Annotated in this window: 868 protein-coding genes, 14 tRNA genes, 3 rRNA genes, 1 other RNA gene, 21 pseudogenes and 3 riboswitches (2 of these 910 cut by a window edge); of the genes and pseudogenes, 572 read left to right on the top strand and 335 right to left on the bottom strand. The window is 71.2% G+C overall.

Features of this window, described 5'->3' with window-relative positions:
- The 20 genes from C0R66_RS02440 to C0R66_RS02535 all read right to left on the bottom strand — a co-directional run.
- A protein-coding gene (locus C0R66_RS02440) for an alcohol dehydrogenase catalytic domain-containing protein (protein ID WP_199286775.1) crosses the window boundary here: on the bottom strand, positions 1-272 show its start. 877 nt of this gene lie to the left of the window's left edge; the window shows 272 of its 1,149 coding nt (coding positions 1-272); its start codon is at positions 270-272; its stop codon lies off the left edge, out of view.
- Entirely contained in the window at positions 269-1,396 is a 1,128-nt protein-coding gene (locus C0R66_RS02445; protein WP_199286776.1) for a class II histone deacetylase, read from the bottom strand. Before C0R66_RS02445 ends, C0R66_RS02440 begins: the two co-directional genes overlap by 4 nt.
- On the bottom strand, positions 1,393-2,463 hold the full coding sequence (locus tag C0R66_RS02450; protein ID WP_101523360.1) for a nucleoside hydrolase: 1,071 nt from the start codon (positions 2,461-2,463) through the stop codon (positions 1,393-1,395). The genes C0R66_RS02445 and C0R66_RS02450 overlap by 4 nt, the downstream gene beginning before the upstream one ends.
- A gap of 1 nt (position 2,464) precedes the next feature.
- Positions 2,465-3,514 (bottom strand): queuosine salvage family protein, encoded by a 1,050-nt coding sequence (locus C0R66_RS02455; RefSeq protein ID WP_101523361.1) that lies wholly within the window; start codon positions 3,512-3,514, stop codon positions 2,465-2,467.
- A gap of 3 nt (positions 3,515-3,517) precedes the next feature.
- A complete protein-coding gene (locus tag C0R66_RS02460) occupies positions 3,518-4,771 on the bottom strand; it encodes an ABC transporter permease (RefSeq protein ID WP_101523362.1) in 1,254 nt (417 codons plus the stop codon).
- On the bottom strand, positions 4,768-5,973 hold the full coding sequence (locus C0R66_RS02465; RefSeq protein WP_101523363.1) for an ABC transporter permease: 1,206 nt from the start codon (positions 5,971-5,973) through the stop codon (positions 4,768-4,770). Before C0R66_RS02465 ends, C0R66_RS02460 begins: the two co-directional genes overlap by 4 nt.
- The gene (locus tag C0R66_RS02470) at positions 5,970-7,490 is read right to left on the bottom strand and encodes an ABC transporter ATP-binding protein (protein WP_101523364.1); all 1,521 of its coding nucleotides are present in this window, start codon (positions 7,488-7,490) and stop codon (positions 5,970-5,972) included. Before C0R66_RS02470 ends, C0R66_RS02465 begins: the two co-directional genes overlap by 4 nt.
- A gap of 1 nt (position 7,491) precedes the next feature.
- Entirely contained in the window at positions 7,492-8,544 is a 1,053-nt protein-coding gene (locus C0R66_RS02475) for a BMP family lipoprotein (protein ID WP_240311788.1), read from the bottom strand.
- 245 nt (positions 8,545-8,789) lie between these two features.
- Positions 8,790-9,305 (bottom strand): flavin reductase family protein, encoded by a 516-nt coding sequence (locus C0R66_RS02480; RefSeq protein ID WP_101523366.1) that lies wholly within the window; start codon positions 9,303-9,305, stop codon positions 8,790-8,792.
- Positions 9,302-10,840, bottom strand: coding sequence for an amidohydrolase family protein (locus C0R66_RS02485; RefSeq protein WP_101523367.1), 1,539 nt, complete (start codon positions 10,838-10,840; stop codon positions 9,302-9,304). Before C0R66_RS02485 ends, C0R66_RS02480 begins: the two co-directional genes overlap by 4 nt.
- On the bottom strand, positions 10,837-11,754 hold the full coding sequence (locus tag C0R66_RS02490; RefSeq protein WP_101523368.1) for a polysaccharide deacetylase family protein: 918 nt from the start codon (positions 11,752-11,754) through the stop codon (positions 10,837-10,839). Before C0R66_RS02490 ends, C0R66_RS02485 begins: the two co-directional genes overlap by 4 nt.
- Positions 11,751-13,160 carry an NAD(P)-binding domain-containing protein gene (locus C0R66_RS02495; protein ID WP_101523369.1) on the bottom strand — a complete coding sequence of 470 codons (1,410 nt, stop codon included), beginning with the start codon at positions 13,158-13,160 and terminating at the stop codon, positions 11,751-11,753. Before C0R66_RS02495 ends, C0R66_RS02490 begins: the two co-directional genes overlap by 4 nt.
- Entirely contained in the window at positions 13,157-14,458 is a 1,302-nt protein-coding gene (locus C0R66_RS02500; RefSeq protein ID WP_101523370.1) for an amidase family protein, read from the bottom strand. Before C0R66_RS02500 ends, C0R66_RS02495 begins: the two co-directional genes overlap by 4 nt.
- The gene (locus C0R66_RS02505) at positions 14,455-15,363 is read right to left on the bottom strand and encodes a polysaccharide deacetylase family protein (RefSeq protein ID WP_101523371.1); all 909 of its coding nucleotides are present in this window, start codon (positions 15,361-15,363) and stop codon (positions 14,455-14,457) included. The genes C0R66_RS02500 and C0R66_RS02505 overlap by 4 nt, the downstream gene beginning before the upstream one ends.
- Positions 15,360-16,562 carry an amidase family protein gene (locus C0R66_RS02510; protein ID WP_101523372.1) on the bottom strand — a complete coding sequence of 401 codons (1,203 nt, stop codon included), beginning with the start codon at positions 16,560-16,562 and terminating at the stop codon, positions 15,360-15,362. Before C0R66_RS02510 ends, C0R66_RS02505 begins: the two co-directional genes overlap by 4 nt.
- A complete protein-coding gene (locus C0R66_RS02515; RefSeq protein ID WP_101523373.1) occupies positions 16,559-18,025 on the bottom strand; it encodes a 4-hydroxyphenylacetate 3-hydroxylase family protein in 1,467 nt (488 codons plus the stop codon). Before C0R66_RS02515 ends, C0R66_RS02510 begins: the two co-directional genes overlap by 4 nt.
- 18 nt (positions 18,026-18,043) lie before the next feature.
- Complete coding sequence (locus C0R66_RS02520; RefSeq protein WP_101523374.1) at positions 18,044-19,012, bottom strand: substrate-binding domain-containing protein; 969 nt, start codon at positions 19,010-19,012, stop codon at positions 18,044-18,046.
- On the bottom strand, positions 19,009-19,944 hold the full coding sequence (locus C0R66_RS02525) for a GntR family transcriptional regulator (protein WP_101523375.1): 936 nt from the start codon (positions 19,942-19,944) through the stop codon (positions 19,009-19,011). Before C0R66_RS02525 ends, C0R66_RS02520 begins: the two co-directional genes overlap by 4 nt.
- A complete protein-coding gene (locus tag C0R66_RS02530) occupies positions 19,941-21,359 on the bottom strand; it encodes an amidohydrolase family protein (RefSeq protein WP_241901544.1) in 1,419 nt (472 codons plus the stop codon). Before C0R66_RS02530 ends, C0R66_RS02525 begins: the two co-directional genes overlap by 4 nt.
- Complete coding sequence (locus tag C0R66_RS02535; protein ID WP_101523376.1) at positions 21,356-22,258, bottom strand: carbon-nitrogen hydrolase family protein; 903 nt, start codon at positions 22,256-22,258, stop codon at positions 21,356-21,358. The genes C0R66_RS02530 and C0R66_RS02535 overlap by 4 nt, the downstream gene beginning before the upstream one ends.
- A gap of 303 nt (positions 22,259-22,561) precedes the next feature.
- On the opposite strand from C0R66_RS02535, the pseudogene C0R66_RS02540 reads away from it, so the two are divergent.
- The 4 genes and pseudogenes from C0R66_RS02540 to C0R66_RS02555 all read left to right on the top strand — a co-directional run bounded on the left by C0R66_RS02540 (position 22,562) and on the right by C0R66_RS02555 (position 26,189).
- Positions 22,562-23,645 (top strand): annotated as a pseudogene (locus C0R66_RS02540) (AbrB family transcriptional regulator).
- Between the two features lie 30 nt (positions 23,646-23,675).
- Positions 23,676-24,032 (top strand): sterol carrier family protein, encoded by a 357-nt coding sequence (locus tag C0R66_RS02545; protein WP_101523377.1) that lies wholly within the window; start codon positions 23,676-23,678, stop codon positions 24,030-24,032.
- Positions 24,033-24,036: 4 nt separating this feature from the next.
- Positions 24,037-24,816 (top strand): GNAT family N-acetyltransferase, encoded by a 780-nt coding sequence (locus tag C0R66_RS02550; protein WP_101523378.1) that lies wholly within the window; start codon positions 24,037-24,039, stop codon positions 24,814-24,816.
- Between the two features lie 20 nt (positions 24,817-24,836).
- Positions 24,837-26,189 (top strand): dipeptidase, encoded by a 1,353-nt coding sequence (locus C0R66_RS02555; RefSeq protein ID WP_101523379.1) that lies wholly within the window; start codon positions 24,837-24,839, stop codon positions 26,187-26,189.
- Positions 26,190-26,468: 279 nt separating this feature from the next.
- On the opposite strand, the gene C0R66_RS02560 is transcribed toward C0R66_RS02555, so the two are convergent.
- On the bottom strand, positions 26,469-28,220 hold the full coding sequence (locus C0R66_RS02560; protein ID WP_101523380.1) for a sensor histidine kinase: 1,752 nt from the start codon (positions 28,218-28,220) through the stop codon (positions 26,469-26,471).
- A gap of 186 nt (positions 28,221-28,406) precedes the next feature.
- Between C0R66_RS02560 and purF the strand changes: the two genes are divergently transcribed.
- The 3 genes from purF to C0R66_RS02575 all read left to right on the top strand — a co-directional run bounded on the left by purF (position 28,407) and on the right by C0R66_RS02575 (position 31,515).
- A complete protein-coding gene (purF, locus tag C0R66_RS02565) occupies positions 28,407-30,002 on the top strand; it encodes an amidophosphoribosyltransferase (protein ID WP_240311790.1) in 1,596 nt (531 codons plus the stop codon).
- A gap of 65 nt (positions 30,003-30,067) precedes the next feature.
- Positions 30,068-31,144 carry a phosphoribosylformylglycinamidine cyclo-ligase gene (gene purM, locus C0R66_RS02570; RefSeq protein WP_101523381.1) on the top strand — a complete coding sequence of 359 codons (1,077 nt, stop codon included), beginning with the start codon at positions 30,068-30,070 and terminating at the stop codon, positions 31,142-31,144.
- 179 nt (positions 31,145-31,323) lie between these two features.
- A complete protein-coding gene (locus tag C0R66_RS02575; RefSeq protein ID WP_101523382.1) occupies positions 31,324-31,515 on the top strand; it encodes a DUF3073 domain-containing protein in 192 nt (63 codons plus the stop codon).
- Between the two features lie 34 nt (positions 31,516-31,549).
- Here C0R66_RS02575 and C0R66_RS02580 read toward each other — a convergent pair whose 3' ends face one another.
- The 6 genes from C0R66_RS02580 to C0R66_RS02605 all read right to left on the bottom strand — a co-directional run bounded on the left by C0R66_RS02580 (position 31,550) and on the right by C0R66_RS02605 (position 36,622).
- The gene (locus C0R66_RS02580; RefSeq protein ID WP_101523383.1) at positions 31,550-32,665 is read right to left on the bottom strand and encodes a Glu/Leu/Phe/Val family dehydrogenase; all 1,116 of its coding nucleotides are present in this window, start codon (positions 32,663-32,665) and stop codon (positions 31,550-31,552) included.
- A gap of 89 nt (positions 32,666-32,754) precedes the next feature.
- Positions 32,755-34,143 carry a hypothetical protein gene (locus tag C0R66_RS02585; protein WP_101523384.1) on the bottom strand — a complete coding sequence of 463 codons (1,389 nt, stop codon included), beginning with the start codon at positions 34,141-34,143 and terminating at the stop codon, positions 32,755-32,757.
- Positions 34,144-34,200: 57 nt separating this feature from the next.
- Positions 34,201-35,064, bottom strand: a complete 864-nt coding sequence (locus C0R66_RS02590; RefSeq protein ID WP_158647850.1) for an endo alpha-1,4 polygalactosaminidase — start codon at positions 35,062-35,064, stop codon at positions 34,201-34,203.
- Positions 35,065-35,137: 73 nt separating this feature from the next.
- Positions 35,138-35,211 (bottom strand) — tRNA-Phe (locus C0R66_RS02595).
- Between the two features lie 59 nt (positions 35,212-35,270).
- Complete coding sequence (locus C0R66_RS02600) at positions 35,271-36,251, bottom strand: HAAS signaling domain-containing protein (RefSeq protein WP_101523386.1); 981 nt, start codon at positions 36,249-36,251, stop codon at positions 35,271-35,273.
- Positions 36,248-36,622, bottom strand: a complete 375-nt coding sequence (locus C0R66_RS02605) for a PadR family transcriptional regulator (RefSeq protein WP_101523387.1) — start codon at positions 36,620-36,622, stop codon at positions 36,248-36,250. The genes C0R66_RS02600 and C0R66_RS02605 overlap by 4 nt, the downstream gene beginning before the upstream one ends.
- 151 nt (positions 36,623-36,773) lie before the next feature.
- Here C0R66_RS02605 and C0R66_RS02610 point away from each other — a divergent pair.
- The 3 genes from C0R66_RS02610 (at position 36,774) to C0R66_RS02620 (ending at position 37,507) form a co-directional block, all read left to right on the top strand.
- Positions 36,774-36,846, top strand: a tRNA-Glu gene (locus tag C0R66_RS02610).
- Positions 36,847-36,930: 84 nt separating this feature from the next.
- Positions 36,931-37,007, top strand: a tRNA-Asp gene (locus C0R66_RS02615).
- A gap of 158 nt (positions 37,008-37,165) precedes the next feature.
- Positions 37,166-37,507, top strand: coding sequence for a metallopeptidase family protein (locus C0R66_RS02620; protein WP_101525997.1), 342 nt, complete (start codon positions 37,166-37,168; stop codon positions 37,505-37,507).
- Positions 37,508-37,542: 35 nt separating this feature from the next.
- On the opposite strand, the gene C0R66_RS02625 is transcribed toward C0R66_RS02620, so the two are convergent.
- The 3 genes from C0R66_RS02625 to C0R66_RS02635 are packed head-to-tail and all read right to left on the bottom strand — an operon-like array spanning position 37,543 to position 38,488.
- Positions 37,543-37,869, bottom strand: coding sequence for a CrcB family protein (locus C0R66_RS02625; RefSeq protein WP_101523388.1), 327 nt, complete (start codon positions 37,867-37,869; stop codon positions 37,543-37,545).
- Complete coding sequence (locus C0R66_RS02630) at positions 37,866-38,300, bottom strand: CrcB family protein (protein ID WP_158647851.1); 435 nt, start codon at positions 38,298-38,300, stop codon at positions 37,866-37,868. Before C0R66_RS02630 ends, C0R66_RS02625 begins: the two co-directional genes overlap by 4 nt.
- Positions 38,297-38,488, bottom strand: a complete 192-nt coding sequence (locus C0R66_RS02635; RefSeq protein WP_101523390.1) for a hypothetical protein — start codon at positions 38,486-38,488, stop codon at positions 38,297-38,299. The genes C0R66_RS02630 and C0R66_RS02635 overlap by 4 nt, the downstream gene beginning before the upstream one ends.
- 167 nt (positions 38,489-38,655) lie before the next feature.
- Between C0R66_RS02635 and C0R66_RS19260 the strand changes: the two genes are divergently transcribed.
- Positions 38,656-39,003 carry a hypothetical protein gene (locus C0R66_RS19260; protein ID WP_101523391.1) on the top strand — a complete coding sequence of 116 codons (348 nt, stop codon included), beginning with the start codon at positions 38,656-38,658 and terminating at the stop codon, positions 39,001-39,003.
- Here the strand turns inward: C0R66_RS19260 and C0R66_RS20210 are convergent.
- Positions 38,911-39,237, bottom strand: a pseudogene (locus tag C0R66_RS20210) (ATP-binding protein); the annotation flags it as partial. The gene C0R66_RS19260 and the pseudogene C0R66_RS20210 overlap by 93 nt on opposite strands.
- 209 nt (positions 39,238-39,446) lie before the next feature.
- On the opposite strand from C0R66_RS20210, the gene C0R66_RS02650 reads away from it, so the two are divergent.
- Positions 39,447-40,916, top strand: coding sequence for an NAD(P)/FAD-dependent oxidoreductase (locus tag C0R66_RS02650; protein ID WP_101523392.1), 1,470 nt, complete (start codon positions 39,447-39,449; stop codon positions 40,914-40,916).
- Between the two features lie 35 nt (positions 40,917-40,951).
- Here the strand turns inward: C0R66_RS02650 and C0R66_RS02655 are convergent, their stop codons facing one another.
- The 9 genes from C0R66_RS02655 to C0R66_RS02695 all read right to left on the bottom strand — a co-directional run bounded on the left by C0R66_RS02655 (position 40,952) and on the right by C0R66_RS02695 (position 48,396).
- Complete coding sequence (locus C0R66_RS02655) at positions 40,952-42,178, bottom strand: glycoside hydrolase family 16 protein (RefSeq protein WP_158647852.1); 1,227 nt, start codon at positions 42,176-42,178, stop codon at positions 40,952-40,954.
- 279 nt (positions 42,179-42,457) lie between these two features.
- Positions 42,458-43,117 carry a PaaI family thioesterase gene (locus C0R66_RS02660; protein ID WP_101523394.1) on the bottom strand — a complete coding sequence of 220 codons (660 nt, stop codon included), beginning with the start codon at positions 43,115-43,117 and terminating at the stop codon, positions 42,458-42,460.
- Between the two features lie 16 nt (positions 43,118-43,133).
- Complete coding sequence (locus tag C0R66_RS02665) at positions 43,134-44,372, bottom strand: sensor histidine kinase (RefSeq protein ID WP_101523395.1); 1,239 nt, start codon at positions 44,370-44,372, stop codon at positions 43,134-43,136.
- Entirely contained in the window at positions 44,365-45,078 is a 714-nt protein-coding gene (locus C0R66_RS02670) for a response regulator transcription factor (protein WP_101525998.1), read from the bottom strand. The genes C0R66_RS02665 and C0R66_RS02670 overlap by 8 nt, the downstream gene beginning before the upstream one ends.
- Before the next feature lie 2 nt (positions 45,079-45,080).
- Complete coding sequence (locus tag C0R66_RS02675; protein WP_101523396.1) at positions 45,081-45,476, bottom strand: hypothetical protein; 396 nt, start codon at positions 45,474-45,476, stop codon at positions 45,081-45,083.
- Complete coding sequence (locus C0R66_RS02680; protein WP_101523397.1) at positions 45,476-46,393, bottom strand: Ig-like domain-containing protein; 918 nt, start codon at positions 46,391-46,393, stop codon at positions 45,476-45,478. Before C0R66_RS02680 ends, C0R66_RS02675 begins: the two co-directional genes overlap by 1 nt.
- 440 nt (positions 46,394-46,833) lie before the next feature.
- Positions 46,834-47,445, bottom strand: coding sequence for a signal peptidase I (locus C0R66_RS02685; RefSeq protein ID WP_101523398.1), 612 nt, complete (start codon positions 47,443-47,445; stop codon positions 46,834-46,836).
- Positions 47,446-47,579: 134 nt separating this feature from the next.
- Positions 47,580-47,993 (bottom strand): COG1361 family protein, encoded by a 414-nt coding sequence (locus C0R66_RS02690; RefSeq protein ID WP_158647853.1) that lies wholly within the window; start codon positions 47,991-47,993, stop codon positions 47,580-47,582.
- A 330-nt stretch (positions 47,994-48,323) separates the two neighbouring features.
- Positions 48,324-48,396, bottom strand: a tRNA-Lys gene (locus C0R66_RS02695).
- A 322-nt stretch (positions 48,397-48,718) separates the two neighbouring features.
- Here C0R66_RS02695 and C0R66_RS02700 point away from each other — a divergent pair.
- A complete protein-coding gene (locus C0R66_RS02700; RefSeq protein ID WP_158647854.1) occupies positions 48,719-50,371 on the top strand; it encodes a carboxypeptidase-like regulatory domain-containing protein in 1,653 nt (550 codons plus the stop codon).
- Between the two features lie 84 nt (positions 50,372-50,455).
- Here the strand turns inward: C0R66_RS02700 and C0R66_RS02705 are convergent, their stop codons facing one another.
- The 4 genes from C0R66_RS02705 to C0R66_RS02720 form a co-directional block, all read right to left on the bottom strand.
- Positions 50,456-50,689, bottom strand: coding sequence for a hypothetical protein (locus tag C0R66_RS02705; RefSeq protein ID WP_101523401.1), 234 nt, complete (start codon positions 50,687-50,689; stop codon positions 50,456-50,458).
- Positions 50,665-51,498, bottom strand: coding sequence for an AI-2E family transporter (locus C0R66_RS02710; RefSeq protein ID WP_158647855.1), 834 nt, complete (start codon positions 51,496-51,498; stop codon positions 50,665-50,667). The genes C0R66_RS02705 and C0R66_RS02710 overlap by 25 nt, the downstream gene beginning before the upstream one ends.
- 192 nt (positions 51,499-51,690) lie before the next feature.
- The gene (locus tag C0R66_RS02715) at positions 51,691-52,128 is read right to left on the bottom strand and encodes a hypothetical protein (protein ID WP_101523403.1); all 438 of its coding nucleotides are present in this window, start codon (positions 52,126-52,128) and stop codon (positions 51,691-51,693) included.
- 104 nt (positions 52,129-52,232) lie between these two features.
- Positions 52,233-53,960 (bottom strand): hypothetical protein, encoded by a 1,728-nt coding sequence (locus tag C0R66_RS02720; protein WP_101523404.1) that lies wholly within the window; start codon positions 53,958-53,960, stop codon positions 52,233-52,235.
- 393 nt (positions 53,961-54,353) lie between these two features.
- Between C0R66_RS02720 and C0R66_RS02725 the strand changes: the two genes are divergently transcribed.
- The 11 genes from C0R66_RS02725 (at position 54,354) to pstB (ending at position 63,757) form a co-directional block, all read left to right on the top strand.
- Complete coding sequence (locus C0R66_RS02725) at positions 54,354-54,557, top strand: cold-shock protein (protein ID WP_068108172.1); 204 nt, start codon at positions 54,354-54,356, stop codon at positions 54,555-54,557.
- Positions 54,558-54,860: 303 nt separating this feature from the next.
- Complete coding sequence (locus tag C0R66_RS18540; RefSeq protein ID WP_158647856.1) at positions 54,861-55,049, top strand: hypothetical protein; 189 nt, start codon at positions 54,861-54,863, stop codon at positions 55,047-55,049.
- A gap of 121 nt (positions 55,050-55,170) precedes the next feature.
- Positions 55,171-55,470 (top strand): metal-sensitive transcriptional regulator, encoded by a 300-nt coding sequence (locus C0R66_RS02730; protein WP_101523405.1) that lies wholly within the window; start codon positions 55,171-55,173, stop codon positions 55,468-55,470.
- Between the two features lie 31 nt (positions 55,471-55,501).
- Positions 55,502-55,714, top strand: coding sequence for a heavy-metal-associated domain-containing protein (locus C0R66_RS02735; protein WP_101523406.1), 213 nt, complete (start codon positions 55,502-55,504; stop codon positions 55,712-55,714).
- A 7-nt stretch (positions 55,715-55,721) separates the two neighbouring features.
- Complete coding sequence (locus C0R66_RS02740) at positions 55,722-56,672, top strand: hypothetical protein (RefSeq protein WP_101523407.1); 951 nt, start codon at positions 55,722-55,724, stop codon at positions 56,670-56,672.
- Positions 56,662-58,911, top strand: a complete 2,250-nt coding sequence (locus tag C0R66_RS02745; protein ID WP_101523408.1) for a heavy metal translocating P-type ATPase — start codon at positions 56,662-56,664, stop codon at positions 58,909-58,911. Before C0R66_RS02740 ends, C0R66_RS02745 begins: the two co-directional genes overlap by 11 nt.
- A gap of 70 nt (positions 58,912-58,981) precedes the next feature.
- Entirely contained in the window at positions 58,982-59,899 is a 918-nt protein-coding gene (locus tag C0R66_RS02750) for an NUDIX hydrolase (RefSeq protein WP_241901545.1), read from the top strand.
- Between the two features lie 123 nt (positions 59,900-60,022).
- Entirely contained in the window at positions 60,023-60,967 is a 945-nt protein-coding gene (locus C0R66_RS02755) for a PstS family phosphate ABC transporter substrate-binding protein (RefSeq protein ID WP_101523409.1), read from the top strand.
- The gene (pstC, locus tag C0R66_RS02760) at positions 60,967-61,899 is read left to right on the top strand and encodes a phosphate ABC transporter permease subunit PstC (RefSeq protein ID WP_101523410.1); all 933 of its coding nucleotides are present in this window, start codon (positions 60,967-60,969) and stop codon (positions 61,897-61,899) included. The genes C0R66_RS02755 and pstC overlap by 1 nt, the downstream gene beginning before the upstream one ends.
- Positions 61,899-62,843, top strand: a complete 945-nt coding sequence (pstA, locus tag C0R66_RS02765) for a phosphate ABC transporter permease PstA (RefSeq protein WP_101523411.1) — start codon at positions 61,899-61,901, stop codon at positions 62,841-62,843. The genes pstC and pstA overlap by 1 nt, the downstream gene beginning before the upstream one ends.
- 143 nt (positions 62,844-62,986) lie before the next feature.
- On the top strand, positions 62,987-63,757 hold the full coding sequence (gene pstB / locus C0R66_RS02770; protein WP_241901696.1) for a phosphate ABC transporter ATP-binding protein PstB: 771 nt from the start codon (positions 62,987-62,989) through the stop codon (positions 63,755-63,757).
- 9 nt (positions 63,758-63,766) lie between these two features.
- Here pstB and C0R66_RS02775 read toward each other — a convergent pair whose 3' ends face one another.
- The 10 genes from C0R66_RS02775 to C0R66_RS02820 all read right to left on the bottom strand — a co-directional run bounded on the left by C0R66_RS02775 (position 63,767) and on the right by C0R66_RS02820 (position 73,303).
- Positions 63,767-64,534 carry a CDP-alcohol phosphatidyltransferase family protein gene (locus tag C0R66_RS02775; RefSeq protein ID WP_101523413.1) on the bottom strand — a complete coding sequence of 256 codons (768 nt, stop codon included), beginning with the start codon at positions 64,532-64,534 and terminating at the stop codon, positions 63,767-63,769.
- 25 nt (positions 64,535-64,559) lie between these two features.
- Positions 64,560-65,555 (bottom strand): inorganic phosphate transporter, encoded by a 996-nt coding sequence (locus tag C0R66_RS02780; protein ID WP_101523414.1) that lies wholly within the window; start codon positions 65,553-65,555, stop codon positions 64,560-64,562.
- A gap of 4 nt (positions 65,556-65,559) precedes the next feature.
- Positions 65,560-66,177, bottom strand: a complete 618-nt coding sequence (locus C0R66_RS02785) for a DUF47 domain-containing protein (RefSeq protein WP_101523415.1) — start codon at positions 66,175-66,177, stop codon at positions 65,560-65,562.
- Positions 66,178-66,245: 68 nt separating this feature from the next.
- The gene (locus C0R66_RS02790) at positions 66,246-68,426 is read right to left on the bottom strand and encodes an RNA degradosome polyphosphate kinase (RefSeq protein WP_101523416.1); all 2,181 of its coding nucleotides are present in this window, start codon (positions 68,424-68,426) and stop codon (positions 66,246-66,248) included.
- A gap of 39 nt (positions 68,427-68,465) precedes the next feature.
- Entirely contained in the window at positions 68,466-68,858 is a 393-nt protein-coding gene (locus tag C0R66_RS02795; RefSeq protein WP_101523417.1) for a hypothetical protein, read from the bottom strand.
- Complete coding sequence (locus tag C0R66_RS02800) at positions 68,855-70,255, bottom strand: hypothetical protein (RefSeq protein WP_101523418.1); 1,401 nt, start codon at positions 70,253-70,255, stop codon at positions 68,855-68,857. The genes C0R66_RS02795 and C0R66_RS02800 overlap by 4 nt, the downstream gene beginning before the upstream one ends.
- Positions 70,256-70,346: 91 nt before the next feature.
- Complete coding sequence (locus C0R66_RS02805; RefSeq protein WP_101523419.1) at positions 70,347-70,907, bottom strand: hypothetical protein; 561 nt, start codon at positions 70,905-70,907, stop codon at positions 70,347-70,349.
- Between the two features lie 34 nt (positions 70,908-70,941).
- Positions 70,942-71,367 (bottom strand): D-aminoacyl-tRNA deacylase, encoded by a 426-nt coding sequence (gene dtd, locus C0R66_RS02810; RefSeq protein ID WP_101523420.1) that lies wholly within the window; start codon positions 71,365-71,367, stop codon positions 70,942-70,944.
- 24 nt (positions 71,368-71,391) lie between these two features.
- Positions 71,392-72,603 carry an MFS transporter gene (locus C0R66_RS02815; protein WP_199286780.1) on the bottom strand — a complete coding sequence of 404 codons (1,212 nt, stop codon included), beginning with the start codon at positions 72,601-72,603 and terminating at the stop codon, positions 71,392-71,394.
- A gap of 1 nt (position 72,604) precedes the next feature.
- Positions 72,605-73,303, bottom strand: coding sequence for a GntR family transcriptional regulator (locus tag C0R66_RS02820; protein WP_101523421.1), 699 nt, complete (start codon positions 73,301-73,303; stop codon positions 72,605-72,607).
- A gap of 237 nt (positions 73,304-73,540) precedes the next feature.
- Here C0R66_RS02820 and C0R66_RS19265 point away from each other — a divergent pair, with 237 nt between their 5' ends.
- The 9 genes from C0R66_RS19265 to C0R66_RS02860 all read left to right on the top strand — a co-directional run bounded on the left by C0R66_RS19265 (position 73,541) and on the right by C0R66_RS02860 (position 83,717).
- Positions 73,541-74,158 carry an MmgE/PrpD family protein gene (locus C0R66_RS19265; protein ID WP_101523422.1) on the top strand — a complete coding sequence of 206 codons (618 nt, stop codon included), beginning with the start codon at positions 73,541-73,543 and terminating at the stop codon, positions 74,156-74,158.
- 128 nt (positions 74,159-74,286) lie between these two features.
- Positions 74,287-74,880, top strand: coding sequence for an MmgE/PrpD family protein (locus C0R66_RS19270; RefSeq protein ID WP_241901698.1), 594 nt, complete (start codon positions 74,287-74,289; stop codon positions 74,878-74,880).
- A gap of 59 nt (positions 74,881-74,939) precedes the next feature.
- Complete coding sequence (locus C0R66_RS02835) at positions 74,940-76,088, top strand: acyl-CoA dehydrogenase family protein (protein ID WP_101523423.1); 1,149 nt, start codon at positions 74,940-74,942, stop codon at positions 76,086-76,088.
- On the top strand, positions 76,075-77,487 hold the full coding sequence (locus C0R66_RS02840) for an MmgE/PrpD family protein (RefSeq protein ID WP_277869154.1): 1,413 nt from the start codon (positions 76,075-76,077) through the stop codon (positions 77,485-77,487). Before C0R66_RS02835 ends, C0R66_RS02840 begins: the two co-directional genes overlap by 14 nt.
- On the top strand, positions 77,484-79,625 hold the full coding sequence (locus C0R66_RS02845) for an acetate--CoA ligase family protein (protein ID WP_101523424.1): 2,142 nt from the start codon (positions 77,484-77,486) through the stop codon (positions 79,623-79,625). Before C0R66_RS02840 ends, C0R66_RS02845 begins: the two co-directional genes overlap by 4 nt.
- A gap of 5 nt (positions 79,626-79,630) precedes the next feature.
- Entirely contained in the window at positions 79,631-80,755 is a 1,125-nt protein-coding gene (locus C0R66_RS02850) for an ABC transporter ATP-binding protein (protein ID WP_101526000.1), read from the top strand.
- A gap of 1 nt (position 80,756) precedes the next feature.
- Positions 80,757-82,232, top strand: a complete 1,476-nt coding sequence (locus C0R66_RS02855; RefSeq protein WP_199286782.1) for an ABC transporter permease — start codon at positions 80,757-80,759, stop codon at positions 82,230-82,232.
- Positions 82,232-82,510 carry a hypothetical protein gene (locus C0R66_RS18890; protein ID WP_199286783.1) on the top strand — a complete coding sequence of 93 codons (279 nt, stop codon included), beginning with the start codon at positions 82,232-82,234 and terminating at the stop codon, positions 82,508-82,510. Before C0R66_RS02855 ends, C0R66_RS18890 begins: the two co-directional genes overlap by 1 nt.
- Before the next feature lie 64 nt (positions 82,511-82,574).
- Positions 82,575-83,717: an extracellular solute-binding protein gene (locus C0R66_RS02860; RefSeq protein WP_101523425.1), complete on the top strand. Its 1,143-nt coding sequence runs from the start codon at positions 82,575-82,577 to the stop codon at positions 83,715-83,717.
- Between the two features lie 95 nt (positions 83,718-83,812).
- Here C0R66_RS02860 and C0R66_RS02865 read toward each other — a convergent pair whose 3' ends face one another.
- The 8 genes from C0R66_RS02865 to C0R66_RS02895 form a co-directional block, all read right to left on the bottom strand.
- On the bottom strand, positions 83,813-84,277 hold the full coding sequence (locus tag C0R66_RS02865) for a MaoC family dehydratase (protein ID WP_101523426.1): 465 nt from the start codon (positions 84,275-84,277) through the stop codon (positions 83,813-83,815).
- A complete protein-coding gene (locus C0R66_RS02870; RefSeq protein ID WP_241901546.1) occupies positions 84,274-85,338 on the bottom strand; it encodes an acetyl-CoA C-acetyltransferase in 1,065 nt (354 codons plus the stop codon). Before C0R66_RS02870 ends, C0R66_RS02865 begins: the two co-directional genes overlap by 4 nt.
- On the bottom strand, positions 85,335-85,484 hold the full coding sequence (locus C0R66_RS19275) for a hypothetical protein (RefSeq protein ID WP_241901547.1): 150 nt from the start codon (positions 85,482-85,484) through the stop codon (positions 85,335-85,337). Before C0R66_RS19275 ends, C0R66_RS02870 begins: the two co-directional genes overlap by 4 nt.
- A 67-nt stretch (positions 85,485-85,551) precedes the next feature.
- On the bottom strand, positions 85,552-86,430 hold the full coding sequence (locus tag C0R66_RS02875; RefSeq protein ID WP_101523427.1) for an HTD2 family dehydratase: 879 nt from the start codon (positions 86,428-86,430) through the stop codon (positions 85,552-85,554).
- On the bottom strand, positions 86,427-87,167 hold the full coding sequence (gene fabG / locus C0R66_RS02880; protein ID WP_101523428.1) for a 3-oxoacyl-ACP reductase FabG: 741 nt from the start codon (positions 87,165-87,167) through the stop codon (positions 86,427-86,429). The genes C0R66_RS02875 and fabG overlap by 4 nt, the downstream gene beginning before the upstream one ends.
- The gene (locus C0R66_RS02885; RefSeq protein ID WP_101523429.1) at positions 87,164-88,045 is read right to left on the bottom strand and encodes an HpcH/HpaI aldolase/citrate lyase family protein; all 882 of its coding nucleotides are present in this window, start codon (positions 88,043-88,045) and stop codon (positions 87,164-87,166) included. The genes fabG and C0R66_RS02885 overlap by 4 nt, the downstream gene beginning before the upstream one ends.
- Entirely contained in the window at positions 88,045-89,259 is a 1,215-nt protein-coding gene (locus tag C0R66_RS02890) for a CoA transferase (protein WP_101523430.1), read from the bottom strand. The genes C0R66_RS02885 and C0R66_RS02890 overlap by 1 nt, the downstream gene beginning before the upstream one ends.
- The gene (locus tag C0R66_RS02895) at positions 89,256-90,041 is read right to left on the bottom strand and encodes an enoyl-CoA hydratase/isomerase family protein (RefSeq protein WP_101523431.1); all 786 of its coding nucleotides are present in this window, start codon (positions 90,039-90,041) and stop codon (positions 89,256-89,258) included. The genes C0R66_RS02890 and C0R66_RS02895 overlap by 4 nt, the downstream gene beginning before the upstream one ends.
- Positions 90,042-90,177: 136 nt before the next feature.
- Here C0R66_RS02895 and C0R66_RS02900 point away from each other — a divergent pair, with 136 nt between their 5' ends.
- The 3 genes from C0R66_RS02900 (at position 90,178) to C0R66_RS02910 (ending at position 92,494) form a co-directional block, all read left to right on the top strand.
- On the top strand, positions 90,178-90,612 hold the full coding sequence (locus tag C0R66_RS02900; protein ID WP_101523432.1) for a universal stress protein: 435 nt from the start codon (positions 90,178-90,180) through the stop codon (positions 90,610-90,612).
- Positions 90,613-90,713: 101 nt separating this feature from the next.
- Positions 90,714-91,559 (top strand): beta-keto acid cleavage family enzyme, encoded by an 846-nt coding sequence (locus C0R66_RS02905; protein ID WP_101526001.1) that lies wholly within the window; start codon positions 90,714-90,716, stop codon positions 91,557-91,559.
- 62 nt (positions 91,560-91,621) lie between these two features.
- Positions 91,622-92,494 (top strand): glycosyltransferase 87 family protein, encoded by an 873-nt coding sequence (locus C0R66_RS02910; RefSeq protein WP_101523433.1) that lies wholly within the window; start codon positions 91,622-91,624, stop codon positions 92,492-92,494.
- Here the strand turns inward: C0R66_RS02910 and C0R66_RS02915 are convergent.
- Entirely contained in the window at positions 92,488-92,850 is a 363-nt protein-coding gene (locus C0R66_RS02915) for a DsrE family protein (protein WP_101523434.1), read from the bottom strand. The genes C0R66_RS02910 and C0R66_RS02915 overlap by 7 nt on opposite strands.
- A 22-nt stretch (positions 92,851-92,872) precedes the next feature.
- Here C0R66_RS02915 and C0R66_RS02920 point away from each other — a divergent pair, with 22 nt between their 5' ends.
- The 3 genes from C0R66_RS02920 to ygfZ are packed head-to-tail and all read left to right on the top strand — an operon-like array spanning position 92,873 to position 94,767.
- The gene (locus C0R66_RS02920; RefSeq protein ID WP_101523435.1) at positions 92,873-93,367 is read left to right on the top strand and encodes a heme-binding beta-barrel domain-containing protein; all 495 of its coding nucleotides are present in this window, start codon (positions 92,873-92,875) and stop codon (positions 93,365-93,367) included.
- Between the two features lie 3 nt (positions 93,368-93,370).
- Positions 93,371-93,835, top strand: a complete 465-nt coding sequence (locus tag C0R66_RS02925; RefSeq protein WP_101523436.1) for a Fur family transcriptional regulator — start codon at positions 93,371-93,373, stop codon at positions 93,833-93,835.
- The gene (ygfZ, locus tag C0R66_RS02930) at positions 93,832-94,767 is read left to right on the top strand and encodes a CAF17-like 4Fe-4S cluster assembly/insertion protein YgfZ (protein WP_101523437.1); all 936 of its coding nucleotides are present in this window, start codon (positions 93,832-93,834) and stop codon (positions 94,765-94,767) included. Before C0R66_RS02925 ends, ygfZ begins: the two co-directional genes overlap by 4 nt.
- A gap of 3 nt (positions 94,768-94,770) precedes the next feature.
- On the opposite strand, the gene mshD is transcribed toward ygfZ, so the two are convergent.
- Together mshD and C0R66_RS02940 are read right to left on the bottom strand one after the other, a co-directional pair.
- Positions 94,771-95,577 (bottom strand): mycothiol synthase, encoded by an 807-nt coding sequence (gene mshD, locus C0R66_RS02935; RefSeq protein WP_101523438.1) that lies wholly within the window; start codon positions 95,575-95,577, stop codon positions 94,771-94,773.
- A gap of 60 nt (positions 95,578-95,637) precedes the next feature.
- Positions 95,638-96,405, bottom strand: a complete 768-nt coding sequence (locus tag C0R66_RS02940; RefSeq protein WP_101523439.1) for a response regulator transcription factor — start codon at positions 96,403-96,405, stop codon at positions 95,638-95,640.
- Between the two features lie 42 nt (positions 96,406-96,447).
- Between C0R66_RS02940 and C0R66_RS02945 the strand changes: the two genes are divergently transcribed.
- The 9 genes from C0R66_RS02945 to C0R66_RS02985 all read left to right on the top strand — a co-directional run bounded on the left by C0R66_RS02945 (position 96,448) and on the right by C0R66_RS02985 (position 106,603).
- Positions 96,448-96,750: a MoaD/ThiS family protein gene (locus tag C0R66_RS02945; RefSeq protein WP_241901548.1), complete on the top strand. Its 303-nt coding sequence runs from the start codon at positions 96,448-96,450 to the stop codon at positions 96,748-96,750.
- 201 nt (positions 96,751-96,951) lie between these two features.
- Complete coding sequence (locus C0R66_RS02950; RefSeq protein WP_101523440.1) at positions 96,952-99,129, top strand: carboxypeptidase-like regulatory domain-containing protein; 2,178 nt, start codon at positions 96,952-96,954, stop codon at positions 99,127-99,129.
- A 110-nt stretch (positions 99,130-99,239) separates the two neighbouring features.
- Positions 99,240-99,698: a thioredoxin family protein gene (locus C0R66_RS02955; protein ID WP_101523441.1), complete on the top strand. Its 459-nt coding sequence runs from the start codon at positions 99,240-99,242 to the stop codon at positions 99,696-99,698.
- Positions 99,699-99,962: 264 nt separating this feature from the next.
- Positions 99,963-100,409: a DUF4395 domain-containing protein gene (locus C0R66_RS02960; RefSeq protein ID WP_101523442.1), complete on the top strand. Its 447-nt coding sequence runs from the start codon at positions 99,963-99,965 to the stop codon at positions 100,407-100,409.
- A gap of 32 nt (positions 100,410-100,441) precedes the next feature.
- The gene (locus C0R66_RS02965) at positions 100,442-101,290 is read left to right on the top strand and encodes a sulfurtransferase (protein WP_101523443.1); all 849 of its coding nucleotides are present in this window, start codon (positions 100,442-100,444) and stop codon (positions 101,288-101,290) included.
- Positions 101,290-101,586, top strand: coding sequence for a DUF1416 domain-containing protein (locus C0R66_RS02970; protein ID WP_101523444.1), 297 nt, complete (start codon positions 101,290-101,292; stop codon positions 101,584-101,586). The genes C0R66_RS02965 and C0R66_RS02970 overlap by 1 nt, the downstream gene beginning before the upstream one ends.
- 87 nt (positions 101,587-101,673) lie before the next feature.
- A complete protein-coding gene (locus C0R66_RS02975) occupies positions 101,674-102,960 on the top strand; it encodes an O-acetylhomoserine aminocarboxypropyltransferase/cysteine synthase family protein (RefSeq protein WP_101523445.1) in 1,287 nt (428 codons plus the stop codon).
- Between the two features lie 165 nt (positions 102,961-103,125).
- Positions 103,126-104,742, top strand: coding sequence for a carboxypeptidase-like regulatory domain-containing protein (locus C0R66_RS02980; protein ID WP_158647858.1), 1,617 nt, complete (start codon positions 103,126-103,128; stop codon positions 104,740-104,742).
- Positions 104,743-104,950: 208 nt separating this feature from the next.
- Positions 104,951-106,603 (top strand): carboxypeptidase-like regulatory domain-containing protein, encoded by a 1,653-nt coding sequence (locus tag C0R66_RS02985; protein WP_158647859.1) that lies wholly within the window; start codon positions 104,951-104,953, stop codon positions 106,601-106,603.
- A 12-nt stretch (positions 106,604-106,615) separates the two neighbouring features.
- Here C0R66_RS02985 and C0R66_RS02990 read toward each other — a convergent pair whose 3' ends face one another.
- A complete protein-coding gene (locus C0R66_RS02990; RefSeq protein WP_101523448.1) occupies positions 106,616-107,479 on the bottom strand; it encodes a class I SAM-dependent methyltransferase in 864 nt (287 codons plus the stop codon).
- A 45-nt stretch (positions 107,480-107,524) separates the two neighbouring features.
- On the opposite strand from C0R66_RS02990, the gene metX reads away from it, so the two are divergent.
- The 5 genes from metX (at position 107,525) to C0R66_RS03015 (ending at position 112,657) form a co-directional block, all read left to right on the top strand.
- Positions 107,525-108,634: a homoserine O-acetyltransferase MetX gene (gene metX, locus C0R66_RS02995; RefSeq protein WP_101523449.1), complete on the top strand. Its 1,110-nt coding sequence runs from the start codon at positions 107,525-107,527 to the stop codon at positions 108,632-108,634.
- 187 nt (positions 108,635-108,821) lie between these two features.
- Positions 108,822-110,186, top strand: a complete 1,365-nt coding sequence (locus C0R66_RS03000; protein ID WP_101523450.1) for a carboxypeptidase-like regulatory domain-containing protein — start codon at positions 108,822-108,824, stop codon at positions 110,184-110,186.
- Positions 110,187-110,324: 138 nt separating this feature from the next.
- Positions 110,325-111,269, top strand: a complete 945-nt coding sequence (locus tag C0R66_RS03005; protein WP_101523451.1) for a hypothetical protein — start codon at positions 110,325-110,327, stop codon at positions 111,267-111,269.
- Between the two features lie 147 nt (positions 111,270-111,416).
- Entirely contained in the window at positions 111,417-111,785 is a 369-nt protein-coding gene (locus C0R66_RS03010) for a hypothetical protein (protein WP_158647860.1), read from the top strand.
- Positions 111,782-112,657, top strand: coding sequence for a hypothetical protein (locus C0R66_RS03015; protein WP_101523453.1), 876 nt, complete (start codon positions 111,782-111,784; stop codon positions 112,655-112,657). The genes C0R66_RS03010 and C0R66_RS03015 overlap by 4 nt, the downstream gene beginning before the upstream one ends.
- 31 nt (positions 112,658-112,688) lie before the next feature.
- Here C0R66_RS03015 and C0R66_RS03020 read toward each other — a convergent pair whose 3' ends face one another.
- Positions 112,689-113,933, bottom strand: a complete 1,245-nt coding sequence (locus tag C0R66_RS03020; RefSeq protein ID WP_101523454.1) for a dipeptidase — start codon at positions 113,931-113,933, stop codon at positions 112,689-112,691.
- 47 nt (positions 113,934-113,980) lie between these two features.
- On the bottom strand, positions 113,981-115,522 hold the full coding sequence (locus C0R66_RS03025) for a sulfatase-like hydrolase/transferase (RefSeq protein WP_101523455.1): 1,542 nt from the start codon (positions 115,520-115,522) through the stop codon (positions 113,981-113,983).
- A 382-nt stretch (positions 115,523-115,904) separates the two neighbouring features.
- Here C0R66_RS03025 and C0R66_RS03030 point away from each other — a divergent pair, with 382 nt between their 5' ends.
- From C0R66_RS03030 to C0R66_RS03045, 4 genes are read left to right on the top strand one after another with little or no spacing between them, the layout of a single operon-like run.
- On the top strand, positions 115,905-116,525 hold the full coding sequence (locus tag C0R66_RS03030) for a hypothetical protein (RefSeq protein WP_101523456.1): 621 nt from the start codon (positions 115,905-115,907) through the stop codon (positions 116,523-116,525).
- Positions 116,522-116,827 carry a hypothetical protein gene (locus tag C0R66_RS03035; RefSeq protein ID WP_101523457.1) on the top strand — a complete coding sequence of 102 codons (306 nt, stop codon included), beginning with the start codon at positions 116,522-116,524 and terminating at the stop codon, positions 116,825-116,827. Before C0R66_RS03030 ends, C0R66_RS03035 begins: the two co-directional genes overlap by 4 nt.
- Positions 116,824-118,590 (top strand): alpha/beta hydrolase, encoded by a 1,767-nt coding sequence (locus tag C0R66_RS03040; protein WP_101523458.1) that lies wholly within the window; start codon positions 116,824-116,826, stop codon positions 118,588-118,590. The genes C0R66_RS03035 and C0R66_RS03040 overlap by 4 nt, the downstream gene beginning before the upstream one ends.
- 8 nt (positions 118,591-118,598) lie before the next feature.
- On the top strand, positions 118,599-119,108 hold the full coding sequence (locus C0R66_RS03045) for a hypothetical protein (RefSeq protein WP_101523459.1): 510 nt from the start codon (positions 118,599-118,601) through the stop codon (positions 119,106-119,108).
- 32 nt (positions 119,109-119,140) lie between these two features.
- Here C0R66_RS03045 and C0R66_RS03050 read toward each other — a convergent pair whose 3' ends face one another.
- The 3 genes from C0R66_RS03050 to C0R66_RS03060 are packed head-to-tail and all read right to left on the bottom strand — an operon-like array spanning position 119,141 to position 122,929.
- Positions 119,141-119,692: a Dps family protein gene (locus tag C0R66_RS03050; RefSeq protein ID WP_101523460.1), complete on the bottom strand. Its 552-nt coding sequence runs from the start codon at positions 119,690-119,692 to the stop codon at positions 119,141-119,143.
- Positions 119,693-119,747: 55 nt separating this feature from the next.
- On the bottom strand, positions 119,748-121,343 hold the full coding sequence (locus tag C0R66_RS03055; RefSeq protein WP_158647861.1) for a hypothetical protein: 1,596 nt from the start codon (positions 121,341-121,343) through the stop codon (positions 119,748-119,750).
- The gene (locus C0R66_RS03060) at positions 121,340-122,929 is read right to left on the bottom strand and encodes a hypothetical protein (RefSeq protein ID WP_101523462.1); all 1,590 of its coding nucleotides are present in this window, start codon (positions 122,927-122,929) and stop codon (positions 121,340-121,342) included. Before C0R66_RS03060 ends, C0R66_RS03055 begins: the two co-directional genes overlap by 4 nt.
- 146 nt (positions 122,930-123,075) lie before the next feature.
- Between C0R66_RS03060 and C0R66_RS03065 the strand changes: the two genes are divergently transcribed.
- Together C0R66_RS03065 and C0R66_RS03070 are read left to right on the top strand one after the other, a co-directional pair.
- On the top strand, positions 123,076-123,663 hold the full coding sequence (locus tag C0R66_RS03065; RefSeq protein WP_101523463.1) for a winged helix-turn-helix domain-containing protein: 588 nt from the start codon (positions 123,076-123,078) through the stop codon (positions 123,661-123,663).
- The gene (locus tag C0R66_RS03070) at positions 123,660-124,913 is read left to right on the top strand and encodes an MFS transporter (protein ID WP_101523464.1); all 1,254 of its coding nucleotides are present in this window, start codon (positions 123,660-123,662) and stop codon (positions 124,911-124,913) included. Before C0R66_RS03065 ends, C0R66_RS03070 begins: the two co-directional genes overlap by 4 nt.
- Here the strand turns inward: C0R66_RS03070 and C0R66_RS03075 are convergent.
- On the bottom strand, positions 124,865-125,809 hold the full coding sequence (locus C0R66_RS03075; RefSeq protein WP_158647862.1) for a S1 family peptidase: 945 nt from the start codon (positions 125,807-125,809) through the stop codon (positions 124,865-124,867). The two genes, C0R66_RS03070 and C0R66_RS03075, sit on opposite strands and share 49 nt — an antisense overlap.
- Before the next feature lie 172 nt (positions 125,810-125,981).
- On the opposite strand from C0R66_RS03075, the gene C0R66_RS18545 reads away from it, so the two are divergent.
- Both C0R66_RS18545 and C0R66_RS18550 read left to right on the top strand, forming a co-directional pair.
- Complete coding sequence (locus C0R66_RS18545) at positions 125,982-126,176, top strand: hypothetical protein (protein ID WP_158647863.1); 195 nt, start codon at positions 125,982-125,984, stop codon at positions 126,174-126,176.
- Entirely contained in the window at positions 126,161-126,403 is a 243-nt protein-coding gene (locus tag C0R66_RS18550) for a VanZ family protein (RefSeq protein WP_158647864.1), read from the top strand. Before C0R66_RS18545 ends, C0R66_RS18550 begins: the two co-directional genes overlap by 16 nt.
- A gap of 345 nt (positions 126,404-126,748) precedes the next feature.
- On the opposite strand, the gene C0R66_RS03085 is transcribed toward C0R66_RS18550, so the two are convergent.
- Positions 126,749-127,531: a DUF1972 domain-containing protein gene (locus C0R66_RS03085; RefSeq protein WP_199286784.1), complete on the bottom strand. Its 783-nt coding sequence runs from the start codon at positions 127,529-127,531 to the stop codon at positions 126,749-126,751.
- Positions 127,532-128,180: 649 nt separating this feature from the next.
- Between C0R66_RS03085 and C0R66_RS03090 the strand changes: the two are divergent.
- The 7 genes and pseudogenes from C0R66_RS03090 (at position 128,181) to istB (C0R66_RS03110) (ending at position 136,946) form a co-directional block, all read left to right on the top strand.
- Positions 128,181-129,322: pseudogene (locus C0R66_RS03090) on the top strand (transposase family protein).
- 183 nt (positions 129,323-129,505) lie between these two features.
- On the top strand, positions 129,506-130,651 hold the full coding sequence (locus C0R66_RS03095; protein ID WP_101523466.1) for a glycosyltransferase family 4 protein: 1,146 nt from the start codon (positions 129,506-129,508) through the stop codon (positions 130,649-130,651).
- 841 nt (positions 130,652-131,492) lie between these two features.
- A complete protein-coding gene (locus C0R66_RS18555) occupies positions 131,493-131,732 on the top strand; it encodes a glycosyltransferase family protein (protein WP_158647865.1) in 240 nt (79 codons plus the stop codon).
- Between the two features lie 218 nt (positions 131,733-131,950).
- Positions 131,951-132,430, top strand: coding sequence for an acyltransferase (locus C0R66_RS20215; RefSeq protein WP_422385605.1), 480 nt, complete (start codon positions 131,951-131,953; stop codon positions 132,428-132,430).
- Positions 132,431-132,449: 19 nt separating this feature from the next.
- Positions 132,450-133,190: a hypothetical protein gene (locus C0R66_RS18565; protein WP_158647867.1), complete on the top strand. Its 741-nt coding sequence runs from the start codon at positions 132,450-132,452 to the stop codon at positions 133,188-133,190.
- Between the two features lie 1,729 nt (positions 133,191-134,919).
- A complete protein-coding gene (istA, locus tag C0R66_RS03105; protein ID WP_158647868.1) occupies positions 134,920-136,146 on the top strand; it encodes an IS21 family transposase in 1,227 nt (408 codons plus the stop codon).
- Positions 136,146-136,946 carry an IS21-like element helper ATPase IstB gene (gene istB, locus C0R66_RS03110; protein ID WP_101523468.1) on the top strand — a complete coding sequence of 267 codons (801 nt, stop codon included), beginning with the start codon at positions 136,146-136,148 and terminating at the stop codon, positions 136,944-136,946. The genes istA (C0R66_RS03105) and istB (C0R66_RS03110) overlap by 1 nt, the downstream gene beginning before the upstream one ends.
- 680 nt (positions 136,947-137,626) lie before the next feature.
- Here the strand turns inward: istB (C0R66_RS03110) and C0R66_RS03115 are convergent.
- Genes C0R66_RS03115 through cysD form a run of 5 tightly spaced genes read right to left on the bottom strand, consistent with a single transcriptional unit; the run spans position 137,627 to position 143,566 of the window.
- Positions 137,627-138,853, bottom strand: coding sequence for a polysaccharide pyruvyl transferase family protein (locus C0R66_RS03115; protein WP_101523469.1), 1,227 nt, complete (start codon positions 138,851-138,853; stop codon positions 137,627-137,629).
- A gap of 9 nt (positions 138,854-138,862) precedes the next feature.
- Entirely contained in the window at positions 138,863-140,314 is a 1,452-nt protein-coding gene (locus C0R66_RS03120; protein WP_101523470.1) for an oligosaccharide flippase family protein, read from the bottom strand.
- The gene (locus C0R66_RS03125; protein WP_101523471.1) at positions 140,311-141,309 is read right to left on the bottom strand and encodes a nitroreductase family protein; all 999 of its coding nucleotides are present in this window, start codon (positions 141,307-141,309) and stop codon (positions 140,311-140,313) included. The genes C0R66_RS03120 and C0R66_RS03125 overlap by 4 nt, the downstream gene beginning before the upstream one ends.
- Before the next feature lie 41 nt (positions 141,310-141,350).
- Positions 141,351-142,652: a sulfate adenylyltransferase subunit CysN gene (cysN, locus tag C0R66_RS03130; RefSeq protein WP_241901549.1), complete on the bottom strand. Its 1,302-nt coding sequence runs from the start codon at positions 142,650-142,652 to the stop codon at positions 141,351-141,353.
- Positions 142,652-143,566: a sulfate adenylyltransferase subunit CysD gene (gene cysD / locus C0R66_RS03135; RefSeq protein ID WP_101523472.1), complete on the bottom strand. Its 915-nt coding sequence runs from the start codon at positions 143,564-143,566 to the stop codon at positions 142,652-142,654. The genes cysN and cysD overlap by 1 nt, the downstream gene beginning before the upstream one ends.
- A 228-nt stretch (positions 143,567-143,794) precedes the next feature.
- Between cysD and C0R66_RS03140 the strand changes: the two genes are divergently transcribed.
- Positions 143,795-144,187 carry a hypothetical protein gene (locus C0R66_RS03140; RefSeq protein WP_101523473.1) on the top strand — a complete coding sequence of 131 codons (393 nt, stop codon included), beginning with the start codon at positions 143,795-143,797 and terminating at the stop codon, positions 144,185-144,187.
- Positions 144,188-144,287: 100 nt separating this feature from the next.
- Complete coding sequence (locus C0R66_RS03145; protein ID WP_101523474.1) at positions 144,288-146,021, top strand: DUF4012 domain-containing protein; 1,734 nt, start codon at positions 144,288-144,290, stop codon at positions 146,019-146,021.
- 12 nt (positions 146,022-146,033) lie between these two features.
- Here the strand turns inward: C0R66_RS03145 and C0R66_RS03150 are convergent, their stop codons facing one another.
- The 4 genes and pseudogenes from C0R66_RS03150 to cysC form a co-directional block, all read right to left on the bottom strand.
- A complete protein-coding gene (locus C0R66_RS03150; protein ID WP_158647869.1) occupies positions 146,034-146,711 on the bottom strand; it encodes a CpsD/CapB family tyrosine-protein kinase in 678 nt (225 codons plus the stop codon).
- A 578-nt stretch (positions 146,712-147,289) separates the two neighbouring features.
- A pseudogene (locus tag C0R66_RS20220) lies at positions 147,290-147,406 on the bottom strand (hypothetical protein); the annotation flags it as partial.
- Between the two features lie 78 nt (positions 147,407-147,484).
- Positions 147,485-148,498, bottom strand: a complete 1,014-nt coding sequence (locus tag C0R66_RS03160) for a sulfite exporter TauE/SafE family protein (RefSeq protein WP_241901550.1) — start codon at positions 148,496-148,498, stop codon at positions 147,485-147,487.
- Entirely contained in the window at positions 148,498-150,234 is a 1,737-nt protein-coding gene (cysC, locus tag C0R66_RS03165) for an adenylyl-sulfate kinase (RefSeq protein WP_241901551.1), read from the bottom strand. The genes C0R66_RS03160 and cysC overlap by 1 nt, the downstream gene beginning before the upstream one ends.
- Positions 150,235-150,275: 41 nt before the next feature.
- Here cysC and C0R66_RS03170 point away from each other — a divergent pair, with 41 nt between their 5' ends.
- The 5 genes from C0R66_RS03170 to C0R66_RS03190 all read left to right on the top strand — a co-directional run bounded on the left by C0R66_RS03170 (position 150,276) and on the right by C0R66_RS03190 (position 153,135).
- On the top strand, positions 150,276-151,232 hold the full coding sequence (locus tag C0R66_RS03170) for an asparaginase (protein WP_101523477.1): 957 nt from the start codon (positions 150,276-150,278) through the stop codon (positions 151,230-151,232).
- Between the two features lie 76 nt (positions 151,233-151,308).
- On the top strand, positions 151,309-151,701 hold the full coding sequence (locus C0R66_RS03175) for a helix-turn-helix domain-containing protein (protein WP_101523478.1): 393 nt from the start codon (positions 151,309-151,311) through the stop codon (positions 151,699-151,701).
- Positions 151,702-151,706: 5 nt separating this feature from the next.
- A complete protein-coding gene (locus C0R66_RS03180) occupies positions 151,707-152,291 on the top strand; it encodes a hypothetical protein (RefSeq protein WP_101523479.1) in 585 nt (194 codons plus the stop codon).
- Between the two features lie 118 nt (positions 152,292-152,409).
- A complete protein-coding gene (locus C0R66_RS03185; RefSeq protein ID WP_199286785.1) occupies positions 152,410-152,694 on the top strand; it encodes a DUF2516 family protein in 285 nt (94 codons plus the stop codon).
- Positions 152,695-152,769: 75 nt separating this feature from the next.
- Complete coding sequence (locus tag C0R66_RS03190; RefSeq protein ID WP_101523481.1) at positions 152,770-153,135, top strand: phosphomannose isomerase type II C-terminal cupin domain; 366 nt, start codon at positions 152,770-152,772, stop codon at positions 153,133-153,135.
- Positions 153,136-153,430: 295 nt separating this feature from the next.
- On the opposite strand, the gene C0R66_RS03195 is transcribed toward C0R66_RS03190, so the two are convergent.
- From C0R66_RS03195 to rfbB, 3 genes are all read right to left on the bottom strand, one after another.
- The gene (locus C0R66_RS03195) at positions 153,431-154,576 is read right to left on the bottom strand and encodes an acyltransferase family protein (RefSeq protein WP_101523482.1); all 1,146 of its coding nucleotides are present in this window, start codon (positions 154,574-154,576) and stop codon (positions 153,431-153,433) included.
- Between the two features lie 171 nt (positions 154,577-154,747).
- Positions 154,748-156,136: a sugar nucleotide-binding protein gene (locus C0R66_RS03200; RefSeq protein WP_101526007.1), complete on the bottom strand. Its 1,389-nt coding sequence runs from the start codon at positions 156,134-156,136 to the stop codon at positions 154,748-154,750.
- 2 nt (positions 156,137-156,138) lie between these two features.
- Positions 156,139-157,137 (bottom strand): dTDP-glucose 4,6-dehydratase, encoded by a 999-nt coding sequence (gene rfbB, locus C0R66_RS03205; protein WP_101523483.1) that lies wholly within the window; start codon positions 157,135-157,137, stop codon positions 156,139-156,141.
- A 46-nt stretch (positions 157,138-157,183) separates the two neighbouring features.
- On the opposite strand from rfbB, the gene rfbA reads away from it, so the two are divergent.
- Positions 157,184-158,050 carry a glucose-1-phosphate thymidylyltransferase RfbA gene (gene rfbA, locus C0R66_RS03210; protein WP_101526008.1) on the top strand — a complete coding sequence of 289 codons (867 nt, stop codon included), beginning with the start codon at positions 157,184-157,186 and terminating at the stop codon, positions 158,048-158,050.
- Between the two features lie 21 nt (positions 158,051-158,071).
- Here rfbA and C0R66_RS03215 read toward each other — a convergent pair whose 3' ends face one another.
- From C0R66_RS03215 to gmd, 3 genes are all read right to left on the bottom strand, one after another.
- Positions 158,072-159,475: a sugar transferase gene (locus C0R66_RS03215; RefSeq protein ID WP_158647871.1), complete on the bottom strand. Its 1,404-nt coding sequence runs from the start codon at positions 159,473-159,475 to the stop codon at positions 158,072-158,074.
- Positions 159,476-159,711: 236 nt separating this feature from the next.
- Complete coding sequence (locus C0R66_RS03220) at positions 159,712-160,656, bottom strand: GDP-mannose 4,6-dehydratase (protein ID WP_199286786.1); 945 nt, start codon at positions 160,654-160,656, stop codon at positions 159,712-159,714.
- Between the two features lies 1 nt (position 160,657).
- The gene (gene gmd / locus C0R66_RS03225; protein WP_101523486.1) at positions 160,658-161,638 is read right to left on the bottom strand and encodes a GDP-mannose 4,6-dehydratase; all 981 of its coding nucleotides are present in this window, start codon (positions 161,636-161,638) and stop codon (positions 160,658-160,660) included.
- A 50-nt stretch (positions 161,639-161,688) separates the two neighbouring features.
- On the opposite strand from gmd, the gene galE reads away from it, so the two are divergent.
- Positions 161,689-162,708 carry a UDP-glucose 4-epimerase GalE gene (gene galE / locus C0R66_RS03230; protein ID WP_101523487.1) on the top strand — a complete coding sequence of 340 codons (1,020 nt, stop codon included), beginning with the start codon at positions 161,689-161,691 and terminating at the stop codon, positions 162,706-162,708.
- A gap of 396 nt (positions 162,709-163,104) precedes the next feature.
- Here the strand turns inward: galE and C0R66_RS03235 are convergent, their stop codons facing one another.
- Positions 163,105-164,178 (bottom strand): acyltransferase family protein, encoded by a 1,074-nt coding sequence (locus C0R66_RS03235; protein ID WP_101523488.1) that lies wholly within the window; start codon positions 164,176-164,178, stop codon positions 163,105-163,107.
- 890 nt (positions 164,179-165,068) lie between these two features.
- On the opposite strand from C0R66_RS03235, the gene C0R66_RS03245 reads away from it, so the two are divergent.
- On the top strand, positions 165,069-165,524 hold the full coding sequence (locus C0R66_RS03245; protein WP_158647872.1) for a carboxymuconolactone decarboxylase family protein: 456 nt from the start codon (positions 165,069-165,071) through the stop codon (positions 165,522-165,524).
- A 1-nt stretch (position 165,525) separates the two neighbouring features.
- On the top strand, positions 165,526-166,038 hold the full coding sequence (locus C0R66_RS03250) for a carboxymuconolactone decarboxylase family protein (protein ID WP_101523490.1): 513 nt from the start codon (positions 165,526-165,528) through the stop codon (positions 166,036-166,038).
- 33 nt (positions 166,039-166,071) lie between these two features.
- Here C0R66_RS03250 and C0R66_RS03255 read toward each other — a convergent pair whose 3' ends face one another.
- The 6 genes from C0R66_RS03255 to C0R66_RS03280 all read right to left on the bottom strand — a co-directional run bounded on the left by C0R66_RS03255 (position 166,072) and on the right by C0R66_RS03280 (position 172,779).
- Positions 166,072-167,961 (bottom strand): amidase, encoded by a 1,890-nt coding sequence (locus C0R66_RS03255; RefSeq protein ID WP_101523491.1) that lies wholly within the window; start codon positions 167,959-167,961, stop codon positions 166,072-166,074.
- Between the two features lie 124 nt (positions 167,962-168,085).
- Entirely contained in the window at positions 168,086-169,639 is a 1,554-nt protein-coding gene (locus C0R66_RS03260; RefSeq protein ID WP_158647873.1) for a carboxylesterase/lipase family protein, read from the bottom strand.
- Between the two features lie 167 nt (positions 169,640-169,806).
- Positions 169,807-170,448 (bottom strand): hypothetical protein, encoded by a 642-nt coding sequence (locus C0R66_RS03265; protein ID WP_101523493.1) that lies wholly within the window; start codon positions 170,446-170,448, stop codon positions 169,807-169,809.
- Between the two features lie 203 nt (positions 170,449-170,651).
- Entirely contained in the window at positions 170,652-171,140 is a 489-nt protein-coding gene (locus tag C0R66_RS03270; protein WP_101523494.1) for a hypothetical protein, read from the bottom strand.
- Positions 171,141-171,397: 257 nt separating this feature from the next.
- Positions 171,398-172,234 carry a hypothetical protein gene (locus C0R66_RS03275; RefSeq protein ID WP_158647874.1) on the bottom strand — a complete coding sequence of 279 codons (837 nt, stop codon included), beginning with the start codon at positions 172,232-172,234 and terminating at the stop codon, positions 171,398-171,400.
- Positions 172,231-172,779: a hypothetical protein gene (locus tag C0R66_RS03280; RefSeq protein WP_101523496.1), complete on the bottom strand. Its 549-nt coding sequence runs from the start codon at positions 172,777-172,779 to the stop codon at positions 172,231-172,233. Before C0R66_RS03280 ends, C0R66_RS03275 begins: the two co-directional genes overlap by 4 nt.
- Positions 172,780-172,918: 139 nt before the next feature.
- On the opposite strand from C0R66_RS03280, the gene C0R66_RS03285 reads away from it, so the two are divergent.
- Complete coding sequence (locus C0R66_RS03285) at positions 172,919-173,695, top strand: enoyl-CoA hydratase-related protein (RefSeq protein WP_101523497.1); 777 nt, start codon at positions 172,919-172,921, stop codon at positions 173,693-173,695.
- A complete protein-coding gene (locus C0R66_RS03290) occupies positions 173,696-174,379 on the top strand; it encodes a tyrosine-protein phosphatase (RefSeq protein ID WP_101523498.1) in 684 nt (227 codons plus the stop codon).
- On the opposite strand, the gene C0R66_RS03295 is transcribed toward C0R66_RS03290, so the two are convergent.
- Together C0R66_RS03295 and C0R66_RS03300 are read right to left on the bottom strand one after the other, a co-directional pair.
- A complete protein-coding gene (locus C0R66_RS03295) occupies positions 174,369-174,716 on the bottom strand; it encodes a DUF202 domain-containing protein (RefSeq protein WP_101523499.1) in 348 nt (115 codons plus the stop codon). The two genes, C0R66_RS03290 and C0R66_RS03295, sit on opposite strands and share 11 nt — an antisense overlap.
- Positions 174,713-175,075: a YidH family protein gene (locus C0R66_RS03300; RefSeq protein WP_101523500.1), complete on the bottom strand. Its 363-nt coding sequence runs from the start codon at positions 175,073-175,075 to the stop codon at positions 174,713-174,715. The genes C0R66_RS03295 and C0R66_RS03300 overlap by 4 nt, the downstream gene beginning before the upstream one ends.
- Before the next feature lie 148 nt (positions 175,076-175,223).
- On the opposite strand from C0R66_RS03300, the gene C0R66_RS03305 reads away from it, so the two are divergent.
- The 8 genes and pseudogenes from C0R66_RS03305 to C0R66_RS03335 all read left to right on the top strand — a co-directional run bounded on the left by C0R66_RS03305 (position 175,224) and on the right by C0R66_RS03335 (position 180,527).
- The gene (locus tag C0R66_RS03305; protein ID WP_101523501.1) at positions 175,224-176,342 is read left to right on the top strand and encodes a hypothetical protein; all 1,119 of its coding nucleotides are present in this window, start codon (positions 175,224-175,226) and stop codon (positions 176,340-176,342) included.
- A gap of 22 nt (positions 176,343-176,364) precedes the next feature.
- Positions 176,365-176,913 (top strand): UGSC family (seleno)protein, encoded by a 549-nt coding sequence (locus tag C0R66_RS18575; protein ID WP_158647875.1) that lies wholly within the window; start codon positions 176,365-176,367, stop codon positions 176,911-176,913.
- Entirely contained in the window at positions 176,910-177,509 is a 600-nt protein-coding gene (locus C0R66_RS03315; RefSeq protein WP_158647876.1) for a TetR/AcrR family transcriptional regulator, read from the top strand. The genes C0R66_RS18575 and C0R66_RS03315 overlap by 4 nt, the downstream gene beginning before the upstream one ends.
- Before the next feature lie 55 nt (positions 177,510-177,564).
- A pseudogene (locus C0R66_RS19280) lies at positions 177,565-178,116 on the top strand (glycosyltransferase); the annotation flags it as partial.
- Positions 178,117-178,190: 74 nt separating this feature from the next.
- Positions 178,191-178,484, top strand: coding sequence for a glycosyltransferase family protein (locus tag C0R66_RS19285; RefSeq protein WP_241901552.1), 294 nt, complete (start codon positions 178,191-178,193; stop codon positions 178,482-178,484).
- On the top strand, positions 178,481-179,344 hold the full coding sequence (gene folP / locus C0R66_RS03325; RefSeq protein ID WP_101523504.1) for a dihydropteroate synthase: 864 nt from the start codon (positions 178,481-178,483) through the stop codon (positions 179,342-179,344). Before C0R66_RS19285 ends, folP begins: the two co-directional genes overlap by 4 nt.
- The gene (locus C0R66_RS03330) at positions 179,341-179,841 is read left to right on the top strand and encodes a class III extradiol ring-cleavage dioxygenase family protein (protein ID WP_101526009.1); all 501 of its coding nucleotides are present in this window, start codon (positions 179,341-179,343) and stop codon (positions 179,839-179,841) included. Before folP ends, C0R66_RS03330 begins: the two co-directional genes overlap by 4 nt.
- On the top strand, positions 179,829-180,527 hold the full coding sequence (locus C0R66_RS03335) for a dihydrofolate reductase family protein (RefSeq protein ID WP_101523505.1): 699 nt from the start codon (positions 179,829-179,831) through the stop codon (positions 180,525-180,527). Before C0R66_RS03330 ends, C0R66_RS03335 begins: the two co-directional genes overlap by 13 nt.
- A 15-nt stretch (positions 180,528-180,542) precedes the next feature.
- Here C0R66_RS03335 and C0R66_RS03340 read toward each other — a convergent pair whose 3' ends face one another.
- Entirely contained in the window at positions 180,543-182,558 is a 2,016-nt protein-coding gene (locus C0R66_RS03340) for a DUF8094 domain-containing protein (RefSeq protein WP_101523506.1), read from the bottom strand.
- 267 nt (positions 182,559-182,825) lie between these two features.
- Here C0R66_RS03340 and C0R66_RS03345 point away from each other — a divergent pair, with 267 nt between their 5' ends.
- From C0R66_RS03345 to C0R66_RS03365, 5 genes are all read left to right on the top strand, one after another.
- Entirely contained in the window at positions 182,826-183,845 is a 1,020-nt protein-coding gene (locus C0R66_RS03345) for a TRAP transporter substrate-binding protein (RefSeq protein ID WP_101523507.1), read from the top strand.
- Positions 183,846-183,909: 64 nt separating this feature from the next.
- Positions 183,910-184,425, top strand: coding sequence for a TRAP transporter small permease subunit (locus C0R66_RS03350; protein WP_158647877.1), 516 nt, complete (start codon positions 183,910-183,912; stop codon positions 184,423-184,425).
- A complete protein-coding gene (locus C0R66_RS03355) occupies positions 184,422-185,726 on the top strand; it encodes a TRAP transporter large permease (protein WP_101523509.1) in 1,305 nt (434 codons plus the stop codon). Before C0R66_RS03350 ends, C0R66_RS03355 begins: the two co-directional genes overlap by 4 nt.
- A 75-nt stretch (positions 185,727-185,801) precedes the next feature.
- Positions 185,802-187,139, top strand: a complete 1,338-nt coding sequence (locus C0R66_RS03360) for an MFS transporter (protein ID WP_158647878.1) — start codon at positions 185,802-185,804, stop codon at positions 187,137-187,139.
- A 23-nt stretch (positions 187,140-187,162) separates the two neighbouring features.
- Complete coding sequence (locus tag C0R66_RS03365; RefSeq protein ID WP_101523511.1) at positions 187,163-187,939, top strand: SDR family oxidoreductase; 777 nt, start codon at positions 187,163-187,165, stop codon at positions 187,937-187,939.
- A gap of 32 nt (positions 187,940-187,971) precedes the next feature.
- On the opposite strand, the gene C0R66_RS03370 is transcribed toward C0R66_RS03365, so the two are convergent.
- Positions 187,972-188,637, bottom strand: a complete 666-nt coding sequence (locus C0R66_RS03370) for a hypothetical protein (RefSeq protein WP_101523512.1) — start codon at positions 188,635-188,637, stop codon at positions 187,972-187,974.
- Positions 188,638-188,739: 102 nt separating this feature from the next.
- Between C0R66_RS03370 and C0R66_RS03375 the strand changes: the two genes are divergently transcribed.
- Positions 188,740-189,414 (top strand): nitroreductase, encoded by a 675-nt coding sequence (locus tag C0R66_RS03375; protein WP_241901553.1) that lies wholly within the window; start codon positions 188,740-188,742, stop codon positions 189,412-189,414.
- Positions 189,415-189,546: 132 nt separating this feature from the next.
- Positions 189,547-190,320 (top strand): SDR family NAD(P)-dependent oxidoreductase, encoded by a 774-nt coding sequence (locus C0R66_RS03380; protein WP_158647879.1) that lies wholly within the window; start codon positions 189,547-189,549, stop codon positions 190,318-190,320.
- 115 nt (positions 190,321-190,435) lie between these two features.
- On the opposite strand, the gene fdxA (C0R66_RS03385) is transcribed toward C0R66_RS03380, so the two are convergent.
- Genes fdxA (C0R66_RS03385) through C0R66_RS03395 form a run of 3 tightly spaced genes read right to left on the bottom strand, consistent with a single transcriptional unit; the run spans position 190,436 to position 193,841 of the window.
- Entirely contained in the window at positions 190,436-190,765 is a 330-nt protein-coding gene (gene fdxA, locus C0R66_RS03385; RefSeq protein ID WP_101523514.1) for a ferredoxin, read from the bottom strand.
- 53 nt (positions 190,766-190,818) lie between these two features.
- On the bottom strand, positions 190,819-191,907 hold the full coding sequence (locus tag C0R66_RS03390; RefSeq protein WP_101523515.1) for a 2-oxoacid:ferredoxin oxidoreductase subunit beta: 1,089 nt from the start codon (positions 191,905-191,907) through the stop codon (positions 190,819-190,821).
- Positions 191,904-193,841, bottom strand: a complete 1,938-nt coding sequence (locus C0R66_RS03395) for a 2-oxoacid:acceptor oxidoreductase subunit alpha (RefSeq protein WP_101526011.1) — start codon at positions 193,839-193,841, stop codon at positions 191,904-191,906. The genes C0R66_RS03390 and C0R66_RS03395 overlap by 4 nt, the downstream gene beginning before the upstream one ends.
- 209 nt (positions 193,842-194,050) lie before the next feature.
- Here C0R66_RS03395 and C0R66_RS03400 point away from each other — a divergent pair, with 209 nt between their 5' ends.
- The 3 genes from C0R66_RS03400 to C0R66_RS03410 all read left to right on the top strand — a co-directional run bounded on the left by C0R66_RS03400 (position 194,051) and on the right by C0R66_RS03410 (position 197,564).
- Entirely contained in the window at positions 194,051-195,547 is a 1,497-nt protein-coding gene (locus tag C0R66_RS03400) for an aldehyde dehydrogenase family protein (RefSeq protein WP_158647880.1), read from the top strand.
- 35 nt (positions 195,548-195,582) lie between these two features.
- A complete protein-coding gene (locus tag C0R66_RS03405) occupies positions 195,583-196,410 on the top strand; it encodes a mycofactocin-coupled SDR family oxidoreductase (protein WP_101523517.1) in 828 nt (275 codons plus the stop codon).
- 110 nt (positions 196,411-196,520) lie between these two features.
- Entirely contained in the window at positions 196,521-197,564 is a 1,044-nt protein-coding gene (locus tag C0R66_RS03410; protein WP_101523518.1) for an LLM class flavin-dependent oxidoreductase, read from the top strand.
- A 100-nt stretch (positions 197,565-197,664) separates the two neighbouring features.
- On the opposite strand, the gene C0R66_RS03415 is transcribed toward C0R66_RS03410, so the two are convergent.
- From C0R66_RS03415 to C0R66_RS03430, 4 genes are read right to left on the bottom strand one after another with little or no spacing between them, the layout of a single operon-like run.
- Positions 197,665-198,123, bottom strand: a complete 459-nt coding sequence (locus tag C0R66_RS03415) for a MaoC family dehydratase (protein WP_101523519.1) — start codon at positions 198,121-198,123, stop codon at positions 197,665-197,667.
- A 12-nt stretch (positions 198,124-198,135) separates the two neighbouring features.
- Positions 198,136-199,416, bottom strand: a complete 1,281-nt coding sequence (locus tag C0R66_RS03420) for an MFS transporter (RefSeq protein WP_158647881.1) — start codon at positions 199,414-199,416, stop codon at positions 198,136-198,138.
- Between the two features lie 2 nt (positions 199,417-199,418).
- The gene (locus C0R66_RS03425) at positions 199,419-200,597 is read right to left on the bottom strand and encodes an NAD(P)/FAD-dependent oxidoreductase (RefSeq protein WP_199286787.1); all 1,179 of its coding nucleotides are present in this window, start codon (positions 200,595-200,597) and stop codon (positions 199,419-199,421) included.
- Positions 200,594-201,868, bottom strand: a complete 1,275-nt coding sequence (locus C0R66_RS03430; RefSeq protein ID WP_101523521.1) for a cytochrome P450 — start codon at positions 201,866-201,868, stop codon at positions 200,594-200,596. The genes C0R66_RS03425 and C0R66_RS03430 overlap by 4 nt, the downstream gene beginning before the upstream one ends.
- A gap of 156 nt (positions 201,869-202,024) precedes the next feature.
- On the opposite strand from C0R66_RS03430, the gene C0R66_RS18895 reads away from it, so the two are divergent.
- The 8 genes and pseudogenes from C0R66_RS18895 to C0R66_RS20225 all read left to right on the top strand — a co-directional run.
- Positions 202,025-202,222, top strand: a complete 198-nt coding sequence (locus tag C0R66_RS18895) for a ferredoxin (protein ID WP_199286788.1) — start codon at positions 202,025-202,027, stop codon at positions 202,220-202,222.
- Positions 202,223-202,235: 13 nt separating this feature from the next.
- Positions 202,236-203,582 (top strand): MFS transporter, encoded by a 1,347-nt coding sequence (locus C0R66_RS03440; RefSeq protein ID WP_101523523.1) that lies wholly within the window; start codon positions 202,236-202,238, stop codon positions 203,580-203,582.
- Positions 203,583-203,649: 67 nt separating this feature from the next.
- On the top strand, positions 203,650-204,810 hold the full coding sequence (locus tag C0R66_RS03445) for an acyl-CoA dehydrogenase family protein (protein ID WP_101523524.1): 1,161 nt from the start codon (positions 203,650-203,652) through the stop codon (positions 204,808-204,810).
- 9 nt (positions 204,811-204,819) lie between these two features.
- Positions 204,820-205,302 carry a nuclear transport factor 2 family protein gene (locus C0R66_RS03450; protein ID WP_101523525.1) on the top strand — a complete coding sequence of 161 codons (483 nt, stop codon included), beginning with the start codon at positions 204,820-204,822 and terminating at the stop codon, positions 205,300-205,302.
- 23 nt (positions 205,303-205,325) lie between these two features.
- Positions 205,326-205,892: a nuclear transport factor 2 family protein gene (locus C0R66_RS03455; RefSeq protein ID WP_101523526.1), complete on the top strand. Its 567-nt coding sequence runs from the start codon at positions 205,326-205,328 to the stop codon at positions 205,890-205,892.
- Between the two features lie 38 nt (positions 205,893-205,930).
- Entirely contained in the window at positions 205,931-207,157 is a 1,227-nt protein-coding gene (locus tag C0R66_RS03460; protein ID WP_199286789.1) for an FAD-dependent oxidoreductase, read from the top strand.
- The gene (locus C0R66_RS19840; RefSeq protein WP_199286790.1) at positions 207,118-207,558 is read left to right on the top strand and encodes an FAD-binding protein; all 441 of its coding nucleotides are present in this window, start codon (positions 207,118-207,120) and stop codon (positions 207,556-207,558) included. Before C0R66_RS03460 ends, C0R66_RS19840 begins: the two co-directional genes overlap by 40 nt.
- 547 nt (positions 207,559-208,105) lie before the next feature.
- Positions 208,106-208,738: pseudogene (locus C0R66_RS20225) on the top strand (NAD(P)-binding domain-containing protein); the annotation flags it as partial.
- A gap of 26 nt (positions 208,739-208,764) precedes the next feature.
- On the opposite strand, the gene C0R66_RS03470 reads toward C0R66_RS20225, so the two are convergent.
- Positions 208,765-208,986 carry a hypothetical protein gene (locus C0R66_RS03470; RefSeq protein ID WP_158647882.1) on the bottom strand — a complete coding sequence of 74 codons (222 nt, stop codon included), beginning with the start codon at positions 208,984-208,986 and terminating at the stop codon, positions 208,765-208,767.
- A 195-nt stretch (positions 208,987-209,181) separates the two neighbouring features.
- Between C0R66_RS03470 and C0R66_RS03475 the strand changes: the two genes are divergently transcribed.
- The 25 genes and pseudogenes from C0R66_RS03475 to C0R66_RS03590 all read left to right on the top strand — a co-directional run bounded on the left by C0R66_RS03475 (position 209,182) and on the right by C0R66_RS03590 (position 232,150).
- Positions 209,182-209,427, top strand: coding sequence for a hypothetical protein (locus C0R66_RS03475; RefSeq protein WP_101523528.1), 246 nt, complete (start codon positions 209,182-209,184; stop codon positions 209,425-209,427).
- Positions 209,424-210,308, top strand: a complete 885-nt coding sequence (locus tag C0R66_RS03480; RefSeq protein ID WP_101523529.1) for a mycofactocin-coupled SDR family oxidoreductase — start codon at positions 209,424-209,426, stop codon at positions 210,306-210,308. Before C0R66_RS03475 ends, C0R66_RS03480 begins: the two co-directional genes overlap by 4 nt.
- Positions 210,309-210,374: 66 nt before the next feature.
- Positions 210,375-210,779, top strand: coding sequence for a nuclear transport factor 2 family protein (locus tag C0R66_RS03485; protein ID WP_101523530.1), 405 nt, complete (start codon positions 210,375-210,377; stop codon positions 210,777-210,779).
- Positions 210,780-210,890: 111 nt separating this feature from the next.
- Positions 210,891-212,444, top strand: a complete 1,554-nt coding sequence (locus C0R66_RS03490; protein ID WP_101523531.1) for a class I adenylate-forming enzyme family protein — start codon at positions 210,891-210,893, stop codon at positions 212,442-212,444.
- Positions 212,437-212,874 carry a hypothetical protein gene (locus tag C0R66_RS03495; RefSeq protein WP_101523532.1) on the top strand — a complete coding sequence of 146 codons (438 nt, stop codon included), beginning with the start codon at positions 212,437-212,439 and terminating at the stop codon, positions 212,872-212,874. Before C0R66_RS03490 ends, C0R66_RS03495 begins: the two co-directional genes overlap by 8 nt.
- Complete coding sequence (locus C0R66_RS03500; protein WP_101523533.1) at positions 212,871-213,296, top strand: MaoC family dehydratase; 426 nt, start codon at positions 212,871-212,873, stop codon at positions 213,294-213,296. Before C0R66_RS03495 ends, C0R66_RS03500 begins: the two co-directional genes overlap by 4 nt.
- The gene (locus tag C0R66_RS03505; protein ID WP_199286791.1) at positions 213,293-213,739 is read left to right on the top strand and encodes an acyl-CoA thioesterase; all 447 of its coding nucleotides are present in this window, start codon (positions 213,293-213,295) and stop codon (positions 213,737-213,739) included. Before C0R66_RS03500 ends, C0R66_RS03505 begins: the two co-directional genes overlap by 4 nt.
- Complete coding sequence (locus tag C0R66_RS03510) at positions 213,736-214,263, top strand: nuclear transport factor 2 family protein (RefSeq protein ID WP_101523534.1); 528 nt, start codon at positions 213,736-213,738, stop codon at positions 214,261-214,263. Before C0R66_RS03505 ends, C0R66_RS03510 begins: the two co-directional genes overlap by 4 nt.
- A 116-nt stretch (positions 214,264-214,379) precedes the next feature.
- A complete protein-coding gene (locus tag C0R66_RS03515; RefSeq protein WP_199286792.1) occupies positions 214,380-216,068 on the top strand; it encodes an FAD-dependent oxidoreductase in 1,689 nt (562 codons plus the stop codon).
- Positions 216,069-216,144: 76 nt separating this feature from the next.
- Positions 216,145-217,299 carry an ABC transporter substrate-binding protein gene (locus C0R66_RS03520; protein ID WP_199286793.1) on the top strand — a complete coding sequence of 385 codons (1,155 nt, stop codon included), beginning with the start codon at positions 216,145-216,147 and terminating at the stop codon, positions 217,297-217,299.
- 73 nt (positions 217,300-217,372) lie between these two features.
- The gene (locus C0R66_RS03525; protein ID WP_101523537.1) at positions 217,373-218,257 is read left to right on the top strand and encodes a branched-chain amino acid ABC transporter permease; all 885 of its coding nucleotides are present in this window, start codon (positions 217,373-217,375) and stop codon (positions 218,255-218,257) included.
- A complete protein-coding gene (locus C0R66_RS03530; RefSeq protein WP_101523538.1) occupies positions 218,254-219,138 on the top strand; it encodes a branched-chain amino acid ABC transporter permease in 885 nt (294 codons plus the stop codon). The genes C0R66_RS03525 and C0R66_RS03530 overlap by 4 nt, the downstream gene beginning before the upstream one ends.
- 5 nt (positions 219,139-219,143) lie before the next feature.
- On the top strand, positions 219,144-219,902 hold the full coding sequence (locus tag C0R66_RS03535; protein WP_101523539.1) for an ABC transporter ATP-binding protein: 759 nt from the start codon (positions 219,144-219,146) through the stop codon (positions 219,900-219,902).
- Positions 219,895-220,316, top strand: a pseudogene (locus C0R66_RS18905) (ABC transporter ATP-binding protein); the annotation flags it as partial. The gene C0R66_RS03535 and the pseudogene C0R66_RS18905, both read left to right, overlap by 8 nt.
- Positions 220,317-220,337: 21 nt before the next feature.
- Entirely contained in the window at positions 220,338-220,613 is a 276-nt protein-coding gene (locus C0R66_RS18910; RefSeq protein WP_199286795.1) for an ATP-binding cassette domain-containing protein, read from the top strand.
- A complete protein-coding gene (locus C0R66_RS03545) occupies positions 220,606-221,166 on the top strand; it encodes a pyridoxamine 5'-phosphate oxidase family protein (protein WP_101523540.1) in 561 nt (186 codons plus the stop codon). Before C0R66_RS18910 ends, C0R66_RS03545 begins: the two co-directional genes overlap by 8 nt.
- Positions 221,150-222,766, top strand: coding sequence for an AMP-binding protein (locus tag C0R66_RS03550; RefSeq protein WP_158647883.1), 1,617 nt, complete (start codon positions 221,150-221,152; stop codon positions 222,764-222,766). Before C0R66_RS03545 ends, C0R66_RS03550 begins: the two co-directional genes overlap by 17 nt.
- Complete coding sequence (locus tag C0R66_RS03555) at positions 222,763-223,548, top strand: enoyl-CoA hydratase/isomerase family protein (protein ID WP_101523542.1); 786 nt, start codon at positions 222,763-222,765, stop codon at positions 223,546-223,548. The genes C0R66_RS03550 and C0R66_RS03555 overlap by 4 nt, the downstream gene beginning before the upstream one ends.
- Positions 223,549-223,725: 177 nt before the next feature.
- The gene (locus C0R66_RS03560) at positions 223,726-224,505 is read left to right on the top strand and encodes an enoyl-CoA hydratase/isomerase family protein (protein ID WP_199286796.1); all 780 of its coding nucleotides are present in this window, start codon (positions 223,726-223,728) and stop codon (positions 224,503-224,505) included.
- 15 nt (positions 224,506-224,520) lie between these two features.
- Positions 224,521-226,176 (top strand): AMP-binding protein, encoded by a 1,656-nt coding sequence (locus C0R66_RS03565; protein WP_101523543.1) that lies wholly within the window; start codon positions 224,521-224,523, stop codon positions 226,174-226,176.
- 9 nt (positions 226,177-226,185) lie between these two features.
- Positions 226,186-227,070, top strand: a complete 885-nt coding sequence (locus tag C0R66_RS03570) for an HpcH/HpaI aldolase/citrate lyase family protein (RefSeq protein ID WP_101523544.1) — start codon at positions 226,186-226,188, stop codon at positions 227,068-227,070.
- A gap of 62 nt (positions 227,071-227,132) precedes the next feature.
- Positions 227,133-227,786, top strand: coding sequence for a coiled-coil domain-containing protein (locus tag C0R66_RS03575; protein ID WP_101523545.1), 654 nt, complete (start codon positions 227,133-227,135; stop codon positions 227,784-227,786).
- Positions 227,779-228,396: a M23 family metallopeptidase gene (locus C0R66_RS03580; protein ID WP_101523546.1), complete on the top strand. Its 618-nt coding sequence runs from the start codon at positions 227,779-227,781 to the stop codon at positions 228,394-228,396. Before C0R66_RS03575 ends, C0R66_RS03580 begins: the two co-directional genes overlap by 8 nt.
- Before the next feature lie 141 nt (positions 228,397-228,537).
- Positions 228,538-230,313: a M28 family metallopeptidase gene (locus tag C0R66_RS03585; protein WP_101523547.1), complete on the top strand. Its 1,776-nt coding sequence runs from the start codon at positions 228,538-228,540 to the stop codon at positions 230,311-230,313.
- A gap of 100 nt (positions 230,314-230,413) precedes the next feature.
- Positions 230,414-232,150 carry a DEAD/DEAH box helicase gene (locus C0R66_RS03590; protein WP_101523548.1) on the top strand — a complete coding sequence of 579 codons (1,737 nt, stop codon included), beginning with the start codon at positions 230,414-230,416 and terminating at the stop codon, positions 232,148-232,150.
- 80 nt (positions 232,151-232,230) lie between these two features.
- On the opposite strand, the gene C0R66_RS03595 is transcribed toward C0R66_RS03590, so the two are convergent.
- From C0R66_RS03595 to C0R66_RS03605, 3 genes are read right to left on the bottom strand one after another with little or no spacing between them, the layout of a single operon-like run.
- Positions 232,231-233,031 (bottom strand): crotonase/enoyl-CoA hydratase family protein, encoded by an 801-nt coding sequence (locus C0R66_RS03595; RefSeq protein ID WP_101523549.1) that lies wholly within the window; start codon positions 233,029-233,031, stop codon positions 232,231-232,233.
- The gene (locus C0R66_RS03600) at positions 233,028-233,786 is read right to left on the bottom strand and encodes an SDR family NAD(P)-dependent oxidoreductase (RefSeq protein ID WP_101523550.1); all 759 of its coding nucleotides are present in this window, start codon (positions 233,784-233,786) and stop codon (positions 233,028-233,030) included. Before C0R66_RS03600 ends, C0R66_RS03595 begins: the two co-directional genes overlap by 4 nt.
- Before the next feature lie 44 nt (positions 233,787-233,830).
- Entirely contained in the window at positions 233,831-235,036 is a 1,206-nt protein-coding gene (locus tag C0R66_RS03605; RefSeq protein WP_101523551.1) for a thiolase family protein, read from the bottom strand.
- A gap of 140 nt (positions 235,037-235,176) precedes the next feature.
- Between C0R66_RS03605 and C0R66_RS03610 the strand changes: the two genes are divergently transcribed.
- Genes C0R66_RS03610 through C0R66_RS03625 form a run of 5 tightly spaced genes read left to right on the top strand, consistent with a single transcriptional unit; the run spans position 235,177 to position 239,082 of the window.
- A complete protein-coding gene (locus tag C0R66_RS03610; protein WP_199286797.1) occupies positions 235,177-236,328 on the top strand; it encodes an acyl-CoA dehydrogenase family protein in 1,152 nt (383 codons plus the stop codon).
- A gap of 58 nt (positions 236,329-236,386) precedes the next feature.
- A complete protein-coding gene (locus tag C0R66_RS18915; protein ID WP_199286798.1) occupies positions 236,387-236,716 on the top strand; it encodes an acyl-CoA dehydrogenase family protein in 330 nt (109 codons plus the stop codon).
- Positions 236,717-236,754: 38 nt separating this feature from the next.
- Positions 236,755-237,528, top strand: coding sequence for an acyl-CoA dehydrogenase family protein (locus C0R66_RS03615; RefSeq protein ID WP_277869189.1), 774 nt, complete (start codon positions 236,755-236,757; stop codon positions 237,526-237,528).
- A gap of 1 nt (position 237,529) precedes the next feature.
- Positions 237,530-238,279 carry an SDR family NAD(P)-dependent oxidoreductase gene (locus tag C0R66_RS03620; protein WP_101523552.1) on the top strand — a complete coding sequence of 250 codons (750 nt, stop codon included), beginning with the start codon at positions 237,530-237,532 and terminating at the stop codon, positions 238,277-238,279.
- Complete coding sequence (locus C0R66_RS03625; RefSeq protein ID WP_199286800.1) at positions 238,276-239,082, top strand: amidohydrolase family protein; 807 nt, start codon at positions 238,276-238,278, stop codon at positions 239,080-239,082. The genes C0R66_RS03620 and C0R66_RS03625 overlap by 4 nt, the downstream gene beginning before the upstream one ends.
- A 65-nt stretch (positions 239,083-239,147) precedes the next feature.
- Here C0R66_RS03625 and C0R66_RS03630 read toward each other — a convergent pair whose 3' ends face one another.
- From C0R66_RS03630 to C0R66_RS03640, 3 genes are all read right to left on the bottom strand, one after another.
- The gene (locus C0R66_RS03630) at positions 239,148-239,861 is read right to left on the bottom strand and encodes a FadR/GntR family transcriptional regulator (RefSeq protein WP_199286801.1); all 714 of its coding nucleotides are present in this window, start codon (positions 239,859-239,861) and stop codon (positions 239,148-239,150) included.
- A gap of 151 nt (positions 239,862-240,012) precedes the next feature.
- Entirely contained in the window at positions 240,013-241,224 is a 1,212-nt protein-coding gene (locus tag C0R66_RS03635; RefSeq protein ID WP_101523554.1) for a CaiB/BaiF CoA transferase family protein, read from the bottom strand.
- Positions 241,225-241,280: 56 nt separating this feature from the next.
- Positions 241,281-243,263, bottom strand: coding sequence for an oxidoreductase (locus tag C0R66_RS03640; RefSeq protein ID WP_101523555.1), 1,983 nt, complete (start codon positions 243,261-243,263; stop codon positions 241,281-241,283).
- Positions 243,264-243,398: 135 nt separating this feature from the next.
- On the opposite strand from C0R66_RS03640, the gene C0R66_RS03645 reads away from it, so the two are divergent.
- From C0R66_RS03645 to C0R66_RS03680, 8 genes are all read left to right on the top strand, one after another.
- Positions 243,399-244,034 (top strand): PaaI family thioesterase, encoded by a 636-nt coding sequence (locus C0R66_RS03645; RefSeq protein ID WP_101523556.1) that lies wholly within the window; start codon positions 243,399-243,401, stop codon positions 244,032-244,034.
- 4 nt (positions 244,035-244,038) lie between these two features.
- Complete coding sequence (locus tag C0R66_RS03650; RefSeq protein WP_101523557.1) at positions 244,039-245,358, top strand: MFS transporter; 1,320 nt, start codon at positions 244,039-244,041, stop codon at positions 245,356-245,358.
- Positions 245,359-245,514: 156 nt separating this feature from the next.
- Positions 245,515-246,594: a putative F420-0 ABC transporter substrate-binding protein gene (locus C0R66_RS03655; protein WP_101523558.1), complete on the top strand. Its 1,080-nt coding sequence runs from the start codon at positions 245,515-245,517 to the stop codon at positions 246,592-246,594.
- An 8-nt stretch (positions 246,595-246,602) separates the two neighbouring features.
- The gene (locus tag C0R66_RS03660; protein WP_101523559.1) at positions 246,603-247,715 is read left to right on the top strand and encodes a putative F420-0 ABC transporter permease subunit; all 1,113 of its coding nucleotides are present in this window, start codon (positions 246,603-246,605) and stop codon (positions 247,713-247,715) included.
- On the top strand, positions 247,712-248,545 hold the full coding sequence (locus C0R66_RS03665) for an ABC transporter ATP-binding protein (protein WP_101523560.1): 834 nt from the start codon (positions 247,712-247,714) through the stop codon (positions 248,543-248,545). The genes C0R66_RS03660 and C0R66_RS03665 overlap by 4 nt, the downstream gene beginning before the upstream one ends.
- Before the next feature lie 31 nt (positions 248,546-248,576).
- Positions 248,577-249,575, top strand: coding sequence for a TIGR03557 family F420-dependent LLM class oxidoreductase (locus tag C0R66_RS03670; RefSeq protein WP_101523561.1), 999 nt, complete (start codon positions 248,577-248,579; stop codon positions 249,573-249,575).
- A 37-nt stretch (positions 249,576-249,612) separates the two neighbouring features.
- Entirely contained in the window at positions 249,613-250,602 is a 990-nt protein-coding gene (locus C0R66_RS03675) for a hypothetical protein (protein WP_101523562.1), read from the top strand.
- Positions 250,599-252,278, top strand: coding sequence for a hypothetical protein (locus C0R66_RS03680; protein WP_101523563.1), 1,680 nt, complete (start codon positions 250,599-250,601; stop codon positions 252,276-252,278). Before C0R66_RS03675 ends, C0R66_RS03680 begins: the two co-directional genes overlap by 4 nt.
- A 32-nt stretch (positions 252,279-252,310) precedes the next feature.
- Here C0R66_RS03680 and icmF read toward each other — a convergent pair whose 3' ends face one another.
- Complete coding sequence (gene icmF, locus C0R66_RS03685; protein ID WP_101523564.1) at positions 252,311-255,565, bottom strand: fused isobutyryl-CoA mutase/GTPase IcmF; 3,255 nt, start codon at positions 255,563-255,565, stop codon at positions 252,311-252,313.
- 125 nt (positions 255,566-255,690) lie between these two features.
- On the opposite strand from icmF, the gene C0R66_RS03690 reads away from it, so the two are divergent.
- Complete coding sequence (locus tag C0R66_RS03690) at positions 255,691-256,308, top strand: rhomboid family intramembrane serine protease (protein ID WP_101523565.1); 618 nt, start codon at positions 255,691-255,693, stop codon at positions 256,306-256,308.
- Here the strand turns inward: C0R66_RS03690 and C0R66_RS03695 are convergent.
- Positions 256,261-256,935, bottom strand: a complete 675-nt coding sequence (locus tag C0R66_RS03695) for a TetR family transcriptional regulator (RefSeq protein ID WP_101523566.1) — start codon at positions 256,933-256,935, stop codon at positions 256,261-256,263. The genes C0R66_RS03690 and C0R66_RS03695 overlap by 48 nt on opposite strands.
- A 79-nt stretch (positions 256,936-257,014) precedes the next feature.
- Between C0R66_RS03695 and C0R66_RS03700 the strand changes: the two genes are divergently transcribed.
- The 7 genes from C0R66_RS03700 to C0R66_RS03725 all read left to right on the top strand — a co-directional run bounded on the left by C0R66_RS03700 (position 257,015) and on the right by C0R66_RS03725 (position 262,149).
- The gene (locus C0R66_RS03700; protein ID WP_101523567.1) at positions 257,015-257,860 is read left to right on the top strand and encodes a 3-hydroxybutyryl-CoA dehydrogenase; all 846 of its coding nucleotides are present in this window, start codon (positions 257,015-257,017) and stop codon (positions 257,858-257,860) included.
- A 77-nt stretch (positions 257,861-257,937) separates the two neighbouring features.
- A complete protein-coding gene (locus C0R66_RS03705) occupies positions 257,938-259,116 on the top strand; it encodes a thiolase family protein (protein ID WP_101523568.1) in 1,179 nt (392 codons plus the stop codon).
- Positions 259,116-259,874 (top strand): enoyl-CoA hydratase/isomerase family protein, encoded by a 759-nt coding sequence (locus C0R66_RS03710; protein WP_101523569.1) that lies wholly within the window; start codon positions 259,116-259,118, stop codon positions 259,872-259,874. Before C0R66_RS03705 ends, C0R66_RS03710 begins: the two co-directional genes overlap by 1 nt.
- Positions 259,875-259,925: 51 nt before the next feature.
- Positions 259,926-260,507 (top strand): enoyl-CoA hydratase-related protein, encoded by a 582-nt coding sequence (locus tag C0R66_RS03715; RefSeq protein ID WP_199286802.1) that lies wholly within the window; start codon positions 259,926-259,928, stop codon positions 260,505-260,507.
- On the top strand, positions 260,507-260,707 hold the full coding sequence (locus C0R66_RS18920) for a Clp protease/crotonase-like domain-containing protein (RefSeq protein ID WP_199286803.1): 201 nt from the start codon (positions 260,507-260,509) through the stop codon (positions 260,705-260,707). Before C0R66_RS03715 ends, C0R66_RS18920 begins: the two co-directional genes overlap by 1 nt.
- 121 nt (positions 260,708-260,828) lie before the next feature.
- On the top strand, positions 260,829-261,494 hold the full coding sequence (gene npdG, locus C0R66_RS03720) for an NADPH-dependent F420 reductase (protein ID WP_101523570.1): 666 nt from the start codon (positions 260,829-260,831) through the stop codon (positions 261,492-261,494).
- Complete coding sequence (locus C0R66_RS03725; RefSeq protein WP_101523571.1) at positions 261,487-262,149, top strand: NTP transferase domain-containing protein; 663 nt, start codon at positions 261,487-261,489, stop codon at positions 262,147-262,149. The genes npdG and C0R66_RS03725 overlap by 8 nt, the downstream gene beginning before the upstream one ends.
- Positions 262,150-262,155: 6 nt before the next feature.
- Here the strand turns inward: C0R66_RS03725 and C0R66_RS03730 are convergent, their stop codons facing one another.
- The 5 genes and pseudogenes from C0R66_RS03730 to C0R66_RS03750 all read right to left on the bottom strand — a co-directional run bounded on the left by C0R66_RS03730 (position 262,156) and on the right by C0R66_RS03750 (position 267,818).
- Positions 262,156-263,175, bottom strand: a complete 1,020-nt coding sequence (locus C0R66_RS03730; RefSeq protein WP_101523572.1) for a LacI family DNA-binding transcriptional regulator — start codon at positions 263,173-263,175, stop codon at positions 262,156-262,158.
- Between the two features lie 5 nt (positions 263,176-263,180).
- Positions 263,181-264,664 (bottom strand): annotated as a pseudogene (locus C0R66_RS03735) (GH1 family beta-glucosidase).
- Positions 264,661-265,479, bottom strand: coding sequence for a carbohydrate ABC transporter permease (locus C0R66_RS03740; protein ID WP_101523573.1), 819 nt, complete (start codon positions 265,477-265,479; stop codon positions 264,661-264,663). Before C0R66_RS03740 ends, C0R66_RS03735 begins: the two are co-directional and overlap by 4 nt.
- On the bottom strand, positions 265,476-266,531 hold the full coding sequence (locus C0R66_RS03745) for a carbohydrate ABC transporter permease (RefSeq protein ID WP_241901555.1): 1,056 nt from the start codon (positions 266,529-266,531) through the stop codon (positions 265,476-265,478). Before C0R66_RS03745 ends, C0R66_RS03740 begins: the two co-directional genes overlap by 4 nt.
- Before the next feature lie 9 nt (positions 266,532-266,540).
- On the bottom strand, positions 266,541-267,818 hold the full coding sequence (locus C0R66_RS03750) for an ABC transporter substrate-binding protein (protein ID WP_199286805.1): 1,278 nt from the start codon (positions 267,816-267,818) through the stop codon (positions 266,541-266,543).
- Positions 267,819-268,053: 235 nt separating this feature from the next.
- Here C0R66_RS03750 and C0R66_RS03755 point away from each other — a divergent pair, with 235 nt between their 5' ends.
- From C0R66_RS03755 to C0R66_RS03780, 6 genes are all read left to right on the top strand, one after another.
- On the top strand, positions 268,054-269,145 hold the full coding sequence (locus C0R66_RS03755) for an ABC transporter ATP-binding protein (protein WP_101523575.1): 1,092 nt from the start codon (positions 268,054-268,056) through the stop codon (positions 269,143-269,145).
- A gap of 98 nt (positions 269,146-269,243) precedes the next feature.
- Positions 269,244-269,864, top strand: a complete 621-nt coding sequence (locus C0R66_RS03760; RefSeq protein WP_101523576.1) for a hypothetical protein — start codon at positions 269,244-269,246, stop codon at positions 269,862-269,864.
- Positions 269,865-269,956: 92 nt separating this feature from the next.
- Positions 269,957-272,152 (top strand): carbon starvation CstA family protein, encoded by a 2,196-nt coding sequence (locus C0R66_RS03765; protein ID WP_199286806.1) that lies wholly within the window; start codon positions 269,957-269,959, stop codon positions 272,150-272,152.
- Entirely contained in the window at positions 272,149-272,322 is a 174-nt protein-coding gene (locus C0R66_RS03770; RefSeq protein WP_101523578.1) for a YbdD/YjiX family protein, read from the top strand. Before C0R66_RS03765 ends, C0R66_RS03770 begins: the two co-directional genes overlap by 4 nt.
- A gap of 116 nt (positions 272,323-272,438) precedes the next feature.
- Positions 272,439-273,923, top strand: coding sequence for a hypothetical protein (locus C0R66_RS03775; protein ID WP_101523579.1), 1,485 nt, complete (start codon positions 272,439-272,441; stop codon positions 273,921-273,923).
- Positions 273,917-274,222: a hypothetical protein gene (locus C0R66_RS03780; RefSeq protein WP_158647884.1), complete on the top strand. Its 306-nt coding sequence runs from the start codon at positions 273,917-273,919 to the stop codon at positions 274,220-274,222. Before C0R66_RS03775 ends, C0R66_RS03780 begins: the two co-directional genes overlap by 7 nt.
- A gap of 31 nt (positions 274,223-274,253) precedes the next feature.
- Here the strand turns inward: C0R66_RS03780 and C0R66_RS03785 are convergent, their stop codons facing one another.
- Entirely contained in the window at positions 274,254-275,012 is a 759-nt protein-coding gene (locus C0R66_RS03785) for an SDR family NAD(P)-dependent oxidoreductase (protein WP_101523581.1), read from the bottom strand.
- A gap of 42 nt (positions 275,013-275,054) precedes the next feature.
- Positions 275,055-276,230: an acyl-CoA dehydrogenase family protein gene (locus tag C0R66_RS03790; RefSeq protein ID WP_101523582.1), complete on the bottom strand. Its 1,176-nt coding sequence runs from the start codon at positions 276,228-276,230 to the stop codon at positions 275,055-275,057.
- Positions 276,231-276,324: 94 nt separating this feature from the next.
- Here C0R66_RS03790 and C0R66_RS03795 point away from each other — a divergent pair, with 94 nt between their 5' ends.
- Both C0R66_RS03795 and C0R66_RS03800 read left to right on the top strand, forming a co-directional pair.
- Positions 276,325-276,639, top strand: coding sequence for an AMP-binding enzyme (locus C0R66_RS03795; RefSeq protein ID WP_101523583.1), 315 nt, complete (start codon positions 276,325-276,327; stop codon positions 276,637-276,639).
- Positions 276,636-277,229, top strand: a complete 594-nt coding sequence (locus C0R66_RS03800; RefSeq protein WP_241901556.1) for a TetR/AcrR family transcriptional regulator — start codon at positions 276,636-276,638, stop codon at positions 277,227-277,229. The genes C0R66_RS03795 and C0R66_RS03800 overlap by 4 nt, the downstream gene beginning before the upstream one ends.
- A gap of 82 nt (positions 277,230-277,311) precedes the next feature.
- On the opposite strand, the gene typA is transcribed toward C0R66_RS03800, so the two are convergent.
- Positions 277,312-279,204, bottom strand: a complete 1,893-nt coding sequence (gene typA / locus C0R66_RS03805; protein WP_101523584.1) for a translational GTPase TypA — start codon at positions 279,202-279,204, stop codon at positions 277,312-277,314.
- 177 nt (positions 279,205-279,381) lie between these two features.
- On the opposite strand from typA, the gene C0R66_RS03810 reads away from it, so the two are divergent.
- From C0R66_RS03810 to C0R66_RS03820, 3 genes are read left to right on the top strand one after another with little or no spacing between them, the layout of a single operon-like run.
- Positions 279,382-280,314 (top strand): MBL fold metallo-hydrolase, encoded by a 933-nt coding sequence (locus C0R66_RS03810; protein WP_101523585.1) that lies wholly within the window; start codon positions 279,382-279,384, stop codon positions 280,312-280,314.
- Entirely contained in the window at positions 280,314-281,054 is a 741-nt protein-coding gene (locus C0R66_RS03815; RefSeq protein WP_101523586.1) for a type 1 glutamine amidotransferase, read from the top strand. The genes C0R66_RS03810 and C0R66_RS03815 overlap by 1 nt, the downstream gene beginning before the upstream one ends.
- Entirely contained in the window at positions 281,051-282,481 is a 1,431-nt protein-coding gene (locus C0R66_RS03820) for a protealysin inhibitor emfourin (protein ID WP_101523587.1), read from the top strand. Before C0R66_RS03815 ends, C0R66_RS03820 begins: the two co-directional genes overlap by 4 nt.
- Here C0R66_RS03820 and C0R66_RS03825 read toward each other — a convergent pair.
- Entirely contained in the window at positions 282,478-283,194 is a 717-nt protein-coding gene (locus C0R66_RS03825; RefSeq protein WP_101523588.1) for an aspartate/glutamate racemase family protein, read from the bottom strand. The two genes, C0R66_RS03820 and C0R66_RS03825, sit on opposite strands and share 4 nt — an antisense overlap.
- A gap of 106 nt (positions 283,195-283,300) precedes the next feature.
- Positions 283,301-284,038 carry an SDR family NAD(P)-dependent oxidoreductase gene (locus C0R66_RS03830; RefSeq protein ID WP_101526019.1) on the bottom strand — a complete coding sequence of 246 codons (738 nt, stop codon included), beginning with the start codon at positions 284,036-284,038 and terminating at the stop codon, positions 283,301-283,303.
- Positions 284,039-284,071: 33 nt separating this feature from the next.
- Here C0R66_RS03830 and C0R66_RS03835 point away from each other — a divergent pair, with 33 nt between their 5' ends.
- The 4 genes from C0R66_RS03835 (at position 284,072) to C0R66_RS03850 (ending at position 287,346) form a co-directional block, all read left to right on the top strand.
- Complete coding sequence (locus C0R66_RS03835; RefSeq protein WP_101523589.1) at positions 284,072-284,956, top strand: ribonuclease HI family protein; 885 nt, start codon at positions 284,072-284,074, stop codon at positions 284,954-284,956.
- A 73-nt stretch (positions 284,957-285,029) separates the two neighbouring features.
- Positions 285,030-285,395, top strand: a complete 366-nt coding sequence (locus C0R66_RS03840) for a hypothetical protein (RefSeq protein ID WP_114424310.1) — start codon at positions 285,030-285,032, stop codon at positions 285,393-285,395.
- Between the two features lie 119 nt (positions 285,396-285,514).
- A complete protein-coding gene (gene mshA, locus C0R66_RS03845; RefSeq protein WP_241901557.1) occupies positions 285,515-286,753 on the top strand; it encodes a D-inositol-3-phosphate glycosyltransferase in 1,239 nt (412 codons plus the stop codon).
- Between the two features lie 44 nt (positions 286,754-286,797).
- Entirely contained in the window at positions 286,798-287,346 is a 549-nt protein-coding gene (locus C0R66_RS03850) for a type III secretion system chaperone family protein (RefSeq protein ID WP_241901558.1), read from the top strand.
- Here C0R66_RS03850 and C0R66_RS03855 read toward each other — a convergent pair.
- The 3 genes from C0R66_RS03855 to C0R66_RS03865 all read right to left on the bottom strand — a co-directional run bounded on the left by C0R66_RS03855 (position 287,276) and on the right by C0R66_RS03865 (position 290,191).
- Complete coding sequence (locus C0R66_RS03855) at positions 287,276-288,082, bottom strand: DMT family transporter (RefSeq protein WP_241901559.1); 807 nt, start codon at positions 288,080-288,082, stop codon at positions 287,276-287,278. The genes C0R66_RS03850 and C0R66_RS03855 overlap by 71 nt on opposite strands.
- Before the next feature lie 262 nt (positions 288,083-288,344).
- The gene (locus C0R66_RS03860; RefSeq protein WP_101523592.1) at positions 288,345-289,022 is read right to left on the bottom strand and encodes a response regulator transcription factor; all 678 of its coding nucleotides are present in this window, start codon (positions 289,020-289,022) and stop codon (positions 288,345-288,347) included.
- Positions 289,019-290,191, bottom strand: coding sequence for a sensor histidine kinase (locus C0R66_RS03865; protein WP_101523593.1), 1,173 nt, complete (start codon positions 290,189-290,191; stop codon positions 289,019-289,021). The genes C0R66_RS03860 and C0R66_RS03865 overlap by 4 nt, the downstream gene beginning before the upstream one ends.
- Positions 290,192-290,312: 121 nt before the next feature.
- Between C0R66_RS03865 and phoU the strand changes: the two genes are divergently transcribed.
- Positions 290,313-290,960 carry a phosphate signaling complex protein PhoU gene (gene phoU / locus C0R66_RS03870; RefSeq protein ID WP_101523594.1) on the top strand — a complete coding sequence of 216 codons (648 nt, stop codon included), beginning with the start codon at positions 290,313-290,315 and terminating at the stop codon, positions 290,958-290,960.
- Positions 290,961-290,979: 19 nt separating this feature from the next.
- Here the strand turns inward: phoU and C0R66_RS03875 are convergent, their stop codons facing one another.
- Together C0R66_RS03875 and C0R66_RS03880 are read right to left on the bottom strand one after the other, a co-directional pair.
- Entirely contained in the window at positions 290,980-291,723 is a 744-nt protein-coding gene (locus C0R66_RS03875) for a phosphoglyceromutase (protein ID WP_101523595.1), read from the bottom strand.
- A gap of 47 nt (positions 291,724-291,770) precedes the next feature.
- The gene (locus tag C0R66_RS03880; RefSeq protein ID WP_101523596.1) at positions 291,771-292,292 is read right to left on the bottom strand and encodes a hypothetical protein; all 522 of its coding nucleotides are present in this window, start codon (positions 292,290-292,292) and stop codon (positions 291,771-291,773) included.
- Between the two features lie 184 nt (positions 292,293-292,476).
- Between C0R66_RS03880 and C0R66_RS03885 the strand changes: the two genes are divergently transcribed.
- A complete protein-coding gene (locus C0R66_RS03885) occupies positions 292,477-292,962 on the top strand; it encodes a CarD family transcriptional regulator (protein ID WP_101523597.1) in 486 nt (161 codons plus the stop codon).
- Between the two features lie 110 nt (positions 292,963-293,072).
- A complete protein-coding gene (locus C0R66_RS03890; RefSeq protein WP_101523598.1) occupies positions 293,073-293,666 on the top strand; it encodes a 2-C-methyl-D-erythritol 4-phosphate cytidylyltransferase in 594 nt (197 codons plus the stop codon).
- Positions 293,667-293,715: 49 nt separating this feature from the next.
- Here C0R66_RS03890 and C0R66_RS03895 read toward each other — a convergent pair whose 3' ends face one another.
- The gene (locus tag C0R66_RS03895) at positions 293,716-294,426 is read right to left on the bottom strand and encodes an IspD/TarI family cytidylyltransferase (RefSeq protein ID WP_240311812.1); all 711 of its coding nucleotides are present in this window, start codon (positions 294,424-294,426) and stop codon (positions 293,716-293,718) included.
- A gap of 138 nt (positions 294,427-294,564) precedes the next feature.
- Here C0R66_RS03895 and C0R66_RS03900 point away from each other — a divergent pair, with 138 nt between their 5' ends.
- From C0R66_RS03900 to C0R66_RS03920, 5 genes are all read left to right on the top strand, one after another.
- Positions 294,565-295,440, top strand: coding sequence for a hypothetical protein (locus C0R66_RS03900; protein ID WP_101523600.1), 876 nt, complete (start codon positions 294,565-294,567; stop codon positions 295,438-295,440).
- Positions 295,437-295,817, top strand: a complete 381-nt coding sequence (locus C0R66_RS03905; protein ID WP_101523601.1) for a hypothetical protein — start codon at positions 295,437-295,439, stop codon at positions 295,815-295,817. The genes C0R66_RS03900 and C0R66_RS03905 overlap by 4 nt, the downstream gene beginning before the upstream one ends.
- Positions 295,818-296,043: 226 nt before the next feature.
- On the top strand, positions 296,044-297,498 hold the full coding sequence (locus tag C0R66_RS03910) for an MFS transporter (protein WP_101523602.1): 1,455 nt from the start codon (positions 296,044-296,046) through the stop codon (positions 297,496-297,498).
- A gap of 3 nt (positions 297,499-297,501) precedes the next feature.
- Positions 297,502-299,640 carry a molybdopterin oxidoreductase family protein gene (locus C0R66_RS03915; protein WP_101526021.1) on the top strand — a complete coding sequence of 713 codons (2,139 nt, stop codon included), beginning with the start codon at positions 297,502-297,504 and terminating at the stop codon, positions 299,638-299,640.
- A complete protein-coding gene (locus C0R66_RS03920) occupies positions 299,637-301,019 on the top strand; it encodes an FAD-dependent oxidoreductase (protein ID WP_101523603.1) in 1,383 nt (460 codons plus the stop codon). The genes C0R66_RS03915 and C0R66_RS03920 overlap by 4 nt, the downstream gene beginning before the upstream one ends.
- A gap of 6 nt (positions 301,020-301,025) precedes the next feature.
- Here C0R66_RS03920 and soxR read toward each other — a convergent pair whose 3' ends face one another.
- Positions 301,026-301,505, bottom strand: a complete 480-nt coding sequence (gene soxR, locus C0R66_RS03925) for a redox-sensitive transcriptional activator SoxR (RefSeq protein ID WP_101523604.1) — start codon at positions 301,503-301,505, stop codon at positions 301,026-301,028.
- Positions 301,506-301,564: 59 nt separating this feature from the next.
- On the opposite strand from soxR, the gene C0R66_RS03930 reads away from it, so the two are divergent.
- From C0R66_RS03930 to C0R66_RS03950, 5 genes are read left to right on the top strand one after another with little or no spacing between them, the layout of a single operon-like run.
- Complete coding sequence (locus C0R66_RS03930; protein WP_101523605.1) at positions 301,565-302,263, top strand: SDR family NAD(P)-dependent oxidoreductase; 699 nt, start codon at positions 301,565-301,567, stop codon at positions 302,261-302,263.
- Positions 302,251-303,477, top strand: a complete 1,227-nt coding sequence (locus C0R66_RS03935; protein WP_241901560.1) for an S-adenosylmethionine:tRNA ribosyltransferase-isomerase — start codon at positions 302,251-302,253, stop codon at positions 303,475-303,477. The genes C0R66_RS03930 and C0R66_RS03935 overlap by 13 nt, the downstream gene beginning before the upstream one ends.
- Positions 303,478-303,504: 27 nt before the next feature.
- Complete coding sequence (gene nirB / locus C0R66_RS03940; RefSeq protein WP_101523606.1) at positions 303,505-306,072, top strand: nitrite reductase large subunit NirB; 2,568 nt, start codon at positions 303,505-303,507, stop codon at positions 306,070-306,072.
- A complete protein-coding gene (gene nirD, locus C0R66_RS03945; RefSeq protein ID WP_101523607.1) occupies positions 306,069-306,422 on the top strand; it encodes a nitrite reductase small subunit NirD in 354 nt (117 codons plus the stop codon). Before nirB ends, nirD begins: the two co-directional genes overlap by 4 nt.
- Positions 306,409-307,548: a uroporphyrinogen-III synthase gene (locus C0R66_RS03950; RefSeq protein WP_199286807.1), complete on the top strand. Its 1,140-nt coding sequence runs from the start codon at positions 306,409-306,411 to the stop codon at positions 307,546-307,548. The genes nirD and C0R66_RS03950 overlap by 14 nt, the downstream gene beginning before the upstream one ends.
- On the opposite strand, the gene C0R66_RS03955 is transcribed toward C0R66_RS03950, so the two are convergent.
- Together C0R66_RS03955 and ispF are read right to left on the bottom strand one after the other, a co-directional pair.
- Positions 307,518-308,369, bottom strand: coding sequence for an alpha/beta fold hydrolase (locus C0R66_RS03955; protein WP_101523608.1), 852 nt, complete (start codon positions 308,367-308,369; stop codon positions 307,518-307,520). The two genes, C0R66_RS03950 and C0R66_RS03955, sit on opposite strands and share 31 nt — an antisense overlap.
- Before the next feature lie 113 nt (positions 308,370-308,482).
- The gene (gene ispF, locus C0R66_RS03960; protein WP_101523609.1) at positions 308,483-308,971 is read right to left on the bottom strand and encodes a 2-C-methyl-D-erythritol 2,4-cyclodiphosphate synthase; all 489 of its coding nucleotides are present in this window, start codon (positions 308,969-308,971) and stop codon (positions 308,483-308,485) included.
- A 21-nt stretch (positions 308,972-308,992) separates the two neighbouring features.
- Between ispF and C0R66_RS03965 the strand changes: the two genes are divergently transcribed.
- A complete protein-coding gene (locus tag C0R66_RS03965) occupies positions 308,993-310,516 on the top strand; it encodes a molybdopterin-dependent oxidoreductase (RefSeq protein ID WP_101523610.1) in 1,524 nt (507 codons plus the stop codon).
- On the opposite strand, the gene C0R66_RS03970 is transcribed toward C0R66_RS03965, so the two are convergent.
- Together C0R66_RS03970 and C0R66_RS03975 are read right to left on the bottom strand one after the other, a co-directional pair.
- Complete coding sequence (locus C0R66_RS03970) at positions 310,497-311,306, bottom strand: ceramidase domain-containing protein (protein WP_101523611.1); 810 nt, start codon at positions 311,304-311,306, stop codon at positions 310,497-310,499. The two genes, C0R66_RS03965 and C0R66_RS03970, sit on opposite strands and share 20 nt — an antisense overlap.
- A gap of 20 nt (positions 311,307-311,326) precedes the next feature.
- Entirely contained in the window at positions 311,327-312,562 is a 1,236-nt protein-coding gene (locus tag C0R66_RS03975) for a peptidase C39 family protein (protein WP_101523612.1), read from the bottom strand.
- A gap of 88 nt (positions 312,563-312,650) precedes the next feature.
- On the opposite strand from C0R66_RS03975, the gene cysS reads away from it, so the two are divergent.
- From cysS to C0R66_RS18925, 4 genes are read left to right on the top strand one after another with little or no spacing between them, the layout of a single operon-like run.
- Positions 312,651-314,120, top strand: a complete 1,470-nt coding sequence (gene cysS, locus C0R66_RS03980) for a cysteine--tRNA ligase (protein ID WP_101523613.1) — start codon at positions 312,651-312,653, stop codon at positions 314,118-314,120.
- 1 nt (position 314,121) lies between these two features.
- Positions 314,122-315,096 carry a 23S rRNA (guanosine(2251)-2'-O)-methyltransferase RlmB gene (gene rlmB, locus C0R66_RS03985; RefSeq protein ID WP_101523614.1) on the top strand — a complete coding sequence of 325 codons (975 nt, stop codon included), beginning with the start codon at positions 314,122-314,124 and terminating at the stop codon, positions 315,094-315,096.
- A 16-nt stretch (positions 315,097-315,112) separates the two neighbouring features.
- Positions 315,113-316,633: a metallophosphoesterase gene (locus tag C0R66_RS03990; RefSeq protein ID WP_241901561.1), complete on the top strand. Its 1,521-nt coding sequence runs from the start codon at positions 315,113-315,115 to the stop codon at positions 316,631-316,633.
- A gap of 60 nt (positions 316,634-316,693) precedes the next feature.
- The gene (locus C0R66_RS18925) at positions 316,694-317,656 is read left to right on the top strand and encodes a hypothetical protein (protein WP_199286809.1); all 963 of its coding nucleotides are present in this window, start codon (positions 316,694-316,696) and stop codon (positions 317,654-317,656) included.
- Between the two features lie 52 nt (positions 317,657-317,708).
- Here C0R66_RS18925 and C0R66_RS04000 read toward each other — a convergent pair whose 3' ends face one another.
- Positions 317,709-318,758, bottom strand: a complete 1,050-nt coding sequence (locus C0R66_RS04000) for a GTP pyrophosphokinase (protein WP_114424293.1) — start codon at positions 318,756-318,758, stop codon at positions 317,709-317,711.
- A gap of 116 nt (positions 318,759-318,874) precedes the next feature.
- Here C0R66_RS04000 and C0R66_RS04005 point away from each other — a divergent pair, with 116 nt between their 5' ends.
- Complete coding sequence (locus C0R66_RS04005; protein WP_101526024.1) at positions 318,875-319,498, top strand: hypothetical protein; 624 nt, start codon at positions 318,875-318,877, stop codon at positions 319,496-319,498.
- Here C0R66_RS04005 and C0R66_RS04010 read toward each other — a convergent pair.
- The 3 genes from C0R66_RS04010 to C0R66_RS04020 form a co-directional block, all read right to left on the bottom strand.
- Complete coding sequence (locus tag C0R66_RS04010) at positions 319,482-319,907, bottom strand: hypothetical protein (RefSeq protein ID WP_158647885.1); 426 nt, start codon at positions 319,905-319,907, stop codon at positions 319,482-319,484. The genes C0R66_RS04005 and C0R66_RS04010 overlap by 17 nt on opposite strands.
- A gap of 116 nt (positions 319,908-320,023) precedes the next feature.
- Positions 320,024-320,590: a mismatch-specific DNA-glycosylase gene (locus C0R66_RS04015; RefSeq protein WP_101523617.1), complete on the bottom strand. Its 567-nt coding sequence runs from the start codon at positions 320,588-320,590 to the stop codon at positions 320,024-320,026.
- Between the two features lie 7 nt (positions 320,591-320,597).
- A complete protein-coding gene (locus C0R66_RS04020; protein ID WP_101523618.1) occupies positions 320,598-321,914 on the bottom strand; it encodes a phosphodiester glycosidase family protein in 1,317 nt (438 codons plus the stop codon).
- 40 nt (positions 321,915-321,954) lie between these two features.
- Here C0R66_RS04020 and C0R66_RS04025 point away from each other — a divergent pair, with 40 nt between their 5' ends.
- The gene (locus C0R66_RS04025) at positions 321,955-323,121 is read left to right on the top strand and encodes a site-specific DNA-methyltransferase (protein ID WP_240311810.1); all 1,167 of its coding nucleotides are present in this window, start codon (positions 321,955-321,957) and stop codon (positions 323,119-323,121) included.
- A 9-nt stretch (positions 323,122-323,130) separates the two neighbouring features.
- Here the strand turns inward: C0R66_RS04025 and C0R66_RS04030 are convergent, their stop codons facing one another.
- Entirely contained in the window at positions 323,131-324,267 is a 1,137-nt protein-coding gene (locus tag C0R66_RS04030) for a glutamate--cysteine ligase (protein ID WP_101523620.1), read from the bottom strand.
- A 46-nt stretch (positions 324,268-324,313) separates the two neighbouring features.
- Here C0R66_RS04030 and C0R66_RS04035 point away from each other — a divergent pair, with 46 nt between their 5' ends.
- Complete coding sequence (locus C0R66_RS04035; RefSeq protein ID WP_241901562.1) at positions 324,314-325,648, top strand: threonine/serine exporter family protein; 1,335 nt, start codon at positions 324,314-324,316, stop codon at positions 325,646-325,648.
- Positions 325,649-325,665: 17 nt separating this feature from the next.
- On the opposite strand, the gene C0R66_RS04040 is transcribed toward C0R66_RS04035, so the two are convergent.
- Positions 325,666-326,277, bottom strand: coding sequence for a ribonuclease FAU-1 family protein (locus C0R66_RS04040; protein ID WP_101523621.1), 612 nt, complete (start codon positions 326,275-326,277; stop codon positions 325,666-325,668).
- 1 nt (position 326,278) lies between these two features.
- Positions 326,279-327,121 carry an SDR family NAD(P)-dependent oxidoreductase gene (locus C0R66_RS04045; RefSeq protein ID WP_101523622.1) on the bottom strand — a complete coding sequence of 281 codons (843 nt, stop codon included), beginning with the start codon at positions 327,119-327,121 and terminating at the stop codon, positions 326,279-326,281.
- 218 nt (positions 327,122-327,339) lie between these two features.
- Between C0R66_RS04045 and C0R66_RS04050 the strand changes: the two genes are divergently transcribed.
- The 5 genes from C0R66_RS04050 to C0R66_RS04070 all read left to right on the top strand — a co-directional run bounded on the left by C0R66_RS04050 (position 327,340) and on the right by C0R66_RS04070 (position 335,307).
- Entirely contained in the window at positions 327,340-329,634 is a 2,295-nt protein-coding gene (locus tag C0R66_RS04050; RefSeq protein WP_158647886.1) for an amidase family protein, read from the top strand.
- Between the two features lie 114 nt (positions 329,635-329,748).
- Positions 329,749-330,180 (top strand): pyridoxamine 5'-phosphate oxidase family protein, encoded by a 432-nt coding sequence (locus tag C0R66_RS04055; protein WP_158647887.1) that lies wholly within the window; start codon positions 329,749-329,751, stop codon positions 330,178-330,180.
- 43 nt (positions 330,181-330,223) lie between these two features.
- Positions 330,224-330,832, top strand: a complete 609-nt coding sequence (locus C0R66_RS04060) for a DJ-1/PfpI family protein (RefSeq protein WP_101523625.1) — start codon at positions 330,224-330,226, stop codon at positions 330,830-330,832.
- A gap of 39 nt (positions 330,833-330,871) precedes the next feature.
- Positions 330,872-334,660: an ATP-dependent RNA helicase HrpA gene (gene hrpA, locus C0R66_RS04065; RefSeq protein WP_241901563.1), complete on the top strand. Its 3,789-nt coding sequence runs from the start codon at positions 330,872-330,874 to the stop codon at positions 334,658-334,660.
- 29 nt (positions 334,661-334,689) lie between these two features.
- Complete coding sequence (locus C0R66_RS04070) at positions 334,690-335,307, top strand: hypothetical protein (RefSeq protein WP_101523627.1); 618 nt, start codon at positions 334,690-334,692, stop codon at positions 335,305-335,307.
- 16 nt (positions 335,308-335,323) lie between these two features.
- On the opposite strand, the gene C0R66_RS04075 is transcribed toward C0R66_RS04070, so the two are convergent.
- Entirely contained in the window at positions 335,324-335,782 is a 459-nt protein-coding gene (locus C0R66_RS04075) for a type II toxin-antitoxin system PemK/MazF family toxin (protein ID WP_241901564.1), read from the bottom strand.
- Between the two features lie 295 nt (positions 335,783-336,077).
- Here C0R66_RS04075 and C0R66_RS04080 point away from each other — a divergent pair, with 295 nt between their 5' ends.
- Positions 336,078-337,451 (top strand): ABC transporter substrate-binding protein, encoded by a 1,374-nt coding sequence (locus tag C0R66_RS04080; protein ID WP_101523628.1) that lies wholly within the window; start codon positions 336,078-336,080, stop codon positions 337,449-337,451.
- A 10-nt stretch (positions 337,452-337,461) separates the two neighbouring features.
- Here the strand turns inward: C0R66_RS04080 and C0R66_RS04085 are convergent, their stop codons facing one another.
- A complete protein-coding gene (locus C0R66_RS04085) occupies positions 337,462-338,805 on the bottom strand; it encodes an HRDC domain-containing protein (protein ID WP_101523629.1) in 1,344 nt (447 codons plus the stop codon).
- A complete protein-coding gene (locus C0R66_RS04090; protein WP_101523630.1) occupies positions 338,805-339,434 on the bottom strand; it encodes a DUF3000 domain-containing protein in 630 nt (209 codons plus the stop codon). Before C0R66_RS04090 ends, C0R66_RS04085 begins: the two co-directional genes overlap by 1 nt.
- 71 nt (positions 339,435-339,505) lie before the next feature.
- On the opposite strand from C0R66_RS04090, the gene hemE reads away from it, so the two are divergent.
- Positions 339,506-340,546, top strand: coding sequence for a uroporphyrinogen decarboxylase (gene hemE / locus C0R66_RS04095; RefSeq protein WP_101523631.1), 1,041 nt, complete (start codon positions 339,506-339,508; stop codon positions 340,544-340,546).
- On the opposite strand, the gene C0R66_RS04100 is transcribed toward hemE, so the two are convergent.
- Both C0R66_RS04100 and C0R66_RS04105 read right to left on the bottom strand, forming a co-directional pair.
- A complete protein-coding gene (locus tag C0R66_RS04100; protein ID WP_101523632.1) occupies positions 340,539-341,453 on the bottom strand; it encodes a DUF4349 domain-containing protein in 915 nt (304 codons plus the stop codon). The genes hemE and C0R66_RS04100 overlap by 8 nt on opposite strands.
- 41 nt (positions 341,454-341,494) lie before the next feature.
- The gene (locus tag C0R66_RS04105; protein ID WP_101523633.1) at positions 341,495-342,406 is read right to left on the bottom strand and encodes a LysR family transcriptional regulator; all 912 of its coding nucleotides are present in this window, start codon (positions 342,404-342,406) and stop codon (positions 341,495-341,497) included.
- A gap of 215 nt (positions 342,407-342,621) precedes the next feature.
- On the opposite strand from C0R66_RS04105, the gene C0R66_RS04110 reads away from it, so the two are divergent.
- The 10 genes from C0R66_RS04110 (at position 342,622) to C0R66_RS04155 (ending at position 352,260) form a co-directional block, all read left to right on the top strand.
- A complete protein-coding gene (locus C0R66_RS04110; protein WP_101523634.1) occupies positions 342,622-343,764 on the top strand; it encodes an LLM class flavin-dependent oxidoreductase in 1,143 nt (380 codons plus the stop codon).
- On the top strand, positions 343,761-344,393 hold the full coding sequence (locus tag C0R66_RS04115; RefSeq protein WP_199286811.1) for a flavin reductase family protein: 633 nt from the start codon (positions 343,761-343,763) through the stop codon (positions 344,391-344,393). The genes C0R66_RS04110 and C0R66_RS04115 overlap by 4 nt, the downstream gene beginning before the upstream one ends.
- A gap of 12 nt (positions 344,394-344,405) precedes the next feature.
- The gene (gene hemG, locus C0R66_RS04120) at positions 344,406-345,782 is read left to right on the top strand and encodes a protoporphyrinogen oxidase (RefSeq protein ID WP_101523635.1); all 1,377 of its coding nucleotides are present in this window, start codon (positions 344,406-344,408) and stop codon (positions 345,780-345,782) included.
- 42 nt (positions 345,783-345,824) lie between these two features.
- Complete coding sequence (hemQ, locus tag C0R66_RS04125; protein WP_101523636.1) at positions 345,825-346,544, top strand: hydrogen peroxide-dependent heme synthase; 720 nt, start codon at positions 345,825-345,827, stop codon at positions 346,542-346,544.
- Positions 346,545-346,594: 50 nt separating this feature from the next.
- Positions 346,595-347,251: a hypothetical protein gene (locus C0R66_RS04130; RefSeq protein ID WP_101523637.1), complete on the top strand. Its 657-nt coding sequence runs from the start codon at positions 346,595-346,597 to the stop codon at positions 347,249-347,251.
- An 8-nt stretch (positions 347,252-347,259) separates the two neighbouring features.
- Complete coding sequence (locus C0R66_RS04135; protein WP_101523638.1) at positions 347,260-348,144, top strand: hypothetical protein; 885 nt, start codon at positions 347,260-347,262, stop codon at positions 348,142-348,144.
- A 141-nt stretch (positions 348,145-348,285) separates the two neighbouring features.
- Positions 348,286-349,665 (top strand): glutamate decarboxylase, encoded by a 1,380-nt coding sequence (gene gad / locus C0R66_RS04140; RefSeq protein ID WP_101523639.1) that lies wholly within the window; start codon positions 348,286-348,288, stop codon positions 349,663-349,665.
- A gap of 11 nt (positions 349,666-349,676) precedes the next feature.
- The gene (gene gadC / locus C0R66_RS04145) at positions 349,677-351,197 is read left to right on the top strand and encodes a glutamate/gamma-aminobutyrate antiporter GadC (RefSeq protein ID WP_101523640.1); all 1,521 of its coding nucleotides are present in this window, start codon (positions 349,677-349,679) and stop codon (positions 351,195-351,197) included.
- On the top strand, positions 351,197-351,604 hold the full coding sequence (locus tag C0R66_RS04150) for a hypothetical protein (RefSeq protein WP_101523641.1): 408 nt from the start codon (positions 351,197-351,199) through the stop codon (positions 351,602-351,604). Before gadC ends, C0R66_RS04150 begins: the two co-directional genes overlap by 1 nt.
- 119 nt (positions 351,605-351,723) lie before the next feature.
- The gene (locus tag C0R66_RS04155; protein WP_101523642.1) at positions 351,724-352,260 is read left to right on the top strand and encodes a glycosyl-4,4'-diaponeurosporenoate acyltransferase CrtO family protein; all 537 of its coding nucleotides are present in this window, start codon (positions 351,724-351,726) and stop codon (positions 352,258-352,260) included.
- Positions 352,261-352,289: 29 nt separating this feature from the next.
- Here the strand turns inward: C0R66_RS04155 and msrB are convergent, their stop codons facing one another.
- Positions 352,290-352,706, bottom strand: a complete 417-nt coding sequence (gene msrB / locus C0R66_RS04160; RefSeq protein ID WP_101523643.1) for a peptide-methionine (R)-S-oxide reductase MsrB — start codon at positions 352,704-352,706, stop codon at positions 352,290-352,292.
- A 146-nt stretch (positions 352,707-352,852) separates the two neighbouring features.
- Here msrB and C0R66_RS04165 point away from each other — a divergent pair, with 146 nt between their 5' ends.
- The 3 genes from C0R66_RS04165 to C0R66_RS04175 all read left to right on the top strand — a co-directional run bounded on the left by C0R66_RS04165 (position 352,853) and on the right by C0R66_RS04175 (position 355,987).
- Entirely contained in the window at positions 352,853-354,253 is a 1,401-nt protein-coding gene (locus tag C0R66_RS04165; protein ID WP_101523644.1) for an HNH endonuclease signature motif containing protein, read from the top strand.
- Positions 354,254-354,262: 9 nt separating this feature from the next.
- A complete protein-coding gene (locus C0R66_RS04170; RefSeq protein WP_101523645.1) occupies positions 354,263-355,342 on the top strand; it encodes a DNA polymerase domain-containing protein in 1,080 nt (359 codons plus the stop codon).
- Positions 355,343-355,429: 87 nt separating this feature from the next.
- Positions 355,430-355,987 (top strand): mycothiol transferase, encoded by a 558-nt coding sequence (locus C0R66_RS04175; protein WP_101523646.1) that lies wholly within the window; start codon positions 355,430-355,432, stop codon positions 355,985-355,987.
- An 11-nt stretch (positions 355,988-355,998) separates the two neighbouring features.
- Here C0R66_RS04175 and C0R66_RS04180 read toward each other — a convergent pair whose 3' ends face one another.
- From C0R66_RS04180 to C0R66_RS04190, 3 genes are read right to left on the bottom strand one after another with little or no spacing between them, the layout of a single operon-like run.
- Positions 355,999-358,764 (bottom strand): stealth conserved region 3 domain-containing protein, encoded by a 2,766-nt coding sequence (locus C0R66_RS04180; RefSeq protein WP_101523647.1) that lies wholly within the window; start codon positions 358,762-358,764, stop codon positions 355,999-356,001.
- A 31-nt stretch (positions 358,765-358,795) separates the two neighbouring features.
- Entirely contained in the window at positions 358,796-359,389 is a 594-nt protein-coding gene (locus C0R66_RS04185; protein WP_241901566.1) for a hypothetical protein, read from the bottom strand.
- Positions 359,386-360,513, bottom strand: a complete 1,128-nt coding sequence (locus C0R66_RS04190; RefSeq protein WP_101523648.1) for an ATP-dependent DNA ligase — start codon at positions 360,511-360,513, stop codon at positions 359,386-359,388. The genes C0R66_RS04185 and C0R66_RS04190 overlap by 4 nt, the downstream gene beginning before the upstream one ends.
- A gap of 99 nt (positions 360,514-360,612) precedes the next feature.
- Here C0R66_RS04190 and C0R66_RS04195 point away from each other — a divergent pair, with 99 nt between their 5' ends.
- From C0R66_RS04195 to C0R66_RS04290, 21 genes are all read left to right on the top strand, one after another.
- The gene (locus C0R66_RS04195) at positions 360,613-361,707 is read left to right on the top strand and encodes a sulfotransferase family protein (RefSeq protein WP_101523649.1); all 1,095 of its coding nucleotides are present in this window, start codon (positions 360,613-360,615) and stop codon (positions 361,705-361,707) included.
- 39 nt (positions 361,708-361,746) lie between these two features.
- Positions 361,747-361,825: transfer RNA gene (locus tag C0R66_RS04200), tRNA-Gln, on the top strand.
- Between the two features lie 148 nt (positions 361,826-361,973).
- Positions 361,974-363,350 carry a bifunctional UDP-N-acetylglucosamine diphosphorylase/glucosamine-1-phosphate N-acetyltransferase GlmU gene (gene glmU, locus C0R66_RS04205; protein WP_241901567.1) on the top strand — a complete coding sequence of 459 codons (1,377 nt, stop codon included), beginning with the start codon at positions 361,974-361,976 and terminating at the stop codon, positions 363,348-363,350.
- A 66-nt stretch (positions 363,351-363,416) separates the two neighbouring features.
- Positions 363,417-364,388 (top strand): ribose-phosphate diphosphokinase, encoded by a 972-nt coding sequence (locus C0R66_RS04210; RefSeq protein ID WP_101523650.1) that lies wholly within the window; start codon positions 363,417-363,419, stop codon positions 364,386-364,388.
- Positions 364,389-364,636: 248 nt separating this feature from the next.
- A complete protein-coding gene (locus C0R66_RS04215) occupies positions 364,637-365,305 on the top strand; it encodes a 50S ribosomal protein L25/general stress protein Ctc (RefSeq protein ID WP_101523651.1) in 669 nt (222 codons plus the stop codon).
- A 97-nt stretch (positions 365,306-365,402) separates the two neighbouring features.
- Positions 365,403-365,993, top strand: a complete 591-nt coding sequence (gene pth, locus C0R66_RS04220) for an aminoacyl-tRNA hydrolase (RefSeq protein ID WP_101523652.1) — start codon at positions 365,403-365,405, stop codon at positions 365,991-365,993.
- 396 nt (positions 365,994-366,389) lie between these two features.
- Complete coding sequence (locus C0R66_RS04225) at positions 366,390-367,832, top strand: sugar transferase (protein WP_101523653.1); 1,443 nt, start codon at positions 366,390-366,392, stop codon at positions 367,830-367,832.
- Positions 367,833-367,977: 145 nt separating this feature from the next.
- Entirely contained in the window at positions 367,978-372,570 is a 4,593-nt protein-coding gene (locus tag C0R66_RS04230) for a DUF4082 domain-containing protein (protein ID WP_158647888.1), read from the top strand.
- Positions 372,571-372,616: 46 nt separating this feature from the next.
- Positions 372,617-373,345 carry a Gfo/Idh/MocA family protein gene (locus C0R66_RS18930; protein ID WP_199286812.1) on the top strand — a complete coding sequence of 243 codons (729 nt, stop codon included), beginning with the start codon at positions 372,617-372,619 and terminating at the stop codon, positions 373,343-373,345.
- Complete coding sequence (locus C0R66_RS18935) at positions 373,291-373,704, top strand: Gfo/Idh/MocA family oxidoreductase (protein WP_199286813.1); 414 nt, start codon at positions 373,291-373,293, stop codon at positions 373,702-373,704. The genes C0R66_RS18930 and C0R66_RS18935 overlap by 55 nt, the downstream gene beginning before the upstream one ends.
- 61 nt (positions 373,705-373,765) lie before the next feature.
- A complete protein-coding gene (locus C0R66_RS04240) occupies positions 373,766-374,695 on the top strand; it encodes an NAD-dependent epimerase/dehydratase family protein (RefSeq protein ID WP_199286814.1) in 930 nt (309 codons plus the stop codon).
- Positions 374,692-375,834: a DegT/DnrJ/EryC1/StrS family aminotransferase gene (locus C0R66_RS04245; RefSeq protein ID WP_101523655.1), complete on the top strand. Its 1,143-nt coding sequence runs from the start codon at positions 374,692-374,694 to the stop codon at positions 375,832-375,834. The genes C0R66_RS04240 and C0R66_RS04245 overlap by 4 nt, the downstream gene beginning before the upstream one ends.
- Positions 375,831-376,481, top strand: a complete 651-nt coding sequence (locus tag C0R66_RS04250) for a PglD-related sugar-binding protein (protein ID WP_101523656.1) — start codon at positions 375,831-375,833, stop codon at positions 376,479-376,481. The genes C0R66_RS04245 and C0R66_RS04250 overlap by 4 nt, the downstream gene beginning before the upstream one ends.
- The gene (locus C0R66_RS04255; RefSeq protein ID WP_101523657.1) at positions 376,478-377,614 is read left to right on the top strand and encodes a DegT/DnrJ/EryC1/StrS family aminotransferase; all 1,137 of its coding nucleotides are present in this window, start codon (positions 376,478-376,480) and stop codon (positions 377,612-377,614) included. The genes C0R66_RS04250 and C0R66_RS04255 overlap by 4 nt, the downstream gene beginning before the upstream one ends.
- A complete protein-coding gene (locus tag C0R66_RS04260) occupies positions 377,614-379,137 on the top strand; it encodes a glycosyltransferase family 4 protein (protein ID WP_101523658.1) in 1,524 nt (507 codons plus the stop codon). Before C0R66_RS04255 ends, C0R66_RS04260 begins: the two co-directional genes overlap by 1 nt.
- Positions 379,134-380,318, top strand: a complete 1,185-nt coding sequence (locus tag C0R66_RS04265; RefSeq protein WP_101523659.1) for a glycosyltransferase — start codon at positions 379,134-379,136, stop codon at positions 380,316-380,318. Before C0R66_RS04260 ends, C0R66_RS04265 begins: the two co-directional genes overlap by 4 nt.
- Positions 380,319-380,330: 12 nt before the next feature.
- Positions 380,331-382,181 carry an asparagine synthase (glutamine-hydrolyzing) gene (gene asnB, locus C0R66_RS04270; protein WP_199286815.1) on the top strand — a complete coding sequence of 617 codons (1,851 nt, stop codon included), beginning with the start codon at positions 380,331-380,333 and terminating at the stop codon, positions 382,179-382,181.
- Positions 382,182-382,381: 200 nt separating this feature from the next.
- Entirely contained in the window at positions 382,382-384,058 is a 1,677-nt protein-coding gene (locus tag C0R66_RS04275; protein WP_158647889.1) for a DUF4082 domain-containing protein, read from the top strand.
- Positions 384,059-384,181: 123 nt separating this feature from the next.
- Complete coding sequence (locus C0R66_RS04280; RefSeq protein ID WP_158647890.1) at positions 384,182-385,591, top strand: right-handed parallel beta-helix repeat-containing protein; 1,410 nt, start codon at positions 384,182-384,184, stop codon at positions 385,589-385,591.
- A gap of 90 nt (positions 385,592-385,681) precedes the next feature.
- Positions 385,682-387,253: a DUF4082 domain-containing protein gene (locus C0R66_RS04285; protein WP_101523662.1), complete on the top strand. Its 1,572-nt coding sequence runs from the start codon at positions 385,682-385,684 to the stop codon at positions 387,251-387,253.
- Positions 387,254-387,507: 254 nt separating this feature from the next.
- Positions 387,508-388,884 (top strand): DUF4082 domain-containing protein, encoded by a 1,377-nt coding sequence (locus C0R66_RS04290; protein WP_158647891.1) that lies wholly within the window; start codon positions 387,508-387,510, stop codon positions 388,882-388,884.
- Here C0R66_RS04290 and C0R66_RS04295 read toward each other — a convergent pair.
- The 3 genes from C0R66_RS04295 to C0R66_RS04305 are packed head-to-tail and all read right to left on the bottom strand — an operon-like array spanning position 388,881 to position 392,007.
- Positions 388,881-389,810 (bottom strand): glycosyltransferase family 2 protein, encoded by a 930-nt coding sequence (locus tag C0R66_RS04295; protein ID WP_101523664.1) that lies wholly within the window; start codon positions 389,808-389,810, stop codon positions 388,881-388,883. The genes C0R66_RS04290 and C0R66_RS04295 overlap by 4 nt on opposite strands.
- Complete coding sequence (locus tag C0R66_RS04300) at positions 389,807-391,231, bottom strand: O-antigen ligase family protein (RefSeq protein WP_101523665.1); 1,425 nt, start codon at positions 391,229-391,231, stop codon at positions 389,807-389,809. Before C0R66_RS04300 ends, C0R66_RS04295 begins: the two co-directional genes overlap by 4 nt.
- Positions 391,228-392,007: a YveK family protein gene (locus C0R66_RS04305; RefSeq protein ID WP_158647892.1), complete on the bottom strand. Its 780-nt coding sequence runs from the start codon at positions 392,005-392,007 to the stop codon at positions 391,228-391,230. Before C0R66_RS04305 ends, C0R66_RS04300 begins: the two co-directional genes overlap by 4 nt.
- Before the next feature lie 100 nt (positions 392,008-392,107).
- On the opposite strand from C0R66_RS04305, the gene C0R66_RS04310 reads away from it, so the two are divergent.
- Positions 392,108-393,283 (top strand): glycosyltransferase family A protein, encoded by a 1,176-nt coding sequence (locus C0R66_RS04310; protein ID WP_101523667.1) that lies wholly within the window; start codon positions 392,108-392,110, stop codon positions 393,281-393,283.
- Positions 393,284-393,295: 12 nt separating this feature from the next.
- Positions 393,296-394,405, top strand: a complete 1,110-nt coding sequence (locus C0R66_RS04315; RefSeq protein WP_101523668.1) for a glycosyltransferase — start codon at positions 393,296-393,298, stop codon at positions 394,403-394,405.
- On the opposite strand, the gene C0R66_RS04320 is transcribed toward C0R66_RS04315, so the two are convergent.
- The 6 genes from C0R66_RS04320 to C0R66_RS04350 form a co-directional block, all read right to left on the bottom strand.
- The gene (locus tag C0R66_RS04320) at positions 394,369-395,559 is read right to left on the bottom strand and encodes a glycosyltransferase family 4 protein (RefSeq protein ID WP_101523669.1); all 1,191 of its coding nucleotides are present in this window, start codon (positions 395,557-395,559) and stop codon (positions 394,369-394,371) included. The genes C0R66_RS04315 and C0R66_RS04320 overlap by 37 nt on opposite strands.
- Positions 395,556-397,007: an oligosaccharide flippase family protein gene (locus tag C0R66_RS19845; RefSeq protein WP_158647893.1), complete on the bottom strand. Its 1,452-nt coding sequence runs from the start codon at positions 397,005-397,007 to the stop codon at positions 395,556-395,558. The genes C0R66_RS04320 and C0R66_RS19845 overlap by 4 nt, the downstream gene beginning before the upstream one ends.
- Positions 397,004-398,092: a glycosyltransferase family 2 protein gene (locus C0R66_RS04330; protein ID WP_101523671.1), complete on the bottom strand. Its 1,089-nt coding sequence runs from the start codon at positions 398,090-398,092 to the stop codon at positions 397,004-397,006. The genes C0R66_RS19845 and C0R66_RS04330 overlap by 4 nt, the downstream gene beginning before the upstream one ends.
- 199 nt (positions 398,093-398,291) lie before the next feature.
- On the bottom strand, positions 398,292-399,323 hold the full coding sequence (locus tag C0R66_RS04340; RefSeq protein WP_101523673.1) for a hypothetical protein: 1,032 nt from the start codon (positions 399,321-399,323) through the stop codon (positions 398,292-398,294).
- On the bottom strand, positions 399,320-400,594 hold the full coding sequence (locus C0R66_RS04345) for an MFS transporter (RefSeq protein WP_101523674.1): 1,275 nt from the start codon (positions 400,592-400,594) through the stop codon (positions 399,320-399,322). Before C0R66_RS04345 ends, C0R66_RS04340 begins: the two co-directional genes overlap by 4 nt.
- A gap of 6 nt (positions 400,595-400,600) precedes the next feature.
- A complete protein-coding gene (locus tag C0R66_RS04350) occupies positions 400,601-401,272 on the bottom strand; it encodes a hypothetical protein (protein WP_101523675.1) in 672 nt (223 codons plus the stop codon).
- 161 nt (positions 401,273-401,433) lie between these two features.
- Between C0R66_RS04350 and C0R66_RS19850 the strand changes: the two genes are divergently transcribed.
- On the top strand, positions 401,434-401,982 hold the full coding sequence (locus C0R66_RS19850) for an inositol monophosphatase family protein (protein WP_277869156.1): 549 nt from the start codon (positions 401,434-401,436) through the stop codon (positions 401,980-401,982).
- Positions 401,871-402,215 (top strand): inositol monophosphatase family protein, encoded by a 345-nt coding sequence (locus C0R66_RS19855; RefSeq protein WP_277869157.1) that lies wholly within the window; start codon positions 401,871-401,873, stop codon positions 402,213-402,215. Before C0R66_RS19850 ends, C0R66_RS19855 begins: the two co-directional genes overlap by 112 nt.
- Before the next feature lie 88 nt (positions 402,216-402,303).
- Here the strand turns inward: C0R66_RS19855 and C0R66_RS19860 are convergent, their stop codons facing one another.
- Both C0R66_RS19860 and C0R66_RS04360 read right to left on the bottom strand, forming a co-directional pair.
- The gene (locus C0R66_RS19860) at positions 402,304-402,429 is read right to left on the bottom strand and encodes a hypothetical protein (RefSeq protein ID WP_277869158.1); all 126 of its coding nucleotides are present in this window, start codon (positions 402,427-402,429) and stop codon (positions 402,304-402,306) included.
- On the bottom strand, positions 402,426-402,971 hold the full coding sequence (locus tag C0R66_RS04360) for a hypothetical protein (RefSeq protein ID WP_101523676.1): 546 nt from the start codon (positions 402,969-402,971) through the stop codon (positions 402,426-402,428). The genes C0R66_RS19860 and C0R66_RS04360 overlap by 4 nt, the downstream gene beginning before the upstream one ends.
- A 161-nt stretch (positions 402,972-403,132) precedes the next feature.
- Between C0R66_RS04360 and C0R66_RS04365 the strand changes: the two genes are divergently transcribed.
- The 4 genes from C0R66_RS04365 to C0R66_RS04380 all read left to right on the top strand — a co-directional run bounded on the left by C0R66_RS04365 (position 403,133) and on the right by C0R66_RS04380 (position 408,535).
- Positions 403,133-403,537, top strand: coding sequence for a VOC family protein (locus tag C0R66_RS04365; RefSeq protein ID WP_101523677.1), 405 nt, complete (start codon positions 403,133-403,135; stop codon positions 403,535-403,537).
- Positions 403,538-403,705: 168 nt separating this feature from the next.
- Positions 403,706-407,221, top strand: coding sequence for a transcription-repair coupling factor (gene mfd, locus C0R66_RS04370; protein WP_101526030.1), 3,516 nt, complete (start codon positions 403,706-403,708; stop codon positions 407,219-407,221).
- Complete coding sequence (locus C0R66_RS04375; protein ID WP_101523678.1) at positions 407,218-407,901, top strand: hypothetical protein; 684 nt, start codon at positions 407,218-407,220, stop codon at positions 407,899-407,901. Before mfd ends, C0R66_RS04375 begins: the two co-directional genes overlap by 4 nt.
- Before the next feature lie 13 nt (positions 407,902-407,914).
- Positions 407,915-408,535, top strand: a complete 621-nt coding sequence (locus tag C0R66_RS04380; protein ID WP_241901568.1) for a nucleoside triphosphate pyrophosphohydrolase — start codon at positions 407,915-407,917, stop codon at positions 408,533-408,535.
- Positions 408,536-408,547: 12 nt separating this feature from the next.
- Here C0R66_RS04380 and map read toward each other — a convergent pair whose 3' ends face one another.
- Positions 408,548-409,330 (bottom strand): type I methionyl aminopeptidase, encoded by a 783-nt coding sequence (gene map, locus C0R66_RS04385; RefSeq protein WP_101523679.1) that lies wholly within the window; start codon positions 409,328-409,330, stop codon positions 408,548-408,550.
- A gap of 172 nt (positions 409,331-409,502) precedes the next feature.
- On the opposite strand from map, the gene eno reads away from it, so the two are divergent.
- From eno to C0R66_RS04405, 4 genes are read left to right on the top strand one after another with little or no spacing between them, the layout of a single operon-like run.
- The gene (eno, locus tag C0R66_RS04390) at positions 409,503-410,780 is read left to right on the top strand and encodes a phosphopyruvate hydratase (RefSeq protein ID WP_101523680.1); all 1,278 of its coding nucleotides are present in this window, start codon (positions 409,503-409,505) and stop codon (positions 410,778-410,780) included.
- Positions 410,781-410,801: 21 nt separating this feature from the next.
- Entirely contained in the window at positions 410,802-411,446 is a 645-nt protein-coding gene (locus C0R66_RS04395; protein ID WP_101523681.1) for an FtsB family cell division protein, read from the top strand.
- Positions 411,443-411,964, top strand: coding sequence for a DUF501 domain-containing protein (locus tag C0R66_RS04400; RefSeq protein WP_101523682.1), 522 nt, complete (start codon positions 411,443-411,445; stop codon positions 411,962-411,964). Before C0R66_RS04395 ends, C0R66_RS04400 begins: the two co-directional genes overlap by 4 nt.
- Positions 411,957-412,898: a Ppx/GppA phosphatase family protein gene (locus C0R66_RS04405; protein ID WP_101523683.1), complete on the top strand. Its 942-nt coding sequence runs from the start codon at positions 411,957-411,959 to the stop codon at positions 412,896-412,898. The genes C0R66_RS04400 and C0R66_RS04405 overlap by 8 nt, the downstream gene beginning before the upstream one ends.
- Here the strand turns inward: C0R66_RS04405 and C0R66_RS04410 are convergent.
- Positions 412,826-413,809, bottom strand: a complete 984-nt coding sequence (locus tag C0R66_RS04410) for a LysR family transcriptional regulator (RefSeq protein WP_101523684.1) — start codon at positions 413,807-413,809, stop codon at positions 412,826-412,828. The two genes, C0R66_RS04405 and C0R66_RS04410, sit on opposite strands and share 73 nt — an antisense overlap.
- 73 nt (positions 413,810-413,882) lie before the next feature.
- Here C0R66_RS04410 and C0R66_RS04415 point away from each other — a divergent pair, with 73 nt between their 5' ends.
- The 6 genes from C0R66_RS04415 to C0R66_RS04440 all read left to right on the top strand — a co-directional run bounded on the left by C0R66_RS04415 (position 413,883) and on the right by C0R66_RS04440 (position 417,834).
- The gene (locus C0R66_RS04415) at positions 413,883-414,815 is read left to right on the top strand and encodes an EamA family transporter (RefSeq protein ID WP_101523685.1); all 933 of its coding nucleotides are present in this window, start codon (positions 413,883-413,885) and stop codon (positions 414,813-414,815) included.
- A complete protein-coding gene (locus C0R66_RS04420; RefSeq protein WP_199286816.1) occupies positions 414,812-415,633 on the top strand; it encodes a uracil-DNA glycosylase in 822 nt (273 codons plus the stop codon). The genes C0R66_RS04415 and C0R66_RS04420 overlap by 4 nt, the downstream gene beginning before the upstream one ends.
- A 4-nt stretch (positions 415,634-415,637) precedes the next feature.
- Complete coding sequence (locus C0R66_RS04425) at positions 415,638-416,186, top strand: glycine cleavage system transcriptional repressor (protein ID WP_101523686.1); 549 nt, start codon at positions 415,638-415,640, stop codon at positions 416,184-416,186.
- Positions 416,183-416,743, top strand: a complete 561-nt coding sequence (gene def, locus C0R66_RS04430) for a peptide deformylase (protein ID WP_101523687.1) — start codon at positions 416,183-416,185, stop codon at positions 416,741-416,743. Before C0R66_RS04425 ends, def begins: the two co-directional genes overlap by 4 nt.
- A gap of 19 nt (positions 416,744-416,762) precedes the next feature.
- Positions 416,763-416,836 (top strand) — tRNA-Leu (locus tag C0R66_RS04435).
- 137 nt (positions 416,837-416,973) lie between these two features.
- The gene (locus C0R66_RS04440) at positions 416,974-417,834 is read left to right on the top strand and encodes a Bax inhibitor-1/YccA family protein (protein WP_101523688.1); all 861 of its coding nucleotides are present in this window, start codon (positions 416,974-416,976) and stop codon (positions 417,832-417,834) included.
- A gap of 72 nt (positions 417,835-417,906) precedes the next feature.
- Here the strand turns inward: C0R66_RS04440 and C0R66_RS04445 are convergent, their stop codons facing one another.
- The gene (locus tag C0R66_RS04445; protein WP_101523689.1) at positions 417,907-418,881 is read right to left on the bottom strand and encodes an SGNH/GDSL hydrolase family protein; all 975 of its coding nucleotides are present in this window, start codon (positions 418,879-418,881) and stop codon (positions 417,907-417,909) included.
- 107 nt (positions 418,882-418,988) lie between these two features.
- On the opposite strand from C0R66_RS04445, the gene C0R66_RS04450 reads away from it, so the two are divergent.
- From C0R66_RS04450 to C0R66_RS04460, 3 genes are read left to right on the top strand one after another with little or no spacing between them, the layout of a single operon-like run.
- Positions 418,989-420,401 (top strand): cystathionine beta-synthase, encoded by a 1,413-nt coding sequence (locus C0R66_RS04450; protein WP_101523690.1) that lies wholly within the window; start codon positions 418,989-418,991, stop codon positions 420,399-420,401.
- Positions 420,402-420,450: 49 nt separating this feature from the next.
- A complete protein-coding gene (locus tag C0R66_RS04455; RefSeq protein ID WP_338039614.1) occupies positions 420,451-421,269 on the top strand; it encodes a TSUP family transporter in 819 nt (272 codons plus the stop codon).
- Between the two features lie 4 nt (positions 421,270-421,273).
- The gene (locus C0R66_RS04460) at positions 421,274-421,900 is read left to right on the top strand and encodes a YigZ family protein (RefSeq protein WP_101523691.1); all 627 of its coding nucleotides are present in this window, start codon (positions 421,274-421,276) and stop codon (positions 421,898-421,900) included.
- 7 nt (positions 421,901-421,907) lie between these two features.
- On the opposite strand, the gene C0R66_RS04465 is transcribed toward C0R66_RS04460, so the two are convergent.
- Both C0R66_RS04465 and C0R66_RS04470 read right to left on the bottom strand, forming a co-directional pair.
- Complete coding sequence (locus C0R66_RS04465) at positions 421,908-423,521, bottom strand: FG-GAP-like repeat-containing protein (RefSeq protein WP_101523692.1); 1,614 nt, start codon at positions 423,519-423,521, stop codon at positions 421,908-421,910.
- A gap of 55 nt (positions 423,522-423,576) precedes the next feature.
- Complete coding sequence (locus tag C0R66_RS04470) at positions 423,577-423,984, bottom strand: YchJ family protein (protein WP_101523693.1); 408 nt, start codon at positions 423,982-423,984, stop codon at positions 423,577-423,579.
- Positions 423,985-424,007: 23 nt separating this feature from the next.
- Here C0R66_RS04470 and C0R66_RS04475 point away from each other — a divergent pair, with 23 nt between their 5' ends.
- From C0R66_RS04475 to C0R66_RS04495, 6 genes are all read left to right on the top strand, one after another.
- A complete protein-coding gene (locus C0R66_RS04475) occupies positions 424,008-424,775 on the top strand; it encodes a VOC family protein (protein ID WP_101523694.1) in 768 nt (255 codons plus the stop codon).
- Between the two features lie 99 nt (positions 424,776-424,874).
- Positions 424,875-425,339 (top strand): hypothetical protein, encoded by a 465-nt coding sequence (locus tag C0R66_RS19865; RefSeq protein WP_277869159.1) that lies wholly within the window; start codon positions 424,875-424,877, stop codon positions 425,337-425,339.
- On the top strand, positions 425,288-425,530 hold the full coding sequence (locus tag C0R66_RS19870; protein WP_277869160.1) for a hypothetical protein: 243 nt from the start codon (positions 425,288-425,290) through the stop codon (positions 425,528-425,530). Before C0R66_RS19865 ends, C0R66_RS19870 begins: the two co-directional genes overlap by 52 nt.
- A gap of 21 nt (positions 425,531-425,551) precedes the next feature.
- Entirely contained in the window at positions 425,552-426,964 is a 1,413-nt protein-coding gene (locus C0R66_RS04485) for a sigma 54-interacting transcriptional regulator (protein WP_101523695.1), read from the top strand.
- Positions 426,957-428,981 (top strand): vWA domain-containing protein, encoded by a 2,025-nt coding sequence (locus C0R66_RS04490; protein ID WP_101523696.1) that lies wholly within the window; start codon positions 426,957-426,959, stop codon positions 428,979-428,981. Before C0R66_RS04485 ends, C0R66_RS04490 begins: the two co-directional genes overlap by 8 nt.
- A gap of 62 nt (positions 428,982-429,043) precedes the next feature.
- On the top strand, positions 429,044-430,153 hold the full coding sequence (locus C0R66_RS04495) for a MalY/PatB family protein (protein ID WP_101523697.1): 1,110 nt from the start codon (positions 429,044-429,046) through the stop codon (positions 430,151-430,153).
- A 27-nt stretch (positions 430,154-430,180) separates the two neighbouring features.
- Here C0R66_RS04495 and C0R66_RS04500 read toward each other — a convergent pair whose 3' ends face one another.
- Both C0R66_RS04500 and msrA read right to left on the bottom strand, forming a co-directional pair.
- Positions 430,181-431,521, bottom strand: coding sequence for an ABC1 kinase family protein (locus C0R66_RS04500; RefSeq protein WP_101523698.1), 1,341 nt, complete (start codon positions 431,519-431,521; stop codon positions 430,181-430,183).
- Between the two features lie 35 nt (positions 431,522-431,556).
- Entirely contained in the window at positions 431,557-432,201 is a 645-nt protein-coding gene (gene msrA / locus C0R66_RS04505) for a peptide-methionine (S)-S-oxide reductase MsrA (RefSeq protein WP_101523699.1), read from the bottom strand.
- 84 nt (positions 432,202-432,285) lie between these two features.
- On the opposite strand from msrA, the gene C0R66_RS04510 reads away from it, so the two are divergent.
- The 4 genes and pseudogenes from C0R66_RS04510 (at position 432,286) to ilvA (ending at position 437,518) form a co-directional block, all read left to right on the top strand.
- A complete protein-coding gene (locus tag C0R66_RS04510) occupies positions 432,286-433,458 on the top strand; it encodes a cystathionine gamma-synthase (RefSeq protein ID WP_101523700.1) in 1,173 nt (390 codons plus the stop codon).
- A gap of 4 nt (positions 433,459-433,462) precedes the next feature.
- The gene (locus C0R66_RS04515) at positions 433,463-434,848 is read left to right on the top strand and encodes a glutamate mutase L (RefSeq protein ID WP_101523701.1); all 1,386 of its coding nucleotides are present in this window, start codon (positions 433,463-433,465) and stop codon (positions 434,846-434,848) included.
- Positions 434,849-434,857: 9 nt separating this feature from the next.
- The gene (locus C0R66_RS04520; protein WP_241901569.1) at positions 434,858-436,294 is read left to right on the top strand and encodes an AI-2E family transporter; all 1,437 of its coding nucleotides are present in this window, start codon (positions 434,858-434,860) and stop codon (positions 436,292-436,294) included.
- A 91-nt stretch (positions 436,295-436,385) separates the two neighbouring features.
- A pseudogene (ilvA, locus tag C0R66_RS04525) lies at positions 436,386-437,518 on the top strand (threonine ammonia-lyase).
- Positions 437,519-437,655: 137 nt separating this feature from the next.
- On the opposite strand, the gene greA reads toward ilvA, so the two are convergent.
- The gene (gene greA / locus C0R66_RS04530; protein WP_101523702.1) at positions 437,656-438,153 is read right to left on the bottom strand and encodes a transcription elongation factor GreA; all 498 of its coding nucleotides are present in this window, start codon (positions 438,151-438,153) and stop codon (positions 437,656-437,658) included.
- A 148-nt stretch (positions 438,154-438,301) separates the two neighbouring features.
- A complete protein-coding gene (locus C0R66_RS04535) occupies positions 438,302-438,697 on the bottom strand; it encodes a DUF4307 domain-containing protein (protein ID WP_158647894.1) in 396 nt (131 codons plus the stop codon).
- Between the two features lie 30 nt (positions 438,698-438,727).
- Between C0R66_RS04535 and mca the strand changes: the two genes are divergently transcribed.
- A complete protein-coding gene (mca, locus tag C0R66_RS04540) occupies positions 438,728-439,612 on the top strand; it encodes a mycothiol conjugate amidase Mca (protein WP_101523704.1) in 885 nt (294 codons plus the stop codon).
- A gap of 12 nt (positions 439,613-439,624) precedes the next feature.
- Complete coding sequence (locus C0R66_RS04545) at positions 439,625-439,903, top strand: hypothetical protein (protein ID WP_101523705.1); 279 nt, start codon at positions 439,625-439,627, stop codon at positions 439,901-439,903.
- Between the two features lie 9 nt (positions 439,904-439,912).
- Here C0R66_RS04545 and C0R66_RS04550 read toward each other — a convergent pair whose 3' ends face one another.
- Positions 439,913-440,530 carry a class I SAM-dependent methyltransferase gene (locus tag C0R66_RS04550; protein WP_101523706.1) on the bottom strand — a complete coding sequence of 206 codons (618 nt, stop codon included), beginning with the start codon at positions 440,528-440,530 and terminating at the stop codon, positions 439,913-439,915.
- 67 nt (positions 440,531-440,597) lie between these two features.
- Between C0R66_RS04550 and C0R66_RS04555 the strand changes: the two genes are divergently transcribed.
- A complete protein-coding gene (locus tag C0R66_RS04555; protein ID WP_240311802.1) occupies positions 440,598-440,873 on the top strand; it encodes a GlsB/YeaQ/YmgE family stress response membrane protein in 276 nt (91 codons plus the stop codon).
- A 132-nt stretch (positions 440,874-441,005) separates the two neighbouring features.
- On the opposite strand, the gene C0R66_RS04560 is transcribed toward C0R66_RS04555, so the two are convergent.
- From C0R66_RS04560 to trhA, 10 genes are all read right to left on the bottom strand, one after another.
- Positions 441,006-441,581, bottom strand: a complete 576-nt coding sequence (locus C0R66_RS04560; RefSeq protein ID WP_101523707.1) for a 1-acyl-sn-glycerol-3-phosphate acyltransferase — start codon at positions 441,579-441,581, stop codon at positions 441,006-441,008.
- Positions 441,582-441,654: 73 nt separating this feature from the next.
- Positions 441,655-442,089, bottom strand: a complete 435-nt coding sequence (locus C0R66_RS04565) for a hypothetical protein (RefSeq protein WP_101523708.1) — start codon at positions 442,087-442,089, stop codon at positions 441,655-441,657.
- A complete protein-coding gene (locus C0R66_RS04570) occupies positions 442,032-443,171 on the bottom strand; it encodes a copper resistance CopC/CopD family protein (protein WP_158647895.1) in 1,140 nt (379 codons plus the stop codon). The genes C0R66_RS04565 and C0R66_RS04570 overlap by 58 nt, the downstream gene beginning before the upstream one ends.
- Positions 443,168-443,332, bottom strand: a complete 165-nt coding sequence (locus C0R66_RS18580) for a hypothetical protein (RefSeq protein ID WP_158647896.1) — start codon at positions 443,330-443,332, stop codon at positions 443,168-443,170. Before C0R66_RS18580 ends, C0R66_RS04570 begins: the two co-directional genes overlap by 4 nt.
- A complete protein-coding gene (locus C0R66_RS04575; protein WP_101523710.1) occupies positions 443,329-444,024 on the bottom strand; it encodes a YcnI family copper-binding membrane protein in 696 nt (231 codons plus the stop codon). The genes C0R66_RS18580 and C0R66_RS04575 overlap by 4 nt, the downstream gene beginning before the upstream one ends.
- A 27-nt stretch (positions 444,025-444,051) precedes the next feature.
- Positions 444,052-444,411, bottom strand: coding sequence for a YdiU family protein (locus C0R66_RS18940; RefSeq protein WP_199286817.1), 360 nt, complete (start codon positions 444,409-444,411; stop codon positions 444,052-444,054).
- On the bottom strand, positions 444,411-445,511 hold the full coding sequence (locus C0R66_RS04580) for a protein adenylyltransferase SelO (RefSeq protein WP_199286818.1): 1,101 nt from the start codon (positions 445,509-445,511) through the stop codon (positions 444,411-444,413). Before C0R66_RS04580 ends, C0R66_RS18940 begins: the two co-directional genes overlap by 1 nt.
- 62 nt (positions 445,512-445,573) lie before the next feature.
- A complete protein-coding gene (locus C0R66_RS04585; RefSeq protein WP_101523711.1) occupies positions 445,574-446,065 on the bottom strand; it encodes a DUF421 domain-containing protein in 492 nt (163 codons plus the stop codon).
- Positions 446,065-446,586: a hypothetical protein gene (locus C0R66_RS04590; RefSeq protein WP_101523712.1), complete on the bottom strand. Its 522-nt coding sequence runs from the start codon at positions 446,584-446,586 to the stop codon at positions 446,065-446,067. Before C0R66_RS04590 ends, C0R66_RS04585 begins: the two co-directional genes overlap by 1 nt.
- Positions 446,587-446,619: 33 nt before the next feature.
- Positions 446,620-447,339: a PAQR family membrane homeostasis protein TrhA gene (gene trhA / locus C0R66_RS04595; protein ID WP_101523713.1), complete on the bottom strand. Its 720-nt coding sequence runs from the start codon at positions 447,337-447,339 to the stop codon at positions 446,620-446,622.
- 173 nt (positions 447,340-447,512) lie between these two features.
- Here trhA and C0R66_RS04600 point away from each other — a divergent pair, with 173 nt between their 5' ends.
- From C0R66_RS04600 to C0R66_RS04625, 6 genes are all read left to right on the top strand, one after another.
- Positions 447,513-448,289 (top strand): isoprenyl transferase, encoded by a 777-nt coding sequence (locus tag C0R66_RS04600; protein ID WP_199286819.1) that lies wholly within the window; start codon positions 447,513-447,515, stop codon positions 448,287-448,289.
- 77 nt (positions 448,290-448,366) lie between these two features.
- The gene (locus C0R66_RS04605; protein ID WP_101523714.1) at positions 448,367-449,494 is read left to right on the top strand and encodes an ABC transporter permease; all 1,128 of its coding nucleotides are present in this window, start codon (positions 448,367-448,369) and stop codon (positions 449,492-449,494) included.
- Positions 449,491-450,201 carry an ABC transporter ATP-binding protein gene (locus C0R66_RS04610; protein WP_101523715.1) on the top strand — a complete coding sequence of 237 codons (711 nt, stop codon included), beginning with the start codon at positions 449,491-449,493 and terminating at the stop codon, positions 450,199-450,201. Before C0R66_RS04605 ends, C0R66_RS04610 begins: the two co-directional genes overlap by 4 nt.
- Before the next feature lie 55 nt (positions 450,202-450,256).
- Positions 450,257-450,940: a TetR/AcrR family transcriptional regulator gene (locus C0R66_RS04615; protein WP_101523716.1), complete on the top strand. Its 684-nt coding sequence runs from the start codon at positions 450,257-450,259 to the stop codon at positions 450,938-450,940.
- Positions 450,941-451,245: 305 nt separating this feature from the next.
- Positions 451,246-452,598, top strand: a complete 1,353-nt coding sequence (locus tag C0R66_RS04620; protein ID WP_101526037.1) for a PhoH family protein — start codon at positions 451,246-451,248, stop codon at positions 452,596-452,598.
- Between the two features lie 358 nt (positions 452,599-452,956).
- Entirely contained in the window at positions 452,957-453,499 is a 543-nt protein-coding gene (locus tag C0R66_RS04625; protein ID WP_158647897.1) for an aggregation-promoting factor C-terminal-like domain-containing protein, read from the top strand.
- Here the strand turns inward: C0R66_RS04625 and C0R66_RS04630 are convergent.
- Genes C0R66_RS04630 through C0R66_RS04640 form a run of 3 tightly spaced genes read right to left on the bottom strand, consistent with a single transcriptional unit; the run spans position 453,474 to position 457,107 of the window.
- Positions 453,474-454,928, bottom strand: a complete 1,455-nt coding sequence (locus C0R66_RS04630; protein ID WP_101523718.1) for an acyl-CoA synthetase — start codon at positions 454,926-454,928, stop codon at positions 453,474-453,476. The two genes, C0R66_RS04625 and C0R66_RS04630, sit on opposite strands and share 26 nt — an antisense overlap.
- A 46-nt stretch (positions 454,929-454,974) precedes the next feature.
- Positions 454,975-456,348: a class II fumarate hydratase gene (locus C0R66_RS04635; protein ID WP_101523719.1), complete on the bottom strand. Its 1,374-nt coding sequence runs from the start codon at positions 456,346-456,348 to the stop codon at positions 454,975-454,977.
- A 54-nt stretch (positions 456,349-456,402) separates the two neighbouring features.
- Positions 456,403-457,107, bottom strand: a complete 705-nt coding sequence (locus C0R66_RS04640) for a spermidine synthase (RefSeq protein ID WP_101523720.1) — start codon at positions 457,105-457,107, stop codon at positions 456,403-456,405.
- 96 nt (positions 457,108-457,203) lie between these two features.
- Here C0R66_RS04640 and C0R66_RS04645 point away from each other — a divergent pair, with 96 nt between their 5' ends.
- Positions 457,204-457,986, top strand: a complete 783-nt coding sequence (locus C0R66_RS04645) for a cobalamin B12-binding domain-containing protein (protein WP_158647898.1) — start codon at positions 457,204-457,206, stop codon at positions 457,984-457,986.
- Between the two features lie 13 nt (positions 457,987-457,999).
- Here the strand turns inward: C0R66_RS04645 and C0R66_RS04650 are convergent, their stop codons facing one another.
- Together C0R66_RS04650 and C0R66_RS19875 are read right to left on the bottom strand one after the other, a co-directional pair.
- A complete protein-coding gene (locus tag C0R66_RS04650) occupies positions 458,000-459,712 on the bottom strand; it encodes a fumarate hydratase (RefSeq protein ID WP_101523722.1) in 1,713 nt (570 codons plus the stop codon).
- 16 nt (positions 459,713-459,728) lie between these two features.
- Positions 459,729-460,145 (bottom strand): PLD nuclease N-terminal domain-containing protein, encoded by a 417-nt coding sequence (locus tag C0R66_RS19875; RefSeq protein WP_101523723.1) that lies wholly within the window; start codon positions 460,143-460,145, stop codon positions 459,729-459,731.
- Between the two features lie 94 nt (positions 460,146-460,239).
- On the opposite strand from C0R66_RS19875, the gene C0R66_RS04660 reads away from it, so the two are divergent.
- The 12 genes from C0R66_RS04660 to C0R66_RS04715 all read left to right on the top strand — a co-directional run bounded on the left by C0R66_RS04660 (position 460,240) and on the right by C0R66_RS04715 (position 470,158).
- Positions 460,240-461,304, top strand: a complete 1,065-nt coding sequence (locus tag C0R66_RS04660; protein ID WP_101523724.1) for an NAD(P)-binding domain-containing protein — start codon at positions 460,240-460,242, stop codon at positions 461,302-461,304.
- 70 nt (positions 461,305-461,374) lie between these two features.
- Complete coding sequence (locus C0R66_RS04665) at positions 461,375-462,496, top strand: ABC transporter substrate-binding protein (protein ID WP_241901570.1); 1,122 nt, start codon at positions 461,375-461,377, stop codon at positions 462,494-462,496.
- Between the two features lie 2 nt (positions 462,497-462,498).
- Positions 462,499-463,377 carry an ABC transporter permease gene (locus tag C0R66_RS04670; RefSeq protein WP_101523725.1) on the top strand — a complete coding sequence of 293 codons (879 nt, stop codon included), beginning with the start codon at positions 462,499-462,501 and terminating at the stop codon, positions 463,375-463,377.
- Positions 463,374-464,162: an ABC transporter permease gene (locus C0R66_RS04675; protein ID WP_240311799.1), complete on the top strand. Its 789-nt coding sequence runs from the start codon at positions 463,374-463,376 to the stop codon at positions 464,160-464,162. Before C0R66_RS04670 ends, C0R66_RS04675 begins: the two co-directional genes overlap by 4 nt.
- Positions 464,159-465,214, top strand: a complete 1,056-nt coding sequence (locus C0R66_RS04680; RefSeq protein WP_199286820.1) for an ABC transporter ATP-binding protein — start codon at positions 464,159-464,161, stop codon at positions 465,212-465,214. The genes C0R66_RS04675 and C0R66_RS04680 overlap by 4 nt, the downstream gene beginning before the upstream one ends.
- 39 nt (positions 465,215-465,253) lie before the next feature.
- Positions 465,254-465,363: riboswitch (TPP riboswitch) on the top strand.
- On the top strand, positions 465,362-465,964 hold the full coding sequence (gene thiE / locus C0R66_RS04685) for a thiamine phosphate synthase (protein ID WP_101523726.1): 603 nt from the start codon (positions 465,362-465,364) through the stop codon (positions 465,962-465,964). It overlaps the preceding riboswitch by 2 nt.
- Before the next feature lie 10 nt (positions 465,965-465,974).
- Positions 465,975-467,042, top strand: a complete 1,068-nt coding sequence (locus C0R66_RS04690) for an FAD-dependent oxidoreductase (RefSeq protein WP_101523727.1) — start codon at positions 465,975-465,977, stop codon at positions 467,040-467,042.
- On the top strand, positions 467,039-467,227 hold the full coding sequence (thiS, locus tag C0R66_RS04695; protein ID WP_101523728.1) for a sulfur carrier protein ThiS: 189 nt from the start codon (positions 467,039-467,041) through the stop codon (positions 467,225-467,227). Before C0R66_RS04690 ends, thiS begins: the two co-directional genes overlap by 4 nt.
- Positions 467,224-467,988, top strand: a complete 765-nt coding sequence (locus C0R66_RS04700) for a thiazole synthase (RefSeq protein WP_101523729.1) — start codon at positions 467,224-467,226, stop codon at positions 467,986-467,988. Before thiS ends, C0R66_RS04700 begins: the two co-directional genes overlap by 4 nt.
- Positions 467,985-468,608 carry a thiamine phosphate synthase gene (locus tag C0R66_RS04705; RefSeq protein WP_101523730.1) on the top strand — a complete coding sequence of 208 codons (624 nt, stop codon included), beginning with the start codon at positions 467,985-467,987 and terminating at the stop codon, positions 468,606-468,608. The genes C0R66_RS04700 and C0R66_RS04705 overlap by 4 nt, the downstream gene beginning before the upstream one ends.
- The gene (gene thiD / locus C0R66_RS04710; RefSeq protein WP_101523731.1) at positions 468,605-469,462 is read left to right on the top strand and encodes a bifunctional hydroxymethylpyrimidine kinase/phosphomethylpyrimidine kinase; all 858 of its coding nucleotides are present in this window, start codon (positions 468,605-468,607) and stop codon (positions 469,460-469,462) included. The genes C0R66_RS04705 and thiD overlap by 4 nt, the downstream gene beginning before the upstream one ends.
- Before the next feature lie 42 nt (positions 469,463-469,504).
- Positions 469,505-470,158: a DUF1707 SHOCT-like domain-containing protein gene (locus C0R66_RS04715; protein ID WP_101523732.1), complete on the top strand. Its 654-nt coding sequence runs from the start codon at positions 469,505-469,507 to the stop codon at positions 470,156-470,158.
- A 96-nt stretch (positions 470,159-470,254) separates the two neighbouring features.
- On the opposite strand, the gene C0R66_RS04720 is transcribed toward C0R66_RS04715, so the two are convergent.
- The 6 genes from C0R66_RS04720 to C0R66_RS04745 all read right to left on the bottom strand — a co-directional run bounded on the left by C0R66_RS04720 (position 470,255) and on the right by C0R66_RS04745 (position 475,708).
- The gene (locus C0R66_RS04720) at positions 470,255-471,514 is read right to left on the bottom strand and encodes an ABC transporter ATP-binding protein (RefSeq protein ID WP_101523733.1); all 1,260 of its coding nucleotides are present in this window, start codon (positions 471,512-471,514) and stop codon (positions 470,255-470,257) included.
- 4 nt (positions 471,515-471,518) lie between these two features.
- A complete protein-coding gene (locus tag C0R66_RS04725) occupies positions 471,519-472,358 on the bottom strand; it encodes a carbohydrate ABC transporter permease (RefSeq protein ID WP_101523734.1) in 840 nt (279 codons plus the stop codon).
- Between the two features lies 1 nt (position 472,359).
- Positions 472,360-473,304, bottom strand: coding sequence for a carbohydrate ABC transporter permease (locus tag C0R66_RS04730; protein ID WP_240311798.1), 945 nt, complete (start codon positions 473,302-473,304; stop codon positions 472,360-472,362).
- Positions 473,301-473,597 carry a type 2 periplasmic-binding domain-containing protein gene (locus C0R66_RS04735; RefSeq protein ID WP_158647899.1) on the bottom strand — a complete coding sequence of 99 codons (297 nt, stop codon included), beginning with the start codon at positions 473,595-473,597 and terminating at the stop codon, positions 473,301-473,303. The genes C0R66_RS04730 and C0R66_RS04735 overlap by 4 nt, the downstream gene beginning before the upstream one ends.
- Positions 473,543-474,616 carry an extracellular solute-binding protein gene (locus C0R66_RS04740; protein ID WP_101523736.1) on the bottom strand — a complete coding sequence of 358 codons (1,074 nt, stop codon included), beginning with the start codon at positions 474,614-474,616 and terminating at the stop codon, positions 473,543-473,545. The genes C0R66_RS04735 and C0R66_RS04740 overlap by 55 nt, the downstream gene beginning before the upstream one ends.
- A gap of 174 nt (positions 474,617-474,790) precedes the next feature.
- Positions 474,791-475,708 carry an alpha/beta fold hydrolase gene (locus tag C0R66_RS04745; protein WP_101523737.1) on the bottom strand — a complete coding sequence of 306 codons (918 nt, stop codon included), beginning with the start codon at positions 475,706-475,708 and terminating at the stop codon, positions 474,791-474,793.
- Positions 475,709-475,796: 88 nt separating this feature from the next.
- On the opposite strand from C0R66_RS04745, the gene C0R66_RS04750 reads away from it, so the two are divergent.
- Positions 475,797-476,630: an alpha/beta hydrolase gene (locus C0R66_RS04750; RefSeq protein WP_101523738.1), complete on the top strand. Its 834-nt coding sequence runs from the start codon at positions 475,797-475,799 to the stop codon at positions 476,628-476,630.
- Here C0R66_RS04750 and glpX read toward each other — a convergent pair.
- Genes glpX through C0R66_RS18950 form a run of 5 tightly spaced genes read right to left on the bottom strand, consistent with a single transcriptional unit; the run spans position 476,595 to position 480,654 of the window.
- A complete protein-coding gene (glpX, locus tag C0R66_RS04755; protein ID WP_101523739.1) occupies positions 476,595-477,617 on the bottom strand; it encodes a class II fructose-bisphosphatase in 1,023 nt (340 codons plus the stop codon). The two genes, C0R66_RS04750 and glpX, sit on opposite strands and share 36 nt — an antisense overlap.
- A 10-nt stretch (positions 477,618-477,627) precedes the next feature.
- On the bottom strand, positions 477,628-478,692 hold the full coding sequence (locus C0R66_RS04760; protein WP_241901571.1) for an ABC transporter ATP-binding protein: 1,065 nt from the start codon (positions 478,690-478,692) through the stop codon (positions 477,628-477,630).
- A complete protein-coding gene (locus C0R66_RS04765; protein WP_101523740.1) occupies positions 478,689-479,489 on the bottom strand; it encodes an ABC transporter permease in 801 nt (266 codons plus the stop codon). Before C0R66_RS04765 ends, C0R66_RS04760 begins: the two co-directional genes overlap by 4 nt.
- Positions 479,486-480,262, bottom strand: coding sequence for a molybdate ABC transporter substrate-binding protein (gene modA, locus C0R66_RS18945; protein WP_199286821.1), 777 nt, complete (start codon positions 480,260-480,262; stop codon positions 479,486-479,488). Before modA ends, C0R66_RS04765 begins: the two co-directional genes overlap by 4 nt.
- Entirely contained in the window at positions 480,259-480,654 is a 396-nt protein-coding gene (locus C0R66_RS18950; protein ID WP_114424196.1) for a TOBE domain-containing protein, read from the bottom strand. Before C0R66_RS18950 ends, modA begins: the two co-directional genes overlap by 4 nt.
- 111 nt (positions 480,655-480,765) lie before the next feature.
- Between C0R66_RS18950 and C0R66_RS04775 the strand changes: the two genes are divergently transcribed.
- Entirely contained in the window at positions 480,766-481,314 is a 549-nt protein-coding gene (locus C0R66_RS04775) for a DUF4245 family protein (RefSeq protein ID WP_101523742.1), read from the top strand.
- A gap of 7 nt (positions 481,315-481,321) precedes the next feature.
- On the opposite strand, the gene C0R66_RS04780 is transcribed toward C0R66_RS04775, so the two are convergent.
- A complete protein-coding gene (locus C0R66_RS04780; RefSeq protein WP_101523743.1) occupies positions 481,322-481,540 on the bottom strand; it encodes an exodeoxyribonuclease VII small subunit in 219 nt (72 codons plus the stop codon).
- Positions 481,533-482,831, bottom strand: a complete 1,299-nt coding sequence (gene xseA, locus C0R66_RS04785) for an exodeoxyribonuclease VII large subunit (protein WP_101523744.1) — start codon at positions 482,829-482,831, stop codon at positions 481,533-481,535. Before xseA ends, C0R66_RS04780 begins: the two co-directional genes overlap by 8 nt.
- Positions 482,832-482,979: 148 nt before the next feature.
- Between xseA and C0R66_RS04790 the strand changes: the two genes are divergently transcribed.
- Both C0R66_RS04790 and C0R66_RS04795 read left to right on the top strand, forming a co-directional pair.
- The gene (locus C0R66_RS04790; RefSeq protein WP_101523745.1) at positions 482,980-483,984 is read left to right on the top strand and encodes a 4-hydroxy-3-methylbut-2-enyl diphosphate reductase; all 1,005 of its coding nucleotides are present in this window, start codon (positions 482,980-482,982) and stop codon (positions 483,982-483,984) included.
- Positions 483,984-484,607 carry an L-threonylcarbamoyladenylate synthase gene (locus C0R66_RS04795; protein ID WP_101523746.1) on the top strand — a complete coding sequence of 208 codons (624 nt, stop codon included), beginning with the start codon at positions 483,984-483,986 and terminating at the stop codon, positions 484,605-484,607. The genes C0R66_RS04790 and C0R66_RS04795 overlap by 1 nt, the downstream gene beginning before the upstream one ends.
- Here C0R66_RS04795 and C0R66_RS04800 read toward each other — a convergent pair.
- From C0R66_RS04800 to C0R66_RS04825, 6 genes are read right to left on the bottom strand one after another with little or no spacing between them, the layout of a single operon-like run.
- Positions 484,553-485,056 (bottom strand): DUF6542 domain-containing protein, encoded by a 504-nt coding sequence (locus C0R66_RS04800; RefSeq protein WP_199286822.1) that lies wholly within the window; start codon positions 485,054-485,056, stop codon positions 484,553-484,555. The genes C0R66_RS04795 and C0R66_RS04800 overlap by 55 nt on opposite strands.
- A 23-nt stretch (positions 485,057-485,079) precedes the next feature.
- The gene (locus C0R66_RS04805) at positions 485,080-486,237 is read right to left on the bottom strand and encodes a DNA recombination protein RmuC (RefSeq protein WP_101523747.1); all 1,158 of its coding nucleotides are present in this window, start codon (positions 486,235-486,237) and stop codon (positions 485,080-485,082) included.
- 57 nt (positions 486,238-486,294) lie between these two features.
- Entirely contained in the window at positions 486,295-487,071 is a 777-nt protein-coding gene (locus C0R66_RS04810; protein ID WP_101523748.1) for an exodeoxyribonuclease III, read from the bottom strand.
- Positions 487,072-487,080: 9 nt separating this feature from the next.
- A complete protein-coding gene (locus C0R66_RS04815) occupies positions 487,081-487,521 on the bottom strand; it encodes a PH domain-containing protein (protein ID WP_101523749.1) in 441 nt (146 codons plus the stop codon).
- The gene (locus C0R66_RS04820) at positions 487,470-488,705 is read right to left on the bottom strand and encodes a PH domain-containing protein (RefSeq protein WP_101523750.1); all 1,236 of its coding nucleotides are present in this window, start codon (positions 488,703-488,705) and stop codon (positions 487,470-487,472) included. Before C0R66_RS04820 ends, C0R66_RS04815 begins: the two co-directional genes overlap by 52 nt.
- Positions 488,702-489,250 carry a PH domain-containing protein gene (locus C0R66_RS04825; RefSeq protein ID WP_199286823.1) on the bottom strand — a complete coding sequence of 183 codons (549 nt, stop codon included), beginning with the start codon at positions 489,248-489,250 and terminating at the stop codon, positions 488,702-488,704. Before C0R66_RS04825 ends, C0R66_RS04820 begins: the two co-directional genes overlap by 4 nt.
- 115 nt (positions 489,251-489,365) lie before the next feature.
- Here C0R66_RS04825 and ychF point away from each other — a divergent pair, with 115 nt between their 5' ends.
- Positions 489,366-490,439 (top strand): redox-regulated ATPase YchF, encoded by a 1,074-nt coding sequence (ychF, locus tag C0R66_RS04830; protein WP_101523751.1) that lies wholly within the window; start codon positions 489,366-489,368, stop codon positions 490,437-490,439.
- 54 nt (positions 490,440-490,493) lie between these two features.
- On the opposite strand, the gene C0R66_RS04835 is transcribed toward ychF, so the two are convergent.
- On the bottom strand, positions 490,494-492,545 hold the full coding sequence (locus tag C0R66_RS04835; protein ID WP_101523752.1) for an MDR family MFS transporter: 2,052 nt from the start codon (positions 492,543-492,545) through the stop codon (positions 490,494-490,496).
- Positions 492,546-493,177: 632 nt separating this feature from the next.
- Here C0R66_RS04835 and C0R66_RS04840 point away from each other — a divergent pair.
- From C0R66_RS04840 to C0R66_RS04855, 4 genes are all read left to right on the top strand, one after another.
- Positions 493,178-494,693 (top strand): 16S ribosomal RNA (locus tag C0R66_RS04840).
- Positions 494,694-495,152: 459 nt separating this feature from the next.
- A 23S ribosomal RNA gene (locus tag C0R66_RS04845) occupies positions 495,153-498,265 on the top strand.
- Between the two features lie 201 nt (positions 498,266-498,466).
- A 5S ribosomal RNA gene (rrf, locus tag C0R66_RS04850) occupies positions 498,467-498,583 on the top strand.
- The 16S, 23S and 5S rRNA genes sit together here, the layout of an rRNA operon.
- 202 nt (positions 498,584-498,785) lie before the next feature.
- Entirely contained in the window at positions 498,786-499,400 is a 615-nt protein-coding gene (locus tag C0R66_RS04855) for a hypothetical protein (protein ID WP_101523753.1), read from the top strand.
- Positions 499,401-499,429: 29 nt separating this feature from the next.
- Here the strand turns inward: C0R66_RS04855 and C0R66_RS04860 are convergent, their stop codons facing one another.
- Entirely contained in the window at positions 499,430-500,284 is an 855-nt protein-coding gene (locus C0R66_RS04860) for an ATP-grasp domain-containing protein (RefSeq protein WP_101523754.1), read from the bottom strand.
- A gap of 78 nt (positions 500,285-500,362) precedes the next feature.
- On the opposite strand from C0R66_RS04860, the gene C0R66_RS04865 reads away from it, so the two are divergent.
- Together C0R66_RS04865 and C0R66_RS04870 are read left to right on the top strand one after the other, a co-directional pair.
- On the top strand, positions 500,363-500,821 hold the full coding sequence (locus C0R66_RS04865) for a methyltransferase family protein (RefSeq protein ID WP_101523755.1): 459 nt from the start codon (positions 500,363-500,365) through the stop codon (positions 500,819-500,821).
- 93 nt (positions 500,822-500,914) lie between these two features.
- Positions 500,915-502,576, top strand: a complete 1,662-nt coding sequence (locus C0R66_RS04870) for a peptide chain release factor 3 (RefSeq protein WP_240311660.1) — start codon at positions 500,915-500,917, stop codon at positions 502,574-502,576.
- A gap of 1 nt (position 502,577) precedes the next feature.
- Here the strand turns inward: C0R66_RS04870 and C0R66_RS04875 are convergent, their stop codons facing one another.
- Positions 502,578-503,012, bottom strand: a complete 435-nt coding sequence (locus C0R66_RS04875) for a nitroreductase family deazaflavin-dependent oxidoreductase (protein ID WP_101523757.1) — start codon at positions 503,010-503,012, stop codon at positions 502,578-502,580.
- 160 nt (positions 503,013-503,172) lie between these two features.
- Here C0R66_RS04875 and C0R66_RS04880 point away from each other — a divergent pair, with 160 nt between their 5' ends.
- The gene (locus C0R66_RS04880) at positions 503,173-504,036 is read left to right on the top strand and encodes an alpha/beta fold hydrolase (protein WP_101526044.1); all 864 of its coding nucleotides are present in this window, start codon (positions 503,173-503,175) and stop codon (positions 504,034-504,036) included.
- Positions 504,037-504,073: 37 nt separating this feature from the next.
- Here C0R66_RS04880 and C0R66_RS04885 read toward each other — a convergent pair whose 3' ends face one another.
- Together C0R66_RS04885 and C0R66_RS04890 are read right to left on the bottom strand one after the other, a co-directional pair.
- Positions 504,074-506,221 (bottom strand): DEAD/DEAH box helicase, encoded by a 2,148-nt coding sequence (locus C0R66_RS04885; protein ID WP_241901572.1) that lies wholly within the window; start codon positions 506,219-506,221, stop codon positions 504,074-504,076.
- A gap of 198 nt (positions 506,222-506,419) precedes the next feature.
- Positions 506,420-507,457 carry an FUSC family protein gene (locus C0R66_RS04890; RefSeq protein WP_241901573.1) on the bottom strand — a complete coding sequence of 346 codons (1,038 nt, stop codon included), beginning with the start codon at positions 507,455-507,457 and terminating at the stop codon, positions 506,420-506,422.
- 53 nt (positions 507,458-507,510) lie between these two features.
- Between C0R66_RS04890 and C0R66_RS04895 the strand changes: the two are divergent.
- A pseudogene (locus C0R66_RS04895) lies at positions 507,511-508,313 on the top strand (thioesterase family protein).
- 48 nt (positions 508,314-508,361) lie between these two features.
- Here the strand turns inward: C0R66_RS04895 and C0R66_RS04900 are convergent.
- Entirely contained in the window at positions 508,362-509,453 is a 1,092-nt protein-coding gene (locus C0R66_RS04900) for a hypothetical protein (RefSeq protein WP_101523759.1), read from the bottom strand.
- A gap of 23 nt (positions 509,454-509,476) precedes the next feature.
- Between C0R66_RS04900 and C0R66_RS19315 the strand changes: the two genes are divergently transcribed.
- The 7 genes from C0R66_RS19315 to C0R66_RS04930 are packed head-to-tail and all read left to right on the top strand — an operon-like array spanning position 509,477 to position 514,319.
- Positions 509,477-510,043, top strand: coding sequence for an MDR family NADP-dependent oxidoreductase (locus C0R66_RS19315; protein ID WP_241901575.1), 567 nt, complete (start codon positions 509,477-509,479; stop codon positions 510,041-510,043).
- Entirely contained in the window at positions 509,935-510,519 is a 585-nt protein-coding gene (locus C0R66_RS19320) for an MDR family NADP-dependent oxidoreductase (protein WP_241901576.1), read from the top strand. The genes C0R66_RS19315 and C0R66_RS19320 overlap by 109 nt, the downstream gene beginning before the upstream one ends.
- Positions 510,520-510,538: 19 nt before the next feature.
- Positions 510,539-510,922, top strand: a complete 384-nt coding sequence (locus C0R66_RS04910) for a (deoxy)nucleoside triphosphate pyrophosphohydrolase (protein ID WP_241901577.1) — start codon at positions 510,539-510,541, stop codon at positions 510,920-510,922.
- The gene (locus C0R66_RS04915; protein WP_101523761.1) at positions 510,919-511,260 is read left to right on the top strand and encodes a hypothetical protein; all 342 of its coding nucleotides are present in this window, start codon (positions 510,919-510,921) and stop codon (positions 511,258-511,260) included. Before C0R66_RS04910 ends, C0R66_RS04915 begins: the two co-directional genes overlap by 4 nt.
- 9 nt (positions 511,261-511,269) lie before the next feature.
- Entirely contained in the window at positions 511,270-512,175 is a 906-nt protein-coding gene (gene mshB / locus C0R66_RS04920) for an N-acetyl-1-D-myo-inositol-2-amino-2-deoxy-alpha-D-glucopyranoside deacetylase (protein WP_101523762.1), read from the top strand.
- Positions 512,172-512,546, top strand: coding sequence for a hypothetical protein (locus tag C0R66_RS04925; RefSeq protein ID WP_101523763.1), 375 nt, complete (start codon positions 512,172-512,174; stop codon positions 512,544-512,546). The genes mshB and C0R66_RS04925 overlap by 4 nt, the downstream gene beginning before the upstream one ends.
- A gap of 9 nt (positions 512,547-512,555) precedes the next feature.
- Complete coding sequence (locus tag C0R66_RS04930) at positions 512,556-514,319, top strand: VanW family protein (protein WP_101523764.1); 1,764 nt, start codon at positions 512,556-512,558, stop codon at positions 514,317-514,319.
- Between the two features lie 35 nt (positions 514,320-514,354).
- Here C0R66_RS04930 and C0R66_RS04935 read toward each other — a convergent pair whose 3' ends face one another.
- On the bottom strand, positions 514,355-515,320 hold the full coding sequence (locus C0R66_RS04935; protein ID WP_158647900.1) for a GNAT family N-acetyltransferase: 966 nt from the start codon (positions 515,318-515,320) through the stop codon (positions 514,355-514,357).
- 52 nt (positions 515,321-515,372) lie between these two features.
- On the opposite strand from C0R66_RS04935, the gene fdxA (C0R66_RS04940) reads away from it, so the two are divergent.
- Together fdxA (C0R66_RS04940) and dapC are read left to right on the top strand one after the other, a co-directional pair.
- On the top strand, positions 515,373-515,699 hold the full coding sequence (fdxA, locus tag C0R66_RS04940) for a ferredoxin (RefSeq protein ID WP_101523766.1): 327 nt from the start codon (positions 515,373-515,375) through the stop codon (positions 515,697-515,699).
- Positions 515,700-515,707: 8 nt separating this feature from the next.
- Positions 515,708-516,859, top strand: a complete 1,152-nt coding sequence (gene dapC / locus C0R66_RS04945; RefSeq protein ID WP_422385606.1) for a succinyldiaminopimelate transaminase — start codon at positions 515,708-515,710, stop codon at positions 516,857-516,859.
- Positions 516,860-516,867: 8 nt separating this feature from the next.
- On the opposite strand, the gene C0R66_RS04950 is transcribed toward dapC, so the two are convergent.
- Positions 516,868-517,842 (bottom strand): VldE C-terminal domain-containing protein, encoded by a 975-nt coding sequence (locus tag C0R66_RS04950; RefSeq protein ID WP_241901578.1) that lies wholly within the window; start codon positions 517,840-517,842, stop codon positions 516,868-516,870.
- A 2-nt stretch (positions 517,843-517,844) separates the two neighbouring features.
- Entirely contained in the window at positions 517,845-518,792 is a 948-nt protein-coding gene (dapD, locus tag C0R66_RS04955) for a 2,3,4,5-tetrahydropyridine-2,6-dicarboxylate N-succinyltransferase (protein WP_101526048.1), read from the bottom strand.
- A 42-nt stretch (positions 518,793-518,834) separates the two neighbouring features.
- Here dapD and C0R66_RS04960 point away from each other — a divergent pair, with 42 nt between their 5' ends.
- The 7 genes from C0R66_RS04960 to C0R66_RS04990 all read left to right on the top strand — a co-directional run bounded on the left by C0R66_RS04960 (position 518,835) and on the right by C0R66_RS04990 (position 525,912).
- Positions 518,835-519,248 carry a hypothetical protein gene (locus C0R66_RS04960; RefSeq protein WP_101523767.1) on the top strand — a complete coding sequence of 138 codons (414 nt, stop codon included), beginning with the start codon at positions 518,835-518,837 and terminating at the stop codon, positions 519,246-519,248.
- Positions 519,242-519,667, top strand: a complete 426-nt coding sequence (locus tag C0R66_RS04965) for a hypothetical protein (RefSeq protein ID WP_101523768.1) — start codon at positions 519,242-519,244, stop codon at positions 519,665-519,667. The genes C0R66_RS04960 and C0R66_RS04965 overlap by 7 nt, the downstream gene beginning before the upstream one ends.
- 320 nt (positions 519,668-519,987) lie before the next feature.
- Positions 519,988-523,221, top strand: a complete 3,234-nt coding sequence (gene ileS, locus C0R66_RS04970; RefSeq protein WP_101526049.1) for an isoleucine--tRNA ligase — start codon at positions 519,988-519,990, stop codon at positions 523,219-523,221.
- A 30-nt stretch (positions 523,222-523,251) separates the two neighbouring features.
- Positions 523,252-524,331, top strand: a complete 1,080-nt coding sequence (gene dapE / locus C0R66_RS04975) for a succinyl-diaminopimelate desuccinylase (RefSeq protein ID WP_101523769.1) — start codon at positions 523,252-523,254, stop codon at positions 524,329-524,331.
- On the top strand, positions 524,328-525,083 hold the full coding sequence (locus C0R66_RS04980; protein ID WP_101523770.1) for an LOG family protein: 756 nt from the start codon (positions 524,328-524,330) through the stop codon (positions 525,081-525,083). Before dapE ends, C0R66_RS04980 begins: the two co-directional genes overlap by 4 nt.
- 49 nt (positions 525,084-525,132) lie before the next feature.
- Positions 525,133-525,438, top strand: a complete 306-nt coding sequence (locus C0R66_RS04985) for a DivIVA domain-containing protein (RefSeq protein ID WP_241901580.1) — start codon at positions 525,133-525,135, stop codon at positions 525,436-525,438.
- 51 nt (positions 525,439-525,489) lie between these two features.
- Complete coding sequence (locus C0R66_RS04990; protein WP_101523771.1) at positions 525,490-525,912, top strand: hypothetical protein; 423 nt, start codon at positions 525,490-525,492, stop codon at positions 525,910-525,912.
- A gap of 20 nt (positions 525,913-525,932) precedes the next feature.
- On the opposite strand, the gene C0R66_RS04995 is transcribed toward C0R66_RS04990, so the two are convergent.
- Both C0R66_RS04995 and C0R66_RS05000 read right to left on the bottom strand, forming a co-directional pair.
- Positions 525,933-526,724, bottom strand: a complete 792-nt coding sequence (locus C0R66_RS04995; RefSeq protein ID WP_101526051.1) for an enoyl-CoA hydratase/isomerase family protein — start codon at positions 526,722-526,724, stop codon at positions 525,933-525,935.
- A 69-nt stretch (positions 526,725-526,793) separates the two neighbouring features.
- Complete coding sequence (locus tag C0R66_RS05000) at positions 526,794-527,579, bottom strand: PaaX family transcriptional regulator (RefSeq protein ID WP_101523772.1); 786 nt, start codon at positions 527,577-527,579, stop codon at positions 526,794-526,796.
- Positions 527,580-527,731: 152 nt separating this feature from the next.
- Here C0R66_RS05000 and C0R66_RS05005 point away from each other — a divergent pair, with 152 nt between their 5' ends.
- The 3 genes from C0R66_RS05005 to C0R66_RS05015 are packed head-to-tail and all read left to right on the top strand — an operon-like array spanning position 527,732 to position 529,835.
- A complete protein-coding gene (locus C0R66_RS05005) occupies positions 527,732-527,899 on the top strand; it encodes a DUF3117 domain-containing protein (RefSeq protein WP_082587569.1) in 168 nt (55 codons plus the stop codon).
- Between the two features lie 2 nt (positions 527,900-527,901).
- Positions 527,902-529,488, top strand: coding sequence for a leucyl aminopeptidase (locus C0R66_RS05010; protein WP_241901581.1), 1,587 nt, complete (start codon positions 527,902-527,904; stop codon positions 529,486-529,488).
- On the top strand, positions 529,485-529,835 hold the full coding sequence (locus C0R66_RS05015; RefSeq protein ID WP_101523774.1) for a hypothetical protein: 351 nt from the start codon (positions 529,485-529,487) through the stop codon (positions 529,833-529,835). Before C0R66_RS05010 ends, C0R66_RS05015 begins: the two co-directional genes overlap by 4 nt.
- Positions 529,836-529,842: 7 nt before the next feature.
- Here C0R66_RS05015 and C0R66_RS20380 read toward each other — a convergent pair whose 3' ends face one another.
- Both C0R66_RS20380 and C0R66_RS20385 read right to left on the bottom strand, forming a co-directional pair.
- Entirely contained in the window at positions 529,843-530,139 is a 297-nt protein-coding gene (locus tag C0R66_RS20380) for an O-methyltransferase (protein ID WP_479684919.1), read from the bottom strand.
- 101 nt (positions 530,140-530,240) lie between these two features.
- Positions 530,241-530,390, bottom strand: a pseudogene (locus C0R66_RS20385) (O-methyltransferase); the annotation flags it as partial.
- Positions 530,391-530,754: 364 nt separating this feature from the next.
- On the opposite strand from C0R66_RS20385, the gene sigE reads away from it, so the two are divergent.
- The 3 genes from sigE (at position 530,755) to C0R66_RS05035 (ending at position 533,302) form a co-directional block, all read left to right on the top strand.
- Positions 530,755-531,351 (top strand): RNA polymerase sigma factor SigE, encoded by a 597-nt coding sequence (sigE, locus tag C0R66_RS05025; RefSeq protein WP_241901582.1) that lies wholly within the window; start codon positions 530,755-530,757, stop codon positions 531,349-531,351.
- Between the two features lie 20 nt (positions 531,352-531,371).
- The gene (locus C0R66_RS05030) at positions 531,372-531,836 is read left to right on the top strand and encodes an anti-sigma factor (RefSeq protein WP_158647901.1); all 465 of its coding nucleotides are present in this window, start codon (positions 531,372-531,374) and stop codon (positions 531,834-531,836) included.
- A gap of 143 nt (positions 531,837-531,979) precedes the next feature.
- Positions 531,980-533,302, top strand: a complete 1,323-nt coding sequence (locus C0R66_RS05035) for a S1C family serine protease (RefSeq protein WP_101523777.1) — start codon at positions 531,980-531,982, stop codon at positions 533,300-533,302.
- A 6-nt stretch (positions 533,303-533,308) separates the two neighbouring features.
- On the opposite strand, the gene C0R66_RS05040 is transcribed toward C0R66_RS05035, so the two are convergent.
- Positions 533,309-533,554 carry a helix-turn-helix domain-containing protein gene (locus C0R66_RS05040; RefSeq protein WP_101523778.1) on the bottom strand — a complete coding sequence of 82 codons (246 nt, stop codon included), beginning with the start codon at positions 533,552-533,554 and terminating at the stop codon, positions 533,309-533,311.
- A 101-nt stretch (positions 533,555-533,655) separates the two neighbouring features.
- Here C0R66_RS05040 and C0R66_RS05045 point away from each other — a divergent pair, with 101 nt between their 5' ends.
- Both C0R66_RS05045 and C0R66_RS05050 read left to right on the top strand, forming a co-directional pair.
- The gene (locus C0R66_RS05045; RefSeq protein ID WP_101523779.1) at positions 533,656-534,303 is read left to right on the top strand and encodes a hypothetical protein; all 648 of its coding nucleotides are present in this window, start codon (positions 533,656-533,658) and stop codon (positions 534,301-534,303) included.
- A gap of 1 nt (position 534,304) precedes the next feature.
- Positions 534,305-535,579, top strand: a complete 1,275-nt coding sequence (locus tag C0R66_RS05050; RefSeq protein WP_101523780.1) for a CpaE/TadZ family protein — start codon at positions 534,305-534,307, stop codon at positions 535,577-535,579.
- Here C0R66_RS05050 and C0R66_RS05055 read toward each other — a convergent pair.
- Both C0R66_RS05055 and C0R66_RS05060 read right to left on the bottom strand, forming a co-directional pair.
- Complete coding sequence (locus C0R66_RS05055; RefSeq protein ID WP_101523781.1) at positions 535,542-536,864, bottom strand: hypothetical protein; 1,323 nt, start codon at positions 536,862-536,864, stop codon at positions 535,542-535,544. The genes C0R66_RS05050 and C0R66_RS05055 overlap by 38 nt on opposite strands.
- Before the next feature lies 1 nt (position 536,865).
- Positions 536,866-537,291 (bottom strand): cupredoxin domain-containing protein, encoded by a 426-nt coding sequence (locus tag C0R66_RS05060; RefSeq protein WP_101523782.1) that lies wholly within the window; start codon positions 537,289-537,291, stop codon positions 536,866-536,868.
- A gap of 78 nt (positions 537,292-537,369) precedes the next feature.
- Between C0R66_RS05060 and C0R66_RS05065 the strand changes: the two genes are divergently transcribed.
- From C0R66_RS05065 to pruA, 3 genes are all read left to right on the top strand, one after another.
- On the top strand, positions 537,370-538,824 hold the full coding sequence (locus C0R66_RS05065; protein WP_101523783.1) for a WS/DGAT/MGAT family O-acyltransferase: 1,455 nt from the start codon (positions 537,370-537,372) through the stop codon (positions 538,822-538,824).
- On the top strand, positions 538,821-539,324 hold the full coding sequence (locus tag C0R66_RS05070; RefSeq protein WP_101523784.1) for a DUF6912 family protein: 504 nt from the start codon (positions 538,821-538,823) through the stop codon (positions 539,322-539,324). The genes C0R66_RS05065 and C0R66_RS05070 overlap by 4 nt, the downstream gene beginning before the upstream one ends.
- Before the next feature lie 65 nt (positions 539,325-539,389).
- Positions 539,390-541,018, top strand: a complete 1,629-nt coding sequence (pruA, locus tag C0R66_RS05075; RefSeq protein WP_101523785.1) for an L-glutamate gamma-semialdehyde dehydrogenase — start codon at positions 539,390-539,392, stop codon at positions 541,016-541,018.
- Positions 541,019-541,279: 261 nt separating this feature from the next.
- On the opposite strand, the gene C0R66_RS05080 is transcribed toward pruA, so the two are convergent.
- A complete protein-coding gene (locus tag C0R66_RS05080; RefSeq protein ID WP_101523786.1) occupies positions 541,280-541,768 on the bottom strand; it encodes a DUF2505 domain-containing protein in 489 nt (162 codons plus the stop codon).
- Between the two features lie 50 nt (positions 541,769-541,818).
- Here C0R66_RS05080 and C0R66_RS19880 point away from each other — a divergent pair.
- From C0R66_RS19880 to C0R66_RS05095, 4 genes and pseudogenes are all read left to right on the top strand, one after another.
- Positions 541,819-543,240, top strand: a pseudogene (locus tag C0R66_RS19880) (NAD-glutamate dehydrogenase); the annotation flags it as partial.
- A 143-nt stretch (positions 543,241-543,383) separates the two neighbouring features.
- Positions 543,384-546,734, top strand: coding sequence for an NAD-glutamate dehydrogenase (locus C0R66_RS05085; RefSeq protein WP_338418210.1), 3,351 nt, complete (start codon positions 543,384-543,386; stop codon positions 546,732-546,734).
- A 69-nt stretch (positions 546,735-546,803) separates the two neighbouring features.
- Entirely contained in the window at positions 546,804-547,358 is a 555-nt protein-coding gene (locus tag C0R66_RS05090) for a DUF2238 domain-containing protein (RefSeq protein WP_101526052.1), read from the top strand.
- The gene (locus C0R66_RS05095) at positions 547,355-548,140 is read left to right on the top strand and encodes a glycosyltransferase family 2 protein (protein WP_101523787.1); all 786 of its coding nucleotides are present in this window, start codon (positions 547,355-547,357) and stop codon (positions 548,138-548,140) included. The genes C0R66_RS05090 and C0R66_RS05095 overlap by 4 nt, the downstream gene beginning before the upstream one ends.
- Here C0R66_RS05095 and C0R66_RS05100 read toward each other — a convergent pair.
- The 8 genes from C0R66_RS05100 to ku all read right to left on the bottom strand — a co-directional run bounded on the left by C0R66_RS05100 (position 548,115) and on the right by ku (position 554,847).
- On the bottom strand, positions 548,115-549,011 hold the full coding sequence (locus C0R66_RS05100) for a prenyltransferase (RefSeq protein ID WP_199286826.1): 897 nt from the start codon (positions 549,009-549,011) through the stop codon (positions 548,115-548,117). The genes C0R66_RS05095 and C0R66_RS05100 overlap by 26 nt on opposite strands.
- On the bottom strand, positions 549,008-549,334 hold the full coding sequence (locus C0R66_RS05105) for a lycopene cyclase domain-containing protein (RefSeq protein ID WP_101526054.1): 327 nt from the start codon (positions 549,332-549,334) through the stop codon (positions 549,008-549,010). The genes C0R66_RS05100 and C0R66_RS05105 overlap by 4 nt, the downstream gene beginning before the upstream one ends.
- Positions 549,331-549,657 carry a lycopene cyclase domain-containing protein gene (locus tag C0R66_RS05110; RefSeq protein WP_101523788.1) on the bottom strand — a complete coding sequence of 109 codons (327 nt, stop codon included), beginning with the start codon at positions 549,655-549,657 and terminating at the stop codon, positions 549,331-549,333. The genes C0R66_RS05105 and C0R66_RS05110 overlap by 4 nt, the downstream gene beginning before the upstream one ends.
- Positions 549,654-551,243, bottom strand: a complete 1,590-nt coding sequence (gene crtI / locus C0R66_RS05115) for a phytoene desaturase family protein (RefSeq protein WP_101523789.1) — start codon at positions 551,241-551,243, stop codon at positions 549,654-549,656. The genes C0R66_RS05110 and crtI overlap by 4 nt, the downstream gene beginning before the upstream one ends.
- The gene (locus tag C0R66_RS05120; RefSeq protein ID WP_101523790.1) at positions 551,240-552,139 is read right to left on the bottom strand and encodes a phytoene/squalene synthase family protein; all 900 of its coding nucleotides are present in this window, start codon (positions 552,137-552,139) and stop codon (positions 551,240-551,242) included. Before C0R66_RS05120 ends, crtI begins: the two co-directional genes overlap by 4 nt.
- On the bottom strand, positions 552,136-553,116 hold the full coding sequence (locus C0R66_RS05125; RefSeq protein ID WP_101523791.1) for a polyprenyl synthetase family protein: 981 nt from the start codon (positions 553,114-553,116) through the stop codon (positions 552,136-552,138). The genes C0R66_RS05120 and C0R66_RS05125 overlap by 4 nt, the downstream gene beginning before the upstream one ends.
- Positions 553,113-553,679: an isopentenyl-diphosphate Delta-isomerase gene (gene idi / locus C0R66_RS05130; protein ID WP_241901583.1), complete on the bottom strand. Its 567-nt coding sequence runs from the start codon at positions 553,677-553,679 to the stop codon at positions 553,113-553,115. Before idi ends, C0R66_RS05125 begins: the two co-directional genes overlap by 4 nt.
- Before the next feature lie 193 nt (positions 553,680-553,872).
- Positions 553,873-554,847, bottom strand: a complete 975-nt coding sequence (ku, locus tag C0R66_RS05135) for a non-homologous end joining protein Ku (RefSeq protein ID WP_101523792.1) — start codon at positions 554,845-554,847, stop codon at positions 553,873-553,875.
- Positions 554,848-554,930: 83 nt separating this feature from the next.
- Here ku and C0R66_RS05140 point away from each other — a divergent pair, with 83 nt between their 5' ends.
- Positions 554,931-555,893: an ATP-dependent DNA ligase gene (locus tag C0R66_RS05140; RefSeq protein WP_101526056.1), complete on the top strand. Its 963-nt coding sequence runs from the start codon at positions 554,931-554,933 to the stop codon at positions 555,891-555,893.
- The gene (gene ligD / locus C0R66_RS05145) at positions 555,890-556,792 is read left to right on the top strand and encodes a non-homologous end-joining DNA ligase (RefSeq protein WP_101523793.1); all 903 of its coding nucleotides are present in this window, start codon (positions 555,890-555,892) and stop codon (positions 556,790-556,792) included. The genes C0R66_RS05140 and ligD overlap by 4 nt, the downstream gene beginning before the upstream one ends.
- Before the next feature lie 22 nt (positions 556,793-556,814).
- Here ligD and C0R66_RS05150 read toward each other — a convergent pair whose 3' ends face one another.
- From C0R66_RS05150 to C0R66_RS05160, 3 genes are all read right to left on the bottom strand, one after another.
- Complete coding sequence (locus tag C0R66_RS05150; protein WP_101523794.1) at positions 556,815-557,414, bottom strand: glycosyltransferase; 600 nt, start codon at positions 557,412-557,414, stop codon at positions 556,815-556,817.
- Positions 557,415-557,416: 2 nt separating this feature from the next.
- Positions 557,417-557,818, bottom strand: a complete 402-nt coding sequence (locus C0R66_RS05155; protein ID WP_240311649.1) for a glycosyltransferase family protein — start codon at positions 557,816-557,818, stop codon at positions 557,417-557,419.
- Between the two features lie 194 nt (positions 557,819-558,012).
- A complete protein-coding gene (locus C0R66_RS05160) occupies positions 558,013-558,687 on the bottom strand; it encodes a response regulator (RefSeq protein ID WP_101523795.1) in 675 nt (224 codons plus the stop codon).
- Between the two features lie 457 nt (positions 558,688-559,144).
- On the opposite strand from C0R66_RS05160, the gene C0R66_RS05165 reads away from it, so the two are divergent.
- Together C0R66_RS05165 and C0R66_RS05170 are read left to right on the top strand one after the other, a co-directional pair.
- A complete protein-coding gene (locus tag C0R66_RS05165) occupies positions 559,145-560,587 on the top strand; it encodes a hypothetical protein (RefSeq protein WP_101523796.1) in 1,443 nt (480 codons plus the stop codon).
- On the top strand, positions 560,580-563,042 hold the full coding sequence (locus C0R66_RS05170) for an oligosaccharide flippase family protein (protein WP_101523797.1): 2,463 nt from the start codon (positions 560,580-560,582) through the stop codon (positions 563,040-563,042). Before C0R66_RS05165 ends, C0R66_RS05170 begins: the two co-directional genes overlap by 8 nt.
- A gap of 7 nt (positions 563,043-563,049) precedes the next feature.
- Here C0R66_RS05170 and C0R66_RS05175 read toward each other — a convergent pair whose 3' ends face one another.
- The 4 genes from C0R66_RS05175 to C0R66_RS05190 all read right to left on the bottom strand — a co-directional run bounded on the left by C0R66_RS05175 (position 563,050) and on the right by C0R66_RS05190 (position 569,341).
- Entirely contained in the window at positions 563,050-564,309 is a 1,260-nt protein-coding gene (locus C0R66_RS05175; protein WP_101523798.1) for a hypothetical protein, read from the bottom strand.
- 39 nt (positions 564,310-564,348) lie between these two features.
- Positions 564,349-565,890, bottom strand: coding sequence for a hypothetical protein (locus tag C0R66_RS05180; RefSeq protein WP_158647902.1), 1,542 nt, complete (start codon positions 565,888-565,890; stop codon positions 564,349-564,351).
- Positions 565,891-566,195: 305 nt separating this feature from the next.
- Positions 566,196-567,128, bottom strand: coding sequence for a glycosyltransferase family 2 protein (locus C0R66_RS05185; RefSeq protein WP_101523800.1), 933 nt, complete (start codon positions 567,126-567,128; stop codon positions 566,196-566,198).
- Positions 567,125-569,341, bottom strand: coding sequence for a hypothetical protein (locus C0R66_RS05190; protein WP_158647903.1), 2,217 nt, complete (start codon positions 569,339-569,341; stop codon positions 567,125-567,127). The genes C0R66_RS05185 and C0R66_RS05190 overlap by 4 nt, the downstream gene beginning before the upstream one ends.
- Positions 569,342-569,534: 193 nt before the next feature.
- On the opposite strand from C0R66_RS05190, the gene C0R66_RS05195 reads away from it, so the two are divergent.
- From C0R66_RS05195 to C0R66_RS05205, 3 genes are read left to right on the top strand one after another with little or no spacing between them, the layout of a single operon-like run.
- Positions 569,535-572,606, top strand: coding sequence for a PKD domain-containing protein (locus tag C0R66_RS05195; RefSeq protein WP_158647904.1), 3,072 nt, complete (start codon positions 569,535-569,537; stop codon positions 572,604-572,606).
- Between the two features lie 17 nt (positions 572,607-572,623).
- Positions 572,624-573,454 carry a hypothetical protein gene (locus C0R66_RS05200; protein ID WP_101523803.1) on the top strand — a complete coding sequence of 277 codons (831 nt, stop codon included), beginning with the start codon at positions 572,624-572,626 and terminating at the stop codon, positions 573,452-573,454.
- Positions 573,455-573,479: 25 nt separating this feature from the next.
- Positions 573,480-574,169 carry a response regulator transcription factor gene (locus C0R66_RS05205; protein ID WP_101523804.1) on the top strand — a complete coding sequence of 230 codons (690 nt, stop codon included), beginning with the start codon at positions 573,480-573,482 and terminating at the stop codon, positions 574,167-574,169.
- On the opposite strand, the gene C0R66_RS05210 is transcribed toward C0R66_RS05205, so the two are convergent.
- Complete coding sequence (locus tag C0R66_RS05210; protein ID WP_101523805.1) at positions 574,166-575,290, bottom strand: matrixin family metalloprotease; 1,125 nt, start codon at positions 575,288-575,290, stop codon at positions 574,166-574,168. The genes C0R66_RS05205 and C0R66_RS05210 overlap by 4 nt on opposite strands.
- 357 nt (positions 575,291-575,647) lie before the next feature.
- Here C0R66_RS05210 and C0R66_RS05215 point away from each other — a divergent pair, with 357 nt between their 5' ends.
- The 14 genes from C0R66_RS05215 (at position 575,648) to C0R66_RS05280 (ending at position 587,058) form a co-directional block, all read left to right on the top strand.
- Positions 575,648-576,979: a TadA family conjugal transfer-associated ATPase gene (locus tag C0R66_RS05215; RefSeq protein ID WP_101523806.1), complete on the top strand. Its 1,332-nt coding sequence runs from the start codon at positions 575,648-575,650 to the stop codon at positions 576,977-576,979.
- Positions 576,979-577,833 carry a type II secretion system F family protein gene (locus C0R66_RS05220; RefSeq protein ID WP_101523807.1) on the top strand — a complete coding sequence of 285 codons (855 nt, stop codon included), beginning with the start codon at positions 576,979-576,981 and terminating at the stop codon, positions 577,831-577,833. Before C0R66_RS05215 ends, C0R66_RS05220 begins: the two co-directional genes overlap by 1 nt.
- Positions 577,830-578,771, top strand: a complete 942-nt coding sequence (locus C0R66_RS05225) for a type II secretion system F family protein (protein WP_101523808.1) — start codon at positions 577,830-577,832, stop codon at positions 578,769-578,771. Before C0R66_RS05220 ends, C0R66_RS05225 begins: the two co-directional genes overlap by 4 nt.
- A 93-nt stretch (positions 578,772-578,864) precedes the next feature.
- Complete coding sequence (locus C0R66_RS05230; protein ID WP_338418211.1) at positions 578,865-579,059, top strand: hypothetical protein; 195 nt, start codon at positions 578,865-578,867, stop codon at positions 579,057-579,059.
- A 1-nt stretch (position 579,060) separates the two neighbouring features.
- Entirely contained in the window at positions 579,061-579,507 is a 447-nt protein-coding gene (locus tag C0R66_RS05235) for a TadE/TadG family type IV pilus assembly protein (protein ID WP_101523809.1), read from the top strand.
- The gene (locus tag C0R66_RS05240) at positions 579,504-579,950 is read left to right on the top strand and encodes a hypothetical protein (RefSeq protein ID WP_101523810.1); all 447 of its coding nucleotides are present in this window, start codon (positions 579,504-579,506) and stop codon (positions 579,948-579,950) included. The genes C0R66_RS05235 and C0R66_RS05240 overlap by 4 nt, the downstream gene beginning before the upstream one ends.
- A gap of 26 nt (positions 579,951-579,976) precedes the next feature.
- Entirely contained in the window at positions 579,977-580,417 is a 441-nt protein-coding gene (locus C0R66_RS05245) for a Tad domain-containing protein (protein WP_101523811.1), read from the top strand.
- A gap of 121 nt (positions 580,418-580,538) precedes the next feature.
- Positions 580,539-581,120, top strand: coding sequence for a CAP domain-containing protein (locus tag C0R66_RS05250; RefSeq protein ID WP_101523812.1), 582 nt, complete (start codon positions 580,539-580,541; stop codon positions 581,118-581,120).
- Positions 581,121-581,188: 68 nt separating this feature from the next.
- Entirely contained in the window at positions 581,189-582,307 is a 1,119-nt protein-coding gene (gene prfB, locus C0R66_RS05255) for a peptide chain release factor 2 (protein WP_101523813.1), read from the top strand.
- Between the two features lie 305 nt (positions 582,308-582,612).
- Complete coding sequence (gene ftsE, locus C0R66_RS05260) at positions 582,613-583,302, top strand: cell division ATP-binding protein FtsE (RefSeq protein ID WP_101523814.1); 690 nt, start codon at positions 582,613-582,615, stop codon at positions 583,300-583,302.
- Positions 583,303-583,321: 19 nt separating this feature from the next.
- The gene (gene ftsX / locus C0R66_RS05265) at positions 583,322-584,233 is read left to right on the top strand and encodes a permease-like cell division protein FtsX (RefSeq protein WP_101523815.1); all 912 of its coding nucleotides are present in this window, start codon (positions 583,322-583,324) and stop codon (positions 584,231-584,233) included.
- A gap of 54 nt (positions 584,234-584,287) precedes the next feature.
- Positions 584,288-585,571 carry a M23 family metallopeptidase gene (locus C0R66_RS05270; protein WP_158647905.1) on the top strand — a complete coding sequence of 428 codons (1,284 nt, stop codon included), beginning with the start codon at positions 584,288-584,290 and terminating at the stop codon, positions 585,569-585,571.
- 76 nt (positions 585,572-585,647) lie between these two features.
- Complete coding sequence (gene smpB / locus C0R66_RS05275; protein WP_101523817.1) at positions 585,648-586,127, top strand: SsrA-binding protein SmpB; 480 nt, start codon at positions 585,648-585,650, stop codon at positions 586,125-586,127.
- 1 nt (position 586,128) lies between these two features.
- Positions 586,129-587,058, top strand: a complete 930-nt coding sequence (locus C0R66_RS05280) for an amidohydrolase family protein (protein ID WP_241901584.1) — start codon at positions 586,129-586,131, stop codon at positions 587,056-587,058.
- Between the two features lie 18 nt (positions 587,059-587,076).
- On the opposite strand, the gene C0R66_RS05285 is transcribed toward C0R66_RS05280, so the two are convergent.
- Positions 587,077-588,363 (bottom strand): HNH endonuclease signature motif containing protein, encoded by a 1,287-nt coding sequence (locus C0R66_RS05285; protein ID WP_101523819.1) that lies wholly within the window; start codon positions 588,361-588,363, stop codon positions 587,077-587,079.
- Between the two features lie 247 nt (positions 588,364-588,610).
- Between C0R66_RS05285 and ssrA the strand changes: the two genes are divergently transcribed.
- Positions 588,611-588,980, top strand: a transfer-messenger RNA (tmRNA) gene (gene ssrA, locus C0R66_RS05290).
- 140 nt (positions 588,981-589,120) lie between these two features.
- Here the strand turns inward: ssrA and C0R66_RS05295 are convergent.
- On the bottom strand, positions 589,121-591,067 hold the full coding sequence (locus tag C0R66_RS05295; protein ID WP_101523820.1) for a transposase: 1,947 nt from the start codon (positions 591,065-591,067) through the stop codon (positions 589,121-589,123).
- Between the two features lie 131 nt (positions 591,068-591,198).
- Positions 591,199-593,013, bottom strand: a complete 1,815-nt coding sequence (locus C0R66_RS05300) for a hypothetical protein (RefSeq protein ID WP_101523821.1) — start codon at positions 593,011-593,013, stop codon at positions 591,199-591,201.
- Between the two features lie 445 nt (positions 593,014-593,458).
- Here C0R66_RS05300 and C0R66_RS05305 point away from each other — a divergent pair, with 445 nt between their 5' ends.
- From C0R66_RS05305 to C0R66_RS05355, 13 genes are all read left to right on the top strand, one after another.
- Complete coding sequence (locus tag C0R66_RS05305) at positions 593,459-593,866, top strand: hypothetical protein (protein WP_101523822.1); 408 nt, start codon at positions 593,459-593,461, stop codon at positions 593,864-593,866.
- 293 nt (positions 593,867-594,159) lie between these two features.
- The gene (locus C0R66_RS05310; protein WP_199286828.1) at positions 594,160-596,172 is read left to right on the top strand and encodes a class I SAM-dependent DNA methyltransferase; all 2,013 of its coding nucleotides are present in this window, start codon (positions 594,160-594,162) and stop codon (positions 596,170-596,172) included.
- Positions 596,169-597,386: a restriction endonuclease subunit S gene (locus C0R66_RS05315; RefSeq protein ID WP_101523823.1), complete on the top strand. Its 1,218-nt coding sequence runs from the start codon at positions 596,169-596,171 to the stop codon at positions 597,384-597,386. The genes C0R66_RS05310 and C0R66_RS05315 overlap by 4 nt, the downstream gene beginning before the upstream one ends.
- Before the next feature lie 12 nt (positions 597,387-597,398).
- Positions 597,399-599,090: a GmrSD restriction endonuclease domain-containing protein gene (locus C0R66_RS05320; protein WP_101523824.1), complete on the top strand. Its 1,692-nt coding sequence runs from the start codon at positions 597,399-597,401 to the stop codon at positions 599,088-599,090.
- A 17-nt stretch (positions 599,091-599,107) separates the two neighbouring features.
- Complete coding sequence (locus C0R66_RS05325; RefSeq protein ID WP_241901585.1) at positions 599,108-602,179, top strand: type I restriction endonuclease subunit R; 3,072 nt, start codon at positions 599,108-599,110, stop codon at positions 602,177-602,179.
- A gap of 188 nt (positions 602,180-602,367) precedes the next feature.
- Positions 602,368-603,282, top strand: a complete 915-nt coding sequence (locus C0R66_RS05330) for a hypothetical protein (protein ID WP_158647906.1) — start codon at positions 602,368-602,370, stop codon at positions 603,280-603,282.
- A gap of 54 nt (positions 603,283-603,336) precedes the next feature.
- A complete protein-coding gene (locus C0R66_RS18585) occupies positions 603,337-603,930 on the top strand; it encodes a hypothetical protein (RefSeq protein ID WP_158647907.1) in 594 nt (197 codons plus the stop codon).
- A gap of 66 nt (positions 603,931-603,996) precedes the next feature.
- A complete protein-coding gene (locus C0R66_RS18590) occupies positions 603,997-604,665 on the top strand; it encodes a hypothetical protein (protein WP_158647908.1) in 669 nt (222 codons plus the stop codon).
- A gap of 402 nt (positions 604,666-605,067) precedes the next feature.
- The gene (locus tag C0R66_RS05335) at positions 605,068-606,126 is read left to right on the top strand and encodes an ABC transporter permease (protein WP_101523827.1); all 1,059 of its coding nucleotides are present in this window, start codon (positions 605,068-605,070) and stop codon (positions 606,124-606,126) included.
- Positions 606,127-606,246: 120 nt separating this feature from the next.
- Positions 606,247-607,455 (top strand): SPFH domain-containing protein, encoded by a 1,209-nt coding sequence (locus C0R66_RS05340; protein WP_101523828.1) that lies wholly within the window; start codon positions 606,247-606,249, stop codon positions 607,453-607,455.
- Positions 607,452-608,666, top strand: a complete 1,215-nt coding sequence (locus C0R66_RS05345; RefSeq protein ID WP_101523829.1) for a hypothetical protein — start codon at positions 607,452-607,454, stop codon at positions 608,664-608,666. The genes C0R66_RS05340 and C0R66_RS05345 overlap by 4 nt, the downstream gene beginning before the upstream one ends.
- On the top strand, positions 608,663-608,968 hold the full coding sequence (locus C0R66_RS05350) for a hypothetical protein (RefSeq protein WP_199286829.1): 306 nt from the start codon (positions 608,663-608,665) through the stop codon (positions 608,966-608,968). Before C0R66_RS05345 ends, C0R66_RS05350 begins: the two co-directional genes overlap by 4 nt.
- A gap of 57 nt (positions 608,969-609,025) precedes the next feature.
- Positions 609,026-609,535 (top strand): hypothetical protein, encoded by a 510-nt coding sequence (locus tag C0R66_RS05355; RefSeq protein WP_101523830.1) that lies wholly within the window; start codon positions 609,026-609,028, stop codon positions 609,533-609,535.
- Between the two features lie 16 nt (positions 609,536-609,551).
- On the opposite strand, the gene C0R66_RS05360 is transcribed toward C0R66_RS05355, so the two are convergent.
- A complete protein-coding gene (locus C0R66_RS05360) occupies positions 609,552-610,529 on the bottom strand; it encodes a hypothetical protein (protein WP_158647909.1) in 978 nt (325 codons plus the stop codon).
- A gap of 87 nt (positions 610,530-610,616) precedes the next feature.
- Here C0R66_RS05360 and C0R66_RS05365 point away from each other — a divergent pair, with 87 nt between their 5' ends.
- Entirely contained in the window at positions 610,617-611,645 is a 1,029-nt protein-coding gene (locus tag C0R66_RS05365) for a YihY/virulence factor BrkB family protein (protein WP_158647910.1), read from the top strand.
- Between the two features lie 4 nt (positions 611,646-611,649).
- Here C0R66_RS05365 and C0R66_RS05370 read toward each other — a convergent pair whose 3' ends face one another.
- Entirely contained in the window at positions 611,650-612,105 is a 456-nt protein-coding gene (locus C0R66_RS05370; RefSeq protein WP_101523833.1) for a MarR family winged helix-turn-helix transcriptional regulator, read from the bottom strand.
- 52 nt (positions 612,106-612,157) lie between these two features.
- Between C0R66_RS05370 and C0R66_RS05375 the strand changes: the two genes are divergently transcribed.
- From C0R66_RS05375 to C0R66_RS05390, 4 genes are all read left to right on the top strand, one after another.
- On the top strand, positions 612,158-612,574 hold the full coding sequence (locus C0R66_RS05375; protein WP_101523834.1) for an organic hydroperoxide resistance protein: 417 nt from the start codon (positions 612,158-612,160) through the stop codon (positions 612,572-612,574).
- Between the two features lie 150 nt (positions 612,575-612,724).
- Complete coding sequence (locus C0R66_RS05380) at positions 612,725-614,311, top strand: flavin monoamine oxidase family protein (protein ID WP_199286830.1); 1,587 nt, start codon at positions 612,725-612,727, stop codon at positions 614,309-614,311.
- Positions 614,311-615,018: a Rid family hydrolase gene (locus C0R66_RS05385; protein WP_199286831.1), complete on the top strand. Its 708-nt coding sequence runs from the start codon at positions 614,311-614,313 to the stop codon at positions 615,016-615,018. Before C0R66_RS05380 ends, C0R66_RS05385 begins: the two co-directional genes overlap by 1 nt.
- Positions 615,018-615,221, top strand: coding sequence for a twin-arginine translocase TatA/TatE family subunit (locus C0R66_RS05390; RefSeq protein WP_199286896.1), 204 nt, complete (start codon positions 615,018-615,020; stop codon positions 615,219-615,221). Before C0R66_RS05385 ends, C0R66_RS05390 begins: the two co-directional genes overlap by 1 nt.
- Positions 615,222-615,301: 80 nt before the next feature.
- On the opposite strand, the gene C0R66_RS05395 is transcribed toward C0R66_RS05390, so the two are convergent.
- On the bottom strand, positions 615,302-618,829 hold the full coding sequence (locus C0R66_RS05395) for a reprolysin-like metallopeptidase (protein ID WP_101523837.1): 3,528 nt from the start codon (positions 618,827-618,829) through the stop codon (positions 615,302-615,304).
- Between the two features lie 150 nt (positions 618,830-618,979).
- Here C0R66_RS05395 and C0R66_RS05400 point away from each other — a divergent pair, with 150 nt between their 5' ends.
- The 11 genes and pseudogenes from C0R66_RS05400 to C0R66_RS05450 all read left to right on the top strand — a co-directional run bounded on the left by C0R66_RS05400 (position 618,980) and on the right by C0R66_RS05450 (position 629,268).
- Entirely contained in the window at positions 618,980-619,420 is a 441-nt protein-coding gene (locus C0R66_RS05400; RefSeq protein WP_277869162.1) for a Fur family transcriptional regulator, read from the top strand.
- Between the two features lie 49 nt (positions 619,421-619,469).
- Positions 619,470-621,752 (top strand): catalase/peroxidase HPI, encoded by a 2,283-nt coding sequence (gene katG, locus C0R66_RS05405; RefSeq protein ID WP_101523838.1) that lies wholly within the window; start codon positions 619,470-619,472, stop codon positions 621,750-621,752.
- A gap of 175 nt (positions 621,753-621,927) precedes the next feature.
- Positions 621,928-623,294, top strand: a pseudogene (locus C0R66_RS19325) (alpha/beta hydrolase domain-containing protein).
- A gap of 61 nt (positions 623,295-623,355) precedes the next feature.
- Positions 623,356-624,114, top strand: a complete 759-nt coding sequence (locus C0R66_RS05420; RefSeq protein WP_199286832.1) for an alpha/beta fold hydrolase — start codon at positions 623,356-623,358, stop codon at positions 624,112-624,114.
- Between the two features lie 228 nt (positions 624,115-624,342).
- Positions 624,343-624,633: a DUF1905 domain-containing protein gene (locus tag C0R66_RS05425; protein WP_240311647.1), complete on the top strand. Its 291-nt coding sequence runs from the start codon at positions 624,343-624,345 to the stop codon at positions 624,631-624,633.
- On the top strand, positions 624,626-625,735 hold the full coding sequence (locus C0R66_RS05430) for a DNA glycosylase AlkZ-like family protein (protein ID WP_101523841.1): 1,110 nt from the start codon (positions 624,626-624,628) through the stop codon (positions 625,733-625,735). The genes C0R66_RS05425 and C0R66_RS05430 overlap by 8 nt, the downstream gene beginning before the upstream one ends.
- Before the next feature lie 69 nt (positions 625,736-625,804).
- Positions 625,805-626,056, top strand: coding sequence for an HIT family protein (locus tag C0R66_RS20065; protein ID WP_338418212.1), 252 nt, complete (start codon positions 625,805-625,807; stop codon positions 626,054-626,056).
- Positions 626,014-626,214: an HIT family protein gene (locus C0R66_RS20070; RefSeq protein WP_338418213.1), complete on the top strand. Its 201-nt coding sequence runs from the start codon at positions 626,014-626,016 to the stop codon at positions 626,212-626,214. Before C0R66_RS20065 ends, C0R66_RS20070 begins: the two co-directional genes overlap by 43 nt.
- A gap of 104 nt (positions 626,215-626,318) precedes the next feature.
- Positions 626,319-627,092 carry an SDR family NAD(P)-dependent oxidoreductase gene (locus tag C0R66_RS05440; protein ID WP_101523842.1) on the top strand — a complete coding sequence of 258 codons (774 nt, stop codon included), beginning with the start codon at positions 626,319-626,321 and terminating at the stop codon, positions 627,090-627,092.
- A 169-nt stretch (positions 627,093-627,261) separates the two neighbouring features.
- Positions 627,262-627,420: riboswitch (cyclic di-AMP (ydaO/yuaA leader) on the top strand.
- A gap of 5 nt (positions 627,421-627,425) precedes the next feature.
- Complete coding sequence (locus tag C0R66_RS05445) at positions 627,426-628,130, top strand: C40 family peptidase (RefSeq protein WP_199286833.1); 705 nt, start codon at positions 627,426-627,428, stop codon at positions 628,128-628,130.
- Between the two features lie 127 nt (positions 628,131-628,257).
- Complete coding sequence (locus tag C0R66_RS05450; protein ID WP_158647912.1) at positions 628,258-629,268, top strand: DUF3048 domain-containing protein; 1,011 nt, start codon at positions 628,258-628,260, stop codon at positions 629,266-629,268.
- A gap of 25 nt (positions 629,269-629,293) precedes the next feature.
- Here C0R66_RS05450 and C0R66_RS05455 read toward each other — a convergent pair whose 3' ends face one another.
- Positions 629,294-629,974, bottom strand: coding sequence for a TetR/AcrR family transcriptional regulator (locus C0R66_RS05455; protein ID WP_101523844.1), 681 nt, complete (start codon positions 629,972-629,974; stop codon positions 629,294-629,296).
- Positions 629,975-630,269: 295 nt separating this feature from the next.
- Here C0R66_RS05455 and C0R66_RS20075 point away from each other — a divergent pair, with 295 nt between their 5' ends.
- The 5 genes from C0R66_RS20075 to C0R66_RS05475 are packed head-to-tail and all read left to right on the top strand — an operon-like array spanning position 630,270 to position 633,666.
- Entirely contained in the window at positions 630,270-630,443 is a 174-nt protein-coding gene (locus C0R66_RS20075; protein WP_338418214.1) for a hypothetical protein, read from the top strand.
- Positions 630,419-630,859, top strand: coding sequence for a YqgE/AlgH family protein (locus tag C0R66_RS05460; RefSeq protein ID WP_338418215.1), 441 nt, complete (start codon positions 630,419-630,421; stop codon positions 630,857-630,859). The genes C0R66_RS20075 and C0R66_RS05460 overlap by 25 nt, the downstream gene beginning before the upstream one ends.
- Before the next feature lie 17 nt (positions 630,860-630,876).
- Entirely contained in the window at positions 630,877-631,203 is a 327-nt protein-coding gene (locus C0R66_RS05465) for a DUF3039 domain-containing protein (RefSeq protein WP_101523845.1), read from the top strand.
- Complete coding sequence (locus tag C0R66_RS05470) at positions 631,200-632,987, top strand: DEAD/DEAH box helicase (RefSeq protein WP_101523846.1); 1,788 nt, start codon at positions 631,200-631,202, stop codon at positions 632,985-632,987. Before C0R66_RS05465 ends, C0R66_RS05470 begins: the two co-directional genes overlap by 4 nt.
- Positions 632,988-633,024: 37 nt before the next feature.
- Positions 633,025-633,666, top strand: coding sequence for an IclR family transcriptional regulator (locus C0R66_RS05475; RefSeq protein WP_101523847.1), 642 nt, complete (start codon positions 633,025-633,027; stop codon positions 633,664-633,666).
- Positions 633,667-633,730: 64 nt separating this feature from the next.
- Here C0R66_RS05475 and C0R66_RS05480 read toward each other — a convergent pair whose 3' ends face one another.
- The 5 genes from C0R66_RS05480 to C0R66_RS05500 form a co-directional block, all read right to left on the bottom strand.
- On the bottom strand, positions 633,731-634,552 hold the full coding sequence (locus C0R66_RS05480; protein WP_101523848.1) for an ABC transporter ATP-binding protein: 822 nt from the start codon (positions 634,550-634,552) through the stop codon (positions 633,731-633,733).
- A complete protein-coding gene (locus C0R66_RS05485; protein WP_101523849.1) occupies positions 634,549-635,583 on the bottom strand; it encodes a FecCD family ABC transporter permease in 1,035 nt (344 codons plus the stop codon). The genes C0R66_RS05480 and C0R66_RS05485 overlap by 4 nt, the downstream gene beginning before the upstream one ends.
- Positions 635,580-636,497, bottom strand: coding sequence for a FecCD family ABC transporter permease (locus C0R66_RS05490; protein ID WP_241901586.1), 918 nt, complete (start codon positions 636,495-636,497; stop codon positions 635,580-635,582). The genes C0R66_RS05485 and C0R66_RS05490 overlap by 4 nt, the downstream gene beginning before the upstream one ends.
- A gap of 166 nt (positions 636,498-636,663) precedes the next feature.
- Positions 636,664-637,692 (bottom strand): iron-siderophore ABC transporter substrate-binding protein, encoded by a 1,029-nt coding sequence (locus tag C0R66_RS05495; RefSeq protein WP_101523851.1) that lies wholly within the window; start codon positions 637,690-637,692, stop codon positions 636,664-636,666.
- Positions 637,693-637,795: 103 nt separating this feature from the next.
- Positions 637,796-638,281: an Lrp/AsnC family transcriptional regulator gene (locus tag C0R66_RS05500; RefSeq protein WP_101523852.1), complete on the bottom strand. Its 486-nt coding sequence runs from the start codon at positions 638,279-638,281 to the stop codon at positions 637,796-637,798.
- A gap of 81 nt (positions 638,282-638,362) precedes the next feature.
- Here C0R66_RS05500 and hppD point away from each other — a divergent pair, with 81 nt between their 5' ends.
- Entirely contained in the window at positions 638,363-639,613 is a 1,251-nt protein-coding gene (gene hppD, locus C0R66_RS05505) for a 4-hydroxyphenylpyruvate dioxygenase (RefSeq protein WP_101523853.1), read from the top strand.
- A gap of 28 nt (positions 639,614-639,641) precedes the next feature.
- On the opposite strand, the gene C0R66_RS05510 is transcribed toward hppD, so the two are convergent.
- A complete protein-coding gene (locus C0R66_RS05510) occupies positions 639,642-640,241 on the bottom strand; it encodes a LysE/ArgO family amino acid transporter (protein WP_101523854.1) in 600 nt (199 codons plus the stop codon).
- Between the two features lie 72 nt (positions 640,242-640,313).
- On the opposite strand from C0R66_RS05510, the gene C0R66_RS05515 reads away from it, so the two are divergent.
- Entirely contained in the window at positions 640,314-641,225 is a 912-nt protein-coding gene (locus C0R66_RS05515) for a LysR family transcriptional regulator ArgP (protein ID WP_241901587.1), read from the top strand.
- A 9-nt stretch (positions 641,226-641,234) separates the two neighbouring features.
- On the opposite strand, the gene C0R66_RS05520 is transcribed toward C0R66_RS05515, so the two are convergent.
- The 3 genes from C0R66_RS05520 to C0R66_RS05530 form a co-directional block, all read right to left on the bottom strand.
- Entirely contained in the window at positions 641,235-641,999 is a 765-nt protein-coding gene (locus C0R66_RS05520) for an amino acid ABC transporter ATP-binding protein (protein WP_101523855.1), read from the bottom strand.
- A complete protein-coding gene (locus C0R66_RS05525; protein ID WP_101523856.1) occupies positions 641,999-642,790 on the bottom strand; it encodes an amino acid ABC transporter permease in 792 nt (263 codons plus the stop codon). The genes C0R66_RS05520 and C0R66_RS05525 overlap by 1 nt, the downstream gene beginning before the upstream one ends.
- Positions 642,791-642,867: 77 nt before the next feature.
- Positions 642,868-643,674, bottom strand: coding sequence for a transporter substrate-binding domain-containing protein (locus C0R66_RS05530; RefSeq protein WP_101523857.1), 807 nt, complete (start codon positions 643,672-643,674; stop codon positions 642,868-642,870).
- Between the two features lie 90 nt (positions 643,675-643,764).
- Between C0R66_RS05530 and C0R66_RS05535 the strand changes: the two genes are divergently transcribed.
- Positions 643,765-644,304, top strand: coding sequence for a DUF1697 domain-containing protein (locus tag C0R66_RS05535; protein ID WP_101523858.1), 540 nt, complete (start codon positions 643,765-643,767; stop codon positions 644,302-644,304).
- A 15-nt stretch (positions 644,305-644,319) separates the two neighbouring features.
- Here the strand turns inward: C0R66_RS05535 and C0R66_RS05540 are convergent, their stop codons facing one another.
- The 4 genes from C0R66_RS05540 to C0R66_RS05555 all read right to left on the bottom strand — a co-directional run bounded on the left by C0R66_RS05540 (position 644,320) and on the right by C0R66_RS05555 (position 648,117).
- Positions 644,320-645,090 (bottom strand): enoyl-CoA hydratase-related protein, encoded by a 771-nt coding sequence (locus C0R66_RS05540; protein WP_101523859.1) that lies wholly within the window; start codon positions 645,088-645,090, stop codon positions 644,320-644,322.
- On the bottom strand, positions 645,083-645,658 hold the full coding sequence (locus tag C0R66_RS05545) for a nicotinamidase (protein ID WP_101523860.1): 576 nt from the start codon (positions 645,656-645,658) through the stop codon (positions 645,083-645,085). The genes C0R66_RS05540 and C0R66_RS05545 overlap by 8 nt, the downstream gene beginning before the upstream one ends.
- A gap of 79 nt (positions 645,659-645,737) precedes the next feature.
- Positions 645,738-646,667 (bottom strand): hypothetical protein, encoded by a 930-nt coding sequence (locus C0R66_RS05550; protein WP_101523861.1) that lies wholly within the window; start codon positions 646,665-646,667, stop codon positions 645,738-645,740.
- Positions 646,668-646,806: 139 nt separating this feature from the next.
- Positions 646,807-648,117: a nicotinate phosphoribosyltransferase gene (locus C0R66_RS05555; protein ID WP_275888074.1), complete on the bottom strand. Its 1,311-nt coding sequence runs from the start codon at positions 648,115-648,117 to the stop codon at positions 646,807-646,809.
- 42 nt (positions 648,118-648,159) lie between these two features.
- Between C0R66_RS05555 and clpS the strand changes: the two genes are divergently transcribed.
- From clpS to C0R66_RS05570, 3 genes are read left to right on the top strand one after another with little or no spacing between them, the layout of a single operon-like run.
- On the top strand, positions 648,160-648,456 hold the full coding sequence (gene clpS / locus C0R66_RS05560) for an ATP-dependent Clp protease adapter ClpS (protein ID WP_101523862.1): 297 nt from the start codon (positions 648,160-648,162) through the stop codon (positions 648,454-648,456).
- A complete protein-coding gene (locus tag C0R66_RS05565) occupies positions 648,453-649,037 on the top strand; it encodes a DUF2017 domain-containing protein (RefSeq protein ID WP_101523863.1) in 585 nt (194 codons plus the stop codon). The genes clpS and C0R66_RS05565 overlap by 4 nt, the downstream gene beginning before the upstream one ends.
- 19 nt (positions 649,038-649,056) lie before the next feature.
- Complete coding sequence (locus tag C0R66_RS05570; protein WP_241901588.1) at positions 649,057-649,539, top strand: NUDIX hydrolase; 483 nt, start codon at positions 649,057-649,059, stop codon at positions 649,537-649,539.
- An 11-nt stretch (positions 649,540-649,550) separates the two neighbouring features.
- On the opposite strand, the gene C0R66_RS05575 is transcribed toward C0R66_RS05570, so the two are convergent.
- Both C0R66_RS05575 and C0R66_RS05580 read right to left on the bottom strand, forming a co-directional pair.
- A complete protein-coding gene (locus tag C0R66_RS05575) occupies positions 649,551-650,189 on the bottom strand; it encodes an MFS transporter (RefSeq protein ID WP_101523864.1) in 639 nt (212 codons plus the stop codon).
- Positions 650,186-650,806, bottom strand: coding sequence for an MFS transporter (locus C0R66_RS05580; RefSeq protein ID WP_158647913.1), 621 nt, complete (start codon positions 650,804-650,806; stop codon positions 650,186-650,188). Before C0R66_RS05580 ends, C0R66_RS05575 begins: the two co-directional genes overlap by 4 nt.
- A gap of 102 nt (positions 650,807-650,908) precedes the next feature.
- Between C0R66_RS05580 and C0R66_RS20230 the strand changes: the two genes are divergently transcribed.
- Positions 650,909-652,033: an MBL fold metallo-hydrolase gene (locus C0R66_RS20230; RefSeq protein ID WP_422385611.1), complete on the top strand. Its 1,125-nt coding sequence runs from the start codon at positions 650,909-650,911 to the stop codon at positions 652,031-652,033.
- Positions 652,034-652,428: 395 nt separating this feature from the next.
- Here C0R66_RS20230 and C0R66_RS20235 read toward each other — a convergent pair.
- Positions 652,429-653,865: pseudogene (locus C0R66_RS20235) on the bottom strand (phage holin family protein); the annotation flags it as partial.
- On the opposite strand from C0R66_RS20235, the gene C0R66_RS05590 reads away from it, so the two are divergent.
- From C0R66_RS05590 to C0R66_RS05610, 5 genes are read left to right on the top strand one after another with little or no spacing between them, the layout of a single operon-like run.
- The gene (locus C0R66_RS05590; protein ID WP_101526069.1) at positions 653,786-654,250 is read left to right on the top strand and encodes a M67 family metallopeptidase; all 465 of its coding nucleotides are present in this window, start codon (positions 653,786-653,788) and stop codon (positions 654,248-654,250) included. The pseudogene C0R66_RS20235 and the gene C0R66_RS05590 overlap by 80 nt on opposite strands.
- Positions 654,250-654,522: a MoaD/ThiS family protein gene (locus C0R66_RS05595; protein ID WP_101523867.1), complete on the top strand. Its 273-nt coding sequence runs from the start codon at positions 654,250-654,252 to the stop codon at positions 654,520-654,522. Before C0R66_RS05590 ends, C0R66_RS05595 begins: the two co-directional genes overlap by 1 nt.
- Before the next feature lie 5 nt (positions 654,523-654,527).
- The gene (locus C0R66_RS05600; protein ID WP_101523868.1) at positions 654,528-655,082 is read left to right on the top strand and encodes an NYN domain-containing protein; all 555 of its coding nucleotides are present in this window, start codon (positions 654,528-654,530) and stop codon (positions 655,080-655,082) included.
- Between the two features lie 33 nt (positions 655,083-655,115).
- Positions 655,116-656,063, top strand: a complete 948-nt coding sequence (locus C0R66_RS05605; RefSeq protein ID WP_101523869.1) for a PLP-dependent cysteine synthase family protein — start codon at positions 655,116-655,118, stop codon at positions 656,061-656,063.
- 42 nt (positions 656,064-656,105) lie between these two features.
- A complete protein-coding gene (locus C0R66_RS05610) occupies positions 656,106-657,056 on the top strand; it encodes a DUF3152 domain-containing protein (RefSeq protein WP_101523870.1) in 951 nt (316 codons plus the stop codon).
- 24 nt (positions 657,057-657,080) lie between these two features.
- Here C0R66_RS05610 and C0R66_RS05615 read toward each other — a convergent pair whose 3' ends face one another.
- Positions 657,081-658,178 carry an alkaline phosphatase family protein gene (locus tag C0R66_RS05615; RefSeq protein ID WP_158647915.1) on the bottom strand — a complete coding sequence of 366 codons (1,098 nt, stop codon included), beginning with the start codon at positions 658,176-658,178 and terminating at the stop codon, positions 657,081-657,083.
- A 103-nt stretch (positions 658,179-658,281) separates the two neighbouring features.
- Between C0R66_RS05615 and murI the strand changes: the two genes are divergently transcribed.
- The 7 genes and pseudogenes from murI (at position 658,282) to rdgB (ending at position 663,060) form a co-directional block, all read left to right on the top strand.
- The gene (gene murI, locus C0R66_RS05620) at positions 658,282-659,097 is read left to right on the top strand and encodes a glutamate racemase (protein WP_240311641.1); all 816 of its coding nucleotides are present in this window, start codon (positions 658,282-658,284) and stop codon (positions 659,095-659,097) included.
- Positions 659,094-659,351, top strand: a pseudogene (locus C0R66_RS19885) (MBL fold metallo-hydrolase); the annotation flags it as partial. The gene murI and the pseudogene C0R66_RS19885, both read left to right, overlap by 4 nt.
- A gap of 119 nt (positions 659,352-659,470) precedes the next feature.
- A complete protein-coding gene (locus tag C0R66_RS19890; protein ID WP_277869163.1) occupies positions 659,471-659,857 on the top strand; it encodes an MBL fold metallo-hydrolase in 387 nt (128 codons plus the stop codon).
- A gap of 91 nt (positions 659,858-659,948) precedes the next feature.
- Positions 659,949-660,863 (top strand): ABC transporter ATP-binding protein, encoded by a 915-nt coding sequence (locus tag C0R66_RS05630; protein ID WP_101523873.1) that lies wholly within the window; start codon positions 659,949-659,951, stop codon positions 660,861-660,863.
- A complete protein-coding gene (locus tag C0R66_RS05635) occupies positions 660,860-661,636 on the top strand; it encodes an ABC transporter permease (RefSeq protein WP_101523874.1) in 777 nt (258 codons plus the stop codon). The genes C0R66_RS05630 and C0R66_RS05635 overlap by 4 nt, the downstream gene beginning before the upstream one ends.
- Positions 661,637-661,679: 43 nt before the next feature.
- Positions 661,680-662,456, top strand: a complete 777-nt coding sequence (rph, locus tag C0R66_RS05640; RefSeq protein WP_101523875.1) for a ribonuclease PH — start codon at positions 661,680-661,682, stop codon at positions 662,454-662,456.
- Positions 662,449-663,060: an RdgB/HAM1 family non-canonical purine NTP pyrophosphatase gene (rdgB, locus tag C0R66_RS05645; RefSeq protein ID WP_101523876.1), complete on the top strand. Its 612-nt coding sequence runs from the start codon at positions 662,449-662,451 to the stop codon at positions 663,058-663,060. Before rph ends, rdgB begins: the two co-directional genes overlap by 8 nt.
- A gap of 18 nt (positions 663,061-663,078) precedes the next feature.
- On the opposite strand, the gene C0R66_RS05650 is transcribed toward rdgB, so the two are convergent.
- From C0R66_RS05650 to bcp, 3 genes are all read right to left on the bottom strand, one after another.
- Positions 663,079-663,957: a bile acid:sodium symporter family protein gene (locus C0R66_RS05650; RefSeq protein ID WP_101523877.1), complete on the bottom strand. Its 879-nt coding sequence runs from the start codon at positions 663,955-663,957 to the stop codon at positions 663,079-663,081.
- Positions 663,958-664,047: 90 nt separating this feature from the next.
- A tRNA-Leu gene (locus C0R66_RS05655) sits at positions 664,048-664,129 on the bottom strand.
- 67 nt (positions 664,130-664,196) lie between these two features.
- Positions 664,197-664,667, bottom strand: a complete 471-nt coding sequence (gene bcp / locus C0R66_RS05660) for a thioredoxin-dependent thiol peroxidase (RefSeq protein WP_101523878.1) — start codon at positions 664,665-664,667, stop codon at positions 664,197-664,199.
- 47 nt (positions 664,668-664,714) lie between these two features.
- On the opposite strand from bcp, the gene C0R66_RS05665 reads away from it, so the two are divergent.
- Genes C0R66_RS05665 through C0R66_RS05685 form a run of 6 tightly spaced genes read left to right on the top strand, consistent with a single transcriptional unit; the run spans position 664,715 to position 667,672 of the window.
- Positions 664,715-665,407 (top strand): energy-coupling factor ABC transporter permease, encoded by a 693-nt coding sequence (locus tag C0R66_RS05665; protein ID WP_199286835.1) that lies wholly within the window; start codon positions 664,715-664,717, stop codon positions 665,405-665,407.
- Complete coding sequence (locus C0R66_RS18955; protein WP_199286836.1) at positions 665,404-665,742, top strand: PDGLE domain-containing protein; 339 nt, start codon at positions 665,404-665,406, stop codon at positions 665,740-665,742. Before C0R66_RS05665 ends, C0R66_RS18955 begins: the two co-directional genes overlap by 4 nt.
- A gap of 5 nt (positions 665,743-665,747) precedes the next feature.
- Positions 665,748-666,416: a cobalt ECF transporter T component CbiQ gene (cbiQ, locus tag C0R66_RS05670; RefSeq protein WP_101523879.1), complete on the top strand. Its 669-nt coding sequence runs from the start codon at positions 665,748-665,750 to the stop codon at positions 666,414-666,416.
- The gene (locus tag C0R66_RS05675; protein ID WP_101523880.1) at positions 666,413-667,168 is read left to right on the top strand and encodes an energy-coupling factor ABC transporter ATP-binding protein; all 756 of its coding nucleotides are present in this window, start codon (positions 666,413-666,415) and stop codon (positions 667,166-667,168) included. The genes cbiQ and C0R66_RS05675 overlap by 4 nt, the downstream gene beginning before the upstream one ends.
- Positions 667,165-667,416, top strand: coding sequence for a DUF3618 domain-containing protein (locus C0R66_RS05680; protein ID WP_240311640.1), 252 nt, complete (start codon positions 667,165-667,167; stop codon positions 667,414-667,416). Before C0R66_RS05675 ends, C0R66_RS05680 begins: the two co-directional genes overlap by 4 nt.
- The gene (locus C0R66_RS05685) at positions 667,409-667,672 is read left to right on the top strand and encodes a GroES family chaperonin (RefSeq protein WP_479684920.1); all 264 of its coding nucleotides are present in this window, start codon (positions 667,409-667,411) and stop codon (positions 667,670-667,672) included. Before C0R66_RS05680 ends, C0R66_RS05685 begins: the two co-directional genes overlap by 8 nt.
- Positions 667,673-667,733: 61 nt before the next feature.
- On the opposite strand, the gene C0R66_RS05690 is transcribed toward C0R66_RS05685, so the two are convergent.
- Positions 667,734-668,708, bottom strand: coding sequence for a hypothetical protein (locus tag C0R66_RS05690; RefSeq protein WP_158647916.1), 975 nt, complete (start codon positions 668,706-668,708; stop codon positions 667,734-667,736).
- A gap of 16 nt (positions 668,709-668,724) precedes the next feature.
- Positions 668,725-670,248: a sensor histidine kinase gene (locus C0R66_RS05695; RefSeq protein WP_101523882.1), complete on the bottom strand. Its 1,524-nt coding sequence runs from the start codon at positions 670,246-670,248 to the stop codon at positions 668,725-668,727.
- 519 nt (positions 670,249-670,767) lie between these two features.
- Between C0R66_RS05695 and C0R66_RS19330 the strand changes: the two genes are divergently transcribed.
- Together C0R66_RS19330 and C0R66_RS05705 are read left to right on the top strand one after the other, a co-directional pair.
- The gene (locus tag C0R66_RS19330) at positions 670,768-671,592 is read left to right on the top strand and encodes a calcium-binding protein (protein ID WP_158647917.1); all 825 of its coding nucleotides are present in this window, start codon (positions 670,768-670,770) and stop codon (positions 671,590-671,592) included.
- Positions 671,532-671,978 (top strand): calcium-binding protein, encoded by a 447-nt coding sequence (locus C0R66_RS05705; protein ID WP_422385612.1) that lies wholly within the window; start codon positions 671,532-671,534, stop codon positions 671,976-671,978. The genes C0R66_RS19330 and C0R66_RS05705 overlap by 61 nt, the downstream gene beginning before the upstream one ends.
- A gap of 1,735 nt (positions 671,979-673,713) precedes the next feature.
- On the opposite strand, the gene C0R66_RS18600 is transcribed toward C0R66_RS05705, so the two are convergent.
- Positions 673,714-674,484 (bottom strand): hypothetical protein, encoded by a 771-nt coding sequence (locus C0R66_RS18600; RefSeq protein WP_158647918.1) that lies wholly within the window; start codon positions 674,482-674,484, stop codon positions 673,714-673,716.
- A 503-nt stretch (positions 674,485-674,987) separates the two neighbouring features.
- Between C0R66_RS18600 and C0R66_RS05715 the strand changes: the two genes are divergently transcribed.
- The 3 genes from C0R66_RS05715 to istB (C0R66_RS05725) all read left to right on the top strand — a co-directional run bounded on the left by C0R66_RS05715 (position 674,988) and on the right by istB (C0R66_RS05725) (position 678,634).
- A complete protein-coding gene (locus tag C0R66_RS05715) occupies positions 674,988-676,022 on the top strand; it encodes a DUF4238 domain-containing protein (RefSeq protein ID WP_101523885.1) in 1,035 nt (344 codons plus the stop codon).
- A gap of 585 nt (positions 676,023-676,607) precedes the next feature.
- Positions 676,608-677,834 carry an IS21 family transposase gene (gene istA, locus C0R66_RS05720; RefSeq protein ID WP_158647919.1) on the top strand — a complete coding sequence of 409 codons (1,227 nt, stop codon included), beginning with the start codon at positions 676,608-676,610 and terminating at the stop codon, positions 677,832-677,834.
- Positions 677,834-678,634 carry an IS21-like element helper ATPase IstB gene (gene istB / locus C0R66_RS05725; protein WP_101523886.1) on the top strand — a complete coding sequence of 267 codons (801 nt, stop codon included), beginning with the start codon at positions 677,834-677,836 and terminating at the stop codon, positions 678,632-678,634. The genes istA (C0R66_RS05720) and istB (C0R66_RS05725) overlap by 1 nt, the downstream gene beginning before the upstream one ends.
- A gap of 1,210 nt (positions 678,635-679,844) precedes the next feature.
- Here the strand turns inward: istB (C0R66_RS05725) and C0R66_RS05730 are convergent.
- From C0R66_RS05730 to C0R66_RS05750, 5 genes are all read right to left on the bottom strand, one after another.
- Positions 679,845-680,984, bottom strand: coding sequence for an SNIPE associated domain-containing protein (locus tag C0R66_RS05730; RefSeq protein WP_199286837.1), 1,140 nt, complete (start codon positions 680,982-680,984; stop codon positions 679,845-679,847).
- A gap of 239 nt (positions 680,985-681,223) precedes the next feature.
- On the bottom strand, positions 681,224-682,498 hold the full coding sequence (locus C0R66_RS05735) for a hypothetical protein (RefSeq protein WP_199286838.1): 1,275 nt from the start codon (positions 682,496-682,498) through the stop codon (positions 681,224-681,226).
- A gap of 293 nt (positions 682,499-682,791) precedes the next feature.
- Positions 682,792-682,864: transfer RNA gene (locus C0R66_RS05740), tRNA-Lys, on the bottom strand.
- Positions 682,865-682,924: 60 nt separating this feature from the next.
- Positions 682,925-684,151 (bottom strand): glucose-1-phosphate adenylyltransferase family protein, encoded by a 1,227-nt coding sequence (locus tag C0R66_RS05745; protein ID WP_101523888.1) that lies wholly within the window; start codon positions 684,149-684,151, stop codon positions 682,925-682,927.
- Positions 684,152-684,179: 28 nt separating this feature from the next.
- Positions 684,180-685,748, bottom strand: a complete 1,569-nt coding sequence (locus tag C0R66_RS05750) for a phytoene desaturase family protein (protein WP_101523889.1) — start codon at positions 685,746-685,748, stop codon at positions 684,180-684,182.
- A gap of 131 nt (positions 685,749-685,879) precedes the next feature.
- On the opposite strand from C0R66_RS05750, the gene C0R66_RS05755 reads away from it, so the two are divergent.
- A complete protein-coding gene (locus C0R66_RS05755; protein WP_158647920.1) occupies positions 685,880-687,988 on the top strand; it encodes an ATP-binding protein in 2,109 nt (702 codons plus the stop codon).
- A 57-nt stretch (positions 687,989-688,045) separates the two neighbouring features.
- Here the strand turns inward: C0R66_RS05755 and C0R66_RS05760 are convergent.
- Positions 688,046-688,121, bottom strand: a tRNA-His gene (locus tag C0R66_RS05760).
- A 44-nt stretch (positions 688,122-688,165) separates the two neighbouring features.
- A complete protein-coding gene (gene orn / locus C0R66_RS05765) occupies positions 688,166-688,819 on the bottom strand; it encodes an oligoribonuclease (RefSeq protein WP_101523891.1) in 654 nt (217 codons plus the stop codon).
- Between the two features lie 103 nt (positions 688,820-688,922).
- Here orn and C0R66_RS05770 point away from each other — a divergent pair, with 103 nt between their 5' ends.
- The 6 genes from C0R66_RS05770 (at position 688,923) to C0R66_RS05795 (ending at position 692,939) form a co-directional block, all read left to right on the top strand.
- A complete protein-coding gene (locus tag C0R66_RS05770) occupies positions 688,923-689,495 on the top strand; it encodes a MauE/DoxX family redox-associated membrane protein (protein WP_241901590.1) in 573 nt (190 codons plus the stop codon).
- The gene (locus C0R66_RS05775; protein WP_101523892.1) at positions 689,449-690,249 is read left to right on the top strand and encodes a DsbA family protein; all 801 of its coding nucleotides are present in this window, start codon (positions 689,449-689,451) and stop codon (positions 690,247-690,249) included. Before C0R66_RS05770 ends, C0R66_RS05775 begins: the two co-directional genes overlap by 47 nt.
- A complete protein-coding gene (locus tag C0R66_RS05780; RefSeq protein WP_101523893.1) occupies positions 690,249-690,503 on the top strand; it encodes a hypothetical protein in 255 nt (84 codons plus the stop codon). The genes C0R66_RS05775 and C0R66_RS05780 overlap by 1 nt, the downstream gene beginning before the upstream one ends.
- Before the next feature lie 18 nt (positions 690,504-690,521).
- The gene (locus tag C0R66_RS05785; protein WP_101523894.1) at positions 690,522-691,562 is read left to right on the top strand and encodes an adenosine deaminase; all 1,041 of its coding nucleotides are present in this window, start codon (positions 690,522-690,524) and stop codon (positions 691,560-691,562) included.
- Between the two features lie 47 nt (positions 691,563-691,609).
- Positions 691,610-692,182, top strand: coding sequence for a sugar O-acetyltransferase (locus C0R66_RS05790; RefSeq protein ID WP_101523895.1), 573 nt, complete (start codon positions 691,610-691,612; stop codon positions 692,180-692,182).
- Positions 692,183-692,291: 109 nt separating this feature from the next.
- Complete coding sequence (locus C0R66_RS05795) at positions 692,292-692,939, top strand: fasciclin domain-containing protein (RefSeq protein WP_101523896.1); 648 nt, start codon at positions 692,292-692,294, stop codon at positions 692,937-692,939.
- Positions 692,940-693,013: 74 nt separating this feature from the next.
- Here the strand turns inward: C0R66_RS05795 and C0R66_RS05800 are convergent.
- Positions 693,014-693,087 (bottom strand) — tRNA-Arg (locus C0R66_RS05800).
- A gap of 234 nt (positions 693,088-693,321) precedes the next feature.
- Here C0R66_RS05800 and C0R66_RS20240 point away from each other — a divergent pair.
- Positions 693,322-693,366 (top strand): annotated as a pseudogene (locus C0R66_RS20240) (hypothetical protein); the annotation flags it as partial.
- Positions 693,366-693,908 carry a maleylpyruvate isomerase family mycothiol-dependent enzyme gene (locus C0R66_RS19335; protein ID WP_241901591.1) on the top strand — a complete coding sequence of 181 codons (543 nt, stop codon included), beginning with the start codon at positions 693,366-693,368 and terminating at the stop codon, positions 693,906-693,908. The pseudogene C0R66_RS20240 and the gene C0R66_RS19335, both read left to right, overlap by 1 nt.
- Positions 693,909-693,976: 68 nt before the next feature.
- Here the strand turns inward: C0R66_RS19335 and C0R66_RS05815 are convergent, their stop codons facing one another.
- Positions 693,977-694,765, bottom strand: a complete 789-nt coding sequence (locus C0R66_RS05815) for a hypothetical protein (protein WP_101523899.1) — start codon at positions 694,763-694,765, stop codon at positions 693,977-693,979.
- A 32-nt stretch (positions 694,766-694,797) separates the two neighbouring features.
- The gene (locus C0R66_RS05820; RefSeq protein ID WP_158647921.1) at positions 694,798-696,351 is read right to left on the bottom strand and encodes an amidase family protein; all 1,554 of its coding nucleotides are present in this window, start codon (positions 696,349-696,351) and stop codon (positions 694,798-694,800) included.
- A gap of 240 nt (positions 696,352-696,591) precedes the next feature.
- Here C0R66_RS05820 and C0R66_RS05825 point away from each other — a divergent pair, with 240 nt between their 5' ends.
- The 3 genes from C0R66_RS05825 (at position 696,592) to C0R66_RS05835 (ending at position 699,484) form a co-directional block, all read left to right on the top strand.
- Positions 696,592-697,056 carry a TolB-like translocation protein gene (locus C0R66_RS05825; protein WP_158647922.1) on the top strand — a complete coding sequence of 155 codons (465 nt, stop codon included), beginning with the start codon at positions 696,592-696,594 and terminating at the stop codon, positions 697,054-697,056.
- A gap of 119 nt (positions 697,057-697,175) precedes the next feature.
- Complete coding sequence (locus C0R66_RS05830) at positions 697,176-698,111, top strand: hypothetical protein (RefSeq protein WP_101523902.1); 936 nt, start codon at positions 697,176-697,178, stop codon at positions 698,109-698,111.
- Positions 698,108-699,484, top strand: a complete 1,377-nt coding sequence (locus C0R66_RS05835) for a hypothetical protein (RefSeq protein ID WP_101523903.1) — start codon at positions 698,108-698,110, stop codon at positions 699,482-699,484. The genes C0R66_RS05830 and C0R66_RS05835 overlap by 4 nt, the downstream gene beginning before the upstream one ends.
- Here C0R66_RS05835 and C0R66_RS05840 read toward each other — a convergent pair.
- Together C0R66_RS05840 and C0R66_RS05845 are read right to left on the bottom strand one after the other, a co-directional pair.
- On the bottom strand, positions 699,461-700,021 hold the full coding sequence (locus tag C0R66_RS05840; protein WP_101523904.1) for a carboxymuconolactone decarboxylase family protein: 561 nt from the start codon (positions 700,019-700,021) through the stop codon (positions 699,461-699,463). The genes C0R66_RS05835 and C0R66_RS05840 overlap by 24 nt on opposite strands.
- A gap of 3 nt (positions 700,022-700,024) precedes the next feature.
- Complete coding sequence (locus tag C0R66_RS05845) at positions 700,025-700,915, bottom strand: SDR family oxidoreductase (RefSeq protein WP_101523905.1); 891 nt, start codon at positions 700,913-700,915, stop codon at positions 700,025-700,027.
- 173 nt (positions 700,916-701,088) lie between these two features.
- Here C0R66_RS05845 and C0R66_RS05850 point away from each other — a divergent pair, with 173 nt between their 5' ends.
- Positions 701,089-701,607, top strand: coding sequence for a hypothetical protein (locus tag C0R66_RS05850; RefSeq protein ID WP_101523906.1), 519 nt, complete (start codon positions 701,089-701,091; stop codon positions 701,605-701,607).
- A gap of 302 nt (positions 701,608-701,909) precedes the next feature.
- Positions 701,910-702,608, top strand: a pseudogene (locus C0R66_RS20080) (fatty acid desaturase family protein); the annotation flags it as partial.
- Positions 702,609-702,795: 187 nt separating this feature from the next.
- Here the strand turns inward: C0R66_RS20080 and C0R66_RS18605 are convergent.
- Positions 702,796-704,196 (bottom strand): dicarboxylate/amino acid:cation symporter, encoded by a 1,401-nt coding sequence (locus C0R66_RS18605; protein WP_114422837.1) that lies wholly within the window; start codon positions 704,194-704,196, stop codon positions 702,796-702,798.
- 325 nt (positions 704,197-704,521) lie between these two features.
- Between C0R66_RS18605 and C0R66_RS05860 the strand changes: the two genes are divergently transcribed.
- The 3 genes from C0R66_RS05860 (at position 704,522) to C0R66_RS05870 (ending at position 707,181) form a co-directional block, all read left to right on the top strand.
- Positions 704,522-705,271: a histidine phosphatase family protein gene (locus tag C0R66_RS05860; RefSeq protein ID WP_101523907.1), complete on the top strand. Its 750-nt coding sequence runs from the start codon at positions 704,522-704,524 to the stop codon at positions 705,269-705,271.
- Positions 705,258-706,139, top strand: coding sequence for an NAD(P)H-hydrate dehydratase (locus C0R66_RS05865; RefSeq protein ID WP_101526076.1), 882 nt, complete (start codon positions 705,258-705,260; stop codon positions 706,137-706,139). The genes C0R66_RS05860 and C0R66_RS05865 overlap by 14 nt, the downstream gene beginning before the upstream one ends.
- A 91-nt stretch (positions 706,140-706,230) precedes the next feature.
- Entirely contained in the window at positions 706,231-707,181 is a 951-nt protein-coding gene (locus tag C0R66_RS05870) for a hypothetical protein (protein WP_101523908.1), read from the top strand.
- Here the strand turns inward: C0R66_RS05870 and C0R66_RS05875 are convergent.
- From C0R66_RS05875 to rlmC, 4 genes are all read right to left on the bottom strand, one after another.
- On the bottom strand, positions 707,157-708,437 hold the full coding sequence (locus C0R66_RS05875) for a uracil-xanthine permease family protein (RefSeq protein WP_101523909.1): 1,281 nt from the start codon (positions 708,435-708,437) through the stop codon (positions 707,157-707,159). The genes C0R66_RS05870 and C0R66_RS05875 overlap by 25 nt on opposite strands.
- Positions 708,438-708,672: 235 nt before the next feature.
- Positions 708,673-708,924: an enoyl-CoA hydratase-related protein gene (locus tag C0R66_RS19895; protein ID WP_277869165.1), complete on the bottom strand. Its 252-nt coding sequence runs from the start codon at positions 708,922-708,924 to the stop codon at positions 708,673-708,675.
- Complete coding sequence (locus tag C0R66_RS19900; protein ID WP_277869166.1) at positions 708,912-709,334, bottom strand: enoyl-CoA hydratase-related protein; 423 nt, start codon at positions 709,332-709,334, stop codon at positions 708,912-708,914. Before C0R66_RS19900 ends, C0R66_RS19895 begins: the two co-directional genes overlap by 13 nt.
- 67 nt (positions 709,335-709,401) lie before the next feature.
- Positions 709,402-710,538: a 23S rRNA (uracil(747)-C(5))-methyltransferase RlmC gene (rlmC, locus tag C0R66_RS05885; protein WP_101523910.1), complete on the bottom strand. Its 1,137-nt coding sequence runs from the start codon at positions 710,536-710,538 to the stop codon at positions 709,402-709,404.
- Positions 710,539-710,660: 122 nt separating this feature from the next.
- Between rlmC and C0R66_RS05890 the strand changes: the two genes are divergently transcribed.
- Positions 710,661-711,917 (top strand): MFS transporter, encoded by a 1,257-nt coding sequence (locus tag C0R66_RS05890; protein WP_101523911.1) that lies wholly within the window; start codon positions 710,661-710,663, stop codon positions 711,915-711,917.
- Here C0R66_RS05890 and C0R66_RS05895 read toward each other — a convergent pair.
- A complete protein-coding gene (locus tag C0R66_RS05895; protein ID WP_241901592.1) occupies positions 711,876-713,312 on the bottom strand; it encodes an aminopeptidase P family protein in 1,437 nt (478 codons plus the stop codon). The genes C0R66_RS05890 and C0R66_RS05895 overlap by 42 nt on opposite strands.
- Before the next feature lie 122 nt (positions 713,313-713,434).
- On the opposite strand from C0R66_RS05895, the pseudogene C0R66_RS19340 reads away from it, so the two are divergent.
- From C0R66_RS19340 to ettA, 5 genes and pseudogenes are all read left to right on the top strand, one after another.
- A pseudogene (locus C0R66_RS19340) lies at positions 713,435-714,070 on the top strand (PrsW family intramembrane metalloprotease); the annotation flags it as partial.
- Between the two features lie 406 nt (positions 714,071-714,476).
- On the top strand, positions 714,477-716,240 hold the full coding sequence (locus C0R66_RS05905) for a dynamin family protein (protein ID WP_240311636.1): 1,764 nt from the start codon (positions 714,477-714,479) through the stop codon (positions 716,238-716,240).
- A 91-nt stretch (positions 716,241-716,331) separates the two neighbouring features.
- The gene (locus C0R66_RS05910; protein ID WP_422385613.1) at positions 716,332-717,954 is read left to right on the top strand and encodes a YfjP family GTPase; all 1,623 of its coding nucleotides are present in this window, start codon (positions 716,332-716,334) and stop codon (positions 717,952-717,954) included.
- A gap of 139 nt (positions 717,955-718,093) precedes the next feature.
- Complete coding sequence (locus C0R66_RS05915; RefSeq protein ID WP_101523913.1) at positions 718,094-718,576, top strand: single-stranded DNA-binding protein; 483 nt, start codon at positions 718,094-718,096, stop codon at positions 718,574-718,576.
- An 85-nt stretch (positions 718,577-718,661) separates the two neighbouring features.
- On the top strand, positions 718,662-720,344 hold the full coding sequence (gene ettA / locus C0R66_RS05920) for an energy-dependent translational throttle protein EttA (protein WP_101523914.1): 1,683 nt from the start codon (positions 718,662-718,664) through the stop codon (positions 720,342-720,344).
- 70 nt (positions 720,345-720,414) lie between these two features.
- Here the strand turns inward: ettA and C0R66_RS05925 are convergent, their stop codons facing one another.
- Positions 720,415-720,912 carry a MarR family winged helix-turn-helix transcriptional regulator gene (locus C0R66_RS05925; RefSeq protein ID WP_101523915.1) on the bottom strand — a complete coding sequence of 166 codons (498 nt, stop codon included), beginning with the start codon at positions 720,910-720,912 and terminating at the stop codon, positions 720,415-720,417.
- 128 nt (positions 720,913-721,040) lie between these two features.
- Positions 721,041-722,255 carry an acetyl-CoA C-acetyltransferase gene (locus C0R66_RS05930; protein ID WP_101523916.1) on the bottom strand — a complete coding sequence of 405 codons (1,215 nt, stop codon included), beginning with the start codon at positions 722,253-722,255 and terminating at the stop codon, positions 721,041-721,043.
- 238 nt (positions 722,256-722,493) lie between these two features.
- Here C0R66_RS05930 and C0R66_RS05935 point away from each other — a divergent pair, with 238 nt between their 5' ends.
- Positions 722,494-723,366, top strand: a complete 873-nt coding sequence (locus C0R66_RS05935) for an acyl-CoA thioesterase (protein ID WP_240311635.1) — start codon at positions 722,494-722,496, stop codon at positions 723,364-723,366.
- A 12-nt stretch (positions 723,367-723,378) separates the two neighbouring features.
- Here the strand turns inward: C0R66_RS05935 and C0R66_RS05940 are convergent, their stop codons facing one another.
- Complete coding sequence (locus C0R66_RS05940) at positions 723,379-723,765, bottom strand: globin (protein WP_101523917.1); 387 nt, start codon at positions 723,763-723,765, stop codon at positions 723,379-723,381.
- Positions 723,766-723,809: 44 nt separating this feature from the next.
- Complete coding sequence (locus C0R66_RS05945; protein ID WP_479684923.1) at positions 723,810-724,844, bottom strand: mechanosensitive ion channel family protein; 1,035 nt, start codon at positions 724,842-724,844, stop codon at positions 723,810-723,812.
- A 93-nt stretch (positions 724,845-724,937) separates the two neighbouring features.
- On the opposite strand from C0R66_RS05945, the gene C0R66_RS05950 reads away from it, so the two are divergent.
- Both C0R66_RS05950 and C0R66_RS05955 read left to right on the top strand, forming a co-directional pair.
- Positions 724,938-725,312, top strand: a complete 375-nt coding sequence (locus C0R66_RS05950; protein WP_158647923.1) for a hypothetical protein — start codon at positions 724,938-724,940, stop codon at positions 725,310-725,312.
- The gene (locus C0R66_RS05955; protein ID WP_241901593.1) at positions 725,290-725,697 is read left to right on the top strand and encodes a DUF5130 family protein; all 408 of its coding nucleotides are present in this window, start codon (positions 725,290-725,292) and stop codon (positions 725,695-725,697) included. Before C0R66_RS05950 ends, C0R66_RS05955 begins: the two co-directional genes overlap by 23 nt.
- Before the next feature lie 110 nt (positions 725,698-725,807).
- On the opposite strand, the gene pepN is transcribed toward C0R66_RS05955, so the two are convergent.
- Complete coding sequence (gene pepN, locus C0R66_RS05960; RefSeq protein ID WP_101526080.1) at positions 725,808-728,381, bottom strand: aminopeptidase N; 2,574 nt, start codon at positions 728,379-728,381, stop codon at positions 725,808-725,810.
- Between the two features lie 106 nt (positions 728,382-728,487).
- On the opposite strand from pepN, the gene C0R66_RS05965 reads away from it, so the two are divergent.
- Entirely contained in the window at positions 728,488-729,099 is a 612-nt protein-coding gene (locus tag C0R66_RS05965; protein WP_240311633.1) for a mycothiol-dependent nitroreductase Rv2466c family protein, read from the top strand.
- A 9-nt stretch (positions 729,100-729,108) separates the two neighbouring features.
- On the opposite strand, the gene C0R66_RS05970 is transcribed toward C0R66_RS05965, so the two are convergent.
- Complete coding sequence (locus C0R66_RS05970; protein ID WP_101523922.1) at positions 729,109-729,804, bottom strand: GOLPH3/VPS74 family protein; 696 nt, start codon at positions 729,802-729,804, stop codon at positions 729,109-729,111.
- 56 nt (positions 729,805-729,860) lie between these two features.
- Between C0R66_RS05970 and metG the strand changes: the two are divergent.
- The 14 genes and pseudogenes from metG (at position 729,861) to C0R66_RS06035 (ending at position 741,215) form a co-directional block, all read left to right on the top strand.
- Positions 729,861-731,653: pseudogene (metG, locus tag C0R66_RS05975) on the top strand (methionine--tRNA ligase).
- Positions 731,654-731,674: 21 nt separating this feature from the next.
- Entirely contained in the window at positions 731,675-732,244 is a 570-nt protein-coding gene (locus C0R66_RS05980) for an LURP-one-related family protein (RefSeq protein WP_101523923.1), read from the top strand.
- Between the two features lie 18 nt (positions 732,245-732,262).
- Positions 732,263-733,036, top strand: coding sequence for an alpha/beta hydrolase (locus C0R66_RS05985; protein WP_241901594.1), 774 nt, complete (start codon positions 732,263-732,265; stop codon positions 733,034-733,036).
- A complete protein-coding gene (locus C0R66_RS19905) occupies positions 733,033-733,155 on the top strand; it encodes a hypothetical protein (RefSeq protein WP_277869167.1) in 123 nt (40 codons plus the stop codon). Before C0R66_RS05985 ends, C0R66_RS19905 begins: the two co-directional genes overlap by 4 nt.
- Before the next feature lie 12 nt (positions 733,156-733,167).
- Positions 733,168-733,674, top strand: coding sequence for a ribose-5-phosphate isomerase (locus C0R66_RS05990; RefSeq protein ID WP_101523924.1), 507 nt, complete (start codon positions 733,168-733,170; stop codon positions 733,672-733,674).
- Positions 733,667-734,548: an Fpg/Nei family DNA glycosylase gene (locus C0R66_RS05995; RefSeq protein WP_101523925.1), complete on the top strand. Its 882-nt coding sequence runs from the start codon at positions 733,667-733,669 to the stop codon at positions 734,546-734,548. Before C0R66_RS05990 ends, C0R66_RS05995 begins: the two co-directional genes overlap by 8 nt.
- Positions 734,541-735,635: a PP2C family protein-serine/threonine phosphatase gene (locus tag C0R66_RS06000; protein ID WP_101523926.1), complete on the top strand. Its 1,095-nt coding sequence runs from the start codon at positions 734,541-734,543 to the stop codon at positions 735,633-735,635. The genes C0R66_RS05995 and C0R66_RS06000 overlap by 8 nt, the downstream gene beginning before the upstream one ends.
- 132 nt (positions 735,636-735,767) lie before the next feature.
- Positions 735,768-735,838, top strand: a tRNA-Gly gene (locus C0R66_RS06005).
- Between the two features lie 38 nt (positions 735,839-735,876).
- A tRNA-Pro gene (locus tag C0R66_RS06010) sits at positions 735,877-735,949 on the top strand.
- 33 nt (positions 735,950-735,982) lie between these two features.
- On the top strand, positions 735,983-737,416 hold the full coding sequence (gene tig, locus C0R66_RS06015; protein ID WP_101523927.1) for a trigger factor: 1,434 nt from the start codon (positions 735,983-735,985) through the stop codon (positions 737,414-737,416).
- Positions 737,417-737,589: 173 nt separating this feature from the next.
- A complete protein-coding gene (locus C0R66_RS06020) occupies positions 737,590-738,216 on the top strand; it encodes an ATP-dependent Clp protease proteolytic subunit (RefSeq protein ID WP_101523928.1) in 627 nt (208 codons plus the stop codon).
- Positions 738,217-738,219: 3 nt separating this feature from the next.
- A complete protein-coding gene (locus C0R66_RS06025; RefSeq protein WP_101523929.1) occupies positions 738,220-738,837 on the top strand; it encodes an ATP-dependent Clp protease proteolytic subunit in 618 nt (205 codons plus the stop codon).
- Between the two features lie 121 nt (positions 738,838-738,958).
- Positions 738,959-740,242, top strand: coding sequence for an ATP-dependent Clp protease ATP-binding subunit ClpX (gene clpX / locus C0R66_RS06030; RefSeq protein ID WP_101523930.1), 1,284 nt, complete (start codon positions 738,959-738,961; stop codon positions 740,240-740,242).
- A 112-nt stretch (positions 740,243-740,354) separates the two neighbouring features.
- A complete protein-coding gene (locus C0R66_RS06035; RefSeq protein WP_101523931.1) occupies positions 740,355-741,215 on the top strand; it encodes a hypothetical protein in 861 nt (286 codons plus the stop codon).
- Positions 741,216-741,236: 21 nt separating this feature from the next.
- Here C0R66_RS06035 and valS read toward each other — a convergent pair whose 3' ends face one another.
- Positions 741,237-743,852 carry a valine--tRNA ligase gene (valS, locus tag C0R66_RS06040; protein ID WP_101523932.1) on the bottom strand — a complete coding sequence of 872 codons (2,616 nt, stop codon included), beginning with the start codon at positions 743,850-743,852 and terminating at the stop codon, positions 741,237-741,239.
- A gap of 313 nt (positions 743,853-744,165) precedes the next feature.
- Between valS and folC the strand changes: the two genes are divergently transcribed.
- The 8 genes from folC (at position 744,166) to rodA (ending at position 752,290) form a co-directional block, all read left to right on the top strand.
- A complete protein-coding gene (gene folC, locus C0R66_RS06045; RefSeq protein ID WP_101523933.1) occupies positions 744,166-745,554 on the top strand; it encodes a bifunctional tetrahydrofolate synthase/dihydrofolate synthase in 1,389 nt (462 codons plus the stop codon).
- Positions 745,551-745,961, top strand: a complete 411-nt coding sequence (locus C0R66_RS06050; protein ID WP_241901595.1) for a DUF4233 domain-containing protein — start codon at positions 745,551-745,553, stop codon at positions 745,959-745,961. The genes folC and C0R66_RS06050 overlap by 4 nt, the downstream gene beginning before the upstream one ends.
- 25 nt (positions 745,962-745,986) lie before the next feature.
- Positions 745,987-746,400, top strand: a complete 414-nt coding sequence (ndk, locus tag C0R66_RS06055; RefSeq protein WP_199286898.1) for a nucleoside-diphosphate kinase — start codon at positions 745,987-745,989, stop codon at positions 746,398-746,400.
- Between the two features lie 128 nt (positions 746,401-746,528).
- The gene (locus tag C0R66_RS06060; RefSeq protein ID WP_101523935.1) at positions 746,529-747,557 is read left to right on the top strand and encodes a rod shape-determining protein; all 1,029 of its coding nucleotides are present in this window, start codon (positions 746,529-746,531) and stop codon (positions 747,555-747,557) included.
- Positions 747,557-748,480, top strand: a complete 924-nt coding sequence (gene mreC / locus C0R66_RS06065) for a rod shape-determining protein MreC (protein WP_101523936.1) — start codon at positions 747,557-747,559, stop codon at positions 748,478-748,480. Before C0R66_RS06060 ends, mreC begins: the two co-directional genes overlap by 1 nt.
- Positions 748,477-748,989, top strand: coding sequence for a rod shape-determining protein MreD (gene mreD, locus C0R66_RS06070; protein WP_101523937.1), 513 nt, complete (start codon positions 748,477-748,479; stop codon positions 748,987-748,989). Before mreC ends, mreD begins: the two co-directional genes overlap by 4 nt.
- Complete coding sequence (gene mrdA / locus C0R66_RS06075) at positions 748,989-751,109, top strand: penicillin-binding protein 2 (RefSeq protein ID WP_101523938.1); 2,121 nt, start codon at positions 748,989-748,991, stop codon at positions 751,107-751,109. The genes mreD and mrdA overlap by 1 nt, the downstream gene beginning before the upstream one ends.
- Entirely contained in the window at positions 751,106-752,290 is a 1,185-nt protein-coding gene (gene rodA / locus C0R66_RS06080; RefSeq protein ID WP_240311631.1) for a rod shape-determining protein RodA, read from the top strand. Before mrdA ends, rodA begins: the two co-directional genes overlap by 4 nt.
- A 17-nt stretch (positions 752,291-752,307) precedes the next feature.
- On the opposite strand, the gene C0R66_RS06085 is transcribed toward rodA, so the two are convergent.
- Entirely contained in the window at positions 752,308-754,347 is a 2,040-nt protein-coding gene (locus C0R66_RS06085; protein WP_101523939.1) for a sensor histidine kinase, read from the bottom strand.
- Between the two features lie 133 nt (positions 754,348-754,480).
- Here C0R66_RS06085 and C0R66_RS06090 point away from each other — a divergent pair, with 133 nt between their 5' ends.
- Positions 754,481-756,454, top strand: a complete 1,974-nt coding sequence (locus C0R66_RS06090; protein WP_101523940.1) for a TIGR03960 family B12-binding radical SAM protein — start codon at positions 754,481-754,483, stop codon at positions 756,452-756,454.
- A 36-nt stretch (positions 756,455-756,490) separates the two neighbouring features.
- On the opposite strand, the gene C0R66_RS06095 is transcribed toward C0R66_RS06090, so the two are convergent.
- Positions 756,491-758,632 carry an acyltransferase family protein gene (locus C0R66_RS06095; RefSeq protein WP_101523941.1) on the bottom strand — a complete coding sequence of 714 codons (2,142 nt, stop codon included), beginning with the start codon at positions 758,630-758,632 and terminating at the stop codon, positions 756,491-756,493.
- A gap of 75 nt (positions 758,633-758,707) precedes the next feature.
- Complete coding sequence (locus C0R66_RS06100) at positions 758,708-759,814, bottom strand: acyltransferase family protein (RefSeq protein WP_101523942.1); 1,107 nt, start codon at positions 759,812-759,814, stop codon at positions 758,708-758,710.
- Between the two features lie 62 nt (positions 759,815-759,876).
- On the opposite strand from C0R66_RS06100, the gene C0R66_RS06105 reads away from it, so the two are divergent.
- Positions 759,877-761,193, top strand: coding sequence for a hypothetical protein (locus C0R66_RS06105; RefSeq protein WP_101523943.1), 1,317 nt, complete (start codon positions 759,877-759,879; stop codon positions 761,191-761,193).
- A complete protein-coding gene (locus C0R66_RS06110; RefSeq protein WP_101523944.1) occupies positions 761,190-762,296 on the top strand; it encodes a glycosyltransferase family 4 protein in 1,107 nt (368 codons plus the stop codon). Before C0R66_RS06105 ends, C0R66_RS06110 begins: the two co-directional genes overlap by 4 nt.
- On the opposite strand, the gene C0R66_RS06115 is transcribed toward C0R66_RS06110, so the two are convergent.
- The 5 genes from C0R66_RS06115 to C0R66_RS06135 are packed head-to-tail and all read right to left on the bottom strand — an operon-like array spanning position 762,282 to position 767,435.
- Positions 762,282-763,220, bottom strand: a complete 939-nt coding sequence (locus C0R66_RS06115) for a glycosyltransferase family 2 protein (protein ID WP_101523945.1) — start codon at positions 763,218-763,220, stop codon at positions 762,282-762,284. The two genes, C0R66_RS06110 and C0R66_RS06115, sit on opposite strands and share 15 nt — an antisense overlap.
- Positions 763,217-763,609, bottom strand: a complete 393-nt coding sequence (locus tag C0R66_RS06120) for a DUF2304 domain-containing protein (RefSeq protein WP_101523946.1) — start codon at positions 763,607-763,609, stop codon at positions 763,217-763,219. The genes C0R66_RS06115 and C0R66_RS06120 overlap by 4 nt, the downstream gene beginning before the upstream one ends.
- Positions 763,606-764,352 carry a glycosyltransferase family 2 protein gene (locus tag C0R66_RS06125; RefSeq protein ID WP_101523947.1) on the bottom strand — a complete coding sequence of 249 codons (747 nt, stop codon included), beginning with the start codon at positions 764,350-764,352 and terminating at the stop codon, positions 763,606-763,608. The genes C0R66_RS06120 and C0R66_RS06125 overlap by 4 nt, the downstream gene beginning before the upstream one ends.
- Positions 764,353-764,405: 53 nt before the next feature.
- Positions 764,406-766,223 carry a hypothetical protein gene (locus tag C0R66_RS06130; protein ID WP_101523948.1) on the bottom strand — a complete coding sequence of 606 codons (1,818 nt, stop codon included), beginning with the start codon at positions 766,221-766,223 and terminating at the stop codon, positions 764,406-764,408.
- A 57-nt stretch (positions 766,224-766,280) separates the two neighbouring features.
- A complete protein-coding gene (locus C0R66_RS06135; RefSeq protein ID WP_158647924.1) occupies positions 766,281-767,435 on the bottom strand; it encodes an endonuclease/exonuclease/phosphatase family protein in 1,155 nt (384 codons plus the stop codon).
- A 105-nt stretch (positions 767,436-767,540) separates the two neighbouring features.
- Here C0R66_RS06135 and C0R66_RS06145 point away from each other — a divergent pair, with 105 nt between their 5' ends.
- The 10 genes from C0R66_RS06145 (at position 767,541) to C0R66_RS06190 (ending at position 780,061) form a co-directional block, all read left to right on the top strand.
- Positions 767,541-768,257, top strand: coding sequence for a TIGR03936 family radical SAM-associated protein (locus tag C0R66_RS06145; RefSeq protein WP_101526083.1), 717 nt, complete (start codon positions 767,541-767,543; stop codon positions 768,255-768,257).
- Positions 768,258-768,609: 352 nt separating this feature from the next.
- Positions 768,610-772,014, top strand: a complete 3,405-nt coding sequence (locus tag C0R66_RS06150; protein ID WP_101523951.1) for an Rne/Rng family ribonuclease — start codon at positions 768,610-768,612, stop codon at positions 772,012-772,014.
- A gap of 256 nt (positions 772,015-772,270) precedes the next feature.
- On the top strand, positions 772,271-772,573 hold the full coding sequence (gene rplU / locus C0R66_RS06155) for a 50S ribosomal protein L21 (protein ID WP_101523952.1): 303 nt from the start codon (positions 772,271-772,273) through the stop codon (positions 772,571-772,573).
- 40 nt (positions 772,574-772,613) lie between these two features.
- A complete protein-coding gene (rpmA, locus tag C0R66_RS06160; protein WP_101523953.1) occupies positions 772,614-772,868 on the top strand; it encodes a 50S ribosomal protein L27 in 255 nt (84 codons plus the stop codon).
- Between the two features lie 96 nt (positions 772,869-772,964).
- Positions 772,965-774,497 carry a GTPase ObgE gene (gene obgE / locus C0R66_RS06165; RefSeq protein ID WP_101523954.1) on the top strand — a complete coding sequence of 511 codons (1,533 nt, stop codon included), beginning with the start codon at positions 772,965-772,967 and terminating at the stop codon, positions 774,495-774,497.
- Positions 774,494-775,630 (top strand): glutamate 5-kinase, encoded by a 1,137-nt coding sequence (gene proB, locus C0R66_RS06170; RefSeq protein ID WP_101523955.1) that lies wholly within the window; start codon positions 774,494-774,496, stop codon positions 775,628-775,630. Before obgE ends, proB begins: the two co-directional genes overlap by 4 nt.
- Before the next feature lie 44 nt (positions 775,631-775,674).
- Positions 775,675-776,652, top strand: coding sequence for an endonuclease/exonuclease/phosphatase family protein (locus tag C0R66_RS06175; protein ID WP_101523956.1), 978 nt, complete (start codon positions 775,675-775,677; stop codon positions 776,650-776,652).
- Between the two features lie 90 nt (positions 776,653-776,742).
- Positions 776,743-777,951, top strand: coding sequence for a cysteine desulfurase family protein (locus C0R66_RS06180; RefSeq protein WP_101523957.1), 1,209 nt, complete (start codon positions 776,743-776,745; stop codon positions 777,949-777,951).
- Complete coding sequence (gene mnmA, locus C0R66_RS06185; RefSeq protein ID WP_199286839.1) at positions 777,948-779,057, top strand: tRNA 2-thiouridine(34) synthase MnmA; 1,110 nt, start codon at positions 777,948-777,950, stop codon at positions 779,055-779,057. The genes C0R66_RS06180 and mnmA overlap by 4 nt, the downstream gene beginning before the upstream one ends.
- On the top strand, positions 779,054-780,061 hold the full coding sequence (locus C0R66_RS06190) for a uroporphyrinogen decarboxylase/cobalamine-independent methonine synthase family protein (RefSeq protein ID WP_240311630.1): 1,008 nt from the start codon (positions 779,054-779,056) through the stop codon (positions 780,059-780,061). The genes mnmA and C0R66_RS06190 overlap by 4 nt, the downstream gene beginning before the upstream one ends.
- Positions 780,062-780,100: 39 nt before the next feature.
- Here the strand turns inward: C0R66_RS06190 and C0R66_RS06195 are convergent, their stop codons facing one another.
- Together C0R66_RS06195 and C0R66_RS06200 are read right to left on the bottom strand one after the other, a co-directional pair.
- Positions 780,101-781,726 (bottom strand): MFS transporter, encoded by a 1,626-nt coding sequence (locus C0R66_RS06195; protein ID WP_101523958.1) that lies wholly within the window; start codon positions 781,724-781,726, stop codon positions 780,101-780,103.
- The gene (locus C0R66_RS06200) at positions 781,719-782,336 is read right to left on the bottom strand and encodes a TetR/AcrR family transcriptional regulator (RefSeq protein WP_101523959.1); all 618 of its coding nucleotides are present in this window, start codon (positions 782,334-782,336) and stop codon (positions 781,719-781,721) included. Before C0R66_RS06200 ends, C0R66_RS06195 begins: the two co-directional genes overlap by 8 nt.
- Before the next feature lie 150 nt (positions 782,337-782,486).
- Between C0R66_RS06200 and ligA the strand changes: the two genes are divergently transcribed.
- Entirely contained in the window at positions 782,487-784,601 is a 2,115-nt protein-coding gene (gene ligA, locus C0R66_RS06205) for an NAD-dependent DNA ligase LigA (RefSeq protein ID WP_101523960.1), read from the top strand.
- Between the two features lie 71 nt (positions 784,602-784,672).
- Here the strand turns inward: ligA and C0R66_RS19345 are convergent.
- A pseudogene (locus tag C0R66_RS19345) lies at positions 784,673-785,533 on the bottom strand (SGNH/GDSL hydrolase family protein); the annotation flags it as partial.
- 125 nt (positions 785,534-785,658) lie between these two features.
- On the opposite strand from C0R66_RS19345, the gene gatC reads away from it, so the two are divergent.
- From gatC to C0R66_RS06250, 8 genes are all read left to right on the top strand, one after another.
- The gene (gatC, locus tag C0R66_RS06215) at positions 785,659-785,958 is read left to right on the top strand and encodes an Asp-tRNA(Asn)/Glu-tRNA(Gln) amidotransferase subunit GatC (protein WP_101523962.1); all 300 of its coding nucleotides are present in this window, start codon (positions 785,659-785,661) and stop codon (positions 785,956-785,958) included.
- 35 nt (positions 785,959-785,993) lie between these two features.
- On the top strand, positions 785,994-787,514 hold the full coding sequence (gatA, locus tag C0R66_RS06220; RefSeq protein WP_101523963.1) for an Asp-tRNA(Asn)/Glu-tRNA(Gln) amidotransferase subunit GatA: 1,521 nt from the start codon (positions 785,994-785,996) through the stop codon (positions 787,512-787,514).
- The gene (gene gatB, locus C0R66_RS06225; RefSeq protein ID WP_101523964.1) at positions 787,511-789,037 is read left to right on the top strand and encodes an Asp-tRNA(Asn)/Glu-tRNA(Gln) amidotransferase subunit GatB; all 1,527 of its coding nucleotides are present in this window, start codon (positions 787,511-787,513) and stop codon (positions 789,035-789,037) included. The genes gatA and gatB overlap by 4 nt, the downstream gene beginning before the upstream one ends.
- A gap of 42 nt (positions 789,038-789,079) precedes the next feature.
- A riboswitch (cobalamin riboswitch) is annotated at positions 789,080-789,225 on the top strand.
- Between the two features lie 71 nt (positions 789,226-789,296).
- Positions 789,297-790,481, top strand: coding sequence for a prenyltransferase/squalene oxidase repeat-containing protein (locus C0R66_RS06230; protein ID WP_101523965.1), 1,185 nt, complete (start codon positions 789,297-789,299; stop codon positions 790,479-790,481).
- Positions 790,482-790,680: 199 nt separating this feature from the next.
- Positions 790,681-791,139, top strand: a complete 459-nt coding sequence (locus tag C0R66_RS06235; RefSeq protein ID WP_101523966.1) for a hypothetical protein — start codon at positions 790,681-790,683, stop codon at positions 791,137-791,139.
- A gap of 3 nt (positions 791,140-791,142) precedes the next feature.
- Entirely contained in the window at positions 791,143-792,321 is a 1,179-nt protein-coding gene (locus tag C0R66_RS06240; protein ID WP_101523967.1) for a CbiQ family ECF transporter T component, read from the top strand.
- On the top strand, positions 792,318-793,940 hold the full coding sequence (locus C0R66_RS06245) for an ABC transporter ATP-binding protein (protein ID WP_101523968.1): 1,623 nt from the start codon (positions 792,318-792,320) through the stop codon (positions 793,938-793,940). Before C0R66_RS06240 ends, C0R66_RS06245 begins: the two co-directional genes overlap by 4 nt.
- Entirely contained in the window at positions 793,937-794,737 is an 801-nt protein-coding gene (locus C0R66_RS06250) for an ECF transporter S component (RefSeq protein ID WP_101523969.1), read from the top strand. Before C0R66_RS06245 ends, C0R66_RS06250 begins: the two co-directional genes overlap by 4 nt.
- Here C0R66_RS06250 and C0R66_RS06255 read toward each other — a convergent pair.
- From C0R66_RS06255 to C0R66_RS06265, 3 genes are read right to left on the bottom strand one after another with little or no spacing between them, the layout of a single operon-like run.
- Positions 794,721-795,929, bottom strand: a complete 1,209-nt coding sequence (locus C0R66_RS06255) for a PQQ-dependent sugar dehydrogenase (protein WP_101523970.1) — start codon at positions 795,927-795,929, stop codon at positions 794,721-794,723. The genes C0R66_RS06250 and C0R66_RS06255 overlap by 17 nt on opposite strands.
- Positions 795,930-795,982: 53 nt before the next feature.
- Positions 795,983-796,843, bottom strand: a complete 861-nt coding sequence (locus C0R66_RS06260; protein WP_101523971.1) for an EamA family transporter — start codon at positions 796,841-796,843, stop codon at positions 795,983-795,985.
- Positions 796,840-797,427 (bottom strand): PadR family transcriptional regulator, encoded by a 588-nt coding sequence (locus C0R66_RS06265; protein WP_101523972.1) that lies wholly within the window; start codon positions 797,425-797,427, stop codon positions 796,840-796,842. The genes C0R66_RS06260 and C0R66_RS06265 overlap by 4 nt, the downstream gene beginning before the upstream one ends.
- A gap of 45 nt (positions 797,428-797,472) precedes the next feature.
- Here C0R66_RS06265 and C0R66_RS06270 point away from each other — a divergent pair, with 45 nt between their 5' ends.
- The 3 genes from C0R66_RS06270 (at position 797,473) to C0R66_RS06280 (ending at position 800,494) form a co-directional block, all read left to right on the top strand.
- Positions 797,473-798,480 (top strand): ATP-binding cassette domain-containing protein, encoded by a 1,008-nt coding sequence (locus tag C0R66_RS06270; RefSeq protein ID WP_101523973.1) that lies wholly within the window; start codon positions 797,473-797,475, stop codon positions 798,478-798,480.
- Positions 798,477-799,337 (top strand): ABC transporter permease, encoded by an 861-nt coding sequence (locus C0R66_RS06275; RefSeq protein WP_101523974.1) that lies wholly within the window; start codon positions 798,477-798,479, stop codon positions 799,335-799,337. Before C0R66_RS06270 ends, C0R66_RS06275 begins: the two co-directional genes overlap by 4 nt.
- Positions 799,338-799,402: 65 nt before the next feature.
- Positions 799,403-800,494 (top strand): WD40/YVTN/BNR-like repeat-containing protein, encoded by a 1,092-nt coding sequence (locus tag C0R66_RS06280; protein WP_101523975.1) that lies wholly within the window; start codon positions 799,403-799,405, stop codon positions 800,492-800,494.
- Between the two features lie 47 nt (positions 800,495-800,541).
- Here the strand turns inward: C0R66_RS06280 and C0R66_RS06285 are convergent, their stop codons facing one another.
- A complete protein-coding gene (locus tag C0R66_RS06285) occupies positions 800,542-801,840 on the bottom strand; it encodes a DUF222 domain-containing protein (protein ID WP_101523976.1) in 1,299 nt (432 codons plus the stop codon).
- Positions 801,841-801,996: 156 nt separating this feature from the next.
- Here C0R66_RS06285 and C0R66_RS06290 point away from each other — a divergent pair, with 156 nt between their 5' ends.
- From C0R66_RS06290 to C0R66_RS06325, 8 genes are all read left to right on the top strand, one after another.
- Positions 801,997-802,479 carry a GNAT family N-acetyltransferase gene (locus tag C0R66_RS06290; protein WP_101523977.1) on the top strand — a complete coding sequence of 161 codons (483 nt, stop codon included), beginning with the start codon at positions 801,997-801,999 and terminating at the stop codon, positions 802,477-802,479.
- Positions 802,480-802,561: 82 nt separating this feature from the next.
- Positions 802,562-804,268 (top strand): dihydroxy-acid dehydratase, encoded by a 1,707-nt coding sequence (gene ilvD / locus C0R66_RS06295; protein ID WP_101523978.1) that lies wholly within the window; start codon positions 802,562-802,564, stop codon positions 804,266-804,268.
- 10 nt (positions 804,269-804,278) lie between these two features.
- On the top strand, positions 804,279-804,851 hold the full coding sequence (locus C0R66_RS06300; RefSeq protein ID WP_101523979.1) for a pyridoxamine 5'-phosphate oxidase family protein: 573 nt from the start codon (positions 804,279-804,281) through the stop codon (positions 804,849-804,851).
- Between the two features lie 38 nt (positions 804,852-804,889).
- Positions 804,890-805,861 (top strand): hypothetical protein, encoded by a 972-nt coding sequence (locus C0R66_RS06305; protein WP_158647926.1) that lies wholly within the window; start codon positions 804,890-804,892, stop codon positions 805,859-805,861.
- Positions 805,858-806,766 carry an amidohydrolase family protein gene (locus C0R66_RS06310; RefSeq protein WP_101523981.1) on the top strand — a complete coding sequence of 303 codons (909 nt, stop codon included), beginning with the start codon at positions 805,858-805,860 and terminating at the stop codon, positions 806,764-806,766. The genes C0R66_RS06305 and C0R66_RS06310 overlap by 4 nt, the downstream gene beginning before the upstream one ends.
- Positions 806,763-808,004 (top strand): kynureninase, encoded by a 1,242-nt coding sequence (locus C0R66_RS06315; protein ID WP_241901596.1) that lies wholly within the window; start codon positions 806,763-806,765, stop codon positions 808,002-808,004. Before C0R66_RS06310 ends, C0R66_RS06315 begins: the two co-directional genes overlap by 4 nt.
- Positions 808,005-808,036: 32 nt before the next feature.
- Entirely contained in the window at positions 808,037-809,056 is a 1,020-nt protein-coding gene (locus tag C0R66_RS06320; RefSeq protein ID WP_101523983.1) for a S66 family peptidase, read from the top strand.
- 128 nt (positions 809,057-809,184) lie between these two features.
- Positions 809,185-809,883, top strand: a complete 699-nt coding sequence (locus tag C0R66_RS06325; RefSeq protein WP_158647927.1) for a hypothetical protein — start codon at positions 809,185-809,187, stop codon at positions 809,881-809,883.
- Positions 809,884-809,908: 25 nt separating this feature from the next.
- Here C0R66_RS06325 and C0R66_RS06330 read toward each other — a convergent pair whose 3' ends face one another.
- A complete protein-coding gene (locus C0R66_RS06330; protein ID WP_101523985.1) occupies positions 809,909-810,373 on the bottom strand; it encodes a DUF6973 domain-containing protein in 465 nt (154 codons plus the stop codon).
- A gap of 59 nt (positions 810,374-810,432) precedes the next feature.
- On the opposite strand from C0R66_RS06330, the gene C0R66_RS06335 reads away from it, so the two are divergent.
- The 4 genes from C0R66_RS06335 (at position 810,433) to ilvC (ending at position 814,483) form a co-directional block, all read left to right on the top strand.
- Positions 810,433-810,849, top strand: coding sequence for a VOC family protein (locus C0R66_RS06335; RefSeq protein ID WP_101523986.1), 417 nt, complete (start codon positions 810,433-810,435; stop codon positions 810,847-810,849).
- A 248-nt stretch (positions 810,850-811,097) separates the two neighbouring features.
- Positions 811,098-812,861, top strand: a complete 1,764-nt coding sequence (locus C0R66_RS06340) for an acetolactate synthase large subunit (protein ID WP_101523987.1) — start codon at positions 811,098-811,100, stop codon at positions 812,859-812,861.
- Positions 812,861-813,400 carry an acetolactate synthase small subunit gene (gene ilvN / locus C0R66_RS06345; RefSeq protein WP_101523988.1) on the top strand — a complete coding sequence of 180 codons (540 nt, stop codon included), beginning with the start codon at positions 812,861-812,863 and terminating at the stop codon, positions 813,398-813,400. The genes C0R66_RS06340 and ilvN overlap by 1 nt, the downstream gene beginning before the upstream one ends.
- 54 nt (positions 813,401-813,454) lie before the next feature.
- The gene (gene ilvC, locus C0R66_RS06350; RefSeq protein ID WP_101523989.1) at positions 813,455-814,483 is read left to right on the top strand and encodes a ketol-acid reductoisomerase; all 1,029 of its coding nucleotides are present in this window, start codon (positions 813,455-813,457) and stop codon (positions 814,481-814,483) included.
- Positions 814,484-814,569: 86 nt separating this feature from the next.
- On the opposite strand, the gene C0R66_RS06355 is transcribed toward ilvC, so the two are convergent.
- Positions 814,570-815,376, bottom strand: a complete 807-nt coding sequence (locus C0R66_RS06355) for an ABC transporter permease subunit (protein WP_241901597.1) — start codon at positions 815,374-815,376, stop codon at positions 814,570-814,572.
- A complete protein-coding gene (locus C0R66_RS06360; protein ID WP_199286840.1) occupies positions 815,373-816,284 on the bottom strand; it encodes an ABC transporter ATP-binding protein in 912 nt (303 codons plus the stop codon). The genes C0R66_RS06355 and C0R66_RS06360 overlap by 4 nt, the downstream gene beginning before the upstream one ends.
- A gap of 96 nt (positions 816,285-816,380) precedes the next feature.
- Between C0R66_RS06360 and C0R66_RS06365 the strand changes: the two genes are divergently transcribed.
- Positions 816,381-817,091, top strand: a complete 711-nt coding sequence (locus tag C0R66_RS06365; RefSeq protein WP_101523991.1) for a DsbA family oxidoreductase — start codon at positions 816,381-816,383, stop codon at positions 817,089-817,091.
- Positions 817,092-817,176: 85 nt separating this feature from the next.
- A complete protein-coding gene (locus C0R66_RS06370; RefSeq protein ID WP_101523992.1) occupies positions 817,177-818,634 on the top strand; it encodes a purine-cytosine permease family protein in 1,458 nt (485 codons plus the stop codon).
- A gap of 22 nt (positions 818,635-818,656) precedes the next feature.
- On the opposite strand, the gene C0R66_RS06375 is transcribed toward C0R66_RS06370, so the two are convergent.
- Positions 818,657-819,040 carry a hypothetical protein gene (locus C0R66_RS06375; RefSeq protein ID WP_101523993.1) on the bottom strand — a complete coding sequence of 128 codons (384 nt, stop codon included), beginning with the start codon at positions 819,038-819,040 and terminating at the stop codon, positions 818,657-818,659.
- Positions 819,037-819,228, bottom strand: coding sequence for a hypothetical protein (locus tag C0R66_RS06380; protein ID WP_101523994.1), 192 nt, complete (start codon positions 819,226-819,228; stop codon positions 819,037-819,039). Before C0R66_RS06380 ends, C0R66_RS06375 begins: the two co-directional genes overlap by 4 nt.
- 218 nt (positions 819,229-819,446) lie before the next feature.
- Between C0R66_RS06380 and serA the strand changes: the two genes are divergently transcribed.
- Positions 819,447-821,039: a phosphoglycerate dehydrogenase gene (gene serA, locus C0R66_RS06385; protein WP_101523995.1), complete on the top strand. Its 1,593-nt coding sequence runs from the start codon at positions 819,447-819,449 to the stop codon at positions 821,037-821,039.
- Between the two features lie 41 nt (positions 821,040-821,080).
- Here the strand turns inward: serA and yczR are convergent, their stop codons facing one another.
- Positions 821,081-822,535, bottom strand: coding sequence for a MocR-like transcription factor YczR (yczR, locus tag C0R66_RS06390; RefSeq protein ID WP_101523996.1), 1,455 nt, complete (start codon positions 822,533-822,535; stop codon positions 821,081-821,083).
- 60 nt (positions 822,536-822,595) lie between these two features.
- Between yczR and yczE the strand changes: the two genes are divergently transcribed.
- Entirely contained in the window at positions 822,596-823,327 is a 732-nt protein-coding gene (yczE, locus tag C0R66_RS06395) for a membrane protein YczE (RefSeq protein WP_241901598.1), read from the top strand.
- Here yczE and C0R66_RS06400 read toward each other — a convergent pair.
- Positions 823,266-823,832 (bottom strand): O-methyltransferase, encoded by a 567-nt coding sequence (locus C0R66_RS06400; RefSeq protein WP_101523997.1) that lies wholly within the window; start codon positions 823,830-823,832, stop codon positions 823,266-823,268. The genes yczE and C0R66_RS06400 overlap by 62 nt on opposite strands.
- Positions 823,833-824,385: 553 nt before the next feature.
- Between C0R66_RS06400 and C0R66_RS06410 the strand changes: the two genes are divergently transcribed.
- The 6 genes from C0R66_RS06410 (at position 824,386) to C0R66_RS06435 (ending at position 833,451) form a co-directional block, all read left to right on the top strand.
- Complete coding sequence (locus tag C0R66_RS06410) at positions 824,386-825,441, top strand: 3-isopropylmalate dehydrogenase (protein WP_101523999.1); 1,056 nt, start codon at positions 824,386-824,388, stop codon at positions 825,439-825,441.
- Positions 825,442-825,451: 10 nt separating this feature from the next.
- On the top strand, positions 825,452-826,528 hold the full coding sequence (locus C0R66_RS06415) for a branched-chain amino acid aminotransferase (protein ID WP_101524000.1): 1,077 nt from the start codon (positions 825,452-825,454) through the stop codon (positions 826,526-826,528).
- 44 nt (positions 826,529-826,572) lie between these two features.
- Positions 826,573-828,279 carry a serine/threonine-protein kinase gene (locus tag C0R66_RS06420; RefSeq protein WP_101524001.1) on the top strand — a complete coding sequence of 569 codons (1,707 nt, stop codon included), beginning with the start codon at positions 826,573-826,575 and terminating at the stop codon, positions 828,277-828,279.
- 181 nt (positions 828,280-828,460) lie between these two features.
- Positions 828,461-830,044, top strand: coding sequence for a citramalate synthase (gene cimA, locus C0R66_RS06425; protein ID WP_101526086.1), 1,584 nt, complete (start codon positions 828,461-828,463; stop codon positions 830,042-830,044).
- Positions 830,045-830,126: 82 nt separating this feature from the next.
- Positions 830,127-832,055 carry a vWA domain-containing protein gene (locus tag C0R66_RS06430; RefSeq protein WP_101524002.1) on the top strand — a complete coding sequence of 643 codons (1,929 nt, stop codon included), beginning with the start codon at positions 830,127-830,129 and terminating at the stop codon, positions 832,053-832,055.
- Positions 832,056-832,065: 10 nt separating this feature from the next.
- Positions 832,066-833,451: an amidase gene (locus C0R66_RS06435; RefSeq protein ID WP_101524003.1), complete on the top strand. Its 1,386-nt coding sequence runs from the start codon at positions 832,066-832,068 to the stop codon at positions 833,449-833,451.
- 10 nt (positions 833,452-833,461) lie between these two features.
- On the opposite strand, the gene C0R66_RS06440 is transcribed toward C0R66_RS06435, so the two are convergent.
- Genes C0R66_RS06440 through C0R66_RS06450 form a run of 3 tightly spaced genes read right to left on the bottom strand, consistent with a single transcriptional unit; the run spans position 833,462 to position 835,379 of the window.
- Positions 833,462-834,085: an energy-coupling factor transporter transmembrane component T family protein gene (locus C0R66_RS06440; RefSeq protein ID WP_101524004.1), complete on the bottom strand. Its 624-nt coding sequence runs from the start codon at positions 834,083-834,085 to the stop codon at positions 833,462-833,464.
- Positions 834,082-834,771 carry an energy-coupling factor ABC transporter ATP-binding protein gene (locus C0R66_RS06445; protein ID WP_101524005.1) on the bottom strand — a complete coding sequence of 230 codons (690 nt, stop codon included), beginning with the start codon at positions 834,769-834,771 and terminating at the stop codon, positions 834,082-834,084. The genes C0R66_RS06440 and C0R66_RS06445 overlap by 4 nt, the downstream gene beginning before the upstream one ends.
- On the bottom strand, positions 834,768-835,379 hold the full coding sequence (locus C0R66_RS06450; RefSeq protein WP_101524006.1) for a biotin transporter BioY: 612 nt from the start codon (positions 835,377-835,379) through the stop codon (positions 834,768-834,770). Before C0R66_RS06450 ends, C0R66_RS06445 begins: the two co-directional genes overlap by 4 nt.
- A 149-nt stretch (positions 835,380-835,528) precedes the next feature.
- Here C0R66_RS06450 and C0R66_RS06455 point away from each other — a divergent pair, with 149 nt between their 5' ends.
- Positions 835,529-836,128, top strand: coding sequence for a TetR family transcriptional regulator (locus C0R66_RS06455; RefSeq protein ID WP_101524007.1), 600 nt, complete (start codon positions 835,529-835,531; stop codon positions 836,126-836,128).
- Here C0R66_RS06455 and C0R66_RS06460 read toward each other — a convergent pair.
- Positions 836,073-836,675 (bottom strand): pentapeptide repeat-containing protein, encoded by a 603-nt coding sequence (locus C0R66_RS06460; RefSeq protein WP_101524008.1) that lies wholly within the window; start codon positions 836,673-836,675, stop codon positions 836,073-836,075. The genes C0R66_RS06455 and C0R66_RS06460 overlap by 56 nt on opposite strands.
- Positions 836,676-836,788: 113 nt before the next feature.
- Between C0R66_RS06460 and C0R66_RS06465 the strand changes: the two genes are divergently transcribed.
- The gene (locus C0R66_RS06465) at positions 836,789-837,439 is read left to right on the top strand and encodes a sulfotransferase family 2 domain-containing protein (protein ID WP_158647928.1); all 651 of its coding nucleotides are present in this window, start codon (positions 836,789-836,791) and stop codon (positions 837,437-837,439) included.
- Here C0R66_RS06465 and C0R66_RS06470 read toward each other — a convergent pair.
- Together C0R66_RS06470 and C0R66_RS06475 are read right to left on the bottom strand one after the other, a co-directional pair.
- Complete coding sequence (locus C0R66_RS06470) at positions 837,427-838,104, bottom strand: 2'-5' RNA ligase family protein (protein ID WP_101524010.1); 678 nt, start codon at positions 838,102-838,104, stop codon at positions 837,427-837,429. The genes C0R66_RS06465 and C0R66_RS06470 overlap by 13 nt on opposite strands.
- A complete protein-coding gene (locus C0R66_RS06475; RefSeq protein ID WP_101524011.1) occupies positions 838,101-839,006 on the bottom strand; it encodes a 3-methyladenine DNA glycosylase in 906 nt (301 codons plus the stop codon). Before C0R66_RS06475 ends, C0R66_RS06470 begins: the two co-directional genes overlap by 4 nt.
- A gap of 30 nt (positions 839,007-839,036) precedes the next feature.
- On the opposite strand from C0R66_RS06475, the gene C0R66_RS06480 reads away from it, so the two are divergent.
- The 8 genes from C0R66_RS06480 to C0R66_RS06515 all read left to right on the top strand — a co-directional run bounded on the left by C0R66_RS06480 (position 839,037) and on the right by C0R66_RS06515 (position 845,220).
- Positions 839,037-839,846, top strand: a complete 810-nt coding sequence (locus C0R66_RS06480; protein ID WP_101526087.1) for a fumarylacetoacetate hydrolase family protein — start codon at positions 839,037-839,039, stop codon at positions 839,844-839,846.
- Positions 839,847-839,902: 56 nt separating this feature from the next.
- Positions 839,903-841,324, top strand: coding sequence for a glutamate--tRNA ligase (gene gltX / locus C0R66_RS06485; protein ID WP_240311627.1), 1,422 nt, complete (start codon positions 839,903-839,905; stop codon positions 841,322-841,324).
- A gap of 9 nt (positions 841,325-841,333) precedes the next feature.
- Positions 841,334-842,341: a CPBP family intramembrane glutamic endopeptidase gene (locus C0R66_RS06490; protein ID WP_101524013.1), complete on the top strand. Its 1,008-nt coding sequence runs from the start codon at positions 841,334-841,336 to the stop codon at positions 842,339-842,341.
- A gap of 4 nt (positions 842,342-842,345) precedes the next feature.
- A tRNA-Gln gene (locus C0R66_RS06495) sits at positions 842,346-842,417 on the top strand.
- A 97-nt stretch (positions 842,418-842,514) separates the two neighbouring features.
- Positions 842,515-842,587: transfer RNA gene (locus C0R66_RS06500), tRNA-Glu, on the top strand.
- 124 nt (positions 842,588-842,711) lie between these two features.
- On the top strand, positions 842,712-843,158 hold the full coding sequence (locus C0R66_RS06505) for a GNAT family N-acetyltransferase (RefSeq protein WP_158647929.1): 447 nt from the start codon (positions 842,712-842,714) through the stop codon (positions 843,156-843,158).
- A gap of 69 nt (positions 843,159-843,227) precedes the next feature.
- Positions 843,228-844,739: an AlkA N-terminal domain-containing protein gene (locus C0R66_RS06510; RefSeq protein ID WP_101524015.1), complete on the top strand. Its 1,512-nt coding sequence runs from the start codon at positions 843,228-843,230 to the stop codon at positions 844,737-844,739.
- A 13-nt stretch (positions 844,740-844,752) separates the two neighbouring features.
- The gene (locus tag C0R66_RS06515; RefSeq protein ID WP_241901599.1) at positions 844,753-845,220 is read left to right on the top strand and encodes a methylated-DNA--[protein]-cysteine S-methyltransferase; all 468 of its coding nucleotides are present in this window, start codon (positions 844,753-844,755) and stop codon (positions 845,218-845,220) included.
- Positions 845,221-845,230: 10 nt separating this feature from the next.
- On the opposite strand, the gene C0R66_RS06520 is transcribed toward C0R66_RS06515, so the two are convergent.
- Complete coding sequence (locus C0R66_RS06520; protein ID WP_101524017.1) at positions 845,231-845,620, bottom strand: hypothetical protein; 390 nt, start codon at positions 845,618-845,620, stop codon at positions 845,231-845,233.
- Entirely contained in the window at positions 845,617-846,339 is a 723-nt protein-coding gene (locus tag C0R66_RS06525) for an IclR family transcriptional regulator (protein WP_101524018.1), read from the bottom strand. Before C0R66_RS06525 ends, C0R66_RS06520 begins: the two co-directional genes overlap by 4 nt.
- A gap of 93 nt (positions 846,340-846,432) precedes the next feature.
- Here C0R66_RS06525 and leuC point away from each other — a divergent pair.
- From leuC to C0R66_RS06540, 3 genes and pseudogenes are all read left to right on the top strand, one after another.
- A pseudogene (gene leuC / locus C0R66_RS06530) lies at positions 846,433-847,862 on the top strand (3-isopropylmalate dehydratase large subunit).
- A 1-nt stretch (position 847,863) separates the two neighbouring features.
- Entirely contained in the window at positions 847,864-848,463 is a 600-nt protein-coding gene (leuD, locus tag C0R66_RS06535) for a 3-isopropylmalate dehydratase small subunit (RefSeq protein ID WP_101524019.1), read from the top strand.
- A gap of 115 nt (positions 848,464-848,578) precedes the next feature.
- The gene (locus tag C0R66_RS06540) at positions 848,579-849,355 is read left to right on the top strand and encodes an HU family DNA-binding protein (protein ID WP_101524020.1); all 777 of its coding nucleotides are present in this window, start codon (positions 848,579-848,581) and stop codon (positions 849,353-849,355) included.
- A 37-nt stretch (positions 849,356-849,392) separates the two neighbouring features.
- On the opposite strand, the gene cofC is transcribed toward C0R66_RS06540, so the two are convergent.
- Positions 849,393-850,043 carry a 2-phospho-L-lactate guanylyltransferase gene (gene cofC, locus C0R66_RS06545; RefSeq protein ID WP_101524021.1) on the bottom strand — a complete coding sequence of 217 codons (651 nt, stop codon included), beginning with the start codon at positions 850,041-850,043 and terminating at the stop codon, positions 849,393-849,395.
- Between the two features lie 154 nt (positions 850,044-850,197).
- On the opposite strand from cofC, the gene C0R66_RS06550 reads away from it, so the two are divergent.
- The 3 genes from C0R66_RS06550 (at position 850,198) to C0R66_RS06560 (ending at position 852,720) form a co-directional block, all read left to right on the top strand.
- Positions 850,198-850,944, top strand: coding sequence for a lysophospholipid acyltransferase family protein (locus C0R66_RS06550; RefSeq protein ID WP_240311625.1), 747 nt, complete (start codon positions 850,198-850,200; stop codon positions 850,942-850,944).
- Positions 850,944-851,945: an NAD(P)H-dependent glycerol-3-phosphate dehydrogenase gene (locus C0R66_RS06555; RefSeq protein WP_101524023.1), complete on the top strand. Its 1,002-nt coding sequence runs from the start codon at positions 850,944-850,946 to the stop codon at positions 851,943-851,945. The genes C0R66_RS06550 and C0R66_RS06555 overlap by 1 nt, the downstream gene beginning before the upstream one ends.
- A gap of 112 nt (positions 851,946-852,057) precedes the next feature.
- Positions 852,058-852,720: a DUF6629 family protein gene (locus C0R66_RS06560; protein ID WP_199286841.1), complete on the top strand. Its 663-nt coding sequence runs from the start codon at positions 852,058-852,060 to the stop codon at positions 852,718-852,720.
- Between the two features lie 66 nt (positions 852,721-852,786).
- Here the strand turns inward: C0R66_RS06560 and C0R66_RS06565 are convergent, their stop codons facing one another.
- Positions 852,787-853,923 (bottom strand): trans-sulfuration enzyme family protein, encoded by a 1,137-nt coding sequence (locus C0R66_RS06565; RefSeq protein WP_101524025.1) that lies wholly within the window; start codon positions 853,921-853,923, stop codon positions 852,787-852,789.
- Positions 853,924-853,956: 33 nt separating this feature from the next.
- On the opposite strand from C0R66_RS06565, the gene C0R66_RS06570 reads away from it, so the two are divergent.
- Positions 853,957-855,105 (top strand): D-alanine--D-alanine ligase family protein, encoded by a 1,149-nt coding sequence (locus C0R66_RS06570; protein ID WP_101524026.1) that lies wholly within the window; start codon positions 853,957-853,959, stop codon positions 855,103-855,105.
- A gap of 47 nt (positions 855,106-855,152) precedes the next feature.
- Here the strand turns inward: C0R66_RS06570 and C0R66_RS06575 are convergent, their stop codons facing one another.
- Both C0R66_RS06575 and C0R66_RS06580 read right to left on the bottom strand, forming a co-directional pair.
- Positions 855,153-855,701: a DUF3515 domain-containing protein gene (locus tag C0R66_RS06575; RefSeq protein WP_158647930.1), complete on the bottom strand. Its 549-nt coding sequence runs from the start codon at positions 855,699-855,701 to the stop codon at positions 855,153-855,155.
- A gap of 1 nt (position 855,702) precedes the next feature.
- On the bottom strand, positions 855,703-855,939 hold the full coding sequence (locus tag C0R66_RS06580; RefSeq protein ID WP_011756725.1) for an Lrp/AsnC ligand binding domain-containing protein: 237 nt from the start codon (positions 855,937-855,939) through the stop codon (positions 855,703-855,705).
- Positions 855,940-856,175: 236 nt separating this feature from the next.
- Here C0R66_RS06580 and C0R66_RS06585 point away from each other — a divergent pair, with 236 nt between their 5' ends.
- The 16 genes from C0R66_RS06585 (at position 856,176) to C0R66_RS06660 (ending at position 874,236) form a co-directional block, all read left to right on the top strand.
- The gene (locus C0R66_RS06585) at positions 856,176-857,036 is read left to right on the top strand and encodes a thiamine-phosphate kinase (RefSeq protein ID WP_338418216.1); all 861 of its coding nucleotides are present in this window, start codon (positions 856,176-856,178) and stop codon (positions 857,034-857,036) included.
- Between the two features lie 135 nt (positions 857,037-857,171).
- The gene (gene rpmB, locus C0R66_RS06590) at positions 857,172-857,357 is read left to right on the top strand and encodes a 50S ribosomal protein L28 (protein ID WP_101524028.1); all 186 of its coding nucleotides are present in this window, start codon (positions 857,172-857,174) and stop codon (positions 857,355-857,357) included.
- Between the two features lie 165 nt (positions 857,358-857,522).
- Positions 857,523-859,163, top strand: a complete 1,641-nt coding sequence (locus C0R66_RS06595; RefSeq protein ID WP_101524029.1) for a DAK2 domain-containing protein — start codon at positions 857,523-857,525, stop codon at positions 859,161-859,163.
- Positions 859,164-859,168: 5 nt separating this feature from the next.
- Positions 859,169-861,421: an ATP-dependent DNA helicase RecG gene (locus C0R66_RS06600; protein ID WP_101524030.1), complete on the top strand. Its 2,253-nt coding sequence runs from the start codon at positions 859,169-859,171 to the stop codon at positions 861,419-861,421.
- Positions 861,418-862,020 carry a 16S rRNA (guanine(966)-N(2))-methyltransferase RsmD gene (gene rsmD, locus C0R66_RS06605; protein ID WP_101524031.1) on the top strand — a complete coding sequence of 201 codons (603 nt, stop codon included), beginning with the start codon at positions 861,418-861,420 and terminating at the stop codon, positions 862,018-862,020. Before C0R66_RS06600 ends, rsmD begins: the two co-directional genes overlap by 4 nt.
- Before the next feature lie 2 nt (positions 862,021-862,022).
- Positions 862,023-862,517, top strand: coding sequence for a pantetheine-phosphate adenylyltransferase (gene coaD, locus C0R66_RS06610; RefSeq protein ID WP_101526088.1), 495 nt, complete (start codon positions 862,023-862,025; stop codon positions 862,515-862,517).
- Positions 862,518-862,623: 106 nt separating this feature from the next.
- Complete coding sequence (locus C0R66_RS06615) at positions 862,624-863,148, top strand: YceD family protein (protein ID WP_240181823.1); 525 nt, start codon at positions 862,624-862,626, stop codon at positions 863,146-863,148.
- A 66-nt stretch (positions 863,149-863,214) separates the two neighbouring features.
- Positions 863,215-863,400 (top strand): 50S ribosomal protein L32, encoded by a 186-nt coding sequence (rpmF, locus tag C0R66_RS06620; protein ID WP_101524033.1) that lies wholly within the window; start codon positions 863,215-863,217, stop codon positions 863,398-863,400.
- 29 nt (positions 863,401-863,429) lie between these two features.
- Positions 863,430-864,146, top strand: a complete 717-nt coding sequence (rnc, locus tag C0R66_RS06625) for a ribonuclease III (RefSeq protein WP_241901600.1) — start codon at positions 863,430-863,432, stop codon at positions 864,144-864,146.
- A 4-nt stretch (positions 864,147-864,150) separates the two neighbouring features.
- Positions 864,151-865,011 carry a bifunctional DNA-formamidopyrimidine glycosylase/DNA-(apurinic or apyrimidinic site) lyase gene (gene mutM, locus C0R66_RS06630; protein ID WP_101524035.1) on the top strand — a complete coding sequence of 287 codons (861 nt, stop codon included), beginning with the start codon at positions 864,151-864,153 and terminating at the stop codon, positions 865,009-865,011.
- Positions 865,012-865,100: 89 nt separating this feature from the next.
- A complete protein-coding gene (locus C0R66_RS06635; protein ID WP_101524036.1) occupies positions 865,101-865,307 on the top strand; it encodes a hypothetical protein in 207 nt (68 codons plus the stop codon).
- Positions 865,308-865,432: 125 nt separating this feature from the next.
- On the top strand, positions 865,433-869,011 hold the full coding sequence (gene smc, locus C0R66_RS06640; protein ID WP_101524037.1) for a chromosome segregation protein SMC: 3,579 nt from the start codon (positions 865,433-865,435) through the stop codon (positions 869,009-869,011).
- Entirely contained in the window at positions 869,008-869,466 is a 459-nt protein-coding gene (locus C0R66_RS06645; RefSeq protein ID WP_101524038.1) for an acyl-CoA thioesterase, read from the top strand. Before smc ends, C0R66_RS06645 begins: the two co-directional genes overlap by 4 nt.
- A gap of 85 nt (positions 869,467-869,551) precedes the next feature.
- Positions 869,552-869,767, top strand: a complete 216-nt coding sequence (locus C0R66_RS06650) for a hypothetical protein (protein ID WP_101524039.1) — start codon at positions 869,552-869,554, stop codon at positions 869,765-869,767.
- Positions 869,768-869,872: 105 nt separating this feature from the next.
- Positions 869,873-871,018: a signal recognition particle-docking protein FtsY gene (ftsY, locus tag C0R66_RS06655; RefSeq protein WP_101524040.1), complete on the top strand. Its 1,146-nt coding sequence runs from the start codon at positions 869,873-869,875 to the stop codon at positions 871,016-871,018.
- Between the two features lie 38 nt (positions 871,019-871,056).
- Complete coding sequence (locus C0R66_RS06660) at positions 871,057-874,236, top strand: glycosyltransferase (protein ID WP_158647931.1); 3,180 nt, start codon at positions 871,057-871,059, stop codon at positions 874,234-874,236.
- Between the two features lie 35 nt (positions 874,237-874,271).
- Here the strand turns inward: C0R66_RS06660 and C0R66_RS06665 are convergent, their stop codons facing one another.
- A complete protein-coding gene (locus C0R66_RS06665; RefSeq protein ID WP_241901601.1) occupies positions 874,272-875,267 on the bottom strand; it encodes a glycosyltransferase family 2 protein in 996 nt (331 codons plus the stop codon).
- 180 nt (positions 875,268-875,447) lie between these two features.
- Here C0R66_RS06665 and C0R66_RS06670 point away from each other — a divergent pair, with 180 nt between their 5' ends.
- From C0R66_RS06670 to C0R66_RS06690, 5 genes are all read left to right on the top strand, one after another.
- On the top strand, positions 875,448-876,788 hold the full coding sequence (locus tag C0R66_RS06670) for an ammonium transporter (protein ID WP_101524042.1): 1,341 nt from the start codon (positions 875,448-875,450) through the stop codon (positions 876,786-876,788).
- Positions 876,785-877,123, top strand: a complete 339-nt coding sequence (locus C0R66_RS06675; protein WP_101524043.1) for a P-II family nitrogen regulator — start codon at positions 876,785-876,787, stop codon at positions 877,121-877,123. Before C0R66_RS06670 ends, C0R66_RS06675 begins: the two co-directional genes overlap by 4 nt.
- Positions 877,124-877,241: 118 nt before the next feature.
- On the top strand, positions 877,242-879,479 hold the full coding sequence (locus tag C0R66_RS06680) for a [protein-PII] uridylyltransferase (protein ID WP_101524044.1): 2,238 nt from the start codon (positions 877,242-877,244) through the stop codon (positions 879,477-879,479).
- Positions 879,480-879,668: 189 nt separating this feature from the next.
- Positions 879,669-881,216 (top strand): signal recognition particle protein, encoded by a 1,548-nt coding sequence (gene ffh, locus C0R66_RS06685; RefSeq protein WP_101524045.1) that lies wholly within the window; start codon positions 879,669-879,671, stop codon positions 881,214-881,216.
- 22 nt (positions 881,217-881,238) lie between these two features.
- Complete coding sequence (locus C0R66_RS06690) at positions 881,239-881,643, top strand: hypothetical protein (RefSeq protein WP_338418217.1); 405 nt, start codon at positions 881,239-881,241, stop codon at positions 881,641-881,643.
- A 3-nt stretch (positions 881,644-881,646) separates the two neighbouring features.
- Here C0R66_RS06690 and C0R66_RS06695 read toward each other — a convergent pair whose 3' ends face one another.
- A complete protein-coding gene (locus tag C0R66_RS06695) occupies positions 881,647-882,267 on the bottom strand; it encodes a GtrA family protein (RefSeq protein ID WP_101524047.1) in 621 nt (206 codons plus the stop codon).
- A gap of 338 nt (positions 882,268-882,605) precedes the next feature.
- Between C0R66_RS06695 and rpsP the strand changes: the two genes are divergently transcribed.
- The 13 genes from rpsP to C0R66_RS06755 all read left to right on the top strand — a co-directional run bounded on the left by rpsP (position 882,606) and on the right by C0R66_RS06755 (position 891,775).
- Positions 882,606-883,103, top strand: coding sequence for a 30S ribosomal protein S16 (gene rpsP / locus C0R66_RS06700; protein ID WP_101524048.1), 498 nt, complete (start codon positions 882,606-882,608; stop codon positions 883,101-883,103).
- A 5-nt stretch (positions 883,104-883,108) separates the two neighbouring features.
- Positions 883,109-883,351 carry an RNA-binding protein gene (locus C0R66_RS06705; protein WP_101524049.1) on the top strand — a complete coding sequence of 81 codons (243 nt, stop codon included), beginning with the start codon at positions 883,109-883,111 and terminating at the stop codon, positions 883,349-883,351.
- Between the two features lie 79 nt (positions 883,352-883,430).
- Positions 883,431-883,586 carry a ribosome maturation factor RimM gene (locus C0R66_RS20085; protein ID WP_338418218.1) on the top strand — a complete coding sequence of 52 codons (156 nt, stop codon included), beginning with the start codon at positions 883,431-883,433 and terminating at the stop codon, positions 883,584-883,586.
- A gap of 47 nt (positions 883,587-883,633) precedes the next feature.
- Positions 883,634-883,978, top strand: coding sequence for a ribosome maturation factor RimM (rimM, locus tag C0R66_RS20090; RefSeq protein ID WP_241901652.1), 345 nt, complete (start codon positions 883,634-883,636; stop codon positions 883,976-883,978).
- Positions 883,979-883,981: 3 nt separating this feature from the next.
- Entirely contained in the window at positions 883,982-885,139 is a 1,158-nt protein-coding gene (trmD, locus tag C0R66_RS06715; protein ID WP_101524050.1) for a tRNA (guanosine(37)-N1)-methyltransferase TrmD, read from the top strand.
- A 205-nt stretch (positions 885,140-885,344) separates the two neighbouring features.
- Positions 885,345-885,695 (top strand): 50S ribosomal protein L19, encoded by a 351-nt coding sequence (rplS, locus tag C0R66_RS06720; protein WP_101524051.1) that lies wholly within the window; start codon positions 885,345-885,347, stop codon positions 885,693-885,695.
- Between the two features lie 37 nt (positions 885,696-885,732).
- Positions 885,733-886,515, top strand: a complete 783-nt coding sequence (lepB, locus tag C0R66_RS06725; protein ID WP_101524052.1) for a signal peptidase I — start codon at positions 885,733-885,735, stop codon at positions 886,513-886,515.
- 10 nt (positions 886,516-886,525) lie between these two features.
- Complete coding sequence (locus C0R66_RS06730; protein WP_101524053.1) at positions 886,526-887,245, top strand: ribonuclease HII; 720 nt, start codon at positions 886,526-886,528, stop codon at positions 887,243-887,245.
- Positions 887,246-887,265: 20 nt separating this feature from the next.
- Positions 887,266-887,574 carry a DUF2469 domain-containing protein gene (locus tag C0R66_RS06735; protein WP_101526090.1) on the top strand — a complete coding sequence of 103 codons (309 nt, stop codon included), beginning with the start codon at positions 887,266-887,268 and terminating at the stop codon, positions 887,572-887,574.
- 133 nt (positions 887,575-887,707) lie between these two features.
- A complete protein-coding gene (locus C0R66_RS06740) occupies positions 887,708-888,073 on the top strand; it encodes a YraN family protein (RefSeq protein ID WP_101524054.1) in 366 nt (121 codons plus the stop codon).
- Positions 888,073-889,653 (top strand): YifB family Mg chelatase-like AAA ATPase, encoded by a 1,581-nt coding sequence (locus tag C0R66_RS06745; RefSeq protein WP_241901602.1) that lies wholly within the window; start codon positions 888,073-888,075, stop codon positions 889,651-889,653. Before C0R66_RS06740 ends, C0R66_RS06745 begins: the two co-directional genes overlap by 1 nt.
- Positions 889,650-890,783, top strand: coding sequence for a DNA-processing protein DprA (gene dprA, locus C0R66_RS06750; protein WP_101524055.1), 1,134 nt, complete (start codon positions 889,650-889,652; stop codon positions 890,781-890,783). Before C0R66_RS06745 ends, dprA begins: the two co-directional genes overlap by 4 nt.
- A gap of 38 nt (positions 890,784-890,821) precedes the next feature.
- A complete protein-coding gene (locus tag C0R66_RS06755) occupies positions 890,822-891,775 on the top strand; it encodes a tyrosine recombinase XerC (protein WP_101524056.1) in 954 nt (317 codons plus the stop codon).
- Between the two features lie 15 nt (positions 891,776-891,790).
- Here C0R66_RS06755 and C0R66_RS06760 read toward each other — a convergent pair whose 3' ends face one another.
- Positions 891,791-892,312 (bottom strand): M23 family metallopeptidase, encoded by a 522-nt coding sequence (locus C0R66_RS06760; RefSeq protein WP_101524057.1) that lies wholly within the window; start codon positions 892,310-892,312, stop codon positions 891,791-891,793.
- Between the two features lie 404 nt (positions 892,313-892,716).
- Here C0R66_RS06760 and rpsB point away from each other — a divergent pair, with 404 nt between their 5' ends.
- From rpsB to rlmN, 7 genes are all read left to right on the top strand, one after another.
- On the top strand, positions 892,717-893,718 hold the full coding sequence (gene rpsB, locus C0R66_RS06765) for a 30S ribosomal protein S2 (protein ID WP_101524058.1): 1,002 nt from the start codon (positions 892,717-892,719) through the stop codon (positions 893,716-893,718).
- Between the two features lie 48 nt (positions 893,719-893,766).
- Positions 893,767-894,582, top strand: coding sequence for a translation elongation factor Ts (gene tsf / locus C0R66_RS06770; protein ID WP_101524059.1), 816 nt, complete (start codon positions 893,767-893,769; stop codon positions 894,580-894,582).
- Positions 894,583-894,701: 119 nt separating this feature from the next.
- A complete protein-coding gene (gene pyrH, locus C0R66_RS06775; RefSeq protein WP_101524060.1) occupies positions 894,702-895,418 on the top strand; it encodes a UMP kinase in 717 nt (238 codons plus the stop codon).
- Between the two features lie 59 nt (positions 895,419-895,477).
- Positions 895,478-896,032, top strand: a complete 555-nt coding sequence (frr, locus tag C0R66_RS06780; protein ID WP_199286902.1) for a ribosome recycling factor — start codon at positions 895,478-895,480, stop codon at positions 896,030-896,032.
- A gap of 13 nt (positions 896,033-896,045) precedes the next feature.
- The gene (locus C0R66_RS06785; protein WP_101524062.1) at positions 896,046-896,921 is read left to right on the top strand and encodes a phosphatidate cytidylyltransferase; all 876 of its coding nucleotides are present in this window, start codon (positions 896,046-896,048) and stop codon (positions 896,919-896,921) included.
- 79 nt (positions 896,922-897,000) lie between these two features.
- A complete protein-coding gene (locus tag C0R66_RS06790; protein WP_101524063.1) occupies positions 897,001-897,360 on the top strand; it encodes a hypothetical protein in 360 nt (119 codons plus the stop codon).
- 85 nt (positions 897,361-897,445) lie between these two features.
- Positions 897,446-898,549, top strand: coding sequence for a dual-specificity RNA methyltransferase RlmN (gene rlmN, locus C0R66_RS06795; protein WP_101524064.1), 1,104 nt, complete (start codon positions 897,446-897,448; stop codon positions 898,547-898,549).
- A gap of 15 nt (positions 898,550-898,564) precedes the next feature.
- Here rlmN and C0R66_RS06800 read toward each other — a convergent pair whose 3' ends face one another.
- From C0R66_RS06800 to C0R66_RS06810, 3 genes are all read right to left on the bottom strand, one after another.
- Entirely contained in the window at positions 898,565-899,644 is a 1,080-nt protein-coding gene (locus C0R66_RS06800) for an LOG family protein (protein ID WP_101524065.1), read from the bottom strand.
- A gap of 43 nt (positions 899,645-899,687) precedes the next feature.
- Positions 899,688-900,251 carry an RIO1 family regulatory kinase/ATPase domain-containing protein gene (locus C0R66_RS19360; RefSeq protein ID WP_241901603.1) on the bottom strand — a complete coding sequence of 188 codons (564 nt, stop codon included), beginning with the start codon at positions 900,249-900,251 and terminating at the stop codon, positions 899,688-899,690.
- A 448-nt stretch (positions 900,252-900,699) separates the two neighbouring features.
- Positions 900,700-902,052 (bottom strand): MBL fold metallo-hydrolase, encoded by a 1,353-nt coding sequence (locus tag C0R66_RS06810; protein WP_101524066.1) that lies wholly within the window; start codon positions 902,050-902,052, stop codon positions 900,700-900,702.
- Positions 902,053-902,148: 96 nt separating this feature from the next.
- On the opposite strand from C0R66_RS06810, the gene C0R66_RS06815 reads away from it, so the two are divergent.
- From C0R66_RS06815 to ispG, 5 genes are all read left to right on the top strand, one after another.
- Positions 902,149-903,588, top strand: coding sequence for a M1 family metallopeptidase (locus tag C0R66_RS06815; protein ID WP_101524067.1), 1,440 nt, complete (start codon positions 902,149-902,151; stop codon positions 903,586-903,588).
- A gap of 70 nt (positions 903,589-903,658) precedes the next feature.
- On the top strand, positions 903,659-905,545 hold the full coding sequence (locus C0R66_RS06820) for a propionyl-CoA synthetase (RefSeq protein WP_199286843.1): 1,887 nt from the start codon (positions 903,659-903,661) through the stop codon (positions 905,543-905,545).
- Positions 905,546-905,583: 38 nt separating this feature from the next.
- A complete protein-coding gene (gene dxr / locus C0R66_RS06825; protein WP_101524068.1) occupies positions 905,584-906,705 on the top strand; it encodes a 1-deoxy-D-xylulose-5-phosphate reductoisomerase in 1,122 nt (373 codons plus the stop codon).
- Positions 906,702-908,051, top strand: a complete 1,350-nt coding sequence (locus C0R66_RS06830) for a M50 family metallopeptidase (RefSeq protein ID WP_101524069.1) — start codon at positions 906,702-906,704, stop codon at positions 908,049-908,051. Before dxr ends, C0R66_RS06830 begins: the two co-directional genes overlap by 4 nt.
- Before the next feature lie 34 nt (positions 908,052-908,085).
- Positions 908,086-908,890, top strand: the 5' portion of a protein-coding gene (gene ispG / locus C0R66_RS06835) for a flavodoxin-dependent (E)-4-hydroxy-3-methylbut-2-enyl-diphosphate synthase (RefSeq protein ID WP_101524070.1). The gene runs 347 nt beyond the window's last position; the window shows 805 of its 1,152 coding nt (coding positions 1-805); the start codon lies at positions 908,086-908,088; its stop codon lies off the right edge, out of view.

The raw sequence follows: 908,890 nt of genomic DNA on the forward strand, positions 1-908,890 counted from the left end.
ATCACCACGTGGTCCCCCACGCGGACATCGTGGACGTCGGGACCGACGGATTCGACCACGCCGGCGCCTTCGTGACCCGTGACCAGAGGCAGCGACGAGGGCGTCCAGGCTCGTGGCAGCAGGTCGGTGTGGCACAGCCCCGTCCCCGCGATCCGCACCAGCACCTCGCCCGCGCGCGGAGCGTCGATCTCCAGCTCCTCGAGCCGCAGCGGCTCGCCGGTGACGCGGAGCACGGCGGCGCGCGTCGGCCGGGAGCGAACCGGGGTCATCATGGGCGCGGCACCCTCGGCACGTTCGCGGCGGCCCGGTCCACGGCGGCCTCCTGGTGCGGCAGCAACTCTTGGCCGTAGCCCTGGATCGCGGCGAGGAACGGGTCGAGCACCCCCGTCCGGGCGCCGCTGAGCTCCTCCAGGATGGCCAGCCCGCAGAACGGGACCACGAACGGGGAGTAGCCGCCCTCGTGGGCCAGCACGAGTCGGCTGTCGCAGAGTTCCTCGGCCGCCTCGCGGGCGTGCCGGGCGAGCATCCGGAAGCCGTCGGAGTGCAGCATCTGGCGGGCCAGCGGGTCCATCCCGTTCCCGTCGAGGCCACTGGCGATCAGGATCAGGTCAGGCCGGAAGCGGGCCAGTGCCGGACGCACCACCCGTTCCATCGCGGCGGCGTAGGCACCCGTCCCGGACCCTGGCGGCAACGGCACGTTGAGATTGGCGCCCACCCCGGCGCCGGTGCCGACGACCTCGACCGGCCCGGACCCCGGCGGGTAGGCGCCGTCCTGGTGCAAGGAGATGGTCAGCACGGTGTCGTCGGCGGCGAAGATCGACTCGGTCCCGTTCCCGTGGTGCACGTCCCAGTCGAGGATCGCCACACGAGCGGCGCCACGCCGCTGCGCGTGCCTGGCAGCCACGGCTACGTTGTTGAAGAGGCAGAAGCCCCAGCCGGTCTCCGCCGACGCGTGGTGCCCCGGAGGTCGGACGAGCGCGTAGGCGTTCTCGACCTCCCCGTCGAGCACCGCGTCGACCGCGCGAACCACCCCGCCGGCGGCGAGCATCGCGATCGCGTAGGACTCCCGGCCGAAGGGACTCGAGCCGTCACCGGCGTCGCCCCGGCCGGTGGCCGCCTGGGCCTGCACGGAGGCCCGGTAGTCGGCCGTGTGGACTGCTTCGACCTGCTCGGGTGTGGCGGGCACCGGGGTGATCGGCACGAGCTCGCGGTCCAGGCCGCAAGCCGCCACCAGGTTGGCGAAACGGCGCTTGGCGGACGGACCCTCGATGTGCTCCATCGGCTCGATCCACCCGCCGGCCGGAAACGGCCCCGCCCCCGTGCCGGTGTCGTGCCACAGATAGGTCTCGTGGAAGACCCATCCCGTACGGCGACTGGCCGGCGCCCTCGGGCTCACGCCGTCACCCGGCAGGCCAGCTCGGCGAGGACGGTCCGCAGCCGCGCGATGAACTTCGGGCCGTCGCCGCTCAGCGCGACGAACGCGTTGACCGGCTTGTCGACGTGTCCACGCCAGTCCGCGACCGTCTCCCCGTCGGTATGGCCACCCCCGAGGTCGACGTCGACGACAGTGGATCGGACCTCCACCAGGGTCGGGTCCAGTGCCGCGCCCACGACGAACGGGTCGTGCACGTGGGCGCCGTAGAACCCGTCGTACTCCTCGTGGAACTCGAAGTAGAAGCGGAGGGCGTCGCGCACCAGGTCCAGCACCGGGTTGCCCAGCGGGGCGGCCATCACCTCCTTGTCGGTCCCCCCGATCGTGCCGATTCCCGCCGCCTCAGCGACCGCGACCAGGTCCCTGGCGTGGAACTGCGAGGTCTCGGTGACATCCAGCCCCATCACCGTGATGGGTGTCGCGCCGCGCTCGGTCGCTGTGGACCACTGGTGGAAGACGGTGCGCGCCGCCTCAGGATCGACGTGGATGTTCCATTCCACCCGGGGCGCGACGTTGCCGGCGCCCGTGAAGGTGCCCCCCATCACCCAGACGTCCTTGAGCAGCAGCGGCAGGTTCGGTTCGGCCAGGACGGCGGCGGCGAGGTTGGTCAGCGGCCCCATCGTGACCAGAGTGATCTCGCCGGGCCGGGCCCGTGCCTCCTCGAGGAGGAGATTGACCGCCGAACGGCCCGACACCGTGCCGACCGGATCCACCACCGCGTGGCCCAGGCCGTGCGGGCCGTGGGTCTCCGGGGTGGTGCACAGGGTGCGCGCGATGGGGCCCGCCGCTCCCGCCGCCACTTCGACGTGCCCGGCGCCCGCCAGTTCAAGCACCCCCAGCGTGTTGCACACCACGTCGTCCACGCCGACGTTGCCGGCCACCGTGGTCACCGCCACCAGATCGACGTCCGGGTGCCCTGCTGCGTAGAGAAGAGCCAGCATGTCGTCGATGCCGGTGTCCACGTCGAGGATCAGGGACTGCCTACCCGCCTCGCGCCGGGGTGGCGCGACCGAGACCCTGGGTGACCGCATCTCAGTACCTCGTCGTGACGGTCAGGTGGTGCGGTCGGATGAGGTCGTGGAACCCCGACCAGAGACGGTAGTCGAGCTGCGGGTTCACCAGGGCATCGGTGCGTCTGACGTTCAACTCGTCGGTGAGGAGCCCGCAGGCGTAGATGCTCTGTACCCGGATCTCGTGCTCCCAGTCGGAACCGGCGGCCACGACCACTCCGTTGTCCACGGCCTCCGCGAGCGCTGGGGAGTAGCGCAGCACTCGCATCGCCCGCAGGGCCGCGGGAACGATGTAGTCGGCGAAGATAGCCAGGGAGTCCAGGTCCTCCAGCTGCACCAGACCGAGCCGCTGCAAGGTCCACACCGCAAGCTGGGCCAGCTTGTCGAAGCGCACCGTGAGCCCGTGGACGGTGCCGCTGTCGTCGAAATGGGGGAACTCCCGGACCAGGCGCTCAAGCAGCCCGTGACCGTCGGCGTACACCCGTGGGGGGCAATCGCGGACGAAGGCGCTGAAGCTGCCACCGTAGGACTCCACCAGCGTGCGGCCCAGGCCCCTGAGCACCTCGACACGCTCGGTCAGCAGCGGAATCGGCCGCGGGCCGTGGAGCACTGCGGCCAGCCTCTCCTCGGTGAGTTCGGCGAGCCACTCGCCCGAGAGCACGGGAACGCCCGCGGCATGGGCCTGCAGGAACCGGCGGAACATCGCGTCGGCATCCACGAGCTCGCGCCCCTCGTGCTCGATCGACCACGGGATCTTCGTCTCGAAGTCGGTGTAGGCGAAGTTGATCGCCACGGTGACCATCGTGAAGTCGATCTGCTCCTCGAGGGTCGCGAGCTCGGGACGCTCCGGGTCCGGCCCTTCCGCGTTCCCGTCCAGGGGCGCGAACAACTCGAAGCACATCCAGTCGGCGACCGCGCTGAGCTGGTCGCGGTCCACCTCGACGTCCTGGCACCGGGGACTCGCGAGGGCGGCGCTGCGGAGGACCGCCGCGTCCCATGCGGCGCTGCGTCGTAGGGGGCCGGTCGCCCCGGTCGGGCCTGGCGAGGGGTTCAGAGAGGTGGTGCTGGGCATCGACTACTCCTCGGATCTTCGATAGGTGGCACCTACGGCGGCGGGCGGCCGCAGGGTCTGGCGGGCCGCGACGAGCACGACCAGGGTGGTGAGGTATGGGGCGACCCCGAGCAGCTCACGGGGCACCTCCGGGCCGACCAGGAACCAGACGAGGACCGGGACGCCGAAGGCGACGTTCCAGGTGGCGGTGGTGAGACGGCCCTGGCGGTAGAGGAACAGTGCACGGCCGATCAGGGCCCCGGCGCCGAGCAGCAGCAGGGCGGTCACCGACCCCGCCTGGCGGGTGCTGAGAGCATCGGTGAAGCCGAACAGAAGGCTGCCGGTGAGCACTCCACCGGGGGTCCAGTTGCCGAAGACAACCGTGGCGAGACCGATGAAGCCGCGGCCTCCCACCTGGCCCTCGCGGTAGAGCGAGGACGCGGCGACCACCAGGTAGGCGCCCCCCAGGCCGGCGAGTCCACCGGAGATGGCCTGGGCGGCACAGCGGATGCGGTAGGGCGAGACTCCGAGGGAGTCCGCGGCGGACGGGTTCTCACCGCAGGCGGTGACCCGGAGCCCGAACCGGGTCCGCGACAGGATCCACCAGCTCGCGGGTACCAGTAGCAGGGCCAGGACGGTTCCGGCCGAGACCCCGGTCAGTAGGCCGGTGAGCAGGCGTGCGGCGTCCGCGACCACAGGGACGTCGCTCCGGGCGACCGGACCGAGGAGCAGCTCTGCACCCGGCAAGGAGACCAGTGGCAGCTGCTCGAGCGTGGGGCTCTGGCTGATGCTCCCTCCGGGCTGCCGGGCGAACGTGACCGAGGAGAGGAAACGGACCACGCCGATGGCGCCCATGTTGATGACGATCCCGGAGATCGCCTGGTCGACGCCCCAGCCCAGGGTGACGACCGCTTGTAGGAGGCCGCAGAGGGTGCCCCCAACCACCCCTGCGACGAGGGCAGCCCACGGTCCGTGCGAGAGACCCACCCAGGCGCCGGTCCAGCAGCCCATGATCATCATGCCGTCGAGGCCGATGTTGAGAGTCCCCGATCGTTCTGCCCAGAGGCCCCCCAGTCCCGCGAGCAGGATGGGGACGGCGAAGCGCAGCGTGGCTGCGGCGATCCCCGCGGAGGTGAGGTCAGGGGCGTCGGCAAAGGTGGCGACCGCGCTGAGTGCTGCGACGGCGAGGACCACCAGGACCCACCGCGGCCGACGAGGGCGGGGTTCCCCACCGTCGGGTGCGCGGCGGTCCGCCCGGAGGAGCGTCAGGAGGCTCATCTACTCGTCACCTGCTCCGGGTCGGACACCGCGACTGGCAGTTCGTCGGCGTCCGGTCGGGCGCTGCCTAGCGCGACGCTCGCGGCTCGGCGGCGCTCGCGGCGAGCCGAGACACGGTGCACGAGCTCGTAGGCCGTCACCACGGACAGGACGACGACGGCCTGCACGATAGAGACCACCTCCTTGGGGACACCGATGAGGTCCAGCGGCAGGGCGCAGCGCTCGAGGAAGGCCCACAGCAGCGCGCCGCCGGCAACCCCCACGGGGTGGTTACGCCCGATGATGGCGACCGAGAGCCCGACCCAGGCCAGGCCGGCGGGGAATGAGATCCCGTAGCGGTGAGTGGCACCCAGCAGCTCCGGGAGCCCCGCCAGGCCGGCGAGCATGCCCGAGGCAAGCATCGTCAGGATCACCATCCGGCGTGGGTCGCTGCCGCCCAGCAGCGCGGCCCGGGGACTGCTGCCGACCGCCCTCACCTCGAAGCCGAAGCGGGAGCGCTCGGTCACCAGCCAGAAGAGCACCCCGACGAGGACCGCGACGACCGTGAAGCCGTAGACGTCGCCCGCGCCGGGGACGGTGATCGAGGGGACCCAGCCGGAGTCGGAGATGAGTGCCGTCTGGACGTTGTTGCTGCCCTCCTGGTGCACGCCGAAGCGCGAGGGCGCCAAGAGATAGGCGATGATCCCCGTCGCGATCGCGTTGAGCATGATCGTGCTGATCACCTCGGAGACACCGCGCTCCGCCTTGAGGTAGGCGGCCACCATCGCGTAGGCCGCCGCCACTGCGGAGGCCACCACGATCATCAGCCCTACGTGAAGGAGGAACGGCAGCTCGACCGCTCCGCCGACGACTGCGGCGGCGAAGACGCCGAGTCGGTACTGGCCGTCGATGCCGATGTTGAACAGGAACATCCTGAACCCGATGGCGGCCGCCAACCCCGCGAGGTAGTAGGTGGTCGCCTTGTTGACGATCGCCACCCACCCCTGGGGTGTGACTGCGTAGGTGCCGACCACGTCGATGACCGCGATCGGCGAGGTCCCGTAGGCAGCCAGGATGAGGCCTAGCACGCCCACTGCGAGAGCCAAGGAGATCCCGACGGCCAGAGCATGCAGGGCGAGCGAGGCCAGGCGGGGTGGGGAGACGATGCGCAGCGCCGCCGCCTCCAGCGTCCCGCGAGGCGTGACGTGCGGGTCGGCGCTCATGCGGTCCCGGCCGTCATCGACTCGCCGATGGCGGCACGGCTCACGGTGTCGGCGTCATAGACGGCGGTGACCCGACCTCGGGCGAGCACGGCGATGCGGTCGGAGAGGCTGGTCAGCTCCTCAAGATCGGTGCTGATGAGAAGGATGCCGGTGCCTTTCGTCGCCGCCTCGATGAGCCGCGACCAGATCTGGCGCTGGGCCCCGATGTCGACTCCCCGGGTGGGCTGAGCGGCGATCAGCAGCCTCGGCCTGCCTGCGAGCTCGCGTCCGACGATGAACTTCTGCTGGTTGCCACCGGAGAGGGCCGAAGCCAGGATCTCGACCGAGGGGACACGTACGTCGGAGTCGACGACCACCTGTGCGGCGGCGGCGCGGACCCGGCTCACTCGGAGCCAGCGACCGCGAACGAGTCGGCGGTCGTGCAGGTGACCGAGAAGCTGAGACATCCACAGGGGGTGCCCCATCAGGATGCCCTCCCGCTGCCGGTCCTGGGGGATGCAGCCGATCCCGCTGCCCCGTCGCTGGGCGGTGGAGACACCGGCCAGGTCGCGTCCGTCCAGCAGGACCTGGCCGGTCTGCGGCGTGAGCACGCCGAGGACCGCCTCGACGAGCTCGTCCTGGCCGTTCCCCTCGACGCCGGCGACGCCGACGATCTCTCCTGCGCCGACCACGAGGTCCAGCCCGTTGAGTCTGCCGCCGGTCTCGCTCGCGCCACTGACACCACGTAGTTCGAGTACCGGCTCGCACGAGCCCGCGATGGGACGCCGTGGCAGCTCGATCGGCTCTGAGCCGACCATCAGCATGGCGAGCTCCTTGGTGTTGGTCTCACCCGACGCCACGTCGGCGACGACCCGACCGTGGCGCATGACGGTGATGTGGTCGCTGATCCCCACCACCTCGTCGAGGTGGTGGGAGATGAACAGCACAGTGAGACCGTCCCGGCACATGTCACGCAGCTTCGCCAGCAGTTCCGAGGACTCCTGCACGGTGAGCAGCGCGGTCGGCTCGTCGAGGATGAGGATGCGAGCCCCGCGATAGAGCACCTTGACCAGCTCGACCCGCTGACGGACGCCGACGCCCAGATCTCGCACCCGGGCGTGTGGGTCGAGCTCGAGGCCGTACCGCTCCGAGATCTCTGCGATCCGCGAGGCCGCGGACTCGCGGTCTATCGAACCGAACCGACTCCGTCGCATCGGCTCAGCACCCAGGATCACGTTGTCCAGGACGGTGAGGTTCTCCGCAAGCTTGAAGTGCTGGAAGACCATCCCGATACCGGCCGTGATGGCGTCGAGGGGCGAGGTGAAGGAGACCGCTTTGCCGTCGACGCGCATGGTGCCGTGGTCGGGGAGGGTGGCGCCGTAGAGGATCTTCATCAGGGTGGACTTACCGGCCCCGTTCTCACCGACGATCGCGTGGACGGAGCCAGGGGCGACGCGCAGGCTCACGTCAGCATTGGCGACCACCCCCGGGTAGGTCTTGGTGATGCGGTCCAGCTCCACCGAGGCCAGCAGGCTCACGTCACTGATCCACGGACCGTGGTACGGCGAGCTCGCCGGACTTGATCTTCTCCGCGAAGGCGTCGACGGCCTTGATCGTCTCCGGGCTCAGGAAGTCGCCCGAGGTCGCGTAGCCGACGCCCTCGCTGGACAGGTTGAGCTTGGTGGTTCCACTGGTGACGGTGCCGTCCTCCACGGAGGAGATGAACTGCTCGACGCCCACGTCGACCCGCTTGAGCATCGAGGTGATGATGACCTCGTTGAGCGGAGGTTCCGCGGTCTCGTACTGGTCGTTGTCGACACCGATGGCCTTGGCCCCGACCTTGGCGGCGGTCTCGAAGACACCTTGGCCCGAGCCGCCGGCTGCGGCGAAGATGATGTCGACCCCGCTGTCGTACATGCCAGCGGCGGCCTCTGCGCCACGCTGCGGGTCGTTGAATCCGTTGAAGTCCGGCGGCTGGGTCAGGTAGGCCGTGTCGAGCTCGACTCCGTTGTCGGCCGCCTCGACGCCAGCCGCGAAGCCGGCTTCGAACTCGTTGATCAAAGGTGTGTTGACACCCCCGATGAAGCCCACCTGTCCTGTCTCGCTCTGGAGAGCAGCTGCGACCCCGACGAGGAACGAACCCTCGTTCGCGGCGAAGGTGAGTGAGACGACGTTGTCCGCGGTGATCGTGTCGTCGTCCACGATCGCGAACCACGTCTCGGGGAACTGCTCCGCGACCTCCGCCACCGACGGGGCGTAGAGATACCCCACGGCCACGACCGGATTGGCCCCGCCTTCCGCCATCAGCTTCAGCCGCGCGGTGCGATCGGCGTCAGTGTCCTCGGCACGCGCTGACGACTCCATCACCTTCGCGTCCATCGACTCCGCCGCCTGTGTGGCACCGGCGTACGCCAGGTCGTTGAAGCCGCCGTCTCCCCGGCCGCCGAGGTCGTAGGCCACGCCGACGGTGCGGTCGCTGTCGCCGGTGGCCCCGGTGGCCCCGGTCCCTTCGCCGCAGGCGGCGAGAGTCGCGGGCAGGACGAGGGCCAGCAGCATCAGGCCCAGCCGGGGGTGGAGGTGCGGTCGTCTCATGGGGTGCCCTCTTCACGGGATCGGGGGACCGTCGATCGGCCCCGGTGAGCAGTAGAGCGACACCCCGGCGTGCCGCTCTGTCTGCTGTCTTTGACAAGAGTTAGACAGTTCCCCGCTTGCCGCAAGAGAGTCGAACGATTGACACGAGGGGTTTACCGGGGCGTCACAGCGGGCGGCTCACGGAGACAGGACCGGGAGGGCCGACGCCGCGGCCTCTGCCCCCTTCGACCGTGCAGCCCGCTGCCTCACCCCGGGAGATCCGTCAGGGTGCGGAACTTGCGGTCCTGATAGACCAACGGCGCGTGCAGGCGGCGTACCAGCCGGTCGACCTGGAGCACCAGCATCAGGTGGTCGCCCAGGACCGGGCGCTGCACCACCCGGCCGAGCATGGTGGTCATCGCCTCGGTCACCACCGGTACGTCGGGGTGCTCGGGGTCGAGCGTGACGTGGGTGAACTTGTCGTCGGACTTGCCGGCGAAGATCCCGGCGACCTTGGCCTGGTCGTCGGCGAGCACGTTGATCGCCACCCGCTCGACCTGCGCGAAGACGCCGTAGGAGCGGGTGGTCTCGCCGACGAAGACCCCGACCAGCGGCGGCTCGGTGGAGATGTTGACGAAGCTGCTGGCCGTGAAGCCCACGGGCCGGCCCTCCCAGAAAGCGGTCACCAGCGTCACGGGGGCGGGGATGCGGGCGATGGCGCGACGCAGCTCGCCCGGGTCGAGCGTGAGGTCGTCCTCGACGGCGACGTCGGTGGTGGTCATGGGCTGGGCCTCCGGTTCTCTCCAGGGGTCGGGCCAGGGGTCGGGTCGGCGAGCGGGGACGTGGCGGGCAGCAGCCGGGCGTCGCCACGGGGCCGCGCTCGCAGTGCCGCCAGCGCCGCCGCCGAGGCGGCCGCCTCGTCCACCCCTCGACGCCGGGCGGGCGCGTGGCGCTCGTGGAGCTCGGCGACCAGCTCGGAGAACCGGCTCTCGGCTGCCGCCACGTCGACCCGCACAGCCGCCCGGTCCGCGATCACCCGCCGGCCGGCCACGAAGACGTCGGTGACGTCGGCGGCGCGGGCGGCCGTCAGCAGCTGGTTGGGTACGTCGTTCGCGGGACGGAACGCCGAGGACCCCAGGTCGAGCAGCGCCAGGTCGGCGGCGTGGTCGGGCGCCAGGCGACCGGTCTCGGTCCAGCCGCACGCGGCGGCGCCGCCCTCGGTCGCGGCGCTCAGCGTCTCCTCGACGCTCAGCCACCCGCCGGGCGAGCGCGAGCCGACCCGGGAGAGCAGCGCCGCCAGCCGGGCCGCGTCGAGCTGGTCGTAGGCGTCGGAGGAGTTGGCACCGTCGGTGCCGACGGCCAGCCGGATCCCGGCGTCCAGCATCGCCCGGGTGTCGGCGACCCCGGAGCCCAGGCGCAGGTTCGAGCCCGGCACGGTGACCGCCACCGCCCCGGCCTCGGCCAGCAGCGCCAGGTCCGCGGCGTCCACCCAGATCGCGTGGGCCACGGTGAGGTGGTGGTCGAGCACGCCGAGGTCGCCGAGCTCGGCGGTGATCGAGCGGCCGAACCGGTCCTCGCCGCTGGCCGCCTGCGGCAGCGACTCCGCGAGGTGGGTGTGCAGCCGCAGCCCCTGCTCCCGGGCCAGCGCGTGCAGCCCGGTGATCAGCTCGGGGGTGCAGTGCGCCGCGATGGTGGGCGCCAGCGCCGGGCTGATCCCCGGCAGCGCCGGTGCGTACGTCGCCCAGTCCCGGCAGGCGGCCAGCACCAGGTCCGTCGACGGGCCGGCCGGCGGTGGCGGGCAGCATCCGCCGATCGCCGGGACCGCCGCGTGCACGGAGCGGTCGGCGACCATCGGCGCGATCACCGCCCGCATCCCGGCGCCGTGGTAGCCGCCGGCCACCGCGGAGAGGCGCTCGAAGTCGGGCAGCCCGGCCTGGGCGACCAGGTCGAACGCCCCGGTGCAGCCCGAGCGGAGCAGCTCGACGGCGGTCAGCGTGGCCGAGAGCTCGGCCAGCTCCAGGCCGCGTTCCCCGTCCAGCCCGGCGGCGAGCCAGGGGCCGTGCAGCAGCGAGGTCTCCAGCGTCCAGTCGCGGTTCACCCCGCGGGCGTGCCGGGCGTGGGAGTGGGTGTGGCCGTTGACCAGCCCGGGGATCACCAACGCGCCGGTGGCGTCGTGCCGCTCGGCGTCGACCTCGGCGAACGAGCCCGGCGCCGAGACCGACGCGATGCGTCCGTCGACGACCAGCAGGTCCAGGGGTTCGGGTCGCCACCGGGGACCGGTCAGCACCAGCCCGCCGGAGATCACCAGCCGCCTCATGAGGCTGTCCCGGTGCGGGTCGGCGCGGGGTGGGTCGCGGCCCAGTGCTCGGCGATCGCGGAGCGGGTCGTCACCCAGACGTCGGGGTGCGTAGCGACGTGGTCCAGGAACCGGGCCAGCCCCGCGGCCCGGGCCGGGTGGCCGGTGAGTCGGGGATGGACCGAGACGACCATCATCGCCCCGCCCTCGGCGTACAGCACGTCGAAGGCGTCGCGCAGGTAGGTGAAGGCGTCGTCGCTGGTGGCCCACCACCCCTTGGCGTACTTGTTGTCGTTGTTGGAGAAGGTGTGCGGGACCACCAGGTGGTCGCGACCCGACACCTGGGTCCAGTAGGGCAGCTCGTCGTCGTAGGCGTCGGAGTCGTAGCTGAACCCGCCGTGCTCCAGCAGCAGGCGCCGGGTCTGCAGCGAGGGCCCGTAGCGGCAGTACCAGCCGGTCGGCGCTGCCCCCCAGGTCGTGCGGAACGACGCGGTGGCCGCCGCCAGCTCGGCGCGCTCGGCGTCCTCGGTGAGCAGGTAGTGCTTGGTGAAGCGGTGCCCGTGGCCGAGCAGGTCCCAGCCGGCCTCCCGGGCCGCGGCGGCGATCTGCGGGTTGCGCTCCAGCGCCACCGCGCACGCCGAGGCCGTCGCCGGGAGGCCGCGCTCGGTGAGCAGCCGCAGCACGCGCCAGAACCCGACGCGGCTGCCGTAGGCCATCATCGACTCCGCGGCCAGGTCCCGCCCCGGTACGTCGGCCCCCGCGGCGCCGGCGTCGGTCAGCGGCGACTCGCTGCGGCTCGCCCCGTCGGGCACCGAGTCCTCCGCGCCCTCCTCGATGTTGACCGCGATGTTGAGCGCCAGCCGGGCGCCGCCGGGCCACCGCGGGTCGGGCCGGTCCCGGCCGTAGCCGACCAGGTCCCGGCCGAGGACCGTCACGGCCGCCCCAGGTCGACGAGCTCGGGGACGTCGAAGGCCTGGTAGGCGTCGAAGAACTGCGCCCGGTCCTCGAGGAACAGCGACCGCGACAGCGCCTCGGCGAGTCGGCGGCCCCCGGCGCCGAGCCCGGAGTTCATGTTGCCGTTGAGCCCCATCGAGAGCCGGGCCCCGTAGGTGAAGTCGTGCACCCGGGACAGCCACGGTGCGGTGCCCGGCCGGGCCTCGGTGAAGCCGAAGTCGCCGTCCAGGTAGGGGTAGCCGAGCAGGGCGGGGTCCTCCCAGTCCGCGGGCGGGGTGAACCGGTCCGACCACCGGGCCGCGTGCGGCGCCAGCGCGGACAGCTCGGGCCGGGAGGCGAGGTCGACGGTGGGGCCGATGCCGCTGATCAGCGCGTCGAAGCGGAACTGGCCGGCGCCTGAGTCCACGACGATGTCCGCGTCTGGTCCGGGGCCGTCCAGCCGCACGCCCTTCCAGTCGGCGCCGGTGTGCCAGGCGAAGGTGTCGTGGCTGGTGCAGCGGTACCAGGTCTGCTGCGGCGGCGGCTGGTTGATCCGCTGGAACTGCACGGTGAACTTCCACTTGTCCTCGTCGGGGAGGTCGGGGAAGTGGGCGCCGAAGGCGTAGAACTCCATCCACCGGAACGGGTTGACCCGCGGCACCTCGTGCCGGCGGTAGAACAGGTCCACCGAGGCGGCCCCGTGCTCCAGCGCGGAGGCGGCGTAGTCGAACGCCGACGCGCCGCCGCCGAGCACCCCGACCCGCTGGCCGGCGAACCGGGAGAAGTCGGTCCGGGCACCGGTGTGGATGTAGCGCTCGGACGGGAGGTGGTCGCTGATCAGCCGGGGCACGCCCCACTGGCCGTTGCCGGCCAGGCCGGTGGCCAGCACCACCCGCCGGGCGTACGTCGTACCGCCGGTGTGCCGGACCTCCAGGACGCCGTCGCCGGCCGGCTCGATCGCGTGCACTTCGACGCCGTTGCGCACGTCCGGCGCGGTCACCGCGCGGAACCAGCCCAGGTAGTCCTGCCAGTGCTCCTTGGGGATGTGGGTCAGCGCCTCCCAGGCCGCGTCGCCGTGCGCCGCGCGGTACCAGGCCTCCGGGGTCAGCGCCGGCAGCCCCTGGTCCGGACCGGTCAGCGTCTTGGGAGTGCGCAGCGTGTGCATCGCCGCGTACGTCGTCCAGGGACCTTCGCTGCCCGCGGGCGCGGCCTCGAGGATGCGGGTGTTGGTGATCGCGCGGCGCTTGAGGGCGAACGCCAGCGTGAGCCCGGCCTGCCCGCCGCCCACGATCAGCACGTCCACCACCGGCTCCCCCTGGTGGCGGCGCGCGCGGACCCACTCCGGGCGCGGGTAGGCCGTCAGCTCCAGCTGGCGGGCGACCTGGGTCTCGAGCTCGGGCAGGTTCATCGTGACTCCTGGAGGTGCTGACGGGCGGATCGGGTGGGGGACTGGGCGGTGAGCGTGTCGTGCAGGAGCCGGGCTGCGGCGAGCAGCTCCTCGTCGCGGCCGGCGAAGCCGAGCAGCTGGACGCCCTGCGGCAGGTCCTCCACGCTCAGCCACGGCGCGGAGAGGGCGGGCACCCCGAGCAGGGACGAGGTGGCCGGCATCCGGCGGCAGCCGGTGCTGGCCAGCCCCGGCGGCGCCGGGGCGGTCGTCGCCGGGGCGATCATCAGGTCGACGTGCTCGGCCAGGTCGGCGTACTGGCGCTGCAGCCGGGAGCGGACCGCGAGGGCCTGGGCCAGACCGGAGGCGCCGATCCCGGCCGCGTGCGAGACCATCTCGCCGAGCCGCGGGTCGCGCTCCCCGGCAGCGACGTAGCCAGCCAGGGTGGGGGCGCTCTCGGCGGCGAAGATGTCGAAGCAGCTCCGCCCCGACCCCCGGACCGCCTGGTCGAAGGCGCGCAGCGGGTCCTGGTCCACCAGGTCGATCCCGGCCACCCCGTCCAGGCTGCGCACCAGCCGGTCCACCCCGGCGACGGTCGCCGGGTGGGTGAGGCCGCCGTCGTCGAGGTGCAGCCGCCCGATCCGCAGCCCCTGGGGCGCCCCGGTCGGTCGCCAGTCGGCCAGCACCGGCAGCACCCGCTCGAGGTCCCCGAGCGACGCGGCGATCACCCCGAGGTCGTCGAGGGTGTCGGCGAGCAGGTGCATCCCGCCGCGGGGCAGGCGCAGGTGGGTGGGCTTGAAGCCCCACACCCCGCAGTACGACGCCGGGCGCAGGGTGGAGGCCTGGCTCTGGCTGGCCAGCGCCACCGGCACGATCCCGGCGCCCACGGCGGCGGCGGAGCCCGCCGAGCTGCCGCCGGGGGTGTGCGAGCGGCGCTGCGGGTTGGCGGTCACCGTGGTGGTGCCGCAGGCGAACGGGGTGCTGGTGGTGATGCCCAGCACCCGGGCCCCGGCAGCCCTCAGCCGGGCCACCGCCTCGGCGTCGCCGGTCGGCACCCGGTCGGCGAACAGCGAGGACCCGAGACCGACCGGCATCCCGGCGACGTCGATGATCTCCTTGACCGCGATCGGCATCCCGGCCAGCGGCCCGGCTCCGGGGTGGATGGCGGCCTCCAGCACCGGCGGCTCGACGTGGGTGAAGGCGCGCAGCCAGGGCTCGCGCTCGGCGAGCAGCCGCGACGCCTCGGTGAGGTGGTCGCGGGCGTTGCCGGTCCACGGCCGCGGGACCGGAGGCGCGGGTGGCCGGGAGCCGCGGAAGATCACGACGCGGCTCCGTGGGCCGGCGCCGGGACCTGGGCGGCGTACCAGTCGTGGATCTCCCCGGAGGTGACCGCCCGCACGTCGCCCTCGGCCGCGGCGGCGCAGATCGCGGCGACGATCTGCTCCACCTCGCCGATCCGGTGCGCGGTGCCCATGATGTGGGGGTGCAGCCCGACCGGCATCACCAGCGGGTTGTCGCTCGCCTCGCGGCGGTGCCGGACCAGGGTGCGCAGGGTGCGGTCGGCCAGAGCGCCGTCGGCCTGGAGACCCACCTGGTAGGTGGTGACGTCGTTGAGGGTCAGCGTGTAGGGCAGTCCCAGGACCGGTCCGGCGGCGCTGGCCAGCCAGAGGGGCCGGTCGTCGATCATCCAGTCGTGGTTGAAGACCAGCCCGGCCCGCGCCAGGTGCGCGAGCGAGTCGTCGCTCTGGTTCATCCCCGGGCTCAGCCACCCCCGGGGCGCGCCGAACCGGTCGGCGATCCGGGACACGGCCTCGGCGACCACGGCCGCCTCGTCGTCGTAGGACTGGATGCTCTGCTGCCGCACCCCGTGCGCGACCACCTCCCACCCCAGGTCGGCGACCAGGTCGGCGACCTGCGGGTAGTGGTCGATCACGTCGGCGTTGAGCGCCACGGTGACCGCCCGGCCCAGCGGCGCCAGGGCCTCGGCGAGCCGGGGGAGCCCGGCCCGCAGCCCGTAGAGCACCCACGAGTGGTTGGCCACGTCCGGGACCACCGTCAGGCCGTGCGGTGCCGGCAGCGCGGCCCGGGGCATCGGCCGGTCCAGCGTCCAGTGCTCGAGGTTGAGCACCACGTTGACCAGCACCGACGCGCCGGCGAGCGGGATGAGCCGCGGACCATCGCCGGAGAGCGCGAACGGCGCCGGCGCCCGGCGCTCGGCCGGGCTCATGACGGCACCGCCGCCGCCAGGTCGAGCAGCAGCTCGTCGTCCCCGGGCAGCCCCAGCAACGAGACGCCCACGGGGGCCGAGGTGCCGGTCCCGTAGTCGGTCACCCGGCCCGCGGGCAGCGTCAGCTGCGGGGCGCCGGCCAACGAGGCGGGCACCACCAGCGGCAGGTTGCGGTCCCGGTAGTCCATCAGCGACGCGTGGCTGCTGGTGCGCAGCGGCGCCGCCGCGATCGTGGTGGGCAGCACCGCCACCTCCTCCAGGAGCAGGGACTCCAGGCGCTGGACCAGCCGGGCGCGGCCGGACTCCGCGGCCCGCACCTCGGCGTCGGTGACCGTCCCGGCCACCCGGATCCGGTCTGCGATGCCCTCGCCGAGCGTGGGGTCGGCCTCGCGCAGCCAGGCGCCGTTGGTGTGCCACAGCTGCCGGCTCATCAGGGGCCAGAAGACCGAGAGCAGCTCCGGGGCGCGCATCCCCTCGGGCAGCGGGTCGTCCAGCAGCGGCAGCCCCACCAGCTGCAGCCCGGTCGCCTCGGCCAGCCGGACCGCGGTGCGCATGGTGGCGGTCGCCACCTCCGGGGCAGCCAGGTCGAGCAGGTCGGTGAGCAGCACCAGCCGCCGTACGCCGCGGGGCGCACGGGGGGCGGCGGCGAGCGCGCCGAAGGCCGCACCCACGGTGGCCACCTCGCGTGCCAGCAGCCCGACGGTGTCGAAGCGCGGGGCCATCGGACGCAGTCCGGCGGTGTCGATGCGGCCGTGGGTGGGACGCAGGCCGACGAGTCCGCAGAAGGCGCCCGGCACCCGGATCGAGCCGCCGGTGTCGGTGCCGAGACCGAGGTCGGCCAGCCCGGCCGCCACCGCGCTCGCCGACCCGCTCGAGGAGCCGCCCGGCACCCGGTCCGGTGCGGCCGGGTTGGGCGGGGTGCCGTAGTGGGTGTTGGCGCCGAACATGCCCATGGCCAGCTCGTCGGTGGCGGTCTTGCCCACCACCGTGGCGCCGGCCCGGAGCAGCCGGGCGACGGCCCCGGCGTGGCTGCTCGCCGGGACGCCGGCGGCCAGCGTGGGGTTGCCGGCGGCGGTCACCCGCCCGGCAACGTCGAAGAGGTCCTTGACCGCGACGGTGACCCCGTCCAGCGGGCCGGCACCCGTGGGGCCCACCACCAGCTCGCCGTCGGGGGCCAGCATCCTCGGGGGCAGGCTCATCGCTGGGTCGCGTCGTAGGAGCCGAGGAACTCCTCCACCAGCGCCTCCGCCTCCGCGAACGGGTAGTGCCGGTGGGCGTACATCTTCACCACCGGGGCGGCGCCGGAGTAGAACCGCTCGTACTGCACGTGCCGGCCCGCGAACTCCGAGCCGACCAGGTCCCAGGCCAGCTTGAACAGCTTGACGCGCTCCACCATCGGCAGGTGGTCCGAGCCCATCAGCAGGTCCATCGAGGCGATCGACTCGGGGTCGTCGAGGTCCAGCACCGAGCTGGGCACCTGGATCACCCCGCCGCCCACCAGCTCACCGAGCATCCGCACCGCCCGGGGGTAGACCTCGGTCTGCATGCCGAGCGCGGCGTAGAGGTACTTCCCGGCCGGCCGGATGACGCCCTGGTCGTCGGCGGTGGCGAACGCGTGCGCGGACTCGGTCAGCGACTCCGAGACCGTCTGGATGGTCGCCAGGTCGGCGAGCTGCATCTTGATGGCCAGGTCAGAGTCGCGGCCGTTGGCCCGGGCGACCTTGGCGGCCACCCCGGTCAGGAAGCGGAGCTTGGCGGTGAGCCGGATGATCGACTGCAGGTTGCCGATCTGGTGGGCGGCGGTGCCGAAGAACTGGCGGTTGACCACCTCGACGCTGCCGGCGGCGAACACCCGGTCCCAGGGCACCAGCACCCGGTCGAAGGCGACCATGGCGTCGGACTCGTCGAGCCGGTTGCTCAGCGGGTAGTCGAACCGCGACCCGCTGGTGGCGTAGGGCCGGCGACAGATCAGGCGCAGGCCCGGGGCATTGACCGGCACCACGAAGGAGAGCGCCTTCTCCGGCTCGGTCGGCGCCAGCGGGCGGACGCTGGTCACGAAGATCTCGTCGGCCACCGCGGCGCCGGTGCCGAGCATCTGCGCGCCCGAGACCACGATCCCCTCGGACGTCTTCTCCACCAGGTGCACCGGGGTGACCCGGCTGGTCGGGTCGTTGGGGTTGGCCTGCGGCGGGACGATCGAGTTGGTGATCCACAGCCCGCCCGCGGCGGCGTAGTCGTGGAAGGCGACCACCGTCGCGCCGAGCTGGTGCTCGTCGGTGTCGAAGACGCCCGGGTTGCCGGCGAAGCCGGCCAGCAGGCCGGAGACGTGGTCGGGGCCGCGGCCGATGAAGCCGTGCGACATCCGGTTCCACTCCTCCAGCGCGACCTTGCGCAGGTCGTGCTGGGCGCGGGTGCGCGGGACGGTGAACAGCGCCAGCCGCCCGGTCTCCGGGTCGACCAGGGGTGACCCGGGCGCGCCTGCGGCGTCGTACATCGCGGCCATGGTCTCCGCGACGCCGCGGAAGGCGGGGTGGCCGGCGACGTCGGTGACCTGCTCGCCGTCGACTCGCACGTCGCGGCCATCCGAGAGGGCGGCGAGGTAGTCGGCGCCGGTGCGCAACCGGGTGCCGGTGAGGTCCGGGGTAGGGGAGGTGATGGTCATCTGCGGCTCCTCAGCTCGTCAGCACGCGGTGGTCGCCGGGACCCCGGAAGAGGTCCTCGGGGTGAAGGGGGTGGTGATCAGCCCGTCGGCCAGGCAGTAGTCGATGGCGCGGGCGAGCATCGGGGAGTTGGCGCGGAGCCCGCTGGCCCAGAAGTCCGCACCCAGCAGCCGCTCGGCGTCCATCAGGTCGTCGAGCTGCCAGGGCAGCAGGGTGTCGAGCGCGGCCGCGTCGGCCAGGTCGGACCGGGCCAGATCGATGGACTGCGTGAACGCCTGGTGCAACGCCCACGGCAGCTCGGGGTGCTGCTCGGCCAGGGCTCGCTTGACGACCAGCACGTGCATGGCCGGGAAGATCCCGGTGCTGCGGTAGTAGTCGCGCTCCGCCTGGCGTGCGTCGGGGAGCAGCCGGCGTACGCCGCCGTCGGGCCAGGTGGAGGGCGCGCGGGCGGTCATCAGCGCGTCGATCTCGCCGGCTGCCAGGAGCTCGGCCAGCCCGGCGTCGGTGCGGTGCTCGAAGCGGAAGCCGGGCGGGTAGAACTGCGGGTGCTCGTCGCCGCTGCGCGGACCCTCCAGCCCGCCGATGACGTACGTCGGCGCGTGCCGGTCCAGCCCGAAGTGGTCGTGCAGGATGCCGCGCAGCCACACGCCCGCGGCCATGTCGAAGACCGAGATGCCGATCCGTCGGCCGGCCAGGTCCGCAGGCGTCTGCACGTCGCTCTTCTCGCTGGCGAAGAGCGAGGAGAGCCGGAAGTGCCGGGAGGGGAAGACCGGGATGGCGAGGTAGGGCCGGTCGGGCCGTTCCAGGCTGCGCAGGTAGGTGGCCAGCGGGAACTCGGCGACGTCGAAGGTGTGCTGGGCGAGCTGGTGGTTGAACAGCTTCTGGACGCCCATCAGGGTGATGTCGGCCTCGACGCCGGGGATGGCGACGCGTCCGGCGGCCAGGGGCCGGGTGCGGGCGGTGTCGGAGAGTCCGAGGGTGAGCCTCATGGGCGTGCCTTCTTCCGGTCGATGGTGCCGTCGATGCGGCCCTGCAGCTCGGCGGCGAAGCGGGCGTCGAGCTCCCACTCGATGGAGATCAGCTGGGCGATGCCCTGCTCGACCTCGGCGGGGATCCCGGCGGCGTTGTTGACCACCACCACCGGCTCGCCGACCAGCAGGGCCGGATCCTCGACGTCGGTGGCGAGACCGTCGATCTGGCCGGGGAAGTACTGCCCGACCAGCGACTTCATCCAGTCCACGCCGCGGGGGTGCGGGGCCACCACGACCAGCCGGTCCAGGTCCCGCAGGGCGATCAGCCGGCGGAGCGCCGAGGGCGCGGCCACCAGGTTGAGGTCGAGCACCCGGTCGAGGTCGCGGATCGCCCCGGCGACGTCGTTGAGGTGGAAGATCGGGACCGCGACGGCGTCGAACTCCTCGTCGAGCACCCGGTCGCCGATCTCGCAGAGCAGCACCGGCTGCACCTCGACGTCGCTGGCCTGCTGCACCGCCGCGGTGACCTTGCGCAGGTCCCGCTCGTTGCACTCCACCACCGCGATCCGCGGCATCGCGTCGACGCGGTCCAGGCTGCGCTCCACCAGCTGGCGCAGCTCGGCGGCGGACACCCCGAGGCGGCGGGCACGCTGCAGCAGCTCCTCCAGGTGCCCGGTGACCACCTGCGCGGCGTCGACCGGGGCCTCGGTCTGCTCCAGCACGAAGGTGCCGCGGCGCGGCACCGTGCGCACCCGGCCGCCGGCGGCGAGCCGGCCGATCGCGCGGTCCACGGTGGAGGAGTTGGAGCCGAGCTCCTCGGCCAGCGCCCGGCACGACGGCAGCTTGGAGCCGGCCGGGTAGGCGCCGGCCAGCACCCGGTCGAGCAGCACCCGGTGCAGGTCGTCCACGGTCGGGGCCAGCTCGAAGCCGGTGACCAGCGGGGCGCTCACGAGACTCCTGCCTCGGCGCGCGCGGAGACGTGGGGGTCCGTCCCCGGGCGCGGCTGCTCGGCCAGTGCGGAGAGGTGGCCCAACCCGGCGCGGGCCACTAGCTCGGCCGTCACCGGTCGGGACTCCCGCGCCACCTCCAGCGGGTCCACGTTCACCACCTCGAAGTCGGCGACGCTGAGCCGGCCGTCGACCCAGACCTCCTTGACCTCCCGGGACCCGGCGACGAACACCACCGCCTGGTAGGGGTCGTGCACCGAGGCCAGGGTGGGGCCGGTGCCGTCGAGGACCACCACGTCGGCGAGCTTGCCCACCTCCAGGGAGCCGATCCGGTCCTCCATCCGCAGCGCGCGGGCGCCGCCGATGGTGGCGATCTCGAACGCCTCCCGGGCGGTCATGGCGGTGGCCTGCTGGTCGCGGACCCGGGCCAGCATCGCCCCGGTCTTGATGGCCTGGAGGAAGTCCTGGGCGTCGTTGGAGGCGGCTCCGTCGACGCCGAAGCCGACGTCGATGCCGAGCTGGCGCATCTCGGCCACCGGGGCGATCCCGCTCGCCAGGATCCCGTTGGCCAGCGGGTTGTGGGCCACGCCGACCCGGTGCTCGGCCATCAGGGCGCGGTCGTCGCGGTCCACCCAGACGCAGTGCGCGGCCAGGGTCGGTGCGGCGAAGAGTCCTTCGTGGGCACAGTGCTCGACGGTGGTGCGGCCGTGGGCGGTCCGCATCGCGGTGACCTCCTCGCGCACCTCCTGCAGGTGGACGTGGACGCCGTGACCACCGTCGATGGCGTAGCCGATGCTGCGGGCGAACATCTCCTCGCTCTGCCCCGGCACGGCGCCGATGCCCACTCGGAAGGTGGCGAGCCGGCTGGCGGCCGCGGCCTCCCGCAGGGCCTCGTGCTCGGCGAACTGGGCCGCGATGTCGCGCCCGCCGCGGTCGCCGGCCCCGAAGGAGACGACGCCGCGCAGCCCGAGCTGGTCCAGGGCGTGCACCACCGCGGGGGTGACCGGGCCCTCGGGACGCGGGTCGGTGACGAACATGTCGTTGGCGGTGGTGATGCCGCTGCGCAGCATCTGGATCCCCGCGACCAGGGTGCCGAGCCGGGCGACCCGGGCGTCGGTGTGCGGCTTGACCTGCTCGATCAGCGCGTGCAGCCACTCGAAGAGGGTGAAGTGGCTGGCGATCCCGGTGAGCAGCCCCTCGGAGAAGTGGCCGTGGGTGTTGACGAAGCCCGGCAGCACCAGGTCGTGGGCGGAGCCCCGCACGTCGGCGTCGGGGTGGGCGGCTCGCAGGTCGGTCCAGCGGCCGACCGCCACGATCTCGTTGCCGCGGATCGCGACCGCGCCGTCGCGCACCGGCTCGGGCGCCATCACCCAGGCGCCGCGCAGCAGGGTGACGCGCTCCCCGGGGGCGGCGCTCACGCGGGCCCGCCGTTGGCGTAGTCGTAGGCGTCGGCCTGGGGGGCGGCCAGCTCGGCGTACAGCTCGGGGCGACGGGCCCGCAGCAGCCCGGGGATGGAGTCGAAGGTCTTGGGCTCGACCATCGAGTCGTCGTTGTCGCGGAGCCAGCGCAGCCGCGCCAGGTCCAGGTCGGCGCAGACCAGCTCGCGGCGGCCGGCGTGCACCAGGGGGTGCTCGGGACCGGTGATCATCGCCGCGCCCTGCTCCTCGCCCCAGAGGTTGTTGGTGAGCGCGACGTAGCAGACGTTCTCGATCGCCCGAGCCTGGTTGATCACCTGCCAGTTGCGGGTCAGGCTGGTGAAGCCGCCGCCGGCGGGGGAGAGGATCACCTCGGCGCCGCGCAGCGCCACGATCCGGGCGACCTCGGGGGTCCACATCTCCGAGCAGACCACGATGCCCAGGCGCAGCCCGTCGACCTCGAAGAGGCCGAACACCTCGCCCGGCGAGGTGATGAAGCCGTCCTCGGTCGCCGGGATGGTGGCGGGGTGGGTGCGCTCGTAGCGCAGCACCGTCTCCCCGGTCCGGCCCACGACGTAGACCACGAGCCGGAAGAGCCCGTCCGGGCACTCCTCGGTGCGGCTCCACACCACGTTCAGCCCGCCGTCCTTCGCGGCCTGGGCCATCGCGGGACCGGCGTCGTAGAAGGCGTCACCGGCGCGGACCGGGCCGGGGCTGAACTCCGGGAAGAGCACTAGGTCGGCGTCCTCGGCGGCGGCCTGCGCGACCAGCCCGACCGCGTGGTCGACGTTCGGGCTGCCGTCCTCGCCGGCGATCCGCCGGGGCTGGGCGATCGCCAGGCGGTACGTCGTACGGGCCGGTGCGTCGTCCGGCCGGACGGCGGCGGTGGGAGTCGTGGTCATGCGTCGGACACGTCCTCGAGGGTCTCGGTGCCAGCCCTGGGGGGCCGGTCGGGAGGCCGAGACTAGGCAGCGAATCGGCTCGGACAGCCGGGGTTCACAGGCTGTTTACAAGGCCCCGACGAGACTTCTCGCGCCTGTTACAAACGTCGGGACAGGGGGACAGAAATCAGCAAAACCGCAGGTCAGAGGGCATTTTGCGGTCCGGGACACAGGGTCTACGTTGTGCGCCATGACCCGTGTCGCCCTCCTCGTGGCCCTGCCTGCCGTGACTGCTGCCGTGACCCCTGCTGTGATGCTCCCGTGATGGCCGTCGTACGGCGCTGGAGCCTGCTGGCGGTGGCGGTCGCCGCGGCCTGCGCGGCGTTCTGGCTGGTGCGCCTGCCGACCCCGTTCCTCTTCGGCGGGCTGGTCGGAGCGCTGGTCTACGCCCTGGCCCGGCCGGCGCGGCCGCTGGCGCTGCCGGGGCGCTGGTTCACCGGCGGGCAGGCCGTGGTGGGCGCGGTGGTGGGCGCGGCGGTGGACTGGCGGAGCCTGGTGGCCCTGGGGCCGAGCTGGGTGCTGGTGGTCGCGGTCTCCTGCTTCTCCCTGGCCGTGAGCGTCCTCGCCGGCCAGCTGCTCGTGCGGCACCGGGTGAGCCGGGCCACCGCGACCTTCTCCTCCATCGCCGGCGGCGCCGCGGGCCTCACCGCGCTGGCCGAGGAGCTCGGTGCCGACGCCCGGGTGGTCGCCGTCCTGCAGTACCTGCGCCTGCTGGTGGTGCTGGTGACGATGCCCGTGGTGGTGTTCCTCGTCTTCGGTGGCGAGGACTCCGGCGCCACCACGGCCCTGGAGGCGGTCACCGGCCACACCCTGCTGCGCGACTTCTCCTACGCCGCCGCGGCGATCGGCCTGGGGCTGCTCGCCGGCACCTGGCTGCGGCTGCCCTCGGGGCGATCCTGGGTCCGCTGCTGGTCGCGGCGCTGCTCGCGCTCGTGCCTTGGTGGTCCGGTGCCGAGGTGCCGCCGGTCGTGGTGGCGGTGGGCTACCTGTGCATCGGGATCCAGGTCGGCCTCAAGTTCACCGTGGCCAGCCTGCGCGCCATCGGGGCGATGGTGCCCACCGCCCTGCTGACCATCGCGCTGACCCTCCTCGCCTGCGCGGGCCTCGCCGCGGTGCTGACCCTGGCCACCGACCAGACCCCGCTGGAGGCCTACCTGGCCACCACGCCCGGGGGATCTACGCGGTGATGGGGACCGCCGCCGCGACCGGCAGCGACGTCACCTTCGTGGCCGCCGCGCAGGTGCTGCGACTGCTGATCGTGCTGGCCAGCGCGCCCTTCGTCGCGGCCTACCTGAAGCGCTTCTCCGACGCCTCCGACGACGACGACGACCAGCGACTGGCCGGCTGAGCGCCGCGACCGGCGACTACTGTGACGGCCATGAGTGCCCGCCTGCGTCGCGCCGACCCCGCCGCCGTCGCCGAGGCGCTGTCGCACCCCGACCGGTCGGCTCCCGAGCTCAAGCTCCTCACCAAGCACTTCCTCGCCGTGCTCTCGGAGCAGGCGCCTGGGGCCTCGGTGGAGGTCCGCGTCCCGCCGTACGCCGCCGCGCAGGTGATCCCCGGGGTGCGCCACACCCGGGGCACCCCGCCCGCGGTGGTGGAGATGGACGGCGCGACCTGGGTGGCGCTGGCCACCGGCGAGCTCAGCTGGAGCGAGGCCGAGTCCCGCGGCGTGGTCCGTGCCAGCGGGCAGCGGGCCGACCTCAGCCCCTACCTGCCGCTGCGTCAGGATTGAGGGCATGACCCCCGTGACCTCGCTCGCCCTGCGCACCGACCTGAGCCTGCTGACCCGGTCCGGGAGCACCGTCGAGGACTACGGCACCCACCTCGTGGTGCGGACCCCGGACAACCCGACGTACTACTGGGGCAACTTCCTGGCGCTCCGGGCGCTCCCCTTCCCCGGTGGTGCGCGCGAGGTGATGGCCGCCTGCGACGCGGAGTTCCCCACCTCGCGGCACCGGGCCATCACCTTCGACCTCACCGGCTCGGTCGACGCGGGCGAGTTCGTGGCGGCCGGGATGACCGCCTCGGACACCGTGGCCATGACCGCGACCGCGCTGGTGCCGCCGCCCCGGCCCAACGCCGACGCCGAGCTGCGCCCGTTCGCCTCCGACGACGACTGGGAGCAGCGGGTCGCCCTGGCCCTGGCGGTCCACGAGGGCAGCGCCTCGCACGAGGCCTTCACCCGCGGCCGGGTCACCGCCGAGCGGGCCCTGGAGGCCCAGGGGCTCGGCCAGCGCTGGGGCGCGTTCCTCGACGGCCGGCTGGTGTCCACGGCGGCGCTGTTCACCCTCGAGGACGGCCTCGCCCGCTACCAGTCGGTGGAGACCCGTCCCGACGTACGCCGCCAGGGGCTCGCGGGCACGCTGGTGCACCGGCTCGGCGAGCACGGGCTGGCCCAGCCCGGGGTCAGCGGGCTGGTGATCGTGGCCGACGCGGACCAGGACTCCGCCCGCCTCTACGCCGGGCTGGGGTTCGCCGAGAGCGAGCGGGTCACCGAGCTGCTCCAGGTGCTGTGAGCGTCGTCTAAAGTCGGAGCATGAGTGCTGAGCTGCGTGCCAAGGTGGCCGAGGTCCTGCCCGGGATCCGCCGCGACCTCGAGGACCTCGTCCGCATCCAGTCCGTGAGCGCCGACCCCGCCCGGGCCTCCGAGGTGGAGCGCAGCGCCGAAGCCGTCAAGGCCCTGTTCGCCGACGCCGGCTGCTTCGCGCGCATCACCCGCGTCGCCGGCGGCCCCCCTGCCGTGCTGGCCCACAAGGCCGGCCCCACGGGTGCCCCGACGGTGCTCCTGTACGCCCACCACGACGTGCAGCCCGAGAACGACCACGCCGACTGGGACTCCCCGCCGTGGGAGCCGACCGAGCGCGACGGCCGGCTCTACGGCCGCGGCGCCGCCGACGACAAGGCCGGCATCGTGGCCCACCTGGCCGCGTTGCGGATCTTCGGCGACGACCTGCCCGTCAACGTCGTCATCTTCATCGAGGGCGAGGAGGAGGTCGGCTCGGAGACCCTGGTGCCGCTGCTGCACCAGCACGCCGACGAGCTCGCCGCCGACGTCATCGTGATCGCCGACTCCGGCAACTGGGACATCGGCGTCCCCGCCCTGACCACCAGCCTGCGGGGCCTGGTCCGGGCCGACATCGAGGTGCGCACCCTGACCCACGCCGTGCACTCCGGCATGTGGGGTGGGCTGGCGCCCGACTCGCTCATCGCCCTGTCCCGGGTGATCGCGAGCCTGCACGATGACGCCGGCGACGTCGCGGTCGCCGGACTGCACTCCGGTCCCGCTGCCGACGTGGACTACCCCGAGGAGCGGCTCCGTGCCGAGTCCGGCGCGGTGCCCGGCATCGAGTGGCTCGGCACCGGCTCCGCCGTCGAGCGGCTGTGGACCAAGCCCGCTCTGAGCATCACCGGCCTGGACGCCCCCGCCGTGGAGGGCGCCAGCAACACCCTGGTCCCCGCCGCCCGCGCCCGGATCAGCATGCGGATCGCCCCGGGCGACACCACCGCCAACGCCGTCGAGTGCCTGCGCCGCCACGTCGAGCAGCACGTCCCGTGGGGCGCCGAGCTGACCTTCACGGTCGTCGACACCGGGGAGGCCACCCAGATCGACGCCACCGGACCGGCGTACGACGCGGCCCGCGAGGCGTTCACCGAGGCCTGGGACGGCACCGCCCCGGTCGACATGGGCGTCGGCGGCTCGATCCCCTTCATCGCCGAGTTCCTCAACACCTTCCCCGAGGCCAGCGTGCTGGTCACCGGGGTCGAGGACCCCGACACCCGCGCCCACGGCGCCAACGAGGGCCTGCACCTGGCGGAGTTCGAGCGGGTGGTGCTGGCGGAGGCGCTGATGCTCGCCCGCCTCGCGGGGGCTGCTGGTTCACCCGCCTGAGCGGGGATCCCTGCGCTTAGGGGGCATGCATGCCCCTCGAACCCGAGGGAAGCCCCTCGAACCTTGGTCGGTGGTGCTGGTTCACCCGCCTGAGCGGGGATCCCTGCGCTTAGGGGGGCATGCATGCCCCTCGAACCCGAGGGAAGCCCCTCGAACCTTGGTCGGTGGTGCTGGTTCACCCGCCTGAGCGGGGATCCCTGCGCTTAGGGGGGCGTGCATGCCCCTCGAACCCGAGGGAAGCCCCGCTAACCCCCGCCGTACGACGATCGCGAGCCCGCGTCAGTCGGCGCGCGGCAGGCTGACGGTGAAGGTGGTGCCCACTCCGAGCGTCGAGCCGAAGGAGATGCGGCCCCGGTGCCGTTCCACGATCCGCTGCACGATGGTCAGTCCCAGCCCGGTGCCGGGGAGGGCCACGGCGGCGGGGTTGGTGGAGCGGAAGAACTCCTGGAAGAGCTGGGCCTGGTCGCCCTCGGAGATGCCGAGCCCGGTGTCGGAGACCCGCAGCTCGACGTCCTTGGCGCGGGTCTCCAGCGAGATGGTCACGGTGCCGCCGTCGGGGGTGTACTTGGCGGCGTTGCTGATCAGGTTGGCGCAGACCCGGTCCAGACCGGACTCCTCGCCCAGCACGAACAGCGGCCCCTGGGGCGCCTCCACGATGACCTTGAGCTCCTTGCGCTCCAGGGTGACGCGCAGCAGGTCCAGCACCTCGGCGATCACCGCGGAGAGGTCGACGGGGACGGGCTTGAACTCGATGTGCGGGTCGCCGACCCGGGCCAGGACCAGGAGGTCGTCGATGAGCCGCTGCATCCGGACCGCGCCCCGCTCCATCGAGGAGATGGAGTTGCGCACCGAGCCGGTCAGGTCGGGCACCGACTCGAGCATCTCGACGTGTCCCAGGATCGAGGTCAGCGGGTTCTTGAGCTCGTGGGAGATGGTGGCGATGAGCCGGCTCTTGTAGCCGTCGAGCTCGCGCAGCTCGTCGACCAGACGTCGCTCGCGCTCGAAGGTGCGCGCGTTGATCAGCGCCCGGCCGAGGTCGTGGCCGATGTCCATCGCGGCCTGCTTCTCGATGGGGCTCCAGTCGAGGTTGCCGCCCCGGCGGGTGAGCACCAGGTTGCCCAGGCACTCCGGTCCGGCGCCCAGCGGCACGAACAGCATCGAGGTGACGTCGATGGTCTTCATGAAGCTGGTGATCTCCTGCTCCTGGTCGACCGTCATCACCCCGAGCTCGGGGATCGTGTCGTTGAGCACGGTGACGTCCTGGGCGCGCCACAGCATCCGGGCGGAGTTGCGGGCGATGATCCGCAGGTCCTCGGGCAGGGCGATCTCGGCCCCGGCGGAGTTGTAGATCGCGCCGCTGCCCTCGCCGTCCTCGTCGAAGGTCTGGATCCACATGCCGATGGCGTTGAAGCCGACGGTCAGCGCCTCCTGGCAGACCTCGATGATGCGGTCCATGGACAGCTCGGAGCTGACCTCGCGCACGATCATCCGGGCCGCGTCGGCCAACCGCACCTGCTCGGCCAGCTCGGATCGCTCGAGGGCGGCGAGGATGGCCCGCCGGGTCTGCTGGACGAAGCGCTGCAGGTCCTGACGCTTCTGGGGGTTGGGGCGTCGGCGGTCCAGCGGGACGTCGACGCTGAGCAGGCCGCGCAGCCGGCCCTCGTCGTCGTAGATCGGGGCGAGCAGCAGGTCCAGCGGGTGCCACATCTCGGGGTCGTCGGTCGGCTCGAGGTCGGGCACCCAGCCCAGCCGGTCGATGTCCAGGTCCATCCGCTCGTGCGGCACGAAACGCAGGTCGCCCCAGTGCTCGGCGGTGGAGATCTCGCGCTCGATCTCGGCCACGGGGGTGCGGTGGCCCAGGAGCTGCTCGCGGCACTCGTCGCTGCCGGCGACGGCGATCATCTCCAGGGAGCGGTCGTCGTCGCGCGCCACGCTGATCGCCGCCACCTCGAATCCCACCAGGTCGGTGACGCCCGATGCGATGTTGTTCAAAGTGTCGACGAACACAGCCTCGGTGTGCGGCTCTGTCATCCTGGGTCGTTCCCCCCGTGGTTGCGCCCGAGTCTCGCTTGCGCTGTTGACGGCTCATCGTAGGCGGGGCCACCCACCCAGACCGGGGAATCGCTCTCATTGCCCCCGCCGAGTGCCGCACGCCACTGCCGTCCGAGTCCGGCACTGCAGCCGGTACCCCGCTCCCCGGCGCCGTACACTTGCCGGGTGGCCCAGTCCAGCATCTCGCGCAAGGGCGGCGACGGCCGTCTCACTGCTGCCCTCGACCCTCATGACCAAGGACCCCAGGACGCCTGCGGCGTCTTCGGCGTGTGGGCCCCCGGCGAGGACGTCGCCAAGCTCACCTACTACGGGATCTACGCCCTGCAGCACCGTGGTCAGGAGTCGGCCGGGATCGCGGTCAGCAACGGCCGCCAGATCCTGGTCTACAAGGACATGGGACTGGTCTCACAGGTCTTCGACGAGTCGACGCTCGGTTCCCTCAAGGGGCACCTCGCCATCGGCCACGCCAGGTATTCCACCACCGGGGCGAGCACCTGGCACAACGCCCAGCCGACGTTCCACCCCACCGAGAGCGGCTCCATCGCGCTGGCCCACAACGGCAACCTGACCAACACCGCCGAGCTCGCCAAGATGGTCGAGGCCAGCGAGCTCGAGGGGCTCCTCGACGTGCGGGTCCCGGTCTCCACCAACGACACCAGCGTGGTCACCGCGCTGCTCGCGCACCACCCCGAGACCACGGTCGAGGAGCGCGCCGTCGAGCTGCTCCCGCAGGTCAAGGGCGCCTTCTCCTTCGTGTGGATGGACGAGCACACCCTGTACGCCGCCCGCGACCCCCAGGGCGTCCGGCCGCTGGTGCTGGGTCGCCTCGAGCGCGGCTGGGTCGTCGCCTCGGAGACCGCCGCGCTGGACATCGTGGGGGCTTCCTTCATCCGGGAGGTGGAGCCGGGCGAGCTGATCGCGGTCGACGAGAGCGGGCTGCGCACCCGCCGCTTCGCCGACGCCGCGCCCAAGCACTGCCTGTTCGAGTTCGTCTACCTGGCCCGTCCCGACACGTTGATGAACGACCAGCGGGTGCACAGCGTGCGGGTCGAGATCGGCCGCCGGCTGGCGCGCGAGTTTCCTGCCGACGCCGACCTGGTGATGCCCGTGCCGGAGTCCGGCACCCCCGCCGCCATCGGGTACGCCGAGGAGTCGGGCATCCCGTACGGCGTGGGCCTGGTCAAGAACTCCTACGTCGGGCGGACGTTCATCCAGCCCTCCCAGACCATCCGCCAGCTCGGCATCCGGCTCAAGCTCAACCCGCTGCGCGACGTGATCGAGGGCAAGCGGCTGGTGGTGGTCGACGACTCCATCGTGCGCGGCAACACCCAGCGGGCGCTCATCCGGATGCTGCGCGAGGCGGGCGCCCGGGAGATCCACGTGCGCATCTCCTCACCGCCGGTGAAGTGGCCGTGCTTCTACGGCATCGACTTCGCCACCCGGGCCGAGCTGGTCGCCAACGGCCTCTCGATCGAGGAGATCCGCCGCTCCATCGACGCCGACTCGCTCGGCTACATCGACATCGACGAGCTCGTCGAGGCGACCACGGTGCCGCGGCAGAACCTGTGCCGCGCCTGCTTCGACGGGGAGTACCCGATCCCGCTGCCCGATCCGGTGCTGGCCAGCCAGGGCCTGGTGGACGGCGGAGCCGACGGGGGAGCGGCCTGCGGGTCGTTCGAGACCGCGGGCCCGGGCGACGTGGACGGGCTCAGCGTCTCCCTCACCAGCGCCGGGGCGGTCGACGCCCTCGGTCGTCCCTGACCAGCGCCACCTCGGCGACACCGACACCACCCTGCCGACGTACCGATGACGCACCGGGAGCACTCGTGACCGAACACACTGGCAACGCCTACGCCGAGGCGGGTGTCTCCATCGAGGCCGCCGACCGGGCCATCGACCTGATGAAGGCCTGGGTCGAGAAGGCCCGGCGCCCGGAGATGATCGGCGGCCTCGGCGGCTTCGCCGGCCTCTTCGACGCCAGCGCCCTGCTGTCCTACAAGCGGCCGTTGCTGGCCACCTCCACCGACGGCGTCGGCACCAAGGTGGCGATCGCCCAGGCGATGGACGTGCACGACACGATCGGCTACGACCTGGTCGGCATGGTCGTGGACGACCTGGTGGTCTGCGGTGCCGAGCCGCTGTTCATGACCGACTACATCGCCTGCGGCCGGGTCGTCCCCGAGCGGATCGCGGCGATCGTGAAGGGCATCGCCGAGGCGTGCGTGGAGGCCGGCTGCGCCCTGGTGGGCGGGGAGACCGCCGAGCACCCCGGCCTGCTGCACCCTGACGAGTACGACGTCGCGGGGGCGACCACCGGGGTGGTCGAGGCCGACCAGCTGCTCGGTCCCGGCCGGGTCCGCCCCGGCGACGTGGTGATCGCGATGGAGGCCTCGGGACTGCACTCCAACGGCTACTCGCTGGTGCGGCACGTGCTGCTCAACACCGCCGGCTGGGCGCTGGACCGCGACGTGCCCGAGCTGGGCCGCGCGCTGGGGGAGGAGCTGCTGGTGCCGACCCGCATCTACACCAAGGCCTGCCTGGACCTGGCTCGCAGCACCCAGACGCACGCGATGTCCCACGTCACCGGCGGTGGGCTGGCGGCCAACCTGGAGCGGGTGCTGCCCGAGGAGCTGACCGTCGGAATCGACCGGGCGAGCTGGACGCCGCAGCCGATCTTCGACCTGGTGCGCCAGGTCGGGGACGTCCCGCAGCCGGACCTGGAGGCGACGCTGAACTGCGGTGTCGGCATGGTCTCGCTCACCGCGCCCGAGGACGTGGACGCCGCCATCGCCCTGCTCGCGGGGTACGGCGTACGCGCCTGGGTGGCCGGTGAGGTCAGGGCCGCCGACGCGTCCGAGGACGCCGGACGCGTGCGGTTGCGCGGCCAGCATCCCGGTTGGTGAGCCGCCGCTTTTGCGCTGGCAGCGAATTTCGCACACAACTGTGGGGAAACTGCGACTCCGGTGTGGGGGAACAGCCGGGGACCGGGTAGCGTTGCCCCCACGAGAAGTCAGATCAGAGACCGGGAGCCACGGCGCACGCGCCAAGAGCCCCGGCCAAGCGTGCGAGGGGGTCGGACCTTATGGGGCGCGGCCGAGCTAAGGCGAAGCAGACCAAGGTCGCTCGCGACCTGAAGTACCGGACTCACGAGACGGACTTCGGGGCGCTGGCACAAGAGCTGCATGGCCAACCGGAACGAAGCAGTACCCAGCCAGACGAGTCGTCGAGTGATCTCGACGAGTGGTCTGACTACTCAGAGCCCCGCCGCGACTGAACCGGGGTAGGGCCACCCGGACACTCGGTGGCCCTCACCCCAGCCAGATCCCGTGCAACCGACCGACGTCACTCATGCGACGCTCGGCCAGTCGGTCTGCGGCAAGGGCGGCGGGGACACCCTCGGTGCGGGCGAGCTCGAGGACCGACCGGGTGGTGTCGAAGATGCCGGCGGCGCGCTGGTGCGCACGCTCGAAGGAGAAGCCCTCGAGCTCGTCGGCCACCTGGATGACCCCGCCGGAGTTCACGCAGTAGTCGGGGGCGTAGAGGATGCCTCGCTCCTCGAGCGCCTTCTCGACCCCGGGGTGGGCCAGCTGGTTGTTCGCCGCCCCGCACACGATCCGGGCCTTCAGGACCTCGACCACGTCGTCGTCCAGCGCCCCTCCCATCGCGCAGGGGGCGTAGACGTCGAGGTCGGAGGCGACCAGCTCCTCGGTGGTGGCCACCACGGTGACCCCGGGGTGCTCGGTGCGGACCCGGTCCACCGCGGGGGCGTGCACGTCGGTGGCCACCACGCGCGCGCCGTCGTCGATCAGGTGCCCGACCAGGTGGCGGCCCACCTTGCCGACCCCGGCGATGCCGACGGTGCGGCCCTCCAGCGACGTGCTGCCCCACAGGTGCTCGGCGCTGGCCCGCATGCCCTGGAAGACGCCGTACGCGGTGAGCACCGAGGAGTCGCCGGCGCCGCCGTGGGCGACGGTGCGGCCGGTGACGAAGTCGCACTCCCGCGCGATCAGGTCCATGTCCACCGAGGTGGTCCCCACGTCGCAGGCGGTGAGGTAGCGCCCGTGCAGGGACTGCACGAAGCGCCCGTAGGCACGCAGCAGCGCCTCGGACTTGTCCCGGCGCGGGTCGCCGATGATGACGGCCTTGCCGCCCCCGTGGTCCAGCCCGGCCAGCGCGTTCTTGTACGACATCCCGCGGGACAGGGCGAGCACGTCGCGCACCGCGTCGGCCGTCGAGGCGTAGGGGTAGAACCGGGTCCCACCCAGTCCCGGGCCGAGCGCGGTGGAGTGGAGGGCGATGACGGCCTTGAGGCCGCTCGCGGGGTCCGAGGCGAAGACCACCTGCTCGTGCTCGCGGCCGAGGTCGAAGACGTCGACGGCGGAGTCGAGGGGGGTGAGGTCCGCGCTGGTGCCGGGGGTGGGCATGTGGGTCCCTCTTTCTGCTGTGATCGGCCACGGGGGTGGTGTGGCGCTCCTCGCCGAACCACTCCGGTGTTGTGGCCCTGGTCACCACCCTAGTGCGAGGTCGCCCGGCGTGACTCCCGCATCACCACCACGTCCCCGTGGGTGCCGTAGCCGACCAGGGGGCCGCCGGTGCTGGCACCGTTGAACGTCACCATCGTCCAGCCATGCTCGGTCTCCAGCAGGGTGGGCCAGGGCAGGTTGGTGGGGTACGGCGCCGTCAGCTCGCCGACCTCGTCGAGGTCCAGGTCCAGCACCGGGAAGCGGGCCCGGGTGCCGCGCGGGCTGTCGCGGCCGTCGCTGGCCAGCACCCGCAGGGTGCCGTCGATGCGGAGCAGCGTCACTCCCTCGGTGGCGCGTCGATCGGTGTCCGCGGCGCGCAGGGTCAGCGCGTCCAGCGAGGGCCCCGACGCCACGCAGGGGTGGAACTTGAAGAACTTGCTGGCGCTGGCGTAGCCGACGTGCCAGGTCTCGCCCTCGCGCACCAGGTGCGGGTCCCAGACGCCGACGGAGCGGAAGCCGTCGGTGGGCAGCGGCAGCTCACGGGTGTCGAGCACGTGCTCGCCGTGGAGCAGGTCGTCGGTGCTCTCGGCCAGGGTGACCCGCACCGAGGCGTTGGTCTCCCGGTCGAAGTCGCCCCAGGTGCTGGTGGCGACCAGCCAGCGCCCGGCCTCGCGGACCAGGTGCAGCGCGTGGTCGCCGTACACCCCGGGCCGGTCGGGGCGGCGGAAGTAGAGGTCGCCGGTGTGCTGCAGGGAGTCCAGCCCGGGTGTACGGCGGTCCGGGTCGAAGCGCCACACGCTGGCGTGGGCGGTGTCGAAGAAGCCCGGCCCGGCCGAGGTCGCGGTCAGCCAGTACGCCGACCCGTCGCGGCACGGTGTCCCGTCCGCCTCGGTCACCAGGCGGATGTCGCGCAGGCCCAGCTGCCCGAACGCGCCGGCGTGCACCCGGCGCACCAGCCCGCTCTCGGAGCGGTGACCCGCCTTCAGGCTGGAGAGCCAGTGCTCGTCGTGGGTGTCGATCAGGTGCTCCACGTCGACCCGCGCCCGCAGCACCCAGCGGTCGTCCTCGTGGCAGAAGGCGCTGACGTGGGTGCCGGTGAGGGTCAGCGCCAGCTTGTCGGGCCGCCAGGCCACGCGCCCGTGCCGGCGGCTGCGGTGCGTGGTGGTGCGGATCGCGGCGTCGGTGACGTCGAGCCCGACGTCGCCGGTGTCGGGGGTGTACCAGGCGACGAGCTTGGTGGCGCCACTGCCGAAGCCGACCACCACCCGACCCGCGCGGTGGTCGACGTGCCGCAGCTCGGCGACCACCGCGGCGTACGGCGCGGGTCGGGGCGCGGCGAAGAGGGTCGAGGTCCCGGAGGTGACGTGGTCCGTGCCGGTGCCGGGGGACACCAGGTCCAGCGGGCGCAGTCGAGCCACGACCTCGAGCGGGGGAAGCATGGCGCCATTGTGGCCCCCCACGCGCACCCGGCGGCAGCGCCCACCCGGGTACGCCGCTCAGCAGGTGCGGAACGGACCCTCCGGCGTCACGTCCCGGTCGCGCAGCAGCACCGAGACCCGGTCGCCGACCTGGTGGCAGGCCCGCTCCCAGTCGCTCGTGCGGTACTCCACGACGAAGACCCGGCCGCCGAAGACGTCCGCGAACCTCCGGCACTCGTCCCACCGCGCGCACTCCTCCACCACGGCGAAGTCGAACCCGAGTCGTTGCTGAAGCAGGGTGGAGGCGTTCTTCTGGGCCACGGCCAGCCCGTGCCGGTGCGCGGCGGCAGTCAGGAGGCGGGCGTACGCCGTGGCGTGGTGCCGCTTCACCAGCCCGTGGGACCGGGTCCAGGAGTCGAGGTTGTCGAGCTCCGCGCCCACGAAGCCGTCCTGGGCGCACCTGCCCAGCCACCGGTCGACCACGCGGGCGAGCCGCTGACGCTTGGCGGGGGTGCGTAGGTCGAGGAGCTGCTCGCCCCACGCGGAGTCCAGGACCGGGCGACCCCGGCCGTCGCGCAGCACCAGGGCGGGGCGACGTGCCCAGAAGGCGCGCTCGTCGGGCTGGGTCTGGAACCCGTTGACGTAGCAGACCGGGTAGGCCCCGGCGGCCGGTTCCCGGCGGTCCCGGACCACGACCTGGGCCGGGTCGGGGACCGGCCGGGCCCCGCCGATCTGGTAGTCCCAGGCCGCGTCGGTGGGCGGCAGCAGCACCCCGGCGGCCGGCCGGGCGGCCCGGCTCACGGTGGCGCCGTGGGCCGGTGCGGCGCCGACCGGCGGCCCCAGGGGCAGCCCGAGGAGCAGGCCGAGGAGCAGCCCGAGGAGCAGAGCCAGCATCAGCGGGAGCACCGCGAGGGGACGGGGGAGAGGCAGGCGAGCGATCACGCCTCGCACTGTGGCACGTCCGGACGCCACGAACCCCGCCTGACGGGACGTGTCAGGCGGGGTTCTGCGCTTGTGGGCAGGGGCGGGGTCGAACCGCCGACCTTCCACTTTTCAGGCGGACGCTCGTACCAACTGAGCTACCTGCCCAAGCGGGGGAAACCCTACATCAGCAGGTCTGGTCGGCCGAAAACGACCAGCCCGTGTCGTCAGCACCAGGCGCGTCGGCCGGTCGCGGTGCGCCACCCGGCCTCGCCGATCTCCCAGGCGGCCACCACGACGGCACCCACGATGATCGCCTGGTTCAAGGCGCCCAACTGGTCGCCGGTCAGCGAGACGGCGCGGACGAACTCGGGGTTGAGCAGCCGGTCCTGTGCGCAGAGCCACACCACCGGGGCCGCGAAGGCCAGCGAGGTCACCGCAACCCCCGCCGTCACCGGCCACGTCCAGCCGGCGCGCACCTTCCACAGCTCGACACCGATGCCGGCGGCCAGGGCGACCAGCAGGAACACGATCCAAGGGGTCCAGAGCTCGGGGTCCAGGACGGGCAGGTCTCGTCCGTCGGGCCCGTGGGCCCAGTCAGGCAACAGGGAGCGGAAGTGCTGGAGCACCAGGACGGCCCCCACCACGACGTGGAACCCGATCGAGGCCACGCTGTCGCTGATCGAGCCTGCCCGCCCGGTGGGGAGCTCGGCCAGGTCCTCCGGTGTCCACTCCGGGACCTCGTCGCCGGCGCCCGTCCGATCGAGCACGGCGAAGACCGCAGTGACCCAGAAGGCGATCTGGATGGCGGTCGCGGCAGCCGACCCGAGGCCCTCGACGACCACCGTGCCGACGGTGGCGTCATCCTCGAGCGCCGCCCTGACTCCGGCCAGCACGCCGAGCGCCAGGGGCACCCAGGTCAGCAGCTGGGTCAGGACGCGCTTCCACAGCAGGTAGTACGTCGGGCCGATGAGCATGAGCCGCTCGTCGGTGTAGCGCGCGGCCAGACGCCGTGGGTCGCCGAGCTCGACCAGCGCCTCGCGCTCCGGGTCGGGCGATCCCTCGCGGACCCGAGCCTGGACCATGTCGTCGACGGTGCTGTGCAGCTCCTCGCCGATGTCGTCGCGCCGGTCCTCGGGCAGCGCGCGGGTGGCGGCGTGGACGTACCGGTCCGTGAGCGTGGTGGTGGGCGTGCTGCGCGTGGTCATCGTGCTTCTCCCTCTCCGGGGCCCGCCGACGCGGCGGACAGACTGGTGATCGAGATCTGGACGGCGTCGAGCTCCGCGAGGAGCAGGGCGAGGATCCGTTCGCCCTCGGCGCTGGTGCGGTAGACCTTGCGCGGTCGCGCGTCCTCGGTGTTCCACTCGCTGGTGAGCAGCCCCTGGTCCTCGAGGCGGCGCAGCAACGGGTAGAGCGTGTTGGCGTCCACGTGGAGGCCGTGGGTGGCCAGCGACTCCAGCAGCCCGTAGCCGTAGCCCGGGGTGCGCAGCGCCATCAGGCTCGCCACCACCACCGTCCCGCGACGGAGCTCCTGGACGTGCGTGCGCAGTACGTCGTCAGGATCGGGCTTCTTCGGCATGTTTCACACCATAGTGTGTGACACACAGTATAGGCAATGGCACAGCATCGTGCATCCTCTGCTGCGATCGGGTCGTGGTGCCCGCAGTCGCCGCGACCCCTTATGCTGGGCTCGCTCTTCGTGCGCGGCTCCGGCTGCTCCCGGCGAGCGGGCCCCCATCGTCTAGCGGCCTAGGACGTCGCCCTTTCACGGCGGTAGCACGGGTTCGAATCCCGTTGGGGGTACGGCACCACCGCTCGGAACCGGTCGATTGTGAGTCCGGGACGAGCATGGGTTAGAGTTCCACCCGCTTCACCAAGTAAAAACTTGGCCCTGTAGCGCAGTTGGTTAGCGCGCCGCCCTGTCACGGCGGAGGTCGCGAGTTCGAGTCTCGTCAGGGTCGCCAGCACAGAGACGCTCCGGATCTATCCGGAGCGTCTCTTGTCATTTCGCCCGAGTCCATTTCGACCGAGTCGCTTTCGCCCAGAGCCCTCAGCACGTGCGAGCGCGGGGCGTCCCGCCCGGGTTGGGATCCTTGCCTAGGCTGACCCCGTGGCTCTGGAGATGACTGCGGTGGAGTTCGACTCGCTGGTCGAGCGGGCTCTCGACGAGATCCCCGAGGAGCTGGCCCGGCTGGTCGACAACGTGGTGGTGCTCGTCGAGGACGAGCCGCCGGCCGACGACCCCGACCTGCTGGGCTACTACGAGGGCCTGGCGCTCACCGAGAGGCCCGCCAACCACAGCGCCGAGCTGCCCGACCGCATCCTGCTGTTCCGGGGCCCGCTGCTCGACATGTGCGCGGACCGCGAGGAGCTGGTCGAGGAGGTGCGCATCACCGTGGTCCACGAGATCGCCCACCACTTCGGCATCGACGACACCCGGCTCCACGAGCTCGGCTACGCCTGAGCGCCCGCGAGCAGCGGGCGGCCGCGCGCCGGGCCTCAGGTCGCGACGGCGTACCCCAGGGCACAACCGGCCAGGGCCAGGGCCACGGTGGCCGCGGCGTACGCCGTACCGCGGCGCCAGCCCAGGTTGTGGGCCAGCACCGCGAACCCGGAGTACGTCGTGAGCCCGCCGCACACGCCGACCCCCAGCAGGGCCCAGGGCCGATCGCCGACCGCGAGCCCGGCGAAGAGCCCCACCAGCGTGGAGCCGGCCACGTTGACCAGCAGCGTCCCGAGCGGCCACCCCCGGTCCAGCCGCCGGGCCACGCTGTAGCGCACGCTGGCGCCAAGCCCGGCGCCCAACGCCACCAGCAGTGCCGTCATGCCCGGCCCGCCGGCGCCGGGACGTGGGCTCGGGACTCCCAGCGGCGCGCGATCGCCACCCCGGCCAGGGCCGCGACCAGGGTGCCCAGCGAGTACGCCGCCGCCAGCAGCGGGCGCCCCTGGGCGAGCAGGTCACGCGTGGTCAGCGAGTACGCCGACAGCGTGGTGAAGCCGCCCAGCAGTCCGGGTCCCAGCAGGGCCGCGAGCTGGGGCCGCAGCCGCCGCCCGCGGCGGGCGGTGGCGGTCAGCAAGGTCAGGGGCAGCAGGGCCAGGGCGAAGGAGCCCAGGACGTTGAGGCACCAGGTGGTGAGGGCGAACCCCGGCCCGTCGGGGACCAGCTCGCCGAGCAGCCACCGCAGCAGACCGCCGGCGGCGCCACCGAGCGCGACCCATCCCAGCAGGCTCGGTCCGGCGGAGCCGGCCGAGCTCACGACACGTGGCTGTTGGCGGCGACGGTCGTCTGTGCGGTCGTCCACGGGGTCGGCGGCTGTCCCGCCGTCTGGTTGATGAACTCGTTGAGCAGCCACTGCTGGAGCCGACGCTGCTCGGCGTTGCGGGCCAGCGACAGCAGCCGCTGGGCCCGGCAGAAGGCGTCGGCGAGGTCGAACATCTCCAGCATGGTGGTGAAGATGGACGCCGACTGGGGGAGGCCTGGAAGACCAGGTTCGCCCGCTTCCCACCCCGGCGCAGGCTGGCGCCCACCTTGTCGAGCATGGCGGGCGGGAACTGCCGCTCGAAGGTGGCGAACATCCGGGACAGGTCCCGCGCCAGCGGATAGTCGGACTCGTGGGCGAGGGCGAGCAGCCGCAGCTCGCGCCGGAGGTTGTTGTACTGGTTGAGCACGCCGAGCAGGAGCTTGAGGTCGACGTTGAGCAGCTCGACGGAGACGGCGTCGTCCATCGGGTACCACTCGACGTCGTCGTGCAGCCCGTCGATGACGCCCTCGCGCTCGCCGCCCTCCTGGAGGGTGCTCGCCGGCTCGAACCAGACGACCTTGCCGTTCCGCTCGATCGAGGCGCCCCACGCGTTGGCGGCCATGGACACCATGGAGAGCCCGCGCCCGAAGGTGGTGAGGAAGTTCTCGATGTCCTCCTCGTCGCCGCTCGCGGGGTCGGGCATCACCGGAGGACGTGAGGAGCCGTCGGAGACCTCGATGCGCGGGTGGTCGCGGGTGCCACGGACCCGGACGCTGATCGGGGCCTCACCGTGCAGGATCGCGTTGGTGACCAGCTCGGAGACCCCCAGCTCGGCACAGTCCAAGAGGTCCTCGCGCCCCAGTTCGCGGCATAGACCCGAGACCCAGCGTCGCGCGTCGGCGACGGCACTGGGTGCGGAGTCCAGCGGCAACGCTGGTTTGTTGAGGGGCAAGGGGGGTCCTCGATGGGTGCAGTGTGTGTCCAGCCAAGCACGCCATCACTACCCGCGTCCTCCAAGACACAAACACCAATGCAGGAATTGTTTGAGATTTGAACGGATTTAGGATGTGAGGCAGGGAACGCGTCCCATATTTGGGCTTCCCCTGGACAGCGGCGGACAATGGACTTCCGGGATCATGTCACTTGCCGAAGGGGACCACCATGACCGCCCAGACCGCAGGACAACCCGAGCGGCACCGAGTCGTCGTCGTGGGCTCCGGCTTCGGCGGGCTCTTCGGCACCAAGGCGCTACGACGCTCCGACGTCGACGTCACCGTGGTCGCCAAGACCACCCATCACCTCTTCCAGCCGCTGCTCTACCAGGTGGCCACGGGGATCCTGTCCGAGGGAGAGATCGCTCCCCCCACGCGTGAGGTGCTCGCCGGCCAGGACAACGCCCGGGTGCTGCTGGGCGAGGTCACCGACATCGACCTGGAGGCCCGCACGGTCACCTCCCAGGTGCTCGGTCGCCCCACCCAGACGCCGTACGACTCGCTGATCGTGGCCGCCGGGGCGGCGCAGTCCTACTTCGGCAACGACCAGTTCGCCGAGCACGCCCCCGGCATGAAGAGCATCGACGACGCCCTGGAGCTGCGCGGCCGGATCTTCGGCGCCTTCGAGCTCGCCGAGCTCGGCGCCAGCCGCGGCGAGGACGTCGAGCACCTGCTCAACTTCGTGGTGGTCGGCGCCGGTCCCACCGGGGTCGAGATGGCCGGCCAGATCGCCGAGCTCGCCCACCGCACCCTGCGTCGGGACTTCCGCGCGATCAACACCCGCCACGCCCGGGTGATCCTGGTCGACGCCGCCCCGCAGGTGCTCCCGCCCTTCGGCGCCAAGCTGGGCGACAACACCAAGCGCGAGCTGGAGAGGCTCGGCGTCGAGGTGATGCTCGGCGCGATGGTGACCGACGTCGACGAGCGCGGCCTGGAGCTGAAGTACAAGGACGGCCGCACCGAGCGTATCGAGGCCGTCACCAAGATCTGGGCCGCCGGTGTCCAGGCCTCCCCGCTGGGGCGCACGCTGGCCGAGCAGACGGGCGCCGCGCTGGACCGCGCGGGCCGGATCTCGGTCAACCCCGACCTCACCCTGCCCGGCCACCCCGAGGTTTTCGTGGTGGGCGACATGATCTCGCTGGACAACCTCCCGGGTGTTGCGCAGGTGGCGATCCAGGGCGCCAAGTACGCCGCCAAGGAGATCGACGGGCGGATCAAGGGCAAGGCCCCGCAGGGCCCCTTCAAGTACTTCGACAAGGGCTCGATGGCGATCATCAGCCGGTTCAACGCGGTGGCGATGGTCGGCAGGCTCCGGCTGACCGGCGTGATCGCCTGGCTGATGTGGCTCTTCGTCCACCTCTTCTACATGACCGGCTTCAAGAACCGGCTCACCGCGCTGATGCACTGGGCGGTGTCGTTCCTGGGCCGCGGACGGTCCGAGCGCACCACCACCGAGCAGCAGATCTTCGCCCGCGCCGCCCTCTCCCGGCTGGAGCGCGGCGCCGCGGACCTGGTCTCGGACCCCGGCGTGTACGACGCTCGCCGCGAGGATGAGGACCGGCGCGCCGAGCTGGAGGCCCGGGCCGCCGAGGAGGCCCGCCTCACCGACGCCGGCGAGCGCGGCGTCCACACCCGCTGAGGCGGGCAGTCCGCGCGGGACTGCCCGCCGCAGGGTCAGTCCTGCTCCTGCCAGACCCGGACCCAGTCGACCAGCGTGTGCTGGGTGCCGAGCCCCCGGTCGCCGGCCATCGCGATCTCGTAGTCCGAGGACAGCAACGACAGGATCAGGAACTGGGGCCGGTGGCTGATGCCGCGGCGGCTGCGCCAGGTCTCCTGCCCGTCGATCCGGAAGACGTACTCCTTCGGGGTCCACTCCACGCTGAACACGTGGTAGCGCTTGAACCAGGAGTCGTTCCGGCCGGCCAGGAACCGGTTGACGTTCCGGATGTGCCCGCCGGTCTTGATCCGCTTGCCGCCGGGGGTGTTGTGGTAGGTGAAGGAGGTGATCCCGCCACTGGCCTTGCCGCTGCCGAACCACTCCACGACGTCGATCTCCGCGCCGGTGTAGCGCGGTCCCCGGCCGCCCTTGACGCTGGAGACGGGCTGCATCCAGAAGCTCGCGTGCTGACCGGCCCGGCGCTGGAACTTGATGCGCGCGGCGGCGACGCCGTACGTGAACGCGAAGGAGTTCTCGGTGGAGACGTGCCCGTTGAGCCGGTAGGCGAACGGCCCCTCGCGCTTGCCCTTGCGCAGCGCCAGGCACTTGCCTGAGCGCGAGCGGTCGCGGAGCACCGAGAGCCGCAGCGCGCCCTTGACGACCCGGGCTGCCTTGGGGGCGCCCTTCGAGCACGCCCGCAGCGACTCCGGGCTGTAGGCGCGCCCCCGGTGGTGCCAGTCACCCGGCAGCCGGGAGCCCTTGAACTCGTCGGAGAAGACCGGATCCCCCCAGGTGGCGAGGTCTCCGACGTTGCTGGTCTTCGGGCCCACCTTGGCGCGGTAGGCGGCGGGCAGGCCGTTGCGCCGGGCCTTGAGCTGCACCTCGGCGACGCCCCCGGCCTTGGTGCGGACCGTGCGGACCGCCTTCCACCCGCTCGGGGTCCGTGCCTGGATGCGCACCTTGGTGCGGGCCCGGCCCGGCTTCACCCGGACCTGCAGCACCGCCGCCGCCCGGTCGGCGGGCGCCTTCGCCCGACCGTTCTGGGCGATGGGCGGCAGCACCTGGACCCGGACCTGACGTACGGCGGCGCGGGCGCTCGCCTCAGCCAGGGTCACCCGGGGTTCCGCGGCGACCGTGGAGCTGGTCGGCGCCGGAGCGGCGTTGCCGGCGGGTACGGCGGCCAGCAGGCCGGCGGGGAGGAGCAGCGCGACGAGTGCGCCGACATGACGGTAGGAGTGGCTCACGTGAGATTCCTTGGCAGTCGGGGAGCGGACCGGACTGGACCAGTCTGCGCAATCCCGGGCGACATTGCACCCCCACCGCATTCCCACCGCATCCCCACCGCCCGGCCTTCGGGTACGGCGTACTCTCCCGGGAACGCCGGTCGACCCAGCTGCGGTTTCCCCGGGTCCCCGGGGAAACCCTCAGTTCTTGAGCGTTGCAAACATCAATAACCGTCAGCTTCACCAGGTACCCGGTGAAACCGCCACCTTCGCGGCCGGCCCGGCCGTGGAGCCACCGGCTCACTCAAAGCGGTCGGGCCGCTCCTGGCTGTCGAACAGCTCGCGCGCCCACTTGGGCACGATGAAGATGCCCTCGGCCTCGACGCAGGGGCCGCCGGAGTCGCTGATGGTGCCCTTGGCGTAGGTCTTGTAGCCCTCGGTGCGGTCGATCCAGCCCTCGCAGGTCAGGTCGCCCAGCGGCGCGGGGCGCAGGTAGCGGATGGTGAGTCCGCCGGTCATCCCGGGCCTGCCGCCCGCACCGCAGGCCTCGCCGAGGGCCTGGTCGAGGATCAGGGCGCTGACGCCGCCGTGGGTCAGCCCCGGGGGCCCCTCGTAGGCGGCGCCGAGCCGGAAGTGGGCGGTGGCCCGACCGGCGGGGTCGCGGACGAAGTCGAGCGGGGGAGCGATGGGGTTGCGCACGCCCACCACGGCGTTGCCCCACGGGCGGGTGCTGCCGTCGGAGGAGTAGCGGACGCCGAACGAGCCCTCGATCTGGCTGTTCCTCAGCCGGGCGGTGATCGCCTCGATCTCGGCCTGCGCGCGCCGGATCTCCTCGTCGCCGACCGTGGTGCGCAGGGTGGCGTCGACCAGCTCCCGCACGCTCTGGGTGAAGGGCGAGTAGAGGGCCAGCTGTCCGGCCTGCTCGTCGGCGGCGAGGTCCTCGTGGTGGTAGCCATGCATGCGCCGGAGTCTAAGGTCAGTCCCCGGGACCGGGGAGCATCAGCACGAACGTCGTGTGCTCGCCCTCGGCGAGCTTGAGGTACCCGCCCATGGAGGTCGCCAGGTCCGAGGCGATGGTCAGCCCCAGCCCGCCCTGGCCGCCGTCCTTGCTGCTGATGCCCCGCTGGAACACCTCGTCGCCGATCGTCCTGATCCCGTCGTCGCTGACCCGGATCTCGACGAACCTCTCCTCGTCACGAGCCTCGACCTGGATCGGGCTGGTGCCGTAGGCGGAGGCGTTCTCGATCAGCACGTCGAGGATCTGCAGCACCGGGCCCGGCACCACCCGGGCCCGAACGGGGCCGCTGTCCACGTGCACGATCTGCAGACCGGCCGCCTCGACCTGGGGCCGCCAACGCGACACCACGTCGGCGACCAGGGCCGACAGGTCGACGTCGACCGCGTCGCCGAGGCGTCGACCCCGGGCCAGTCCGAGCAGCTCGTTGATCGCGCTGCTCAACCGGTCCAGCTCGGGGAGGTAGCTCTCCAGCTCCTTGGCCACCTGCGGCGGGGTCTCGGGCCACAGCGCCAGGTCCTCCAGCTCCAGACGCAGCGCGGTGATGGGGGTACGCAGCTGGTGGGAGGCGTTGGCGGCGAACTCGCGCTCGCGCCGGATCAGGTCGTCGAGCTGGGTGGAGCTGCTGCGCAGTGCGGTGCCGATGGCCTCGGCCTCGGGGATCGAGTAGTGCGGGAAGTGGATGTCGAAGCGCCCGCGCCCCAGGTGGTCGGCCGCGTCCGCCAGCTCGCGGAACGGCCGGGAGAGCCAGCGGGCCAGCAGGAACCCGGTCAGCGCGGCGACCGCGGTGAGGCTCAGCCCGATCAGGATGAGCGGCACCAGCGCTTCGGAGATGCGCTGGTCGACGACGTTCCCCGAGCGGGACAGGGTCACGGACCCCCCGCCGGGCACGGCGCGGGTCTCCACGACGTCCCGCTCGGGGTCCACGGGTGGTCCGGAGGCCACGGTGCTGCCGTCGGCGTCGACGTACGAGACGGTGTCACCGCCGGTGACCAGGCTGCCCAGGTACGCCGGGTCCACCGGCGTCGCGTTCTCGGTGCGCTCCTGGAGCAGCAGCGCCAGCAGGGCGACGGAGCTGGAGACGTCACGACGTTCGTCGCTGCTCACCAGGTCGGCCAGGAGGTAGGCCCGGGGGATCCCGTAGAGGGCGATCATCGCGATGGTCATCCCCACCAGGCTGGCCACCAGGCGGTCACGCACCGGCGCTGTCCTCCAGCCGGAAGCCGACGCCGCGGACCGTGGTCACCTGCGCCGGTGCTCCGGCGTCCTCGAGCTTCTGCCGCAGCCGGCCCACGGTGGCGTCGAGCATCTTCGTCGACCCGTACCAGTTCTCGTCCCACACGTCGCTGATCAGCTGCTCGCGGGTGACCACGGCGCCGCGTGTGGTGTCCAGCAGCGCCAGCACGTCGAACTCCTTCGAGGTGGCCGCCAGCTCGACGTCGCCGATCCAGATGCGCCGCGCCTGTACGTCGATCCGCAGGCCGTCGCGCGTGAGTGCCGGGGCCGCGGGGCCGGCGGCCGGGGCGGTCTCGGCCAGCGCGGTGCTGCGGCGCAGCAGCGCCCGGGCCCGCGCCAGCAGCTCGGCCAGCGCGAACGGCTTGGCGAGGTAGTCGTCGGCGCCGACGTCGAGGCCCACGACCCGGTCGAGCTCTCCGTCCCGGGCGGTCAGGATGATGATGCCGCCGCGATAGCCGGCCTCGCGGGCCCGGCGGCAGACGTCGAGCCCGTCCAGGTCGGGAAGTCCGAGGTCCAGCAGCAGCAGGTCCACCCCGCCGTGGCCGAGTCGCTCCAGCGCCAGGAGCCCTTGGGCCACCCGCTCCACCACATAGCCCTCACGTTCGAGGGTGCGGACCAGGGGAGCGGCGATCTTGTCGTCGTCCTCGACGACCAGGACGTGAGTGGGCACGGTCACAGAGCATACGGCGGCCTTGCCGTGGTCTTGATCACGCGGCGGGCTCGTGCGTCTTGAGCCAGCAGGGCGGGGATCGCGCAGCCCAGGAGCAGCAGCGCCAGGGAGCCGGCCGTCAGCGAGCCGCTCCCGGTGCCGCCGGGCAGACCCAGGGTGAGGTGGAGCAGGGTGCCCAGCACCGCGCCCGCAGCCACCAGGACCGCGCCCAGGTGGGACTCGAAGCAGTTGTGCAGCCCCATCTTGGCCGCGGTGAGGACCGAGATCCCGCCGAGCACCGCCTCCAGCATCTCGTAGGTGGTGCTCGGTGCGTCGAGCGCGCGTGTCAGGAGCAGGAGGGCGATGAGCAGGCACGCCAGCGAGGCGGCGCCGGAGGCCCGGGTGCGGGGGCGCCGCATCAGAACTCCTTGTCCGCAGGCCCGGACTCCTCGACCGAGGTGGTCGCCGACGGTCGGCCCAGCAGGTCGGTCACCGTGCGGGTGGGGGACCACACCATGGTGCCCTCGTTGCTCGCCACCCGCGTCTGGAGGAACGAGGGGCTCTCGTCGAGCACGATGGTCACCACGGTGCGCGGCCTCCCGTCGGGGCCCGTCTCCGTGGAGGCCCGCATGGTCGAGGCCAGGGAGAACCCGGAGTTGACGTAGTTCCACCTGAGGTTGACGCTGCCGAGGTTGGTGCCGGTGACCTCGAGGGAGTCGTTGGTGATGAATCCGGAGCTGAACTTCACCTGCACGCTGCGGGGGCTTCCGTCCCAGCCGGCGACGATGCTGGAGAGGTTGACCTGGCGGTTGAACGTGTAGATAAGCGCGTCCCCGGCCTCGATCCGGCCGACGGTCGCGCCGCCGTTCTGTGCCTGCACGTCGCTGCCGGCCAGCGCCGGGCCGTTGTCGACGAGCCGGTTGGCGACCACGGGGGAGACGGTCTCGTTGCCGGCCCTGTCGGTGGCCACGGCCCGGAAGTCGTAGCGGCCGTCGGTCAGGGCGGCGGTGGGCGTGCTGCAGCTCCACGGTGCGGCGGTCATGGTGCAGAGGTCTCGGTAGGCCGTGGTGCCCGTGGGTGCGTGCTGGAGCACGACCCGGGCAACTCCGGAGGTGGCGTCGGCGACGTTGCCGGCCGAGAAGGTCCGCACCCCGGTGAGGGTGGCGCCCGGGTCGACCATGGTGACGGTGGGAGCGAGGTTGTCCACCGTCGTACGCACGGGGGCGGAGGTGGCCTGGTAGCCGGCCTTGTCGGCCGCGACGGCGCGCAGCGAGTACTGCCCGTCGGCCCGCTCACGGGTGTTCCAGGAGCAGGAGTACGGCGCGCCGGTGGGCACGCACAGCGTCGTCCAGGTGCCGCCCGGGGGAGCTGCTGGACGGTGACTCCTGCGATGCCGGTCTCCCGGTCGGTGGCGGCGGCGACCACCGGCAGCGTGCCCTTGACGAAGACGCCGGGCTCGACCATCGAGACCGTCGGCGGGGTCCAGTCCGCGGCGGCGGTGACGGTCGCGGTCGCCGTGGTGCGCGCGGAGAAGGCCGCGGAGGAGAAGCCCGGGAAGGAGAGGGTCAGGACGGCGCCGAGGGCGACGACGGAGAGGGCGTTGAGGGAGCGGAAGCTCGTCACCTGGTCCTCCTCGGTCGGTGCTGTACGGCGGGTGTCGGCGCGGGTGGCGTGCGACGTGGTCAACGCTAGTGAGCGGCGCGCCACCGGACTTCCACAGCGATGCCTCAGGAGCTCCCCGTTTTGCTACCGGACGGTGCGTGCCTGGGGCGTCGGTCAGGCGGAGAGAAGCTCGGACGCGGGCGGCTCGGCGGCGGGGGCGATCGTCAGGTGCGGGGTCGCCACCTCCTGGCGCTTCCGGGTCGGCAGCAGCGCCTTGATCAGGTCACGCAGCGCCATCAGGGCGATGCCTGCGGCCGGGACGCCGATCAGGTACCTCCGGACCTGGGGGTCCGCCAGTCCGATGAAGGCCCATCCGAGGTGGGGGACCGTGTGGGCCACGACCGGCTGGTTGCCGGCGGGAAGGCTGAACTTCCACGGATCCGGGTCCGGGTTGGCGTCGCCCTGGGTGCGGAAGACGCGGGTGTCGTCCTTGCCGGGGCGGATCTTGGTGATCCGGTGGGTGACCAGGGTGCCGACGCCGCTGTCCGACGGGGGCAGGTAGGTGATGACGTCGCCCACGGCCAGGTCCTCGACCGGGACCTGCCTCTCGAAGGCGACCGACCCCTTCTCGAAGGTCCCCGACATCGAGCCGCCGGTGATGACGTAGCGCTCGTAGCCGAAGAACCCGGGGACGATGTAGGCGGTGCAGCCGACCATGACGGCGATCAGGAGCACGTTGTTGAGCAGCCGCACAGGCCGGCGCAGCGCCTTGGTGACTCGCAACATGTCGTGCTCCTGGGTGTCCTGGGGTCAGCGGGGGGCTCAGCAGTGGTCCGGGGGGTGCGGCGGTGGTCCGGGGTGGCAGGGCGCCCTGGGGCGCCCTGCCTCAACCCTGCTGTGCCACGTCCCCGGAGAGGGGCTTACTGCTGGACGGTGCCGTCGAGCTGAACGGAGTCCCAGGTGTAGACGGCGCCGGCGGTCAGGCCCTGCTGGGTGTCGTCGGCCTTCGCGTCGAGGGAGACGGTGAACTTGTAGGTGGCGGCCGCGCCGGGTGCGAACTCACCGAGGTCGTTCTTGGTGCCGTCGACGAGCCCGCCGAAGGTGCCGGAGTAGACCTGGGTGTTGGAGGTCGTGTTGGTGATGACCAGCTTGAGGTTCTCCGCGGCGAAGGCGTTGGTGGAGGACTGCTCCGTCAGCGTGAACTTGGCGGGCAGCGAGCCGGTGTTGGTGATCGTCAGGGTGCCGTTGCGGGAGTCGCCGGGCTTGACGTCGCCGAGGGTGAAGATCGCCTGGCCGTCCTTGGAGTTGCTGTGCTCCAGGGTGCCGGCGGTCACGGCGCTGATGGTGTTGCCCGTGGTGGAGGTGAAGGTGGCACCCGAGCCCACGGCGATGGCGCCGGCGGCGAGCAGCGTGGCGAGGGGACGAGGACCTTCTTGGTGCGGGCGACGCTCATGACCGGTATCTCCTGGGGTGCTGGGTGGCTGCTCCGCCTGTTGCGGATCCGCCGGGTTGATGACAGAAACGCTACGGAGCCGCGGTCCACAGGATTGCCCCCGGAAGGCCCCCGGTTCTCCCCGATTCGGAACTCTTCGCCTCACCGGGACACAGATCGCCAGGACGTGGCTGAGAAGGAGCGCGGGCAAGGGGTGGGCTGGCGCGTGGGGTGGGCCCCGTGGGACTCGAACCCACAACTAACGGATTAAAAGTCCGCTGCTCTGCCAATTGAGCTAGAGGCCCGGGACATGGGGGCTTGATCCGATGAACCCTCCGGACAATCCCACGACCGCTGCGCCATTCTGTCAGAGGCGGGGCGAGGCAGCGTGCGAGGGGAGATGCCCAGGCGCACCGCCCGGCCGGGCCGGAGCCGGCCGCGCCGGAGGCGCACGGATTCCGCCGTTCCCCAGTCGCGCGCGGCGCTCCGGTGACACCCTTCTCAGGACCGCTGGACGCGCTGGCGGCAACAGACCTGGAGGTCCTGTGCGCTCGTCGCCCCGCAAGCTGCTCGTTGCTTCAACATCGCTCTTCCTCGCCTCGACCGCGACCCTGCTGATCGCCCCCGGTGCATCCGCCGCGCCGCTGGGTTCGATCAGCGGCGCCGTCACCAACCCGCTGGGAGACCCCTTGCAGCCGTCTCGGTGTCGGCCAGCACGGACCAGGGCGAGTACTACTGGGGGAGAGCAACCCCGACGGCACCTACACCATCGACGACCTGCCGGCCGACGACTACGTGGTCGAGTTCGGCGACTGGGCCGACGGCACCCAGGACCTGGCCGGCGAGTACTACGCCAACGTGGCTCGTAGGGCCGACGCGACGCCGGTCCCTGTCCAGGACGGCGTATCCGTCGGGCACATCGACGCCCAGCTCGAGGAGTCGGCCCACATCCAGGGCACCGTCACCGTGCCGGCTGGCTTCTCCCCCGAGGACGTCATCGTCGAGGCGCTCGCCAACGTCGGGCGCGACGACTACACGGAGTGGCAGAACGAGTCGGCCGTCCGCGTCCAGCCTGACGGCACGTACGACGTGACCGGCCTCAACGCCGGCACCTACCGGTTGAAGTTCAGCCACCAGAACCTGGTCGAGGAGTACTACGACGACGTGAACGACGTCGAGCTCGCCCAGGACATCACCGTCGTCGCGGGTGGCGTCGCGGAGGTCGACAACAACGTCGAGCTCGTCGAGGGAGGCAGCATCTCCGGGCACCTGACGGCGACGGAGGGCCTCCCCGGCGTGGACAGCCTGTACATCTACCGGTGGGACGCGCGCACCGAGAGCTGGGACGACTTCGACTGGGCGATGGTGGACGAGGCTGGTGACTACACCTTCGAGAACCTCGCCGACGCCGCCTACCGCATCGGCGTCGAGGACTGGAACGGCGTCTACGCCACCGAGTACTACTCGAACGCGCCGACCGTGGAGCAGGCCGACGACATCGACGTCGTCGATCGTGCCGACGTCGTCCTGGAGGACTTCGAGCTCGATCTCGCCGCGCACGTCACCGGACAGGTGACCGACCCGTGGGGCGACCCGCAGCGCGGCGTCAGCGTGACCGTCTACGACTTGGTCGACGGCGCGTGGCAGCCGCGTCCCCCGGGTGGGGCGTACAGCGCCTACACCGACGAGGACGGTCGCTACGACATCCCGCAGCTGCTGCCCGGGACGTTCCGCCTCGAGTTCGACAGCCGCCTCTCGTACCCGACCGAGTACTACCTCGACGCCGCCACCGTGGAGACCGCCACGGACGTGACCGTCACCGCCGGCAACACCACCGCCGACATCGACGTCAGGCTCGACGAGGAAGAGGACGACTACACACCGCCCCCGACTGAAGAGCCGGCCCCGGCCCCGGCCCCGGTCCCGGCCCCGGCCCCCGCGCCGGCTGCTCCACTGCCCCCGACGCCCACGGCTACCCCGGCGCCCGCTCCGGCCATCGGGATCGGTACGCCGGGTGGCGTCCCGGCCGCGAAGGGCTCTGCCAAGGTCGGCGGCACCCTGAAGGTCGTCGTCGGCACGGTGACGCCGTCGAGCGCCAAGGTGAAGATCCAGTGGTTCGTCAACGGCAAGAAGATCAAGAAGGCCACCAAGGCGAAGTTCAAGATCGTCAAGAAGTACGCCGGCAAGAAGGTCCAGGCGAAGGTCACCGCCACCGCGCCGGGCTACCCGACCCTGGTCACCAAGACCAAGGCCGTGAAGGTCAAGAAGAAGAAGAAGTAGTCAGCTCCCACAGGGCCCCGCCGGACTCGTCCGGCCGGGCCCTGTCGGCATTTCGGCCCGTCGCCCGGGGTTGAGCAGCCAGGGTCACGCTGGTGGCCGTGACTCTGGGATCCCTGCTGCGGACCCGTGGGACGGATCCCGGTTCGCCACCAGGGGCGAGAGCCACCGGCTGGCCGGGTCGGCGTCGACCAGCAGGCACCGGAGGAGGATCGAGAGCGGGACGGCCAGGATGGCGCCGAGCGGGCCGATCACCCCCGCCCAGAAGATCAGGGAGAGGAATGTCAGCGTCGTGGTCAGTCCGACGGAGTTCCCGACCACCCGGGGTGGATCACCGACCCGATGGTGAAGTTCACCGCCAGGTAGACCAGCACCACCGCCAGCATCAGACCCGGGCCGCCCGCGAGCAGCGCGAGGATGGCCGGCGGGACCAGCGAGATTAGGAACCCGATGTGCGGGATGTAGCTGGTGAGGAAGGCCAGCAGTCCCCACAGCAGTGGAGCCGGGACGTCCAACAGCTCCAGGGCGACCGTGTCCAGGACCGCGGCGATGAATCCGAACACCGTGGAGACCAGCAGGTAGCGGCGGGTGTCCCGGGCGAAGGTGCCCAGCGCTGCGACCAGGTCGGGTCGATCCCGGCCCGCAGCGGCCAGCTGGGCGGGGAACGACTTCCCGTCGACGGTCATGAACATCACCAGCGTCAGCAGCAGGACCAGGCCGGAGACCAGCGAGTAGACGTCGGACAGGGCGTCGCTGGCCAGTCCCAGCACCTTGCCCAGGTCGAGGCCGTCGAGCAGGTGCTGGATCTGCTCGGAGGAGACCCCGGCCTGGTCCAGGAGGCCCGCCGCGTCGGAGATCAGCCCGTTGAAGTCGTCCTTGTACTGGGGCAGCAAGGTCGCGAACCGGGCGGTGGCCACCACGAGGGAGAGAGCGAGTGCCATCACCAGGGCGGCCACCAGGACCACGCAGAGCAGGGTCGAGAGCCACCCCCACAGATGGCGGTCGAGCCGGACCCGCAGTGGATGCACGGCGATCGTCAGCACCAGGGCGAGGAAGGCCGGGCCGATGAGGTTCGCGGAGGCGCGCATTCCGGAGATGACCAGGAACGCCGCGGCCAGGCCCAGCAGCACGACCAAGCCTCTGGGCAGCCCGCCTGCCCGACCTGCCGCTGGCTCCTGCGGTGTCGACACGGGACTCCTCCCCGCTCGCCAGCGCTGGGACGTGTGCCCGAGCTGGTCCGGCTCCAGGCCTCTGGTCCGTCGGCGCCGGTGTGGCGGACCCGCTTGGTTTCGACCATACCTCCGGCACTGGGTGCGGGAGTGTCACACCTTGGGTCGCGGCGGGAGGACCAGCGACTTGCCGCTCTTCCTGGTCGCCTTGACCGCCTGCTGCCAGGCGCTCAGGGCGGCGTCGTAGGAAGAGGTGATGCCGGTCGAGGCGGCACTGAGCTCCTGCCAGCTCTCGGTGTTGGCGTAGTTGCAGGCCTGCTTGCACTGCTGGTCGTTGCGCAGCGCGTCCAACGCCTCCGCGACGGCGGCGGCGGCGCTGCCGACGACGTCGACCAGGGTGGTGTGCGTCTGGGTCATGGCCGCCGGCACGGTGAGCGCGGACATCGCGTCGCGGACCGCCTCACGTCGGCTGGCCGCCAGAGACAGGGCCGCGAGGGCCTCGTCGCTGGTGACCTTCTGACTGCCCACCACGGTGGTCCACGAGGAGAGGTCGCGGCGCAGGGTCGCGTAGTTGGCCTGCTGGACCTTCATCGCGTCCCGGTAGGCGTCCAGGCCGCCTCCGGACTGCTGGCGCTCCGCGACGACGGCGTCGTACTGGGCCTGCCAGGCGGCGATGGTGCCGGTGGCCTTGGCGATCAGCGCGTCGACCGCGGCCAGCGCGGACTGGCCGCTGGTGGCCGTCGGGCTGCCGGCCGGCAGGCGCTGCAGGCCGGCCTGGAGGTCGGGCCGAACCTCGGCCCACTCCCGAGCGACTTGCCGTCGATGGTGGCCAGAGGGGTGAGGCGCTCCAGGACGGGGAGGTAGGTGGCGAGCTGGGTGTCCGAGGCGCTCCGGGAGGTGGCGCCCTTGATGACGGTGAGGGTCGTCTTGGCGCTGCTCCCGACCTTGCGCAGCTGGCTGGTGCGCTCCGCCCGGCTGAGCATGCCGAAGAGCCGCTGGAGGGTCTTGTCCAGCGAGGCCGACGCGGCCTGTCCCACCACGTCCTGGACGCCGGTGACCACGGCGCTGGCCGGCAGGGTGGAGGGGTCCTCGCCGAGGCGCTCGACGTCGGCGCGACGATGGGTCAGTGCCGCGACTGCCGCTCGGAGCGGCTCGCGGGTCTGGGTCCATGGGGCGATGTTGTTCTCGCTGAGCTCGGCCAGCGGCGCCCCGGCCTCGGCGACGGCGATCTGCTGGGCGACGGTCCGCTGGGCGGCCTCGGCGACCTCCGAGCTGCGTCGGTCGGCCTCCTGGGAGGCGGACTCCAGCAACGGCAGCGCCCTGGCGTACGCGGCTCCGGCGAGCGCGATCTCCTCCAGCGAGGCGGCGTCGTCGAGCTGCTGGGTCGCGCTGGTGAACTGGCCGTGCGAACGCCCGAAGGCCTCGCGCACCGGGTCGTCCTGGGAGCGCTGGAAGTACCACCCCGCACCGCCCGCGACGAGCAGCACGGCGACGGCCGCGGCGATGACCTTGGTCCAGCCGCGGGACCCGCCCGAGCGATCACGAGAACCCGAGGCCGAGCGCGCACGGGAGGTCGTGGCGATCGGCCCCGGGCCGGTGCTCCGCGCCCAGCTCGGCGTCGGCGGAGCGACGTACGGCGGGCGGGCGGGCCTGGGCTCGCGCTCCGGACCGAGGACCGGCTTGATCACCGGGTCCTCGAGCCCGCTGCGCTGGGGCGGGGTGGGCACGTACGCCGGCCGGGGCTCGCGCTCGGGGCCCTGGATGGGCTTGATCACCGCTGCGTTGCCAGCCGAACGGCGTCCCGACGGGGCGTCGCCGGGCGTCCACGGGACCAGCGGGGCCGGAGGAGCCGAAGGCATGGCGGGCGCTCGCGGCACGGAAGGCACCTCGGGCTCGGGCTCACGGTCCGTCGGCGCCACGAGCGGCTCCCTGCTCGGTTCGCCCGCCGGCTCGGTGGGGGACTCCTCGGCGGGGACCTCCTCGACGGGGGTCTCCTCGACCGGCGGGATGGCGAAGCCGGTGGGCGGCGCGATCCGCAGCTCGGGCTGGGGGTCGGCGACGGGCTCCGGCGCCTCGGAAGCGACGGTGCGCGGGGAGGAGTCGGAGGAGATCAGGCGGAGCCTGGGCACGGGCGTGTGCACGGGCGGGGCTTCGGGGGCGGAGTTGTCAGGTGAGTTGTCAGGGGAGTCCTCGGCGGACTCCTCGGCTGAGTCGTCGGCTGAGTCGTCGGCTGAGTCGTCGGCTGAGTCGTCGGCTGAGTCGTCGGCTGACTCGTGGGAGGCCGTCTCCTGCGAGCCGGGTCCGACCTCGCCCGGCGCGTCGGCCTGCATGGCGCTCCCGCACTCGGGGCAGAACCGGAACTGCGTCGGCACGGGGGTGCTGCAGCGCGTACAGGGCGCGGTGCCCTGCTCGTCGTCGCTCATGTGACTGCCTCGTTCCGGCGAATGGGTGGCACTACCAGTCGCCGCATCATGGCAACGATGTCGTCCCAGTGGGCTGGAATCTTGGAGTTCAGGCAGTTTCGGCACGCGCGAGCCGAGCCGGATCCCTCCACCTGCGCCTCGCAGGCTCCGGTAACGCAATGTTCACGCAGGTATTTGAATTGATCCGTCTCAGGATCTGTTGCTTCCGCGCTTTGTTGGTACTGTTGCTGCTGCAACAGGTGCAAGTTCCAGCAGGTAGACGCCCGCGGAGTTTGTGATCCAACGGCGTTTCTTCTCAGGTGCGATACCCCGGGTCGGAGCGACGTGTCACCGCATCTGATGCGGGGCGGTCGAAGTGACCGCCTCTCGCCCGATAACAGGAGTATCACAGCAATGGCTCAAGGCACCGTGAAGTGGTTCAACGCCGAGAAGGGTTTCGGCTTCATCGCGCAGGAGGACGGCGGCGACGACGTCTTCGTGCACTACTCGGCGATCCAGACGCAGGGCTACAAGTCCCTCGACGAGAACCAGAAGGTCGAGTTCGACGTCACCCAGGGCCCCAAGGGTCCCCAGGCGGAGAACGTTCGCGCCGTCTGATTGACGCCTAGTTGGACGCGCCTGTCCGACGACTCAGTGGCCGAGGCCCCATCCCTGGTGGATGGGGCCTCGGTCCATTTCCGGGCCGCCCCACGCCGCCCCATCCCACCCCCGGGTCGCTCGGCACGGGCCCAATGGCCCTAGGGCCGCTCTAAGCGGCGAGGTATCTTGGTGTCAAGGACCCACTCGGGTGGTGCGGTCCTCCTCATATGGGGGAGATTTGACCATTCGGGTGTTTAGTTGACTCCCGGACGGGCACTGTTGATGACAGATCGGCTGTGTGGGTCCAACGAGGTGGCACACATGACGAAGCAACAAGGAGGCCTTCGCGTGCACGACCAGTTCGATGTCACGCTGGAAGACGGCGACCTCCTGGGCGAGGTAGAGCTCACCACCACGCTGATCATCGCTGCCAGCGAGTCCGAGGGGCCGCTGAGCGCCGAGGAGATCGACCGGCTGCTGGGTGTGTCGCCGGTGCCCCACCAACGCTGATCCCGCTCCATCTCCCCAGACTCCATCTCCCCGAGACCCTGCACCTCACCGGTGCGGGGTCTTCTGTGTGTCTAGGAGCTTCCCACTTGAACGTGATACCCCCACGGGGTATACAAGAGGGGTGACCGAGACCGCGGAGCACCACCACGGCTACATCAAGAGCAAGGACGCCTACCTGGCCCGCCTGCGTCGGATCGAGGGGCAGGCCCGGGGGCTCCAGCGGATGGTCGAGGAGGAGAAGTACTGCATCGACATCCTGACCCAGGTCAGTGCCATGACCAAGGCGCTCCAGGCCGTCAGCCTCGGCCTGCTCGAGGAGCACCTGGGGCACTGCGTCGTGGAGGCCGCCCGAGCCGGCGATGCGGAGGGCCAGGAGAAGGTCGACGAGGTGATGGCAGCCATCACCCGTCTGTTGAAGTGAACGACCCCCACACTTGTCGAGGAGATCGACCATGAGCCAGAGCCACACCCAGAGCTTCACCGTCACCGGCATGACCTGTGCCCACTGCGTCGCATCTGTCACCGAGGAGGTGCGTGAGGTCCCGGGCGTCGAGTCGGTCGAGGTCGTCCTCGACACCGGTGCCCTGACCGTGACCAGCGCCGAGCCCCTCGACCAGGGCGCGATCGCCGCCGCGGTCGAGGAGGCCGGCTACGCCCTGGCATGAGCGCGGCATGAGCACCCCGGTCCGCCTCGCCGCCTTCCTGATCGGGCTGGTCGTCGCCTTCGCGGTGGCCACCGGCATCGGGCGCGCCGTGGGCCCCCTCGACGTCGCGGTGGAGGAGCACTCGACGGACGATGCCGCCCACGGGGACACGTCGACCACGGACGAGGACGGGCACGAGGACGAGGACGGGCACGAGGAGGGGGCCCACCAGTCGGGCCCCGCGGCCGGCAGCACGGTCCCGGGACTGGTGTCGCGCCAGGACGGGTTCGCCCTGCGGCTGGCCTCGCCCGAGGCGCGCGCCGGGAGGCAGGTCCCGCTCTCGTTCACGGTCGAGACCTCGAGCGGTCGACCGCTGCTGGACTACCAGACCGTCCACGAGCGGGACCTGCACCTGATCGTGGTCCGCCGCGACCTCACCGGCTTCCAGCACGTGCACCCCACGCTGGACCGCCGCACGGGGACCTGGTCCACGGCGCTCGACCTGACCCCGGGCACCTGGCGCGTGATCGCCGACTTCACCCCCCAGGGCTGGGACGGCCTCACGCTGGCTGACGACCTCTTCGTGCCGGGCGACTTCCGGCCCGCGCCCGAGCTGGCGGACCGCCGTACCGACAGCGTGGCCGGGTACGACGTCTCCCTGAGGGCCGACGCCGCCCCCGGGGTGGACACGGTGGTCTCGCTCACCGTCCAGCGCGAGGAGCGACCGGTCACCGACCTGAGCCCCTACCTCGGGGCGTCCGGGCACCTGGTCGCGATCCGCAGCGGAGACCTGGGCTACCTGCACGTGCATCCCGAGGAGGGGTCGAGCGGTCCGCGCATCGACTTCGCCACGACCTTCCCCACCGCCGGCGTCTACCGGCTGTTCCTGGACTTCAAGCACCGAGGCGCGGTCCACACCGCCGATTTCACCGTCGTCGCCGGTGGCGCGCCTCAGGAGGCACCCGCACATGACCACTGAGACCCCCACCACCACCGGGGCGACCGCAGCCACCGGGGACGTCGAGCTCGAGATCTCGGGCATGACCTGCGCCTCCTGCGCCAACCGCATCGAGCGCAAGCTCAACAAGCTCGACGGCGTCACCGCCTCGGTGAACTACGCCACCGAGAAGGCCCGCGTGCGGTTCCCCGAGTCCCTGGACCCCGAGGTGCTGCTGGACACCGTGGCCGCCGCCGGCTACTCAGCCACCCTGCCGGCGCCGCCGGCGACCACCACCGACACCGCTCCGGCCGACCGGCGCGACCAGGAGCTGGAGGCGTTGCAGCAGCGGCTGGTCTGGTCGGCGGTGCTCAGCGTGCCGGTGATCGCGCTGGCGATGGTGCCGGCGTGGCAGTTCACCTACTGGCAGTGGGCCTCGCTGGTGCTCGCCGCCCCCGTCGTGGTGTGGGGGGCCTGGCCCTTCCACCGCGCCGCGGCCACCAACCTGCGCCACGGCGCCGCGACGATGGACACCCTGGTCTCCCTGGGGGTGCTGGCCGCCTTCGGCTGGTCGCTCTACGCCCTGTTCCTCGGCACCGCCGGCGAGCCCGGCCTCACCCACCCCTTCGAGCTGACCATCGCGCGGGGCGACGGCTCGATGAACATCTATCTCGAGGCCGCGGCCGGGGTGACCACCTTCCTGCTCGCGGGGCGGTGGTTCGAGAAGCGGGCCAAGCGGCGCAGCGGGGACGCCCTGCGCGCGCTGCTGGAGCTCGGTGCCCGCGACGTGGCACTGCTCCGCGACGGCGTCGAGACCCGGGTACCGGTGGAGCAGCTCGCCGTCGGTCACCAGTTCGTCGTACGGCCGGGGGAGAAGATCGCCACCGACGGGGAGGTCGTCTCCGGCACCTCCGCGGTGGACGCGTCCATGGTGAGCGGGGAGTCGGTGCCGGTCGAGGTCGGCCCCGGGTCCAGCGTGGTCGGCGCCTGCGTCAACGTCGGTGGCCGGCTGGTCGTCCGGGCTACCCGGGTCGGCGCGGACACCCAGCTCGCGCAGATGGCCCGGCTGGTCGAGGACGCCCAGTCCGGCAAGGCCGAGGTCCAGCGTCTCGCGGACCGGATCTCCGGGGTCTTCGTGCCCCTGGTCCTGCTGCTCTCCGCCGCCACGCTGGGGTTCTGGCTCGGCGCCGGGGGCGGCACCACGGCTGCGTTCACCGCTGCCGTGGCGGTGCTGATCGTGGCGTGCCCGTGCGCCCTCGGCCTGGCCACCCCCACCGCGCTGCTCGTCGGCACCGGCCGGGGCGCCCAGCTGGGCATCCTGATCAAGGGCCCCGAGACCCTGGAGTCCACCCGGCGCGTCGACACCGTGGTGCTCGACAAGACCGGCACCGTCACCACCGGCGAGATGTCCCTGGTCTCGGTGGTCGCCGCCCACGGCGAGTCGGCCGCCCAGGTGCAGGCGCTGGCGGCGGCCGTGGAGGCCGGCTCGGAGCACCCGATCGCCCGCGCCGTCGTGGCCGCGACGCCCGGACACCCCGAGGCCGTCGACCACGCGAGCCTGCCCGGGCTGGGTGCCGAGGCGGTGGCTGAGGGGCACTCGGTGGTGGTGGGCCGGCCCGCCCTGCTCGCCGAGCGGGACCAGCCTCTGGGTGCCGACCTGCAGCGGGCCGTCGAGGAGGCCGAGGCCACCGGCGGCACCGCCGTGGCCGTCGGCTGGGACGGCGCCGCCCGGGGCGTGCTCGTGGTCTCCGACACCGTCAAGCCCTCCTCGGCGCAGGCCGTGCAGGCGTTCCGCCGACTGGGCCTGAGGCCGCTGCTGGTCACCGGCGACAACGAGGGCGCCGCCCGGGCGATCGCCGCCCAGGTGGGCATCGACGAGGTGGTCGCCGGGGTGCTGCCGGCCGAGAAGGTCGAGGTGGTCAAGCGCCTGCAGCGCGAGGGCCGGGTGGTCGCCATGGTCGGCGACGGGGTGAACGACGCCCCCGCGCTGGCGCAGGCGGACCTGGGCCTGGCGATGGGCGCCGGCACCGACGTGGCGATCGAGGCCAGCGACCTGACGCTGGTCCGCGACGACCTGATGGCCGCGGTGGACGCCGTACGGCTGTCGCGGCGGACCCTGGCCACGATCAAGGGCAACCTGTTCTGGGCCTTCGCCTACAACGTGGCGGCACTGCCCCTGGCCGCGGCCGGGCTGCTCAACCCCATGCTGGCCGGCGCCGCGATGGCGCTCTCCTCGGTCTTCGTGGTCACCAACAGCCTGCGGCTGCGCTCCTTCCACTGACCTCGCGCCTGGCCTGCACCGCCTGGGACTGGTGGGCCTGCGCCGCCGCGACCTGACCTGAGGCCCTGGCGTGAGGCCCTGTCGCGGTCGAGCCGGGGGGTGTGAGGATGGTCGACATGCCGAGCTCACAGGTGGTGGCCGCGGGAGGCGTCGTGCTCCGCAAGGCCCGTCGCGGCGGTGGCCACGAGGTCCTGCTGGTGCACCGCCCCGCTACGACGACTGGTCCCTGCCCAAGGGCAAGCTCGACCCGGGGGAGCACGTCACCGCCTGCGCGATCCGTGAGGTGGCCGAGGAGACCGGGCTGCGGATCCGGCTGGGGCCTCCGCTGCCCGACCAGCACTACCGGGTCGCGGCGGGCGCCAAGACGGTGCACTGGTGGGTGGCCCGGGTGGTGGGCGACGACGACGTCAGCTCCTACGTCCCCAACGCCGAGATCGATGCGGTCCGGTGGCTGGCCTGGGGCAAGGCGGCCAAGCGCCTGACCCACGAGCACGACCGGGCCACCCTGGCCGCTGCCCGGCCGCTGCGCCGGCGTACCCGGGCGCTGGTGGTGCTGCGCCACGCCGCGGCCCGTCCCCGACGCGGCTGGGAGGGCGACGACCGGCGGCGGCCGCTGAGCCCCGAGGGCGAGGCCCAGGCCCGGCGACTGGTTCCGGTGCTCGCGGCGTACGACGTCTCGCTGCTGGTCTCCTCCAGCTCCACGCGCTGCGTCCAGACGGTGGCGCCGTACGCCCGCGCCACCTGGTCGCAGGTGACCGAGCGCGACGGACTGAGCGAGGAGGACGCCAGCGCCGAGGGGATGGCCGCGATCGCCGCCGGGCTGCTGCACGCCCAGGAGTCCGCGGTGCTGTGCACCCACCGGCCGGTGCTGCCCCGGGTGCAGGCCGCCCTCGGGCTGCCCGAGCACAAGCTGGAGCCCGCCGGGATGGTCGTGCTGCACCACCGTCGGGGCCGGGTGCTCGCCGTCGAGGAGCACCGCGCCCCCTGAGCCGCGACAACTCCTCCGGCCGAGTTCATCTTGCGTTCACCCGGGCTCGGGCAGCCGGTCACCTCGACTCCGCACAGTGGGGGAGTCAGAGAAGATCCAACCTGAGAATCCAGGAGACCAGAAGTGATCAGCACTTCTTTCCGCCGGGCCGTGGTGCCCGGTATCGCCGTCCTCGCGCTTGCGCTGGCCGCATGTGGTGGGGACGCCGGCGCTGACGGTGCATCCGGCACTGTCGCGGTCGACGGCTCGTCGACCGTCTACCCGATGAGCAACGCGGCCTACGAGCTGCTCACCGAGGAGAACCCCGACGTGAAGGTCACCGTCGGTGCCTCGGGGACCGGCGGCGGCTTCGAGAAGTTCTGCGCCGGGCAGACCGACATCTCCGACGCCTCCCGCCCGATCAAGGACGAGGAGGAGGTGCCGGTGTGCGAGGAGAACGGGGTCGAGTTCACCGAGCTGCAGGTCGCCACCGACGCCCTGACCATCGTGGTGCACCCCGACCTCGCGGTCGACTGCCTCACCACTGAGCAGCTCGTCGAGCTGTGGGCCCCGGGCTCCAAGATCACCAACTGGAAGCAGCTCGACCCGAGCTTCCCGGACCAGAAGATCTCGCTCTTCGGTCCCGGCACCGACTCCGGCACCTACGACTACCTGGCCGCCGACGTCATCGGGGACGAGTCCGAGGCCACCCGCGAGGACTACGAGGCGTCCGAGGACGACAACGTGCTGGTCCAGGGCGTCGCCGGCACCGAGGGTGCCACCGGCTACTTCGGCTACACCTACTACGAGGAGAACGCCGACACCCTCAAGGCGCTGGCCATCGACGACGGCAACGGCTGCGTCGCCCCGTCGGCCGAGACCGCCCAGGCCGGTGAGTACACCCCGCTGTCGCGTCCGCTGTTCGTCTACGTGAACAACAAGAACTACGCCGACAACGAGGCGGTCGCGGCCTACCTCGACTTCTACGTCGAGAACCTGGAGTCGATCGCCTCCGCGGCCAAGTTCATCCCGCTGAGCGAGGACCTCTACACCCAGACCCAGTCGGCCCTCGAGGGCATCTCCGGCTGATGAGCACCAGCAGCACGACGACGGGCCCGTCCGCACCGGCGGGCCCGTCGGCCGCGCCGCCGAGCCTCGCGGCTCGGCCACGACCGGGTGAGGCCGTCATCAAGGTGTTCCTGGCCGGCTCGGCTCTGGCCTCGGTGGCGATCACCTTCGGCATCATCGGAGCACTGCTGGAGCCGGTCACCCACTTCTTCGGCCAGGTCAGCGTGGGCGAGTTCTTCGGCACCCACGGCAAGTACGCCGTCCTGCCGCTGGTCGGGGGCACGCTGATGACCACGCTGATCGCCCTGCTGGTCGCCGTACCGGTGGGGCTCGGCGCGGCGATGTACCTCTCCGAGTACGCCTCGCGGCGCAGCCGCAAGGTCCTCAAGCCGGTGCTGGAGCTGCTGGCCGGGGTGCCCTCGGTGGTCTACGGCTTCTTCGCCCTGTTCTTCGTCACCCCCACGCTGCTCCAGGGTTTCCTGGGGATCAACGTGGGCTTCACCAACGCCCTGGCGGCCGGCCTGGTGCTCGGCATCATGATCGTGCCGACCGTGGCCTCACTGTCCGAGGACGCCCTCTCCGCGGTGCCGCAGGCGATGCGGCAGGGCTCGCTGGCGCTCGGCGCCAACCGGATGCAGACCACGCTGCGGGTGGTGCTGCCCGCCGCTCTCTCGGGGGTGGCGGCGGCGGTCGTGCTCGGCCTGTCCCGGGCGGTGGGGGAGACGATGATCGTCGCCCTGGCCGCCGGCGCCCGCAAGAACCTCTCCTTCGACCCGCGTGACCCCATGCAGACCATGACCGGCTTCATGGCCCAGACCGCCCAGGGCGAGAACCCGGTCGGCTCGGTGGACTACAACATGCTCTTCGCCGTCGGCCTGCTGCTCTTCGTGATCACCCTGGTCATCAACATCATCAGCATCACGCTGGTGCGACGCTTCAGGCAGGCCTACTGATGAGCTCCCTGATCGACCAGCCCGCGGACCGGTCCGCCGACCGTCCCGCAGCCCGGGCCGCCCGCGAGACGGTGCAGCTGACCGCCGGGCGCTCCCGCGACCGCACCCCCACCGCGCTGCTGTTCCTGACCGGCCTGTGGGCCTCGCTGGCCATCGCGGTGGTGGTGCTGGTGGCGTTGATCCTGGACACCGCGATCACCGGCGCCCCGCGCTTCGACGCCGACCTGCTCACCCGCTACGACTCGACGCTGACGCCCGAGCGCACCGGCTTCCGGGCCGGCATCCTGGGCACGGTCTGGCTGATGATCAGCACCGCGCTGCTCGCAGTGCCGCTGGGCATCGCCGCGGCCGTCTACCTCGAGGAGTTCGCCGACTCCGAGCGCTGGTACAACCGGCTCGTCGAGGTCAACCTGCAGAACCTCGCGGCGGTCCCCTCGATCGTCTACGGGCTGCTCGCCGTCGGGGTCATGTCGATCCTGGGCTTCGAGCGCAAGGGGATCGTGCTCGGGGGTGCGATCGCGCTGGCGCTGCTCATCCTGCCGGTCATCATCATCACCACCCGCGAGGCGGTCCGGGCAGTGCCGGAGGAGATCCGGTTCGGCTCGCTGGCGCTCGGCGCGACGGTGTGGCAGACCACCTGGCGCCAGGTCCTGCCCTCGGCCATTCCCGGCATCGCCACCGGGACCATCCTGGGCCTGTCCCGGGCCATCGGCGAGGCAGCGCCGCTGCTGATGCTCGGCATCCCGCTGGCGGTGCGGTTCGACCCCGACGGCGTCCTCAGCGAGATGACGGCGCTGCCGATGCAGATCTTCTTCATGACCTCGCAGTCCCAGGTCACCTACCAGCACGCCGCGGCCGCCGCGATCGTGGTGCTGCTGGTGCTGGTGCTGGCACTCAACGGCCTGGCCATCTTCATCCGCAACAAGTTCCAGAAATCCTGGTGATCCACATGCGCAAGCCCGGCACCATCACGATCAACCCAGACCACGACCCGTACGAGCCACACGTCCAGGAGGACCCCGTGAGCGTGTTCGCCCAAGCACATGACTCCGCCGTCCGCGAGCTCCCGGTGCTGCCCGAGGCGGTGATGGAGCTCGAGGCGCTCAACGTCTTCTACGGCGACTTCCACGCGGTGCACGACGTCTCCCTGGGCTTCGGGCGCAACGAGATCACCGCGCTGATCGGTCCCTCCGGCTGCGGCAAGTCGACCGTGCTGCGGTCGCTGAACCGGATGAACGACCTGGTGGCCAGCGCGCGGGTGGCCGGACGGGTCACGTACCACGGGCAGGACATCTATGCCCGGGGCGTGGACCCCATCGCGGTGCGGACCCACATCGGGATGGTCTTCCAGAAGCCCAACCCGTTCCCCAAGTCGATCTACGACAACGTCGCCTACGGCCCCCGGGTGACCGGGATGAAGGTCTCCGACATGGACCAGCTGGTGGAGGAGTCGCTGCGCGGCGCGGCGCTGTGGGACGAGGTGAAGGACAAGCTCAAGCAGTCGGCCTACAGCCTCTCCGGCGGCCAGCAGCAGCGGCTGTGCATCGCCCGGACCATCGCCACCCGGCCGGACATCATCCTGATGGACGAGCCGTGCTCGGCGCTGGACCCGATCGCCACCGCCCGGGTGGAGGACCTGATGCTCCAGCTGCGTCAGGAGTTCACCATCATCATCGTCACCCACAACATGCAGCAGGCCGCGCGGGTCTCCGACCGCACCGCCTTCTTCACCGCCCAGGCCGACGAGACCACCGGGGACCGGACCGGCCTGCTGGTGGAGTTCGACACCACCAGCGCGATCTTCTCCAACCCTGCGGACCGGCGTACCGAGGACTACATCTCCGGCCGCTTCGGCTGAGCGGGCCGCTCAGGCGGGCTGGTGCTCGCGGGCGGCGGCGCGGTGCGCCGCGGCACTGCGTCGGGCGCTGCGGGCGGTGAGCCACAGGCTCACCGCCACGTAGTAGACGACGTAGACCAGCGAGAGCCCCACGAGCAGCGGAGCCGGCTCGGGCAGCTCGGCGGTGATCAGCCCGAACAGCACCAGCCACAGCGTCGCCAGGGTCATGTTGACCGCCCAGAGCGCCGGCGTACGGGACGGGTAGACGTACTTGACGGGGACGAAGACGAGCACGGTCAGCACCAGCAGCAGCACCGCCGTCGTGGTCTCGGCCAGCTCCAGCACCACGACGTAGAAGGCCACGATGTTCCAGTAGCTGGGGAAGCCCAGGAAGAAGTGGTCGTCGGTCTTGGCGTCGGTGCGACAGAACTGGTAGCACGAGGCCAGCAGCGGCACCGTGACGCAGAGCCCGCCGAACCAGCCCTCCGGCAGGTAGCCGTTGGCCCACAGCAGCACCATGGGCGCGAAGACGTAGGTGATGTAGTCGACGATGTTGTCCAGCAGGGCGCCGTCGAACCCAGGCAGCACCTCCTTGACCCGCAGCCGCCGGGCGAGCATCCCGTCGGTGCCGTCGATGACCATCGCGGCCAGGAACAGCCAGAGCACCGCCTCGACCCGGCCCTGGTAGGAGAAGTGCACCATCAGCAGGGCCAGCACGGAGCCGACCGCGGTGTAGGCGTGCACCGCGGTGGCAGCGAGGCGCTGGACCGGCGTGGACGTGCCGGCCGTCGAGGTCATGGGAGAACAGTAAGGGGCGCGGGGGTCAGGGGAGGAACAGGTGGGCGACCCAGTAGCAGAGCGCCGCCACCAGACCAGCGGCCGGGAAGGTGAGCACCCAGGCGGCGAGGATCGACTTGGCCACGCCCCAGCGCACCGCCGAGAGCCGCTTGGTGGCGCCCACGCCCATCACGGCCGAGGTGATGGTGTGGGTGGTGGAGATCGGGGCCTGCCACACGTAGGCGGTGGTGTAGAGCACCGTGGCGGCGACCGACTCCGCCGCGAACCCGCGGGGCGGGTCGAGGTGGATGATCCGGCGTCCCAGGGTGCGCATGATGCGCCACCCGCCGGACCAGGTGCCGAGCGAGATCGCGGAGGCGGCGGCGAAGATCACCCACAGCGGGAGGCTGTCGCCGTCGGAGACGTAGCCGCCGGCGAGCAGGGCCAGGAAGATGACGCCCATCGTCTTCTGGGCGTCCTGCAGCCCGTGGCCCAGGGCCATGGCGGCGGCCGAGACGGTCTGGGCGATCTTGAAGCCGCGGTTGGCCTTGGAGGGGTTGGCCCTCCGTGCCGCCCACATGATGCCGAGCATCACGATGAAGCCGAGGGTGAAGGCGACCAGCGGCGAGAGGATCATCGGGATGACCACCTTCTCGATCACGGTGGACCACCGCACGAAGGTGCCCGCGGCCAGGGCGGCGCCGACCAGCCCGCCGATCAGGGCGTGCGAGGACGAGGAGGGCAGCCCGAAGTACCAGGTGACCAGGTTCCACGCGATGGCGCCGAGCAGGCCCGCCATCACGATGGTCAGGGCATGGCTGCCCTCACCCGGGTCGATGACGTCGGAGACGGTGTGGGCGACCTTCTGGCCCAGGAAGGCACCGACGAAGTTCATCACCGCCGCCATCATCAGCGCGACCCTCGGGGTCAGCGCGCGCGTCGAGACCGAGGTCGCGATCGCGTTGGCGGCGTCGTGGAAGCCGTTGGTGTAGTCGAAGACGAGGGCGACAACGACGACCGCGATGATGATCGCGAGTTCCATCCGGTCAGGACTCCTTGACGGCGATCTGCTCCACGGTGTTGGCCACCTTCTCGAAGGCGTCGATGGCGCCCTCGAGGGACTCGACGATGTCCTTCAGCTTGAGCACCTCGATGGCCTCGTACTTGCCGCTGAACAGGCTGGCCAGGATCCGGCGGTAGCTCTTGTCGCCGGTGTTCTCCAGCCGATTGATCTCGATCCAGTAGTCCTCGAGGTCAGCCATCGACTTGAGCCGGGGCATCGCCTCGGCGGTCAGCTCGGAGCAGCGCTGGAGCACCTCGACCTGGTTGGACAGCTCGGAGGGCAGCGACTCGACCTGGTAGAGCAGGATCAGGTCGACGGCCTCCTCCATCATGTCCATGATGTCGTCCAGGCCCGAGGCGAGGGAGTAGATGTCCTCGCGGTCGAACGGCGTCACGAAGGTGGAGTTGACCCGCTTGATGATCGCGTGGGTCGTCTCGTCGGCGGCATGCTCGGCCTCACGCATGCGGCGGGCGACGTCCTCGCGGTCGGCGTCGTCGGAGAGCATCTCGGCCAGCAGGTCGGCACCGGAGACGAGGTGCGCACCGAACTCGCTGAAAAGATCGTAGAAGGAAGACTCGACGGGGCGGAAACGGAAACCCACGGACAACTCCTGGAGAGCAGGGTCGGAACGCCGGACATGCTACGGGCTACGAAGCCGACAAACGCAAGTCAGGTTGCCTGTCGGCGGCGACGGTGGCGCTCGATCAGCACCGACTGGAGATGTTCGTCACCGTCCTGGTGGGTCCAGGAACCGTCCGCGCCCAGGATCCAGGCGCTGGTGTCCGAGGCGAAGGCGAGATCCAGCAGGGCACCCACGTGCTCGACGATGCCGGGGCCCGGCAGCCGCACCAGCACCTCCACCCGGCGGTCCAGGTTGCGGTGCATGATGTCGGCCGACCCGATCCAGGCGGTCGGCTCCCCGCCGGCCTCGAACCAGAAGATCCGGCTGTGCTCGAGGAAGCGGCCCAGCACCGAGCGCACCTCCACGGTCTCCGAGAGCCCGGGCACGCCGGGTCGCAGCGCGCAGATGCCGCGCACCAGCAGCTGGATCGGGACCCCGGCCTGCGAGGCCAGGTAGAGGGCGTCGATGACGGCCTCGTCGACGACCGAGTTGGCCTTGATCCGGATGCGCGCCGGGCGACCCTGCTGGTGGTGGGCGATCTCGGCGTGGATCTGGCCCACCAGTCCGCTGCGTACCGTCTCCGGGGCCACCAGCAGCTTCTCGTAGGCGGCGTTGCGGGAGATCCCGGAGAGGTTGTTGAACAGGTGGGCGACGTCCTCGCCGATCACGTCGTCGCTGGTCAGCAGACCGATGTCCTCATAGGTCCGGGCGGTCTTGGGGTTGTAGTTGCCGGTGCCGATGTGGGTGTAGCGACGGATCCCGTCGGGGTCCTCGCGGACCACCATGGAGAGCTTGCAGTGCGTCTTGAGACCGACCAGCCCGTAGACGACGTGGCAGCCGGCCTGCTCCAGCTTGCGGGCCCAGCGGATGTTGGCCCGTTCGTCGAAGCGCGCCTTGATCTCCACGATCACCAGGACCTGCTTGCCGGCCTCGGCGGCGTCGATGAGGGCCTCGATGATCGGGGAGTCGCCGGAGGTCCGGTAGAGCGTCTGCTTGATGGCCAGCACGTGCGGGTCCGCGGCGGCCTGCTCGAGGAAGCGCTGCACCGAGGTGGCGAACGAGTCGTAGGGGTGGTGCAGCAGCACGTCGTGCCGGCGTACGGCGTCGAAGATGTCGACCGGGGAGGCGGACTCCACCTCGGCGAGCAGCGGGTGGGTGGTCGGCAGGAAGGCGGGGTACTGCAGGTCCTCGCGCGGCAGGTCGGCGATGCCGTGCAGCCCGCGCAGGTCCAGCGGCCCGGGCAGCCGGTAGACCTCGGCCGTGGAGATGCCCAGCTCGGAGACCAGCAGCGTCAGCATCCGCTCGTCCATGGAGTCCTCGACCTCCAGGCGCACCGGCGGGCCGAACTTGCGGCGCAGCAGCTCCCGCTCCAGCGCCTTGAGCAGGTTCTCGGCGTCATCCTCCTCGACCTCGAGGTCCTCGTTGCGGGTGACCCGGAAGGTGTGGGACTGGACGATCTCCATGCCCGGGAAGAGCCGCTTGAGGTGCTCGCCGATGAGGTCCTCCAGCGGCACGAACCGCTGGTTGCCCAGCGGCACGAACCGGGTGAAGATCGGCGGCACCTTGACCCGGGCGAAGTGCTCGGTGCCGGTCTTGGGGTGCCGGACGATGACGGCCAGGTTGAGGGAGAGCCCGGAGATGTAGGGGAAGGGGTGGGCCGGGTCCACCGCCAGCGGGGTGAGCACGGGGAAGACGCGCTCCTTGAAGATCCGCTTGCAGTACTTCTGCTCCTCCCGGTCCAGCTCGTCCCAGCGCAGCAGCTCGACGCCCTCCTCCCGCAGCGCGGGGATGAGGTCGTCGCGGAAGACGCGGGCCTGGCGGTCCATCAGCTCGCCGGCGCCCGACCAGATCCGCTCCAGCTCCTCGCGGGGCAGCAACCCGGACGCGGCGCGTACGGCGACCCCGGCGGCGATGCGGCGCTTGAGCCCGGCCACCCGGACCATGAAGAACTCGTCGAGGTTGCTGGTGAAGATCGCCAGGAACCGGGCCCGCTCCAGCAGCGGCAGGCTGGTGTCCTCGGCGAGCTCGAGCACCCGCTGGTTGAAGTGCAGCCAGGACAGCTCGCGGTCCAGGAACCGGTTGCCGTACTGCTTCACCGCGGCGATCTGCGCCAGGTCCGGGACGTACGGCGGCTCCACGTCGAAGGTGTCGCTGGGGTGCGCGAACGGGTCGGTGCCGGGTTCCTCGCCCGAGTCACTGCTGGCGTGCAGGGGCAGCGTGGAGGCCATGCGTTCAGTGTGTCACTGGTGGGTGAACCCGCGGTGTACTCAAGGTTGCGGGTCCGGTGCGGGTGCGGCCGCCACGGCGGCGTTGAGCGCCGACTGGGCACCGATGACGGCGGCGAAGAGCCGGGGGCCGTCGGCGTGGTCCTGCGGCGCCGCCCAGAACTCGGCCCAGGTGGCGTGCCCAGCGGCCACCCGGTCGTGCAGGGACCGGAAGGCCAGCGGCGCGTCGTCCGCGCCGGTGATCTCCTCCAGCAGTCGCACCACGTCGGCGTCGGGACCGTCCTCCTCCTCGGCCTGGCGGGCGGAGAGCTCCTCGACCCGCTCCAGGGCGGCCAGCAGGTCCACGTGGGACTGGTCGCGCTGCAGGGCGGCCAGGTCGTCGCGGACGTCCGGCCGCTCGGGCGGGGGAGCGGAGGCGTCGTAGTAGCCGGTCATGCGCTCACCACCCCCTGGCTGAACTCCGACGGCTCCCCGACCGGCCCGGGGGCCATCAGCCGGTCGCCCGAGTCGTCGTCACCGGAGTCACCGGAGTCGCCGTCGTCAGGGACCTCGGGGTAGTCCTCGCCGAGGTCCTCGAGTTCGTCGTCGAGTCCGCCGGTGGCGACGGGGTCGCCCTCGAAGTTGTAGGTGATCTCGCCCAGCTTGGTCTCGAAGGTGGGCAGGTCGACGGGGCCGAGGTCGCCCAGACCGCCACCCACGGTGGCCATCGGCAGCTGGGTGACGGCGTCGACGATGCCCTTGAAGGCGTCCAGCGCCGCGGCCTGCGCCGCGGCCCAGGCCTTGATCGAGTCGACCAGGTCGAAGCAGGCGTCGATGATCTCGATACAGGCCCGGACGTCGTCGACGATGTCGGTGATGGCGGCGATGCCGCGGGTCACGAGGTCCTTGGCCAGCATCATCCAGCCGAAGAACCCGAGCACCCGGCTGGCCAGCTTCTTAGCCACCCGCAGCAGCGTCTTGCCCATCACGACCAGGGCCTTCTCGACGGCCACGGCGATCTTCTCCGACATCGAGGCGATGCCGTCGAAGACCACGGAGCCGGCCTGCACGCAGGTGCCCACGGACTTCATCACCACGTTGTAGAGGTTGAGGTGGGCGAAGAGAGCGAGCTGGACGTCGCCGCGCATGGCTGCGACGAGCTTGCCGGACAGCGCGCTGAAGTTGCCGCCCCAGGTCCACATCGCGTCCTCGACGAAGCCGCACGCCTCGGCGTTGCCCTGGATCTTGCGGTAGTTGCCGGAGAGCGGGAAGACGATGTGCTCCTGCAGGCTCTTCTCGCTCAGCCGCGGCAGGTCGACGCCGGGAACTCCGAGGGAGTTGATCCGGTCGATCGCGGAGTTGATGGTGTCGCGGCACCCGTCGTAGCCCGAGGAGACGGCGTTCCAGTCCTTGTCGTGCTTCTGCCGGTCCTCACCCGCGGAGGGCTCCTTGAGGTCGTCGGCGGGATCCTGGAGGGGAAAGGACTCGTAGTCCACCGAGAGCGGCGGGAAGACCTGGGCAGGGGCGGGCATGTCGCCGAGGTAGTGCTGGAAGTCGAAGTTGATGGCGCCGTCGGTGGAGTCGACGTCCTTCGCGGTCACCGCGATGGCGGCGACCATGCCGTCCCAGCGCTCCTGGAACAGCTTGCGCATGTCGACGAAGTAGCCGTCCAGGGTGTCCAGCTGGTCCGCGATGGGACTCAGGGCACAGGCGGAGTAGTCGAACCCGGCCTTGCTGCAGACCTGACGGCTGAAGTAGTTGCTGATCGTCACGGACTGGGCGTCGACCTTCTGCATCGACTGGAACAGCCGATCCAGGTTGCCCCACTCGATGACGAGCTCTGCGTTCCCCATGTGATCCCCCCGGTTCGTGGCGCCAGACCGTGGCAGCCACCGCTCACCTTCCCCTCAATTTGGGGACGTCAAACACCGGAGGGCGGAGAGGTCACCGCAGCTGGGCCGCAGCCACCCCCTTGGCCACCCGGAGCAGGGTGTCGAGGTCCGCGGGCTCGGCGATGCCGACGTCGTAGGTACGGGCGACCACCTCGAAGGGGCGGCCGTCGATCAGCGCGACCACGCTGGCCTGGGGATACTGGACCGCGGTGCCGCTCAGCAGCCAGCCGGGGGTGCCGCCGCCGAGCTCGATCCGGGAGCGCTCCAGCCCCGGCAGGTCGGCGCGCTCGCCGAGCTCGGTGAAGGTGCTGTCGTAGGTGGGGTACTCCCACTCCACCTGCATGCCGGCTTCGTCCTGGAGGTTGACGCACCGGGTGGCGTCGGTGTCCGAGCTCTCGGTGAGCTCCTGGGGCAGGCCCGACCACTCGGCGAGCTGGTCGGTGCTGACGCCGAGGCACGTCGGGCTGGCAGTCGGGGTGGCAGTCGGGCTGGCAGTCGGGCTGGGTGTGCTCGAGGGGTTCGCCTCGGTCGTGACGTCGGGGTCGTCGTCGTTGCTGCACCCGACGCAGGCCAGCAGGAGGACGAGGCTGAGGGCGGCTCCGAGTCGGGTCATGGCGGCAAGGGTAGTGCTGCCCGACGTCGGGCTCTCAGCGCTCCAGGATCAAGGTGAACGGTCCGTCGTTGACAGAGGTGACCTGCATGTCGGCGCCGAAGACGCCCTTCTCCACCCGTGCCCCCAGGGTGCGCAGCTCCTCGCAGACCGCGTCGTAGACGGGCTCGCTGACCGGTCCGGGGGCGGCGGCGGCCCAGGTGGGTCGGCGCCCCTTGACCGCGTCGCCGTACAGGGTGAACTGGCTGACCACCAGGATCGGGGCGCCGACCTCGCTGGCCGAGCGCTCCTCCGGCAGCATCCGCAGGTCCCAGATCTTGCGCGCCATCCAGGAGGTCTCCCCTTGCCCGTCGTGGTGGGTGACGCCGAGGTAGACCAGCAGTCCGGGACCGGGGAGCGTGGCCACGTTCCTCCCCTCCACGTCGACCGAGGCGGACAGGACGCGCATGACGACGGCTCGCATCAGGCGAGTACAGCACCCGTCCGGTCAGGCGTCGGCGTCGGCCCGGCCGTCGGGGAGGCCGCGGGTGGCGCTGAACGTGACAGCTCCCGAGGAGAGGAGAAGCAGCCCGCTGGCGTGGAAGATGGCGCCTACCCCGACGAGGCCGGACAGCGCGCCGGCCAGGACCGGGACAGTGACCTGACCGAGCCGGTTGCCGGCCAGCCGTACCGATAGTGCGGCCGCGCGGTTGCGGGAGTCGGCCACCAGGGTGACCCACGACATCGTCAGAGGCTGGCCGATGCCCCAGAAGAACCCCATCAGCAGCATCGCGATCGTCAGCGGCACCACGGCGGAGGTGAGCGGGACCAGCGCCATCGGGATCCCCGAGGCGAGGGTGGCCGAGACCAGCAGCCATCGACGCGGGACGCGGCGCAGCAGCACGGGCATGCAGGCCCGGGAGAGGACGGAGGTGATCGTGCGGGCGGTGAGCAGCGCGGTCACGGTGCCGACGCTGAGTCCCAGCTCCTGTCCCAGCACCGGCATGTAGGCCATCAGCAGGTCCATGCCGGTCAGCACGGTGAGGCTGGAGTAGATGGCTGGCTTCATGCCCTTGGTGGAGAGGATGCCCAGCGTGGACTGCTGTCCGTGAGCCGCGTCGACGCGGCTGACCACTTTGGTGTCACCGGGAGCGAAGACGAAGGCCAGGGGCACCGCGGCGAGCGCGATCACCGCCATCACCAGCAGCGCCGGACCGGTGCTCACGGCATCGGACCCGGTGTGGGTCAAGGTGGCGACGCCACCGGCGATCGGGAACCCGAGCATCTGGCCGACCGAGACGCCGAGGGTGAGCTGGCCGAACCGGCCGTCGACCTGGTCGGGTGCCGACCACAGGGCGATCACGCTCTGGCAGGCCACGGTGTGCAGCATCTGGGCGAGACCGAGCAGGGCGCTCGCGACGCCGAGCATCACCAGGTTCGAGCTGGTGGCCGCGATCAGCACCGCCACCACGGTCAGGACCAGGCCCAGCCGGAGCGTCAGCATCCCGAGTCCGCGGTCGACCGCGCGGCCGATGCGCAGCGCCACCAGCAGCGGCAGGATGGCGAAGGCTGCGGTGATGATGCCCACCGAGAGGCCGTCGCCGCCCAGGGCCAGGGCGCGGTAGGAGATCAGGGTCCGGACGCCGCTGAGCACGGAGTGGGACAGGACAGAGGCGAGTACGACGGCCAGGAACCAGGAGGGCCGTCTCAGGAGGGGCAAGTCAGGAGGTGGCCTCGGGGGCGAGTGGCTCGCTGCCCTTGGCACGGAGGTCGGCGTTGGTCTGGCGCAGCTGCCAGGCGTGTAGCACGTGGGTCCGCATCGCGACGCGGGCCGCAGCGCCGTCACGACGCTCCAGAGCGTCGATGATCCCGACGTGGTCGTGGTCGAGCGCCTGGCTGAAGGCGCTCACGCCCCAGAGGGTGACCGAGGGCGTGAACCGCTCCCACAGGTGGCGGACCGAGTCCTCGACGACGGAGGAGGTGCCGGCGTAGATGGAGAAGTGGAACTCGCGGTTGAGCAGCGAGAGCCGGGCCGGGTCCTCGCCGGCCTCGGTGGCGCGGACCAGGATCTCGTTGGCCTCCTGCACGCGAGCCAAGGCCTCGTCGGTCATCCGCTCGGTGGCGATCTCGCAGGCCAGCCCCTCGAGCTCGGCGCGCATCCGGTAGAGGTCGTGCGCCATCGCCGGGGTGAAGTCGCGGACCGTCGCCCCGCGGTGGCTGGTGTAGTCGACCTTGCCGTCCGCGGCCAGGATGCGCAGTGCCTCGCGGACCGGGGTCGGGCTCACGCCGTAGCGCTTGGCGATGGCGGTCTGCCGGAGCTGGTCGCCCGGGTTGATCACGCCGTCCTCCAGGTCGGCCTTGAGCCGCTCGAGCACATAGGCGGTGCGGCTCTGCGGCAGTGCCGCATCGTTCTCGTTCATTCCGCACGTCCTCCCTCGTGTGGGACCCACCGACGACGTGGCCCTCACCACCCCATCGGCGACGGGTGGGGGGACCTTAGCATCGACGCGGTTTTCAATGTACAACAGAAAAGATTCTATAGAATCTATTGACTCGAGGGCCCTCTGAGTGATTCCGTGTGCTCCCGCTCACGTGGTGCAGGTCACCCGAGCCCGCACGCCACAGCCACAGGGAGGCCCCGCACAGTGATTGCCCGCATGGAGACCCAGCCCGCGCCGAACCGGCGCTGGGCGTCGGTGCACGACCGCGACCGCGAGCAGCTGCGGCAGCTCCTGGTCGACGCGCTCGCCCTGGCCGCGGCCGGGACCGCGTCGCAGGACGCGGACCGGGTGCTCTCCGGCCTGGCGTCCCTGGGCGGGGGAGAGGTCCGCGTGCCGTGGACCGACCTGGCGCTGGGCGCCCCGCAGGCGGTCGCGGCCACGTCGACGCTGATCCACGCCTGGGACTTCGACGACACCCACGACGAGGCCGTGGTGCACACCGCGAGCGTCGTGGTGCCGGTCGCGCTGGCCGCCGCCGCCACCGGTCGGGCGACCGGCATGGCGGTCGCCGACGGCATCACCACCGGAGTCCACGTGCTCTCCCGCCTGGCCCGCCTGACCGGCCCCCGGCACGGCGTGATCCGCACCGCCGGACTCGGCTCGCTGGCCGCCGCCGCGACCGCCGCGACCGTCTGGGGCCTCCCGGACCACCAGGTCGAGCACGCGATGGCGCTGGCCCTGGGTGCAGCGCTGGCCCCGGAACCCGCCAGGCCGTCGTCGACGGCTCGGTCGCCAAGCGGATCCAGCCCGGGCTCGCCGCGCAGTTCGGCCTGAGCGCCGCGGCGCTGGCCGCCCAGGGCGTCGAGGGCCCCTCGGGCTGGCTCTCGGGGGAGTTCGGCATCGCGCCCGGGTCCGGCGCCGGCTGGGACGACCTCTTCTCCGGCGACTACGAGGGTCGCTACATCGCCCTCAAGCCCTACCCCGCGTGCCGCTACACCCACGCCGCGGTCGCCGCGGGCGAGCAGCTCCAGGCCGACCACCCGGACTGGGGCCAGGTCGAGCGCGTCGTCGCGCACCTGCCCTCCGGCCCGGCGTACGCCCTGGTCTCCCGCCCCTACGCGGACCGCGGAGCACCGTTGGTCGACGCCCAGTTCTCCCTGCCGTGGCAGCTCGCCGCACTGTGGGTCACCGGCCGCTACGACCTGACCACCCTGCACGGCGGGGACCTCGGTCGTGAGGACATCGCCCTGGCGGCCGCGCGGATCGAGGTCGTCCAAGACCTCCCCGAGAGCGCGGTGATGTCAGGCGCCCGCGTCGAGGTGCTTCTGGCCGACGGCACGACTGCCTCCGCGGAGGCGGCGATGCCCGGCGGCGCCGGCCAGGGCACCACCCGTGCGGATCTCGCCCGCAAGGTCACCTCCTGCCTCCAGGTCGGAGCGGTGGCGGACCCCGCCGCCGCGAGTGCCCGGCTGTGGGAGCTGGCCGACGCGCTGCCCGACCTGGACGCGGCCGCTCTCCAGGCGGCGCTCCAGCGCTGCACCCCCGGCTCCGCCTGAGCCGCCACCCCGAACCCACCAGCATCACCCGCAACGAGACGAACAGGAATCAAACCCAGATGGACTTCAGCCTCACCCCCGAACAGACCGCCCTCGTGGAGTCGGTGACCAAGCTCGCGGAGCGCGAGTTCGGCCCGCGTGCGTTCACGCGCACCGAGTTCGCCTGGGACAGCCTCAAGGTGCTGGCCGACAACGACCTGACCGGTCTCACCCTGCCCGTCGAGCTCGGCGGCCAGGGCGCCTCCCTGCTCGACGCCGTCCTGGTGATGATGGCGATCACCAAGGTGTGCCCGCACAGCGCCGACGCGCTGCAGGCCTCCAACTTCGGCGCCATCCGCCAGGTCGCCAACTTCGGCTCCGACTTCGTCAAGGCTGAGGTGCTGCCGAAGTTCCTCTCCGGCGAGGCCCTGGTCACCGCCGGCATGAGCGAGCCCGAGGCCGGCAGCGCGCTGACCGACCTGCGCACCTCCGCACGCATCGAGGGCGACCACGTCATCCTCAACGGCCAGAAGATCTGGAACTCCCACGGTCCCGACGCCACCCACTCGGTGGTCTGGTGCCGCTTCGGCCCCAAGGCCAGCGACATCGGCGCCGTGCTGGTGCCCTTCGACTCCCCGGGCTTCACCCGCGGCAAGCGCGAGCTGCACATGTCGGGCGAGTCCCACTGCCAGCTCTTCTTCGACGAGTGCAAGGTGCCGGTCGAGTACGTGCTGGCCGACAGCGGCGCCCTGAAGAAGATGCTCTCGGTCTTCGGCGTCGAGCGGATGGGCAACGCCTCGCGTGCCCTGGCGCTGGCCGAGAAGGCGTTCGACATGGCCGTCGAGCACGCCTCGACCCGCACCCAGTTCGGCAAGAACCTCTGCGAGTTCCAGGGCCTGCAGTGGAAGTTCGCCGACATGAAGGTCGAGCTGGACGCGGCCAAGATGCTGCTGCTGCGCGCGGTGGCCAACGCCGACGCCGGCACCCCGGACTCCACCGAGGCCGCCATCGCCAAGCTGCACGCCAACCGCACCGCCTTCTCGGTGGCCAACGACGCCATGCAGGTCTTCGGTGCCAGCGGCTACTCCCAGGAGTTCCCGCTGGAGTACATCGTGCGCCGTACCCGCGGCTGGATGATCGCCGGAGGCTCGGTGGAGATCCTGAAGAACACCATCGCCCAGGACATCTTCGGTCGTCGCTTCGACCAGCGGGCCGGTGCTGCCCGATGAGCGCCGCCACCCCGCAGGTCAGCCCCACCGGTGCCGCCCTCGACGGGGCCACCGACGCCGTGGTCGCCTTCGTCCTGGACAGCTACACCGCGCCCCTGCCCCCGAGGTCGAGCACCACGTGCGCCGGCTGCTGGTCGACTACATGGCAGCCGTCGTCCCGGGGTCGACCACCGACGTGGCCCGTGCCGTGGCCAGCCACGTCGCGGTCACCTACGGCGGCGACCAGGCCACCGCGATCGGGCTCGGCCGGGTCTCCGCGCCGGGCGCTGCGTTCCTCAACGGGACCAGCTGCCACAGCCTCGAGGTCGACGACGGCTACACGCCGGGATCGGTGCACCCCAGCAGCGTCTGCTTCCCGGCCGTGCTGGCCGCAGCGGAGGCCCTGGGCAGCGACACCGCCACCACCATGCGCGGCCTCGCGGTCGCCCTGGAGCTGACCTCCCGGCTCGCCGCGGCGGGTCACCCCACCACCTGGCGCAACCACTTCCACAACACGCCGCTGGCCGGTGTGGTCGCGGCCGCCTGCGGCGTCGCGGTGCTCCGCGGCCTCAGCGGGGACCAGCTGCACGACGCGCTGGGCATCGCGGCCTCGCACGCCGGTGGGCTCTTCGCGTTCCTCGGCAAGTCCGCCGAGGTCAAGCGGGTGCACCCGGGCAAGGCCGCCCGCGACGCGATCGTCAGCGTCGAGCTGGCCGCGGCCGGGGTCACCGGGCCGCGCTCGATCATCGAGGCGCCGCACGGCTACGTCGAGGCCTTCGCCGCCGACGGGTTCAAGGTCGACGTGCTGCTCGGCGGGCTCGGCAAGAAGTGGGTGGTGCTGGACTCCTACGTCAAGCCCTACCCGTCGTGCCGCCACCTGCACGGCCCGATCGACGCCGTGCTGGCGCTGCGTGCCGAGCACGGTGTCGCCCTGGCCGACGTCGCGGAGGTCACGGTGCGGACCTACACCGTGGCCTCGCACCACGCCGCCACCGACGTGGACTCGCTGCTCGACGCCCAGATGAGCATCCCGTTCGCGGTCGCCACCACCCTGGCCCACGACGAGGTCGGACTCACCGAGTTCGGCCAGGAGGCCCGGCGCGACCGCGCCCTGCTCGACCTCGTCGGCCGGGTGCGCGTGCTGGCCGACGAGCAGTCCGACTCCGAGTACCCGCGCCTGCGGCCGGCCACCGTGGAGCTCACGCTCCACGACGGCCGGACCCTGAGCAACCGGGTCGAGCTGCCCTACGGCGAGCCCGGCAACCCGGTCTCGGACGAGGAGATGACCGCCAAGTTCATCCGCCTCGCCGGTCCCGTGATCGGGGAGGCTGCGGCCACCGAGCTGGTGGCCGAGCTGTGGGCCTTCGAGTCCCTCGGCGTGATCGCCCGTACCGACGCAGCCCGGAGGAACCCCCGATGACCCAGCTGACAGAGCAGCCCGTCCGCACGCCCGAGTCCCGGGCCCGGCTCGGCCAAGCCCTGCTCAACCCCAGTTCCGTGGCGATCATCGGTGCCTCCGACGATGTCCGCAAGACCACCGCACGACCCCTGCGGTTCCTGCGCCAGCAGGGCTTCACCGGCACCGTCTACCCGGTCAACCCGCGCCGGGAGACGGTGCTGGGGGAGCGCGCCTGGCCTGACATCGCCTCGCTGCCCGAGGTGCCCGACCACGTCTTCATCGTGGCCAACACGCCGCTGGTCACCGACGCCGTCCGCGAGTGCGGTCGTGCCGGGGTGCCCCTGGTGACCGTGCTCTCCGGTGGCTTCGGCGAGACCGGCGACGGTGCCGAGCGGCTCGCGGAACTGCTCGCGGTGGCCGCCGAGTACGGCGTCCGCATCGTCGGCCCCAACAGCATCGGCGTGGTCAACCCGCGCAACGGCCTGATGCTCACCGCCAACGCCGCCTTCGCCGAGGAGGGCATCCCGGTCGGGTCGTCCTTCGTGGCCTCCCAGTCCGGCAGCGTCATCGGTGCACTGATGACGCGTGCCAAGGCCCGTGGTCTCGGCTTCTCGGGCTTCGTCTCCACCGGCTCCGAGGTCGACCTGACCCTCGGTGAGATCTGCCAGTCCACCCTGGACGATCCCGAGGTCGGCTCCTACACCCTCTTCATGGAGTCGCTGGAGAACGCCGCGGAGCTCGGCGAGTTCGCCGTGCAGGCGGCCGCCCGGCAGAAGCCGGTCACCGTCTACAAGCTCGGTCGCAGCGATGCCGCCGCCGCCCTCACCGTCTCCCACACCGGCGCCCTGTCGGGTGAGGACGACGAGGCGGACGCGTTCTTCGCAGCCTGCGGCTTCGCCCGCGTCGACAACTTCGAGGCCCTGATCGAGGCCGAGGCGCTGCAGCGCCGCGTCGGCCCGCCGGTGGCCACCGGCGGCGACCGGGTCGCGGTCATCACCTCCACCGGTGGCGGCGCGGCGATCCTGGTCGACCAGCTGGAGACCCTCGGCGTCTCGGTCGCCCGGCCCAGCCGTGCGGTGTTCGCGCGGCTGGAGGCGCTCGGCCTGGACATCGAGGAGAACCTGATCATCGACCTCACCCTGGCCGGCACCAAGCACGAGCTGGTCAAGGGCGCCCTCGAGGTGCTGCGCAGCAGCGGTGAGTTCGACCTGGTGCTCTTCGTGATCGGCTCCTCGGCCCGGCTCAACCCCGAGCTTGCGGTCAGCGCCATCGCCGAGGCCGCCCACGGCCCGGTGCCGGTCGCGGCCTGGGCCCTGCCCGACGCGCTCGCCTCGGTCGAGCTGCTCCACCGGGCCGGGGTGCCCGCCTTCCGCACCGCGGAGGCCTGCGCTCAGGCGGTGGCAGCGACCGTGGGTCGTCGGCCGCTGGAGCCTGCGGTCTTCGCCGGTCGCTCGGCCATCACGGTGTCCGAGGAGACCAACACCCTGGACGAGCGCGGCTCGGCCGAGGTGCTGGCCGCCCTCGGCGTCCGGTTCCCGGTGACCACCACCTGCGGCACCGACGCGGTGCCCGCGGCCGCACCCCGGTTCCCCGCCGTGGTCAAGGCGCTCTCGGAGCAGCTGCCGCACAAGTCGGACGCCGGCGCGGTGGTCCTCGGCGTGGCCGACAACGCCGGGATCGGCGACGCGGTCTCCACCATCGTGGAGAACGTCGCGGCCTACGACAGCTCGGTGGAGCTGGACCGGTTCCTGGTCCAGGAGATGGTGCAGGACACCGTCCTGGAGGCCCTGGTCGGCTACCGGGTCAGTCCCACCGTCGGTCCGCTGGTGCTGCTGGCCGCCGGTGGCGTGCACACCGAGCTCTACCAGGACTCCGCTCTGCGGCTGGCGCCAGTCACCGCCGAGCAGGCCCATGAGATGGTCGCCGAGGTCAAGGCGATGCAGATCGCCCGCGGCTTCCGCGGTGGCCCCGAGGGAGACCTCGAGGCCCTGGTCGAGACCGTCGTCGCCGTCTCGCAGCTCGCTCTCGCGCGACCCGACGTGGTCGAGGCCGAGATCAACCCGGTAGCGGTCCAGCGTGTCGGCGAGGGCGTCATCGCCCTCGACGCCCTGGTACGCCTCGCCGCACCTTCCCCGACCCAACAATCCAGGAGCCAGTGATCACCATGGACGTGCGTATCGACGACCTGTCGCTCACCTTCGGCGACTTCACCGCCGTCAAGCACCTGAGCCTCGACATCGAGAATGGCGAGTCGCTCGTGCTCCTCGGTCAGTCGGGGTGCGGCAAGACCAGCACCATGCGCTGCGTGGCCGGGCTCGAGGACCCCAGCGGTGGCTCGATCACCATCGGCGGCACCACGGTCTTCGACGCGGACAAGCGGGTCAACGTGAACCCCAACAAGCGCAACGTCGGACTGGTCTTCCAGTCCTACGCGGTGTGGCCGCACATGACGGTCCTGGAGAACGTCTCCTTCCCGCTGAAGATGAAGAAGCGCTCCAAGAAGGACACCAAGGTCAAGGCCATGGAGACCCTCGAGCGAGTGGGGCTGGCCCACCTCGCGGACCGTGGAGCGAGCATGCTCTCCGGTGGTCAGATGCAGCGGGTCGCACTGGCTCGCAGCCTGGCCATGGAGCCCAACGTGATGCTGCTCGACGAGCCGCTGTCCAACCTGGACGCCCGGCTGCGCGAGGACCTCCGGGTCGAGCTGCGCCGGCTCCAGCTGGAGCTGGGCCTGACCTGCATCTACGTCACCCACGACCAGGGCGAGGCACTGGCGCTGGCCGACCGGATCGCCATCATGCAGGGCGGACGGATCTCCCAGCTGGCCAACCCCTGGGACACCTACCGGGCGCCGGCGTCGGCCTCGATCGCGGAGTTCCTCGGGGTGTCGAACATCTTCGGGGTCCGTCCTCCGGCGGAGCGCTCCTCGCGGCTGCGACTGCGGGAGCACGAGCTCGAGGTCGCCTTCGGCACCGATCTGCCCCAGGACACCAGCGACCTGTCGGTCTGCATCCGTCCCGAGCACGTGCGGATCGACTCGCTGAGCGACGCCGGTGCCGTGCCGACCGGCCCCAACTCGTGGCCCGGCAAGGTCGAGGTCAGTGTCTTCCAGGGCTCCTTCGCCCGTTGCTCGGTCCGGCTCGACGCCGGTCCGCTCATCGAGGTGCAGAGCCACGAGGAGTTCGCGGGCCTGCTGCACATGGGCGATCGGGTCCTGGTCGAGGTTGACCCCAAGCACGTCCGGGTCCTCCCCGGCGAGGTGCACCCGGAGTCGGGGGAGGAGTCCTGAGATGGCGACCCTGACCTCTCCGCCGCAGCCCCAGGTGCCGCTGGCCGACGCGCCGAAGCCGCCGCGTCGCTCCAACGTCAGCTGGCGCAAGCGGTGGCTCACCTCGGGTGTCCTGCTGGTCATCCTGGCGGTCCTGATCCTGGTGCCCGCCGCCCTGGTCCTGCTGGCCGCGTTCAGCGGCTCGGTGCCCCGGCCGGGCAACATCAGCTTCGACCTGACCCTGGACAACTTCAGCATCTTCAAGGCCGCCCAGGTCCAGGACGCGTTCCTGAACTCGATGGTGCTCGCGATCTGCGCCACCGTGCTGGCCTGCGGGATCGGCGCCTCGCTGGCGTTCCTGGCGGCCCGCTCGGACATCCCGGTGCCGAAGTTCATCTACATGATCGGCCTGATGCCGCTGTTCCTGCCCTCCTACGTCGGTGCGCTGGCCTGGTCGATCCTGGGCAGCCCCAACGCAGGACTGCTCAACATCGCCCAGCAGGACCTGGGCACCTCGGTGCCGCTGGACATCTACTCGATGCCGGGGATGATCTTCGTCTTCGCGATGTACTACTCGCCGTACACGTTCCTCCTGGTCCACGGCGCGATGTCGCTGATGAGCCCGGACCTGGAGGAGGCGGCCCGGGTGCACGGTGCGACCTCGCGCGGGATGCTGCGCCTGGTCTCGTTCCCGCTGGCGCTGCCGGCGCTGATCGGGTCGGCGATCCTGACCTTCACCCTGATCTTCGAGAACTTCCCCGTGGCCCAGGTGCTGGGCACGCCGGGGGGCATCGACACCCTGCCGACGGCCATCTTCCGGCTGCTCAACGCGACTCCCTCGCGCGGCAACGAGAGCGCCGCGATCGCGGTGGTCCTGGTGGTCATCGTGGTCTTCGTGACGTGGCTGCAGAACCGGGCGCTGCGCAAGCGGTCCTTCACCACGGTCACCGGCAAGGGCGTGCGACAGAAGAAGGTCACCCTGGGCCGGGCCCGGATCCCGGTCCTCCTGCTGGCGTTGGTCTTCTTCCTCCTCTCGATCGTGCTGCCGATCGCGGCGCTGGTCGTGACGGCGGGGCAGACCTCGCCGTACATGACCTCGCTGAGCCAGCTCACCTCCGCGGGCGGTCTGGACTTCAGCTCCTTCAGCGATGTGCTGGACTCCAGCAGCTTCCGCGAGGCCGCCTTCAACAGTGCGGTGGTCAGCGTCTTCGCCGCCGTGACGGGCACCGTCCTGGCCTTCGTGTGCGGGTACGTCGTGTACCGGTCCAAGGCCTCGGGCCGCGGCCTGGTGGAGACCGTGTCGATGGTCCCGCTGGCGATCCCGGCCGTGGTGCTGGGCATGGGTCTGCTGTGGACCTGGCTGGTGATGCCGATCCCGCTCTACGGCACCCTCGCCGTGCTGGTGGTGGCCTTCATCGCCGTCCAGTCGCCCCAGGGGTTCCGGGAGTCGCCTCCTCCATCCTGGCCACCGACCGGGACCTGGAGGACAGTGCGGTGATGCTCGGCGCCAGCCGGGCCACCGCGATCAGCCGGGTCACCGTTCCGCTGATGAAGGCGGGTCTGCTCTCCACGTTCCTGCTGCTGCTGATGCTCAGCATGCGCGAGCTGACGGTTCCGCTGTTCCTCTACACCAGCGACACCGAGATCCTCTCGATCGCGATCTACGACGCCTTCGAGAACGGCGGCGCGCTGCGCGAGGCCGCGGCCATGAGCGTCATCTACACCGCGTTCATGTTCGTCCTGTCCTACATCCCCCGCCGGCTCGCCCGGCAGTGACACGTGGTCCGTTCCGGACCCCGTCTCGCCTCCCCTCACCACCAGCACAACTAGGAGCCAACAGATGAAGCTCAACCGATGGGGCGCAGCGGCCGCGGCCGTCCTGCTCAGCACCTCGCTGGCCGCTTGCGGCGGCGACGGTGGCTCGGACGCCGAGAAGGGCGTCGCGCTGACCGAGAAGATGATGAAGATGCCCGAGATCGACGACTCCGACGGCCTGGTCATCCGCGGTGAGCAGATCGCCGACAAGTCGCTGCTGGAGCGGGCCCGCAAGGAGTCGCTGGACTGGTACACCGCGTCCGGCGCCGAGAGCGCGGAGCTGACCGCGGCGCGGTTCGAGGCGGAGACCGGGGTCAAGGTCAAGATGACCCGACTGCCCTCGGGCAAGCTCAACGAGCGGGTGCTCAGCGAGTCCGGCGCCGGGCGCCTGTCCGCCGGCGTGGTCACCATCACCGACCCGGTCCTGGCCGAGGGCTTCGCGGACGAGGGCGTCTTCGTGCCGTACCAGACTCCCACCTACGACGACCTGGTGGAGGAGGGCAACGTCGTCTGGAACGACGGCGAGTACTACACCGCCTACTACTCCGCCTACGCCTTCGCCTACAACGACCAGGCAGTCGAGGAGGCCGACGCCCCGACGAGCTGGAACGACCTGCTCGACCCGAAGTGGAAGGGCAAGGTCGGCATCGTCAACGCCGGTGCCGGCGGCACCGTCCAGGGCCTGGCCGACTTCCAGGAGCGCGTGATGGGCAAGGACTACTGGGCCGCCCTGGCCGCCCAGGAGCCCCGGATCTTCGACACCACCTCGGTGCAGCTCGAGGCCCTGGCCCGCGGCGAGATCAAGGTCATCACGGCCGGCTTCAACAGCACCTACGGTGCCGAGGAGGCCGGTGCGCCGATCGAGCTGGTGATCCCCGAGGAGGGAATCTCCGGCACGTTCAACATGCAGGGCCTGACCAACGCGGGCGAGGACAGCCCGGCCGCCCAGCTCTTCATGAACTGGACCATGTCGAAGTCCGCCCAGGAGTTCGCGGCGGCCCAAGGCTTCGTCGGGTCGCGTACCGACTTCGACCAGGTCCCCAGCGGGCACTACCAGCTGCCCAAGGCCGACGACGAGTCGTTCGTCCTCTACACCCCCGAGGACGCGCGTGAGCGCGGCGAGGACATCGTCGCCCGGTGGAACAAGGCGTTCAACTTCAGCGGCTGAGACCGCCGGCCACGTCCCGCCATACAGGCACAGAAGGGGCCGGCCCCCACCCGAGAGGGTGGGGGCCGGCCCCTTGTGGCATGCCGGCGAGCGGCTCAGTCGAGCAGCACCAGCGACATCTTTCGCGCGACACAGGCCGGCCGCTCGCTGCCCTCGAGGTCGACGGTGAAGTCGATCGGGACCAGCAGGGAGCCGTTCCGGGAGACCACCTCGGCGACCGTGCAGCGCAGCCGCACCCGGGAGCCGACCGGCACCGGGGCCGGGAAGCGGACCTTGTCCAGGCCGTAGTTGAGCCGGGCGGTGCCGAGGTCGAAGCGGTAGAGGTCCTCGGCCAGGGACGAGATCAGCGACAGCGTGAGGTAGCCGTGCGCGATGGTGCGGCCGTAGGGGCCGGTGGCTGCGCGCTCGGCGTCCACGTGGATCCACTGGTGGTCGCCGGTGGCTCGCGCGAAGGTGTCGATCCGCTCCTGGTCCACGCTCAGCCACGGCCCGGGGCCGAGCTCGACGCCGACCAGGGCCTCGAGCTCGGCGGGGGTGGAGACGACGGCGGGAAGGATCATGCCTCGACCCGCTCGACGATGGCGGCCAGGCCCTGACCGCCGCCGATGCACAGGGTGGCCAGGCCGTAGCGGCCGCCGGTGCGGCTCAGCTGGCGGGCCAGGGTGCCGACCAGGCGGGCCCCGGTGGCGCCGACCGGGTGACCCAGGGAGATGCCGGACCCGTGCACGTTGACCCGCTCCATGTCCGAGGTGGTCAGACCCCAGTGGCGGGTCACGGCGAGGGCCTGGGCGGCGAAGGCCTCGTTCAGCTCGATCAGGTCCATGTCGGCCAGCGTGAGGCCGGCCTTCTCCAGCGCCAGCGCGGTGGCCGGCACCGGGCCCATGCCCATCGTCCGCGGCGGCAGGCCCGCCACCGCCCAGGAGACGACGCGCACCAACGGCCGCAGCCCCAGCTCGGCGGCCTTCTCCGGGGAGGTGACCACGCACAGCGCGGCGGCGTCGTTCTGGCCGCTGGCGTTGCCGGCGGTCACGGTGGCGTCGTCGAGCTGGCGGCCCATGATCGGGCGCAGCGCCGAGAGCTTCTCCAGGGTGGCGTCGGCGCGGGGGTGCTCGTCGGTGTCCACCACGGTGTCCCCGCGGCGCGAGGGCACCGTGACCGGCACGATCTCCTCGGCGAAGGCGCCGGAGGCCTGGGCGGCGACCGCGCGGCGGTGCGACTCCAGCGCCAGCAGGTCCTGGTCCTCCCGGGAGATGCCGTGCTCGCGGCGCACGTTCTCCGCGGTCTCGATCATCCCTCCGGGGACCGGGTGATTGACCCCACCGGCGGTGGTGCGCGCCCGCGCGAGGGCGTCGTGCATCGTCATGCCCTGGCGAGCGGCGCCCCAGCGCGCGTCGGTGGTGTAGAACGGCACGTTGGTCATCGACTCCGCGCCTCCGGCGACCACCAGGGAGGCGGCTCCGGTCTGCACCATCATCGCGGCGTTGAGCACGGCCTGCAGACCCGAGCCGCAGCGTCGGTCGATCTGCTGGCCGGGCACCTCCACGGGGAGGCCGGCGTCGAGGGCGACCACGCGGCCGATGGCGGGCGCCTCGCTGTTGGGGTTGCAGTGCCCCAGGATCACGTCGTCGATGGACTCTGGGGCAGGCCGCGGGCGACCAGCTCACGCAGCACCGCGGCACCGAGATCGACGGCGGTCAGCGGCTTGAACACGCCGCCGTACCCCCCGATCGGGGTGCGCAGGGGTTCGCAGATGACGGCGTCGGTCATGACTCTCCTTGTGAAGGTGTGTGCAGATGTGCAGATGTGCAGGTGTCCTGACCCGTCTGGCGACGGGTCAGGCGCGGGCAGGTGGGGGATCCAGCTCCACGCGGGCGTGCACCCGCGGCTGGCCGTCTCCGGGGGAGACCACCTCGAGCACCGGGTGCCCCTCGTCGCGGCGCACCAGCTCGGCGGGGTCGCCGCAGAAGAGCGGCGCCGAGCCTCGGTGCCGCAGCACCGAGGGGAACGGGGCGCCGGCCCGACGGCCGACCTCGGCCAGGGCGGTGGCCATCAGCGGCCCGTGCACCACCAGCCCCGGGTAGCCCTCGGTCCTGGTCGCATAGGGCCAGTCGAGGTGGATGCGGTGCGGGTTCGAGGTCAGCGCGCTGAAGCGGGCCAGCAGGATGGGGTCGGTACGCAGCTGCCAGCTGGCGGCCGCACCGGCCTGCTCGGGGGCCGGCGCGAGCAGCGCCCCCACGCCGGGTGCCGGTGCCGGCTCGACGGCGACGTCCCCGGTCTCCCGGGCCTCGGTGTAGACGATGTTCTGCACCTCCTCGACCAGGAGCCTGCCGTCGTCGGCGTGCACCCGGATGGTGAGGTCCACCAGGGCGAGCCGACCGGAGCGGCCCTCGCGATGTCGCGGCTGGGAGGCGCTGGAGACCATGGTGACCCGGCTCCCGATCGGCACCGGGGCGCGGAACCGGACGGTACCGCCGCCGAACATCCGCCGGGGCAGGTCGACCTCCGGCATGATCCCGGTGCCGCGGCGCGGGTGCCCGTCGGGCCCCAGCGACTCCGGGTCGGGCCACCGGGAGAGGGCGACCCAGTGCCACAGGGCGGGCAGCGGGGCGCCGGCACGTACGTCGACGTCGTGTGACCCCAGCAGCCCGGCCAGGGCCTCGACCGCCACCGGGTCGACGACCCGGGTGACGGTCTCGGTCCGCGGCTGAATCACATGAACCGCCCGCCGGTGACCTCTGCCACCGTGCCGGTCATGTAGGAGGACAGGTGCGAGGCGTAGAAGAGCGCCACGCCGGCGACCTCGTCGGGCTCGCCCGGGCGCTGCATCGGGATCTCGGACATCTTCTGGTCCCAGGCCTTCTGCGGCATCGCCTCGGTCATCGCCGAGCGGACCAGGCCGGGCTGGATCGCGTTGACCCGGACGCCGTGGTGGGCCATCTCCTTGGCAGCTGCCTTGGTCATGCCGACGATGCCCGCCTTGGCGGCGGAGTAGTTGGTCTGGCCGACCATGCCGACCTTGCCGGAGAGCGAGGAGATGTTCACGATCGCGCCGGACTTCTGCTCGCGCATCCGCGCCGCGGCGAGCCGGGTGCCGTTCCAGGTGCCCTTGAGGTGGACCGAGATGACGAGGTCGAAGTCCTCCTCGGTCATGGTGCGCATGGTGGCGTCCCGGGTGATCCCGGCGTTGTTGACGAACACGTCGAGCGAGCCGAAGTCGGCGACAGCGGTGTCCACCAGGCTCTGCACCTGCTCGGCGTCGACCACGTCGCAGCGCACGCCGCGGACCCGGTCCGCGCCGAGCTCGGTGGCCGCTGCTGCGGCTGCAGCCTCGTCGAGGTCGCCGATCACCACGTTGGCGCCGTGTGCGAGGTAGAGCCGGGCGATGGCCAGGCCGATGCCCTGGGCGCCTCCGGTGACGATGGCGGTCTTGCCGTTGAGGAGCGAGGTCATGATTCCCTTCCTGTCGGTTCATCTGTGGATTCAGCGGTGAGATCAGGGCGGGGTGCGGCGGCGTCGACCACTCGTAGCACGCGCAGCGCGCGCTCCACGACGGGTCGGTCCACCATCCGTCCGTCCAGGGTGGCCACGCCCTCGCCGGCAGCCTCGGCGGCCGCGGCCGCCTCCAGCACGGCGCGGGCCCAGGTCACGGTCGCCTCGTCGGGGGCGAACCCGCGCGTCGCCGCGACCACCTGGCGCGGGTGGATGCAGAGCTTGCCGCCCATGCCGAGCTGCTGGGCCCGGTGGACGTCGCCGTCCAACCGCTCCTCGTCGGTGACGTCGGCGGTGACCCCGTCGACCGGAGCGGCGAGCCCGGCGGCGGCCGAGGCGAGCACCAGGGTGCTGCGCGCCCAGAGCAGTGCCTCGTGGGCGTCCGGGTCGATGCCCAGCTCGGCGGCGAGGTCGAGGTGGCCGAACGCGAGCCGTACGACGGCCGGGTGGGCCGCCAGGCTCGGCGCGGCGAGCACTCCGGCGGCTGTCTCGACCAGGGCCACCACCGGACCGCAGCCGAGTGCGAGGCGGTCCAGCGCCTCCACGTCCTGGGCCTTGGGCAGCATGATCGGGCAGCCGTGGCGGCGTACCAGCTCCAGGTCGGCGAGGTGGTCGGCGGTGCCGGCCGCGTTGATCCGGACCATCAGGGGCAGACCCTCGCCAAGCAGCCGGTCCACGGCCTGGCGGGCCGTGGCCTTGGCCGCCGCGGGCACGGCGTCCTCGAGGTCGACGACCACCAGGTCCGCTCCGCTGGCCAGCGCCTTGGCCACCCGCTCGGGCTTGGTGCCCGGGACGAACAGCAGCGTGCGCGCCGTACCCGGGTCGGGCAGGGCGGTCATCAGGCGGCGGGGTCGCAGGCGACCACCCGGTGGTCGTGGAGGCGGCCGATCTCCGCGCTGGAGAGTCCGAGCTCGGCGCTCAGCACGTCCTCGGTGTCGGCGCCCAGGCGGGGTGCCGGCACCGGGTCGACGAGCTGGGTGTCCCAGCGCAGCGGGTTGCTGGTGGCCAGCATCTGCCCGATGCCCGGCTGGTCCACGACCCGGGCCACGGAGTCCTGGTCGGCGCGCGCGGCGCTGGCCGCCTCGCCCATGGACCGGTACGGGCCCCACAGCACGCGGGCCCGGTCCAGCAGGGGCGTGAGCTCGTCCAGGGTGCGTGCTGCGAACCACGGGCGCAGGATCGAGGCGATGGTCTCGCGCAGCTCGTACCGCCTGGACTCCAGGCGCAGGTCGGTGTCCAGCGCGGTCTCCAGGGCGGTGAAGACGGGGGCGGTCGAGGTGACCTCGCACAGTGCCCGCCAGTGTCCCTCGGTGAGGGCCACGATCATCACGCGCTGGCCGTCGGCGGTGGCGAAGTCGGTGCCGAAGCTGCCGAAGACGTGGTTGCCGTGCGGCTGCCTGCTGCCGTTCTGCTCGGCCTCGGCCAGCCAGCCCACCGCGCCGACGGCGGAGAGGGCGACGTCGGCCAGGGCGATGTCGATCTGCGATCCCTCGCCGGTCGTCTCGCGCCGGCTGACCGCGGCCAGCAGACCCAAGGCGGCGTTGGACCCGGTGAGCAGGTCCCAGGCGGGCAGCACGTGGTTGACGGGCTCGGGGGAGCTGACCGGCCCGGTCATGCTGGGCACCCCGACCGCGGCGTTGACGGTGTAGTCGACCGCGGGGCGGCCGTCGGGGAAGCCCAGCACGTGCACGGAGATGGCGTCGGGGCGCCGCGAGGTGAGGTCGTCGTGGGTGATCCGGTGACGACCGACGAGGTTGTCCACCAGGATGCCGGCGCCCGGTCCGGGGCGGGTGCTCAGGGCGAGCACCAGCTCGCGGCCCTCGGGGGTGCGGTAGTCGAGCACGACCGAGCGCTTGCCCTTGTTCAGGCTGGCCCAGTAGAGGCTCGCCCCGGTCTCGGCCAGCGGCCAGCGCAGGTGGTCGCTGCCGCCGCCCGGGAGGTCGATGCGGGTCACCTCGGCTCCCATCTGGGCCAGGGCCATCCCGCAGGAGGGGCCGGCGATGAAGGTCGCGCACTCGACCACCTTGAGGTGGGCCAGGGGGGTGGTGCTCATGAGAAGTGGGGCTCCCGTCGTTCGAGGAAGGCCGTCTGGCCTTCGCGTGCATCTGGACCGTGGCCAGCCAGCGCCATCGCGGCGCGCTCGCCGCGCAGGAACTGGGCGAGCCCGGCGCGGTCGTGGTTGAGCAGCGACTTGGTGATCGCGTTGGACTGCTTGGGGCCGTTCGCCAGACGGGCCGCGAGCTCGAGCGCGCGGGCCGTCGCCTGACCCGAGGGCGACGTCTCGGTGATCAGACCAGCCTCCAGGGCGCCGGCGGCGCCGAGCCGCTCGCCCAGGTAGAGGTGGGCGGCGGCGCGCTGGTGCCCGAGGCGGCGCGGCAGGTGGAACCCGGTGCCGGCGTCGGCGGTCATCCCACGCGCCGCGAAGGGGGCCAGGAAATAGGCGTCCTCGGCGGCCACGACCAGGTCGCAGGCCAGGACGATGCCCCAGGAGGCGCCGATCGCGTAGCGCTCGACGGCGGCGATCACCAGCTGGTCCGCACCGACCATGGAGTTGATCAGGTCGTGGATCTTGGCCAGTCGCGCGGCCGGCGCGAAGACGCCGGCGTCGGCGCCGGCCATGGAGGCGACGTCGCCGCCGGAGGAGAAGAACTCCTCCCCGCCGGTGAGCACGACGGCCGCGTCGCCCCGCTGCGCCGCCTCGGCGAAGCCGGCGCGCAGCAGGTCCACGGTGGCGGCGTCCAGCGCGTTGCGGCGGTGTGGCCGGTTCAGGCGCAGCGTGGTGACGCCGTCCTGCGACGTGCGCAGAACGAGCTCCTCATTTCGTTGGGACGTCATAGTCTATAGAAAATAGAGTATGTAAGTCCGTCTGTCGAGAGGCATGCTCTTCTCGGCGCCGGACCGCACGGCTCCAGGACGCCGCCCGCCGGGCGGCTCGAGCGAGTGATCGAGTGAGTGAACGAGGAGACGCGCAGTGACGAAGAAGATCGTGATCGGGGTCGACGGCAGCCAGACGGCCCACCTGGCGGCGCTGCGGGCCGGCGAGCTGGCGCTGTCGTTGGGCGCGGAGCTGCTGGTTGTCTGCGCCTTCGAGGGTCTCGAGGTCGAGCGGATCCGCCAGGGCAGCGAGGACCTGGTCATCTCCCACGAGGACGACGCGCTCAACGCGGCGACCGAGGAGGCGCGCAAGATCCAGGCGGTGCACCAGGAGCTGGTGCTCCGGCCTCTCGCCGCCCACGGCAAGCCCGCCGCGGCGTTGGTCCGGGTCGCGCACGAGCAGGACGCCGAGGTGATCGTGGTCGGCAACAAGCGGGTCCAGGGTCTGGCCCGGGTGCTGGGGAGCGTGGCTCGCGACGTGGCGGCGCACGCCGGCTGTGACGTCTACGTCGCCCACACCCACGAGCGCTGAGCCCATGCCGGGGTGGCCGGTGGGCACGGTGCCGATGGGGTGGCCGGGGCGGCCGGGCGTGGCCGGCGGGTCGGCCGGATCCGCCTGATTAGATGGCGGGCATGCCCGGACCACTGCTGATCACGGTCGCGCCCACCGGCGCCGAGACCGCCAAGGCCGACTGCCCCCAGCTGCCCACCACGCTCGAGGAGCTGGTGACCACCGCGACCGAGTGCCAGGACGCGGGTGCCGCGATGATCCACGTGCACGTGCGCGACGGCGAGCACCAGCCCACCCTGGACGGCGGACGGCTCCGGGAGACCGTGGCGGCGCTGCGGGAGAGCACGGACCTGGTGGTCCAGCTCTCCACCGGCGGCTCGGTCCACGACCCGTTGTCCGACCGGCTCAAGGTGCTCGACGCCGAGCCCGACTCCTGCAGCCTGACGATGGGCACCACCAACTTCGGCGACGACGTCTTCCTCAACCCGTGGCCGTTCGTGTGCGAGCTCTACCAACTGGCGCAGGAGCGTGCGGTGGCCCCGGAGTTCGAGCTCTTCGACCTCGGCCAGGTGCACGCGCTGAGCCGGCTGCTGGACCGCTACGGCCTGCCCGCGGGCGGCAAGGTGCACGTGGACCTGGTGATGGGCGTGCCCGGCGGGATGAACGGCACCGCCGACGCGCTGGTGGCCGCGGTCCGCGACCTGCCCGAGGCGGTCACCTCCTGGTCCGCGACCGGCATCGGCCGCTCCACCTTGCCGGTGATGCTCGCCTCGCTCAGCAAGGGCGGTCACCTGCGCGTGGGCATGGAGGACGTGATCACGATCAGTCGCGGGGTCCCCGTGGAGTCCAACGCCCAGCTGGTACGGCGGGCCGTCGAGGCCGGCGCGCTCGCGCAGCGCACGCCGATGTCACCCGCGGCGGCGCGCGAGCTGCTCGGCGTACCGGCGCGGGCGGCCCGCACCGCGTAGCCGGCACGTGCGGTTCGCCGGATCCGGCGACGACGAGCGCCGTGGGCCCCTAGCCTGCGGGGGTGACGGCACCGGAGGCGAGGATCTCTCTGCGGCGGCGGCTGCCGGGTGACGTGCTGCTGGTCCTCGGCTCCTGCCTGGCGCTGGTGGGGGTGCAGTGGGCCTGGCGCTACGGGCTCGGGTGGGACGCGCATGCCTACTACCTGGCCTGGGACGGGGGTCTGTACGACGCCACCCCGGGAGTGCAGGACGCCTACAACTACAGCCCCGCCTTCGCCCAGGCGGTCTGGCCGCTGGTCCAGCTGCCATGGCCCGTCTTCTGCGGCGTGGTGGTGGGTGCGGCGGCGGTGGGGGTCGGCTGGCTGCTCAGGGGGGCGCGACCTCTCGTCGCGCTCGGCCTGTGGCTGGTCTGCGTGCCGGAGATCCTGTCCGGCAACGTCTACTGGCTGCTGGCGGTGTGCGCCGTGCTGGGCGCCTCACGTGGCACGCCCTGGGTCTTCGTGGCGTTCACCAAGATCCTGCCCTGCCTGGGGCCGGTGTGGTTCCTCGCCCGGGGCGAGTGGCGGCGGGCGGCGTCGTTCCTCGCGGCCTCGGCGCTGGTGCTGGGAGCCTCCCTGCTCGCGGATCCGTCGCTGTGGCGAGACTGGCTCGGCTTCCTCACCGACAACGCCGGTGGTGCCGACGCCGCCAGCGGCTCGGTCGTTCCTCCGCTGTGGCTGCGTCTGCCGTGCGCTGTGCTGCTGACCGGGTACGCCGCCCGCCGCGACCGCCCCTGGCTCCTCCCGGTGGCGATGCTGCTCGCCACCCCGGTGCTGGCCCAGGGCTCCTTCGCGCTGCTGGCCGCCATCCCGCGGCTGCGGGCCGCGGTCGTCGACGTCGGCGTCCCGGGAGCCGCCGGCCCGGCCGATCGGGAGTCGCTGGGCCGGCCTCAGTAGACCAGCGCCTGCACCCCGTCGCCGAGGACCTCCTCGGCGAACAGCGCGGCTCCCGCGATGCGCGCCCCGGGCAGCAGGTCCTCCTCGGTGATCCCGCGCCGCGCGGCGCACTGGGTGCACACGGTCAGGGTGCCGCCTGCCAGCACGGCGTCGCGCAGCGCGGCCAGGGGAGTGGCGAGCTCGAGGGAGAACTCCTCCGCCTTCCCAGGTACGCCGTACCAAGCGGCCTCACCGGTGAGCCACAGCGAGACCGTCGCCCCGGCGGCGACGGCGGACGCGGCGACGGTGAAGGCCTGGTTGCAGCGCTCGGGGTCTTCCGCGCCGCAGGTGACCTTGACGACGAGTGGGCGAGTCATGGACCAACACTAGAGTGGCCCCATGCCGTTCGAACTCCCTGACAACCTGCACCCCAACTGCGGTCCCGTTGCGTGGTTGCTGGGCACCTGGCGCGGCAACGGCCACGGTGACTACCCCACGATCGAGAAGTTCCAGTTCGGCCAGGAGCTGATCTTCACCCACGACGGCCGACCCTTCTTCCACTACATGTCGCGGGCCTGGATCCTCGACGAGAACGGCGAGAAGGTCCGTGACGGTGCCATCGAGACCGGCTTCCTGCGCTGCCCCGAGCCCGGCAAGGTCGAGTTCCTGCTCGCGCACAACACCGGCTTCGTCGAGGTCTGGTACGGCGACGCGGCCGGCGGCAAGCTCGACCTGACCACCGACGCCGTGGTCCGCACCGAGTCCGCCAAGGAGGTCGCCGCCGGCAAGCGGCTCTACGGCAACGTCGAGGGCGACCTGCTCTACGCCTACGACATGGCGGCGATGGGCCAGCCGCTGCAGCCGCACCTGTGGGCGCGCCTGCAGCGGGCGTGAGTCATGGCTGAGCACGAGCTCGCCCAGGCCCTGCGGGGCAGCGGCTACCGCCTCACGCCGCAGCGTCAGCTGGTGCTGGCCGCGGTGGAGGAGCTGGGGCACGCCACCCCCGACGAGCTGCGCGACCACGTGGGCGGCGCCTGCAACATCTCCACCGTGTACCGGGCGCTGGAGGTGCTGGAGGAGCTGGGGCTGGTGCGCCACACGCACCTGAGCGACCGGGCGCCGACGTACCACTCCGCACGTGAGGCCGAGCACTTCCACCTGGTCTGCCGGAATTGCGGCAAGGTCACCTCGGTTGACCCTGACAGGGCCGCTCCGTTCCTGGCCCGGCTGCGCAGCGAGCACGGCTTCGTGACCGACGTCGGCCACCTGGCCATCTTCGGTCGCTGCGAGGAGTGCCCCGAGGTCGCCGACGAGGGCGACCACCCCCACGACCATCTCGTCCACCAGCAGGAGAACCGATGACCAGCCCATGCCTCAGCCTTCCCGGGGCGGTGAGCGGCGACGGCGTCGACGCTCCCGTGGCCGCGCACTACGGCTCCTTCAACCTCGAGCAGCGCACCCTGGAGTCGGGCGACGGCTTCGTCGACCTCTCGCACCGTGACGTGGTCCGGATCAGCGGGCCGGACCGGCTGACCTGGCTGCACTCCCTGACCACCCAGTTCCTGGAGGGGATCGCGCCCAGGGTGTGGACCCAGGCGCTGGTGCTCAGTCCGCAGGGGCACGTGGAGCACCACTTCCACGGCATCGACGACGGCGAGTCGTTCACCGCCCACACCGAGCCCGGCGCGGGCGCCGCGCTGGCCCAGTGGCTGGACCGGATGCGGTTCATGATGCGCGTCGAGGTCTCCCTGGTCGACGACCTGGCCGTGATGTGGCGACCCACCGACGGCGGCACCTTCGACCTGGTGCCCCGCGACCGGGTCACCGCCTACGCCGAGGCGGCCGGCCCGGCCTGCGGGCTGTGGGCCTACGAGGCGCTGCGGATCGCTCGCGGGGAGCCGCGGATGGGCGTGGACACCGACCACCGGACCATCCCCAACGAGGTGGGCTGGATCCCCTCGGCGGTGCACCTGGACAAGGGCTGCTACCGCGGCCAGGAGACGGTCGCCCGGGTGCACACCCTGGGCCGCCCGCCGCGGCGCCTGACCATGCTGCACCTCGACGGCACCGAGAATCGGCTGCCCGCGGTCGGCTCCGAGGTGCTGCACGGCGACCGCGTCGTCGGCTTCGTCGGCTCCTCCGCGCGCCACCACGAGCTCGGGCCCGTCGCCCTGGCGCTGGTCAAGCGCAACGTGCCCGTCGACGCCCCGCTGATGCTGGAGGGGATGCCGGCCGGCCAGGAGGTCGTCGTGGACCCCGAGGTCGGGATGCACGTGCGGCCCAAGCTGCGCTGAGGCTCAGACCTTGGCGTACATCACGTGCGTGTCCGCGGCGGCGTGGGTGAACCCGAGCCCGGCGTACGTCGCGATGGCGGCCTGGTTGTCGGCCTCCACGTAGAGCAGGACCTCCTCGGCTGCGCGCTCCTGGAGGTGGGCGAGCCCGGCCAGGGTGAGGAGCCGACCGAGGCCCCGGCCCTGCGCGTCCGGGTCGACGCCGACCACGTAGACCTCGCCGAGCTCGGGGGAGTGCCGCTTGGTCCAGTGGAAGCCGAGCAGCTTGCCGTCGGTGTCGAAGGCCATGATGAGTCCGGCGGGGTCGAACCAGGGCTCGGCCATCCGGGCCGCCAGGTTGGCGGCGTCCATCTGGCCCTGCTCGGGGTGCTTGGCGAAGGCGGCGGCGTTGACCCGCAGCAGCTCGTCGGCGTCACCGGGCTGCCAGCTGCGCAGCTCCACGCCGTACGGCGGCTTGACCACGGGAAGCGGTGAGGTCAGCTCGCGACGCATCACCCACAGGTCACGCACCCGGTGCATGCCGTGCCGGGCGGCCAGCCGGGCGGCGGCCGGGTGGTTGCCGTGGCTCCAGGCGCGGGTGATGCCGGGATGGGTGGCCATCACCTCGTCCAGCAGGGCGGTGCCCAGGCCGTGGCGTCGTACCGGGGGGTCCACGACCAGGGTGAGCTCCTCGCCGTGCACGAGGGCGAAGGCGCCGTCGTGCTCGATGACCTCGCAGTCACCGGCGTGCAGCGCCATCAGGGTGGCTTCGTCGATCGGCGCGGCCCCGTCGGCGGCCTCGGCCCGCTCGGCGACGATCTCGATGGTGGGCATGTCAAGACCCTATGTCGACATGCGGAGCGGACTAGACAGCGGCTCCCGTCTGACCGTGACTCAGATCTCGGCGGCCTCGGGCTCGGCGTCCTCGGACCGGGTGGCTCCCGCCTCGGCGACGGCCTGGTCCTCGACCCGCGTCTTGTCCGCCACGGGGAGCACGAACCGGTAGCCGACGTTGCGCACGGTGCCGATCAGCGTCTCGTGCTCGGGGCCCAGCTTGGCGCGCAGCCGGCGCACGTGCACGTCGACGGTGCGGGTGCCGCCGAAGTAGTCGTAGCCCCACACCTCCTGCAACAGCTGCTGGCGGCTGAACACCCGGCCCGGGTGCTGGGCGAGGAACTTCAGGAGCTCGAACTCCTTGAACGTCAGGTCCAGGGGGCGGCCGCCGATCCGGGCGGTGTACGTCGCGTCGTCGACGACGATCTCTCCGCTGCGGATCACGTGCGCGTCGGGGTCCGCGGCCTCCATGGCGGCGGTGAGCCGGCCGATCGCCAGCCTGATCCGGGCCTCCAGCTCGGCCGGGCCGCAGTTGTGGAGCACGACGTCGTCCATGCCCCAGTCGTGGGAGACCACCGCGAGCCCGCCCTCGGTGACGATCATCAGCACCGGGACCTGGGTGCCGGTGGTGCGGATCAGCCGGCACAGGTCGCGGGCGTGCGCCAGCTCCTGACGGCCGTCGACCAGGACCAGGTCGGAGTCCGGGGCCTCCAGCAGGGCGCTGCCCTCGGACGGCAGGATCCGCACGTGGTGGCCGAGCAGCCCGAGCCCCGGAAGCACCTCGGCGGAGGACTGGAGCGCGCTGGTGAGCAGCAGCAGAGTGCTCATGCATCCTCCTCACGTGGACCAAGTGGGGTGACAATACCGGTCATGAGCCCCGATGAGTCCCAGATGTGTCCAAGCATCGGCAGGATCACACTGCGCTACTGGGCGGCCGCCCGCCACGAGGCCGGGGTGGAGGCCGACGTCGTCGAGACCGACGTACCCCTGACGCTGGCCGATCTGCGTGAGCGGGCGGTGGCGCTGCACCCGGACTCCGACCGGCTGCCCGCGGTGCTGGGCGTGTGCGCCGCGCTGGTCGACGACCGCCCCGTCGGCAGGCAGGACCCGGGGACGCTGCTGGTCCAGCCCGGGGCGACGGTGGAGTTCCTGCCGCCCTTCGCGGGGGGCTGAGCGCCCGTTCTCCGCCGGGCTGTCCGCGGTGGGCGCTTTGTCGTTTGCGGCACTCGAGAATGGGTAGCCTCCCGCTCGCCAGTGCAATCGGGGGATGCAAGGTGGCTCCCGGCTGCTCGAACAGATGTGAGCCGAGAGGTGGAGCGAGTGAAGGTGCAAGATGCGCGACGGGGGACACGTCGCCTGGTTTCAGCAGGGGCGGTGACGGCACTTGCGGCCGGGCTTCTCTCCACGGGGCTGGCCTCGCCGGCCGCCGCCGCACCGGTCGGGGTGACCACGACGGTGACCGACGCCGCCGGCAACGCGGTGGACGGTGTGGCGCGCGCCTACCGGCTCAGCGACTCCGGGAGCTATCTGCTCGCCGGCGCGCAGCAGGTCGCCGGCGGCACGGTCAACCTCCCGGTGGAGCCGGGGACCTACAAGTTCGAGTTCCGGGCCGAGGGCTACCTCTCGGAGTTCTACACCGACAAGCCCTCGCTCGAGGCCGCGGACGGCGTCCTCGTCTCCGGCCCCGCGGCGCTGGCGCCGGTGGTGCTGGCGGCCGCGCCGGTGATGTCGGGCGTGGTGACCACGGCGGGCGGCCAGCCGCTGCGCAACGTGCGGGTGGTGGCGACGCACCAGACGACGTACGCCGAGAGCAGCGACTACACCGACGCCTCGGGCGGGTTCAGCATCGGCGCCGAGCCGGGCAGCTACAAGGTCGAGGTCGTCGGCGGCACCTTCGGCGGGAAGTACTACCGCGGTGGCTACTTCAACGACAAGGGCTCCGAGCCCGAGGCCGACGTGGTGGTGCAGGGCGCCGGCGGCACCAGCCTGGGGGCCCTGGCCCTGTCGACCGGTGGCGCCATCACCGGCCGGGTCACGGGCACGGGTGACGCTCCCCTGGAGCGGGTGCGGGTGAGCGCGACCCGCGTCGAGACGGACGGCAGCACCAGCTCGAGCTACGACGAGAGCGACTACACCGACGTCAACGGCGGCTACGCGATCGAGGGTCTGGCCCCGGGCAACTACCGCCTGACCTTCAGCGACCCGGCGGAGGAGTACCTGACCGAGTACGCCGGCGACTCCACGGTGTTCTCCTCCTCCCCGCAGCTGACGCTCGCGCGCAACCAGACCATCGCTGCCGACGCGTCCCTGGCTCCGGTGGCGCCGCTCGACCCGAGCGCCGTCGACCTCACCGGCCGGGTCACCGACTCCTCCGGCGCCCCGGTCATCGGCGCCAGCGTCGCGGCTTACACCACCCCCGCCTCGGCCAAGAACGCTGGACGGATCTCCTGGACGGCCACCAACCGGCAGGGCGTCTACGCCTTCCGTGACCTCGACCCGGCCGCGTCGGGCTCGTCCGAGGACACCTTCAAGCTCTCGGTCAGCGACCTGGGTGGCCGCGAGGAGGGTCAGTTCGCCCGCATCGACACCTTCTACGGTGGGGCCCGCAGCTACGAGAAGGCCAAGACGGTCACGGTGCCCGCGGGTGCCACGGCCAGCGGTGCCGACGTCGTGCTGCCCCTGATGGGCGGGGTGGCCGGCGCCGTGTCCAGCGAGGACGGCCTCTCGGTCGCCCGCGCCGGGGTCGAGTTCGTCAACGCCGACGGCGACACCGTCGCCAGCACGGGCGTCAAGCTCGACGGCACCTACGCCGTGCGCAGCCTGCCCGCCGGGGTCTACAAGGCGCGCTTCTACGACCAGGGCTTCTTCCTCGGCGGCGAGGTCACCGAGATCCACGTGCCCGAGTGGTACCGCAACGGCACCAACATCGGTGACGCCAAGACGATCACCGTGGCCGGCGGCCAGACCACCCCCGGGATCGACGCGGCCCTGGCCGGCAGCCTCAAGGCGGTCGAGAAGCCGGAGATCGGCGGCAAGCCCTACGTCGGCGGCACCGTGCGCGCCAAGCCGGGGGTCTGGACCCTCTCGGCCAACACCACCTTCGGCTACGAGTGGCTCATCGACGGCGCCGTGGTCGGCACCGGGCAGCGCCTGCGCATCGCCAAGGGCTGGTTCGGCGAGAAGGTCGTGCTGCGGGTCTCCGCCGAGAACGGGCCCCACCAGGGCGTCGCCCTGGTGACCAGCCAGAAGCTCAAGCGCCAGCCCAAGATCAAGATCAAGGCCGGCAGTGCCGCCACCTTCACGGTCAAGGCCGAGAAGGTCAAGGCCAAGAAGATCAAGGGCAAGGTCGTCGTCCGCGAGATCGTGCGGACGAAGGCCGACGGCACGATCAAGTACAAGAAGATCGGCAAGGCCAAGATCAAGGCCGGCAAGGGCAAGGTCTCGCTCGCCAAGGTGAAGGGCAAGGGCAAGCACCAGGTCGAGTTCACCTTCACCTTCAAGGGCAAGGTCGGCAACGCCGTCGTCGTGAAGAAGGTCAAGCGCAAGCGCTGATCGCTCCTGCCCAGCAGGCCCCGATCCGGTTCGCCGGGTCGGGGCCTGCTGGCGTGTGTGGGTGGCGTCGGCCGGGGAATGACCCGGCCCACCCCCGTGTTCGGGCTCACGTGACGACAGGACAGTGGGTGCTCCTCGGCGCCGTGGTGCTCGCGGTGGCCTTCGGGCTCTGGCGGGCCGGGACCGACGGGCGCTTCCGCGGCACCCGCGCACCCCAGGCCGGCGAGACGGGGGAGCGCGAGAGCGAGTCCCCGACGGCGTACTCGCTCCTCACCGGCACCGAGTACGCCGACCGGCTGGGGGCGAAGGGCACGTTGCTGCAGTTCTCCAGCGCGTTCTGCGCCCCGTGCCGCGCGACCCGACGCACCCTGGAGGAGGTCTCGGCCCTGGTCCCGGACGTGGCCCACGTGGAGGTCGACGCCGAGTCGCAGCTGGAGCTGGTGCGCCGGCTCGGGGTGCTGCGCACGCCGACGACCCTGGTGCTCGACGGGCAGGGTCGCGAGGTGACCCGCGCGGCGGGGGCCCCGACGAAGCAGCAGGTGCTGCAGGCGCTGGCCCAGCTCCCGTGACTGTCCAACATATGGACCATGCGTCCGGAATGTGGGACGCGATTGGGGTGCGACGCCACCCCGCCCCTACTCTCGTACTCATGAGCTCGACCTGGCTGACGAAGCGACGCGCAGTGGACCACTGCCGCGTCCACTCAGCCCTGTGTCGAATGTCCTGAGGCTGACGCCACCCCTCTGTCCGCGATCGGCGGACCAGTGCGTCGGCCGCCTCGGCGTAGCACCAGCACCCCTCTCGGGATTGCCAACGCACTGAAAAAGGACCTCATGAACGACCAGATCGATCCGCGCGGCCCGCAGTTCGCTGCGGCCCTCACCACGGTGGTGCTCGCCGTGGTGCTGCTGCTCGCGCCCGGCCCCTGGGCGACCGGGCTGCTCGCGGCGCAGGCGCTGGTCTTCGCGACCGGGGCCCTGCGCGGCATCAGCCACACGCCGTACTCGTGGCTGTTCCGCACGCTGGTCAAGCCCCGCCTCGCTGCGCCCGACCACCTCGAGGACCCGGCGCCGCCGCGGTTCGCCCAGGGTGTCGGGCTCGCCTTCGCGGTCCTCGGCCTAGTCGGGTTCGGCACCGGTCTGGACCTGCTCGGCCTGGTCGCGACCGGCTTCGCGCTGGCTGCGGCCCTGCTCAACGCGGCCTTCGGCTTCTGCCTGGGCTGCGAGCTCTACCTGCTGATCCGGCGCGCGGGCGTCGGACGCCCCGCCGCCTCCCACTGACTCCGCACCACCCGAATAGAGAGAAGAACACCATGAGCCGCGAGAACTCGCTCGTCACTGCCCAGTGGGTCGAGGACAACCTCGACACCCCCGGCGTCGTCCTGATCGAGGTCGACGAGGACACCACCGCCTACGACAAGGGCCACATCCGCAACGCGATCAAGCTGGACTGGACCACCGACCTCCAGGACCAGGTCCGTCGCGACTTCGTCGACAAGGCCGGCTTCGAGGCGCTGCTGTCCGAGCGCGGCGTGAGCAACGACGACACCGTGGTGCTCTACGGCGGCAACAACAACTGGTTCGCCGCCTACGCCTTCTGGTACTTCAAGCTCTACGGCCACCGCGACGTCAAGCTGATGGACGGCGGCCGCAAGAAGTGGGAGCTGGACTCTCGCGAGCTGACCGACGCCGTGCCGACGCGCGAGAAGACCACCTACACCGCGACCGAGCAGGACCGCTCGATCCGCGCGTTCCGCGACGACGCGGTGGCCGCCATCGGCGTGCAGAACCTGATCGACGTGCGCAGCCCCGACGAGTACGCCGGTCGGCTGATGGCCCCGGCCCACCTCCCGCAGGAGCAGGCCCAGCGCGCCGGTCACATCCCGACCAGCCTCAACGTGCCGTGGAGCAAGAACGCCAACGACGACGGCACCTTCAAGTCCGACGAGGACCTGCGCAAGCTCTACGACGAGGTCGGCATCGACGACTCCAAGGACACCATCGCGCTGTGCCGCATCGGTGAGCGCTCCTCGCTGACCTGGTTCGTGCTGCACGAGCTGCTGGGCTTCCAGAACGTCAAGAACTACGACGGCTCCTGGACCGAGTACGGCTCCCTGGTCGGCGTGCCGGTCGCCCTGGGTGACGAGCCGGGCGTCGCCTGATGTGTGGCGCGGTTGAGGGCGGCCTGTCGCTCGACGGCGTCAACGTCGCCAAGGAGGCCGTGATCCAGGGTCAGGTGACCCGCGACGGCGAGCCCGTCGGGTCGGCGTACGTCCGGCTCCTGGACCGGACCGGCGAGTTCACCGCGGAGGTCCCCACCTCGGTCACGGGCCACTTCCGGTTCTTCGCCGGCGAGGGCGAGTGGACGCTGCGCACGCTGGCGCCCAAGGCCGAGCCCGTCGATCGCAAGGTGACCGCCCGGATCGGGTCGGTGGCCGAGGTCGACATCGCCGTCTGAGACGACAGTCTCGAGCTGGGCCCCGCCCTCCAGGGGGCGGGGCCCTTCCCGCATCCACACCGACACGCCACCCGAGCAGGAGTCCCCATGACCTACCGCCCCGAGACCCTCGCCGTCCACGCCGGACAGGAGGAGGCGGACCCGGCCACCAACGCCCGCGCCGTGCCGATCTACCAGACCACGTCCTACGTCTTCAACGACACCGAGCACGCGGCCAACCTGTTCTCCCTGGCCGAGCCGGGCAACATCTACACCCGGATCATGAACCCGACCCAGTCGGTCTTCGAGGACCGGGTCAACCAGCTCGAGGGTGGCGTGGGGGCGCTCGCGACGGCCTCCGGCTCGGCGGCCACGACGTACGCGGTGCTCAATCTGACGTATGCGGGCGACAACATCGTCGCCCTCTCCACCCTGTACGGCGGCACCTACGCGCTGTTCGCCCACACCCTGCCGCAGTTCGGCATCGAGGTGCGGTTCGTGGACCCGGAGAAGCCCGAGGACCTGGCCAAGCACGTGGACGAGAAGACCAAGCTGGTCTTCGGCGAGACCGTGGGCAACCCCAAGATCAACGTCATCGACCTCCCGGCCTGGTCCGAGGCGGCGCACGCCGAGGGACTGCCGCTGATCATCGACAACACTGCCCCGACGCCGTACCTGGTGCGTGCCCTGGAGCAGGGCGCGGACGTCGTGGTGCACTCGGCCACCAAGTACATCGGTGGCCACGGCACCTCCATCGGCGGCATCATCGTGGACTCCGGCAAGTTCGACTGGGCCGCGCACTCCGACCGCTTCCCGGGGCTGACCAAGCCGGACCCGGCGTACCACGGCGCGGTGTGGACCGAGGCTGCCGGACCGGCGGCCTACATCATCCGGGCCCGCACGGTGCTGCTGCGCAACACCGGCGCCGCGATCACCCCGATGAACTCCTGGCTCTTCCTCCAGGGCCTGGAGACGCTGCACCTGCGGATGGAGCGCCACAGCGAGAACGCGCTGGCTGTCGCGCAGTACCTCGAGGGCCACGACGCGGTGTCCTGGGTGAGCTACCCGGGCCTGGAGTCCAACGCCTACAAGGAGGTCGCCGACCGCACCTTCACCGGCAAGGGGTACGGCGGCATCCTGAGCTTCGGTCTGAAGTCCGGGCGCGAGGGCGGCAAGGCGTTCATCGAGTCGCTGGGGCTGTTCAGCCACCTGGCCAACATCGGTGACGCCAAGTCGCTGGCGATCCACAACGCCACCACCACCCACAGCCAGCTCACGCCGGACGAGCTGGAGGCGGCCGGCGTGCCGGAGGACATGGTGCGGCTCTCGATCGGCATCGAGAACGTCGAGGACATCATCGCCGACCTGGAGCAGGCGCTGGCCGCGTCGAAGTGAGCGGCGTCGGGAACGTGTGGCTCGGGTCACACTTCCCCGATTCTGGATCTACCGGACCGTAGGTCGCAGGGCTAGCGTGAAGAAGGCGTCAACCCGAGAGGGGCTGGCGCGTCGAGTCCCGGGAGTCCCGCGATGTCGCCACGAATGCCCGCACGCTATCGGCGGATGATCGCCGGAGTCCTCACTCTCACCCTGGTGCTGCTGGGGCTCGTCGTCTCCAGCCTGGACCGGGCCGCGGTCGCGCAGGTGGAGGAGCCGACGTACCCGGTGACGGGCACGGTCGCCGGCACGGACGGCCAGCCGCTGGCGGGGATCACGTTCTACTTCACCGGTATGGAGCCAGAGCAGCCCGACTACGAGGTGACCACGGACGCGCAGGGCCGCTACGCCCTGGAGGTGGCCGGTGGGCGCTACAACGGCTATTTCCTGAGCAACACCCACCTCACGTACTTCCTGGACCTCGGACCCGACAGTGCGGGCGTGCTCGTCGACGGACCGACCGTCATCGACGCCACCCTGGTGCGCTACGCCGCGCTGACCGGGACGGTGCGGGGCCCCGACGGTCCGGTCGCTGGCGCGCGGGTCACGACGTACCGGCTGAGCAACGGGTATTGGTCCCTCGGGGAAAGCGGCGTCTCCGGTGCCGACGGCAGCTACCGGGTCAACAGGATCGACCCCGGCACCTACCGGGTGCGCATCGAGGCGACCGGTTTCGTCACCGAGTTCCACTCCGACGCCACGGAGGTCTCGGAGGCCGACGACGTCGTGCTTGCGGAGGGCGACAACCTCCTGGACCCGGTACTCAGCCCCGGCATCACCTTCCGGATCGGGGGACGCATCACCTTCCGAGGCGACCCGCTGCGCGGCCTCACGATCCTGGTGAGCCGCGTGACCTCCACGGGGGTCGAGGAGGTGGCAGGGGCGTTGACCGCCCCCGACGGCACCTGGTCCGTCCCGGTCTCGCCGGGTCAGTACCAAGCCAAGACCGTCGGAGGCACCGCGTTGACTCCCGGGGACTACTCGGGGGGCGGCGTGACCGTCTCGACCAGTGACGTCCTGGGGCTGGACGCGGACCTGCAGGGCGGCGTCCTGCAGGGTCGGGTCACCGGCGCCGGGGAGCCCATCCCGTCCGACGTCGGGGCCTTCGTGAAGGTGCCCAACAGGACCGGGTTCATCTGCGGCTTCCCCACCGGCGGGCGGACCGATGCGTCCGGTTTCTACGCGGTGGACGGCCTCCTCTCCCCGCCCTACTACATCTTCGCGTTTCCGCGGCGGGAGGCAGCCGACCTCTTCGTGGGTGAGGCCTACCTCGACGCCCCTCTCGGGTGCGACCCGCCCACGCTCCCGGTGGATGCCCGCGACGGCCTGGTGATCGACTTCGACCTGGCCCCGGTGGGAACGTCGCCGTCGCCCAGCCCGACGGTGACCCCCAGCGAGTCGCCCAGTGAGTCACCCAGCCCGACGGTGTCTCCGAGCCCGACGGTGTCTCCGAGCCCGACGGTCACCCCGACTGAGTCGCCGTCGCCGGACCCGGGGCCGCAGCCGGTGCTGCTGGGGGTCCCCAGGGTCGGCGGGGTGCTGGCCGTCCTGTCTTGGCCAAGGGCGGGCGCGACGGTGACCCGGCAGTGGCTGCGCGACGGTACGCCGATCTCCGGCGCCACCGGGGTGCTCTACCAGGTCAAGGGTGCGGATCGCGGCACGCTGCTGTCGGCTCGGCTGACCTACACCCGCGCCGACGGCTCGGTCTCCGTGGTCACGACCAAGGAGCTGCGGATCCGGTGATCGAGGGGGTTCTGGTCGTGCCCGAGCACAGGTGCGGCCCCGCTCCGTCCGGCTTCCTGTGGCGCGGCTCACACGTCCCCGATTCTGGCTCTATCAGGCCGTAGGCCCCAGGGCTAGCGTGGAGAAGGCGTCGACCCGGAAGGGGCTGGCGCGCCGACAGTCTGGGAGACCTGCGATGTCGTCACCAATGCCCGCCCGGTATCGGCGAGTGATCGCCGCAGTCCTCACGCTCACCGTGGCCCTGCTGGGGCTCATGGTCTCCACCCTGGACCGGACCGCGGCGGCGCAGGCCGACGAGCCGACGTACCCGGTGACGGGGACCGTGACGGGCACGGACGGCCAGCCGGTGGCGGGGATGACCTTCTACTTCACCGGTATGGAGCCCGAGCTGCCCGACTACGAGGTGACCACGGACGCGCAGGGCCGCTACGCCCTGGAGGTGGTCGGTGGGCGCTACAACGGCTATTTCTTCGGCAACACCCACGTCACGTACTTCCTGGACCTCGGACCCGACAGTGCGGGCGTGCTCGTCGACGGGCCGACCGTCATCGACGCGACGCTGGTGCGCTACGCCGCGCTGACCGGGACGGTGCGGGGCCCCGACGGACCGGTCGCCGGCGCGCGGGTCGTGGCGTTCCGGTTGATCGACGGACGTTGGTCCGCGACGGGAGGAGGTGGCGTGTCCGGTGCCGACGGGAGCTACCGGGTGCCCAGGCTGGAGCCTGGGATCCACCGGGTGCGCATCGAGGCGACCGGTTTCCTCACCGAGTTCCACCCCGACGCCAGGGAGGTCTTCCAGGCCGCCGACTTGGCGCTGGGCGAGGGCGACAACGTCCTCGACCCGGTCATCGGCCGCGGCACCCTGCGGATCGGGGGACGGATCACGTACCGCGGCGATCCGCTCCGCGGCCTCAGGATCCGGGTGAGCCAAGTGACCTCCACGGAGGTCGTGGAGGTGGCGGAGGCGTTGACCGCGCCTGACGGCACGTGGTCCGTCCCGGTCTGGCCGGGTCAGTACCAAGCCAAGACCGCCGGCTACACCGCACTAACCCCAGGCGACTACTCGGGGGGCGGCGTGACCGTCACGACGAGTGACGTCCTGGGGCTGGACGCGGATCTGCAGGGCGGCGTCCTGCAGGGTCGGGTCACCGGCGCCGGGGAGCCCATCCCGGCATACGTCGGACTCTTCCTCGTGAGAAGCGACAGGTCCGGGATCCGCTGCATGTTCACAGGGGACGGCGGATCGGTCGACGCGTCCGGGTTCTACGCGGTGGACGGTCTCGCCGCAGCCACGCCCTACTACGTCCAGGCGGTGCCGCGAGGGGAGGCCGCCGACCTCTTCGTGGGTGAGGCCTACCCCGACGCGCCTCCCGGGTGCGACCCGCCCGCGCTCCCGATCGAGGCGCGGGACGGCTTGGTCATCGACTTCGACCTGGCCAGGGTGGGGACGTCCCCGTCGCCCAGCCCGACGGTGACCCCGAGCGAGTCGCCCAGTCCGACGGTCACCCCGAGCGAGTCCCCGTCACCGAGCGAGTCGCCCAGCCCGACGGTCACCCCGAGCGAGTCGCCCAGCCCGACGGTCTCCCCGACTGAGTCGCCGTCGCCGAACCCGGGCCCGCAGCCGGTGCTGCTGGGGGTCCCCAAGGTCGGCGGGGTGCTGGCTGTCCTGTCTTGGCCAAGGGCGGGCGCGACGGTGACCCGGCAGTGGCTGCGCGACGGTACGCCGATCTCCGGCGCCACCGGGGTGCTCTACCAGGTCAAGGTTGCGGACCGCGGCACGCTGCTGTCGGCTCGACTGACCTACACCCGCGCCGACGGCTCGGTCTCCGTGGTCACGACCAAGGAGCTGCGGATCCGTTGAGGCCTGAGGGGCTCAGGAACGCCTGGCCCGGACGCTGGCCCGCACCCGGTCCGCGATCCTGACCTGGAGCGGTCGCGGCGGCCGCTGGCCCTCGACCCGGCGCCGGGCCCGGTCGCGCTCGCGGGTCCGGTTGGCGAGCTGGGTCAGCATCGCGTCGTGCAGGCTGATCAGCCCCGGGAAGGCGAGCGGCTCGACCGGCGCGGGGCGGCGGCGTACCACCCAGACCGGTTCCGCGTGCTCGACCTTGAGGTAGTCGCACAGCGCCGGCCCGAGCAGGTCCGCGGGCAGGATGCGGTGGAAGGAGAGCCCGTGCCGGGTGAGCCGGTCCTCGAAGTCGTCCCCGTAGTAGCGGACGTGGTCGGCCTGCCCGAAGCGGACGACCCGCTCCGCCTCGGGAGCCGAGGGGTCCTCGTCGGTGGTGGTGCCGAAGCGGATCGGCACCTGCACCAGGGCGAGGCCGCCGGGGGAGAGCACCCGGGCCAGCTCGGCGATGGCCGCGTGGTCGTCGGGCACGTGCTCGAGCACGTGGTAGCAGACGAGCAGGTCCACGCAGGCGTCCCTGACGGGTAGCCGCGTGATGTCGCCCAGGGCGTCGACCAGTCGGTTGTCCAGGCCGAGGTCCAGCCGCAGGTAGCGCGAGGGCTCGAGCGCCGACAGGCAGGAGATGGACTGGGGCGTCGGGGCGATGTCGAGCACCGTCTCGACGTGGGTCAGCTGTGGGCCGATCAGGTCGAGCAGGAGCGCGAAGAAGCGGTGGCGCTCCAGCCCGCGGCAGCGCGGGCAGCGGGCGCCGGGCCGACCGTTGGGTCCGGGCCGGAACGGCCTCTTGACCAGTTGTCGACACACGGTGCAGTAGTGGATCTCCCCAGCCCCCATGGGCGGGAGCCTAGCGGTGTCGAACCGTGTGGCACGGTTGGTCCGGTGAGCGGCTTGGTGGGCTATGTGGAGACCCGACGCGCCGTGCTCGCCAGCACGGCTGATCCGCTGGTGCTGCGGGGAGGGGGCCGGCTCGACCACGTCGAGGTCGCCTACGAGACCTACGGCGAACTGTCGCCGGCGCGCGACAACGTGGTCTTCGTCTGCCATGCCTTGACCGGCGAAGCCCACGCCGCGGGCCTCCACCTGGGCGCCAAGAAGCGTGGGTGGTGGGACAACATGATCGGCCCCGGCAAGCCGGTCGATACCGACCGCTTCTTCGTGGTCTCGCCCAACCTGCTCGGCGGCTGCTCGGGCACCACCGGCCCGCAGTCGATCGACCCCGCGACGGGGTCGCCGTACTGCCTGGACTTCCCGCTGCTGCACATGTCGGACCTGGTCGCGGTGCACCGGCGCCTGATGGCGCACCTGGGCGTGAGCCGGCTGTACGCCGGGGTCGGCGGCTCGCTGGGCGGCATGCAGATCCTGCAGTGGGTCATCGACGCACCCGAGGAGGTGGAGCGCGCGGTGCTGGTGGCCGCTTCGTCGCGGCTCTCGCCGGAGAACATCGCCTTCTCCGCGGTTGCCCGCGAGGCCATCATGAATGATCCCGACTTCCACGGCGGGCGGTACGTCGAGCACGGGGTGACCCCGCGCCGGGGCCAGAAGGTGGCCCGGATGATGGCCCACATCACATACGTCTCGGGCCAGTCCCTGGAGACCAAGTTCGGGCACCGCCGCGACCGCATCGGCGATGACTGGACCCTGGCGCCGGACTACGCCGTCGAGCACTACCTCCAGCACCAGGGCGAGACCTTCCTGGACCGGTTCGACGCGCTGAGCTATCTCTACCTGACTCGGCTGCTCGACTACTTCGACCCGTTCGCCGACCCGTGGACGCACCAGCGGCTGGCGGCTGCCCGGACCCGCTTCCAGGTCACCTCCTTCGACTCCGACTGGCGTTTCGACACTGCCCAGTCCCGGCGGCTGGCCGAGTGCCTGACCGAGTGCGGGATCGACGTCGACCTCGCCGAGCTCACCTCTCCGCACGGCCACGACTCCTTCCTGCTGGAGCCGCCCGGCTACCACGAGCGGGTGGCAGCCTTCCTCGATTGACCCGGCTTGCTGGCGGGATGTGAGGGCACCAAAACGCCAACGCGAATGGTGCTTTCACATCCCGCCACGCGGGTTTGCAGGCCCGTGAACCTCCCCTGTTCTGGACTATCGGGGGAGGGTGGCCGGTCCTAGTGTGAAAAGCGCGGCGACCCGAAAGGGTGTCGCCGCGTGAGCTCGGGAGGTCCCGATGAACACACGCACACCGGTACGCCGGACGGCCTCGATCCTCGGCGCGGTGGCGGTGGTCCTCGGGCTGCTGCTCTCGACCTGGGCGGTGGGCGCGGTCGCCCAGGAAGAGCCCGCCACCGCGACCCTGGTGGGCACCGTCAGCGGGCCCGACGGCCCGATCGCGGGCGCGGAGGTGAGCATCAACGGGTTCGGCGCCAGGGGCTACTTCACCGTGCGCACCGTGCATGCCGACGCGGCCGGCAACTACCGGGCCGAAGGGCTGGCCGCCGGAAACACACCCGGCGGCGGCTACCGGCTCGGCTTCGTCGCCCCCGGCTACATTCCCGAGTTCAACGACGGCGAGGTCGACCTCGCCGCCTCGACCAGCGTGATCCCGGTGCCTGTCGGGGAGACCCGGTTCGACTCCTACCTCGAGGACGGACCCGCATATCTCGCCGGCCGGCTGACGGTGCGGGGCCAGCCGGTGCGGGGGGCCCAGGTCAAGTCGGCCCGCTACAGCACCCGCCTGGGCGTGGCTGGCTTCTACTCGACGAGCCTCACCAACGCCAACGGCGAGTGGAGGATGCCCGTGGCACCCGGCACCTACTGGCTCTACGTCGGCGGGGACTACCCGGTCTCCGCCCCAGTGCGGCTGCCCAGCGGCGATATCGAGGTGCCGGTCGACGGGAGCGTGAGTGGCCTCGATGCGGACCTGGACGTCCCGGTCATCGCGGGTCAGGTCACCGGTGAGGGACAGCCGATCCCGGCCTTAGTGTCGCTCTCCCAGTTCACCGACGCGGGTGACTGCTTCGGGACGCCGACGCTGGCCACGGACGACTCCGGCTACTTCGCCTTCCTGGGAGTTGCCTCGTTGGGCGGCGCAATCCCTCGGGCCGACTACTACCTGCGGGCCGAGCCGCTGGAGCCCGGCGTCTTCCAGCCCGAGGTCTACCAGGACTCCCAGACCAACTGCGGTGCCCCGTCCACCCCGTTGTATGCGCCAGCGGGCGTTACCACCGTGGCCAACATGGACCTCAGCCGCAGCTCCTCCACACCGACCCCAACGGTCACTCCGACCGTCACCCCAACGGTCACCCCGACCCCGACGGTGACCCCGACCCCGAGCCCCGCACCGCCACAGGTTCCCGTGGTGATCGGCAGCCCCCGGGTCGGCAACTACCTCCTCGGCGTCCCGTTCCCGGTGAAGGGGGCCACGATCTCGGTGCAGTGGCTCCGGAACGGTACGCCGATCAGCGGCGCCACCAGCCTGCTCTACCGGGTGGGGAGGCAGGACCGGGGTGCCAAGGTCGCCCTCCGGGTGACCTACACCCGCGCCGGGCAACCGCCGGCGGTCGTGGTGAGCCGTCCGCTGACGGTGTCCTGATCCCGCTGACCCCGTGAAGGGAGGCCAGAACACCAGCTGGCCTCCACAAACCGGGCTTTCAACTCCCGCCACGGCGGCTGTGCACAGGGTTCGGCTGCCTGCCGCCGGCCGGGTGGTCAGTCACGGGACATTCGGGTCATGGATCCGGACGAGTGGGGTGCGACCTGTCGACCGGTCCGGGTGGTGCATCCGGTGCGGCTGGACCCGGACGGCATCACCGGTCCGACCCGGGGGCAGGCGAGGTCGGTCACGTGGCGCCGCTCCAGTCGCGGGCTCTACGTCCCCAGCGGGGTGCCACTGACGCCCGAGCAGCGGGCGGCCGAGGTCGCCGGGGCGCTGCCGTCCGGGGGGCTGCTGACCGGCTGGGCGGCGCTGCGGCTGGCCGGTGCCGGCTACTTCGACGGCCTGGCCGGGGACGGACTGACCTGGCTGCCGGTGCCGGTGCGGATCCCGCACGAGACCCGTCGGGAGATCCCCGGCGCCCGGGTGATCCGCACGACCGCGCCTGGCCCGGCAGTCTTCCGCCAGAGCCTGCCGTGTGCGGATCCCGAGACCGCGGTCCTCGACCAGATGCAGCTGGCCGGGTCCGGGCGAGCGGCCGTGGTGGTGATGGACATGGCCGCGCTGGCCCGGCTCACCTCGATCCGCCGGGTGCGGGACCGTCTGGCTGACGACGTACGACGGCGGGGGACCAGACGGCTGCGCTGGGCGCTGGACCACGCGTGCGAGCGGAGCCGGTCGCCGAGGGAGACCCTGATGAGGCTGGTCTGGGAGCTGGACGCCGGGTTCGACCGGCCCCTGGTCAACGCTGAGGTCATCGACCTGGCCGGCCGGTTCGTCGGCGTCGCCGACCTGTTGGACCCGGTCTCAGGCGTCGCCGGCGAGTACGACGGTGCCAACCACCGCACCCGGGCCAGGCACCGCAGCGACGAGGAGCGGCGGGAGCGCTTCCAGGCCGTCGGGCTAGAGCGGTTCACCGTCGTCGCGGGGGACAGTGTCTCCACCCAGGTCGCCCGGATGACGGCCGCCAGGTCCCGGGCCAGGTGGCTGCCACCGGGTCAGCGGCGCTGGCGGGTGGCTTGAGCCGTGACGGGAAGCCAGAGCACCACAATGCAGGCCCGGATGGTGCTTTCAGCTCCCGCCACGAGCAGGTGGGGCAACCGGGGTTTGAACCGCCCGGCTCCGGGCATGACTCATCGACCACCAGGGGCACAACGACGGGAGCAGCCAATGAGGGACATGTTCGTCGGGGTGACCTACATCGGCAAGGCGACCAGGGAGTGGCGCCACCTCCGCGGCTTGATGACCGAGACCGCCGAAGACTTCGCGGCGGCGCCCATCGGCGTGCTGCCCTCCCGGGTGCAGCCCACCGGGGAGGCGTTCTTCCAGGCCTGGACGACGTACGCCGGGGAGGCGGCCAGGGAGGCCGGCGAGTTCGTCACCTCCCTCCAGGCCACCGTGGAGGACTTCCAGGGCGTGGAGTCCCAGGCGGTGGAGCAGTTCACCGGGTTGTCGGTCGCTCGCCTCGACGACACCACGACCAACGGCACCCCGGCCAACAACACCGCCCTCTCCTCGCGGCTGGGTGCGGTGGGGTGACGACCACACCCGTCACCGTCACCCTGCCGCTCGCCGAGCCGGCCGTCATCGCCCGGCCCGAGGGTGACCCCGACGGCATGGACCTGCTTGCTGCCACCCTGCTCGAGGCCTCCGGGAGGTACGACGAGTTCTCCGACGAGGCGGGCCAGCTGCGGCTCGACGGGGCGTGGCGCGGGGGCAGCCAGCAGACCTACGCCCAGCGCACGCGCATGGTCAGCGAGCAGGCCGAGCGGATGGGCGACACCGCCAAGCGGGTCGGCCGGGTGATCCTGGCCTGCGCCGACCGGCTGCGCCACCACCTGCGCACCCACGAGGAGCTGGTGGCCCGCAAGGCCCGCCTCGACGAGCGACTGGAGCGGCTCACCTCGGCGATCAGCTCCGCCACCGCCGTGACGCCGGAGCAGGCCACCGCGTGGCAGGGCAGCGCCGACGACCTCGCCGTCGACTACAAGGTGCTGGTGCACGACGAGCGCGAGCTGCGCCGCGGCGTCGCGGACAACGAGGACCTGCTGCAGCAGGCGCTGGACAACGCCATCACCCGTGACGACGTGCTCTCGGAGGTCGGCGGGCGTCCCGACCTCGCGGTCCGGGCGATGGAGAAGGCAGGCTCCCCGCGCAGCGGCGCGGCCCCGGCGGCGGTCCGGGAGTGGTGGCAGGGACTCTCCGCGGAGGAGAAGCGGGCGGTGTCGGCCTCGTACGCCCACCTGATCGCCAACAGCGACGGCATCCCTCCGGAGGTGCGCGAGCGCGCGGACCGGACCCGCGACGAGGAGATCACCATGCGGCTGTCCGCCAAGACGGCCGACGGCACGGTGACCCCCAAGGAGGCCAAGCGGCTGGCGCGGATCCGGCGCGAGGCCGAGGAGGACTGAGCCCGGGCCGAGGGACGGTGCGGCGTCCGTTTCAGTCCGGCAGCACCTCACGCAGCACCCGCAGCGTGTTGAGCCCCATGATCGCGGCGACGTCCTCGGCGCTGTGCCCGCGCTCGGTCAGCTCCTGGGTGATGACCGCGATCTCGCTGGTGTCCCAGGCCACCGTGGTCGCGCCGTCGTAGTCGCTGCCCAGGGCGGCGGTCTCGATCCCGGCCACCTCGATCACGTGTTCCAGGGCGTCCACCACCGCGGCCGGCGAGCGGTCGCAGATGGCGGCGTCCCAGTAGCCGATCCCGACCACGCCACCGGTGGCGGCGACGGCGCGGATCTGGTCGTCGGAGAGGTTGCGGTTCTCGTCGCAGGTGGCCTGCACGCCACCGTGGCTGGAGACCACAGGTCGGGTGGCGATCCGGAGGATCTCGGCCACCGCGGCCTCACTGGCGTGGGCGATGTCGACCACCATCCCGAGCTCCTCCATCTTGACCACCGCGGCCCGGCCCAGGTCGGTCAGGCCGCCCTTGTCGGTGCCGTGCATGGAGCCGGCGGCCTTGTTGTCGAAGAAGTGGGTGAAGCCGGCCATCCGCGCCCCGGCGTCGTAGAGCTCGGTGAGGTTGTCCAGGTCGCCCTCCAGGCTCTGCAGCCCTTCGAGGGAGAACAGGGCGCCGGTGACCTGCTCGCCGGCGGCCCGGGCGGCCAGCAGCTGGTCCAGGTCGCCCTTGGTGCGGACCAGCTGGAGCCGGCCGTCGGAGTCCTCGGCCGCCTGCTCCAGCTTGTCGGCGTGGTAGAGCCCGCGCTGGAGCAGCGAGGTCCAGGTGCGGGGCGGCTGGAGCTGGGCGACGGTGAGCAGGGTGATGTTGTCGGACTCGTCGCTGTTGGCCTCGTAGTTCTGGCCCTTGGGGGACTTGGTGACCGAGGAGAACACCTGGAGCGCCACGTTGCCCTCCTCCAGCCGGGGCAGGTCCATGTGCCCGCGGTCGCTGCGCTCCAGCAGGTCGCGGTTCCACATCAGGGTGTCGGAGTGCATGTCCGCGATGGTCAGCTCGTCGTGCAGCGCCTGGGTCTGGGGACTGACCTCGGGCAGGTCGGTGGCCACCACCCGGTTGAGCCTCCGCTCCACCACACCGGGGACCAGGGCGAAGAACCCGACGAGGCCGACGACCAGCAGCAGCGCCAGCCCCAGCACGGTACGTCGTACCCAGCGGCGTCGCGGCCGGACCGAGGCGTCAGAGGCGGAGTCAGCGGCGGAGTCGGGCGCGGGGTCCGGAGTGGTGGTCACCGCCGGAGTCTAGGAGCAACCGGCCCCGCACAGGGGCGAGCCGAGCCTCAGCGCTTGCGCGGCTTCGGCACCCGGCCGAAGGTCCGGTTGCAGTTGTCGCCGTTGCAGTTGCGCAGCTTGCCGGCTCGTCGTTCCAGCTCGGCCACGACCCGGGCGTAGCGCCGGGTGTCGACCACGTTCTTCAGCTCCCACGGGTCGCGCTGGCGGTCGAAGAGCATCTTCTCGCCGGTGTTCATGTCGCGGGCGTAGGTGTAGCGCTCGGTGCGGACCCCGCGCAGCGCCCAGCCCTTGTGCTTGAGCTTGCGGTCGGTGGCGGGGTTGTACTTGTAGCCGGTCTGGATGAGCGTGGTGTCGCGCCACCACTGGTCCGCGCCGCGCAGCGTGGGCGCGAAGGAGGCGCCGTCGGTGGTCAGGTTGGGCTGCACGTCGGTGAGGTCGGTGATGGTGGCGACGAGGTCGACCAGGGTGACCGGCAGCGGCGACCTGGAGCCGGGGGCGATGCCGGGACCGGCGATCACCAGCGGGACCCGCAGCGTCTCGTTGACCAGGTTGTTCTTCTTCTGCAGCCGCCGCTCGCCGAGGCTGTAGCCGTTGTCGGAGGTGAAGACCAGGTAGGTGTTGTCCAGCTCGCCGGAGGCGGTGAGGGCGTCGACCATCGAGGCGACGGCGGCGTCCACCGACTGCAGGGAGCGGACGCGGGCCTGCCACTTCTTCTGCACCACCGACTTGGGGTGCGGGTCGGGCTGCATCTTCGACGGCAGGCCGCCCTTGACCCTCTTGTTGTAGGAGCGGGCGGACAGCGAGGGAGCCTTGAGGTGCTTGGCCACCGCGGCGTACTGCTTCTCGTACGGCGGGTTGACCAGGCCGCCGCGGCCGGTCTGCTGGCGCTCGTGCGGGGCCACGTGGTTGGAGAAGAGCAGGAACGGCCGGTCCGCGGCGGAGAGGGCGCGGATCGCCGAGTTCGTCTTCTCCTCGATCCGCCTGGTCACGTAGTCGCGCTTGTAGCGCTCGTTGCCGAAGAAGCGGAACTTGAAGTAGTCGGTGGGGTTGCCGGTGATGGGCTCCCAGATGTTCCAGCCGGGGTCGCGGGGGCTGTCGTTCTCGTAGCCGTTGACGTGCTTGCCCACGAAGGCGGCGTTGTAGCCCTGCCCGGCGAACCAGGTCCCGATGGTGTTGCCGGTCTTGAGCCGGTGGTAGCCGCCGTACCGGGACTCGTTGTGCCGCACGCCGTTGTTCTGGGCGTACTGACCGGTGAGCAGCTCGACCCGCGCGGGGCAGCACAGCGGGTGCGGCGAGGTGGCGTCGGTGAGCTCCATGCCGCGGTCCCTGATCAGTGCCCGGGTGCGCGGCATCTGCTTGAGCTCGTCGGCCCGCATGTCGTCGGTGAGCACCACGATCACGTTGGGCCGGTCGTCCCGATCGGCCCCGGCACCCCGGTCGGCGGTCTTCAGGTCGCTGGCGTCGACGGTGGCCGGCACGTAGGCAGCGGGACCGGTGCGCGTGGGCTGGGCGGGGGAGGCAGTGGTGAGGGCGGAGACGAGCAGACCCGCGCACAGCAGTGCTCCGAGCGAGCGGGCGACGTGGAACATGACGTCATCCTCTCACCGGCCGCCGACTGGGGCGGCAGGACGGCTTTGTGCCACGCCACCCGGACCTTGGCGTGAGCGGAGACACACTACCTACGTTTAGGTAACTCCGGGTCCGCGCTCTCGCCACCGCGCACCCGGCGCCCCTACGTTCGAGCGGGAAACGATCCGCCGTCTCGGGCTTGTCGCAGAAGGAAGTTGCCATGCCCAGAATGTTTCGTCGGATGAGGCGGACGCTGCGGTGCCGCAAGCGCTACGGCCCGCACTGCCCCCACGTGGAGCGCCATTCCTGATCCCGCGCAAGGCGTGTCCCGGACGCGGTCAGCCTCGTTTGAAGGGTGTGCGCTCGGGGCAAGGTGCCCCTCAAGAAGCGGGGGGTCACCACATGGATGCAGGAACTGACGGCTCGGACCACGAGTCGGGTCACGAGTCGGGTCACGAGGCCGTGAGCCAGGACCCGTTCTGGTCCGTGGTGCGGCGCCGCCATCCCGACATCGACATCGTGCTGCTGCCGCCTGCGGCCGGTGGGTCCGACGAGACGCCGCCCGGCGTCGCGGTGCAGGAGCCCGAGACGGTCGCCACCCACGCCGACGAGTCGGTACGCCGTACCTGGGCGCGGCTGGTGGGCGACCACGCCAGCGCAGTGCGGGTGGAGACCCGCTGGCTGCCCGGCGGCGCGCCGGACCGGATCCGCCGCGAGACCACCTTGACCGCCGAGGGCGTGGAGACCTCCGCCGGCGTACGGCGGCTGCGTGCGGCGATCGGCGTGCTGGAGGGCGACGGGTGGCACGTGTTCGTGCCGCCCCGGGGGGTGCCGCGGCTCAACGCCGGCCAGGGCGCCGACCAGGCCGCCGCCGAGGACGCGGAGCTGGCGGCCGGGCTGGGCCGCCGCGAGCTGTTGATGGTGCTGGTGCCGGAGTCGCACCGCCTGGTGCTGCGGGTCCGGTCCGCCGACCACGTGGTCGGGGCCGGGGCCCGGGAGCTGATCGGGCAGGGGGAGTCATGACCATCGGCTGGGAGTACGACCCGCTGGTCGCGGGGGCGGTGAAGTGGGACGACCTCGGGACCCTGCTCCAGGACTCCGCCAAGGACCTGGGGTCGGCCTCGACCGGCGGGCTGGCACCGGGCGTGCAGGGGGCGGCCAACTCCTTCCTGACCGCCTGGCAGGGCTACGCGGGGGAGTCGGCGGCGATCGCTGCGGGCATGGCGGGCGCGCTGCGCGCCTCCGTCTCCGACGTCCAGGGCACCGACGGCGAGCAGTCCGGCGGCTACAGCGCGCTGGACTCCCGGCTGGGGCCGTCGCGATGACGGTCACAATCAACGTCCCGGCCGCCGAGCCGGAGATGACCGCGCCCAAGGGCGAGGCGGGCAGCGCGGACACCCTCGCCGACACGCTGTACGCCGTGGCGGGGCGCTACGAGGAGGTCGGCGACACCGCAGAGACGCTTCGCCCGATGAACGGCGTGTGGACCGGCGACGCCTACCAGGCCTACCAGGACGCCGCGGGCCGGGTCTCCACCGAGCACTCCGCGATGGGCACCACGGTCAAGCGGGTGGCGCACGCGGTCACGGCGTACGCCGACAACCTGCGCGACCTCAAGCGCGCCTACTGGGACCTCAAGGACCGGCGTACCGCCCTGGACGCCACCCGCTCCACCCTGATCAGCGACATCGAGTCCGCGGTCGACCTGACCCCGGCGCAGGTCACGGCGCTGGAGACCCGGGCCTCGGACCTGGCCAAGAGCTACCGCGACCTGGTCACCGACCACGACGCGTGGGCGCGCCGGGTGCAGGACAACGAGGACCTGCTCCGCCTCACCTTCGAGGCCGCCACCAGCCTCAGCGACGCCCTGTCCAAGGACGGCGGGGTCAACGACACCGCGCGGGACGCGATGACCAAGCCGGGCGCGCCCGGCACCGGAGCGACCCCGGAGCAGACCAAGAGCTGGTGGGACAGCCTCAGTCCCGCCGAGCAGGAGGCGGTGATCTCCGCCTACCCGGGCCTGGTGGGCAGCGCCGACGGACTGCCGGCCGACGTCCGCGACCAGGCCAACCGGGTCTCCCTGGACGGCGACCTGTCGCGGCTCGGCGCCAAGGAGGACGACGGCACCCTGGACCCCGACGAGCGGCAGATGCTGGAGAACGCCAAGGCCACCCGGGACGCGCTCAAGACCGCCGACGGCTACGTGCTGCCCGGCACCGACCCGCCCGAGCGTCCCGGCGGCCAGCTGTGGCTCTACGACCCCGGGGCCTACGAGGGCGACGGCCGGGTCGCGGTCGGGGTCGGCGACCTGGACACCGCCGACGACGTCTCGGTGCACATCCCCGGCATCAAGACCACGATGGCGGACGTCGGGGACTACACCGAGAACGCCGCCAACCTGTACGAGTCCGCCCGCTACAACGGCGACGGCTCCACGGTGGCGACGATGTTCTGGCTGGGCTACAACACCCCCGAGGACGCCATCGACGTCGACACCGTCACCCGCGGCCGCGCCGAGGACGGCGGCCGCCGGCTGGCCGAGGCGATCGACGGGATGCGGGCCAGCCGGTCGGGCGACCCCGCCCACATGACCGCCATCGGCCACAGCTACGGCTCCACCACCACGTCGTACGCCGCAGTGGACCACGGCCTGAAGGTCGACGACGTGGTGCTCATCGGGAGCCCCGGCGCCGGCCCCTCGGACGACGCGTCGGACTTCAGCGTCGGCCGCGACCACGTCTACGTGGGCCGCAACAGCCGGGACGCGGTGGCGTTCTTCGGCGACGAGGGGTGGCTGCACAACCCCGGCGGGCTGGGGGTGGACCCGTCCTCGCGCGACTTCGACGCCACCCGCTTCGAGGCCGAGTCGGTCGAGCGCGGGGACCACCGCAACTTCGACGACCACAGCCGCTACTTCGACCCGGACAGCGAGTCGCTCTACAACCTCGGCCGGATCGTCGACGGTCACGGCGACGACGTCAACGAGGCCGAGCAGAGCTACGACCCCTGGTGGCGGTGGGCCGAGGACAACGAGGGCGAGCGGGAGCCGACCAGCGACATCCCGGGCCGCTCGGACACGGGCCAGTGAGGGGTCACGTGCGCCACGCCACCGTGCTGGTCGCCGTGCTGATCACCGTGCTGGTCGCGGGTCTGGCAGGGTGCGGATCGGATCCGGAGGAAGGGAGCGCGCCGGTGGACACCGACGAGCAGCGCGAACAGGTGGTCTCCCGGCTGCGGGAGATCTCCGAGACGGTCGCACCGCAGGGCGAGGTGAGCGACCTCTACGGCAAGTGGACGGTCTGCGGCGGCCCGCCGGACGCGGGCGTGGAGTACCGGGCCTCGGGGCGGCTGGTGCCGTCGGTCGACCCGGGCGCCAGCGTGCAGGCTGCGGCCGAGGCGCTGGTGGCGCAGGGATGGACGGTGACCGAGGAGGGGAGCGACCCCCAGCCCTGGGCCAACCTGGAGCGGGACGGGGTGACGGCGTCGTTGCGGATCAACGCCTACCGCAGCGACGAGGTGACGTTCTCGGTCGCCGGCGACTGCGTGGAGCTGGGCGAGGGTGGGACAAAAGGCTGGGACTACTCCCGCGAGCGCCTGGACGGCTGAACGCGGGAGCAGTCCCGGGTGGAGCGTCTGCGCTACTTGGCCTTCTTGGCCGCGGCGGCGGCCTGCACCTCGGTCTTGGAGCCGGTGGTGCTGAGCTGGCCCGAGGAGCTCTCCAGGTGGGCCCGGATGAACCAGTGGAACTGCTCGAGCTGCGAGGTCTGCGAGACCAGCAGGTCCTCGGAGATCGGGTCGAGCTCGCCCACGGTCTCGATCGCCTCGCGGCAGGACTTGATGAGGCCCGTGTAGACCAGGTCCAGCGCGCCGAGGTGAGCCTGGGCGGTGTCCTTGCCGATGGAGTACTCGTCCCAGCCGCGGTCCTTGACCATCGCGCCGGGGGTGCCGACCGGCGTGCCGCCCATGGTGGCGATGCGCTCGGCGGTCTCGTCGGCGAAGCCGCGGACGGCCTCGACCTGGGGGTCGATCATCTCGTGGACGGCGATGAACGTCGGGCCGACCACGTTCCAGTGCACGTGCTTGAGGGTCAGGTGCAGGTCGGTGTAGGCGTTGAGTCGGTCCTGCAGCGCCTTGATGACGGTCTTGCTGTCCTTCGCGGTCATGCCGGGCACGTTGAAGCCGGTTGCCATCTGTCCTCCTGTTGTCGGGTTCGCTTTCTGTATACCCGTTCCGGGGACTTGGTAGTCACCGCCGCCTGGCCGGGCCCCGCTCGCAGCGTCGGGTGACCTCCGCATCGCAGTAGTCCCGCGTGCCGGCGTCGCCGTCGGCGCGGTCCCGACCCGGCCCGCCGATCAGCCGGTCGCCGACCTGGCGCTTCTGGCGGGTGCCCTTGAGGACGTCGCGTCCCGGCCCGCCCAGCGCCACCCAGCGGCGTACCCGCGGTATCTCGCCGGGGACGGCGTCGTAGGGGTACGCGAGGCTGATGCGGTCCGGGCCGGCCTGGCCCCGCACGACGAGGTCCTGGGCTTGAGCATCGACGTGGTCGGCTCCTGGACCGGCGTTGACCCGCACCTTCCGGCCTCGGGGCCACACGCCGTCGTCGCCGGCCCCCGCGTCGACCGTCACCTGGTTCGCCCTCACCTCGATGTCGTCATCGGCTGCGGTCCCAACGACCTTCACGCGACCGTCGGCCACGCGGGTCGTGGCGTACACGCTCTCGAACCCGGTGAACGGAACGCTGGTGCCCTCGCAGGTCAGCGTGTCAGCGAGGCGGATGGTCAGCGTCGCGCACCTGTTGATGAGGGCGACGGTGTCGCGACCCGGCCCCCCGTCCGCCGAGCGGAACGTCAGGCCGCGGCTGGGTTCGTACTCGGAGGTTTCCAGGTAGTCGTCGCCGCCCCCGAGTCGGACGTCGCCGTAGGTGCCGTAGTCGAACCTCAGGGACTCCCTCGCGTCGGAGCCGAGGAACGACACCGGGACCTTCCAGTCATCTTCCCCCTTGTCGCCGAAGTTGAAGGTGTCGATGTGCCCCTGCCACGCCAGCACCTGGACGCCCCCTACTTCCGCGCGGCGGGCGACGTTGTCCACCAGGAAATCACCGCGAGCCGCGGGCTCCGCGGCGCCGGGCTTCGGGAGCTGCAGCGTGGCCTGGGTGGCAGCGCTGACGTCGATGCTGCCTCCGGGGGCCATCGTTCCGGTGTAGTAGAGGAAGGACCCGCCCGGCCCGAAGGTGATGCGGTCGGCGTTCGCCGCGCCGGGAGGAGCGATCGACCAGACCGCGTCGGCGTACCACTCCGGCTCGTAGGTCGGCTGGTAGGGACCGCCGCCCATGTCGATGACGTCCCGCTGGTCACCGGGGGGAGGAGGGTCGGTGTGGCCGTCGTAGTCGTCGGTGGCGGTCTCGGCGTAGACGCGCTCGCGAGTCTCGCTGTTGCCGGTGAACGTGTCGCTGCCCGCCCCGAGGCCGACGTCCAGGCTGTACGCCCCCGTCCCCGGGGGGTTGACCACGACGTCGTCGCCCGACCCGGCGTCCACGCGACCCCTCGCCTCCCCATCCCCGGGCACTCGCTGGATCTGGGCGAGGCAGATGGTGTCGTTGCCGCCGAGGGCGTCGAAGGAGCCCCAGCCCCCGGGTGTCATCGCGACCACGTCGTCGCCCTCGGTGCCGCGAAAGACCGTCGCGCCGGCCACGATCGTCACCGGCTTGCCGAGACAGGTCGTCGCGGCCGCGGGTCCGGCGGGTGCCGCCCCCAGGGCCGGTACGGCGGCGACGAGCGCCGACAGCGCCGCGAACGGGATGAGGACAAGCCAGACACGCTTCAAGAGATCCCCCGTGGTCATCGTCGGTCGCTTCCTCGCGCCGGGCCCCGCTCGCAGCGTCGGGTGACCTCCGCGTCGCAGTAGTCCCGCGCGCCGCCGTCCCCGTCGGCGCGGTCCCGCCCGGGCCCGCCGATGAGCCGGTCGGCGTGCTTGACCTGACTGGTGCCCGTCAGCACATCGCGTCCGGGCCCGCCGAGTGCCACCCACCGGCGTAGCACGGGTCGCTTACCCGGGACCTTGTCGCGGGGTTGCGAGAGCGAGATCCGGTCCGCGCCGGCCTGGCCGCGTACGATGACGTCCTGGCCGTCCGCCTCGACGGTGTCCGCCCCCGATCCTGCGTTGACCCGGACCCGCTGAGCCCAGACGGCGATGTCGTCGGCGCCGCCGCCCGCGTGGATCGTCACCCGGTCGGCGACAGCAGTGAGGTACTCGTCAGCCCGGGTCCCGACGAGGGTCACGTGGCCACCCGCCTTGTAGTTCGTCACCGGCGCGCTTTCGAAGCCGGAGTAGGCGGCGCTGCTGTCGTCGCACGTCACCCTGGCCGCGAGGCGGATGTCCAGGCGGGAGCAGTTGTGGACGAGGAGGGCGGTGTCGTTCCCGGGGCCGCCGTCGGCCGAGCGGAACATCACCCCGTCGCTGGAGGAGTACTCGGCCGCCTCCAGCCAGTCGTCGCCGCCGCCGAGCCGGACGTCGCCGTAGGTCCCTTGGTCGAACCGCAGGGTCTCGTCGGCGTCGGAGCCGAGGAACGACACCGGCAGGTCCCACGTCTCCTCGTCGGCGAACTGGTAGGTGTCGACCCGTCCTTGCCAGGCGAGCACCTGACGGCCCGCCACGGAGGCGCGGCGGGCGACGGCGTCGACCAGGAGCTCGCCACGAGCCACGGGCTCGGCGGCGCCGGGCTCCGGGAGGTGCAGCGTGGTCTGCGTGGCAGCGGTGACGTCGAGGCTCCCCTCGGGGGCCATCGCGCCCCGGTAGTAGAGGTAGGCCCGACCCTTCCCGAAGGTGATGCGATCGGCGTTCGCCGCGTCGCGGGGAGCGACCGACCAGACCGAGTCGCGGTACGACTCCGAGGCGCCCTTGTTCTGGGGGGCAGCACCGCCCATGTCGATCACGTCCCGATGGTCACCGGGGGGCGGAGTCTCGGCGTAGCTGTACATCTCGGTGCTGGAGTCGGCGTAGACGCGCTCGAGCATCGTGGGAGCGCCGGTGCCGACGAACGTGTCGTTCCCGGCGCCGAGCCCCACCTCCATGATCCCCGTCGCCCGCTGCCCCGGGGAGTAGACGACGACGTCGTCGCCGGGCCCGGCGTCCGCGGCTCCGTAGGGTGCGCGCGGGTCCCGGCCTCCGGTGGCCGCGCCCGAGGCGAGGCAGATGGTGTCGTTGCCGCCGAGGGCGTCGAAGGAGGTCCAGGCCCCGGGCGTCATCGCGACCACGTCGTCGCCCTCGGTGCCGGTCGTCACGGCCTGCGACGCCACGATCGTGACGGGCTTGCCGAGACAGGTCGTCGCAGCCGCGGGTCCGGCGGGTGCCGCCCCCAGGGCCGGTACGGCGGCGACGAGCGCCGACAGCGTCGCGACCGGGATGAGGACAGGCCAAGCACGCTTCACAACAGACCCCCGTAGTTGTCCTCCGCCGGCACGGCGAAGAGGCACAGCCGACCACACGTGCTCGTCATTGGCAATGAGGCCGGTCACAGAGGCGTGGGGCTGTCCCGAGTATTGCAAGAACCCTTTCGAAAGGGTACTTTCGATCCGTGCCTGACGAACCCCGCCGCCTCAAGGACCCCCGCGAGCTGCGCGCCATCGCCCACCCGCTGCGGATGGCGATCCTGGAGCAGCTGACCATGCACGGCCCGCTGACCGCGACCGAGCTCTCCGAGCGGCTGGGGGAGTCCCCGGCCAACTGCTCCTGGCACCTGCGCAAGCTCGCCGAGCACAACTTCGTCGAGGAGGCCGAGAGCACCGGCGGGCGGCGCCGGCCGTGGCAGGTGAGCTCCATCGGCATGGGCTGGAATCAGGAGGACGACGCCGACGCCGAGACCCTGATGGCCGGCCATGCGCTGACCCGGATGTGGCTGGAGCGCTGGGTGGACCGGTTCCTGACCGCCGAGCAGGCGGTGGCCGACAAGCCCGAGTGGCGGCGCGCGGCGACGCTGAGCCAGAGCGCCACCTGGCTCACCGCCGACGAGCTGGCCGAGATGAACGCCGAGATGTCGGCGGTGATGATGCGGCACCTGGACCGGCTCGAGGACCCGAGCAAGCGTCCCGAGGGGGCGCAGCTGTGCGAGCTGGTGGGCTGGGGTGCTCCGGTCGACCCGAGCATTGCGGGGGAGTCGCGATGAGGGCGGCGTTCGCCCAGGCTGGCTTCAAGCGGCTGTTCACCGGGCTGTCGGCCTCGATGCTGGGTGACTCGATCATGCTGCTGGTGCTCAGCATGTGGGTCAAGACGCTCACCGACTCCAACGCGATGGCGGGTCTGACGTTCCTGTTCATGTGCATCCCCGCGGTCTTCGGGCCGCTGCTGGGGGTGCTGATGGACCGGGTGAAGCGCAAGCCGCTGCTGGTGTGGGGCAATGTGGCGTCCGCGGTCGCCGTACTGCCGTTGCTGGCGGTGCGCGACGAGGGCGACGTGTGGCTGATCTGGCTGGTGGCGTTCTTCTACGGCATCAGCTTCGTGGTGCTCCCTGCCGGGCTGAACGGTCTGCTCAAGGAGATGATGCCGGGCCACCTGCTGGTGGAGGCGAACTCCTCGATCCAGACGGTCAAGGAGTCCTACCGGCTGTTCGGGCCGCTGCTGGGAGCGGCGCTGTTCGCCGGCCTCGGCGGCTGGGCGGTGGCGCTGATCGACGCCGTGACGTTCCTGGTGGCCGCCGCGGTGATCGCCACGATCCCGCTGCTGGAGGAGGAACCGGTGCGCGACGAGTCGCCCATGTGGGTGCAGCTCTCCTCCGGGGTGCGCCACATCGTGGCCGACCACGTGCTCAAGCACCTGCTGTTCGGCTTCGGGCTGACGCTGCTGGTGCTGGGCTTCATGGAGGCCTCGATCTACGCGCTGCTCGACGGCTTCGAGCGGGAGCCGACGTACGCCGGGGTGCTGGTCTCGGCCCAAGGCGTGGGGGCCATCGCGGGCGGGCTCTGCTCGAGCTGGCTGATCAAGCGGCACGGCGAGGTGGCCGTCGCCATCCTGGGCCTGACTGTGTTGGCGGTGTCGATCGGCGGGATGGCGCTCTCGCCGCACATGTGGGTGGTGCTGGTCTTCGCCGCGGTCTGCGGGGTGTCACTGCCGCTGATGATGGTCAGCTACATGACGCTGCTGCAGCGACGTACCCCGCACGCGCTGATGGGCCGGGTCTCCACCGCGGCCGAGGTGGTGCTGACCACCCCGCAGGCGATCTCCCTGGGGATGGGCTCGCTCCTGGTGGTGCTGGTGGACTGGCGGATCATCTTCGCGCTGATGGCGGTGGTGATCGCCGTCGCCGCGGCGTACGTCGCGGTGCTGCTGCGCGCCGAGCTGGGCCCGGCGCGCAGCGCTGAGGAGCAGACTCAGTACGAGCCGGCGGGGTCGGCGATGAAGGCCAGGTCGTCGGGCTGATCGATGCGATAGCTGCCGCTGGCGTTGCAGTTGTAGTTCTGCCCGAACGAGGTGACCGCGACGATGATGTTCTGCTCGGCGATGGCCGGGGTGGTGATGTCGAACGTCGGGCCGCCGGAGTCGCCGAAGCAGGTGCCTCCGGTGGTGCCGCGTCCGGCGTGGGAGAACATCACCGCGGTGTCCCGCAGACCGTAGGCGCCGCGGAGGCTCACCAGCCGCCGGTCTGCCTTGCGCCGGGTGTCGCCACCGAAGGAGCTCTTCGGGCTGCTGCCCTCCAGGCCGTAGCCGACGGACTCGAACAGGGCGCGGTTCTTGGCGCCCCCGGCGTAGCGGTCCAGGTAGCGGGGCGTGGGCAGCGTGCCGTACTCGGGCAGGACGATGGGCTCGCTCAGCTCGACCACGCCGAGGTCGTGCTGCAGGAACTCCTCGTCGACGTAGTCGGGGTGGGTGAAGGTGGACTCGGCCTCGGACCACTGCGGGCTGGCGTCCAACAGCGCGGCCCAGGTCTCGTAGCGCTCCTCGTTTCGGTCCGGGACGAACGTCGAGCTCGGCGGGAACACCGAGTAGTCCGGCGCCTCGGCCACGGAGAACCACACGTCGGTGCCACCGGACAGCGGGTCGGCCGGGACCTCCCCCTCGACGCCGACCGCATAGGTGCAGTGTCCGGCGGTGACGACCGTGTCGGGGTCGATCAGGGTGCCGGTGCAGTTGAACCAGCCGCCCGGGTCGTCGAAGCGGGAGTCGGCCGCGTCGGGGACGTAGAAGAAGAGCTGTCCGACGAAGGGGTGCTCGCCGGCGTCCGGCTCACCGCCCACGATGGCGGAGGCGGGCAGCATGGGGGAGAGCAGCAGGCCGCCGACGGCGACGGCCGCGGCGCGGAGCAGGTGACGGTTCATCCTGAGGAGTCCTCACTGGCTGGGGTGGGGGCAGAGAGGCACCAGTACATGCGGGTCGGGAGGTGTCCGGAATCCCTCCGATTGGGTACGTCGCCGCGGATGCCGACCTGGCCCGCTGTCCATCGCCAGCCCCAGTGCAGCCACGGGCCAGGTACGCCGGGACGATGGTGGGGTGATCGAACGCCACCAGAAGACCCTGCGGCTGCTGCTCGCGGCGTACGTCGTGGTGCTGTTGTTCGTGGTGTTCCAGCCGGTGGCCGACGTCGGCAACGGCGCCATCGACCGCGTCTGGCGGCTCCTGGTCGAGCTCGGGGCGTCTTCCAGCTTCGCCCCCCGCAACGGGTGGAGTTCGTGCTCAACGTGGTGATGTTCGCGCCGGTGACCCTGCTGGGCTATCTCTCGTTCCGCTGGCGGTGGGCCGACTGGGTTGTCGGCACTTTCGTGGCGTCACTGGCGATCGAGTTCATCCAAGGGGTCCTGTTGCCCGATCGGTCGGCGACGTCCAGCGACGTCGTCTCCAACACGCTGGGTGGTCTGGTGGGCGTGGCCTGCGGGTTGGTCGCGGGCAGCTATGCAGGGAAGCGCGCGAGGTGATAGACGCTCCCGATGAGGGCCGCGATCAATTGCGAGCGAGCTGAAGTAGAAGGTGCTCATACGAGTCCGTGACGGCCTCCCAGCGATAGGCCTGAGCCGCGTGCTCCTTGCCCAGTTTCCCCCGGCCGAGAGCCGCATCGGGAGCCAACTCGTCCGCGAGGATGGCATTCGCCACGGTCGCCGGGTCGCTGAAGAACCGGGCATGACCAGCGGTCACTTCGTGGTTGAAGTTGACGTCGAACGCGGTGACGGGGGCGCCGCAACCGAGGGCGCGCAGTAGCGACGGGTTCGTGCCGCCGACCGAGTGACCGTGCAGGTAGCTGAGGCTGTTGGCGTACAGCTGGTTCAGGAGCTCCTGATCCCAAATCCCCCGAGCAGGCGTACGTCGCCCTGCTGAGCCAGCCGGCGCACCCGGTCCATGTATTCGTTGCCATACGGGGCGGAGCCCACCACAACGAGAGGAAGCTCGGCCTTGGCGGCCACATGCCCTTCCACGATTTGAGTGACGTGGTTCTCCGGCTCCATCCGGGCAACAACAAGGTGATAGCGGTTGCGCTCAAGACCGACCTTATTGAGTAGGTCGTCACCGGCGTCCAGGATCGGTGCGCCGTATGGAATGAAGTGACTGTCGCGTCCGTAAGCGGTCCGAAGATGCTCGGCGATGCCCCGGGCGTCTGCGATGAGGGGCACGCCGGACGCGGCGGCCTTCTCCTCCGCCCGCTTGTAGTACCGGGCACCAGCACCCTTCCACTTCTCACGCTTCCACTCCAGCCCGTCCATGTGGACGGCGACCGGGATGCGGGCCATCTTGAGGAGGCGAAGGTAGGGCGCGTTCGCCGCGTTGAAGACAATGGCGGCGTCCGGGCGACTGCCGATGGCATGCGCGACAGAGAGACCCGTGTGGCTGAGTGTCTCCAACGAGCGCTTGCGCACGGCAGGGAGATTGATTAAACGCATCCCGAGGTGGGTTCGTTCGTCCTGCCCAGCGTTCCTGCAGTACACGTCGACCCGATGGCCGCGCTTAACAAGCCGCTGGCCAATCTCCTCGATCGCGGTCTCGAACCCTCCGTATTGCGCTGGCACACCGCGTGTGCCGATCATCGCGAACCGCAGTTGCGAGATCCCCATGCCTGTGCCCCCCCTGGTGGCGCGACGCGGCGTCTGCCTTGGTGTTGGGGCTAGATGCTACGCGCCGGGGACATGCTTCTGCTGATCGGCGCGGATACGTGGTACAGCCCAGAGAGAGGGCAACGGGTCAGATCAGATGAACAGGGTCCCCACAACCGCAATGCTCGTCCCCCGCGATGGACGTCGCGTCTACTACTTCCGAGCAGTGATGGCGCGTAATGAGCCGCAGTGCATGGCGAGCGGCACGGTGTGGTTCCTCGACATGCCCGCAATGCGCACACTTGACCACCGGCCGGGTGGGGAGTCCAACAGAGAACATGCCCTAATGAAGCATGCGACGTAGATCACAACCACTGCGTTGACCGGATTTAACCCGATTGTGGTATGTCGATGCGTCAACACCGGGTATAGGCCGCTTCGCGCAAGACGAGGGTGTTGGGGCCGCGAGTGCGACCAAAGCGGGGCGAGACGAGGTCAAAGTCCGCAGCACGCCGAGGAAGGGCGGGAAGTCGAATGCAGGGGCGGATGCACGCTCTCAGGTGACGGTTGACCTGCCCCGTCACAAAGGTTCCAGTTCCTGTAGCAAAGTGACTGCCTTCACCGGAAATCTGAACACTGTGCCTACCCGCCCGAGTTCCGCGCCCGAGACATCGTGCTTGTCCGTGCGGGCAAACCGCAGAACCAGACAGCTCACGAGCTCAATACCCCCTTCACGCTGTCCAAGTGGCCCAGCAAGACCGCATCGACTGTGGCGAAACCCCGGGCCCGCCACCACCGAGCCAGCAGGGCTCCGGGTCGCTCGCCGGCGCATCCGCGAACTCGAGACCGAACTGGTGATCGTCCAGCCGCGAAGTTCCTGGGCGAGGACAAATCCCCGCCCGACAGGGCTCTACCCGTGATCGATCGACTCGTCGAACACCGGGGTCCCGTCCGATCGTTACCGACGGCTCCTGGCGTGACACGGCAGGACTATTACAAGCAGAAGTGGATCTGACCCCCCAATGCAACTGCGCCGCCAATGGTTCACCGGGCTGATCCGCGAGGTCCACGTCGCCTCCCGGCGCACCTACGGGTACAGGCGCATGCATGCCGAACGCACCATGGGGATGAGCATCACCATCTGTGAACGCACCGTCTGGCTGCACATGAACCGGGCCGGCATCTACGGACTACCCGGGACCGGCCACGGGCAACCGGCTACGCGGCGTGGTAACCCCCGATGATCGGAAGTTCCACCGGTTCCGTTCCAGCGAGCTTGGGTCACCGACACCACCCAACTCAGGACACCTTGGGTACCAGCAGTCGTCGCAACACCTACCGGATTCCAAGCGCGTGAAGGCTTGATCGAATGTGCCCCTGTGCTCGGCGCCTACAGCCGCCGCATCGTGGGCCGGCCCATCGGCTCCAAGCAAGACGACACCCTCGGGGTCAACGCCCTCCACATGGCCATCCGCAACCGTCACCTGAAGCCGGTTGGATCGTGCACGCCACCCACGGAAACCCGTTCACTTCCTGGGTCTTCGGCTAGAAGAACCGCTCCGCCGGGCCTCCGTTCTTCGGTACCGTCGGCGACGGCCTGGACAACGCCATGATGGCGAGCTTCTGGTCCTCGATGTGGGTCGAGCTTTTCAACCGCCGAGGATGGAAGACCCGGGTCGAGCTCGCAAACGCATCTTCGGGCACATCGAGAGCTTCCACAACTGCCGTCGACGCCACCCCGCGCTCGGCTCTCACACTCCAATCGGGTACGAACTACCTCCGTTCCCCGACAACATCGCCGAAGCCAGTTAGTCACCGCAATTGGGACCCAAACGGTGAGGCAGGTCACGATGTCGCCTACGCGTGTATCGGGTCCCCTACAAGATTGTTCCGCCGGGGGGATCCAGCGAGAGGGGCGCGCAGACCTAAACTAGTCTTTTCATCACTCCGTCCGAGGGCTCCCCGCCCGTGGACGCGGCCTAGGGGGACGTCAAAGTGAAGATACTGATGTGTAACCCGGGCGCGGAGCGATACGGCAGCGATCGCATGGCGCTCGAGGGAGCTAACGCGCTGATCGAGGCAGGTCATGAGGTTGTCCTCATAACTCCGAACAGCGGCCCATTGGTTGACGACGCGCTCTCTGCTGGCATGCAAGTTGGGTATGTGCGGGTGCCGGTTCTCCGCAAGGAGCACCTTTTACCACACAGGCTGCTCGTCCTGGCATGGGCGTCGATCCTGGGGACATTTAACGCTGTCCGCGTGCTACGCCACCATCGACCAGACAGAGTCGTAGCCAATACATCGACCCAACCAGTTTGGTCACTTGCCGCTCGTCTGACGGGCTCAACAGTGGTAGTGGTGGTGCACGAGGCCGAGGCGGGAACCAATCCAATCGTGCGTGCTGGCGTCCTGATGCCGCTAGTGCTTGCAAACGAACTCGTCGTCGTTAGCGAGACGGCAAGGGAGTTCGTGACAACGTCAGTGCTTCTCCGGCGGAAGAGGATACATACCGTACGCAACGGGCGTGACTGGACGACGTACTTCCGAACTGCAACCCGGGACCGCGCAGACGTGCCGAAAATACTCGTTAGTGGGCGGCTGAGCCCACGTAAGGGACAGGACCTCGTGCTCCAGGCTGCCCATCGTTTACGAGTGAAGGGTATAGAGGTAGAGGTACTTTTCGCGGGAGACGTTTACGCTGGGTATGAATGGTTCCAAGAAAAACTCGAAAACGATGTTCGACTATACGGACTGCAGGGCAACGTTACATTTTTGGGTTTCGTCGATGACATGGCAGAACTGTTGGAACGCGCCGATGTGTGTGTGGTGCCTTCCCGCGTTTCGGAATCATTCGGTTTAGTCGCCGCAGAAGCGATGGCAGCGATGAGGCCGGTGATCGTATCCTCAGGTGGAGGCTTGACCGAAATTGTTGAACACGGCAAATCTGGCCTTGTCTTTCAGTCAGGGGATGCGATTGCTTTGGCTGCCACACTCGAAGAGATGCTCGCCAAACCAAAGATGGCGGAGTCACTCGCCTTGGCTGGATACGAACGCGTCAATCACCATTTTGGACAGAGGGTATACCGGCGAGCGTTCGTCGACGCCGTTATTGGGCCTTCGCGTGAAGGGATAGGCGAATGAATGACTCGGTCCTTATGATGTCATTGGTTGACCCATGGAAGGCGCGCGATGGAGGCACACTGAGGAATCGTGCGACCGAAACGTACTTAAGGCGGGCAGGCTGGGACGTTGAGACACTGTTTCCTCAGGCTAAAGACCATGAGGGGCCAGGATTCTCCACAGTGCCCAGCCGACTGCGCAACTTCAAGCGGAAGATGCTTCCTATGCCCACGTCACTAGGGGCACGGAATGCAACTATGCGACGCGTTGTTCAGTCCTCGGATGCCACGTTGATGCACGTGAGTGCGCTGTCCCAAGCGCCCTATCGACGGTACTCTCAGGCTCGACTCTGGCTAGACTTCATGGACTTATGGAGCCAATTCGCCCTGCGAGAGGCAGACGCAAGGAGTGGCATCTACTCAGCTTCCGCGCGTCTCCAATCTATGTGGCTACGACGAGCCGAGAGGCTGGCCTGTAAGGACGCGTGGCTCACCACAGCGGCCGGTTGGACGGACACCCAGACTCTTCTTGGGCGCGGAGTAGAAGCGGTGTGGTTGCCCACCACGCTTCCAGACGACGAATTCTATCCGGTCCCGAAAGACGGTTCGAACGGTCTAACTGCGGGGTTCTTAGGCAACTTCAACTACTGGCCAAACCGGGATGCCTATTTTCATCTCCTAAAGCACTGGGTGCCCGGCCTCACCGCCGCTGGCTGGAACGTCGTAGTGGCAGGTCTCGGGTCAGACCTCTTGCCTGAACCACCAGAGGGAGTTCATCTTCTTGGTCCTATCGGTTGCCTAGACAAATTCTACTCGAAAATCGATGCGGCGCTCGCTCCCATTGCGTTAGGGGAGGGATCAAGGTGAAAGTGATTGAAGCAATGGCCCACGGAATCCCGGTTATTGGTACGGATTTCGCATTCGATGGATTTCCGGACGAATATCAAGGGAAGTTTGTACATGTGGATCTCTTCACGCCTGATTTTCACCGGTTAGGGCCTCTGGTGCGATTTGATCCCTGCGGTGACCGGTCCCTGGACATATTCAAAGAAAGTTTCGCCATCGAACGGGTTGCTTCGCTCCTCAAAGAGCGTCAGCCATGAGGGTTCAACAGGTCCCGAGTTACCGCGTTACGGCAGTCATTCAGCGACTTATGATCGCCTCTGGCCGGAGCACAAGAGTCGATCCGAATATTCCACCATTGGATCTGATGGGCGAGGCCGGAGTGCGCCTAGTAGAACTGGCGAGAGGCTACCTTCGACTACGTCGGCCGGTATTCCTGGGATCCCGGGTTAAATTGCGAGGACGCTCGCGGCTTCAGATGGCAAATTGGTCGGGTGTGGGAGATCGAACTGTGATTGATGCCCGCGGCACCATAGGCGTCCGGATCGGTGAGGGAACAAGGCTCGGTCGTTATGGGGTTATTACGACGACCAGTCATCTCTCACGGTATGGCGTCGGAGTAGTCATAGGCAAACGCTCGGGCGTGGGAGACGGATTCCACCTGGGAGCCTCTGGGGGCGTTGAGATCGGCGACGATGTCATTATTGGGCCAGGATTCAGCGCTCATTCCCAGGAGCATAATTATGGCGACCACTCCTTGCCAATTAGGGAACAGGGAACGAATGAAGCGCCCATCATCGTAGGAAACGATTGCTGGATCGGCTCCAAGGTCACCCTTCTTGCGGGTTGTTCACTTGGTGAAAGAACAATCGTGGCTTCGGGGGCAGTGGTGAAAGGAACGTTTCCGGGAGGAGTTATACTCGGCGGCGTCCCAGCACGGATAATTCGTAAGCTTTGAATCAATCACCTTTAGGTCCATGATGCTGATGTTCGCCCTCGCCGCCATGTGTCTGATCGGCGTGCTCATTGCGGCGCCATATAACGGGCGGTTGAATATCTATCTCGGACTCGTCGCTACTTCGACGATGCTTCTTCCAAGGGTTGTTGTCGGCTCGAGCCACCTCGACTCCTTTCGCGTTGGCATAACGGGAAGTCAACCCCGAGTTATGACCTACACGGTAGGCATCATAGCCATTCTATTGATATCCTGGACTGCTGGAAACCGAAGGTTGCAGGTTTGGCCGTTTCTTGTGCTGTCCTTCTTCTTGCTAACCTGGGCTCTGTTCGTTTGGGCCAACACGCCTCCCTTGTGGGCGGGCGTCGTACATCTTTTGACGGCTGCTGGGGCTTGGATCGCAGGCGGTGCGATTGCGCATGAAGTTGCTCGCCGTGGCACCTACGGTGACCGTGCGGTCGCATGTTGGATCGCAGGCATAATCTTGATACAAACGGTTATCAGTCTCCTGCAGTTCGTCGGGTTTCCCATCTTTGATGCTAATCAGCTCGTGGTGGCGGATGACGGTATCGATGGTCGCGTTGGCGGCACTTTAGGTCACCCCAGTTACATTGGGAAGGTCTGCTTCTTGGCTGCCTTCTTCGTGCTGCCGCTAGTGGCATCGCCGGATCGTGTCACTCGTCGGGTTAGTATGTTCGCCATAGGCGTGTCATTTATTCCGCTCATCCTCTCGGGGGGCGTGCTAATGCTATCGCCGTGGTGAGTGCAATTCTCATTTGGAGCATTTTGAAGCCGGGCGATGGGAGACATGCCTCCCGGCTGCGGACTACGCTCTTCTTGGGCGTAGCGCTAACACTGTCCTTCGATTTCTGGGTCCAGCGATTCACTACTGGCGAGGATGGGACATACAGATCGCAGTTCAATGACACGGCCGTGCGTTTCCTTAATACCCACTCTTGGTGGGAGGGTGCGGGCCCGAATTCCTACCAAAATGCAGTGGGGGCGACCGACTCGATGGCCGCCTCTGGATGGGTTGTTCACAACGTGGTGCTCTATGCAACCGTTGAACTGGGCGTAGTTGGGCTAGCGGCACTGCTGCTACCAGTGTTCGGTGCGCTTTGGGTAGCATTTCCGAAACGGAAAGAGGATGGCCTCGCTGGTGGGCATGCTCGGGTAGTTCTCGCGTCCTTCCCTGGGCTCGTGATTATTACGATGACCGGGTGGGGCATGCTGTCTGAGCCACTGATCCTGTGGATGCTCGCGACAGGGTATGTGGTGGCGAGGTTGCAGTATCGGATCAAGCGTGGTGGCGAGCACCAAACACCTCCCGTGGCTGCGGTGGCGGCTCAACGCACGGACGGCGTCGGCGAATAGTTCCGGAAACCTGGCGATTGTTTGGCAAGGCCATCTGCCGTTCCGAATATTCGAGTGAATAATGTTGGACTTTCGGCCCTCATTATGCATTCCATCACTGCGGAGTCCAGCCCTCGTCCTCCGATGGCTGGGTTGATCGGCAGTTCTGGACTTGTCGTCCCAGCCGTCTATAGGTGGCCAACTTCACCTGGGTGGCGGGCTGTTCCGGGATGGGCTACGAGGCTTTCGTGTTCAACGTCCTCAGCCGCCCGAAACGCGGCTTGCGGGCGCCACCAGATTGATCACCGACCCGGTGTCGATGCCCCCGAAATGTGGGTCGGTTCTGCTCCGGTGGTTTTTCGCGGTGGGGCAACACCTTCCGAGATTCTTGTGGGTGTGAGGACATCGACGCTTCGGGTGAAGAAGGGTCCGGGGAGGCGTCCGCTGGCGATGAAGCGGCTACGGTTCATGGAGCTGCGGGCTCGTGGCTGGGGCATTCGGGGCGCGGCCCGGGAGGTCGGGGTGTGGCGGACCACCGGCAACAACTGGGCGCGTGGGTACATGACCTACCGCCAGGGCGTCCCGCCGGGTGCGTGTCGCCGCTGGACTGGATGTCGGACGTGAAGTCAGACCCCGATTCCTGTCGCAGGACTCGCGGATCGAGATCGCCGACCTCGTGCTCGCCGGAGTGAGCATCCGCGGCATCGCCGAGCGACTGAGACGCTCGCCCTGGAAGATGTCGCGGGAGCCGCGCCGCCACACCCCGGGAGCCCCGCAAGGGATACCGGCCGTTCGAGCGCACCGACAGGCGGCGGCCCACCGCGCACGGCACCACCCCGGCGTGTCGACACGTCACCGGAGCTGCGGCGGTTGGTGGTGGAGTGGAGCTCCTGCGCAGAGGCATAGGTCGCAGCAGATCAGCAGCAGTTGCGACGTCGCTTTTCCGAGGACCCGTCGATGCGGCTGTGTCATGAAGACATCCATCAGGCGCTGCACCAACCCACATCAGCATTGCTGCGCCCTCCGAGCCTGGCGCCCGAGGCCGCATCCCCTTGCGAACGGGACGCGACTGTCGACGACGCTCGAAAATGAGGCCATAGCGACGGGCGAAAACGAGGCCACCCCGACAGATTGGGTGGGTGATCTCAGTGGAGGATTGGGCTCTGATTCGGCGGCTGGTCGCGGACGGGGTTCCGCAGCGGCAGGTCGCGCGGGATTTGGGGGTCGGACGGTCGACGGTGGCGCGGGCGGTGGCCTCGGATGGGCCACCGAAGTACGAGCGGCCGGCGGTCCCGACGTCGTTCGATCCCTACGAGGCTCGGGTGCGTCAGCTGTTGAAGGACACCCCGGACATGCCGGCCACCGTGCTGGCCGAACGGGTGGGATGGACCGGGTCGATCACCTGGTTCCGTGACCACGTTCGGCGGCTTCGTCCCGAGCATCGGCCGGTCGACCCTGCGGACCGGTTGGTCTGGGCGGCCGGGGATGCGGCGCAGTGCGACTTGTGGTTCCCGCCGAGGAAGATCCCGCTCGAGGACGGCACGAAGGTGTTGTTGCCGGTGCTGGTGATCACCGCCGCGCACTCCCGGTTCGTCCTGGGTCGGATGATCCCTACCCGTCGGACCGAGGACCTGCTGACCGCGACCTGGGAACTGGTGCAGGAGTTGGGGCGGGTGCCGCGACGGTTGATCTGGGACAACGAGCCCGGCATCGGCCGCGGCAAGCGTCACGCCGAAGGGGTCGCGGCGTTCACCGGCACGCTGGCCACCAGCCTGCACCGGCTGCGGCCCCGGGATCCGGAGTCCAAGGGGATCGTGGAGCGACGCAACCAGTTCTTCGAGACCTCCTTCATGCCCGGTCGGACGTTCGCGTCGCCAGCGGACTTCAACACCCAGTTGGCTGAGTGGCTGACGATCGCGAACGCCCGGACGGTCCGCACGATCAAGGCCCGCCCGGTCGATCTGGTCGAGGTCGACAAGGCCGCGATGCTGCCCCTGCCGCCGGTGGCACCGGTGGTGGGCTGGACCAACCGGGTCCGGTTGGGACGCGACTACTACGTGCGCCTGGACTCATCGGACTACTCCGTCGACCCGGCACTGATCGGCCGGTTCGTCGACGTCACCGCTGACCTGCGCCAGGTCCAGGTCAGCCACGATGGGCGGGTCGTGGCACGGCACGACCGGGTCTGGGCACGCGGGCAGACGATCACCGACCCGGCCCATGTCGCGGCCGCAAAGGTCCTGCGCGAGCAGTACCTGGCACCCGTCCCTGCCACCGCCGAACCAGACGACCCGCTGGTGCGGGACCTGGCCGACTACGACCGCGCCTTCGGACTCACCCACGGCAGCGATGAGGATGTGGCCTGATGGGCGCGGCGAAGAAGCCGGCCACTGGTGAGGCGCTCAAGCAGCTCACCTACCTGGCCAGTGCGTTGAAGGCGCCCCGGATCACCGAGTCCGCTGCCCGGTTGGCCGACCACGCCCGCGACTCCGGGTGGACCCATGAGGAGTACCTGGCCGCAGTCCTGGACCGCGAGGTCGCCGCCCGCAACGCATCCGGGGCCCAGCTGCGGATCCGTGCTGCCGGGTTCGGTGCCCGGAAGACGCTCGAGGAGTTCGACTGGGACGCCCAACCAGGAGTCCGGCAGCAGATCGCCGCCCTGGCGTCCGGCGGGTTCCTGACCGAGGCCCGCAACATCGTGCTGCTCGGACCGCCCGGCACCGGAAAGACCCACCTAGCCACCGGCCTGGGCATCGCCGCCGCGCACCACGGCCACCGGGTCCTGTTCGCCACCGCCACCGAGTGGATCACCCGACTCACCGACGCCCACCGCGCCGGCCGGCTACCCCAAGAGCTCACCCGGCTACGCCGCTACGGGCTGATCATCGTCGACGAGGTCGGCTACCTGCCCTTCGAACAAGACGCCGCGAACCTGTTCTTCCAGCTCGTGTCCAGTCGCTACGAGCACGCCTCGCTGATCCTCACATCCAACCTGCCCTTCAGCGGCTGGGGCGGCGTCTTCGGCGACCAAGCCGTCGTCGCCGCGATGATCGACCGCGTCGTGCACCACGCCGACGTCCTGACCCTGAAGGGCGCCAGCTACCGACTACGCAACCGCGGCATCGACACCCTGCCCAGCATCAGAACCCAAGACACGGCAGACTAGAACCCACAACCGGTGGCCTCGTTTTCCACCGTCGGATCGGCCCCAGATCCGAGCGTTGCCGACACGCGACCATCGACATGCCCACCAGAGGTCGACTGGCCCCTGCCACGGTTCGAGGAACCCATGGTGACCATTCATCAGCGTCCCTCAGTGCCTGCCGGGCGATCCTGGAGTGGGCATTGGGCGAGGAGATGTGACCGTCGGGAGTGCCAGGGCTCAGCGAGCGGGACCCGCGTGGGGCGACTGACCCGGATGGTGCGCTCCTGCACCTGCCGCAGTCTGATGGCAGAGCCTGCACGCGGCTATGACGGCGCGGATGAGCGACCTCCCGGAAGCCGTGCTTCGCTCGGTACCAAGGTTCCTCGTCGAACTCTTGGCGCGCCAGTAGAGCCCGTAGTAGATCAGGCGTCAATCGTGATGCAGGTTCCCGCGATGGCCCGTAGTTGTGGCTGAAAAACGAGAGCTTCATTAAGGAGCTCTACCATCTCGAATCGGCGCTCACCCGTCCCACCCGCTTGGCTCCCAGGCCTCGCTACCGTTGGCACCGGACGCGACCATCGACGGCCCACTGAAGAAGGACCGGCGCCGACCGAGGTCCGAGCAACCGTCGCTGAGGAACCACCAGCGCCTCCTCCTGCCCGCGGATTGGTCCCAGATCGAATAGCCCAGGCGGAGACGTATCAGTCGAGGTGCTTGAAGTTCTCTTGGGAGGCTTGCACTACAAGTGGTAGACCATTAAGAACCGCATTGTGATACGCATCCGCTTCGATGCGCAGTTTGTCGATCGCGTCCAGGACAAGGGTCCCGAAGCCGGGATCGGGCTCAATGGACAGTTCCGATATGCCGAACATTTCCAGCAGTCCACGAACCTTTCCCTGCGTCGCCAACACTATAGGAGCCTTGCCTCCCAAGAGGCCCAGAATTGAGAGATGCATCCTGCCGGTCATGATTACGTCGGCTCGCTCCGTAAGATAACGGATTTGCGCAGGCGGCAAGAGGTCCCCTATCGACCAGCAGCCACCAGACTGGTCGTCTTGCAGAGCATCGAGGAGAGCGGCTTGGGCGGCGACGTCGTCCGCGCCCTCATGGGTGACGTGGGGCAGCAGCAGCACATTGAACCCACGCTCCTGCAGACCGCGAATTATAGAACAATATTCTTCCAACTGGTCTCGTCGCGCCTGCAGCAAGCCGCTGATGTTGACGATGGCACGCGGTCCTGCGGAGCCGAGCCACCGTAGAGCGGTTGGGTCCAGTGGACGCGCGGGGGTTACGTCCAGACTAAACACCAAATCAGCGCCTAGGGCTATTCCTTGAATACCGAGACGCCTAAGGCGTTCATAGGATTCTGGGTCACGTGCCACGATTTCGACGCCCGCCGTACCAGCTTTCGCGGCTGACTTAGCCGCGAGAGCATGTGGCGAGGAGTTCCATGAGAAGCCCAGGACCCTAGTTGCTGCTCCACCTTTCACGCTGAACTCCGCGACAGTCCAGAGCCGCCCGGATGACAATGGAGCGTAGGCTCCGTCCATGACGTCCGCACCTACGATAAGGACAGTGTCCGCTTGGCGAAGGCTCCGGGCCAGCCGCCACCATTCTAGAAAATGACGTGGACTTCGCGAATACAGCAATCGCGGTGAAACGGTCGAGGTTCCAAAGTTTTGTAAATGCTCCTCGCTATACGAGCAGGCAGAGGTGACGATGATATTCCACTCCTCAATATTGGGGAGCTTCGGAATTAAACTCTCTAGCATGGCGACGTCGCCGATATTACCTCCACCTGCGGAGGGAATCAGGATGCCAGTTCCGCACGGGCGCCTTCGGGAGCCGACTCTGGTCCCTAGCAGCATCAATAACCTATCGGCACCAAGAATCACTCGATCGATATTGTTCTTGAGAAAGATCTTCATGAGAACTGGCTATCTCTGCTTTCTTGAGAATGATTCAAACATTTCCCGTGCGTCTCGGCGGTTGCCAGCGGAAAGTGCGGCGGTGATGACCCAAGCGGTAAGGCAAACAGGCAAAGCGCACGCGAGTTGCACCGAAGGGGGAGCGCTACCCACAAAAGGCAAGACTAGGTATCCACTGGCGCCGACGATGAGGGTCGAGACAATCGGCCCAAGGCCCTCTTTGAACATGTTCGCAAAATTGAGAGTGTCTCTCAAGAAGAAGAGTGCGAGAGGCCAAGACAGGATCAGACACAGAGACACCGTGGCGGCCACCTGTATCGCCCCATAGTTGCTAGCGAACGCAATAGCTATAAGTGTCAGGCCTTTGGAGATGAGGTTATAAAGCAGAAGATCGCCAGACCGGCCAGTTGCTAGGAACGTCCAGTAGTTGACAAAGTTGAGTGATTGAAAGAGTCCGCCAATTGCCAAAATCTGCAAGTAAGTGCCGGTGGTAGTCCAAGGCTCTCCAAAGGCGACAATGGCGCCTGAAGGCCCGCATGCGTACAGGGAACCGAAGACCACGGATCCAATCGCCCCGGCCCGCCGCAAGTTTCTACCTACTACAACTGGGAAATGTTCTGTTCCCGCGGTTTTCGCCATGTATGATATTGACATGTTCGTCAGGGGTCCGAAGATCTGCTGTGCAGGCAGGGTCATCAATTGAAATGCACGGTTATAAAGGCCGAGGACGTGTGCGCCGATGCGCCCTCCGATGAGAATCGAATCTATATTGGAACTCGCATAATTGATCATCTGAGCACCGCCCAGTTTAATGCCAAATGTTCCAATATCGTAAATTGACGTGGATCGGTCGAAATTGCCCGGGATTAAGCGTTTTACCGCGAGTAGGCGCAATGCGGTGAGGGCGAAGGCTGAGGTGACCTGCTGTACTACTAGAGACCAGTAGTTCTCCCAAAGATATGCCGTGGCTAGCGCGCAGATGAGCCCTATGGTCGCTGCTAGTGCGTCCGTAATCGCCAGCGTGGGTGCCCGGAAACTACGGGTCAGCGAGACCACGGCTCCCGCCTGCATTCCGTTGAGAAAGAATACTGGAGAAAGTCCAAGAATTACGGGGCCAAGGAGGGCCTGTCCGAGCAACTGTGCCAGTGGGAATGCGGAGAGCGCCACGATTGTGGTGCAGGTGAGTCCAAGGAGTGCATTTGCCCACGCAACCTTATTCTGGCGGTGCTGGCTCAGACTCTGACTTTGAATGGCTGCGGGAGTAAGTCCAGCGTCTCGAATCAATTCGGCAATACCTACCGTCGCGAGAGCTAGGGCAAACACTCCGAAGTCGGTCGGTGTGAGGAGTCGACTGAGGGCCACGAATCCCACGAAAAGACAACCGACTTTGACTACTTGCCCGAGCAGTATCCAAGTTGCGCTGGACAGGCCGGTTGAGGAGGGAAGCGCGGAGCCGATCACTCTTGGCTATCCGAGGAGGGATCCGCGGCGGGAGGCGGCGCGTGCTGCCGCAACAGGAATTCGGTTGCCCGTCTGGGTGACCGCGCTGCGCGGAACTGATCGGGCGGGGTGCCGATGGCAAGAAGCGTGATCACATCTTCGTGATCAGGAATCTCGGCCAAAGTTCGAAGGTCCGTGGATGCTCGGTTCGACATTGACCAATTCAGGAAACATGTCGCTAGACCGTTGAGATGGAGGGCGTTCGCAAAGTTTGCGGCAAACATGCCACCATCAACCCAACGTTGGTTGCGTTCGCCTGGTCCGGCAAAGAGTCTGGTGTCAACAGTAATTATTGCAACCGAAGGGACATGCTCGCCGAAACCGGCGTTTCCATTCTGTCGGCGCAGGATTCCTTGCACCTGTACTGGGTCCGTATACCAGTGCACAAGCCAAGCCTGCCTATTGCATACGGAAGGCGTAAAGCGCGCAAGCCTGACAGCGTCGTAAACAAGACTAGGGTTCACCGTGCCTGCTCCGAAATCTCGGACGCTACGCCGGCTGGTGAGCAGTTGCTCACCTACTTCACGACCGGCTGGCGTTAGCAGCCCGCCCCATACGCGCTGTGCTTCCTGCATGGGTGCGATGACGTCGTGGACGACTCCGCTGGCGTTCCAAGTTGCAAGGGCCGCACGAGCTGTGGCGACATGGTCGGCCAGCGGCGCGTCGTGAGGTATCCCTGTAATTCCAGCCTGGAGTCGAGCGTCGACCGCCTTCGCAAATGGCCGTTTTGGCTGTCGCAGCGACAGCCCTTTCTCAATGCGGTGGTAGTCCTTGGTGAGCTGGGTCTCCGCCGAGCGCCCGCTGCTCGGGTCGAATACGTGATCGTCTGGGGACGCAAAGTGCAGGTGCCGTAGTGTGTCGCGAGCCCCCTCGACCAGAATGAGTAGCCTCTGTCGCTGGACCTTCAAGCGGCGCTGCAGTTGCTCGGGGAGTAGCCCCTTCATCGAATCCTTCATGAATCCCCCTGCACTCTTCACGGGACCCAGCAGATGCCGGATCAGCTGCCGCTGTTGATCATGCCTGCCCCTACAGTCACGCCTGTGGCCTCATCGATCAGGATGAATGAACCCGTCGTCCGATTCTTGGAATACGGGTCGCACAGCAGTGGCACCGTGGTGCGCAGCTGCACTCGCCCGATCTCGTTGAGACCAAGCTCCTTGGTGTCCTGGTCACGGTGCAGGCTGTTGACGTCCAAGCGGTACTGGATGTCCTTGACCAGAGCGCGTGCGGAACGGGTGGTGTGCTTGATTGCCAGCTTCTGACGCGGGCGCAGCGGCTCGTTGGTCATCCAGCAGACCATCGCGTCGATGTCCTGGCTCGGCTTCGGCGCGTTGTTGATCCGGGCGATCATGTCGCCGCGGCTAACGTCTACGTCGTCAGCCAGACGCACGGTCACCGACATGGGCGGGAATGCCTCGGTGATCTCACGGTCGAACAGGTCGATGGCCTCGATGGTCGAGGTCATGCCGCTGGGCAGCACGACGACCTCGTCTCCTGGCTTCAGCACGCCGCCGGCCACCATGCCGGCGTAGCCGCGGTAGTCGTGGTACTCATCCGACTTGGGCCGCACGACGTACTGCACCGGGAAACGGACGTCCTGGAGATCGCGGTCCGAGGCGACGTGGACGTGCTCGAGGTGATGCATCAGCGTCGGGCCGTGGTACCAGGGGGTGTTCTCGCTGCGCGTCACCACGTTGTCGCCCTGGAGCGCCGAGATCGGGATGACCTCGAGGTCGGGGATGTTTAGCTTGGTGGCGAACGCGGTGAACTCGTTGTGGATGCGCTCGTAGACCTTCTCGTCCCAGTCGACGAGGTCCATCTTGTTAACCGCCAGCACCAGGTGCGGCACCCGCAGCAGAGACAGCAGCACCGCGTGGCGGCGAGACTGCTCGGTCAGGCCGTGACGGGCGTCGACCAGCACCAGGCCCAGGTCGGCGGTGGAGGCACCGGTGACCATGTTGCGGGTGTACTGAATGTGGCCGGGGGTGTCGGCGATGATGAACTTGCGCGACGGGGTCGCGAAGTAGCGGTAGGCGACATCGATGGTGATGCCCTGCTCCCGCTCCGAGCGCAGACCATCGGTGAGCAGCGCCAAGTCGGTGTAGTCGTAGCCCTTGGACTTCGACGTCGACTCGACCGACTCCAGCTGGTCCTCGAAGATCGACTTGGAGTCCAGCAGCAGCCGACCGATCAGGGTCGACTTGCCATCGTCCACCGAGCCAGCGGTGGCGAAGCGCAGCAGGTCCATCTGCGCGCGCCCCTCATGCTTCTCGGCGACGGGAGAGATCTCGGGGCTCATCAGAAGTAGCCTTCCTTCTTGCGGTCTTCCATGGCCGCCTCGGAGAACCGGTCATCACCACGGGTCGCGCCGCGCTCGGTGACCCGGGCGATCGCGATCTCGTCGATGATCTCGGCGGTGGTGGCTGCAGAACTCTCGACGCAGCCGGTCAGCGTCATGTCGCCGACGGTGCGGAAGCGGACCGTCTTGGTCTCGATCTTCTCCTCGCCCTTGGGCTGCACGGCGTCGGAGGCTGAGAGCAGCATGCCGTCGCGCTCGATGACCTTGCGCTGGTGGGAGAAGTAGATCGAGGGGATCTCGATCTGCTCCTGGTGGATGTAGTGCCAGATGTCCAGCTCGGTCCAGTTGGACAGCGGGAAGATGCGCATGTGCTCACCAGAGTGGATGCGCCCGTTGTAGAGGCTCCACAGCTCGGGACGCTGCATCTTGGGGTCCCACTGGCCGAACTCGTCGCGGTGGGAGTAGACGCGCTCCTTGGCGCGGGCCTTCTCCTCGTCCCGGCGACCGCCACCGAAGGCGGCAGTGAAGCCCTCCTTCTCGATGGCGTTGAGCAGAGTGCCGATCTGGAGGCGGTTCCGCGAGGTCTTGCCGTCGTCCACGACGACGCCCTCCGCGATCGCGTCGTCGACGCTCGCCACGACCATCCGCACGCCGAGGCGGTCCACCCAGGAGTCGCGACACGCGAGCACCTCGGGGAAGTCGAAGCCGGTGTCGACCTGCAGCATCGGGAAGGGGATCTTGGCCGGGTGGAAGGCCTTCTCCGCGAGGCGGAGCATCACGATGGAGTCCTTGCCGCCGGAGAACATCAGCACCGGCTTCTCGAACTCTGCAGCGACCTCACGGAAGATGTGGATCGACTCCGCCTCAAGCTGGTCAAGCTGACTCAGCTGGTAGTCGGCGTGGGTTTGGGTCATGACTGACTGGGGCCTCTCGTCGGGACAGCAGCCCACATGCTAGCCGGGTGTGCGGGGGAGACCGACATCCCGGGCCGGGCGTGGCCGCCAGCGTGTTTTTGCCCACACCTGTCCCACTTAGTGACAGATCATATGCACGATCCAAAGAGATCGGGTTAGGGTGCTGGCTCAGCCAGTGCCGCAAGGCGCATACAGACTTCGACGCCTTTCATTGGGGGAGACGTTCACATGAAGAAGATCATTGCCAGCCTCGCGTTCGCAGGCATCCTGTCCACCGGGTTCGCGGGCGCTGCCCACGCCGGGCCCTACACCGGGACGGTCCCGACCGACACCGAGGTGACCGCTCCCGTGGTCATCCGTGTCAACAAGCCCGTCAAGATCAAGGTTGAAATCGACGTCGCCGGCAACGGCAAGCCGAAGGGCACGGTGACCTTCGTGGTTCGCAAGCCCAACGGCAAGGTCGTCAAGCGCGTGACCAAGGAATACACCAAGGGCCAGCGCTTCAGCGTGGGCAAGCTGGCCAAGGGCAAGTACAAGGTCCGGGTGAAGTTCGCCCCGAAGAACAAGAACTCCGCCTACAAGAAGTCGAACTCGCTCGTGAAGTTCAAGGTCGGCAAGTGACCTACTGACTCGCAGAGTCATCTCAGAAGGCCTCGTCCCCTCCGGGAGACGGGGCCTTCTGGCTACTCTGGCCACCCTTCGAACTAGCCGAGGACCCTCTGTGACCCTGCGTCGTGCTCTGTCTGCTGTTGCCGTTCTCCTCATCGCCGTCGCCGCGTATGCCGGCTGGACCGCGTGGCAGATCAAGGGCGACCTGGAGGGAGCGGAGTCCAGCGCGCGGGAACTCCAGGACGCGCTCAGTGCCAATAGCCGGGATGCCGCCGAGGCCGCCGCAAGCGACCTGCGCAGGGACAGCAGGAGTGCGGAGGAGCGGTCCGACGGGGTGGTGTGGTCCGCCCTCACCTACTTCCCGACGGTCGGCGACGATGCCGAAGGAGTGCGAGCCGTCTCCCGGTCGCTCTCCACTCTTTCCGAGGAAGCGGTGCCGTCCCTGCTCGACACCGCCGACCTGTTGGACCAGGTGAGTGCCGGCGAGGGGGTCGACATCAAGGCGTTGAATCAACTCGTGTCGCCGGTCAGTGGTGCCTCGATCGCGTTGTCCGCGGCCGCCGAGCACGTCACCGGGGTATCGAGCGACGGCTTCTTCGGCACGCTGAAGGACCCCTACCAGGAGTACGTCGGCCTGCTCACCAGCGCAGAAAGCGCATTTGCCGCTGCGGCACCTGCCACGGAGCTGCTTCCGGGGATGTTCGGCGACTCGGGTGAGCGGGACTACCTGTTGATCTTTCAGAACAACGCCGAGATTCGGGCCACGGGCGGACTGCCCGGGGCATGGGCTCACGTGCGAACCAACGAGGGCCGGGTCGCCTTGGTGGAGCAGGGGTCAGGAGGAACCGACTTCCCGGAACTCGCGCGGCCCGTGCTCCCGCTCTCGGCCGAGGAGCGGGAGGTGTACGACGTGCAGCTGGGGACGTACTTCCTGGACGCCAACTTCACGCCTCACTTCCCCCGGGCGGCGGATCTGTGGCGTGCCCGCTTTGAGAAGGAGCGCGACGCCGAGCTGGACGGGGTGATCGCCCTCGACACCGTGGCGCTGTCCTACCTGCTCAAGGGCACGGGACCCGTCACGGCGGACGGCGTGACGGTGAACAGCGAGAACGTCGTGGACGAGTTGCTGCACGAGACCTATCGCGAGCTGCCGGACCCCGCAGAGCAGGACGCACGCTTCCAGGCGATGGCGCTGGCGATTTTCGACGCGGTCACGGGCAAGCCGAGGTCGGCGATGGACCTGGCGCAGGGGTTCGGTCGGGCAGGGCGCGAGGGGCGCTTCCTGGTGCACTCGTTCGATCCCCAAGAACAATCGGTGCTCGACGGCACCGCGGTGGCCGGTGAGCTTGAGGACGAGTCAACCGAGCGCCCTGTGGTCGACGTCGCACTCAACGACGTCACGGGCGCCAAGATGTCCTACTACCTGCGCCACGACGTCGAGGTGCGGGCGGAGTCCTGCCAGGAGGGCGTCCAGTCCCTGTCGGCCCAAATGCGCATTGGTTCCACGATCTCCCAGGATGAGGTGGCAGATCTGCCGCCCTACATCTCGGGCGCCGGCATCTTCGGCACGGAGCCCGGGTCCCAGTTGGTGTGGCTCCGGATCTACGGCCCCGTAGGTGGAGAGATCACCGACGTCCGGTTCGACGGGGAGCCGGAGGATCTGGAGACGGTGCTTCTCAACGGGCGCCCGGTGGCCAGCATGGTGACGGAGCTCAGCCCCACCAAGAATGTTGACATCTCTTGGCGCATGACCACGGATGAGGGGCAGACCGGAGCTGGCACGGTGGGAGTTACTCCGAGCATCGTCTCGGGCAACGCGGACACCGAGTTCGCGTCCGCCTGCTAAGGCGTCCCTCGGTCAGCGCCGCCGGTTGCGGCTCTTGGGCTTGACGACTACTTCCGCGTCGGGCGCGTAGCCGTAGCCGTAGCCGTAGCCGTAGCCGTAGCCCGACGAGCCCTTGCGTCGCGGGACCATGTTGATCACCAGACCGACGACCCGACCGCCGACAGCATCGAGTCGCTCCACCGCGTGCGCGAGCTGCTCCTTGGTGGTGCTTCCGTGTCGCACCACCAGCAGGGCACCGTCGGCCTGCGCGCCGATCAGGGCGGCGTCGGTGACCGGCAGCAGCGGCGGCGCGTCCAGGATCACCAGGTCGAAGCGGCTGCGCAGCTCGGTCAGCAGGTCGGCCATCGCCTGGGACTGGAGCAGCTCCGACGGGTTCGGCGGGATGGCGCCGCTGGCCAGCACGGAGAGGCTGTACTTCTCCTCGTACTGGAGGGCGTCGTCGAGCGACACCTTGCCCACCAGGACCGTGGTGAGACCGATCTCCTTGTCCATGTGCAGCGCTTCGGTGAGCTTGGGGCGGCGCAGGTCCGCCTCCACCAGCACCACCTTGAGACCCGTCTGGGCGCTGGTGAGCGCCAAGTTGACCGAGGTAGAGGTCTTGCCCTCGCCGGGGAGTGAGCTGGAGACCACGTAGACCCGGCCCTGGCCCTCCTTGTCCACGTCGACGAACTGCATGTTCGTGCGGAGCACCCGGAACGCCTCCACCCGGGGGCATGCGGCTCGAGTGAGGTGACGAGGGGCTTCTTGGGGGTAGCACTGTCGAAGGCGATCGATCCCAGCACCGGCGCGGACCCGAACTCGACCGCCTGCTCGCTGGTCTTGATGGTGTTGTCCAGCACCTCGCGGAGCACCGCGATGCCGAGACCCAGGAGGAGCCCCAGGACGCCGGCGAGGCCGTAGTTGCGTAGCGGTTGAGGGGAGACGGGGCTGTCCTCGAAGGAAGCGTCGTCCACGACCGTCGCCTTCACAGGAGCGCGTTCATCACCGGAGGGCGTCTCGAGAGTCCGGATCAGGTCCTGGAGCTCCTCCACGTAGGCCTGGGCCAGGGTCTGAGCGGCCCGCGGATCGGGGTCGGTGACGGTCACCGAAAGGATTACGGTCTCCGGCACCACGGTCGCCTCGACCCGTTCCGGCAGGTCCCGGATCTCGTCCTCGCTCAGATCGAGCCGCTGACCCACCATTTCGGCGAGCTCGCGACCGCCCACTAGGTCGGCGTAGGAGGTGACTCGCTGAGTGGCGAAGAGGTTGCCCTGATAGGCCTGAGAGTTGTCAGACTGACTCGTGGAGACGAAGAGTCGCGCCGACGACGCGTACTGCGGCGTCGCGTTCAGCGTGAGCACGGCGGCCAGCGCGAGGGCTACGGCCACCGTGCCGAGGATGAACATCCAGCGGCGCTGGACGATGCGCCAGTAGTCGCGGAGTTCCACGAGTCCCCATTCGTTAGAGTGCGATCGGCGCTCAGCCTAACCGGGTGTGTTCTTTTTCATCCCAACCAGGCCCGGTCGATACGTCGGGTCCTCCAGTTGGGCGACCGTCGGTGAGCCGAACATCGGCAGGCCGGTGGTGCGCCGGACCAGGCCCCACACGAGCGGCACCAGCACCACCATGGCCAGGCCGACGCCCGCCACCAGCATGGGCGAGGTCTGGTCCTCGCCGGCACCGAGTGGCGCCCAGCCGGCCTTGTCGAGCAGCGCGACCCCCGACATGGTGAGCACCACGACGATGCCGCGGCGGATGAACGACTGCGGCACCCGGGGCGCGATCTTGCTGCCGATGAGGGTGCCCGGCACCGAGCCCAGGATCAGCGGGATGGTGACGCCCCAGTCGAGACCGTGCAGTGCGATGTTGGAGATGGCGGCCGCCAGCACCAGTGGTACTGCCTGCACCAGGTCGGTGCCGACCAGCTTCACCGCGGAGAGCCCGGGATAGAGCATCAGCAGGGCGATCATGATGACGGAGCCGGAGCCGACGCTCGTGACGCCGACGAGCAGGCCGCCCAGTGCGCCGACCACCAGCGTGGGGAGGGGACGGATCGTCGGGTTGTTGTCGTCCACGTGGGTGCCGCTGCGTACCCGGCGGAGCTGGATGTAGAGGCGCAGTGCATAGGTCGCGGCCGCGAAGAGCAGCGCGAAGCCGATGCAGAGCTTCAGGGTTTCGTCCAGGTCTTCAGGGGTGTCGGTGACCCAGGAGACCAGGTGTGGGCCGAGCAGCGCCATGGGTACCGAGCCGATGATCAGCCACTTGGCCAGCTGGAGGTTGGGTGAGCCCTCACGCTTGTGGACGATCGCACCGCCGGTCTTGTAGACCGCGGCGGCCGTGAGGTCTGCGGTGACCACCGTGGCGGTCTCGCCGACCCCGAGGAAGATGAGGGCTGGCGTCATCAGGGCGCCCCCGCCCATGCCGGTGAGACCGACGATGATCCCGACGAAGAAGCCGGCGGCCAGGATTGCGAAGAAGGTGGCGGTGAGCCAGTCCATCAGCGGGTCTCTCCAGTCAGAGCGGGGATCACGGTCTCGAGCAGGGCGGTGATGCGCTGTCCGGCTTCGGCTGAAGCCTGGGGGCCACGGCGGTAAGGATCGGCGATGTCGTGCTCCGGGCGGGCAGCGCCACGCTGGCGGCCGAGACTTTCGATGAGGTCGCGACCGTGCAGGTCGCTGCCCCCAGCGACCTCGGCGAACTGGCCGAGGGTGAAGACCTTGCGGAAGGCCTGGGGGTGCTCCTCCAGCAGGTAGGTGCGGTGGGTGGACTCGGCGGTCAGCACCAGGTCGGCGTCGTCGATCAGGTCCCGCGTCACCGGACGGCTGGCGAAGTCGTCGTGCTCCACTGCCGGGGCTAGGACTGCGGCCATCTCGCCGTCGAGCGCGTGGTCCTTGAAACCGTGGGTGCCGGCGCTGGAGAACTCGATGTCGGTGCGGTCTCCGGCCAGGTGACGCGCCGTGACCTCCATGAAGGCGGAGCGGCAGATGTTGGCGGTGCACACGAACAGCACCTTCAACGGCTCGCGATCGGTCTCCCGGAGGTCCAGGTGGCCGGTCTTCGCAAGGGCGACCAGCACGTCGTCGAGGGCGTCCTCGATGCTGCGGCCGGTGGTGTCCACCCGGACGGCGGCGTCCGTCGGCTCCTCGTAGGGCGAGGAGATGCCGGTGAACTCTGGGATCTCACCGCGACGCGCTTTGGCGTAGAGGCCCTTGCGGTCCCGGCGCTCGCACTCCTCCAGCGGGGTGGCGACGTGCACCAGGAAGAACTCGCCTCCGGCCTGCTCGACCATCTCGCGGACCTGCTGGCGCGTCTCGTCGAACGGGGCGATCGGACTCACGATGGCCACGCCGCCGTGACGGGCGATCTCGGCGGCAACCCAGCCGATGCGGCGGATGTTGGTCTCCCGGTCGGCCTTGGAGAACGTGAGCCCGGCCGAGAGGTTGCGGCGGACCACATCGCCGTCGAGGCTGGTGACGGTCCGTTCGCCCTGCTCCAGCACCTTGTCCATCAGCGCCCGAGCCAGCGTGGACTTGCCGCTGCCGGACAGTCCGGTGAAGAAGAGCACCAGCCCCTGCTGGCCCGGACCCGGCCGGTCGAAGTCGACGATGTCGGCGATCTCTTCAGGGTAGTCAGCTAGGGGGTCGTCGTCGGAGACGGAGGTCAGTCCGGTGACCGGATCGCCCTGGGCATAGTTGCCGACCACCTGGACGCCGAGGTCGTGATCGGCTACCGCGTCTCCGTGGGCGGCCAGCGGGACCACGACGACGGCGGCGTCCGGAAGAAGTCCGGCCGCGGCGATCGTGGCGCGGATCAGCCCCACCGGGGAGAGCGTCGGCGTGCCGGTGCCGGCCAGGGCCAGCAGGACGAGGGGTCCCAGGTCGGCGAGCTCCTCCAGCTGTCCGACCGTGAGGGCGTCGGTCACCGGGACGAAGGTGCGTCCGGCGTACTGCTGGCGGACCTGTGCCGGGGTCAGGTAGAGGTTGCGGAACGGACCGAACTGGGGGTGCGAGAGCGGAGTGACGGCGCCCTGGGACGCGATCGCGAGGGGCAGACCCTCGGGGTCGACGAGCTCCACCGCGTCCAGATCCTTCAGTGCCTCGGGCAGGGCGAGCGTCACCGCGCTTCCCGGCTCGTTGAAGCCGGTCAGCGGCGCCAGAGCGCCGGAGAGCAGCAGCTCGAGGTCGTCGAGCTCGACCGGGGTCGGGCAGTGCTGGGGCAGCGAAGAGGCGGACACGGCCGACATCCTCTCAAAGTCGAGTGACTAACCTGACCAGCATGTCTGCACCAGTCGTCGTTGCCGAAATCGTTCGCTCCGGATTCGTCGAGGGGCACCACTACGGTTCAGTGGTCGCGCTGGCCGCCGACGGGACCCCGGAGTGGTCCGTGGGCGCGGTCGACGTCCCGATCCTGCCGCGGTCGTGCAACAAGCCGATCCAGGCCCTCGCCATGGTGCGACTCGGGCTGGACCTGCCGCCCGAGCTCCTGGCGCTCTCCAGCGCCTCGCACTCGGGGGAGCCGTTCCACATCGACGGTGTACGCCGCATCCTGGCGACGGCGGGACTCACCGAGGATGCGCTGCAGACGCCGCCGGACTACCCGCTGGACGACGCCGCCAAGGAAGAGCTCATCAGGAGCGGAGGCAGCAAGGCGCCGCTGTGGATGAACTGCTCCGGCAAGCACGCCGCCATGCTGGCTACCTGCGTGCTGAACGGTTGGGACACTGACACCTACCTCGCCCCCGACCACCCGCTCCAGCAGGCGATCCGGGAGACCTTCGAGGAGCTGACCGGTGAGCCCGCCGTGGTGGCCATCGACGGCTGCGGTGCGCCGCTGCTCTCCGCGTCGCTGGTCGGCCTGGCCCGGGCCTTCCGTGCGCTCGCGGTGGCCACCTCCGGCCCCGAGCAGCGGATCGCGGAGGCGATCCGGCAGCATCCGGAGTACGTCTCGGGAACGACGCGGGACGAGCTGGCGTTGCTCACTGCGATCCCCGGCTCGATCGGCAAGGCGGGGGCGGAGTCCTGCTATGCGGTGGCGCTGCCGGACGGGCGTGCCTTCGCGCTGAAGACCGATGACGGCGCAGCCCGGGTGCGGCCGGTGCTGATGGCCGAGGCGCTGCGTCGTAGCGGCTTGCTGGAGCTCGACGGGGTGGACGCCGACGCCGTGCGCCGTACCGGCCGGGTGGAGCTGCTCGGTGGCGGACGGCCCGTGGGGGAGATCCGCGCCTGCTTCTGACGTACCCAATTGGTGCGTGTGCAGGGTCACCACGCCACTGCTTGCAAGTGCTAACTCCTGCTAGCACTATGGAGGTATGGCCAAGGGCAAGGTGGGCAAGACCGTCGAGTCACTGGGCAACTTCTCCCTCGGGGACTACCTCCGGGAGCAGCGGCTCGCCTCGAAGCTCTCCCTGCGTCAGCTGGCCGACCTGGCCGGGGTGTCCAACCCCTACCTCAGCCAGATCGAACGAGGGCTGCGCAAGCCCTCGGCCGAAGTGCTCCAGCAGATCGCCCGAGCGCTGCGGATCTCCTCCGAACAGCTCTACGTCCGGGCGGGGATCCTCAGCCTGGAGGAGGGAGCCGGCAGCTCGGTGGAGCTGGCGATCCTCAACGACCCGCTCCTCACCGAACGCCAGAAGCAGTCCCTGCTCGACGTCTACCAATCGTTCCTCGCGGTCAACGCGCGGACGGACAACCCGAAGGAGTGACGAACATGGCCAAGACCAAGTTCGACGTCAAGACCGAGGCCGCCAAGGTCTTCTACGCCGGTGTCGGTGTCAACGACCTCGCAGTCGAGCTCGTGCGTGACTACGTCGCCGACGTGCAGACCAAGGTCGCCGACGTCCAGAAGAACGTCACCAGCATCGACCTCGACCCCAAGGCCCTGCGGACCTACATTGAGGGCCGTGTCGCTGCCCTGCAGGCCGAGGCCAAGGGCTACCCGGCCAAGGTCCAGTCGGTGCTCAACGAGAACGTCGACACCGCAGCCGACGCCTTCGACGACCTGGTCAAGCGGGGCGAGACCCTGGTGGGCCGGATCCGTCGTCAGGAGTCCACCAAGGCGACCGTGTCCTCGGCCAAGACCACCGCCGCCAAGGCCAAGACCACCACCACCCAGGCCTCCAAGACCGCGGACGCGTCGAAGACTGCGGCCAAGAAGGCCGTGAAGTCCACGCCGGTCAAGAAGAAGGCGACCGCCGCCAAGTCCTCGGCCAAGGCCACCGCCACCACGGCCAAGAAGACCGCCGAGTCGGCCGTCAAGGCCACCGGCGACGCCGCCGCCAAGATCGGCGACTGAAGGACCGGTGAGGGAAGAGCAGCTGCTGCTCTTCTGAACCGGACCAGCGCTGGATGTCGTAGCGATGCAAGAGCCCCGGGAACCCCGGGGCTCTTGTCATGCCCGTAGGCTGGTGCGCGTGAACGTCTTCGAGCTTCAGGGCACCGTGATGCTGATCGTGCTGCTCGGCCTGCTCGCGGTGAAGGGCTTCGCGCTCGTCACCGCGTTGATGTTCTCCGCCGAGGCCTACGAGGCCGCCGGCAAGATGACCAAGGTCGGCTGGTGCGCCATCCTGGGACTCGGGTTTGTGGTGCAGCTGATCTTCCTGCAGCCCGTCGGCATCCTCAACATCGTTTTCACCATCGCGGCGTTCGTCTATCTCGCGGACGTGCGGCCGGCGCTCCTGGGACTCACCAAGCGCTGAGAGAGGGTCCTCGAAGGGCCCAGGTCGCGATAGCCTTGCCGCCAGACATTCGCCACACCACCGGGGAGAATCCGCATGCTCGCTTCCGAGGAACGTCCCTGGGGCTCCTGGCACGTGATCGACGACGGTCAGGGCTACAAGGTCAAGCGTATCCACGTGAACCCGGGTCAGCGCCTGTCCTACCAGACCCACGAGCACCGCTCGGAGCACTGGGTCGTCATCTTTGGGATGGCGACCTGCGTGATCGACGGCGAGACCATCGTCGCCGGTCCGGGGCACTCGGTCGACGTGGCGCAGGGCGCGGCACACCGGATCACCAACATGCACTCCGAGGAGCTCGTCATCATCGAGGTGCAGCACGGGAACTACACCGGCGAGGACGACATCTGCCGACTCGAGGACGACTACGGGCGTCACGAGGCGGAAAGCCTCAGTTCCTGAAGTCCGGGCCTATGCCTTTGCTTGAAAGATTGCCCGAAGGCGGCTGACGGCCACAATTCCCACGCAGGTTCCTGGCCGGAACGTCGATGCTTCGCTCCGACCATGACTCACTGGCGAAACTCTTCTCCACGAGGAAGCGCCGAGGTGGCGGTAGCGGGGTCGTCCGCGCCCGGCCGTGAATGGTCCTTAGGGGCACGTGCGGACGGTGCCGTCTCCGGGGGCACGTCCGTCCGCGCCTTGAGGCGCAGTCCTGGGAGCTCTGCCAGGTAGTAGCTGACCGTCGACAGGGCGATCGTCAGAGCAGCAACAAGGGCGAGGTTAGCGAGAAACCCCAGGAGCGAGTCCGAGAAGCCCCATCCACGCTGCTGCAACCACCAGATGACGCCAATGTGCCACAGATAAATGCCATAGGACACGAGCCCGAGGAACCTGAGGGGGCCCATTCCATTAGACGGGCGGAACCAGCGGCCGCCCCTCTTCTGGTCGGGAGAACCAGGAACAGCAGGGCGGCGGTACATGCGATGGCAGCCGCCGCGTCCTGGAAGATCAGGAGACTGCCCACGCTCGCCGCTCCGGCGCCAGCAATGGCCGTCACTATCAGCGGAAGGCGCATCGCCGCGGCTCGATCCCGGCCAATAGCCCCCTGCTCGACGGCCACATACAACACCGCGGCGGCCATTCCGTACGCGAAGAGGTCACCATGCACCAGGATTGATCGCGCGACCACCGCGCTCCAGGTCTGGCCCCACTCAAAGTTGAACTTTGCGGCCTCAGACATATTGCGAGTCTCCCAGAGCAGCCAGATCTTTCCAGCAACTCCCACAGCGAGAAACGCCGCAGCCGGCGCCAGTACGGCAGCCCACCTTCCAAGTGGCCTGGCAAGACGTGCAGCGGCCAACGCGCATAAGGGAACAAGCGCATAGAAGCAAGTTTCAACGGTCAGCGACCATGCGACGCCAATTCCTGTACGCATCTGCTCCGGATTGAACGTCTGTACGAGCGGAAGTGACCAGAGCAGGTCGACGAGCGGTAGTCGTCCAGCCCCCTCCGCCGAGACGGCCGCAGACTGATCGGATAAGCGAGCCACGCCTAGCACGTAGCTCGTTACGAGCAGGATAAAGACGTAAGCCGGCAAGATACGCACGGCTCGGTTGCGCAAGAACCTGGCCCAACCCGGGGCTCGCGTGCCTGAGACTACGGACGTCACGAACGGTCGAAAGAGCAAGAAGCCTGACAGCACGAAGAACAGGGTGAGGCCCTGGGTAGCTGGGGACAGGAGGCGCCAGACGATCCCGCCCTCGCTTGAGGCCTGAGGCGCCATTGCCGCCACCGTGTGCCCGACCACAACCGACAGTGCGGCGATCGCGCGCATCCCCTCGATTCCTAGGATTCGAGCGCCCCACGACGGCGCGATGTCTAGGCTGTCCGCAGTCTGAGGCATAGCCGAATGCTAGGCGCAACGAGCTCACTGGGCGCCCGATTGGGGCCAACGTGAGATCCCCGACGGACTCAGACCAGTCCGCCCGATTGCCTCCGCTCAAACGGGTCAGGCCGTTACCAGAACGCATCGAGCTGAGGTGGATGAAGAGGCTACGTTTTTTCGCCTGCCGGATCAGGGCAGGTAGCGCCGAAGCGCCTTCAAGGCGGGCTCAGGCTCGAAGCCGGTGGCCCGGATCTTCGACAGGTCAAGCGCGCTGTTGAGCGGGCGCGGGGAGAGGCCCTCCTTGCCCGCGTAGTACTCCTCGGTGGTGGTGGCCGAGACGTCGTCGGCGCGGCGGCCAGCGAGCTCGAAGACCTGCTTGGCGACCTCGCACCACGACTGCGCGGGGCCGCCGTTGGAGACGTTGTAGGTGCCGAACTCGGCACCCGACTCCAGCAGGTGCTTGGTGGCGCGGGAGAGCTCGGTGGTGAAGGTCAGACGCCCGACCTGGTCACCGACCACGCTGGGGGAGACGCCCTTGTCGGCGAGGCTCTTCATGGTGCGCACGAAGTTGTTGCCCTCACCGATCACCCACGAGGTGCGCAGGATGTAGTGCCTCGTCGCCTGCCCGACGGCGATGTCGCCGGCGGCCTTGGTCTGGGCGTAGACGCCCAGCGGGGACAGCGGCTCGTCCTCGCGGTGGCCGGGGTCGAGGGGCGCGGTGCCGTCGAAGACGTACTCCGAGGAGTAGTGCACCAGCGTGAAGCCGTGCTCGCGGGAGAGCCGGGCGAGCGTCGCGGGCGCGGACGCGTTGGCCGCCCAGGCGGTCACCCGACCCTCGGGGGTCTCGGCCTTGTCGACTGCGGTGTAGGCAGCGGCGTTGAGCACCAGGTCGTAGTCGACCCACGGCCAGGCGGCGACCGCGGCAGCGTCGGTCATGTCCAGCTCGTCCAGGTCGACCAGGTCGGCACCCGGGAAGTCGGCCTGCAGGGCGCGGCCCAACTGACCCTTCGCGCCGATGATCAGCGTCTTGGGTCGGGCGATCGCGGTGGCCGGGTCCAGGTCGGGGTTGTCCTGGTCCTTGTCCGAGATGATCGCCTCGGTCAGCGGGATCGGCCACTCGATGGCGACCGTCGGGTCGGCCAGGGAGAGCGCCGGGTAGGTGATGCCCGGACGCCAGTGCTGGTTGACCAGGTAGGTGTAGGCGGTGTTGTCCTCGAGCGTCTGGTAGCTGTTGCCCACCCCGCGCGGCACGAAGATCGCCACCGAGGGGTCCATCTCCAGGGTGAAGGTGGCGCCGAAGGTCTCGCCCTCGCGCATGTCCACCCAGGCGCCGAAGATCCGGCCGGTGGCCAGGGAGATGAACTTGTCCCACGGCTCGGTGTGGATGCCGCGAGTCACCCCGCGGTCGGAGTTGAAGGAGACGTTGTTCTGCACCGGTCCGAAGTCGGGCAGGCCGATGGCCAGCATCTTCTCCCGCTGCCAGTTCTCCTTGAAGAACCCGCGGGCGTCCTCGCGCAGGTCGAGGCGGACGACGACCAGGCCGGGGATCGGAGTGGTCTCGAGAGATGGGAGCGGCACGGTCACTGGCCCTTCGCGGCGTAGGCGGCCTCGGTCGCGTCCTTTGCGGGACGCCACCAGTCCTGGTGCTCCTGGTACCACTCGATGGTGCGGCCCAGGCCGTCCTCGAAGTCCTGGAACCTCGGCTCCCAGCCCAGCTCGGTGCGCAGCTTGCCCGACTCGATGGCGTAGCGCAGGTCGTGGCCGGCCCGGTCGTTGACGTGGTCGAAGTCGTCCTCGGGACGACCGAAGTGCCGCAGGATCTGCTGGACCACCTGCAGGTTGGACCGCTCGCCGTCCGCACCGATCAGGTAGGTCTCGCCGATGGCGCCCTTGTTGAGGATGGTCCACACCGCGGAGGAGTGGTCGTCGGCGTGGATCCAGTCGCGCACGTTCTCACCGGAGCCGTAGAGCTTGGGGCGGCGGCCGTCGATCACCTCGGTGATCTGGCGCGGGATGAACTTCTCGATGTGCTGCCACGGCCCGTAGTTGTTGGAGCAGTTCGACACCGTCGCCTGCACGCCGAAGCTGCGCACCCAGGCCCGGACCAGGTGGTCGGATCCCGCCTTGGAGGCGGAGTACGGGCTGCTCGGGTTGTAAGGGGTGTCCTCGGTGAACCGCTTGGGATCGTCGAGCTCCAGGTCGCCGTACACCTCGTCGGTGGAGATGTGGTGCAGCCGGACACCGTGCTTGCGCACCGCCTCCAGGATGACGAAGGTCCCCATGATGTTGGTCTGGATGAACGGCGAGGGGTCGTGCAGCGAGTTGTCGTTGTGCGACTCCGCGGCGTAGTGCACCACGGCGTCGTGCTCGGCGACCAGCGGGTCGACCACGGCGGCGTCCGCGATGTCGCCCACGAACAGCTTCACCCGGTCCTCCGGGAGCCCATCCAGCGACTCTTTGGTGGAGGCGTAGGTGAGCTTGTCCAGCACCGTCACTCGAGCGTCGGTGTGCTCCATCAGGTAGTGCACGAAGTTGGAGCCGATGAAGCCGGCACCACCGGTCACGAGAAGTCGATCCATGAGAGGGGAGTCTAGGGGGAAGGAAACCTCCCCTAGGGTGATGCCCATGCGTGGAATCATTCTGGCCGGCGGCACGGGATCGCGACTGCACCCGATCACCCAGGGAATCAGCAAGCAGCTCGTGCCGGTCTACGACAAGCCGATGATCTACTACCCCCTCTCCACGCTGATGCTGGCCGGCATTCGCGACGTGCTGGTGATCACCACCCCGCACGAGGCTGAGGCGTTCGAGCGGCTGCTCGGCGACGGCTCGCAGTTCGGCATCAACCTCACCTTCGCCCGCCAGCCCAGCCCCGACGGCCTGGCCCAGGCGTTCCTGATCGGCAAGGAGCACATCGGCTCCGACACCGCGGGCCTGGTTCTCGGCGACAACATCTTCTACGGCACCGGCGTGGGCAGCCACCTCTCCGAGTTCGCCAACATCGAGGGTGCCGCGGTCTTCGGCTACCACGTCGCCGACCCGTCGGCGTACGGCGTGGTCGAGTTCGACGGCCACGGCCGCGCCATCTCCCTGGAGGAGAAGCCGGAGGAGCCCAAGAGCAACTACGCGGTGCCCGGCCTCTACTTCTATGACAGCGACGTCGTCGCCTATGCCGAGGAGCTCAAGCCCTCGCCGCGCGGCGAGCTCGAGATCACCGACCTCAACCGCCGCTACCTCGAAGAGGGGCGGCTCCAGGTCAAGGTGCTGCCCCGCGGCACCGCGTGGCTCGACACCGGGACGTTCGACTCCCTGAACGACGCCTCCAACTTCGTGCGCACCATCGAGAGTCGCCAGGGCACCAAGATCGGTGCCCCCGAGGAGGTCGCCTGGCGCCAGGGCTGGCTCAGCGACGAGGAGCTGCTCCAGCGCGCCCAGCCGCTGCGCAAGAGCGGCTACGGCAGTTACCTCGCAGGGCTTCTCGACGACCGCTGAGTCGAGCCCAATCGGACCCGGTCAGTAGGCGCCGCTGGAGCGGAAGACCGCACCAACCGTGCGGGCCAGGATCGAGATGTCCTGCAGCATGGACCAGTTGTCCACGTAGTAGAGGTCCAACCGCACCGTCTCGTCCCAGGTCAGGTCAGAGCGACCGGAGACCTGCCAGAGACCGGTCATACCCGGCCGAACCCGGAGCCGCCGCAGGGTGCTCTTCTCGTAGCTGAGCACCTCGGACGGCAGCGGCGGGCGAGGGCCGACCAGGCTCATGTCGCCGCGGAGCACGTTGAACAGCTGGGGGAGTTCGTCGAGGGAGAACCGTCGCATCCACTTGCCGGGCTTGGTGATTCTCGGGTCGTCCTTCATCTTGAAAAGCCCGTTGGAGTGGCCCTGCTCCTCGTGCAACCGGGCCAACAGCGCCTCGGCATCCAGAACCATGGTCCGGAACTTGAGGCAGCGGAAAGCCTTCTCATCGCGCCCGGTACGCACCTGGCGGAACAGGGCCGGGCCACCGTCGTGCAGCCGCACTCGCACGGCAAGAACTGCTAGCAGGGGGCTGAACAGCAGGATCAGCGTGAGAGAACCGACGACGTCGAATAGACGCTTGCTGCCCCGGGTCGCCAGGTGACCTCGGGGGCCATCGACGTGAATGAGCGGCAGGCCGTCGACCGGTCGGAACCGCACTCGCTCACCGGACACATCGGTCAGGCTGGGGGCGACGATGAGCTGGATGTTGTGCGTCTCCAGCGCCCACACCAGTTCCTTGAGGAGTGCGGACGAGCCGAAGGCACCACCAGCGATGAAGACCACGTCGCACCCACTCTTGATCGCGATGTCCGCCACGTTCTCGATGTCACCGAGCACGGCGATGCCACTCCGAGTTTTCGGGGACATGTCATAGGCGGGAGTGACCACACCGGTGACTCTGTAGCCCAGACGCCGCTCGCGCTTGAGATTGAGCGCCAGTTCGTCGGCGTGCGACCGGGACCCCGCGATCAGCACCTTGTGCAGGAGGTGGCCACGACGCCGCGCAGCGAACGTGAGTCGCCGAAAGATGAACCGCCCGATGATCAGTTCCACAATGCCGACCAAGAATGCGATGACGAAGAAGCCTCGGGAGAGTTCGTACTGCAGCAGATAGCAGGCGATGCCGATGGCCCCGGCGGCGAGCAGGCTCCCGCGGAGGACGCGCTTGTACTCGTCCAACCCGCTGTCGAAGACCTGCGGTTCGTAGCCACCGATGAGGGCGATGCTGCCCACCCAAGCGACCGTCATGAAGACCATCACGCCACCCACGACGGTGGAGGCGATCTCGGCCGCATCTCCAAAGATGGTGATGCGACCGCGCACCACGGCGGCGAAGGCGATTGTCGACACGATCAGGACGAGGTCCGCGAACAACACTAAGACCGGGATGGTCCGCACGAGGTGGCTCTGACTTCGTCCGTGCCACCCCTGCTGAACCGCCTCTTGTCTGTCGTCCGGCTCAGCAGCGACGCTCAGCGCCCTGTTCTCTCGTGGTCCCACTCGTACCCCCAGGTCTGGCGTCCCGAACACCCCCATGTTCAGCGACGATTGTCCCTGATTCGTGACCACCCTGTGACCACAATCGAAAGACTGGGCAGTAACCCGGTGCTATCGGTAACGCGCCTGAAACAGAACTAGCGCAGATCCGCGGCGACCATCGCGGCCACCACCGCGGAGAACGTCTTGCTCGGCGCCCACCCCAGCGTCACCCGCGCGCGCCCCGAGTCGCCGACGAGCACGGCGGCGTCGGTGGGACGCAACAGGTCGGGGTCGACTCGCACGTAGTGCTCCCAGTCCGAGATCCCTGCCGAGGTGAACGCCTCGCGCACCAGATCCCGCACCGTGTGGCTCTCGCCGGTGGCCACCACGTAGTCCTGGGCGATGGGGTGCCGCACGGCCCGCACCATCGCGTCCACGTAGTCCGGAGCCCAGCCCCAGTCCCGACGCGCCTCCACGTTGCCCAGCACCAACTCGTCGGCGTCCCCCCGAGCGATCGCCGCCACGGTCGAAGTGATCTTCCGGGTCACGAAGGTGGCCGGGCGCCGCGGCGACTCGTGGTTGTAGAGGATGGCGCTGACCGCGTGCAGGCCGCGGATCCGCGCCTGGGACACCGCGAGGTGCGCCAGGGCCTTCGCCTCGCCGTACGGGTTGGTGGGTGAGACCGGGGTGGACTCGTCCTGCGGCGCGGTGCTGGGGGAGCCGAAGATCTCCGCGCTGGAGGCCTGCACGAAGCGCACCGGGCTCCCGGTCGACTCTTGCAGGGCCAGGGTCGCGTCCATCAGCGCCACCGCGGCGTCGCCGTTGACTGCGCGCACCAGGTCGGGCTCCTGCCACGAGCGGGCCACCGAGCTCACCGCCGCCAGGTTGTAGACCTCGTCCGGCGCCACGTCGAACAGCAACCGGCGCAGCGCATCGTGCTCGGTGACATCACCGGTGTGCAGCCGCACCTCGGGCGGACAGAACGGGGGAGGCCCGTCCGCGGAGCGCACCAGGGCGTGCACCTCGGCGCCGTCGGCGATCAGCTGCTCTGCGAGATAGCTGCCGTCCTGCCCGCCGACACCGGTGATGAAGGCGCGCACGTCACCAGCCGGACTGGAGCGCGGCGAGATCGCTGTCGACCATCATCTTGACCAGGTCGGGGAACGCGACGGTCGGCTTCCAGTCCAGCACCTCACGCGCCTTGGTGGAGTCACCGATCAGCAGGTCAACCTCCGCGGGCCGCATGAAGCGCGGGTCCTGCCGGACGTAGGGCCGCCAGTCGTCGATGCCGACGTGGGTGAACGCCACGTCCAGCAGCTCCTCGATGGAGTGCGTCTCGCCGGTGGAGATGACGTAGTCGTCGGCCTCGTCCTGCTGCAGCATGCGCCACATCGCCTCGACGTAGTCGCCGGCGAAGCCCCAGTCGCGGCGAGCGTCGAGGTTGCCCATGACGATCTCCTTCTGGCGGCCGAGCTTGATCGCTGCCACGGCCTTGCTGACCTTGCGGGTCACGAACTCCTCGCCGCGGCGCGGGGACTCGTGGTTGAACAGGATCCCGGACGAGGCGTGCATCCCGTAGGACTCGCGGTAGTTGATCGTCATGTAGTGGCCGTAGACCTTGCTGACGCCGTAGGGCGAGCGCGGCCACAGCAGCGTCGACTCCTTCTGCGGGACCTCGTGCACCTTGCCGAACATCTCCGAGCTGGACGCCTGGTAGAACCGGATCGAGCCCGGGTCGTCGCCGGCGTGCAGGCGGACGGCCTCCAGGATGTTGAGCACCCCCAGCGCGGTCACGTCGCTGGTCACGAACGCGTTCTCCCAGGAGAACGCCACGAAGCTGACCGCGCCCAGGTTGTAGACCTCCTGGGGGTCGCTCTCGCGCAGCGCGCGCATCAGGCTGGAGAGGTCGGTGAGGTCGCCGTTGTGCAGGTGGACCTCGGGGACCAGCTTCTCCACCAGCTCCCGGCGAGGGTTGTTCTGGCCGCGGATCAGTCCGTGGACCTCGTAGCCCTTCTTCAGCAGGAGCTCGGCCAGATAGAGACCGTCCTGGCCGGTGATTCCAGTGATGAGAGCGCGGGTCATGGCGCGTAGTCTGCCAGTTCGGCCAGGACCCCGCCGCTAGGGTGACGGTCATGAAGATCCTCGTCACCGGCGGCGCCGGCTACATCGGCTCGCACACCGTCCTAGCCCTCGCGGAGGCCGGCCACGACGTCGAGGTCGTCGACAACTTCGTGAACTCCTCGGCCGAGTCGATCCGCCGGGTGGAGAAGCTCTCCGGGGCGCAGATCCCGCTGCACGAGCTCGACCTGCGTGACGAGCCGGGGATCACCGCGCTGCTGGACGGCGCCGGCTTCGACTCCGTCATCCACTTCGCCGGGCTCAAGGCGGTGGGCGAGAGCGTGCGCCAGCCGCTGGACTACTACGGCAACAACCTCGAGGGCACCCTGGCGCTGGTGCGTGCCATGCAGGCCGCCGGCACCCGTCAGCTCGTCTTCTCCTCCTCCGCCACCGTGTACGGCGACCGCGCCCCGGTGCCCTACACCGAGGAGTTCGAGCCGCTGGACTCCACCAACCCCTACGGCCGCACCAAGGCGATGACCGAGCAGATCCTGGTCGACCTCGCCGCCGCCGACCCGTCCTGGCGGATCGCACTGCTGCGCTACTTCAACCCCGTGGGCGCCCACCCCTCCGGCGAGATCGGCGAGGACCCCAACGGCATCCCCAACAACCTCACCCCCTTCATCGCCCAGGTCGCCGTCGGGCGCCTGGAGAGCCTGACCGTCTTCGGGGACGACTACGACACCGCCGACGGCACCTGCGAGCGCGACTACATCCACGTGCTCGACCTCGTCGACGGCCATGTCGCCGCACTCGAATACCTCGCCGAGCACCCCGTGGGCGCCCGCGCCTGGAACCTCGGCACCGGCACCGGTACGTCGGTGCTCCAGGTGATCGCCGCCTTCGAGAAGGCCGCCGGGGTGCCCGTGCCCTACACCGTGGGCCCGCGCCGCGACGGCGACCTCCCCACGACGTACGCCGACGCCACCCGAGCCCGGGAGGAGCTCGGCTGGGTCGCGACGCGCGGGATCGAGGAGATGTGCGCCGACCTGTGGCGCTGGCAGTCGCGGAACCCGCAGGGGTTCAAGGGCTGAGTTTCGTCTGAGGGCAGCAGGACGGGGCGGGGGCCTCAGGACGCTGCTGGCCTCGAGACTGAGACGACCGCGCAGTCCCCGCTCGTCACGTCCGAATTCTCGGTGGGCGACCGGATCCTGGTCTCCCTCCGGGCCGAGGTCAACACCGCAGCGGGTGGGGGGTCGCCTACTTCTCCCTGCGCAACCAAGCGGACTCCCGGCGGCGGAGTGGGTGTTCGTGGAGACCGACCGGGCACCGAGAACGCTCTCCATGGTCGTCACCGTCCCGGCTAACAGCACCGGCCTGCGGTGGCGGTTCGCACTCAACAGGCTCGGCTCCCTCGCAGCCGGTCAGCTCGCGGTCTACAACCTCACCACAGAGGCATACCTGCCGGTCTGACCCGACCTGATCGGTCGCTACTGAGTGGTGACGGAGGGACGGGGCCTGGGCCGCAATCTCCGTTCCGCCGGGCGCTCCACGAGCGCGTGGAGTAGGTAGGACGCCAGGATCGACGCGCCTAGGGCGCCGACCCACCAGATCAGACGCGCAGGCGTGTCGAGGTCTGCGGGTGGGTGCCCTAGGCGCGTCGCGGCCTCAGCGCAGACGGCGAGCACTTGGGTGTGTATCAGATAGAAGGCGTAGGACCAGACGCCCAACTCGACCAGCGTCCTTGATCGCAGAACTGTCGCCCGGCCAGCGATATCAGTCACCGCCCCCGCGTACACGAGCAGCGCGAACGGGACGACCGTCACGGCGACACGGGAGTATGCGTCCGGCACCACGCCGGCCAGCCCCACCGCTCCGACCGAGAGGAGGGCAGGCCACCACAGCGACACCGGAACCCTGAAACCTTGGCGGACCAATAGCGCCAGGGCCATGCCAAGGACGAACTCGGGGAGCCGAGTCGGCGGGAAGATCGCCATCGCCCACAGTCGCGTGTCGTCCCCCTTGAACTGATCCGCAATCACGGCGACCGCCCACGTGGCACCGACGCACGCGGCACAGATTCCGGTCAGCGAGGCGCGACCGCGTCTCGCCAGCACCGGAAAGATGAAGGGGAACATGGCGTAGAAGAACGCCTCGACCGAGAGCGACCAGAACACCGCGTTGGTCGCGAAGTAGGCGTCCTCGTCTGGCACCCAAGCCTGGAGAAGCGTCGGGGGCAGCAGGTCCACCCCTGAAAGACCGGCCCCAGTCACGACGAGCAGCACCAGCGCCACCACCCAAGCTCCGATGTACGCCGGGTAGATCCGTGCGAAGCGGCGCCCGTAGAACACGAGTGCCGTGGTCCCTGACCGAGCGGACCAAGCCAGCACGAAGCCGCTCACGATGTAGAAGAACGACACTCCCGTCATGCCGGCGCCGAAGAACCCCAGTCCTGGCGCGTCGCCGTAGTGCAGGGCGTGGAAGCCGAACACGAGGAAGGCGGCGAAGAACCGCATCCCGGTCAGCGAATCGAGCCGGCTTGCGGTCTCCGTGGCCTGGGGCATGGCCGCGAGTTTAGGTGTCGGCCCGCCGACCACTTACCAGTTCAGCCGTTCCTGACACTCGGGCGGCAGGCCGACATCGACGGAGCATCATCTCGTTGTATCCGCCCACAGACGACACAGCGGCCAGCGCTCAACTTCCACTGAGTCCACCAGTGGCGGATGAGTTTCTTCATCGGACTCCCCCGCCGCCAGCTCCGATAGCCGAAGCAGCCCCGACAAGCAGGCCCTCTCGTGGACCACGGGCAAAGCACCGACGAGCCGCTGGGGCGCATCCGCCAAATCGGGGACTTCGGCCCTCCAACTGCTTGGTGGTCTACCGCCCGATCGACGCGGGGCATATTGCCCGATAAGCCACGCCCCTCCCTCCTGCCCATCAGGAGGGAGGGGCCCGATCGTCGATCCCGCACCGCTGACACTCGGACCTGCCATCATCACCGCATGACAAGGCCGACACCGGAGCCGCTCAACAGAACCCCAACTCGACCGACGGCACCGTGCGCAGACCGCCCAGTGGGTCCTCAATACGCTCGGTAGCGCCCTCTTTGTAGGCATCGGCCTCACGGCGATCGTGGGATCGCCGGCGCCCTCCTCGGCGAGTGGCTCCTCGTGGCCGCCGGCTACGCGCTCGGTCCCCTCGCTTTCGGGTTCCGCCTGATGCTGGCAGACCCTCCCTGCTTATCTCCTGAGGCCGAGGAAGCGACCCGCTGATGAGGTCGCTCAGGCCTGACCTACTAGCTCCAAACGCGCCCGGGAGGAGCTCGGCTGGGTTGCGACGCGCGGGATCGAGGAGATGTGCGCGGACCTGTGGCGCTGGCAGTCGCGGAACCCGCAGGGGTTCAAGGGCTGAGCCAGCCGTTGACCCACCAATCGGTTGGTGGCAGGGTGGCGCGATGAGCATCATGTCGTCTGGCGGTCCCGTGCACGCCCATGCGCCCGAGCTGGTGCAGGAGCTGCTCAGCCTCAACGAGGTGGCCGAGGCCACCTGCTCCGGTCCGGAGATGGACCTGTGCAAGCTGCGGATGCGACAGATGCACGGCGCCGATCTCGGTGAGGCCGCGCCCGACGGAGTGTCGCCCGAGAAGGCCGCGGCGCTCTCGGAGTGGTGGGAGTCCGACCTGTTCTCCGACCACGAGCGCGCCTGCCTGCACCTCACCGAGCAGTTCGTGCTGGCGGTGAGCGCGGTGCGGCAGGAGGACATCGACGCCCTGATGCCCACCTGGTCCGACGACGAGATCTATGACTTCGTGATGGCGCTCTATGTGGCGGACATGTCCTCGCGCGCCGATCTCGTGCTGGCCTCGGTGTTCGACGACGCCGCCCTCTCGACCCGACCGCAGGGAGACTGACATGGAGACCGCCGTACTGCCGCGCCTGGACAGTCTGCGCGCCGGCTCCGGACGTCGCGGCACCGATCTGGACCGTGCCATCCGCAGCTATGCCCGCGTCGCGGTCCGGCAGGGACACCTCGACAGCGTGGTGACCGAGGCGGTCCGACTGCGGTGCGCGCGGGTGCACGACTGCCGCCTGTGCCAGTCGCTGCGGCTGGGTGACTCCCTCGAGGCCGGCTTCGACGAGGAGGCCAGCGCCGCCATCGACCGCTACGAGACCAGCGACCTGCCGCACCGGGTCAAGGTCGCGCTGCGGCTCACCGACGCCATGATCTTCACCCCGGTCGGGGTCTCGCCCGAGCTGCGGGCCGAGCTGCTGGAGTGCTTCTCCCCGGAGGAGGTCATCGAGATCGTCTTCGACATCGTCAAGTGGAGCAGCCAGAAGTCCCTGGTGGCGCTCCGGATGGAGCCGCCGCTCGAGGGCCGCAACGTCCTGGCCTTCGACGAGATCGGCGACCACGTCCTGAGCTGACGCGGTCGCCGATCCCGGCGGTCGGTGCCGTGCCTAGTTGAGCGCGAACTCCAGCGTCGCCTCGTTGCCGAACACGTCGTAGACCTTCAGCGTGTTCGGTCCCTGCTTCGCCCCGAGCACCCCGGGCGTGATGCCGTCCAGCGCCGGCGAGATGCTGTCCGGCAGGTCGGTCTCCACGTCGTTCAGCACGACCCGGGCGACGTTGCCGGCGTCGTAGAGCTGGAACGACACCGTCGAGTACGACCCGTCCGTCGGCACCGAGCCTTCCTTGACCGTCACCGTCGGTGCCGTGGTGTCCGCGGGGGTGGTCTCCAGGTCCCGGTTGACCACGCGGCCGCCGTACGCGGCGGCGTAGTCGTAGGCGTAGCCGAGCAGCTCCGCCTCGGTCCACTTGCGGTCCATGAAGAGCAGGTTGAACGGCTTGCCGCTGGCGTAGGCGCCGTCGGGCACGACCACTCCCGGCAGCTGTGCGATGTTGATCTCCGAGACCGTGCTGGCCGACACGCTGCCCCCGAAGACCGGACCGAGCTCACGGACCTGCTGGGGGTACATCAGCGCATCCAGCCGGTGCTTCTTCATCACCGACTCGAAGATCCGCAGATAGTTGTCCCGGTTGGCGAGGAACCCCGTCAGGTCCGGCACCTCGTTCGCCCCCTCAAGCATGTTGTTGACCCGGGTGTCGCTCTCGAAGCCGTTGGCGTCCGCCCAGGCGTTGAGCTCCTCGACGGAGTTGACCGCGGCGCTCGGGCCCAGGCGCCGGAGGTAGGCCTGGATCGCGGCGTTGTTCCCCGCGTTGGTCACCCCTCCCGCCGCACGCAGCTCCCGGAATCCCGAGTCGGCGAACGGGTCCTCGACCACGATCGCGCCCTGCGCCTTGAGGTTGCGCACCGCCCGGGCATAGAGCTGGGCCGTCTCCGGTGAGAGCTCGCTGTTGTTCCCGGTGCGCCATCCCGGCCCGTACAGGCCGATGCGCTTGCCCCACAGGGCGTGCTTGGAGAGCTGGGAGGTGTAGCCGCGCCGCGGCACCACGGCGCCCTGGGTCTTCGGGTCCTCCGGGGTGTAGCCGGCGAGGACGTCGAGCATGATCGCGGCGTCCTCCACGCTCTTGGTCAGCGGTCCCAGGACGTCCCGGGTGAGTCCCGCGAGCGGGAAGTTGCCGGTGTTGGGGATCAGGCCGAAGGTCGGCTTGACGGCGTAGAGGCTCTGCGCCGATGCCGGGTTCTGGATCGACCCGCCCGTCTCCTCCGCGATCCCCGCGACCGCGAAGTCACCAGCCACCGAGGTCGCCGACCCGGTGGAGGAGCCGCCGGGGGCCCAGGCCCGGTTGAGCACGTTGTACGTCGGGCCGAAGGCGCTGTTGTTGGCGTTGGACCCGCTCCCGGCCAGGATCGGCAGGTTGGTCTTGCCGAGGAAGATCGCGCCGGCCTCGCGCAGCCGGCGGACCAGGGGTGCGTCGGTCTCGGGAACCAGAGCGATCCCGCCGGCGACGGGGGAGGTCAGCGGCCACCCGGAGGTGGTCGGCATCCCCTTCACGTCCAGGGAGTCCTTGATGACGATGGGGACGCCCTCCAGCGGACGCGCCAGCCAGGGGGACTTGCGGCGACGAGCATCTGAGGCAGCCGCATCGGCCAGCGCGTTGGGGTTCATCTGGGTGAAGGCGTTGTAGAACGGCTCATAGGTGTTGATGCGGGCGGTGAACGCCTGCACCAGCCCCACCGAGGTGACCCGCCCGCGCTTGAGCGCCTTGAGGGTCTCGGAGATGGTGAGCGTCGTGGGGTCCTGGCCGTGGAGCCCTGGTCGAATCGTGGCAACGGCAGGCGCGCCGGCGGCTTCGTGGGTGCCTGGTGCCGCGAGCAGGGCGGCGGCCAACGCGGCGGTCGCGAGAGCGGCTCCGGCGCGGCGTCTGGTCAGCGTGAGGGTCATGTCGTGCTCCCGAGTAGGTCGACGATGTCCCCGGCGAACGTATGAGTCGCGCGTTTCGCCCGTGTTGCTCCCTCGTCACCGGAAGGTCAGAACGTGCGCACGCCGGCCCGTCGAGCTGACCTGCTCAACCGATCTGCCGCCAGAAGTCGCAGTTCGCGGACGCTGCCACGTCCTCGGGCGCGATGCCTCCGGCGTCCCGGAGGTCGAGTGCGAGCACGTCGCCCGCGCCGTCGTACTCGGGCCAGCGGGGGAGACCCCTGCCCCAGGGGCGGCCGTGCCTGGCGAAGCTCGTCCAGTACGTCACCATCGCGTCCGAGAGCTCCTCCTGCTCCGAGGTGAGGCCGTCGCCGAAGAGGCCGGGGAAGAGGTAGGGGAGCTCGGTCGCGTGCGCCGCGCCGTTCGCCGAGCCCAGCAGCGCTACGAGCGGATCGGCGGTGCGGTCCTGGAACTGGTAGGCGTACACCCGCCTGCCATCCTGGGCGGCGTCGTAGGCGTCCACGTGGCTGCAGGTCGAGAGCGGGCTGCCGTAGTCGCTGAACACCGTGGAGAGCGCGATGATCGGCGAGGCGTAGGCGTCCACCGGGTAGCGCGCCAGCACCGCGTCGGCGGCGGCGCCGAAGGTTGCCCGGATGGCTCCGACGTAGCCGGCCGCGGTCAAGGTGGTGCCGTACCGCAGGGGGATGAAGAGGCGGTTCTCGTCGAGCGTGTTGCCGTGCATGAGATCGACGCGGTTGGCCGTGCCGTTGGCCAGAGCGTCGCCCGGCTGTTGCGGGAGCGCGGCGCCGCCGACGGCGAAGGCGCCGCCCGTCCATGCCCTCAGGAGAGTCTCGGCGTCGGTTCGTCGCAAGCATGCGGCGGTGTCCTGGGCGCAGCCGACCTCCGCTGCGTACGACGACGCCGCCGCCCGGGCGTCCGCCAGCGTGGAGAAGTCGGCCGTGCACGAGTAGCTCTGGGCGATCGCTCGCCGGAACAGGCCGCGCGCCCCGGGCGAGGCGAGCTGGGCACACACGGACGCGCTGCCGGCCGACTCCCCGAAGACGGTCACGTTGCGCGGGTTGCCGCCGAAGGTGCGGGCGTTGCGCTGCACCCACCGCAGCGCTGCCTGCTGGTCCAGCAGGGCGGCGTTGCTCGTCCCGACGCCGTCGTCCTGGAGGAAGCCGAACGGGCCGAGGCGGTAGTTGATCGTCACGACCACGACGTCGCCCCGGGTGGCGAGCTTGCTGGCGTCGTAGCTGGCACCGTCGCCGGTCAGGAACGAGCCGCCGTGGATCCACACCATCACGGGGAGCCCGGCGCGCCGCGCCGAGCGGGCGGCGGGCGTGGTGACGTTGAGGTACAGGCAGTCCTCGACGAAGGTGGTGGGATTGCCAGTCCCGTTGCCGATCTGGGCGCACTGCGAACGTGGCACCGTCGCGTCAAGCGTGCCGCGCCACCGTGCCACCGACTGGGGCGGCTCGAACCGCAGGTCGCCCACGGGTGGTGCGGCGTAGGGGATGCCCTCGAAAACGCGGAGGCCACCCTCGGCGGTGCCGCGGACGGTGCCGCCCGACACTCGCACGGTGGTGCCGTCGTCCCGTGGCGGCTTGGGTCCCCCAGGAGCAGCCGGGGCGGCGAGGGGCAGCCAGGCCACGCCGAGGGTCAGGGCGAGGACGGCGAGGCGCACGGACAAGTGACGCACGAGCGGAAACGACATGGCGGACTCCCGAGTTCCTGGTCACGGCCCGATGAACGGCCCCGATTCTGAAACTAGCCCCGGCGCGGGCGATCCACCATGGCTGCGCGATGGCGGTCGGCTTGTTCCTTGCGCACAACGTCCACACACCTTCTGGCATGACGTCGCATGTCTCAGCGCACGAGGGTGGGGCGGGCTTCCAGGACGCTCAGCGCCTGGGGCGTGCCCTGGATGGTGCGGGTGGTGGGGATCGGGGTCCACCCGGAGTTCCCGACGCGGTAGCGGCCGGTGTAGGTGACGTCGAGCCTGGGATGGGCGGTGGTGTCGGCGTCTTGGTAGCGGTGGGTGATCGTCTGGTTGGGGTACGCCCCTCCGCCGTGGGTGGTGACCAAGGGCTCCTGGGCGTCGTCGTCGCCGGTGGTCCAGTGCCAGGTGTAGCTGGTGGGGGTGGCCTCGATGGTGACGGCCTGGCCGAGCAGGGTGAGGTTCTTCGTCACCGGGGTGGTGGAGTCGGTGTAGAAGATGGTGTCGAGGTTGACCAGGGTCTCGCCGTCGACGGGTTGGATGTTGAGTTGTGCGGCCGGCCAGGTGAGGTTGCGGACCGCGGTGGTGACCATGGCGGTGCTGATGGCTTGGCCCTGGACGTCGATCTCGGCTTCGTTGCCCAGGCAGACGGTTCCGTCCTCGGTCCACTCGCCTCCTGCCAGTGGCTGGCGGAGCACCTTGTATTGGACGGTGCCCGGTGGCTGGAGGCAGGAGAGCGCGGCGAGCGGGTTCCAGCAACGACCTTGCTCGTCCTGTTCCTTGCACATCATGTGGAGCTCGTAGCGGTACTGGGCGACGGTCTTGTTGATGTGTTGCTGAGTGCCTCTCGAACTTCGCTCACACGTGCTGCGGGTCCCATGTAGGCCCGTCTGCACTTGGCAGATCTCATCTGCCGGCGGCGCGCCCACGATCGGAGAACCTTGCGACCGAACCACCACGAGGGGGAGTGCTGTGATGGCGGATAGGACGCCGTTCACTGCGCTAGCTCCACCAGGTCAGCCAGCACATGCTGGCCCTCCCGCTGCACCACGCGGACGCGATAGACGCTCTTGCCGCCCGTGAGGTGCTGCACTTTGGCGCTTGACGAGGTCCTGTAATCGGTAGGTGCACCCACCACCGAAACCTCGTAGTAGCCGTCCTTGATGGGCTTGATGCGACGAACCGTGTAGCCGTCCCAGCGGACGTACCCACCCGCCGCGTAATAGTCGGTGATGTCCTTGGCCAGCATTCCGCAGGACTTGCAGGGCCCGGTGATCGCGGCGTACTCCTCGGTCTCCCCGGTGTTGAGCATGACGCGCTCGGCTTCCGCCCAGCGACGGATGAACTCTTCCGGCGTCTCTTGAGCGGACCCGATAGTGGATTCGCTGGGGGAGGCGGAGGGTGTGGCCGGTCCCGCGATCTTGGGCTCGGGATCGTCTTCCGCGCACGCACCCAGGAGCAGCGCCAGCAGGCAGACCAGCACCGACAGTGAGCCTCGCGCGGATGTGAGCGGACGTCGTACGGACATGTGCTGCCTCCCCCGGAAGAACCGTGCGGATCGAGACTAGGGGTCCCGGTAGACCAGTCCCCGGAGTTGTCCACAGGCGGCCCGATCTCACGCGTCCGTTCTCCGCCACGACCCGGGCCGAACGTATGGCTGGCGCGTTTCGCCCGTGTCGCCCGGTCGTCACGGGCGGGTCAGGTGGTGCGCACGTCGCTGTCTCAGCTCAAGCAGCGCACTCAGCGCACGAGGGTGGGGCGGGCTTCCAGGATGCCGAGTGCCTGGGGTGTGCCTTGGATGGTGCGGGTTGCGGGGATCGCGGTCCAGTCGGAGCCTCCGACTCGGTAGCGGCCGGTGTAGGTGACGTCGAGGCGGGGGTGGGCGGTGGTCCCGGCGTCGCGGTAGCGGTGGGTGATGGTCTGGTTGGGGTACGCCGCGCCGCCGTGGTCGGTGACCAAGGGTGCGTTGCTGCGGGGGCCGGCGTCGTGGCCGGTGGTCCAGTGCCAGGTGTAGCTGGTGGGGGTGGCTTCGATGGTGACGCTTTGCCCGAGGAGGGTGACGTTGCGGGTCACCGGCTGGGTGGACTCGGTGTAGAAGATGGTGTCGAGGTTGACCAGGGTCTCGCCGTCGATGGGTTGGATGTTGAGCTGGGCGGCCGGCCAGGTGAGGTTGCGGAACGCGGTGGTGACCATGGCGGTGCTGATGGCTTGGCCTTGGACGTTGATCTCGGCTTCGTTGCCCAGGCAGACGGTTCCGTCCTCGGTCCACGCGCCGCCGGCGATGGGCTGACGCAGGATCTTGTACTGCACCGTGCCGGGAGGGCTGACGCACGCGAGGGCGGCGAGGGGATTCCAGCACCGACCTTCTGCGTCTGTCTCTTTGCAGATCATGTGGAGCTCGTAGCGGTACTGGGCTGCGGTCTTGTTAATGCGCTGCTGAGTCTCGGCGGCCGTATGGGTGCACTCCATGCCCCCGACGCTCAGATTCAGAGTCTCGTCACAGGACACGTCCATCGAGGTCTGCCCGGAAGCGGTAGGTAGGACGAGTGTGAGCAGGAACGCCGCGACAGTGCTCACAACGGCCTCTGCGCCACATCGGCCAGTACGAGGCCTTGAGCGCCGCGCTTCAAGAAGACTCGGTACTTCGTGGGTCCACCAGGCAGACGCTCCACCTGTGCTTCGGCGGAACGCTTATAGCGCGTCGGGAGGGAGGTGCCCCAGACTTCGTAAACCAATCGAGTGACCTTCTCGATCCGGTCGATCTTCATGCCACCCCACTCGACGAAACCACCCGCGGCGTAGAAGCTGGCAACCTGCGTGGATGTCTTGCCGCACGGAACGCATCCCGACGTGATCTGTTCGAGCTTTTCGGTGTCGCCGGTGTTCTGCATCTCGCGATCCGTGTCGACCCAGCGCTGGATGAACTCCTCCGGAGTCTCGTCAGCCGGCGGCGCCGCCTCGCTTACGGACTCGCTCGGCGATGCCGAGGCGCTGGTCGACTCCGATGGCGCGGCGATCTTGGGTTCAGGGTCCTCAGCGCACGCACCCAGGAGCAGTGCCAGCAGGCAGACCAGCGCCGGCAGTGGGCCTCGCGCGGATGTGAGCGGACGTCGTACGGACATGTGCTGCCTCCCCGGAAGAGCAGTGCGGATCGAGACTAGGGGTCCCGATAGGGGGCTCCCGGAGTTGTCCACAGGCGGAGCGATCTCACGAGTTTGGACCCGCTGCGGGCCCGCCGATCGGCTTCCCTAGGCTGACCGGGTGAGTGATCCGGAGCTCCTCGTGACCAGTGCCGACGGTGTCGTGACCGTCGTCTTCAACCGCCCGCGCCGCCACAACGCCTTCACCAAGGCGATGTACACCGAGCTCCGCGAGCTCTGCGTGGACCTGCAGCAGCGCCCCGAGATCAGGGTGCTCGTGCTCCGCGGCGCCGGAGGCCGGGCGTTCGCGGCCGGCAACGAGATCTCCGACTTCCTCGAGGCCGACGCGGTCGCCTACGAGGAGTGGATCCGCGAGCTGCTCGCACTGCTCTTCCAGGTGCCGCAGGTGACGGTCGCGGCGATCGACGGCGTGTGCGTCGGCGGCGGCCTCGCGGTGGCCACCCACTGCGACATCCGGATCGCCACCCCGGAGTCCCGGTTCGGCTACCCGATCGCCAAGACGCTGGGCAACGCGCTCGCCGCCCCCGTCGTACACCGCTGCGCCGCGGTCTTCGGGGAGTCCCTGACGCGCACCATGCTGCTCACCGGCCGCCTCGTCGGCGCGGAGCGCGCCTTCTCCGTGGGTGCCCTGACCGAGCTCACCGAGGACCTCAACGGCTCCATCGACGAGCTGGTCGACGAGATCGTCGGTGCCTCCGCGATCACCCAACGCGCCACCAAGCGCCAGCTCAACGCCCGCGCGGTGGAGCAGGAGGCGGCCCCCGACTTCGACGAGGAGCTGCTGCGCTCGGTCTACACCGGGGACGACTTCGCCGAGGGCGTGCGCGCGTTCCTGGCCAAGGAGAAGCCGAGCTTCACCGATTCCCGGGTGGGCTGAGTGGACTCGCTGGTCAACCTGCGCGACCTCGGCGGGCTCCCGGTCACCGGGGGCGGCGAGACCGCCCACGGCATGCTCTATCGCAGCGACGCCCCGCACGCGGGCGACCTGGACCCCGAGCACGTCCCCGCCTGGCCGCCGGCGACCGTGGTCGACCTGCGGATGGCCAAGGAGGCCGGCCGGGTGCCGTACGACCTCCCCGGCGCCGAGCGGATCCTGCACCCCCTGCATGAGGCCGCCGCCCCGGAGAACATCCGCGACGCCGACCTCGGCGAGCTCTACCGGCACATCCTGGACACCGCCGCCGACCGGGTGGCCGCTGCGGCCGCGCACGTGGTGACCCGCCCCGCGCCCGCGCTGGTGCACTGCACCGCCGGCAAGGACCGCACCGGCATCGTGGTGGCCTCCTTGCTGCTCGCCTCCGGCGTGGCGCCTGCGGACGTCATCGCCGACTACGTGAAAACCGAGGCCAACATGGACGCCGTCACGGGTCGGATCCTGCGCCACCTCGACCCGGCCAAGACCCCGGTCAACGCCCGCTGGCTGCTCACCCCCGCCGAGGCGATGCGTGAGGTCGTCGACGCGCTCACCACCTCCGCCCACGGCGACACCGCCGGCTGGCTAGTCGCGCACGGCACGCCCGCCGACGCCCTGGCGGACTGGGTGGGCCGCTTCACCTCCTGAGCAGATAGACCACCTCGATGCCCGCGATCAAGGCGACGGTGCCCGCGACGAGGAAGGTCGGCACCCCGCTCGCCTGCTCGACGCCCTCCCGGTCCTCGTCGTAGCGGCGCCAGCCGTCGCCCAGCGTCCAGAACGAGGCCAGCACCAGCAGGCCCATCGGGAGGAGCGCATAGGCTCCCAGGAGCGACCAGGTGTGCCGGGCGCAGGCCACTGCGACGGCCACCATCGACAGCGTCGTCCGCTGCCAGCCGAGCACGTCGCGCGCCTCGGACCCGCCCGGGTCGAGCGGGTCGGGCTCGCCCGGCGGCAGACTCCCCCCGGGCGGCTGACTGCTCACAGCCAGGACACGATCAGCACGGCCGCGATCACCGCGACGACCACGACGAGCAACACCCCGTAACCAGGTGAGGGGATCGTCTGGTTCAACCGCATGGCGCGCTCGGTGGTCGCCCACCGCACCCAGCTGAACACGGCGGTGGCCAGTGCCAGGAGCACCAGCGCGACCGAGATCGCGGTCTTGGCCGCGTCCGGGATCGACAGGTCGACCACGTCGAGCCCCACCCCGGTCGCCAGCAGGGCCAGGGAGGTGTGGATCCAGGCCAGGAAGGTTCGCTCGTTGGAGAGGCTGGACTGGTACGGCGCGTCCTGGCCTGAGCGATAGACCCAGCCCGGCCACGGCGAGCGCTTCGACCCCATGACTCAGTGTCGCCCACACCCCGGCCGATGTCGCCGGTGTGTGGAGCGCCAGAAAAAAACGGATTGACCTAGTCCGTTTCTGTTCGTAGTGTGGCTGGCATCACATCAGCGGACCGGATTGTCGGTCCTCGCCAGGACGGAGCAGTCGATGCCAGAGCTGATCGAGCTCGACCAGGACCAGGTTGCCGAGGAGTTCTTCCGTCGCGGCTGGACCGACGGGCTCCCCGTCGTACCTCCGACGGAACGCGCGGTGGACGCCATGATCGCCACGGTCGACCTCGAGCGAGACGACATCGTCGGCGGCATCGCGCGGCGCAACCGGTGGGTGAGCGTGGAGCAGGCGGCCGTGAACGCCGTGATGGCCGGCTGCAAGCCGGAGTACTTCCCCGTGGTGGTCGCCGCCCTCGCCGCCTCGCTGGACCCGGCCTTCAACGCGCACGCCGCGTGGACCAGCACCGGTGGGGCCGCCACCTGTGTGGTCGTCAGCGGTCCGCTGGCCGAGGAGATCGGGATGAACTCCGGGCACAACGCGCTGGGCGCCGGCAACCGCGCCAACGCGACCATCGGGCGCGCCGTCCGGCTCGTCGCCCGCAACGTCTTCGGTGCCGCGGTCGGCAACATGGACGCCTCCTCGCTGGGCAACCCGGGCAAGTACACGCTCTGCTTCGCCGAGTCCGAGCCGGCAGCACCGTGGTCGCCGCTGCGCGTCCAGCAGGGGTACGACGTCTCCGACACCACCGTGACCGTGATGGCGACCGAGTCCCCCCGCCAGGTCGCCAACCACCTCTCCGAGGTGCCCGAGCAGGTGCTGCGCACGATTGTCTCGGCGATGAAGGTGGCGGCGAACTTCCCGGTCGGCAAGGGCGGCCAGGCCATGGTCGTCCTCGGTCCGGAGCACGCACTCGCGCTGACCCAGGCCGGCTGGACGCAGCAGCAGGTGCGGGAGTTCCTGGCGCGCGAGAGCCGCTTGACGCCCGAGGAGCTGGTCGCCAACGGCGTGCCGATCGAGGTCAACAGCCAGCACGACATGACCCCGGGCCCCGACGGCAAGCTGCCGGCGATGAACAGCGCCGACGACGTCTACCTCGTCACCGCCGGCGGCGCCGGGCCGGGCTGGTCCGCCTACATCCCGAGCTTCGCCCCGATCCACCACGTCCGCGCGGTGACCCGCAAGGTCCGCACGCTCGGTGAGGCGATGCCCGACTGCGGGCCCGATGCCTGCGAGATCGACCTCTCCAAGTTCGCCTCCACCACCACCTCCGTCTGACCCACCGATCCCAGGAGGACCGATGAGCACCATCACCGTCCACGTGCCCGCCGTCACCGAGGCGCCGGCCGCCGCGATCGACCTCGCCGAGCGGCGCGGCCTCGAGGGGGCTCGGCTCGGGCTGGTCGACAACGGCAAGCCCCGCGCCGGGGCCCTGCTGCAGATGCTCGGCAAGGAGCTGCAGGAGACCTACGGTGTGGCCGAGGTCGTGATGATCAGCAAGGGCTCCGCCGGCATACCGCTGGACGACGTCCAGGTGGCCGACCTGGCTTCCCGGGTTGACCTCGCGGTCACCGGGCTCGGCGACTGCGGCGCCTGCAGCGCCTGCTCGCTGCAGGACGCCCTGATGCTCGAGCGGGCCGGAGTGGCCTCCACCGTGCTGATCACCGAAGTGTTCGTGCCCATCGTCGCCCGGTTCGCCGCCAGCCTGGGTGCGCCCGGCTACCACAGCCTCGTCGTACCGCACCCGGTGGCGACCAAGGACGACGGTTGGCTGCACGGGCTGGCCCGCTCGGTCCTGTCGGCCGCGACCGTCCAGCTCGGCGAGCCCGCGCTGGTGAGCGCCGGTTGAGCGACCGCCACGGTTCCGACGCAACCGGGGCGGACGGCGTCCAGCAGCGGCGTCCGCGTGCGGACGCCGCCCGCAACCGGCAGCGCGTCTCCGACGCCGCGGTCGCGGTCTTCGCAGAGCGGGGTCTGAGCGCCACGGTGGCCCAGGTCGCCGAGCGCGCGGACGTCGGGAACGCCACCGTCTTCCGCAACTTCGCGACCAAGGAGGACCTGCTCAGCGAGGTGGCCACCCGCTGGCTCGCGGAGTGGGGGCAGGTGCTGGACCAGCGAGTCTCCGCCGACGCCGGCGACGACACCCTGGCGGACCTGATCGCGGAGGTGGTCGAGCGGTTCCGGCAGAACAAGCTGGCCCTCGACCTGCTGCGGGCCGGCGACCTCGACGACCGGATGAGCAGTGCTCGCGCGCACGTCGAGGCGCGCTTCACCGAGGCGCTCCAGCGGGCGCAGCGCGCCGGGCTGGTGCGCGCGGACGTCACCTATGCCGACCTCACCCTGCTCATCCTCGGGATGGCCGGCCGGCTCTCCGACGAGGCCGCGCTGGATCCGGCGCCCTGGCGTCGGCTGGCGGACCTGACGTGGGCGGCGATCCGGGCCTGATGACGGTTCGAGGTCAGGCGGACCGGGCTTGGCAGGGCTTGCGTAGGCTGACGACGTGAGTGAGGACTGGTTCGAGCGGCGTACCCACCGCTGGCAGGACTGGTCGCTCCCCGAGCTGCAGGCCGCCAAGCAGGGCACCACCGTCAGCCTGGTGGTGCCCGCCCGCAACGAGGCCGGCACCGTCGGCGACGTGGTCACCCGGATCCGCGCCTCCCTGATGGAGACCGCCGCGCTGGTCGACGAGATCGTGGTCATCGACTCCGACTCCACCGACGACACCTACGCCGTGGCCACCGACGCCGGCGCCGTGGTGCACCGCAGCGCTGAGATCCGCCGCGACCTCGGCACCCGCCCCGGCAAGGGGGAGGCGATGTGGAAGTCGCTGTTCGTCACCACCGGCGACCTGGTGGTCTTCATCGACGCCGACCTCACCGACTGGGACACCCACTTCGTGCCCGGCCTGCTCGGCCCGCTGCTCACCGACGACTCCGTGCAGCTGGTCAAGGGCTTCTACGAGCGCCCCGGGGCCGACGACCTGGTCGGCGGCCCGCTGGAGGGCGGCCGGGTCACCGAGCTGGTCGCCCGTCCCCTGATCGCACTGCTCTTCCCGCCGCTGGCCGGCCTGGTCCAGCCGCTCGCGGGGAGTGGGCGGTACGCCGGGAGCACTTCGCCACCCTCTCGGTGCCCACCGGGTACGGCGTCGAGCTCGCCGCCCTGGTCGACACCTGGCGGACCCGCGGGCTGGACGCCATCGCCCAGGTCGACCTCGGCACCCGCGCCCACCGGCACCAGCCGCTGCTCGACCTGGGCGCCATGGCCACCCAGGTGCTCACCGCCGGCTGGGCCCGCTCCAGCCACAGCCACCACGCCGACACGATCCCGCTCACCCAGTTCGCCGCCGGGCCCGTCACCCGGGTGCGCGAGGTCGACGTCACCGAGCGGCCCCCCGCCGGCCCGCTGCTGGAGCGCCGATGACGCTGCGGCTCCGCTCCCGCTCGTTCGCCGACGACCAGACGCTGATGATGGCGATCGTCAACCGAACCCCCGACTCCTTCTACGACCGCGGCGCCACCTGGGCCGAGGACGCCGCCTTCGCCCGCGTCGAGCTCGTGGTCGCCCAGGGCGCGGAGATGGTCGACATCGGCGGCATCAAGGCCGCCCCCGGGGTGGAGATCACGGTCGCGGAGGAGAAGGCCCGCGTCGTCGACTTCGTCGCCCGGGTCCGTGAGGCCTTCCCCGACCTGGTCATCTCCGTCGACACCTGGCGCGCCGAGGTGGGCGAGGCCGTCTGCGCGGTCGGCGCGGACGTGCTCAACGACGCCTGGGGCGGGGCCGACCCCGAGCTGGTCGACGTCGCCGCCGCGCACGACGCCGCCATCATCTGCACCCACACCGGCGGGGTGACGGTCCGCACCCGCCCCCACCGCATCGGGTACGACGACGTGGTCGCCGCCGCCATCGCCGACACCACGGCGTACGCCGAACGGGCGCTGGCCGCCGGAGTGCACCGGCAGTCCATCGTGATCGACCCCGCCCACGACTTCGGCAAGAACACCTTCCACTCCCTGGAGCTGACCCGGCGCCTGGACGAGATGGTCGCCACCGGCTGGCCGGTGCTGGTCTCGCTGTCCAACAAGGACTTCGTCGGGGAGACCCTGGACCTGCCCGTCGGCTCGCGCCTGGTCGGCACGCTCGCCGCCACCAGCGTCTGCGCGCTCGCCGGGGCCCGGATCTATCGGGTGCACGAGGTCGTGGAGACCCGGCAGACCGTCGACATGGTGTGGTCGATCGCCGGTCGCCGCCCGCCCGCCCGCGCCATCCGGGGGCTGGCATGAGAGTGGTCGTGGTGCCGCCGGTGCCCGCGCTGCTGCCCGAGCACGCCTCGCTGGCCGACCCCGTCGCCGACCTGCGCGCCGCCTGCTTGGCCGCCGTCGCGCAGCTGGGCAGCACCGTCGAGGTGCTCGCCGAGGACGACCTGGGCCGCCGGGTCGGGGAGTGGCTGCTGGCCGCCCGCGACGCCGCGGACGGTGAGGGACCCGACCTGCTGGTGCTGGCCAACGGGTCGGCCCGGCGCAGCGAGAAGGCCCCGGGGCACCTGGACGAGCGGGCCGCCGACTTCGACGCCGAGCTCGGTGACCTGCTGGCCCGCGGCGATGTCGCCGGGCTGGCCCGGCTCGACCTCGACCTGGCCCGGGAGCTGCTCTCCACCGGCGTCGAGGGGCTGGCGGCACTGGCCGCGCGCGGACTGACGGTGGAGACTGCCACCGTGGAGCACGACGGAGATCCCTTCGGCGTGAAGTACTGGGTGGTGAGGTGGACATGCGCGTCCTGATGCAGCTGGCGCCGGTCCCTGAGGTGGACCTCAGCGACGACGAGCTCGACGAGATCTATCGCATCACCCCTGCCGGGGCCCCGGACGGGGCGTGGCTGCGGGTCAACATGGTGGCCTCCCTCGACGGGGCCGCGCACGGCGAGGAGGGCCGCAGCGGCGACATCAACAACGCCGTCGACAAGCGCGTCTTCTTCGCCCTGCGCCGCATCGCCGACTGCGTGGTCGTGGGTGCGGGCACCGCCCGGGCGGAGTCCTACCGACCCGCTCGGGTCCCGATCGTGGTGGTCAGCCGCTCCGGGGTGGTGCCGGAGTCGCTGCGCGGAGCCGAGCCCGGCAAGGTGCTGCTGGCCACCTGCGAGCACGCCGAGGGGCTCGCGGAGTCCCGCGCCCTGCTCGGCGAGGACAACGTGCTGGTCCTGGGCACCTACTCGGTCAACCTGGTCCAGCTCCGCAGCCGGCTGGTGGCGCGCGGGTGGACCCAGATCCTCAGCGAGGGCGGCCCGCACCTGCTGCACGACCTGCTCGCCGAGGGCGTCGCCGACGAGCTGTGCCTGACCACGGTGCCCCGGGTGATCTCCGGGGAGCACCCGCGGATCGTGCACGGCCCGCCGATCGACGTACAGCTGGAGCCGCTGCTGCTGCTCGAGGAGGACGGGACCCTGCTCGGGCGCTGGCTGGTCACCTGAGGCCGAGGCCGCAGGTCAGTCCAGCACCCGTCCCAGGCTGCTGCCCAGCACCTGCGCGTCGCCGTTGGCGGGGACGAAGAGCGCGGTGGTGAGCACCGAGTGCGTGGTGCCGAGACGGATGTCGTGCAGCGCCACCATCAGGTGGCCGCCGGCCGTCTGCACCATCCGGATCTGGTCGATCGGGTCGAGCCACTCCGTGACCTGCGGCACCGAGCCGGGGGCGGTGTCGAGCAGGGCCTGCCGGGCCCGCCGGACCCCGCGGCCAACCTCCAGGCCCGGAGCCTCCCCGGTGGCCCAGAACGCCTGAACCGCCCGAGATCCCCGGATCGCCCGGGTGATCGCGGTCCTGCTGGGGCTCTTCTGCACCGCCACCGGGTCCGGCAGTCGGCCGCCCCGGATCCGGGCCGACGCGCTGGCCAGCCAGGGCTCGGCGAAGTGCTGGCGGGTGAAGACGGTCAGGTCGGTGCCCTGGCGGCCCTCGAGCACCACCGCGGCCCACATCGGGTACTTGGCGAAGGTGGGGGAGTAGACCGTCCCGGCCGTCACCTCGCGGCGCCGGGCCTCGGTCGCGGGCTTGGCGATGCTGTCGACCACGGCCTGGTACTGCGCGATGCGCAGCAGCGGCCCGGTCTCGGAGATCGGCCAGCGGGAGCCGTCGTACGTCGGGGCGGCGGCACGCTTCGCGGCCCGGGTGTGGCGGTTGAGGTAGTCCTGCACCAGCTCGTCGACCTCTGAGCCCTGGACCGCGGCCTTCACCTGGCTCGGCTCCTCCGCGGTGCCGGTCAGCGTCCCGCACCCCGAGAGCAGGAACAGTGCCAGGAAGAGGCCCAGGAACCGCTTGCGGACCCGGCCCACCCCCCAGGCGAGCGCCATCACCGCGACCGCGGTGGCGCCCATCCGCCCCGGGGTCGGCCGGGTCGGCGGCGGGACGGCACGCAGCGAGACCAGCTCGGTGGAGCTGGAGGTCACGGTGACCGGGACTGGGACCGTGACCGGTGCGGTCACGGGGACGGCGGTGATCACCGGCACCCGGGGCGCGGGGACCTGCGGCGCGATCCTGGTCGAGGTGGCGGCGCTGGAGGTAGCGGCGCTGGAGGTAGCGGCGCTGGAGGTGCTGCGGGCGGTGGTGAAACGGGCCGGGGTGATCGGCCGCGGAGGCGGCTCCGCCGCCTCGCCCTGGCTCGAGGGTCGCGCCGCGGGGCCGGCTGGGGCTGCTGGGCCGGCTGGGGCTGCCGGAGGGTTGCGGTAGCGCTCCGGGACGTCGTACTGGGCAGGCGCCGGCACCCGGGGTGCGACTCCGCGGGCCACCCGCCCGGTGTCTGAGTCGGTGTCTGAGTCGCTGTCTGAGTCGGCGTCCGAGTCGGTCTCGGCGGCCGTGCGGTCGTCGCTGCCGGGCAGGTCGGACCCGTCACCCCGCGCCGCGATCCTGCGGCGCCGCCACCGGGCCGCCGCCCACGCCGCGATCAGCAGCAGGCCGGCGCCGGCGATGATGATCGCCTTGAGGAAGAGTCCGCCGACGTGCACGCCGAAGCTGACCAGCACCCGGTCCGACGGCTTCCGAGCCATGGCCACCACGCCGACCGGCTCCTCGTCCAGCGGCACGATGACCTGCTGCTCGCCCCGACCGGAGCTGCTCTGCCGCCAGCCCACGATCTTGCCCGGCCGCAGCCGCACCGCCTGGCCCTCGACGATCCGTCCGTCGTCGTCGCGCGAGAGCGGCTTGATCTCGTAGTGGCGCACCCCGTCGAGCAGGTCGGTGACGTCCACGCGGTGCGCGCTGGCGACGTACACCCCGCCGGCGGCCTTGGCGGTCACGGCCATCTCGGCACCGCCCAGGGTGCTGAACACCGGGTAGGTCACCACCGGCAGCCCGGTCGCGGCGCCCGAGACGTGGGTGTCGCCGACGCCGATCGTGTCGTCGCTGCCGATGAACAGGGCGCCGACCGAGCCCAGCGACAGGCACAGCAGTCCCAGGACGAGCACCACTCGCCGTCCCAGGACAAGCACCACGCGCCGGTGCAGTCGATGCATGCGCCGGTCCCTCTCCGTTGCAGGCTCTTCGCCGGAGGCTAGCGCAGTGTGGGCGGATGGCGCGCGGTGTCCGTGCCGGTGCTGGACACACCGGCCAGTGGCCGGTCGGGCTTTTCTTCCCGGCCTCGGCGGGGCCGCGCGTGAGGGCTGGCGTGGAACGGCCGAGTCTTCCAGGAGCACTTGCCATATCTCTCGTTCTTAGACGATGCGCATGATATGACTGGTTGACGTCGTGTTGCCTTCGTCACTTTTAGGGAGTGTTCTCGCATGGTTTCCAAGCGTCCCGCCCTCGGTCTTCTCACCGCCATGGTTCTGGCAGGCGCCGCCGCCTGCGGGGGCTCCGGCGAGGGCGATAGCCAGAGCTTCGACATGTACACGCACGTCGGCCTCGACCACCCCGTCAACATTGAGCTCCAGGCCTTCGCTGACGAGGTGGAAGAGAAGACGGAGGGCCGCATCAAGTTCGTCCTGCGGCCGGCTGGCGAGGTGCCGTACACCCAGGACGAGGCCTTGGACACGATGCGCTCGAACCTGATGGACGCAACGCTGGCTACCACGGGCTCCGTCGGGGGCGATGAGCCGCTCTTCGACGTCCCGAGCTTCCCGTTCCTCATTGGGAACGAGGAGGCCTTGGAAGCGGTCCGACCAGTGATCAACGAGCACTTCGACCCGGTCCTGGAGCAGAAGCACAACATGGTGCGGCTCGGTGAGTACGTCTGGCCACCTCAGGAGTTGTGGCTCGCCGATGACTCGGTCTCGGAACTCGCTGACGCCGAAGGGGCCAAGGTGCGCGTCTTCAACACCTCCTTCGCAACGGCCAGCGACGAGATGGGGATGGAGCCCGTGACGATGCCGGCGGCGGAGGTGAACTCCTCGATCCAGCGTGGGGTGATCGAGGGAGCCTGGACGTCGGTCTCCCACGCGATCGGCTCGAACCTCCCCGAGCTGGCCAAGTCGGTCGTCAGGACCGACGCCGGGTACATCTATGACTTCTTCGGCATTCGGGCCGACATCTGGAAGGACCTCAGCGCCGAGGACCAGGAGATCCTGCGCACCGCGGGCGACAACGCCACCGAGCGCCTGATGGAGGTGCAGATCGGGTCCGGCGAAGACGAGTTCTGGCAGGAGGTCGAGGACGCCGGAACAAACATCGTGGTGCCCGACGCGGCTGTCATGGACGCGATCGTCAACAGCCTGAGCCCGAAGTACGACGAATGGGCCTCCGAGCGGGGTCCGGAGGCCGAGGCGTTGCTCGCCGACATCCGAACCGCTCTCGATGAAGACTGAGATGTCCGATCCTGCCTCCGGACAGCCCGCACTGGCGAGGCTGTCCGGGCCAGCAGGCCGATTCGTGGACCTGATCAGTCGGGTGGCTGAGGGGTTGGCTGCACTGGCGCTCCTCGGCGTACTCGGAATCATGGTGGTGGAGATCGCCTACCGAACGTTCTGGGGTCGCTCGACGCTGATCGCCGACGAGTACAGCTCCTACGGACTAGTCATCCTCTCGTTCCTGGGGTTGGCGGGGGCGCTGCGGTCGGGCCAGCACGTCCGGCTGACGATCCTGCTCCAGTGGCTGGGCCGGAGGTTCGGGCCACGCCCCGAGGCCTTGCTGCAGCTGGTGTCGTGCCTCGCTCTGCTGGTCTTCACTGCGGTGCTGGGCTACCACCTCGCGGAGCTGGCTCAGAACTCCTACGAGAACGGCACGGTGTCGGTCACCATCGCCCGGACGCCGCTGTGGATCGTGCAGGGTTTCACCGTCTTGGGCTTCGCGGTGCTGGCGCTGGAGACGGTGCGGCAGACGGTCTTGGCCGCGGGCGACTTCCTCCGCAATGAGCACCCGAACACCAACGTGGAGGAAGTGCTGTGAGCCTTGCAACCATCGTCCTGCTGGCGGCGACCCTCATCCTGCTCCTCGCGGGTGTGTGGGTGGGTGCGGCCCTCGGCCTCGCCGCCTTTCTCGCCGTGCTCAGCCACGAGGGTGGTGCGCCGTTCGGCGGATTCGCCTATGCGGCGTGGAACGGCATAAACAATCCCGTCCTCACCGCCGTACCCCTCTTCCTGCTCATGGGGCAGGCCGTTCTGCGCACGGGAATCAGTGCCGATTTCTACCGAGCGCTCGCCCTCTGGCTGGAGCGTGCGCCCGGCGGGCTCCTGCAAACAAACATCGTGGCTTCCGGCGTGTTCAGCGCCATCGCGGGGAACAGCGTCGCCACAGCTGCCACCATCTCCGAGGTCGCCTATCCCGAGCTGAAGCGCCGCAACTACTCCACGAAGCTGAGCGTGGGGTCCCTGGCAGGGGGCGGCACCCTCGGCATCCTCATTCCGCCCAGCATCCCGCTGATCCTGTATGCAGCCCTCGTTTCCGTCTCGGTAGTCGATCTGTTCGCCGCGGCCATCGTCCCTGGCTTACTGCTGCTCCTGGCCTTCATGGTCTACGTGGCTGTGGCCCACCGACGTAACCCGGTCGTGCCTGACCCTGCGACCGCATCGCCAGACGCGGAGGCGATCACGTGGAGCCACCGCGTCACGGCCCTGCGCGACCTGGTGCCGCTCGGCATCCTCATCGTCGTGGTCCTTGGCGGTATCTACGCCGGCGTCGTCACCGTGACCGAGGCCTCCGCGTTGGGCGCCGTCGGTGCCCTGCTCATCGCCGCGGTCATGCGCAAGCTCACGCTGTCGAAGCTGTGGCAGATCCTGCGGCGCACAGCCGAGGTCACCGCGATGATCATGCTGATCATCGTGGGGGCGCACATGCTCTCCTACGCCTTGGCCATTACCGGGGGCGCGCGGGAGTTGGCGGCGGTGATCACCGACATGGCACCGAACAAGACGGTCTTCCTCATCCTGGTCTATGTGCTGTTCCTCTTCCTAGGGCTGTTCATGGAAGGCATCTCGATGATGCTGCTGACCATGCCGATCCTCTTCCCGCTGCTGCAGCTATACGAGGTTGACCTGGTCTGGTTCGCCATCGTCATGGTGATCCTGATCGAGATCGGACTGATTACGCCGCCAGTGGGGGTCAACCTCTTCATTCTCCAAGGGGTGTCGAAGGAGCCGCTTGGAGTGATCTTTCGCGGAGCCTTCCCATACGTGTTGATCATGCTGGGAGCTGTTGGCGTACTCACACTCTTTCCAGAGATCGTCCTGTGGTTGCCGGGTCGAAGCTAACCGGCAGGAGATCCGGACTGGCATCCGCGTGTGCGCCCGGGAATGGACCGGGGGACTGAGGAGTTGCCGCCAGACGTGACCCACGACCAGGACGCCCGCCGAGTCTCCCTCCTACTCGGCCTGCTCTTCGGGCTGGCCGGCATGGGGTCCGCCTCCGCCGCCATCGCGCTGCCCATGGTCGCCGACGAGTTCGACACCAGCGTCGGCGTCGCCGCCTGGACGATCAGCGGCTACGTGCTGCTGCTGGCGGTCGCCACGCCGGTCTACGGCCGGGTCTCCGACCTCGTCGGCGTGCGGATCCCGCTGCTGGTCGGGGTGGGCCTGATGTCGCTGGGCGCGCTGGCGGCCGCCGCGGCCACCTCGTTCGAGCTGCTGCTGCTGGCCCGGATCTTCCAGGGCGCGGGGGCGGCCGCCGTACCGACGCTGGGGGTGACCCTGCTCAGCGCCCGCTACGAGGGTGAGATCCGCAGCCTGGCGCTCGGCCGGCTGGCCTCGATCGCGGCCGCGGTGAGCTGCATCGGCCCGCTGCTCGGCGGCGTCACCGAGCACCTGTTCGGCTGGCGGGCGGTGATGGCGCTGCCGATCCTGGGGGTGCTGGTGCTGCCGCTGATCTGGAGCGCCGTGGCCGGCGGCGGCAGCGGGGCCAGGCTCGACCTGCTGGGCGCGGTGCTGGTGGCCGGCACCTCCGCCGGCCTGGTGATGCTCGTGCAGTCGCCCTCGACCGGGATCGCGATCGCCGCCCTGGGCGCCGCGCTGCTGCTGCTGGGCGCGCCGCTGGTCCTCCTGCGAGTACGACGACACCCGCACGGCTTCCTGCCTGCCTCGGTGATCGGCAACGGCACCGTGGTGCGCTCCGCGCTGGTGGGCGCGGCCATGCCGGCGTCCTGGTTCGCGATGCTGATCGCGGTGCCCGCGGCCCTGGTCGCCGACGGCTGGGACGCCTGGAAGGTCGGCCTGCTGCTGCTGCCCAGCGCGGTGTTCGCCCTGCTGGTGCCCCGGGTGTCCGGTCCGCTGCTGGAACGCCGCGGCGGCGCCCGGACGCTGGCCGTGGCGGCCGTCCTGGCCTCGGCCTCCCTGATGGTCGCCGCGCTCGGCATCGGTCTGTCCTGGCCGCCCGCCGTTGCGGTCTCCGTGGTGTTCACCACCGTCGCCTTCGGACTGGGCCAGCCCGCCATGACCACTGCGGTCGGCGACGCCGTGCACCCCGACGTACGGGGCGCCGCGCTGGGCATCGCCACCCTGGTCTTCCTCGTCGGCGGCAGCATCGGGTCCGCCGTGGTCGCCGGGCTGGGCGAGGTGGTGGGCATCCCCGCCAGCCTGCTCCTGCTGGCCGCGCTGCCGCTCGCCGCGCTGCTGATCATCCGCCCCGAGATCCGCCGGGCTGACGCCGCGGCGGTTCCACGGCAGTATTGAGCACGACCTCACCAGGAGACGGCATGGACCTGCAGCTCAGCGACCGGGCGTTCATCATCACCGGCGGCTCGGACGGGCTCGGCCTGGCCACCGCCCATCGGCTGGCCGCCGAGGGAGCCCGGGTGGCGATCTGCGGCCGTGACGAGGACCGCCTGGCGCGGGCCGTGACCGGTCTCGCCGACCTCCCCGGGGACGTGATCGGGGTGCGGGCCGACGTGCGCGAGACCGGGGACCTGGCCGCGCTGGTGGAGCGCACCCTGGAGCGCTTCGGGCGCCTGGACGGGGTGATGAACAACGCCGGGAAGTCCGCCGCCGGGGCGTTCGCCGACCTCGGTGACGACGACATCCTCGCCGACCACGAGCTCAAGGTGCTGGCCATGGTGCGCCTCACCCGGCTCGCGCTGCCCCACCTGAAGGAGCACGGCGGCGCGGTCCTCAACAGCCTGGCCGTCTCCGCGAAGGCGCCGGCCGCCGGCAGCCTGCCCACCTCGGCCTCCCGGGCGGCGGGACTGGCGTGGACCAAGGCGATGGCCCAGGAGCTCGCCGGGGACGGGGTGCGGGTCAACGCGGTGCTGATCGGCTACATCGACAGCGACCAGTGGGTGCGCGCGGCTCGCGATGCCGGCCAGGAGTACGACGTCTTCACCGGCGCGCTCGCCGAGCGGCTGCGCATCCCGATGGGGCGCCTGGGTCGCTCCGAGGAGTTCGCCGACGTGGCGGCCTTCCTGCTCTCGCCGCGGGCGTCGTACGTCACCGGGGCGGCGGTCAACGTGGACGGCGGCTTCTCACCGGTGCCCTGAGCCGGGTGCCCTGAGCCCGGTGTCAGGAGACGTCAGCTCTTGGGCACCTTGAGGTCCGGACCGGAGACGGTGTCGCTGCCGTACTGGAACCAGCGGTCGTCGGTGCCGAACAGCTGGGTGCTGGCATGCGCGGAGGTCTTGGCGACCGAGCCGCGCAGCTCGTCGGTGGGGGCACAGGCTGCGGGCAGGGTGATCCGGACCTGACGCTTCTTGGGACGGAACTTCACCGTGCCGGTGGTGCACACCCGGTAGCCGAAGTCGCCCTCGGTGTAGACCCGCGGCTTGTCGTCGGGCTTGAGTCGCCCGTTCTTGCTCTCCTCGTAGCCGAAGCGGAAGGGCAGCACGGCGTCGTCGTCGACCAGGACCAGGGTGATCTCCCAGCTGCGGGTGTAGGTGCCGCGGTAGAGCTCGGCGCCCTTCTGCACCCGTGTGGCCCGGAGTGCGCCCAGGGTGAACGTGGCGCGCATGGAGGAGTCGGCCAGCGCCTCGACCTTGACCCGACGGATGTCGGACTCCTGGGAGCGCGCGGACGCCTTCACCCACGCCGGCGCCTTGCCCGCGATCGCCTGGTCGCCCGCCTTGTCCCGCATCAGGACCTTGGCCTCGACGCTCTGCCCGGCAGCCCCTGCGACGGGTGCCGCCAGGATCAGCAGGGAGGCGGCGAGGGCGGCGATGGCGGACGTGCGGCGGGAGAGCATGGCAGAACTCTGGCACGAGGGCCGCGCCACCCCAGCACGCAACGCCCGCGACGTCTGGACCAACCCGGCTCGCCCGGACCGCTCGTGGGTGAGGATGTGCGGGTGAACACTGAGCCGATGACCCTCGACGACGTGCTGCGCGACCGCTGGAGCTGCCGGGCGTTCCTGCCCGAGTCCGTGCCGATCGAGACCCTGCGCGAGGTCTTCGCCCTGGCCCAGCGCGCCCCGTCCTGGTGCAACACCCAGCCCTGGCGTGCCCACCTGGTCACGGGGGAGGCCACCGCACGGTTCGCCGGGAGCCTGACCGAGCACCTGGCCGGCAGCCCGATGAGCTCGGACCTGCCGATGCCCACCGAGTACGTCGGCGTCGCCAAGGAGCGGCGCCGCGAGTCCGGCTACGCCCTCTACTCCAGCCTCGGCATCGCCCGCGACGACCTGGACGCCCGCGGCGCGCAGATGCTGCGCAACTTCGAGTTCTTCGGCGCCCCGCACGTCGCGATCATCACCACCGACGCCCACCTGGGGGTGTACGGCGCGGTGGACTGCGGCGGCTACGTCGCCACCCTGCTCAACGCCGCCCACTCCCGCGGCGTCGCCTCGGTCGCGCAGGCCGCGATCGCGATGTACTCCGACCACGTGCGCGACTTCCTGGACCTGCCCGCCGACCGTCAGGTGCTCTGCGCGGTCTCCCTGGGGTACGCCGACCTCGAGCACCCGGCCAACGCGTTCCGCACCAGCCGGGCTGGGCTGGAGGAGACGCTCGTCGTCGTGGACTGAGCAGCCCGCCCCCGCCGGTCCTAGGTCGATGGCGTCGACCTTGCGACTGCCCTAAATATCATGATAATAATTCGTTTCAATTCGGCTGGCTCACCCCGGGGTCGCCTGATAGCGGATGCGGAGAGCGAGCGCATGAGCGTAGTCCTGGTCACCGGCGGGGCGCGCGGCATCGGCGCCGCCATCGCCTCCCGACACGTCGCCGCGGGCGACTGCGTGCTGGTCGCCGACGTCGACGACGCCGCGGGGGAGCGTCTGGTCCTGGAGCTGGGTCCGCGTGCCCACTACGCGCGGTGCGACGTCACCTCCGAGGACGAGGTCCGCGCCTGCGTGGCCCACGCCGAGCAGCACCTCGGTCCGCTGGACGTCGTCTACGCCAACGCCGGCGCAGCCGGCGTCACCGGTCGCCTGGAGAGCACGTCTCTGCAGGACTGGAGGCAGACGGTGGACCTGCTGCTGACCAGCGTCTTCCTCACCGTCCGCGAGGCGATCGCGGTGATGCGCCCTCGCGGACGTGGGGCGATTGTCTGCACCGCCAGCGTCGCGGGCGTACGAGGTGGCCTCGGTCCGCACGTCTACACCGCCGCCAAGCACGGTGTGGTCGGACTGGTGGAGTCGGTGGCGGTCGAGGTTGCGCGCTACGGGCTGCGGATCAACGCGGTGGCACCGGGTGGCGCGGTCAGCTCGCTCACGGCAGGCCTGATGTCCGGCGACGGCGACGACCTTCAGGCCGCCTACGACCGACTGGCGGCGACGTCCGCGAGCGGGGTGCCAACGACTGCCGACGACGTCGCGGATGCGGCGATGTTCCTAGGCGACCCCCGCTCGTCGCGGATCAATGGCACTTGCCTGGTCGTCGACGGAGCCGACTACGTCCCGTCCCAGAGGGGACTGCCCTACTACTCCTGAACAACGGCAGCACGCACAGCGCCCCGGACCCGCAGCGCGGATCCGGGGCGTAGCGATCTTGCAGCGACGCACACCTGGGCGCACGTCGCAGTGGATGCCTAGTGCTCGTGGATGCCTAGTGCTCGTCGTGCTCCTGCGGCGGCATCGCGGCGACCAGCGGGTGGTCCTTGTCGATCGGACCCATCTTGGAGGCACCACCGGGGGAGCCGAGGTCGTCGAAGAAGTGGACGTTGGCGTCGTAGAAGCCCTTGTACTCCTCCGGGGTGTCGTCCTCGTAGGTGATGGCCTCGACCGGGCACACCGGCTCGCAGGCACCGCAGTCGACGCACTCGTCGGGGTGGATGTAGAGCATCCGCTTGCCCTCGTAGATGCAGTCGACCGGGCACTCGTCGACACAGGCGCGGTCCTTGAGGTCCACGCAGGGAGCTGCGATCACGTAGGTCATGGGTCTCTTTCAGTCAGGAGTGAACTCGGGGTGCAAGCGGGGTGGTGCTGTGCTCAGTCCTCGACCGTCCACACGTCGGCGCCGTCGATCAGCGCCTGGAACTGGCCGGTGGTGCCGCGGCCCTGGTCGACCTGCTCGCGTGCCTGGTCGTCGTACGTCGGGCGCTCGACGGAGCGGAAGATGCCGATGGGCGACTGGTTGAGGTAGCCGGAGTCGGTGAGCCGGGAGATGGCGAACGCCATCGTGGGGTCCGGGTGGTGGGCGTCGTGGACCAGGAGCTCGCTCTCGGGCACGTCGGCGACCAGGACCGGCTCCACGCCGCCCCCGGCCGAGCGGACCAGACCCTTGGTGCCGAGGCCGTTCTCGTCGTGGGTGCCGAAGCGGATCTGCTCGCCGTGGACCAGGGGGATGATGGCGTCCTGCTTGGTGTCGGGGTTCTTGATGGCGTCGAAGGCGCCGTCGTTGAAGATGGGGCAGTTCTGGTAGATCTCGACCAGGGAGGTGCCGCGGTGGGCGGCGGCGGCGGCGAGCACGGAGGTGAGGTGCTTGCGGTCGGAGTCGATGGTGCGGGCTACGAAGGTGGCTTCGGCGCCCAGGGCCAGGGAGACGGGGTTGAAGGGGTGGTCGACGGAGCCCATGGGGGTGGACTTGGTGACCTTGCCGGCTTCGGAGGTGGGGGAGTACTGGCCCTTGGTGAGGCCGTAGATGCGGTTGTTGAACAGCAGGATGGTCATGTTGACGTTGCGGCGCAGGGCGTGGATGAGGTGGTTGCCGCCGATGGAGAGGGCGTCGCCGTCGCCGGTGACGACCCAGACGGAGAGGTCTTCGCGGGCGGTGGCGATGCCGGTGGCGATGGAGGGGGCACGTCCGTGGATGGAGTGCATGCCGTAGGTGTCGAGGTAGTAGGGGAAGCGGGAGGAGCAGCCGATGCCGGAGACGAAGACGATGTTCTCGCGGCGCAGGCCGAGGTCGGGCAGGAAGGACTGGACGGCCTTGAGGACGGCGTAGTCGCCGCAGCCGGGGCACCAGCGGACCTCCTGGTCGGAGGTGAAGTCCTTGCCGGTCTGCTTCTCGCCGTCGGCCAGCGTCGGGACGCCGTCGGTGCCGCCGCGGGTGATCATGGGCAGGTCCACGGTGGTCATCGCAGTGCCTCCTGGAGGTCAAGGTCGTCGGACGGGGCGGGGGGCGTCTGCCCGAGGTCGGCGAGGGCGGCGAGCAGGATGCCCTCCATCTCCTCGGCGCCGAAAGGCATGCCGCGGACGTTGGTGGCCGACTGGGCGTCGACGAGGAACTTGGCGCGCAGCAGCAGCGAGAGCTGGCCCATGTTCATCTCCGGCACCAGGACCCGGTCGTAGCGGGCCAGGATCTCGCCCAGGTTGGCCGGGAAGGGGTTGAGGTGGCGCAGGTGCACCTGGGCCACGTCGAGGCCACGGTCGCGCACCCGGCGGGCGCCGGCGCCGATCGGGCCGTAGGTCGAGCCCCAGCCGATCACCAGCAGGCGGGCGCGGCCCGACGGGTCGTCGACGACCAGGTCCGGGATGCTCGCGGCGACGCCGTCGACCTTGGCCTGGCGCAGCTTGACCATCCGCTCGTGGTTGCCGGGGTCGTAGGAGATCTCCCCGGTGTTCTCCTTCTTCTCGATGCCGCCGATGCGGTGCTCGAGACCGGCGACGCCCGGCGGCGCCCACGGGCGGGCCAGGGTGTCGGCGTCGCGCAGGTAGGGCCAGAACTCCGGCTGCTCCGCGCCGTCCTTGTCCACGCCGACGTGGTTGGGCTCGGTGGCGAAGGCGGGGTCGATCTTGGGCAGGCTCGCCACGTCGGGGAGCTGCCACGGCTCGGAGCCGTTGGCCAGGTAGCCGTCGGAGAGCAGCATCACCGGGGTGCGGTAGGTGATCGCGATCCGGGCGGCCTCGATGGCGGCGTCGAAGCAGTCGGAGGGGGACTGCGCGGCGATGACGGGCAGCGGCGCCTCGCCGTTGCGGCCGAACATCGCCTGCATCAGGTCGGCCTGCTCGGTCTTGGTCGGCAGCCCGGTGGAGGGGCCACCGCGCTGCACGTCGATGACCAGGAGCGGCAGCTCGAGCATCACCGCGAGACCCATCGCCTCGGACTTCAGCGCGACGCCCGGGCCCGACGTGCTCGTGACGCCCAGGTGACCGGCGTACGAGGCACCGAGGGCGGCGCCGATGCCGGCGATCTCGTCCTCGGCCTGGAAGGTGGTCGCGCCGAGCCGCTTGTGCTTGCTCAGCTCGTGCAGGATGTCCGAGGCCGGGGTGATCGGGTAGGCGCCGAGGAAGACCGGCAGGTCGGCCAGGTGGCCGGCGGTCAGGATGCCGTAGGAGAGCGCGGTGTTGCCGGTGATGTTGCGGTAGCGGCCGACCGAGGTCTCGGCGGGCTTGACCTCGTAGGACACGGCGAAGGACTCGGTGGTCTCGCCGAAGTGGAAGCCGGCCTTGAAGGCGGCGACGTTGCCGTCGCGGACCTCGGGCTTCGAGGCGAACTTGGAGGTGATGTAGTCCAAGGTGCCCTGGATGGGCCGGCCGTACATCCACGAGAGCAGCCCCAGCGCGAACATGTTCTTCGAGCGGGCCCCGTCCTTGCGGGAGAGGCCGAACTCCTTGGTCGCCGCGACGGCCATGCCGGTGAGGTCGAGCGCGTGCACCTGGAAGTCGTCCAGGGAGCCGTCCTCGAGCGGGTTGCTCGTGTAGGTGGCCTTGGTCAGGTTGCGGTTGGTGAAGTCGTGGGTGTCGACGATGATCACCGCGCCGGGACGCAGGTCGGCGATGTTCGCCTTCAGCGCGGCGGGGTTCATCGCGACCAGGACGTGCGGGAAGTCGCCCGGGGTGAGGATGTCGCGGCTGGCGAAGTGCAGCTGGAACGACGAGACGCCGTGGACGGTGCCCTGGGGGGCGCGGATCTCGGCGGGGAAGCTGGGGAACGTGGACAGGTCGTTGCCGAAGGCCGCCGTCTCCTGGGTGAACCGGTCACCGGTCAGCTGCATGCCGTCGCCCGAGTCCCCGGCGAACCGGATGATCACGCGCTCGACCTGTTCGACCGGCTTTGCTACCGACTCCATGAAGACTCCGATGCTCGAGATGGTTCGAGTGATGGCTGACACCACTTAACTCTGATAATGAATCTTACGGAAACTCAGTGGTTCGTCAAGGTGTGGCGTTCAGATCGCGCCCCGCTGCGCCATTCCATTCCATGCATATGATTGCTATGGTCGTGCGTGGGATGACGATCACCCCAGAGATTTTCGCACCAGTGCCGAGGAGACCTTTGATGCCAGCGGAGAAGCGGAGCGCGAGCACCTACATCGACGGCGTGTGGTCAGACGGTGCGTCCGGTGACAGCTACGTGTCGATGAACCCGGCCACCGGCCAGCCCATCGGCGAGACCGTCACCAGCTCGATCGCCCAGGTCGACGAGGCTGTGGCGAGCTCGCGTCGGGCCTTCAGGTCGGGCGAGTGGCCCACGTGGACCCCCGAGATGCGCGCGGACGCGATCAACCGGTTCGCCGACCTCCTCGAGCGCGAGCGGGAGTCGATGTCCCGGGTGATCGCGACCGAGGTGGGCACCCCGATCGCGGCGTGCCGCAGCATGCAGGTCGGCGGCCCCATCGAGGTGCTGCGCTGGTACGCCAAGATGGCGATCAAGGGCCCGCGCGGCGGCTACGAGCAGGCGCTGCCCCTCTACAACACCCCGGTCCCCTCCGCGAGCCTGCTGCACTACGAGCCGGTCGGCGTCGTCGCCTGCCTCCCGGCCTACAACTACCCGCTCAACCTGCTGGTGTGGAAGCTCGGCGGCGCACTCGCCGCCGGCTGCACCTCGGTGGTGCTGCCCTCCCCGCAGGGCCTGCAGAGCACGCTGCGGATCTTCGAGATCCTCGACGAGGTCGGCCTGCCCGCAGGCGTGGTCAACCTGGTCACCGGCGGACCCGAGATCGGCATCCACCTGACCAGCCACCGCGACGTCGACATGGTCTCGTTCACCGGCTCCGACGGCGTCGGTGCCCAGGTCATGGCCCAGGGCGCGCTCGGCTCGCTCAGCAAGGCCGTCCTCGAGCTCGGTGGCAAGAGCCCCAACATCGTCCTCCCCGGCGCCGACCTGGCCGCCACCGTGGGTGCCTCCATCCTGCGCTTCGCCCGCAACGCGGGCCAGGGCTGCGCGGCCTGGAGCCGGGTGCTGGTCCCTGAGGACAAGGTGGACGAGTTCTGCCGCCTGGCCGACGAGTTCATCAAGACCGTCAAGGTCGGCGACCCGCTCGCCGAGGACAGCGTCGTGGGACCCGTCATCTCCGCCGCCCAGCGCGACAAGGTCGAGGCCTGGGTCGCCGAGCTGCTCGAGAGCGGCGCCAGCTGGGGTGCCGGCGGTGGCCGTCCCGAGGGTCTGGACGAGGGCCACTTCGTGCAGCCCGGCCTGCTCCGCGACGTCGACCCGGACCACCCGCTGGCCGACACCGAGTTCTTCGCCCCGATCGGCATGATCTTCGGCTACCGCGACGTCGACCACGCCGTGGAGCTGGCCAACAACACCCGCTACGGGCTGGCCAGCAACGTCTTCGGTCCCCTCGACGAGGCGATCGAGGTCGCCCGCCGGATCCGCGCCGGCACGGTGACCATCAACGGCGGCGCCGGCATGCGCCCCGACGCCCCGTGGGGCGGCCCCGGTCGCAGTGGTGTCGGCCGCGAGCTCGGCGAGGACGGCTACGCCGAGTTCTTCGAGGTCAAGCACATCCAGTACGCCCTGGCCGGCATCACCAAGCCCCCGGGCACCTGAGCGAATTCGAGATCTGAGACAGAGTGGAGAGCACAGTGGGACGTTTCGACGGCAAGACAGCCATCATCACCGGCGGCGCGCGGGGCCAGGGGCGCTCGCACGCGCTGCGTCTGGCCAGCGAGGGTGCCAACATCGCGATCCTCGACATCGCCGGACAGATCGACTCGGTCGCCTACCCGATGTCGACCACCGACGACCTCGCGTCGACCGAGCGGGAGCTCAAGGAGCTCGGCGCCGAGGTCCTCGCGGTCCAGTGCGACGTGCGTGACCAGGAGGCCGTCAAGGCCGCGGTCGCAGCGACCGAGGAGCGCTTCGGCGCCATCGACATCGTCCTCGCCAACGCCGGCATCATGGCCAGCTACGGCAAGAACAAGCACGACATCGCGGCCTGGCACGACTCGGTGGGCACCATGCTCAGCGGGGTCTACTACCTGCTGCACGCCGTGACCCCGGGCATGATCGAGCGCGGCCGCGGCGGCGCCATCTGCATCACCGGCTCGACCTCCAGCTACATCGGGGTCGCCTACAAGGAAGAGATGCTGAACCCGGGCCAGATGGGGTACGGCGCGGCCAAGACCGGCGTGCTGTCGCTGATGCGGAACTTCGCCATGGTGCTCGGCAAGCACGGGGTGCGCGTCAACACCGTCATCCCCGCCGGCGTCTCGACCAAGATGATCGACAACGAGTTCTTCACCGCCGACCTCTCCGGCGACGCCCCCGGCGGCTGGATGGCGAACGTGATGGAGCGCGGCCCCGTCGAGCCCGCGGAGATCACCAACGCGGTCACCTGGCTCTGCTCCGACGAGGCGCGCTTCGTCACCGGTCAGACGCTCGCCGTGGACATGGGGACCCTGCTGCTCTGAGGCGGCCGCCGTACGGCGCCGGCGCAAGCTTTTCTTCTCAATGGGGTCCTCGCGGCCCAGTGACCCAGGTCGAACCGCCCACGGGATCGGGCCGACCGGAAAGAGAGATCGTGGAGTTCGGAATCCTGATGGGCGACCAGCCCGTCTCAACATCGCCCAAAGAGCACCTCGACCTGATGCTGCGCAAGGTGGAGGCCGCCCAGAAGGCCGGCTTCACCTACCTCACCATCGGTCAGCACTACCTCTACGAGGAGTTCCGCTGGTTCCAGCCGGTCCCGATGCTGGCGCGTCTCGCGGCCGAGCTCGACGACGACGTGAAGATCGGCACCACGGTGCTGGTCGGCCCGCTGCACCACCCGGTGCAGCTCGCCGAGGACCTGGCCACCCTCGACGTCATCACCGGCGGCAAGCTGGTGGTGGGCATCGGGACGGGCTACCTGCCCCACGAGTACGAGGTCTTCGGCAAGCCCTACAAGCAGCGCTACTCGCTGCTCGAGGAGCTCATCGAGGTGATGACGAAGCTCTGGACCCAGGACCGCGTCACCCACCACGGCAAGTTCTTCGACATCGAGGACCGGCCGACCCACCTGCACCCGGTGCAGAAGCCCCGCCCGCCGATCTGGCTCGGGGCGATGAAGGAGATGGGCGTGCGTCGCGCCGCGCGGCACGGCGACGTCTGGACGATCACGCCGCAGCAGACCATCGAGCAGGTCGAGCAGCTCGTCGGGGCCTACCTCGACGAGCGGGCGAAGTACGACCTGCCGCTGACCAAGTTCCCGCTGCGTCGCGAGCTGCAGCTCGGCTCCGACCCCGAGGACGCGCTGCACAAGTTCGCCGACGTGGCCCGGGTCAAGTACGTCTCCTACGCCGGCCAGGGCATGCAGCTGCTGGAGCAGGAGCGCGTGGAGCAGGACTTCCTGGAGAACGTCAAGGACCACGTGCTGCTGGGCACCGGCGATCAGGTCCAGGACCAGATCCGCGACATCGCCTCCCGCCTGCCCATCGGTCCGCTGCTGGTCCGGCCGCACTGGCCAGGCATGGACGCCGAGCAGACCGAGGCCTACCTCGAGCAGGTCGGCCGCGAGGTCGTCGCGCCGCTCAAGGACCTGGAGAGCATCGGCTTCGACGAGCTCGAGGCCAAGCAGACGGTCTGATCCACCTGGACTCGCATCGGCGGGCCCCTCCCCCCGCCGGATGCGCCAAGGGCCGCTCACCTCACGGTGAGCGGCCCTTCTGCGTCCCAGGGGAGCTGGGTCAGGCGTCGGTGGGGCGCTTGAGCATCAGGCCCGCCCGGTGCGCCACGTGCACGACCTCATCGCGCTGGTTGTAGCCGCGGTGCTCGAACCGGACGATCCCCGAGTCCGTGCGACTCTTGGACTCCCGCTTGTCCAAGATGGTCGTCTCGGCACGCAGCGTGTCGCCGTGGAAGACCGGCTTGGGGAAGTCGAACTTGGTGTAGCCCAGGTTGCCCAGGGTGGTGCCCATGGTGAGGTCGTACACGATCATCCCGCCGATCAAGCCAGCGGTGTAGAGGCTGTTCATCAGCCGCTGACCCGCGGGCTGGGTGGCCATGTACTCGGCGTCCAGGTGCAGCGGCGCCGGGTTCATCGTGATGGAGGTGAACAGCACGTTGTCCATCTCGGTGACGGTGCGCCTCCAGGGGTGCTGGAACTCCTGGCCTTCCTCGAACTCCTCGAACCACATTCCGGGCATGGGGGTCTCCTCTCAAGTCCTGGCCGGCGAGCCCGGTCCAGGACGGTTGTCAGCTGGAAATTCGTGGGGGTCCACCGGTGCCGGGCGAGGACGTGCCGGCGCCATCCGGACCAGGAGCAGCAGGCTCAGCGTGCTGACCCCGAGGCAGACGGCGAACCCGGGGACGTAGCTCCCGGTGGTGTCCTTCAGCGTCCCCACCAGGAAGGGCCCGATCGCCCCGCCGGTGAAGGAGAAGAGCATGGCCATGCCGCTCAGGCGGGTGGCGTCCTGGGGGGAGTGCGCCTCGTCCTGCACCTTCACCAGGGCCAGGCTGCTGGCGCCGCCGATGCCGAAGCCCGCGAGCAGCAGACCGGGGACCGCCCAGTCGTGCGGCTCCAGGACGAGCAGCAGCAGCCCCAGGGTCGAGGTGACCATCACCGTGGCGAAGACGCCGCGACGTCCGGGGAAACGGTCGGTCAACGGGGTCAGGGTGAGCATGGAGAACAGCTGCACGCACTGGAACGCCACCAGGTAGGCGGCCGCGGTCCCGGCGCTGAGGCCGGCCTCGACGAACAGGCTGGGGAGCCAGGCGATGACCGAGAAGCCCAGGAACATCGGCACCGCGAAGACGGCGGTGACGAACCAGGCCCGGCGCTCGCGCAGCGGCAGGGAGAGCCTGGTGGGCACCCCCGCCTCGTCCGGGACCCCCGCGCCGCCCAGGTGCGTGAGCACCAGCGCGGCGGCCAGCAGCAGTGCCACCACGCCCCAGACCGCGAGCGCGGTCCGCCAGCCGCCGAAGGAGGCCGCCACCGGCTGCGCCGTACCGGCGGCGAGCGCGACCCCGAGGGCCATCGCGGTGGAGTAGATGCCGGTGGCCAGGCCCCGCAGGTGGGGGAGGTGGTGGGAGATGAACCCCGGCGTCAGGGTGGACAGGGCGCCCAGGGCGCCGCCGATCACGGCCGCGGTCGCCACCAGCGGCGCCGGGGTGTCGATGAGGAACCGGGAGAGCTCTGCGAGCGCCAGCACCGCCAGGAGCGAGATCATCGCCCAGTCGGCGCCGATCCTGGTGACCAGCACGTGGCCGAGGGGGGCGCACAGCCCCATCGTCAGCAACGTGAGCGCGGTGAGCAGGCTGGCCGTGGTGGCGCTGACGTCGAGGTCCGCCCGGATGTCGGGGACCAGGGGCGGCACCGCCCCGAAGATGCCGCGGATGTTGACGCCGATGGCGATGACGAGTGCGATGGCGAGCCAGGGCGGCAGGCGGCGGCCGCCGACGCGCCCGGGGGCCTCGACGGTCGCGAGGAGCGGGTCCACGCTCAGTCCACGGCGGAGACGGGTCCACCGATGGCGGTGCGAGCCTTCACCACGTCCTTGGTCGCGTCCACCCCGAGCCAGGCGGTGAGCACCGCGTCGCGGCTCCACAGCGCACGGGCCAGGGACCCGTCCGGGTGGCGCTGCACGGTGAGCTCGTCGCCTGGCGCGTGCGCGCCGACGTACTGCAGCTTGCGGCCGAACTGGTCGGACCAGAAGTAGGGGACGGGGTCGTGCTCGGGACCCTCGTCCCAGTCGAGCAGGCTGGCCACGGCGGTGGCCGCGACCATGCTGGCCTCGTCCCAGTGCTCGATCAGCCGGTGGGTGTCGGTGTGGCGCGACCAGCGCTGGGCGACGTCGCCCAGGGCGAGCACGCCGCGTACGTCGGTGCGGCAGCGCGTGTCGGTCAGCACGCCGCGGTCGCACGCCAGGCCGGAGCCCTCCAGCCACGACAGGTCGGGGCGGACCCCGATGCCGGTGACGACCACGTCGGCGGGCAGCACCCGGCCCCCGGCCAGGTGGACCCCGTCGGCCTCGACCGAGGCGACCGCGGTGTCGGTGAGCAGCTCGACCCCGGCCCACCAGGGGCGGGTCAGGGCACCGACCTCCGGGCCCAGGGCGCCGCTGAGCGGCTGGGAGCCGAACTCCACGCAGGTCACCTCGCAGCCGGCCGCCAGGGCGGCGGTGGCCACCTCGGCGCCGATCCAGCTGGCGCCCACCAGCACCACACGGGCGCCGGGCACGAGCCGCTCCCGCAGCTCCAGCGCGTCCCCGAGGGTGCGCAGCGTGAGCTGGGGGCCGGCACCGGGAAGGCGCAGCGGCTCGGCGCCGGTGGCGATCACCAGGGCGTCGTACTCCACGTCACCGGCCGTGGTGGCCACGGTGCGGCTCTCGGTGGACAGGCCGGTCGCCCGGGTGCCCAGGCGCAGGTCGACCTGCAGCTTGTCGGTGTCGAAGGGCAGCGGGGTGGCGTCCTTCGTGCCGGCCAGCACCTCCTTGGACAGCGGGGGCCGGTCGTACGGCGGCTGCTCCTCGGCGCTGAGCACCGTGAGCGTGCCGGCGAACTTCTTGCGCCGCAGCGTGGCGCACAGCCGCGCGGTGGCCAGGCCACCGCCGACCACCACGACTCGGCCCGACGCCAGGTCCAGGACGGGGCCCGCCCCGGAGTCCACGGCCGGGCTCACCGCCCGGTCTTGGTGTAGTGCTCGGCGAAGAGGGGGGTGTCCCCGAGTCGGCGCTCACCGGGGGTGAAGGTGACCGGGATGGTGTGGAACCCGGCGTTGGTGCCCTGGTCGGGGTAGGCGACCACGTTGTCCATGTCCACCTTGTAGTCGCCCATCCGGGCGAGCACCTGGCGGATCATCTCGCGTGCCATCGCCTTGCCCATGTGGGAGCCGGCGCAGCGGTGGATGCCCAGGCCGAAGGCGACGTGCCGGTTGGGCCAGCGGGTGATGTCGACCTCGTCGGGGTTCTCGAACTGCTGCTCGTCGCGGTTGGCCGAGCCCCACGAGAGGAGCGCGCGGTCGCCCTTGCGCACCGGGCAGCCCTGGAACTCGGTGTCCTCCATGATGGTGCGAGCCAGCGCCTGGGTGGGGGAGAAGACCCGGAGGAACTCCTCCACCGCGATGTCGACCATCGAGGGGTCGTCGATCAGCCGCTGCCGCTCCTCGGGGTTCTGGTAGAGCCACACCAGCGACTGGGTGACCAGCGAGGCGGTGGTGCCGACGCCGCCGGAGATCACCAGCTCCAGGATCGAGTAGACCTCGTCGTCGTCCATCCGGCGGCCGTCGACCTCGGAGTTGATGAAGTGCGTGGTGGCGTCGTCGCTGGGGTTCTCACGGCGATGGGCGATGTGCTCGCGGACAGTCTTGCTCACCCACGGCACCGCGACCTCGGCGGCGTGCACGTACTCCGGGGAGCCGGGGGCAGCCGCGACCAGGGTGTGCATGGCGTCGACGTAGTTGGAGTACTCCGAGGGGTCCAGGCCCAGCCAGTCGATGGTGACCGCGGCCGGGACGCCGGCGACGATGGCGAGGTCGGCCTCGCCCTTCTCGATGATGGTGTCGATGAAGCCGGTGACGTAGTGCTTGATCACGTCGTCGAGGTTCTCCACCGCGGCGGGCGCGGTGACCTTGTTGACCGCCTTGCGGTAGGGGCGGAACTGCGGCGGGTCGAGCTCGATCGGGATGTGGAACGCGGTCGGGGCCTTGGGGATCGTCACCGAGAGACCCGGGCCGCCGAACTCGTCGTGGCGACCGGAGGAGAACAGGTCGTCGTCGCGGGAGGCCTCGAAGACGCCCTGGTAGTTGGAGACCACCCAGTAGCCGCCGTGGGCCTCCGTCCAGGCCACCGGGGACTCCTGGCGCAGCTTGCGGTAGGCGCCCACGTGGTCCGCGGCGTGGTCCGCCGAGTGGTGGTCGAAGTTCGTGACGGGGCAACGCGGCTGGTCGGACATAGATCCATCCTCCTTGGTGGCCAAGGGGTTCCTTGGGTGAGCAGGATCATGATAATAGTTATACCCAGCAGGGAGTCAAGGTGTCCGCTCGTGGGACGTGTGCTCAACTGCTCACGATCCGGCATCGCCGGCGCCACCAGTCTGGAGGAACCACCCATGAAAGTTGTTGCTGACCTCGACAAGTGCCAGGGCCACGGTCTGTGCCGCATGTCGGCGCCCGACGTCTACGACGTCACCGTGGACGAGGGACAGGTGATCGTGAAGTTCGACGGGGAGATCCCCGAGGAGCTCGAGGACGGGGCTGCGCTCGGCGTCGACTCCTGCCCCGAGCTCGCCCTCGAGATCCAGGACTGAGCCCCGAGTCCTGATGAGCCGGTCTGCCCCTCGCCGCCCGCGAGGGCGGCCCGGGGGGCTGCTGGCGTTCCTGCTGCTCGGCACCGCCATGGCGGTGCCGACGCTGCTGGGGCTGCTGTCGGTGGAGCTCACCGCGGACCTGGGCCTCGACGACGCCCGCCTCGGCCTCGTGGTCTCCGCCTTCTGGGCGGTGACCGCGGTCGCCGCCCCGCTCGCGGGGCGCTGGGTGGACGGACGGGGGTGGCCCGTCGGGGCCTGGTGGGGTGCCCTGATCACCGCAGCCAGCCTGCTGCTGTGCGTGCTGCTGGTGAATTCCCTCCCCGCGCTGCTCGTGGTGGTCGCCCTGAGCGGTCTCGGCTACGCCTTCGCCTCGCCGACCAGCAACATCCTGGTGATGGCAGAGGTGCCGCCCGGCCGGCAGGCGTCGGTGCTGGGCCTCAAGCAGACCGCCCCGCCGCTGCTGATGACGGTGGCCGGGGCGGTGCTCCCCGCCCTCGCCCACCTGCACGGCTGGCGCCCGGCGATGGCGGTGGGTCTGGTGCTGCCGCTCGCGGTGGCCGTCGGCGTGCTGCTGGCCCGGCCGGTTGGCGCGCGGCGGCTCCCCGACGGAGCCCGAGCGGGCTCCCCGCCTGGCGCGGCACGTGGCTGCGACGCCACACCTGACGTGGATGCCGCTCCCGTGGCCGAAGCGGCGACGGTCGGAACGGCGCCGACCCTGCGAGTGCTGCCGGTGGTGGTCGCCGCGGGTCTGGGGACCTTCGCGGTCGCCACCCTGACCGGCTTCGCGGTGCTCAGCCTGGTCTCGGCCGGCCTGCGACCCGTGCAGGCGGCCGGCATCGTCTCCGGCGGGAGCCTGGTGGCCGTGCTGGTCCGGGTCGCCTCGGGCTGGTGGCTCGACCGCCGTCCGCTGGAGGACCTGACACCGGTGCTCGGCGTGATGGGCGCAGCGGTCGTGGCTCTCGGGCTGGTCGCGGTCGGGACGCTCGGTCTGGACTCCGCCGGCGGCGCGGTCCCGGACGGCACGCTCTGGCAGGCGCTGGTGGTCGTGGGCGTGCTGCTCAGCCTGGTCGCCGCCTGGACCTGGCCCGCCCTGCTGCTGGTCACCCTGGTGCGTCGCTCGGCGGGGCCGGGCGCGGCCAGCGGCCTGCTCCAGATCGGCAGTGGCGTGGGATCGGCGATCGGCCCGGTGGGCTTCGGGCTGCTCTCCGCAGCGGGGGGCCGGGGATGGGCCTGGGTGCTCATGGCCGTCGCGACGGGAGCCGCGATGCTCCTGGTCCGCGCGGCGGGCCGACCCCCGCGCAAGGACTCTCAGCAGATGGACCCTCACGCGCGCAGGGTGACAGACCTGATTACAAAGTGATAATAGTGATAAGGAAATTCTGTGAGCCAGGACACCGCCCTCGGCCACCCGAGTACCAGGAGGACCCATGGACTACGCCGTGGACGAGACGCACGAGCACATCCGGGAAGCCGTTCGAGCCATGTGCTCGAAGTTCGACGACAACTACTGGATGGAGCACGACGAGAGCCACGAGTTCCCCTGGGACTTCTACAAGGCCGTCGCTGACGCCGGCTGGCTGGGCCTGAGCATCCCCGAGGAGTACGGCGGCGGCGGGCTGGGCGTCACCGAGGCCGCCATCGTGGAGCGCGAGATCTCCGCGTCGGGCGCCGGGATGAGCGGCTGCTCCGCGGTGCACATCGGCATCTTCGGCTTCGAGCCGCTGATCCGGCACGGCAGCGAGAGCCTGAAGCAGCGGTTCCTGCCGCGCGCCGTCTCCGGGGACCTGCACGTCTCCTTCGCGGTGACCGAGCCCGACGCGGGCACCGACACGCTCAACCTGCAGACCTCGGCCCGCAAGGTCGACGGCGGCTGGCTGGTCAACGGCAAGAAGGTCTGGATCACCAAGGCCCAGGAGGCCGAGCGGATGTTCCTGCTCGTGCGCACCTCGCCCCGTGAGGGCAAGGCGCACCGCGGGCTGACGCTGATGTTCGCCACGCTCGACCCCGAGCACGTGCGGATCCGCGAGATCCCCAAGCTGGGCCGCAACTCCGTGGACACCAACGAGCTCTTCATCGACGACCTCTTCGTCGCCGACGAGGACGTCATCGGCGAGGTCGGCGAGGGCTTCAAGGTGATCCTGGGCGGGCTGAACGCCGAGCGCGTGATCTCCGCCAACGCCGCCCTGGGACTGGGTGAGGCCGCGCTGCGCCGCGCGGTCAACTACGCCAACGAGCGCGTCGTCTTCGGCCGGCCGATCGGGCAGAACCAGCTCATCTCCGGCCAGCTCGCCGACGCCCGGATCCGGCTGGACGCCGCCGCGGCCATCTGCGACAAGGCCGCCTGGATGGTGGACAACGACATCCCGTGCGGCCGCGAGGCCAACGAGGCGAAGTTCCTGGCCAGCGAGGCGGGGTTCAACGCCGCCGACGTGGCGATCAACGTGCACGGCGGCTACGGCTACGCGAAGGAGTACCACGTGGAGCGGTACTTCCGGGAGTCGCGTCTGAACAAGATCGCGCCGATCAGCCAGGAGATGGTCCTCAACTACGTGGCCGAGCACGTCCTCGGCCTGCCGCGCAGCTACTAGGCGTCGGGCATGACTGACGACCTCCTCCGGCCCCTGGTGCTGCAGCGCGAGGGCGAGCGGCTGCTGCACACCTACCAGCGCCTCGTCGACGCCCGTGACGTCCAGGGCCTGGCGGACCTGGTCACCGACGACGTGCTGCTCTCCCGACAGGGGGAGGAGCAGCGCGGCCGGGCGGCCTTCGTCGACCTGTACCGGAGGTTCGCCGCCTCCGACGTGGACGTCGCGCAGCACATGGCGACCAACGTCGAGGTCACCGAGCTCGGGACCGGAGGCGAGGGGCCGGTGCGCATCGACTCCTGCTTCTGGGTGATCACCACCCACCGCTCCGGAGAGGCCCGCCAGGTCTGGGGCCGCTACAGCGACGACATGGTGCGGGTGGACGGGCGCTGGCTGCTCTCGGCCAAGCGCATCGCCCTGGTCCGCACCGCCTTCGTCGAGCCGTCCGCGCTGGCGCCGGCCGACATGACCTCCTTCGGGCCCCGGCCCGACTGACCACGACACCACAGGAGACACCGATGCCCCCGAGCACCGAGGACCGGCTGCGCCGGATCGAGGACAAGCTGGAGATCGCCGACCTGGTGAACCTCTACGGGTTCGTGATGGACGAGCGCGACCTGGACGGCCTGCCGAGCCTGTTCACCGCCGATGCCCACCTCACGTCGGCGGACGGGGTCTTCGACGCCGTCGGCCTGGAGACGATCGCCAAGACCTACCAGGGCCGGTACGACGCCCTGGGTGCCACGAACCACTTCGTGCACTCGGTGATCTCCCGCTTCGACGACGGCGACCCGGACGTGGCCCACGGCCTGGTCAGCGGGCACGCCGAGGTGGTGCGCGAAGGGGTGACGATGTGGGTGGCGCTGCGCTACCACGACGTCTACCGGCGTACCGAGCAGGGCTGGCGGATCGCGGCGCGGGAGATGGGCTACATGTACTACCTCCCGGTCACCGACTACGCCGAGACCATGAAGAGCGAGGACCGCACGCTGGTCTACGGCGACGCCCGTCCGGCGGACTGGCCCTCGGTGCTGCACGGCGGCGACCTCGGCTGGCTCCGCGCGCACTACACCGAACCGGCCTGAGCCGGGCTCGCGTCGAGCCCACGACCCTGGAGGACGCCATGAACCCCACCGAGCAGCAGCAGGGCGCCGCCCCTGATGTCATCGTCCTGGGCAGTGGGTGTGCCGGGATGATGACGGCCCTCGCCGCCGCCGACGCCGGTGCCAGCGTGGCGCTCTACGAGAAGGCCGACGTGCTGGGCGGCACCACCGCCCTGTCCAGCGGCGTGGCGTGGCTGCCCGGCAACAAGTACCAGGCCGAGCACGGTGTCGAGGACTCCGTCGACGACGGGCGCGCCTACCTCACGGCGCTCTCCCACGGGATGATCCTTCCCGAGTTCACCGATGCCTTCGTCGGCACCGTGAACGAGATGCTGGAGTGGGTCGAGGAGCGCACCCCGTTGCGGATGCGGCTGGTGCCCGGCTACCCCGACTACCACCCGGAGTTCCCGGGCGGGAGGCCCGGCGGCGGCCGCTCCACCGAGCCCGAGCTCTTCTCCTTCGACCTGCTCGGGGAGTGGGCCGAGAAGTTCCTGGGCTTCCGCCGCTCGATGTACGTCGGCGAGACGCCGGTCGGTGGCGGCACCGGCTTCCTCACGCCCGAGGAGGAGAAGCGGCGCGCCGACGAGCAGCTCGAGGGTCTCGGCCGCGGCATGCTCGGCGCCCTGCTCAAGGGTCTGCTCGACCGCGGCGTGGAGGTGCGCACCGGCACCGCCGCGGTGCGGCTGCTGACCGAGGACGGCGCGGTGACCGGCGTGGAGCTCGCCGACGGCCGGCGGGTGGGCGCCCGGCGCGGGGTGGTGCTGGCCACCGGTGGCTTCGAGCGCGACCCCGAGCTGGTCAGGTCCTTCCTGCGCGGACCCGTCAGCAACTCCCCAGGGGCCCCCACCAACACGGGCGACGGTCTGCGGATGGCCATGCGGGTGGGCGCCGCGCTCGGCGTGATGCGGGAGGCCTGGTGGGTCCCGGTGGTGACCATCCCCGGGTTCTCCGGCGAGCAGTACTCCGGCCACGGGGTGCAGCTGGTCCAGCGCGAGCGCACCCTGCCGCGCACCATCCTGGTCAACGGCGACGGGCGGCGCTTCACCAACGAGGCCGCCAACTACAACGCGCTCGGTGCGGTCTTCCACGCCTTCCACCCGACCCGCTTCGCCTACGAGAACCAGCCGGCCTGGGCGGTCTTCGACCAGGGCTTCGTCGAGCAGTACGGCGGGTACGGCGTGCCCCCGGCGGCGAGATGCCGGAGTGGATGGCTCGGGCGGACTCGGTCGCGGAGCTGGCCGCGCTGATCGGCGTCCCGGCCGAGCAGCTCAGCGCGACCGTCGAGCGCTGGAACGAGCTCTGCGCCGCCGGTCACGACGACGACCACGGCCGCGGCGACTCGGCGTACGACGGCTGGTGCGGGGACCGCAACCACTACCCGGGGACCGCCGCCACCCTGGGGCCCATCGACCGGGGGCCCTTCTACGCCTCACCCGTGCACGCCAGCTCGCTGGGCACCAAGGGTGGTCCGCAGACCACCGTGGACTGCGAGGTGCTCGACGTGGACGGGGCGGTGATCCCGGGCCTCTACGCGGTCGGCAACGCGATGGCCGCCCCCACCGGGATGGTCTACGGCGGCGCCGGCGGCACCCTCGGTCCGGCGATGGTCTTCGGCTACCGCTGCGGACGAGCGGTGGCGGGGGTCTGAGCCCCGCTCCCTTGCCCTGCCGGATGTGATCTGCAACACTCCTTCCTGAAATCATGATCACCGATATCAGGATTGGAGTCTCGGGATGACGACCACTGATCAGCAGGTGACGCCGGACCTGGACGGGCTCGCTGGAGCCTGGCTGGACCAGTTCCAGGGGGCCCTGCGCAACGCGGCCGTGACGGCGACCACCGACCTCTTCCACCCCGACGCCTGGTGGCGCGACCTGCTCGCGTTCACGCTGGACCTGCGCACCGCGCACGGTCACGAGGCCCTGGCGGCGCGGATCTCCGAGTCCCCCACGGGACCTGTCTCGCTCGCGCTGACGGGACCGGCGACCCTGGTCGAGGCGGGGGCGGAGCCGTGGATCCAGGCGATGTTCGAGCTCGAGACCCCGCTCGCCCGCGGACGAGGCGTGCTGCGACTGGTCGAGCGGGACGGTGCCTGGCGTGCCTGGACCGTGCTCACCGCCATGGACGAGCTGGTGGGCCACGAGGAGCTGACCGGGACGCGTCGGCCGCTCGGGGGCGCCCAGGGCGAGGACCGGATGGCCCGCAGCTGGACCGAGGCGCGCCGTCGGCAGCAGGAGTTCCTCGACTCCGAACCGGCTGTGCTGGTGGTCGGCGCCGGACACGGCGGTCTCGGACTCGCGGCACGGCTGGGGTGCCTCGGGGTGCCGACCCTGGTGGTCGACCGCGCCGAGCGGATCGGTGACGGGTGGCGCAACCGCTACGACTCGCTCGTGCTGCACGACCCGGTCTGGTACGACCACCTGCCCTACCTCCCCTTCCCGGCGAGCTGGCCGGTCTACACCCCGAAGGACAAGCTGGCCGACTGGCTCGAGTCCTACGCCAGCACCATGGAGCTCAATGTCTGGACGGGCACCGAGCTGGTCGACAGCGCCCGCCAGGACGAGTCCGGCGAGTGGACCGTCACCGTGAAGCGGGCCGACGGCTCCCAGCGCACGGTCCGGCCCCGGCACGTGGTGCTGGCCACCGGGGTCAGCGGCACCGAGCCCAACCTGCCCGAGCTGCCGGGCGCCGAGGAGTTCTCCGGGCTGGCCTGCCACTCCAAGGACTTCCCCCGCGGCGTCGACTTCGCCGGTCGACGGGCCGTGGTGGTGGGCAGCTGCAACAGCGGCCACGACATCGCCCAGGAGCTGTTCGAGAAGGGTGCGGAGGTGACGATGGTCCAGCGCTCGCCCACCTACGTGGTCAGCGTCGCCGGGTCGGCCATCGCCATGACCGGCATGTACGACGAGACCGGTCCGCCCACGGACGTGGCCGACCTGCTCGGTGCGTCCTTCCCGTTCAACTGCGCGCCGGAGATGCACCAGGCGACCACCGCGGCGATGGCCGAGCACGACGAGGAGATGCTGGCGGGCCTGGCCGAGGCCGGCTTCCTCACCTCCTCCGGCATCAACGGCACCGGCGCTCTCCAGCTCTTCCTGCAGCGCGGCGGGGGCTACTACATCAACGTGGGCGCCTCGGAGCTGATCGCGGCGGGCAAGATCGCCGTCCGCTCGGGCGTGGGGGTGGAGCGGTTCACCCCGAGGGCCTCCAGCTCACCGACGGCACCTCGCTGGAGGCCGACGTCATCGTCTTCGCCACCGGCTACCAGGGGATGCTCGAGACCGCGCGCCGGCTGCTCGGCGACGAGGTCGCGGACCGCTGCGGCCCCGTCTGGGGGCTGGACGAGGAGGGCGAGCTCCAGGGCGTGTGGCGCCGGTCCGGCTACGACGGCCTGTGGTTCATGGGCGGCAACCTCGCGATGGCCCGCTACTACGGCAAGTTCCTCGCGCTCCAGATCAAGGCAGACGAAGCGGGACTCGCCGAGTCCCAGAACCTCTCGGAAGGCAGGACCGCATGAGCGACACCACGACGACCTCCACCCCCCAGGCAGCCCGGGCGGGGCAGCCCCTGGCCGGCAAGGTCGCCCTGATCACCGGGGCAGCGCGCGGGCAGGGCCGCAGTCACGCGCTGCGGCTGGCCCGGGACGGAGCGGCGATCGTCGCCGTCGACCTGTGCGAGCACATCAGCAGCCTGGACGGGTTCTACGACCTGGCCACGCCCGAGGACCTCGCCGAGACGGTGCGCCAGGTGGAGGCGCTCGGGGGCCGGATCCACGCCGCCCAGGTCGACGTGCGCGACATCGACGCGCTGACCGCCGCCGTGGACGCCGGCGTCTCGCAGCTCGGCAGCCTCGACATCGTGGTCGCCAACGCGGGCATCTTCACCTTCGGCGAGGCCACCCACGAGGTGGCCGAGGACTCCTGGCACCAGCTGATGGACGTCAACGTCACCGGCGTCTGGCACACCTACAAGGCGGCCGCGCCGCACCTGATCGCCGCGGGAGCGGGCGGCTCGGTGATCATCATCGCCTCGCTGGCCGGCTTCAAGGGGCTGGCCAACGTGGCGGCGTACACCACGACCAAGCACGCCATCGTCGGGCTGATGAAGGTGCTGGCCAACGAGCTCGGTCCGCACGGCATCCGGGTCAACACCATCCACCCCAACTCGATCGACACCGAGATGGTCAAGAACTCCCGCACCTACCGGCTCTTCCGTCCCGACCTGGACGAGCCGCGCGCGGAGGACGCGGAAGCCGCGTTCGCCGGGCTCAACCCCATGGGCAAGGCGTGGATCGAGCCCGAGCACGTCTCGAACGCGGTGGCCTGGCTGGCGGGTCCGGAGTCCTACTACGTCTCCGGCGGGCAGATTCCGGTGGACGGCGGCGCGTCAATCCAGTGAATGTTTGTCACGTGACCCAAACCATATGTATCGTTCTCAACAATATCCCTTTTCCAAGGAGACCCCATGACTGACCGCTCTGCTGTCGAAGAACTGGCCAACCGCTACTCGCTGGCCTACGACACCGCTGATCTCGACACGCTGGAGTCGGTCTTCACCGAGGATGCGACGTTCTCGATGGTGATCGCCGGGGGCGACAAGCTGTCCTTCGGTCCGCGGGACGCGATCATGAAGCTCATGGGGGACTCGCTCTCCTCGCAGACCGACCAGCGTCGTCACGTCAACACCAACCTCATCGTCGAGGGCACCGAGGGCGGGGTCACCCGGACCAAGCACTACCTCACCCTGATGGGCACCGAGAATGGCGCGATCACGCTGCTCTCCGCCGGTCTCTACTCCTCCGAGATCGTCGAGGACGGCGGCCGCCTCCGGTTCAAGACGCTGCACCTGGACCTGGACAAGGCGTACTGACAAGCCGTACTGACAAGCCGTACTGACCGGGCGTACCGACCGGGCGCCTGACCGGGCGTACTGACACGCTCGCGCACCGACCACCCTCACGAGACTCCGGAGAACAACCGCATGAACCAAGGACTCATCCCCGCCAAGTGGGCTGCCCTGACCCCGGACCGTCAGGCCGTCTACGACGCCGCTGCGGACCTCCGGGTCTCGTGGGCGGAGCTCGACGAGATGGTGCGTCGGCTGGCCAACGGCCTGCTCGGCCTCGGCCTGAAGAAGGGCGACCGGGTCGCCATGCTCTCGCGCAACTGCGTGGAGTTCCAGGCGCTCTACTTCGCCGCCGGCCGCGCCGGTCTGGTGACCCAGCCGCTCAACTGGCGGCTCGCCGGACCGGCCCTGGCCGGCGTCGTGCGCGACGCCGCGCCCAAGGTGGTGATCGGCCAGGCCGAGTTCCACGAGGCCCTGGAGGACATCAAGGCGCAGGTCGACGTCCCGCACTGGCTCGAGTTCGGCGAGTCCTCGGACGGGTCGTTCGACGACCTGGTCAAGCGCTCCTCCAGCCTGGAGCCTGCCCCCAGCAGCCTGGTGGTCGACAGCGACCCGTTCTTCCTGCTCTACACCGGTGGCACCACCGGCGACTCCAAGGGCGCCCTGCACACCCACGGCAGCGCCGCGGCGGGCATGCTCAACCAGACCGTGGCCGAGCGGATCGTGCCCAGCGACGTCTACATGCTGACCGGGCAGATGTACCACATCCCGATCGTGCTGGCGATGAACTACATGAAGCACGGCTGCCCGCTGGTGCTGATGAACTTCGAGCCCAAGCTCGCCCTCGACCTGATCGAGAACGAGAAGGTCTCGGCGTTCCTCGGGGTCACCACCATGCTCAACTGGATGATGGCGCAGGAGAACTTCTCCAGCTACGACCTCTCCAGCCTCCGCAACATCCAGTACGGCGGCGGCCCGATGCCCTCCAGCGTCGTGCGCCAGGCCCTCGACCTCTTCCCGTGCACCCTGATCCAGGGCTACGGGCAGACCGAGGGCACCACGATGACCTTCCTGTCGCAGGAGGACCACCAGGACGCGATCAACGGGATCCACCCCGAGCGCCTCAAGTCCTGCGGCCGCGAGGGCTTCGTCACCAGCGTGCGGGTCGTCGACCCCGACGGCAACGACGTGCCCCGCGACGGGCACACGCCGGGCCAGATCATCGTCAAGAGCCCGGCCAACATGTCCGGCTACCTCGGTCGCCCCGACCTCACCGCGGACACCCTGCGCGACGGGTGGATGTGGACCGGCGACATCGCCTGCTGGGACTCCGAGCGCTACATCTTCATCGTGGACCGCGCCAAGGACATGATCATCTCCGGCGGCGAGAACATCTACTCGGTGCAGGTCGAGGAGGCCATCAACTCCCACCCGGCCGTGCTGGAGTGCGCCGTCATCGGCGTCCCCGACGAGGAGTGGGGCGAGACCGTCAAGGGCTACGTCGTGCTCAAGCCGGGTCAGGAGGCCACCGAGAACGACATCATCGAGCAGGCCAAGAAGCACCTGGCCAGCTACCAGAAGCCGCGCTCGGTCGAGTTCGTCAGCGAGCTGCCCAAGGCGCCCACCGGCAAGATCCTCAAGCGCGAGCTGCGCCGTCCGTACTGGGAGGACCAGGACCGCAATGTCTGACCCCGGCCCCTACGACGACCGCGTCGGCCGGGAGTTCCCCGGCGGCTCCTACACCTTGGAGCCGTGGCGGGCCTGGCTGGTGGCCGACACCCTGCTGGACGACCCGACCGACGACACGCCCCACCCGGTGCTGGCCTGGATGGGCGGCGTCGCCGGGATGGGGATGACCTGGGACGACCTGTTCGCCTGGTTCGACGCCTCGGCCGACGACGGCCCGATGTTCGGCGAGCACAGCACCACCCTGCACCAGCCGCTCGAGGCCGGGGCGACGTACGTCGTGTCCGGTCGCATCGTCTCGGTGCAGCGCAAGGTCGGCAAGCGGGCCGGTGCTTTCGACATCGTCGGCTACGAGCTCGACCTGCACCACGGGGGCGACCTGGTCGCTCGCTGCTACAACTCCCTGGTCTTCCCGAGGAGGGATGCGGCATGAGCGGCACGCGCGTGGAGGTCGGGACCGAGATCCCGCCGCTGGAGCTCGACGTCGACCCGGAGAAGATGAAGGTGATGGCGGCCCTGCTCGCCGATCCCAACCCGATCCACTTCGACACCCGGGCGCTCGCCGCGCTGGGCATGGACCAGCGTCCGGTCAACCAGGGGCCGCTCAACATGGGCTACCTGCAGACCATGCTGGCCCGCTGGGCGGGCGGCCGCGACCGCCTGCTCACCTTCCGGGTGCGCTTCCAGGGCAACGTGCTCGCCGGTGACCGGGTCCGCGCCAGCGGCACGGTGACCGGGGTGGCCCAGACCGATCGGGGCCGGGTCGCCACCTGCGACATCAGCCTGGAGGTGCTCGGCGGCAGCACCGCACTGACCGGCACCGCCGAGGTGCTCATCGACGAGGAGACATCGTGACCCTGACCCACGACCCTGAGAAGGGCCGGACCGGCTTCCAGCTCGCCTACGGCGACACCGACACCGTCGGCATCGCCTACTTCGGCATCTACTACCGCTGGATGGAGCGCTGCTACTCGACCTGGCTGTTCGCCAACGGGATCCGCAGCGGGCAGATGGCCGAGGACCTGGGTGTGGTCACCGTGGGCATCAGCTCCGGCTGCCGGTACGTCGACACCGTCGAGGTCTTCGACGAGATCACCTGCCAGGCCGTGGCCGACCGGATCGGCACCACCTCCTACGTCGTGGGCTTCGAGTTCACCCGGGGGGACCAGCTGGTCACCAAGGGGCAGATGACCTTCGCGGCGCGCGACCCGGAGACCTTCGGCAAGGCCGCCATCCCGGACCGGCTGCTCGAGGTGGTTCGCAGCCTTCCCGAACCGCGGTTCGAGGTCAGCGCGTGACCTCGGCGGGCGACCCGGGCGCGCTGGCCGGCCTCCTGGACCGGGAGGCGGTGCGCGACCTGGTCGCCCGCTACGCCTTCGCCGTCGACGACCACGATCTCGACGCCCTGGCGCAGATGTTCCACCCCGACGCGGTCTTCGACCGGGACGGGCACCTGGCCACCGGCTGGCCGGAGATCGCCGAGACCCTAGGGGCCTCGATGCGCGGCTTCCAGCGGATGATCCACACCCCGCACGCGGTCGTGGTGGAGCTGACCGGCGCGGACACCGCGACCGGCGCCTCCAGCGGGCACGGCGAGCTGATCACCCGGCGCGGGGTGGTGCTGGCCGCCTACCGCTACCGCGACGAGTTCGCCCGGCACCAGGGGCGGTGGGTCTTCACCCGCCGCGAGGTGCGGTTCCTGTACGCCACCTCCGCCGACGCGTACGACGCCACCCTGGCCGAGGTCGACCGGGTCCGGTTCCCGGGCGACGAGCCGCGTTCCAGCACGGTCATCCCCCGGCAGCAGCCCTCGATCGCCTAAAGAGACGATTCATACTCATAAATTGGGTAGAACGTGTTGACACAACCCTGATCATGATATTCACTCTTCCCGGGATGATTGTGATGTAGACCACCCTGAAGAAGGAGTGTCAAACCGTGACCGACCAGACCCCCGTGATCGTCGTTGGAGCCGGCCTGTCCGGGCTCGCCACCGCGCTCACCTGTGCCCTCAACGGGCGCCCCGCGATCGTGCTGGAGGCCGCCGACCTGGTCGGCGGCGCGGCGGCGTACTCGGGTGGTCAGGTGTGGGTCGGGGGCAACCACGTCGCCGTGCGCGAGGGCATCGAGGGCGACTCCAAGGAGCTCACCGAGACCTACATCCGCGACGTCGCCTCCCACCTGGCGCCCGAGGTGCTCGACGAGCAGGCGCTGCTGCGCTGGCTCGACACCTCGCCCGACGCGATGCGCTACTTCGAGGACCACGGCGCGATCCGCTGGACGGTCATCCCCGGCCTCGCCGACTACCACAACGAGGCGCAGGGCGCGCTGCCCCAGGGCCGCTACCTGACCAACGAGGTCATCGACGGCTCGGTGCTGGGGGAGTGGCGCGAGAAGCTCCGCTACAGCCCGTACTTCCCGGTCGGCACCACCTACCGCGAGCTGCTCACCAAGGGCCGTCGCGCCACCTACGTCGACGACGCCGGCGAGGAGCAGGGCGCGACCAAGCGGTCCCACGCCGGGCTCCCGGCCTTCGGCCTCTCCGACGGAACTGCCTTCGAGAAGGCCACCGACGCCGACCCGCTCACCTACGGCACCGGTGTGGTCGCCAGCTTCCTGGCCAGGGTCACCCAGGACGAGTCGATCCAGATCCGCACCGAGCACCGGGTGGTCGAGCTGCTCACCGAGGACGGCAAGGTCGTCGGCGTGCGCGCCGAGACCCCGGACGGCGACGTCGAGCTGCGCGGCCCGGTGGTGCTGGCCACCAGCACCTACGACTGGGACCCCGAGCTGGTCACCGAGATCCTCGGCCTCAGCGAGGAGGACTGGGGGTCCGTGGCGCCGGAGACCCTGCGTGGCGACGGCATCAAGCTGGCGCGCCAGGTCGGCGGCCAGATCGCCCGCATCCCCGCCAACGCCACCCCGATCCTCCCGGGCTGGCGCTCCGAGGTCGGCACCGGCTTCGGCTACGGCCCGGAGTACGCGATGCCGCACTCGATGATCGTGGACCGCACCGGCAACCGCTACTGCAACGACTCCTACTGGGTCGACATCGTCCGGCGCACCCTGGACCCGGCCGACAAGCACCTGCCCTTCTTCCTGGTCTGGGACGACCAGCACCGCCAGAAGTACGGCCTGGCGGCCACCGCGCCCGGCGGCGACTACCCCGAGGGCCTGGTGGAGTCGGCCGACACCCTGGAGGAGCTGGGCGAGAAGCTCGGCATCGACGCGGCCCAGCTGGCCCGGACCGCCGAGCGGTTCAGCGACTTCGCCGAGAAGGGCGAGGACCCGGACTGGGGCCGCGGCAGCATCGACTACGTCAACACGTTCGCCGGTGACCCGGAGAACACCCCCAGCCCGGTGCTCGGCCCCATCACCAAGGCGCCGTTCCACGGTCTCCGACTGCGTTTCGTCGGCACCGGCATCGGCACCTCCGGCGTACGCATCGACTCCGACGGGCGGGTCCTCGACGAGGCCGGCACGCGGATCGAGGGTCTGTACGCCGCCGGCTCGGTCGCCGCGCTGACGACGACCGGGACCGCCTACAACTCGGGAATCGCGCTCGGGCGCGGACTCACGCTGGCCTACCTGGTCGGCCATGAGCTGTCGGGCGACCCAGTCGCCTGACAACGAAGTCCACCGCCTCCGCGGCTGGACCTGCACCTAACTAATAGCTGGAGGAACAATGGGTAGAGGAGCGCAAATGCGCAAGGCGCTGCTGGCAGGCCTGGCCATGGCGACGGTGCTGGGCACCGCCGCGTGCGGCAGCGACGACGGCGGCGACAGCGGCGCCGCGGGCGACGGCGGTATCGCCTCGACCATCAAGATCGCTCAGGTGCAGGACCAGACCGGCACGGTCGCCTACGCCGGGCTGGGTGCCTCCGAGGGGGCCGAGCTGGCGATCGACGAGATCCAGGAGCAGGGCTTCCTGGGCGACGACGTCAAGATCGACCTGGAGAAGTACGACACCGCCGGCGAGATCGAGCGGGCCTCCAGCGAGATGAGCAAGGCCATGGGCGACCGCGACGTCTCGGCGATCCTCGGCCCGGTCTCCACCCAGCAGGCCGCCACGGTCTCGCCGCTGGTGGGCCGGCAGAAGGTCCCCACCGTCTTCACCCAGGCCGGTGGCGAGGGCGTCGTGACCAACGACTACACCTTCCGCGTCACCCCGCCGATGGAGTCCTACTACGCCTCGGTGATGGACTTCCTGGAGGAGGAGGGCGTCAAGACCGTCTCGGTCCTCTACAACGCCACCTTCCCGACCTTCGCCGTGCTGGGCGAGGACGACGTCCCGGCCCTGGCCGAGGAGCGGGGCATGGAGATCGTGCAGTCCCTGCCGGTCCAGATGACCACCCAGGACTTCTCCGGCCAGGCCCAGCAGATCGCCAAGGAGGACGCTGACGCGCTCGTCATGCTGCTCATCGCCCCGCAGTCGGTGACCGCGCTCGGCCAGCTCAAGGACGCCGGCTACGAGAACCAGATCGTGGCCACCTCGGTCCAGGCCGCGGGCAACATCGAGGCCGCCGGCGACAACGCCAACGGCCTGGTCTACCCGGTGCCGTTCTCGGTCGCGATGGAGGACGAGACCTCGGACGCGTTCAGCAAGGCGTTCCAGGCCAAGTTCGACGAGGAGCCCACGCCGTACGCCGCTGACGGCTACGACGCCATGTGGTGGATCGCGCGGGCCATCAAGTCCTCGGGCGACTCCTCCCGCGAGGGGATCCGCGAGGGTCTGGCCAAGATCGCGGCCGAGGGCTACTCCGGCGCGATGGGCGAGGTGACCTTCGACGGGAACGACGCCCGGATCGCCGGCTCGCTCGTGCGCTGGGAAGACGGCAAGGAGACGCTCGTCAAGTGATCGCTGACCGGGGTGCGGTCCGTGCGGACCGCACCCCGGTTGCACAGTCCCGCCCACACCGAGAGGAACCCCCGTGCAAGATCTGCTGAACGCAGCGACGCTGGGCTCGATCTATCTGTTGTTCGCGTTGGGTATGGCCCTGGTCTGGGGGACCATCGGCATCCTCAACTTTGCTCACGGCGCCACCTTCATGTTCTCGGCCTTCGTGGGCCACATGGTCAGCCGTGAGACCGAGCTGCCCTTCCTGGGCGTCATCGTCATCGCCGTACTGACGGGCGCGGTCATCTCCTCGCTCACCATGCTGCTCGCCTTCCAACCGATCCTCAAGCGCTCCAAGAACCAGCACGCCGCAGAGATGCGGATCCTGATCGGCGGCATCGGGGTGGCCGCCATCCCGCTCGCCCTGGCCCAGCGGGAGACCCGCTCCAGCCCGTTCGGGTTCAAGAGCAGCTACAAGCCCGAGGTCTTCGAGGTCCTCGGCCTCCGGATCACCACCACCTCGGCCATCATCATCGTGACCGGACTCGTGATGGGGATCGGCCTCACGCTGTGGCTGCGCAGGTCCCGCCAGGGGCTGGCGCTGCGCGCGATCGGCGTGGACGCCGAGACCGCCGCCGGCATGGGGGTCAACCGCACCGCGCTGGCCTTCGGCACCATGGCGGTCGCCGGCGCACTCGCCGGCCTGGCCGGCGCGCTGCTCACCTTCCAGCTCGGCGCGATCGCACCGGAGACCGGCGACCAGCTCGTCATCAAGGCGTTCGCGGTCATCGTGCTCGGTGGCCTCGGCTCCATGGCGGGCACCGTGATCGGTGCCTACGTGCTGGCCGGAGCCGAGACGTTCGTCGTCTCGATGAACTGGGGCACCTGGGTGGACGCGGTGTCGTTCGGCCTCATCTTCCTCATCCTGCTCGCTCGCCCCCAGGGGCTCCTCGGCCGCAAGGAGGTGCGACGCACATGAGTGACTGGTACTACATGAACGTCGTCCTGATCCAGACGACACTGACCACGCTGCTGCTGGCCCTGAGCATCCAGGTGCCGCTGCGGTTCGGGGTCTTCTCCTTCGCCGGTGTCGGCGCCTTCGGGATCGGCGGCTACGGCGGCGCGATGGCGATGGTCCACCTGGAGTGGTCGACCTGGCCCGCGGTGGCCGTCGGAGCGCTGGCCGCCGCCGTGGTGGTCTCCCTCCTCGGCCTGGTGGTGCAGCGGCTCACCGGCCTCTACATGGGGATGGCGACCATCGCCTTCACCCTGATCATCTCGGTGCTCGCGGTCAACGGAGGCGACGCGACCGGCGGCGCCGGCGGTCTGTACGGCGCACTGGGCGAGATCAACATGCAGCAGATCGTGCTCGTGGTCGTCGCGGTCGTGGCCGTCCTGGTCTGGACAGAGGCGCGCGGGCTGGGCCGGCGGATCGACACGGTCCGCGAGGACCCCGAGCTGGCCAACGCGCTCGGCATCGACGTCAACCGCTACCGCCTGATGTCGTTCGCGCTCTCCGGCCTGATCGGCGGCCTCGCCGGCGCCATCACCACCCTGCTGCGCTCGACGATCACCCCGGCCGAGGTCAACTTCCACCTGGTGATCGTGGCACTCACCGCGATCGTGGTGGGCGGCGCCCGGTCGTGGCTGGGCGCGCTGATCGGTGCCGTCATCTTCGTCTGGCTGCCCACCTGGCTCTCCTTCGTCCAGGAGTGGGAGAAGGTCGCGTACGGCTTCATCGTCGCCGCCGCCGCGATCTACCTGCCCAACGGCGTGCTCGGTGTCGCCAAGGACGCCCTGCACCGCTACCGCACCCGAGAGGAACGCGCCCGCGTGGCCGTTCTGCAAGAGAAGAGCTGAGGCAGATGACTGACACCGCAGTGCGCGCCAGGACGGCGCTGCTGGAGGTCCAGGACGTCGCGGTGCACTTCGGCGGCGTCAAGGCCGTGGACGGCATCACGCTCGAGATGCGACCCGGTCAGATCTACGGCGTGCTGGGCCCCAACGGGTCGGGCAAGTCGACCCTGCTGGGGGCGATGACCCGGCTCACGCCGCTGACCCGCGGCCGCTTCGTGCTCGACGGCGAGGACTACACCAAGCGCCCTGCGCGCAAGGTGCACCACATGGGGATCGCCCGCACCTTCCAGACCGTGCGGCTGCTCGACGACCGATCGGTGCGCGACAACATCCTGCTGGGCCAGGACACCCTGCGCAAGGCGACCCGCAAGGAGTCCTCGACGCGGGTGGACGAAGTCATGGAGCGGATCGGCCTGCGCGAGGTCGCGCAGCTGCGACCCGACGAGCTCTCCTACGGGATGCAGCGTCGGGTGGAGTTCGCCCGGGCCATCATCGGCCGTCCGCGGCTGCTGCTGCTCGACGAGCCGACCGCCGGGATGAACACCTCCGAGCGCGAGGAGATCGGCGCGCTGATGAAGCAGCTGCTCGAGGAGGGGATCACCCAGTTCATCGTCGAGCACGACGTGCAGATGATGGTCGACACCTGCGACTACCTCTTCGCGATGAACTTCGGGAAGCTGATCGCCCAGGGTACTCCCGCGGAGGTGGTGCGCCACCCCGACGTCCAGGAGGCCTACTTGGGAAAGGGGGCGGCCCACGATGCTTGAGGTCACCGACCTGCACGTCAACTACGGCCCGGTCCGGGCGGTGCACGGCGTCTCCTTCACCGCCGAGGCCGGCAGCATCACGCTGGTCCTCGGCGCCAACGGCGCCGGCAAGACGACCAGCCTCCGCGCGGTCGCCGGCTTCCACAAGCCGGCCTCTGGCTCCGTCACCTTCGACGGCAAGACCATGACCGGCATGGCCGCCCACAAGGTGGTGCGCCGCGGGATGGTCCTGGTGCCGGAGGGTCGCAAGATCTTCTTCCCGCTCACCATCGAGGAGAACCTGCGCATCGGCGGGTACTCCGCCCCCGCGGCGGCCTGGACGCCGGCATGGAGGAGGTCTACGAGAAGTTCCCGATCCTCGGGGAGCGCCGGAACTCCCAGGCGGGCCTGCTCAGCGGTGGGGAGCAGCAGATGCTGGCCTTCGGACGCGCGCTGATGTCGAAGCCCAAGCTGATGCTGATGGACGAGCCTTCGATGGGGCTCGCCCCGACCATGGTCGAGAAGGTGCTCAGCAGCGTCCGGACGATGGCCGACGCCGGCATCGGGATCCTGATGGTGGAGCAGAACGCCGACGCGGGCCTGCGGATCGCCGACTCGGTGGTCGTGGTCAACCGCGGCGAGACGGTGTGGACCGGCACCGCGAGCGAGGCCCGGGGCAACAAGGCCATCGTGCACGCGATGCTGGGCGAGGCGGCGCTCGACGATGCCTGAGCAGGGGCTGGCCGGAGGCCGACCGGGCGAGAAGGACATCGAGGACCTGGCACAGGCCAAGCTCGGCCTGGCCGAGCAGCAGCAGCTGTGGGACGCGCAGACCGAGTGCGTGCTGTCGTTCCTCCAGGACGGCCTCCCCACCGCGGTGGTGATGAGCTTCCAGGTGGACCAGGACGGTCACTTCTGGTTCGCCACCGTCGAGGGACGCCGCCAGGTGCGCGGGGTCGACTCCGACCCGCGGGTCGCGGTCGTGGTCTCCAACACCGGGACCGACCTGCCGGGGCGCCGGATGGTGGCGCTGCGCGGGGAGGCCCGGGTGCACCGCGACCGCGAGGTGGTCAGGGACCGGGTACGCCGGCTGGCTCCGCGCCTGGCGCCGGAGGACCCCGACGCCTTCGTGCGGCTGCTCGACAGCCCGAAGCGGGTCGTCATCGAGGTGGTGCCCACCCGGATCACCGCCTCGCACGACTCCACGAGGCTCGCCGGTGACGGCCGCGGAGGGAAGACCCCGTCCGCACCTGCTGAAGAGGGATCCGTTGACACCGACTCCTGACCCGTCGTCTGCGGACCTCAGCATCGGGGAATGGCTCGCCGCCCTGGCGGCGGACCCGGCGCGCCGTGGGGCCGAGGTCGCGATCGAGGACGAGCGCGCCGGGATCCTCGAGCTGGACGGTGCGGCCAGCTCGGTCGCGGCGGGCCTGCTGGCGCTCGGGCTGCGCCCGGGCGACCGGGTGGCGGTCCTGACCGGCGCCCGGATCGCCGCCCTGCAGGCCTGGTTCGGCATCGCCCGCGCCGGACTGGTGGAGGTGCCGCTCAACCCGGCCTCCGGTCAGGTGCTCCTGCAGCACTGCCTCTCCCGGTCCCGGGCCCGGGTGATCGTCTGCGCCCCCGAGCTGCTCGGTCTGCTCGCAGGGGCGGTGGCCGGCTCCTCGGTGGAGCACGTGGTGCTCCTCGACCCCGACGAGACGGCGCCGCCGGCCGCGGCTCCGGCAGCCGGGCTGCCCGGGCTCGCGACCAGCAGCTTCGCCGACCTCCTCGCCCACCCCGCGGGCCACGCCCCGGCCGACCTGCCCGCGGTCGACCCCGGCTCGACCGCGGTCATCCTCTACACCTCGGGGACCACCGGGCCGCCCAAGGGTGCACGCCTCTCGCACCGGGCCAATGTCAACCTGGCCCGGCACACCGTGGGCCTGATGGGCTACACCCCCGCGGACCGCCTCTACAGCGTCTTCCCGCTCTACCACTCCAACGCCCGCTACTGCTCGGTGATGGCCGGCCTCGAGGCCGGGGCCCGGGTGCTGATGCACCGCCGGTTCACCGCGTCGGGCTTCTGGGAGATCTGCCGCCAAGAGGGCGTCACCGCCTTCAACTACCAGGGCGCCATGATGAGCATCCTGCACAAGCAGCCGGCGCAACCCGACGACCGCGACAACCCGGTCCGGGTGGCGTTCGGCGCCCCGTGCCCGGCCGAGATCTTCGAGTCCTTCGAGGAGCGGTTCGGGCTGCGGCTCACCGAGATCTACGGCAGCACCGAGCTCTCCCTGATCTGCCAGATGCCGCCCGAGCGGCGCCGGGTCGGCACCGCCGGCCAGGAGTCGCCGCTCTACCGGGTCGCCGTGGTCGACGAGCACGACGAGGCGCTGCCCGCGGGCGTGCCCGGTGAGATCGTGGCCCGGCCCAAGCACCCGGGCTGGATGTTCGACGGCTACGAGGAGGACGCGGCCGCCACGGTGGCCGCCTGGCGCAACCTGTGGTTCCACACCGGTGACCGCGGCGTCCTCGACGAGGACGGCTACCTGACGTTCCTGGACCGGATGAAGGACACCGTCCGGCGCCGCGGCGAGAACGTCTCCACCTGGGAGGTGGAGCGGGTCATCGCCGAGCACCCCGACGTGGCCCAGGTCGCCGCCTTCGGGGTGGACTCCGAGCTCTCCGAGGAGGAGGTGATGGTCGCGGTGGTCCCCGTCGACGGGGTCGAGCTCGACCCTCGGGCCCTGCTGGCGCACTGCGCGGGCCGGCTGACCGCCTTCGCCGTCCCGCGCTTCGTCCGGCTGGTCGACGTACTGCCGTTGACGCCCAGCCAGCGGGTGGAGAAGTACAAGCTGCGCCAGGACGGGGTCACCCCCGACACCTACGACCGGGAGGCCTCGTGACCGCCGTACTGCCCGACCACCTGCAGGGCTACCAGCGGGTCCGCCTGGAGTCGCTGGAGGCCGGCGTGCTGCTGGTGACCATGTGCCGTCCGGAGAAGCTCAACGCGATGGACCAGCAGTGGTTCGCCGAGCTGACCCGCCTGATGCGCAGCGTGGGCAAGGACGGCGACCCGCACCGCGCGGTGGTGCTGACGGGGGAGGGGCGCGCGTTCTCCGCCGGCGGCGACATCGACATGTTCCACGGCCTGGCCGGGGACGTGCAGCTGGTCCGGCCGCACCTGCTGCGGGTCTACGAGGCGTTCCACGCGGTCGAGAAGTGCGCGGTCCCGGTGATCGGCGCGGTCAACGGGATCGCCTTCGGCGGCGGCAGCGAGCTCACCCTGGCCTGCGACGTGGCGTACGCCGCCGAGTCGGCGCGGTTCTCCTTCAAGGAGGCGTCCGTGGGGCTGATGCCCGGCTACGGCATCGTCCGCGGACCGGACGTCATCGGCCGCACCTGGACGCGCTACCTGGCGCTGAGCGGGCGGGTCGTGGACGCGGCCAAGGCGCTGGAGATGGGCCTGGTGGCCGAGGTGCACGACGACGACCGGCTGGTCGACGCGGCGGTCGAGCTGGCCACGGAGATGGCCGGCAACTCCCCGCTCGCCGTGCAGGTGGGCAAGGCGTTCCTCAACCGCGGGACCGAGGTCGGCTACCCCGAGTCCGTCGAGGCGATCGCGCTGCTCTTCGGCACGCCGGAGCACCGCGACGCGGTCGCGGCGTTCCGGGCCCGCCGTACCTGACGCCGCCCTTCGGTGCAGATGCGCAGCTGGGGCGGTGCCGACCGGCGTACGACGGCCCCAGGGGCGCAGGTGCGTCGTCAGGGTCGCGGCTGGCGGACCGACCGTTGCGGGGACTGAGCCCCATGGGTATATTGCTGATCATGAACACCATCAATAGGTGGTAGGAGAGGAGTGCCCGTGGGCAGCATCGAGGTGGCCGAGCGCCGCAACGTCGTGTGGATCACCATCAACGCACCGGAGCGTCGCAACGCCTACGACCTGGACATGGCGCGCGCCATGATCACCGCGGTCGAGGACGCCGCCGAGGCCAACGCGGTGGTGATCACCGGCACGGCCGGCAGCTTCTGCGCCGGCGGCGCGCTGACCCAGCTCGGCGATCCCGACCCGGCCCAGCTGCGCCGCCTCTTCACCACCTCCCTCAAGCTCCTCGACGCGATCCGCGCCTGCCCGCGCCCGGTGATCGCAGCCGTCGACGGGGCAGCCGCCGGCGGCGGCAACGAGCTGGTCGTGGCCTGCGACTTCGCGATCGCCACCGAGCGCTCGACGTTCGGCCAGACCGGGCCCAAGGTCGGGTCCGCGCCGGTGCTCGGGGCGACCAACCTGATGGCCGTGCAGATCGGTGAGCGCCGGGCCAAGGAGATGGCGATGCTGTGCCGTCGCTACTCCGCCGCCAAGGCGCACGAGTGGGGCCTGGTCAACGAGGTGGTCCCCGACGACGGCCTCGAGGCCGCGGTGGAGCGGATGCTCGACGAGATCGACGCCCTCAGCCCGCGCTACCTGGAGATCGCCAAGACCAGCAGCAACCAGTGGTGGAACCTGTCGAAGGACAACATGGCGGCCAACCTCGGCGCCCTGATCCAGGCGATCGGCAGCGACGACATGCTCGAGGGCGCCAGGGCCTTCCTGGAGAAGCGCAAACCCGACTTCCGTGGCGCCCTGCGCGCCAAGAAGTCCTGACGAGGGATTCGACACGTGACTTTCCGCTACTACCGCGACCTCAAGCCCACCTTCGCCGACCGCTCGCAGTGGGCGCTGCCCACCGTGCTGCGGCACCACGTCGCCGAGCGGCCGGACTCGGTCTGGCTCGACGTGCCCGAGGAGAGCGCCACCTGGACGTTCGCCGAGATGCTGGCCTCCGCCGAGCGCGTGGGCCGCAACTTCCTCACCAACGGCGCCGGTCAGGGTGACCGCGTGGTGCTGGTCGCCCAGAACTCCTCGCGCTTCGTGCGCACCTGGATCGGCACCGCGGTCGCGGGCCTGGTCGAGGTGCCCATCAACACCGCCTACGAGCACGACTTCCTGGCCCACCAGGTGCGCACCGTGGAGGCGAAGCTGGCCGTCATCGACGACGTGTTCGCCGAGCGGTTCGTCGCGGTCAAGGAGGCCGCCTCCACGATCACCAAGTTCTGGGTGATCGACAACGGCCAGCAGGACAAGGCCATCGAGCTGCTCCGCGAGGCCGGCTGGGACGCCGCGCCGTGGGACGAGCTCGAGGTCGAGCAGCCGGCCGGCAGCTCCGTCGAGCTGCCCGAGGTGCACCCCCAGGACCTCGCGTCGGTGCTCTTCACCTCCGGCACCACCGGGCCCTCGAAGGGCGTGGCGATGCCGCACGCCCAGATGTACTTCTTCGCCGACGAGTGTGTCTCCCTGGTCCGGCTCACCCCCGACGACGCCTGGATGACGCTGACCCCGCTGTTCCACGGCAACGCCCAGTTCATGGCCGCCTACCCGACGCTGGTCGCCGGTGCGCGCTGCGTGATCCGCAGCAAGTTCTCCGCCAGCCGTTGGATCGACCACGTCCGGGAGAGCCGGGTCACGGTCACCAACTTCATCGGCGTGATGATGGACTTCATCTGGAAGCAGGACCGCCGCGAGGACGACGCCGACAACCCGCTGCGGGTCGTCTTCGCCGCCCCGACCGCTGCCACCCTGGTGCAGCCGATGAAGGAGCGCTACGGCATTGAGGCCTTCGTCGAGGTCTTCGGCCTGACCGAGACCTCCGCACCGATCATCTCGCCGTACGGCGAGGACCGCCCCGCGGGTGCGGCCGGCCTGGCCGCCGACGAGTGGTTCGACGTGGCGCTGGTCGACCCGGCCACCGACGAGCCGGTCGCGGTCGGCGAGATCGGCGAGCTGGTGATCCGCCCGAAGGTGCCATTCATCTGCTCCATGGGCTACTACAACGCCCCCGACAAGACCGTCGAGGCCTGGCGCAACCTCTGGTACCACACCGGCGACGCCCTGCGTCAGGACGAGGACGGCTGGTACTACTTCGTCGACCGGTTCAAGGACGCGCTGCGTCGCCGCGGCGAGAACATCTCCTCCTACGAGATCGAGACCTCCGTGCTGAGCCACCCGGCCGTGGTGGAGTGCGCGGTGATCGCGGTCCCCGCCTCCACCGAGGCCGGGGAGGACGAGGTGATGGCCTACGTCATCACCCAGGACGAGGTCACGCCTGCGCAGCTGTGGGAGCACTGCGACGGTCGGATCCCGTCGTTCGCCGTGCCGCGCTTCCTGCGCTTCGTCGACGAGCTGCCCAAGACCCCGTCGCAGCGGGTGCAGAAGGCCAAGCTGCGTGAGCTCGGAGTCACCGAGGACACGTTCGACCGCACGCCCGAGACCCGCTGAGGAGCTGACGTGCACCCCTACCGCTCCATCCTCTTCGTCCCCGCCCACAAGCCCGAGTGGGCGCGCAAGGCCCTGGCCTCCGGCGCTGACTGCCTGGTCATCGACCTGGAGGACTCGGTCCCGGCCGGCCTCAAGGAGGCGGCCCGCGACACCGCACGGCAGACGCTGGCCGAGCTGCGCGCCGAGTCACCCGACGTGGGTCTCTTCGTGCGGCCCAACGCCCTGGACACCCGGATGTCCGGGGCCGACCTCGAGGCGGTGGTGGGGCCCGACCTCACCGGCCTCTTCGTGCCCAAGGTCCGCGACGCGGTCGACGTGGTCCGGTGGGAGACGCTGATCGACTGGTTCGAGGCCCGCAACGGGGCCGAGGGCCTGGAGATGATCGTGCCGGTCGAGATGGTCGAGGCGATCACCAACGCCTTCGAGATCGCCGGTGCCTCGCCGCGGGTGGGCGCCATGATCGGCCCCACCTCCGAGCACGCCGACATCGCGCGCGCCGTCGGCTACCGCCAGTCCCGCGAGGGCAGCGAGACGCTGTACCTGCGCAGCCGCATCCTGCTGGCCTGCCGTCAGTACGGCCTGCACGCCATCACCGGGCTGTGGGAGGACCTCGGTGACCTCGAGGGCCTGCGCGCGTTCGCCGACTACGGCCTGCAGCTGGGCTTCCGGGGACAGATCCTGATCCACCCCTCCCACGTGCCGGTCGTGCACGAGGTCTTCACGCCCTCCGACGAGGAGGTCGCCTACCACGAGGAGCTCGTCGCGACCGTGGAGAAGGCCGCTGCCGACGGTCACGGGGCGGTCCGCTTCCGCGGCACCCACGTGGACCTGGCGCACGCCGACAAGGCGCGGGACTGGCTGGTGCACGCACGCAAGGTGCGCGGCGAGAGCTGACCTGATCCCCGCCGGGGCTGCGCGGCACGCGGGACTCCGACCTGTCGCGGGAGCAGGCCGAGGTGCAGGCGGCGCAGTACGCAGCCGCCGAGACCGACGCCCGGCTGACCGAGATGGCCTCCCGGCAGGGGGCCCTCGACGCCGAGCTCGTCCAGCTGGACGAGGCGCTAACAGCCGCGGACACCGCCCAGCGGGCCCTGGGCGAGGCGGCCCGAGAGCTCGGGAGCGCCGGCGACTGGACGACGTACGACACGTTCCTCGGGGGTGGCGTCTTCGCCGACCTGGCCAAGCACCACCGCCTCGACCGGGCAGGCGCGCTGATGCGCCACGCGGACGCCGCGCTGCGCCACCTCGCCGCCGAGCTGGCCGACGTCCAGGTCGCGGCCGTGGGAGAGGTCGGGGTCCCCGAGCTCACCCGGACCCTGGACATCTGGTTCGACAACATCTTCAGCGACTGGGCGGTCCGCGACCGGATCAGGAGGCGTCCGCCCGGGTGCACCACCTCCGCGCCGCCGTGGACGCCCTGGGTCACGAGCTGGCGCGCCGCCGGGCGGGGGTGCAGACCGCCCAAGCCGAGCTGGCCGTTGGCAGGCGATCCCTGCTCTCCGCCCGCGCTGTGCCCTAGCCTCCACCCACAAGCGGAGCGTGGGAGCCGCCCCTCGTTGTCATGGCGATACCGGCGACCCGCTAGCAGCAGGGAGAGGTGCGATGCGTGAGCCGATCGATCTCAGCTACCCCTTCCGGGGCCGGTGGCTGACCCAGAACAGTCCCGCCGACCGGGTCCCGAGCCACGGCACCACCCTGTTCGCGACGTCCTACGCCATCGACTTCGTCCCGGTCGACGAGACCGGGCGGACCGCACCCGTCACCCTCACGACGCTGCTGCGCCCCGAGCCCGCGGACCGGTTTCCGGGGTTCGGTCGCCCCGTCCTCGCGCCCGCGTCGGGGACCGTGGTCGCGGTGCACGACCAGGCGCCCGACCACGACGCCTTCCGCGGACTGCCCTCGGTGGGCTACGCGCTCACCCAACGTCGCCGGGCGGCCGCGGGCTGGGAGGCGCTGGCGGGCAACCACGTGCTGATCGCGCTCCCCGAGGGCCCGGTGGTCGCGCTCTGCCACCTGCAACGCGGCAGCGTCCAGGTGGTGCCGGGGCAGCAGCTGCGGGTGGGCGAGCCGCTCGGGCGGTGCGGCAACTCGGGCAACAGCACCGAGCCGCACGTCCACCTCCAGGCGATCGACCAGCCCGACGTACGTCGTGCCGGCGCCGTGCCGCTCGCCTTCGCCGGCCGGCTGCCGCGCAACGGCGAGGTCGTCGACGCCGGGTGACGGCCGCCGCGACCGACGCACCCGCCAAGATGCCCAATTTAAGGGGCACGTCGAGCGGTCCTCCGACTCGTACAGTCGGAACGCGGCCGAGGCGATCGGCACGGAGCCGAAACCGCTCATCGGTTGCCCGAAGGGGAAGCCATGAAAACTGCGTCCAAGCTGGTGGCAGCAGGTGCGGCGTCGGTCGTGCTTGCCGCGGTGGCGGTGCCGTCCGGTACTGCTACCGCGGGGCCCGACCGGGCCGCCCAGGTCAGTGCCTCGAAGGCCTCGAAGGCCTCGAAGGGTGCCGTCACCCCGCGTGACCCCCTGGCGCGGAGGTTCGTGCGCGGTGTCTCGCTCGAGGAGATCACCGAGCACCAGGTCGCGCTGCAGCGGATCGCCTCGCTCAACGACGACACCCGCGAGGTGTTCTCGCCCGGCTACCAGGAGTCGCTGGAGTACGTCGTCTCGACGCTGCGCGACGCGGGCCTGAGAGTGCGGGTCGACCGGTTCAACTACCCGGTCTGGGAGGAGTCGCAGCCGCCGGTGCTCAACCAGGTCTCCCCGACGCCGAAGACCTACGTCCCCGGTGACGCCGAGGATGACAACCAGCCGACGGTCGACTTCATCGCCATGGGCAACTCGCCCACCGTGGAGCTCACCAACGCGCCCGTCTTCCCCGTCGGCGGCATCGTCGACCCGCCCACGGGTGGCTCGACCAGCGGCTGCGTGGCCGCCGACTACGCCGGCGTGGCGGGCAAGGTGGCGCTGGTCCAGCGCGGCACCTGCGCCTTCGTCGACAAGTGGGAGCTCGCCGAGGCGGCCGGCGCCACCGGGGTGATCATCTACAACGAGGGCAACACCCCGGAGCGGCAGAACCCGATCTTCGTGGACGACCAGCCCGACACCCCGGCGACGATCGCCGCGGTGATCTCCAGCTACACCGTGGGCAACGAGCTGCTGCAGGCCTACAAGGCCGGCCAGAACCCGACGGTCGACGTCAAGGTCTACGGCACGTTCACCGACCGCTTCCTCCCGCAGGTGATCGCGGAGACCCGCGGCGGCGACCCCGACCACGTCGTCGTGGTCGGCGCGCACCTGGACTCCGTGCCAGCCGGGCCGGGGATCAACGACGACGGGTCCGGCGTGGCGACGCTGCTCGCCCAGGCCGAGGAGCTCGCCGAGGGCCGGCACCACCTGCGCAACAAGATCCGCTTCGCGTTCTGGGGAGCCGAGGAGAACGGCCTGGTCGGGTCGGTCTACTACGCGCTGAACCTGAGCCAGCGCGAGGTGGACCGGATCGACGTGATGCTCGACTACGACATGCTCGCCTCGGCGAACTACGTCCGCTTCGTCTACGACGGCGACGGCAACGCCGCGCCCGACAACCCGGCGGGCCCCGCCGGCTCCGGCAAGGTCGAGCAGGTCCACGACGACTGGTTCCGCTCACAGGGCCTGACCAGCGAGCGCACCCCCTTCGACGGTCGTTCCGACTACGTCGGGTTCACCCTGCGCGACATCCCCGCGGGTGGCGTGTTCGCCGGCGCCGAGGGCGTGAAGACGCCTGAGCAGGCGGCGGAGTACGGCGGGTCGGCAGGCTCCTGGTACGACCCGTGCTACCACCAGCCCTGCGACAACCTGAGCACCGTCCTGACCGGGGTGCCGCCCCTGGAGGCCGAAGGGCTCGCCCCCGAGGGCGACGAGGCCGCCAAGCGTGCGGCCCAGCGCGAGATGGCCGGGGGAGCGTTGACCGGCCTGGACGAGATGTCGGACGCCGCCAGCTACGCCGTGTACTACTTCGGGGCCTCGAAGGACCCGTTCGGCACGCGTGGTCACCGGCCCGACAAGGCAGAGGGCAAGGCGCAGGGCAGGGCGCAGGGCAGGGCGGAGGCGGGCCACGGCTATCCGTGGCGGGGGCACCACCGCAACCGTCGCTGAGCAGGACCCCTGGACCCCTGCGCGCGACGTCAGCCGGGTGCAGGGGTCCATCCCGTCCCCGGACTGCTGCGCGAGGTGGGAGCCAGATAGCCTCCGGCAGATGCCCAGTCCGCCCCCGTCCAGCGCTCGTCGGCGCAGCGCGTCACGGCGCCGGAGCCGGACGCGACAGCCGCCGCGGCCTCTGCCGAGCGCCGGGCCCGGCGAGCGGCTGTGGGTGCTCGACGTCCCCTACGGCACCCAGGTCGACGGCGCCACCTGGCACCCGGGCGTCAAGACCCACCTGTACGTCGGCCCCGCCCTGCCCGCGCACCTCGCGCCGTACGCCCCGGGTCCGTACACGCTGGGCCGGTTCGTCGAGAACACCCTGAACCCCGACGACCCGACGCCCAGCCCCGAGCCGACCAACGCGCTCGAGCCCCGCAGGATCCAGTTCGAGGCGGCCGACGCGATCGCGGCGCGGGCCGCGGCGGGGGGACGGCAGTTCCTGCTGGCCGACGAGCCGGGGGTGGGCAAGACGATCTCGGCCGTCCTCGGGGCGACGGCGGTGGGTGACCTCCGCGGCGCGCGCCGGGTGCTCGTCGTCGCCGACCGGCCCGCCGCGATCACCATCGGCCACTGGTGCCGCACGATCACGGCGCTGGGCGACGGGGGTCTGGAGTGGGTCGTGATCACCTGGGACCGGCTGGAGAAGGTCACCGACCACACGTGGGACGTGATCATCGCGGACGAGGCGCACGCACTGCGGCGGACGACGACGAAGCGGTGGAAGCTCTGGACGAAGGTGTCGGGGCACGGGCGGCCGCACGACCAGGCGCCGTTCGTCATCGCGACGACCGCGACGCCGGGACACACGCCGCTGGAGCTGCCCTACCTCGCTCCCGCCTATGCGCAGGTGCTCGGCGAGCCGATGAAGGAGTGGACCTCGGCGACACAACCCGGGGCCGCGTTCGCAGGCGCCCTCGAGCGCCACGGCGTCGAGGTGGAGCACGGCCGCTACGGCGCGACCTGGACCACCGATCCCGCGCGACGCGCGGCGGACCTCAAGCTGGTCCGCGGCTGGCTCACCGAGGAGCGGCCTCCGGCGATGCTGCACCGCGCCGCACCGTGGGGGCCGGTGCCGATCTCCGGCATGCCGGTGGCCCTCACCCCGGCGGAGCGGTCCTCCTACGAGGCGGAGTGGGGAGCGTTCTGTCGCGAGATGGACCTCGCGCGACGCGGCCGCAACAAGGCGTTGGGTCGCGCCGCGCTGCTGCGCTTCCGGCAGAAGGCCGGGTTGATCCGGGTCGACTCGACGGTCGCCTGGATCGCCCAGCAGGTCCAGGCCGAGCGTCAGGTGGCGTGCTCGGTGGAGTTCGTCAGCACCGCCGCCGACCCCATCGCCGACCGGCTGCGCGACTCCGGCATCGAGGTGGCCACTATCTACGGCGGCGACCGGTTCGACGCCGAGGCCGAGCGGCTGAGGTTCCAGACCGGAGAGGCGAAGGTCTGCGTCTTCACCACGGTCGCCTCGATCAGCCTGCACGCCGGCGAGACTCTCGCCGACGGCCGCCGGGCGAGCACCGAGCCCCGGGTCGGCATCTTCCACCAGGCCCGCTTCTCGGGCATCGCCGCCCGGCAGGTGACCGGTCGCACCCATCGCGACCACCAGGTCTCGCCCTGGCACATCGCCTATGCCGAGGGCACCGTGGAGGAGCAGGTCGGCAAGGTCATGGTGGAGCGGATCGCCGCGGCCTCCGACTCGGTGGGAAGCGACACCACCGGCCTCGCGGACCTGGCGCAGCTCCTCGGGGCGGACTGGCTGCCGCCCACGACGCTGACAGCCGACGGGACGGCGTGAGCGAGCACCTGCGCCACACCGCCACGACGCGCAGGAGGCCGCGCACCTGTCGGTGCGCGGCCTCCGGTGACGAGCTGGTCTCAGCGACCGGTCCAGACGGGGTCCCGCTTCTCCACGAAGGCGAGCGCGCCCTCCTTGGCGTCGGCCGAGGTCCGGATCGGGTTCACGAACTCGTGCTGCCGCTCGAACATCTCCTCCAGCTCCCAGTCCTGGGAGCGGACGAGGACCTGCTTGGAGGCGGCGAGCGCCAGGGGAGCGTTGGCCGCGATCTCGTCGGCCAGCTGGAGCGCCACCTCGAGTGCGGAGCCCGGCTCGGCCAGCCGGTTGACCAGGTGCACCTCGGCGGCTGCGGTCGCGGGCCACATCGCGCCGGTCAGGACCAGCTCCATCGCCAGGTGGTAGGGGATGCGACGCTGCAGGCGCAGCAGGCCGCCGGCAGCGGCGGTGAGTCCGCGCTTGACCTCGGGCAGCCCGAACTTCGCCGCCGTGGAGGCGACCACCAGGTCGCAGGACAGCACGATCTCGAACCCGCCGGCCAGCGCGTAGCCCTCGACCGCCGCGATCAGCGGCTTGGTGGGCGGCTTCTGGACCAGGCCGGCGAACCCGCGGCCCTCGATGACCGGGCGCTCGCCCCGGGCGAAGCCCTTGAGGTCCATGCCGGCGCAGAAGGTCTGGTTGGCACCGGTGATGACCCCGACGCTGAGGTCGTCGCGGCTGTCCAGCAGGTCGAGCGCGTCGGCGATCTCCTGGGCCATCTGCAGCGACATCGCGTTGCGCGACGCGGGCCGGTCCATCGTCATGACCAGCACCCGGCCGCGCTCGGTGACCTTGAGCTCCGGGCCGGCGGGCTGGTCGGTCTGCTGGTCCGTGGTGGCGCTCATCGGGGAGCCATCCGGATCGCGCCGTCGAGGCGGATGGTCTCGCCGTTGAGGTAGGGGTTCTCCACGACCTGCTGGGCCATCATCGCGAACTCGTCGGGCTGGCCGAGCCGGGCCGGGTTCGGCACCTGCCCGCCCAGGCCGTCGCGGATCTCCTGGGAGAACCGCGCCAGGATCGGGGTGTCGAAGACGCCGGGCGCGATGGTGTTGACCCGGATGTTCTTGGTGGCCAGGTCACGGGCGGCGACCAGGGTCATGCCGACGACGCCGGCCTTGGCCGAGGCGTAGGGGATCTGGCCGATCTGGCCCTCCCAGGCGGCGACCGAGGCGGTGAGCACGCAGACGCCGCGCTCGCCCTCGAGCACCTCGTTCTTGGCCATCCGGGCCGCGGCGAGCCGCAGCACGTTGAAGGTGCCCACCAGGTTGATGTTGATCAGCTGCTGGTAGAGCTCCAGGTCGCCCGGCGTGCCGTCGCGGTTGACCAGGCGGACAGTGCCGCCCTTGCCCGCGCAGTGCACCAGGGCCCGCAGCGGGCCGTGCTGCTCGGCGGCGTCGAGGGCCGCATCGACCGTCGCCGCGTCGGTCACGTCGCCCTGGGCGAACGTGCCGCCGATCTCGGCGGCGAACTCGGTGCCCAGCTCCTCGTTGAGGTCGAAGACCACGACGTGGGCTCCGGCCTTCGCGAGGCGGCGGGCGGTTGCCGCGCCGAGGCCGGAGGCCCCGCCGGTGACCAGGGCTGATGCTCCGTTGACGTCCACTCGGACTCCTTCGATGTGTGGGGGGACTGCGAGGGGGGAGCGGGTCAGAGCCGCTCGAGGATCGTGGCGTTGGCCATCCCGCCGGCCTCGCACATGAGCTCGAGGCCGTAGCGCTGGCCCTCGTCCTCCAGTGCGTGCAGCATCGTGGTCATCAGACGCGCCCCGGAGGCGCCCAGCGGGTGGCCCAGGGCGATGGCGCCGCCGCGCGGGTTGAGCTTGGCAGGGTCGCCCTTGAACTCCTTGAGCCACGCCAGCGGCACGGGGGCGAACGCCTCGTTCACCTCGACGTGGTCGATCTCGTCCAGGGTCAGGCCGGAGCGGGCCAGCGCCTTGTGGGTGGCGGGGATCGGGCCGGTCAGCATCAGCAGCGGGTCGCTGCCGACCACGGACATGGTGTGCACCCGGGCGCGGGGGCGCAGCCCGAGCTCCTCGGCCTTGGCGCGCGACATCAGCAGCAGCGCCGCCGCGCCGTCGGTGATCTGGGAGGAGTTGCCGGCGGTGGTCGACCAGGTGACCTGGGGGAAGCGCTCGGACAGCTGGTCGTTCTCGAAGACCGCCTTGAGTCCGCCCAGCTTCTCCACCGTGGTGCCGCGACGGATCGTCTCGTCCGCGCTCACCACGCCGTTCGGGGTGGTGATCGGCACGATCTCGCGGTCGAAGGCGCCCGCGTCCTGCGCGGCCGCGGCCCGCTCGTGGGAGAGGGCGGCGTACTCGTCGAGCTCCTGGCGGGTGAAGCCCCACTCGGCGGTGACCAGCTCCGAGGCGACGCCCTGGGAGACCAGGCCGGGGGCGTAGCGCTCGGCGATCCCGGCGCCGTACGGGTCGGCGTCCATCCGGGCCGAGCCCATGACCACCCGGCTCATCGACTCCACGCCGCCGGCGATCACGATGTCGGCCTCGCCGGAGAGGATGCCCTGGGCGGCGAAGTGCACCGACTGCTGGCTCGAGCCGCACTTGCGGTCGATGGTGGTGGCCGGGACGTGGGCCGGGAAGCCCGCGGCGAGCCAGGCCATCCGACCCGGGGTCGCGGACTGCTCGCCGACCTGTGAGACGCAGCCGATGATGACGTCGTCCACGGTCCCGGGGTCGACCTGGGGGGAGCGGGCGAGAAGCGCCTGCAGCGTCTGCGCGAGCAGGTCCACCGGGTGTACGTCGGACAGGGCGCCTCCCGCCTTGCCGCGCCCCACGGGCGAGCGGACGGCGTCGACGATCACGACGTCGCGAGGGCTGTTTCCTTGCGTCTGAGCCATGCCTATTGCTTATCATGATTGTCATGCGTATGTCCACGGTCGCCCCGTGGGGCGTGCGAGGTGGAACGGGTTACCGGCGCTCCTTGACACGCTTTCCGAGATGAATCTAGGATAATGATTACAACTAAGGAGGTGATTCCGTGACGGATCCGTACGCGGAGATCAGACAGCTTGCGGCACAGGTGGCTCGCGAGGTCTACGAACCCATGGCCGAGTCGCTCGACGTCAACCGCACACCCATCCCCAAGGAAGAGCGCCGCCGACTCGGCGACCTCGGCTTCCTGGGCATCGCCCACCCGGAGAAGTACGGTGGCTCCGGCGCCCCGCTCGAGGAGGCGCTCGTGGTCATCGAGGAGCTGGGCAAGGTGTGCCGCCCGGCCGCCTTCCAGGTCTTCGAGGCCAACACCGGCCCGGCCCAGGTGATCACCCACCTCGGCTCCGAGGAGCAGCGCGAGCGCTGGCTCCCCGACATCATCAGCGGCGAGCGCACCATGGCCGTCGGCATCTCCGAGCCGGACGCCGGCTCGGCCGCCACGGACATGCGCACCAACGCCAAGGAGGTCGACGGCCGCCTGGTGATCAACGGCTCCAAGCGCTGGATCTCCAACGGTGGCGAGGCCGACCAGTACCTGCTCTACTGCCGCCTCTCCGACGCGCCGGGCGCCAAGGGGATCGGCGCGGTCGTGGTCGACAAGGGCACCCCCGGGTTCAGCTTCGGCGCCGGCGAGCGCCTGATGGGCTTCCGCGGCATCCCCTCGGCCGACCTCTACTTCGACAACGTCGAGGTCCCCCTGGAGAACGTCGTGGTGCCGGCCGGCTCCTTCGGCAAGCTCTTCGGCATCTTCTCCATCGAGCGGATGGGCAACACCACCATGAGCCTGGCGATCGGCCAGGCCGCCCTCGACAAGACGCTGAAGTACGTCGAGGAGCGCGAGCAGTTCGGCAAGCCCCTGGTGGAGTTCCAGAGCATCCAGGTGATGCTGGCCGACATGATCCTGCAGGTCGAGGCTGCCCGGCTGCTGCGCGACAAGGCCGCGGCCACCGCCACCGAGACCGGCATCCCGGACACCTTGGCGGTCTCGCTCGCCAAGTGCACCGCCAACGAGATGGCCAAGCGGGTCACCGACCTGGCCATGCAGATCCACGGCGGCAACGGCTACACCGAGGAGTACGGTCTCGAGCGGTTGCACCGTGACTCCCACGGCTGGGCGATCGCGGGCGGCACCCCGATGATGCAGCGCACGCGCATCGTCTCCGAGGTGCTCGGCCGCAAGTTCGACCAGCGTCGCTGAGCGGGCCCCGGCCCGTCGGCCCGTCGGCCCGTCGAAAACTCTCCAGAAGGAACTCACCGTGGAAGACAGCCAGTTGTTCGACCTCAGCCCCCGGCACCGTGAGGTCCGGGAGATCGCCCGGGAGGTGGCCGCCAAGGTCGCGCCCTTCGCCGACGAGGCCGACGAGGCCGTCGAGGTGCACCAGGGATGCCTGGACGCGCTGCGGGAGAGTGGCCTGGCCCGCTATGTGGTCCAGGCGGCGTACGGCGGGCACGACGAGGTGCTGGACCCGCTGACCATCGCGGTGGTCCGGGAGCAGCTGATGTACTCCTCGGCGCACCTGGACTCCATGTTCGGCATGCAGGGGGTCGGCAGCTACTCGCTCTCGGTGGGGGCTCGGAGGCGCTGAAGCAGCAGTGGCTGCCCAAGGTCGCCACCCTGGACGCCATCGCGGGGCTCGCGCTCACCGAGCCCGACGTGGGCTCGGACCTGCGAGCCATCACCACCACGATGGTCGTCGACGGGGACGAGCTGGTCGTCAACGGGCGCAAGTCCTTCATCACCAACGGCGGCGCGGCGGACTTCTACTGCACGCTGGTGCGTGAGGAGGACGGCTGGTCGATGGTGCTGGTCCCGGCGAGCACGCCGGGGCTGAGCATCGAGAAGGGTGCCGACCTGATGGCGCCCCACATCCTCGGCGAGCTCACCTTCGACGACGTCCGGGTGCCCGCCGACCACCGGCTCGGGGTTCCCGGCAAGGCGTTCTCGCTGATGCTGCAGACCCTGGCGGTCTTCCGGGTGACCGTGGCCGGCTCCGCCGTGGGCCTGGCCCAGGCGGCGCTGGACGAGGCCAAGAACCACGCCATGACGCGCGAGCAGTTCGGCAAGCCGCTCATCGAGCTGGGTGCGGTCTCGCAGAAGCTGGCCCAGTCCTGGACCGACGTCGAGGCAGCCCGGGCGTTCGTGTACCGCGCGGCGGCCCTGGCCAAGAGCGACCCGCTGGCGCACCTGGACTACTCCTCGATGGCCAAGGTGCACGCCACCGAGTCGGCCGCCGCGGTGGTGGACCGGTCGGTCCAGACGATGGGGCGCTTCGGCCTCGTCCGCGGCTCCAAGATCGAGCGCCTCTACCGCAACGCCCGGCCGCTGCGGGTCTACGAGGGTGCCACCGAGGTGCTGCTCGACTCGCTCGCCCGCCGCCTCGCGAAGGGCGCCCGCTGACATGGACCTGCAGCTGGAGAACACAGTCGTCCTGGTGACCGGCGCCAGCCGCGGCCTCGGTGCCGAGATGGCGATCAAGCTCGCCGAGGAGGGCGCCTACGTGGTGGCCGCCGCCCGGAGCGTGGCCAGCCTGGCCGAGGTCGCCGAGCGCGGTCACGGGCGGATCAGCATCGTGGAGGCGGACATGACCGACGAGGAGTCCGTCGCCGGGCTCGTCGACGAGGTCATCGAGCGGCACGGGCGGATCGACGGCCTGATCAACAACGCCGGCATCGCGCCGGCAGGCAAGTTCGTGGACCAGGACCCGCAGATCTGGAAGGACGCCCTGACCGTCAACGTGCTGGCGCCGATGATGCTGGCCCAGGCGGCCGGCCGCCAGATGATCGCCCAGGGTGGCGGTCGGATCGTCAACGTCGCCTCCACCACGGGCGTGCGCGGCAAGCCCTACCTGGTCGGCTACTCCACCTCCAAGGGCGCCGTGGTGCGGTTCACCGAGGCGCTGGCCGCCGAGTGGGGCTCCAAGAACGTGCAGGTCAACTGCATCGCCCCGGGTGCGTTCCGGACCGAGGCGCAGAAGGCGGTCACCGAGTCCGAGGACCTGCTGGCCCGTCGCGTGGCCAAGATCCCCGCGGGCCGGATGGCCGACCCGTCCGAGCTGGTGCCGCTGGCGTGCCTGCTCGTGTCCCCCGTGTCCCCCTTCACCACCGGTGCGATCTTCGTGGTCGACGGTGGCGAGTCCGGAAAGCTGTGAACGACGTGATCATCGACGCCCACACCCACATCTGGCCCGACAAGATCGCCGCGATCGCCCTGGGCGGCAACCGCGTCGAGGGCCTCGAGGCCCGGGGTGACGGCACCGTCAGCGGCCTCACCAACGACATGGCCGCCAGCGGGGTGCAGATCAGCTGCTGCCTGGCGATCGCCAACGAGGCGCGCCACGTCGACTCGGTCAACCGCTTCGTGGCGGGGCTGGCGGACGAGACGCACGTGCCCTTCGGCACCGTGCACGTGGACCTGTCGGTGGAGGAGAACCTCGCCAGCCTGCAGCGGCACGGGGTGCGGGCGGTCAAGATCCACCCGCTCTTCCAGAAGTTCGGCCTCGACGACCCCCGGCTGTGGGAGATCTTCGAGGCCTTCGGCAGCGACTACGCCGTGATCACCCACGTCGGCGAGGGCGGTGACGAGTTCACCAACAGCCTGTCCAACCCGCGGATGATCCGTGACCTCACCCGGCAGTTCCCCGACCTGAGGCTGATGGCCTGCCACTTCGGCGGCTACAAGATCCTCGACGACGCCGAGGAGATGCTGGCCGGCACCGACGTGGTGCTGGAGACCTCCTGGCCGCCCAGCCTGGCCACCCTGCGCCCCGAGCGGGTCCGCGACCTGATCCGCAAGCACGGCGCCGAGCGCATCGTGTTCGGCTCCGACTGGCCGATGACCAGCCCGGCGGAGGAGATCCGCGCGATCGAGGCGCTGGGACTCACCGACGACGAGACCAAGCTGGTGCTCGGCGGGACCCTGGCCAGCGTGCTGGGCGACCGGCTGCCCTCCTAGAGCCCGGTCCGAGGAGCCCGACCCCTCGGGGTCGGGCTCCTCGGCGGTGCCTCGGTGGGCACAGCTCAGATGACGCCCCACACGATGGGCTCGTCAAGCACGGCGGGGAACTTCTTCTCCGCGTAGCGCAGGTACTCCTGGATGTGGTCCTGCATGGACGCCGCAGCGGCGTTGGGGTCGCGGGACTCGATCATCTCGCAGATCTGCAGGTGCGCCTTGTGCACCGCGGTACGACGCACCTCGGGGTAGTCGATGCCGATCGCCGACCCGTCGAGGATGCCGAGCAGGGCGTCGACCAGATAGCCGAACATCGCGTTGCCGGAGCCGCGCGCGATCAGGTCGTGGAAGCGCTTGTTCTCCTCCAGGAAGATCGACTGGTTCTTCAGGTTCTCCTGCATGTTGTCCACGCTGGCCCGCAGGGCGGCCAGGTTCGCCTCGTCCATCCGCTCCGCGGCGAGCCGGGACATCATCGGCTCCAGCCCGAGGCGGGCCTCGGCGATGGTGCGGAACGGCGCGTTGGCGAACTGCAGCAGCAGGGTGAGCGAGGTGGCCAGGCAGCCGGCATCCGGCTGCTGGACCACGGGACCGCCACCGGGGCCGGGCTTGAGGGTGATGACGCCCTGGAGCTCGAGGAAGCGCAGCGACTCGCGCAGCGTGCCGCGCCCCACGTCGTACTTCTCGAGCATCACGCGCTCGGGCGGCAGCCGGTCGCCGACCACGTTGCCGCGCTCGTTGATGTCGGCCACGATCCGTTGCGCCACCAGCATGGCGGTCTTCATGGGCCTCAGTGAGCCGGAGGTCATGTCAGGTCCCTTCACTTGCCGGCGGGGTGCCGGCTCGAGCTACGGCGACGACGAAGCCTAGGGGAATCATAGTCAATAATTAGCCGCGTCGAATGAATTGCCTTCGTGTTGCGCGTGCCGAGCGGGCTCAGGAGGCGTTCACGACGCCGTTCGAGGCCAGGGCGTCCACGTCCTCGGAGGTCAGGCCGAGCTCGTCGACCAGGATCTCGCGCGTGTGCTGGCCCACGCTGGGCACGCCGTCGTACGTCGGACCGGCGTAGTCCTTCATGTGCAGGATCGGCCCGGGCATCAGCGCCGGCCCGAGGACGGTGTTGGCCAGCTCCACCAGGGTGCGCTCGCTGAAGTGCGGGTCCTCGGTCACGTCCTTGGAGTCGTTGACGGCGGCCGCCACGACCTCGTACTTGTCGAGGATCTCCAGGGCCTGGGACCGCGGGTGCGAGCCGACCCAGTCGATGACGATCTGCTGCATCGCGTCGTTGTTGGCCATCCGGGCGGTGTTGGTGGCGAACCGCTCGTCGTCCTTGAGCTCGGGACGTCCCATCGCCTCGAACAGGCGCAGGGCGATCGACTGGTTGGAGGCTGCGATGGAGAGCCAGGTCCCGTCGGCGGCCTGGTAGATCCCGCGCGGGGAGGCCGCGCCGGAGGCGTTGCCGTGCCGCTGCATGATCGTGCCGGTCGAGGTGTAGTTCAGCACCGCGTCGCCGAGGATGAACATCAGCGGCTCGTACAGCGCCACGTCGACCTCGGAGCCCTGGCCGGTCATCTCGCGGCGGAACAGCGCCATCGAGGTCCCGAAGGCCGCGGAGATGCCGGCGATGGAGTCGGCGAACCCGAACGGCGGGGCGGTGGGCGGGGTGTCCGGCCAGCCGTTGAGGAAGGCGTACCCGCTCGCGGTCTCGGCCACGGTGCCGAAGCCCGGTCGCTCGCTGTAGGGGCCGGTCTGGCCGAAGCCGCTGACCCGGGTCATCACGATCTTGGGGTTGTCGGTCGCGAGCTCGGCGTAGCCGAGGCCCCAGGCCTCCATCCGTCCGGGACGGAAGTTCTCGATGACCACGTCGGCCTTGCTGATGAGCTGGCGGGCGACGGTGCGGCCCTCCTGCTGGCGCATGTCGAGGCCGACCGAGCGCTTGCCCGAGTTCAGGCGGGAGAAGCCGATGGCCAGCCCCTCGTGCGCCGGCTGCCACTGACGGGCGAAGTCACCGTGGACCGGGTCCTCGATCTTGATCACGTCGGCACCGAAGTCCCGGAGCATCCGGCCCGCGGTCGGGGCGGCGTACATGGAGCCCAGCTCGACGACGCGGACGCCGGTCAGTGGTGCCTGGGACTGGGGGTTGGGCATGGGGTGTCCTCTCGACGCAATCAATGCGCATCAATACTAACATTGAGTGGCGCTGGTCACAAGGTGGCGACCAGCTGCTCGGCCAGCGCGTGCGCCTGGCGGGTGGCGAACACCAGTCGACGCGGCGCGTAGGCGTCACCCAGGACGTGCACCTCGGGCAGGTCGAGACGCAGCTCGTCGTACAGCGAGGAGTCCGAGACGCTCCCGCAGGCCAGCACCACGGAGTCGAACTCGCCGTGGGTGCGCGGCTTGAGGGAGTAGACGTTGCGGGTCTGCAACGAGGTGGCGTCGATGGCGGTGACCTGCTGGTTGCACACGAACCCGACGTCGTTGGCGTCCAGCCGCCCCAGGATGCCGCCCACGATGTAGCGCCCGAGCAGCGGCGCCGGCTGCGCGGTGGCGTAGAAGACCGTGACCTGGTGTCCCGCGGAGGCGAGGTGGTCGGCGACCGACAGGGGAGCGACGTGGTCGTCCTGGGCCACCACCGCCACCCGACGCCCGGGCTTCGCGCGGCCGGCGAGCACGTCGCGGATGTCGAGCACGTGCGCGGCGTCGACGCCGGCGATGTCCGGGGTCCGCGGACCGGCCCCGGTGGCGATGGCCACGACGTCCGCCCCGGCGCTGCGCACGTCGTCGGCCGTGGCCCGGCGGCCCAGGCTGACCTCCACGCCCAGCTGGGCCAGACGGCGCGCCTGCCAGGTGAGGTACTCGCCGTACATCTCGTGGCGCGGCGCCATCGGGGCGTAGCGGAGCTGGCCGCCCAGCTCGGTGTCGGCCTCCCACAGCTCGACCGACAGGCGGCCCTCCCGGGCCAGGGCCGCCAGCTCCATGCCGGCGGGACCCCCGCCCACCACGAGCAGCCGCCGTGACTGGCTGGCCGTCGGCCACGGGCCCTCGACCTCGTGGCTGGTCTGCGGGTTGACCGCACAGCCGAACGGCAGGTTCTCCACGTAGCGGCGGCTGATGCACTCGTTGCCGCCGACGCAGGGACGGATGTCGGCGAGCCGGCCCTGTCGTGCCTTGGCCAGCAGCTCGCCGTCGGCGATGTGGGCGCGGGCCATGCCGACCACGTCGGCGCTGCCGGCGGCCAGCACCTGCTCGGCGACCGCGGGGGAGTTGATGCGGCCGGTGTGCACCACCGGCAGCGAGATGCCTCGCTTGAGCTCTCCGGACAGGGCCGCGAACTGGGCCGGGTCGAAGTACGTCGGCTGGATGTAGCTGGGGTTGCCCCAGGGGCTGCCCACGACGCCGTGCACGTAGTCGATCAGGCCGGTCGACTCGAAGTACTGCGCGAGCTCGACGCCACCGCTGACGCCGTAGCCGCCGGGCACCTCCTCGCGGATGTTGAGCCGGATGCCCAGCGTCATGGTGTCGCCGACGACCTCGCGGATCGCCCGCATGGTCTCCACGGCGAACCGGCAGCGGTTCTCCAGCGACCCGCCGTAGGCGTCGGTGCGCAGGTTGGTGAGCGGGGAGAGGAACCACTCGTGCAGGTCGTCGTGGTTGAGGTGGAGCTCGATCCCGTCGGCGCGGCCCGCCATGGACAGGCGCGCGGACTCGGCGTACTCCGCGACGAAGGCGTCGATGTCGTCGGAGTCCATCACGTGCGGCATCAGGTTGATCGTGGGAGCGCTCATCGTCGGCGAGGCCCCGTGCGGCATCCCGCCCTGGTGCACCATCTGCACCGACACGAACGCACCGTGGGCGTGCAGGGCGTCGCTGAACTGCTGGATGCGCTCGACGAAGAACGGCAGCCGGAAGACCCCGTCCGTGGTGGCTCCCAGCCCGGTCGGCTCGAAGCCGGGGATCAGGTGGTTCGCCACGTGCGAGGAGAGGCTGGCCACCCAGGCCACCCCCTCGTCGCGCACCCGCTGCTCGAAGTAGGCGATGTTGCGCGCCGCGTCCTCGTCGCTGCCGAAGATGTTGCCGATGGCCGACGCGTGCGGCGGCAGCACGACCCGGTTGCGCAGCCGCATCGTGCCGACCTGGATCGGGGAGAAGAGGTGGGGGAAGCCGGTGGTCGTGGCCGCAGTGGTCATGGACGCTCCTTGAGTGAGGTGGCCTGTTCCTAGCACGTCCATGAGGATGATTACCAGGGTTGCCTGGCGGAACCAGGGGAATCCCGGGCGCCGCGAGGTGAGTCAACCGACTGTTTGGTGGGATACCGTGCCGGAATGAGCCTGCGGCAGTCAGAGGTGATCGCTCCGTGCCCCAGCGACCCCGCGTCCCAGCGGGCGGTCGCCGCAGCCCGCCGGGTCGTGGAGACGCTGGTCCGGCACACCTTCTCCTCGGGGTCCGAGCTGGCGTCCGCGGCCGCGACGCTGGAGCAGCTGGCCGACCGGCTGGAGCTGTCCTCACCCAGCGCCCAGGCGGTCGTGGACGGGCTGGAGCGCCGCGAGAGGTACAGCCGACACGACCCGGTGTCCGGCGCCCACAACCCCTTTGCCCCACCGGTGGAGGTCGTGGGACGCAGTGACGGCTCGGTGGCGGGCAGCGTGCGGTTCGGCCTGCCCCACCAGGGTCCGCCGGGGCTGGTGCACGGCGGGGTGCTCGCCATGGTGCTGGACCACGTGCTGGCACTGGCCAACTCGTGGGCCGGAACCATCGGGATGACCGGAGGGCTCGAGCTGCGCTACCTGCGACCCACCCCGCTCTTCGCCGACCTGCAGGTGACCGCACGGCAGGAGCGCCTGGAGGGACGCAAGATCCTCACCTCGGGCGAGATCACCCTCGACGGCGAGCCCTGCGTGACGGCGAGCGGCCTGTTCGTCGCCTTCCCCGCCCCGACCCCCGCCCCGACGGGGCGCTGACCGGGTGGACGACTCCAGGCGCGTCGCCACCCTGGTCGGTGTCCTCTTCGGCATCGCCAGCATGGGCTCGTCCTCCGCGGCCATCGCGCTCGCCCCGATGGCCCAGGACCTCGGCATCGAGGTCTCGACGGCGGTGTGGACCATCAGCCTCTACGTCCTGATGCTGGGGGTGACCACGGCGCTGTACGGCCGGATCTCCGACCTGGTCGGCGTGCGGGTCCCGCTGGCGGCCGGGGTGGGCATGATGACCGCGGGGGCGATGCTGGCCGCGCTGGCGCCGGGCTACGAGCTCCACCTGGTGGGCCGACTGGTGCAGGGTGCGGGAGCAGCCGCGGTGCCCACGCTCGGTGTCGTGGTGCTGACGGCCCGGTACGACGGCCCGGTCCGCAGCCTCGCCCTCGGACGACTGGCGGGCATGGCGGCGGTCGTCGGCGGGCTCGGGCCGCTGGGGGGCGGACTCGTGGAGGCGACGCTGGGCTGGCGCGGGGTGATGGCCGTCCCCATGCTGGGCCTGCTGGTGCTGCCATGGATCTGGCACGCGCTGGACTCCGAGGGAGTCAGGGGCCGGCTCGACGTGGTGGGCGCCTGCCTCGTGGCCCTCGCGGCCGCCGGGCTGGTGCTGCTGGTCCAGTCGCCGTCCACCGACGTCGTCTTCGCCGTCGCGGGCTGCGCGCTGCTGGCGACGGGGGTGCCGGCGGTGGTGCTGTGGGTCAGGCGCGAGCCGGGTGGCTTCCTGCCCCTGGTCGTGGTGCGCAACGCGACGCTGGTACGCAGCGCGGTGGCGGCCGCGGCCCTGCCGGCGGGCTGGTTCGCGCTGCTGGTCGCTGCTCCGGCCGTGCTCGTGCTGGAGGGCTGGGAGCCGTGGCAGGTGGGCCTGCTGCTCGTGCCCGGCGCGCTCACCGGCTTCTTCACGCCCCGACTCTCCGGCCGGCTGATCGAGCGCCTGGGTGCGTCTGCGTCGCTCGCCGTCGCCAGCGTCGGGGGCTCGTTGAGCCTGGTCCTCGCAGCGGTCGGGGTGTGGCAGCTCTGGCCCCCGCTGCTCACCCTGTCGATCATGTTGAACACCGCGTGCTTCTCGCTGGGCCAGCCGGCCCTGCTGCGTGCGGTCGGGGACTCCGCGGACGCGGACGTGCGGGGGGTGGCCCTGGGGGTGGCGATGCTGCTCTTCCTCACCGGAGGCAGCGTGGGCTCCGCCGTCGTCGGCGGGCTCAACGGCGTGGTCGGCTACGCCGTCAGCCTGCTCGTGCTGGCGGCGCTGCCCCTGCTCGCCGCGGCGGGGCTCCAGCCCGACGTACGGGCGCACCGGCGCGGTCCCGGGCGCTGACGCCGACCCGGCCCGCCGGATCCATGCGCAGGGTCTATCGTGTGCGGTGATCCCCGACCGCGACCTGGCCGGGAGAGTCGGACCCGGATTGGGACGACGGATCGTCCGCGGCGATTGCCGGCGGCTGTCCCGCACGCCCAAATCCGGAGGTCCCCAATGTCGCAAGCACCGTCGCAATTCTCGTCGTCAGCCCCGTCCCATGTCCTGTGCCCGCGCCGTCGTACCTCGACCGCCCTGGCCGCCCTCGCCGCCCTCGGGCTGGCGCTCGTCCTGGCCGGCTGTGGCGGTGGCTCCGACGACGCGGCGGGCAAGCCCGAGGAGGGCTCGGCGAGCGCCGTGGCGGGCTACCCGGTCACGGTGCGCAACTGCGGCACCGAGGTCACCTTCGACGAGCCCCCGCAGCGCGTGGTCACCATCAAGTCCACCTCCACCGAGCTGCTGCTGGCCCTCGGCCTGGGGGAGCGGATCGTGGGCCAGGCCTTCGGGGACGGACCGGTGCCCGAGCAGTGGGCCGAGGAGGCCGCGGGCATCCCCACGATCTCCGACGAGGCGCCCAGCCAGGAGGTGGTCCTCGAGCACGAGCCCGACCTGGTGCTGGCTGGCTGGGAGAGCAACCTGGCCGCCGACACGGCGGGCGAGCGGGACCAGCTGGCCCGCCTAGGCGTCCACACCTACGTCTCCCCGGCCGCGTGCCAGGCGCCCCAGGACCAGCCGGACCGGATGACCTTCGACCTGCTGTTCGACCAGTTCCAGGAGGTGGGCCGGATCCTCGGCGCACCCGAGCCGGCCGCCGAGCTGGTGCGCGAGCAGCGGTCCCTGCTGGCCGAGGTCTCCCGCGCGAGGCCCGGCACCACGGCGCTGTGGTGGTCCTCGGGCGAGGACACGCCGTACGTCGGCGGCGGGATCGGCGCTCCCCAGATGGTCCTGGACGTCCTCGGCCTGGACAACGTCGTGGGCGACGTGGACCAGACCTGGACCTCCCTGGGCTGGGAGGCGATCGTCGACGCCGACCCCGACGTGATCGTGCTCGTGGACGCCACCTGGAACTCGGCCAGGGACAAGATCGACCAGCTGGAGTCCAGCCCCGCCACCGCCGAGCTGTCCGCGGTGCGCCGGCAGCGCTACCTGGTGGTGCCGTTCCCCGCCGCGGAGGCCGGGGTCCGCTCCGTGCCGGCCGCCATCGACCTGTCCGGCCAGCTGGGCGAGCTGGGCCTGCTCGAGCCGACCCAGCGGTGAGCCCGGCGATGACTCCGGTGCCGGCCCCGACCACCCGGACCGGACCCGTGCCCGAGGCGCCGGCCCGGACGGAGCCACGGACCCCGCGGCCACCACGGCGGCGTCCCCACCCGGGGCAGCTCGGCCTCCCGGTCCTGCTGCTGGCCCTGGTGCTCGTGCTGGTGCTCTCCATCGGCCTGGCCGTCACCATCGGCCCCGCGGACCTGACGCTGCGCGAGGTCTGGGGCGCCGTCGGGGAACGGCTGGGCCTGGGCGAGAGCGGAGTGACCGCTCTGCGCGCCGGGATCGTGTGGGAGCTGCGGCTGCCGCGCGTGCTGACCGCGGCCGCGGTGGGCGCCGGCCTGGCGCTGAGCGGGGCGGTGATGCAGGCGCTGACCCGGAACCCGCTGGCCGACCCCTACCTGCTCGGGCTCTCCTCCGGGGCCTCCACCGGCGCCGTCCTGGTGCTGCTGCTCGGCATGTCGGTGATGCTGCCGGTGGCCGCGTTCTGCGGTGCGCTGATCGCCCTGGCCGCGACGCTGGGCCTGGCCCGCTCGCTCGGCGAGATCACCCCGAGCCGGACGGTCCTCGCCGGGCTGGCGGTCTCCTCCTTCGCGGCAGCCGTCACCTCGATGCTGATCTTCTGGAACGCCCGTGGGGACTCCTTCCGCCAGGTGCTCAGCTGGATGCTGGGGTCGCTGGCCGGTGCCGACTGGCCGGCCGTGGCGATCACCTGGGGGGTGCTGCTGGCGGTCGGGATCCCGGTGCTGGTGCACGGCCGGGTGCTGGACGCCTTCGCGTTCGGCGACTCCGCCGCCGCCTCGCTCGGGGTGGACGTCGGCCGGACCCGGTGGCTGCTGCTCGGCGGCTCCGCGCTGGTCACCGGGGCGATGGTCTCGGTGAGCGGGGCCATCGGCTTCGTCGGCCTGGTGCTGCCGAACGCCGTACGGCTGGTGGTCGGCTCCCGGCACCGGCGGCTGCTGCCGCTGACCGTGCTGCTGGGCGCCATCTTCATGATCTGGGTCGACACGGTCGCGCGCACCCTGTTCGACCCGCGCGAGGTCCCCGTCGGCATCATCACGGTGCTGATCGGGGCGCCGGTCTTCGTGCTGGTCCTGATCGGCCACCGGGGGCGGGCATGACTCCTGAGGACTCCGGCACGCTGCGGGTGCGCGGCCTGTCCCGCGTGGCGGGAGGCGCGGTCCTGGTCGAGGACGCCTCGTTCCAGGTTCCCAGCGGCGGCGTCGTCGCCCTGGTCGGTCCCAACGGGGCCGGGAAGTCGAGCCTGCTCCGGCTGATCGCCGGCACCGCGTCTGCGGACCGGCTCCCCGACGCCGCGCCCGCCCGGCGACGGGCCGGGCGCGGCCAGGCGAGCGTCGTGCTGGACGGCGTCGACCTGCTCGCCCTGCGCCGTCGGGACCGGGCCCGACAGGTCGCGGTCGTCGAGCAGGACGCCCGGGCGGAGTTCGCCCTCACCGTGCGCCAGGTGGTGGCCCTGGGCCGGATCCCGCACGAGTCGTCCTGGGCCGTGGCCCCGACGGAGTCCGGGGAGGTCGACGCGGCCCTGGCGCGCGCCGGGCTGCAGGGGATGGCGGACCGTTCCCTGGCCACGCTCTCGGGTGGCGAGCAGCAGCGGGTGCAGCTGGCCCGGGCGCTGGCCCAGCAGCCGCGGCTGCTGCTGCTCGACGAGCCCACCAACCACCTCGACATCCGGGCCCAGCTGGACACCCTGGCGCTGCTGCGGGAGATCGCGGGGACCGGGATCACCGTGCTCGCCGCCCTGCACGACCTCAACCTCGCCGCGGCCCACTGCGACCACGTGGTGGTGCTCGCCGGTGGCCGGGTGCGCGCTGTGGGGGAGGTGGGCGAGGTCCTGGTCCCCGCCCTGATCGAGGAGACCTACGGCGTGGCCGCCGACGTGGTGGCCCACCCGAGGACGGGCCGGCCGCTGATCGCGTTCTCCCGAACCTAGACTGGCCGCCGACGACGAGCCAGGAGGCGACGTGCAGGGACGGGTCGGGTACGTCGTACCGCTGGACGCGGTCACACCGCGCGAGGCCGTCGACCTCAGCGTCATGGCCCAGCACGCCGGCTTCGTCGGCACCATGGCCGCCGACACCTTCCAGCCCTGGCTCCCCAGCCTGGGCCAGGCGCCCCACGTCTGGACCCTGCTCGGCGCCCTGGCCGAGCACACCACGGGCGACTTCGGGGTCGGGATGGCGGTGGCCGGGGGACGGATGCACCCCGCTGCGCTGGCGCAGGCCGCGGCGACCCTGGGGGCGCTGCACCCGGGGCGGCACTGGATCTCGATGGGCGTCGGCGAGGCGCTGCACGAGCACGTGGTCGGCGACTACTGGCCGGAGCCGCCGCAGCGCATCGAGCGGCTGTTCGAGGCCGTGGAGCTGGTGAAGCGGCTCTTCGCCGGGTCAGGCGCGGGCCGCGAGGTGCGGTACGACGGCTCGCACTTCCGGATGGAGAGCTCCCGGCTGTGGACGATGCCGCAGCAGCCACCCGCGGTGCTGGTCGCCACCAGCGGCCCGCACACCGCGCGCCGCGCGGGCCGCAGCGCCGACGGGCTGCTGGCCTTCGCCGTGCAGCCGCAGCAGGCGGCGCTGCTCCTGGAGCGGTTCCGGGAGGGGGCGCGGGAGTCCGGCAAGGACCCCGCCGCGATGCCCGCCTGGCTGCACCTCAACGTGAGCTGGGCGAGCAGCACCGAGGCGGCGGTCCGGCACGTCGTGGAGCGCTACCCGATGGCCGCGATGCGGTTCGCGCGCGGCGACCTGCGCTCCCCGCACGCGGTGGAGCAGATCGCCCGGCTGGTGCGGGCCGAGGACTTCGAGGGCCGGATCCCGGCGAGCGCCGACCCGGCCGTGCACCTGGCCGAGATCCGGACCTACCTGGACCTCGGCTACGACCGGGTGTTCCTGCACAACGTGGGGCCCGACCAGGCGGCCTTCCTGCAGACGTTCGGGCGCGACGTGATCCCCGCGCTGGACTCCTAGAGGTTTGCCCGCCCCCCGCCGGTGGCATAGTCCGGCCATGGGGGTCAGGGGAGTGGTCGCGGCGAGCGCGCTCGTCGCGACGCTGCTGTCCGGGTGCGGCGACGACGCCGGCGCCGGCGCGGTGGCCGAGGACGCGGTGTGGCGCACCAGCACGGACCCGGTCGAGGTGCGCGGGCTGGCCTGGGCGACCGGTTCCACGGTGCACCTGGCGGACGGGACCGAGATCCACACCGCGGACCCGGTCCGGGCCTTCCTGGTCGCCGGCGACGGGGTCTTCTACGAGCCCCTGGCCCAGGGCGAGGAGGACGGTTCCTCCTTCGCCGGCGGGCCGCTGTACTTCGCGGCCCCCGGGCGGGAGCCGGTCGACACCGGCCTGAGCGCCTACGACCGGGAGATCGCGGCCTCCCCGGACGGCACGACGCTGGTGCTGCTGGACGCCGACCACGACGAGGGCAGTGCGGTGCTGCGCTTCTTCGACCTGGCCACCGGTGAGGCGTTCACCTCCGAGGACGGGATGGGCAACGACCACGACGACCCCGAGTGGAACCTCTCGGAGGCCGAGGTGCACGTGCGGGGCGTCAGCGACGACGCCGTCTACGTCTCGGCGCTCGAGGGCAGCTACGTCTACGACCTGGCGACCGGGGAGGGCAGGCCCGCGGGGGAGGACGACGAGCCTCCCGGCTGGGACGCCGACCCGCTGCACAGCCCCGGCGGGCGCTGGCGGATCGAGCAGCGGGACACGGGTCCCGACCGGGTCGTGGGCCGCGACGGGGAGGAGGTCGACCTGGTGCTCGAGGAGCCGCGCTCGGCCCTCTCCTGGTGGGCCGACGAGGAGACCGTGGTCGGCACCGTCGCCCGGGGGCCGGGACGCACCAACAGGACCCGTCCCGGTGACGCGGTGAGCCTGCTGTCGTGCGTCGTGCCCTCGGGCGAGTGCACCACCTACCCGGAGTCCACCGGCCAGCTCGTGCTGTTCCCGGCGGGGTCGGAGATCCAGGGCATCTACCTGCAGGGGGGCGACGGGTGACGAATCCGGAGATCGAGTACCGCCGGCTGGTGTCGGCCGACGCGGCGGCCATCCGGACCAGGGTGCAGACGCTCGAGGGCGTCATTCACGACCTCGCCGGGGTGCGTGAGGACCTGGCGCACGCCCAGCAGGTGCCGGTGTGGTCGGGCGCCGCGGCGACCGCCTTCGCCGGACGCATGGGAGCCCTGCGCCAGGGGCTGGCGACCAGCCGCTCGGGCGTGGTGCTGGCCCGGTACGCCCTGGAGGCGGCCGCCGGCGCCTACGAGACGGTCGAGTCGCACGCGGACCACTACATCGCCTTCTGGCGCAACCGCCCCGACGGAATGCCCGCGGTGATCGAGGAGCTCTTCGCACGGGTGGTCAACGGCTGCCTGCTCACGGTCGGGTCGACGTACAACCAGCAGCTCAGCGCCATCCGCGCCGTGCTGACCGGCGACGATCCCAGCCTGGACCAGCTCGACGAGGAGACCCGGAAGTGGGTGGAGGAGGGGCTGGCCAAGAACGAGAAGTGGCTGGCGGGCAACGACAGCGAGCTCGGGCCGCGCATCCCCAACACCGCCGCCAACGGCGGAGACCGCGGCTGGATCCCCCAGGGGCTCGGCTACGACCCCACCAGCGGCACCCTGCTGCAGGGCTACTACACCAAGGACGACGAGGGCCACGGCAAGGACTCGTACCTGGCGCTCGTCGACGAGGTGACCGGCCGCGAGGTCGGCGAGGTCAAGCTGGGCGACTCCTACGTCGACGCCAACGGCAACCGCGTCAGCACCGACCACCCCAAGCATGCGGGCGGGGTGACGGTCGACGGGGACAAGGTCTACGTCACCGACAACGGCAAGGTGTTCACCTACTCCCTCGACGCCATCCGCAAGACGGGACCGGGGCAGACCGTGCCCCAGGAGAGGGCCCCGCAGTCCGGGATGGACGGCGGTTCCTACTCCGCGATCAAGGACGGCAAGCTCTACCTCGGTGACCACGAGGACAACAAGCTCTACGTCTACGAGCGGTCCGGGGGCGAGTGGGTCAAGGTCGAGACCATCGACACCCCGCCCAAGACCCAGGGTGTCCTGGTGCGCGAGGACGAGCTCGTCTTCAGCTCCTCCGCGGGCCGGCACCAGGACCACAGCCAGCTCGTCGTCCAGGACCACGACGGCAACCGCAGCGAGCCCTACGAGCTGCCGAGCATGTCCCAGGGCGTGGTGGAGGTCGACGGCGAGCTGGTGGTGACCTACGAGTCCGGCGCCGGGGAGTTCGACAGCCCGTTGTCCAGGACGGCCGGGTGGTGGTGGGGCCGCGACGACTACCAGGACCTGTGGGGCAACCCGTTCATGACCCGCACCCCGCTCTCCGAGCTCGGCCTCGGCGAGGACTACGACGTGGAGCCCGGGACGCTGCAGCAGGCGGCCGGCGAGCTCTCCGGCCCGACCAGCGACCTCAAGGCCGCCGGCGCCGACCTGGACGCCGTCACCGTCCCCGGCCACCTGCTGGGCGAGGTGCCGCAGGCAGCGGTGCTCGCCGCCAGCGTCCGCACGCTGGTCGGGGCCGCGGCGGACAGCCTGCGGACCGGGGCCGCCGCGGTGGGTGCGGCCGCCGACCTGCTGGGCTCCGCCGCGCAGGACTACGCCCGGACCGACGAGGGCATCGGGGCGGCCTTCGTGCGGGGCACCCCGGACTGAGGCGCGCTCCGTCCCCGACGCCGGGGGACTGCTCAGACGTTGCGCCGGTACTGCCCGCCCACCTCGAAGAACGCTTCGGTGACCTGCTGCAGCGAGCAGACCCGCGCGGCGTCCATCAGCACCGCGAAGACGTTGTCGCCCGAGATGGCCGCCTCCTTCAGCCGGGCCAGCGCGTGCTGGGCCTCCGCGCCGTGGGCGGCGTGGAACTCCCGGACCCGGCTCAGCTGTGACTCCTTCTCGGACTCGGTCGCGCGCGCCAGCTCGACGTCGGCGGGGGAGGCGTCGGAGTCGGGCTTGACGAAGGTGTTGACCCCGATGATGGGCAGCGAGCCGTCGTGCTTGCGGTGCTCGTAGCGCATCGACTCGTCCTGGATCCGCCCCCGCTGGTAGCCGGTCTCCATCGCGCCCAGCACGCCGCCGCGCTCGTTGAGGGAGTCGAACTCCGCCAGCACCGCGGCCTCGACCAGGTCGGTGAGCTCGTCGATGACGAAGGAGCCCTGCAGCGGGTTCTCGTTCATCGCCAGGCCCCACTCGCGGTTGATGATCAGCTGGATCGCCAGCGCCCGGCGTACCGACTCCTCGGTGGGGGTGGTGACGGCCTCGTCGTAGGCGTTGGTGTGCAGGCTGTTGGCGTTGTCGTAGATCGCGATCAGCGCCTGCAGGGTGGTGCGGATGTCGTTGAAGTCCATCTCCTGGGCGTGCAGGGAGCGACCGGAGGTCTGCACGTGGTACTTCAGCTTCTGCGAGCGCTCCGCCGCGCCGTACTTCTCCTTCATCGTGATCGCCCAGATGCGGCGCGCCACCCGGCCCAGCACGGAGTACTCCGGGTCCATGCCGTTGGAGAAGAAGAACGACAGGTTGGGGGCGAAGTCGTCGATGTCCATGCCGCGCGCCAGGTAGGCCTCGACGTAGGTGAAGCCGTTGGCCAGAGTGAACGCGAGCTGGCTGATGGGGTTCGCCCCGGCCTCGGCGATGTGGTAGCCGGAGATGGAGACGGAGTAGAAGTTGCGCACCTTCCGCGCGATGAACCACTCCTGGATGTCGGCCATCATCCGCAGGCTGAACTCGGTGGAGAACAGGCAGGTGTTCTGGCCCTGGTCCTCCTTGAGGATGTCGGCCTGCACGGTGCCGCGCACTCCTCCCAAGGCGTACGCCGACAGCTCGGCGCGCTCGGCCTCGTCGGGGTCGCGACCCTCGGTCTCGCGGAACCGCGCCACCTGCTGGTCGATGACGGTGTTGAGGAAGAAGGCCAGCACGGTCGGTGCCGGGCCGTTGATCGTCATCGAGACGCTGGTCGAGGGCGCGACCAGGTCGAAGCCGTCGAAGAGCGCCGCCATGTCCTCGACCGTGGCCACCGAGACGCCCGAGGTGCCCACCTTGCCGTAGACGTCGGGACGGGGGTCGGGGTCGCGGCCGTAGAGGGTGACCGAGTCGAACGCGGTGGAGAGCCGGGTGGCCTCGCCGTCGGCGGAGAGGATCTTGAACCGGCGGTTGGTGCGCGCCGGGTCGCCCTCGCCGGCGAACATCCGGGCCGGGTCCTCACCGTCCCGCTTGAACGGGAAGACGCCGGCGGTGAACGGGAAGAAGCCGGGCAGGTTCTCCCGGCGCCAGAAGCGCACCAGCTCGCCGTGGTCGGTGAAGCGCGGCAGGGAGACACGGGGGATCGGGTTGCCCGAGAGTGACTCGCGGGTCAGCGCGGTGCGCTGCTCCTTGCCGCGCACCGTCACCACCTGCTCAGTGCCGGAGTACGACGCCACGACAGCCGGCCACGCCGCGACCTGGTCGGCCACCTCGTGGGGGAGGTCCTTGCGCGCCTGTGCCAGGAGCTGGTCGACGCCTGACGCGCTGGTTGAGGAAGGACGAAGTCCTGTCTCGAAACCAGCCTCCACCAGCTCGCCCTTCACCAGCTCGAGCCGCTGCACCCGGCTGGCCGCCGCGGCGTACTCCTCGGTGCGGCGGTGGTAGTCGCGGACGGTCTCGGCGATCTCGGCCAGGTAGCGGACCCGCTCGCCGGGCACCACCTGGCGGATCGTCGAGGAGTGACGCACCTCGACGCGGGGGAGCAGGCCCTCGGTGACGGCCAGCCCGGCCTCGGCCAGCTGGTCGCGCAGGTGCTGGTAGAGCGCGGTCACGCCGTCGTCGTTGAAGGTGGCGGCGCTGGTGCCGAAGACCGGCATCTCGTCGGCAGTCTGGGAGAAGGCCTCGCGGTTGCGCACCAGCTGGCGGCCGACGTCGCGCAGCGCGTCCTTGGCGCCGCGGCGCTCGAACTTGTTGATCGCCACGGTGTCGGCGAAGTCGAGCATGTCGATCTTCTCCAGCTGGGACGCGGCGCCGAACTCGGGCGTCATCACGTACAGCGAGCGGTCCACGAAGGGCACGATCGCGGCGTCGCCCTGGCCGATGCCGGGGGTCTCCACCACGACCAGGTCGAAGCCGGCCGCCTTCATCACGTCGATCACGTCGGCCAGGTGCTCGGGCACCTCGTGGGCGCCCCGGGTGGCGAGGCTGCGGAAGAAGGTGCGCTCGCCGTCCAGGGCGTTGGCCCGGATCCGGTCGCCCAGCAGCGCGCCCCCGCCCTTGCGGCGGGTGGGGTCGACCGCGACCACCGCGATCCGCAGCTTGTCCTGCTGGTCGATCCGGAAGCGCCGGACCAGCTCGTCGGTGAGGCTGGACTTGCCGGAGCCGCCGGTGCCGGTGATGCCCAGCACCGGGGTGCCGGTGGCCGCGGCGGCCGTCCGGATCCGGGTCAGCGTCTGCTCGTCCAGCTGGCCGGTCTCCGCACCGGTCAGGGCGCGGGCGATCGCCGGGCGGTCGCCGGCCAGCACCGCCTCGACGTCTGCCTGGCGCTGGGTCCAGGGGTCGAAGTCGCAGTCGGCGACCACCGAGTTGACCATCCCCACCAGACCCATGCGCTGGCCGTCCTCGGGGGAGAAGATCCGCACGCCGGCCGCGCGCAGCCGCTCGATCTCCTGCGGCACGATCACCCCGCCACCGCCCCCGACGACCTTGACGTGGTCCGCCCCCGCGGCGCGCAGCGACTCGGTGAGGTACTCGAAGTACTCCACGTGCCCGCCCTGGTAGGAGGAGACGGCCACGCCCTGCACGTCCTCCTCGAGCGCGGCGGCCACGACCTCGGCCACCGAGCGGTTGTGACCGAGGTGGATGACCTCGCAGCCCTGGCTCTGGAAGATCCGCCGCATGATGTTGATGGAGGCGTCGTGGCCGTCGAACAGCGCTGAGGCGGTCACCAGGCGAACCGGGTTGCGGGGCACGTGGAGCTCGCTCATGAGGCAGCCTTCGATAAGTAGTAGGACGTCCTAGGAGTTTTATAGTAGGACGTCCTACTAAATCCCGGAAGGGGGCACCCGGAGCGCCGGTCCAGTCGGCTTCGCCGCTGTCGTAGTTTGGGGGGATGGTGACGCGTCCCTACGACCCGCGCCCGCGTCGCCCGTGGCGCGAGGCGGCGCTGGTCAGCGCCGGCTTCGTGGCGCTGCTGTGGCTGATCGAGCTGCTCGACACCGGCCTGAACAACCGGCTGGACCGCGAGGGGATCCGCCCGGGCAGCCCCGACGGGCTCAGCGGCGTGCTGTTCGCGCCCCTGCTGCACGTCGGCTTCGACCACCTGGCCGCCAACACCGTGCCGCTGCTGGTCCTCGGCTTCCTGATCCTGCTCTCCGGCGTGGGCCAGTGGCTCGCGGTCACCGCGACGGTGTGGATCATCGGTGGGCTGGGGACCTGGCTCCTCGGTGGAGCCGGGACGGTCCACCTCGGGGCCTCCCTGCTCGTCTTCGGGTGGCTGGCCTTCCTGCTGGTGCGCGGGATCTTCACCCGCCGTCCCGGTCAGATCGCGCTCGGCGTGCTCCTCTTCCTCGTCTACGGCAGCCTGCTGTGGGGCGTGCTGCCCGGCCAGCCGGGCGTCTCCTGGCAGGGGCACCTCTTCGGCGCCCTCGGCGGTCTGCTCGCGGCGTGGTGGCTCAGGCCGTCACGACTGGGACGGATCGGCGTCGGCCAGTCGCCGTACCGCGGGTAGCAGCCGCTCCAGCGCAGGCAGGGCGGACCGCGCCGCGTCGACGGCGAGGGCGTCCGGAGCCCCGTCGGTGCCGGTGCGCCGCAGCGGCTCGGTGGCCCGGCGCAGCGCGCGGTCGAAGTCCCGCACCGGGTCGGTGCCCTCGCCCCGCAGCCAGCAGCGCAGCACGTGGTTGTGCGCGGTCACCACGGCCGCCCCCACCAGCTCGGCCTCCAGGTCGCGGTCCGGCACGTCGGGCAGCCCGGCGTGGATCGCGGCCCGGAAGGCGCGCTGGTAGGCCCGCTGGCCGGCGTACTCCCGGGCGCGCACCGCCGGCACCGCCGAGACGAGGCGGTAGCGGGCGCGGGCCAGCTCGCCCTCGGTGAGGTAGTGGTCCAGCACGATCCGGGCGGCCTCGGTGACCCGGACGTCGAGCGGCTCGGGCTCCGGCCGGGTGAGGCGCTCGGTGACCTGGTCCAGCAGCGTGGCCTGGTCGGGGAGGACCGCCTCCTCCTTGGACCGGAAGTGCCGGAAGAAGGTGGTGCGGCCCACGCCCGCGCGCTCGACCACGTCCTCGATGGTGGTCTGGTCGAAGCCGCGCTCCTCGAACAGGGAGAGGGCGGCCTCCGAGATGCGTTCGCGTGCCGTCATGCGACCCCCAGGAGTTCTGCTACTCGACGGTACTAAGTACCGTTTGCAACGGTACTGAGTCCCAGAGAAGAGAGCAAACATGCAGAACGTCGGAGTTGTCGGGTGTGGACTGATGGGTGCGGGCATCGCGGAGGTCTCCGCGCGCGCCGGACTGGACGTGGTGGTCGCCGAGTCGAGCCAGGGCGCTGCCGACGCCGGACGCAGCCGCCTGGAGAAGTCGCTGACCCGGGCCGAGGCCAAGGGCAAGATCGACTCCGCGGCCGCCGTGCTGGAGCGGATCCGGGTCGTCACCGACCTCGGTGAGCTCGCCGACCGCGACATCGTGATCGAGGCGATCGTGGAGGACGAGGACGCCAAGACCGGCCTGTTCCGGTCCCTGGACCAGATCGTCACCCGCCCCGAGGCGATCCTGGCCTCCAACACCTCCTCGATCCCGATCATGAAGCTGGGCGTGGTCACCTCCCGTCCCGAGAACGTCATCGGCGTCCACTTCTTCAACCCCGTCCCGGTCCTCCAGCTGGTCGAGCTGGTGCCGAGCCTGCTCACCGCCGACGACACCACCGCCCGGGCCCGGGCGTTCGTGGAGGGCCAGCTCGGCAAGCAGGCCATCGACTGCCAGGACCGTGCCGGCTTCGTGGTCAACGCGCTGCTGATCCCGTTCGTGCTCTCCGCCATCCGGATGCTGGAGTCCGGCTTCGCCACTGCCGAGGACATCGACCGCGGCCTGGTGCTGGGGGCGGCCCACCCGCAGGGCCCACTGGCCCTGGCCGACCTGATCGGACTCGACACCACCAAGGCGGTCGCGGAGTCGCTTTACGAGGAGTTCAAGGAGCCGCTGTACGCCGCTCCGCCGCTGTTGGCCAGAATGGTCGACGCCGGCCTGCTCGGGCGCAAGACCGGTCGCGGTTTCTACACCTACGCCTGACCCGTTTACGCCTGACCCGTTCGTCGCCTGGCCCTCACGTCCGGCGCGACGCCGACCTACGCCTGAAAGGGCCGAAGATGAACAACGACAAGATCCTGGTGCTCGACGGCGCCCGCACCCCCATCGGCAGCTTCGGCGGGATGCTCAAGGACGTGCCGGGCTTCGAGCTCGGTGCCACCGCCGCCCGCGAGGCCCTCTCGCGCGCCGGCGTGGACGGCGCCGACATCGAGGAGGTGGTGATGGGCTGCATCGGCCAGGTCGGGCCGGACGCCTACAACGCCCGCCGGGTCGCGATGGCAGCGGGGCTGCCGAAGAACGTGCCCGCCTACACGGTCAACCGGCTCTGCGGCTCCGGCCTGCAGGCGGTCTGGTCGGCGGCGATGGAGATGCGCTGGAACGACCTCGACTTCACCCTCGCCGGCGGCGACGAGTCGATGACCCGGATGCCGTTCTACGACTTCGGGGCCCGCAACGGCTACAAGCTCGGCAACCGCGAGCTGGTCGACGGCACCGTGACGATGCTGACCGACCCCTTCGGCGGGATCCACATGGGCGTGACCGCGGAGAACGTGGCCACCAAGTACGGCGTCTCGCGCGAGCAGCAGGACGAGTTCGCCGTGGAGTCCCAGCGCCGCGCCGCCACCCCCGAGGCGAAGGCCGCCTTCGCCGAGGAGATCGTCGCGGTCGAGGTCGGCGGTCGCAAGCCGTTCACCGCCGAGGTCGACGAGCACCCCAAGCCCGGGACCACCCTGGAGACGCTGGCCGCGCTGCGTCCGGCGTTCGCCAAGGGCGGCACGGTCACCGCCGGCAACGCCTCGGGGATCAACGACGGCGCCGCCGCGCTGGTGCTGGCCCGCGAGGGTGCCGCGGCCGAGCGCGGGCTCACCGGACTGGTCTCGATCGAGGCGGTCACCACCGCGGCGATGGAGCCGGAGCTCATGGGCTACGCCCCGACGCTGGCGCTGGCCGCCCTGTTCGAGAAGACCGGGACGATGCCGTCCGACATCGGCATCATCGAGCTCAACGAGGCGTTCGCCTCCCAGGCGGTCGCGGTGATGCGGGACAGCAAGCTGGACCCCGACCAGGTCAACCCCTACGGCGGCGCCATCGCCCTGGGCCACCCGGTGGGCGCCACGGGCGCCAACCTGACGCTGCGGGTCGCCAAGGACATGGTCCGCCGCGACCTCGAGCTCGGCATCGTCACCATGTGCATCGGTGGCGGCCAGGCGCTGGCCGCGCTGTTCCGGAGGATCTGATGGCCGACGTCGAGCTGGTGACCTACGCGGTCGACGGGGGAGTCGCGCACCTGGGGCTGAACCGCCCCGGGGTCGCGAACACGTTCGACCTGCCGACCGCGCAGGCCTTCGCCGAGGCCGTCCGGCGCGCCGGGGCGGACCAGGACGTGCGCGCGGTGCTGGTCACCGGCGCCGGTCCCCGGTTCTGCGCCGGCGGCGACGTGGCCTCGTTCGTCGCGGCCGACGACCGGGCGGCGTACCTGCACGAGCTCGCGCTGGAGCTCGATGTCGCCCTGCAGGCGCTGGCGGCGCTGCCCAAGCCCGTGGTCGCAGCCGTGCAGGGCGCGGTCGCCGGCGCCGGGCTGGCCCTGATGCTCAGCTGCGACGTGATCGTCGCGGCCGAGGGCACCAAGTTCGTCTTCGCCTACCCCGGCATCGGGCTCACCCCCGACTGCGGCGTCTCCTACCTGCTGCCGCGGGCCGTCGGCCAGCAGCGGGCGCTGGGCTTCGCGCTCAGCGGGCGGCCGATCACCGCCGAGGTGGCCCTCGACTGGGGCCTGGTCACCGAGGTTGCGGCCGACGCCGCGGCCCGTGCCACCGAGGTCGTCGCCGGCCTCGCCGCGGGTCCGGCGGTCGCGCTGGGCCAGGCCCGCCGGCTGCTCCGGGCCGGCTGGGAGCTGGACCGGGCCGCGGTCGGGGCCGAGGAGGCCCGCACCATCAGCGCCAGCGTCACCGGCCCCGAGGCCACCGAGCTGATCGCGCGCTTCGTGGCACGCTGAGCCCCAGCCGCCGATCCCAACCCCGCACCGATCTCACCCCGAGGAGCACCCGTGTCCGAAGTCCTGACCGTCGAGCGTGAGGGCCACGTCGAGACCTGGACCCTCAACATGCCCGAGAAGCGCAACCCCATCTCGGGCGCCGACGTGGTCGAGGCGTTCGTGGCCAACACGGGCCGGGTCGAGCTCGACCTGGACGTCCGCTGCGTCATCCTCACCGGCTCCGGCTCGGCGTTCTCCGCCGGTGGCGACGTGCAGGCGATGGCGGATGGTGAGGGGATGTTCGGCGGATCGCCGTTCGAGCAGCGCAACGGCTACCGCCAGGGTATCCAGCGGATCCCGCTGGCGATGCAGGCGTGCGAGGTGCCGATGATCGCGGCCGTCAACGGGGCGGCAGTGGGTGCGGGGTGCGACCTGGCCCTGATGTGCGACCTGCGGATCGCCTCGGAGAAGGCGTTCTTCGCCGAGTCCTTCGCCCAGCTCGGGCTGATCCCGGGCGACGGCGGCGCGTGGCTGCTCAGCCGCGCGATCGGGCCGGCCCGGGCGGCCGAGATGGCGCTGACCGGGGACCGGGTCGACGCCGCGACCGCGCTGGAGTGGGGTCTGGTCTCCCGGGTCACCGCCCCGAGGACCTGATGGACGAGGCCCGGTCGCTCGCCGCGCGGGTGGCCAAGAACCCCGCGCACGCCCTGCGGATGGCCAAGAAGCTGCTGCGCGAGTCCCAGCAGCGCGACCTGGCCGGGGTGCTGGAGCTGAGCGCGGCCTACCAGGCGCTGGCCCACCACACCGACGAGCACCGCGCCGCGGTGGACGCCTTCGTCAACCGCCGGCGCTGAGCGCTCCCGGCGGACCTCGTCCGAGAGGCGGATGCCCCGAGCTGGATGTGGCGCCGGTCACCTATTGAGTGATATGATGCGCATAGATACGCGCGCCTTTCTACGATCAGGAGACAGCGGCATGACGGAACTGAGCACGCAGACGATCGCCATCCTCGGCGGCACCGGACCCCAGGGGCGGGGCCTGGCGCGTCGCTTCGCCACCGCCGGCCTGACCGTGGTCCTCGGCAGCCGGGCCGCGGAGAAGGCCGAGCACGCCGCCGCCGAGCTGGCTGAGGCCACCGGTGGGGCCGTCACCGGGGCGGCCAACGCCGACGCCGCCGCGGCTGGCGACCTGGTGCTGGTCGTGGTGCCGTGGGACGGTCACGCCGAGCTGCTGCGCGAGCTGAAGCCCCACCTGGACGGCAAGATCGTGGTGGACTGCGTCAACCCGCTGGGGTTCGACAAGCAGGGCGCCTATGCGCTGCCCGTCGAGGAGGGGTCCGCCACCCAGCAGGCGGCCGCGATCCTGACCGAGTCCACCGTGGTGGGCGCCTTCCACAACGTCAGTGCCGTGCTGCTGGAGGACCCCGAGGTCTCCTCGGTGGACACCGACGTGCTGGTGCTCGGTGACGAGCGCGAGGCCACAGACCTGGTCCAGGCGCTGGCCGACGCGGTGCCCGGCATGCGCGGGGTGTACGCCGGTCGCCGGCGCAACGCCCACCAGGTCGAGGCGCTGACCGCCAACCTGATCGCGATCAACCGCCGTTACAAGGCGCACGCAGGGGTCCGCATCACCGATGTCTGACCGGAGGACGTCGGGCGAGCCCCTCTCCCTGGTCATCCCGGTCAAGGAGACCTGGCGGGCCAAGTCCCGCCTGGCGCTGGACCCGGCGGTCAGGCCCCTGGTGGCTCGGCGGGTGGCCCTGGCCACCACCCAGGCCGCCCTGGACGCGACCGCCGTGGGCACGGTGTGGGTGGTGACCCGGGACCAGCAGGTGGCCGCCCTGGTGCGCGAGCTCGGCGCCCGGGTGGTGCCGGAGGTGGGCGTCTCGGGGCTCAACGCCGCCGCGGACCTCGGCCGTCGCGCCGCCCTCGACTCCCGTCCGCACGCGCCGGTGGGGATCCTGGTCGCCGACCTGCCGCTGCTCCGGTCGGCCGACCTCGACCTCGCGGTCGCGGAGTTCCGCAGCCACGGGGAGCCGATGCGGGTCTCGGACCACCACGACGTCGGCACCACGCTGCTGGTGCAGGGACCGCGGGACTGGCCCGGCATCGGCTTCGGGGGCCGCTCCGCCGAGCTCCATCTCCGGCTGGGCTACCGGCCCTGGGCGGCCGCGCCCGACGGGCTGCGCCGCGACCTGGACACCCTCGACGACCTGGCCCTGGTCCGCGCGCGCTCCGACGACACCGCCCGTACCCTGCGCGACCTGGTGCCCCGGCTCGGCCCCGCCTCGGTCTGAGCGGGCTCAGGCGCTCTCGCGCCGCACCAGCGTGGGCGGGATGATCACCTTCATCGGCCGGGCGCTCCCGGAGGCGTCGATCTGCTCCAGCAGCAGGCGGGTGGCCCGTTCGGCCATCTCCTCCACGGGCTGCCGCATCGTGGTCAGCGGCGGGGTGGTGCGCTCGGCGACGCCCAGGTCGTCGTAGCCGACCACCGCGACGTCGTCGGGGACGCGCCGTCCCGAGGCCCTCAGCACCCGAAGCGCGCCCGTGGCCATCAGGTCCGAGGCCACCACCAGCCCGTCCAGGTCCGGGTGCGCGGCGAGCAGCGCCTCGGTGGCCCGCTCGCCGCTCTCGGCGGTGAAGTCGCCGTGCTCGACGGCGTCGTCGGCGAGTCCGGCCCCGGCCATCGCCTGCCGCCACCCGGTGAGCCGGTCCTGGCCGGCGGCCATGTCGCGCGGGCCGGCGACGGTGCCGATCCGGCGGCACCCCCGGTCCACCAGCACCTGGGTGGCCTCCCGGGCCCCGCTGGTGTTGTCCACGTCGACGTAGGCCACCCGGTCGCCGCCCGCCCACGGCCGGCCGCCGAAGACGCACGGCAGGTCCAGCTCGGCCAGCTGCTCGGCGAGGCCGTCGTCGCGGTGGTGGGAGACCACCAGGGCGCCGTCGACGTGCCGGTTGCGCAGGTAGCGCAGGGTCCGGGCGGTCGAGGCGCCCGGCCGGGACAGCAGCAGCACCAGCTGCAGGTCCCGCTCGCCCAGCACCCGGGTCACCCCACGCAGGGTGCCGGCGAAGAACGGGTCGGAGAAGACCCGCTCGTCCGGCTCCGGGACCACCACGGCCACCGAGTCGGTACGCCGGGTGACCAGGCTGCGGGCCGCCGGGTTGGGCAGGTAGCCGAGGCTGCGCACCGCCGCGTCCACCGACGCCTGGGCCTTCGCGCTGACCCGCTGGCCGCCGTTGATCGCGCGCGACGCCGTGGCCCGGGACACCCCCGCCACCTGCGCCACCTCGTCCAGGGTGGGCGACCCGTTCGACCCGTTCACGGGCCTCACGGTAGCCACTGCGGGTCGTCCGCCGCGGGCAGGCTCCCGGTACGGGCCACCTGGGCGTACCAGTGGGCGCTCGACTTCGGCGTACGACGCTGGTCGGCGTAGTCGACGTGCACCAGGCCGAACCGCTTGGCGTAGCCGAAGGCCCACTCGAAGTTGTCCATCAACGACCAGTGGAAGAAGCCGCGCACGTCGACGCCGTCGGCGAGCGCCCGCTGCACCCCGCTCAGGTAGGCGTGCAGGAACGCGATCCGGTCGGGGTCGTGCACCCGTCCGTCGGGACCGGCGACGTCGGGGTAGGCCGCGCCGGTCTCGGTGAGGTAGAGCGGCAGCCCCGGGTGCTCGGTGTGCAGCCGCACCAGCAGCCGGTGCAGCCCGTCGGGGTGCACCTCCCAGCCCATGTCGGTCACCGGCAGGTCGCGACTGGGGAAGGTGACGAACTCCGAGCCCACGAACGGCGACAGCGAGACCCGCTCAGGCTTGTCGGCGTCCCGCGCCATCACGTCGCTGTGCGGGTGCCCCGAGACTGCGTTGCCGTGGTAGAAGTTCACGCCCAGCAGGTCCAGCGGGGTGCTGACCAGGGCCAGGTCGCCGTCGGCGACGACGTCGCTCCACGGCCGGCCCCGCCAGCTCAGGTGCGCGGTGTCGGCGAGCAGGTCCGCGGGATAGCGCCCGTGGGTGAGGGGGTCGAGGAAGAGCCGGTTGTGCAGGGCGTCGACGCGGCGGGCGGCGTCCACGTCGACCGCGTCGTCGGGGTCGTGCGGATCCGCCACGGTGAAGTTGAGGCTCACCCCGAGCCGCTCGCCCCCGCCGCGGCGGCGCAGCTCCTCGACCACCAGCCCGTGGCCCAGCAGCAGGTGGTGGGCCGCGACCAGCCCGGCGACCCCGTCCTGGCGGCCGGGGGCGTGGTGCCCCGCGGCGTACCCCAGCAGGGCGGAGCAGAACGGCTCGTTGAGGGTGGTCCAGGTCGGCACCCGGTCGCCCAGCACGTCGTGCACCGACAGTGCGTAGTCGGCGAACCGGTGAGCGGTGTCGCGGTCGGTCCAGCCGCCGGCGTCCTCCAGCGCCTGGGCAGGTCCCAGTGGTAGAGCGTCAGCCAGGGCGCGATCCCGCGGCCCAGCAGCTCGTCGACCAGCCGGTCGTAGAAGGCCACGCCGGCGGCGTTGACCGGGCCGCCGTCCGGGCGCACCCGCGGCCAGGCGACGGAGAAGCGGTACGAGCCCAGCCCCAGCTCGGACATCATCGCCACGTCGGCCGGCATCCGGTGGTAGTGGTCGCAGGCGACGTCGCCGTTGTCGTCGTTCAGCACCGCTCCCGGGGTGTGGGAGAAGGTGTCCCAGATCGAGGCCGTGCGGCCGTCCTCGGCGACGGCGCCCTCGATCTGGTACGACGCGGTGGCGGCCCCCCAGACGAAGTCGGCGGGGAAGCGCGCCGTCGGGTGCGCGCTGGTGCGGGGTCCGGGGCGTTCGGCGTGCAGGGTCATCCCTTGACGGCTCCTTGCATGATGCCGGCGACCAGCTGGCGACCGGTGAGGACGAACAGGGCGAGCAGCGGGAGGGAGGCGAGCGTGGTGCCGGCCAGCACCAGGCTGTAGTCGACGTAGTAACCGCTCTGCAGCTGCTGGAGGGCGATCTGCACCGTCGGGTTGCTCGCCGGGAGCACGATCAGCGGCCAGAAGAAGTCGGTCCAGGTGGCCATGAAGGTGAACAGCCACAGGATGGCCGCGGCGGGCCGGGCCGCGGGGACCGCGACGTTCCAGAACGTCCGGGCCATCGAGCACCCGTCCATCCGGGCCGCCTCGATCAGCTCGTCCGGCACCGCGTCGAGCAGGTACTGGCGCATGAAGAAGACCCCGAACGCGGTCACCATGCCGGGCACGATCAGCGCCCACATCGATCCCACCCACCCCAGCTTGGCCATCACGATGAACAGCGGGATCACCCCGAGCTGGGTGGGCACGGCCAGGGTGGCGACCACGAAGACCATCAGGGGGTTGCGGCCCCGGAAGGCCAGCTTGGCGAAGGCGAAGCCGGCCAGCGTGGAGAAGAAGACCACCGAGGTGGCGACCGTGCCGGAGACCAGCAGGCTGTTGCCCAGGGCCTTCCAGAACGGCACCGCGTCGATGGCGCGTTGGGCGTTGGCGAGGAAGTGACCGCCCGGGATCAGCGGCGGGACACGGCTGGAGAGGTCCTCGCGGCGGTGCGAGCCGACCAGGAACGACCAGTAGAGGGGCGCGCAGGAGCCCAGCACGAACGCGGTCAGCAGACCGTAGACAGCGAACCCGGGGCGGCGCGTCATGGCTTCGCCCCCTGCCGCCGGGCCCGGCCGTGCGGCCTGCCGGCGAGCGACCCGGCCCGTTGGCTGAGCAGCAGGTTCAGCAGCGCGAAGACGACGATGATCAGGAACAGCAGCCACGCCACGGCCGAGGCCATGCCCAGGTCCCGGACCCGCCAGCCCAGCTCCCACAGGTACATCGTCAGCGTCTGGTACTGCCGGTCCGAGCCGCCCAGGCCCTGGGTGTCGAAGAGCCGGGGCTCGGCGAAGATCTGGAGGCCGCCGATGGTGGAGGTGATGATGACGAAGAGCAGCGTGGGTCGGATCATCGGCAACGTGATGGAGGCGAACTGCCGCACCTTGCCGGCACCGTCGAGGGAGGCGGACTCGTAGAGGTCGCGCGGCACCGCCTGCATCGCGGCCAGGAAGATCAGGGCGTTGTAGCCGGTCCAGCGCCAGTTGACCATCGAGGCGATGGCGACGTGGCTGGCCAGCGTGTTGACGTGCCAGGCGACGGGGGAGAGCCCGATCGCCTCCAGGCCGGAGTTGACCAGGCCGAAGCGGTCACCGAAGACGTTGCCGAAGATCAGCGCGACGGCCGCGGGGGCCACCACGAAGGGGATCAGCACGCTCATCCGCCACAGGGTGCGTCCGCGCAGCCGGGTGTCGAGCAGCCCGGCGAGCACCAGGGCGATGAGCACCTGCGGCACCGAGGAGAGCAGGAAGATGCTGATCGTGTTGCGCAGCGCGTTCCAGAAGTAGCGGTCCTCGAGCACCCGGCGGTAGTTGTCGAACCCGGTGAACTCGCCCTGCCCGCTGAGCAGGCTCCACTGGTGCAGCGAGACCCAGGCGGTGTAGAGCAGGGGGAACAGCCCCACCAGCGCGAAGAGCACGAAGAACGGCGAGATGTAGAGGTAGGGGGAGAGCCGGGCGTCCCACCGCGAGACGCGCGAGCGCCACGGCGTACGACGGGTGGGCCCGCCGGTCCCGGCCGCGTCGGGTCGGGTGCCCCCGGTCGGGGACGCCGGTCCTGCGGCGTCCCCGACCGGCGGCACGGGGTGGGTGTCGGTCCTCACGGGCTCGGGTCAGCCCAGACGCTCGACGTCGGCCAGGAAGGAGTCCCAGGCCTGCTGCGGGTTCTCCTTGCCCTCGTCGACGCGCTGGATGGCCTGCTGGAAGGCGGTGTTGATGTCGGCGAACTTCGGGCCCTTGTGCGGGATGAACTCGATCGCCTTGGCGCGCTCGACGAGGATCTCGCCGACCGGGGCGTCGTTGAAGAACTCGCGCGTGTCACCGGTCACCGCCGGGTCCTCCAGCGCCGCGACCTGGCTGGGGAACGTCGCCTTCGCGGCGTACGCCTTGGCCTGCTGCTCCGGTGCGGTGAGCCACTGGGCCAGCGCGATGGCCTCCTCCTGGTGCTTGCCCTGGACCGGGACGGTCAGGTAGGAGCCGCCCCACAGCCCGGGGCCGTCGGGGAAGACGTTGGCGATGTCCCAGCCCTCGACGCCCTCGGCGTTGCCCTCGATGACGCCGAGCATCCAGCCCGGGCAGGCCATGGTGGCGAAGCCGTCCTGCTGGAAGGAGGCGACCCAGTCCTCGCCCCACTGCACGAGCTTGGTGGACAGTCCTTCCTGGGACAGCGAGGTGACGGTGTCGAAGATCTGCTTGACCTCGGGGTTGTCCGCGGCGATGACGTTGTCGTCCTCGTCCTCGAAGGTGTACTCGGTCTGGTTGATCATCGCCTGCGCGGTGGCGCCCGAGGCGTCGTACCAGGCGACGTCCGGCATCTTCTTGACGAACTCCCGGCCCGCGTCGAAGTAGTCGTCCCAGGTGGTGAACATCTTGGCGACCTGCTCGCGGTCGTCTGGCATGCCGGCCTTCTTCAGCAGGTCGGCGCGGTAGCAGATGCCCTCCGGCCCGATGTCGGTGCCGTAGCCCATCAGCCTGCCGTCGTCGGTGGTGGCGGCCTCGGTCTTCCAGTCCAGCCAGCGCCCCTCGACCTCAGGGTCGGAGAGGTCCGCGAAGGCGTCGGACTCCTGCTTCAGGGCAGCCAGCCAGTCGACCTCGATGGCCTCGATGTCGGAGAGCCCGGAGCCCGCGGCGAGCTTGGTGTAGAGGTTGTCCTGGTGCTCGTTGGCCGTGCCGGCCTTCTTCTGCTCCACCACCACGTCGTCCTGCATGGCGTTGTACTCGTCGATGAGTCCCTCGTAGCCGAACTCGTTGAAGGTAGCCACGGTGAGCTTGATCTTGCCGTCGCTCGTCTCGTCACCGTCGTCCCCGCCGCACGCGGCCGTGGCCGCGAGCATGAGCGCCACCAGGGCGCCCGTGGCGACGCGGGTCCGTCGCCTCTTCGTTGTCTGCACCGTGGTCTCCTGACGTCGTGGTGGTGGCGCTTGCCGGGTGAGATCCATGGAAGCGCTTCCACTCTCTTCTCCCAGGCACCATGACAGGCGTCACATCTAGATGTCAATGCTGGCGTAGATGTGCTCATCAAAATGTGAGAGCGCTTCCACTAGACGGCTGGTCCTCCGCGTCGTACCGTGGCTGGGGGAGTCTCCGGCAGCGCGTTGGAGACCTCGGCGAAGGGAACCAGGCGACATGGCACAGGTGCGGTTCGAGCAGGCGGAGCATCGCTATCCCGGTGCCGAACGACCGGCCGTGGAGGCCCTGGACCTCGAGGTCGAGGACGGTGAGCTCATGGTGCTGGTGGGGCCGTCCGGCTGCGGCAAGTCCACCTCGCTGCGGATGCTCGCGGGGCTGGAGGAGTGCACCTCGGGGCGGATCCTGATCGGCGGGCGCGACGTGACCACCGTGGTGCCCAAGGACCGCGACATCGCGATGGTCTTCCAGAACTACGCCCTCTACCCGCACATGAGCGTGGCCGACAACATGGCCTTCGCCCTCAAGGTGGCCCGGGTGCCCCGCGACGAACGGGTACGCCGGGTCCGCGAGGCCGCGCAGCTGCTCGACCTCGTCGACCAGCTCGACCGCAAGCCCAAGGCGCTCTCCGGCGGACAGCGGCAGCGGGTCGCGATGGGGCGGGCCATCGTCCGCCAGCCCCAGGTGTTCTGCATGGACGAGCCGCTGAGCAACCTCGACGCCAAGCTGCGCGTCTCCACCCGCACCCAGATCGCGGCGCTGCAGCAGCGCCTGGGCACCACCACCGTCTACGTCACCCACGACCAGACCGAGGCGATGACGATGGGGGACCGGGTCGCGGTGCTCAAGGACGGGCGGCTGCAGCAGGTCGACACCCCCCTCGCCCTCTACGACCGTCCCGTCAACCTGTTCGTCGCCGGCTTCATCGGGTCGCCGGCGATGAACCTGCTCCCCGCCAAGGTCGCCGACTCGCTCGCCTGGATCGGCGGGTACGCCGTGCCACTGGAGCGCGACGTCGCCGCCCGCGCGGGAGACCAGGTCACCCTGGGGGTGCGGCCGCACGCCTGGCGGGTGGTGGGCCCCGAGGAGCCTGGCGTCGGTGCGACGGTCACCGTGATCGAGGAGCTCGGCTCGGACGCCTTCCTCTACGCGCTGCGCGACGACGCGGCCGCCGAGGAGCTGCCCGCACCGGTCGTCGTACGGCTGGAGGGGCGTCAGTCGCTGGCCAAGGGCGACCACGTCCAGCTCGCGGTGGACCCCGACGCGCTGCACGTCTTCGATCCCGCCTCCGGCGCCCGGCTCTCGGGCTGAGCGAGGTGCTGCGCGACGCCTCCGGCCGGAGGCGTGCCACGGTGCGCCACTGTGCGCAATGCCGCGCCACCGGGCCGCGACAGCGTTAGCGTTCACCTGTGCGGACGGACTGGGTTCCTGTCTCCGCGGCCGCCCTGGTCACCGGGGCCACCGCGTTGTTCGTCGGCGCGCAGCTGACCCCTCGACCCAGCGGGGACGGTGAGCTGCTGCGCCTGGCCGGCGAGCACACCGACCGGTCGGGGGTCCTGGCGGTGCTGCTCACGGTCTCCGCGATCGGCCTGGTCATCGGCGTGCCCTCCCTGTTCACCCTCTTCCAGCGGCAGGGGTTCCACACCGGCCTGTGCGCGGCGGTGCTGCTCTCCGTCGGCGCGGTGCTGCTCGCGGCCTTCGCCCAGGTGCTCGTCGTCTTCCGCAGTCTCACCGTGCACGACGCCGTCACCCCGGAGGCGATCGCGGCGGTGGCCGGCAACGGCCTCCAGCAGTCGATGCTGCTCGGCGGGTTCGCGGTCTTCTACCTCGGCGAGCTGCTGCTCGCCCTCGCCCTGCTGCGCGCGCGCACCACGCCGGTGTGGGTCCCGTGGGCGTTCGTGCTGCACGTGGTGTGCGGGCCGCTCGGGCAGGCGGTGCTGCCCCAGGGATGGCGCGGACTGGGCTCGGTCCTCATGGTCGCCGGCTTCGCCGGGGTCGCGGTGGCGGCCAACCAGCAGGGCCGCGGCTGAGCGAAGTCCCGACCCAGACCCCTTGCCGGGGCGGGCCCGTGGCGTGAAGATCGGGGTGGGTCCTCGCGGCCCCCTCATCCTCGGGAGGACGCATGACGACGAACACCCAGGTCCCGGTGCAGCCTTCGGGGCCCTCGTCCCGGATGTCACCCAGGTCGATGCTCGTCTGGGGCGCCGTCGCGGTGGTCGGCGCGGTCTGCTGGGTGGTGCTGGCGGTCTCGCGCGGGGAAGAGGTCTCCGCCCTGTGGGTGCTCTTCGCGGCGCTGTGCTCCTACGCCATCGCCTACCGGTTCTACGCCCGCTTCATCGCCTACAAGGTGCTCGGCGTGGACGACACCCGGGCCACGCCGGCGGAGCGCCACCAGAACGGGCGCGACTTCGACGTCACCGACCGGCACGTGCTCTTCGGCCACCACTTCGCTGCCATCGCCGGCGCCGGGCCCCTGGTCGGACCGGTGCTGGCGGCGCAGATGGGCTACCTGCCCGGCACCACCTGGATCATCGTCGGGGTGATCCTGGCCGGAGCCGTGCAGGACATGGTGGTGCTGTTCTTCTCGATGCGCCGCGACGGCAAGAGCCTGGGTCAGATGGTGCGCGAGGAGATCGGCCTGGTCGGCGGGATCGCGGCCCTGATCGCCGTCTTCGCCATCATGATCATCATCCTGGCGGTGCTGGCGCTGGTGGTGGTCAACGCGCTGGCCGAGTCTCCCTGGGGGGTCTTCTCGATCGGCCTGACCATCCCCATCGCCCTGTTCATGGGGTTCTACCTGCGCCACCTCCGGCCGGGCCGGGTCTTCGAGGTCACCCTGATCGGGGTGGCGCTGCTGCTCGCGGCCATCGTCGGCGGCGGGTACGTCGACCAGCTGGGGCTCGAGGGGGCGCTCACCCTGACCAAGGAGCAGCTCACGCTCGCGCTGGTGGTCTACGGGTTCGTCGCCTCCATCCTGCCGGTGTGGATGCTGCTGACCCCGCGCGACTACCTGTCGACGTTCATGAAGGTCGGGGTGATCGTGCTGCTCGCGGTCGGGCTGGTGCTGGCGGCCCCGTCGCTGCAGCAGGAGGCGGTGACCGACTTCGCGCGCGAGGGCAACGGACCGGTCTTCGCGGGCAAGCTGTTCCCGTTCGTCTTCATCACCATCGCCTGTGGTGCGCTGTCGGGCTTCCACGCGCTCATCTCGTCGGGGACCACGCCCAAGATGGTCGCCAAGGAGAGCCAGGTCCGGATGATCGGCTACGGCGGGATGCTGATGGAGTCCTTCGTCGCGATCAGCGCCCTGATCGCGGCCTGCGTGATCGACCCCGGCATCTACTTCGCCATCAACTCACCCGCCGGAGCGACCGGGGCGGACCCCGCCACGGCGGCGGAGTTCGTGGGCAGCCTGGGGTTCACCATCACCGCCGACGACCTCCGGGCGGCCGCCGCGGCGGTGGAGGAGCAGACGCTCATCTCCCGCACCGGGGGCGCCCCGACGCTGGCCTTCGGCATGTCGCAGGTGTTCACCGACGCGTTCGGCGGCGGGCTGGCGGCCTTCTGGTACCACTTCGCGATCATGTTCGAGGCGCTGTTCATCCTCACCGCCGTCGACGCCGGCACCCGGGTCGGGCGGTTCATGCTGCAGGACACCGTCGGCAACCTGTGGCCCCGGTACGCCGACCTCTCCTGGAAGCCGGCGTCGTGGTCGGCCAGCGCGGTGGTGGTCGGGCTGTGGGGCTACATGCTCTACGTCGGGGTGACCGACCCGCTCGGCGGCATCAACCAGCTCTTCCCGCTCTTCGGCATCGCCAACCAGCTCCTCGCCGCCATCGCACTCACCCTGTGCTTCACCCTGCTGATCAAGCACGGCAAGGCCAAGTGGACCTGGGTACCGGGGATCGGCCTGGCCTGGGACCTGGTCGTCACCATGACCGCCAGCTGGCAGAAGGTCTTCTCCGACAACCCGGCGCTGGGCTACTTCAGCCAGCGCTCCCGCTACGCCGACGCCCGGGACGCCGGAGAGCTGCTGGCTCCCGCCACCAACGCCGACGAGATGGACCAGATCATCTTCAACTCCACCCTCAACGGGACCCTGCAGGCGATCTTCGCGGTCCTGGTGCTGGTGGTGGTGGCCAACGCGGTGGTGGTCTGGGTCAAGGGGGTGCGGGCCGGCGGGCTGCCGACCACCGAGGTGCCGAAGCAGGAGTCGCAGATCGTGGCCCCCTCCGACTTCCTGGCGACGGCGGAGGAGAAGCAGGCCGTGCGGGAGTGGGAGGAGCGGCGCCAGCTCGCGGGGACGGGGGAGCGGCCATGACGGCGCTGTCCCGGCTGCGCTGGTACGTCCGCCAGCTCACCGGCGAGGCCAAGTGGGACGAGTACGTCGCCCAGTGCGGTCGCGCGGACGTGGTACCGGTCTCGCGTCGGGAGTTCGAGCGGGCCCGGGACCACGAGCGGGAGCACAACCAGGGCGCCCGCTGCTGCTGAGGGGTGTTCCAGCCTCACCGGTCGAGGAGTGCGGATACGGTGGCGCGCGTGCCGACCCTCCCCACGTCTCAGCAACGCCCCGAGCGCTCCCTGAGCGCGACTCGGGGAACGCTCAGGTGACCGCGCTGGTCCTGCTCCCGATCCTGGTGCTCGTCGGCTGGGCCGCGGTCGCTGCGGCCCGGGTCGGGTGGCGCGACGGGATCCTCGTCGGCTTCCTGCTGTGGCTGACCGGCTGGCAGGTCGGTGCTGCGGTGCTCTCGGTGATCGGGCAGCTCACCTTCGGCGGAGTCCTCGCGAGCCAGCTCGTCCAGCTCCTCGTCCAGGCGTTGCTGCTGCGCCGGAGTCGGCCGGCGCTCCCGGCGGTGCGCGGGTGGTGGCGCGACCTCTGGGTGGTCGTGCTCGCGGTCGAGGCCCTGGTCCTGCTGTTGCTCGCGGTCAGCACGGCGCCCACCAACTGGGACTCGATGAGGTACCACCTGCCGAAGATCGCGCAGTGGCTGCAGGCCGAGCGGGTGACCTCGTTCCCCACGGAGTTCGCCCCGCAGGTCTACCTCTCCTTCCTCGCGGAGCTCGGCATGGCGCAGTTCGCCGTGCTGACCGGGGCCCTGTGGACGCTCAACCTGGTGCAGTACGCCGGGCACCTGGTCGCGCTGGTCGCGGTCTCGGTGCTCGCCCGCAACGTAGGCGTCGACAAGCGGGGGCAGGTGATCGCCGCCGGCGTCTTCGGCCTGAGCCCCCTGGTGGTGGGGCAGGCGGTCACCACCCAGAACGACTACCTGATGTGCACCCTCGTCGTGATCGCCTACGCCATGGCGCTGCGTCGCCCCGTCCACCCGCGTTGGCTGCTGGTCGTGGCGCTGGCCAGCGGGCTGGCCGTGGCGGTGAAGCCCACGGCGGTGCTCATGGTGCTGCCCGCGGTGGTGCTGTCGCTGGCGCACCTGCGGGGGCTCGGCCCGCGCCGGGCGGCCCTGCCCCTGGTCGCCTGCCTGGTCATCGGGCTCGGCGCCAACGGCTGGTGGATGGTCAACAACCACCAGACCTGGGGGAGCGTCACGGGAGTCGACTCGGAGCTGACCAACGCCCACGTCTCCTTCGACACGGTCGCCTCGAACCTGGTCAAGAACCTCTCCCAGCACCTGGCGCTCCCCGACCCCGGGGCGAACACCCGGCTGGAGGCCGGGGTGCGGGGCCTGCTCGACCGGGTGGGGCTGGACGCCGACGACCCCGACAGCAACTTCGGCGAGTACGTCGTGGTGTCCAGCAAGACCGAGGACCGGGCCGGCAACCCGATGCAGGTGCTGCTCATCGTGGTCGCGCTGGGCGCGATGCTGCTCGCGGGGCGTCGTGCCCGAGGGCTGTGGCCCATCGCCGGGTCGATGCTGGTGGTGTGCGTGGCCGCGGCCGCGGTGCTCCGGTGGCAGCCCTGGGGAGGGCGGTTCCTGCTCACGGTGCTCGCCCTGGGGCGGTGCTGGTCGGCGCCGCCTGGAGCCGGTGGCCGCGGTGGGTCTCCCTGGTCACGCTGGTCAGCCTCGCCGTGGGGTCGGTGCCCTACCTGCTGGACCAGCAGCTCCGCCCGCTGCGGGGGGAGGGGTCGGTGCTGAAGACCAGCGCCGAGGAGGAGCTCTTCTTCGGGCTGCCCCAGCTCCGGGCGCCGTACCGGGCGTTCGCCGACTCCCTGCCGGACGGCGACGCCCCGCGGATCGGGCTGGCGGACGGCATGTGGCAGTGGGAGTTCCCGCTGTGGTGGCTGGTGAAGCGGGCGCACCCGGACGCGGTCCTGGGCAACGCCACCCCCTGCCCCGAGACCGTGGCCGACGAGCAGCCAACGTGGGACGCGGTGGTCACCTGGCGCGACCTCAGCGGCGAGGACTACACCCACCCGGGAGGGTGCGCGCACTGAGCGCGCGCACCCTCGCCCGTGCCGGGGTCGGTCAGCGCGGCGCCATCCGCAGCGCGCCGTCCATCCGGACGACCTCGCCGTTGAGGTAGTCGTGCTCGACCATGGCCAGCGCGAGCTGGGCGTACTCCTCCGGACGGCCCAGGCGCTGCGGGAACGGCACCCCGGCGGCGAGACCGGCGCGGAACTCCTCCGAGACGGTCGCCAGCATCGGGGTCTCGATGATGCCCGGGGCGATGGTGAGCACCCGGATCCCGAACTGGGCGAGGTCGCGCGCGGCCGGCAGGGTCAGCCCCACCACGCCGCCCTTGGAGGAGGCGTACGCCGCCTGGCCGACCTGACCGTCGTACGCGGCGATCGAGGCGGTGTTGATGACCACGCCTCGCGCCCCGTCCGCCAGCGGCTCGGTCTGCGCGATCTGCTCCGCGGCCAGCGTCATCACGTTGAACGTGCCGATCAGGTTGACCTGCACGACCTTCGCGTAGAAGGCCAGGTCGTGGGGGCCCTTGCGGCCCAGGATCCGCATCGAGGGCCCGATGCCGGCACAGTTGACCACCGTGCGCAGCGGTACGTCGGAGGCGGAGGCGGTCGCGACCGCGGCGGCGACCTGCTCGGGGTCGGTCACGTCGACGCCGACGTAGGTCACGCCGGCGACCTCGGGGGCGTCCTCGATGGCTTGGGGCAGGTCGAAGGCGAAGACCTGCGCGCCCTTGGCGGCGAGCGCGGCGGCGGTGGCGGCGCCGAGTCCGGAGGCGCCGCCGGTGACGATCGCGGCGGTGTCGTTGAGCTGCACGGTGGGTGTTCTCCTGTGGTGGTGGGGGGAGGGGTGGTGGGGTCAGGCGTGGGTGATGGTGCCGCGGTCGTCCTTGGCCAGCGAGCGGGAGATGACCATCCGCTGGATCTGGTTGGTGCCCTCGAAGATCTGCATCACCTTCGCCTCGCGCATGTAGCGCTCCACCGGGAAGTCACGGGTGTAGCCGTAGCCTCCGAGCACCTGCACGGCATCGGTGGTCACCTTCATGGCGTTGTCCGTGGCCACCATCTTGGCGATGGACGCCTCGCGGGAGAACGGCAGCCCGGCGTCCTTGAGGCGGGCCGCGTGCAGCACCGTGGCGCGCGCGGACTGCACCGCGGCCTCCATGTCGGCCAGCACGAAGGCCAGCCCCTGGTGCTCGATGATCGGCTTGCCGAAGGTCTCCCGCTCGCGGGCGTAGGCGACCGCCTGGTCCAGCGCGCCCTGCGCGAGCCCGGTCGCCACCGCGGCGATGCCCAGACGACCCGAGTCGAGCCCGCCCAGCGCGATCCGCAGGCCCTCGCCCTCGGCCCCGAGCCGGCGCTCGACCGGGATCCGCACGTCCTCGAAGCGCATGGTGGCGGTGTGGGAGCCGGTCAGGCCCATCTTCCGCTCCGGGGCGTCGGCGCTCAGTCCCGGGGTGTCGGCGGGGACCAGGAAGCAGGAGATGCCGCTGCGGTCCCCCGGCTCCCCAGCGGTGCGCGCCATCACCTTGTAGAAGTCGGCCTGCCCGCCGTGGGTGGTCCAGGCCTTGGCGCCGTTGAGCACGTAGTCGTCGCCGTCGCGCCGGGCCGTGGTGCGCATCGCGGCCGGGTCGGAGCCGGCGTGCGCCTCGGAGAGGCAGTACGCGCCGAGCAGGCTGCCGCCGAGCATGTCGGGCAGCCACTGCTGCTTCTGCTCCTCGGTGCCGAAGCTCACCAGGCCGAAGCAGGACAGGGCGTGCACCGAGACGCCGACCCCGACCGAGGACCAGACCGCGGCGATCTCCTCCAGCACCTGGAGGTAGACCTCGTAGGGCTGACCGCCGCCACCGTGCTCCTCGGCGTACGGCAGGCCGAGCACGCCGACCTCGCCCAGCAGCCGGAAGACCTCGCGGGGGAAGGTCTCGCTCGCCTCGGCCTCGGCGCTGCGGGGCGCGAGCTCCTCGGCGGCCAGTCGGCGCACGAGCTTGAGCAGCTCGGCGGCCTCCTCGGTGGGCAGTCGGCGCGTGGCGGTCATGGCTTCTCCTGGACAGCGTGGCGATGATGGAGCGGGAGCGATACTTTAGCGCAGCCGTCCGTATCATTTTTAGTACCAGTCTCTAGGAGCTGCCATGACGCCCGACGAGCGCGTGACCGAACTGCTGGCCACCTTCGTCGCCCCCGGCTACGTCGACGCCCCCGACAAGACCGCGGAGCGGTTCAGCCCCGACGGCCGCTGGTACCACACCGGGGACGCCGGCCGGGTGGACGAGGACGGGGACTTCTTCTTCGCCTCGCGCGACGACGACGTGATCATCATGGCGGGCTACCGGATCGGCCCGTTCGAGATCGAGAGCGTGCTGGTCGCCGACGACCGGGTCGCGGAGGCCGCGGTCATCGGCGTGCCCGAGGAGCTGCGCGCCGAGCAGGTCCGGGCCGGCTCGTGACCCCGGTCGCGTCGCGCCGACGGCGTACGGCGCGTCAGCAGGACCTGCTGGCCCGGCTGGTGGAGCTGATGACCGCGGAGGGGTTCGCCGAGTTCACCCTCGACGACCTGGCCGCGCGGCTGCGCTGCTCCAAGACGACCCTCTACGCCCTGGCCGCCTCCAAGGCCGAGCTCGAGGTCGAGGTGGTGCGGGAGTACTTCCGCGAGGCGGTGCCCGCGGTGGAGGCCCGGGTGGCGGCCACCGAGGACCCGGCGGAGCGGGTCACCGCCTACCTGCTCGCGGTCGCGGACTACCTAAGGCCGGTCTCGCGGGAGTTCCTGGAGGACCTGCTCGCGACCCGGGCCACCGCCGAGCTCTACCAGCGCAACACCGCCGCCGCGGCGGCCCGGATCCGGGAGCTGGTCGGCGAGGGCATCGAGGCCGGGGCCTTCCGCTCGGTCAACCCCGCCTTCGTCGCCGAGATGGTCGCGGCCACCATGGCGGCGATCCAGGGCGGTGAGATGTCGGCGCGCGCCGGGCTGACCGACGCCGAGGCGTACGCCGAGCTGGCCTCGCTCGTGGTCCACGCGCTCGCCGCCCGGGGCCGCTGAGGCCGACGTACGCCGAAGGGCCGACGTACGCCGAAGGGCCGCCGGCGATTGCTCGCCAGCGGCCCTTCGTCGTCGGTGCGGATCAGCTCTTGGCGGCCTTGCGGGCGCGCGAGGCCGTCTTGGCGCGCTCGCCGGCGTTGAGCACCAGCTTGCGGATGCGCGCGGTCTCCGGGGTGACCTCGACGCACTCGTCCTCGCGGCAGAACTCCAGGCACTGCTCGAGGGAGAGCAGGCGCGGCGGGATCAGCTTCTCGAAGTTGTCGGAGGTGGCGGACCGGATGTTGGTCTGCTGCTTCTCCTTGGTGATGTTGACGTCCATGTCGTCGGCGCGGGAGTTCTCGCCGACGATCATGCCCTCGTAGACCTCGGTGGCGGGCTCCACGAACATGGTGCCGCGCTCCTGCAGCGACGTCATGGCGTATGCGGTGGCGGCGCCGGCCCGGTCGGCCACGAGCGAGCCCGAGGCGCGCGAGCGGATCTCGCCGGCCCACGGCTCGTACCGCTCGAAGACGTGGGCGGCCATGCCGGTGCCGCGGGTCTCGGTGAGGAACTCGGTGCGGAAGCCGATAAGGCCTCGTGCCGGCACCAGGAACTCCATCCGCACCCAGCCGGTGCCGTGGTTGGTCATCTGCTCCATGCGGCCCTTGCGGGTGGCGAGCAGCTCGGTGATGGCGCCGAGGTACTCCTCGGGGGCGTCGATGGTCAGGCGCTCGACCGGCTCGTGCAGCTTGCCGTTGATCTCCTTGGTGACCACCTGCGGCTTGCCGACGGTGAGCTCGAAGCCCTCGCGGCGCATCTGCTCCACCAGGATGGCCAGCGCCAGCTCGCCACGGCCCTGGACCTCCCAGGCGTCGGGACGCTCGGTGGGCAGCACGCGGAGCGAGACGTTGCCGACGAGCTCGGCGTCGAGGCGGTCCTTGACCAGGCGCGCGGTGACCTTGGAGCCCTTGAGACGGCCGACCAGCGGGGAGGTGTTGGTGCCGATGGTCATCGAGATGGCGGGCTCGTCGACCGTGATCAGCGGCAGCGCCACCGGGTTCTCGGCGTCGGCCAGGGTCTCGCCGATCATGATGTCGGGGATGCCCGCGATGGCCACGATGTCGCCGGGGCCGGCGTGGGTGCCGGGCACCCGGTCCAGGCCCTCGGTGATCAGCAGCTCGGAGATCTTGACGTTCTTGACGGTGCCGTCGCCCTTCATCCAGGCGACGGTCTGGCCCTTGTTGATCTCGCCCTCGTGGATGCGCAGCAGCGCCAGCCGGCCGAGGAACGGCGAGGAGTCGAGGTTGGTGACGTGCGCCTGCAGCGGCTTGCCCGGGGTGTAGGTCGGGGCCGGGATGGTGTCCAGGATCGTCTTGAACAGCGGCTCGAGGTTCTCGCCGTCCGGCAGGGTGCCGTTCTCGGGCTTGGTCAGCGAGGCGATGCCGGCCTTGCCGGAGGCGTAGACGACGGGGAAGTCCAGCGCGTCCTGGCTGTGGCTCTCGTCGAGCAGGTCCATGAAGAGCTCGTAGGTCTCGTCCACGACCTCGTCGATCCGGGCGTCGCCACGGTCCACCTTGTTGACGACCAGCACGACGGGCATGTCGGCGTTGAGCGCCTTGCGCAGCACGAAGCGGGTCTGGGGGAGCGGGCCCTCGGACGCGTCGACCAGCAGCACGATGCCGTCGACCATGGACAGGCCGCGCTCGACCTCGCCACCGAAGTCAGCGTGGCCGGGGGTGTCGATGATGTTGATGGTCATGCCCTCGGGGAACGACGGGCCGGTGTAGTGCACGGCCGTGTTCTTCGCGAGGATGGTGATGCCCTTCTCGCGCTCGAGGTCACCCGAGTCCATGACGCGCTCTGCGACGCTCTCGGCCTGGTGCACCGAGAAGGCACCGGCCTGGCGCAGCATGGCGTCGACGAGGGTGGTCTTGCCGTGGTCGACGTGGGCGACGATGGCAACATTGCGCAGGTCGTTCCTGCGGGTGGAAGACATAAAGGGTACGGCGTCACTTTCGGGTGGAGTCGTGGGCCCGATCGGACCACCCGCCATTCTAGGGGCCGGTCAAGTCTCACGCCGAACCGTCGACGGCACCGCCGCCGGGACGGTCCGTCCGAGTCCGCCCCGGTGCGGGCGAGCGTGCGCGCCCGGTGCGGGTCCTAGGCTGGCTCCATGCGGCTGCGACCGGGACGACCCGACCTCACCAGGTACGCCGACCTGGTCGACGTACCGGCGGCGGCCCCCCAGGCGCCGCTCAGCGTGTCCTGGCTCGGCGTCAGCACCGTGCTCGTCACCGACGGGGAGACCTCCCTGCTGACCGACGGCTTCTTCTCCCGTCCCGGCCTGGTCAAGGTGGGGCTGGGGCGGCTGCGGCCCGACGTGGCCCGCATCGACGAGGCGCTGGCGCGCGCCGGCATCGACCGGCTCGACGCGGTGCTGCCCGTCCACACCCACTACGACCACGCCATGGACTCGGCCACGGTGGCGCTGCGCACCGGAGCGGTCCTGGTCGGCGGCACCTCCGCCGCGCACATCGCCCGCGGGCACGGCCTGCCGTCCTCGCGGATCGTCACCGCGGAGGCCGGGACGCCGCACGTCCTCGGCTCCTTCGAGGTCACCCTGGTCGCCGGCGAGCACTGTCCTCCGGACCGCTACCCGGGCACCATCACCGCGCCGGTGCTCCGCGACGCCAAGGCGTCGGCGTACAAGTGCGGCGAGGCGTGGTCCACCCTGGTCCACCACCTCCCGAGCGGACGACGGCTGCTGGTCCAGGGCAGCGCTGGCTGCGTGCCCGGGGCCCTGGCGGGGCACGCCGCCGAGGTCGCCTACCTCGGCATCGGACAGCTCGGGCTGATGGACGCCGACTACACCGAGCGCTACTGGGACGAGACCGTGGGCCGCGTCGGTGCCCGGTCGGTGGTGCTCGTGCACTGGGACGACTTCTTCTCCCCGCTGACCGCGCCGCTGCGCGGCCTGCCGTACGCCGGGGACGACCTCGACGTCTCCATCGCCCGGCTGCAACGCCTCGCGGCGCGCGACGCCGTCTCGCTGCACCTGCCCACGCTGTGGGAGCGTGCCGACCCCTGGAAAGGACTGGTCGACTGATGAGGAGCCCCCGCGTGCTCGTGGTCGAGCACCACGCCGAGTGTCCGCCCGCGCTGCTCGGCGAGTGGCTGGTCGAGGCCGGGTGCGAGCTCGAGCTCTGCCGCCCCTGGTCCGGCGACGCCCTGCCTGAGGCAGGGGCGTACGACGGGGTGCTGGTGCTGGGTGGGGAGATGGGCGCCAACGACGACGAGCGGCACTGGTGGCTCACCGGGGTCAAGGAGCTGGTGCGCGCGGCCGGGGAGGCGGGCGTGCCGACCCTGGGGATCTGCCTGGGCCACCAGCTGATGGCGGTTGCTCTCGGTGGCCGGGTGGAGCGCAACCCCGACGGCCAGACCATCGGGCTGCAGATCGTGGGCTGGCAGGAGGCGGCCTCCCGGGACGTGCTGGCCGGGTCCCTGGGCGCGACCGCCCGCGGGGTGCACTGGAACAGCGACGTCGTCACCGAGCTGCCCCCGGGCGCGAAGGTGCTGGCCCGGACCGAGGACGGCGCGCCCCAGGTGGTGCGCTACGCGGAGCGGGCCTGGGGCCTCCAGCTGCATCCCGAGGCCGACGAGCACGTGGTGGCTCCCTGGGCCGAGGGCGACCGTGCCGACCACCTGGCCCGGGGCATCGACTCGGAGCAGGTGCTGGCGGAGATCGCTGCCGCCCGCGACGAGCTGGCTGCCACCTGGCGGCCGCTGGCCCGCTCCTTCGCCGCGATCCTCCTCGCCCGGGCGAGCGAGGTCGGGGTAGGCGGATGAGGCCGACCTGCACCTTCGTGCCGCCGTACCTGCTGGAGCGGCTGGCCCGGACCGGGGACCCGCTGGCCACGTGCTGCTCGGAGACGCTGCAGGCCGACGCCGGGTTCCGCGCCAGCCGCCGGACCGCCGAGGAGGCCCTGCCGGCCGGCGAGCGGTTCGGGGTGCGCGGCACCGTGCTCGGCGCGGGCCCCGGCGACGCGGTGCCCCCGGCCTGGACGGTGCACGACGCCGAGTCGGGCACCCGGCTGCCGGGGACCCCGGTGCGGGCGGCCGGCGAGCCCGCCACCGGCGACGCGGCCGTCGACGAGGCGGCGAGCGGGATCGAGGCCACCCTGCGACTCTTCGCCGAGGCCTTCGGGCGCAGGTCCTACGACGACCAGGGCTCAGCGGTCTCCCTCACCGTGCACTACCGCGAGAACTACGACAACGCCTTCTGGGACGGGCGCCAGCTGGTCTTCGGCGACGGCGACGGCCGCGTCTTCGAGCGGTTCACCAAGGCGGTGGACGTGCTGGGCCACGAGTTCGGGCACGCCGTCACCGAACGCAGCGCCCGGCTGGAATACGAGGGTCCCAGCGGTGCGCTCAACGAGTCGGTCTCCGACGTGTTCGGCACCTGCCTGCTGCAGTGGCTCGCCGGCGAGGACGTGCAGCAGGGGTCCTGGCTGATCGGGCAGGGGCTGTTCCGGCCCGGCATCGCGGCTCGGGCGCTGCGCGACCTGGCCGCGCCCGGCACGGCGTACGACGACCCGCTGCTGGGTCGCGACCCGCAGGTGGCTCACCTGGCCGACTACGTGGAGACCCAGGACGACAACGGGGGAGTGCACATCAACTCCGGCATCCCCAACCGCGCCTTCCACCTGGCGGCCACCGGCCTGGGCGGACGGGTGTGGGAGCGCGCGGGCCTGGTCTGGTACGCCGCCCTCACCGGTGGCGGGCTCGAGCCGGACAGCGACTTCGCCTCCTTCGCCCGGGTCTGCGTCGACGCCGCCGAGCGCGTGCTCTCGGCCGCGGACGCCCAAGTGGTGGCCGAGGCCTGGACCCAGGTGGGGGTCACCCCGGGCCGGACCGGCACCCCGGCTCCGGTCGCGGCCCCCGAACCGGCGCCGGCACCCTCCGGCCTGCTGCGGGTACGCCGTACCGGCGGCTTCGCCGGGCTGACCACCGTCGCGGAGCTCGACCTGGACGCGGACCAGGAGGGGAGCGATTCCAGGATCGCGGAGGCTCGCAGCCTGCTGCCCGCACTGGAGCCCGCGCAGGTCACCGACCAGCCGCCCGCACCGGACATGTTCGTCTACGTCTTCGAGCTGCCCGGACGCGCCGCGATCACCGTGCCCGAGCCCCAGCTCACCCCCGAGCAGGGACGGCTGGCCGCGCTGGTGCTCTCCGAGGGCGGCGGCGCGCCGGACCGGTCGGGCGGGACGAGCTAGTTCGGCGCGACCTCGAGGGGTGCGTTGGTGAGGGCCCGGTCCAGGGCGGCCTCGACGTGCAGGGTGGTGCAGCCCAGCACCGGGATCTCCACGTCGGCCTGCCGCACCAGCAGCTCGAGCTCGGTGCAACCGAGGATGACGCCCCCGGCGCCGGCGTCCCACAGCTGCTCGATGATCTCCACGACCTCGCGGCGCGAGGTGTCGCTGACCTTCCCGTGCACCAGCTCGTCGTAGATGATCCGGTTGATCGTCTCGTGGTGCTCCTCCGCCGGCACGTGCACCTGCAGGCCGTGGGTCGCGATCCGGTCGGTGAAGAACGAGCGCGACATGGTGAACGAGGTGCCGAGCAGGCCCACCGACTCCAGCCGGTGCTGCTGGCACGCGTCGGCCACCACGTCGGCCAGGTGCAGCAGCGGGATGTCGATCGCCTGCTCCACCTGCTCCGCGACCCGGTGGAAGGCGGTGGTGCAGAGCAGCAGGAAGTCCGCCCCGGCACGCTCCACTCCCTGCGCGGCCGTCGCCAGGATCTGCGCGACCTCGTCCCAGCGCTCCTGCTGCTGCAGGGCGGTGACCTCGGCGAAGTCCACCGAGGTCAGCACCGTGCGCGCCGAGGAGAGCCCGCCGAGGCGCGACTCCACCCCCTCGTTGAGCTGCTGGTAGTACACCGCGCTGGATTCCCAGCTCATGCCGCCGATGAGTCCGATGGTCTTCACGGGGCTCAGTCTTGCAGGTTCACCGGCTCCCCGGTGAACCCAGCACCTCGGTGCAGTTGCAACCCCGCAGAAGTGCGAGTTTCGCCGGGGAACCGGTGAAACCGAGTCACACCCGGTGCACCTTGTGCTGGGCCGCCTGCGCCCGCGGCTTGATCACCAGCTCGTCGATGTTGACGTGCGAGGGGCGGGTCGCGATCCAGGCGATGGCGTCGGCGACGTCGTCGGCGACCAGGGGGTCGGGTACGCCGTCGTACACCGCCGCGGCGCGGGAGGCGTCACCGTCGAAGCGGACCAGCGAGAACTCCTCGGTGGCGACCATGCCGGGTGCCACCTCGCTGATCCGGATGGGCTCGCCGTTGAGCTCCAGGCGCAGCGTCTCGGTGAGCACCTTCAGCCCGTGCTTGGCGGCGGTGTAGCCGGCGCCGCCCTCGTAGGCGACGCGGCCCGCGGTCGAGCCGACGTTGACGATGACCGCGTCGCCGGAGGCGCGCAGCGCGGGCAGCAGGGCCTGGGTCACACGCAGCACGCCGAGCACGTTGACGTCGTACATCCGCTGCCACTGGTCGGGGTCGGCCGCGTCGACCGGGTCCAGCCCGAAAGCGCCGCCGGCGTTGTTGACCAGGACCTCCAGCTGCGGTCCGACCGCCTTGGCCAGCCCGGCCACCGACTCCGCGGAGGTGACGTCGCAGGCCACCGCGGTGCCGCCGATCTCCTCGGCCAGGACGGTGAGCTGCTCGAACCTGCGCGCCGCGCAGATGACGTGGAAGCCCTGGGCGGCCAGCGCCCGCGCGGTGGCGGCGCCGATCCCGCTGCTGGCCCCGGTGACGACTGCCGTGCGCTGAATTGTCATGACGGTCATTCTGGCAGGATCCGGTGCGTGACGATCATCGCTGCCGCAGACGGCTCGGCCCTCGGGAACCCTGGACCCGCGGGCTGGGGCTGGTACGTCGACGAGGCGCACTGGGCGTGTGGGGGCTGGCCTGTGGGCACCAACAACATGGGCGAGCTGATGGCGGTGCTCGACCTGCTCCAGCAGACCGCGCACCTGGACGAGGAGCTGCACGTCATCTGCGACAGCACCTACGTCATCAACTCCATCACCAAGTGGATGCCGGGCTGGAAGCGCCGGGGGTGGAAGAAGGGCGACGGCAAGCCGGTGATGAACATCGAGCTGATGAAGGCGCTCGACGAGGCCATGGCCGGACGCAAGGTGACCTTCGAGTGGGTCAAGGGACACGCCGGGCACGTGCTCAACGAGCACGCGGACCGGTTGGCCAACGCGGCCTCCCTGGCGTGGAAGGGCGGTACGCCGCCGGCTCCGGGTCCCGGTTACGCCGACGCCTCCACCGCCCACCCGGCGGCGGTGCCCGGGCAGGTCGACGTCGAGCCGGACCTGTTCTCGGTCTTCGAGCCTGACCACGTGCTCGCCCCTGAGGAGGAGGTCGTCGCCCTGGAGCGCTCCCTGCTCACCGACGAGGTGCGCAGCGACCCGGCCGCCGTCGCCGCGCTCCTGCACCCCCAGTGGCAGGAGGTGGGACAGTCGGGTCGGATCTGGTCCCGCGAGGAGGTGCTCGCCGAGATCGGTCCCCTGCCCGAGACCTCCCTGGACGTGGTGTCGGTGGAGGAGGTGGCCCCGGACCTGCTGCTGCTGGTGTGGCGCAGCAGCAGCGCCAGAGGCTCCGCGATCAGGAGCTCTTGGTGGTTGCGCACCAGTTCCGGCTGGGTTCAGCGGTTTCACCACGGAACGCCCGAACCCGGCTAATGTGGTGGCCCAGACCGCAGGACCTGTGCCTGTGGCACACCTGTTCGGTTTGCTACTACGGAATGGAAATTCGATGACCGTACGTCAACTGGGTGGCGCCCTGGGCGTGCTCGGCGGGATCGTGTGGATCGCACGATGGCTCCTGGACCCTGAGTCCGGATCGGCAGACATCATGCGGTACGCCGGGTTGGGCCTGGTGCTCCTGGGCCTGGTCTGCGTGGGGCTGACCCTGGTCAAGGGCCAGGCGCTGTGGCTCGACGTGGTCGTCGGGTTCGCCTGCCCCGCCCTGTTCTGGGCCATCTACGAAGTCGTCCGCGCCGAGCTCGACGATGACTTGCTCTTCCACGGGATCCTCGGCATCGCCTGGGTGCTGGTCGGCGCCGTCCTGGTGGTCAAGGGCAAGCCGCGGGTCGACGACCGCTCGCAGGTCAACGCCTGACGGTGCGCGACCCTGGATTCCCTGCCCGATCCTCGGGTGGGGAATCTTCCATGTCTGCGCCCGGTTGTGCCCCCGGTAGTTTTTCCGTGACGAGAGGGCTGGCTGTGGACCGTGTGGCGATGATCAGCCTGCACACATCCCCGTTGGACCAGCCCGGGACCGGTGACGCGGGCGGCATGAACGTCTACGTGCTCGAGGTCGCCAAGCGCCTGGCGCGCCAGGGCGCGGCGGTGGACATCTTCACCCGGGCCACCTCCTCCACCCTCCCCGCGGTGGTCGAGGCCGCCGACGGCGTGCTGGTGCGGCACGTCGCCTCCGGCCCCTTCGAGGGACTGACCAAGGGCGAGCTGCCCGCCCAGCTGTGCACCTTCGCCCGCGAGGTGCTGCGCACCGAGACGCTGCACCCGATCGGGCACTACGACGTCGTGCACTCCCACTACTGGCTCTCCGGCCAGGTGGGTGCCCTGGCCCGGGACCGCTGGGGGGTGCCGCTGGTGCACTCCATGCACACCATGGCGAAGGTGAAGAACGCCGCGCTGGCCGCGGGCGACGCCCCCGAGCCGTCGGGACGGCTAATCGGCGAGGAGCAGGTCGTCGCTGCCGCGGACATGCTGATCGCCAACACCGAGCTCGAGGCCAGGCAGCTGGTCGACCTGTACGGCGCCGAGCCCGGCCGCGTGGAGGTCATCCACCCCGGCGTGGACCTGTCGGTGTTCGGCCGGAACCAGCCGGCGGCCGCGCGCCGCGAGCTGGGTCTGCCCCTGGACGCGCACGTGCTGCTCTTCGCCGGACGCATCCAGCCGCTCAAGGCGCCCGACGTGCTGCTGCGCGCGGTGGCGGTGCTCCTGGAGGAGGACCCCGAGCTGCGCAGCCGCCTGGTGGTCCCGATCGTCGGCGGGCCGTCCGGCTCCGGACTGGAGCACCCCGAGTCCCTGGCCCAGCTCTCCAGCGACCTCGGCCTCGACGACGTGGTGCGCTTCGTGCCGCCGGTGGACCAGAGCCGGCTCGCCACCTGGTACGCCGCCTCCACGCTGGTCGCCGTACCGTCGCACAACGAGTCGTTCGGCCTGGTCGCCGTCGAGGCGCAGGCCGCCGGTACGCCGGTGGTGGCGGCCGCCGTCGGCGGCCTGACCACGGTGGTGGACGACGGCGTCAGCGGGCTGCTGGTCGACGGGCACGACCCCCGGGACTGGGCAGCCGCGCTGCGCCGGGTGATCTGCGACCCCGCTCTGCGGGCTCGGCTCTCGGCCGGTGCGTCCGCGCAGGCCCGGATGTTCGCCTGGGAGCGCACCGCCCAGCTCACCCTGGAGACCTACGACCGGGCCCGGTCGCTGATGAGGATGGACGTGGCAGTGTGAGCGGGGACGTGAGCGGGGACGTGAGCGGGAACGTGAGCGGGAACGTGAGCGGGAACGTGGACGGCAGCACCGCGGCGCAGGTGATCCGCGACCACCTGGCCGCCATCGAGATCGACGTCGACGAGGTGGCCCCCGGCGTCTTCTCGTTCAACCTGCCGGGGGAGAAGAAGCTCCAGACCCCGGTCCGCCTCGACGTGGGTGCGCACGCCCTCGGCGTGCACGCCTTCGTGTGCCGCAACCCGGACGAGAACCACGCGCGGGTCTACCGCTGGCTGCTGGAGCGCAACCTGCGGATGTACGCCGTCTCGTTCGCCGTGGACACCTCCGGCGACATCTACCTCGACGCCCGGCTGCCGCTGGCCTCGGTGACCGCCGACGAGCTCGACCGGCTGCTGGGTTCGGTGCTGGCCAACGCCGACGAGTCGTTCAACGCGATCCTCGAGCTCGGCTTCGCCTCCTCCATCCGCAAGGAGTGGGAGTGGCGCCGCTCGCGGGGCGAGTCCACCGCCAACCTCGAGGCCTTCAGGGGCTGGCTGGAGGCGGGGGAGAAGGAGTCCGCCGCGCCGGCCGCAGCGGCCCCGCCCGCCGACTGAGCAGCACTCCGCCGATGCACAGCACGCCGCCCACGAAGGCCAGCGGCGGCGGCACCTCCGAGAGCAGCAGCCACGCCATCAGGGCGGTGAGGAACGGCACCAGGAACGTGGTCATGGCGAACTTACCCGCGTCGGCCCGGGAGAGCGCGTAGGCCCAGGTGGTGAACGCGATGGCGCTGGGCACGACCCCCAGGTAGGTGATCCACCACAGGTCCGCGGCGCTGGCCCGACGCACGACGTCCACCAGCTGTCCGGACCAGGGCAGGCAGCCGACCATCCCCACCACGTAGTACCAGAACGTCATGTCCAGGGCCGTCATCCCGCCGCCGAGCAGCTTCTTCTGGGTCACCACCCCGACCGCGAAGCCCACGGCCGCCACCACCCCGAGCAGGACGCCGACCAGGTCGCCGTCCCCGCCCTCGGAGGTGGCCCGCCCGATGAGCACCACCCCGCCGAAGCCCACTGCCAGACCGACCACCAGCCACGGGGTGAGACGGTCCCGGAACACCACGACGGCGAGCAGCGCGACCAGGATCGGGCCGAGCTGCACCAGCAACGCCGCTGTGCCCGCGTCGATGCGTCGCTCGGCCTCGTTCAGCGCGAGGTTGTAGACCGTGATCCAGGAGACCCCGCCCAGCACCACCAGCGGCCACTCCCGCCGGCCCGGCACCCGGAACCGGCCGCGGAACCGGTCCTGGGCGCGGACCAGCACCGCCAGCACCGCCACCGCGACCACCAGCCGGCCGAGACTGAGCGCGCCCGGGGGACGGTGCCTCCCAGGTGCCGGATGGCGACGAAGGCCGAGGCCCAGGAGACCAGGGTGAACGCGACCGCGGCCAGCGGGAGCCAGCGGTGCAGGCCCGCCCCTGCGGCCGCGGGGGCCGTCGTACCTGCCGGTGCCTGGGTGGTCATGGTCGAACCCTAGGCGTCACCACCGACAGTGCGCGCGCGGATTTCCGCCACGGCGTCCGACGCCGTCCACCACTGGTGAGAGCGGGTCACAGGTCGAGCTTGTAGCCCAGCCCCCGCACGGTCACCAGGTACTTGGGCTCCGAGGGATCGGGCTCCAGCTTCGCCCGCAGGCGCTTGACGTGAACGTCGAGGGTCTTGGTGTCGCCCACGTAGTCCGAGCCCCAGACCCGGTCGATCAGCTGGCCCCGGGTGAGCACCCGGCCGGAGTTGCGCAGGAACATCTCCAGCAGCTCGAACTCCTTGAGGGGGAGCCGCTGCTCGGTCCCGTCGACGGTGACCACGTGACGCTCCACGTCCATCCGCACCGGGCCGGCCTCCAGGGTGTCCGGCGAGGCGTCCACGTCGTGGCCGCGCCGGAGCACGGCGCGGATCCGCGCCACCAGCTCGCGCGGGGAGTAGGGCTTGGTGACGTAGTCGTCGGCACCCAGCTCCAGGCCCACCACCTTGTCGATCTCGTCGTCCTTGGCCGAGACCATGATCACCGGCACCGTGGAGGTGGCGCGGATCTGGCGGCACACCTCGGTGCCCGGGACACCGGGCAGCATCAGGTCGAGCAGCACGATGTCGGCACCGCGCCGCGCGAAGGCGGTGAGCGCCTCGGTCCCGGTGGCGGCGATCTCGACCTCGTAGCCCTCCTTGCGGAGCATGTAGGCCAGGGCGTCGGAGTAGCTCTCTTCGTCCTCGACGACGAGCACACGGGTCATCGGATGCCTTCCTGGTCGAACCCGTCGTCGGACGGGAGGGGTCGCGGCTCCGCGGGCAGGGCCCGGGGCAGGGTGAGGGTGAACGTGGAGCCCTGGCCCTCGACGGACCAGACCTTGACGTCGCCACCGTGCGTGGCGGCGACGTGCTTGACGATGGAGAGCCCCAGGCCGGTGCCGCCGGTGGAGCGGTGCCGGGCGGGGTCGACCCGGTAGAAGCGCTCGAAGATCCGGTCCAGCTCGGCGGGCGGGATGCCGATGCCGTGGTCGATCACCGAGATCTCGACGGTGCGCTCGTCGCCGGCCACGGTGAGCACCACCGAGGAGCCCGCGCCGGAGTAGGCCACCGCGTTGGCGACCAGGTTGGTGACGGCCGCGGTGATCTGGCCGTGGTCGCCGTGCACCGCCAGGCCGGTCTCGCCGCGGGTCACCAGGCTGATCTCGCGGGCGGTGGCGTCGGTGATGCTGGTGTCCACCGCGACGGCGACCACCTCGTCCACGTCGACCTGCACGTCCTCGTTCACCGGGTCGGCCGACTGCAGCCGGGACAGCTCGATGACCTGCTGGACCAGCTGGGTGAGCCGGTCGCTCTCCACGCTCATCCGGCGGGCGAAGCGGCGTACCGCCTCGGGGTCGTCGGAGGCCTCGTCCACGGCCTCGGCCAGCAACCGGATGGCGCCCACGGGGGTCTTGAGCTCGTGGCTGACGTTGGCCACGAAGTCCCGGCGCACCGCCTCGACCCGGCGCTCCCGGGTGCGGTCCTCGACCAGGGCCAGCACCAGCCGGGAGCCCAGCGGGGCGACCCGGGCGGTTAGCGTCCGCGGGGCGGTCAGCTCCCGGGTCAGGGTCAGCTCGGTCTCGCGGATCTGCCCGTCCCGGCGTACCTGCCGGACCATGGTGGCCAGCTCGTCGACGAGCAGCTCCTGGCCCCGGACCAGCCCCACGGCGTACGCCGGGGCGGAGGCCTTGAGGACCTTGTCGTGCTCGTCCAGCACGACCGCGCTGCTGCGCAGCACCGACAGGACCGCCGCGACGCCGGCGGGCAGCAGCGGCTCGACCGGGGTCGACTCCTGGCGCCGCTGGTGCTCGCTCAGGTGCCAGGCCAGGACGCCCACGATGCCGACGGCGCAGCCCAGCACTGCGGCCAGCACGGCCTGGGTCGTCGGGTCCACACCGTGATCGTACGACCACTCCCGGACCGCGGACCCGGGGCGGCGGCGCCGATCCCCACTGTTCACCCGGCGTTCACGCCGCGTCGTCTCCGCCCTCACCTGCGCTGCCTAGCGTGTGGGCATGCGCGAAGCCTTCCATGACGAGCTCGACTCCGTTTTCGACGATCTCGTCGACCTCAGCAGCAAGGTGCAGGTGGCCGTCCAGGACGCCACGGCCGCCCTGCTCGGAGGCGACGCGGTGCTTGCGGAGCGCGTGATCGCCGCGGACCGGGAGATCGACCTGGGTCGGGAGCGGGTGGAGGACAAGGCCTTCGCGCTGCTCTCCCTGCAGGCGCCGGTGGCCGGCGACCTGCGCCTGGTGGTGGCGGCGCTGCGGATGGTCACCGAGCTGGAGCGGATGGGCGACCTGTCGGTGCACGTGGCCAAGATCGCGCGCTTGCGGGCTCCCCAGATCGCCGTCCCGGAGCAGGTGCGGCCCACGGTCAACCGGATGGCCGAGGTGGCCGCGGACATGGTCGGGCAGGTCGTGCAGATCATCGCCGAGCGGGACGTCGAGGCGGCCCACGCGCTGGCCCGCGACGACGAGGAGATGGACCTGCTGCGTCGTACCAGCTTCGCCATGCTGCTCTCCGACGACTGGGCCTACGGTGTCGGGGCCGCGGTGGACCTGGCACTGCTGGGGCGCTACTACGAGCGCATCGCCGACCACGCGGTGTCGGTGGGGACCCGCGTGGTGTTCGTGGTGACCGGCCAGCCGGTGCTCGGCTGACCCGTCCGAAGGAGCGGGGTCAGCGACCCTGGTTGGCGACCGCGGCCGCGGCGGCCGCGGCTGCCTGCGGGTCGAGGTAGCGGCCGCCGGGGGTGATCGGGCGCAGGTCCTCGTCCAGCTCGTATACCAGCGGCATGCCGGTGGGCACGTTGAGCCCGGCGATGTCCTCGTCGCTGATCTGGTCCAGGTGCTTGATCAGGGCGCGCAGGCTGTTGCCGTGCGCGGCGACCAGGACGGTGCGTCCGGCCTTCAGGTCCGGCACGATCTCGCCGTCCCAGTAGGGCAGGAACCGGGCGATGACGTCCTTGAGGCACTCGGTGCGGGGGAGCTCCTCACCGAGGTCGGCGTACCGCGGGTCGCCGGACTGGGAGTAGGGGTCGGCGTCGTCCAGCGGCGGCGGCGGGGTGTCGAAGCTCCGGCGCCAGAGCATGAACTGCTCCTCGCCGTACTCCGCGAGCGTCTGCTTCTTGTCCTTGCCCTGCAGTGCTCCGTAGTGCCGCTCGTTGAGGCGCCAGGACCGCTTGACCGGGATCCAGTGACGGTCCGCGGCGTCGAGAGCCAGGCAGGCGGTGTTGATGGCGCGGCGCTGCAGCGAGGTGTGCACCACGTCGGGCAGTACGCCGGACTCGACGAGCAGCTCACCGCCCCGGACAGCCTCGGCGCGGCCCTTGTCCGTCAGGGCCACGTCGACCCAGCCGGTGAACAGGTTCTTGGCGTTCCAGTCGCTCTCGCCGTGACGCAGCAGGACCAGGGTGTAGGTCATTCGTCAGCCTCGCTCAGTGCAGGGGGCGTCGCCGCCCCGGGCGCGGATCAGTGGGACTCGGGGGACTCGACCGTGCAGGTCGGGTCGCCGGCGGGCACGCCCGGCACGTCGGCGTAGTCGCCGCAGTTGAGACGGGAGGGGATGTTGACCGTGGCCTGCTCGCCGTTGGAGAAGGAGAAGGTCACCTCCACGAAGTCGCCGGGTGCGAAGTCGCCCGAGATGATGATCGGGGTCTCGGACTTGGCGAGGTTGGCGAACCCCTTGGGCGGCAGCACGACCGGCTCGAGACCCTCGACCGTGAAGCCGGGCTCGTCACCGAGGACCTCGTCGAGGGTGACCTCGTCCTGGGTGGAGTTGTTGGACAGCCCGGCGATCAGCACGCCCTCGCCGCCTTCGGCGGTCACGATCACTCCGCCGAGGACGTCGACCTCGCCGCTGCGGTGGTTGGCGCCCACCCCGGGGGTGTAGTCGCGGTCGGTGGCGTGATCGAAGCCACAGGAGCTCAGCACGGGGGCGAGAATGAGGGCCAGCGAAACGAGCGCGGTCCCGCGACGGTGGGGCATCTGCATGGCTGACAGCCTAGCGCCGGGCGAGCCCAGGCTCGCGCGGGGCCTGGTTTGACGGATCCCGCCAAGCCGTGCGACCACACGAACACACGTTCTGTCAAGCCTGGATATGGCCTCTGACCTGCGCAAACGCTGGCGGGACCGTCTAAGAAACGTGTTAGACTGGTGGCCCGGAAAGGGGAACTGAATGACTTTCACCGTTGGCGAAACGGTCGTCTACCCGAACCATGGGGCCGCAATCATCGAGGACATCGAGATGCGGACGATCAAGGGCGAGGCCCGCGAGTACCTGGTCCTGCGGATTGTGGCACAGCAGGACCTCGTCGTGCGCGTTCCTGCCTGCAACCTAGACCTGGTCGGTGTCCGCGACGTGGTGGACAAGGCTGGGCTGGACCGCGTGTTCGACGTGCTTCGTGCCGCGCACGTCGAGGAGCCGACCAACTGGTCGCGCCGCTACAAGGCTAACCTGGAGAAGCTGCACAGCGGCGACGTGATGAAGGTGTCGGAGGTCGTCCGCGACCTGTGGCGCCGTGAGCGTGACCGTGGCCTGTCGGCCGGCGAGAAGCGGATGCTGGCGAAGGCTCGCCAGATCCTGGTCTCCGAGCTGGCCCTGGCCGAGCACACCAACGAGGACAAGGCTGAGGCCATCCTCGACGAGGTGCTGGCTTCCTAGAGGCAGCACCCTCCTGCTGCGGCGAGCCCCGACGACTACGCGTCGTCGGGGCTCGTTGCGTCTGGACCCCCACCGGGCGGTCGCCACGTGCCGCATACGGTGGGAGCACCATGACCCAAGATCCCTACGACGTGCGTGACCCCTACGACGACCCCCAGGCCCTGGGACTGGTCCTCGAGCAGGGCCGCGGGTCGCTGCCCTTCGCCCTCATCCACGGCGAGGCGCTGGTGGCGTGCGCCGCCTGGGCCCTGGGCGACGCCGACGTCCGGCTCGTCGACGCCGACCTGGACTGGGAGTCGATCCAGCTCAACGAGGCGCCGCTGGTGCTGCACGACCCGCTCTGCCCGATGACGCCGGCCTCGTTCATCGCCACCTGCGTCTCCGAGGCGCTCGCCACCGGCGCCGTGGTGGTGGGGGCGCGGCCCGTCACCGACACCGTCAAGCACGTCGAGGACTCGGTGGTGGGGACCACCGTGGATCGCGAGGCGCTGCGCGTCGTCTGCTCGCCGATCGTGCTGCCCGCGCAGGTCGTCGCCAGTCTGCCCGGCCCGCCGGACCCCGACTTCGCCCGCGCGGTCTCCAGCCTGGCCGCGGAGCACGAGGTGACCTTCCTCGAGGCCCCGCCCGAGGCGCGCCGGGTCGCCTCCGCCGACGACGTGGCGGTGCTGGAGGCGCTCACCGCCGATCGGCCGCGGGTGCGCTGACGCTGCGGCGCATGTGCGCGGTTTGGGCGGTGGCCGGTGCCTGGCGCCCTCAGGCCCTCGGCAGCAGGGCCTCGGCCAGGGCGACGTCCTCGGGATGGGTCACCTTGAGGTTCAGCGAGGTGGACAGGACCGCGACCACCCGGAGCCCGGGCTGGTAGCGCTCCAGCGAGCTCGCCGTGTCCGTGCCCTCGAACCCGTCCGCGTCGGCCTGGGCGTACGCCGCCAGCAGCGGCGCGGCGCGGAAGGCCTGGGGCGTCTGCACCCCGGCGAGCCCGGCCGCGACCGCGGAGCCGTCCGCGCCGACCAGGCCGACGGCGGGCACCACCGGCAGGGCGCCCCCGTGCTCCGCGGCGGCGGCGATGGTGCGGGTGAACAGCTCGCCGGGAGCCAGCGGCCGGGCGCCGTCGTGGATGGCGACCACCTCGACCTCGCCCGCCTCGACCAGGGGGGCCACCGCGCGCAGCGCCGCCGACTCCGAGGCATGCCGGGTCGCGCCGCCGGTGACCAGCACGACCTCCACCTCGCCGGCGACCGGCAGGTGCGGAGCGAGGGCCTCGGCCACCAGCTGCTCCTCGCCGGGACGGGCGACGACGACCACCCGGCGTACGTCGGGGACGGTGAGCGCCGTGCGCACCGAGCGGGCCAGGACCGGCATGCCGGCCAGGTGCAGCAGCACCTTGTTGACCGGGACGCCGTCCACGGTCGCGCCGACCCGGGACCCCGAGCCGGCGCCGAGGATCACGACTGCGGAGGTGGGCACGCCGAGAGGATACGCAGCCGGTCCGCAACCCTGTCGGCTGCGGGTCGCGTGCACCGCGCGACCCATTGTGCGAATCCGGCCACGGGGGAGAGCGGGCCGCCCTACGCTCGATTTCGTGCCGAGCCTGGGAGGACCCACGTGCGCCTGACCCGCGTCTGCCTCGTCGCGCCCGTCGCCGCCCTGGTGCTGGGCGCGCTCGCCGTGACCTCCGCCCCGGCCGGTCCGGCGCTCGCCGCCGTCACCGACTGGGACCCCGGGGACGACACCCGCAACAACGCCACCGGCGACGTCGCCCTGCTGAGCCCGGTGCTGCCGCCCATGGTGCGCGGACAGGCCGGCTGGGTCTCCCTGCTGTGGAGCACCGAGACCGACGTCTGCGAGGTGCGGGCGACCGCGCGGACCAGCTCCGGCGAGGTCGGCTACCCCGCCAACACCGCGTCGTACTCCTCCTTCTACGTCAACGACGCGCTGGCCGAGGGCAACCTGGACTTCACCGCCTTCCGGGTCAAGGCCCCCAGCTCGGGCCCGATGAAGGTCGCCGTCGAGGTCCGCTACACCCGGCTGGCCAGCTCGTTGACCCTGCGCAAGTTCGACGACCTGGTGCGCAAGGACGTCCGAGGTGCCGACTGCTCGGGCGTCACCGGCAGCCGGACCTTCACCATCGACGTGCCGCTGCTGGACACCCTGGGACCACCGGTGGTCGCCCTGACGCCGCAGGTCACCGTGCGGGCCGGGAGCCCCACCTGGGTCGACCTCTCCTGGCGGGGCAACACCCCGGGGATGAGCAACGTGCGGGTCACCCTGGCGCCGCCCGCGGGGCTGTCGGTGGTCTACCCCGGCGACGGGGCCTCCAGCGGCCTGGCCAAGGACGCCGACCTCGCCGTGGCGTCCACCGACTCCTCCGGCGTCCGGCTGGCGGCAGCCAAGCCCGGCCTGTTCACCGTGCCCGTCACCCTCACCTGGGGCAGCACGGGCCGGTGGACCGGCTCGTTGCGGGTCAAGGTCCTGCCGTGACCCGCGTGGTACGTCGCCTGGCTGCGGTCGCCGCGCTGGCGCTGCTGGCGACCGGGTGCAGCACCGCTCCCGAGCCGCGCACCGAGCCGAGCGCCGACCGTGCGGTCGAGGAGTCGTCGCCCGGGGCCACCTCGACGTCGTCGCCCCCGGTGCCCACCGGCCAGGTGCGGGCCGAGTTCGTCGCGACCATGAGCCGTCACCTCTGCCGCGCCCAGGACACCGTCTACGACGACCCGGGGGCGCTGGCCGACGCGCACCGGTCGCTGCCCGAGTTCGCCACCATCACCGAGTCCCAGGCCGCCGCCCTGGTGGAGGCGCTCAGCACCGACGCCCCGCTGACCGCCGAGCTGACCGCAGCGGTGCGGTCCTGCACCTGAGCCCGGCAGCCTCCAGGCGAGGCCCGGGTGCGGCCCGGGTGCGGCCCGTGTGAGGTCGTGAGCACCTGTTGACCCACGCGTGAAACATCCAGGGGGCAGCGCGAAACATCGACGTTGCACGCTGGCTCAGCAATCACGGCTGAGTCACCCGGAGGACACGATGGCGACGACCCAAGCGACGACCCAAGCGACGACCCAAGCGACGACCCAAGCTACGACCCATGCAATGACCCACCGCAGCGCCCGCTGGATCGACGACTGGCACCCCGAGGACCCCGACTTCTGGGAGAACGGCGGCCGTCAGGTCGCCCGACGCAACCTGATCTGGTCGATCTTCGCCGAGCACCTGGGGTTCTCGGTGTGGCTGATCTGGAGCGTCTCCTCGGCGTTCCTGCTCGCCCAGGGTTTCGAGTTCACCGCCCAGCAGCTGTTCCTGCTGGTGGCGCTGCCCAACCTGGTCGGCTCCCTGCTGCGGCTGCCCTACACCTTCGCCGTGCCCCGCTTCGGCGGGCGCAACTGGACCATCGTCAGCGCGCTGCTGCTGCTGGTGCCGACGCTGCTCTTCGCCCACTTCGTGCAGCGGCCGGAGACGCCGTACTGGGTGTTCTGCGCGATCGCGGCGACCGCCGGCTTCGGCGGCGGCAACTTCGCCTCCTCGATGGCGAACATCAACTTCTTCTACCCCTCGGCCAAGAAGGGCGCGGCGCTGGGCCTCAACGCGGCCGGCGGCAACCTCGGGGTGGCCCTGATCCAGCTGCTGCTGCCGGTGATCGTGGGCGGCGCCGGGATCTTCGGACTGGTCAAGGCCAGCCAGGACGGCGTCAACCTGGAGCGCGCCGCCTACGTGTACGCCGCGCTGGCCGTGGTCGCCGCGCTCGCCGCGTTCCTGTGGATGGACAACCTGAGCTCCGCGGTCTCCAAGCCGCGCGAGCAGCTGCAGGTGGTGAAGAACCGCCAGACCTGGGTGATGTCGTTCCTCTACGTCGGCACCTTCGGCTCCTTCATCGGCTACTCCGCGGCGATGCCGCTGCTCATCAAGATCAACTTCTGGGTGCCGGAGCCGGCGCCGCTGGGCACCGGCATCTTCTTCGCCTACTACGCCTTCCTGGGCGCGGGCGTCGGCTCGATCACCCGCCCCTTCGGCGGCTGGCTCGCCGACCGGCTCGGCGGGGCGCGGGTGACGTTGGCGGCGTTCGCGGGACTCGTGGTGTTCACCCTGGCGGTGCTGTGGACCCTGACCCAGCTCACCCCCAACCCGACCGCGGACCCCGCCATCGCCCTGGACAACAAGTCCTGGTTCGGCTGGTTCCTGGGCTTCTTCCTGTGCATCTTCGCCTGCACCGGCATCGGCAACGGGTCGACGTACAAGATGATCCCCTCGATCTTCCGGATCGCCGCGGAGCAGGCGACCACCCCGCACACCGCGGAGCGGACCGCCGCCCTGCACGAGGCCACCAAGCAGTCCTCGGCCGCCATCGGCGTGATCGGTGCGGTGGGGGCCATCGGCGGCTTCCTGATCCCGCTGGCCTTCTCGGCCCCGTGGGTCGAGGACCCGATGTCGGCGACCAAGGGCGCCTTCGTGGTCTTCACCGGGTTCTACCTCGCCTGCGCCGCCGTCACCTACGGCGTGTTCCTGCGCCGCCGCTCGGGCGTGACCAGCCTGGCCAGCGCGAGCGTCTGAGTGATGACGTCGGTGACCACGCACTGCCCCTACTGCTCGCTGCAGTGCGGCATGCGGCTGACGGGGCGTCGCAGCCTGGAGGTCTCGGCCTGGGAGGAGTTCGAGGTCAACGAGGGCAAGCTGTGCCGCAAGGGCTGGAGCGCCGCCGGCCTGCACGGCAGCCGGGAGCGGCTCACCACCCCGCTGCTGCGGGACCGGGCGACCGGGGAGTTCCGGGCCGTCGGGTGGGACGAGGCGCTCGACCTGGTGGCGGCGCGGATCGGTGCGCTGCAGGCCGTCCACGGCTCAGACGCGGTGGCCGTGTTCGGCGGCGGTGGGCTGACCAACGAGAAGGCCTACCAGCTGGGCAAGTTCGCCCGCGCGGTGCTCCGCACCAGCCAGATCGACTACAACGGGCGGTGGTGCATGTCGTCGGCCGCCTCGGCCGGTACCCGGGCGCTGGGCCTGGACCGCGGGCTGCCGTTCCCGCTGGCCGACGTGGAGCGCACCGACGTGCTGGTGCTGGTGGGGTCCAACCTGGCCGAGACCATGCCGCCCGCGGCCCGGCACCTGGACCGGCTGCGCGAGCGCGGCGGCCGGGTCGTGGTCATCGACCCCCGTCGTACGCCGACCGCGGAGCGCGCTGACCTCTTCGTGCAGCCCGTGCCGGGCACCGACCTGGCCCTGGCGCTCGGCGTGCTGCACGTGCTGGTCGCCTCGGGCGCGGTCGACGCCGACTACCTCGCCTCCCGGACCACCGGGTTCGCAGGCGTCCGGGACTCGGTGGCCGCGTGGTGGCCGGAGCGGGTCGAGCGGGTCACCGGGGTGGGGGCCGACCAGGTGCGCGAGCTGGCCGCGCTGCTCGCCTCCCGGGTGCGCGCCGGTGGTCCCGGCGACCCGGGCGAGCGGGCTCGGGTGATGGTGCTGACGGCACGCGGGGCCGAGCAGCACAGCACCGGCTCGGACACGGTGCTGGCCTGGATCAACGTGGCGCTGGCCCTGGGCCAGTGCGGCCGGGAGTACGCCGGCTACGGCTGCCTCACCGGCCAGGGCAACGGGCAGGGTGGCCGCGAGCACGGGCAGAAGGCCGACCAGCTGCCCGGCTACCGCTCGATCACCGACCCCGCCGCCCGGGCGCACGTGGCCGGCGTCTGGGGGGTGGACCCGGAGTCCCTGCCCGGCAAGGGCCGCTCCGCCTACGAGCTGCTGATGGCGCTCGGCACCGAGGACGGTCCGAAGGCGATGCTGGTGCACGGCTCCAACATCGTGCTCTCCGCGCCCAACGCGGCGGTGGTGGCCGAGCGGCTGGCCGCCCTGGACCTGTTGGTGGTGGCCGACATCGTGCTCTCGGAGACCGCGGCCCTGGCCGACGTGGTGCTCCCGGTGACCCAGTGGGCCGAGGAGAGCGGCACCATGACCAACCTGGAGGGCCGGGTGATCCTGCGCCAGCGGGCGGTCACCCCGCCGGCCGGGGTCCGCACCGACCTGGAGGTGCTGGCCGGCCTCGCGGCCCGCCTCGGCAGCCCGGTCGAGCTCGCGACCGACCCCGAGGAGGTCTTCACCGAGCTCCGGGCAGCGTCGGCGGGAGGGCCCGCTGACTACTCCGGCATCACCTGGCAGCGGATCCGCGACGAGCAGGGGGTGTTCTGGCCCTGCCCGGACGGCCCGACGCCGCATCCCGGGACGCCGCGGATGTTCCTCGAGCGGTTCGGCCATCCCGACGGTCTGGCTCGTTTCCACGTGGTCGAGCACCGCGGACCGGCCGAGGTCCCCGACGAGGACTATCCGGTGCACCTGACCACCGGCCGGGTGCTCGCGCAGTACCAGTCGGGCGCCCAGACCCGGCGGATCCGGGACCTCCCCGACACCGGACCCTTCGTCGAGCTGCACCCGCTGCTCGCCATGCGGCTCGGGACCTGCGACGGAGAGCCCGTCGAGGTCACCACCAGGCGCGGGACGATGGTCGCGCCCGCACGGGTCAGCGAGGCGATCCGCCCCGACACCGTCTTCGTGCCCTTCCACTGGGCCGGGGTCAACCGGCTCACCAACGACGCCCTGGACCCCGCGTCTCGGATGCCGGAGTTCAAGGCCTGCGCGGCGCGGGTCGCGGTGGCTCCTGCCGTCCTCCCCAGCGGGGTGGAACCGGTGGAGGTGCCGGCATGAGCGAACGGCTGGTGGTGGTGGGCGCCGGGATGGCCGCGACCCGGCTGGTGGAGGGCCTCGTCGCCGGCGGGTACGACGGCCACGTCACCGTGCTCGGCGACGAGGAGCACCCGCCGTACAACCGGATCCTGCTCTCCGCGGTGCTGGAGGGCAGCCACCGCCCGGACACCCTGACGCTGCGCGGCCCCGACTGGTTCATCGAGCACGGGGTGGACCTGCGGCTCGGCACCCGGGTCGCCGAGCTCGACCGCGCCGGTGAGGTGGTGCTGGTCGACGGCAGCCGGCTGCCCTGGGACCGGCTGGTGCTGGCCACCGGGTCCATCCCGACGCTGCCGCCGATCCGCGGCCTGGTCCGGGTGGACGGCCAGCTGCACGAGTCGGTGCACGCCTTCCGCTCGATGGCCGACTGCGACCGGCTGCTGGCGGCCCTGTCCGGCTCCCTGCCCGGTCGGGCGGTGGTGGTGGGCGGGGGACTGCTCGGCCTGCAGGTGGCCCGGGCGCTCGCGGTGCGCGGCGTGGCGGGCGAGGTCGTGGAGGGCACCACGCACCTGCTGTCCGGGCAGCTGGGCGAGGCCGCCGGGAAGGTGCTGGCCCGCGACCTGCGCCGCCTCGGCACCGACGTCTACACCGGGGTCCGCGCGGTGCGGCTGACCGAGGAGGGCCTGCGCCTGGACAACGGCGTCGACCTCCCCGCCGACCTGGTGGTGCTCACCGCCGGCGGCCGCCCCTCCACCGCGCTGGCCCGGCGCGCCGGGCTGATGGTGCGCCGCGGCGTCGTGGTGGGCCGGCACCTGGAGTCGGTGACCGACGACCGGGTGCACGCGCTGGGCGACTGCGCCGAGCACCGCGGCCGGCTGACCGGCTTCGTGGCGCCCGCGTGGGAGCAGGCCCGGGTGCTGGCCGAGCACCTGTGCGGCGCGGCCGCTGCGTACGACGGGTCGCGGACCGTGGCGCGACTGCGCGCCACCGGGCTGGAGGTCGCGGTGCTGGGGGACCCGGAGCACACCGAGGGCGACGTGGTGGAGATGACCAACCCGGTCCAGGGGACCTACCGCAAGCTCGTGGTGCGCGGCGGCGTGATCGAGGCGGCCACCCTGGTGGGGGACCTGTCGTGCGTCGGGCTGGTCACCCAGCTCTTCGACCGACGTACCGTGCTGGGACCGGCGGAGCCTGGCGCGCTGCTGCTGCCGCAGGCGCCCGCAGTGCCGGTGACGCTGCCCGACGACGTGGAGGTCTGCGCCTGCGCGGGGGTCAGCGCCGGGACGATCCGGGCCTGCGCCGGCCTGGGCGAGGTCCGGGCAGCCACCCGGGCCACCACCGGCTGCGGCGGGTGCGAGGGCGTGGTGCGGGGGCTGCTGGCGGAGGCGGTGCCGGCCTGACCCGCGTTACAAGCGGGCGCGGGGGCCGGGGCGGCGCAGCACCCGAGGCAGGTACGCCGCCCCCGGGCTCTCCTCGGACTGCGCGGCGACGTCCTCGGGGTTGGAGAAGGCGCACCGGCGCAGGCTCAGGCAGCCACAGCCGATGCAGGAGTCCAGCCCGTCGCGCAGCCGCTCCAGGGCTGCGATCTGCTCCTCCAGCCTTCCTCGCCAGTGCCGGGAGATCCGCTGCCAGTCGGCCTTGGTGGGGTTGCGGTTGCTGGGCAGCCGGGCGAGCTCGTCGCGGACCTCCTCCAGGGAGAGGCCCACGTTCGAGGCGGCGCGAATGAATGCCAGCCGCCGCAGCACGCTGCGCTCGTAGCGGCGCTGCCCGCCGGGGGAGCGGGTGGAGAAGACCAGCCCCTGGTCCTCGTAGTAGCGCAGCGCCGAGGCGGCGAAGCCGCTGCGCGCCACCACGTCACCGATCAGCATCTGGTCCCGCGGGTCCATCCGGGTCTCCTTGGACAGCTCTTGAAGTCAAGTTAACTTGAACTTCAATACTGCATCCCATGACATCTCAGAGGCAAGCAGACAGGGTGGCCGTTGTCACCGGAGGATCGGCCGGACTGGGCCTGGCGCTGGTCCGGGCGCTGGCCGGGCGCGGCTGGCACGTGGTGACCGACGGGCGGGACGAGAGGAGGTTCAAGGAGGCAGGGCTTCCGGACGAGGTGCACGTCGTGGTCGGTGACGTCACCGACGCCGAGCACCGCCAGGAGCTGGTCGCCGCGGTGGCCGGGCTCGGGCGGCTGGACCTGTTGGTGCACAACGCCAGCACGCTCGGGCCGCTGCCGATGGGGCCGCTGGCCCGGACCGCCGGCGATGACCTGCAACACGTGCTCCGCACCAACCTCGGGGCGCCGCTGGTGCTCACCGGCCAGCTGCTCGCGCCGCTGCGCGCCAGCGCCGGGGTGCTGCTCTCGATCAGCTCCGACGCCGCGGTCCAGCACTACGAGAACTGGGGCCTGTACGGCGCGAGCAAAGCGGCCCTGGACCACGCGACGCTGACCTGGGCGGCGGAGACCGGCCTGACGGCGTACGCCGTGGACCCCGGCGACATGCGCACCCAGATGCACCAGGACGCCTTCCCCGACGAGGACATCTCGGACCGACCGCTGCCCGAGACCGTGGTGCCGCACCTGTTGGCCCTGCTCGAAGCGCGGCCCGAGAGCGGCCGCTACCGGGCGGGGGTGGGACCGTGGGTGCGCTGACCGAAAGGCCCCAGGTCTCGTTCGAGGCAGCGGAGTTCGCGCCGAGGCCCGCCGAGTGGCGGGGACTGCGTCGCGACGACGTACGGCTGCTCGTGGGGACCGGCGCCGGGCTGCGGCACGCGCGCTTCCGAGACCTGGACCAGCACCTGCACCCTGGTGACGTGCTCGTGGTCAACGACTCCGCGACCGTCCCGGGCGAGCTGGACGGCACGCTCGACGGCCGCCCCGTGGTCGTGCACCTCGGTGCGCGGCTCGAGGACGGCTCCCGGGTGCTGGAGCTGCGGACCGCGCCGTACGCCGAGCGGCCGATCCTCGACGGGCGCGTCGGCGACCGGGTGCAGTGCGGGGACGCCGCCCTGAGACTGCTCGCGCCCTGGCCGCGGGATCCGTCCTCGCCGACAGGCGCGGGCAACCGGCTCTGGCAGGCCGAGGCCGCCGGCGGGCTGGACGACGAGCTCGCGACCCGGGGACGACCGATCGCCTACGGCTACCTGGACGCCCGCTACCCGCTCTCGGCCTACCAGACGGTCTTCGCCCGGCACCCGGGCAGCGCGGAGATGGCGTCGGCCGCCCGCCCGTTCACCCCAGGTCTGGTCGCCCGGCTGCAGGCGGCGGGCGTGGTCCTGGCCCGGGTGACCCTGCACACCGGGCTCTCCTCGCAGGAGGCCGGGGAGGCGCCGGGACCCGAGTGGTTCCGGGTGCCGCCGGAGACGGCGCGGGCGGTGGCCACGGCCCGAGCCGCCGGTCGCCGGGTGGTCGCGGTCGGCACCACCGCGACCCGGGCGCTGGAGTCCGCGGTCGAGGCCGTCCCGGGGGGTGAGCGCGTGGTGGCCACCAGCGGCTGGACCGAGCGCGTGGTCAGCCCGGCGGACCCGCCCCGGGTCGTGGACGGGCTGGTGACCGGGTGGCACGACCCGCAGGCCTCCCACCTGCTCCTGGTGGAGGCGGTGGCGGGGCGGGCGCTGGCCCAGGCGGCGTACGACGGGGCGGTCTCGGGGGCTACCTGTGGCACGAGTTCGGGGACTCCGCGCTGCTGCTTCCCGGGTGATCCGGCGCGCGCCCCGGCCCACATGACGCGCCCCAGCCCCATGAAACAGCGCGTTACAAGCGGTGGGGGGCGGTTACGCCGGGGTGAAGCGTGCCCGGGAGATCGTGAGCCAGGGTTTTCCTCCCCGAAACATGAGGTAACCCCGGGGACAACATCGGCTACCTAGGTTTTGGACACAACGGAAGGAGTGTCCATGACGCACCAGCGGAAGACTCTCGTGGTCGCCGGTCACGGCATGGTTGGCCATCGGTTCGTGCAGGCCGCGATCGAGCGCGGGCTCACCGAGACCCACGACATCTGGGTGGTCGGCGCGGAGCCCCGCCCGGCGTACGACCGGGTGGCGCTCACCTCCTACTTCGCCGCGGAGAGCGCGGACGCGCTGTCCCTCCTCCCCACCGGGTCGTACGACGACCCGCGGGTGCACCTGTGCCTCGGCACCGAGGTCACCGGGCTCGACGCCGCGACCCGGACCGTGACGCTCTCGGGCGGCCGGGCCCTGGTCTACGACGCGCTGGTGCTGGCCACCGGGGCGGCGCCGTTCGTGCCGCCGGTGCCGGGCCGCGACCTGGACGGCTGCTTCGTCTACCGCACCATCGAGGACCTCGACGCGATCCGGGACGCCTCGCGCACCGCCACGGCCGGCGTGGTGATCGGCGGCGGGCTGCTGGGCCTGGAGGCGGCGAACGCGCTGGTGCAGCTCGGCCTGGAGACCCATGTGGTGGAGATGGCTCCGCGGCTGATGCCGGTGCAGCTCGACCAGGCCGCCGGGCAGACCCTGGTGCGCCACATCGAGAAGCTGGGCGTCACCGTGCACGCGGGGGTCGCCACCGAGGCGATCACCGGCGAGACCTCGGTGTCGGGCCTGTCCCTGGCCGGCGGCGAGGCGATCGAGGCGCAGGTGGTGGTCTTCTCCGCCGGCATCCGCCCGCGCGACCAGCTGGCTCGCGACGCCGGTCTGGAGACCGCCCCGCGCGGCGGCGTGCTGGTCGACGAGCAGTGCCGCAGCAGCGACCCGCACGTCTTCGCGATCGGGGAGTGCGCCGCCCCGGGCGGCACCATGTACGGCCTGGTCGCCCCCGGCTACTCGATGGCCGAGGTGGTCGTGGACGCCCTGCTGGACGGCACCGGCACGTTCCTGGGCGCCGACATGTCCACCAAGCTCAAGCTGCTCGGCGTCGACGTGGCCAGCTTCGGCGACGCCTTCGCGACAGCCGAGGGAGCCCTGGAGCTGGTCTTCGCCGACGCGGTCGCCGGGGTCTACAAGAAGCTGGTGGTCTCCGAGGCCGAGGACGGCTCCTACCGCCTGCTCGGCGGCATCCTGGTCGGCGACGCCTCGGCGTACGGCGTGCTGCGGCCGATGGTCTCCTCCCGGATGGCGCTGCCGGCCAACCCCGAGGAGCTCATCCTGCCGGCCCGCTCCGGCGATGCGGTCCGGCTCGGGCTGCCCGCCGACGCGGTGGTCTGCTCGTGCAACAACGTCACCAAGGCCCAGATCGGCGCCGCGGTGACGTCGGAGGAGGGCGGGCACGCCTGCGCCGACCTGTCCTGCGTGAAGTCCTGCACCAAGGCGGGGAGCACCTGCGGGTCCTGCGTGCCGGTGGTCAAGAACATCATCGAGGAGCACTTCTCCGCGATGGGTCGCGTCGTCGACAAGGGGCTGTGCGAGCACTTCTCGCTGACCCGCCAGGAGCTCTTCGACCTGGTCGCGGTGCACGGCTACCGACGCTTCGACGAGATCGTGGAGGGCCACGGCCGCGGCCGCGGCTGCGAGGTCTGCAAGCCGGTGGTCGCCAGCATCCTGGCCAGCCAGACCAGCACCCACATCCTGGAGCGCGAGACCGCCGGGCTGCAGGACACCAACGACGCCTACCTGGCCAACATCCAGCGCAACGGCACCTACTCGGTGGTCCCGCGGATCCCCGGCGGCGAGATCACCCCGGACAAGCTCATCGTGATCGGGGAGGTGGCACGCGACTTCGAGCTCTACACCAAGATCACCGGCGGCCAGCGGATCGACCTGTTCGGCGCCCGGATCGAGCAGCTGCCGGCCATCTGGAAGCGCCTGGTCGACGCCGGCTTCGAGAGCGGGCACGCCTACGGCAAGTCGCTGCGCACCGTGAAGTCGTGCGTGGGATCGACCTGGTGCCGGTTCGGCGTGCAGGACTCCGTCGGCCTGGCCATCGCCCTGGAGCTGCGCTACCGCGGGCTGCGCTCGCCGCACAAGCTCAAGGGCGGGGTGAGCGGGTGTGCCCGCGAGTGCGCGGAGGCCCGGGGCAAGGACTTCGGGGTGATCGCCACCGACAAGGGGTGGAACCTCTACGTCGGCGGCAACGGCGGCGCCACCCCGGCGCACGCCCAGCTGCTGGCCGGCGACCTCGACACCGAGACGCTGGTGCGCTTCCTGGACCGCTACCTCATGTACTACATCCGCACCGCGGACCGGCTGCAGCGCACCTCGGTCTGGGTGGAGTCCCTGGACGGCGGCCTGGACCGGGTCAGGGCCGTGGTCGTCGACGACGCCCTCGGCCTGGGCGCCGAGCTCGAGGCCGCCATGGCCCGGCACGTCTCGGGCTACGAGGACGAGTGGCGCGCCACCCTGGAGGACCCGGCGAAGCTGTCCCGGTTCGTCTCCTTCGTCAACGCCCCCGGCACCCCCGATCCCACCATCAGCTTCACCCAGGAACGCGGGCAGATCCAGCCGGTGATGGGCGACCCGCCCGAGCCGGTGCTGCTGGGCAGCACGATCCGGGTGGGCCAGTGAGCGGGCAGGAGTGGGAGCCGGTCTGCAAGTTCGGCGACCTGGAGGTCGAGCGCGGCGTCGCGGCCCTGGTGCACGGCCAGGCGGTGGCGATCTTCCGCACCCACCGCGACGACGTGTTCGCCCTCGGCAACCACGACCCGTTCTCCCGGGCCTCGGTCCTGGCGCGCGGCATCGTGGGCAGCCGCGGCGAGGTCGACTTCGTGGCCTCCCCGATGCACAAGCACGCCTTCGACCTGCGCACCGGCCGGTGCCTGGACGACGAGCACGTGTCGGTGTCCTCCTTCGACGTCCGCGTCGAGGACGGGGTGGTGCTGATCGGCCCTCGCCAGGAACGCCGTGCCGCCGGCTGACCGGCCCGCCGGCGGCCCGCTGGAGGGGCTGCGGGTGGGGGTGACCGCCTCCCGCAAGGCCGAGGAGCAGATCACCCTGCTGCGCCGGCGCGGGGCGCTGGTGGACTGGGCGCCGGTGCTGCGCTCGGGGCTGGCCGGGGTGGAGGACGAGGCGCTGCGGGCGGCCACCGTCCGGGTGATGGACGAGCCGGTCGACATGCTGGTGGCCACCACCGGCGTCGGGATGAAGGCCTGGCTGGGAGCGACCGAGCGGTGGGGCACCCGGGCGGCGCTGCTGGCGCACCTCGCGGACGCCGAGATCATCGCCCGCGGGCCCAAGACGGTCGGGGCGCTGCGCTCGGAAGGCCTGCGCGAGCTCTGGTCGCCGAGCTCGGAGTGCTTCGACGACGTCCTGGCGCACCTGCGCGGGCGGGACCTGACCGGCAAGCGGATCGTGGTCCAGGAGCACGGGCAGTCGCTGTCGATGGTGGCGCACGCGCTGCGCCGGCAGGGCGCGGTGGTGCAGGTGGTGACGGTCTACCGGGTGGAGGCCGCCGCGGACCCGGCGCCGACGTTCCGGATGGTCGACCTGATCGCCGACGGCGAGCTGGACGCGGTCACCTTCACCGCGGCGCCGGCGGTCAAGGCGCTGCTCGAGGCGGCGGAGGTCACGGGGCGCCGGGCTGCGATGCTCGAGTCGTTCCGCACCCGGGTGCTGGCCGCGAGCGTGGGACCGGTCACCGCCGCGGCGCTGGCGCAGTGGGCGGTGCCCACGATCTGGCCCGAGCGCTCCCGGCTGGCCGCCCTGGTCACCCTGCTGGAGCACGAGCTGCCGGCCCGCCGCCGGGGCACCAGCCTGGACGTGGCCGGCGGCCACCAGCTGCGGCTGCTCGGCGACAAGGTGCTGCTGGACTCCCGCGAGGTGCGGCTGACCCCGGCTCCGCTGGCGGTGCTCCGGGCCCTGGCCGAGCAGCCCGGCCGGGTCGTCGGGCGGGCCGACCTGCTGGCCGCGCTGCCCTCGGGCACCGCTGGCTCCGAGCACGCGGTGGAGATGGCGGTCGCCCGGCTCCGTCAGGTCGTCGGGGCGCGGGTGGTGCAGACGGTGGTGAAGCGGGGCTACCGGCTCTCGGTGGTCTCCGGGGACTGAGCGCCCCGACCCTGCTCGGCCAGGGCCACCTCGACCAGGTCGACCAGGTGCTCGGTGACCAGCTCGTGGCGCTCCAGGGTGAGCATGTGCCCGGCTCCGGGGGCGACCACCAGGCGGGAGCGGCGCAGGTTCGCAGCCAGCGTCCGGGCGTGGGGGAGCGGGGTGAGCAGGTCCCGGTCGCCCACCAGCACCCGGGTGGGCACCCGGTCGTACGCCGCCAGGGCCGGGATCCGGGCGTGCAGCTGCATGTCGTTGTAGAAGCCCCGCATGGTGGCCGGCGGGCAGTTGATCAGCTGGTCCACCACCAGCCCGGCGTCGCGCGGTCGCAGCGGCTCGCCGAAGAGGAACCGGTTGACCACCGACCGCTCGATGCTCGGCGTACGTCGGCGGGTACGGCGGCTCAGCGCCTTGGCGCGCAGCGCGAGCACCTCGGGCAGCTTGGCCTTGACCCGGGGGCCGAGCTCGGGCAGGCCCAGCGTGACGGTGCCGAGGTCGCCGGAGGAGGTGGAGACGAACACCGCGCCGGCGGTCCGGGCGAGGACGTCGGGGCGCTGCTCGGCCAGGGCCATCAGCGTCATCCCGCCGATGGAGTGGCCGGCCAGCACCAGCGGCCCGCGCGGGGCGTGCAGGTCGATCAGGTCGCCCATGTCCCGAGCCAGGTTGGCCACCGTGCAGGAGGGCTCGGGAGCCGGCCCGGAGCGGCCGTGGCCGCGGTGGTCCCAGGTGAGGATCCGGATGTCGTGGCCGTAGCGGGAGAGCAGGTCGGTGACCTGGTAGTGCCAGTCCTCGGAGTCCGCGGTCCAGCAGTGGGCCAGCACCACGGTGACCGGGGAGCCTGGCCCGGGGCCGGGTCGGGCCCGTGCACCCGGACGTGGAGCTGCAGTCCGTCGAAGGTCTTCATGGCTTCCTCACCTGGTGCTCTCGGAGGTGGCGATCATGTCGTGATCAGCGCGGTGGCGACTGCTGCGACACCCTCGCCCCGGCCGGTCAGTCCCAGACCGTCGGTGGTGGTCGCGGAGATGCTCACCGGCGCCCCCAGGGCCCGGCTCATCGCCTCCTCGGCCTCGGCCCGCCGGGTCCCGACCCGGGGACGGTTGCCGACCACCTGGACCACGACGTTGCCGATCTCGAACCCGGCCGCCCGCAGCCGGGACGCGGTCTCGGCCAGCAGCGCTGCACCGGAGGCGCCGGCCCACTGCGGCTCGGAGGTGCCGAAGTTGCTCCCCAGGTCGCCCAACCCGGCCGCGGAGAGCAGGGCGTCGCAGGCCGCGTGGGCGGCGACGTCGGCGTCGGAGTGTCCCTCCAGACCGTGGGTCTCCTCGGGCCAGTGCAGACCGGCGAGGTGCATGGGCACCCCCTCGACGAGCCGGTGGACGTCGGTGCCGAGGCCAACTCTTGGAAGGGGGGTCACGCACCCGATCATGCCTGAGAGACAATCTGCGCCATGACGTCGTCTCGCCCGTGGGCCCTGGCCGGTGTGGTCGCCGGTATCGGCGGGCTGGCGGCGAGCTATCTGTGCGCCAGCCTGCTCACCATCCGCGAGTCCCCGGTGGTGGCCGTGGCCGAGCTGGTGGTGCGGCTGACGCCCGGACCGGTGGCCGAGCGCGCCATCGACATCCTGGGCAGCAGGGACAAGCCGTTCCTGCTCAGCGCGGTGGTCGTGGTGCTGCTGGGCCTCTTCGCCCTGGCCGGATGGCTGTGGTCGCGAGCCTGGTGGCAGTCGGTGCTGCTGTGGGTCGCGCTGGCCCTGGTCGGCCTGCTCGCCGTGCTCGGCCAGCGCGGTGCCGACGCCACCGACACCATCCCGATCGGCGTGGGGCTGGCGCTGTGGCTGGTCCTGATGCTGGGGCTCGCGGCGCTGCTGAGGCGGGACCAGGCGCAGCTGGCCTCGGAGGGGGCTCCGGGTCGCCGAGCGTTCCTGCTGGCCGCCGGGACGGTGACGCTGGTCGGCGTCGTGCTGGGCAGCCTGGGCCGCATCGTGGGCAACCGCAAGCGCGCCGTGCAGGAGAGCCGGCGACTGCTGCGGATCCCGGGCGTCACCGACCCCGACCCGGGGGGCCGCAACCGCATCGGGGTGCGGGGGGTGCGGCCCTGGCGCACCAGCAACCAGGACTTCTACCTGATCGACACCACCATGGCGGTGCCCGCCATCAACCCCTCCGAGTGGCGGCTGCGGATCCACGGGATGGTGGACCGCGAGCTGGTGCTCACCTACCAGGACCTGCTGGACCGCGGCCTGTCCGAGGCCTGGGTCACGCTCAACTGCGTCTCCAACCCGGTGGGCGGACCGCTCATCGGCAACGCCTGGTGGAGCGGTATCCTGACCGCCGACCTGCTCGCGGAGGTTGGCGTCAGCCCCCGGGCCGACGCGGTGCTGCAGACCTCGGACGACGGCTGGACGTGCAGCACCCCGCTGGAGGCGATGACCGACGGCCGGGGGGCGATGCTGGCGGTGGCGATGAACGGCGAGCCGCTGCCCATCGAGCACGGCTTCCCGGTGCGGACCCTGGTGCCCGGCCTGTACGGCTACGTGTCGGCCTGCAAGTGGGTCGTCGACCTGGAGGTCACCCGCTTCGCCGACGTCACGGCGTTCTGGACCGAGCGGGGCTGGGCGGAGCGGGGACCGGTCAAGCTCTCCTCGCGGGTCGACGTACCGCGCTCGGGGGAGTCGGTCCCGGCGGGGCAGCTCCGGGTGGGCGGCACCGCCTGGCACCAGCAGGTGGGCATCGCCGCCGTCGAGGTCGCGCTCGACGGCGGTCCGTGGATCGGCGCAGACCTGGCTCGGCAGGGCAGCAAGGACACCTGGGTGCAGTGGGCGGCCACGCTCGACGTCGCGCCGGGGGACCACCTGATCCGGGTGCGTGCCACCGGGGAGGACGGTCAGGTGCAGACCGGCGTGCGCACCGACGTGGTGCCCGACGGCGCCACCGGCTGGCACGAGGTGGACTTCACCGCCGAGGAGGCGTGACCCGCTCGCTGGCGTAGAGCCGGAACAGCAGGTACGCCGCGACGGCGCCCAGCAGGTGCCACACCGCGTGGCCCTGGACCCAGGAGCCGGGGTCGCACCAGCCGTGCTGGCCGAGGTTCCAGATGCCGAACGCGACCAGCATCGTGGCCAGCGCGAGCGCGCCCAGGCGCAGCCGGGTGCGGGCGGGCCCGCGGGACCACAGCCGGACCTCGAGCACGACGGCGAGCACCAGGAGCAGCGCGAACGCCACGTTGCCCGGGTGCCGGACGACCGGGACGCCGTCGCCGAGCAGGCCGATCAGCTCGCAGGCCGCCACCAGGGACGCGAACGTCGCCCAGAAGGCGGTGGTGGGCCACTGCCGCCAGCGCAGCAGCGCGTAGGAGGCGGCGAACGAGGCCACCAGGTACATCGAGGTCAGGTCCAGCCAGCCGCCGGCCGCCGACTGGGTGGCGTGCATGGCCGCGCTCGCGGGACCCAGCAGCACCACCAGGCAGGCCATCGCGGTGGCCAGGCCGCGGTGCCGGGGCAGCACGTCGCCGAGCCGGTCGGGGTGCCCCGCTCGGGCGGCGATCAGCAGGCCGGCCAGCACGAAGCCGGCGTTCGAGGCGGCGTTGGCGGGCTGTCGCACCCGGCCGTCGCGGGCGGCCTCGCAGAACTCGTCGCCGCGGCCCACATCCGGGCCCAGCCAGCCGTGCCGCACCGCGAGGGCCAGCAGCACGGCCGAGACCAGCGCCGTCGCGGCAGCGGCGAGCAGGGGGCGGGCGCTACGGCGCGAACCAGCGGTGCTCACGCCCGCGCCGCTCCCACGGCTCAGTCCTCCAGGACGTAGGCGATGCCGCCGGAGCCGCCCAGCCAGGCGTTCTCGAACTGGGCGCGGTCATAGGTGCGGCGCACCGAGGCGTTCGTGGGCGCAGCCGGGTCGTTGACCACCACGTCGCCCTGGGGCGTGAAGCCCACCAGCACCATCAGGTGGCCCGCGGTGGCGCTGATCGGAGCGCCGGTGAGCTGCCCGCGGCCGAACGCGACCGAGACGATCAGCGGCGTGCCGGCCAGGATGTGCGGCTCGGCGGCGGCGAGGTCGGGCAGCCGGGTGACGTGGCTGCTGCGCAGCAGGGTGCCGGCGTAGGCGGTGTTGAAGGCCCAGTTGCCGGTGCCGCGGTAGCCGTGGTCGTAGACCTGCTGCGCGGTCCAGTCCACGATGCCGTCGGCGTGGCCGGCCGGCGTGAAGGCCTGGCCCGCGGCCGGATTGACCCCGTAGTACTGCAGGACCATGGCGGTCGAGGTGGGCGAGCACCAGGCCTCGCCCCCGTTGCCCCACTGCGGGTAGTGCCCGCGGTGGGTCATCTGGGAGTACGTCGGCACGTCGAGCACGGTGCCGGCCGCGACGCCGGCCTTGGAGGCGGGGGTGCCCGCGGTCCGGGGCTGCACGCGGCTGGCCATGGCGCCGACGCGGTCCAGCGAGGGCTGGGCCTTGGACCCGGTGCGGCGCATCAGCTTCACCCGGAGCTGCCAACCGGTCGCGCCGGCGGGGACCTGCAGGGTGTCGGCGTTGACCCGGGCCAGGTCGTCGTCCTGGCCCGACAGGCTGCTGCGCTTGATCCAGCGGCCGGTCGAGCTCCAGCGGGCCATGGTGTCCCACGAGCCGATGGTCTGGGAGGCGGTGCGGACCCGGGCCCGGACCTCGATCCAGCTGTCGCCCGGCGTGGTGGCCTGCCAGGACGGGATCAGCTCGGAGAGGTCGGAGGACTCGGTGACCCAGGGGGAGGTCCAGGTGCCGACGTCGTACCGGCGACCGCTGAAGGTGCGGGTGTTCTTGGGCGACTTCAGCCGCACCGAGCCCTTGGCCACCTTGGTCGCAGCCCGGGTGCCGGAGCGCAGCTGGACCGCGGTGTCGAAGGAGGTGTGGGCCACGAAGGTGGCGCTGCGGCGGGCGCTCGGAGCCGGCTCGTCCGCACCGGCGGGCACCGGCAGCGCCGCGCAGAGCGTCACCGCGACCGCGGCGGCCAGGGGCGGGACGAGGCGGGACAGGCGAGGAAGGGGAGGCACAGTCACGAAGATAGGTCACACCAGCCCCAGGAGTCACCCGAAACCACGGATGCGAACCCGGGCATCGCCCGCCCATAGACTGGGAACCGTGACTCTCCACCTCTACGACACCGCGGCGCGCGACGTGCGCGAGTTCGTCCCCCTCGAGGAGGGCCGGGCGAGCGTCTACGTGTGTGGCCTGACCGTGCAGAGCGAGCCGCACGTCGGCCACGTGCGCTCCGGGGTCAACTTCGACGTGCTGCAGCGCTGGCTGAAGGTGCTCGGCTACGAGGTCACCTTCATCCGCAACACCACCGACATCGACGACAAGATCCTCACCAAGGCCGCCGAGCAGGGCCGGCCCTGGTACAACCTCGCCTACGACATGCACCGCGAGCTGGACCGTGCCTACACGGCCCTCAACGTGGCGCCGCCGACCTACGAGCCGAACGCGACCGGGCACGTGCCCGAGATGATCGAGATGATCACCGCGCTGATCGAGCGCGGCCACGCCTACGCGGCGCAGGACGGGTCCGGCGACGTCTACTTCGACGTCCGCTCCTGGCCGACGTACGGCGAGCTGACCCGGCAGCGCATCGACGACATGGAGGCCGCCGCGGACGCCGACCCCCGCGGCAAGCGGGACCCCCGCGACTTCGCCCTGTGGAAGGGCTGGAAGTCCGAGGTCGAGCCGGTGACCGCGTCGTGGCCCTCGCCCTGGGGCCGGGGTCGACCCGGCTGGCACATCGAGTGCTCGGCGATGGCGGGCAAGTACCTCGGCACCGCCTTCGACATCCACGGCGGCGGCGTCGACCTGCGCTTCCCCCACCACGAGAACGAGCAGGCGCAGTCCCGCGCCGCCGGGCACCCGTTCGCCGGCTACTGGATGCACAACGCGTGGATCACCACCGCCGGCGAGAAGATGAGCAAGTCGCTGGGCAACAGCCTCACCATCCCGGCGGTACTTGGTCGCTACCGCGGCATCGAGCTGCGCTACTACCTGGTGGCGGCGCACTACCGCAGCCACGTCGAGTTCTCCTTCGAGGCCCTGGACGAGGCCGCGGTCGGCTTCCGCCGCATCGAGAACTTCCTGGACCGCGCAGCGGCCGCCGCGCCGGCGGGCGCACAGCCTGGCGCCCAGGACGACGTACGACCTGCGCCCGGGCAGCTCCCCGAGGCGTTCGTCGCGGCGATGAACGACGACCTCGGCACCCCCGCGGCCGTCGCGGTCATCCACGACACTGCCCGCGAGGGCAACAAGCTGCTCGACTCCGGCGAGCTCGAGGGCGCCGGCCAGCGCCGCACCGCGGTGCTGGCGATGCTCGACGTGCTGGGCCTGCATCCGGCCGAGCCCGCCTGGGGCACCGGCGCGGGCGCGGTCACCGAGCAGCTCACGACCGCCGTCGACGTGCTGGTGGCCGGGCTGCTGGAGCAACGCGCCGAGGCGCGCGCGGCCAAGGACTTCGTCACCGCCGACGCCATCCGGGACCGGATCAAGGCCGCCGGCATCGAGATCGAGGACACTCCCTCCGGCCCGTCGTGGTCGCTGGGTCAGACACCAGTAGAGGGAAGCAACTGACATGCCAGGCAACTCACAGCGCAAGGGCGCCATCCGCACCTCCAAGAAGGGCGCCACCGTCGGCTCCGGCGGCAAGCCCAAGCGCGCCCTCGAGGGCCGCGGGCCGACGCCCCGCGCCGAGGAGCGCCCCAACCACAAGGTCTACAAGGAGCGGGCGAAGGAGGAGCGCAAGCAGGCCGCGCGTCCCAAGCGCCAGAGCTCCAGGAGCCAGGGCCCCAAGAGCACCGAGGCGGAGTGGGTCGCGGGGCGCAACAGCGTCCTGGAGGTGCTGCGCGCCGGCATCCCGGTGACCGGCGTCTACATCGCCGAGGGCACCGAGCGCGACGGCCGCCTGCGCGAGGCATTCAAGCTCGCCGCCGAGCTCGGTCTCTCCATGCTCGAGGTCACCCGCAACGAGATGGACCGGATGACCGCCGGCGCCGTCCACCAGGGACTTGCCGCCCGCATGCCGGCCTACGAGTACGCCCACCCGGACGACCTGCTGGAGCGCGCCACGGAGGCCAGCGAGCAGCCGCTGATCGTGGCGCTCGACTCGGTCACCGACCCCCGCAACCTGGGCGCCGTGGTGCGCTCGGCGTCGGGGTTCGGCGCGCACGGCGTGCTGATCCCCGAGCGCCGCGCGGCCGGCATGACCGCCTCGGCGTGGAAGACCTCCGCCGGAGCAGCGGCCCGTACGCCGGTGGCCCAGACGGTCAACCTGGTGCGCCAGCTCAAGGCCTACCAGAGCGCGGGCTGCATGGTGATCGGCCTGAGCGCCGACGGGGACGTCACCCTGCCCGAGCTGACGGGCCCGGAAGGGCTCGCCGACGGGCCGCTGGTGGTCGTGGTGGGCTCGGAGGGCAAGGGGCTCTCCCGCCTGGTGGCCGAGACCTGCGACCAGCTCGTCTCCATCCCGATGGCCAACCAGCTGGAGTCGCTGAACGCCGGGGTGGCGGCCTCGGTGACCCTCTACGCGATCTCGCAGGCCAGGGCCTGAGGTTGCTGGCCTGACCGTGCCCCGGATCCCCACCCCGGTGCTGCTGCGCCGCTCACTGCTGCTCCTCGTCTGGCTGGTGGCGGCGCTGGCGATCGGCACCACCCTGTTCCTCAACAGCAGCCGCACCACCGTGCTCGCCGGACACGACGCGGTGGTGCAGCCGACCCTGGACGGGCACGTGGTGCTGGCCACCGGTCCGGTGCTGCCCGACGTTCGCCTCGCCCTGCCCAGCCAGGTCGGGGTGCGCGTGGTGCTGGGCAAGACCGATGCCACCTCCTCGGAGGAGCTCTTCGAGCGCTACGCGCTGATCGCGGCCAACTCCGAGGCCCAGATCGCCAAGGTGCGTGAGCTGGTGGTGGAGATGGCCCTGGCCTCGGCGCTGCGCGGCGCCGCGGTCGCCGCGATCCCGGTGCTGGGCTTCCTGCTCCTGGGCGCCTCCCGGCGCCGGGACCTGGTCGAGGGCATCCGTGGCCTGCACGCCCGGCCGCTGCTGGGGGCGGGGCTGGCGGTCGCGGTCGTGCTGGCCCTGTGGCAGCCCTGGTTCGGCGACGAGAGCGAGGTGGACCGGACCCGGGCCTGGATGCCGCTGGCGGAGTTCCTGGGCCCCGGCGTACCGGTGCCCGAGGAGGCGCAGGGGCTCGAGGTGCGGGTCGACATCACCAGCTCGAGCACCAAGAGGCTCATCGCCAGTGCCGTGGACACCTACGCCACCAGCCGTGAGTGGTACGCCGCCGCCGCCGAGGCGGCCGGCGAGATCGAGCTGCGCGAGCCCGCGGAGGACGAGACCGTGGTGCTCATGGTCTCCGACCGGCACGACAACGTGGGGATGGACCGGGTGGCCCGCGCGATCGCGGACCGGGCCGGGGCCACCGGGGTCTTCGACGCCGGTGACGACACCTCGACCGGCAAGCCCTGGGAGGCGTTCTCGCTGGACTCCCTCGACGACTCCTTCTCCGACCTGGACCGCTGGGCGGTGACCGGCAACCACGACAACGGGCCCTTCGTGGGGGACTACCTCGGGGAGCTCGGCTGGACCCGGCTGGTCGGCGAGGTCGCCGAGGGTCCGGCGGGCGGCCTCATCCTCGGCGTCGACGACCCCCGCAGCAGCGGGCTCGGCAACTGGCGCGACGAGACCGGGCTCTCCTTCGCGGAGGTGGAGAGCAGGATCGCGGACACCGCCTGCGGCTCCGAGGAGCGGATCGACACGATCCTGGTGCACGACGCCAAGCTCGGGCGGGAGGCCCTGGAGCGCGGCTGCGCCGACCTGGTGGTCGGTGGGCACCTGCACGTGCAGGGCGGACCCACCCGCTACGACGGTCCCGAGGGCGACGTGGGCTACTCGTGGACCAACGGCACCACCGGGGGAGCGGCGTACGCGATCGCGGTCGGGAGCAAGCCTCGGCGCGATGCCGAGGTCACGCTCATCACCTACGACGACACCGGGCGCCCGGTCGGGCTGCAGCTGGTCCGGCTGCGCACGGACGGCAAGTACTTCGTGGGCGACTACCAGGAGCTGAGCTACCCGGGCACCGTCTGACCTGTGGGATGTGACTCACGCCTCGGCATGATCCGCGTCACCCGGGGTACCAGCAGGAACATGGACCCTCGTCGAGCGATCTCCCACGTCACCCGTCGCACGGTGGGCATGGTGACCCACCCTCGGACCACGGCCCGCGAGCTGGTCGGCGACACCATCGGGCTCGGTGTCGGAGCCGCCGGTCAGGTCATCGACGTGGTGGCCAAGGCAGCCTCCCTGATCAGCCCCAGCCCCACCACCGAGCGGGTCAGCTGGCCCGTGGACGTGCCGCGCGCGGTGCCCGACCTGCCCCCGGCGGAGCCCGCCCAGGACGAGCGCAAGGTGCATGGCGACCCGGTGGTGCCCGCGGCGCGCCCGCCCCGGACCGCGGAGCCGATCAAGAAGGCCGCGCCTGCCAAGAAGTCGGCGCCCGCCAAGAAGTCGGCGCCCGCCACGAAGGTCGCGCCCGCCAAGAAGGCCGCGCCCGCCACGAAGGCCGCTGCCAAGAAGACTGCGCCGGCCAAGAAGGCGGCCGGTCGACCGGCCCCGGTGGCCGAGGCCACCCCGCTAGCCGTGGCCAAGGTGGTGGAGAGCAAGCCTGATTCCGAGAAGGTCTCCACCCCCGCGCCGGCGACGCAGACCACCGACGCGCCCGTCTCCGGGGTGGACGCACCCGGTGCCAAGCTCCCCTCGAAGAAGGCCGCCGCGAAGAAGGCTCCGGCACAGCAGGATTCGGCACAGAAGGCGGCCAAGAAGGCTCCCGCCAAGAAGGCCCCGGCACGGAAGGCACAGAAGGCGGCCAAGAAGTCGTCCGGTCCGACCCCGGGGCCTGCGAGAGCTGCGGCCCCCAGCCCCTCGGCACCCTCCGGTGCCACGCGCACCCCCTCCGGGATGCCGGCGGCCGACGAGGTCGTCAACCCCGCCACGGGACTGCCCAACGACATGGTGCAGCCCGACACCGAGCCACTGGTGCAGTCGTCGACCGCCAAGGCGGTGCGCAAGGAGGCGGAGATGCTGGGACGGGCAGCCGCCACCGACAAGTAGCACCTAGACCGGGCTGAGCCCGAGCTGACGCCGGGCCGGCTCCTGTCTGGCGTCAGTCGTCTTCGGAGAGCAGCTTCGCCAGGCGTGCCTGGAGCAGCGGCACCCGGTGGGCGTTGCCGGTCAGCTCGACGTACTGCTGGCCGAAGATGGCCAGCAGGGCGTCGTCGAGCCGGCGCACCGCGCCGGCGGGGTACTTGTAGCCCATGCGCCGGATCACCGCCTCGGGGTCGACCGAGGTGAGCAGGGCGGCCAGCTCGTCGAGTGAGGTGACACCGAGCTCGAGCAGCAGGCCCGCGATCCAGCCGTAGTGGTCGGTGTGCGACCAGCCCGCGTCGGCGTACTGCGCGGCCAGGAACGTGGCCAGCTCCTGTCCGCTGATGCGAGGGTCGCTGGGGTCGCTCTCCGGCTGGCTCTGCGGAGCCGCGGCCTGCAGCCGCGCGCGGATCGCGGAGAACTCCTGGTCGGCGAGCTCCAGCAGTCCCGCCGCGAGGGTGAACCGGCGGTCCAGGTCGGGTGCGTGCTCCTCGGGGACGGTGCCCTTGTAGCGCACGTCGTGCTCGAACTCCGCCCAGGCGTGCTGGAGGACGGTGCGGACCTGGATGGAGGCGCGCATGCCGACGAGCTCCTCGTACGACGGCGGCGCCGGCTCCTCCACGGCCACCAGCAGGTGACGGGAGGCGTAGCCGAAGCGGCCCTCGCTGGCCGTCTCCAGCCCCATGTCACGGTCGTCGAGCACGGCCAGCTGGTCCTCGAAGACCTCGGCCACCGCGGCCACGTCGCTGTGCACGTAGGTGATCACCCGGACACCGATCTGGTCGGTGATCTCGCGCATCGGGTCGGCGTAGAGGGGACGGTCCTCGACCGTGCGCGCGGCCTTGGCCGCGAAGGACGCGACGCTCTTGGTGCGCCCGTCGACGCTCAGGTAGTTGATGCCCGCCTCGTCGAGCAGGTCGGTCACCAGCTGCTGGAACAGCGCCGTGGGACCGTGCAGGCTGGGCTGGAGGGCGGCATAGCTGCGCACCGCTGCCCGCACCGGGGCGTCGCTGGGGGTCGCCGGCGCCGGGAGGGGAGGCGGCTGCTGGGGGTGGGACTGCGAGGACATGGGAACAGCCTGCCCTGTCCACGGATGGCGTGCGGGCCGGGGCAGGGAAATCGGCGCGGAATCCCCGGGAATGGACCGGGACGGCCCCGCGCCCGGCTGCGGTCTAGCGTCGGGGGATGGCACGAGCACGGTTCGAGGGGCACATCGCCGGCGTCGGCACCACCAGCGGCCTGCGCGCGGTGGTGGGGCGCTGGCGCGCATCCCCACTGGGCGCGTTCGCCGACGTGATGGTCGAGACGGCGCAGGGGCACCGGGTGCTGCTCGCGCCCGACGAGTCCACCTCCGCGTTCGTGGCCTCGACCTACGTCTTCGACGAGGTCCGCGTGGAGCCGGTCCAGGTGCGGGACGAGGTCGACCCCGTGCTGGGTCCCCAGTGGCACGTCCAGACGCCGTCCCTGGAGCTGTGGATCGCCATCGGTCGGCGCACCCGGCTGGGTGCCCTGCTGCGGCTGGTGCCCCCTGCGGTGGCCACGGCCCCGGCCTGGTCGGCGGTGACCGATCCGGTCGCCCGGACGCTGCTGCGGGGGGTGCGGACCCGCGGCAGCGCCGGCGGGGGACGCCGGGAGTTCTACGGCGCCACGGACGTGCGCACCGTCACCTCCGCCTCGGGACGCTTCGACGGCGCCCGGCTGGGGTCCCTGGCCCCGGTGGACCCGCCGTGCCGGTTCGGCTTCAGCTCGGCGCCCGCCACGCCGTCCGTGACGGCGGTGGTCACCACGATCGTCACCCCCGGCCGCTGACCAGCCCGGACAGGTCGGCCGGCAACGCCACCAGGGTGTCGTCGCTGGCGAAGTGGACCGGGCCGCAGCAGACCCCCGCCGCGCGGGCGGAGGCCGCCATCGCCGCGGCCCAGCCCCGGTCGTCCGCACCGGGGCCCCCGCCGCCGGGCCGCGAGCGCAGCACCGCGATCCGGCACGGCGGGCCGTCGGCCACCCGGGCCAGGTCGGCCAGGAACTCAGTGAAGGGGGAGAGCGCCTCCGCCTCGGGCGGCCTGACCGCGTCCTCGATCTCGATCACCGGCTGCACCACCCGGTCCTCGTCGTCGATCACCATCAGCCAGATCGAGTGCCGCGTGAAGCCGCTGCCGTGGGTCATGTTGCGCCAGGCGCGCTCGACGGCGGCCCGCGAGGTGAGGGTGTGAGGTGTCATGCGCCGAGCGTGGCGGCAGCCGACCCAGCGGCCCGGTCGTCTCTCCACAGCTGCCTCGGCCGGGGCCGGTCGTCCACAGGTCGGGCGAGCGCCAGCCGGCGCAGGGGGGCCAGCGGTCAGAGGACGCCGGCTGCGCGTGCCGGAGCGGCGTACGCCTGGGCGAGCGTCGCCACCGTGTGGTGCGCGTTGAGCCCGGACGGGTTGGGCACCACCCAGAGCTCGGCCCCGGCGAGGTCCGTGTCCTGGCGGCCCAGGACCGCCTTGCGGTTCCCGAACGCCTGGCGGTACGCCGTGATGCCGGCCACCGCCACCACCCGCGGGCGCACCCGGGCCACCAGCGCGCGCAGTGCGGCGCCGCCGCTGACCAGCTCGGCGGTGCTGAGCTCGTCGGCCCGCGCGGTGGCCCGGGGCGACAGGTTGGTGATGCCGATCCCGCGCTCCCGCAGGTGGTCCCGGTCCTCGGGCGTCATGCCGGCCGCCGGGTCCACGGGCCGCGCGATGATCCCGGCCTGCAGCAGGGCGGGGTAGAAGCGGTTCGCCGGGTGGGCGAAGTGCGTCTGGGTGGCCGCGGTCCACAACCCCGGGTTGATGCCCACGAAGAGGAGCCGGACGTCGTCGGGGAGGAGGTCGGGCACGTGGGCGTCGCGGAAGCTCTCCAGCTCGGCCCTGGTGAAGCGCGGCACCTGGGGCCTAGCTGATCGGGTCGGAGAAGACGCCCAGGCCGTTCGGCACGTAGCGCTCCCCGCCGTCCGAGGGCAGGTTCAGCACCGAGAGCTGACCAGCGTCGGTGTGGCCCACCAGGGTGGTGGAGCCGCCGCCGTCGAGGTTCAGTGCGTTCTCGGCGCCCAGGGCGATCATCATGTTGGCCAGCTCGACCATGGTGTAGCCACGGCTGTGCGCCTGCCGGCCGTCGATGGTCAGCAGGAGGACCTTGTTGGCGTCCTCGTCGATGCCGACCGCGGTGCGGGGGTGCATCAGCTGGTCGTTGATGACCACGCGCTGGCCGTTGAGCACCAGGGGCCGGTCGCCGCCGATGGCCATCTTGGGCGCACCCTTGACGCGCCAGGTGAGCTTGAGCCGCTCGCCCTTCTTCAGGCCCTTGAGCAGCTTGACGCTGCGGCCGCGGCCGATGAGCAGCTTGCCCTGGACCTTCTTGCCCGAGGTGACGCCGTACTTGTTGGACACCACGCGGCCGTTCTTGATGATCACCGAGCGGACCTTCTTCTGCCCGTCGACCACCGACTTGCCCTTGGTCTTGCCCCAGGCCGGGGTGTAGACGCCGACGCCGTGCTTCTCGACCGTGGGGGAGTTGAAGTTGGTGAACTTGATCTTCGGGTGCTTCTTCACGAAGGAGCCGATCCAGGGGAGCTCGCCCACGTGCGGCCGGCCGGCCTTGTCGACCCAGAACGCGCTGTTCCAGCCCGACGCGGGGGCGTGCCGCAGCCCGGACTTGCGGTTGCGGCCCACGCCCAGCGGCGCGCCGGTGTCGGAGATGTCGAAGAAGTCGCCGTTCACCGCCGCGACGGCCTTGGCCTTCTCGGTCATCCAGGACATCTTGCTGGTCGCGGCGACCTTGGCCGTGGAGATCAGGTCGAAGCTGTTGGCCGGGTTGACGATGTCCACGGTGACCAGGTGGGCCCGGATGGGCTTGCGGATGCCGTCGACCTGGTCCCAGGAGCGGTAGTCGATGCCCGGGGCCATGTTCCAGCCGATCTCCTTGCGCCGCATCGAGGCCACGCGTGCCGAGGGCTGCTCGCGCGCCACCCAGCCAGCCACCCCGTCGCTGGCGTGGCGGGGGGCGTCCGCGGTGCCGGTGCCCGGTGCCCGGCGGGGCGCGGTGGGCTCCGCGGCCGGCTCGACAGTGGGCGTGAGATCGGGGGACGGCGGTGTCGCCGAAGCGGTGGGCGAGGCCGTCGAGGCGAGGGCGACGCCGGCGGACAGCACCGCGACGATGGTCCCCGTGACGGTCTTCCTGGCGGACGGGGTGAGTCGCGTGGAGGAAGGCATGCGCTCCAGAGTAGGACCAAAGGAGGCTAACCTGCGGAACGTGGGCGCCACGAACACGTTCGTCGAGGGGGACAACCTCGATGTGCTGCGCGATCTGGAGCCGGGCTCGGTCGACCTGATCTGCACCGATCCGCCGTACAACACCGGCAACGACTTCGCCTACGCCGACACCTTCCGCCGGCCCGACGGGCTGCGCGCCGGTCGGCACCACGCCTGGGCGGCCATGATGCGGCCGCGGCTGGAGGCGATGCGGGACGCGCTGGCCCTCACCGGAGCGATCTACCTCAGCATCGACGACAACGAGGCGGCGCGGCTGCGGATCCTGATGGACGAGATCTTCGGCGAGGACAACTTCCTGGCTCAGGTGGTGGTCAACCTCAACCCCAAGGGCCGCCAGCTCGGCGGCGGCTTCGCGACCAGCCACGAGTACCTGCTCGTCTACGCCCGCGACGCGCGGTCGTGCGTGCTGGACGCCAGCACCACCGACACCGTCGACGCCGACGACTTCCCCGAGGTCGCCGAGGACGGCCGGCGGTTCCGGCACCTGCCGCTGCGCAACACCAACAAGAAGTTCAACCCGCTGAGCTCGCCCACCCTGCACTTCCCGGTGTACGGCGACCCCGACGGCGGCCGGGTGGCGACCACCCCGTTCGACGGCGCGACCGAGGTGCTCCCGGTCTTCGGGGACGGCCGCTCGGCGGTCTGGCGCTGGTCCCGGCCGCGCATCGAGGCGCGCCCTGACGACCTGGTGTGCCGCCGGATCAAGGGCCTGGGTGGCTGGCGGGTCGACATCTTCCAGCGGGACTGGCTGCAGCCGCCCGGCGGGCGCCGTAAGAAGCTGCCCACGATCTGGCTCGCCGAGGAGGTCGGGTCCACCGACACCGCGGTCGCGGAGCTGAAGCGACTGGTGGGCCACGTCTTCGAGTCGCCCAAGCCGACCGGGCTGGTCCGCAGGATCCTGCGGACCATGCCGATGGACGCCCGGGTGCTGGACCCGTTCGCCGGCAGCGGGACCACCGGTCACGCGGTCGCCCTGGCCAACCTCGAGGACGGGGGCACCCGGAGCTGCCTGTCGATCAACTCCGCGGAGCCCACCCGTCCGGACTCCAACGCGGCACGTGCCGGGCTGGCGTCCGTCGCCGACATCACCCGGGTCCGGCTCCGCGCGGTCGCCGAACAGGTCGGCGGAGGGCTGGAGGAGCGATAGGGCGGGCCGTCAGAGCGAGGCTCGCAGCTCCTCGACCACCGCGTCGACCACCGCGACCAGGTCGCCGCCGGACTCCCTCGCCACCGCGCGCTGGCGCTGGTAGGACGCACCGCGGCTCACGATGTCGGCCACCGAGCGCAGCTCGGCCTGGCAGCCCAGCCGCTTGGCGACCGGTTCCAGGCGCTCCAGCAGGTCCGCCAGGTCGTCGGTGACGGGCCGCTCCCGGGACTTGTCGTCGAGGATGATGATCGCCTCCAGGCCGTAGCGGGCCGCCCGCCACTTGTTCTCCTGCACGTGCCAGGGAGGCATGGTGGGCAGCGTCTCGCCGGCCGCCACCCGCGCGTCGAGGTCCACCACCAGGCAGTGCATCAGCGCGGTCAGCGCGGCCAGCTCGTCGATGTTGGAGACGCCGTCGCAGACGCGGTTCTCCAGGGTGCCCAGCTGGGGGGAGGGGCGGATGTCCCACCGCACCTCGGAGAGCCCGTCGATCACGCCGGTGACCTGCTGGTCGGAGACGAAGGACTCGAACTCCTCCCACCGCTCGAACTGGAACGGCAGGCCCGCGGTGGGCAGCTGCTGGAACATCAGTGCCCGGTTGGAGGCGTAGCCGGTGTCCTGGCCCGCCCAGACCGGTGAGGAGGCGGAGAGGGCCAGCAGGTGCGGGTAGGAGGTGAGCAGGCCGTTGAGCACCGGCATCACCCGGGACTGCTCGGGCAGGCCCACGTGCACGTGCACGCCCCAGATGAGCATCTGCCGGCCCCACCACTGGGTGCGGTTGATGAGCTCCTCGTAGCGATGGCCCTCGGTGATGTGCTGGGCCGACCAGCTCGCGAAGGGGTGGGCGCCGGCGCCGAAGAGGTCGATGTCGATCTCGTCGGCGGCCGCCACGACGCCGGTGACGGTCTCGCGGACCTGGCTCATCGCCTCCTCGACGGAGTGGCAGATCCCGGTCACCACCTCGACGGTGTTGCGAAGCAGCTCCTTGTGCAGACGCTCCGGGGCGGCCAGGCGGGGCCGTGCCGCGGCGAAGAGCTCGGCGGCGGAGCTGACCAGGTCGCGGCTGGTGCGGTCGACCAGGGCGAGCTCCCACTCGACACCCAGCGTGGGTTCGGGGGAGGAGTGGAAGTCGATGCGCACGCGGACCATGCTAGGTGGCGCCCGGAGCGGACGGACCCGCCCCGCGGGTGGCACCATGACGCGAGTGTCCGCAGAGCCCGACGTGAAAGAACTCAACCTCACCCTCGACCTGTGCCTGCGCATCGGCGAGATGCTGCTGGCCAACGGTGCCGGCGCCGCCGACGTGACGGCCACCATGGGTGCGGTCGCGCACCATTTGGGGCTGCGCACCACCGACATCGACGTCACCTTCACCCAGGTCTCCATGGGCTACCAGTACGACCCCGCGTCGCCCAGCCTGCTGATGATCCGCCAGGTCAAGCAGCGCGACATCGACTACGAGGACCTGACCCAGGTCGACCATCTCGTGCGGGACCTGCTGCACGGCAAGCTCGACCTCTACCTGGCGCGCACCCGGATGGCCAGCATCGTCTCGGTGGGCCACCCGGTGCCTCGGTGGGCGGTGACGATCGCCACCGGGGTGATGTGCGCGGCGGTGGCGCTCTTCCTCGGCGGCGACCTGGCGGTGATCGCCATCGCGTTCCTGGCCGCGGCCTGCATCGACCGGGTGCAGCTGCGGATGAGCCGGCGCCGGCTGCCCAACTTCTACATGCAGGTCGCGGGCGGGGTGGTGGCCACGCTCTTCGCGGTGGGCGCCGCGGCCAGCGGCCTCGACGTCGATCCGTCCCTGGTGGTGACGGCCAACATCATCATGCTGCTGGCCGGCATCGGCTTCATGGGCGCCCTGCAGGATGCCCTGTCCGGCTTCTACGTCACCGCCGGAGCCCGGATCATCGAGGCGCTGCTGGCCACCTCCGGCATCATCGCCGGGGTGAGCGGTGGGCTCTCTCTGGGCACCCTGATGGGGGTGGACGTGGGCCAGCTGGAGCCCGGCCGCTCCGGCTGGCAGGACCTGAGCCTGCTGATGGTGGGCTCGGCGTTGTGCGCGGCGGCGTTCGCGTTCGCCTCGTACTCGCCGAAGCGGGCGCTCGTCCCGATCGCCCTGGTGGCGGCGGGGGCGGCGGCGATCTTCCGGGTGGTCGACGAGGCCGACCTGGGGCGGACCTGGGCGGCCGCCTTCGCGGCGTTCGCCATCGGGCTGGTCGCCTACGCCGTCGCGGGGCGGGTGCGGGTGCCGCCCCTGGTGGTGGTCGTCCCGGCGATCGTGCCGCTGCTGCCCGGGCTCTCCATCTACCGGGGTCTGTCGCTGATGGCGGCCGACAACGGTGCCTCCACCTCGGCGGGACTGCTGGCGATGGTCACCGCCGCCTCGGTGGCGATCGCGCTCGCCTCCGGCGTCATCCTCGGCGAGTACGTCGCCCAGCCGGTCAAGCGCGAGGCGCGGCGGCTGGAGCAGCGGCTGTCCGGCCCCCGCCTGGTCGGGGTGTTCCGGGCCCGCTCCAAGCGCTGACCGCTCCGCCTGCCCCCTCAGCCCCGGAGCTCAGCCCGAAGCTCCCGGAGTCGGTCGAGCCAGGCCCGGTGGGCCCCGTCGAAGGGGGCGCTTGCCGCAACCACGGCCGCGTGCACCCAGGCGCAGCTCTGGAGCGCCGCGGTCACCACGTGCGCCGGGTAGCCGAGCTCGACCTGGTGCGCGGCGAACTCGTCCTCGTCGTCGACGACCACCGTCCCCGCCACGTCCTGCACCACGTCGAGGTCGAGGTCCACGGCGCGCAGCGTGGCGCCGTGCCACTGCGCGGGCGTGGTCATGTCGACGTACGTCGCCACCCGCGGGGCGGCCGCGACGGGCTCGGGCGGGGAGGGCTCTCCGGCCCACACGGCGCCACCGGCCTGGTGGAAGGTGGCCAGCCATCCCGGGCGCACGCCGTACGACGGAGCCGGCACCAGCACCACCTGGTCACTGCCGGCGGTCAGCTCCCTGCCCGGCCGGGCGAAGCGGGTGCCGGTCGGTACGCCGACCCAGTCGCCGTGCTCGTCGGAGCCCAGCCACAGCGCGTCGTAGACCCAGTGCGGGTGCTCGCCCCACTTGGTCATCTCGCAGTGCACGGCGTCCCCGGGAGCCAGCGGGGCGCGCTCGGGCACCTCAGACCACCTTGGTCCTGGCGGGCATCACCCGGCGGCTGACCCGCGCCACGAGGTCCTGGTAGCGGGAGCCGGTCAGCTTGGCGAGGGTGTGCAGGGCATGGGCGTCGGACCCGACCAGCACCCGCGCCTTGCCGCCCAGCACGCCGGACCAGATGACGTGGGCGGCCTGCTCGGGGGACATCTTGGCGAGCTTGCGGTCGAAGAAGTCGGCCGTCGCCTGCTGGTCCTCGCCCTCGGCGACGCGGGCGTTGCGGGCGATGGCGGTCTTGATGCCACCGGGGTGCACGACCGTGACACCCACCGGGTGCCGGGCGACCAGCATCTCCTCGCGCAGCGCCTCCGACATCCCGCGCACGGCGTACTTAGCCGCGCAGTACATGCTCTGCCCCGGCATCGAGACCAGCCCGAAGAGCGAGGACAGGTTGACCACGTGCCCGTCGCCGGAGGCGATGAGGTGCGGCAGGAACGCCTTGCACCCGTGGACCACGCCCCAGAAGTTGATGCCCATGATCCACTCCATGTCGCTGGGGTCCAGCTCGGTGAAGTCGCCGGCCAGGGCGACGCCGGCGTTGTTGACCACCACGTTGACCCGGCCGAAGTGCTCCGCGACCGCGTCGGCGTACGCCGTCACCGCGGCGCGGTCGGCGACGTCGAGCCGGTCGACGCGGACCTCCCTCGCGCCGGCCTGCTCCGCGAGCGTGCCCGTCTGGGCCAGCCCGGCCTCGTCGACGTCGGAGAGGGCCAGCAGCGCGCCACGGCCCGCGGCCTCCAGGGCGAGGGCGCGCCCGATCCCCGAGGCGGCACCGGTGATGACCACGACCTTGGCATCCAGAGTCTTCATGGCTGGCACTGTGCCAGAGACTGGCCACGAGGTCAGCCAACAGCGCCGAAGGTGCGGCGGGGCGCCCACCCCGGCAACCTCGCGGAAACACGAGGACCCGTGCCTGAAATATCGGCCGCCTAGCGTCCGTAGCACCTCCCCCTGGCCGCCCCGGTGGCGACCAGCGGATCCCCGCGAATTCGTCTGGCGCGAATTCGCCTCCGAAAGGAAGCAGACTCTTGAAGCAATCAGGACGGCGAACCCGGCGGCTCCTGCCCCTCGCGGTCGCCGCGGTGCTCGCCACCTCGGGCCTGGCGGCAGCCACCGCAGTCGCGGCACCGGGGCAGGCCGGCAAGGGCCAGCCCACCCGGGACGGCAAGTCGCGCGACCTCACCTACCTCAGCCCGCGCTACTCCTCGGGCGACGTCACCGGTGACAAGCGGGTGGACGAGAAGGACCTCTCGCGGGTCAGTGCGGCCCTGGGTGTGCGCAAGGGCGACGGCAAGGCCTGGCGCCGCGTCGCGAAGGCCGACCTCGACGGCAACAAGTCGATCACCGTCGCGGACGTGGCAGCGCTGTCGCGGCAGATGATCTACGACGACGGCGACTTCCGCGTCCTCGAGGCGACCGTCGTCGACGCCCAGGCAGCGATGGAGGCCAAGTCCCTCACCGCCGTCGAGCTGACGCAGCTCTACCTGGACCGCATCGCGGCCTACGACGAGGCCGCCGCCGGCGGCGTCGAGGCGACCAAGCTCAACTCGATCATCGCGGTGAACCCCAAGGCGCTGGAGATCGCGGCCAAGCTCGACGCGGAGCGCAAGAAGTCCGGGCCCCGGGGGATGCTGCACGGCATCCCGGTGATCGTGAAGGACAACTTCAACACGAGTGACGTGCCCACCACGGTCGGCTGCAAGTGCCTGGAGGGGTTCACCCCCGGCAAGGACGCCGAGATGATCGAGCGCCTCCGCGACGCCGGAGCCATCATCCTGGCCAAGGCCAACCTGACGGAGTTCGCCTCTGGGTACACCGGCCTCAGCTCGTTCAAGCAGAGCTCCAACCCCTACGTGCCCGGTGGGGAGTCCGGCGGTTCGAGCGCCGGCACCGCCGCCGCCATCGCCGCCAACCTGGGGATGGTCGGCCTCGGCAGCGACACCCTGGGCTCCATCCAGGTCCCCGGCGCCTACCAGGGCCTGGCCGACGTCTACCAGTCCTTCGGCCTGGTGAGCCGGGAGGGCATCGCCCCGCTGGCCGGCGACCAGGACCGCGGCGGTCCGCTGACCCGGACGCTGGAGGACTCGGTGATGATGCTCGACCTCTACGCCGGCACCGACCCCGAGGACCCCACCACGGCGAACGCCGACGCCCAGCGCAAGGCCAGCTACGCCTCGTACCTGGATGCCGATGGGCTGAAGGGGGCGCGGATCGGCTACGTCTCCACCACCGGCGAGGACGGCCACCTGGGGACCAACCCCGCGGTCGCGCGGATCTTCGACGAGGCCAAGGCCGTGATGAAGAAGCAGGGCGCGACGCTGGTCGACGTCGGGGAGGTCCGCCTCGTCTCGACGGGCTCGGGGAGCACCCGCGAGTTCGGGCACGACATCGACGAGTACCTGCGCACCTACGTCCCGGCCGACTCGCCGTACCCCAGCAGCGCAGCGGAGCTCAAGGCGCTGCTGACGGCGCAGCCGGGCCTCAGCTCGATCACCGCCACCGTCCTGGACCGGATCAACCGGATCCCCGACTTCGACGCCTACATGCAGCAGCACGCCCTGGAGATCAAGCAGAACGGCGCGATCATCGACGAGGTGCTGCGCGCCAACGACCTCGACGCGATCGTCTACCCGACGGTGCCTCGCTTCGGCGTCCCCGGCGGCACGGGCTACAACAACGCCGCCCTGGCGTCGCTGAGCCAGCACCCCTCGGTCTCGGTCCCCTCGGGATGGAGCAAGCAGTCGGACTACGTCGAGGGCGGAGTGCTGCCGGCCAACGGCGTGGGTCTGCCCACCACCGTCTCCTTCCTCGGCGGCAAGAACCGCGACGCCAAGCTGATCAAGCTCGGCTACGCGTTCGAGCAGGCGACCAAGCACCGCCGGGCGCCCTCGCGCTACCCGGACCTGGTGAAGACCAAGGCCGCCAAGAAGGTCTCCGGCGCGACGAAGTTCGAGCTGGCGATGCCGCGCAAGGCCAAGGCCGGGTCCACGGCCCGACTCCGGGTGTTCGGCGCCAGCGTGCGCAACGCCTACACCTACACGCTGCGGCTGAAGTTCGACACCAAGCTGCTGCGGCCGCAGGCCAAGAAGGTGACCGCAGGGACCTCGGGTATGACCAAGGCGTGGGTCGAGGGCTCGACGCTGGTCGTCGTGCACACCAAGCTGGGCAGCTCGCCGGCCGCCTCGGGTGACCTCAAGCTGGCCGACATCCCGGTCCAGGTGCGCGCCCGCAACGCCGGGACGCCCGTGCTGAAGGCGGTCACCGTCGTCGGTGAGAACGGGAAGGTGAAGCGCTTCTCGGCTCCCAAGGTCTCGCGCCGCTAGCGCGAGGCTCGTCCGTGAGGGTCGCCCACCTGTCGCCTCGGCGTCAGGTGGGCGACCTTCGCGCGCCGGTCCCAGGTGCTGACGCGCGGTCGCGTCGCGTGCCACGATGCTTGGGTGGACGACATCGTGGAGCTGACCGACCAGGAGTGCCATGAGCTGCTGCGCGCCGACGTCGTCGGCCGCGTCGCCTTCGTCACGCCGCAGGGGCCCCGGATCGTCCCGGTCAACTACGTCGTGAGCGACGCCGGGCTGGAGCTGCGCACCACGCCGTACTCCGAGCTGGCCACCTACGCCCCGGAGAGCCCGGTCGCCTTCGAGATCGACCACCTCGACCGGGAGCAGGGCCGAGGCTGGAGCGTGGTCGTGCACGGCGACTGCGAGCGGGTGCTGGACGACGCGGCGGCCGCCTTCGAGGAGCCCGGCAAGGACCCCGGACCCTGGGCCGGGGGACGCCGGCCGCTGTGGCTGCGAGTGGTGGTGGCCGAGATCACCGGGCGTCGGGTGGGCGGGGAGCACTGGCCGCACCCGGTGGTGCCGCGGCTCTGAGACTCACGCCGGAGTCCTGGTGCCGTGCGCGAGGATCGGCGGCGTGACGCTCCTTGCCACCCCCGTCCGCGTCGGCATCCTCGTCTACGACGAGGTCGAGGTCCTCGACTGCTGCGGCCCGTTCGAGGTCTTCTCGGTCGCCGACCGGTTGCACACTCGGACCAGCGACACCGCCCTCTTCGAGGTCTCCCTGCTCGCCGCCACCCCCGAGGTGGTGGCCCGCGGCGGCCTGGTGCTCCGGGCCCACGCGACGCTGGACGCGGACCCCGAGGTGGACGTGCTGGTGGTCGCCGGCGGCGTCACGGACGTCGTCGAGCAGGACACGGGAGTCACCGGGTGGATCGCGCGCACGCCCACCCGGCTCACCGCCTCGGTCTGCACCGGGGCCTTCCTGCTCGCCCAGGCCGGCGTGCTGACCGACCAGCGGGTGACCACTCACTGGGAGGACCAGCAGGCGCTGCAGGCGCGCTGGCCGGCGCTGCGGGTCGAGAGTGCTCGCCGCTGGGTGCGCGACGGTGACCTGTTCACCTCGGGCGGAATCTCGGCGGGCATCGACCTGAGCCTGCACCTGGTCGAGGTGCTGGCGGGCCGCGAGCTCGCGCTGGCCACCGCCCACCAGATGGAGTACCGCTGGCACGAGGACCCCGCCTGAGACCCGCCCTGCGCACGGCCCGGCACAATGGGGACCACCATGTCGACGTCCGCTCCCGCGCTGAGGATCAGCTACCCGCCTGAGCTGCCGGTCTCGCAGCGCCATGACGACATCGCCGAGGCGATCCGGGACCACCAGGTCGTCATCGTCGCGGGCGAGACCGGCTCCGGCAAGACGACCCAGCTGCCCAAGATCTGCCTGGAGCTGGGCCGCGGCCGGGCCGGCAAGGACGGTCGCCGCGGCAGCCTGATCGGGCACACCCAGCCCCGGCGGATCGCTGCCCGCTCCGTGGCGGAGCGGATCGCCTCCGAGCTCGGCACCGAGCTGGGGGACCTGGTCGGCTACCAGGTGCGGTTCACCGACCGGACCTCGCAGGCCAGCCGGGTCAAGGTGATGACCGACGGCATCCTGCTGGCCGAGCTGCAGCGCGACCGTCAGCTGAAGAAGTACGACACGATCATCATCGACGAGGCACACGAGCGCAGCCTCAACATCGACTTCCTGCTCGGCTACCTCAAGCGGCTGCTGCCCAAGCGTCCGGACCTCAAGCTGATCATCACCTCCGCCACCATCGACGTGGACCGGTTCTCCGCGCATTTCGACGACGCCCCGGTGATCGAGGTCTCCGGGCGCACCTGGCCGGTGGAGGTGAGGTACCGCCCGCTGATCGAGCTCCCCGAGGCCGACGAGGAGGGCGAGCCGGTGCAGCGCGACCAGACCGAGGCGATCCTCGACGCGGTGCGCGAGCTCTCCGTCGCGGGCCCCGGCGACGTCCTGGTCTTCCTGCCCGGCGAGCGCGAGATCCGCGACACCGCCGACGCGCTGGAGTCGCTCGGATCCGACCGGCTCGAGGTGGTGCCGCTCTACTCGCGGCTCTCCGCCGCCGAGCAGCACCGCGTCTTCTCCTCCCACCCGACCACGGTGCGCCGGGTGGTGCTGGCCACCAACGTCGCGGAGACCTCGCTGACCGTGCCCGGCATCCGGTACGTCGTGGACACCGGGTTCGCGCGGATCTCCCGCTACTCCGCGCGCACCAAGGTGCAGCGGCTGCCCATCGAGCCGATCAGCCAGGCCTCGGCCAACCAGCGCTCCGGCCGCTGCGGCCGGGTGGCGGAGGGGATCGCGATCCGGCTCTACTCCGAGGAGGACTTCGAGTCCCGCCCGGAGTTCACCGACCCCGAGATCCTGCGGACCAACCTGGCCTCGGTCATCCTGCAGATGACCTCGCTGGGCCTGGGCGACCTGGCCCGCTTCCCCTTCGTCGACCCGCCCGACAAGCGCAACATCACCGCCGGGATCCAGCTGCTCGAGGAGCTCGGTGCGCTCGGGTCCGCCGAGAAGCAGGAGCGGGGCCCCCGGCTCACCGCGCTGGGCCGCCGGCTCGCGCGGCTGCCGATCGACCCCCGGCTGGGCCGGATGATCCTGGAGGCCGAGCGGCTGGGCTGCGTGCGCGAGGTGATCGTGATCGCTGCGGCGCTGAGCCTGCAGGACCCCCGCGAGCGCCCGGCGGAGAAGCAGGCCCAGGCCGACCAGCTGCACGCCCGGTTCAAGGACAAGTCCTCGGACTTCCTCACCTGGCTCAACCTGTGGCGCTACCTCAAGGAGCAGCAGCGTGAGCTGTCCTCCAGCGCCTTCCGCCGGATGTGCAAGCGCGAGTTCCTCAACTACCTCCGGGTCCGGGAGTGGCAGGACTTCGAGTCCCAGCTGCGGCAGGTGTGCAAGGAGATGAAGGTCGACCTGGGGCACCCGGCCGACGTGCCCGACGCCGACGGCATCCACCAGGCGCTGCTGTCGGGGCTGCTCTCCCAGATCGGCGTGCTGGAGGAGCGGGAGCGGGCCAAGCAGGGCGAGCGGCGCGGGATGCGGGAGTACCTCGGTGCTCGCGGCTCCCGGTTCGCGATCTTCCCGGGCAGCACGCTCAAGGGCGTCAACCCGGCGTACGTGATGGCCGGGGAGCTGGTGGAGACCGGGCGGCTGTGGGCGCGGCAGAACGCCGCGATCAAGCCGGAGTGGGCCGAGCGCCTCGGCGCGCACCTGGTCAAGCGCAGCTACAGCGAGCCGGTCTGGTCCAAGAAGCGCGCCGCGGTCACCGCGCTGGAGAAGGTCACCCTGTACGGCGTACCGCTGGTGGCCGACCGCCGCGTCAATTACGGCCGAATAGACCCGGCGCTCTCGCGCGAGCTGTTCATCCGGCACGCCCTGGTCTACGGCGAGTGGGAGACCAGGCACCGCTTCTACGCCCGCAACCTCGCGCTGCTCGCCGAGGCCGAGGAGCTGGAGCACCGTGCCCGGCGCCGCGACCTGGTGGTCGACGAGCACACCCTCTTCGACTTCTACGACGCCCGGATCCCCGCGGACGTGGTCAGCGGCGCCCACTTCGACCAGTGGTGGAAGCAGGAGCGGCACCAGCACCCCGACCTGCTGACCTTCGACCCCGAGATGCTGGTCCACGACAGTGCCGAGGAGGTCGCGGCCGCCGACTTCCCCACCGAGTGGCACGGGGACCACCTCACCTTCGAGATCAGCTACCACTTCGAGCCCGGGGCCGCCGACGACGGGCTCACCATCGACGTCCCGGTGGCGACCCTCAACCAGGTCCAGGCCGACGACTTCTCGTGGCTCGTGCCGGGGCTGCGCGAGGAGCTGGTGGTCAACCTGATCCGCACCCTGCCCAAGAGCCTGCGGGTCAACTTCGTGCCCGCCCCGAACACCGCCCGGGCCTTCCTGGCCGCCGTACCGGCGGGCCAGGAGCCGCTGCTGGACGCCCTGGAGCGCTACCTGCGCTCGGTCACGGGCGTGCACGTGCCGCGCGAGGCGTGGGAGCTGGACAAGCTGCCCGAGCACCTGAGGCCCACGTTCCGGGTGGTGGGGGAGTCCGGCCAGGAGGCTGCCCGCGGCAAGGACCTGGAGGCGCTCAAGGCACCGCTGCGGCCCACCTTCGCCGCGGCGATGGCGGAGGTCGCCAGCGACACCGGGGTCACCGCGACCGGGCAGCGCAGCTGGACCTTCGGCACCATCGAGGAATCCTTCACCCAGCGCCGCGCCGGGCACGAGGTGCGCGGTCACCCGGCCCTGGTCGACGAGCAGACCAGCGTCGGGCTGGGAGTGTTCGGCTCCGCCGAGGAGGCCGAGGCGCGGCACCGGCTCGGCGTACGACGGCTGCTGCTGCTGGCCACCCCGGACGCGTCGGGGGTGGTGAAGCAGCTCTCCAACGCCGAGAAGCTCGGCCTCGCCGCGTCGCCGTACCCGACGACGGCGGAGCTGCTGGAGGACGTCCGCGCCGCGGTGCTCGGCGACCTGGTCGACGCCCGGCCCCCGGTGCGGGACCGGGAGGCCTACGACAAGCTGCTCGCCGAGGCGGAGCGGGACCTGGCGCCGGCCATGCCCGCCGCGATCGCCGACGTGCTGCGCGTGCTCTCGTCGTGGCGGGCGTGCGAGAAGGCGCTCTCGGGCCGCGCGGACCTGCAGACGCTGCCGGCGTTGAGCGACATGAAGTCCCAGCTGGAGCGCCTGGTGCACCGAGGGTTCATCGGCGAGGCCGGGATGGCGCAGCTGCGCCAGGTGCCGCGCTACCTCGCCGCGATCGAGCACCGCCGGGAGAAGCTCGCCGGCCAGGTGGCCAAGGACCGGCAGCTGATGGACCAGGTGGCCGACCTCCAGGCCGCCTACCTGCACCGCGTCCAGGCACTGCCCGAGGGCTGCCCGCCGAGCCGCTCGCTGTGGCGGGTGCGCTGGATGCTGGAGGAGTACCGGGTCTCCCTGTGGGCCCAGCAGCTGGGGACCGCGCAGTCGGTCTCGGACCAGCGGATCCGCAAGGCCCTGGGCTGAGCCGCCCGGCACGGACGTACTCTGTGGCGATGGGTGAGCGGGCACACCACCGGCCGATGGCGCCGGGGGACAAGTTCTTCGACGAGATCGAGTCGGGGGGCGATCCGGCCCTGCTCCGCGAGGCCGCCGACCGCGCTGCGGTGCTGATGGTCCGCGGTGCCCGGGCCAGCGGCGACGACGCGGTCGCCGAGCGGGTGGTGCACCTCGCCGAGACCGAGGGGCTGGAGGTGCTGGCCGAGCTGTGGTCCGGGTCGCCCGCGGACTCCCTCGCCGGGGCGCTGTGGCGGCTCTACCTGCTCCGCTCCTGGGTGTACGCCGACCCCGAGCGCGCGGCGGTGGAGTTCGAGGCCGGTCGGCGTGCCGCGCCGGTGGCCCGGGTGGTGGCCGGGGTGGCCGACCCGCCCGGACCCGAGCAGCTGCGCGCCATGGTCGATGCGGTGCTGCGCGGCATCGTGCAGGCCGACTTCGCCGACGTGCTGCACCGCGCGGCGGCCTTCGCCCACGTGGTGGCAGTCGGCCGGGCCACGCGGCACGACGAGGACGGCCGGGTCCGCGGGGCCAGCCACGAGGACACCGTCAGGATGCTGGGCCTGGCCGAGCAGCTGGAGTCCGCGGCGAGGCAGGAGATGCTCGGCGAGCTGAGCTGAGCTGCTTCAGCCCAGGTCAGCCCAGGTCATGGAAGCGGCGGGCCGCGGTGACCACGCTGTGGAACACCGGCTCGTCCAGCGCCGCGCCCTCGCGCCGGATCGCGCCCGCGTCCAAGCGCAACAGCCGGTCCAGCCGGACCTCGCTGGGGCGGCCCTGGCGGTCCCAGTCGCCGCTTCCGACGTCCATCCAGTGTCGTCCGTGGCGCGCCTCGTCGGCGGCGTCCAGGTCGTGGTCCTGGCTGCTCAGCATCAGTCCCAGCCACTGGCCGCCGTCCCGGCCCAGCAGCAGGACCGGACGGTCCTTGCCCTGCCGCGGGTCGTCCTCGTAGGGCACCCAGCCCCACACGACCTCGCCCGGGTCGGGCTGCCCGTCCCTCTCCACGGCGTACTCGACGCGCGGCACCGCGCCCCGGCTCGGCCGCGGGTCAGCCCGTCGCGAGGAGAGCAGGTCGAGGGTGCGGCGCAGGAGGCTCATCTCGAGCACGCTACCCAACGCGCCGAGCACGTCCGGCGCCGGCAGGCGGCGCGAGCGCGCGGGCCGTGGAAGCCGATAGATGGTGATGCGCCGGACCGGGAGCGCCTCTCGGCACGTGGCCGCTCGTGGCGGCTATTTTTGGGACCCGGGGCTGCCGCAGCCCGACGCACCACCGTTGACCATTGTAGTTCGTGGTCCCGCGCGAGAAACAGGTACGGCGCTCCTGGCGGGGCGCGACCGGGCGCTCGGTAAGGTGAGGGGGCCCTGCACCGTGCGACGAGAGTGAGCTTCCCCCATGCCGACCCGCCGTCCGGCCCTGGCACTTGCTGCTGCCTTGACCTTCGCCCTGGTGGCGACCGGGTGCAGCGATCCTGAGGACGGGGCGGCGCCCAAGCCGGATCCCACCACCGCGGCCGCCAGCCCGACCGTGACCCCCTCGCCCACCGACCTCACGCTCGGGGTCTACGGGTCCCCCGAGGAGGCCGAGGCCTGGAAGGACGTGGTGGCGGAGTTCAACGAGTCGTCCGAGACCGGCGAGGTCACCCTGAAGGTGTGGAAGGACAAGGACACCGCGTTCCGCGCGGTACGCCGCGGCGAGGTGCCCGACGTCTTCATGTCCTCCCGCGAGGACCTCGACCACCTCCTCCAGGCCGACATCACCCGGCCGGTCAGCGAGCTGCTCGACGAGCGCGGCGTGGACTTCGGTGACCGGTTCTCCCGGGACGCCGTGCAGTCCTACGGCGTGGATGACGAGCTGCAGTGCATGGCCTACTCCGTCTCCCCGATGGTGCTCTACGTGAACACCAAGCTGGTGGACTTCGCCAAGATGGAGCGCCGCGGCCTGGACGTCCCCGCCCGCTGGGACCGCTGGTCCCTGGCGCAGTTCGCCACCGCGGCGGACTTCGCGGCCCGGCCCCGGCGCGGCACCGCGGGCTTCCACATCGACGCCACCATCGAGGGCCTCGCGCCGTTCATCACCTCCGGCGGCGGGTCGGTGTGGAACGACTCGTCCGAGCCCACCTCCCTGAGCTTCTCCGACGACGCCTCCCGCGCCGCGCTGGAGCAGTCCCTGGCAGTGCTGCGGGACGCCAGCCTGACCCTGACCGAGGAGCAGCTGGCCAGGCACACGCCGTTGGAGTGGTTCAAGCGCGGCAAGCTCGGCATGATCGCCGGCTACCGCGACCTGGTGCCCGAGCTGCGCGCGGTGCGTGGGCTCTGGTTCGACGTGGTCTCGATGCCGACCCTGGAGACCAGCAGCACCTCCGGTGACGTCACCGGCCTGTGCATGTCGGCCAAGACCGAGGACGCCGCCGCCGCCGCGGACCTGATCGCCTACCTGGTCGGCGACGGCCCGGTGGAGCAGGTCACCGCTGCCGGGTCGATGGTGCCGGCGAACCTGTCGGTGGCCGGCTCCGACGCCTTCCTGCAGCGCGGTCGTCAGCCGATCCACTCCCGCATCTTCAACATCGCGGTGCGCGGCATGGTGATCCCGCCGCTGGTCGAGTCCTGGGACGAGCTCGAGGACGCGGTCGCGCCGCAGCTCCAGGAGCTGCTGACCGCGCCCGGCGAGCTCGACCTGGACGCGGTGACGGAGCAGGTCGACGAGGCGTCGCGCACGGTGCTGGAGCGCGAGGACGCCGAGGAGACCGAGGCCCCGGCGGAGCAGTGACGGCGGGGGCCTACTCCGCGTCGGCGTCGGCCGGGTCTCCGAGCAGGCCGAGGTCGTCGGGCTCCTCCTCGACCGGCTGGTCGCCCACCAGCACGGCGTCCACCAGCGGCGGGGTGACCAGCTCGACCTGCCACGGGCGGGCGCCGTACGAGCGCAGCTGCTCGGCCAGCTGATCGGCCAGCTCCTGCTCGTCCCGGGTCGCGGGCGGGGCCCACATGGCGCGCCGCACGTAGTCGGGGGTGATGAGGTTCTCCACCGGCAGGTGGTTGGCCTCGGCGAGCGCCAGGGTCGCCGCGCGGGCCGCCTTGAAGCGCCGGTCCGCGGCGGGCTCCCGCTCGGCCCAGGTGCGCGGGTGGGGCGGTCCGTCGCCGCGCGGCGAGCGCTGCGGCAGCTGGTCCTCGGGCAGCTGGGCCGCCTCGGCCAGGGCAGCGGTCCAGCGAGAGGCGTACCGCTCGGCGCCGCGCCCGTGGAAGCCCCGGGTCGCCAGCAGGGCGCCGCGGTCGGTCGGCATCGCGGTGGCGGCGGCGATGATCGCGGCGTCGGGGATGATGCGGCCCGGCGTCACGTCACGCTGGCGCGCCAGGTCGTCCCGGGTCTCCCACAGGGCGCGGACCGCGGCCAGCTGGCGGCGGCCGCGCAGCCGCTGCATCCCGGAGGTACGGCGCCACGGCTCCACCCGGACCGCGGGCTGGAAGTCCAGCAGGTGGGTGAACTCCTGGCGCGCCCACTCGTCCTTGCCCTGCTCGACGAGCTCGGCGGCCATGTGGTCGCGCAGGTCGACGAGCACCTCGACGTCCAGGGCGGCGTACTCCAGCCAGGGGCGGGGGAGCGGGCGGGTGGACCAGTCGGCGGCGGAGTGCTCCTTGCGCATCCGCAGGCCCACGATCTCCTCGACCAGCGTCGCCAGGCCGACCCGGTGGTAGCCGAGCAGTCGACCCGCCAGCTCGGTGTCGAAGATCGACGTGGGCGTCAGGCCGACCTCGCGCAGGCAGGGCAGGTCCTGGGTGGCCGCGTGCAGGATCCACTCCTCGGTGCCCAGGGCCTCGGCGAGCTCCGGCAGGTCGGAGCCGAAGGGGATGGGGTCGATGAGCCAGGTCCCGGAGTCGCCGCGGCGCAGCTGGATCAGGTACGCCCGGCTGGAGTAGCGGTAGCCCGAGGCCCGCTCGGCGTCGATCGCCACCGGCCCGGTCGCCGCGGCGAGCGCCGCGCAGGCCTTGGCCAGTGCTGCGGGGGTGTCCACGATGTCGGGGATGCCGCCACTGAGGGTGAGCAGGGGGACGGGGGGCGCCGGCTCGGCGTCACCCTCCGGTGAGGCGCCGGTGGTCAGGGCCTCGTCGTCGGGGGTTGAGGTCATCAGACGCCGACGCCTCGCTGCCCTCGTCGGCTGGGGATCGCGGTCACGCCCGGGGGCAGCGGCGGCAGTCCGGCCGCGGTGCAGAGCAGCTCGCCCCAGGCCTCGACGTGCGGGGTGATGTCCAGCGTGCCCTCGCTGTCGGCGGCCACCGGGGTCCACGAGGCGCGGATCTCGATCTGGGCCGTGCCCTCGTCGTCCGACATCTGGCCGAAGCTCTCCGAGGCGACCCGGGTGACGGTGCCGGAGGCAGCGGTGAAGGCGGCGCCGTGGGCGCCCAGCGCCTCGGTCAGCCAGCTCCAGCCGACCTCGCCGAGCAGCGGGTCGGTGATCAGCTCGGGGTCGATCTCCGCGCGGGCGTAGGCCACGCAGCGGAAGGTGCCGTCCCAGGCGTCGTTGCCGGCGGGGTCGTGGAGCAGGATGATCCGTCCGGTGCCGAGCTCCAGGTCGTCGACGGTGACGTCGGCGGTCAGGGCGCTGGAGTGCGGGGCGATGCGCTGCGGCGCCGGCATCTCCTCGCAGAAGATCTCCGGACGCAGGACGGCTGCGGCCATCGCCCGAACGGCCTCGCGGAACTCCGCGGGCACTTCCTCCGCACCCCGTTCGGGATACGTCTCAGAGTGGACGACCATGGACGCAGCCTACGTCGGAAGGCGCAATCCGCGATGTGCCAACACGCCGCCTGACCTGCGATGATCGCCGGGTGAGTCCTTCGCCAGCCGCCGCGGACAGCGCCTTCCTCAAGGCCGCACGCGGAGAGCCCGTCCCGCACACCCCCGTCTGGTTCATGCGTCAGGCCGGTCGTTCCCTGCCCGAGTACCTCAAGGTGCGCGAGGGCGTGGGCATGCTGGAGTCGTGCATGGACCCCGACCTGGTCGTCGAGATCACCATGCAGCCCGTCCGCCGGTACGGCGTGGACGCCGCCATCTTCTTCTCCGACATCGTGCTGCCGCTCAAGGCCGTCGGTGTCGACCTCGACATCGTCCCGGGCGTCGGCCCCGTGGTCGCCTCGCCGGTCCGCACCCTGCAGGACGTGGCGGCCATCCCCGACCTCACCCCCGACCACGTCGGCTTCATCACCGAAGCGGTCCGGGGCCTGGTCGGCGAGCTCGGCGCCACCCCGCTGATCGGCTTCGCGGGCGCCCCGTTCACCGTCGCGTCGTACCTGGTCGAGGGCGGCCCGTCGAAGGAGCACGCCAAGACCAAGGCCATGATGTTCGGCGCCCCCGAGGTCTGGGACGCGCTGATGCGCAAGATCGCCGGCATCGCCAGTGCCTACCTGCAGGTGCAGGTGGAGGCGGGCGCCTCCGCGGTGCAGCTGTTCGACTCCTGGGCGGGCGCCCTGACCCCGGCCGACTACGCCGAGCACGTGATGCCGCACTCCGCGCGCGTGCTCGCCGACGCCGGGGCGCTCGGCGTGCCCCGCATCCACTTCGGCGTGGGCACCACCAACCTGCTGGGACTGATGGGGGAGGCCGGTGCCGACGTGGTGGGCATCGACTGGCGCACCCCGCTCGAGCGGGGCATCGAGCTCGTCGGGGACCACGCGGTGCAGGGCAACCTGGACCCGACGCTGGTCTTCGCCCCGACCGAGGTGATGACGGCCCGCGCCGCGCAGGTCATCGAGGCGGGCCGGGCGGCCAGGGGGCACATCTTCAACCTGGGGCACGGGGTCATCCCCTCGACCGACCCCGACCAGCTGGCGCGCCTGACCGAGTTCGTCCAGGGCTACCCGCTCAGCTGAGCGGCTGCGCCGGCGGCTCGGCCGCGCTTCGTCCGCTGCGCGGGCCGCGGCGCGCCACCCACCACAGCGGCAGTCCGAGCGCCAGCGCGACGACGGCCCAGGGCAGCAGCAGCCCGGCCAGGGTGGCCAGCGCCACGGCCGCCGCGCTCAGGCCGTCCCAGCCCGACGCCAGGCCGCTGAGGAAGCCCGACTCCTCGGTCTCGGGTTTGGCGCCGGCCGCCGTCCGCTCCACGTGCACGGTGATGGTGGACATCGAGGTCTGGTCCGCCAGCCAGGCCCGCTGCTGCTTGAGCGAGTCGAGGTCGGACTGGCGCCGGGTCAGCTCGGACTCGATCGAGACGATGTCGGCGATCCGGTCGGCGCGGTCCAGGAGCACCTCGATCCGCCGCAGGCTCCGTTCCTGGGCCCGGATCCGGGCCTCGTTGTCGATGACCTGGGTGGTCACGTCCTCGGTGTCCCGCTCGGTGGAGTCGAGCTCGCCGATCTCCTCGAGCCGGGTGATCGCGTCGGCGAACCTGGCGGTCGGCACCCGGAGCACCAGCCGGGTCCAGACGAGATCGCCGTCGCTGGAGTCGGCCTCCTCGTCGGCCACCTCGCCGCGCAGCGCGTCCGCGACCTGCTGGACGTCGTTGCGCGCGGCGCGCACGTCATCGCTGTGCAGGGCGACGGTGGCGGTGGCGATCACGGCGCGCTCGGCGACCGTCGTACGGGCGGGGGCGGCAGCGGCGCGGGCGCCGGGCCCGGCGTCGGCGTCCGCCGCAGAGGTGCCCGCGCCGGCGTCGACTTCCTGGGCAGCCGAGTCGGCGGTCGAGTGGACGGCGTCCTGGTCGCTGGACGAGCACCCGCCCAGCGCAGCGAGGGAGGCCAGGAGCGCAAGTGCGGCGGCGGTGCGGATTCGTCGGGTCATGGCCCTACGACGCCGGCCGTCCCGGGTCGGTTCCGCCGGCCTCAGCCGGGTGGCCCGGTCACCGCACGGGCGCGTGTGGTCAGGGCGTCGCGCAGGTGCCGTACGTGCGGCGCGATCCGAGGCGTCCGGCGCATCCGCAGCGCCAGGGAGACGGTGGTGTCCAGGCCGGTGACGGGACGCTGGACGATGACGCCGGCCCGCTCCAGCGGGTCGCCCGCCACGCTGAAGGCAGGGAGCACGGTGAGGCCGGCGCCGTCGGCGACCATGGCCTTGCCGAGCTCGGCGCCGTCGGTGCTGGTCAGGACCCGGGGCCAGGTGTCACCGAAGAGGCGGACCGCCAGCCGGTGCATCAGGTAGCCCTCGCGCATCGCGACGAACGGCTCGGCCCGCAGGTCGGCCACGTCCACGCTCGCCCGGCCGGCCAGCGGGTGGTCGTGCGGCAGCACCGCGACCGTCGGCCCCGCCAGCAGCGGTACGTCGTACAGCCCGGCGGGCGGGTCGTCACCCTCGAGCACGTTGACCAGTCCCAGGTCCAGGCTGCCGTCCAGCAGGCCGGCGTCGATGGGGTCCTGACGGGTGTTGACCACCTCGACGCGGGTGTCGGGATGCTCGGCGGACAGGTCCCGCAGCGCGGGGGTGAGCAGGGTCGAGGTGGCGGTGCCGACCGTGCCGAGGCGGAGCACCCGGTTGGCCTGGGTGCGGTCCCCGGCGGCCTCGCGCAGTCGCGCCACGGACTCCAGCACCGCCTCGAGGTGGGGGAGGAGCTCCAAGCCCTCCCGGGAGATCCGGGCGCCGGAGCGCCGGCGGTCGAGCAGCACCACCCCGAGCTCGGACTCGAGCCGGGTGATGGCCTCCGACAGTGCGGGCTGGGAGAGGTGGACGCTCTCGCTGGCGCGCCGCAGCGACCCGTGGCGGGTGACGGCCACGACGTACTCGAGCTGCTCGACACGCATGGCGGGAATCTACACTGACTTGGCTTAGTTAATAGGGTTTCCCTGTCACCCGCTCGGCAGAACCGTGGTCCGGACCCCCGCTCCGGCCTTGGCGCCGACACGGTCAGCGCGTAATGTCCAGCAAACTAATAGACTTACTTTCCACCGCTGGGCGCTACGCCCCGAGGGCGTCCTGCCCCAACCACGACTCAGCTCTAGAGAAGACGAGGAAGCTCATGTCGTTGAAGTTCCACTGGTTCCTGCCCACCAACGGTGGCGACGGTCGGCAGGTCGTCGGCGGCGGTCACGGCGTCGACGCCCAGGGCTCCCAGCGCCCCGCCTCGGTGCCCTACCTGGGCCAGATCGCCCGGAGCGCGGAGCAGCTCGGCTTCGAGGCGGCGCTCACCCCGACCGGCGCGTGGTGCGAGGACGCCTGGGTCTCCACCGCGATGCTCAGCACCCTCTCGGAGCGGCTGAAGTTCCTGGTCGCCTTCCGCCCCGGCCTGGTGGCGCCGTTCCTGGGCGCCCAGATGGCCGGGACCTTCCAGAACCTCTCCGGGGGACGGCTGGCGCTCAACGTCGTCGTCGGCGGCGAGGACCACGAGCAGCGGATGTTCGGCGACTTCTCCACCAAGGAGGAGCGCTACGAGTCCGCCGGGGAGTTCCTGCACATCGTCAGGGCCCTTTGGAGCGGCGAGAAGGTCACCTTCCACGGCCGTCACCACTCGGTGGAGGACGCGGTGCTCGCCCAGATTCCCGACCCCATCCCCGAGATCTACTTCGGTGGCTCCTCGCCGGCGGCCGGCGTGGTCGCTGCCAAGTACTGCGACGTCTACCTGACCTGGGGCGAGCCGCCGGCCGCGGTGGCGAAGAAGGTCGCCTGGATCCGCGAGCTGGCCGAGAAGGAGGGCCGCGAGGTCCGCTTCGGCGTCCGCCTGCACACCATCGCCCGCGACACCCGCGAGGAGGCCTGGGCCGAGGCCGACCGTCTGCTGGACGGCATCAGCGAGGAGCAGATCGCCAAGGTGCAGGCCGGTCTGGCCCGCAGCGGGTCCGAGGGGCAGCGCCGGATGCTGGAGCTCAACAAGGGCAGCAAGGACGGCCTGGAGATCCACCCCGGGCTGTGGGCCGGGGTCGGCCTGGTCCGCGGCGGCGCCGGCACCGCCCTGGTGGGCAGCCACTCCGAGGTGGCCGACCTGGTCGAGGAGTACGCCGCGGTGGGCATCGAGGAGTTCGTGCTCTCGGCGTACCCCCACCTGGAGGGCGCCTACTGGTTCGGTGAGGGCGTGCTGCCCGAGCTGGCTCGTCGCGGGCTGTGGCAGCACCCGGCCCCGGTCGTCGACCGGGCCTCGGTGCCCTTCGGGGCGGCGGCCTCGTGAGCGCCCCTGCCGGGACCTCTGCCGAGCGCCCTGTCGAGACCGGCGCGGCGTTCGCCCTCGACCCGCGTGCGCTGCGGGACGTCTTCGGGGCCTTCCCGTCCGGGGTGGTCGCGGTCGCCGGCCGCGTGGGCGGCCAGCTGATCGGGCTGGCGGCCAGCTCGTTCACCTCCGTCAGCCTCGACCCGCCGCTGGTCTCCTTCTCGGTGGCGCGGACCAGCAACACCTGGCCCGCCCTGCGTGAGGCGGGACAGCTGGGGATCAGCGTGCTGGCCGACCACCACGACGTGCTGTGCCGCCAGCTCGCCGGGCCGGCGGACCGGCGGTTCGACGACCTCGCGCTGCGCACCAGCCCGGGCGGAGCGGTGCTGCTGGAGGAGGCGGTGGCCACGCTGACCTGCTCGCTGCACGCCGAGATCGAGGCCGGGGACCACACGATCGTGCTGCTGGCGGTGCACGAGGTGCGTGCCGAGCCCGAGCGGGCCCCGCTGGTCTTCCACCGCAGCGGCTTCAAGCGGCTGCACCGCGACGACCTGGACCCCAGCAGCCTCGACGGCCGGATCAACGGCGAGCCGGTGCGGTCCGAGGACGACGGCGACCTGCCCACCGAGCGCGCGGCGGTCGCGGTCTGACAGATTGGGACCATGGAGACACAGGAGCCTCTGGACGTGGTGGTGGTCGGGGCCGGCGTGGCCGGCCTGGCCGCCGCGCACCGCCTCGCCGCGACCGGACGACGCGTCCTGGTCCTGGAGGGCTCGCCGGAGGTGGGAGGCAAGCTGCGCCGAGCGTCGGTCGCCGGTGTCAGGGTCGACGTCGGCGCGGAGGCGATGCTCAACCGGCGCCCCGAAGGGGTGGACCTGGCCCGGGTGGTCGGGCTGCCGATCGAGCACCCCACCACCGCCTCGTCCCGGATCTGGACCCGCGGCGCCCTGCGTCCCCTGCCGCGCTCGCTGATGGGGGTGCCGCTGGACCTCGCGGCGCTCGAGGCGTCCGGGGTGCTCTCGCCCGCCGGCCTGCTCCGGGCCCGGCAGGAGCCCGAGGTGCCCCCGCTCCAGCTCCTCGAGGAGGACATCTCCGTCGGCGACCTGGTCGCCGAGCGCTTCGGCGACGAGGTCGTGGACCGGCTGGTGGAGCCCCTGCTCGGCGGCGTGTACGCCGGCAACGCCCGCCGCATCTCGGCCCGCGCGTCGGTGCCGCAGCTGGTCGCCCTCGCCCAGCGCGGGTCGGTGCTGGAGCAGGCCCCTGCCGTCCCCACCACCTACGACCTTCCCGTCTTCGCCGGCATCCCCGGCGGCATGGGCCAGCTGCCCGAGGCCCTGGCCCGCAACCTGGACGTGCGCACCGGCGCCACCGTGCGGGAGCTGCACCGCCACCCCGACGGGTTCGCGCTCACCGTGGGGCCCACCACCGCCCCGGAGCAGATCGTGGCCACCGCGGTGCTGCTGGCCACCCCCGCGGCCGCCACCTCGCGGCTGCTCGCCGAGGTCGCCCCCGGAGCCTCGATCGAGCTGGCGCCCATCGAGTACGCCTCGATGGCCGTGGTCACCTTCGCCTTCCGGCTGGCCGACGTCGCCGTGCTCGAGGCCAGCGGGTCCTCGGGGTTCCTGGTGCCGCCGGTCGACGGCCGCCGGATCAAGGCCTCCACCTTCTCCTTCGCCAAGTGGGGCTGGGTGCGTGCCGCCGGCGCCGAGCAGGACGTGGTCCACCTGCGGACCTCGCTGGGCCGCCACGGCGAGGAGACCGCGCTGCAGGCCAGTGACGAGGAGCTGGTGTCGTGGTCGCTCGCCGACCTCGCCGAGGCCACCGGCTGCACCGCGGTCCCGGTCGACGTGCACGTGCAGCGCTGGGGCGGGGGACTGCCGCAGTACGCCCCAGGACACCTGGGGCGGGTGGCGCGGGTCCGGGCAGCGCTGCCGCCGGACCTCGCGGTGGCCGGTGCGGCGTACGACGGGGTGGGCATCCCGGCGGTCATCGGCTCCGCGCTCCGGGCCGTCGATGCGCTGCCGGCGGCGCAGCCCTAGTCGGGTGCTGGTGTGCTCGGTCACACGGGCACAATGGGGCGCATGAGCGACGCCACCGAGACCACCCCCACGAACGCCTCCCGGATCAAGGACCTCAACGACTCGATCCGCTACACGATGTGGTCGGTGTTCAAGCTGCGCGACCTGATCGGCGACGCCGACCGCGCCGCCGAGGCGGCCGAGGTCGAGGAGCTCTTCGCCAAGCTCGCCGCCGACGACGTGGTGATCCGCGGCACCTACGACGTCAGCGGGCTGCGCGCCGACGCCGACGTCATGATTTGGTGGCACGCCGAGGACAGCCAGCAGCTGCAGGCGGCCTACAACGCGTTCCGCCGTACGGTGTTCGGCCGCCGCCTGGAGCCGGTCTGGTCGCAGATGGCGCTGCACCGGCCGGCGGAGTTCAACAAGTCCCACATCCCGGCGTTCCTGGCCGACGAGACCCCCCGGGCGCACGTGTGCGTCTACCCGTTCGTCCGGTCCTACGAGTGGTACCTGCTGGAGGACTCGGAGCGCCGCACCATGCTCGCCGACCACGGCAAGATGGCGCGCGACTTCGTCGACGTGCGCGCCAACACCGTGGCCAGCTTCGCGCTCGGCGACTACGAGTGGATGCTCGCCTTCGAGGCCGACGAGCTCTACCGGATCGTGGACCTGATGCGGCACCTGCGCGGCTCCGAGGCGCGCCGCCACGTGCGCGAGGAGGTCCCGTTCTACACCGGCTCCCGGGCCAGCGTCGCCGAGCTCCTCGACCGCCTGCCCTGAACCCTGGCTGAAGCGGGAACCACCGCCCGGCGGCACGCGTCGAACAGGGCATGAGGACCCTGAGGCTCGTCGCGGCCCTGCTGAGCCCTGCGCTGCTGCTGGCCTGCGGCACCGGCACCGGCACCGGGGACGGGGACGGGGACGGCGCCGCGAGTGATCCGGGTCCCGCCACGTCTGCGCCGTCGAGCCCCGTGCCGGCCGCCACCGGCCGCGTCAGCACGCCGCAGCTGGCGCTGGTGATGGACACCGGCCGACCCGAGCTCTGCCTGGGGCCGGTGGCGCAGTCCTGGCCGCCGCAGTGCCGCGGTCTGCCGCTGGCGGGCTGGCGGTGGTCGAAGCATCCCGAGCACGAGGAGCAGGACGGCGCCCGGTGGGGCAGCTTCGCGGTCACCGGGACCTGGGACGGGGAGAGGTTCACCGTCCAGGAGGCGGTCCCCGCCGCCCGGTACGACGTACCTGGCGCGGAGCCGACCGCCACCTCGACCCCCGGCTCCACGGTGCGGCCCTCGTTGTCCCCGGACGAGCTCGCGGTGGTCGCCGAGGAGTCGGCGCTGCTGCCCGGCTGGCGCTCCGCCGCAGTGGTCGACTCACAGGTCCTGGTCGACGTGGTCTACGACGACGGCTCGCTCCAGGAGTGGGCCGATCAGCGCTGGGGTCGGGGTGTCGTGGTCCTCCTGCCCCTGCTGAGCGGCGATCGTGCGCCATGATCGGGTCCATGACGCGATCGCAGCTGCGAAGCACCGCGGCGCTGGGCCTGGCCGGCCTGGTCCTGGGGCTGGCAGCGTGCGGCACCAGCGACGGGGCCGGGGGCGGCGCGCCGCCGCCGAGCGGCTCGACGGCGATGCCGGAGTCGGTCCCGGCCGCCGAGGGAGTCGTCACCACCGACGGGCTGGTCACCGTGCTGGACGAGGGACGGGCCGAGGGCGGGCCGCGGCTGTGCCTGGGGCCGGTCGCCCGGTCGCTCCCTCCGCAGTGCGAGGGCGTCGCGCTGGCGGGCTGGAGCTGGTCCGAGCACTCCGAGCACCAGCGGCGCGCCGGGGTGCGCTGGGGCGACTTCGCGCTGACCGGGACCTTCGACGGGTCCACCTTCACCGTCACCGAGGCGGTCCCCGCCGCGGTGTACGACGAGCCGCCGGGCGAGGAGACCGACCTCGAGACGCCGTGCCCGGAGCCCGCGGACGGCTGGAAGGTCGTCGACGCCGCGAAGGTGAGCAGCGCCGCGCTGGACGAGACGCTGCGGGTCGCCGGACAGCTGCCCGGGTACGCCGACTCCTGGCTGGACCCGGCGCCGGCCGCGGAGGCCGACCTGGGCATCGTCAACGTGCGGGTCGTCCAGGACGTGGCCGGGGCGGAGGCCACCCTGCGCGAGACCTGGGGCGGCGCGCTGTGCGTGTCCCAGGCGGCGTACTCGGCAGCCGAGCTCACCGAGCTGAGCAACACTCTCCAGAGGCTGCCCGGAGTGCTGACCAGCTGGGCCTGGCTCGACGTGGTGCGTCTGGTGGTCGTCCACGACGACGGCTCGCTCCAGGACTGGGCAGACCAGACCTACGGCGAGGGCCGGGTGGAGGTCCGCTCCACCCTCGCCCCGGCGGAGGGCTAAGGGCTGACGCGGTAGCGGTCTGCTGCCCTTCGTCGGTCTTCTGCACCGATGGCAAGGGTCCTTGGCCTCTGACTGCGGGCACCGCTGCGGGGTGAGGGTCGCAGCAGAGCGCCCGCGCGGCCCGACGAAAGGACCGACCCCATGAGCGAGAGAGACATCGAGCTTCTTGCCCTCAACCCGCTGTTCGTCCGCCCCGGCGAGGCGCGGGAGGTCCCGGCGTTCTCGCTGCCCGAGGAGTCGATGACCCCGGAGACGGCGTACCAGTTCGTGCACGACGAGGCCATGCTCGACGGGAACGCCCGGCTCAACCTGGCTACCTTCGTCGGGACCTGGATGGACCCGATGGCCGCCAAGCTCTACTCCGAGACCTTCGACAAGAACATGGTCGACAAGGACGAGTACCCCCAGACCGCGGCGATCGAGGAACGGTGCTGGCGGATCCTTGCCGAGCTCTGGCACGCGCCCGACCCCAGCCGGTCGATCGGCACCTCGACGATCGGCTCGTCAGAGGCGGGCATGCTGGGCGGGCTCGCGCTCAAGCGCCGCTGGCAGCACGCCCGCAAGGCGGCCGGCAAGTCCACCGACCGGCCCAACCTGGTGATGAGCTCGGCCGTCCAAGTGTGCTGGCTGAAGTTCTGCAACTACTTCGACGTGGAGACCCGGACGGTCCCGATCAGCGACGAGCACCGCACGATGGACGGCTTCGAGCTGGAGAAGTACGTCGACGAGAACACCATCGGCGTGGTGCCGATCATGGGCGTGACCTACACCGGGATGTACGAGCAGGTGGCCAAGATCTGCCAAGCCCTGGACCAGATCCAGGAGTCCACCGGGCTCGACGTCCCGGTCCACGTCGACGCCGCTTCCGGCGGCTTCGTAACGCCCTTCGCCCAGCCCGACATGGAGTGGGACTTCCGGCTCGACCGGGTGCACTCGATCAACGTCAGCGGCCACAAGTACGGCCTGGTCTACCCGGGCCTGGGCTGGGTGGTGTGGAAGGAACAGGCCTTCCTCCCCGAGGACCTGATCTTCTACGTCTCCTACCTCGGTGGCCGGATGCCGACCTTCGCCCTGAACTTCTCCCGACCCGGCGCCCAGGTGCTGCTGCAGTACTACAACTTCATCCGCCTCGGCCGTCGCGGCTACGCCGCGGTGCAGGAGGAGAGCCTCGCGGTCGCGCAGTACCTGGCCCGGGAGATCGAGAAGCTGGGTCCGTTCACGCTGTGGAACGACGCCTCCGACATCCCGGTGTTCGCCTGGGAGCTCAAGCCGGACCACACCTCGAACTGGAGCCTCTACGACCTCTCCGACCAGTTGCGCCAGCGCGGCTGGCTGGTGCCGGCGTACCCGTTGCCCAATGACCTCTCCGACCGGACCGTGCAGCGGATCGTGGTGCGCAACGGCCTGTCCCACGACCTCGCCGACCGCCTGCTCGACAGTCTGCGCAGCAGCGTGGAGTTCCTGGACAGCCTGCCTGGTCCGCTGCCGCGTGAGCAGAAGACGGAGATGTTCCACCACTGAAGGGGTCGGTGATGACCGATCACCGCAATGCCGCGTCACCGGGGGACGGGGACTCCCTTCCGGCGGCTGCCGGGACGGGCGCCACGAGGACCGCGATCACGTTGCTCGGCACCGGACAGCTGGCCATCCTCACGGTGGTCGTCGTGGCCAGCCTGCGGAGCCTGCCGACCATGGCCACCTACGGTCTGGCGTCGATCACGCTCTACCTGATCCCCGCGGTCCTGTTCCTGGTCCCCACCGCCCTGGTGGCCGCGGAGCTGGCCACCGGGTGGCAGGGCGGGATCTACGCCTGGGTCCGGGAGGCCCTGGGCAACCGGTGGGGCTTCCTGGCGATCTGGCTCCAGTGGGTCCAGAACGTCGTCTGGTTTCCCGTGCAGCTGGCCTTCATCGCAGCGGCGGTCGCCTTCACGGTGGGTCGTGGCGACCTCGCCAACGACGGCCTCTTCAACGCGATCGTGATCCTCTTCTTCTACTACCTCGCCACTGCGGTGGCCCTGGCCGGTGGCAACCTCTTTGCCAGGATCGGCTCGTGGGGCGGCGTCATCGGCACGATCATCCCGGGCATCCTGCTGATCGTGCTCGGGGCGATCTGGCTGGCTGACGGGCAGAAGTCGCAGACCCCGCTGGAGGCCTCCGACGTGATTCCACCCTTCACCGGATTCGCCTCGATCGTGCTGATCGTCTCCAACTTCCTGGCGTACGCCGGCATGGAGGTCAACGCGGTCCACGCCAACCGGATGAGGGACCCTGGCCGGCAGTACCCCAAGGCGATCCTGATCGCCTCCTGCTTGATCCTCGGCGTCTTCATCGTGCCCACGATCATGGTCGCGGCGCTGGTGCCGAAGTCTGCGCTCGGGCTGACCGACGGGATCATGCTGGCCTTCCGCAACTTCTTCGAGCACTACGGCGTCGGCTGGGCCACCTACGTGCTCTCGGCGATGATCGCCATCGGCGCGCTCGCCTCGGTGGTCACCTGGATCGCCGCGCCGTCGATGGGGCTGCTGGCGGCCGGCAGGACCGGGGTGCTCCCGCCGTGGATGCAGAAGCAGAACAAGCGCGGCGTCGAGGAGGGGATCCTGGCCGTCCAGGGCGTCATCGTCACCGTGCTCGCGCTGCTCTTCGTGATCATCCCGAACGTGAGCGCGGTCTTCTTCACGCTCGTGGACATGGCGGCGGCGCTCTACCTGATCATGTACCTGCTGATGTTCGCCTCGGTGGTGCGGTTGCGCCGTACCCAACCGGACGTGCGGCGCAGCTACCGGGTGCCCGCCGTCGGCCTGGTGGCCGGCGTGGGCTTCCTCGCCTCCGCGGCGGCCCTGGTCCTGGGGTTCATCCCTCCGTCGGGACTGGTGGGGATCCCCCCGGCGGTCTACCCCTACGTGATGCTCGGCGTCGTGGTCCTGCTCGGCATGCCGCCGCTGCTGATCTACGCGGTGCGCAAGCCGCACTGGCGGACCACGGACGACCGGGGCAACCCTCTCCCCGCGGCCGGAGCTGCCAGCGGCTCGGGCGGATCGGGAGGGGGAGACTGATGCGAGAGCCGGTGCGGCTGCGCCCACTGCGGCTCCTGGCGGCAGGTCTGTTTGCCGTGAGCCTGGCAGCAGCGCTGGCCGGCTGCGCCGACGACGACAGGCAGGTCGCCCAGGAGCGAGCCGAGCGGCTGGTGGAGCTGACCCGTTCCAACGGGACCGCCCCGGAGCTGACCGTCGAAGTGGCGCGCAACCTCTACGGGGAGCACGCCTACGCGGTCTGCGCGTCGCTGGCGGGCAGTCCGCTCGACCTCGCCGTCTGGGCGCGGGTCACGCGGGCGGTGCCTGAGGAACTGGTGCAGGACCTCGTCGCCTACGACCGGTCGGTGGTGGAGGTCTACTGCCCTGACCGGCTCGACGACTACGAGGACCTGCTCGACACGCTGAACGTGGACGAGAGCGATCGCTGACCAGTGCGTCGGCGCATGGACGAGGAGCACGGCAAGGGCCAAGTCAACCGGCTCACGCCTGGTGCCCGGAGCCTGTATAGCGTTGGCGTGTGCCCCCATCTCTCAAGTCAGCACGCGTCATGCTGGCCGGGTCGTTGACGACGGCACTCGCCGCCGGAGGTATCGCAGCGGCGTGGGTTCTCATCGGCCGGACAGGGTTCACCTTCGCCTGGGTCACTCATTTCATTCTCATGGCGTGGGTGTCTTCGATCGTCGGTCCGCGGGTACACATTCCGAGTCACGGTTGGCTCCGGGTCAGGCACTGGGAGGCGCGGCTCTACCCGGCACTGGGGGTCCGACTGTTCGGGAAGCTGCTCGACGTCATCGGATGGAACCGGCTCATCGCAAGAGAACGTGGGTTCGACGGCACGCGGGAGGGCCTGAAAGAGCTCGATCAGCACACACGTCGCTCCGAGGTCGGCCACAGCATCTGCCTCTTCGTTGCTGCGGCCGTGGCTTTCGGCGTGCTGTCGACAGGGGCATGGCGAGGGGCCGTCTGGCTGGTGGCCCTCGGACTGCTCCTACATCTGTACCCAGCGCTGCTGCAGCGGCTCTTGCGTGCCCGCCTTCAGTCCATCTCGGCCCGGCTCTCAAGGAAGAGCTCTCCTCTCCTGTGAGACCGAACCAGGTCCGAGGCGGATCGTGCTCAGTCCGAAGAAGGGGTGTCCTGCTTCGGCTGCAAGGTGAGGCTGACCGAGTTGATGCAGTAGCGGTCGCCGGTCGGCGTGCCGTAGCCGTCGGGGAAGACGTGGCCCAGGTGGGAGCCGCACGTCGCGCAGCGCACCTCGACGCGCTTCATGCCGTGGCTGGTGTCCTCGATGTACTCGATCGTGTCGGTCATCGGCTGGTAGAAGCTGGGCCAGCCGCACCCGGAGTGGAACTTGGTGTCGGACTCGAAGAGCTCCGAGCCGCACGCCTTGCAGGAGTAGACCCCGGTGGTCTCGGTGTCGTTGTACTCACCGGTGAAGGCGCGCTCCGTGCCTGCCTGGCGGAGTACGGCGTACTCCTCGGGGGACAGCTCTGCTCGCCACTGCTCGTCGGTCTTCTCCACGTCGTAACCCATGAGGGTCACGGTAATCGGCCCGCCAAGGACGGTCGTAGGGCGGCGGGTCGCCGACGGCATCGAAGACCCGAACAAAGTTTCGTTTAGTGTCTCAGTCGGTGGGACGTGGGGCCTTGGTTGTCGGTGGGTGTCGGTTGGCTGGAGGCATGACAGCGAGCGCGGTGCGGGAGCCGGGGATGGCCCCTGGGGGCTCGGTGCTGGTGGACTCGGTGGCGGAGGCCCGGTTGGGGCTGCGTGCGGCGGCGATGGTGTCGCCGGGGTCGTTGGGGACCGGGGAGCTGGCGGCCGCGATCGGTGAGCTGGCGGGGTTGGAGTCGGCGGCGACCGCGTTGCGGTTGGCGCTCTCCGCCGAGGCGCAGGTGCGGCGGGTGGCCGAGGATCCGGTCCATGGTGGGGCGGCAACCGGGACCGATGCCTGGTTGGCCGGGTTGTTGGGTGCCACGCGGGAGTCGCAGGCAGCGGGGTTGAGGTTGGGGGAGCTGTTGTCCTCCAAGTACGCCGCGACGCGGGAGGCGTTCGCGGCGGGCCGGATCAGGGTGGACCAGGTCCGGGTGATCGTGAACGCCGCGGAGCAGGCCCCGGCCCGGGCCACGCCCGAGCAGCTCGCGACCGCGGAGGAGCTGTTGGTGGGCAAGGCGACCGGGGAGGGGACGCGGTCGGGGCGGGCGATGAACGCGAAGCGGTTGCGGCAGGCGGCGCGGCGGATGTTCGATCCGGTGGACCGAGGGCTGGCCGACGAGCACGAGCACGCGATGTTGACCCGGGAGAAGCATGGTGCTGACCGGGAGACCTATCTGTCGTTGCATGACAACGGGGACGGGACGTGGTCGGGGAGGTTCCGGATCCCGGAGCTGCACGGGTCGTTGTTGGACACGGTGCTGGGCCGGTTGAGCAGCCCGCGGCGGTTGGGTCGGGACAGGACCGGGGCTCCGGTGGTCGATGAGACCGCTGCGGGGGTGGGGGAGAGCGTGTCGTTCCCGGAGATCCAGGGTGCGGCGTTGTGTGAGCTGATCGAGCACCTGCCTACCAGTGGGCATGGCGGATCGGCTGCGGCGGTGCTGGTCACGTTGGACCTGGCGGCGTTGCTGGACGGGGTGGGTGCGGCTCGGTTGGAGACCGGGGTGCGGGTCACCGCGGGGGATGCTCGTCGGTTGGCGTGCGAGGCGGGGTTGGTCCCGGTGGTGCTGGGCGGTCGCTCGGAGCCGCTGGACCTGGGTCGGGAGCGGCGGTTGCACTCGGTGGCGCAGCGTCGGGCGTTGTCGCTGGTCCATGACAGCTGTGCGGTCGCGGGGTGTGAGCGGCCGTTCTCCTGGTGCGAGATCCACCATCACCGGCTGGCGTGGTCCCAGGGTGGGCGGACCGATCTGGGCAACGGGCTCCCGTTGTGCGGGCATCACCACCGCAGAGCCCATGACCCGGGCTGGGACCTACGTGAGCACACCTCCGGGGAGCGCCGCTTCCACCGCAGACGATGGGAGCGGCCTGCCGGAGGGGAGTCCGCGTGTCGAGAGGAGCGCCAGCGGCCGGAGTGCCGGGATCCTCGCTAGCGTGACCCCATGGCCACACCAGCAGCCTTCGTCCAGGCCGGGGACCGGGAGGTTCGCGTCTCCTCACCGGACCGCGTCATCTACGAGGCCACCGAGCGCACCCCGGAGGTCACCAAGCTGATGGTGGCGCAGTACTTCGCCGACGTCGGTGACCCGCTGATGCAGGCGCTGCGCGACCGTCCCACCGCCCTGGAGCGGTGGCCCTCGGGGGTGCGGGAGGGGTTCAAGCTGGCCACCGGCCCGCAGGACAAGGACGCCGAGGCGTTCTACCAGAAGCGGATCGCCAAGGGTGCCCCCGACTTCGTGGAGGCGGTGGAGATCACCTTCCCGTCCGGCCGCAAGGCCTCGGAGATCTGCCCGACCGAGATCGCGGTCCCGGTCTGGTGCGCCCACATGGGCACGCTCACCTTCCACCCGTGGCCGACCCGCCGCTCCGACGTGGACCGCCCCGACGAGCTCCGCATCGACCTGGACCCGCAGCCCGGTACGTCGTTCGCCGACGCGGTGCGCGTCGCCGGGGCGGCTCGCGAGCTGCTGGCGGACCTCGGCATCCGCGGATTCGCCAAGACCAGCGGGAACCGCGGCGTGCACGTCTTCGTCCGGATCCGGCCCGACTGGGAGTTCGTCGACGTCCGGCACGCCGCCATCGCCTTCGGCCGCGAGCTGGAGAAGCGCGACGACGGCGTGACCACCGCGTGGTGGAAGGAGGAACGGGGGAGCAGGATCTTCGTCGACTACAACCAGAACTGCCGCGACCGCACGATGGCCTCGGCGTACTCGTTGCGTCCCCTGCCCGGTGCGCCGGTCTCCACCCCGGTCACGTGGGAGGAACTGGCCGAGCTCGACGACCCCCGGGGCTTCAACCTCGTCACCGTGCCGCAGCGTCTGGCCGAGCAGCCGGACCCGTGGGCCGAGATCGACGAGGTGGCGCACGACCTCACCGCCCTGCTGGACCTGTGGGAGCAGCACCCGGTCGAGCTCAACTACCCGCCGGACTACCCCAAGATGCCCGGCGAGCCGCCTCGGGTGCAGCCCAGCAAGAAGGTTGCCGAGCACTGGGACACCGACGGCAACCGTGTCGACACCTGAGCCGTCACCCGCACGAGCCCGGGCAAGCACGATGTTGGGTCGCTACGACGCTGTCGCGCCGGCCCGCGGAGTGGTACAGAGGTAGACATGCCCGAGGACCAGCGAATCGGCCGCTTCCCCCGCGAGCCCGGCAAGCGCGGGGCCGCCGGCGCGGAGCGCTGGAGCGACTACCTGGACTGGCTGCGCACCGACATCGTCACGACCGTGACCGGTATGCACTCCAGCGAGTCCCGCAAGACGCGCCTGCCGTCGGGGTGGACGCCGATCGAGCTGCTGTCCCACCTCATGCACATGGAGCAGCGCTGGTTCATCTGGGGCTTCCTCGGCGAGCAGGTCCGCGACCCGTGGGGTGACTGGAACGCCAGCGACCCGTGGGCGGCCCAGGAGCTCGACGACGTACGCGACGGACCGCGGTGGAGCGTTCCCGACGACGTCACGGTGGAGCGGATCGCCGAGCGCTTGGAGGCGGTGGCCGAACGCACGCACCGGATCCTGCGGGAGCACTCCCTCTCCGAGCCTGCCGCGATCGGCGGCCGGTTCTCCGACCACCCGCCGACCCTGGAGTGGATCTGCTTCCACGTGCTCAGCGAGTACGCCCGGCACGCGGGCCACCTCGACATCGTCACCGAGATGGGTGGCGGCTGACCGCCCGCTGGCTACTTCTCCCAGGGGGCGGCGACCGGGAAGTACTGCTCCAGCACCCCGGTCAGCAGCGCCTGCACCTGGTCCTCGCCGAGGGCGGAGTCGTGGTGGTCGGCCACGCAGAAGAAGTCCCGGTCCCGGCGCAGCAGTCCGGTCAGCTGCTTCTCGAGCTGCTGGTGGCCCAGGTCGACGTAGGCGTGGTGTGCCTGGCCGGGGTAGGCCTTCCCGGTCAGCAGGCCGTAGTGCTGGGCGAACGAGGAGAGCAGCGAGATGTCGGTCGCGGAGCGGAACGGCGCACGCGTGGTGCGTTCCACCTCCGCGGGGAAGCGCTGCTCGATCTCGCTCAGCACCGAGCGCACCTGGGGATGGGGGCTGTGCACCATCGTGTGGGTCAGGTAGACGCCGAACGCCTCGCGCAGCACCGCCCGGTTGTTCTCCGCGGCGGCCAGGTAGGGCCGGTCCGCGGACCCGGGGAGCCCCACGGGGCGCTCGGCGACGAACGCGGCGAACGCGCCGGCGGGGGAGAAGAAGTGCTCGGGTCGTCGCGGCCGGCCCAGGAACACGTCGTCGTTGAGGTAGACGAACCGCTCGGCCAGCCCCGGCACGTGGTGCAGGCGGGTCTCGATGGCGTGGGAGCTGAAGGTCGGCAGTGCGTCGGCCGGGAACACGTCCCGGTGGTCGACCACCGAGATCCGGGGGTCCGAGGCATCCAGCCAGTCGGGCACCTGACCGGCGGTGACCAGGTGGATCCGCCGTACCCAGGGCGCGAACAGGTGGACGCTGCGCATCGAGTAGCGCAGCTCGTCGCGACTGCGGTAGCGGGCGTCGCCGCTCGCCTCGCGGGTCGCTGCCACTCCGGTCACCTGCTCCTGGCGGCGGATCCGCTGCTCGTTCCAGTCCGGGTCGTCACCGTCGACCCAGGTGTAGACCACGTCGACGTCGAAGCGGCACTCGTCGGTGGTCGGCAGCAGCATCTCGGGCAGCGTGGCGACCTCCACGCCCTCGACCTCGGCGACGGTCAGCGCGGCGCCCGCGGGGAGCCGGTCGCCGTACCGGGTGGGATCGGGGGCGACCAGGTCGCCGCTGGGCTGAGCGTCCCAGAACTCAACGGTGACGCCGGCACCCTCCGCGAGCAGCCCGTGATGGCCACCGCGACCGGGCCACGGTTCCAGGTGGATCCGTGCCCCCCGGGTGCGCAGCAGGGCCTCGGCCATCGCCGGCGCGGTGCCGCGGCGTTCCGGCCAACCACGCTCCGCGGGGTCCCGGAGGCTGAGGTAGTCCGGCCCCGGCTCGGCCGCGAGCGCCTCCAGGAAGGCGGTACGTCGCGCCATCGGCACCACCAGCACCGGTCCGGGGTCGAGCGCGTGGGCGGGGATCACGAACCAGCCCGAGCCCGCGGCCCGGGCTGCGTCCACCGCGGTGCGCAGGGCGGCGGAACGCGCCGCGGCCGGGACGACACCGGCGGCCGGTGCCCCCTCGGGCGGGGTGCCCACCGGCCCGGGCCGGCGACCGTGGAGCACCCGTCGGGGAGCCACCGGGTCGCGGCGCCGAGCGACCGCGCGGTGGTAGATCTCCACCCAGCGCGCAGCCAGCGCCTCAGCCTCGTACGCGGTCGAGGACTCCAGCGCGGCCGCGCCCAGACGAGCGCGCAGGCCGGCGTCGGAGGCGAGCCGGAGCATCGCCGCGGCCAGCCCGGCCTTGGAGCCGGGCGGCACCAGCAGGCCGTCCCGGTCGTGGGTGATGATCTCGCGGGGGCCGGAGGGACAGTCGTAGCTGACCACCGGCACCCCGGCCGACATCGCCTCCTGCACCACCAGCGGGAAGCCCTCGGAACGGGATGCCAGCACCACGACGCTCGACCGGGCCCACTCCGCGGCCATCTCCTCGGTCGCGCCGGGCAGCTCGACCCGACCCTCCAGACCGCGCTTGCGGACCAGGCCCCGCAGTGCGGCGCGCCGCGGCCCGTCCCCCCAGATGCGCAGCGTCCAGCCGGGCAGCTGGTCGCTCACCTGCGCGAACGCGTCGATGACGTGCTCGAACTGCTTCTCCGGCACCAGGCGCCCCGCAGAGACGATCACCGGCGCGTCGAGGGGTGAGCGGGGCTGCGTGGTGGTGGGCAGCGGGTTGGGCATCACCACCATCTCCGGCGCGGCTCCGCGCAGCTCGGCGGCCAGCCAGTCGTTCATCGACCCCGTCAGCGACGCCACCACGTCGGCGCGCGGGGCGAACGACAGCAGCGCCTCCAGGTCGTTGACCCGCCGCGAGGAGGCCCGGTGCTCCTGGTGGACCAGCGCCACGTCGGCCGGGGCGAGCTGGGAGACCACCGCGAGCAGCTCGGGGGTGGTGGTCACCACGACGTCCAGCTCGAGGCCCGGCAGGTGCGCGCGCAGCGCCGCGTCGGTCAGGGCGGAGAAGGAGGCGTCCCAGCGCCGCGGCACCAGCACCGACTCGCGCCGTGCCAGCTCCTCCGCGACCTCGGGGGCGACCACCCCCGGCTGCACAGCTCGGGGGGCATTCGGGTCGCGGACGTCGACCAGGTACTCCACGCCCACGTCGTCGTGCAGGCGGTAGTGCGGGTGCTCGCCGCTGCGGGTGACGCTGATCAGCGAGACCTGGTGCCCGGCGGGCAGCGCCGCCAGGGCGTTGGCCTGGGTGATCGCGGAGCGTGCGGTGCCGCCCATCCCGTCGGCGTTGTAGAGCACGAACCCGATGCGCAGCCGTCCGCCGTCGCGGGAGCGCAGTGCCGCGGCTGCCGTGCGCAGCCGACCGCCCAGTGCCACTCCTGGCGTCCTCGTCCCGTCCCCGTCGCGCCTAGACCCCGGTCACGCCCTCGCCGCCGCCGGCCTGCTCGTCGAACCGCTCGTGCTCGAGCAGGTGCAGCACCGGTACGCCGATCTTGCGGCGGGCCCGGGAGGTCCAGTCGACGTGGAAGAACTCCGCCACCACGTGCGGACGGGTGAGGATGATCGCCTCGCGTGCGTCCACCGCGGCGACCTTGGTCTCCAGGTCGTCCAGGGGGGACTCGTCCACCACGGTGCCCGTGGTGTGCGCCCCGGTGGCGGCCAACGCGGCCAGGCTCACCGAGAGCTCCTCCGCGGCACGCTCCTGGCAGTCCCGGCGCACCGCCTCGACGTCGGCGTCGGAGAGGATGGTGGGAGCCGCCAGCATCTCCCCGGCGCCGAGCGCGCCCATGGACGCCTCGATCCGGGCCGAGGCGTCGTCCAGGGGGATCAGCACGTGGTAGACGACCTGGTCCTTGATGTCCTCGTGCAGGCTGTGGATCTGCTGCGCGTCGGTCGCGCTGACCTCGTGCTCGGCCAGGATGACCACGTCGTAGGTGCCGATGCCATCGTCGATGGGGTCGTTCTCGGGCAGGTTGTCCGGGTTCTCGGTCGGGGGCGTCATCGTGGCGGCTCCTTGTGGTCGATGGCCAGGATCCTAGCGAGGTCGTAGCCGGTCGCCTCGTCCAGTTGCCCGTAGTCGCACGAGGTGGGGTCGCGGTCGGGGCGCCAGCTCTTGAACTGGGCGGTGTGCCGGAAGCGCCGCCCCTCCATGTGGTCGTACTTCACCTCCAGCACCCGCTCCGGGCGCAGCGGCACGAAGCTCAGGTCCTTGCCCGCGCTCCAGCGGCTCTGGGTCCCGGGCACCCGGTCCGGGTTGGCGATGATCCCGCCGTCGCTCCCCGGCTGCTCCGCCCAGGCGCCCCAGGGGTGCTCGGCGATGTCGCAGGCCAGCGGCTGCAGCTCGTCCCACAGCTCGGCGCGGCGCTTGGCGGTGAAGCTGGCGCTCACGCCGACGTGCTGCAGCTGAGCGCCGTCGTACAGGCCGAGCAGCAGGCTGCCGAGCAGTGGCCGCTGCGGTGTCGAGGTCTTGTGCTCGCGCATCCCCGCCACCACCACGTCCGCGGTGCGCTCGTGCTTGACCTTGACCATGGTCCGCTTGTTCGGGGTGTACGGCGCGTCCAGCGGCTTGGCGACCACCCCGTCCAGGCCGGCCCCCTCGAAGTCGGTGAACCACTCCTGCGCCAGCTCCGGGTCGGTGGTCGTGCGGGTCAGGAAGCAGGGCCCGTCCAGCCCGGCCAGGGCCTGCTCCAGGGCCGCTCGCCGCTCCGCGAACGGGCGGTCCAGGAAGGACTCCTCGCCCAGGGCGAGCAGGTCGAAGGCCACGAAGCCCGCCGGGGTGGTCTCGGCGAGCATGTCGACCCGGGACTTGGCGGGGTGGATCCGCTCCTGCAGCACCTCGAACTCCAGCCGGGTGCTCCCGTCCGGCGCAGACCGGGCCACGAAGATCTCGCCGTCCAGCACGATCCGCTCGGGCAGCTGGGCCAGCACCGCGGCGACGATCTCGGGGAAGTAGCGGGTCAGCGGCTTGGTGTTGCGGCTCGCCAGCTCGACCTCGTCGCCGTCGCGGAAGACCAGGCAGCGGAACCCGTCCCACTTCGGCTCGAAGCTCATTCCGCCCCGCGTGGGGACCGCGGCGGCGCTGGAGGCGAGCATCGGCTGGACCGGTGGCATGACGGGCAGGTGCACACCACAGACCCTAGTACCGCCCGGCGCGCCGGAACCGGGACACGACCGGCGATAGTGTGGCCCGGAGCTGCCCCGCCCTGACGAGAAGGAACCAAGTCGATGACGAGCCCGACCAGTCCCGCCGACCCGTCCGGCGCGCCCGACTCCTCGGGCGTCTCCCTGGTCCTGGTCTCGGGCTCCGGCCGCAGCGGCACCAGCTCCCTGGCCGGCAGCCTCAAGCGGCTGGGCCTGCACGTGCCCCAGCCCGAGGTCGAGGCCTCGGAGACCAACCCGCGCGGCTTCTACGAGCCCAAGTGGGTCATCGACTTCCACAAGGGCTACCTCAAGCAGCTCGCGATGCACAACATCGACTCCCGCCCCGACGCGCCCGCCCTGGTCGCGGAGCTCGCCGCCACCGGGGAGCCGCAGCAGCGGCTCAAGGAGTGGCTCTCGGGCCAGCTCGACCACCCCCGCCTGGTCGTCAAGGACCCGCACGCGTTCTGGTTCGCCGAGGTGTGGAGCGCGGTCTGCGCCGATCTGGGCGTGGACCTGAAGTGGCTGACCGCCCTGCGTCACCCGGCCGAGGTGGTGGGGTCGCGGGACATCGCCTACCTGCAGAGCCAGAGCGAGGAGCTGCGGCTGGTCAAGGAGACCTCCAACGTCGCCGGCTGGGTCAACGCCGCGCTGCTCACCGAGCGCGCCGGCCGCGGCACCGCCCGCTCCTTCATCCGGTACGGCGACCTGCTCGCCGACTGGCGCACCGCGCTGGCCCGCGTCGGGCAGCAGCTCGACCTGACCTACGACGCCGACCTCACGGACCCGGCGCCCCACCCGGTGGACGAGTTCATCGAGCCGTCGATGCGCAAGTCGCAGCTGACCTGGGACGACCTGCACCTCCCCGCACACCTGCGCGACACCGCGCAGGAGGTCTGGGACCTGCTCGGCCAGCTGGTCGAGGAGCCCACCTCCACGGTGGCGACGGAGCGCCTGGACCAGATCCAGGCCGACTACGCCGCCCGCTACGCCGAGGCCGTCGCCCTCACCTACGACCACAGCAGGGCCGAGGCGGTGCTGGCCGCGCGCAAGGCGCGCGACGTGCAGCGGGCCACCATGCAGGACCTGCGTCGCCAGCTCCGCGAGGCCGAGCAGCGTGCCGCGCACCCGGAGCGCAGGAGCCTGCTCGACCGGCTGCCCGGTCGCGGCCGACGCGGGTGAGCACGCAGGCGGTCCACTAGAGTTCGGGGTTGATCACGATCCCCGGTTGGTCTGCCGGCAGGGCCCGCCTGACTTTGAATCAGGACTAGCGACGTAGGTTCGACTCCTACCCGGGGAGCAAGACACGCTGAGCGCGGATCCGTCGCGCCGACTCGTCAAGGCAGGGGAGCAATGGACAACCTCACCGTGATCGTCCTCGCAGCTGGAGGCGGCACCCGGATGAAGTCCAAGACCATGAAGGTCCTGCACCCGGTGGGGGCCGGTCCATGATCGGGCACGTGCTCCGCGCCGTGCAGGCGATGGAGCCCTCGCGGATCGTCGCCGTCGTGGGCCACCAGCGCGAGCAGGTCGCCGAGCACATCACCGAGCTGGTGCCGGACGCGGTGCTCGCCGTACAGGAGACCCAGGAGGGCACCGCGCACGCGGTCCGGGTGGCGATGGACGTTGCGGGCCCCACCACCGGGACCGTGGTGGTGGCGGCCGGGGACACCCCGCTGCTGGAGGGGGAGAGCCTGCGGCGGTTCGTCGCCGAGCACGAGCAGACGGGCCACGCGGTCAGCATCCTGTCCGGGGTCGTGGACCAGCCCTTCGGCTACGGCCGGATCGTGCGGGACGAGAACGGCCAGGTGGAGCGGATCGTCGAGGAGAAGGAGGCCTCGGAGGCGGAGCGGAAGATCCACGAGATCAACTCCGGGATCCTGGCCTTCCGGGCCGACTTCCTGCGCTCCGCGCTCGAGCTCATCGACAACGACAACGCCAAGGGCGAGTACTACCTCACCGACGCGATCGGCCTGGCCCGGGCCCAGGGGCTCGGCGTGGGCGCGTTCGCGATCGACGACGTCAAGCAGACCGAGGGCGCCAACGACCGCGCCCAGCTGGCCGAGCTGGGCGCCGAGCTCAACCGGCGCATCGTGACCAGGTGGATGCGCGAGGGGGTCACCGTGATGGACCCCCGCACCACCTGGATCGACGCCGACGTGGTCCTCGCGCCCGACGTCACCCTGCTGCCCGGCGTACAGCTGCTGGGCGCGACGGTGGTGGGCGAGGACGCCGTGGTCGGCCCCGACTCCACGCTCAAGGACTGCGAGGTCGGCAGCGGTGCCCGGGTGGTGCGCACCCACGCCGAGCTGGCCGTGATCGGGGAGCGCGCGAACGTCGGCCCCTTCTCCTACCTGCGCCCCGGCACCCGGCTCGGGGCCGGCGGCAAGATCGGCGGCTTCGTCGAGACCAAGAACGCGGTGATCGGCGAGGGGGCCAAGGTCCCGCACCTGTCCTACGTCGGGGACGCCGACATCGGCGAGGGCACCAACATCGGTGCCGGCACCATCTTCGCCAACTACGACGGCGTCGCGAAGCACCAGACCACCGTCGGCAAGCACGCCCGGACCGGGTCCAACAACACGTTCGTGGCGCCCGTCACGATCGGCGACGGAGCGGCCACCGGTGGTGGGACCGTGGTGCGCAAGGACGTGCCGGCCGGGGCCCTCGCGGTCTCCGCAGGTGAGCAACGCAACATCGAGGGCTGGGTCTTCGCCCGGCGCCCCGGGAGCAAGCAGGCCGAGGCCGCCCAGGAGGCCGGTCAGGTGGCTGGACAGGTGGACCCCGGGGTTGGGGCAGAGCCCCCCCGTGGTTCACAATCCTGAGTAGGCCCTGTTCATCCGGGGGCCGTCACCTCGCACCCCCCCACGAGGAGCGCCACCGTGAGTGGAATGAAGCGGACCACTGAGAAGAACCTGATGGTCTTCAGTGGCCGGGCACACCCTGACCTCGCCAGCGAGGTCTCCGATCTGCTCGGCAGCGGCCTGGTGCCGCAGTCGGTCTACGCGTTCGCGAACGGCGAGCTCTACGTCCGCTACGAGGAGTCCGTGCGCGGTTGCGACGCCTTCGTGATCCAGAGCCACACCTCGCCGATCAACGAGTGGATCATGGAGCACCTGATCATGGTGGACGCGCTCAAGCGTGCCTCCGCCAAGCGGATCACCGTGGTCATGCCCTTCTACGGCTACGCCCGCCAGGACAAGAAGCACCGCGGCCGCGAGCCGATCTCGGCCCGGCTGATGGCCGACCTGTTCAAGACCGCGGGCGCGGACCGCCTGATCACCGTCGACCTGCACTCCGACCAGATCCAGGGGTTCTTCGACGGCCCGGTCGACCACCTCATGGCCCTCACCATCCTGACCGACTACGTCAAGGAGAAGTACGGCACCCAGCAGCTCGCCGTGGTCTCCCCGGACGCGGGCCGGATCAAGGTCGCCGAGCGCTGGTCGGCCCGCCTGGGCGGGGTGCCGCTGGCATTCATCCACAAGACCCGGCGTACCGACCGGCCCAACGAGACGGTCGCCAACCGGGTCGTCGGCGAGGTCGCGGGCCGCATCTGCGTGCTGACCGACGACATGATCGACACCGGTGGCACCATCGTGAAGGCGGCCGAGGCGTGCATGGACGCCGGCGCGGCCGGGGTCATCATCGCCGCGACCCACGCGATCCTCTCCGACCCGGCCATCGACCGGCTCAAGAACTGCGTGGCCAGCGAGATCGTGGTCACCAACACGCTGCCGATCCCCGACGACAAGCAGTTCGACAAGCTGACCACGCTCTCCATCGCACCGCTGCTCGCCCGGGCGATCCGCGAGGTCTTCGAGGACGGGTCCGTCACGTCCATGTTCGACGGCCAGGCCTGAGCGCTGGACTTGCGCTGCAACTGAGCGCTGGACCTGAGCGCTGGATTGGTGCGGCCCGGGCATCACGGAGTAAGGTGCCCGGGTTGCCTCGGCGAGGGAGTCCTGCGAACACCAGGAGCTCCGTGATCGACAGGGCTGGCCAGCCACACTGCGCCGCGCCCCCTGCCGGGAGCGCGGCGTTCGTCGTCTCGCGGGCAGCCAGAGTCCTGATCCACCCCAGCACGAGTCACCCAGCAACGGAGTTGAGCATGTCCAGCGAGAAGATCACCGCCGAGGTCCGCGCAGAGTTCGGCAAGGGCGCGGCGCGCCGCATCCGCCGGGACAACAAGATCCCGGCCGTGCTGTACGGACACGGCAACGAGCCCGTCCACCTGACCCTCCCGGGTCACTCCACGATGATGGCCCTCAAGCACGGCGGCACGAACTCCGTGCTCGAGCTCGACGTCGACGGCAGCCCGCAGCTGGCCCTGGCTCGCGAGGTCCAGGTCGACCCGATCCGCCGCGTCATCGAGCACATCGACTTCGTGTCCGTCCGCAGTGGCGAGAAGGTCACCGTCGACGTCCCGCTGGCGACCGTCGGCAACGCGGTCCCCGACTCGTTCGTGGTGCTCGAGAACAACACCATCCAGGTCGAGGCCGAGGCCACCCACATCCCCGAGCTCATCGAGATCGACATCGCGGGCAAGCGGGTCGGCACCCAGATCCACGCCTCGGACCTGAAGCTGCCCAAGGGCACCACGCTGGTCGCCGACGCGGACCTGCTGATCGTCAACATCACCGGCCAGATCACCGCCGAGGAGCTGGAGGCCGAGCTGGAGGAGGCCGAGGCCGAGGCCGGCATCGAGCGCGAGCCCTCCGACGAGGAGAAGGACGAGGCGGCTGCTGCCGAGGAGTCCGAGGACACCGCCTCCGAGTGACCTCGCGCCGAGGGTTCGCCACGCGATCACCTCGACGCACCGACAGCGCCGTGGGGGCTCCCCACGGCGCTGTCTGCGTTCCGGGGATACTGGAGCCATGACTGCGGACGTGTGGCTGGTCGTCGGCCTCGGCAACCCGGGCCCGACGTACGCCGGTCACCGGCACAACATCGGCTACCTGGTGACCGACGAGCTCGCCGACCGCATGTCGTCGAAGTTCCGCGCGCACAAGACCGGTCGTGCCGAGGTGGTGGAGGGGCGGCTCGGCGCCCCGGGGGAGGCGGGTCCCCGGGTGGTCCTGGTGCGGCCCCGGTCCTACATGAACGAGACCGGCGGGCCGGTGTCGGCGGTGGCCAAGTTCTACGACGTGCCGGCCTCGCGGATCATCGCCGTGCACGACGAGCTGGACATCCCGTTCGGGGCGCTGCGGCTCAAGCTCGGTGGCGGCGACAACGGCCACAACGGCCTGCGCTCGATGCGTGCCTCGCTGGGCACCGGCGACTTCTACCGGGTCCGGGCGGGCATCGGGCGACCCCCCGGTCGCCAGGACGTGGCCGACTTCGTGCTGTCCAACTACAGCACCGTGGAGCGCAAGGAGCTCCCCTTCCAGGTGATCGAGGCCGCGGACGCCGTCGAGTGCCTGATCACCTCGGGCCTGGAGAAGGCCCAGCAGAAGTTCAACCGCTGAGCCATCCTCCGATCGGTCGTCCGGACTCACCCGGACGGCCTAGTCACCCAATATCGGGCATGCGGTAGGGGCCCGCGGCTCGTAGCGTCTCGGGCAAGCACAAGCAACGGCTCGTCCATCATTGGCGGCGGACGAGCTCGGGGGAGCAATCGTGAGTCTTTGGTTCCGTGCGTCCGGGGGGACGCCACAGCAGTCGCTCAGCGGGCCGGCATCGTCCGGTCCTGCGCGCGACGACCGCACGCGGTGCGGTCGCCGGGTCCAGCAGGGACCCACCTCGGTCGTCCGCGGCATCGGCTCCCCCCACCCGGGTCGTGGGCGTCGTCGTCACGCCGTCCTGCCGCGGCTGGCTGTCCGCGCCCAGGATGGCGTGGCGACGCACAGCTACGGGGGCCTGGGATGACCGACCTCGCGCAGTCCTCGGGCCGGTCCCGGGTCTCCCACCGGGCCCGGGTCTCCCACCGGGCCGTGACCCGGAGCTCCGCCCGCGCCCGGCGTGGGGTGCCGTGGGCCCGGCTGATGCTGCCCATCGAGCTGGCGGCCGTGCTGCTCACCATGACCGCCGTGGTCGGGGTTCTCGACGCTCCGGTCCTCGGCTCGGCCGGCTACGTCGTGCTGGTGCTGCTGGCCAGCTACGCCTTCGGGGGTCAGGCCGTCCGGCCCGGGCTGCCCCGACCGGGAAAGGTCCTGCGGGACCAGGTCGTTCCCTTCGGTGCGGCCGGGGCCGCGAGCGCCGTGGGCCTCGTCTCGACCGCCGACCTGCGCAGCGCCCTGTGCCTGAGCGTGGCCGCCGGGGCCGTCATCGCGGGCGGCGCTCTCCTGCGCCACCTGCTGCCGGTGCAGCAGCGGGTGGTGGTCGTCGGCTCCGCCGTGGACGTGGCCGAGGCGGCCACCCGGTGGGCAGGTGACCGACGGATCCAGGTCGTCGGCAGCCTGGTGCTGGGAAGCCAGCAGCCGATGCTGCCGCGCCAGCGCGGCGCCGAGGAGCTGGGGATCTCGGTGGTCGAGGAGGACGACGACCCGCGCGCCGCACTGCTGCGCTTCGCACCAGACCTGGTGCTGGTGACCCAGGGGGGCGACCTCGACACCGACCGGGTGCGCCGGATCGGGTGGGCTCTGGAGGGCACCGGGATCGCACTGGCCCTGCAGTCCCAGCTCGAGGGGATCGGGCCGCACCGCATCGAGCACACCCGCTTCGCCGGGTCACCCGTGGTGCACCTGCGCTCGAGCAGGCCCTCGCCGGTCCTGCGGGCCCTCAAGGCGCTGGTCGATCGGACCGTGGGGTCGATGATCCTGGTCCTGGCCTCCCCGCTGATCCTCGCGCTCGTGGTCGCGGTGCGTGCCACCTCGACGGGTCCCGGGATCTTCCAGCAGGTGCGAGTGGGGCGCGACGGCCGACACTTCACGATGTACAAGCTGCGCACCATGACCGAGGACGCCGAGGCGGTCAAGGCGTTCCTCCTGGACTCCGACGAGGGCAACGGCCTGCTGTTCAAGAAGCGGGCCGACCCCCGGGTCACGCGACTGGGCCGGGTACTGCGCAAGTACTCCCTCGACGAGCTGCCCCAGCTGATCAACGTGGTCAAGGGGGACATGTCGCTCGTGGGGCCGCGGCCGGCGCTGCCGAGCGAGGTCGCCCGCTACACCGCTCTGGAGCGTCGGCGGCTGGTGGTGCGGCCCGGGATGACCGGGGCCTGGCAGGTCAACGGCCGGTCCACGCTGGGTCGGGACGAGTCGGTCCGGCTGGACATCGACTATGCCGACAACTACCGCCTCGTCGACGACGTGGTCATCGGTCTCAAGACCGTCGACGCCGTGGTTCGACCCAAGGGTGCGTGGTGAGGGTGTCCGCGAGCGCCACCGCGGACAGCACCCGCCGGCCGGTCGCTGACGAGTCGTCGAGATGACTTCCGGCGCCGCGCGACGATCCGTCCGCGGCGCCATGCAGGCAACACCAACACTCGGGATGAGCTGGAAGAGGTCTCCCATGTCCGGTGACACCCCGCGCGTCGTCCGCCACCTGCCAGCGCTGGTCGCGGCCTGGGCCGTGGCCGTGGCGCTGCTGGTCCTGCCCGTCCTGGCCTCCCCGGCCAACGCCGCGGACCCCTGCGGCGCGGGCGGCAACAAGATCGCCTGCGAGAACACGCAGCCCGGATCCTCGGACTGGGACGTCTGGGGTGCGGGGGACACCAGCATCCAGGGCTTCTCCACCGATGTGTCGGTCAACGTCGGTGAGCGCATCGACTTCAAGGTCGACACCGACGCGCGGGCCTACCGGGTCGACATCTACCGCGTGGGCTACTACCAAGGTCTCGGGGCGCGCAAGATCGCCTCGGTCAACCCGAGCGCGGCGCTGCCGCAACGTCAGCCCCAGTGCATCACCGACTCCGCCACCGAGCTCTACGACTGCGGCAACTGGGCCGTCTCGGCCTCGTGGAGCGTGCCCTCGACATCGGTCTCGGGTGTCTACCTCGCCAAGCTGACCCGCACCGACACCGGCGGTGCCAGCCACATCACCTTCGTGGTGCGTGACGACGCCAGCCGCTCCGACGTCGTCTTCCAGACCTCCGACACCACCTGGCAGGCCTACAACACCTACGGGGGCTCGGACTTCTACCAGGGCGGCGGCAACGGCCGCGCCTACAAGCTCAGCTACAACCGCCCCGTCATGACCCGCAAGGACAACGGCGGCCGCGACTTCTTCTTCGCCAACGAGTACCCGCTGGTCCGCTTCCTCGAGCGCAACGGCTACGACACCAGCTACATCGCCGGCGTCGACACCGACCGCCGTGGTCAGCTGCTGACCAACCACAAGGTGTTCCTCTCGGTGGGCCACGACGAGTACTGGAGCGGCGCCCAGCGGGCCAACGTGGAGGCGGCCCGGGACGCCGGGGTGCACCTGCAGTTCCTCAGTGGCAACGAGGCCTACTGGAAGACGCGCTACGAGCCGTCGGCCGACGCGAGCCGGACGGCGTACCGGACGTTGGTCTCCTACAAGGAGACCTGGGGCAACGCCAAGATCGACCCCAGCGACCAGTGGACCGGGACCTGGCGCGACCCGCGCTTCGCGGCTCCCGCGAAGGGTGCCGGCCGTCCCGAGAACGAGCTGACGGGCACCGCCTACATGGTCAACCACGACGACCTGGCCCTGAGCGTGAGCGCGCCCGAGGGCAAGCTGCGGCTGTGGCGCAACACCAGCCTGACCACGATGACGTCCGGGTCCACGCGGCTGGCTCCGCACACGGTCGGCTACGAGTCCAACGAGGACCTCGACAACGGCTTCCGCCCGCAAGGGCTGATCCGGCTCTCCACCACCACCGGCGCGGTCCCGGAGTACCTCCAGGACTTCGGCAACCAGGTCGCCCCGGGCTCGACCACCCACCACCTGACGCTCTACCGGGCGCCCAGCGGCGCCCTGGTGTTCAGCGCCGGCAGCATCCAGTGGACGTGGGGCCTCGACGAGGACCACGACTCCAGCTACGCCGCCGAGCCCGCCGACAAGCGGATGCAGCAGGCCCAGGTCAACCTCTTCGCCGACATGGGGGTCCAGCCGACCACGCTGATGAGCACCCTGGTCGCGGCGAGCAGGAGCACCGACACCGCGAAGCCGACCGTGGCGATCACCGCCCCGGCTGCGGGTACGGCGCAGCGCAACGGCGACCGGATCACCCTCACCGGCACCGCGACCGACTCGGGAGGACAGGTCGCGGGCGTCGAGGTCTCGACCGACAACGGGGTCTCCTGGCACCCCGCTGCGGGCACCGGGTCGTGGACCTACTCCTTCATCCAGCACGGGCGGGGGAGCGCCCCCGTCCAGGTGCGGGCGGTCGACGACAGCGCCAACATCGGGGCCGCCACCAGCCGCTCCTTCGAGGTCACCTGTCCCTGCAGCCTGTGGGGGCAGACGGTGCCCGACCTCCCGGCCACCGACGACGCCGCAGCCGTCGAGCTCGGGATCCGGTTCACCCCCAAGGTGGACGGATTCGTCACCGGCGTGCGGTTCTACAAGGGATCCGGCAACGGCGGCACCCACGTGGGGTCGCTGTGGAGCCCGGCGGGCCAGCGTCTCGGCCAGGTGACGTTCACCGGCGAGACGGCGACCGGATGGCAGAGCGCCAGCTTCGCCAACGCCGTACCGGTCACCGCCGGTCAGACCTACACCGCCTCCTACACCGCGCCCACCGGGCGCTACGCCACCGAGGCCGACGCCTTCAGCGCCCGCGGGTACGACGCAGGGGTGCTCAGCGTGGCCGGCGGGTTCGGCAGCCAGCCGCCCGGGGTCTTCGGCACCTCCGGCACGCTGCCGACCCAGTCCTACCGCAACAGCAACTACTTCGTCGACGTCGCGTTCTCCGCCACCAACGACTCGCCCCTGGCCGTCGTGGACCAGTCGCCGACGCCGGGGGCCACCGGCGTGCCGGTCTCCACGACGGTGAGCGCCCGGTTCTCCAAGCCGCTCGCGGCCGGCACCGCCGGCCTCACGCTGCGCACCTCCGCCGGAGCCACCGTGCCCGGCACCACCACCTACGACGCGACCGACCGGCGGGTCACCTTCACCCCTGCCGCACCGCTGGCCAGCTCCGTCGAGCACACCGCCACCGTGCGCGGCACCGACGCCCAGGGCGCGACGGTCAGCACCGGTGCGACCTGGACCTTCCGCACCGCCAGTCCCACCAGCCCGCCCGGGGTCTGCCCGTGCTCGCTGTTCACCCCCGACACCATGCCGACGGTGCTCGAGGACCCCGACAAGCAGGCCGTCACCCTCGGCACCCGGTTCAGCTCCGACGTCAGCGGGGTGGTGACCGGGGTCCGGTTCTACAAGGGCCCCAACAACACCGGCACCCACACCGGGACGCTGTGGAGCGCCGCGGGCGCACAGCTGGCCACCGGCACGTTCACGGGCGAGACCGCCAGCGGCTGGCAGCAGCTGACCTTCGCCACGCCGGTGCCGATCGCCAAGGACACCGCCTACGTGGTCTCCTACCGGACCCAGCAGGGCCGGTACTCCGCCTCGCCGAACGCCTTCGCCAACGCCGACCTCTCCCGGCCCCCCTTGCGGGTGAGCTCCACCGCGGGCGCCTACACCTACGGCACCGGCTTCCCCTCGACCAGCGTCCAGACCAGCTATCTGGTCGACGTCGTGTTCGACCGGACCACCCCGAGCCTGACCCTGACGTCGCGGCAACCGGCCCCCGGGGCCGTCGACGTGCCGCGCGAGAGCTCGGTCCGCGTCGGGGTCTCCAGCCCGCTGGCGCCCGGCTGGTCGCTGGAGGTCAAGCAGGGTACGACGCCGCTGGCCGGCACCGCAGCGCTGGACGCCGCCGGGACCACCCTGACCTGGACACCGGGTCAGCCGCTCCCGGCGGGCGCGGACGTCACGGTCACGCTGTCCGGCGCCGTCTCCACCGACGGGGTCACCCTTGCGACCCAGACCTGGAGCTTCCGCACGAGGACCGCGGAGACCAACTCCGAGCAGTCCCTGTTCGGGGACCAGGTACCCGTCGACGCCACCACCGACGACACCTCCGCCGTGGAGCTCGGCACCGCCTTCACGCCCAGCCGCAGCGGGTTCATCAAGGCCGTCCGCTTCTACAAGGGGGTCGGCAGCACCGGGACGCACACCGGCTCGGTGTGGTCCGCGAGCGGTTCCCGCCTGGCCACGGTGACGTTCGCCAACGAGACCGCGTCGGGGTGGCAGACCGCCCCGCTGGTCCAGCCTCTCGCGGTGACGGCGGGCACCACGTACGTCGTCTCCTACCTGGCACCGCAGGGCCGCTACGCGCGGACGCCGCAGTTCTTCACCACCGCGTGGACCCGCGGCGACCTGACCGCTCCGGCGGCGAACAACGGACGCTTCGTCTACGGCGGAGGTTTCCCGGCCAGCACCTACGAGGCGACGAACTACTTCGTCGACGTCGTCTACCAGGGGGGCGCCACGCCGACGCCCACGCCGACGCCCACGCCGGCGCCCACGCCTACCGCTACCCCCACGCCGACGCCCACGCCTACCGCTACCCCCACGCCGACGCCGACCCCGACCCCGACGCCGACGCCCACTCCCACGCCGACGCCCACGCCGACCCCCACGCCGACGCCCACGCCGACCACGACGTCGATGTTCGCCGGTCGGCAGCCGGCCGTCGCCGCCGACGCGGAGAAGGCTGCGGTCGAGCTGGGCACCAGGTTCCGGTCCTCGGTGAACGGCACCGTGACCGCGATCCGGTTCTACAAGGGGCCGGGCAACACAGGCACCCACACCGGTTCGATCTGGTCCTCCACCGGCACCCGGCTCGGCACCGTCACGTTCCGCAACGAGACGGCCTCGGGCTGGCAGGAGGCGGTGCTGAGCACGCCGGTGCCGATCACCGCGGGCCAGATCTACGTGGTCTCGTACTACGCGCCGGTGGGTCGCTACTCGGTGACCGAGCAGTTCTTCTCCGGCAACCACGTCGTCGGCCCGCTGACCGCCCCGGCGAACCCCAACGGCGTCTACCGCTACGGCACCGGCGGGGGCTTCCCGCAGAGCACGTGGAACGCCGCCAGCTACTTCGTCGACGTGGTCTTCCGATCGTCGACCTGAGAAGTCGCCCGCCTGCGCGGGCAGAGAGAAAGAGGACGCGATGACGGTGACGGGGGAAGCTGCGCCGGGCCCCACCAGGCCCTTGGGCGTGGCGGTCGTCGGTGCGGGCTACTGGGGTCCGAACCTGATTCGGAACTTCCGGAGCAGCACGGACTGGGACCTGGTCGCCGTGTGCGACCTCGACGTGGCACGCGCGCACACCGTGCTCGGCACCAGGAGCGGGGTCGCGGTGACCGCGTCCCTGGACGAGGTGTTGGCGCGCGACGACGTCGACGCGATCGCGATCGCGACCCCCGCGCGCACCCACCAGGGCGTCGCGCTGGCGGCCCTGCGCGCGGGGAAGCACGTGCTGGTGGAGAAGCCGCTGGCCGACAGCGTGGCGAACGGCACCGCCATGGTCGAGCTGGCGCGCGAGCGGGGGCTCGTGCTGATGGCGGACCACACCTACTGCTACACCCCCGCGGTGCTGAAGATCCGCGAGCTGGTCGAGGCCGGCGAGCTCGGCGACATCCTCTTCATCGACTCGGTGCGCATCAACCTCGGGCTGGTGCAGCCCGACGTGGACGTGTTCTGGGACCTCGCCCCCACGACCTCTCCATCCTGGACTTCGTCATCCCCGGGGGCCTCGAGCCCACCGGGGTGGCGGCGCAGGGCGCCGACCCGCTCGGGGCCGGCAAGAGCTGCGTCGGCTACCTCAGCCTCCCGCTGGTGGGTGGCGCGATGGCGCACGTCCACGTCAACTGGCTCAGCCCCACCAAGATCCGGCAGATGGTGATCAGCGGGACCCGCCGCACCCTGGTCTGGGACGACCTCAACCCGCAGCAGCGGCTCAGCGTCTACGACCGGGGGGTCGACCTGGAGCACAACTCCGCCAGCGCAGCCGACCGGACCGCCTCCACGATCTCCTACCGGCTGGGGGACACCTGGGCTCCGGCCCTGCCCGAGCGCGAGGCGCTCGGGTCGATGGTCGCCGAGTTCGCCGGCAGCATCCGGGAGCAGCGGGCCTCGCGCACCGACGGCGAGGCCGGGCTGCGCGTGCTCCGCGTCCTGGAGGCGGCCGCGCGCAGCCTCGGCTCTGACGGTGCGCTGGTCTCGGCGCGTCCTGAGCAGCCCCGGCTGGAGGTGGCCCGATGAGCACCCTGGCAGGCGCCCGGGCCCTGGTCACCGGGGGGCCGGCACCATCGGATCCACCCTCGTGGACCAGCTCCTGGCCGCGGGCGTCGACCACGTCGACGTGCTGGACAACTTCGTCCGGGGTCGGCGGGGCAACCTGGAGGCGGCCCTGGCCAGTGGCCGCGTGGGGCTCGTGGAGGGTGACATCCGGGACCGGGACCTGGTCCACGACGTGACCCGGGGCCAGGACCTGGTCTTCCACCAGGCCGCCATCCGGATCACCCAGTGCGCCGAGGAGCCGCGGCTGGCCCTGGAGGTGATGGTCGACGGCACGTTCAACGTGGTCGAGGCCGCGGTGGCAGCCGGGGTGGACAAGCTCGTCGCGGCCTCGTCCGCCTCCGTCTACGGCATGGCCGAGGAGTTCCCCACCACCGAGCGGCACCACCACCACAACAACGACACCTTCTACGGCGCCGCGAAGTCCTTCAACGAAGGGATGATCCGCAGCTTCCGGGCCATGCACGGCCTGGACTACGTGCTGCTGCGCTACTTCAACGTCTACGGACCGCGGATGGACGTGCACGGCCTCTACACCGAGGTGCTGGTGCGGTGGATGGAGCGGATCGCCGACGGCCAGCCCCCGCTGATCTTCGGTGACGGGCGCCAGACGATGGACTTCGCCTACACCGTCGACATCGCCCGGGCCAACGTGCTGGCAGCTGCCAGCGACGTGCGCGAAGGGGTCTACAACATCGCCTCGGGGACCGAGACGAGCCTGCTGGAGCTGGCAGAGGCGCTGCTGCGGGTGATGGGCTCGGACCTCGCGGTGGCGCACGGTCCCGAGCGGGCCGTCAACGGCGTGGTGCGCCGCCTCGCGGACGTCTCCGCAGCCCGGACCGACCTCGGGTTCCTCGCCTCCACCGGCATCGAGCAGGGCCTGGCCGAGCTGGTCCGGTGGTGGCGGCCGCTGCGCGCGGAGATCGCCGCGGGTCGCACGGTGGTGTCCTCATGAGCCGGATCAACGTGATGCAACCCTGGCTGGGGCAGGACGAGGCCGAGGCGCTGGCCGCCGTCATCGCCTCCGGCTGGGTGGCCCAGGGGCCCCGCGTCGCGGAGTTCGAGACCGCGTTCGCCGAGCAGCAGCAGGCCGTGCACGCGGTGGCGGTCTCCAGCTGCACCACCGGGCTCCACCTCGCCCTCGTGGTCTGCGGGGTCCGGGCGGGCGACGACGTGGTGGTGCCGTCCTTCTCCTTCATCGCCACCGCGAACGCCGCCACCTACCTCGGGGCGCGGCCGGTCTTCTGCGACGTGGACCCGGAGACCGGCAACGTCACGGCCGAGACCGTCGCCGCGGCCCTGACCCCGGCCACCACCGCCGTGGTCGTGGTGGACCAGGGCGGGGTGCCGGTGGACCTGGCGCCGATCCGGGCGCTGTGCGACCCGCTGGGCGTCGTGGTCGTCGAGGACGCCGCCTGCGGCGCCGGGTCGACGTACGCCGGTGCGCCGGTCGGCGCCGGGGCCGAGATCGCGGCCTGGTCCTTCCACCCGCGCAAGCTGCTGACCACCGGCGAGGGCGGCATGGTCACCACGTCGCGGGCTGACTGGGCAGAGCGCGCCCGCCGGCTGCGCGAGCACGCGATGAGCGTCTCGGCCGCGGACCGGCACGCCAGCGTGCTGGCCCCGCAGGAGGAGTACGCCGAGGTTGGCTTCAACTACCGGATGACGGACCTGCAGGCGGCGGTCGGGCTGGTGCAGCTGGGCAAGCTGGACGCGATGGTGTCGCGGCGCCGTGAGCTCGCGGCGGGCTACGCCAAGGCGATCACCGAGATCGAAGGGCTGCGGCTGGTCGCCGACCCGCCTGGCGGCACCACGAACTTCCAGTCCTGCTGGCTCGAGGTGTCCGGGGAGTTCCCGCTGAGCCGGGAGGAGCTGATGGCGCACCTCGCCGAGGCCGACATCTCGGCCCGGCGCGGCATCATGGCCGCGCACCGGCAGCCGGCGTACGCCGGACGCGACACCGGGGACGTGCCGCTGCCGGCGACCGAGCGGCTCACCGACAACACCCTCATCCTGCCGCTCCACCACCACCTGTCGGAGTCCGAGCACTCCCGGGTCGTGGAGGCCCTGAGCGCGGCGGGACGACGCCGATGACCGGCCTGCTCGTGGTCGCCGCCAGCGGGCTCGCCCGCGAGGTGCTCGCGGTGGAGCGCCAGCTGCGGCGCTACCCACGGATCGCGGTCCTGGACGACGACCCCGCGCTGTGGGGCACGAAGCTGGGCGGCCACCCGGTGGTGGGCGGTCTCGACCTGGTCGCCGAGTACGCCGACCACGACGTGCTGGTCTGTGCCGGCCGGGGCCAGGTGCGGCACGCGCTGGTGGAGCGCCTCGCCGAGCACGGGGTGGGCCAGGAGCGCTACGCGACCTGCATCCATCCCCAGGTCCTGGTGCCCGAGGGCTGCCAGGTCGGCGCCGGCAGCGTGGTGCTGGGCGGCGTGGTGATGACCGCCGACGTCCGGCTGGGCGCCCACGTGGTGGTGATGCCGCACGTGACGCTGACCCACGACGACGTCGTGGCCGAGTTCGCCACCCTGTGTGCCGGGGTGCGGCTGGGGGGTGGGGTGCTCGTCGGACCGATGGCGTACCTCGGCATGTCCTCCAGCGTTCGGGAGGGCCTGAGCGTGGGCCCGGGAGCAGTGCTCGGCATGGGAGCGGCGCTGATCCGCCACCTCCCGGCAGGAGAGACCTGGGTGGGTATCCCCGCCCGGCGCAGCAGCACAGCCGTGGAGGTGGAGAGATGAGTGTTCCGTTCGTGGACCTGGGGTCCCAGCACGCGGAGATCGCCGACGAGGTGCGCGCGGGTGTGGAGGACCTCTTCGCCCGCACCGGCTTCGTGGGCGGCCCGGAGGTCTCGCGCTTCGAGGAGGAGTACGCCGCCTTCCTGGGCGCCGGGCACTGCGTCGGGGTGGCCAACGGCACCGACGCCCTCGAGCTCGCCCTGCGCGGGGCGGGGGTGCGCGCCGGGGGAGAGGTGATCCTGCCGGCCAACACGTTCATCGCCACCGCCGAGGCGGTCTCGCGGATCGGTGCGGTGCCGGTGCTGGTCGACGTCGACGAGGAGCACCTGCTCATCGATCCGGACCGGGTGGCGGAGCGGCTCGGTCCCCGCACCCAGGCGGTGGTGCCGGTGCACCTGTTCGGCCAGGCCGCCCCCGTCGAGCTGGTCCAAGCGCGCTGCGCCGACGCCGGCATCCCGGTGGTCGAGGACGCCGCCCAGGCCCAGGGTGCCCGCCGCCACGGCAGGGCCGCCGGCACGCTGGGGCAGGCTGCCGGCACCAGCTTCTATCCCGGCAAGAACCTCGGGGCGGCCGGCGACGCAGGGGCGGTGACCACCGACGACGAGGCGCTGGCGACCCGGGTCCGGGTGCTGGCTGCCCACGGGTCCCCGACCAAGTACGTGCACGACGTGATCGGCATGAACTCCCGGCTGGACACCATCCAGGCGGTCTACCTGCGGGCCAAGCTGGCCCGCCTGGACAAGTGGAACCAGCTGCGCCGCGACGCCGCCGACCGGTACGCCGCGCTGCTCGCCGGCCTCGAGCCCGCCGGGCTCCGCCTCCCGGGGGTGGCTCCGGGCAACGAGCACGTGTGGCACCTGTACGTCGTCCGGGTGGCCGACCGCGACCGGGTCCTGGCGGGGCTGACCGAGCGCGGCATCGGCGCGGGCATCCACTACCCCACGCCGGTCCACCTGACCCGGGCCTACGCGGGCCTGGGACTGGGGCCGGGCACCTTCCCGGTCGCCGAGCGGGCCGCCGCCCGGATGCTGTCCCTGCCGATGCACCCCCATCTCACGCTCACCCAGCAGGAGACGGTGGCCCAGGCCCTGTCCGAGCTGCTGGGCCGTGACGGCGCCGGGGAAGGGAGGCGGTGATGGGCCGCCTCGCGGACCTGCGCGCCAGGTTCGCGGCCCGACGCAGCGCCCGCGCGGCTACGCGCGGGTCAGGCCCGCACGTGCTGATCATCGTGCAGAACCTGCCGGTGCCCCTGGACCGCCGCGTCTGGATGGAGTGCCAGGCGCTGGAGCCCCGCGGCTACGAGGTCAGCGTGATCTGCCCCAAGGGTCCGGGAGACCGCGCACGCGAGGTCATCGACGGTGTGCACCTGTACAAGTACCGTCCGCCACCCGAGGCCGACGGGCTCACGGGCTACGCGTGGGAGTTCGCCTACTGCTGGCTGCGCACCGCGTGGCTCTCGCGCAAGGTGTGGCGCGACCACCCGTTCGACGTCATGCAGGCCTGCAACCCCCCGGACACCTACTGGCTGCTGGCGCGCTGGTGGAAGCGCCGGGGGGTGCGCTTCCTGTTCGACCACCACGACCTCAACCCCGAGCTCTTCCTGTCCCGCTTCGGGGAGCCGACCGGGCTCGTCGAGCGGGCCGAGCTGGGGGCCCTGCGCTGGCTGGAGCGCCGTACCTTCGCGACCGCGGACAAGGTCACCTCCACCAACGAGTCCTACCGGCGGGTGGCCCTGGAGCGTGGCGGGATGGACCCCTGCGACGTGACGGTGGTGCGCAGCGGCCCGGACACCCGGCGGATGCGCCCCATCGTGCCGACGCCCACCCTGCCCGAGGGCAAGGAGACGTTCACCCTGGCCTACGTGGGGATCATGGGTCCCCAGGACGGGGTGGACACGGTGCTGCACGTGATGGAGGAGCTGGTGCACCGGCGCGGACGCCAGGACGTGCGTGCGGTGCTGATGGGCTTCGGCGACTGCCTGGCCCACCTGCAGCGGGAGAGCGTCGCGCGGGGACTGGACCACGTCGTGGAGTTCACCGGCAGGGTGGACCGCGATGCGATGGCCGCGCACCTGAGCAACGCCGACCTGGGCCTGTGCCCCGACCTCAGGTCGCCGCTCAACGACCTCTCCACGATGAACAAGACCATGGAGTACATGGCCTACTGCCTGCCCTCGGTCTCCTTCGACCTGGTGGAGACCCGGATCAGCGGAGCCGACGCGGTGCTCTACGTCCCCAGCGGCGACGTCGGCGCCTTCGCCGACGCGGTCGAGCGGCTGCTGGACGACGACGACCTGCGCGTCGAGATGGGGCTGCGAGCTCGGCGCCGGGTCGCGGAGGTGCTGGACTGGCGCGCCCAGGCGGCGGCGTACGTCTCGGTGCTGGACTCGCTCACCGGCCGCTTCACCATCGTCCCGCCCGCGCCCACCACGTGGCGCTCCCACGACGAGCTGGGCCGGCCCTACATCGACCTCCACGACCCGGTCGCCCTGGCCGACTTCGTGCGCTACCGGGCGCGGACCCGGCGTCCGGGCCGCGTCCCGGGGGTCCGTCCCACGCTGGTCCGGCCGCGGGACCCCCACGACCCGCGCCGCGACGCCAGGGCGAGCGGCCCCTTCGGGCCGGTGCCGTCGGTGGCGGGCCCCGAGGTGGAGCTGTGAGCCTGGGTCCCGTGGGCTCGGTGCTCTTCTCGGCCCAGGACTACTGGTACCACAACCGCGCGCACTCCGACGTCCAGCTGGCACGGGCGCTCTCGGCGGACCGACCGGTGCTGCTGGTCAACAGCCTCGGCATGCGGATGCCGCGGCGTGGCTCGACCACCCAGCCGCTGCGCCGGGTGGCCCGCAAGCTGGGCAGCACCCTGCGGGCGCTGCGTCGTCCGGAGCCCGGGCACCCGCGGCTCTACGTGATGACCCCGATCAGCGTGCCGGTCTTCGCCAGCCCTCGGCTGAGCCGGCTCAACGCGTGGTCCGTGCGGCTCCAGGTGCGGCTGGCCGCCCGCCTGGTCGGCATCCGTGTGCCGGACGTCCTGGTGACGCTGCCGACGGCGTGGGAGGTGGCGCGCCGGCTGCGCTCGCGCAGCGTGGTGGTCAACCGCTCCGACCGCTACTCCAGCCTGCCCGAGGCCGACGCCGAGCTGATCGGCGGGCTCGAGCGGTCGATGCTGCGCGCCTGCGACGCGGCCGTCTACGTCAGCGCCGAGCTGATGGCCGAGGAGCAGCCCCTGGTGCGGGCCGGGTCCGGGCAGGCGGTGCTGCTGGGACACGGAGTGGACCTGGCGCACTTCGACCCGGCGGCGCCGGGCGCCGAGCCGGCGGACCTCGCGGCGGTGCCGCACCCCCGCGTCGGGTTCTTCGGCGGGATCGACGACTACGTCGTGGACCTGCCCCTGGTACGCCGGCTGGCCCAGGCCCTGCCCGAGGCGTCGGTGGTCCTCGTCGGCGCCGCGACGTGTCCGCTGGACGAGCTGCTCGCGCTGCCCAACGTGCACTGGCTGGGCATGAAGCCCTACGAGGAGATCCCGCGCTACGGCGCCGGGTTCGACGTGGCCATCATGCCCTGGCTGCAGAACGACTGGATCCGGTTCTGCAACCCGATCAAGACCAAGGAGTACCTCGCGCTGGGCCTGCCGGTGGTGACCACGCCCTATCCGGAGGCCAGCGCGCACTCCGACGTGCTGGCCATCGCGCAGGGACCGGAGGACTTCATCGCCAAGGTCGCGCAGGCGTTGGCCGGTGAGCCGGTCGGCACCCCGGAGCGCCGGCGGGCCTCGGTCCTGGCCGACTCCTGGTCCTCGCGGGCCGACGTGCTGCGCACGCTCTTCGAGGGCCGGGGGGACTGAGCCGTGTGTGGGGTGGCGGGGATCAGGCGGTTCGACGGGCAGCCGGTCGACGAGCGGGACCTGCGGGCCATGATGCGGGCGCTGGCCCACCGCGGACCGGACGGCCAGGGGCTGGTGGTGCGCGGGCCGGTGGGCTTCGCCCACACCCGGCTCTCGATCATCGACCTGGCCGGCTCCCCGCAGCCGATGGGCACGCCCGGCGGTCGCCACCTGCTCACCTTCAACGGCGAGATCTTCAACTACCGCGAGCTGCGGCGCCGCAGCGACCACGACTTCCGCACCGACGGGGACACCGAGGTGGTGCTGGCCACCGTGGCCAGGCACGGGCCGCGCGGCGCGGGAGAGTTCGTGGGGCAGTTCGCCTTCGCGCACCACGACTTCGCCGCGGACCGCACCTGGCTGGTGCGCGACCGGGTCGGCGTGCTCCCGCTGTACTACTACGTGGACGGCGAGCAGCTGGTCTTCGCCTCCGAGATCAAGGCGCTGCTGGAGGTGCTCGGGGACAGGGTGCGACTGGACCGGGACCAGGTGCGCGGCTACCTCCGATCCCGGGCCGTGCACGCCCCGGCGACGCTGTTCGCCGGCATCGCGAAGGTGCCGCCGGGCCACGTCGTGGAGGTCTCGGGCCGAGGTGAGGTCGTGGTGACGCCGTACTGGCGGCTGCCGTCGCCCGAGGACGTGCTGGACTGCTCACCCGCCGAGGCCGTGGACCTGGTCGAGGAGACCCTGCGCTCCGCGGTGGACGCCTCCCTGGTGGCCGACGTGCCCGTGGGCGCGTACCTGTCCGGCGGAGTGGACAGCAGCCTGATCGTGGCGCTGGCCGACGCGGCCCGGCAGCGGGCCGGCAGTGCCGAGCCGATCTCCACCTTCAGCGCCGAGTTCGGCGACCCGCGCTTCGACGAGACCGAGTACTCCACCCTGGTCAGCGAGGTGCTGGGCACCGACCACCATCGCGTGCTGATCCGGCCCGAGGACTTCCGAGGCAGCTGGGAGCACCTCACGTGGCACCGGGACGCCCCGGTCAGCGAGCCGGCAGACATCGCCGTGGCCCAGCTGGCCACCGCCGCGCGCCAGCACGTGAAGGTGGTGCTCTCGGGCGAGGGGAGCGACGAGCTGTTCGCCGGCTACCCCAAGTACCGGTACGCCGGAGCGACCGCGCTGGCGAACCGGCTGCCGGCACGGGCCCGGAGCACCGGTGCGCGGGTGCTGGAGCGTGCCCTGCCGGCGAACCGGGCCAAGCTGCGGATCGCGGTCCGGGCACTGGCCGCGGAGCGAGGGACCAGGATGGAGGACTGGTTCGCCCCGTTCACCGACTACGAGATCGACGCGCTGCTCGGCACCTCGCACCCCCGGACCGCGCGCGCCCTGGCACACCGTGACCCCATCGACCTGATGGGACGCCTGGACTTCGACACCTGGCTTCCGGACAACCTCCTGGAGCGGGGGGACCGGATGTCGATGGCGTCGTCGCTGGAGCTGCGGCCCCCGTTCCTGGACCACCGTCTGGTGGAGCTGGCCTACCGGCTGCCCAGCTCGGTGAAGGTGCGTGAGGGCCAGACGAAGTGGGTGCTCAAGCAGGTGGCGCGCCGCCACCTGCCGGGGCGGATCGTGGACCGGCCGAAGGTGGGCTTCCGGGTGCCCCTGGACACCTGGTTCCGAGGTGAGCTGCAAGAGCTCGCCCGGGACCTGCTCAGGGGACCCGGCTCGTTCGTGGAGTCGCTGATGGATCCCGCCGTGGTGGCCGCCATCCTGGAGGACCACGCCCGCGGGCGGCGCGACGAGGAGATCCGGATCTGGACGCTGCTCTCCCTGGAGATGTGGGGCCGGCGGTTCTTCGTCGGCTCTCCCGCAACGGTGGGTTGAGAGCCGGCCGTCGTCCTTACGGCGGGGGCGGAGCCCGCCGGGTGACTAGGAACGCCGCGCGAAGGTACTACCGCATTTGAGGCACGCTAAATGAGGGGTTTTGGGCGACCTGGCCCACATTGGGGATGCGCCATCACAACGGATGTGATGGCGCACCTGGGTTCTCGGCCTGGGTTCTCGCCGATGAATCGAGCACCCCCATGCCCTTCGCGCCCGCCAACGCCCCGTCCCGCTCCGGGGCACGAACACCAGGTCACCGCGCGCCGGCCGCCCTGTCGCCGGCCCGGGCACCCGTCCTGGCGCTCGCCCTGGCGCTGGCGCTCGCGATGGCCGCCGTGGCGACCGTCCCGCTGCTGTCCGGCGCCTCGGCCGCGCGGGGCGCCGTCGCTCGGGTGGGCGCGCCCGCCCGGGTCACGGCCCCGGCCCCGGGGCCGGCCAACGGACTCTTCGCCGAGTCCCCGGTGCCCCAGGCCCGGGTCGACTCCGACGCAGCAGGGGTCGAGCTCGGCATGCGGTTCTCCACCAGCGTCGCCGGGAGGGCCACCGGTGCCCAGATCTACAAGCTGGCCGGCCAGGCGCAGACGCCCACCTCGGCCACGCTGTGGAACGCCCGCGGCAAGGCCCTGGCGAAGGTCGTCATCCCCAGGACCAGCAGGACCGGCTGGATCCAGGTGAGCTTCGCCGCGCCGGTGGCTCTGGAGCCCGGCAAGACCTACACCATCTCCTACTACGCACCGCGTGGTCGCTACGCCGCCACGTCCCAGGGATTCGCGGCGTCGCTGTCGCAGAACGGCCTGACCGCACCGGTCAGCGCCGGGGTGTACAAGTACGCCGGGCGTACGGCGTACCCGACGAGCAGCTTCAGTGCGAGCAACTACTGGGTGGACGTCGTGTTCAACCCGGCCAACATGCTCCAGGCGACGCCCACGCCCACGCCCACGCCGACCCTCACCCCGACCCCCGCGGGCAAGCCCACGCCGACCCCCACCCCGACCCCCGCGGGCAAGCCCACGCCGACGGCTCCGGTGGTGCCCATTCCCACCCTGACGCCGACGCCGACGCCGACGCCGACGCCGACGCCGACGCCGACCCCGACGCCGACCCCGAGCAGGGGTTTCCCGGGCGCGGGGAACACCGGGGTTCCCGACGGGGTGACGTTGACGCCGTACGCGGGTCCGATGACGGTGACCGCCGCCGGGACGGTGATCGATGCCAAGCAGATCACCGGACGGCTGGTGATCAAGGCGCCCAACGTGGTGGTGACCCGCAGCAAGGTCAACGGCACCGTCTACATCGAGCGCTCCGGGTCGCTGACCATGTCGGACTCCACCGTGGACGGCGGCACCTCGCAGGACTCCGCGATCAGCCAGTCGAACTTCACGCTGCGCCGGGTGGAGATCGTCGGCGCTCGGGCCTCGGTGGGCTGTGACGGCAGCTGCGACGTCCAGGACTCCTGGCTGCACGGGCAGTACATGAAGCCCGGCAGCGACTGGCACGGTGACGGGTTCCTGTCCAACGGCGGCAGCAACATGACGTTGCGGCACAACACGTTGGCCTGCGACTCCAAGCCGACCGGCAACGGTGGCGCGTGCTCGGCGGCCCTCGCGGTGTACGGCGACTTCGCCCCGATCACGAACCTCACGGTGGAGGGTAACCTGTTCGTGTCCAGTCCCGCGGGCTACTGCCTGTACGGCGGCTACGACCCGTCGAAGCCCTACGGTCGGCAGGCGTCGAACATCCGGGTGACCGGCAACGTGTTCGCCCGCGGGTCCAGCGGCAAGTGCGCGGTCTACGGGGCCGCTGCGGCGGTGGCCAGTGGTGGCTCCAACGTGTTCAGTGGCAACACCTGGGACGACGGCAAGGCCGTCACCGGCTGAGCCTGGCCGTGACGGTAGGCGCGTTCGACTTACCCCAGGTGGGGGACGGATCGGTTCAGTGCGTACCAAAAGCGGCGTACGTTCCCGAGATCCCCGGCCCCCTAGGCAAGGTCTCTCTTCGCCATGACTCACCTCCCTGCCCCCACCAAGCGCGTACCCGTGCTGGTCCTGTTCCTGGTGCTGACCGCCGGCATGCTGACCGGCACGCCCGCGGTGAGCGCCGCGCCCGCCGGCGCGACGTCCGCCGGAGCCGACGCGCAAGCGAGCGCGGTCTTCCTCGCCACCTTCGAGTCCGGGCGCAGGGGCTGGACCACTGGTGCCCGGACCAGGCTCAGGACGGTGACGAAGGGGCACCGGTCGGCTCGGGCAGCCCGGCTCGCGGCTCGCGTCGGTGCCCGAGCCGCGGGGCGGGCCGGGTCCTTGGCCGCTCGCACCCGCGTCTCGGCCGTGGGGGCGCGAGGCTCCACGCACGTGGTGACCGCCTGGGTACGGGCGCCCCGTCGCGCCGTCCGCACCTCGGTGGTGGTCCGGGAGGTCGAGCCCGCGACCGGCGAGGTCATCCAGCCGGCCCGGCGCGACCGGGTGCGGGCGCGCGGGGCGTGGCGCCGGGCCAAGGTGACCGTGGTCCGCTCGAGCGACACGTCGGTCTTCACCGTGGCGGTGCGCACGGCTTCGAGGGCGCACCACGTCCTGCTGGACGACGTACGCGTCGGGCCGACCACGGCGCCCGCTCCGACGCCGACCCCGACGCCGACCCCGAGTGGTGGTTTCCCGGGTGCGGGGAACACCGGGGTTCCCGAGGGGGTGGCGTTGGCGCCGTACGCGGGTCCGATGACGGTGACGGCGGCGGGGACGGTGATCGATGCCAGGCAGATCACCGGTCGGCTGGTGGTCAGGGCGCCGAACGTGGTGGTGACCCGGAGCCAGGTCAACGGCACCGTGTACATCGAGCGGTCGGGTTCGTTGACGATGTCGGACTCCACGGTGGACGGCGGGACGTCGCAGGACTCGGCGGTGAGCCAGTCGAACTTCACGTTGCGTCGGGTGGAGATCGTGGGTGCTCGGGCCTCTGTGGGCTGTGACGGCAGCTGCGACGTCCAGGACTCCTGGCTGCACGGGCAGTACATGCCGGCGGGCAGCGACTGGCACGGTGACGGGTTCCTGTCCAACGGCGGCAGCAACATGGTGTTGCGGCACAACACGTTGGCGTGCGACTCCAAGCCGACCGGCAACGGTGGTGCGTGTTCGGCGGCGGTGGCGCTGTACGGCGACTTCGCGCCGATCAGGGACGTCACGGTGGAGGGCAACCTGTTCGTGTCCAGTCCCGCGGGCTACTGCCTGTACGGCGGCTACGACCCGGCGAAGCCGTTCGGTGGGCAGGCCTCGAACGTCCGGGTGACGGGCAACGTGTTCGCGCGGGGCTCCAGCGGCAAGTGCGCGGTCTACGGCGCCGCCGCGGCGGTGGCCGGCGGGGGGAGCAACGTGTTCACCGGCAACACCTGGGACGACGGCAAGCCGGTGCGGGCTTCCTAGAGTCTGAGATCGACGCTGTCGGCGCGCAGAGCGGGGCTGTTAGCCTCGCTCTTCGTCCGCTCGGCCCCGTCTCAGGACCCCTGGTGAAGCATGGATGATCCACGCAGTGGCACCGGTGCGACCTCCACCACCTCGCGGCTGGCCCTCGTCCTGACGCTGTGCGCCACGCTGGCAGCCGGTGCCTGCGGGACCGAGACCGCTCGGACCGGAGCCCAGCCTGACCGCCAGTCCGGAGCCGCTCAGCAACCGTCGGCGCCCGACGAGGACGGTGCCGGGGAGTCGCCCTCGGCCGAGCCGAACGCGTTCGCGCCCGGCATCCTGGACCGGCTCGGCTCGGACCCGCTCGGCACGCAGCAGCCGGAGCAGGGGGAGCCGGGCCCGCTGCGATCCGACTCAGCGCAATCCGCCTCGGCACAACCCGAGGCAGGGCAGCCCGGGCATGGCGCGGCGCGACCGGACGCCGCCGCGCGCAGCGGCAAGGAGCGGGGCTTGCGGTTCCGCCCGTCGGTCTCCGGCCACATCACGAGCCTGGGGTTCTACCGGCTCAAGGGGGACCGACGCCGGCACGCGGCACGCGTCTGGAGCGCGTCGGGGACGCTCATGGCCAAGGTGGTGCTCCCCGCCACCGAGACGGTCGGGTGGCAGCACGTGGCGCTGCCCACCCCGGTGGCGGTGAGCCGCAACGCCACCTACCTCGCCTCGGTCTCCGTCCCAGCCGGCGTTCCGTTCGCCGCCAAGCGTCGGTCGGCGCGGGTCCCCGGCTACGCCACCGTCAGCGGTGCCGTGGGCCCTCGCGGACGGTTCCCGGCCAAGGCGCTCACCCAGCGCCGGTTCCGGGTGCGACCTGTGGTCACCCCGGCCGCGAGCACCCCTTCGACGCCCACGGCCAGTGGTGGTTTCCCGGGTGCGGGGAACACCGGGGTTCCCGAGGGGGTGGCGTTGGCGCCGTACGCGGGTCCGATGACGGTGACGGCGGCGGGGACGGTGATCGATGCCAGGCAGATCACCGGTCGGCTGGTGGTCAGGGCGCCGAACGTGGTGGTGACCCGGAGCCAGGTCAACGGCACCGTGTACATCGAGCGGTCGGGTTCGTTGACGATGTCGGACTCCACGGTGGACGGCGGGACGTCGCAGGACTCGGCGGTGAGCCAGTCGAACTTCACGTTGCGTCGGGTGGAGATCGTGGGTGCTCGGGCCTCTGTGGGCTGTGACGGCAGCTGCGACGTCCAGGACTCCTGGCTGCACGGGCAGTACATGCCGGCGGGCAGCGACTGGCACGGTGACGGGTTCCTGTCCAACGGCGGCAGCAACATGGTGTTGCGGCACAACACGTTGGCGTGCGACTCCAAGCCGACCGGCAACGGTGGTGCGTGTTCGGCGGCGGTGGCGCTGTACGGCGACTTCGCGCCGATCAGGGACGTCACGGTGGAGGGCAACCTGTTCGTGTCCAGTCCCGCGGGCTACTGCCTGTACGGCGGCTACGACCCGGCGAAGCCGTTCGGTGGGCAGGCCTCGAACGTCCGGGTGACGGGCAACGTGTTCGCGCGGGGCTCCAGCGGCAAGTGCGCGGTCTACGGCGCCGCCGCGGCGGTGGCCGGCGGGGGGAGCAACGTGTTCACCGGCAACACCTGGGACGACGGCAAGCCGGTCCGGACGCCGTAGAGCTCCGGTGTGCCGGGCTACCTCATATGAGGGGCACTTGATCGCGGGTCCTGAGAAAGGCGCTCATATTGGAGAGGTGCCGCCTCGTCAGATGTGGCGGTCGCCTGGGCTCCGGCCCAGGTTCCCTCCGAGGAAAGCGCACCCCCATGTTTCCTTCCTCCGCTTCCGGGCGCGCTCCTCGTGCCCACAGCCGGGGGCGACGAGTGTCGCCGTTGTGCGCACTCGCCCTGGCTGCTGCCTTGGCCATCCCGCTCGTGTCGAACCTCAGCGCCGCCACCGCCCGGGCCGGCCCCGCCCGAGCCGCCGCTGCGCCGGTGACAGCCGGCGGCCTGTTCGACGAGTCGCCGGTCCCCCAGGCCACGCTCGACTCCGACACCACGTCCGTCGAGCTCGGCATGAGGTTCTCCCCGAGCGTCGCCGGCACCGCGCGCGGCGCCCAGATCTACAAGCTGGCCACGAGTGCGTCTCGGACCCCCAGCTCGGCCACGCTGTGGAACGGCCGCGGCGAAGCCCTGGCCCGGGTCAGCATCCCGACCACCACCCAGACCGGCTGGCTCCAGGCGAACTTCTCCACGCCGGTGTCCCTGACGCCGGGGAAGTACTACACCATCTCCTACTACGCCCCGCGGGGCCGCTACGCCGCGACGCAGCAGTTCTTCCGGACGCCGATCTCGCGCAACGGCCTGACCGCGCCGACCAGCGCAGGCGTCTACACGTACGCCGGCAACACCACCTTCCCGACGAACACCTACCTGTCGAGCAACTACTGGGTCGACGTCGTGTTCAGAGCCTCCAGCACCTCGGCCGCGACCCCCACCCCGGCCCCGACGCCCACCAGCGACCCCACGCCGCCCTCGGAGGGGACCTACCCGAACCTGGGAAACACCGGGGTGCCGGAGGGAGTGACCCTGACCAGCTACGAGGGTCCGATGACGATCAACCAGGCTGACACGGTGATCGATGCGAAGGAGATCGAAGGGCGGTTGGTGATCAAGGCGCCGAGGGTGGTGGTGACGCGAAGCCGGGTCAAGGGCTCGGTCTACGTCCAGCGCTCGGGTTCGTTGACGATGTCGGACTCCACGGTGCGCGGCGGCACCTCGCAGGACTCCGCGGTCAGCCAGTCCGGCTTCACGCTGCGTCGGGTCGAGGTCGTGGGTGCCCGGGCCTCGGTGGGCTGTGACAACGACTGCAAGGTCATCGACTCGTGGTTGCACGGGCAGTACATGAGGCCGGGCAGCGACTGGCACGGTGACGGGTTCTTGTCCAACGGTGGCAGCAACATGGTGTTGCGGCACAACACGTTGGCGTGCGACTCCAAGCCCACCGGCAACGGTGGCGCGTGCTCGGCTGCGCTGGCCCTGTACGGCGACTTCGCGCCGATCAAGGACGTCACGGTGGAGAACAACCAGTTCGTGTCCAGCCCGGCCGGCTACTGCATGTACGGCGGCTACGACCCGAACAAGCCCTATGGCAAGAGGGCCGAGAACATCACCGTCAGGGGCAACGTCTTTGCTCGTGGGTCGAGCGGCAAGTGCGGGGTCTACGGGGCTGTGACCGCGGTGGCCACCGGCGGCACCAACGTGTTCAGCGGCAACACCTGGGACGACGGCAAGGCCCTCCGGGCGCCCTAGCCGCTCCAGGCGACGGTGTGCGGCCCGGGGCTCTCCCTCATCCGTCTCGAGCTGGTGAGCATCTTGAGCGCCGCCCGGCTGGTGGGCCGGCCGACGGCGGCGCGGCTGGCCTCCCGCAGGACCACGACGCCCCAGAAGGCGGTGCCCGAGAGCCACCCGTGCCGGCGACGGTGCAGACGCACCCGGTTGGCGACCAGCAGCGCCCACAGGCCGGCGGAGGTGGTCGACTCGCCCTGCAGGTGGGTGGCCCGGGCAGCGGGCACGTACGCCGTCGCGTAGCCCGCGTCGCGCGCCCGCAGCCCGTACTCGGTCTCCTCGGAGTAGAGGAAGAACGACTCGTCCCAGCCACCGCAGGTCTGCCAGCACCGGACGGAGATCAGCTGGGTCGAGCCCTCGGCCCAGTCGGGGGTGGCCGGGCCGTCGTAGGCCCGGGGGTCGGTGACGAGCTCGCCGAGCAGGCTCCAGCGTCCGGCCCGGCGCGTTCCCAGCACGGCGTCCCCGAGGGCTCGCAGCACGGTCGGCTCGCGGCGCATCGAGAGGTGCAGGTGCCCCCCGGAGTCGGCCAGACGCGGGACGGCGATACCGACGCCGGAGCCGAGGGCGTCGAGCAGCAGGGCGACGCATCCCGGCTCGAGGCGGACGTCCGGGTTGAGCACGAGGACGGCACGGTGCGGGGGAGCGGCGCTCACCCCCGCGTTGAGCCCCGCGGCGTAGCCGGCGTTGCGTCCCATCCGGACCACGGTGCACCCGGGCACCAGGTCGAGCGAGCGCGCCACCCCGTCGTCGTGGGAGCCGTTGTCGACGACCACCAGCTGCCAGGACAGCCCGGACAACCCGGCGGCGAGCGAGTCGAGGAGCCCGGGGAGGACGTCGGCGGAGTTGTAGGTGACCACGACGACGGCCACGTCGACGGGAGGCGGGCTCATCGGTCGGCGCGCGCGGGCTCGGGAGCGTCGGTGCGCTCCAGGCGGTACAGCGCCCCGGCGAGGCCCAGCAGCACGAAGGTGAGCGCTCCGGTCTTGGCGAAGCCCCAGGCGTCGAAGGTGAGGTAGGTGACGAGCATGGCCAGGATGGCCGCGGAGAGCGCCAGTCCCAGGTGTCGTCGCTCCTCGGTGGCGCCGTGCCGCTTTGCGTGGCGGGCCAGGTAGTAGCCGGTGGCGAAGATGGCCAGGGTGGCGATCAGTCCCAGGATGCCGAGCTCGATCAGGTTCATCAGCAGCTGGTTGTCCAGGACGCGGTAGTACTGCGGGATGAAGGTGAACGCGCCCCGGCCCAGGATCGCGTGCTCGGAGTAGAGGCTGAGCGTGGTGCCGTAGTCGTCGGTGCGGGCCGTCACGCTGGGGTCGGTCAGCGACTGGGTGAACAGCGACCGGATGGTGCCGAGCAGGCCGGGCAGCGCCGACCGCATCAGGATCGCCACCGGTGGGGCGAGCACCAGCAGCCACAGTCGCCGGTTCGCCGGCCAGCCCAGGAAGAGGACCAGCATGGCGGTGCCCAGGGCCACGATGCCGGACCGGGAGACCGCCATCGGGATGGCCAGCGCGATCAGCGCCGCCGGCAGGTACGTCGTGACCGCCCGGCGCACGGTGCCGGCACGGCGCGGGTGGAAGGCCCGGTGCAGGGCGAGGGGCAGCACGGTGGTGAGCACGACGCAGAACTCGATGGGGTGGGTGGTGGTGGCCGAGACCCGGTTGAGCACTGACCGGGAGATGGAGACGCCGAAGTCGTAGGTGGGGGAGAGGCCGGGGACCTGGATGTGGCGGGCCAGGTTGTCGCCGGTGAAGTACTGGTAGATGCCGATCGTGGCCACCACCGCGCACAGGCCGACCAGCACGTCGACGACGCGGTCGAGGTCCGACCACGACCGCACCCCGTCGATGACGAGCAGCGCCACACCCGCCCAGCTGCCCAGGGCGATCAGGCCGCGCATCGCGCCCAGCACGGACTTGTCGAACAGCTCCGTCTCGCTGACCGGCAGCAGCGTCCACACCGCGTCGGAGTCCTGGCGGATGTCGACGGGCCGGGTCCAGCCGTGGACCAGGCCGTTGGCCAGGGCCAGCAGCACGCAGAGCAGGAGCACCCCGAGCGCGACGTGCATGGGGGTGAGCGGTGCCCGGACCTGCCCGCCGAGGCGGGCGCAGGCCCACCACACCAGGAAGCCCAGCCCCAGCAGGTTGGCCGGGGTGCCCGCGGAGCCGATCTGCGGCAGCACCAGCTCGCTGGGGATCAGCAGCAGCAGGGCCAGGTACAGGACCAGCAGCCAGACCGCGGGCAGCGCGGCGCCCGGCCGCGGCCGGGCCGGCACCGCGGGGAGCGGCGGCGCGGCCGCCACCGCCGTGGCGCTCATCGGTTGCGGTTCGACCAGGGCCCGCGCGCGACCCGGCCGCGCTCGGCGAGCTCGGGCTCATCCGGAGCAGACCGTCCCGCGGGCACCTGGTCGGTGCGCTCCCGGGCCGGTGGCGTGGCGCCGGCGAGGCTCGGGCCGGTCTCCCCGGTCTCCCCGGTCTCCCCGGTCCGTCGCGACCGGCGACGGGACAGACCGTCGATGGTGAAGGCGGCGATCAGGGTCAGCACCAGCCCGATCGCGGCGATCAGCATCAGGGCCTTGCGCTTCGCCCCCGGCACGGCCTCGGCGACCGGGTCGACCGCGTTGGTGCGCGAGAAGATCAGCTGGCTCTGCGGGATGCCGGGGATCCGCTGCAGCGACCCCAGCTCGTCGTCGAACCGGCGCAGCAGCTCGTCGCGGGTCTCCAGCACGTCGTCCCGGTCGGTTCCCTTGACGATCACGTCGAGCGCCGGTCCGCCGGAGGTGCCCAGGGCGATGGAGAACTCGGACTTGAAGTCCTCCTCCACCAGCTCCCGGGCCACGGTCTTGGTGCTCAGGTCGCTGGCGATCAGGCTCGCGGCGAAGATCAGCCCGGTGTTGAGGTTGGTGTAGGGGTTCGTCGGGTTGTTGCTGCCGGTCGACGACGACGGGAGCAGCAGCACGTACTGGGCGCGGGCCTGGTACTCGGTGGCCACGACCGTGATCGCGTAGAAGCCGGCGCCGGCGGTGAGCAGCAGGCCGAGGCACACCACGATCCAGCGCCGGCCAAGCACTCGGAGTGCATCAACGAAGTCCATGGTTCCCCCTGTTCGGCGCGCTCATGGCGACGCTCTCCCACGTGCAGGTTAACTGGCCGGAAGGGCCTTGTGGTCGCATCGATTCCCCTAGGGTGGCGGCATGGTCCGACGACGGGTTGCGGTCTCGGTGGTCTCGGTGTGGAACGACGAGGCGGTGCTCGGGGCCTGTCTGGACCGCTCGGTGCGCGAGCTGCGGCACACCGCTCCCGAGACCGAGCTGGTGGCGGTGGACAACCGCGGACAGCGCTGCGCCACGGCGGGGTCGGCCCTCAACGAGGGAGTCCGGGAAGCGACCCGGGACGTGGTGGCCTTCGTCCAGCAGGACATCTACCTGCACTCCCTGGTCGCCCTGGAGGAGGCCGCGGCGCTGCTGACCGAGGACCCGTCGCTGGCGATGGTCGGGGCGGTCGGCATCGACGCCGACGGTCGGGTCCGGGGCCGGATCCGCGACCGGGTGGTCCTGATCGGGGAGGTCGCGGACTCGCCGGTGCCGGTCGACAGCCTCGACGAGGTGCTCTTCCTGGCCCGCCGCCAGGACCTGCTGGAGGACCCGCTCTCGGAGGACCCCGACCTGGCGTGGCACGCCTACGCCGTCGAGTGGGGGCTGCGGGGCAGGGCCCGGGACCGGGCCGTGGCGGCCGTCGACATCCCGCTGACCCACAACTCGCTCTCGACCAACCTGGCCCGGCTCGACGAGGCGCACGCCGCCGTGGCCGCGCTGCACCCCGACCTGCTGCCGCTGCACACGACGTGTGGGGTGATCACCGCCGGCGGCGGCACCCGGGCGCCACGCCGACCGGGGCTGCTGACGGACCACCGGTGGCGGCTGCGCTGGGCCAAGGGGTCGTGGGCCCTCCGCGCGGCCGGCAGGGCGGCCGGCAGCAGCAGCCTGGTGCTGGGGGACCTGCGCCGAGACGTCGACCGCGTCGCCGCGCACGTGCCCGGCCGGCTCCGGATCCACGACCTGGTGCCCGCGCAGCACCCGTTCCCCGACGCCCCGGGCGGGACGTGCCTGCCCCGCGCCGGCTACGACGTGTGGTTCACCAGCGGCTCGCTGGCCGAGCGCCCGGCGCCCGACCGCCCCGATGACGCCTGCCTGTGGACCAACGTCACGCTGACGGACCTGGTCGAGCTGGGCCCGGCCCTGGCGGGGGCCCCGCACGTGATCGGCTACCACGACGACATCGGCTACTGGGTGCTGACCGGCGAGGCGGCCCGTCGGCGCGACGAGATCTGGACCGACCCCCGGTCGCGCCCCGCGCGGCTGCCGGTGTGAGGTCGACCGGCCGTGACGAACGTGGTCTACGCCCTGGGCTACCGCACCTGGGACGACGGGGTGAAGGTCGGCTACGCCTTCTCGCCCGAGCGGATCGCTGCCCGCCTGCGCGATGACCCCACCGTCGAGCGCGTGGTCCTCGTCGACCCGGTGCGCAGCCACCTCAAGCGCCTGGTGCCGCAGCGCCCCGCGGCGCCGCGCTTCTCCTCCGACCCCACCCGCAGGCACCTCCAGCCGCGCCGCTGGCGGCGCGGGGAGCCCACCGAGCACGACGAGGCCGTGACGATCCAGCGTCGCCTCGAGGGCCGGCTGCGCCGCCTGGGCGACCACCAGGACACCGTGCTGGTCACCAGCCACCCGGTCCTGGCCGCGGTGGCCGACCGAGGAGGCTGGCGCGACGTGGCCTACTACGCCTGGGACGACTTCCGCGGCGTCCCCGGGTCGGCCGCCCTGGTGCAGTGGGCCTACGACCAGATCGCGGTCCGCGACGTCAACGTCGTCGCGGTGACGCCCGCCATCGTGGACATCGTCGGCGCCCGCCGCAGCACCGTGGTCCCCAACGGCATCGTCGCCGCCGACTTCGAGCCGCCCGCCGCGCTGCCCGACTGGTACGGCGCCCTGCCCGGGCCGGTGGCGTTCTACGCCGGCAGCCTCCAGCGCCGCATCGACGTGGCCGCGCTGCTCGAGCTGGCCGACGACCTGCCCCCCGAGTGGCGTCTGGTGCTCGTCGGCCCCCTGCAGGAGCCGGAGTGCTTCGCCGGCCTCGCAGCGCGGCCGAACGTGCTCATCAGGCCCGCGGAGCCCCGTCCCCAGGTGCTGGCGATGATGGCCGCCGCCACCGTCTGCCTGGTACCCCACCTGCCCGAGACCGAGGGGATGAGCCCGCTGAAGGTCTACGAGTACCTCGGCGCGGGCGCTCCGGTCGTCGCCACCGACCTGCGCCCGATGCGCGGTCTCTCCCCGCACTGTCGGCTGGTCGCCCCCGGGCAGCGGCTGGCACCGGAGGTGCTGGCCGCAGCGGAGGAGCCCCGGGCCACCAGGGCCGAGGTGCTGGGCTTCCGGAAGGAGCACGACTGGGATCACCGCTACCTCGCCTGGCGGTCGGCGGTCATCGGCACCTGAGCCGAGGAGCCGTTCGCGTCGTCGAGGATGGAGCGGAGCCGGTCGGCGAACGCGGCTGCGGAGAAGTGCTGCTCCGCGCGTGCCCGGGCCGCTGCTCCCAGGTCGGCCCGCAGCCGCGGGTCCACCAGCAGCCGGCGTACGGCGGCCGCGAAGGCGGGCACGTCCTCGGCCGGCACCACGATGCCGGCCTCGCCCACCTGCTCGCGCACGCTGCCGACGTCGAAGGCCACCACCGGCTTGCCCAGCAGCATCGCCTCCAGGACCACCAGCGGGAACGGGTCGTCGCGCGAGGGCAGGGTCGCCACGTCGAAACGGGCCATGGCCGGGTAGGGGTTGGCGCGGGGCCCGGTGAACTCCACCCCCGGACCCGGGACGGCCAGGGCGGGCTCGCCGAGCTCGCCGACCCAGACGAAGCGGGCGGTCCGCGTCTCCTCGTCGGCGTGCACGGCGGCCGCCACCTGCAGCCACAGATCGGTGCCCTTGCGCAGCCCCACACTGCCGGTGGCGCCGACCACCGGTCCCGACTCCTGTCCTGCGGCACGCCCCGACTCCTGTCCCGGGGCCTGCCCCGGCGTCTCCGCGCCGTCCGCGGCCAGGGCTCGGACCCGGCCGTCGTCAGGGACCGAGGGCAGCAGCGCCACGTCGTGGTGGCTGCGCCCGGTGCGAGCCACCAGGTCGCCTCGGACCGACTCGGAGCAGGCCACCAGCCGTACTCCGCGCAGGTCCCGGGACCGGGCCTGCTCCAGGAACAGCTCGGTGTTGGCGTCCGACTCGTGCACGTGCAGCAGCGTGCGGATCCGCAGCCACCGGGCCGGGTGCAGGTAGATCGCCGAGGCCGTGGTGTTGAGGTAGACCAGGTCGGGACGGTGCCGGGCCAGGGTCGCGGTGGCCGCGGCCACGTCGACCAGCCAGGCGACCAGGCGCAGCGAGCGCACCAGCCACAGGCGCCGGCGTACCCCCAGGAGGAGCTCGAGCCGGGTGGGCGCCACCGCGTCGAAGTCGGCCAGCAGCGGCCCTCGCCGCCGGGAGACCACCCTCACCCGGTCGCCCTCGGCGACCAGGCAGCGGGCGACCAGCAGGGCGACCATCGGCGCGCCGGTGCGCGAGGCGTCGTGGGTCACCAGGACCACCCGCCGTGCCGCGGACCCGGTCATGGCGTCACCGGTGCGCGCCGGGAGCCCAGGAGCCGGATGTCGGCCTCCGCGAGGAGCTGGCGCCCCATCAGCGACCCGTAGACCAGCAGGCCGGCCAGGGCGCCGGCGGCCAGGGCCAGCGCCGGGGTCGAGAACGCCTGGCTCGCCAGCCACCCGGCTGCCCCGGCGGCGGCACTGGCCGCGGTGGGCCGGACGAGTGCGCCGGCCAGCCCGGAGGCGTCCACGCCGATGCCGTGCAGCGCCCGCACGTACATCGGGACCGACACCACGGTGACCACGACGACCTGGGCGAGCGCAGCGCCCAGGATGCCGCCGACCCGGACCCCGACGACCAGCGCGGGCAGCAGCGTGACCAGCCAGGCGAGCTGCACCACGAAGACGGCACGCGAGTTGCCGTGCGCCAGCAGGAACGAGGCGAACAGGTCGAACGCCACCCGCACCGCGCCGAAGATCCCCAGCGCGGCCAGCGCCGGCCAGGCGGCGGCCCACCGGTCGCCGTACAGGGTCCGGATCACGGGCTCGGCCAGCACCGCGAGCGCGACCCCGGCCGGCGCGGCGATCGACCAGGTCAGGCGCAGGCTGCGCCGCAGCACCACCGACTGGTCCTGCTCGGTGGTGCGGCTGAACCCGGGCAGGGCCACCGCCCGGATGGCCTGTCCCAGCACCGTCATCGGCCAGCTGGAGACGTTGAAGGCCAGCACGTAGTAGCCGAGCAGGACCAGCCCGGCACCGTGGGCGATGACCGGCGTGGGGATGCCGAGGGTGGTCCAGGACAGCACGTTGGCCCCTGCGATGGGGATGCCGAACCGGACCGACTCCGAGGCCAGGTCGGTGTCCCACCCGAAGCGCGGGCGCCGTCGCGCCGCCACGAACAGCAGCAGCGTGGCCACCGCCTGCCCGACCAGCCGACCGCAGGCCAGCCCCAGGGCGCCCATGTCGAGCTGCACGATGAGCAGGATCGAGACGGTGGTGCCGCAGAGGAAGTCGGCTGCAGTCACCGCCAGCAGGTGGCCCTGCCGGAACTGGCGCTGCAGCAGGGCGAACGGGACCACGCCCAGGCCGCCCAGCGCGATGGTGGCGCCCAGCACGGCGATGGCGCTGGTCGCCTCCGAGCTGCCCATCCCGGCCGCGATCACCGGCGATGCCAGCACCACCGCCGCGCTCAGGCCGGCACCGCTGAGCGCCCCGAGCGTGGCGATCGTCGGCGCGGTCGCCTCGAAGTGCGCGGTCCGGATCAGCTGCGTGCCGAGCCCCAGGTCGCTCAGGCTCATCACCAGGGTCTGCACGGTCAGGGCGACCGCGAAGGTGCCGAACTCCGAGGGAGTGAGCAGCCGCGCCAGCACGATGCCGACGACCAGCGAGCCGACCCGGAGCAGCAGGCTGTTCAGGGCGCTCCAGGTCAGCCCGGACTTGACCGCCCGGTCCAGCGGCGCCTCGGTGGCACTCACGTGCCCCACCGGTGCCGACGCTGCCACCGCAGCGCCCAGCGGGCCTCGAAGAGCCGGCGGGAGGCCGGTGCGTGCCAGGCCGGTGCGCCGGCCCGGCTCCGGGACTCCACCGCCCGGCCCAGTCGGGTGCCGGTGACCGCGGGCCACTGCTCGCGGGCGAACTCGGCCAGTCCCGCCACCAGCCCCTCGGCCTGCCCAGCGCCGTGCGGCCCAGCGTCGTGCGGCCCGGGGGCGTCGAGCTCGTTGAGCGCGTAGCGCAGCGCCTCGCGGGCGAAGGTACGGCGGGAGGCGGCGCGCATCTCGGCCGCACCGGGCAGCGTCGAGCCCGCGCCCTCGCGGCCCAGGAAGTGCTCGAGCAGCACCGATCGCTCGCGCATGTCGGTCAGGACGCCGGCGTAGTCCGTGCTGTGCATGTTGGCGCCGTGGTCGCGGTAGTAGGCCTGGGTGCCGTTGACCCTCCCGACGTCTCCCACCGTCGCGGCCTGGAGCCACAGCAGCATGTCGGCAGCGTGCGGGAACCGGGGGTCGTAGCCACCGAACCGCTCGATCACCTCGCGTCGCACGATCGCCTCGGGGTTGGTGATCAGGTTGCCGGTGGTGCGGCACGAGCGCTCCACCCATTCCGGGCCCCGCCAGGTGGACCAGGACCGCGCGCGCTGCGGTTCCGGCAGCGGCGGCTCGGCGAAGGTCAGCACCTGGCCGTAGACGAGGCTGAGCTCGGGGTGCGCCCCGAACAGGGCGGCGGCCCGGCCCAGCGCCCCGGGGGCCAGCTGGTCGTCGGCCGAGAGCAGCACGACGTAGTCGCCGGTGACCTCCGCGAGCCCGGTGTTGTAGGTGGCGATGTGGCGCTTGTTGACCGGGTTGCGGATCAGGCGCACCTGCGGGTGCTGGGTCGCCAGCCGCTCGGCGACCGCGGCGCTGTCGTCGGTGGAGCAGTCGTCCACCACGATCACCTCGAGGTCCACCCCGGGCTGGGCCAGGACACTCTGCACGGCGTCCGGCAGGTAGTGCCCGTAGTTGTAGCAGGGGATCACCACCGAGACGAGGGGTCGCCCGGTGCCCGCGCGGAGCCGGTGCAGCCTCATCGCGCCCCCGCCGGCTCTCGATCGAGCTGGACAGCGATCTCTGCGCTGATCATCAAATCCGCCCTCTGACTCTGCGCGAGGCCGGCAGTGCCGACCGCGTGGGCCCCCCGGACCACCTCTTCATCGTCCGTGGGCCCGGACGCCGTGTCATAGCCCGTCTTCGGTATATCGAGCCTCACGACGAGCCTCACGACGGTGCTCACGACGGTGAGCCCGGTCGCACCACGGTGGGGGACCACGCCTCCTGGATGAAGAGCTCGGGCTCGGCACCGGGACGCACCGGGATCGACCACACGTCGTTCACGCCGGGCTGGTCCGCGCGCGGCAACCCGTAGAGCAGGGTCTCGTCGTCGAGCCAGGCGACCTGGTCGTCCACCCCGCGCGGGCCGTCCCCGAGCTCGGTACGGCGGCCGGTCGCCAGGTCCAGCACCGCCAGGCTCCACTGCCGGCCCTCGCCGGGATCGACGTCGACCTTGAAGGCCAGCCGGCTGCCGTCGGGGGAGAGCGAGGGGCACTCGCCGTCCGCGGCCACCGAGGTGAGCGTCCGGGTCTCCAGGTCGCCCTCGACGAGCCAGACCCGACCTCCGGTGCCGACGGTGGCGTAGAAGCGCCGGTCGTCGCGGAACGTCACCCCCCACACGTTGCGGTCCACGGGCTCGACCTGCTCTCCGTCGAGCACCAGGTCGAACTTCTCCAGGTTGCCCCAGCTCCGCCCGCCCCCGGTCTCCCGGACCACGGTGGCGGTGGAGAAGCCGACGCTCATGTAGGAGTGGCCGGTGACGAACGAGGTGGTCGCCACCAGGGCGCCGTCGGGGGAGAGTCGGGTGCGGCTGGGGACGCCGGGGAGGGGGTAGGTCTGCGCCACCTGCCAGTCGGGGCTGAGCTCGTGGGCCTCGAACCGGGTGACCACGCCGGGCTGCACCACCAGGCAGGACGCGCCCAACTCCGAGGCCGCCACCCGGTCGCAGGGCACGTCGGTGAAGGCTCGCGGCCCCGTGGGGTCCGCCAGCGGCACCATCGCGACCAGGCCGTAGCGGTTGTCCAGGCCGCTGTGCCGGAACACCACGCGGGGACCGCTGATCGTCTGTGCGCCGGGCACCTGGGCCACCTGGGGGTCCCGGCCCCGGGTCTGCTCGAAGCTCTGGTGCTCCGCCAGCGCGTACCAGGCGGTCGCCGCGGCCACCACGGCGACCAGGAGCACGAAGACGCCCACCCGCAGCCGGGTGCTCACGAGACCACGCGATCCAGGCCGAGCCGGCCCAGCTGGGTGGCGGCGACCAGCACGGCCGCCACCAGCAGGCCGGCGACCAGGAGCAGTGCGGCGCTCGAGCCCAGGGCCAGCCACAGCAGGCCGAAGCCGAACGAGGAGCCCATCCGGGCCAGGGCGACGACCGTCTGGGCGGCGGCGATGCCGCTGCCGCGTGCCCGCAGCGGGACGAGTCGTCCGGCCAACGCCGCGGTGACGCCGTCGGTGGCGGCGTAGAAGGCGCCCAGCAGCGCCAGGGTGCCGAGGGTGGAGGTCCAGGTGGAGCCCGGCAGGCAGGCACACAGGTACGCCGCGGCCAGCACCAGGTGACCGGCCACCAGCACCCGGGCGCGACCCACCCGGTCGGCGAGCCGGCCCACCGGCACCGCCAGCGCCAGGTAGGCGATGTTGGTCCCCACGAAGAGCATGGGGAACCAGCTCGCGGCGAAGCCGCCGCGGTCCAGCAGCGCGAGGTAGAGGAAGCCGTCCCCGACCGTGAGCAGCGCCAGGCCGCCGGACACGAGCAGCAGCGGACGCAGCCGGGGCTCCGCCAGGTCGGACCAGCGCAGCGGCTCGGGCGCGGGGCCGTCCTCGGGCCGGGGCCGCGCGCGCTGGTCGGAGGCCAGCAGCCCGAGCAGCGCGACCCCGATCACGGCGAACGCCAGGGAGACCGCGAGCACCACCGAGAAGCCGTCGGGGATCAGCACCAGGATGCCGAAGGCGATCAGCGGACCGAGCGCCGCGCCGATGGTGTCCAGCATCCGGTGCACCCCGAAGGCGCGTCCCAGGTGCTCGGTGGGCGTGGCCGAGGAGATCATCGAGTCCCGCGGCGCGGTGCGGATGCCCTTGCCGACGCGGTCAGCGGCCACCACGGCCGAGACGCTGGCGGCGCCCCCGGCGAACAGCAGGAAGACCCGCGCCACCGCCGAGAGGGCGTAGCCGGCGAAGGCGACCCACTTGGGCCGGTCGGTGCGGTCGGCCAGCCAGCCGCCGCCCAGGCGGACCAGGGCGCTGACCCCCTGGTTGAGGCCGTCGACGAACCCGTAGGCCACCGTCGAGAGCCCCACCACCGCGGTGAGGTAGAGCGGCAGGATGGCACTGACCGACTCCGAGGAGATGTCGGTCAGCAGGCTCACCAGGCCGAGGGTCAGGACCACCCGGCCGACCCGCCGAGGCGGTGCTGCCACGCTGGAGTCCGGCTGGTCCGGCTGGTCCGGCGGTGCGGACGCTGGTCGGTCGCGCAGGGTGAGGTACATGGGACCTCACTCCGGCCCGGCGTGCAGCACGCCGTAGACGGTGTACGTCGTCCGGGAGCCCTCTCGCCGCACGGTCACCACCACCGAGCTGCGGCCCCGGCTGAGGCCCGCCGCCTCGGACCCGGCCACCGCGGCGACCGGCTCCTCCGCCATGCCGCGCGCGGCGAGTCGCCCCCGGTAGGCGAGCAGGACCTCCGCGGCCGGCAGGGTGGTCGAGGCCTCCAGCGCCACCTGGAGGCGCGAGCCCGCCGGCGAGAGGCTGCTGCTGGTGACCCGTGAGCCGCGCACCGGGCGCAGGTAGCCCGGGAAGCCCGGTGTCAGCCCTCCGGTGACGCTGGCGGCAGCGGGGAGTGGCCGGCGTAGCAGGGCGGGGGTCGGGCGCGACTCCCGGAGCCCGGGAAGCGAGGTGGGAGCCGAGGTCCCGACCCCTGAGACCTCGGCCCCTCCCGAGGTGGCTGGCCGCTGGCCGCCGGGGGCGGCGGACGCCGTACCGGTGGGGGCCGGGGTGGTGGGGGCCGGAGTGGTGGGGGCCGGGGTGGCGGAGCTGGCGCCGGTGCGGGTGGCGCTCTGCTGGGCCGTCTGCTGGGCCGTCGGCTGTTGGGCCCCGGAGCCGGAGCAGCCGGTGCAGAGTGCGAGTGTGATGACCAGCCCGAGCACCGGTGAACTGCCGTGCCGCATGAGTCCCCCTCGTGCCGGCGGCACCGGACCGGGTGCCGCCACCGTGAGTATCACTCGCCGAACGGCCCCTCCGGGTCGCCCAAATTGGGGTACTCGACTGCTCTCCGTCCCGGCCGTGGCCTCCGCGCGCCTGCGCCGCCGGACCATGAGAGGCTCGGGCGGTGACCACCGAGACGCCGAACCAGATCCCTCCCGCCGCCATCTCCGACGACCACGCGTTCGCGGTGTGGGCCGCCGAGCAGGCCGGCGAGCGCCTGCTCCAGGTCCGTGCCGAGGGCCTGGAGGGCCGGGCGCTCAAGGATGCCGGGGACGCCGCGGCGCAGTCGCTGCTGGCGGCGCTGCTCGCCGAGCACCGTCCCGACGACGCGGTGCTGTCGGAGGAGGCGGCCGACGACAAGTCCCGCCTCGACGCGCCCCGGGTGTGGATCATCGACCCCCTCGACGGGACCCGGGAGTTCTCCGAGCCGCCCCGCGACGACTGGGCCGTGCACGTGGCCCTGTGGGAGTCCGGTGAGCTGACCGCCGGGGCCGTGGCCCAGCCGGCGCTGGGGAGACCTTCAACACCGGCCGTCCCGCGGTGGTGCCGCCCCGGTCCTCGGTGCGTACCCGCATCGCGGTCTCCCGGTCCCGTCCGCCGGCGTTCGTCGAGGCGCTGGCCGCCGAGCTCGACGCCGAGCTGGTGCCGATGGGCTCCGCGGGGGTCAAGGTGATGAGCGTGGTGCGCGACGTCGCCGACGCCTACGTGCACGCGGGCGGGCAGTACGAGTGGGACAACGCCGCCCCGGTCGCCGTGGCCCGCGCGGCGGGCCTGTTCTGCTCACGGGTGGACGGCTCCGAGCTGGTCTACAACAAGGACGACGTGTCGCTGCCTGACCTCATCGTGTGCCGCCCCGAGCTGGCCGAGTCGATCATCGCCTTCGTGCGGGAGCACGGCACCGACTGACGACTGTGCCAGTGGCCGGACGGCAGCAGCCGCAGCCCCGCTGGTGCGGGACCGCGGCTGCCGGTGAGGTGCGGTGGTGCGATGCGGCTCAGTAGACCTGGAAGAAGTCGGTCCAGGCCGTGTAGTGCTTGTCGCCGGGGACCGAGGCGCTGAACTTGAAGCCGGACTTGTTGGGGGCCTTCACCTTGAAGGTGCCCTTCTTGTTCGTCTTCACCTTGCGCCAGGCGACGTACTTCTTGCCCTTGAGGCGCTTGAGGACGACCTTCTTGCGCTTGTAGTCGGGGCTGACCTTGCCCTTGAGCCAGAGGCCGGGGTGGTGAACTTGACCTTGCGCTGCACTCCGACGGCCAGGCCGTTGGAGGTGCTGGCCGCGTAGTTGTCCTCGTAGGCCGTGGTGGCGGCGTAGCCGGAGTAGGCCGCCTGGTAGATGGTGTTGCTCTTGGGCTTGATGTCCGGGAAGGACACGTACCCGCCGGCGGGGACCGTGGCCAGCGCAACCGGGGCCGCGTCCTTGGTGCTCTGCGCGTAGAGCGTCACGGTGCCCTTGTAGGCGCTGTTGCCGTCCGAGGCGGTCACGCGGCCGGTGATGCTCACCTTCTCGCCGTGCACGACGGTGGGCTCCCCGTAGGAGACCTCCAAGGTGGTGGTGGTGGTGAGGTTCTCGGTGGCCGCCTGAGCGGGCTGGGCCACGGCCAGCGGAGCAACGCCGAGGAGCGCGGTGCTGAGGAGGCCGGTGATGAGGCGGGATGTCTTCATGATGAGCAGCGTCTTCCGTTTCGAAGTGATGAGGGGGACAGGGCGTCCGGTGCGCCGCCCCCGAGGGTTCGCGCGGGCCATTCCTACCCCACCTCGGAGGCGGGCAAACCAGACGGACCACCCGCTGCCGGTTCGCCCCGTCTGTGGCACCGTTGACGCCCATGACCTCGACCATCTCCCACACGACGATCGACTGCCACAACGCCTACGAGCTCTCCCAGTGGTGGAAGCCGGTCCTGGGTTACGTGGACGTCGAGGGGGACCCCAACGAGCCGGGAGACGGGGAGTGCATGATCCGCGACCCGGAGACCGGTCACCAGCTGCTGTTCATCGAGGTCCCGGACCAGGAGCTGCCCGCGAAGCGCATCCACTTCGACCTGCGTCCGCGTGAGCGCGGCCGCGACGAGGAGGTCGAGTGGCTGCTGACCTACGGCGCTACCCAGGTCGCCGACCACCGTGGCAAGTACGGCCCCGGCAGCGGCTGGGTCATCTTCGCCGACCCGGAAGGAAACCAGTTCTGCATCCTGCGCTCGGAGGGGGAGCTGGCCGCGACCGCTGCGCCGTGACCTGACGGCCCTCCAGGCCCCTCGTAGACTGGTCTCACCACCCCCCGTCGTCCCCGACCGGGGGCTGTCGTGTTGTTCGTCGAAAGAAGCGTTGAGAACGTGAGCCCCAGCCTCACCCTGACCAAGGTGGCCCAGGCCGTGCTGGCCGACCCCGCCCTCGCCGAGTCCATGGCCGACGCCCGGGACGGCGCCCTGAGCACCCTGGACCTGACCGGCCCGGCGGCGCTGCGCCCCGTCGTGGTCAAGGGCCTGGTCGATGCCGGCCGCGTGGTCCTGGCGGTCACCGCCACCGCCCGCGAGGCCGAGGACCTGGTGGCGGCGCTCGGTGACCTGGTCGACCCCGCCCGGGTCGCCTACTACCCCTCGTGGGAGACGCTGCCGCACGAGCGGCTCAGCCCCCGCAGCGACACCGTCGGTCGCCGGCTGGCCGTGCTCAGGCGATTGACGCACCCCGGTGACGACGCCACCAACGGCCCGCTCTCGGTCGTGGTGGCCCCCGTGCGCTCCGTGCTCCAGCCCCAGGTCAAGGGGCTGGCCGACCTGGTGCCGGTCGAGCTGGTCAAGGGGCAGGAGGCGCCGCTGGAGGAGATCGTCCGCGGTCTCTCCGACGCGGCGTACTCCCGGGTGGACCTGGTGGAGCGGCGCGGCGAGTTCGCTGTCCGGGGCGGCATCGTCGACGTCTTCCCACCCACCGAGGAGCACCCGCTGCGGGTGGAGCTGTGGGGTGACGAGGTCGAGCAGCTGCGCAGCTTCTCCGTCGCCGACCAGCGCACCCTGGAGGAGGTGCCCCGGCTGTGGGCACCCCCGTGCCGCGAGCTGCTGCTGACCGAGGAGGTGCGCGCCCGCGCCGCGGAGCTCGGCCGGGCTCACCCCCAGCTGCTCGAGCTCACCGACAAGATGGCCGCTGGCATCGCGGTCGAGGGGATGGAGTCCCTGGCGCCGGTCCTGGTCGACGACATGGAGCTGCTCGTCGACCTGATGCCGGCCCAGACCCACGTGCTGGTGCTGGACCCCGAGCGGGTCCGTTCCCGGGCCCACGACCTGGTCGCCACCAGCGAGGAGTTCCTGAGCGCCAGCTGGGCGGCGGCCGCGAGCGGCGGCTCGGCCCCCATCGACCTCAGCGTGGCGTCGTACCACTCGGTCGCCGACGTCCGCGAGCACACCCTGAGCCAGGGCCGCCCCTGGTGGTCGATGAGCCCCTTCGGCCTCGGCGACAGCGCGGAGCTGGCCGAGCTGGACCTCGACGTGCGCATCGGCGCGGTGGAGTCCCGGACCCTGTCGGCGGCGCCGACGGAGACCTACCGCGGGGACTTCGAGCACTTCCTGCGCGACCTCAAGAACTGGCTGGACCAGGGCTACCAGGTGGTCACCGTGCACGCCGGGCACGGCCCGGCGCAGCGCCTGGTCGAGGTGCTCGCCGAGCACGACGTCGCGGCCCGCCTGGTGGACCGGGACGAGGGGCCCGCGGGGACCGGCGTCGTCAGCGTCACCTGCGGCACCCTGGAGCACGGCTTCGTCGACGCCGACCGCAAGGTCGCGGTCGTCACCGGCGAGGACCTCACGGGCCAGAAGTCCTCCACCCGCGACATGCGCAAGATGCCGGTGCGCCGCAAGAAGCAGATCGACCCCCTCGAGCTCAAGGCCGGGGACTACGTGGTGCACGAGAAGCACGGCGTGGGGCGCTTCGTGGAGATGAAGCAGCGGGTGGTCCAAGGCGCCACCCGGGAGTACCTGGTCGTCGAGTACGGCGCGACCAAGCGCGGCGCGCCGCCGGACCGGCTCTACGTGCCGGCCGACACCCTGGACCAGGTCACCCGGTACGTCGGTGGCGAGCAGCCGAGCCTGGACCGGCTCGGCGGGGCCGACTGGACCAAGCGCAAGAACAAGGCCCGCAAGGCGGTGCGCGAGATCGCCGGCGAGCTGATCAAGCTGTACGCCGCCCGGCAGGCGACCAAGGGCTACGCCTACGGGCCCGACACCCCCTGGCAGCGCGAGCTCGAGGACGCCTTCCCCTTCCACGAGACCCCCGACCAGCTGACCACCGTGGAGGAGGTCAAGGCCGACATGCGCCGGGTGGTCCCGATGGACCGGCTGGTGTGCGGTGACGTCGGCTACGGCAAGACCGAGATCGCGGTGCGGGCGGCGTTCAAGGCCGTCCAGGACGGCAAGCAGGTCGCGGTCCTGGTGCCGACCACGCTGCTGGTCACCCAGCACCTGAGCACCTTCACCGAGCGGATGAGCAACTTCCCGGTGGTGCTCAAGGGGCTGAGCCGGTTCCAGACCGACAAGGAGGCCCGCGAGGTCATCGCCGGCCTGGCGGACGGCACCGTCGACATCGTCGTCGGCACCCACCGCCTGCTCAGCCCCGAGATCAGGTTCAAGGACCTGGGGCTGATCGTGGTCGACGAGGAGCAGCGCTTCGGTGTCGAGCACAAGGAGAAGATGAAGCAGATGCGCACCAGCGTCGACGTGCTGTCGATGAGCGCGACGCCGATCCCGCGCACCCTGGAGATGGCCGTCACCGGGATCCGGGAGATGTCCACCATCACCACGCCGCCCGAGGAGCGCCACCCGGTGCTGACCTACGTCGGGGCCTACGAGGACCGCCAGGTGATCGCGGCGGTACGCCGGGAGCTGCTGCGCGAGGGCCAGGTCTTCTTCATCCACAACCGGGTGCAGTCCATCGAGAAGCAGGCGGCCCGGATCCGCGAGCTCGTGCCGGAGGCCCGGGTCGCCACCGCGCACGGCCAGATGGGGGAGCACCAGCTCGAGCAGGTGATGCTCGACTTCTGGGAGAAGCGCTTCGACGTGCTGGTGTGCACCACGATCGTGGAGTCCGGCCTGGACGTCTCCAACGCCAACACCATGATCATCGAGCGCGCCGACACCCTCGGGCTCAGCCAGCTGCACCAGCTGCGCGGCCGCGTCGGCCGCTCCCGGGAGCGGGCCTACGCCTACTTCCTCTACCCCTCGGAGAAGCCGCTGACCGAGACCGCCCACGAGCGGCTGGCCACCCTGGCGCAGCACTCCGACCTGGGCGGCGGCATGGCGATCGCGATGAAGGACCTGGAGATCCGCGGCGCCGGCAACCTGCTCGGTGGCGAGCAGTCCGGGCACATCGCCGACGTCGGCTTCGACCTCTACGTGCGCCTGGTCGGCGAGGCGGTCGCCGAGTTCCGCGGCGAGGAGAGCGAAGAGACCGACGAGGTCCGCATCGAGCTCCCCGTCGACGCCCACCTGCCGCACGACTACGTGCCCAGCGAGCGGCTCCGGCTGGAGATGTACAAGCGGCTCTCGGAGGTGCGCAACGACGCCGACGTGGACGAGATCCGCGAGGAGCTGGTGGACCGCTACGGCCCGCCGCCGGAGGTCGCCGAGACCCTGCTGGCGGTGGCCCGGTTCCGGGCGCGGGCCCGCGCCGCCAAGCTCACCGAGATCGGGGTGATGGGCAAGAACGTGCGTTTCGCGCCGGTGAGCCTGCCCGACTCGCGCGTGGTGCGCCTCAACCGTCTCTACCCCAAGGCCAAGGTCCACAGCCAGGCCGACTCCATGCTGGTGCCGCGACCGCTCGGGTCGGCGACGGGCTCCGGGATCGCCCTGCTTGAATGGGCCCGCGGAGTGATCGACCAGATCATCGACCCACCCTCCGCATCGCCAGCACCGCCAGCCAAGGAGAACTTGTGAGCCCGTCCCGCTTCGGCCGTCCAGCGATCCTCGCGGCGGCAGCCGCCGTCCTGCTCTCGGGATGCGCCGACACCACCTTCGGAGGCGTCGCCGCCCAGGTGGGCGACGAGCAGATCTCCATGTCGCAGGTCGACGGCGCCGCCGACGCGCTTTGCCAGGCGGAGGAGCAGACGCTGCGCGACAACGGCCAGGTGGTGCCCATGCGCCAGGTGCGACGCCTGGTGGCCTCGCTGCTGGTGGACGCGGCCACGGCACGCCAGGTGGCCGAGGAGTACGACGTCACGCCCGGCCCCGAGGTCGAGAGCGAGGCAGCACGGGTGGAGTCGACCACCCAGGACCTGACCGATGAGCAGCGTCAGGACTTCGTCGACGCCGCGACCGCCCAGCTGCTCAAGCAGTCGGTCGCCTCGGTCGCCGGCGAGGCGGCGCTGGCGGAGGAGGGGGTCACCGACCCCACGCCGGAGGAGGCGGCCGCGCGTGGCGCCGAGATCTTCGCGGCCTGGTCGGCGGAGCACGACGTCGACCTGGACCCGCGCTTCGGGCTGGCGGTGACCGACGGCCAGTTCCAGATCGCCGACACCGACCTCTCGGTCCCGGTCTCGGACCTGGCCACCGCCGCTGCCGACGACGCCGACACCGAGCACCCCAAGTCGCTGCCCGAGAGCCAGCGCTGCGGCTGAGGTGGACGACCCGGTGCGTGGTGACGAGGCCCTGCTGGAGTTCGCCGGGCTGATGCGCCGACTGCGGGTCGAGTGCCCGTGGAAGGCGGCCCAGACGCACCGGTCGCTGTCGCGCCACCTGCTGGAGGAGGCCTACGAGACGCTGGAGGCCATCGACTCCGGCGACGAGAGCGGCGACTGGACTCACCTGCGCGAGGAGCTGGGGGACCTGCTGCTCCAGGTCTACTTCCACGCCGTGGTGGCCGAGCAGAGCGGGGCGTTCACGCTCGGCGACGTGGCCGGCGACATCGCGGCCAAGATGGTGCGGCGCAACCCGCACGTCTTCGCCGACGCCGGGGCCGATGCCGGGACCGACGACCTGGACCCGGCCGCGGTCAACGAGCTCTGGGAGGCCGCCAAGGCGACGGAGAAGCGCCGCGGCGCCGTCACCGACGGCATCCCCGCCGCCCTGCCGGCGCTGCTGTACGCCGACAAGGTGCTCGACCGGCTCGAGCGGGCCGGGACGCCCGTGGCGCCGCCGGAGCCCGACGCCGGGATCGGCGAGGCGCTGCTGGCGGTGGTGGCCCGGGCCCGGGCCGAGGGCGTGGACCCCGAGCAGGCGCTGCGCGACGCCGTACGTCGTCGGCTGCCCTGAGCGGCACCGGCCTCAGGGCCGGCTGTGCTCCGGCAGCGTGAGGATCTCCACCCCGTCCTCGGTGACGGCGATGGTGTGCTCGCTGTGCGCGGTGCGGGCGCCCGTCGCGCTGCGCAGCGTCCACCCGTCGGCGTCGGTGACCAGCTCGGCGGTGTCGGCCATCACCCACGGCTCCAGCGCCAGCAGCAGGCCGGGACGCAGCTTGTAGCCGCGGCCGGGCCGTCCGGTGTTCGCGATGTGCGGGTCCTGGTGCATCGTGGAGCCGACTCCGTGGCCGCCGAACTCGGTGTTCACCTGGTAGCCCGCCTCGCTCAGCACCGTGCCGATGGCGTGCGAGAGGTCCCCGACGCGGGCACCCGGGCCGGCCACGGCGATCCCGGCCGCCAGCGCCCGCTCGGTCGCCTCGATCATCGCCAGGTCCGCGGCGGGCCGGGTGTCGCCCACCACGAAGCTGATGGCGGAGTCGGCCACGACCCCGCCCAGGGAGACCGCCAGGTCCAGGGAGAGCAGGTCCCCCTCGACCAGGGCGTAGTCGTGGGGGAGCCCGTGCAGCACGGCGTCGTTGACCGAGGTGCAGATGTAGTGGCCGAACGGGCCGCGCCCGAAGGACGGCGCGTAGTCGACGTAGCAGGAGACCGCGCCCGCCTCGAGGATCATCGCCTTGGCCCACCGGTCGATGTCGAGCAGGTTGGTGCCAGGCGTGCTGCGGCCCTTCAGCGTCGCCAGGACGTCGGCCACCAGGGCGCCGGTCCTCCGGGCCTGCGGCAGTCGGGTCGGGCTGAGGATCTCGATCATCGGGGCGCCTTCCTGGGGACCAACAACTATCCCACGCATCCTGTCCGGTGGTCGCCGCCGAGCAGCAGGCAGGGGTCCGGTCCGAGGGGTCAGCCACTGACCTCGTCCGGCGCGGGGCCGCGGGCGGCGTTAGGCTGACGGGCCTATTCCGCACCAAGACCCAGGAGTCACCTTGGCATCGATCGAAGCTGTCGGCGCACGCGAGATCCTCGACTCGCGAGGCAACCCCACCGTCGAGGTCGAGGTCCTCCTCGAGGACGGCTCGTTCGCGCGGGCGGCCGTGCCCTCGGGCGCCTCCACCGGCGCCTTCGAGGCCATGGAGCTGCGCGACGGCACCAAGCGGTACGGCGGCAAGGGCGTCGCCAAGGCGGTCAACGTCGTGATCGAGACCATCGCGCCCGCCATCACCGGCCTGGAGGCCGACGACCAGCGCCTGGTCGACCAGGCGATGCTCGACCTGGACGGCACGCCCAACAAGTCCAAGCTGGGCGCCAACGCGATCCTGGGCGTCTCCCTGGCGGTGGCGCGAGCCGGCGCCGAGTCCGCCGGGCTGCCGCTCTTCCGCTACGTCGGCGGCCCCAACGCCCACGTGCTCCCGGTGCCGATGATGAACATCCTCAACGGCGGCGCGCACGCCGACACCAACGTGGACATCCAGGAGTTCATGGTCGCCCCGATCGGCGCACCCACCTTCGGCGAGGCGCTCCAGCAGGGCACCGAGGTCTACCACGCGCTCAAGTCGGTGCTGAAGAAGAAGGGCCTGGCCACCGGCGTGGGCGACGAGGGCGGGTTCGCCCCCGAGCTGCCGTCCAACCGCGACGCGCTGGACCTGATCGCGGACGCGGTCAAGCTGACCGGGCTCACCCTCGGTCGCGACATCGTGCTCGCCCTGGACGTCGCGGCCACCGAGTTCCACGAGAAGAAGAAGTACGCCTTCGAGGGCCAGCAGAAGTCCTCGGACGAGATGATCGCCTACTACGCCGACCTGGTGGCCAACTACCCGATCGTCTCCATCGAGGACCCCCTCGACGAGGAGGACTGGGACGGCTGGAAGGCGATCACCGACGCCCTGGGCAGCAAGGTCCAGCTGGTGGGCGACGACCTGTTCGTCACCAACGTCGAGCGGCTGCAGCGCGGCATCACCGGCGGACAGGCCAACGCCCTGCTGGTCAAGGTCAACCAGATCGGCTCGCTGACCGAGACCCTGGACTCGGTCGACCTGGCCCACCGCAGCGGCATGCGCTGCATGATGAGCCACCGCTCGGGCGAGACCGAGGACACCACGATCGCCGACCTCGCGGTCGCGACCAACTGCGGCCAGATCAAGACCGGCGCCCCGGCGCGGTCGGAGCGCGTGGCCAAGTACAACCAGCTGCTTCGCATCGAGGACACCCTCGACGACGCGGCGCGCTACGCCGGTGCGGGCGCGTTCCCGCGTTTCCGCGCCTGAGCGGGAGACACTGGACGCCTGATGGCGCAACGACGTACCCCCCGGACCACGCCCGGGGGCACCCGGCGACCCGGCCAGCGGGGCACGACCCCGCGGGCCCGGGTCGCCGCGGCGACTCCCGGCACAGCACTCGGCGCAGGGCGGGGCTCAGGGCTGGGCACAGGGCTGGGCACAGGGCCCGGATCAGGACCCGGGGCCTCCCCACGGCGCCGGCCCCGGTTCACCGGCCGCGCCGGCGTGCTGCTGCTGGTGCTGGCGGTGCTGACCGTGTCCTACGCCTCCTCGCTGCGCGCCTACCTGGACCAGCGGGCCCTCATCGGCGACCTGCAGGAGTCCATCGCCCGCCGCGAGGTGAGCATCGCCGAGCTGGAGCGGGAGAAGGGGCGCTGGGACGACCCGGCGTTCGTCCGGGCCCAGGCCCGGGAGCGCTTCGGCTACGTGATGCCCGGGCAGACCGGCTTCCAGGTGCTTGACGCAGACGGCAAGCCGCTGGACGGGCGCGACGGGCTCGACGACCCCGACGACGTGCTGACCACGACGCCCACGCCGTGGTGGAGCGACGCCTGGGACTCCGTCGAGCTGGCCGGCAACCCGCCGCCCGCCCAACCCCGTGCCCCGAAGTCGATCAACGGCGTGAAGAAGTCCAACCAGGAGTCGAAGCAGTGATCGAGGCACGCGACGAGCAGGCCATCGCCCAGCAGCTGGGGCGCACTCCCCGCGGCATCCACGAGGTCGGGCACCGCTGCCCCTGCGGCAACCCCGACGTGGTCACCACCGAGCCGCGGCTGCCCAACGGCACCCCGTTCCCGACCACCTTCTACCTGACCTGCCCCCGGGCTGCCTCCCGCATCGGCACCCTGGAGGGCGGAGGGCTGATGAAGCAGATGCAGGACCGGCTCGCCGAGGACCCGGAGCTGGCCGCGGCGTACCGGGCCGCGCACGAGCGCTACCTCCAGGCCCGGGACCGGATCGGCGCGGAGGCGCACCTGGAGGTGCCCGAGATCGAGGGGATCTCCGCGGGCGGCATGCCCGACCGCGTCAAGTGCCTGCACGTGCTGGCCGGTCAGTCCCTGGCCCAGGGGCCCGGGGTCAACCCGCTCGGCGACGAGGTGCTCGAGCTGCTGGGCGAGTGGTGGTCGGCCGGGCCCTGCGTGCAGCCCTGTGCGGAGCCCTCGGATGGCTGAGCCGAACGCGCCCGTCACCATCGCCGCCATCGACTGCGGCACCAACACCATCAAGCTGCTGATCGGCGCGCTGCCCGACGTCGCCGTCCGCGAGATGCGCATGGTCCGCCTCGGCCAGGGCGTGGACACCACCGGCCGGCTGGCCGACGACGCGCTGGCGCGGGCCTTCGCCGCCCTCGATGAGTACGCCGCGCTGATCGCCGAGCACGGCGTGCCCCCGGAGCGGATCCGGTTCTGCGCCACCTCCGCCACCCGGGACGCCGAGAACGCCGAGGAGTTCGCGGCCGGGGTGGAGCAGCGCCTCGGCGTGCGGCCCGAGGTGATCGCCGGCGACGAGGAGGCCGAGCTCGCCTTCGACGGTGCGGTCCGCAACCTCCAGGCCTCGGCGGAGGCGCCGGTGCTGGTCATCGACATCGGGGGCGGCTCCACCGAGCTGATCCTGGGGGACGAGGCGCCGCTGGCGACCTGCTCGCTGAACATCGGGTCGGTGCGGCTGCACGAGCGGCACCTGCGCTCCGACCCGCCCACCGCCGCCGAGGTCGCCGCCTGCGTCGCCGACATCGAGACGGCGCTCGACGAGGCCGAGGGCCTCGGCGTGGAGATCGGCTCCGCGGCCACCGTGGTCGGGGTCGCCGGCACCTGCACCACGGTCGCCGCCGGGTGCCTGGGGCTGAGTGCCTACGACCCCGACGCGATCGACCAGTCGGTGATCTCGGTCAGCGACTCCCACGCCTTCATCGACCGGATCGTCGCCGCCACCGTGGCACAGCGCCGCGCGCTGGGGTTCATGCACCCGGGCCGCGCCGACGTGATCGACGCCGGCGCGCTGATCCTGGACCGGGTGCTGCGGCGTACCTCGGTCTACTCCTGGATCGTCTCCGAGGCCGACATCCTCGACGGGATCGCCTGGTCGGTGGCCAACCGCAGCGACTGATCCAGCGACTGGCTCCGAGCGACCACCGCGGCCAGCCGCGCTCGCAGGTGCCGGACGGCGGGGCTCGCCTCCATCGTCTCGCGCCACAGCAGCCGCACCTCGCGCCGGGGGATCGGGTCCACGACCGGGACCGGCACCACGCCGGCCGGCAGCGGGCCACGCCCCAGGCGCGGCACCAGGGCCACCGCCACGCCCTCCTCGACCAGCCGCACCTGGGAGGCGAACTCCCAGGACCAGAACCGGACCTGCGGCGGCCGGCGGTGCGCGGAGAACATGTGGGTGAACCACTCGTGGCAGATGGTGCCGGGCGCGGTGGAGGCCCACAGCTCCTCGAGCAGGTCGCCGGGGGTGACCTGCTCGCGTGCCGCCAGCCGGTGCTCGCGGTGCACCAGCAGGTCGGCCACGTCGTGCCCGACGTGCTCGGCGCACAGGTGGGCCGGCAGCGGCAGCGCCACGCCGGTCCAGCTGTGCACCAGGGCGACGTCGACCTGTCCCGTGGCCACGAGCTCGACCGCTTCCGCCGGGTCCTTCTCGGTCACGACCAGGGCGAGGTCGGGCGCGGTGCGGGCCAGGTCGCCGGCCAGCGGGGCGACGATGCCGCGCACGCCGGTGGAGAAGGCAGCCAGCCGGAGCGTCCCCCCGAGTCCTGCGGCCTCGGCCCGCAACGAGGACTCAAGCGACTCCATGCGGGCCAGCACCTCGCGCCCCTCGGCGACCAGCAGCCGGCCTGCCTCGGTGAGCACCACGCCCCGGCCGATCCGCTCCAGCAGCGGTACTCCGGACTGGGACTCCAGCCGCTTGATCTGCTGGGAGACCGCGGACGGGGTGTAGCCGAGGCTGGCGGCCGCGGCGCCGACCGTGCCGTGGGCGGCCAGGGCGATCAGCGACTGGAGGGCGACCATGTCAATCATGTAGCAACATTACCGATTGAGGCCCACGACTATCCACTGGACGTGAACGGTCATCGTTGCGGAGGATGGGGTCATGCCCCTGAAGGACAGTCTGCTCGCCACGCTCGTCGCCGTGATCTGGGGCGTCAACTTCGTCGTCATCGACGCCGGGCTGGACGAGGACATGCCGGCCCTGCTCTTCGTGGCGCTCCGGTTCACGCTGGTCGCCCTGGCGGTGGTGGTGGTGGCCCGTCCGCAGGTCCCCTTCCGGCAGGTGGCGCTGGTGGGGGCGTTCATGAGCGTGGGCCAGTTCGGGCTGCTCTACTCCGCGCTGGCGATGGGCATGCCGCCCGGGCTGGCCTCGCTGGTGCTGCAGGCGCAGGTGGTGCTGACGGTGGTCTTCGCCGCGGTCCGGCTCTCCGAGCTGCCCACCGCAGGACAGCTCGCCGGCGTGGTGCTGGGCGCCGTCGGCCTCGGGGTCGTCGCGCTCGGGCGCAGCGCGGCCACCCCGCTGCTGGCCCTGCTGGTCACCGTGGCCGCCGCGGCCTCCTGGGCCTGCGGCAACGTGGTGGCCCGCCGGGTCGGCACCGCCTCGGGCCTCTCCCTGACGGTGTGGTCGGCCACCGTCGTACCCCTGCCGCTGCTGGCGCTGAGCCTGGTCGTGGACGGTCCCGACGCGGTGGGCCACGCGCTGACGTCGCTCTCGCTGGCCGCGGTGCTGTCCACGGTCTACACCGCGGTGCTGGCCTCCTGGGTGGGCTACGGCATCTGGAACTCGCTGCTGGCCCGGCACCGCACCTCCGCGGTGGTGCCGTTCACCCTGCTCGTGCCCCTGGTCGGGATGACTGCGGCCTGGCTGGTGCTGGGGGAGACCCCGAACGTGGCCGAGGCGGTGGGAGGTGCGGTGCTGCTGCTCGGGGTCGCCACCGCCGCCCTCGGCCTCCCCGGACGCCGCCGGAAGGGCGACGGGTCGTCGTACATTGAGACCGTGGAGCAGCCGGACGAGACCGTGCGCGTGCCCGGGTGAGGCACCCGCTGACGGGCCAGGACTTCGACTCGCCCGTGCCGCCGGGCACCGGCTGGCCTGAGGACCCCGCGCAGCCGGAGACCCCGACGGCGCGCACCCCCGCGGGCGTACGACGGCTCGCCGCGACCGACGACCTGGCCGAGCTCGACGCGCGGGTCAGTGTCTGCTCGGCCTGCCCCCGCCTGGTGCGGTGGCGCGAGGACGTGGCCCGGGACAAGCGCGCCTCGTTCGCCGACCAGCCCTACTGGGGCCGGCCCATCGCCGGCTGGGGGGATCCGGAGCCCAGCGTGCTGATCGTCGGGCTCGCCCCGGCCGCCAACGGTGGCAACCGCACCGGCCGGGTCTTCACCGGCGACAGCAGCGGCGACTGGCTCTTCGCCAGCCTGCACCGGGTCGGGCTCGCCACGCAGGCCACCTCCGCGCACGCCGGGGACGGGCAGCGGCTGCTGGGGGCCCGGATGGTGGCCACCGTGCGCTGCGCGCCTCCGGCGAACAAGCCGACACCGCAGGAGCGGGACACCTGCGCCCCGTGGATCAACCGGGAGGTCGAGCTGCTCCGTCCCCACCTGCGCGCGGTGGTCGCGCTGGGCGCCTACGGCTGGGACGGGGCGCTGCGGGCGCTGCGCGGCGCGGGGGTCGCCGTACCGACCCCGAAGCCCAAGTTCGGGCACGGGGTGGAGGTGGAGCTCGACGGGATCACCCTGCTCGGCTGCTACCACCCCTCCCAGCACAACACCTTCACCGGGCGCCTGACGCCGGTGATGCTCGACGAGGTGCTGGGGCGCGCCCGGGAGCTCGGCGGCCTCGGTGGACAATGAGCCCATGATCAGCGCGCAGAGCACCGGGGGCGGGACCCTCCATGCCATCACCGTCCTGGGCCACGACCGGCCCGGGATCATCGCCGAGGCCACCGCGAAGCTGGCGGCGCTGGGGCTCAACATCGAGGACACCTCGATGACGCTGCTGCGCGGCCACTTCGCGATGACGCTGATCTGCGCCGGCCCGGCCGGTGATGCCGAGGTCGAGACGGCCCTGGCGCCGCTGGCCGCGGACGGCAGCCTCACCGTCACCGTGCGCGAGGTGCCGCACGAGGACGGGAGCACTCGGGCACCGGCGACCCCGTGGGTGCTGACCGTGCACGGGGGTGACCGTCCGGGCATCGTGTCCCGGATCGTCGGCGAGGTCGCGGCCGTGGGCGGCAACATCACCGACCTGACCACTCGGCTGGCCGGCGACCTCTACCTGCTCGTCGCCGAGGTGGCACTGCCCGGCGACGCCGACACCGCGGTGCTGGCCGCGGCGATCAACCAGGCCGCCACCGACCTGGGCGTGGGCGCCACCCTGCGGCCCGCGGAGGCCGACGAGCTGTGAGTGCCAGCAACGACCGGCTCGCCGCCTGGACCGAGGCCGAGCTGGGGGTGGCCGGGCGCGTCCGCGAGGTGGTGCGCGCGCCGGCGCCGGTGCTGTCCGCGGACGGCGACAAGGTCGATCCGACGGACCCCGAGGTGGTGCAGCTGGCCGCGGACCTGGTCGCCACCATGCGGGTCTCGCCCGGGTGCGTCGGCCTGGCCGCGCCGCAGGTCGGGGTGGGGGCGAAGGTGTTCTGCGTCGACGTCTCCGAGCACCCCAAGACCCGCGGCCACCACGGCACCTTCGTGCTGTGCAACGCCGAGGTGGTGGAGTCCTCGCGCAACGAGAAGGCGCGCGAGGGCTGCATGAGCGTGCCCGACTTCACCGGCGATGTGAAGCGTCCCTCCCGGGTGCTGGTGCGCGGGCAGCTGCCCGGCACCGGCGAGGAGATCGAGGTGCGCGCCGAGGCGTTCGAGGCCCGGTGCCTGCAGCACGAGATCGACCACTGCGACGGGTTCCTCTTCCTGGACCGCGTGGCCGGCGCCCATGCCGTCTACGCTCGCCAGACGTATCTCTAGAGCCGGCGACCTCGGCTCGGCCCCCGTATCCCAATCGGCAGAGGAAACCGCCTTAAAAGCGGCTCAGTCTGGGTTCGAGTCCCAGCGGGGGCACTCTCACGCCGCACGCGAATTCGGGAACATGGGGAGTTCCCCGGACGTTTAGAACCGTGACGGCTGCGTAGAGTAGACGTCATTGCGGAGCGTGGTCAGGGAGACCGCGCCCACCGGCCTCCAAGGAGAGACCACACATGAAGAGCACAAACCCGGTGTTCGCCCGGTCCGAAGAGTTCAACGGCCAGTCGAACGCCTACGGCAACCAGACCTACCCGGGATACGGCCAGGCCCCGCAGGGCGGCCAGCCGGCGTACGGCGACCGCTCCACCTGGGGCACCGGCGTCTCCAACATGCCCGACGTGGCGGCGCCCGAGCGGCGGATGACGATCGACTCGGTCGTGCAGAAGACCGCGATCAGCCTCGCCGTGGTGATGGCGACCGCGTTCGCCACCTGGTGGTACATCGGTGACGTCAACGAGGTCACCGCCAGCCGCCTGTACTCGGCCCTGATGATCGGCTCGCTCGGCGCTTTCGCGCTGTCGATGGTCAACTCGTTCAAGCGGGTCATCAGCCCGGCGCTCGTCGTCGCCTTCGCGGCGCTCGAGGGCGTGGCGCTCGGCGCCCTGAGCAAGTACTTCGACGCCAGCTTCGGCGACGGCATCGTCACCAACGCCGTGTTCGGCACCTTCGCTGCCTTCGCCGGCACCCTGGCGGCGTACAAGTTCTTCGACATCCAGGTCGGTGACAAGTTCCGCAGGGGCGTCATCGCCGGGATGTTCGGCATGGTGGGCCTCGGCCTGCTCTCGCTGGTGCTCAGCTTCGCCGGCATCGACCTCGGCTTCTTCGGCACCGGGGCCCTCGGCCTCCTCTTCGCCGTCGTCGGCCTGGTGCTCGGTGTCTTCATGCTGATGCTCGACTTCGACTTCGTGGAGAAGGGCGTCGCCGCCGGTCTGGACGAGCGGGAGTCGTGGCGTGCTGCCTTCGGCCTGACCGTGAGCCTGGTCTGGATCTACACCAACCTGCTGCGCATCCTGGCGATCTTCAGCTCGGACTGACACAGCGCGAGAACGTCGCAAGGGCCCCGGAGCGATCCGGGGCCCTTCGTCGTTTCCGGGGCGTGCGCGCGCCTACTGCGTGGCGAGCCCGCCGTCGGGGCCCGGGTCGTCGCCCTCGTTCTGCTCGGGCGGCTCGGCCTCGGTGGCGGGCTTGCGGCGACGGTGCCGCAGCTCCACCCAGCGCCCGCGCAGGCCACGCTGCTCGCCGCCGACCTCGGTCCCGTCGAGCTCGGTCCCGGTGTTGCGGGCGGCCTCGACCGCGGCCGCGGCCACCGGCATCACCCGTTCGCCGCGCACGGACTCCGGGGCGGACTCCTCCTCGGGCGCCAGGCCGAGCGCGGCCAGGGTCGAGGGGAGGAGGACCGCGGCCATCGCCTTGTAGCCGTCGGCGGAGGGGTGGAACTGGTCGGGGCCGAAGAAGAGCGCCGGGGCGGTGTCGAACTCAGGACCCAGGATGGTGCCCATCGAGACGGTCCGTCCGCCCTCGTCGACCACCGCGATCGCCTGCGCCGCGGCGATGCGGCGCGACCACTCCCGCGCCACCTGCCTCAGCGGCGGCGGGATGGGCCGGATGGTGCCGAGGTCGGGGCAGGTGCCGACCACGACCGCGGCGCCCTCGGCGCGGAGCCGGCGTACCGCCTCGGCGAGGGAGCGGACCGACGCGGAGGGGAGCACGGTGTGGGTGACGTCGTTGGCGCCGACCAGGATCACCGCGACGTCGGGCTGGCCGGGCAGCGCCCGGTCGACCTGCGCGGCGAGGTCGGAGGACTTGGCGCCGACCTTCGCCACCGAGCGCAGGTGCACCCTGCGTCCGGCCTCGGCGGCCACCCCCGAGCCCAGGTGCGCTCCGGGGGTGAGCTCCACTCGGTCCACGCCGTAGCCGGCGGCGCTGGAGTCCCCGAGGATCGCGATCTTGATCGCCGGACCCGGGCGCCCGCGACCGTACCAACCGGTGGCGTCCGGCGGGGTCTTGCTGGCGTTGCCGATGACCCGCCTGGCCAGCTTCGCCTCGGCGATCAGTACGCCGTACAGGCCGGCGCCCAGCACCGAGAGACCTCCGCCCCGAACGCGGCGGCGGAGGCGAGCTTGCGTGCGGCTGCTGCTTTACCCACGGCCTCACTGTAGTGAGGGGGGTTGCAACTACATTTGCCGGTATGCGCTTCGTCAACTCGCTCCTCGACCTCATCGGCAACACGCCCCTGCTGCGGCTCTCCGGCTCCCTGGGCCCCGAGCTCACCGTCCGACGAGGTGAGGACAGCCCGGGGCCGCTGGTGCTGGCCAAGGTGGAGTACCTCAACCCCGGTGGGTCGGTGAAGGACCGCATCGCCACCCGGATGATCGACGCGGCGGAGGCCTCCGGGGCGCTGCAGCCGGGCGGCACGATCGTGGAGCCGACCTCGGGCAACACCGGCGTCGGTCTGGCGATGGTGGCCCAGGAGCGCGGCTACAAGTGCGTCTTCGTGTGCCCCGACAAGGTGAGCGAGGACAAGCGCAACGTGCTCAAGGCGTACGGCGCCGAGGTGGTGGTCTGCCCCACCGCGGTGGCCCCCGAGCACCCCGACTCCTACTACAACGTCAGCGACCGGCTCGCCTTGCAGCCCGGCGCCTGGAAGCCCGACCAGTACTCCAACCCGCACAACCCGCGGTCCCACTACGAGACCACGGGCCCTGAGATCTGGGAGCAGACCGAGGGGCGGATCACCCACTTCGTGGCCGGGGTCGGCACCGGCGGCACCATCAGCGGCATCGGGCGCTACCTCAAGGAGCAGAACCCCGAGGTGCAGGTCATCGGCGCCGACCCGGCCGGCTCGGTCTACTCCGGCGGCACCGGACGGCCCTACCTGGTCGAGGGCGTGGGAGAGGACTTCTGGCCCGACACCTACGACCGCGACATCGCCGACCGGATCATCGAGGTCTCCGACGCCGACTCCTTCGCCTTCACCCGTCGGCTCGCCCGCGAGGAGGCGCTGCTGGTGGGCGGCTCCTCGGGGATGGCGGCGTACGCGGCCAAGCAGCTCGCGACCGAGCTGGCGGCGCAGGGACGCGAGGACGCGGTGATCGTGGTGCTGCTGCCCGACTCCGGGCGCGGCTACCTGACCAAGGTGTTCAACGACTCCTGGCTGGGGCAGTACGGCTTCGCCACCGAGGCCGCCGACGCCGACACCCTCACCGTGGGCGCGGTGCTGCGCGGCAAGTCCGGGCAGCTGCCCGACCTGGTGCACACCCACCCCGGCGAGACCATCGCCGAGGCGGTGCACATCCTGGCCGAGTACGGCGTCTCCCAGATGCCGGTGGTTCGGGCCGAGCCGCCGCTGGTGGCGGCCGAGGTGGCCGGCTCGGTCTCCGAGCGGGCGCTGCTCGACGCGCTGTTCAGCGGTCAGGCCAAGCTCACCGACGCCGTGGAGGACCACATGTCCGAGCCCCTGCCCACGATCGGCTCCACCGAGGCGGCCCGGGACGCGGTCCTGCTGGTGGAGAAGGCCGACGCGGTGCTGGTGCACGAGGACGGCAAGCCCATCGGAGTGCTCACCCGGCACGACCTGCTGGGCGTGCTCGCCAAGGGCTGACGCCGGGTCGCCGGGCTGCCCCTAGAGCCCAGCGGGTCGTGGCACCTCGGTGCAGATCCGCGACACCGACTGGGTCAAGGAGGCCTGCGTGGAGATCGCCACCGACGTCGTCGTGCTGCTCGCCCTGGCGGCCTTCGCGGCGGGCTTCGTGGACGCCGTGGTGGGAGGAGGCGGCCTGATCCAGCTCCCGGCGCTGCTGCTGGCGCTGCCGGGTGCCTCCCCGGTCCAGGTCCTGGCCACCAACAAGCTCGCCTCCATCTGCGGGACGACGGTCAGCTCGGTCACCTACGGGCGGCGGATCCGTCCCGACCCGCGGACGTTCGGCCCGTTGATGCTCGCCGCCTTCGCCGGCTCGGCGGGCGGCGCCGTGCTGGCCAGCCACCTGCCGCGGGAGGCCTTCGACCCGATCGTGCTGGTGGCCCTGGTGGCCGTCGGCGGCTACGTCGTGCTCAAGCCGACGCTGGGCGGGGTCACCGAGCTGCGGTTCACCGGGGGACACCACACGCTGGCCGCGGTGGGCACCGGCCTGGTGGTGGGGTTCTACGACGGCGCGCTCGGTCCCGGCACCGGCTCGTTCTTCGTGATCAGCCTGGTCAGCCTGCTGGGCTACAGCTTCCTGGAGGCCTCGGCCAAGGCGAAGCTCGCCAACTGGGCCACCAACCTGGCCGCGCTGGTGGTCTTCGTGCCCCAGGGTGCGGTGCTGTGGGGGATCGGGCTGCTGATGGGGGCGGCCAACATGCTCGGTGGCTACCTGGGCGCCCGCACCGCGATCGGCCGCGGGGCGGCGTTCGTGCGGGTCTTCTTCATCGTCGTGGTGGGCGGCTTCGTGGTGCGCATCGGCGGCGGGCTGCTCGGCCTGTGGAGCTGAGCCGGTGACCCCCACGTCGTACCTCACCCTGGCCCGGGACGGCGAGGCCGAGATCGAGGTGAAGCGCTCCCGCTTCCTCTGCACCCTGCGCCGGGTGTCCGAGGAGGAGTCGGCGAGGGCGGTCGTGGAGGAGCTGCGGCGGCGTCACTGGGAGGCGCGCCACCACTGCTCGGCGTTCGTGCTCGGCCCCGACCGCGCCCTGGAGCGCTCCAGCGACGACGGGGAGCCGGCCGGCACCGCGGGCGCCCCGATGCTGGAGGTGCTCCGCGGCCGGGAGGTCAGCGACGTGGTGGCGGTGGTGACCAGGTGGTTCGGCGGCGTGCTGCTGGGTGCCGGCGGACTGGTGCGGGCCTACGGCGACGCGGTGCGCGCCGGGCTGGACGAGGTCGGTCTGGTGCAGCGCCGGCTGCTCGCCGAGTACGCCGTGGAGCTCGACCATGCCGAGGCGGGGCGGGTCGAGAGCGACCTGCGCAGTCGCGGGGTGGAGGTGCTCGGCGTGGAGTACGGCGCCCGGGTGCGGTTGCTGCTGGGCACCGAGGACGGCGCAGGGCTGGAGCATCTGCTGGCGGAGTCGACCGCCGGTCGGGCGGCCCCGGCCAGGACGGGGGAGCGGTGGGTGGACCGGGCCTGAGCCGCGCTCAGGACAGGTCCCAGGCCGGGTCCGTGGTCTGGTGCAGCGCGGTCGTGGTCTGGGTGAGGAAGGTCCCGAACCCGGTCGCGGCATCCAGCACGTGCACCGCGGTGAGCCCGTTGTCGTCGCGGTCCAGGGCGTAGAGGTCCGCCCGTCCGTCGTCGTTGTAGTCCCCGACGGTGAACTTCCACGAGGCCAGGTCCGGGGCGGTCAGCGCGGTGGAGGTCTGGGTGAGGAAGGTCTGGAACCCGGTGCGGGCGTCGAGCACGTGCACCGCGGCACTGCCGCCGTCCTGGCCGGAGCTGATCGCGTAGAGGTCGGCGCGACCGTCGTTGTCGTGGTCGCCCGCCGCGATCGTCCAGACCAGCGGGTCCAGGGCGGGGAACGCCGTGCTGCCCTGGACCAGCACCGCCTGGAAGGTGTTGGCCGCGTCGAGCACCGTCACCGCCGTTCGGTTCTCCGCGTCCCTGCTGATGGCGTAGAGGTCGGCGCGGCCGTCGCCGTTGTCGTCACCGACGGTGATCTCGGTCCCCGAGGCGAGCGAGAGGTCGACGATCCCGGCCACGTCGGTCTGGGCGAGGAAGGTCTGGAAGCCGGTCGCGCCGTCGAGCACGTGCACCGTGCCGGCCGGGTCCACCGCGAACAGGTCGGTCACCAGGTCGCCGTTGTAGTCCCCCTTCGCAGTGCGCCAGCCTTGGCCGCCCAACGGCAGGCTCGTCTGGGTGGCGAAGGAGGAGTAGGACGTGGCCGGGTCCAGGGCGTGCAGCTCCAGGACCCCGGACGGGGTGGTGGTCACCGCGTGCACGCCGGCCGCCGGGCCACCGGTGGGTGGCCGCCCCACGACCTGCACCGAGACCTGGTCGACGTACATGGACGGACCTGTGCCGGTCTCGCCGCAGGTGGGCTGCTCGGCGTCGGGGCAGTTGCGCTTGTGCTGGAGGCGCAGGAACTCCGGTGCCATCGGAGAGCGGTCCACCGACCAGGTCTCCACGCCGTCGACGAAGAACCGGGTCGGGGCGGCGAAGCCGTTGGCGGGGTCCCGGCCGGGACCCATGTAGGTGAACTCCGTGGCGTACTCGTGCCAGGCGACCATGTCGGCGGGATACGCCTGGCCCATGCACCTCATGTTGCCCAGCCGGGGGAAGTACTGCCAGTAGAACGCCAGGTGCACCCGTCCGCACCGGTTCTCGCCGCCCCAGCTCTCCACGACGTCGATCTCGGCGACCTGGGCGGCGTCCTTGGTGCGCAGCCAGAAGGCGGGATGCGTCCCGGCCCGGCGGGGCATGCTGATCACCGCGGAGACCCGGTAGGTGGTACCGACGGAGAACGGGACCGCCTGCAGCGAGATCAGGTTGCCCTCCGGGCGGACGCGCAGCGCGCTCCGCCCGTCGTGGGTCATCAGCTCGGTGCGGTCGGGGGTGGAGCTGGCCTGGTGCTCCCACCGGTCGGTGACCGGTCCGGCTGCCGCGTCGAAGGAGTCGGTGAAGATCTCCTGCGGACCGAGCTGCACCGCGCTGGCCACCAGCGGGGTGCTCGGCACCTGCAGGGCGCCGGCTCCCAGCGAGGAGGTGAGCGTGGTGACCGCGGCAAGCAGTGCGCGGACCCAGAGGAGCTCGAACATGGGGGCCTGTCGGTGGAGGGCGGGTCGGTGGTCGGGTCGCTGGTCAGGTCACTGGTCAGGCGGAGCGGACGCCCGTGGGTGCTTCCGAGGTCGCCGGGTCGGCTCCGTCGAGGTACACCCAGCGGCCCGCGCGGCGCTCGAACCGGCTCCGTTCCCGCAGGCTGCCGCCGGCGAAGTGCGCCACGAACTCCACCACCCCGACCGCGTCGTCCGCACCGCCGTCGAGGCACTCCACGACCTCCAGCCCGGTCCACCGCGTGGCCGGGTCCACGGAGACCTCCTCGGGCCGGGTCGCGGGGTGCCAGCTGGCGAACAGGAAGTTCTCCTGGCCGAGGGCGAAGGCGCTGTAGCGGGCGCGCATCAGCTCCTCGGCGGTCACCGCCCTGGCGGCGCCACGGTGCAACCGACCGCAGCACGCGTCATAGCTGCGCGCCGCGCCACAAGGACACTCCCGATCCAGCACGTTCTGAGGCTAGCGTCTGGGTCGTGACCCCCTTCTGGCTGACCGCCTTCCTGGACCTGCCCACGCCGTACTTCGGGCGGACCGTCCGCTTCTGGGCCGACGTCACCGGCTACGAGGTGTCACCGGTGCGGGGTGCCGACGGCGAGTTCGCCTCGCTGCTGCCGCCCGTCGGGGACGAGCACCTGCGGGTGCAGCGCGTCGGCGACGGCGAGCCGCGGATCCACCTCGACCTGCACGTGGCCGACCCCGCGGCGGCGGCCCGGTCCGCGGAGCAGGCCGGGGCCACTCGGGTGGCCGAGGCCGGCCACGTGGTGATGCGCTCTCCCGGGGGTCTCGACTTCTGCCTGGTCAGCCATCCGGCCTCCCTGAGGGCGTCGCCGGCGGAGTGGTCCGAGGGCACCAGCATGGTCGACCAGGTCACCCTAGACATCCCCGCGCTCGACTACGACGCCGAGTGCGACTTCTGGGCGGCCGTGCTGGGCGCGCCCTGGCGGCCCTCTCCCACCCACGCTGAGTTCCGGCGGATCGTGCTGCCCGGGCTGCCGCTGGGCGTGCTGCTCCAGCGGTTGGCCGAGGCCGAGGGAGGGGTACGCGCCCACCTCGACCTCGCTGCCGGGGACCGGCACGCCGAGGTACGTCGACACCTGGCGCTGGGCGCTCGGGTCAGCGCCGAGCACCTCCAGTGGAGCGTGATGACCGACCCGGCGGGATCGCCGTACTGCATCACCGGTCGCACGCCGGGTACTGCGAACCCGACGACCGACGGGCGGCCCCAGAAGGACGCGTCGTGACCGGGGCGACAGGTTCGCCCGGGTCGCCGGGAGGCCCGGGAATACTCTTGCATCTGAAGCGTTGTAACGGTGTAATCATGTAACGAAACGAAGGGACACATGATGAACACCCAGGACAACGAAGAAGAAGAGACCCGAGGCCGCGGACCCAGGGGCGAGCGTCGCGGACGCGGCGGTCCGCACCACGAAGGCCCCCGTGGCCCCCGTGGCGGCCGTGAAGGTCGCGGGGGACGCCGGGGTGGCTGGCAGGTCGCGGACCTGCCGGCGGCCGACGACGCCGCGCAGTGGTTCGCCGGCAGGCTGCCCGACGGCTGGTTCGACGAGGTCACGGTGACCAGCGACCGGGAGGAGATCCTGGTGGTGGGCACGCTGACCCCGGAGGCCGCCGGCGGCGAGCTCAGCGGAGCCGCGGTGGAGGGACGGATCAGCAGGTTCCGTGCCGACACCCGGGACGAGCGGATCGAGATCGCCCGTGAGGCGGAGGAGCGCTACCAGCGCAAGGTCTCCTGGGGGTGCGGCTCGGCGACGTCGAGGCGCTCTTCACCCACGTGGCGGCCCCGGTGATGACGCGCCTGCGTCAGCCCGAGCGCCAGGTGCTCGACACCCTGGTCGACGCCGGGGTGGCACGCTCCCGCTCCGACGCCCTGGCCTGGTCGGTGCGGCTGGTGGGCGAGCACGCCGACGAGTGGCTCGGACAGCTCCGCGACGCCATGTCCGAGGTGGACAAGCTGCGCGGCCAGGGCCCGGCTTTGTGACCCAGGTCTAGCGTGGGGCCCGTGACGACGTACGCCGCCGAAGGCCAGACCGAAGCACCAGCAGCGCGCACCCTGGGCCAGCTCCGGGAGTCCGGGCACCAGCTGCGCAGCCTGCGCACCGAGCTGCGGGAGAACCTGCTCGCCAAGCTGCGCGCGGGCGAGGACCCGTGGCCCGGGCTGCACGGGTTCTCCGACACCGTGGTGCCGCAGCTCGAGCGGGCCCTGATCGCCGGCCACGACGTGGTGCTGCTGGGGGAGCGTGGGCAGGGCAAGACCCGGCTGCTGCGCACCCTGGTCGGGCTGCTCGACGAGTGGTCGCCGGTGATCGCCGGCTCCGAGCTCGGCGAGCACCCCTACGACCCGATCACCCCGCAGTGGCGGCGGATCGCCGCCGAGCAGGGCGACGAGCTGGCCGTGGAGTGGGTGCACCGCAGCGAGCGGTACGCCGAGAAGCTCGCCACCCCGGACACCTCGGTGGCGGACCTGATCGGCGACGTCGACCCGATGAAGGTCGCCGAGGGTCGACACCTCGGCGACCCGGAGACGATCCACTTCGGCCTGATCCCGCGCAGCCACCGCGGAATCGTGGCGATCAACGAGCTGCCCGACCTGGCCGAGCGCATCCAGGTGGCCATGCTCAACGTGATGGAGGAGCGCGACATCCAGATCCGCGGCTACGTGCTGCGGCTGCCTCTGGACGTGCTCGTGGTGGCCAGCGCCAACCCGGAGGACTACACCAACCGCGGTCGGATCATCACCCCGCTCAAGGACCGCTTCGGCGCCGAGATCCGCACCCACTACCCGGTCGCGCTGGCCGACGAGATCGCCGTGATCCGCCAGGAGGCGCAGCTGGTCGCCGAGGTGCCGGACGCCCTGCTGGAGGTGCTGGCCCGCTTCACCGGCAACCTGCGCGAGTCCGCCGCGGTCGACCAGCGCTCCGGCGTCAGTGCCCGCTTCGCGATCGCCGGCGCCGAGACCATCGCGGCCTCCGCGCTGCACCGGGCCTCCCGGCAGGGTGAGGACGAGGCGGTGGCCCGCGTGGTCGACCTCGAGACGGCGGTGGAGGTGCTGCGCGGCAAGATCGAGTTCGAGACCGGTGAGGAGGGCCGCGAGGTCGAGATCCTCACCCACCTGCTGCGCACCGCCCTGGCGGCCACCGTGCGCGAGCACTTCCGCGGCCTGGATCTCGGCCTGCTCGTCGAGGCCGTCGAGGAGGGCGCGACCATCTCCACCGGTGAGCAGGTGACCGCCCGGGACTTCCTCGCCGGGCTCCCGGTGCTGGGCGAGTCCGAGCTGTACGACGACATCGCCGCGCGCATCGACGCCAGCACCGACGGCGAGATCGCCTGTGCGGTCGAGCTCGCGCTGGAGGGCCTCTACCTGGCGCGGCGCATCGGCAAGGACACCGACGGCACCGAGACCGTCTATGGCTGAGCGACACACCAGCCGGTTCAGGCGCTACGAGGGCGGCGACCCGTTGGCGCCGCCGGTCGACCTGGCCGAGGCGCTGGACGCGATCGGCGAGGACGTGATGGCCGGCTACTCCCCGGAGCACGCGATGCGGGAGTTCCTGCGGCGCGGCGGTGAGCAGCAGCCCGGTCTCGACGAGCTGGGCGCCAGGGTGGCGGCGAAGCGGCGTGAGCTGCTGCAGCGGCACAACCTGGACGGGACGCTGGAGCAGGTCCGGGAGCTGCTGGAGCGCGCGGTGCTCGAGGAGCGCAAGCAGCTGGCTCGCGACGTCAGCATGGACGACGGGGACCGCGCCTTCCGGGAGCTGCGCCTGGACAACCTCCCCGCCTCGCCCTCGGCCGCGGTGACCGAGCTGTCGTCGTACGACTGGAGCAGCAGCGAGGCCCGGCAGGCCTACGAGGAGATCAAGGACCTGCTCGGCCGCGAGATGCTCGACCAGCGGTTCGCCGGCATGAAGGAGGCGCTCGAGGGCGCCACCGAGCAGGACCGCGCCGCCATCAACGAGATGCTCGGCGACCTCAACGAGCTGCTGGAGAAGCACCAGCGCGGGGAGGACACCGACGCCGACTTCGCCGAGTTCATGGACAAGCACGGCGACTTCTTCCCCGAGGGGCCCGAGAACATCGACCAGCTGCTGGACGCGCTGGCACAGCGCAGCGCCGCGGCCCAGCGGATGCTCAACTCGATGACGCCCGAGCAGCGGGCCGAGCTGATGCAGCTCTCCGGCCAGGCCTTCGGCAGCCCCGAGCTGATGGAGCAGCTGGCCCGGATGGACGCCAACCTGCAGTCGCTGCGGCCCGGCGAGGACTGGTCCGGCTCCGAGCGGTTCGACGGCGAGGAGGGCCTGGGCCTGGGGGACGGCACCGGGGTGCTCCAGGACCTCGCTGACCTCGACCAGCTCGCCGAGCAGCTGGCCCAGTCCCACAGCGGCGCGCGGCTGGACGACGTGGACCTGGACAAGCTCTCGCGCCAGCTGGGCGAGCAGGCAGCCGTCGACGCGCGCACCCTGGCCGAGCTCGAGCGGGCGCTGCGCGACTCCGGCTACCTCAAGCGCGGCTCCGACGGGGACCTGCGCCTGAGCCCCAAGGCGATGCGCCAGCTCGGCAAGGCCCTGCTCCGCGACGTCGCCACCCGGCTCTCGGGTCGCCAGGGCCAGCGCGACGTACGGCGCTCCGGCGCCGCCGGCGAGCTCAACGGTGCCTCCCGGGAGTGGGAGTTCGGGGACACCGAGCCCTGGGACGTGACCCGGACCCTGACCAACGCCGTACGGCGCACCGTCGCCGAGGGCGGGACACCCGCGTCCGGGGTGCGGCTGCGGATCGAGGACATCGAGATCGCCGAGACCGAGGCCCGCACCCAGGCGTGCGTGGCGCTGCTGGTCGACACCAGCTTCTCGATGGCGATGGACGGCCGCTGGGTGCCGATGAAGCGGACCGCGCTGGCCCTGCACCAGCTGATCCGCACCCGGTTCCGCGGGGACCACCTGCAGCTCATCGGCTTCGGGCGGCACGCCCAGGTGATGGAGATCGAGGAGCTGACGGGGCTCGACGCCAAGTGGGCCAAGGGCACCAACCTCCATCACGGCCTGCTCTTGGCCAACCGGCACTTCCGCAAGCACCCGAACGCCCAGCCGGTGCTGCTGATCGTCACCGACGGCGAGCCCACCGCGCACCTGGAGTCGAACGGCGAGGTGTGGTTCAGCTATCCGCCGCACCCGCTGACCATCGCCCACTCGGTGCGCGAGCTGGACAACTCCCGTCGGCTCGGCGCCCAGACCACGTTCTTCCGGCTGGGGGAGGACCCCGGCCTGGCCCGGTTCATCGAGTCGATGGCCCGCCGGGTGGAGGGCCGCATGGTCTCCCCGGAGCTCGACGACCTGGGGGCGGCCGTGGTCGGCAGCTACCTGGGCTCGCGCGCCCCGAGCTCCTCCTACACCGACCAGTTCGGCGGTTGGGGCGAGAGGGGCTTCTGGGCGGGCTGAGCCTGACTGACCACCGTGCGGCCCGCCCTCGCCGTGCACGCCCGAGGATGGGAGCCTGAGGCATGCAGATCCTCAGCGCCAGCCTGGACGAGCTCCGTGCCACCCGCAGCAGCGTGAAGTGGCGCCTCTACCCCGAGGACGTGATCCCGGTCTGGGTGGCCGAGATGGACACCCAGCCCTGCCAGCCCGTCGTCGACGCGGTCACCGCGGCCGTGAGCCGGGGGGACACCGGCTATGCCTGGGGGCCCCCGCTGGTCGAGGCGTTCGCCGGGTTCGCGGCACGGCGCTGGGGCTGGGAGGTCGACCCTGCCCGGGTGATGCAGGTCCCCGACGTGATGCTCGGGATCGAGCAGGTCATCCAGGCCCGGGTCCCGGTCGGCGGCTCGGTGGTGGTCAGCCCACCGGTCTACGACTCGTTCTTCGGCTTCGTCGCCTCCACCAGGCGCCGGCTGCTCGAAGCCCCGCTCACTGCCGAGCACCGACTCGATCCCGAGGCGCTGGCCCTGGCCTTCGAGGAGGCGGGCATGGGCTCGGCCTACCTGCTGTGCAACCCGCAGAACCCCACCGGCACCGTGCACACCGCGGACGAGCTGCGGATGGTCGCGGCCCTGGCTCAGGAGCACGGGATCCTCGTGGTCTCCGACGAGATCCACGCCCCGCTGGTGCAGGCGGGCAGCACCTTCACGCCGTACCTCTCGCTGCCGGAGGCGGGTCGCGGGCTGGCCGTGGTGAGCGGCTCCAAGACCTGGAACCTCGCGGGCCTCAAGACCGCCCTGCTGGTCGCCGGGCACCAGACCAGCCACGGGCTGCACGAGGTCGTCACCCACGGTGCCCAGCACCTGGCGGTGATCGCCCAGACCGCCGCCTACGACCACGGGGAGGCGTGGCTGGACCAGCTGGTGGGCGAGCTCGCCGAGCGGCGGGCGCTGCTGCTCGACCTGCTGGGCGAGCACCTGCCCGAGGTGGCGGTGGCGCCGTCCGAGGCGACGTACCTGGCCTGGCTGGACTGCTCCGCCCTCGGCCTCGACGACCCGGCCGCGACCTTCCTGGAGCGCGGCGTCGCCGTGGTGCCCGGCACCCGCTACGACCCGCGTGCCACCAGCTGGGTCCGGTTCAACTTCGGCACCTCGGCCGAGGTGATCCGCGAGGCGGTACGCCGGATGGCCGGCTGAGCTGCCTCAGCGGCGTCTGGGTGGGTCTCAGGCCTCCTCGGGCGCGAAGCCGGGGAGGCTCTCCTCCAGCAGCGCCCGGAAGGGGGCCTCGGCCTCGAGCTGGCAGAGCAGGCCGATCCCGCCCAGCCAGGTGCGGTGGATCAACAGGTAAGACGGCGGCAGGTTGATCTTGGTGGCCAGCGTGAACCCCGGGGAGCGCGGGTCGTTGAGCCGCTCGAACTGGTCCCGCATCCAGGCCCGGGTGAAGCGGAACCGGTCCTCGCGCATCGGCTCCACGAAGGGGCGCAGGAAGTCCAGCAGCACCCTTGCGTCCACCCGCATGCCGTCCTTGACGAAGCCCTCCTCGCGCAGCCCGGCCAGCAGCAGGTCGGCGTCGTCCTCCAGCGCGGCTCGCAGCAGGCGGCCGATCGCCGGCGGGAACGTGCCCCCGGGCAGCCGGGCCACCGCCCCGAAGTCCAGCACCCCGAGCCGACCGGGCGTGCCGTCGGGCTCGGGGATGGTGCGGAAGTTGCCGGGGTGCGGGTCGGCGTGCAGCATCCCGGTGCGCGCCGGCCCCGCGAAGGTGAACCGGACCAGCAGCTCGCCGTAGTGGTCGCGCTCGGCCTGGGTGCCCTCGGCGATGATCCGGGCCAAGGATCCCTCGCTCTCCATCCACTCGGTCACCAGGACCGTGTGCTCGGCGTGCACCACGTGCGGCACCACGATCTCGGGGTCGCCGTCGAAGGCCTCGGCGAAGACCTCCTGGGCCTGGGCCTCCAGGGCGTAGTCGAGCTCCTCGGCGGCGCGGGCCTGCAGCTCGTTGATGAGCGGGACCAGGTCGAGACCGGGGAAGACCGGCGACATCCCGCGCGCCACCATCGAGATGCGGCGCAGGTCGCCCAGCAGCGCCTCGTCGGCACCCGGGTACTGCACCTTGACCGCCACCTCCCGGCCGTCGTGCCACCGGGCGCGGTGCACCTGGCCGATGGAGGCCGCCGCGGCGGCGGCCCCGTCGAGCCAGACGATCCGCTCGCGCCAGTCCGGCCCCATGCCGGCCTCGATCGCGTCCCGCACGTCCTGGGTCGACATCGTCGGCGCGTTGTCCTGGAGGGCGGTGAGGTGCTCGCGGTACGGCGCCGACGCCTCCTCGGGCAGTGCCGCCTCCAGCACCGAGAGCGCCTGGCCGAACTTCATCGCCCCGCCCTTGAGCTCCCCGAGCGTGCGGAAGAGCTGCTCGGCGGTGCGCTGCTGCACGTCGCTGAGCACCGCCTCGGCCGACTTGCCACCCATCCGCTTGCCGATCCCGATGGCGGAGCGACCGGCGTACCCCAGCGGCAGCGCGGCGAGCCGGGCGCTGCGGATGACAGCCCTGCGAGGGAGGTCGACCATGGCTCCAGTGTTGCCGATGGGTGGCTAGGCGAGGCTCAGCCGGGGAACTTCACGCCCGTGTTGGCGTGGCAGCGGTAGCCCATGGGGTTCTTGGCGAGGTACTGCTGGTGCGGGTCCTCGGCGTAGTACCAGCCCGCCTCCTGCGCCGGCCGGATCTCGGTGGTGACCGTGCCCAGCTGGCGGCGCGCCAGCTCGTCGGCGTACGCCTTGGTCAGGTCACGGGCGACCTGCTCCTGCTCCGCGGAGGTGAAGTAGATCGCCGAGCGGTACTGCGTGCCGACGTCGTTGCCCTGCCGCATGCCCTGGGTCGGGTCGTGGATCTCGAAGAACCGCTTCACCAGGTCCGCGTAGCTCACGACGGCGGGGTCGAAGACGATGCGCACGGCCTCGGTGTGGCCGGTGCGGCCCGAGCACACCTCCTCGTACGTCGGGTGCGGGGTGTAGCCGCCGGCGTAGCCGACCGAGGTCGACCAGACGCCGGGCACCTGCCAGTAGATCTCCTCCGCGCCCCAGAAGCAGCCGAGGCCGAAGATCGCCACCTCCATCCCCTCGGGCACCTCCTCGCTCATCACCGGGGTGCCGAGCACCACGTGCTCGCGCAGCGTCCACGGCTGGCTGGGACGCCCGGGCAGCGCGTCGTCGGGGGTGGGCAGATCGTTCTTGGTGCGGCCGAACAGCATCTGGACTCCAAGGGGTCGGGGGTATCCAACCCTCCTAACACCGGCGAGCCACCATCCGTTCCCGGCGGCGTCTAGGCTCGGGGCGTGACCCAGTCCAGCAGCAGCGAGCACACCGCCAAGTCCGGGTTCGCCACGCGTGCCATCCACGCCGGCTACGAGCCCGACGAGATGACCGGGGCGGTGATCCCACCGATCTACGCCACCAGCACCTACAAGCAGGACGGCGTCGGCGGCCTGCGCGGCGGGTACGAGTACAGCCGCTCCGCCAACCCGACCCGCACCGCGCTCGAGGGCGCGCTGGCGGCCGTGGAGGAGGGGGAGCGCGGGTTCGCGTTCGCCTCCGGCCTGGCGGCCGAGGACACCCTGGTCCGGGCGCTGTGCCGTCCCGGGGACCACGTGGTGCTGCCCGACGACGCCTACGGCGGCACCTTCCGGCTCTTCGACAAGGTCGAGAAGGTCTGGGGCCTGGACCTGAGTCCGGCTCCGGTCTCCGACCTGGACGCGGTCCGCGCGGCGATCCAGCCCGGCCGCACCAAGCTGGTGTGGGTGGAGACCCCCACCAACCCGATGCTCAACATCGCCGACATCGAGGCGCTGGCGGCCGTCGCCCACGAGGCCGGGGCGCGGCTGGTGGTCGACAACACCTTCGCCTCGCCGTACCTCCAGCAGCCGCTGACCCTGGGTGCCGACGTGGTGGTCCACTCGACCACCAAGTACGTCGGCGGGCACTCCGACGTGGTCGGCGGCGCGCTGGTGGTGCGCGACCTCGAGGTCGCCGAGGCGATCGCCTTCCACCAGAACGCGATCGGCGCGGTGGCCGGCCCCTTCGACTGCTTCCTGACCCACCGCGGACTGAAGACGCTGGCGGTGCGGATGGACAAGCACTGCGACAACGCCGAGCGGATCGTGGAGTTCCTGGCCTCGCACCCGGCCGTCTCCGAGGTGATCTACCCCGGTCTGCCCGAGCACCCCGGGCACCAGGTCGCGGCCCGCCAGATGAAGCGGTTCGGCGGGATGATCAGCTTCCGGGTCGCCGCCGGCGAGCAGGCCGCGCTGGACGCGTGCGCCAAGGCGGAGGTCTTCACCCTGGGGGAGTCGCTGGGCGGCGTGGAGTCGCTCATCGAGCACCCGGGACGGATGACGCACGCGAGCGTCGCCGGCACCGACCTGGAGGTGCCCGCCGACCTGGTGCGGCTCAGCGTCGGCATCGAGACCTGCGAGGACCTGCTCGCCGACCTCGACCGCGCCCTGGGCTGAGACGTTGGCTGGGAGGCTGGCCGTCTGCGTCGACTTCGGCTCGACCTTCACCAAGGCGGCCCTGATCGACCTGGTCGAGGCCCGGGTGCTGGCCTCGGCCAGCCACCCCACGACGCTGGGCACCGACGTCCTCGACGGGTACGACGACTGCCTCGCGCAGCTGTCCCGGGTCGACGCGGATGCCGCCCGGGCACAGGTGCTGGCCTGCTCCTCGGCCGGCGGCGGACTGCGGATCGCCGTGGTCGGCAACGAGGAGCTGGTGACAGCCGAGGCCGGACGACGTGTCGCGCTGTCCAGCGGAGGCTCCGTCGTCGCCGTGCTGGCGGCCTCGCGGGCCCTGCCGGAGGCCGCCGCGCTGTCCGCGGCGGCCCCGGACGTGGTGCTGCTGACCGGCGGCACCGACGGCGGGAACGCGGAGGCCCTGCTGGGCTGTGCCCGGGCGCTGGTGGCCGCCGGCTGGCGGGGGCCGGTGGTGGTCGCCGGCAACGTCGAGGCTCAGCCCGAGGTCGCGGAGATCCTGGGCGCGGCCGGAGTGCCGTCGGTGCGGGCGGCCAACGTGGTGCCCCGGATCGGGGTGCTCACCCCGGAGTCGGCGCGGGCCGCGATCAGGTCGATGTTCCTGAGCCACGTGATCGGAGGCAAGCACCTGTCCGCGCGTGCGGAGTTCACCGCCATGGTGCGCGGGGCCACCCCCGACGTGGTGCTGACCGGGGTGGAGCTGCTGGCCCGAGGCCTCGACGAGGAGCACCCCGGTGCCGGCGACGTGGCGGTGGTCGACGTCGGCGGCGCGACCACCGACGTCTACAGCGTCCTGGAGGTCGACCCCGACTCAGCGCACAGCGGCAGCGCCGGCCTCTCACGCGAGGTGGTGGCCACCACCGGGGTGGCCCGCACCGTCGAGGGCGACCTGGGCATGCGCTGGTCCGCGCCCAGCACCGTCGCGGCAGCCGGCCTGGTCGACCTGGTCGAGCCCGCCGCCCGCCGACGGGACGACCCCGGGGCCCTGCCGGGTGACGAGCAGGGCGCGGCCGTCGACGAGGCGATCGCCCGGGCGGCCGTCGGACTGGCGCTGCGCCGCCACGCCGGCCGCTCCCGGGTGGTGCTCGGCCCACAGGGACGCGTGGTGGAGCGGACCGGGGCCGACCTGCGGGAGGTCGCGCTGCTGGTCGCCTCCGGCGGGGTGCTCAGGCACGGGCGACCCGGCGTCGCGCAGCGGGTGCTCGCCGGCAGCACGGGGACCGAGGTGGACGGCGGCTGGCAGCTGCCCGGTGCGCCTCGGGTGGTGGTGGACACCGACTGCGTGCTGGCCTGGACCGGGCTGCTGGCCGCGGACCATCCGGGTACGGCGTACCGGTTGGCGCGTGGCATGTTGCTCGCCCGCGATGGGTAGCCTGACGCGGTGAGCAACATTTCCGGTCGCAAGACCTTCAGGCTGCGGCGGGACGAGTCCGACGGGACAGGACTGGACCCGGCCCCTCACGAGGTGCGCCCGGACCTCGGTCCCACCGAGCCCGGGACGACCTCGGAGAACCCCGAAGCGCACGAGTCCCTGGGCGAGCGGATCACCCAGCAGCTGGCGAGCCAGTGGGCGCTGATCCGCGCCGAGCGGCGCGCCGAGCCGCCGCCGCAGATCGCCACCGGGCCCTCCAACTTCAGTCGGGCCCAGGTGCCGTGGGGCATCGACCTGGCCGCCGCCTGGTCGTGGCGCTTCGTCGTCATCGCCCTGGCCGGCTACCTGATCGCGCGCACCATCGCCGACTTCGCGGTCGTCACGGTGCCGATCGCGATCGCGCTGCTGCTGGCGGCCCTGGTCAGCCCCATGGTGCGGGCGCTGTGCAAGAGCGGGATCCCACGATCCCTGTCCACCCTGGTCACGGTCATCTTCACCCTGGGCTTCCTCGGACTGCTGATCACCTTCGCCGGGCAGCAGGTCGCCACCGGCGCCTCGGACCTGGCCGACCAGGTGGTCAAGGGCCTGGACGAGATCCGCGCCTGGCTGCGGGACGGGCCGCTGCACGCCAGCGACAGCCAGATCAACGACTACATCGAAGAGACCCAGAACGCGATCACCAACCAGAGCAAGGACGGCGCGCTCGGGCGCGTCGGCTCGGTCGGGTCCGCCCTGAGCCACGTCGCGGCCGGGCTCTTCATCGTGCTCTTCGGGACCTACTTCTTCCTCGCCGACGGCGAGCGGATCTGGGCGTGGCTGGTGCGTCTGGCGCCGCGCGCCGCGCGGGAGCACGTGGACAACTCCGGGCGCGTGGCCTGGGTCTCGCTGACCATGTTCGTGCGGGCCACGGTGCTCGTGGCCCTGGCCGACGCGGTGGGCGTGATGATCGTGGCCGCCGTGCTCGGGGTGCCGTTCATCCTGGCCATCGGCGTGCTGGTCTTCCTGGGGGCGTTCGTGCCGATGATCGGCGCGACGGTCGCGGGGACCGTCGCCGTCCTGGTGGCCCTGGTGGACCAGGGGCCGGTCACCGCGCTGCTGATGCTGGGCGGGGTGGTGCTGGTGCAGCAGATCGAGGGCCACGTGCTGCAGCCGTTCCTGATGGGACGCTTCGTCTCCCTGCACCCGCTCGGGGTCATCATCGCGCTGGCCTGCGGAATCATCGTGGCCGGCATCGCCGGCGCGCTGGTCGCGGTGCCGCTGGCCGCGGCGGTGAACGCCGTGGTCCAGTACCTGGCCAACGACACCGACCTGGGGGAGCCGGATCCCGAGGACGCGTTGACGCAGGACATAGGCGAGGCAAGGGCCGAGGGGCACGCCGCGGAGCCGGTCCCCGCGGTCAACGCGCCGGTGGGCGACGACGGTGACAGGGACGGTGCGGATGGCTGAGGGCCGGACTCCCGGTGGCCCGGGCCAGGTGAGCCTCGAGGACGTCGAGGAGGCCGCGCTCACCCTGGCCGGCGTCGCGGTGCGGACCCCGATGGAGGAGTCCCGCTGGCTCTCCGGGCTGGTCGGCGGGCCGGTCAGCCTCAAGTGCGAGAACCTCCAGCGTACCGGCTCGTTCAAGGCCCGCGGCGCCTACGTGCGGATGGCCCGGCTCACCGACGCCGAGCGCGCCCGGGGCGTGGTCGCCGCGTCCGCGGGCAACCACGCCCAGGGGGTGGCCCTCGCCGCCCAGACCCTGGGCATCAGGGCGACCGTCTTCATGCCGGAGGGGGCGCCGATCCCCAAGGAGAACGCGACCCGCGGGTACGGCGCCGAGGTGGTCTTCGCCGGCCAGTACCTCGAGGACGCGCTCGTCGCCGCCGGACGCTTCGCCGAGGAGACCGGGGCGGTGCTCATCCACCCCTTCGACCACGTCGACGTGGTGGCCGGGCAGGGCACGTGCGGGCTCGAGATCATGGAGCAGGCCCCCGAGGCCAGGACGGTGCTGGTGCCGACCGGCGGCGGCGGGCTGCTGGCGGGGATCGCTATCGCCATCAAGGCCAGGCACCCCGATGTCCGGGTGGTCGGCGTGCAGGCCGAGCACGCCGCCGCCTTCCCCGGCTCGCTCGCCGCGGGGCCCCGGTGGCGCTGGGGGAGATGCGGACCATGGCCGACGGCATCGCGGTCGGCCGGCCGGGGGCCATCACCTTCGCCGCGATCCGCGACCTGGTCGACGACGTGGTCACGGTCTCGGAGGAGTCGTTGTCCCGGGCGCTGCTGGCCCTGGTGGAGCGGGCCAAGATGGTGGTCGAGCCCGCCGGTGCCGCGGCGGTCGCGGCGCTCCTGGACGCCCCGGGGGCCTTCGAGACGCCGGTCGTCGCGGTGCTCTCCGGTGGCAACATCGACCCGCTGCTGCTGGGCAAGGTGATCCGCCACGGCCTCGCCGCCGCCGGTCGCTTCCTCTACCTGCGGGTGGTGGTCGCCGACCGCCCCGGCGACCTGGCCCGCCTGCTCGCCGAGGTCAGCGCCGCCGGCGGCAACGTGCTCGAGGTTGCTCACGAACGGACCTCTCCCCGGCTGGCGCTCGACGAGGTCGAGGTGCGGCTCCAGCTCGAGACGCGCGGGGGACCGCACACCGAGCAGCTGCTCGCCCGCCTCCGCGGGCGGGGCTACCGGGTCGAGGAGTGACCCCCGGCGTACGTCGTACGCCGCCGCCGTGACTGCGCACATGCCCGGTGGGGTGGCGCCGGGGCGGCGCCTCCGCCTGAAATGGACGAACGGCGCCGGGATGACCCGGCGCCGTTCGGTGGTGCGAAGAGCAGGACTCAGCCGGTGTAGGGCTTGGCGTCGATGATCTCGACGCTGACGTCCTTGCCGTTGGGCGCCTCGTAGGTGACGGTGTCACCCTTCTTCTTGCCGTTGATGGCGGCGCCGAGGGCCGACTGCGGGGAGTAGACGGTCAGGCCGTCCTCCTCCATCTCGCGGGCGCCGAACAGGAAGGTCTCGTCCTCGCCGAAGTCCACGAACTTCACGGTGACCTTCATGCCCTGCTCGACCACGCCGTCGTCGGCGGGGGTCTCGCCCACCTCGGCGCGGCGGAGCATGTCCTCGAGCTGACGGATCCGGGCCTCCTGCTTGCCCTGCTCGTCCTTGGCGGCGTGATAGCCGCCGTTCTCCTTCAGGTCGCCCTCGTCTCGGGCAGCGCTGATCTTCTCGATGATCTCCTGGCGCTTCGGCCCCTTGAGGTCATCGAGCTCAGTCTGCAGCTTGTCGTAGGCGTCCTGGGTCAACCAGATGGTGGACTGGTCGGTCGACTGGGTCATGGCTCCACTCCTGTTTGGGCAAAAGCAAAACCCGCCGGGCTCGTCGCGCTTGGTTCGCGACCGGTGCCTTTGGAGCCCTGCGGGTGTCAGATTGACTAACGACTGTAGCAACCTTGGCGCAGAAAGGCTCAGCGACGACGAGAAAGGCTCAGCGCCGGCGCGACTGACCCTCGGTACGACAGCCTACGTTCTCCACGCTGGTGGCCCGTCGCTCGGTCCGGACCGTCACCGTCTGGACCCCGTCGACAGGCGCGAACGACAGCTCCCCGACGGTCGCCTTGTCCTCGGACAGTGCGCGGAGCAGGCAGTCGGCCTCCTCGACGTCGTCGAGGTCGACTTCGACGCTGACCTCCATCGTGTGGTCGTCGACCACGTCGAACCCGACGATCCCGGACCGCACCGAGGGGTTGCCGTGGAACAGCGCGGCCCAGGCGAGCCAGACGCCGAACACCACGGCCAGCACCACGGTCGCGATGATGGCCACGAGACGTCGTCGCGGCGACGGGGCGCCGTAGCGCTCTGCGAGCTCTGCCGGTGATGTCACGTCATCAAGCGTGCCACCTAGACTTCCGCCATGCCCGACCACCCCCGCGCCGGCCTCCGCCTGATGCACGTGCACGCCCACCCCGACGACGAGTCGAGCAAGGGCGCCGCCTCCACCGCCAAGTACGTCGCCGAAGGTGTCGACGTCCACGTGGTGACCTGCACCGGCGGTGAGCGCGGCTCCATCCTGAATCCCAAGATGGACCGCCCCGACATCCTCGCCAACATGACCGAGATCCGTCGCCAGGAGATGGAGCGCGCCCGCGACATCCTCGGCGTCCGCCAGGACTGGCTCGGCTTCGTCGACTCCGGCTGGCCCGAGGGCGACCCCAAGCCGCCGCTCCCCGAGGGATGCTTCGGGCTGGTGACCCCGGAGGAGGGCGCGGCGCCCCTGGTGCGGCTGATCCGCCAGTTCCGTCCGCACGTGATGACCACGTACGACGAGAACGGCGGCTACCCGCACCCGGACCACATCAAGTGCCACGAGGTCTCCGTCGAGGCGTTCCACGCCGCGGGGGACCCGGAGCGCTACCCCGAGGCCGGCGAGCCCTGGCAGCCGCTGAAGCTCTACTACCACCACGGGTTCAACCGACCCAAGAGCGTCGCCCTGCACGAGGCGATGCTGGCGCACGGCCTGGAGTCGCCGTACGCCGAGCGGCTGGAGAAGTGGGAGGCGAACCCGGAGTGGGACGAGCGGATCACCACCCGCGTCCCGTGCGCCGACTACTTCGGCGTCCGGGATCAGGCTCTGCTGGCCCACGCCACGCAGATCGACCCCGACGGCGCCTGGTTCGCGGTCCCGCGGAGCATCCAGGAGGAGGTCTGGCCCACCGAGGACTACGAGCTGGTGGTGAGCCACGTCCCCACCCAGCTCCCCGAGGACGACCTCTTCGCCGGCATCTCTGGGTGGGCCTGAGAGACTGACACCATGCTTGACCTCTTCGACCCCGCCCTGGTCTCCCACGTCATCGACGTCGTCCGTCTCATCGACGACCCGATGCCCGAGGACACCGAGGTCAAGGCCGGCTGGACCGCCCTCATCGTGTGGCTGCTGATGGCGGTCGCGGTGGCACTGCTCGCCTGGAGCCTCATCCGCCAGCTGCGCCGGACCAACGCCAACCGGGACGCCGGTGTCTTCGGCGACGAGCCGGTGTCGCGATCGAAGGACGACCAGCAGCGCGAGGACGAGCGGCCCGAGGGTCGCTGACCTGCGAGCTCAGCGCCGGGTGACCCTGAGCAGGGCGTCCCACGCGGTGCGGTCGTGCTGGCCACGGTGCGGCTCGTCGCCCTCGGGAGCGGCGACCCGGCGCGCCACCCGGTCGGCGCGCAGCACCTCGAGGTCGAACCCGTCCAGGTCGGCCAGCAGGTCCTCGGCCGTCATCAGCACCGAGGCGTCCTGCGGCCCGCCCGTGCCCTCGGTGAGGTTGGTGGCGTCGTGGGCGACCGCCAGCAGCGTGCCGCCTGTCACCAGGGACGAGAAGGCGTTGCGGATCGCGGCGCGCCGGGGCTCGGCCGGCAGCTGGAGGTAGGCCAGGACCACCAGGTCCACCGGCACGGACGAGACCCACGTGGTCGCGTCGGCGCAGACCCAGGAGACCGGGAGGTCGCCTGCCAGCTGTCGCCCCTTCTCGAGCCCGACGAGCGAGAAGTCCACCGCGGTCACCCGCCACCCGCGCTCGGCCAGCCACAGCGCATTGCGGCCCTCACCAGCACCCAGGTCGACCGCGCGGCCCGCCTGGAGGTCGCCGAGCTCAGCGGCGACGAACTCGTTGGGTCCGGCACGCCAGACCAGCCCGTGCTCGGCGTACCGCTCGTCCCAGTGGTGACGGTCCATGGGGCCACGCTAGCCGCGACGCGTGCGGGCACGTTTGGTCCAGCACCGCTGCGGGTAAAGGAGGTCCATGATCTTTCAAATTCTTGGTCTTCTCGTGGTCGGTCTCATCATCGGCGCGCTCGCTCGGCTGCTGAAGCCGGGCAAGCAGACCCTCAGCTTGGTCGGCACCATGATCCTCGGTGTGGTCGGCGCCATCATCGGTGGCCTGATCGGCGGCCTCTTCAACGACAGCACCAACCCCTTCGAGCTCAACTTCCTCGGCTTCATCTTCGCCGTGATCGCAGCCGTGCTGCTGGTCGGCGTCGCGGAGGCCGTCCTGGGCAAGAACAAGCACTCCGTCTGAGCCGTTGACTCCGGGTCAACCCCGGGGTCGATCTGACGTCGCTGGCCGCGCAACCCTTCCGGGGTGCGCGGCCATACGGCATTTCGGGGGAGTCGGCCGGGATTCATCGGTCATCCCCGCCGCCCTGGGGCCTCAGCTCTGCCCGGCCGCGAGCTCCTCGCGCAGCCGGGGCTCGGTGCGCAGCTCCGGGTGGATCCCCCGCTTGTCGGAGTAGAACTCCCGGATCCGGTCCATGTCGGCTCGCACGTCGCCGGTCAGGGTGAACGTCGGCCCGAAGCCGACCGTGCGGCTGGGTCCGTCGATGTAGCCCAGTGACACCGGGAGACCGGTGTCCTGGGCCAAGCGGTAGAAGCCGCTCTTCCAGTAGGCGCTGCGCTCCCGGGTGCCCTCGGCGGCGATGGCGATGAGGAAGGACTCGTCCCGGGCCGCGTGGGCGGCGAGGTCGCCCACCACCTGCGAGGCGTTGTCCCGATCCACCGGGATGCCCCCGGTGGCCTTCAGCAGCCACCCCAGGGGGCCCCGGAACAGCTCCCGCTTGATGAGGATCCTGGGCGTCACGTCCTGGGACCAGAGCATCACCAGGGTGGCCACCCAGTCCCAGTTGGAGGTGTGCGGAGCACCGACCATGATCCCGGTGCGCGGGACCTGGCCCACGACGCGCCAGCGGGCGAGGCGCAGCAGGGTGCGGGCCAGGGTTCGGCGGATCATGCGAGGACCTCGTCGGCGGCGTTCAGCATGCGAGAACCCTAGTGCTGCGACCTCCGGCAGGTCGCGCCCTGGTTCAGCCGGCCCCGGGAGCATCGGGGACGTCGAGCTCCACGGTGGTGACCGGGTTCTCGAACTGCCCCACCCGCAGCCCCAGCTGCAGCTCCCAGTCGCCGCCCCGCGGCAGCAGCACCAGCGCCTCCCACTCGCCCGGTCGGCCGCTGCGCAACGGCACGGCGCCGAGGTCGAACTCCGGGGAGCGCAGCTCCACGTCGGGGCGCCCCACCTCGCCCGCCGAGCGGCCCTCCGCGGGGATGGTCGAGACGACCAGCGTGTTGCCGCCCGAGGTGCCGGGGGTGAGCAGCACCTCCACCTGCACGCCGCCGAGCTGGAGCGTGCGGGAGATCGGCACCGGAGCGGCCGGGGCTCCCGGGGGCTCGGACGGCGCCCGACCTACCAGGAACCCCGTGACCACGAGGAGCGCGACCAGGAGGCCCAGCTCCGCGAGCACGGTACGTCGTACCAGGACCCCCGCGCTCGGATCCCGAAGGGGGAGCGACGCACCCGGGGCAGCAGCCGGAACCGGTTGAAGGCGGCCACCGCGACCACCGCGAGCCCCAGGACCACCTTGACCAGCAGCAGGGTGCCGTAGGTGGTCTCCACCAGCGCCGACCACGACCCGAGGATGCGCCAGCCCAGCAGCACACCCGCCACGGCCACGGCCAGCACCAGGGGGCCGGCGACCGCGGAGAACCGGGCGAGCACCTCCGCGTCGCGCCGCGACGAGACGTCCGAGGTGCCCGAGCGGAGCGTCAGCGTGAGCCCGGCGAGGCCGCCCAGCCAGACTGCGCCGGCGGCCAGGTGCAGCACGTCGGCGCCCAGCACCAGCGGGGCCGGGCCGTAGGACTGGGTGTGCCCGACCAGGGCCGGGGCGCACACCGCGAGCGCCGCGCAGGTCAGCAGCAGGGCCGAGCGGCGCGGGCCGGGCGGGGTCGGGCCGAACACCGCCGCCGTCGTGACCAGGGCGGCAGTCAGCACGAAGGCCGAGCCGAGCTCCTTGCGCACCAGCGAGGCGTCGAACGAGGTCAGGACGGCGCCCAGCTCCAGTCCCTGGGCGTACAGGCCCGCGACCGCCACGCCCACCGCGGCGCCGACCAGCGCCAGTGCCACGGCCAGCCGGAGCAACCGGCGGACGCGCGCCACCAGCAGCCGGCCGGCGTACCGACGGGGGAGCACGAGGACCACGAAGACGACCAGTCCCGCGCTGCTCAGCAGGCCCAGGTACGTGGCCCAGGAGGCGACCGCCTGGGTGCTGGTGACGGCCACCGAGGACTCCGCCGGCGGGGGTGGAGGACTCACCGTGGCGCTGCGCGCGCCCACGGAGAAGGTCAGGGAGCCCGAGATCGGGTGGCCGTCGGAGGAGACCACGAACCAGGCCACCACGTAGGTGCCACGCGCCAACCGGTCGTCGAAGACCACCCTCACCTGCCCGTCGGCGGTGGAGGCGGACGAGGCGACGACGCTGCCCTGGGCGTCGTACGTCGTGACGAGCCTGCTGGTGAGCAGCACGGGTTCGCTGAACGAGAGGGTCACCTGCTCGGGGCCTCGGGCAGCACCGTGCCGGAGACCGGGTCGGTGCCGACCAGCTGGGCGTGCGCCCAGGCCGGCGCGGCGCCCAGCAGACAGAGGAGCAGCGCGGCCGCGGCGGTCAGCAGGGCCGGCCGCCGGCGTGGCGTGAGGCCGTGGGTGCTCACTCGGGGACGGCGCCCGGCTGCCTGCGGGCCTGGGCGAAGGCGAGTCCCCCCAGGAGCAGCCCGAGCATGCCGGCGGCGAAGCCGATCCAGGCGACGACCTCGGAGGGGGCCGAGGTCGAGGCGGTGGCCGACCCGGTGGCCGACCCGGTGGCAGCGGCGTCCGGTGCGAGGACCTGCACCACCGGTGCCGGGCTCTCCAGCTCCTCGGGGTCCTGCCCGTCCTGGGCCACCTGGATCCAGGCGTTCTCTCCCTGCTCGCAGGTCTGCACGGTCGGGAAGGCCAGTGCCTCACCGACCTGGTCCGGCACCTGGAACGTGAGCTCGACCGTGTCGCGCAGGTCCGAGGCCAGCGGCTCGGTGGCGGTGAACAGCACGGTGTCCACGCGCTCGGTCAGCTCGTTGCCGTGCGCGTCGGTGACCGGCTCGTCCAGCCGGACCACCGTGCGCGAGACGTCCCAGAACGGCGTGCGGGTCGCGGTGACGGAGTTGACCCCCTCGGGCACCTTGACCTCCAGCGCGGTGGTCGCGGAGTCGCCGCAGCCGTGGTTCACCCCGAGCTGGAGCAGCAGCGTCGTACCGGCCTGGGCGGTCGAAGGGGTGACGCTGACGTGGGCCGCGGCGGGAGGGGCCACCAGCAGGACCGCCGCCACGCTCAGACCGAGACCAAGACCGGCGCGGACGGGGGGCGACATGCCCGCGATGATGACAGGTCGGGCGCCTCAGGTGCCACAGAAGGTGACGTAGGGGCCGAACTGGTCCGGTGCCGGCTCGGCGTACCGCTCGAGGCCGGCACGTTCGTCATAGGGCGAGGTGACCGCCTCCAGCAGCCGCTCGACCGGCGCCAGGTCGCCCGCAGTGGCCGCGTCGAGGGCCTCCTCCACGAGGTGGTTGCGCGGGATGCGCACCGGGTTCACCCGGTCCATCGCTGCCGCGTCCGGACCCAGGGCCCGCCACCGTGCCAGCCACGCGTCCACCCGGGCCAGGTCGACGACCAGGCTCCGGGCGGCCTCCACCTCGCCGCGGGCGGCCTGCCCCAGGGCGCGGAAGAACGAGGTGTGGTCGACGTGGTCGGCCTCCATCAGCCCCAGCAGCTCCTCGACCAGCGCAGTGCTCTCGGCGCCGTCGGCGCTCGGGGGAGCCCGATCTTGCGCCGCATGCCGGACAGCAGGGCCTCCACGTACAGCGGCCGGAAGGTGCCCAGGGACTCCACCGCCATGGAGATCGCGATCTCCTGGTCCTCGTGCAGCAGCGGCAGCATGGCCTCGGCGAGACGTGCCAGGTTCCACTCCGCGGCCGCCGGCTGGTTGCCGTAGGCGTAGCGGCCACCTTCGTCGATCGAGCTGTGCACGCAGGCCGGGTCGTAGGCCTCCATGAAGGCGCACGGACCGTAGTCGATGGTCTCGCCGGAGATCGTCATGTTGTCGGTGTTCATCACCCCGTGCACGAACCCCACGAGCATCCACTTCGCCACCAGCTGCGCCTGGGCGGCCACCACCGCCTCGTAGAGCGCCCGGGGCGGGTGCTCGGCGTCGCGGGCGGAGGGGTGGTGGCGCTGGATCGCGGCGTCGCTGAGACGGCGCAGCAGGTCGAGGTCGTCAAGGCCCCGGGCGTACTGGAAGGTGCCGACCCGCAGGTGGCTGGCCGCGACCCGGGTCAGCACAGCACCGGGTAGCAGCGTCTCGCGTCGTACGTCCCTGCCGGTGGCGACCACCGCCAGGGAGCGGGTGGTCGGGATGCCGAGCGCGTGCATCGCCTCGCTCACCACGTACTCGCGCAGCATCGGACCGACGGCGGCGAGCCCGTCACCGCCGCGGGCGAACGGCGTGCGTCCGGAGCCCTTGAGGTGGAGGTCGCGCAGCCTGCCCTCGGTGTCGGTGAGCTCGCCCAGCAGCAGGGCCCGGCCGTCCCCCAGACGGGGGGAGTAGCCGCCGAACTGATGGCCCGCGTACGCCTGGGCCACGGGACGGGCACCCGACGGCACCGAGCGGCCCAGGAGGAAGGCCACCCCCTCGGGAGTGCGGAGCTGATCGGGGTCCAGGCCCAGCTCGGCGGCGAGCGGCTCGTTCAGCGTCAGGAGGGTCGGGTCGGGGGCCTCCTCGGCCTGCCAGGCCAGGGCCAGCTCGGGCAGCGTGTCGGCGAACGAGGTGGTGAGTGCGACGGAGACTGGAGAGGTGGTCACAACGTCCACGGTACGACCCCCACCGCAGCCCGGTGCGGAGACGGGAGCCATCGGCAGGGGAGCTACAGCGGGCGGTCGTCGGTGGCCGCGCCGTCGCGAGGGTCGCTCTCCTCGGCGGGCCGGGTGAAGAACGAGAAGACCCCGTCGGTCTCCAGCACCGCCAGCTCGACGTCGCTGAACCGGCGGATGCCGTTCTGCCGGGCTCCCTCGGCGAGGTCGTCGAACGTGAGCTGCTCGCTGGCGAGCACGTTGAGCAGGGGCTCGCCGTCGCGGATCACGATCCGGGGCAGCCCTTCCAGAACCGGCCTCGCCCTGGGGAAGCGGCGGGTGAGGAAGGCCAGGGCCATCGCCGCCAGGGCGAACGTGGACACGGCAAGCATCGCGGCGGTGAGCGAGTAGTCCTCCTGCAGGATGCCCTGGCTGATCAGGTCGCCCACGGTGACCAGCAGGATCATGTCGAAGGCCGAGAGCTGGGCGACCTCCCGCTTGCCACTGATCCGGATCGCCACCCAGAGGAAGGCGAAGACGACGACGGCGCGGATCACGATGTCCATCAGGGCATCCTCCAGCTGGTGAACGAGACGGCGGCCACGGGCTCGTCGTCCTCGAGCACCTCGACCGAGCACTTCTCGGCCCCGGCGAACTGTCCCGGGGCGCTGCGCGCGTCCAGGCTGATCTCCAGCTCCTCGGCGCGCGGAGGGTCGAACTCGTAGACGACCGCGTCGGGGTCGCCCGCCTCCGCGGCCGGTGCGGGGAACCAGCCCTGGAAGTCGAGGTTGTCGAAGAAGTCGTCGCACAGCGCCACCTGCACCGGCTTCTCGAACCCGCCCTCACGGGTGATGACCAGGTGCAGCGGTGCCGGCTGGCCGGCCCGGGTGATCTCGGGGTAGGTGACCCGCAGGTGGTACCCGCCGCCCGTGGCCGCGGTGTGACCCGCGCGCGGACCCAGGGCGCCCGATGCTCCCGCCGCCACCAGTACGACGAGCAGGGCTACGCCGCCGCGGTGGGCCCACCGTCCCGCCCTGCCACGAGGCCGGTCGGGGAGGTCGGCGGTGGTGGAGTCGGAGCCGGTCACGCGGGCACCCTAGTGCGCGCGTCGGCGCGGTCGTCAGCGCAGGGAGTAGGTCGCCAGCGAGACGCCGACGTAGTGCACCATGAACGCCAGGATCGTGAACGTGTGGAAGACCTCGTGGAACCCGAACCACTTCGGCCACGGGTTGGGTCGCTTGGTGCCGTAGACGATGCCGCCCAAGGTGTAGAACGCCCCGCCGAGCAGCACCATCACCAGCACGGCGCGTCCCACCGTCTCGCCGTAGACCTGCGCGCCCTCGATGAAGGACCCGAAGAAGAATACCGGCGCCCAGCCGAGGGCGATGTAGATCGGCGCCGAGAGCCACCGGGGGTGGTCGAGCCACCAGACCTTCATGACCACTCCCGCCAGCGCGCCGCCCCACATGATGGAGAGCATCAGCCAGCGTTCGGTGCCGTCGAGCAGCAGCACTGCGAAGGGGGTGCAGGAGCCGGCGATGAGCAGGAAGATGTTGGAGTGGTCGAAGCGGCGCAGGTGCGCGTGCACCCCCGGTGACCAGTGGCCCCGGTGGTACAGCGCGGAGACGGTGAAGAGCAGCAGCGCCGAGGCCGCGAAGACCGCGGACCCGACCCTGGTGGGGGTGTCGGGGGAGAGGGCGACGAGCACGACGCCGGCAGCCAGGGTGAGGGGAGCGCTGGCCGCGTGCAGCCAGCCCCTCAGCTTGGGCTTGACCTCGTCGATCGCGCCTTCCACCCGGTCGTGCAGATGGTCCATGCGGGTGCGCACCGAATCGGTCATGTCGTCAAAATTACCGGTACGTAGGGTCGGGAGACGAGTCTGTCCGGGGAGATGATCCTCACCTCCTTGCGCAGGTCTCGAACCGGCGCTGCTGACCTGTGCCGGGGTCGGCCCGTCAGGTGCTTGCGCGGACCCGGGCCGCCGCGTCCGCGAAGGTCGGTAGCATCGGGGCCGTGGGAAAGTGGAAGGACGCCGTGCGCCGGGTGCTGTACCCGGCGTACGAGTCGCGGGTCGCGAAGTTCCTCCCGCCGGACCGGGTCCCCAAGCACGTGGGGGTGCTCCTCGACGGCAACCGGCGCTGGGCGCGCGCCGTGGGGGCCGAGATCGCCCAGGGGCACCAGGCGGGCGCCGACAACATCGACCCCTTCCTCGGGTGGTGCGAGGAGCTCGGCGTCGAGGTCGTCACCCTCTGGCTGCTCTCCACCGACAACCTCAACCGTCCCACCGACCAGCTCGAGGAGCTGCTTACGGTGATCGAGGGTGCGGTGGAGTCCCTGGCCGCCACCGGTCGCTGGCGGATCCATCCGGTCGGCGCCCTGGACCTGCTGCCGGCCACCACCGCGGCCAAGCTGAAGGCCGCCGAGGACGCCACCCGGGAGGTCAAGGGCCTGCTGGTCAACGTCGCCGTCGGGTACGGCGGCCGCCGGGAGATCGCGGACGCCGTGCGCTCCCTGCTCCAGGAGCAGGCCGCCGCCGGGGTCACCCTGGAGGAGCTGGCCGAGACCATCGACGTGGAGCACATCGCCGAGCACCTCTACACCAAGGGGCAGCCGGACCCCGACCTGGTGATCCGCACGTCGGGGGAGCAGCGGCTCAGCGGGTTCCTGCTGTGGCAGAGCGCGAACAGCGAGTTCTACTTCTGCGAGGCCCTGTGGCCCGACTTCCGCCGCGTCGACTTCCTCCGCGCCCTGCGGGCCTACGCCGAGCGGGAGCGACGCTTCGGCTCCTGAGACATTTGGGTTCCCGACACAGTGTCGGTAAAGTTGACGGCATGTCAATGTCAACTCTCCAGGTCAGGTGAGGTCGCATGTTCCTCGCTATCCGCGAACTCGTGTTCGCCAAGGGCCGCTTCGTGCTCATGGGCTCCGTGGTGTCCTTGATCGCCTTGCTCATGGTCCTGCTCTCCGGCTTGTCCGTGGGGCTGGTCAATGACGGGGTCTCGGGCCTGCAGCGCATGCCCGTGACGTCCTTCGCCTTCCAGGACGACGTCTCCAAGGACTCCGCGTTCTCCCGCAGCGTGGTGGACACCACCGCGGTCGAGGACTGGAAGGACCAGCCCGGCGTGCAGGAGGCGGCTCCCTTCGGCAACACCCTGGTCAACGCCGAGTCCACCAACGGGGCCGAGATCGACCTGGCCCTCTTCGGCATCGAGGTCGACTCGTTCCTGGCTCCCGAGGTCGCGGAGGGTCACGGGCTGACCGGGGAGCCCGACGAGGTCGTGCTCAGCTCCACCGCCGCCGACGAAGGCGTCTCGGTGGGCGACGTGCTGGTGATCGAGCCGATGGGCGCCGAGCTCACCGTGGTCGGGATCATGGAGGAGCAGAACACCTTCGGCCACGTCGACGTGGGTTACCTACCCCTGGCCAGCTGGCAGGAGATCAGCAGCGGCGCGGGCATCGGCGAAGAGGTGCCCGAGCGGGTCTACGACGAGATCACCGCGGTCGCCGTCAAGGGAGGCGACGACCTCGACCTGACGGCCGGCGACAAGGCGGCCGGAACCACGTCGATGACGCTGGAGGAGTCCTTCGGCGCCTCGCCGGGCTACTCCGCGGAGACCTCGACCCTGAGCCTGATCCAGGGCTTCCTCTACGCCATCTCCGCCTTGGTCGTCGGCGCCTTCTTCACGGTGCTGACCATCCAGCGCAAGCAGGAGATCGCGGTGATGCGAGCCATGGGTGCCGGTACGGGCTACCTGCTGCGCGACAGCCTGTTCCAGTCGATGCTCCTGCTGGTGGTCTCCGTCGCAGTCGGCGTCGGGCTCGGTCTGGCTGCCGGCGCCGGACTCTCGGGCACGGCCATGCCATTCGCCCTCGAAGCCGCACCGATCGCGCTGGCCAGCGTGCTGCTGGTGCTCCTGGGAATGCTGGGCGCGGGAATCGCCGTGCTGCGCATCACCAAGGTCGACCCCCTCACTGCACTCGGAGGCAACCGATGACCGCCGTACCGTCCACCTCAGCCGCAACCCCCGCCCTGGAGCTGCGCGACGTCTCCCTGCTCCTCGGTGACGGGGACGAGACGGTGACCGCCCTCGACTCGGTGAACCTGCGGGTGGAGCCGGGCAAGCTCGTCGCCATCGTCGGCCCTTCGGGGTCCGGCAAGTCCAGCCTGCTGGCGGTGGCCGGCGGGCTGGCCAAGCCCACCTCGGGAACCGCCCTCGTCGGCGGCACCGACCTGGGGACCGCGAGCAAGCGGGAGGTCGCCGAGGTGCGCCGGACCCGGATCGGCTACGTCTTCCAGAGCGGCAACCTGGTGCCGGCGCTGACCGCACGGGACCAGCTGCGACTGCCGCTGACCTTCGGTCGGGTGGCGGACCCGCGCGACCCGGCCGAGCTGCTGGCGGAGGTCGGGATGTCGCACAAGGTGGACCGGCGTCCGCACCAGCTCTCCGGTGGCGAGCGCCAGCGAGTCGGCATCGCCCGGGCACTGATGACCCGGCCGGCCCTGCTGCTGGTCGACGAGCCCACCGCGGCCCTGGACCGTCAGCGCAGCCAGGAGGTCGTCGCCCTGCTCGCCGACGAGAGCCACCGGCACGGTGTCGCCACGGTCATGGTGACCCACGACCACGAGGTGCTGCACCACTGCGACGAGGTCTACGAGATGATCGACGGGCGGCTGGCGCCGGTGAGCCCCTCACCGGTGTGAGGCCGTGCGGCCCCCCGGGCCGCCGGGAGTGTCCAGTCAGGCAGGAGGTGCGGCGGTGCCGAAGATCCAGGCAGCCACGGTGGCGGAGCACCGAGGGCGCCAGGTGCGTGCCCTGCTGGACGCCGCCCGTGCTCTGCTGGCCGAGACCGGACAGGCTCCGGCACTCGGTGCGGTGGGCGCGAGGGCCGGGCTGGCCCGGTCCAGCGTCTACCAGTACTTCGACTCGCGGGAGGACCTGTTGGCGGCCGTGGTCGCCGACGTCTTTCCCGACTGGGCGCGCCAGGTCCGGGAGCAGGTGGACGCTGCTGAGACGCCCGGCGCCCGGGTCTGGGCCTACGTCCAGGCCAATGTCCACCTCTTCGCCAGCTCCGAGCAGGCCGTGGCGCGGGCGTTGGCCGCCGTGGTCGAGCCTCGGCTGCTCAAGGCGCCCATGGAGGCCTTCCACCGCCAGCTCCAGGAGCCGCTCCTCGCGGCGCTCACCGAGCTGGGCGAGGCGCGACCGCAGCAGGTCGCCGAGCTCATCGACTCGATGGTGATGCAGGTGTCGCGGTCCCTGGCGGCCAGCACCGCCGAGGCCGCCGCCACCGTCCGCGCCGACGCCCTGAACCTGCTGGGTCGACTCCTGCACGGCTACCTGGGACTGGAGCCGCCTGACTCCGGGCCTGACTCCGGGCCTGACTCCGGGCCTGACTCCGGGCCTGACTCCGGGCCTGACTCCGAGCCTGACTCCGGGGCCTGACCCCGACCAGGCACCCGGTCGGTCACCTGGAGTTCACGCAGGAGTTGCCGCGTGTCGTTGACGGCGGGGGGTCCCCGGGGCGTAATTTCCTGATGCATCGGCGAGTGGGGAAGCTCGCTGAACCGGGAGGCCGTTCGTGGACAGTCACGACTTCACAGCACACCGCGCGGGCCAGCCCGCGCCGGGTGGCTGCGAGGGGGGCCGGCACTCCGGTCCTCGGGTCCCTTCCCGGTCCGTCAGCACGAACTAGGGCCGGGCGAGGAGTGCGCGCACCGGCTCGCGAGGGTGAGATCGAAGTGGCCGCCATCAAGCAGTCCCGCACCACCTCAGCGCCGCGCACCGAGGGGCCACCAGCTCCGCAGGGCCGTCGTACGTTCGTCATCGACACCAGCGTGCTGCTGGCCGACCCAGGGGCGGCGCGACGCTTCGCCGAGCACGAGGTCGTGCTCCCGGTGGTGGTGATCACCGAGCTCGAGGGCAAACGGCACCATCCTGAGCTGGGCTACTTCGCACGCACCGCGCTGCGGATGCTCGACGAGCTCCGGGTGGTGCACGGCCGTCTCGACGAGCCGGTGCCGGTGGGGGAGCAGGGCGGGACGATCCGCGTCGAGCTCAACCACACCGATCCCCAGCTGCTGCCCTCGGGGTTCCGGCTCGGCGACAACGACACCCGGATCCTCGCGGTGGCACGCAACCTGGCCGACGAGGGGTACGCCGTCACGCTGGTCTCCAAGGACCTGCCGCTGCGGATCAAGGCGTCCGCGGTCGGGCTCGACGCCGAGGAGTACCGGGCTGAGGGGATCAGCGACTCCGCGACCGGCTACACCGGGATGTCGGAGGTCGACGTCGCGGCCGCCGACCTGGACACGCTGTACGACGAGGGCGTGCTGGACCACGACGTGGCCCGGGACCTGCCCTGCCACACCGGCCTGGTGCTGCTCTCGGACCGCGGCACGGCGCTGGGGCGGGTCGGCGCGGACAAGCGGGTGCACCTGGTGCGCGGGGACCGGGAGGTGTTCGGCGTGCACGGACGCTCGGCCGAGCAGCGAATCGCGCTGGAGATGCTGCTGGACCCGAACGTGGGGATCGTCTCGCTCGGGGGGCGGGCCGGGACCGGCAAGTCGGCCATGGCGCTGTGCGCCGGCATGGAGGCGGTCCTGGAGCGTCAGCAGCACAAGAAGATCGTGGTGTTCCGGCCGCTGTTCGCCGTGGGCGGACAGGAGCTCGGCTACCTGCCCGGCTCGGAGAGCGAGAAGATGTCGCCCTGGGGCCAGGCGGTCTTCGACACCCTGGGTGCGCTGGTCTCCCCGGACGTGGTGGACGAGGTCCTGCACCGGGGCATGCTCGAGGTGCTGCCCCTGACCCACATCCGGGGCCGCTCGCTGCACGACGCGTTCGTCATCGTGGACGAGGCGCAGTCCCTGGAGCGCAACGTGCTGCTGACCGTGCTGTCGCGGATCGGGGCCAACTCCAAGGTGGTGCTGACCCACGACGTGGCCCAGCGCGACAACCTGCGGGTCGGTCGGCACGACGGGGTGGTCGCGGTGGTGGAGAAGCTCAAGGGGCACCCGCTCTTCGCCCACGTCACCCTGACCCGCTCCGAGCGCTCCCCGATCGCGGCCCTGGTCACCGAGATGCTGGAGAACGTCACCGAGTAGTCGGGACCTTCGTCCCTGGTACGTCGGCCCGTGCGTCCTGCGTGGACGTACGGGCCGATGTGACTCCTGAGCCTGGTGGGGCTGTAGTCGCTCTTGTGACGGTGCTGCGACGTGATTCGTCCCGCAATTAGGGTGTTTCGTTTGCGTGGGCCCGGACCGCGCTGCATGGTTGCCGTGGCCCCGGGTGACTCCGCGTGGTCCCCCGAGTGGCCCTGCCGGCTGCTGCCGATCGAATTCCTGTGAGAGCTGTTTGTCAACGCCTGAGAACCCTGTCCCCAAGCACCGTGCGCCCGGAGCACGCCGACGCAAGCGTGAGCCTGCGCGGGCGCTGCGACCGCTGTTGCTGAGCGGACTGGCCGTGGTTGCCACCGGCGCTGCCGTCGCGGGTGGGATGGCGGCGACCGGGACTGAGCTGACGGCCTCCGACGCCCCGGACTCCGGGGGCTCGCAGGGCGCCGGCCAAGCGATGGCCGGCGAGGTGCTGGCCGACCGGGGCGACGCGCCCGTCACCCGCGCCGACCGGCGTCAGGCCAAGGACCCGGTCAAGGCGACCGTGCTCTCCACGGCTGCCGGTCTCGGCACCACCCGTACTCAGCAGGTCTCGCAGGGCGACCCGCGCGACATCGCCCGGGCCCTGCTGCCCCAGTACGGCTACGGCTCGGGGCAGTTCGACTGTCTCAACAGCCTCTACGTCAGCGAGAGCAACTGGCGCATCGACGCCGACAACCCCAGCTCCTCGGCGTACGGGATCCCGCAGGCACTCACCCAGACCCACGACCTCCCCGAGGGCTACATGACCTCGGCGGAGGTGCAGATCCGCTGGGGCCTGGACTACATCAAGTCCCGCTACGGCAGCCCGTGCTCGGCCTGGAGCTTCAAGGCCGCCCGGGGCTGGTACTGACCCGGGCTCCGGTGCCCCCAGGCGCCTGAGCCAGCAGCCGGGACTTCTGCACCTTGCCCATCTCGTTGCGGGGCAGGCTGGTGGCGAAGCGGACCTCGTGCGGACGCTTGTGCGCCGACAGCTCGGCCGCCACGTGCTCGACCAGCCGCTGGGCCAGGTCTGGCTCCGGGTCGCGCTCGGCCGCGTCCCGCGGCACGACGTGGGCCACGATCCGCTGGCCCAGGTCGGGGTCGGGCTCCCCGACGACCGCGCACTCGGCCACGTCCGGATGGCCCAGCAGGGTCGACTCGATCTCGCCGGCGCCGATCCGGTAGCCGGCCGACTTGATCAGGTCCACCGACTCCCGGCCGACGATCCGGTGCCGGCCGTGGGCGTCGAGGACCGCGACGTCGCCGGTGCGGAACCAGCCGTCGGGAGTCCAGGCCTCGGCGGTGGCCTCGGGCCGGTTGAGGTAACCGTCGAACAGCGTCGCCCCCCGCACCTCCAGGCGACCCACGGACTCGCCGTCGTGCGGCACCGGCTCCCCGGACTCGGTGCGCAGCCGGGTCTCCACACCGGCCACCGGCACCCCGACCCAGCCTGCCCGCCTGGTCCCGTCGGCACGGGTGGCCACGGTGATCAGCGTCTCGCTCATCCCGTAGCGCTCGGCCACCTCGTGGCCGGTGAGCTCGCGCAGCCGGTCGAAGACCGGCACCGGGAGCCCCGCGCTGCCGGAGACGAGCAGCCGGGCCGGGCGCAGTGCCGCCGCGTCCTCGGGAGACGCAGCGATCCGCGACCAGACCGTGGGCACCGCGAAGTACATGCTGGCTGCCGCCGAGGCGTAGGCCTGCGGCGTGCCCCGTCCCACGTGCACCAGCCCGCCACCCACCCGCAGCGGCCCCAGCACCCCCAGGATGAGCCCGTGCACGTGGAACAGCGGCAGCCCGTGGGCCAGCACGTCGTCCGAGGTCCAGGCCCAGGCCTCGGCCAGCGCGTCCAGGCCGGCGGCGACGGCTCGGCGGGACAGCAGCACGCCCTTGGGCAGCCCGGTGGTGCCGGAGGTGTACAGGACGAACGCCGTCCGCTCCGGCGGCACCTCGACCGGGGAGTACGTGGTCCGCCCGGCCAGGTCGACCGGCAGCCGGGGCACGCTGCTGCCGGGCGGAGCAGGGCCCAGCCACGCCTGGGGTGCGGAGTCGCTCAGCACGTGCGCCAGCTCCGCGTGGCCGGAGTCCGGCGGCACGGGCACCACCTCGACGCCGGCCAGCAGGGCGCCGACCACCGCGACCACGGTCTCCATGGTCGGCGTGGCCAGCACCGCGACCCGGCTGGTCCCGGCCAGGTCGGTGGCCACCCGGGCGGCGGCGCCGAGCAGCTCGGGATGGGTCAGCGTGGTGCCGGCGACAGTGACCGGGTGGCGTCCGTGGCCCTGGATGAGTCCGGTGAGCATGGGTCAATGATCGCCGCCGGCGTACGGCGCGTCGTCGGGGGCATCCTCAGGGGTGGGTCATCGACTCCAGGTCGAGGGCCTCGTCGAGCTGGGCCTCGGTGAGGTCGCCGCGCTCCACGTAGCCCTGGGCGATCACCGTCTCCCGGATGGTGGCCCCGTCGGCCAGCGCCTTCTTGGCGATCTTCGCCGCAGCCTCGTACCCCAGGTACTTGTTCAACGGGGTGACCACCGACGGCGAGGACTCGGCGTACCGGCGCATCCGCTCGGCGTCGGCGGTGATGCCGTCCACGCAGCGCTCGGCCAGCAGTCGGCTGGCGGTGCCGAGGATGCGGATCGACTCCAGCAGGTTGCGGGCGATGACGGGCATCATCACGTTGAGCTCGAAGCTTCCGGAGGCTCCGGCCCAGGCGACGCAAGCGTCGTTGCCGACGACCTGGGCGCACACCATCAGCGTCGCCTCCGGCAGGACCGGGTTGACCTTGCCCGGCATGATGCTGGAGCCCGGCTGCAGGTCGGGGAGGTGGATCTCGGCCAGGCCCGTGGTGGGACCGGAGGACATCCAGCGCAGGTCGTTGCAGATCTTGGTCAGGCCCACCGCGTAGGTGCGCAGCACCCCGCTGAGCTCGACCAGGGAGTCGCGGCTGCCCTGGGCCTCGAAGTGGTTGCGGGCCTCGGTGAACTGCTCGTCGGTCTCCTCGCCCAGGACCTCGATGACGCGGGCGGCGAAGCCGGGCGGGGTGTTGATGCCGGTCCCGACCGCCGTGCCGCCCAGCGGCAGCTCGCGGACCCGGGGGAGCACCGCCTCCAGGCGCTCCACCGCGTAGCCGGCGGTCGCGGCGTACCCGCCGAACTCCTGGCCGAGCATCACCGGGGTGGCGTCCATCAGGTGGGTGCGGCCGGACTTCACCAGGCCCGCGAACTCCTCGGCCTTGGCGCCCAGCGAGGCCTGCAGCACCCGCACCGCCGGGACCAGCTCGCGGGTGACCGCCAGCGTCGCGGCCACGTGGATGGCGGTGGGGAAGGTGTCGTTGGAGGACTGGCTGGCGTTGACGTGGTCGTTGGGGTGGACGTCGTCCCCGGCGAGTCCGGCCAGCACCTCGTTGACGTTCATGTTGGTGCTGGTGCCGGACCCGGTCTGGAAGACGTCGATCGGGAAGTGCTCGTCGTGCTTCCCGGCCGCCACTGCCGCGGCGGCACGCTCGATGGCCGCTCCCCGGGCCTCGGGCAGCACGCCCAGCTCGACGTTGACCCGGGCCGCAGCCTTCTTCACCAGGGCCAGGGCGTGCACCAGGGCCGGCTCGATCGGGGTGCCGCTGATCGGGAAGTTCTCCACGGCTCGCTGGGTCTGGGCCCGCCACAGGGCGTCGGCGGGCACCCGGACCTCACCCATGGAGTCGTGCTCGATACGGAAGTCGCTCATGCCAGCGACGGTACCCAGATGCCCTCGGGCTCACCCGTGCCGGCGGTGCCCGGGCTAGGCGTGCTGATCGGGCCCGGTCCGGCCGGCGCGGGCGCTGTAGAGGAAGTACTGCTCCGGCCGGTCCTGGAGCAGCACGTCGTAGCGGATCTCGGCGGCCTCCCCGAAGACCTGCTCGATGTGCTGCAGCAGGACCGGCGCCCGGGCCGCCGACCAGACCACCAGGACGCCGTCGGGGTTCAGCAGGGCCCGGCAGCGCTGGAGGAACTCCGGCTGGTAGAGCTCGGCGTTGGACTCGTGGACCAGGTAGCCGGGGCCGTTGTCCACGTCGAGCAGCATCAGGTCGTACGTCGACCGGGCCTCCGCGACGGCCATCGAGATGTCGGCGTTGAGCACCTCCAGACGGCGGTCAGCGAGCAGGGCCGGTCCGTGCGGGATCGTGCCGTCGCGCATCCAGCCGATCAGCGGCTCGTCGATCTCCACCACCCGGACCCGTTCCACCCGAGGGTCCGCCAGCACCCGCTGGGCGGTGAAGCCCAGGCCCAGGCCGCCCACGACCACGGCGCGCGGGTCCGGCACCAGGTCCAGCGCCAGCGCGGCCATCTCGATCTCCGAGCCGGTCTCCAGGGTGTCCATCACGAAGACGCCGTTGGCCCGCAGCTCCAGGACCGCGGGCGCGCCCTCGCGGGAGCGGCGTCGCAGCACCAGCTCGCCGCGAGGCGTCTCGGCCCGTGCGACTTCGGAGATCGTCTCGTCTTCCATGGCCCCATGGTCGCAGCCGGGCGGCGTATACGATCGGGGTCCCTGAGCAATGGACCTGACGGCGTCCGCCGGGGCCCGACCTGGAGGCGGTGCACGATGACGGAACCTACTCCGGCGCAGCTGTACGACGACGAGGCGCTGCAGCGCCTCAGGGCGGTGGCCGACATGGTCAGCTCCGGCTGGAGCCCCGGCCAGGCTGCGGTGCGGGTGCACAGCAGGAGCGACGACCCGGCCGGGGTGCCTGAGCCCCGACCGGCGACCATGGGTGACCCGGAGTCGCTGGCCCGCGTCGCCGTCCACTTCGACGTCCCGGGACTGCACCACGCCATCGAGTCCGGATTCGCCCTGGGCGAGTTCGAGGACGTCGTCGACGGCTGGCTGATGCCTGCCCTGGCACGTCTCGGTGCGGCCTGGCGCGACGGGCGGGTGAGCGTCGCGGAGGAGCACTTCGTCAGCGCCAGCGTGCAGCGACACCTCGCGGTGCTCTTCGACCAGACACCCCGTCAGCCCGGCGGGCCGCGGGTGCTGCTGGGTCTGGCTCGCGGCTCCCGGCACGAGCTCGGGGTGCTCGCCTTCGCCATCGCCCTGCGTCGCACCGGGGTGGACGTGGTCTACCTGGGCGGTGACGTCCCCACCGAGGCGTGGCTCTCCGCCGTCGGCTCCCGCAGGCCTGCGGCCGTGGTGCTGGCGGTGCCGTCACCCGACGACGTGCTGGCCACCCGGGAGGTCGTGGAGGCGGTCACCGGCCACGACCAGGACCTGCCGATCATGGTGGGGGGCAGTCACCAGGACGAGATCGAGCGGGACGTGATCCGGCTCGGCCACGAGATCGCCCCGGCAGCGCGCCGGATGACCGACGCGCTGCTCGCCAAGATCTGACCCTGACCCCGCGCTACTGGGCGGAGCGGACCCGGATCCCGGTCAGCGGCACCGTCACCGCGCCGGAGGGGTCGGTGAAGAAGTCGTTGCCCTTGTCGTCGACGACGATGAAGGCGGGGAAGTCCTCGACCTCGATCTTCCAGATCGCCTCCATGCCGAGCTCGGGGTACTCGAGCACCGAGACGTCCTTGATGCAGTCCTGGGCCAGCCGGGCGGCGGGGCCGCCGATCGATCCCAGGTAGAAGCCGCCGTGGCTGCCGCACGCGTCGGTGACCTGCTTGGACCGGTTGCCCTTGGCCAGCATCACCATCGAGCCGCCGGCGGCCTGGAACTGCTCGACGTAGGAGTCCATCCGGCCGGCCGTGGTGGGGCCGAACGAGCCCGAGGCCATGCCCTCGGGCGTCTTGGCGGGACCGGCGTAGTAGACCGGGTGGTCCTTGAGGTAGGCCGGCATCGGCTCCCCGGCGTCCAGGCGCTCCTTGATCTTGGCGTGCGCGATGTCGCGGGCCACCACCAGAGGTCCGGTCAGGGAGAGGCGGGTCTTCACGGGGTGCCTCGACAGCTCGGCGAGGATGTCGGCCATCGGCTGGTTGAGGTCGATCTTCACGACCTCGCCGCCGGCGATGTCGTGGGCCAGGCCGGCCTCGGGCATGTACTGGGCGGGGTCCATCTCGAGCTGCTCGAGGAAGACGCCGTCCGGGGTGATCTTGCCCAGTGCCTGGCGGTCCGCGGAGCAGGAGACCGCGATCGCGACCGGGCAGGACGCGCCGTGCCGCGGCAGCCGCACCACGCGGACGTCGTGGCAGAAGTACTTGCCGCCGAACTGAGCGCCGATGCCGAACTCCTGGGTGAGCTTGAAGACCTGCTCCTCCAGCTCGGTGTCGCGGAACCCGTGGGCGCTCATCGAGCCTTCGGTGGGCAGGTTGTCCAGGTAGTGCGCGGAGGCGTACTTGGCGGTCTTCATCGCGAACTCGGCGCTGGTGCCGCCGATCACGATCGCGAGGTGGTACGGCGGGCAGGCCGCGGTGCCGAGCGAGCGGATCTTCTCGTCGAGGAACTCCAGCATCCGCTTCGGGTTCAGGACGGCCTTGGTCTCCTGGAACAGGAACGACTTGTTGGCCGAGCCGCCGCCCTTGGCCATGAAGAGGAACTTGTACTCCGGACGGCCGCTGGTCTGCGGGGTGGAGTAGATCTCGATCTGCGCCGGCAGGTTGGTGCCGGTGTTCTTCTCCTCGTACGTCGTCAGGGGAGCGAGCTGGGAGTAGCGCAGGTTGAGCTTGGTGTAGGCGTCGTACACGCCGCGGCTGATCGCCTCGCCGTCGTCGATGCCGGTGAGCACGCCCTCGGTCTTCTTCCCCATCACGATCGCGGTGCCGGTGTCCTGGCACATCGGCAGCACGCCGCCCGCGGAGATGTTGACGTTCTTGAGCAGGTCGAGCGCGACGAAGCGGTCGTTGCCCGACGCCTCCGGGTCGTCGATGATCTTGCGCAGCTGCGCGAGGTGCGCGGGCCGCAGGTAGTGGCTGATGTCGTGCATCGCCTCGGAGGTGAGGCGCTGGATCGCCTCGGGGGAGACCTTCAGGAAGGTCTGCACCTCCCCGTCCTGGGTGGCCGCCTCGAAGGTGGACACCCCCTCGGTGGTGATCAGCCGGTACGGCGTCTCGTCCCGGCCCAGGGGCAGGAGGTCGGAGTAGCGGAACTCGGGGCCGGTGGGTGCAGTGCTCACGACCGGTGAGATTACGTCACTTGGCAGTGTCGTCCGGCTCCTGGTCCGCGGCCGCCTTGCGGCGCTGCTCCTCGGCCTGCGCCTCGGCCTGGTCCGCAGCCGCCTTGCGGCGCTGCTCCTCGGCCCGCTCCCGGATCTTGCGCAGGAACGCCTCGTCGGCCTCCGGGTCGAGGGCGGCCGCTCGCCCCGGGCGGTCGTACTCGGGGAACTGCGGGACCTCCCGCTCGTACGGCGACCGGCCGGTGCGCACGCCGGCCGGGCGACCCGCGGCGAGCCAGGCGATCGAGCCCACGAACGGGAAGAACAGGATCAGCAGGATCCACCCGATCTTGGGCAGGTTGCGGACCTCGTCGTCCCGGCTGCTGATCGCCTCGACCAGGCAGTAGATGCCCAGCACCAGCGGCACGAGGTAGAAGATGATGATCCGGCCCATGTGTCCCCCAGCGTGGCGTGCGGTCGCCGCATCGTAGGGCGGCGCGGGGACCGACGTCCGGGCATATCGTGATCCGGCCCGGTGTTGCCCCCGCGTGCCCGTCCTCGACTCCTTGGTGATCGGCGCCGGCCAGGCGGGGCTCTCCACCTCCCACCACCTCCGGCGCCTCGGGATCGACCACGTGGTCCTGGACGCCGACGCCGCCCCTGGTGGGGCCTGGCAGCACCGGTGGGACTCCTTGACGATGGGCGACGTGCACGGCGTCGCCGACCTGCCCGACGCGCCCGCGCCGGGAGCCGGACCGGAACCGGCCAACGTGGTGGTGCCGGCCTGGTTCGCCGACTACGAGAGGACCCACGCCCTCCCGGTGCTGCGGCCGGTGCGGGTGGACCGGGTCAGCAGCGACGGGGAGCTGCTGGTGGTGGCGGCCGGGGAGAGGCGCTGGACCACGCGCACCCTGGTGAACGCCACGGGGACCTGGGCGCGGCCGTTCGTGCCCCACTACCCGGGGGTGGACCGATTCCAGGGGGTCCAGCTGCACACCCGGGACTTCCCGGGGGCTGAGCACTTCCGTGGCAAGCGGGTGCTGGTCGTCGGTGGCGGCGCCTCGGCGGTGCAGTTCCTCGGCGAGCTGGCGCCGGTGGCCCGGACCACGTGGGTGACCCGGCGCGAGCCGGTGTGGGTGGACGACTTCACCTCCGAGCAGGGTGTCGCGGCGGTGGCCGCGGTGCAGGAGCGGGTGCGGCGCGGGCTGCCGCCGCTCAGCGTCGTGAGCGTCACCGGGCTGCACCTGCGCCCGCAGGAGGCGGAGGCGGCCCGGTTGGGTGCCTACGCCCGACGGCCGATGTTCGCCCGCGTGGAGCCGGACGGGGTGCGCTGGGCCGACGGCACCTTCGAGCCCGTCGAGGTGATCCTGTGGGCCACCGGCTTCCGCCCGGCGGTCGGCCACCTGGCGGGTCTCGGGCTTCGCTCGGCCCACGGGGGGATCCAGCTGGACGGCACCACAGCCGTGGCTGATCCCCGGGTCCAGCTCGTGGGCTACGGCCCTTCGGCCAGCACCATCGGCGCCAACCGGGCCGGTCGCGCGGCCGCGGTCGCGGTCCGGGCGCACCTGCTGTTCCACCAGCGCTCACCGGGCGTACACCGACGCGTAGAGTGATGGGCGTCGAGGCAGTCGAGTCTTCGCACGCTATCTTGCACAAAGACCCTGATCCCTGCCTGGAGGTTCTGTGAAGATCCGTCGCACGCTCGTCTCGCTCACGGCCATGGCCACGGTGGCCTCGCTGGCCGCCTGCGCCGCACCCGAGTCCGACAACGGCTCGGGGGGCGGCGACAGCGATGCCGCCAGCGCCACGAGTGCCAAGGACCTGGGTGGTCTCGACGCCCTGGTCGAGGCCGCCGAGGAAGAGGGCGAGCTCAACGTCATCGCCCTCCCGCCCGACTGGGCCAACTACGGCGAGGTGATCTCCACCTTCGAGGACAAGTACGACATCAAGGTCAACTCCGACCAGCCCACCGCGGCCAGCCAGGAGGAGATCAACGCCGCCAAGGAGCTCAAGGGCACCAAGCGCGCTCCCGACGTGTTCGACCTCGGGCAGTCCGTCGCGCTGGCCAACACCGACATGTTCGCGCCCTACCAGGTCGAGACCTGGGACACCATCCCCGAGGAGTTCAAGGCTCCCGACGGCGAGTGGGTCAACGACTACGGCGGCTACATGGCGATCGGCTACGACTCCGCCGTCGTCCCCGACGTCACCGAGGTCGCGGACCTGCTCAAGCCCGAGTTCAAGGGCAAGGTCGCGCTCAACGGCGACCCGACCCAGGCCGGCGCGGCGTTCAGCGGCGTGATGATGGCCGCGATCGCCCAGGGCGGCTCGCCGGACGACATCGCCCCCGGGGTGGACTTCTTCGCCGACCTCAAGAAGGCCGGCAACTTCCTCACCGTCGACCCCGACTCGACCACCATCGAGCAGGGCACCACCCCGGTCGTCATCGACTGGGACTACCTCGGTGCCGCGGCTGCTGCCAACGTCGACACCTGGAAGACCGTCGTGCCCTCCGAGGCCGTGGTCGCGGGCTACTACTACCAGGCGATCAACGCCGACGCCCCGCACCCGGCCGCGGCGCGGCTGTGGCAGGAGTTCCTCTACAGCGACGAGGGCCAGAACCTGTGGCTCAAGGGCGGTGCCCGACCGGTGCGCGGCGAGGCCATGGCCGAGGCCGGCACCATCGACGCCAAGCTCTGGGACGCCCTGCCGGAGGTCACCGGTGACCCGGTGATCCCGAGCAACGAGCAGACCGAGACCGCGGGCGCCTACCTGGCCAAGAACTGGTCGAAGGCGATCCGCTGACGATGTCCGATCGAGCAGAGGGAGGGCGGGGCCGTCGGCCAGCCGTCGGCCCCTTCCTCCCGCTGCTGCCCTTCCTGGGGTTCCTGCTCGTCTTCCTGGTGGTCCCCACGCTCACGGTGGTCGTGGGCGCCTTCCAGGACGAGTCCGGGGCATTCACCCTGGGCAACCTCGACGCGCTGACCAGCGACGCCGCCCTCACGGCGCTGCGCGGGTCGTTGGTCCTCTCGGGCGCCACCGCGGTGCTCGGGGCGGCGCTCGGGGCGGTGCTCGCCTTCCTCGTGGTCTCCGTGGGGCCGAGCAGCCTCATCCGTCGCGCCACGCTCTCGGTGAGTGGCGTGCTGGCCCAGTTCGGCGGCATCACCCTGGCCTTCGCCTGGATCGCGACCATCGGCCCGGTCGGGATCGTGACGAACGCGATGAGCGACTGGTTCAGTGCCGACCTCTACGGCAGCGGGTGGCTCTTCGGACTCCCCGGCCTCGTCGTCGTCTACACCTACTTCCAGGTCCCGTTGATGGTCATCGTCTTCGCGCCCGCCCTCGACGGGCTGCGGCAGGAGTGGCGTGAGGCCGCGGTCAACCTCGGAGCCACCCGGGCCCAGTACTGGCGCCACGTCGGGGTCCCCCTGCTGTTCCCCGCGTTCCTCGGCTCCGCGCTGCTGCTCTTCGCCAACGCCTTCGCCGCCTACGCGACCGCAGCGGTGCTGGTCAGCCAGGGCCAGCCGATCGTGCCGCTGCTGATCCGCCAGGCCATCACCAGCGAGGTGCTGCTGGGTCAGGCGAACGTCGGCTTCGCGCTGGCCCTGGAGATGATCGTGGTGGTCTCGGTGGTCATGCTCGCCTACAACCTGCTGCTGCGACGGACCTCGAGGTGGATGCCGTGAGGGTCACCGGTGGATTCCGGGTGCTGCGTGCCCTGGCCCTGATCGCCTTCGCGGCGTACTTCTTCGTGCCGATGCTGGCGATGTTCGACTTCTCCACCCAGGTGCGGGGCAGCGCCCCGGGTCGCACCTGGGACAACTGGCGCTTCATGGTCAGCGACGAGGACTTCCGCTCCGCGATCGTCACCTCGCTGCTGCTGGCGTTGTTCACGGTGGTGCTGATGGTGGTGCTGCTCGTGCCCACGATGGTCTGGACCCGGTTGCGGGTGCCACAGGCGCGCCGGCTCATCGAGTTCCTGTGCCTGCTGCCGCTCACCATCCCGGCCCTGGTCATCGTGGTCGGGTTCAGCAACGTCTTCTCCTGGGTCACCCTCCTGCTCGGTGACTCCGCGCTGACCCTGACCTTCGCCTACGTGGTGCTGGTGCTGCCGTACGCCTACCGGTCGATCGACGCAGCGCTGTCGGCCATCGACGTCACCACCCTGGCTGAGGCGGCGCGCTCCCTGGGCGCGGGCTGGGCCACCGTGATCCTGCGGGTGATCGTGCCCAACATCACCGGTGGGGTCCTCGGCGCCGCCTTCATCTCGGTGGCCCTGGTGCTGGGAGAGTTCACCTTCGCCTCGCTGCTGCACTTCGACACCATGCCGGTCGCGATGGCCTCCATCTACAAGAGCAACGGCCCGGCCGCGATGGCAGGCGCCCTCGCGACCATGGCCCTGACCACGTTCCTGCTGCTGGGGTTCACCTTCCTCAGCCGGAACCGCCACCAGCAAGGAGCCGGACGATGACCGCCCCACCGATGACAGGACGCGGTCTCGCTGTCCAGCTCAAGGACCTGACCCGCGTCTACGGCTCGGTGCGCGCCCTGGACGGCTTCGACCTGGAGATCGACCCCGGCGAGATGATCGTGCTGCTGGGTCCCTCGGGCTGCGGCAAGACCACCGCCCTGCGCATCCTGGCCGGCCTCGACCGGGCCACCTCGGGGACCGTGAGCGTGGGCGGACGGGACGTCACCAGGGTGCCGGCCAACAAGCGGGACATGGGGATGGTGTTCCAGGCCTACAGCCTCTTCCCGCACATGACCGTGATCGACAACGTGGCCTTCGGGCTCCGGCTGCGCGGCACCGGCCGCGCGGCGCGCCGCGAGCGTGCCGGTGCGATGCTCGACCTCGTCGGGCTCCACACCCAGGCCGACCGCTACGCCCACGAGCTCTCCGGAGGTCAGCAGCAGCGGGTGGCACTGGCTCGCGCGCTGGCCTTCGAGCCGTCCGTGCTGCTGCTCGACGAGCCGCTGTCCGCGCTGGACGCCAAGGTGCGGGTCCAGCTGCGTGACGAGATCAGACGGGTGCAGCTCGAGGTCGGGACCACCACGTTGTTCGTCACCCACGACCAGGAGGAGGCGCTCGCCGTCGCCGACCGGGTGGGTGTGATGAACGCGGGACGGCTGGAGCAGCTGGCACCTCCGACCGAGCTCTACTCCGCGCCGGCCACCCCGTTCGTGGGGGCCTTCGTGGGACTCTCCAACCGGCTGCCGGCGCACGTGGAGGGCGCCGAGGCCGTCGTGCTCGGCCAGCGGGTGCCCGTGCTGGCCGGCTCCGCCACCGGCGAGGGGCTGGCGCTGGTCCGCCCCGAGTCGATCGGGCTCGTCGCGGATCCCGGAGCCACCACCACGGTCACCTCCGTCGGCTTCCTGGGTCCGGTCTCGCGGGTGCACTGTGCGCTGGAGGACGGCACGGACGTCCTCGTGCAGCTGGCCAGCTCGGCCGCGACGCAGCTGCGCCCCGGCGACCGGGTGGCGCTGACCGTCTCCCCGGCACCGGTGCTCGTCGCGGGTCGCTGAGACGTCTCGACGTGGTTGCCTGGCGCTGCTAGCGTCGGAGGCGTCCACCACGGGAGCCTGCGGCAGCGGGCTGAGAGGGAGCTGTTCCGCTCCGACCGTCGAACCTGATCCGGGTCATGCCGGCGAAGGAAGCGTCGAGGAGCTCACGTGTACCCCACCATCCTGCCCCGTCTGTTCTGCCTCGTCTCGGCCACCGACGACCTGACCCTGCTCACCGCCCTCGCCGAGGCCGGGGTCGACGGCTTCCAGGTCCGGGCCAAGGGGGCCGGCGACCGCGAGCTGCTGGCGCTGGTCACCCTGGTCATCGCGGCCGTCCGCTCCCACGGCGCCACCGTGGTGGTCAACGACCGGGTCGACATCGCCCTGGCGACCGGGGCGGACGGCGTGCACCTGGGAGCCGACGACCTCCCGGTCGCGGTGGCGCGACGACTGGCGCCCGACCTGCTGGTGGGGGCGACGTGCCGGGACCCACAGGCGGTGGCGCAGGCGCGCGCCGACGGGGCGACGTACGCCGGGTTCGGGCCGGTTTGGGGCACGCGCAGCAAGTCGGGACTGCCCACGCCCCTGGGACCGGGGGCGATCGAGTCCGCTCAGGGGGTGCTGCCTCTCTTCGCCATCGGCGGGGTGACCGCGGCACGCGCGGTCCAGGCGCGCGCCACCGGGGCGCACGGTGTCGCGGTCATCGCGGGGATCTGGGGCGCGCGAGATCCGGTGGCCGCGGCCAAGGAGCTCGTGACGGCGTCGGCCTGAGGAGCCTGACATGACCGTCGAGGACAGCACGCTCCGCGTCCGGGTGCTGGGCGCGGGGATCATCGGGCTCACCTGCGCCCTGGAGCTGGGGCGTCGCGGGCACCGCGTCGAGGTGGTCGACCCCGCGCCCGGCAGCGGCGCCTCCTGGGCCGCGGCCGGGATGCTGAGCCCGGCCGGCGAGGCCTGGCACGGTGAGGCCGACCTGCTCCGGACCGGTCGGCGCAGTGCCGACCTGTGGCCGGGGCTGGCCCAGGACCTGGGGGTGCCGCTGCGGCCGGTCGGCACCATGCTGGTGGCCCACGACGCCGGGGACGCCGACGACCTGGGCCGACTGCTGTCGCTCCTCACCGACCACGGCGAGCCCCTGGAGCGGCTCGACCCTCGCGACGCCCGGGTCCTGGAGCCTGCCCTGGCCCGAGGCTGCGCGGGAGCCGCTCTGCTGCCCCGCGACCACAGCGTCGACCCCCGGGTCGTGGTGCGGGCGCTGCGACGCCGGTGCCGGGTGGTCCCGGCCGCCACCGGGCCGGCCGACGTCACTGTCGTGGCGACCGGGACCACCCTGCCCCCGCCGTTCGCCCACCTGGTGCGCGGGGTCCGCGGGGAGGTGGTGCGCGCGCACTGCCCCGACCCGCCCCGGCGCACCCTGCGCGGCTGGGTGCGGGGCACTCCGGTCTACGTCGTGCCCCGCCCGGACGGCGAGGTGGTCATCGGTGCCACCCAGAGCGAGCACGCCGCACCGCCGGTGGTGACGCTGGAGGGCCTGGCGACCCTGCTGGCGGCGGCGCGGACCCTGCTGCCCGGACTGGACCGCGCCACCTTCGCCGAGGCGGTCGCCCGGGACCGCCCGGCCTCCGTCGACCACCGTCCGCTGGTGGGTGCCACCCACCTGCCGGAGGTGCTGCTGGCCGCGGGGCACCACCGGCACGGGGTGCTGCTGGCCCCGCTCACCGCGGTGCTGATCGCCGACCAGCTGGACGGCGGTGCGAGCGAGCCGGCCTGGGACCCACGTCGATTCGACGCCGTCCACCCGCCGACCGGGGCGTGGCAGACGGCGCCGAGCAGGAGCGTGCCGCAATGAGGATCGTGCTGAACGGCTCGCCCGCCGAGGTGCCGCCGGGCACCGTGGCCGAGCTGCTGGGGGGCCTTCGTCCCGGAGTCGCGGTGGCCGTCAACGGCGAGGTGGTGCCGCGAGCGGCCGTCGGCGGTCGCGAGCTGGTCCCCGGTGACGTGGTCGAGGTCGTGACGGCGGTGCAGGGCGGATGACCGGCCTGCGCGTCGCAGGGGTGGAGCTCACCTCCCGACTGCTGCTCGGCACCGGGGGACTGCCCCGGCTCTCGCTGCTCGAGCCCGTGCTGGAGGCGGCTCGTCCCGGTCTGGTCACGGTGAGCATGCGGCGCGCCGGGGGCGGTGGGCAGAACGGCCTGCTGGGCCTCCTGGGTCGGCACGGGGTCCGGGTGCTGCCCAACACGGCCGGTTGCCGCTCGGCCCGGGAGGCGGTGCTGACGGCTCGGCTGGCGCGGGAGGCCCTGGGGACAGACTGGGTCAAGCTCGAGGTGATCGGCGACGAGGAGTCCCTGCTGCCCGACGCCGTGGAGCTGTTGGAGGCCGCGGAGCAGCTGGTGTCCGACGGGTTCGCGGTGCTGCCCTACATGGGCGCCGACCCCGTGCTCGCCCGACGGCTCGCCGACCTCGGCTGCGTCGCGGTGATGCCCCTCGGGTCGCCCATCGGGTCGGGCCTGGGAGTGATGGACCCGTTCGCGGTGGAGTCGGTGGTGGCCGCGGTCCAGGTACCGGTCGTGCTGGACGCCGGCATCGGCACCGCCAGCGACGCGGCCCTGGCGATGGAGCTCGGCTGCGCCGGAGTCCTCGCGGCCTCCGCGGTGACCCGGGCCGCCGCCCCGCCGGTGATGGCGCGGGCGCTGCGCCTGGCGGTGGAGGCGGGGTACGCCGCCCGGGAGGCCGGGCGCATCCCGCGCCGCGCCACGGCCCGGGCCTCGAGCCCCCGCGATGGGCGGATCGGATGAGCCCCCGCACCCGTCGCGCCCCGGGGCCCGGTCCCGCGGGTCTCGCAGTGCCGCCCAGACTGTTCCTGGTCACCGACCGCAGCCAGCTGCCACCGGGACGCGACCTGGTCGGCACGATCGCCGCGTGTGCGAGTGCCGGACTGGGGGCCGTCATCGTGCGCGAGCACGACCTCCGGCCGGCGACGCGCCGGGCGCTGGTCGCCACGCTGGCCGAGCTGGCGGGCCTGGTCGTGGTCTCCTCCCGCGTCGCGGATCCCGCCGCGCACGGCCTCCACCTCGCCGCCCATCAGGAGCCGGAGCAGCTGGGGGAGCCGGCCGGTCCCTGGGGCCGCTCCTGCCACTCCCGCTCCGAGGTCGTCGCGGTGCGGCGCGCCGGGGGGCGCTGGGCCACCCTGTCGCCGTTCGCCTGCTCGGCGAGCAAGCCCGGGTACGGGCCTGCGGTGCCGCGGACCGCGTACCGCGGGCTCCCGCTGCCCGTGCTGGCGCTCGGCGGGGTCGGGGTCGACAACGCCCGCCAAGCGCTGGAGGCCGGGGCCCACGGGGTGGCCGTGATGGGCGAGGTGATGCGGGCAGCCGATCCTGCCGGGGTCGTGGCCCGGCTGCTGGAGGTCACCCGGTGACGCCGAGGAGCGGGCGCGGCACTCCGCCGGTGGTGCTGACCATCGCCGGCACGGACTCCGGCGGCGCGGCCGGCGTCGCTGCGGACCTGGCCACGATCGGTCAGCTCGGCGCCCACGGGGCCTGCGTGGTCACTGCGGTCACCGCCCAGGACACCACCGGCGTACGGGCGGTCCACCCGGTGCCGCTGGAGGTGGTCTCGGCGCAGCTGGACGCGGTCCTGGAGGACCTCCCGGTGGCGTGCGTGAAGACCGGGATGCTCGGCTCGGCCGACGTGGTCGCGCTGGTGGCCACCCGCGTGCGGGACCTCGGGCTGCCCCTGGTGGTGGACCCGGTGCTGGTGGCCACCAGCGGGGCGGTGCTCGGCGACACGGAGGTGGTGGCCGCCTACCGGGAGCACCTGCTGCCGGTCGCCACCGTGGCCACCCCCAACGGTGACGAGGCAGCCGCCCTGGCCGGGCTCCGGGCGTCCGCCCCCGACCTTGCCCGGGCGCTGACCAGGCTCGGGTGCTCGGTGGTGGTGACCGGTGGACCCGAGGGCAGGGACTGGCTCGCCAGACCCGGCGGCGAGCCGTTGTCGCTGCGTCACCCAGCGGTTGCGACGACGAACGACCACGGCACCGGCTGCACCCACAGCAGTGCGCTGGCCACCCGCTTGGCCTCCGGCGTCGACCTGGTGCAGGCGGTGGCGCAGGCCGCCGAGTTCACCACCTCCGCGCTGCGCCGCAGCCGGCAGTGGGAGCTGGGCCGAGGTCGGGGGCCCGTGGCCCACACCGCCGAGGCGGCGCAGCCGGTGGCCGGGCAACCTCGCCGCGGCATCTGCCACGACGCTCCGGGACCGGAATCCGAGCGGTGACGGGGTAGGTGGCGGCCCAGGGCTGTGGCTAGGCTGGGACGCATGAGCGAGCACGACCCCTCCCAGCTGCGGATCTCCGACGCGGACCGACACCGGGTAGCGGAGGTGCTGCGCGAGGCGGCCGCCGAGGGCAGGATCGACCTGGAGGAGCTCGACGAGCGGCTGGAGACGGCGTACGCCGCCAAGGTGTACGCCGACCTGGTGCCGATCACCATCGACCTGCCCGGCGACAGCCGGCTGCCGGTGCCCGCACAGCCACAGCCACAGCCACGGCCGATGGCCGTGCCCGACGGGCTGCCGGCCGCGGAGTACCCCACCTCGATCGCGGTGATGGGCGGCGTCGACCGCAAGGGCGTGTGGCAGGTGGGGGAGAGCCACACCGCCGTGGCGGTGATGGGTGGCATCTGCATCGACTTGAGGCAGGCGCGCTTCACCAGTCACGAGACGGTCGTCAACGCCTACGCGGTCTGGGGAGGGATCGACGTGGTGGTCAATGCCGGCACCCGGGTGATCGTGGACGGCGTGGGCATCATGGGGGCCTTCGAGCAGGGGCGCGACAGGGTGGCGCCGGACGTCGGGCCCGACTCCCCGGTGGTGCGGGTCAAGGGGTTCGCCCTGATGGGCGCGGTCTCCGTCATCCGCAAGGCGATGCCGGGGGAGCCGGGGCCGCTGCGCCGCAAGATGCTGGGCCACTGAGCCCGGGCGCCCAGCACGGGAAAGCCCCACGACCCAGCTGGCGGTCGTGGGGCTTCCTTCCAGCCGACGGTGGTGCGTAACCCGTCGTCGGTGGTCTCAGGCCTCCGGAGCGGAGTGGATCTCCTCCGCCTTCGCGGCCATCTGCTCGGCCCTCTCCTGCTCCTGCGGGTCGTCCAGCTCCGGGATGCGCCCCGCGCGCGAGGTGTCCACGGTGAGGTTCTCCCCGGTGCTGGGGTCGAAGAGGTGCATCTTGGAGGTGTTGACCCAGATCTCCGCCTCGTCGCCCTCGGCGATGCGGCTCGCGCCGTCGAGCGAGATGACCAGCTGGGTGCGCAGGGACTCACCGTCCAGGTCCTGCTCCAGCTGGTTCAGCTGCTTCTGCACCTCCGGCGGGGCCTCGAACGGGATGTAGGCGTAGGCCTCGTTGCCCAGCCACTCCACCACGTCGACCTTGGCGTGGAACGTCGATCCCTCCTTGCCGGGGTCGACGACCGAGGCGTCCTCGAAGTGCTCGGGCCGGATCCCGGCCATCAGCAGCCCCCTGCCGCGGGCCTTCTCGGCCTTGTCGGCCGGGATCTGGACCTCGCCGAAGGGCAGCTTGACCGTCGTGCCGTCCACCTCCGCGGGCAGGAAGTTCATCGGCGGCGAGCCGATGAAGCCGGCGACGAACAGGTTGCCCGGGTTCTCGTAGAGCTCGCGCGGAGTGGCCAGCTGCTGGAGGATGCCCCGCTTGAGCACCGCCACCCGGTCGCCGAGCGTCATCGCCTCGGTCTGGTCGTGGGTGACGTAGACGGTGGTGATGCCCAGACGCTTCTGCAGGCGCGAGATCTCGGTGCGCATCTGCCCGCGCAGCTTGGCGTCGAGGTTGGACAGCGGCTCGTCGAAGAGGAACGCGTCGGCGTCGCGGACGATCGCGCGGCCCATGGCGACCCGCTGGCGCTGCCCACCCGAGAGGTTGCCCGGCTTGCGCTCCAGGTGCTCGTCGAGCTCGAGGGTCTTGGACGCCTCACGCACCTTGCGGTCGACCTCGTCGTCGTTGGCGCCGGCGAGCCGGAGCGGGAACGCGATGTTCTCGTAGACCGTCAGGTGCGGGTACAGGGCGTAGTTCTGGAACACCATCGCGAGGTTGCGGTCGCGCGGAGCCAGGTCGTTGACCTTGCGGTCCCCGATGATCATGTCGCCGGAGGTGATGTCCTCCAGGCCCACGATCATCCGCAGCAGGGTCGACTTCCCGCAGCCGGACGGGCCCACAAGGATCATGAACTCCCCGTCCGCGACGTCGATGCTCACGTCGTTCACGGCGGGGAACCCGTCGCCGTACTTCTTGACGATGTTCTTCATGGTGATGGCGGCCATGGGATCAACCCTTCACTGCGCCGGAGGTGAGGCCGGCGACGATCTTGCGCTGGAACAGCAGGACGATGATGATGATCGGAATCGTGGAGACCACAGCTCCCGCGGCGAGCAGCGAGGCCGGCCGGTTGAACGGGTCCTGGCCCACGAAGAACGACAGGGCCGCTGGGATCGGTCGTGCCCTCTCGGTGGAGGTCAGCGAGATCCCGAAGACGAAGTCGTTCCAGGCGAAGAAGAACGTCAGGATCGCCGCCGTGAAGACGCCCGGTGCGGCGAGCGGGACGATCACCTTGCGGAACGCCTGCCACGACGTGGCGCCGTCGACCTGGGCGGCCTGCTCCATCTCCCACGGGATCTCGCGGAAGAAGGCCGACAGGGTCCAGATCGCCAGCGGCAGGGTGAACGACAGGTAGGGGATGATCAGGCCGAGCCAGGTGTCGTAGATCCCGAACGTGCGCCACATGTCGAACAGCGGCCCGACCAGGGCGACGACCGGGAACATCGCGATCACCAGAGCGGTGCTCAGCACGAACTTCTTGCCCTTGAACTCCAGTCGCGCGATGGCGTACGCCGCCAAGGTGGCGAGGACGACCGAGAGGGTGGTCGCGATGAGCGAGATCCCGATCGAGTTGAGGATCGCCCGGCGGAACTGCTCGTCGTTCAGCACGTCGACGTAGTTCTGCCAGCCGGCTCGGCCCCCCTCGGCGGGCAGGAAGCCGGGGCTGCCGGTGGTGATGGCCTCCTGGGACTTGAAGGACAGCGAGATGATCCAGGCCACCGGCAGCAGGCACCACACGAGGATCAGCAGCGCTCCCACCACGGTGAGGACCTTGTTCTTGGCGCTCATGTCAGCTCTCCTGCCGGGCGGCGGCCAGGTCGACTCGGAAGATCTTCACGATCAGGGCGGCGATGATGAGGACCGAGAGGAACAGGAGCACCGAGAGCGCCGACCCGATCCCGAGCTGGAACTGTTCGATCACCTGCCGGTAGGTCAGGAACGAGACGGAACCGGTGCCCTGCGCGCCCGCGGTCATCACGAAGATGTTGTCGAAGATCCGGTAGGCGTCCAGGGCCCGGAAGAGCACCGCGACCATGATGGCCGAGCGCATGTTGGGCAGGATCACCTTCCACAGACGCTGCCACCACGTCGCCCCGTCGACCTTGGCCGCCTCGATCATGTCCTCACTGACCTGGGCGAGTCCGGCCAGCAGGAGCAGCGACATGAACGGTGTGGTCTTCCAGATCTCCGAGACCATGATCGCCGCGATCGCCGAGCCGTACTGGCCGAACCAGTTGAAGCTGTCAGCGACCCACGGCAACCACTCGTTGATGAAGCCGTTGCTGTTGCTGAAGGCGAACTGCCAGGCGAAGCCGGAGACCACGGTGATGATGCCGTAGGGGATCAGGATCGAGGTCCGGATGATGCCGCGGGCGAAGATCACCCGGTGCATCACCATCGCGAAGATGAAGCCGATCACCAGCTCCACCGCGACGGTGACGACCATGATGAAGACCGTGTTCAGGGTGGTCTTCCAGAACAGCGAGTCGGTGAGCGCGGTGGTGTAGTTCTGGAGTCCCACGAACGAGCGGTCGTCGGGGGCCGTGAGGCTGTAGTCGAAGACGCTGAGGTAGATCGCCCGCAGCATCGGGAACGCCGTGACCACCAGCATCATGATCACCGCAGGGAGCACCAGCTTCTGGCCCAGCCGCTGCTCTGCCCTGCTCCGGTCGCTCATCTGAGCTGTCTTGGCGCGGTCCTCCCGCGAGTCGGGTGCGACGACGGTGTTCGTCACAGCAGTCTCCTTCCGGCCAGGATGTCCGCCAGGAACTCCGCCGACTTCTTGGGGGTGTCGTCGTTCACGCCGGTGGGCGAGTGCCAGATCGACTGGATGGCGCTGGAGATCTGGCTGTAGTAGGCGCTCTTGGGTCGGGGCCCGCCGCCGTCGACGCTCTCGCGGAACAGGTCCAGCAGGTCGGCGGGGTAGGCCTCCTTCAGCTCGTCGGAGTCGTAGACCGAGCCTCGCGAGGGCATCAGGCCGTTGTTGACGGCGAGCTTGCTCTGCGCGTCCGCGCTGGACACGCACATCGCGGCCTCCTTGGCCCAGTCCACGTGCTTGGAGTAGGCGCCGACCCCGATGGAGATACCGCCGATCGGGGGCGGGACTCCTCACCCGCCACGGTCTCGGGGAACCGCTTCCAGCCCAGGTCGTCGAACTGCTCCTGGGTCAGGCCACCGCTGTCGACCAGGCCCTCATAGTTCTTGTAGACGAACGTCCAGTTCGTCAGGAACTCCCCGGCGCCGTCCTCGGGATACATCTGTCCCAGCGAGGTGCCCTCGTTGGACACCGAGAGGTCGGCCTGGGCAGCGCCGGAGCTGACGAGCTTCTCGATGATCCGGGCCGCGTCGAGCCCCGCCTCGGAGTCGATGGCGACCTTCGCGTCGCGTCCCGCCTCGGTGTCGGTGATGATGTCTCCGCCCGCGCCGAGGATGAGCGCGTTGATCCACACCACGTAACCCTCGTAGCGGTTCGCCTGGATGCCGACGGTGCCGTCGTTGTCGGCGGCCGCGTCGATCACCTGGTCCCAGGTCCAGGGCTCGTCCGGGTTCAGGCCGGCGGCCTGGGCCAGGGACTTGCGGTACCACAGGACCTGGGTGTTGGCCCACTGCGGTGCGGCCATCACCTTGTCCTCCCAGGTGACGGTGTCGGCCGCGCCCTGGAGCACGTCGTCGTCCACCACCTTCGAGGCCTGCTCGCCGTCGAACTCAGAGAGCCAGCCAGCGTTGGCGAACTCGGGGATGAAGACGGGGTCCAGGCTCATCAGGTCGGTCGAGCTGTCCTCGGCGGCGAGCCGGCGAGCGAGCTGGGTGCGCTGGTCGGTCGCGGAGGAGGGGAGCAGCTGCACCTCGATGTCGTAGTCGGCGGTGCTGCAGTCGGCCGCGAGCCCGTTGATCGTGTCCTGGCCGTCGGGGTTGATGTACCAGTTGAGTGTCGCCTTGCCGGAGTCGTCTCCTCCGCAGGCCGCGAGCATGCTCGAGGACAGGGCCAGGGACGCGAGCGCGATCCCTGCACGTCGTCGTCCTGAGCTCTTGTGGAGCGATGCCATGAGCTCCCTCCCTGTTGTGGTATAGATCACATCTAGTGCACGGGACGGTGCTTGGCAACCCCATCGGCCCCACGAGTAATCACCGGCGTGAGATCCCGGGTACCCGATTTAGGGGTGCGCAATGCCGCATCTGAGGGGTGGAATTTTCCTCCTGCAGGTGCCGCGGCGCGTCGGTCAGGCCGCGCGGTCCGCGGTCCGTCGTACCGCGTCGACCACGGTGCGAAAGAGCGGCGCCGGCAGGTCGTGGCCCATGCCGTCGATCAGCAGCAGCTCGGCACCCGGCACTGCCGCCGAAGTAGCGCGACCGCCCGAGACGTGGACCATCTTGTCGCTCAGTCCGTGGATCACCAGGGTCGGCATCCGCAGCGACCGCAGCCGCAGGGTGCGGTCGGGCTGGGTGAGCACGGCCAGCATCTGGCGCAGCACTCCGCGCGCGTCGAACCCGCGGTCGTAGGTCTCGCCCGCGCGCACCGCCAGCTCGTCGTGGTCGATCGGGTAGCCCGGGGACCCGATCATCTTCCACAGCATCGCGCTGGTCCGCACGTAGGCCTCGCGCCCCGACCGCGGGGCGATGAGGGCGGGCAGCAGCTTCGGGCTCTGCCAGCCGACGGTACGCCGCCCGGTGGTCGACATGATGCTGGTCAGCGACCGCACCCGGCGGGGCTGCTCGATGGCCATGCTCTGGGCGATCATCCCGCCCATCGAGATCCCCGCCACGTGTGCCGAGGGCAGCCCCAGGTGGTCGAGCAGGCCGAAGGCGTCCTGGGCCAGGTCGCTGATCGAGTACGGCGCCCGCACCCGGCGGCCGGCGAAGGCGCGCACCAGCATGGCTCGGCTGACCCTGGCCTCGGAGTGGGTGGAGCGACCGGTGTCCCGGTTGTCGTAGCGGATCACGTAGAAGCCGGCGCGTGCGAGCTGGCGGCACAGCTCGGCGTCCCACCACGTCATCGGCCCGCCCAGTCCCATCACCAGCAGCAGCGGGTCGGCCTCGGCGGAGCCGAAGGTCTGGTAACAGATCTCCACGTCCGGGCTGACCGGGGCGAGAAGCTCCGCGGAGACCGGGACAACGGGCTCCTTCTTGCGGGACGGCATGGATTCAGTCAACACGATCGGGGCAGGGCCCGAGGCCCGTTGGGCACTTTTGCCACGGCTTCGCAAGACGCTGTCCTAAGGTGCGAATGTGACACCCCCCACACTGGCCTGCTTCCTGCGACCAGACGGGTTCGCCGCCCTGCACCCCGCGTCGGTGCTCCGCGAGGCGAGCGTGCTGGGCGAGGCGGGTCGCTACGCCGTACGACGGGCCGACGAGCAGCTGTGGCACCGCCGGCCCTGGGTTGGAGGCGCCCCGGTCCGGACCGCGGAGCCGGTGGTGCTGGTGCCGGGCTTCCTGGCCGGCGACGGCACCCTCTCCTGGATGGCCCGCTCGCTGCGCCGCGACGGGATCCGCACCTACCGCTCCCACATCCACGCCAACGTGGGCTGCACGCTGGAGGCGGCCCACCAGTTGGAGGCGACCCTGGAGTCGGTGGTGGCCCGACGCGGCACCCGGGCCCGCATCGTCGGTCACAGCCTGGGCGGCCTGCTGGCGCGCACCGTGGCCGCGCGCCGGCCCGACCTCGTCTCGGGCATCGTGACCCTCGGCAGCCCGATGTTGGCCCCCGGCGCGCAGCACCCCTCGATCACCGCCAGCATCGAGGTGCTGGTGCGCCTGAGCCGGGCCGGCCTGCACGGACTGATGTCGGAGGACTGCGTGGCGGGGGAGTGCGCCCGCTCGGCCTTCGACCAGTGCCGCACCCTGCTGGGTCCCGGCGTCGCGTTCACCGCCGTCTGGTCGCGGCGTGACGGCATCGTGGACCACCGCGCCTGCACGGACCCTCAGGCCACCTGCGTCGAGGTCACCGCCTCGCACCTGGGCATGGTGGTGGACCCACGGGTCATCGACGTCGTCAAGCAGGCGCTCGCGCGACCTGCCCTGGGGTCACTTGCCGAAGTCGATAGCGGAGTAATCGCCTAGCTTGCCGAGCTGGTGCTCGGAGATGATGTTGCGGATCGTGCCGCTGCGCGAGCGCATCACCAGCGAGTGCGTGGTGGCGGCGCCGTTGGCCTTGTAGCGCACACCCTGCATGAGCTCGCCGTCGGTGATGCCGGTGGCGACGAAGAACGAGTCCTCGCCGGTGACCAGGTCGTCAGTGGCCAGCACGTGGTCGGGGTCCAGGTCGTGGCCGGCGTCCAGCGCCTTCTGGCGCTCGGCGTCGTCGGTGGGCCAGAGCCGGGCCTGGATGACACCGCCCAGGGACTTCATCGCGCACGCCGCGATGATCCCCTCCGGGGTGCCGCCGATGCCCAGCATCAGGTCGATGCCGGTGCCGGGGCGGGCGGCCATGATCGCGCCGGCGACGTCCCCGTCGCTGATGAACTTGATACGCGCACCGGTGGCCCGGATCTCCTCCACCAGCCTCTCGTGACGCGGGCGGTCGAGCAGCACCACGGTGACGTCCTCGGCGCGGCTGCCCTTGGCCTTGGCGACCAGGCGGATGTTCTCCGCGACGGGGAGCCGGATGTCGACGGAGCCGGCGGCCTCGGGACCGGTGACCAGCTTCTCCATGTAGAAGACCGCGGACGGGTCGAACATGGTGCCGCGCGGCGCGACGGCCAGCACGGCGATCGCGTTGGCCATCCCCTTGGCGGCCAGGGTGGTCCCGTCGATGGGGTCGACCGCGACGTCGCACTCGGGTCCGGTGCCGTCGCCGACCTGCTCGCCGTTGTAGAGCATCGGGGCGTTGTCCTTCTCGCCCTCGCCGATGACCACGGTGCCGTTCATCCCGATCGAGCCGATCATCACGCGCATCGCGTTGACGGCCACCCCGTCGGCGCCGTTCTTGTCGCCTCGGCCCACCCAGCGTCCGGCGGCCAGGGCGGCGGCCTCGGTCACGCGGACCAGCTCGAGGGCGAGGTTGCGATCGGGGGCCTCGGGGGCGACGGTCAGATCCGCGGGCGTCATGCCGCGTATGTTAACGGTCGCCAGTGGGGCTGCCGTGACGCGACTGGCGCTCGTGGGACGGGTTCCCGGCGGGATACCGGCGTACGGCGGTGGCCTTGGCGCTGAGCCAGACCGGGCGCCCCGGGGCGAGGGCCAGCTCCCGGGCGGACTCCGGGGTGACGTCGGCCAGCAGTGGCGGCGAGCTGGCGACCTGGACCCGCAGCGCGTCCCCGTGCGGGGTCAGGGTGCTGACCGCACCGTGCCAGCTCAGGCGCGCCGAGCCCTCGGGGCGGGCCAGGGAGACGGTGACCGCTGTCGGGCTGAAGGCCACCAGCTCTGTCCCGTCGCGCACCACGTTGATCCCCACCAGCCGGGCGACGTGCTCGGTACGCGGCTGGGCGGCGACCTGTCGCGGCGTACCCGTCTGGGCGACGGTGCCGCCGTCGACGACCACGACCCGCGACGCCAGGGTCAGGGCGTCCAGGGCGTCGTGGGTGACCAGCAGCGTCACCCCGCTGAAGCCGGCCAGGTGCTCGGCCAGCTCGAGCCGCAGCGCGGCGGCCACCGTGACGTCGAGCCCGGCGAACGGCTCGTCGAGCAGCAGCAGCCGCGGCCGGCAGGCCAGCGCCCGGGCGATCGCGACGCGTTGGGCCTGGCCGCCGGAGAGCTGCCCGGGCCGCCGGCGGGCCAGCTCGGTCACGCCGAAGCGTTCCAGCCACTCGAGTGCCGTGGCGTCGGCGACCCGGCGCGGAACCCCCCGGGCGCGCAGCCCGAAGGCGACGTTGTCGCACGCGCTGAGGTGGGGGAACAGGGAGCGGTCCTGGAACACCACGCCGAGCTCGCGCGCCGGCACCGGCAGCGACGCCCAGTCGGTCCCGTCCACCAGGACCTGGCCGGTCATCGGAACCAGCCCGGCGAGCGCGTGCAGCAGGGTCGACTTGCCGGCCCCGTTGGGCCCGATCACCGCCACCACCTCGCCGGGCCCGGCCTGCAGGTGCGCCGTGACGCGCCCCGGCACCACGACCTCGGCCAGCAACCCGAACGCACCGCCCGCTGGCGACCCCGCTGGCGACCCCGCAGGTGAGGGAGTGGTCACGGTCGCACCAGCCAGCGGTTGCGGAGCAGGGCCAGCACCGCAAGGGAGGCCGCGAGCAGCACCAGGCTCAGGGTGCGGGCCACCTCGACGTCGGCCTGGAGCTCGGCGTAGATCAGGGACGGCATCGTCTGGGTGGTGCCCGGATAGTTGCCGGCGAAGGTGATCGTCGCTCCGAACTCGCCCAGGGAACGGGCCCAGGCCAGTGCGGAGCCCGCCGCGATGCCGGGCAGCACCAGGGGCAGGGTGACTCGTCGGAAGGTGAGCAGGCGGGTCGCCCCCAGGGTGGCGGCCACCCGGTCGAGCTGGTCCCCGCCGGTGCGCAGGCTGCCCTCGACCGAGAGGACGTAGAACGGCATCGCCACGAAGGTGTGGGCGATGACCACGGCCCAGGTCGTGTAGGGGATGGTGACCCCCAGGTCGCGCAGCGGTGCCCCGACCAGGCCGGTGCGGCCCAGCGCGCTGAGCAGGGCGACCCCCGCGACCACGGGCGGGAGCACCAGCGGCACGGTCACCAGGGCGCGCAGGACCGATCGCCCGGGGAACTCCACCCGGGCCAGCACCCAGGCCAGGGGAGTGCCCAGCACCAGGCAGGCGACCACGGTGGCGCCGCTGGCCACGGTGGTCAGCCAGAGGGCGCGCAGCACCCGCTCGTCGCGCAGGTGCGCGCCGAGGGCGTCCGCGTCGGTGGACGCCACCAACGCCACCAGCGGTACGACGAGCAGCGCCACCGCGAACGCGGCCGGGGCCAGCAGCACCACCGGCGGACGGCCCAGGCTCGACGTGCGCGAGGTGCTCATCTGTCCGGCTCGCTGCCCGGGTCGGTGAACCCTGCCTCGGTGAGCACGCGGCGGCCCTCAGGGCCCAGCGCCAGCTCCAGGAACTCCCGCGCCAGGTCGGGCTCCTGGGCGCCGGCCAGCACGGCGACGAGGTAGTCGGTGGGCCGGCTCGCGCCTCCTGGCAGCTGGACGACCTCGATGCCATCCCCGGCAGCGACGGCGTCGCTGCGGTAGACCAGCCCGGCGTCCGCCTCGCCGCTGGTCACCCGGGCGAGCACGGCCTTGACGTCGACCTCCTGGCTGGCCGGGGCCGCGGCTACGTCGTTGCGACTCAGCACCTCCGCGGCGAGCGCCCCGCACGGTGCGGTCGGCACGCAGGTCACGAAGTCGACGTCCGGGTCCTCGAGGTCGGTGACGTCGTCGACGGCCGGATCGCCGGCCGGGGTGATCAGCACCAGGGTGTTGCGTGCCAGCAGTCGGGGGCTGTCCGCGACCCCGCCCGCGTCCTGCGCCAGGCTCATGGAGCGCTGGTCGGCGGTGGCCAGCACGTCGGCCGGGGCGCCCTCGGTCACCTGCTGCGCCAGGGTCGCGGAGGAGTCGAAGGCGAGCCTGACCTCCACGTCCGGGTGCGCCGCCTCGAAGGTGTCGCCCAGCCGGGTGAAGGTCTCGGTGAGCGAGGCGGCCGCGAGCACCGTGAGGCTGCGCTCGTCGGGCTCGCCCCCCGGCCCGAGGCCGCACCCGCTGAGCGTCAGCAGGAGGGCCGCGAGCGCGGGGAGCAGGAGTCGTGGTCTCACGGGACCTCGACGACGACGTTGGTCGACTTGACCGAGGCGATGGCCCGCACGCCCGGCTCGAGACCGAGGTCGTCGGCCGCCTCGCTGCTCATCAGGGAGACCAGGCGGTAGGGACCGCAGATCATCTCGACCTGGGCCATCACGGTGTCCCGCTTGACCCGCGTGACGATGCCGGGCAGGCGGTTGCGCGCGCTCACCGAGGCGGCCCGGGTCTGCTCCCGGTCCGGGGAGTCGGCCAGGGACTCGGCCAGGGCGGCGAGGTCGGTGCCCTCGATGACCTGGGGGCCGCTGGTCGCCAGGGTCGTCACCCGCCCGCCGTCGATCCAGCGACGCAGGGTGTCGTTGCTGACACCCAGCAGCGCTGCCGCCTCCGCAATTCGGTACGTCGTCACGCCGACAGTGTGACGCAGATGCGGAACTGCTTCCAGACCTGTGGCGGAATCCGGCCGGTGGCCGCTCGGGCCGCATCCTCCCGGCTGGGACGGGCCTGAGAGGATTCCGGGGTGAGTGGGAAGCCGGCGCGTCACCAGACCTCCATGGCGGGGATGATCGGCGCGATGATCGTGCTCGTGGCGGCGGTCCTCGCCGTCGTGCTGCTGCGCGACCTGGGACGCGAGAGCGCGGAGACCAGCCCGGACGCGCTGGAGTGGGAGTCGGCGGTCGCCGGCGCCCAGGACACCGGCCTCGAGGTGGCCTACCCCGCCAGGCTGCCTGCGGGGTGGAAGGTCACCAGCGTCGAGCTGGAGCCCACCGATCCTCCGACGTGGGGGATGGGCATGCTCACCGACACCGGCGCCTTCGTCGGGCTTCGGCAGCAGGACGAGTCCGTCCGGGACCTGGTCGAGACCTACGTCGACGACGACGCGGAGGAGGGTGACCCGGTTCAGGTCGGCGGGGACCTCGGCGGCACCTGGTCGACGTACACCGACGAGGGCGGGGACACCGCCTTCGTGCTGGAGCGTGGCGACGACGTGCTGCTGGTCTACGGCTCCGCGCCGCGCGAGGTCATCATCGACTTCGCCGAGCAGCTCACCGAGGCTCCGCGGGACTGAGTCCCGGTCAGTCCTGGTCGTCGGCGCCGATCGCGGCGTCGAGGCGAGTGCGAGCCCCGTCCAGCCACTGCTGGCACATCTTGGCCAGCAGCTCGCCGCGCTCCCACAGGGCGAGGGACTCCTCCAGGGTCGTGCCGCCCTGCTCCAGGGTGCGCACCACCTCGATCAGCTCTTCGCGGGCCTCCTCGTAGCTGAGGTCCTGGGTCGGTTCGGGGGCGTCAGGCATCGGGTGCTCCTGGTTGAGGGGTGTCGCCGGCGCCTGCGGTGCCGCCGGCGGTGTGGTTCGTGGTGTCGTTGTTCGTGGCCTCGGTCGTGGTGGTGACGGCGTGGACCCGGCCGTCCGCGAGGCGCACGGCGAGCGGGTCGCCGGCCGACAGCGAGGCGACCGAGGTGAGCACGTGTCCGTGAGCGTCCTGCACCACGGCGTACCCGCGCTGCAGGGTGGCCAGCGGGGAGAGCGCCCGGGCGCGTGCCCGGCGGTGGTCGATGTCGTCGGCGGCGCGGTCGAGGCGGTGGGAGAACGTACGGCGGGCACGCTCGAGCAGGCCGTGCACCTCCTCGGCCCGGGTATCGAGCAGGGTGCGGGGGTCGGCCAGCACCGGCCGGGACCGGAGCCCGTCGAGCCCGGACTGCTCACGCTCGATCCGGCCGAGCACCAGGGCGCGGATCCGCTGCTGGGCCCAGATCACCCCGTTGCGCTCCTCGGCCATGTCCGGCACCACCAGCTTGGCGGCATCGGTGGGGGTGGAGGCGCGGACGTCGGCGACCAGGTCGAGCAGCGGCTGGTCGGGCTCGTGCCCGATCGCCGAGACCACCGGGGTGCGCATCTTGTGCACCGCACGGATCACCGCCTCGTCACTGAACGGGAGCAGGTCCTCCACCGAGCCCCCGCCGCGCGCCACCACGACGACCTCGACCTCGGGGTCGCGCTCCAGCCGGTCCAGCGCCTCCAGCACCTCGGTCGCCGAGCGCTGGCCCTGCATCGCGGCGTACACCACCTTGAAGCGCACCGCCGGCCACCGGCGGCGGGCGTTCTCCAGCACGTCCCGCTCCGCCGCGGAGTTGGGGGCGGTCACCAGCCCGACCAGGCCCGGCAGGAAGGGCAGGGAGCGCTTGAGCTCCGGTGCGAACAGACCTTCCGCGGCGAGCAGCTGACGGCGTCGCTCCAGCCGGGCGAGCAGCTCGCCGAGACCGACCATCCGGATGCTGCGCACGGACAGCGACAGCGACCCGCGGTTGGCGTAGTAGCTCGGCTTGGCGTGCACCACCACGCTCGCGCCCTCGACCAGCGGGGGATTGAGGGAGTCGAACAGCGTGCGGGAGCAGGTCAGCGGCACCGAGATGTCGGCGACGGAGTCGCGCAGGGTCATGAAGACCGTCTGCACCCCGGGCCGGCGGCTGACCTGCGCAATCTGCCCCTCCACCCAGATCGCGCCCAGCCGGTCGATCCATCCGGAGATGGCGTTGGCGATCTGCCGGACCGGCGCCGGGGAGTCGGAGGAGGTCTCGAGGGCCACGGCGGTGAGCCTAGGTCACGCCACCGACGGCCTGCGGAAACCCCGCCTAAGCGGGGTTCCCTACGGTTAGTGGGGGTTGCATGCCCCCCTAACCCGCAGGAACCCCGCCTGAGCGGGGATTCATGCGGCGCCCCCTACACTCGGGGCCATGAGCACCGACCTGGGCACTCCGTCCTTCCTCACCCCGACGGAGGCGGAGAAGGCGGTCCTTCTCGCTGCGCCGCGCGGCTACTGCGCCGGCGTCGACCGCGCGGTCATCACGGTGGAGAAGGCCCTGGACCTGTACGGCGCCCCGGTGTACGTCCGCAAGCAGATCGTGCACAACAAGCACGTGGTGGCCAACCTGGAGTCCCGGGGCGCGATCTTCGTGGAGGAGCTCGACGAGGTGCCGCAGGGCGAGACGGTTGTCTTCTCCGCGCACGGCGTCTCCCCGGAGGTGCACCGGCAGGCGGAGGAGCGGGCGCTGAAGACGATCGACGCGACCTGCCCTCTGGTGACCAAGGTGCACCACGAGGCGAAGCGGTTCGCCGCGGACGACTACGACATCCTGCTGATCGGGCACGAGGGGCACGAGGAGGTCGAGGGCACCGCGGGCGAGGCTCCCGAGCACATCCAGCTCGTGCAGTCGCCCGCCGACGTGCCCGGCATCGTGGTGCGTGACCCCGCCCGCGTTGCGTGGCTGTCCCAGACCACGCTCTCGGTCGACGAGACCCTGGAGACGGTGGCCGCGATCCGGGATCGCTTCCCGCTGCTGCTCGATCCGCCCTCCGACGACATCTGCTACGCGACCCAGAACCGCCAGCTGGCGGTCAAGGAGATCGCGACCGACGCCGACCTGGTGATCGTGGTCGGCTCGGGCAACTCCTCCAACTCGGTGCGTCTGGTCGAGGTGGCCCTGGAAGCGGGCGCGAAGACGTCGTACCGGGTGGACGACGCCTCCGAGATCGACGAGGCCTGGCTCGTGGGTGTCCAGAAGGTCTCGGTGACCTCGGGTGCCTCCGTGCCCGAGGACCTGGTCGACGGAGTGCTGGCCTTCCTGGCAGAGCGGGGCTTCCCGGACGCGAAGGCCGTGCACTCTGCGGAGGAGTCGCTCATCTTCGCCCTGCCGCCGGAGCTGCGTCGGGACCTGCGGAAGGCGCAGCAGGGGTCCTGATGGCACGCTTCCTCGACGTACATCCGGAGAACCCGCAGGCTCGGACGATCGGGCAGATCGTGGCTGCGCTGCGCGACGACGCGCTGATCGCCTACCCCACCGACTCCGGCTACGCGTTGGGATGCCAGCTGGGCAACCGCGAGGGCCGCGACCGGATCCTGCGACTGCGCGAGCTGGACGAGCGCCACGACTTCACGCTGATGTGCAAGGACTTCGCGCAGCTGGGGCAGTTCGTCAAGCTGGACAACGCCGCGTTCCGCGCCATCAAGGCAGCCACCCCGGGGCCCTACACGTTCATCCTTCCGGCCACCAGCGAGGTGCCGCGTCGGCTGATGCACGCCAAGAAGAAGACGGTGGGAGTCCGGATCACCGACCATCCCGTGGTCTGCGCCATCCTGCACGAGCTCGGAGAGCCGATGCTGACGAGCACGTTGATGCTGCCCGGTGAGGACACCGCCCGCACCCAGGGCTGGGAGATCAAGGAAGAGCTCGACCACCAGATCGACATCGTGGTGGAGGCGGGGGAGACCAGCGCCGAGCCGACCACGGTGGTGGACTGGTCCCAGGGCTATCCCGAGGTGCTTCGGGTGGGCGCCGGAGACCCGTCCAGGTTCGAGTCCTGAGCCGTCGGCACCGCGGTGGACGCGGTGTCGGCAGGCAGCGAACGCCCCGGTACGACGGCCAGCAGACGGCGCCGGTACTCCAGGGTGAGCAGGCACAGGACGTAGCCGACGAACAGTGCAGTGCTGTGGTGCGCGAGCCCGCTGACCACGGCCTGGACGATCCCGTCGCGGGGGTCGGCGATCGCACCTGGCATGGTCGCCCCGACCAGTGCGAACGCCCCGATCATCAGCGGGGGCGGGAGCAGGGCCACCGTGAAGAAGTCGCCCGGCGCGATCCGGGACGCCAGCACCAGGCACAGGGTGATGAAGCAGAGGTCGAAGAACAGGCTCAGTCGCTCACCCATGGCCACGTCCAGGGCGACGGCGCTGAGCGTGACGGCGACGCCGAGGGCCACCACCTGGCGCTCGGACTCGGTTCGGTGCAGCCACGGCACCCGGACCTGGGTCACGAGCGTCAACCTACCGAGATGAGTCATGCGCCTTCGGCGCGGCGCGCCGGGTCCGGTTGCCGGCGTGCGGTCCCGCTGGGGTCGCTCAGCCGCTCCAGCCCGGGGAACGGGTCCGGCTGGTCCAGCACCGCGAGCTCCGGAGCTGCCATCTCCCGTGCGGTCAGCTCGACCTGCGAGACCTCGGGGAGGCTGCTGTCAGTCACGCCCAGGGACTCGAACCGGCGCGCGGTGACCAGCACCCGCCCCTCCAGGGAGCCGACCGCCTGGTTGTAGGCCTTCACCGCGTTGGTGAGCCCGCGGCCCACCTGGGAGAAGTGGTCGCTCATGGTGCCCAGGCGGTCGTACAGCTCCCGGCCGAGTCGGCGCACCTCCTCGACCTGCGAGGCCAGCGTCTCGTGGCTCCACCCGTGCGCGACGGTGCGCAGCAGGGCGATCAACGTGGTCGGCGTGGCCAGGATGACGCGCCGCTCAGCGGCGTACTCCAGGAGGTCGTGCTGGGTGTCGAGCGCGGCCGAGAGGAACGCCTCGGCCGGGACGAACATCACCACGAACTCCGGGGTCTCGGGCAGCGACTTCCAGTAGGCCTTCTCGCTGAGCATGTTCACGTGCGTGCGCAGCTGCCGCGCGTGCCGGGTCTGGTGGGCCTCGCGGGCCTCGTCGTCGGTGGCGGCCGTCGCGTCCAGGAAGGCGTCGAGAGGGACCTTGGCGTCCACGACGATCTGCCGCCCGCCCGACAGGTGGACGACGAGGTCCGGACGCAGCGCACCGTCGGCCATGCTGGCCTGCTCGGTGAAGTCGCACCGGTCCACAAGACCCGCGAGCTCCACCGCGCGGCGCAGGTGCATCTCGCCCCAGCGTCCACGGACCTGCGGCTTGCGCAGTGCCGTGGACAGCGACGCCGTCTCACGGCGCAGCGACTCGGTGGTGAGCCGCATGCCTTGGACCTGCGCGTTGAACTCGCCCTGCCAGGTGGCGCGGTCGTGGTGGAGGTCGCGCAGCTGGTCGGCGAGCCGGTCCAGCCCTTCCTTCACCACCGCCTGATCGGCTGCGCGGACCTGCGCCGAGGCGAGCACCTCCTGCTCCGGTCCGCGGGCACGGGACCAGAGCGACCCGATCAGGGCCCCGAGTGCCAGGCCCAGCAGCAGTCCGATGACCAGCGTGAGCAGTGTGGAGATGTCCATGGCGAGGATCTTGGCGCGTGCCGCCGACAGTTCTGCGCAGGGCGGGTTCGCCCGGGCTCAGTCGAGGTCGGCGATCACCGGTGCGTGGTCGGAGGCGCCCGTACCGGCGCGCTCCTCGCGGTCGATGAAGGCGTTGCTCACCCGGGCGGCCAGCGAGGGTGAGCCCAGGATGAAGTCGATGCGCAGCCCTCGGTTGCGCTCGAAGCGCTGCCGGTAGTAGTCCCAGTAGGTGTAGACGTCCGGCCCGGGGGTGTAGGGGCGCACCACGTCGACGTACCCGTCGTCGAGGAAGGCATGGAAGGCCGCGCGCTCCGCGGGGGTGACGTGGGTGGAGTTCTTGAACTGGGCGGGGTCGAAGACGTCCTCGTCGGTGGGACAGACGTTCCAGTCCCCGACCAGGGCGCAGTCCTCGCCGAGCCAGTCGACGGCTTGGGCGCGGAGCTGGGCCAGCCAGGCGAGCTTGTAGCGGTAGTGGGGGTCGTCGGGCTTGCGCCCGTTGGGGACGTACAACGACCAGATGCGTACGCCGCCGCACACGGCGCCGATCGCGCGGGCCTCGGGGACCACGGGGTCGCCGTACCCGGGCATGCCCTCGAAGCCGACCTGCACGTCCTCGAGGCCGACCCGGCTGATCAGCGCGACCCCGTTCCACTGGCTGGTCCCCGCCGCGGCGACCTCGTAGCCCAGGGACTGCAGACCCATCAGGGGCAGCTGGTCGACCTTCGCCTTGGTCTCCTGCACGGCCAGGACGTCGACGTCGTGACGCTGCAGGAAGGCCTCGACGCGGTCGATGCGGGAGCGGATTGAGTTCACGTTCCAGGTCGCGATGCGCACCAGGGGAGCCTAGTCGTGGGCGGCGACGAGGAACGGCGCGAGGGGGGCCGGAGTGCACCCGTGGACCAGCGCCATGGCGCGGTCATGCGGCACGTCGCGGAGCACGACCCTCTCGTTGCCGGCGGCCGTGGTCGCGATCAGCGTGACGAGACCGGCCCGGCGCTGGAACAGCGACTGCCGCGCCACCCAGCCGATGATCCCGTCGGTCTCCAGGACGGTGCGGTTGCGAGCGGTGATCCCGCTGCCCGCGACCAGATGACGTTCGGTCAGCGCATTGCCCAGGTGGGCGTACGACGCCTCCGCGCAGGCGGCGGCGACCGCGACGCAACCCAGGACCAGAGCCAGCGGCACCCAGCCCGGGACCAGGTCGCGGAACTCCCACGGTCGGTCGAGGACCGTCAGGGCGACGAGCAGCATCGCCAGGCCTGCGGTGGTGAACTGGGCGCGCACGTGGGTCCGCCGCCGCGCTGCCGGCCCGTGGGAGAGCAACGGCGTGCGCACTGCCTGCTCGTCCTCGACGATGGTGCCGGCCACGCCGGCGGCCACTCGGACCGGGCTCGGGGCAGGATCGTGGTGACGCCGCCCGCCACTCCGGTGGCGAGAGTCGCGAGCTCGGCACCGCCAACCAGGCGCAGCAGCGCCTTCTCGGTGAGCAGCACCCCACGCACCCGCTGTTCCTCGACGCTGATCGAGCGGGTGGTGAACAGGCCCGAGGTCAGGTGCAGGGAGCCGTCGCCCCGGGTGAGTCTCAGCCCCCACCACTGGGCGACGTACCCGGCGACCGAGAGCAGCAGCCAGCCCAGCAGACCGGCCACCAGCAGTCCGGTGACCACCGAGGCCAGCGCGAACCCCGTGATCCAGCGCCACGCGTCGCGGATGTGCTCGCCGTCCAGGAACGGGAGGTCGTCGGCGAACTGGGACACGAAACCGACGGCGCCCACCACGATCACCAGGCGAGCCAGGCTGAACGGGGCGAACCGCAGCCAGGTCCAGTCGATGCGGGCGAGCTCCTCCTCGGGGTGGGCCTGCCACGCGACCGGCGTCGGTATCCCGGTCGGTCCGGCGTCTGCTGGCGATGGAGGTGCCAGCCCTTGCTCCCCGGGCGCCTGAGCCGTGCCGGACCCGGCCGCCGCTCCGGGCTGCGCTGGCTCGCCCGCGGAGGCACGTGCGGTGAGCAGCAGCGCGCGCAGGGAGGCCGCGTGCTGGACCGAGACGGCATCGAGGACGATCCGCTCGTCATCGACCCCGGTGCCGATCTCCACCTTGCGCAGGCCCAGGACCCGGTGCAGCAGCGAGGCCTCGAGGTCGACGCTGCGGACCCGTTCCAGGCGCACCGTGGAGCTCTTCTTGTTCAGGAGCCCGCGGCGCAGCTGCAGCTGGCCGTCGGTGATCCGGTAGTACGTCGTAAGCCAGGGGATGGCGCCGAGGGCCAGCGCTGCGAGGATCATCACCGGGGTCGCCAGGAAGAAACGGGGGTCACGGCTGCCCACGCCCACGACGATGGCCAGGATCGGCACGATCAGCTGCCCGAGCGCCTTGACCGGGTCCAGCAGGAGCTTGCGCGGATCCAGCCGGTGCCACGGTACGGCGACGTCTCCTTCAGGTGCTGCCGCCGACGGTTCGTCCGGGCTCACGTGGCGTCACCCTCGCTGGCGGCCGTGATCGCAGTCAGCCGGGCCACCAGCTCCCGGGCCTCCTGCTGGTCCAGACCCTCGATCGTGATCGGTCCGGCAGCCGAGGCCGTGGTGACGGTGATGGAGAAGAGCCGGAACAGACGCATCACCGGACCCTGCTGGGAGTCGACGGTCTGCACCCGGTTGAGCGGAGCGATCCGGGTCTCCGTGGTGACCCACCCCGTGCGGGTGTGGATCGCCTCCGGGCTCACCTCCCAGCGGTGGACGCCGTACCTGACCCGGGGCATCAGTGCGCTGTAGGCCAGGTTGCCCACGACGAGGAGCACCAGCAGCGTGGTCGCCCACCACGGCCGGGAGGGGACCAGGACATAGATGGTGACGGCAACGGCGACCTCCACCGCGGTGGTGAGCAAAGCGATGGTCAGCCAGTAGGCGACGGCCCGGCGACAGACCTGGTTGGCGGGTTCGCGAAGCGCGACGGGCGCCAGGTCGTCCCGTGCGGGCTCGGGATCCGGGGCAGCCGCGTCGGCGTGGGGGAGCGTCACGACGCAGAGCCTTGCACAGCGTGCCGACGGGTCGCGGGGCCTCGTCGCGACCTGCCGCCGGGGGCGGCACCACTGATTGGGAGCGCCGCGCCCGCCGGACCTAGACTCGGCGCCCGTGGCCCTCACCATCGGAATCGTCGGACTGCCCAACGCTGGCAAGTCCACCCTCTTCAACGCCCTGACCAAGAACGACGTGCTCGCGGCGAACTATCCGTTCGCGACGATCGAGCCCAACGTCGGCGTGGTCGGTGTCCCCGACTCGCGGCTGGCCACGCTGGCCCAGATCTTCGGGTCCGAGAAGATCCTGCCCGCGACCGTGGAGTTCGTCGACATCGCGGGCATCGTGCGCGGCGCCTCCCAGGGCGAGGGCCTGGGCAACAAGTTCCTGGCCCACATCCGGGAGTCCTCGGCCATCTGCCAGGTGACCCGGGTCTTCCGCGACGACGACGTCACCCACGTGGACGGCGAGGTGAATCCCGGCAGCGACATCTCCACGATCCAGACCGAGCTGATCCTGGCCGACCTGGAGACGGTCGACAAGGCGATCACCCGCCTGGAGAAGGAGTCGCGCAAGGTCAAGGACCTCGTCGCGAACCTGGAGGCGGCGAGGGAGGCCAAGGAGGCGCTCGAGTCCGGCACTCCGATCATCGCCACCAAGATCGACCGCAGCCTGCTGCGCGAGCTGTCGCTGCTCACCGCGAAGCCGTTCATCTACGTCTTCAACTGTGACGCCGACGAGCTGAACGACGAGGAGCTCAAGGCCAAGATGCGTGAGCTGGTCGCACCCGCCGAGGCGATCTTCCTCGACGCGAAGTTCGAGTCCGAGCTGATCGAGCTCGACGACGAGGAGGCAGCGGAGTTCCTCGCCGAGGCCGGCGTCACGGAGCCCGGTCTCGAGGTGCTGGCCCGGGTCGGCTTCGACACCCTGGGGCTGCAGACGTACCTGACGGCCGGCCCGAAGGAGACTCGGGCCTGGACCATCCCCAAGGGGGCCACAGCGCCCGAGGCGGCCGGTGTCATCCACACCGACTTCCAGAAGGGCTTCATCAAGGCCGAGATCGTCTCCTTCGACGACCTGGTGGCCGCGGGCACCATGGCCAAGGCCAAGGAGGCCGGCAAGGTCCGCATGGAGGGCAAGGACTACGTGATGGCCGACGGCGACGTGGTGGAGTTCCGCTTCAACGTCTGATGGACGACCGCCTGCTCAGGGCAGGGCGGGTGTAGGTAATCGGCAGCAGCCCGGTCACCGGCCGGCGCCGACCACGGGCTCCTCGGCCGGGGAGTAGTCCGCCTCCGCCCGCTCCACCACGACGCGCCGTACGACGGAGGCGATCGCGGTGCTGATGACCTTCGGCGAGGTGTCGCTCACCCCCTCGAGATGGGCCGCGATCCACGCCGTTAGGTCGTCCCGGAGTCGGTCGACCGCGCCCGAGCCTCGGGCGGTCACGGTCAAGTTGTCGAGGTCGCCCTCGACGTACCCCGCGGAGATGACCTGGCGGAAGATCGGCTCGATCACCGCGGTCGGCAGCTGCCGCGACCACGCGATCTGACCGACGTCGGCGCGATGACCGGCGGCGGTGAGCCCGTAGACCTGGACGACCGCCCAGACCCCGGCCGCGTCGAGATCCTCCTCGGAGGACTGCAGGAGGTCCAGCACCCGGTCGCGGCGCCGGCCATAGAGCAGGTTCGTGATCCGGCGAGACAGCACCTCCTCGTTGGGCGGCGAGTCAGGGGCACCGAAGCCGGCACCGAGGTCCTGGGCAGCGTCGGCCACGTTGTCGGCGAGCTTGACCTGCGGCAGCACGAGCGCCAGGACGAAGGCGACCAAGGCCACCGGGACCGCCCAGAGGAACACCTGGGTCAGCGCCTCCGAGTAGGCGCCGACGATCGGCGCGATCACCCGGTCGGGGAGCGCATGCAGCGATTCCGGCGTCGCTAGGTCGGCGGGTGTGACGCCGCGTGCTCTGGCGATCGCGGCGGGCAGCCGGTCCTGGAGGAAGTTGGCATAGAGGGTCCCGAAGATGGCCGCGCCGAACGCACTGCCCATGGTGCGGAAGAAGGTGACCCCGGACGTTGCGACCCCGAGGTCGCTGTACTGGGCCGAGCCCTGCACGACGATCGTGAGCACCTGCATGCTCATGCCGATGCCGAGGCCCAGGACGAACAGGTACAGCGAGGAGACTGCGAGGGGGGTCGACGGATCCATCCGGGAGAGCAGGAAGAGCCCGAGAGCCATCACCAGGGTGCCGAGGACCGGGAAGACCTTGTAGCGCCCGGTCTTGCTGACGATGTTGCCGGCGGTGACCGAGGTGATCAGCAGCCCCACCACCAGCGGCAGCAGGCGGAACCCTGACTCGGTCGCGGAGACGCCCTCGACGTACTGGAAGAACGTGGGCAGGAAGGTCATCGCGCCGAGCATCGTGAAGCCGACGACGAAGCTCAGCGCGCAGCAGACGGTGAAGACCCTGGCACCGAACAGGCGCGGGGGCAGGATCGGTTCCGCCGCCCTCCGCTCGATGAGCACGAAGATCCCGAGGACCGCGACGCCGCCCACGAGGAGGCTGATGATCTGCCACGAGCCCCAGGCGTACGTCGTGCCTCCGAAGCTGGTCGCCAGCACCAGCATCGAGGCGCCCACTGCGACCGCGACCATGCCGAGGTAGTCGATGCGTGGCTTGGCCCCGCCGGCTACGCGGGGGATGGTCCAGGCCGCGGCGACGACCACGATGGCGGCGAGCGGGACGTTGACGTAGAAGCACCAGCGCCAGCTGGCGTTGTCGGTCAGCAGCCCGCCGACCAGCGGTCCGATCACGGTGGCGAGGCCGAAGACGGCGCCGAGCGCACCCTGGAACTTCCCGCGCTCGCGAAGCGGGATGATGTCGGCGATCAGGGCGGTGGCCGTGACGGTGAGACCGCCGGCGCCGATCCCTTGCAGCGCCCGGGAGCCGATCAGCCAGAGCATCCCGTCGGCCAGGCCGCACAGTGCCGAACCCACGATGAAGACGACGACGCTGAGCTGGAAGACGAGCTTGCGGCCGAACTGGTCGCCGAGCTTGCCGACCAGCACGGTGACCGTGGTCTGGGCGAGCAGGTAGGAGGTGACCACCCAGGACACGTGGGTGCCGCCGCCGAGGTCGCCGACGATGGTCGGCAGCGCCGTGGACACGATCGTGCCGTCAAGCGCGGCCAGGAGCATGCCCAGGCCGATGGTCGCGAACGCTGCGATCCGGCGCCGGCCGGTGAGTGCCCGGGCTGCGACCGGCGCAGGCGCCGGCGTGGCGGTGGTGGCGGACAAAGGGGCGCCTCCTTCGAGACGGGGCACCAACAGTTTTCAAGCCGGTAGTGGATTGAGGAACGTGCCTTTGTGCCCGAGTCCCCGGGCCGAACGACGGGGGAGCGTGCGACGCCGGGACGGCCGTGCTCCCACTCAGTCGTACGGGGCCGACGAGGTCCAGAGCCCCCTCCGGTGCGCACGTGGCACCGGGCGAGCCTCTGACCTGGGCAAACGTGGTTAGGTACCCCCGATTTGGGGGGCTGCGGTGATGTGGTGCTAGTGTTCCTCTTGTCGCCGCGAGCGGCTCCCGCCAATGGCCAGAAGGCCGAAGCCAGGAGCGCCGCGGATGGCCGCAGCTTGATCCGGATCAACTTGACGGTGGAACGCTCACCGCGTAAGTTTGGTCGGGTTGCCCCGCAGCTTTCATCCTTCTGGGTGGGCCCGGGACGCGTTTGATCCTTGAGAACTCAACAGTGTGTCATAGTCGACGAATTAGTTTGTTATGCCCCGTCAACATGGATCTTTCGGGATGTTTTGTTGGTGGTTTCTTTGTATGACGATAATTTCTGACATTTTTGTCAGGGTTTGTTGTTGTCAGAGATTTGGCTCTTCTTTTCCCGTGGCTGCACTTGTGTGGTTGTGGGGTTTGTTTTTCAATGGAGAGTTTGATCCTGGCTCAGGACGAACGCTGGCGGCGTGCTTAACACATGCAAGTCGAGCGGTAAGGCCCTTTCGGGGTACACGAGCGGCGAACGGGTGAGTAACACGTGAGTAATCTGCCCTTCACTTTGGGATAACTACCGGAAACGGTGGCTAATACCGGATATGACCGGATCATGCATGTGGTTCGGTGGAAAGTTCTGGCGGTGAAGGATGTGCTCGCGGCCTATCAGCTTGTTGGTGAGGTAATGGCTCACCAAGGCTTCGACGGGTAGCCGGCCTGAGAGGGTGACCGGCCACACTGGGACTGAGACACGGCCCAGACTCCTACGGGAGGCAGCAGTGGGGAATATTGGACAATGGGCGAAAGCCTGATCCAGCAACGCCGCGTGAGGGATGACTGCCTTCGGGTTGTAAACCTCTTTCAGTACCGACGAAGCGAGAGTGACGGTAGGTACAGAAGAAGCACCGGCCAACTACGTGCCAGCAGCCGCGGTAATACGTAGGGTGCGAGCGTTGTCCGGAATTATTGGGCGTAAAGGGCTCGTAGGCGGTTTGTCGCGTCGGGAGTGAAAACTCAGGGCTTAACTCTGAGCTGGCTTCCGATACGGGCAGACTAGAGGTATGCAGGGGAGAACGGAATTCCTGGTGTAGCGGTGAAATGCGCAGATATCAGGAGGAACACCGGTGGCGAAGGCGGTTCTCTGGGCATTACCTGACGCTGAGGAGCGAAAGTGTGGGGAGCGAACAGGATTAGATACCCTGGTAGTCCACACCGTAAACGTTGGGCGCTAGGTGTGGGGCCTATTCCATGGGTTCCGTGCCGCAGCTAACGCATTAAGCGCCCCGCCTGGGGAGTACGGCCGCAAGGCTAAAACTCAAAGGAATTGACGGGGGCCCGCACAAGCGGCGGAGCATGCGGATTAATTCGATGCAACGCGAAGAACCTTACCTGGGTTTGACATATGCCGGAAAGCTCTAGAGATAGAGCCCCTTTTAGTCGGTATACAGGTGGTGCATGGCTGTCGTCAGCTCGTGTCGTGAGATGTTGGGTTAAGTCCCGCAACGAGCGCAACCCTCGTTCTATGTTGCCAGCACGTAATGGTGGGGACTCATAGGAGACTGCCGGGGTCAACTCGGAGGAAGGTGGGGATGACGTCAAGTCATCATGCCCCTTATGTCCAGGGCTTCACGCATGCTACAATGGCCGGTACAAAGGGCTGCGATGCTGTAAGGCGGAGCGAATCCCAAAAAGCCGGTCTCAGTTCGGATTGGGGTCTGCAACTCGACCCCATGAAGTCGGAGTCGCTAGTAATCGCAGATCAGCAACGCTGCGGTGAATACGTTCCCGGGCCTTGTACACACCGCCCGTCACGTCACGAAAGTCGGCAACACCCGAAGCCGGTGGCCCAACCCTTGTGGAGGGAGCCGTCGAAGGTGGGGCTGGCGATTGGGACGAAGTCGTAACAAGGTAGCCGTACCGGAAGGTGCGGCTGGATCACCTCCTTTCTAAGGAGCACACGCCCCGACCCTCACCGTTCGTGTGGGGCGCATGGTGGTGTTCACTAGTGGAATCGTCGATGAAGGTCTGCCCGTTGGGGCTGGTCGTCCTCAGTACTGTTCCTGCTGGGTGCCTTTCGGGGTGCTTGGTGGGGGCGTGGAACGTGGGTGGCTGGTGTTGGTGGGTGGGTTTGACACACTGTTGGGTCCTGAGGGATCAGATGAGAGTCTGGTTTCCTTGGTGTTCCTCCCTTTGCCCGTGCCCGGACGTGAGTCGGGGTGTGGGGGTTGGTGGGGTTGTTGTTTGAGATCTGGATAGTGGACGCGAGCATCTGATGCCCGCCTGGTTCTTTTGAGAACTTATTGGTGGGTGTCTTGTGTGATTTTTATGAGAATGACTGCTCGTGCGCTTTGATTGGGTGCGCGGGTGGTTGTGGTCTTTGTAGTTGAGTTGTTTTGACGTTGTTGAGACAAGCTATGAAGGGCACACGGTGGATGCCTTGGCACCAAGAGCCGATGAAGGACGTAGGAGCCTGCGATAAGCCCCGGGGAGTTGGCAACCGAGCTGTGATCCGGGGGTGTCCGAATGGGGAAACCCAGCTGGAGTCATGTCCAGTTACCCTCACCTGAACACATAGGGTGAGTGGAGGGAACGTGGGGAAGTGAAACATCTCAGTACCCACAGGAAGAGAAAACAACAGTGATTCCGAGAGTAGTGGCGAGCGAAATCGGATGAGGCCAAACCATGGCTGTGTGATACCCGGCAGGGGTTGCAGTCATGGGGTTGTGGGGCCGTTCAACCTTATCTGCCGGTGAGGTACAGAGTAAGAAACTCATGGTGAAGTCGAAGCCCATTGGAAAGTGGGGCCGTAGAGGGTGATAGCCCCGTAGACGTAAGCGATGAGCTCTGGAGCGTGACCCCAAGTAACACGGAACCCCTGAAATTCCGTGTGAATCTGGCGGGACCACCCGTTAAGCCTAAATACTCCTTGGTGACCGATAGCGGACAAGTACCGTGAGGGAAAGGTGAAAAGTACCCCTGGCGGGGAGTGAAATAGTACCTGAAACCGTGTGCCTACAATCCGTCGGAGCGATCCCTTGTGGGTTGTGACGGCGTGCCTTTTGAAGAATGAGCCTGCGAGTTTGCGTTGTGTTGCGAGGTTAACCCGTGTGGGGTAGCCGTAGCGAAAGCGAGTCCGAATAGGGCTACTTAGTAGCACGATCAAGACCCGAAGCGGAGTGATCTATCCATGGGCAGGTTGAAGCGCGGGTAAGACCGCGTGGAGGACCGAACCCACTTAGGTTGAAAACTGAGGGGATGACCTGTGGATAGGGGTGAAAGGCCAATCAAACTCCGTGATAGCTGGTTCTCCCCGAAATGCATTTAGGTGCAGCGTCGCGTGTTTCTTGCCGGAGGTAGAGCACTGGATAGCTAATGGGCCCTACAAGGTTACTGACGTTAGCCAAACTCCGAATGCCGGTAAGTGAGAGCGCGGCAGTGAGACTGCGGGGGATAAGCTCCGTAGTCGAGAGGGAAACAGCCCAGACCATCAGCTAAGGCCCCTAAGCGGTGACTAAGTGGAAAAGGATGTGGAGTCGCATTGACAACCAGGAGGTTGGCTTGGAAGCAGCCACCCTTGAAAGAGTGCGTAATAGCTCACTGGTCAAGTGATTCCGCGCCGACAATGTAGCGGGGCTCAAGTCATCCGCCGAAGCTATGGCATTCACATATATAACTCAGCCTTCGTGGTTCAGGTGTGTGGATGGGTAGGGGAGCGTCGTGTCGCGAGTGAAGCAGCGGAGTGATCCAGTTGTGGACGCGACACGAGTGAGAATGCAGGCATGAGTAGCGAATGAAGAGCGAGAAACTCTTCCGCCGAATGATCAAGGGTTCCAGGGTCAAGCTAATCTGCCCTGGGTAAGTCGGGACCTAAGGCGAGGCCGACAGGCGTAGTCGATGGACAACGGGTTGATATTCCCGTACCGGCAAAATAGCGCCCATGACGAACCCGGTGATGCTAACCATCCGAAACCATGTTGACCGGACCCTTCGGGGCGAGGCGATGTGGCAGAGCGTGGGACCCGAACTGGTAGTAGTCAAGCGATGGGGTGACGCAGGAAGGCAGTCCAACCGTGGCGATGGTAGTCCACGGCTAAGGGTGTAGGACTGGTGGTAGGCAAATCCGCCACCTGTATGTCTGAGACCTGATGGGGACCCCGTATGGGGGAAGTGGATGATCCTATGCTGTCGAGAAAAACCTCTAGCGAGCTATGCGCCGCCCGTACCCCAAACCGACTCAGGTGATCAGGTAGAGAATACTAAGGCGATCGAGATAACCATGGTTAAGGAACTCGGCAAAATGCCCCCGTAACTTCGGGAGAAGGGGGCCGGATCCGTGATTCACCTTGCGTGATGAAGCGGTGATGGCCGCAGAGACCAGGCCCAAGCGACTGTTTACTAAAAACACAGGTCCGTGCGAAGTTGTAAGACGATGTATACGGACTGACTCCTGCCCGGTGCTGGAAGGTTAAGGGGACCGGTTAGAGGAACTTGTTCCTCGAAGCTGAGAACTTAAGCCCCAGTAAACGGCGGTGGTAACTATAACCATCCTAAGGTAGCGAAATTCCTTGTCGGGTAAGTTCCGACCTGCACGAATGGAGTAACGACTTGGGCGCTGTCTCAACCGTGGACTCGGCGAAATTGCACTACGAGTAAAGATGCTCGTTACGCGCGGCAGGACGGAAAGACCCCGGGACCTTTACTATAGTTTGGTATTGGTGTTTGGTTCGGCTTGTGTAGGATAGGTGGGAGACTGTGAACCGATCACGCCAGTGGTTGGGGAGTCATCGTTGAAATACCACTCTGGTCGTACTAGATGTCTAACCTAGGTCCGTAATCCGGATCAGGGACAGTGCCTGATGGGTAGTTTAACTGGGGCGGTTGCCTCCTAAAGAGTAACGGAGGCGCTCAAAGGTTCCCTCAGCCTGGTTGGCAATCAGGTGGCGAGTGTAAGTGCACAAGGGAGCTTGACTGTGAGACAGACATGTCGAGCAGGGACGAAAGTCGGAACTAGTGATCCGGCGCCAGCATGTGGAAGCGGCGTCGCTCAACGGATAAAAGGTACCCCGGGGATAACAGGCTGATCTTCCCCAAGAGTCCATATCGACGGGATGGTTTGGCACCTCGATGTCGGCTCGTCGCATCCTGGGGCTGGAGTAGGTCCCAAGGGTTGGGCTGTTCGCCCATTAAAGCGGCACGCGAGCTGGGTTTAGAACGTCGTGAGACAGTTCGGTCCCTATCCGCCGCGCGCGCAGGAAACTTGAGAAAGGCTGTCCCTAGTACGAGAGGACCGGGATGGACGAACCTCTGGTGTGCCAGTTGTCCCGCCAGGGGCACGGCTGGTTAGCTACGTTCGGAAGTGATAACCGCTGAATGCATCTAAGCGGGAAGCACGTTTCAAGATGAGGTTTCCCACCACGTAAGTGGGTAAGGCCCCCAGCAGAACACTGGGTTGATAGGCCGGAGGTGTACAGCAGTAATGCCTAGCCGACCGGTACTAATAGGCCGAGGGCTTGTCCCAACATCGTACATAACCACTCACACTACGAGTTGAAACCGACAAGACCATTCATGCGCACACGTAATGCCCGCGTCCACTAACCAGTTCCCAACCAACAAACCCATCCAAGGGTTTGAACAGGTTGTGACAACTGAACAACGAACACCAACCAAGACTTGGTCCACACCCCTGCAACACCTCGGGTGTGTCGACCACAAGAGTTACGGCGGCCATAGCGAAAGGGAAACACCCGGTCCCATCCCGAACCCGGAAGTTAAGCCTTTCAGCGCCGATGGTACTGCAACCGAGAGGCTGTGGGAGAGTAGGACGCCGCCGGACAATAATTTGGAAGAGGGGTCGCCTGAGGGCGGCCCCTCTTTCGCATTTCACCAGGTAATCGCGCTTCATTCGGGTCAATGCCCAACAGTTGCCAGCCTTTAATTGGGAATTCTATGCACTTTGCGAAATGGTCTGTGGGGGGCATCACACGGCGCTCATAGGGCGGTAAATAGGATCATGAATGCCGCCTAACGTTGGTGCCATGACCCGAACCGTGCTCGCTTCTTTTGCCACCGCCCTTCTCCTGCTCACCGGTTGCTCAGGCGACTCCGAGGACAAGGAGCCCGCCAAGGCTAGCGAGAGCGCCTCGGCCGAGGGCCGGGTGAACGCCCTCGGCGTGAGCTTCAAGGCTCCCGAGGGATGGACCGTCCTCGACGCCAGCGAGATGGCAGAGGGCAGCGCCGACAACGACGCGGTCAAGGAGCTCGCCGGCCGGTTGAACGTCACGCCCGAGCAGTTCGAGGAGATGATGGGCGGCATCCAGCTCTACCTCGCCTCCGGCGACGGCGCGAAGAACGGCTTCCTGGACAACATCAACGTCTCTGAAGCAGGGGACAAGCTGCCCAACGACACCCAGATCGAGGCGGAGTTCCTGACCCTGGGCGCCACGGTCCAGGGCATCGAGCGCCTCGAGACCGAGGCGGGCGACGCCGCCCGCGTCACCTACGACCTGCCCGTGCAGGACGGCGTCGTGCACGCGCAGGCGCTGGTCGTGGAGACCGAGGTGGGTCTGACCAGCATCACCATCAGCACGAGCGACGCCAAGGTCGCCGAGAGCCTCGGTGACGGCATCGTCGACACGCTCGCGGCTGGCTGATTCTCAGCTCGCCGCCTAGGACCCGCCGGTCAACGACCGAGCGACTTGCCCACCATCTGGGCGAACCGCTCGGCGTTGGCCGGTTCCAGTTCCAGGTAGAGCCCGGGCTCGATGAGCTCCAGCTCGCTTACCGCCCACGAGCCGTCCCAGAGCATGAGGTCGACCCGGGCGTAGGGGAGCTCTGTGCCCAGGATCCCGGCGGCGGCTCGGACCGCGCGCTCGGCGAGCTCGCGCTGCTCAGAACCCAGCGGCACCACACGCGAGGTGCCGCCGTACGACTCGTGGACCCGGACCTCCTCGCCCGCGGCCACCTTGTCCACCTGGGCGGCCGCAGCCTGGTCGAAGACGAAGACCGAGGCCTCTCCCACGGTCCGGACGCTCTCCACCAGCGGTTGCACGATCCACGGTCCCGCGACGAGGCCCTCGAGGCGCTGGTCGCTGGAGCTGGTGGCCAGCACCACCCCGACGCCGCCGGCGCCGGTACGCGGCTTGACCACGACGGTGCCCCACCGGGTGGTCTCGGCCTCGAGTCCGGCTGCGAGGGTGGCATCGTCGAGCAGTCGCGTCGGCACCACCGGGACGTGGTCCGCGATTTCGATCAAGTAGGACTTGTCGGCGTTCCAGGCGAAGACCTCGGGGCCGTTCAGCAGCCGGGTGCTGGCGGCCGTGGCTCGGGCCCAGGCCAGGAACTCCGGGCAACGTCGGTGGTAGTCCCAGGTGGCGCGGACCGCGACGAGGTCGACAGCCGCCCAGTCGACGGACCTGTCGTCCCAGACGGCCCAGCGGGCGGTGATGCCGCGATCGGCCAGAGCGCTGAGCAGCAGGTCCCCACCGGGCTCGCCGTCAGGAAGCAGGCTGAAGGTGGCAAGCAGTACGTCGGTCACGCCAGGAGCCTAGGGGCCGAGGCTGATCGCGCGCGCGGGACCGGTGACCTCGCGGCGCGCAGCCGCTACCGTTGCGGCATGGGAGAACGTCGCCTGCCACCGCCCGTGCTGGTGGCCGCCGGGCTGCTCCGCCAGCAGGTCCTGCCCGGGAGGGGGACGCCGCGCTCGAGCACGACCGCAGCGGCTGTTGCCCTGGGCGCGCTGTCGGTCGCTCTCGCGGCGACCACCGGAGCGCGCTTCGCCAAGCAGCACACCACGGCCCACCCGCTGCACCCCGACCGAACCACGAGCCTGGTGACCAGCGGTCCGAACCAGCTCTCCCGCAACCCGATGTACCTCGGCATGACCGGTCTGCTGGTCGCCAACGCGGTGCGGCTGCGCTCCCTGCCGGCGTTGCTGGTCCCCGTGGGCTTCGTGCAGGTCATGGAGCGCACCCAGATCGCGGCCGAGGAGCAGGTGCTGAGCGCCAAGTTCGGCGCCGAGTACGCCGACTACCGCGCCCGCGTGCCGCGCTGGCTGGGCCGCCCGGGACGCTGAGGCGTCTTCGGCGCGGGCGAGGTGGAACGGCCTCGTAGAATGGGCAGGCCCGTGCCGCTCTCGCCGGGCGACCTCTCGACGATTCAGGACCCTGTGACTTCCACGCCCACCACCGACCACTCCACCTCCGGCTCGACCCCCGGCGCTGCTGCGCGGCACAAGGACGTGGTGCGCGAGGCGGCACGACGCCGTACCTTCGCGGTGATCAGCCACCCCGACGCGGGGAAGTCGACGCTGACCGAGGCGCTGGCACTGCACGCCCAGGTGATCACCGAGGCCGGGGCCGTCCACGGCAAGGCCGGTCGGCGTTCCACGGTCTCGGACTGGATGGAGATGGAGAAGGAGCGCGGCATCTCGATCACCTCCGCCGCCCTGCAGTTCTCCTACGACGGACACGTGGTCAACCTGGTGGACACCCCCGGCCACTCCGACTTCTCCGAGGACACCTACCGGGTGCTCTCCGCGGTGGACGCGGCGGTGATGCTGGTCGACGCCGCCAAGGGCCTGGAGCCGCAGACGCTGAAGCTGTTCCGGGTCTGCAAGGCGCGGGGGATCCCGGTGATCACGGTGATCAACAAGTGGGACCGGCCGGGGCTCGACGCCCTCACGCTGATGGAGGAGATCCAGGAGAAGATCAAGCTGGTCCCCACGCCGCTGACCTGGCCGGTCGGGATCGCGGGCGACTTCCGCGGGGTGCTCGACCGACGCAGCGGCGACTACATCGCGTACACGCGGACCGCCGGCGGTGCGACCCGGGCACCCGAGGCCCGGATGGGCGGAGACGCGGCGGCCGCCCAGGTCGGCGACGTGTGGCAGGCCGCTGTGGAGGAGTCCGAGCTGCTCTCCTCCGACGGCGCCGACCACGATCAGGACCTGTTCCTCTCAGGCTTCACCACCCCGGTGCTGTTCGCCTCTGCGATCTCCAACTTCGGGGTCTCGGCGGTGCTGGAGACGCTGGTCGAGCTGGCCCCGCCGGCGGTCCCGTTCCGGCACGGTCCCGAGGACTCCGAGGGCCGGCCCGTGGAGGTCCGCGACGTGACCGCCCCGTTCAGCGCCTTCGTGTTCAAGGTGCAGGCGGGGATGGACACCAACCACCGCGACCGCGTCGCCTTCGCCCGGGTCTGCTCGGGCGTCTTCGAGCGCGGGATGATCGCCACCCACGCCCAGACCGGGCGGCCCTTCGCGACGAAGTACGCCCAGGCGATCTTCGGTCGGGAGCGCGCGGTCATCGACACCGCCTACCCGGGCGACATCATCGGCCTGGTCAACGCGATGGCGCTGAAGATCGGCGACACCATCTACGTCGAGGAGCCGGTCACCTTCCCGCCGATCGCGACGTTCGCGCCCGAGCACTTCGCGGTGGCGACGGCCAAGGACAGCGGCCGGTTCAAGCAGTTCCGCCGGGGCATCGACCAGCTCGACAGCGAGGGCGTGGTGCAGGTGCTGCGCTCGGACCTGCGCGGCCAGCAGTCACCGGTGCTCGCCGCCGTCGGGCCGATGCAGTTCGAGGTGGCGCAGGCCCGGATGGAGAGCGAGTTCGGCGCCCCCGTCCGGCTGGAGCCGCTGAGCTACACCCAGGCCCGGCGCACCGACGCCGCGTCCGCGCCCGAGCTCGCCCGCGTGCGCGGCGTCGAGGTGATGGAGCGCAACGACGGGACCCTGCTCGCGCTCCTCCCGGACAAGTGGCGGGTCACCGTGATCGAGCGCGACCACCCTGAGCTCACGCTGGAGCCGCTGATCGCCGGGGACCGCTGAGTCAGGCGCGCTCGAGCAGGAAGACCGGGATCTCGCGGTCCGTCTTCTGCTGGTACTCCGCGTACGGCGGGTACGCGGCGACGGCGCGCTCCCACCACTCCTGGCGCTCGGCGCCGGTGGCGATCCGGGCGAGGTACTCGTGCTTCTCCGCACCGTCCTGGAGCTCCACGCGCGGGTTGGCGACGAAGTTGTGGAACCACACCGGGTGCTCCGGTGCCCCGCCCTTGGAGGCGACGGCGGCGTAGACTCCGTCGTGCTCCACGCGCATCACCGGGTTCTTGCGGAGGTTGCCCGAGCGAGCACCCTGGGAGGTGATCACCACGATCGGCCGGTCCGTGATGGTGTTGGCCTCGGCCCCGTTCGAGGCCTCGTAGGCCGCGACCTGGTCGCGGACCCATTGCTCGGGACTCGGTACGTACTCGCCCTTGAGTGTCATGCCTCCATGTCAGCACGCGGAGTGCCCAACCAGTGGTGCTGTCCGTCTGCTGGTCGCGGTGCCGCGACGTGCGTCACTAGGCGCGCTCGGGCGGCCCGCGCAGGACTACGTTGGGACCAGACCCACCCACGCGCAGGCTCAGGAGGACCCGGTGCAGCAGATGTCCCCGCAGACGATCGTCCTGCACGGCCACGAGCTCTCCTACGTCGACGCCGGAGAGGGCTCCGTGGTGCTCTTCATCCACGGCATCCTCGGCTCCCAGCACAACTGGAAGCACCTGGTGGACCGGATGGACGACACCGAGCGGGTGATCGTGCCCGACCTCTTCGGCCACGGAGCCTCCGCGAAGCCGATGGGGGACTACTCGCTCAGCTCGCACGCCGCGACCCTGCGCGACCTGCTCGACCGTCTCGGCATCGACACGGTCACCCTGGTGGGCCACTCGCTCGGCGGGGGGATCGCCATGCAGTTCTTCTACCTCTTCCCCGAGCGGGTCGAGCGGCTGGTGCTGGTGGCGAGCGGGGGACTGGGTCGCGAGGTCAGCCCGCTGCTGCGCTCCGCCACGCTGCCCGGCGCCGAGCAGGTGCTCGGCGTCATCGCCTCGCGGTGGGTGCTCACCCAGGTGGAGGCGATCGGCCGGGCGGCTGCGAAGGTCGGCTGGAAGCCCGGAGCCGACGTCGGGGCGATCTGGCGGGGTTTCACCTCGCTGGGGGACCGGGAGAGCCGGAAGGCGTTCCTGGCCACCACCCGCGCCGTGGTGGACCCGGGCGGGCAGACCGTGAGTGCCCACGACCACCTCGCCGACGTGGTGCCGCTGCCGATCCCGATCATGCTGGTCTGGGGTTCCAAGGACCGGATGATCCCCGCCTGGCACGCGATCAGCGCGCAGAAGTCGGTTCCCCAGGCCCGCGTGGAGCTCTTCGAGGGCGCGGGCCACTTCCCGCACCTCGACGACCCGGACCGGTTCGCCGACCTGCTGCGCGACTTCATCGCCACCACGCCCGGGCGCGTGTCCGAGGACTGAGCCCGCGCCGTACGACGCGGACTCATCCCGCCCGGGGTCAGCGACCCCGGGCCCGCAGTGCGTTGGTGAGCAGTGCCACCATCGCCTCCACCTGGATGTCGGCCGAGGCGGTCACCTCCTCGTCCGAGCCGTCGAGCGCCCGGGCCGCGAGGCCGGCCTTGCTGTCGATGAGCTCGGCGATCCTGGTGTCGATCGTCTGGGCGGCGATGATCCGCCAGGCCGTGACCGGCTCCTCCTGGCCGATCCGGTGCACCCGGTCGATCGCCTGGGTCTGCTCGGCGTCGGTCCACGACAGCTCTGCCAGCACCACGTTGGAGGCGACCTGCAGGTTGAGGCCGACCCCGGCGGCGGTCAGCGAGCAGACGACCACGGCGACGTCGGGGTCGTTCACGAAGGCGTCGATGTTCTTCTCGCGCACCTTGGGCGTCTGGTTGCCGCGGATGGAGGCGTAGCGGATGCCGCGCCGCTGGAAGATCTCCTCGCAGGTGTCCATCACGTCCACGTGCTTGGCGAACAGCACCACCTTGCCGACGCTGCGGGCCAGCTGGGTGGCGTAGTCGGCAGCCAGCGGAGCCTTGGCGGTGCCGATGCGACGGATCATCGAGAAGACGTTCTCCCCGGCGGCGTTGTCGTCGGTCTCGTCGCGCTCCCACTCCGCGACCCGGCGCACCAGCTCCTCGTCGATGCCGTCGACGAGGCTCGCCGCGCGGTGCTCGGGCTTGCGGGCCGCGATCACCCGGTCGTAGCGCTCCACCAGGCGGCGGGCCAGCTCGCGCTCGGCCTCGCGGATGGAGCGTCCTGCCTCGTCGTCGAGCTCGACGGGGATGTCGGCGATGCGGCGCGCGGGGATGTCGGCGGCGACGTCGACCTTGCGACGCCGCACGATGCCCATGTCGACCACGGCGCGACGGGCGGCGGGATAGAAGGCCTTGTCCTCGGGAGTGAGTCCGGTCTCCTCGAGACGGGCCATCAGCTCCGGCATGGGCTTCTGCTCGTCGATCCAGCCCAGGAACTGCCAGATCGAGGTGAAGTCCTCGATGTCGTTGATCAGCGGGGTGCCGGTCAGGGCCATCATCAGCGGGCGCACGTGCCGGGCCCGGATCCGGTCGGCCAGCTGCAGCACGTGCTGGGAGCGCTGGGACTTCCGGTTCTTGATGAAGTGCGCCTCGTCGACGACCATCCCCTTGAACCCCAGGTCCCCGATCCAACCCACGTGGCGGTCCAGCACCTCGTAGTTGACGATGACGATGTCGGCGAAGCCGTCGATGTCGTTGCCGTCGCCGTGGATCACGGTCGCCTTGTGCCTCGGGGTCCACATCTTGGCCTCGCGCGCCCAGTTGGTCTTCACCACGTTGGGCACCACGACGAGCAGCGGGTAGGCGTCGGCGGCCTGCGCGGCGAGCAGCGCCTGCGCGGTCTTGCCGAGTCCGGGCTCGTCGGCCAGCAGGAAGGTCCGGTGACCCTCCTGGACCGAGGCGACCAGCTGGGCCTGGTGACGCATCATCTCCAGGCCGTCGCGGGTGCGCCGCAGCTTCGGGTCGGGCATCTCCAGGCAGGCGGGGGCGCCGTTCGCCAGCTCGAAGGAGCGCAGCAGGGGGCCGATCAGCTCCCAGTTCGCGAGCCGATGGGTCTTGGGCTCGATCCGCTTGGCGACGGCGTCGAAGTCAGGGGCCTGGAACGGGTTGGCGAGCTGGCGGGCCAGCACCGTCTGCGGCACCACCCGGCGCTCGGTCACCGCGGGGGCCTCGCCCTCGGGAGCCTCGGGGGTCTCCTCCTCGGGGGCCTCCAGTCCGGCCTGGGCGATCATCTTGCGCCGCAGCGCACGCGCGGCGTCGCTGACCTCCGCGTCCTCGGCGAGCAGCATCAGCAGGCTGGTGTCCCGCGCAGCGGTCTTGGCCAGGATGGTGGCCACGCCGTCGAGCCGCTTGAGCTGCTCGGCGCGCTGGGCCTCAGTCGCCTCGGCGTCGGCCTTGACCCGGGCCCGCTCCTCGCGCACGAGCAGGGCGACCACCTGGAAGCGGGTGCGCGCCGAGGGGGAGACGCGGCCGCGCTGGGCCTCGCTCTCGATCTCGCGGACGGCGCGTGCGAGGACCGGGATGATCCCCTCGTTGTCGAGTCGCCGAGCCCTCTTGGGTCGCCGGTTCGCGCGGTTGCCGCGGGTCGCGGACTTGGTCTGGCCGGACAAGGTCCTCCTCGCCAGTGCGTGGTGGGGCGCCGGTTCTGGGCCCTGAACAGTGGTTCTCGGTGGGGCGCGGCCGACGATCGCGGCGGAACGACTCTCACGGGGAGAGCGAGCCTCTCGGAGGAGTGGTGCAGACGAGCCACACTCCGGGGCCGTGCGAGCACGATCGTAGCGCGTGATCGGGGAAGGTCACAGCAGAGGTCATTTTCCGAGGATCGGCCGTCGGTCCGCGGCGCGGGCCAGCCACCCGAGCGCCAGTCCGACAGCCACCCCGATCACGGTCTCCACGCCGCGGTCCAGCAGCAGCGTGCCGGCCGGGACCGGCGCCACCAGGTGCACCATCAACAGAGCCAGCGGGGTGACCGCGACCAGTGCGATCGCGTAGTTGCGGCCCACCCACAGCTCGGCCGCTGCCTGGAGCACCACCACCACGGCGATCAGCGCCAGACCGCTCAGGTCCAGGCCCAGCAGTGCGGCGGCGAGCAGCAGCCCGGCCAGCGTGCCCACCACCCGGTGCAGTCCCCGGACCGCCTGGGTGCGGGGGTCGCGGGAGGCCAGCGGGACGACGGCCGAGACCATCGCCCAGTAGGGGTGGCCGATGCCGGCCGCGGTGGCCAGCGAGCCGGCGACCAGGCAGCCGGCCCCGTTGAGCAGGACGTGCCGCAGCGCCACCGCGGCGTACGACGGGCGGAGGAACGCGGTCCGTTCGGCGCTCTCCGGCCGGCGAGTGGTGCGCCAGAGCGAGCCGATCCCGCCGACGGCCACCGCGAAGGCGGACGCCCCGCCGGCCACCAGCGCCGCCGTGAGGAGGTCGGAGGGCTCGGACGGCACCGAGGCGCAGGCCGCGAAGGCGAAGACGAGGAAGAGCGGGCCGGGTGGGTGCCAGTCCTGGGCGTCGGAGACCAGCGAGGCGCCCGAGGCCACCAGGGCCGCCACCGGCACGGCCAGCCACTCCCGGTGCTCGGAGAGACCCACCGCCACCCCGAGCACGACCGCAGCGGTGAGCAGGACCGCCAGCGTCACCTGCATCGTCAGGCGCGAGAGGTGCACGTGGCTGCGTCCGTAGAGCGAGGTGAAGGCCCCGAAGGCGGCGTAGATCGACCACTCCTGACGCCCGACTGCCCACAGCAGGAGCAGCGGCACCAGCACCGAGATGCTCGCCCGCAGGGCGACGCGGTGGGATCCGGCGTGCGGCCCCACGCGCAGGGCCTGGGAGAGGAGTCCGGGGGAAAGAGGCACGTTCCAGTGTCTCCTGCGACGAGGCGCCGCCCTCGGTGCGTACCCTTCCGCGCATGGCGACTGAGTTCGACGAGGCGATCGGCATCACCCCCACCGGCGACGGGCAGTACGCCGCCGAGCTCGGCGACGGCTGGCACATCGGCGGTGGCATCAACGGCGGCATCACGCTGGCCACGATCGGCAACGCCATCCGCCACACCCTGGCGGACAAGCCGGACCCGCTCGCGATCAGTGCCCACTACATCGCTGCCGCGGTCCCCGGTCCCGCCACGATCAGCACCCGGGTGCTCCGCGAGGGCCGCACCGTGGCCACCGTGGCGGCGGACCTCAGCCAGGACGGTGCCCAGCGGATCGCGGTGCTGGCGACGTACGGCGACCACGCGCGACTGCCGGCCGACGTACGCACCACGGCGGTGCCCTTCGAGCTGCCGGACCGCGAGGAGTGCGTCTCGGGCGACCTGGCGCCGGAGGAGTTCCGGAAGATGGCTCCGATCGTGGACCGCTTCGACACCCTCTTCGACCCCGAGTGCGTCGGCTGGGCGACGGGCCAGCCCAGCGGGCGCGGCGACCTGCGGGCGTGGCTCCGGCTCAAGGACGGGCGGGAGCCCGACGTGCTGGCGCTGCTGCTCGCCGTCGACGCGCTGCCCCCGGTCGCCTTCGACCTGGGCATGATGGGCTGGGCGCCGACCCTGGAGCTGAGCGTCCACGTGCGGGCGGTCCCGGCGCCGGGCTGGCTGCGGGTGCGCACGCACACCAGCAACCTGGCCGGGGCATGTTCGAGGAGGACTGCGAGGTCTGGGACTCCGCCGGGCGGCTGGTGGCGCAGTCGCGTCAGCTGGCCATGACTCCCCGCTGACCCAGCCCTCCACCGTGGAGGCGGCGCGGTTCGAGGCGCCGCCGCCGGTCAGTCGAACCAGCTGCGGGACATCCTGGCCACGTATCGCAGCCGGGGGTACTCGGTCACGGTCCACAAGGCGTCCTCCGAGGGCCAGTAGGTGAGGTCCTCCGGCCCCACCGGGACGGCCCACCGCCGGCGCCGCAGGGCGCCGGGCGACCCGGTGAAGACCGAGCCCGGCGTGGTCGGCCCGTTGGAGACCGTGATGTGGTGCCGGCCCCGAGCCACCACGGCCCCCTGCATCCGTGCCAGGCCGCGGTCCTCGAGCAGGGGCCGGGACCAGCCGTCCTCGTCGGTGGCCGGCAGCCAGGTGTCGGGGTCGAGGTCGAAGTGGGCGATCCGGGTGGTCTGGGCGCCCCGGCCGTACTCCCCGGCCAGCAGCCCCGGCGGGTCGGACCGGCGGTCCAGGGAGAGGAAGGAGTAGCGGAGCTTGGTGACCCCGTCGTCGGCGTACGCCTTGTGGGTCAAGCGCACCGGCAGGATGTAGTGGTGCCCGAAGGAGGCCACCCGGCCGTCGACGATGCCGATCTGGTCCGGGCGCTCGTTGTCCCCCGGCACCCGCATCAGGTCCTCCACCCGGCAGGTCACGAAGCCGCGGGCGGTGGCCGCGATGTGCAGGTAGGGCCCGGCCCACACGATGCCCCCGGCGTGGATGCGCAGGCCGCCCAGCCGCAGCCGTCCCTGGTCGTCGAGCTCCGGCACGACCAGCAGCACGTGCCGGTACCGGAGCGTGTCGAGGTCCAGGAACGTGAGCCGGGATCCGCGCGCCACCCCGTCGACGGGCTTGGAGTACCAGGTGGTGACCAGCAGCCGGCGGCCGTGGACCTCGCCGGTCTCGCTGGCATCGGCCGAGGAGGTGATGCCCTGGGGCCACCACACCGGGTCGCGCCGGTCGTGGGCGTCCCAGGTGATCGCCCGGTTCACCGCGCGCCCCATCAGTCGCCCGGCGAGCGACTTCCGTGCCTGGAACTTCAGGTCGGACAGCAGGTCCTCCAAGCCGGCGCGCCCGCCCAGCACGTCGGCCAGGGCATCGATCTCGGCGTCGTTCTCCTGGGTCCGTCGCAGGTGTACGCCGACCCCGGCGTCGTTGCGCTCAACCATGCAGGCCACCGTAGTCTCGAGCCATGACGACCTCCGCCAAGACGACCCAGATCACGTTGGCCGCCCGCCCCGTGGGCGAGCCCGACGACTCGACCTTCGGCACGGTCACCACCGACCTCCCGGAGCTCGCGGAGGGTCAGGTGCTGCTGCGCACGGTCTACCTGTCCCTGGACCCCTACATGCGGGGCCGGATGAGCGCGGCCAAGTCGTACGCCGCCCCCTGGGAGGTGGGACAGGTGATGCAGGGCGCGACCGTCTGCGAGGTGGTGGAGTCCCGCTCGGACCGTCGCAAGGTCGGCGACCTGGTGCTCGCCTACAGCGGCTGGCAGACCTACGCGGTGGCCGACGCCCGCCACATGCGCTCGCTGGACCCCGCCGCCGCGCCGGTCTCCACCGCCCTGGGCGTGCTCGGCATGCCCGGCTTCACGGCGTACGCCGGACTGCTGCAGATCGGCCGCCCCAGCCGGGCGAGACCGTCGCGGTGGCCGCTGCCACCGGCCCGGTCGGGTCCGCGGTCGGCCAGATCGCCAAGCTCAAGGGGGCCCGCGCCGTCGGCATCGCCGGCGGCGAGGAGAAGTGCCGCGCCCTGATCGAGGAGTTCGGCTTCGACGCCGCGGTCGACCACCGCTCGCCCACGTTCCGCGAGGACCTCGAGGCGGCCACCCCCGACGGGATCGACGTCTACTTCGAGAACGTCGGCGGACCGGTCTTCGACGCCGTCTCCCGCCGGCTCAACAAGTTCGCCCGGATCCCTGTCTGCGGGCTGGTGGCCAACTACAACGCGACCTCCGCGCCGCAGGGCCCCGACCAGCTGCCCGGCTTCATGGGCCGGGTGCTCAGCCTGAGCCTGACCATCCGCGGGTTCATCCAGGACGAGTTCGTCGCCGAGCACGAGGCCGACTTCGTCCGCGAGATGTCGGCGTGGGTCGCCGACGGGTCGGTGCGCTACCGCGAGCACGTGGTCGACGGCCTGGACAACGCGCCCGAGGCGTTCCGGGGCATGCTCTCGGGCCGCAACTTCGGCAAGACCGTCGTCCGGGTCGGCGCCGACCCGACGTCGGCCTGAGCAGGAAGGGCTGACGGCGATGGCTCTGGTGGTGGGTGCCGCGATCGTGGACCGGGGTCGGGTCCTCGCGGCCCGGCGCACCCAGCCGGCTGCGGCCGCGGGGCGCTGGGAGTTCCCGGGCGGCAAGGTCGAGGACGGCGAGGCGCCCGACGAGGCGCTGGTCCGCGAGATCGCCGAGGAGCTCGAGTGCGGCATCGAGGTCAGCACCTGGCTGGACCCCGTCGTGCCCCTGCCCGGGGGACACGAGCTGAGCGTCGCCGTGGCATGGCTGGTGCGCGGCGTCCCGGTGCCGCTGGAGCACGACGAGCTGCGCTGGCTGAGCGCGGCCGAGCTCGACTCGGTGGACTGGCTGGAGGCGGACCGGCCGTTCCTGGCCGAGCTGGCGGAGGTGCTCTCGGCATGAGCGCCGTCCCCCGAGCGGTCTTCTTCGACGAGGACGACGCCCGCGCGGTCGCCTCCCGGCTGGTCCGCGACGGGTACGCCGCCCAGGTGGAGCGCGAGCGTCTGGCGGGCGAGGACGACGACGACGACCACCCCTGGGCGGTGCTCAGCGACGCGCCCGGGTTCCTGCTCGAGCTCCTGGTCGACGAGTACGACGGGTGGCTCGACGAGGTCGGCGACTCCGGGGCCGACTCCGGGGCCGGCGGCGCCGGCGCACCACTGCCGCCGCCCCTGCCCGACGCGCCCCGGCGGATCAAGCGCCCCGACGGCCGGTCCGGTGCCGCTGGTGGGGCCGACTAGGCTCGCTCCATGACTGACCAGCGACTCCTGCTCGTGCACGCCCACCCCGACGACGAGTCCATCGGTCAGGGCGCCACGATGGCGAAGTACGTGGCCGAGGGTCGCGGCGTCACCCTGGTGACCTGCACCGCGGGCGAGATGGGGGAGATCCTGGTCCCCGAGCTGGAGCACCTCGGCGCTGACGCCGACGACCGCCTGGGCGAGCACCGCAAGGGCGAGCTCGCGGCGGCGATGAAGGCGCTGGGCGTCACCGACCACCGCTGGCTGGGCGGCTTCGGCCGCTACCGCGACTCGGGGATGAAGTGGCACCCCGACGGCCACGCCGTCGCCGCGGACGACATCAACGACAACGCCTTCTGGCGCGCCGACCTCACCGAGGCGGCCGACCACCTGGTGGAGGTGATCCGCGAGGTGCGCCCCCAGGTGCTGGTGACCTACGACCAGTTCGGCGGCTACGGCCACCCCGACCACATCCAGGCGCACCGCGTCGCGACGTACGCCGTCTCCCTGGCGGCGGTGCCCTCCTACCGTCGCGACCTCGGCGAGCACCACGAGGTGTCGAAGGTCTACTGGGGGGCGATGTCGGAGTCCAAGATGCGCGAGGGGCTGCGCATGATGCGCGAGGCGGGAGACACCACCTCCTTCGAGGGGATGGACCCCGACGGCCCGCTGCCGCACTTCGTGACCCCCGACGCGGACCTCGCCGCCGCGGTCGACGCCCGCGACTACGTGGACACCAAGATGGCGGCCCTGGCCGCGCACGCCACGCAGATCACCACCGACGGCCCGTTCTTCGCACTGTCCAACAACGTCGGGGCCACCGCCTGGGGCGTGGAGTACTACCGGATCGCCAAGGGCTCGCTGGGCCCGGTGGGCCCCGACGGGCTCGAGACCGACCTCTTCGCGGGGCTGTGAGCCGGGCGCCCTGGCTGCTGCACGTGCTGGCCGCGGTGCTGCTCGCGGTCGTCGGTGCGGTGTCGGGTGCGGCCGCGGTGCTGCTGCACGGCAACGGGTGGTGGGCGCTGCTGCTGGCCTACGCGGCCGCCTGCTGCGTCCTGGTCGCGCTGCCGCCCGGCTGGTGGGCCCGACTGCCGTTCGCGGCGGGCTGGGTGCTGGCGCTGGCCTACTGCATGACACCCCGGCCGGAGGGGGACTTCCTGATCGCCGACGGGCCCAAGGGGTACGTGCTGCTCCTCCTCGGTCTGGTGGTCGGCGGGTGGGGAGTGGTGAGCCTGTCAAGCGGACGTCGGGTCCGGGATCTGCCAGATGTAGGTCCTTCCTCCTAGACTCGCCGCGTGCTCGGAACCAAGTCAGCAGCCCCTCAGCCCGCTCGCGGGCCCGTCGACGACGATCAGGAGAAGGCGGGCGGTCGCGTCGTCGCCCTGCTCCTGCTGGGCCTGCTGGTGCTGGTGCTGGGTGGCTATGCCGTCGCCCACCAGCTCGCCGGGGACAAGGTGCCCCGCGGCGCAACCGTCTCGGGGATCAAGATCGGCGGCCACAGCCCGGAGAAGGCGGCCAAGGTGCTCGAGCGCGGGCTGGCAGAGCGAGCGGCTGCCCCCATCGAGCTGGTCGTGGACGGGAAGCCCCGCTCGGTGACCCCGGAGCAGGCCGGTCTCTCGGTGGATTACCAGTCGTCGGTGGCCGACGCGGGCGGCGAGGACTCCTGGTCCCCGGGCCGGCTGTGGGACTACTTCACCGGCGGTGACGACCGCGACGCCGTCGTCGTCGTGGACGAAGGAGCGATGTCGGCGCTGCTGGACCAGGTCGACTCCGAGGCCGGGCGACCCGCCAAGGAGGGCGCGGTCATGTTCAAGGGTGGCGAGGTCAAGACCCGCAACGCGCGCACCGGACTGTCGCTGGACCGCGACGCGGCCCGCGAGGCGCTGGAGACGGCGTACCTCGGCGAGCCCGCACAGGCCAGCGCCGACCTGGTCGAGACCGAGCCCGAGATCGACGAGGCCGACGTGCAGCAGGCGCTCACCTCGTTCGCCAACCAGGCCGTGAGCGAGCCGGTGACCCTGACGTTCGAGGGCCGCAGCGTGCGCCTGGCGCCCGCGGACTACACCCCCGCGCTCTCGCTGGTGCCCCAGGACGGTGCCCTGGTCCCGCAGCTGGACGCCGAGGCGCTGGCCGACGTCGTGGACGGCGCGGTGGCCGACGAGGGCGGACCGGTCGACGCCACCGTGGAGCTGGTCAACGGGCAGCCCACGGTGATCCCGGACAAGCCGGGCGCCAGCTTCGACCAGGGGCAGATCGACGCCGCGTTCCTCGACCTGGTGGCAGCCCCCACGGGCCAGCGCACCCTCGCGGTCGACTCCACGGTCGCCGAGGCCGAGTTCAAGACCGCGGACGCCGAGGCGCTGCAGATCAAGGAGAAGGTCTCCAGCTTCACCACCTACTTCCCCTACGCCGAGTACCGCAACGTCAACCTGGGCCGGGCGGCCGAGCTGATCGACGGCACCGTGCTCAAGCCGGGGGAGACCTTCTCGCTCAACGACACCGTGGGGGAGCGCACCCGGGAGAACGGCTTCACCGAGGGCTTCGTCATCAGCGACGGGATCTTCAAGGAGGACCTCGGCGGCGGGGTGTCGCAGATGGCCACCACGGTGTTCAACGCGATGTTCTTCGCGGGCCTGGAGGACGTGGAGCACAAGCCCCACTCCTTCTACATCGACCGCTACCCGGTGGGTCGGGAGGCCACGGTCGCGTGGGGGGCGGTCGACCTGCGGTTCCGCAACAACACCGACCACGGGGTCCTCATCGACGCCAAGGTGAGCCCCAGCTCGCCGTCCAGCCAGGGTTCGGTGACCGTGAGCATGTGGTCCACCAAGGTCTGGGACATCACCTCCAGCACCAGCGATCGCTACAACTTCACCCCCGCCCAGACCCGGACGCTGGACACCGAGGACTGCTACCCGAACTCCGGCTACGGCGGCTTCGACGTCGACGTCAAGCGGATCTTCCACACCCCGGGCTCCAAGAAGGTGGTGCGCACCGAGACGTTCAGCACCACCTACACGCCCTCGGACTCGGTGGTCTGCACGCCCCCCGCCGGCTAGGCACGCCGGAGGGGCCGCCCCGCTCGGCGCCGGAGCTAGCGAGCCGGCCCGGCCAGGAACCGGTAGGCGTGGTGGGTGGTGAACCCCAGCCTCCGGTAGAGGCCGACCGCGGGATAGTTGTCCTCGACCACCTGCAGGTACGCCGTGGTGGCCCCGCGGGAGGCGGCCCAGTCCAGGGCCTCCGCGATCACCGCGACCGCGAGGCCCTGCCTGCGGTGCGTCGGGGCGACCCAGGTCGCGTGCAGGCCGGCCCAGTCGCCGTCCAGGGCCACCCGGGTCCGGGCGTGCGTGCCGACGCTGACCGTGGCGCGGTCCCCTTCCTCGGTGAGGACCACGCCCGTGTCCGGGGGCCGGCCCACGGTGCGCAGCACCCGTGCCAGCGACGCCACCTGGAACAGCGCGTCCCCCTCGTCCGGCCGCGCGGCGGTCCAGCCCAGCCGCGTCAGCTCCTGGTCGTTCTCACCGTCCACCTCGACCTGGGCCAACGCTGGTTGGGCGTGGGCGGAGTAGAACTGGGCCACGGCGGAGGCAGCCACCGGGAGCGGCACCCCGGGGTCGCCCATGGCGAGCACGGAGTTGGCCCGGGCGACCAGACGTCCCCGGGGATGCTCCGGCTCCGGCTCCAGCAGCCCGCCGGCGCGCAGCACCCAGTCGCCGAGGTCGGAGCGGTCCAGGTCGGGCCACATCGAGAGCGTGTGCAGCTCGGCCTCCCGCGCGCTGACCCGCTGCCGGACCGAGGCACGCGGCGGGACCGGCTTGCCCGAGACGATGTCGCGGACCCGGATCTCGACGGTCTCCCCGTCGGCGCGCTCGATCACGCAGCTGTGCTGGGTCCAGCTGCGGCAGATGCCCAGCACGTCGGTCATGGCGGGTCCGCCCGAGGGGCCGGTCTGGCCGGGCAGGATCCGCCGGACCACGACGCGTTGCCCCACCACGTGGGGTCCGAGCGTGTGGGCGCCGGGGGCGGCGCCCGGATGGTGGGGTTCCGACGATGCAGGCACGCGGGGATACTAGGCTGACCCCAGCCCATCCGCGCCAACCCAGGAGGTTCCGGTGACCTACGTCATCGCCCAGCCGTGTGTCGACCTCAAGGACCGCGCGTGCGTCGACGAGTGTCCCGTCGACTGCATCTACGAGGGCAAGCGGATGCTCTACATCCACCCCGATGAGTGCGTCGACTGTGGTGCCTGCGAGCCCGTCTGCCCCGTCGAGGCGATCTTCTACGAGGACGACACCCCGGAGGAGTGGAAGGACTACTACGACGCCAACGTCAAGTTCTTCGACGACCTCGGCTCGCCCGGTGGCGCGGCGAAGATGGGCGAGATCGACAAGGACCACCCGATGATCGCCGCTCTGCCCCCGCAGAACCAGGACCACTGAGCTCCTCGGTGGCAGACCTGCGTAGCCGTGCGGCGACCCCGGTCTCCGCACGGCTCCCGGACTTCCCTTGGGACCAGCTGACCGAGCACGCGGCGCGTGCTCGCTCACACCCGGACGGGATCGTCGACCTCTCGGTCGGCACCCCGGTCGACTCCACTCCGCAGGTGGCCCAGCAGGCGCTCCGCGAGGCTGCGGACGCTCCGGGCTACCCGGTCACCATCGGGAACGTCGAGACCCGGCAGGCGGCGATCGACTGGCTGGCGCGCCGGTTCGGTGTGACCGGTCTGCGTCTGGACCCCGAGCCCGGGTCCGGCGAGGGCGCGGTGCTGCCGGTGATCGGCTCCAAGGAGCTGATCGGCGCGCTGCCGCTGCACCTGGGCATCGGCCCCGGCGACCTGGTGGTGCAGCCGGAGCTGGCCTACCCGACGTACGAGGTGGGTGCGACGCTGGTGGGCGCGGAGGTGCTCGCCGCGGACAGCCTCACCGCGATCGGTCCACGGACGCCCCGGCTGCTGTGGCTCAACAGCCCCTCCAACCCGACCGGGCAGGTGCTGACGCCCGAGCACCTGCGCAAGGTCGTGGAGTGGTGCCGGGACCGGGGCACGCTGCTGGTCTCCGACGAGTGCTACCTGGAGTGCGCCTGGGACGCCGAGCGGCCGCCGACCAGCGTGCTCCATCCCGACATCAGCGGCGGCAGCCACGAGGGCATCCTCGCGGTCCACTCGCTCTCCAAGCGGTCCAACCTCGCCGGCTACCGGTGCGCGTTCGTCGCCGGCGACGCGGCCGTCGTCGCGGAGCTCCTGGCGGTTCGCAAGAACCTCGGGCTGCAGATGCCCGAGCCGCAGCAGCGGGTGATGGCCGCGACGCTGGCCGACGACGAGCACGTGGTGGCCCAGCACGCGCGGTACGCCGCCCGCCGGGCCGTGCTGCGCGAGGCCCTGGAGGGCGCGGGCTTCCGGATCGACCACAGCGAGGCCAGCCTCTACCTGTGGGCGACCCGCGACGAGCCCTGCTGGGACTCGGTGCAGTGGTTCGCGGACCGCGGGATCCTGGTCGCCCCCGGCGCCTTCTACGGTGCGGCGGGAGAGCGCCACGTGCGCGTCGCCTTCACCGCGACCGACGAGCGGGTGGCTGCTGCCGCCGCTCGGCTGCGCGCCTGAGCCGACGATCAGGCAGGCACGTCCACGTGCACGTGGTCCCGGTGCTCCAGGATTGCCCGGTCCCCGGAGGATGAGCGCGGCACCCGGTAGTCGCGCCAGCCGTCGTCGGAGCGCCGGGCCTGCCAGATCCGGTCGTCGAAGATCACGGTCTGGATGTCCAGCCGGGCCGCCTGCGCCACGAAGTAGTGGGCCATCGCCCAGCCGAGCCGTCGGTTGTCGGGGCTGACGGGGCGCACGAACACGTCGACCGCCCGTCCCTCGTAGTGCGCCGAGCCCTTCATGTGGCCCTCGCGCACCCCGCCCGGGGCGAAGCCGCCGAACGAGCGCGGGCCGAACGCCGCCTCCACGTCACGGCGCACCAGGTCGGCCCGCGCCGTCAGGCCGGTCTCGGTCAGCTCGAGCGATGCCGCAGAGGCGTCCTGGTCGACCACGCAGGTGAACGCCTGGGGGGAGTGCCCGGTCAGGGCCGAGGCGAGGGTGCGGGCGTCCTTCTCGTGGTCGGCGTACGCGTCGGGGTACGCCGAGCGCTGCACCTCTTGGGCGGCGACGGTGATCGGCAGTGCCGTGTAGTCGCCGATCTTGTCCAGCGCGTCGTAGAAGGCGTTGGTCGCGAAGTAGGGGTTGGTCACCTGCTCGCGCGTGCCCCAGCCCTGGGAGGGACGCTGCTGGAACAGCCCCAGGGAGTCTCGGTCGCCGTAGCTGATGTTGAGGATCTTCGACTCCTGGTACGCCGTGGCCAGGGCGATGGAGGCCGCGCGGGCGGGCATGCCGCGCTGCACCGAGATGGCCACGATCAGCGCGGCGTTCTCGGCCTGCTCCGGGGAGAGCCGCACCGTGTGCCCGTCGACCTCGGCGACGCACTCCTCGCGCGCCAGGAGCGGGCCCACCCCTCGGTCGAAGACGAGGCCCACCCCCACGAACAAGGCACCGGCGACAAGGATCGCCAGCGCCCAGCGCCCGACCCCGGCCCGCCGTGCGGTCACGACTAGTCGTTGGCGTGGAGGGCAGCGTTCAGGGTGATGCCCTGGGCCTTCCACGCGACGGCCTCGATGGCTCCGGTGACCGAGTTGCGGCGGAACAGCACGTTGTCGGCGCCGGAGAGCTCGACAGCCTTGACGACCCGCTCGCCGTCGTCGTCGCGGACGCTGACCTTGGTGCCAGCGGTGACGTAGCAGCCGGCCTCCACGACGCAGTCGTTGCCGAGCGAGATCCCGATCCCGGAGTTGGCGCCGAGCAGGCACCGCTCGCCGACCGAGATCACCTGGGTGCCGCCGCCCGAGAGGGTGCCCATGATCGAGGCGCCGCCTCCCACGTCGGAGCCGTCGCCGACCACGACGCCGGCCGAGATGCGGCCCTCGACCATGGAGGTGCCCAGCGTGCCGGCGTTGAAGTTGACGAAGCCCTCGTGCATCACGGTGGTGCCGCTGGCCAGGTGGGCGCCGAGCCGGACCCGGTCCGCGTCGGCGATGCGGACCCCGGCGGGCATCACGTAGTCCACCAGCCGGGGGAACTTGTCGACGCCGAAGACGGTGACGTGCTGACCGCTGGCGCGCAGCCGGGCACGCGTCGCCTCGAAGCCCTCGACCGCGCAAGGACCGGCGGAGGTCCACACCACGTTGGAGAGGAGGCCGAAGAGGCCCTCCAGGGAGATGGAGTGCGGCACCACCAGGCGGGTCGAGAGCAGGTGCAGCCGCAGCCAGACGTCCTGGGTGCTGACCGGAGCCGCGGACAGGTCGGCGATCTCCACCAGCTCCACGGAGGTGCGCACCCGGCGTGCCTCGTCCTTGCCCTCCAGGGCCGTCAGCTCGGCGGGCGCGCCCTGGGCGCCGGCGTCGCCGGCGGAGCCGAGCGCGGGGGCGGGGAACCAGACGTCGAGGACGTTGTCGGAGGCATCACGGGACACGAGGCCGTAGCCCCAGGCGGCAGACTGGATCACCTGAGCAACTCTACGGGGACGGTCGATACCCTCAAGTACGTGTATCCCGCCCTCACCTACGCCGTCGCCGCCTATCTCGGCCTCGTCGCCGTGGTCTCCCTGGTGGGGATCGTCGTCGATCCCCTCGCCCCGGTGGCCCGCACCGCGATGCGGGTCGGTCAGCTCGCGACCGTCGTGGTGGTGGTGCTGGACCTGATCACCCTGCTGCAGGGGCACGAGGTGGGCTCCCTGGTCACCCACGTCGGCTACGCCGTCGCGGCGCTGGGCCTGCCGGCGGTGCTGCTGAGCCGTCGGCCGGAGGACCCGGCGGAGGACCCGGCGGAGGACCCGGCGGAGGACGGGGCAGTCCCCGTCGAGGACGTGCCCCAGCACGCGGACCCGCACCTGGCCGTCCTGGCGGTCACCGCGGTCGCCCTGTGCGTCCTGGTCGTACGGCTGCAGCAGACATGGTGAGCACCCCCGACCCACGTCCGGTCCCCGCCCGCCGGCGGGCGGTGGGACAGGTCCTGATCGCCGCGTACGCCGTCTTCGCCGTCGCCGCGGGCGCCCGCGCCGGCGCCCAGATCGCCACCAAGCTGGACCAGGCCCCGGTGGCCTACCTGCTCTCCGCGGTCGCCGCGGTGGTGTATCTGGTGGCGACGCTGGCCTTCCGGCGGCCGGGGCGCCGCGCCTTCCACGTGGCGCTGGCGGCCTGCGTCTTCGAGCTCGTCGGCGTGCTCGCGGTCGGCACCGCCACGGTGCTCGATCCTGGCCTGTTCGCCGACGACACGGTCTGGTCCCACTACGGCCAGGGCTACGGCTTCGTGCCGCTGGTGCTGCCGTTCGTCGGGCTGGCCTGGCTGCGGCACGTGGAGCCGGAGACCCGCCCCTGAGCGACGCCTGGCGGGAACCCAGGACACCGTTCGACGCGCCGGCACGGTGCCCTCGCATCCCCTCGCCTGAAAGCGATTGGCGGGCCCGCGATGCCACGCCGTACGATCTAGGGAGGCGTCTGAGCCGTCATCAGCGGCGAGCCTTCTGGAAGAACAGGTCCGACATCCCGGTCGGCACCCCAGTAGAACCGGACGGGTGGGCCCGTCACAGCCTCAACGGAGCGGTCCGTCGTGAGACGGGCAAGCGAGGTGGTACCGCGGCAGCCCTGTCGTCCTCGTGGTGAACCAGCCCACGAGCCAACGACGCAGGAGACATGCCGATGACCGGCCCCCGCTACCCCCAGGTCTCAACCTCCGGCACCGACCGGGTGCCCAGCGCCCCGTCGTTCCCGACCATCGAGGAGCGGGTGCTGGCCTACTGGGACGCCGACGACACCTTCGCCGCCTCGGTGCAGCAGCGCGACCCCGGCACCGACGGCGCCAACGAGTTCGTCTTCTACGACGGCCCGCCGTTCGCCAACGGCCTCCCGCACTACGGTCATCTGCTCACCGGCTACGTCAAGGACGTCGTCCCGCGCTTCCAGACCATGCGCGGCAAGCGGGTGGAGCGCCGGTTCGGCTGGGACACCCACGGACTGCCCGCCGAGCTCGAGGCGATGCGCCAGCTGGGCCTGAAGACGACGGACGAGATCCACGAGCTCGGGGTGGAGAAGTTCAACGCCGCCTGCCGCGAGTCGGTGCTGAAGTACACCGGCGAGTGGCGCTCCTACGTGACCCGCCAGGCGCGCTGGGTCGACTTCGACAACGACTACAAGACCCTGAACCCCGAGTACATGGAGTCGGTGATCTGGGCGTTCAAGCAGCTGCACGACAAGGGCCTGGTCTACGAGGGCTTCCGGGTGCTGCCCTACTGCTGGAACGACGAGACCCCGCTGTCCAACCACGAGCTGCGGATGGACGACGACGTCTACCAGAACCGCCAGGACCCGGCGGTCACCGTCGGCTACCGCCTCGACGGCGAGCCCGGCGACGACCTCACCGGCGCACTGGCCCTGGTGTGGACGACCACGCCCTGGACGCTGCCGGCCAACCTCGCGGTGATGGTCGGTGCCGACCTGGACTACGTGCTCGTCACCTCCTCCTTCACCGGCACCCCCGAGCGCTACGTGATCGGCGCCGAGCGGCTGGCGGCGTACTCCCGCGAGCTGCTGGACGACCCCGAGGGCGACATCGAGTCCCAGGTGCTGCGGCGTCTCAAGGGCGCCGACCTGGTGGGCCGCACCTACACGCCGCCGTTCTCCTACTACGCCGGCCACGAGAACGCCTTCCGGGTCGTGGACGCCGAGTTCGTCACGACCACCGACGGCACCGGGCTGGTGCACACCGCCGGCGCCTTCGGTGAGGACGACAAGGTGGTCACAGACCGCGAGGACATCGAGGCGGTCATGCCGGTCGGCAAGGACGGCCGGTTCACCTTCCCGGTGACCGAGTACGAGGGCATGCAGGTCTTCGACGCCAATCCCCACATCATCGACGACCTCAAGGCCGCCACCCGGGGCGAGCCGGCCGGCTCGGTCACGCCCGGCACGGTGCTGCTGCGCCGCGAGACCTACGACCACAGCTACCCGCACTGCTGGCGCTGCCGGCAGCCGCTGATCTACAAGGGCGTCTCCTCCTGGTTCGTGGAGGTGACGCGGATCAAGGAGCGGATGCTCGAGCTCAACCAGGAGATCGACTGGGTGCCGGGCCACATCAAGGACGGCCAGTTCGGCAAGTGGCTGGAGAACGCCCGCGACTGGTCGATCACCCGCAACCGGTTCTGGGGCTCCCCGGTGCCGGTGTGGAAGTCCGACTCCGAGGAGTACCCGCGCCTGGACGTCTACGGCAGCTTCGCCGAGCTCGAGCGCGACTTCGGCGTCGAGGTCACCGACCTGCACCGCCCCTACGTCGACCAGCTGACCCGGCCCAACCCCGACGACCCGACGGGGAAGTCCACGATGCGCCGCGTCGAGGACGTGCTGGACGTGTGGTTCGACTCCGGCTCGATGTCGTTCGCCCAGGTGCACTACCCGTTCGAGAACACCGACTGGTTCGAGCACCACTTCCCGGGCGACTTCATCGTCGAGTACATCGGCCAGACCCGCGGGTGGTTCTACACCCTGCACGTGCTGGCCACCGCGCTCTTCGACCGGCCGGCGTTCAAGGCCGCCATCAGCCACGGCATCGTGCTGGGCTCGGACGGCAACAAGATGAGCAAGTCGCTGCGCAACTACCCCGACGTCTCGGAGGTCTTCGACCGCGACGGCGCGGACGCGATGCGCTGGTTCCTGATGAGCTCGCCGATCCTGCGCGGGGGCAACCTGGTCGTCACCGAGCAGGGCATCCGGGACTCGGTGCGCCAGGTGATGATCCCGCTGTGGAACAGCTGGTACTTCTTCACCCTCTACGCCAACGCTGCCGGGGTGCAGGCGCGTCGTTCCACCGACTCCGCCGACCCGCTGGACCGCTACCTGCTCGCCAAGGCCGCGCGGTTCGTCTCCGACAGCACCCGGCAGCACGAGGCGATGGACATCGCCGGCGCCTGCGACTCGATGCGCACCTTCCTCGACGTGCTCACCAACTGGTACATCCGCCGGTCCCGTGAGCGCTTCTGGGCCAGCGAGGGCGTCGTGGACGAGTCCACGCAGTCCGCGTTCGACACCCTCTACACGGTGCTGGAGGTGGTCTGCCGGACGGCCGCGCCGCTGCTGCCCCTGGTGACCGAGGAGATCTGGCGGGGCCTGACCGGCGGCCGCTCGGTGCACCTGACCGACTGGCCCACGCCCGAGGAGCTGCCGGCCGACGACGCGCTGGTCGAGTCCATGGACGCGGTCCGCGACGTCTGCTCGGCGGGCTCGGCGCTGCGCAAGGCCAACAGCCTGCGCAACCGGCTCCCGCTGTCCTCGCTCACGGTCGTCTCCGACGGCCCGTCGGTGGCCGGCTTCGAGTCGCTGATCGCCGACGAGCTCAACCTGAAGGCGGTCCGCGTGGTGGCCGGTGACGACCCCGCCGCGGCGGCGTACGCCGTGCAGCGCAAGCTGACGGTCAACGCGCGCGCCGCCGGTCCCCGCCTGGGCCGGGACGTGCAGCTGGCGATCAAGGGCTCCAAGTCCGGCGACTGGTCGGTGGCAGAGGACGGCACGGTCACCTCGGGCGGCCTCGCGCTGGTCGAGGGGGAGTACACCCTGGAGACCGTGGCCGGGGACGGCGACGGCGGCACCGCCACCGGCATGCTGCCGCGCGGCGGCTTCGTGGTGCTCGACACCACCCTCACCCCCGAGCTCGAGGCCGAGGGGCTGGCGCGCGACCTGGTGCGCTCGGTGCAGCAGGCGCGTCGGGACGCCGGACTGGACGTCTCGGACCGGATCACGCTGACCCTCGCCGCCCCGCAACCGGTGCTGGACGCCGCCCGCGCCCACCAGGAGCTGGTGCTGGCCGAGACCCTGACCACCGAGATCGTCTACGCCGGCACGGCCGACGACGTCTCGGTCCAGGTGGCGCCGGACCGGGGCTGAGGGCGTGGCGGGTTCTGGTTGGATGGGCCCATGTCGAGACTGGACCCGATCCTGGACCTGAGCGCGGACGTGGTGACGCTCACCGAGCAGCTGGTCAACATCGAGTCGGTGAGCCACCACGAGCAGGAGATCGCCGACGCGGTCGAGGCCGCGCTGCGCCCGCTGCCGCACCTGGACGTCGTACGCCGCGGCAACACGGTGGTGGCCCGCACGGACTTCGGGCGGGCCGAGCGGGTGGTCATCGCCGGGCACCTGGACACGGTTCCGCTCAACGACAACCTCCCGGCCCGCCGCGAGGGCGACGTGCTGCACGGGCTCGGCACCTGCGACATGAAGGGCGGGGACGCGGTGATGCTGCGGCTCGCGGCCACACTGCCCGCGCCCAACCGCGACCTCACCTTCATCTTCTACGAGGCCGAGGAGGTCGACTCGGCCTACAACGGCCTGCGCCTGCTCACCGAGAGCGACCCGGAGCTGGTGACCGGGGACTTCGCGATCCTGATGGAGCCCTCCAACGCCGGTGTCGAGGCCGGCTGCCAGGGCACCCTGCGGGCGGAGGTCCGCACCACCGGGGAGCGCGCCCACTCCGCGCGCAGCTGGAAGGGGGTCAACGCCATCCACGGCGCGGGAGAGATCCTCAACCGGCTGCGCGGCTACCAGGCCCGCACCCCGGAGATCGACGGGCTGACCTACCACGAGGGCCTCAACGCCGTGGGCATCCGCGGCGGCGTCGCGGGCAACGTGGTCCCGGACGAGTGCGTGGTGGAGGTGAACTTCCGCTTCGCCCCCGACCGCTCCACCGAGCAGGCCGAGGCGTTCGTGCGGGAGTTCTTCGACGGGTTCGACCTGCAGATCACCGACCTGGCTCCCGGAGCCATGCCCGGCCTGCAGCTCCCGGCCGCGAAGGCGTTCCTGGACGTGGTGGGTGGCCAGGCCGCGCCCAAGTTCGGCTGGACCGACGTCGCGCAGTTCTCCAAGCTGGGCATCCCGGCGGTCAACTACGGACCCGGCGACCCGCTGTTCGCGCACAAGCAGGACGAGCAGGTGCCGGTGGCCGACATTGTGCGCTGTGAGCAGCAGCTGCGGGTGTGGCTGACGGACGAGTCATGAAGGACCAGGTCAAGGGCCCGGTGGTGGTCCGCCGGGGACAGGTGGACACCAGCACCACCGACCAGCGGCTACTGGACTCCCGCGGCCCCTCGGACTGGGTGCACACCGACCCGTGGCGGGTGATGAAGATCCAGGCCGAGTTCGTGGAGGGCTTCAACGCCCTGGCGGAGCTGGGCCCGGCGATCGCGGTCTTCGGCTCGGCCAGGACCCAGGTCGACCACCGCTTCTACGCACTGGCCGAGCGGGTCGGGGGCGCGCTGGTGGATGCCGGCTTCGCGGTGATCACCGGGGGCGGGCCGGGTGCCATGGAGGGGGCGAACAAGGGCGCCAGCGAGGGTGGCGGCGTCAGCGTGGGACTGGGCATCGAGCTGCCCTTCGAGGCCGGGCTGAACCGCTGGGTCGACATGGGGATCAACTTCCGCTACTTCTTCGCCCGCAAGATGATGTTCGTCAAGTACTCCCAGGGCTTCGTGGTGCTGCCCGGGGGGATGGGCACCTTCGACGAGCTCTTCGAGGCGTTGACCCTGGTGCAGACGCAGAAGGTGACCTCCTTCCCCGTGGTCCTGATGGGTGTGGACTACTGGTCGGGGCTGCTTGACTGGATGCGGGACACGGTGCTCGCCGAAGGCAAGATCAACGCCGCGGACCTGGACATGATCACGCTGACCGACGACGTCGACGAGGCCGTGTCCTTGATGGTGCAGGCTCGCGAGGGCCGCTACCGGACGCCCGATCCGGAGCTACCGGAATGACGACGACCGGAATGACGATGACCGGAACGACGATGACCGGAACGACGACGTGCTCGAGGAACGGGGCCAGACGATGATGTGGTTGTTCGCGATCCTGGTGGTGCTGGTGCTCGGTGGGGTGGCCGCCGCCGCCGCCGGCGGCGCGGGCACGCTGCCTGCGGTGGAGCGGGTCAGCGGCCTGGAGGACCTGCCCGAGGGCCCGCTCGGCGCCGCCGAGCTGCGTCAGGTGCGCTTCCCGCTGGCGGTGCGCGGCTACCGGATGCGCGACGTCGACGCGCTGCTGGACCGCCTGGCCGGCCAGCTGGAGCAGTCGCAGCATCCGGTTTCGGCACAATCAGACAACGACTCGGCCTGAATCTCGCCATAACGTGGCGGGCACCACAGACGCTGGGGCACACTTCCCTGCGTGTCGACTGAAATCATCGTCTGGGTCCTGACGGCCCTCGCCCTCGTAGTCATCCTCCTCACGCGCGTGCGCCTGGGCAAGGACGAGACCGAAGGCCCCATGAAGGTCAACAAGCCCGCGCTCAACGTGCACACGGCCGCGGGGCTGCTGGCCTTCATCGGCTGGTGCGCCTTCGTGTTCTCCCCCGAGGACTCCCGCCTCCACGAGGACACCGTCGGCATCGCCGCGCTCGCCCTGTGGTGGTGCGCAGCCATCGCCGGTCTGGTGCTGCTCCTGCGGTGGCTCCCCTCGCACGGTCGTCACGCGACCAACGTCGAGGAGGACACCTGGAGCGAGGGCCCCGGTCTCTCCATCCTGGCCCAGGGCGGTCTCGCCATCGGCGTGCTGGTCTTCACCTACGCGTTCGCCACCGGGGTCGTCTGAGGCAGCGCCGCGGGTCGTGATCAGCGGCCCTCGAAGACGGGCCAGGTCTTGGCCAGGAACGCCTCGACCGCCTGCCGGTGGTCGGTGGTGAGGCCCGTGCGGGTCATCAACGTCGACTCGTGCGCCAAGGACTCGGCAAACGAGTGCTCGGCCGCGTAGCTCACCGCGGACCGGATGGCCGCGAGCGCCACCGTCGGGCCTTGGGCCAGTCGCAGGGCCACCTGGTACGAGAGCCCCATCAGCTCCTCCGCCGGCACCACTCGTCCCGCAAGTCCGATCGCGACGGCCTCCTGCGCCCCCACGGTGCTGGGGAGGTAGAGCAGCTCCAGGGCCTTCTCCCGGCCCACGAGCCGAGGCAGGGTCCAGCTCGTCCCGGTGTCGCAGGAGAGCCCGATGCCGGCGAAGGCGAAGTTGAAGCCGGCCGGCTCCGCCAGGATCCTCAGGTCGCAGGCGAGCGCGAGGCTGGCGCCGGCGCCGGCCGCGACGCCGTTGACCGCGGCCAGCACGGGCTTCGGCATCGTGGCCAGCGCGGTGACGATCGGGTTGTAGTGCTCGGCCACGGTGCGGAACAGCGCGTCGGGAGCGTCGCTGCGCAGGATCTCCACGTGCTCCTTGAGGTCCTGGCCCACGCAGAAGGCCCGGCCGGTCCCGGTGAGCAGCACCGACCGGACCCGCTCGTCGGCGGCGACGTCGAGCACCACCTCGAGCAGCAGCTCCTTCGTGGCGACGTCGAGGCTGTTCATCGCCTCAGGTCGGTTCAGGGTGATGGTGGCGACGCCGTCGGAGGTCTCGAGCAGCACAGGTGCGGTCATGCGCACCCAGTGTGCCGGAAACCGCGGTGGCCGGCCCGCTCGATCGTCCCGGCCACAGCCCGCCGTGGGTCAGTCGCGGGCCAGGGTGCGGGTGACGAACCGGTCGGCGGCGGTGCGAAGCCGTGCCGCCTCCTCGGCGAAGTAGGCCGACGCCCCCCGACCGGGCCAGTCCGGGGGGAGCAGCGACTCCGGGAGCCCCGGGTCGGCGAAGAGGAACTTGCGCCACTCGTGGACCAGGTGGAAGCGCGCCGCGAACGCCGCCTCGTCGGGGTCTTCGTGCGCCGCCAGGTGCTCGGCGACCTGGTCGGCGACCTGGGCGAGCCAGCTCTCGTACGCCGCGCCGAGTCCCGCGAGGTCCCAGGCGGCCAGAGGCGCGGACGGGGGATCGAAGTCGTCGACCGCGGCGACCACCGCGGTGATGTCGCAACGCTGGAGCACCTCGGCGAGCTCGGGACGGGCGAACGGGCTCACCCACACCGCGGGTCGCAGCTCGGCGTAGCCGAGGTAGACCAGCTCGCGCTGCACCCGGGACCGCAGTGCGCGGCCCATCGCGGCCTCCAGGACCAGCAGCTGCCAGCGCCCGTCCCACTCGCCGCCCTGCCGTCGGTAGACGCGGCTCGCGGCCTGGTCGAGACGGCGCACGGCTTGGGCGGTGGCCGCGTAGCCGCGGCCGCCGGGCAGCGACACCGGCTCCAGCCAGCCCTGGGCGACCATCCGTGAGATCGCGGTGCGGACCGCGGGGGCGCTGATCCCCAGGGGCTCGAGCAGCCGGACCAGACCAGCGACGCAGGCCCGGTTGTCGCGGCCGGGCAGGAGATCGCCGTACACGTCGAAGAGGGCGGAGCGTGCATGCATGCGGCTGAGTGTGGCAGCCTGATAGCCGACCTGTCCCACCAACCGTCTTGGCCCTGTGGTGCCGGTCACGACGGCTATGGGGGATAATAGGTGCCAAGGCATCGCTGCGGCCACACCGAGCCGCGCAACAACAGGGAAGCAGAGGTGTGCTCATGGCGGCCATGAAGCCGAGGACGGGCGACGGACCGCTGGAGGTCACCAAGGAGGGTCGCGGCATCGTGATGCGCGTTCCCCTCGAGGGCGGCGGCCGGCTCGTGGTTGAGCTCAACGCCGACGAGGCACGAGCTCTGGGTGACGCGCTCAAGGACGTCGTCGGCTGATCGTGACCTCACTCGAGACTCCCGTGCTGCCGACCCAGGCATCCCCGCCCGAGTTCGCCCTCAGCGAGCACTCGCCCCACGAGATCGGGGGAGTGGAGTGCTGGGCGTTCCCGGTGCTGCCCGCGGACGGCGACGGTGAGCTGAGCCTGGGTCCCGGTGCCGACGAGGCGGGCGAGGCCCTGGGCCTGGACCTCCTCGCCCTGCTGGAGTCGGTCAAGGCCGACGGTCACACCGGAGAGGTGACGCCCGTGCCGGTGGCCTCGGGCGACGTGAGCCTGGTGCTGCTGGTCGGGGTCGGGGAGCAGTCGCCCACCGACTTCCGCCGCGCCGGCGCCTGCTTGGCGCGAGCGGTCAAGGACCGCGAGAGCGTGGCCACCACCATCGCCTCCATCGCCGGCGACGCTGCCGTGGAGGCGTTCGTGGTCGGGGCCATGCTGGGCTCGTTCACCTTCCACTGGCGCTCCGACGGGCCTCGGCAGCGTCCGGTGCGCCAGGTCGTGCTGGCCGGGCACCGCGACGCCGGGGGTGCCCGGGCCCAGCTGGACCGGGCGCTGGCGCTGGGCGGTGCCGGCTGGCGCGCCCGGACCCTGGCCACGGTGCCCTCGAACCTGAAGAACCCGGCGTGGCTGGCCGACCAGGCCTCGTCCCTGGCCGAGTCCGCCGACCTCGAGGTGACGATCTGGGACGAGAAGCAGCTCGAGGCGCAGGGCTTCGGGGGCATCGTCGCCGTCGGCAAGGCCTCGGCGACGCCGCCCCGCCTGATCCGGCTGGACTACCACCCCGACTCCTCCGCCGACTCGACCTCGGGCAAGAGCAAGAGCAGGGGCAGCGGGAAGCGCTCGCCCGCGGTGCCGCACGTGGTCCTGGTCGGCAAGGGCATCACCTTCGACTCCGGCGGCCTGGACATCAAGCCCGCCGAGGGCATGGTGAGCATGAAGCGGGACATGACCGGAGGCGCCGTCGTGCTCGCCACCATGGCCGCGCTCGCCGACGTCGGATGCCCCGTGCGGGTCACCGGCCTAGTGGCCTGCGCGGAGAATGCGATCAGCGGCAACGCGATGCGCCCCGGCGACGTGATCGTGCACTACGGCGGCCGCACCTCGGAGGTGAACAACACCGACGCCGAGGGTCGACTGGTGCTGGCCGACGCCATGGCGTACGCCGTGGCGGAGCTCGCGCCTGACGCCCTGGTCGACGTCGCCACCTTGACCGGTGCGATGAAGGTCGCCCTCGGTCAGCAGACCGGAGGGTTCTTCGCCAACAACGAGGCCCTGGCCTCCGCGGTGGCCGAGGCCGGTCGGCTCTCCGGGGAGCAGGTGTGGCGGATGCCGCTGGTGGCCGACTACGAGGAGAAGCTCTCCTCCAAGGTCGCCGACGCCGACAACGCCGCGGGCGGCCCGGGCGCGATCACCGCCGCACTGTTCCTCCAGCACTTCGCCCAGGACGTGCCCTGGGCCCACCTGGACGTCGCCTCGGTCGGGGACGCTCCGGCCGAGCGCTACGAGTGGACGACCGGCCCCACCGGCTTCGGGGCTCGGCTGCTGCTGACCTGGCTCGGCTCCCAGGCGCCGCTCGAGGGAGTCCGGTGAGGGGACTCAGCGTCCGCTGGTCGCTGGTGGACGCAGCGCCCGGGGTCGAGGACCAGCTGGCCGACTACGTCGCGGAGACGTCGTACCCCAAGTTCTCGGGGATGGCCGGGCTGCGGTTCAAGACCTGGCGGCAGCGGCCCGGCGAGTGGTTCGAGGGCAGCTACGTGTTCGCGAGCCCGGAGGACCGCGAAGAGTTCGAGGCGAGCTTTCGCGCCGGTGCCGCAGCATCGCCGGTGTCCCGGATCGTCGGCTCGCCCCCGGTGCTCATCGAGCCGTGCGACGTCGTCGCCGTGGCCGAGGGCTGGGAAGGCTTCCAGGCCGCGCCACGAGCCACCGTGGAGAACTGAGAGGGGCTCAGGACTCCCCGGCCCACTCCTTCTTGGCGACCAGCAGGCCGTCACCCACGGGCAGCAGGGCCGGGACCAGCGACTCGTGCTCGCTGATCTGGCGCAGCAGCTCGCGGATCGCCACGGTCTGCTCGTCGCGCTGGGCCGGATCCGCGACCTTGTCGTGCCACAGGGCGTTGTCGAACGCCACCACGCCGCCGGGCCGCAGCAGGCGCAGGGCCTCCTTGAGGTAGGCGGAGTACTCGTGCTTGTCCCCGTCGCAGAACACCAGGTCGTAGTGGCCGTCGGTGAGGCGCGGCAGCACGTCGAGGGCGGCGCCGCTGATGGTGCGGGCGCGCTGCGGGGGATGCCGGCCTCGGCGAAGGTCTCCTTGGCCAGGCGCTGGTGCTCCGCCTCGATGTCGACGGTGGTCAGCACGCCGTCCGGGCGCATCCCGCGCAGCAGCCACAGGCCTGAGACGCCGGTGCCGGTGCCGATCTCGACCACGGTGCGGGCCTCCAGCACGGCGGCCAGGAAGCGCAGGGCGGCTCCGCCGCCGGCGCCGATCGAGGTCACCCCGACCTCCTCGGCGCGGGACCGGGCAGCGGCGAGGACGTCGTCCTCGGCGACGAACTGCTCGGCGTAGGTCCAGCTCGCAGGCTTGATCGGGGTGGTGATGGTGACCTCCTGGGTCGGTCCTGAGGGGTGTCGGGAACTCCCTCGCGGCAGGCGCGAGATGTCTGCGGACTCTACCGCGAATGAGAGTTCGGGGCTCCGGGAACACCGTGGGGGTCCGGATCGTTCTCGTCTCGAGCGGACTTCACGGCTCGCTCACAGCCTTCTCTCAGTCCCACTCGATAGCGTCGGGCCTCCCCCCGGTGCACGACACGTTGGAGAGCATGTGTTCGGCGCACCGTTCCGCACCCATCAGGAGGCCCCCGTGACGGACACGACGCAGCAGACGTCGGAGGTCCCCACCTGGGACGAGGTGGTCACCCGTCACTCCGACCGGGTCTTCCGCCTGGCCTACCGGCTGACCGGCAACCGGCACGACGCCGAGGACCTCACCCAGGAGGTCTTCGTCCGGGTCTTCCGCTCCCTGGACTCCTACACCCCCGGCACGTTCGAGGGCTGGCTGCACCGGATCACCACCAACCTGTTCCTCGACTCCGCCCGACGCCGGCAGCGGATCCGGTTCGACGCCCTCTCCGACGAGCGGGCGAGCCGGCTGACCAGCTCCGAGGCGACCCCGGACGCGGCGTACGCCGACCAGACGTTCGACGACGACGTGGAGCGGGCCTTGGCCACGCTGCCCCCCGACTTCCGGGCCGCGGTGGTGCTCTGCGACGTGGAGGGCCTCAGCTACGAGGAGATCGCGGAGATCCTCGACGCCAAGCTGGGCACCGTGCGCTCCCGGATCCACCGGGGCCGGGGCATGCTGCGCACCGCGCTGGCACACCGCGCCCCGAGCGACGGACGTGAGCGCTACGCCGGGCCGACCAGCGAGGCGCTCCCCGCTCTGGGGGGCCACCAGTGATCGGCCACCTCGGAGCCCGGGTGAGCGCACTGCTGGACGGCCGTCTGCCGGCTGCGGAGGAGGAGCGGGCCTGGGAGCACGTGCACGTGTGCCACCCCTGCCGTGACCTGGTGGAGCGCGAGGGCTGGGTGAAGACCCGGCTCGCAGAGCTGGGCCACGACGCCGCCACCGCGCCCCTCTCGCTCAAGCAGAACCTGACCCAGCACCTGCTGACGCTGTCCCCGGAGGCGTTCGGCGCGGCCGGTGCCGCGGGCTCCGCTGACGCCAGGTCCCGCACCCGCTCGCTGGTGGCCCTGGGCGCCGGCGCGGTCGGCGTCTCGGTGGTGGGCGTGCTCGCTCTGGGTGCTGCCCCGGCCAACACCCCGCCGGCGGAGCGTCGCGCGCCGGCCACCAGCCTGGTCCGGCCGACCCCCAGCGTGGACCAGGCGTCGCGGGAGAGCCCGACGAACCGTCTGGGGCTGCGGCGGGAGAAGATGGGTCCGTGAACGATCAGGAGCCCCCGGGGCCGACCGAGGCCGACCACGGGGCCGACGGGGCGCTGCCGCCGTACCCGCAGCCCGGGCACCCGGCAGATCCGCAAGCAGACACGCGAGCAGAGTCGCAAGCAGATCCGCAAGCAGAGTCGCGGGTGGATCCGCTGGCTGACACCCAGCCGTACGGCGCTGCTCAGGACCCCGCGCCGGTCTTCGAGCAGTCCGGGTCTGCCGCCCCCGGTGCTGCCGGCCAGCAGTCGGCGCCGGCCTGGACCGGTGATTCTGGGCCCGAGCGGGAGGCGACCCGCCCGCTGCCCTTCGGCCCGGTGCCGTTCGGCGCCGGGCCGGCCGAACCCTCGGCCTGGGACCCGGCGCCGGTCCAGCCGGGCCGGCGACTGCCCGCGTGGACGTGGCCCGCGATCGCTGCGCTGGCGCTGGTGGTCGGGCTGGTGGGCGGTGCGATGGGTGCGGCGCTCTACGAGTCGAGCGAGGACCCCGCCGTCTCCCGCGGACTGAGTCCCTCGACCACCCGGACCGCTCCGCCGATCTCCGCTTCGAACCAGTCGGTCTCCGCGGTCGCCGAGGAGCTCCTGCCCAGCACCGTGCAGATCCTCGCCGGGTTCGACGGGTCGGACAGCGGAGCCACCGGGTCCGGCTTCGTGCTGGACACCGAGGGTCACGTGATCACCAACAACCACGTGGTGGCCGACGCCGCCGACGACGGCACCATCGACGTGGTCGACTCCGAGGGCACCACGCACACCGCCACCGTGGTCGGACGCAGCAGCGTCTACGACCTCGCCGTCCTCAAGGTCGAGGCGAGCTCGTCGCTGCGGCCCGCCAGCCTGGGGTCCTCCGCCGGGCTGAGGGTGGGGGAGCCGGTGGTCGCGTTCGGCGCACCGCTGGGGCTCAGCCAGACCGTGACGTCGGGGATCGTCAGTGCCCTGAACCGTCCCGTCACCACCGGTGAGACCGATGACACCTCGTCGTTCATCAACGCGGTGCAGACCGACGCGGCCATCAACCCGGGCAACTCCGGCGGACCTCTGGTCAACCTCGCCGGCCAGGTCGTGGGCGTGAACTCCGCCATCGCCACCACCGGTGGGTTCATGCAGGAGGCCGGCAACATCGGGGTCGGCTTCGCCATCCCGATCGAGCAGGTCGAGACCACCGCCCAGCAGATCCTCAGCACCGGCGAGGCGCGCTACCCGGTGATCGGAGCCACCGTCCAGACCGGCGAGTCCAGGGAGTTCCAGGGCGCTCGCATCGACGAGGTGCGCGAGGACACCCCGGCCGAGGACGCAGGGCTGCGCAGCGACGACCTGGTGGTCGCGGTCAACGGTCAGCGGGTCACGGACGGGATCTCGCTGATCGTCTCGATCCGCACCCACCAGCCGGGCGAGACCCTGGAGTTCACCGTGGTCCGCGGCGGCAAGGAGAGCAAGGTCAAGATCACCCTGGACTCCGAGGTCGGCTGAGCCGGCTCAGTCCTCAGAGCCGCGGGCGTCGGCCTCCACGAACGGGTGCTCGTCGACGAACTGACGCGTCTCGGTGTACATCTGGGCGATGAAGGCCTCGAGCTGCTCCGACTCCACCCGCCACTGCCCCCGGCCGCCGATCTTGATCGCGGGGAGCTCGCCTCGTCGGACCAGGGCGTAGACCTGGGCGCTGGAGGTGTTGAGCACCTCCGCGACGTCGGCAAGGGTGAGGAAGCGTGGGGTGCCGGGCATTGCCCCATGGTGCCAGCCGCGTCCACACCGGTGCCGACCCCCCGTGGTCTTCCTGTGGACAACTGGGGGAGCCCCGCGCGGCAACCGCGAGGATGAGGGCCGTGCTGAACTCTTCGGGGAACCTCGACGCTCCGCCCGCGCTGCGCGCGACCACGCCCGGCTGGCGTGACCCCCGACTCTGGATCGGGGTGGCGCTGGTGGCGGTCTCGGTGGTGGTCGGGGCCAGGGTGGTCGGGGGTGCGGACGAGTCGGTGGCGATGTGGTCGGTCTCCCGCGAGCTGGCGCCCGGCGACGTCCTGGAGCCCTCGGACCTGGAGGTCACCCGGGTCAGGTTCGCCCAGCCGGCGGACGCCCGCGCCTACTTCGGCGTCGACGACGAGCTGCCCGCCGACCGCTACCTGCTGCGCGGCATCGGGGTGGGGGAGATGGTGCCGCGCGCCGTGCTCGGAGCCCCCAGCTCGGACATGGCCCACGTGTCGGTCTCCGTGCCGTCGGCCCAGGTGCCCCCGTCGGTGCGCAGCGGCTCGGTGGTCGACGTCTGGCTCGCCCCGCGTCCGGGGGCGGAGAACGCCCGGGCCCGGCTCGCGGTGAGCGAGGTGACGGTGGTGGAGGCGCCCCGGGCCAGCAGCGGGTTCGGTGCCGAGGGCCAGCGGCAGCTGGTCCTCGGCGTGACCGACGAGGGCGTGGACCTGGCCCGGGTGCTCACCGCCAGCGGCACCGACCGCCTGATGCTCGTCGGGCGCGGCTGAGATGATCTGCGTCCTGCTGCTGGCCTCCGGCGCCGCCTGGGAGTCCCCGGCGCTGGCACAGCTGGGGACCCGGCCCGGCATCGTGGTGCTCAAGCGCTGCGTCGACGTCGACGACCTGATGGCCACCGCGGCCAGTGGGCAGGCCGACGTGGCCGTGGTCTCGCTGCGGGCCCCGGGCCTGGACGCGGAGGCCGTCGCCCATCTGCGGCGCCACGACGTACGGCCCGTCGCCGTCGCCGCGAGCGGCGGCGGGGAGGACCTCGCGGTGCGCCTGGCGCGGCTCGACGTGCGGACCGTGGTGACCAGCGACCAGCTGGAGTCCCTGCCGGACGTGGTGAGCACGGTGGAGGGAGTCGCCGACACCCGACCGCGCTCCGACCCCGGGACCGGCCTCCACGAGCGGCCCGCCCAGAGCGGTGACCCGCACAAGGTGGTGACGGTGTGGGGGCCGGCCGGGTCTCCGGGCCGGACCACCCTGGCCACCGCCTTCGCCGCCGAGCTGGCTCGCCGCGACACCATGACCCTCCTGGTGGACGCCGACCCGCGCGCTGCCGCGGTGGCGCAGCACCTCGGAGTGCTGGACCAGGTCTCCGGGGTGCTGGCCGCCTCGAGGCTCGCCGCGTCCGGCTCCCTGCCCGAGCGGCTCCCCTCGGCGTGCCGTGCGGTGACCCCGAAGCTGGGCGTGCTGACCGGCCTGCCTCGCGCCGACCGGTGGGTCGAGGTCCGACCCGGAGCCCTCGGCGAGGTGCTCGAGGAGGCCCGGGCGAGCTGGGAGGTCGTCGTCGATGCCGGGTCCGACCTCGGTGACGACACCTGGGACCGAGGCACGGGCGCCCCGCACGCCTTGACCCTGGAGGCGCTGGAGGCCGCCGACGACATCGTGGTGGTCGGCTCCGCGGACCCGGTCGGCCTGGCGCGGCTGGCCCGCGGCCTGGTCGACCTGCGCGAGGTGCTCGGGGAGGTGCCGGTGCGGGTGGTGGTCAACCGGATGCGTTCGTCGCTGGGGTGGTCGCAGCCGGACGTCGCCGCGATGGTGGAGGGCTTCGCCCTGGTCGCCGGCCTGCACTTCCTGCCCGAGGACCAGGCCGCTGCCGACCGTGCCCTGGTGGCGGGCCGCGCGGTCGGCGAGGACGGGGACTCCCCGCTCTCCCGCGGCATCGCCTCCGTGGTGGACGCAGTCCACCCGGCCAGCTACGGGGCCCGTCCGAAAGGTCCGCGGGGGCGCCTCCCGGGCCGGGTCAGGAAGCGAAGAGCAGGTACAGCCCGCCCGCGGTGAACGCCACCATGGCGAACAGGAGCGGCAGCTGGCCGGTGAGCTGGTGCCGCGCCGGCAGCAGCCGGATGGCGCGGTCGTGAGCGGCCACCACGCCCAGGATGTGGCCGATCACCACGCCTGCCACCTTGATGTTGGCCAGCAGGGTCGGGTGGTAGGAGAGCCAGTAGTTCACCGACCAGTCGGCCGTCCCCAGCCAGTTGTCCCCCCGCGACAGCGGGTCGCTCATCTGGATCAGCGTCGTCTGGCCGTACTCCACCAGGTAGGACAGGTAGTGCGCCACGATGTAGCCCACGATGATCGGCACCATCGAGTGTGCGAAGAGGTCCGGGAGCGCGGATCGTGCGGTGCCGGAGCCCACGCCGGTGGCCATGGTCGCCACCACCAGGACCGCCGTCACCCCGGCGCAGAAGGCCAGCAGGGCCAGGTTGTTCCACACCGTGCCGCTGATCTCCGACCCCTGCACGTGGCGCAGCCACATCGGGGACTCGCGGAAGGAGTCGAAGGCGGTGGAGCCGAAGAGCACCCCGACCACCCCGACCAGCCCGGGCCGCGCCACCACCGAGTCCAGGTTGGCCAACGGCGAGCGCAGCACCAGGACGTCGCCGCGGCGACCCCACACCGACAGGTGCGCCACCAGGGTGGAGTAGACCTCGAACGGATCGGCACGGGCCAGGAAGCGGGTGCCGAAGAGCGTGCCCCCGGCCACCATCACCGCCAGGTAGACCGCCAGCCACAGCCTCAGGGTGCCGAGCTCGGTGGAGTGCGGATTCACCAGCTCGAGCCAGACGAAGGCGTACAGGCCCAGCGCCGCGGGCCAGTAGCCCAGCCGCGCGGGGTAGTCGTAGATGCCCCGCGCAGGGTCCGAGCCGGTGGCCCGGGCGATGAGCTCCACGATGGTGCGCAGGGGGCTCACCGCACGCCACACCGGACCCAGCAGCAGGCTCAGCGGCACCAGGCCCACCCAGACCAGCACGTAGAACATGCCGAAGATCGGGTTGATCACCAGGTCCTGCCCGAGGACCGCGGCTACGGCCGCGTAGCCGAGCAGCAGCAGGCCGAGGACCTTGGCGGCCCACCGGTACGCCGGCGCGGCCACGAGGGACTGCAACCAGGCGGGTGCCGGCCGGCCCGAGCTCGCCGCGTCGTAGCGCGGGGAACGCCACGCCACCGCCAGGACGGTGAAGGAGATGACGAGCGCGGCGACCGCGCCCGCCACCGCCAGCTCGCGGGAGATCGGGAGGTCCTTGGCCCCTCCCAGGCCGTGTGCCCAGAGGTCGGGCCCCATGTCAGCGCACTTCGAGCTGGAGCACCACCAGCGCCGGGTCGTGGGACTCAACCTCGACCACGCCGGGCTGGTCGATGGTGACCTCGTGCTCGGTGACGCCGGCGGTGAACTCGATCTCCTGCTCCGGGGTGGAGTGCACGTGCAGCTCGCCGGCGCGGTCCGCGGTGATGACGATCTTCACCGGCTCGCCTGCCGCGACCTCGATCCGCTCGCCCTTGGGCTCGAACGAGTCCTGCTCGAGGGTGATCTCGATGGGGGCCGGCTCCTGCTCCTGGGTCTGGGACGAGGTGGGGGTCGAGGTGGACCCGCCCTCCGAACCCGGGGTGGTGTCGACGTCGTCACCGCAGGATGCGAGGGTTCCCAGCACCAGGCAGGACAGCGCGAGCCCGGTGGCGAGGCGCAGGCGAGATCGGGACGGGAGAGGCATCGTGGTCTTCACTCCTCGGATGTGTTGGTTTCTGTCAGACTCCCATGCGCAGCCAACCACCTCGACGGAAGGGGACACATGAGCGAGCGGCTCCGGCCGCGGGACCTGGCCTTCCTGGCCACGGATTCGCCCTCCACCCCGATGCACAACGCCACCCTCGAGGTCTTCGAGCCCGGCAAGCGCGGCTTCGACTACGCGAGCGTGGTCGACCTCATCGCGGAGCGGATCGCCTACGTGCCCCGCTACCGCCAACGGCTCCAGGCGGTCCCGGGCCGACTGGCTAACCCGGTCTGGGTCGACGACCAGGAGTTCGACCTCAGCTACCACGTGCGGCGCTCCGCGCTGCCCCGTCCGGGCACCATGGACCAGCTGCTGGAGCTCGCGGCGCGGATCGTGTCCCGGCCGCTGGACCGGCACCGCCCGCTGTGGGAGGTCTACGTCATCGAGGGCCTGGCCGAGGGCAGGGTGGCGGTGCTGGCCAAGTCGCACCAGATCCTCGTCGACGGCATCCAGACCGTCGACCTGGGCCAGGTGATGCTGGACGTCAGCCCCGACCAGGAGCCGCTGGGCCGGGACGAGTGGCGCCCCGAGCGCACCCCGACCTCGGCGTCGCTGGTGCTGGGGGCCATCGCCGACAGTCTCGACTCGCCCGCCACGGTGCTGAGCACGACCCGCAGCAACCTGGGGTCCTTCCTGCGCACCGCAGACTCCGCGGTCAACCGCGTGGGCCAGGTGGCCAGCGCGCTGTCCAACCGCCGTCCGACGCCGGAGTCCCCGGTCAACGGTCCGCTGTCCCAGCAGCGACGACTGGTCACGGTGGCCACCGACCTGGCCGACTACCGCCGGATCCGCCGGGTCCACGGCACCACGGTCAACGACGTGGTGCTGGCCACCGTCACCGGCGGCCTCCGCGGCTGGCTGATGACCCGGGACGAGGCGCTGTACGGGATCCGCCGGCTGCGCGCGATCGTCCCCATGTCGGTCATCGACGACGAGCTGGAGCCCACCTCCCTGGGCACCCAGGTGACCGGCCACGAGGTCAACCTCCCGGTCGGTGAGCCCAGCGCGGTGGTGCGCCTGCTCCAGGTCAGCCACAGCTTCCACGGCCACAAGGAGACGGGCCGGGCGGTGGGTGCGGAACGGCTCGCGGGCATCGCCGGGTTCGCGCCCACCACGTTCCACGCACTCGGGTCCCGGGTGGCGGGTGCGGAGCTGCGGCGCGGCTTCCACCTCTCGGTCACCAACGTGCCGGGACCCCAGTTCCCGCTCTACGCCGCCGGGGCCCGGATGCTCGAGAGCTATCCGGTGCACCCGCTGCTGCCCGGACACGCGGTGGCGATCGGGGTGACCTCCTACGACGGCCAGGTCTTCTACGGCATCACCGTCGACCGGGACCTGATCCCCGATGCCGACGTGCTGGGCCAGTGCCTGGTCGAGGCGCTGGAGGAGCTGAGCGACTCGGCCAGCGACACCCGCCCGCGGGCGCCGCGCGGGCGCAAGAAGCAGAGCCCGGACCGGCGGAAGCCGCGATGAGCACCCGGATCTACCTCCCGGGTGACTGGCAGGGCGTCGTCGAGCGCGTCGAGGTGCACCGCATGGTCGAGGCCATGGGGGACGAGCCGTCGTACGCCGAGCGCACCGGGTACGCCGTCACTCCCGCGCTGCGCGCTGAGCTGCCCGACTGCGACGACGAGGAGCTGGAGCACGTCGCCATGACCCAGGCGGCCCAGGAGTCGCTGCACCACTTCGTCACCGACGACGGTCCGCGCCGCCGCCTGGTGCTGGTGGTGGAGGCCACGGAGGTGGAGCAGGTCGACGACGTCGCCCAGGTCCGTGCCGAGGTCTCGATTCCCGGCGACGTGGTCGCCTGGCTGGTGGACACCGAGGAGGCCGGCGAGGACGTCGCCGCGGCCGTGGAGGCGCTCGACCGCGGCGACTCGGACGCCTTCGAGGAGGCCGCCGAGCGGTGCCTGGACCACGAGCTGGCCTGGTTCGCGGCCACCGAGGTCGACGAGGTCATGCGCCTGCGCTGAGCGCTCGCCCGGCGAGGCTGACCCCGTCGCTCACGCCGGTTGCCCGGCTCTGACACGATCGGGACATGGACGGCATCGCGTTTCCCCCGGCTCCCACCAACGAGACGAACCTGACCTATGCCCCCGGCTCGCCGGAGCGAGCCTCCCTGGAGCAGGAGCTGGCCCGGCTGAAGGGCCTCCAGCCGCTGCTGCCCGCGCACGTGGACGGGGAACGTCGTCCTGGTCGCGGCGCGGAGCTGACAGTGGTGCAGCCGCACGACCACCAGCACGTGCTGGCGAGGTTCCACGGCTCCACCGCCCAGGACGCCCAGGACGCCGTCGCGGCAGCCGCCCGCGCCGCGGCCCCGTGGCGGGACCTGGGGCTGGACGAGCGGTCCGCGATCCTGCTCAAGGCCGCGGACCTGCTGGCCGGACCGTGGCGGCAGCGGCTCAACGCCGCCACCATGCTGGGGCAGTCCAAGACGGCGTACCAGGCCGAGATCGACGCCGCCTGCGAGCTGATCGACTTCTGGCGGTTCAACGTCCACTACGCCAAGCAGATCCTCACCGACCAGCCGATCGCCAACTCGCCCGGGGTGTGGAACCGGACCGACCACCGGCCGCTGGAGGGGTTCGTCTACGCGATCACCCCGTTCAACTTCACCGCCATCGCCGGGAACCTGCCCACGGCTCCGGCGCTGATGGGCAACACCGTCATCTGGAAGCCCTCACCGACCCAGCAGCTGGCCGCGAGCCTGACCATGGAGCTGCTGGAGGAGGCCGGCATGCCGCCGGGGGTGATCAACATGCTGCCCGGGGACGGTCTGGAGGTCTCGAAGGTGGCCCTGGCGCATCCCGACCTGGCGGGCATCCACTTCACCGGCTCCACGCCCACCTTCCAGCACCTGTGGCGCACGGTGGGGGAGAACATCTCCGGCTACCGGTCCTACCCGCGGATCGTGGGGGAGACCGGGGGCAAGGACTTCATCGTCGCCCACCCCTCGGCCGACCCGGACGTGGTCCGGGTGGCGATGATCCGGGGGGCCTTCGAGTACCAGGGCCAGAAGTGCTCGGCCGCGTCGCGGGCCTACGTCGCCCGGTCGGTGTGGGACGCGATCCGCGACCAGCTGCTCGCCGACGTGGAGGCGCTGCCGATGGGTGATGTCAGCGACTTCTCCAACTTCATGGGCGCGGTCATCGACGAGCGTGCGTTCGCCAAGCACCAGAAGGCCCTCGCCCGGGTCGCCGGCACCGACCACCTGACCCTGCTGGCGGGGGGCCAGACCGACGGCTCCGTGGGATGGTTCGTCAGGCCGACCGTGGTGGAGTCGACCGACCCGACCGACCAGATGTTCTCCGAGGAGTACTTCGGCCCGATCCTCGCGGTGCACGTCTACGAGGACGCGCAGTTCGAGCAGGTCGTGACCCAGCTGGAGTCGTTCGCGCCGTACGCCCTCACCGGGGCGGTCATCGCGCAGGACCGCGCCGCGATCGCGTGGGCCCAGGACGCGCTGCGTTTCGCGGCCGGCAACTTCTACGTCAACGACAAGCCGACCGGGGCCGTGGTCGGACAGCAGCCCTTCGGCGGGGGGCGCGCCTCGGGGACCAACGACAAGGCGGGGGCGGCGGTCAACCTGCTGCGCTGGACGAGCCCGAGGTCGATCAAGGAGACGTTCCTGCCGCCCAAGGACCACCGCTACCCGCACATGGGCTGAGGTGCGATCCCGGGCCGGGCGGGTGCCGGGCCGGCACCACGGGGGGAACCACCACCGGGAACCAGCACGGGGGACAATGAGGTCATGACGCCGTACCTGCCGCCGCAGATCCCGCCGATGCACATGGGCGCGCTGCACGGCTACGAGCAGGCCCTCACGCTCGTGCTGGCCTTCGGTCCGTTCCTGGTGCTCGGGGTGCTCGTGTGGCTGCGGCGCCGGGAGGACCGGGAGGCCTCCTACCCAGACCGGGCGGGAGGCGACTCAGACCGGGCGGGAGGCGAGGTAGTCGGTGCCGACCGCGTTCTCGGTGCGCAGGGCCTTGACGAGGAGGTCGTGGACCAGCCCCTCGATCTTGCCGCCGACCAGCGGGATGGACACCTTGACGTCGAGGGTGACGGTCTCGGTGGTCACTCCCGCTGACTCCGCCAGCTCGGCGACACCGGTGATCTGACCCGGCTTGCCGGGGATCTCGACGGTGTAGTCGGCCCTGGCGTCCTGCCACGTCTCGGTCTGCACGATGTCGATCCGCTCGCCGACGAACTTGGCCGCGAACGCGGGGATGCCCTCCACCGCCTGCACCCGCTGCACCGTCACCCGGGTGCCGTCGGTGGTCTCCTCCACCTGCGCCTCGTGGCTGACCACGTGCTGGCGCTGGCACACCTGGTCGCGGAACTCGGGGTCCCGCAACATCGCGGCGACCGCCCCCAGAGGGGCGTCGTAGGTGAGGACGTGGTGGATTCGCTTGGTCATGGAGACATCATGACCGCTCGCTGTGACGCGCCGGTAGCCGCCCGTGTTGTATGTGTCACACCTCGCGTCCTAGGGTCGAGTCCGTGGCCACACCCGCTGATGAAGAGAAGCTCGACCTCCTGAGGCAGGCCGTGGCCTGCCGCGGCAGCGAGGACGTCGACGGCGTCCTCTCCGCAGGCGACGTGGAGGTCCTGCTCCCTGCCTACTACCGGCACGCGCCGCCGGAGGACCTGCTCGAGCGCACGCCCGTTGACCTCTTCGGCGCCTTCCTCAGCCACTACCGGGCCGCGCGGGTCCGGCCCCAGGGCCGGGCGGTGGTCCGGGTCCTCACTCCCGGAGCCGAGGGCGACGGCTGGTCCGCGAGCGGTCACTCGGTGGTCGAGATCGTCACCGACGACATGCCCTTCCTGGTCGACTCGGTCACCATGGAGCTGGCCCGGCAAGGTCGCGAGGTGCGCGGGGTCATCCACCCGCGGTTCTCCGTGGGCCGGGACCTCGGCGGGGAGATGGTGACGCTCGCGCCGCTGGACGAGACCGCCGCCCACGAGCACTTCGAGCAGGCTCCGGCGGAGTCCTGGATGCACGTGGAGATCGACCGGGTCACCGATCCCGAGGAGCCGGCGCGGCTGGCCGAGGCCCTCGAAGGGGTGCTTCGCGACGTGCGCGAGGCGGTCGAGGACTGGGAGAAGATGCGCGCCCAGGTCTCCGCGATCGTGGCGCAGCTGCGCACCGCACCCCCGGACCTGCCCGCAGCGGAGGTCCGCCAGGGCGGCGAGCTTCTGGAATGGCTTGCCGACGACCACTTCACCTTCCTCGGCTACCGCGAGTACGCGCTCGAGTCCTCCGGGGACGACCTCGCGCTGCGGGCGGTGCCCGGCACCGGGCTGGGCATCCTGCGCGCGGACCCGGACATGTCCGGCTCCTCGGGCCGGCTGGGGCCGGTGGTGCGGGAGAAGGCGACCGAGCGCACCCTGCTGGTCCTGACCAAGGCCAACTCCCGAGCCACCGTGCACCGCTCGGCCTACCTGGACTACGTCGGGGTGAAGACCTTCGACGAGCACGGCAACGTGGCCGGCGAGCGCCGCTTCCTGGGGCTGCTGGCCAGTCGCGCCTACACCGAGTCCATCACCCGGATCCCGCTGCTGCGGGAGAAGGCGGCGGCGGTGCTCGCCGCGGTCGGGTTCGACGACCGCAGCCACGCCGGCAAGGCGCTGATGGACACGCTGGAGAACTATCCGCGGGACGAGTTCTTCCACACCCCCGCGTCCGAGCTGACGCCCATCGCGCAGAGCGTGATGTACGTCGGTCAACGCCGGCAGCTGCGCGCCTTCGTGCGTCGCGACACCTACGCGCGCTACGTCTCCGCCCTGGTCTACCTGCCCCGGGACCGCTACAGCACCGTGGTGCGGGAGCGCTTCGCCGAGATCCTGCGGGACCAGCTGGGTGGGGAGACGGTGGAGTTCACGGCCCGGGTGGACGAGTCCAACACCGCCCGGGTCCACTTCGTGGTCCACCCGGCGCGGGGGAGAGCATCGGAGAGTTCGACACCGCGAGGATCGAGCACCTGCTCTCCGAGGCCTCGCGCTCCTGGCGCGAGGACCTGCTCGCTGCCCTGGTGGCCGAGCACGGTGAGGACCGCGGGTCCCAACTGGCACAGGCCTACGCACACTCCTTCCCCGAGGCCTACAAGGAGGACTTCAGCCCCCAGACCGGCGCCGCGGACCTGGCCCGGCTGGAGGCCATCGAGGGCGAGGAGGGCGTGGACCTGCAGCTCGCCCCGGCGCCGTCCGGCGAGCGTGACCAGGCCCGGCTCAAGGTGTTCCGGGCCGGGGCGCCGCTGTCGCTGTCGGAGGTGCTGCCGATCCTCTCCTCGATGGGCGTCGAGGTCGTCGACGAACGCCCCTACGAGCTCGAGGGCCTGTCCCGCAGGACGCACATCTACGAGTTCGGTCTGCGCCACCAGGGGCCGCTGCCGGAGCGCGCGCGCACGCTGTTCTCAGACACCATCCGCGCCGTCTGGGACGGGCTGAACGAGATCGACGGCTTCAACGCCCTGGTCCTGAGCGCGGGCCTGACCTGGCGCCAGGCCACCGTGCTGCGCGCCTACGCCAAGTACATGCGGCAGGGCCGTTCCCTGTTCTCCATGGGCTCGATCGAGTCCGCGCTGCGGGTCAACGTCGACATCACCCGGCTCCTGGTGCGTCTGTTCGAGGCGCGCTTCGACCCCGGGGAGGACGGCGCCCCGGGCGACGACGAGGCCCGGGTCGCGCGGGTGGAGGAGCTGCAGGGCCAGATCCGGGCCGCCCTGGACGAGGTCGTCAGCCTGGACCACGACCGCATCCTGCGCTCCTACCTGACCCTGCTCGGGGCGACGCTGCGCACCAACTACTTCCGGCCGGCCGGCGACGGCGGGCCGCGGTCCTACATCTCCTTCAAGCTGGACCCGTCCTCGATCCCGGAGCTGCCCGAGCCGCGACCGCAGTTCGAGATCTTCGTCTACTCCCCGCGCGTGGAGGGCGTGCACCTGCGCTTCGGCGCGGTCGCCCGTGGCGGCCTGCGGTGGTCGGACCGGCGAGACGACTTCCGCACCGAGGTGCTGGGCCTGGTCAAGGCGCAGATGGTCAAGAACACGGTGATCGTGCCGGTGGGTGCCAAGGGCGGCTTCTACGCCAAGAGGCTGCCCGATCCCGGTGACCGGGAGGCCTGGCTGGCCGAGGGGGTCGCCTGCTACCGGACCTTCATCTCGGGCCTGCTCGACATCACCGACAACCTCGTGGACGGAGCCTGCGTGCCGCCGCCGGACGTCGTACGGCACGACGGCGACGACGCCTACCTGGTGGTGGCCGCGGACAAGGGCACCGCGACCTTCTCCGACATCGCCAACGCGCTGGCAGGGGAGTACGGGTTCTGGCTGGGGGACGCCTTCGCCTCCGGCGGCTCCGTGGGATACGACCACAAGGCCATGGGCATCACCGCCCGCGGTGCGTGGGTCTCGGTGCAGCGGCACTTCCGCGAGCGGGGCATCGACTGCCAGCGCGAGGACTTCACCTGCGTCGGCATCGGCGACATGTCCGGAGACGTGTTCGGCAACGGCATGCTCTGCTCCGAGCACATCCGACTGGTGGCGGCCTTCGACCACCGCGACATCTTCCTGGATCCAGACCCGGACGCCGCCGTGTCGTACGCCGAGCGCAAGCGTCTCTTCGAGCTGCCGCGCTCCAGCTGGGCCAGCTACGACACCTCCCTGATCTCGCCGGGGGGAGGGGTGTTCAGCCGTCGCCTCAAGTCCATCCCGCTGGACGAGAAGGTCCGGCGGGCCCTCGGCATCGACGATGCGGTGGAGTCGATGACGCCCGCCGAGCTGATGCAGGCGATCCTGCTGGCCCCGGTGGACCTGCTGTGGAACGGCGGCATCGGCACCTACGTCAAGGCGAGCACCGAGACGCACGCGGACGCCGGCGACAAGGCGAACGACCCGATCCGGGTCGACGGTGCCCAGCTGCGGGCGCGGTGCGTGGGGGAGGGCGGCAACCTCGGCTTCACCCAGCTGGGGCGGATCGAGTACGCCTCGGTCGGTGCGGACGGGGACGGCGGCCGGATCAACGCCGACTTCATCGACAACTCGGCCGGGGTCGACACCTCCGACCACGAGGTCAACATCAAGATCCTGCTGGACCAGGTGGTCAAGGACGGCGGGATGGACACCGAGGGCCGCAACACCCTGCTCGCGGCCATGACCGACGAGGTCGCCGGCCTGGTGCTGCGCGACAACTACGAGCAGAACCTCGCCCTGGCCAACGCGGAGGCCCAGGCGCCGGCGCTCCTGCACGTGCACGAGGACTGGATGAAGACCCTGGAGCGGCGCGGAGTGCTGAACCGGGAGCTCGAGGGCCTGCCCTCGGGCAAGGAGGTACGCCGCCGGATCGAGCGCGGCGAGGGGTTGACGACGCCGGAGCTGTGCGTGCTCCTGGCCTGGACCAAGATCGTGCTGGCCGATGAGCTGCTGGCCACCGAGCTGCCGGACGACCCTTACCTGCGCCTGGACCTGATCACCTACTTCCCCTCCAACATGCGCCAGGACTACCGGGCGCAGATGCTCGCCCATCCGCTGCGGCGCGAGATCATCACCACCCAGGTGGTCAACGACCTGGTCAACGGCGCGGGCATCACCTACTGGCCGCGCCTGGCCCGGGAGACCGGGGCCGGGGCGGCCGAGCTGACGCGTGCCAACTTCGTGGCCCGGGAGCTCTTCGGCTCCCTGGCCCTGCGCGACGAGATCCGGCAGGCCGACAACCGGCTGCCGGCCGCGGTACAGACCCGGATGCGGCTGGAGATGCGCACCCTGGTCGAGCGGGCCTCACGCTGGCTGGTGGCCAACCGGCGCGCGCCCCTGGACAGCGACGCCATCGTCGACGCGCTCAGCGTGCCGGTGCAGAAGGCGATGCTCGAGCTGCCGAACCTCATCGGTGGTCGCGAGCAGCTCGCCTTCGAGGGCAGGCGTGACTCCCTGATCCAGCAGGGTGTGCCCGAGGGCCTCGCCACCCGGGTGGCGGTGCTGCCCGCGGCGTACTCGTTGCTCTCGATCATCGAGACCGCCGATCGTGCGGGCGAGGCGACCGCGGACGTGGCCCGCCTGCACTTCACCCTCGGCGAGCGGCTGGGACTGCCGGCGCTGGTGCAGCGCATCCTCAGCCTGCCCCGGGCCGACCGGTGGCAGGCGATGGCGCGGGCCGCGCTGCGGGACGACCTCTACTCGGTGCACGCCCAGCTGACCGCGCAGGTGCTCTCCGGGACGCCGGACGAGGAGTCGGCCGCAGCCCGGGTCGCCGCCTGGGAGGACGCCCACCCGCAGCTGGTGGCCCGTTCGGCGGAGACCCTGGAGGAGATCTGCCTCGACGACGAGGCGGACCTGGCGCGGATGTCGGTGGGACTGCGGGTGGTGCGCGGACTGCTCACCATCGGCTGACCGCGGGTGCGGATCCGCCGCGGGGCAGGGGCGGCGACGCAGGCGTCTACGCTGACGCTCGTGAACCAGATGACCGCGGGGGAGCGGCGCCGATGGCCCCTGGTGCCCGGCGACCTGCTGCGGGCGGCGGCCCTGCTCAGCGTCGTGGTCAGCACCTTCACCGACGGCTTCATCGGGTTCGCCCTCTTCATGCTGGTGCTGGGAGGCGTCATGGTGCCCCGGGCGCTGGGTGCGCCGGCCGTGCTGGACGTGGCCTACTGCGCGATGCTGCTCTTCGGCGCCTGGGCGGCCCAGCTCGACTGGTACCGGCGCGTGGGTTGGCTGGACGTGGTGGTCCACGCCTGCGCCACCGGACTGGTGGCTGCCATCGGGTACGTCGCGGCGCGCCGGCTGCGACTGTTCTCCACCGACCAGCCCCGGGGCGGTGTCTGGCTGGTCACCGTGTGCCTGGGGATGACCCTGGCGGTGCTGTGGGAGTTCGGCGAGTGGCTGGGTCACGCCTTCCTAGACGAGCACATCCAGGTCGGGTACGACGACACCATGGGCGACCTGGTCGCCGGCCTGGCCGGCTCGGTCGTCGCTGCCCTGCTGCTCGCCTCCCGGCTCCCGGCGCGCCGCCGGTGACCGGGCACCGGTCGGCCCGCGGGCCGCAGGCAGCGGTCACCGTCTCGGTGGTGATCCCGGTGCTGGACGACGCGGTGGCGCTGCGCCACTGCCTGGAGCTGCTCAGCCGCCAGAGCCTGGCGCCGCTGGAGGTCGTGGTCGTCGACAACGGCTCGAGCGACGACAGCGCGCAGGTGGCCAGGGACTTCGGTGCGGTGGTGGTCCACGAGCCTCGTCGCGGCATCCCGATGGCCGCCGCCGTCGGGTACGACGCCGCGAGCGGGGAGGTCATCGCCCGGCTGGACGCCGACTCCCGCCCGCCGCGGCACTGGGTGGCGCGGGTCGCCCGGGCGATGTCGGAGGAGAGCCGGGACGCGGTCACGGGCACCGGCTGGTTCTACGACCTGCCCTGGCCGCTGCGCGGGCCGGTGGCCTGGATCTACCTCGGGGCCTACTACGCGCTGTGCCACCTGGCCCTGGGGCACACCGCGGTGTGGGGCTCCAGCATGGCGGTGCGGCGCACCACCTGGCAGGCGGTGAGTGCCCAGGTGCACCGCGAGGACCCCGAGCTGCACGACGACCTGGACCTGGCCTTCGTGCTGGGGCCGACACGCCGGATCGTCCTGGACCCCACCCTCGGGGTGGGAGTCTCGGCCCGCTCGCTGCGCGGTGGGGCACAGCTGCGCCGCCGGCTGGTGCGGGCGCTGCGCACCCTGAGGGTGAACTGGGCGGTGCAACCCCCCTGGCTGCGCTGGACCGAGAGACTGGAGCGGGCGCTCAGCCGGAGAGGGTCAGCAGGATGAGCAGCTGGGTGACGAGGAACCCGGTGAGGTAGTTCAACCACAGGAAGCGGCGCCAGCCGTCGTGCGCCCGCTCGCACTCGGTGTCACGCAGCCGCAGGTACGGCGCCACGTTGGCCAGGTAGGGCAGCACCAGGGCCGCGGCCAGCGTGGCGGGCCACGGCAGGGTCAGCAGCAGCAGGCCCGCCAGGAGGTAGGCGCCCAGGGCGAACCACGTGGTGCGCCGTGCCCCCAGCACGGTGCCCACCGAGCCGATCCCGCCGGCCCGGTCGGCCTCGATGTCCTGCACAGCCCCGAACGCGTGCGAGGCGACACCCCACGCGAAGAAGCCGCCCAGTGCCGCTGCCGCCGTGCCGGTGACCGGTGCGTCGGCCAGCGCCAGGCCCAGCACGGCGGGGCTGACGAAGTGCGTGCTGGAGGTGAGCGAGTCCAGGAAGGGCCGCTCCTTGAACCGCAGGAGGGGCGCTGAGTAGGCGACCACCGCGAAGACGCTGACGGCCAGCACCAGCGTGGAGCGCAGGTCCCCCAGCGCCACCAGCGCGGCCACGAACGGCACGTTGAGGAGCACCGCGGACCAGATCGTCAGGCTGTGCACCCGGCGGTCCAGGACCATGCCCTCCACGCCGCCCTTGCGCGGGTTGCGGATGTCGGACTCGTAGTCGAAGACGTCGTTCACGCCGTACATCAGCAGGTTGTACGGGACCAGGAACCAGATGGTGCCCAGCACCAGCACCAGGTCGACCCCGCCGCCGGCCAGCAGGTAGGCCGCCGCGAAGGGGTAGGCGGTGTTGACCCAGCTCAGCGGTCGCGAGGACCCGACGACCTGACCCAGCAGTCGGGCGCCGCTCCCGGCCTCGGCGGCCACGGTGCTCACCTGGTCCCCGGCTCGGTACGGCGTGCCGGCCCCTGGAGCAGGAGCCGCAGCGCGGGCAGAGCGGCCACGGCGGCCAGCGGCCAGGCGAAGTCCTCGATCGGAGCCAGGCCGATCATGACTCCCGAGAGCTGGCTGTCCTCGAAGCGGAACAGGTCCGCGGCGATCATCACGTTGTCGAAGACGGCGGTCAGGCCCATCATCGCGGCCGCGGTCGCCCCCGTGGCGGCCCACCAGGACCGGTCGGGGCGCCGCAGCACCGCAGCGACCACCAGCAGCGCCGCGGCGCTGAGCAGGAAGAGCCCGGCGAGTCCGGCGTAGGTCACCGGCGCACCTCCGCCCGCCACGGCGCTCGCAGGAGCAGGGAGTGCAGCACCATCGTGATATAGCACAGGAAGATGATGAAGAAGATCTCCTCCACCGGAAGCTCGGGCAGCACCTCCAGCCCGGTCATCGCGGGGGAGTCGCCGCGCACGTACATGCCGAGCTCGATCGCGACCAGGTCCCAGGCGATGAAGAACGCCACCCCGAGGCCCACCACGACGGCCGCCAGGCGGGGGCGGGCGAACAGGAAGAGCGACCACCGCCGGTCGACCAGACCCATGCACAGCGTGGACAGCACGACGAAGCCCAGGTAGAGCAGGCTCACGCATCCACCGCCGGGGGCACCGGGGACGGTCCGCTGGTGCGGTCGCCCCGCAGCCGCTTCAGGGCGAGCTCCGCGCTGATCAGGCACATCGGCAGCCCGATGCCCGGGCGGGTGCCGTAGCCGGCGTAGTGCAACCCGTCCACCTTCTTCGAGACGTTGTCGGCGCGCAGGAAGGCGCTCTGCCTCAGCACGTGACCTGGTCCGAGCATGCTGCCACGGTAGGAGTTCAGCTCGCCGGCGAAGTCGCCGGGGCCGAAGGTGCGGCGTACCTCCACGCGCTCGGCGAGGTCGGGCACTCCGGCCCAGCCGGCGACCTGGGCGATGGCCGCGTCCACGATCTTCTCCACGTTCGGATCGCCCCGGCCGTCGGTCCCGCCCCGTCCGATGCCCGGGTCCGCGGGGACGGGCACCAGCACGAAGAGGTTCTCCTTGCCGGCCGGGGCCACCCGGTCGTCGGTGGCCGAGGGGCGGCACACGTAGAGCGAGGCGGGATCCGGCACCCGGGAGGGGTGGCCGAAGATGTCGTCGAAGTTCTGGTGCCAGTCGCGGGTGAAGAACAGCGAGTGGTGAGCCAGCTGGGGCAGGGCACCGTCGACGCCCAGCATCGCCAGCACTCCGCCCGGGCCGGCGTCCCGCTTGGCCCACCAGGACTCGGGATAGGTCTGCAGGTGCCTGGGCAGGAGTGCGGTCTCGACGTGGTGCAGGTCGGCGGCGCCGACCACGATGTCGGCGTCGAGCTCGTGGCGGGCCCCGTCGCCGTCGACGTAGGTGACCCCGCGAACGGCGGCGCGGCGGCCGCGGCCAGGGGAGGGTGCGGTGGTGCGGATCTCCTGCACCGTGCACCCGGTGTGCAGGTGGGCCCCGGCCTGGGCCGCCAGGCGGGTGATCGCGTCGATGAGGGTGGTGAAGCCGCCGCGCGGGTAGAGCACCCCGTCGGCCAGGTCCATCCAGCTCATCAGGTGGTACATGCTGGGCGCCCGGTCCGGGGAGGTGCCCAGGAAGACCGCGGGGTAGCCGAGCACCTGGCGCAGGCGCACGTCGTCGAAGCGGGCCGCCACGTGGGACTCCAGGGACCGGGTCAGCAGGGCGCCGAGCCGTGGCCCGTTGCGCAGCACGTCGGCGTTGAGCAGGGAGGAGCCGGAGTCGAAGCTGGTGTAGAGGAAACGATCGACCGCGAGGTCGTAGACATGCCGCGCGGAGTCGAGGTAGCTCGACAGCGCCGACCCGGCACCGGGTTCCAGGGACTCGAAGAGCCGCTCGTTCTCCGCCCGGGTGCCGGCGATGTCGACCGGCTCGGCATCGCCCTCGAAGAAGACGCGGTAGCCGGGGTCCAGGCGCACCAGGTCCAGCTCGGCGGCGGCCGAGGTGCCGAGCATCGCGAAGAAGTGCTCGAAGACCTCGGGCATCAGGTACCACGAGGGTCCGGTGTCGAACCGGTAGCCGTCGGTCTCCCAGAGCCCGGCGCGGCCCCCCAGCTCGTCGTGCTGCTCGAGCAGGTCGACGCTCCAGCCGTCGGTCGCGAGCAGGGCAGCGGTGGCGAGGCCGCTGATGCCGCCGCCGATGACCACCACGCGGCCCGCGCTCATCGGGCGCTCCGCAGCAGGCTGCCGACGACCAGGCGCGCCTTGTGCGGACCGGGCACCCGCACCCGGCGCCGGCGGATCTCGACGGCCGGGGTGGCGCGCAGCCGGGCGGACAGCTCGGCGAAGAGGTCGTGGGCCACCCGCACCGCCCGACGGCTGCTCGGCGGCAGGTCGGGGATCACCGCGGCCGCGGCGGCCAGGTCGAGGTCGATGTCGTCCAGGAGCGCGTCGCGCGTCCGGTCGTCGAGGTGCTCGGGGTCGAGCCCGGGGAAGTAGTGACGTCCCAGGTCCTGCTCGTCGGCGGCCAGGTCCCGCAGGAAGTTCACCTTCTGGAAGGCCGCACCCAGGCGCCGGGCGCCGGGGGCGAGGGCGTCGTACGCCGTGGCGGGGTCGGGCTCGTCGACCAGGAAGGCCCGCAGGCACATCAGGCCCACCACCTCGGCCGAGCCGTAGACGTAGCGCTCGAAGCTCTCCGCGTCGTGCTCGCTGCGGAACAGGTCGGTGCGCATCGAGGAGAAGAACGGGTCGATCAGCTCGGGGCCGATGCCGGCGACCCGCGCCGTGCGGGCGAAGGCGTGCACCACCAGGTTGGGGCTCATGCCGCGCACCAGGGCCGCGCGCAGCTCGCGTTCCAGGTCGTCCAGCGCCGCGGCCTGGTGTGCACGTGAGCCGTCCGGCCGCGGCGCGTCGACGACCTCGTCGGCCACCCGCACCAGGGCGTAGATGTTGCGCACCCGGGTGCGGACGGGCTCGGCGAGCAGCCGGCTGGCCATGCCGAAGGAGCTGGAGTAGCGCCGGATCACCAGCGCGGAGGCGGCCTCGGCGACCGCGTCGTAGAGCTCGAAGGGGTGCGGTGCCGGTCGGGACTCGGGCCCGCCCTGCGGGTCGGCCGCGCTCATGCCGCGCCCTCGCGCAGCATGCCGGACACGTCGCCCACCCGCTCGACCAGCCCGGCCGGCAGACCCAGGGCCACCGTGTGGCGCGCCGCCGCCGCGAGGTGCTCGGCTGCCAGGTCGCTGACGAACGCGTGCGAGCCACCGGCGCGCAGCGCGGCCCGGACCCGCTCCGCGTCCTGCTCGGTGAGCCGGGGGTCGCCCAGGTGGCGTCGCACCGTGGTCCAGGCCGGGGTGGTGCGCGCGTGCACGATCAGGGGAGTGCGCTTGCCCTCGCGGAGATCGCTCACCGCGGCCTTGCCGGTCTGCTCGGGAGTGCCGAACATGCCGACCAGGTCGTCGATGAGCTGGAACGCGACCCCGACCCGGCGGCCGATCTCGCCCAGACCGGCGACCACCTCCGGTGACGCGTCGGCCAGCACCGCACCGCACTGCAGCGGCAGCTGGAAGGAGTAGACGGCCGTCTTGTGCTCGGCCATCGTCAGGACCTCCTCCATCGTGGGCTCCTCCAGGCCGAGGGAGAGACGCACGTCCGCGAGCTCGCCGGCGGCCGAGACCCGCAGCGCGTGGTCGAAGAGGTCCAGCAGCCGGCGCACGGTCGAGGGTGGGACCGGGGCGGTGGCGACGGCACGGAGCGCGTCGGCGAGCGCGAGGTCGCCGGTCAGCACGGCACCGGTCAGGGCGTAGGAGTCGGCGCCCGAGGGGGAGGCGCCCGCCCGGGTCGCCGCGGACCGGAAGGCGCCGGAGGCGCTTGGCCGCCCCCGTCGTACGTCGTCCCCGTCGATGACGTCGTCGTGCACCAGGAAGGCGGTGTGCAGCAGCTCGACGGCCTCGGCCACCTGCGTCACGGCCTCGCCGGCCCGCCCGCCCAGCAGGTCGTGGATGGAGTGGACCAGGCGGGGTCGGAACTGCTTGCCCCCGGTCCCGGCCCGGGACAGGGCCGTCTCCAGTGCCGCATCATCGGAGTCCAGCGGAGTGCTCATCGCCGGCCTCCGGCGAGGGTCGGCGACCAGTCGCGCGCCTCGAGCCGGGGGTGCTGCTCGACCAGCCACGGGCTCAGCGCCCAGGGTGCTGCGGCCACCGCGGCCCGCAGCTCCTCACGGGTGACCCAGCGGAACTCCTCCGCCTCGTCGGGGTTGGGGGCGGGCGCCTGCTCGGTCTCGGCGACCCAGACCGGGCAGATCTCGTTCTCCACGGTGCCGGAGGCGTCGACCGCCCGGTAGCGGAAGTCCGGGAGCACCAGCTCCAGGTCGCGCAGGACCAGGCCCAGCTCGTGAGCCGCGTAGCGGTGCACCGCTGCCTCCGGCTCCTCGCCGGGACGCGGGTGGCCGCAGAAGGAGTTCGTCCACACCCCGGGCCAGGTTCGCTTGCCGACGGCCCGCCGAGTCAGCAGCACCCGTCCGTCCGCGTCGCGCACGTGGCAGGAGAAGGCCAGGTGCAGCGGCGTCCGGGTGGTGTGCACCTCTGTCCGCGGCGCGGTCCCGCACGGTGCGCCGTCGTCGTCCAGGAGGACGACGAGGTCGGGGGCCAGACTCACGACTGCCACGCTCCCAACGTCTCGTGCGTGCTGCCACGCGGTGGTCCGGCGCAGACCAAGAAACTGCCCCGGTGCACGTTGTTCGGACCCCGGCGCCAATCGGATTGGTCAGTTCTTGTCCATAATTGGTGAGGTGCCTCACTTCAGGACCATAGCCAAGTGTGGCCCGGGCGGCGAGCGCGACAGTGCGGAGCGGACGGCCTCAGCTCGCCTTCTTCGCCGCTACCTTCTTGGCGGCCGTCTTCTTGGCTGTGGTCTTCCTCGCGGCCGCCTTCTTGGCGGGGGCCTTCTTGGCCGTGGCCTTCTTCGCCGCGGCCCCCTTCGCGGCCCCCTCCGCCGCCCCCTTGGCAGGGGCCTCGTCGGCGGGCTCGTCGGCTGGTTCGTCGGCGGTCGGCACGTCCTCGCCACGGGCCTTCTTGGCGGCGTTCACGGACTTCTGGAGCGCGGCCAGCAGGTCGACCACCTCACCGGAGCTCTTGGTGGCGGTGGCGGTGCGCTTGACCTCGCCGCCCTCGATCTTGGTCGTCACCAGGGTCTCCACCGCGGCGGCGTAGTCGTCCTCGAAGTCCTCGGGGTCGAAGTCCCCGGCGAGCGTCTCCACCAGCATCTGGGCCATCTTGACCTCGTTGGCCTTCACCTCTCCGGCGTCGATGGAGAAGTCGGGGGTGCGGATCTCGTCGGGCCACATCATGGTCTGCAGCACGATCACGTCGTCTCGCACGCGGAGCACCGCCACGGAGGTGCGCTGGCGCAGTGCGACGGTGACCACGGCCATCCGGTCGGCGTCCACCAGGGCCTGGCGCAGCAGCGCATAGGGCTTGGCCCCGGACTTCTCCGGCTCGAGGTAGTAGCTCTTCTCGAACAGCATGGGGTCGATCTGGTCGCTGGGCACGAACTTCTCCACCGCGATCTCCCGCGAGGAGGTGGAGGGCAGCTCGGCCAGGTCGTCGTCGGAGAGGATCACCATCTCGCCGTCCTCGGTCTCGTACCCCTTGGCGATGTCGGCGTACGGCACCTCCTCGCCGTCGATGGAGCAGACCCGCTGGTACTTGATGCGGCCCCCGTCCTTGGCGTGCACCTGACGGAAGGAGACGTCGTGGGACTCCGTCGCCGAGTACAGCTTGACCGGCACGTTCACCAGACCGAACGAGACCGAGCCCTTCCAGATCGCACGCACCTTGTTCTCCTCCGTTGGCCGATACCGGCGTCCAGTATCGCCCGAGAGAGCTCCCATCCGCGAGGATGGACGCCGTGCGTCCGATGCTTGCCACCAAGACCGACCGTGTGCCCACCGGCGAGGGCTGGATCCACGAGGTGAAGTGGGACGGCATGCGGGTGCTGGCGGAGGTCTCCGAGACCGGCGCCCGGCTGTGGAGCCGCAACGAGAACGACGTGACGGTCTCGTTCCCCGAGCTCGCCGGGATGACCGGTCCTGGTGTGCTGCTGGACGGCGAGGTCGTGGCGTTCGACGAGGGACGGCCCAGCTTCGGCGCCCTGGCGACGAGGATGCACCAGCGCAACGCCCGTCGGGCCGCCGCGCTCGCGGACAGCCGTCCGGTGACGTTCCTGGTCTTCGACGTGCTGCGCGTGGGGTCGCGAGACCTCACCGGCGAGCCCCTGTCCCGGCGCCGCGAGCTGCTGGAGGGCCTGGGACTGGGCGACGACCGGTGCCAGGTGCCGCCGGTGTACGACGACGGCCCGATGCTGATGACCGCGACCCGGGAGCAGCGGCTCGAGGGCGTGGTCAGTAAGCGGCTCGCCTCCCGCTATCACCCGGGGGTGCGGAGCCCCGACTGGCGCAAGCTCCCGCACCGGGACCGGACCTCGTGGGTGGTGGGTGGCTGGCGCCCGGAGACGGGCTCGGCCGATCGCCTGGGTGCGCTGCTCGTCGGCGAGCCCACGCCGGCCGGGCTGGTCTACCGCGGCCGGGTCGGCAGCGGCATCGCCGGGAGTGCCGGCCCGCTGCTCGCCACCCTGCTCGGGCCCTTGGCGCTCGACTCCTCGCCGTTCGTCGACGAGGTGCCGCGGGTGGACTCGGTCGGCACCAGGTGGGTCAGGCCCGAGGTGGTGGTGGACGTGGAGTCGCTGGGCTTCTCCCACCACGACCGGCTGCGCCAGCCGTCGTACCAGGGGGTGCGCAGCGACCTCAGCGTCGCCGACCTGCTCGCCGACGCTGAGGGAGACCAGGGGCAGGCAGACCGGGGGCAGGAGGAGCACCGATGAGCGAGGTCCACGTCGAGGTCGAGGGGCGAACCCTGCGGATCACCAACCTGGACAAGGTGCTCTATCCGGGCACCGGGACCACCAAGGGTGAGGTGCTCAACTACTACGCCCAGGTCGCCCCGGTGCTGCTGCCGCACCTGGCGGACCGGTGCGTGACGAGGATCCGGTGGCCGCACGGGGTGGGCGGCGCGAGCTTCTTCGAGAAGAACGCCCCGGGCGGGACCCCGAGCTGGGTCCGGACCGCCACGGTGCCCACCACGGGTTCCCGGTCCGGGACCGGCGACTCCGACCGACTGGTCTTCCCGATCGTGGACGACCTCGCCACCCTCACCTGGCTGGTCAACCTGGCCGCCCTGGAGCTGCACGTGCACCAGTGGACGGTCGACTCCCGCGGACGGCCCCGCAACCCCGACCGGCTGGTGATCGACCTGGACCCCGGCGAGCCGGCCGGGCTGCACGAGTGCGCCCAGGTGGCACTGATGGTGCGGGAGCGGCTCGCCGCCCGCGGCCTCGAGTGCCGTCCGGTGACCAGCGGCAGCAAGGGCCTCCACCTGTACGCCGCCCTGCCCGGCCGGCTGGACAGCGACGGCACGTCGGCGCTGGCGCGGGAGGTGGCCGAGGAGCTGCAGAAGGAGCAGGGTGACCTCGTCACCGCGACCATGACCAAGTCGCGACGCGGCGGCAAGGTCTTCCTCGACTGGTCGCAGAACTCCGGCTCCAAGACCACCGTCTCGCCCTACTCCCTGCGGGGCCGACAGCGACCCACCGTCGCCACACCGCTGACCTGGGCCGAGGTGGAGGCGGGTGCCCAGGACGCCCTGGCGCTGGACCAGTTCAGTCACGAGGAGGTGCTGGCCCGGGTCGCCGACCTGGGCGACCTCTTCGGGGCCGACGACTGAGCAGGTCGCGGCGCCTCGCCGCTCAGCGCTGGCGGGGCAGACGCGGGGGGCGCGGCGGCCGCGGGCCCTGGCGGTGCAGCTCGTCGACGAGGGCGCCGAACCGGGTGGTGGTGCGGGTCCGCGCGTCCGAGACGTCCTGGTTGGTCCGGCCCATCAGCCTGACCAGCTCGACGGCCTCGCGCAGGGTGTCGAGGGAGTCGACCAGGTGGATCTTGCCCTCCGCCTCGAGGTGCCGCGCGAAGGTCATCTGGTGCCCGTCGACGTGCTCGCCGTGGGACGGGTCGCGGGGGACCACGATGGGCGTGTGCCGTGCGCTGCGGGCCTCCATGATCAGGCCGGGACCGCCGTGGGTGATGACCACGTCGACGGTCTCCATCAGGGAGGCGACCTCCCGTCCGCCGAGCATCCGCCGGCCGGACAGCGTGCGGGGCAGCCGGGTGGAGCCGTGCTGGACGAACCAGGGCTCGGCGCTCTCGGCGGCCAGCGCCTCGGACCAGCGCACCAGCCGGTCGAAGGGGTGGTGGTCGGTGCCCAGCAGCACGGCCACGCAGGGGCCGCCCAGGGCGCGGGGGACCCAGGGGACAAGGCGGGTGTCGACGTTGGAGGAGCGGGAGAAGCGCATGCTCACCACACCTGACCGAGCAGGACCGAGCCCTTGTAGAGGCGCTGCTGCTCGGGCCACTGCACCAGGAACAGGTCGGTGACCGGGCGGCAGAGTCGAGCCGTGAGGGTGGGGGAGTCGATGCGGTCGAAGACCTCGAGATAGACGGTCTGGGCGCCGACGAGCCTGCGCATCCAGAAGAACGGCACCGCCACACCGGCTCCCGTGCTGATCACCATGTCGGGGCGGTAGTCGCGCAGCACCCGCCACGCCAGCCTGGCGTTGCGCACCAGGTTGCGCAGGTTGCGGGTCGTGGGGTGGTAGGCGTGCACCACGTCCTCGCTGGACAGCTTGGTCAGCGCGTCCTCGGTGTCGAAGGTCACCCACTGACGCTCGTGCTCGGTCCACCAGGGCTCGAGGCACATCAGCTGTGCCAGATGCCCGCCAGATGAGCAGACCATCAGGATCTTCACATGTCTCCCGCACCGATACCGGAGCCCGCCGAGCAGGCTGCCGTCGATCGGACGGCTCGCTCACGGTAGGTAGCGGTGGGAACTCGTTCATCCCCAATACTGGGCATTCCTACCGAAGGGTAGTAAAACTTGCCCAGTTCGTGGGGTCAGTGCGCGACGGGTGCGACCCAGCCGGCGTGGTGCGCCAGACCGACGGCGCCGATCTGCGAGGTGACTTCGAGCTTGGAGAGGATCGACTTCACCTGGGTGCGGACGGTGGCCTCGGAGACGACGCTGGTCTCGGCGATCTGCCGCACCTGGCGGCCGTCCATCAGCTGGCCCAGGACCTCCGCCTCCCGGGCGGTCAGGCGGTTGAGCCGGTCCAGCAGCTCGCTGACCTGGGCCCGCTCCTCCTGCCAGTGCCGGACCAGCTCTTCCCGGGCCTCGACCGTCATCACCGGTCGGCCCTCGCCGATCAGGCGGATGGTGGAGAGGATCTCGTTGAGCGGGGAGGTCTTGACCATGACCTTGCGTGCGCCCAGACGCAGGCACTGGCCCCAGCGGGCGCGGTCGCTGCTGCCGGTGAGCACCACGACGGCGGTGCCGGCGCGAGCCACCGGCTCGATGAGGCGACTGCCGTCCGCGTTGCCCAGGTCCAGGTCGAGCAGCAGGACGTGCGGCTGGTGCCGCATGACGGCCGGCAGCAGAGTGGTCGCGGAGTGCAGGTCGGCGGGCAGCGGGACGCGGCGGACTTCGTGCCCCTTCAGCTCCAGCGCGATCTGCAGCGACTCCGCGAAGAGGGTGTGGTCCTCGATGACGCACACCCGCGACGAACCCCTCATGCCCCTGACCTCCACTGCGTCGGTGTGCTCGAAACATGGGGGTGTGGTCACCCCCAGGACCTCGAGCCGAGCTGTGCCTTGGTGCTGAGCACAACTACTCGCCACAACCCGATGCTGGGAGAGTAGTTGCTAGGGGCGAGCCCCGTCACCAGGTCCCAGGAAATCGAGGTCCGCCAGAGGTCCCTCAGCGTGGTTGAGTCATCAATTGTGGGGATTAACACCCTGTGGCCCTTTTGGCTTGGTGGGAAACGACGCACCATGTCCCTCAGGTTCGCCGGGATCCTGGGGAGGACGGCGGACCCGGCAGGGCGACGCCGCAGGCTGAGCGGCGTCGCCCCCACGCTGACATGACACCATCCACCGCACTGAGTCCATCGCCACTGAGTCCACCGGGCACGAACCACCCAGAGGCCCGGACAGCACGGCCCGCACACGGCACTGATAGGGGTTGCGACGAGTGAGTGCGCTCTTCGAGGTGCCCCCGACTCGCGACCAGCCGTGGGCGCGCTCGCTGCGGGCGCGGCTGCGGTCGGGACTCGCGGTCTCCCTGCTGGTCTGCCTGGGCACCACGGTGGCCGGCGGCTGGTACGGCGCCCGCCAGGGGGCCGTCGACGAGGCCACGTCGGTGGTGCTGATCAGCCCGCTGGCCGGCAACCCCTTCAGCCCCGACGGCGCCGGGAGCGACCTGGTCAACCTGGAGACCGAGGCACAGCTCGTCCGCTCCGACACGGTGGCCGACGACGTCATCACCGACCTGGGTCTGGACCTGACGCCCGCCGAGCTGCTGGACGGCATCACCGTCGAGGTGCCGCCCAACACCCAGATCCTGCGCATCACCGCCGCCTCGGAGTCCGCGGACGACGCCCTGGCTCGGTCCCAGGCCGTCGCCGAGTCCTACCTGGAGTTCCGCCAGTCGCGTGCCCGGGCCGCCTCCAGCATCCTCGCCGACCAGGTCGCCGAGCAGGTGGCCGAGGGACAGGCCGACCTGACGAAGAAGACCAGGCAGCTCGGGGGCCAGGACCCCGCCTCCGCCAACGCAGTGCTGCTGCGCCAGCAGGTCATCGACGGGACCACGCAGCTGGGCGAGCTGCGCGCCCAGCTGGCTGCCCTGCAGGCGACCCGCGCCGACCCGGGCGAGGTGGTCACGCCGGCCGCCCTGCCCAAGCCGGGGCCGCTGGGCACGCGCGAGCTGATGGCAGGACTCGGGCTGCTGCTGGGGATCGCCGGCTGCCTGGCCTATGCCGCGGTGCGGGCCCGCCGTGACCCCCGGGTCCGGGCGGTCACCGACCTGGTCGACGTCGGCGTCCCGGTGCTGGGCGAGGTGGTCGCCGACGGCGACGGGGACGACCTGGCCACCGCCGGACTGCGGGCGGCGATCCTGGCCGCCCTGCCGCAGCGCCCCCTCACCCTGGCGGTGGTCGGAGCCGACGAGGAGGTGCGCGTGGCCGAGGGACTGGGCCGCAGCATCGCCCGGGCTCGGCACGAGGTGCTGCTGGTCGACCTGGTCGGCCGGCACGGCGACCGGGAAGGGCTCTCCGACCTGGTGCTGGACCGCGCCGCCGTCGACGACGTGACCCTGCCGGTCACCGCGCACCTGTCCAAGGTCGCCCCCGGCCGCTCGCCCGAGCGGCTGGCCGACCTGCTCGGCTCGCCCGACATGTCGGTGACCATGGAGGACCTGGGCAAGCGGTGCGACGTGGTGCTGCTCGACGCCGGATCCTCCTCCGAGGCGGTCTCCCACGCGGTGGTGCGCCACACCCACGGGGTGCTGCTCGAGGTCCTGGCGGGCCAGACCACCCTGGACGACATCAGCGCGGCCCGCTCCGTGGTCTGGGGCGCCGGGGGCCAGGTCATCGGCCTGGTGCTGGTCCACGGATCGGGCAAGCGCTCCCATGACTGAGACCCCGGCTGAGGTGGACGCCGAGATCGGTGCCGGCAGCGGTCCCGGCAGCGGGGACTCTGCCGCGCGCCACCTGCGCCAGGTGGCGCGCGGCGCGGGGCTGAGCCTGGTGGGCTCGGTCGTCTCGGCGGTGACCACGTTCGGCCTGGTGCTGATCGTCGCCCGCGTCTTCGACAGCCACGTGTCGGGCGTCTTCTTCGCAGCGAGCGCGGTCTTCCTCATCCTGGCCGGCCTGACCGGTCTCGGGGTGGAGGCCGGACTGGCCCGCTTCGCCCAGCGGCTCGAGCACGACGGTGAGGCCGGCGCGCTCCCGGCACTGATGCGCAGCGCGCGCAACGCGGTCATCGGGACCTCGATCGGCACCGCCGTCGTCCTCGCTCTGGCGGCGGACCCCCTGGGCCGGCTCTTCGGCTGGGGGGCGGCCGGTCCCGACCTGCTGCTGCTGGTCGCCGTGGCGCTGCCGTGCGCGGTCCTGGCCGAGTACGCCCAGGCCGGGACCCGCGCCTTCGGGCGGATGCACGAGACCGTCGTGGTGGATCGCATCGGCCGCTCGCTGGCCCAGGTGCTGGCGGTCCTGCTGGCGGGGCTGGCCGACGCCGACGCGGTCGGGCTGCTGGCGGCGTGGCTCGCCTGGTACCCCGTCTCGGCGGTGTGGTCGCTGGTCGCCCTGCGCCGGTTCGTCGCCGACCGGCTCCCGGCCGACCTGGCGCCGCTGCCGGCACCGACGGCGCAGTTCTGGTCGTTCACCTGGCCCCGCGCGCTCTCGGTCTTCGCCCGGCTGGGCATCCAGAAGATCGACATCGTGCTGGTGGCGGCGCTGCTGAGCCCGGTCGACGCCGCGCTGTACGCCGCCGCGACCCGTTTCGTGGCACTGGGGCAGATCGCCACCACGGCGATCACCCAGGTCCTGCAGCCACGGTTCACCACGCTGCTGCTGGAGGGCTCCCACCGCAACCTCACCGTGGTCCACCAGACCGCCACGGCCTGGAACGTGCTGCTGTCCTGGCCGCTCTACCTGGTGGTCGGCTGCGCACCGTCGGCGTACCTGGCGCTCTTCGGCGCCGACTACGACGCGTCGCAGGCGCGCTGGGTGGTGGTGGTGATGACGGCGGTGATGCTCGTCTCGGTCGTGACCGGGCCGGTCGACACGCTGCTGGTGATGGGCGGTCGCAGCGCGACCAGCATGATCAACACCGTGGTGGCGCTGGTCGTCGACCTGACGCTCTGCTTCGCGCTGATCCCGGCCTGGGGGATCACCGGCGCCGCGGTGGCCTGGGGGAGCGCCGTGCTCGTCAAGGCTGCGCTGGCCCTGTTCTACGTCCGTCGCGACCTGGGCGTGGCGAGCGGCGCCCCGGTGGTCTTCCTGGCCTGTGGTCTGTGCCTGCTCACCGTGGCCTTCCCGGTCCTGCTGCTCACCCCGCTCGGGGTGCCCTGGCCGGCGTCCGCCGCGGTGGCAGTCCTCAGCTACTCGGTCGGCGTCGCGCTGCTGCGTCGCCAGCTCCAGCTCGACGTCCTGGGCCGCACCGTGGCACGCAAGCAAGGAGACGAACTCATGGGGGTCAGGAAGTACACCTCGACACTGCGCCGCAGTGCCCCGGACTGGCTGGTGCGCACGCTGCGGTGCGTCGCGTTCGCCTGGGGATGGCTCACCGCCGACTTCAGGATGCAGCCCGACATCGTCGTGGTCGGCGCCCAGCGCTGCGGCACCACCACGCTGTTCCGGATGCTGGAGTCGCACCCGCACCTGGTGCGTCCCACCCAGGACAAGGGCACGGGCTACTTCGACGACAACTTCGCCAAGGGGTCGCGGTGGTACCGCGCGCACTTCCCGCTGAAGCTGACCGGGCGACTGCTCGCCGGTCCCGAGGCCATGGCGTTCGAGTGCAGCGGCTACTACCTCTTCCACCCGCTGGCCGCCGAGCGGCTGGCCGCAGCCCTGCCCCGGGCCCAGGTGGTCGTGCTGGTGCGCGACCCCGTGGAGCGGGCCATGTCGGCGCACCGCCACGAGCTGGCCCGTGGCTTCGAGGAGCTCCCGCTGGACGAGGCGCTCTCCGTGGAGGGCGAGCGTCTCGACGGCGAGGTCGACCGTCTGGTGGGCGATCCCGGCTACCGCAGCTACACCCACCGGCACCACGCCTACCTCGCCCGGGGCGAGTACGGCCGCCAGATCAGCCGGTTCGTGGAGACGATGGGAGCCGAGCGGGTGCACGTGGTGGACGCCGACGCGTTCTTCGACGACCCCGCCCGGGAGTACGCCAAGCTCCAGCGCGGCCTGGGCATCCCGGTCTACCTGCCGGAGCGGGTCGAGCGCTGGAACGCCCGTCCCGGGGGACCGCGTCTGCCCCGGCAGCGGCGCGAGTCCCTGCTCCAGCGCTTCGAGGACTCCGACGCCGAGCTCGAGGCGTTCCTCGGGGGTCCGCCGGCCTGGCGCCGGCAGGACCAGGAGAGCTCCTAGGGCGCGGTCAGCCCACCCAGCGCTCGAGGGTGGTGAGGGACGCCTCGGTCCGCTCCAGGATCAGCTCGCCGCCGGCCGCCCCGGACATCTCCAGGTAGCGGGCGGTGACACCCACCAGGTACGCCGCGGCGACGGCGTACTGCGGGGTCCGCGGGGCGGGCTCGCCGCCTGCCCCGACCAGGGCGGCCCGCATCACCTCCGGGGTGCCGCCCCGGGCCAGCGTCGCGGCGTTGACCGCGTGGTGCAGCCGGTCCATCCCGCGCGGTACGCCGGTCTCGAAGCGCTCCCAGTCCCACACCAGGCTGGTGCCGCGCGGGCCGGGGGCCATGTTCCACGGCGTCCAGTCGCCGTGCCAGGCGCCCACCGGGACCGGAGCCCCGAAGCCGTCGGCGAGCGAGTCCAGCGCCGACTCGAAACGCTGCACGGCTCGCGCGTCCGACGACCGCGCCGCGCGGCGGCGGCAGGTGTCCCACCAGGGCAGCTGCGGCATCTCGGTGGCCGGCTCCTCGAACGCGTCGGCGAGCTCGGCCATCGCCTCCACCGGAGCGCCGCCCCGGGCTCGAAGCGCGGCGGCGGGACCGACGGCGAGGTGCTCCTGGACCAGCACCACCAGGTCGCGCCACTCGCCGACGTGCAGCAGCGCGGGCACCCTCAGGCTCCGGAAGCCCTTGCCGCCCAGCGTCGCCAGGGCGGCGGCCTCGGCACAGACGTCGGAGCGGGAGGTGGGGGAGACCCCGAGCTTGGCGAACCCCACCGATCGACCGTCCGGCCCGAAGAGCTGGAGCACCGGCTTGCGGTTGACCCGCGCGGGACCGATGCCGAGGCTGAAGCTGACCCGCCCCACCCCGAGCACCTCGCCGAGGTGGTCTGCCAGCGACGGCGTCGCGGCCGAAGCGGTCGGGTGGACGCGGATCCGGTCCATCAGCAGCCCGGCGCCTCCCAGCCGCAGCGCGGTCGCCCCGGAGATCCGGGCCGCGATCTCGGTGGAGCGCGCGGCGCTGCTGAAGCGCAGCACCGAGCGCGAGGCCGGTGCTGCCGCGACCGGAAGCAGCAGACGCGGACCGTGCGCGCCTCCCAGCACCGCCAGCTCGGCCACGGCTCGGGGGTCGGGCTGCCGGGCCCTGACCCGCGAGACCTCGGCGCCGGGCCACAGCAGCTCGACGGTGCGCAGCAACGCGGTCATCGACTCGTGCTCACCGGCTCCCTCCCGGGGGGCGCCCGACTGAGCGGTCGCAGCGGTCGGAGCGGTCGGGTCGTGTGGGGTCACCGGGTCATTGTGTCGGCCCGGAGCGGCTGCCGGGGCCAATCACCGCCTGGGGAGGACGGGCGCCTGCTGCTGGGCGGCGGCGAAGGCCGCGATCTTGGCCTGGCTGGCCACCGGGAAGCTGTTGCCACCGCTGTTGAGCGCGGTGTTGAAGTAGGCCATCGCCACGCCCCCGGTCGCCGTCATCTCGGCGTGCGTCCGCGGGATCCAGTCCGGGTCGAGGGCGAAGGACTCATCGGTCTGGCCCGTCTCGGCCAGCGCCCAGGTGGTGTTGTTGGCCTTGGCCCAGCTGCCGAGCTTGTCGAAGTAGTCGCTCTTGATCCGGTCGGGCTTGGTCAGCTTGCTGCCGTCGCTGCGGGTGGTCAGGTGGAAGTTGTAGACGTCGAAGCCGGCCACGTCGATCTTCACGTTGCGGGGCCAGATGTTGTCCAGCTGGTACTCCGCCGGACCGTAGAGCTGGTTCCACCCGGTGGTGATCACCGTGTAGGCGACGTTCGGCGCGGCACTGCGTACCAGCGGTGCCAGACGCTCCTGCATGGCACGCCAGGCGAGGATGTTGCCGTCCTTCTCCGGCTCGTGGTGGAAAGCGACCCACACCGGGCCGTCGAGCGCTGCGAGCTTGTGCGCCAGGTCCAGGGCCCAGGCGTCGCCCTTGCCGGCGGCCATGTCCTCCCAAGACATCGGCATCTTGAAGCTGATCCACGGCAGCCGGCCCGCGGCGATGTCGCTCTTGGAGACCGCCACCGCCTTGTCGACCTGGCTGCCTTGGAAGTAGGTGCGGCGGACGCCGAGCCGGGCGCCGGTGGCGGCCTCCATCGGTGCAGGGTCGGTGTTGGAGCCGTAGGCAGCTCCCATGTAGGAGCCGCAGGAGGGCAGGCCCCGGGTGCTGAAGGTGCAGCCGTTGCTCAAGATCCCGGCCGTGTCATCGGGAACGGCCGTGGGGGTCGCGGTCGGGGTCGGCTTCGGGGTCGGCTTGGGCGTCGGGACGGACCCGGCCCGGCGCCGGATCTTGACGTCGTCCAGCAGGATGCGGTCCTTGCGGGACTGCCGGGCGCGGACCTCGACGGTGAGCACGGAGGTCTCGGAGCTGCGCACGATGTCGACCGAGGCGCGCTTCCAGACCGGGCCCACCTTGATCCGGTCGCCCTCGGTGCTCAGGGTGCGGCCGGTGGCCGGCTCCACCTCCTTCACGACGAGACGGGCCGGAACCACCCCGCGGGGGGAGCGCAGCCAGGCGCTCACGACGTGCTCGCTGCCGACCAGGCGGCGGGCGGAGGCGGTGGCGCGAGCCATCACGCTCCCCGGGCGGCGGGCGTGCAGTCGCACCGCGGCGGAGGAGCCGCGTCCGTTCTTGACCTGGGTCAGCCTCGTCCGGCGGCTGGTGCTCCAGCCCTTGGTCCCGAACTCGAAGGTCTGGTTGTAGACCGTGTCCGCGCCCTCGGCCGGCGCGGCGGCGCTGACGAGGGGAGCCGCCGCGGTCTCGGAGCTGGCCAGTGACGGCGACGCGAGCAGCAGACCGGTGGGCAGGACGAGCATCAGGCCCGTGAAAAGGGCGCGCTCGTACACCGAATGTGGTTTCGTCACTGGGATCCGAACCTTCGTCGAGGGCGGGGCGGCGTTGGTGAGAGGCCACCGCCGACGAGCCGAGGGTGTGAGAAGAGAGACACCTCGGCCTGAAGGAAAAGTACCCCAATATGCGGTACCGCGTCCGGCGAATGTCCCCTAATTGGGGTACGTACTTAGGGCTATTGAAATGGCCCGCAACTGCCCCTCAGGACAGCCGAAAAACGTGTCCACGCAGGTCAGCGCCGTGCTAAATGGCAGACCGGAGGACCGAGCCCACGCGGTCCGTCGATCAGTCGTCTTCGGTCGCTGTCAAGTCCGAGGCGTCAGATGCCTCGGCCGTTCCGGTGCGCGAGGTCCATCAGCCGCTCGGCGGAGACGACCCGCAGCGCCACGGCGGCCGCCAGCCAGGCCCGCAGCTCCCGGGGCCGGGTGCGCATGGTCTGCATGATGGCGGCGCGCGCCCCCGGGCTGCGCATCGCGGCGAGGGCGAACGCGCGCTGGCCCTGGAGACGCCCCAGGGCCTGGGGGTCGGCGTGGAACTCCGGGTGCTTGGCCAGCCAGTAGTCCGTGGCCGCGACGATCGTGGGCCACCGTTGGGAGAACATCGACTGCCCCCACTGCACCCGCACCAGGGGCTGCTCCACGACGGCGAACGAGCCGTGGCGGGCCGCCCGGATGATCCAGTCGTAGTCCTCCCCGTGGCTGCCGGGGATCTCCTCGTCGACCAGGCCGATCGCGCCCAGCAGCGCCTCGCGGCGCACCACCACCGTGGAGGGGTGTGCCGCCATCACCCGGTGCCGCACCAGGTTGGCCAGGGTGAGCTCGTCGCGGGTCGCGACCCGGGAGGTCTGGGAGTCGCGATAGACGACCACGATGCCGGTCACCGAGGTCGGGGCGCCCGTCCGCTCCAGCTCGTGCACCTGCGCGGTGATCTTGGTGGGGAGCCACTCGTCGTCGTCGTCGCAGAAGCTGACCAGCGGGGCGCTGCCGGCCAGCACGCCGCTGTTGCGGGCGCCTGCCAGCCCGGGTGCGCGCGGGTTGTCCAGCGCGGTGACCGGACGCCGTACGTCGTCGCGGGTCACCGAGGGGTCGACGGGGCACTGGTCGAAGACCACCCAGGTGCGCACCACCCCGGCGTAGTCCTGGGCCGCGATGGCCGCCAGGGCACGGGCCAGGAGGTCGGGCCGGTTGCGGGTCGCCACCACGACGTCGACGTCGGGCAGGGTCGCCTCGTGCCCCGGGTGCAGCGGACTCACCGCTTCCTCCGAGGACGTGGCGGCACCAGGGTGGTCAGCACCGCGCCGACCAGCAGCCCCAGCGCGGCTCCGGACATCGTCGGCACCTCGAAGCCGCGCGGGGCCGAGGTCGGTGGGCTCTGGCGGACGACCTCACCCACCTCGCCGCGGTCGCGGCCCAGGTCGGTGATGGCGCCGAGCAGCCTGACGCGGGTCCCGGACGCGGACGCACTGGTGTCCTCAAGGGTCCGCAGCTGCTCGCGCAGCTTGGCGACCAGGTCCTCGCGACGCTGGTCGAGGTAGTCGCGGCGGGCCTGGAAGTAGGCCTCGGTGATCGCGGGCACCAGCGCCGGGATCTCATCGACGTCCGGCCAGGTCAGGTGGAGCACCAGGACGCTGGAGTTCGGCTCGGCGGTGACTGCCAGTCCCTCGCGGAGCTTGGACGGGGTGGTGTCCACCACGACGGCTGCGCTCTCCAAGGTGGTCTCCGACATCAGCAGTGCCGCCTCGGTGTCGACGGTGATCTCCTTCGTCTCGGTCTCGCGGGCGAGCTCGGCGTCCTCCTCCTGGTCGACCTCGGCGTCGAGGTAGACCGGGGCGGGGGTGATGGCCATGAAGACCTTGGACACGTGCCGGGGCGTCGCCGCCAGCACGGCGACGGTCAGCCCGAGCGCGGCGCCCACGATGGTGCCCACCAGGATCGCAGCCATCCCGCGTCGCAGCTCCTGCGTCAGTCGGCGGCCGGTGGTCAGCGCCCGCGGCAGGCCGCGTCCGGACTGCTCGCGCTGCTCCCGCGCGACCAGTCCGATCGCGATCATCAGGATCACCATCGGCAGCCCGAGCGTGTCGTAGATGGGTAGCTGGAGGAGGAAGAAGGCGCCCACGAAGGTGCAGACGGCCTCGTTGATGGAGCGGCAGCGTGCGGACCGGGCGAGCGCGAGCACCACGAACGAGACGAAGAAGACCAGACCGGGCCACCCCTGGGAGAACAGCACCGTCCACAGCTGTCCCTGGGTGCCGAGCGGCGGCACGCCGCAGCCGGGGCAGTCCGGGGTGGCGGCACCGGCGATGGAGGCGAAGCTGCCCTGGACGTCGCGGGTGCTGCCGAATCCCAGCACGGGGGATCCCTCGGTGACCGACTCGGTGGTGAGCACCAGGAGCTCGCCGCGACGGTCGTTGCTGTGCTGGTGGTCGAGCCGGTCGCCGACCAGGGCGCCCAGGGGGGTGGCCAGCACGACCACGGCCGCCAGCGACCCGAGCCCGAGGAAGCCGGCGAGCAGCGCCGGTCGCCCCTTGGTGGCCGCGAGGACGGCCAGGCCGAGCGCCCCCAGCGCCAGGGACCCCCACAGCCCGCGGTTGAGCGAGTAGAGGATGGGCGGCACGGCGGCGACCAGCACCAGCAGGGCGACCAGGTCGCCGCGGACCCGGGACAGGCCGCGCTTGCCCGCCAGCCAGGCCCCCACGAAGACCAGGGACAGCGCCATCACGCTGCCCCAGGTGTTGGTGTAGGCGAACGGCGCCTTGGGCCGGGCGCCGGTGCTTCCCAGCACCGCCTGCAGGTCTGCGACCTGGACGTGGACCAGGGACTGCACGAAGCCGTTGCTCCGCAGCCCTGCCGGCAGCACCATCTCGAAGGGGGTGCGCAGCTCCAGGGTGGGCATCGCCAGCGCCACCAGGCCACCCACCGTGCTGACCGCGAACATCCAGGCCACGCACGCGTGGACCAGCCGGTCGGGGACCTCCCGGCGCGGCATCGTGGTGATCCACACCACGAAGACGGTGCACGCGACGTACCAGGACAGGCGGAAGCCGAAGATGACCAGGCGCGAGGCGCCTCCTCCGGGCACGGCGCCCGGGGCGTCGACCCAGAGCATGGTCACGCCCAGGACGACCCAGGCCAGGAAGAGCAGCCACCACCCGAACCCGCGGGGCAGGTGGACCTCCGGTCGCCGGGAGAGCTGGACGACCATCACGAGGGCCACCAGCAGGGGCACCGCCTCGCCCAGGCCCAGCACCCACCACAGCGGCCAGCCGACCAGCATCGCGACCAGCGGCCAGCCGGGCCCGAACCGGTCGCGGTGGCGCGACCGCGGGGTCGCCGGGCCGGGCTGCCCGGGCTGCCCGGGCCGGTCGTACGCCGTCGGGGCGGCCGCTGAGTGCCCCGTCGGGGCCGCGGCGGGAGGCGCTCCGGGAGGCGCTCCGGGAGGCGACGCGACTCCCCCCAGCTGCGCCATGCCCCCAATGATGTCCTGAGGTGGCGGACAAGCGTCATCAATTGAGGGGAAATAAGGGGTGCGGGCTGCTGAGGACGGTCATTTCGGCCCTAGATTCCCCTCTGACCACCGACTCGGGGGGACGGTCGTGGATGCGTCGCGTGCTGCGACGGATCGTGTCGTTGCTGTTGCATGTCAGACCTTGGGCGGGAAATTGAACATCAGAGTTGGCCGACGTCTCGCGATCCTCGGCATCGCCGCAGTGACCGGTCTCATCGGGCTTCCGCCGGCGACAGCGGTGGTCCAGCCCGGCGGACAGCTGGTCGGTGACGTCGCCGCCTCCCGGACGCCGCACGTGCTGGACGGCGAGGTCTTCTCCGTCGCCCAGGTCGCTGGCCGGATGGTGCTCGGCGGCAACTTCACCAAGGCCCGCAACGACGGTGCCACCGCCGAGCTGGCACGGCAGAACCTGCTCGCCTTCGACGCGACCACCGGACAGCTCAGCACCTCGTTCGTGCCGCAGCCCGACGGGGTCGTCAACGTGGTCATCCCCGCGCCCGACGGGGAGTCGGTCTTCGTCGGCGGCAAGTTCACCTCCATCGGTGGCCAGGCGCGCAAGAACCTGGCGCAGGTGCGGATCTCCGACGGCGCGGTGCTGCCCTTCGACGCGGGCAAGATCTCCGGTCAGGTCAAGGACCTGCGGCTCGCCAACGGGCGGCTCTGGCTGGCGGGACAGTTCACCCACGTGGCGGGCCACAACCAGGTGGCGCTGGCCACGGTGGACGCCCGCAGCGGCGCGTTCCTGCCGTTCATGAACCTGACCGTGGGCGGGATCCACAGCGGGGGCAACACCCAGGTGATCAAGATCGACGTCACCTCGGCGGGGGACCGGCTGGTGGCCGTGGGCAACTTCGACACCCTCCAGGGCGTCGTCCGGCACCAGCTCTTCCAGCTCGACATCAGCGGTGACGCGGCCCGCGAGACCACCTTCAACACGCGGTTCTTCAACTCCGCGTGCGCGACCGGCTTCGACACCTACATGCGCGACGTCGACTACTCCCCGGACGGGCGCTTCTTCGTGGTCAGCACCACCGGCGGCTACGGCGGACCGGAGTCGGCGTGCGACATGACCGCCCGCTTCGAGACCTACGCGACCGGCCCCACGGCCCCGCCCTCCTGGGTCAACTACACCGGCGGGGACACGACGTACGGGGTGGAGATCACCGACTCGGTGGTGTACGTCGGCGGCCACTTCCGCTGGCAGAACAACCCCAACGGCAAGGACGCCGGCGCCGCAGGGTCCGTGGCTCGGGCCGGGATCGCGGCCCTCGACCCCTCGAACGGCCTGCCCTACTCCTGGAACCCGGGGCGCACCCGGGGGATCGGGGTCTTCGACTTCCTGGTGACCCCCACGGGCCTGTGGGTGACCTCGGACACCGACCGGATCGGCTCCGGTGCCACCCAGTACAAGGGCCGGGTGGCCCGCCTGCCCGCCGGCGGCACGACGTTCCCGGCGATCCGCTCCGGCGAGCTGCCGAACGACGTCTACACGGTGGGGAGCACCGCGGTCACCGCGCGCAGCTATCGCGGCGGTGTGGCAGGAGCAGCGCGGGCGGTCCCCGGGCTCTCGGCCAGCACCGTCAACGGCGCCTTCATGATCAACGGCTGGCTCTACGTCGCCCAGTCCGACGGCAAGCTGACCCGCCGCACCTTCGACGGCACCACCTTCGGGCCGGCGGTGCAGGTCAACACCGGTGACCAGATCCGGGCCGACACGACCTGGAGCGACGACATCCGCAACACCACGGGGATGTTCTACGAGAACGGCCGCATCTACTTCACCCGCAGCGGCACCAACGAGCTCCGGTACCGCTACTTCACTCCGGAGAGCGGCGTCGTGGGGGGCAAGCGGATGGTGGCCTCGGGCAACGTCACGGGCCTCAGCTTCTCCTCCGTCCGGGGGATGTTCTTCGCCGACGGCAAGCTCTACTGGTCGGACACCGCGGGCGCGCTGCGCAGCATCGACTGGCGGGACAACGGTCCCGCCGGCGCCCCGGTGGCCGGCACGGCCGCGCTGGTCTCCGGCCCGACGGTGGACCGGGTGAGCTGGAGCGGTCGCGAGCTGTTCCTCTTCCAGGACAGCCAGGGTCGAGGTGCCGCGATGGCCCCGGAGGCCTCGTTCACCAACGCGTGCACCAGCCTGCGGTGCGACTTCGACGGCACCTCCACCGTCACCCCCGGTGGGTCGGTGACCTCGTGGGCCTGGGACTTCGGCGACGGCAGCACCGGCACCGGGGCGACGCCGTCCCACGCCTACGCCGCAGCCGGCTCCTACACCGTCCGGCTGACGGTCACCAGCAGTCGCGGCGACACCTCGACCACCACCAAGAGCATCCAGGTGACCCGGGTCAACCAGCGGCCGACGGCAGTGTTCACCGTGTCCTGCCAGGGGATGGCCTGCAGCTTCGACGGCGGCGGCTCGAGCGACCCCGACGGGGCTCTCACCCACGCGTGGAACTTCGGTGACGGCGCCTACGGCTCCGGCGCCACGCCCACCCACGTGTATGCCAGCGAGGGCACCCGGCCCGTCACCTTGACCGTGACGGACACCGACGGGGTCGCCGTGTCGGTGACCCACGACGTGACGGCGACGCTGCAGCGGGTGGACTTCGTGGGCGCAGCTGCCGCGAACGCGAACGCCGGGAAGCACCGCGTGACCGTCCCGGCCGCGGTGCGCGAGGGCGACCTGCTGGTGCTCCACCTGGCGCTGAACACCGACGTCCCGATCACCGACCCGGCCGGCTGGAGCCTGCTGGAGAGCCACACCGACGGGGGCCTGGTCGCACGCTCGTACTCCAAGCGGGCGGCGGCGAGCGATGCGGACAGCACGGTCCTGGTCGCGCTCGGCGCGGCCGCCAAGGGCGACCTGTCGGTCGTCGCCTATCGCGGTACGGGCGGACGCAGGGCCGTCGTGGCCGACCACAAGGGCGTCATCGACACCACCCGCGGCGACCAGCACGTCTCGCCCCGGGTGACCGTGCCGACCGGTGGCGGCTGGGTGTCGACCTACTGGGCGCTGAAGACCTCCGTGGAGGCCTCCTGGAGCGGCATCGGCGGTCAGGTGGCCAGGGCGAGCTCTTCCGGTGGCGGGGGTGGGCGAGTAGTCGCTACGGTGTCTGACTCCGGCGGTCCGGTCTCGGCAGGTCCGGCGGGTGGGCTGACCGGCTCGACGACCGTCGAGCTGGCACGGTCGATCATGTTCTCGACTGTCATCGGTCTGGAGTGAGTCGAGGGAGGAGACGGATGGCAGACGCATCGGGGCGACTGTCGAGCAGGGCGGCCACAACCGTCGGCGCCTTCATTCTGCTCGTCCTGAGCCCCGTGCTGAGCGGCTGCACCGCAGCCGGTGAGACCGCATCGGCGGGTGCCCTGCCCGGCCCTCGCGGGGAGCTCGTGCTGGAGTTCGACGAGGGCCTCTCACCTGAGGGCGCCACCCTGACCGCTCCGCAGAACTCGGGCACCGCCAAGCTCAGAGTCAAGGTGAGGACCGTGGGCAAGGGCCGACTGGAGAAGGTGGCGGGTCGTTCCGGGTACGCCGCCCGTACCCCGGCCTTCTCGCCCAAGGGCCCGGTGGCGGCCGCGGCGATCATGGTCCGACCGCGCAGCGAGGACACCCTGGCACCGGGAGACCGTGCCCTCCGGTGGGGCGCCGACGTGCAGCTGGACGCCAAGGGCGGGACCTCGGCGACCGACGACGGGGCGAACGTGATCCAGCGCGGCCTGTACCGCGACGCCTCACAGGTCAAGCTCCAGCTGGACCAGGGCGTTCCCTCCTGCCGGGTGAAGGGCAGCGAGGGCGCGGCCGTGGTCCGGGCCGGTCGGCCGCTCGTCCCGGGAGTGTGGACGCGCGTGCACTGCCAGCTGCGGCACGGCCGGCTCACCCTCTCGATGAGCGCACCCGGGCAGGCACGACCGGAGTCCTGGCACACCGCCGCGCCCGTCGGCACGGTGTCGTTCCGCAGGTCGGTGCCGGTGGGTATCGCTGCCAAGGTCGACGGGCGGGGTCGGATCGAGGCCGCCCAGAGCGACCAGTTCAACGGCGCGCTGGACAACATCTTCTGGGACGTCTCGTGAACACCGACCGCGGACCAGGCGCGAGATGAACGCGGAGCGGGCGGCCCCCAAGGTCATCGTCATCGCCGAGGGACACCTCGTGGGCGAGGCCATCGAGGTGGCGCTGTCCGCTCGCTCCTTCGAGATCGAGAGCATCCATTGCCCCCGCAGCCGCCAGGAGCTGATGGAGGTGCGCCGGGAGATCTCGCGCTTCCGTGCCGGGGTCGGTCTGGTGGTCGCAGAGATCGACGACCTGGCTCAGTGGCGGGACGCCCTGGCGCTGGTGGAGTCCATCCGGATGCGCTGGCTGATCGTCACCGGCTCGCGCGATCCCGCCCGGTGGGGGGCGCTGATCGCCGCCGGGTGCCAGGGCATCGTGCCGATGTCGGCCGGGCTCGACGTGCTGACCCAGGCGCTGCTCGCGGTCTCCCGAGGAGGCCTCGGCATGTCCCCGACGGCCCGGGAGCAGGTGCTGGCCGAGTGGGAGCGGCTGGGCAGCTCCAAGCGCTCGCTGATCCTGCGGATCTCGGCGCTCTCACCGCGGGAGTGGGAGGTGCTGGAGAAGCTCAAGGAAGGGCTCTCCATCAAGACCATCGCCGAGAGCGGCGGGGTCAGCGAGGGCACGGTGCGCAGCCAGGTCCGGGCCATCCGCCAGAAGCTCAACGTCAAGTCCCAGCTGGCTGCCGTGGCGGCGTACCAGCAGGCCACGGAGCTCAACCTGACGCACACGGGCTAGCTGGGCGGGTCGGGCAGGCACCCGCGGCCCGATCCCACGGCACGCAGGCCGGCGAGATCGCCCGCTCCCAGCCGGTGGTTCTCCGAGGTGGCGACGCTGTGCATGAGCTGGTTCGGCCCGGTCGCGTGCCCGAGCCCCACGACGTGCAGCAGCTCGTGCAGCATCACCTGCCCCCAGGTCGGGGTCCCGGTCAGGCGGAACCCCGGACGCAGGCGTGCCTCGGAGTCCAGCACCATGCGACCGCGCACCAGCTGGTGGTCCACGTCCGCGCTGCCCGGAGGCAACGGCACCGCGCTGGCGCCTCCGTAGCCGGCGACGTTGCCGGCCAGGCGCACGTCCTGCGCCTCGGTGGACCAGCTGATGTCGAGCTGCTCGCCCACAGTGCCCTGGTAGGCGAAGGTCAGTCCGGTGCGACTCGCCACGCCCGCGAGAGCGGTCGTCACGTCCAGCAGGGCACCGGGATAGGCACCCGTCTCGTCGTACCCCCAGCCGATGGGTGTGCACGGGTCCCACCTCGCGCTCGAGGCGCCCAGCAGGTAGCTCCAGTCGCTGGATGAGCCCGGCGCCGGCTGGGTCGGGTCCGTGGGGTCGTAGCCGGTCTGGGGGTCCACGGTGGGGGTCTCGACCACCGGGGTCTCGCCTGTGCCGGAGGCTGCCACGACGCTGACCCGCAGTCTGCGGGTGGCGACCCGCAGCCGTGGGGCGGAGACCTGGACCCGGAGCAGGAGGGTGGTGCCCACGTCGCCCGCGAAGGCCCGCAGCCGGAAAAGCCCGGCCCGGGTCGACCGCTTGCGGGCGAGCTCCTGCCAGCCGCCGGGTCCGCGCAGGGCGAGCCGGACCGTGCGCGACCGGGGGGCGCTGCGGATCTGCCCGGAGATGACGATGGTCCCGCCGGTGCCCACCTGCGCTGGCGCGCGGAGCTCGATGCCGGGACCGGCCCGAGGGGATGGGACCCGCATGCCGTCGGAGACCAGCTCGACCTCGCCCCGGGAGCCGCGGGGGTGGGCCGGCTGGTCCGGTGCGGAGCCCAGGGTGGCGCCCGTCGCCGCGAGGACGAGAGCCAGCGCGGTCACCAGGAACGGGGCGGTCCGCCCGGTCCGGGCCGGCGAGCGGGACGACATCGCCGGGCTCCTTCGCTGCAGGTGGCGGGACGAGCCCGTGTGCGACCAAGGTAGGCCACATCGCGGCCCCCCGCAGCCGGTCGCGGACTCACGCCGTCCGGTCCCGGTCCCGGGTCGATCACCGTCGAGCAGGGGACGACCGGCTCGACGGGGCCGCCGGACGGCTCATCGATGCCGCCGGACGGCTCATCAATATCGGGGTTCTTTCCGGCGTTCGCAGCCGTTGACCCGCCGTTCCAAGCGTGAACCAGCCGGAGGCCGCCGCCGTTGTCCACAGGCGAGGTGGACGCCCCCGATGGCGGTGCTCGCGTCCCACTAGCGTTTCGGCGTCGAAGTGCCGACTCGGGAGGACCGCTCATGGTGGGGACGTCTGCGGCATCGAAGCGGGGCCACGTGCCGGGCGCTCTGGTGGCCCCGCACGACGTCATCGAGCTGCTCGACGGTCAGCTCCGGCTCGCGGTCCGGCAGGAGGGAGTCGATCCCCAGCGGGACGTCGAGGTGGTGCGTGGGCTCGCGGAACGGCTGGTCCGTGAGCACGACGAGCGGTCCCTGACGGGAGTGGTGGCGCCGGTCGCCGAGCCCGACGCCCTGGTGGGCGAGCTGGTGGCGCGGGTGGCCGGGTTCGGTCCGCTGCAGCAGTTCCTCGACGACCCGGACGTGGAGGAGATCTGGATCAACGACCCGAGCCGGGTGTTCGTGGCCAGGCACGGGCGACACGAGCTCACCAACCTCGTGCTGACGCGGACCCAGGTCACCGAGCTGGTCGAGCGCATGCTCAAGTCGAGCGGGCGCCGGATCGACCTCAGCATGCCGTTCGTGGACGCCATGCTGCCGCAGGGGCATCGGTTGCACGTGGTGCTGGAGGGCATCAGCCGAGGGTTCACCGCGGTCAACATCCGCAAGTTCCGGCTGGAGGCGGCACGGCTGGGGGAGCTCGTCGAGCTGGGCAGCCTGACCCCGTCGGCCGCAGCGTTCCTCGAGGCCTCGGTGCGCGCGGGTCTCAACGTGCTGGTGGCAGGCGGGACCCAGGCAGGCAAGACCACCCTGCTCAACTGCCTGGCCGCCGCCATCCCAGGTGGGGAGCGGGTGATCACGGCCGAGGAGGTCTTCGAGCTCAGGTTCCCCCACCCGGACTGGGTGCCGATGCAGACCCGGCAGGCCGGGCTGGAGGGCACCGGTGAGATCCGGCTCCGGGACCTGGTCAAGGAGGCGCTGCGGATGCGGCCCTCGCGGGTGATCGTGGGGGAGGTGCGGGCGGCCGAGTGCCTGGACCTGCTGCTCGCCCTCAACTCCGGCCTGCCCGGGATGTGCACGCTGCACGCCAACTCTGCTCGCGAGGCGCTGGTCAAGATGTGCACCTTGCCGCTGCTGGCCGGGGAGAACATCTCGGGACGGTTCGTCGTACCGACGGTGGCCAGCTCTGTCGACCTCGTGGTGCACCTGGGAATCGACGTGCGTGGGGTGCGCCGGGTCAACGAGATCGTGGCCGTGCCCGGCCGGGTGGAGAACGACGTCATCGAGATCGAGCCGGTCTTCGAGCGCCGGGGCGGCGAGCTGCGGTGGACCGGTGGGATGCCGCACCGGATCGAGCGGTTCGAGCGCATCGGCGTCGACGTCCACGAGATCCTGCAGGGCGCCACCCGAACGACCCGGTCGTCCCGGGTCGCCAGCCCGTCCGGAGCCCTGTGATGGGCGCGTTGCTGGGACTCGGGTTCGGGGTCGGGGCGATGCTGATCTGGTCCGCGTTCTTCCTGCCTCGCCGCCCCCGGGCCCGAGTCCGGGGTGCCGGCCGGCTGGAGCAGCTGCTCGCCCGAGCCGGGATGGGTCAGACCTCGGTCGCGAGCCTGCTGACCCTGTGCCTGGTCCTTTCCTTCTGCGTGCTGGTGCTCGTCCAGATCCTCTCCCGTGCGCTGCCCGTCGCGGTGGCCTTCGCCGCGATGGCGGCGTACCTGCCGCTGGCCGTGCTCGCCGGCCGTGGCCGCCGTCGCCAGCGCGAGTTCGCCGAGGTCTGGCCGGAGGCGGTGGACAACCTGGCCTCGGCGGTGCGGGCTGGGCTCTCCCTCCCCGACGGGCTGGCAGCCCTGGCGACGTCGGGGCCCGAGCCGCTGCGCGAGACCTTCGCGCAGTTCGCCCTGGACTACCAGGTGACGGGACGGTTCGGCGAGTCCCTGGACCGGCTCAAGGAGCGCCTGGCAGACCCGGTGGGGGACCGGATGGTGGAGGGGTTGCGCATCGCGCGCGAGGTCGGTGGGGGAGACCTCGGGCGTCTGCTGCGCAACCTCTCCACCTACCTCCGCGAGGAGGCCCGGACCCGTTCCGAGCTAGAGGCCCGGCAGGCCTGGACCGTCAACGGTGCCCGTCTCGCGGTCGCGGCCCCCTGGGTGGTCCTGCTGATGATGTCCGCCCAGACCGAGCTGATCGGCCGTTATGCGACTCCGTCCGGTGCGCTGGTGCTGGCCATCGGCGCCGGGCTCTGCTGCGGCGCCTACGCCGTGATGATGCGGATCGGTCGGCTGCCCGTGGAGCGGCGGATCCTGTCATGAGCCCGACCTTCACGGGTGCCCTCCTGGGCCTGCTGGCCGCCGGTGGCCTGCTGCTCGCGGCCTCCCGGATCACCTCTATCCGTCGTGCCCAGCTCTCCGTGCGGGTCTTGCCCTACGTCCGCGACCTGCCGCAGGCGGGACCTGCTGCGACCCTGCGCCCCGCCCCGTCCTCGCCGATGTCGGTGGCTGGCGGGGTCTTCGGTCCGAGCCTGCGACGGGCGGCGACGCTGGTCGAGCGCGTGCTGGGCGGCGCCCCGTCCGTACGGCGGCGGCTGGAGCGGGCCGACCTGGACAAGACGGTGCACGAGTTCCGGATCTCCCAGGTCATGTGGGGCGTGATGGCCTTCGCGGCCGTCGCGGCGTGGCAGGTGCTGCGGGCGCTCTCCGGCCCGTCGAGCCCGGTGCTCGCCCTGCTCACCTGTCTGCTCGCCGGTGCCGCAGGCGTGCTGGCGCGGGATCAGTGGCTGAGCCACCAGGCCACGTCCCGGGAGCGGGAGATCCTCGCGGAGTTCCCGATCATCGCCGAGCTGCTGGCCCTCGCCGTGGCCTCGGGGGAGAGCCCGGTGTCCGCGCTGGACCGGGTCGTGAAGCGCAGCACCGGTGCGCTCTCCGGCGACCTGGCCCGGGTGCTCGCGGGGATCCGGACCGGGGAGCCGGTGGCGCTGGCGTTCCACGGCCTGTCGGTGCGCACCGGCCTGCCGATCGTCGCCCGGTTCGCCGACGGTGTGGCGGTCGCGATCGACCGGGGCACCCCGCTGGCCGACGTGCTGCATGCCCAGGCGGCCGACGTACGCGAAGCGGGGCGCCGCGAGCTGATCGAGAGCGCGGCGCGCCGTGAGGTCTTCATGCTCGTGCCGGTGGTCTTCCTGGTGCTCCCGGTGACCGTGCTCTTCGCCTTCTACCCGGGCCTGGTCGGGCTGCGGCTGACCACCCCGTGAAGAGGCGGTCCGTGACGACCCACGACTGCAGACCCCTGATGCCGGACCGACTCGCACACAGACCACGACAGCACGACCAACGGGAGAAGACACATGGACCAGATGACCCTGCTGATGCTGCGCCTGACGGCGTCCCTGCGCGACCGAGTCCGTGACGAGCGTGGCGATGTGCCCGGCTGGGTGCTCATCGTGGTGATGACCGCCGGGATCGTCACCGTCATCGGCTCCCTCGCCAAGACCGAGCTGCAGGAGATGCTGCGTACCGCACTGACGAGTGTCAAGGGCTGACGTGCCTGCCCGGACGCCGGGCCACCGGGGTGAGCAGGGTGCGGCGGTCGTCGACTTCGTGCTGGTCCTGGTGATCCTGCTCCCGCTGTTCCTCGGCATCCTCCAGCTCGCCCTAGTGCTCCACGTGCGCAACACCATGGCGTCGGCGGCCGCGGAGGGCGCACGGTACGCCGCGACCTGGCAGTCGAGCCCGGAGGACGGGATCGCGAAGGCCAGGGCGCAGATCGAGGGGGTCGTCTCGCAGGACTTCGCGGCCGACCCCACCATCGAGGTGGTGGACATCGACGGTGCCCCGGCATACCGGATGACGATCGACGTCACCGTGCCGACCTTGGGCCTGGGCGGACCCGGGGTGTCGTTCCAGGTGAGCGGGAACGCGATCATCGAGCCCGACCCCGACGGCGGCGCCCGAGCCGTCGGCACAGCCGAGCTGGCGGGTGCGGGGTGACGCCGCGGCGCCGGGACGAGTCGGGAAGCGCCCTGGTGGAGTTCGTGTGGCTGGGGATCCTGCTGCTCGTGCCGCTGGTGTGGATCATCGTGTCGGTCTTCGAGGTCCAGAGGGGGGCCTTCGCGGTCAGCGCCGCGGCGCGTGCCGCGGGACGGGCCTATGCCCTCGCCCCGGACGACGAGGCGGGGATGGCCCGTGCCAGGACCGTGGCGCGACAGACCCTGGACGACCAGGGAGCCGACGACATGCCGCTGCGGGTGCGCGTCACCTGCACCACCGGCAGGGGCCACTGCCACGACGGGACCTCCCTGATCACCGTCGAGATCTCCTCGGGGATCGACCTGCCGCTGTTCCCCGAGGCGCTCAAGGACGGCCAGACGAGCTTCGCGCTGGACGCCCGGCACACGGTCCCGGTCGGGCAGTACATCCAGGCCGGCCCCTGATGACCAGGACGTCGTGGACGTTGTGGATGCCGCGCCCGAGAGGGGAGACCGGACAGGTCTCGCTGCTCATCATCGGGTTCTTCCTGGTGCTGCTGCTGGCGGTGGCCACCGTCGTGGACGCCTCGGCGGCGTTCCTGCAACGCCAGTCCCTGGACTCGCTGGCTGACGGTGCCGCGCTCCGCGGGGCCGACCTCGGGTCGGTCGGGACCTACCAGGGCGGCGTACCCGAGGAGCGGCTCGAGCAGGTCGGCAGCCAGGTCCACGAGGCCGTCAGCGCCTACCTCGTCGCGGTGGGGGCGGACCAGCGCTATCCCGGACTGCGGCACGAGGTGCTGGTGGACCGCGACGCAGGCGTGGTCCGGGTGACCTTGCGCGCCCCGCTGGAGCTGCCGCTGCGCGTGCCGGGGGTCGACAAGCACGCCACCATCGGTGCCACCGGAAGCGCCGCAGTGACGGTGCAGCGGTGAGGGTGCAGCGCTGAGGGTTCACAGCGCTCGGGACGTGCGCTTCAGGGCAGTATTGTGGCGTACGACACAGCAGCCGCCCCCGATCGGACACTCTCCACCCGACCTCACGCTGGGACATCTCATGCGCTCTCTCGCCACCGTGCTCCTCACGCTCGTGCTGCCACTCGGCGCCGCGACTGTCGCGGGCGCGACCCCTGCGGTCGCTACGCCGGCCGGAGTCAGCACCGCCGGCAGTAGTACCGGCAGTAGTACCGGCAGTAGTACCGGCAGCAGTACCGGCACGACCCCGAACCCGGCGGCCCGCGCCGCGGCGCTCCTGGGTGCGCGCACGGCCAAGGGGGGCGCCTACTCGCGCGCGGCCCACGGGGCGACCAACCGCCAGCGATCGTCGCGGGACCTGCGGACCCTGCGGCGCAACAAGTGCCTGACGGGCTTCGCCAACCGGCACGCCAACAGGATGGCCGCGCAGAAGCGGATGTACCACCAGGAGCTCGCCCCCATCATGGGCACGTGCGACCTGCGGGGCGCCGGGGAGAACGTCGCCTACGGCTATGCCTCGGGCCGGGCAGTGGTCAACCAGGGCTGGATGAACTCAGCCGGGCACCGGGAGAACATCCTGCGACCCGAGTTCCGGCTGATGGCCGTGGGGGCCGCAAAGGGCCCGGACGGGTCCTGGTACGTCGCCCAGGTCTTCGGCCGCTGATACCGGACGCCACACCCCGATGACCCAGGCTTCGACAGGGTCACCGGGGGCGCCGTAGTGTTGCCGCCGTGGCAGGCCCAGATTTCGACGCGCAGATCAAGCAGCTCCAGGCGACCATGCACACCATCGAGCAGGTGCTCGACCTGGACAAGATGCGTCGGGAGATCGCCGACCTCGGGGACCAGGTGGCGGCCCCCGACCTGTGGGACGACCAGGCGAACGCCACCCGGGTGACCGGCCGTCTGTCGACGCTCCAGGGCACCGTGGACCGGTTCATGGCACTCTCGGACCGCATCGACGACCTGGAGATCATGCTCGAGCTCAGCCAGGAGGAGGGCGACGCGGAGTCGCTCGCCGACGCCGAGAAGGAGCTGGGCAGGATCCAGAAGGCCGTGGAGTCGCTGGAGATCCGCACCCTGCTCTCCGGTGAGTACGACGAGCGAGAGGCCCTGGTCTCCATCCGCTCCGGTGCCGGGGGAGTGGACGCCGCGGACTTCGCCGAGATGCTGATGCGGATGTACACCCGCTGGGCCGAGCAGCACAACTACCCCGTGGAGGTCTTCGAGACCTCCTACGCCGAGGAGGCCGGGCTCAAGTCCGCCACCTTCGCCATCCACGCGCCGTACGCCTACGGCAACCTCTCCGTCGAGGCCGGCACCCACCGCCTGGTGCGGATCAGCCCCTTCGACAACCAGGGCCGCCGCCAGACCAGCTTCGCCGCCGTCGAGGTGGTCCCGGTGCTGGAGCAGACCGACGAGATCGAGATCCCCGACGAGGAGATCCGCGTCGACGTCTACCGTTCCGGCGGCCCGGGCGGCCAGTCAGTCAACACCACCGACTCCGCGGTGCGACTGACCCACCTGCCCACGGGCACCGTCGTCTCCTGCCAGAACGAGAAGAGCCAGCTGCAGAACAAGGCCAGCGCCATGGTGGTGCTCAAGGCCAAGCTGCTGGCCCGCAAGAAGGCCGAGGAGAAGGCGCACCTGGACGAGATGCGCGGCGACGTGCAGGCCAGCTGGGGCGACCAGATGCGCAACTACGTGCTCAACCCCTACCAGATCGTCAAGGACCTGCGGACCGGCTACGAGGTCGGCAACCCGAGCGCGGTCTTCGACGGCGACCTCGACGGCTTCCTCGAGGCCGGCATCCGCTGGCGCCGCGGCACCGACCAGGACGAGGCCAGCTAGTCCGCACCAGCTAGTCCGCACCAGGACGTGGTACGGAGCCATCCCCGTGTGCTCCGCACGACGTCCGGCGCAGTCAGCTAGCGCCTGCGCAGGTCGGGCTCGACCAGGGCCGGCGGGCCGTAGCCCCGGTCCGCCTTGAGATTTGACTACGCTGGCTCCTGCCATCCGCTGGGCGGACCGCGGTGCCCTGCGGGGTCCGCGCAGAGCCGGCATCAACGGCGGCGATGTGGGCCTCGCAACACCCAGCGGGACCCTTTCGGCGGGGCGGCGGCAGGGACTGGTCCCCTCGCGTACCCTCGGTCCACGTGATTCGATTCGAGAAGGTCACCAAGGCCTATCCCGGACACGCCCATCCCGCTCTCGACCAGGTCTCGGTCGATATCGAGAAGGGCGAGTTCGTCTTCCTGGTGGGATCGTCGGGCTCCGGCAAGTCGACGTTCCTGCGCCTGGTGCTCCGCGAGTACCGGCCGAGCTCGGGTCGCGTCTACGTGGCTGGCAAGGAGATCAACCGCCTCGCGAGCTGGAAGGTGCCGCGGCTGCGCCGGGACATCGGCACCGTGTTCCAGGACTTCCGGCTGCTGCCCAACAAGACCGTGACCGAGAACGTCGCCTTCGCCCTGCAGGTGATCGGCCGCTCGCGTGCCGACATCAAGGACCTGGTGCCGGAGACGCTCGAGCTGGTCGGCCTCGACGGCAAGGGCGACCGGATGCCTGATGAGCTCTCCGGCGGCGAGCAGCAGCGCGTCGCCGTGGCCCGCGCGTTCGTCAACCGGCCGATGATCCTCATCGCCGACGAGCCCACCGGCAACCTGGACCCCACCACGTCGGTGGGCATCATGAAGCTGCTGGACCGGATCAACCGGACCGGTACCACCGTGGTGATGGCGACCCACGATGCCGGCATCGTGGACCAGATGCGCAAGCGTGTCATCGAGCTCGAGCACGGCCGCGTGATCCGCGACCAGGCCCAGGGCGTCTACGGCGCCCAGAACTGACGAGAGGTACTCCCACACCATGCAGCTGCGGTACGTCTTCTCCGAGCTCGGACAGGGGCTGCGACGCAACCTGTCCATGCACCTCGCCGTCATCCTGACCCTGTTCGTCTCCCTCACCCTGGTCGGTCTCGGCGTGCTGTTGAACCAGCAGGCCAACAAGGCCGCCGACCACTGGGGCAGCCAGCTGCAGATCACCGTGTGGCTGTGCAAGGCCAAGGACTCCAACGCCGCCTGCACCGGCGAGGTGACCGGCGCGCAGCGCGACGCCATCGTCAAGGTCGTCGAGGAGAACCCCGAGGTGGCCGACTACCACCTGGAGTCCAAGGAGGAGGCGTTCGGCAAGGTCAAGGAGCTCCTCGGTCCTGAGCGCTTCGAGGGTCCCAACCCGGCCGCGACGGCCGACGACATGCCCGAGTCGGTCTGGATCGAGCTCAACGACCCCGAGCAGTACGACGGCATCATGTCCGCGGTGCGCGGGCTGGACGGGGTCTCCGGCATCCGGGACATGCGCGAGACCCTCGCGCCGATCTACGGCTCGATCAACGCCCTGAAGTGGGGCGCGCTGGGCACCGCCGCATTCCTGGTGCTGGCCGCGCTGCTGCTGGTGGGCAACACGATCCGGCTCGCAGCCTTCGCCCGCCGCAAGGAGATCGGGATCATGCGGCTGGTCGGAGCCTCCACGCTCTACATCGCGCTGCCGTTCCTGCTGGAGGCCCTGGTGACCGCGCTCGCGGGGGTGGTGCTCGCCTCCGGCGCTCTGGCGGCGTTCATGTGGTTCGGCATCCACGAGCGCGCGGGCGACGACCTGAAGTTCATGCCCTGGATCGGCACGGGCGAGTACGGCATCGCCGTGCTGGCCGTCGCGGTCCTCGGACCGATCCTCACCGTGCTGCCGACACTCGTGCTGACCCGCAAATACCTCAAAGTCTGACCTCGCTCCGATACGGTCGACGGGTTCACTTCCCCGAACACCTAAGGCAGCCTGGTGCGTCACTTCCCCCGTACCGCGCGCCGACGGATGGTGTCAGCCGCGTTGGCCGCCACCATGGCCGTCGGTGTGTCCACCATCCCCTCGGCGTACGCCGACGACCTCAAGGACAAGCAGCGCAAGGTCCAGAAGGACATCAAGTCCGCCCAGTCCGACCTGCACGCCTCCAGCCGCAGCATGCAGCGCGCCACTGCCAAGCTCGCGGCGGCACGGGACCAGCTGGCTGGTGCCCAGGTGGCGCTCGCGGCCGCTGAGGGCAAGGCGGCGGACGCCGCGGTGCGCGACGCGCAGATGCAGGTCGAGCTCGACGAGGCCACGGCTGCCCTGGAGCAGGCGCAGACGGACCTCGCGCTGGGCCGTGGCCTGATGAACGAGCAGCAGGAGCAGGTCACCGCCACGGTCACCGACTTCTACCAGCAGGGAGACCCCCAGCTCCTGGCGTTCGCCTCGCTGCTGGACTCCCAGACACCGGCCGACCTCACCAGGCAGAACGAGCTGCGCGACGGCATCGTGGACCGTGAGGCCCGGGTCTACCAGGAGCTGCAGGCGGCGAAGGTGCTGCTGAAGATGCGCGAGCAGCAGGTCGAGGACGCGAAGGAGGCGGTGGCGCTCAAGCGCCAGGCAGCGGCCGACCACCTCGTCGTGATGCAGAGCCTGGAGGCAGAGGCCGCAGCGGCGAAGGCGTCCGTCGTCTCCCTCGTGGGGGCGCGTGCCACCGCTCAGCGTGCGGCGGTGCGCGCCAAGCGGGCCGACGAGGCTGCCTTGGCGGACCTGGAGCAGGAGGAGGCGAAGATCAGCGACATGCTGCGTCGTCGTGCTCTCGCTGCGCTCCGGGCTCAGCGTGCCAAGCAGCGCGACCAGGGCCCGGCGTCGCCGGGCAACTCCGGCGGCTTCCTCGATTCCCCGGTCGGCGGGACCCTCTCCTCGCCGTACGGCTACCGGACCCACCCGATCTACGGCTACTGGGGACTGCATGACGGCCAGGACTGGGCAGCCGGCTGCGGGCAGCCGCTGTACGCCGGAGCCGACGGCCGCGTGGTCTCCTCCTACTCCAGCACCGTCTACGGCCGCCGCCTGGTGATCGACCACGGAGCGGTCTCCGGGGTCGGTTTAGCCACGATCTACAACCACGCCACCAGCTACACCGTCGGGGTCGGTGCCAGGGTGACCCGCGGCCAGGTCATCGGGTACGTCGGTGACTCCGGCTGGTCCACCGGCTGCCACCTGCACTTCACGGTGATGGCGAACGGCAGCACCGTCGACCCGCGCAACTGGCTGTGAGGTCCGCGGCTGTTGCTCCTGGGCCGCGGTAGCCGCCCGCCGCCAATCCCCTGGACGCGCTTGAGAGGATGTCCCCATGGCCAAGGAGCAGGGCACCAAGCCGATCGCGCAGAACAAGAAGGCGCGTCACGACTACCACATCGACGACACGTGGGAGGCGGGCATCGTCCTGGTCGGCACCGAGGTCAAGTCCCTGCGGCAGGGTCGAGCCTCCCTGGTCGACGGCTTCGCCGAGGTCGACGGGGGAGAGGTGTGGCTCCACCAGGTCCACATCCCCGAGTACACCCAGGGCACCTGGACCAACCACGCCTCGCGCCGCAAGCGCAAGCTGCTGCTGAATCGCGCCGAGATCGCCAAGATCGAGCGCAAGGTCTCCGACTCCGGCTACACGCTGGTCCCGCTGCAGCTGTACTTCAAGGACGGGCGCGCCAAGGTCGAGATCGCCCTGGCCAAGGGCAAGAAGGCCTACGACAAGCGGCACTCCCTCGCGGAGCGCCAGGCGAACCGTGAGAAGGAGCAGGCAGTCCAGCGTCGGCTCAAGGGGTTCAAGGACTGACGTGGCGCACGAGGCTCCAGCTGCTCCCACCCCGCCGGCCACGGGCGCGGTGCTCGTCGCCGAGGCCGCGCAGGTGCGGGACTGGAGCCGCCGTCAAGGGCTGCCGGGGCTGTTCGACGTCCACACGCACTTCCTGCCGCCGCGGGTGATCGAGAAGGTCCGGGCGCAGTTCGACAGTGCCGGTCCGCTGATCGGGCGGCCGTGGCCGCTGCGCTACCGGGACACCGAGGAGGCGCTGGTCGAGGTGCTGCGCTCCTTCGGGCTGCGGCACTTCACCGCGCTGCCCTACGCCCACAAGCCCGACATGGCGGAGTTCCTCAACGACTGGGCAGCGGGCTTCGCCAGCCGCACCCCGGAAGCACTGCACTGCGCCACGTTCTTCCCCGAGCCGGAAGCGGCCGACTACGTGCGCAGGCGCCTCGAGTCCGGCGCGGAGGTCTTCAAGGTCCACGTGCAGGTGGGCGCCTTCCATGTCACGGACCCGCTGCTGGACCGGGCGTGGGGCGTGCTGGCCGAGGCTGGGACGCCGGTGGTCCTGCACGCGGGCTCCGGTCCCATCGCCACGCCGTACACGGGACCGGGGCCGGTGGCCGAGCTGCTGGGGCGGCACCCACGCCTGGCGCTGGTCATCGCTCACATGGGCGCCCCGGAGTACGCCGAGTTCCTGGCGCTCGCGGAGTCGTACGAGCGGGTCCGACTCGACACCACCATGGCGTTCACCGACTTCTTCGCCGGCATGGGCGGGGTGTATCCGCCAGACCTGCTGCCGCGGCTGGCGGACCTGGGGGACAAGGTGCTGCTCGGCTCCGACTTCCCGAACATCCCCTACCCCTACCTGCACCAGCTCGAGTCGCTGGAGCGGCTCGACCTCGGGCACGACTGGTTGCGTGCGGTCTGCTGGGAGAACGGCGCAGCACTGTTCCAGCGCTGACTAAGGCCAGGCCGGCTCCTATCGGCGCCGGGCATAGCGGATATCCCCGTTGGGGAGGCGTTCGTGCAGGTACCGGTCATCGTGGATGCGGTGATGATGGTGGCTGCACAGCAGCACGCCGTCGGCCAGGTCGGTGGCACCACCGGCGCTCCAGGGCGTGAGGTGGTGGGCCTCGCACCAGGTGGCGGGGATGTCGCAGTCCGCCGCTCGGCAGGTCTGGTCGCGCACCGCCAGGGCCCGGCGTTGCGCGGGGCTGAAGAGTCGCGCACTACGGCCGAGGTCGAGTGGCTCCGAGGCGGTGCCCAGGACGGCGGGCACCAGCTTCGCGGTGCAGGCGAGCCGCCGGGCCTCTCCGGCGCTGATCCGCTCGCCGTTCTGCAGGGTGGCGGTCCCGAGGCCCTCCAGCAGGGCGGTCAGGTCCATGGTGAGGACCAGCGTGGTGGCGTCGCCACCGTGCAGCGGGAGCCGGCTCGGGTCGAGCCCCTCCAGCAGCGCGCAGAACGCCCGGCCGAGCCTCGTGGGGTACGGCACCTTCTCGCCGAGCAGGCTGGACGCGCCTGTGCCGGATGCTCCGGTGTTGGACGACCCCGTGCCTCGCTGGCGCGGGGAGGTGAAGGCCTCGAGCGTGCTCTGGAGTCGGGTGGCGACGGACACCGGGACGCGAGCCTTGACCAGGGCAGTGCCGTCGCCGAGGTCGCGGATCGACATCGTGCATCCGGTGCGGGCTCTGCGCTCCTGGTCCAGGAGCTTCTTGCGCTCGGTGTCCTCGAAGAGGTCCGGCGCCACGACCTCGAGGATCTTGGCGCCCAGACGCCGTAGCTCCGTGGGGCCGAAGTGGCGTGCCTCGGCGATCAGGTGGGATTCGGCCTGCTGCCGGATCGCCGGGGTGACGCCGCTGGCGGGGTCGGTGGGGAGGTCGTCCAGGGCGCGAGCGATGGCGTGCCCCTGGTCCGGGTTGACCCGGCCCTCGTCCAGCGCTCCGCCGAGGGCGTGCCACCGGTGCTCGATGGCGTTGGCCAGGCACTGGGTGCGCCGATGGGTGGCTCGATGGCCGCGGGTGCGCGCGGTGAGCCAGGCTGCGATGTCGCGGTGTCCCTCGGAGTCGGCGACGTCGGCAGACGCAGCGGTGACCCGGAGCTGGAGGGCGTGCAGCCGGGTCGTCGCCTGATCCAGGGCGAGGAGTGCCTGTCGTTTCTGGGCCACGGTCATGAAGAGCGGGTCCACACCGGCGACCTCCCGCAGCGCCGCCACGATCGCGTTGGTGCACGCCAGCACGGGGTGTTCAGTTGAGGACGAAGGGTCCATGGACCGGCTCCTGGCATGAGGACGACAGTGAATCCGTCGACAGCAACGGCGAGGAGCCGCGCATCATCGAGGGCCTATCCATGCCAGGAGACCGTGGTCACCCCGTCCGGCACCGGCAGCCCGGTGCACTGATTCGATCGTACATCTGTTCGAATAGATGCGCAAGGGTTCCCGTGGCACGCCCGCGGTGGAATACCGGTCGTGCTTTGCCGGTTGGGCACCGTAGACTGCACGACACAACTCAAGAGGGGCTGATCGGTTTCGACTTGGGACGTTAGTTCCAGGAGAAGCGGGTCGAGAAGCCAGCGCCATCTCGTAAACGATCGCTGGAAAACACAGTTGCCAACTCTAATCGCAACGACTTCGCTCTCGCTGCCTGAGCAGTGATCGAAGGGTCTGACCGGGCATCCGTCTCCGTCCCGGATCCAGGCCTCATCTAGGGGACTTGCTGATCGCTTCCTGTCAGGAGGGGTGATCGGGACTTTTTCCTGACTGGGCCTGTCGGCGACGTGTCTGTGCGAGCGCCGGGGCCGAGAAAAGCGACAACACTGACTGCACCCGGAGAAGACCTGGATCGGCGCTCGAGGACCGGGGTTCGATTCCCCGCAGCTCCACCACGAGGGCTTTCCCGAAATGGACCCGAACCGTTTCCCGAAATGGGACACGGTTCGGGAGGCCCTCACCAGCCCCCTCTAGCTACAGAAGGGCCCCACCACGTTCGTGGTGGGGGCCCTTTTGGCTCCTCAGGCGGGTGTTCTCATGCGGCGGTTCGCTCGAGGTGCTCGAAGACCTCGTCGCCGCGGAGCACGAGGCTCTCGATGAGTTCTCCGTCGACGGGGTGGTTCATCAGCGGACTGGCGAACTGCTCGCCTGATTCGCGGCCGTGCTTCTCCAGGATGCGGATGTTGTGGCAGGCGGCTGCTGCAGCGACGGCAAGCGTCACGAGTGGCAGGCCGACGACCTGGACGAACCCTCGTCGGACGTCCTCGGTGCCGCGGTTCTTGATGTTGCCGAAGACGGCCTCGACGGCGGAGCGCAGGGCGTAGATGAGTCCCCACTCCTTGCTGCCCCAGTACTCCTCCTGCAGGTACTTCATGGGCGTGCCGGACTCGATCTGGATAGTCTGCTGGGTGCAGCACCGCGGAAGATCCTGGTCGACCTCGGCCTCAGGGGGGTGCGGTACGACGGGTGCCCCCGCCTGTCGGGCCAATCCCACGGTGCCCGGGCGGAGAGGGCATCCGACGGTGCCGGCGACGGCAGGACACTGCCACCGGGTGATTCCCAACTTGGGATCGTGCTCACCTGCTGCCGTCTTGCCCGGCGAAGCCAAGGGGCCCTTGACCATGCGCAACGCGAACTTCTCTCGTTCCGCGATCTGCTGCCTGAACTCGGTCTGCTTCTCGGGTTCGTCAGACGGCACCAGCGTCTCCAGGTGAGCGCCCATCCTGGGGCAGTGGGGGCGGCCGTCGATCACCTTGGACCCGTACTGGTCCATGACGCCGGGCTTGTCGGCACGCAGATCGAGAACCTGGTGGATCCGCCGTCGCCACAGCTCCATGGCCCATCGGTCGAATCGCTTGTAGCCGTAGTGTCGGTCGCCGATGAGCCGGACGAAGGGTGCGCGTGCCCGGATCTGGTCGATGAGGCGCAGGGAGACGTCGACGACGTCCTCGTTCGCCGGGGTGAGCTCGAGCGCCTGGATCAGGACGGGGAGCGCCTGCTTGCCTGCCGGGTCGTTGGTGTTGACGATGACGTGGGCCTTGTAACCGTAGATGCCGACCTGCGCGCCGCTCTTGGCCGTCTTCCCACCCCATGCGGCGTCGGGACAGAGCCACGGTGCAGGATCCTGCCGCTCCTTGTGCTCTCCCTTGACCTCGGTTGCGTCCGGTGTTCCATCGGGGTCCGGGTCCTCCACGTCGCCCGGGGTCGCGTTGTCCTGTGCTTCCGCGGCGCGGGAAGAGTCGTGCGGCGGCACGTCAGCGGTGTCTTCGTCGGCGAGGGGCCGGTCTTGGCCGCCTCCCAGGTGTCGAGAGCTGTGAGGAGCCTTGGACCATGCCCAGATGCTGGTGTCGTCGATGGCGTAGGTGCCGTGCTCGATGTTGATGAGGTGCGTCCCCTTGAGCAGGCGGGTGACGAAATCGGTGACCACTGCGTGGCGTTCGGCCTGCCGGGTCTGCAGAATCGCCCGCTGGTCTGCGTGGGGGAGTTGCCGCTCGGCGTCGGTGAGGCAGTCGGTCGTGTAGGAGAGGTTCCTCCCGAGGCCTTCGGTCATTGTGTAGAGCTGCTTGCGGGTGAGCTCTCGGACCTTCTTCTTGTCCTTGTAGACGACGATCCCGAACTCGATTCGGGTGGGGAGAGGGAGCGACTGGGCGACGACGTACATCTGCTCGATGGTGGCCTGTCCGGTGGTGAAGACGGCGGTGAGTTGGAGGGCGTAGTAGAGGGCGCCGTCCAGTCCCGCCTTCTTGCGGCCGCGGTTGGAGCTGCGGCAGTGGCGGTCCAGGACCTCTCCGACTCCGGTCGTTTTCACGAGCCAGTGGTGGCGTCGGAAGGCGGCGTCGAGCTGGGCCAGGAGGTTCGGGTGGAGACGAACGATGGCGGAGATATTGGGCTCCTTGATGTCATGCGTCGTGAGGAGAGACGCGAAGTCCGGGTCGATTCCCTCTGCGGTGTTCGAGTTCTTCGTGGGCGTGGAGCTGGACATGGGAGTGGGTCCTGTCGTCGTGGGTTGAATGACGACCGGGACCGTGAGGACCCGTTGAACCGGGGCAATCGCGACACCGGCTGGGCCGCCGGCGAGACGGGTGAGGTCCGTCACGCCGGCGGCCCCCGGTGTCAGCGCATACCTCGCACGTCCCCTTCGGCAGGCAGGTGCTCCATGAGTTCGACGAGAGAGCGAGCCGTGGTCAGGCCGGCTGCCTGCAGCAGCACGTGCAGGGGAGTGGTGCGCTGCAGGTGGGTGGCCAGCCACGTGGAGCGCAGCCGTGCCTGAGCCAGGTCCGGGACCTCCTTGCTCAGGACGGCTCGGGAGAAGACGGCGGCGGCGACGTTGGCGCGCTCGGCATCGCGACCGAGCAGCAGGCGCCCACGCTTGGCGCCTTTGATGCCGATGCGTACCAGGTCCTCGTACTCGCGCAGGACCCAGACCTTTCGGTGATGCCGGTTCTCGGTGTTGTCCTTCGTCCTGCGGAGGTTGGTCACGTGGACCTCGATGCCCGTGTCGGGGCCGTGGTCGATCACGTCGTCGCCTTCGAGCCGCTTGAGGTCGGTCGAGTCGATGCCAGCGCCGGCCCCGAGTCCGACGAGCAGACACATCTGGCGCACCAGGAGGTCGCTGGGCTGGACGCGGGCCACCCGCCGGATCACCGCCATCTCCGCCAGGGAGTACGGCGGGGCGACAGTGCGGTGAGCCAGCGGAGGCCCCTTGACCGGAGCCTCGTCGGGATGGATCTGGTCGGCCATGGCCATCAGCCGCGAGCGACGGGTCTGACGGGTGGCCCGGCCGGCGTCGACGAGCACCTCGGTGTCGTAGCGGCTTACGTTCGTCCGGGTGAGTACCGAGGGCTGAAGCGGGAGTTCGACGGTGCGGACCCAGTGGAAGAAGTACGCCAGGTGCGTCACGTGCTTTCGCATGCTGTCGTCACCACGCACCGAGGAAGCGGCCAGCGTGGTCTCGACTGCGCTCTTGAGGTGGTCCCACTGCGACCGGACCGGCTCGAGCGGGATGTACTCCTCGCGGATGAATGTCTGCATGGACTCCGGCAGGGATGCTGCCCTGGCTTGACGGTCAGCGTTGGCTGCGGCCAGTGCGAGCCGCATCTGGCGCGCTGACGGCTTCCGGCGGCGGGGAGCAGGAGCAGCGGGCTCGTTGAGGGTCTCGGGGTGGTGGTTCTCTCGTGCCGGGGACTGTGGGCTGATGGACACGTTGGACGGACCTCCGGGTGCTGGGTGGACGAGTGCGTCGGCCTCGGTTGTCGCCTCGAGGTCGTCGTCACCGTGCCTGCGTGACGCCGTGGTGCAGTCGCCGAGAAGGACTGCTTCGTCGCTACGAGGCCCAGCCATGGGTCCCGTCCCTTCACGCAAGATCTCGCGGTAGAGCGCGTCGTCGACCGTCGGCAACAACGGCGCTGCTTCGGTGGCGGTGCGACGAGTCGCGCCGATGCCGCGGAGCGTCTCGGCCAGGGACTCCCGCATGGGGTGGCTCAGGGCGTGCACGTGCTGCGTCCGCCGTACCTGGGACTTGCTCAGATCGACAGCCAGTCCCGTGGCGACGGCGCGCGCGTGCGCCCACTCGGAGGCGCTGACGTCCTCCGGGCTACACAGGGACGCAGCGAGAACTGCGTCCTGCTTGGCGGCGGAGAGGAGGAGCGACCACGTCTCGTCGGAGTACACCAGCACGGCGGCATCGGGCGACGTGGGCTTGTCCGAGGTGCGCGACTGACGGTCTTCGGTGCCTAAGACCTGGACGCTGCTCGCTGCTTCGGCCGAGGAGGATCCGGCGTTCAGGCTGGCCCGGGTCTTCAGTACCCGCCGTACCCGAGCCCGGACGTTGCCCAGAGCGCCGTCCCCCAGGCTGGTGGGGTTGGCGCGCAGGAACCGTTGGAGGGAGTCCTCGGACAGCCCCTCGTCCAGGTCGTTGACCAGGGGCATAGCCCAAGCGAGGAGCTCAAGGACGGCGCTTGCGATGCGACGTGCCTCGGTGACGCCGGCAGCTGGTGCAGCTGAGATCCAGGGCTCGAGCTCGGCGCGGTGCCCATTCCAGACAGCCGCCGCACGCTCGCTTCGGGGGTTGTAGTCATCTGCCCAGGTGCTGAGGTCGCCGGCGGCGCGGCCATGCCAATCCTGTGTGGTGGTGCCGGTAGTAGGGACGATGTTCTGGGTCTTCTTCGGCTTGCTCATGCGGCGGACCGTCCCGAGTTGCCCCGAGGGTGCCAATCACTGCCGCCCGCGTTCTCTCGTGGGGGAGAAGACAGATTCGGCTGCCGCTGTGAGCTGCAAGGCAGCCCCAACTGGTGACCCCGGGTCACAAACGATTCAGACCCCCGCAGACGTCGGGGCAAACGGCCCGACGCTGCGGTGAGCCAGCTGGAGCCACATGATGAAGAACCAGCCGTCACAGCTCGTCCCCGCGAGCGTGACCAACACCGGCACTGACAGGGCCGGCGTCCGGACGTTCGCCGCCGAGGTGGTGCTGATCCGCAACTGGGTGGAGACGATCCGCCGCTGCGCGACCGTCACCGCCCACGGCACGCTCGGAGGTCAACTCCCCGAGTGCGAGGAGCTCTTGGAGCTCCTCGAGGCCAATGAGGCAGCCATCCTCTCCGACATCCCTGACGGAGCCGCCCTGCTCGACAGGCTGGCGGGCTGGGAAGCCAGCTTGTTGCACGCCGCCGGACATGTCCCGCCTTCTGACTGCCTGATCTGCCAACGCGCCAAGGCGATTCCCGACTCCATGCCCGCCGAGTACGCGTGGGCCATGCGGGTGATCGACGAAGCAGCCTGAGATAGACGCGAGGGGTCGGAGAACCAGACTGGTTCTCCGACCCCTCGACGCGTGCGGCTGGCCCCGAGTGGGAGTGACTGCGCTTCCGAGGCCATTGACGGACGGTGATGCTCGCCGCCGGGCACGCAGTCAGATCCGGTTCGGCAGGCACCTTGAGAACTCAACAGAGCACGCAGCCGCGTGAAGCCACGAGCGAGCTGGCCAGGCGACCATGAGGAGGTGATATTACGTCGTCTGTCCGCTTGGTCGTGGCTTCGGCTGTCGACACAAGGATGATGGGCCAAGATGAACCCATGCCAATCCGGGAAGACGTGTGGAACGACCTCATCGACTTGGAACCCGGGACCCTGAAGAACAGGGGACCTCTCGAGACCCGTTGGGGCGCCGAAGCGACCCTTGAGTTGCTGGACGCGGGTCACTTGGTCGCCGAGGGGGGGAGGGTCGGCCGGACCAAGGCGTCGGTTGACGCTGAAGCTCTCTGGGCCGTCATCCCCGAGGACGGTTCGACCATTGGAAACCAGCGCGCCCGTGAGCAGCTCGGCTGGAAGAGCGAACGGCGCTACGACACGTCGAAGGCCCTGCTGCTCGCCACCGGCGAGATTGCCGTTGGCCGCGGCCGCGGCGGCTCGGTCCGGCGCATCAGCGATCAGCGGGGCGAGCCTGGCGGATCGGCGCCGACCCCCGCTCTGGCACAGGGCTCTCCCGCCGCTCGCGCTGGAAAGCCCAGGGCAACCAAGCCTGTGAAGGACAGCAAGACTCTTGAGCAGCGGCTGTGGGAGGCAGCTGACGCGCTGCGCGGCAACCAGGAACCCAGCGAGTACAAGCACGTCGTCCTCGGTTTGGTCTTCCTGAAGTACATCTCCGACCGGTTCGAGGCGCGACGCCGAGAACTCGAGGCCGAGCTTGTCGCGGACGGGATGCCCGAGAACCGGATCGGCGAGTTCCTCGAGGCGCGCGACGAGTACACCGCCGAGAACGTCTTCTGGGTGCCGGAGGACGCCCGCTGGGAGTCGATCCAGGCACGAGCGAAGCTCCCCACCATCGGGACCGACATTGACACCGCGATGGACCTGATCGAGAAGGAGAACCCAGTCATCCGCGGTGTCCTACCGCGGAACTACGGACGAGAAGGCCTCGACAAGGGCCGCCTGGGGCAGTTGGTCGATCTGATCGGCTCAATCGGGTTCACCGAGACCGACGACCACGGCTCCGACGACGTCCTCGGCCGGGTGTACGAGTACTTTCTCGGTCAGTTCGCTGGCAAGGAGACCGGCAAGGATGCCGGCGCCTTCTACACGCCCCGCAGCGTGGTCAAGACCCTCGTCGAGATGCTCGAACCGTTCGAAGGCCGCGTGTATGACCCCGCATGCGGCTCCGGGGGCATGTTCGTTCAGTCCGCGGAGTTCGTGAAGGCCCACGGTGGGAGCACGGACAAGATCTCGGTCTATGGCCAGGAGTACACCGATGCGACCTGGCGTCTGGCCAAGATGAACCTCGCCCTTCGTGGCATCGAAGCGGACCTTGGCGAGCGCTCCGCCGACACCTTCACTGCTGACCTGCACCCCGATCTGCGGGCCGACTTCATCCTCGCCAACCCGCCCTTCAACGTCTCCAACTGGTGGGACGCCAAGCTTGCTGACGATCCCCGCTGGACGTACGGCACTCCACCCGCCGGCAACGCCAACTTCGCATGGGTGCAGCACTTCATCCACCACCTTTCCCCGAAGGGCACGGCCGGGTTCGTCCTCGCCAACGGCTCCCTCTCATCGAAGTCGGGCGGTGAAGGCGAGATCCGACGCAAGTTGGTGGAGGCAGACCTCGTCGACTGCATCGTGGCCATGCCGGACCGGCTCTTCTTCAACACCGGCATCCCGGTCAGCCTCTGGTTCGTATCGAAGGAGCGCCGTGGCAATGGTCATCGCGACCGCCACGGCGAGGTCCTCTTCATCGACGCGCGCAAGCTCGGCCGGATGGAGACGCGACGTTTGCGGGTCCTGGCGAACGAGGACGTCGCCCGAATCGCGGATGCCTACCACGCCTGGCGCAACCATGACGGTCCTTACGAGGACGTTCCCGGCTTCTCCATGGCAGCCGACCTTGACGAGATCAAGGCGCACGGCTTTGTGCTTACTCCGGGGCGGTATGTGGGCGCCGAGGCAGCCGCGGTCGATGAAGAGCTGATCGTCGACAAGATCACGAGGCTGACCGAGGAGTTGTACGCGGAGTTCGACCGCGGAAGTCAGCTCGAGGTTGAGGTGCGTCGTCGCCTGGACGGTCTAAATCGTCGCCTGGACGGTCGAATTTGACGCGCCGCCGCATCGTGCTCGCCGACGCTTTGGCTGCGCTCATTGACCACCGTGGGAAGACCCCGAAGAAACTCGGTGGCGATTGGACGACTGACGGCCATCGCGTGGTGTCCGCACTCAACATCAAGGGAAGCCGCGTCGACGACAACGACCACCACTACATCTCGAACGAGATGTACGAACGGTGGATGAAGGTGCCGTTAGCGGCGGGGGACGTGCTCTTGACCTCGGAAGCACCAACGGGGGAAGTCGCATACCTGTCAGAGCAGCAGGATTGGGCGATCGGTCAGCGACTCTTCGGTCTCCGCGGCAAACCCGATCTCCTTCACGGGCGTTACCTGTTCTACGCGCTGAGGGGCGGAGACGCCCGTCATCAGATGCTGTCGCGAGCCACTGGGACCACGGTCGCCGGGATCAGACAGTCCGAGTTGGTCAAGATCGAACTGGACCTTCCTCCCGTCGAGGAGCAACGTGCGATCGCCGCCACCCTCGGCGCCCTCGACGACAAGATCGAGTCCAACCGCCGCGCGGCAACCCTTGAACTCGCGCTCGCTGCGACGGTGCTTGCCAGCGGAACCGAAGCGATCCGCGTCGGCGACATCGCCGGCGTCGATAAGGGTCTTTCGTACAAGGGCTCGGGCCTCGATGACGGCTCAGCGACGGATGCAATCCCGATGGTCAACCTTGCGAACTTCACCACGTCGGGAGCGCTCAAGCCAGACGGCCTGAAGTACTACACCGGCGACTTCAAGCCGAAGCATCGCCTCGCGGCGTGGGACCTCGTCGTGGCCAATACGGACCTCACCCAGAGTCGGGAGATCCTCGGGCGAGGTTTCCTCGTCCCAACGACACTGCAAGGGGCTCTGCACACGCACCACACTTCGGTTCTTCGGTTCCGTGAGCGTTCGGAACTCGCGCCCTTTCTGTGGGCCGAGCTGCAATCACCCGAGTTCCGCGACCGTGCGAAGGGGTTTGCGACCGGAACGACCGTGACCGCACTGCCCGGAGAAGCACTGCTGGACTTCGACTTCTCAGTCCCCTCCGATCCAGAGCCAGCGCTGGCCGCGGCGCGTGGACTGATTGAGCATTCCTGGCAACTCGCGAGCGAGTCAGCCGCGCTCACCACAACACGCGACGCACTGTCGCCCGAGTTGCTCTCTGGTCGCATTCGCGTGCCAGAGGCCGCCGCCGTCGTACAAGATGGCACCGGGTAAAGGGAGGCAGTCGTGGGCAAGTCGGACTATCCGGTCAGGGAGCTCGTTGCCAAGATCGAGCGCGGGGAACTGCAGCTGCCGGAGATGCAGCGCAAGTACGTGTGGACGGCCACCAAGGTGCGTGACCTGCTGGACTCGCTGTATCGAGAGTATCCGTCCGGGGTAATCCTCACTTGGCAGCCGGCGGCGAAGGTCGAGACCCGGGCGTTCGCGGTGGACACCAGCACCGATGCCGTTGCCGCGCCCCTCCTGCTGCTCGACGGACAGCAGCGCCTCACCTCGCTGTCCGCGGTACTACGCGGTGAGCCGGTCACGGTGAAGAACCGCAAGCGCCCTGTCGAGATCCTGTTCAACCTCGACCACCCTGATGAGCTCACCTTCATCACCGAGGTGGCCGAGGACAACGACAGCCACGAGGACGCCGACGACGCGGACGACGCGGACTCCGATCTGATCACACGGGTGAACCGCCGGGCGTTCGTCGTAGCCAGCAACCAAGTTGCCGCCTTGCCCAATTGGGTCAAGGTGACAGACGTGTTCAAGAAGTCTGACTCCGAGCTGCTCAAAGCGGCTGGAGTCACGGGCTTCGACGATCCCAACTACGAGCGCTACTCGGCACGCCTCCAGCAGTTGCGGTCAATCGCTGACTACTCCTACCGCGTCGACATCCTAGAGCCATCGAAGTCTTACGAGGAGGTCACTGAGATCTTTGTGCGCGTCAACTCGCTCGGAGCCAAGTTGCGCAGCTCTGACCTTGCGCTGGCCCAGATCACCGCCAAGTGGAACGGGTCCCTCGCACTGTTCAACGCTTACCAAGCGGACGTCACTAAGCGCGGCTTCGACCTCGACCTCGGCGTCCACCTGAAGAACCTCATCGCGATCATCACCGGACAGTCCCGTTTTCTCACAGTCTCGTCGATGACCCAACAGACCCTCGAGGTCGGATGGAAGCGAACCAAGCGGGCCATGGACTTCGCGGTCAACTTCGCCCAACAGAACATCGGCGTTGACAGTCCCACCCTGCTGTCGTCGCCGTTCCTCATGATCGCCACCGCTTACTGGGGCGCGCAGATGGACTACAAGATCTCGGACGCAGACGCCGCCGCGTTCAGGAAGTGGTTCCTCCTGGCCAACGCTAAGGGTCGCTACTCCCGAGGTTCCACTGAGACGTTGCTTGATCAGGACCTTGCTGCGCTTCGATCGGATGACAAGGTGGGTGGACTCAACCAACGACTGATCCAGCAGGTCGGACGACTCGACTTCACCGCTGCCGACTTGGCTGGCCGTACATCCCGCAGCGGCGCCTTCAAGACGATGTTCCTTGCATTCCGCGCCGACAGCGCGAAGGACTGGGCGACGAATCTACTCATCAGTCCGAAGCTTGCTGGACAAGCCGACAAGATTGAGTTCCACCACGTCTTCCCGAAAGCATTCATGAAGAAGGCGCGGCCCGACATCGACGGCCGCGAGGTCGACGACATCGCCAATCTCGCCTTTATCAGCTCCAGGACCAACAAGGACATCAGCGCCAAAGCACCGGCCGACTACGCGCCTCACTACTCCAAGGAGCTTCTCGCGAAGCAGTTGGTCGTCTTTGACGACACCAACGCGGTGCCTGAGGCATTCGAGAAGTTCGTCATTCAGCGCCGCGAGCTGATCGCTGCGCGCCTCAACGAGTACCTTGACGTTGCGGAGAGCCAGTGATCGGTCTAGACGAGTCTGTGATCGAGCAAGCCGCGCTCGACTACCTCCGCGAGATCGGCTACGCGATCGAGTTCGGCCCGAACATTGGCCCCGGGGGGCCCGCGGAGGAGCGCGCCTCGTGGGACGAGGTGTATCTGTTCGACCGGCTTCAAGCGGCGGGCCAACGACTCAACCCTGATCGCGCCGACCTGGTTGACGAGGCGATCAAACGCCTGCGTCGCGCGGAGTCCCAGTCCGAGCTCACCGAGAACCTTCGCGTCCACCAGCTCCTCATAGATGGGGTGCCAGTTGAGCACCGAGGCTCTGACGGCCAGGTGCGAACGGCCTACGTCCGGCTCATCGACTTCGACGCCCCTGACAACAACGACTGGCTGGCCGTCAACCAAGCCGCGATCACGGGGAACCGCAATCGTCGCCCCGACGTGCTTATCTACCTGAACGGCATACCGGTCGCGCTACTCGAGCTGAAGAACTCCGCCGACGAGCACGCGACGTTGCGCACTGCCTGGAACCAGGTGCAGACCTACCGAACCGACATCCCGACGGTTTTCACGGCCAACGCCGTCACCGTCATCTCAGACGGCACGTCCGCGGCGATGAGCTCGTTCACCGGCGCCTTCGAGCACTACGCACCGTGGAAGACCATCGACGGCCGTGACGTCGTCACGAACAAGCCCGCCCTTGAAGTCCTCCTCAAAGGCGTCTTCAACCCGACGCGGTTCCTCGATCTGCTGAAGAACTTCGTCGTCTTCTCCGACGAGGCCCACGGCATGGTGAAGCGCGTCGCGAAGTACCACCAGTACTGGGCAGTCAACGCAGCCGTCGAGTCGACAGTCGAGGCGGCCGGCCCAGCCGGCGATCGCCGCGGCGGCGTCGTCTGGCACACGCAGGGCTCGGGCAAGAGCATCGAGATGCTCCTGTACGCCGCCAAGGTGATGCGAGACCCCCGGATGGGCAATCCGACCCTGGTCCTTCTTACCGACCGCAACGACCTGGATGACCAGCTCTTCGGTGAAGTCTTCGCGCCCGCAACGATCCTTCCCGAGAAGCCTGTCCAGGCCGACTCCCGCGCCCACCTCCGCACGCTGCTGCAACGTGTCTCGGGCGGCATCGTCTTCACGACGCTCCACAAGTTCGCACCCCTCGCCGGCGAGGATGTCAACCCGGTCCTCACCGACCGTCGCAATGTCGTCGTTATTGCCGATGAGGCGCACCGGTCGCAGTACGGCTTCAACGAGACCCTCGCCTCCGATGGAAACTTGAAGGCCGGTCTCGCCAAGCACATGAGAGACGCACTCCCCGGCGCCACATTCTTGGGGTTCACTGGCACCCCGATCGAGTCCGGGGACAAGTCGACTCGCTCGGTGTTCGGGAACTACATCGACGTGTACGACCTGACCCGCGCGGTCGAGGACGGCGCCACAGTGAAGATCTACTACGAGTCCCGTCTGGCCAAGGTCGCCCTCTCAGAGGCCGACATGACGGCGCTTGATGAGCTCGCCGAGGAGATCACCAGCGAGGTCGACGAAGACCAGGCCCTCAAGACGAAGTCGAAGTGGGCCCGCCTCGAGGCCGTCGTGGGCGCCGATGAACGCCTGGACCTGATCGCAGCCGACGTAGTCCAGCACTGGGAGAAGCGTCGGGAAGCGATGCTGGGCAAGGCGATGATCGTGGCGATGTCGCGCCGCATCGCCGTGCGGCTCTACGAAAAGATCGTCGCTCTCCGCCCCGACTGGCACTCCGACGACCCAGCAGCCGGACGCATCAAGGTCGTGATGACCGGGTCCGCGGCAGATCCGCCCGCGTTCCAGCCCCACATCCACTCCAAGGACGTCCGACGAGACCTCAAGTCTCGGGCGAAGAACCCGGACGACGCGCTAGAACTGGTCATCGTCCGCGACATGTGGCTCACCGGCTTCGACGCCCCTTCGATGCACACGATGTATGTGGACAAGACCATGCAGGGAGCCGGCCTGATGCAGGCCATCGCCCGCGTCAACCGCACCTTCCGTGACAAGGAGGGCGGCTTGGTCGTCGACTACATCGGCGTCTTCTCAAACCTCCAGAAGGCACTGGTCGAGTACTCGCCCTCCGACCGGGATCAGGCTGGCGTCCCGATCGAAGAGATCGTCGATGCCATGCTCGAGAAGCACGACGTCGTCCGAGGACTGCTCCACGGATGTCCGTACGACTCCTCGCCGGACCTCACGGCCGGACAGCGGCTTGCTGAACACGCCATGGTGCTCGACTTCGTCATGGCCGACCCGGACCGGCAAAAGCGCTTCCTAGATCAGGTCCTGGCGCTCGCCAAGACCTACGCCCTCGCCGGAGCACGGGAAGAAGCCGCGGTCATCCGCAATGACGTACGCCTCTTCACCGACGTCCGCGCTGCGATCCTCAAGATCCTCAACCCCGACTCCGGACGCGGCGGTTCCGGCGCCGTGGAAATCGACACCGCCATCGGACAACTGGTCAACGAGGCGGTCACCGCCGACGAGGTCATCGACATCTACAAGCTCGCCGGAGTGGAGACCCCGGAGATCTCAATCCTTTCCGACGAGTTCCTGGACTCTCTGGCGCACAAGGACAAACCCAACCTCCAGCTCGGTCTCCTACGTCGGATCCTCAACGATCGGATCAAGACCGTCTCCCGATCGAACCTGGTGCAGTCACGGAAGTTCTCTGAACAGCTCGAAGAAGCAATCAACAAGTACACCAACCGGTCTCTCTCGACCGCGGAGATCATCGCCGAACTTGTCAAGCTCGCCAAAGAGATGCGTGACCAGGCCAGCCGCCACGATGAGCTCGGCCTGTCCGTCGCGGAAGCCGCCTTCTACGACGCGATCGTTCAGAACCAGGCGGCCGTCCTCGAGCTGGGCGACGACAAGCTCAAGAAGATCTCCGTAGACCTCGTCTGGTCAGTGCGCAACTCGGCCACCATCGACTGGCAGCACAAGGATTCCGTCAAGGCAAGCATGAGGTCGAAGATTCGCCGCCTCCTCGCGATCAACGGTTACCCGCCCGACCTAGAGGAAAGGGCAATAGAGCTCGTCCTCGAGCAGGCTGAACTACACGCCGTGAGCGTGTGACGGTCCGGTCGTAGCCAACGCTTTCGGGTCCACAGGCTGGCTGTCAGACGGCTCACTCGATCGAAGATTCGCACCGTGAAGCCGTCCCACCTCTCGACACTGAGCTCTCGATGCACCGAATGGCCCTGTGACTCGGCCATGTTTCCCTAGGATTCGAGGAAACGGGGATGGGAGCTGCCGCTGTGGCCATGAAGAAGATGAAGAAGACAGTCGCCTTTTACGAAGTCCGCGACGAGAATGACCAGCCAATGGCGGGGGAGGACTGGCAGCGGCATCTTCAAGACCTACTGCGTCGCCAGCACATCGAGGGCGTCGCCTCTGTGCGGCATGCGATCGAAGGGCTCCGGCACTATGGCCAGGCATACGCGCATGAGAGTGAGCTCAGCCTGGTCATCGCGCGCGAGAGGGATGAGCCGCCTTCCTCGTTGGATGAGGCATCGGGCGAGATAATCGATGAGTCCACGCAGGTCAATCGACCGTGGGTAGAGATCGGGGTCGCCTCGTTCGTTGCAGGTACCAACATCTTCGGATACGTCCTTGGGGGTATGTCCGCTCCCCGCGCAGGGGCTGTCGCGCAGTGGATCAACGTGGACGGGCGAATGTTCGGCGAGCCTGTCTCGGTGCGCCCGTATACGTCAGAAGCGCTCGTCAACTTCCTTCAAGATGGATCCTCTGAGGCCCGGATGGTGAGTGTCCAGCTTGATGCGGGTCAGATCTACGGTGAGCAGGTCGAGGGCGCAGGTCTTTTTTCTGCAACGCAGCAAATTGGCCGAGAACTGGATCTCGGACCCGAAGTCGACGTAGAGGTCATCTTGCGGATTCGCGGACGCTCGGACGGTGCCACGGAGACCACCCGACGCACTTTGGCAGATCTGGGTCGTGGCCTCCTAGGCCGACGTGTTCGGGGAGCGCAGGCGGAGGTCGTCGACTTCGACCCGGATTCGTTGATGGAACGGGAGATGGTGGACCTCGTCAAGCACCGTATGGCGACCAAGGAGGACGTCTCGGTCATGGATGCCGAGGGCGAAGGTCGTCAGGTCCGCATACCGTCTGCTATCAACGCGATCAGCCGCGCGGCCAGCCGTCTCCAGATCAGCGGATAGTGCGGGTGTCGGTGCTCGCGTCTAGCCTCTCCGTCCTGACATGAGGGGGCAGTTATGAACAGCAGCGCACCTACACCCGACGAGCGCACGGTGGTAGCCAAGATCATCGACTGGTGGCTGGGTCGGGTTTGGCCGGATTGGGCAATCGTCGCACTTGTCGTTCTCGTGCATCTTGCGCTGTATAGATGGGGCCCGTGGGTTGACTGGGCCATCCGAGACATACCAACCGAACAGCGGCGCTTCATCTATGTCGGTCTAGCTACCGTGGCCGCTCTCGTGGCTGGTAGCAACAACACGGCTGTGGGCTCGTATGTTTCCTCGGCGGGCGATGTCATGAAAGACATCAGAATCAGTCACGGCAGGTCGATGCGCAAGAGTCTTAGAAGCAACGGGATCTGGTTGTGGCTAGTTGCTGTTGTGTCTCTGGTCTGCATCGCCTTGGATCCGATGCAAGCCGCCCACCCTGGGCGCACGCGCGGCGCTGCGTGGGTTGCCGAGGCGGCGCTCTTGCTCATCATCGTCAAGTACGGACGGCTTGTCATGATGCAGGACGTCCTACTCGCCGCAAACGATCTATCGCGTCAGCGTGAGGTCGTGAAGCAGCGTGCCCGAGAACCGCGACAGTTCAAGCGACCAGTTGTGAAGTGAGCGTGGAAGTGAGTTCCGGATGCGCCCCGAAGACGTTTCGTGAAAGACACAACAAGGGAGTCGCCCGTGGCATTGGCCAGTAACAAACTCATCGCGACTATCGACGCGGCCGTGGCGGTATCAGCCAGCGAGGTCGAGAAGTTCGTGGAGGCCGCGCGGCGCCGCCTTCCGGACATGCCTGACAGCGACCTGATCATCGCTTTGGAACGTTCCTACACAGGTCTCGTTGCTACGACTGGCGCTGCCGCTGGCGGTGTTGCTGCTGCCCCGGGGGTCGGCCTCGCTAGTGGAGCGCTCGCCGCGGCTGCGGACGCCAGTGCGTTCACAACAGCGACAGCTGTGTACGTACTCGGGGTCGCTTCTGTCCATGGCATTGCCGTCGAGGAGATCGAGCGTAGGAAGGCATTGATCCTGACGGTGTTGGTTGGGCCCGGCGGTGTGGGTGTCGTTGAGAGAATTGCCGGACGCACAGGCGCCCATTGGGGTCGCCGAGTTACACAAGCCGTTCCGCTTACGACAATCCGCCAGATCAATCGAGTCCTTGGACGCAACGTCGTCACCAAGTACGGGACCAAGCAAGGCATCCTGGTGATCGGCAAGATGGCGCCGTTCGGCTTCGGCGCTGCCATTGGGGCTGGTGGCAACGTGGCGCTAGCTCGTATGGCGGTCCGCTCCACCCGTTCGGCCTTTGGCCCGCTCCCCTCGGCTGCGGATGAGGCGTCAGCATCCAAGTGACCCGAGATCGTGTGCAAACTCCGCAGGTGCCGTGTGCAGCGCCTAGGACTAGTTGCACTGGATGTCCTGAGTCGCTCCTGAACGGCGATTTCGGGGAAGCCCTCACCACGACCAAGAGGTCTTCGCAGAAATCAGCGGAGATCTTCGCAGCATCACCGGTCCCGGCGGCGCAGCCGCCGAGAGCCAGCCCTCTTGAACGAGAGCCGTCCCGACGCCCGTCGGGACGGCTCTCGTGCTGTGCCCAGGGCACCCCGCAGTACCCGGGCATTCTGGCCCGTGTCAGTGCCCCGGCACCGCCCCTACAGTGAAGAGGGCAATGAGGCTCGGGCCAGGGCGTCTGCTTCGCCGTACGGCGTCCGCGCCACGTTGGCGCGGAACCGGCGCACCGGCAAAGGAGAGGCCATGACAGCCGAACGGACCCCCCAGGATCCCCAGCCGCAGGACTCGTTGGCGATCGATCCCAAGCGCTCCATGACCCGGGCGGTCGCCTGGGTCCTCGGGGTGCTGTTCCTCCAGTTCGCGTTCATCTTCAGCTATGTCGCGGCCTTCCACGACCCGAAGCCGCACGTGCTCAAGGTGCAGGTGGTGGTGCCCCAGGGCGCCGAGGCCCAGGGGGAGCAGCTCGTCGACCAGCTCAACCGGCTCGACGACGACCCCCTGGACGCCTCGCTGGCCGAGTCGGAGGACGAGGCTCGCGCGGGCGTCCGCAAGGGGGATGACGTCGCGGCCCTGGTGCTGCGCCCGGAGCAGAGCAGCGACCTGCTGCTCGTTGCCTCCGGAGGCGGAGTCTCGGACGAGGAGGCGGCCAGCCAGGTGCTCACCAAGGTGGTGGCCGAGCAGCAGCGGACCGTGGAGAAGGACGACCTGGTCCCGTTGCAGAGCGGTGACGCCCGCGGCCTCACCGGCTTCTACCTCGTGGTCGGCTGGGCGGTCGGCTCCTACCTGTTCCCGACCGTGGTGGCCCTGGCGCGCGGTGACCGACCGCGGTCGCTGCGCACCGCGGCGCTCCGGCTCGCCGCACTGGTCCCGTACGCCCTGGCATCGGGATTCGGCGGCGCCCTGATCGTCGGCCCGCTGCTGGACGCCCAGACCGGGCACTTCTGGCAGCTGGGCCTGCTCGGGGCCGCGGTGTCGTTCTCGATCGCCTCCGTGGCGATCGCGCTCGAGGCGCTCTTCGGGGTGATCGGGATCGGGCTGACGCTGCTGCTGATCGTGATCATCGGCAACCCGAGCGCAGGCGGGGCGTTCCAGGTCGGCGTGCTGCCCACCTTCTGGCGGGTCGTCGGAGACTGGATCCCCACCGGTGCCGGGGTGGACGGGGTGCGCCAGATCGTCTACTTCGGGTCCGACTCACTGACCCAGCCGCTGCTGGTGCTGGCGGCGTACGCCGTGGTCGGCATCGTGCTCACCCTGCTCATCGCCGGTCGTGGACGGCGTCCGGAGCTGCTCATGAGCGCCTGACTCGGCGAGCCTTCGATCCCCGAGGCCCAGTCGCGTCTCTTCTCCGGAAATCGCGCGTCCGCGTCGCTCGCGCGCGGCTAGGGTGAGCCGTTCTGACCAGATGCAGGCGGAAGGCGATCCATGGGACTCATTCAGGCAGCGACCGGCGCACTCGGGGGAACCCTGGCTGACCAGTGGAAGGACTTCTACACGGTCCCCGCTGGCCTGGCCCCCACCGCCGCGCTCTTCGCGGCCGCGGCCAGCGGGACCAATGCCGGACGCGGCTCGAACACCAAGGGCTCCGACGGCGTCATCACCAACGGCAGCAAGATCCTCGTGCCCGAGGGTTACGGCCTGGTCCTGATGCAGGACGGCGCGATCACCGGCTTCGCCGCCGAGCCCGGGGCCTACGAATGGGACTCCGAGGCCCAGGACTCCCAGTCGATCTTCGCCGGCGACGGCCTGGGTCCGCTGGTCACCACCTCGTGGGAGCGCTTCAAGTTCGGTGGCCGCCCCAGCTCCCAGCAGCGCGCCTACTTCGTCGCGCTCAAGGAGCTGCCGAACAACCGGTTCGGCACCCAGTCGGAGATCTACTGGGACGACGCCTACATGAACGCCCAGGTCGGCGCGGTCACCCGCGGCACCTACACGATGCGCATCACCGACCCGATCCTCTTCATCAAGGCGTTCGTGCCGGCCACCTACCTGGAGCCCGGCCGGGTCTTCGACTTCACCGACGTGGAGAACGACGCCGCCTCCCAGCTCTTCAACGAGGTCGTCGGCTCCTTGGCGCCGGCGTTCTCGATGTACACGAACGACCCGTCCAAGGGCAACCGGATCACCAAGATCCAGCAGGACTCCGTCGGGTTCGCCCAGAGCCTGTCGGCCGCTGTCGAACAGAACTACGGGTGGAGCACCGGCCGCGGGCTGGAGATCGTCTCGGTCGCGATCGTCTCCATCGAGTACGACGAGTCCACCCGTGAGCTGCTGCGCAACGTGCAGCGTGCCGACGCGCTCTCCGGTGCCCGTGGCAACTCCAACCTGCAGGCCTCCGTCGCTGCCGGCTTCGAGTCGGCCGGCGAGAACTCCGGCCCCGGCGGCCTGATCGGGATGGGCATGGCGGCCAGCGGTGCCGGTATCGGCGGCCTGCAGCAGCCGGTGCCCGGCGTGGGCGCCCAGTCAACGCCTGCCCAGCCTGCCCAGCCCGCCCCGGCGGCTCCCGCGGCCCAGCCCGCCGCCTCCGCCGAGGACCCGATGGCGACGCTGACCAAGGCCAAGCAGATGCTCGACGCCGGTCTGATCACCCAGGCTGACTACGACGCCGCGAAGGCGAAGGCACTCGGCCTGTGAGCACCGAGGCGTCTGTGGGTGCGGACCCGGAGGAGCCGGTGGTCCCTGCTGACCCGGTGATCGAGACCGCCAACGAGCAGCTGGAGGACGGCGTCAACCGCTGTCCCGCGTGCGGGTCCACCGAGATCCAGCTGCGGGTCTCGACGTCGATGCTGATCTGTCTGTTCTGCCGTCACGAGTGGGCGGAGGAGAAGGTCGAGCCGCTGGTCTCCGCCGATCAGGCGCTGCGCGACCTCACCGGCACGACGGTGGCCACGGGTGCCTCCGACATCACCGCGGACGCCGACATGCTCACCATGAAGTGCTCCGGCTGTGGGGCCGAGGTTGTCGTGAACACCTCCGAGTCCACGTCGTCGCGGTGCCACTGGTGCCGGCACGTGCTCAGCGTCAACGAGCAGCTGCCCAACGGGGCGGTGCCGGACGCCGTGCTGCCGTTCAGCATCACTCGCGACCAGGCGGTGGAGCGCATCAAGGAGTTCGCCGGCAAGCGGAGGATGTTCGCGCTTCGCCGGTTCACCCGGGAGTTCACCCCCGAGAACGTGGTCGGCGTCTACCTGCCCTACATGGTGGTCGACAGCAACGCCAGCGCTGACGTGCAAGGTGTCGGCGAGGTGCAGACCCGGCGGTACACCCGTGGCACCGGCGACAACAAGAAGACCGTCTACGACGCGGACGTCTACCGCGTCGACCGGCACGTCGACTTCACGGCCGACGACCTGACCCTGGAGTCCTCGAGCGAGCGCGCCAACATGAGCGCGTTCGTCAACACCAACAACGTGATCAACACGATCCTCCCGTTCGACACCAAGAACGCTGTGCAGTGGAACGCCAGCTACCTGGTCGGCTACACCTCCGAGCGCCGAGACACCGACGTGTCGGAGCTGGTGCCCGTGCTGGAGCAACAGCTGCTCTCGATCGCCCGGTCCGAGGTGCGCGACTCGGTGAGCAGGTACGACCGTGGGGTGCGCTGGGAGACGGAGAACGTCGTGGTGCACGGGACGAGGTGGCTCTCGATGTACCTCCCGGTGTGGCTCTACTCCTACTACCACGAGGCAGGGGAACGCTCGATGGTCCACTACATCGCCGTCAACGGACGTACCGGCGAGACCATGGGCAGCGTTCCGGTCTCGCACTGGCGACTCAGCGTGGCGGCCCTGACCACCGGCACGGTGCTCGAGTCCGTCGCCGTCGCGATCCTGGCGGCGTCGTGAACGCCCTCGTGCTGGAGCTGGCGTACCCCGTCATCAGGACCCTGGAGACATCGTCTGACTCCGGAGGCTTGATGGCGCTGCTGCTCCTCGGGCCCGCCGGGGCCGCCGGGGTCTACTGGGGCCTGTTCCGCTACTACCGAAACACCGACAAGTCGCATGGCTTCGAGAAGGAGACCCTCATCGAGGCGCAGCCCGTGACCGGGGACGAACGCAAGGTGGACACGGTGCGCGGGACCACCCGGACCAAGATCCCGGGCGACAACGTCTCCGACCACCGCGAGCGCGTGCAGCGCTCAGGCTGACCCCACGGCCGCTGCGCTAGCGTGTCGGCTCCCAACCGCCCTGGACCCGGAGGTCCCATGAAGAAGTCCGCCAGCTTCGTCGCAGCCCTGCTCGCCCTCGCCACGGTGTCGCTCGGGTCCTCCGCCCACGCCGCGAGCGGCAGCATCAAGGACAAGTCAGGCGACGCGCCGGCGAGGTTCGACGTGACCCGGCTCAAGGTCTCGCACACCTCGACGGAGGTGGTCATCACCGTCAAGGTCCGGTCGCTGGGCAAGCGGGACACCCAGTTCCTCGCCTACAACGTCTACGGCGCGACGACCTCGTTCGCCGGCACCAGCCGTCGCGCGGCCAAGGGCGGCGTCAAGGACCAGTGGTACGAGCGCCGGAGCAACGGCATGGTGGTGCCCGCGGCCTGCACCCCGGCGACGACCTGGAACCTCAAGCGCGGAACCATCCGTACCACGATCTCCCGGGCGTGCGTGCCCGAGGTAGGGACGCTCAAGATCAAGACGTCCTTGGGCTCGGGCAAGGCGAACTCGTCCAAGCAGTCCGACCTGACCAAGAAGCTCACGGTCGCCCAGGACTGACCCGCTCACGAGGGGCTCAGGGCTGGAGGAACGGCCCGGAGCTGCTCGTGGGCAGGGAGACCCGGCCCGTGGTGGTGCCGACCCGGCGACAGGCGCCGCGCGGCACGGGGCACGAGGTCAGCACCTCCTGCTTGCCGGCGGTGGTCTGGATCAGCACCTCGTGACCGGCGCCCCAGCCCAGGAACCGGTACGCCTCGTCGCTGCGGCGGGCCGGGGCAGGGACCCGGCGCACCACCTTGCCGTCGGCCATGGCGCGGACCGTGCCCTCGCGCCCCACGACGTACTCGCCGTCGGCAGAGAGTGCGACCGGCTCGAACCTCGCTCGCCAATCCGGCTTGCCCGGGGTGGAGAGGCTGGTCGGGCCCACCTTCCACGGGTGCTTCACGCTGCCCACGAAGACGGTGTCGTGTCCGAGGTCGACCATGCCCACCGGGATGCGCAGCAGGCGGGTCACCGCACCGGTCGACTCGGCGATGGTGCGCAGCCCCCCGCGGCCGCCGACGTAGACGACTCCGTCGCCGGCGTCCATGACGGTCCCGCGGATGTAGGAGTAGAAGGTGTTGAGCACCACCCGCCCCTGCAGGTCGAAGATCTTGATGCGGAACTCGTCGCCCTGGTCGGTCGACGCGGAGATGACCCGGCGCCCGTCGTCGGAGAGCAGCTCGGTGACGTAGAGCTCGGAGTTGTTCCGCTTGCCGATCACCCGCACGCGCCCGTCGGGACGGACCAACCGGAAGGTGTAGTCAGAGGCCACGACCCAGCCTCGGGCAGCGGTTCCCAGCAGCACCGGCCACCGGCCCGCGGTGGCCGGGAGCTCCACCCGCGCGTCGTCCTCCAGGCGGAGCTCGGTGCCGACCAGGCTCACCGCGCGCGGCACGGCCTCGCCCCGGGAGGCGGCTGGCGGGGGAGCCGAGGTGGCTGAGGAGACGGGCAGCATGGCCGCGAGCGCGGTGAGCGCGAGCACGGCCCCGGACAGGCGCGGGTGTCTGGTCATGGCCTCAGTGTGGGGGAGATCCGCGCCGCGCGGCCCCCAGGCTCGCGGAGCGCCGGATGGCGGGGGAGTGCAGGTAGCCTCCAGAGCGTGGGCGCGGTGTCAGCGATGGACGACTTCCAGCGGCGACACCGAGTGGTGGGTTTCCCGCTCGCTGTCGTCTACAAGTACTTCGACGACCAGTGCCCCTACCTGGCGGCCGCGCTGACCTACTACGCCTTCGTCGCGATCTTCCCCCTGATGCTGCTGGGCTCCTCGATCCTGGGCCTGGTGCTGCGCGGGGAGCCGCAGTGGCAGGAAGCGATCCTGGACTCGGCGCTGGCGCAGTTCCCGATCATCGGCGACGAGCTGGGCCGGCCGGAGGGGTTGCAGGGCTCCTTCACCGGAGTCGCGATCGGCGCGCTCACGGCCCTCTACGGCAGTCTCGGCCTGGGGCAGGCGCTGCAGAACGCCCAGCACGTGGTGTGGGGAGTGCCCCGCAACAGCCGGCCGAACCCGATCTACGCCCGGGTCAAGACGCTGTTCCTGCTCCTCACCGCAGGGCTCTCGCTGATCACCGTGTCGGTCCTGGCGACAGTGGCCAGCACGACCGACGTGCTGAGCGAGACGCTGCACAGCTGGATCAGGCTCTCCCTGCCGCTGGTCACGATCGTGGTGGTGGGCGCCTTCCTCACCGTGCTGTTCAGGTTCGCGGCCACCGGCCAGCACTCCTACACGCGCGCCGCTCCGGGAGGCTTCGCCCTGGCGATCATGTGGCAGGGGCTGCAGATCGTGGGAGCCCGGTACGTGGAGAACGTGCTGGTCGACGCCAGCTCCATGGCCAAGACCTTCGGCCTGGTCCTGGGACTCATCGGGTTCCTGTGGATCGGGGCGGTGATGGCCGTGCTGGCGATGGAGATCAACGTGGTGCTCGCCCGGCACCTGTGGCCACGCGCCCTGCTCACGCCCTTCACCGACAACGTGCAGCTCACCGACGCCGACCGTCGCGCCTACGCCTCCTACGCCAGGATGCAGCGGCACAAGGGATTCGAGCACGTGGCCGTCTGGTGGGAGGAGCGCTCCCGACCCGACGAGGCCCCGACTCCGGTGTCAGACGAGGACGACGCGTCCTCGCGGTGACGTCTCAGCTCCGCGTGCGCCCCGGCTCCAGCTGCTCCAGCAGCTGGTCGAGCAGCCGGCGCAGAGCGTGGCCGTCGGCCTCGCTCATCCCCATCCCGGCCACCAGTCGGGTCGGTACGTCGGCCACCCGGTCCCGCAGCGCCCGGCCCGCAGCGGTCACCGAGACCAGCACCCGACGCTCGTCGACCACGTCGCGGGTCCGGGTCACCAACCCCATCGTCTCCATCCGCTTGAGCAGGGGAGTGAGGGTGCCGGAGTCGAGGTGGAGTCGCGCCCCCAGGTCTCCCACCGTCAGCGGGCCGTCGGCGTCCCAGAGGCCGAGCAGGCAGAGGTACTGCGGGTAGGTCAGCCCTACCTCGGCCAACAGCTCGGTGTAGCGCCGGGTCACCGCTCGCGACGCGGCGTACAGGGGGAGGCAGAGCTGGCGGTCCAGCTCCAGCTGGGGGTAGTCGGGGTCCACAGCCCGAGAATACCTCTTGCCCTAATCAATTGCGCACAATACAGTTTCTGGCATGAAGACTCTCTACACTGCCAGCGCCGTCGCCACCGGAGACGGCCGAAACGGTCACATCGAGTCCACCGACGGCATTCTCGTCGCCGACGTACGCACTCCCAAGGAGATGGGCGGGGCGGGCGGCGCCACCAACCCCGAGCAGCTCTTCGCCGCCGGCTATGCCGCGTGCTTCCACTCCGCGCTGCGGCTGGTCGGCCAGAAGGCGGGCGCCGACGTGTCCGAGTCCGAGGTCGTCGCCGACGTCTCCATCGGTGACAACGGCAACGGCGGCTTCCAGCTCGCCGTCGGGCTCGAGGTGACGCTGCCCCAGGTCTCGCGCGAGGAGGCCGAGAAGCTGGTCGAGCAGGCGCACCAGGTCTGCCCCTACTCCAACGCCACCAGGGGCAACATCGAGGTCACCCTCACCGTGGCCTGACCGGGCCGGTGAGATCGGCGTCACATGACTGTTCGCCCGGCGTCCGCTCGGAAACATCCTCGTGACCGTTCATGGTGCGCGGCGGTAACCGTGGACTTCTAGCCTCCCCGAACACACGCTGCTCCGCAGCGGGCGATCTCGGAGGTTCAATTGACACAGACACGGCGTGGATTCCTGCGCAACGTCGGCATTGCCGGCGGCGCAGGCGTCATGTTCAACACCATGGGAGCCCTCGGGCTCAGTCCTGCGGCGAGCGCGGAGACGCCGCCGTTCACCCCTCTGGACAGGAGCGGGCTGCATCGGCACGGCAGGAAGAAGGTCATCGTCATGGGCGGCGGGATCGCCGGCCTGACCACCGCCTACGAGCTGCTCAAGGGCGGCTACTCGGTCACCGTCCTGGAGGGCCGGAACCGGCCCGGCGGCCGCAACTGGACGGTGCGCGGTGGGGACACCCACACCGACCTGAACGGCCGTACCCAGCGGGCCAGGTTCTCCCGCGACCAGTACATGAACGCGGGCCCGGGACGCATCCCGCAGATGCACGTCACGCTCGACTACTGCCGGGAGCTGCGCGTCCCGATCGAGGTGTTCACCAACCAGAACGCCGACGCCTTCCTCTACCGGGAGAACGTGCCCGGCGCGCTCAACGGGGTGCCGGTGCGGCAACGGGCGGTCAAGGCGGACGCCTACGGCTACACCGCCGAGCTGCTGGCCAAGGCCACCGACCAGGGCGCCCTCGACGCCGAGCTGACGGCCGAGGACAAGGAGGCACTGATCTCCTACCTGCGCAGCTTCGGGGCGATCAACTCCGCCAACGAGTACGTCGGTGGCGGACGCCGCGGCTACGACCCGGAGCCGGGCGCGCACCTGGAGGCCGGAACCCCGCTCCCGCAGTACGACATCTCCGACCTGTTCCGCTCCACGCTGGGGAACTACTTCTCCTTCGAGATGGGCTTCGACCAGGCGATGATGATGTACCAGCCGGTGGGCGGCATGGACCGCATCGCCTACGCGCTCGCCGGGGCGGTGGGGGCACGCAACGTCCGCTACAACTCCGAGATCGTGGAGTACCGCAACACCACCGACGGGGTCGAGGTCCTCTACCGGGCCCCCGAAGGGGTCCGCAAGGTCAGTGGCGACTTCGCGGTCAACACCATGCCGCCCCACATCGCCGCTCGGGTCGCCAGCAACCTGCCGACCGAGATCGTCACCGCGCTGGGCTCGGTCAGCAAGACGAACGCCGGAAAGCTCGGCATCGAGTACGGCCGGCGGTGGTGGGAGGAGGACTTCCGCATCTACGGCGGGATCACCAACGCCAACACCAACATCGCCAACGTCTGGCACCCCTCCTACGGCTACCAGGGGGCTCGCGGCACCATGATCGGGTACTACAACACCGGCGCCAACGCGAACTTCTACGGCGCCCTCACCCCCGAGCAGCGCTTCCGCGAGGCGGTGACCCAGGGCAAGAAGATCTTCGGCGACGTGTACGGCGAGAAGGTGAACAGCCACTTCAGCCAGGACTGGGCGTCGGCGAAGTTCTCCGAGGCCGCCTGGGTCGGCTGGCCCTCCGCCGCGGGCGGACAGACCGGTGCCGGCTACCAGAGCCTGCTCGGACCTACCGGCAACATCTACTTCGCCGGCGACCACCTCAGCCACGCCATCGCCTGGCAGCACGGTGCGATGACCTCGGCACGGGCAACCGTCGCGCAGATCCACGAGAGGGTGATGGTCTGATGACCGACAGGATCCAGACGAGCAGGACGAGCCGGGCCCGACACCGCACGAGGACCGCCGTGGTGGTCGCGGTGACGGCTGCGGTGGTGGCCCCGGCGGCCGCGGTCGCCGGCGGCACGATGCTGCGGGAGCCCCGGCCCGGGACCACCGTGTCGGCGCTGCCGACCGGGCAGGACAACCCCTCCATCGCCGACGGGGTCGCCATCGGCAAGGACACCGCGATCTACAAGACCAGCGGGCTGGGGCCGGGGGCGCTGAACACCGCTGCGCCGGCCGGCACGGAGCAGCGCTACGTCGACCCGGTCGACCTCGTCGGCGGCGTGCTGCCGCCCGGCGTGACGATCACCGAGGCCCAGGGCCTCAACGTGCTGCGCCGGATCGGGGAGAACCTGGCCCGGGTCGGCCTGAGCTACGACGACGTGATCACGATGCGGGTCTTCCTCCAGAACCCGGCGGGGGAGGAGAAGATGGACTTCGCCGGCTGGAACCGTGCCTACCGGCAGTTCTTCGCCAACACCAGCCTGTCGACCGGCCAGCCGGTCGCCGTGCCGCTGGGCACGGCGCCGCCCGCGCCCCCGATGGTGGCCAACCCGGCCCGGCCGTCGCGCTTCGCCCTGGAGATCGAGAACCTGCCGGTCAACGGCTGGCTGGTCGAGGTGGAGGTCGACGCCGCCTTCCCGGAGAAGAAGAAGTGGGGGTGGCACTGATGCCGAACCTGGGAGCCACCGAGCTCACCATCCTGTTCGCGGTCTTCCTGCTGATGTTCGGGGCCCGCAAGCTCCCCGACCTGGCACGCGGCACGGGTCAGGCGCTGCGGATCTTCCGCGACGAGACCAGGAGTCGCGACACGGACGAGCTGGCACCGCCGCCCGTCCCAGCCTCGGGGCGTGAGGAGGTCCGCTCCTCCTGAGCGAGAACGACGAAGAGGGCCCCGACCACATCCGTGGTCGGGGCCCTCTCGCGTGCTGTGGTGCGTTGGTGCGGTGGTGATCAGCTCACGTCGGTGCCCACGGCGAAGCCCTCGATCCTGACGGGCTTGCGCTTGCCCACCACGATCTTGACGTTGCCGGTACGCGCCTTCTTGAACGTGATGGTGCGCAGCTTGTTGAAGGCGTTGGCGCCCTTCAGGTTGAAGGTGCGCACCTTCTTGCCGCCCACCAGCACCTTGACGGTGCCGGCCTTGGGGGTCGGCGCGACGACCAGCGAGATGCTGGTCGCGTTGCGGATCCGGGTCACCAGCTTGGCGCCCTTGTCGTTGGAGACCAGGAAGCCACCACCGAAGGCGTGCTTGTTCTTCACGCGCTTCCACGTGCCCTTGCGGGTCAGCTGGGCGTCGTTCAGCGGCACGGTGAAGGACCGCGTCGCCGGGGTGGCGTCCGCGGAGCCGTCGGGACCGACGGCGGCCACGGTGACCTGGTGCGTGCCGCCGCTGAAGCGCTTGGTCAGGCCACCAGCCGCGCAGTCGACGGGGTCACCGTCGACCGTGCAGACGAAGGTGGAGCCGGCCACGTCCGAGGAGTACTCGAGCGTCTGCTTGCGGTCCATGACGATCGAGCCCTCGGAGGGGCCGCTGGTGATCGTCGTCTCGGGTGCCTTCGACGTCCCGGGGGTTCCGGGGGTCTGCGGCGTGCCGGGGGTCTGGGCCGCCGGAGTCACCGTGACGGTGAGCTCCTTGGTGACCGTGTCGTTGCCGTCGGAGACGGCGACGCTGACCGGGTAGCTGCCCGGCGCCGCGGTCACGGTCCCGGTCAGCCGCCAGGTGGCGGTGCCCGGCCGGGTGTTCACGTCGGAGACGGAAGCCCGCTCCAGCGAGACCCCGGAGGGCAGGCCGGACGCCGTGGCGGTGAGGACGTCACCGGCCCCGTTCGTGGTGGTGGCCGACAGTTCGACCGCGGGCACCGAGTCGCCGGTACGGACGCTGACCGCACCCTGGGTCGGGTCGGTCACCTCGAGCGACGCGGTGATCGCGAAGTCGTAGTCGTTGACGTCGAAGAAGTAGTTGTCCACCGCTTCGATCTTGATCCGGGCCTTGGTCGTGACCAGGTTGGGCCACGTGAAGCGCTCGTTGCCGTCGTTCGGAGTGCTCTCGGCCAGCACGTGCGGGAAGGTCTGGCCACCGTCGGTGGACAGGGTGATCCGCACGTTCTCGGCCATCTCGGGGGTGTTGGTCCCCTTGAAGTCCCAGGTAATGGCCTCGTTGCGCCCGGAGATGGCGGTCGCGCCCGCGGTGTTCTTCGCGGTGACCTTGAACGGAACTGCGGTCTTGTCGAGCGTGAGCTTGACGTCGTCGTAGGCGTAGCCGCCGCCCGCGGGGTTGAGGTCGCGCGCGGTGAACCGGAAGTTCAGCGACGGCTCGGTGTTGCCGGCCTGGCTGGCCCCGACGTAGTCGACGGTGGGCAGCCACTCCGCGAAGCACTCCACGACCGGGACGGACACGTTGGTCGCTCCGCCGGTGGCCGGCTTGGCCGGCATCTCCGGGCAGGTGCCGGTGTTGGCGTTGGTGTTGTTGGACAGGATCTGGCCCATGTCCGGGAAGACCCGGGTGGGCTCGGAGGTGGCGATGTTCTCACCGGGGGAGTTGATCGTCAGCGTCCCGGCCGGGGTCACCGGCGCGTGGGTGCCGAAGATCCGGAAGAGCGGGCCGTTGGTCTTGACCCGGTTGCCCAGCGTGGTGCCGGTGGAGCCGCCACGGTCGTTCTGCTCCCAGATGTGGATGAGCGCGTCCCCGTCGGCGTCGGTGGCCGAGCCGGTGAGGGCGAACGGCGTACGCAGCGGGATGGTCTTGTCGGCCGGAGCGGTGGCCACCGGGGCGGTGTTGCCGGTGCCCGTGACGGTGTGACCGCCGTTCTCCACCGGGCCGCCGGCCTGGGTCTCGCCGACGAAGCCGGTGACGTCGCCGGAGACCGTGGTGAGAGTCAGCGACTCGACGTCGACGTTGTCGACGGCGCCACCGTTGAACGTCACCTGGAAGCCGGTGTCGTTGAGGGTGCCGCTCCCGCCGAAGGCCGCCACGGAGACGGTGCTGGCGCCGAGGATCGCCTCGAGCGCCGCGTCGATAGCCGCGGTGGTGTAGCCGGTGCCGCGCACGATCGGCTCAGTGGTCTGGCCCTCGAAGGAGAGGGTGAACGACTCGCCGTCGGTGTCGAAGCCGCGGAGCGAGACGGTCTGCACCTCGTCCTCGTCGGGACGCACGCGCTCCACCGTGGAGGTGATGTCGAAGATGCTCCGCTGCGAGAAGTACGGGTCGCTGTGCGGCTGCAGGTTGTCCTGCTGGCAGATGCCGGCGTACGCCATGATCGAGCTGCCGGAGCCGGGCTCCCACGGCGATCCGCCGATGTTGGAGCCACAGTTGTACTCGGTGCCGTTGAAGGTGTGCGGCCCGCCGAACTGGTGGCCGATCTCGTGGGCCACGTAGTCGACGGCGAAGTAGTCGCCCTCGGGCTGGGGAAGACCGGTGCAGCCACGAGCCTTGCCACCGAGACCGACCACGCCGAGGCCGGCGACGCCGCCGCCGGGGGTGCCCAGGGCGATGTGGCCGACGTCGTAGTTGCTGGCGCCGACGAGCTGGCCGAGGACGATGCGGTTGCGGTTCAGGGTCGGGCTGCCGCAGCTGTTCAGCTGGTCGACCGTGAAGCAGGCCGCGTCACCGCAGGGCCCGCCGGGCTCGCTGGCCTTGGCCGCCGTGTCGAGGTTCAGCTTGTCGGTGTCGTTGATGAGGAGCATCCGGATGGCCAGGTCGTCGTTGTAGATCTGGTTGACCCGGTTCATCAGGGTGACCTTCTCGGCCAGCACGTTCTCGGTGCCGAAGTACGCCGCGTACGACGGGTCGGTCACCAGTGCCAGGCGGTAGGTGCGCAGCTGCACCTCGGTGCCCGCGGCCCGCGCGGTGTCCCGCTCGACCTTCTCCACGGTGTGGTCGTCGAGTTCGGGCTCGATCAGACCCTTCTCGGGAGCCGGCAGGCTGCTGCCGAGGTAGGAGAGGTAGAGGCTGTCGTCGCCGTTCCAGGCCGGGTCGACGTACCAGGCGGCCTGGTCTCGCGAGCCGCGCACGGAGGCGTGGAAGCCGTTGGGGGTGACGTCGAACCGGATGGTGGCGGTGGGGTCCTCGACGCCGCGACCGGCGTAGGTGCGGAGCTCGGGGTGCTTGGCCGCGAGCTCGGCCTCCATGACCGGGGACTCCTTGACGGCGAAGGCGACGAGGTCGCCGTCCGGGGAGGGGACCCAGACCGTCTCGGCGTCCGCGGCGCTCTGCTCGAGCGGCGCGTCGCGGAGCTCGCCGCGCAGCGCGCTGCCGTCGAGGGTGAAGGCCGCGTAGTCAGAAGGGTTGACGCGCGGAGCGTCGCCCTGACGGGTGGTGCCCGGCTTGGCAATCGAGGACGACCAGTAGTCGCCCGGCTCGGGGCTGGCCGTGGCGGCAGGGGAGGTGAACAGCACGAGGCCGCCCACTCCGAGCGCCGCCGCGATGGAGGAGCAGATCAACCCCTTGACGAGGGGGCGTCTGCGGGACGCATGGGTCATGTGTGACTCCGAGGGAAAGAAGTTGTTTGGTCTTGGTGAGTGAAACACGCCTTTTTTTGGGTAGGTAACGGAGTTCACATGGTGGGCGTGCGTTTGGCGATGCCTTGGACGACGAATTTGTCAATCTTGACTCGTTCCAGAGAAGAGGCCATGCTGTTCCCCATGGCCGCACCCGACTTCACCACCGCCCTGCGCGAGGCGTCGCTGCGGGTCACCCAGCCGCGGCTGGCTGTGCTGAACGCCGTGCACGAGCACCCGCACGCCGACACCGAGGCGCTGATCGGCCAGGTCCGGTCCAGCCTCGGGACCGTCTCGCACCAAGCCGTGTACGACGTGCTGCGTGCGCTCACCGAGGCCGGGCTGCTGCGCCGGATCCAGCCGGCCGGTGCCACGGCGCGCTACGAGGCCCGCGTGGGGGACAACCACCACCACGTGGTCTGCCGCTCCTGCGGCGCCATCGCCGACGTGGACTGCGCGGTCGGCCACACCCCCTGTCTGACCGCCTCCGACGACCACGGCTTCGTGGTCGACGAGGCGGAGGTCGTGTACTGGGGCACCTGCCCCGAGTGCGCGGCCGCCCGCACCGCATGACCCTCCACCTGCAATCCCCAGCAACCAGCACGTCCGGAAGGAAGCCCTGATGACCGACAGCCAGGACAACGACACCCCCACCAGCCCCCAGGGGGTGGATCGCAAGGCCGCGGCGGGTTGCCCGGTCATGCACGACTCGGCGACCGCCGAGGGCAGCGAGAGCGAGAACCCGGCGATCGACTCCCCGACGCCCAAGACCGGCGGTCGTCCGCACAGCCTCCAGGACTGGTGGCCCAACATGCTGGACCTCTCGGTCCTGCACGCCCACTCCGCCAAGGGCAACCCGCTGGGCGAGGACTTCGACTACCGACGCGAGTTCGAGAAGCTCGACGTGGAGGCCCTCAAGGCTGACCTGGTCGAGCTCATGCACTCCTCGCAGGACTGGTGGCCCGCCGACTTCGGCCACTACGGCGGCCTGTTCATCCGGATGAGCTGGCACGCCGCCGGCACCTACCGCATCTACGACGGCCGCGGCGGCGCCGGTGACGGCGGGCAGCGCTTCGCCCCGCTCAACAGCTGGCCCGACAACGCCAACCTCGACAAGGCCCGCCGCCTGCTGTGGCCGGTGAAGCAGAAGTACGGACAGAAGATCTCCTGGGCCGACCTGCTCGTCCTGGCCGGAACCGTGGCCATGGAGGACATGGGCTTCGAGCACTTCGGGTTCGCCTTCGGTCGCGAGGACGTCTGGGAGCCCGAGGAGATCTTCTGGGGCCCGGAGGACACCTGGCTCGGCGACGAGCGCTACTCCGGCGACCGGGAGCTCGACGAGGTTCTCGGCGCGGTCCAGATGGGTCTGATCTACGTCAACCCCGAGGGCCCCAACGGGAACCCGGACCCGGTGGCCTCGGCCCGCGACATCCGCGCCACCTTCGCGCGGATGGCGATGAACGACGAGGAGACCGTCGCCCTGATCGCCGGCGGCCACACCTTCGGCAAGACCCACGGTGCCGGCGACGCCGACCTGGTGGGCCCGGAGCCCGAGGGTGCTCCGCTGGAGCAGCAGGGCCTGGGCTGGAAGAGCGAGTTCGGCTCGGGCAAGGGCGGTGACACCATCACCTCCGGCCTCGAGGTCACCTGGACCTACCACCCCACCCGCTGGGACAACGAGTTCTTCCACATCCTCTACGCCTACGACTGGGAGCTGTTCAAGTCCCCGGCCGGAGCGAACCAGTGGCGCCCGAAGAACGGTGCCGGCAACGACATGGTGCCCGGCGCCCACGAGGGCGACCCCCGTCGCGAGCCGCGGATGCTGACCTCCGACCTGGCCCTGCGCTTCGACCCGGAGTACGACAAGATCTCGCGTCGCTTCAAGGAGAACCCCGAGGAGTTCCGCCTGGCCTTCGCCAAGGCCTGGTACAAGCTGCTGCACCGCGACATGGGTCCGGTCTCGCGCTTCCTCGGTCCCTGGGTGCCGGAGCCGCAGCTGTGGCAGGACCCGGTGCCGGCAGTCCAGGGCGACCTGGTCAGCGACGCCGACGTCGCCGCGCTCAAGGCCAAGGTCCTGGACTCCGGTCTGTCCGTCTCCGAGCTCGTCTCCACAGCGTGGGCCTCGGCGGCGAGCTTCCGCTCCACCGACATGCGGGGCGGCGCCAACGGCGCTCGCATCCGCCTCGAGCCGCAGCGCAGCTGGGCGGCCAACCAGCCCGAGCAGCTCGCGAGCGTGCTGGACAAGCTCGAGGGCATCCAGGCGGAGTTCAACGCCGCCGGTGGTGCGCAGATCTCCCTGGCCGACCTGATCGTGCTGGCCGGCTCGGCAGCGGTCGAGAAGGCCGCCCGCGACGCGGGTGTCGAGGTGACGGTGCCGTTCCACGCCGGGCGCACCGACGCCACGCAGGAGGAGACCGACACCGAGTCCTTCAAGGTGCTCGAGCCTCGTGCCGACGGCTTCCGCAACTACCTGCGCCCCGGGGTGAAGCTCCAGCCCGAGATGCTGCTGGTGGACCGGGCGTACATGCTCGACCTGACCGCGCCCGAGATGACGGTGCTGCTCGGTGGCCTGCGGGTGCTCGGCAACAACGTCGGCGGCACCCAGAACGGTGTGCTCACCGACCGGCCGGGTGTGCTGACCGGCGACTTCTTCGCCAACCTGCTGGCCCCCGGCACCCAGTGGAAGGCGTCGGAGGCGGAGGAGGGTGTCTACGAGATCCGCGACCTCACCACCGGGGACCTGAAGTGGACCGCGACTCCCGTCGACCTGATCTTCGGCTCGAACTCGCAGCTGCGCGCCCTCTCCGAGGTCTACGCCAGCGACGACGCCCGGGAGAAGTTCGTGTCTGACTTCGTCGCCGCCTGGACCAAGGTGATGGAGCTCGACCGGTTCGACCTGGTCTGACGCCAGACGCTCCACGACGAGCCCGGCACCCGCATCAGCGGGGGCCGGGCTCGTTCGCGTTCGTGTGCGCCGCGGTGTCCAGCTGTGCGCCGGAGCCGTTGCGGTCCACGTCGCCGTCCCGATACAACTGGAGGGTTGCGCCTCGCGCGTGACATGGATCTTGGGAGGGGTCACCATGTCGATCGTCCGCGCACGCCGTATCGCCGGCGTACTCACCACCGTGTGGAGCATCTGGGCGCTGTTCGTGCCCACTCCGCAGGTCAGCGTCGCGCCCGAGGGGCCGCCTCAGCCCTCGAACTCCGTGCTCACCGAGCCGGCCGGCTACCTCGAGACCGAGCACTTCATCTCGGGCAAGGCCAACGTCTACGCTCCGACCGGCACCTGGACCGCCGACGGCAGGTGGCGCAAGGAGGTGGTGGAGCGTGGGCTCCCCTACAAGACCCGCCTCATCGTGAACCGCCCGGCAGACCCGAGGAAGTTCAACGGGACCGTGTGGGTGGAGTGGCTCAACGTCAGCACGGGCGCGGACGTCGCGCCCAGCTTCGCCCAGGCCCGCGACCGGATCCTGGACAGTGGCGCCGCGTGGGTCGGCGTCTCCGCGCAACGGGCGGGGGTGGAGGCAGCCAAGCGGCTCAACCCGGAGCGCTACGGCTCCCTCGACATCGCCCGCGACGCCCTCAGCTACGACATCTACTCCCAGGCCGGCAAGGCGGTGCGTACCCGCCCGCAGCTGCTGGGCGGGCTTCGACCCCGGCGGGTGATCGCGGTGGGGAGTCGCAGTCCGCGTTCCGGATGACGACCTACGTCAACGCCTTCGCCCCGACCACCGGGGTCTACGACGGCTACCTGATCCACTCCCGCTTCGCCAGGGCCGCGCCCCTGGCCGCCGACGGCTTCATGTCCGACCTGGCCCCGCGCATCCGCCAGGACATCGACGTGCCCGTCTTCCAGCTGCAGACCGAGAGCGACCTCGGCGGCTGGGAGGCCGTGCGCCAGCCCGATCGCGGCAACGTGCACACCTGGGAGGTGGCGGGAGCCGCGCACGCCGACGTCTACACCGTGGAGGCCTCCTTCGGGTGGGAGACCAACTCGACGGCGGTGGCCGAGCTGCTCGGCTGTGCCCGGCCGGTCAACGACTTCCCGTTCCACTACGCCGCCAACGCGGCGTACGCCGCACTGGAGAGATGGGTGCGTCGAGGCATCCGTCCCGCCTCGGCGCCGCCGCTGGAGATCGTCGACGACTGGATCCAGCGTGACGCCGACGGCAACGCCAAGGGCGGGCTGCGGCTGCCCGACATCGACGTGCCCGTGGCCGCCCACAGCGGGCAGGGCAACACCGGGCTGACCGGTGGCTTCTTCTGCGTCCTGTTCGGCACCACCGTCCCCTTCTCCGACGCCCGGCTGGCCGAGCTCTACCCCACGCACGAGGCCTACGTCGCGGCGTACACGGCGAAGGCCGATGCCGCGCTCAAGGCCGGGTTCATGACGCGGGCCGACCGCGACGCGGCGGTGGCGGCCGCCCAGGCGGCGGACGTCCCCTGAGCGGTAGCCGGCCACATCGGTTCTGGCCGAACGGGCCTGTTCGGTGCGGCATGATGCCCCTGTGACCCAGCTCCCGCCCCTGCTCCTGCTGCACGGCGTCATGATGTCCGGCTCCGCCTGGTCGCGGGTGGCTCCGCTGCTCGCGCCGCGGTACGACGTACACGCACCGACAGCCGCCGGCCATGCCGGTGGCCCCGCCCTGACCGGGAGCGCGACGGTGGCGGAGCTGACGGACCACACCGAGCGGTTCCTCGACGACCTCGGCCTGGACTCCGTGCACGTGGCCGGCAACAGCCTCGGCGGCTGGATGGCGATCGAGCTGGCCCGGCGCGGCCGCGCGCTGTCGGTGTGTGCCCTCTCGCCGGCGGGGTTCTGGACCCCGGGAGCCCCGGACCAGACGAAGCGGGCCGGCAAGCTGCGCCGGGTCAGGCAGCTGACCCGGATCAGCGCGCCCGTGCAGCCCCTGGCGCTGAGGTCGGCCACCGTACGCCGGCTGAGCATGCGCGACATCGCCAGCCACGGCGACCGGCTGACCCCGGCGGAGGCGAGGAAGTCCGCCTCGGACCTGCTGGGCTGCCCGGCCGGTCTCGACCTGCTGTCCACCACCGAGGCCATCGCACCCCTGGACCCGCTGCCCTGCCCGGTCACCCTGGCCTGGCCCGAGCAGGACCGGATCTTCTCCGCAGCCGTGCACGGGGTCACCGCGAGTCGCCTCGTCCCGGGGGCCCGGCACGTCTCCATGCCGGGTGCGGGCCACGTGCCGATGATCGACGACCCCGAGCAGTGTGCCCGGGTGATCGCCGCGGCCACCGGGGTCTGACCCCACCAGCCCCAGGGATACCCGCTTAGGCGGGTGTCCTGGACCTTCGAGGGGCATGCATGCCCCTCGAACCGTAGGGATCCCCGCTCAGGCGGGGGTTCCTGCGACCCGCCGAGTCGTCGGTGGCGCTGACCCGCGCCCACCGGGAACGGACGCGCCGGAGCCCGCAAGCTGGGGGTGCTGAGGTGAGGTCTTCCGCGCTCCGAGCCCGAAGGCCATGATGGCGCGATGATGGAGCTCGAGTTCAGCGGTGTGGTGTGGCACTGGCGTGGTCCGTCGCCGTTCCACTTCGTGACGGTGCCCGAGGAGGACAGCGACCTGTTGGCGGCGGCCGCCGGCGCCGTCACCTACGGCTGGGGGATGGTCCCGGTCGCGGCGCGGCTCGGCGGCACCAGCTGGACGACGTCGCTGTTCCCCAAGGACGGGGGGTACGTCGTCCCGGTCAAGGACCTGGTGCGTCGAGCCGAGGGCGTGGCCGTGGGAGACGTGGTCCGACTCAGGCTGAGCGTCGATGTCTGAGCGGGCGCATCTCCTGACCCGAGCCGATGCCCGGCGGGTGGCGGTACAGGCCCAGCTGCTGGACCAGCCGCGCCCCAACGACCTGGTCGAGGTGGTGCGCCACCTGACGCTGCTGCAGCTGGACCCGACGGCCGCGGTGGCACCCAACGCCGACCTGGTGGCCTGGAGCCGGCTGGGTTCGGCGTACCGCCCGGAGGCGCTGCGCGCCGCGCAGGCCGAGGGTCTTCTGCTGGAGCACGCAGCGACGCTGCGCGCCAGCGAGTACGTCGGCCTGCTCAAGGCCGACATGGCCGACTGGCCGGGCCGCGGCGAGCTGCGGGACTGGCAGCACCGCCTGTTCGACTGGGTGAGGGCCAACGACGGCTGTCGGCGCGAGGTCCTGGCCCGGCTCGAGGTCGAGGGTCCGTTGCCCTCGCGCGCCCTGCCCGATACCTGTGCCGTGCCCTGGCGCTCCAGCGGCTGGACCAACAACCGCAACGTCACCCGGTTGCTGGACTGCATGGAGGCCCGCGGCGAGGTCGCCGTGGCGGGGCGTCTGGGCAAGGAACGGGTCTGGGACCTGGCGCACCGGGTGCACGCCGACGTCCCAGTGCTGCCGCCGCTCGAGGCGCGACGGGCGCGCAACGCCCTACGCCTGGGCGCCCTGGGCATCGCCCGCCCGAAGGGCCCCTTCAGCGGGGTGGAGGCCTCCGACGTCCAGGACGCCGGGGAGCCGGCGCTGGTCGAGGGAGTCGCGGGGGAGTGGCGGGTCGACCCGGCGCTGCTGGACCGGCCCTTCTCGGGACGCGCCGCGCTGCTGTCGCCGTTCGACCGGTTGGTGCACGACCGGGAGCGCCTGGCGCAGATCTTCGAGTTCGACTACCAGCTGGAGATGTACAAGCCCGAGGCCAAGCGCCGATGGGGCTACTTCGCCCTCCCGGTCCTGTACGGCGACCGGCTGGTCGGCAAGGTCGACGCCCGGGCCGAGCGCAAGGCGGGCGAGCTGCGGGTCCGAGCGATCCACCAGGACGAGCCGCTCACGCCCGAGGTCGCCGACGGGGTGCGCGAGGAGCTGGCGGACCTGGCCCGGTGGCTGGAGCTGGAGCTGCGGCTGCCCGGCTGACGCCCCGCCCGTCGAGCCCGCCCGGGCGGCCCGCAGCACGTCAATGTCACTCCTGGCTAGGGTGCCGCCATGGACTGCCTGTTCTGCACCATCGCCTCGGGGGCCGCACCGGCGGAGGTGGTGCACTCCGACGCGGAGCTCGTCGCCTTCCTCGACACCCGGCCGGTCTTCAAGGGCCACGTCCTCCTGGTGCCCCGCCAGCACGTGGTCACGCTGCCCGACCTGCCCGCCCCCTGCGGGACGGTTTCCTGGAGGTCGCGCAGCGGCTGGCGAGCGCCATGGTCTCCGGGCTCGGCGCCCAGGGCTCGTTCGTGGCGATGAACAACACCGTGAGCCAGTCGGTGCCGCACCTGCACCTGCACGTGGTGCCGCGCACCAAGGGTGACGGGCTGCGCGGCTTCTTCTGGCCCCGTACGACGTACGCCGACGACGCCGAGCGGGCGGCGTACGGCGAGCGGATCAGGTCAGCCCTGGGCTGAACGGGCGTTGTGCGAGCCGCCCGGAGCCAGAGCGCGGCTCAGCACCTAGAGTGACCTCGGCGCAGGGACCGACCCTGTGCAGGCAGCAGAGGAGGATCCCTGACATGGGTCGTTTCGACGGTCGAGTCGCAGTCATCACCGGAGCCGCGCGCGGCATCGGCTTCGGCACCGCCCAGCGCTTCGCCGAGGAGGGGGCCAGCGTCGCGATCATCGACCTCGACGAGGCCGCGGCGTCCGAGGCCGCCGCCCGACTCACCTCCTCGACCGGCGAGGTCCGGGCCATCGGCATCGGCTGCGACGTCACCGACGCCGCCTCGGTCGAGGCCGCCTTCGAGCGCATCGTGGCCGACCTGGGCGGAGTGCACATCCTGGTCAACAACGCCGGGATCACCCGCGACAACCTGCTGTTCAAGATGACCGAGCAGGACTGGGACCTGGTGATGAACGTCCACCTCAAGGGTGCGTTCCTGATGACCAAGGCCGCGCAGAAGCACTTCGTCGCCCAGAAGTACGGCAAGATCGTGAACCTCTCCAGCGTATCCGCACTGGGCAACCGGGGGCAGGCCAACTACTCCGCCGCGAAGATGGGCGTGCAGGGCTTCACCCGCACCCTGGGCATCGAGCTCGGCCCCTTCGGCATCAACGCCAACGCGGTCGCCCCCGGCTTCATCGCCACCGAGATGACCGACGCCACCGCCGCGCGGCTGGGTCTGGACGTCGAGGAGTTCCGACGTCTCAACGCCGAGAACAACCCGGTCAAGAGGGTCGGCTTCCCCGAGGACATCGCAGCCGCCGTCGCGTTCCTGTGCAGCGACGAGGCGTCGTACATCACCGGTCAGACGCTGTACGTCGATGGGGGCGCCAAGCTCGTCAGCTGACCCCGTTAAACCTCCCGGACGGGGAGACCTCAGTCACGCCCTGAGCGTGGCGTGGTCTCCCCGTCTTTACTTTTGCACCCACCGCGTGTGTACCTTTTTTCAGTCGGACTACCGACCTCAAAAAATAGACACTGCCCCGGGTACGCCGAGTCCTGCCCGTCCGGGAGCAGCTCCAGACTCATCAGAAGTCGGGCAGGAGTGGGGGACCCACAGGTTCCACGCCGAGCGCTGCGCGCGCTCGGCTCGGGGTGAAGTCACCCAATGGGTGGCGGAGCACTTTCCAGCTCCAACCCGACAGCTCACCTCACAGGCGTGGGAAAGGAACACATCTCCATGTCTGCGACCCCTCGCACGCTTCACACGATCGTCCGCTCACTCATGCTCGGCACCCTCTCCGTCGGTCTGGTTCTCGGCCTCGGACTCACCGGCACCAGCACGACCACCACGGCCCAGGCCGCTCCCGCGTCCGACATCCGTCTGGTCTCCGATCACACCGACTCGGCCAAGACCGTTCAGGCCCGCAAGGCCGCGAAGGCCACCAAGCGCATCCAGGCCCGCAAGGCCGCGAAGGCGACCAAGCGCATCCAGGCCCGCAAGGCCGCCAGGGCCACCAAGCGCATCCAGGCCCGCAAGGCCCGGGTCCGGGCCCGCAGGGCCGTGCTCAGCAAGGTCGGCCGGGCCAAGGGCATCGCCCTGGCCCAGCGCGGCGACCGCTACGTCTACGGCGCCACCGGCCCGAACGCGTTCGACTGCTCTGGGCTGGTCCAGTTCGCCTACAAGCGCGCCGGCTTCCCGCGGATGCCCCGCACCTCCGGTGCCCAGGCCGGCCACACCCGCCGTATCGCCAAGGGTGCGATGCGTCCTGGCGACCTGATGTTCTTCGCCAACGGCGGCCGCGTCTACCACGTCGGCATCTTCATCGGCCGCGGCCGTGGCGGTGTCCCGCTGATGGTGCACTCCTCCCGTCCGGGCACCCCGGTGGGTGTCTCGGTGCCGTGGACCAGCAGCTGGTTCGCCGGCACGGTGCGCGCCGCCTGAGTCTCACCCCTCGGCGCAATCCGAACAGAAGAGATGGACAATTGTGCGGGCGCGCCTGACCCCGAAGGGGTCGGTGCGCCCGCACACTTTCTCCCGAGTCACTCGTTCCTCCCGATCGGAGCCCACCGTGCGTCGCACCCTCCCGCTGGCCACCGCCTTCCTCAGCGCAGCCCTGCTCCTCGCCGGTTGCGGGGGAGGGGGCGACGAGGAGACGCCGGAGGGCAGCCCCCCGGCGGCTGACTCCACCGAGTCGCCCGCGGCGCCGCAGACCTGGCCGCTCACCGGGCTGACGGCGGCCGAGGGCAAGTCCACGGCCAAGAACCTGCCGGTGCTGGTCACCAAGATCGACAACACCTCCAGCGCGGCGCCCCAGCTGGGCCTGAGCAAGGCCGACATGGTGGTCGAGGAGCTCGTCGAGGGCGGGACCACCCGGCTGGCGGCGTTCTTCTACAGCCAGCTGCCGGACGTGGTGGGTCCGGTGCGCTCCATGCGGGCCAGCGACGTCGGCATCGTCAAGCCCGTCGACGCGACCGTGATCACCAGTGGTGCCGCCCAGATCACCAAGAACCGCATCAACGCGGCGGGCATCCAGTTCTTCGAGGAAGGGGCCAAGGGCTTCTTCCGGGAGCCCTCCCGCTCCGCGCCGTACAACCTGATGGCGCGGACCAAGGAGGTCGCGACCCTGGCCAAGGTCGACTCCTCGCGTCCTGAGGACTACTTCGTCTTCGGGGACCCCGGCGACCTGCCCAAGGGCAAGAAGGCGACCTCGCTGTCGGCCAACTTCGGCCGGCACACCACCACCTGGGCGTTCGCGGACGGCAAGTACGTCAACCAGACGACGTACGCCGGCCAGGGCGACGAGTTCCCGGCCGACAGCGTGCTGGTGCTCCGGGTCCGGGTCGGGGACGCCGGCTACAAGGATCCGGCGGGCAGCTTCGTGCCCGAGACGATCTTCGAGGGCTCGGGACCGGCGCAGCTGTTCCACCGGGGCCGGGTGGTGAACGGGACCTGGAGCAAGGACTCCCTCACCTCAGGCCTGCACCTGGAGGCGAAGGGCAAGGAGCTCACGATGCCGCCCGGGCGCACCTGGGTGGAGCTGGTGCCCCAGGACTCCGGCTCGGTGTCGGTCGTCAAGTAGTCGCGCCGGCGCGCCGCCTGGCGACTCAGGCCGGGTCGGCGCGCCAGAGCTCCGAGCTGGTCAGCGACTCCAGGTCGGCGCCGGACTCCATGATCTCTCTGATGCCGGCGAGCATCAGCCCGATCACCGCCTCCACGCGGAGGCTGTCGGCGTCGGGGTCGTCGCTCACCGAGACCGAGGCGCCGGCGGAGTTCAGCGCGCCGAAGAAGATCCGGCCGAAGGTGTGCAGCATCGGCTCGTCGATCGTCCAGGACCCGGTGAACAGGGTGCTGCGGACGATCTCGACCACCGTGCCGTAGGTGGACCGGTCCTCCTGCTGCCGCAGCGCCTCGTAGCCCAGCACCGAGGGACTCTCCTGCACCACGATCCGCCGGTAGCGGGGCTCGCGGACGATGGACAGGAAGGTGCGCACCCCCACCAGGGCCTGCTCCCAGGGATCCGCCACGCCCGAGATCGCCTGCGCCACCGCCAGCGCCGACTGGTCCTCCACCCGCACGAACACTGCCCCGAACAGGTCCTGCTTGCCCGTGAAGTGGTGGTACAGGGCGCCCTTGGTCACCTGGGCGCCGGCCACCACCGCGTCGAGTGAGGTGGCCGCGTAGCCGTGGGCGGTGAAGAGCTCCTCCGCCGCGTCGATGAGGGCACGCTTGGTGGCGGCGGAGTACTCCTGACGTCGGGTGGCGCCCGGGGTCCGCAGCGAAGTCATCCGGGCAGTCTAGGACCGCGCCGAGGCCCTGGCACCAGTTACGTGTGCTCAGGGTCACGTGGGGTTCGTTTGCATACCACGGGTATGTCAACGTACGTTGAAGGAGCACGAAGTCAGCGGCACCAGTGGTGCCGCCCCCCATTCCAGGCAGTCCCTTCCGGCGCTCACGCGGTCCCTCCCGATCGCACCCTCCCTCCCCCGATGCGCTGGGAGGGGCTGCCTTTCCTCATTTCTCCGGTCTGCCCTTTCCGTTGCGCCGGTACCTTCCGCGCCGAACCTGGGTCATCATGGAGACATGGACGGATCGATCGGGCGGGACGCGCACCGCGAGACCGCCGTACGGCGTGGGTCGCTGCTCGTGGCGAGTCCGGAGATGACCGATCCCAACTTCGCCGAGACCGTGGTGCTGATGCTCGACGTCGACGACGGGGAGCCCTGGGCATCGTGCTCAACCGGCCGTCCGCGGTGACTGTCGCCGAGGTGCTGCACGACTGGCGGGACACGGTGGCGGAGCCCGGGGTGCTCTTCTTCGGCGGCCCCGTGAGCACCGAGGGTGCGCTGGCACTGGGCCTGCTCGCGGACCCCCGCGACCCTCCGGTCGGCTTCCGCGAGCTCTACGGGCCGGTGGGCATGGTCGACCTCGACACCCCCGTGGAGCTCGTCGACGGGTCCCTCTCGCGGCTGCGGATCTTCGCCGGCTACGCGGGCTGGGGGGCCCAGCAGCTCGAGCAGGAAGTGGCCCGCGGCGACTGGTACGTCGTCCCCTCCGAGCTGGTGGACCTGTTCCGCGCCGACCCGGTGGACCTGTGGCGCGACGTGCTGAGGCGACAGCCCGGCGAGCTGGCGTGGCACTCCACACGTCCTGCCGATCCCGACCTCAACTGACCTAGACTGGCCCGACCATGACCCAGATCGGATTCTCGCCAGGCTCCTCCACCATCGAGGACACGCGCACCGTCCCCACCGACGAGGGGGACCACGAGCGGTTCTCGCACTACGTGCCCAAGGACAAGCTCACCGAGGCGATGGTCATGGGCACGCCCGTCATCGCCCTGTGCGGCAAGGTGTGGGTGCCCAGCCGGTCCGGGGAGAAGTTCCCGGTGTGCCCGGAGTGCAAGGAGATCTGGGAGTCGCTCCAGCCCGGCGGCGAGGGCAAGGGCCCCGGCGGCAGTGGTGGCGGCAGTGGTAACGGCAGTGGTGGCGGCAATGGTGGAGGCAGTGGCGCGTGACGGAACGGCACGAGGCCGCCCTAGTCACACCCGCGCTCTCCCCGGCCTGGCCCGAGCGCGCCGCGTGGGGGACGGCTCCCTCCCTGCGCGCCTGGCAGACCGCGGCGCTGGCCAAGTACCTGGACGAGAGCCCGCGTGACTTCCTCGCGGTGGCGACGCCGGGGGCCGGCAAGACCACCTTCGCCCTGACCCTGGCCGCTGACCTGCTGGCTCGGCGCGTCGTCGCCCGGGTCACCATCGTAGCGCCCACCGAGCACCTCAAGGTGCAGTGGGCCGAGGCCGCCGGTCGCGCCGGCATCCCCATCGACCCGACGTACTCCGCGGGCAAGGGGCGTACCTCCAAGGACTACCTGGGCATCGCGGTCACCTACGCCGGAGTGGCGGTCAACCCGCTGGCGATGCGGATCCGCACCGAGAACTTCAAGACCCTGGTGATCCTCGACGAGGTGCACCACGCCGGCGACGCGATGTCGTGGGGCGAGGGGATCCGCGAGGCGTTCGAGCCTGCCGCCCGCCGGGTTGCCCTGACCGGCACCCCGTTCCGGTCCGACATCAACCCGATCCCGTTCGTCAGCTATGCCCCCGGTCCCGACGGGGTGCCGCGCTCGGTGGCCGACTACACCTACGGCTACGCCCAGGCGCTGGCCGACCACGTGGTGCGGCCGGTGCTCTTCATGGCCTACTCGGGGGAGATGACGTGGCGCACCCGAGCCGGCGACGAGGTCGCCGCGCGCCTGGGTGAGCCGCTGACCAAGGACCTGAACGCCCAGGCGCTCCGCACCGCGCTGGACCCGTCGGGCTCCTGGATGCCTGCAGTCCTGGAGGCCGCGGACAAGCGGCTCTCCGAGGTCCGCCGGCACGTTCCCGACGCCGGTGGCCTGGTCATCGCCTCGGACCAGGACTCCGCCCGTGCCTACGCGGGGCTGCTGAAGAAGATCACCGGCGCCTCGCCCGTGGTGGTGCTCTCGGACGAGAAGGCGGCGTCGAAGAAGATCGGCAAGTTCACCGACTCCGAGGACCGCTGGATGGTCGCGGTACGGATGGTCTCCGAGGGGGTCGACGTACCGCGGCTCGCGGTCGGGGTGTGGGCGACCCGCACCGCCACCCCCCTCTACTTCGCCCAGGCCGTGGGCCGGTTCGTGCGCGCCCGGCGGCGCGGCGAGACCGCCTCGGTCTTCCTGCCCTCGGCCCCCAACCTGCTCGCCTTCGCCTCCGAGATGGAGATGCAGCGCGACCACGTGCTCAAGCGCAAGGTCAACGACGAGGGCGACATCTTCGCCGCCGAGAACGACCTGCTCGCCGCCGCCCAGGCCGGTGAGGGCGCCTCGGACGAGCTGGACGGCCTGCCTTTCGAGGCGCTGGGGTCCACTGCCTCCTTCGACCGGGTGCTCTACGACGGCGGCGAGTTCGGCCACTCCGGGGAGGTGCACGTGGGCTCGGAGGAGGAGATGGACTTCCTGGGGATCCCCGGGCTCCTGGAGCCCGACCAGGTGCGCGAGCTGCTGCACTCGCGCCAGAGCGAGCGCGCCGCCATCCAGAAGGCGGCCAAGCCCAAGGACGAGGTCGTGGTCGAGGTCTCCACCCACGAGCAGCTCGCAGTGCTGCGCCGCGAGCTCAACGGGCTGGTCGCCGCCTGGTTCCACCGCACCGGCCAGCCGCACGGGGTCACCCATGCGGCGCTGCGCAAGCAGTGCGGGGGCCCCGCTGCTGCCGTGGCCACCGCCGAGCAGCTGAATGCCAGGATCAACGCGCTGCGGGACTGGGCGATCCGCAAGACCTCCTGAGGGTCCAACCGGGCGGATCGCCCCTAGACTCACAAACATGGCTGCTGAGACTTCGCAGACGCTCGACCGTGGCCTCCGGGTGCTCTCGGTGCTGGCGGCGTCGCCCGACGGGCTCACCATCACCGCGCTGGCCAACCGGCTGGGCGTCAACCGCACCGTGGTCTACCGCCTGGTCTCCACGCTCGAGCAGCACGCCCTGGTGCGCCGCGACGCGCAGGGGCGGCTCTACGTCGGTCTCGCCGTCCTGCACCTCGCGGCCGCGGTGCAGCCGGTGCTGCGCGACCTCGCGGTCCCGGTGCTGCGCCAGCTCGCCGAGACGGTTGGCGCGACCGCCCACCTGAGCGTGGCCGACGGGGACGAGGCCCTGGCCCTGGCGGTGGTCGAGCCGTCGTGGACCGACTTCCACGTGGCCTACCGGGTGGGCTCGCGCCACCCGCTGGGCCAGGGCGCCGCGGGCAAGGCGATCCTGCTCAGCCGCGCCGGCAGCACCGCCACCCGGTACGCGGTGACCCACGGCGAGCTCCAGTCCGGGGCGCACGGCCTGGCGGCGCCGGTCCGTGGGATCCAGGGGCTGGACGCCTCGGTGGGCATCGTGACCCTCGGCACCCCCATCGACGAGTCGGTGATCGCGCCCCGGGTGCTGGCGGCCGCCGAGGAGGTCACGGCCCGACTGGGCTGACCGGGCCCCGTGGGGGGACGTCAACGCACCATCAGGACCGTTCGACCGGTGCGCTCGGCTCCCCTCAGGCCGGCTGGGTGCTGGCGGCTCCGACGTGGTGCCGGCCGATGGGCAGCATCAGCGGCCGGCCCGACAGCGGGTCGACGATGACGCTGCACTCCAGCCCGAACACGGCGCGGACGGTCTCCTCGGTGAGCACCTCGTGCGGGGTTCCGGCCGCGTGCAGCCGGCCGCCGGCCAGCGCGATCAGGTGGTCGGCGTACCGGGCGGCGAGGTTGAGGTCGTGCAGCACCATCACGATCGTGGTGCCGCGGCTGCGGTTCAGGTCGGTCAGCAGGTCGAGGACCTCCACCTGGTGGCTGACGTCGAGGAACGTCGTCGGCTCGTCCAGCAGCAGCAGGTCGGTCTGCTGCGCGAGCGCCATCGCGATCCACACCCGCTGCCGCTGCCCGCCGGAGAGCTCGTCGACGGGGCGGTCGCACAGCTCCACGGTGTCGGTGGCCTCGAGCGCCGCCGCCACCGCAGCGTCGTCCGCGGGGCTCCAGCGCGACAGCAGGCGCTGGTGCGGGTTCCGGCCGCGACCCACCAGGTCGCTGACGGTGATGCCCTCCGGGGCGAGCGGTGCCTGGGGGAGCAGCCCCAAGGTGCGCGCCAGCTCCTTGGCCGGCAGCCGGTGCACCTGACGGCCGTCGAGCAGGACCTGCCCGGTGCGTGGGCGCAGCAGCCGCGACATCGAGCGCAGCAGCGTGGACTTGCCGCACGCGTTGGCGCCGACGATGGCGGTCACCCGTCCTGGCGGCACCACCAGGTCGAGGTCCTCGACGACGGTGCGGTCGCCGTACCCGAGGGTGAGGTCTTCGACGTCGAGCGTGTGGCGAGTGGTCACAACGAGCCTCCGGCGCGGTTGGTGCGGACGATGAGGTAGACCAGGTACGGCGCCCCCAGCACGCCGGTCACCACGCCCACCGGGTAGCGGTGACCGAAGGCGTACTGGCCGGCGAGGTCGGCCACCAGGACGAGCAGGGCGCCGACCAGGGCGGAGGGCAGCAGGAGGGACGTGCCGGGTCCCACGATCCGGGCGGCGATGGGGCCGGAGAGGAAGGCCACGAACGCGACCGGACCCGCGGCTGCGGTGGCGAAGGCGACCAGGCCCACGGCGGCCACGATGGCCACCAGTCGGGTGCGCTCCACCCGGACGCCGACCGAGGACGCCGCGTCGTCGCCCAGCTGGAGCGTGTCCAGGTCGCGGCCGCGCAGCAGCAGCACCGGGCCCAGCACGGCGAGTGCGGCCACCGTGGGCAGTACGTCGTCCCAGGAGGTGCTGTTGAGGCTGCCGGTGAGCCACCTAGTGGCCTCCTGCAGGTCCCACGCAGCGGCGCGGCTGAGGATGTAGGCGGTGACGCTCTCCAGCATGGCGGCGACGCCGATGCCGATGAGGATCAGCCGGGTGCCGGCGACCCCGTCGCGGAAGGACAGCAGGTAGATCAGCAGCGCGACCCCCAGGCCCATCACGATCGCGAAGACCGAGACCGCCGTTCCCGCCAGGCCCAGCGTCACGATCGCGAAGGCCGCGGCCGCGCTGGATCCGGCGCTGATGCCGATGATGTCGGGGCTGGCCAGCGGGTTGCGCAGCATCGTCTGGAAGGTGACGCCGCCGAGCCCGAAGCAGAGGCCGACCAGCAGGGCCAGCACGGCGCGCGGCAGCCGGAGCCGGCCCACGGTGAAGGAAGCCCCGGGGACGTCCTGGCCGAGCACGACGCGGGCCACGTCGGAGGCCGGGTAGAAGGTACGGCCCACCATCAGGCTGGTGACGAAGGCGACGACCACCAGGGCGAGCAGGAGTCCGAGCACGGCGCGGCGCCGAGCCCCACGCCGGGTGCGTCCGCGGCTGACCCGCTCGATGGTCGAGGCGGTCACAGCGCGTGCACCTTGTGCCGACGTACCACGTAGATGAAGAAGGGGGCGCCGACCAGGGCGGTGATGATGCCGACGTCGACCTCGCTGGGGCGCGCGACGATCCGGCCGACCACGTCGGCGGCGGCCAGCAGCGCGGCTCCGCCCACGGCCGAGAAGGGCAGCAGCCACCGGTGGTCCACGCCCACCAGCAGCCGGCACAGGTGCGGCACCACCAGGCCGACGAAGCCGATGGGGCCGGCGACCGCGGTGGCGGCGCCGCACAGCAGGACCGCGCCGAGGGCGGCGGTGGCCCGGGTCAGCGCCACTCGCTCGCCCAGGCCGGCGGCGAGGTCGTCCCCCAGCGCGAGGGAGTTGAGGCCGCGCGCGGCACCCAGGCTGAGCAGCGCGCCGACCGCCAGGAACGGCAGCACCAGGGTGATGGAGTCGAACGAGGCGCCGCCGACTCCGCCGATCTGCCAGGAGCGCACGCCGCCGGCGATGTCGTTGCGCGGCAGGACCACCGCGGTGATGAAGGAGGAGAACGCCGCCGAGGTCGCGGTGCCGGCCAGTGCCAGCTTCAGCGGGGTGGCGCCGCCGCGGCCGAGCGACCCGACGCCGTACACGAAGGCGGCCGACAGGGCGGCGCCGGCGATGGCGAGCCACACATAGCTGGAGGGGGCCGAGAGCCCGAACCAGGCGATGCCGGTGATCACGGCGAGCGAGGCGCCCATGTTGACCCCCAGGATGCCGGGGTCGGCCAGCGGGTTGCGGGTGACGCCCTGCATGACCGCCCCGGCCAGGCCGAGGGCCCCTCCCACGGTGAAGGCCAGCAGGGTACGCGGGATCCGCTTGGTGACCGCGGCCTCGCTGAGGGTCTCGCTCGACCCGCCGAGGGCGGCGAGGATGTCGTCGAGGGAGACCTCGCGCGAGCCCACCGCGACCGACCACGCCCCAGCGCGGCCAGCGCGGCCAGGCTCGCCAGGAACCAGACGGCGCGCAGCCGCCGGGGGCGCCGCACGATGGCGGCGCCCCGGCGGGCTGCGTGGTGACCGCGTCGCGGGACACGGTCGGGGTGGTGCTCACGGCCTGATCAGCTCCTGCTCAGGCGCCGGCGGCGTCCGAGAGCATGGTGACGTAGTCCTCCAGGACGAAGGAGATGGAGAGCGGCGTCGGGTTGGCGGCGGTGCCCAGCGGGGTGTTGGGCAGCAGCACGATGGCGTCGTTCGCCACCGCCGGCATCTTCGACAGCAGCGGGTCGCCCTTCAGGGCCTTGACCAGCTCCTCGTCGCCGTAGGTCACGATGATCTCGACGTCCTCGAGCTGGTCGATCTGCTCCGCGCTCAGGGTGCCGGAGAACTCCTCGCTCGCCGCGGAGGCGTTCTCGATGCTCTTCGGGGTGGCCAGGCCGAGGTCGGAGAAGAACTTCGCCCGGGTGTCGTGGGTCGTGTAGTAGCTGACCTCGCTGAGGTCGGTGGTGTCCACGTGGGTCAGGAACATCGCGGACTTGCCCGCCAGCCCGGGCGCGGCGGCGACCGTCTCCTCGATCTCCGCCTCGAGGTCGGCCACCAGCTGCTCGCCCTCGGCGGCCATCCCCATCGCCTCGCTGCTGACGGTGATCATGTCGCGCCACTCGGTCGACCAGGGCGCCTCCGGGTAGGCGACCACCGGCGCGATCTCGGTGAGCGTGTCGTAGTCCTCCTGGGTCAGGCCCGAGTAGGCGGCCAGGATCACGTCGGGATCGGTGTCGGCGACCGCTTCGAAGTCGATGCCGTCGGTCTCGTCGAAGAGGACCGGGGTCTCGGCGTCGAGCTCGTCGAGCTTCTCGGTGACCCACGGCAGCAGGCCGTCGCCGTCGTCGTCGCCGAAGTTGGCGGCGGCCATGCCGACGGGGACCACGCCCAGGGCCAGCGGCACCTCGTGGTTGGCCCAGTTGACCGTCGCGACGCGCTCGGGCTTCTCCGGGACCGTGGTGGTGCCGAGGGCGTGCTCGATGGTGAGCGGGAAGGCTGCCGAGGTGGAGGAGTCCGACGTGGGCTCAGCCGCGTCGGAGTCGTCGGTGGAGCCGCCGCAACCGGTGAGCAGGAGGGAGGCGGCTCCCAGGGAGCCGACCAGCAGGCGCAGTGATCGCACGTGAGACCTTTCGGGAAGGGGCACGTCGCGTGCCCAGGCGCTTGAGGCCACGTCCGTGGTCGCGACCCCGGCGTGGTGTTGGTAAGGCTAACCTAACCCAGTATCAAGCGCGCGGCGGGGTGACCGAGTGCTGGACGGCCGCCTTCGCCAGGGGAAGCACTCGGTGCGGCACCTGCTCGGCGAGCGTGATCACGGTGGAGCTGCGCACGATCGCCGGGCTGGTCAGCACCCGGTCGATGACCCGCTGCAGGTCCGCGTTCGAGCGCGCCACGGCTCGGGCCCACATGTCGCCGGCCCCGATGATGGTGTGCGCCTCCAGCACCTCGGGGATCTGCGCGAGATGGGCCGCGACGCTGTCGTGGCCGGACCCCTGCCGGATCTCCAGGGTGAGGAACGCCGTGACCGGGAAGCCGAGGGCCGCTGGGGAGAGCTGGGGAGCCCAGCCGGTGATGACGCCCGTGCTCGCCAGTCGGTCGAGTCGGGCCTGCACGGTTCCCCGGGCCACGCCCAGGCGCCGCGAGGCCTCGAGCACCCCCAGCTTGGGCTCGCGGGAGAAGAGCTCGATCAATGTGCCGTCGAGGGCGTCCATGCGTGCTCCTGGAGTGGACAATCTGTCTAGCTGATCGACGTACTGTTGCACAGTTTGCGTGAGGCTCGTCACTCTCGTGCCATGACTCAGACCTTTCCCGGGGCCTCGGGCCCCACCCGCGAGGTGGCCTCGACCGGGGCCGCGCTCACTGCCGAGGAGCTCAAGGCCGACCTGACCCTGGAGCAGCTCAAGCAGCTCGTGGGGCTGGTGGAGTACGACGCCAGCAGGGACCCCTTCCCGGTCACCGGGATGGACGCGGTCTGCTTCGTGGTCGGCAACGCGACCCAGGCCGCGACCTTCTACCAGCTGGCGCTGGGCATGGAGCTGGAGGCCTACCGCGGCCCCGAGACCGGCACGCGCGACTCCAAGTCCTTCGTGCTGCGCTCCGGCTCCGCCCGGTTCGTCTTCACCGGCGGCGTCACGCCGGACAGTCCGGTGCTGGACCACCACCGCAGGCACGGCGACGGCGTCGTCGACCTCGCGCTCGAGGTGCCCGACGTGGACCGGTGCATCGAGCACGCCCGGACGATGGGGGCGCGCATCCTCGACGAGCCGCACGACGTCGCCGACGAGCACGGCACCGTCCGTACCGCCGCCATCGCGACGTACGGCGAGACCAGGCACACCCTCGTCGACCGCTCCCGCTACGCCGGGCCCTACCTGCCCGGGTACGTCGCCCGCACCACCACGGTCGCGCGCCGCGAGGGGCACCCGCGGCGGCTCTTCCAGGCCGTCGACCACTGCGTCGGCAACGTGGAGCTGGGCCGGATGGACGAGTGGGTGCAGTTCTACAACCGGGTACTGGGCTTCACCAACATGGCGGAGTTCATCGGCGACGACATCGCCACCGACTACTCCGCGCTCATGTCCAAGGTGGTGGCGAGCGGCAACCACCGGGTGAAGTTCCCGCTCAACGAGCCGGCGGTGGCTGCGAAGAAGTCGCAGATCGACGAGTACCTGGAGTTCTACGACGGCGCCGGCTGCCAGCACATCGCGCTGGCCACCGGCGACATCCTGCGCTCGGTCGACATCATGCGGGGCAACGGGATCGAGTTCCTCGACACCCCCGACTCCTACTACGACGACCCCGAGCTGCGGGCGCGGATCGGTGAGGTGCGGGTGCCGATCGAGGACCTGAAGAAGCGCGGGATCCTGGTGGACCGCGACGAGGACGGCTACCTGCTCCAGATCTTCACCCGCCCGATGGGGGACCGGCCCACGGTCTTCTACGAGGTGATCGAGCGCCACGGCTCATTGGGGTTCGGCAAGGGGAACTTCAAGGCGCTCTTCGAGGCGATCGAGCGCGAGCAGGACGCCCGCGGCAACCTGTGAGGCGCGGGACGTCGTCGCGTACCGCGACTCAGTGCAGCAGCAGGCCGACGCCGAGCGCGCCCATCACGACCGCGATCCCGGAGTCGAGCACGCGCCAGGCCGAGGGGCGGGCGAAGAAGCCGCGCAGCAGCCGGGCGCCGTACCCCAGGCCGAAGAACCAGGAGGTGCTGGCGATCAGCGCGCCGGCCAGGAACCACCACCGGTCGTCGCCGAAGCTGTTGGCCACGGTGCCGAGCATCAGCACGGCGTCGAGGTAGAAGTGCGGGTTGAGCCAGGTCAGCGCGAGCGTGGTGAGCACGGCGCGCTTCATGCTCATTCGGCTGCCGTCACCGGCGTCCAGGCCCTTGGGCCGCCACGCGCGCATCGCGGCGTGCAGCCCGAACGCGAGCAGGTAGACCCCGCCGAGCACCTGGGCCACCGGGAGCACGCCGGGCCAACGCTCCAGCACCGCGCCGAGGCCGAAGATGCCCGCGGTGATCGCCACGGCGTCCGAGAGCAGGCAGGTGAGCACGATCGGCAGCATGGTCTCGCCCTTGATGCCCTGGCGGAGCACGAAGGCGTTCTGCGCGCCGATCGCGACGATGAGGGCGAGCCCGGTGAGCAGGCCGGCAAGAAGGACGTTCCACATAGGGGCAACCGTAGGAGCCACGTTGCCTTAACTCCAGCGAAGTATTTTGAACAATCATTAGAATCTCTTGTTGTGAAAGACCTCACCCAGCTGGACCCCGTCGCCCTGCGCACCCTGGCCACCGCCGTCGGCCTCGGCACCTTCGAAGCGGCAGCCCGAGAGCTGCACGTGACCCCGTCCGCGGTGAGCCAGCGGATCAAGGCCCTGGAGACCCGGGTCGGCCGGGTGCTGGTGCACCGGGTGAAGCCGCTGGAGGCCAGCGAGGCCGGTCAGGTCCTGGTCCGGCTCGCCGCCCAGCAGGAGCTGCTGGAGCGGGAGGCCGTCGCCCAGCTGCTCGAGGACGAGGACGCCGAGGAAGGTACGCCGTACGCGGCGGTGCCGCTGGCGGTGAACTCCGACGCCCTCTACACCTGGCTGATCGACGCCCTGGTCGCCGTGCAGGTCGAGCACCGGGTGACCTTCGAGCTGCTCCGCGCCGACCAGTCGCGCACCGCGGAGCACCTGCGCCGTGGAGACGTGATGGCGGCCCTGACCTCGGACCCGAGGCCCGTTCCAGGCTGCCGGGTGGTGCAGCTCGGCCGCATGCGTTACCAGGCGGTGGCGACCCCGGAGTGGCAGCGCACCCACCTGCCCGACGGCTCGCCGCCGGCCGCACTGGCCCGCGCACCGATGATCGCCTTCGACCACAACGACACCCTGCAGCACGACTTCCTGCGCAAGGTCACCCGGCGGCGGCTGGCACCACCGGCCACCTTCATCCCGTCCGTGGCGCAGTTCGAGAACGCCGTACGCCGGGGGATGGGCTGGGGCATGCTCCTGGACTTCCAGGCAGCCGATGCCCTGGAGCAGGGGAGCCTGGTCGAGCTGGTCCCGGGGCGGCACGTCGACGTGCCGCTCTACTGGCAGCACTGGCGGCTGGAGTCCCAGGTGGTCGCGGACCTGACCCGCGAGGTCACCGCGGCCGCTCGCGCCTGGCTGGGCTGAGGCCCCGGGTCAGAGCACCTTGGAGAGGAAGGCCCTGGTGCGCTCGTGCTGGGGGTCGCCGAGCACGAGCGCCGGCTTCCCCTCCTCGACGATGACCCCGTCGTCCATGAAGACCACTCGGTCGCCGACCTCCCGGGCGAAGCCCATCTCGTGGGTGACGACCATCATCGTCATGCCCTCGGAGGCGAGGTCCTTCATGACGGCCAGCACGTCGCCCACCAGCTCGGGGTCCAGCGCGGACGTCGGCTCGTCGAAGAGCATCATGTCCGGGTCCATCGACAGGGCCCGGGCGATGGCGACCCGCTGCTGCTGTCCCCCGGAGAGGTGCGCGGGGTAGGCGTCCTCCTTGCCGGCCAGACCGACCTTGGCCAGGTTGCGGCGCGCGACCTCGACCGCCTCGGCACGCTTGCGGCCCTTCACCTTCTCCTGGGCGATGCAGAGGTTGCGCAGCACCGTCATGTGGGGGAAGAGGTTGAAGGACTGGAAGACCATGCCGATCCGGGCGCGCAGGGCGTCGACGTCCGCGTCGGGGTCGGTGATCTCGTCGCCCTCGATGAGGATCCGTCCCTTGGTCGGGACCTCCAGCAGGTTGACGCAGCGCAGCAGGGTCGACTTGCCCGAGCCGCTGGGCCCGATCACGCAGACCACCTGTCCCTGGCCCACGTGGAAGTCGATGCCCTTGAGCACCTCGTTGTCGCCGAAGCTCTTGTGCAGGTCCTGGACGTCGATCGCCGCGGCGCCCCGTCTCCGGTCGGCCGATCCCTCCGCAGTCATCAACGTGCCCTCTCGGATCGGTTCTCCATCTGGCGCACCACGATGGAGAGCGGGATGGTGATCAACAGGTAGCAGAAGCCGACCACCACGAGCGCGGTCAGGCTGTTGGAGGTGTTCATGGTCTCCCGCCCGAACTTCGTCAGCTCCTGGGTCTCCAGGTAGACCCCCAGCACGTAGACCAGCGAGGAGTCCTTGGTCAGCAGGATCAGCTCGTTGGTCAGCGGCGGCAGGATGATCCGGAACGCCTGGGGGATCACCACGCTGATCATCGCCCGGGTGTGCGACATGCCCAGGGACCTCGCCGCCTCCAGCTGCCCCTTCGGCACAGCCTGGATGCCCGCCCGGATGGTCTCGGCCATGTACGCCGCCCCGACCATTCCCAGGGCCAGCGTCACCTTGCCCAGCACGCCGCCGGGGATGTCGCGTCCCGGGAAGGCGAGCGGGACGCCGGTGCCGATGGCCAGGAAGACCACCAGTGCCGGCACACCGCGGAAGAACTCGATGAAGCCGGTGGCCAGCCATCGGTACGGGCCGACGGGGGAGAGCCGCATCAGCGCCAGCACCAACCCCAGCGCGAGGCCGAAGGCGAAGGCGCAGGCGGTGTAGATGACGGTGTTCTTCAGTGCGATCAGCAGCACGTCGGGGAACATCGAGCGGATGACCTCGGTGTTGAAGAAGGCCCGCTTCATCTCGTCGACGTCCACCGCCGAGGCCACCAGCACCAGCGCCAGCACCAGGACGACGTACTGGATCAAACGGCTGCGCCGCGCGCGCTGACGTGGGCTGGCCATGTCTACCTCTGCTCGGTCGAGCCCCGGCGGGAGCCGGGGCGGGTCACTGGAGAAACGTCACGTCCCCGCTGGGCGGGTCAGCCGGCGGGCGCGTCCCCGAACCACGTGGCGTAGATCTCGTCGTAGGTGCCGTCCGTCTTCGCGGTGGCGAGTGCCTCGTTGAAGGCGGCCAGCAGCTCGGCGTTGCCGTCCTGCTTCACCGACATGCCGTACTGCTCGCCGGTGTCGAACTCGGCGGTCACCTCGACGTCAGGGTTGGCCTTGGCGTAGTCGTAGAGCACGCCGTTGTCGTTGACGCCCGCGGCGACCTGGCCGGTCTTCACGGCTGCGGAGAGCAGGGCGAGGTCCTCGTAGGAGACGATCTTGGCGTCCTTGGGGCTGTTCTCCTTGACGTAGATCTCGCCGGTGGTGCCCTCCTGGACGCCGATCTTCTCGCCGGCCAGGCTCTCCAGGGAGTCGAAGCCGGAGCCGGTCTTGGTCAGCAGCGCCTGGGTGGCGTCGAAGTAGGGGTCGGTGAAGTCCATGACCGCGGCGCGCTCGTCGGTGATCGTCATGCCGCCCTGGGCGATGTCGCAGCGACCGGTGTTGAGCGCCTCCGCGGAGGTGATGGTCTCCCACGGCACGTCGATCACCTTGGTCTCCAGAGCCGGGTCCTGGGCCTTGGCGACCAGGTCCACGACGTCGACGTCGAAGCCGACGATCTTGCCGCCCTCGGTGTACTGGAACGGCTTGTAGGGCAGGTGGGTGCAGACCGTCAGCACCCCGTCGTCGACCAGGTTGATGCCGGACTCGGTCGTCGTGGTCTCGGTGTCGGTCGCGCAGCCGGCCAGGGCCAGGGCCAGGACCGCGACGCCCAGCCCGGAAGTGATCGAAGTGAAGTTCATCCCCGAACGATAAACCCACTCCGCCACCTGTCCAGGCGTGTCCACGCGTGGCGCTCGACGATGTTGCCGCGGTTCGGAGACGATGCTCCGGTGGCCACCTACCTCGCCTTCCTGCGCGCGATCAACCTGGGCGCCAGACGGAAGTTCCCCAAGGACGCGATCCGTGCCGCCGTCGAGTCCGCGGGTGGGACCGGGGTGCAGACCTACATCAACACCGGCAACGTGCTGCTCACCAGTGGACTCGGCTCGGGCGCGGAGGTGGAGCAGGCACTGGAGGCCGCCTTCCTCGCGGACCGGGGCTTCGAGGTGCCGACGATCGTCTTCGAGCCCGACGAGCTGGTCGCGGTCGCCGAGCACGCCGACCGGCTGTGGACCGAGCTGGGGGAGCCGGCCGCGCACTACGTCACCCTGCTCAAGGCGCCCGCGCCGCGCGAGGCGGTCGAGGCGCTGCGGGACAGGTCGGTGGCCGGGGAGCAGCTCGTCGTGGCCGGACGAGCCGCGCACCTGGTGCTGCAGCACGGCTACCACGAGTCCAAGCTCGCCGGGAGCGCCGCGATGGGCAAGCTGGGCGTGGGGACCGCGCGCAACGTCAACGTGGTGCGGACGCTGGCCGAGCGCTGGTGCCGGTGATCGCCCGGGTGCCGCTCACTCCCCGGAGAAGCGGGGCGGCCGCCTCTCGCTGAACGCCGCCATCCCCTCTGCCGCGTCGTCGGTGCGCAGCAGCAGCGACTGACCCCGGCGCTCGGACTCCAGCGCCGCCTCGAGGTGGTGCAGGGCGGCGGCGTTGACCGCGCGCTTGGTGGCCGCCTGGGCCAGGGGCGCGCCCGCGGCCAGCCGACGTACCAGAGCGTCCACGGTCTCGGCGAAGGCGGCGTCCTCGCACAGGTGGGAGACCAGGCCGGCGGCGTACGCCTCGGGGCCGGACAGCGGCTCGGCGAGCAGCGCCATCCGCATCGCGCGGGGCCGGCCCACGGCGGCGGTCACCGTCGCGGTGGCACCGCCGTCGGGCATCAGCCCGACCCGGGCGAAGGCGAGCAGGAAGGAGGCCGACTCAGCAGCGACGACCAGGTCGCAGGCCAGCGCCAGGGAGCACCCGACACCGGCCGCCACACCGTCGACGGCTGCCACCACGGGCTGGTCGCAACGCACCACGGCACGGACCAGCCGGTTGGCCCGGTCCAGGGCGGAGACGTCCAAGCTCTCGTGGGCGTCGGTCCCCGACAGGTCGGCGCCGGTGCTGAAGGCCCCGCCGGCGCCGCTGATCAGCACCGTCCGGACGTCGTCCCGGCTGGACAGGCCCTCCAGGGTCGCGGTGAGGTCGTCGACCATCGGCGCCGTCAGGGCGTTGAGCACCCGCGGGCGGTTGAGCACCACCCGGAGCACCGAGCCCTGGAGGTCCACCTCCAGGTCACCCAAGGAGCACCCCGGCGCCCGTCATCTCCTCCAGCGCGGCCGCCGTCGTCGCGGGCGCCACCCCGGCGCAGAGCTGGGGCAGCACCCGGGTCGTGAACCCCTGGGCGACCGCGTCCAGCGCGGTGGCCCGCACGCAGTAGTCGGTGGCGATGCCGCAGATGTCGACGGCGCTCACCTGGCGCTCGCGCAACCACTGCGCCAGCGGTACGCCGTCCACGTCGACGCCCTCGAAGCCCGAGTACGCGGCGGCGTGCTCGCCCTTGCGGAAGATCGCGTCGAACGGACCGGGATCCAGGTTGGGGTGGAACTCCTCGCCGACGGTGCCCACCTCGCAGTGCACTGGCCAGGAGTCGACGAAGTCCGGCTCGCTCGACCAGTGGGCTCCGGGGTCGATGTGGTGGTCCTTGGTGGCTACCGCGTGGGAGTAGTCCGGTGCGTCCGGCAGCCGCTGCTGCCAGCGCTGGAGCAGGGCCGACACCTCGGTGGCGACCTGGACCCCGCCGGCCACGGCGAGCGATCCGCCCTCGCAGAAGTCGTTCTGGACGTCCACGACGATGAGTGCGCGTGTCATGGCAGGCAGGCTAGTCGGTGCCCGGGCGGTTGCCGCGGAAGTGGTGAGCTGATGCGCCTGACGATGCCCCGGAGCAGCATCAAGTCCCCAGTTGCCTCGGGGCGAGCCGGACCGATAGCCGCGCCCGGCCCGAGGGGGCGAAGCAGGACTCGCGGAGCAGCGCGTGCCAGGCCCGGACCCGACCGGGGTCGTGGCGCCGTCCGAGGGAGGCGTCCGCGTCCCGTAGCACGGTGATCGCCCGGTGCAGCACGTCGTCGGCGGTGTAGCCGCGACGCACCCAGCCGGCCCGCTCCAAGTGACGGGCCCGGCGCAGGTCGCGACGCTGCTGGTCGGGCGCCAGGTGGTCGCCGCCGTCGTACTCGTGGAGCGTCCTGGTCCCGCGCAGCCGCAGGTCCCCACGGGCCACGAATGTCCCGTCGGCGTCGTGGATCACGTGCTGCGGCTCGACCTCCACATCCAGGGTCGTGTGGAGGGCTCGGAGCAACGTCTCCCACGGCGATTCCGAGCGGTCGTCCGCCCGATCCAGCACGCGGCGGAGCAGGGGCGCGCCCCGGCGACGAGCGGAGGCCACCGCGCGGAGCTGGTCGAGGCTCGCCGCGCCCCGGTGCAGGGCGGAGTCGACCAGCACCAGCACGTCGAGCTCGGCGAGGTCACGGCTGGCCGCCAGGATCGTCTCCGCCGGCGGGTCGACCGGCAGGTCGCGCCAGGAGCACGGTGGCGCGAGCGTCGAGGGGCGCAACACCCGGAGGCCGGGTCGCTGCGGGCGGGACTCGTCCGGCGACTCCGCGACCAGCACCGGCAGGCCGTCTGGGAGCGGGGGCAGCCACAGGCCGTGCAGCCGGGCGGCGGTCAGGTGCGTGAAGCGGGCCGAGCCGGGAAGCACGCACGCCCAGGCCCGCAGGTCGGCGGGGAACGGGTCTGCGGTCGTACGCCGGTGCACGCCCCGGGTCACCGGGACCCACCCGACCCCGGCCCGCTGGCCGCTGGAGGTGCGCCGGATCTCGTCCATCCCGGCAGCCTCGTGGGGATGAGGTACGGCGCGCCGAGTCGGTGCCTGATCCTGTGCACTGCGGGCGGAACTGGCGACTTGGTGACGGCTAGCGGCCTCAGTCCGACATCAAGTCGCCAGTTCCCAGTCGGCCGCGGCGTCAGGCGTCGAGGTGGAGGGTCTGGATGGCCGGCTCACCCTTGCTCAGCTGACGCGCCGGGAGCGGCAGCTCCTCCCGGCTCGCCAGGTGCCGGGCCCGAGCCGCGGCCAGCGGCTCCCGGCCGACGACCTTGCCGTCGCGGATCAGCGGGACGAGCAGCGCGCGGTCGTCGCCGTCGTTCACCGGGGCCTGGCCGATGCCGATGACCTCTGCCTCGGCGGTGCCCCGGGCGTTGCGGCGGCGCAGGGCGAACTTGCGCCCGCCGACCGAGATCTTGTCCTTGCTCTTCTTCGCCACCGACACCATCCGCCCGGCGTCGTCGGCCCGGCTGACGAGCTTGTAGACGAAGCCCGAGGTGGGGTGCCCTGAGCCCGTCACCAGCTGGGTCCCCACGCCGTACCCGTCGACGGGCGCCGCGGCCAGACCGGCGATCGCGTACTCGTCGAGGTCGCTGGTCACCACCACCCGGGTGCCCGTGGCGCCCAGGGAGTCCAGCTGGCGGCGGACCTGGTGGGCCAGCACGCCGAGGTCGCCGGAGTCGATGCGCACCGCCCCCAGCGAGGGGCCCGCGACCTCGACGCCCAGCCGCACCGCCTCGGCGACGTCGTAGGTGTCCACCAGCAGCGTCGTGCCCTCGCCGAGGGAGGCCACCTGGGCGCGGAAGGCCTCCTCCTCGGTGTCGTGGAGCAGGGTGAAGCTGTGCGCCGAGGTGCCGGTGGTGGGGATGCCGTAGCGCTGGCGCGCGGCCAGGTTGGAGGTGGACTCGAAGCCCGCGACGTACGCCGCCCGGGCGGCGGCCACGGCGGCCTCCTCGTGGGTGCGTCGGGAGCCCATCTCGATGCAGGGACGTCCCTGCGCCGCCCAGGTCATCCGGGACGCCGCCGAGGCGATGGCGGAGTCGTGGTTGTAGATGGAGAGGAACAGCGTCTCCAGCAGCACGGCCTCGGCGAAGGTGGACTCCACGACCACCAGCGGGGAGTAGGCGAAGTAGGTCTCGCCCTCGGGATAGCCCCAGACGTCGCCGTTGAAGCGGAAGTCGGCGAGCCAGTCCAGCGTCTGCTGGTTGACCACGTCGTCCTCCCGCAGCACCGCGAGCGCCTCGTCGTCGAAGCGGAAGCGCTCGAAGGCGTCCAGGGCGCGCCCCACGCCCGCGACCACGCCGTAGCGGCGGCCCTCGGGGAGTCTGCGGCCGAAGAGCTCGAAGACCGAGCGTCGCTCGGCGGTCCCGGCCGCCAGAGCGGCCTGCACCATGGTCAGCTCGTAGTGGTCGGTGAGGAGGGCCGTCGAGGGCCCTGGCGCGTAGGACGTCACGGCGCCAACGTACCCAGTCAGGGCCTGTGCCACGATGAAGCCGTGTCTGCTGCCAGCCCGGTCGAGGTCGAACCCGACCTCTCGACCGACGAGAACGTCCTCCTGGACAAGCCCTGGGTGACCATCGTGTGGAACGACCCGGTCAACCTGATGTCCTACGTCACCTACGTCTTCCGCAAGTACTTCGGCTACGACAAGGCCAAGGCCGAGCGGCTGATGATGGAGGTGCACGAGGACGGCCGGTCCGCGGTCAGCACCGGCTCCCGCGAGGAGATGGAGCGCGACGTCCAGGCCATGCACGAGTACGGCCTGTGGGCCACGATGGAGCGGGCGACATGAGCGGCTTCACCAGGCACCGGCGAAGCGGCGCCGCGATCGCCAACTTCACCGGCTTCGAGGCCGACCTGCTGCGCTCGCTGGCCGCCCAGCTGGTCGAGCTGCTGCGCAACGAGCGCGCGGTGCCGGTCGAGGGCGCCGACCCGCTGGAGGCGATGCTGGACTTCTCCGGTCCCACCACGGAGCCCGAGGACCCGGTGCTCAAGCGTCTGTTCCCCACCGCCTACGCGGACGACGAGGAGGCGGCCGGGGAGTTCCGGCGCTTCACCGAGGGAGCCCTGCGTGACGGCAAGGCCGCTGCCGCGATCAGCGTCATCGAGGCCCTCGAGGAGGCCGGGCTGCCGGCCGAGCTGGACGAGGACGGGCTGATGATCGACGTGGAGCTCGCCGAGCCCCAGGCCGAGACGTGGCTGCGCAGCCTGACCGACATGCGGCTGGCCATCGCCACCCGGCTCGAGATCCAGGAGGGTGACGAGGAGTTCTGGCACACGCTGCCCGAGGAAGACCCCCGGGGCCAGGCGCACGACATCTACGAGTGGCTGGGCTACCTCCAGGAGACCCTGGTGGAAGCGCTCACCTCATGAGCGCTCGGGTGGAGCTGCCGTGACCCCGGTGCCGGAGTTCGTCCTCGAGGTCCGCACGATGATCGGTCATCACCCGCTCTGGCTGCCCGGCGTCACCGCGGTGATCACCCGCGAGACCCCGGACGGTCGGGAGATCCTGCTGGTACGGCGTAGCGACGACGGCACCTGGACCCCGGTCACCGGGGTGGTGGACCCCGAGGAGGAGCCCGCGGTCTGCGCGGCCCGCGAGGCCCTGGAGGAGACCGGGGTGGTGATCTCGGTCGACCGGCTCGCCAGCGTCTCGGTGCTCCCGGAGGTCCGGTACGCCAACGGCGACCGGGCGGCGTACCTCGACCTCACGTTCGCCTGCACCTGGGTCAGCGGCGAGGCGCACGTGGCCGACGAGGAGTCCACCGACGTGCGATGGTGGCCGGTCACCGCGATGCCGGCGATGAGCGCGCACATGAGCGCCCGGGTCGCGGCCGGGCTGTCGACCGAGCGCGAGGCGCGGTTCCTGCGCTGATCCGCCGCTGATCAGCCGCTGTGCGTGGTGACGCCGTACCGCGCGCGGGAGGCCAGTGCCCAGCGGGCGGCCGGGACCGAGACCAGCGAGACCCCCACCATCAGGCCCGCCAGCATCAGCCAGCCGCGCTCGCCCTGGTCGACGCAGAAGAAGGCCACCAGCGGTGGCCCGACGACGTTCATGATGCTGAACCCCAAGCCGGCGAAGCCCTGGTACTGCCCCTGGCGCTCGTGCGGGGCCAGCCCCATCTGCAGTCCCCACTGGCCGCCGGAGCCGATCATCTCGCCCACGACGTGGACCAGGGAGCCGGCGACCAGGACGGTGATGGCGAACGCCGGACCGCCACGGTCGGCGAGGCCGAAGAGCGCGAAGCCGCCGGCGATGAACATCGAGCCGCGGACCAGGGCCCGCGCGCCGGCCTCCACCGAGTCGGCGCGCCGGGACAGGCGCACCTGGAACACCGCGACCAGCGCGGTGTTGAGGATGAGCAGCAGGGACACCATCACCGCGGGCGCCTCGGTGCGCTGGGAGATGTAGAGGGCGAGCCCCAGCTCCACGATGATGAAGTGCAGCGAGAAGATCCCGGTGATGGTGACGATCACGACGTAGGGCAGGTCCCGGATGACGGCCAGCCGCGGTTCGCCCTTCACGTGGGGGCGGGCCGGGATGTGGGGAGGCGGGTGGTGTTCCAGGCCGCGAACCCGGTGAACACGGCGTTGAGCACGAAGACGGCCACGTAGGCCTCGGTGCGGTCGACCGTCAGGGCCAGGCCCCCGCACACGGCGCCCAGCCCGATGGCGGTGTTGGTGACCGCACGCAGGTAGGCCTTGAACAGCACGCCCTTGCTGCCGCGGGCGATCTGGGCGATCACCCCCTGCTGGATGGCGCTCGCGGAGCGCTCGAAGAGGGCCAGCACCCCGAGCAGCACCGCGAGGGCGAGCGGGCTGCGCGCCAGCACCGGGGGAGCGGAGAACAGGGCGGAGCCGGTGAGGGTGAGCAGCAGCATCCGCCGGGGACCGCGGGTGTCACCGAGATGACCGGCCGGGACCTGGACGAGCATGCCGACGATCCCGGCCGCGGACATGGCGAACGCGACCTCGGCGGCCGAGAAGCCGACCTGACGGGTGAAGTAGAGGGCGCTGGTGGTGATGACGGCGCCGGCGCCGAACCGGTTCGCGAAGCTGCTCAGGGCCAGGATCCGCAGGTCCGGGTCGACCGGCACGCCGCGGCGGGTCAGCGGCTGGGAGGTGGAGGGGGTGGTCGTCACTGTCCTGCCGATCTCGAAGGTATCTCGACGTCAAGATATATCACCCGCTCCGCCGGGAAGAGCGCCCGGTGGCGGGCCGCACGCGGGGCTAGTCTGGGGAGGATGCGACAGGACGACGGCCTGCTGCGCCTGACCTGGCTGGGTCACTCCACCGTGGTGATCGACCTGGCCGGCGTACGCCTGGTCACCGACCCCCTGCTGCGTCGGCACAACGGCGTCCTGCGCCGGCGGGGCCCCCAGCCGCAGCCTCGCCAGTGGGCCGGGACCGACGCCGTACTGCTCTCGCACCTGCACCTGGACCACGCCGAGGTGAGGTCGCTGCGCAAGCTCCCGGGCGTGCCCGTGCTCACCGGCAGCCGCAATGCCCGCTGGGTCTGCGGGCAAGGGCTGCGCGGCGTGGGTGCCGAGGACTGGACCGACGTGGGGCCGGTGCAGGTGCGCCTGGTCCCGGCGGTGCACCAGGGCAGGCCCCTGCCGCACCGCCCCAACGATGCCAACGGGCACCTCGTGCGCTCGGAGCGCACCACGCTGTGGTTCGCCGGCGACACCGCCCTGTACGACGAGATGGCGCAGCTGCCGGAGATCGCGGGCGTCGACCGGTTGGACGTCGCGATCGTGCCGATCGGTGGTTGGGGGCCGCGCCTGTCCAGCAACCACATGGATCCGGCGCAGGCGGCCCGGGCGTGCGCGACGGTCCGGGCCCGGCATGCGCTGCCCGTGCACTGGGGCACGCTCCATCCTCCGTTGCTGGGCTCGTGGGGCGACTGGTTCGAGCGTCCCCTCGGCGCGTTCGAGTCAGCGGTCGCCGACCTGGCCCCCAGTGCCGGGTGGTCCGGCTGGTGCCCGGCGGGACCTGGTCGCTGGACACCGACCGCCGCGCCTGAACCCCGGCGCTGCCCCGACAGCCGCAGGAAGCCCAGCAGCACCTGGTGCAGCTCGTCGGCACCCTCGATGCGCTCGGGAGCGGACTCCACCAGGTCGCACGGCGCGAGCAGGACGCCGCGATCCTGCCAGCCGCCCAGACCGCCGTGCGCGCCCACGAGCTCCTCGAAGGCCGCGACCTCGAGGGTGTCGGGGTCGAGCGAGCTGTTGACGTACAGGTCCGGGGCTTCTGGGCGGAGCACCGTGCGGGCCAGCACCCGACGAGCGTGCTCGCCGAAGCCCTGCAAGGGATCGTCGCCGGCGACTGCGCCGGTGACGAGGTTGCACCGCCCGTGCCTGCCGTAGGCCCACGCCACGCCTTCGTCGTCGATCCCCGCGACGAAGCCCACTCCCGGGTGCTGGCAGAGCCCGGGCAGCAGGCCCGGCCAGCGCCGCGCGAGGCCATCGGTGCTGACCCGGACGTCGCCTGGCACGTAGAGGAGCCCCAGGTTGCCCGATCCCAGGACGACCAGGTGGTCCGGTGACCCCGCGGTGTCCTGGAGCTCGCGGTCCAGACGTTCCTGGGCCGGCGCCGCGAGACGCCCGGAGACTCCCTCGTCGCCCATGTCCTGCACCAGCGTCCGCGCCCTGCCCCAGCCCTCCTCGTCGGACTGGTAGGCGTGGACGTCCTCGACGATCAGCTGCGCGCAGACCGCCGACAGGTCGGTGCCGTACCGGTCGGCGAACGGCTGCCCCTGTGACTGGCCGTGGTCGGAGAGGACGACGATCCGGTAGCCCCGGGAGGCCTGGGCGGCGAGCAGCTCCAGCTGCGCCAGCATCCGGTCCAGGCCCTCGAGCGAGGCCAGCGACTCGTGCCGGAAGATCCCTGCGTGGTGGGCGATCTCGTCGTAGTCGACGTAGTCGGCGTAGATGACCTTCGTGCCCCGGAGCATCTCCTCAGCGATCAGAGCGGTGTTGAGGTCGCGGAGCAGGGCGTTCGTCACTGCACGCAGCAGCGCGAAGGTCCAGCTCCGCGGCACCCGGGGCTCCAGCCGCAGGCGCTTCTGCCGGCGAGCCTGCCAGCGCTCCTTGACCACCTCGCCGACCGTGCGGGTGAGGCTCCGGGCGAACCCGGTCGGTGTGAGCATGAACCACGCCAGGGCCCGCTTGGTCTGCCTGGACCCCCGGCTCTGGCTCGCCGTGCTCATGGTGAGCAGTGCGTTGGGTGCGTCCCCCGAGAACAGGTTGGAGATGGAGACGCCGTCCTCGCACAGGAGTCCTTCTCCGTTGCTCGCGCGCTCCTCGATGATCCGCGCGTCCGCGGGGTGGTTGGCGACCAGGACCCGGCCCAGCTCCCGGTCGTACCACCGGAATCCGGGGACGCCGGCGACGGTGCCGTGCAGGATGCCGAGCTGGCTGGCGGGGGTGGTGCAGGGCAGCTGGGCGGTCCACTCGCGCAACCGGTAGTCGCCCGAGGTCACCCAACGGCGGATCGTGGGCAGGCCACCGGCCTGCACCGCCCAGCGCAGCACCGGGAACGGCACGCCGTCCAGCTGGACGATGACGACACCGTCGACCTCGGGGTCCGGTATCGCCACGGCACGACTGCGCCGCGCCAGCGCGGTGGTCAACGACTCGTCGGTGCCGGCGCTCACCGCGTAGGCGACCAGCGTCCCACCGGCGGCGCTGATCCAGCTCGCCACGAAGGCGGCCTGGAAGGTCGCGGTGATCCCCGGCACCGTCATCATCGCGGCGTGCATGACCACTGCCTGGCTCACGAAGGCGACCGGCACCACCAGCAGCCAGCCGACGCGGACGGTCACCTCCACCAGGATCGGCCGCACCACCAGGCCGATGACCCCGCTGATGGCACTGACCGCGAGCAGGCTCCACACCGAATCGGCCGCGAAGTCAGACTCCAGCGCGTCCGCCAGCGCCAGGGTCAGGGTGGAGACCAGCCAGCCGAACAGCAGCCGTCCCAGGTCGGCGGCGGTGATCCGCGCTCGAGGAGCAGACCTGGCTTCGCTGGCCATACCGCCTCCCGAGTCACTGCTCCCCAGCAGCGTACGGGCGCAGGTGAGTCCCGCACAGGGTCGTGCGACCGATAGGATCCCCAGCGTGCTGACCATCGACCGGGCCATCCGCGACGCCATCGTCGCGCACGCCAAGCGGGACCATCCCGACGAGGCCTGCGGCATCGTGGCCGGCCCCGAGGGCAGCGACACCCCGGTGCGGCTGGTCGAGATGGTCAACGCCGCGGGGAGCCCCACGTTCTACGAGTTCGACTCCACCGAGCTGCTCGCGCTCTACAAGCAGATGTGGGACGCCGACGAGGAGCCGGTGATCGTCTACCACTCCCACACCGCCACCGAGGCCTACCCCAGCCGGACCGACATCGGGCTGGCCAGCGAGCCCGGTGCCCACTACGTGCTCGTCAGCACGGCGGAGCACGGGAATAACGACGGCCCTGTGGAGTTCAGGTCTTACAGGATCGTGGACGGCGCCGTCACCGAGGAAGAGGTGCGCGTCCTCGACCCCACCAACACCGACCAAAACCCAGCAACGCCGAGGAGCAACGACTGATGGCCATCGAGGTCCGGATCCCCACCATCCTGCGCACCTACACCGATGGAGCGAAGGCGGTCACCGGCGAGGGCGAGACGCTGTCGGCGCTCATCGAGAACCTCGAGGCCAGCCACCCCGGCATCGCCGACCGGCTGCTCGACAACGGTGAGCTGCGTCGCTTCGTCAACGTCTACATCAACGACGAGGACGTCCGCTTCATCGGCGGGCTCGAGGCCAAGCTGAGCGACGGCGACCAGGTCGTCGTGCTGCCCGCAGTCGCCGGGGGCTGACCGGCGTGTCCGACCGTCGCACGTTCGTCCTCGTCGACGGGGAGAACATCGACGCGACGCTCGGCAACTCCCTGCTCGGACGCCGTCCCCTCCCCGAGGAGCGCCCCCGCTGGGAGCGGGTGACCGACTACGCCGAGAACCTGTGGGACCAGCCGGTCACCGGGCTCTTCTTCCTCAACGCCAGCGGCGGGGGACTGCCGCAGACGTTCATCCAGGCGCTGCTGGCGATGCGCTACCGTCCCATCCCGCTCTCCGGGGGACCGGACGAGAAGGTCGTCGACATCGGCATCCAGCGCACGCTGGACGCGCTGCTCGGCCGGGACGACGACGTGCTGCTGGTCAGCCACGACGCGGACTTCGCCGACCACCTGGCCCCGCTGATCGACGGCGACCGGCGGGTCGGCGTGGTCGCCCTGCGCGAGTACGCCAGCAACCGCTTCGACGAGCTCGACCTGTCCTTCCACGACCTCGAGGACGACGTCGCCGCGTTCAACGTCCCGCTGCCTCGCGTGCGCGTCATCCAGCTCGCCGACTTCGACCCGAACCTCTTCCTGCGCTGAGCGACGACGCCTGACGAAAGGCCTTCTCTCCACATGCGTTACGACAACCTGCTGTCCTCGGTCGGCAACACCCCGCTGATCGGGCTGCCGCGGCTCTCGCCCAGCCCCTCGGTGCGGCTGTGGGCCAAGATGGAGGACCGCAACCCGACCGGCTCCATCAAGGACCGTCCGGCGCTGAAGATGATCGAGGTGGCCGAGCGCGACGGCACCCTGCGTCCCGGCTGCACCATCCTGGAGCCCACCAGCGGCAACACCGGCATCTCACTGGCCATGGCGGCCAAGCTCAAGGGCTACCGCATCGTGTGCGTGATGCCGGAGAACACCTCCGTCGAGCGGCGTCAGCTGCTGCAGATGTGGGGGGCCGAGATCGTCTCCTCGCCCGCGGCCGGCGGCTCCAACGAGGCGGTCCGGGTCGCCAAGGGCCTGGCGGCCGAGCACCCCGACTGGGTGATGCTCTACCAGTACGGCAACCCCGCCAACGCCCTGGCGCACGAGGAGGGGACCGGTCCCGAGCTGCTCGCGGACCTGCCCGAGATCACCCACTTCGTGGCGGGCCTGGGCACCACCGGCACCCTGATGGGGGTCTCGCGGTTCTTCCGCGCCGCCAAGCCCGAGGTCAAGATCGTGGCTGCCGAGCCGCGCTACGGCGAGCTCGTCTACGGGCTGCGCAACCTCGACGAGGGCTTCGTCCCCGAGCTGTACGACGCCTCGCTGATCGACTCCCGGTTCAGCGTGGGGCCCCGCGACGCGGTACGCCGGGTCCGGGACCTGCTGGAGCTCGAGGGCATCTTCGCCGGGGTCTCCACCGGGGCGATCCTGCACGCCGCACTGGGTCAGGCCGCCAAGGCGGTCAAGGCCGGGGAGTCGGCCGACATCGCCTTCGTGGTGTGCGACGGCGGCTGGAAGTACCTGTCCACCGGGGCCTACGAGGGCACCGTGGGCGACGCCGAGGACCGGCTCGAGGGCCAGCTCTGGGCCTGATCGCCCTGCGGACGCCGGCCGCCGCGTCTAGAGTCGGAACCCATGAGGTCCCGCGTCCTGATGCTGCCGGTTGCCGCTCTGCTCTCCCTGCTGGTCGCGGTGGTCGTCGCGGGTTCGGGGATGCCCGCCTCCGGGGCCGCGACACCGGGTGCGCTGCCCACCCCGGAGCCCACCCCGACCCTGGTGCCCACGGAGGTGCCGACCCCGGTGCCCACCCAGAGCGTCACCCCGGTGCCGCTCACCGAGCTGGTCAACGTCCGTGCGCCCCGGGTGCGGGGTGAGGCGCGGTGGACCCGCACCTTGCGCGCCGTCCCCGGTGACTGGAACCCGCGGCGCACCCGGACCCGCTTCCAGTGGCTGCGCGAGGGGGAGCCGGTCCGCGGGGCGCGGGCCCGGCGCTACCGGATCCGGCCCGAGGACGTCGGCTCACGGCTCAGCGTCCGGGTCCGCGTCAAGGCGCCCGGGCTGGCCTGGACCGAGGCCGTCTCGGCGCCCACCGACCGGGTGCGCCACCGCGTCGGCGTACGTCGGGTGGTCACCTACGACGTCCAGACCCGCGGACGGGTGGTCGCGGACCTCAGGGCCTTCCAGGGCCTGGCCCAGGCGACGTACGACGACCCGCGCGGGTGGCGCAACGGCGGGGTGGCGTTCCGCCGGGTCGCCCACGGCGGCCAGTTCACCCTGGTGCTCGCCGAGGCAGCTCAGGTGGCCGCGTTCTCGCCGGTGTGCAGCAGCACCTGGAGCTGCCGGGTGGGGCGCTACGTGGTGATCAACCAGGACCGCTGGCAGCACGCGTCGCCGGCGTGGAACGCGGCCGGGCTGAGCCTGCGCGACTACCGGCACCTGGTGGTCAACCACGAGACCGGTCACTGGCTGGGTCGCGGCCACCGGGGTTGTCCGGGGCGGGGCCAGCGGGCCCCGGTGATGATGCAGCAGTCCAAGGGGACCCAGGGGTGCACCTTCAACCCGTGGCCCACCCCCTCGGAGCTGTGAGGTCGTCCGGCGGGCTCGGCTCCGCTAGGGCGCGACGGGCGGGGTGACCTCGAGGTCCTGGCCCGCGTCGTGCTCGCTGCCGGGGACCGGGGGCAGGCCCAGCAGGTCCAACGACAGGTTGGCCAGCATGCCGTTGCGCACCGGCTGGCGCGCCGCTGCGTAGGAGGGCTGGCGGCGGCCCGGGTCGGCGTACGTCGGGTTGAGCTCGTAGAGGTCGGACCCGGCGGGCACGCCGGGTCCGCGGACCAGGAACGGGATCCGGTAGTTGGCCACGCTGGTGGCCACGCTGTGGCGCGCGCCCTTGCCCCCGTGGTCGGCGGTGACCAGCAGCGCCAGGTCCTGGCTCAGCGCCGGCGAGCGGTCCACGGCGCGCAGCACCCGGCCCACCAGGCGGTCCACCCGACGTACGGCGGCGAGGTAGCGCGGGCCCATGAACCCGTGCTTGTGGCCGGCGACGTCGGGCAGCGAGAGGTGCAGCATCCGGAAGGAGCGCTCCTGGGCGAGGTCGGCGATCAGCTCCGTGACCAGGACGCCGTTGCCCTCCTCGATGACGGTGTCCTTCAGGGCGAGGGGCCAGGACCGCTTCCAGAGCAGGAACTTGGTCTTGCTGGCGAAGAGGGCAGGCCGGCCCCCGGCGCGGTTCACCACGGTGAACACCGACTCCACCGGACGGCCCGAGGCCGCCTGCACCGTGGCGGGCCGCTTGCGGTCGTCGTTCCAGATGACGCCGTGGCCGCCGGTCCGGGCCGTGATCCGGCGGCCGGTGACCATGCCGGTGTGGTTGGGCAGGGTGACCGTGAGCTCGACCTCGGTGCGCGCGTTCAGCGTGGACGCGCCCTCGTCCATGATGCGGTGCAGGTTCGGGGTCCCGGCCCGGCCCAGCCGGGTGAGCGCGTTGGGGTTCAGTCCGTCGATCGAGACGGCCAGGACCGTCGTGGCCTCGGCGTCGGACTCGACGGTGCGCGCGGCCGTGCCCCGGTCGGGCAGGTGCGACCTGGTCGGGGTCGCGCCCGCGGTGCTGCCGAGGCCGGCGGTCAGGAGCAGCGCGGCGCCCAGGGCGGTCAGGCGGGCGGTGCGCGGGCGGCGATCGGCGGCGGAGCGGGAGACGGTGAGGAGGGTCACTCGAGCAGGGTAGTCGGGTCCCGGTCGCGCTGTGACGGGGACGACTGTGATGTGGGTCCCGAGTGGGTGATTCGGCGACGGGGACGCCCTAGCCTTGCTCCTTGTGCCTACCGAACCCTCCGTCGACGCGCCCATCGGCATCTTCGACTCCGGCTTCGGAGGACTGACCGTCGCGCGGTCGGTGATCGACCAGCTGCCGCACGAGTCGATCATCTACGTCGGTGACACCGCCCGGCAGCCCTATGGTCCCAAGCCGATCGGCGAGGTGCGCGAGTACGCCCTGGAGTGCCTGGACCACCTGGTCTCGCTCGGGGTCAAGGCACTGGTCATCGCCTGCAACTCTGCCTCGGCCGCGATGCTCCGCGACGCCCGCGAGCGCTACGACGTACCCGTGGTCGAGGTGATCTACCCGGCCACGCGGCGGGCGGTCGCAGCCAGCCGCACCGGACGGATCGGGGTCATCTGCACCCAGGCCACCGCCGACTCCATGGCCTACGACGACGCGTTCGCCGCCGCGCCGCACGTCTCGCTCTTCACCCAGTCCTGTCCGCGGTTCGTGGACTTCGTGGAGTCCGGGATCACCGGCGGCGACGAGCTGCTGCGGGTCGCGCACGGCTACCTCGACCCGCTGGTCTCCGAGGGCGTGGACACCCTGATCCTGGGCTGCACCCACTACCCGCTGCTCACCGGCGTGATCTCCTACCTGATGGGCGGGCAGGTCACCCTGGTCAGCTCGGCGGAGGAGTGCGCCAAGGACGTCTACAAGATGCTGGTCACTCACGGCCTGATGCGCGACAGTGGCGAGGCTGCGTACACCTTCCTCACCACGGGTACTGCCAGTGAGTTCGAGACCATCGGACGGCGGTTCCTCGGCCCGGAGCTGCGCGCGGCACAACAGTTCGTCGGAGGGATGGCATGAGGCTCACAGTCGTCGGGTGCTCGGGGTCCTATCCGGGGCCGTACTCCCCGGCCAGCTGCTACCTGGTGGAGGCCGAGCACGACGGCCGCACCTGGCGGATCCTGCTCGACCTGGGCAACGGGTCGCTGGGCGTGCTGCACCGCTACGCCGACCCGCTCACCATCGACGCGGTGATGCTGACCCACCTGCACGCCGACCACTGCATGGACCTGTGCGGCTACCACGTGATGCGCAAGTACCACCCGCTGGGCGCCCAGCCCCGGATCCCGGTCTGGGGTCCCAGCGGCACCGCGGAGCGAATGGCTCGCGCCTACGACCTGCCGCTGGTCCCGGGCATGTCGGACGAGTTCGACTTCCGCACCTGGGGGAGTCGATGCGCTTCGGGCCCTTCGAGGTGGAGGCGATCGCGGTCAAGCACCCGGTGGAGGCCTTCGCCCTGCGGGTCAGCGCCGACGGTGCGGTGCTGGCCTACAGCGGCGACACCGGAGTCTGCGCGGGCCTGGACCGGGCAGCGTCCGGCGCCGACCTGTTCCTGGGGGAGGCATCCTTCCAGGAGGGGGCCGACAACCCGCCCGACCTGCACCTGACCGGCCGGGAGTGCGGTGAGGTGGCGACCCGGGCCGGGGTGCGCCGACTGGTGCTGACCCACGTGCCGCCCTGGCACGACCCGCAGGTCGCGCTCAACGAGGCCAAGCAGACCTACGCCGGTCCGTCCCAGCTGGCCCTGGCCGGCGACGTCTACGAGATCACCGCCGACTGAGGCTCCCCGGCGGCTCGCAGGACCGGAGGACGGCACGCCGCCCTGGGGCAGGGTGACCGGCGCCACGCGCTGATACGGCAGGATGTCGCGCATGATCTCTGTCCAAGGCCTCTCCAAGTCGTACGGCGACTTCACCGCCGTCGACGACGTGTCCTTCACCTGTGAGCCCGGTCGGGTCACGGGCTTCCTCGGTCCCAACGGTGCCGGCAAGACCACCACGATGCGAATGATGGTCGGGCTGACCAACCCGTCGAAGGGCACGACCTCCATCGGCGGCATGCGCTACGCCGACATCCCCAACCCCGGCCGCCACGTCGGCGTCCTGCTGGACGCCTCGGCGCAGCACGCCGGGCGCACGGGGCGCGAGGTGCTCACCGTGGCGGCCCGCACCATGGGCCTGCCGCAGTCCCGCGTCGAGGAGATGCTGGCGCTGGTGAGCCTGACGGAGTCGGAGTCCAAGCGCCGGGTGCGCAACTACTCCCTGGGCATGCGCCAGCGCCTCGGCATCGCCAGCGCGCTGCTCGGCAACCCCTCGGTGCTGATCCTGGACGAGCCGGCCAACGGACTGGACCCGGCGGGCATCCACTGGATGCGCGGCCTGCTGCGCAGCTATGCCGAGCGCGGCGGCACCGTGCTGCTCTCCAGCCACCTGCTCAACGAGGTGGAGCTGATCGCCGACGAGATGATCCTGATCGGGCACGGCAAGATCGTGGCCCAGGGCGACAAGCGGACGCTGCTCGCCTCGGCGGGCGGCGGTGGCACCTTCGTGACCGGGCTGGACAACCAGCACCTCGGCGCCGCCCTGCAGGGCGCGGGTCTGGCCCACGTCGCCGCCGGCGACGGCTTCCGGGTCGACGTGGAGCCGGTGGTTGTGGGCCGGCTGGCAGCAGACCAGAAGATCGTCCTGACCGACCTCCGCGCGGTCGACGGCGGACTGGAGAAGCTCTTCCTGGAGCTCACCTCCGACACCCAGCGCGACCAGTTCTCGGAAGGAACCAAGGCATGAGCGCCACCACCGCCTCCCACACCCTCGACGTCTCGGGCACGCGCCGGACCCCGTTCACCAGGCTGGTCTCGGTGGAGCTGCGCAAGATGGCCGACACCCGGGCCGGCATCTGGCTGCTGGCCGCGATCGCGCTGATCACGGTCGCGATCATCCTGATCGTCTTCTTCAACACCGACCCGTCCGACCGCACCTTCTTCAACTTCATGGGTGCCACCTCCACCCCGCAGGGGTTCCTGCTCCCGGTGCTGGGGATCCTGCTGGTCACCAGCGAGTGGAACCAGCGCACCACGCTGACCACGTTCACCCTGGAGCCGTCCCGGGTGCGCGTCATCGCGGCCAAGACGGTCGCGGCGACGATCTTCGGCCTCGGGGCCATCGTGGTGGCGTGCCTGATCGCGCTGGTGGCCGCCCTGGTGGGGGGAGCGAACGACGCCTTCCGCGACATCGCCGCCGACGACTTCGGCAAGTTCGCCATCCTGCAGCTGCTCGCGGTGCTCCAGGGGGTGGCCTTCGGCGTGCTGTTCCTCAACTCCGCGGCGGCGATCGTGGCCTACTTCGTGCTGCCCATCGCGTTCACCGTGGTCGCCCAGTTCTGGGGCACCCTCAACGAGATCGCCGCCTGGGTGGACCTCGGAACCGCCCAGGTGCCGCTGTTCAACGACGGTGGCATGACCGGCGAGGAGTGGGCCCAGCTGGGGTCGGTCACCCTGCTCTGGGTGGTGCTCCCGTTCGCGGTCGGCCTGTGGCGGGTGCTGCGCTCGGAGATGAAGTAGCCCAGGGCTGCGGCTGTCGGCCCGGGCCCATAGGGTCGTGGGCATGACTTCGAACAGCACCCCCACCGAGAGTGCCGCTGCTCGCGCCGACGGCCGCGCCGACGACGAGCTCCGCCAGATCACCTTCACCCGCAACTGGCTGGACCACCCCGCGGGGTCGGTCCTGGTGGAGTTCGGCCGTACTCGCGTGCTGTGCGCGGCGTCGGCGTCGGTGGGGGTGCCGCGCTGGCGCAAGGGCTCCGGACTGGGCTGGGTCACCGCTGAGTACGCGATGCTCCCCGCCGCCACCAACACCCGCTCGGACCGCGAGTCGGTCAAGGGGCGGATCGGCGGCCGCACCCACGAGATCTCCCGGCTCATCGGCCGCTCCCTGCGGGCAGTCATCGACTACCAGGCGCTCGGGGAGAACACGATCCAGCTGGACTGCGACGTGCTCCAGGCCGACGGCGGCACCCGCACCGCCGCCATCACCGGGGCGTACGTCGCGCTGGCCGACGCCGTGGCCCACCTGCGCTCGACCGGTGCGCTGACCGGCGAGCCGCTGACCGGCTCGGTGGCCGCGGTCAGCGTGGGCATCATCGACGGCGTCCCGCGCCTCGACCTCCCCTACGAGGAGGACGTCCGCGCCGAGACCGACATGAACATCGTGATGACCGGCGAGGGCAAGTTCGTCGAGGTGCAGGGCACCGCCGAAGGGGCGGCGTTCGACCGCGCCGAGCTCGACGCGCTGCTGGGCCTGGGGGAGAAGGGGTGCGCCGACCTCACCCGCATGCAGCGCGAGGCGCTGGCCCTGCCGCTGCCCGGGGGTCGCAGTGCCTGAGGTCTTCCTGGCCACCCGCAACGCCAAGAAGCTGCAGGAGATGCAGCGGATCCTGCGCGAGCACGTGCCGGACATCGTGGTGCTCGGTCTCGACGACGTCCCGGCGTACGACGAGCCGGTGGAGGACGAGCCGACCTTCGAGGGCAACGCCCTGCTCAAGGCGCTCACCGCGGTCGCGGTCACCGGTCGTCCCTCGATCGCCGATGACAGCGGGCTGTGCGTGGACGCGCTCAACGGGATGCCCGGGGTGCTCTCCGCACGCTGGTCCGGGCCGCCCAAGAGCGACGAGCGCAACAACGAGCTGCTGCTCGCCCAGCTCGAGGACGTGCCCGACGAGCGCCGGGGCGCCCACTTCGAGTGCGCGGTGGCGTTCTGCCTGCCCGGTGGCCCCGAGCACGTGGTGCGCGGCCGGATGGACGGTCGGATCATCCGCGAGGTCCGGGGAGCGGGCGGCTTCGGCTACGACGTGCTCTTCGTCGCCGACGAGCACGCGGACGCCGGTCTCACCAGCGCCGAGCTCGACCCGGCCGAGAAGGACCGCATCTCCCACCGGGGCAAGGCGCTGCGGGCGCTGGCGCCCCTGGTGGCCAAGACTCTCGGCTGATCTCGCCGTCGGAGTCGCTCAGACGGGCGCCGGCGTCGGCTCCTCCGCGCGGATCCGGCGGGAGATCCAGGCTCCCCAGAGCGCGGCGAACACGAACATGATGATCGAGTAGACGGCCGCCGGCACCGAGGCCTCGGTGGCGTCGAGCACCTCCACGGCCATGAAGATCGCCAGCGTGGAGTTGTGCACCCCGATCTCCATGGACGATGAGATGGACTGGGCGCCGTTGACACCCAGGGCGCGCGGCACGGCGTACCCGACGCCGAGGCTGATCGCGCAGAAGAGTGCGGCGGCCAGTCCGATGTCAGCCACGTAGCCGGTGACCTCGGAGCGCTGGTTGACCAGGATGCCGACCACCAGCACCGCCAGGATGACGGCGGAGCCGATGCGGACCGGGCGGTCCATGGCGGCGGCGAACTCGGGGCTGCGGACGTGCACCAGCATGCCCAGGCCCACGGGGAGCAGGATCAGTGCGAAGACCTTCACGATCTCCACCAGCGGCATCTGCACGTCGTCCTGGCGGTCGTAGTAGGCGATCGCGGCGCCGGTGATCAGCGGCAGGGTGATGATCGCGACGACCGTGTTGATGGCGGTGAGCGAGATGTTCAGCGCTACGTCACCGCGGAAGAGGTGGCTGAACAGGGCGGCCGTGGTGCCGCCGGGGGAGGCAGCCAGCAGCAGCATCCCGATCCCGAGCAGGGCGGGCAGGTCCAGCAGCACCACCAGGCCGAAGCAGATCAGCGGCAGCAGCACCAGCTGGCACGCCAGGGCGATGGTGACCACCCGGGGGTTGCGCACCACCCTGCGGAAGTCGCCGGGCGTCAGGGCGAGGCCCAGGCCGAACATGATGATGCCGAGGGCGATCGGCAGGCCGATGGTGGTGAGCGCAGAATCCATGACCGGAACGTAGTGGCATGGCTCACACCGGCGATAGGGGTCCGGCCCGGTGTCTCGCGTGCGCTCAGGTCTGCCCGCGTCGGGGTCGGGTGCCGAAGGCGGGACTCGAACCCGCACGCCCTAGAGCACAGGTACCTAAAACCTGCGTGTCTGCCAGTTCCACCACTTCGGCTGTGCCGCTGAGTCTAGGGATGACCGTCAGTGCGTCCCGTGCCCAGGTGGGCACGGGACGCCACGGCTCAGTCCAGCGCGAGGTCGCGGCGCAGCTTGGCGACGTGGCCGGTGGCCTTGACGTTGTACTGCGCGAGGGCGACCTTGCCCTCGGGGTCGACGACGATGGTGGAGCGGATGACGCCCTGGACGACCTTGCCGTAGAGCTTCTTCTCGCCGAAGGCGCCGTACTCGGTGAGGGTCTGCTTCTCCGGGTCCGAGAGCAGGGTGATCGTGAGGCCGTCGCGCTCGCGGAACTTGGCCAGCTTCTCCGGCTTGTCCGGCGAGATGCCCACGACCTCGTAGCCGGCCGCCTGCAGGGAGTCCAGGGAGTCGGTGAAGTCGCAGGCCTGCTTGGTGCAGCCCGGCGTCATGGCCGCGGGGTAGAAGTACACGATGACCGTGCGGCCGCGCAGGTCCGCCAGCGAGACCTGCTCACCGGTGTCGGAGGTCAGGGTGAAGTCGGGGGCGGGGTCACCGGGGGAGAGGCGCGGGCTCAACGGGGCTCCTTGTTGCGAATAAGTCGCAATAACGTAGGGTGGATGGCATGCATGTTCCCGACGGATTCCTCGACGCCCCCACGTCGGTGGCCACCGGCGTCGTGGCCGCCGGCGGTGTGGCGATCGCTCTCAGGGGCGCCCGCCGCGAACTCGACGACCGTACCGCCCCCATGGCCGGACTCGTCGCGGCCTTCGTCTTCGCGGCCCAGATGATCAACTTCCCCGTCGGTGCCGGGACCAGCGGCCACCTGATGGGTGGCGCTCTGGCCGCCGTGCTGGTCGGTCCGTGGACCGCGGTGCTCTGCCTGAGCGTGGTGCTGCTGGTGCAGGGCCTGCTGATGGCCGATGGCGGCATCACCGCCCTGGGCACCAACATCACCCTGATCGGACTGGTCACCGTCGTGGTCGGTTGGTTCGTCTTCGTCGCGCTGCGCCGGGTGCTGCCCAAGCGTCCCGCGCTGGTCGCACCCGCCGCCGCGGTGGCCGCGTTCCTCAGCGTCCCGGTGGCGGCGGCGGTCTTCACCCTGCTCTTCGTCATCGGCGGCACCGCGCCCGTGGAGGGCGCGACGGTGCTGAAGGCGATGGTGGGCTGGCACGTCGTGATCGGCATCGGCGAGGCGGTGATCACCGGCCTGGTCGTCGGCAGCGTCGTGGCGGTGCGGCCCGACCTGGTGTACGGCGCTCGCCCACTGGTCGCCGGCCGCACCCTGGAGATCCGGGACGCGGAGGCGCGCTCATGAGCCGCCGGTCCTTCTACGTCGTCTCCCTGCTGGTCGCGCTCCTGGTCGCCGGGTTCGCCAGCTACTACGCCAGCGCCCACCCCGACGGCCTGGAGTACGTCGCGGAGCAGACCGGCTTCCTGGACACCGCCGAGGAGGAGCACGCCGCCTCGGACAGTCCGCTCGCGGACTACCAGACCACCGGGATCGACAACGAGCGCCTCTCCGGCGGTATCGCCGGGGTGGCCGGCGTGCTGCTGGTCCTGGTGGTCTCCGGCGGCCTCTTCCTCGCGCTGCGCCGCCGCGGCGACGACGAGTCCCAGCACACCGAGCCCCAGCACACCGAGCCGAGCTGAGCGCGGTGGGCGCCGGGCACGGCCACCTGCTGCACTACCACGGCCACAGCGTGGTGCACCGGGCTCCGGGGCACGTCAAGGTCGTGGCGCTGGTGGCCTTCATGCTGCTGGTGGTCGCCACCCCGCGGGAGTGGCTCTGGGCCTTCGGCGTCGAGGCCGCGGTGCTGCTGGGCGTGGTGGCGCTGTCCCGGGTCCCTGCCGGCTACCTCGCGAAGCGGATGGTGGTCGAGGTGCCGTTCGCGGTCTTCGCGCTGCTGGTGCCGTTCGTCGCGACCGGGCCGCGCACCGAGCTGCTGGGGCTCAGCGTCTCCGAGACCGGCCTCGTCGCCGCCTGGGGGCTGCTGGTCAAGGGCACCCTGGGCGTGCTCGCCTCGCTCACCCTGGCTGCCACCACGGAGCCCGAGGAGCTGCTGCGTGGCCTGACCCGGCTGCGGATGCCCGACCTGATCGTGCAGATCATGGGGTTCATGATCCGTTACCTCAGCGTGGTCATCGGCGAGCTGGGACGGATGATGACCTCGATGCGCTCCCGCGGCGCGGACCCGCGGTGGCCGCGGCACTGGCCGATGCTGGCGCGCTCCCTGGGAGCGCTGTTCATCCGCTCCTACGAGCGCGGCGAGCGGGTCCACCTCGCGATGCTCTCGCGCGGGTACGACGGGAGGCTGCCCCGATGAGCGCCCCCGTCCTGGACGTGCAGGGACTCGCCTACGCCTACCCCGACGGCCACCAGGCGCTCTTCGGGGTCGACCTGCACGTGCACTCCGGCGAGCGGGTGGCGCTGCTGGGCCCCAACGGTGCGGGCAAGACCACCCTGGTGCTGCACCTCAACGGCATCCTCACCGCTGGGGCGGGCCGAGTCGCGGTCAGCGGCCTGGAGGTCTCCAAGCCGCACCTCGCCGAGATCCGGCGGCGGGTGGGCATCGTGTTCCAGGACCCCGACGACCAGCTGTTCCTGGGCAGTGTGCGCGCCGACGTGGAGTTCGGGCTGCGCAACATGGGGGTCCGTGGGTCAGCCCTGGACACCCGGGTGATGGCAGCCCTGGACCAGGTCGGGATGGCCGACTTCGCCGACCGTCCACCGCACCACCTCTCCTTCGGCCAGCGTCGACGGGTCGCCCTGGCGACCGTGCTGGTGATGGAGCCGGAGATCCTGGTGCTGGACGAGCCGAGCTCCAACCTGGACCCGGCGAGCCGTCGAGAGCTGGCCGACATCCTGCGCTCGCTGGAGGTGACGGTGCTGATGGTCACCCACGACCTGCCCTACGCCCTGGAGCTGTGCCCGCGGTCGGTGGTGCTCAGCGACGGCGTGGTGGTCGCCGACGGGTCGACGTACGACGTGCTGACCGACGACCAGCTCATGGCTGCCCACCGGCTGGAGCTCCCGTTCGGCTTCGACCCCCGCACCATTGGTAGCCTTCCCAGGTGACCAACGACGCCTCCGCGCTCGAGCGCGAGATCGAGATGACCCGGGACCGCTTGGCCGGCACCATCGACCAGCTCCTCTACCGGGCACACCCCAAGACCATCGTCAACCGCGAGGTCACCTCCATCAAGGCGCACTACGTCGACCTCGACACCGGTGCGCCCCGCACGGACAACATCCTCAAGACGGTCGCCGGCATCGCCGGGTTCGTGCTGGTCTTCGCGGTGATCCGCAAGATCGCCCGTGACTGAGGGGCTCGACGTCAAGGCTCCCATCAAGATGCTCCACGACCGGCTGCTGGTGGAACAGGACAGTGAGGCGGGGGAGCGGCGTTCCTCCGGCGGCATCGTCATCCCGGCGACCGCGGCGATGGGTGCGCGGCGGCTCGCGTGGGCACGGGTGGTCGCCGTCGGTCCCCAGGCGCGTGCGGTGGAGCCCGGTGACCGGGTGCTCTACGACCCGAGGACAAGGCCGAGGTCGAGGTCAGCGGCGAGGTGTACGTCGTGATGCGTGAGCGCGACGTGCATGCGGTGGCCGCGGAGCGGCTGCAGGCAGAGGCGACCGGCCTCTACCTCTGAGCGCCGTCCCGCATCGCGCGGTAGACGGCCCGGGTCGAGACGGCGGTGCGCAGCTCGTCGGTGACGTCGGTGAAGAACTGGCGCCGGTAGGCCTCGTCGGTGACGGCGTACACGGCGAAGTAGAGGCCGGAGAACGCGGCGAGGAACACCGCGACCCGGACCAGCTCCCAGGAGATCGCGCCGAGCGCGGGCGTGGGGTCGGTGCCCACCCAGTTGGCCGCGACCTCGTCGGGGATGGCGACGATCCCGAAGCCGATGAAGAAGACGAAGACCGCCACGCTCAGCAGCAGCACCTGGATGGCCTGCGCGGCCAGCAGCACCAGGATCAGGTTGGCTCGCTCCAGCCGCGACGGTGACGCCACGGCCGTGCCGATGCCGACTCCGCGGGACCAGGCGGCGAACGGGGTGCCGGCGCAGGCCTCCTCGATGCGGGAGGGGTCGAGCTCCGCGGTGAAGGCGTCGAGCTCCTCGGGCAGCCGGGAGGCCAGGAAGCCCACGGCCGCCGCGGCGAAGCCCAGCACCGCGGTCCACATGACTCCTCCGGAGAGCCGGGCCGCGACCTCCCAGACCTCGGCGTTGATGAAGAGGAAGGTGATGAAGAGCATCAGCATCGGCAGGGCCCGCGCTACCAGCGGAATCATCAGCTCCAGCGAGGAGAGGGTCTTGCGGACCGCCCACCGCAGCCAGAGCCGGACCTGCAGCGTGGCCAGGGCATAGAGGCCGAGGACGACTCCGGCCGACGTCAGCGCCGCGGCCGCCCCGGTGTAGCGATCGGAGACCAGCGCGCCGACGATGAACGCCGTACCGGCCACCAGGACCGAGGCCGCCAGGACGGCCCGCAGCCGCCCGCGGCCCAGACCGTGCGAGACCCGGGCGCGTACGTCGTCGACGAAGTAGGGGAGCCCGTGGCCGAGGAACCACTGCTCGGCGGTGGTCATGTGGGTCGGCGTCGGTGTCGTGCTCATCGTCGAGCAGTCTTCCTCACAGGGGCAGGTGGACGCTGAACGTGGTGCCGGCGTCCACCTCGGACTCGACCTCGATGTGCCCGCCGTGACTCTCCACGATGGCCCGCACGATCGAGAGGCCCAGTCCGGTGCCCTGGATCTGGCGTTCCTGCGCCAGGCTGGTGCGGAAGAACTGGGAGAACAGCTTGCCGAGGTCCTCGGCGGGGATGCCGTGTCCGGTGTCGGAGACGCTGAGCACGGCCCGGGAGTCGACCTGGCGCAGCCCGACGGTGACCTGCCCGGGCTGGGGCGTGAACTTCACGGCGTTGGACATCAGGTTGAGCATCACTCGCTCCAGCTTCTCGCCGTCGCCCCGGACGACGACCGGCCGGTCGCCCAGGTCCATCTCCAGGCTCAGACCGGCAGCGTGGACCCGAGGAGCGATGATCCGTTCCGCGCTCCGGACCATGGCGACCAGGTCCACCGGCGTGGTGGAGAGCTCCATGTCCACGGAGCGGAGCCGCGACAGCGTCAGCAGGTCGTCGATGAGGGAGAGCAGTCGTCGGCCGTTCTCGCCGATCCGCTCCATCGCGCCGTTCTGCAGGGGAGTGAGCTGGCCGTAGTCCCCGTCGTCGAGCAGCTCGGTGTAGCCGATGATGTTGGTGATCGGGGTGCGGAGCTCGTGGCTGACGTTGGAGACGAACGCGTCCTTGACCCGGTCGACCTCGCGGAGCTCCTCCAGGGCCGAGCGCTCGGCCTCCAGCTCCTCGACCACCACGCTGAGCTTGCTGTCGGCGACGGCGTCGGCGCGCGCCAGGGCCTGCTTGCGGCTGTCGACCCGGGCCCTGGTGCTGCTCAGGCTCAGCGCCACCACGGCGATGGAGCAGGTGATGAGGAAGAGCTGGACGAAGGCGATCTCCAGGTCCGGCGGCAGGTTGGTGCGGTGACCGGTCTCGGAGAACGGTCCCATCCCGTGGGCGGTGAACGTCATGGCGATCAGGCGCACCACGATCAGCTGGAGCAGGGTCTCCAGCAGCGCGAACCGGAGTCCGGCCCAGCCCATGACGGCGAGCACGAGGTAGGCGAAGGACGGTGTGTAGATGGCCCCGAAGACCACGACCGTCACGGTCAGCACCAGGATCCACTGCACCCAGCGCTCGAGGTTGCCCGCGAGGCTCGGGACCCTGAGGCGGTCCATCGCCAGCGGCAGCCACAGCAGCAGGGACGCCGCCTCGTTGATCAGCGAGCCGCCGGTGAGGGAGCGCAGGTCCTCCACCTCGGTGACGGACCCGGCGACGAACGTGGCCAGACCCACGACCAGCGCGCCGGCGACGGCGGCCACGATGATCCTCAGCAGGTCGCTCTCCGACCTCAGCTTGAGCGGACCGGCGTGCGCGCGGAGGATGGCGAGTGCCAGGACGGCGGCGACGACGGCGCCGAGGGAGTAGGCGATCGACTCGACCACCGACTGGCCCGTCCACCACAGGGCGAGCCCGGTGACGAGGGCAGCGAACGGGGCGACCCACCGCAGCTGGGCGGGTCTGACCTGGAGCAGAACCACGGCGAGCAGGCCCAGGGGATAGGCACCGAATCCTTCGGCGGCCTCGGGGCGCGCACGTCGGCACCCAGCCCGAGGGCGGTGCAGAGGGTCAGCAGGAGCAGCGCCCTGGTCATCCCGGACTTGGGCACGCTGCTCCCCTCGACGTCGTGCCACGTCGGCGCGCCCCCCAGCGCTGCATGGTTGACGACATAAGACCACGTACCGGGACACCTTCGGGGTGAGAATCGCAGAAAATGCCGATGACGGGGCGTTCAGCCGGCCGACCTCGCGGGCGGCACGCGCGGCGGCCTGGTTGGGTGCGCGCGGCACAATCGAGGGATAACCCGGCGAGGCGCCGGGCCGGACCTTTAGGCTCGCGAAGCCTGAGTTGCCCCTCCCCGGCGACGTCCGAACACGCAGCCTCTGGAGGCCCGCATGTCCTCGCGCAGCCCACTCCGCCGTACCGCGTCGATCTCCGTCGCCGCCCTGACCGTAGGCCTCGCCATGACCCTGGCGACCGCCCCAGCTCAGGGTCAGGCGATGAGTGGGTCGCGGGGCAACGACAAGATCAGCGGGACCAACAAGCCCGACCGGATCAGCTCGCTGGGTGGCAAGGACACGGTCAAGGCCAAGGCCGGCAAGGACGTCGTGAAGGCCGGCACCGGCGAGGACACCGTCTACGGCGGCGGCGGCAACGACCAGCTGTGGGGTCAGGACCACCGCGACTCCCTGTACGGCGAGTCCGGCAACGACCTGCTGATGGGCGGCAACGGCAACGACCTGCTGGACGGTGGGTCCGGCAAGGACACCGTCGTGGGCGGCCCGGGCAACGATGACCTGGCCGGCGGCGGTGGCCGGGACACGCTCAAGGGCCAGGGCGGGGTCGACGTGCTCCGCGGCGGAGCCGGCAACGACAGCCTGATCGCGGCCGAGGGTGCGGACACGGTGTACGGCGACGGCGGCAACGACAAAGTCTCCGGTGGCGACGACAACGACCTCATCTACGGCGGCGACGGCAACGACTCCCTCGGCGGGGATACCGGCGACGACGTCATCTACGGCGAGCTCGGCGACGACTTCCTCGCCGGTGCCAGCGGCAACGACACGCTGTACGGCGCGGAGGGCTCGGACCGGATCAACGGCGGCGACGGCGACGACCACATCGAGGGCGGGCCCGGCGACGACGGCGTCCCCCGGTCGCCGGGTCGGTGCAGGCGGGGTTCGACAACGGCACCGACGGCAAGCCCGAGCTCAACGGCGGACCGGGCAACGACACCATCCTGGGCGGGGAGGGGCGCGACAAGCTGCTCGGCCTCGGTGGTGACGACGTCCTCGATGCCGGACCCGGCGACGACTACGCGATGAACGCCGGTGACGGCAACGACGTGCTCATCGACGGCGACGGCGACGACCCGCTGGTCAAGGGCGACCCGGGCGACGACACGTTCTTCGTCGGCGCCGGCAAGGACAAGATCTTCGGCGAGCAGGGCAACGACACCGTCTACCTGTACGACGACGGAGACTACGACGAGATCCTCTGCGACGACGTGGACGACCGCGGCACCAGCGCTGAGGGGAAGAACGACAAGGTCATCTACGTGGGCCGGATCGACCCGCTCGACAAGCTGAAAGCCGACTACGGCCCGGGCACGTGCGAGTCGATCACCGTGATCGACTACCTGCCCGAGGGGTGGCCCTACGGGCCGGTGCCCGGGCTGGCTGCTGGCAGGGCCGCGGGCTTCCAGCGCTGAGGGGCTGCGGTGCCGGGATCCCCGCTTAGGCGGGGATCCCTGCGCTTCGGGGGCGTGCAGTCCCCCATAAGTGCGAGGAAGGGTCACCAGCCTCAGGCGGGGCGGAGTCGTCGGGTCGACCCGGGGCGTGGGACCCGACTAGTCCGGTTGCGCGCAGAGACCGGCTGTCAGGCCGCATGCCCGGAGCGCAGACCTGGCGGCGCGGCGCAGCCGCGCCTTGACTAAGTAAGGGTGAATTCGACAACCCGGCGCGTTGATGGATGTCGTGTCCTGCCAGGTGCTTGACGCTGGTGTGCCAGGCGCCTGCTCGGCAAATTGCCGCGACGGCAGCCCTCGGGTCGACGATGCTTGCGGCCTTGGGCTGGAGGTCGGGAACGACATTTAATTGCGTTGTCGTTGATCGTGCATCAGCCCCGCTCGGTCCCCGTGGTGGTCGCCGGGCGCCGACGCGGCCGCGCGGATAACGTGGCGCGCCCAAGAAACACAAAACCGCAGGTCACGTGGTTTGACCTGCGGTTTTGCTGGATGTACGCCATCAGGGACTTGAACCCCGAACCCGTTGATTAAGAGCCTCGGCATGGATGTGCGCGTTGGTGTTTAACGGCCATCCGCATGGTCAGGTGAGGCCGTTCGGCAGTTGGCTCGTGCTGGATAGTGCGCCTCGGCTGCCGTCTGAACTGCAGTCATGAAGCAGCGGTGCGCTGCGAGAGACTGGTTAGGTGATCGATCGGGTAATCGCTTCGCATGCAGCGTTGGGACTTGGCGGCCCGGCACCACTGGGCCGCCTAGCCGAAAGCCGCGTGCATCTGCTCCGGGGGCGGGTGCCGCGCCTGCCCCCTAGTTCTCCGAGCCGCTCTGTTCGGCGGGGCGTTGTCGCGTCTCGATGTTGGAGGAGGTCGACGAGACTTGGGAATGGGTCCTGGCGCTGTGGATTCTTGACGCCGCGTCCAGTCGACGCGCTGCTTCGGTGATCCCTATGACCGTTTTGGTGTAAGCCGTTTTCACCGACGCCTCAGCGCGTCGGTCCTGGGCTGAATGCGGAATGTCCATGCAGGGGTGTTTGGGCCACGGTGGTCCGATCAGGTTGAAGTATGCGCACCCGCCGAATTCGTCTCGAAAAAACCAGACCGGCGCTTTGCAAAGGGGACAGATGGCGTTGGGGGTGCGTGGCATGGTTTCCCATGCGCCTGGGGGATATGACCCGGTCGAGTGAGACGACGGTGGAGTGTCGCCAGAGCCTCTGGGCGGGCTGGAGACGCGGAAGAGCGGGGAACGAGAGGACTTCAGCCAAGGCACCGGGAGGCGGTTCACAGTGTGGCCGGAGACCCAGTGAATCGTTCCGCTCGTGCTTTTACGCCAGTGTCCGCGTCGGTGATACTGAGCCACTTGAAGTCCTCTCTGCGTCGGGCACGAACTGAGGCTAGTCAGGCGCAGCGGCTTCGAAGGGCCGTTCACCCAGCAGGCCCGTTCGACCATCCGTGTGAAGGCGTCATCCGCTGTCAGGACGCAACACCGTGCGCACCGGGTAGCGGCCCCAGGAGCAGCTTCTTGATCAGGACACAGTGATGCCGGACGTACGCCCCGAACGTGGCCCAGTGACAGCTGCACCTAATACCTGCTATTGGATGATCGGGGGTGATGTACGGATAGGTGACATCTTGAACTGGCCCCTTGTTTGGGTTCAAGTCCAGATGGGTGCAAGCAGTAGACCGCAGGTCACATCACGTTCTGCCGCTTAGGGATGGTACTCCCATTCATAGTAGCCGTCGTTCAGCATCTTCAAGTAGACCTCGGTCTGACCGCCGTCGACGTCCTCAACGGCGCAGATTACGAAGTCGCCATCGCCGTAATTTCGGTCAACTGGGCAGGAAACGCTGGTGTCGACGATTCCTGCCTCGTCCAACTCCTGCTCGATTGCCCGCTCCATCGCAGGGATCTCAACCTCCGTTTGCGACCAAGACCAGATCGCAATTCCAACTCCGCTCACCATTAGTACGAACCAGACGATGGGGAGCGCGACGGTTGTCCTAGTAAGACGTGTGCGGTTGATGAGGTGCGCTGGCGCTCCGACTACATATAGGAGGAGGGTGAGCAACCAGAACGCGCGACTCGTGTGGCCAGCAGAATGGAGGACCTCGTGATCGCGATATGCACACTGCGCGGCGGCCAGCACCAGCAACGCCGAAAGAGGAATCGTCCAATCGCTTTCCCAGAACACACTCACCCCCAAGATCGGGATCGGGGATAGAGCGAGTAGCCAGGCCCAACTGTTCGCTACGCCGTGGTCTGGGTAGGGGGCAGCAACGTTGGAGTGGAACGGTCCAACTGGATCGCCGGGTCGGGGCGCTTGGGGGGTTGCGGGGACCCATCCCTGTCCATCCCAGAACTGGGTCCCATCGGGGCTGACGATGCGGTGGTCGTCCGGTTCAACGGCGGCCCACTCCTGTCCATTCCACTTCTGCATACCGTCGGGGCTGAGGATTGGACCGCTCTCATCGTTCGTCACTCCCGCACTATCTCAGTAGAACGGGGTGCCCTACGGGCGATCAACAATCTCGGCTGCAGGGCAAAGGTCGATTCGTCCTGATCGTGAGACCTGACCGTCGGGGACGGGGACGGGGACGGGGACGGTGCGAGGGTCGCGGCTTTGCACCCTAGTTGGGCTAGAGTCCACCCGGAGGTTAAGGATTATCGGAAGGGCGAATCGTAGAAGTTAACGAGTCTTCCTTCGAATATGCACTCCGCATCGTTGGAGATTCCTAGATGTCCTTGCCAGTTCTGACAGGGAACGTATCCCTGTTGCCGCAGACTGACTCTGGTGGTCGCTCTGTCGCCCCTGCGCGAAGAGCGGTTCCTTCCGCTTGTCGCTCAGCCTGTCGGTCCCGTCGGGAAGACTGTCGTCGTGACGAGGGGTCTCCAGTCAAAATCGAAGAGGTGCGCAGATGCACGAGGTATGGGGGGTTGCACGGGTGAGCGCGAATCAGGTGCGAGCGCAGAGATGATGCGCGCATGACCGGCAAGAAGAGCGCTGCGAAGCTCCATCACTATGTGCCGCAGGGGTACCTTCGGGGATTCGCGACGAGCCAAGAGCGCATCAGGGTCGTGCCCCTTGACCGCACCCGGCCGCCATACACGCCGAGCGTGAAGAACGTGGCTGCGCAGAACCACTTCCACACGGTCGGCGAGTTCGAGGAGCCGGATGCGTTCGAGAAGGCGCTCAGCGAAGTCGAGGGCCAGGCCCTCGGTATCATCAGGGGCTTTGCCAAGGGCGAGTTTCCTCCCTCCGAGGAGAACAGGTGGGCCTTCGCCCACTACATGGCCTTGCAAAGCGTGCGCGGGCCGGATACCCGGAGGACAACCGAGCACCTCCGCGCGACCATGGTTCGGCTCGAGGTAGGTGTCGGTGGTCGCAAGAACGTCGGTACTTGGATCCGTGAGAACCTTGGGTTCGATCCGTCGCCGGAGCAAGAGGATCGAATTTGGGACGAAGCCACCCAGCCCGGTGGACCGCCGATCGGATTCTCAAACCTGGCTCACATTCAGAACACGGTCGCGACCGCAATCGAACTGACGCCCTACCTTGCCATCCGTCCCTGGGGACTCGTTCGCTTCGACCGACGCTCCCTCATCACATCGGATGCCCCAGTCAGTCTGGTGCGCCGACCGGATGACGAGCCATGGGAAGGAGTCGGCTTCGCGACGGCACGGGGCGTCACCTTCCCGCTCACTCGCAAGTTGGGGCTGCTCATGAGTGATCCCATGGCGATGTTGGAGGGTGCCGGAGCGGAAGATCCGCGTGTCCAGCAGCTCCGCGAGATGGTGCTTGCCGGACGGATCGACCGGATCCAGTCAGGGACCACAGCAATGGAGAAACTGTTCAACCTGCACACGGCGGAATCGGCTAGGGAGTACGTCTTTCACCACCCCGAGGACGAGCGGTACGTCCCTGTCAATCTGCCCGAGCCGGACGTGGTCAACATCAAGCCGATGGGTGGTCTCGTTGATATGGATTTTGACGGTGAGCCGCTGTTCGCATCCGATTGACGTGAGACCAATCTGGCGGAAGTTGGCGTGCTGCGCACCGGGGTTGCCTCGCTTTCTACCCAGTCCCGACCTCCGACACGACCACTACACCCTCATCTGTGATGAGCCACTAATGGTCGCCCGGACGATGGGCGACGGTGTCACACTGCCTGAGTGACCTATGCAGCCTTGGCCATCTCCGTTATGGCCTTAGCCTTTACTGTTGCTTCTTTCTGGTGGCTCAATGCCCGGCGAGGAAGGTTGATGGGTATCGAGCCAACGACCTGGGCTGCGCATATCAAACGTGACAAACGCTCCGTCCTGCGGCTACCACTTGTGGTGTACAACACGGGTGCCATGCCGCTCATTGTGGTTCGGCTTCAACTCCGTTTCCTGGCGTCTGGGCACAGTCTTGAGTGGGAATGGACTGCTTCGAAAGTCGAGCCACATGGTGATGAACGAGACGCGCGCAAAGCGTTCGTCGTCGCCGGTCGATCTGCGCACGAAACCGTGGCGGTCTTCATGGGAAATTACCCTTGTCGACGACGCTCGAAAATGAGGCCATAGCGACGGGCGAAAACGAGGCCACCCCGACAGATTGGGTGGGTGATCTCAGTGGAGGATTGGGCTCTGATTCGGCGGCTGGTCGCGGACGGGGTTCCGCAGCGGCAGGTCGCGCGGGATTTGGGGGTCGGACGGTCGACGGTGGCGCGGGCGGTGGCCTCGGATGGGCCACCGAAGTACGAGCGGCCGGCGGTCCCGACGTCGTTCGATCCCTACGAGGCTCGGGTGCGTCAGCTGTTGAAGGACACCCCGGACATGCCGGCCACCGTGCTGGCCGAACGGGTGGGATGGACCGGGTCGATCACCTGGTTCCGTGACCACGTTCGGCGGCTTCGTCCCGAGCATCGGCCGGTCGACCCTGCGGACCGGTTGGTCTGGGCGGCCGGGGATGCGGCGCAGTGCGACTTGTGGTTCCCGCCGAGGAAGATCCCGCTCGAGGACGGCACGAAGGTGTTGTTGCCGGTGCTGGTGATCACCGCCGCGCACTCCCGGTTCGTCCTGGGTCGGATGATCCCTACCCGTCGGACCGAGGACCTGCTGACCGCGACCTGGGAACTGGTGCAGGAGTTGGGGCGGGTGCCGCGACGGTTGATCTGGGACAACGAGCCCGGCATCGGCCGCGGCAAGCGTCACGCCGAAGGGGTCGCGGCGTTCACCGGCACGCTGGCCACCAGCCTGCACCGGCTGCGGCCCCGGGATCCGGAGTCCAAGGGGATCGTGGAGCGACGCAACCAGTTCTTCGAGACCTCCTTCATGCCCGGTCGGACGTTCGCGTCGCCAGCGGACTTCAACACCCAGTTGGCTGAGTGGCTGACGATCGCGAACGCCCGGACGGTCCGCACGATCAAGGCCCGCCCGGTCGATCTGGTCGAGGTCGACAAGGCCGCGATGCTGCCCCTGCCGCCGGTGGCACCGGTGGTGGGCTGGACCAACCGGGTCCGGTTGGGACGCGACTACTACGTGCGCCTGGACTCATCGGACTACTCCGTCGACCCGGCACTGATCGGCCGGTTCGTCGACGTCACCGCTGACCTGCGCCAGGTCCAGGTCAGCCACGATGGGCGGGTCGTGGCACGGCACGACCGGGTCTGGGCACGCGGGCAGACGATCACCGACCCGGCCCATGTCGCGGCCGCAAAGGTCCTGCGCGAGCAGTACCTGACACCCGTCCCTGCCACCGCCGAACCAGACGACCCGCTGGTGCGGGACCTGGCCGACTACGACCGCGCCTTCGGACTCACCCACGGCAGCGATGAGGATGTGGCCTGATGGGCGCGGCGAAGAAGCCGGCCACTGGTGAGGCGCTCAAGCAGCTCACCTACCTGGCCAGTGCGTTGAAGGCGCCCCGGATCACCGAGTCCGCTGCCCGGTTGGCCGACCACGCCCGCGACTCCGGGTGGACCCATGAGGAGTACCTGGCCGCAGTCCTGGACCGCGAGGTCGCCGCCCGCAACGCATCCGGGGCCCAGCTGCGGATCCGTGCTGCCGGGTTCGGTGCCCGGAAGACGCTCGAGGAGTTCGACTGGGACGCCCAACCAGGAGTCCGGCAGCAGATCGCCGCCCTGGCGTCCGGCGGGTTCCTGACCGAGGCCCGCAACATCGTGCTGCTCGGACCGCCCGGCACCGGAAAGACCCACCTAGCCACCGGCCTGGGCATCGCCGCCGCGCACCACGGCCACCGGGTCCTGTTCGCCACCGCCACCGAGTGGATCACCCGACTCACCGACGCCCACCGCGCCGGCCGGCTACCCCAAGAGCTCACCCGGCTACGCCGCTACGGGCTGATCATCGTCGACGAGGTCGGCTACCTGCCCTTCGAACAAGACGCCGCGAACCTGTTCTTCCAGCTCGTGTCCAGTCGCTACGAGCACGCCTCGCTGATCCTCACATCCAACCTGCCCTTCAGCGGCTGGGGCGGCGTCTTCGGCGACCAAGCCGTCGCCGCCGCGATGATCGACCGCGTCGTGCACCACGCCGACGTCCTGACCCTGAAGGGCGCCAGCTACCGACTACGCAACCGCGGCATCGACACCCTGCCCAGCATCAGAACCCAAGACACGGCAGACTAGAACCCACAACCGGTGGCCTCGTTTTCCACCGTCGGATCGGCCCCAGATCCGAGCGTTGCCGACAACCCTGGTCTCGTGCCTGTGGGAACGAGTCATCGGGTTGTCCTTGAGGGCTTGATCGCGGGGCGTTCTCAGTGGTCCAAGCTGTGCCACTTCAACCTCGAGTTGGGCAACCTAATCCACCCTTCGAGTTAAATCACATACACGAATCAAGCGACGTATCTGAGTTTGCAGGACCTTGACGAGGGTAGACAGCGTCGCGAGAAGCTGCGTGAGGCTTGGGGACTGGTAAGTGCTGAGCCAGAGAAGGAACAGAAAGGAATCGTCGCTCCAGCCGGAGAGTCGCAGTAGCCTCCCTGGGATCGGATTCGTCCGCTCCCCATACCCGCCCCGCAGCGCGGAGGGACCGGCCGCCAGGCCGCATGCCCGCAGCGCGCGGGGAGCGCCGGCGAAGCCGGCGCCCTTGACTTAGTAGAGATCAATTCGGCAACCGGTAATCGGACTGCGGCACTCCACCCACTATGGGCGCCCATCTGGCAGCCATCCAGCTCCTCGGGACCGACGGATCGCCACCGCTCCACCGCCTGGTGGACCGCCGGTTGGCGCAGCAACGTGAACAGGAGTGCTCCTTTCATGCGTGATATGCGTCGACCGTAGCCGCGAAGGCTAAGGGGAAGCGTTCGCAGTCTGGTTGTCACCACCAACTCATGACAGTTGTCAGCAGCCCTCAGGCTTTGTCGCGCGTCGTCGACTCTGCCACTCGCAGGGCGACGCGCTTGGATAGAAAGCGAGCCGAGACCGGCGGGGAAGATCTAGTCCACGACTTCACCCCCGAGGTCCGACCCAGGGCGCTCGCCACGGCGACGAGGACGCTGCTCAGCAGCGCCGCGCTTCGGGCGAATCGGCTCTTGGTGATCGAGATGGTCGCCCGTTGCTACCTGGGATCGCCTCCTGGGGGCTGTCACAATTCATGTCCGTGCGCAGGCGAACGCCCACCTCGGCCTCGAGCTCAGGGAAGCCACTGCGCGCTGGCACCAGGCCCCCTGCTGGTGGCGTAGGTGGCTGCAGCATCTGGACGTCAGATTTTCGAGTGCGACCTCCATCGGCATCAGGGGAACCGGTGCGGTCGCTCACCGGCCTGGGGCCTGAACCATTTGCGGTACGAGGCGACCGACAACGATGCCTACGTCCTGCACCCGCATGTGCGAGCCTACGAAAGGGCGGGCCAGCGGCTCCTGGATTGGTAGTACTCAGGTGCTTCCGGGGTCTCGTTGAACTCTAAGAGCCCGCCGACCTTCTGGAGGAGGACATCTCGAACCTCCGACGGTGTGGCGAAGAAGAACTCCCGGCGTTCGTTGACGAAGTTGACTCTTCGATCAGCGAACGCCTTGTGCAGTTCGTTCTCAAGCGTGACAGCGTCATCTGAGAAGAACAGTGCGTGGGTGTCGTAGAGAAACGGCACGGACGCATCGCCAAGCTCTCGTACACGATCCCTGGGTTCGAGGCGACGGGTCATGCCAATCTTCACGATGTTGGGCCCAAGGGCGCCAAGGTTGGAAATGACGTAAATGTATCCAGCGCGGATGTTGGCGGTGCGGTAGTCATTAGCTTCGATGGCGTCCTCGATCTGGGCGAGGCGGCCTGCGAGTTCATCTGCGGCTTGGTGGTCGCCATTCGCACGGAGTTGCGCGAGCGCTGTCTCGTAGTGTGACTTCTCCTTCTCGAGTCGTTCGCGCTCCGCAGCCAACTCCTGTTCGGCCTTGCGCTGCTCCCGAAGCAGTTCACGTTCCTCGCGAGCCTGCTCTTTCTCCGCTTGGACCTTCATCTGGTAGTCCGCGGTGAGCTCGAGCTCTGCAATCCGCAGTTGGTGGTAGTCGGGGTTGACTCGCATCTCCATAAGGACGCCGAGTTTCTCAATGGCCTTCATTGCGTTCTCCAGCCGCTTCTTGGCGGTGGAGATGTTGCCGTTGCGCAGTGATCGAACACAGTTGTCAGCTTCGGCGTTGTATGCACGAAGCATGAGCTTGGCGAAGTCTCCTACCATTTTGCGTCCCTTTGCGAGCGACCCGTCGAAAGTAAACAGATCCGCAGCAAGGACTGCCAAGTTTCCCTTCACCAGTTCGTCGATACGGCTATCGATCTGCGCCAGTCGGTCTCTGTATGCCGCTGCGTCCTCAAGCGGGTGGTGGTAGCGGTAGATGCCGACGTCCTGGAGCACTCGCTGGTCGTTCAACTCGATGACCTCGCTGCCGCCGGCCTGGGTGAGCGCATTCTCGAGATCCGCGATGCGACGCAGGAGCGCAGTGGTCTGGTTCGTAGCTGCGGTCGAGGGGAGGTGGGGTTGCGTCACAGGCGACGGCCTCGGCGGCTCGGTCGGGGCTGGGCCGACGCTCGGTTGCACCAGCACCTCGGAAGTCAGCGGGGGCACCTGAGAGGCTGACGAAGCCGGTTGCGTAGAGGCGTCGTCGTCTGGCAACCACAATTGCCACCCATCCGGCATTGGCGGCCAAGAGGGGTCTGGCTTCCAGTCGGCCGGCGGGATCCAGCTGGCAGGCGGCTTTGGCCAGCCGGGTGGCGGGTTGAACCGCATTACTGGCCACGCTGCCGGACGCCGCGGCTGGTATTCGCCGGAGTGAGGTCGAACGGGGACTTCGACACCGCGGCACCGAGGTGGTCAAGGGTGGCAGACGGTACGACGTTTGCAAGGTCGAAGGAATTGAATGTCTCTCGATCTGCGGCGACCATCACGAGCGGCACGTACTCGGGCTGTCCAGTCGCAGGAGCGACGCGGTTAACGCCGACGGTGAGTGCGACGGAGTGGATCTTGCCGGCGCGGTCTGCTTCAAAGACCTCGTGGAGTGTGCGGACAGCTACCTGGTGTACGGCTGCGGTGTACCGGTCCTTTTGAGCCTTCGCGGTGAGCGGGCTGGCTGTGATCTCGTCCTTGGCCTTTACGTAGCGATACTCCTTAACCGAAGGCACCGTGGACGGCTCGGGGATGGCTACCTGAAGCGTGAGTTCGCGGGAGGCGAGGTCAAAACTGTGATCGTGCTCGACCGGGAACACGTCGGGGTAGACGGAGTTCGAGAGAACGATGCCGACGTAGTCCTCAATGGCGTACTCGACGTCGAACGCGAGGTCGTTGATGAACTTGGTCAGCTGTTCGTTCTGAGCCATGGCTTCTGCATCGCGCTGGGCGCATTCGGCCTCGTAGGCGGCCTGTGACTCTGCGAACTTCATGAGTCGGTTCACTTCGTTCTTCTCGCGAACCACCCTTGCTGCTACCAGGTCGGCGTGCTTCTTGGCCTTGGTGATGGTCCAATGCTCGATCTGCCGCTGGTGCTCGGCCTGGGCGGCAGCGAGGGCCGCATCGTGCTTCTTCTTCCCGCCGAATGCTCCAGCGAGACCCTTAGGCGCCGGGGGCTCTTCGTAGGTCGGTTCCGGCGGGTCCACAAGTTCAGAAACGGGCGGAATTGGAGTGCCGAGCGTCCCGGGGTCAAAAGGCGGGTGCTCGGCAGTGACCTTCAACGACTCCAGGTCGACGTAGTCGTCGGTGCCGAGGGTCCAGGCGAGCAGCCCATCGATGTCTTCGTACGACGAGGCGAGGTCGTTGTTCATGGCTTCGACCTCTGCGGTTCGTGCCTCGACATGAAGGCGAGCCGCTTCCTTCTCCGCGGCCTTGCGCTGCGCGTCGGATGCTCGGGCAGCAGTGGCCCGGGCCCTTTCGGCGGCCTTTAGGGAACGCTCGTGCTCGCGAACCGCAGAGCTACGCGCGCGAACAGCCTGCGCCTCCTGCTGCCGTCGGCGTTTCTCCGCCTGCTGCGCCTGATAGTTCAGCTCCGCGAAAAAGCCGCGCTTCGCCATGATTGCCCCCTTCACCTGGATTCTCCGGAACGCTCAGCACCGTAGACCCACGGACCGACACATGCAGCGAAACTTGGAGGCGGTACCAAACCCGAATTGAGTTTTGTCCCTCGTTGGCGCGCAGCGTGTCGGGAAGCTCTTCGAGGAGGGGGTGTGACCACGTGATCGGGGTCCAGTTGTGGTCGGAAGTTGTGGTCACCGGGCGCGGACGCCGTCCCGCGGATGAACCGTGGCCTGCTGGAGAAAACACAAAACCGCAGGTCACGTGGTGTGACCTGCGGTTTTGCTGGATGTACGCCATCAGGGACTTGAACCCCGAACCCGCTGATTAAGAGTCAGCTGCTCTGCCAATTGAGCTAATGGCGCATGCCGGTGAAGCGAGAGCAACACTACCAGCGGCCCTCAGGGGCGACAAATCAGCCCCCCTCAGGCGGTCCCGCCGGGCTCCAGCCGGGCCCCGGGGTCGACCCGGACGCCCTGGCCGACGCGGGTGTCGACGCCGAGCAGGACCAGGTCCTCGTCGCGCGCCAGGCGGGCGGACGGCAGCTCGCCGACGCGGGCGTCGGACTCGATCTCCGCCCGTTCGTCCACGATCGAGGTGCTGACCGTGGCGCCGCGGCGTACGACGGTGTCGGCGAACAGCACGCAGTCCTCCACGACCGCCCCGGCCTCCACGAGCACGCCGGGCCCGAGCACGCTGCGGCGTACCGTGCCGGCGACGTCGACTCCGGGGGCGAGCAGGCTGTCCTCGACCCGGGCGCCCGGGCGGATCCGGGAGGCCCACCTGTCGGGCCAGTGGGTCAGCACCGGGCGGTCCGGGTGGTCGAAGACGTCGACCTCGCCGGCCAGCAGGTCCCGGTGCCCCTGGAGGTAGGCATCGGGGCGCCCCAGATCCCGCCAGTAGCCCGGCAGGGGAGCGGCGCGCGCCGCTCCGGCCGCCACCAGCGCCGGCAGGAGATGCTCGCCGAAGTCGCCGATGCCGCTGTCCGCGTCGTCGCTGCGCCCCGCCAGCTTCGCCCGGAGCACGAAGAGCTGCTCGAGCAGCGGTGCGGTCTCGTAGAGGATCACCTCGGTGGCCACCACGCCGGTCGTGGGTCGTGCTGGCTTTTCGGCGACCCCCGTGATCTGGCCGTCGGAGCCGGCCTCGATGACGACGTTGTGGGAGGCCTCCTTCTTGGTCACCTCCGCGGTCATCACCGTCACCGCCGCGCCCGAGGACTGGTGCTCGGCGATCGCCTCGCGCAGGTCGGCGTTGAAGATGTGGTCCGCGCTGGTCACCACCAGCGTCCGGGCGGCACGGCCCTCCAGGTCGTGGGCCATCCGCAGCAGCAGGTCGCCGTTGCCGAAGGCGAACCCGTCCTCCGAGGCCGGCCCGCTGCCGGTCTGCGGCACGATCCGGCGAAACCCGCGCCGATTGGCGTCGAGGTCCCACGGCCGCCCGCCGGAGAGGTACTCGTCGATGGAGGCCACCTGGTATTCCAGGGACACCCAGACGTCCCGCAGCCCCGAGTGCACCATGCTGCTCAGCGCGAAGTCGATGAGCCGGTGCGACCCGGCGTACGGCAGCGCGGGCTTGGCGCGCTCCCGGGTCAGCACGTCCATCCGCGACCCCTGGCCGCCTGCCTGCACCACCGCGAGCACGTCTTGTCTCATGAACCAACCGTAGGGGGCGCCCCAAGGATCACAGCGACTCCAGCACCGCCTGCGCCGCGTTGTGCCCGCCCAGGCCGGAGACGGCGCCGCCGCGGCGCGCCCCCGACCCGCACAGCAGCACCGACTCCACGTCGGTGGCCACCCCCCAGCGCTGGCCCGGGTCGTCGAGCCGCGAGCGGTTGGACGCCCAGGGCCACTCCAGGTCCCCGTGGAAGATGTGCCCGCCGGGCATCGCCAGGTCGGCCTCCAGGTCCTGGGGGATCTTCGCCTCCAGGCACGGCCGCCCCTCGGCGTCGGTGAGCAGGCACGACTCGATCGGCTCGGCCAGGTGCTCGTTGAGCGAGGCCAGCGCTCGCTCCACCGCCAGGGCGCGGGTCGCCTCGGGGTCGGCGGCGAACAGCGGCTCGGGGGTGTGCAGCCCGAAGTAGGTCAGGGTGTGCGCTCCGGTCCCGGCCAGCTCGCCCAGGACCGAGGGGTCGGTGAGGGAGTGGCAGTAGACCTCGCCGGGCAGCACCGAGGGCAGGCGTCCCGCGGCCGCCTCGGCGTACGCCGCCTCGAGCTTGCTGAGGTCCTCGGACAGGTGCAGGGTCCCGGCGAACGCCTGTGCCGGGTCGGCGCCGGACCTCAGCGCCGGCAGGCGCTTGAGCAGCAGGTTGATCTTGAGCTGCGAGCCGACGGGCTTCATCACCTCGTCGTGGTCCTCGCCGAGCAGGATGCTCAAGACCCAGGGCGCGACTCCGGACAGCACCCGGCGGCAGGTGACGGTGTGCTCGCGCTGCCCGTCGTGCCAGGTGACCTCGGCGCCCTGAGCGCCGGCGGCGATGCCGCTCACCCCGGCGCCGCCGAGGATCTGCGCGCCGGCCTCGGAGGCCGCCCGAGCCAGCGCGTCGGTGACCGCGCCCATGCCGCCCACCGGCACCCGCCACTCGCCGGTGCCGTTGCCGAGCAGGTGGTAGAGGAAGCAGCGGTTCTGGATCAGCGACTCGTCGTGCAACGAGGCGAACGTGCCGATCAGGGCGTCGGTGGCCACGACCCCGCGCACGGTGTCGTCGGAGAAGCGGCGCTCGATGGCGGCGCCCAGGGGAGTGGTGACCAGGTCCTGCCACAGCTGCGGGTCGACGCCGGCGGCGATCTCGCGCTCCAGGGGCAGCGGCTGGAGCAGGGTCGGCGCCAGGGCCCGGGTGAGCTCGCCGACCTCGCCGTAGAACTGCTGCCAGGCGGCGTACTCGTCGTCGCCGCCGGTCAGCTCGCGGAACGACGCCCGGGTCGCCTCGCCCTCGGGACGCTCCACCAGCAGCCCCGAGCTGCGCCCGTCCCGGCGGTACGGCGTCCACGAGGCGGTGTCGCGCGAGACCAGGCGGATGTCGAGCTCCAGGTCGGAGATCAGCTGCTCCGGCATCAGGCTGACCAGGTAGGAGTAGCGCGAGAGCCGGGCGGGCTGGCCGGGGAACGTCTGGGTGGAGATCGCGGCGCCGCCGGTGTGGGCCAGCCGCTCCAGCACCAGCACCGAGAGCCCGGCCCGGGCCAGGTACGCCGCCGCCACCAGGCCGTTGTGACCGCCGCCGACCACGACGACGTCGTAGTCATTTCTAGTCATCGAATTGGTCACTCGGTCAACCTATGTCACCCGATCGGTGACCAGACGGGTGATTCCATTCCCGACCGATACCGGCCAGTTTAGGGTCCGAACATCAGCCCGGGAGACCAGTCAGGACAGAGGAGGCGCGGGTGAATCGACGTAGGCCCATGGGCCTTGCCCTGCTGCTCGTGCTGTTCGCCGTCGTCGGCTACTACGTGCTGTGGGTGCAGCCCAACCAGGCCCGCGTCGTCGAGGCCTTCCCGGTCGGGCTGATCGCCGGGATCTTCGTGTGCACCCGCCGCCGGGCGTGGCCGGTCATGGCCGTGCTCGTCCTGGCGCTCAGCACGGGGCTCTACATGGCCAACGGCCGGGAGCTCCTGGTGGCGCTGGCCTGGTCCGTGGGCGCCTGCGCCGGAGCGTGGGTCGCGGCCACGGCCGTGACCCGCGGCGGGACCCACCGCCCGGCGCTGCTGACCGAGCGGGACCTGACGTACTTCATCACCGGAGGCTTCCTCGCGGCGCTGCTCTCCGCGCTGCTCATCACGGCCTTCAGCGAGCCCCTGCAGGTGAGCACCCCCGAGGTGGTCTTCCCGGCGGTGTTCCTGCCGCACTTCGCCTCCTACCTGGTGCTGCTGCCGCACTTCATGGGGCGGCCTCGGTTCCCCGGGGTGGCGCCGCTGAGCGAGCGCATCCTGCAGTGGGTGCTGACAGTGCTCTACACGCTGGTCGCGTTCTCCCCGCTGGACCTCGGTCCCAGCATCGCGTTCGCGATCATCCCGTTCCTCGGCTGGTCGGCGCTGCGGGCGCCGATGCGGGAGACCATCGTCCAGCTCATGGTGGTGGGCACCATCGCCCACTCGATGACCATCCAGGGCTTGGGTCCCTTCGCGACCGACGCCGACACCACCTCGACGCGCTCGGAGCTGCTCGGCGCCGGCGTCGGGTTCTTCGTCATCGCGTGCGCCCTCACCGCCATCCCCTTCGCCCTCGCCGTCGGGGTGCAGCGCCGGGAGAGCTGGCAGGCTCGTCGCGAGCAGGCCAAGGTGCAGCAGCTGGTGCAGAGCGCCTCCGGCATCGCGATCATCGGCACCGACCGCACCGGACACATCGACATGTTCAACCCCGGCGCCCAGTCCGTCCTGGGCTACTGCGCCGAAGAGGTGATCGGCCGGCAGCCCTCGATGTTCCACTCCCAGGCCGAGATCGAGCGCCTGGCCGCCAAGCTGGGCATCCAGCCGCGCTTCGACCTGGTGGCCCTGGAGCTGGCGAACCCCAAGTACGCCGGCTTCGACGTGGAGTTCATCCGCAAGGACGGCAGCGTCCGCACCCTCCAGCTCAGCATCTCCCGGATGGTGGACGCCTCCGGGCGGGCCATCGGCTTCGTCGGCACCGGCGAGGACGTCACCCGCCGCGTGCAGCAGGCCCGCGCCCTGGAGGACGCGCTGGCCGCGGAACGCCTCGCGGTGGAGAACCTGCGCGAGATCGACCAGGTCAAGGACGCCTTCGTCTCCGGGGTGAGCCACGAGCTGCGCACCCCCATCACCAGCATCCTGGGCTATCTGGAGATGCTCGAGGAGGGCGGCTTCGGGCCCATGCAGCAGGGTCAGGTGCAGGCGCTGGGCCGGGTCAAGGGCAACAGCCGCCGGCTGCTCTCCCTGATCGACGACCTCCTGACCCTGTCCCGCATCCAGGACGGCAGCCTCGCGGTCGCCACCTGCCAGCTGGACCTGCGCGACGTGGTCACCGGTGCGCACGAGGAGATGGCGCCGGGCCTGCAGGCCGCCGGCATCGAGTTCTCCTGCACGGTGCCCGACGAGGAGGTCTTCGTGGTGGGCGACGAGGAGCGGCTGGGCCGGGTGCTGGTCAACCTGCTGGGCAACGCCGCCAAGTTCACCGACCGGCTGGGCAAGGTCGACCTCACCCTCTCGGTCGAGGGCGGGACCGCGGTGGTCGCCGTACGCGACACCGGCATCGGCATCCCGTCATGCGACCAGACCAAGCTCTTCGACCGGTTCTTCCGCTCCAGCGTGGCCCACGAACGGGCCATCCAGGGCAGCGGTCTGGGGCTCTCCATCGCGCGGGCCATCGTGGAGACCCACGGCGGGCGCATCGACGTGGAGTCGGGCGAGGGGGTCGGCTCCACCTTCCGGGTGCGGCTGCCGCTGGAGGGCCAGGAGCCGGTGGGCGTCCAGGACCAGCTGGCCGTGCTGGGCGAGTCGACGTACGACGACGAGCCCGGCGACGTCCTCGCCTCCTGAGCTGGAGAACGAGAAAGCCCCTGACCCGCATCTGTGCAGGTCAGGGGCTTTTTCGCATGGGGTGAACGACGGGACTTGAACCCGCGACATCCGCGACCACAACGCGGCGCTCTACCAGCTGAGCTACGCCCACCATGAGGCCCCGACACTGCCGGGGCCGAGGAAAGTGTAGCGGTATCAGCTCGGCTGGTCGGAATCGGGGACAGTCTCGGCCTGCTCCGCGTGCAGACCCGTCAACGTGCCCGCGTGGCGGGCCGCGATCTCGCGCGCCTTGGCGGTGTCCGGGCCGGGCTGCGGCACGAACACGGCCTCGCGGTAGTAGCGCAGCTCCTCGATGCTCTCCTGGATGTCGGCCAGGGCGCGGTGGTTGCCGCGCTTGGCCGGGGAGGCGAAGTAGGCGCGCGGGTACCAGCGGCGGGACAGCTCCTTGATGGAGGAGACATCCACGTTGCGGTAGTGCAGGAAGCCCTCGAGCAGCGGCATGTCCCGGGCCAGGAAGGCACGGTCGGTGGCGACCGTGTTGCCGGCGAGCGGGGGACGGCTGCCGTCGGGGCAGTGCTCGCGGATGTAGGCCAGCACCTGCTCCTCGGCCTCGGCCATCGCCATGCCGCCGTCCAGCTCCAGCAGCAGCCCGGAGGTCTCGTGCATGGAGCGGACGAAGTCGATCATCTGCTCCAGCGCCTCCGGCGGGGGCTTGATGACGACGTCGACGCCCTCACCGAGCACGTTGAGATCGAAGTCGGTCACCAGGGCGGCCACCTCGATCAGGGCGTCGGCCCGCAGGTCCAGCCCGGTCATCTCGCAGTCGATCCACACCAGTCTCTCGTTCACGAACGGTCACACTACTGCGCGGTCCCGAGAGCGTGGCCATGCTCACCTCGCAGAGGGTGGGGGATTCAGTTCTGATTCAGGCTTCGGGCCTAGGGTGCTGGGTGTGGAGTGGCTGCGGACGACCCTGAGGAACGGTGGGAGGACCAACGGTTGGTGGCCGTGGTTCGGCACCCTCCTGCGGCTGGTCACCGGCGGCGTGTGGCTGGTGGCCGGTGGGCTCAAGATCGCCGAGCCCTGGGAGAGCGTCCGGGCCCTGCGCGCCTACGAGATCCTCCCCGAGTCGGTCGTGCCGACGGTCGGTCACCTGCTGCCGACTCTCGAGGTCGTCGTCGGTGCGTGCCTGGTGCTGGGTGCTCTCACCCGCCTGAGCGCGGCCGTCTCCGCAGGCCTGTTCGTGGCGTTCGTGATCGGCATCGTGTCGGTGTGGGTGCGCGGCATCGAGATCGACTGCGGCTGCTTCGGCGGAGGAGGGGCCAAGGAGGGTGCCTCCTCGGCGTACCCCCTGGAGCTGGCCCGCGACGCCGCACTCCTGCTGGCCTCGCTCTGGCTCGTGGTGCGTCCGCGCTCCCGGCTGGCCCTGGACAACCTGATCTTCTCGCCCGCTGGGCGAGACCCCGAAAGGAACGACGATGGCGAAGAACACCCCCAAGAAGAACTCACCGGGCGCCCGAGCTGAGGAGCGCGAAGCCGCCGCGGCCAAGCGCGCCTCCCGCCAGGACCGCAAGGAGCGTGCCGCCGCCGCACTCGCGGCCCGGGAGAAGGCACGCAAGCGCAAGGAGCGGCTCGGCATCGCCGCGGTCGTCGTGGCAGTGCTGCTGGTCATCGGCGGGATCACCCTGTGGCAGATGAACGAGAGCGACAAGCGCGCCGACGCGGAGCCGCCGGCGAACGCGGTGGACGACTACGCCCTGGCGATCGGTGACCCCGAGGCCCCGCACACGCTGGAGATCTACGAGGACTTCCTCTGCCCGGCCTGCGGTGGCTTCGAGTCCCTGTCGAACGAGACCCTGGCGCAGGCCGCCGAGGACGGCAAGGTCTACGTGAAGTACCTGCCCTTCGAGCTCCTCGGCCAGTACGGCGACTACTCCAAGGAGGCCGCGAACGCCTTCGCGGTGGTGCTGGACGCCTACGGCCCCGAGGTCGCCAAGAAGTTCCACGACGAGCTCTTCGCCGACCAGCCCTCCGAGAGCGGTGACAAGCCCGGTGCCGACTGGCTGGTGGAGAAGGCCGTCGAGGCCGGCGCCGAGGAGTCGAAGGTCCGTCCCGGGATCGAGGACATGAAGTTCGAGTACTGGGTGGAGAACGCGACCACGAACGCGCTGGAGGACAACGACGTCGATGGCACGCCGACGATCCGGCTCGACGGCAAGGACGTCGAGGGTGCCGACTACAACCAAGTGCTGGCGAACATCATGTCGGCGATCGGCTGATGCAGGTCGAACGCGTCCAGAAGTGGGTGATGTCGGCGCTGATCCTGACCACCGCCGCCCACTTCGCCGGAGGGCTGGTGATCCTGGCGCTCACCGTGAAGAACCCCGAGGCCTTCCCGGTCCTGACCGCCATCGCGGTGATCATCTCGGCCCTGGCGATCGCCGGGACACGGGTGCTCAACGAGCTGCCGATCCTCACCCCCTGGCTGGTGACGGCCCTGCTGCCGCTGGCCGTCGGGCTGTACTTCCACTGACGTGCCAGACTCCGCCGGGTGAGCCTCTCCTCCTTCATCGCCGGCCTGCCCAAGGCGGAGCTGCACGTCCACCACGTCGGCTCCGCCTCGGAGCGCATCGTGGGCGAGCTCGCCGCACGTCACCCGGGCACCGTGCCCAGCGACCCCGCCGGGCTCCGGGGGTTCTACGAGTTCCGCGACTTCGCCCACTTCATCGAGGTCTACCTCGCCGTGGTCGACCTGATCCGGACCCCGGAGGACGTCCGCCTGCTCACCTACGAGGTGGCGCGCGAGATGGCCCAGGGTCAGCAGGTGCGGTACGCCGAGCTCACGTGCACGCCGTACACCTCGGTGCGGCCGCACGAGGCCGACCGGGGGATGCCCGTCGAGGCCTACACCGAGGCCATCGAGGATGCACGGGTGGCGGCCGAGCGCGACTTCGGCCTGGTGCTGCGGTGGATCTACGACATCCCGGGTGAGGCGGGACTGCCGGCGGCGGAGGAGACGCTGCGCTTCGCCCTGGACCACGCCCCCGCGGGACTGGTGGGCTTCGGGCTCGGCGGCCCTGAGATCGGCGTACCCCGGCCGCAGTTCCAGCCGCACTTCGACGCCGCCCGGGCCGCCGGCCTCAGGTCGGTCCCGCACGCCGGCGAGACGACCGGTCCCGAGACGGTGTGGGACGCGATCCGGCTGCTCGGCGCCGACCGCATCGGGCACGGCACGACCGCCGCCCAGGACCCCGAGCTGCTGGCGTTCCTGGCCGAGACCGGGATCCCGCTGGAGGTCTGCCCGAGCTCCAACATCGCCACCCGCGCGGTGGCCTCGCTGGCCGAGCACCCGATCACCGCCTTCCGCGACGCCGGCATCCGGTTCAGCATCAACTCCGACGACCCGCCGATGTTCGGCACCACGCTGAACCGGGAGTACGAGATCGCCGCCGACCTGCTGGACCTGGACGAGGCGGGGGTGGCCGAGCTCGCGCGCGCCGCGGTGCTGGCCTCCTTCGCCCCCGAGGACGTCCGGGCCCGGGTGCTCGCGGAGATCGACGACCACCTGGTCAGCGCGACCGCCGGAGCCTAGGCGTCCTCTGGTCGGCCGCCCCCGCCGTACGCCGTACCGTGAGCGCCATGAGCAACGACCTCCCCGACCTGCGGACCATGCGTGAGCGGATGCTCGCCGGCCAGCCGTACGTGACCGACAGCGAGATCGCCGCGATGACTGCCGCGGCGCAGCAGCGGATGGCTGCCTACAACGCGTGCGACCCGACCGATGCGGCGGGCCGGCGAGGCCTGCTGGAGGAGCTGCTCGGCGAGGTGGGGGAGGAGGTGGAGGTGCGCTCCCCGGTGTACGTCGACCACGGCGACCGGATCAGCATCGGGCCCCGCACCTTCGTCAACTTCGGCCTGACCGCCCTGGACGTCGCCCCGATCACCATCGGGGCCGACGTGCAGATCGGTCCGCACGTGCAGCTGCTGACCCCCACGCACCCGCTGGACGCCCAGCAGCGCAAGGACAAGTGGGAGAGCGCGGCCCCGATCACCATCGGCGACAACGTGTGGCTGGGCGGGGGCGTCATCGTCTGTCCCGGCGTGACCATCGGCGACAACACGGTGGTCGGCGCCGGCGCCGTGGTGGTCAGCGACCTGCCGGCCGGGGTGCTGGCGGTGGGCCAGCCCGCGAAGGTGATCCGTCACCTCTGATCGACCCGGAGACTTCCCCAATTTTGGGCCCAATCCGTACTCCTCGCTGCCGTCGAACCACTCGCGTAGGAGGGCGCATCGGGCGGCCCTCGACACAGGGAGGAACTCCATGAAGATCCGTACCGTCGCAGCAACGCTGCTGACCACCGCACTGCTCGGAACCGTCGCCGCGGTGCCGGCCCAGGCCGCCCCGGGCGACCAGCCGCTCGGCAACCGGAGCCTGGCCGAGGTGCTCACCTCGGACGGCAACCAGTTCGACCGCAACGCCGGCGACTACGACATCCTCACCGAGGCCGTGCTCGCGGTCCTCGCCGCCAAGCCGGACAGCCCGGTCAGCGTCCTGGCCGACGGGGACGTCGCGCTGACGGCGTTCGTGCCCAACGACCTGTCCTTCCGGCTGCTCGCCAAGGACCTGACCCGCAAGTGGCAGTTCGGGTCCGAGAGCGACGTCTTCAACACCCTGGTGGACGCCGTGGGCGTGGACGCCATCGAGCAGGTGCTGCTCTACCACGTGGTGCCCGGCGCCACGATCGACTCCGGAACGGCGCTGCGCTCCGACAACGCCGCGCTCACCACGGCTCAGGGTGCGTCCGTGACCGTCGACGTCGTGTTCCCCAGGTTCAAGATCGTCCGCCTCAAGGACAACGACCGCAACGACGTCGACCCGTTCCTCGACCCGACCGCGCTGGACATCAACAAGGGCAACAAGCAGATCGCGCACGGCATCTTCCTGGTGCTGCGCCCGCTCGACCTCTGAGCGGGATGACATGACGTCGAGGCCGGACCCTTCACGGGTCCGGCCTCGTCGTACGTCCCAGTGCGGGACAGGTGCGCCCCCGACAGGATTCGAACCTGTGACCGGCGGATTAGAAGGCCGCTGCTCTATCCAGCTGAGCTACGGAGGCGGGGGGTCGGGGTTCCCATCGGAATAAACATCGGGATAACCCGACGGTCGTTCCATGAGCTTCCGGCCTTGGCCAGGAGTCTAGGGCAGCGTCGACCTGGCTGCCCGGGTTGCCGTGTGCGGCCCGCTTCCCGTTCCGCTGTCGCTCGATACGCTGACAGCCATGAGTGCGGCTGGTCCCGACGACGAACAGGTCTACGGCTTCGCCACGGCCAACCGACTTCTTGCGGCCGAGATGTTCGCCCACCTCGACGCCGAGCAGTGGCGTACGCCGAGCCTGTGCGCGGGGTGGACCGTCCGGGAGGTCGCCGCCCACCTGGTGCCCCCGAGGGCGGGTTCACGGTCGGCTTCCTGCTCCGCTCCCTGTGGAAGTACCGGCTCGACCTGGACCGGATGGTCGACGAGACGGCCCGGGAGGCGGCCCAGCGTCCGACCGAGGAGCTCGTCGAGCAGCTGCGCAGCAGGGCGAGCAGTCGGCTCAAGCCTCCGGTCGTCGGGGCGCTCGGCCCGATGACGGACACCTGCATCCACCTGCGTGACGCCGCCCGACCCCTCGGTCTCGACGTCAACCCGGAGCCGGCGGCCTGGCGACTCGCGCTGGACTTCCTGGTCTCCAAGCCCGCCAGACGAGGACTGGTGCCGCCCGATCGCCTGGCTGGACTCCGCTTCCTGACCACCGACCAGGAGTGGACCCACGGGCAGGGAGCAGAGGTGCGCGGGAGCAGCGAGGCGATCGCGATGGCGCTCTCCGGGCGCTCGGCTGCCCTCCCCGACCTGACCGGTGCGGGGCTGCTCACCCTGTCCGGCAGGATCTCAGGGTGATCGCCGGGCTGCGGGTAACCCCGGGCGCTGCTCCCGGCCTGTGACGGCGTACGCCGGGTGCGCTGCTCCTAGCCCCGCCGCCACCACCGACGGCTGGGTGCCGGCTCGACCCGATGCCCGAGGGCGACTCGCAAGGCCCGCAGGGTGGCGGTGTCGCCCTCGATCTGAGGGCTGGTGCCGCGGTATCCCTCGAGCCACCGCAGCAGCGAGTCGGAGTCGTCGGCCAGCGTGAGCGCCACGGGTCCCGGCGAACCGGGGGCGATGGCGCCCACCTCCCGGTCCTCGCTGAACCGCACCCACCACGACCGTCCGGTGTCCGCGGCCACGAGGTGAGCGGGCGCGGGGTGCCAGACGACGTCGGCGCCGGGCTCGCTCCAGTGCGCCAGGGCCCGGTCGACGCAGTCCGACGCTACGTCGGGGTGCAGGGGCGGCGCGGCAGTGCCGCGAGCTTCGTTGGTCGCGCAAGCCACGCTGATCGCCTCGTGGGCCAGCAGGCGCGCCACGTCGTGAGACGTTCCCGGCCGGCCGAAGTAGTCGAGCTCCAGGTCCGGCCCGGAGTCCACGAGCAGCCGGACCAGCTGGTCGCGCTGCCGATCGATCGAGGCCAGCACGTCGCCGTACGCCGTCGGCGGCGGGCCCCCTTCGTAGGCGCGCCAGTCGGTCTCGGGGTGGGCGAGGAGCCACGCCCAGACCTGGAGCGTCGCCAGGTGCTCCCTCGCGTAGCCGAGCGCCTCCGCACCGTTCGGAGGCACGGAGGCGCCGGGCTCCAGCGCACCCAGGACGTCCAGCGCGGCGCGTCCGTGGAGGTCGAGCAGCTGGAGGTACTGCGCGTGCGGGAGGGGGTGGGTCGAGGTCACGCGATGACCCTAGGCGAACCGGGGGCACGGACTCAGCGCCACCAGTCGGCGGGGATCGGCGGCGTGTGAGCGGGAAGCAGGCGAGCGTCGACCTCCTGCTCGTAGGCGTAGGCGTAGCCGAGCAGCCGCGGCTCGGTGAACGCCTCGGCGAGGAACGCCAGGCCTGCTGACGTCCCGTCGGTCGCGACGCCCCCTTGGACCAGCACGTCCGGGTAGCCGGAGAACGCGGACAGGTCGCTGCCCCCGTCGGTCGGACGGACCAGTGCGTCGAGGTCGTTCTCGCGAAGAAGCGCGTCGAGCGCCGACCGCATCTGCGCCGGAGCCTCCGCGGCGGCCTTCACGTACGCCGGGTCGTCCTTGCCACCACGCTGCGCCTCGCTTGCGAGGCGGGTCAGGACCTCCGGAGCCATCCCGAACCCCGGCTGGGAGCTGGCCTCGTAGACCTCCTGGTGGGAGGAGACGGAGGCACCGGGTCGGAACGCCGCCAGGTACTCGCCCAGCTCGGTCCTGAACTCGGTCTCGGAGATAAGCGCGTAGGAGCTGGCACGCAACGCAAGGGCGTCGGCCGGCACCTCGAGATCGTCGACGACCGTGGCGCCCAAGCGACGCATGGTCCGCACGGCCGCGTCCATCATGGGATCGGTGGCGTCGGTGACGTAGTTGCGCAGGACTCCGATGCGCGCGCCCCGGAAGGCGTTCTTGCGCAGCGACGAGGTGTAGTCGCGGGGAATCCTTCCGCGGCTCGCCCTGGTGGCCGGGTCGCCGGGGTCGTAGCCGGCCAAGGTGTTGAGCACGAGCGCGCTGTCGGTGACGGTGCGGGTCATGGGACCTGCCGCGTCGAAGGTCGAGGAGAACGGCACGATGCCCGCGCGGCTGACCAGTCCCTTGGTCGGACGCACCCCCGCGAGCGACTCGGCGTTGACCGGTCCCCTGATCGAGCCCAGGGTGTCGCTTCCGATCGAGAGCACGGCGAAGTTGGCCGCGATCGCAGCCGCCGGCCCGCCGGACGACCCGGAGGGGGAGCGGGACAAGTCGTACGGGTTGAGGGTCTGTCCTCCAGCTGAGCTGTACCCCGCCCGGCCTCCGTGGGCCCACTCGTCCAGGTTGCCCTTGCCGAGGATGAGGGCACCGTCCTCGCGGAACTTGCGCGCGATCGTCGAGTCCCGGGCTGGTAGGGGGGAGAGGAGAGTCTTGGACCCCGCCGTGGTCGGCATGTCCTTGGTGTCGATGTTGTCCTTGAGGATCACCGGGATGCAGTGCAGCGGTCCCACCTTGCCCCTGGACTTGCGGTACTTGACGTCGAGGGCCCGCGCCTGCGCCTTGGCGTCCACCGCCACCGTGATGAGCGAGTTGATCGCGGGCCCTTGGTTCTCGTACGCCTGGATCCGCGTCAGGTAGCCGTCGACGAGCTGGGAGCACGTCAGGCTGCCCGACTTGAACGCCTGGTGGATGGAGGCGACGGTCGCTTCCTCGAGGACGAAGGGCTTGGATCGCGGACCGTGGGCCGAGCCCACGGTCGGAGTCGCGACGAGGGCGGCAGTGGCCGTGACCACCACGGCATTGATCAGTCGTGTCCGAGACAGCACGCTGAATCTCCTCAAGGGGCACGCCCCCGGCCATCGCCGAGAGCTGGAGCCGCTCACTGTGCCCGGGTGAGCCCCCTGGCTGGTGAGGTGCGCGTGACGTTCGTGTTGCGGGTGTGTTGCCCAGCGAGGCTCCGTAACCGATGCACGTCGAGACCCGCGGCGGTTGCTGGCCGGTGACGGTCTCCCGGGGGCAAGTCGCAGACCGCACAGCTCAGTCTGCGGATCGTCTGACTTTCGTGCGTGCCGACGCGTCACACCCGTGAGGCGCTGGGCACGGAGCCAGAACCCCGGGACATCTTCTACACGCCCGGCGTCTACGCCAGCGTCGGTCGAGACGGTGTGGCCCATCGCCAAGGGCGCGTCCCCGTCGAGCAGCGGGGCGGGTGGTCCCCGGACGGCAGGAGGTTCGTCTATGTCGGCCAGGAGGACGGCCGAAGCAGGCACAAGGAGGCCGCGCACGCGCTGTGGGCGAAGAACGTGGCGACCGGGCAGCTGCTCCGGCTCGGCCTCGCGGCGGACTCCTCCCCGAACGTCATCGGCTGGGAGTCGCCGACCGAGGTGCTCGTCTGGGTGCCGGCCGGCGACGACCCCGATGCTGGAGACAGCCGGGTGCCGCAGGCGCTGGTGCGCTGTGAGGTCTCGACCGGGGCGTGCGAGCGACCCGCGGACCCCCCGAGCAGGTTGGTCGACTACCCGATGTGGTGACGGGTGGCAGCGCTCTCGTCTGTTGGGCTCCACGTTTACCCGCCGCGGGTGCGGGCAGGATGCCTCCGCCCCGTCGGACTCGGCCGACACCCGCCCCGCCTGATCGGAGCACCCGTCCCATGCCTCGTCGTAGCCGGCTGGCCATTGCCGCCGTCACCGTCCTCAGCCTCTCCGCCTGCACGCAAGGTTCCTCGGACGAACCCGAGGCCCAGAACGACAGCGTCGGGGACGTCAAGGCGGCGTGGCGCGAGATCGACACCACGGCAGCGGCGCCTGCGGAGCCGCGCGTGTCCGTCGGATCCTCGCTCGCCGGGTCCGGAGGTCTGTCCGCCCTGGTCGCCGGGCAGGTCGCCGCGCCGGATGCGCCTGCGGCAGCGACCGTGTGGCCAGCCGACGGGGTCGGACCTCACACCGGGCAGGTCCTGGAGGTCGGCGAGGGCGATGCGTCCATCGGCGACCTCGCCGCGGTGGGGGAGACGACGTACGCCCTCGGAGGCCGTTGGTACGAGGGAAGGTCCGAGCCGTTCCTGCAGTCCTCCGCCGACCGCCAGACCTGGTCGCAGGTCGAGCTCCCCGGCGAGGTGAACGAGCGTGGCATCGTGCTGAGCGCCATCGCGGGGCAGCCCGAGGGCGGCGTGGTCGCGGTCGGCATGGACGAGGACGAGTCGCCGATCGCGGTCCTCGTCGAGACCGGCGAGGTGGTGGACCTGCCGGCGCCGGCCGAGGGGAGGCTTGCCGGGATCATCGAGGCGGAGGCCTCCGACCGTGGCCTCGTCGTGCTGACCGCGGTCGAGCGCGAGGACGGGGGAGGGGAGACCCAGGCGCTGGTCTCCGTCGACGGTGGAGCCACCTGGTCGACGTCGAAGGCGCTGCCCGGCACCGAGGCCGTCCTCAACGGGATGGTGGCGGTGAAGAACGGGTTCGTGGCCACCGGCTACTCCCTCAACGGGGGGAGTACCTGCCCGCTGCCTGGTTCTCCAAGGACGGGACCTCGTGGAAGACCGAGGCGCTGCCCGCCTTCCCTGGCCACCACGCGGGCTGGGCGAGCTGGGTGAACGCGCCCAGCGCGGGCGGCGGCACCGTGTTCGCCGCCCTGAGCGACGAGGAGAAGCTCTTCTCGGTCGTGCTCCGGCGCTCGCCCGCCGGGCGGTGGTCGCGGTTCGGCGACCTGCCGTCGTGGCGCACCCCAGGGGGCTCGCCACTGGTCGTGGCGGACGGACGCGAGGTCGTGGCCGTGCGCTCGTGGAACGGGCTCCTGCAGAGCGGCAAGCTCAGCGCGAAGGGAGCCTGGAGCACCCTGGGGGAGACCGGCGCCCTGCCCAAGGTCGACGGCTGGGAGACCATCGCCCAGCTGGGCGAGGAGACGGCGCTGGTCGGATCCCGCTCCGAGGTCGAGCTCTCCTCCGGCGACGGGTGGACGAGGACCACGAGCCTGACCCCGTTCTCGCTGGCAGACGACGTCCTGGAGTCCGCTGACTGGCAGCCGGCCCAGGTCGCGGGCACCTCGGGCATGGCGGCGGTCACCGACGAGGAGGGCAACGCGTTCGTCGCGTCGGAGCAGATCAGGCCCTCCGACGTCTCCGGGGTGGTCGACGAGTCCGACGTCACCGGCTGGTTCCGCGCTGCCGGGGCGAAGAAGTGGAAGCCCGCGCGCGGGCTGGCCGGTCCTCGCACGGAGTTCCTCGGCGAGGCGAGCATCCACGACGGCGAGTGGGTCGTGACCGGTGTCGACCGGGCCAGCTTCGTCGCCAGCGACCACAGCTACGGCGCACTGTGGACGTCGCGGAACGGGGTGTCGTGGAAGCGCGCCAAGGGTCCCTTCGACGTGGACCGCTCCAGCGACTCCTGGTTGAACGGCACCTGTGTGCTGCCCGGCGGCGACCTGGTGGCCGTCGGCGGGGTCGAGGACCCGACCAAGGGCGTCCGGCCGGTGGCCTTCCGCCGCGGTGAGGGCGGCTGGAAGCGGCTCGACATCCAGGGTCTGGGTGCAGGAGTCACCGGACTCGACTCATGCGCCGGCACCGACGACGTGGTGCTCTTCCAGGGCACCGCAGCCGGTCGGGACGCCACCTGGTCCACCACCGACGGCGAGGAGTTCACGAGCGTCGAGATCGGCGGCACCGAGGACAACGTCGGCACCATCGTGTCGATGGACCAGGGCTTCGCCGCCCCGGCGGGGTGTACGGCGGCCAGCAGGCGCGGGCCGTGGTGTGGCTCTCGGCCGACGGCGTGGAGTGGAGCTCCGTCGACGTCCCGGTCAGTCGGCCCATGGCCGCCACCTCGGTCCTGGCCAACGAGTCCGGCCTCGTGGTGGGGCTCGAGAGTCAGAACGGTCCAGCTGTGGCAGTCCTGGAGAACGTCGAGGAGCTGCTGCAGTAGTGGGCGACGCCGCGAGCTGGCGGGCTCAACGCTCCCGGTCGGGCGGTAGCCGCAGGGCGGTGAGCGTGGTGGCCAGCATCTCGTAGTGCCCGACCAGCAGCAGCACCTCCAGGCAGGTGCGTTCGTCCAGCTCGGCACGCAGCCGGGTCCACGTGGCGTCGCACAGGTCCCGGTCGTGGTGCAGCTCGTCGGTGACGGTGAGCAGCAGTCGCTCGCGCCCGGTCCAGCCCTCGGCCTCCGGCCCGGCGACGACCCGCTCGAGCTCGACGGGGCCGATCCCGGCACGCGCGCCGAGCCGGGCGTGGTGGGTGAACTCGTAGTCGCAGCCGGTCAGCGTCGCCACCCGCAGGATCACCAGCTCGGTCTCGCGGCGCGGTAGGCGACCGCCGGGCATCAGCCGACCCGCGAAGTGCAGCCATCCCCAGAAGAGCCGTCGGTTGCGACCGAGGGTGAGGAAGAGTGCCGGCGGCTCGGTGCCGGCGACCCGGCCCGCTATCCGGGCGAACCCGGTGACCACCGGTCCGACCTCGCGCCAGCCGCCCGGGGCGACGCGCGGCCGCCGGTCGGTGGGGCTGCTCGGAAGCATCGCTCACGCCTCCCGCGGACGGCGGGCACGGCCGACCTCGGGCAGCGCGCGGTTGGCCCCGGCGCTCATCGCCTTCATCGCCAGCAGGTAGCCGGGCGGGAAGAGGCGCTGCACCAGGTGGATGAACCGGATGTCGGGGGAGGTGTAGACCCAGTAGCGGTTGCGACGTACGCCGGTCAGGATCGACTCCGCGGCCTGCTCGGCGGTGACGGCCCGGGCCCGGAACCTGTGGTGCAGCCGCTCGAACCTCTCGCTCGCCTTGTCCACCCCGGCGATGGTGACGGTCTCGGTGAGCGGCGTCGCGACCCCGCCGGGGCAGACCAGGCTGACGCCGATGCCGTGCCGGGCCAGGTCGAAGCGCAGCACCTCCGAGACGCCCCGCAGCCCGAACTTGCTCGCGCTGTACGCCGCGTGCCAGGGCATCCCGATGATCCCCGCGGCCGAGGACACGTTGACCAGGTGCCCGCCGCGACCGGCCTCGATCATCGGCGGCACCAGGGTCTCGATGACGTGGACCGGACCCATCAGGTTGACCTCGACCAGCCGCCGCCAGTGCTGGTGCTCCAGGCTCTGCACGGTGCCCCAGGTCGAGATGCCGGCGATGTTCATCACCACGTCCATGGTGCCTGAGGTCGCGGTCACCTCGCCCGCCAGCCCGCGCACGGCGTCATAGTCGGCGATGTCCGCGGCAGCGGCGTGCGCGACCGTGCCGCCAGCGGCGCGGATCTCCTCGGCGGTCCGGTGCAGGCCAGCGGCATCCACGTCGGTCAGGTGGAGCACCGCACCCTGGGCCGCGGCGGCCCGGGCCGTGGCCCGCCCGATGCCGCTGGCGCCGCCGGTGATGAACACCTTGCGGTTGTCGAGGTCACGCAGGCGGCGTGTTCTGAGTCCCATCGTCGGAGTCTGGCAGAGCCGGCAGCACGGTGGTCCCGGCGCGCGGGCCGGGGCCAGGGCGGCTGGGCTGGTCTTCGGCGTACCCGCAACTGATGAACTTTTCTCTCACATCGAGCGGCGGCCACTAACGTCGGAGGACGGCTCGGGACGGGGGTGTTCGGAGGGACGCGCTGATGACGGACGAGACACTGTTCGCCCCGCGGGGGCGACGGCTGATGCTCGGGCTGCTCCTCGCCCTGGTGTTTGCCTGCGTGTGGGTGTGGGTCTCCAACGATCGCGAGACCAGCCGGTTCGACCAGGCCATGAGCCGGTTCGAGGCACCGCGCGAGTGGACCGTGGTCGCGCAGTCCCGCCAGCCGGCCCGCAAGGTGTGCCTGAGCGCAGGCGGCTGCCCCAGCGCCTGGACGCGCTGGACGGTGCCCGGCCCGGTGGCGCCCCTGGACCTGGACGCGCTCCTGGACCGGGCCGGATGGGACATGAGCCTGGACGAGAACTGTCCCGGGAGCGGTGCGGTGAGGCTCGTGGGAGGCCTGAACCCGCGCAACTGCGGCGCCCACGGCCAGGCGGACGGCTACCGGGCCACGGTCAGCCAGCACGTCCTGCCGGACAGCGGACTGGTCGAGGTGATCGTCCGCCTGGAGTCGCGGGACGGCCGGTCCTGGGTACCGAATCCGTTTAGTAGTTCCCAGTAGGCTTGCCGTGGCCTGAAAGGGGGCACAGCCATACCGTGACCGTCATCGAGAAGAAGCCCGCCAGCCAGATCGCACATCTGACCGCGGACGACATCGAGGCCATCGGCCGAGAGCTCGACGAGCTCCGGGCGTCGGTGCTGGAGAGCCGAGGCGAGTCCGACGCGGCCTACATCCGGCGCATGATCGACGTACGCCGCAAGCTCGAGCTCGCTGGCCGCCTGGTGCTGCTCGCGGGCAGCAAGCGCCGGTCCGCCTGGCTGCTGGGCACCGCCTGCCTGTCCTTGTCCAAGATCCTGGACAACATGGAGATCGGCCACAACGTCCTGCACGGTCAGTGGGACTGGATGCGGGACCCCAAGATCCACTCCTCCACCTGGCAGTGGGACCACGCGTCCCCGCCCTCGCAGTGGAAGGAGGCGCACAACGTCCAGCACCACCGGTTCACCAACATCGTCGGCAAGGACAACGACCTCGGCTACGGCATCATGCGTGTCGACGAGGACCAGGAGTGGCGGCCCCGCTTCCTGATCCAGCCGCTGTGGAACATGGCCAACGCCCTGATCTTCGAGTACGGCATCGCGATGTACGACGTGGAGTTCGGTGAGCACCTCCGCCAGAAGCGGGGCTTCACCCCCGAGCTGCGCGACCGGGTCAAGGAGACGCTGAAGCAGATCGGTCGGCAGGCGGCGAAGGACTACGTCGTCTTCCCGGCGCTCTCGGGGCGGTCCTGGAAGTCCACCCTCACGGCCAACGCCACCGCCGGGGTGGTCCGCAACGTGTGGAGCCACTCGGTCATCATGTGTGGCCACTTCCCCGAGGGGGTCGAGACGTTCGAGCAGCCCGCGCTGGACCAGGACGAGACCCGCGGCGAGTGGTACCTGCGGCAGATGCTGGGCTCCGCCAACATCTCGGGGTCTCCGCTGACCCACGTGATGTGCGGCAACCTGTCTCACCAGATCGAGCACCACCTCTTCCCGGACCTGCCCAGCAACCGCTACGCCGAGATCGCGCCGCAGGTGCGCGACCTCTTCCAGCGCTACGGGCTCTCCTACAACTCCCGGCCCCTGGTGCGCCAGGTCGGCAGCGCCTGGCACAAGGTGCTGCGCCTCTCGCTGCCCAACGGCTGGCTGGAGGAGACGACCGTGCGCAACGCCCCTCACAGGTGGCCAAGCTGTTCGGTCGACGGGCTCAGGCCGCGGCCTTCGCGTCCCCGGTCGGGTCGAGCACCTCGGCGGGGTCCTCGTCCTGCCACGCCTTGCCGGCTCGCGAGGCGTTGTAGGCAGCCAGGTCCAGGATCCCCTCGCGCTTGGCGACCAGTGCCGGCACCAGGGCCTGGCCGGCCACGTTGGTGGCCGTGCGGCCCATGTCCAGGATCGGGTCGATCGCCAGCAGCAGGCCGACGCCCTCCAGGGGCAGGCCGAGGGTGGAGAGCGTCAGGGTCAGCATCACCGTCGCGCCGGTCACGCCCGCGGTGGCCGCGGAGCCGATGACCGCCACGAACGCGATCAGCGCGTAGTCGGTCAGGGCGAGGTCCAGCCCGAAGAACTGGGCCACGAAGATCGCCGAGACTGCGGGATAGATCGAGGCGCAGCCGTCCATCTTCGTGGTCGCCCCCAGCGGCACCGCGAACGACGCGTAGGCCTTGGGCACCCCCAGGTTGCGCTCGGTCACTCGCTGGGTCACCGGCATGGTGCCGACCGAGGAGCGGGAGACGAAGGCCAGCGAGATCGCGGGCCAGGCGCCGGAGAAGAACTGCTTGACCGACAGGCCGTTGGTGCGCAGCAGCACCGGGTAGACCACGAACAGGACCAGGGCGAGACCGAGGTAGATGGCGACGGTGAAGCTGCCCAGGGAGCCCAGGGCGTCCCAGCCGTAGGTGGCCACCGCCTTGCCCAGCAGTCCGACCGTGGCGATCGGGGCCAGCAGGATCACCCACCACAGCACCTTCTGGACCACCAGCAGGGCGGAGCGGACGATGGCCAGGAACGGCTCGGCGGCGTCACCCACCTTGAGGGTGGCGACACCGACCGCGATGGCCACCACCAGGATCTGGAGCACGTTGAACGACAACCCCACGGAGCCGTCGGAGCCCGCGCTGGCCTCCAGGCCGAGGGCGTTGGCCGGGACCAGGCCGGTCAGGAAGTCCAGCCAGGACCCGCTGCTCGACGGCGCGGCGGCGGCCTCGGCGGAGACGCTGGTGTTGTTCCCCGGCTGGATGATCAGCCCGAGGGCGATGCCGATGCCCACCGCGATCAGCGCGGTGGCCGCGAACCAGGCCAGCGTCTTCCACGCCAGCCGAGCCGCTCCGGTGACGTCGCGCAGGTTGGCGATCGAGGCCACGATGGCCAGGAAGACCAGCGGCGGGACGATGGTGCGCAGCAGGGTGACGAAGATGCTGCCGATCTGGGTGAGCGTCTCGGTCAGCCAGTTGGGGTCCGGCTCGCCGGTGGCGGCGTCGACGCCGTCCGCGCCCATGGACCGGGCGACCAGCCCGAGCACGACGCCGAGGACCAGCCCGATCAGGACCTGGACGCCGAACGAGGGGAGCCAGCGACGCCGGGCGGGCGTCGAGGTGGTGGTGGAGCTCATGGAGAGGTGCTGCCTTTCGCTGCGGCCGGGCGGCAGGCGCGTGGCCACACCGTCGGCTCCGGGGTCGGGGACGAGGGGAGTGTCAGGACCGACAACGGGAGCTCTGGGTGCGCTGCAGGTCGACGGCGAGGCGACGCGTCAACAGGTCGCCTTCGCTCGTGGTGAGTAGTCGCACGAAGAGCAGAACCGCATCGACCCGCCGGTTCATTCCCGATCAGGCTCCGTGGTGCATCGCGGGCGCATCGAGGGCGCACCGGCGGGGTACACCGGCAGACAACGACGAGGAGGACCTGATGAACCAGCACGTCACGACGAGGCACGAGCTGTGAGGCCGCGCTGGAGCAGCGGACCCTCCGAGCTGGTGCTGGTGCGTCACGGCGAGAGCGTGGGCAACCACGCAGACCTCCAGGCCCGCGAGTCCGGGGCGGAGTACCTCGACCTGGACGCCCGCGACGCCGACGTCGAGCTCTCCGACACCGGCCACGCCCAGGCCAGGGCCGTCAACGCCTGGCTCCGCGAGGGCGGGGCCGAGCTGCCCGACGTGGTGATCGCCTCGCCGTACCGCCGGGCCGCGGAGACCGCACGGCTGGCACTGGACGGTCTCGGGACGGACCTGGTCCTCGACGAGCGGCTGCGCGAGCGGGACCTGGGGATCTTCGACGGGATGACCGGTGTCGGGATCAGGGCTCGCCACCCCGAGGAGGCCGAGCGTCGCGAGAAGCTCGGGAAGTTCTACTACCAGCCGCCCAGCGGTGAGAGCTGGGCAGACGTGGTGCTGCGCATCCGCAGCCTGCTCACCGACCTGCGCGAGGGGTACGACGGCGCCCGGGTCTGGTTGTTCTCCCACCAGGCAGTGATCATGAGCTTCCGCTACGTGCTGGAGGAGGTCGCTGAGCAGGACCTCCTCGAGCTCGACCGGAAGATCCAGATCCCCAACGCCTCGGTGACCACCTACCGGCGCAGCGGGGACCACCTCGAGCTCGTCGACTTCGCCGACACCACTGCCGTGGACAAGGCCGAGGCCGCGGTGACCCGGGAACCCTCCCAGGGAGGGCGTGGCGATGAGCAGGCCTGACCCGGTCGTCGTCACGCCGGCGGTGCTGCGGGACTGGCCCCTGCCGGCGCCCGGTGACAGCAAGCAATCTCGCGGACAGGTCCTGGTGGCCGGCGGCAGCGCGGCCACTCCCGGGGCGGTGCTGCTGGCCGGCACCGCGGCGCTGCGGGCGGGCGCGGGCAAGCTGGTGCTGGCCACCGTCGCCGACACCTGCCCGGCCCTGGGCGTCGCCGTCCCCGAGGCGGCGGTGCGGGCCCTGCCGCAGACCGGGGCGGGGGAGATCGCGGTCTCCGGAGCCGAGTCCCTGGGGGAGTGGGCACAGGCCGCGGACGCGCTGCTCCTGGGCAGCGGGTGCGGCGATCCCGACCTCGCCACCGAGCTGATCGAGGCACTCGTGCCGGACCTGGACCTGCCGGTCACCATCGACGCCCTGGGGTCGGCGTACCTGACGCACCACCCCGAGGGGCTGCACCGCCTCGAAGGCCGCGTGGTGGCCACGCTCAACCCCACCGAGATGGCCCACGTCGCCGGCTGCGAGGTCGACGAGGTCGAGGAGGACCCGTGGGCCGCGGCGACGGCGGTGGCCCGCCGGTCCCGGGTCGTGGTCCTGTTCGGCGGGGAGCGCAAGCACGTGGTCGCTCCGGACGGCCGCGCCTGGCTGATCGAGGGAGGCGGGCCGGGCCTGGGCGTCTCCGGCTCCGGCGACGTGCAGGCCGGGATCGTCACCGGGCTGCTGGCCAGGGGAGCCGACCCCGCGCAGGCCGCAGTGTGGGGCGCCTACCTGCACGCCCGCACCGGCGAGCGGCTCGCTGCCACGGTGGGACAGGTGGGCTACCTGGCGGGAGAGCTGCTGGGCGAAGTGCCTCGAGTGCTCTCCGAGCTGGGCTGAGGCGCCGCCGGACCTTGGCGATCCGGCCGCGCCGGGGGCGCATCCGTGGAATCGTTGCGGGTCCACGAGGGGCGAGCGCGAAGGAGACCCGGTGGCGAGGACCGCGACCCAGCTCGCGAGGGACACCCCGGAGCTCTGGTCACCCGTGTGGGCAGAGGTGGCCGTCGCCCTGTCCGCGCACTGGCGGGCCGGACGTGGTCACCTGCTCACCGAGGACGCCCTGCGGCTCAGCGCCGTCGTGGCGCTCGGGGACGCGGGGGTCGACCCGTCCCGGGTCACCGCGGACGTCCCCGAGCCCGTCCTGCGCCAGGGGGTGGCGGACCTGGTCGTCGACGGGCTCTCCGGGGTGGTCGTGCAGCTGCGGTACTCGGCCGCCCGCACCGACTCGCGGCCGGCCGCGGTGCCGATGGGCGAGCTGCTGGGCGACGTGATGCGGCTGGGCTGCGTGCCGGCTCGTCGCCGGTGGGTGGTGCAGGTGATCAGCGCGCGCACCATGAGCCACCTCGCCAGCGCCGCGGACCGGCACTCCCTGGTCTGGCCCAGCGAGGTGGGCCGCCGACTGGTGGTGGAGCGCGGCGCGTTGGAGTGGCTGCCGGCTGCCGCCCAGCGGGCCGTCGGCCGCGCCCCGTGGCAGCTGCCCGTGGTCGCCACCTGCACCGACGTGCTCGCCGTGCACGGAGAGCTGGCGCTGTTCGCCCTCGAGGTGGAGACCCCCGGTGCTCCGCCGCCCGGGGGTGAAGCCGAGCTGGGCGAGGTCGGACCACGGCGCCGGGACGAGCCGCCCGAGTCCCCGAGAGGCACGGCGCGGGCCGACATCCTGGACGCGGTACGGCGCATCCTTGCCGCCTCCGACCAGGACACCTTCGGCGTCGAGGAGGTGGTCGCGGACCTGAGCGCCCGGGGGAGCCGCTTCGCCGCGGCGACGGTGCGCACCATGCTCACCAGCCACATGTGCGCCGACGTGCGCGGCCGCGGCATCGCGGCCTTCGACGACGTGGAGCGCGTCGGTCCCGGGACCTACCGCTTGCGCGCGGGGCGCTGAGCGGGCGCGGTCCTGCGGGCCCGCTCGATCGCCCGCATGCCGTGGTGCAGCACCACCGCGGCGATGGTGCCGAGCGCGATGCCGGTGAAGGTCATGTTCCCGGCGTTCAGGGTGAGGTCGCCGATGCCGAAGATGAGCGCCACCGCTGCCGGGTACTGGTTGGAGGGCAGGGAGAAGTCGACCTGGTTGTCGATCCAGATCTTCACGCCGATCAGGCCGATGAGCCCGTAGAGCGCCACCGTGACACCGCCGAGGACGCCGGCGGGGACGGTGTTGAGCACCGCGCCGAACTTGGGCGAGAGGCTGAGCGCCACCGCGACCACACCCGCCACCCAGTAGGCCGCGGTGGAGAAGACCCGGGTCGCGGTCATCACCCCGATGTTCTCGCCGTACGTCGTGGTGGCGGAGCCGCCGCCCGCGCCGGCCAGCGTGGTCGCCAGGCCGTCGGCCAGCAGGGCCGCCCCGGTCCGGTCGTTGATCGACTCGTCGCCGACCAGGTGGGCGACGCTGCGCACGTGGCCGACGTTCTCGGCGATCAGCACCAGCACCACGGGCAGGAACATCGGGACCACCGACCAGGTGACGTCCGGGCTGGCGAAGTCCGGCCACCCGAACCACGCGGCCTCGCGCACGGGATCCAGCTCCAGCTCTCCGGTCAGCAGCGCCGTGGCGTAGCCCACCGCGACGCCGATCAGGATCGACAGCCGGGCCGCCAGGCCACGGAACGCCACGGAGACCACCACGATGGTCAGCAGGGTGACGACGGCCAGCAGGGGGTCGTCCTGGAAGTTGGCGGTGGCCGCACCGCCGAGGTTGAACCCGATCAGGGCCACGATCGCCCCCGTCACCACCGGGGGCATCAACGCGTCGATCCAGGCGCTGCCGACGACGGTGACCAGCAAGCCCACGGCAGCCAGCAGGGCGCCGGTGACCATGATGCCGAACAGTGCCGCCCCCATGCCGTGATCACCCATGGACGCCTGGATCGGGGCGATGAAGGCGAAGGAGGAGCCGAGATAGCTGGGCACCCGGTTGCGGGTGAGCAGCAGGAACAGCATGGTGCCCACGCCGGAGAAGAACAGGGTGGTGGTGGGCGGGAAGCCGGTGATCAGCGGCACCAGGAAGGTGGCGCCGAACATCGCCACCACGTGCTGGCCACCGAACCCGATGGTGCGGGGCCAGGAGAGGCGTTCCTCGGGGCGGACGATCGCCTCGGGGGAGGCGGTACGCCCGTCGCCGTGCAGGGTCCAGGACACGTGTGCTCCTCAGTGCTCGCGAAGGGCCGCCCTCGGGGCGACGGGGGGATGCTAGCCGGACCCGGGCCTGCCTCGGCACCCCGCCGGCGTCGGGCCAAAATCGATGATCTTTCGACTGACGCCCGCTTTCCAGGGCTAGTCAGTGATTCTCCTCGCACCTAGCGTTCTTGGACGGGAGCGTCGGCGGGGCCCGTCGGGTGTGCTGCAGCACCCGGCGGGTCCCGTCCTCGGGAGCTCAGGCCTGGGGGGTCCTCAGGATCTCCACGACACCGGCGTACATGGTGGCCTTGATGGCGCCGAGGGTGGCACGATCCTTGCCTGCCAGGTCCCGGACCCGGGCGGCCGCGGTGCCGCGGAGCTCCTCGAGGCCGCTGACCCCGTCCACCAGACCGGCTGCCATCGCCTCGGCGCCGCCGTACCGACGGCCCGTGGTCATCGCCTCCACCGCGGCCGCCGGCGTGAGCTTGGCGGTGATCAGGGCGGACATCCCGGTGGTGAACGGGATGTGGATGTCGACCTCGGGAAGCAGAAGAACCCGCGGTCCTCGCGCATCACCCGGAAGTCGTGGGCCATGGCGAGCATCGCGCCGCCGCCGAAGGCGTGGCCGTTGACCGCGGCGACCGTCGGGACCGGCAGGGTGAGCACCTTGGCGAACAGCGCGTGGATGCGGTCGACGTACCAGCCGAGGCGGTCGCCGTTGGCGCCCAGCCACTCCAGGTCGAGACCGTTGGAGAAGAACTTCCCGCTGCCCGCGGTGACCAGCACGGCCGGCTCCGTGGAGTCGGCGATCTCGTCCAGCAGGGCGTCGGTCTGCTCCAGCCACTCCGGGTGGAAGCGGTTCTCGTCCGAGCCGAGGTCGAGCGTCCAGACGGTGCTGTCCTTGGTGAGCGTGGGCATGCGGGGGCTCCTGTGGCAGGTCGCGAGCAGATCCGGCGAACCGTACCGGAGCGCCGGGCCCCGGGACTCAGTCGGTGCGTTCGGCCAGCACCAGCACCTCGTAGTGGCGGGTCTGGGGAAACATGTCCAGCAGCACGGCCCGGCGCGGGCGCAACGACGGCATCGCCGCCAGGTCCCGCGCCAGGGACTCCGCGTTGCAGCTGGAGTAGAGGACGTGCCGGACCCCGGAGTCCTCCAGCCACCCGGCGAGGACCGGCCCGATGCCCCGGCGCGGCGGGTTCACCACCACCAGGTCCGGCGACCGGTCCTGGGCCAGGGCCCAGGCGGTGGCGTCGGCAGCGACGAACTCGGCCGGAGCGCCCAGCTCCCGCGCGCTGGTGCGCGCGCTCGCCACGGCCTCGGCGCTGACCTCGACCCCGGTCACCGCGAGCCCCGGGCGGGCCAGGTGCAGCGCGAAGCCGCCGACCCCGCAGTACAGGTCCCACACCTGGGCGGGCGCGGTCTCCCCGACGGGAAGGAGCTCGGCGACCCAGGCCGCCGCCTGCCGGTAGAGGCTGGCGGCGACCTCGGTGTTGGTCTGGAAGAAGCTCTGCGGGCGAAGGTGCAACGTCAGGTCGTTGACCCGCATCGCCAGCGTGGAGCCGTGCAGCACGATCTCGCGCTCGCCCTCCAGGACGGCCTTGTGCTCGGGCTGAAGGTTGACCGAGACCACACGCAGCCGGGGGAGGGCGGCCAGCAGCCCCGGCAGGTGCTTGCTGATCCGGGTCACCGGCTCCTGGGAGCGCAGCACGAACCGGACCATGAGCTCGCCCGCCTCTGACTCGGTGACCAGCAGGTGCTTGAGCTCGCCGCGCCGCGCGGTCACGTCGTACGGCGCGATCGCGGCGGTGCTGATGAACGCCGCCAGCAGCGGGAGCGCAGCCTGCAGACCGGCGGAGTGCAGAGGACAGTCACGCAGGTCGATCCCGGAGCCGGCGGCGTCCAGGATGCCCAGGGTCGGCGCGTCGGCGGTGCCGCCCACGACCATCTTGGCCTTGTTGCGGAACCTCTCGCCCGGGCCCACCACCGGCGGCTGCCACTCGAGGTCGGGATCGGGGAGCAGGGCCTGCACCTGCCGTGTCTTCGCGGCGAGCTGGTCGGCTCGGGGAACCTCCAGCAACGTGCAGGAGCGACACCGGTGGGCGTCGTAGTGGGCGCAGTCCATGACGTTGGCGAACCTACCTTCCCCGCCCTCATCCCTTACTCTTGTCGCTGCTCAGGGTTCTGCGCGTTCTCGGAGGTGGGTACGGCGCGCGTCGTCCCTGCGCACCCGAAAAGAGTCCTTGCGTGTCACCCCTCGCTTCATACCGGCGGCTGCTCGACCTCGTCGGCCCGGCCTACGTCCTGGTCGCCTTCATCGGCCGTCTGCCCACCTCCATGAGCCAGCTCGGCACCCTGGTGCTGATCTCCTCGACGACCGGGAGCTATGCCAGCGGCGGTCTGGCCGCCGGGGCCCTGGCGATCGCGAACGCTGTCGGCTCCCCGCTGGCCGGCGCCCTGTCGGACCGCCACGGGCAACGGCCCGTCGTCCTCGTCCAGTCCCTGCTCGGCGCCCTCGCCCTGGGCGTGCTGGTCATCGCCGCGCACGCCGACTGCTCGACCCCGGTGCTGGTGCTGTGCGCTGCGGTCGCCGGGTCGCTGCTCCCTCAGGTCGGTCCGCTCTCCCGGGTGCGCTGGCGCCCGCTGGTCGCCGACTCCGGTGTGCACCACCGTCGTCTGCTGGACACCGCGTTCTCCTACGAAGGGGCAGCCGACGAGGCCTCGTTCGTGCTCGGTCCGGCGCTGGTCGGGACCGGGGTGGCGCTGATCTCGCCGGAGGCGGCGATGCTGATGGCCTCGGCGCTGCTGGTCGTCTTCGGATGCGCTTTCGCGCTGCACCCCACCGCCCCCGGTGCCGTGCCGCGGCCCGCGCCGGGGACGGTGGTGGCCCGGGTGGTCACCCCGTTCTTCGTCGTCCTGCTGCTGGCCCTGATGTGTGTGGGGATGCTGTTCGGTGCCACCCAGACCGGCACCACGGTGATGGCCGACGCGGCGGGGGAGCCGGGGCTGGCGGGGCTGATCCACGCGGTGCTCGGGATCGGCAGCGTGATCGCCGGGCTCGGCACCGCGCTGCTCCCGGAGTCCTTCGGCCACGCCCGCCGGATGCTCGTCTGCGCGGTGGCGCTGCTGGTGATGTCGCTGCCGCTGCTCGCGGTGGACAGCCTGACCGGCCTGGTGCTGGTGGTGCTGGCGCTCGGCTTCGGGGTCGCCCCCTACCTGATCAGCGTCTTCACCCTGGGGGAGCGGGCGCTGCCGCAGAGCCGGGCCAGCCTGGGGCTGAGCCTGCTGGCCAGTGCGGTCGGCCTGGGCTACGCGCTGGGGGCTGGTGCGGCTGGCCGGCTGGCCGACGCGCACGGCCACACCGCCGCCTTCACCGTCACCGTGGGCGCCATGGTGCTGGCCGTGGTGCTGGCCCTGGTGGTCCGGGCCCGGGACCGCTCGGGGCCCCAGGCCGCTGCCGGGTCAGCCGCGGAGCCGGCCCATCCACTCCTCGACGTCGTGTGAGGCGCGGGGGAGCGCGGCGCTGAGGTTGCGGCTGCCGTCGCCGGTCACCAGGATGTCGTCCTCGATCCTGATGCCGATCCCGCGCAGCTCCTCGGGCACCAGGAGGTCGTCGTCCTGGAAGTAGAGCCCCGGCTCCACGGTCAGGACCATGCCCTCGGCGAGGTCGGCCTTGGTGTAGGACTCCGGTGCGGCGCGTCCGCAGTCGTGCACGTCCATCCCGAGCATGTGCGAGGTGCCGTGCAGCGTCCACCGGGCGTAGACCTTGGAGTCGGGGTCCAGCGCCTCCTCGGCGGAGACCGGGAGCAGCCCCAGGTCGGAGAGCCCGTGGGCGAGCACCTCCATCGCCGCCTGGTGCGGCGCCAGGAAGGCCGCGCCCGGGCGGACCGCGGCGATGCCGCGCTCCTGGGCAGCCAGGACGAGCTCGTAGAGGTCGCGCTGGAGGTCGGTGAAGGTGCCGGAGACCGGAAGGGTCCTGGTCACGTCGGCGGTGTAGAGGTTGCGGCCCTCCACCCCCATGTCGAGCAGGATCAGCTCACCGGGCCTGACGGGCCCGCTGTTCTCGATCCAGTGCAGGGTCGTGGCGTGCGAGCCGCCGCCGACGATGGAGTCGTAGCCGATGTCGTTGCCCATCGCCCGGGCCCGGCGGAAGAAGGTGCCCTCCACCCAGCGCTCGCCGTACTCCAGCACCCGGTCCCACTCGCGCACCGAGTCCTCGAAGCCCAAGGTGGTGATGTCACAGGCCTCGGCCAGCTCGGCGACCTCCCAGTCGTCCTTGACCAGGCGCATCTCAGAGACCACCCGGGCCAGGTCGGTGTCCAAGGTGTCGTCCCCGGGGACCAGGGCGTCCACGGTGGCCGAGACGCCGCGGTGCACGCGGGTCTTGCCGGTCCCGGCGAGCGCGCCCGGCAGCTCGTCGACGTGCCGGACCTCCAGGCCCAGCGAGTCCGACATCTCCTCCAGTGATGGACGGGCTCCGGCCCAGAGCGCGCCGTACTGGCGGTCCCGGAAGAACTCGTCGGTCTCCCGCGAGGAGCGGGGCCTGGCGTAGAGCACCGCGTCGCCGTCCGCGAGCACCAGCACGGCATCGGTGCTCTGGTTGCCCGAATAGTAGGTGTGCGCGGTGTCGGGGCGGAAGCGGTAGTCGGTGTCGTTGGAGCGCACCTTGAAGGTGCCGGCGGGCAGCACGAGGCGCTCGCCGGGGAAGGCCTCGGCCAGGCGCGCCCGCCGGGCAGCGGCGCTGGCGGTCACCGGGTGCCGGGGGACCGTCGCCTCCCGCTCGCCCCAGCCGGTGCGCATGAAGGCGGCGTACGCCTCCGGCACCGCGGGGTCGTGGGACTCCGTCCGCGGCTGGGTCGTCGGTGTCGTGCCTGGCTGGGTCTGGGACTCCTCGCTCACGGACTTCACTGTACGCCGCGCGGTCACGCCCCGTTAGGCTGCCGACCATGTCCAGCCACCGTCGCCAGAGCGCTGCCTTCACGCTCGTGGTCACGCTGTTGGCGCTGCTGGGCGCGGCCGCGATGCTGCTGGTGATCGCGCTCTCCGGAGCACCCTCGTCGCTGGCCCTGGCCACGGTGCTGGCGTTCCTGCCGGTGGGACCCGTGGTGGGGGTGTTCCTGTGGTTGGACCGCTACGAGCCGGAGCCGCGCACGCTGCTGGCCGCGGGCGTGCTGTGGGGGGCCTTCGTCGCCACCGCCGCCGCGCTGGTGCTGCAGGGCCTCGGTGGGCTGTTCGGCGGGTTCGACGACTCCCAGATGCTCGCCGTCGTCGCCCCGGTCACCGAGGAGGCCACCAAGGGCCTGTTCCTGCTGCTCCTGCTGTGGTGGCGCCGGGCGGAGCTGGACGGCATCCTCGACGGAATCGTCTACGCGGGCATGGTCGGCATCGGGTTCGCCTTCATCGAGAACATCCTCTACCTGGCGGCCGCGTACGACGGCACCGACGGCCTGGGCCCGGGCGGCACCGAGGCGTTGACGGCCACCTTCGTGGTCCGCTGCCTGGTCAGCCCGTTCGCCCACCCGCTCTTCACCGCGTTCACCGGCATCGGCGTGGGCATCGCGGTCGGCAGCCGTCGGCCGCTGGTGCGCGTGCTGGCGCCCCTGGCTGGGTACCTGGTGGCTGTGCTCACCCATGGCCTCTGGAACGCCTCCGCCATCGGTGGCCTTGAGCAGTTCGCCACGGTCTACCTGACCATGATGGCGCCCGGCTTCGCCGCGCTCATCGCCTTCGTGATCTGGCTGCGCCGTTCCGAGCGCACCATGCTGACCCGGGCGCTGCAGGACGCAGCCGCCCGCGGGCTGCTCCCGGCCTCCGACATCGGCTGGCTCGTGGACCTGAGAGCGCGCCGCGAGGCCCGGGCCTACGCCCGCCAGCACGGGGGAGCCCGCGCGGAGCGGGCGATGCGGGAGTACCAGCAGTCGGCGATCGAGCTGGGCTTCCTGCATCATCGGTACCTGCGCGGCACCCCGCCCCCGACTTCGCAGCCCGCGGCCAGCGCTTCATCACCCGGCTGGGTGCGGTGCGCCCTTACATCTCCTTCCCCGGACAGGTGGTCCCCACACGATGAGCGAGTCCTCGAGCCCCGAGACGGGCATCGACAGCACCCAGATGCTCACGGCACTGGTGCAGCTGCGCGGTGCCCTGCAGGGGGCCACGCTGCCGCTGGAGGTGCCCGGCGTCGCGGAGAGCCGCAAGGCGCGCGCCGACATGATCGCCCAGCTGGAGGACTACGTCATCCCGCGGCTGATGACCATCGAGGCCCCGATGCTCGCCGTGGTGGGTGGCTCCACCGGCGCCGGCAAGTCGACGCTGGTCAACTCGCTGGTCGGCCACCGGGTGACCGAGCCGGGGGTGCTGCGGCCCACCACCCGCTCCCCGGTGCTGGTGCACAATCCCGAGGACGCCCAGTGGTTCGGCCAGGACCGGCTGCTGCCCGAGCTGGAGCGGGTCAGCTCCGCCACCAACGACCCGCACGCCCTCCAGCTCGTCCCGTCGGAGACAGTCCCGGCCGGACTGGCGATCCTGGACGCCCCCGACATCGACTCGGTCGAGGAGGCCAACCGGACGCTGGCCGCCCAGCTGCTCGCGGCGGCCGACCTGTGGCTCTTCGTCACCTCCGCCGCGCGGTACGCCGACCAGGTGCCGTGGGACTTCCTGCGTGAGGCGGCCGAGCGCTCCGCCGCGGTGGCGATCGTGCTCGACCGCACGCCCGACGACGCGATCGAGACCGTCTCCACGCACCTGGCCCGGATGCTGGCCAGTCGTGGGCTCAAGGACTCTCCGTTGTTCACGGTCACCGAGGAGCACATCTCCGAGACCGGGCTGCTGCCTGTCGCCGCGGTGGCGGCGATCCGGGGCTGGCTGGAGTCGCTGGCCGCGGACGCCGAGGCGCGTGCCGGCGTGGTGCGCCAGACCCTGGAGGGCGCCATCCGCACGGTCGCCCGTCGTACCCACGAGGTGGCGGACGCGGAGACCGAGCAGGCCGAGGTGCTGCGCCGGCTCCGCGAGGACGTCGACAAGGCCTACGACGCCGGGGTGGCCGGGGTGACCGCGGCGTCGGCCGACGGCACGCTGCTGCGCGGCGAGGTGCTCGCGCGGTGGCAGGAGTTCGTCGGCACCGGCGAGCTGCTGCGCTCCTTGGAGACCCGCGTGGGGTGGCTGCGCGACCGGGTGGTCAACGCCATCAAGGGCAAGCCCCAGCAGGCCGAGCGGGTCACGGTCGCGGTCGAGTCGGGCCTGGAGACCCTGCTGCTCGAGCACGCCGAGGCGGCTGCCGAGCGGGCCGAGGCCTCCTGGCAGTCGGTGGCCTCCGGCCAGGCCCTGCTCGCGGACGCGGGGGAGGACCTGGGGCGGGCCTCGCGCGACTTCCGGCGCAAGACCGAGCGGGCGGTGCGGGACTGGCAGGCCGACGTGCTGGAGATGGTGCGCACCGAGGGTGCCGACAAGCGCTCCACGGCCCGCTTCCTGGCCTACGGCGTCAACGGTCTGTCGGTGGCCCTGATGGTCGTGGTCTTCGCCCACACCGGCGGAGCGCTGGTGGGCGCGGAGGCCGGCATCGCCGGCGGTGGCGCGCTGCTGGGACAGAAGCTGCTGGAAGCGGTCTTCGGCGACCAGGCCGTGCGGACGCTGGCCGAGCGGGCCCGTCAGGACCTGGAACGCCGGGTGGACGAGCTCTTCGACGCGGAGCGCCGGCGCTACCTCGACCTGCTGGACTCCCTCAAGGTGACGCCGGGCTCCGCGGAGACGCTGCGCACCTGCGCGCGTCGGGTCGACGACCTGCGCTTCGCGCTGCTGGGTCGCAACGAGGCGGACCAGAGCGGGTCGTGAGCATCCCGGACGGGCGCACTACTGTTGGCCCACGAACCCATTCATCTCGGCTGAGGACACGATGACGTCACTTCTCGAGGGCGCCAAGAAGCTGGTGACCCGTGGCTCCGACATCGGCGGGCGCCTCGCCGGGCTGGAACAGGCCGTCACGTCTTCGGCTGGACGGCTCGACGACTCGGTGGTGGACGAGGCCTCCGCGGTGGTCACCCGCGCCGGCACCCGGCTCAAGCTCTCCGCGGACCACACGGTCGTCGCCCTGGCCGGAGCCACCGGCTCGGGCAAGTCCTCCACGTTCAACGCCCTGACCGAGCTCGAGCTCAGTGCCGTCGGGGTGCGCCGTCCCACCACGTCGTGGGCCACCGCCTGCGTCTGGGGCACCGAGGGTGCGCCGGAGCTGCTGGAGTGGCTCGGCATCCCGTCCCGGCACCAGGTCACCCGCGACAACCTGCTCAGTGCCGGCTCGAAGCATCCGCTGGAGGGCGTGGTCCTGCTGGACCTGCCCGACCACGACTCCACCGAGGTCTCCCACCACCTCGAGGTGGACCGGCTGGTCCGGCTGGCCGACATGCTCATCTGGGTGCTGGACCCGCAGAAGTACGCCGACGCCGCGATCCACGACCGCTACCTCGCGCCGCTGGCCACCCACCAGGACGTCATGCTGGTGGTGCTCAACCAGATCGACCGGGTGCCGCAGGAGCGCCGCTCCGCGATGGTCGAGGACGTGCGGCGACTGCTCGTCGCCGACGGGCTCACGGGTGTTCCGGTGCTGGCGGTCAGCGCCCGGGAGGGCACCGGCATGGACGAGCTGCGCGACGAGATCGCCCGCAAGGTCGCCAGCAAGAAGGTCACCAAGCAGCGCCTGGACGCAGACCTCCGCGCGGCTGCCGCCCGGATGGCCGAGCTCACCGGCAACGCGAAGACCCCGTCGCTGCCCCGGGAGCGGGTGGCGGCCCTGGAGGACGCCTTCGCCGAGGCAGCCGGTGCGCCGACCGTGGTCCGGGCGGTCGAGGACTCAACCCGGATCCGCGCCAACCGGGCCACCGGCTGGCCGGTCACCGCGTGGGTGACCAAGCTCAAGCCCGATCCGCTGAAGCGCCTGCACCTCGACCTGGGCGCCGCGGGCAAGGAGCTCACCGGCTCGGCGCGAACCTCGGTGCCCACCGCCAACCAGGTCCAGCGCGCCAAGGTCGACAGCGAGGTGCGCTCGCTGGTCGACGAGGTCTCGGTGGACCTCAGGCCGTCCTGGGCGAACGCGGTGCGCCAGGCCTCGGTCTCCCGCCTTCCCGACCTGGGGGACCGGCTGGACAAGGCGTTGGCCGCCACCGACCTCGGCGCGGAGCGGATCCCCGCCTGGGCAGGACTGGTGCGAGTCCTGCAGTGGCTGCTCATCGTCTCGGCGGCGGTCGGCGCGGTCTGGCTCGGTGTCCTGGCGTTGGGCTCCTACGCGCGGTTGCCGGAGGTGCCCACCCCCGAGTGGCGCGGCTTCCCGGTCCCCACCCTGCTGCTGCTGGGCGGTGTCGGGCTCGGCATCCTGCTGGCTCTGCTGTGCCGGGTGCTGGTCTCCCTGACCGCCCGACGCCGCGCCCGGTCCGCCGACCGGCGGCTGCGGGAGGCGATCGGGCAGGTCTCCGAGGAGCTGGTCATCGAGCCGGTGCGGACCGAGCTGGCGGCCTACTCCGCGACGCGCGACGGTCTCGCCGAGGTGCTGCGCTGACCTGCTGACGTCCACAGGCGGCGCGGCGGCGGAGTTCTCCACAGCGCGCCCGCCGTACGGCGCTCGGCCCTGCGGGGCTGCAGCAGGGTGGTCGTCGACGGGGCAGGGCGCCGCGTCGGCGACAGGCACAGGAGCGCACATGAACGACAGCATGATCACCTTCAGCGGCTGGGTCGGGTCCGAGGTCACCCTCACCGAGGCCGGTGCCGGAGCGGCCGTGGCGAGCTTCCGGGTGGGCAGCACGCCGCGTCGCTACCGCGGCGGGCAGTGGGAGGACGGCGAGACCATCTGGTACGCCGTGAAGGCCTGGCGCACCCTGGCCCTCAACGTGGGCGCGTCGGTGCGCACCGGGGACCCGGTGGTCGTCTCGGGCAAGCTCGTCGCCGACGTGTGGAAGCGCGAGGACGGCACGGTCTCCACGCGCTACGTCGTGGTCGCATCCTCGGTGGGCCACGACCTGACCCGCGGCACCAGCGAGTTCCGGCGCGCCAAGGCGCCCGAGCCCGCCGTGGGGGTGGAGGACGACGCGGTGCGGGCGGTCCTGCACTCCTACGAGGAGGGTGGGCCGCGTCTGGACAGCAACGGTCAGGCGGTGACCGCGGTGCAGGAGCCGGCTGCCTGAGGTCGAGCCGGGACTCGCGGGGCGCCACCGGTCGCTGAGCCGCCGGTGGCCGGTGCCGGGCCTCGCACCGGTAGGCTCACTGACCATGGCTGACTACGTATTCACCCTGCGCAATGTGCGCAAGGCCCACGGCGACAAGGTCGTCCTCGACAACGTCACCCTCTCCTTCCTGCACGGGGCCAAGATCGGCGTCGTGGGTCCCAACGGCACCGGCAAGTCCTCGCTGCTCAAGATCATGGCCGGGCTGGACCACGCCAACAACGGCGACGCGATCCTCGACCCCGACGCCACCGTCGGCATGCTCCAGCAGGAGCCGCCGCTGACCGAGGGCAAGACGGTCTTGGAGAACGTGGAGGAGGCGGCCGGCGAGATCAAGCAGAAGCTCGACCGCTACAACGCGATCTCCGAGGAGATGGCGAACCCGGACGCCGACTTCGACACGCTCCTGGCCGAGATGGGCGACCTCCAGACCGACCTCGACCACGCCAACGCGTGGGACCTCGACAGCCGGCTGGACCAGGCGATGGACGCGCTGCGCTGCCCGCCGCCGGACGCCATCGTCGACAACCTCTCCGGTGGTGAGCGGCGCCGGGTGGCGCTGTGCAAGCTGCTCCTGCAGCAGCCCGACCTGCTGCTCCTCGACGAGCCCACCAACCACCTCGACGCGGAGTCGGTCCAGTGGCTCGAGGGGCACCTGGCCTCGTACCCCGGTGCCGTGCTGGCCGTGACCCACGACCGGTACTTCCTCGACAACGTCGCGTCCTGGATCCTCGAGCTCGACCGAGGGCAGGCCCACCCCTACGAGGGCAACTACACGACGTACCTGGAGACCAAGAAGAGCCGGCTCAAGATCGAGGGGCAGAAGGACGCCAAGCGCGCCAAGATGCTCGACCGCGAGCTGGAGTGGGTGCGCTCCAACGCCAAGGCCCGTCAGACCAAGAGCAAGTCCCGGCTGGCGCGCTACGAGGAGATGGCGGCCGAGGCCGACCGGATGCGCAAGATCGACACCTCCGAGATCAACATCCCCGCTGGACCGCGGCTTGGTGACGTCGTCCTGGAGGCGCACGGCCTGGGCAAGGGCTTCGAGGGCCGGGTCCTCATGCACGACGTCTCGTTCACGCTGCCGAAGGCCGGCATCGTCGGCGTCATCGGTCCCAACGGTGTCGGCAAGACGACGCTGTTCCGGATGATCACCGGCGAGGAGCAGCCTGACGAGGGTGAGCTGAAGGTCGGTCAGACGGTCAAGATCTCCTACGTCGACCAGAGTCGTGGCGGCATCGACCCCAACAAGAACGTCTGGGAGGTCGTCTCGGACGGCCTGGACTTCATCAAGGTCGCCAACTTCGAGATGAACTCTCGTGCCTACGTCGCCTCGTTCGGCTTCAAGGGTCCGGACCAGCAGAAGAAGGCCGGCGTGCTCTCCGGTGGTGAGCGCAACCGTCTCAACCTGGCGCTCACCCTGAAGATGGGCGGCAACATGCTGCTGCTCGACGAGCCCACCAACGACCTGGACGTGGAGACCCTCTCCTCCCTGGAGGACGCCCTGCTGGACTTCCCCGGCTGCGCCGTGGTCACCTCCCACGACCGGTGGTTCCTGGACCGCGTCGCGACCCACATCCTGGCCTGGGAGGGCAACGAGTCCGACCCCGCCAACTGGTTCTGGTACGAGGGAAACTTCGCCGCGTACGAGGAGAACAAGATCGAGCGTCTCGGCGCCGACGCGGCGCGCCCGCACCGCGTCACGCACCGCAAGCTCACCCGGGACTGATCCCGGTGAGACGACGATGCCCCCGACCGGAGACGGTCGGGGGCATCGTCGTCCCGCGGACGCGAGGACGTCAGTCCGCCTGGCGCAGCTCCATCTCGGGGTGCGCCGCGATCAGGTGGTCCGCCACGGCGTTCATCACGCGTCCGGCCGCCGCGAAGTCAGCGGGGGAGACCAGGTCCACCAGGTTCTGACGGACCCCGGCGACGTGCACGGGCGCCGCCCGCTGGAGCAGCTCCATCCCCTTGTCGGTCATGGTGGCGAACACGCCCCGGCCGTCCTCGGGAGAGGCACGGCGTACGACGTACCCGGCCTTCTCCATGCGGTCGATGGTGTGGGTGACCCGGCTGCGGCTGTGGGCCAGGGCGTCGGCGAGCTGGGCCATCCGCATCGAGTGCCCCTCGCGCTCGGAGAGGCGCACCAGGATCTCGTACTCGGTGAGGGAGATCTCGAAGGAGCGGCGCAGGTCGTCGTCGAGCCGGTCCAGCAGCAGCGTGTGGCCCAGCAGCACGGCGCGCCACGCCCGCTGCTGGTCCTCGTCGAGCCAGCGAACTTCCCCCCGAGTAGTCATGGGCACGACCTTAACGGCTGCCCGGGTGTCGACGCGCCGGTCCCGGTACGCGCGAACGCCCGGCCGCCACGAGGGCGACCGGGCGTCCGGTGGTCCTGCCCGCCGGCGTCGCAGGCGGACCGGGTGACTCAGATGCGCTCGAGGATCAGGGCCATGCCCTGGCCGCCACCGACGCACATGGTGATCAGGCCGGTGGACTTGTCGTGCCACTCCAGGCTGTTGAGCATGGTGTTCTGCAGCCGGGCGCCGGTCATGCCGAACGGGTGGCCGATCGCGATCGCGCCGCCGTTGACGTTGAGCCGGTCCAGGTCGATCCCGAGCTCCTGGTAGGAGGGGACGACCTGAGCGGCGAAGGCCTCGTTGAGCTCGACCAGGTCGATGTCGCCGATGCTCATGCTGGCGTTGGCCAGGGCGCGCTTGGTGGCCTCCACCGGGCCCAGGCCCATGATCTCGGGGGAGAGGCCGCTGACGCCGGTGGACACGATGCGCGCCAGCGGGGTGAGGCCGAGCTCGGCTGCCTTGGTGTCGGACATGATGACCACGGCCGCCGCGCCGTCGTTCAGCGGGCAGCAGTTGCCGGCGGTGACCACCCCGTCGGGGCGGAAGACCGGCTGCAGCTGGGAGATGGCCTCGTAGGTGACTCCGGCGCGGGGGCCGTCGTCGGCCTGCACCACGGTGCCGTCGGGAAGGGTGATCGGGGTGATCTCCCGGGTCCAGAAGCCGTCCTTGATCGCCTGCTCGGTGAGGTTCTGGCTGCGCACGGCGAACTCGTCGAGCTCCTTGCGCTCCACGCCGCGCAGCCGGGCGACGTTCTCCGCGGTCTGGCCCATGGTGATGTAGGCGTCCGGCAGCTGGCCGTCCTGCCTCGGGTCGTGCCAGTCCTGGCCGCCCTTGGCGTACTCGGCGGTGCGGGACTGGGCCTCGTCGAAGATCGGGTTGACGGTGTGCGGGATGTGGTCGGAGGTGCCCTTGGCGAAGCGGGAGACGGTCTCGACGCCGGCCGAGATGAACACGTCACCCTCACCGGCCTTGATCGCGTGGAATGCCATGCGGGTGGTCTGCACCGAGGAGGCGCAGTAGCGGGTGATGGTGGCGCCGGGGACCTGGTCCATCCCGTTGAGGACGTTGACGATGCGCCCCATGTTGTTGCCGCTCTCGCCACCGGGCAGGCCGCACCCGAGGTAGAGGTCGTCCACGGTGTTGGCGTCCAGCTCGGGGATCTTGTCCAGGGCGGCCCGGACGATGAGGGCCGCCAGGTCGTCGGGCCGGAAGTCCTTCAGGGACCCCTTGTTGGCTCGGCCGATGGGACTACGAGCGGCTGAAACGATCACTGCCTCGGGCATTGACTCTCCGATCTGGGCGGATGCTGACGCGACTCAGCCTACGGGGTGTGGGGGCAAGTGCTGGGGAGCGTCGAGCACGTGGTCCAGCGTTGCCGGCTGATCTGTGGCGGGGCGCCCGAGGGCCGTCTGGCACCGCGCCCAGAGCCGCCGCGTGCAGGTGGCTGCACCCCGCTCAGACGGTCGGCATCGTGCTGGACCCGTGCTCCGGGATCCGACCAGGGTCTGACAGCATCGCGGGGTGCGCCACCTCTACGAGTGCCCGATGCGCTGGGCCGACCTGGACCTGCTGGGACACGTGAACAACGTGGTCTTCGTCGACTACCTGCAGGAGGCCCGGGTCGACATGCTGCGCACCCACGTCCCTGACGGCCGGGCCGAGCGCCTGGTCGGACGTCCGGGAGAGGGCATCGTGGTGGTGCGGCACCTGGTGGAGTACCTCAACCCGTTGTCGTTCCGGTTCGGTCCGGTCAAGATCGAGTGCTGGGTCACCGAGCTCAAGGCCGCGTCCTTCACGATGGCCTACGAGATCTTCGACGAGGACGAGAACGGGGTGCGCACGACGTACGCCCGAGCGAGCACGGTGCTGACGCCGTACACCTTCACCACCGAACGCCCGCGGCGCCTCACCGACGCCGAGCGGCAGGCCCTGGGGCGGTTCCTGGAGCCGGCCACGCCCGCTGCGGAGCTGTGGAGCGAGCCGCGTGAGGTCGCCGGCGGCCGCTATCAGCTGCACGTGCGGTTCAGCGACGTCGACGCCTACGGTCACGTCAACAACGTCAAGTACTTCGAGTACTTCCAGGAGGCCCGGGTCCAGCTCCTGGACTCCCTGGGTCGCGAGATGCCCCAGGAGGGCGGGGCCGGTGTGGTCGTGGCCCGCACCGAGGTCGGCTACCGCCGCCCCATCCACGTCCGCGCACAGCCGTACCAGGTGCGCACCTGGGTGTCGCAGGTCGGGAACCGCTCCGCGGTCGTGGACGCGGAGATCACCGACGAGGGCACCCTGCTGAGCCGGTCCCGGGTGGTCCTGGTCTTCTTCGATCCCGCGACCCAGCGCAGCGTCGACCCGCCGCCCGAGGTGCGCGCCCGGATGCTGGCCATGCTGGGGGAGTGATCCCCGCAGGCCTCAGAGCTCGGGGCTGTTGACCATGAACTGGGCGGCGTGGGTCACGTAGTCCCAGAACTGGGCGTCCTGCTCCTCGGTGAGCGCTGCCTTGTCCAGGCCGGCCCGGAAGTGCACCAGCCACCGCTGCGCGGAGCCCGGGGTCACGGCGAACGGGCCGTGTCGCATCCGCAGTCGCGGGTGACCGCGGGTCTCGCCGTACGTCGAGGGCCCACCCCAGTACTGGGCGAGGAAGAGCGCGAACCGCTCGGCGGCCGGGCCCAGGTCCTCCTCGGGATACATCGGGCGCAGCAACGGATCCTCGGCGACGCCGGCGTAGAAGGTGTCGACGATGGTGCGGATGGTCTCCATCCCGCCGATCTCCTCGTAGAACGTCGTCACGCCGACCATTGTGCCGGGTCGCTCCTGAGCCCAGCCATCGGGCCCGGTGGGGCTCAGGAGTCGGTGGCCGCCGGGACCGGGGCCTTCTCCGGTGTCCAGGTGACGTACCGGGTGTGCGGCATCACGATGCCCTCCTGGTCGAACCGGGCCTTGATGCGCTCGCGCAGCTCGCGCGCCACCGCCCACTGCTCCATCGGTGCGGTCTTCAACGAGACTCGCACGGTCACGCCGTCCACGGTCATCGCCTCGACCCCGGGGGACTCCGGCTCCTCGATGACCCGGTCCCGGAAGTCCTCGTCCTGCCACATCGCGTGGGTGACCTCGGTGAGGACCTCGCGGACCCGGAGCAGGTCGGAGTCGTAGGCGACGGTCAGGTCGAGCACCGCACGCGCCCAGTTCTGGCTCATGTTGCCGACCCGCAGGATCTCCCCGTTGCGCACGTACCAGACGGTGCCGTTGATGTCCCGCACCCTGGTGACGCGCAGGCTGACCGCCTCCACCGTGCCCGAGGCCTCGCCCAGGTCGACGACGTCGCCCACGCCGTACTGGTCCTCCACGATCATGAAGATCCCGGAGAGGAAGTCCTTGACCAGGGTCTGGGCGCCGAACCCGAGGGCCAGGCCGAGGATCCCGGCGCTGGCGATGATCGGGGTGATGTCCACGTCGAGCTCGCTGAGCACCATGGTGAACGTGACGGCCAGCAGCACCCCGTTGATGATGCTCTTGAGCAGGCTGCCCATGGTGCGGGAGCGCTGGGCCCGCCGGGTGTTGGCGGCCAGGTCGCGGGGGGAGTTCTCGGCGCTGCGGCCCAACCGGGCGCTGGTGGTCACCGCTGCCCGGGTGAAGCGGTCCGGGACCATCCCGGCCTCCGCGCGCCGCACCACCCGGTCCACGAGGCGGTGCAGCACCCAGCGGGCCACCAGGGCCAGCAGGACCAGCATGGCGATGGTCAGCGGCCTGCCGATGAGCACGTCGGCCATCTCCGCGAGGTCCTCGTTGCCGGTGGCCTGCATGGTCCACTCGCACAGCTGTTCACCAGGTAGGCAGGGGTGGTCGATCTGTGTCGCGAGTCCGAGCATGGCGCCCAGTATTGCGGTGCCACCCGCTCCGAGGGCCCAGCAGGTGGCCACGGATGGCCTCGGGTGATCGGCACCGGGACGGGGGACGATATCCTTGCCGACGTGACCTCCATGACCGCGCTCAAGAACCTCCGTCCTGTCGTGCGCTCGTCGCTGCGCCTGGCTGTCCCGGCGGCCGTCGTGCTGACGGTGCTGCTCGCCGGCCCGGCCATGGCCGACGTGCCGGAGGGCTGGTCCGACCCGGAGGACGTCTCCGCCATGCAGTTCCTGCTGCTGCTGTTCCTGGTCCCGGTGGGCCTGGCGCTGCTGATCTCGCTGGCGGTCTACCTCCCCGCGCTGGCCCGAGGCGAGAAGATCGCCCCGAACTCCACGCCGGTCGACGACCAGTGGTTCGGTGGGCCGCGCGGCGGCCGGGCCGAGCTGCAGAGCTCCGACGCCCAGGAGAAGGGCACCGGTGGCGCAAGTGGCAACTGGTGAGCTCACCGCCCGCGAGCGGGCCGAGATCGACAGGGCGATCCGGGCGGCCGAGCAGGCCTGCCGGTTCGAGTTCTCCGTCTTCCGGGGCCTCTGCACGGGCACCCCGCGCGCCTTCGCGGAGTCCCTCCACTCATCCCTGGCGGCACCGCAGCGCAGCATCCTGATCATGGTCGACCCCGTCTCGCGGGCGCTCGAGGTCGTGACCGGCTCGGAGGTACGCCGTCACCTCACCGACGGCGAGGTCCACCTCGCCTTGCTGGCGATGCAGTCGGCCTTCGCCGAGGGTGACGAGGTCGGCGGGCTGCGCCGCGGGATCCTGATGCTCGCCGAGCACGCCATCCCGCAGCACACCCTGCACGTCGGGCCCGAGCACGTCGGAGTCTGACCACCCACGTCTGCCGCCCTTCACGGGCACCGAACGACCACTCCGAACGACCAAAACGGCTGAGCGCCGCACCCAGGGGTGCGGCGCTCAGCCGTTTCACGTGCAGGCGCTCAGCTGGCCCCAGCACCCGACCGGGTGCTCGACCCGGCATCCAGGGCCTGGGCGGCGAGCGCACGCAGGACGTCGGCGCGTCCCTCGCGTGCGAACCGCTGGGCTCCCAGCGGGGCCGAGGTGCGATCCAGCCACTCCGCCACCCGGTCGGCCAGCTGCTGCTGGGCGACGATCTGCTTGGGGAAGCCGTACTCCAGCACCACCGAGCCCTTGTGGAAGCCCAGGGTGTCGATCGCCGTCTCCGCCGCGTCGAAGTACTTGTCGACGAACTGGGCGACGACGTCCTCCTGGCCGAAGCGGAAGATCGAGAAGACCATCTCCCGCGAGGTCTCGTTGGGCGTCTCCGGGTCCATGATGGCGGCCCAGCCGGCTTCCTTGGCCTCCAGGCGCGGTTGGGCGACCCGGGCGGCGGCGGCCTTCTCCTTGCCCTCGATCGTGGGGTCGCGCTCCAGCTCGGCCTCGATCTCGGCGTCCCCGGCTCGGCCGGATGCGGCCAGCGCGGTCAGCAGGGACCAGCGCAGGTCCTGGTCGACGGCGAGGCCCTCGACGGTGAAGGACCCGTCGAGGAGGCCCTGCAGATCGGCCACCGCGGTGTCGCTGTGGCTCGCGGCCGCGTAGGCGCGGGTGAAGGTGAGCTGGTGGTCGCTGCCGGGCTCGGCGGCCAGCATCAGCTCGCGCAGGCCGGACTCCCACTCGGCGCGCAGCGCCGCGCGGTTCTCGGGTGCGGAGTAGAAGTTGACCGCCATCGCCGCGGAGACGGGGATCCGGGTGACGCCCCAGGAGTCGGTCTCCGAGCCGATGTTGGCCAGCACCAGGCGCACGAAGTCGCTGGCCGTCATCTCGGCGTCCCGCGTCATGTCCCAGGTGGCGCCCCAGACCAGGGCGCGGGCCAGGGAGTCGTCGAGCTTGGAGAGCCCGGCGGTGACGCAGGCCAGGGAGCGCTCGTCGAGGCGGATCTTGGCGTAGGCGTGGTCCTCGTCGTTGAGCAGCAGCAGGTCCGGCTGACGCACTCCGACCAGCTGCTCGACCTGGGTGGAGGCGCCCTCCACGTCGATCTCCAGGTAGTCGCGGCGCACCAGGTGCCCGTCGACCTCGTCGTAGAGGCCGATGCCCAGGCGGTGGCGGCGCAGGGTCGGCTGCTCCGCCGAGGCGGTCTGCAGGACCTGGAAGGAGGAGTAGCTGCCGTCGGAGTCCAGGGCGAACTCCGGGCGCAGGGTGTTGACCCCGGCCGTCTGCAGCCATTCCTGGGCCCAGCCCTGGAGCTCGCGACCCGAGGACCGCTCCAAGGCGGCCAGCAGGTCGCTGAACTCGGTGTTGCCGAAGGCGAAGTCCTTGAAGTACTGGCGCAGGCCCGCCACGAACGGGTCGAGCCCCACCCAGGCCACCAGCTGCTTGAGCACCGAGGCGCCCTTGGCGTAGGTGATCATGTCGAAGTTGACCTCGACCGCGTGCAGGTCGACGTTGTCCGCGGCGATCGGGTGCGTGCTGGGCAGCTGGTCGGCGCGGTAGCCGGTCTGCTTGCGGGCGTTGGCGAAGCCCGTCCAGGCGTCGGTGAACTCGGTGGCCTCGGCCTCGCACCAGTAGCAGGCCCACTCGGCGAAGGACTCGTTGAGCCAGAGGTCGTCCCACCACTTCATGGTCACCAGGTCGCCGAACCACATGTGCGCCATCTCGTGGGTGATCACCGAGGTGCGGAACTCGAAGAACGAGCGGGCCTGACGGCTGCGGGGGAGGTACTCGTCGCGCAGCGTCACGCAGCCGGCGTTCTCCATCGCGCCCATGTTGTACTCCGGCACGTAGAGCTGGTCGTACTTGCCGAACGGGTAGGGGTAGTCGAACTTCTCCTCGAAGAACTCGAAGCTCTGCTTGGTGATCTTCACCAGCTCTTCGGTGTCCATGTAGTCCACCAGCGACTGGCGGCAGTAGTGACCCAGCGGGATGGTGCCGAACTTGCCCTCGTAGGTGTCGAGGACCTCGTGGTACTCCCCGGCCACGATGGCGGTGATGTACGTCGACATCTTCGCCGTCGTCGGGAAGGACCACACGGCCTTGCCGTCGCCGGTGGCCACGGGCTCGGGGGTCGGGGCGTTGGAGACGACCTTCCAGTGCTCCGGCGCGGTCACGGTGAAGGTGAAGACCGACTTCAGGTCCGGCTGCTCGAAGGTGGTGAAGACGCGCCGCGCGTCCGGGACCTCGAACTGGCTGTAGAGGTAGACCCGGTCGTCGGAGGGGTCGACGAAGCGGTGCAGGCCCTCGCCGGTGTGGCTGTAGGTGCAGTCCGCCTTGACCACCAGCTGGTTGTCGGCGGCGAGGCCGTCGAGCTGGATGCGGCTGTCGACGTACGCCGTCGCCGGGTCGAGCGGGGCACCGTTGAGGGTGATCTCGTGCACCGTGGCGTCGACGAGGTCGACGAACGTCGACCCGCCGGGCTCGCGGCAGGTGAAGGCGATGGTGGTGGTGGAGCCGAACGTCTTGTCACCGGTGGTGAGGTCGAGCTCGACGTCGTAGGAGGACACGTCCAGGAGGGCGGCGCGGGTGGCGGCCTCGTCCCTGGTGAGGTTGGTTCCAGGCATGAGATCCATCATGGCATCCCGCGCCGACGGCCCGGCGGCGGCGCGGGTGGGCGCGGGCGGCGGTCTCGGTGGTGGCGGTGCCGGGGCTTCTGATTCACTGGCACACGTGACCGAGACCAAGAACAACGCCGACTTCTGGTTCGACCCGCTCTGCCCCTTCGCCTGGATCACCTCACGGTGGATCCTGGAGGTCGAGCAGGTCCGCGACATCGACGTGACCTGGCACGTGATGAGCCTGGCCTACCTCAACGCCGACAAGGACATCCCCGACGAGTACCGGGAGATGCTCAAGCCCGCCTGGGGACCGGTGCGGGTGGCCATCGCCGCCGAGCAGCGCCACGGCCGTGGGGTCCTGCTCCCGCTCTACACCGCGATGGGCAACCGGATCCACCTCGAGCAGCAGCCGATCAGCCGCGAGCTCATCGCGGCCGCGGTGGCCGAGGCCGGCCTGGAGGCCGACCTGGTCGACGCGATGGACGACAGCTCGCTGGACGAGGCGGTCGCCAAGTCGCACCACGAGGGCATGGACCAGGTCGGGGACGACGTGGGCACCCCGACGATCTCGATCAACGGCGCCGCGTTCTTCGGCCCGGTGCTCTCGGCCATCCCGCGCGGCGAGGAGGCAGGCCAGCTGTGGGACGGCTGCGTCGCGGTCGCGAAGGTGCCCTACTTCTACGAGCTCAAGCGCTCGCGCACCGGAGACCTGGACTTCAGCTGATCATGGCGCTCAGCTCCCGGCTGAGACGGTGGCGGCGGTGGAGGCCATCACCGCAGCCGTGATGGCGGCCTGGGACGCTGCGACCGCGTCCCGCACGGCCTTGGCCGCCCAGGCTCCCTCTGAGATCGCCTTCGCCCGCCGCTTCACCTCGCCGGTGCTGAGGGCTCCGCGGTCCACCACCTTGTGCGCCTGGTCGACGGCGGCGAGCAGTGCCACCAGGGCAGCGGTGCGAGCGTCCGGCGCGGCCCCGGCCACCAGGCAGTCCTGGAGCCGCTGCCGGACCTGCTGCTCGTGCTGCCGGTCCGCGGCCGGCCACACGGTGCTGGGGAACAGGCCCAGGACCCGGGTCTGGCGCCGTTCGAGCATCCCCTTGGCCACCAGCCGGTCCTGGAGCTGCTCGCGCACGCCCTTGCCCAGCCGGCTCACCAGGTCCTGGGCGCTGCGTGGCTTCTGCGCAACGGTCTCCCACGCGCCGGCCAGGAGGGGGTCCGGGTCGGTGCCGGCCACCTGCCGGGCCTCGACCTTGGCCGGGCGCCACCTGCTGTTCGTCTCCTCGACCTCGACCGCCCCGTCGAGGGCGAGCTGGACGAGCAGCGCCCCGCCGAGGAGCGGCTGCGCCTGGGAGGAGGCCGACAGCCGGCCCTTCTCGTCGTCCATGAGCAGCAGGAGCAGGTCCTCGGCGATCAGCGTGTCGGGATGGCTCATGGCTGCGAACCTAACCGGCGGGACGCGCCGACGCGAGCCTCACTAGGATCGCCCCCATGAGCAAAGTCCTCTCCGCAGTCGCCTGGCCGTATGCCAACGGTCCGCGCCACATCGGGCACGTGGCCGGTTTCGGTGTGCCCTCCGACGTCTTCAGCCGGTACATGCGGATGGCAGGGCACGAGGTGCTCATGGTCTCGGGCTCCGACGAGCACGGGACCCCGATCCTGATCGCCGCGGACGAGGCGGGGATCTCGCCGCAGCAGCTGGCCGACCGCAACCACCGGCTGATCGTGGAGGACCTGGTCGGTCTCGGGCTCTCCTACGACATGTACACCCGCACCACCACGCGCAACCACCACGCCGTGGTGCAGGAGATGTTCCGGGGGGTCTACGACAACGGCTACTTCGTCGAGCAGACGACGTACGGCGCCATCTCGCCCTCGACGGGACGCACCCTGCCGGACCGCTACATCGAGGGCACCTGCCCGATCTGCGGCACCCCTGGCGCGCGCGGGGACCAGTGCGACGCCTGCGGCAACCAGCTGGACCCGCACGACCTGATCAACCCGGTCTCGCGGATCAACGGCGAGACCCCGGAGTTCATCGAGACCCAGCACTTCTTCCTGGACCTGCCCGCGCTGGCCGAGGCGCTGGGGAGTGGCTCGACGAGCGGGAGGCCTCGGGCACGTGGCGTCCCAACGTCATCAAGTTCTCCAAGAACATCCTCTCCGAGATCCGGCCGCGGGCGATGACCCGCGACATCGACTGGGGCATCGCGGTGCCGCTGGAGGGCTGGCAGGACAACCCGACCAAGAAGCTCTACGTCTGGTTCGACGCGGTCATCGGCTACCTCTCGGCCTCCATCGAGTGGGCGCGACGCTCCGGCGACCCCGAGGCCTGGCGCCAGTGGTGGAACGACCCCGAGGCGCTGTCGTACTACTTCATGGGCAAGGACAACATCACCTTCCACAGCCAGATCTGGCCGGCTGAGCTGCTGGCCTACAACGGCCAGGGCAGCAAGGGCGGCAGCGCGCACGAGCTCGGGGTGCTCAACCTGCCCACCGAGGTGGTGAGCTCGGAGTTCCTGACCATGGAGGGGCGCAAGTTCTCCTCCTCCAAGAAGGTCGTCATCTACGTCGCCGACCTGCTCTCGCGCTACCAGGCCGACGCCTTCCGCTACTTCGTGGCCGCCGCCGGCCCCGAGAACCAGGACTCCGACTTCTCCTGGGCCGAGTTCGTGCAGCGCACCAACTCCGAGCTGGTGGCCGGCTGGGGCAACCTGGTGAGCCGCACGGCCACGCTGATCGCCAAGAACTTCGGGCAGGTCCCGGAACCGTCCACCCTGAGCGAGGCCGACACCGCGATCCTGAGCGCCACCGAGACCGCGTTCACGGTGGTGGGGGACCTGATCGGCCGCAACCGGATGCGCAACGCCATCGCCGAGGCGATGCGTGCCGTCGGAGAGGTGAACAAGTACGTCACCGACTCCGAGCCGTGGAAGATCAAGGACGACCCGGCGCGCCTGGGCACGGTGCTGTTCGTGATGGCCCAGTGCGTGCACGACCTGAACACGCTGCTCAGCCCGTTCCTGCCGTTCACCGCGAACCAGATCGACGTGGTCCTCGGCGGCTCCGGCGACCTGCAGCCGCTGCCTCGGATCGAGGAGGTCGAGGACCTCGACGGGGGACCCGGCTACCCGGTCATCACCGGCGACTACAGCGGCGTGCGGCCCTGGGAGCGTCGCGCCGTGGTCCCGGGGACCCCGATCGAGAAGCCGACTCCGGTGTTCACCAAGCTCGACCCGACGCTGGTCACCGAGGAGCTGGCGCGGCTGGGGCTGGAGGGCTGAAGGCCGTCGTAGGGTCTGCCCATGACTGATCTGGCCTACGTCCCTCGCTTCTTCCTCAAGCAGAAGCTGACCATGATGGTCAACCGCTACGAGGTTCTCGAGGCGAGGCCCGACGGCACGCCCGGTCGGGTGATGGCGTTCGCGGAGCAGAAGCGCTTCGCGTTCAAGGAGCAGGTCACCTTCTTCGAGGACTCCACCCGCAACCGCCCGGTCTTCGGCTTCAAGGCGCGCTCCGTGGTGGACCTCAACGCCGGGTACGACGTCACCGACGCCGACGGCGCACCGCTGGGCTTCTTCCGCAAGGACTTCGGCGCGAGCCTGCTGCGCTCCACCTTCCACCTCGAGGGTCCCGGTTTCCAGGGCACGGGTCAGGAGCGGCACATGTGGGTGGCGCTGCTGCGCCGCGTCTCGGACTTCCCGTTCCTGCCGATCCACTTCGACTACGTGGCTCCCGACGGCCGGCCGCTGATCTCGGTCTCCCGGCAGGTGAGCATCGGGGACCGCTACACCGTCGACGTGCCCGACCGGCGCGTGGACTTCCGGCTGGCGGCCGCCGTGGCGGTGGCCATGGACGCGCTCATGTCCCGGTGACGGGACAGGTGAGCTGAGGTGCTGCACCCGCAGGCCCGCCGGGCCCTGGAGGCCCAGGCGGCCGAGACCCCCGTGCACCACCCCGACTTCGACGTGGCCCGGGAGCGGGCCCAGGACCGGGCCGCGGCGCTGGCCGCGCCCCGTGAGCCGGTGGGGGAGGTCCGCGACCTCGATGCCGCCGGCGTCCCGGTGCGCGCCTACCTCCCGCAGAGCCGGCCGACCGGCGTGGTGGTGCACCTGCACGGCGGCGGCTTCGTGCTCAACGACGTCGAGGTGCACGACGCGGCGGCACGACGGCTGGTGAACCGGTCGTCGATGGCGGTGGTGAGCGTGGACTACCGGCGTCCGCCCGAGCACCGCTTCCCCGCGGCCCCCGACGACGTCTCGACGGTCCTGGCGTGGCTCGCCGACCGAGGTCTTGGCGAGATCGGCCTGGGCGCCGACCTGCCGTGGTTCGCCCACGGCGACAGCGCCGGGGCCAACCTGGCCCTGGTGGCCGCGCTGCGGCACCCGGGACGGTTCGCGGCGCTGGCACTGATCTACCCGTTCCTGGACCCTGAGCTCTCCGGTGCGTCGTTCGAGACCGCGGGTGACGGCTTCGACAAGGAGCAGGCCCGTTGGTACTGGGAGCAGTACGCCCGATCCCGGGCCGACTTCGAGGATCCCGACCTGGCGCCCCTGCGCTCCGACAGCCTCGACACCCTGCCGCCCACGCTGGTGGTCACCTGCGAGCACGACCCGCTGCGAGACGAGGGGAGCTGCTGGCGACCCGGCTCGCCGAGGTCGGGGTGAGCGTGGTGGCGACCCGCTACCTCGGGATGGTGCACGGCTTCTGGCGGCACCCCGACGTCTTCGACGCCGCCGAGCCACTGATGCGGCAGGTGGCCGGCTTCCTGGACCAGCACGTCTGAGAGGATCAGGCCATGCGCGTGCACCTGGGATCTGACCATGCTGGCCTCGAGCTCAAGGACCACCTGATGAACTGGCTGGTCGACGCCGGCCACGAGGTCGTCGACCACGGTCCCTTCGTCTACGACGCCCTGGACGACTACCCCGTGTTCTGCCTGCGGGCGGCCGAGGCGGTGGCCGCGGAGCGGGCCGAGGGGCTCGACAGCCTCGGCGTGGTGATCGGCGGCTCCGGCAACGGCGAGCAGATGGCGGCCAACAAGGTCAAGGGGGTGCGCTGCGCCCTGGCCTGGTCGGAGGAGACCGCGGCGCTGGCCAAGGAGCACAACGACGCCAACGTCGTCTCGGTCGGCGGCCGGATGCACTCGGTCGAGGACATGACCCGCTTCGTCGAGGTCTTCCTGGCCACGCCGTTCAGCGGCGACGAGCGCCACGTCCGCCGGATCGGGCAGCTCGCCGACTACGAGGTCACCGGCGACCTCCCGCCGTTGCCGGACTCCGCCCTGCAGGGGCCGGGTGCCTGAGGGGCACACCCTCCGGCGGCTCGCGGACGACCTCACGCTGGCCTTCGCCGGCCGGCGGGTGCGGGTGTCCAGCCCCCAGGGCCGGTTCGAGTCGGAGGCCCGGCAGCTCGACGGCGCGCTCCTCGAGGGCGCGGACTCCGCCGGCAAGCACCTCTTCGTGGAGCTCGAGGGGGAGCGGTTCATCCACGTCCACCTCGGCCTGATCGGTGGTTTCGCGGTGCACGCGGACGTGGCGCAGGTGCCCGGCCCCGTGGGCCAGGTGCGGTTGCGCCTGGTCACCGCCGACCCCGGACCCACGGCGTACGCCGACCTGCGCGGCGCCACCCGGTGCGAGCTCGTCGGCCCCGCTGGTCGCGACCTGGCGATCTCGAAGCTGGGCGCGGACCCGCTGCGTGCCGACGCCGACGTGGCGAGGGCCTGGCGCCGGATCAGCGCCAGCCCGCGGAGCATCGGCGACCTGCTGATGGACCAGACGGTGATCGCCGGGGTCGGCAACGTCTACCGCGCCGAGGTGCTCTTCCGGCACCGCATCCACCCGCTGCGTCCGGGCAGGACCCTGCGTCGCGGACAGTTCCTCGCCCTCTGGGACGACCTGATCGTGCTCATGGGCGAGGGGGTGCGCAGCGGCCGGATCGACACCGTGCGGCCCGAGCACACCCCCGAGGCCATGGGTCGGGAGCCGCGGCGCGACGACCACGGCGGGGAGGTCTACGTCTACCGGCGCACGGGTCAGCCCTGCCTGGTGTGCGGCACCCCCGTGCGCACGGCGGTGCTGGTGGGCAGGAATCTGTTCTGGTGCAGCAAATGTCAGCCCACGTTCCGCTCGCGGGCCCTAGGCTCGGCTCAACACGCGCGCGAGGATGGACATGGCTGAAGTGAGCTCGGTGTTGTCGGCCCCGTGGCGGGTGCTCAGGCAGCGGTGGCAGCGCGCCACCCGCACCGGTCTCTCCGAGCAGCTGGTGATGCTGGTGGTGGCCACCCTGCTGATGGCTGCGGCGATCATCGGACTGCCGGACTTCGCCCCGATGATGCTCCTGATGGTGCCCATGGTGATCGCCAGCCTGGTGCTGGGTCCACGCCAGCTGCCCTGGTTCGTGGTCTTCGTGCTGATGACGCTCGCGGTCGCCGTCACCCGGCAGCCCGACGTGACCGCCCGGATCGCGGTGAGCGTCGCGGTGATGTTCGCCCTGGGCTTCATCATCCTGCTCAGCTCCTTCCGCCGCTCCCAGCTCGGCGTCGCGGGGTCACGGGGGGAGTCGATGCTCGTCGACCTCCGGGACCGCATCCTGAAGCAGGGCGCGATCCCGGCTCTGCCGCCCAGCTGGCACGTGATGTGGGAGCTGCGCTCCGCCGGGGGTACGCCGTTCGCGGGCGACTTCGTGGTGGCCTCGCGCACCACGCCGGAGCGGCTCGAGCTCGCGGTGGTCGACGTCTCCGGCAAGGGTGAGGACGCCGGCACCCGGGCGCTGCTGCTCTCGGGTGCCTTCGGCGGGCTGATGGGCGCGATGCGCTCGGAGGAGTTCCTGCCGGCCGCCAACGCCTACCTGCTGCGCCAGGACTGGGAGGAGGGCTTCGCCACCGCGATCCACCTGTCCCTGGACCTCGGATCGGGTCGCTTCGCGCTGCGCTCGGCCGGACACCCTCCGGCGGCGCTGCACGACGCGGGATCGGGCCGCTGGGACGTGCTGGAGACCGAGGGGCCCGTGCTGGGACTCATCGAGGACGCCGAGTTCCCCGCCGTCCGCGGGCAGATGCGCCGCGGCGACGCGATGCTGCTCTACACCGACGGCCTGGTCGAGACCCGGGGGCGCGACATCGGCCTGGGCATCGACCGGATGCTCGGGCAGGCCGAGCGGGTGCTGCGCGGGGACTTCGAGAACGGCGCCGCCCGGCTCATCGACGCGCTGGGTTCCCCCGACGACGACCGGGCGCTGCTGATGGTGCACTACCGGCGCAGCTGAGGCGCGCAGCCCGACGTCGAGACGACTCCGGTCCGGTGGGCCTCGGTTGGGGATCGAACCGCCCGGTGTGGCACCATGGCATCGCGCAATTCACCCACCTCGCCGCTCGTGGCCGGGTGGGCCACAGTGCATGCGGATGTAGCTCAATGGTAGAGCCTCAGTCTTCCAAACTGATTACGCGGGTTCGATTCCCGTCATCCGCTCAGAGGCGCCCCAGACATGCGTGCGCGGGGTGTTTTGCCGGGGCGTAGCGTAGTGGCTAGCGCGCCTGCTTTGGGAGCAGGAGACCGCAGGTTCGAGTCCTGTCGCCCCGACTTCCGCACCACCACCGACGAAGGAGATCACCTGTGAAGAGCGCCGTCGAGAACTTGAGCCCGACCCGGGCCAAGCTGACTGTCGAGGTGCCCTTCGAGGAGCTCAAGCCGAGCCTCGACGCGGCGTACAAGAAGATCGCCCAGCAGATCAACGTCCCCGGCTTCCGCCGGGGCAAGGTGCCGCCGGCCGTGATCGACCGCCAGGTCGGCCGCGGCGCGGTCCTGGACGAGGCGATCAACGAGGTCCTGCCCGCCAAGTACATGGAGGCCCTGCAGGCGAACTCCCTCGAGCCCTTGGCCCAGCCGGAGATCGAGGTGACGAAGTTCGAGGACAACCAGACCCTCGAGTTCACCGCCGAGGTCGACATCAAGCCGGACTTCGAGGTCCCCGCCTACGACGCCGTCACCGCCGAGGTGGACGACATCACCGTGACCGACGCCGACGTGGAGGAGCAGCTCCAGGCCCTGCGTGAGCGCTTCGGCTCGCTGGTCGACGTGGAGCGGGCAGCCGCCGACGGCGACTTCGTGACCATCGACCTGGTGGCTGCCAAGGAGGGCGAGACGGTCGAGGGCGGCGAGGTCTCCGGCATGTCCTACAAGGTCGGCCGCGGCGGCATGCTCGACGGGCTCGACGAGGCCCTGGTGGGCATGTCGGCCGGCGAGGAGAAGACCTTCGCCTCCCAGCTGGTCGGTGGCGACCTGATCGGTGAGGACGTCGACGTCACCGTCAAGGTCACCGCCGTGCAGGAGCAGCAGCTGCCCGAGCTGGACGACGAGTTCGCCCAGATGGCCTCGGAGTTCGACACCGTCGAGGAGCTCACGACCGACGTGCGCGAGCGACTCGGCCGCGGCAAGCGGCTCGAGCAGGCCGCGGCCGCCCGGGACGCGGTGCTGGAGGCACTGCTGGAGAAGACCGAGATCCCGCTGCCCGAGACCCTGGTCACCGACGAGCTGAACGCCCGCCGCCAGAACGTCGAGCAGCAGCTGGTCTACGCCGGTCTCACCATGGAGAAGTACCTCGAGGACGAGGGACAGACCCTCGAGGAGTTCGAGGCCGACCTGGAGCGCCGGGTGCGCGACGCCGTGGCCGCCCAGTTCGTGCTGGACGCCATCGCGAAGGCCGAGGAGATCGGCGTCGACCAGAACGATCTGTCCCAGCACCTGGTGATGCGTGCCCAGCAGTCCGGCCAGGACCCGCAGGAGTTCGCCAACCACATGTTCGAGCACAACCACATCCCCGAGCTGGTCCAGGAGATCGTGCGCGGCAAGGCCCTGGCCCAGGTGGTGGAGTCCGCGATCGTCAAGGACGCCTCGGGCAACGTGGTCGAGCTGAAGAACCTGCGCCCCGACGGCAGCATCGGCGAGCCCGAGGAGCCGACCGCCGAGGGCGACAGTGCCTCCGACGGTGCCTCCGACGAGGCGTCCGACGACGCCTCCGAGGACACCGAGGCGCCGACGCAGGCCTGAGCCTCACCCGCACAGCACCTCCCGATCCCCGTCCCGGCCCTCTGGCCGGGGCGGGGATCGTCGCTTTGGCCGGCGATGTGTGCGCTCTGGGCGAACAGGGCGGGTATCTCGTGGAACTGTCGGAGCTTCGGGCTAGGGTCGCTGACGTGAACCCGAACTCCAGTGCACCCGCGATGTCGCCACAGATGAACGGTGGCGGTTCCTACGGGCTCGACGACCACATCTACCAGCGCCTGCTCAAGGAGCGGATCGTCTTCCTCGGCTCCGAGGTGCGTGACCAGAACGCGAACGCGATCTGCGCCCAGCTCCTGCTGCTGTCGGCCGAGGATCCCGAGGCCGACATCTTCCTGCACATCAACAGTCCCGGCGGGTCTGTCGATGCGGGCATGGCCATCTACGACACCATGAACTACATCCCCAACGACGTCGCAACCGTAGGCATGGGCCTGGCGGCGTCGATGGGCCAGTTCCTGCTCTGCGCCGGCACCAAGGGCAAGCGCTACGCCCTGCCGCACGCGCGGATCATGATGCACCAGCCCTCCTCGGGCATGGGCGGCTCGGCCTCGGACATCAAGATCCAGGCCCAGCAGTCGCTGCACATCAAGAAGGTGCTGCTCGAGCTGATCGCCCAGCACACCGGACAGTCCGTCGAGCAGGTCGAGAACGACGCCGACCGCGACCGCTGGTTCACCGCTGACCAGGCCCGCGAGTACGGCCTCGTCGACCAGGTGATCAAGAGCGCCCGCGAGGCCGCCGACGAAGGCCGGCCCGCCCACTCCTCCGACGCTGACAAGGACTGACGCATGAACTACTACATCCCGCAGTGGGAGGAGCGGACCTCCTACGGGTTCCGCCGCATCGACCCCTACGGCAAGCTCTTCGAGGAGCGCATCATCTTCCTCGGCTCGCCCATCTCCGACGACGTCGCGAACGCCGTCATGGCCCAGCTGCTGTGCCTGGAGACGATGAACCCCGACCAGGACATCTCCATCTACATCAACTCGCCCGGTGGCTCGTTCACCGCGCTGACCGCCATCTACGACACGATGCGGTTCATCAAGCCGGACGTGCAGACCGTCTGCCTGGGCCAGGCTGCCTCGGCTGCGGCGATCCTGCTCGCCGCCGGTACGCCGGGCAAGCGCCTGGCACTGCCCAACAGCCGGATCCTGATCCACCAGCCCTACACCGAGGGCACGTTCGGCCAGACCTCCGACATCGAGATCCAGGCCAACGAGATCCTGCGGATGCGTGAGCTCCTGGAGAAGATGATCTCCGACCACAGTGGTCGGGACATCGAGACGGTCAGTCGCGACATCGAGCGCGACAAGATCCTCACCGCGGAGCAGGCCGTCGAGTACGGCCTCATCGACTCCGTGCTCGAGCCGAGGTCCGGCGAGATCGCCCTCGGCGCGGGTCGCTGACCCATCAGACAGCAAACGTCGGGCTCTTCGTGTCCGCCCCCCGAGGGGGGCGGGCGCGAGGTACCGTCTAGGAGTTTCGCAGCGATGCCGGGCGACCGGCCGGACCGGAGGATGAGCGCCCGTGGCACGAATTGGTGACGGCGGTGACCTGTTGAAGTGCAACTTCTGCGGGAAGAGCCAGAAGCAGGTCAAGAAGCTCATCGCCGGCCCCAACGTCTACATCTGTGACGAGTGCATCGAGCTCTGCAACGAGATCATCGAGGAGGAGCTGGCCGAGGGGGCCGAGGTCAGCCTCGAGGAGCTGCCGAAGCCCCGGGAGATCTTCGAGTTCCTCAACTCCTACGTGATCGGGCAGGAGCACGCCAAGAAGGCGCTCGCGGTGGCGGTCTACAACCACTACAAGCGGGTCCAGTCCGGCGCGGCCGTCGGCTCGGCGACCAAGCACAGCAAGGACGAGCACGTCGAGGTCGCCAAGTCCAACATCCTGGTCATCGGTCCCACCGGCTGCGGCAAGACCTACCTGGCCCAGACGCTGGCCCGGATGCTCAACGTGCCGTTCGCGATCGCGGACGCGACCGCGCTGACCGAGGCGGGCTACGTGGGTGAGGACGTGGAGAACATCCTCCTCAAGCTCATCCAGGCGGCCGACTACGACGTCAAGAAGGCCGAGACGGGCATCATCTACATCGACGAGATCGACAAGGTCGCCCGCAAGTCGGAGAACCCGTCGATCACACGCGACGTCTCCGGCGAAGGTGTGCAGCAGGCGCTCCTGAAGATGCTGGAGGGCACCACTGCCTCCGTGCCGCCCCAGGGTGGCCGCAAGCACCCGCACCAGGAGTTCATCCAGATCGACACCACCAACATCCTGTTCATCGTGGGCGGGGCCTTCGCCGGCCTCGAGCACATCGTGGAGCAGCGGGTGGGCAAGAAGTCCCTGGGCTTCACCGCCGAGGTGCGGAGTGAGGCCGAGCGCGAGGCGCAGGACCTGCTGGCGCTGGTGCGTCCCGAGGACCTCACCAAGTTCGGCCTCATCCCCGAGTTCATCGGCCGATTGCCTCTCATCGCGAGCGTCAGCAAGCTCGACGTCGAGGCGCTCGTGCAGATCCTCACCGAACCCCGCAACGCTCTGGTCAAGCAGTACCAGCGGCTGTTCGAGATCGACGGCGTCGAGCTCGTCTTCGACGACGAGGCCATCGCCTCGATCGCGGAGAAGGCACTTGAGCGGGGGACCGGTGCCCGTGGGCTGCGCGCCATCATCGAGGAGGTCCTGCTCCACGTGATGTACGAGGTGCCATCGCGCGGCGACGTCGCCAAGGTGCTCGTGACGCGGGAGGTCGTCATGGACGACGTGGCGCCCACCCTGGTCCTCCGAGAGCCGGAGAAGAAGAAGAAGTCCGCCTGAGGGACGGGTCGCGACTAGTCACTTCTAGTCATTTCAGGCGTTCGACCGACGGGTGCCCGAACGGCCGGTGAGACTGGCGTTCTTCCGTTCCCAGGCCGAAGGATCGTCTCCCATGAGTGCTCAGCACAAGCGACCACTGCTCGCGTTCGTCGTGGTCGGTCTCCTGTGTGCCCTCTCCCTCGGCCACGCCATCCGCAGCGAAGCCGTGGTCGGGCTGTTCCGCGCCGCGCTCCCCGCGCTCTCCCAGCCCGATGCTCCCCTGCAACGGGACCGTGCACGGGTCAGTGCCAAGGCGGAACCGGCACGCGATGGATCCCAGCGCGCTGCACCGTCGGACAAGGACGGGGGGCGCGGCGCCCTCGGCCTGCAGCCCCAGGGCGCGAGCGCTGGGCCGGCCAAGGGGGTCAGGACGGCGCAGAGCGTCGTCGTCGGCGGCCCCGCGACGGCGAAGTCCGCGAAGCCGCGGGTCTCCTCGGCGCCCCGGCCCGACCCCGAGGTGGTCGTGCCGGTATCCAGCACCGTCGTGGAGAGCACCGCGCCGGGCCACAGCGCCCGGACCAGGGCCGGGCGACCCGGCCGCGGCCGCGGGCACTCCCAGGAGGCCGGTGAGCCCCGCGAGTCGCACGGCAAGCACGGGCGCGGGCGCTCCCGGGAGGCTGGCGAGCCTCGCGGGTCGCACGGCAAGCACGGCCGCGGGCGCTCCCGCGACGATGACGGCCCCGGCGCCCGTGGGTCGATCAGTGGCCGGGCCTCGGAGCACCCCGTCGTGGCCACGCCCACGGCGCCCACGGTCCGCGAGTCGGGCGCGGCCGGCCTCGCGGGCAGGCAGCGCGCCGTACCGCCGGCGACGTCTCAGGGAAGCGGCGGCCCGGCGCACGCCGCGAGCGGCCCGGCGCACGCCGCAAGCGGCCCGGCGCACGCCCAGGGCGCCCCCGGGCACGCCGAGGACGGCCCGGGGCGCCGCGGCCGCTGAGACACCGGCCGCGGCGGCAGGTCACTCCTGGAAGGGAGCGACCTCGGCCTCGACCTTGAGCTCGTCGAGGGTGTCGTCCACCGCGAACGTCAGGTCGCCGACGATCTTGCCCGCCCGACGCAGGTCGTTGCCCGCGGCCTCCGCGCCCGCGACCAGTGCCGCGGGACCGCTGATGTGCACCCGGGTCAGCTCGTGCCGCATCGAGACCTTGGCCTTGGACTTGGCGCCTCGGATGCCGCCGAGTGCCGCGGCCATCCCGGCCAGGCCCCGCGCGTCAGCGGCGGCCGCGGAGCCGAGCTCGATCGCCTTGGGCCACTCGCTGGTGTGCACCGAGCCGTCGCGCCACCAGGACCAGACCTCTTCGGTGACATAGGGCAGGAAGGGCGCGAGCAGCCGCAGCTGGACGTGCAGGGCGACCGCCAGGGCCGCCTTGGCCGAGTCGGTGGCCGCGCTTCCGTCCTCCGCGTAGGCCCGCTCCTTGACGAGCTCGACGTAGTCGTCGCAGAACTCCCAGAAGAAGCGCTCGCTCACCTCCAGGGCGCCGGTGTAGTCGTAGGCCTCGAAGGACTCCGTCGCGGCCAGCACGACCTGGGCGAGGCGACCCATCAGGGCGCAGTCGACGGGCTCGGAGATCGCGACCGGGCTCGGCTCGCTGGCACCCACGCTGGAGAGCACGAACTTGGCGACGTTGAGCACCTTCATCGCGAGTCGACGGCCCACCTTCATCTGGGTCTCGTCGAAGGGGGAGTCCAGGCCCGGGCGCGCCAGGGCGGCGCGCCAGCGCACCGCGTCGGCGCCGAACTTGTCCAGGATCTCGGTGGGCACGACGACGTTGCCCTTGGACTTCGACATCTTCTTGCGGTCCGGGTCGAGGATGAAGCCGGAGACCATGGCGTGCGACCAGGGGACGGCGTGGTTCTCGAAGTGCGCGCGCACCACCCGGGCGAAGAGCCAGGTGCGGATGATGTCGTGGGCCTGGGTGCACATGTCCATCGGGAAGACCCGGTCGAACAGGTCGTCGTCGGTGCCCCACTGACCGGCGATGTGCGGGGTCAGCGACGAGGTGGCCCAGGTGTCCATCACGTCCGGGTCGCCGATGAAGCCGCCGGGCTTGCCGCGCTGGTCCTCCTCGAAGCCGCGCGGCGCGTCGGTGGAGGGGTCGATCGGCAGCTCGGCCTCGGCGGGCAGCAGCGGGTGGTCGTAGTCCGGCTCGCCGTCGGCGTCCAGCGGGTACCAGACGGGGAAGGGGATGCCGAAGAAGCGCTGGCGGCTGACCAGCCAGTCGCCGTTGAGTCCGCCGACCCAGTTGTCGTAACGGTGCTTCATGTGCTCCGGCAGCCAGGTGATCTCGGCGCCCCGGTCGAGCATCTCCTGGCGCAGCTCGCCGTCGCGGCCCCCGTTGGTGATGTACCACTGACGGGTGGAGACGATCTCGAGCGGCTTGTCGCCCTTCTCGTAGAAGTTCGCCATCCGCTGGGTCGGCTTCGGGTCGCCGATCAGGTCGCCGCTCTCGCGCAGCTTGGCGACCATCGCCTCGCGCGCGGAGAAGACGGTCTTGCCGGCCAGGTCGGCGTACTGCGCGGCGGCGGTCTCGGAGGAGAGCCACTCCGGGGTCTCCCGGGTGAACCGGCCGTCGCGGCCGATCACGGTGCGCACCGGCAGCTGCAGCTCGCGCCACCAGGTGACGTCGGTCAGGTCGCCGAAGGTGCAGCTCATGGCGATGCCCGCGCCCTTGTCCATCTCGGCGGCAGGGTGGGCCAGGACCGGGATCTCGACCCCGAAGACGGGCGAGGTCACGGTGGTGCCGAAGAGGGGCTGGTAGCGCTCGTCGTCGGGGTGCGCGATCAGGGCCACCACCGAGGGGATCAGCTCGGGGCGGGTGGTCTCGATCTCGACGGTGCCGCCGTCGGGGCGGTGGAAGGCGACGCGGTGGTAGGCGCCGGCGTAGTCACGCGACTCGAGCTCGGCCTGGGCGACGGCGGTCTGGAAGGTGACGTCCCACAGCGTGGGAGCCTCCTGGAGGTAGGCCTCGCCCCGGGCGTAGTTCCGCAGGAAGGCGCGCTGGCTGACGACCTGGGCCGGCTTGCCCACGGTCGTGTACTGGTGGCTCCAGTCGACCGAGAGGCCCAGGGTGCGCCACAGCGACTCGAAGACCTTCTCGTCCTCCTTGACCAGCTGGTCGCAGAGCTCGACGAAGTTGGGGCGGCTGATCGGCACCTGCCGCTTGGGGTCCGGCTTCTCCGGGGGCGTGAAGTCGGCGTCGTAGGGCAGGGAGGGGTCGCAGCGCACGCCGTAGAAGTTCTGCACCCGACGCTCGGTGGGCAGGCCGTTGTCGTCCCAGCCCATCGGGTAGAAGACGGACTTGCCCTGCATGCGCTGGAAGCGGGCGATGAGATCGGTGTGGGTGTAGGAGAAGACGTGGCCCACGTGCAGCGAGCCGCTGACGGTGGGCGGGGGAGTGTCGATCGAGAAGACGTTCTCCCGCGGCTGGGTCCGGTCGAAGCGGTAGGTGTCGTCGTCCTTCCACTGCTGGGCCCACTTGGCCTCCAGACCCTCCAGGGCCGGCTTGTCCGGTACGACGACGTCGCGCGGGGCCGGCGTCGTCGGGGACAGGTCGGGGATCTGGGTCTCAGTCATGCCCTGAGTCTAGGAGCGCGGCTGCCCATGCGGAAAACCAGTTCCCGGCAGGGTCCGGACCCCGCTCTGCTCGAGGTACCGGAGGCGGTTGACGTGCAAGCCACCAACCGCCGGGGAGACCTCCCACCGTCAGGGGTCGACCAGGTCTGTCCCTCCGTCCCACGCCCCGCTCGGCCTGCCGGCGCCTGCGCTCGTCAGCGCCGAGCCGGGCGTGCCGGCCAGCGCGAAGGTTTTGGCAGAACACCGGCAGCGAGGGGAGGGAACTGCCGCTGACTCGGGCGCCACGGGGCGCCGGGCCTAGACTCGACGCATCATGACCGAGCCTTCCCAGCCCCGCCCCGCAGAGACCTTCGCCGAGGTGGAGGACGCCCTGCTCTCCCGCTGGCCCGAGACCCGGCTGGAGCCCTCGCTGGACCGGATCCGCGCCTTCACCGAGCTGCTGGGCGACCCGCAGCACGCCTACAAGGTGGTGCACCTGACGGGCACCAACGGCAAGACCTCCACGGCGCGGATGGTGGACACCCTGCTGCGCGCCCTGGACCTGCGCACCGGACGGTTCACCAGCCCGCACGTGGAGCGGATGACCGAGCGCATCAGCATCGACGGCGAGCCCCTGGACGACGAGACCTTCGTGCGCGCCTTCAACGACGTCGCGCCGTACACCCACCTCGTGGACGCCGAGCAGGACCACCCGCTCTCCTTCTTCGAGACGGTGGTCGGCATGGCGTTCGCCGCCTTCGCGGACGCTCCGGTCGACGTGGCCGTCGTCGAGGTGGGGATGGGTGGCTCCTGGGACGCCACCAACGTCGCCGACGCCGACGTCGCCGTGGTGCTGCCGGTCGCCCTCGACCACGCGCAGTACCTGGGCACCGAGCTGACCGCGATCGCGGCGGAGAAGGCCGGCATCATCAAGCCCGACAGTATCGTGGTGCTCGCCGAGCAGACCCCGGAGGTGGCCGCGGTGCTGCTGGAGCGGGCGGCGGAGGTGGGTGCCACGATCGTGCGCGAGGGCATGGAGTTCGGCGTCGTCTCCCGGGTGCCGGGCGTGGGCGGGCAGCTGGTCTCGCTGCAGGGGCTCCGGGCCCGGTACGACGACCTCTTCCTGCCGCTGCACGGCGCCCACCAGGCGCAGAACGCCGCAGTGGCGCTCGCGGCCGTGGAGGCGCTGGCCGGGGAGACCCCGCTCGAGGACGACCTGGTCCGCGCCGCCTTCGCCGAGATGACCTCACCGGGTCGCCTCGAGGTGATCCGACGCTCGCCCACGGTGGTGCTCGACGCCGCGCACAACCCGCACGGGGCCGAGGCGACCGCGGCCGCACTCGAGGACGCGTTCAACTTCTCGCCGTTGATCGGGGTCATCGGCGTGATGGGCGACAAGGACCACGAGGGCCTGCTCGCCGCCTTCGAGCCGCACCTGACCCATGTCATCTGCACCCAGAACTCCACCCCCCGGGCGATGCCGGCCGAGGAGCTGGGCCGTACGGCGCGCGACGTCTTCGGGGAGGACCGGGTCACCGTGGTGCCCAGGCTGGCGGACGCCATCGACCAGGCCGCCGCGCTGGCGGAGGCCGGTGAGGCGTTCGGCGAGGCGCTGGGCTCCGGCGCGGTGCTGGTCACCGGCTCGGTGGTCACCGTGGGTGAGGCGCGCGCGATGCTGCGGCCGCCCACCCGCGGTCCGGGCGACCCGAGGAGGGCCCGGTGAGCCCCGACCCCGGCGCCACCGAGACCGACCCCGCGGCGACGCCCAACACCGAGAGGTCGCCACGGCGCGGCATGTGCGCTGCGGTGCTCTGCCTGGAGGCCATCGCGCTCGGCCTGACGACCCCGGTGATGATCACCATCGCCGACGTGCGCCCGGCCACCGCGCTGAGTCTGGGACTCGGGCTGGCCCTGGCCTGCCTGCTGCTGGCCGGCATGCTGCGGGCCGAGTGGGCCTACGGCCTGGGCTGGGTGATCCAGGTGGCGGCCGTCTGCCTGGGCTTCGTGGTGCCGATGATGTTCGGCCTGGGCGCGCTCTTCGCTCTGCTGTGGGGGTCGGCGTACTTCCTGGGTCGCAAGATCGAGCGGGAGCGCGCGGCAGCCTGGGCGGCGTACACGGCGGGTCGCTAGGCGGACGCCGCCCGGGGGTAGGCTGCTGGACATGAGCCAGCGCACACTCGCCCTGTTGAAGCCCGACGCCGTTCAGCGCGGCCTGGTGGGAGAGATCCTGGCCCGGTACGAGGCCAAGGGGCTCGCCATCGTGGCGATGGAGCTGCGCACCATCGACGCAGCCCAGGCCGACGCCCACTACCACGAGCACGTCGAGCGAGACTTCTACCCGCCGCTGCGCGACTTCGTGACCAGCGGCCCGTTGGTCTCCCTGGTGCTCGAGGGTGACCAGGCGATCGAGGTGGTGCGCGGCATCAACGGCGCCACCGACGGTCGCAAGGCAGCCCCCGGCACCATCCGCGGCGACCTCTCGCTGTCCAACCGCGAGAACCTGGTGCACGGCTCGGACTCTGCGGAGTCCGCCGAGCGCGAGATCGCGCTCTGGTTCCCGCACCTCTGAGCACCCGCGAAGCGGGGGCGTGTCCTGCCCGGATCCGGGGCGCCTGCTACCTACGCTGGAGGCTGAGCCGCCCCTGAGGTGAGGAGCTGCTCCTTCCCTCAAGGACCACCAGCGAAGGCAACAAGGACATGGCGAACAGCGTCATCGGCCGCGACATGGCTGTCGACCTCGGCACGGCCAACACGCTGGTCTACGTGCGCGGGAAGGGCATCGTCCTCGACGAGCCCAGCGTGGTCGCGATGAACACGACCACCGGCGAGGTGCTGGCGGTGGGACACGAGGCCAAGCGGATGATCGGCCGGACCCCGGACAACATCGCCGCGATCCGCCCGCTGAAGGACGGCGTCATCGCCGACTTCGACGCCACCGAGCAGATGCTGCGCTACTTCATCCAGCAGGTGCACCGGCGCCGTTACCTCGCCAAGCCGCGGATGGTCATCTGCGTGCCGAGCGGGATCACCGCCGTGGAGCAGCGCGCGGTCAAGGAGGCCGGCTACCAGGCCGGTGCGCGTCGGGTCTACATCGTGGAGGAGCCGATGGCGGCCGCGATCGGCGCCGGGCTCCCGGTGCACGAGGCCACCGGCAACATGATCGTGGACATCGGCGGCGGAACCACCGAGGTGGCGGTGATCTCGCTCGGCGGCATCGTCACCAGCATGAGCATCCGCACCGCGGGCGACGACCTGGACACCGCGATCATGGCGTGGATGAAGAAGGAGTACTCCCTGATGCTGGGGGAGCGCACCGCCGAGGAGGTCAAGATGACCCTCGGCTCGGCCTTCCCGCTGCCCGACGAGCCGGAGGCCGAGATCCGCGGCCGGGACATGGTCTCGGGCCTGCCCCGCACCGTGGTGGTCTCCAGCTCCGAGGTGCGGCACGCCATCGAGGAGCAGGTCACCGACATCGTGGACGCCGTGCGCGCGACCCTGGACCAGACCCCGCCGGAGCTGGCGGGCGACATCATGGACCGCGGCATCGTGCTGACCGGCGGCGGCGCGTTGCTCCGGGGCCTCGACGAGCGGCTGCGGCACGAGACCGGCATGCCCGTGCACGTCGCCGAGCACCCGCTGGAGTCCGTCGCCTTCGGCGCCGGACGCTGCGTGGAGGAGTTCGAGGCACTGCAGCAGGTGCTCGTCTCGGACCCCCGGAGGTACTGATGGCCGAGCGTCCCGACCGCGAGAAGCGGTGGCGCGGGCTTGAGGAGCGCTCCCGGCCGCGGCGCTCCACGCTGGTGGCTCTGCTCCTGGCCTCCGCGACCTTGATGACCCTGGACCAGCAGGCGGGGGAGTCGTCCCCGATCGAGCCCGTCCGGGCTGCCGTGGGCGCCGCCTTCGGTCCCGTCGAGACGATCACCTCGGCCGCGGTGCGTCCCTTCACCGCCGTCCCCACGTGGTTCCGGTCCAAGGACGGGCTGCGCCGCGACATCACCGACCTGGAGTCCGAGAACGCGGCGCTGCGCGAGCAGGTCGCCTCCTCGGGCTACGACCGCAACCGCCTGGCGGAGTTCGAGGGGCTGACCCGGGCCGCGGCGGACCTGGGCCGCTCCATGGTGCCCGCCCGGGTGGTGGCGCACGGGTCGGCCCAGTCCTTCAGCAGGACCGTGACCATCGACGCCGGCTCCGACGCCGGGCTGCGTCCGGACATGACCGTGGTCAACAACGACGGCCTCGTGGGCCGGGTGCTGCGCGTCACCAGCCGCACCGCGACGGTGCTGCTCCTGCTCGACGCCGAGTCCGTGGTGGGAGGACGAATCGGAGAGAGCATGGAGGTCGGCTTCCTGCGGGGACGCGGCATCCTGGGCCAGGAGGGGCGGCTGGACCTGGAGCTGCTCGACGACGCGGTGGTCCCCGCCCAGGGCGACACCGTCGTGTCCTGGGGCAGCGACGGTGCTGGTCCCTACGTGCCCGGCGTGCTGGTGGGTCGGGTGACCGACGTCTTCGCCAGCGTTCGCGAGCAGGCGCAGCGGGCGGTGATCGAGCCGTTCGTGGACTTCTCCGCGCTCGACGTGGTGGGGGTGATCGTGCCCGGCGACACTGCCAGCGACCGGGCCCTGATCCAGGCCGACGGAGGCATCGGATGACGCTGGCACGCGCCGTGGTGGGCTTCCTGGCCGTGTCCGTCGCCCTGGTCCTGCAGGTCTCGCTCTTCCCGCACGTGGCATGGCAGGGAGTCGTGCCCAACCTGGTGCTGCTCGTGGTGGTCGCCGCGGCGCTCACCCGCGGCGCCCAGTTCGCGCTGGTGCTGGGGTTCGTCGCCGGCGTGCTGCTGGACCTGGCGCCTCCCGCCGACCACCTGGCGGGCCGCTGGGCGCTCGCCCTGGTGGTCGTGGCCTACCTCGCGGCCCGGGTGCGCCAGGACGTGCGGCCCTCCACCGCCGCGGTGCTGGCCACCGTCGCCGCGTCCTCGTTCGTCGGCACCTCGTTGTTCGCGCTCAGCGGGCTGGTCCTGCGCGACCCGGTCATCTCGGTGGGCGAGCTGCTCGAGGTGGTCGCCGTGGCCGTGCTGTGGGACCTGCTGCTCACCCCCTTCGTGCTGCCGCCGACGATGCGGCTCTTCGAGCGCCTGGGTCGAACCGGAGCACCTGTCTGATGGCGGTGTCGGGGTCCCAGCGCAGCAGGCTGCGTCTGATCGTGGTCCAGGCCCTGGTGTTCTCGCTCTTCGCGACCCTCTTCGTGCGCCTGTACTACCTGCAGGTCGTGGGGGGCGAGGGCTACCAGGCCCAGGCCGCCGACCAGTCCGTCCGCGACATCGTGGTCCAGCCGCAGCGCGGGCTGGTGGTCGACGCGATGGGGCGCCCGCTGGTGGCCAACCGGCTGTCCTGGGTGGTCTCGGTGGACCGCAACGTGGTCTCCAAGCTCAGCGCGGTCGAACGGGAGAAGCTGGTCGCCCGCGTGTCCGACGTGGTGGGGCTCAAGCCGCGGCAGGTCGAGCGCCGGCTCGCCGACTGCGGCGACGACGGCGCGGTGGCCGGCGTGTGCTGGAACGGCTCTCCCTTCCAGCCGGTGCCGGTGGCCGACGACGTCGGCCAGGACGTCGCGCTGCGGGTGCTCGAGCAGCCCGAGGACTACCCGGGCGTGCTGGCCGAGCAGCAGAACGTGCGCGCCTACCCCAGCCCCTTCGGGGTCAACATGGCCCACCTGCTGGGCTACCTCAGCCCGATCACCGAGGAGGAGTTCGACCGGGCCAGCGCCAAGGACGACCTCTCCCTCAACGGCGCCTCCGTCGTCGGCCGCGCCGGGGTCGAGAAGCAGTACGACGAGTGGCTGCGCGGGATGCCGGGCTACAAGCGGGTCGCGGTCGACTCGATGGGCCGGGTGGTGGGCGATGACAGCGAGATCGCCAGCACCCCCGGCGACACGCTGGTCACCTCGATCGACGCCAAGGTCCAGGGCGTCGTCGAGCGGGAGCTGGCCCGCTCCATCGCGACCCAGCGCGCCACCTTCGACCCGGTGACGGGGCGCAACTACGCCGCCGACTCCGGGGCCACGGTGGTGATGGAGGCCGACACCGGACGGATCGTGGCGATGGCCAGCCAGCCGACGTACGACCCGGACGTGTGGGTGGGCGGGATCTCCTCCGAGGAGCTCAGCGGGCTCTACTCCGAGAAGGCCGGGACCCCCCTGCTGTCCCGGGCCACGCAGGGCCAGTTCGCTCCCGGGTCCACCTGGAAGCCGTTCATGACCGCGGCAGCGCTGAGCAACGGCTACCGCACCGACACCACGCTGGCGTGCTCGTCGGGCCTGCAGGTCGGCAACCGCGTGTTCAAGAACTACGAGTCCGGCGCCTACGGCAACATCACGTTCGCCAAGGCGCTCGAGGTCTCGTGCAACACCTTCTTCTACCGGGTCGGCTACGACTTCTGGCAGCGGCTGGGGTCCGACGTCGCCGACGTGGACGCCTTCGACCCGCTGGTCGAGGGTGCCAAGCTGTTCGGCTTCGGCTCCGAGACCGGCGTGGACCTGCCTGGCGAGGCGCCCGGCCGGATCGCGGACCGGACCTGGAAGCGGTCCTACTACGAGTCGCAGAAGGACTACTACTGCGGTCTTGCCGATGCGCCGCAGGACGCCGAGACCTCCGACTTCGTCTACAAGTTCGCCCGCGAGTTCTGCATCGAGGGCTTCGCCTACCGGGCCGGTGACGCGGTGAACTTCGCCATCGGCCAGGGCGACACCATCGTCACCCCCCTGCAGCTCGCGCGCGCCTACGCGGCGCTGGCCAACGGCGGCACCTTGTGGGAGCCGCGCATCGGCAAGGCGATCGTGAGCCCCGAGGGCAAGGTGCTGCAGCGGATCCAGCCCAAGAAGCAGGGGTCGGTCCCGGTGTCGGACAAGACGCTGGACTACATCGACACCGCTCTCCAGGGGGTCTCCACCCGCGGCACGATGAACTGGAAGCTCATCGGCTTCCCGTTGGACGAGGTCAAGATCCGCGCCAAGACGGGCTCCGCGGAGGTCTACGGCAAGCAGTCGACCGGGTGGGTCGCCTCCTACACCGAGGACTACGTGGTGGTCCAGATGATCAGCCAGGGCGGCACGGGCTCAGGCAGCAACGGCGACGCCGTCCGCAAGATCTGGGAGACGCTGTACGGCGTCGACGGGGACCGGGTCGTGCCCGCGAAGGCGGCGATCCCCGGCACCAAGCCGCCCAAGCAGCTGCCGTCCTTCCAGCCCGACGGCACCATCCTGCCGCCGCAGGGGGAGGGCAAGTGACTCAGCGCACCGGCTTCGCGCGGCTGCGGGCCCCCGGCCTGGACTGGGTGCTGATGCTGGCCGTCATCGCCCTGCTGGTGGTGGGGACCACGATGGTCTGGTCGACCACCTCCAGCCGGGACCTGCTCACCGGCGGCGACTCCACGGCGTACCTGCGCAAGCAGCTGGTCAACCTGGCGATCGGGGGCGTGCTGCTGGTGCTGGTGCTGGCGACCGACCACCGGTGGGTCAGGATCCTGGCCCCGGTGGTCTACCTGGCCTCGATCCTCGGCCTGCTGCTGGTGCTGGTGATGGGCTCGACCATCAACGGCTCCCGGTCCTGGCTGAGCCTCGGCGGGCTCTCGGTGCAGCCGGCGGAGTTCGCCAAGCTGGCCGTGGTGATCGGCATGGCGCTGCTGGTCGCGGAGCGCACCGAAGGCAGCTGGCGGCGCTCGGTCGGCTCGGTCGACGTGCTGGGCATGCTGGTGATCGCGGGCGTCCCGGGAGCCCTGATCCTGCTCCAGCCCGACCTCGGCACGATGCTGGTCCTGGCCGCCACCGTCTTCGGGGTGCTCGCCGTGGCCGGCGCGCCGCGGCGCTGGCTGGGTGGGCTGCTGCTCGCCGGAGTCGCCGCCGCGGCGGTGGCGGTCAGCGCAGGGCTGCTCAAGGCCTACCAGGTGGACCGCTTCATGGCGTTCACCAACCCGGACCTGGACCCCCGAGGCGCCGGCTACAACACCGAGCAGGCGCGGATCGCCGTCGGGAACGGTGGGCTCTTCGGCCAGGGGCTGTTCGAGGGCTCCCAGACCCGCTCCGGCTTCGTCCCCGAGCAGCACACCGACTTCATCTTCACCGCGGTCGGCGAGGAGCTCGGCCTCCTGGGCGCCGGCCTGGTGATCGCGCTGATGGCGATCATCGTGTGGCGGGCGCTGGCGATCGCCGCGGGCACCGACGACATGTTCGGCCGGGTGGCGGCGGCCGGCATCGCGTGCTGGTTCGGCTTCCAGGCCTTCCAGAACATCGGGATGTGCCTGGGCATCATGCCGGTCACCGGCGTCCCCCTCCCGTTCGTGTCGTACGGCGGCTCCTCGATGTTCGCGGGGATGCTCGCGGTGGGAGTGCTGCAGAACGTGGCGCTGCGCTCGGGCACCAGTCTCCCGACGCGGTTGCTCTCGCCCGGCAGGACGCTGGCCGGCCGCTGAGCCGAGCTGCCCCGCTCTCAGCGGGGGGAGCGGGCGGCCGGGAGCGTGAAGGAGACCGTGGTTCCGCCGTGGTCGTTGGCCCGGGCGTGGATCCGACCCCCGTGACGCTCCACGATCTGGCGGCACAGGTCCAGGCCCACTCCTGAGCCCTGGTAGTCCCGGGCATGCTCGGCGGCGCGGTGGAACTTCTCGAAGATCCGCTCCTCCTCGCCCGGCGGGAGGCCGATGCCCCGGTCCGCCACGTCGACCCGCACCCACCCCGGCTCACCCGGGGTCGAGGTGATCGCCACCTCGGCGACCTGACCGGGCCGGGTGTACTTGCAGGCGTTGCCCACCAGGTTGTCCATCAGCTGTCGCACCATGGCCAGGTCGGCGTGGACCCGGTGCGGGACCTCGACGGTGAACCGGTGCCCTCCGGTGCCGACGTGGGTGGAGACCACGACCGCCACCGGGTTGGCGAGCGGGAAGTCGGTGGAGCGCAGCTCACCTTCCAGGTCCACGGTGTGGTGGAGCCAGTCCGCGACGATCTCCTGCATCCGCTGGTTGGCCGCGCGTGCCCGCATCAACAGGGCGACGGCCTCGTCGGGGCGGCCGTGCTCCAGGGCGTCGCCGACCAGCTCCAGCCAGCCCTCGAGGCTGCTCAGCGGGGCCCGCAGGTCGTGGGCCACGACGCCGGCGAAGCTGCTCAGCTCGCCGAGCCGCTCGTGCTGGTGCGTGACGTCGGTGAGGGAGATCATCACGCCGTCGCGCGGGTGGCCGTCGAGCGGGACCACCCGCTGCCTGAGCACCCGTCGGGGACCGGTGGGCGGCTGCACGGCGAGGAGCTCGGTGTGCAGCAGCTCGTCGTTGTCGAGGGCGGCTCCGTCGGGCCGGGTGAGGCCGAAGTAGTCGACCCAGTTGCGGGGCGACAGGTCCGGGAGCGGGCGTCCGAGCAGGTCGACGGCCGACTGGTTGTGCACCCGGATGTCCGCGGAGGGGCTGATCACCACGAACCCGTCGGACATCGCCTCGAAGACCCTCCGGAGCATGGTCGTCTGGCGGATCGCGGTGCGTCTTGCCGCCTCGAGGTCACGCAGCAGCCGGTTGCGGTGCTCGTTGAGCAGGGCGATGGTCAGGGCCACGAAGGCACACACCGAGACCAGGAGGTCGATGACGTAGCCGTCTGGGACCACGGGCTGGGCCCGACCCGACTGCTCGGTGAAGGGATAGATCATCAGGCACCCGAAGCCCAGACCGAGGCTGTAGGCAGCGGTCGTCCACACCGGGAACGTCGAGGCGACGTAGAGGCTGGGGAGCAGGACCACCCACACCAGGGGGACGGCGTCGGACTCCAGCGCCACGACCAGGAGCAGCAGCGAGGCCGTCCCGATCAGCGGGAGCAGCAGGGCACGGCGGGAGGTCTCCTGGCGCGACCAGGTGGCGACGGCCAGCAGCGCCGTGACGCTCACCAGGCTGGTGACGCAGACCCGGATCACCCAGTCCGCGACGTCGCGAGCCCCTGCGTCGTCGCCGACCAGGCTGGGCACCCCGAAGACGGGGACGACGGCCAGGGCACTCAGCGCCGCCGCGAGCATCAGGGCCGACAGGTCGCGTGCGCCGCCGGGCGCCCACTCCAGCGCCAGCTCCCGGCGCCAGCGGGCGGCACCCGGTGCCGGATCCGGCGGATCGCTCCTCAGCAGTGCCCTGGCCCAGCGGTAGCCCGCGCACAGCAGCAGCGACTGCACTCCGAGCGCGGCAGCGTTGCGCACCGCGGAGGCGATCGAGACGTCCACGTCCAGCGCGACCAGGACCCCCAGCACGAAGACCAGGACCACGGTCAGGACGAACACCCGCGTGAGGCGGGGCAGCACCCCCCGCCAGGAGAACGCCATCCAGAAGAAGGCGGCACCGGAGAGGAGCCAGAGCCGGGGCAGCTGGCCGGGGTCGGCCGTCGTGCGGCTCAGCAGCACCCCCAGCGTGAAGATCGCGGCGGTCACGCTCCACAGCACCCAGAACCCCCGGCCCCGGGCCCCGGTGTCGGTAGCGGCGGGTTCGACCGACTCGCCCTTGTCCGCCAACGTCTTCCTCCCCCCGGGTGTGGCATCCGCGGCATGCCGTGCCAGTCACTCTAGGCGTTGGAGGGTCTCGAAGGCAGTGGGCTCGGGTGCCGGACGTAGGCTGGGGCCTCCGCAGTTCTGAGAGAGGTTCACCATGCTCCCCGTCACCGGCACCACTGGCGACGTGTCGTCCGTCTTCCCGCTCCTCGAGCCCCGGCTCCCGCTGGTCTCCAAGCCCATCCAGTACGTCGGTGGCGAGCTCAACTCGACCGTCAAGGAGTGGGACTGCGCACCGGAGGGCGAGACCGTCCGCTGGGCGCTGATGTACCCGGACGCCTACGAGGTCGGCCTGCCCAACCAGGGCGTGCAGATCCTCTACGAGGTGCTCAACGAGCGTGACTGGATCGTGGCGGAGCGCACCTACGCGGTGTGGGCCGACATGGAGCAGGTGATGCGCACCGACGGCATCCCGCAGTTCACCGTGGACAGCCACCGCCCGGTGGGGGCCTTCGACCTGTTCGGCCTGAGCTTCTCCACCGAGCTCGGCTACACCAACATGCTCAACGCCCTGGACCTGGCCGGCATCCCGCTGCACGCGGTCGACCGCGGTGAGGACCACCCGATCGTGCTGGCCGGTGGGCACGCCGCGTTCAACCCCGAGCCGATCGCCGACTTCATCGACGCCGCCGTGCTCGGCGACGGCGAGGAGGTGGTGCTGGCGATCTCCGAGGTGGTCCGCGAGTGGAAGGCCGAGGGGCGCCCCGGAGGCCGCGACGAGGTGCTGCGGCGGCTGGCGGTCAGCGGTGGCGTCTACGTGCCGAAGTTCTACGACGTCAGCTACGCCCCCGACGGTGCCATCAGCTCGGTGGTGCCCAACCGCCCGGGCATCCCCTTCCGGGTGCGCAAGCACACCCTGATGGACCTCGACGCCTGGCCCTACCCGGCCAAGCCGCTGGTGCCGCTGGCCGAGACCGTCCACGAGCGCTTCTCGGTCGAGATCTTCCGCGGCTGCACCCGGGGCTGCCGGTTCTGCCAGGCGGGGATGATCACCCGTCCGGTGCGCGAGCGCTCCATCAAGACGATCGGCGACATGGTCGAGAACGGCATCCGCAAGTCCGGTTTCGAGGAGGTGGGGCTGCTCTCGCTCTCCAGCGCCGACCACACCGAGATCGGCGAGATCGCCAAGGGTCTGGGCGACCGCTACGAGGGTTCCAACGTGTCCCTCTCCCTGCCGTCGACGCGGGTGGACGCCTTCAACATCACCCTGGCCAACGAGTTCTCCCGCAACGGTCGTCGCTCCGGGCTCACCTTCGCCCCGGAGGGCGGCAGCGAGCGGATGCGCAAGGTGATCAACAAGATGGTCACCGAGGAGGACCTGATCGCCACGGTCGCCGCGGCGTACTCGCACGGATGGCGCCAGGTCAAGCTCTACTTCATGGTCGGGCTGCCCACCGAGACCGACGAGGACGTCCTCCAGGTCGCCGACCTGGCACGGCGCGTGATCGCCAAGGGCCGCGAGGTCTCAGGCCGCAACGACGTGCGGTGCACCGTGTCCATCGGCGGCTTCGTGCCCAAGCCGCACACGCCGTTCCAGTGGGCGGCCCAGCTCGACCACGAGACCACCGACGCTCGCCTGAAGAAGCTGCGCGACACCGTCCGCGAGGACAAGAAGTTCGGCCGCGCCATCGGCTTCCGCTACCACGACGGGAAGCCCGGGATCGTCGAGGGACTGCTCTCGCGCGGGGACCGTCGGGTCGGCGCGGTCATCGAGGCGGTCTGGCGCGACGGCGGCCGCTTCGACGGCTGGAGCGAGCACTTCTCCTACGACCGGTGGATGACCTGCGCCGAGCAGGCTCTGGCCGGGACCGGCGTGGACGTCGACTGGTACACCGTGCGCGAGCGCGGGATCGAGGAGGTGCTCCCTTGGGACCACCTGGACTCCGGTCTCGACAAGGACTGGCTCTGGTCGGACTGGGAGGACGCCCTGGCCGTCGCCGAGGGTGCCGACGTCGAGGTCGAGGACTGCCGGTGGACCCCGTGCTACGACTGCGGCGTCTGCCCGGAGATGGGCACCGAGATCCAGATCGGGCCCACCGGGCAGCAGCTGCTGCCGCTCAGCGTGGTGTGAGCAGGGCTCGGCTGCGCCCGTGTGGTGCAGCCGGGCTCAGTGCCCGCTGCGCAGGGCCCGTACGACGTGCGGTTCCAGGTACGGCGCCAGGGTCCGGTTGAGCGTGGCCGACATGTGGTTGGGGTCGGCGTACACGATGACGCCCCCGATCACCGGGTCGCACTGCTCCTCGCGGCACAGGTGCTCGTTGAGGTCGGCCGTGGTGACCATCGGGTCGCCCATCGCCTTCGCCGCGTCGTACAGCGGGTCCTGGCGGATCCACTCCGCCGGGGTGCCGCCGCAGGCGTCCCAGTCGTCGGGGTTGCGGCTCAGGCACAGCGAGGTGTCGACCTCGGGGTCCAGAGGGGCCGGGGTGTCCCGGACGGTCAGCACCGGGACGCCGGCTCCGGTCAGGCGCTCGATGGTGTCCACGTAGGCGTCCGGCTCGGTGGGGTGGTGGTCCATGGTGGACATGACCACCAGGTCGTAGTCGCCCGAGGTGAGCTGATCGAGGATCTCTCCGCCCAGGCGGTCGCACTGGGCGTAGTTGTCGGGCAGGACGCCGGGGGAGCGGTCGCTGTCGATGATGGGCTGGCACATCCCCATGACGAAGGTGTCGACCTGCCAGCCGTGCTCTTCCGCGATCGCCTCGAGGGCGGGCTGCCAGTGGCCGGCGTGGGAGTTGCCGTAGAGCCCGATCCGCTTGGTGGGGCTCTCGGTCTCGCCGACCTCGCAGCTGACGAGGTCGCCGAACGGCGGCCAGTTCAGGCACTGCCCGTCGACGATCGAGCTCGGGATGTCGGTGCGGATGAACTCCGGAGTGGTGATCAGCTCGTCGGTGTCCGGACAGGACAGCTCCTCGTCCAGCGCCCCAGCGCCCAGGCAGGTGGGCTCCAGGGTCGTGGAGGAGAGCTGCGCGAGCCGCTGCCCGGACTCCTCGGCCTCACGGTCCACCCACGCCAGCATGGCCAGACACAGGCTCACGACGAGCCCGGTGGTCACCAGGAGCACGACCAGGCCGCGGCGACCGACGTTCCGGCTCCCCGGAGCGGCCCGGAAACGGTCCTCCACGAACCGGGTGCTGACCCAGGACAGCGCCACGACCAGGGGCAGCAGCAGCAGCTTGAGCCAGGTGGACTCGTCCAGGCCGAGGACCGGGGGGAGCAGCAGCAGCATCGGCCAGTGCCACAGGTAGATCGCGTAGGAGATGTTGCCCACCAGCTGCACCGGTCCGGCGTGCGTCACGCCACGCAGGGAGAGCCGGCCGTCCGGGTCGCCGGCCAGGATGAACAGGGCCGCACCCAGCGTGGGCAGCAGGGCGTTCCACCCCGGGAACACCGACCCGTCGTCCAGCAGCAGGGCCGCCGCGAACATGGCCGCGACCGCCGACCAGGGCATCACCGCGGCAGCCGTGCGGGAGGGACGGCGCACCTGGGAGCCCCAGATGGCCAGCACGCCGCCGAGGCCCAGCTCCCAGATGCGGGCCGGCGTGGAGAAGTAGGCCAGTGAGGGCTGCGACCATGAGATGAGCAGGCTGTAGGCGAAGCTGGCCAGGGTGACCGCGGCGATGCACACCCCCAGGGAGCTCCGGAACGGAGCGCGGAGGCGGACGGAGAGGATCGCGACGAGGCCGATGAGCAGAGGCCAGCCCAGGTAGAACTGCTCCTCCACCGAGAGGGACCAGAAGTGCTGGAAGGGCGACGGCGTCCCGTCGGCTCGCAGGTAGTCGGTGGCGTCGGAGATGAGTCGCCAGTTCTCCACGTAGAGCATCGAGGTCAGCGCGTGCTCGGCGCCTGAGCGCCACTCCACCAGGGGCAGCACCCAGATGATGGTCAGCAGCGAGACCAGGAGCGTCACCGCCACCGCGGGTGCCAGGCGCAGCACCCGGCGGGCCCAGAAGTCGCCGAGGCCCCGCAGCCCCGTGGGCGGGCGTCGTACCAGCGCACCGGTGATCAGGAACCCGGAGATGACGAAGAAGACGTCCACGCCGACATAGCCGCCGGGCAGCAGGGTGGGCCAGAAGTGGTAGACGACCACCAGGCCGACGGCCAGGGCGCGCAGGGCCTGGATGTCCTTGCGCGGATGGTGTCCCGCCCCCGGTGCCTCGGCCACCGACCGCTGCTCGGCACCAGGACGAGGAGCGTCGTGGAGCTCGGGGTCGGACGTTCGGCTGCCGGGAGCATCGAAGGTGTGCCCCATCACGTCAGCCCTTCCGAAGGATCAGGTGGTTCCAGCGAGCGTGGCCGCCGCCTGGATCCGGCCGTCGGCAGACTATCAAGGCGTACCGCCCCCGGCGCCGCGCGCGGTGCCGGTCCGGGCGGGCTTGTGACGCAGGGCGGGCCGCTCGACCAGCCGCCAGGACGCGATGGCGAGCAGCCACACCACCGGCGTGCAGACGAGGATCAGCACCCACGGCGCGGTGTCGGGCCCGAGCAGCTGGACGAAGGTCTGCTGGATCGGGAACGCCCAGATGTAGACCCCGTAGGAGGCGTCGCCCCAGGCGGTCATCCAGCGAGCGGTGCGCGGCACGGCGTAGGCGAACCAGTAGGCCAGGTAGGTCACCGCCACCGTCCAGACCACCACGCGCACCGCGTCCGGGCCGAGGCCGGACAGGACGCAGGCCACGAACGCGGTGGCGGCCCAGGGCCAGGACAGCACGAGACGGTCGCGCCAGGAGTAGGCCGCGGCCCCCAGTGCGAACGCGGCGAGGACGTAGCCGGACCCCACCGCGTCCGAGGTCCAGGTGATCCACCAGGCCGCCCAGGCCAGGCCGGCGAGTGCCATCACCGTGACGACGCTGCGCCGGGCCAGGAGGCCGGCCAGGCCCAGCAGGAAGAGCAGCAGGTAGGCGAAGACCTCCAGCGGAAGGCTCCACAGGGGGCCGTTGACCGCGCCCGCGTAGAGGTTGTCCTCGAAGACTCCCGGCAGCTGGGCGCCGAAGGGGAACAGCAGGGTGATCCGGAGCGGGTAGAGCCAGGTCTGGGCGGAGGCCAGGTAGGACGAGAGGCTCCAGCTGGTGACCAACGGTCCCAGCACGAAGGCGGTGAGCAGGCCCACGGTGGCCAGCGCGGGCAGCAGGCGCAGGGCCCGCTTGACCCAGAAGTCCCAGGGTGAGGGGTCGTACTCCCAGCTCCGGCGGATGAGCAGGCCGCTGACGGCGAAGAAGATGAGGACCCCGAGGTTGCCCAGCGTGGTGCCGAGCTGGTGCAGCGGCTCGTCGTGGCCCACCAGGGAGAAGGAGTGGGAGACGAGGACCGCCCACGCGGCGAGCAGGCGCAGCAGGTCGAAGTTGTTCTCGCGGCTGCCGAGCCGATCGCCCAGCACCACCTTGCCGCCACGCGGGGAGCGCACGGCGGCGTCGGTCTCGGAGCGGGCGGACATGGGCCGCAGGCTAACCGAGCCGCTCTGCCCACGCCGAATGACCGGCCCTAGGATCGGCTCTCGTGACCAGCAACCGGCGACCGAGCCCCCGCAGCCCGGGTCTGGTGGTCATGGCCGCCGCCGGGATCAGCGGCGTCGCCGGGTACGTCGTGCTGGTGCTGGCCGCACGTGCCCTCACCCCGGCCGAGAACGCCGACTTCCTGGTCTTCTGGGGCGCGGTGTTCGCTGTCTTCGGCGTCCTGACCGGTCTCACCGCCGAGATCACCCGGGCCGTCTTCGCCGCGCGCCACTCCCAGTCGCCGGGACCTGCTGCCGGGGCCCGTGTCGTGCCTGCCGCCCTGGTGCTCGGAGGCGCGGTCGTGGGCGTCGTGGGGCTGAGCGGGCCGCTGTGGGCTCCCGCCCTCTTCGGCTCCGAGTGGCTGCCGCTGCTGGCCGCGATGGTCTGCGGGATCGGGCTCTTCGTCGTGCACTCGGCCCTCGGCGGCGCGGCGGCCGGGGGTGGCCAGTGGTCCGGCTACGCGGTCCTGGTCGGGCTGGAGGCGACCACCCGCCTCGCGCTGTGCGCCCTGGTGGCGCTGCTGGGCGGAGAGGTGCTGGGTCTGGCCTGGGGGGTGTGCGCGGCGTGCGGCACCTGGCTGCTGCTGAGCCTCTGGCCCCGCTACCGCCGACTGTGGGCGGCTCGGGGGGACGTGGACCGTGGTGGCCTGCTGCGGCGGATGGTCTCGGCCTGCACCGCGGCAGGAGCGTCCTCGCTGCTCCTGGTCGGCTTCCCGGTGCTGCTGCGGGTCACCACCTCCGACGAGGTGTTCGCAGGTACGGCGCCGTTGCTGCTGGCGGTCTCGCTGACCCGCGCCCCGCTGCTCGTGCCGCTGGGGGCCTACCAGAACGTGGTGGTGACCAAGGTGCTCACCCAGGGACTGCGGGCGCTGGTCGGGCCGACCCGGCTGGTGCTCGCCCTCACCGTGCTGGGAGCGGCCCTCGCCGGACTGGTGGGTCCGGTCGCGATGCGCGTGATCAATCCCGACTACCGGGTGGAGGGCGTGATCTTCGCGGCCCTGACGGTCGCTGCCGGGCTGGTGGCGCTGCTGACCCTGACCGGCGCGGCCAGCCTGGCGCTGGACCGTCACACGGTCTACCTGGCCGGCTGGACCGGCGCCACGCTGAGTGCCCTGGCGGTGCTGGCGGGCCCGTGGGCGATCGAGCCTCGCGTGATCGCGGCGCTCGTCACCGGCCCGCTGGTCGGGATGACCATCCATCTCACGTGGTCGGTGTACGGGGGCAGGTCCGGGCCGGGGTCCGTTAGGGTCGGCCGGTCCCCATCCCGTCCCCGAACGCTGCGAGCCGGCGGAGCTCCCGCAGGCCTGGAGGAGAACCGGTGAACGACAGACCCCGCGTGCTGGTCGACATGCTGTCCTACACCGGGACCAAGGGTGGGATGGAGACCTACACCCGAGAGCTGTACCGCCAGCTCGGCAAGATGGACACCGGGCTGGAGTTCGTGGCCCTGGCCAGCCGTGAGGGCGGCGAGCTGGACCTCTCCTGGTTTCCCGGCGAGGTGATCAGGTCCCGGATCAGCGGTGAGAACCGGTTCGTGTGGGCTCTGGGCGAGCTGTTCGCGTCGAGCTGGTTCGCCCGGCGACGCCGCGCCGACCTCGTGCACTGCCCTGCGACGCTGGGCCCGATGCGCACCTCGATGCCGTGCGTGCTCACCATCCACGACATGCTCTACTTCAGCCATCCCGAGTTCATGGTGACTCCGCTCTACACGCGCCCGGTGATGTGGATGGAGCGTCGGGCCGCCGCGAACGCGGCGCAGGTGATCACCGACAGCCAGGTCTCGGCCGACGAGATCCACAAGTACCTGGGCTATCCGCGCGAGCAGCTGCACGTCGTCCCGCTGGCCGCGAACCCGGGCTCCCCACAGCCCTTCGGGGACGCGCGGGAGCGGCTCATCCTCGCCAGCGGCCAACGACGCCCCTACAAGAACTGGGAGGGGCTGATCCGGGCCCTCGCGCTGGTGGACGAGCAGGTGCGTCCGCGCCTGGTCATCACCGGAGGCGGCGCGGGGGAGGACCCGTTGCGTCCGGTCGTAGAGGAGGCCGGGATGGCGCCCTGGGTGGAGCTGCGGGGGTGGGTCACCGACGAGGAGCTCGACGACCTGCGCCGCAGGGCGTCCGCCATGGCCTTCCCGACGCTGGCCGAGGGGTTCGGGCTGCCGGTCCTCGAGGCGATGGCCCAGGGACTCCCCGTCATCGCCTCGGACCTGCCCGTGCTCCACGAGGTCGGCGGGGACGCCGCCCTCTGGTTCGACCCGCACGACCTGCACTCCATGGCGGCGGCCATCGAGTCGGTGGCGACCCGCCCCGACCTGCTCGCCGAGCTTGCCGAGGCCGGACGTGCACAGGCGGCGCTGTTCTCCTGGGAGCGGGTGGCCCGGGAGACCCTGGCGGTCTTCCACGGCGTGCTCTCAGACGCGCGCTGAGCCGTCCCCGGTGTCCTGACCCGGACGCGATCGCTCCAGGGTGTGCTCCAGCAGGGAGCGCAGCGCGCTCCGCTCGCCCAGTCGAGCCGCGGTGGGCAGCAGCGTGACCGCGTGCAACCGTGACGTCCACCGGTGCCGCGCGGTCCGGGCGGCCCGGGTCCAGCCGCGCGCCGCCATCTGGGTCTCGGCCGAGGCGTAGTAACGCCGCTCGTCGGGGAGCCGGGAGCCGTGCAGGAGGCTCGCGGAGGAGGCGCTCTGGGTGTGGCGTCGGTAGGAGAAGCACAGCGTCGGGTCGAGGGCCAGGGTCTCGCCGGCCGCGACCAGGTCGATCATCAGGGCGAGGTCCTGGATGATGGGGAGCCCGTCGCGGAACTCGAATCGGCGCACCACCTCGGTCCGGAAGACCAGCGAGGGCCAGTAGAGCCAGTTGCCGCGCAGCAGGCTCGTCGCGAGCCGCTCTCCGCCCAGCTCGGTGGAGCTGCGCACCCGCGGCATCAGGGCCCGCTTGACCTTGTCGGTGAGCGGCTCGATGACCTGCCCCTGCTCATCGATGATCTGCACGCCCACCTGGATCACCGCGGCCTCGGGATGCCTGCGGTGTGCGGCCTTCACGGTCGCCACGAAGCCGGGTTGCATCAGGTCGTCGCAGCCCATGAACATCATCAGCTCGGCCGAGGCAAGCTCCAGGCACCGCTCGTAGTTGCGCGTGATGCCCAGGTTCACCTCGTTGCGGAGGTAGCTGATGCGCGGGTCGCTCTCGCGTGCGAACCGCTCCGCCACGGCAGGGTCGGGATAGCAGTCGTCGACGACCGTCACGTGCCAGTCGGGGTCGGTCTGGGCGCGGATGCTCTCGATCGTCGCGTCGAGCAGGTCGGGATCGCCCCAGAACGGGACGAAGATCTCCAGGGTGTCGGCGGTCCTCATGCGGGTGGCAGGCCTCGTTCCTGCTCCACGGGGGGCTGCAGGTCCCGGGCCCGGTCCCGCTCCGCCTCGAGCCGGAGGATCGCGAGCTCCTCGGCCAGGGTGCGCGTGCGTTCCTCCAGGCGGCCGAGCTCGGAGCTGTGCTGGAGGGTCAGCACCATGATCAGCAGGGACGCGGCGAAGAAGAGCAGGTTCACCGGCAGCTGGAGGCCCAGGGCGCCGGTCAGCCAGGTCAGGGCCTGCGGGAACGTGGCCACGGCGAGCATGCCGACGGCGATCACGGCCCAGATCAGGGCGTACTTCTCCCGCAGCCGGTGCCGGCGGAGCATCTCGAACAGGGAGAGCAGGATGACGCCGGAACCGACGACTCCCAGGATCGCCACGCCACTCATGGCGCCACCGGGTCCTCGAACTGCGCCGGCCACTTGCGGACCAGGGCCAGGCTGAGGGCCACGAAGGCCCGGAACAGGTAGATCGCGGCGCGCACCGGCGAGTGCGAGGCACGTCCGCCGGCGCGAGGGCGCATGGTGACCGGAACCTGGGTGACGGTGCACCCGGCCCGGTTGGCGATCACCAGGGACTCCACGGTGTCGCCGAGGTACTCGGCGGGGTAGTGGGCCGCGAAGACCGTGATGGCCCGGCGGTTGCACACGCGGTAGCCCGAGGTGACGTCGGTGAGGCGGGTGCCTGCCATCCGCGACAGCACGGTCGCCAGGAGCACCATCGCCCAGCGCCTGGGGCCGCGGACCTTGTAGGGGTCGTCCTTGCTGGCGAACCGGGCCCCGATCACGATGTCGGACTCGCCGAGGGGCTCCAGGAGGGAGAGCAGCGACCTCGGGTCGTGCTGTCCGTCGGCGTCGATCTGCACGGCGACGTCGTAGCCGTGGCGCAGGGCGTAGCGGTACCCGGTCCTCATGGCGCCGCCGACGCCGAGGTTGAAGGGGAGCTGGCAGACGGTCGCGCCGGCGTTCTCGGCCGCGCCGCGGGTGCCGTCGGACGACCCGTCGTCCACCACGAGCAGGTCCGCCCAGGGCACGCAGGCGCGGATCTCGGTCACCGTGTCGCCGATCGACTCCTCCTCGTTCCAGGCAGGAACGATGACGAGCACCCGAGAGGTGGCCGGACGATCAGACATGGCAGCGATCCTAGTGGCGCTCACGCCGTCGTCGTGCCCCCCTCCGAGCGGGCTCACGGAGCGAGCACCTCGACGTCGAGGTCCTCCGCGCATCGGCGCTCGACCTTGCGGCCCAGCGCCGGGTCGCGGGTCAGGACCCGGACTCCGCCGCCCCAGATGTTGGCGGCGCTGCAGATCGACTCGGGGCTGGTGGGATCGAGGTAGTACGCGGCCGTGTGGATCGGGTCGTTGATGGTCTCGAGCCCGGACTGCAGCAGCCAGAAGTTGGAGATCCCGTCCTCGTTGGGTCCCAGGGGACCGGTGGAGTAGGCGGCCAGGATCGTCTTGCGGTGCTCCTCCATGACGTCGAACATGTGGTCCAGGGCCCGGTCGTTGGCCACGTTGTCGTGCAGCGCGACCGGGGTGAACACCGAGCCGAGGGTCATCGGGCGCCAGGGAGCCGAGATCAGGAACATCACCGCGAAGGCGCAGGCGAAGGCCGGCACCACTCCGGCGCCGCCCCACCATCGTCCTGCCCACCGTTGCAGGGGGCCGATCAGCTCGGCGAAGAGCACCACGACCGCGGTCGCCAGCACGAGCCAGGCGAACTTGATGGGGTAGTAGCCCCAGAGCTCCTCGGCGCCCCGCCTGGCCAGCATCAGCTGGGTGACGCCCAGCGCGACCGCGGGGGCCGCGACGAGCACCCCGATCGGCACCTCGGGACGCAGCCGGCGGTACAGCACGAGCACGCCCACGCACGCCGCGATCCCGAACCACAGTGCGCGGCTGGCGTCCACCAGGGGATGCCCGCCGTCGAACGCCGGGAGACCGCCCGCGGTGCGCAGGTCCGGGAGCGTGACCAGGTAGGCGTAGACCAGTGCGGCCAGGAAGAGGCCTCCGGGCAGCAGGAGCGCCCGCCCGGCCGCCTTCAGGGCCTTGCGCTGCCGCACGACCATGGCGAGCATCAGGAACGCCGGCACCACCGCGACGGGGCCCCAGGACATCCCGATCGCCCACGTGGCCAGCACCAGGCCGGTCAGGGTGCCCACGGGGCGGCGCGCCTGCGCCAGCCAGCACTCCCAGGTCAGCAGGAGCATCAGCATGGTGGGAGCGGAGTTCTGGAAGCCGTGCTGGAAGGCGTAGCCGGAGCTGTACCAGAGCCACGGGAAGGTGCCGGCCACGGCGCCCACCAGGATCCGGTGGCCACCGGGCCGGGCCTTGCCGATCGCGATCAGGGAGGCGGCCACACCGACGGCCATGAACAGCAGCAGCGACATCTGGCTGCCGCCGAGCACGACCTGGCGGACGACCTCGCTGGCGCTGGACCCCTCGGTGACGCTCGGTGAGGCCCAGGACCCGTGCAGCACGGTCGCCAGCGGAGCCGCGTTCCCCTGGGACCTCAGCAGGCCGCCCTCGAGCACGAACTGGCGGTTGAGGATCATGTTGTTGGCGGCGTCGCCGGTCATCGCCCAGCCGAGCCAGGGGTTGGCTGCCCGGAACGCGGTCCACAGCAGGTAGGCCGAGACCAGCACCTGGGTCAGGGTGCAGGCGACGAGGTCGACGAGCTGTCGACGGTCCAGCTGAGGGACCTGCCGTGAGGCCAGCACCACATGGACCACGCCGACCGCGGTCCACGCGACCAGGTTGTCCGTGCCCAGGGTCCAGCCCACGTGGGGGGCCGCCAGGGTGAACAGCACCTGGGCGACCAGCGCCCCGAGCAGGACGACGACGAACGAGAGCCGCCAGCCCAGCGTCCCGGCGTACGCCGTCACTCCCGCACCGAGCACCGCCAGGACCAGGAGCAGCGGCTGCCCCGTCGTGACGGCGACCGCGCACCCCGCCACCAGCAGCACCAGCCAGCCGGTCAGCAGTGGCACGTGGACGTCGCGCATTGCGCCCCTGGACTGCACTACGTCTCCCTCAGTTCCCTCTTCACCAGCACGTGGACCCTACAGGGGGCCGGCGGACCGCTCGCAACGGTCGGCGGTGGGCAGGAGGAGGTCGACCCCGACCGCGCGGTGGTCCGAGACAGCAGAGGGCAGAACCCGCGCCGCGGACGGAACGAGGTCCTTGCTGACGTAGATGTGGTCGATCCGGGCGCGCGGGGCCCGGGGCGGGACGGTCAGGCCGGATCCCTGCCCCACCACGGTCCAGGGATCGGTCAGGGTCGCGGTCATGGTCCGGTACGGCTCGCTGTCCGGGGTGGCGTTGAAGTCGCCGCCGACGACCACCGGCGTCGGGGCGCTCGTGGACACCACCTGCTGGACAGACCGGGCCTGGGCCCTGCGCAGCTCGGTCGAGGTGTGGTCCAGATGGGTGTTGTAGACGTCCACGGAGTGGCCCTGCACGTCGACCCGGGTGCGCAGCAGTCCCCGCTGCTCGCCGCCGGGGCGGTTCGGCAGCGTGTGGTGCTCCGCCTCGGTGATGGGAAAGCGGGAGAGAGTGGCCAGGCCGTACTGCTGGGGCTCCCGGCTCCCCGCGGCCCAGGTGAGGTTGGGGGCGAACGCCTGGTACATCCCCAGCTCCGTGGCCAGCTGGGCCGGGGTGTCCCGCGACCCGGACCGGGGCCGGAACCGGTCCACCTCCTGCAGCAGCACGACGTCGGCGCCCGAGGCCCGGATCTCCCCGGCGATGGTGTCCAGGTCCAGGCCGCGGGGCCCGATGCCGGCGTGGATGTTGAACGTCAGCACCTTGAGCGAGACGACGCTGGGCAGGGGCAGGCAGTACGGAGCGGCGCGGGAAGCGGTCGGACCTGGGGCGGCGGTGGTGCCGGGCCGGGTCGGGTCGGGCGAGGGCGAGGTGGGGATGACGGTCTTCACGGTGGCCGGGGTCCGGGATCGCCCGGGGGAGGCGGTGGCCCCTGTGGCGGGAGCGGGGGAGGGGCCGTCCGACTCCGTCGGGGACGCGGTGGGTGACGCGGGCGTGCCGCTGGGGTCGGCGGACGGAGCGGCGGTCGGCGGTACGCCGGTCGCGACGGCAGCGGGCCGCGGCACGGGAGTCCCCTGGTCGGCCGGGTCCAGGGTCACCACCGTGAACGAGACCAGGCAGGTGAGGCCCAGCGCCGCGACCACTGCCCAGGGCAGCGTGGTCCTGAACCGACTCATCCGTGCTCCGTGATCGTGGGGAAGACGACGTCATGCTAGTCGCCGAAGCCGGACCGGAGGCCCTGGACGCGGGGTTCGGGGAGGTCGGGAGCTACGGTGTCCGGCGTGCGTGAGCAGCCTGAGCAGCAAGCCCCACCGGTCCAGCGTCTGAGGATCCGGTACGCCAAGCGCGGGCGGCTACGGTTCACCAGCCACCGCGACTTCAGTCGTGCCTTCGAGAGGGCGATCTTCCGAGCCCGCATCCCGATGGCCTACTCCTCGGGCTTCAACCCGCATCCCCGCATCTCCTATGCCAACGCCTCACCGACGGGCGCGGCCTCGGAGGCCGAGTACCTCGAGATCGGGCTCGCCCAGGTCGTCGACCCGGCCCAGGTCCACAGCGAGCTCGACGAGGCGCTGCCCGACGGGCTGGACGTGGTGGAGGTCGTGGAGTCCCCGGGGGGCTCGCTCGCGGACCTGCTTCAGGCCAGCCGCTGGCGGGTGGGCCTGCCCGGCGTGGACGGCATCGAGCCGTTGGTCGAGCGCTTCCTGGCTCAGCAGGAGGTCCTGGTCGAACGGATGACCAAGAAGGGCAAGCGCGAGTTCGACGCCCGGGCCGCCGTGCTGTCCCTGGTCGCCGAGCCGGGCACCGGAGGCACGGTGCTCGAGCTGGTGCTGCGACACACCGTGCCGGCCGTGCGGCCCGACGACGTGCTGGCCGCGCTCGCCACGGTCGGCGAGCTCCCGACGGTGGGCGGGGTGCCGCTGCTGACCCGGATCGAGCAGGGCCCCCTGGACGAGGAGTCCGGCGCGATCGCCGACCCGCTGCATCCGCTGGTTTAGGGCCTTCGGCTCGGGGGTGTGCGATACTCGCCCTTGGTCGCACCTGACGGCGTACGCCGCCGAGTGGGACCCGACGACGTTCTCGCCGGCTCGACATCCAGTCGTCCGGCACGAGGGATGAAGGTCGCCACCAGACCGCGACGCGGCCCGGGTGAGTCCGTGACAGGGGCTCTCCCGTGTGACACCGACAGGTGTCTCAGGGCCCCGCGACCGCGGCAGGTGGACGGCGCGCATCCGTCGACGCGCCCGCGGAGGGCGTCGCCGCCATCGAAGGCTTTGCGTCGCGGATCCTGAGTGCTCGGGTCCCGGCGTCCTAACACAGCCGGTGCACGGCACCGGTCGAGGAGCGCAGATGCTCGACGAGAATCCTGTTGAAGAGTCGAACGGCAGCACCGGTTCGTCCGCCGCGAACGAGGTGGGCGCCGCGTCCACCCCGCCGGCAGACGGTGCTGCACCCGTGAAGAGGGCGGCGGCCAAGCGGACCTCCACCCGCAAGACGGCGGCGAAGAAGACCACGACGGCGCGCGAGAGCGCTGCCGCCGACCCGCTCCCGGAGAGCCCGAGCGAGGGTGTCCCCGCGGGCCCGGACGTGACGGGGGAGGAGGGCGTGCCGGCCAAGAAGGCGGCCGCCAAGCGGACCACCGCGCGGAAGACCACCACGCGCAAGACGGCAGCCAAGAAGGCTGCCGCGCCTGCGGCCGGCTCCGAGGAGCCCGCCGCAGCGACCGAGGGTGCGGCCACCGAGCCGGTCACCGGCACGCTGCCGCTCTTCCAGGCGCCCGAGACCAGGGCCCCGGCCCGACGTACCCGCAAGCGCGCCGAGCCTGCTCCCGTCGCGGATCCGGTCACCGCACCGGTCACCCCAGCGGGGGACGCACCCGCAGCGGCCGCGCCGGCGGACCCCGAGCCGCAGGCCCCGGCCGAGGCGCCGCGGACCACCGTCACCAGGCGCACGCGCGGCACCTCGACCCGAGCGGCCCGTGCCAAGGCTGCTGAGGCGAACACCTCGGCCGAGTCGGCTCCGGCCGAGACCCGCACACCCGCCGTGGCCGAGTCTTCCGCGACCGCTGCCGCCACCCCCACTTCCGGGAGCGCCGCCACCGCCGAGGTCGCCCCGGCTGCCGCCGAGGCCTCCCAGGAGGCCCCGGTCGAGGCCCCCAAGGTGACGCGCCGCAACCCCCGCTCCCGCCGGGGCACGGGCACCCGGGTCGCCGCCGACCGGGTCGAGGCACCCGCCGAGACGCCGGTCGAGACGCCGGTCGAGGAGGACGACCCGGAGATCACCGAGGCGCTCGACGCGGCTGCGGTGCCCGACCAGGCCGAGGACCAGGCCGAGGACCAGGCTGAGGACCAGGCCGAGGACCAGGCTGAGGACCAGGCCGACGAGGACGAGGACCAGGGCGAGGGGACCCCGGCGCGTCGCCGCCGGCGCCGCGGCGGTCGCCGTCGCCGCAAGCCCGGTGAGAACCAGGGCGAGGACCACTCGGCGGACTCCGAGGACGAGACCGAGGCCTCCGCCGAGGAGCCCACCGAGGAGTCCGACGGCGCTGAGGGCGCCGATGGCACCGACGGCACCGAGGACCAGAACGGCTCGCCCAGCTCCCGCCGGCGGAGGCGCCGTCGCCGCTCCAGCGAGGACGGCGGGGACAACGGTGACGACCCGGAGAACACCGTCACCCGGGTGCGCAAGGCACGCTCGGCCGAGGACCAGATCACCGCGGTCGCCGGCTCCACCCGGCTCGAGGCCAAGAAGCAGCGACGTCGCGAAGGTCGCGAGGCCGGCCGGCGCCGCGCTCCGATCGTGAGCGAGGCCGAGTTCCTGGCCCGCCGCGAGGCCGTCGAACGGGTGATGGTCATCCGACAGCGCAAGGACCTGACCCAGATCGCGGTGCTCGAGGACAAGGTGCTCGTGGAGCACTACGTGGCTCGCGAGTCCCAGACCTCCCTGATCGGGAACGTCTACCTGGGCAAGGTGCAGAACGTGCTGCCCTCCATGGAGGCGGCGTTCATCGACATCGGCAAGGGCCGCAACGCCGTGCTCTACGCCGGCGAGGTGAACTGGTCGGCGCTCGGCCACAAGGAGGGGCAGCCCCGCAAGATCGAGTCGGTGCTCACCTCCGGCCAGACCATCCTGGTCCAGGTCACCAAGGACCCGATCGGGCACAAGGGCGCGCGGCTGAGCAGCCAGGTCAGCCTGGCCGGCCGCTTCCTGGTCTACGTCCCCGACGGCACCACGAGCGGGATCTCGCGCAAGCTCCCCGACACCGAGCGCAACCGCCTGAAGGCGCTGCTCAAGGAGATCGTCCCGGACAGCGCCGGAGTGATCGTCCGCACGGCGGCCGAGGGCGCCAGCGAGGACGAGCTGACCCGGGACGTGGAGCGGCTCAAGGCCCGCTGGGAGGACATCGAGGCGAAGGCCCGGGGCAACGCCCCCCAGCTCCTCTACGGAGAGCCCGACCTCACCCTCAAGGTGGTGCGCGACCTCTTCACCGAGGACTTCAACAAGCTCGTCATCGAGGGCGACGACGCCTGGGACACCGTCCAGGGCTACGTCACCCACGTGGCACCCGACCTCGAGGCGCGCCTGGAGCGCTACCGGCCCTCGGAGCACAGCGACCAGGACGTGTTCTCGGCGTACCGGATCGAGGAGCAGATCGCCAAGGGGCTGGACCGCAAGGTCTGGCTCCCGTCGGGCGGCTCGCTGATCATCGACCGCACCGAGGCCATGACGGTGGTCGACGTCAACACCGGCAAGTTCACCGGCTCCGGGGGCAACCTCGAGGAGACGGTGACCAAGAACAACCTCGAGGCCGCCGAGGAGATCGTGCGCCAGCTGCGGCTGCGCGACATCGGCGGCATCATCGTGGTCGACTTCATCGACATGGTGCTCGAGGCCAACCGGGACCTGGTGGTCCGGCGCCTCGTGGAGTGCCTGGGACGGGACCGGACCCGGCACCAGGTCGCCGAGGTCACCTCGCTCGGCCTGGTCCAGATGACGCGCAAGCGCATCGGCACCGGCCTGCTGGAGACCTTCTCCCACGACTGCGACCACTGTCACGGACGCGGCGTGGTGGTGCAGAGCACCCCCGTCGAGCCCAGGGCAGGGGACGACGAGGCGCGCCGCGGTGGTGGCGGGCGCCGAGGAGCTCGCAGCGGCCGCAGCGAGAAGGGCGCGGAGCGGACCCCGGAGAAGGTCCCGGATCGCATCGTGCCGCCCTCGCCCAAGGTCGTCGCCTCCATGGTCAAGCCCGAGAGCGTCCTCCAGGCGGTCGAGGCCCGGCAGGCCGAGCCCGACTCCCAGCCCGACCCCCAGCCCGACTCGCAGCCCGAGCACCTCGAGCCGACCGGGTCTGCCCAGGAGCACGAGCAGCCGGTGCTGGCGCCGCCGGTGGTCACCGAGGCCGAGCCGGACGCCCCCGTGGCGCCTCCGGTGGCACCCCCGGTGGCACCCCCGGTGGCACCTCCGGTGGCAGAGCCGGCGTCAGAGCCCGACGCGACGCCCAAAGGGAGCCGCGAGCCCGACCAGGTGGAGCAGGCTGCTCCCGTGGCGACGGACAAGCCCCGGGTCGTGACCCGGACGCGCCGTCGTACCGCCTCCCGGCCGGCTGGACCGCCCGCGGTCGTCACCGTGGACCCGGCGCCTTCCGGCCTGGAGACGCCCACCGACGGCGGCTCCGGGAACGGTGACGGTTCGAGCGACCCCGAGTCCCAGGTCGAGCACGTCCCGATCAAGAAGAAGGGCGCCCGCAAGCGCTGACCCGATGCTGCCGAGCCCCTCTCCTGCCCGCTCCTCGCGGGTGGGCAGGAGAGGATCAGGCGCTCGTGCAGGGTCGGACGGGGCCTCGTTTTGCCCTGTCGCAGTCGAAGTCGTAAAGTTGTTCCTCGTGCGCTCCAGCGCACCCCCCATTCGTACGGCCCGCACGCCTTTCACGCGCGACCGGTGGCAGGGGCCGTAGTTCGTTGTCATTCAGGCCAGCAGTGGTCAGGCCAAACCAGAGGAGAGTGAGTCCGCCGTGTACGCAGTCGTGCGCAGTGGCAGCAAGCAGCAGAAGGTTGCTGTTGGCGACGTCATCGAGATCGACAAGATGGACACCGCCGTCGGCGAGACCGTCTCCCTGCCCGTGGTCATGGTCGTGGACGGTGACACCGTCACCGCCCAGGGCTTGGACAAGGCAGCCGTGACCGTCGAGGTCCTCGGCGCCACCAAGGGTCCCAAGATCATCATCCAGAAGTACAAGAACAAGACCGGCTACAAGAAGCGCCAGGGTCACCGCCAGAAGTACATCCAGGTCAAGGTCACCGACATCTCCCTCTGAGTGGCTTCCCGCCTCTCGCGATCCACGAAGGACTGAGCTCATGGCACACAAGAAGGGTGCAGCCTCGACCAAGAACGGTCGCGACTCAAACTCCCAGCGCCTCGGCGTGAAGCGTTTCGGCGGCCAGGTCGTCAGCGCCGGCGAGATCATCGTCCGCCAGCGCGGCACGCACTTCCACCCGGGCAGCGGCATCGGCCGCGGCGGCGACGACACCCTCTTCGCGCTGGTCGCGGGTGCGGTGGAGTTCGGCACCAGGCGCGGCCGCAAGGTCGTCAACATCGTCCCGGGCGAGTGACCTGACGCTTCCCAGCACCTCAGCACAGCATCCATCGAAGGGCGTCCCTGGACTTGGGACGCCCTTCGTGTGTTTCACCCCAGTCAGGAGATCCCCATGGCCGTCCCCACCTTCGTCGATCAGGTAACGCTGCACGTCAGCGCAGGCCGCGGCGGGAACGGTGTGGCGTCCGTGCACCGCGAGAAGTTCAAGCCCCTCGGCGGGCCGGACGGCGGCAACGGGGGCCCCGGAGGGTCTGTGATCCTCCGGGTCGACCCCGACGTCACCACCCTCATCGACTACCACCACAGCCCGCAGCGCCGTGCCGAGCACGGTGGCCACGGAGCCGGTGCCCACCGCAACGGCGGCCACGGCGCCGACCTGGTGCTGCCGGTCCCCGACGGCACGGTCGTCAGCGATGCCGCGGGCAACGTGCTCGGCGACATGATCGGTGCCGGCAGCGAGATGGTCGTGGCCTCCGGTGGCCGCGGCGGCCTCGGCAACGCGGCGCTGGCCTCCTCCAAGCGCAAGGCCCCCGGCTTCGCCCTGCTCGGCGAGCCCGGCGACGAGCTCGACATCAGGCTCGAGCTCAAGGTCGTGGCCGACGTCGGCCTGGTCGGCTTCCCCAGCGCCGGGAAGTCGTCCCTGATCGCCGCGATCTCCCGGGCCCGGCCCAAGATCGCCGACTACCCCTTCACCACCCTGGTGCCCAACCTCGGGGTGGTCCGCGCCGGTGACACCGTCTTCACCGTCGCCGACGTCCCGGGCCTGATCGAGGGTGCCGCCGAGGGCCGCGGGCTGGGCCATGACTTCCTGCGCCACATCGAGCGCTGTGCCGCCATCGTCCACGTGATCGACACCGCCTCCATCGAGCCGGGGCGCAACCCGGTCGACGACCTGGCGATCATCGAGTCCGAGCTCAGCAGGTACGGCGGACTGGAGGACCGGCCGCGTCTGGTGGCGCTGAACAAGATCGACGTCCCCGACGGCTCCGACATCGCCGACATGGTCGTGGACGACCTGCGCGAGCAGGGACACCTGGTCTTCCCGGTCTCGGCCGCCTCCGGTGCCGGCCTGCGGGAGCTGACCTTCGCGATGGCCGAGATCGTGCAGCGCTCGCGCACCGCGAAGCCGGTCGAGGAGGTCACCCGCATCGTCATCCGCCCGCCCGCGGTCGGCCAGGGCGACTTCCAGGTCGTGGAGACCCCCGAGGGCTGGCGGGTGCGCGGTGCCAAGCCGGAGCGCTGGGTGCGTCAGACCGACTTCAGCAACGACGAGGCCGTGGGCTTCCTCGCCGATCGGCTCAACCGCCTCGGCGTCGAGGACAAGCTGGTGCAGATGGGCGCCCAGGAGGGCGACACCGTCCTGATCGGGCACCCCGACAACTCCGTGGTCTTCGACTTCAAGCCCAACATCGAGGCCGGCGCCGAGATGCTGGGACGTCGCGGTGAGGACCAGCGCTTCGAGGAGGCGCGGCCGGCGCGTGGGCGCCGCCGCGACATCGAGGCCGCCATGGACGAGCGTGGCGAGAACGAGACCCGGGCCGACGTGGCGCGACGCATCGACAAGCCCGAGACCTTCGGTCCCAGCTCCTACGTCATCGGGTCCAAGGACGACCCGGACTGGGCCGAGGACGACCCGGACGCATGAGCGCGGGGGAGGACCTGCGTGCCGTCGTGGGCGGCGCCCGCAGGGTCGTGGTCAAGGTCGGCTCCTCGTCGCTGACGACCCGGGCCGGCGGGCTGGACCCCGACCGGATCGCCGACCTGGCCGACGTACTGGCTGACGTGCGCGAACGCGGCGCCGAGGTCGTCCTGGTCTCCTCCGGCGCCATCGCTGCCGGGCTGGCGCCGCTGGGACTGAGCCGCCGCCCGCGCGCGCTGGCCACCCAGCAGGCCGCGGCGTCGGTGGGCCAGGGGCTGCTCGCCCACCGCTACCAGGAGGAGTTCGCCCGGCACGGGCTGACCACCGGCCAGGTGCTGCTGACCGTGGACGACGTCACCCGCCGCGCCAACTACCGCAACGCCCACCAGACCTTCGCCAAGCTCCTCGAGCTCGGGGTGCTGCCCATCGTCAACGAGAACGACACCGTGGCCACCACCGAGATCCGGTTCGGCGACAACGACCGCCTCGCCGCGCTGGTGGCGCACCTGGTCGACGCCGACCTGCTGGTGCTGCTCTCCGACGTCGACGGGCTGTACGACGGCCCGCCCGGCCAGGAGGGCACCCACCGGATCGAGCACGTGCGCTCTCCGGCGGATCTCCAGGGCGTCCGGATCGGCAGCGCCGGCGCGGCGGGTGTCGGCACCGGCGGCATGGTGACCAAGGTCGAGGCGGCCCGCATCGCGACCGGAGCCGGGATCCCCGTGGTCCTGGCCGGGGCGTCCGACGCCGCCGCGGCGCTGGAGGGCCGGCCGGTCGGCACCCTGTTCCACGTCACCGGGCGGCGTCGGGGGATCCGGCTGCTGTGGCTGGCCCACGCGACCGAGCCCAAGGGGAGCCTGGTCCTGGACGACGGGGCCGTCCGTGCCGTGGTCGAGCGTCGCGCCTCCCTGCTCGCCGCCGGCGTCACCGGGGTCTCTGGCAGCTTCGAGGCCGGCGACCCGGTCGACCTCGTCGACCCGGACGGTCGTCCGGTGGCCCGTGGGCTGGTCAACTTCGATGCCCGGGAGGTGCCGGACCTGCTCGGCAAGTCCTCCCAGCAGCTCAAGAGGGAGATGGGGGCGGGCTACGAGCGGGAGGTCGTGCACCGCGACGCTCTCGTGGTGCTCGACCGCGCCTGAGCATTGACCGCCCCCGAGCCGGGAGGCGGAGTAGGTTCTCCCGCGTGCGCCTGCGATCCGTGCTCCTGTGGTCCGCGCTGCTGGCGTCCCTGCTCGGCGCCGCGGCGCTGACGCTGCTGCGCCTGCTGGGACCTGAGCGGGGAGTGCTGGTGCGCGCGGTGTCGTTCGCGCCCGCCGCCGTGCCGGCGTACCTGGTGGGCCTGGTGCTGCTGGCGGTGCTCGCCCGCGGCCACCGACGCCTCGCCCTGGCGCTGTTGCTGGTGCCGGCATGCGGGCTCGCGCTGCACGGCTGGTGGCTCGCGCCCTACCTGGCCGGCGACGCACCCGCGCCCGCGGCCGGCGGAGCCCGGATGCGGGTGATGACGGTCAACGTGCTCAACGGCACGGGTGAGCCCGAGCAGGTCGTGCAGGCGGCCGAGCAGCACGACGTCGACCTGCTGGCGGTGCAGGAGATCGAGCCCTCGACCCTGTGGGCCATGGAGGACGCCGGCCTCAACGAGCGGCTGCCGTTCCACGCGGGGGAGGCGGTCTACGGCGTGTCGGGCTCGATGCTGTTCTCGGCCAACCCCATCACCGACGTGCGGCCGATCGGGACCCAGTGGGTCTCCTTCACGGCCGTCACCGAGGTGGACGGCGAGCCGGTCACCGTGGTGGTGACCCACCCCGAGTCGCCGATGGGGGACGGCAGCGGGTGGCGCTCGGACCACGACGCGCTGCGCACGGCGGTGCAGGACGAGGGTCCGGACCTGGTGCTGGGGGACCTCAACGCCACCGTCGACCACGGCCGGTTCCGGCGCCTGCTGGCCACCGGCCTCCGCGACGCCGCGGAGGTGGCGAACTCCGGGTGGCAGCCGACGTGGCCCTCCGCGGGCCAGGTCCGGGTCGCCGGGCTGGGCCTGCCGCGGCTGCTCGCCATCGACCACGTGCTCCTGGGCCGACGCTGGACGGCGACCGGGACCCGGGTGGTCGAGATCGCGGGCACCGACCACGCCGCGCTGGTCGCGGAGGTGGCCCTGCGCTGAGACCGCGGCGCAGCTCCGCGGGGCCGCGTACCGCCAGGACCGGCGGCACCTGTGACCCCGTCACCCGGGGCGCCGTAGGCTGACGGTGACATGAGTGCCCCCGCCCCCTCCGACACCGCCGCCTCCGGCACGGTCTACCTCGACCACGCCGCGACGACGCCCATGCTGCCGGTCGCCGTCGAGACGATGCGCCGGCACCTGCTGGAGGTCGGGAACGCCAGCTCGCTGCACGGTTCGGGCCGCGCCGCCCGCCGGGTGGTGGAGGAGAGCCGGGAGGCGATCGCGCAGGCGCTGAACTGCCGCCCGGGCGAGGTGGTGTTCACCTCCGGCGGGACCGAGTCGGACAACCTCGCCCTCAAGGGCATCCTGTGGGGTAGGCAGGCCCAGGACCCGCGGCGCACCCGGATCCTGTCCAGCGCCGGTGAGCACCACGCCGTCCTGGACCCCCTGCACTGGCTTGCCGAGCGTGGTCAGGCCGAGGTGGAGCTGCTCCGGATCGACAGCGCCGGACGGCTCGACGTCGATGCCATGCGCGCCGCGGTGGAGCGAGACCCGGAGTCGGTGGCCCTGATCTCGTTGATGTGGGCCAACAACGAGGTCGGGACCCTGCAGCCGGTCGACGAGGTGGTGCGGATCGCCGCCGAGCACGGCATCCCGGTGCACACCGACGCGGTGCAGGCCGTGGGCGCGGTCCCGGTCGACTTCGCGGCCAGTGGCGTCGACGCGCTCACCTTCACCGGTCACAAGCTCGGCGGCCCCTACGGCGTGGGCGCCCTGGTGGTACGCCGGGAGGTTCCGGTGACCGCCCTGCTGCACGGTGGGGGACAGGAGCGCGACATCCGCAGCGGCACCCTGAACCCGCCCGGCATCGCGGCGCTGGCCGCAGCGGTCCGGTCCGCGATCGAGCAGCAGCCCGCGCACGCCGCCCGGGTGGGGGCGCTGCGCGACGAGCTCGTGCGTCGGGTGCGCGAGGTGGTGCCGGACGCGCACCTGCACGGGGACCCCGGGCAGCGACTGCCGGGCAACGCCCACCTCGGCTTCCCCGACTGCGAGGGCGACTCGCTGCTGATGCTGCTCGACGCCCAGGGCATCGAGTGCTCGACCGGCTCCGCGTGCTCCGCCGGCGTGCCCCAGCCCTCCCACGTGCTGCTGGCGATGGGCTGCGACCCGGTGCAGGCCCGCCACTCGCTGCGCTTCTCCCTGGGCCACACCTCCACGGCATCCGACGTGGACGCCGCCGTGGCCGCGCTCGGGCCGGCCGTGGAACGGGCCCGCCTGGCCTACGGGAGAGCGCTGTGAAGGTGCTGGCCGCCATGTCCGGCGGGGTGGACTCCGCGGTGGCCGCGGCCCGGGCGGTGGACGCGGGGCACGAGGTGACCGGCGTGCACCTGGCGCTCTCGCGCAACCCGGCGTCGTACCGCACGGGTGCCCGGGGCTGCTGCACCATCGAGGACAGCAACGACGCCCGCCGTGCCGCGGACGTCATCGGCATCCCCTTCTACGTCTGGGACCTCAGCGAGCGGTTCCACGCCGACGTCGTCGAGGACTTCATGGACGAGTACGCCGCCGGCCGCACCCCCAATCCCTGCCTGCGCTGCAACGAGAAGATCAAGTTCGCCGCGGTGCTGGAGCGGGCGCTGGCGCTCGGCTTCGACGCGGTGGCCACCGGTCACTACGCCCAGCTCCGGACCGGGGAGGACGGCCTGATCGAGATGCACCGGGCCGTGGACCACGGCAAGGACCAGTCCTACGTGCTCGGGGTGCTGACCCAGCAGCAGCTCGCGCACTCGCTGTTCCCGCTCGGCGACTCCCGCAAGCCGGACGTGCGGCTGGAGGCCGGGCGCCGCGGGCTGCTGGTGGCCGACAAGCCCGACAGCCACGACATCTGCTTCGTCGCCGACGGCGACAACGCGGGGTGGCTGCGCGAGAAGCTGGCGGACCGGGCCCCGAGCTCGACCGGCACCTGGGGCGGCGACATCGTCGACGACGCCACCGGCGAGGTGCTGGGCACCCACGAGGGCACCTACGGGTTCACGATCGGTCAACGCAGAGGCCTGCGCCTGGGCCGGCCCGCACCGGACGGGAAGCCCCGTTTCGTGCTCGACATCGAGCCGGTCACCGGCAACGTCCGCGTCGGCGGTCGGGAGCGACTGGGGGTGGACCACGTCGACGGCGTCCGGGCGCGCTGGTGCGGCACGGTCCCGTCCCGGCTGGAGGGCACCGTGCAGCTGCGGGCACACGGCGCGGAGCACCGCGCCGTCGTCGAGACCGACGGCGAGACGGTCAGCATCGAGCTGGTCGACCCGGCCGAGGGCATCGCACCCGGGCAGGCGGCGGTCATCTACTCCGGCACCCGGGTCGTCGGGTCCGCGACCATCTCGGCCACCCGCCGGGTGAGCGTGTGAGCACCGCCACCGGCATCGGCTCCATGCCCGGCCCGGGCACCGACGACCCGGCACGGACGTACGCCGAGACGGTGCGCACGGTGCTCGGCGTGCTGGGGGAGCTGCCGTACGTTCCGGAGCTCCCCGGACGCGGAGCGGCGGCGACCATGACCGGTCGCGCGCTGGCCGTGGTCGAGGGACTCGGCGCCGACCTGCAGCCCGCCGGCTGGCGGCTCACCGACGCGGCGGGGGTGGACCTGCGCCGCGCCCGCTCCCTGCTGGCCCAGGACCTGGACACGGTCGAGGAGCTGGCCCAGGGCTACGTCGGCGACTTCAAGACCCAGCTGACCGGACCCTGGACCCTGGCGGCCACCGTGGAGAAGCACCGCGGCGACAAGGTGCTCTCCGACCACGGTGCCCGCCGTGACCTGGGGCAGGCGCTGGCCGAAGGGGTACGCGGGCACGTCGCGGACCTGCGACGTCGGCTCCCCGGTGTGGCGCGGCTCATCGTGCAGGTCGACGAGCCGGCGCTCACCGCCGTCCTGGAGGCCTCCGTGCCCACGGCCAGCGGCTTGGGCCGGCACCGCAAGGTCGACCTGCCCGAGGCGTCGGCGACGCTGACGGAGCTGCTCTCCGCCATCGCCGGGGCCGGAGCCGAGCCCTGGGTGCACAGCTGCGCGGCCCGGACGCCGCTGGACCTGCTGCGAGGGGCCGGGGCGCGCGGGCTGTCGGTGGACCTGGACCAGCTCGACGCCGCCGACCACGACCAGCTCGGCCAGGCGCTGGAGGCGGGGCTGGGCGTCGCCCTCGGCGTGGTCCCCACCGCCGAGCCCGCGCAGCCGGTCTCGGAGAAGGCGTCGGTCGAGCGGGTGCTGCGCTGGCTGGACATGCTCGGCTTCGGGCTGGACGAGGTCTCCACCCAGCTGGTGATCACCCCGTCCTGCGGGCTCGCGGGGGCCTCCCCGGCCTGGGCACGTCGTGCCCTGGAGCTGGCCGGAGCGACCGCCCGCGAGCTCAGCCACTGAGCTCAGCCACTGAGCTCGGCGACTGAGCTCGGCCACTGATCAGTGGACGCCGACCCCTTCGGGCCCGTCGGTGGCCAGCTCCTCGTGCTTGACGTCCAGCCCGATCCAGATCAGGACCGAGGAGACCACCGCCATCCCGGCGCCCACCAGGAAGGCCGTGGTGGCACCCTCGGTGAACGCCGTCAGCGACGCCAGCTCGGACACGGTGCTCTCGAACCGGGGTCCGAGCTGCTCGGCGAGACCGGCCCGGGTCGCGGCGTCGGCGATGCCCGGCGCGAGCTCCTCGCCGCGGTTGGTGGAGAAGTGCAGCGCGACGGTGCTGAGCGTGGCCAGGCCGAGCGCCCCTCCGACCTGCTGCATCGTGTTGAGCACCCCTGAGCCGATGCCGGAGTCGGCGGCCTGGACGTGGTGCACGGCGGTCAGGGTGAGCGGCACGAAGACCATGCCCATGCCCAGGGCCATCAGCACCACGAACGGCAGGATGTGGGTCCAGTAGTTGACGTCGGCCCCGAGCGCCTCGCCCTGCAGCACCGCCAGGGATGCCGACGGTGACTCGTGGACGCTGATCCGGGAGAACCCGAAGAGGGCACCCGCGGCCAACAGGGTGCCGGTGCCGGCGAGGTAGCGGGGATCCACCCGGCTGATCAGGCTGGAGGCGGTCATCGCCGAGATGATCATGGCGATGGAGAACGGCACGAACGCGAACCCGGCCTTGAGCGGGCTGTAGCCGACGACGTTCTGGATCAGCAGGCTGAGGAAGAAGAACATCGCGAACATCGCCGCGGGCATGATCATCATCGCCACGAAGCTGATCGCCCGGGTGCGGCTGCGGAAGATCCGGAACGGCAGCAGCGGGTGCTCCACGCGGGACTCGATCCCGATGAAGACCGCGAGCAGCACCACGCCCACGACCAGGCTGGCGATCGTCTGCCCGTCGCCCCAGCCGTAGGAGGCGTTCCCGGCGCGGGAGAGCCCGTAGACGATGCCGAGCAGGCCGGCGGTCCCGGTGATGGCGCCGGGGATGTCCAGCTCTCCGGCGTGACGCTCGGACTCCCGGAAGAAGCGGGGGGCGAGGAAGGCGGCGAGCAGCCCGATCGGCACCACGATCAGGAACGTGTACCGCCAGCCGGCGATGCCCAGCGGGTGGTCCAGGCCGGTCAGCCAGCCCCCGAGGATCAGGCCGATCGCGGCACCGATGCCCGACATGGCGGCGTACACGGCGAACGCCCGGTTGCGCTCCTTCCCGGCGGGGAAGGTGGTGGTGATCAGGGCCAGGGCGGCGGGGGAGGCCAGGGCCGCACCGAGTCCCTGGAAGCCGCGGGAGACCAGCAGCATCGCCTCGTTCTGCGCCAGGCCGCCGGTCAGCGAGGCGACCGCGAAGATCAGCACGCCGATGATGAAGATCAGGCGGCGGCCGAAGAGGTCGGCGAGCCGGCCACCGAGCAGCAGCAGTCCTCCGAACGCCAGCGCGTAGCCGGTGACGATCCAGGTGAGGTTGGCCGAGGTGATGTCGAGGTCGTCGCCGATGTAGGGCAACGCGATGTTGGCGATCGTGCTGTCGAGCACGACCATCAGCTGGGCCAGCGAGATGAGGACCAGGGCCCAGCGCAGGCGCCGGTGCTCCTGGGGTGTCACCTCTGGGGTGACGAGGGCTGTCTCAGCCATGGGAATCCTTCGGGTTCGGGGTCGGCGCGACGGCCGGGAGGATGATCTGGTCGATCACCCGGGAGATGAGCTCGGGGGTGGCTTCCTCGCCGAGCAGGAAGACGCGGTGCAGGACGATCCCGGGCAGCGCCGGGGCGACCAGCGAGACGTCGAGGTCGGGACGGGCCTCGCCCCGGGCGACGGCCCGTTCCAGGAGGGCCCCGGTCATCTTGATGCTGGGCGTGATGAAGTCGCGCCGGTAGATCTCGGCGAACTCCTCGTCACGACCCATCGCGGTCACGACCGCGGCGAGCAGTGCCAGGCCGCGGGGGTCGCGCAGCACGCCCATGCCGCAGTAGGCGGTGAGCAGGTCCTCGCGCAGGGTGCCGGTGTCGGGGAGCGGCGGCCTGGTCTTCTGGGAGCAGACCGCCTCGGCGACCAGAGCCGCCTTGCTGCTCCAGCGCCGGTAGAGCGTGGCCTTGCTGGCGCGGGCGGCGCTGGCGACCGCGTCCATCGTGAGGCGGTCGTAGCCGAGGTCGGCCAGGACGTCGAGGGTGGCCTGCAGGATCTCCTGCTCACGGTCCCCCTCGACCCGCGGCCGGGCGGCGGTGCCCTCCTCCGGTGCGTTCATCTGAGTCCTTCTCGTGAGGTGGATGAAACGAAACGGTTCCGTTCCATCCGAGAACGGTACGCCCGAAGCCCGGAGGGGACAAGCGGGTTTCACCGGCCCGTCCCGACCCGCCGGAGCGCGGGTGTCGGTGCGGCCCGGCAAACTAGGGTCATGAGCACGCCCGAGGTCACCCCCGCCACCCCGGATGCCCGCGACCGCCACCAGGCGCTCTCGGAGGAGATCGAGGACGCGCGCTGGCGCTACTACGTGCTGGACGCGCCCACCCTCGACGACGCCGACTTCGACCGGAGGATGCGTGAGCTCGAGGCGCTCGAGGAGACGCACCCGGAGCTGCGCACGCCCGACTCGCCCACCCAGAAGGTCGGCGGCGCGGTCTCCACCGAGTTCACCCCCGTCGACCACCTGCGGCCGATGGAGTCCCTCGACAACGCCTTCTCCTTCGAGGAGGTCCAGGCCTGGTACGCGCGTCTGGCCCGCGACGGGATCGCCGGGCCCGACCTGCTCTGCGAGCTCAAGGTGGACGGCCTGGCGATTAACATCCTCTACGAGCAGGGCCGGCTGGTCCGTGCGCTGACCCGCGGCGACGGCCGGACCGGCGAGGACGTCACCCCCAACGTCAAGACCATCGACTCGGTGCCGCACCGGCTCACCGGCACCGAGGAGTTCCCCGTCCCCGAGCTGGTCGAGGTGCGCGGAGAGGTGTTCCTCCCCGCCGAGGCCTTCGAGCGGCTCAACTCCGCGATGGCCGACGCCGGCAAGCCGCTGTTCGCCAACCCGCGCAACGCCGCGGCCGGCTCGCTGCGTCAGAAGGACCCCCGGGTCACGGCCACCCGGTCCCTGGGCATGGTCTGCCACGGGATCGGTGCTCGGCAGGGCTTCGAGCCGGCCACCCAGTCCGGCTCCTACGACGCCCTGCGTGCCTGGGGCCTGCCCACCTCCGACCAGGTGAGGGTGGTGCCGACGCTGGGTGAGGTCGAGGCCTTCATCGAGCACGTGGGGGAGCACCGGCACACCATCGTCGGCTACGAGATCGACGGCGTGGTGATCAAGGTCGACGACGTCACCCTGCAGCGGCGCCTCGGCTCGACCAGCCGGGCGCCGCGGTGGGCGATCGCCTACAAGTACCCGCCGGAGGAGGTCAACGCCAAGCTGCTCTCCATCGAGGTCAACACCGGCCGGACGGGCCGGGTGACGCCGTTCGGCGTCATGGAGCCCACCCGGGTGGCCGGTTCGACCGTGGAGCGGGCCACCCTGCACAACGCCCACGAGGTCAAGCGCAAGGACGTGCGCCCCGGGGACACCGTGATCCTGCGCAAGGCCGGGGACGTGATCCCTGAGATCGTCGGGCCGGTGCTGCCACTGCGCCCCGACGGACTCGCGGAGTGGGTCATGCCGACCCAGTGCCCCTCGTGCGGCACGACGTTGGTGCAGCAGAAGGAGGGTGACAAGGACCTGAGGTGTCCCAACCACCGCAAGTGCCCCGCCCAGCTGCTGGACCGCGTCTTCCACGTCGCGGGTCGGGGCGCGTTCGACATCGAGGGACTGGGCAGCGAGGCCGCCGGGGCGCTGCTCCAGGCCGGGGTGATCGTCGACGAGGGCGACATCTTCGACCTCACCAGGGACCAGCTGCTCCGTACCGAGCTGTTCACCCGAGCCGCCAAGAAGACCGAGCTGGACGGTGCGTCGTCCGGGCGCGTGCTCAGCGCGAACGGCGAGCGGCTGCTGGACAACCTCGACCGGGCCAAGGCGGCCCCGCTGTGGCGGGTCGTGGTCGCGCTGTCCATCCGGCACGTCGGCCCCACCGCGGCGCGTGCCCTGGCCACGGAGTTCGGGTCCCTGGACGCCATCCGGGACGCCGACGAGCAGCAGCTGGCCGACACCGAGGGCGTGGGCCCGACCATCGCGGCCTCGGTGCGCGAGTGGTTCGACGGCGAGCAGGGCGACTGGCACCGCGACATCGTGGAGAAGTGGCGGGCGGCCGGGGTCACCATGGCCGACGAGCGCGACGAGTCGGTGCCGCGCACCCTGGAGGGACTGACCCTGGTGGTGACCGGCTCCTTGGAGCGGTTCACCCGCGACTCCGCCAAGGAGGCGATCATCGCCCGCGGCGGCAAGGCGTCGGGCTCGGTGTCGAAGAAGACCGACTACGTCGTGCTCGGGGAGAACGCCGGCTCCAAGGCGGACAAGGCCGAGCAGCTCGGGGTCCCGACCCTGGACGAGTCCGGCTTCGAGCGGTTGCTGGCCGAGGGCCCGGACGGGCTCTGAGGCGGCTTGGCGATCTTGGCCCGGATCAACCCGGCGACAGCTGCCTGCTCCACCGCGAACGGGTGGTAGAAGATCGCCTCGCCGGTGTTGTCCTTGCCGTTGACCCAGGGATCTGCCGAGCAGACGTCGTGCCCGCGACTGGCGCGCGCCACGTTCACGTACTCCGCCCCGGTCCTGCCCGCCGCCCGACGGATCACCGCGTTGAGCCGGCCGTTGAGGCCGCGCGAGTAGGCGTAGTCGCCCTTGGCCAGGGGGAGCTTGGCGCAGGTTCCCCGGCGCGGCACGAGCTGTGGATAGCTCACCAGCAGGATCCTGGCCTCCGGGCTGCGCCGCTGGACCCCCTTGACCACCTTGATCAGGCGCTTGCCGGTGCGGTCGGTCCGGTCCCGCAGGCGGTCACCGCCACCGGGCTTGCGGTTGGCGTCGCGACAGGGTGCCCCGGTGCGGTCGGTCTTGGCCAGCTGGGAGCAGTTGAAGATCAGGGCGGCGAAGACTCCGAAGTCGTTGCCCCCGATCCCGATGGTCACCAGGTCGGTGTCCGGGGTGAGCGCGTCGAACTGCGGCGGGACCTTGACGCCGAAGGGACGCTGGGGCTTGGTCATGTGGGTGGTGTCGGCGGCCCCGCAGCTCACGTCGACCACCTCGGTCCCGGGCCACGACCTGGCTAGCACGGAGGGGTAGTTGCTGGTCGAGCGGGTGCACACCAGGCCGCCCGGATCCGGGTCCGGCACCCCGGTCGCGGCGGTGAAGGAGTCGCCCAGAGCCACGTACCGCCGCGGCGGGACCGCTGCGTCGGCCCTGCTGGCCCGGGAGGTTCCGGCCTCGGTGGCGCCGGCCGGGTCCTCGGCGCTGGCGGTGGGCGGGATCGAGGCGCACGCCAGCACCAGTGCAGCGACGGCGACGAGACGGGGACGGCGTACGGAGCGACGCATGCGGGTGTCCTCTCGAGGGGCGTACCCCGAGGCTACGCGCGCGTCGGTGACCACCGGCCGGGCGCGCAGACCCAGCCCATAGGATGGAAGCCGATCTTCCCCGCACGCCTGGCAAAGGATGCTCCATGCCCGAAATCACCCGCGACGAGGTCGCTCACCTGGCGGACCTCGCCCGGATCGACCTGTCAGACGCCGAGCTCGACCACCTCGCCCCGCAGCTGAGCGTGATCCTGGAGTCGGTGGCGTCCATCAGCGAGGTGGCCAGTGCCGACGTCCCGCCGACGTCGCACGCCCTGCCGCTGACCAACGTCTTCCGCGAGGACGTCGTGGTGCCCGGCCTGACCGCCGAGCAGGCCCTGTCGGGGGCGCCCGCCTCGGAGCAGCAGCGCTTCTCCGTGCCGCGGATCCTGGGGGACGAGCAGTGAGCACCCAGCAGAGCAGCAACGAAGGAGCAGGCACTGTGGACTGGACCCGCAGGAGCGCCGCCGAGCTGGTCGAGGCCCTCGCCGCCGGCGAGGTGACCAGCGTCGAGCTGACCACCGCCTTCCTGGACCGCATCGCCGAGGTCGACGGCCAGGTCCGGGCCTTCCTGCACGTGGACGCCGAAGGTGCGCTGGCCACCGCCCGCGCCAGCGACGAGCGCCGTGCCGCAGGTGAGCTGCTCAGCGACCTGGACGGGGTGCCGATCGCGGTCAAGGACGTGCTGACCACCGCCGGGCTGCCCACCACCTGCGGCTCCAAGATCCTCGAGGGCTGGATCCCGCCGTACGACGCCACCGTGGTGCGCAAGCTCAAGGAGGCCGGCCTGCCCATCCTGGGCAAGACCAACATGGACGAGTTCGCGATGGGCTCCTCCACCGAGCACTCCGCCTACGGCCCGACCCACAACCCGTGGGACCTGGAGCGCATCCCGGGCGGCTCCGGTGGCGGCTCCGCCGCCGCGGTGGCCTCCTTCCAGGCGCCCCTGGCGATCGGCACCGACACCGGCGGCTCCATCCGCCAGCCGGGCGCCGTGACGGGCACCGTGGGCGTGAAGCCGACGTACGGCGGGGTGTCCCGCTACGGCCTGGTGGCCCTGGCCAACTCCCTGGACCAGGCTGGGCCGGTCACCCGCACCGTCCTGGACTCCGCCCTGCTGCACGAGCTGATCGGCGGGCACGACCCGCTGGACAGCACGTCCATCCCCACCGAGATGCCCTCCTTCGTCGAGGCCGCCCGGGTGGGCGCCGGCAAGGACCTCACCGGAGTCAAGGTCGGGGTCATCACCGAGCTGCGCGGCGAGGGCTGGCAGCCCGGGGTGATGGCCCGCTTCGACGAGGCGGTCGAGCTCATGGTCTCCGCCGGCGCGGAGGTCGTGGAGGTGTCCTGCCCGAACTTCGTGCACGCGATGGCCGCCTACTACCTGATCCTGCCCGCCGAGGCCTCCAGCAACCTGGCCAAGTTCGACGCGATGCGCTTCGGCCTGCGGGTGCTCCCCGAGGGCGTCGACGCGCCGAGCGCCGAGGAGGTCATGCGCGCCACCCGCGACGCCGGGTTCGGCGACGAGGTCAAGCGCCGGATCATCCTGGGCACCTACGCCCTGTCCAGCGGCTACTACGACGCCTACTACGGCCAGGCCCAGAAGGTGCGCACCCTGATCGCGCGCGACTTCGAGGCCGCCTTCGCCGAGGTCGACGTCCTGGTCTCCCCGACAGCGCCCACCACGGCGTTCAAGCTGGGGGAGAAGCTGGACGACCCGCTGGCGATGTACCTCAACGACCTGGCCACCATCCCGGCCAACCTGGCCGGCACCCCGGGCATCTCGGTGCCCAGCGGGCTGGCTGACGAGGACGGGCTGCCCGCCGGCCTGCAGGTGCTGGCTCCGGCGCTGGCCGACGACCGGCTCTACCGGGTCGGTGCCGCGGTCGAGGCACTGCTGGAGGAGAAGTGGGGTGGTGCGATCCTCGACCGCGCCCCTGAGCTGAAGGGAGCGTCGGCATGAGTGGTCTCGACGAGCGTTCGACCGAGCTGGTCTCCTTCGAGGAGGCGCTGGAGAAGTACGACCCCGCGATGGGCCTGGAGGTCCACGTGGAGCTGAACACGCTCACCAAGATGTTCTGCGGCTGCCCGACCGAGTTCGGCGCCGAGCCCAACACCCAGGTGTGCCCCACGTGCCTGGGCCTGCCCGGCGCGATGCCGGCGGTGAACCGCAAGGCGGTGGAGAGCGCCATCCGGATCGGCCTGGCCCTGAACTGCGACATCGCCGAGTGGTGCCGGTTCGCCCGGAAGAACTACTTCTACCCGGACATGCCGAAGAACTTCCAGACCTCCCAGTACGACGAGCCCATCGCCTTCGACGGCTTCATGGACGTCACCATCGAGGGCGCCGACGGTGAGCCGGAGACCTTCCGGGTCGAGATCGAGCGGGCCCACATGGAGGAGGACACCGGCAAGACGCTGCACGTCGGTGGCGCCACCGGTCGCATCCACGGTGCCGACTACTCCTTGGTCGACTACAACCGCGCCGGCATCCCGCTGATCGAGATCGTCACCCGCCCCATCATGGGCGCCCGTGACCGGGCCCCCGAGATCGCCAAGGCGTACGTCACCCAGCTGCGCCAGCTGATCGTCGCCCTCGGGGTCTCCGACGCCCGCATGGACCAGGGCTCGATCCGGGCCGACGTCAACCTCTCCCTGGCGCCCAAGGGCACCGGGGGCCTGGGCACCCGCACGGAGACCAAGAACGTCAACTCGCTGCGCTCGGTGGAGCGGGCGGTGCGCTACGAGATGCGTCGGCACGCCGCGGTGCTGGAGTCCGGGTCCTCGATCCTGCAGGAGACCCGGCACTGGCACGAGGACACCGGCGTGACCACCAGCGGCCGCGAGAAGTCCGACGCCGAGGACTACCGCTACTTCCCCGAGCCCGACCTGGTGCCGGTGGCGCCGTCGCGCGAGTGGGTGGAGGAGCTGCGCGGCACGCTGCCGGAGAACCCGACCCAGAAGCGGGCGCGGCTGCAGGCCGAGTGGGGGTTCTCCGACCTGGAGATGCGCGACACCGTCGGCGCGGGCGCTCTGCTGCTGATCGAGGAGACGATCGCGGCCGGGACCACCCCGCAGGCCGCCCGCAAGTGGTGGCTGGGCGAGATGGCCCGGCGCGCCAACGAGACCGGGACCGAGATCGACGCGCTGGGCGTCACCCCCACCCAGGTCGCGCAGGTGCAGAAGCTGGTCGACGCGGGCACCCTCAACGACAAGCTGGCCCGTCAGGTCTTCGACGGCCTGCTGGCCGGTGAGGGCACCCCCGAGGAGATCGTCGCGGCCCGCGGGCTGGCGATCGTCTCCGACGACGGCGCGCTGGGTGCCGCGGTCGACAACGCCATCGCGGCCAACCCGGACGTGGCCGACAAGATCCGGGACGGCAAGGTGGCTGCGGCCGGTGCGCTCATCGGTGCGGTCATGAAGGAGATGCGCGGTCAGGCCGACGCCGGCCGGGTGCGCGAGCTGATCCTGGAGAAGCTGGCCTGAGCCCGCCCCGCGGACCCCGGGCGGGGTCCGCGGGGAGCAGGCGTAAGGTGTGTGCGTCGCGGCAGCCGTCGCGACTCACTCACGCTCACAGGTGGGGGAAGCCGGTCCAAGTCCGGCGCTGACCCGCAACCGTAGGCACGGTCTGATTACGTGCAAGCCGGAACACCCGCTGTGCTGCGTTTTGAACATTCGCTGTCGTGGAACACGGCGGGTTCGATCCCAGTGTGGACCGACCCGTCAGCAGCGGGAAGGAACACAGATGTCTGATCGTCTTCGCCTGTTCGCCGCAGGAGCCGCCTCGCTGGTCCTGGTCGCGGTCGGGGCCAGTGCCTGTGGGAGCGACTCCCCGGAGAGCGGGACCGACCCGGTCCCGGCGAACGCCCCCGCCGCCAGCACCGGCGCGAGCGACCCGCGCGCCCTCGAGCTGGCCGCGGACTGGCTGGTCGGCAACCTCAACGCCGACGGCCTGCTGGAGAACACCAGCGCCTACGAGGGCAAGACCGCCACCAGCGTCGACGTCGGCTCCAGCATCGACCTGGTGCTCGGGCTCTCCGCCTCCGGCCTGCTGGCCCAGGAGGCCACCGCCGTCACCGACGCCGTGGCGGAAGGGCTCCCGGCGTACGTCGGCTCCGGCGGCGAGGTCTACTCCGGGGCGTCGGCCAAGGCGCTGCGCCTGGCGGTCGACCAGGGACGGGACCCGCACGACTTCGGCGGCCTGGACCTGCAGGCCCGGGTCGAGGACCGCGTCGCCACGAAGAGCCGGATCGCCGGCCGTCTCCAGGACCGGTCGGAGTTCGGCGACTACGCCAACTCGATCGGCCAGTCCTACGCCGCCGCGGCCCTGAGCGCGGTGGGGAGCGAGCGGGCCGAGTCGGTCACCGACTTCCTGCTGGCCCAGCAGTGCGAGGAGGGGTTCTTCCGCCTCGCCTTCGCCGCCAAGGGTGCTGCCGAGCAGGGATGCGACGCGGACGACTCGCTGCCCGCGGAGCAGGCTCCGGACACCACCGCGCTGGTCGCCGTGCAGCTGGCCCCGCTCGCCGAGGACGACGAGCAGGTGCAGGACGCTCTGACGGCCGCCACCAAGTGGCTCCTGGCCCAGCAGGCGGACGACGGCTCGTTCGCCGATCCGGAGAACGGGACCAACTCCAACACCACGGGCCTGGCCGGGTGGGCCCTGCTCGAGCTAGGCGAGGACGACGCGGCTGCCCGGGCAGCAGGTTGGGTCCGCGACCTGCAGGTCGCCCAGGAGGGCGACGGCTCGGGCGAGGAGTCGCTGGGGAAGCTGGCGGGGGAGACCGGGGCACTCGCCTACGACGAGGCGAGCCTGGCCGAGGGCCGCGAGTACGGTCTGGCGGACCCGCTCGACCGGTCGCCGTGGGTCGTCGCCGGGGTCCAGGCGTTCCCGGTCCTGGCCGCCGCCCCGGCGGCGGGGGAGTCCGAGTGACCCACCGCCCGGCGTACGGCCTGGCCCACCGTCTGGCCCACCGCCTGCTCGGCGCGGGTCTGAGCCTGCTCGTGGTGGGCGGGGGAGTCGGCGCCGCCGGACCGGCGGCGGCCGCTGCGGACTGTCCGTCCGAGGGCACCACCGTGGTCGTCGACTTCGCCGAGCTGGCCGAGGACGCCCAGGACGCCGTACGCACCGGGTGCGACCCGGCGGTGGTCGACCAACGAGCCTCGGAGAGCGTCGCCGACGCCGGCTTCGACCTCACCTACGCCACCCGGGACCCGGGCTTCATCTGCCGGGTGGGTGGGCTCCCGCGGGCGACCCGTGCGTCAACGCCGCCCCCGCCGACGCCTTCTGGAGCCTGTGGTGGGCCGACGCCGATGGCGACTGGGTCTACTCCAGTCGCGGTGCCGGCACGCTGCGCAGTCCCGCGGGCGGCTACGTCGCCCTGGCCTGGCACCAGGGTGCGGGCGAGGCCGAGCCGCCGGCACTCAGCCCGGCGGACAGTGTGGACGCCGGTGGGGACACCGACCCGAACGCGGGCTCGGTCCGGACCGAGACCGATGACGGCTCGCTCCCGCTCTGGGTCCCGGTGATCGCGCTGGGTGCCCTGCTCGGCGCCGGTGCGGTCCTCACCGTGCGGCGCAGGAGGGCCTGAGGCATGCGCGTGCCCAGGGAGCTGCACCCGGTGGCCTGGTGGGTCTGGGCCGCGGGACTGGCGACGGCCGCCTCGGCCACGACCAACCCGTGGCTGCTGGCTCTCGTGGCCGCCGTCACCTGGGTGGTCGTGGCGGGCTGTCGCGGCGACGGCACCTGGGCGCGCGCGTTCCGGCTGTACCTGTGGCTGGCGGCCATCACCGTGGTGATCCGGGTGCTCTTCCGGATCCTGCTCGGCGGGGTCGACGGTGGGCACGTGCTGTTCCGGCTGCCGGCGATCACGCTGCCCGAGTGGGCTGCCGGCATCCGGCTGCTGGGACCGGTGACCCGGGAGGCGGTGCTGGCGGGTCTCTACGACGGGATGCAGCTGGCCTGCATCCTGCTGGCGTTCGGTGCCGCGAACGCGCTGGCCAACCCCAAGCGGCTGCTGAAGTCACTGCCTCCGGCGCTCTACGAGATCGGCACCGCTCTGGTGGTCGCGGTCTCGGTGCTGCCGCAGCTGGCCGACAGCGTGCAGCGGGTCAGGCACGCCCAGGAGCTGCGGGGCAGTGCGGCTGGGCCGGTCGGGGGACGGCGCGGGCGCCGTGTCCGGGGGCTGCGGCGGCTGCTGGTCCCGGTGCTCGAGGACGCCTTCGAGCGGTCCATGGCACTGGCGGCCGGCATGGACGCGCGAGGCTATGGCCGGACCGGCACCGCCACGCCGGGGGAACGCCGGGTCTCCGGGTCGCTGATGGTGGCCGCGCTGCTGGGGACCTGTGTCGGCGTCTACGGATTCCTGGACACCACGACGCCGCGCTGGCTCGGGCTGCCGATGCTGGCACTCGGCGCTCTCTGCGCGATCCTCGCGCTGGTCAGTGCCGGCCGGCGCGTGCAGCGCACGCGCTACCGCCCCGACCGCTGGCAGGCCGAGGAGATCCTGGTGGCCGTGTCCGGGATGGCCACCGGCCTGGGCCTCATGTGGGTGGCGCGAGCCAGCATGGCGGTGGCCCACCCCGGGGTCGTCGCGGCGCCCGGCCTCGACCTGGCGGCGCTGCTGGTGCCTTTCGCCGCGCTGCTGCCGGTGCTCGTCGCACCCTCCTCGCCCACGGTCGCGAACCGTCAGCCGGCTGGACCCCCGGCGCCACCGATACCAAACCCTGCCGGTGCTGCCCCCCGCGCCGCTTCCCTGGAGGTTCCCCGATGATCGAGCTGCGCAGCCTGCGGTTCTCCTACTCGGGGCGTGAGGTGCTCGCCGGCATCGACCTCGACATCGAGGAGGGCGAGCTGGTGCTCCTGGCCGGGTCCACCGGGGTCGGCAAGTCCACGCTGCTCGGCGTCGTCTCCGGGTTGGTCCCGGAGTACACCGGCGGCACCCTGAGCGGGGACGTGCTGCTGGACGGCGTCAGCATCATCGAGCGCCCGGCCCGGGAGCGGGCCGCCGACATCGGGTACGTCGGCCAGAACCCGGCCGCCTGGTTCGTCACCGACACCGTGGAGGAGGAGGTCGCCTACGGGATGGAGCAGCTCGGACTCCCCGCGGCGACCATGCGCCGCCGGGTCGAGGAGACCCTCGACCTCCTCGGCATCGCCGACCTCCGGCACCGGGACCTGCGGACCCTGTCCGGGGGTGAGCAGCAGCGGGTGGCGATCGGCTCCGTGCTGACCATGCATCCTCGGCTGCTGGTCCTCGACGAGCCCACGTCCGCGCTCGACCCGACCGCCGCCGAGGACGTGCTGGCCACGGTGACCAGGCTGGTGCACGACCTGGGGCTCTCGGTGCTGGTGGCCGAGCACCGGCTGGAGCGGGTGGTGCCGTTCGCGGACCGGATGGTGCTGCTCCGCCCCGACGGCACGGTGCACGTGGACGTGCCCCAGGTGGTGCTGCTGGACTCCCCGGTGGCCCCGCCCCTGGTCGAGCTCGGCCGAGCGGCCGGGTGGTCGCCGTTGCCGCTGACCGTGCGTGATGCCCGCAGGCGTGCCCGCGAGCTGAGCGCCCGGCTCGCGGAGACCGTCGGCGAGGGGGTCGCGCCCGTCCCCGTCGGCGCCGAGACTCCCGACGCCGCCGTGCTGACCGCCCGCGACCTCGTGGTGGCGCACGGCCGCGCCCCGGTGCTCCGGGGAGTGGACCTCACCCTGGCTCCGGGGCGGGTCACCGCTCTGATGGGACGCAACGGCTCCGGCAAGTCGACCCTGCTGTGGGCGCTCCAGGGGCGCCTGGGCCGCGTCTCGGGCCGGGTGCGCGTCAACGGCGCCGACCCGCACGCGCTGAGCAGGGCCGAGCGGCGTCGCCACACCGGGATGGTCCCGCAGACCGCCGCCGACCTGCTCTACCTGGAGACCGTCGGCGAGGAGTGCGCGGACGCGGACGCCGACGCCGGTGCCCCGGGCCGGTGCCGCGAGATCCTCGACCGGCTGGCCCCGGGCATCGACGACCGGACGCATCCCCGGGACCTCTCCGAGGGACAGCGCCTGGCCCTGGCGGTCGCGGTGGTGCTCGTCTCCCGACCGCCGGTGCTGCTGCTCGACGAGCCCACGCGCGGCCTGGACTACCCGGGCAAGCGCGCCCTCGCCGAGATGCTGCGCAGCCTGTGTGACGAGGGGCACGCGGTGCTGGTGGCCACTCATGACGTGGAGTTCGTGGCCCAGGTGGCCGACCAGGTCGTGGTGCTGGCCGATGGCGAGGTCGTCTCCGACGGGCCCACGCTCGAGGTGGTGGTCGAGTCGCCGTCGTTCGCCCCACAGGTGCACAAGGTGCTGGGGTCGCCGTGGCTGCAGGTCGGGCAGGTGACCGCAGCCCTGGCCACGGTGGGCAGCGCCGGATGACCGCGGTGCGGATCGGACCGCGCAGCGCCCTCGTGCTGGCACTGGTCTCGGTGCTGGGACTGATGATGCTGGGGTGGCCGTTCCTGCTGGACGTGCCGGACGGGGCCCGGGTGGATCCGCCCTTCCTCTTCCTGGCGCTGCTGCCGCTGCTGATGGTGATGGTGCTCGCGGAGATCACCGAGGGCGGGATGGACGCCCGGGTGCTGGCGGTCCTGGGGCTGCTCTCGGCCATCAACGGCGTCGCCCGGGGGCTCGGCGCCGGCGTGGCCGGGCTGGAGCTGATCTTCTTCCTGCTGATCCTCGGCGGCCGGGTCTTCGGTCCCGCCTTCGGGTTCATCCTGGGTGCCACGTCGCTCTTCGTCTCGGCGCTCTTCACGGCCGGGGTGGGACCGTGGCTGCCCTTCCAGATGCTGGTGGCGGGGTGGGTCGGGATGGGTGCCGGCCTGCTGCCGCGGCGGCTGTCGGGCCGCGCCGAGATCGTGGTCCTGGTGCTCTACGGGATCCTGTCGGCCTATCTCTACGGCCTGGTGATGAACGTGTGGGGGTGGCCCTTCATGCTCGGCATCGAGGTGCCGGGTCGCGAGGCCACCGAGCTCTCCTTCGTCGCCGGAGCACCGGTGGCGGACAACCTGCACCGGTTCGCGATCTACACGCTGGTCACCTCGACCGGGGGATGGGACACCGGTCGGGCGCTGACCAACGCGGTGGCGATCGCCGTGCTCGGACCGTCGGTGCTCGCCACGCTGCGGCGGGTCGCCCGGCGCGCGGTGGTGGTCCGGGTCAGCGAGCCAGGGTGACCTGGAGGATCCGGTCGTCCTGCGAGGACGGCGTACCCCGTCCGTCGCGGTTGGACGTGGTGACCCACAGCGTGCCGTCGGGCGCACTGGCCACGGTGCGCAGCCGCCCGTAGTCGCCCACGAAGTGGGGCTTGGCCCGCCCGACGCCGTCCCCGGTCACCGGCACCTGCCACAGCCGGGTGCCGCGCAGGGCGCCGAGCCACAGCGACCCCTCCGCCCAGGCCAGCCCGGAGGGGGAGGCCACGTCGGTGCTCCACACCGCCACCGGGTCGGTGAACCCCTCGGCCGGGACCCCGGGGTTGTCCGCCGTACGCCCCTCGAGCCCCGGCCAGCCGTAGTTCCTGCCCTTCTCCACCAGGTTCAGCTCGTCCCAGGTGCTGTCCCCGAACTCGCTGGCCCACAGCCGGTCCCGGTCGTCCCACGCGAGCCCCTGCACGTTGCGGTGCCCCAGGCTCCACACCGGCGAGTCCGGGTCGGGGTTGCCGGGCGCGGGGTCGCCGTCGGGAGTGATCCGCAGGATCTTGCCGCCGAGCGATTCCGGGTCCTGGGCCAGATCGCGCTGACCGCTCTCTCCGGTGGAGGCGTAGAGGTAGCCGTCGGGGCCGAAGAGGAGACGCCCGCCGTCGTGGACCGCGCCCTTGGGGATGCCGGTGAGCACCGGCTCGGCCGCGCCCAGACCGCCGTCGGTCAGCTCGGCCCGCATGATGCGGTTGTCCTCGGAGGCCGTGACGTAGAAGTAGAGGGTCCGGTCGGAGTCGAAGCCGGGGGAGGCCGCCACCCCGAGCAGTCCGCCCTCGACGGCCGGGTCGGCCGCGTCGATCGTGCCGATCTCCGAGACGTCCCAGGCCCCCCGCCTCGGCGACAGCCTCAGCACCCGCGCGCTGTCCCGCTCGGTGACCACCGCCGATCCGTCGGGGAGGAAGGCGATGCCCCAGGGGACCTCCAGGCCGGTGGCGATCGTCCCCGTGACGCTCGGGCGGGCCGGCCCCCGCGCGCTCGGGGCGTCCGAGGGCTCGGGCGTGGCAGCACCGCTGGTGTGGCCACTGGTCTGGCCACTGGTTGGGGCAGTCGCCGACGGGCCGGCGTCCGAGCTGGACTCCGACTGGTCGGTGCCGCACCCGGCGAGCAGGAGCGCGGCAGCCAGGGCCGCGGCTGCCAGGACGCGGGGCGCGGGACTGTGGGCCTTGGGCATCGGTTCTCCAGACGAGCAGGGGAGAACCACCCTACAAAGCGGTGCCAGCGCGCCTACGGATGCTCCAGGAGCTCGGTGTCCCGGTCGCGGGTCGAGTCGGCGTACCGGGTGGCCCCCGCGCTGGCGGCCACCACGCAGGCGATGGCCAGCCACTGCAGGCCGGTCAGGGACTCTCCCAGGACCAGCAGGGCCGCCAGGGCGGCCACGGCCGGCTCGATGCTCATCAGGATGCCGAAGAGGGCGGGTCGCAGGCTGCGCAGCGCCACCAGCTCCAGGCTGTAGGGGATGACCGAGCTCAGCAGGCCGATCAGCGCACCCAGCGCCAGCACCTCCGGCTTCAGGATGCCGGCCCGGTCGCTGGCCAGGGCGAACGGCGCGAGCAGCAGGGCAGCGCCCGTGCTCGCCACCGAGAGCCCCTCGAGACCCGGCCACCGTCGTCCGGTCTGGGCGCTGAGCAGGATGTACGCCGCCCAGCAGCCGCCGGCCACCAGGGCGAAGGCGACGCCGACCGGGTCCAGGTCGGCTCGCTCCCAGCCCAGCGCGACCACCCCCAGCGCGGCCAGGGCCACCCAGATGAGGTCGCGCGGTCGACGCGAACCGGCCAGGGCGACCGCGAGCGGTCCGATCAGCTCGATGGTGACCGCGACCCCCAGCGGCAGTCGTGCGAAGGACTGGTAGAACGCCCAGTTCATCAGGCCGAGGGTGCCGGCGAACCCCGCCACCACCAGCCAGTCCTGCCGGCTTCGTCCGCGCAGCCGGGGCCGGGCTATCAGCAGGAGCAGCACCGCACTGGCGGTCAGCCGCAGCCACACCAGCGCGGTGGGCTCCACCTGGGTGAAGAGGTCCTTGGCCACGGTGGCGCCCAGCTGCACAGAGGCGATGCCGGCCAGCACGAGCCAGACGGCCCGCTTCACCCCTCGTCCCCGGTGGGGGGCGTGACGGTCTCGACCGTCTCGTCCTCGCGCAACCGGTCGATCACCTGCTCGGCAATGGCCTTCTCGCTCTCGAAGTGCGCCAGCCCCCAGTCCGCCACCAGGGAAGGGTAGCGAAACGGCTGGCCCGCGGCGTCCGCCCCGCGAAGCGACTCGCGCACCTCGAGCAGGTCCGCCCGGGCGCGTGCCACGTCCTCGAGGTAGCTCTCCAGCATCTTCGTCAGGCGGCCTGGGTCCGAGAGGTGGCCGATCATCAGGCGCAGCGCCTGCGGGTGCTTGAAGATCGGGAACCCGGCAGCGGTGTCGTCCATCCAGCTCTCGAGCTCCCGGCGTCCCCGGGCGGTCAGGGTGTACGTCGTGCCGCGGCCCTGCCCGCGACGGTGCAGCAGGCCCTCGTCGGCCAGCCGCGCGAGCTCGGAGTACACCTGGCTCATCGCAGGTGACTGCCAGTAGAAGCGCAACGTGTTGTCCGCCCGTTGCTTGAGCTCGTAGCCGGTCAGCTCGTCCCCGAAGGTCAGCAGTCCCATCAAGGCGTACGAGGTGATCGGAAGGTCTTGCGCTGGCATGTGACAAGCGTACTATTCCTTTTAGGAAGAGATGGGGAGAGGCCTATGCGAGAGCACGATCAGTCCACGGGACCGGCCATCGAGGCGCTGGACCTGGTGAAGCACTTCGGTGAGACCGTCGCGGTCGACGGGGTGAGCTTCTCGGTGCCCACGGGCACGGTGCTGGGGCTCCTGGGCCCCAACGGGGCGGGCAAGACCACCACGGTGCGGATGATGACCACGCTCACCACACCGACCAGCGGTACGGCGCGGGTGGCGGGCCACGACGTGGTCGCAGACCCTCGCGGCGTACGGCGCTCGATGGGGCTGACCGGTCAGACCGCGACCGTCGACGAGCTGCTGACCGGGCGGGAGAACCTGCGGCTGATCGGTCAGCTCTACGGCCTGGACCGGGCCACGGTGAAGCGGGTCTCCGACGATCTGCTCGAGCGGTTCTCGCTCAGCGAGGCCGGCAACCGGGTGGTCAAGACCTACTCGGGGGGCATGCGCCGCCGGCTCGACCTGGCGGTCAGCCTGGTCGCCACGCCTCCGGTGCTCTTCCTCGACGAGCCGACGACCGGACTGGACCCGCGCAGCCGGGTGGAGCTGTGGGACGTGCTGCGCGAGCTGGTGCGCGACGGCACGACCCTGCTGCTGACCACGCAGTACCTCGAGGAGGCCGACCAGCTCGCCGACAACATCGTGGTCATCGACCACGGGGGGATCATCGCCGAGGGGACGCCGTTGCAGCTCAAGGACGCCTCCGGCAAGGCGGCACTGGTGGTCACCGTCTCCCACGCCGTGGACGTGGGGCGCGCCGCGGAGCTGATGCGTCGCGTGGTGCCCTCGGTCCACGTGGACGAGCCGGCCCGCCGGCTCACCGCGCCCGCCCAGGGCTTGGGAGACATCACCGAGGTGGCCGCCGTCTTCGACACCAGCGGCATCGAGCTCGACGACCTCGGACTGCAGCGGCCGAGCCTGGACGACGTGTTCCTGCACCTGACGGGGCGGCGTGCCGAGGACGGCGACGCCGACTCCGGCGAGGAGTCCGAGCTGGAGGAGGTGTCCGCATGAGCACCGAGACCGTGCGCCCCGCTGCAGGACCGCCTTCGTTGGAGCGTCCGCAGATCCACCAGACCAACCTGTTGCAGCAGTCCCTGGCCATCACCCGGCGCAACCTGATCCACATCAAGCGGATGCCCGAGATGCTGATGGACGTCACCGTGCAGCCGGTCATGTTCGTGCTGCTCTTCGCCTACGTCTTCGGTGGGGCCATCGCGGTGCAGGGGGCCTCGTCCGGCTACCGCGAGTGGCTGCTGGGCGGGATCATGGGACAGACGATCGCGTTCGCCTCCTTCATCGTGGCCGTCGGCCTGACCGCTGACATCGACAAGGGCATCGTGGACCGGATGCGGTCCCTGCCGATCCATCCCTCAGCGGTGCTGGTCGGGCGCAGCCTGTCCTCGCTGATCCACTCCAGCCTGGGCATCGTGGTGATGTCGCTGACCGGGCTCATCGTGGGCTGGCGGATCCGAGGCTCCTTCCTGGACGCGGTGCTGGCCTACGCACTGCTGTTGCTGTGGGGCTTCGCGATGGTCTGGGTCGGCATCCTGGCCGGGTCCTCCCTGCGCTCGGTGGAGGCGGTGAACGGCGTCATGTTCACCACGATCTTCCCGCTCACCTTCCTCTCCAACGCGTTCGCGCCGACCGAGGAGATGACCCCGTTCCTGCGCACCGTCGCGGAGTGGAACCCGGTGTCCTCCCTGGTGCAGGCGGTGCGTGAGCTGTGGGGGAACACTGCCGCCGCCCCGGCGGACGCAGCGCTGCCGCTGCAGCACCCCGTGCTGGCCACGCTCATCTGGACCGTGGCGCTCACCGCGGTGCTGGCGCCGCTGTCGTTGCGTGCCTTCCGCAAGCGGACGCAGCAGTAGTCGCTCGTCCGCTACCCCGGCGACGAGCAGCAGAGCGAGGATCGAGGATCGAGGGAGAGCACGAGATGACGACGACGCTGTTGCTGGTGGGGACCCGCAAGGGCCTGTGGATCGGCACCTCCGACGAAGCCCGTCGCGACTGGTCGTGGACGGGTCCGCACTTCCCCATGGAGGAGGTCTACTCGGTCCTGCTCGACGGCAGGGGCGTTCGCCCGCGGCTGTTCGCCGGCTGCTCGTCGAGCTGGTTCGGCCCGCAGGTCAGACGCTCGGACGACCTCGGGCAGACCTGGGAGGAGACCCCGAACGGCGCGGTCCGCTTCCCCGAGGACACCGGGGCGGCGCTGGAGCGGGTGTGGCAGCTGGTGCCCGGGGTGGAGGACGGGGTGATCTGGGCTGGCACCGAGCCGGGCGCCGTATTCCGCTCCGAGGACCGGGGGGAGAGGTTCGAGCTGGTGCGCGGGCTCTGGGAGCATCCCCAGCGGTCCGAGTGGGGAGAGGGCTTCGGAGGCCAGGCGTTCCACACGATCCTTCCCCACCCGAGCGACCCGGGGTCCGTGCTGGCCGCGATCTCGACCGGCGGGGTCTACCGCTCCGTGGACGGGGGAGCGAAGTGGGCTCCGGCGAACCAGGGGATCAAGGCCGAGTTCATGCCGGGGGACCGGCACTTCCCCGAGTTCGGGCAGTGCGTCCACAAGGTCGCGCGCGACCCGGTCGACCCCGCGAGGCTCTTCCTGCAGAACCACGGCGGGGTCTACCGCTCGGACGACGAGGGGGACTCCTGGGAGTACATCGCCGACGGGCTCCCCTCGGAGTTCGGGTTCGCGATGGTCACGCACCCGCGCAAGCCCGCCACCGCCTTCGTCTTCCCGATCGCCGATGCCGGCGCGCGGTGGCCCGTGGACGGTCACGCCCGGGTGTTCCGCACTGCCGACGGGGGAGACTCGTGGACCGAGCTGGGGTCCGGGTCCCTGCCAGACGCATACTTCGCCGCCGTGATGCGTGACGCGATGTGCGCCGACACCCTCGACCCGGCTGGGCTCTACTTCGGCGGTCGCAACGGGGCCGTCTGGGCCTCCGCCGACGAGGGGGAGACCTGGCAGGAGGTGCACAAGGACCTGCCCGACGTGCTGGTCGTCCGGGCAGCGGTGCTCGACTGAGCTGTCGGTTCGCCTGCGAGGTGACCGGTGCTCGGCAGTGGCCGCTCCTATCGTCTGCGGTGGAAGCGGTGCTCGCCGCCAGGGTGCTGGCGTAGGTCCCAGCCCGGGTCGTGGGCCCGACGATGATGGTGTCCACACGACGGAAGCCCGTTGCCCAGATCGGTCCGCCCGCCTTTGGACCACGCCAACCGGTGGTGGTGGATCTCGCACCAGGAGAACGGGCGCTCACACCCCGCGACCGCACACGAGTCATGGACCAGCGAGAGCGCCCGGCGTTGCGCGGTGGTGTGCAACCTGCGTTCTCGGCCCAGGTCCAGCGGTTCGGACCGTCCCCCCAGCACCGCCGAGACCAGCCCCGCCTCGCACGCCAACCGCCGGGCCTCACCGGCGGTGACCCGCACCCCGGACTCCAGCCGGGCCGCCCCGAGCCCGTCCAACAACCCCGCCAGGTCCACCGTGACCAGCACCGAGGCGGTCGCTGCGGCGTGCCCGGTGCTGGGCAGGTGCTCGATCAGCTCACACCATGCCTGCCCCTGCAGCTCGGGGAACGACACACTCTCCCCCACCCCCGCAGCGGTCTCATCGACCACCGGAGCCCCGGTCCTGTCCCGGCCCACCCGCCGCGGGCTGGTCAACCGGCCCAGCACCGTGTCCAACAACGACCCGTGCAGCTCCGGGACCCGGAACCGCCCCGACCACGTCCCGTCCCCGTTGTCATGCAACGACAGGTACGTCTCCACCTCGGCGCCCTTGCATTCCCGGGTCAACATCGCCTGCTCGTGCTCATCGGCCAACCCCGGGTCCACGGGGTCGAACATCCGCCGCGCCGCCTGCCGCAACCTCTTGGCGTTCATGCCCCGCCCCGACCGGGTCCCCTCCCCGGTGGCCTTGCCCACCAACACCTCCTCCGCGGTCGCGAGCTGCCCGGACGTGGCGCGGGCCGGGGCCTGCTCCGCAGCGTTCACGATCACCCGCACCTGATCGGCCCGCAGCCGGCCCGCCGCGAACGCCTCCCGCGTGACGGCGTACTTGGTCGCCAACAGCTCCCCCAACCGCACCCCCGCGGCCTGCGAGGCCCGCGTCGAGCCCAACAACCCCGCCCACCAGGCATCGGTCGCCGTCGCCGCCCCACCATGGACCGGGTCCTCGGCCACCCGCCGCGCCTGCGCCTCGGCGGAGAGCGCCAACCGCAACGCCGTGGCCTGAGACTCCAACCCCGCCACCTGCTCCAACGCCGCCGACAGCTCCCCGGTCCCCAACAACCCCGCCGACAGCGTCCCCGCCGCCGCCACACCCCGCCGCGCATCCGCCAACGCATCCACCACCAGAGACCCCCCAGGGGCCACCCCCGGCTCCCTGCACCGCGCTCGCTGTCATGCCTCCAGCCAACCGAAGCCCACCGACAACCAACGCTCTGGATCTCACATGACGGGACACTAAACAAAACTGTGTTCGATCGAGTCCGTGGCCCGACCAGTGAGGCGCTCCGGCACAATTCCCCCATGGAGCCGACGTACGACGCGACCGGAGGTGGGTCCGGGAAGGTCCTCGTGACCCGCATCGCGCCCCAGGGGTGGAAGCGTCTGCGAGACGTCCGCCTGGCAGCCCTGGCCGAGTCCCCGGAGATGTTCGGCTCGAGCCTGGCCAGGGAGCAGGGGTTCGACGAGGCGGAGTGGCGCCGACGAGCCGCACGCCCGGCCACCTTCCTGGCGTGCCGGGACGGGCTCGACGTCGGCATCGCTGGTGCCTACGAGCTCGACGGGGACTGGCGCCTGGCGGGCATGTGGATCGCCCCGAGCGTGCGTGGCACGGGTGTGGTCGAGGCCCTCGTCGACGCCTGTGAGTCCGTGGTGCGAGAGGCCGGGGCGACGACCGTGGCTCTCGGGGTGATGGCGGACAACTCTCGGGCCGGGACGCTTACCAGCGACTGGGCTACCGGTTCACCGGGGAGCGGAGGCATGTCCGCGACGGCCGGGACGAGCTGACCATGGCCAAGACGCTGCCTCCGGCGGCGCAGCCCTGAGACCAGCAGGAGGCGTGTCGTCGTCAAGACGTAGCCTTGCCGCCATGACCTCGTCCGACCAGACCGACCAGCAGACCGCCGCAAAGCCCGACATGAAGCCCCGTTCCCGGGACGTCACGGACGGGCTCGAGAAGGCCGCCGCGCGCGGCATGCTCCGCGCGGTCGGGATGGGTGACGACGACTGGGTCAAGCCGCAGATCGGCGTCGCCTCGAGCTGGAACGAGATCACCCCCTGCAACCTCTCCCTCGACCGCCTGGCCAAGGCCGTCAAGAACGGCGTGCACGCCGCCGGCGGGTACCCGTTGGAGTTCGGCACGATCTCGGTCTCGGACGGCATCTCGATGGGCCACGAGGGGATGCACTTCTCCCTGGTGAGCCGCGAGGTGATCGCGGACTCGGTGGAGACGGTGATGATGGCCGAGCGCCTCGACGGCTCGGTGCTGCTGGCCGGCTGTGACAAGTCGCTCCCCGGCATGCTGATGGCCGCGGCTCGCCTCGACCTCGCGAGCGTCTTCCTCTACGCCGGCTCCACGATGCCGGGCCAGGTCGACGGCAACGACGTCACGATCATCGACGCCTTCGAGGCGGTCGGTGCCTGCCTGGCCGGCAAGATCACCCGCGAGGAGGTGGACCGCATCGAGAGGGCGATCTGCCCCGGCGAGGGTGCCTGCGGTGGCATGTACACCGCCAACACCATGGCCAGCGTCGCCGAGGCCCTGGGCATGAGCCTGCCCGGCAGCGCAGCCCCGCCCGCGGTGGACCGCCGTCGCGACGGCTTCGCGCACCGCTCCGGCGAGGCCGTGGTCGAGATGCTGCGCCAGGGGATCACGGCCCGGCAGATCCTGACGAAGCCCGCCTTCGAGAACGCCATCGCCGTGGTGATGGCGCTCGGCGGCTCGACCAACGCGGTCCTGCACCTGCTCGCCATCGCCCGCGAGGCCGACGTCGACCTGACGCTGGACGACTTCAACCGGATCGGCTCCAAGGTCCCGCACATCGGCGACCTGAAGCCCTTCGGCCGCTTCGTGATGACCGACGTCGACAAGATCGGCGGCATCCCGGTGGTCATGAAGGCGCTGCTCGACGCCGGTCTGATGCACGGGGACACCCTCACCGTCACCGGGAAGACGATGGCGGAGAACCTCGAGGCGCTGGCGCCCAAGGGCCTGGACGGCGAGGTGCTCCGCGCGTTCGAGAAGCCCATCCACGCCACCGGCGGCATCACCGTCCTCAAGGGCTCCCTGGCGCCCGAGGGGGCCGTGGTCAAGAGCGCCGGGTTCGACGACACCACCTTCACCGGGACCGCTCGCGTCTTCGACGGGGAGCGGGCGGCGCTCGACGCGCTCACCGAGGGGGCCATCAAGGCGGGTGACGTGGTGGTGATCCGCTACGAGGGACCCAAGGGCGGCCCCGGCATGCGCGAGATGCTCGCGATCACCGGTGCCATCAAGGGTGCAGGGCTCGGCAAGGACGTGCTGCTGATCACCGACGGCCGCTTCTCCGGCGGTACGACGGGACTCTGCGTGGGCCACATCGCGCCGGAGGCTGCCGACGGCGGCCCCATCGCGTTCGTGCGCGACGGCGACCCGATCACCCTCGACGTCGCCAACGCCACCCTCGAGGTGCAGATCGACGACCTCGAGGCACGCCGGGACGGCTGGGTCCCCAACCCGCCCAAGTACACCCGCGGCGTCCTGGGCAAGTACGCCAAGGTCGTGCAGTCCGCCGCGCACGGCGCGGTCACGAGCTGACGCGGACGGCGTGGGCAAGGTCTACCAGGGGATCGACGGGCGCCTGCGGGCGTTCGTCGAGGCCCAGTCGGTCTTCTTCGTGGCCACCGCCCCCTCGGGGGACGACGGTCACGTCAATGTCTCGCCCAAGGGGCTGGCCGGCACGTTCGCCGTCGTCGACGAGCACACCGTCGCCTACCTGGACCTGACCGCGAGCGGGGCGGAGACGATCGCCCATGTCCGGCAGAACGGGCGGATCACCCTGATGTTCTGCTCGTTCGAGCGGACACCCAACGTGGTCCGGCTGCACGGTCGGGGCCGGGTGGTCAGCTGCTACGACGACGACTTCGCGGAGTGGGCGGCGCTCTTCGACCCCAACCCGCACGCTCGCGCGGTCATCGTCGTCGAGGTGCAGCGGGTCAGCGACTCCTGCGGCTACGCGCTGCCGCTGATGAGCCTGGATGCCGAGCGAGACCTGCTCACCCCCAACATGGACAGACGCGGACCTGCGGGCGTGGTCGCCTACCGCCGGAAGAAGAACGCCACCAGCCTCGACGGCCTGACGGCGTTCGACGACGACCCGGACCCGGTGAGAGCTGAATGATCGGCAGGTGAGTGCCGCCTGCGGCTAGGGTCTGCAGCATGACTCGGGGGAACCGCCTGACCAGGTCCGTGATCGCCGTACCGCTGCTGGCCGGAGCCTTGGCCCTGGCCTCGCTGGCGCCGCTGGGCGCAGCGGCGCAGCCTGCGGCAGGGGCCGCCACGGCCCAGCCCACCGCGGCCCAGCCCGCCGCGGCGCCGACGGGCGAGCGCTCGTCGGCCCGCACCACGGCGCTCCCGGGCGGGGGTCGCAAGGTCTTCGGCCGCAAGCGCTTCCTGGTGGCCTACTACGGCACCGCCGCCACCGGCGCCCTCGGCGTGCTCGGGGAGACCGATGCGGACACGATGCACTCCCGGCTGCGCAAGGCCGCCAAGCCGTTCCGCCGCAAGAGTGAGCGGATCCAGCCCGTCTACGAGCTGATCGCCACGGTGGCCGACCCGATCCCGGGTGCGGACGGGGACTACAACCACGACGTGCTCCACAGCCGCGTGCAGGAGTACATCGACGCCGCCCAGCGCAACAAGGCGCTGCTGGTGCTCGACCTGCAGCCGGGGCGCTCGGACTTCCTCACGGTCGCCAAGCGCTGGGAGTGGGCCCTGGCGCACCCCTGGGTCGGGCTCGCTCTCGACCCGGAGTGGCGGATGGGACCGGACCAGGTGCCCGGGCAGTCCATCGGGTCGGTGCGCGCCAAGGAGGTCAACCAGGTGTCGCAGTGGCTCGACGACCTCACCGCGGCCTCCGCGCTGCCGCAGAAGGTCTTCGTGCTCCACCAGTTCCAGGCCGCGATGGTGGGCCGGATCAAGAAGGTCGCCGACCGGCCCAACCTCGCCGAGGTGCAGCACGTCGACGGCTTCGGCACCCCGGCCCAGAAGCAGGCGACGTACGACGCGGTGGCGCGCCCGCGGCAGTTCGCGATGGGGTTCAAGCTCTTCTACGACGAGGACAGTCCCCGGATGCGCGCCGGGGCGGTGCGCCGCAAGCTGCCCGCCGTCAGGTTCGTGAGCTTCCAGTGACCCCGCTGGACGCGACCGGCGCCCCGGCCACCCACCGCGGGGAGGCCGGGACGGCCTACCCGGTCTTCGTCGACCACCACGTCCATCTGGCCCTCTGCGATCCCGCGGGGCTCGCCGGCACCGGCATCGGAGCCGTGGTCGACCTGGGGTGGGGTCCGGAGATCGCCGACCTGGCGCGGACCGCGCCGGTCCACGTGGAGTTCGCCGGCCAGTTCCTCACCGAGCCCGACGGCTACCCGACCTCGCGACCATGGGCGCCTCGCGCCGCGGCCCGGGAGCTGTCGCACCCGCGCGAGGCAGCAGCCGCGGTCGCCGAGCAGCGGGCGCTCGGCGCCGGGGTCATCAAGGTCGCGCTCAACCGGGAGGCCGGGCCGGTGCCCGACCTGGCGACCTGCCAGGCCGTCGTCGCAGCAGCCGACGACCTGCCCGTGGTCGCCCACGTGGAGGGCGCCGGCATGGTGGAGCTGGCCCTGGCCGCCGGCGTCGACACCCTCGCCCACGCACCCTGGACCCACACGCTGGAGGCGGACGTGCTGGCGGAGTGCGCGGGGGCAGGGATGCGCTGGATCAGCACCCTCGACATCCACGGCCGGGGTACCCGGACCCCGGAGCAGGCCAGGGCGCTGGCCAACGTGGCAGCCTTCGCCGCCGTGGGCGGTGAGGTGCTCTACGGCACCGACCTGGGCAACGGGCCGTCGCTGCCCGGCCTCAACGTCCGCGAGCTGGCCCTGCTGGAGGCGGCCGGTCTGGGCCCGCGTGCCCTGCTGCACGCGTTGACCGCGCCCTGGCCCCGGGCGGCGCCGGATCACCTGGTCACCTTCGTGCCCGGACAGCCGCCCGAGGACCGCCCCTCCGGATGGCTCACCGGCGCCCGCGTGGTCCGCCGCGAGGAGCTCGAGGCGTGATCCGGACGGGCCTCGACGACGACCTGGATCCTGGCCCCCGTGACGAGGCCGACCCCCTGAGCCACCTGCGGTCCCGCTTCGTGGGCGCCCAGAGCCCGCTCGTCTACCTCGACGGCAACTCGCTGGGGCGCCCGCTGACGGTGACCGCGGCTCGCCTGGCCGAGTTCGTGACGGGGGAGTGGGGCACCCGGCTGATCCGCGGGTGGGACGAGCGGTGGATGGAGCTGCCCACCACCCTGGGCGACGACCTCGGCCCTGTGGTGCTGGGCGCCGCGCCGGGTCAGGTGGCGGTGAGCGACTCCACCACGGTCTGGCTCTACAAGCTGCTGCGCGCCGGGGTCGACGCCCAGCTGCGCCGCGACCCCCGCCGCACCGAGATCGTGGTCGACACCGACAACTTCCCCACAGACCGCTACGTGGCCGAGGGGATCGCCGCCGAGCGCGGATGCACGGTCCGTTGGGTGGAGGTGGCGGCGCACGAGGGCCTCACCCCCGAGCTGCTCGCCGAGGCGCTGGGGGAGCGGACCAACGTGGTGGTGCTCAGCCACGTCGCCTACCGGTCGGCGTACCTGGCGCCGGTGCCGGCCCTGGCGGAGCTGACCCACGCGTCCGGCGGACTGCTGCTGCTGGACGTGTGTCACTCGGCCGGCTCCGTGCCGGTCGAGCTGGACGCCTGGGGCGTGGACCTCGCGGTGGGCTGCACCTACAAGTACCTCGACGGGGGGCCGGGCTCCCCGGCCCTGGGGTATGTCGCGGCCCGCCACCACGGCACCCTCGCGCAACCGGTGCAGGGCTGGATGGGGCACGCCGAGCCCTTCGCGATGGGCCCGGGCTACCGCCCCGCCGCCGGGATCCGCGGATTCCTCTCAGGCACCCCGCCGATCCTCGGCATGCTGGCGATGCAGGACATGCTGGCGCTGCTGGAGGAGGCCGGGATCGAGGCGGTCCGAGCCAAGTCGGTGGCGCTCACCGACTATGCGGTCGCCCTGTCGGACGCCTGGCTGGCCCCGCTGGGAGTCACCCTGGCCTCACCCCGAGACGCCGAGCGCCGCGGCGGGCACGTGACCTTGAGCCATCCCCGGATGCGGGAGGTCGTGGCCGCGCTGTGGGCCGACGACGTGCTGCCGGACTACCGCGACCCGCACGGCCTGCGGGTGGGGCTGTCCCCGCTCTCGACGAGCTTCGAGGAGGTGCACCGCGGGCTGGCGTCGGTGCGCGCGCTGCTGCAGCCCGATTGAGCAGAGCCGCCAGCAGGCGGTTGGATGGTCCGATGATCCGATACCCGTCCCCGTTGCGTCCCGGCGATCGCATCGGCGTGACCAGTCCCTCCAGCGGCGTGCCCTCGCCGCTTCGTCCCCGCCTCGACGTCGCCGTCGACTGGCTGCGCGCCCGCGGGTACGACGTCCAGCTCGGCGAGTGCCTCAGCGGCGACGCCGGCCACGTGAGCGCGTCGGCGGACCGACGTGCCGCGGAGCTGAACGCGATGCTGCTGGACCCCGCCATCCGGGCGGTGGTGCCGCCGTGGGGCGGGGAGACCGCCATCGACCTGGTGGACCGCCTGGACTGGGAGGCGCTCGCGGCCGCGGAGCCGACCTGGCTGGTGGGCTTCAGCGACCTCACCACGCTGATGCTGCCGATCACGCTGGGGCTGGGGTGGGCGACCCTGCACGGGGCGAACCTGATGGACACCCCCTACGAGCCGCCGCCCGGCCTGCTGCACTGGACCGACGTGGCGGCCGCGACGGGGCCGTTCGCCCAGCACGCGTCCGGGCGCTACCGCAGCGGCGGCTTCGACGACTGGGAGACCGACCCCACGCCCACGGCGTACCACCTGGACGCGCGGGGGACCTGGGAGGTGGCCGGCGGCGGTGGCCTCGACGTCACGGGTCGACTCGTCGGCGGGTGCATCGAGACGGTCTCCAACCTTGCCGGCACTCCCTACGGGGACGTGGCCGCCTTCGGCCGGGCACACGCCGACGAGGGGCTCATCGTCTATCTCGAGGCCTCGGACGACCCGGCCCTGGAGATCTGCCGCAACCTGCACGGCCTGCGCCTGGCCGGCTGGTTCGACGACGCGAACGCGATCGTGATCGGGCGTACCTCGGCCCCGCCGTCGGGTGACTTCACCCAGCGCGCCGCGGTCCTCGACGCGCTCGGGATGCTCGACCTGCCGATCGTCTTCGACGTGGAGTGCGGCCACGTGCCGCCGTACCTCCCGCTGGTCAACGGCGCCCAGGCGCACCTCACCGTCGCTGGGACCGAGCGCTCGCTGGTGCAGACCCTGGGGTGACCCGCGCTTCGGGTAGGACGCGGTCGGGGGAACTACGCGATTTCACTGATGTGGTCTAGACCACATCGGAGGAGACTCCCGTTGAGGGGTGGTCACCCCGACTGCCCCAGGAGTGCAAGGGGAGTCCCATGAAGCACACACCTTCTCGCGCGGCCGTGGCGGCGGTCGCCTGCCTGGGCCTGCTGTTCGGCGGCGTCACTGCCGTCACCCCGGCCGGCGCGTCGTTCACGGACGCGGCGACCGCCGCGGCGCAGCTCAACTGGAACCGGGTCTGGAACCAGCAGCTGAAGCCCAAGACCGACCGGCGCTACTACACCAAGGCCAAGTCCAACCGGCGCTACTACACCAAGCGCCAGACCGACTCGACCTTCTACTCCCGCACGGAGTCGGACTCGAGGTTCGAGACGAGGCACCAGGCCTACCGGGGCACGTACTTCATCTCCGGAAACGGTGCCGGCAGCCTCGTCTCGGACTCGATCTCCTACGGCGCCACGCTGGCGGTCGCGCCCACCGCGCACTACATCCGCCTCGGTGACCCCGTGCCGGCCGGGTGCTCCGGCTCCGCGTCGGCGCCCAACGCCGATCCGGGTCATCTCTGCGTCTTCGAGGCGAACGCCGTCAACGTCGGCCCGCGCTACGTGACGGACACGACGTTCGCCCCGAACACCGCGACGCCCACCGGCGCCTACCTCTACGCGACGGTGGCGGCTGCCGGGAACGGCTACTACGCAGGCACCTGGGTGCTGCGGCCGGGCGGCTCCGCCACCGTCACGAACAGCCGTCAGGCTCCGTCCCTGGGCCGGGTGGGCGCCGAGATCGGCCGGTAGCGGGGCCCGGGAGCGAAACCGGGGCTCAGCGCCCGGCGTTGCGGGGATCCGACCCGTCGGCGAGCGGCTGGGCCCCGAGCTCGCGGGCCCACCACTTGGTCTCGGCCACCTCCGCCAGTCTCGCGAAGGTGGCCGAGCGCCTCGTGCGGCGCAGGTCCTCGGCGTGCGTGGTCCCGTAGCTGCGACCGATGAGGTTGTTGGCCTGGTCGACGGCCGAGTCGCCGACGTCCGCGGAGCCGGTCTCGTGGGCGTCGGCCACCGCACGGGCCAGCGCCTCGCCGTGACGGGCGCTCAGGTAGGCCTGCCACATGAAGTGCCGGGCGGCGTTGTGCCGCCGCCAGGCGCCCGGGTGCGCCCGCGAGGCGCTGGAGAAGGCGAGCACCGAGGCGAGCACGACGTCCAGCGCGGCCGCGTGCCCAGCCCCGGCGGCGCGTGCTGCGCGCCAGAGGCGGGGGAGTGCGGTGGTGGTCAGGCGGAGGGCGCTGCGCATGGCGCGATTGTCTCAGGCGGCGCCTCCCGCGGCCCCCGCCGATGTGGGAGCCTCAGCGGGTGGACCAACGCCTGAGCTTCATCACCCTGGCGGTGGCCGAGCTGGCCGCAAGCCGCCGCTTCTACCTCGACTCCCTGGGCTGGGAGCCCTGCGTCGACGTGCCGGGCGAGGTCCTGATGTTCCAGGTGGCCGACAAGGTGGTGCTCTCCCTGTGGGACGAGGAGGCGTTCGCCGCCGAGGTGGGCGCCCGACCGGCTCGCGGTGCCGTGCCCCCGGTGACCCTCGCGCACAACTGCGCCACCCGGGACGGCGTCGACCGGGTGCTGGAGCAGGCCCGCAACGCCGGGGCGGACCCGGTGGTCGCCGCCCAGGAGCGGGAGTGGGGCGGCTACTCGGGCTACTTCGCCGACCCCGACGGATTCCGCTGGGAGGTCGCGTTCAACCCCGGCGACGTCGGGCAGCTGGTCCTGCCCTGACGTCGACCCTCGGGTCGCCATCATGTGGGACCGCCGTACCAGCATCTGGGACGCGTGGCACACTGGTAGGCGCCGGGGAGGCCCGGCGGCTACCGTAGGCGCATGCGCACGGACCTTCTTGTACGCACGCGACGCGTGAGCTGAGGACCTCGAGTCCACAGCACCACGCGTCACCCCTCGTCGCCGTCACCGGCCGAGGGGTTTTTTGTTGGGCACACGCAGGACAACAGGGCAGTGAGGAAGAGTAGATGAGCGAGCAGGGCGGTGCGATCACCGGGGCACAGAGCCTGGTGCGTTCCTTGGAGCACGCGGGCGCGGAGCACATCTTCGGCATTCCGGGCGGCGCGATCCTCCCGGCGTACGACCCGCTGATGGACTCCACCCGCATCCGGCACATCCTGGTGCGCCACGAGCAGGGCGCGGGGCACGCCGCCCAGGGCTACGCCAGCGCGACCGGCCGGGTCGGGGTCTGCATGGCGACGTCCGGGCCGGGCGCCACGAACCTGGTCACCCCGCTGGCCGACGCCTACATGGACTCCGTGCCGATGGTCGCCGTCACCGGCCAGGTGGGTGCCTCGCTGATCGGGACAGACGCCTTCCAGGAGGCCGACATCCGGGGCATCACCATGCCCATCACCAAGCACAACTTCCTGGTCACCGACGCCGCCGACATCCCGCGCACCGTCGCCGAGGCCTTCCACATCGCCTCCACCGGGCGTCCCGGCCCGGTCCTGGTGGACGTGGCCAAGTCGGCGCTGCAGGCCATGACCGACTTCTCCTGGCCTGCCGAGCTGACCCTGCCCGGCTACCGCCCCATCACCCGGCCGCACAGCAAGCAGATCCGGGAGGCGGCCAAGATGATCCTGGCCGCCAAGCGCCCCGTGCTGTACGTCGGTGGCGGCGTCATCCGCTCCCGCGCCAGTCGTGAGCTGCTCGCCCTGGCCGAGTTCACCGGGATCCCGGTGGTGACCACCCTGATGGCCCGCGGCGCCTTCCCCGACAGCCACCCGCAGCACCTGGGGATGCCCGGGATGCACGGCACCGTCGCGGCGGTGGCGGGCCTGCAGCGCTCGGACCTGATGATCAGCCTGGGCGCCCGGTTCGACGACCGGGTCACCGGCAACCTGGACTCCTTCGCTCCGCAGGCGCTGGTCATCCACGCCGACATCGACCCGGCCGAGATCGGCAAGAACCGGCACGCCGACGTGCCCATCGTCGGTGACGCCCGCGAGGTCATCATGGACCTGCTGGTGGCGCTGCGGGGCGAGGCCGAGCAGGGCCGGGTCGGCGACTACGAGCAGTGGGTCGACTTCGTGGCCGGGATCAAGAGGCGCTACCCGCTGGGCTACGACAGGCCCGCCGACGGCACGCTGTCCCCGCAGTACGTCATCGAGCGCCTCGGCGCCATCGCCGGTCCTGAGGCCATCTACGCCTCCGGGGTGGGCCAGCACCAGATGTGGGCCGCGCAGTTCGTCAAGTACGAGCAGCCCAACACCTGGATCAACTCCGGGGGCCTGGGCACCATGGGCTTCTCGGTCCCCGCGGCGATGGGCGCCAAGGTCGGCTGCCCGGACACCACGGTCTGGTCCATCGACGGCGACGGCTGCTTCCAGATGACGAACCAGGAGCTGGCCACCTGCGCGATCGAGGGCATCCCGATCAAGGTCGCCATCATCAACAACGAGTCCCTCGGCATGGTGCGGCAGTGGCAGACGCTCTTCTACAACGAGCGCTACTCCAACACCGACCTGCACACCGGGGCCGACCGTCGCATCCCCGACTTCGTCAAGCTCGCCGACGCCTACGGCTGCGTGGGCCTCTCGTGCGACTCCGAGGGTGAGGTGGACGCCACCATCGAGAAGGCCATGGCGATCGACGACCAGCCCGTGGTGGTGGACTTCCGGGTGCACCGCGACGCCATGGTCTGGCCGATGGTCGCCTCCGGCACCAGCAACGACGACATCAAGTACGCGCGAGACCTGGCGCCCGAGTTCGACGAGGACGACCTCTGATGAGCAAGCACACCCTGTCGGTCCTGGTGGAGAACAAGCCGGGAGTCCTGGCCCGCGTCGCCGGCCTGTTCAGCCGTCGCGGCTTCAACATCGACAGCCTCGCGGTGGGTCCCACCGAGCACGCGGAGGTGTCCCGGATGACCATCGTGGTCGACGTCGAGGGCTTGCCGCTCGAGCAGGTCACCAAGCAGCTCAACAAGCTGGTCGAGGTGATCAAGATCGTTGAGCTCGAGCGGTCCGCCTCGGTGACCCGCGAGCTGCTCCTGGTCAAGGTCAGGGCCGACGTGGAGACCCGCGGACAGGTGCTCGACGCGGTCCAGCTCTTCAAGGCCCGGGTGGTCGACGTGGCCCCCGACGCCGTCACCATCGAGGTCACCGGCAACTCCGACAAGCTGAGCGACTTCCTCAAGGTGCTCGAGCCCTTCGGGGTCCGTGAGCTCGTCCAGTCCGGCCGAGTGGCGATCGGTCGCGGCGCGCGCTCGATCACCGAGCGCACCACCAAGCTGACGCCGGTCCCCGTGCCCGACGCGGTCGGCTGAGCGTCCCCGCGTCCCCCCAGTTTCCAGATACACACCCCAGAAGGAGAGCCTCAAGTGGCTGAGATGTTCTACGACGACGATGCTGACCTGACCCTGATCCAGGGCAAGAACGTCGCCGTGATCGGTTACGGCAGCCAGGGCCACGCCCACGCGCTGTCGCTGCGCGACTCCGGCGTCGACGTGCGCATCGGTCTCCAGCCGGGCTCCAAGAGCCGGGCCAAGGCCGAGTCCGAGGGCCTGCGCGTGGTGACCCCCGCCGAGGCGACCGAGGAGGCCGACGTGATCGTCATCCTCGCCCCGGACCAGCACCAGCGGAAGCTGTACGCCGAGGAGATCGCTCCCAACCTCACCCCCGGTGACACCCTGGTCTTCGGCCACGGGTTCAACATCCGGTACGGCTACATCACCCCGCCCGAGGGCGTCGACGTGTTCATGGTCGCCCCCAAGGGCCCCGGACACCTGGTCCGTCGCGAGTACGTCGACGGTCGCGGCGTGCCGGTCCTGGTCGCGGTGGAGAAGGACGAGACGGGCAAGGCCTGGCAGCTCGCGCTCTCCTACGCCAAGGGCATCGGCGGCCTGCGTGCGGGCGGCATCAAGACCACCTTCGCCGAGGAGACCGAGACCGACCTGTTCGGCGAGCAGGCCGTCCTCTGCGGTGGCGCCTCCCAGCTGGTGATGTACGGCTTCGAGACCCTGATCGAGGCCGGATACCAGCCCGAGGTCGCCTACTTCGAGTGCCTGCACGAGCTCAAGCTGATCGTCGACCTGATGTACGAGGGCGGCATCGCCAAGCAGCGCTGGTCGGTCTCCGACACGGCCGAGTACGGCGACTACGTCTCCGGTCCGCGGGTCATCACCCCGGACGTCAAGGAGAACATGAAGGCGGTGCTGGAGGACATCAAGAACGGTGCCTTCGCCAAGCGCTTCATCGAGGACCAGGACGCGAACGGGCCGGAGTTCGACGAGCTGCGCACGAAGGGCGAGCAGCACCCGATCGAGGCCACCGGCCGCGAGCTGCGCAAGCTGATGGCCTGGGTCAAGAGCCACGACAGCGACTACGTCGAGGGCACTGCCACCCGCTGACGCGGCACCCGCACGACACGCGCCCCGTCGCCCGGCACCAGCCGGGCGACGGGGCTCGTCGCGTTCTGGGTCGACCCGGCGCTACTTCACCTCGGACCTGAGCACGCCCCGAATGCCGAACGCCAGCGGGAGGACCAGCCACAAGGACCCGAGGTGCCGATCTGGGCCCACTGCTGCGCGGTCGGCACCTGCTCGAACAGCGTCGTGTAGGAGTAGTAGAAGTCCACCCAGGGCTGGAGGTCGGCGAACCAGTCCTGCACGGTGCCCAGCAGGAACAGCGCGTTCGGGAGCACGAAGGCGAACACGAAGTAGCCCACGATCGCCGCAGCCGAGCTGCGGAGGACCACGCCCAGGACGAAGCCCGTCAGCAGGCAGAACACGTTGGCCAGCACGATGGTGGCGAGGTTGGCCGCCGGGATGTCCCACACGGTCGGGCCTCCCGCGACCGCGGCCCCCACGAGGTTGCCCAGCGCCCCCACGGCCAGGGCGAGGGCCATGGAAGACACGCCGATCGCCACGGCCACCGCCGCCTTGGCGAGCAGGACCCGGCCGCGGTGCGGCACCAGGGTGAACGTGGTGAGCCCGGTGCGCTGGCTCCACTCCGAGGTCACCGCGAGGATCGCCACCATCGGCAGGATGACCGACATCGGCGCCCCGATGGCCGCGGCGAACGACTCGTACGTCTGGTCCGACTCGGGTGCGAAGGCCATCACCGCAGCGGTGGCCAGCAGTGCCGTGATTCCGATGCTCGCGATCAGCCAGAAGCCCGAGCGGGTGTCGAAGACCTTGGTCAGCTCCACCCACAGCAGGCGTCGCATCGGGATGCTCGAGGGCCGGACGATCGTGTCCGACCCGGCGTGGGTGGTGGGGGCGGCTTCCAGGACGGCGCTCATGCTGCGGCTCCTTCGATCGTGGTGTCCCGCTGGGACTCGGCAGTGAGCTCGAGGAACATCTCCTCCAGGCCGGCCCCGTCGGCCGACCTCAGCTCGGTCAGGGCGACACCGGCGGCCAGGGCGACCCGGCCGACGGCGGAGGCGTCCGCGTCGGTGCGGAGCGCACCGTCGCCGGACGCGGTGGTGGCGATCCCGTCGGCTGCCAGGGCCGCGGCCAGCCGGTCGATCTCCGCAGCCCGGACCACGGTGCCGGCTGCCGCGAGGAGCTCCGCCTTGGTGCCCTGGGCCACGAGCCGGCCGTTGCCGATGACCAACAGGTCGTCGGCGATGACCTCGATCTCGTGCAGCAGGTGGGAGGAGAGCAGCACCGTGCCGCCGCGGTCGGCGTAGCCGCGCAGCAGGTCCCGCATCCACCGGATGCCGGCAGGGTCGAGGCCGTTGGCCGGCTCGTCCAGGATCAGCACGGCGGGGTCCCCGATCAGCGCGGTGGCGATGCCGAGGCGCTGGCGCATGCCGAGGGAGTAGTTGCGCACGCGCCGTCCCGCCTCGGTCTCGGTGAGGCTGACCAGCTCGAGCATCTCCTCGACCCGGGAGCGGGGCAGCCCCATCGTGCGCTGGGCGATGGCGAGGATCTCGCGTCCCGTGCGTCCGGCGTGCTGGGCGGAGGCGTCGAGCAGCACGCCGACCTCCCGTCCCGGGTCCGGCAGGTCGGCGAACCGCCGTCCGTTGACCTGCGCGGTGCCGGAGGTCGGGGGAGTGAGGCCGACCATGACCCGCATGGTCGTGGACTTGCCCGCCCCGTTGGGGCCCAGGAAGCCGGTCACCCGGCCCGGAGCCGCGGTGAAGGTGACGTCGTCGACGGCGGTGTGGTCGCCGTAGCGCTTGGTGAGGGAGTCGATGGTGATCATGGTGTCCACGCTCCCGCGACCCGGTGCCGGCCGGCATCGGGGACAGCCCTGACCCGACCCCGGGAACACAGATGGCCCGGCCGGGGTTGGGACCGCATGCGCATCGAGATCTGGAGTGACGTCGTCTGCCCGTGGTGCTACATCGGCAAGCGGCGCCTGGAGTCGGCCCTGAGCACCTTCGAGCACGCGGACCAGGTGGAGGTGGTCTGGCGTTCCTACCAGCTGGACCCGAGTGCCCCCGCGGTGGCCACCGAGACCTCGACGCAGATGCTCGCCCGCACGTACGGCCAGAGCCCCGAGGGGGTGGCGGGCATGCAGCAGCAGGTGTCGGCCGCCGCGGCCGAGGAGGGGCTGGTCTACCGCCTGGACCAGACCCTGCACGTCAACACCGTCGACGCCCACCGGCTGCTGCACCTGGCGCTGCACGAAGGCGGCCCGGAGCTGCAGGGCCGGCTCAAGGAGGCGCTGCTCGCGGCGTACTTCACGCAGGGCCGGAACGTCGCGGACCACACCGTGCTGGCCGAGGTCGCGGACCAGGCGGGCCTGGAGGCCACCGGCGTGGCGGAGGTCCTGGCCTCCCAGCGGTACGCCGACGAGGTCGCCGCCGACGTCGCGCAGGCCCGGGCGTACGGCGCCACCGGGGTGCCGTTCTTCGTGGTCGACGCCGCCTACGGCGTCTCCGGAGCCCAGCCCGCCGAGGCCTTCACCCAGGTGCTCCAGCGGGCGTGGCGCGACGGGCACCCCAGCATCGAGATGGTCTCGACCGGCGACGGGGACGTCTGCGGGCCGGACGGCTGCCCCGTCTGATCCGGTCCGGGTCCTCGGGGCCCGGGCAGCACCGACGTGGACCCTGGCGGGAGCCGGCGATGCGGCGTGCATCACTATTGGCCCCATGAGCGAGCAGACGCTGGACGAGACCCGCCGCCTCGGGGTGGAGACGACCGGGATCGAGATCATCGACGAGGCCAGTCGGACCGCGCGGCCGGCCGACCTGTTCTGGCCCTGGTTCGCCGCCAACGTCAGCGTCTTCGGACTCAGCTACGCGGCGTTCATCCTCTACTTCGGGATCTCCTTCGCCCAGGGCCTGCTGGTCGCCGTGGTCGGCATCATCGCCTCCTTCGCGCTGTGCGGACTCGTGGCGATCGGCGGCAAGCGAGGATCGGCGCCCACCATGGTGCTGTCCCGCGCCGCCTTCGGGGTCACCGGGCAGAAGCTCCCGGGCGTGATCTCGTGGCTGGTCTCGATCGGCTGGGAGACGTTCCTGGCGATCATGGCGGTGCTGGCCACCTCCACCGTCTTCACCCGCCTGGGTTGGGGCGGGGGCACGGCGACCAAGGTCGTCGCGGCCATCGTGGTCGCGGCTCTCATCGTCTCCGCCAGCGTCGCCGGCTACCACGTCATCATGCGGATGCAGTCGTGGCTGACCTGGATCACCGGTGCCGTGTCGATCCTCTACATCGCCTTGACCGTCGACGAGGTCGACTGGGACGCCGTCAGTGCGGTTCCGGGCGGGTCCACCCAGCAGGTGGTGGGGGCACTGGTGATGGTGATGACCGGCTTCGGACTGGGCTGGATCAACATCGCAGCGGACTGGTCGCGCTACCAGCGGCGCACCGCGTCCGGTCCCGCGATCGTGGCGTGGAACACCTTCGGTGGGGCGCTCGCCCCGGTCCTGCTGGTCGGCTTCGGGCTGGCCCTGGCCGGGTCCTCCACCGAGATCCTGGACGGCGTCGCCGCCGACCCGATCGGCACCCTGGCCACCCTGCTGCCCACCTGGTTCCTGGTCCCGTTCCTCCTCGCCGCGATCCTGGCGCTGGTCAGCGGGGCCGTGCTCGGCATCTACTCCTCGGGGCTGACGCTGCTCTCCCTGGGGGTGCGGGTCTCCCGGCCCCGAGCGGCTCTCATCGACGGGCTGCTGCTCACCGCGGGCACCATCTACGTGGTCTTCGTGGCGGAGAGCTTCCTGAACCCGTTCCAGAGCTTCCTGATCACGCTCGGCGTGCCGCTCGCCGCCTGGGCCGGCATCTTCATCGCCGACCTCGCGCTGCGTCGCCAGGACTACGACGAGGCGGCCCTCTTCGACCCCACCGGGAGGTACGGCGCCTTCGACCGGGTCTCGATCGCCACCATGGTCGGTGCCTCGGTCATCGGCTGGGGCCTGGTGATCAACTCGTTCGCCGACGACGCGTCGTGGAACAACTGGCAGGGCTACCTGCTCGGCCCGCTCGGGCTCGGTGGCAAGGAGGGGGAGTGGGCGCTCGCCAACCTCGGCGTGCTCGTCGCGCTGGCGCTGGGCTTCGGGGTGACACTGATCGCGCGTCGCGGGACCGTCGCCGACCAGGAGCGCTGAGGCAGCGAGTCCGCCCTCCCGTTCACCCGGGTGAGGGCGCGCTCTGGATCTTCCGGGCGGCGCCGACCAGCATGCCGTCGACCAGGAGCAGTGCGCCCGGCACACAGAGCACCAGGGCGTTGCGGCCGAGGAACGCCGCGGCCGCACCGGCGAAGAACCCGACCGCGAGGGCCACCACTGCCTGGTTGACCCGGTTCGAGGCCTCCGCACTGCGCTGCTCGGCCGTGCTGAGGAGGGCCGCGGCCAGGGCGCCGAGCAGAGCGCTGAGCGCAAGCGCCCAGAACATCGATCGGTCGGCGCCGGCGGAATCGAGGGCAGCGACCACCATCACGACCACGAGCAGGACCTGTCCGCCGGCGGCGATCAGGGCCGCGCGCCGCAGTGCGGGGCGGGCAGCAGTGCTCACGTCGCGTTGATGACGGCCGGGGTGAGCTCGCGGCCGACGTGCACCCGGTGCGAGTGCTCCACCGTCACCTGGCCCGTGGCGTCAGTGGCCTCGACGGGCTGGAGACGTGCTCGGATCTCCTCGCTCTGCTGCAGCAGGACGTCGGTCTCTTCCCGAAGGACGTGCAGGTCCTCGGTCGGGTCAGCCATCGTGTCTCCTCGGGCTAGGCAGGCGACGGGTTCCTTCCCCTTGTGCGGGGGGTCAAACCCAGCCGTGGGGAGCCAGGCGCGGCCGCTGGGACGACGCCGGGCGAGCGGTGAGGTGGGCTAGTCTGGCCGAGGCACAGCGTCGTGCGACCCGCGTCACCATCGATCCGTCCGCGGGACCCAGATCCGATCACCTCCCCGATCACCCGAGGACCGCCGCTGTGACCAACGCACGCCCCGTCGTACTCATCGCCGAAGAGCTCAGCCCCGCGACCGTCGAGGCGCTCGGCCCGGACTTCGAGATCCGGCACTGCAACGGAGCCGACCGTGACGAGCTGCTGGCCGCGCTCGCCGACGTCGACGCGCTGCTGGTCCGCTCGGCCACGAAGGTCGACGAGGAGGCGCTCGCAGCGGCGAAGGTCCTCAAGGTGGTGGCCCGCGCGGGGGTAGGGCTGGACAACGTGGACGTCAGGGCCGCCACCCAGAACGGCGTGATGGTGGTGAACGCGCCCACCTCCAACATCGTCAGCGCGGCAGAGCTGGCCGTCGCGCTGATGCTGGCGGCGGCCCGGCACGTCAGCCCGGCGCACGCCGCACTGCGCAACGGCGAGTGGAAGCGGTCCAGGTACACCGGCGTCGAGCTCTACGAGAAGACCGTCGGCATCGTCGGCCTCGGCCGCATCGGGGTCCTGGTGGCGCAGCGGCTGAGCGCCTTCGGGATGAAGGTGGTGGCCTACGACCCCTACGTCCAGGCCGGGCGCGCCGCGCAGATGGGCGTGCGCCTGGTCGACCTCGACACCCTGCTGGCCGAGTCGGACTTCATGTCGGTGCACCTGCCCCGGACCCCGGAGACGATGGGTCTCATCGGTGCCCCCGAGCTGGCCAAGGCCAAGCCCTCCCTGGTGCTGGTCAACGCCGCCCGCGGCGGCATCGTCGACGAGGCGGCCCTCTACGACGCGCTCAAGACCGGCGTCATCGCGGCCGCAGGCCTCGACGTCTTCGCCCACGAGCCGTGTACCGACTCCCCGCTCTTCGAGCTGGAGAACGTGGTGGCCACCCCGCACCTGGGTGCCTCCACGGACGAGGCACAGGAGAAGGCCGGGATCGCGGTGGCGAAGTCGGTCCGGCTGGCCCTCGCGGGCGAACTGGTGCCGGACGCGGTCAACGTCCAGGGCGGCGTGATCGCGGAGGACGTGCGTCCAGGCATCCCGCTCACCGAGAAGCTTGGCCGCGTCTTCACCGCCCTGGCCGGTGAGGTCGCCCAGCAGATCGACGTCGAGGTCCGGGGCGAGATCACCGAGTTCGACGTCAAGGTCCTGGAGCTGGCCGCGCTCAAGGGTGTCTTCTCCGACATCGTGGAGCACCAGGTCTCCTACGTGAACGCGCCGCTCCTGGCCGCCGAGCGCGGCACCGCGGTGCGGCTGGTCGCCGACCCCGAGAGCCCCGACCACCGCAACCTGATCACCATCCGCGGCACCCTGGCCGACGGCTCCCAGGTCTCGGTCGGGGGCACCCTGGTGGGGATCAACCAGCGGGAGCGGATCGTGGAGGTCAACGGCTTCGCCGTGGACCTGGAGCCCACCGACCACCTGGCCTTCTTCACCTACGAGGACCGGCCGGGCATGGTCGGCACCGTGGGCCAGATCCTGGGCGACGCAGGCGTCAACATCGCCGGCATGCAGGTCGCCCGGCAGGACAAGGGCGGCAGCGCCCTGGTGGCGCTCTCGGTGGACTCGGTCATCCCGGCCGAGACCCTGAGCGACATCGAGACGGCCATCGACGCCGCGGCCGTCCGCGCCGTCGACCTGGGCTGACCAGGACCGGGACCGGGCTCGACCGGGACCGGCGCGCCGGCTCAGGCGATCCGGATCCGCCGGACCTCCGGGGCGCGGCTGAGGCGGGCGCGTGGGCGGTCGTCGTACCGCTGCACCTGCTCCCAGGCAAGGGCAAGCCTGCCCACCGCACGATCCAGGACCGCGGGCTCGGCCGTCCACGGGACGCGCAGGTAGGAGTCGAGGCCACCCTCGGCCGCGAAGACGGGCCCGGGAGAGACGGTGAGTCCCAGGGTCTCTGCCTCCGCGGCCAGGGCGGTCGCCCCCGGACGCGGCAGCTGGCACCACAGGGCGAGACCGCCCGTGGGGACCCGGAACCGCCACTGGGGCAGCGCCGTGCGCAGCGCGGAGACCAGGTGGTCCCGCTGCCGACGCAGCCGGGTCCGGTGCCAGGCCAGCATCTCCTCCGGCGCGGCGAGGAGGTGGGTCAGCACCAGCTGCTCGAGGACCGGCGAGCCCAGGTCCAGAGAGGTGCGGCCGTGCACCAGCCTGTCCAGGTGCTCGTGCGGTGCCCGGATCCAGCCGAGCCGCAGTCCTCCCCAGAAGGTCTTGCTGGCGCTGCCCAGGGTGATGCTGCCCGGGGCCAGTGCGGTGAAGGGGGACGGCATCTCCTGCCCCTCCAGGGCCAGCGCCTGGTGCGCCTCGTCGACCACGGCGATGGTGCCTGCGGCGGCCAGGTGGGCGGCGTAGGTGGCGCGCTGCGGCGTCGACATCAGAAGTCCGGTGGGGTTCTGGAAGTCCGGCACCAGGTAGGCCAGCGTGGGCCGGACCCGCCGCAGCTCGGCGCCGATCGTGTCCAGGTCCCAACCGTCGGGGTCGACCGGGGCGCTGTGCAGCCGGGCCCCCGCGTTCCTGATCGCCTGGGTGGAGTTGGGGTAGACCGGCGACTCCACGAGCACCCGGTCCCGGGGACCGGTGAAGGACTGCGCGACGATGGCCGCCGCCGACAGGGCCCCCGGCGTGACGATGATCTGCTCCGGCTCGGTCGGCAGGCCGCGTGCGTCGTACGTCGCGGCGACGGCACGTTGCAGGACCGGGAGCCCGGAGGGGAAGTAGCCGTGGCCGCCGAGGTAGGCGGGCAGGTCCTGCATGGCCCGCGCGTAGGCGGCCGCGAGGCCGGGCGGTGCGGTCGGGGCGGCGCAGTCCAGGTCGATGCCGTCGTTGTCGCCGCCCGGTCGGGGCACCAGGGCCCGGTCGTGGGCGCGCTCCCGGCCACCGGGGACCCGGGTGAAGGTGCCGGCGCCCCGTCTCGACTCGGCGTACCCGGCCTCGCGCAGCACGGCGTACGCGCGGGTGACCGTGGTCCGGGACAGGCCCAGCTCGGCCACCAGCTCGCGCTCCGAGGGCAGCCGGGTCGCCAACGGGATGCGTCCGTCCCCGATCAGCAGCGTCAGCTGCTCGGCCAGGCCCAGGTAGGCCGGCGAGCGGTCGAACGGGCCGACGAGCGCGGCGACCCGGCGGGACCCGATGGACGACATGGGGCCAGCGTTTCACGATTGGCTCTTTTTCAGAAGGCCAATCTGGGTGACGCTGCTCCGGTGACCATCGAGGAGACCCCGGCGCGACCCGAGCTGCGCAGCGACCTGGGGCCGCTGGACCAGCTGCGAGCCGGCAGAATGACCCGGCGCCTGACGCAGCTGGCCCTGGGCCTGTTCCTCTACGGGGCGTCCCTGGCCATGATGGTCCGCGCCGGACTGGGTCTGGCGCCCTGGGACGTCCTGCACTCGGGCCTGGTCCGGCACGTGCCCGTCACGTTGGGCCAGATGGTGGTGCTGACGAGCTTCGCGGTGCTGCTGCTGTGGATCCCGCTCGCCGAGGTGCCGGGCCTGGGCACGCTCGCGAACGCCGTGGCGGTGGGGCTGGCCGCCGACGCCACCCTGGCGGTGCTGTCCGTGCCCGAGCCGCTCTGGGCTCGCGCCGGACTGATGCTCGCCGGGGTCGTCCTGAACGCCCTGGCGACCGCGGCCTACATCGGCTCCCAGCTGGGCCGAGGCGCCCGGGACGGACTGATGACCGGTCTGGCCCGGCGTACCGGATCGTCCTTGCGGCTGGTGCGCACCGGCATCGAGGCGAGCGTGGTGCTCCTCGGCCTGGTGCTCGGCGGGGTGCTGGGCCTGGGCACGGTGCTGTACGCGCTCGCCATCGGACCGCTGGCCCAGCTGGCGCTCCCGTGGCTCACCGTGCGGCTGGACCCCGTGGGTCCGTCTCTCAGCGGCGGGTGGCGATCAGGGCGGACGCGTCGGGCGCGATCATCACCTCGACGGCGGTGAAGCGCTCGTCGGTCAGCCACTGCTCGCGCAGGGTGTCGACCCGGCCGAGGTAGATCGGCGGCCAGGACTCGCACGGGGTGAAGTCGTCGAGGACCACGATTCCCCCCGGCTCGACGAGGTCGGCGACCACGTCGACCCGCACGCTGTCCGGCTCGCCGGAGTCCAGGAAGAGCAGCGAGAACGGACCCTTGCCGCTCAGGGTCGACCAGTCGGCAGCGAACACCTCCACCGACGGGTCGTCGGTGAAGATCTCGGCGGCGGCAGAGGCGAGCTTGGGGTTGAGCTCGGCGGTGAGGATGCGGGCATCGGTGCGGACGCCGGAGCGGAGCCAGGCGGTGCCCACCCCGCAGCCGGTACCGAACTCGGCCATCGTGCCCTCCCGGGTCGCGGCCAGGGCGGCCAGCAGGCGCCCGGTCTCGTTGCGGCAGAACGACACGTAGCCCGCCTTGCGGGAGACGTCGAACGCTCGGGCGACGATCTCGGGGAGGTAGGGAGGGGCGCTCATGATTCGAGTCTCTCATCTTGGGAAAGCAGTCCCGAAATGTGGACATCCGGGACGAGGTGCTGGCCGGGTCCGCCAGGGCGGCGTACTGTCTCCGCCATCATGCGGAGCGTGTTCGTACTCATCGGCTGCCGCGGCGAGGCCTGAAGAGGGCCACCTCGCCGCGGAGTTCGGCGTTGCGCGGCCCTCGACCAGCAGTCCTTCACTGCACTGCGGCGGTCCGCCTCCTGGCACGACAGCGCGATCCGCTCCCGCCAGACCAGCCGGCCAGACCCGGACACACCGGGCCCGGGCCGGCCCGGGTCATGGTCCGGCCGCCCACGTGATCCGTGGGCCCGGCCTCCGGAGCCGCCGCGGAGCACGGGACTCGTCCCCGAGCAGCATCCGCCAGCACCACACACCGCGCAGGAGCGCCACATGTACAACCTCTACCCCGCAGAGTGGGGCCCGGCCCGTCACGACCCGGAGAGCCAGCAGCACCACCAGGCGCTGCAACGGGCGCTTGACCTCCGAGACAATGGCGGTCAGCGTCCCGATGACAACTAATCTCGGTCCCATGAACCCCTCCCTCCCCACGCCGACCAACCTCGCCGTCATCCCTGGCGACGGCATCGGCCCCGAGGTCACGACCGAGGCGCTCAAGGTGCTCGAGGCCGTGGCCCCCCAGACCTTCGTGACCACCCGCTACGACCTGGGCGCCGAGCGCTACCTCGCGACGGGCGAGGTGCTCCCCGACTCGGTGCTCGAGGAGATCCGGGGCCACGACGCGATCCTGCTGGGCGCTGTCGGCGGCAAGCCCAACGACCCCAACCTTCCCCCGGGGATCCTGGAGCGCGGGCTGCTGCTGCGGCTGCGCTTCGCGCTGGACCACTACGTCAACCTGCGCCCCTCCCGGATCTTCCCCGGCGTCCCCTCCCCGCTCGCCGCCCCCGGCGAGGTCGACTTCGTCGTGGTGCGCGAGGGCACCGAGGGCCCCTACACCGGCAACGGGGGCGCGCTCCGGGTCGGCACCCCGGCGGAAGTCGCGACCGAGGTCAGCGTCAACACCGCCTACGGCGTCGAGCGGGTGCTCCGCGACGCCTTCGCCCGGGCCCAGAAGCGGCCCCGGCGCACCCTGACCCTGCTGCACAAGACCAACGTCCTGGTGCACGCCGGATCGACCTGGTGGCGGCTCTTCGAGCAGGTGGGCCAGGAGTTCCCCGAGGTCACCCGCAACTACATGCACATCGACGCGGCGATGATCCACATGACGACCGACCCGTCGCGGTTCGACGTGATCGTCACCGACAACCTGTTCGGCGACATCATCACCGACCTGGCGGCCGCCATCACCGGTGGCATCGGCCTGGCCGCCTCGGGCAACGTCAACCCCGACCGCACCTCGCCGTCGATGTTCGAGCCGGTGCACGGCTCCGCCCCCGACATCGCCGGGCAGCAGAAGGCAGACCCCACGGCCGCCATCCTGTCGGTGGCGCTGATGCTGGACCACCTCGGGCACGGCGACGCCGCCGCCCGGGTGGAGAAGGCCGTGGTGGCCGACATCGCCGGCCGCTCCCAGGGGGCCACCCGGACCACCGCAGCCGTCGGCGACGCCATCGCCGAGCGCGTGTAGCGTGCGAAGCATGAAGATCAGCACCACGCCCTCGACCACACCCGTGGAGGACTCCCGGCTCGCGGCGATCCTCGGTGACCCCGGTTTCGGCGAGCACTTCACCGACCACATGTTCACCGTCGAGTGGACGCCGGAGGAGGGCTGGCACGGCGCCCGGACCACGACGTACGGCCCCATCTCGATGGACCCGGCGACCGCGGTCCTGCACTACGCCCAGGAGACCTTCGAGGGGATGAAGGCCTACCGGCACGCGGACGGGTCCGTCTGGACCTTCCGCCCTGAGGAGAACGCCCTGCGGATGGCGCGCTCCAGCGTCCGGCTGGCCCTGCCCGAGCTGCCGGTGGAGGACTTCGTCGCCGCGGTCGACGCCCTCATCGAGATCGACCAGCGCTGGGTGCCGGACGCCGCGGGGGAGAAGAGCCTCTACGTGCGTCCCTTCATGATCGCCACCGAGAAGTTCCTCGGGGTGCGGCCCGCGCGCCACGTCACGTTCATGGTGATCGCCAGCCCCGCCGGGTCCTACTTCAAGGGCGGGGTCAAGCCGGTCACCCTGTGGCTCGCCGAGGACTACACCCGTGCCGGGCGCGGGGGCATGGGTGCGGCCAAGACCGGTGGCAACTACGCGAGCTCGCTCGTCGCCCAGCAGGAGGCCACGGCCAAGGGCTGTGACCAGGTGGTGTTCCTGGACGCGCAGGAGGGCAGGTACGTCGAGGAGCTCGGCGGGATGAACCTCTACTTCGTCCACGCCGACGGGCACATCGTCACCCCGGAGCTGAGCGGCACGATCCTGGAGGGCATCACCCGCGACTCGATCATCGAGCTCGCCGGCAAGCTCGGGCACCGGGTGGAGGAGCGCAAGGTCGCCATCGAGGAGTGGCGCGAGGGGATCGCGTCGGGCGAGATCGTGGAGATCTTCGCCTGTGGCACTGCCGCGGTGGTCACCCCGGTGGGCGCCCTGAAGTCCGCCGGCGGGGACGTCTCGGCACCGTCCAGCACCGAGCTGACGATGCGGATCAGGCAGGCCCTGGTCGACATCCAGTACGGACGCGCCGACGACACCTTCGGCTGGATGCACCGGGTCCTCTGAGCGTCGCGGCCACCTGGCCGCGACGAGCGGGTTAACCTCGGCGGGTGAGCACGTCCCCCAGTCATCCGACCCCGCCGTCCGAGCTGCGGGTCGGCGGCTACCGGCTGCTCGCCCGGCTCGGGGAGGGCGGCATGGGGGTGGTCCACCTCGCGCAGCGCCCCGGTGGCCGGCGGGTCGCGCTGAAGGTGATGCGACCCCACGTCGTGGGCGACCACGAGGCACGCGAACGGCTCGCCCGCGAGGTCGCCTCGCTGTCGCGGATCCGCAGCCCGCGGGTGGCGGAGATCGTCGACGCCGACCCGTGGGGCGAGATCCCCTACGTCGCCACCCGGTACGTGCCCGGGCTCCCCCTGCACGACGCGGTGCAGCAGGAGGGGCCGATCACCGGCATCGACCTCGACTGGTTCGCGCGGTGCCTGGTCGAGGCACTGGGCGACGTCCACGGCGCCGGGGTGCTGCACCGGGACGTCAAGCCCTCCAACGTGCTCATGGAGGGCCGGGCCCCGGTGCTCATCGACTTCGGTCTCGCCCGGGTGGCCGACGACCCGCGCCTGACCCAGACCGGGTGGCTGATCGGCACTCCGGGATACCTGGCGCCGGAGATCCTGCACGGCGAGGACGCCTCCGCCGCCTCCGACATCCACTCCCTGGCGGCCACGATCGCCTTCGCCGGCACCGGACGCGCGCCCTTCGGTCGCGGTCCGGCGATGGCCATCATGGACCGGGTACGGCGCGGCGAGCACGACCTCTCCGGTCTTCCCGAGCGGCTGCGCGAGGTCGTGCAGGCGGCCCTGGACCCCGAACCCGAACGGCGGCCGGTACTGGCCGAGGTGCTCGACTGGCTGGAGGGCCGGCGCCCGAGCGGGCCGTGGGACCCCGTCGACGACCTGTTCACCGCGCCGCTGGTCGCAGTGGCCTGGCCCGAGGTGGCAGCCGAACCCGCTCCCGAGGACTCCGCGCCCGAGGACAGAGAGCCGACCGCCCGCTTCGAGACCCCGACCCTCGTCGACCACTCGCGCGCCGACCTCTACGACGACCGGGCGCACGACGACCGGGCGTACGACGACCGGGCGTACGACGACCGGGCGTACGCGGCTGATCGTCGCGAGGGCGATGAGCCGGTCGAGGACCTGCTGCCCTGGGACCAGACGCCCGAGGTGGCCGAGCACACCGGGCTGGGCGAGCGTGCCCGCCGGCTGACCCTGCTCGGTGGCCTCGGCGCCGCAGTGGCCGGGGCCAGCGCCGTGGCGCCGTACGTGACGATCGCGGTGACGATGCTGGTGGTGTGGCTGCTGCGCAGCGGCTCGCTGGCGGCCTCCGCGGCCGGGGAGCGGCGCCGGCTCCGGGGACGTCGCTGGTACGACGGCGTGCAGCTCACCCTCGCCGCCCCCTGGCACCTGGCGGCCTCGATCCCGGGGACGCTGCTGCTGGGACTCTGGGCCGCTGGGATCGGGGCGGCCGCCGCGCTGCTGTGCTTCGCGGTGGCACTGTCCGCCGGCACCTCGCTGAGCGTGATCGGCGGCGCGTTCGCCCTGGGACTGTGGCTGGGCCCCGGCGGCGGTCGGGTACGGCGGCCGGTGCGCCGCGTCCTGACCCCGCTGGCGGCCACCCCCGTGGTCTGGCTGGTCGCGGCGGCCGTGGTGCTGGCGACCGCCTCCGGCTTCTGGGCGCTGGCCGGGCAGCAGGAGGTCAGCTGGGCGCCGTGGTCCGGGGCGCCGTGGCAGGGGATCAGCCTCTCCGACCTGCTGTGAGCGGGGCTCACCCACCGGGGCCGGATCGCGAGATCGTGCCGGCGCCGGCAGTGGGTCGTGGCACCATGGGCCCCATGCAGATGCAGGGGATCATTCGCTAGCGCGTCGAGCTGATTCGACGCGCAACCTTCCGTGCCACGGGAGGTTTTTTTGTTGCACAGACCAGACGAGAGAAGTCGTGATGGACCTGCAGGGCTCGTTCCACGTGTACGACACCACGCTGCGCGACGGCGCTCAGCAGGAGGGGCTCAACCTCTCCGTGGCTGACAAGCTGACCATCGCGCGACAGCTCGACGGGCTCGGCGTGGGATACATCGAGGGGGGATGGCCGGGCGCCAACCCCAAGGACACCGAGTTCTTCCGGCGGGCCGCGGCCGAGCTGGACCTGCGCCACGCGAGGCTCACCGCCTTCGGCTCCACCCGCCGCGCCGGCGTCCGGGCCGCCGACGACCCGATGGTCGCGGCGCTGCGCGACTCGGGCGCCTCCGTGGTCACCCTGGTGGCCAAGTCGCACGACCGGCACGTGGAGCTGGCCCTGCGGACCACGCTGGAGGAGAACCTCGCGATGGTCAGCGACACCGTGTCCCACCTGCGAGCCGAGGGCCAGACGGTCTTCCTGGACGCCGAGCACTTCTTCGACGGCTACCGCGCCAACCGGTCCTACGCCCTGGAGGTGCTGCGCGCCGCCTACGAGGCCGGTGCCGAGGTGGCTGCGCTGTGCGACACCAACGGCGGGATGCTGCCCGGGTGGGTCTCCGACGTGGTCCACGACGTCATCGAGACCACGGGTGGCCGCGTCGGGATCCACTGCCACAACGACACCGGCTGCGCGGTGGCCAACACGCTGGCCGCCGTCGAGGCCGGCGCCAGCCACGTGCAGGGCACCATCAACGGCTACGGCGAGCGGACCGGCAACGCCGACCTGATCTCGGTGGTTGCCAACCTCCAGCTCAAGCTGGACCGGCCCGTGCTGCCCGAAGGGCTGCTGCGCGAGGCGACCCGGATCGCGCACGCCGTGGCGGAGGTGACCAACTTCCCGCCAGCCAGCCGCCAGCCCTACGTGGGCACCTCGGCGTTCACCCACAAGGCGGGGCTGCACGCGAGCGCGATCAAGGTCGACCCGGACCTCTACCAGCACATGGACCCCGCGGGCGTGGGCAACGACATGCGGCTCCTGGTCTCCGACATGGCCGGGCGGGCCTCGATCGAGCTCAAGGGCCGCGAGCTCGGGTTCGACCTCTCCGGTGACCGCGAGCTCGTCACCCGGGTGACCGACCGGGTCAAGGCGATGGAGCAGTCCGGCTACACCTTCGAGGCCGCCGACGCCTCCTTCGAGCTGTTGCTGGTCGAGGAGGTGGAGGGTCGCCGCCCCTCCTACTTCGAGGTGGAGTCGTGGCGGGTCATCACCGAGACGCTCCCCAGCGGCGAGGAGGCGGTCTCCGAGGCAACGGTCAAGCTGGTCTCCTCCGGGGTGCGGTTCGTGGTCACCGGGGAGGGCAACGGACCGGTCAACGCCCTGGACGAGGCGCTGCGCTCGGCCATCTCGCAGGCCTACCCGGAGGTCGCCAAGTTCGAGCTGATCGACTACAAGGTCCGCATCCTCGACGCCGGTCACGGGACCGATGCCATCACCCGGGTGCTGATCGAGACCACCGATGGCGAGTCCTCGTGGGTGACGGTCGGCGTGGGTCACAACGTGATCGAGGCATCCTGGGGTGCTCTCGTGGACGGCCTCACCTTCGGGCTGCGTCGGCACCACGTCTGATCCCGGCACCGGCCGTCTCGACCGGCCGTCCACAGGCAGGGGTGGAGGATTCAACCTCCCTGTCGCTGGGAAGGGTGCGCGTATGCGATCGAGTCTCACCCCGCCCCACGCGCGCGTGCTGCTGTCCTGCCTCCTGCTCGGCCTCGGCGTGAGCGTGCTCGCCCTACCGGTGCCCGCTCACGCCACGGTCGCCGAAGGGGAGGAGGCGGGCCGGATGGTGCTGGTGCTCGACTCCTCGGGATCGATGAAGGAGCAGGCTGGCGGCACGACCAAGATCCAGGCGGCGAAGGAGGCGCTCGGCCTGGTGGTCGAGCAGCTCCCGGAGGACGCCGAGGTCGGGATCAGGGTCTTCGGCGCCGAGGTCTTCGACCGCAGCAAGCCCGGCGCGTGCACCGACAGCCAGAACGTCGTGCCGGTGGGTCCGCTGGACCGTGGGGCGCTGACCGCGGCCGTCGCCGACTACCAGCCGTACGGCGAGACCCCCATCGGTCACGCTCTGGGGGAGGCGGCCAAGGACCTGGGCCCCGGGGCCGAGGGTGAGCGTCGCACGATCGTGCTCCTCTCCGACGGGGAGCCGACCTGCCAGCCCGACCCGTGCAAGGTGGCGGAGCGGCTCGCCAAGCAGGGGGTCGACCTGGCCATCAACGTCGTCGGCCTGGATGTGTCGGGCAAGGCCCGCGAGGCGCTGCAGTGCATCGCGCGTGCGGGCAACGGGGACTACTACGACGCCGGGTCCGCCGACGAGCTGGCCAACAGCCTGATCAAGGTCAGCGTCCGCGACCTGCGTGGCTTCCGGCTGACGGGGGAGCGCGTCGAGGGCGGCACCACCCCCCAGGACGCCCTGCCGATCGAGCCGGGGACCTACGTCGACACCTCCCTGCCCGAAGAGGGTCTGCGCTACTACCTGGTCGACCGGCCCGAGGGGGGCGGGGTCTCGTTCTCGGCCTTGGTGCGCCCGCCGAAGGGGGACGAGAACTGGAACACCGTGGTCAGCGTCTCCCTGCTGACCCCCGACGGCCAGCGGTGTGCCCATTCCTACGCCCAGTCCCTGCAGGTCCTCGGGATGACGCCGCTGACCTCCACCGCTGTCACCTTCAACCCGTTCGCCCAGACCCGGCTCGCCAGTGAGGAGTGCGTGGCGGCTCCGCAGCTGCTCGCGGCCGTCTCCAGCAAGGCCGGGGTCGGTGACTACCGCCTGCAGGTGAGCACCCAGCCCGCGGTGCAGAACGCCGACGCCCTGCCGGGTCCGGTGGCGGACGAGGGTGACTGGATCGACGTCGTCGACGTCGCGACGGCAGGCCCCCGAGAGCCGGTGGTGGGCGGGGTCAACTTCGATGACGCGCCCGAGCTGGTGCCCGGTACGACGTACTCGGACTCGCTCCGTCCCTCGGAGGTGCTGGTCTACAAGGTGCGTGCGGGCTACGGCCAGGCGGTCCGGCTCAGCGCCAGCCTGGGCACCGACCCGCAGGCAGCCTCGGTGGTGGGCCTCCAGGGCCCGCACGTCACACTCCACTCCTACTCCGGACTCGGGCAGCGGCTGACCCAGGTCAACGAGCCCGACAAGGGCGTCAGGAGCTCGGAGTTCTACAACGGTGGCGAGCCGCGCCTGCTGACCGCCGTGGTGCCACCGATCCGGGTGCGCAACGTGGAGTCACCTCAGCCCGGCGTCCGTACGCTCATCCAGGACGGCTACCAGTACTTCGCCCTCGGCATGGCCCGCGCGGTCAGCGCGCAGGACGCTCAGTTCGCCGCACCCGTCACCATCTCCGCCGAGCTGGTGGGGGAGGTCGAGGGAGAGCCCGAGTACGCCGGAGACGTGGCGGGGCCCGGCGACGAGGGAGCCGCGGCCGCCGAGGACGGGGGGACGTCCGAGACGCCCGACCAGAGCTCGAACCAGGCCGCGGTGGAGAGCGACGACCCTGCCCCGGTGGTGTGGTGGACCCTCGGCGGCCTGGGGGTGCTGCTCCTGGCTGCGGCGGCCGTGGTCCTGGTCCGGCGTTCGCGCGCATAGGGTCGCCGGTATGGCCGAGCTGCACGACCTGACCGCCCTGGAGCAGGGCGCGGCGGTACGACGCGGGGAGGTGTCGCCCCTCGAGCTCGTGGAGCACTACCTGGCCCGGGCCGACACCGTCGGCGCGTTCGTCACCCGGGTGCCAGAGCTGGCCCTCGCCCGCGCCCGGGCGCTCCCGGACGGTGGTGGGTCTCCGCTGCACGGGGTGCCCACGGCGATCAAGGACCTAAACCCCACAGCCGGCGTGCGCACGACCTTCGGGTCCGCGGCCTACCACGACCACGTGCCCGAGACCTCCGACGACGTCACCAGCTCCATCGAGGCCGCCGGCATGGTCTGGCTGGGCAAGACCAGCACGCCGGAGTTCGGTTCACCCTGCTACACCGAGCCCGAGGGCCTGCCGGCGGCGGTGACCCCGTGGGACCGCACCCGCATGGCCGGCGGCTCCTCGGGCGGCGCGGCGGCCGCGGTGGCCGCCGGGCTGGTCCCGGTGGCCCAGGGCTCCGACGGCGGCGGTTCGATCCGGATCCCCGCGTCGTGCTGCGGGCTCGTGGGGCTGAAGCCCTCGCGGGGCCGGATCAGTGGCGCCCCGATGTACGGCGACCCGGTGGGTCTGGCCACGGCGGGATCACTGGCCCGCACCGTGCGGGACGCGGCCGCCCTGCTCGACGTGCTGGCCGGGCGCCGGGTGGGTGATCCCAGCTGGGCTCCCGAGCCGAGCACCACCTTCCTGGCAGCCTGCGACGCCGCCCCGGGACGCCTGCGGGTGGCGCGCTTCTCGGCCCCGATCATCGCCGAGACCGACGTCGACGTCGAGTGCCTGCAGGCCTGGGAGGACGCCTCGGCGCTGCTGGAGTCGCTGGGCCACGTGGTCGAGGACGTGCCGGTGCCGCTGGACCGCGCCGCGGTCGGCGTCTTCGAGACCTGCTGGGCAGTGCTCACCGCCCTCTCCAGCGCGCCTCCCGGCCGGGAGCAGCAGCTGCGTCCGCTGACCCGCTGGCTCAGCGGGCGAGGCCATGCGGTCACGGCGCCGGAGTTCGGGCTGGCCATCGGGCAGCTGCGGCGGCTTGCGGCCCAGGCCCTGACCGCGCTGGCGCCGTACGACCTGGTGCTCACCCCGACCCTGGCCTCACCCCCGCTGCCGGTCGGGGCGCTGCGCGACGACGCGGACCCGGCCGCCGACTTCGCGGCACAGAAGGCCTTCACCCCGTGGACCTCGGCCTGGAACGTGACCGGGATGCCCGCGGTCTCGCTGCCCCTGCACTGGACGCCGACGGGACTGCCGGTCGGGGTGATGCTGGCGGCCCGGCCCGCCGAGGAGGCGCTCCTGCTGGCGGTCTCCGCCCAGGTCGAGGCCGCTGTCCCCTGGGCGCACCGTCGGCCTCCGGGCTGGTGAGGCGTCCCGGTCAGTCGTCGCCGATGCCGCGCGCGTGCAGTGCCTCACCGGTGTGCCGGGCGTGCGCGACCGAGCGGATCACCATCGGGGTCAGCAGTGCTCGGGGGTCCCGCTCCAGGCCCCGGGCCCGGGCCGCGGCCCTGGTCTCCTGGGCGATCTCCATGGTGGTGGGGATGGCACGCAGCACCAGGCTGAAGGCCAGCGCCACCCGCTCGGGATTCACCCCGACGCGGCTCAGGGGGCGCAGGCCGTGGGTGATGGCGTCCAGGATCGCGTCCACGCCGGTGGTGGCCGTCAGCACCGTGGCGAGCAGGACCAGGGCGACGAGGTCGGCGACCTGCTCCACGGCCAGCGCCCAGTTGCGCTGCCAGGCCGCGAAGGCGGCCAGCATCAGCGCGACGAGCAGGATGCCGCGCAGTGCGCGCAGCGTGAGGCGCAGTCCCATGCCGGAGGAGGCGACGACCGCGACGGAGACCGCGAGGGCGCCCAGGGCGGTGCCGGGACCGCGCAGCGCCACCACCACGACGCTGGCCAGCATCAGGCCCACCAGCTTGGCGCCGGCGGGCAGCCGGTGCAGCCAGGTGTGGCCGGGCCGGTAGCTGCCCAGCAGCAGGGCGCTGGTGCCCTGACTCATGCTGTCGCCCGGTAGTGCGCCACCGCGTCGCTCGCGCTCCCGTCGAAGACCACCCGGCCCTGCGACATCACCAGGGCCCGGTCGCAGCGCGCGGCCAGGTCGAGGTCGTGGGTGAGCAGCACCAGCTGCTGGGGGAGCGCCAGCAGCAGGTCCCCGATGAGCCGGCTGTTGGCCAGGTCCAGCAGGGTGGTCGGCTCGTCGGCGACCACGACCTCGGGGTCGCAGGCCAGCACGCCGGCGATCGCCAGCAGCTGGCGCTGACCGCCGGACAGGGCGTGCACGCTGCGGTCGGCCAGCTCGGCGATCCCGAAGGAGTCCAGCACGGCCACCGCGGCGCGGCGGCGCTCTTCCTTGTCCTTGTGGGCGCGGCGCAACGACAGTGCGACGTCCTCCACCACCGTGGGCATCACCAGCTGCGCCGAGGGGTCGGTGAACACGAAGCCCACGCGGCGACGCACTTCGCGGCCCTGCGTGGCAGCGTCGAGGTCTCCGACCCGCACGTGCCCCGCCGAGGGGGTGACCAGGCCGTTGAGCAGCCGTGCCAGCGTGGACTTGCCCGACCCGTTGGGGCCGATCAGGGCGATGCGCTGCTCGGTGAGGACCAGCGACGTCTCCTGCACGATGACCAGCTCGCCGTCGGTGGTGGGGGCGGTGACGACCACGCGGTCCAGCTCGATGCGGCTCACGCGGTGATGGTCTCCCGTGGCTTCTCGGCGCCGGTACGCCGGGTGCCCAGCAGGTCGGGGAACGCGCGGTGCACCGCGGTGGCCACCAGGGCCATCGCGATGTTCTTGAGCACGTCGCCGATCCAGAAGATCTTGTCGGTGTCCCACGCCGCCGACCAGCTCATCGGTGCGCGCCAGACCAGGCCGGCCATGCCCAGGGTGTGGATGAACAGGGCGCTGCTGACCAGGCCGGCGGCGAAGAGCAGGGGAGTGGAGGTGGCGACCTGCTTGCGCGGCAGTCGCTGCACCAGGAACCCGCAGCAGAGGGCGGCCAGGGGGAAGCCGACCAGGTAGCCCACGGTCGGGCCCTGGAAGACGGCCAGGCCCGCTCGGCCACCGGAGAACACCGGCAGTCCAGCGGCCCCGACGGCGAGGTAGAGCAGCACCGCCAGGAGGCCGCGGCGAGCGCCCAGGACGGCGCCGGCCAGCAGCACGCCGAAGGTCTGGAGGGTGATCGGCACCGGGCCCGTCAGCTTGATCGACGGCAGGATGGCGCACACGCAGATGAGCGCCGCGAATCCGGCGATCAGCGCGATGTCGGTGCTGGAGCGGCGGTTGCCGGAGGTCATGGGAGGACTCTCTTGCCGGGCGTCCAGGCGAAACTGAACGATGGTCAGGTGAACGGCGTTCAGGTTAGGCTGAGTCCCACAGTGCGTCAACCGCTGTATGCCACGTCACACTCGCTCTCGGCGAGCACCCTCACCGGACCGGAGGTCAGATGCGCTACCACCGCGGCGACATCGTGGAGCGGGCCATCGAGGTCCTGGACCAGTACGGGCTGGCCGACCTCACCATGCGTCGACTGGGCTCGGAGCTGGGGGTCCAGCCGAGCGCGCTCTACCACCACTTCGCCAACAAGCAGTCGCTGCTGGGCGCCGTGGCCGACGAGCTGCTCGCGCGCGGGCTGCGGCCACCGGTCGAGGGCCCCTGGGACGACCAGGTGCAGGCGGTCTGCGTGCAGCTGCGCGATGCCATGCTGGCCTGGCGCGACGGCGCGGAGCTGGTCGCCACGGTGCACGCCTTCGGCCTCGGCGCGCGCGCGGCGTACGACGCGATGGTCGGGGCGCTGGCCGACAGCGGGCTGCCGGACCAGATGGTGCCCACGGCTGCCCGGGCCCTGCTCCACCTGGTCTTCGGCCACACGGCCGAGGAGCAGACCCAGCTCCAGGCGAGCAGCGTCGGCGCCATCGACCTGGCGCCGAGCGAGAGCTCGGACTTCACCGACTCGCTGGCGCTGCTCCTGGACGGGATCCGGGTGCGCGTCAGCCCGGGTGTACCACGGCGCCGTGCAGCTCCGCGAGCAGCACCGCCCCGGTGAGGTCGAGCCTGGTGCCGCGCAGCTGCGCCGCGGCCAGGTCGACCCGGTCCAGCGACGCGCCGACCAGGTCCGCGCCCACCAGCTTGGCGTCGCGCAGGTTGGCGCCGTCCAGCTGCGTGCCGCGCAGCAGCGTCCCGCTGAGGTCGGCCAGGGAGAGATCCGCCTCGCGCAGGTCCAGACCCGAGAGGTCCAGCTTGGTCAGGTTGGCCCCGCGCAGGGAGGAGCCGCGCCACTGGCCGCCCAGGATCCGCATGGGTCGGGTGGTGCACTCGGCGAACGTCGTGCCGACCACCTTGCACCCCTCGAAAGTCACGTCGAACAGGCTGCAGCGCCGCAGCTCGCACGCCACGAAAGCGGAGGCGAGGTGCACCGAGGAGTTGAAGCGGCAGCCGTCGAAGACGCAGTGCTCGAAGACCGCACCCGAGGTGCGCACCTCGCTGAGGTCCACCTGGCTGAAGGTGCAGCGCACGAACCGGGTGGCGCCCAGGTCGTCGCCGTACCAGTCGTCGCCGTTGAAGGTGACGTCCTCGTGCACCTCGACGGTCATCGTTGCCTCACCGGCGCGGCAGCCGGCCGTGGGGCGAGGGCAGTGGCGGGCAGCAGAAGGATGGGGAGCCGGCGTCGCACCTGGGCAGGATAGCCGCGGCTAGAGTGACCGCCGTGATCGTGTCGCACCAGCACCGCTTCATCTTCCTCAAGACCCGGAAGACCGCGGGCACCAGTGTCGAGATCGCGCTGTCCAAGATCTGCGGGCCCGACGACGTGATCACCGCGATCAGCCCCGAGGACGAGCAGCTGCGGGCCGCCGCCGGTGGACGACCGCCGCAGAACTTCGACGCCCCGCCGCTGCCGCGCCGCGCCTACAACCACATGCGCGCCCAGATGGTCCGCAACGTCGTCGGTGCGCAGGTGTGGAACGACTACTTCAAGTTTGCGGTGGAGCGGAACCCCTGGGACACCGTGGTCTCGCTCTACTTCTGGAAGTTCCGCGAGCGGCCCGGAGCCCGGACCGCTCCGCCGTTCGGGGAGTTCGTCTGGGAGGAGTCGGTGGAGAAGCTCGCCGCCAACCAGCGGATCTACCGGATCCGCGGCGCCGTCGCCGTCGACCGGGTGCTGCGCTACGAGCGGCTCACCGAGGAGCTGACCCAGGTGTGGTCGGACCTGGGGCTGCCCGGGGAGCCGGCGCTGCCCCGGGCCAAGGGATCGGCGCGGCCCCGCCGCGACTACCGCGACCTCTACGACGACGAGTCCCGGCAGCGGGTCGCCGACCTGTTCGCCGCCTCCGTCCGGGACTTCGGCTACGAGTTCTGAGCGGCCGGGACCGAGGCGTCGGGGTCCCGACCCACCCTCTGGCCCACCGTCTGGCCCACCGTCTGGCCCACCGTCTGGCCCAGCGTCCAGGAGTCCAGCAGCCGACAGCCGCCCGCCTGGTACCAGGCGAGGTCCAGCCGCTCGGCCCGGCACCGGGTCGGTATGGCGGCGCCCAGGGACGTCCGGGTTGAGTCCTCGGTGACGTCTGCGGAGAGCGCGTCCAGCGTCAGGTGCGGCTGCGGGACGCCGAACGCGCCGCCGTACGGCGGGCACTGGTCGAACTCCTCGAACAGCGCCGCGGTGAGGCGGGAGAACGGTTCGGCGGGCTCCGGAACCAGGTGCACGATGCCGTTGGGGAACGTCGCGAGCCGCCGGAGGACGAAGTCGAAGGGCTCGATCCGGGCCACGACCTGCGTGACGCGGGTCGCGGTCCGCGGGTCGTGCCGGGGCAGGAACGGGCCGAGCGCAGTGATGTGCGCGTGCGTGAACGCGGGGTCGGGGGAGAGGAAGTCGGTGTCGTAGTACGCCGTCCGTCGGCGCACCCAGGGCTCCAGCGGCGGCACCGGCACCTGCAGCACCGAGTGCCCCGGCCAGGGGCCCGGCTCCCGGCTGGCCCCACCCGCTGCGGCAGCCGGTGTCTGGGCGCCGGGCTGGGTGGCCCTCATGCCGGGACGGGCGCCAGCGCGAGCAGCCGGTCGCACTCCGCGAGCAGTCGCGCGCGCAGCGGCGCCGCGCGCTCGCTGAAGCCCCGCTGGGCCGCGACGTACTCCTGCTTGCCCTCGGGTGTCTCGATCCGCACCGGCAGGAACGGCTGGCCGTCCACCTCGAGCCCGGAGAGGTCGTACGGCGCCGCGCGCATGTCCATCACCCTGACGTCGCGGGCCAGCTCGAAGCAGTCGGCCACGAGGTCCGAGCAGATCATCGGGGTGAGCCGGAAGGCGTGCTTGTAGAGGTCCATGGTGGCGTGCAGACAGCCCGGTTGCTCCAGGTCGGCGCGGTCGTGCGGCGCGGGCTGCAGCAGGTTGAGGGGCCGGGCGGGCGGGGTGAAGAAGCGGAAGGCGTCGAAGTGCGAGCAGCTGATCCGGTGCGCCTCGACGACCTCGTCGGTGCCGTCGGGACCCAGGCGCAGGGGCCAGTCCGAGTGTCGGGTGCCGTCCTGGGGGAGCCGGTAGACCATGGCCCACTCGTGGAGGCCGAAGCAGCCGAACTGAGGTGCCCGCCCAGCCGTCGACCGGAGCAGCCTCGCCAGGGTCTGGAGCAGGACGCGCTGGCCGTCGACGTACGTCCGGGCGACGGTGACGAGGTCGCCGTCGCACCGGTATCCCTTCAGGCCGGCGTGCTCGTCGGCGCCCCGCAGGGCGACCCCGAAGCCGGGGTGCCACCTGCGCAGCTGGGCCGGGCGCTGGGCGTAGTAGGTGAAGAGGAAGTCGTGCACGGGGTGCTTGACCCGGGTCTCCCGGCGGGCCAGGTGGGGGGCGACGAAGGGCTCCACCCGTGCGGCGTGCGCCTGCGCGCGGGCGCGCCACGTCGGCTCGTCGAGAACTGGGTCGCACGTGGCCGTGGGCACGATCCCAGCCTAGGCGGATAGGCTCGGGTGGTGCGTATCGCCAGATTCACCACCGGGGAAGAGCCGCAGTACGGCATCGTGACGGGGGAGGTCGACGAGTTCGGCCAGCCCGCTGAGGACACCACGATCGTGGCGTTGGCGGGAGATCCGCTCTACGTCGGGATCAAGCTGCTCGCGGAGGAGCACAAGCTCTCCGACGTGCGGCTGCTCGCGCCGGTGCTGCCGCGCAGCAAGGTGGTGGGCATCGGCCGCAACTACGCCGACCACGCGGCGGAGATGGGCAACGAGCTGCCGAGCGAGCCGTTGCTGTTCCTCAAGCCCAACACCTCGGTGGTCGGTCCCGGTGACCCGATCTTCTACCCCGCACAGTCGCAGCGCGTCGACTACGAGGGCGAGCTGGCCGTGGTCATCGGCCGGATCTGCCGCGACGTCCCGGTGGAGAAGGCCACCGACGTGATCCACGGCTACACGATCGGCAACGACGTCACCGCGCGGGACCTGCAGAAGTCTGACGTGCAGTTCACCCGGGCCAAGAGCTTCGACTCCTTCTGCCCGCTGGGCCCGTGGATCGAGACCGACCTGGACCCGGCGACCTTCGCCGACGGGGTGTCGATCCAGACCTACCTCAACGGCGACCTCGTGCAGGACGGCACGACCGCCGACCTGGTCTTCGACATCCCGACGTTGATCGCGCACGTCTCCAGCGTGATGACGCTGCTCCCCGGCGACGTCATCCTCACCGGCACCCCCGCGGGTGTCGGCCCCATGCAGGTCGGTGACGAGGTCGAGGTCTCGATCGCCGGCATCGGCACTCTGACGAACAAGGTGGCTCAGCGATGACGGTCTCGGCAGGAACGACGGACGACGGCAGCACGGGCTCGCGGGTACGGGTCCGCATGGCCCCTTCCCCGACCGGATCCCCGCACGTGGGGCTGGCGCGCACCGCGCTGTTCAACTGGGCGTTCGCGCGACACCACGGGGGCACCTTCGTGTTCCGGATCGAGGACACCGACAAGGAGCGCAACACCGAGGAGTCCTACCGCTCGCTGTTGGAGGTCATGCGCTGGCTGGGGCTGGACTGGGACGAGGGCCCCGAGGTGGGCGGCCCCTTCGGCCCGTACCTGCAGAGCGAGCGCGGCCACATCTACCGCGACGTCCTGGCACGGCTGGCCGAGACCGGCTACACCTACGACTGCTACTGCGAGAACTCCGAGGTCGAGGCGCGGCGCAAGGCCAGCGGCTCCAAGGTGATGGGGTACGACGGCTTCTGCCGCGACCTGAGCGCCGAGCAGCTGGCCGCCTTCGCGGGGCGTCCCAGCGTCGTGCGGTTCCGGATGCCCGAGGGAGAGATCTCCTTCGACGACCTGGTCCGCGGCACGATCTCCTTCCAGAGCGAGTTCGTCCCCGACTACGCGCTGGCGCGCGCCAACGGTGACCCGCTCTACACCCTGGTGGCGCCGGTGGACGACGCGCTGATGGAGATCACCCACGTGCTGCGCGGGGAGGACCTGCTCTCCAGCACGCCCCGCCAGATCGCCCTGTTCGAGGCGTTGAAGGAGATCGGCGTCGCCAAGGCGACCCCGGCCTTCGGTCACCTGCCCTACGTGATGGGGGAGGGCAACAAGAAGCTCTCCAAGCGCGACCCGGAGGCCGACCTGCTGGCCTACCGGGACAAGGGCTTCCTGCCCGAGGGCCTGCTCAACTACCTCGCCCTGCTCGGGTGGTCGATCGCTGCGGACCGCGACATCTTCACCCTGGAGGAGATGGTCGAGAAGTTCGAGCTCGGCGACGTGAACCCCAACCCGGCTCGCTTCGACCTGAAGAAGGCCGACGCGATCAACGCCTCGCACATGCGGCTGCTCACCCTCGAGGACCTCACCCACCGGGTGCTGCCGTTCCTGAAGGCGGCCGGGGTGGTCTCGGACCCGGTGAGCGACCTGGACTCCCGGATGCTCGAGCTGGCCATGCCACTGGTCTCCGAGCGGATGAACAAGCTCACCGAGGCCGTGGACATGCTCGGGTTCCTGTTCGTGGACGACGCGAGCCTGGTCCGCACCGACGTGATCGACGAGGCCGGCCGCGAGGTGGTCCAGGCGGCCGCTGCGGCCCTGGCCGAGGTGGACACCTGGTCGACGGAGGAGATCGAGGCGGCGCTGCGCTCGGCGCTGGTGGAGGAGCGGGGCCTCAAGCCCCGCCTCGCCTTCGGTCCGGTCCGGATCGCGATCTCGGGTCGCAAGATCTCGCCCCCGCTGTTCGAGTCGATGGAGCTGCTGGGCCGGGAGCGGTCCATGGCCCGGCTGAACGACGCCTTGGCCTGAGCCGGCCCCGTGAGCAACAGCGCACCCGGGTCCAGGCAGGCACCGCAGGCACCAGAGGAGCTCGGCTACCACCAGCTGCACCGGGGTGGCCCCCGGGGCGTGTGGCGGCCCGTCGTGGGGGTGCTGGCGGTCGCCCTGGGGACGTTCCTCGTGGCACCGCTGTTCTGGTCCACCGCGTTCGCGCTGGGATATGCGCTGGCCGGTGAGCCGGTGGCGGAGTCGATGGCCGCCCTCACCGACACCGACCACGCGACCCCGGCCACCTTGGCGTTCCTGAACCTGGCGCTGGCCAGCGCCATCCCGCTGGTGTGGGTGGTGAGCAGGACGCTGCACGGGCTCCGTCCCCGCTGGCTGTCCTCGGTGGGTCCGGGGCTGCGCATGCGGTACTTCCTGGTCTGCTTGGGCCTGGCGTTCCTGGCCCTGGTGGCCACCCTGGTCGTCGCCGCGGCGCTGCCCACGCCCGACGCCTCGAGCGAGGTCAGCGAGAGCGTGAACGACTTCACCACCACCACGCGGGACTTCCTGCTCGTGGTGCTCTTCCTCACCCCGTTGCAGGCCGCCGGTGAGGAGTACCTGTTCCGGGGCTACCTGACCCAGGCCTTCGGCGGGCTGTTCGCCTCCCGGGCGCTGGCGGTGCTGCTGCCCGCCCTGCTGTTCGCCCTGGCACACGGCGGCCAGGACCCGCCGGTCTTCTTCGACAGGTTCGCCTTCGGGGTCGTGGCCGGGATCCTGGTGATCGCCACGGGCGGGCTGGAGGCGGCGATCGCCATGCACGTGCTGAACAACTTCGTGGCGTTCGGGCTGGCGCTGGCCTTCAGCGACATCGGCACCGCGCTGACCCCCACCGGAGGGTCCTGGTGGAGCCTGCCGAGCACCCTCACCCAGTCGCTGGTCTACCTCGCGCTGGCGTTCTGGGCCGCCCGTCGGATGGGGCTGAGAACCACGGTGGAGGGGGGCGTTTTGGTGGCTCCGCCCGGCCGCGTGTATCGTTTCGCCTCGGTTCCGAAAGGCGCCTAAACCATGGGATATGGTGTAATTGGCAGCACGACTGATTCTGGTTCAGTTAGTCAAGGTTCGAGTCCTTGTATCCCAGCGAAATCCCGGTCTGACCAGGATTTGTGTGAGAACCAGCAGTTCGACTAGGGTTTCTCACCGTTGCCAGCAAGAAATTGCGGGTGACAAACGTGCAAGCCCCCGTTGTGTAGCGGCCTAGCACGCCGCCCTCTCACGGCGGTAGCGCCGGTTCGAATCCGGTCGGGGGTACAGCATTCGGAAGGGGCTCTGGCCAGCGGAGACGCTGGGCAGGGCCCCTTCCGGCATTCCCCCACGAGGCAGCGCGGCCGAGGGTGAGCCCAGGCGACCAGCCAGGGTTGATAGCGTCGACGTGGTGAGCACCAGCGTGAGCATCCGGCCCGGTCTTGCCGCCGACCTGCCCATGGTCTTCCGTGCCGAGCGGGACTACATCCGCGACATCGAGCCTGCCGCGGAGGCCGGGTGGACGCGTGCCCTGGACAAGAACCTCGAGCTCTGGGTCGGCTGCCTCGACCGCACGATCGTCGCGGAGGATGCTGAGGGGACAGTCGGGTTCGCCATGTGGATGCCCCACGAAGGCGCCGCGCTCCTGGTCACCATCCAGGTGCTCGACCACGCTCGGCGCCGCGGCGTCGGCAACGTGCTGCTGCAGCGCTACCTGGTGGATGCCGGGGCCGCCGGCCACCGGACGGCATCCCTCGGGGTGCACGCCTCCAATCCCGCCCGCCGGCTCTACGAGGCGGCCGGGTTCCGCCACTCGGGCGACGACGGCGACTACGCGCTCTACGAGCTGCGGCTCTGACCCTGCCGGCTTCACTGGCCTGTCCGAATCCCGCTAGTGCAGGACCCTCTGCCGAGGCAGGATGGGGACATGGCGACCTCCACGCACCTCGCGCCGACAGGGCAGGGGCTCGACCACGAAGTCTGCTACCGCGCCGTGCGCAGTCGGGATCGCCGCTTCGACGGGGTCTTCTACACCGCCGTGGCGACCACCGGGATCTATTGCCGCCCCTCGTGCCCTGCGCGCACCCCAGCGCCGGGCAACGTGAGCTTCCACCCGACTGCCGCGTCTGCGCAGGCCGCGGGATACCGCGCGTGCAAGCGGTGCATCCCCGATGCCACCCCCGGCAGCCCGGAGTGGGACGTCGCTGCCGACGTTGCCGGACGGGCGATGCGCCTGATCGCCGACGGCGTGGTGGATCGCACCGGCGTCGAGGGCCTGGCCGACTTCCTCGGCTACAGCTCTCGGCAGCTCAACCGGTTGCTCGTGCACCGGCTGGGTGCCGGCCCGCTGGCCCTGGCCCGCGCTCGGCGGGCCCAGACCGCCCGCATCCTCATCGAGAGCACTCACATGGGCTTCTCCGACGTCGCCTTCGCGGCCGGGTTCGCCAGCGTCCGTCAGTTCAACGACACCGTGCGTGAGGTGTACGCCGCCTCTCCGAGCGAGCTGCGGGGTCGCCGCGGGACGGGCCGCGATGCCACGGGGGGGATCGCCATGCGGCTGGCGGTCCGGACGCCGTTCGCCGGCAGCGCACTCCTGGAGTTCCTCGCCAGACGAGCCGTGCCGGGGGTCGAGACCGTCCGCGGGACGACGTACTCGCGCACCTTGCGCCTCCCGCACGGCCATGGCGTGGTCAGCCTCGTCCTGACCGACCAGACCTCCTCGGGCACCGCGTTCGTGCCCGCCACCTTCGCGCTCCTCGACCTGCGGGACACGACCGCGGCGGTCGAGCGGACGCGCAGGATCCTCGACGCGGACTGCGACCCGACGGCAGTAGCCGAGGCCTTCGCCCCCGACCCGGTGCTCGGTCCGCTCGTGGAACGGCAGCTCGGGCTGAGGGTTCCGGGCCACGTGGACGGCAGCGAGCTGGCGGCCCGGGCCGTGCTGGGGCAGCAGGTCAGCGTCGCCGGGGCGCGCACGACGACCGCCCGTCTGGTGCGCGAGCACGGCCAGGAGGTGGAGACGGGTGTCGAGGGCCTGACCCATCTCTTCCCTGACCCTGCCGCACTGTCGAGGCTGGACCCGGCGCAGCTGCCGATGCCCCGGGCACGCGGCCGGGCCCTGGTGGCGCTCGGGGCCGCCCTGGAGGCCGGCGACCTGCGGCTCGAGCGTGGTGTGGACCGGGACGCCGCGCGCGCCGCCCTGCTGGCCGTACCGGGCATCGGCCCGTGGACCAGCGACTACGTGGGGATGAGGGCGCTGGGGCATCCCGACCTCTTCCTGCCCACCGACACCGGGACCCGGGACGCACTGCGGCGCCTCGGTCGCGACCCCGGGCAGGCCCGGGTGATCGCGGAGCGCTGGCGACCGTGGCGCTCCTACGCGCAGATGTACCTGTGGCACTCCCTGACCCCGGCACCGCGACCGCACGAGGAGACCTGAGATGTGGACCCTGATGGACTCACCAATCGGAGAGCTGCGCATCGTGGAGCAGCACGACGCGATCGTCGCCATCGAGTTCTCGCCGTTCCGGCCTCCGGGGGAGCGCGCCCTGGGGGAGCGCGACGACGGCCACCCGGTGCTGGCCGAGGCGGTGCGACAGCTGCGGGCCTACTTCGGCCGAGAGCTGCAGGAGTTCGACCTGCCGCTGGCGCCCCAGGGCAGCGAGTTCGCCCAGCGGGTGTGGAAGGAGCTGCTGGCCCTGCCCTACGGGGAGACGGCCTCCTACGGGCAGATCGCGGTACGGCTGGGACACACCAACGCCGCCTCGCGGGCGGTGGGCCTGGCCAACGGCCGCAACCCGATCCCGATCGTCATCCCCTGCCACCGGGTGATCGGTGCCAACGGCGCCCTCACCGGCTATGCGGGCGGCCTGGAGCGCAAGCAGCTGCTGCTGGGGCTGGAGACCGACGGGCTCTTCTGAGGGCCGCCGGTCAGACCTGCGACGGGGCAGAGGGCCGGCGACGCAGCAGCGTCCCGGCGGCCGCCCCGAGCGCGGCCGGGACCCCGATCAGTGCGAGCAGGAACGGGACGAAGGTGGCCAGGTCCTCGAGGAACACCTCGAGGTCGAAGGAGCCGTCCTGAGCAGCCAGCCCGGTGACCGGGGCGAGCACCACCGCCACCACGCACCAGCGCACCAGCGTGGGCAGGAACCCGATGGACCGGGCGTCGAGGAAGGACCACACCAGGGCGACCAGCGCGTAGCCGGCGAAGAGCAGCAGCCCGACGCCCAGTCCGTCCTCCCCGGTGGCCAGCAGCAGCGCCAGGCCGTACCCGGCAGCCAGCACCAGCAGGCTCACGACCGTGGCGACGGTCCAGCTCATTCCGCGGCTGCTCGGCGCAGCGACTCCGAGAGCCGCTCGGCCGCGGCCAGCACGGCGGGAGCGTGCATGCGACCAGGCTGCCGGGAGAGTCGCTCCAGCGGACCGGAGACCGAGACCGCGGCGATGATCTTGCCGCCGGGAGAGCGCACGGGCGCCGAGACCGAGGCGACGCCCTGCTCGCGCTCGCCGACGCTCTGGGCCCAGCCCCGTCGACGGATGCCGGACAGCGCGGTGGCCGAGTACGCCGCGTTCTGCAGGCCCCGGTGCATGCGCTCGGGGTCCTCCCAAGCGAGCAGCACCTGGGCCGCGGACCCGGCGCGCATGGTCAGCTGGGAGCCGACGGGGATGGTGTCGCGCAGTCCGCTGGGACGCTCCGCGGCCGCGACGCAGACCCGGTGCTCGCCCTGGCGGCGCCACAGCTGGGCGGACTCGCCGGTGATGTCGCGCAGCCGGGCCAGCACGGGCCCGGCGGCGGCCAGCAGCCGGTCCTCGCCCGCCGCTGCCGACAGCTCGGCGAGCCGGGGGCCCAGCACGAAGCGTCCCTGCATGTCGCGGGCCACCAGGCGGTGGTGCTCCAGCGCGACGGCGAGCCGATGGGCGGTGGGTCGAGCCAGGCCTGTGCCGGCGACCAGTCCCGCCAGGGTGGCCGGGCCCGCCTCGAGGGCGGCGAGCACCAGGGCGGCCTTGTCGAGAACGCCGACTCCACTAGAGTTGTCCATATGGCAATACTGCCGTCTCATTGGATGGGATGCAAGAGGTAGTGTTCGCGATGGTCCAGACCGGACCGCCAGATGAACCGAGAGGAGCAGGTCGTGGGCAAAACCCTGGCCGAGAAGGTGTGGGACGCACATGTCGTCCGTAGCGCGGAGGGTGAACCCGACCTTCTCTACATCGATCTCCACCTCATCCATGAGGTGACCAGCCCCCAGGCCTTCGACGGGCTGCGTCTCGCCGGTCGTCAGGTCCGGCGCCCTGACCTCACCCTGGCGACCGAGGACCACAACGTCCCCACCCTGAACTGGGACCAGCCGATCGCCGACCCGGTGAGCCGCACGCAGGTCGAGACCCTGCGCAAGAACGCCGCCGAGTTCGGCGTGCGGCTGCACCCGCTGGGCGACATCGAGCAGGGCATCGTCCACGTCGTCGGACCGCAGCTGGGCCTGACCCAGCCCGGGATGACCATCGTGTGCGGCGACAGCCACACCTCGACCCACGGAGCCTTCGGCGCGATCGCCTTCGGCATCGGCACCTCCGAGGTCGAGCACGTGCTGGCCACGCAGACGTTGACCCAGGCCAAGCCCAAGACCATGGCCGTCACCATCAACGGCCACCTGCCCGAGGGCGTCACTGCCAAGGACATGGTGCTCACGCTGATCGCCCACACCGGCACCGGCGGCGGACAGGGCTACATCGTCGAGTACCGCGGCACCGCCATCGAGGAGCTCTCCATGGAGGGCCGCATGACGGTGTGCAACATGTCGATCGAGTGGGGCGCCAAGGCAGGCCTGATCGCTCCCGACCAGACCACCTTCGACTACATCGAGGGCAAGCCCGAGGCGCCCAAGGGTGCCGACTGGGACGCCGCGGTCGAGAACTGGCAGACGCTGGTGAGCGATCCCGACGCGGTCTTCGACAAGGAGATCGTGCTCGACGCCTCGACCATGACCCCGTTCGTCACCTGGGGGACCAACCCCGGCCAGGGCGTCCCGCTGGGTGCCACGGTGCCGCGGCCCGAGGACTTCGCCGACGCCGGCGACCAGCTCACCACCCGCAAGGCCCTGGAGTACATGGGTCTCGAGGCCGGCACCCCGATGCGCGAGATCAAGGTCGACACCGTCTTCGTCGGCTCCTGCACCAACGGGCGGATCGAGGACCTGCGGCTGGCCGCGTCCATCCTCGAGGGCCACCGGGTGGATCCCGACACCCGGCTGCTGGTCGTCCCCGGCTCGGTCCGGGTGCGCCTGCAGGCCGAGGCGGAAGGGCTGGACAAGATCTTCCTCGACGCCGGCGCGGAGTGGCGAGGCGCCGGGTGCTCGATGTGCCTGGGCATGAACCCCGACCAGCTGGCTCCGCAGGAGCGCAGCGCCTCGACGTCCAACCGCAACTTCGAGGGCCGACAGGGCAAGGGGGGCGCACCCACCTGGTCTCGGTCCCGGTCGCGGCGGCCACCGCCGTGCGCGGCACCCTGTCCTCGCCGTCCGACCTGGCGCCGGCGACGTCGACCTCGAGCAAGGAGCACTGACGTGGAGAAGTTCAGCACCCACACCGGCGTCGGCGTACCGCTGCGGCGCACCAACGTCGACACCGACCAGATCATCCCCGCCGTCTACCTCAAGCGCGTCACTCGTGACGGGTTCGAGGACGGCCTCTTCGCGGCCTGGCGCAACGACCCCGACTTCATCCTCAACCAGCCGGCGTACGCCGCCGGCTCGGTGCTGGTCGCGGGACCGGACTTCGGGACCGGATCCTCGCGCGAGCACGCCGTGTGGGCGCTGCAGAACTACGGCTTCAAGGCCGTTATCTCGCCCCGCTTCGCCGACATCTTCCGAGGCAACTCGGGCAAGGCCGGCCTGCTGGCCGCCCAAGTGGACGAGGCTGTCGTGGAGCGGCTGTGGCAGATCCTGGAGGCCACTCCCGGAGCCGAGGTCACCGTCGACCTGGAGTCCCGCACGGTGCGTGCCGGCGAGGGGGACGAGGCCGTGGTCGCGACCTTCGACATCGACGACTACACCCGCTGGCGGTTGCTCGAGGGACTCGACGACATCGGCATCACGTTGGGCTTCGAGGACGCCATCACCGCGTTCGAGTCGAGCCGGCCGAGCTGGAAACCCGCAACCCAGTAAGGAAAAACTTCCTCCCAACACGGCGCGGTGATTGTGGCAGGGGCCACAACTACTTAGCGTGAGCCGCAGATAGTCGAGCACGGGCTCGGCCGCCAGCTCATTGGAAGGGAAGCTAGTGAACAAGTCACAGCTCATCGATGCCCTCGCCGCACGCTACGAGGGCAATCGCAAGGCCGCGTCCCACGCTCTCGAGTCCGTCCTGGACACGATCACCCGCGAGGTGGCCAAGGGTGAGAAGGTCGCGATCACCGGTTTCGGTTCCTTTGAGAAGCGCATCCGAGACGCCCGGTGGGTCCGCAACCCCCAGACGGGCGAACGGATGAAGGCCAAGAAGAAGGCGGTGCCTGCCTTCAAGCCCGGGCAGGACCTGAAGAACATCGTCTCCGGCGCCAAGAAGCTGCCCAAGCTCGCTCCCGCCGTGGCCCTGGCGCCGGCCCGGGCCGCTGCCGCGGCTGCTACCTCGGTCGCGGGGTCCGCTGCCAAGAGGGCTGCCCCGGCCAAGGCCACCGCCAAGCAGGCCGCACCGGCCAAGAAGGCCACCCCCGCCAAGAAGACGGCGTCGAAGTCGACCGCGGCCACGAGCACGGCCGCCAAGAAGACGGCGGCCAAGAGCACGGCCGCGAAGAAGACGGCGGCCACGAGCACGGCCGCCAAGAAGACGGCGACCAAGAGCACGCCCGCCAAGAAGACCGCCGCCAAGAAGACGACGACCAAGAGCACGCCCGCCAAGAAGACCGCCGCCAAGAAGACGGCGGCCAAGAGCACGCCCGCCAAGAAGAGCGCCGCCAAGAGCACGCCCGCGAAGGTGGCGGCGAGCACGTCGGCGACCAGCAAGACCACGGCGCCGGCCAAGAAGGCGCCTGCCAAGAAGGCCGCCGCGAAGAAGGCCTAGCTCGGCAGTCTCCGCCTCGAGAGCAGACCCGCCCGGCTCACCGGGCGGGTCTGTCTGCGTCTGTGCCAGCCACGTGACCCATCACGCGTCGGGTGTGGGCGCCCACGCCCAGGACCATCACCCTGCCCAGGTCCGCAGCCTCGTCGACGTCCTGGCACAGCCCGTCGGCTGCTCCGACCAGCTCGACCGCGCCCGCTGCCTCGTGCAGACGACGTGAGTCGGGACCGAAGTGCGGTGCGAACGCCTCGTGCGGGGCGGTGTAGAGGGTGGTGCCGCGGCCGCCGCGATCAGCCACGAAGGCCGGACCCTGCGGCGCCGAGCCCAGTACTGCCGAGAGGTTCTCCGGATCCAGCGCGGGCAGGTCGGCGCAGAGCACCGCGGGACGCAGGTCGGGCCAGCGCCGGGCAGCCTCCGCCTCGGCCTGGACGAGACTGGCGTTGAGGTCGCCCGAGACCCCGTCCGGGAGCACGTGGCAACCACTCGCGCCCAGGCTGGCCGCGAGCGCGGAGTCGTCGGTGACCACCAGCACAGCGGAGACCAACGGGGCCGCCAGGGCCGCCTCGACCGTGTCCCGGGCGAAGGCTTCGGCGAGATCGCGCCGGAGCCCGTCGGGAAGGCCCGTGAGGCGGGACTTGCCGACCCGGGGTGGTTTCACCGGCACCAGGACGACGAAGCGAGAGGAAGACATCGAGTCGATCCTCCCATCGCCCCCGGTCTCGAAGCGAGTAACCTCGTCCCATCCTCGGGCTCGTTGGTCGCCTGCCCTCCGGCACCGTGGGTGGGAGGTGGGGCGAAGCGTGCGTGGTGGTACGTCGCGGCGGAACTGGGGATGGGGCTTCCTCGTGGGCAACGCGATCCTGCGCCCCGGACTGCTCCTCCTCACCAGCCAGACCTGGCGCGGTGGCGAGCGGATTCCCAGCACCGGCGGCTGCATCCTCGCCATCAACCACGTCTCCCATGCTGACCCTGTGGTCACCGCGGAGTTCGTGATGGCACACGGTCGGCTGCCGCGCTACCTGGCCAAGTCCAACCTCTTCCAGGTCAACCGGTTCGTGTCCTGGGTCCTCAACTCTGCCGGGCAGATCCCCGTCGAGCGCCTGACGCCGGACGCCGTCGGTGCCTACGACGCAGCGGTGCAGGCGGTGGCCGCGGGGGAGTGCCTGGTGGTGTATCCCGAGGGCACGCTGACCCGGGACCCCGACCTGTGGCCCATGCGTGGCAAGTCCGGTGCCGCCCGGGTCGCCCTGGCCACCGGCGCCCCGGTCATCCCCGCGGCCCAGTGGGGGGCCCAGCAGCTGCTCCCGCCGTACTCGAAGCGGCTGCGCCTGTGGCACCGCACGCGGGTGACCATGTCCGTGGGCGAGCCTGTGGACCTGTCCGACCTGGTGGGCCAGGAGCCGACCCCAGCCGTGGTCGCTGAGATGACTGACAGGATCATGGCCGCGATCGTCGCCCTGCTGGAAGAGTTGCGGGGCGAGCGGGCTCCCGCTGAGAGGTTCGACCCCCGAAAGGCCGGGGTCAGGGCCATCGGGAACCCCCGAGGGAAGCCAGACCAGAAGCGCCGTCGAAGGAAGAGGGACAAGAACTGATGAGCAAGGTCGCAGTCCTCAGTGCCGGGTCGTGGGGCACCGCCTTCTCCATCGTGCTGGCCGACGCCGGGAACGAGGTGGTCCTCTGGGCGCGGCGTGAGGAGCTGGCCTCCGCGATCCGCACCAAGCACGAGAACCTCGACTACCTGCCCGGCATCGAGCTCCCGGAGTCGGTGACGGCCACCAGCGACGCCGCCGAGGCACTGGAGGGAGCCGAGGTCGTCGTGTTCGCCACGCCGTCGCAGACCTTCCGGGAGAACCTCACCAGCTGGGCGCCGCTGATCCCGCCCGACGCGGTGATGGTCAGCCTGATGAAGGGCGTCGAGCTGGGGACCCTGAAGAGGATGAGCGAGGTCATCGCCGAGGTCACCGGCGCGGGCCCCGAGCGCATCGCCGTGGTCAGCGGCCCCAACCTGGCCAAGGAGATCGCGATGCGCGAGCCCGCTGCCTCCGTCGTGGCGTGCGCGGACGCCGAGGTCGCCAAGCATCTCCAGCACCTGTGCCACTCTCCGGCATTCCGGCCCTACACCTCCGTCGACGTGCTCGGCTGCGAGCTCGGAGGGGCGTACAAGAACGTGGTGGGCCTGGTCGTCGGCATGGCGGTGGGACTGGGCTTCGGTGACAACACCACGGCCTCCCTGATCACCCGCGGCCTGGCCGAGACCGCGCGCCTGGCCTCCGCCTTGGGCGCCAACCCGCTGACCCTGATGGGCCTGGCGGGGCTGGGTGACCTGGTCGCCACCTGCTCCTCGCCGCTGTCACGCAACCGCTCGTTCGGCGAGAAGCTCGGACAGGGCATGACGGTGGCGGAGATCCTGGCGTCGACCCGCCAGGTGGCCGAGGGTGCGAAGTCCTGCTCCTCGCTGCGTGCCCTGGCCCAGCAGCACGGGGTGGACGCACCGATCGCCTCACACGTCGACGACGTGGTCGCCGGCCGGATCACGGCCATGGACATGATGAACGCCTTCATCATGCGCGACACCAAGGCCGAGACCGACTAGCCGTCTTCCTTGGTCATCGCCCGGCGAGGGCATGCCGAATGCCGCATCTGGCACCTGCGGGCGTGACATCGGGCCGCTAGTAGGCTCTACCTTTACGAATGTGTGCTTCTCGATGAGCGCCGATCTGACCGCCGGCGTGGCCCTGCTGCCCGTCGCTGTGGTCTCCCTGCGCGAGGTCCGCACGGCCCGGGAGCTGCCGTTCGCGTCGCTGCCGTTGCTCTTCGCTCTCCACCAGCTGACCGAGGCCCTCGTCTGGCACGGCGCGTCCGACTACGTCTCGGCCGGTGTCCAGCACGCCGCCGCGCTGATCTACGTCCTCTTCGCCTACCCGGTCCTCCCGGTCCTGGTGCCGCTCGCCGTGCTGCTGCTCGAGCCTCACGGGAGGCGCCAGCGGGTGGCGCCGTTCGTCCTGCTCGGCGCGGTGGTCTCGGCGTACCTGCTCTGGGCGGTGCTCGACGGCCCGCTCGTGGTCAGGGAGGAGCCGCACGCACTTGTCTACGGCGTCGGCCTGACGTACGGGACGATGTGGGCCGTGCTCTACGTCGTGGCGGTGATCGGCCCGTCGGTGCTGTCGGGCTATCCCTCGATCGTCGCCTTCGGGCTGCTCAACCTCGTCGGGCTCACGGTCGTCGCCATCGTCTACGTCGAGGCGTTCGCGTCGCTGTGGTGCGTCTACGCGGCGCTGATCTCCACGCTGGTCACCGTGCACATGGTGCTGCGCCGCCGGCTGTCCGACCTCCACCGCCTCGAGGGTCAGGCCCTGGCACCTGCCTGAGCACACGCCCGGGGCCCCGGCCAGCTGTCGTCGCAGGACCTCGACCAACGTGCCTGGACATCACGGCTAGACGACCAGGTCGTCCAGGGCCCCCCGGAGGTCGTCCCACAGGTCCTCGACGTCCTCGATGCCGACCGACATCCGCACCAGGGCGTCGGGGATCGTCGCCGGCTCCGACTTCCATCGGCGACGGCGCTCGAAGCTCGACTCCACCCCGCCCAGAGACGTGGCGTGCACCCACAGGCTCGTCTTGCGGGTCAGCAGGTCAGCGGCCAGGGGGCCCTGGGCGAGCACCACCGAGACGATGCCGCCGAAGCCGGGGTAGCGGACCTCTGAGATCGCCGGGTGCTCGCGCAGCCTGGCCACCAGCTCCTGGGCGTTGGCCTGCGCGCGCTCGACCCGGAGGTGCAGGGTGCGGAGACCGCGCAGCGTCAGCCAGGCCTCGAACGGGCCCGGCACGGCCCCGACGAGGTCGCGGCGACCCTTCAGCACGGCGTACAGCTCGTCGTCGCGTGTCACCACGGCGCCCATCAGCACGTCGCTGTGGCCCGCGAGGTACTTGGTGGCCGAGTGCACCACCAGGTCGACCTCGTCCTCGAGCGGCGTCTGCAGCAGGGGCGTGGCGAAGGTGTTGTCCACGACCACGTACGCCCCGGCCTCGTGGGCGGCTCGGGTGATCGTCGCGATGTCGGCGATCTCCAGGGCCGGGTTGGTCGGCGACTCCAGCCAGACCAGCGCCGCCCCGTCGCAGGCGGCCGTCACCGCGGCTGTGTCGGTGATGTCGACCAGCTCGCAGGTCAGTCGTCCCCGGGCCTCGAGGTCGGCCAGCTGCATCACGGTGCCGTTGTAGGCGTGCCGGGGGGCGACCACCTTGGCGCCGGTGCCGACCAGGTCCAGCACGCAGGCCACCGCGGCCAGACCCGAGGCGAAGGTCAGGCAGCGGCCGCCCTCCAGGGCGCCCAAGGCGTCCTCCAGTGCGGTCCAGGTCGGGTTGCCGTACCGCCCGTACTCCACGTCCCCACCCGCGACGTACGTCGCGGCCATGGTGATGGGGGTGTTGAGCGGCGCGTCCGGCTCGTGCGCGGGGCGGCCCACGGTCACCGCGAGGGTGCTGGGGCGGAGCGCGGAGCCTCGTGCCGTGGCCGGGTGGGCGGACGGGACGGGGGGCGTGACGGGGGTCTCGGCAGGGACGTCGGATGACATGCCCACGAGCCTAGGCCGCTAAGGTCTGGCCCGATGAGTGAGCCCACGCCAAGCCAGCCGCCACGTGACCCGTCACGCAAGCCTCGAGTCGCCGTCGTTTTCGGCGGGCGCTCCTCCGAGCACGCCATCTCCTGCATCACCGCGGGCGCGGTGATGGACGTCATCGACCCGGAGAAGTACGAGGTGGTCCCGGTCGGGATCGCCAGGGACGGGCGCTGGGTGCTGGAGTCCGACGAGACCGCCCGGCTGCGGATGACGGCTGCCGGTGAGCTGCCGAGCGTGGACGGCAACCGGGCCGCACTGGCGCTGCTGCGCGAGGAGGCGCACGCCGACCTGGTGGTCACCGAGGCGCCGGCTCAACCGCGCAGCCTGGGCGAGGTCGACGTCGTCTTCCCGCTGCTGCACGGCCCCTGGGGCGAGGACGGCACCATCCAGGGGATGTTCGAGATGGCCGGCGTGCGCTATGTCGGCGCCGGGGTGCTGGCCTCGGCGGTCAGCATGGACAAGGCCTACATGAAGGTCGTGCTCCAGGCCGCGGGCCTGCCGGTCCTGCCGGGCGTGGTGATCACCCGCCGACGCTGGGAGAACGACGCGCAGGCGTGCCGCGACGAGGTCGCCGCGCTGGGCTTCCCGGTGTTCTGCAAGCCGGCCCGGGGCGGGTCGAGCATCGGCATCAGCAAGGTCTCCGACCTGGCGGGCCTGGACGCTGCCATCGTCGCCGCCCAGGAGCACGACCCCAAGGTGCTGGTGGAGTCGGCGGCCATCGGTGCCCGCGAGGTCGAGTGCGGGGTCCTGGAGTCCCTGGACGGCAGCCTGGAGACCTCGGTGCCGGCGGAGATCCACGTCGGCGGCGAGCACGAGTTCTACGACTTCGCCGCCAAGTACCTGCCCGGCCAGCACACCGAGGTCGACGTACCGGCGGACCTGCCCGCCGACGTCACCGCACGGCTCCGGAAGCTGGCAGCCCAGGCCTTCGAGGCCGTCTCCGCCGAGGGCCTGGCCCGCGTGGACTTCTTCGTGATGCCCGACCACTCGCTCGTGGTCAACGAGCTCAACACGATGCCGGGGTTCACCCCGACCTCGATGTACCCGCAGATGTGGGCCGCCACCGGGCTGGGCTACGCCGAGCTGGTCGACCGCCTGATCGCCCTGGCGCTGCAGCGCGGTACCGGGCTGCGCTGACAGCCCGGTCAGCACCCGACCTCACGTCCGGGGACGTGGCGCGGGGGTCAGGCGCAGGGGTCGACCTCTTCGGTGTGGTCGCGGACCGCGGTCGCGAGCTGGGCCATCGCGGCGGCGGGACCGGCCGGCCGGTACGTCGCCGGCAGCGTGACCGAGACCATGGGTCGGTGTCCGACGGTGGTCATGGTCACCGCCGAGGACTGGTCGTCGACCTCGTCGTCGGGGATGAACCACCCGATCCCGTCGGTCTCCACGCAGCTGGCGAACTCGTCGAAGGAGTCGGGGGTGGCCACGCCGCAGACCAGGACGATCGCCGGGTCGCCCCAGGCGGCGCCACGTTCCTCCTGCTCGACGTCGCGACGCTCCTGGTCCACCAGCGTCTCGGGGAGGTCGTCGACCAGGCCGCGGCAGGCCCGCGCGTCAGCCGCGCCCAGCTCGGGGCCGTTGGCCGAGATGCTCGTGCAGCCTGTGACCAGGGCCGCCATCAGCGCCAGGGCTGCTGCCGGGCGCCCGCGCCGCGCCCGCCAGGCAGCCCCGGACGCGACGACGCCCCGGGACCGCGAGGTCCCGGGGCGTCCGCGCAGAGTCGAACCCACCTCAGATGTGCACGACCGGGCAGGTCAGCGTGCGCGTGATGCCCTCGAGGTTCTGCACCTTGGAGACCACCAGCTTGCCCAGCTCATCGACGTTGCGGGCCTCGGCGCGCACGATCACGTCGTAGGGACCGGTGACGTCCTCGGCCAGGGTGACGCCCTTGACCTGGGCGATGGCCGCAGCCACCTCGGCAGCCTTGCCGACGTCGGTCTGGATCAGGATGTAGGCCTGGACGACCATCAGGGGCTCCTAGGGGTGGGAGAAACGGAACGGAGAGGGGGCCGAAAAAGTTCTGGTGATGTCTGCGTCAACCTACATGGCCGCGTCCGCGCGCCGGAAGGCTGGCCGGTGCTCCCGCGGAGGCCCTCGATCTGGTGGGATGGCCCCATGCCGCTGCCCCTGGACGCGACCCTGGCCGATACCGGCGAGTTCGGCCTCATCTCCTCCATCGTGGAGCTGTTCCCCAGGGCGAGCACGTGCTCGTGGGCCCCGGGGACGACGCGGCGGTGCTGCGGGTGCGTCACGGCCACGTGGTGGTGTCCACCGACATGATGGTCGAGGGCCGGCACTTCCGTCGGGAGTGGGCGTCCGCGGAGGACGTGGGACACCGCGCCGCAGCGCAGAACCTCTCCGACATCAACGCCATGGGGGGACGTGCCCACTCCCTCACGGTCGGCCTCGCCGCCCCTGCGGACCTGCCGGCGGCCTGGGCGCTGGACTTCGCCCGGGGATTCGCCGAGGAGTGCGCGCTGGTCGGCGCCAGCGTCGTCGGCGGGGACGTCACCCGGGCCGAGGAGGTGGTGATCGCGGTGACCGTCATCGGCTCGTGCACCCAGTCCCCGGTGCTGCGCTCGGGCGCCGCGCCCGGTGACGTGCTGGCCCTGCGCGGGCGACAGGGATGGGCCGCCGGTGGGCTGGCGGTCCTCGGGCGGGGCTTCCGCTCGCCCCGGGTGCTGGTGGAGGCCTACCGACGCCCCGAGCCGCCGTACGACGCCGGGCGGGAGGCCGCCGAGGCCGGTGCCACCTCGATGATCGACGTCTCCGACGGGCTGGTCGCCGACGCGGGCCACCTGGCGCACGGCTCCGGCGTCCGGGTCGACCTGCGCAGCGACGCCTTCGCGATCGCCGAGCCTCTGCAGGCCGTGGGCGCCGCGCTGGGCGCGGACCCGATCCAGTTCATCCTGGGCGGGGGAGACGACCACCCGCTGCTGGCCACGTTCGCCGACACCGCCTCGGTGCCGGCCGAGTGGCTGGTGGTGGGCGAGGTGCTCGAGGGTGAGGGGGTCACCGTCGACGGAGCCGCGTACGACGGACCCGCCGGCTGGGTGCACTTCTGAGCGTGCGGCACCGTTCCGCACACCGCGATTTCATCCTCCCCGTCCGGTCAGATACTCTTCTTCGGTTGCTCCCCGGCCTCTCGTGAGGCCGGTGAGGACATCGACTCAACCAAAACGAACTGATCGGAGTGCACGGTGGCTGCCGTCTGCGACATCTGCGCCAAGAAGCCGGGCTTCGGCAACAACCGTCCGTGGTCGCGCAAGATCACGAAGCGCCGGTTCAACCCCAACATCCAGCGCGTCCGCGCCACGATCAACGGCACGCCGAAGCGTGTGAACGTGTGCACCGGGTGCCTCAAGGCCGGCAAGGTCTCGCGCTGAGCTGAACTGCCCAGCCGACCCCGTGGACTCCGTCCACGGGGTCTTCTGCGTCCCGGTGGTGCCGATCGTTCCGGCGTCGGCGGTCCGCCCACTAACCTGTCCCCTCACGACGGTGCCTCCGCCAGGCCGGCGGCGTCGACGACGCGGTGACGAACAGGAGTCGGCATGGAGCAGGTGCCCCAGGGGATCTCGTTGGACACCGTGCTGCGCTTCGTCGACATCGCCACCGACGCGCTGAGCAGTGCCCGCGAGGAGATCGACGCCCTGAACGTCTACCCGGTGCCCGACGGCGACACCGGCACCAACATGTTCCTCACCTTCTCGGCGGCCCGCGACGCGATCCGCGAGGCCGCGATGGCCGGTGCGGACCTGGGCGCGGCGCTGGCGGCGTTCCGGCACGCCGCGCTGCTGGGGGCCCGGGGCAACTCCGGGGTGATCCTGAGCCAGATGCTGGGCGCCATGTCCGTGCGCATCGAGCGGGCAGCGGCAAGCGAGTCCTACGCGCTGGTGATGGCCGACGCGCTGCGGGTCGCCACCGATGCCAGCTATGCCGCCGTGGGGCAACCGGTGGAGGGCACGATCCTCACCGTGGCCCGGGCCGCCAGCGACGCCGCCCAGCACGTGGTGGCCACCGGCAAGGACCTGCGAGCGCGGGATATCTTCTCCGCCGCCGCGGCGGCGGCCCGGGCAGCGCTCGCCCGGACTCCGCAGCAGCTGAAGGTGCTGGCCGACGCCGGGGTGGTCGACGCCGGCGGACGGGGACTGAGCGTCGTGCTGGACGCGGCCGACACGGTCCTCACCGGACGGATCCCCGTGACCGCGTCTGCTCGGATCGGACTGCCGAGGATCCCGATGCCGGTTCCGGACGGCGACCTGACGCCGGACGGGCCGGCGTACGAGGTGATGTACCTGCTGGAGGCGGACGAGCCGGCTGTGGCCACGCTCCGCAAGACCCTGGCTCCCCTGGGTGACTCGCTCGTGGTCGTCGGGGGAGAGGGGCTGTGGAACGTGCACGTGCACGTGCACGACGTGGGCGCCGCCATCGAGGCGGGCCTCGACGCGGGGCGCCCCTACCGAGTGCGGGTCACCCACTTCGCCGAGCAGGTCGTCGAGGCCCGACGCCGACGCTCCGACCGGACCGGCAGGCGCATCGTGGCGGTCGCCGCGGGCACGGGACTGGCCGAGCTCTTCCGCAGCGCCGGCGCCGTGGTGGTCGAGGCGGGGCCGGGACGGCGCCCGTCCACCGGACAGATCCTGGAGGCCATCGAGTCCAGCGGTGGCGCCGAGATCATCCTGCTCCCCAACGACCCGGACTCGGTGCGCGTCGCGGAGATCGCGGCGCGGACCGCGGAGGAGTCCGGCGCCGCCCGGGTGGCGATCATCCCGACGCACGCCCAGGTCCAGGGCCTGGCGGCGCTCGCCGTGCACGAGCCGGGACGCTCCTTCGACTCCGACGTGCTCGAGATGACGGCCACGGCCCGGCACGCCCGCCACGGTGCGATCACGGTCGCTGCCCGCCGGGCCATCACCATGGCCGGACCCTGCGAGCCCGGCGACGTGCTCGGGGTGATCGAGGGCGACTTCGCCGTCGTCGGCGAGGAGCAGTACGGCGTGGCCACCTCGGTGCTGGACCGCCTCCTCGGCGCCGGCGGCGAGCTGGCCACCATCGTGGCCGGGCGCGAGGAAGGCGCCCGGGACCTGGCCGCCAGGTGCGCGGAGTTCCTGGAGCGGGCCCACCCCCACGTGGACGTGGTCGTCTACGACGGCGGACAGGAGCGCTATCCGCTCCTGATGTGCGTGGAGTAGGGCCCATGGTCGCCATCACCCCCGAGTCACCGATCGCCAGCGTCTTCGGCAAGTCGGTGAAGAAGCGCAAGCTCGTCGCCGAAGGCCTCGGCCTGGAGACCGTCGGCGACCTGCTGTGGCACTTCCCCCGGCGCTACGTCCCCACCGCCGAGCTCAGTGAGGTGGACGAGCCCCGCGAGGGCGAGATGCTCAGCGTGGTGGGACTCATCACCTCCAGCCAGGTGAAGTCGTTCGTGAACCGTCGTACCAACAAGATGAGCCACCGGGTGGAGGTCCGGGTCCGGACCGGGGGTCCCGACTTCACCCTCACCTTCTTCACCCCCTACAAGGCGATGGCCGAGAGCGAGCAGGCCCGCATGCCGGTCGGGGCCCGTGGCATGTTCACCGGCAAGGTGACGATGTTCAACCGCTCGTGGCAGCTCTCCGGGCCGCACGCGGTGATCTTCGGCAGCGGGGGAGACGGGTCGGAGGAGTCCCAGGGCGCCGATGCCGCGCTGGCGGCCAGCCTGAAGGGCCTGCTGCCGATCTACCCGGTCACCGCGGGCCTCTACTCATGGGACCTGCAGAAGACCGTGCACGTGGCGCTGGACCTGGTGACCGGGGTCCCCGACCTCTTGGGCGAGGACCTGCGCGAGCGCTACGGGCTGCTGGACCAGATGACGGCCCTGCGGTGGATCCACGGGCCCGACGACCACCGCCAGCTGGGCGCGGCGCAGAAGCGCTTCCGGTTCTCCGAGGCGCTGGTCCTCCAGCTCGTGCTGGCCCGACGACGTGCCGTGCTGCGGGCCCAGGGGGCGCAGTCCCGGGCCGGCGGGCACGGCCGGATCCTGGAGGCCTTCGACGCCCGGCTGCCCTTCGAGCTCACCGCTGGTCAGCGCGAGATCGGGAAGGTCATCGAGGACGAGCTCGCGCAGCCGCACCCGATGAACCGGCTGCTCCAGGGCGAGGTGGGCTCGGGCAAGACGATGGTGGCCCTGCGGGCGATGCTGCGTGTGGTGGACTCCGGGGGACAGGCGGTGCTGCTGGCACCGACGGAGGTGCTGGCCCAGCAGCACCTGCGCAGCATCACCGCCACGATGGGCGACCTGGCCGGCGGCGGCATGCTCGGCGGGGCCGAGCACGCTACCGGGGTCGCCATCCTGACCGGCTCCATGTCGCGCAGCGCTCGGGCCGAGGCGATGCTGCGGATCGCCAGCGGCGAGGCCGGCATCGTGGTCGGAACCCACGCGCTGCTGGAGGACAACGTCACCTTCGCCGACCTGGGGCTGGTGGTCGTGGACGAGCAGCACCGCTTCGGCGTGGAGCAGCGCGCCGCCCTGACCAGCAAGGCGGGGACGCCGCCGCACGTGCTGGTGATGACCGCCACGCCCATCCCGCGCACCGTGGCGATGACGGTCTTCGGAGACCTCGAGGTCTCGGTGCTGCGGGAGCTGCCCGCCGGACGGGCCCCGATCCAGACCAACGTGGTGCCCCTGGTGGACCAGCCCCACTGGGTCGACCGAGTCTGGCAGCGGGTCGCGGAGGAGGTGGCCGCAGGCCACCAGGCCTACGTGGTGTGCCCGCGGATCAGCGGCGACGTCGCGGAGCAGGGCGAGACCGACCAGCTCGAGCTGGACGCGGACGGACAGGTGGTCGCCCCGAAGCGCCGGCTCGCCGCGGTCGAGGAGGTGGCCGAGCACCTGCGCACGGGTCCCCTGGCAGGTCTGCGGATCGCGATGCTGCACGGTCGGATGACCCCGGAGGACAAGGAGGCGACCATGAGGGCCTTCGCCGCAGGCCAGCTGGACGTCCTGGTCTCCACCACCGTGATCGAGGTGGGAGTGGACGTCGCCAACGCCACGGCGATGGTGCTGCTGGACGCCGATCGCTTCGGTGTCTCCCAGCTGCACCAGCTGCGCGGCCGCGTCGGGCGGGGTGGCCTGCCCGGGCTGTGCCTGCTCGTCAGTCACGCCGAGGCGGGGAGCGAGGCCCGGATGCGTCTGGACGCCGTGGCAGCCACCACGGACGGCTTCGAGCTCAGTCGCGTGGACCTGGAGCAGCGTCGCGAGGGCGACGTGCTGGGCGCCAGCCAGAGCGGCTTCCGCTCCAGCCTGGAGAACCTCAGGGTGCTCCGCGACGAGAAGACGATCATCGCCGCCCGCAAGGCGGCGGAGGCGCTGCTCGCCGAGGACCCGTCCCTGGCCACCTGGCCCCGGCTGGCGGAGGCCGTGGACCGGATGCAGGCGAGCACCGAGTCCGAGTTCATGGAGAAGGCATGACGAGGATCATCGGCGGCACCGCCGGGGGCCGGCGGCTGGCCACGCCACGCGGCTCGGCCACCCGGCCCACCAGCGACCGGGTGCGGGAGGCGCTCTTCTCCGCGATCGAGGCCTGGTGCGGCGCCCTGGAGGGACTGCGCGTGCTGGACCTCTACTCCGGCTCGGGGGCGGTGGGCCTGGAGGCCTGGTCCCGTGGTGCCGGGGTGGTCACCATGGTCGAGCAGGACCGGCGTACCGCCGCGCTGATCTCGGAGAACGCCCGCACCCTGGGGTTCGCCAAGGCGCAGGTGCGCGCCGCCTCCGTGGCCGCGGTGCTGCGGGGCGTCCCGTCGGCTCCCTACGACGTGGTCTACCTGGACCCGCCCTACCCGCTGCCGAACGAGGCCGTGGAGGACGACCTCGCCGCCCTGGTCGCCCAGGGATGGCTGGTGCCCGACGGCCTGGTCGTGGTGGAGCGCTCGGCCCGCACCAAGCCGCTGGTATGGCCGGCGGGCCTGGTCTACGACCGGGAGCGTCGCTACGGCGAGACGGTGCTTTGGTACGGTCACGCCGGCGGCGCCGACCCCGGGGCCGCACCCCCAGCCGAGGAGGAGCAGTGACGTTGCACCGCGCCGTGTGCCCCGGCTCGTTCGACCCGGTCACCAACGGTCACCTCGACATCGTCGGACGTGCCTCCAAGATCTTCGACGAGGTCGTGGTCGCCGTCGGGGTGAACCAGTCCAAGAACAGGCTCTTCGATGCCGAGGAGCGCATCTCGATGCTCCGTGAGGCCTGCGAGGAGTTCCCCAACGTCCGGGTGGACGGCTTCACCGGACTGCTGACCGACTTCTGCAGGAGCAACGACATCCAGGCCATCGTCAAGGGTCTGCGCGCCGTCAGCGACTTCGACTACGAGCTCCAGATGGCCCAGATGAACGCCAGCCTGGCACCGATCGAGACGGTCTTCGTGCCGACCAGCCCCGAGTACTCCTTCCTGGCCTCGAGCCTGGTCAAGGAGGTGGCCACCTACGGCGGCGACGTCTCCGCGCTGGTCCCAGGATTCGTGCTGGAGCGCCTGACCGCGCGCCTGGCCGAGCGAGCGGCGGCACCGGCATGAGCATCCGTTTTGCTCGCCGAGCGTGCGGCCGGTTAAGATCTGCAAGTTCTGTTGCACCTGAACTGAGAGTGGACCACTGAGCAGCCTGGACCCGAGAGCGCCGCTCGTGCTCGACACGCGCGAGCTCGGCCGCCGCCCGGGGTCCCAACGTGAAGTGGTCCGTTCTGTTCCGGCGCCGGCAGAGCTTGGCATCGAAGTGCTCCGTGTCCCCGAGGGGTCCCAGGTCGAGCTTGACCTGAGGCTCGAGGCGGTCATGGAGGGCGTGTTGGTCACGGGAACGGCGGAAGCCGAGCTCGAAGGTGAATGCGTGCGGTGCCTGGAGAAGATCGAGGACGAGCTCCTCGTGAACTTCCAGGAGCTGTTCGTCTACGCCGACGTCAAACACGACCAGTCCGACGAGGAACTGGACGACGAGGTCAGCAAGCTCGAGGGAGACCTGCTCGACCTCGAGCCCCTGTTGCGGGAAGCGGTGGTGCTTGCACTGCCGTTCCAGCCGCTGTGCCAGGACGACTGTCCCGGGTTGTGCGTCGAGTGTGGCGCCCGGCTCGCGGATGACCCCGACCATGGGCACGACGCTGCGATCGACCCGCGCTGGGCGGGCCTCACGGCCCTACAGCAGGACGAGGACTGACCCGGTCGGGCCCCCGACCGGCACGAGAGCAAGTGGCCGAAATGGCCCAGGCATGAGGAGATCACAGTGGCTGTCCCCAAGCGGAAGATGTCGCGCAGCAACACGCGCCACCGTCGCTCGCAGTGGAAGGCCGTCGCGCCTGCCCTGGTGACCTGCGCCAACCCGGCGTGCGGTGCCAAGCACCTCCCGCACCGCGCCTGCGGTGCGTGCGGTCAGTACGGCGCGCGCGCCGACCGCCGCCAGGTCCTCTGACCCAGGTCCTGGTTCTGAGCACGGAGCGGTTGCGCACAGCACTCGGCGATCCAGTCCTGGATCCCGAGCTGCTGGAGCGCGCCCTCACTCACCGGTCCTACGCCTACGAGAACGGTGGCCTGCCCACCAACGAGCGGCTGGAGTTCCTCGGGGACTCGGTGCTCGGCGTCGTGGTGACCGAGACGCTCTACACCACCCATCCCGACCTCTCCGAGGGTCGGCTGGCCAAGCTGAGGGCTGCCGTCGTCAACGCGCGGGCCCTGGCCGAGGTGGCCCGCACCGTCGAGCTCGGCCAGCACATCAAGCTGGGCCGCGGCGAGGAGTCGACGGGCGGTCGCAACAAGGCCTCGATCCTGTCCGACACCGTGGAGGCCGTGATCGGGGCGATCCACCTCTCCGGGGGCTTCGAGGTCTCGGCCCAGGTCGTGCACCGGCTCTTCGACCCGCTCATGGAGGCGGCTGCCGCCATGGGTGCCGGACTCGACTGGAAGACCTCCCTGCAGGAGCTCGCGGCCGAGCACGCCCTCGGCGTGCCCGACTACGTCCTCCAGGACGACGGGCCCGACCACCTCAAGACCTTCACCGCTCAGGTGCGGGTCGGGGACGGGCTCTACGGCCACGGCACGGGCCGGTCGAAGAAGGAGGCCGAGCAGGCCGCCGCCGAGACGGCGTACGGCGAGATCCTCGCCGCGCGGGCCGCGAGGGTGAACGGCACGTCCCCCGACGGGACCGGCGACAGGGCCTGACGGCGTGCCTGAGCTGCCGGAGGTCGAAGTCGTCCGGCGGGGCCTGGAGCGACATGTCGTGGGGACCTCGCTGACCGGGGTGGAGGTCCTCCACCCACGGCCGCTCCGGCGCGACCCGCTGGGGCCGTCCGGCTTCGCCGAGGCGATGACCGGCCGTACGGTCACCGCGGTACGACGTCGGGGCAAGTACTTCTGGCTGGTCCTCGACGACGTGGACGCGCTGCTGGGTCACCTGGGCATGAGCGGCCAGATGCTCGTCCAGCCGGCCGACGCCCCTGACGAGCGGCACCTGCGGGTGCGGTTCACGCTGTCCACCGGGGCGGAGCTGCGCTTCGTGGACCAACGCATGTTCGGCGGACTGATGACCTCCCCGGGCGGGGCGGTGCTGCCGTCGGTCATCTCCCACATCGGCCGCGACCCCCTGGACCCGGAGTTCGACGCCGAGGCCGTGGGCCGTCGGATGCGTCAGCGGCCCGGGGCGGTGAAGCGCCAGCTGCTGGACCAGGACCTGGTCTCGGGAGTCGGCAACATCTACGCCGACGAGGCGCTGTGGCGGGCGCGGCTGCACGGGGAACGGCCCGGGAACCGGCTCACCCGGGGGCAGGCCCTCGGCGTGCTCGCCCAGGCCCAGGCGGTCATGCTGGCGGCCCTGGAGCAGGGGGGCACGTCCTTCGACTCCCTCTACGTCAACGTCAACGGCGAGTCCGGCTACTTCGACCGCAGCCTGCACGCCTATGGGCGCGAGGGCCAGGCCTGCGAGCGGTGCGGCGCCCCGATCCGGCGGGTGGCGTTCATGAACCGGTCGTCGTACTTCTGCCCGGTCTGTCAGGTCCCGCCGCGGCGGCGCCGGGTGGCAGCGGTGTGAAGTTGACCCAGCGAGGCCGACGGTGGGACTCTGGGAGACGGCTCGAAACAGGGCCTAAAGACCCCACATCTTTTCCCGAAAGGCTCCCGATGGCCAAGGCACTTCTGGGACATCTCAGCACCGACGTGCGCGGCGGCAATGCCCGCCTCCAGGGGGAGAACGCCCGTCTGAGGATGCGCGTGAGCGAGCTCGAGGCGCTGGTGCTGCGGCTCCAGCAGGAGAACGACCGGCTCACCGACCTCCAGGCGGCGACCCTGCTCGACGACGAGTCGCTCCAGGACATGCTTCACGCCTGACGCCGTACCCCGGTGAGCGACCGTCCCTGCGGGTAGGGTGAGCCGCGCTGGGCGTCCCGAGGCGGCGTCCCCGAGGATCTTGCGTCCAGCGCGCCGTACGTCCTCTCACCCCGGGAGCCCGAGCCTTGTACCTGAAGAGCCTGACCCTGAAGGGGTTCAAGTCCTTCGCGTCGGCCACGACGCTCCAGCTGGAACCGGGCATCACGTGCATCGTGGGACCCAACGGGTCCGGCAAGTCCAACGTCGTCGACGCCCTGGCCTGGGTGATGGGCGAGCAGGGCGCGAAGTCCCTGCGCGGGGGCAAGATGGAGGACGTCATCTTCGCCGGGACCTCCGGCCGGCCCCCGCTGGGCCGGGCCGAGGTGGTCCTCACCATCGACAACACCGACGGCGCGCTGCCCATCGACTACGCCGAGGTCACCATCAGCCGGACCATGTTCCGCAACGGCGGCTCCGAGTACGCCATCAACGGCAGCTCGTGCCGACTGCTGGACGTCCAGGACCTGCTCTCGGACTCGGGCATCGGCCGCGAGATGCACGTGATCGTCGGGCAGGGGCAGCTCGACTCGATCCTGCACGCCACGCCGGAGGACCGGCGCGGCTTCATCGAGGAGGCCGCGGGGGTCCTGAAGCACCGCAAGCGCAAGGAGAAGGCGCTGCGCAAGCTCGACTCCACCGAGGGCAACCTCACCCGGCTCAACGACCTGCTGAGCGAGATCCGGCGTCAGCTCAAGCCGCTGGGCCGGCAGGCTGAGGTGGCCCGCAGGGCCGCCACCGTCCAGGCCGACGTCCGCGACGCCCGTGCGCGTCTGGTCGCCGACGACCTGGTCACCGCCCGCTCGGCCCTGGAGCAGGAGATGGCCGACGAGTCGGTCCTCGTGGAGCGCCGCGAGCAGGTGGAGGCCGCCCTGGCCTCGGCCCGGGAGTCCGAGGGTCGTCTGGAGGCCGCGCTGCGCGAGGACCTGCCGGCGCTCGCCGCGGCCCAGGAGTCCTGGTTCGCGCTGTCGGGTCTGCGGGAGCGGCTGCGCGGCACCCAGTCACTGGCAGCCGAACGAGTGCGCAACGCCCAGGCGACCTCCCAGGAGTCCGTGGAGTCCGGGCGCGACCCCGAGCAGCTCGAGGCCCAGGCAGCCCGGGCCCGGGAGTCCGAGCGGGAGATCGGTGCCGAGGTCGACGCCCTGCGTACCGCCCTGGAGGTCGCCGTCACCGGCCGTCGTACCGCCGAGGACGCCGCCACCGAGGAGGACCGCCGGGTGGCCGCGCTCGAGCGGGCGGCCGCCGACCGCCGCGAGGGCCTGGCCCGGCTGCACGGCCAGGTCAACGCCCTGAGGTCCCGAGCCGCCGCGGCTGACGAGGAGCTCGGACGCCTCGACGCCGCGCGTCAGGAGGCTCGGGCCCGGGCCGAGCGGGCACAGCACGACTTCACCGCGCTGGAGACCAAGGTGGCGGGACTAGACGCGGGGGAGGAGGGCCTCGATGCCGAGCACGAGGCGGCGGTCGACGCGTTCGACGACGTCGAGGAGCGGCTGGCGACGCTGCGGGAGCGTGCCACCGCCGCGGACCGGGAACGGGCGGGCCTGATCGCCCGCAAGGACGCCCTGGAGCTCGGTCTCAACCGCAAGGACGGCGGCGGCGCTCTGCTCGCCGCCAGCGAGCACGTCTCAGGCGTCCTGGGGTCGGTCGCCGCGCTGCTCACGGTGCAGCCCGGGCACGAGGCCGCGGTCGCGGCTGCCCTCGGCTCGGCCGCGGACGCCGTGGCCGTCTCCGGGCCCGCGGCCGCCGTCGAGGCCATCGCCCACCTCAAGGACGCCGACCTGGGACGCGCCGTGATGCTCCTCGGTGGCGGCCCGGCATCCGAGGAGGAATGGCCCGACCTGCCCGACGGCGCGCGGTACGCCGTCGAGGTCGTGACCTGCCCGCCCGAGCTCGACACCGCGGTCCGGGGGCTCCTGCACAAGACCGCGTTGGTCGACGATCTCGACGCCGCCAGCGCCCTGGTCGCCGCCGTGCCTGAGGTCACCGCGGTGACCAGGTCCGGGGACCTGCTGGGCAGCCACCGTGCCTCCGGCGGCTCCTCGAGCCAGCCCAGCCTGCTCGAGGTGCAGGCGGCCTACGACGACGCCGCGACCAGCCTGGCCGCGGCCACCGCGGAGACCGAGCGGCTGGGCTTCGAGGCCTCGCGCCTCGACGCCGAGCGGCTCGAGGCGCTCAAGCGGGTCGACGTCGCGCTGGCCAAGCTGCACGAGTCGGACGCGACGCTGGCCGCCGTGGCCGAGGAGCTGGGCCAGTACGGCTCCCTGGTGCGGTCCGCCCGCGGCGAGGCCGAGCGCCTGGAGCGGGCCATCGAGACCGCGACACAGGCGCGCGAGAAGGACCTGGCCGGTCTCGCCGAGCTGGAGGGACGCCTGGCCCGCGCCGAGGAGGCGCCTGCGGAGGAGCCCGACGTGTCCGCGCGGGAGCGGCTGGTCGAGGCCGCCCGGGCGGCGCGCCAGGAGGAGATGGACGCCAGGCTCGCGCTGCGCACGGCCGAGGAGCGAGCCCGGGCGATCCACGGCCGCGCCGATGCCCTGCTGCGCACCGCCCAGGCGGAGCGCGACAGCCGGGCCAAGGCGCGGGCGCGCCGGGAGCGGGTGCTGGCCGAGGGCCGGGCGGCCGAGGCCGTGGGGGCGGCCGTCGCCGTCGTCCTGCACCGCCTGGAGGGCTCGGTCAACCAGGCGGCGGAGGAGCGGGCAGAGATCGAGCGGGCGCGGCACGGCCGGGAGCAGGAGCTGCTGACGGTCCGGGCCACGCTGCGCGACCTGGGCCGCGAGCTCGAGGAGCTGGTCAGCTCGGTGCACCGGGACGAGATGGCGCGCACCCAGCAACGGATGCGGATCGAGCAGCTGGAGGAGCGGGCGCTGGAGGAGCTCGGCCTGGCCGCCGAGGCGCTGGTCGCCGAGTACGGCCCGCACAACCCGGTCCCCTTTTCCGGGGAGGTCGCCGAGGGGGAGGAGCGGCCCGAGCCGGCGCCGTTCGTCCGTGAGGAGCAGCAGAAGCGGCTGCGGTCCGCGGAGCGTGCCCTGAGCATGCTCGGCCGGGTCAACCCACTGGCCCTGGAGGAGTTCTCCGCCATGGAGGAGCGCCACAAGTTCCTCACCGAGCAGCTGGAGGACCTCAGGAGCACACGCAAGGACCTCCTCGACATCGTCCGGGAGGTGGATGCGCGGGTGGAGCAGGTCTTCACCGAGGCCTACGCCGATGTCACCAAAGCGTTCGACTCGACCTTCGCCCGGCTGTTCCCCGGGGGCGAGGGGAGGCTGGTCCTCACCAACCCCGGCGACATGCTCTCCACCGGTGTCGAGGTCGAGGCGCGTCCACCCGGCAAGAAGGTGAAGCGGCTCTCGCTCCTCTCCGGCGGCGAGCGCTCGCTGGTGGCGGTCGCCTTCCTGGTCGCCCTGTTCAAGGCCCGTCCCTCGCCGTTCTACATCCTCGACGAGGTGGAGGCTGCCTTGGACGACACCAACCTCGGGCGCCTGCTGCAGATCTACGAGGAGCTGCGCGAGACCTCGCAGCTGCTGGTCATCACCCACCAGAAGCGGACGATGGAGGTAGGCGATGCCCTCTACGGCGTCACCATGCGCGGGGACGGGGTCTCGGCCGTGATCAGCCAACGGCTGCGCGAGGAGGTCGCCCGACCGGCGCCCGCCCGAGTGGGCACGCCATGAGCGCGCGACCCGCACCCCCGACCCGCCGGGACTACGTCGCGTGGCGCACCGTCACCACCCGGTGGCGCGACGACGACGCCTATGGCCACCTCAACAACGCGACGTACTACGAGCTCTTCGACACCGCGGTCAACGCGCACCTGTTCGAGGCCAGCGGCACCAACGTTCGGCTCCTGCCCCAGATCGGGGTGGTGGCCGAGACCAGCTGCCGCTACTTCCGCGAGCTCGGCTTCCCCGAGCCCATCGAGACGGGGCTGGTGGTCGACAAGGTCGGCACGTCCTCGATCGTCTACCGGATCGGGCTCTTCCAGGGCCCGGGCGACCAGGCCGCCGCCGAGGGGCGCTTCGTGCACGTGTACGTCGACAACGCCCAGGGGGCGGGCAACCGGCCGGTGGTGCCGGTGCCCCAGGTCATCCGGGAGGCTGTGCTCCCGCTGCTGCGCCCCGCGGAGTGACCTCGGGAGCAGGCGGCTCGTAGATCCTGCGCTCCCTGTGTCATGGTGGACTGGTTGACATCTCGGACCCGCTAGGAGCTTCACCGTGCTGCCCGTCATCCTCGCGATGCTGTTGATCCTCGTGGTCGGCGCCGCTGTGCTCGCCTACGTGGCGTTCCCGTACCGCGGCGAGGAGATGCCCGTGGTCCCCGTCGTCGGGGACGCCATGCGCAAGGGCGTCGACGCCCTTCCGGTGATCCCCTCCGAGGACGACGAGCACGAGGACTGGAAGTTCGGCCCCCGCAGCGCACCTGAGCGCTGAGCGATCGCCGGCGTGGGCGCCTGAGCGGGTCACCTGAGCGGGGGGACCGGCCTACCGGCCACGCTGCGGGTCGGCGCCGGCGCGGCATCTGGTTGGATTGGCGCCATGGGTGAATGGCTGTACCTGATCATCGGCATCGCCGTCCTCGTCGTCGCGACGACGGCCGGGCTGCTGGCCAGCGGACGACGCAAGACGCCGCCGGCGCCGCGAGACACCACGGGGGTGATCTCGTCCACGACCACGCAGGCACCGCCTGGGACGTCCGCCGAGGCGCCGGTCGAGACTCCGGTCGAGACCCCGCTGGAGGCGCCTGCCGCCCCCCTGGTGGAGCGTCCGGAGGGCACCGCCTCCCGCCTGGTACGGCTGCGGCAGCGGCTGGCGGGCTCCCAGGGAGCGCTGGGTCGCGGGCTGCTGGCGCTGCTCTCGCGCGATCGCCTGGACGAGGACACGTGGGAGTCGATCGAGGACACCCTGCTCACCGCCGACATCGGCGTGGCACCCACCCAGGAGCTCGTGGACCGGTTGCGCTCGCGGCTCCGGACCGAGGGCAGTCAGGCCGACGCCCGCGCGGTCCTGCGCGAGGAGCTGCTGACCCTGGTCGACCCCAGCATGGACCGGCGACTGCAGGTCAGCGGTGCCGACGGGCAGCCGGGCGTGGTGCTCGTGGTCGGCGTCAACGGTGCGGGCAAGACCACCACCGTGGGCAAGATCGGGCGCATCCTGGTGGCCGAGGGCCGCACCGTGGTGATGGGCGCGGCCGACACCTTCCGGGCCGCAGCCGTCGAGCAGCTGGTCACCTGGGGGGAGCGGGTCGGCGTGGACGTCGTGCGCGGCCCCGAGGGGACCGACCCGGCCAGCGTGGCGTTCGAGGCGGTGAAGGAGGGGAGCGCCCGTGGCGTGGACACCGTGCTGGTGGACACCGCCGGGCGCCTGCAGAACAAGGCCGGGCTGATGGACGAGCTGGGCAAGGTCAAGCGGGTGATCGAGAAGCAGGCGCCGGTCACCGAGGTGCTGCTGGTGCTCGACGCGACCACCGGGCAGAACGGCCTGATCCAGGCCAGGGTCTTCTCCGAGGTCGTCGACGTGACCGGGATCGTGCTGACCAAGCTCGACGGCTCTGCCAAGGGAGGTATCGTCGTGGCTGTCCAGCGCGAGCTGGGGGTGCCGGTGAAGCTGGTGGGTCTCGGCGAGGGCGCCGACGACCTGGCTCCGTTCGACGCCGAGGCCTTCGTCGACGCACTCCTGGGCTGACCTGAGGACACGGCACGGCACGAGGGAAGGCACGCAAGGTGGAACGACCGCGTATCTCCCGGATCCGTCGCGCCGTGGACCGCGTCCTGACGCCTCGCCCACCCCAGCCGCACGGCGTACCGCTGGGCGGTGAGGCGGCGCTCCTGATGGCCTCGCCCCTGTTCGACGAGGAGTGGTACTCCGCAGTCACCGGAGTCACCGGGAGCCGGCTGGACCTGGTGCGCCACTACCTGCGTACGCCGGTCTCCAAGCGGTGCTCGCCGAACCCGCTCTTCGACCGGGCCTGGTTCCGCGAGCACCACGCCGCCGACCTGGGCGAGCGGGACGCGTTCCTGGTCTACCTGCGCCGCAAGCCCTACCGGACCCCCACCCACCCGTTGTTCGACACCCGTCGCTACCTGCGCCGGACGCCGGGCGCCAGCGCCCATCCCGATGGCCCCATCGGCCACTACCAGGAGATCGGGGCGGTCGCCGGAGCACCGGCCAACAAGTGGCTGGTGGCGCGCGACGGCGAGCAGGCCGTCAGCCTGCTCACCTGGATCACGGCGCGTCGCGCCGAGTGGGTCGAGCGGGCCGCGTCCCAGAGTCGCCGGAAGACCACCCGGGAGGACCTGCGGCGGGGCGAGCAGCTGGTGGACGGCTACGCACACATCGACCCCGACGTGCCCGGGACCGGGCCACTGGTCTCGGTGGTCGTCCTCGCCGGCAGCGACGTGGGTCACCTCGCCACCTCGCTGCGCTCCGTGCGTGCTCAGCGGCTCGCCAGCTGGCAGGTCGTGGTGGTCGACGGCGGGCGGATCCCGCAGCTCGACGACGTTCTCGACGCCGAGCTGGAGCCGGGCACCTGGCAGCTGGTGGCCGCCGAGGGCGAACCGCCGGCCGGAGGGGTCAACCGGGCCGTGGAGCGGTGCACCGGTGAGTGGCTGGCGTTCCTGCAGGCCGGCGACACCTGGGACCCCGACCGGCTTCGGCTGCTCACCGCAGTAGGGCAGGTCGACGGTGACCGCGCCCTGGCCGACGTGCTCAGGAGGGTACGTCGTGACGGTTCCTCGACCCTGGTCGGCAACGCCCTGCCCCGGGCCACCGTGGCTGACCGCAGCACCGTCGACCTGGGGCGGCTGCTGGTCCGGCGCGACACGTTCACCGGGCTCGGCGGGCTCGACGAGGACCTGCCGGGGGCCTGGACGTTCGGGCTGGTGACCCGGCTGGCGCGGGCCGAGGGCGTGCGGGTCGTGCCGTTCCTGGGCCTCACCCGGCACGCCGTCTGGGCGCTCGAGGCCCGGCGCCGTCCGGCGGGTGACCGACCCGCGCTGGACCACGCCAAGGTGGCGTCCTGGGCCGACGTGGTCCTCAACCGCTCCCTGGTCGACTGGGACGAGCTGGCGCACCGCGACCGCGACCCGGGCCTGGTCTCGGTGGTGATCCCCACCTACGCGGACTGGTCCATGACCTCCGAGGCGGTCCAGAGCGTGATGGCGGCCGCCGAGGAGGACGGGGCCCCGCGCGTGGAGTGCCTGGTGGTGGACAACGGCTGCGACGCCGACACCTCGGTGATCCTGGACTCCCTCGCTGCCCGCTTCGAGCAGGTGCGGGTGCTGCACTTCCCGACCAACCACGGCTTCGCGCTGGGCAACAACCTCGCCCTGCCGCACGTGGGCGGGGCGACGGTGGTCTTCCTGAACAACGACACCGCCGTGGACCCGGGCTGGCTGGATCCCCTGGTCACGGCCCTGGAGGACCCGGACGTGCTGGGTGCCCAGTCGCTGCTGCTCTACCCGACCGGGGTGATCCAGTCCGCGGGCGTGGCATTCCCCGCCACGGGGGGACTTCCGCACGCCTTCCTCCAGGGCTTCCCCGTCGAGGACGCGGAGGGCGTCGAGCAGCTCTCCTTCGCGGCCCTGACGGGTGCGGCGCTGGCGCTGCGGACCCGGGACGCGATCGAGCTGCGCGGGTTCGACCCGGTCTACCGCAACGGCATGGAGGACATCGACCTGTGCCTGCGACTGGCCCAGCTGCGGCCGGGTCGCTTCGTGGTCCGCCCCGACTCCCGGGTCACGCACTTCGAGTCCCAGACTCCCGGGCGGTACGACGCCTTCGACACCAACCGGGCGCTCTTCCTGGAGCGCTGGGAACGGCGTACCCCCGGCGACGACGTGCACCTGTGGGCCACGCGAGGCTTCCGGGTCGTGGACCACGCGGTCTCCTTCCGGCACCGCAAGCAGCGCCGTCTCGGCGTCCCGGAGCCGGTGCTGGTGCGCGAGACCAGGCACCAGGTCGACGAGCACCCCCCGAGGCTGCGGTGGGCCATCAAGAACCCCGCGCCCTTCGGACCCGAGGCCGAGCGGTGGGGGGACACCCACTTCGCCCGCGCCCTGGCCGTCGCGCTGCGGGAGCTGGGCCAGCAGGTCGTGATCGACCACCGGCCCGAGCACGAGCGCTACACCGGCAGGTTCGACGACGTCTCGCTGGTGCTGCGCGGCCTGGCCCCGTACCGGCCCTCGTTCGAGCACGTCACCATCGGATGGGTGATCTCCCACCCCGAGATGCTGCCGACGGCGGAGGCGGTCTCCTACGACCGGTTGCTGGCGGCCTCGGCGACCTGGGCCGCGCGCCGGTCCAAGGACTGGGGGATCGAGGTCGAGCCCATGCTCCAGGCCACCGACCCAGCGCTCTTCCACCCGGACCTCGCGATCCCCGACACCGGTCACCCGGTGCTCTTCGTCGGGGGGTCGCGCAAGGAGTACCGGCCCATCGTGCGGGCGGCCGTGGAGTCAGGTCTGCCGATCTCGATCTACGGCACCCAGTGGCGCCCCTTCGTGGCGGGGCGGCTGATCAAGGACCCCTACCTGCCCAACACCCGGCTGGGCGCGGCCTACCGGGCTGCCGGGGTGGTGCTCAACGACCACTGGGAGGACATGCGGACCGAGGGGTTCGTCTCCAACCGCCTCTTCGACGCCGCGGCCAGCGGGGCCCGGGTGATCACCGACGACGTCGAGGGCCTCGGCGGTCTCTTCGGTCCCTCGGTCCAGGTGATGAGGTCGCGGGAGCACCTGGTCGAGCTGAGTTCGTCGGCCGATCCGGACAGCATCTTCGGCAGCGACGAGGAGCGGCGTGCGGTGGCGGCACGGGTGCACCGTGAGCACTCGTTCGCCGCGCGCGCGGCGCGGCTGGTCGAGATCGCCCTGGAGGCTCGGCGCGAACGAGGCTTCGACCGCTGAGGGGTCCCTGCCGGGACGGACCGGGGGCGAACAGGTCAGGCGGTGCGTTCCCCGCTGGGGCGACGCGAGGCCCGTTCCAGCTCCAGGTGACGGCGCAGGGGGGAGTCGGGCAGCTGCGGCGGCACCGGTGACTCCAGGTCGGAGTCCAGCACCTCCTCCAGGTGCTCGGGTCGTAGCGCGGCGGGTCGTAGCGCCCTCAGGTGCTCGTGCAGCCAGGGGTCGTGGCGGAACTGCCCGGCCTCCTGGCCGGCCAGCAGCTCGTGGGGCTGCGGACTGCGGGCGAGGTAGGAGTCCTCCAGGGTGCCGTCCTTCCAGCGCCGGTAGTCGGCCATGCCGTGGTGGTTCGGGCTGGGCTTGAGGTCCGGTGAGGCTTCGTAGCCGCGACCGGCGTTGACCACCTTGCGCTCGAACTGGGTCCAGGAGCGCCACGGGAGGTGCAGGACCTCCAGGGAGACCGCGGGGTCGGGCTGTCCGTTGCTGGACATGGAGGTGAAGTGGTTCCCCTGCTGCACCACGATGTCGGACTCGCCGCGGTGCACGGCGTTGGGGGTCGGCTGGGCGTGCAGCCCGATCGCGTGGAGCTGTTCGTCGCTGCGCTGGTCGCGCCACACCAGCCGGGAGAGGCCGCTGCCGGACCAGCCCGCGGGACCGATCAGGTTGACCACGGGAACCGTGAAGGCGTTGAGGTGCAGGGGAGTGGCCTCCAGGGCGTCGCGCACAGTGAGCGAGCGGTCGCGGGGCACCAGGAACTCGTCGGCGTCCAGGTTGAGCACCCAGTCGGCCCGGAAGCGGGTCCGGGCCCGACGGGCCATCCTGGTCACGACGTCGCGCTGCTGCTTGCGGTGCTCGGCATCGTGGTGCAGCTCGACCAGGCCGGTCTCGGCGTAGCTTTCCAGCACCTCTCTGGTGCCGTCGACGGAGGCGTTGTCGGTCACGATGATGGTGTCCAGGCCCTGCGCGAGGTGGTGCTCGACCATGGCCGCGACGATGTCGACCTCGTCGCGCACCATCAGGGTCCCGATGATCCTCACAAGCCAGCACCTTAGTTCACCCGGGCGCGGCGCCACGACCGCCGACCGGCGTGAGTATCTGTTCATCTGCCCGTAACACAGGGGCGGAAGTTGTTTCTTGCGCGCAACACACGCAGCGGGGCGGTGAAACCTCGCTCCCCGAGGGTTCTTCCATCACACCCCGAAGCAACTGGAGGTCCAATGGACTACGGCTACCACGCCTGGATGCTGATGGCGGCGTCGCTCGTCCTGATGATGACCACGCCCGCTCTCGCCCTCTTCTACGGCGGCATGAGCAGGTCTAAGTCGGTTCTCAACATGATGATGATGTCGTTCTCGGCCGCCGGCGTCGTCGGCATCGTCTACGTTCTGTGGGGCTGGTCCATGTCCTACGGTTCCGAGGACGTCGCCATGCTCTTCAACAACCCGTTCGAGACCTTCGGCCTCTCCGGCATCGGCGGCCAGGACTACATCTTCGTCGGGTTCCAGATGACGTTCGCGATCATCACGGCGGCGCTGATCAGCGGGGCGGTCGCCGACCGCCTCAAGTTCTCCGCCTGGCTGGTCTTCCTGCCCCTGTGGGTCACGCTGTCCTACTTCCCGCTCGCCCACATGGTGTGGGGCGGCGGCTTCCTCAGCGGTGCCAGCAACGGGCTGGCCGACCTGATCTTCTCGGGTGACGGCGGGGCCGCCGTGGCTCCGGTCGACTACGCCGGCGGCACCGTGGTGCACATCAACGCCGGTGTCGCGGGCCTCGTCCTGGCGCTGCTGCTGGGCAAGCGCCTGGGCTTCGGCAAGGAGCCGATCAAGCCGCACAACCTGCCGCTGACCATGATCGGCGCCGGCCTGCTGTGGTTCGGCTGGTACGGCTTCAACGTCGGCTCGGTGGTCTTCACCGGTGCCAGCGCCGAGGCGGACGCGGCGCAGTTCCTGAGCGAGACCAGCCTGGTGTGGCTGAACACCACCGTGGCCACGTGTGCGGCCATCATGGGCTGGCTGGCCGTGGAGAAGATCCGCGACAAGAAGGCCACTTCCCTGGGTGCTGCCTCCGGTGTGGTGGCCGGCCTGGTCGCCATCACCCCGGCCGCAGGGGCGCTCTCCCCGGTGGGCTCGATCGTGCTGGGCCTGGTGGCCGGCGGACTGTGCGCCCTGGCCGTGGGCCTGAAGTACAAGCTCGGCTACGACGACGCGCTGGACGTGGTCGGTGTCCACCTGGTCGGTGGCCTGGTGGGCACGATCGGCATCGGCTTCCTCGCCACCAGTGGCGGCCTGTTCTACGGCGACGGGATCAAGCAGCTCGTGGTCCAGTTCCTGGTCGCGCTCTTCGCCGTCATCTGGTCGGGCATCATCACCTTGGTGATCGGCCTGGGCATCAAGAAGGCGATGGGTCTGAGGGTCGAGGAGGATGTGGAGGTCGAGGGCGTCGACTTCGCCGAGCACGGCGAGTCCGGCTACGACCTTGCAGGCACCAGCGGCGGGCGTCGCGGAACGCTCGTCGGCACCGCCACCACGCAGAAGCCCAAGGAAGGAGCCAACGCATGAAGCTCGTCACCGCGGTGATCAAGCCGCACAAGTGGGAGGACGTCCGGGAGGCCCTGGAGACCTTCGGGGTCGCCGGGATGACCGTCTCCGAGGTCAGCGGGTACGGCCGTCAGAAGGGCCACACCGAGGTCTACCGTGGTGCGGAGTACGACATCGCGCTCGTGCCCAAGATCCGCATCGAGATCGTCATCGACGATGCCGACGTCGAGGACGTCGTGGGCATCGTGGTCAAGACCGCACAGACCGGGCGCATCGGGGACGGCAAGGTCTGGGTCAGCCCGGTCGACACCGTCGTCCGTGTCCGGACCGGCGACACCGACGAGGCTGCACTCTAGTCGGCGACCGCCCCTGTGGGGCCCATCTCGCTCCGGTGCTCGTCACCGCCGCGGGGTGGGCCCTTCGCCATGATCTGAGCTGGTCGCCCTCACCCACCCCGCCCGACCTAGGAGAGCCATGACTGCCGCCGAGAGAGCCGCCCGCACCAGCGAGGCCGACGCGCTGTGCGAGGCGGCGTACCTCCAGGCGGGAGGACCGGCCACCGGCGCGGCCCTGGTGGCGGTCGGGGGCTACGGCAGGTCCGAGCTCGCCCCGCACTCCGACCTCGACGTGGTGCTGGTCCACGAGGACGATGTGGACCCGGGAGCACTCGCCGTCGACCTCTGGTACCCCCTGTGGGACAGCACCTGGAAGATCGACCACTCCGTCCGCTCCTTCTCCCAGATGACCGAGGCCGCCGAGGCCGACCTCAGGGTGGCCCTCGGACTGCTCGACGTACGGCACCTGGCGGGTGACCCGAGCCTGACCTTGAGACTGCGGGGCTCCACCCTGGCGGCGTGGCGGCGTTCTGCCCGCCACCGGCTGCCCGAGCTCGCCGCCCTGGTACGGCGCCGGCACGAGAGCGTCGGCGAGCTGGCCCACGTCTCGGTCCCCGACCTGAAGGAGGCAGCCGGCGGGCTGCGGGACACGGGTGTCCTCAAGGCGCTCGTCGCCACCTGGCTGGTCGACGTGCCCCACGCCGAGCTCGAGCACGAGCGCCAGGCGCTGCTGGACGTGCGTGACCTGTTGCACGGGCTGAGCCACCGTCCGGGAGACCGGATCGGACCGGACGTGTGGCCTGACCTGGCCGCAGCGGCCGGGCTGCCGGACGCCGAGACGGCGCAGCGGATGGTGCGCCTCATGGGGCGCCGGGTGGCCCACCTCTCGCGGCTGACGTGGCGGCGGGTGGACGCGGTCCTCGCCCGGCCCCGGGTGACCGGCCCTCGTCGTCCCCGGCTCGACCCGTTGGCGCCCGGAGTGGCCGCCTCGGTGGGGGAGGTGGTGCTGGACGGACGGGTGGACCCCGCGCGCGACCCGCTGCTCCTGCTCCGGGCGGCCTGCGAGGCAGCCGAGCGTGACCTGGTGCTCGCGCCTGCCACGGTGGCACGCCTGCTGAGGGAGTGCCCGCCGCTGCCGGAGCCCTGGCCCGAGGAGGCCCGGCACCTGATGGTGCGCCTGCTCGCCTCGGGTCACGGCCTGCTGGCGGTCTGGGAGACGTTGGAGGAGACCGGGGGACTGGCCGGCATCCTGCCCGAGTGGGAGCGGATCCACCTGCTGCCCCACGCCTCCACCGTCCACCGCTTCACCGTCGACCGACACGTGGTGGAGACGTGCGTGGAGGCCTCCGCACTGATCCGTCGGGTCTCGCGTCCTGACCTGCTCATGGTCGCGGCCCTGCTGCACGACATCGGCAAGGGCGGTCTGGTGGAGCACAGCGTCGCCGGCGAGCCGATCGCCCGCGGCGTCGCTGCCCGGATGGGGTTCTCCGAGCCCGACGTGGACCTCATCGGGAACCTGGTGCGCTGGCACCTGCTGTTGCCGGAGGTCGCCACGACGCGCGACGTCGACGACCCTGCCACCGTCGGCCAGGTGACCGGCCGGGTGACGACGGCGCTGGCGCTCGACCTGCTCGCCGCGCTCACCGAGGCCGATGCCCTGGCGGCCTCGGAGAAGGCGTGGTCCACCTGGCGAGCGGGCCTGGTGGGGTCCCTGGTGGCGAGGGCGCGTCGTGCCCTGGAGTCCGGGACCGACGGGCTCCCGGCGCCCTCCAGCATCCCGGAGGTGCCCGTCTCGGCGGCCCTCGCGGCCGGTCGGACGCTGGTGGAGATCTACGTCGACGGCCGCGACGACGGGTCCCGGGTGACCGTGCTGGCCCCTGATCGCGTCGGCCTGCTGGCCGACGTCGCGGCCATGCTGGCCCTGCACCGTACGTCGGTCAGAGGAGCACGCGCCTGGTCCCAGGGCGATCTCGGCGTCTCGGAGTGGGAGGTCGCCGACCCCGCGCTCGACGCGGCCGTGCTGCGCCAGCGGTTCGAGGCGATCGTGGCGGACCGGCCCCGGACGACCGAGCGGCTGCGTCGCCCGGACCCGGACGGACTGGACCCGGCGGTCGCGGTGCGCCCGGAGGCGTCGCGGCAGGCCACCGTCCTGGAGGTGCGGGCAGCGGACCGGCCCGGTCTGCTCTACCACGTGCTCGCCGCCGTCGCCGGTCTCGGCATGACCGTCCGCTCGGCGCACGTGGACACCCTGGGCCCGCAGGCGGTCGACGTGTTCTACCTCCAGGAGATCGGCGCCCAGGGCCTGGCCGACGACCGTGCCGCCTCGGCGGCCCACGCGGTGCGAGCGGCGCTGACCCGCTCGGCCAGGACCGGGTGAGCCCACCTCGGGGCGCATCCCGGGCGACGGGCCCGGGATGCCCGACCTGCTGTGCGGGGTGCCGGGGCTGCCCGGAGGTCGCCCTGGCCGGGGCGGGTGGGGGATCGGGCTAGGCTGGTGCCTCGTCCGACAGTTGTGGGCCAGCCGCGACCGGCGCCCAGTCACCGCTCACCACCCGAGGGAACGCTCTTGTTCGCCACACTCTCCGACCGCCTCGCCGACACCTTCAAGAACCTCCGTGGCAAGGGGAGGCTCTCCGAGGCCGACATCGACGCCACCGCGCGCGAGATCCGCATCGCGCTGCTGGAGGCCGACGTCGCGCTGCCCGTGGTCAAGGAGTTCGTCGGTGCCGTGAAGGAGCGGGCTCGCGGTGAGGAGGTCAGCGGCGCCCTGAACCCGGCGCAGCAGATCGTCAAGATCGTCAACGAGGAGCTCGTCAACATCCTCGGTGGCGAGACCCGTCGCCTCCGTTACGCCAAGACCGGCCCCACCGTGATCATGCTCGCCGGGCTTCAGGGCGCCGGCAAGACCACCTTGGCCGCCAAGCTGGCACTGTGGCTCAAGGAGCAGGACAAGACGCCGCTGCTGGTGGCCGCCGACCTGCAGCGCCCCAACGCCGTCAAGCAGCTGCAGGTCAACGGCGAGCGGGTCGGGGTGCCGGTCTTCGCGCCGGAGCCCGGCAACGGTGTGGGCGACCCGGTGGCGGTGGCCCGGGCCTCCGTGGCCGAGGCCAAGCGCACGCTGCACGACGTGGTCATCATCGACACCGCCGGACGGCTCGGCGTGGACGCCGAGCTGATGAAGCAGGCAGCCGACATCCGGGACGCCGTCAACCCGGACGAGGTGCTGTTCGTCGTCGACGCCATGATCGGCCAGGACGCGGTCACCACGGCCCAGGCGTTCCTGTCCGGCGTCGGCTACGACGGGGTGGTGCTCACCAAGCTCGACGGTGACGCCCGAGGCGGTGCCGCACTGTCCATCGCCGCCATCACCGGGAAGCCGGTCATGTTCGCCTCCGCCGGCGAGAAGATGACCGACTTCGACCTGTTCCACCCCGACCGCATGGCCTCGCGCATCCTCGACATGGGCGACATGCTCACCCTGATCGAGCAGGCGGAGAAGGCGTTCGACGCGGAGACGTCGGCGAAGGCCGCGGAGAAGCTGCTCGGTGGCAAGGGTGACTTCACCCTCGACGACTTCATGCAGCAGATGCAGCAGCTCCGCAAGCTCGGCTCGATGACGAAGATCATGGGGATGCTGCCCGGGATGGGGCAGTACCGCGAGCAGCTGGAGAACTTCGACGAGCGGGAGCTGGACCGGATCCAGGCCATCATCTCCTCGATGACCCCTGCGGAGCGGGCCAACCCCAAGATCATCGACGGCTCCCGTCGAGCCCGGATCTCCAAGGGCTCCGGCACCACGGTGGCCGACGTCAACCAGCTGGTCGACCGGTTCTTCGAGGCGCGCAAGATGATGCAGCAGATGGCGCGCGGGGGTATGCCGGGCATGCCCGGCATGCCGGGCATGGGCGGGGGCAAGAAGGGCAAGACCGCGCCCAAGAAGGGCAAGGCCAAGCGCGGATCGGGGAACCCCGCCAAGGCCGCCCAGCAGAAGGCGGCCGCGGCGAAGGCCGGCAAGGCTGCGCTGGCCCCGGGGGCGGCGGCCGAGGGCTTCGACTACGAGCAGGCTGCGGCAGCGCTGGACCTGCCCAAGGACTTCTCCAAGTTCCTCAAGTGAGCGACCGGGTGCGGGACCGGGCGTGCCTACGGCGAGCGCTCCCGACCCGGACGACGTGATGGGCACCGTGATGGTCGTGGACGGCGCCAACGTGGTGGGATCGCGCCCCGACGGGTGGTGGAAGGACCGAGCAGGAGCGGCTCGGCGCCTGCACGAGGAGCTGCTGGTGGCCGACCTCCCGCACGACCAGCTGGTGCTGGTCCTGGAGGGCGGTGCGAAGGCGGGGGTGCGTGCGGGGCGTGACGTCCACGTGCGCACCGTGCACGCGCCCCGCGACGGTGACTCCGAGGTGGTCGCGCAGGTGCAGGCCGCTACTGCGGCCGGTCACGTGGTGACGGTGGTGACCGCCGACCAGTTCCTGCGGGCTCGGGTCGAGGGGCTCGGGGCCAGGGCGATGAGTCCGTCCTGGCTGCTCGACCAGCTCTGAGGGTCAGCGCAGACCCTGGGGATCCTGCACGCGCTCATCCGGGTGAGCCTGCCGAGCCGGGTCCTCCCCGCCGGCCCCCACCGGGACCGGCAGCACCGCCGGGTGGTTCGCCCGTACGGCCGCGAAGGTCCACAGGCGGTTGAGCACGAAGGACAGCGGCGTCACCACGACGATGACCGCCAGCTGGCCCCAGTACAGCCGCGTCCGGAGACCGGAGGAGTCGTCGAGCAGACCGGTGGGCAGCGAGATCACCGACCCCGGATGCATCAGCAGCGTCAGCAGGACCAGGCCCAGCAGCTGCCCGAGCAGGCCGACGGCGAGGAAGGGCCAGTACTCCGCCCACCACTTGGCGTGCTTGGTCGTCCGGAACGTCCAGCTGCGGTTGAGCTGGAAGTTCCACAGGTTCGCCACCAGGAACGCGAAGGTGGACAACAGGTGGTACCAGCGCACGTTGAAGTCGCTGAGCGGCAACCCCCACACCGGGAGCTCAGGGTGCGGACCGAGTCTCTTGGCCACGACCAGGGCCACCAGGTTGACGGCGACCCCCGAGGCTCCCACCAGTCCGAAGCGGAGGAAGAGCCCCAGCTCGCGCCGACGTCTGGCAAAGCGGGGTCCCTGGCTCACCCCAAGACCCTAGCGCCAAGTCAGGGGTCGGGCGGGGCCCACGTTCGCTGCCTGCATGCTCCGCGGAAACCACCCGGGTGCACGAGGGCGAGGACCTCCTCCGGGTGGGCGTGCTGCCGCCCCTGCAGCTCGAGAAGTTCCCCAGGACGCCCCGTGGCCGAGCGGTGGCGGGGCCCGATTGGTGACTCCGCTGGGGCATCTGGCAGACTTGCTCGACGTGTCCTGTGTGCCCGGACCCTCTCATCCGGGCTTGCAGAGCCCCTCGAGCGACCTGATCCCGGTCCCCACCTGGTTGGGGGTCGTTCATCCACCACAACTTGCAAGGAGACACCACAAACGTGGCCGTCAAGATCCGTTTGAAGCGCCTGGGCAAGATCCGGGTGCCGCAGTACCGCATCGTCGTCGTGGACTCGCGCAAGAAGCGCGACGGCCGCGTCATCGAGGAGATCGGCAAGTACCACCCCAAGGAGGAGCCCTCGTTGATCGAGGTGACCTCCGACCGGGCGCAGTACTGGCTCGGGGTCGGCGCGCAGCCGACCGAGGCTGTCGAGGTGCTCCTGAAGGTGACCGGCGACTGGCAGAAGTTCAAGGGCCTGCCGGGCACCGAGGGCACCCTGAAGGTCAAGGAGCCCAAGCGCGACAAGCTCGAGATCTTCAACGAGGCGCTCAAGGACGCCGCCAGCGAGCCCAAGGGCGCTGCGGTGACCAAGAAGGCCAAGAAGGACGAGAAGAAGGCAGAGGAGGCCCCCGCGGCCGAGACCCCCGCCGAGACGCCGTCCGCCGAGACGCCCGAGGTTGCCGCGGAGGCCGCTGAGGCCTCGTCCGAGAAGGCCTGAGCCTCGTGCTGGCCGACGCTCTCGAGCACCTCGTCCGTGGCATCGTCGACCACCCGGACGACGTGTCCGTCAAGGACATGCGCCTGCGGCGAGGTGCCGTCCTGGAGGTCCGGGTTCACCCGGACGACCTGGGCAAGGTCATCGGTCGCCAGGGCAGGACGGCGACGGCCTTCCGCACGGTGGTCTATGCGCTCGCGGGCAAGAACCGGCCCCAGGTCGACTTCGTGGACGTCGACCAGCGTCGCTGATCCGCACCTGCTCCACCAGCACGGGCGTCACCCCACCGGGGTGGCGCCCGTGCTGCGTGCTGGCCACTATTGTTGGGTCGTGAACAGCATCGAGGTCGTGGTGGGACGGATCGGCAAGCCGCATGGCGTTCGGGGCGAGGTGACGATCGACGTCCGGACCGACGAGCCGGAGCGCAGGTTCGCCCCCGGGGCGGTGCTCAGGGCGGTGCCCCCGAGGGGGCGTCGTCGCAGCTGAAGGCCCTGACGGTCCGGTCCACCAGATGGCACCAGCAGGTGCTGCTGGTGAGCTTCGAGGAGGCGGGTGACCGCAACGCCGCCGAGGCCGTGCGCGGCACCGTGCTGCACGCCGAGCTCCCGGTCGACGCCGTCCCCGAGGACCCCGAGGAGTTCTACGACCACCAGCTCGCGGGCCTCTCGGCGTACGACCTGGACGGGCGTCTGCTCGGCACGGTCAAGGGGCTGGTCCACGGGGCGGCGCAGGACCTGGTCACCGTGCTGACCCCTGACGGACGCGAGGCCCTGGTGCCGTTCGTGAAGGAGCTGGTGCCGGAGGTCGACGTCCCGGGCGGCCGGCTGGTGGTCGCGGACCGGCCCGGTCTGGTCAGCCCCTTCCCCGACGAGGCCTGATCGGTGCGCATCGACATCTTCTCGATCTTCCCCGACTACCTCAGTCCCCTGGAGCTGAGCCTGGCCGGCAAGGCCCGGCAGTCCGGGCTGCTGCAGATCGAGGTCCACGACCTGCGTGCCTGGACCCACGACCGGCACCGCACCGTCGACGACACCCCCTACGGCGGCGGTGCCGGGATGGTGATGAAGCCGGAGCCCTGGGGCGAGGCGCTGGAGCACGTGGCCGCCGATGGCAGGCCTACCTTCGTCTTCACCACTCCCAGCGGCACCCCGTTCACCCAGGGGCTGGCCCGGGAGCTGGCCGCCTCGGAGCACCTCGTCTTCGCCTGCGGGCGCTACGAGGGGATCGACCAGCGGGTCCTCGACCACGCCGCCACGCTCGGCGAGGTCCGCGAGATCTCCCTGGGCGACTACGTGCTGAACGGGGGAGAGGTCGCCGCGCTGGCCATCACCGAGGCCGTGGTGCGCCTGCTGCCGGGGTTCATGGGCAACCCCGAGTCGCTGGTGGAGGAGTCCCACGAGGACGGTCTGCTGGAGTACCCGGTCTACACCAAGCCCCAGTCCTGGCGCGGTCTGGAGGTGCCCGCGGTGCTGCTGTCGGGCAACCACGCCGCGATCGCTGCGTGGCGGCGCAGCGAGGCGGTACGGCGTACCGCCCGCCGGCGGCCCGACCTGCTGCACGCCAGCACGGTGGTCGACGGCTGGGAGATCGTGGCGGCCCGGCCCAGCGACGCCCCGGAGCTCCTCACCCTGCAGCTCGCCTGCTGGGTGACCGAGGCGATCGCCAACGACGACCTGGGCATCCCGCCCCTGCACGAGGGGCTCGGCGACGTGCAGGCCTCGCTGGCCTCCTGGGACACCTACGTCGTCCGCTCGGCGGGGCGGCTGGTCGGCTCGGTGCGCGGGCGACTCGCCGGGACCGAGTGGGAGATGGGGCGGCTGATGGTCGCTCCCGACCTGCGTGGCCGGGGGCTGGGACGCCTGCTCCTGGAGCACGCCGAGGCGGTCGCTCCCGCCGAGGCGCTCTCGGCCCGCCTCCTCACGGGCAGGTCGAGCCTGGACAACCTGCGCCGCTACCGCAGGGCCGGCTTCGCCGTCGCCGAAGTCGGAGACGGCCGGTCGGGTCCGGTGGTGCTCACCAAGCGGATTTCCCGGCCCTGATCGTCCTGTGGCAGACTTGGCAGCTGGCCAGTCGGTCGAAAGGTGGCCCCGGTAGTTCACGCGGGGGACCTGTGCCGGGCCCCTGCCACAGGGGGAGCCCGACACCGCCGACCACCCGTTCGCCCGACCGGGCGACACGCTGGCCTGCACTCCTAATCGATCACACACACACCGCGGCTGACCTGTGGCACTCGCGAGGAGCATCATGACCAATGTCATTGCCGAGCTCGGCAACGCCCAGAAGCGCGACGACGTCCCGGACTTCCGCGCCGGCGACACCATCAAGGTCCACGTGAAGGTCATCGAGGGCAGCCGCTCCCGTGTGCAGGTCTTCCAGGGCGTCGTGATCAAGGTGCAGGGCTCCGGCGTGGGGCGCACCTTCACCGTCCGCAAGGTCTCCTTCAGCGTCGGCGTCGAGCGCACCTTCCCGCTGAACTCGCCGATCTTCGAGAAGATCGAGGTCGTCACCCGCGGTGACGTGCGTCGCGCCAAGCTCTACTACCTGCGCAACCTGCGCGGCAAGAAGGCGAAGATCAAGGAGCGCCGCGAGGCCTGAGCGGCCCCGCCGACCAGCCCTGGATTAGTCTCTGCTCGTGACTTCTGAAGACCGCGACCTAGCCTCCGCCACCCCCAGTGCGGACGGGTCGCGGTCTTCGTCGTCTCGGGGTCGGCGGCAGCGCAAGCACCTGCCGCTGTGGCAGGAGACGTTCCTGCTCCTGGGGGTCGCCCTGGTCCTGGCGATCATCGTCAAGTCCTTCCTCGTCCAGGCCTTCTACATCCCCTCGGAGTCGATGGAGCCGGGTCTGGTGAACCGGGATCGCATCCTGGTCCAGAAGGTCTCCTACTGGGGTGGGGGCAGCCCGGAGCGCGGGGACGTGGTGGTCTTCAAGGACCCCGGGTCCTGGCTTCGCGGCGTGGAGGAGGCGGACAACCTCGTGGTCAAGGGGATGACCAAGATCGGGCTGTACCCCTCCGGTGGTCATCTGGTCAAGCGCGTGATCGGGGTCGCGGGCGACGTCATCACCTGCTGCGACGACCAGGGGCGGCTCGCCGTCAACGGCGAGCCCCTGGACGAGGACGCCTACGTCAAGGACGACCCACTGACCCAGTGCAACGGGCCGATGGTGCCCAACTGCGACTGGGAGGCCGGGCCGGTGCCCGAGGGACACATCTTCGTGATGGGGGACAACCGTGGTCGGTCCGCGGACTCGTCGGAGAAGATGTGCCGCAAGAACGAGACCGACTGCGTCCCGGGACGGGAGTTCGTCCCGGTCGACCTGGTGGTGGGCAAGGTCTTCGTCCTGATCTGGCCCTGGAGCCACTTCCGCTGGGTGACCCGCCCGGACTCCTTCGCGGACGTGCCCGACGCTGGCTGAGGGATCGCCCGTGCCCGGACTGCCCCGCGGAGTCACCGTGCGTCGCGACGCCGGCCTCTACGGCTACGAGCGCGCCCTGCGCCGGGCCGGGATCGACCCCGTCGCGGGCGTGGACGAAGCCGGTCGCGGGGCGTGCGCCGGCCCCCTGGTGGCGGCCGCCTGCATCCTGCCCGCGGGTCGCGCGGGCATCGTCCCGGGCCTGGCGGACTCCAAGCTGCTGACCGAGAGGGCGCGAGAGGCCTGCTACGAGCAGGTGCTGCGTCGGGCCGTGTCCTGGTCGGTGGTGGTCGTCGACAACCAGGAGTGCGACCGCCTCGGGATGCACGTCGCCAACGTCGAGGCGCTGCGCCGGGCGGTGGCCCTCCTGGACATCCGTCCGGCCTACGTGCTCACCGACGGGTTCCCGGTCGACGGCCTGCACGTGCCCGGGCTGGCCATGTGGAAGGGGGACCGGGTCGCGGCGTGCATCTCCGCCGCCTCGGTGCTGGCCAAGGTGACCCGCGACCGACTGATGCGAGAGCTCGACAGCCAGTGGCCGGCGTACGACTTCAAGACGCACAAGGGCTACATCACCGACGTCCATGCCGCGGCGCTGACCGAGCACGGGCCGTGCCCGGTGCACCGGATGCGGTTCGTCAACGTCCGCCGTGCCGCCGGGCTCGAACCGCCCGCGAGGAGTCCCGGCGAAACCTGCACCGAGTACGACGGGGAGACTAGTGTCGAGACGTAGCCAGCCATGAGGGAGTGACGATGAGCGCCGAGGATCTCGAGAAGTACGAGACCGAGATGGAGCTCACCCTCTACCGGGAGTACCGCGACGTCGTCTCGATCTTCAAGTACGTGGTGGAGACCGACCGTCGCTTCTACCTGTGCAACCAGGTGGACGTGAAGGCGCGGACCGAGAACGGCGACGTCTTCTTCGAGGTGTCGATGAGCGATGCCTGGGTGTGGGACATGTACCGGCCTGCACGCTTCGCCAAGAACGTGAAGGTGCTGACGTTCAAGGACGTCAACGTCGAGGAGCTCAGCCAGCAGGACATCGATCCGCCCAAGGAGTAGCGGGTCGCCGGGCCGTGGGTGGGCCGCGGCGTATCCACAGCCGCCGGACGACGGGCTCTGTCCACAGGGTCCCGTCCGCCGTGGACCGGGCCGACGCGGCTGTCGGCAGGCTGTGGGCCATGGAGACGTGGCAGTGACGACGGCAGCGCACAAGCAGGCGCTGGGGGCGTACGGCGAAGAGCTGGCGGCGCGACATCTGGTCCGGGCCGGCATGGTGGTGCTGGACCGCAACTGGCGCTGCGCGGCCGGTGAGATCGACCTGGTGCTGCGTGACGCGCAGACCCTGGTGGTGTGCGAGGTCAAGACCCGCACCGACGACCGGTTCGGCAGCCCCCACGAGGCGATCACCCCGGTCAAGCTGCGCCGGTTGCGGGCACTGGCGGCGACCTGGCTGGTGGCGCACCAGGCGCACCCGCAGGAGGTCCGCATCGACCTCGTGGCCATCCTCCGGCCGCGCCGCGGGCCTTCGGTCCTGGACCACGTCAGGGGCATCGGCTGATGCTGGCCACCGCGCACACCATCGCGCTGCAGGGCTCGACCGGACACCTGATCGAGGTGCAGGTCGACATCTCGCCCGGGGTGGTGGGGGCGACCATCGTGGGGCGTCCCGACGCCTCGCTGATGGAGGCCCGGGACCGGGTCCGCATGGCGATCACCCATGCGGCACCGCGCTGGCCCTCCACCCGGCGGGTGACGATCCTGCTGTCTCCCGCGGACCTGCCCAAACGGGGCACCCACTTCGACCTGGCGATCGCCATGGGCATCAAGGCGGCCGACGCCGGGGTGCCGCGCGAGGCGCTGCGCGACACCGTCTTCCTCGGCGAGCTGGCGCTGGACGGCGGCCTGCGCCCGGTGCCCGGCGTGCTGCCGATGGTGATGGCCGCGGCGGCGCGCGGGTTCGGCCGGGTCTTCGTGCCCGAGCCGCAGGCGGCCGAGGCGGCGCTGGTGCCCGGCATCGAGGTGTACGGCGTGCGGTCGCTGACCCAGGTGGTGGCCCAGCTCTGCGGGGAGATCGTGCCCGTGGCCGCGCCAGTGACCGAGCTCAGGGCGGCCAGCACGCTGTCGTGGCGCGGCCAGGACCGGCGCGAGGAGGTCGACATGCTCGACCTGGTGGGCCTCAGCGATGCCAAGTACGCCGTCGAGGTCGCGGCGGCAGGCGGCCACCATGTGCTGCTTTCGGGCCCCAAGGGGTCGGGCAAGACGAGCTTGGCGGAGCGGATCCCGACGATCCTGCCGGACCTCACCCGCGAGGAGGCCCTGGAGCTGACGGCCGTGTGGTCGCTGTCCGGCCCCATCGAGTCCGCCACCGGCGTCCTGGTGCGCCCGCCCTTCAGCGCCCCGCACCACGACGCCTCGAAGGCCAGCATCCTCGGCGGCGGGACCGGACGTGTCCGTCCCGGCGAGCTGAGCCGGGCGCACTGCGGTGTGCTGTTCCTCGACGAGTTCCCACTGTTCCGATCCGACGTCATCGAGGCGCTCCGGCAGCCCCTGGAGAGCGGGGAGGTCCGCGTGGTGCGCGGGGACGACGCAGCCACCTTCCCCGCCGGGGGCATGGTGGTGCTGGCCGCCAACCCCTGCCCCTGTGGGGAGTTCCATCCCTCCGCCGGTCTCGACAGGTGCGAGTGCCCGGAGGTGGCGCGCCGCGAGTACCGCCGGAAGGTCTCGGGGCCCATCTCCGACCGGATCGACATCGTGCGCCACGTGCTCCCGGCTCAGCCCCACGAGCGCGACCCCTTCGCCCCGCGTGAGGGATCGCCGGAGATCCGGGGGCGGGTGACGCGTGCACGCCTGCGCCAGCATCAGCGGTACGCGGGACTCGGGTGGCGGCTCAACGCCCAGGCTCCGGGCCACCTGCTGCGCGAGCGGTGGCCGCTCCCGGACGCCGAGCAGCACCGGGTCGACGACGAGGTGTACGCCGGCCGGCTGAGCAGGCGGGGCGCCATCCGGGTCCACCGCCTCGCGTGGTCGGTGGCGGACCTCGCCGCGGTGGACGAGCCGGGGGAGCGCGAGGTGGAGACCGCGCTGCGACTTCGTACCGGCGAGCCGCTGCGCTCCAGCGACCTGGGGCGGGTCGGATGAGCGTCACCGAGGAGGAGCGTCTGGCCAGGGCAGCGCTGAGCCGGCTCGCCGAGCCGGGAGACCCACGGCTGACCGGTCTGGTCAGCGAGATCGGCGCTGTCACCGTGCGCGACCACCTGCAGGCCGAGCGTGACCTCCACGGACTCCGCACCGACGTGGCGGAGCGTCTGGAGGCCCTGGACCCGGCCGCGGACCTGGAGCGCGCCGACAGGCTCGGTGTCCGGTTCGTGGTGCCTGGTGACCCGGAGTGGCCTGAGGGGCTGGACGAGCTCGCGCACGCTGGCGCGGTCGCCAACCGGGGCGGAGTGCCCGTCGGGCTGTGGCTGCGCGGGCACGCCCGGCTCGACACCGTGGCCTCGGGCGTGGCGGTGGTGGGGTGCCGGTCCTCCACCACCTACGGGGACTCCACGGCGGGGGAGATCGCGGCGATGGCGGCCCGGGCGGGACTCAGCGTCGTGTCCGGGGCCGCGTTCGGCATAGACCAGGCCGCGCACCGGGGAGCCCTCGCGATGCAGGGGAGCACAGTCGCCGTGCTGGCCTGCGGGGCGGACCGGCACTATCCCGCGGCCCATCGCAGGCTGATCGACCACATCGCCGACGTCGGCCTCGTGGTCTCCGAGGCTGCGCCCGGCTGTGCGCCCCTGCGGGTGCGGTTCCTGGCACGCAACCGCCTCGTGGCTGCCCTGGCCCGCGGCACGGTGGTGGTCGAGGCGGCGGTCCGCAGTGGCGCGTTGAGCACCGCGCACTGGACGACGAGGCTGAACCGGCCGCTCATGGGCGTCCCCGGTCCGGTGACCAGCGCGCAGTCCCAGGGGGTGCACGAGAAGCTGCGCAGTGGAGAGGCGACGCTGGTGACCGGGGGCGAGGACGTGCTGGAGATCCTGGGACGTCCCGGAGACCACCTGCGCGAGGAGCCCCGGGGGCCGGTCCGGGTCCGCGACGGTCTGGGACTACGGGCCCAGCAGGTGCTGGACGCGGTGCCAGTCACCCGGGGAGCAGCCGTGGACAGCATCGCCCGCTCCGCCGGCATCGGGCTGCGGGAGGTGCACTCGACGCTGGTGACCCTGGCGAGCCAGGGACTGGTGGTCCACGACTCCCGGGGCTGGCGGCTGGGGGACACGGCACGCTGAACCGGGGCGTCCGGCGCCAGACTGTCTACGATCGGCTCATGACTGCCGAGGAGGACGGGGCTGCCGCGGCGCCCGAGCTGCTCCCGGAGCCCCTGGCCCGGGTCCTGGCCGACTACGAGCGGCACCTCGTCGCCGAGCGCGACCTGACGCCCAACACGGTCCGCGCCTACCTCAAGGACGTGGCCGGCATGCTGGAGCACGTCCACCGGCTCGGCCACGTGGACGTCAGCGGCCTGGACCTGCGAGCGCTGCGCAGCTGGCTGGCCAAGCAACAGAGTCTCGGAAGGTCTCGCACGACGCTGGCGCGACGTGCCAGCGCGGTGCGGGTGTTCACCAGGTGGCTGGCCCGCACCGACCGCACCCCCCAGGACGCGGGGGCCTCGCTGCTCTCTCCGAAGCTGGCCAGGACGTTGCCCCCGGTCCTGCGTGCCGACGAGGCGACGGACCTCATCGCCGCAGCCGCGGCGCGGATGGAGGACGGCGGACCGGTGGCGCTGCGGGACGTGGCGATCCTGGAGATCCTCTACGCCACCGGGATCCGGGTGGGCGAGCTCGCCGGCCTGGACCTGGACGACGTCGACGACGACCGGCAGGTGCTGCGGGTCTTCGGCAAGGGACGCAAGGAGCGCACCGTCCCCTTCGGTCGACCGGCGGCCGTCGCCCTTGCCTCGTGGCGGCTCCAGGGCCGCCCTCGCCTGGTGGTGCCGGGCTCCGGTCCCGCGCTGTTCCTGGGTGCCCGCGGCGGGCGGGTGGACGCGCGCATCGTGCGCGAGATGGTGCACCGGCGCCTGGCCGAGGTGCCCGGGGCTCCCGACATGGGGCCGCACGGGCTGCGGCACACCGCGGCGACCCACCTACTCGAGGGTGGTGCGGACCTCCGGTCCGTGCAGGAGCTCCTGGGCCATGCCTCGCTGTCGACCACCCAGCTCTACACCCACGTCTCCACGGATCGGCTGCGCCGGGCCTATCGACAGGCTCATCCGCGCGCGTGAGCGGTCCGGCTCACCTCACCGGCGCCACAGCGGCAGCAGCCTGACCGGGACGTCCTCGCCCACCAGCCGGAGCGGGTCGAGGTAGACCTTGCCCCGCCGCCATCCCCAGTGCAGGCACGCGGCGGGGTAGCAGTGCGAGAACGGCACGACCAGCCAGCCCACGCGCTCACCTGCCCGCACCACGTCTCCGGGGCGCACCGAGGCGGCCACCGGCTCGTAGGTGGTCCTCGTCTCGCCGTGGTCCACCACGACGACCCGCTTGCCGCCGATCGAGCCGGCGAAGCTCACCCGCCCGGGCAGCGCCGCCCGGACCGGCTGGGCCGGGCTGCCCAGCAGGTCCACTCCCCGGTGCCCCGAGCCGTAGACCAGCTCCGGCGGGTCGAACGCCCTGACCAGCGCAGGCTCCGGAGCCAGAGGCCACGTGCCCACCGGATCGGCGGCGGCGGGCAGAGCGGCCCGTGCCCCACCGGCACCGGGGTGCGGGGTCACGGCCACCAGGATCGCAGCGACGAGGATGACGAGACGGATTCGCACCATCAAGCCAGCCTTGAGCAGGACGCGGCACCGGGCGGGCGGCGTTGCCCGGGACTGTGGAACAACCCTGGAGATGGACGCAGAAACCGTCGGTGTGCACGTGCGGCGGCCCGGGCGCTGCGATTTCCCCGGGCGTGGCGAGGTGGCCTACTCTGTCAGGAGCAGCTCACCCGAGCTGACTTCGCACGCTTGCAGACCACGCCGGAGTCGTCTTCCTAGACTCCGACCACCCGTGGGCGACGATCCTCGGTTCCAGCTCCCGCAAGGGAAGTGGATGGGATCGCGCGTGAGCGTCAGGGCCTGCGGCACCCGCCGCCGGCAGCAAACCGCAAACATGCAGGAGCCACCAGGCTCCCCGCTCCTCGGAGCCGGGGTCTCGGAGCTCCGCACTGAACATGGAGATCCACATGGCAGTCGTCACCATGCGCCAGCTTCTCGAGAGCGGCGTCCACTTCGGGCACCAGACCCGTCGTTGGAACCCCAAGATGAAGCGCTTCATCATGACCGAGCGCAACGGCATCTACATCATCGACCTGCAGCAGTCGCTGGCCTACATCGACCGTTCCTACGCCTTCATCAAGGAGGTCGTCTCCAAGGGCGGCACCGTGATGTTCGTGGGCACCAAGAAGCAGGCGCAGGAGGCCATCGCCGAGCAGGCCACCCGCGTCGGCATGCCCTACGTCAACCAGCGCTGGCTCGGTGGCATGCTCACCAACTTCCAGACCGTGCACCAGCGGATCAACCGCCTCAAGGAGCTCGACGAGATCGACTTCGACGACGTGGCCGGCAGCAGCCGCACCAAGAAGGAGCTGCTGCAGATGCGCCGCGAGCGCGACAAGCTCAACAAGTCGCTGGGCGGTATCCGCGAGATGACCCGGACCCCCTCCGCGGTGTGGATCGTCGACACCAACAAGGAGCACCTCGCCGTCGAGGAGGCGCGCAAGCTGCGCATCCCGATCGTGGGCATCCTGGACTCCAACTGCGACCCCGACGTCGTCGACTTCCCGATCCCGGGCAACGACGACGCGATCCGCGCGGTCGGCCTGCTGACCCGCGTGGTCGCCGACGCCGTCGCCGAGGGCCTGATCGCCCGCTCCGGCGCCAAGACCGGTGCCGAGTCCGGTGCCGCGGCCAGCGAGCCCCTCGCCGAGTGGGAGCGCGAGCTGCTCTCCGGTGAGGCCGAGAAGGCCGCCGTCGAGGCGACCGGTGGCGACTCCGCGACCGACGCTCCGGCTTCCGAGTCGACCGGTGCCGCCGCCGAGGCGCCCGCCGCCGACGCTGTCGCCGAGGCTGCCCAGGAGGCCCCCGTTGCTGAGGCCCCTGCTGCCGAGGCCCCTGCTGCTGAGGCCCCCGTTGCTGAGGCCCCCGCTGCCGAGGCGCCTGCCGAGGACGCCGCCGAGAAGAACTGACGTCCGCGTCAGTCCTCCGACTACCCCCAGAACTCAAGGAAGTAGAACATGGCTAACTTCTCCGCAGCCGACGTCAAGAAGCTCCGTGAGCTGACCAGCGCCGGCATGATGGACTGCAAGAAGGCGCTCACCGAGACCGACGGCGACTTCGACAAGGCGATCGAGCTGCTTCGCGTCAAGGGCGCGGCGAAGGCCGCGAGCCGGGCCGCCGAGCGCGAGACCAGCGCCGGCCTCGTCGCCCACCACGGTGGTGCGCTCATCGAGCTCAAGTCCGAGACCGACTTCGTGGCCAAGAACGAGGACTTCATCGCGGTCGCCAACCAGATCGTCGAGGCGGCTGACGCCGCCAAGGCCGGCGACCTCGAGACGCTCAAGGCCGTGTCGCTGGGCGACAAGACCGTCGGGGAGGTCGTGGAGAACCTGGCGATCACCATCGGCGAGAAGATCGAGCTCGGCCGGGTCGCCTACTTCGACGGGGACGTCGTGTCGTACATGCACAAGCGTGCCGCCGACCTGCCCCCTGCCGTGGGTGTCCTGATCGAGTACACCGGCGACAACGCGGACGCTGCTCGCGGTGCCGCGATGCAGGTCGCGGCCATGCGCCCGCAGTACCTCACCCGCGACGAGGTCCCCGCGGACATCGTCGCCAAGGAGCGCGAGATCGCCGAGGCGACCTCGCGTGAGGAGGGCAAGCCCGAGCAGGCGATCGCCAAGATCACCGAGGGTCGTCTGAACGGCTTCTTCAAGGACGTCGTCCTGCTCGAGCAGCCGTCGGTGACCGAGAACAAGAAGTCGGTCAAGACCGTCCTCGACGAGGCCGGCGTGACGCTGACGCGCTTCGCCCGCTTCGAGGTCGGCGCCTGACCTGAGTAGGGTTCGACCCAATTAGACGACGAGGAGGCCGGTTCGGTGGATCAGCACATGACCATCGGGCCGGTCTTCTCGCATCCTCGCCGCAACCCGGCGACGCGAAAGGATCTGGCGTGACCCTGTACTCCCGTGTCCTGATCAAGCTCTCCGGCGAGGTGTTCGGCGGCGGGCGGGTGGGCGTCGACCCCGATGTGGTCGCCAAGGTCGCGCGCGAGATAGCCGCCGTGGTCCGCGCCGGTGTCGGCGTCTCGATCGTGGTCGGCGGTGGCAACTTCTTCCGCGGCGCCGAGATGCAGCAGCGCGGCATGGACCGCGCCCGCGCCGACTACATGGGCATGCTCGGCACCGTGATGAACTGCCTGGCCCTCCAGGACTTCCTGGAGAAGGAGGGCATCGAGACCCGGGTGCAGACCGCCATCACCATGGGTCAGGTGGCCGAGCCCTACATTCCGCGGCGCGCCATCCGGCACCTCGAGAAGGGCCGCGTCGTCATCTTCGGCGCCGGGGCGGGCATGCCGTTCTTCTCCACCGACACCGTGGCGGCTCAGCGAGCGCTGGAGACCCGCTGCGAGGTCGTGCTGATGGCCAAGCAGGGTGTGGACGGCGTCTACACCGCCGACCCCCGCATCGACCCCACGGCCACCAAGCTCGACACGCTGTCCTTCTCCGACGCCCTGCGCCAGGGCCTCAAGGTGGCCGACGCGACCGCGTTCGCGCTGTGCATGGAGAACAACATGCCGCTCATCGTCTTCGGCATGGAGGACGAGGGTGCGATCCTGCGCATCGTGCAGGGTGAGAAGATTGGCACGCTGGTGAGCACCGAGGGCTGAGCCCTCTGCGCCACCTCCCACAGCACCACGACGACGCATCCCGAGAGTAGGCAGCCGTGATCAACGACATCCTCCGCGAGACCGAGGGCAAGATGGGCAAGTCGGTGGAGTCCACCCGAGAGGACTTCTCGACCATCCGTGCCGGTCGCGCCAACCCCAGCATGTTCAGCAAGATCGTGGTGGACTACTACGGGTCCCCGACGCCGCTGCAGTCGCTGGCCACCTTCACCTCGCAGGACGCCCGGGTGATCCTCATCGCGCCCTTCGACATCAGCGCCATGGACGCCATCGAGCGTGCGGTCCGGGACTCGGACCTGGGCGTCAACCCCTCCAACGACGGTCGGGTGCTGCGCTGCGCGTTCCCTGAGCTGACCGAGGAGCGCCGCAAGGAGTACATCAAGCTCGCGAAGGGCAAGGCCGAGGACGGCCGGGTCTCGGTGCGCAACGTGCGTCGTACCGCCAAGCAGCAGCTCGAGAAGCTCGAGAAGGACGGCGAGGTGGGCAAGGACGACGTCTCGGGCGCGGAGAAGCGACTGGACGCGATGACCAAGACCCACACCGACCAGATCGACGAGATGCTGAAGAAGAAGGAAGCCGAGCTGCTCGAGGTCTGAGCTACCCACTTCTATGACGACCCCCTCACCCACGTCCGACGTGCCCCAGAAGGACCACGGGCGCGCCGGTCGCAACCTCCCGGCAGCGGTCGCTTCCGCCGTCGTGCTGCTCGGCATGGTCGCCGGGACCCTGTACTTCTGGAAGACCGCCTTCATCGTCGTCGTGGCGGTCGCGGTGCTGGTGGGGGTGTGGGAGCTGCGCCGCGGCTTCCTGGTCAAGGACATCGACCTCCCCGAGCAGCCGCTGATGCTCGGCGGGGTCGTGATGGTCGCGGTGGCCTACTTCGGGGGAGCGGCCGCGCTCGTCACGGCCACGGCGGTGACGGCGCTGGCCGTCATGCTGTGGCTGTTGCGGCGAGGGGTCGAGGGGTACGTCCGGACCGCGACGGCCTCGGTCTTCGTGCTGGTCTACCTGCCGTTCCTGGCCTCGTTCGTGGGGCTGATGCTCTCCGAGGGCGGGACCAGCGACTTCGACCGGTGGGACGAGGGCGTGAAGGGGATCGTGGTCTTCATCCTCGTCACCGTCGCCTCGGACACCGGCGGCTACGTCGCGGGGGTGCTGTTCGGCAAGCACCCGATGGCGCCGGTCATCTCGCCCAAGAAGTCCTGGGAGGGCTTCGCGGGCTCGGCTGTGGCCTGTGTGGCGGCCGGGTGGTTCCTGGTGACCGTCCTGCTCGAGGGCGACGCCTGGGTCGGGGTGCTGCTGGGCCTGATCACCGTGGTGATGGCCACCCTCGGTGACCTCGTCGAGTCGGTGATCAAGCGCGATCTCGGGATCAAGGACATGTCGCACGTGATCCCCGGGCACGGCGGGCTGATGGACCGGCTGGACTCGCTGCTCGCCACCATCGCGCCGACCTGGCTGCTGCTGCACTACCTCGTCTTCTAGCCTGCCCTGGGCAGTGGCCGGTGCCGCGCACCGGAACGTCGCGCCGCGGCCGGGGGTGCTGCCCCCTACGATGAGGCGCATGAGTTCACCGGAGTCCCCGACCCGCCCGGAGACCGAGGCGGCTGCCCGTCGCCTGGACTGGTGGCACCGCAGCCACCCGACCTTCGCCGCGCTCACCGGGTTCTTCGCCGGCATGCTCTTCGTGACAGCCGTCCCGGGTGGGTTCGTCAGCGTGCTGCGGCTGATGCTGCCCTACGAGGACGCGGAGAGGCTGTTCCCGCTCGTCGCGATCGGGCTGGTCGTGCCCATCGCCATGCTGGCGCGCCGCAAGACCCGGCGCTTCGGGATCTTCATGGCCATCGGCATGGTCCTCACCGCGCTCGTGGTGCTCGGCGTCGCCTCGCTGGTTCTCTACTTCATGGTCCGCCAAGACGCCTGAGGTGAGCCCGCGACTCGGCGCTGGTGGGGGTGGGGTGGGATGATTGACCAGCCATGCCTGATGACCAGATCGAGTCCCCCGTCTCCTGCCCCTCGTCTTCGACGAGCCGCGCGGGCGCAAGAAGCCGCCCCGCCACCTGGCCGACCTGGACGAGGACGGCCGCAAGGAGCTGCTGACCTCGCTGGGTCTCCCGGGCTTCCGGGCCAGGCAGCTCTCCACCCACTACTTCGGCAGGCTGGTCGACGACCCGGCCCTGATGACTGACCTTCCGGCGCTGCAGCGCGACGAGCTGGTGGCCGCGCTGCTCCCGCCGCTGATGACCGCGCTGCGCACCCAGGAGGCGGACAAGGGCGCGACCCGCAAGACGCTGTGGAAGCTGTTCGACGGTGCGCTGGTGGAGTCGGTGCTGATGCGCTACCCGGACCGGGCCACGGTGTGCGTGTCCAGCCAGGCCGGGTGCGGCATGGCGTGTCCTTTCTGCGCGACCGGTCAGGGCGGGCTGCAGCGCAACATGTCCACCGCCGAGATCGTGGAGCAGGTGGTCGCCGCGGCGCGCAGCCTGGCTCGCGACGAGGTCCCCGGTGGCGTCGGCCGGGTCTCCAACGTGGTCTTCATGGGCATGGGGGAGCCGCTGGCCAACTACAAGGCCGTGATCGGCGCGGTACGACGGCTGACTGACCCGTCGCCGGCGGGCCTGGGCATGAGCGCGCGGGGCATCACCGTGTCGACCGTGGGCCTGGTGCCGCGGATCAACCAGCTCGCCCAGGAGGGCATCCCCGTCACCCTGGCACTGTCGCTGCACGCCCCCGACGACGAGCTGCGCAACGAGCTGGTGCCGATCAACACCCGCTTCTCGGTCGCGCAGACCGTCGAGGCGGCCTGGAACTACGCCCGCACCACCAAGCGGCGGGTCTCCATCGAGTACGCCATGATGCGCGGCATCAACGACCAGGGGCATCGTGCCGACCTGCTCGGCGACGTGCTGAACTCCTACGGGGACTGGGGCTGGGTGCACGTCAACCTGATTCCCCTCAACCCGACGCCCGGGTCCAAGTGGACCGCCTCGGACCCCCGCGACGAGCGGGAGTTCGTCCGTCGGCTGGAGGCCAAGGGCATCCCGACCACGGTGCGCGACACCCGGGGGCGGGAGATCGACGGCGCCTGCGGGCAGCTGGCCGCCTCCGAGTGAGCTGCCGACCGCGGCTCACCGGTGGCTGAGGACCAGAGCAGCGGCCTCTTCCACGTCCTCCACCAGGTGCACGTGCGGCTCCATCGGTCGCCCGCGCGCCAGCGCCTGCAGCAGCGGCCACGCCGGCACGGTCTGCGTCCAGTGCTCTCGACCCACCAGGACCATGGGCGCGGTCGAGGACTCATCGGCGTAGTAGTTCTCGCAGCCGTCCTGGAACACCTCCTGCACCGTGCCCGCGGCGCCGGGGAGGAACACGATGCCGGCCGAGCAGATCTCCAGCAGGATCGCCTCCCGGGTCGCGTTGCGGAAGTACTTGGCGATCGCCGTGCCGAACGCGTTCGGCGGCTCGTGCCCGTAGTGCCAGGTCGGGATCCCCAGGGTGTCGGCGCCGGCCGGGTGGCGTGCGAGCACCTCGAAGGCCGCCCTGACCCAGGCGTCGGTGTCGGGACGGAACGAGGGGGTGGCCGACAGCACGGCGACGGCTTCGTCGAGGCTCTCCGCGGGCTGCCCGGCCAGGTAGCCGCCGAGGTTGGCGGCCTCCATGGCGCCCGGGCCGCCCCCGGTCGCCACCACGTACGAGCCACCGAGCGCGTGCCCCAGGCGGGAGGCCGCGGCGTACTCGGGCTCGCCGCGCAGGACCGCGTGGCCGCCCATCACGCCGACCAGGCGCCGACCCTGGATCCAGTCGGCGAGCGCGGCGTCGATGGCGTGGTCGTGCAGCGCCTGCGCCAGGTCGGGGTCCGCGCCCCGGGACCAGGCGTAGGCGCGCGCGTCCAGCGAGTCCTGGTAGTCGGGAGTGTCGTAGAGCTCGCGGGCCGAGTACAGGTGCGAACGGTAGGAGTCGACCGGTGACCCGGGCACCGCAGGGAAGACGATGGCGCCCCGCGCACGCAGCGACTGCTCGGTGCTGGCGGACAGGACGCACCCCAGGAAGAGAGCACCGGCCACGTCGCACGCCGACAGGGCCGCGCCGTACGGGGTGAGGTCGAGTCCCCGGAGCCGCCAGCCCGTCAGCGAGCGGGCGCCGGCGGCCAGGCGCCACTCGAGCTCCGCGACGGAATCCACCTCGACGACCCGCCCCCGTGTGTGCCTCACCCGGCAGAACCTAGCCGAGGGGCCGGTCAGAAGGCCTGGGCCGTCACCTGCGCGAACAGCTCCTGCTCGTCCACCTCGAGCCCGCGGGCACGGAACCAGGTGCAGATGTTGGTGCAGTCGCGGAGCAGGAAGTCCAGCCCTGGGCGTTGCCCGCCAGGTCCACCACCTGCGGGAGGTCGATCACCACCAGCCGGTCGCCCGCAGCCAGGATGTTGTAGGCGGACAGGTCGCCGTGCGCCACCCCGGCAACGGCGAGCGTCGTCACCACGCCCACCAGCTGCTCGTAGTAGTGCGCCAGCAGTGGCGACGGCGGCCGGGTCTGGGCGAGGCGCGGAGCCGTCTCGCCGTCGTGGGTGATCCACTCCATCAGGATCTCGGTGCCGTGGATCTGCACGGGATAGGGGACCGGCACGCCCAGCTCCCACAGTTGCTTCAGCGCAGTCCATTCCGCCGCCGCCCACTCACCGGCTGCCACGGCCCGTCCCCAGGTGGACTTGCGCTTGAGTGCCCTGGTGTCCCGCGACCGCTTCGTGGCCCGGCCCTCGGCGTAGTCGGCGGCGCGGTGGAAGGTGCGATGAGTGGTGTCGCGGTAGCGCTTGGCGGCCATCACGACCCCTGCCCGGGGCTCGTGCGGGTCGGCGCGCTCGAGGAGGAAGACGTCTGCCTCCTTCCCCGTCTTGAGGATGCCGAGCTCGGTGTCGACAGCCCCTGCGAGGTCACGACCCAGTCGGGCCGTGGCTCGGGACCGCGCATGAGGGGTTCCACGTCGAGCCAGGTGGACCAGCGCTGCGCCGGGTCCCGCAGCTCGTCGTAGGCGTGGAAGTCGAAGACGAAGCGGGGGTCGAGGTCGCGGGAAGGGTCTCGATCAGGTGTCTCTGGGAACTGCAGTGGCATGGGAGGCGCTCCAGCTGGGTGCGAGAAGGCGGTCTGTGGACAGGCCGGTGACAGTCGTGGCCATGTCGTGCCTCCTCTCGTGCAGCGGGCGCGGACGCACCTCACGAGACGATCCTGGACCCTGCCGGGGTCAGCGGCAACGCATTTTCCCCGCCGTGCGCTCAGGCGGCGCGCGAGGAGGTGAGCGGGACCCGCAGGCTCACCGCGTTGTCCCAGCTGTCGTCCACGTGGACGACGTTGCGTCCGGCCCGGTGCAGCAGGCTGGCCGCGATGCCTGCCCGGTAGCCGCTGTGACAGTAGACCCACAGCTCCCCGGGCGGGAGGTCGCGGGAGCGCTGCTCGACCTGGTGCAGCGCGATGTTCACCGCGCCCGGCACGTGGGCCAGCTCGAACTCCTCCGCGTCGCGGACGTCGACCAGCGTGGCCCCGGCCGGCGCTGTGCCGTGCTCGGCCCAGGTGCGGCGCCGGTGGTAGGGGTCGGGTCGCAGCGTGGGCTCGGGGTCCAGGGTGTGCACGGGAACTCCTTCGATGCCGATGCGTTCGAGGTCCCGGACCGCGCAGGACAGCTGCTCGGGGGAGTCCGAGACGAGCGCGAGCTCGGCGTACGACGGCTTGAGCCAGCCGAGCCAGGTGGCGAACGAGGCGCCGTGCTCGACGTTGACCGACCCGGACAGATGACCCCGGGCGTAGGCGGCCCGGTCGCGCAGGTCCACCAGCCAGCCGCCCCGGCTCAGCACTCCGTGCAGGTCGTCCGCCGCCAGCACAGCGCCGGTGCGTCGCGGGTCGGTGTCGGTGCAGCCGCGGTTGAGCCGGGTCAGGCGTGGGAAGTGGGCGGGGACCGGGCCGAAGCCGGCCACGAGCTGCTCGACGAACTCCTCGCGGGGGAGCCGGAAGACCGGGTTACGCGCGATCTCCTCGGCCAGGACGAGCGGGGTGTCGCCGAGGGCGACCGCGCCCCGGGCCACGCACCGGCTGCCCTGCCCGTGCGAGGGATGGAGCGTGGTGTCGGGGTCCAGACGGTGCAGGGCGCGCACCCCTGACCACTGTGCGCGAGCCAGGTGGCGGACCAGCAGGGGGTCACAGAGGTCGGTCCGTCCGACGCTGCCCGGGACCAGGCTCCCGCCGGTGAACAGCGCCGCCGGACCGCTGTCCCCGGTGACCAGGAAGGCCTGGTGGTGCAGGGTGTGGCCAGGGGTGGCCAGCACCTCCACGCGGAGCGAGCCGACGTCGAGCACGTCCCCGTCCTGCACCGGCTGACGGTCCCGCTCCACCCGTTCGTCGGCGCTGAGCAGGTACGGCGCGCCGTGGCGCCGGGCCAGGAGGGCGGCGCCGGAGACGTAGTCGTGGTGCACGTGGGTGTCGGCGACCGCCGCGATCTGCAGCGCCGCCAGCTCGGCGGCCTCCTCGACCAGCTCGACGTCGCGCGGCGGGTCCACGACCAGTGCCTGGGAGCCGTCGTGGACCAGGTGGGTGAGGTTGCCAAGCTCAGGTATCCCGATGGTCATCACGTGCATGCCTGCCCCTAAGTCGAGTGAATTACTCATATTAAACCACGACGAGCGGCTGAATGGGGCTGGTCGCCCCCGTCTCCGGACGCTAGGTTCACGTGCATGAGGCGTCCCGTGGCACGAGTGCAGCACCGCAGCCTGGCTGCCATCCCGCTGGTCCTGCTGCTGGCGGCCGGCTCGCCCGCCGCCGCGGTCCCCGACGCTCGGGAGGCGCCCGGTCGGGGTGCTCCCGGTGTGGGCGACCCCTACTTCCCGTTGGACGGCAACGGCGGCATCGACGTCCTGCACTACGACGTGAGGGCTCGCTACGACTTCGACTCGGCTCGGCTCCGCGGTCGCACCACTGTGACCATCAGTCCCACCGCGGACCTCTCCCGGTTCAACCTCGACCTGCTCCTGCCGGTCACCGAGGTCACGGTGGACGGGGTTGAGGCGAAGCACCGCCGGGCCAAGGGCCACGAGCTGGTCATCACCCCGGCCGAGCCGCTGGTGACGGGCACGCAGGTCGAGGTGACGGTCTCCTACGCCGGAAAGCCGGGAGGGCGCCGGTACGCCGGGGAGGGCAACTGGCTGGCCGACGACCAGGAGGTCGTCACGATGAACGAGCCGCACATGGCGCCGTGGTGGTTCCCGGCCAACGACCACCCCACGGACAAGGCGACCTACGACATCGCGATCCGGGTGCCCCGGGGGATGCAGGTGGTGGCCAACGGGCAGCTGGTGGGCCGGGTCCAGCGCCGGGGGAGCACGACGTGGAAGTGGCACGCCGCCGAACCGATGGCCTCCTATCTCGCCTACTTCGCAGCCGGCAGGTTCCAGATCGACCGTGGGGTGCGCAACGGACGCCCCTGGCTGGTCGCCGCATCCCGTCGGCTCCCCGCCCCGGCGCGCCGGACCTCGATGCGCATGCTGCGCCGCACCCCGGCCGTGGTGGAGTGGCTGGAGTCCCAGCTGGGGCCGTACCCCTTCTCCACCACCGGCGGCCTGGTGACCGGGCTGAACCCGGGGTTCGCGCTGGAGAACCAGACTCGCCCCACCTATCCGGCACTGGGGCGCGGCAGCACCTCTCTGCTCGTGCACGAGCTGGCGCACCAGTGGTTCGGCGACAGCGTGTCCGTGGGCCGCTGGCGCGACATCTGGCTCAACGAGGGCGCCGCCACCTTCATGGAGGTGCGTCACGACGAGCTGGCCCGCGGCCGGTCGGCGCAGCAGTGGCTGGTCCAGTGGCACCAGGCCATGAAGCCCGAGGACCCCTTGTGGGACGTGGTGGTCGCAGACCCGGGCCGGGACGACATCTTCGCCTCGGCCGTCTACGGGCGCGGCGCGATGACGTTGCAGGCGCTGCGCACCCGGGTCGGGGACGAGGTCTTCTGGCGCCTGCTGCGCACGTGGCTGGAGAGCCGCAAGAACGGCAACGGCACCTCCGAGGACTTCGAGGCGCTCGCCGCGCAGCTCAGCGGGCAGGACCTGACCGGGTTCTTCACCGCTTGGCTGAGGAGTCCGCAGAAGCCCGCCGCGACACCGGAGAACGGGCTGGGATGAGTGCCGCGGCCGGGCACCGCGCGAGGGGGTGCCGTGGACTCGGTCGCGGCGCTTCGCGACGATGGTCGCCATGAGCTACCGCACGGAGTACCAGCAGTCCATCTCAGACCCGGAGACCTTCTGGGGCACGCAGGCCGCGCTGGTCGACTGGTTCCGCAAGCCCCGCCGGGTGCTGGACGACGACCAGCCCCCGTTCTACCGCTGGTTCCCCGACGCCACGCTCAACACCTGCTACAACGCGCTCGACCGGCACGTGGCCAAGGGAGCGGCCGACCGGACCGCGATCATCTACGACTCCCCGGTCACCGGCGTCCAGCAACGGATCTCCTACGCCGAGCTGCTGGCCGACGTGGCCGCGTTCGCCGGGGTCCTGCGCCACCTCGGCGTGGAGAAGGGCGACCGGGTCGTCATCTACATGCCGATGATCCCGGAGGCGGTCGTGGGCATGCTGGCCTGCGCCAGGCTCGGTGCCGTCCACTCAGTGGTCTTCGGCGGCTTCGCCCCGCACGAGCTGGCCGTCCGCATCGACGACGCCGCGCCGAAGGTGGTGCTCACCGCCAGCTGCGGCATCGAGCCCAGCCGGGTGGTGGAGTACAAGCCGTTGCTCGACCGCGCCCTCGAGCTCGCGGACCACGCCCCCGGCGCCGTGGTGGTCAAGCAGCGCCCGCAGGCGCAGGCGTCGCTGGTCGAGCACCGGGACCTCGACTGGGACCTGGCCATGCGCGCGGGGCGCACCAACCCCGCCGAGTGCGTCGAGGTCGCGGCCACCGACCCGCTCTACGTCCTCTACACCTCCGGCACCACCGGCAAGCCCAAGGGCATCGTGCGGGACAACGGCGGACACGCGGTCGCGATGGCCTGGTCCCTGCCCGCCGTCTACGGATGCGGCGCGGGGGACGTCTGGTGGGCCGCCTCCGACGTCGGCTGGGTGGTCGGCCACTCCTACATCGTCTACGCACCCCTGATCAACGGGGCCACCACCGTGCTCTACGAGGGCAAGCCCGTCGGTACGCCGGATCCCGGGGCCTTCTGGCGGGTCATCGCCGAGCACGGGGTCAAGGCGCTGCTCACCGCGCCCACGGCGATCCGCGCGATCCGCAAGCAGGACCCGGACGCGGCCCTGCTGGCCGAGCACGACACCTCGGGCCTGCAGACCCTCTTCCTGGCCGGGGAGCGGCTGGACCCCGACACCCTGGAGTGGGCGGGGGAGAAGCTCGGGGTCCCGGTGGTGGACAACTGGTGGCAGACCGAGACCGGCTGGCCGATCGCGGCGAACCTGCGCGGGCTGGAGCCGATGCCGATCAAGCCCGGTTCGCCGACCGTGCCGGTGCCCGGCTTCGACGTGGCCGTGCTGGGGCCCGACGGCGTCCCGGTCGAGGCCGGCACCGAGGGGGCGATCTGCCTGAGGCTGCCGCTACCGCCGGGCACGCTGGCGACCCTGTGGCGCGACGACGAGCGCTTCGTCTCCTCCTACCTCTCGGCCTTCGAGGGGTACTACCTCTCCGGGGACGGTGGATTCCTCGACTCCGACGGCTACCTCTACGTGATGGGCCGCACCGACGACGTGATCAACGTGGCCGGCCACCGGCTCTCGACCGGGTCGATGGAGGAGGTCATCTCCCGGCACCCGGCGGTCGCCGAATGTGCGGTGATCGGCGTGGCGGACCAGCTCAAGGGCCAGCTGCCCCGGGCCTTCGTGGTCCTCAAGGCGGGCGTGCAGGCCGAACCCGACCAGATTCGCGACGAGCTGGTGGCCATGGTGCGTGACCAGATCGGCGCGGTCGCCGCCTTCCGCGAGGTTGCGGTGGTTGAGGGCCTGCCCAAGACCCGCAGCGGCAAGATCCTGCGCGCCACGATGCGCCAGATCGCCGACGGTCAGCAGGCGCGGGTGCCCTCCACCATCGAGGACGAGACCGTCCTGGACTCGCTCCGTCCCACCCTGCGAGGCCAGGGCTGACCAGAGCGGAGGCACACGGGACCTGAGAGACTCCCGGGGTGAAGCGACGCGACGTGGTCATCCTCGGCAGCACCGGTTCGATCGGCACCCAGGCGCTCGACATCGTGCGGGCCCACCCCGAGCGCTTCCGGGTGGTCGGGCTCACCGCCGGGGGAAGCAATCTCGCGCTGTTCGAGGCCCAGGTGGCGGAGTTCGCTCCGCAGTTCTCCGGGCTGGGCGAGGAGGCCTCCGTCGCGGCCGCCGCCCGGGGCTGCGACGTGGTGCTCAACGCCGTCACCGGCGCGGTGGGGCTGCGGCCGACCCTGGCGGCGCTCGAGGCGGGCAACGTGCTGGCGCTGGCCAACAAGGAGTCGCTGGTGATGGGCGGGGAGGTGGTGACCCGGAAGGCGGGTGAGGGGCAGCTGGTTCCCGTGGACTCCGAGCACTCCGCTCTGGCGCAGTGCCTGCGCTCGGGGCGCGCCGACGAGGTGCGCCGGCTGGTGCTCACCGCCTCCGGAGGTCCCTTCCGGGGACGCACCCGCGAGGAGCTCGCCGGCGTCACGGTGGCCGAGGCCCTGAACCACCCCACCTGGGACATGGGGCCGGTGGTGACCATCAACTCCGCCACCCTGCTCAACAAGGGCCTGGAGGTGATCGAGGCGCACCTGCTGTTCGACATCGACTACGACGACATCAAGGTCACCGTCCATCCCACCAGCGTGGTGCACTCCATGGTCGAGTTCGTCGACGGCTCGACGATCGCGCAGGCGAGCCCTCCGACCATGCTGATCCCGATCGCGCTCGGCCTCGGCTGGCCCGACCGGGTCCCGCACACCGCGCCCGCAGTGGACTGGACCAGCGACCAGCGCTGGGAGTTCTTCCCCCTGGACGATGCCGCGTTCCCTGCCGTCGCCCTGGCCCGCGAGGCAGGCCGACGGGGCGGTACGGCGCCCGCGGTCTACAACGCGGCCAACGAGGTGTGCGTGCAGGCGTTCCGCCACGGCCAGATCGGGTTCCTCGACATCATCGACACGGTTTCGGCCGCGGTGACCGCGCACGGCGTACCCTCGAAGGGCGAGGACCTGGGCGTGGACGACATCCTGGCCGCCGACGCCTGGGCTCGCGACGAGGCGCACCGTCTCGTGTCCACCATCGACCCTCCGGAGAGTCCGAACGCATGACCGCTCTGCTCTATCTCCTCGGAGTGCTCGCCTTCGTGCTGGCGATCCTGGTCTCCATCGGCCTGCACGAGCTCGGGCACCTGATCCCGGCCAAGGCCTTCGGCGGCAAGGTCACCCAGTACTTCATCGGCTTCGGGCCGACGGTCTGGAGCAAGCAGGTCGGGGAGACCGAGTACGGCGTCAAGGCGATTCCCCTGGGCGGCTACGTCAAGATCGTGGGCATGCTGCCGCCCGGCGCCGAGGACCTGGCGGAGCCCGCCGGCTTCGACGAGAACGGGGCCCCGCTGTTCAAGGTCCGCCAGTCCAACACCGGCATGTTCACCCAGCTCATCTCCGACGCCCGCAGCGCGGAGTGGGAGCTGATCGAGCCCGGTGACGAGGAGCGGCTGTTCTACCGGATGCCCTGGTGGAAGAAGGTCGTGGTGATGGCCGGGGGTCCGACGGTCAACATCCTCATCGCCCTGGCCATCTTCGCGCCCGTGTTCGCCACCTACGGCAACCCCTCGGACCAGCGCGCCGAACCGGTCGTGGCCGACGTCAGCGCCTGTGTGGTGCCGGCGTCCGAGGACCAGCGCGAGTGCCGCAGCGACGACCCCGTCGCCCCGGCGTACGCCGCGGGGATCCGGGCCGGTGACGAGCTGGTCTCGTTCAACGGGGTGCAGATCACCGACTGGGAGATGCTGCAGGACCTGATCCGGGGCAACGCCGACGGCCGGGCCGAGATCGTGATCCGCCGCGACGGTGCCGAGCAGACCGTGGTCGCCACCACCACCGTCACCGCCCGGCCCACCTCCGCCGAGGACACCACGCCCGTCCAGGTGGGCTTCCTCGGGGTCACGCCCGAGGTGGACAACGTCACCGGTGGGCTCGGCTACACGCTCGGTCAGATGGGCGGCATGACCGTGGACACGCTGCGGGCCATGGTGCACCTGCCGCAGAAGGTCTGGGGGGTCGCGAAGGCGATCGTGGGCCTGGAGGAGCGCGACCCGCTGAGCCCGGTCTCGATCGTCGGCGGCGGCCGGCTCGCCGGGGAGGCGGTCTCCAACGAGATCGCGCCGGGGGTCGACAAGGCCGTCTACCTGCTGATGCTGGTGGCCGGCTTCAACTTCTTCATCGGCATGTTCAACTTCCTGCCGCTGCTGCCGCTGGACGGCGGCCACATCGCCGGGGCGCTGTACGAGGCCGCGCGCCGGGCGCTGGCCCGCCTGCGCCGTCGTCCCGACCCGGGGCACTTCGACACCGCCAAGCTCTTGCCGGTGGCCTACGTCGTCGGTTCGGCGCTGCTGGTGATGGGCATGGTGCTCATCGTGGGCGACCTCGTCGTGCCGCTCAGTCTCACCGGATGAGGGCTGTCGGGGACGGCGAAGTAACCTTGCAGTCATGACTGCCATCGGGCTGGGCATGCCCGCGCTCCCGCCTCCGGTCCTCGCTCCCCGACGACAGACCCGCCAGATCCAGGTCGGCTCCGTGGGGGTGGGCAGCGACCACCCGATCTCGGTGCAGTCGATGACCACCACCCTGACCTCCGACGTCAACACCACGCTGCAGCAGATCGCCGAGCTGACCGCCGCCGGGTGCGACATCGTGCGGGTCGCGTGCCCGAGCCAGGACGACGCGGACGCGCTGCCCGAGATCGCCCAGCACTCCCAGATCCCGGTGATCGCCGACATCCACTTCCAGCCGAAGTACGTCTACGCGGCGATCGACGCCGGCTGTGCCGCGGTGCGCGTCAACCCGGGCAACATCCGCCAGTTCGACGACCAGGTCAAGCAGATCGCACGCGCCGCCAAGGACCGCGGGACCTCCATCCGGATCGGCGTCAACGCCGGGTCGCTGGACAAGCGCCTGCTGGAGAAGTACGGCCGGGCCACCCCGGAGGCCCTGGTGGAGTCGGCCGTGTGGGAGGCCGGCCTGTTCGAGGAGCACGACTTCCACGACTTCAAGATCTCGGTGAAGCACAACGACCCGGTCGTGATGGTGGCGGCCTACGAGATGCTCGCCGAGCGCGGCGACTGGCCGCTGCACCTCGGCGTCACCGAGGCCGGCCCGGCGTTCCAGGGGACGATCAAGTCCGCCACCGCGTTCGGAGCCCTGCTCAGCCGCGGCATCGGCGACACCATCCGCGTCTCGCTCTCGGCCCCGCCGGTGGAGGAGATCAAGGTCGGCCTGCAGATCCTGCAGTCGC

This window comes from Nocardioides houyundeii (assembly GCF_002865585.1).
Lineage (GTDB): Bacteria > Actinomycetota > Actinomycetes > Propionibacteriales > Nocardioidaceae > Nocardioides > Nocardioides houyundeii.

Coding starts and splice junctions, on each gene's coding strand:
- C0R66_RS02450 (WP_101523360.1), bottom strand. CDS start 2,463: ATGCGGTCACCCAGGGTCTCGGTCGCGCCACCCCGGCGCGAGGCGGGT.
- C0R66_RS02455 (WP_101523361.1), bottom strand. CDS start 3,514: ATGCCCAGCACCACCTCTCTGAACCCCTCGCCAGGCCCGACCGGGGCG.
- C0R66_RS02460 (WP_101523362.1), bottom strand. CDS start 4,771: ATGAGCCTCCTGACGCTCCTCCGGGCGGACCGCCGCGCACCCGACGGT.
- C0R66_RS02465 (WP_101523363.1), bottom strand. CDS start 5,973: ATGAGCGCCGACCCGCACGTCACGCCTCGCGGGACGCTGGAGGCGGCG.
- C0R66_RS02475 (WP_240311788.1), bottom strand. CDS start 8,544: ATGAGACGACCGCACCTCCACCCCCGGCTGGGCCTGATGCTGCTGGCC.
- C0R66_RS02480 (WP_101523366.1), bottom strand. CDS start 9,305: ATGACCACCACCGACGTCGCCGTCGAGGACGACCTCACGCTCGACCCG.
- C0R66_RS02485 (WP_101523367.1), bottom strand. CDS start 10,840: ATGAGGCGGCTGGTGATCTCCGGCGGGCTGGTGCTGACCGGTCCCCGG.
- C0R66_RS02495 (WP_101523369.1), bottom strand. CDS start 13,160: ATGAACCTGCCCGAGCTCGAGACCCAGGTCGCCCGCCAGCTGGAGCTG.
- C0R66_RS02505 (WP_101523371.1), bottom strand. CDS start 15,363: ATGAGCCCGGCCGAGCGCCGGGCGCCGGCGCCGTTCGCGCTCTCCGGC.
- C0R66_RS02510 (WP_101523372.1), bottom strand. CDS start 16,562: ATGAGCCTGCCCCCGAGGATGCTGGCCCCCGACGGCGAGCTGGTGGTG.
- C0R66_RS02515 (WP_101523373.1), bottom strand. CDS start 18,025: ATGACCATCACCTCCCCTACCCCGGACCTCACCGGCACCCGGTTGCGC.
- C0R66_RS02520 (WP_101523374.1), bottom strand. CDS start 19,012: ATGAGGCTCACCCTCGGACTCTCCGACACCGCCCGCACCCGGCCCCTG.
- C0R66_RS02535 (WP_101523376.1), bottom strand. CDS start 22,258: ATGACCACGACTCCCACCGCCGCCGTCCGGCCGGACGACGCACCGGCC.
- C0R66_RS02545 (WP_101523377.1), top strand. CDS start 23,676: ATGAGTGCCCGCCTGCGTCGCGCCGACCCCGCCGCCGTCGCCGAGGCG.
- C0R66_RS02550 (WP_101523378.1), top strand. CDS start 24,037: ATGACCCCCGTGACCTCGCTCGCCCTGCGCACCGACCTGAGCCTGCTG.
- C0R66_RS02555 (WP_101523379.1), top strand. CDS start 24,837: ATGAGTGCTGAGCTGCGTGCCAAGGTGGCCGAGGTCCTGCCCGGGATC.
- C0R66_RS02560 (WP_101523380.1), bottom strand. CDS start 28,220: ATGACAGAGCCGCACACCGAGGCTGTGTTCGTCGACACTTTGAACAAC.
- C0R66_RS02575 (WP_101523382.1), top strand. CDS start 31,324: ATGGGGCGCGGCCGAGCTAAGGCGAAGCAGACCAAGGTCGCTCGCGAC.
- C0R66_RS02580 (WP_101523383.1), bottom strand. CDS start 32,665: ATGCCCACCCCCGGCACCAGCGCGGACCTCACCCCCCTCGACTCCGCC.
- C0R66_RS02585 (WP_101523384.1), bottom strand. CDS start 34,143: ATGCTTCCCCCGCTCGAGGTCGTGGCTCGACTGCGCCCGCTGGACCTG.
- C0R66_RS02600 (WP_101523386.1), bottom strand. CDS start 36,251: ATGACCACGCGCAGCACGCCCACCACCACGCTCACGGACCGGTACGTC.
- C0R66_RS02605 (WP_101523387.1), bottom strand. CDS start 36,622: ATGCCGAAGAAGCCCGATCCTGACGACGTACTGCGCACGCACGTCCAG.
- C0R66_RS02620 (WP_101525997.1), top strand. CDS start 37,166: ATGACTGCGGTGGAGTTCGACTCGCTGGTCGAGCGGGCTCTCGACGAG.
- C0R66_RS02625 (WP_101523388.1), bottom strand. CDS start 37,869: ATGACGGCACTGCTGGTGGCGTTGGGCGCCGGGCTTGGCGCCAGCGTG.
- C0R66_RS02635 (WP_101523390.1), bottom strand. CDS start 38,488: ATGCTGGAGATGTTCGACCTCGCCGACGCCTTCTGCCGGGCCCAGCGG.
- C0R66_RS02650 (WP_101523392.1), top strand. CDS start 39,447: ATGACCGCCCAGACCGCAGGACAACCCGAGCGGCACCGAGTCGTCGTC.
- C0R66_RS02660 (WP_101523394.1), bottom strand. CDS start 43,117: ATGCATGGCTACCACCACGAGGACCTCGCCGCCGACGAGCAGGCCGGA.
- C0R66_RS02675 (WP_101523396.1), bottom strand. CDS start 45,476: ATGCGGCGCCCCCGCACCCGGGCCTCCGGCGCCGCCTCGCTGGCGTGC.
- C0R66_RS02685 (WP_101523398.1), bottom strand. CDS start 47,445: ATGTTGCGAGTCACCAAGGCGCTGCGCCGGCCTGTGCGGCTGCTCAAC.
- C0R66_RS02715 (WP_101523403.1), bottom strand. CDS start 52,128: ATGAAGGTCCAGCAGGCCAACTACGCGACCCTGCGCCGCGACCTCTCC.
- C0R66_RS02720 (WP_101523404.1), bottom strand. CDS start 53,960: ATGAGCGACGACGAGCAGGGCACCGCGCCCTGTACGCGCTGCAGCACC.
- C0R66_RS02725 (WP_068108172.1), top strand. CDS start 54,354: ATGGCTCAAGGCACCGTGAAGTGGTTCAACGCCGAGAAGGGTTTCGGC.
- C0R66_RS18540 (WP_158647856.1), top strand. CDS start 54,861: ATGACGAAGCAACAAGGAGGCCTTCGCGTGCACGACCAGTTCGATGTC.
- C0R66_RS02735 (WP_101523406.1), top strand. CDS start 55,502: ATGAGCCAGAGCCACACCCAGAGCTTCACCGTCACCGGCATGACCTGT.
- C0R66_RS02740 (WP_101523407.1), top strand. CDS start 55,722: ATGAGCACCCCGGTCCGCCTCGCCGCCTTCCTGATCGGGCTGGTCGTC.
- C0R66_RS02745 (WP_101523408.1), top strand. CDS start 56,662: ATGACCACTGAGACCCCCACCACCACCGGGGCGACCGCAGCCACCGGG.
- pstC (WP_101523410.1), top strand. CDS start 60,967: ATGAGCACCAGCAGCACGACGACGGGCCCGTCCGCACCGGCGGGCCCG.
- pstA (WP_101523411.1), top strand. CDS start 61,899: ATGAGCTCCCTGATCGACCAGCCCGCGGACCGGTCCGCCGACCGTCCC.
- pstB (WP_241901696.1), top strand. CDS start 62,987: ATGGAGCTCGAGGCGCTCAACGTCTTCTACGGCGACTTCCACGCGGTG.
- C0R66_RS02775 (WP_101523413.1), bottom strand. CDS start 64,534: ATGACCTCGACGGCCGGCACGTCCACGCCGGTCCAGCGCCTCGCTGCC.
- C0R66_RS02780 (WP_101523414.1), bottom strand. CDS start 65,555: ATGGAACTCGCGATCATCATCGCGGTCGTCGTTGTCGCCCTCGTCTTC.
- C0R66_RS02790 (WP_101523416.1), bottom strand. CDS start 68,426: ATGGCCTCCACGCTGCCCCTGCACGCCAGCAGTGACTCGGGCGAGGAA.
- C0R66_RS02795 (WP_101523417.1), bottom strand. CDS start 68,858: ATGACCGGCTACTACGACGCCTCCGCTCCCCCGCCCGAGCGGCCGGAC.
- C0R66_RS02800 (WP_101523418.1), bottom strand. CDS start 70,255: ATGGGGAACGCAGAGCTCGTCATCGAGTGGGGCAACCTGGATCGGCTG.
- C0R66_RS02805 (WP_101523419.1), bottom strand. CDS start 70,907: ATGACCCGACTCGGAGCCGCCCTCAGCCTCGTCCTCCTGCTGGCCTGC.
- dtd (WP_101523420.1), bottom strand. CDS start 71,367: ATGCGAGCCGTCGTCATGCGCGTCCTGTCCGCCTCGGTCGACGTGGAG.
- C0R66_RS02820 (WP_101523421.1), bottom strand. CDS start 73,303: ATGAACGAGAACGATGCGGCACTGCCGCAGAGCCGCACCGCCTATGTG.
- C0R66_RS19265 (WP_101523422.1), top strand. CDS start 73,541: ATGGAGACCCAGCCCGCGCCGAACCGGCGCTGGGCGTCGGTGCACGAC.
- C0R66_RS02835 (WP_101523423.1), top strand. CDS start 74,940: ATGGACTTCAGCCTCACCCCCGAACAGACCGCCCTCGTGGAGTCGGTG.
- C0R66_RS02845 (WP_101523424.1), top strand. CDS start 77,484: ATGACCCAGCTGACAGAGCAGCCCGTCCGCACGCCCGAGTCCCGGGCC.
- C0R66_RS02850 (WP_101526000.1), top strand. CDS start 79,631: ATGGACGTGCGTATCGACGACCTGTCGCTCACCTTCGGCGACTTCACC.
- C0R66_RS02855 (WP_199286782.1), top strand. CDS start 80,757: ATGGCGACCCTGACCTCTCCGCCGCAGCCCCAGGTGCCGCTGGCCGAC.
- C0R66_RS18890 (WP_199286783.1), top strand. CDS start 82,232: ATGCTCGGCGCCAGCCGGGCCACCGCGATCAGCCGGGTCACCGTTCCG.
- C0R66_RS02860 (WP_101523425.1), top strand. CDS start 82,575: ATGAAGCTCAACCGATGGGGCGCAGCGGCCGCGGCCGTCCTGCTCAGC.
- C0R66_RS02865 (WP_101523426.1), bottom strand. CDS start 84,277: ATGATCCTTCCCGCCGTCGTCTCCACCCCCGCCGAGCTCGAGGCCCTG.
- C0R66_RS19275 (WP_241901547.1), bottom strand. CDS start 85,484: ATGACCGACGCCGTCATCTGCGAACCCCTGCGCACCCCGATCGGGGGG.
- fabG (WP_101523428.1), bottom strand. CDS start 87,167: ATGACCTCGCTCCTCAACGGCAAGACCGCCATCGTCACCGGAGGCGCC.
- C0R66_RS02885 (WP_101523429.1), bottom strand. CDS start 88,045: ATGACCGCCCTGCCCGACCCGGGTACGGCGCGCACGCTGCTGTTCGTC.
- C0R66_RS02890 (WP_101523430.1), bottom strand. CDS start 89,259: ATGAGCACCACCCCCCTGGCCCACCTCAAGGTGGTCGAGTGCGCGACC.
- C0R66_RS02895 (WP_101523431.1), bottom strand. CDS start 90,041: ATGACGTCCCAACGAAATGAGGAGCTCGTTCTGCGCACGTCGCAGGAC.
- C0R66_RS02905 (WP_101526001.1), top strand. CDS start 90,714: ATGCCCGGACCACTGCTGATCACGGTCGCGCCCACCGGCGCCGAGACC.
- C0R66_RS02915 (WP_101523434.1), bottom strand. CDS start 92,850: ATGACTCGCCCACTCGTCGTCAAGGTCACCTGCGGCGCGGAAGACCCC.
- C0R66_RS02920 (WP_101523435.1), top strand. CDS start 92,873: ATGCCGTTCGAACTCCCTGACAACCTGCACCCCAACTGCGGTCCCGTT.
- C0R66_RS02925 (WP_101523436.1), top strand. CDS start 93,371: ATGGCTGAGCACGAGCTCGCCCAGGCCCTGCGGGGCAGCGGCTACCGC.
- ygfZ (WP_101523437.1), top strand. CDS start 93,832: ATGACCAGCCCATGCCTCAGCCTTCCCGGGGCGGTGAGCGGCGACGGC.
- mshD (WP_101523438.1), bottom strand. CDS start 95,577: ATGCCCACCATCGAGATCGTCGCCGAGCGGGCCGAGGCCGCCGACGGG.
- C0R66_RS02940 (WP_101523439.1), bottom strand. CDS start 96,405: ATGAGCACTCTGCTGCTGCTCACCAGCGCGCTCCAGTCCTCCGCCGAG.
- C0R66_RS02945 (WP_241901548.1), top strand. CDS start 96,448: ATGAGCCCCGATGAGTCCCAGATGTGTCCAAGCATCGGCAGGATCACA.
- C0R66_RS02960 (WP_101523442.1), top strand. CDS start 99,963: ATGAACGACCAGATCGATCCGCGCGGCCCGCAGTTCGCTGCGGCCCTC.
- C0R66_RS02965 (WP_101523443.1), top strand. CDS start 100,442: ATGAGCCGCGAGAACTCGCTCGTCACTGCCCAGTGGGTCGAGGACAAC.
- C0R66_RS02970 (WP_101523444.1), top strand. CDS start 101,290: ATGTGTGGCGCGGTTGAGGGCGGCCTGTCGCTCGACGGCGTCAACGTC.
- C0R66_RS02975 (WP_101523445.1), top strand. CDS start 101,674: ATGACCTACCGCCCCGAGACCCTCGCCGTCCACGCCGGACAGGAGGAG.
- C0R66_RS02980 (WP_158647858.1), top strand. CDS start 103,126: ATGATCGCCGGAGTCCTCACTCTCACCCTGGTGCTGCTGGGGCTCGTC.
- C0R66_RS02990 (WP_101523448.1), bottom strand. CDS start 107,479: ATGGGGGCTGGGGAGATCCACTACTGCACCGTGTGTCGACAACTGGTC.
- C0R66_RS03000 (WP_101523450.1), top strand. CDS start 108,822: ATGAACACACGCACACCGGTACGCCGGACGGCCTCGATCCTCGGCGCG.
- C0R66_RS03005 (WP_101523451.1), top strand. CDS start 110,325: ATGGATCCGGACGAGTGGGGTGCGACCTGTCGACCGGTCCGGGTGGTG.
- C0R66_RS03010 (WP_158647860.1), top strand. CDS start 111,417: ATGAGGGACATGTTCGTCGGGGTGACCTACATCGGCAAGGCGACCAGG.
- C0R66_RS03025 (WP_101523455.1), bottom strand. CDS start 115,522: ATGTTCCACGTCGCCCGCTCGCTCGGAGCACTGCTGTGCGCGGGTCTG.
- C0R66_RS03030 (WP_101523456.1), top strand. CDS start 115,905: ATGGATGCAGGAACTGACGGCTCGGACCACGAGTCGGGTCACGAGTCG.
- C0R66_RS03035 (WP_101523457.1), top strand. CDS start 116,522: ATGACCATCGGCTGGGAGTACGACCCGCTGGTCGCGGGGGCGGTGAAG.
- C0R66_RS03040 (WP_101523458.1), top strand. CDS start 116,824: ATGACGGTCACAATCAACGTCCCGGCCGCCGAGCCGGAGATGACCGCG.
- C0R66_RS03050 (WP_101523460.1), bottom strand. CDS start 119,692: ATGGCAACCGGCTTCAACGTGCCCGGCATGACCGCGAAGGACAGCAAG.
- C0R66_RS03055 (WP_158647861.1), bottom strand. CDS start 121,343: ATGACCACGGGGGATCTCTTGAAGCGTGTCTGGCTTGTCCTCATCCCG.
- C0R66_RS03070 (WP_101523464.1), top strand. CDS start 123,660: ATGAGGGCGGCGTTCGCCCAGGCTGGCTTCAAGCGGCTGTTCACCGGG.
- C0R66_RS03075 (WP_158647862.1), bottom strand. CDS start 125,809: ATGAACCGTCACCTGCTCCGCGCCGCGGCCGTCGCCGTCGGCGGCCTG.
- C0R66_RS03085 (WP_199286784.1), bottom strand. CDS start 127,531: ATGGGGATCTCGCAACTGCGGTTCGCGATGATCGGCACACGCGGTGTG.
- C0R66_RS20215 (WP_422385605.1), top strand. CDS start 131,951: ATGGCAAATTGGTCGGGTGTGGGAGATCGAACTGTGATTGATGCCCGC.
- C0R66_RS18565 (WP_158647867.1), top strand. CDS start 132,450: ATGATGCTGATGTTCGCCCTCGCCGCCATGTGTCTGATCGGCGTGCTC.
- istB (WP_101523468.1), top strand. CDS start 136,146: ATGGGCGCGGCGAAGAAGCCGGCCACTGGTGAGGCGCTCAAGCAGCTC.
- C0R66_RS03115 (WP_101523469.1), bottom strand. CDS start 138,853: ATGAAGATCTTTCTCAAGAACAATATCGATCGAGTGATTCTTGGTGCC.
- C0R66_RS03125 (WP_101523471.1), bottom strand. CDS start 141,309: ATGAAGGATTCGATGAAGGGGCTACTCCCCGAGCAACTGCAGCGCCGC.
- cysN (WP_241901549.1), bottom strand. CDS start 142,652: ATGAGCCCCGAGATCTCTCCCGTCGCCGAGAAGCATGAGGGGCGCGCG.
- cysD (WP_101523472.1), bottom strand. CDS start 143,566: ATGACCCAAACCCACGCCGACTACCAGCTGAGTCAGCTTGACCAGCTT.
- C0R66_RS03140 (WP_101523473.1), top strand. CDS start 143,795: ATGAAGAAGATCATTGCCAGCCTCGCGTTCGCAGGCATCCTGTCCACC.
- C0R66_RS03160 (WP_241901550.1), bottom strand. CDS start 148,498: ATGGACTGGCTCACCGCCACCTTCTTCGCAATCCTGGCCGCCGGCTTC.
- C0R66_RS03170 (WP_101523477.1), top strand. CDS start 150,276: ATGTCTGCACCAGTCGTCGTTGCCGAAATCGTTCGCTCCGGATTCGTC.
- C0R66_RS03175 (WP_101523478.1), top strand. CDS start 151,309: ATGGCCAAGGGCAAGGTGGGCAAGACCGTCGAGTCACTGGGCAACTTC.
- C0R66_RS03180 (WP_101523479.1), top strand. CDS start 151,707: ATGGCCAAGACCAAGTTCGACGTCAAGACCGAGGCCGCCAAGGTCTTC.
- C0R66_RS03190 (WP_101523481.1), top strand. CDS start 152,770: ATGCTCGCTTCCGAGGAACGTCCCTGGGGCTCCTGGCACGTGATCGAC.
- C0R66_RS03195 (WP_101523482.1), bottom strand. CDS start 154,576: ATGCCTCAGACTGCGGACAGCCTAGACATCGCGCCGTCGTGGGGCGCT.
- rfbB (WP_101523483.1), bottom strand. CDS start 157,137: ATGGATCGACTTCTCGTGACCGGTGGTGCCGGCTTCATCGGCTCCAAC.
- rfbA (WP_101526008.1), top strand. CDS start 157,184: ATGCGTGGAATCATTCTGGCCGGCGGCACGGGATCGCGACTGCACCCG.
- gmd (WP_101523486.1), bottom strand. CDS start 161,638: ATGACCCGCGCTCTCATCACTGGAATCACCGGCCAGGACGGTCTCTAT.
- galE (WP_101523487.1), top strand. CDS start 161,689: ATGAAGATCCTCGTCACCGGCGGCGCCGGCTACATCGGCTCGCACACC.
- C0R66_RS03235 (WP_101523488.1), bottom strand. CDS start 164,178: ATGCCCCAGGCCACGGAGACCGCAAGCCGGCTCGATTCGCTGACCGGG.
- C0R66_RS03245 (WP_158647872.1), top strand. CDS start 165,069: ATGAGCATCATGTCGTCTGGCGGTCCCGTGCACGCCCATGCGCCCGAG.
- C0R66_RS03250 (WP_101523490.1), top strand. CDS start 165,526: ATGGAGACCGCCGTACTGCCGCGCCTGGACAGTCTGCGCGCCGGCTCC.
- C0R66_RS03255 (WP_101523491.1), bottom strand. CDS start 167,961: ATGACCCTCACGCTGACCAGACGCCGCGCCGGAGCCGCTCTCGCGACC.
- C0R66_RS03265 (WP_101523493.1), bottom strand. CDS start 170,448: ATGATGTGCAAGGAACAGGACGAGCAAGGTCGTTGCTGGAACCCGCTC.
- C0R66_RS03280 (WP_101523496.1), bottom strand. CDS start 172,779: ATGTCCGTACGACGTCCGCTCACATCCGCGCGAGGCCCACTGCCGGCG.
- C0R66_RS03300 (WP_101523500.1), bottom strand. CDS start 175,075: ATGGGGTCGAAGCGCTCGCCGTGGCCGGGCTGGGTCTATCGCTCAGGC.
- C0R66_RS03305 (WP_101523501.1), top strand. CDS start 175,224: ATGCCAGAGCTGATCGAGCTCGACCAGGACCAGGTTGCCGAGGAGTTC.
- C0R66_RS18575 (WP_158647875.1), top strand. CDS start 176,365: ATGAGCACCATCACCGTCCACGTGCCCGCCGTCACCGAGGCGCCGGCC.
- folP (WP_101523504.1), top strand. CDS start 178,481: ATGACGCTGCGGCTCCGCTCCCGCTCGTTCGCCGACGACCAGACGCTG.
- C0R66_RS03330 (WP_101526009.1), top strand. CDS start 179,341: ATGAGAGTGGTCGTGGTGCCGCCGGTGCCCGCGCTGCTGCCCGAGCAC.
- C0R66_RS03335 (WP_101523505.1), top strand. CDS start 179,829: ATGCGCGTCCTGATGCAGCTGGCGCCGGTCCCTGAGGTGGACCTCAGC.
- C0R66_RS03340 (WP_101523506.1), bottom strand. CDS start 182,558: ATGCATCGACTGCACCGGCGCGTGGTGCTTGTCCTGGGACGGCGAGTG.
- C0R66_RS03345 (WP_101523507.1), top strand. CDS start 182,826: ATGGTTTCCAAGCGTCCCGCCCTCGGTCTTCTCACCGCCATGGTTCTG.
- C0R66_RS03365 (WP_101523511.1), top strand. CDS start 187,163: ATGGACCTGCAGCTCAGCGACCGGGCGTTCATCATCACCGGCGGCTCG.
- C0R66_RS03370 (WP_101523512.1), bottom strand. CDS start 188,637: ATGCTCTCCCGCCGCACGTCCGCCATCGCCGCCCTCGCCGCCTCCCTG.
- C0R66_RS03380 (WP_158647879.1), top strand. CDS start 189,547: ATGAGCGTAGTCCTGGTCACCGGCGGGGCGCGCGGCATCGGCGCCGCC.
- fdxA (WP_101523514.1), bottom strand. CDS start 190,765: ATGACCTACGTGATCGCAGCTCCCTGCGTGGACCTCAAGGACCGCGCC.
- C0R66_RS03390 (WP_101523515.1), bottom strand. CDS start 191,907: ATGACCACCGTGGACCTGCCCATGATCACCCGCGGCGGCACCGACGGC.
- C0R66_RS03395 (WP_101526011.1), bottom strand. CDS start 193,841: ATGGAGTCGGTAGCAAAGCCGGTCGAACAGGTCGAGCGCGTGATCATC.
- C0R66_RS03400 (WP_158647880.1), top strand. CDS start 194,051: ATGCCAGCGGAGAAGCGGAGCGCGAGCACCTACATCGACGGCGTGTGG.
- C0R66_RS03415 (WP_101523519.1), bottom strand. CDS start 198,123: ATGCCCGGAATGTGGTTCGAGGAGTTCGAGGAAGGCCAGGAGTTCCAG.
- C0R66_RS03430 (WP_101523521.1), bottom strand. CDS start 201,868: ATGTCCGACCAGCCGCGTTGCCCCGTCACGAACTTCGACCACCACTCG.
- C0R66_RS18895 (WP_199286788.1), top strand. CDS start 202,025: ATGAAAGTTGTTGCTGACCTCGACAAGTGCCAGGGCCACGGTCTGTGC.
- C0R66_RS03440 (WP_101523523.1), top strand. CDS start 202,236: ATGAGCCGGTCTGCCCCTCGCCGCCCGCGAGGGCGGCCCGGGGGGCTG.
- C0R66_RS03445 (WP_101523524.1), top strand. CDS start 203,650: ATGGACTACGCCGTGGACGAGACGCACGAGCACATCCGGGAAGCCGTT.
- C0R66_RS03450 (WP_101523525.1), top strand. CDS start 204,820: ATGACTGACGACCTCCTCCGGCCCCTGGTGCTGCAGCGCGAGGGCGAG.
- C0R66_RS03455 (WP_101523526.1), top strand. CDS start 205,326: ATGCCCCCGAGCACCGAGGACCGGCTGCGCCGGATCGAGGACAAGCTG.
- C0R66_RS03460 (WP_199286789.1), top strand. CDS start 205,931: ATGAACCCCACCGAGCAGCAGCAGGGCGCCGCCCCTGATGTCATCGTC.
- C0R66_RS19840 (WP_199286790.1), top strand. CDS start 207,118: ATGGCTCGGGCGGACTCGGTCGCGGAGCTGGCCGCGCTGATCGGCGTC.
- C0R66_RS03475 (WP_101523528.1), top strand. CDS start 209,182: ATGCTCGAGACCGCGCGCCGGCTGCTCGGCGACGAGGTCGCGGACCGC.
- C0R66_RS03480 (WP_101523529.1), top strand. CDS start 209,424: ATGAGCGACACCACGACGACCTCCACCCCCCAGGCAGCCCGGGCGGGG.
- C0R66_RS03485 (WP_101523530.1), top strand. CDS start 210,375: ATGACTGACCGCTCTGCTGTCGAAGAACTGGCCAACCGCTACTCGCTG.
- C0R66_RS03490 (WP_101523531.1), top strand. CDS start 210,891: ATGAACCAAGGACTCATCCCCGCCAAGTGGGCTGCCCTGACCCCGGAC.
- C0R66_RS03495 (WP_101523532.1), top strand. CDS start 212,437: ATGTCTGACCCCGGCCCCTACGACGACCGCGTCGGCCGGGAGTTCCCC.
- C0R66_RS03500 (WP_101523533.1), top strand. CDS start 212,871: ATGAGCGGCACGCGCGTGGAGGTCGGGACCGAGATCCCGCCGCTGGAG.
- C0R66_RS03520 (WP_199286793.1), top strand. CDS start 216,145: ATGCGCAAGGCGCTGCTGGCAGGCCTGGCCATGGCGACGGTGCTGGGC.
- C0R66_RS03530 (WP_101523538.1), top strand. CDS start 218,254: ATGAGTGACTGGTACTACATGAACGTCGTCCTGATCCAGACGACACTG.
- C0R66_RS03535 (WP_101523539.1), top strand. CDS start 219,144: ATGACTGACACCGCAGTGCGCGCCAGGACGGCGCTGCTGGAGGTCCAG.
- C0R66_RS18910 (WP_199286795.1), top strand. CDS start 220,338: ATGTCGAAGCCCAAGCTGATGCTGATGGACGAGCCTTCGATGGGGCTC.
- C0R66_RS03545 (WP_101523540.1), top strand. CDS start 220,606: ATGCCTGAGCAGGGGCTGGCCGGAGGCCGACCGGGCGAGAAGGACATC.
- C0R66_RS03580 (WP_101523546.1), top strand. CDS start 227,779: ATGCGTGAGCCGATCGATCTCAGCTACCCCTTCCGGGGCCGGTGGCTG.
- C0R66_RS03585 (WP_101523547.1), top strand. CDS start 228,538: ATGAAAACTGCGTCCAAGCTGGTGGCAGCAGGTGCGGCGTCGGTCGTG.
- C0R66_RS03590 (WP_101523548.1), top strand. CDS start 230,414: ATGCCCAGTCCGCCCCCGTCCAGCGCTCGTCGGCGCAGCGCGTCACGG.
- C0R66_RS03595 (WP_101523549.1), bottom strand. CDS start 233,031: ATGAGCGCCACCACGGACCAGCAGACCGACCAGCCCGCCGGCCCGGAG.
- C0R66_RS03605 (WP_101523551.1), bottom strand. CDS start 235,036: ATGGCTCAGACGCAAGGAAACAGCCCTCGCGACGTCGTGATCGTCGAC.
- C0R66_RS03620 (WP_101523552.1), top strand. CDS start 237,530: ATGGACCTGCAGCTGGAGAACACAGTCGTCCTGGTGACCGGCGCCAGC.
- C0R66_RS03630 (WP_199286801.1), bottom strand. CDS start 239,861: ATGAAGACCGCCATGCTGGTGGCGCAACGGATCGTGGCCGACATCAAC.
- C0R66_RS03635 (WP_101523554.1), bottom strand. CDS start 241,224: ATGCCCAACCCCCAGTCCCAGGCACCACTGACCGGCGTCCGCGTCGTC.
- C0R66_RS03640 (WP_101523555.1), bottom strand. CDS start 243,263: ATGACCACTGCGGCCACGACCACCGGCTTCCCCCACCTCTTCTCCCCG.
- C0R66_RS03645 (WP_101523556.1), top strand. CDS start 243,399: ATGAGCCTGCGGCAGTCAGAGGTGATCGCTCCGTGCCCCAGCGACCCC.
- C0R66_RS03655 (WP_101523558.1), top strand. CDS start 245,515: ATGTCGCAAGCACCGTCGCAATTCTCGTCGTCAGCCCCGTCCCATGTC.
- C0R66_RS03660 (WP_101523559.1), top strand. CDS start 246,603: ATGACTCCGGTGCCGGCCCCGACCACCCGGACCGGACCCGTGCCCGAG.
- C0R66_RS03665 (WP_101523560.1), top strand. CDS start 247,712: ATGACTCCTGAGGACTCCGGCACGCTGCGGGTGCGCGGCCTGTCCCGC.
- C0R66_RS03675 (WP_101523562.1), top strand. CDS start 249,613: ATGGGGGTCAGGGGAGTGGTCGCGGCGAGCGCGCTCGTCGCGACGCTG.
- icmF (WP_101523564.1), bottom strand. CDS start 255,565: ATGAGCGAGCTCCACGTGCCCCGCAACCCGGTTCGCCTGGTGACCGCC.
- C0R66_RS03690 (WP_101523565.1), top strand. CDS start 255,691: ATGGTGACGCGTCCCTACGACCCGCGCCCGCGTCGCCCGTGGCGCGAG.
- C0R66_RS03695 (WP_101523566.1), bottom strand. CDS start 256,935: ATGACGGCACGCGAACGCATCTCGGAGGCCGCCCTCTCCCTGTTCGAG.
- C0R66_RS03700 (WP_101523567.1), top strand. CDS start 257,015: ATGCAGAACGTCGGAGTTGTCGGGTGTGGACTGATGGGTGCGGGCATC.
- C0R66_RS03705 (WP_101523568.1), top strand. CDS start 257,938: ATGAACAACGACAAGATCCTGGTGCTCGACGGCGCCCGCACCCCCATC.
- C0R66_RS03710 (WP_101523569.1), top strand. CDS start 259,116: ATGGCCGACGTCGAGCTGGTGACCTACGCGGTCGACGGGGGAGTCGCG.
- C0R66_RS18920 (WP_199286803.1), top strand. CDS start 260,507: ATGGACGAGGCCCGGTCGCTCGCCGCGCGGGTGGCCAAGAACCCCGCG.
- npdG (WP_101523570.1), top strand. CDS start 260,829: ATGACGGAACTGAGCACGCAGACGATCGCCATCCTCGGCGGCACCGGA.
- C0R66_RS03725 (WP_101523571.1), top strand. CDS start 261,487: ATGTCTGACCGGAGGACGTCGGGCGAGCCCCTCTCCCTGGTCATCCCG.
- C0R66_RS03740 (WP_101523573.1), bottom strand. CDS start 265,479: ATGACGCGCCGCCCCGGGTTCGCTGTCTACGGTCTGCTGACCGCGTTC.
- C0R66_RS03755 (WP_101523575.1), top strand. CDS start 268,054: ATGGCACAGGTGCGGTTCGAGCAGGCGGAGCATCGCTATCCCGGTGCC.
- C0R66_RS03765 (WP_199286806.1), top strand. CDS start 269,957: ATGACGACGAACACCCAGGTCCCGGTGCAGCCTTCGGGGCCCTCGTCC.
- C0R66_RS03770 (WP_101523578.1), top strand. CDS start 272,149: ATGACGGCGCTGTCCCGGCTGCGCTGGTACGTCCGCCAGCTCACCGGC.
- C0R66_RS03790 (WP_101523582.1), bottom strand. CDS start 276,230: ATGACCGCCACGCGCCGACTGCCCACCGAGGAGGCCGCCGAGCTGCTC.
- C0R66_RS03795 (WP_101523583.1), top strand. CDS start 276,325: ATGACGCCCGACGAGCGCGTGACCGAACTGCTGGCCACCTTCGTCGCC.
- typA (WP_101523584.1), bottom strand. CDS start 279,204: ATGTCTTCCACCCGCAGGAACGACCTGCGCAATGTTGCCATCGTCGCC.
- C0R66_RS03810 (WP_101523585.1), top strand. CDS start 279,382: ATGCGGCTGCGACCGGGACGACCCGACCTCACCAGGTACGCCGACCTG.
- C0R66_RS03815 (WP_101523586.1), top strand. CDS start 280,314: ATGAGGAGCCCCCGCGTGCTCGTGGTCGAGCACCACGCCGAGTGTCCG.
- C0R66_RS03820 (WP_101523587.1), top strand. CDS start 281,051: ATGAGGCCGACCTGCACCTTCGTGCCGCCGTACCTGCTGGAGCGGCTG.
- C0R66_RS03840 (WP_114424310.1), top strand. CDS start 285,030: ATGACCGTACGTCAACTGGGTGGCGCCCTGGGCGTGCTCGGCGGGATC.
- mshA (WP_241901557.1), top strand. CDS start 285,515: ATGATCAGCCTGCACACATCCCCGTTGGACCAGCCCGGGACCGGTGAC.
- C0R66_RS03860 (WP_101523592.1), bottom strand. CDS start 289,022: ATGACCCGTGTGCTCGTCGTCGAGGACGAAGAGAGCTACTCCGACGCC.
- phoU (WP_101523594.1), top strand. CDS start 290,313: ATGCGCGAAGCCTTCCATGACGAGCTCGACTCCGTTTTCGACGATCTC.
- C0R66_RS03875 (WP_101523595.1), bottom strand. CDS start 291,723: ATGACCTACACCCTGGTCCTGCTGCGTCACGGCGAGAGCGACTGGAAC.
- C0R66_RS03880 (WP_101523596.1), bottom strand. CDS start 292,292: ATGCAGATGCCCCACCGTCGCGGGACCGCGCTCGTTTCGCTGGCCCTC.
- C0R66_RS03885 (WP_101523597.1), top strand. CDS start 292,477: ATGACTTTCACCGTTGGCGAAACGGTCGTCTACCCGAACCATGGGGCC.
- C0R66_RS03890 (WP_101523598.1), top strand. CDS start 293,073: ATGACCCAAGATCCCTACGACGTGCGTGACCCCTACGACGACCCCCAG.
- C0R66_RS03910 (WP_101523602.1), top strand. CDS start 296,044: ATGACCCACCGCAGCGCCCGCTGGATCGACGACTGGCACCCCGAGGAC.
- C0R66_RS03915 (WP_101526021.1), top strand. CDS start 297,502: ATGACGTCGGTGACCACGCACTGCCCCTACTGCTCGCTGCAGTGCGGC.
- C0R66_RS03920 (WP_101523603.1), top strand. CDS start 299,637: ATGAGCGAACGGCTGGTGGTGGTGGGCGCCGGGATGGCCGCGACCCGG.
- soxR (WP_101523604.1), bottom strand. CDS start 301,505: ATGGACCCGCGGGACCAGATGCTGATCGGTGACGTGGTGGCGCGCAGC.
- C0R66_RS03930 (WP_101523605.1), top strand. CDS start 301,565: ATGACATCTCAGAGGCAAGCAGACAGGGTGGCCGTTGTCACCGGAGGA.
- nirB (WP_101523606.1), top strand. CDS start 303,505: ATGACGCACCAGCGGAAGACTCTCGTGGTCGCCGGTCACGGCATGGTT.
- ispF (WP_101523609.1), bottom strand. CDS start 308,971: ATGATCGGGTGCGTGACCCCCCTTCCAAGAGTTGGCCTCGGCACCGAC.
- C0R66_RS03965 (WP_101523610.1), top strand. CDS start 308,993: ATGACGTCGTCTCGCCCGTGGGCCCTGGCCGGTGTGGTCGCCGGTATC.
- rlmB (WP_101523614.1), top strand. CDS start 314,122: ATGCCAGGCAACTCACAGCGCAAGGGCGCCATCCGCACCTCCAAGAAG.
- C0R66_RS18925 (WP_199286809.1), top strand. CDS start 316,694: ATGGACCCTCGTCGAGCGATCTCCCACGTCACCCGTCGCACGGTGGGC.
- C0R66_RS04000 (WP_114424293.1), bottom strand. CDS start 318,758: ATGTCCTCGCAGTCCCACCCCCAGCAGCCGCCTCCCCTCCCGGCGCCG.
- C0R66_RS04005 (WP_101526024.1), top strand. CDS start 318,875: ATGGCACGAGCACGGTTCGAGGGGCACATCGCCGGCGTCGGCACCACC.
- C0R66_RS04010 (WP_158647885.1), bottom strand. CDS start 319,907: ATGACACCTCACACCCTCACCTCGCGGGCCGCCGTCGAGCGCGCCTGG.
- C0R66_RS04020 (WP_101523618.1), bottom strand. CDS start 321,914: ATGCCTTCCTCCACGCGACTCACCCCGTCCGCCAGGAAGACCGTCACG.
- C0R66_RS04030 (WP_101523620.1), bottom strand. CDS start 324,267: ATGGTCCGCGTGCGCATCGACTTCCACTCCTCCCCCGAACCCACGCTG.
- C0R66_RS04035 (WP_241901562.1), top strand. CDS start 324,314: ATGACGCGAGTGTCCGCAGAGCCCGACGTGAAAGAACTCAACCTCACC.
- C0R66_RS04045 (WP_101523622.1), bottom strand. CDS start 327,121: ATGAAGACTCTGGATGCCAAGGTCGTGGTCATCACCGGTGCCGCCTCG.
- hrpA (WP_241901563.1), top strand. CDS start 330,872: ATGTCGACGTCCGCTCCCGCGCTGAGGATCAGCTACCCGCCTGAGCTG.
- C0R66_RS04070 (WP_101523627.1), top strand. CDS start 334,690: ATGGGTGAGCGGGCACACCACCGGCCGATGGCGCCGGGGGACAAGTTC.
- C0R66_RS04075 (WP_241901564.1), bottom strand. CDS start 335,782: ATGAGCCTCCTGCGCCGCACCCTCGACCTGCTCTCCTCGCGACGGGCT.
- C0R66_RS04080 (WP_101523628.1), top strand. CDS start 336,078: ATGCCGACCCGCCGTCCGGCCCTGGCACTTGCTGCTGCCTTGACCTTC.
- C0R66_RS04085 (WP_101523629.1), bottom strand. CDS start 338,805: ATGACCTCAACCCCCGACGACGAGGCCCTGACCACCGGCGCCTCACCG.
- C0R66_RS04090 (WP_101523630.1), bottom strand. CDS start 339,434: ATGGTCGTCCACTCTGAGACGTATCCCGAACGGGGTGCGGAGGAAGTG.
- C0R66_RS04100 (WP_101523632.1), bottom strand. CDS start 341,453: ATGACCCGACGAATCCGCACCGCCGCCGCACTTGCGCTCCTGGCCTCC.
- C0R66_RS04105 (WP_101523633.1), bottom strand. CDS start 342,406: ATGCGTGTCGAGCAGCTCGAGTACGTCGTGGCCGTCACCCGCCACGGG.
- C0R66_RS04110 (WP_101523634.1), top strand. CDS start 342,622: ATGTCGTTGAAGTTCCACTGGTTCCTGCCCACCAACGGTGGCGACGGT.
- hemG (WP_101523635.1), top strand. CDS start 344,406: ATGGAGACACAGGAGCCTCTGGACGTGGTGGTGGTCGGGGCCGGCGTG.
- hemQ (WP_101523636.1), top strand. CDS start 345,825: ATGAGCGACGCCACCGAGACCACCCCCACGAACGCCTCCCGGATCAAG.
- C0R66_RS04130 (WP_101523637.1), top strand. CDS start 346,595: ATGAGGACCCTGAGGCTCGTCGCGGCCCTGCTGAGCCCTGCGCTGCTG.
- C0R66_RS04135 (WP_101523638.1), top strand. CDS start 347,260: ATGACGCGATCGCAGCTGCGAAGCACCGCGGCGCTGGGCCTGGCCGGC.
- gad (WP_101523639.1), top strand. CDS start 348,286: ATGAGCGAGAGAGACATCGAGCTTCTTGCCCTCAACCCGCTGTTCGTC.
- gadC (WP_101523640.1), top strand. CDS start 349,677: ATGACCGATCACCGCAATGCCGCGTCACCGGGGGACGGGGACTCCCTT.
- C0R66_RS04150 (WP_101523641.1), top strand. CDS start 351,197: ATGCGAGAGCCGGTGCGGCTGCGCCCACTGCGGCTCCTGGCGGCAGGT.
- C0R66_RS04155 (WP_101523642.1), top strand. CDS start 351,724: ATGCTGGCCGGGTCGTTGACGACGGCACTCGCCGCCGGAGGTATCGCA.
- msrB (WP_101523643.1), bottom strand. CDS start 352,706: ATGGGTTACGACGTGGAGAAGACCGACGAGCAGTGGCGAGCAGAGCTG.
- C0R66_RS04165 (WP_101523644.1), top strand. CDS start 352,853: ATGACAGCGAGCGCGGTGCGGGAGCCGGGGATGGCCCCTGGGGGCTCG.
- C0R66_RS04170 (WP_101523645.1), top strand. CDS start 354,263: ATGGCCACACCAGCAGCCTTCGTCCAGGCCGGGGACCGGGAGGTTCGC.
- C0R66_RS04175 (WP_101523646.1), top strand. CDS start 355,430: ATGCCCGAGGACCAGCGAATCGGCCGCTTCCCCCGCGAGCCCGGCAAG.
- C0R66_RS04185 (WP_241901566.1), bottom strand. CDS start 359,389: ATGACGCCCCCGACCGAGAACCCGGACAACCTGCCCGAGAACGACCCC.
- C0R66_RS04195 (WP_101523649.1), top strand. CDS start 360,613: ATGACGAGCCCGACCAGTCCCGCCGACCCGTCCGGCGCGCCCGACTCC.
- glmU (WP_241901567.1), top strand. CDS start 361,974: ATGATCGGGCACGTGCTCCGCGCCGTGCAGGCGATGGAGCCCTCGCGG.
- C0R66_RS04210 (WP_101523650.1), top strand. CDS start 363,417: ATGAAGCGGACCACTGAGAAGAACCTGATGGTCTTCAGTGGCCGGGCA.
- C0R66_RS04215 (WP_101523651.1), top strand. CDS start 364,637: ATGTCCAGCGAGAAGATCACCGCCGAGGTCCGCGCAGAGTTCGGCAAG.
- pth (WP_101523652.1), top strand. CDS start 365,403: ATGACTGCGGACGTGTGGCTGGTCGTCGGCCTCGGCAACCCGGGCCCG.
- C0R66_RS04225 (WP_101523653.1), top strand. CDS start 366,390: ATGACCGACCTCGCGCAGTCCTCGGGCCGGTCCCGGGTCTCCCACCGG.
- C0R66_RS04230 (WP_158647888.1), top strand. CDS start 367,978: ATGTCCGGTGACACCCCGCGCGTCGTCCGCCACCTGCCAGCGCTGGTC.
- C0R66_RS18935 (WP_199286813.1), top strand. CDS start 373,291: ATGGCGCACGTCCACGTCAACTGGCTCAGCCCCACCAAGATCCGGCAG.
- C0R66_RS04245 (WP_101523655.1), top strand. CDS start 374,692: ATGAGCCGGATCAACGTGATGCAACCCTGGCTGGGGCAGGACGAGGCC.
- C0R66_RS04250 (WP_101523656.1), top strand. CDS start 375,831: ATGACCGGCCTGCTCGTGGTCGCCGCCAGCGGGCTCGCCCGCGAGGTG.
- C0R66_RS04255 (WP_101523657.1), top strand. CDS start 376,478: ATGAGTGTTCCGTTCGTGGACCTGGGGTCCCAGCACGCGGAGATCGCC.
- C0R66_RS04260 (WP_101523658.1), top strand. CDS start 377,614: ATGGGCCGCCTCGCGGACCTGCGCGCCAGGTTCGCGGCCCGACGCAGC.
- C0R66_RS04275 (WP_158647889.1), top strand. CDS start 382,382: ATGCCCTTCGCGCCCGCCAACGCCCCGTCCCGCTCCGGGGCACGAACA.
- C0R66_RS04280 (WP_158647890.1), top strand. CDS start 384,182: ATGACTCACCTCCCTGCCCCCACCAAGCGCGTACCCGTGCTGGTCCTG.
- C0R66_RS04285 (WP_101523662.1), top strand. CDS start 385,682: ATGGATGATCCACGCAGTGGCACCGGTGCGACCTCCACCACCTCGCGG.
- C0R66_RS04295 (WP_101523664.1), bottom strand. CDS start 389,810: ATGAGCCCGCCTCCCGTCGACGTGGCCGTCGTCGTGGTCACCTACAAC.
- C0R66_RS04300 (WP_101523665.1), bottom strand. CDS start 391,231: ATGAGCGCCACGGCGGTGGCGGCCGCGCCGCCGCTCCCCGCGGTGCCG.
- C0R66_RS04305 (WP_158647892.1), bottom strand. CDS start 392,007: ATGGACTTCGTTGATGCACTCCGAGTGCTTGGCCGGCGCTGGATCGTG.
- C0R66_RS04310 (WP_101523667.1), top strand. CDS start 392,108: ATGGTCCGACGACGGGTTGCGGTCTCGGTGGTCTCGGTGTGGAACGAC.
- C0R66_RS04320 (WP_101523669.1), bottom strand. CDS start 395,559: ATGACCGGGTCCGCGGCACGGCGGGTGGTCCTGGTGACCCACGACGCC.
- C0R66_RS04330 (WP_101523671.1), bottom strand. CDS start 398,092: ATGAGGCTGCACCGGCTCCGCGCGGGCACCGGGCGACCCCTCGTCTCG.
- C0R66_RS04345 (WP_101523674.1), bottom strand. CDS start 400,594: ATGTACCTCACCCTGCGCGACCGACCAGCGTCCGCACCGCCGGACCAG.
- C0R66_RS04350 (WP_101523675.1), bottom strand. CDS start 401,272: ATGCGGCACGGCAGTTCACCGGTGCTCGGGCTGGTCATCACACTCGCA.
- C0R66_RS04360 (WP_101523676.1), bottom strand. CDS start 402,971: ATGAAGACATCCCGCCTCATCACCGGCCTCCTCAGCACCGCGCTCCTC.
- C0R66_RS04365 (WP_101523677.1), top strand. CDS start 403,133: ATGACCTCGACCATCTCCCACACGACGATCGACTGCCACAACGCCTAC.
- mfd (WP_101526030.1), top strand. CDS start 403,706: ATGGCCGACGCCCGGGACGGCGCCCTGAGCACCCTGGACCTGACCGGC.
- map (WP_101523679.1), bottom strand. CDS start 409,330: ATGATCGAGATCCTCAGCCCGACCCGACTGCCGCAGGCCCGGAGGACC.
- C0R66_RS04395 (WP_101523681.1), top strand. CDS start 410,802: ATGGCGCAACGACGTACCCCCCGGACCACGCCCGGGGGCACCCGGCGA.
- C0R66_RS04405 (WP_101523683.1), top strand. CDS start 411,957: ATGGCTGAGCCGAACGCGCCCGTCACCATCGCCGCCATCGACTGCGGC.
- C0R66_RS04410 (WP_101523684.1), bottom strand. CDS start 413,809: ATGATTGACATGGTCGCCCTCCAGTCGCTGATCGCCCTGGCCGCCCAC.
- C0R66_RS04415 (WP_101523685.1), top strand. CDS start 413,883: ATGCCCCTGAAGGACAGTCTGCTCGCCACGCTCGTCGCCGTGATCTGG.
- C0R66_RS04425 (WP_101523686.1), top strand. CDS start 415,638: ATGATCAGCGCGCAGAGCACCGGGGGCGGGACCCTCCATGCCATCACC.
- C0R66_RS04440 (WP_101523688.1), top strand. CDS start 416,974: ATGAAGAGCACAAACCCGGTGTTCGCCCGGTCCGAAGAGTTCAACGGC.
- C0R66_RS04450 (WP_101523690.1), top strand. CDS start 418,989: ATGCGCTTCGTCAACTCGCTCCTCGACCTCATCGGCAACACGCCCCTG.
- C0R66_RS04465 (WP_101523692.1), bottom strand. CDS start 423,521: ATGTTCGAGCTCCTCTGGGTCCGCGCACTGCTTGCCGCGGTCACCACG.
- C0R66_RS19865 (WP_277869159.1), top strand. CDS start 424,875: ATGATGAACACCCAGGACAACGAAGAAGAAGAGACCCGAGGCCGCGGA.
- C0R66_RS04490 (WP_101523696.1), top strand. CDS start 426,957: ATGGCTGAGCGACACACCAGCCGGTTCAGGCGCTACGAGGGCGGCGAC.
- C0R66_RS04495 (WP_101523697.1), top strand. CDS start 429,044: ATGCAGATCCTCAGCGCCAGCCTGGACGAGCTCCGTGCCACCCGCAGC.
- C0R66_RS04500 (WP_101523698.1), bottom strand. CDS start 431,521: ATGGTCGACCTCCCTCGCAGGGCTGTCATCCGCAGCGCCCGGCTCGCC.
- msrA (WP_101523699.1), bottom strand. CDS start 432,201: ATGCTGTTCGGCCGCACCAAGAACGATCTGCCCACCCCCGACGACGCG.
- greA (WP_101523702.1), bottom strand. CDS start 438,153: ATGACCCAGTCGACCGACCAGTCCACCATCTGGTTGACCCAGGACGCC.
- mca (WP_101523704.1), top strand. CDS start 438,728: ATGCCCGACCACCCCCGCGCCGGCCTCCGCCTGATGCACGTGCACGCC.
- C0R66_RS04545 (WP_101523705.1), top strand. CDS start 439,625: ATGCTTGACCTCTTCGACCCCGCCCTGGTCTCCCACGTCATCGACGTC.
- C0R66_RS04550 (WP_101523706.1), bottom strand. CDS start 440,530: ATGGACCGTCACCACTGGGACGAGCGGTACGCCGAGCACGGGCTGGTC.
- C0R66_RS04555 (WP_240311802.1), top strand. CDS start 440,598: ATGATCTTTCAAATTCTTGGTCTTCTCGTGGTCGGTCTCATCATCGGC.
- C0R66_RS04560 (WP_101523707.1), bottom strand. CDS start 441,581: ATGATCCGCCGAACCCTGGCCCGCACCCTGCTGCGCCTCGCCCGCTGG.
- C0R66_RS04575 (WP_101523710.1), bottom strand. CDS start 444,024: ATGTCGCCCCCCGTCCGCGCCGGTCTTGGTCTCGGTCTGAGCGTGGCG.
- C0R66_RS18940 (WP_199286817.1), bottom strand. CDS start 444,411: ATGGAGGCCGACCACGTCGACCACACCTCGTTCTTCCGCGCCCTGGGG.
- C0R66_RS04585 (WP_101523711.1), bottom strand. CDS start 446,065: ATGGACATCGTGATCCGCGCCGTCGTCGTCTTCGCCTTCCTCTGGGTG.
- trhA (WP_101523713.1), bottom strand. CDS start 447,339: ATGACCGATTCGGTGCGCACCCGCATGGACCATCTGCACGACCGGGTG.
- C0R66_RS04605 (WP_101523714.1), top strand. CDS start 448,367: ATGTTCCTCGCTATCCGCGAACTCGTGTTCGCCAAGGGCCGCTTCGTG.
- C0R66_RS04610 (WP_101523715.1), top strand. CDS start 449,491: ATGACCGCCGTACCGTCCACCTCAGCCGCAACCCCCGCCCTGGAGCTG.
- C0R66_RS04630 (WP_101523718.1), bottom strand. CDS start 454,928: ATGCTCACCGGACTCATCCAGGGCCACGGACGCCACCCGGTCACTGTC.
- C0R66_RS04635 (WP_101523719.1), bottom strand. CDS start 456,348: ATGAGCGACTTCCGTATCGAGCACGACTCCATGGGTGAGGTCCGGGTG.
- C0R66_RS04640 (WP_101523720.1), bottom strand. CDS start 457,107: ATGGAAGACGAGACGATCTCCGAAGTCGCACGGGCCGAGACGCCTCGC.
- C0R66_RS04645 (WP_158647898.1), top strand. CDS start 457,204: ATGACGGAACCTACTCCGGCGCAGCTGTACGACGACGAGGCGCTGCAG.
- C0R66_RS19875 (WP_101523723.1), bottom strand. CDS start 460,145: ATGGGCCGGATCATCATCTTCTACCTCGTGCCGCTGGTGCTGGGCATC.
- C0R66_RS04670 (WP_101523725.1), top strand. CDS start 462,499: ATGTCCGATCGAGCAGAGGGAGGGCGGGGCCGTCGGCCAGCCGTCGGC.
- C0R66_RS04680 (WP_199286820.1), top strand. CDS start 464,159: ATGACCGCCCCACCGATGACAGGACGCGGTCTCGCTGTCCAGCTCAAG.
- C0R66_RS04690 (WP_101523727.1), top strand. CDS start 465,975: ATGACCGTCGAGGACAGCACGCTCCGCGTCCGGGTGCTGGGCGCGGGG.
- thiS (WP_101523728.1), top strand. CDS start 467,039: ATGAGGATCGTGCTGAACGGCTCGCCCGCCGAGGTGCCGCCGGGCACC.
- C0R66_RS04700 (WP_101523729.1), top strand. CDS start 467,224: ATGACCGGCCTGCGCGTCGCAGGGGTGGAGCTCACCTCCCGACTGCTG.
- C0R66_RS04705 (WP_101523730.1), top strand. CDS start 467,985: ATGAGCCCCCGCACCCGTCGCGCCCCGGGGCCCGGTCCCGCGGGTCTC.
- C0R66_RS04715 (WP_101523732.1), top strand. CDS start 469,505: ATGAGCGAGCACGACCCCTCCCAGCTGCGGATCTCCGACGCGGACCGA.
- C0R66_RS04720 (WP_101523733.1), bottom strand. CDS start 471,514: ATGGCCGCCATCACCATGAAGAACATCGTCAAGAAGTACGGCGACGGG.
- C0R66_RS04725 (WP_101523734.1), bottom strand. CDS start 472,358: ATGAGCGCCAAGAACAAGGTCCTCACCGTGGTGGGAGCGCTGCTGATC.
- C0R66_RS04735 (WP_158647899.1), bottom strand. CDS start 473,597: ATGTGCGTGTCCAGCGCGGACGCGCAGAGCAAGCTCGCCGTCAACAAC.
- C0R66_RS04740 (WP_101523736.1), bottom strand. CDS start 474,616: ATGGCATCGCTCCACAAGAGCTCAGGACGACGACGTGCAGGGATCGCG.
- C0R66_RS04745 (WP_101523737.1), bottom strand. CDS start 475,708: ATGCCGTCCCGCAAGAAGGAGCCCGTTGTCCCGGTCTCCGCGGAGCTT.
- glpX (WP_101523739.1), bottom strand. CDS start 477,617: ATGACGCCCGCGGATCTGACCGTCGCCCCCGAGGCCCCCGATCGCAAC.
- C0R66_RS04765 (WP_101523740.1), bottom strand. CDS start 479,489: ATGAGCACCTCGCGCACGTCGAGCCTGGGCCGTCCGCCGGTGGTGCTG.
- C0R66_RS04780 (WP_101523743.1), bottom strand. CDS start 481,540: ATGCCTGACGCCCCCGAACCGACCCAGGACCTCAGCTACGAGGAGGCC.
- C0R66_RS04790 (WP_101523745.1), top strand. CDS start 482,980: ATGAGCACCGACCTGGGCACTCCGTCCTTCCTCACCCCGACGGAGGCG.
- C0R66_RS04795 (WP_101523746.1), top strand. CDS start 483,984: ATGGCACGCTTCCTCGACGTACATCCGGAGAACCCGCAGGCTCGGACG.
- C0R66_RS04805 (WP_101523747.1), bottom strand. CDS start 486,237: ATGGACATCTCCACACTGCTCACGCTGGTCATCGGACTGCTGCTGGGC.
- C0R66_RS04855 (WP_101523753.1), top strand. CDS start 498,786: ATGACCCGAACCGTGCTCGCTTCTTTTGCCACCGCCCTTCTCCTGCTC.
- C0R66_RS04865 (WP_101523755.1), top strand. CDS start 500,363: ATGGGAGAACGTCGCCTGCCACCGCCCGTGCTGGTGGCCGCCGGGCTG.
- C0R66_RS04875 (WP_101523757.1), bottom strand. CDS start 503,012: ATGACACTCAAGGGCGAGTACGTACCGAGTCCCGAGCAATGGGTCCGC.
- C0R66_RS04880 (WP_101526044.1), top strand. CDS start 503,173: ATGTCCCCGCAGACGATCGTCCTGCACGGCCACGAGCTCTCCTACGTC.
- C0R66_RS04900 (WP_101523759.1), bottom strand. CDS start 509,453: ATGGTTGAGCGCAACGACGCCGGGGTCGGCGTACACCTGCGACGGACC.
- C0R66_RS19315 (WP_241901575.1), top strand. CDS start 509,477: ATGACGACCTCCGCCAAGACGACCCAGATCACGTTGGCCGCCCGCCCC.
- C0R66_RS04910 (WP_241901577.1), top strand. CDS start 510,539: ATGGCTCTGGTGGTGGGTGCCGCGATCGTGGACCGGGGTCGGGTCCTC.
- C0R66_RS04915 (WP_101523761.1), top strand. CDS start 510,919: ATGAGCGCCGTCCCCCGAGCGGTCTTCTTCGACGAGGACGACGCCCGC.
- mshB (WP_101523762.1), top strand. CDS start 511,270: ATGACTGACCAGCGACTCCTGCTCGTGCACGCCCACCCCGACGACGAG.
- C0R66_RS04965 (WP_101523768.1), top strand. CDS start 519,242: ATGGTGAGCACCCCCGACCCACGTCCGGTCCCCGCCCGCCGGCGGGCG.
- ileS (WP_101526049.1), top strand. CDS start 519,988: ATGACCGGCCCCCGCTACCCCCAGGTCTCAACCTCCGGCACCGACCGG.
- dapE (WP_101523769.1), top strand. CDS start 523,252: ATGTCGAGACTGGACCCGATCCTGGACCTGAGCGCGGACGTGGTGACG.
- C0R66_RS04980 (WP_101523770.1), top strand. CDS start 524,328: ATGAAGGACCAGGTCAAGGGCCCGGTGGTGGTCCGCCGGGGACAGGTG.
- C0R66_RS04995 (WP_101526051.1), bottom strand. CDS start 526,724: ATGACCGCACCTGTGCTGCTCGAGACCTCCGACGGCGTCGCCACCATC.
- C0R66_RS05000 (WP_101523772.1), bottom strand. CDS start 527,579: ATGCATGCACGCTCCGCCCTCTTCGACGTGTACGGCGATCTCCTGCCC.
- C0R66_RS05005 (WP_082587569.1), top strand. CDS start 527,732: ATGGCGGCCATGAAGCCGAGGACGGGCGACGGACCGCTGGAGGTCACC.
- C0R66_RS05040 (WP_101523778.1), bottom strand. CDS start 533,554: ATGCCCGGCACCCCACGCTTCCTCACCCTTGCCGACGTCGCGGAGGTG.
- C0R66_RS05050 (WP_101523780.1), top strand. CDS start 534,305: ATGATCTGCGTCCTGCTGCTGGCCTCCGGCGCCGCCTGGGAGTCCCCG.
- C0R66_RS05055 (WP_101523781.1), bottom strand. CDS start 536,864: ATGGGGCCCGACCTCTGGGCACACGGCCTGGGAGGGGCCAAGGACCTC.
- C0R66_RS05060 (WP_101523782.1), bottom strand. CDS start 537,291: ATGCCTCTCCCGTCCCGATCTCGCCTGCGCCTCGCCACCGGGCTCGCG.
- C0R66_RS05065 (WP_101523783.1), top strand. CDS start 537,370: ATGAGCGAGCGGCTCCGGCCGCGGGACCTGGCCTTCCTGGCCACGGAT.
- C0R66_RS05070 (WP_101523784.1), top strand. CDS start 538,821: ATGAGCACCCGGATCTACCTCCCGGGTGACTGGCAGGGCGTCGTCGAG.
- pruA (WP_101523785.1), top strand. CDS start 539,390: ATGGACGGCATCGCGTTTCCCCCGGCTCCCACCAACGAGACGAACCTG.
- C0R66_RS05080 (WP_101523786.1), bottom strand. CDS start 541,768: ATGACCAAGCGAATCCACCACGTCCTCACCTACGACGCCCCTCTGGGG.
- C0R66_RS05090 (WP_101526052.1), top strand. CDS start 546,804: ATGACCGCGGGGGAGCGGCGCCGATGGCCCCTGGTGCCCGGCGACCTG.
- crtI (WP_101523789.1), bottom strand. CDS start 551,243: ATGAGCGCGGGCCGCGTGGTGGTCATCGGCGGCGGCATCAGCGGCCTC.
- C0R66_RS05120 (WP_101523790.1), bottom strand. CDS start 552,139: ATGAGCGCGGCCGACCCGCAGGGCGGGCCCGAGTCCCGACCGGCACCG.
- C0R66_RS05125 (WP_101523791.1), bottom strand. CDS start 553,116: ATGAGCACTCCGCTGGACTCCGATGATGCGGCACTGGAGACGGCCCTG.
- C0R66_RS05140 (WP_101526056.1), top strand. CDS start 554,931: ATGCTTGCCACCAAGACCGACCGTGTGCCCACCGGCGAGGGCTGGATC.
- ligD (WP_101523793.1), top strand. CDS start 555,890: ATGAGCGAGGTCCACGTCGAGGTCGAGGGGCGAACCCTGCGGATCACC.
- C0R66_RS05150 (WP_101523794.1), bottom strand. CDS start 557,414: ATGCGCTTCTCCCGCTCCTCCAACGTCGACACCCGCCTTGTCCCCTGG.
- C0R66_RS05155 (WP_240311649.1), bottom strand. CDS start 557,818: ATGTGCCTCGAGCCCTGGTGGACCGAGCACGAGCGTCAGTGGGTGACC.
- C0R66_RS05160 (WP_101523795.1), bottom strand. CDS start 558,687: ATGAGGGGTTCGTCGCGGGTGTGCGTCATCGAGGACCACACCCTCTTC.
- C0R66_RS05170 (WP_101523797.1), top strand. CDS start 560,580: ATGACTGAGACCCCGGCTGAGGTGGACGCCGAGATCGGTGCCGGCAGC.
- C0R66_RS05190 (WP_158647903.1), bottom strand. CDS start 569,341: ATGGCGCAGCTGGGGGGAGTCGCGTCGCCTCCCGGAGCGCCTCCCGGA.
- C0R66_RS05200 (WP_101523803.1), top strand. CDS start 572,624: ATGGCAGACGCATCGGGGCGACTGTCGAGCAGGGCGGCCACAACCGTC.
- C0R66_RS05205 (WP_101523804.1), top strand. CDS start 573,480: ATGAACGCGGAGCGGGCGGCCCCCAAGGTCATCGTCATCGCCGAGGGA.
- C0R66_RS05210 (WP_101523805.1), bottom strand. CDS start 575,290: ATGTCGTCCCGCTCGCCGGCCCGGACCGGGCGGACCGCCCCGTTCCTG.
- C0R66_RS05215 (WP_101523806.1), top strand. CDS start 575,648: ATGGTGGGGACGTCTGCGGCATCGAAGCGGGGCCACGTGCCGGGCGCT.
- C0R66_RS05220 (WP_101523807.1), top strand. CDS start 576,979: ATGGGCGCGTTGCTGGGACTCGGGTTCGGGGTCGGGGCGATGCTGATC.
- C0R66_RS05225 (WP_101523808.1), top strand. CDS start 577,830: ATGAGCCCGACCTTCACGGGTGCCCTCCTGGGCCTGCTGGCCGCCGGT.
- C0R66_RS05230 (WP_338418211.1), top strand. CDS start 578,865: ATGGACCAGATGACCCTGCTGATGCTGCGCCTGACGGCGTCCCTGCGC.
- C0R66_RS05245 (WP_101523811.1), top strand. CDS start 579,977: ATGCCGCGCCCGAGAGGGGAGACCGGACAGGTCTCGCTGCTCATCATC.
- C0R66_RS05250 (WP_101523812.1), top strand. CDS start 580,539: ATGCGCTCTCTCGCCACCGTGCTCCTCACGCTCGTGCTGCCACTCGGC.
- ftsX (WP_101523815.1), top strand. CDS start 583,322: ATGCAGCTGCGGTACGTCTTCTCCGAGCTCGGACAGGGGCTGCGACGC.
- smpB (WP_101523817.1), top strand. CDS start 585,648: ATGGCCAAGGAGCAGGGCACCAAGCCGATCGCGCAGAACAAGAAGGCG.
- C0R66_RS05285 (WP_101523819.1), bottom strand. CDS start 588,363: ATGGACCCTTCGTCCTCAACTGAACACCCCGTGCTGGCGTGCACCAAC.
- C0R66_RS05295 (WP_101523820.1), bottom strand. CDS start 591,067: ATGTCCAGCTCCACGCCCACGAAGAACTCGAACACCGCAGAGGGAATC.
- C0R66_RS05300 (WP_101523821.1), bottom strand. CDS start 593,013: ATGCCCCTGGTCAACGACCTGGACGAGGGGCTGTCCGAGGACTCCCTC.
- C0R66_RS05305 (WP_101523822.1), top strand. CDS start 593,459: ATGATGAAGAACCAGCCGTCACAGCTCGTCCCCGCGAGCGTGACCAAC.
- C0R66_RS05310 (WP_199286828.1), top strand. CDS start 594,160: ATGCCAATCCGGGAAGACGTGTGGAACGACCTCATCGACTTGGAACCC.
- C0R66_RS05330 (WP_158647906.1), top strand. CDS start 602,368: ATGAAGAAGATGAAGAAGACAGTCGCCTTTTACGAAGTCCGCGACGAG.
- C0R66_RS18585 (WP_158647907.1), top strand. CDS start 603,337: ATGAACAGCAGCGCACCTACACCCGACGAGCGCACGGTGGTAGCCAAG.
- C0R66_RS05335 (WP_101523827.1), top strand. CDS start 605,068: ATGACAGCCGAACGGACCCCCCAGGATCCCCAGCCGCAGGACTCGTTG.
- C0R66_RS05340 (WP_101523828.1), top strand. CDS start 606,247: ATGGGACTCATTCAGGCAGCGACCGGCGCACTCGGGGGAACCCTGGCT.
- C0R66_RS05355 (WP_101523830.1), top strand. CDS start 609,026: ATGAAGAAGTCCGCCAGCTTCGTCGCAGCCCTGCTCGCCCTCGCCACG.
- C0R66_RS05360 (WP_158647909.1), bottom strand. CDS start 610,529: ATGACCAGACACCCGCGCCTGTCCGGGGCCGTGCTCGCGCTCACCGCG.
- C0R66_RS05375 (WP_101523834.1), top strand. CDS start 612,158: ATGAAGACTCTCTACACTGCCAGCGCCGTCGCCACCGGAGACGGCCGA.
- C0R66_RS05385 (WP_199286831.1), top strand. CDS start 614,311: ATGACCGACAGGATCCAGACGAGCAGGACGAGCCGGGCCCGACACCGC.
- C0R66_RS05390 (WP_199286896.1), top strand. CDS start 615,018: ATGCCGAACCTGGGAGCCACCGAGCTCACCATCCTGTTCGCGGTCTTC.
- C0R66_RS05395 (WP_101523837.1), bottom strand. CDS start 618,829: ATGACCCATGCGTCCCGCAGACGCCCCCTCGTCAAGGGGTTGATCTGC.
- C0R66_RS05400 (WP_277869162.1), top strand. CDS start 618,980: ATGCTGTTCCCCATGGCCGCACCCGACTTCACCACCGCCCTGCGCGAG.
- katG (WP_101523838.1), top strand. CDS start 619,470: ATGACCGACAGCCAGGACAACGACACCCCCACCAGCCCCCAGGGGGTG.
- C0R66_RS05425 (WP_240311647.1), top strand. CDS start 624,343: ATGATGGAGCTCGAGTTCAGCGGTGTGGTGTGGCACTGGCGTGGTCCG.
- C0R66_RS05430 (WP_101523841.1), top strand. CDS start 624,626: ATGTCTGAGCGGGCGCATCTCCTGACCCGAGCCGATGCCCGGCGGGTG.
- C0R66_RS20065 (WP_338418212.1), top strand. CDS start 625,805: ATGGACTGCCTGTTCTGCACCATCGCCTCGGGGGCCGCACCGGCGGAG.
- C0R66_RS20070 (WP_338418213.1), top strand. CDS start 626,014: ATGGTCTCCGGGCTCGGCGCCCAGGGCTCGTTCGTGGCGATGAACAAC.
- C0R66_RS05440 (WP_101523842.1), top strand. CDS start 626,319: ATGGGTCGTTTCGACGGTCGAGTCGCAGTCATCACCGGAGCCGCGCGC.
- C0R66_RS05445 (WP_199286833.1), top strand. CDS start 627,426: ATGTCTGCGACCCCTCGCACGCTTCACACGATCGTCCGCTCACTCATG.
- C0R66_RS05455 (WP_101523844.1), bottom strand. CDS start 629,974: ATGACTTCGCTGCGGACCCCGGGCGCCACCCGACGTCAGGAGTACTCC.
- C0R66_RS20075 (WP_338418214.1), top strand. CDS start 630,270: ATGGACGGATCGATCGGGCGGGACGCGCACCGCGAGACCGCCGTACGG.
- C0R66_RS05465 (WP_101523845.1), top strand. CDS start 630,877: ATGACCCAGATCGGATTCTCGCCAGGCTCCTCCACCATCGAGGACACG.
- C0R66_RS05475 (WP_101523847.1), top strand. CDS start 633,025: ATGGCTGCTGAGACTTCGCAGACGCTCGACCGTGGCCTCCGGGTGCTC.
- C0R66_RS05500 (WP_101523852.1), bottom strand. CDS start 638,281: ATGGACGCCCTCGACGGCACATTGATCGAGCTCTTCTCCCGCGAGCCC.
- hppD (WP_101523853.1), top strand. CDS start 638,363: ATGACTCAGACCTTTCCCGGGGCCTCGGGCCCCACCCGCGAGGTGGCC.
- C0R66_RS05510 (WP_101523854.1), bottom strand. CDS start 640,241: ATGTGGAACGTCCTTCTTGCCGGCCTGCTCACCGGGCTCGCCCTCATC.
- C0R66_RS05520 (WP_101523855.1), bottom strand. CDS start 641,999: ATGACTGCGGAGGGATCGGCCGACCGGAGACGGGGCGCCGCGGCGATC.
- C0R66_RS05525 (WP_101523856.1), bottom strand. CDS start 642,790: ATGGCCAGCCCACGTCAGCGCGCGCGGCGCAGCCGTTTGATCCAGTAC.
- C0R66_RS05530 (WP_101523857.1), bottom strand. CDS start 643,674: ATGAACTTCACTTCGATCACTTCCGGGCTGGGCGTCGCGGTCCTGGCC.
- C0R66_RS05545 (WP_101523860.1), bottom strand. CDS start 645,658: ATGACACGCGCACTCATCGTCGTGGACGTCCAGAACGACTTCTGCGAG.
- C0R66_RS05550 (WP_101523861.1), bottom strand. CDS start 646,667: ATGGACGAGATCCGGCGCACCTCCAGCGGCCAGCGGGCCGGGGTCGGG.
- C0R66_RS05565 (WP_101523863.1), top strand. CDS start 648,453: ATGAGCGGCTTCACCAGGCACCGGCGAAGCGGCGCCGCGATCGCCAAC.
- C0R66_RS20230 (WP_422385611.1), top strand. CDS start 650,909: ATGCGACAGGACGACGGCCTGCTGCGCCTGACCTGGCTGGGTCACTCC.
- C0R66_RS05595 (WP_101523867.1), top strand. CDS start 654,250: ATGGCCATCGAGGTCCGGATCCCCACCATCCTGCGCACCTACACCGAT.
- C0R66_RS05605 (WP_101523869.1), top strand. CDS start 655,116: ATGCGTTACGACAACCTGCTGTCCTCGGTCGGCAACACCCCGCTGATC.
- C0R66_RS05610 (WP_101523870.1), top strand. CDS start 656,106: ATGAGGTCCCGCGTCCTGATGCTGCCGGTTGCCGCTCTGCTCTCCCTG.
- C0R66_RS19890 (WP_277869163.1), top strand. CDS start 659,471: ATGCGCTTCGGGCCCTTCGAGGTGGAGGCGATCGCGGTCAAGCACCCG.
- C0R66_RS05630 (WP_101523873.1), top strand. CDS start 659,949: ATGATCTCTGTCCAAGGCCTCTCCAAGTCGTACGGCGACTTCACCGCC.
- C0R66_RS05635 (WP_101523874.1), top strand. CDS start 660,860: ATGAGCGCCACCACCGCCTCCCACACCCTCGACGTCTCGGGCACGCGC.
- rph (WP_101523875.1), top strand. CDS start 661,680: ATGACTTCGAACAGCACCCCCACCGAGAGTGCCGCTGCTCGCGCCGAC.
- C0R66_RS05650 (WP_101523877.1), bottom strand. CDS start 663,957: ATGGATTCTGCGCTCACCACCATCGGCCTGCCGATCGCCCTCGGCATC.
- C0R66_RS05665 (WP_199286835.1), top strand. CDS start 664,715: ATGCATGTTCCCGACGGATTCCTCGACGCCCCCACGTCGGTGGCCACC.
- C0R66_RS18955 (WP_199286836.1), top strand. CDS start 665,404: ATGAGCCGCCGGTCCTTCTACGTCGTCTCCCTGCTGGTCGCGCTCCTG.
- C0R66_RS05675 (WP_101523880.1), top strand. CDS start 666,413: ATGAGCGCCCCCGTCCTGGACGTGCAGGGACTCGCCTACGCCTACCCC.
- C0R66_RS05690 (WP_158647916.1), bottom strand. CDS start 668,708: ATGAGCACGACACCGACGCCGACCCACATGACCACCGCCGAGCAGTGG.
- C0R66_RS19330 (WP_158647917.1), top strand. CDS start 670,768: ATGAGTGGGTCGCGGGGCAACGACAAGATCAGCGGGACCAACAAGCCC.
- C0R66_RS05715 (WP_101523885.1), top strand. CDS start 674,988: ATGACCGGCAAGAAGAGCGCTGCGAAGCTCCATCACTATGTGCCGCAG.
- istB (WP_101523886.1), top strand. CDS start 677,834: ATGGGCGCGGCGAAGAAGCCGGCCACTGGTGAGGCGCTCAAGCAGCTC.
- C0R66_RS05735 (WP_199286838.1), bottom strand. CDS start 682,498: ATGGCGAAGCGCGGCTTTTTCGCGGAGCTGAACTATCAGGCGCAGCAG.
- C0R66_RS05745 (WP_101523888.1), bottom strand. CDS start 684,151: ATGAGACAAGACGTGCTCGCGGTGGTGCAGGCAGGCGGCCAGGGGTCG.
- C0R66_RS05750 (WP_101523889.1), bottom strand. CDS start 685,748: ATGACTAGAAATGACTACGACGTCGTCGTGGTCGGCGGCGGTCACAAC.
- C0R66_RS05775 (WP_101523892.1), top strand. CDS start 689,449: ATGGCGAAGAACACCCCCAAGAAGAACTCACCGGGCGCCCGAGCTGAG.
- C0R66_RS05780 (WP_101523893.1), top strand. CDS start 690,249: ATGCAGGTCGAACGCGTCCAGAAGTGGGTGATGTCGGCGCTGATCCTG.
- C0R66_RS05790 (WP_101523895.1), top strand. CDS start 691,610: ATGAGCAACGACCTCCCCGACCTGCGGACCATGCGTGAGCGGATGCTC.
- C0R66_RS05795 (WP_101523896.1), top strand. CDS start 692,292: ATGAAGATCCGTACCGTCGCAGCAACGCTGCTGACCACCGCACTGCTC.
- C0R66_RS05830 (WP_101523902.1), top strand. CDS start 697,176: ATGCCTCGTCGTAGCCGGCTGGCCATTGCCGCCGTCACCGTCCTCAGC.
- C0R66_RS05840 (WP_101523904.1), bottom strand. CDS start 700,021: ATGCTTCCGAGCAGCCCCACCGACCGGCGGCCGCGCGTCGCCCCGGGC.
- C0R66_RS05845 (WP_101523905.1), bottom strand. CDS start 700,915: ATGGGACTCAGAACACGCCGCCTGCGTGACCTCGACAACCGCAAGGTG.
- C0R66_RS05850 (WP_101523906.1), top strand. CDS start 701,089: ATGACGGACGAGACACTGTTCGCCCCGCGGGGGCGACGGCTGATGCTC.
- C0R66_RS18605 (WP_114422837.1), bottom strand. CDS start 704,196: ATGAGCTCCACCACCACCTCGACGCCCGCCCGGCGTCGCTGGCTCCCC.
- C0R66_RS05865 (WP_101526076.1), top strand. CDS start 705,258: ATGAGCAGGCCTGACCCGGTCGTCGTCACGCCGGCGGTGCTGCGGGAC.
- C0R66_RS19895 (WP_277869165.1), bottom strand. CDS start 708,924: ATGTCCGCCCTGATCACCGCCAAGCTCACGCCGGCGGCCGCGGTGGAG.
- C0R66_RS19900 (WP_277869166.1), bottom strand. CDS start 709,334: ATGCCCACGCTCACCAAGGACAGCACCGTCTGGACGCTCGACCTCGGC.
- rlmC (WP_101523910.1), bottom strand. CDS start 710,538: ATGGACTGCGCCCACTACGACGCCCACCGGTGTCGCTCCTGCACGTTG.
- C0R66_RS05905 (WP_240311636.1), top strand. CDS start 714,477: ATGAGCGAGTCCTCGAGCCCCGAGACGGGCATCGACAGCACCCAGATG.
- C0R66_RS05915 (WP_101523913.1), top strand. CDS start 718,094: ATGAACGACAGCATGATCACCTTCAGCGGCTGGGTCGGGTCCGAGGTC.
- ettA (WP_101523914.1), top strand. CDS start 718,662: ATGGCTGACTACGTATTCACCCTGCGCAATGTGCGCAAGGCCCACGGC.
- C0R66_RS05925 (WP_101523915.1), bottom strand. CDS start 720,912: ATGACTACTCGGGGGGAAGTTCGCTGGCTCGACGAGGACCAGCAGCGG.
- C0R66_RS05930 (WP_101523916.1), bottom strand. CDS start 722,255: ATGCCCGAGGCAGTGATCGTTTCAGCCGCTCGTAGTCCCATCGGCCGA.
- C0R66_RS05940 (WP_101523917.1), bottom strand. CDS start 723,765: ATGGTCGGCGTGACGACGTTCTACGAGGAGATCGGCGGGATGGAGACC.
- pepN (WP_101526080.1), bottom strand. CDS start 728,381: ATGCCTGGAACCAACCTCACCAGGGACGAGGCCGCCACCCGCGCCGCC.
- C0R66_RS05970 (WP_101523922.1), bottom strand. CDS start 729,804: ATGAGCCATCCCGACACGCTGATCGCCGAGGACCTGCTCCTGCTGCTC.
- C0R66_RS05980 (WP_101523923.1), top strand. CDS start 731,675: ATGACTGATCTGGCCTACGTCCCTCGCTTCTTCCTCAAGCAGAAGCTG.
- C0R66_RS05990 (WP_101523924.1), top strand. CDS start 733,168: ATGCGCGTGCACCTGGGATCTGACCATGCTGGCCTCGAGCTCAAGGAC.
- C0R66_RS06000 (WP_101523926.1), top strand. CDS start 734,541: ATGGCTGAAGTGAGCTCGGTGTTGTCGGCCCCGTGGCGGGTGCTCAGG.
- C0R66_RS06020 (WP_101523928.1), top strand. CDS start 737,590: ATGTCGCCACAGATGAACGGTGGCGGTTCCTACGGGCTCGACGACCAC.
- C0R66_RS06025 (WP_101523929.1), top strand. CDS start 738,220: ATGAACTACTACATCCCGCAGTGGGAGGAGCGGACCTCCTACGGGTTC.
- C0R66_RS06035 (WP_101523931.1), top strand. CDS start 740,355: ATGAGTGCTCAGCACAAGCGACCACTGCTCGCGTTCGTCGTGGTCGGT.
- valS (WP_101523932.1), bottom strand. CDS start 743,852: ATGACTGAGACCCAGATCCCCGACCTGTCCCCGACGACGCCGGCCCCG.
- folC (WP_101523933.1), top strand. CDS start 744,166: ATGACCGAGCCTTCCCAGCCCCGCCCCGCAGAGACCTTCGCCGAGGTG.
- C0R66_RS06060 (WP_101523935.1), top strand. CDS start 746,529: ATGGCGAACAGCGTCATCGGCCGCGACATGGCTGTCGACCTCGGCACG.
- mreC (WP_101523936.1), top strand. CDS start 747,557: ATGGCCGAGCGTCCCGACCGCGAGAAGCGGTGGCGCGGGCTTGAGGAG.
- mreD (WP_101523937.1), top strand. CDS start 748,477: ATGACGCTGGCACGCGCCGTGGTGGGCTTCCTGGCCGTGTCCGTCGCC.
- mrdA (WP_101523938.1), top strand. CDS start 748,989: ATGGCGGTGTCGGGGTCCCAGCGCAGCAGGCTGCGTCTGATCGTGGTC.
- C0R66_RS06090 (WP_101523940.1), top strand. CDS start 754,481: ATGCTCCCCGTCACCGGCACCACTGGCGACGTGTCGTCCGTCTTCCCG.
- C0R66_RS06095 (WP_101523941.1), bottom strand. CDS start 758,632: ATGGGGCACACCTTCGATGCTCCCGGCAGCCGAACGTCCGACCCCGAG.
- C0R66_RS06100 (WP_101523942.1), bottom strand. CDS start 759,814: ATGTCCGCCCGCTCCGAGACCGACGCCGCCGTGCGCTCCCCGCGTGGC.
- C0R66_RS06115 (WP_101523945.1), bottom strand. CDS start 763,220: ATGAGGACCGCCGACACCCTGGAGATCTTCGTCCCGTTCTGGGGCGAT.
- C0R66_RS06120 (WP_101523946.1), bottom strand. CDS start 763,609: ATGAGTGGCGTGGCGATCCTGGGAGTCGTCGGTTCCGGCGTCATCCTG.
- C0R66_RS06125 (WP_101523947.1), bottom strand. CDS start 764,352: ATGTCTGATCGTCCGGCCACCTCTCGGGTGCTCGTCATCGTTCCTGCC.
- C0R66_RS06130 (WP_101523948.1), bottom strand. CDS start 766,223: ATGCGCGACGTCCACGTGCCACTGCTGACCGGCTGGCTGGTGCTGCTG.
- C0R66_RS06135 (WP_158647924.1), bottom strand. CDS start 767,435: ATGAGTCGGTTCAGGACCACGCTGCCCTGGGCAGTGGTCGCGGCGCTG.
- C0R66_RS06150 (WP_101523951.1), top strand. CDS start 768,610: ATGCTCGACGAGAATCCTGTTGAAGAGTCGAACGGCAGCACCGGTTCG.
- rpmA (WP_101523953.1), top strand. CDS start 772,614: ATGGCACACAAGAAGGGTGCAGCCTCGACCAAGAACGGTCGCGACTCA.
- obgE (WP_101523954.1), top strand. CDS start 772,965: ATGGCCGTCCCCACCTTCGTCGATCAGGTAACGCTGCACGTCAGCGCA.
- proB (WP_101523955.1), top strand. CDS start 774,494: ATGAGCGCGGGGGAGGACCTGCGTGCCGTCGTGGGCGGCGCCCGCAGG.
- C0R66_RS06180 (WP_101523957.1), top strand. CDS start 776,743: ATGAGTGCCCCCGCCCCCTCCGACACCGCCGCCTCCGGCACGGTCTAC.
- C0R66_RS06195 (WP_101523958.1), bottom strand. CDS start 781,726: ATGGCTGAGACAGCCCTCGTCACCCCAGAGGTGACACCCCAGGAGCAC.
- C0R66_RS06200 (WP_101523959.1), bottom strand. CDS start 782,336: ATGAACGCACCGGAGGAGGGCACCGCCGCCCGGCCGCGGGTCGAGGGG.
- ligA (WP_101523960.1), top strand. CDS start 782,487: ATGAGCACGCCCGAGGTCACCCCCGCCACCCCGGATGCCCGCGACCGC.
- gatC (WP_101523962.1), top strand. CDS start 785,659: ATGCCCGAAATCACCCGCGACGAGGTCGCTCACCTGGCGGACCTCGCC.
- gatB (WP_101523964.1), top strand. CDS start 787,511: ATGAGTGGTCTCGACGAGCGTTCGACCGAGCTGGTCTCCTTCGAGGAG.
- C0R66_RS06230 (WP_101523965.1), top strand. CDS start 789,297: ATGTCTGATCGTCTTCGCCTGTTCGCCGCAGGAGCCGCCTCGCTGGTC.
- C0R66_RS06240 (WP_101523967.1), top strand. CDS start 791,143: ATGCGCGTGCCCAGGGAGCTGCACCCGGTGGCCTGGTGGGTCTGGGCC.
- C0R66_RS06245 (WP_101523968.1), top strand. CDS start 792,318: ATGATCGAGCTGCGCAGCCTGCGGTTCTCCTACTCGGGGCGTGAGGTG.
- C0R66_RS06250 (WP_101523969.1), top strand. CDS start 793,937: ATGACCGCGGTGCGGATCGGACCGCGCAGCGCCCTCGTGCTGGCACTG.
- C0R66_RS06255 (WP_101523970.1), bottom strand. CDS start 795,929: ATGCCCAAGGCCCACAGTCCCGCGCCCCGCGTCCTGGCAGCCGCGGCC.
- C0R66_RS06265 (WP_101523972.1), bottom strand. CDS start 797,427: ATGCCAGCGCAAGACCTTCCGATCACCTCGTACGCCTTGATGGGACTG.
- C0R66_RS06270 (WP_101523973.1), top strand. CDS start 797,473: ATGCGAGAGCACGATCAGTCCACGGGACCGGCCATCGAGGCGCTGGAC.
- C0R66_RS06275 (WP_101523974.1), top strand. CDS start 798,477: ATGAGCACCGAGACCGTGCGCCCCGCTGCAGGACCGCCTTCGTTGGAG.
- C0R66_RS06280 (WP_101523975.1), top strand. CDS start 799,403: ATGACGACGACGCTGTTGCTGGTGGGGACCCGCAAGGGCCTGTGGATC.
- C0R66_RS06290 (WP_101523977.1), top strand. CDS start 801,997: ATGGAGCCGACGTACGACGCGACCGGAGGTGGGTCCGGGAAGGTCCTC.
- ilvD (WP_101523978.1), top strand. CDS start 802,562: ATGACCTCGTCCGACCAGACCGACCAGCAGACCGCCGCAAAGCCCGAC.
- C0R66_RS06305 (WP_158647926.1), top strand. CDS start 804,890: ATGACTCGGGGGAACCGCCTGACCAGGTCCGTGATCGCCGTACCGCTG.
- C0R66_RS06320 (WP_101523983.1), top strand. CDS start 808,037: ATGATCCGATACCCGTCCCCGTTGCGTCCCGGCGATCGCATCGGCGTG.
- C0R66_RS06325 (WP_158647927.1), top strand. CDS start 809,185: ATGAAGCACACACCTTCTCGCGCGGCCGTGGCGGCGGTCGCCTGCCTG.
- C0R66_RS06330 (WP_101523985.1), bottom strand. CDS start 810,373: ATGCGCAGCGCCCTCCGCCTGACCACCACCGCACTCCCCCGCCTCTGG.
- C0R66_RS06340 (WP_101523987.1), top strand. CDS start 811,098: ATGAGCGAGCAGGGCGGTGCGATCACCGGGGCACAGAGCCTGGTGCGT.
- ilvN (WP_101523988.1), top strand. CDS start 812,861: ATGAGCAAGCACACCCTGTCGGTCCTGGTGGAGAACAAGCCGGGAGTC.
- C0R66_RS06355 (WP_241901597.1), bottom strand. CDS start 815,376: ATGAGCGCCGTCCTGGAAGCCGCCCCCACCACCCACGCCGGGTCGGAC.
- C0R66_RS06360 (WP_199286840.1), bottom strand. CDS start 816,284: ATGATCACCATCGACTCCCTCACCAAGCGCTACGGCGACCACACCGCC.
- C0R66_RS06365 (WP_101523991.1), top strand. CDS start 816,381: ATGCGCATCGAGATCTGGAGTGACGTCGTCTGCCCGTGGTGCTACATC.
- C0R66_RS06370 (WP_101523992.1), top strand. CDS start 817,177: ATGAGCGAGCAGACGCTGGACGAGACCCGCCGCCTCGGGGTGGAGACG.
- C0R66_RS06380 (WP_101523994.1), bottom strand. CDS start 819,228: ATGGCTGACCCGACCGAGGACCTGCACGTCCTTCGGGAAGAGACCGAC.
- yczR (WP_101523996.1), bottom strand. CDS start 822,535: ATGTCGTCCATCGGGTCCCGCCGGGTCGCCGCGCTCGTCGGCCCGTTC.
- C0R66_RS06400 (WP_101523997.1), bottom strand. CDS start 823,832: ATGAGCGCCCCTCCCTACCTCCCCGAGATCGTCGCCCGAGCGTTCGAC.
- C0R66_RS06410 (WP_101523999.1), top strand. CDS start 824,386: ATGAACCCCTCCCTCCCCACGCCGACCAACCTCGCCGTCATCCCTGGC.
- C0R66_RS06415 (WP_101524000.1), top strand. CDS start 825,452: ATGAAGATCAGCACCACGCCCTCGACCACACCCGTGGAGGACTCCCGG.
- cimA (WP_101526086.1), top strand. CDS start 828,461: ATGGACCTGCAGGGCTCGTTCCACGTGTACGACACCACGCTGCGCGAC.
- C0R66_RS06430 (WP_101524002.1), top strand. CDS start 830,127: ATGCGATCGAGTCTCACCCCGCCCCACGCGCGCGTGCTGCTGTCCTGC.
- C0R66_RS06435 (WP_101524003.1), top strand. CDS start 832,066: ATGGCCGAGCTGCACGACCTGACCGCCCTGGAGCAGGGCGCGGCGGTA.
- C0R66_RS06440 (WP_101524004.1), bottom strand. CDS start 834,085: ATGAGTCAGGGCACCAGCGCCCTGCTGCTGGGCAGCTACCGGCCCGGC.
- C0R66_RS06450 (WP_101524006.1), bottom strand. CDS start 835,379: ATGACCTCCGGCAACCGCCGCTCCAGCACCGACATCGCGCTGATCGCC.
- C0R66_RS06455 (WP_101524007.1), top strand. CDS start 835,529: ATGCGCTACCACCGCGGCGACATCGTGGAGCGGGCCATCGAGGTCCTG.
- C0R66_RS06460 (WP_101524008.1), bottom strand. CDS start 836,675: ATGACCGTCGAGGTGCACGAGGACGTCACCTTCAACGGCGACGACTGG.
- C0R66_RS06470 (WP_101524010.1), bottom strand. CDS start 838,104: ATGAGGGCCACCCAGCCCGGCGCCCAGACACCGGCTGCCGCAGCGGGT.
- gltX (WP_240311627.1), top strand. CDS start 839,903: ATGGCCCCTTCCCCGACCGGATCCCCGCACGTGGGGCTGGCGCGCACC.
- C0R66_RS06510 (WP_101524015.1), top strand. CDS start 843,228: ATGGCGACCTCCACGCACCTCGCGCCGACAGGGCAGGGGCTCGACCAC.
- C0R66_RS06515 (WP_241901599.1), top strand. CDS start 844,753: ATGGACTCACCAATCGGAGAGCTGCGCATCGTGGAGCAGCACGACGCG.
- C0R66_RS06520 (WP_101524017.1), bottom strand. CDS start 845,620: ATGAGCTGGACCGTCGCCACGGTCGTGAGCCTGCTGGTGCTGGCTGCC.
- C0R66_RS06525 (WP_101524018.1), bottom strand. CDS start 846,339: ATGGACAACTCTAGTGGAGTCGGCGTTCTCGACAAGGCCGCCCTGGTG.
- cofC (WP_101524021.1), bottom strand. CDS start 850,043: ATGTCTTCCTCTCGCTTCGTCGTCCTGGTGCCGGTGAAACCACCCCGG.
- C0R66_RS06555 (WP_101524023.1), top strand. CDS start 850,944: ATGAGCAAGGTCGCAGTCCTCAGTGCCGGGTCGTGGGGCACCGCCTTC.
- C0R66_RS06560 (WP_199286841.1), top strand. CDS start 852,058: ATGAGCGCCGATCTGACCGCCGGCGTGGCCCTGCTGCCCGTCGCTGTG.
- C0R66_RS06565 (WP_101524025.1), bottom strand. CDS start 853,923: ATGTCATCCGACGTCCCTGCCGAGACCCCCGTCACGCCCCCCGTCCCG.
- C0R66_RS06570 (WP_101524026.1), top strand. CDS start 853,957: ATGAGTGAGCCCACGCCAAGCCAGCCGCCACGTGACCCGTCACGCAAG.
- C0R66_RS06580 (WP_011756725.1), bottom strand. CDS start 855,939: ATGGTCGTCCAGGCCTACATCCTGATCCAGACCGACGTCGGCAAGGCT.
- C0R66_RS06595 (WP_101524029.1), top strand. CDS start 857,523: ATGGAGCAGGTGCCCCAGGGGATCTCGTTGGACACCGTGCTGCGCTTC.
- C0R66_RS06600 (WP_101524030.1), top strand. CDS start 859,169: ATGGTCGCCATCACCCCCGAGTCACCGATCGCCAGCGTCTTCGGCAAG.
- rsmD (WP_101524031.1), top strand. CDS start 861,418: ATGACGAGGATCATCGGCGGCACCGCCGGGGGCCGGCGGCTGGCCACG.
- C0R66_RS06635 (WP_101524036.1), top strand. CDS start 865,101: ATGGCCAAGGCACTTCTGGGACATCTCAGCACCGACGTGCGCGGCGGC.
- C0R66_RS06645 (WP_101524038.1), top strand. CDS start 869,008: ATGAGCGCGCGACCCGCACCCCCGACCCGCCGGGACTACGTCGCGTGG.
- ftsY (WP_101524040.1), top strand. CDS start 869,873: ATGGGTGAATGGCTGTACCTGATCATCGGCATCGCCGTCCTCGTCGTC.
- C0R66_RS06670 (WP_101524042.1), top strand. CDS start 875,448: ATGGACTACGGCTACCACGCCTGGATGCTGATGGCGGCGTCGCTCGTC.
- C0R66_RS06675 (WP_101524043.1), top strand. CDS start 876,785: ATGAAGCTCGTCACCGCGGTGATCAAGCCGCACAAGTGGGAGGACGTC.
- C0R66_RS06680 (WP_101524044.1), top strand. CDS start 877,242: ATGACTGCCGCCGAGAGAGCCGCCCGCACCAGCGAGGCCGACGCGCTG.
- rplS (WP_101524051.1), top strand. CDS start 885,345: ATGACCAATGTCATTGCCGAGCTCGGCAACGCCCAGAAGCGCGACGAC.
- C0R66_RS06735 (WP_101526090.1), top strand. CDS start 887,266: ATGAGCGCCGAGGATCTCGAGAAGTACGAGACCGAGATGGAGCTCACC.
- C0R66_RS06745 (WP_241901602.1), top strand. CDS start 888,073: ATGCTGGCCACCGCGCACACCATCGCGCTGCAGGGCTCGACCGGACAC.
- dprA (WP_101524055.1), top strand. CDS start 889,650: ATGAGCGTCACCGAGGAGGAGCGTCTGGCCAGGGCAGCGCTGAGCCGG.
- C0R66_RS06755 (WP_101524056.1), top strand. CDS start 890,822: ATGACTGCCGAGGAGGACGGGGCTGCCGCGGCGCCCGAGCTGCTCCCG.
- C0R66_RS06760 (WP_101524057.1), bottom strand. CDS start 892,312: ATGGTGCGAATCCGTCTCGTCATCCTCGTCGCTGCGATCCTGGTGGCC.
- rpsB (WP_101524058.1), top strand. CDS start 892,717: ATGGCAGTCGTCACCATGCGCCAGCTTCTCGAGAGCGGCGTCCACTTC.
- tsf (WP_101524059.1), top strand. CDS start 893,767: ATGGCTAACTTCTCCGCAGCCGACGTCAAGAAGCTCCGTGAGCTGACC.
- C0R66_RS06785 (WP_101524062.1), top strand. CDS start 896,046: ATGACGACCCCCTCACCCACGTCCGACGTGCCCCAGAAGGACCACGGG.
- C0R66_RS06790 (WP_101524063.1), top strand. CDS start 897,001: ATGAGTTCACCGGAGTCCCCGACCCGCCCGGAGACCGAGGCGGCTGCC.
- C0R66_RS19360 (WP_241901603.1), bottom strand. CDS start 900,251: ATGGCCGCCAAGCGCTACCGCGACACCACTCATCGCACCTTCCACCGC.
- C0R66_RS06810 (WP_101524066.1), bottom strand. CDS start 902,052: ATGCACGTGATGACCATCGGGATACCTGAGCTTGGCAACCTCACCCAC.
- C0R66_RS06815 (WP_101524067.1), top strand. CDS start 902,149: ATGAGGCGTCCCGTGGCACGAGTGCAGCACCGCAGCCTGGCTGCCATC.
- C0R66_RS06820 (WP_199286843.1), top strand. CDS start 903,659: ATGAGCTACCGCACGGAGTACCAGCAGTCCATCTCAGACCCGGAGACC.
- C0R66_RS06830 (WP_101524069.1), top strand. CDS start 906,702: ATGACCGCTCTGCTCTATCTCCTCGGAGTGCTCGCCTTCGTGCTGGCG.